Below are 920,643 nucleotides of genomic sequence, written 5' to 3'. Positions count from 1 at the left end.
AAATGCCCGTCTGGACGACACTTCCAGCGAGTTCAACACCCAGCGCGTTGAGTGCCTGGAGCTGGATAACCTGATGGAAACTGCATTTGCCACCGCAATGTCGGCAAACTTCCGTACCGAAAGCCGTGGCGCGCATAGCCGCTTCGACTTCCCGGAGCGTGACGATGAAAACTGGCTGTGCCATTCCCTGTATCTGCCAGAGTCGGAAACCATGACGCGCCGTCAGGTGAACATGGAACCGAAACTGCGTCCGGCGTTCCCGCCGAAGATTCGTACTTACTAATGCGGAGACAGGATAATGAAACTCGAATTCTCAGTTTATCGTTATAACCCGGATGTAGACGATGCTCCGCGTATGCAGGATTACACCCTGGAAGCGGAAGAAGGTCGTGACATGATGCTGCTGGATGCCTTAATCCAGCTGAAAGAAAAAGATCCGACGCTGTCGTTTCGTCGTTCCTGCCGTGAAGGGGTGTGTGGCTCTGACGGCGTGAACATGAACGGCAAAAATGGTCTGGCCTGCATTACGCCAATTTCCGCGCTGCAGCGCCCGGGTCAAAAAATTGTTATCCGTCCTCTGCCAGGCCTGCCGGTTGTGCGTGATTTGGTGGTGGACATGGGGCAATTCTATGCACAATATGAGAAGATTAAGCCTTACTTGTTGAATAATGGGCAAAATCCACCCGCTCGCGAGCACTTACAGTCTCCTGAGCAGCGTGAAAAACTCGATGGGCTGTACGAGTGTATTCTCTGTGCATGTTGTTCGACGTCCTGCCCATCGTTCTGGTGGAACCCGGACAAGTTTATCGGCCCGGCCGGTCTGCTGGCTGCCTATCGCTTCCTGATCGATAGCCGCGACACCGAAACCGATAGTCGTCTGGAAGGACTGAGTGACGCTTTCAGCGTATTCCGCTGCCATAGCATCATGAACTGCGTCAGTGTGTGTCCGAAGGGGCTGAACCCGACGCGCGCCATCGGCCATATTAAGTCGATGTTGTTGCAGCGCAGTGCATAAGTAGTGAGAGGGGAGCGCTGTTCCCCTCACCCTGACCCTCTCCCTGTGGGAGAGGGGACAGATTGCAGAAACCTTTAAAAACTGCCCTGTACTACCCTGAAGTCCAGACAGTTTCTAAAGGTTCCTTCGCGGGCCAAATGAAAAGAGCTCGCAGGTGAACCCCGGCACGTACACGTGGTGTGCGTGGTAGTTTCTACGGCGAAAGTAAGCATAAAAATGCTTAAGGGATCACGATGCAGAACGGCGCAATGAAAGCCTGGCTGGACTCTTCTTACCTCTCTGGTGCCAACCAGAGCTGGATAGAACAGCTCTATGAAGACTTCTTAACCGATCCTGACTCAGTGGACGCAAACTGGCGTTCCATGTTCCAGCAGTTACCTGGCACGGGAGTCAAACCGGATCAATTCCATTCCAAAACACGTGATTATTTCCGTCGTCTGGCGAAGGATGCCTCACGTTACTCTTCTGCGATTTCCGACCCTGACACCAATGCGAAGCAGGTTAAAGTCCTGCAACTTATCAACGCTTATCGCTTCCGTGGTCACCAGCATGCGAATCTCGATCCGCTGGGACTGTGGCAGCAAGACCGTGTGGCCGATCTCGATCCGGCGTATCACGATCTGACCGAGGCCGATTTCCAGGAAAGCTTTAACGTAGGTTCCTTTGCCATCGGCAAAGACACGATGAAGCTGGGCGATCTGATTGACGCGCTCAAGCAAACCTACTGCGGCTCCATCGGCGCGGAATACATGCACATTACCTCTACCGAAGAGAAACGCTGGATCCAGCAGCGTATCGAATCCGTAGCGGGCCACGCGACCTTCTCGGCTGACGAGAAAAAACGCTTCCTTAACGAACTGACCGCTGCCGAGGGTCTTGAGCGCTATCTGGGCGCGAAATTCCCGGGCGCAAAACGCTTCTCGCTGGAAGGCGGTGATGCGCTGGTGCCGATGCTGAAAGAGCTGATTCGTCACGCAGGTAAGAGCGGCACCCGTGAAGTGGTACTGGGTATGGCGCACCGTGGCCGTCTGAACGTACTGGTCAACGTGCTGGGTAAAAAACCGCAGGACCTGTTCGACGAATTCGCGGGCAAACATAAAGAACATCTCGGCACTGGCGACGTGAAGTACCACATGGGCTTCTCGTCTGATATCGAAACCGAAGGCGGTCTGGTTCACCTGGCGCTGGCGTTTAACCCGTCACACCTTGAAATCGTTAGCCCGGTGGTTATCGGTTCCGTGCGTGCGCGTCTGGATCGTCTGGACGAGCCTAGCAGCAATAAAGTACTGCCAATCACCATCCACGGTGATGCGGCGGTAACAGGGCAGGGCGTGGTTCAGGAAACCCTGAACATGTCGAAAGCGCGTGGTTACGAAGTGGGCGGTACCGTTCGCATCGTGATTAACAACCAGGTGGGCTTCACCACCTCTAACCCGCTGGATGCACGTTCTACCCCGTACTGCACCGACATCGGTAAAATGGTACAGGCGCCGATCTTCCACGTTAATGCGGATGACCCGGAAGCCGTTGCTTTTGTTACCCGTCTGGCGCTGGACTTCCGTAACACCTTCAAGCGCGATGTGTTCATTGACCTCTTCTGCTACCGTCGTCACGGCCACAACGAAGCGGATGAGCCAAGTGCAACCCAGCCGCTGATGTACCAGAAAATCAAAAAACACCCGACTCCGCGCAAAATCTATGCTGACAAGCTGGAAAGCGACAAAGTGGCGACGCTGGAAGATGCGACCGAAATGGTCAACCTCTACCGCGACGCGCTGGATGCGGGTGAATGCGTGGTGAAAGAGCTGCGCCCAATGAACATGCACTCCTTTACCTGGTCGCCGTACCTCAACCACGAGTGGGATGAGAGCTACCCGAACAAGGTCGAAATGAAGCGCCTGCAGGAGCTGGCTAAACGCATCAGCACCGTACCAGACGCTATCGAGATGCAGTCTCGCGTGCAGAAAATCTACGCTGACCGTCAGTCCATGGCGGCAGGCGAGAAGCTGTTCGACTGGGGCGGCGCGGAAACCCTGGCTTACGCAACCCTGGTTGACGAAGGTATTCCTGTTCGTCTGTCTGGTGAAGATGCGGGCCGTGGAACCTTCTTCCACCGTCACGCGGTTGTTCACAACCAGTCCAACGGTTCAACCTACACCCCGTTGCAGCACGTGCACAACGGTCAGGGCCAGTTCAAGGTCTGGGACTCCGTGCTGTCTGAAGAAGCGGTGCTGGCATTCGAATACGGTTACGCCACCGCAGAACCTCGCACCCTGACCATCTGGGAAGCGCAGTTCGGTGACTTCGCCAACGGTGCGCAGGTTGTTATCGACCAGTTCATCTCTTCTGGTGAGCAGAAATGGGGCCGTATGTGTGGCCTGGTGATGCTGCTGCCGCACGGTTATGAAGGCCAGGGCCCGGAGCACTCCTCCGCGCGTCTGGAGCGTTATCTGCAGCTCTGCGCTGAGCAGAACATGCAGGTCTGCGTACCGTCCACCCCGGCTCAGGTTTACCACATGCTGCGTCGTCAGGCGCTGCGCGGTATGCGCCGTCCGCTGGTGGTGATGTCGCCGAAATCGCTGCTGCGTCATCCGCTGGCCGTGTCCAGCCTGGACGAACTGGCGAATGGCACCTTCCTGCCAGCCATCGGTGAGATTGATGAACTGGATCCGCAGGCTGTGAAGCGTGTGGTGATGTGTTCTGGTAAGGTTTATTACGACCTGCTGGAACAGCGCCGTAAGAACGATCAGAAAGATGTCGCCATCGTGCGTATCGAACAGCTTTATCCGTTCCCGCACCAGGCGGTGCAGGAAGCGCTGAAACCGTACGCTCACGTTCATGATTTTGTCTGGTGCCAGGAAGAGCCGCTCAACCAGGGCGCATGGTACTGCAGCCAGCATCATTTCCGTGAAGTGATTCCATTTGGGTCAGCCCTGCGCTATGCAGGTCGCCCGGCCTCCGCCTCACCGGCGGTAGGGTATATGTCCGTTCACCAGAAGCAGCAACAAGATCTGGTCAATGACGCGCTGAACGTCGATTAATTAAAGGATACATAATGAGTAGCGTAGATATTCTTGTTCCCGACCTGCCTGAATCTGTAGCAGATGCGACCGTCGCTACCTGGCACAAAAAACCAGGCGATGCCGTTAAGCGCGATGAAGTGCTGGTAGAAATCGAAACTGACAAAGTGGTACTGGAAGTACCGGCTTCGGCGGATGGTGTTCTGGATGCTGTGCTGGAAGATGAAGGCACAACCGTAACCTCTCGTCAGATCCTGGGTCGCCTGCGCGAAGGCAACAGCGCGGGCAAAGAGTCCAGCGCGAAATCTGAAGAGAAAGCCTCTACGCCGGCTCAACGCCAGCAGGCTTCTCTGGAAGAGCAGACCAACGACGCACTCAGCCCGGCGATCCGTCGCCTGCTGGCTGAGCACAACCTGGACGCGGCTGCTATTAAAGGCACCGGTGTGGGTGGTCGTCTGACCCGTGAAGATATTGAGAAGCACCTGGCGAAAGCGCCTGCGAAAGCAGAAGCGAAAGCCCCTGCGGCGGCACCAGCAGCACAGCCTGCTCTGGGTGCCCGTAGCGAAAAACGTGTGCCAATGACTCGCCTGCGTAAGCGTGTGGCTGAGCGTCTGCTGGAAGCGAAAAACTCCACCGCGATGCTGACCACCTTCAACGAAGTGAACATGAAGCCAATCATGGACCTGCGTAAGCAGTACGGTGACGCGTTTGAAAAACGTCACGGTATCCGTCTGGGCTTTATGTCCTTCTACGTCAAAGCGGTGGTTGAAGCGCTGAAACGCTACCCGGAAGTGAACGCGTCCATCGACGGTGATGACGTGGTTTACCACAACTACTTCGACGTCAGCATGGCGGTTTCTACTCCGCGCGGGCTGGTGACCCCGGTTCTGCGTGATGTGGATACCCTGGGTATGGCTGATATCGAGAAAAATATCAAAGAGCTGGCTGTGAAAGGCCGCGACGGCAAGCTGACCGTAGATGACCTGACCGGCGGTAACTTCACCATTACCAACGGCGGCGTATTCGGTTCGCTGATGTCTACCCCAATCATTAACCCGCCGCAGAGCGCGATCCTGGGTATGCATGCCATCAAAGATCGTCCTATGGCGGTAGACGGTAAAGTTGAGATCCTGCCGATGATGTACCTGGCACTGTCTTACGATCACCGTCTGATCGATGGCCGCGAGTCCGTGGGCTTCCTGGTGGCGATTAAAGAGCTGCTGGAAGATCCAACGCGTCTGCTGCTCGACGTCTAGTTTGCAGTCTTGCCCGGCGGCATATAGCTGCCGGGCCTATAAAAGCACGACCTAACGATTACCTGAAGGATGGATAGAACACATGAACTTACATGAATATCAGGCCAAACAGCTGTTTGCCCGGTATGGCTTACCGGCTCCGGTGGGTTATGCCTGTACTACCCCGCGTGAAGCAGAAGAAGCCGCATCTAAAATCGGTTCCGGCCCTTGGGTAGTTAAGTGTCAGGTTCACGCTGGTGGCCGTGGTAAAGCGGGCGGTGTGAAGGTTGTTAAGAGCAAAGAAGAGATTCGTGCGTTTGCTGAACATTGGCTCGGCAAGCGTCTGGTGACCTACCAGACAGATGCGAACGGCCAGCCGGTTAACCAGATCCTGGTAGAAGCCGCGACCGACATCGCGAAAGAACTGTACCTGGGTGCGGTTGTTGACCGTAGTTCCCGTCGCGTGGTGTTCATGGCGTCTACCGAAGGCGGCGTGGAAATCGAAAAAGTGGCAGAAGAAACCCCTCATCTGATCCACAAAGTGGCTATCGATCCGCTGGCAGGCCCAATGCCTTACCAGGGTCGTGAGCTGGCGTTCAAACTGGGTCTGGAAGGTAAACTGGTTCAACAGTTCACCAAGATCTTCATGGGTCTGGCGACCATCTTCCTGGAGCGCGACCTGGCGCTGATCGAGATCAACCCGCTGGTGATCACCACTCAGGGCGATCTGATCTGTCTCGACGGTAAACTGGGCGCTGACGGCAACGCACTGTTCCGCCAGCCGGATCTACGCGAAATGCGTGACCAGTCTCAGGAAGACCCGCGTGAAGCGCAGGCTGCACAGTGGGAACTGAACTACGTGGCACTGGATGGCAACATCGGCTGCATGGTTAACGGTGCGGGCCTGGCAATGGGCACCATGGACATCGTTAAACTGCACGGCGGTGAGCCAGCAAACTTCCTCGACGTAGGCGGTGGCGCAACCAAAGAGCGCGTAACCGAAGCGTTCAAAATCATCCTGTCTGACGACAACGTGAAGGCCGTTCTGGTTAACATCTTCGGCGGTATCGTACGTTGTGACCTGATCGCCGACGGTATCATCGGTGCAGTGGAAGAAGTGGGTGTTAACGTTCCGGTGGTTGTGCGTCTGGAAGGTAACAACGCTGAACTCGGCGCGAAAAAACTGGCTGACAGCGGCCTGAATATTATTGCAGCGAAAAGTCTGACGGATGCAGCTCAGCAGGTTGTTGCCGCAGTGGAGGGGAAATAATGTCCGTTTTAATTAATAAAGATACCAAGGTTATCTGCCAGGGCTTCACCGGTAGCCAGGGGACTTTCCACTCCGAGCAGGCGATTGCCTACGGTACGCAGATGGTTGGCGGCGTAACGCCAGGTAAAGGTGGCACCACGCATCTGGGTCTGCCAGTCTTCAACACCGTGCGCGAAGCGGTAGAAGCGACGGGCGCAACCGCGACCGTTATCTACGTTCCGGCACCGTTCTGCAAAGACTCCATCCTGGAAGCAATCGACGCAGGCATCAAACTGATTATCACCATCACCGAAGGTATCCCGACGCTGGATATGCTGACCGTGAAGGTGAAGCTGGATGAAGCTGGCGTGCGTATGATCGGCCCGAACTGTCCAGGCGTTATCACTCCAGGCGAATGCAAAATCGGCATCATGCCAGGTCACATTCACAAGCCGGGCAAAGTGGGCATCGTTTCCCGTTCCGGTACGCTGACCTATGAAGCGGTCAAACAGACCACCGATTACGGCTTCGGCCAGTCCACCTGTGTAGGCATCGGCGGTGACCCGATCCCGGGCTCTAACTTCATCGACATCCTGAAGCTGTTCCAGGAAGATCCACAGACCGAAGCGATCGTGATGATCGGTGAGATCGGTGGTAGCGCTGAAGAAGAAGCGGCTGCTTACATCAAAGAACACGTAACCAAGCCGGTTGTCGGTTATATCGCGGGTGTGACTGCACCGAAAGGTAAGCGTATGGGTCACGCAGGCGCGATTATCGCGGGCGGTAAAGGTACGGCTGATGAGAAATTCGCAGCGCTGGAAGCCGCAGGCGTGAAAACCGTTCGCAGCCTGGCGGATATCGGCGAAGCACTGAAATCCATCATTAAGTAAGTCCTCTCTGCTCCCCGAAAGGGGGGCGTTGAAGCATAAAAATGTCCGTTTCGACATGGTTGGCCGCTGTAAAGCGGCCTTTTTTATTGTTTGCGTTTAGCGACCAGAGTGAATTTGTAGTCGTCGGTGTTAAACACGTTGCGGCTAAATTCAAATACACGGCCATCTTTCAGAAACCCGCGGGACACTTTTTCCAGTATCGGTTTTGCCGGATCAAGCGCCAGTGCGGCGATGGCTTCTTGCGAAGGCATGATCGGCACCAGCTCCTGCTCACTGCGGTCGATAACCATCTTTTTAATCTGTTCGATGTAATGATATTTGGAGTTTTCCATCACGGCCCAGGTGAGGTCGTCGAACATTGCCAGCGGCATCCACGTCTCTTCCAGATTCACAGGTTTTTGCTTAATAAAACGCACGCGTTTGATATGCCAGACGTTGTCATCAGGGCGAATGTTCAGCTTTTCCGCGAGTTTCTCATCTGCTTTGATCACTTCGAATGTTTTTACGTCGCTATGGGTATCAACATTTCGATCCGCCAGTTTTTCGTAAAAGCCGGTGAGTTGATAAATGTCGTAATTAACGCGCTCCTCTTTGACATAGGAGCCACTGCCCTGAATGCTCTCAATAATGTGCTCTTCGGTGAGCAGTTTCAGTGCCTGTCTCACCGTTACCCGACTCACGCTAAAGGCGTCCTGCAGACTGGATTCCGTCGGTAATGCATCACCAGGTTTTAACTCACCGGCGTTGATTTGCTCGCGAAGTGCATCGGCTATCTGCCGGTACATCGGTTTGTTGCCCATATCATCTGCCTTTCTAATACCTTTTAACAGAATTATGCCTTCAGACTAAAATTTGTAAATAATACAAATTAAATACAAATTGTGTTTTAGGTGAAAGTGATCACATAAATGTATTGTTTTGTCTGCCACACTCGATCCCGAACAATAACCATTGAGTGTGAGGATCTTTATGGACCTGACGACCCTGACCCATCCCAGCGCAGTCTGCGTGCAGGCGCGGTATACCAGTCGCGATGAGGCAATACGCCAGCTCACCCAGCGGCTGGTGGCACTGGGCAAAATTGCAGATGGCGAGACATTTTTGGCTGATGTCTTTCACCGGGAATCGCTTGGCCCTACCGCGCTGGGAGAAGGCCTGGCGGTACCGCATGGCAAATCTGGCGCAGTGAAAGACGCCGCTTTTGCGGTGGCAACATTACGGGAGCCGCTGGCCTGGGAAGGAGTCGATGGCCCGGAAAACGTCGAGCTGATTGTCCTGCTCGCCATTCCCCCGGCTGAGGCGGGCTCAACGCATATTCAGGTGTTAACGGAGCTGACGTCTCGCCTGGCGGATGATGCCCTCCGGGCGCGGGTGATGGCGGCAACCACGGCAGAAGCGCTGCTTGCCGCGTTAAATGATGCGCCACGGGATGAAGACGTTATCGCGTCAGAAGATGCGCCCACTGTCGTCTGTGTGACGGCGTGTCCGGCCGGGATTGCGCATACCTACATGGCTGCTGAGTACCTTGAAAAAGCCGGGCGCAAACTCGGCGTGAACGTGGTGGTTGAAAAACAGGGGGCGAACGGCATTGAAGGACGCCTTACCCCTGAGCAACTGCAGGAAGCTCGCGCCTGTATTTTTGCGGCAGAGGTGGCTATCAAGGAAAGTGAGCGTTTTCAGGGGATTCCCTCGCTATCAGTGCCTGTCGCGGAACCGCTGCGACATGCTGAGGCGTTGATTGAGCGCGCGCTCGCATTACAGCCCTCACTGGTGGCGCGCCCTGTGCAAACAGAAAATGAGGCGAGAAAAAGCGTTAAAACGGAACTCAAGCAGGCGCTTCTCAGTGGGATCTCCTTTGCGGTGCCGCTTATTGTCGCCGGAGGCACGGTGCTGGCCGTCGCAGTGTTACTGGCGCAGATTTTTGGATTGCAGCATCTGTTCGATCAGGAAAATTCGTGGCTGTGGATGTACCGCAAACTCGGTGGCGGCATGCTCGGCATTTTGATGGTGCCTGTGCTGGCAGCCTACACAGCGTACTCGCTTGCGGACAAACCCGCGCTGGCTCCAGGCTTCGCTGCCGGTTTTGCTGCCAACATGATCGGCTCAGGTTTTTTGGGGGCGATCGCAGGTGGTTTGATTGCGGGTTATCTGATGCGTTGGGTGAAAAACCATATCCGTCTCAATAATCGCTACAACGGTTTCTTAACCTATTACCTCTACCCGGTTCTCGGTGTGCTGGGCGCGGGCAGTCTAATGCTGTTTGTGATTGGCGAGCCGGTAGCATGGCTGAACAACTCTCTGACGGCCTGGCTTAACGGTCTATCCGGCGCCAATGCGCTATTACTCGGTACGCTCCTCGGTTTTATGTGTCCGTTCGATCTGGGCGGGCCTGTCAATAAAGCAGCGTACGCATTCTGTCTGGGGGCAATGGCCAACGGTGTATATGGCCCTTACGCCATTTTTGCCTCTGTCAAAATGGTATCTGCCTTTACCGTCACAGCGTCAACGATGCTGGCCCCGCACCTCTTCAAACAGTTTGAAATCGAAACCGGTAAATCAACGTGGCTTCTCGGGCTGGCGGGCATCACAGAAGGGGCGATCCCAATGGCGATTGAAGATCCTGTCCGGGTTATTGGTTCGTTTGTGCTTGGATCGATGGCAACGGGCGCAATAGTGGGTGCGATGGGGATCGGGTTGTCTACGCCAGGAGCGGGTATTTTCTCCCTCTTTTTACTCCATGACGCGGGGCTGGGCGGTGTGGTCGCTGCGGCAGGCTGGTTCTCTGCGGCATTGGCAGGAACCACCCTCTCTACGCTCGTTTTGCTGTTCTGGCGACGTCAGGCCGTCAGAAAGGGCAAATACATGACAGAAGACGTTACGCCTTAAAACTCACGAACAGGAAACGAAGATGAAAGCTGTATCTCGCGTTCATATTACGCCGCATATGCACTGGGACCGTGAGTGGTACTTCACCACCGAGGAGTCGCGTATTCTTCTGGTCAATAATATGGAAGAGATCCTGACCCGCCTCGAGCAGGATGACGAATATAAATATTATGTCCTTGATGGGCAGACGGCGGTACTGGAGGATTACTTCGCCGTGGTGCCTGAAAACCGGCCACGGGTGAAGGCGCTGGTCGAGCGTGGAAAGCTGATTATCGGTCCGTGGTATACCCAGACCGATACCACGATTGTCAGTGGTGAGTCGATTGTCCGCAACCTTATGTACGGCATGCGTGACTGCATGGCGTTAGGTGAACCGATGAAAATTGGCTATCTGCCGGACTCGTTTGGTATGTCCGGGCAACTTCCGCATATCTACAACGGGTTTGGCATCACCCGTGCCCTGTTCTGGCGTGGGTGTTCTGAACGTCACGGAACCGATAAAACCGAGTTTTTATGGCAGAGTACAGACGGCAGCGAAGTGACGACACAGGTGCTGCCGTTGGGCTACGCGATTGGTAAGTACTTACCGGAGGACGAAGACGGGTTGCGGAAACGACTCGACAGCTATTTTGATGTGCTGGAAAGCGCCTCCGTCACCAAAGAGATTTTGCTGCCTAACGGTCACGACCAGATGCCATTACAGCAGAATATTTTTGCGGTGATGGATAAGCTTCGTGAAATCTATCCGCAGCGTCAATTTGTAATGAGTCGGTTTGAGGACGTCTTTGAATATATTGAGGCACGCCGTGGGGAGTTGGCGACGCTGAAAGGGGAGTTTATTGACGGGAAATACATGCGCGTGCACCGGACAATCGGCTCGACACGCATGGACATCAAAATCGCCCATGCGCGCATTGAGAACAAAATCGTCAATATCCTTGAGCCGCTGGCGACGCTCGCCTGGACGCTGGGCTTCGACTATCACCACGGTTTACTGGAAAAAATGTGGAAAGAGATCCTCAAAAACCACGCTCACGATAGCATCGGCTGCTGTTGCAGTGACAAGGTGCATCGAGAGATTGTCTCCCGGTTCGAACTGGCCGAAGACATGGCCGATAACCTGTCGCGTTTCTATATGCGCAAGATTGTCGACAACATGCCACAAAGTGATACCGATAAGCTGGTCATGTTCAACCTGATGCCCTGGCCGCGTGAAGAGGTGATGAACACTACGATACGTCTGCGCGCCAGCCAGTTCCGCCTGCTTGATGAGAAAGGCAACGAGATCCCATATTTCATCCGTAGTGCACGTGAGCTCGACCCAGGTCTTATTGACCGGCAGATTGTCCATTATGGTAATTACGAACCGTTTATGGAGTTTGATATCCAGTTGAATCAAATCCTGCCGTCGATGGGGTACCGAACGCTGCTTATCGAACCTAACGTAGCAGGGAAGGTGCTCTCTCCGCTGGAAAACACCGAGTCCCTACTTGAAAACGCCATCTGGCAGATTGACTTAAATGACGACGGTACGCTGCGCCTGCGCGACAAAGAAACCGGGCTTATTTATGACCGCGTACTGGAAATCGAAGAGAGCTCTGATGATGGCGATGAATACGACTACTCGCCTTCTCGGGAAGAGTGGAGACTCACTTCAGCAGAGGGCGAGCACGAAGTTGAGGTGGTGCATGAGGGTTGGCGGAGCAGGGCGATAATCCATCATCGGCTCGCCGTTCCGGCAAATCTGGCCGAGCGTTCGGCGCGTCAGCGAAAGGGGTCTCTTGACGTAGCGTTTGAAGTCACTCTCACGCACAACAGCAGGCGCATTGATGTTGACGTGCGTCTGGATAATCAGGCAGATGATCACCGTGTACGGGTGCTCATCCCTACGCCATTTACCACGCAAGAGGTGCTGTCTGATACGCAGTTTGGTTCCATCACCCGCCCGGTACAGGACCCGGCGATGGAAAACTGGCAGGAAGAGGGCTGGAAAGAAGCGCCGGTGCCCGTCTGGAATCTACTGAACTACGCCGTTCTTCGGGAAAGGCGAAACGGACTTGCGCTGTTCACTGAGGGTCTGCGCGAATTTGAGGTGGTGGGCGAGAACAAAAAAGCCTTTGCCTTGACCCTAGTGCGCGGCGTGGGATTACTCGGCAAGGAGGAGCTGTTGTTGCGGCCAGGCAGACCGTCGGGGATCAAACTGCCCGTTCCTGACTCTCAGGTGCGCGGCCGGTTAACCTGTCGTTTTAGCCTGTTCAGTTTCAGTGGAACGCCGGAAAACGCGGGTGTCGCGCAGCAGGCCAAATCGTGGTTAACGCCCGTGCAGTGCTATAACAAAATTCCCTGGGATGCGATGAAACTGAATCGCTCGTCGTTTACCACGCCGGAAAGTTACAGTCTGTTAGCTCTTTCGCCCACGGGATGCGTGCTCAGTGCCCTCAAGAAGGCGGAAGATCGTGACGAGCTTATTCTTCGCTTGTTCAATCCTTCGGCGTTCAGCGCATGTGACACGACGTTATCAGTGAACCCGACGGTGAAACGGTGCTGCGAGACGGATATGAATGAACGGATAACGGGCAGGGAAGAGGTGCAGGGCATTGTGGGGGCGTTTAGACCTGGAGAGTCACGCACTTTTAGCCTCCTTATTGACCGGTAGTCGGTGATGCCCGTAAAAGGCTACAGGGAGTGTGGCCTTTTAAACTAAATAGTCACGGAGTGGTGTTAACTTATGGGGTAATAAAGGTGAATTAAATGTAATTTTGCGGTTTTGCGGAAGAAAAATGGAAAAATAATTAGGGAAGACTATTCTTTATTGTTTACCTCTATGTGAAATGGCATTGTTCTGCTGCGTTAATTAAAATCACTTCTGTTCATATTTTTTCCCGTCTTCGATAACCAATTACACTTTCGAACGCACATGTCATTAACAAGAATTTTACCATTCTTACCATGATTAAACATGGTTAACATTGAAGTTTGTTTTTGATTTAAATCAAAGTTTAATCCTTGGAAAAAGGTACTGAAAAGCGCTAAATTGTCCCCGATCAAAATGGCCGAAAAGTGGTAATTTTGCTATAAATTGATCACCGTCGAAAAACGTAAATGTGATTCAATAAAAACCTGTTTATTGTAAGGGTTTTGCAGCGTATTATATTTGCGGGATCAATTTGAGTTTTTTATTAACGTATTTGTAACCTGACGTCATCGTTTTTATCCTCCCTCAGGGTAATAACGACGACAGGGATGCGAATAATTTGTATTGGGGCATGCGTGTGGATCTCTCTCTGACGGGGTTCACTCTCGGAGTCTTCATGCGATGAGCAAGGAGTCATGATGTTAGATATAGTCGAACTGTCGCGCTTACAGTTTGCCTTGACCGCGATGTACCACTTCCTGTTTGTGCCGCTGACGCTCGGTATGGCGTTCCTGCTGGCCATCATGGAAACGGTATACGTTCTCTCCGGCAAACAGATTTATAAAGATATGACCAAGTTCTGGGGCAAGTTGTTTGGTATCAACTTCGCTCTGGGTGTGGCTACCGGTCTGACCATGGAGTTCCAGTTCGGGACTAACTGGTCTTACTATTCCCACTATGTAGGGGATATCTTCGGTGCGCCGCTGGCCATTGAAGGTTTGATGGCCTTCTTCCTCGAATCCACCTTTGTAGGTCTGTTCTTCTTCGGTTGGGACCGTCTGGGTAAAGTCCAGCATATGGCAGTGACCTGGCTGGTGGCATTAGGTTCGAACCTGTCCGCGCTGTGGATCCTGGTGGCGAACGGCTGGATGCAAAACCCAATCGCGTCTGATTTCAACTTCGAAACTATGCGTATGGAGATGGTCAGCTTTGCCGAGCTGGTACTGAACCCGGTTGCGCAGGTTAAATTCGTTCACACTGTGGCATCTGGCTATGTGTGTGGTGCGATGTTTATCCTGGGTATCAGTTCTTACTACATGCTGCGTGGTCGTGACTTTGCATTTGCTAAGCGTTCTTTCGCCATCGCTGCAAGTTTCGGTATGGCTGCAATCCTCTCTGTTATCGTCCTGGGTGATGAATCCGGTTACGAAATGGGTGACGTGCAGAAAACCAAACTGGCTGCTATCGAAGCTGAATGGGAAACGCAACCGGCCCCTGCTGCCTTTACCCTGTTCGGTATCCCGGATCAGGATGCGCAGCAAAACCACTTCGCCATTCAAATTCCTTACGCGCTGGGTATCATCGCAACCCGTTCTGTTGACAAACAGGTGACGGGGCTGAAAGAGCTGATGGTGCAGCATGAAGGCCGTATCCGTAACGGTATGAAAGCTTACGCGCTGCTGGAACAGTTGCGTGCTGGCTCGACCGATCAGGCCGTCCGTGACCAGTTCAACGACGTGAAGAAAGATCTGGGTTACGGTTTGCTGCTGAAGCGCTATACCCCGAACGTGTCTGATGCGACGGAAGCACAGATCCAGATGGCAACCAAAGACTCCATTCCGCGTGTTGCACCGCTGTACTTCGCATTCCGTATCATGGTGGGCTGCGGCATCATCATGCTGCTGATCATCGCGGCGTCCTTCTGGTCTGTTATCCGCAACCGCATCGGCGAGAAGAAATGGCTGCTGCGTACCGCGCTGTACGGTATTCCACTGCCGTGGATCGCAATTGAGTCCGGTTGGTTTGTTGCAGAGTATGGCCGTCAGCCATGGGCGATTGGTGAGGTGCTGCCAACTGCGGTAGCGAACTCCTCCCTGACAGCAGGCGACCTGATCTTCTCCATGCTGCTGATTTGTGGTCTGTACACCCTGTTCCTGGTGGCTGAACTGTTCCTGATGTTCAAGTTCGCGCGCCTTGGCCCAAGCAGCCTGAAAACCGGTCGCTATCACTACGAGCAGTCCACTGCGACTACTCAGCCGGCACGCTAAGACAGGAGTCATCAAATGATCGATTATGAAGTATTGCGTTTTATCTGGTGGCTGTTGATCGGCGTTCTGCTGATCGGTTTCGCTGTCACGGATGGTTTCGACATGGGGGTGGGGATGCTCACCCGTTTCCTCGGTCGTAATGACACCGAGCGTCGAATCATGATCAACTCCATCGCCCCACACTGGGACGGTAACCAGGTGTGGCTGATCACCGCAGGCGGCGCGCTGTTCGCTGCCTGGCCGATGGTCTACGCGGCTGCGTTCTCCGGTTTCTATGTGGCGATGATTCTGGTGCTGGCATCTTTATTCTTCCGTCCGGTTGGTTTCGACTACCGTTCCAAGATTGAAGACACCCGCTGGCGCAACATGTGGGACTGGGGCATCTTCATTGGTAGCTTCGTTCCACCGCTGGTGATCGGCGTGGCGTTCGGTAACCTGTTGCAGGGCGTACCGTTCCACCTGGACGAATACATGCGTCTTTACTACACCGGTAACTTCTTCCAGCTGCTGAATCCGTTTGGTCTGCTGGCGGGTGTGGTGAGCGTAGCGATGATCATCACTCAGGGTGCAACCTATCTGCAGATGCGTACTGTCGGTGAATTGCACCTGCGTTCTCGCGCGACGGCTCAGGTTGCTGCGCTGGTTACGCTGGTCTGCTTCGCACTGGCGGGTGTGTGGGTAGTGTACGGTATTGATGGTTACGTGGTGACATCTGCCATTAACCATACTGCGCCGTCTAACCCGCTGACCAAAGAAGTGGCGCGTCAGGCCGGTGCATGGCTGGTGAACTTCAACACGACGCCTGAGCTGTGGGCTATCCCGGCTCTGGGCGTGCTGCTGCCGCTGCTGACGGTTCTGACGTCTCGTCTGGAAAAAGGTGCCCTGGCGTTTGTGTTCTCTTCACTGACCCTGGCGTGCATCATCCTGACTGCAGGTATTGCTATGTTCCCATTCGTCATGCCATCCAGCACTATGCTGAATGCTAGCCTGACCATGTGGGATGCGACTTCCAGCCATATGACGCTGAACTTAATGACCTATGTTGCTTGCGTATTCGTGCCGATTGTTCTGGCCTACACCATCTGGTGTTACTGGAAAATGTTCGGACGTATTACTAAAGAACATATCGAAAGCAACACCCACTCTATGTACTAAGTAAGGAGCTGAATATGTGGTATTTCGCATGGATTTTAGGGACGCTTCTTGCCTGTGCTTTTGGTGTCATCACTGCCCTGGCGCTTGAGCACGTTGAAGCGACTAAAGCGGGTGAAGAAAAACACTAATGAACATTATCGCAAGGTTATATGCGGTAATGGATAAGCGCCCGTTACGGGCGCTTTCTTTAGTGATGGCATTACTGCTGGCAGGTTGTATCTTCTGGGACCCTTCGCGCTTTGCAGCGAAAACCAGCGAGCTTGAAATCTGGCACGGTTTCCTCATTATGTGGGCGGTGTGCGCAGGTGTGATTCACGGCGTGGGCTTTCATCCGAAAGCTGTTCACTGGCAGGGCATCTTCTGTCCGCTGATTGCCGATCTCGTTCTGCTTGCTGGATTGATTTTCTTCTTCTTCTGAATAAGAAATGTCCGTTAACGATATGGGCTTACCCGAGCCCATAAAAATTTACTCTCCGTTTACTTTCTCCCATTCCAAACCACCTTTCCCGCGCGTATAGTAGCGAAGTTTAAAAGAGTTAACTTTTATTGCATTACCGGGATGTAAAGTGAATACAACGCTGTTTCGATGGCCGGTTCGTGTCTACTACGAAGATACCGATGCCGGTGGTGTGGTTTACCACGCCAGCTACGTTGCTTTTTATGAACGGGCACGCACAGAGATGCTGCGCCATCATCACTTTAGTCAACAGGTGCTGTTGGCTGAGCGAGTTGCCTTCGTGGTACGCAAGATGACGCTTGAGTATTTTGCGCCTGCCAGACTCGACGATATGCTCGAAGTCCAAACTGAAATTACATCAATGCGCGGGACCTCACTGGTTTTCACGCAGCGGATAGTCAATGCAGAGAACACCGTACTGAACTCAGCTGAGGTACTGATTGTCTGTGTTGATCCAACCATAATGAAGCCTCGTGCGCTTCCTAAGTCTATTGTCGCGGAGTTTAAGCAGTGACTGACATGAATATCCTTGATTTGTTCCTGAAGGCAAGCCTTCTGGTTAAACTTATCATGTTGATTTTGATTGGTTTTTCAATCGCATCCTGGGCCATCATTATCCAGAGAACGCGTATCCTCAATGCCGCTGGCCGTGAAGCTGAAGCGTTTGAAGATAAGTTCTGGTCGGGTATCGAGCTTTCTCGTCTGTACCAGGAAAGCCAGGGACGCCGTGAAAACCTTACAGGCTCCGAGCAAATTTTCTATAGCGGTTTCAAAGAGTTTGCGCGTCTGCATCGTGCAAATAACCATGCGCCGGAAGCGGTTGTAGAAGGTGCCTCGCGTGCGATGCGTATCTCCATGAACCGTGAACTGGAAAACCTTGAAACGCACATTCCTTTCCTGGGGACTGTAGGTTCTATCAGCCCGTATATCGGTCTGTTTGGTACGGTGTGGGGGATCATGCACGCCTTCATCGCACTCGGTGCGGTGAAGCAGGCGACATTGCAGATGGTTGCCCCGGGTATTGCAGAAGCACTGATTGCGACCGCTATCGGTCTGTTTGCGGCAATCCCGGCGGTTATGGCTTACAACCGTCTGAACCAGCGCGTGAACAAACTGGAACTGAACTACGACAACTTTATGGAAGAGTTCACTGCGATTCTGCACCGTCAGGCGTTTACCAGCACCGAGAGTAACAAGGGGTAAACCATGGCCAGATCGCGTGGACGAGGTCGTCGCGAGCTCAAGTCCGAAATCAATATCGTTCCACTGCTGGACGTGCTGTTGGTACTGCTGCTGATCTTCATGGCGACAGCGCCAATCATTACCCAGAGCGTGGAAGTGGATCTGCCAGATGCGACAGAATCACAGGCGGTGAGCACCAATGACGATCCTCCGGTCATCATTGAGGTTTCCGGCGTAGGGCAATACAGCGTGGTGGTAGAAAAAGATCGTATGGATCAGTTACCTCCTGAGCAGGTTATTGCTGAAGCACAGCGTCGCCTGGAGTCAAATCCGAAAACGGTCTTCTTAATCGGTGGCGCAAAAGACGTACCATACGATGAAATTATTAAAGCGCTGAACTTGCTACATAGTGCGGGTGTTAAGTCAGTTGGCTTAATGACTCAACCTATTTGATCATCCGCGTAGTTTTTGGGAACCGATAGTGTCAAAGGCAACCGAACAGAACGACAAGCTTAAGCGAGCGATAATCGTCTCCGCAGTGCTGCACGTTATTCTCTTTGCAGCGCTGATCTGGAGTTCGTTCGACGAGCATATTGATGCATCAGCCGGCGGCGGTGGAGGCTCTTCCATTGACGCCGTGATGGTGGATCCCGGTGCGGTAGTACAGAACTATAATCGCCAACAACAGCAGAAGGCGAGTGCCAAACGGGCTGAAGAGCAGCGTGAAAAACAGGCGCAACAGCAAGCGGAAGAACTGCGTGAAAAGCAGGCCGCAGAGCAGGAGCGTTTGAAGCAGCTTGAGAAAGAACGTTTGCAGGCGCAGGAAGCGGCGAAAGAGCAGGCACAGCAGCAGAAACAAGCTGAAGAGGCTGCGAAGAAAGCCCAGGAACAGCAAAAGCAGGCAGAAGAAGCGGCAGCAAAAGCCGCAGCGGACGCCAAAGCGCAGGCTGATGCCCAGGCCAAATTAGCGGCCGAAGCGGCGAAGAAAGCCGCTGCTGATGCTCAGAAGAAAGCTGAAGCGGAAGCCGCGAAGAAAGCCGCCGCTGATGCCCAGAAGAAAGCTGAAGCGGAAGCCGCGAAGAAAGCCGCCGCTGATGCTCAGAAGAAAGCTGAAGCAGAAGCCGCGAAAAAAGCCGCTGCTGATGCTCAGAAGAAAGCTGAAGCCGAAGCCGCTAAGAAAGCTGCTCAGGAAGCAGAGAAAAAAGCTGCTGCTGACGCCGCGAAGAAAGCCGCTGCCGCAGAGAAAGCCGCTGCAGAGAAAGCGGCAGCCGCTGAAAAGGCTGCAGCTGACAAAAAAGCTGCAGCTGAGAAGGCTGCTGCCGATAAGAAAGCCGCGGCTGAAAAAGCGGCTGCGAAAAAGGCTGCTGCTGCGGAGAAAGCCGCTGCCGCTGCGGGCGTTGACGACCTGCTGGGCGATCTCAGTTCTGGTAAGAATGCGCCGAAAACTGGTGGTGGGGCGAAAGGAAACAACGCAGCACCGACGGGAAGTGGTAACACTAAGAGTAACGGCGCGTCAGGGGCTGAAATCAACGGTTATGCCTCGCAGATTAAATCCGCTATTGAAAGCCGATTCTATGATGCGTCGTCTTATGCCGGTAAAACCTGTACGTTGCGTATAAAACTGGCTCCAGACGGCATGCTGTTAGATATTAAGTCTGAAGGTGGCGACCCGGCTTTATGTACTGCGGCCCTGGCGGCAGCGCGTCAGGCGAAGATGCCTAAACCGCCGTCTCAGGCAGTCTATGAAGTCTTCAAAAATGCACCACTGGACTTCAAACCTTAAGTTACATTTTCCCCGTGCAAACGGGGAAAAATAGACCAGGTTTAGTCACAGGGTTCAGGTAGTTTTGTCTATTTGGGTTTGTTAACATTCTGCTAAATTATCGTGGGTAAGGTTACCCGGATAAGGGAGATATGATGAAGCAGGCATTACGTGTAGCATTTGGTTTTTTAATGCTGTGGGCAGCAGTACTGCACGCAGAAGTACGTATCGAGATCACCCAGGGGGTGGACTCGGCACGCCCAATCGGGGTTGTTCCGTTCCAGTGGGCCGGTCCTGGCGCTGCGCCTGAAGATGCTGGTGGCATCGTGGCGGCTGACCTGCGTAACAGCGGTAAATTCAACCCGTTAGACCGTTCTCGTCTGCCTCAGCAGCCGGGCAGTGCGCAGGAAGTACAGCCTGCAGCATGGTCTGCTCTGGGAATTGATGCCGTGGTTGTGGGTCAGGTTACGCCTAACCCGGACGGCTCTTACAACGTGGCCTGGCAACTGGTTGATACCGGTGGTGCGCCGGGTACCGTTCTGGCACAGAACTCCTACAAGGTCACTAAGCAGTACCTGCGCTACGCGGCTCACGCTGCCAGCGATGCGGTATTCGAAAAACTGACAGGCATTAAAGGTGCATTCCGTACCCGTATTGCCTATGTGGTTCAGACCAACGGTGGTCAGTTCCCTTACGAACTGCGTGTATCTGACTATGACGGTTACAACCAGTTCCTGGTGAAACGTTCTTCCCAGCCTCTGATGTCTCCAGCATGGTCTCCGGACGGTTCTAAGCTGGCGTATGTAACCTTCGAAAGCGGCCGTTCAGCGCTGGTTATCCAGACGCTGGCAAACGGTGCTGTTCGTCAGGTGGCGTCGTTCCCTCGTCACAACGGTGCACCTTCATTCTCTCCGGATGGGTCAAAACTGGCGTTTGCGCTGTCTAAAACCGGTAGCCTGAACCTGTACGTGATGGACATTGGTTCTGGCCAGATTCGCCAGGTGACTGATGGTCGTAGCAACAATACCGAACCTTCATGGTTCCCGGACAGCCAAAATCTGGCATTTACCTCTGACCAGGCAGGCCGTCCGCAAATCTATAAAGTGAATGTCAACGGCGGTGCTCCGCAGCGTATTTCCTGGGAAGGTACACAGAACCAGAACGCAGACGTGAGCAGCGACGGTAAGTTTATGGTAATGGTGAGCTCCAATGGTGGGCAGCAGCACATTGCCAAACAAGATCTGGTAGCGGGTGGCGTGCAAGTTCTGTCGTCAACGTTCCTGGATGAAACGCCAAGTCTGGCACCTAACGGCACTATGGTAATCTACAGCTCTTCTCAGGGGATGGGATCTGTGCTGAATCTGGTTTCTACAGATGGGCGTTTCAAAGCGCGTATTCCGGCAACTGATGGACAGGTAAAATCACCTGCCTGGTCGCCGTATCTGTAAATAATAATTAATTGATTACTAAAGGAATCATAGAAATGCAACTGAACAAAGTGCTGAAGGGGCTGATGATCGCTCTGCCTGTAATGGCAATCGCAGCGTGTTCTTCCAACAAGAACGCAAGCAATGACCAGAGCGGCGAAGGCATGATGGGTGCCGGCACCGGTATGGACGCGAACGGCAATGGCAACATGTCTTCTGAAGAGCAAGCGCGTCTTCAGATGCAGCAGCTGCAGCAGAACAACATCGTTTACTTCGATCTGGATAAATACGACATCCGTTCTGACTTCGCTGCGATGCTGGATGCGCACGCTAACTTCCTGCGTAGCAACCCATCTTACAAAGTCACCGTAGAAGGTCACGCGGACGAACGTGGTACTCCTGAGTACAACATCTCCCTGGGTGAACGTCGTGCTAACGCTGTTAAAATGTACCTGCAGGGTAAAGGCGTTTCTGCTGACCAGATCTCCATCGTTTCTTACGGTAAAGAAAAACCTGCAGTACTGGGTCACGACGAAGCGGCTTACTCCAAAAACCGTCGTGCCGTACTGGTTTACTAAGAGAATTGCATGAGCAGTAACTTCAGACATCATCTGTTGAGTCTGTCGTTACTGGTTGGAATAGCGGCCCCCTGGGCCGCTTTTGCTCAGGCACCAATCAGTAGTGTCGGCTCAGGCTCGGTAGAAGACCGGGTCACTCAACTCGAGCGTATTTCTAACGCTCACAGCCAGCTTTTAACCCAACTCCAGCAACAACTTTCCGATAACCAAAACGATATTGACTCTCTCCGTGGCCAGATTCAGGAAAGTCAGTATCAGCTTAACCAGGTTGTGGAACGCCAGAAGCAAATCTTGTTGCAGATAGATAGCCTGAGCAGCGGTGGTGGTGCAGCACAAGCACAGCCGGCAGCGGGCGATCAGAGCGGGGCAGCAACTTCTGCGCCAGCCCCGGCGGCTGATGCTTCTGCTTCAACAGGAGCGCCTGTACAAAGCGGTGACGCGAATACAGACTATAACGCGGCCATTGCCCTGGTGCAGGATCAATCTCGTCAGGATGACGCGATTGCGGCGTTTCAGAACTTTGTTAAGAAATACCCTGATTCCACTTATCAGCCAAATGCGAACTACTGGCTTGGTCAGCTGAATTACAACAAGGGTAAAAAGGACGATGCGGCGTTTTATTTTGCCTCTGTGGTGAAAAATTACCCGAAATCGCCAAAAGCGCCAGATGCGATGTATAAGGTCGGCGTGATCATGCAGGACAAAGGCGACACTGCGAAAGCCAAAGCGGTTTATCAGCAGGTGGTCTCAAAATTCCCGGGTACCGAAGGTGCTAAGCAGGCGCAAAAACGTCTGAATTCGATGGGATGATTATCGCATGACCAGAAATCGCGTTATTTCTGGTCGTGCAGCATGATTACTAAGCAGTTAAGTGATCTTCATCGAAATTTTTGTTGCGCTGAATTCTTAAATCAGTAATATATGCCGCCGTTGCCACGGGATATCAAACAACGTGAAAACAGCGTAAAAGTGGGTCGTTAGCTCAGTTGGTAGAGCAGTTGACTTTTAATCAATTGGTCGCAGGTTCGAATCCTGCACGACCCACCACTTAACGCATTATCGGCAGTACAGAGTGGGTGATTAGCTCAGTTGGTAGAGCATCTCCTTTACACGGAGGGGGTCGGCGGTTCGAGCCCGTCATCACCCACCACTCGGGTCGTTAGCTCAGTTGGTAGAGCAGTTGACTTTTAATCAATTGGTCGCAGGTTCGAATCCTGCACGACCCACCAATTTTATTGGTTCCGAGTGATAATTCAGGCAACACCCGAATGGGTCGTTAGCTCAGTTGGTAGAGCAGTTGACTTTTAATCAATTGGTCGCAGGTTCGAATCCTGCACGACCCACCAGCCTGAATAAATTTGAAGTACATCCCGCAAGGGGTCGTTAGCTCAGTTGGTAGAGCAGTTGACTTTTAATCAATTGGTCGCAGGTTCGAATCCTGCACGACCCACCAGTGTAAAAAGGCGCCCTAAAGGCGCCTTTTTGCTATCCATTTCGATGACATTTCCTCGTAAATTCGCTATCTTGTTTAGTATACAAAACACAATTGCCGTCCGTTTTGCTATGTCATGCAAATGAAAGGCAATATTGTTAAGCCCGTAAAACGAGAAGCCATAATGAGTGTGATGTTTGATCCTGAAGCCGCAATCTATCCGTTTCCGCCAAAGCCTGTTCCACTGAGCCTGGATGAAAAGCAATTCTACCGTGAGAAGATCAAACAACTTCTCAAAGAGCGAGACGCGGTAATGGTGGCGCATTACTACACCGACCCGGAAATTCAGCAACTGGCGGAAGAGACCGGGGGGTGTATTTCTGACTCACTGGAGATGGCACGCTTCGGTGCAAAACATCCCGCTTCGACGTTACTGGTTGCTGGCGTACGTTTTATGGGCGAAACGGCGAAGATCCTGAGCCCTGAAAAAACCATTCTGATGCCGACGCTTAATGCGGAGTGTTCACTCGATCTCGGCTGCCCGATTGACGAATTCACGGCCTTCTGTGACGCCCATCCTGACCGGACCGTGGTGGTTTACGCTAATACCTCTGCGGCGGTAAAAGCGCGGGCTGACTGGGTGGTCACGTCAAGTATCGCCGTTGAGCTTATCGAACATCTGGACAGCCTGGGTGAGAAGATTATCTGGGCACCGGACCGTCATCTCGGAAATTATGTCCAGAAGCAGACCGGGGCAGACGTTCTTTGCTGGCAGGGCGCCTGTATTGTACATGATGAATTCAAGACGCAGGCACTGGCGCGCATGAAGGCGCTTTATCCTGACGCCGCCATTCTTGTTCATCCTGAATCACCGCAGTCTATTGTCGACATGGCGGATGCCGTGGGTTCAACCAGCCAACTTATCAACGCGGCCAGAACGCTACCCCATAAACAGCTCATCGTGGCGACCGATCGCGGTATCTTCTATAAGATGCAGCAGGCCGTGCCGGAGAAAGAGCTTCTGGAAGCGCCTACAGCGGGTGAGGGGGCAACGTGTCGCAGCTGCGCACATTGTCCGTGGATGGCGATGAACGGCCTGAAGGCAATTGCCGAAGGGCTTGAGACAGGCGGTGCAGCACATGAAATCCATGTGGATGCCGCTCTGCGTGAAGGTGCGTTAATTCCGCTTAACCGCATGCTGGATTTTGCGGCTACACTACGTACTTAATTCAAAACGCCCTGGGGAAAAGATGGATTTTTTTAGTACGCAGAACATTCTGGTTCATATACCGATTGGTGCAGGTGGCTATGACCTGTCATGGATTGAGGCCGTTGGTACGCTGGCGGGATTATTGTGTATCTGGCTGGCGAGCCTTGAGAAGATCAGCAATTACGCGTTTGGGCTGATTAACGTTACGCTGTTTGCGATTATCTTCTTCCAGATCCAGCTATACGCCAGCCTGCTTTTGCAGCTGTTCTTCTTCGCCGCCAATATTTACGGCTGGTACGCGTGGTCGCGTCAGAACAGTCAGCAGGAGGCGGAGCTGCAAATCCGCTGGCTGCCCTTGCCGAAAGCTATCGCCTGGTTTGTCGCCTGCATGGTCGCTATTGGTTTAATGACTGTCTATATCAACCCGGTATTTGCTTTCCTGACCCGCATAGCGGTGTCGGTGATGTCTGGTATGGGGTTGAATGTGGCTATGCCTTCGCTTCAGCCAGATGCTTTCCCGTTCTGGGATTCCTGCATGATGGTGTTGTCGATTGCCGCGATGATCCTGATGACCCGTAAGTACGTTGAGAACTGGCTGCTGTGGGTCATCATCAATGTCATCAGCGTGGTGATCTTCGCCCTGCAGGGCGTCTATGCGATGTCACTGGAATATCTGCTGCTGACCTTCATTGCGTTGAACGGTAGCCGGATGTGGATTAACAGCGCGCGTGAGCGAGGCTCTCACGCGCTTTCCAGCTAATGGTGATGATGTGAATGGCCGGACTGCGCCTCATTCAGGTGGCAGTCCGGTCCGTTACACGGCTGATACTCCATCTGGATGGTCGCATGGCCAATCTCATAGTGATGTTCAAGAAAGTGCTTGATCCGTTCAAGCAGCGCATCATGGTCATGAGGTGGGATCACCTGAACGTGCAACGTCATAACCGGTTTCTCCCCCACCAGCCAGACGTGCACGTGATGCACATTGCGGACTTCCGGGACAGAACGGTGCAGGTTACGTTTCAACTCAGCAATATCTATTGATGTTGGTGCTCCTTCAAGTAGTTCATTGACGCTCTCCTTCAGCAGTCGCCAGGCGCTACGCAGTACCAGACACGACACCAGCACTGAAAGAATCGGGTCGGCAGGCGTCCAGCCGGTATAGAGGATCACCAGCGCGGCCACAATCGCGCCCACTGAACCGAGCAAATCACCCAGCACATGCAGGGCTGCCGCGCGCACGTTGAGGTTCTTTTCCGCACTTCCTCGGTGCAAAATCCAGAAAGCCAGAATATTAGCCAACAGCCCTGCCACGGCGATGACCATCATTGTCATCCCCGCAACGGGTTGCGGGTGTCTGAAACGCTGGAAGGCCTCCCAGACGATAAGAATGGTAATGATAACCAGCGCAATGGCGTTAACAAAGGCGGCAAGCGTGGTAAGTCTGAGCCAGCCAAATGTATGACGGGCGTTTGGCGGACGACGTGCAAACTGTACTGCCAGCAGCGCAAACAGCAGAGCTGCGGCGTCGGTAAGCATATGACCGGCGTCTGCCAGCAGAGCCAGAGAGCCTGAAACCAGCCCACCAATGACCTCGATGACCATGAACGTTGCGGTGACGCCGAAAGCCAGAGTCAGTCGTTTAGCGTTTTCGTCCCCGGAAGCGTGCGAATGAGAGTGCGCCATATCTATTTTCCTGGTTCATTTTTAGGTTAAGTGTAGAGTTTTTAATGTGTTAGACAAACGTATTTTTTGGTGTGTTTCTGCAAATCCGGGAGAGAGTGTAAAAGGTGGTTTACACTAAGCGGAGAGCAAGTTAGATTGAGGGGATTGCATTCACTACTAGAGTTATGGCAGAGCTGGAAAGAAAATGAATTATCAGAATGACGATTTACGTATCAAAGAGATCAACGAGTTATTACCTCCTGTAGCACTCCTTGAGAAATTCCCCGCCACTGAAAATGCCGCAAACACGGTTTCTCATGCTCGTAAAGCGATCCATAAGATCCTGAAAGGTAATGATGATCGTCTTCTGGTGGTGATTGGTCCTTGTTCTATTCACGACCCGGCAGCCGCGAAAGAGTACGCGGCCCGTCTGCTCACCTTGCGAGAAGAGTTGAAAGACGAGCTGGAGATCGTCATGCGCGTTTATTTTGAAAAACCGCGTACCACCGTGGGATGGAAAGGTCTGATTAACGATCCGCACATGGACAACAGCTTCCAGATCAACGACGGTCTGCGCATTGCACGCAAATTACTGCTCGAAATCAACGACAGTGGCCTGCCGGCAGCCGGTGAGTTTCTGGACATGATCACGCCGCAGTACCTGGCTGACCTGATGAGTTGGGGCGCAATTGGCGCACGTACCACGGAATCGCAGGTTCACCGCGAACTGGCGTCCGGTCTCTCTTGCCCGGTGGGTTTCAAAAACGGGACTGACGGCACCATTAAGGTGGCTATCGACGCCATCAACGCAGCGGGCGCGCCGCACTGCTTCCTGTCCGTGACCAAATGGGGTCACTCCGCCATCGTTAACACCAGCGGTAACGGTGATTGCCATATCATTCTGCGCGGCGGCAAAGAGCCAAACTACAGTGCAAAACATGTGGCGGAAGTGAAAGTCGGTCTGGAAAAAGCCGGGCTGCCACCGCAGATGATGATTGACTTCAGCCACGCGAACTCCAGCAAACAGTTTAAAAAGCAGATGGAAGTGGGGGCAGATGTCTGCCAGCAGATTGCTGGCGGTGAGAAGGCGGTGATTGGGGTGATGATCGAAAGCCATCTGGTTGAGGGTAACCAGAACCTGGAAGGCAGCGAGCCGCTTGTCTATGGCAAGAGCGTGACGGATGCCTGCATCGGCTGGGAAGATACCGACACGATCCTGCGTCAGCTGGCGAATGCGGTAAAAGCCCGTCGCGGCTGAATAATCAGGGACAAATAAAAAAGCGCGGAAGGTTCCGCGCTTTTTTTATGTCGGGCGAAAATTACTTCGCTTTACCCTGGTTCGCGACAGCCGCTGCTTTCGCCGCGATCTCTTCTGCGTTACCCAGATAGTAGTGTTTGATTGGCTTGAAGTTTTCGTCGAACTCATACACCAGCGGTACGCCAGTCGGGATGTTCAGTTCGAGGATTTCGTCTTCACCCATGTTATCCAGGTATTTCACCAGCGCACGCAGGGAGTTACCGTGAGCTGCGATGATCACGCGCTCGCCGTTTTTCAGGCGTGGCAGAATGGTTTCGTTCCAGTAAGGCACAACGCGATCGATGGTCAGCGCCAGGCTCTCGGTGGTTGGCAGCTCAGCGTCGGTCAGTTTCGCATAACGCGGGTCGTGGCCCGGGTAGCGCTCGTCATCTTTAGTCAGCTCTGGTGGGGTGATTGCGAAGCCGCGACGCCACTGTTTAACCTGCTCGTCACCATATTTCTCAGCGGTTTCCGCTTTGTTCAGGCCCTGCAGCGCACCGTAGTGACGCTCGTTCAGTTTCCAGGATTTCTCAACCGGCAGCCAGGCCTGATCCAGTTCGTCCAGCACGTTCCACAGGGTGTGGATGGCACGTTTCAGCACAGAGGTGTAAGCAAAATCAAAGCTGAAGCCTTCTTCCTTCAGCAGTTTGCCTGCTGCTTTTGCTTCGCTTACGCCTTTCTCGGACAGATCAACGTCGTACCAACCGGTAAAGCGGTTTTCGTTGTTCCACTGGCTTTCGCCGTGACGCACCAGAACCAGCTTAGTAATAGCCATCTCTTACTCCTCAAGCATTTTTAGAATGATAACAATTCTCATTATATTGCCGTGGCGGTGCCACCAGCAACGCTTAACCCTAACCATAGCGAAAATAGTCTCTGAGTGTAAGATGCTTGTGAATCCAGGGTTATGATTTTGTCTGCGATCGGCGCTATTTTCAGCAAGGCGAGCAGAAAAAAGCCCTCCGACAGGAGGGCTGGAAATCAATGCGGGATAAAATGGTATTCCGTCACGCTGACGTACTCTTCTCCCGGGCGCAGCACACAGTCTGGCTGCGGCCATTCCGGATGATTGGGGCTGTCCGGCAGGAATTCGCTTTCCAGCGCCAGGCCTTGCCAGTCGCTATACTCATCGTGTTCGCGCGCTGTCGTGCCGCCAAGGTAGTTGCCTGAGTAGAATTGCAGGGCAGGGGCTGTGGTATACACCGTCATTTGCAGTTTCTCATCCGCAGACCAGACCTGTGCGGCAGGTTGTTTCACATCACCTTTTGCCTGCAGCAGGAAAGCGTGGTCGTAACCTTTCACATTGCGCTGATCGTCATCGCTCAGGAAATCCTGGGCGATAGTCTTCGCGCTGCGGAAGTCAAAGCTGGTGCCGCTCACGTCTTTGAGGCCCTGATAAGGAATACCCATCTCGTCAACCGGCAAATACGCATCCGCCAGGATCTGCAGCTTGTGGTTGCGCACGTCGCACTGGTTACCGTCCAGATTAAAGTACGCGTGATTGGTCAGGTTAACCGGACACGGTTTGTCGACCGTCGCACGGTACTCAATGGCGATACGGTTGTCGTCGGTCAGCGTAAAGCGCGCGGAGGCGATAAGGTTCCCCGGGAAGCCCTGATCGCCATCAAGCGAATCCAGTGAGAACAACACCTCCCCATCGTTTTGCCGAACAATCTTCCAGCGGCGTTTGTCAAACCCGTCCGGACCACCGTGCAACTGGTTCTCACCCTGACTTGGAAGCAGAGAATACTGCACGCCGTCGAGTTCAAAATGGCTCTTCGCGATGCGGTTAGCGTAGCGCCCTACAGACGCGCCCAGATAGGCGGACTGATTGACATACTGCTCAGGTGAGGCACAGCCGAGCAGGGTTTCGCGCACGCTGCCGTCCGGCATCGGTACGCGGGCAGAAAGCAGGGTAGCACCCCAGTCCATCAGCGTAACCACCATCCCTGCGCTGTTGCGCAGGGTTAACAGGCGATACGGCAGACCATCCGGTGCAAGGGTAGGTGTTTCGTTTAGCACTGTCCGGCTCCTTGTGATGCTTTACACACGTAGAACGTTTCTTTAATACCTGTTTTCGCTTCGTATTGTTTCTCTACCGCCTGCTGGACGGCAGGAACCAGTTCTTCCGGCACCAGGGCAACAATGCAGCCCCCGAAGCCACCGCCGGTCATACGCACGCCACCTTTCTCGCCGATGGTGGCTTTGACGATGTCCACCAGGGTGTCAATTTGTGGAACGGTGATCTCGAAATCATCGCGCATGGAGGCGTGCGATTCCGCCATCAACTCACCCATACGTTTCAGATCACCTTTCGCCAGCGCGGACGCGGCTTCGACGGTTCGGGCGTTCTCCGTCAGCACGTGACGAACGCGTTTGGCGACGACCGGATCCAGCTCGTGGGCCACCTTATTGAATTCATTAAGCGTCACGTCGCGCAGGGCGGGTTGCTGGAAGAAGCGCGCACCGGTTTCGCACTGCTGGCGGCGGGTATTGTACTCGCTCCCCACCAGCGTGCGTTTAAAGTTACTGTTGATAATAATGACCGCGGCACCTTTTGGCAGCGGAACGGCTTTGGTGCCAAGCGAGCGGCAGTCGATCAGCAGCGCGTGCTCTTTTTTGCCCAACGCGGAGATCAGCTGATCCATAATGCCGCAGTTGCAGCCCACGAACTGGTTTTCTGCTTCCTGACCGTTCAGGGCGATTTGCGCGCCATCCAGCGGCAGATGATAAAGCTGCTGGAACACGGTTCCCACGGCGACTTCCAGAGAGGCAGAGGAGCTTAAGCCTGCACCCTGTGGTACGTTGCCACTGATAACGAGATCTGCACCGCCAAAGTTCTTGTTACGTTTCTGCAGGTGCTTCACCACGCCGCGCACGTAGTTAGACCATTGCTGGCTGTCGTGCGTCACAATCGGGGCATCGAGAGAAAACTCGTCTGTCTCATTGCCGTAATCCGCCGCAATCACGCGGACGTTGCGGTCGTCGCGCTTTGCACAGCTGATGACGGTCTGGTAATCAATGGCACAAGGCAGCACAAAACCGTCGTTGTAGTCGGTATGTTCACCAATCAGGTTGACGCGGCCAGGCGCCTGGATAACGTGGGTGGCAGGGTAGCCAAATTTTTCAGCAAACAGGGATTGTGTTTTATCTTTCAGACTCATTTTTTAGACTCCTGATTCGCGATAGTGGACGTCGCTGACGGCACGCAGACGTTCTGCCGCCTGTTCCGCCGTCAGGTCACGCTGCGTTTCCGCCAGCATTTCATAGCCCACCATAAATTTACGTACCGTCGCAGAACGCAGCAGCGGCGGATAGAAATGGGCATGTAACTGCCAGTGTTGATTCTCTTCACCGTTAAACGGTGCGCCGTGCCAGCCCATAGAGTACGGGAAGGAGCACTGGAACAGATTGTCATAACGGCTGGTCAGTTTTTTCAGTGCCAGGGCAAGGTCGTCGCGCTGCACGTCGCTAAGATCCGTAATGCGCTGCACGTGAGCTTTTGGCAGCAACAGCGTTTCGAAGGGCCAGGCAGCCCAGTAAGGCACCACGGCCAGCCAGTGTTCGGTTTCCACCACGGTGCGGCTGCCATCGGCCAACTCACGTTGGGTGTAGTCCAGCAGCATCGGGGAACCGTTTTCCGCGTAATAGGCTTTTTGCAGGCGGTCTTCACGTTCGGCTTCGTTGGGCAGGAAGCTGTTCGCCCAGACCTGGCCGTGCGGATGGGGGTTCGAGCAGCCCATAGCCGCGCCTTTGTTTTCGAACACCTGCACCCACGGATAGCTCTGCCCAAGCTCGGCGGTTTGCGCCTGCCAGGTGCTGACGACTTCTTTCAGCGCGTCCACGCTCAGTTCCGGCAGCGTTTTGCTGTGATCGGGCGAGAAGCAGATCACGCGGCTGGTTCCACGAGCGCTTTCACAGCGCATCAGCGGATCGTGGCTTTCCGGCGCGTCCGGCGTGTCGGTCATCAGGGCGGCAAAATCGTTGGTAAATACGAAGGTGCCTTTGTAGTCCGGGTTTTTATCTCCGGTGACGCGGGTGTTGCCCGGACACAGGAAGCAGTCCGGATCATGCTGTGGCAGTGTCTGTTTCGCAGGCGTCTCTTGCGCCCCCTGCCAGGGGCGCTTGGCGCGATGCGGAGAAACTAAAATCCATTGCCCGCTTAACGGGTTAAATCGACGATGCGGATGATCGACGGGATTAAATGAAGTCATGACGGATCCTTAGTCCGGATAACCTTGTGGGTGGCGGGACTGCCAGTGCCAGGTATCCTGTGCCATTTCATCCAGCGTGCGGGTCACACGCCAGTTAAGCTCTTTATCGGCTTTGGTGGCATCGGCCCAGTAAGCAGGGAGGTCACCCTCACGACGCGGTGCGAAGTGATAATTGACCGGCTTACCGCAGGCTTTGCTGAAGGCGTTAACCACATCCAGCACGCTGCTGCCAATACCGGCGCCGAGGTTGTAAATATGCACGCCTGGCTTATTTGCCAGTTGCTGCATGGCCGCCACGTGCCCGTCGGCCAGATCCATAACGTGAATGTAATCACGCACGCCGGTGCCATCTTCGGTTGGATAGTCGTTACCAAAAATCGCCAGTGAGTCACGACGGCCCACCGCTACCTGCGCGATATACGGCATCAGGTTATTCGGAATGCCCTGTGGATCTTCACCCATATCACCTGACGGATGGGCTCCGACCGGGTTGAAGTAGCGCAGCAACGCGATGCTCCATTCCGGCTGCGCTTTTTGCAGATCGGTCAGGATCTGTTCCACCATCAGTTTGCTTTTGCCATACGGACTTTGCGGCGTACCGGTTGGGAAGCTTTCAACGTAAGGGATTTTGGGCTGGTCACCATAGACGGTGGCGGATGAGCTGAAGATAAAGTTTTTAACGTTTGCCGCACGCATGGCGGAGATGAGACGCAAGGTTCCGTTGACGTTGTTGTCGTAATACTCCAGCGGTTTCGCAACGGATTCACCGACCGCTTTCAGACCGGCGAAGTGGATCACCGTTTCAATGGCGTGGTCGTGAAGGATCTCGGTCATCAGCGCTTCATTGCGGATGTCGCCTTCCACGAATGTTGGCTGTTTACCACCAAGACGTTCAATTACAGGCAGCACGCTGCGCTTACTATTGCACAGGTTGTCGAGGATGATGACATCATGACCATTTTGCAGCAGTTGCACACAGGTATGACTTCCTATGTAACCGCTACCACCTGTTACCAGAACTCGCATATTTCGCTCCATTGGGCTTATGGTATGTAATAACCATAGCATAACAGAGTCGCGAAAAGTGTGACATGGGATAAAATAGTGGAATCGTTTACACTGTTTTTAAATACCGATTTTCAGATGTCGTGTGGCATTGTAGATCAAAGGGATAGAGATGTCTTAATGCAGGTTATCTGAAAAACGGAGGGCTAAGCCCTCCGGAGTTTAGTCGATTTTGCTTAGCAGATAATCATAGCGTTCACCTTCCGGCACAAACTCCAGGCGGTGTGTGATACAGGAGGGGGCATCTTCGGCATGGTGTGAAACAAACAGCAGTTGCGTTTCGCCTTCACTAATGAGGACATCCACAAAGCGGCGGATTAACTGTCGGTTCAGTGGGTCCAGCCCCTGCAGGGGTTCATCGAGGATCAGAAGCGTAGGGTGTTTCACCAGGGCGCGAACGATCAGCGCCAGCCGCTGCTGCCCCCACGACAGGCTGTGAAACGGCGCGTCAGCGACCCGGGTATCCATTCCAAGAATATCCAGCCATTGCTGAGCCAGCTTGTGCTGTTTGTCCGATACCGCCTGATAAATGCCGATGGAATCAAAATACCCGGAGAGGATCACATTGCGCACCGTTGTGCTGACCCGGTAATCGAGATGCAGGCTGCTGCTGACATACCCGATATGCTTTTTGATATCCCAGATGGTTTCGCCGCTGCCGCGACGCCGGCCAAACAGAGTGAGATCGTTACTGTAACCCTGCGGGTGATCCCCGGTGATCAGGCTCAGTAGCGTTGATTTACCCGCACCATTAGGGCCAACAATCTGCCAGTGCTCGCCAGGATTGACCGTCCAGCTGAGATGGTTAAGGATCGGGCGATCGTCATAAGAGACAAGTCCATCACGCAGCACGATGCGCGGCTGGTGAGGATCAAGCGCATGACGGGCTGACGGGGCGTCGGGTTCCGGAAGCGTGATTCCATCAAGCTGTTCGCTGTGCGCGAGTTGTGCAATTAATGCCTGCTTAAGCAGTACCGATTTTTGGCCTGTTTCAGTCAAATTACAGTCGGCCAGCACACCTGCATTCTGGATGAAATCCGGAATTTCATCGAAGCGGTTAAGCACCAGCACAACGGTATATCCCTGCTGGTTAAGCGAGCCCAGCAGCGTTGCCAGCTGGGCGCGAGACTGCACGTCAAGACCATCGAACGGTTCGTCAAGGATCAACAACTCTGGTTCGCTCATCAAAGCCTGACAAAGCAGCGTTTTCCGCGTCTCGCCGGTTGAAAGGTATTTAAAGCGCCGGTCCAGCAGGGCGGTGATGCCGAATTGTTCTGCCAGGTGCTGGCAACGGGCGGGATCGTTCACCTCATCCTGAATAATTTCCGCCGTCGTACGGCCGGTATCTTCTTCGCCAGGACTGAGTAAATCGGTGTTGTTGCGCTGCCATTCGTCACTGACCAGCTTTTGCAGTTGTTCAAATGACAGGCGTGTCAGGCGCGTAAAATGGCGCTGATATTCACCCTTGAGGAGAGGGAGCTCGCCAGCCAACGCACGGGCAAGGGCTGATTTACCGCTCCCGTTCGTGCCGACAAATGCCCAGCTTTCACCTGCGCGTATTGCCAAATCGGCAATCGTCAGTGTTCGGGTATCGCTAAGACGAAACGTGCCTTGCGAAATATGCAATGATGACATGATTTATCCCATTTTTTGCAGCAACAGATGTCAGGGATACTCACTGTCGGTACGATTGTCAATGTGCTCAGCACAATGTGGCGATAATCACCCGGTCTGCGTTGAAATATGCGGTGACTACAGCACCTTCCTCTAATCCGTCAGCCTCGTTGAGCGGTACCGTCGCGCAGAGCATTTGTCCGTCCGCCAGGGTCATCAGCACTTCACACTGTTCCTCACCGCGTTCAATATGGGTAATTGCACCGTGAAGCTGGTTATCGGCTGCCTTAGCTGTATCGGGATTGCTCGTGATATTGACCCATGGCGCTTTCAGTAACACCAGCACCTCTTTACCTTCATTCAGCTCAAGACGTTTTGCACTCTGCGCCGTTATTGCGGCTTTCAGGCGGGTAGTCCCATCGGCAAGCAGGATCTCGATATGCTGCTGCACCTGGAGATTATCGCGTGCCGTTACCGTACCAAACCACTGGTTACGGGCGCTGGTTTGTAACGAGAAACGGGATATGGCAGCCAGCAAACTGTCCAGCGGGAGATTGTCGTCATCACTCAACACATCAAACGCTTTTTGCTGGATCTGGGCCAGGAGATCGTAAAGCTGAATCAGACGCTGCCCAAAACGCGTAACCACTGCACCGCCGCCGCCTTTGCCGCCTGTAGCTCTGTCCACCAGCGCTTGCTCGCTCAGGGTGTTCATCTCGTTGATGGCATCCCAGGCGCTTTTGTAACTGATACCGGCGTTTTTTGCCCCCTGGCTAATCGAGCCTGTTTGTTCTATCTGTTTAAGCAGGGTGATACGACGCGGATCGGCGAAAAGCTTTTGCTGAAGTCGGAGAGTGAGGAGAATTTCGGCCTGCATAACAGTATCCTGGCAAAAAGAGTATTGTGACCCAAATGGTGCAGGGCGCAAAGGGTACCGCACAAAAGGGGATGTTTTTCTCACTTGAAAGGGTAGAATAAGCTATTCACAATCTCTGGAGAAAACCATGTTAGAGTTGTTAAAAAGTCTGGTATTCGCCGTGATCATGGTACCAGTAGTGATGGCCATCATCCTCGGTGCCATCTACGGCCTGGGTGAAGTGTTCAACGTCTTTTCGAACATTGGTCACCGAGACCAGGCTAAAAAGCAGCATTAATTCCCTACAAAACGCCCGGCCAGTCCGGGCGTTTTGCTCTCAAGATTTTCCCATTTTCGCCGATAATATTTAACGTATCACACTGGTTTACCTCTTCAGCGGTACGATTTAACGCTGGGATCTCCCTGATGTTACCGTTATATTAATGTGTATATAACGATACTCACGGGAGTTAAAAATGGCACGTACCTGGGTACGCCTTGTCGCAGGGGCAACGCTGACGCTTTCACTTACCGGCCACGCGCTGGCGGACGACGGTAAAATTACGGTCTTTGCGGCGGCGTCGCTGACCAATGCGCTGCAGGATATCGCGGCTGCGTATAAAAAAGAGAAGAACGTTGACGTAGTCTCCTCTTTTGCGTCTTCCTCAACGCTGGCACGTCAGATTGAAGCGGGTGCACCGGCAGATCTGTTTATCTCAGCTGACCAGAAGTGGATGGATTACGCGGTGGATAAAAAGTCTGTTGATGTGGCGACCCGCGAAACGCTGCTGGGGAATAGCCTCGTCGTGGTTGCACCGAAAGCAAGTGCTCAGAGCGACATCACTATCAACAGTAAGACTAACTGGATCAGCCTGCTAAACGGTGGCCGCCTGGCTGTAGGGGATCCTGAGCACGTTCCGGCCGGGATCTACGCCAAAGAAGCACTGCAAAAACTGGGCGCATGGGAGACATTGTCACCGAAACTGGCTCCGGCTGAAGATGTCCGCGGTGCGCTGGCGCTGGTGGAACGCAACGAAGCTCCACTGGGTATTGTCTACGGCTCTGATGCCGTTGCCAGCAAAGGTGTCAAAGTGGTGGGGACCTTCCCGGAAGACTCCCACAAGAAAGTGGAATACCCTGTTGCGATTGTTGATGGACATAAAAATGCGACGGTTTCTGCCTTTTATGATTATCTGAAAGGACCAGAAGCCTCTGCAATCTTTAAACGTTATGGATTTACAACTCACTAATGATATTGACCGATCCTGAATGGCAGGCCGTGCTGCTGAGCCTTAAAGTCTCTTCCCTGGCAGTCGTGTTGAGTTTGCCCTTTGGGATCTTCTTTGCCTGGTTACTGGTCCGCTGTAAGTTTCCAGGCAAAGCCATGCTGGACAGTGTGCTTCATCTTCCCCTCGTGTTGCCACCCGTGGTGGTCGGTTATCTGTTACTGATTTCAATGGGACGTCGCGGTTTTATCGGTGAGAAACTCTATGACTGGTTTGGGCTGACGTTCGCTTTTAGCTGGCGCGGAGCGGTGCTGGCGGCGGCTGTGATGTCATTCCCTCTGATGGTCAGGGCTATCCGTCTGGCGCTGGAGGGGGTGGATCTCAAACTGGAACAGGCGGCCCGCACGCTGGGCGCCGGGCGTTGGCGCGTCTTCTTTACCATTACGCTGCCGCTAACATTACCCGGTATTATTGTCGGTACGGTGCTGGCCTTTGCCCGCTCGCTGGGCGAGTTTGGTGCGACCATTACCTTTGTGTCGAACATCCCCGGTGAGACGCGAACGATTCCGTCGGCCATGTATACCCTGATTCAGACGCCAGGTGGAGAAAACGCCGCAGCGCGACTGTGCATCATCTCAATCGTATTAGCGCTGGTATCATTGCTGGTGTCGGAATGGCTGGCGCGACTCAGCCGTGAGCGGATGGGGAAATAGTCATGCTGGAGCTTCAATTTACCCAGACGCTGGGAAATCATACCCTGACGATTAACGAGACGTTGCCAGCCAGCGGCATTACCGCCATCTTTGGCGTGTCTGGCGCGGGGAAAACGTCGTTGATTAATGCGATCAGCGGCCTGACCCGCCCGCAATCAGGGCGCATTGTATTAAATAACCGCGTCTTAAATGACGTGGAGAATAAGGTATATCTTTCGCCGGATAAACGCCGTATCGGCTATGTTTTTCAGGATGCACGATTATTCCCGCACTACAGTGTGCGCGGGAATCTGCGTTACGGCATGGCGAAAAGCATGGCCGGGCAGTTTGATAAGCTGGTGACCCTTTTAGGGATTGAACAACTGCTCGACAGGCTGCCATCCTCGCTTTCCGGCGGTGAGAAACAGCGTGTGGCGATTGGCCGCGCGTTACTGACCGCGCCAGAGTTGCTGTTGCTCGATGAACCGCTGGCCTCGCTGGATATTCCGCGTAAACGTGAACTCCTGCCGTATCTGCAGCGCCTGACGCGCGAAATTAATATTCCGATGCTCTACGTAAGCCACTCGCTGGATGAGATCCTCCATTTGGCCGACAAGGTGCTGGTGCTGGAAGAGGGCAGTGTTAAGGCCTTTGGCAACCTTGAAGAGGTGTGGGGCAGCAGCGTGATGCATCCCTGGTTACCCCGGGAGCAGCAGAGCAGCATCCTCAAAGTCAGCGTGCTGGAACACCATCCACATTACGCAATGACCGCGCTGGCACTGGGCGATCAGCATCTGTGGGTCAACAAAATCGACAAACCGCTGCAGTCTGCGCTACGTATTCGCATTCAAGCGTCGGATGTTTCGCTGGTGCTGCAACCGCCGTTGCAGACCAGTATCCGAAATATTCTGCGTGCGAAAGTGGCGGAGTGTTTTGATGATAACGGCCAGGTAGAAGTAAAGCTTGAGGTCGGCAGCAGGACGCTCTGGGCGCGTATCAGCCCGTGGGCCAGAGATGAATTAGGGATCAAACCCGGCCTGTGGCTTTACGCGCAAATTAAGAGCGTCTCGATCACCGCCTGATTACAGCAGGTGGGTATAAATGTACTGCGCGATGCTGTCAGTGGTGTTATCGCCAATCACCACGTTGGCGCGCGCTTTTACTGCATCATCGGCATTACCCATTGCCACGCCGGTACCGGCGGCTTCCAGCATGCTGATGTCGTTGTAGTTGTCGCCGAAGGCGATCACGTCACGCATCGACCACCCCTGAGATTCCACATACTGTGTCAGACGCTTGCCTTTGCTGTTACCTTTGCGGGCGATATCAACCTGGTCATGCCAGGACCATTCACACTCCAGGCCCAGCGTTTCTTCCACATGTTTTGCGAAGGTATTCAGTTTGGTGGTGTCTTCATCCGTCAGCGCGAATTTCCAGATAGCATCAACATCCTGCGCTGCCTGGCGCAGCGAGGATACCTGGGTAAAGACCGGACGCTGGGCTTCAGGCAGGGACTGCGCCCAGTTGCTGGTGCGGATCACATGGCCGGTCGGGCGTTCATAGACCATCGCGTTATCCACATACATCAGGCCGTGTACGGCGTGTTCATCCAGCAGATCAATCAATTGCAGCGCCTGAGGAACCGGCAGCGGGTCGGATGCCAGAACCTTTTTCGCCTGATAATCATACAAGTGTGTTATGCTTATACAAACAAAAATTAGAGGGGCGTCCATGAAGAAAGTTTTTGTGTATCATCGAGTTAGCTCCGATCAGCAGCTCGACGGGTCGGGCATCGCACGCCAAGCAGAACTATTAGAAGGCTACTTAGAGCGTACTGGCATTTGTGCGGAAATGGATGATCCAGCCCCAGTAGTATTATCGGATCAAGGTGTCTCAGCCTTTAAGGGTTTAAACATCTCAGAGGGTGAGTTAGGGGCATGGATGGAGCAAGTACGTAATGGTATGTGGGATAGTTCTATATTGGTAGTGGAATCTATAGACCGCTTTAGCCGCCAGAACCCATTTGATGTGATGGGTTACATCAATGCTCTAATGGCACATAACGTAGCTATTCATGATGTAATGGCTAACATAGTTATCAGCCGTAGTAATTCTAAAGATCTACCTTTTGTGATGATGAATGCTCAACGGGCATATGATGAATCTAAGTATAAAAGTGATCGTATTCGTAAAGGTTGGGCGAAGAAACGCGAACACGCATTTAACAAAGGTACTATTATAACTAATAAACGTCCTCAATGGATCGAAGTAGAAAATGATAAGTATGTACTCAATGAGAAAGCAGCAGTAGTTAAAGAGATTTTTGCTCTTTATCAAACGGGCATGGGGTGTCCTACTATTGCTAAACAACTTCAAAGAAAAGAAGGTGAGCAATATAAATTTAATCGCCCATGGACTGGTGAACTTGTTCATAAGATTCTTACTAATCGTCGTGTAACTGGTAAGATTTTCATTTCAGAAATCATCCGTAACCATGATGATATTGAAAATCCAGTAACTCAGAAAAAGTACGATATGGACGTTTACCCTGTAGTGATTAATGAAGAAGAATTTGAATTAGTACAGGAATTGCTAAAGTCTCGTCGTCCTAATGCTGGACGTGTTACCGTGAAGAAAGATGGACAGGAAGAAGTACTGATTAAAAGTAATTTGTTTAGTGGTATCGCTCGTTGTACTGAATGCGGCGGGCCAATGTATCATAATGTGGTTCGTGCTAAACGTACACCAAAGAAAGGTGATCCCAAAATTGAGGAATACAGATACATCCGTTGCCTCAATGAACGTGATGGACTTTGTGAAAACAAAGCTATGACCTATGAAACGGTAGAACGATTTGTAGTAGAACATTTGTTAGGGATGGATCTTAGTACTGTAATGAAGAAACAGGAATTTAATCCTGAAATAGAAGTGTTGCGTATCCAGATTGATCAAGTTAAAGATCAAATCACTAACTATGAAAATGGTATTGAACGCCGTAAAAGTGCTGGTAAACCTATATCTTTTGATATGCGTGAAGAACTCGATGATGCTAAATCAGAGTTAGAGAGATTGTTAGCACGACAGGCTTCATTAGCTACAGTACAAGTAGATGTGCCAGTATTACAGGATGTTAACGTTACCGAATTGTATGATGTGAATAACGTAGATATACGCACACGTTATGAGAGTGAACTAAACAAGATTGTTTCTAATATTCGTCTAAAGCGTAATGGTACATCTTACACTATTGATATTAACTACAAGCAGAATGAGCTAAAAAGACATGTGCTTTTTGTTGAGAATAAGAAGAAAGAACAAACGTTAATCAGTGAGGTGATCATTGAAGATGTAGATGGTGCTAAGTTCTATTATACTCCTTCATTCATGATCATGCTTAAAGATAGTGATATCCGTTTTCAGCAGACTAATGAAGATCTTTCAATCATTGATTACTCGTTATTGCTGAACTATATAGATGCTGTAGATCGGAATGATGCGGTAGGTGTTTGGATGCGTAATCAATTCAATTTTCTGACGTCTAACTAAGTACCGCATTTGAACGTGTTTTTCTCCTGTATCTAGTAAATACTACAAATAGTCAGATACAGGAGGAAACAAAAAATGACTAACTTTCTAATTGAATTGTTCGCAACACTAATCTACATGTTTGTACTATTCCCAATGTTCTTAATACTCAATCTCTTCTTTATGATTCTTGTAGTACTTCTACTACCAGTGAAGATCCCAATGGTTAAAATGAAAATTGAGAGATTTTTGGAACGCCGCTGATTTCCAGGGTATAATATAGGGTGTCAAGGCGAAACTTGGGACAAACCAAATTAATGTGATATAATATAGCTATAGACATTCAAGTGGGATTATTCAACATCCCGTGAAATAATTAATAAATAACATGTAGCTGATCAAGTCGAAACGATCACCTATTGCGAAGTATACCTTTGTACGGGTTAAGGTACTAGATAGTTGTACACATATAAATTCCTCATTAAAAACTCCTGTAATTAAAGAATCCCCATTCGTGGGGATCTTTTATGGTTTTAATTTTGATGAATTTGTTAAACATATAAAAGGAAAAAACATGAAAGAAAAGAAATCGGTAAGCGTTGGTGTACGCCTCAATGAAACACAAGCGGCACACATTCAAAAACTAGTGGATGATGGTAAAGCTAAATCTATTAGCAGTGCTATTCAGTACTTGATCAATATGTCAATGATTACGGGGGAATAAGATAACTAGTATAAAGGTTGTCTACTAACCTTACGATAAGTAGACGCGATTACAGGAAGTAACGCGAATAACAATAAGGAAATTCATATGAGCTATACAAAACAATTTACTTTGGAATCTGGGGAGTACATCAGTGATTATATAAAATATTTTGATTTCAATGGCGGTATCATTGGTCTAAATTCTTCAGTAGGTACTGGTAAAACTACTGGTTTTATCAATATGCCAAATGTTGATATCACAGTACCATTCATCGCAATCAAACAAAGTGAGATTGATAAAGGTGCTGGAAATATCGATACATGGCAAGCACGAGTAATCAAGGTAAACAGTACATTTGATAAGTCATACTTTAGTACACGTACCCTAGTGGTTGATGAAGCACACGGTTTATACATGGATTATAACTATAAGGCTCCAGCAATAAGGGATCTAATTAGTATATTCAAATACTATCATTCCGTGATCCTAATGTCTGGAACGTTTGAGCCTGAATACATATCAAGTATCAATTTAGACCGCTTCTATAACGTCTACAAGCCACAACTAGCAATGAAGGTACTAGATACCTATATCTATGATAGAAACGGTCTAGCGGCGTTTGAAGAGTTTATACACGCACGTAAAGACAATGGACGCAAGAAACTAGTTCTAATCAATGATAAAGCAGTATGTAATCAACTTTCAGAACGCTATGGTGATGATGCTCTAGTAGTCAATGCTGATGAAAAAGCAAATGATGATGTACTTGAACTTTATCGTACTCGTAAGATGGGTAATCAATGGTCTGTAATCTTTGGTACTAACTCAATCCGTGAAGGTCTTAGTATTGAAGATGTTCAAGATGAAGTAGATGTATTCATTTATGGACATACTGATCCAGATGTTATTGAACAGTTTTCAAACCGTTTCCGTAATGTAGGGTATGTGAAGCATGTTCATTACTTCATCCCAAACACAGAAGTACGTGAATTGGCTGATTTTGATATCAATGGATATACTGCTAGTGCTCAAAGATTCGCAGATGTAATCAATACTTTCTATATGTCTGAAGATAACACAGAACAGTATAGAGAATATTTGCGTAGTGCCTACCATGAAGAAGTAAAAGGTAGTCATTTGAAATATGATAAAGAATCAGATTCATTCATTGTAAACTTGATTTCTATTGATGCTGAATACTATTCACATAGAGAGAAGCAAGCTGTACTAGATCCTGTACTATTTACTGAACGTATGATGAGTTATGATTTCAATGTCAATCCACGTATGTTGGTATCAGGTGATTCTGGAGTTGCTGAAGTACTCAAAGAGGGTAAGCGAGCAATGAAGGAACAACAACAAGATGAACGTAATAAACGCATTGCTTCGATTACAGAAAGTTTCCGTACTGGTAAGTTTGAGTATGCTGGTGATGAAGAATATGATTATGTAGTTGAAAGTATCAATACCCTACTAAAGAAAGGATTGAAGCGTGAACAAATAGAACTTGTAGTAAATGGAATGGTTGAAGATAAAGAATTCATTAGAAAACGTGTTTGGCCTGATTTCAACTATGTAGATCATCATACGAACATTAGAAACCAAATGCTACGTTACATCGCTACAGATTGTCCTGATGATACTTTGAATGTACTCGATATGGCGATACTTTCAGGGATAGCTATCAAAACTACTCTAACTGAATTCTTTCAAGGTGATGAAACCGAAATGAGAAAGAATAAAGAATGGAGAAAAGTTTTAGAATGGCGTGGTGGTCAACTAGTAGCTAAAGATGGCTGTGAAGCACGTATAATCAATCGTTATATTACTCTAGGAAAAAGGAAAGAACAACGAATTAGTAAAGACACAAACGCAGTATTCAAGGCGTACTTAGATTGGAAAGGTACGGATCGCTATCAGGTCTACCCAGTGAAGTATACAAACCTAACTGGATTTGAGATTGAACAGCCAGCACCTAGCGAATCATTCAATATCAGCACTGACAAGACGGCAAACGAGATCCGCGAACGCCTCCTAAGCCTACGTATGGCGGCCTGATGGGTTTTGTACGCAGAAAAAACAATAATTATTCTATATAATAGTGATCTTTTTCTGCGTACATTTTTCTTCCCTTCATGTACTTCTAAAGCAAAACGACATAGGACAAGCAAACTAAACTAACAAACCAACGGCAATAAAAAAGGCAGTCCGAAGACCGCCCAATGTTTTGACGAACTATTTATTGCCTCTTCAATGAGGATATACCATGAATGAACAATTCATATATATGACACTAGCCCGTAATATTCACACTGGCCTATATCTAATCAAACTTGGATTCACTACTAATCCAGAAAGAAGACTAAGTGAACTAAGAAACCGTAATTCACATTTTGAGTACTCAGAAATGATGTTATTCAAACACAAGAAAAAACTAATCCACTATGAAATGGATGAAAAGCTAATTCATGCTAAAAATAGGTATTACTGTACTAACATAAGTAAAAGTTCACTACCAGAAGGCAACAGTGAACACTATGAGTCAGTAATAACTAATGAACTATATGAACAACTAGTAGATATGGGTTACAAGTTGATCAACGAACCAGAGCCAGTAAAAGAAACAGCTATGTTTGAGTGGGCGTGATAGTAACAAAAGAACCAGGAAAACAGGACATAAGAGGCATTCTGCCATGAAGCGTAAATACAGTTATAACCAACTACTAAGGAATAGTTATGGAAAACACAAACATACGCACATGGAAGATCCTTGATGAAAATCAAGATACTATTAGATTAGTTGAAATCACATTCTTTGATGAAGAAGCCAGCATTAGAAAGATAGCACTGTTTACTGAAACAGGGATTCTATTTGAATGGACTCCAGACATGTACAGAATCAAAGCTATCGATGATTCATACGATATAACCAATCAAAAAGTATTTGGATTACGCATAATGGGCGATGCTCCAGAAGGGCGTATTAATGATGCTAAAACATGCTACAGATTCAGTGAACAAATCGAACTCACTAACTTAGATGATGATGATCGACTTGATTATCATCTTCTATTTGGACGCTATTAATCACTATATGTCATAAATATCTTAAACACTTGAGGATATTCCTATGACATTTAGAACTGAATTCACACATTACGAAGATGATACTATCTACTTTCTTTATGTTACTAACAACATAAGGATTGAAACTGATGGTACTTCAAACCTTGAGATACAACGCCGCTCAACATTCCGCACTGAACCTTTAGATACTAACAGGTACTTAACTATAGAAGATGATGAAGCGGCTATGTTCCAGGAAAGACTTATAAACCCAGACTTAGAGGACATTATAAAAGCCGTAAAACTCTTTAAGTATTATATGGATGTACTGTGGGAATCATAGACAACAACACTAAAAACATAAGGCTGTACTGTGTCCTAGATGGGGTAGAGTGCTACTTACAACTAAGATCTGACTACTCAAGCGTAACCCTTGGCACAGGCGAAGTACTTACCTTATCCTTTGTACCTATCAGTACGCAAACACTGAATCTAATCATAAGACATACACACGACATTTAATTTTGTAACTTAAACTAAATTTTATTGACAGTGCTTTTGTTATCCGGGAATCTTTTTAGTACTAACAAAACGAACAGGAAGACTACTTGATGAGCACAGAAACTAACAGCAATGGTATTGTTTATGATTTAACAAACACCTCATTCAAATCTCTTATTGAACGTGTCTCAGCACTTAACTTTAAGTTTGAAGACAGCAAAAAAGATATCTTAGAAAAACTCTTCAAAAAAGAGTCAGAGAAAGAAGCAGAAGAATTCATTAATCAATTGCTTCGTATGGCAACTAATCTTACTAACATCGCAAATGCCTATAAGAAAGAAATAGACACTAAAAAAAGTGCTGATATTGCTGCTTCTATTGATCAACTTGATGCTGATACCCGCCAAGTTTTGATTAATCAACTAGTAGAAAAAGGTTTTATCCCAAAACCTGTAGTAGTTGAAATTGAAAGGACTGGAAGAGCTAAAGATAATAGACAAAAATCAAGTCGTACAATGACCACAACAATAATTGTTATTGGTGGTACTGAGTATGAAGTAAAAACTGACGCAAAAACATTCATTGGAAGATCATTTATTGGGATGGATGAAAATGAAGTGAAGTCAGTCTTTAAAGAAAATGGCATTCCTGAAGATAGTGTTAATATTAAGGGTAAAACAGATAAGCCTAAATTTATTGCTAAATATGAAAAAAATTAATTAATCTTAAGTGATAATTAGCCACCTAAAAGGTGGCTTTTTTTATTTAGGGAAATTGAATATTTTTTCTATATCTTGATTGAAGTAAGTCAAATCATTCCTAACATTACGAATCATTGTTGTTAGATTCTCTCTTACATTACTTACTGCTAACTTATTATCTTTGTCATAGGACATAGCAAACTCTATACCCGCAGCATAAAATAAATTTAAATTTGTGAATTTAATTCTTACTTGTTTAGGGTACTCGATGTTCCACCGTTTACAACCATCAAGCTTATTTGATAATGAACTTATTCGAATAACTTCGATATCTATTTCTTGTATCATCGATTTTGAATCAGCTAGTGCTGGGTCAATACATATGAATCGAAAATAGATATCCTCAATTTTCATAATAATTGAATCATAATCTTCAAGCATAGTACTAACATGCTTAAAGCCTTCTTCATTTCGCTTTTGTTTTATCCATTGTGGTGCTGCTTTATACGCAAAGAATGCTACAAGTAGTGTGCCGAATGTAGAAACTGAACTTATAAAATCAGAAACGCTACCCCATTCCAACGTTTTTGTATCAGAGAAGAGTACTTTTAAAAAAGCAAACACCGTTACACTTAAAAGAACTAAAACTGTTATGAAAAGTGCCATATTCAGTTTTTTATAATCCATGAAGAATTATCCAAAATATTTCAGAGTAATGAGTACTTTACCATTAAACGTCCGATGGCGTACACTCCGGTTTCACGCCACATCTACAATGGGGTTTTGGTTTGTTAGGCGTAGGTGTGGCGTGAACTTAGAACGGTAGTTCTTCTTGTCCACAAAACCAATCATCACCATGTTGTTCAATCACACGTTGTTCAGCATGTAGGTATCTCACAGCGTTCAATACATTTTTAAATGGCGTTTCGCTAATCAGTACAAAACAATCCCTTTCCACCGTTCCCAGCCAGAACACCCCGCCTACAGAACCTTCAAATATCACCCGATCACCAAACTTGAATTTATCAAGAGCACTCCCCCAATAACAGACAGTGAACCATACCCCTGCGTGTGAGAACTGGTGAACACCTCTACGTATGGATGGATCGTAACCATTCTTATTGCCCATTCCTTAACCCTCCAAACAAAACCAAGAATACTGTAATTATATACAGTACCAAATAAAACACCATAAAATAGATAAAAACGATCATTTTCAATAAGTTAAGTAATCTTCTTTAGTATGGTTAGTCTTTTATTGATATCTAAAAGCGATCAATAATTGATCATTAACCAATTTTAGAGATAAGCAGGGATGATCAATACAACCTTCATAGCAGAACCAATCATGACAACATCAGGCCAGCTCATAGGCTGTGAACTGTTAACCCGCTTCCATCGTGAAGATCTGCCAGTGCTGAACAGTAAGTACTTCATCATGGCTATGACGGTTGAAGGGAAGAAGGAACTACTGAAACAACAATTGGAGGCCGTAGAAGTTAATGCGTCCTGGTTCAGAGATAACCGGCTTTTCTGTACCGTTAACGTTGATACCGTACAGGCACGGCTATGTGTCTTTGACAGGGATATTATTCAGTTATTGGATAAGCTGGAGTTTGTGAGGCTGGAGATCTCAGAAGATTTTGAAGGTCTTGAAAAGGGTATTGAACATCCGATACTCAGAACATTGTTAAACGTTGGCTATCGCTTGTTCCTTGATGATCTTGGTTCAGGTCGTGCCAATGTCGCAGCACTAACTACTGGATGCTATGAGGCCGTAAAACTTGATAGAGCGTTCTACCGTCAGGAAGCACAGAAACCCACATTCAACGTAATGATGAAGAACATCATGAAGTACTGCCCGTATGTGATCGTAGAGGGAGTAGAGCAACGCCAAGAGCTACGAATATTACGCGATGCTGGAGTAACAGCGGTTCAGGGCTATCTATACCGTTCAGTACCATTCAATAAAGTTCACACACTTCTATAACACCATAGTAAATACCCTATAGACAACAACTATGGGGTATACCTATGAACATCACATTACACTTCCCTAAAGGCTCTACAAGCATCATAGACGGTACTTATACAGGTTATGAGTATTCCCGTACCGATAAGCTAATCAACGCTCATATCACGTTTGATGAATCATACAAGCTATTCATCAACCATCACAGTTTAGTACTCAGCTATAAATACATTACGGTGAATCACCAGCACAGCTACACAATCGGTAGATGGGTTTATGACTGGAACACAATAGGCAATTACAAAGGCTCAGAGCGAGTACACCTCGACTATCTACAGTGCTTGACTCAGGAACTAATACAAGATGAATCATTGAACGGTAGACCTATAGATAACTATCGAATTGCTCTATTAATAAATGAATTCAGAGAAGAAACTTAACCCAACTAACGAGAACGATTATCAAATAGGTTCTCCCTGAACTTTTCAAACACCGCGTAGTTTCGCCGCACCCTTTTTAAAAAATATATAAGGTTTTGAACCTAATTCATTCAATGAGGTTTTATGACATACCTACAAATAGCAAATATATACGGTTATGATCCGGCAACTGTTAGCCGTGATTGGAAAGCCAAAGGCTTAGATATAAGCCAAACAGACGAAGAAATATATCAATGGGTACAGGACAACGTACTAACACCATTGAGAGGACAAACAGATCTAAAAGAAGAAACCCAACGTGAACAATTACGTTTAGCAAAAGCTAAAGCTGACATTGAAGAAATGAATGCGGATCAACTAAGATGTAATTTAATTGAAGTTGATTATGTAACTGAATCACTATCAAGCTACTTACTTCAACTAAAGAACATGTTGCGTAGTATTCCTAACACAACATACGTAGAACTATTCAGTAGTGAAGATGCTAACGCATTGAGGGAAACACTCAAAGATAAAATAGATGAAGTACTACGTGATATTGGAAATTACGAGTACGAGGAAGAAATAGAAGAATATGAAAATGGAATTTCAGAATCAGAAGAAATTATTGAAGATATTGAATCAGGCAGTGAAGAACATCCTACCGCCTCAGAAGATAAAACCGAGTGATTGGGTAGAGAAGAACTTAAAGTTTTGTGATGGTGAGTTACAAGGTTCACCAATGCGTTTATACGAATTCCAGAAAGAACCACTTAACGCAATTATTGAGCCTGGAGTACGTAAGGTTGTGCTAATGAGTTCAGCACAGCTTTTGAAAACAACAATAGTTACTGGTGCTTCATTGTATTTTCTACAGCACGATCCATCAAATATGGTTATTGCTGGTACAACAGCAAACACAGTTAAGAAGTACAAGAATGGTAAGTACGATCCAACAATTCAACTGACACCATCACTTGCTAAATTAATCACGAGTAAATCAGATAAAACAAAAACAAATGATGCCACTACCCAGGAAACAACAGTTGGTACATTCAATTACTTTGTATCTCTTAACTCACCATCTACGCTACGTGGCCTAACTGCTAAACGTGTCTTTTGTGACGAGATCTCAGGCGTTGAGACAGACGGTGATGAAGGGAACCCCATAGCCCTTGTATCACAGCGTTGTGAATCGTTCCGCGATTCCTTAATCATGATGTGTTCCACGCCGTTAGTACCGGATGATCCCATATGCCAGGAATTTGCTATGAGCGATCAGCGTTACTTTCATGTGCCTTGCCCTAAGTGCGGTGATGAACAACGCCTGATATGGGAAAACGTTAAATTCAAATGGAAGGTGATCGACGGTGGCCGCCGTTCTATCCCTGATGCCGATACAGCCTATCTTGAATGCCCGCACTGTAAACACCAGTACAGCGAAGCAGAACGAGTAAGAGCGGTATCTCAAGGACGATGGATCGCAACACATCCAGAGATTAAGGATGTAAGGGGCTACCACATATCACGTTTGTACTCTCCGGTTTCGTCGATCCGCAAGCTGGTACAGGACTTTGCCGAAGCATTTAAGAACTTTGACCATATGCGATTCGTCAATAACGCATTGGGTGAACCGTACATTGATAAAGAAAACGTTGAGCATGATTTAGCACTACTGGAACAGCTACGTGATTTTGATATTGATATTAATAACATTCCTAATGATTGTGTTGGTGTGGGATATGCCGTAGACCAACAATTAGATCGCCTTGAATGTACGTTAGTTGGTATATCAGAAAAGAATTATTATGTACTCGATCATCGTAGCTTTTTTGCAGTGGATTGTAATAAATATGATTCACCAGCTTATACTGAACTACAAAATTTCATAAATAATACTAAGTTAAAAACCAAGAATGGCACGCCACTACGAGTACTTCAAGTATGGGTAGATAGTTCTAACGGTGCGGCAACCAATACGATTTACCGTTTCTGTAATAAAAAAGGGAATGAGATATACAAACCTATCAAGGGTGATGGACGTACAACCATTCCACTATATAAAGAAAGTACATCCGGTGGTTATAAGTTCATGCTATTGAACGTTAACGAAGGTAAGAACCGTATTCGTAAGTTACTAAACGCAGCAATGAACGAAGAAGAACATGAAGGTAAGAAAATCCACTTTAGTTATAGTCTACCTGATGATGCGTTTCTTCAATATACCAGTGAAAAACGTGTAATGAAAGGTGGTCAATTAGTATGGGTGAAACGCAGCGGTTCTAAAGATGATAGAAACGAAATGTTAGATACATTGAATTACTGCCTAATCAGTTTTGAATACATGCTAAACAAACTTGGAACAGACGCGTACAAGAAACTTAGAAATTATAATACTAACGTGGCAAAAGCTAAATACAGTGAAGAAACACAAATCAGTGAATCACCATCAGAACATGTTCCAGTACGTAAACAGCGTAAAAGGCGTATGGTTAGTGGTAGAAACTGGTTTAATGAATAAGGAATAAACATGGCAACACGCAGCGTTGATTTCACCTCAGATATTATCAAAGGTGAAAGCATTGTGTTTAGTTTTGCCGCAGATTCTACAGTAGATATTGTTGGTGTGGATGGTGTAAAGCAATCATACAGCTATCCATACACAACAATAGATACTTCAACATGGAAACCAGGTGCATATACAGCAATTATTAATGATACAACATTTGCTGTACGTACTTTCCAGATAGTAGATCCAACTGCGACAGCTAATAAATACAATCAATACCTATCAATTATTGATGAAATAAATATTGTCATAGAATCCAAAGTACAAGGCGGTGGTGTTATCTCACAGAGCATCAACAATAAAAGCCTAACAACTGAATCTATGGACTCATTACTAAGACTACGTACCCACTATATGAAACTTGCTAATCAAGAATTAGCACGTATGAAAGGGCTTTCCTCTGGTAATCCAATTAAATCTATAACAACTTTTAACAGGGGTAAATAATGTTCTGGAAAAAGAAACGAATTGATGAACCTGTACAAGAACCACAACAACCAAAACAATTTGAACGTAAGCAGCTAACCGATAATGCACTAAAACGTGAACTAAAAGAAATCCGTACTAACTCACAATCACCGATTATCAGTTTTGGATTCTCAGCAGGTAATACGGCAGGTAATATTAATAGTATTATCAATATGACGTTGCCAACATTAGTAGCTAAATCACGTGAACTAAGTCTAAACAACGGTATAGCAAGAAAGTACTTTCAAGTGAACTCTGATGGCGTTACAGGGGCATCCGGTTTATATATTCGTCCTGATGTAAATCTTCATGATGATAATGAAGAAAACTTAGCTATCAATGAAGAACTTGAACACTTGTTCTATAAGTACGCAGAAAATCCAGAAGCATTTAGTATGAATGGCAAGATGGACTTAGCAGCATTCCAGCGTTTAGTAGAACGTACACGTAGTATTGACGGTGAAGCGTTTATTATTGTTCATGATGTTAACGGTACTGTTAAGTTTGAACTCATTGACACTATGCGAGTACCTGTAATTGGTAATCGTATTTTTGATGATGGTAGTTATGTATCTAACGGCATCCATTTTGATCAACATGGAAAGGCTATTGAGTACTATGTAACTAAGGTTAATCCAACTTCATATACATATGAGATTGGCAACTATGACATTATCCCAGCATCCAGAATGCTTCACCTGATGATTGAAGATTATCCAAATCAACAGCGTGGTATTCCAGATATCGTAGCTGGTACTACATTACTAAAAGACCTTGAAGCATTCATTAAAGCAGCAATCATATCTAAAAAACTTTCAGCCTCAGCAATGGCATTCATTACTAACTCAGCAAGTAATGATGAAGATGTTGATTTTATGAAAGGATATGAACCTGATTACTATGAAAATGACAGCCTACAAAGTGGTGCTTTAGTCGAACTTCAACCAGGGCAGAACGTAACGAGTGTAAACCCAAATGGGGCAACAGATGGTATTACCGAATTCGTTAATGCTCAGATGCAACAGATCGCTATGTCTCTTGGTATTACTGAACAATCGCTAAGTGGTAGTACTGCTAATGCGTCATTCTCAGCAGCGAAGCTAACAGATCGCCTACAACGTCAAACATTTAAAACACGTACAAATGCTTTAACCACATTCGTACTAAAACCAATTTATTCACGTTGGCTAAAAGCTGAAATGTTACGTAATAAGGGCTTGAACCTTAATTTTAGTGATTTCGATAAATTAGTAAATGCTAAATACGTTAGTGAATTCGTTGAATCACTTGATCCTCTTAAAGATGTACAAACACAGGTATTAATGATCGATAACAAGATCAAAAGCCGTTCTATGGTCGTTTCTGAATTTGGCTATGACCCATATCAAGTACTGAAAGAAATTGAACTGGAGGAAGCACAAACAATAAATACTACAAAGGAAGTTATTCAGGATGAAGAAACCACTAACGAGGGAACTAAACCTACAGAAGATAAATAAAGCTATTGATGTAGAGAATCGAACAATTGAAATTGCCTTTGCCAGTGAAACACCTGTTAAACGTGATTTTGGTGAAGGGCTTGGTGTACTAAATGAAATTCTTAAATGTACTCCAGATGCCGTAAATCTTTCTCGCCTACTTAATGGTGCTCCATTACTAATAGAACATGATTTCACTCGACAAGTGGGAGTTGTATTAGATGCGAGAGTAGACAGTGATCATGTATGCCGTGCGACGGTAAAACTATCTTCAATTCAAGCAGCAGAAACTATTTTTACAATGATTCAGGAAGGTATCCGTACAAAGATTTCAGTAGGGTACAACATTGAATCATACCATATCGAAGGTGAAAACCTAATTGTAGATCTTTGGTCGCCATATGAAGTAAGTAGCGTATCTGTACCCGCAGATGATTTTGTTGGTGTTTCACGTTCACTAAATACAAATAAAATTCAACTTAGTGAAGGTGAACAAATGGAACTTGAAAACCAACAAGAAGAACTACGAGTTAATGACGTAGAAGAAACAGAAGTTGAAGTACAAGAAAGTACTGAAACAGAAGAAGTAGAAGTATTAGAAACTCCAGAAGAAGTACAAGAACCTGTAGAAGAAACAGAAGTATTAGAAACCGAAGAAGTAGTACAAGAACCTATTGATGAAGCTGAAACAGAAGAAGTACAGGAAAGTACTGATGATGTTGAAGTAGAAGCACAAGAACGTGCCGCACTAAATAAAGGTGAATCTGACGAATATCGAATTCGTGAGTTAACCGCTATTGCTGAACTCTACAACGTAGATAGTTCGGAAGCAATTAAATCAGGTGTATCAGTTGAACAGTTTAAACAGGAAGTTCAAACCAGATCCCTAAATAAAGAAACAAATCTAATTAACAAGGATGTTAATCTTATGAAAAAAAATGTAATTGGTGAACTAATCCGTAGTATCAACGAAGATAACTTTGATTCTGTAAAGGTTGAACTTGAAAAAGGTCAACGCGGTTTCAAAATGGATTTTTCACGTGCTCTTGGTGCTAATACCGATACTCAAACAGCAGCAGGTACAGTTAAAACTGTTTATGCGGATTCTTATCTAACCGCTCTATTGGCTCAATCCATTCTTGGTAGCCTAAATCCAACTATCTATAGTGGCCTTGCTTATCGTGGTGTACTTTCTATTCCTCGTCTAACTGGTCTAACTCCAGCGGCTCCAGGTAACTTTAAGTTCTACGAAGAAGGTGATGCGGTAACAGAATCTATTTCTAACTTTGATTCAATCAAGCTATCTCCAAAAATGTTCGCGGGTTCTGTACCAGTAACTAAGCAACTAATGCTAAGTTCTGATACCGCAGCTACTTTTGTTCAAGATGCCCTAATCCGCTATGCGGCTAATGGTCTTGAAGCTCAGATCTTCTCTACCCTACAGGCAGCTATTCCAGAAGTGGAAACCGCAGCAGTAGGTACTATGACCGTAGCAGACGTACAAGAAGCTATTAAAGCACTTGGTGTTGCTAACGTTGATGTACGTTCTTGTGTCGCAGTCATGCACCCAAGTACATTGGCTAAACTACGTCAAACCGCAGTAATGGGTAACACCGCAGCCGTATCTATGGTTGAAGGTCATCGTTTTGATATGTGGCTAAACGATGAAGTACGTGTAATTGAATCTACCTTTGTTGAAGCTGATTCTGTAATCATCGGTGATTTCCGTAACCTAATCATTGCTAACTGGTCAGACGGTCAAGAAATTGATGTAGACACTACTACTCACCGTGCCGCACAAATTACTGTATTCCGTTCATTCCAGTACTTAGCAACTGCTATTGCTCATGATGAAGCGTTTGTAAATCTAAAAATTAAATCCGCTTAATGGTGAAATAAATGAGAGCATTTTTTAGTAACTCACAATCAGAGTCACTACTTAATGCTTTTGGTGAAAAGCTCGTCATTGTTCAAGATGGTGTATCAATAACGATTACCGCAATTTTTGAACAAGACGAGCTTTTTTTCGATGATAGTCAAACTACCGTAACATATTTTAGTGCTAAGTCAGGAATTAAACTAAATAGCACCTTCACGATTGATAACACCGAATACGTAGTAAATAGAATAGATGATGATACGAGCGGTATCTCTAACTATCACTATGTTCGCAAGATCGATTTAGAAGAGGAAATATAATATGTTCACGGCAGACTATTCAATAAGAAAGTATTTGATTAATAAATTAGCAGTGATTGTTAATTTACAATATCCATCAAAAGCATCAGTAGATAATACTACAATGGTTTACATTGGTGATTCTTCTGTACAACGTACACAGATAGCTAAAGCAAATCAAATTGTAAACAATCAAATCGTACCTTCAACTATTAGAAATTTATGTGAATTTCGAGTTGAGTTTGTAGCTGTCGGACAATCATTTAAAAGTGCTTCAGATGAAATAGAAAAGATTCTTGAAGCACTTTATACATCTGGTTTCTTTGATGAACTAAACCAGCAACTTCCAATGCCATTATTCAATATCCGTATTGAAGATAGCCTAATGACTACTCAAGCCGAAGCAACGGAAACCGCTTATGTACACACGCAAACTCTATCTTTTAGCTATGGGGAATAATTATGGCTCAAACATTTTTAGGGAATCTAACTACAGTATGGATTAATACCGATACAACCAACGTTGATCCAAATGCCCGTACTTTTGTTCAAGTAGAAAACCTTTCAGCATTTCCAAGTTTTAATGAATCAACTTCTGTTTCAACTGTAGAAACATATGATAGTACTTACACCTCTAAAGTAGCGGGTGATAGTTCATATGGTGATATGACTATTTCAGTTAACTATATTCCAGGTGAAAACGCCGTACTTGATTCTGTTGTTGATTCTCAGCAATTAGTACAGGTCAAGGTAGAAATGCTTGATGAAGGTTCAAACGATACTACCGTAAACTATGTGCTTTACAACGGTTACTTATCCAGCGTTTCCGATACGTCGGATATGGATCAGGTTGTTACCCGCTCATACGTATTCACACCAGAAAGCCAGGTATCAGCAGGTATTCTTGATGAGTCAGTAGTTGAACTCTATCGCGGTGATTGGGGTGTTGGTTCGAACGGTAACGAGTTTCCAAGCTATCAAGGCCGTGACGGTAACTCATTCGTTAAGATCGCAGCAGCCAACGCACCAACAGGTGTTGATATGTTGGGTATCACTAACCTTGATGGTTCTAACGGTACTCAATTGGTAATGAGCAAAACCGGTACGCCAGTACTCAACTTTCGTAACTTCTCAACAGCAAGTAACGGGGCATGGTACAAGGTCTACACCAGTGCTGATAAACCAACGCTAACAGAACTTGGTGCGGCAGCCGCTACCGATCTCAGTAACTACGTACCAATCACACGTACTGTCAATGGTAAAGCACTTACAGCTAACATTACTCTGGTAGCAGCAGATATTAGTGATGTTTACTCTAAGACCTACATTGATTCAAACGTAGTACCGAAAGTGTTTCAATTAAATGGACACGCATTATCAGGAACGGCGTTGAACTTAGTAGCGGCAGATATACTTGATGTGTATTCACAGACACAGGCTAATAATACCTTTGTAGCTAAAACAGTTACTGTTAACGGATTGCCTTTAAGTAGCAATATCACACTAACGGCAGCACAACTTACTGATATGGCATCTTTAGCATATAGTAATAGTACTTATGTGCCTAAGACGTTCTTAATCAATAACAAGCCATTATCTGGTACTAACATTCAATTAGTAGCAGCAGATATTAGTGATGTATATTCCCGTACTGAAAGCAACGGATTGTTTGCGTTACGTATCACTACAATTAACGGTTATGCTTTAAACAGTAACGTAACCTTGAACTATAACGATGTAGGAACGTATTCAAAAGCACAAATTGATGCCAAAGATGCCGCACTACAAGCGAACATTGATACCAAAGTAACTATCACTCAAGACCTTCTAACAATAAATAACGTAGAAGATACATTAGAACTTGATATGTCTGATGGTAAACGTGTTTTCAAAGCAACTCTAACAGCACCAGTAACACAACTCAGTGTTATAAATGCGAGTGGAAGTAATTTAAACAGCCAAACTATCACGATGTTATTAACACAAGGAACAGGGGCAAATAAAATTTCATGGCCTTCTAATGTTAAATGGTCTTATGGGCGTGAACCAGTATTAACCTTTACGAAAGATTCAATTGATGTAATTCAATTCTTGTCAATAGATGGAGGAAGTACCTGGTACGGCTCCTTACTAATGGCGGATCTACAAGAATGATAAGAAAACAAAATATCAGCAATGCCCAACAGATGATTGAAGGGCATTGGAAATTTTTAGAACGTAATACTGGTTTAGTTAATGATAATAAAACAGATCACTATGTACTAAACCCACAAAACGTTATATGTAACAACAGGCATTTTATAGCGGAAACGGGATGGGAAGCACAACCGGACGGTGATGCAACCACAGAAGGACAATCCTTAGCAATTCTTGGTGCTATCTATGCGTATCAGGCAACCAAAGAACCGTACTACCTACAACGTGCTAAAGACTTTTTCAACGCCTATCACATGGCGTTCTTCCGTGGTGTAGCGTTTCCTGATCCACCTGATGGTTCATTGCGTTGTAACTGGATCTGTAACGGTAAGGCTCCAGTACTGGCACATTACCCATTAGATCCAGAGTATCCAACTCACGGCGGGTTCAAGGGCGTATTGTTCACATGGACGAACGGACAAACACAGATACCTCATGGTTCACCTAACTACGGTGAATACCTCGATGCTGTTTGGTTTGCCTTTCCCGAAAGAGCGGGGCTTGGTTGGAACCAGGTTAACGCAACTGCCTACGCATGGTTAGCCAGTGAAGATAGCATTGATTGGGATACTAAAGCCCCTACCTATGATGTTGATTGGATTGTAGACCGTACAGGCCGCAAGATAGATAGCAATGGTGATGTACTGGCAGAAGGACTAACAAGCCAGATTGGTACAGTCCAGCTCAAGGACACGTCTATTAACGGTAATTACCGATTCAACTACGCCACAAAGAACCCTGTATCAGAGGGTGGTTATCTGATGGGGCGTAATGAACGTTGGCACAACAGGCCAGTAAACGTACCCATTGATAACTACGGTTCACTTGATTTCGCTGATAACGCATCAGATGCTGAATTGTGGTTCTGTCAGGCGGCAAAGCTACTATGGGATATCACAGGCGATCGTATCTATTACTTAGCATGGCAGAACTCACTACTTACATGTATTGGATATTCTGATATTGATAAATTTGATATGTTCTTTCGTAAAAGTACACTTGCTATAACGCCGTTTACTGATGGTATTTCATATGATTATTTCTATCCAAGTAATCAAGTAGCATCATATTCACGTGATTCAGACGGCTATATAGTCATTAATCAAAGTGCCTCAGCACAAACAACACTTGAACAACAATCTATATGGTTCAAATTTAATAATAGTTCAACTTTCCATGTTGAATATAGTGGTGTTGATACTACTGGCAAACCATTAAGCCTTGCTGTAGCAATGACAGTGAATAAAACTAAAACAGAAGATGGTGCTATTAGATACCGTTGTGGTTTACCCATTACTAATACTGATAATAGTATTATATCAATGGATATACCGATGAACCATTTCACCAGAATTGCTAAACCAGACGGTGGACAGTACTTAACAGCAGATATGCGTATGATTTCCGATTATGGGGATAATACAGTAACTACCTTACAATATGTTTCCGGTATTGCTGGAACATACTATGACAACGTGATTTCTACTACTATGGATTCTGACGGTAGTTCTACAGTTGGTTTCTGGATCTTTGATGATGAAACACAGGATTTAAACAGCTTCACATACAGAACATATGCTGATGATTTTAATATCCGTATTGTTGATGATCTTGGTTGGCGTTGGTGGGCTATGCTACCAGCAAGTAACGGGGCATGGGTAACACAAACGTTTAATGTACTGGATTTTAAATTGAGTTCTTATCAACCGGATCATGAAGAAGGTGATGAACAACCAGGACAACCAACACTAACAGGACGTACAGAGTTTACACTATTACTTGATACCGATCCGGTTGATGGTGTCTCAGGGCGTATTGATTGGTATTGTGTTAACGATTTACCAGCACTCTATAACGATGGTGGTACAGGTGATTATTCAGTGTTAGTAAGTTTAACATTCAATGATAGTACTGGTAATGGATATACAGCACGTTTAGGTGATTGTGTAATTCGTAATTACATGCTTGATAGCCTTTCATATACACCAGGACTAATACCATTCAGTAACATCACAGATCCATATGCTCAATTGTATTCCGGTTGGCGTGGATTACCATACCCTGGGTATCAATTGCCCGCGATTTGGTGCTTTAAGGGTACGACAATTGATCAAACCAGACTAAATAATAGTATTAAGTTCTTATGTGATGCTCAGGACTGGTTTACTAATAAATTCCATCCTACTTTACCTGGTCCGTGTGCTCAGGCTTATGTATGGAACCGTCAGGACGCTTTAGCATATGCCCCTGATGGTAAACCGGATCAATTCATTATGCAGCACTGGTATGAAGAAGCATGGTCAGGTTATGAACCTCGTGCGTTCTTTGCAGGTTGTGATGTAGTTCATGAGCTATATCAACGTGGTGATTATGCTATTCCACAGAACATTATCACTTACAGTAAGAACTGGATGAATTACTTAAAGTGGTTTATGAAAAATAATGATGGCCACGCACCAACACGATTTAAAGATGATGGTGAAGTAATTTATGATGGGTTTACAGGTCATATGTCTGGTTTGTGGCTTGCTGGTGCTTCAATGATGGCAATAGCAGGTTATCCAGATCACGAATTACTTGATTTACTATTCGCGGAAATTCAACAGAACTATAACATAGTTTCAGCTAATCACGTAATGAATGGTGGATGGTCATCAGCTATCAGAAGTGGAACACCTACAACACCAGAGAATAATTCAATGTTCTTTGGATTCTATACAGGTGAACTACTAAGAGGTTTAGCACTTTACATGAAGTACTACAACCAACATATATAAATAAACAGAAGGGGTATCAAGGACTGATTCCCCAAATATATAAAGGAATATTAAATATGGCTTTTAATTCTATTTTTGTAGGCAATAATGTAAAAGTTGAAATCGCTAATGCTCCAGCGGGTGGCGGTCAGGCAACTACCTTTACTGTTGTTGAAGAAGTTGGTGCTTTTCCATCAGCGGCAGGTGCGGAATCTAACGTTGTTAGTGTGAACACTTTCGGTCAACAGTACGCTAAGAAATTGCTTGGTTCTCGTTCAGTACCGGATCTAACTCTAACTGTTAACTGGAAACCAGGTGCGACAGGTCAAGAAATGCTTGCGGCAGCCGCAGCAGCACAAACACTAATCCAGGTTAAAGTAACCTATTTCCAGAATATTGATGATCAAGATGGTGCCGCTTATTACAGCATCGTAAACGGTTATGTAAGTTCTGATGTAGTTAATGGTGATTTTGACGGCGTGGTTACTCGTGATTTCGTTGTTTCCGTTACTGGTGCTCCAATTGCGGTTGGTGAAGTTACTCGTGCGTAAGTACTAAATACTACAAACCAACTAACAAGGATAAAGCGAAATGGATTTTACTAATCTTATGAATGCTATTGGTGTGAAGTTAACACCAGTAGTACTAACACCAGAATGTACTGTATACATCAAACTACCAACTATTACCCAACACGCAGAAGTTTCAGATCCATATAAAGCGATCTTCTATTGTGTGGTTGATGAAAGTGGTAAACAGATTTTTGATTCACCTGAACAAGTTGAACAGAATGTAGATTTAACAGTACAACTAAAACTAAATGCCGAGATCGGTAATGTGTTTGCCAAATCCTTTAATGTTGAGGATGTAGAGGTAAAGTAAGACGCGATCCGATTCTCAGACTATCACTATCTTTATTGTATAACAGCGGGTGTAGTGTGGATGATCTCTACACTATGCCCGTTTTGCTTTTCTTCTACCTATTAGTTTTCAAAGAATCGGTTGATCCTGATTCATCACAAATTGAACAAATCAGGCATACAGAACTACTACAGGCAATATGGTTAAGTACTGGCAATATCAAGAAAGAAGATATACCGAAATTTAGTATCTATGAACTCGATTCATTGAACATTATTTCAAATAAAACCTTAGCTGAACAACAAGCAGAGAGGGAGAAGAAGATCGCAGAACAACAAAAAGCAAACATGCTTAATTGGATGGGAGTAAAGCCACATGGCAAACAATAATAAACAATCAATGATATTTGAAATCACAGGTGATGAATCTGGATTACAAAAATCATTAAAAAACGCAGCAAATGATATAGGTGATTTTGGGGATCGTGCTGGCGGTGTGTTCGGTAGTTTCAACACCGGACTATCAACCACGGCTAAAGCTATGTCTGGTTTCGCTGGTGCGGTAGGGGTGGCAGGTATCGCCATTGCCGCCACATTAGCCAACGTTCAAGCTCAATCAGAAAAGGCGTTTGAAGTCTTTCAGGCAGCATCACTATCACAAACTGGCATAGTACAGATACAACAGGCGGCTAATATGTTTGCGGGTGTTGGTCTGACTATGGATCAAGTAGCCGATCAGATGAAAGATGCTAAGGATAAGTTAGGCGATGCTATCACGAATAACGCTGGCTCTATGCTAACCGATGTGATTCAACCATTGAAGTTGAATATGTTTGAGTTACAGAAAGCAGCAGAAAACGGTGAAGATATTATTGCTAAGATTTACTATCAAGCTAAACAAATGGGCTTTAGTCAGGCTCAGATTGTACAGATGATGGAAACCGTAGCTAACGATGCTACTAAACGCATGACTGTATATAGAGAATTCAGTACTGAACAAGAGTACCAAAATAGCCTTGCTAATGAAACTATACAGTTAACAGCAGAGCAATCACGACAATTTGAAGAATATAGAACGGCAACTAATAATCTATCAAGGGCGTGGGATGCGTGGCGAAATTCAACACTTGCCCCTGTTGCTAAAAGCCTTGCTGATATTCTTGATTTAATGACTAAGATACTTAACAGTAAGCCAGTGGCAGCAGCCGCAGCCGCTACGAGTAAGCAGGGTATACAGGCAGTACAGGAATACCAAAAACAGTACCAACAGCAGATACAAAAAAACTCTTCTATCTATGGTGCTCAGATGGTAGAAGATCAGCAGAAGCAACAAGAAGCTAATAACAAAACCTTTGAGAATCTTTTAGCTAATCTTGATGCCGCACATAATCTACTTGATAAACAGAAAGAAGAATACAATAAAGGCTCAGATAGAAGTGTTATTGATACAGCGTTGAAACCTTATCTTTCAGCTAAGCAGAAGACACAAGCACAGATTAATACACTTGATGCTACTCACAAACAATTACGAGCAACAATTAAAGATTCTTTAGTACGTGCATATAAGGGTGATGAAGCGGCAATGAATGCCGATTTAGCTAAACTTGATGAAGGTTATAAAGCTAACCGAGAGAAGTTAGTAAAAAGCCTAACAGCCGATGAAGATAAAGCACGTGAAGATAAAGCTAAGAAAGATGAAGCAGCAGCCAAGAAAGCACAAGCCGCACAAGATAAACTTAATGAACAAACTAAAAGAGCAAAAGCACTATTAGAACAAACTCTATCACAGATCGGTACTAACGAAGCTCAGATACGTATTACTCGTTTTAACTATGAACAAGATGAAATTGAAAAACGTATCAGTACAGCAGGTAAATTAGCTGGTAAGAGTGAAACTGAAATTACAGCAATGTTAGATCAGCAATATAAAAGCCGTGCGACTAAGTACAAAACTATGGTTGATGAAATGCTTGCTGAAACAGACCGTTTAAAACAAGCACAAAACATTGCCGCAATTGCCAGTGATCCGAATGCCACACCAGAGGCTAAAGCCAAAGCAGCAGCAGCGGGTAAGACATGGACAGGTGGCACAGCAAGTCAGGGATTAGGGTATACAAACCCATTAGACTTCTCACCAGATCCAACGAAAGTACAGCAAGTAAACACTGAACAGCAAGAGAACCAGGATGGGGCTAAAGCTCTATACGATGCCAAAGTAATTGGGTTCCAGGAGTACCAGGATCAGCTAACAGCGATTCAGGCCAACGCCGATATGAAACGTGGTCGATTAACCGCAGACGCACTAACCAGTACTTTAGGTATGTGGCAAGCGGGGGCAGGTGATGTAGGAACTATCATGGCTGGGGTTTTCGGTGAGTCATCAGCAGCGGCTAAGGCAGCTTTTGCCGTAAGTAAAGGTATTGCTATTGCTCAGGCAGTGATCAACATCCAGCAGGGCATATCCGAAGCTATCAAACTTGGATGGCCTATGGGGATCGCAGCAGGTCTACAGGTAGCAGCTCAAGGTGCGTCCATTGTCCGTACTATCAAAGGTACAGCTATCCAGGGGCAAGCCCATGATGGTTGGGATTCACTACCAAGTACTGGTACATACAATCTTGAAAAAGGCGAACGTGTAGTAGGTAAATCACTAAACCAGGATTTAACAAAATACTTGAGTAATCAGGATGGTAGTAAATCAGGTGATATTAAGATTGACGCACCGTTAATTATTAATAGTAATGGTCAAATCTCAGATTCAGATTTCCAAAAGATGTGTGATAAACACGCTGATACTATTGTTCAGGCAACACGTAAATCTCAGAAGAATAACGTATAAATATCATATAGCCCACATGGATTGTGGGCTAACTATTAAAGGAATAATAATATGTTAAATAGCACTCTTATTAGTGAGTTCATGTTAACGGACAATATACCGCAATACCAAAACCAAACATGGACAGGTGAAACTATTACACGTGTTGTTGGTTCGCAGTACTTTACCCTTAGTTTCAAAGTTACCTTGAACAAGATGAACCGTGCTGAACTCGCTAACTTCTATGCTCTATATGGTCAGGGCAAACCGTTCTCTATGCCTCTTGGATGGTGGAGTACATACAACGGTACTCAAACATCACAAGTACAGGCAACAGCAGCAAGGGCAGCGGGGGCAACATCCATTGCCGTTAATGCTAATACACTTGAAGTTGGTACGTTAATTCAATTCAACGGACACAAGAAACTATACCGAATCATAGCCAACACTGGCAACGTGATTACTATCTTCCCTGGATTAATCAAAAACATCCAGCTTGGGGAAGTAATGAAATATGACAATATTCAAGGTTCATTTATTCTTACACCACAGAACGCAGCATATCAGATGCCAAGTACAAACATTATGGAAGTGACAATAAATGCAACTGAAAACATCAGAGGTTAATTTATGTCTATTCCAAGCAATGTACTAACTAATGCGGATCTTGTCGCGTACTGGAACCTTACACGAGGCGATAACAAAACCGTACTAACAGAAAAAGAACTATATCAATGTGGTGTTATGGTAAAGCTAATAGATGTACTTCCACCTACCGGAAGTAACATATATCTAACTGATGCCATTGCCGATCAAAACTATAACGGGATTAATTATAAGTCAGTACCTGATTTCCTTGATTCATCATTTGCTAACTATGTAGAAAAGAACCAAATTAATAATAACGGTACTTCTTTAAAAGTAAGTAATGTAAGCCAGGATTATCTATCTATGGCGTTACGTGGATTGTGGAATGATGCAAAAGTTAATATCTGGATGGGAATTGTTAACCCAGCTACAGGAGGTATTTTATATGCCTATCGTATGTTTAGTGGTTACATTGATTACTTTAGTTCAGACTTTAACAACACAGCAGGTAATACCACAAATGAAACAACAGTAAATCTAAATTCATTGTGGAAGAAGTTAGACCAAACACAACGCCTGTTATCAAGTACATCAGTACACCAATCATTACACACTGGTGATAAGTTCTTTGACCTAATAGGAATACTAAATAGTTCAGAACAATTCTGGAAGAGTAGTAAGAAATAATGAAAAACGGATTTATAACAGAGTACCTAAGTAGTTTAGTTGGTGAACCTTTAGTGTACGGTACTAATGATTGTCATATCATGGTGCTAACAGTAATTGATATGATCACCGGTAGTAAATACCGTGATGAAATCTACCAGAAATACACAACACCAACAGCAGGTAGAAAATACGCAAAAGCAAACTGTAGTTATTCTACTCTACATCTATTGTGTAAAGAAAAAGGCCAATTAGTAACTGAACCACTTGATGGGGATATCATCATTTCATCAGGTCACAGTACAGTTTATTGGCGTGGGAAAGTAGTAATTTTATCAGAAGATAAATCTAACTATATCGTTTCTCAATATATCCCAAATGAAAAAGACAAAATATACAGATTTAAAGGGGAATAACTATGGCAGTAGCAGCAGTTGCCGTAGCTATTATCGCAGGGGCATCAGCAGCGGCAGCAGCATACGCAGCAGGTTTAGCTTTAGCAGCAGTAGTAGCTATAGGTATTGGTACAGCAGCACTATCTTACATTAGTTCATCACAGATGATGAATGTAGGCCAAATGGGGGTAACGTATCCGAGTACGGGTAGTAACAATGCCCGATCAACATCACCAAGTACTGGAATACCGATTTCATACGGCGGTTCTAACCGCAACGCAACAGAGGTAGCTTATAACAAGTTAGGCTCTATCGTCGTATGGCAGAACGTCTATAAAGGTACTTCAAATCAGTTATGTACGGTTCACGCGATCAGTATCGGTGAAATCGGGCAAGTACCAGGGGAACAATCACAAGGCGTAATCAAGCAGATCTTTTTTGATAATGCTCCGGTACTCATGGATGGTGCGTACATCACCACAGAGGGGATCGTGCCTACCTCAATGATGATTGAGAAGTACCGCAAATACTTACAGATTGAGATACGTTTCGGTAAGCCGTCCTACGGTGGTTCTATGACGCTTGCCCGTCAATATGGCGGTAGTCAATGGACTGACAACATGCGTGGTGATGGTCTTGTACAGATCTGTACCGTAATCAAGAAAACCAATGATTCATTGATTGATGGGATTCTAACGAACCAGAACTATACATTATCGGTAGAAATGCGTGGACGTATGATCTATGACTTAACTGATAATGTACGTAAACCAAGTTCAAACCCACCAAGCCAACTATATGACTTTATCACTAATACAGAATTTGGTTTTGGGCTTGATCCTAATGATATTGATATAACCAGTTTCCGTAATATGGCAAACTATTGTGCTCAGAATCATTTCTATTCCAATGGTAATATTCAATATGATAAATCCTTTAAGGAAAACATTGAAAATATTCTACAAACATTTGGTGGTGTACTTTATGAATCAAACGGTAAGTACTATCTAACCGTTGATGCTCCAGATATTCCAAGTGTACATTTTGATGAAACAAATATTATTGGCAGTGTGAATATCACAACGGGTTCTAAGTCTGACTATTTTAATACAATGGACAGTACCTATACAAACCCAGGTAATGACTATTCACAAGATATTATCCGTTATCCAAGTGATGCCATTAGTAACGCATCCATTGCTAAAGATGGTTATATTATCAAGAAGGATTTAAACTATCTTTGGGTACAGGATAAAAATCAGCTTGCTATTCTTAGTAACATTGAATTGCTAAAATCTAAGTACATTACGAACACGATTACTTTCAATACCTATGTAACAGATATGAAAGTATATGATGTGTTTACAATTGATTTTAAAGAAGCTGGATTTAGTAATAAAAAGTACAGATGTATTCAACGTACTGTACCAATGATCGTAGATAAAGCAGGCATTATCCAGATCACCGCGATTTCATATGATGATGGTATATATCAAGGAAAAGATCCGGGACAATTCCCACAGGATGGATTGACCAATCTACCTAACCCAACATACGTAGAACCGCCAAGTAACCTACAGGCTCAACGTTTAGGGGCAACGGCATCAGGTAACACCGTTCTATTAACATGGGATCTTAGTCAGGATACAACTGTACGTGGTTATAAGATTCGTTATAAACGCAGTGATTCCAGTGTTTGGATCAGCATTGGTAACGTAGGGCAGTACTCTACAAGTTTTGAGATATTAAATCTTCTATATGGGGTACAGTACGATTTTGCTATTGAGGCGTATAACACATTAGGTTATTCATCGGATTTAGTAGCTATCTATAATCAAACACCACAAGTTATATTCGCATTACCGAAGATTACTAACCTTGATATGGTGAATGATGATGTAGGTTTAAACCAGACTTATGCTCAAGATTTTATTTTACGTTGGGATGATCAGGCTAACATAGCCGTAAATGGTAAAACATTCGCTGATTTCTTCAAACATTATGAAATTCGTGTGTATGACCGATACAGGAACTACATCACATCGTACTACACCACTACAAGCAACTGGACGTACTCATATTCAATGAATACCAGTGATGGCCTTAGCCGTTACCGTGTGTTTGGGATCATCGCTCATGGTTGGGGTACTGGTATCTATAGTGAAGAAGTTCAGATTGAAGTTAGTAACCCACAACATCCACAGTTGTTAGGTGTAAATTTGAAGAGTGGTTATGATTCCGTGTTCATTGACTGGACTGAATCAAACGTACCGGATTATGCGGGAATCGTTCTGCAAATCGCACTTGATGAGGGTTTTAGCTCAGGGTCGAAGTACTTTAGCAGTGCTAACCGTTATTCAGCATCGTTTGGTATTGAAGATGGTTCATGGTTCGCACGAGTAGCAGCCTATGACGTGTTCGGACAGGATGAATTGGTATGGTCGCCTACTATCGGTTTTAACCAGAACACGAAGGTTCCTTACAGCAAATTGAACGAAGATGTTATTGATGGCCTACTTAACAGTGATACGGCTACTGGCATTGTTGAGAAACAGATCGTAGATGAACTTGGTTCACGCTGGCAGCTACAGGTATCAAACAACGGTAACGTAACGGGCATTGCTTTAGCCGCAGATGAAAAAACATCAGTGTTTACCGTAATGGCGGATCGCTTTAGTGTTATCAGTACGGACAGTGCCAAACTATCAGACAGGGTTTATCCGTTTGTGGTTCAGGGTGGTAAGACTTACATCAACTCAGCGGTGATAGCATCAGCGAGCATCAATGAGGCTATGATCAATAACCTTTCCGTTTCACGTGCGAAAATTCAGGATGCCGCAATAGACAACACGAAGATTGCCAATGCCGCTATTCGTAATGCACATATCATGAATGGTGAAATTGACTCAGCGAAGATCAGCCAGCAGATACAATCCAGTAATTGGGATGGTACGAACGGTTGGATGATTAACAAGAACGGTACAGCCAACTTTGGTAACGCTACTATTCGCGGTACGATTTTTGCGAACAGCGGAGTACTCAACAACGTTACTATCAATGAAAACTGTAACATTCTTGGTACTCTAAGTGCCTCACGTATCGTAGGTGACATTTGCCGTCCTCAGTCTACAGGTATAGCATCAGTGCCGTTTATTTTCGGTTCACATACTGTATCAGGTGGTCAGGCCGCTAATGATCCAGTAGCTTACCAACACTATGTAGCGTTGCGTATACGTGGTGAAGATTTCGATCGTATCCTTGATAGTAATATGACTATCACACTTACTTCATTTGAGCGTCAGTACTTCTATATTCGTATGGGTGGTGATGGCATTGGTTTAACAAACTTAGCTTTCGTTGATGCTGGTAACAATGGACATAACACACCATATACTTTCCCAATCAATGGTATCTATGTTCCTGCTGTTGGTCGTGGCAAGTGGAATTATATCTATGTTATGTGTACTACATCGCGTTCTGGTTTAGCTTCACTTAATGTACCTTCATTATTGAATGCGTTTATATATCGAGCGGGGGATCAACCTTTATATAATGCGTAATAAATACTATTACCAAAATATATAATATAGGGAAATTCTTAATGGATATTGGGACACTTCTTGCTCTGGTTATTAGTGGGTTAGGCGTTTTATATTCTATCTTCCGTGACAATACAAAGGATACTACTGATTTATTAAGTCGTGTATCCTACCTTGAAACTACCATTGCGGTACAAGATAGTAACATTACACGTCTAAGCGACGAACAAGACAAGATGAAAGAAACCTTGCGAAACCTTGAAATTCAAATTCACGAATTGGATATCAAACTTGAAAGGATTATTACTATTCTTGAACAATCAAAGCAGTAATTAAAAAGGGATAGTACCGTAATTGATACTATCCCTTTTTTTACTTATTAGTTAGTTGTGCGATCATCGCATTAACTCTATTTGGTGTCTGACGATACCATAAACTATCTTTTGCTTGTTTGATTGCTTCCGTGTAGTTGGCATCACGTAGTGCTTGAATCATCTTTTTAAACTTCATCGTTCCAGATAGGCCAAGTTGAAAAATCATGATGATCATGAAGTCTTGCCAATCTTTAGGAATGGTTAGGTTTAGTTTACTTAGCTGGCTTGTTGCTATGGCTATATCTTTATCAAGTAGTCGAAGTACTTCAATCTCATTAATACCATTATTGAAATTCTCGTTTGGTAGTACCTTATGTCCGTATCCTACGGTTAAGAATCCTTCACTATCTTTATATGGATAATACTTGTTGTTTCTAAAGTACCCCATACGTATTTGATATGCTCGTGAACCCTCATAATCTATGAGTCGTGTTTTTATATCCATTGAATAAATACCTTATGATAATTTTTATAAGGTATTTATATGGAAGCATGGCAATACAACGAAGATTGGAGCGAGAAGGAATTAACAAACGGAAGTTATGTAGGATTCGTGTACTTGTTCCAATTTGAAGATAACACAAGCTACATAGGCAGCAAACAGATGTACAAGAGAGTTAAGGATATTAAGAAACTAAAAGATAATTCAATAGAAAACGGATGGCGTGAGTATAGTTCAAGTTCAAAAATAGTTAATTCCAAGATTGAAGAAGGGTTGAATTATACTCGTACCATCTTGTGGGCTTTCCCTTCGATGAAAGAAACACTTTTTGTAGAAACAGCATTAATCATAAATGAAGGACTAAAAACGGGTAATCTAAACCTTGCCGTAATGCATAAGGCAAGATTACCGAGTGGGAAAGATGCTGTACGTATTCGTGGAATCCTTCAATCATTATATGAAATACTCAATTAAGGAATTGATATGGCTTGGAGAAACAGTAATAGTCCTAATGATATGAAGCGATTCATAAACAAGAATAGCCCAAAGATAGGACAAGAATTTAAAAAAGAATTAAGTAGCCGTATGCGTATTGTTACACAGCACATTCAAAGAAAGATTGATAATGATGTAGCGGGTGGTGGTGTCGCGTTTACTGGAAAGAGTATGTACTTTAACTTTAGAAAGATAAGTGAATTCAAGACAGTTAACCAAATCATCCTATTACCTAATCAAGCATCATATTTGAAGTACATTCTTGATCCAGTTTATAAGCATGTTAATGAAAGTAAGATCATACCATACCAGAATGCTAAGTTAACGAAACAGGGCAACATTACACAACTACGTTCTAGATCTAAGAGTAATAAATACAAAAAGGTGAAGAGTAAGAACGGTAATACGTACTTAATCGACACTACCAAGAAATCCTCTAGACGCAATCCTAAACTAGCACGTGAACAGAGGGTGATTGGTTACTATGGTTCCGTTGGTAGAAAACCATTGTTTCATTTCTACGATGAAACCGAGAAGCAAGTAATAGAACAATTAAGAACATTACGCGGTACGTTTGATTACCGTTGGAGGAAGTAAGATGGATAACTTAGAAAATTTCCCATGTTATGATCATTCTGTACTAACAGATTTTTCTTTTCAGACAATACAACCTGTAAGTGTTACATTACCATATGATAAAGCACTATCTGGTAGTAAGCTCATAAAAAAGAAAGTAGATAAAACAAAAGGTGATTTAGTCGTATATAGCTTCCATCATCATACAACACCTAAAGTAAATGAAGATGATGTATTGATGGTTGAACTACTAAAAGAACAAATAGAAGTAAAGGTGCTATTATCATACAACCACATCTTTAAAGGTCATCGCGTAGTTTCTTGTGTTTGCCAAATTCAATAAGGAATAATTATGATTAGTGTAATACTAGAACTACTATCAAAGGGTATGGATTTTTTCATTAAGAGAAAAACTATCGAAACTGAAGTACAGAAAACAAATGCCGAAGGGCAGATAGAAACTAACAAAGAAGAGATTGAAAAGGTATCATTCCATTGGCGTAATGCTCTTGGATTTGTGATTACCCTAATCATTCTCTATAACTGGATCATAGTACCAGTACTAGATGCTTTTGGTATTGTAGTAATTCAAGTACCACTAGGACAGCTACTACAAGTGCTTCTAATCATGGTCGGTGGCAGCTAATAAAGCCCCGTAAGGTTTTTTTGTTTTGTGCTATAAATATCACTTGATAATAAATTGTTTTTGTTGTTAATATTTCCTAGTTGATACTGATAATGGTTATTGCTATGAACTGGAATAAAGCAGTTGATGTTGTTGTTAAGTTTGCAAGAGTGAATTTGATTTCTTTTCTATCATTTTTATTTGGTATCATATTTGTACTTTGTTTTATCAAAACTGATAAGTTGTCTGATTCTGTAAGTGCGTTAGCAAATGCTATTATGGCAATGGCGGCTATTATAGGTTTAGTATTTGCGAGAAAATGGAAACGTGACGCTACTAAAGATAAAGTCATTGATAAGTGTGTTCATATCATGACGGTTATTATACCTGATATAAAAAGGTTATACGTGCCTACATTACATGTTAAAATGGCACAAACATTTCTCATTAAAATGAAAGAAAACCAATCAACTGATTTCAAACATGCTCGCGAACTTCGAAACACACTCAGATCCTATAATATCTTGATGGTGCAATGTAGTGAATCTTTGAGTTTGTTCAAGGCTGATTTAAAATACGTAAAAACTTTATCATGGAAAGTTAATAAAAAAATAAATCCTGATTTGACTACCTATAGTAATTTTTTATCTACCATCGCGAGTAAACAATTTGAGTTGATAACATACATTATTGTTATTGTTAATTATTGGGGATTATCCATGACCGATGGTGATGATAGTGAGGCTGATGATAATTTAACAAAGAATTTATCCGATGATGAGTTTGTCGATATGTGTCTTAAGTTATGTGCTGAAATAATTCGGCTCAAAGAAGATTTAAATAAATTGATTTTGCGAATGAACATAGAGACGTTGTCAGTTTTTGATGTGTTTGAACCTTCATAGTATTTCTAATGCCCGTATAATGAATCTACGGGCATTTTTTCTACCAGTTCCAGTTTTCAGTGGTTTTTAATCCGCGTAAGTTAGTATGCTCAGTATAGGTTGCTCTAAGTACTCTTTCACCAGTTTCCTTTGAAACAATGTCATAAACATCGATTTCAGTTTCACCCATTGAACCTTTAGTTCTACTGCTTATATGGACGTAATCATACTGCTCTGGTGGATAATTACGTTTGAAATCATCGTCAGTCATGTTTTCACCCTCAATAATATAAAATATATCTGTAATGGATTATTCACACTTCCAGAACGTATTCTGTACTCCACTACCTTTAGGTAAATGTGGGTTCATGTTAGCACTATGTATGTAAGTTGCCTTTTCTTTCCCATACTGCTGACATGCTTCATTAGCTGTTTTTTGTAAACTATCCAAACCATACCAACCGTCAGACTGAATGCTAACAGTTTTACCATCATTATATTGTACTGCTGCACATCCCGCTAATGTTAACGGGATAAGAATCATTATTAGGGATTTCATTATTATTTCCTAAATACCCGTACACAAACTGTACAAGGGTATATTATGGCAAGAATTACAAAAAAGGAATCAGCATTACACATTCAAGTAATGGATCTCATCCACTCAGATAAGCAACTAACCCAAGACGATAAAGAGTTTATCTTAAACAACTACAAAGGCGATGGTATAGGGGCTACTGGTGCTTTCTTCACACCTGAAATGCTCGCATGGGATTTCATACTTGATGCTGGTTGTACTGGTCAATGTATTGAACTTTGTGCGGGTATAGGTCGCCTCAGCTACTACCAGTACTTAAGAAACAACCCAACGCACATTACCTGTGTTGAACTAAATCCAGAGTACGTAATGATCGGGAAGAGGGTACTACCAGAGGCGGAATGGATCACAGGTGACGCTCTACAGTACTCACCAGACCGTTTCTATGAGGTTGCCTATGGCAATCCACCATTCGGTAAGATCAACACGTCAGAAGCGTATACAGGCCGATACAAAGGCTCAGAATTCGAATACAAGGTGATTGAACATGCGAGTACTTTCGCGTCCTATGGGGCATGGATTGTACCGCAGGGTTCAGCAGGGTTTAAGTACTCAGGCCATAGGTACTATGACGCTTCAGTACAGACACAGAAGTACCAGAAGTTTGTTAATGATACAGGGTACACGTTTCAACCTGGGGTAGGGATTGATACCAGTATCTACAAGAACGAATGGAACGGTACGAAGGTGATATGTGAAAGCGTGCTAGTAGATTATGATGGCACAAATCTATGACGCTTATGAAGCCTGTACAGGCTGTACAGGCTTTTCTTTTATTCCCAAAAAATAGTGGCTTCTTTTCTCGGTTCGTTTACTTCCGTTCTCTTAACAGTAGCCACATGCTCCTCGGTTTTCCTCTTGATGAGATTATATGTTATTACTTCAATAGAATCCTGAAAACCACTTTCCTTTCTATGAACAAACTTTAATTCATATTCTGTAGATGGATACTTTTCAAAAAATTCTGAATCAGTCATAGTATGTTTCTCGTTATAAAGTTATACGTTCCGGTTGATTCACAAAGTACTGATTAATCACTTTAGCTATACCAGTTTCAGTATTGTCATCAATAATCAAATCAGCACATGCTTTCACTTCATCAACGGCGTTACCCATTGCCACACCTAAACCAGCACTTTGTAGCATACTTAAATCATTGAAGTTATCACCAAAGGCTATTACTTGGTTCATAGATAAACCTTGTGATTCTACCCATTGTGCCAGGCGTTTACCCTTACTGTTTCCGGCTTGTGCTATGTCTACTTGATCGTGCCAAGACCATTCGCAGGCAAGGCCAAGCTCACGCTCTACTATCTGACCAAAGCTATGTAGTTTTTCAGTATCAGAATCAGTAAGGGCGAATTTCCAGATAGCATCAACATTTTGCGATGCTTCACTAAGAGAGGATACTTGTTTGAAGATTGGACGTTGTGACTCTGGAAGAGACTTAGCCCAATTTTCTGTACGGATAATATGCCCCGTGGGTTCTTGATAGAACATGGCATCATCGGCATACATCAGACTATGAACATTGTAACTATCAAGTAGGTTCACTAATTGAGTAGCTTGTTCTGGTTGTAATGGGTCTGAGGCAATAACTCTTTTTTCGGCGTAATCGTACAATAAAGCACCGTTACAACATATAGCTGGTGTATTCAGTGCTAATGCCTGATAAAAAGGATGGATGGCTACAAAGTGCCGTCCGGTAACTATGACAACCTTTGCCCCTGATTTACGGGCATTCTGTAGGGCAGTTAATGAGGCTGGTAAAATAGTTTTTTCTGGCGTCAATAAAGTGCCGTCCAGATCAAGGGCGATTACCTGATAGTCCATGTAGAGATTCACCTGATTTTGGTATGTAGTTTTTCCGATAGTACACCGCTTTGCGGGTACGACGAAACAAGGTGAAGAGTCTTGTTGAGCACTGGAACAGCGTTGGATACTGGCGTATTGCCCTGGATGGGTAAAAATGTTGTAATAAGCGTCACACACTCAAATAAGTGCCATTACAACAAATTGCAGGTGTATCTAACGCCAGTGCCTGATAAAAAGGGTGAATGGCAACGTGATGTCGACCCGTTACGATAAGGAGTTGATATCCCACTTCCTGCGCGCGTTTAAGCGCTTCAAGGGAGGAGGGGAGGAGGGTTTTTTGCGGCGTCAGTAAGGTACCGTCTAAATCCAGAGCAATCACACGCGAGGTCATTTGTTTTTCCGGGTTAATATTGAATTTACGTTTTGATGGGATGGTACACCGAGAGGCGGATGCTTCAAAACTCCTGTCGACAATTCAGCATTCACCGTCAAAAGTTAACTACTTTCATGCGCAGTGAGGAGTGAATATTCATGAAACAAACCGTTTATACCGCCAGTCCTGAAAGCCAGCAGATCCATGTCTGGCGTTTAAATACCGAAGGGTCACTCACGCTGGTGCAGGTTGTTGATGTTCCAGGGCAGGTGCAGCCGATGGTCATCAGTCCGGATAAACGTTTCTTGTACGTGGGTGTGCGCCCGGAGTTTCGCGTGCTGGCCTACCGCATCTCTCCGGACGACGGCGCGCTGACTTACACTGCCGAAGCGCCATTGCCGGGCAGCCCAACCCATATCTCTACCGATCGTAAAGGCAATTTTGTCTTTAGTGGCTCGTATAACGCAGGCTGTGTCAGCGTAACGCGTCTGGATAACGGTATTCCGGTTGAAACTGTCGATGTGGTGGAAGGGCTGGAAGGTTGCCACTCGGCGAATATCACGCCGGATAACCGTACACTGTGGGTACCTGCATTGAAGCAGGATCGCATCTGCCTGTTCACCCTGAGCGACGATGGTCACCTGGTGGCACAGAATCCGGCGGAAGTGACCACCGTAGAGGGGGCTGGGCCGCGTCATATGGTCTTCCATCCGAACCAGCAGTACGCCTACGTTGTGAACGAACTGAACAGCTCGGTGGACGTCTGGGAACTGAAGGATCCTAACGGCCAGATTGAGTGCGTGCAGACGCTGGATATGATGCCGTCTGACTTCTCTGACACCCGTTGGGCTGCGGATATTCACATTACGCCAAATGGCCGCCATCTGTACGCCTGTGATCGTACCTCCAGCCTGATTACCGTGTTTAGCGTCTCGGAAGATGGCAGCGTGCTGGCGATTGAAGGCTTCCAGCCAACGGAAACCCAGCCGCGCGGTTTTAATATCGACCACAGCGGTAAATATCTGATCGCAGCAGGGCAGAAATCCCACCACATTGCGCTGTATGAAATCAAAGGCGAGCAGGGCCTGCTGGAAGAGAAAGGGCGCTATGCGGTCGGCCAGGGGCCTATGTGGGTGGTGGTTAACGCCCACTAAGCGGCTTAAAACAAAAAAACCTCGCGAATGCGAGGTTTTTTTATCTCTGTAAGCCGGGTAAGGCGAAGCCGCCACCCGGCAAAACATCTTACTGCTTCGGCTCAGCAACCACTTTGCTACCCAGACCGCGGTTGTTGTATTCCCACATGCGGTTGAAGTTAGCGTCGTTCAGGTTGCGCTGCACGTTTCCTTTATCGTCCACCGCACCGGTATTGCCGGAGAACGGACGTTTGGAGATCGCGGCATCCGCCCACGGCTTCGCCATGTTAAAGCCTTCGTTGATCACGCTGTCGCGGATCACCACCTGACCGTTGGTTGCAGAGTCCACATCCAGTGAGCGGCCCAGCTGCGCTACGCCGTCACCGGCAGCGTTAAAGCGGCTGTTTACGGCCAGGAAACCGAAGAACAGATTAGACTGCGTCGCTGGTGCAAAGACATAGCCTTCCTGCTGAGTACGCGAGTTCACCACGCGGAAGTCGGTGTTATCAAACACCACCGCGCCACGACCGGATACCAGGTCAACATCACCTTCGACGTAGCTGTTAGTCACCAGCGTACGGGTCAGGCGGTTGTTCTGCAGTGTGTTCTGTACACCGCTGTTGGTCACGAAGAAGGTGTTCTGACGGCCGAGAATGTTAACGTTGTTGATCTGTACTTTATCGCCATCGCTACGCAGCGCGACGGCCTGATGGTTACCTGCATCGACGCTGTCACCCAGGGTGTTCTGAATGGTCAGGTTTTGCAGCTGCAAGCCATTATTCTGAGACCAGAATACCGCGGAGCACATCACACCAATGGTGGCAGAACGTTTGCTCTGGCAGTTATCAAACATGTACCACGCAGGTTTGCCCGGCATATATTTACCGGCTGGGTTCACCAGGTGACGCCAGGCGTTGCTGTCGATTTCTGAATCAATCGCCAGGCCAATTTTTACATCGATCGCTTTTTCGCCCAGACCGTAAAGGGTAATGCTGCCTGGCGCCGCTGGAACGTAAACGGTGCCTTCATATTCGCCTGGCAGGATCGCGATGTACTGACGAGAAGCGCTGTGCTTCGTGATGGCAGCATCAACCGCAGCCTGAATAGAGGTATGCGTTACACCCTGCGCACCTGCTGGTCCAACGACGAAGTCAGGCTGTTTTGGCAGGTTAATAGAAGACGGTGTCCACGGCGCAGCGTTGGGTTCCATCGCCGAGAAGTAGTGTGCACGGTCGAAGTTCTTCGCTTCATCAGCGGACAAAATCGGGCGGGAGGCGGTACCCGGTGCTACCTGCTCAGAAGGCAGCTGATCCGGTGGTGTTGAACTGCATGCGGATAATGTCACGCCAAAGGCGAGTGCTAACGCCAGACGGGAAATCCTGGAAATGTTCAAGGTAAAGCTCCTGGGTATGCAAGTCTTAACGGGATAGACGAAATAGCCTGCTTTTTTATACTAAGTTGAGCGAAACGGGAAGTTAAAAAGGGTAAAAGTTGCATTTTTTGCCCTCGGGGGGCGGGAAAGTCATCACAAATAAATAACATTTTCCATCAGGACGGTTGACAGCGGGCAGTGGATGAAAATAAATGTCTATACAACCCATGACAAGTGGAATATCCATGCAGCAGCTTCATCCCGACGATGTAATATGGCGAAATGCGCGACTGGCAACGATGGATCCGGAAGGCACCGCGCCGTATGGCCTGAAAAAGCAACACGCTCTGGTGGTGCGCGGCCAAACCATTCAGGCCGTGATCCCTGAATCTGAAATACCTTCAGGACACCGTCACTGCGTCGATCTTCAGGGACGTCTGGTTACACCAGGCCTGATTGACTGCCATACCCACCTGGTGTTTGGCGGCGATCGCGCGGCAGAATGGGAGCAGCGTCTGAACGGTGTCTCTTATCAAACAATCAGCGCCCAGGGAGGCGGGATTAACGCTACCGTGACGGCGACGCGCAGCAGTTCACCTGAAACCCTGCTGAAACTGGCCCAGCAGCGGCTTCAGCGTCTGATGAATGAAGGTGTCACCACGGTTGAAATCAAATCCGGATACGGGCTAAACGCCGATGCCGAGGAGAAGATGCTGCAGGTTGCACGCCAACTGAGCCTCAATAATCCGGTTGATATCAGCCCAACGCTGCTGGCGGCTCATGCGGTTCCGCCGGAATTCCGACAGGATCCGGATGCGTACCTCACGCTGGTCTGTGAGCAGATCCTGCCCATGCTGTGGCAAAAAGAGTTATACGAAGCAGTCGACGTGTTTTGCGAAAACGTCGGCTTTACCCCGTCGCAAACCGAGCGCCTCTTTAAGGCGGCAACCGCGCTCGGTATCCCGGTGAAGGGGCATGTTGAACAGCTCTCAAATCTGGGTGGCGCAGCGCTGGTCAGCCGATATAAGGGCCTGTCGGCCGATCATATCGAATACCTGGATGAAGCAGGCGTTCAGGCGATGGCGCAAAGCGGGACCGTTGCCGTATTGCTGCCTGGCGCGTTCTATTTTCTTCAGGAGCGCCAGCGACCGCCAGTTGAACAGCTCAGGAAACAGGGCGTGCCGATGGCCGTCGCCACTGACTATAACCCCGGCACCAGCCCGTTTGCCAGCCTGCATCTGGCGATGAATATGGCCTGCGTCCAGTTTGGTCTGACCCCTGAAGAGGCCTGGGCTGGCGTCACGCGACATGCCGCGCAGGCGCTGGGTCGTGGCGCAACCCACGGACAGCTGCGGGCAGGGTTTGTCGCCGATTTTATCGTCTGGGATGCTCGTCATCCGGTTGAGATGGTCTACGAGCCGGGACGCAATCCGCTGTATCAGCGTATTTTCCGTGGGGAGGCAGTATGAGGTTATGGCGGTCGGTAGCCGAAACGGTCTGGCAGGGGCGCGACGACAGCGCCGAGGCCAGCAATGCAACGCGCATTTTCCAGACGATAAAGCAGCAGGGGCAGTTCACGCCGCTTCCATCCGGCATCGCGCTGATAGGCTTTGAATGTGATGAAGGGGTGAAACGCAATCATGGCAGGCCCGGCGCCGTGCAGGCTCCGGATATTCTGCGAAAGGCGCTGGCGAATATGGCAAGCCATCAGGGGCACGAACGGCTGGCGGATATGGGCTCGGTTTACGTAGAAGGTGACGAGCTGGAAGCGGCCCAGCAGGCGTTAAGTGATGCCGTCACGGCCTGCCAGCAGTCCGGGATGCGTACGCTGGTCTTTGGCGGCGGGCACGAAACGGCCTGGGCGCACGGTCGGGGCATTCTGGATGCGTTCCCGAACGAGCGCGTGGTGGTGATCAATCTTGATGCCCATCTTGACCTGCGTAAGGCTGACCGGGCGACGTCCGGCACTCCGTTTCGCCAGCTTGCGCATTACTGCGATGAGCGCGGGCGGGAGTTTCAGTACGCCTGCTTTGGCGTGAGCCGGGCGGCGAACACGCTGGCGCTGTGGGATGAGGCCGAACGCCTGAACGTCACGCTGGTGGAAGATCTCCATTTCAGGCGCGATGCGCTACCCGCACTGGAAAGGGTGCTGGCGCAGGCCGATCGTATCTATCTGACGATCGATCTGGACGTCCTGCCCGCGAGCGAAATGCCTGCCGTGTCCGCACCGGCCGCGTTAGGCATACCGGCGCTGGATCTTCTGCCGGTTATCGAACAAATCTGCCGCAGCGGTAAGCTACAGGCAGCCGATCTGGTAGAGTTTAACCCGCAGTACGATCGGGACGGACAGGGTGCAAAGCTTGCCGCCCGTCTGGCCTGGCAAATTGCTCACTGGTGGGCATAACACTATTCAAGGAGTCACGATGTTTTCACGCTCACCCCTGCCGCAGTCGAGCCCTCCCGCACCTTTCTACGAAAAGGTGAAGCAGGCGATAAGCGAAAAAATCGCCACGGGTGTCTGGCGGCCGCACGACCGTATTCCCTCGGAGGCCGATCTGGTGGCGCAGTTTGGTTTTAGCCGGATGACCGTCAACCGGGCGCTGCGCGAACTGACCGACGAAGGTCTTCTTGTGCGCTTGCAGGGGGTCGGAACGTTTGTGGCGGAACCGAAAGGCCAATCAGCCCTGTTTGAAATCCGCAGTATTGCCGATGAGATCACCGCGCGTAACCATCAGCACCGCTGTGAGGTGCTGGTGCTGGAAGAAACCCAGGCCAGCGCCGAGCAGGCGGTAGAGCTGAATGTCAAAGAGGGGAGCCGGATCTTCCACTCCGTGATGGTGCATTTCGAAAACGACATTCCGGTGCAGATTGAAGATCGCTGCGTTAACGCCGAACGGATACCAGACTACCTGAACCAGGATTACACCCACACCACGCCGCACGCCTATCTTTCGCTTGTTGCACCTCTGACGGAAGGGGAGCACATTGTGGAAGCCGTGCGCGCCACGCCGCAGGAGTGTGAACGGCTGCGCATTAAAGAGCACGATCCGTGCCTGCTGATCCGCCGTCGTACATGGTCGTCATCGCAAATTGTGTCGCATGCCCGGCTGCTTTTCCCGGGTAACCGCTACCGGCTGCAGGGCCACTTTATGTCATAAGTTTTAAAAGCGTGATAGCTAACGCAATATAACAAAATTGTATCTTTTTTGTTAAATTCGACCTTGTGTGTGCTTGTCTATACAAGTATATCTAAATGCATCATCTGTCCCGTATGAGGAGCACACAATGTCGTCAGGTAAATACCGCCAGCAGGATGTCCGCGCCCCGCGCGGCACCACCCTTACCGCAAAAAGCTGGCTCACCGAAGCCCCGCTGCGCATGTTGATGAACAACCTTGATCCTGAGGTAGCGGAAAACCCCCACGAGCTGGTGGTCTACGGCGGCATAGGCCGCGCCGCGCGCAACTGGGAGTGCTATGACGCAATTGTAAAATCCCTGACCGAACTCGAACACGACGAAACCCTGCTGGTGCAGTCCGGCAAACCGGTTGGCGTATTCAAAACGCACAAGAACGCGCCGCGCGTGTTGATTGCTAACTCTAACCTCGTGCCGCACTGGGCCACCTGGGAACACTTCAACGAACTGGACGCGAAAGGGCTGGCGATGTATGGCCAGATGACCGCGGGTAGCTGGATCTACATCGGCAGCCAGGGGATTGTGCAGGGCACCTACGAAACCTTCGTGGAAGCCGGTCGCCAGCACTATAACGGCTCGCTCAAAGGCCGCTGGGTATTGACCGCGGGTCTCGGCGGCATGGGCGGCGCGCAGCCGCTGGCCGCCACGCTTGCCGGCGCGTGCTCGCTGAACATTGAGTGTCAGCAGAGCCGCATTGATTTCCGTCTGCGTACCCGTTACGTCGACGAACAGGCAACCAGCCTGGACGATGCGCTGGCACGTATCAAAAAATACACAACCGAAGGCAAAGCGGTGTCGATTGCCCTGTGCGGCAACGCGGCAGATATTCTTCCTGAACTCGTCGCCCGCGGCGTGCGCCCGGATCTGGTGACCGACCAGACCAGTGCTCATGATCCTTTGCACGGTTACCTGCCAAAAGGCTGGACGTGGGAAGCCTACCAGCAAAAAGCGGAAACCGATCCGGAAGGTACGGTGCTTGCTGCCAAACGTTCCATGGCAGAACACGTCTCCGCCATGCTGGCCTTTAGCGAGATGGGCATTCCTACCTTTGATTACGGCAACAACATCCGCCAGATGGCGAAAGAGATGGGCGTGAATAATGCCTTCGACTTCCCGGGGTTCGTTCCTGCTTATATTCGCCCGCTGTTCTGCCGCGGTATCGGTCCGTTCCGCTGGGTTGCCCTGTCCGGTGACCCGGAGGATATCTACAAAACCGACGCCAAAGTGAAAGAGATTGTCGCGGATGACGAACATCTGCACCACTGGCTGGATATGGCCCGCGAGCGCATCAACTTCCAGGGCTTACCGGCGCGCATCTGCTGGGTAGGGCTGGAGTGGCGGCAAAAACTGGGTCTGGCCTTTAACGAAATGGTGCGCAGCGGCGAAGTCTCCGCGCCGATTGTGATTGGTCGTGACCATCTGGACTCCGGTTCCGTTGCCAGCCCTAACCGTGAAACCGAAGCCATGCGCGACGGATCGGATGCAGTCTCCGACTGGCCTTTGCTGAACGCCTTACTGAATACGGCCAGCGGCGCGACCTGGGTATCGTTGCACCACGGTGGCGGCGTGGGGATGGGCTTCTCCCAGCATTCCGGGATGGTCATTGTCTGTGACGGAACGGATGAAGCTGCTGCGCGTATCGCTCGCGTGCTGCACAACGACCCGGCAACCGGTGTGATGCGTCACGCAGACGCTGGTTACGAGATTGCCATTGAATGTGCCAAAGAGCAGGGGCTAAACCTGCCGATGATCGCAGCCACACAAGGAAATCATGAATGAACGCCTTAACACTCACCCCCGGTTCACTGACGCTGAAACAACTGCGTAGCGTCTGGCGTCAACCGGTCACGCTCTCGCTTGATGAAAGTGCCCACGCCGCGATCAACGACAGTGTTGCCTGCGTCGAAGCCATTGTTGCCGAAGGGCGCACCGCCTACGGCATTAACACCGGTTTTGGGCTGCTGGCGCAGACACGTATTGCGACACACGATCTGGAAAACTTACAGCGTTCGCTGGTGCTGTCACACGCGGCGGGGGTTGGTCAGCCGCTGGATGATGAGATTGTCCGCCTGATGATGGTGCTTAAAATCAACAGCCTGGCGCGCGGTTTCTCGGGCATTCGCCTGAGCGTGATCCAGGCGTTGATGGCGCTGGTGAACGCAGAAGTCTATCCGTGGATCCCGGCAAAAGGTTCTGTCGGTGCATCCGGCGATCTCGCGCCGCTGGCGCACATGTCGCTGCTGCTGCTCGGTGAAGGGCAGGCGCGCTGGCAGGGTGAGTGGCTTCCTGCGAAAGAGGCGCTGAAAAAAGCCGGGTTGAACCCGATCACCCTGGCGGCAAAAGAGGGGCTGGCGCTGCTGAACGGAACTCAGGCGTCGACGGCATTCGCTTTACGCGGCCTGTTTGAGGCTGAAGATCTGTTCGCCTCAGCAGTGGTGTGCGGTGCCCTGACCACTGAAGCCGTACTGGGCTCGCGTCGCCCGTTCGACGCCCGTATTCACGAGGTGCGCGGCCAGCGTGGGCAAATTGATGCCGCCACCATGTACCGTCATGTACTCACCGAAACTAGTGGTATTGCAGATTCACACCACAACTGTGAAAAGGTGCAGGATCCATATTCCCTGCGTTGCCAGCCGCAGGTAATGGGCGCGTGCCTGACGCAACTGCGCCAGGCGGCAGAGGTGTTGCTGGTGGAAGCCAACGCGGTGTCCGATAACCCACTGGTATTCGCGCAGGAAAATGAAGTGGTGTCCGGGGGCAACTTCCACGCTGAGCCTGTGGCAATGGCGGCGGATAACATTGCCCTGGCGATTGCTGAAGTCGGTGCGTTGTCTGAACGTCGCATTGCGTTGATGATGGATAAACACATGTCTCAGCTGCCACCGTTCCTGGTACGTAACGGCGGAGTTAACTCGGGCTTTATGATTGCCCAGGTCACCGCGGCGGCGCTGGCGAGCGAGAACAAAGCCCTGTCGCATCCGCATAGCGTGGATAGCCTGCCAACATCGGCAAACCAGGAAGATCACGTTTCTATGGCTCCGGCTGCCGGGCGTCGTTTGTGGGAGATGGCATCCAACACCCGTGGCGTGCTGGCGGTGGAATGGCTGGCGGCGTGTCAGGGAATCGATCTGCGCGAAGGGCTGAAATCCAGTCCGCTGCTGGAACAGGCGCGTCATGCGCTGCGCGAGCATGTATCGCATTATGACGACGACCGCTTCTTTGCGCCGGATATTGATAAAGCGATGCAGCTTCTGGAAGAAGGACGGCTGGTGGGGTTGTTGCCGCCAGTGCTGTGATTTTTTGCCCGGTGGCGCTGCGCTTACCGGGCCTGGGAGTGCGAAATCCAGGCCGGGTAAGGCGTAGCCGCCACCCGGCTTTTTTTATGAATACATCGCCGTAATCGACGCGCTGCCGAGCGAATGGAAATGTACGTTAAACCCTACCATCGCGCCGCTCGCCCCTTCATCCACCTCAATCTTGTCCACATCCAGCGCATGCACCGTGAAGATATAGCGGTGGGTTTCCCCTTTTGGCGGCGCTGCGCCACCGTAGCCCGCTTTACCAAAATCGGTACGGGTCTGAATCGCACCTTCAGGCAGAGCAACCAGGCCAGAGCCGGAACCCTGTGGCAGTACGCGTGTGTCGGCGGGCAGGTTCGCCACAATCCAGTGCCACCAGCCTGAGCCTGTCGGTGCATCCGGGTCGTAACAGGTGACCACAAAACTTTTGGTTCCGGCCGGAACCTCGTCCCACGCCAGGTGCGGGGAGATATTATCCCCCTGGTACCCCATGCCGTTGAAAACATGACGCTCCGGCAGTTTTTCACCGTCGCGCAGATCTTTACTGATGATTTTCATACGATTTACCCTCGTTAATCACTCGTGCAGAAAGTGTAATGCATAGGGTTAAATCGCGAAATGCGCGGGAATGTTAACGGCTTCGACGACCGCGTCGGTGAGCTTACGCAACTGATCGGGCGTAATGATATACGGCGGCATCAGGTAGATAAGCTTGCCGAATGGACGAACCCAAACGCCACGTTCGACAAAGAAGCGCTGCAGCGCTGCCATATTCACCGGATGGGTGGTTTCAATCACGCCAATGGCGCCCAGCACGCGTACGTCCGCCACAAAATTCGCACCCGAGGCGGCGCTCAGCTCTGCTTTCAACTGCGTCTCTATCGCCGCAACCTGCGTTTGCCACTCGCCGCTTTCCAGAATGGCAAGGCTTTCGCTCGCCACCGCGCAGGCCAGCGGATTGCCCATAAACGTCGGGCCGTGCATAAAGCAGCTCGCTTCACCGTCGCTTATAGTGTCGGCAACATGGCGGGTAGTCAGTGTGGCGGAAAGCGTCATCGTACCGCCGGTGAGCGATTTACCCAGACACAGAATATCTGGCGCGATGCCCGCATGTTCACAGGCAAACAGCTTGCCCGTACGGCCAAAACCGGTGGCGATCTCATCGGCAATCAGCAGAATGCCCTCGCGATCGCACATCTTGCGAATACGCCTCAGCCACTCCGGGTGGTACATCCGCATCCCGCCTGCTCCCTGCACGACAGGCTCCAGGATCACCGCGGCGATTTCATGGCGATGCGCCGCCATCAGCCGCGCGAAGCCGACCATGTCCATCTCGTTCCACTCGCCGTCGAAGCGGCTCTGCGGGGCAGGGGCAAACAGGTTTTCCGGCAGATAGCCTTTCCACAGGCTGTGCATGGAGTTGTCCGGATCGCACACCGACATCGCCCCGAAGGTATCGCCGTGATAGCCGTTGCGGAAGGTCAGGAACCGCTGACGGGATTCCCCTCTGGCATGCCAGTACTGCAGTGCCATTTTCATTGCCACTTCCACTGCCACAGAACCGGAGTCAGCCAGGAACACGCACTCCAGGACTTCAGGCGTCATTGCCACCAGGCGACGGCATAAATCCACCGCGGGCTGATGGGTTATCCCGCCAAACATCACGTGCGACATCTGGTCAATCTGCGCTTTCATCGCCGCATTCAGGCGCGGGTGGTTGTACCCATGAATGGCCGCCCACCAGGAAGACATCCCGTCAACCAGCGGCTCACCGCTGGCGAGGTGTAGCTCGCAACCGTGTGCCGAAGCCACCGGGTAGACGGGAAGAGGGCGGGTGGTGGAGGTGTAAGGGTGCCAGATATGCTGCTTGTCGAAGGCGAGATCGTCCTGGGTCATAATCGACTTGTAAACCATTTTGAAAAGTTTTAGGTTTACGAGTATAAACCGAACCGAAAATTAACAAAACCCTTTGGAGAAGCCCAATGGCTCACCACGCACGCTGGACGATGTCGCAAGTCACTGAATTATTTAACAAGCCTTTCCTTGAACTGATGTTTGAAGCCCAGCAGGTACATCGTCAGCACTTCGACCCCCGCCATGTACAGGTCAGTACGTTGCTGTCGATCAAGACCGGTGCCTGCCCGGAAGATTGCAAATATTGCCCACAGAGCGCGCGTTATAAAACCGGTCTGGAATCTGAACGGCTGATGGAAGTCGAGCAGGTGCTCGACTCCGCCCGTAAGGCGAAAAACGCTGGCTCGACCCGCTTCTGCATGGGCGCCGCGTGGAAAAACCCGCACGATCGCGACATGCCGTATCTGGAGCAGATGGTGAAGGGCGTTAAGGAGATGGGACTCGAAGCCTGTATGACCCTTGGCACGCTGAATGAAGAGCAGGCGCAGCGCCTCTCTGCGGCAGGGCTGGATTACTACAACCACAACCTCGACACGTCGCCAGAGTTTTACGGCAATATCATCACCACGCGTACCTACCAGGAGCGTCTGGACACGCTGGATAAAGTCCGCGATGCCGGTATTAAAGTCTGTTCAGGCGGTATTGTGGGCTTAGGTGAAACGGTGAAAGATCGCGCGGGTCTGCTGCTGCAACTGGCGAACCTGCCAACGCCGCCGGAAAGCGTGCCAATCAACATGCTGGTGAAGGTCAAAGGCACGCCGCTGGCGGATAACGACGACGTGGATGCATTTGACTTTATCCGCACCATTGCGGTGGCGCGCATCATGATGCCGACCTCTTTCGTTCGCCTCTCTGCCGGTCGCGAGCAGATGAACGAACAGACCCAGGCGATGTGCTTTATGGCCGGGGCCAACTCCATCTTCTACGGCTGCAAACTGCTGACCACACCGAACCCGGAAGAGGACAAAGATGTTCAGCTGTTCCGTAAGCTGGGGCTTAACCCTCATCAGACCGAGGTGATGACGGGTGACAACGAGCAACAGCAGCAGCTGGAGCAGCAGATTTTCAACGCCGACACCGATCAGTTCTATAACGCGGCATCTGTATGACCTGGCAGGCACGTATCCATTCCGCGCTGGAAGAGCGTCGGGTGGCAGATGCGTTTCGCGTCCGCAGGGTAGTTGAAAACGGCGCAGGCCGTTTTCTTACCCGTGATAACCGGCAGTTTTGTAATTTCTCCAGCAATGATTATCTCGGGCTGAGCCAGCATCCGGCCATCGTTCGCGCCTGGCAGCAGGGGGCGGAGCGATTTGGCGTGGGCAGCGGCGGGTCAGGACATGTCAGCGGATACACTACAGCGCATCAGGCGCTGGAGGAGGAGCTTGCGGACTGGCTGGGTTACCCGCGTGCGTTGCTGTTTATCTCTGGTTTTGCCGCGAATCAGGCGGTTATCACCGCCCTGATGGGAAAAGATGACCGCATTGTCGCCGACCGTTTAAGCCACGCCTCGCTGCTGGAGGCGGCAAATTTAAGCCCGGCTCAGTTGCGCCGTTTTGCCCATAACGATGCGGGACAGCTTGCTGCGTTGCTGGATAAACCCTGCGACGGGCAACAGTTGGCGATCACAGAAGGGGTGTTCAGCATGGACGGTGACAGCGCGCCGCTTGCCGCGCTGCACGAGGCAGCAAAAAGGCAAAACGCCTGGCTGTTGGTCGACGATGCCCACGGTATTGGTGTGATGGGGGATGAAGGACGCGGCAGCGCGCATCAGCAAGGCGTGAAGCCGGAACTGCTGATTGTGACCTTCGGCAAAGGTTTTGGCGTGAGCGGAGCCGCTGTATTGTGCAGTGAGTCCGTTGCCGATTATCTGTTGCAGTTCGCCCGGCATTTGATCTACAGCACCAGCATGCCACCCGCCCAGGCCGTGGCGTTATCTGCGTCAATGGCGGTGATCCGCAGCCAGGAAGGCAAAGAACGTCGTGCGCGTCTGGCGGAACATATTCAGCGTTTTCGTCAGGGGTTGTGCCATCTTCCTTTCCGCAGTACCGATTCGCAAAGCGCCATCCAGCCGGTGATCGTGGGTGAAAACAGTCTGGCGCTCACACTGGCTGAGACGCTGCGCGAGAAGGGGATGTGGGTAACTGCCATTCGTCCACCCACCGTGCCACCGGGCACGGCGCGTCTGCGTCTGACACTGACGGCGGCGCACGAAGCAGAGGACATTTCGGCACTTCTGGAGGCTCTGTATGTCGCCAGTCAATAAACAGGCCATTGCAGCAGCGTTTGGCCGGGCGGCACGCAGCTATTCGCAGCATGATGAACTCCAGCGCCAGAGTGCTCGAGGGTTACTGGCTTTACTCGGCGAGACCCGTTTTGCGCAGGTGTTGGATGCCGGATGCGGTCCCGGCGGGAATAGTCGATACTGGCGCGAGTCGGGAAGCCACGTTACGGCCATTGACCTGTCATCAGACATGCTTGATGAGGCGCGTCATCAGCAGGCTGCGCATCACTATCTGGTGGCGGATATCGAGGCCATTCCGTTGGCCGGGGCACAATTTGATCTGGTCTGGAGCCATCTGGCAGTGCAATGGTGTAACAGCCTGCCACTGGCGTTAAGCGAGCTTTACCGCGTGGCCCGTCCGGGTGGCAAGGTGGCCTTTACCACGCTGCTGGAAAGCTCGCTACCGGAGCTGGATCAGGCGTGGCGAGCGGTGGATGAACAGCCGCATGCCAACCGATTTTTATCGCATGATCAGGTCACGCAGGCGCTGGCAGGCTGGCGCTATCGAAGCACGGTGCAGGTCATCACCCTCAATTTCAGCGATGCCGTCAGCGCCATGCGCTCGCTCAAGGGCATTGGTGCCACGCACCTGCATGCCGGACGCGAGAAAAAGCCTCTCACTCGTGGGCAGTTGCAACACCTGGAGCTGGCCTGGCCACAGCAGCGGGGGCATTTCCCGCTCTCTTATCAACTTTTTCATGGGATTATCGAACGTGACTGAACGTTATTTTGTCACCGGAACGGATACGGAAGTGGGCAAAACAGTTGCCAGTTCTGCTCTGTTACAGGCGGCGCGTCAGAGGGGAAAAACGACTGCTGGCTATAAGCCTGTTGCCTCCGGCAGCGAGATGACTGCGGAAGGGTTACGCAACACCGACGCGCTGGCGCTGCAGCGTAACAGCACCCTTAAACTCGACTATTCAGCGGTGAATCCCTACACCTTCGCCGAGCCGACGTCGCCGCACATTATCAGCGCCGACGAAGGCCGGCCGATTGATTTCGCCGTGCTGTCTGCCGGGTTGCGGACACTGGAAAAGCAGGCAAACTGGGTGCTGGTGGAGGGGGCAGGAGGCTGGTTTACGCCGCTTTCGGACACGCAGACATTTGCTGACTGGGTACAGGCCGAGCAGCTTCCGGTCATTCTTGTTGTCGGCGTCAAGCTGGGCTGCATCAATCACGCCATGTTGACCGCACAGGCCGTACAGCAGGCTGGACTGCGTCTGGCGGGCTGGATAGCTAACGACGTAGTTGAACCCGGTAAACGACACCAGGAGTATCTGACGACACTCAGGCGTGTCCTTCCCGCGCCGTGCCTCGGGGAAATTCCCTGGCTTGCTGACGGCGCGGAAAATGCCGAAACGGGTCATTATCTTGATCTCAGCGTCTTGCTTCCCGCGACATCCAGTGAGCGATGAGCTCGTCATCCAGTTCTTTAACGTGGCCCTGCGCCACGTTACGCCCGCGATAGAGCATACAGAAACGGTCCGCAACCCGGCGGATAAACGACAGCTGCTGTTCGGCTAATAACACCGTCATACCTAACTCCCGGTTTAAGCGCGCCAGCAGTTGCCCCAGCTTCTGGGCAAAGCCGTGACCTGCACCCTGCATGGGTTCATCCAGAATCAGCATTTGCGGACGATTCACCAGCGCATTGGCCAGAGCCAACTGATACTGGTCGTCTGGTAAGAGCGTGTTGGCGCGGGTCTGTCGCAGCGCGTAGAGCTCCGGGAAAAGGTCGTAAACATCGCTTTTTGCTTCCGGGTCGGGTTTTCCTGTCGCCCGCATGGCAATATGCAGATTCTCCTCAATCGTTAACTGGGAGAAAATCCGCCTGTCCTGTGGGACATAGCCTATTTTCGGGTCTGAACGTTGTTCTGATGACGGGTTGAGCAAATCACATGGCGGGGCCCCTGCTTCATGCCAGATAATCGTGCCGCTCTCGACGGGCAGTTTCCCGGCGATACAATTCATGAGCGTGGTTTTTCCCATTCCCGGTAGGCCAACTACGCCTGTACACATCCCCTGAGGAAAATCTAAATCCACGTTCCATAGCGTATGTTGGCTTCCGTAAAACTGATTCACTGCACGCAGACTCAACATCTTTCTCTCCTTAAAAATGTGTGTAGGTGAGGCTCGTTTTTGATTGTGCAAAACTCCTGCCAGAAACCTGAAAGTGATTAAAAAAAGAGCTTTTTTAGGAGTAAGCCTCAACGTTACGGGATGACAAATTGAGGTTTTGCACATCGACGGTGCCAGAGATGTTGAGTTGTGGTGCAGGGCAGGAAATGATGGAAATGTGAGCAAGATCCCATCGGTTGGTTATGAATGACGCAACTGTTAATCACCAAAAAATAGCTATAAAAATTTTTTGTTGCTGTCCCATGGGAAAATCCGGGAATTTGCTGAGCGGCGGTCTGCATGGGCTAGAAGCAGTTATCCACTATTCCTGTGGATAACCATGTGTATTAGAGTTAGAAAACACGCGATAAGCGAGAGAAGACGCGGCTTACGTCCAAATTGGCGCGAAACACGGCTTTAGGAAATATCGCTTATTATTTAATTGGTTAGATAAAAGCAATTCCCGTCATGAAAGTGTCACCGGTTGCCATAAAACTATCATTACCTGGCTTGACAAATGTTAAAAAAGAAAAAGTTCTGGGGATAACCTGATCCGGGTGGTGTTTTATGTTGTCAGAGTCCAAACTTTGACCGCTATTGCGCTGATCATTCAGTCGCTACTCTAAATATCCTGACATGCCACTGGTTTTTCATCCAGTGTTTTTTACTGGCATTCCTGGCAGCAAGGAGTAAAATTACTCACCTGCCGCTTATAACGTCATCAGGTCGTCGCCCATGAGTAAACCGTTCAAATTGAATTCTGCTTTCCGTCCATCTGGCGATCAGCCTGAGGCGATCCGTCGTCTGGAGGAGGGGCTGGAAGATGGGCTGGCGCACCAGACGCTGCTGGGGGTAACCGGCTCGGGCAAAACGTTTACCATTGCCAACGTTATCGCGGACCTCCAGCGTCCCACAATGGTACTTGCCCCCAACAAAACCCTGGCCGCGCAGCTTTATGGCGAGATGAAAGAGTTCTTCCCGGACAACGCAGTGGAATATTTTGTCTCCTACTACGATTACTACCAGCCTGAAGCCTATGTGCCGAGCTCTGACACCTTCATTGAGAAAGATGCCTCGGTAAACGAACACATTGAGCAGATGCGTCTTTCCGCAACGAAAGCGCTGCTTGAGCGTCGTGATGTGGTGGTGGTGGCGTCTGTTTCTGCGATCTACGGTCTGGGCGATCCGGATTTGTATCTCAAGATGATGCTGCACCTGACGCAGGGGATGATCATCGATCAGCGTGCGATTTTACGCCGTCTCGCAGAGCTGCAGTACACCCGCAACGACCAGGCGTTCCAGCGTGGCACCTTCCGAGTACGCGGCGAGGTGATCGACATCTTCCCGGCAGAATCGGACGACATGGCGCTGCGCGTTGAGCTGTTTGACGAAGAGGTTGAACGCCTGTCACTGTTTGACCCGCTTACCGGCCACATTGAATCGGTGATCCAGCGTTTCACCATCTACCCGAAAACGCACTACGTCACGCCACGCGAGCGTATCGTGCAGGCGATGGAGGAGATCAAAGTGGAGCTGGCCGAGCGCCGTAAGGTGTTGCTGGCGAACAATAAGCTGCTGGAAGAGCAGCGCCTGAGCCAGCGTACCCAGTTTGACCTTGAGATGATGAACGAGCTGGGTTACTGCTCCGGCATTGAAAACTACTCACGCTTCCTCTCTGGTCGTGGGCCGGGCGAGCCGCCGCCGACGCTGTTTGATTACCTCCCGGCAGACGGTTTGCTGGTGATCGACGAATCCCATGTCACGATCCCGCAGATCGGCGGGATGTATCGCGGTGACCGCGCGCGTAAAGAGACGCTGGTGGAGTACGGTTTCCGCCTGCCTTCAGCGCTGGATAACCGTCCGATGAAGTTTGAAGAGTTTGAGGCGCTAGCGCCGCAAACCATTTATGTGTCGGCAACGCCCGGTAACTACGAACTGGAGAAATCAGGCGACGAGGTGGTTGATCAGGTGGTGCGTCCAACAGGGTTGCTGGACCCGGTCATTGAAGTCCGACCGGTGGCGACTCAGGTGGATGACCTGCTTTCTGAGATCCGCGCCCGTTCCGCCATTAATGAGCGTGTGCTGGTGACCACGCTCACCAAGCGCATGGCAGAAGACCTGACCGAGTATCTGGAAGAGCACGGTGAGAAGGTGCGTTACCTGCACTCGGATATTGATACTGTTGAGCGTATGGAGATTATCCGCGATCTGCGTCTGGGCGAGTTTGACGTGCTGGTGGGGATCAACCTGTTGCGAGAAGGTCTGGATATGCCGGAAGTCTCGCTGGTGGCGATTCTGGATGCAGACAAAGAAGGCTTCCTGCGTTCTGAACGCTCCCTGATCCAGACGATTGGTCGCGCCGCGCGAAACGTTAACGGTAAAGCGATTCTGTACGGCGACAAAATTACGCCGTCGATGGCGAAAGCGATTGGTGAAACGGAGCGCCGCCGCGAGAAGCAGCAGCGCTACAACGAAGAGCACGGCATCATCCCTCAGGGGCTGAACAAGAAGGTGGTGGATATCCTGGCGCTGGGTCAGAACATTGCGAAGACCAAAACGAAAGGTCGCGGCAAGGCGCGTTCAGTGGTGGAAGAAGATACCGTCGTGCTGACGCCGAAAGCGTTGCAGCAGAAAATCCACGAACTGGAAGGGCAGATGATGCAGCACGCGCAGAATCTTGAGTTCGAAGAGGCGGCGCAGATCCGCGACCAGTTGCATCAGTTGCGGGATCTTTTCATCGCGGCATCGTGAGTAAAGCGTTGTTTTCTCCCTCTCCCCGTGGGAGAGGGCCGGGGTGAGGGCATCAGGCCGCACAAAACGAATCTATCCCAGCGCCTGAATCGCTTTCTCCAGCGCCTCACGCAGCAGGTGGCGGTCATGGCGGTATTTGATGTCTGTGGCCTCCAGCGGCTCCTGCACCACCAGACGATCGCCGATACCGGATACATCAACTTTTGGCCCGACCACCACGCCGTCAATGATCTTCTTCCCGACGTAATGCTCCATTAAATTCAGTTTGTCCGGCAGCGACAAGCTTGCCGCTGCCGGGCTCAGCTCACGGCCCAGGTTACCGATGTAAACCATCGGGGCAGGGGTGCGGCGCAGCGCCTGTGCCAGCTCTTTCACCAGCAGAATCGGCATCAGGCTGGTATAAAAACTGCCCGGACCGATCAGGATAAGATCCGCTTCCCCGATTGCCTCCACCGCTTCTCGCGTGGCGGGTACGCTCGGGTAGGTCATTAACTCTGTTGGCGGCAGAATGAGTTGGTCAATATTCACCTCGCCGTAAACTTCATGTCCTTCGGCATCGATTGCCATCAAGTCAACCGGTTGTTCAGACATAGGGATCAGGAATGCATCCACTTTAAGCAGATTACGGATTAAATTGATGGCTTCCAGAGGCCGTACGCTCAGGTGATCAAGCGCCTTTAACATCAAGTTTCCGAGGTTATGCCCGGAAAGTTCGCCATTACCGCCAAAACGGTACTCAAACATCGCCGAAGCAACGCTCGGTTCAGTAATTAACTGGTTCAGACAGTTGCGCATGTCTCCCCAGGCAATGCCGCCTTCGGCACGACGGATGCGTCCGGTTGAGCCACCGTTATCGGTGGTGGTTACTATCCCTGTCAACCTTGAGCCGAGTGACGACAAAGAGGACATCACCCGACCCAGGCCGTGGCCTCCGCCAAGAGCGACTACCCGGTCAAGATCCGCAAAAGTGCGATTGCGCATACGTATTCCTTATCACGTTTGATCGCGTAACAGTAACCTAACTACCCCTAAAAGACGATGCCTCAGCCGATGCAAAATGACGTATATCAATGCGAAAGTGCGATTTTTAGGTATTCTGTAGTGAAAATGCAGGATTGATTCGTTATATAAATGATTATATAGCGAAAAGCGATAATGGCGCAGTCAGAATTTCCGCGCTACTATCGCCATAACCACGTTTTCAAAATTGAAAACATACACTCTAGCCCTTGTGCCTGTGTCGAAAGATATGGCGCTCTGGCCGTGGCGAATTTGCCACCAGGGTACAGAAAGAAATGACTGTGCCTCCCGTATCTGGAAAGGTGTACATGGCTTCACAACTTACTGATGCTTTCGCGCGTAAGTTTTATTACTTACGTCTGTCGATTACCGATGTGTGCAACTTCCGTTGCACCTACTGTCTACCCGATGGCTACAAACCGGGCAGCGTCACCAATAACGGCTTTCTCTCCGTGGATGAAGTGCGGCGCGTGACGCGTGCATTCTCTGAACTCGGCACGGAAAAAGTGCGTCTGACCGGGGGTGAGCCCTCGCTGCGTCGCGACTTCCCCGACATCATTGCCGCCGTGCGTGAAAACGAACGTATCCGCCAGATTGCAGCCACCACCAACGGCTACCGCATGGCCCGCGATGTGGCGAACTGGCGTGACGCGGGATTAACCGCCATCAACGTCAGCGTCGATAGCCTGGACGCCCGTCAGTTTCACGCCATTACCGGGCAGGATAAATTCCAGCAGGTCATGGACGGTATCGACGCCGCGTTCACGGCCGGCTTTGAAAAAGTCAAAGTCAACACGGTGCTGATGCGCGATGTAAACCATCATCAGCTGGACACCTTCCTGGCGTGGATCAAATCCCGTCCCATTCAACTGCGCTTTATCGAGCTGATGGAAACCGGCGAGGGCAGCGAGCTGTTCCGTCGCCATCACATCTCCGGCATGGTGCTGCGCGACGAGCTGCTGAAACGCGGCTGGCTCCATCAGATCCGCCAGCGCAGCGACGGCCCGGCGCAGGTCTTCTGTCACCCGGATTACGAAGGGGAAATAGGGCTTATCATGCCCTATGAGAAAGACTTCTGCGCCAGCTGCAACCGCCTTCGTGTCTCCTCCGTGGGCAAACTCCATCTCTGCCTGTTCGGCGATGGTGGCGTGGACCTTCGCGATCTGCTGGAAGACGATGCGCAGCAGGATGCGCTTGAAGCACGCATCTCTGAAGCCCTGACGCATAAAAAACAGACCCACTTCCTGCACCAGGGCAACACCGGTATTACTCAAAACCTGTCCTATATTGGCGGGTAATCAGGCTTAAGAGGGAATCAGAAGATGAGTCAGATTAGCGCGGAATTTATCCCGACACGTATTGCCATTCTTACCGTTTCTGACCGCCGTGGTGAAGAGGATGATACCTCCGGCCACTGGTTGCGTGATGCAGCCCACGAAGCGGGCCATAAGATCGTTGATAAAGCGATTGTGAAAGAGAACCGCTACGCCATTCGCGCGCAGGTTTCTCAGTGGATCGCCAGCGATGACGTGCAGGTGGTGTTGGTTACCGGCGGTACGGGTTTCACGGCGGGCGATCAAGCCCCCGAGGCGCTGGTCCCCCTGTTCGATCGCGAAGTGGAAGGCTTCGGTGAAGTGTTCCGTATGCTCTCGTTTGAAGAGATTGGTACCTCCACGCTGCAGTCGCGCGCGGTAGCGGGTGTCGCGAACAACACCCTGATTTTCGCCATGCCCGGCTCGACGAAAGCCTGCCGCACCGCGTGGGAAAACATTATCGCCCCGCAGCTGGATGCCCGAACCCGTCCGTGTAATTTCCATCCTCATTTAAAGAAATAAGCTATGTCGCAACTGACCCACATTAACGCCGCTGGCGAAGCGCATATGGTCGACGTCTCCGCTAAAGCCGAAACGGTGCGCGAGGCGCGCGCGGAAGCGTTCGTCACCATGCTGCCGGAGACCCTGGCGATGATTATCGACGGTAGCCATCATAAGGGCGACGTCTTTGCTACTGCCCGTATTGCAGGAATTCAGGCCGCCAAACGTACATGGGATTTAATCCCGCTGTGCCATCCGCTGATGTTGAGCAAGGTGGAGGTGAATCTGCAGGCGGAGCCAGAGCACAGCCGCGTGCGCATTGAATCACTCTGCCGCTTAACCGGCAAAACAGGCGTGGAGATGGAAGCCCTGACAGCGGCCTCCGTTGCCGCGCTGACGATCTACGACATGTGCAAAGCGGTGCAAAAAGATATGGTGATTGGCCCGGTTCGCCTGCTGGCGAAAAGCGGCGGCAAATCCGGCGATTTTAAGGTGGACGGTCATGATTAAGGTGCTCTTTTTTGCGCAGGTGCGTGAGCTGGTGAATACCGACAGCCTGACGCTGGATGCGTCCTTCGAAAACGTTGCCGCCCTGCGCGCGCATCTTGCCGCACAAAGCGACCGCTGGGCGCTGGCGCTGGACGAAGGCAAGCTGCTGGCCGCCGTGAATCAGACGCTGGTTGAATTCACCCATCCGCTGAACGCAGGGGATGAAGTGGCGTTCTTCCCACCGGTGACCGGGGGCTAAAATGGCAGAAACCCGAATTCTGGTAGGTCCTGAGCGCTTCAGCGTCGGTACAGAATATAGCTGGCTGGCGGAGCGTGATGAAGACGGTGCGGTGGTGACCTTCACCGGCAAAGTGCGTAACCACAACCTGGGTGACAGCGTGAAAGCACTGACCCTGGAGCACTATCCGGGCATGACGGAAAAATCGCTGGCGGCGATTGTGGAAGAAGCACGCGGGCGCTGGCCACTCGGACGCGTAACGGTGATTCACCGTATCGGCGAGATGTGGCCTGGCGAGGAGATTGTCTTCGTCGGGGTGACCAGTGCACACCGTGGCAGCGCGTTTGCGGCAGGGGAGTTCATTATGGATTACCTCAAAACCAAAGCGCCGTTCTGGAAGCGTGAAGCCACCCCGGAAGGTGACCGCTGGGTTGAATCTCGTGATAGCGACAAACACGCCGCCAGCCGTTGGTAGTCGGTTTACGTGGATGTGTTAATCTTAACGTGTGTGTCTACTTAAACTTAATCAGGAGTGAATCATGGACCGATTTCCGCGTTCCGATTCAATAGTACAGCAGACCCGTAGCGGCCTGCAGACGTATATGGCTCAGGTGTATGGCTGGATGACGGTTGGCCTGTTGCTGACCGCGTTTATCGCGTGGTATGCGGCCAATACACCGGAGCTGATGATGTTTATCTTCTCCAGTAAAATCACATTCTTTGGGCTGATTATTGCCCAGCTTGCTCTGGTGTTCGTCCTTTCAGGCCTGGTGCAAAAGCTCAGTGCCGGCATGGCGACCACGCTGTTTATGCTCTACTCGGCGCTGACCGGGCTGACGCTTTCCAGCATTTTCATTGTTTACACTTACTCTTCCATCGCCAGTACCTTTGTGGTGACCGGCGGGATGTTTGGTGCGATGAGCCTCTACGGTTACACCACCAAACGCGATCTGAGCGGCTTTGGCAGTATGCTGTTTATGGGGCTGATTGGGATTGTGCTGGCGTCGCTGGTGAACCTGTGGCTGAAGAGTGAAGCACTGATGTGGGCGGTGACCTATATCGGGGTGGTGATCTTTGTTGGGTTGACGGCTTATGACACCCAGAAGCTGAAAAACATCGGTGAGCAGATCGACGTGCGCGACAGTTCTAACCTGCGCAAATACTCGATCCTGGGGGCCCTGACGCTGTATCTGGACTTTATCAACCTGTTCCTGATGCTGCTGCGGATCTTCGGCAACCGTCGTTAAAGTTGTTTTGTTGGGTGGTGGCTGCGCCTTGCCCGGCCTACGAAACTAAAAACGGCAACCTGGTTGCCGTTTTGCTTTTATTTTGCCAACGCCTTCTCGTTCTTCGCTCTCAGCTTTTTCGCCCGACTCTCCAGCATCAGATAACAGACCGTTGCCAGCGCCAGCGGCAGGAAGTAATACAGCATGCGGTAGGCCAGCAGCGCAGCGATAATTGTCCCCTGAGAGACATGCTCCCCGGCCAGCAGCGCGATAAACACCGCCTCCAGCACGCCGATCCCTGCCGGAATATGGACAATCACCCCGGCAATACTGCTCACCAGCAGTACGCCCAGCACGAAGAAGTAGTTCACATCTTCGCCAGTCAACAGCCAGATAATTGCCCCCATAGTCATCCAGTTGGCGCTGGATACCGCCATCTGCAACACCGCGAAGCGCCATGAAGGTAATACCAGCTTTTGCCCTTTAATGGCCATATGACGGCGTTTAGCAAAGGCGCAGGCCCACAGATAAAAAGCGATAATCAGCAGCAACACGATGCCGAGAATACGCAGCGTGGTCTCATCGATATACCAGTGCGCGGGCAACTGCACCACGCCGAGGGTAAAAATCACCCCGCCGAGAAGAATATACCCCAGCCAGTTGGTGGTAATGCTGAGCGAGAAAATGCGCGTGATGGTTCCGCCCGGTAATCCAAGCCGCGAGTAGAGGCGATAGCGCATGCCAATCCCGCCGACCCAGGTGCTTAATGTCAGGTTAAACGCATAGCAGATGAACGACACCAGCATAACCTGGCGTTTAGCCAGTTTGTGGCCGCAATAGGCGCGCCCCAGCAGGTCATAGCAGCCGTACATCAGATAGCTGATAATAACCAACCCAACAGCACCCAGCAGCACCAGCCGATTGTAGTTGCGGATAACTTTCCACACCTCTTCCCAGTCAACTTTCTGCGCGTAAATCACCAGCAACACGGCGACTGCAATAAAGAAGATCCAGGTGAGGATTTTTTTTGCCAGCCGCCAGCGCGGATGCGATTTTGACATCAGGTTTTCCCTCCGTCTTGCGCTTCAACGCGATCCTGGGTTTCCATTTCAGGTTGCACAGGCGGCTCCACGAGCGCCAGTTTTGGTGTATGTGCTGGCAGCCAGCCGACCATCGCCGGGAAATGGCGCAGGAAGTGGAACACCAGCACGCTGATGCCCAGGTTCCACCAGGTGCGTTTGGGCACCATGGATTCATCCACGCGCACGCAGTCGTTGACGATCAACGCCTGCAGGTTATCCCGCAACGCCTGGTTAAACTGGCGATCGTAAATGATCAGGTTTGCTTCAAGATTGAGCGATAAACTTAGCGGGTCAAGGTTACTGGAGCCGACGGTTGCCCAGTGATCGTCCATCAGCGCAACTTTGCCGTGTAGCGGGCGACGGCGGTATTCGTAAATCTGCACACCGCCTTTCACCAGATAGTGATACAGCAGCCGTGCGCCGACTTTGACTATCGGCATATCCGGCTCGCCCTGCACAATCAGCTTCACACGTACACCACGTCGAGCCGCATTGCGCATGGCATGCAGTAGACGATAGCCCGGGAAAAAGTAGGCGTTGGCGATGATGACCTCGCGCTTCGCATTGGCGAGCATCTTCAGATAATGACGCTCAATGTCGTTTCTGTGCTCGGCGTTATCCCGCCAGACGAAAAGTGCCTGCGCTTCGCCGGGATTCCGGTTCTCTTCCGGACGATGGCGGCGTTTCCACCAGCGACGTGCAACCTCTTTACCGGGCAAGTTTTCCAGTTCGAACAGCAGGATATCCTGAACCACAGGCCCTTCGATGCGGATCGCATAATCCTGTTTCGCTTCCGGGCCGTAATCGGACATATGTTCAGCGGAGTAGTTAATGCCGCCAACAAACGCCACCGTCTCATCCACCACCACAATTTTGCGGTGCATCCGACGGAAAAGGTTGGTACGCATGCCGAACAGGCGAGTGCCGGGATCGTAGTAGCGGAAGATCACACCCGCTGAAGTGAGTTCATTGACGAAGGCGTCGCTGAGATCCGGTGAACCATAGCCATCAAGGAGGACTTCAATATTGACACCACGCCGGGCGGCGCGCAGCAGCACGCTGTGCAATTGTTTACCGACGTCATCTTCGAACCAGATAAAGGTTTCAAGGATCACTTTCTGCTTTGCATGGTCAATCGCTTTGAACACGGCCGGGTAATACTCGTCGCCATTAACCAGCAGCGTGATCCGGTTGCCATCTTGCCAGGAACATTTCATAAGTGGATCTCCGCACTCAGCGGGGCATGGTCGGAGAGATGTCGCCAGTTGAGTAACGCCAGGGCGGTCGGACTGCTGGCGTGGGCATTTTTCACGTAGATCCGGTCAAGACGCAGCAAGGGGAAACGTACCGGAAAGGTGCGCGCGGGTCTGCCGGTCGCGCGGGTGAAAATTTCCTCCAGTCCGGCATTCACTTTCAACGGATGGTTCGCCCGCTGTCGCCAGTCGTTGAAATCGCCGGCCACGACCACCGGTTCACCTTCGGGAAGTGCATTGGCCCACTCGGCCAGCATGTTCAGCTGCGCCTGGCGATGGGCTTCGCGCAGACCGAGATGAACACAGCCGACATGGAGGGGAAGCTCAAGGTCGGGTGGAGTGATGCGGCAGTAAAGCAGGCCGCGTTTTTCGCTTTCCCCGACGGAAACGTCGCGGTTCTCGTAATATTCAATCGGGAAACGTGACAGCACCGCATTGCCGTGATGGCCTTCCGGATAGACCGCGTTGCGCCCGTAAGCGTAATCACTCCACATGGTGTCGGCCAGAAATTCGTAGTGGGGCGTGTCGGGCCAGTTCTCAACGTGGAGCGGATGCACTTCGTGTGCGCCCATTACCTCCTGCAGGCAAACAATGTCCGCATTGACGGTGCGTACCGCGTCGCGCAGCTCCGGCAAAATGAAGCGGCGGTTAAATGCTGTGAAGCCTTTATGAATGTTTATTGTCAGCACGTTAAGCGAGAAATGCTGCATTTTTGGCGTCATAAGCTCCTTCCTGAGTGTCTATCCCGATGAAAATAAAGTGTAGTAGGCGTCACAAAAAGATGCGGTGTTACGGAATTTTCCGTAAAGTGCGGTAGTCTGAATAAGCAGAGAAAAATCCTTCAGGAGAGAAGCCATGAAGTGGCAACAACGTGTTCGTGTCGCAACTGGCCTGAGTTGCTGGCAGATAATGTTGCATTTACTGGTCGTGGCCGTGCTGGTGATGGGCTGGATGAGCGGCACGCTGGTGCGTGTTGGCCTGGGACTGTGCGTCCTCTACGGCGTCACCGTACTGTCGATGTTGTTCTTACAACGCCATCATGAAGCACGCTGGCGTGAGGTGGGTGATGTGCTCGAAGAGCTCACCACCACCTGGTACTTTGGTGCCGCGATGATTGTGCTTTGGTTGTTGTCCCGTGTGTTGCAAAACAACCTGCTGCTGGCCCTGGCCGGTCTGGCAATCCTCGCAGGGCCTGCGGTGGTCTCGTTACTGACCAAAGAGAAAAAGCTACGCAATGTTGCGTCTAAACATCGCGTACGCCACTGAGCCCGTCGTGGCCGCTATGACCAGTAGCGGCCACAAACTTCCCCACACAATATCCAGACTCGCATCCTTCAGATAAATTTGCTTGGTGATGTCAGTAAAGTGCCGAATCGGGTTTATCCACGTTAAATCCTGCAACCACACTGGCATGTTCTCGACAGGGGAAACATACCCCGAAAGCAAAATCGCAGGCATCATAAAGACGAATACCCCGATAAACGCCTGCTGCTGCGTGGAGCAGAGTGCTGAAATCAGCAGTCCAAATCCCACCAGTGACAGACCATAAATCACCATCGTGAAGTAAAACAGCGCCAGCGATCCGGCGAAGGGGATCTGGTACGCCCAAATACCCACGCCCAGTACAATGGTGGCCTGAAAGGTGGCAACAATCAGGGCCGGAACCGCTTTACCGACGAAAATTTGCCAGGTGGCGAGCGGAGAAACCAGCAGCTGATCCAGCGTCCCTTGTTCTCGCTCGCGGGCGACGGACAGAGAGGTGACGATCATCACCCCAATCGTGGTGATCATGGCGATCAGCGACGGTACCACAAACCATTTGTAATCCAGATTCGGGTTATACCAGTTACGCACCACCAGCTCGCTGTTATTGGGTTTGGGTTTTCCCTCCATCAGCTCCTGCTGGTAATTCTTGACCACCTGTTGCAGGTAGTTGGCCGCGATCTGGGCGCTGTTGGAGTTACGTCCGTCGAGAATCAACTGCATGGGGGCGGTCTGGAAAGTGTCCAGGTTACGGGAAAAATCTGCCGGGAATCTCACCAGCAGCAGCGCTTTTTGTGTGTCGATAGTGGGCTGGATTTCCTGCGGGCTTTTCAGCAGCAGAATATGGGTAAAGGCTTTTGCACGGGCAAAACGCTGCGTCAGCTCAACGGCGTGTTTACCGTTGTCTTCGTTGTAGATGGCAATGGTGGCGTTCGTCACCTCAAGCGTGGCGGCAAACGGAAACAATAAAACCTGAATAAGTACCGGCAACACCAGAATGGCACGGGTTTGCGGCTCGCGCAGCAGCGATTGCAGCTCTTTGCGGATCAATGTCCATAAACGGTGAAACATGTTCGCTCCTTAATCCAGCCGCCTTTTGGTTTTTATCCACGTCAGGCCAATAAACATCGTTGCCGACGCCATCAGAAACAGCGTGTTGATAATCAGCACCACCGGAATATTTCCCGCGAGGAACAGGCTTTGCAGCGTGCTCACGAAGTAGCGAGCCGGAATAATGTAGGTCACGGCGCGGATCACGGCGGGCATGCTGTCGATCTGGAAAATAAACCCGGACAGCATAATCGACGGTAAAAAAGCGGCGTTGAGCGCCACCTGGGCGGCGTTAAACTGGTTGCGGGTGACGGTGGAGATAAGCAGCCCCATGCCGAGCGTGCTGAGCAGAAACAGGCTGGTGATAAAGAACAGCACGACCAGCGAGCCGCGGTACGGCACACCGAGAATAAATACCGACACAAGCATACAGAGCAGCATCGCCAGCATGCCGAGGAAGTAGTAGGGGATAAGTTTACATAGCAGCAACTCGACACGCGTCACTTCGGTAGAAAGCAGCGCCTCCATGGTGCCGCGCTCCCACTCACGGGCGATCACCAGCGAGGTCAGGATCGCGCCAATAACCGTCATGATAATGGTCACCGCGCCAGGAATAATAAAGTGCTGACTGATGGCGGCGGGGTTAAACCAGTAGCGGGTCTGCACGTCAATCAGAGGGTCGAACGTTTCCCCCCGGTCTTCAGCGCGCTGCATCTGCCAGAGCTGCCAGATACCCTCCACGTAGCCCTGCACAAAGTTCGCGGTATTCGGCTCGCTGCCGTCGGTGATCACCTGTATCGGCGCATCAGTATTCGCACGCGCCATATTGGCGGCGAAATCGACCGGGATCACCACCAGCCCGCGAATTTTCCCGGCCTGCATCTTCTGGATTAACGCCTGGCGGTTGTCGCTGATGGTGGCGTCAATGTAGGGTGAGCCGGTCATCGCGTGGGTGAAATCCAGCGCCTCTTCGCTCTGCTGTTCCAGCAAAATACCGACTCTGAGCTTGCTGGAGTCGAGGTTAATACCGTAGCCAAAGATAAACAGCAATAGCAGGGGGATCACCACCGCAATCAGCCAACTGCTGGGGTCACGCACGATCTGGCGTGTCTCTTTGATGCACAGCGCGCGCACCCTGCGCCAGGAAATGGCGTTATTGTGCATGGGCATTCTCCTTATCCCAGTCGTGGATGAGGGTGATAAACGCCTGCTCCATCGTCGGGTCCGGGACTTCATCGTCGGCGGCCTGTGCTTTCAGGTCATCTGGCGTACCGTGGGCAATCAGCTTGCCGCGATAGACCAACCCGATACGGTCGCAGTACTCAGCCTCATCCATAAAGTGGGTCGTCACCATCACGGTAACCCCTTTTTCGACCATGCTGTTGATATGTAGCCAGAACTCGCGGCGGGTGAGGGGGTCAACACCGGACGTAGGCTCATCGAGAAACAGAATATCGGGCTCATGCATCAGGGAGCAGGCCAGCGCCAGCCGCTGTTTGAAGCCGAGCGGTAGTTCATCCGTTGCGTGAGAGGCAATGCTGGTTAACCCGAATGCGTCGCTCATACGGCGGATTTTCTCGTTCTGCGCCCGCCCGCGCAGGCCATACACGCCGGAGAAAAAGCGCAGATTCTGTTCGACCGTCAGGTTGCCATAGAGGGAGAACTTCTGTGCCATATAGCCCAGATGCTGACGCGCTTTGCCGGAACTGACCTTCAGGTCCATATTCAGTACCAGCGCTTTACCGGCGGTGGGGACCAGCAGACCGCACATCATCTTAAAGGTGGTGGATTTCCCGGCGCCATTCGGCCCGAGCAGGCCAAAAATCTCACCGCGTTTCACCGCGAAATTCACGTTATCGGTGGCGGCGAAATCACCAAACTTTTTAGTGAGGGATTTGGCTTGAATCACCGTTTCGCCCGGCGTACCTTCAACCGTGTGCAGGATCGCCCCGAGGGGAGATTCTGACGTTCCCGCGCCACCCAGCAGATCGATAAACGCATCTTCGAAGCGCGGTGCGGTCTCTTCCATCTCGATCTCAGGCATACCTGGCGCACGGCGAATGTCGTCGACGGTTGCTTCTTTCTTGAGGATCACGCGTACCGAACGGCCCTGAATCATCCCGTCACTGACCTGCGGCAATTTCAGCACTCGCTGTAACAGCTTGCGGTTGGATTCCTGCGGGCTGTGCAACAGAAAACTGCGCCCGGCCATACTTTGTGTCAGTGTCGTCGGCTCGCCCTGATAAAGCAGTTCACCTTCGTTCATCAGCAGCACATCCCGGCACTGCTCAGCTTCGTCAAGGTAGGAGGTGCTCCAGAGGATCAGCATCCCGTCGCCTGCCAGTTCGTGCACCATCTGCCACAATTCACGGCGAGAGATGGGGTCAACGCCGACACCTGGCTCATCCAGGAGCAGAACTTTCGGTTCACCGACCAACGTACAGGCCAGTCCTAGCTTCTGTTTCATGCCGCCGGAGAGCTTACCCGCCAGCCGGTCAGTAAACGGACCGAGTGAGGTAAACTCCAGCAAACGAGCGAAGGTCTTCTGGCGAATGTCGCCGGTCACGCTGCGCAGGTCGGCATACAGATTCAGGTTTTCCATTACCGTCAGATCTTCATACAGACCAAACTTCTGCGGCATATAGCCGAGCATGGCATGGAGCGCGCTGTCATCCTTGATCGGGTCGAGTCCGAGCACGCTGGCGGTTCCGTCATCCGGCTTAAGCAACCCCGCCAGCATCCGCATTAGCGTGGTTTTGCCGGCACCGTCCGGACCGACCAGTCCGGTGACATAGCCCTTCTGAATGGTGCAATTCAGCGGTGCGACGGCCGGTTTGTCCATTCCCGGGAAGCGTTTGACCAGATTGCTGAGCTCAATAACCGCGTCATTCATGTCGTTCCCCGTTGTTTACTTTTACGGTGACAGGCATGCCCTGACGCAGCGCATCGTCCGCATCCGTCACGATGATACGCAGGCGATAGACCAGGTCGGTACGAAGGTCTGGCGTTTCAACTGTTTTCGGTGTGAATTCGGCGGTTGGGGAAACGAAGCCCACTTTGCCGTGATACGGCTTGTCCGGTCGACCATCGGTATAGAGCAACAGCTCGCGTCCCGGCTGCATCTGGCCGAGATTCGGCTCGTCGATGTATGCACGCACCCAGACCGGACGGGTCAGCGAGAGCGTTAAAACGGTGCTGCCCGCGCTTAACATGCTGCCTGGCTCCACGGCGCGGGTCATCAGCGTACCGTCAGACGGTGCAACCAGAGTGGTATCGTGAAGATCCAGTTCGGCCTGAGCGAGTTGCGCCTGAGCCTGTTCAAGGCTGGCTTTCGCCTGGGCAATGTCCTGCGGGCGATTACCGGTGTGGTACTGGCTCAGTTTGTCCTGGGCGGATTTGAGCGTGGCCTGCGCCTGATCGCGGGAGGAACGGGCATTTTCGAGGTCATTGGCAGAAATGGTGCGGCTTTTCCACAGCCCCTGCTGACGGGCATAGAAGTTTTGTGCGTAGTCGTAAGCCGCCTGCGCCTGTTTGACCGCTGCGGCGGCCTGCGCAATCTCTTCATCGCGATAACCCGCCAGCATCAGGTCATATTGTGCCTGGGCGACAGATACGCCTGCCTTTGCCTGCATCAGCGCGTTCTCGTAAGGGGATTTATCCAGCATACCCAGCGTCTGACCGCGCGTAATTGTGTCGCCTTCATCAACGTTAAGCGATGCCAGACGTCCCCCCACGCGGAAGCTCATATTCACCGTGCGAATATCAACGTTACCGTACAGCGTCAGGCCTTTATCCTGATGGCTCTGATACCACAGCCAGCCACCGACTCCTGCAGCAAGCAAAACAACAACCACCAGAATGATGGCGACAGGTTTTTTCATGACGTCAGGCTCCTTTGCGTTAAACCTTGCAGGATCAGATCGAGATGACAGGTGATGACCTGAATAATCTGCGCGGCTTTATCCTCATCAAATTGTGACCAGCCGGTGCGTAACAGGATAGTCTCCCGCCCCAGACGGAAGGCGAGGATTTCACCCAGCAGGGCATGGGTATGCAAAATTGTCTCGGTATCGTTGGCATCCCGCCCGGTATAGGCGGCGATCAGCCGGGTCAGGTGAGTATGCATCGGGGCAATCACCTGATCGTGCACGAGCTGGTACGCGGCAGTAGGGGAGAGCTGCTCGCGGGAGATAAATTTACTCAGGTTGAGCGTATCGTCGTGCGTCAGCAGGCGGATCATATTGTGGCAGGCGTTGAGAATTAGCTGCCGAATGGCGGCGCGATCGGGCGAAGGCTGGCTTAACAGCCCGCTGGCTTCTTCAACGTGCGGGCGAAATTGCGTGCCGATGAAATCGGCGATCCACTGGGCACAGGCGAGGTATAAATCCTCTTTTGAGCCAAAATAGTAGGGTATGGCTGCAATGTTCTGCCCGGCCAGTGCGGCAATATCGCGCGTCGTGGCATGCAAACCATACTCGCCAAACTGTGCCAGAGCGGCGGCGATAAGCTGGCTTTTGGCCTGTTCACCTTTGGTTGTTGTCGGGGTTGTATTCATAGCAGCATTAAAAATTAATCAATCGATTGATTAACATTATGCCCGGTTCACCATTTTGTCCAGTTGTCTCCCCGGCGGGAAATATTTCGTTGATGAATGGCTGAGGGATATTTTATGCGCCACGTCACAAAAGCTGCTACACTCCGCTGCTTCACGACATTGTGGTTTTTGTCCTTACCATTGTTATATCTCCCTGAAAACTACACCTGTGATGGTCGGGGCGGTTCGGAGTTTTTATGTCTTTTGATTCCCTTGGCCTGAACCCGGAAATTCTGCGTGCGATTGCAGAGCAGGGCTACGTCGAGCCAACCCCAATCCAGCAGCAGGCTATCCCCGCCGTCTTGCAGGGCCGTGATCTGATGGCCAGCGCCCAGACCGGGACCGGTAAAACCGCCGGTTTTACCCTGCCGCTGTTAGAGCTGCTGGTTAAGAACCAGCCGCATGCTAAAGGCCGTCGTCCGGTTCGTGCGCTGATCCTCACCCCAACCCGTGAGCTCGCAGCCCAGATTGGCGAGAACGTGCGTGACTACAGCCGCTATCTCAACATTCGCTCGCTGGTGGTTTTCGGTGGTGTAAGCATTAACCCGCAGATGATGAAGCTGCGCGGCGGTGTGGACGTGCTGGTGGCAACGCCGGGTCGTCTGCTGGATCTGGAACACCAGAACGCGGTGAAACTGGATAACGTCGAAATTCTGGTGCTGGACGAAGCCGACCGCATGCTCGACATGGGCTTTATTCACGACATTCGCCGCGTGCTGGCTAAACTGCCACCGCGTCGTCAGAATCTGCTCTTCTCCGCAACCTTCTCCGACGAGATCAAGGCGCTGGCGGAAAAGCTGCTGCATAACCCGCTGGAAGTGGAAGTGGCGCGTCGCAACACCGCCTCTGAGCAGGTGACCCAGCACGTTCACTTCGTTGACAAAAAGCGTAAGCGGGAGCTGCTCTCCCAGATGATCGGCCAGGGCAACTGGCAGCAGGTACTGGTCTTCACCCGCACCAAGCACGGTGCGAACCATCTGGCAGAACAGCTGAATAAAGATGGCATCCGCAGTGCCGCCATTCACGGTAACAAGAGCCAGGGCGCACGTACCCGCGCGCTGGCGGACTTCAAATCTGGCGACATCCGCGTGCTGGTGGCGACCGACATTGCCGCCCGTGGTCTCGACATTGAAGAGCTGCCGCACGTGGTGAACTACGAGCTGCCAAACGTGCCGGAAGATTATGTCCACCGTATCGGCCGTACCGGTCGTGCGGCGGCAACGGGTGAAGCGCTTTCTCTGGTTTGCGTGGATGAGCACAAGCTGCTGCGTGATATTGAACGCCTGCTGAAGAAAGAGATCCCGCGTATCGAAACGCCGGGCTATGAAGTTGACCCGTCGATTAAAGCTGAGCCGATTCAGAACGGTCGTCAGGGTGGTCGTGGTCAGGGTGGCGGTGGTCGCGGTCAGCAACCGCGTCGTGCCGACGGTGGTGCGCCAAAATCAGCGGGTAAACCGCCGCGTCGTAGCAACGAAGCCAAACCTGCCGGTGAAAACCCGTGGCGCAGTGGCGAAGGGAAACCCGCAGGGGAAGGGCAGCGCCGACGCCGTCCGCGTAAACCTGCTAACCCGCAGTAATCTGGAAGCCCGGTTGTAAAGCCGGGCTTTTCTTTTTGCGACAACAAAGAGAAAGTGCCACAATAGTGGCTGTTTATACAGTGTTTCAGGTTTTCCAATGGCTTTAACCGCGGCGCTCAAGGCGCAAATTGGCGCATGGTATAAGGCGCTACAGCAGCAGATCCCCGACTTTATCCCCCGAGCGCCGCAGCGGCAGATGATTGCTGACGTGGCAAAAACGCTCGCCGGGGACGACGGGCGACATCTGGCGATTGAAGCCCCAACCGGCGTCGGGAAAACCCTTTCGTATCTCATTCCCGGCATCGCGATTGCGCGGGAAGAGGACAAAACGCTGGTAGTCAGCACCGCCAACGTGGCGCTGCAGGATCAGATCTTCAGCAAAGATTTACCGCTGCTGCGCAAAATCATCCCCGATCTGCGTTTTACGGCCGCTTTCGGACGCGGGCGCTACGTCTGCCCGCGTAACCTGGCGGCACTTGCCAGCAGCGAGCCTAATCAGCAAGATTTGCTGGCGTTTCTCGATGACGAACTGACGCCGAACAACAAGGCCGAGCAGGAGCAGTGCGCAAAGCTAAAAGCCGATCTCGATGGCTACAAATGGGATGGTCTGCGCGATCACACCAGCCAGGCAATTAGCGATGACTTATGGCGCAGGCTCAGCACCGATAAAGCGAGTTGTCTGAACCGCAACTGCCACTACTATCGGGAGTGCCCGTTCTTTGTCGCCCGACGTGAGATTCAGGAAGCGGAAGTGGTGGTCGCCAACCATGCGCTGGTGATGGCGGCGCTCGAGAGCGAAGCGGTGCTGCCGGAGCCCAAAAACCTGCTGCTGGTGCTTGATGAAGGTCACCATCTGCCGGATGTGGCGCAGGACGCGCTGGAAATGAGTGCCGAAATTACCGCACCGTGGTTCCGCCTGCAGCTGGATCTCTTTTGCAAGCTGGTGGCGACCTGCATGGAGCAGTTCCGCCCGAAAACCACGCCGCCATTGGCGGTACCTGAGCGGTTGAGCGAACACTGTGAAGAGGTTTACAGCCTGATTGCATCGCTCAATAACATTCTCAATCTCTACCTTCCGGCAACTCAGGAAGCTGAACACCGCTTTGCGATGGGAGAGCTGCCTGAAGAGGTGATGGAGATTTGCCAGCAACTGGCGAAGCATCTGGAAAAGCTGCGTGGCCTGGCGGAGATGTTCCTGAACGATCTCAGTGAGAAAACCGGTACCCACGACGTCGTCCGTCTGCACCGTATTCTCCTTCAAATGAACCGTGCGCTGGGCATGTTCGAATCGCAGAGCAAGCTCTGGCGGCTGGCGTCGATGGCGCAGGCTTCGGGTGCCCCCGTCACCAAATGGGCCACCCGCGAAGTGCGGGACGGACAAGTGCACCTCTTTTTCCACTGCGTAGGTATCCGCGTGGCCGATCAACTGGAAAAGCTGATCTGGCGCAGCGTGCCGCACGTGGTGGTGACTTCCGCGACATTGCGCTCGCTCAACAGTTTTTCTCGCTTACAGGAGATGAGCGGCCTGAAAGAGAAAGCGGGCGACCGTTTTGTCGCCCTGGATTCACCGTTTAACCACTGCGAGCAGGGCAAGCTGGTCATTCCACGCATGAAATTTGAGCCGTTGATTGACAATGAAGAACAGCATATTGCCGAAATGGCGGCCTATTTTCGCGAGCAAGTCGAGAGCAAAAAGTACCCCGGGATGCTGGTGTTATTTGCCAGTGGGCGAGCGATGCAGCGTTTCCTGGAGCACGTTACCGATCTGCGTTTATTGCTGCTGGTGCAGGGCGATCAGCCGCGCTATCGGCTGGTGGAGACGCACCGTAAACGCATCGATAACGGTGAGCGCAGCGTGCTGGTAGGTTTGCAGTCGTTTGCTGAAGGTCTGGATTTGAAAGGGGACTACCTGACGCAGGTGCATATCCATAAAATCGCCTTCCCGCCGATCGACAGCCCGGTGGTGATCACCGAAGGGGAATGGCTGAAAAGCCTTAACCGCTATCCGTTTGAGGTGCAGAGCTTACCCGCGGCATCGTTTAACCTGATCCAGCAGGTGGGGCGTCTGATCCGTAGCCACGGTTGTTGGGGTGAGGTGGTGATTTACGACAAACGCTTGCTCACCAAAAATTACGGTCAGCGGCTGTTGAATGCTTTGCCCGTTTTCCCCATCGAACAACCGGAAGTGCCTGAGGTAAAAAAACGCCCGGCCAAATTGCCTGTCGGGCGCAAGAAAAGCCTCCGTGCTAAGGGGCGCGGTCCTACTGGTAAGTGAAGGTCACCTGCACGACGCTGTTGAACGTGCCGGCGGTGACGGGCATTGAGGTGGCGTAGTAACGCGCAGCTAAGGGGAAGTCTGCCGTATGATCGCTTTGATTGATCAGTACGCTAAAGCTGGCCTGAGGAGCGATAAGAATGTGATCCTGACGATCGGCAAGTTCGAGAGCCAGGCCGCCAGCCGTGCCGTTATTCGCAAATTTTGTCGGATGCGCGCCATCCGCCTGTCCGTGAAACGTGGCGGTGGCAAGGGTTGTGGTGGCCGGGCATTTCGAGAGCGTCAGATCTACGTTTTTCCATACCCCCGTGTCGCCGATGTCTTTAAAATCACCTGACGTCGCCTGACCGAGATCGACAGTTAAATTCTGGCTGGCGCTGTCAACGGAACAGGTATTGGCAAAAATATTGCCCTGCATGAGCACCTGAATTTCGTCTGCAAAGGCATGAGATGCCAGGCCAAACAGCAAAATCGGAAGATATTTTGTCATTTATACCCCAGCGTGATAGTGGCAATACTGTTGGCGCTGCCTGGTGTAACGTCGGTTGCGGTTTGCTCGTAACGAACCTGAAAAGGAATCGCCAGCGTTTCATTGGCTTGCGCAATTCCGGCAGTATTCCTGTATGTACCAAAGTCAGGGATCTCTCCGTCAAATAGCATTTGAACCCCTATACCCGTTGCGACACCGGTTTCCTGAGTCAGGTTGATGACGCCCGGGAAGTTCGTATCATAGCCATTTGCACTCGTGATCATTGCTTCAGGCTGCACGGTGTCATTGCAGTTGATGTTAATGTCGAATGTATGAGGCGTCGTCAGGGTTCCTGTCCCGGTGAAGTCGCTGACCGGAAAATCACCCAGCGTCACGGTGAGACTTTTGGGGGAAACGGAGCAGGTGACTTCGTTCAGGATCACATTACCGGCGTAAGAGATCGTGTTAGGGCTACCGATCCCTTCATGCTGGTAGACCCCAATCCCGAATTTGGTTTGATCCTGCGCAAGCGTACCGGACGTGACGGTATTGCTCGTTTTCACCAGTTCAAGGGTGACGTCAAAGCTGAACGTTCGCTGATCGTCATCGGAGACATAGCCCAGCGGCGTGCTGGTGGAATTGCAGTACACTCCGCCTGCGCCGGTGATACGCTGACCTTTGTCGTTCATCAGCGCAACGCCAATCCCCTGGACACCGGACTCGTAGACGCCAGTGAGCCCAGAAATTTCATTCCCGGTTCCGTAGTAGCAGGAAACAATGGGCAAACCGTTGTCATCCGGGCTGGTACAGTTCCCTGAAATGTGCACCGTTTGCTCGGTTCCGGGAATGGTCGCACCGACAGCAAGCGAGGTGGAGACTGAAATTGAGGCGACGTTGATCTGCTTGGGCAAATCTGTTGAGTTACAGGTCGCCTTCGCATGTGGCATGAACAGCGCTGCTGTCGCCAGAATCACAAAGAAAAAACACTGTTTTACTATCTGCATTGTCATAAGCCTGTACGATGGATCAGTTACACTGCGCGGCAGCGTTAATGACGGAATTCTTGTTTTTATCTTCCGGTAGCACGTATTGCGCGACGCAATGTTCGCTGGCCTCCTGGCCCCATGAGACCGAGAGTGTGCCGTGTTGAGCCAGGCCGGAGAGATAGGTCTGGCCGTCGCTGCCCACAATGAACTCGCTGTCCTTATCGTCGGTGGTGACCGTTGCGCCAAAGGGAAGCGGTTTACCGTTTTGCGTCAACGTCATCAATACCCGACGTCCCACACGGGTGTTGAAGCTCGCCCGAACGACTGCGCCACGTGTCGGGGTGACAATCTGCGCGGCGTGGGTCACGTCGGCATCCTCTGGTAGCGTTTCGGTGTCCAGCGAAATGGTGTTATGGCGATAGGCGGTGACAAATGGCACAACGGTATAGCCACGGAAATCGGTCTCGACACCCGTCTGGTTGGTGATATGCGTGCCATGGGTCCCCGGCGCTTTTACCAGAGCGATGGTTTCCCCTAGCGGCTGACTTAATGTGATGCCGTTAGCATGCGCCACGACGCCCCCCTGCAGACCCATGTTCACCGTGCGCTGATATTTATCCTGACTAATACCGCCGCTCACTTCGCCATAGGTTGCCTTATAGTCGGCATTCGCACTGGTGGAGTTACCGCTGCCGGTGGTGCTCAACCCTTCCTGAATATTCCAGTTGAGATTCTCCTCCTTCAGCGCCGTGCCGTTCAGGCCAATATTCTGCGTGGTACCCTCTTTGGTGTTATTCAGATTGTACGTAGCCCATGTGTTGTGCATCCAATGGTCAAGAGGAACGGAGACACTCAGAGAGAACTGGTTGTCGTTTGTGACTGACTCCCCGTTCTCGTCGCTGTCGTCAGTATTTTTGTTCATGCTGTAGCTCAGGCTGTAGCTCACTCCATGCCAGCTGTTGTTGTAGCTGACGCTCATGGAGGTCATGTCCTGACTCTGGCTCCAGTAAGTCTCTTTCACCATGCTCAGGGTGACGGAGCCCCACCCTTTGGGCAGCGTCTGGTCGATGGTGGCTTCAGTCCGCGCGCGACGCTGTTGTGGGGCTGACCAGTCGTCCGAGCGGGTCCAGGACTCCATGGTGTCTTCCAGGGTGTAAAACCCTTTGCTGTTGTAGCGATAGCCCGCGAGAGAGAAATTGGTACCGGAGCCGGCAAAATCTTTGCTGTAACGTACACGCCAGGACTGGCCTTTGCTGGCCTGTTGCTCTTTAAGCAGGGCTTTTGCACGGGTCACGTCGATGGAAAAGGCGCCTAAATCACCCATGTTTTTTCCCGCGCCCAGCGCCTGGGACTGATAATGGTTACTCTGCTGAACCCCACCATAGGCAGTGAAACCATACGGTAAACCATAAATTGCGCTGCCCTGGGCAAACGGCGTTTTCTCTACATCACTGTCATATGATCGATAACGGCCAGCAGTGACGCTATAGCGCAGGTTATGTTCACGCTGGAGTACCGGTACTGAAGCGTAGGGCACCACGAAATGGCTTTCGCTACCGTCGGTTTCTTTTACCGTCACCTGAAGATCGCCGCTGCTGCCCGTCGGGTAGAGGTCGTTGATCTCAAATGCACCGGGCGCAACGGTATTTTGATAAATGACGTAACCGTTCTGTCGCACCATCACCAGAGCGTTACTGTGTGCTGTACCGCGAATAATCGGGGCATACCCTTTCTCGCTGTCCGGGAGCATGTCGCTGTCGGAGTTAAGCTGTACGCCGGTATAAGGCACGCTATCAAACACGTCGGCAGGGGAAGAACTTTGTCCGACCGTCAGGCTGCTTTTCATCGCCACAATATCGCGCTGGGCGTAGGTATAAATGGATGAAAACGTCTGCTGTTGTTCTTTACCCGTGGTGCTGCGGTTCCATGTCGAGTAGTTTCTCAACCGCCATGCGCCAATGTTAAGGCCAGGCCGGAGATTGACGTACTGGCTGCTGGTATCCTGTTCACCCTGTTGCAGCGCGTGGCTTTGGCTCGCGGTCGCACTGTAATTGAGCAGACCTGCCGTTATCCCTTCATCGAACTCTTTTGGGTCGATATAGCCCCGTGGAACCTGGCCAAGTGCCAGTTGCGGAACACTTAGCAGCAGCTGTTGATTGCGAACGTGGAACGACGCGGAGGCTGCCGGGATGGTGTTTAAATCAGCGCATTGGCCTTTTGCCATCAGCTCTGGATATTTTTGAGTTTTGATACCCAGGCTTTTTAAGTCACTCAGACTAAAGCAGGGCTGAAGAGAGTTATTACCTTGCGGATCTTTTTGTAATTTGAACGTGACGTCGCGTGTATCAATTTTATTGTTATTAATAAAAATGGCGACCTGATATTTTCCCGGTGCCTGCCCTGGCCCTTTTTCGTAAACGGACAGATCGGTCTTTCCCTGTTGAGGATTATCAATATCCAGTAATGCTGGGTTAAAATAATCATCAGCCATAACCTGCTGTGCAAAGATCGCCAGCGCCAGGCCACATAAAATGACCAGCAGTGATGAAATTCGGCAGGTGAACGGCTTTTTATGGCTGTACATGATTATAGTAATTTTCTGCGCGTGATATTAGTGGACTGATTTCGACCAGGTCTGGCTGATACTGCCGTAATCCGTAATAATGGAATACGCGACAGTGGAACCGCTGACGTTACCAGGTAAGGCAAAATGCGTTTCCGTTTCAGGTGTTGCCCACGTGGCTTTATCCACTTTATGGCCGTTCAGTGTCACCTTCTGGAAATTCATATAGAATGGCGTTGGGTTATTGACGACCAGATCGTTGCCTTCACGATGCCACTCAAGTTTATTTGCGACGTCTTCAGGTTTACCTTTAACCGAAGTAGGGCGATACAACAATTTTATGCGCGTATTAATGGCAATTTGCAGGGTATTCATCCCTTCAACATGTTTTGAGGAGGGAATGGCTTTGATATTTAACCAGTACAGCGATTCGCGATCTTCCGGTAAATTTCCACCGGTGCGTACCACGCGCAGCACGTTATCCTCTTGCGCATCAAGACGAAAAAGCGGGGGGGTGATCAAAAAGGGTGCTTTGGCCAGGTTTTTACCGCCAGAGTCGACCCAGGACTGTACCAGATAATCCGTAGTATCTGGGTTTGAAAGGCCAAGAGAGGACTCCTTTTTATCTCCATGGTAGACCAGTCGGGTGCCATTAATAATAACACCTGCATGCGCAGTGGCGGCTGCCAGTAAAAGAGTGCTCAGTAAATAACCGTGGCGCATAACTATTTCTCAAAAAAAGAAGAGATATTAACGCCGATAAAAACGTTAATATCTCAGGATGGATAATATCAGTTATAGATAACGGTGAAGGTCGAAACGGAGTTAGCCGGACCTGCGGTAATTGCGGCCCCGGTTTGAATATACCGTGCGCCGAATATCAGGTCGTTGACCGTCGTGCCGGAGGTTAACGGATATTGCTGAGACGGCGTATACAGACTCACGGGTTGTTCAGAAGCATCAACCAGTTGAATAGCCACACCTGTTGCAGCATCCACATCCGGCGTTAATGCCAGCGTGGCGTTATTATTCGCATCCGGCGTTCCGCCGAAGTTAATCGCTGCGGAGGTAACGGTTTCCGGACAATCTTTTAGCTGAATATCGAACTTCGTTAACGTGCTGGTAGAGCCCGCACCGGTAAATACCGTTTTAGAGACTTTGCCTAACTGAACATTTAATGGATTACTTAACCCATTAACTACCTGACAAGCAGAATCAATTATTTCCCCGGTGAAGTTTATCTGACCTTCACCGTTTGTTGCCGCTAATGCAGATGCAGAACATCCCACTGTTGCGGCGATGAATAAACCTAAAGCAACCTTTTTCATAACAAATCCTGGTATGTTTCTGGTGAGAACGCTGCCTGGACGTTTTCACCAGTGACCCTTAATGATTTTCCGCTGGCTATTTAAGCAAACAATGACGTATTAAGAATCTTCTGGCGGAATTACAAATAATTGAAATAGTGCTTGAGTTTCACTTTTCATCATAAAAACAGAAGGTTGATCCCGTTGAAAAAAACTAACGTCTGGATGTTCTTCAGGGCTATATTGTTAACAAGATGATGTTTTCAGGAGAGATGTCGTGGATTATCGCAAAATTATCAAAGAAGTAGGGCGTGGGAAAAACCATGCCCGCGATCTGGACCATGAAACCGCTCGTGCGCTTTACACCCATATGCTCAATGGCGAAGTACCTGACCTGGAGATGGGGGGCATTCTGATTGCGCTGCGTATCAAGGGAGAAGGTGAAGCGGAGATGCGCGGCTTCTATGAAGCCATGCAGGCGCATACGCTGCGCTTAACGCCGCCGGTGGCAAAACCGATGCCGATTGTGATCCCGAGTTATAACGGTGCGCGCAAGCAGGCAAATCTCACTCCACTGCTGGCTATCTTATTACACAAACTCGGGTTTCCGGTGGTGGTGCACGGCGTGAGCGAAGATCCTACGCGCGTACTGACGGAGACCATTTTCGGGATGCTAGGGATCGCGCCAACACGGCATGCTGGCCAGGCACAGGCGAAACTGGATGGTCATCAACCGGTTTACATCCCTGTGAGTGCACTTTGCCCACCGCTGGAAAAGCAGCTTGATATGCGCTGGCGCATGGGGGTGCGTAACAGCGCACACACCCTGGCGAAACTGGCGACACCTTTTGGCGAAGATGCGGCTCTGCGTCTTTCCAGCGTTTCTCACCCTGAATATGTTGCGCGTGTGGGTAAATTCTTTGAGGACATTGGGGGCAGGGCATTGCTGATGCATGGCACAGAGGGCGAGGTTTATGCTAACCCTCAGCGCTGCCCTCAGGTGGTGCTGATTGATTCCGTGGGTACGCGCGCCATTCTGGAGCGTGGGGACGAAAATAGCGGCGTGGTATTGCCTGAGGCAAAAGATCCGCACACCACCGCGCACTGGATTGAGCAGTGTCTTGCCGGAAATGTGTCCGTTCCGCATTCCCTCAAGCTACAGATGGCCTGTTGTTTGCTGGCTACCGGGGAAGTTGAAACGATCGAAGCAGGGCTAAAACGCGTTGAAGAGACGTTTTAAGCAAAAAAAGCCCGTCCAGTGGCGGACGGGCAAGCAAGGGTAACAACAGGGTCAATGAGGGGTGGAGCATCTCACCAGAGGGTACGGTGAGGGTGGAGCATAATTCGTTCGATTATTTGTAAATAACCGCAGTACCGCTCAGCTTATTGTTGGTGTTAGCGGAGGTAATGGTGTATCCGCTTGCACCAGCAGCTGCGGCTTTCTCAGCCAGTTTGGCTTCCAGACCGTCCAGCGTGGTCGCGCCTTCTGCACTTACCACACCGATTTTATTCATGCCCTGGGCCTGAGTAGAAGAGACAGGCTCTGCAGCAAATACACCAAAAGACAGAGCGGACAGGGCAACAGCAGCAACAGCATATTTGATGGTTTTCATAATTAATCTCTCGCAGGTTATTCTGTTAAGGGGACGATGTTCCGTCGATGTGATAAGTATCACGCTTTTTTGCGGAGGATAAAATCGAAGAGAATTGACGTGGTCGCTCAAAAAAATTGAATGACAAATAACTTATTGAATATTAATAAATTCAAAGTGCCACTTTACACTTCTTGTTGAAGCGCTTTACAGAAGAGAGAAGAAGGGCACATTTTGCTACGCGTTTGACTAAAAATCGTGAGAGTAAAGGAATGCGTTTGGGTAGTTAGCTTACGTAAAGGAGAGTCAACGTAACTGGCTGTCTTTCGAACCTCTGCGATTATATCCTGAATGAGATGATATTTTTGAATCTTTATCCTGCTGGCAGGTTATGCATAACCGCACGCCTGGAATGGCTTTACGTCGTGCCTCCGGAATGGGTTCTCCACATTCTTCGCATTCCGATAAACTTTCGCCGCGCGGAATTTCGCCGCGAGCACGGGCAACGGCATCTTCAATTGTACTGTTGATCTGTTCGTTAACGGCGTCGTCATTCGCCCAACCTGAAGCCATGAACTCCTCCGGGAATCTGTTGAAGGCATACGCTCAATATGGGGTTAAAAATTGAACAGTCAAGAAACAGGCGAAGAAAACTGCACCTGTGTTGCAGATGCAGTGCGTTGAGTAGACGTCGGATTATTTGTAAATGGTCGCCGTGCCAAACATATGGTTATCACCGCTGGCAGAATTGATCTCATATCCTTTTGCACCTTCCTGGCGCGCTTTTTCGGCCAATTTATCCTGCAGATCGTCAAGGTTGCTAGCGCGGCTAACCGAAACGGTGCCCGCAGGACGTAGCTGGCTAGTATCGGTACTTTGGGTCAGTGACTGAACGGCCATAGCGGAGAAAGACGCGGTCGCCAGGGCGGCTGCGATTACAGCAAGGGTCAGGTACTTTTTCATAATCACATCCTCATGAGGAAACAACAGGTGATTTCCCTTTAAGTTTAGAAGCCCGAGGAGTGTGATTTAGCGCAAAAATTTGATGATGATCTGCTTATTTTTTGAACAATTAAAATTGACAATGTACTGACAGATCATAGACATAAAGGTGATTGATTTTTGTCGCTTTTTTGAACATCAAAGAGAAAGATTTACCGTTCGGCCCGCAAAGGGTATCTTACGCCGCTGTTTAAAGGAGAATGCCATGACTTCCCAAAAGCCGGGATTGCACCCACGAAATCGCCATCGCAGCCGCTACGATATGAACGCGTTATGCCAGAGCTGCCCTCCACTGCAGGACTATATCGTCCAGACGCCTGCGGGCGAGCCTTCGGTGAACTTTGCTGATCCTGTGGCAGTTAAAATGCTGAACAAAGCCCTGCTGGCGCATTTTTACGGTGTGGTGCACTGGGATATTCCGGAAGGCTTTCTCTGCCCACCTGTACCGGGGCGAGCTGATTACATTCACCACCTTGCCGACCTTCTTGCAGACGATCGTGGCGGTGTTGTTCCGCAGCAAGCTACCGTCCTGGATATCGGTACCGGGGCAAATCTGATCTATCCATTGATTGGCGCTCATGAGTATCAGTGGCGTTTTACCGGGAGTGAAATCGGTGCCGAGGCCTTTGCCAGCGCCCAGGCGATTATCAGCGCCAACCCAGGATTAAGCCGCGCCATTCGTCTGCGTCGTCAGAAAGATGCGGCCTCGATCTTCAACGGCATTATTCACAAAAACGAAAACTACGATGCCACGATGTGCAACCCACCGTTCCATGATTCAGCGGCAGCGGCCCGTGCGGGGAGCGAACGTAAGCGCCGCAATCTGGGGCAGGCGGAAGATGCGGCGCTGAACTTTGGCGGACAGCAGCAGGAGTTGTGGTGCGAGGGCGGTGAAGTCGCCTTTATCCTGCGCATGATTGATGAAAGTAAGCAATTTGGTCGTCAGGTTAAGTGGTTCACAACGCTGGTTTCCCGTGGGGATAACCTGCCGCCACTCTACCGTGCCCTGACCGAAGCGGGTGCCGTGAAAGTGGTGAAAAAAGAGATGGCGCAAGGTCAGAAACAGAGTCGCTTTATTGCCTGGTCGTTTATGGACGATAACAAACGCCGCAAATAATGTGTCTCGTAGGCCGGGTCAGGCGAAGCCGCCACCCGGCAACCAGGCTATAGCGTCGGCTCCTGCGGTGGGAGCGGCGATGCGGGTGGTGGCAGCACCTGATATGTCTGCACAGGCATCCGCACATTCACCAGATCAAAGTGTTTTTTCACCATGCTGTCGAGGGCAAAGCGCACCGTCCACTGCTTCAGCGGTTGTGTGGTGAACGAAACACGCAGGGTAAATGCCGTGTTCGTCAGCCCGACAATGCCGGCAAATGATGGCTCCCCGATCACCAGCCCGCGAATATCCTCCATCTGCATCAGCTCTTCCACCGCATCGCGCAGCGCCTGTTTAGCTTTTTCTGCATCTTCATGACGGTCCACATCATAGTTCGCCACGACGGAACCAATGCCGCGCACAAAGTTGGCGAAAGTGGTGATCGAAGACCAGGGAATGATGTGGTACGCCCCGGTGTCCTGACGCACGCCGACTGAGCGAATGGACATCCGCTCTACCGTGCCGGTTAATGGCCCAATCGTGACCAGATCACCCGTGTTCATCCCGTTCTCAAACTGGATAAAAATGCCGGTAATAATATCCTTCACCAGTGTTTGCGAACCGAAGGAGATCGCCAGCCCCAAAGCACCTGCCCCCGCCAGCAACGGGGCGATATTTACGCCGATTTCCGAGAGCACAATCATGATGGTGATAGTGCTGATAATCACCGCCAGGGCGTTGCGGAACAGTGTCAGTAACGTTCTGGCGCGGGCGCTGGGCAGCGGTCTGCCGTGTATATCCGATACCAGACGGTTCTCAATAAGACTCGCCAGCAGCGTCCAGCCGACGGCGGAGAAGAACAAAATCAGCGCAATGCGAATCAGGATGTCGACCGTTTTTTCACCCGCACCGTTATGCAGCCAGTTCCAGAAATCAAACAGGCTCCATGCATTCAGAAGCAGCATCATCGCCACGCAGACGGTCAGAATACGCGCCACCTTAAGTGATACCGACATCCAGCCGTTTACGCGTTTTTGCAGTTCAGGGTAGCTACGCTGCACTTGCGGTGAGAGGGTGATGGTTTTCGAGATCCAGCGGGACAACAACCCCGACACAAATGCCGCGATGCCGATAATGGCCAGACTTTTGAACGTCGCTCCCATCATAAATTTCAGGCTGTTGCCGGGATCGAACAACGAGAAGAAGCACAGTACGATGAAGTAAGCGCTTGCCAGCCAGTGCCACACCAGCGCAAAAGCGCGAATGAAGAGGCTAAAGAACGAGAGGGAACGGTCGGCCAGGTGCAGCAGGCTCTCAGTAATGGCCTTTTTGTTATGGAAGATTAGGTACAGCGACCAGACGGTAATGCAGATCATAATTAGCACGTTTGCCAGCGCCCCAAACTGGACGTTCACCTGGTTGGAGATGATCGGCACGGCAACCAGCAGACCATAACCAATCAACCCGCTGAGCACGCTCAGACGCAGTGCCCAGTATTTTGCGCTCACATCCCCGATGGTGAAAGGTCGCAGCGCCGGTACGCGTGGACAAAAGAGTAACCTCAACAGCGCTTTAAAAAACTCGATCAGGGCAAAGGCATTCAGGAAAAGTGATTGCTGGAAGGCGATGGTTTTGTTACCAGCATTCAGCTTGTCGGCCAGCATCTGGCCTAAAAACAGCGTCAACGCCAGCAGCAGTAAATCGATGATAAACGCTGAGGCTATCATCAACGGCAGGTGCAGCCAGCTGTTTTTCTGCTGATTCTTCCTGCGTCCCCATTGTCCCATCTTACGGTACAGCGGCCACGCACACAGACGCACCAGCCAGTAAAAGAGAAATACCGCACCGGCCAGCACCAGGAACTGTGTAGCGGCAGCGGTAAACGTTTTTGGGTTAAAGGGCTTATGCGGTGAGCCAATCAGGTTGCGGTAAAGCTGGGCAAAACGAGATGAGAGGGCTTCACCGTAGTGGCGACTGACGTCAGTGACGTTTTCCAGCACCGTTTTTTGCTCCTCCACTTGCGGAGGTGTGAGGGTTGGCACCGATGCCTGCGGCGGCGTGGCGGCCACTTTCCGCAACTGACCAATGAGTTCCTGTCGGGAGGTGTCGTTCTCAAGGACGTCAGCAAGCGCGCTGTAAGCCGCTTTTTTTTGTTCAACATCCGGTTCCGTCGGCGGCGCATTTTGCTGGGTAGCGGTCGTTCCGGCAGTGACCCCGGGTATCGCCACAGCGAGCGATGGCGCACTAAACAGGCTTATCAACAGCAGCAGGATCCACGGCACGGCGCCCTCCGGTGAAAATATTGTGCAAAATGATAAGTATAGAGTGCGAGGGTCGGAGGGGAGTTTTTGGGAACAATCTGGCGTAAAAAAGCCGGGCATGCCCGGCTCTATGTGAAGCGAATGAACGAGGATCAGGAGACGTGCTGCAGGAACTCCTGCAAACGCTGGCTTGGCGGGTTCGCAATCAATTCCTGCGGGTTACCGTCTTCAGCGATACGGCCTTTATCAATGAAGATCAGGCGGGACGCCACTTTCTCAGCAAAGCCGATTTCGTGGGTCACGATCACCATCGTCATCCCTTCTTCTGCCAGATCCTGCATGACTTTCAGTACTTCGTGGCGAAGTTCCGGGTCAAGTGCAGAGGTTGGCTCATCAAACAGCATCATTTTCGGTTTGACCGCCAGCGCGCGGGCGATAGCCACACGCTGCTGTTGACCGCCGGACAGCTCGGAAGGGTAGTGGTGCGCACGTTCTGCCAGGCCGACTTTGGCGAGCAGATCTTTTGCCAGCGCTTCCGCCGCCGCTTTGTTGGCACCGCGCACTCGCAGCGGACCAAACATCACGTTCTCCAGCGCCGTCAGGTGCGGGAACAGGTAGAACTGCTGGAACACCATGCCCGCTTCCTGACGAATCAGACGGTCGTCGACTTTCGGATCGTTCACTTTCAGGCCATCGACGATCAGATCGCCGCTGGTGATCTCTTCCAGCTTGTTGATGCAGCGCAGCAGCGTCGATTTACCGGAACCGGATGGCCCGATGATGACCACCACTTCACCCTGTTTGATGTTCAGATCAATATTGTGCAGCACCTGGGTTGGACCAAAGTGCTTGGAAACGTTTTTAAATTCAATCACAGGATTTTCATCCTTCTTTCAAGACGACGCAGAACGAAGCTCAGAACCAGAGTAATGATCAGGTAGACAACGGCCACCGCACTCCAGATTTCCAGCGCGCGGAAGTTGCCAGCAATGATCTCCTGCCCCTGACGGGTCAGCTCAGCCACGCCGATAACGATGAACAGCGACGTATCTTTAATGCTGATGATCCACTGGTTACCGAGTGGTGGCAGCATACGGCGAAGTGCCAGAGGTAAAATCACGTGGCGGATCGTTTCGCGACGAGAAAGACCTAACGCCAGACCCGCTTCACTGAAACCTTTATGAATCGACAGAACCGCACCGCGGGTAATTTCTGCGATGTAAGCTCCTGAGTTGATCATAATGGTCACAACGGCCGCGCTGAACGGATCGATACGCAGGTCGGTGAAAGCCATTGGCAGGGCGAAGTAGATGAACATGACCTGCACGACAATAGGAGTGCCGCGGATCACTTCGATGAAAACCAGTGCGATGTGGTTTGCAATCCAGCCACCGTAGGTGCGGGCGAAACCGGCGACAAGACCGATAATCAACCCACCAACCAGACCCAGGACCGAAATCCACAGGGTCATCTTAGCGCCTTCAAGCAAGATAGGAATGGCAGGCCAGATGGCGCTCCAGTCAAACTGCATGATAATTTCCTGTTACTGTTACCGTGTTTCAAAAATATCAGGGGCGAAAGGTCGCCCCCGAGTGAACGTCATTTTTACGTATTATTATTTAGGCTCAGTACCGAACCATTTTTTGTAGATTTCGTTGTAGGTGCCGTTCTCTTTCAGCGTTTTCAGCGCACCGTTAACTTTTGTACGCAGGTCATCGCTGCCTTTAGGGAACGCGATACCGTACTGCTGTGCTTCCAGAGATTCACCGACAGCTTTGAACTTGCCGTTGCCTGCTGTTTTGATGAAGTACAGGATGTTTGGCGTATCATGCAGAACAGCGTCAGCACGGTTGGTGCCGAGTTCCATGTACGCGTTGTCGATGTTCGGGAACTGACGCAGGTCTTTAGTTTTGATATTTGCTTTTGCGTAATCAACAGAACCTGTGCCGCTCTTCACTGCAACCACTTTACCGTCGAGATCTTTCACGCTTTTTACGTCGTTATTGTCGGCTTTGACCATGACCAGCAGGCCGCTTTTGTAGTAGCCGTCAGAGAAGTCGATGGCTTTTTTACGTTCATCAGTGATGGTGATACCGGCCAGTGCCAGATCAACGTTTTTGGTTTGCAGTGCCGGGATGATGCCGCTGAAGTCCATTGGCTTCAGGGTGTAATCCAGTTTGAGTTCTTTTGCGATAGCAGCCCACAAATCCACATCAAAACCAACGTATTTATCACCCTGTTTGAATTCAAACGGAACGAACGCCGTGTCGGTCGCCACAACCAGTTTGTCGGCAGCCTGAGAAGACACCGCAAAAGCTAGGGTAAGTGCAGCCAGTGAAACTTTTAATACAGACTTCATAGCATTTCCTTTTATATCCACGGGGCGATCCCCTGCGAGAACATGTGGCACAATGAAAAAATCGTGCCAACTTTACAACTTGTTGTTTTGCAAAGGGGATGATGTCATGCATTGCACAATAAACAGGGCAATGATGGCTGATTGCACCAAAGTGGAGCACTGTTTTGGTGCGCTTCGTTTGGGGCAACTGACGGAGAGATATTTAGCGTAAATTCTGACGAAAAAACAATCTCTCGTTAACGGTTGTGTGAGGTGATTATTACAATTTTTTCACTTTTGCACTGTCTCAGGGAAAAAACGTGCACCATAGATGTGCAAAACCCTCGCCACAGGCGAGGGTTGAAGAGAAAATTCCTATGAATTATTCGATGTTAGATTCAATGAACCACAGGAATTGGTCCAGATCGCGAGAAGCGGCGGTGAAGATATCAGCTGTGTCTTCGTCTTTTGCTTCGCTAATTGCTTTACGCACATCGTTTGCGACTATCGCGTAGCGGTCTGCCAGCTCTTTCAGGTGATCCTGAACGGTATGGATATCCAGCGGGTAACTTTTCAATGGTGTTTTACTGTTAATCACCTGTGTGGTGCCCAGCGCCACGCCGCCTAGCTGAACGGCACGTTCGGCCATCGTATCAAGGTGGGTAACCAGTGCTGTGCGGAAGCCATCCAGCATTTCATGAACGGCAATAAAGTTTGCACCGCGCATATTCCAGTGGGCTTGTTTAGTGATCAGCGAAAGATCGATGAACTGGATCACCTGGCGATTCAACAACTCAATGGTCGCTTTTTTGTCGCTATCCGATACATCGTTACGGGTATAAAGCAGATTAGACGCTTTCGTTTTCACCAGTTTAGCGGTACTCATAATCTCATATCCTCTTGATGTTTATGTCCCAGGTAATTACGGAACTAAGTATAGCATCGGTTTTTTTGTCTGCGGTTTGGCTGTACCTATCAGTTTAATAGAGATAAGAGTGTTGATAATTTAACTTGTTGAAATTAAATGATTGTTTTCGGTGTTGTACGGATTGATCTTAATTTATGACTGGGTGGGCGTGGGAAGGAACATATTTCGATAATATGACAAACTGTGTGTGAAATTATAACGCCTGTCGGCCTGGGCTTTATTCTGCATGGCGGTGAGGCCATGCAGAATATATGACCTTAGTTGATATTGACCTTTTCAACTTTAGGTTCAGAACGCATGGTCAGCGTCGATCCCATTGAGGCCGCAATAATCGAGCAGAGCGCCAGCGTCTGGGTCAATGTCAGGGTTTCGCCAAGAAACACCATCCCGGAGATTGCGGCGAGCGCAGGCTCCATACTCATCAGGGTGCCAAATATGCGCGTCGGCAGGCGCGTAAGGGCGATCATCTCCAGAGAATAGGGGAGTGCTGTAGAGAGAATAGCGACCGCCAGCCCAATCGGCATGACTGACCATTGCCAGATAGATTCCGTTGCCTGGGCCATACCGATGGGCACAAACACGATAGCCGCAATCAGTGAACCCAATGCGACGGTTGCCGGGCCATGCTCTTCCCCAGCACGTTGACCCGTGAGTATATAGATAGCCCAGCAGGCGCCTGCACCTAAGGCCAGCGCCGCGCCTGTCAAATCAATCTCAGAAACATTTTGACCCAGCGGCAGCAAGAACCATAGCCCCAGAACGGCTAACACGACCCAGATAAAATCCACCGGCCGACGCGAGGAGAAGAGTGCCACGGCCAGCGGGCCGGTAAATTCCAGCGCAACGGCGATCCCCAGAGGGATCGTCTGGATGGAGAGATAGAACAGATAGTTCATTGCCCCCAGGGACAAACCATAAAATAGCAGGGGTAAACGCTGCTCTTTTTTGAAGCGTAAACGCCAGGGTTTGAAAATAACCACCAGTATTGCCGTACCCAACACGATACGCAGGGCAGTGACTCCAGGGGCACCAACCAGCGGAAAAAGCGATTTTGCCAGCGAGGCACCACTTTGAATGGACAACATTGCAATGAGTATGACTGCTACCGGCAACCAGACCGACGATGTGCGGGATAACCCAGGCATCCTTTCTCCTGTCAGCTTATGTCAAATGAAGTAAAGGTTGCAGTGTAAAGGAATTATGTTGCAACGGTTGAGACGCCGTTGAAAAAAAAACCATGTGAAATCCGTAAAATGGTTAAGCGTTGTTGGATTTATCGCCTGTCAGATTAGGAATAATCTGGATGAATGTAACAGCGCAGGCGCGCACTATGGGCGTTTTGTAGTGAAAATTGCATGTGATTTGAAAGAGATAGCTGAAGCTGGAAATGTTCTGTTACAGGAAAGGAACCTTTAGACATCACGAATCACAAAGAGTTTCGCAAATTTTTTTGATATATTTAAAACTTACGGACTTACTTGAAGCACATTTGAGGTGGTTATGAAAAAAATTGCATGTCTTTCAGCACTGGCCGCTGTACTGGCTGTTTCCGCAGGTACCGCTGTAGCTGCTACTTCTACCGTTACCGGTGGTTACGCTCAGAGCGACTATCAGGGCGTGATGAACAAAGCTAACGGTTTCAACCTGAAGTATCGCTACGAGCAGGATAACAACCCGCTGGGCGTGATCGGTTCTTTCACTTACACCGAGAAAGATCGTTCTGAGAACGGCGCATACAACAAAGGTCAGTACTACGGTATCACTGCTGGTCCAGCTTACCGTCTGAACGACTGGGCAAGCATCTACGGTGTTGTAGGTGTTGGCTACGGTAAATTCCAGCAGACCGAAAACCAGGGTGCGAACCGCACTGCAAGCAACAGCGACTACGGCTTCTCCTATGGCGCAGGCCTGCAGTTCAACCCAATCCAGGACGTCGCTCTGGACTTCTCTTATGAGCAGAGCCGTATCCGCAACGTTGACGTTGGCACCTGGATCGCGGGCGTAGGTTACCGCTTCTAATCACTCCGGTGAGCTAATAAAAAATCCGCCCCATGTGGCGGATTTTTTTTATCTTCGTACCCTCTCCCGTGGAAGAGGGTAATGCTTACTTACTCTTTATATCGAAGATATCCGTACCCAGATGGTTGTAGTCAACTTTCTGTAACTTGAAGTTGGTAACGTAAACTGGAGGAGCTTTCTTACCTGAAACAAATGGGTAAGCCGTTTTTATCTGCTCGGCAGAGATCCCCGTCCACTGAGAGAAGAACTGCAGAAAATCATTTGCTGAACGTCGGGCTTTGATGACGCGATGCTTTTTATCGTCACTCGACAGCACCATAAAGGGTACCTGGAAGTTCTGCTGGAACTTGTCATCGTGCGCCAGATACTGCACCTCTTTTCCACGTTCTTTAAACGCCAGCCCGTGATCTGAGAAATAAACCAGCGAGAAGCTGTCACCCGTATTGCGTAACTGCTCGTACAACTTGCTGAGCAGGTCGTCGGTTTGCGTCATGGTATAGAGATAACAAGAGGTCTCTTTGGACTGCACGAACTCGGCGTACTTCCCACCGGTGCGATCGCAGGCCTGCGGATGCGATCCCATCAGGTGCAGGACAATCAACTGAGGCTGCGTACGCGGGGTGGCAAAGACCTGCGACGTCATTTTCAGCAGCGCTTCGTCTTTCGTATTTTTATCGGCTTCAAAGTCGCCGCTCTTCAGGAACTGCACTTCATCAGCACGCTTAGCGATACTGGCGATGGCCGTATCGTATTCACCAATTTGCCCCTGATTGGAGAACCACCATGTCTGAAAACCTGCGCGGTTTGCCAGAGTGACAAAGTTATCCTGGTATTGTGGTTTGCCATCAACCACACGGTTGAGCGTCAGACCGAGCGATTTCTGCGTTGAACCGCTGGCCGCGACATAATCGGTAAACAGTGTGCCATTAACCGAACTGGCAAACGGCGTGTTATCCCAGTGTCCACCAAACGCCCCCATGGCATCCCGACGTGCACTTTCGCCAATCACTACCACATAGGTGTGATATTTCGGCTTAACAGCCAGCACGTTCCAGGTGTCTTTCATATTGGAAAGTTCAGCCATGCGTGCCTGCTCGTCGAGAACCTCTTTATTATTGACTACGACGTCTTTCACGAAGCGGAAAACCGGATAGCCGATATTGATGAGCCTTAGCTTACCGTCCCAGGGAATATTCTGGATGGGGGCGACAAACGCCACGGCAATGCTGAACACCAGACAGAGTATTTCGATCTTACCCCAGGATTTTTTCTCGCCCGACTGACGGCGGATGGCGATAACGCCCAACGCGAAGATAAAGAGCCCAACCACGTAGCTGTACCACGGGAAGATCGTCAGGATCTCCGTCGACTCTTCCATGTTGGTCGAGTGCAGCGCGAGCAGGGTATTAAAGTTTGGTGAGCCGTACGCTTGACCAAACGGGAAATAGAGCGCAGCGACCAGCGAGCAGATCCCGATTAACGTTTTTTGCGCGCGCGGTGCGGCTCGCCATAGCAGATGCAAAATGCAGGTGAAAGCGACCGCATAGAGCAGACTAAAGGGATAGCCAAGCGCAAAGTTAATCAGCAATGACTGCAAAAAGTAAAACCCCGTCCACGGGTTTAGGGCCCGGCTGCGGGTAACAACAGTATCTATCAGGGTTAAATTCATAGGTCACTATCATGGATAAAAACGCCATGTGCTCACCCTGGCGTCAAGGGTCATAACCTGCCTGACAGTGCGTGGAGAGGGAATGAGGGTCCGCTTCAGCGAGCCGCAAATTGTGCAGGGCTGCAAGAAGATAGTGCGAGTAGTAAATAATATCAACAGTTGCTAAGCAGATGTTTTGCGAAGAGGACTGCAAATCCGTAAAAAAGATCGGGAATAAGGCGGCTAAACGCCATTGTACAGAGGGATTGTGACGGAAAAATGAAGCGGCGTACCGCAACGCCGCTTAGTGAGAAGGTTTATCGTCCTGTTGCGGTTTGTTGTTAAACATATCGCACAGCATGTTCAACAGCATTAAGCGCACTTTAAAGGGGGAGTGAGTAAACACGGTCATACACCTCTTGAATTCGTTCATAAGACCTCCTGATTTTAGATCCCTTCGATCCATGAAGGGTGACTGCATTACATACAGATATAGCACAGGCTATATTGTATAGCTATGGCTATTTCGTTAATTTTTTGTGCTTACAGAGTGATGGTTTACAATGTGCGCTCTCGATACCGGGCGCTGGAAGCGTCACCCCACTGAGGAAGTACAATGAACCGTCGCGCAGGTAAGCCAACGATGAGAAAAACGACGCAACTGGTGAATGTTGAAGAGCACGTTGAAGGGTTCCGCCAGGTACGTGAAGCGCACCGACGTGAACTGATTGATGATTATGTGGAGTTGATTTCCGATCTGATCCGTGAGGTCGGGGAAGCGCGTCAGGTTGATATGGCTGCCAGACTGGGGGTTTCGCAACCTACCGTTGCTAAAATGTTAAAGCGACTGGCTTCTGTGGGGCTCATTGAAATGATTCCCTGGCGCGGTGTTTTCCTGACGCCGGAAGGGGACAAGCTTGCGCAGGAGAGCCGCGAGCGTCATCAGCTCGTTGAGAACTTTTTACTGGTACTGGGTGTAAGTCCGGAGATCGCCCGCCGGGATGCGGAAGGAATGGAACACCACGTTAGCGAAGAGACGCTGGTGAAGTTTCGTGAATTTACTCTTAAATATGGTTCCTCCGCTGAATGAATATTCCTGGATTACAAGCCCTGGCACGCGACCGTTTCTTTCATCTCTTATTAATTGTTGGCGCAGGGTTAAGCCTTTTTGTCCCTTTTGCGCCCCATGCCTGGCCTGCGGCGATTGACTGGCGAACCATCATTACCCTGAGCGGTTTAATGATGCTCACTAAAGGTGTTGAGCTGAGCGGCTATTTTGACGTGCTGGGACGCAAAATGGTGCGTCGCTTTGCTACCGAGCGTAAGTTGTCACTGTTTATGGTCTTCTCTGCTGCGGTGCTGTCGACCTTTTTGACCAACGACGTGGCGCTGTTTATCATCGTGCCCCTCACGCTCACGCTACGAAAGCTTTGTGAGATCCCGGTAAGCAGGCTGATCATCTTTGAGGCGCTGGCTGTGAATGCCGGTTCTCTTTTGACTCCCATTGGTAACCCACAAAATATCCTCCTCTGGGGACGTTCCGGGTTGTCGTTTGCCGCATTTACCTGGCAGATGGCCCCGCTGGCACTGGTGATGATGTTGTCGCTACTGGCGGTTTGCTGGTTTGCGTTTCCTGATAAAAAACTGCAATACCACAGCGGAACCACGGGCCCGCAGTGGCAGCCTCGTCTGGTCTGGAGCTGCCTGGGACTGTATATCGTCTTTCTGTTCGCGCTGGAGCTGAAATATGAGCTGGTGGGTGTCCTGCTCGTGGCCGCGGGGTTTGTCGTCCTGGCACGGCGCGTTCTGGTGAGCGTGGACTGGACGTTGCTGCTGGTCTTCATGGCGATGTTTATTGATGTGCATCTCCTTATCCAGCTTCCGGTACTGCAAAATGTTCTTCACAGTGTCAGCACGCTTTCCCAGCCTGGATTGTGGCTGACGGCGATTGGCCTGTCTCAGTTTATCAGTAATGTGCCTGCCACCATTCTGCTGCTCAACTATGTGCCACCTGACACGCTCCTGGCCTGGGCAGTTAACATCGGCGGATTTGGGCTCCTGCCCGGTTCACTGGCCAATCTGATTGCCCTGCGTATGGCTAACGATCGCCGTATCTGGTGGCGCTTCCATGTCTGGTCGATCCCAATGCTGATTTGGGCGGCACTGGCAGGCTTTTTACTGCTTTAGAGAAATGGGCAAGAAATAGACAGAAACGACACATTCGCAATGAGAACCAGAGAGGTATAACTCTCTGGTCGCCATTGAATGAACATTGAGAGGTGTGTCGTATGCGTTATCAAAAACTGGGCAATACCGGACTGTTTGTTTCCGAACTGTGCCTCGGCACCATGACCTTCGGCGGAGAAGGGGGGATGTGGGGCAAGATTGGTCAACTGCAGCAACGCGACGCCGAGCAGCTTGTGGGCCGCGCGCTGGACGCCGGGATAAACTTTATTGACACCGCGGACGTTTACTCTGAAGGACGCTCAGAGGAGATCACCGGTCAGGCGCTGAAAAACCTGAAAGTACCGCGCGAGAACGTGGTGGTTGCCACCAAAGTGTTTGGTGAAACGGGCACGGCGGGGGTGAACTCACGCGGCAGTTCCCGCTACCACATCATCAGCAGCGTAAAAGAGAGCCTGCGCCGCCTCCAGCTCGATCATATCGATCTCTATCAGCTACACGGTTTCGACCCTGCAACTCCTGTCGAAGAGACGCTCTATGCGCTGGATAATCTGGTGCAGCACGGCCATGTACGCTATATCGGCGTCTCGAACTGGGCGGCGTGGCAAATTGCCAAAGCGCTCGGTATTTCTGAACGTCTTGGGCTGGCGCGTTTCGCGTCACTGCAGGCGTATTACACCATTGCCGGACGCGATCTTGAGCGTGAGCTGATACCGATGATGCGGAGCGAAGGGGTCGGGCTGATGGTCTGGAGCCCGCTGGCGGGCGGTCTTCTGAGCGGAAAATATGGCCGTGACGGGCAAAGTGAAGCGGGTGGCCGTCGTCTGGAGTTCGACTTCCCGCCGGTTAATAAAGAGCGCGCCTTCGACTGCGTGGACGTGATGCGCACTATCGCCGAAAGCAAGGGCGTCTCCGTGGCGCAAATCGCGCTGGCGTGGCTGCTGCATCAAAAAGCCGTGACCAGCGTGATTATTGGCGCCAAACGCGTTGAGCAACTGGACGATAATATTGCCGCGACCGGGATCAGCCTGAGCGAACAAGAGCTAAAACAGCTCGATGCCGTAAGCGCGTTGCCACGCGAATATCCCGGCTGGATGCTGGAGCGGCAGGGGGAATATCGCCGCAATCAGTTAATGCAACAGTAACCTCTCTTATCCCGGTGACAGTTTGCTCACCGGTTTTTTTCCTGCATTGCTCACAAAAAACGATCCTCCTCTTTGATTGATTTTTCATCTTCGCCTATATGACTAGTCATGAAATTTTAAATGACTAGTCATAAGAGAGGGGACGATGAATCAATTACTGCCAGCCAACTTTTTATGGGGTAACTCGGTATCGAGCATGCAGACGGAAGGCGCATGGAACGAGGGCGGGAAGGGGATGTCGGTATATGACATTCGTGAGGCCGGAGAAAACGTCTCAGACTGGAAAGTTGCAACGGACTCTTACCACCGTTATCGGGAGGATTTTGACCTGATGCAGGACCTGGGCATGAATTGCTATCGCTTTCAGATCGCCTGGAGCCGCGTCTGCCCGCAGGGAGATGGTGACTTTAATGACGAAGGTATCGCCTTTTATGACCGCTTTATTGACGATCTGATTGCTCGTGGTATTGAGCCGATGATTTGTCTCTACCACTTCGATATGCCACTGACGCTGGCGCAGGAGTACAACGGTTTTAACGATCGCCATGTGATGGATGCTTTTATTCGCTATGGCAAAAAGATGATCGACTGCTTCGGCGATCGCGTGAAGTACTGGCTGACCTTCAACGAGCAGAACATCTTCCATATGCCGGAAGCCTTCCGGATATCCGGCTACATGAAAGGGGAGAAAACCCTGCGCGAGTTGTACGAGTTACAGCACCATACAATGGTGGCGCACATGGCATTGACTGAGTATCTGCACCAGACCAAACCGGGGAAATTGATGGGCGGCATGCTGGCGCATCAGTTGATCTATCCGGCCACCTGCAAACCGCGCGATATATTTTGTGCGCAACAATACGATGAATTCCTCAACCAGAACCTGCTGCGGGTCTTTGCCGGGCAGGGCTACAGCCCGGCGGTGTTGGCTGTGGTGGAGCAGGAAGGCTTTAGTGACATCTACCGTGCCGACGATCTCCTGCTTCTGGCGCGTACTAAAAACGACTTCATGGCGTTCAGCTACTACGCCAGTAAAACCCTGGACAGTGATGCAATCCCCGAAGGCACACCGGTGAACTATTACCTGCTGCACGGCGAGAAAAACAACCCGTACTTGAAGGCCACCGAGTGGAACTGGCAGATCGATCCGCTGGGCTTCCGCACCATCATCACCCGCTACGCCAACGACTGGCGCCTGCCGGTGTTCCCGATCGAGAACGGCATTGGGGTGATTGAGTCCTGGGACGGCGTGAACCCGATTGATGACACCTACCGTATCGACTACCACCGGGCGCATATCGAGGCCATGAAGGAGGCGATGTTCGAGGACGGGGCGGAAGTGATCGGCTATCTCGGCTGGGGACTCATCGACATTCTCAGCTCTCAGGGGGACATGCGTAAACGCTACGGTGTGGTTTACGTCAACCGTGAAAACCATGACCTGAAAGACCTGAAACGTGTGCCGAAGAAAAGTTACGCGTGGTTAAAACAGGTTATTCATACCAACGGACGCGAGCTGTAAGTTGTACGCTGCCGGGCCGTTTTTGTGACTGATTGATGGGAAATATCCGCTATGTCTGAAACAAAAATAACACCGCATATGCAGTCCTTTGTCGATAAATTTGTAGAGTTCTCGGCGCGTCTGGCAAACCAGGTGCACCTGCGTTCCCTGCGCGATGCTTTCGCCACGGTAATGCCAATTTTCATCCTCGCGGGTCTGGCGGTGCTGGTGAATAACGTGGTCTTTCCGTGGATCTTTGAAGGCGACACGCTGGCACAATGTAAGCTGTGGGGGGAGGCGATAATCAACGGCACGCTGAATATCGCTGCGCTGCTATTGGCTCCAATGATTGCCTGGTCGCTGGCGCGCAACAAAGATTTCGACAATCCGGTCTCGGCAGTGGTTATCGCCGTCAGCAGTTTTATCATCATGATGCCGATGCGCTTACAGCTCACGCCCGTCGGCAGCGATACCACGGTGAACGTCACCCAGGTGCTGACGTTTGCCAATATCGGCTCCACCGGGATTTTCGCCGGGGTGTTGATTGGTTTGCTTTCAACGGAGTTGTTTATTGCTATTTCGCGCCTGAAAGCACTGCATATTTCGCTCGGAGAGAATGTGCCACCTGCGGTGAGTAAATCGTTTACCGCGCTGATCCCAACTATTCTCACGCTCTCTCTGTTTGCGGTACTGGCGGCTCTGCTGGCAAGCGTGCTGCATACGGATTTGATCCACCTGATCACGACCTTTATTCAGCAGCCACTTCGACTCATCAACACCAGTCTGCCGGGCACGATCTTTATCTACAGTTTTGGTAATTTCCTGTTTACGCTCGGTATTCATCAGTCGGTGGTCAATAGCGTGGTGCTGGAGCCGTTCCTGCTGATCAACACCAATGAGAACATGCTGGCCTTTGCTAACGGTCAGCCAATCCCACACATCATCAATAACATCTTCGTGCCGACGTTTGGCATGGTGGGTGGAACGGGCAGCACCATTTCCCTGTTGATAGCTATTTTTATCTTCTCACGCCAAAAATCGGCGAAACAGGTGGCGCGCCTGTCGCTGGCGCCAGGCCTGTTTAACATCAACGAGCCGGTCATTTTTGGCTTGCCGATAGTGTTTAACCTGCCGTTGATGATCCCCTTTGTACTTTTGCCTGCCATTGGCATCTACTTTGCCTGGCTCTGTACCACGCTGGGATTAATGTCGCGTTGTGTAGTGATGATTCCCTGGACAACGCCACCCATCCTGAGTGCCTGGCTGGCGACAGCAGGAGACTGGCGAGCGGTGGTGGTGCAGTTGGCAATCATTGTTTTTGGTGTATTCTTCTACCTGCCTTTCCTCAAAATTGCCGAGAGAGTGGCGTTGAAAAACAGCGGGATAGAAAACTAGCAGAAAGGAAGGACGATGGCGGCGAAGTACATCACCATAGCGCGGGAAATTAAGAAACGCATTATCAGCCAACAGTACGCCGCCAATGAACCGCTGCCGGATCAGTTTGCGTTGGCGGCGGAGTTCAACTCCAGCCGGATGACCATCCAGCAGGCGATGCGGCAGTTGATTGTGGAAGGACTGGTTTATACCCGCCAGGGGCAGGGAACGTTCATCCGCAAAAATTTCCTCCAGCTTTCACAGTGGGATCTCTCCGGGAGTGACTACTTTGGGGCGACTAAAACGTGGGAACATTTGGGAACGGTGACCAGCCAGGTGGTGCACTTTGAGCTGCGTTTCCCGAACGAGAAAGAGCAGGCATCGCTGATGATTAACGCCGATGCGCCTGTCTATGACTTTATTCGTTTACGTTTGCTCAACGGTGAACCCATGTCGCTGGATTCGACGGTGATGCCAATGAACCTGGTCCCCGGCCTGACGAAAAGCCATCTCGAGGGCTCGGTATTTCAGTACGTCCAGGAGACACTGGGGCTGAAAATCATGGGGTCGTACCGGATTGTACGGGCGTTAAAACCCAATACGCTGGACAGACAACATCTGGTCTGCGAGCAAACCGATCCCGTACTGGAAGTGGAGCAGGTTATTTATCTGGAGGATGGCACACCACTAGAGTATGCCCACTGTCACTATCGTTACGATCACGGCGGGATTGTGATCGTCAATAACGGCTAGCTACTTTGTCAGGCGCACGATTCGAAATAGCTGTCGGTGTCTTGTATATAAAGATCGTTCTGACACAGATGCTGGATTTGACCAGGTTTGAACGTTAAACGGACTTTTTGAAGCCAGGAACGTTTTATTTTGCTGGTATTGTCTCGTGATAAACCGTAGTCATGGATTATTTCATGAACAAAACGAATACTCTGCGCAGAAACATAGACAGGTGTTTTGGTTAGCTGAATCAGTTTGCTGATCCAAATATCATCCGCGCGAGGACAAACCTTAATGAAGTCCTCGTTATAATGGAAATATTCCGGGATCATTCTCTTCTTGAGTACAACGCCACCGAGACCCGTGATGATATAGTTCTGTTCAACGACTTTAGGGACCGTGATAAGCGGGAAATTACGATAGGTATCAAGAAGATCTTTCTTCTTTTTTACCGTTTCTCGCACACGCGCTGCCACCACAAATTCCTGATTATGGCGGTAAAAATCATCCAGCAGTGTTTCCGCCCAAATTTCGTTATAGATAGCGTCATCGTCAGCATAAATCAGAATATCGTCTTCCGTTGCTGCTTGTAGCGCCGGAAACAATTTCCGATATGGTCCGGTATTTTTAACCCATTTAAAGACCAGATTGGTGCCCGTCTGGCGAATTTTCTGCGCCCAGTCAGGCTCTTCAGTGATGCCTTCGTCACTGAGATAAGGTGTGCTGGATACCCACACAACAATTTGATCGACCTTTTTACTCTGGTTCGCCAGTGACCACACTGTTTGCGAACAGAGATAAAGGCGCGATTTTGTTGTTGTTAAGTTAATACTGATCATCGAACTGAGCGGGCTCCAGGAAATAAAAAAAACCTGATAAATACAGATTAAACTGATTTTACAAGTACGCGCATCATAACACTTATAGGATTGGATGTAACCCCGCCGGGTTAGCAGAAAATGGCAAGAATGGGACTTATGGCAATAATTGCTATTCAGGCAGGATGAGGGGGGTTGAAGAGCAATAAGACCCCAATAATTAGGGGTCTTATTAAGAGGCTTCAGTGGAGCAGTTTGATTAGTTCAAACGCACCGGCATACCGGAGCGGTTCTGCACGGCCTGGTCAACAATCGTTGTCTCTACGTCCGGTTGAGAGGTCACTGACTGTACTGCGCTGTTCAGCGTAACCGGTACGATTTCGTTATTGTTGATCTGATCTTCGCTGGTGGACAGCGGGTTGTGCACTTCAATGTAACGGCTGCCATCAGGCTCAGACGTTGCTTTCACCGGTTCGTTGATGAACTGCACGCGCGTGCCGACAGGTACGTTTTCGAACAGGAATTTGATGTCTTCGTTACGCAGACGCACACAACCGTGGCTAACGCGCAGGCCGATACCAAAGTTAGCGTTGGTACCGTGGATCGCATACAGACGGCCAATGTAGAGCGCGTACAGACCCATCGGGTTATCCGGGCCTGCCGGAACAACGGCTGGCAGCGGTTCGCCCGCAGCGATGTATTCCGCGTGCATTTTAGCCGTCGGCGTCCAGGTTGGGCCCGCTTTCTTACGTTCAACTTTGGTGGTCCAGTTCAGCGGGGTGTCTTTGCCCAACTGGCCGATACCAATCGGCAGCACGATTACGGTGTTGGTGCCTTTCGGGTAGTAATACAGACGCATTTCCGCGCTGTTAATCACGATACCTTCATGAACGGTATCCGGCAGGATCAGCTGCTGTGGAATATTCAGCACGGTACCCGCTTTCGGCAGATACGGGTCAACGCCCGGGTTCGCTTCCAGCATGTTGGACAGGCCCAACTGGTACTGAGCAGCGAAATACTCCAGCGGCTGAGTGTTACCCTCAGGCACCGTCACCACCTGGTTTTGACCCACCAGACGGCTACCGTCGGTTGGCAGCGGATAAGTCACCGCAGACGCGGTCTTACAAAAACCTACTACGGCTAACGCCGCCGCAAAAAGCGTTGTTAATTTCATGTTCATGTTATGCGAGGTATCTGAGCCACTCTGGCGATTAGTTGAATAAGTCTGAATTTGATGGGAGCGCATTATATGTGCATTCCCGCTTACAGGGAATTCAGATGTGTACGAAATCACACTTTTTTCGATTTTGTTAAAGTTTAGTGGATTGCGGCAACAGGGGATCTCAATTAGGAATTGTGGCATAATGCCGTGTTTATCACACTTTTCGCAGGAATCTCTCCGTGTTAGTTACCAGCAACGTCACTATGCAGTTTGGCAGTAAGCCGCTGTTCGAAAACATTTCCGTCAAATTTGGCGGCGGCAACCGTTACGGCCTGATTGGTGCCAACGGTAGCGGTAAATCCACCTTTATGAAGATCCTCGGCGGTGACCTGGAGCCGACGCTCGGCAACGTATCGCTCGATCCTAATGAGCGCATCGGTAAGCTGCGTCAGGATCAGTTCGCCTTCGAAGAGTTCACCGTTCTCGACACGGTGATCATGGGGCACGCGGAGCTGTGGGAAGTAAAACAAGAGCGCGATCGTATTTACGCGCTGGCCGAGATGAGCGAAGAAGACGGCTATAAAGTGGCCGAACTGGAAACGCAATACGGTGAGATGGACGGTTACTCTGCGGAAGCGCGTGCAGGTGAACTGCTGCTGGGCGTTGGCATTCCGGTAGAACAACACTACGGCCCGATGAGCGAAGTCGCGCCAGGCTGGAAACTGCGTGTGCTGCTGGCTCAGGCGCTGTTCTCCAACCCGGACATCCTGCTGCTCGATGAACCGACGAACAACCTGGACATCGACACCATCCGCTGGCTGGAACAGACGTTGAACGATCGCGACAGCACCATGATCATCATTTCGCACGACCGTCACTTCCTGAATATGGTGTGTACGCACATGGCGGATCTGGACTACGGCGAGCTGCGCGTTTATCCGGGCAACTACGATGAATATATGACGGCTGCCACCCAGGCGCGTGAACGTCTGCTGGCCGATAACGCCAAGAAGAAAGCGCAAATTGCTGACCTGCAGTCCTTCGTCAGCCGCTTTAGCGCTAACGCCTCTAAATCCCGTCAGGCGACCTCGCGTGCACGCCAGATCGATAAAATCAAGCTGGAAGAAGTCAAAGCGTCCAGCCGTCAGAACCCGTTCATTCGTTTCGAGCAGGATAAGAAACTGTTCCGTAACGCACTGGAAGTGGAAGCCCTTACTAAAGGTTTCGACGAAGGCCCGTTGTTCAAAAACTTCAATTTACTGCTGGAAGTGGGTGAGAAAATTGCCATTCTGGGTGCTAACGGCGTGGGTAAATCCACCATGCTCAAAACCCTGGTTGGTGAACTGCAGCCGGATAACGGTACGGTTAAATGGTCTGAAAACGCCCAGATTGGTTACTATGCACAGGACCACGAATACGAGTTCGAAAACGACCTGACCGTCTTTGACTGGATGAGCCAGTGGAAGCAGGAAGGCGACGACGAGCAGGCGGTGCGCAGTATTCTGGGGCGTCTGCTGTTCAGCCAGGACGACATCAAAAAGCCAGCTAAAGTGCTCTCCGGTGGTGAGAAGGGCCGTATGCTGTTCGGCAAGCTGATGATGGAAAAACCAAATATCCTGGTGATGGACGAACCAACCAACCACCTGGATATGGAATCTATCGAATCGCTGAACATGGCGCTGGAGATGTATCAGGGTACTCTGATCTTCGTCTCTCACGACCGTGAGTTCGTCAGCTCGCTGGCGACCCGTGTGATTGAAATTACGCCAGAGCGCGTGGTGGACTTCACCGGTAACTATGAAGATTACCTGCGCAGTAAAGGTATCGAAAATTAAAAAAGCCGGGTGGCGGCTTCGCCTTACCCGGCTTACATGCTAACCCTCTCCCTGTGGGAGAGGGCATCAGGCTGCACTACACTACCCACTCACTCCCTTCAGTACCATTCACCCGCAGCGTACGTTTTTCCCCCGCCGGTAATGACACCTTCAGCGCTTTCCACGCCGGACGGTAGTCCCCTCGCGCATTGATCTTCAGGTTGACGGTTGCGGCGTCACACACCATTTCCCATTCCACCCACAGCGCATTGCCGTTCTGGTAACCCCAGCTTTCGCCGTCATCTTCAAACAGCAGACCGGTGCTGGTGCCAACGCCTTTTACCGGGAACAGCTTCAGCTCGCGGGTGTCGTCTTTCTCAGCATTCACATGGCTGATGCGTTCACTGAGCGGCAGACCGGCCCCGGCGCGCACCAACAGAGGGAGTTTTTCCAGCGGAGCGTCGAGGTCGATCCATTGCCCGCCGGAGAACCATGCGTGGGTGTAAAAGTCATACCAGCCCGTTTCATTATCCGGCAGCCAGACGCGACGTTCGCGTTGACCGGCTTCGACCACGCTTGCGACCAGGATGTCGCGGCCCAGCAGGAACTCATCGCACTCTTCGAAGGTCTGCGCATCGTGTTCGTGGTCGAGGAACGTCGGGCGTAGCATCGGTTCGTCGTCAGCATGCGCCTGCCAGAGCAGAGTGTAGAGATACGGCAGCAGACGATAGCGCAGCTCAATGGCGCTACGAATGGCTGGCGTGACGCCGGGATACATCCACGGCTCGTTAACGGTATGGTCATCATTCCACGAGTGAATGGTAAAACGTGGATGCATCACGCCGTTCTGCACCCAGCGCACGAACAGCTCGGCGTCCGGCTTGTCGCCGGAGAAACCACCCACGTCGTGACCGACGTTGAACAGCCCGGACAGGCTCATGCCCAGCCCCATGCGGATGTTATAGCGCAGGGTGTCCCAGTTGGTGCGGTTATCGCCGCTCCAGGTCTGAACGTAGCGCTGCATCCCTGCACAGCCGGAACGAGAGATCAGATACGGACGTTTTTCCGGCGCGAAACGCTGCTGCGCTTCCAGCGAGGCGCGCATCATCAGCAGCGGCATCACCGGGCGAATATGCTTGATGGCGATCTCCTTACCGAAGCCATAACAGCGGGCTTCACCATCCCATACCTCATACTCGTTATTGTCGTTCCAGGTGGAGTCGATACCCATCTCCAGCAGTTGCGTGGTCACACCTTCCTGCCACCATTGCACTGTCTGCGGGTTGGTAAAATCGAGATGAGAACCTTCGTCATCCCAGAAGCTGGAACGTTCGGGAGTATCGGTTTCTGAATCGCGAATGAACAGGCCGCTTTCTGCCACTTCGTTATAGCGCGGATGATCCTGCAGCAGGCACGGCTTGATGTTCGCGGCAAGTTTCAGCCCCGCGTCGTGGAATGCCTGGCTCATTACCTTTGGCTGCGGCACCTTGTCGTAGTTCCAGTTAAAGACGTAACGTTTGCCGTTGATCGAGGTATAGCCCGACGAGAGCTGGAACGAGTCGCATGGAATGGCGTGCTCTTCGCACAGGCGAATGAAGTTCATCAGCTGGTTTTGCGCGTCCGGTGCGTCGGTATAGTGCATGGTCGAGCCGCTGTACCCGAGGCTCCATTTTGGCCCGAACAGCGTTTTCCCGGTCAGGCGTACAAACGCTTTGGTAACGTCCAGAACGCGTTTACCGGTGAAGATGTAGTAATCAATATCACCCGCTTCCGCCTGCCAGCGGCGGTAGGCGGTGTGGTAGTTGTCGATTTCGTTACCCAGATCCAGCCAGCAGCTGCTCAGGTTGTCGTAGAACAGGCCGTAACTCACATCATCGCGACGGGCGATAGTGAAGGGAATATGCTTGTACAGCGGGTCGGTGCTGGCTGCGTTATAACCCATTGCGTCGAGGTTGCGCATCTCGTAGCGCTTGCCGTTACGCTGTAAATCACCGGTTTTTTCACCGAGGCCGTAAAAGCGCTCGTCCTTACGACGGCTCAGGTAGTGCGCCACGCCGTCGCCGTGGGCATTCAGCAGGTAAGCGCTGGTCGGACGGTCATTCACCAGCGGTTGCCATTCACCTGCATCGTTACGGTAGTGCCATTCGAGCCACAGCGGCTGGTGTACGGTCACGCGCAGCTGTTCGGTTGCCACGGTTAACGTTTTATCCTGCTGCGTCAGCGTCCAGGCAGGACAAGTGAAACCGCTTAAATCATCGCGACGGCGACCTTCCCACGGCACGTCTTGCTCCGGGGCGATGCTCCAGGTGCGGTCCAGCGCCAGTTCGCCTTTACGTTTGATCATCACGCGGAACAGGTTCTCTTCCAGCACATACAGGCACAGGCGGTGCTGGTTATCGACCAGCAGTTCCAGATGGTTTGCCGACTGCGTATCAATGGTCCAGTTTTTCAGGGTTTTCATAATCACTACATCCACTATCAGGCGCGCTTGGCGCGACGTTCAGCAATAAATGCTACCAGGAAGACAGCACCAATCAGGTCAAAGAAGCCCATGGCAATAAAGAGCGGGTTAAAGCCGATTTTGTCGGCGGTTACACCGATTAACAGTGAGAACAGGAAGCTGGCGATCCACGCCGCCGAGCCGCGCATACCGTTGACGGTCGCCATCTGGCCTTTGTCGAACGACTCAACGACCAGGGCGCTGAGCATGCAGGAGATAATCTGGTGCCCGAAGCCGCCGATGGAAATCAGCACGATGGTGATATACGGGTCGCGGGTAATGGCCACGATGCCCAGAGAGATCATCAGGAACGCGCCGGTCACAGAGCTGGCGACGACCGAGTTAACGCGGGAGCAGCCGAACAGGCGGGTATACAGACGCGTCAGGTAGCCGCTCGCCACGCTGCCGAGATCCGCGGCGAGGAACGGTAACCAGGCAAACATCGCAATCTGCTTCAGATCCATACCGTGCTCTTTGGCGAGGTACAGCGGTACCCAGAAACTCAGTACTGCCCAGGCAGGTTCCGCCATAAAGGCCGGAATGGCGATGCCGTAGAAACGTTTGTTCTTCGAGACGGTTTTCAGCGCGGTCAGGAAGGGCAGTTTCACCGCAGGCGGTTCGTTATCCTGCTTGATAAACGCCAGTTCTTCTTTGCTCAGGTTCGGGTGCTGCTCCGGGTTATGGTAGAACGCCCACCAGAGGATCACCCACAGCAGCGCCAGCACGCCGGTAAACATAAACGCGCCCTGCCAGCCGAACGAGGCGTGCGCAAAGTAGATGATAGGTGGAGCCAGCATCGCGCCGATGGAGAAGCCCACACCCGCCCAGCCGGCGGCCACAGGACGCTCTGATTTCGGGAACCATTCGCCGATGGTTTTGGCGTTCGCCGGCGTAGCGGCGGCTTCTGAGGCACCCATAAAGAAGCGCAGAATAGCCAGGTGCAGCCAGCTTCCGGCACCTGCATGGAAAATACACATCAGCGCCCAGATCCCGGCGCAAATCATAAAGCCAATCTTCAGGCCGATCACGTCGATCAACCAGCCGCACAGAGGCTGGAAAATGGTGTAGGCGATCTGGAATGCTCCCACGATCCAGGAGTATTGCTCGGTGGTGATCCCGAGGCTCTCTTTCAGTTCCGGGGCGAGGATCCCTAATGAGTTTCGGGTGATGTAGTTAACAGTGACGCCAAGTAAGAACAGCACCAGCACGTACCAGCGCAGGTTCTTGATGACGCGACGGGTTTTGCTTGCCGCAACAGTGTTATTGATGTCCTGACTCATTTTACTCTCCACAAGACGGACGGTAAGGGGACGGAGGTTCAGGTGTCACACAGTTTTTTATGGCTTTGATTTCTATCCGGTTATACTGCTTCAATTGGTATACAACTAGTATGGAAGTTGTGTGACAAGTTCACCTTAAGGGAGAAAATGAGTAGGCAATAGTGGATTTTGTGCAAAATTTCTCATAACTGACCTGAACCCTCTGGCATGATGGCTTTTATGTCAGTTACTGCCTGATAGATACGCTATGAAAATTTTTTCATTTCGCAAATGGAGCCAGATCACAAAATGGACAAAAGGCTAAAAATCACCGAAATCGCCGCCCGAACGCAGCTCTCAATCAGCACTGTATCGCGCGTGCTGGCGGGAAAAGCGAATACCAGCGAAAAAGCGCGTGCAAAGGTGCTGGCGTGCGCGCGCGAGCTGGGGGTGATGGACGGCATGGCGGCAGGGCGTCTGCTGCTTAACAGCCTGGTGGTTTTTGCCCCCCAGAGGGCGTTTGACGAGCGGTCCGACATCTTTTACTACCGTGTGATCCAGAGTGTAGGTAAAGGGCTGGCTTCCCACGAAGTGCGGTTACGCTACTGTGCGCTGGAAGAGAACGACAGCGACGCGCAACTTTTTCTGGCACGGATGAACGAACCGGATACCCAGGCAGCCATTTTGCTCGGTATCGACGATCCGCATATCCACGATCTGGCGGTGGATGTGGGTAAACCCTGTATGCTGATTAACTGCCGTGACCGCCATATGCGCCTGCCTGCTGTCGCGCCGGATCATCGCGCCATTGGCGAGCGGGCGGCGGAATATCTGTTCGAGATGGGACACCGTGAGGTGATGAACGTGCTGTGTCTGCGACGCTACACCATGGAGCAGCGTCTGTCGGGGATCCGCGATGCGTGGCTGTCCCATAACCTGAAGTTCAGCGATAAACATGATCTGCTGGTGGTACCCAGCTTCAGCGCACGCGAAACGGAACAGCTGGTCAGCACCTGGCTCGACGACATGCAGGGGAAGGATTTACCCACCGCGTTTTTGGTGGGCGGCGACTTTATGGCGGCGGGTACCATCAGCGCGCTGCAAAACCACGGTCTTCGCGTGCCGCAGGACGTGTCGGTGATGAGTATCGACGGGTTTAATCTGGCGGCGATTCAGGATGTTCCTCTGACGGCCGTGCATGTTCCGCGTGATGAACTGGGAACGGAAGCGGTTCATATGCTTCAGCAGCGGCTGATGCGACCAGACGCGCCGGTAGGAACATTGCTGCTTAACGGCACGCTGACCGTGCGGGAATCGGTACGGCGGATACGTCAGGGGAAACGACGCACCGCCGTTGAGCGGGAAGGGCTATACGACAGTTAAACCATGCCCAGCGCACGCTTGCCGTGGATGTTGAGATCGTTCACGGTAAAGCGGTCCTGCCAGCTTTTTTCATAATCTTCACGCGGGAAATCACCCGGTGATGCGCCGGTTTCCAGGGCTTCCTTGACCTTCTTCGCATAGGCGAGGTTTTTCTCGCACATCGGTGCGGCAGGAATGTACATCACGTTGCCCCAGCCCTGCTGGTTTTCCACCGGTGCGACGGAGTGGATAACATCGCAGTGCCACCATACGGAATCGCCCGCTTCGAGTGCCGGGATGCTGGTCAGCGCCTCGATCAGCAGCGGGTGCCACTTCTCGGAAACCGGCAGCACGCGCCCCGGAGCCACGCCGCACAGCTCATCTTCCGGCACGTCATCCAGCAGCGGACGCAGCAGAATGTAAGCCATCGCTTCCGGGATCGGCACCACGTGCAGTAACCCCTGACCCGGAATCATGTCCGACAGCGCCGTCCAGCCCTGGAAGGTACGGAACACCGAACATTTGGTGGTGTTATCGACTGTGTACTCTTCCACTTCGGTACGGTGCGCGGCGTTCCACGGATCGTATTTATCGACGTTGCCGTCGAAGACTCGGGCAAACACCTGCTGATAGGCCGGTAACAGCCAGCGCTCCAGCGCGCCGGAGTCAGTATGCGCGCCCAGTCCTTTCGAGGTGGTTCCCGGTGGACGACGACGAATACGATCCGGATAAATTACGCTCACGTCCGGGTCGAACCAGGTTTTACCGTTACTCTCGAATGTCCATAAACGGTTCAGGAACGACTGCACCTGTGCCATCTCTTCACTCTGACGAGCCTGCATTTGTGCCTGCGACCAGTAGATCGGGTAAATTTCCGGGCGAGAGGCCGTTAAGGTGCCGAAGAAGTTATCGCCCGGGCCTTTATATACCTCGTCAAACTTGTTGAGATCGAGGTAGTCGAGCATCGACTGATCCCACGCCAGCGCCTGCTCGCGCGGGAAGTGGTTCTTGATGACTGCACAGCCACGACGTTTAACGGCTTCGCGCTGTTCAGCACTGATCGTGCCGTTTTTTACATCGGCAAACGGGATCACCGGCCAGACGGTTTCGTCTTTGTTTTTCAGCGCGTTGATTTCCGCCACGCGGGTGGCAATTTTATCACTGAGCTTGTTGAACACCGCCTGCACGTCACCGATCTGCGCGCGTAACTCACGTTTTAACTGACGGATTGCCGCTTTGTGATCTGCTGGCAAAGTTTCACTGGTAAAGGTCATAACTGCCTCGCATCTTTCATTCGAAAGTAAAAATATCTACAAGTGATACTTTAAGTTAAAAATAAGTTAATGCAAGTTTAAAAACTTGATGTGTGCCACAGGATGGAAAAGAAGGGAAAAGCCGGAGCAAAGCCCCGGCGAGGAGAGGATTACGCGTCGAAAGGGGAATGCTCGTCGAGCACCGCCTGAATGACATTCAGCGCGCCCTGATGATTGTTATCGTCGGTGCTGTAGCGGCTGATCTCTTTGATGCTTTCCGCCGCGTTGCCCATCGCAAAGGAATATTTCACCAGTTTCAGCATTTCGGCATCGTTGCCGCTATCGCCAATAGCCACACACTCCTGCGGGGAGATCTTCCAGCGCTTCAGCAGACGGCTAATGCCGTTGGCTTTGTGCAGGCCAGGGATAATCAAATCAACGAAGCCAAAGCCGCTGGTGACGGGCTTCATAATGCCATCCAGCGACACATGCAGTTTGTCGATAAGATTCGGGATATCGCTGTCCGGCAGGTTCAGGGAGAACTTAAACAGCACGTCGTCGATTTCGTGGTAATCACTGATGCGTTTTAAACGGTGATAGTGTTTTGACATCAGTGCCACGAAGGCCTCCGGAGCCTGGTCGCTGACGTATGCACTTTCAAGGCCGCAGGCTACAAAATTCAGCCCTTTGTCTTTCAGCAGTTCGCCAATAACGATTTGCGATTCGTGACGCGTCAGCTCGCCGTGGAAAATCTGCTCGCCGTGGTCGAACACCAGTGCGCCGTTTTCGGCCACAAAGGAGATCTGATCTTTCAGCTCCGGAAAGAAGGAGATGAGCTGGTAATACTGGTTGCCGCTGGCGACAACGAATTCAATATCTCGGGCTTTAAGCTGTTCAAACTGCGCCTGGAAGCGGTCACGATCGTACTGCTTGGCATCATTAAGGAAAGTTCCGTCCATATCGGTGACGATAACTTTTACGGTCATACATTGCGCTCCTGGATCACTGCGTTTGAAACATTCTAATAACAAGGTGACGGAGAGCACAAATTTAATTTCGAATGAAAGTAAAAAGCCGGGTGGTGGCTACGCCTTACCCGGCCTACGGGGAGACAATGTAGGCCCGGTAAGCGCAGCGCCACCGGGCGTTTTTTTAAAGCGTATGTTCAGTACGCGCAATAATATCGTCCTGCGCATCCGGCGACAGGGCGGTAAAGAACGCCGAGTAGCCTGCCACGCGTACGACCAGATCACGATACTGGTCAGGATGTTTCTTCGCTTCCAGCAGCGTTTCACGCGAGACGATGTTGTACTGAATATGCCAGCCTTTATGCACCTCAAAGAAGGTGCGCAGCAGCACCATCAGCTTCTGGCGATCGCTGTCGTTTTCCAGCGTCGATGGGTTCAACTTCTGGTTTAACAGCACGCCACCGAGAATCGCTTCCGTCGGCAGTTTACCCACAGAGCCGATCACCGCCGTCGGGCCAAGGTGGTCCGTACCGGAGGCCGGGCTTGCCCCTTCCGCCAGCGGGGTGTGCGCCTTACGTCCGTCCGGGGTCGCCATCGTTGCCGCCCCAAACGGCACGTTTGCGGAGATGGATGATGTACCCGCGTAGTAATTACCGCCAATCGGGCCGCGACCATAGCGCGGGTTGTGGTACTGCTTCAGCTCTTCAATGTAGGTCTGATAGGCACGCGTCAGCAGCATGTCCACGCTGTCGTCGTCGTTGCCGTACTTCGGCGCACCGTTGATGAGACGCTGTCGCAGCTGCTCGTGGGTCAGCCCGTCGAAATCATCTGCCAGGGCGGCGGCAAGCTGCTGCTGACCAATCGTACCCTGCTCGAAGACCAGTTTCTTCACCGCCGCCAGGCTGTTGCCGAGGTTGGCGATCCCCACCTGCAGACCAGAAACCCAGTCGTATTTCGCGCCGCCTTGCTTGATGCTTTTCGCGCGCTCGATGCAGTCGTCCACCAGAGCCGAGCAGAGAATGTCGTGAACATTTTCTTCCAGCATCGTATCCACCACATACTCAATCTCAATAGATTTACGGGTGTAGTAGCGAATCTGGCTATCCCAGGCCGCCATCACTTCGTCGAAGTTATCGAAATTGCCGGCAGAGAGCGCTTTCTCCTGCGGCAGGAAGACCTTGCCGCTGGTGGCATCGCGACCGCCTTCCAGCGCGGCGAGCATCACGCGGGCAAAGTTAATGAAACTCATGCCGGTGCAGCGATAACCCCACTTGCCGCCCACCGCGGTTTCGATACAGCCGATTGCCGCATAGTCATACGCATCGTCTTTTTCCACGCCGAGCTTGATGAATTCCGGGATCACGATTTCATCGTTATTAAACGCGGGCATACCGAAGCCGCAGCGGATCACCTGTACACAGGCGTCAAGGAAGTCGTTGCTCATACCCGCGTGGTAACGCACGCTCAGGTTTGGCTGGGTGGAGCGCAGACGACCGCAGGATTCCAGAATGGCGTAGGAGAGCGGGTTCACCGCATCCATTGGCTCGCCGTTCACCAGTTTCTGACCGCCGATAGTGACGTTCTGGTACAGCGGGCTGCCGGCAGAGGCTTTAGAGTGCGAGCCGGAGCGGATCTTGTTCACTTCCAGCAGTTTCAGCCAGCAGCTGTGTAGCAGTTCGATGGCGTGTTCGCGGTCAAGACTCTGGTCCAGCTCCACGTCGCGACGGTAGTACGGATAGAGATACTGATCCATACGCGCGAAGGAGACGGAGTGGCCGTTGGACTCGATCTGCAGGATCAGCTGAATGAAGTAGCACAGCTGCAGCGCCTGCCAGAAGGTTTTTGGCGGCTCGTGAGCAATCACGTCACAGTTTTCTGCCATCGTCAGTAGCTCGTCGCGGCGGCTTTCGCGGGTCTCGGTAGAGGCCATCTCGCGCGCCAGATCGGCGAAGCGTTTGATGTGCAGGCTTACCGCTTCCAGCACGATATCAATCGCCTTCAGGAACTGATCGCCGTGCAGGTCTTCCAGCACCGTCAGGTTGATGCGCGAGCGGCGTTCGGCCACTTTGGCGCGCAGGCCGTCGAGACCTTTCTCCAGCACCAGCGGGAAGTTAACGGCCAGGTGTGCATCACCTGACGTCATGTTGCCTTCTGCCTTGATAATGCCGGTTTCCAGCAAACCTTTCTGCTCGTCGGTGAACATGCCGTAGCAGCGATCCTGTACTGTCTGCCCGCGCCACCATGGGCAGATTTCATGCAGCACGCGTTTGTTCTCTTCGCTTACCGCAAAGCCCGCGCCCGGGCGGTCTGCCAGATCGTCGATCTCTTTCTCAATCCATGAGACGGTGTATTCCGGGAAAATCGGCGCGGCGCGCACTTCGCTTGCCTGGTTACCGATGATCAGCTCATCGTGTTTGATCCAGATAGTACGTTCCGCCAGGTGATGTGCCAGCGCCAGGGCGCGACGCACCGGGATCGGTTTGTCCATATGCTGCTGGTACATTTCGGTGTAATGCTGTGCGCGCTCGGTACAGACCGGCGGCTTCACAATATGTACCAGGGCCATTTTATGCGCTTTAATGCGCTCGCTGAGGGTGTTGAGATTCAGGGTCGTCATAGGTTTATCCTCGTAAGGTCGCGGTTAACCCTTTCTGGCAAGCGTACTGCTGCGCGAAGTCCAGCAGGGCAGGGTTATCCAGCGGTTTGTCAGGGGCAGAGTAAGGTTGGCCGAGCAGGGTGTATTTGTTCATGCCCAGCGTGTGGTATGGCAGAAAATGAATATCGTCGACGCCGAGTTCGTCGGCGGCAAAGTTGGTAATGGCGGTAATAGATGCTTCATCGGCGTTGAAGCCCTGAATCAGCGGCACGCGAATGGTGATTTTTTTTCCGGCAGCGGCCAGGCGTTTCAGGTTGTTCAGGATCCGTTTGGCTGACCCGTCCGTCCATTGTTTGAATACCTCGCTATCCACATGCTTCAGGTCGGCGAGGAACAGATCGACGTACGGTAATGACGGCTCGATATAGTGCCACGGCACGTGCAGGCAGGTTTCGACGGCGGTGTGAATACCCTGTTCGTGGCTGGCCTTAAACAGGGCATGCGCCAGTTGCGGGTTCATAAATGGCTCGCCACCGGAGAGGGTGATCCCGCCGCCGCTGCGATCATAAAACGGTTTATCGCGCAGCACGGTTGCCATAATGTCTGCGACCTGCTTTTCTTCACCACACACGGTTAGAGCCTGTGTAGGGCAACAGTCGGTGAGGGCATTAAGCGTCTCTTCACTCAGCTTCTCGCGGTGGATGACCAGGCCATTCAGCGCACGTTCGATACAGCCCGGGGCCGCCTGTTGACACAGATCGCAGCCGTCCAGGCAAAGGCGCGCATCAAACAGCACATCCCGGGTGCGGGCGCGGCTTTCCGGGTTCTGACACCAGCGACAGCCCAGCGAGCAGCCTTTCAGGAACACCACGGTACGAATACCGGGGCCATCGTGGGTGGAGTAACGCTGAATATTGAAGATCATGTTTCTGCCTCTCATCTTGCATATGAAGATTAAATTACTTTCGAATGAAAGTTATATTGATGCAGGTCAACTACTGAGCAGGTTTTGCTGTGATAGGGTAAGTGCAGGCTAATTTTGAGGGTGACATCATGGAACTTTATCTCGACACATCTGACGTTGCGGCAGTTAAAAAGCTGGCGCGTATCTTCCCGCTGGCGGGCGTGACCACTAATCCAAGCATTGTGGCGGCAGGTAAAACCCCGCTGGACGAGCTGCTGCCAGCGCTGCACGACGCGCTGGGCGGCAAAGGCCGTCTGTTCGCTCAGGTGATGGCGACTACCGCGGAAGGTATGGTGGAAGATGCGCGTAAGCTGCGCGCCATCATTAACGACCTGGTGGTGAAAGTGCCGGTGACCGCAGAAGGGCTGGCGGCAATCAAAATGCTGAAAGCGGAAGGGATCCCGACGCTAGGTACGGCGGTCTACGGCGCTGCGCAGGGGATGCTGTCCGCACTGGCGGGGGCTGAATATGTGGCCCCTTACGTTAACCGCGTGGATGCGCAGGGCGGGGACGGGATCCAGACGGTTGTGGAATTACAGCAGTTACTGACGCTGCACGCACCGCAGTCAAAAGTGCTGGCCGCGAGCTTTAAAACGCCGCGTCAGGCGCTGGACTGCCTGCTGGCAGGCTGCGAGTCCATCACGCTGCCGCTGGATGTGGCGCAGCAGTTTATTACGTCTCCGGCCGTAGATGCGGCGATTGTGAAGTTTGAGCAGGACTGGCAGGGGGCGTTTGGGCGGACGTCTATCTGACGGGTACGGCCTGATGCCCTCACCCCAACCCTCTCCCACAGGGAGAGGGAGCAAACACTAAAACGGCAACCTGAAGGTTGCCGTTTGCTTTAACCTCCGCAAACCTCACACCCCGGGTTACGCATCAGCTTCATCTCGCGGAACTGGCAGGTCATCGCGTCATACATCACGATTTTCCCTGCTGCAGGCGTGCCGTAGTGCGTCAGCACTTTGATCGCTTCCATCGCCTGCAGTGAGCCGATCACGCCGACTAATGGCGCCATCACGCCCGCTTCGACGCAGGTCAGCGCGTTCTCGCCAAACAGACGGCTCAGGCAACGGTAGCAGGGGTCTCCCTCAGCGTAAGTGAAGACGCTGATTTGTCCCTCCATGCGGATCGCCGCGCCGGAGACCAGCGGGGTTTTGTGAGCAAAACAGCCCGCGTTGAGCTGGTTGCGGATGGCCACGTTATCGGTGCAGTCGAGTACCAAATCGTGCTGCGCAATCTGGTCGCGCAACGCGTCGTCATCCAGCATCGCGTTAATCAGGGCGAACTGAACGTTGGGGTTGATGCGCACCAGCGCCGTGCGGGCAGAGTCCACTTTCGGCTGGCCAATTGTCGCATCGCTGTGCAGCGTCTGGCGCTGCAGGTTTGACACCGACACGGTATCGAAATCCAGCAGCGTCATCCTGCCCACGCCCGCTGCGGCAAGGTATTGTGCGGCAGCGCAGCCCAGACCGCCAAGACCAACGACCAGCACGCTGGCCGCCTTGAGCGCTTCCTGGCCCTCGAAATCAAAACCACGCAGCACAATCTGGCGGTTGTAGCGCATCATCTCCTGGTCGGTCAGCTCCACCGTCATCTTAACCTCCGAACAGGTGGTTAAAGCGCTCAACCTCAACCCATTCCCCGGCTTCCACGTTGCCACGTTCACGCTCCAGCACGATAAAGCAGTTGCCCTGGCTGAAGGAACTGAAGATGTGCGAACCCTGGTGTCCGGTGGTGCTCACTTCCAGTTCGCCGTCCGCGTTGCGCGCCAGAATACCGCGCTGGAAATCGAGACGACCCGGTGATTTTTTCAGGCGCGTGGCGGCACGCACGCGCTGGCGTACCGGTAGCGGGCTGGCGTGGTTGCCCGAAAGTTTTGCCAGCAGCGGGATCACCAGCTGGTAGAAGGTAAGTGCCGCCGAGACCGGGTTGCCCGGCAGGCCGCAGAACCAGCTGTGTGGGAGCTTGCCAAACGCGAACGGCTTGCCTGGCTTGATAGCCAGCTTCCAGAAGGCGATTTCGCCCAGCTCTTCAAGAAGGGTTTTGGTGTAATCCGCTTCGCCCACGGAGACGCCGCCGGAGCTGATGACCACGTCGGCGGATTTATCTGCCTCAATAAACGCCGCGCGCAGTTTTTCCGGGTCGTCTGGAATAATGCCGAGGTTAATCACTTCGCAGCCCAGCTGCTCCAGCATCAGGTGTACCGCCAGACGGTTGGTGTCGTAAATCTGGCCGTCCTGCAGCGGCTGGCCCGGAAGCTGCAGCTCGTCGCCAGTGGAGAAGACGGCAACGCGCACTTTACGGATAACGTCGATTTCCGCAATGCCGAGTGATGCCAGCACGGGCAGCTCGCCCACGGTCAATTTCTGCCCCGCAGCAAAGACTGTCGCGCCGAGTGTGATGTCTTCCCCTGTGCGGCGGATGTTCTGACCCACTTTAACGCCAGCGGTAAAGCGCACGCCGTCGTCCGTCAGTTCAGTTTCTTCCTGCATCACTACCGCCTCACAGCCTGCCGGAACGGGTGCTCCGGTCATGATGCGTACGCAGGTGCCCGCAGGCCATTCACCGTTAAACGGCTGACCCGCAAAGGCTTTACCTGCCACTGGCAGAGCCTGACCCGTCTGAATATCCGCCAGGCGCACCGCGTAACCGTCCATCGCGGAGTTATCGAACCCCGGCACGTTAAGCGGAGAGACGATATCGCGCGCGGCAATACGGCCAAAACAGCACACGAGGGGCAGCGTCTCAACGTCATGCAGCGGGGAAAGTCGGTCAAGCATCTGCGTGAGTGCCGTCTCAAGCGGCATCAGTCCGGCGGTAAAATCCATGGTGGGCTCCTGCACAGTAACAACGAAAGCGCTCATTATGGCAGAAAAGTGCGGCTAACTGTATGACCCGATGGGTGTACGCTTTACATCACAGTTGCGTCTTTCTATATTCAAAAATCATCTGAAGTTTCATCGACGATAATGATATTTATAGAAAAAGCCGCGAATCAGGCTAACGGGTGATGTGAATGGGTAATGCGGTAATCGCAATTCATGGCGGCGCCGGGGCAATCACCCGTGCACAGCTTAGTCCCGAACAGGAAAAGCGCTATATAGACGCGCTGTATGCCATTGTGGAAACAGGCCAGAAAATGCTGGAAGCGGGCGAAAGCGCGCTGGATGTGGTCACTGAGGCAGTTCGTTTGCTGGAAGAGTGCCCGTTATTTAACGCGGGGATCGGTTCAGTCTTTACCCGGGATGAAACGCACGAACTGGATGCCTGCGTGATGGATGGTATTACCCTGAAAGCAGGGGCCGTGGCAGGTGTCAGCCATCTACGGAACCCGGTGCTGGCTGCGCGCCTGGTCATGGAAGAGAGTCCGCATGTGCTGCTGACGGGCGCAGGCGCGGAAAAATTTGCCCGTGAACACGGAATGGAATCTGTTTCTCCTGACCTGTTTTCAACGCCGGAGCGTTACCAGCAGCTTCTGGAAGCCCGTTCGGCGGGCATGACGCAGCTTGACCATACTGCACCGCTCGATGAAACCACCAAAATGGGCACGGTCGGCGCGGTGGCACTCGATAAAGCCGGGAACCTCGCGGCAGCCACCTCCACGGGTGGAATGACCAACAAACTGCCGGGACGTGTCGGCGACAGTCCATTGCCCGGTGCCGGCTGCTATGCCAATAACGCGACGGCGGCCGTATCGTGTACCGGAACCGGAGAAGTGTTTATTCGCGCGCTCGCGGCCTATGACATCACTGCGCTGATGGATTACGGTGGTTTAAGTCTGGCTGAGGCCTGTGAGCGGGTAGTCATGGAAAAACTGCCTGCGCTCGGCGGCGTCGGCGGGCTCATTGCGGTGGATCGTGAGGGCAATGTGGCATTGCCGTTCAACAGCGAAGGCATGTACCGCGCATGGGGATATGCCGGTGATGAACCCAGTACCGGGATCTATCGTGAATAAGGGGGCAACACGTGCCGCACAGTGAAGAGCTGGACAACCGCGAAGTGCTGGCTGTCCATCAACTGAATATTGCGTTTCAGGAAGAGCGGCAGTTCATCCCCGCAGTACAGAATTTATCGTTCTCGCTCAGACGCGGCGAAACGCTGGCCATTGTCGGTGAATCCGGTTCCGGAAAATCGGTCACCGCGCTGGCATTGATGCGTCTGCTGGAACAGACAGGTGGGCAAATCAGCAGCGAGAAAATACTCCTGCGCCGTCGCAACCGCCAGGTGATTGATTTAAACACGCTGAGCGGCACCCAGATGCAGGGCGTGCGCGGGGCGGATATTGCGATGATCTTCCAGGAGCCGATGACCTCCCTGAACCCGGTCTTCCCGGTCGGGGAACAGATTGCCGAATCCATCCGGTTACATCAGGGCTTGAGCGGCGATGAAGCACTCAAAGAAGCCAGACGGATGCTTGAGCTGGTGCGCATTCCGGAGGCGAAAGCCATTCTGGCACGTTATCCGCATCAACTTTCAGGCGGCATGCGCCAGCGGGTGATGATTGCGATGGCGCTCTCCTGTCGCCCGGCAGTGCTGATCGCCGATGAACCGACCACGGCGCTGGACGTGACGATCCAGGCGCAGATCCTGCAGCTCATCAAGGTGCTGCAACAGGAGATGGAAATGGGGGTGATTTTCATCACCCATGATATGGGCGTGGTCGCCGATATTGCCGATCGCGTTCTGGTGATGCACAAGGGCAATGCGGTGGAAACCGGTACGGTTGAGCAAATCTTCCACGCGCCCGTTCACCCTTACACCAAAGCGCTGCTGGCGGCGGTCCCGCGTCTTGGGGCTATGAACGGCAGTGATTTACCGCGCCGCTTCCCGTTGATTTCCCCTGAAGCAACAGGGCCGGAGGTGGAGGAACGCGAGCAGGACACGGTGGTGCCAGGCAAGCCTATTCTGGAGGTGCGCGATCTGGTCACCCGTTTTCCACTGCGCAGCGGCATTCTTAATCGCGTGAAGCGCGAAGTGCATGCAGTGGAAAACGTCAGTTTTGATTTATGGCCAGGCGAAACGCTGGCACTGGTGGGAGAGTCCGGCTGTGGGAAATCCACTACCGGGCGCGCGTTGCTCCGGCTGGTGGAATCTCAGGAAGGTAGCATTACCTTTAACGGCGAACGCATTGATACGTTGCCAGACAGTAAGCTGCAGACGATAAGGCGGGATATCCAGTTTATATTCCAGGATCCGTACGCCTCCCTCGATCCACGCCATACGGTGGGGTACTCGATTATGGAGCCGCTGCGGGTACATAACCTGCTCGATGGCGACGCGGCACAGCGTCGCGTGGCCTGGCTGCTGGAACGCGTCGGCCTGAAGCCGGAACATGCCTGGCGTTATCCGCACGAGTTTTCCGGCGGTCAGCGGCAGCGTATTTGTATTGCCCGTGCGCTGGCGTTAAACCCGAAAGTGGTGATTGCCGATGAGTCCGTCTCGGCGCTGGATGTCTCTATCCGCGCGCAGATCATCAATTTATTGCTCGATTTACAGCGGGATATGGGCATCGCCTTCCTGTTTATCTCACACGATATGGCGGTGGTAGAACGTATCAGCCATCGCGTGGCGGTGATGTTGATGGGGCAAATCGTGGAGATTGGTCCGCGAAGAGCGGTGTTTGAGAACCCACAGCATCCGTACACGCGCAAGCTTATCGCTGCTGTACCGGTTGCCGATCCGGCGCATCGTCACGGCCAGCGCGTGCTGCTGCAGGATGAAATGCCGGGCAATATTCGTAAACGCGGCGAGGTCGTAGAGCGAGTCACGCTGCGTGAAGTCGGTCCGGGTCATTTTGTGGCCCCCCCGCGTCAGGACAACGCCTTTTCGCGGCTATAACTTACAACAGGCAGGAGAACACAATGGTTAAATTTGTCGCGCGTAGATGGATGTTAGCTGCGAGCGTGACGGCAGCCCTGGCTGCTGGCCCCGCGTTCGCTGCCAAAGATGTGGTGGTGGCCGTCGGCTCCAATTTCACCACGCTGGATCCGTATGACGCCAACGACACGCTCTCTCAGGCGGTGGCGAAATCGTTCTATCAGGGTCTCTTTGGTCTGGATAAAGAGATGAAGCTCAAAAACGTTCTGGCTGAGGGGTACACCGTATCCGACGACGGGCTGGTGTATACCATCACGCTCAGAACCGGCGTGAAATTCCAGGATGGTACAGATTTCAATGCGGAGGCGGTAAAGGTTAACCTCGACCGCGCCAGTAATCCGGAAAATAGCCTCAAGCGCTATAACCTCTATAAAAACATCGCCAGCACCAAGGTGGTCAACCCGACAACGGTAAAAATCACCCTGAAAGAGCCGTTCTCTGCGTTTATCAACATCCTGGCGCATCCGGCGACGGTAATGATTTCGCCTGCCGCACTGAAAAAATACGGTAAAGAGATCGGCTTCCATCCGGTAGGGACCGGCCCGTACGAACTGCTCACCTGGAACCAGACCGATTTTGTGAAGGTGAAAAAATTCGCCGGATACTGGCAGCAGGGGTTGCCGAAGCTGGACACCATTACCTGGCGCCCGGTGGTGGACAACAACACCCGCGCGGCGATGCTGCAAACCGGCGAGGCGCAGTTTGCTTTCCCGATCCCATATGAGCAGGCCGCCATTTTGCAGAAAAACAGTAAGCTTGAGCTGGTGGCCAGCCCGTCCATCATGCAGCGCTACATCAGTATGAACGTAACGCAAAAGCCGTTCGATAACCCGAAGGTACGTGAGGCCATCAACTATGCCATTAACCGTCAGGCGCTGGTGAAAGTCGCTTTTGCCGGCTATGCCATTCCGGCGACCGGCGTGCTGCCACCGGCTATCGCGTATGCGCAAAGCTATCAGCCGTGGCCGTACGATCCGGCCAAAGCGCGCGAGCTGCTGAAAGAGGCGGGTTTCCCGAACGGGTTTAGCACCACGCTGTGGTCGTCGCACAACCACAGTACCGCACAGAAGGTGCTGCAGTTCACCCAGCAGCAACTGGCGCAGGTCGGGATTAAGGTGCAGGTCACCGCGATGGATGCCGGACAGCGTGCGGCTGAAGTGGAAGGTAAAGGGCAAAAAGAGAGTGGTGTGCGGATGTTCTACACCGGCTGGACGGCCTCGACCGGTGAAGCCGACTGGGCGTTATCACCGTTGTTCGCTTCGCAGAACTGGCCGCCAACCCTGTTCAATACCGCGTTCTACAGTAACCCGCAGGTGGACAAAGACCTGGCAGATGCCCTGAAAACCACCAAACCGGAAGAGAAGGCCCGCCTCTACAAAGATGCGCAGGATATCATCTGGAAAGAGTCACCGTGGGTGCCGCTGGTGGTCGAGAAACTGGTGTCAGCCCATAACAAAGCGTTGACCGGTTTCTACATCATGCCGGACACCGGCTTTAGCTTTGACGATGCGGATATAAAATAACACTCATGCTGAATTATGTTTGTAAACGCTTGCTGGGGCTTATCCCGACGCTGCTGATTGTGGCGGTGCTGGTGTTTTTGTTTGTCCATATGCTGCCGGGCGATCCGGCGCGTCTGGTTGCGGGGCCTGAAGCGGATGCCACCGTCATTGACCTGGTGCGTAAGCAGTTGGGTCTCGACCAGCCTATGTATATGCAGTTTCTTCATTATATCTGCAACGTTCTGCAGGGCGACTTTGGCACCTCGATGGTGTCACGCCGCCCGGTGTCGGAAGAGATTGCCAGCCGTTTTATGCCAACATTCTGGTTAACGATTGCCAGTATGAGCTGGGCGGTACTGTTTGGGCTGGGGGCCGGAATTGTCGCGGCCGTCTGGCGCAACCGCTGGCCGGATAAGCTCGGTATGGCGCTGGCGGTGACCGGTATCTCTTTCCCGGCGTTCGCGCTGGGGATGCTGCTGATGCAGATCTTCTCCGTTGAACTGGGCTGGCTGCCGACCGTCGGCGCCGATACCTGGAAGCATTACATCCTGCCTTCCATGACGCTGGGGGCTGCCGTTGCGGCGGTGATGGCCCGCTTTACCCGCGCTTCGTTCGTTGACGTACTTAGCGAAGACTATATCCGCACCGCGCGGGCGAAAGGGGTTAGCGAGAAGTGGGTCGTTCTCAAGCACGGGTTCCGCAATGCGATGATCCCGGTGGTAACGATGATGGGGCTACAGTTTGGCTTCCTGTTGGGCGGCTCTATTGTGGTGGAAAAGGTCTTCAACTGGCCGGGGCTGGGGCGTCTGCTGGTCGATTCCGTTGAGATGCGCGACTACCCGGTGATTCAGGCGGAAGTCCTGCTTTTCTCGCTGGAGTTTATTCTTATCAACTTAGTGGTCGACGTCCTCTACGCCGCCATTAACCCGGCCATCAGGTATAAGTAAGATGCGATTGTTAAACTGGCGACGTCAGGCCGTTTTAAACGCTATGCCGGGGCTCAAACCGGAACATATCCGCACGCCGTGGTCCGAATTCTGGCGGCGCTTTCGCCGTCAGCCGGTTGCCATGACGGCGGGGTTATTTGTGCTACTGCTCATCATTCTGGCGATCGTTGCCCCGTGGATAGCGCCGTTTGATGCGGAAAATTATTTTGATTACGACCGGCTGAATGACGGTCCCTCCGTGATGCACTGGTTTGGGGTGGATTCGCTGGGGCGCGATATTTTTAGTCGCGTGCTGGTAGGGGCGCAGATCTCGCTAGCCGCCGGGGTGTTCGCGGTGCTGATTGGCGCGGCCATTGGTACCGTGCTGGGTCTCGTTGCCGGGTATTACGAAGGCTGGTGGGACCGCATCATCATGCGTATCTGCGATGTATTGTTTGCCTTCCCGGGTATTCTGCTGGCGATTGCGGTGGTGGCGATCATGGGCAGCGGCATGGCGAACGTGATCGTTGCGGTGGCGGTCTTTTCCATTCCGGCCTTTGCCCGTCTGGTGCGCGGCAACACGCTGGTGCTGAAAAGGCAGACGTTTATTGAGTCGGCGCGCAGTATGGGGGCCAGCGACGCCACGATCCTGTTCAGCCATATTCTGCCGGGGACGGTGTCGTCGATTGTGGTCTATTTTACGATGCGTATTGGCGTGTCGATTATCTCGGCGGCCAGCCTGTCGTTTCTGGGATTAGGGGCGCAGCCACCGACGCCGGAGTGGGGCGCGATGCTGAATGAGGCGAGAGCAGACATGGTGATCGCGCCGCACGTGGCGATCTTCCCGAGCCTGGCGATTTTTCTGACCGTGCTGGCGTTTAACCTGCTGGGTGACGGGCTGCGCGACGCGCTGGATCCGAGGATTAAGGGGTAGTGGATAAACCTACCCACGGCTCCAAACCTGTAGGCCCGCGCAAGCGAAGCGTTGACGAGCAATGCTACAATCCTACTTTAAAGCGCCGGGCGGCAGTACCGTTCGCCCGGCCTGCGGAGCACACGGGTCCTCAGTATTTCTCCGGCAGCTTAACGATGTTGATCAGCTTGCCGCGGTGCATTTCAATGTATCCCCCCTCTTTTAAACTCGCCAGAATGCGCATCACGCCGCTGCGCGACAGATGAGTTTTATCACGGATATACTTTTCAACGGTGATGTAATTTCTGATCGCGGGTTCTTCATTGAATAACTCTATGAGTTGGAGCCGGATCATGTCATAGGCGGAAGGTGCAGAAAGGTGTTTGCTGTGGACAAATAACCTACCGGCAATGTCCATCATATGCTTTGCCACGTGTTCCCAAAGCTGGTTTGCGCTGACCACTTCGTAAACTGTCGACATTTTAAGAATCGCTATTTCACAGGCGACCAGCGTTTTAATATAACCATCCTGTTGCATCTGCTGTAAATTACCAATACCCACCACACCCGGGGCCGAGATCGTAGATACTGCCAGATCGTCGCTACGACGATAATAAGTCACACGGCCCTTGAGAAGGAGATAACACAAACGTTCCTCGCCAACCTGCATGTACAAATGACGACGGGGTAAAAATTTTTTTACCTCGGCATCGCGTTTCAGGTACTCCATGAGCTCACGGGAATACTGTGATTTGCGTAAAATCGAGGATTGAGATGTTTCTGTTGCCATTTGTCTGCCTGTCAAAAAATGCGTATTTTGTTGACAAGTATAGTTTGTTTTTCGCGTCAGCTCTCAGCGAGATATGGGCGGTAAATCAATACTTTAACGGCAGATGGTTGATGGCGACCAAAATACCCCGATTAACCTCGATATAACCTGCCTGACGCAACTCCGCGAGGATGCGCATGATGCCGCTACGCGAAAGGTAAGTTCGATTTTTAATGTAATTGGCCGCCGTCATGCTAGCGCGGATCCGCTCTGATTCGTTCATCAACTCCAGCAACTGAAAGCGTATGATCTCATACGAGGACATTTGCGATACCAGGGTGCAATGCTCATATACGCGCGAAGCGGTATAAACCAGGACTTTGCACATGCTTTCCCACAGGTTAAAACTCTCAATCAACAGGTTGAAACGTTCAAGTGGTAAACGGCTCATTAGAGCATTCTCATTGACCCGAATATAGAGGTTTTCGGTTTGAGAAAACTGATTGCTCACGCCCAGAATAAAGGTGGCCTGCTCTGAATTTAACACCATACCATCCCCCCTGCGGTTCAGCGTGATGCTTCCCTGATGAAGTAAATAACAGGTTCGTTTATTGCCTGAATAATAACGTAAAATCTCGCCTTTATTAGCCCGAAAGCTTGTCGCAAATGGAGATGTTTGTTCGATTATTTTTTCGATGTCAGCGACGGGTTTTGTCCCCAGTGCAGATGTTATCCCCGGGTTGGTACCGGTTGTGATTTTGGTGTTCATTATCTTAACTCCAGACGATCTTTATACAGGAAAAGATGCACGGAAGATTATTGATCTGATGATCTTATAAATACATATTGTATTGGTGCCATTGTGGACCAGGGTTTTAACAAATATTTAATAAAGGGCGTTGTTCTATTTAAAACGCTTTCACGCGTTAGCTAAATGTTAAGTTTAAAGTCTACGGTTGGCCTAAATTTTATTTGTGCTCTTCGTTTAAGTTCTATAAATTTCGCATCAGCAAGTGAGAGCGTGAAAATAAAGTTATTTGATGAATATCTTTGCTTTCTGCCTGTTGCACAACAGAAATGAAATGACTGGCGCAAAAAAAATATATGGTCATCAGACTGTCTGGATGTTGTCGCCTGAGTTTCGGAAACTTATAGGGTTATTAAGGAAATAAATTTATGAAAAAGAATATTATCGCTGCTGCTATCGTTGCTACCGCTGCGCTGTCTATGTCTAACGCATTCGCTGCTGCGGGCACCGTAAACTTCAACGGTGAAATTCTGGACGCAGCGTGCACCGTTGACGTCGGTTCTCAGAACCAGACCGTTGAGCTGGGCAAATACAACAAGTCTGAATTCACTGCTGCTGGCGACAAGACTGCTGCAACTAAATTTAGCATCGTGCTGAAAGATTGCCCGGCAACCGTAACTTCAGCTGCTGTGCGTTTCGACGGTACACCTGATGCAACTGATTCTACCCTGCTGGCTATCGACAGCTCTGTGGCTGGCGCTGCTACCGGTGTTGGTATCAACCTGATGACAGCTGATAAGGCTCAGTTGCCGCTGCACGGTTCTAACGGCTACAGCTATGCGCTCTCTTCAACTGCTGACAACACCCTGGATTTCTACGCTCAGTACAAATCTACCGTTGCTTCAGTAACTGCGGGTCCAGCTAACTCTGTAGCCAACTTCTCTGTGGTTTACAACTAATTTCCTTTGCCGGAAAACAACAGGGGGCCGGCTTTTAGGCCCCTTTTTTATCGAGGTATAAAATGCACTTTCTGAGTAAATCTTTAATTGCCTGTGCGCTGCTTTCTGCTGGCGTTTCAGCGGCCAATGCCGGAGTGGTAATTGGTGGGACGCGCGTTATTTATGACGGCAATAAAAAGGAATCCTCTATTAGCGTCAATAACCCCGACACGACGCCTTATTTAATTCAGTCGTGGGTCGAAACGCCAAATGGGGGGGCTGAGAAAGCACCTTTTATTATTACGCCACCATTGTATCGCCTGGATAAAGATCAGCAGAACGTGGAGCGTATTGTATTAGCCGGTTCGGTTGCCCAGGATAAAGAGTCGCTGTACTGGCTAAATATTAAAGCCATTCCGGCGGCACCGCGCAAAGACAATAGCCTGCAAATTGCGGTGAAAACCCGCATCAAATTAATTTACCGTCCGGCAGCCTTAAATGGCGTTATTCCTGAAGAATTGGCGGGCAAATTAACCTGGCAGCGCAGCGGTAACCAAATTCAGGTCACCAATCCCACCAACGTGGTAATGAATTTCAACGAAATAAACGTGAACGGTAAAAAACTGGAAAACATCTCTTACGTATTACCAGGTTCCACTGCGCGTTTCGATCTGCCGAAAGGGGTCAGCGGCGGGGCGGTAACCTTCAAAATTATTAACGATTACGGCGGCACCGGAAACGTACATAACGCCACGATGTGATCCGCCCTGGGGTAAAGGACACCTGTTTCGTACCGATGGAGTAAAGATTTGATGAGTAGCCATAAGCAGGAATTATTATTCAAACCTGCACGTCTCGCGTTTTTAATCGCATTTGCTCTGGGGGCGGTTTCAATAACCGCTCATGCTCGCGATTATTTTAACCCTGAACTGATTGAGCTGGATAACCCCGGCATGAAAGGGGCGGATCTGTCAGCGTTTGAGTCAGGTTCTCAGTTACCCGGTACCTATCGCGTCGATATCGTACTTGGCGAACAGGTTGTTGACACCCGCGAGATTAAATTTGACGCGGTGACGGGTGCCGATGGCGAAGCGTCGCTGCAGCCCTGTCTGAGCGTCGCCCAGCTGAAAAGCTGGGGCGTGAAGACCGAGTTGTTCCCGGATCTGGCCTCCGGCGGTGAGTGCGCGAAGTTAAACGCGATCCCCCAGGCCTCTGCGGAGTTTCTTTTCAGCGCCCAGCGTCTGGTGATCAGCATTCCGCAGGCGGCACTCTCCCCGCAGGCGCGCGGCTACGTACCGCCCGAGATGTGGGACGAAGGGATCACCGCCGCGATGCTGAACTACAGCCTCAGTGGATCTAACAACCGGGCACGTAACGGCAATGGCAGCGACAGCAACAGCCAGTACGCCAACCTGCGTCCGGGCATTAATATCGGCCCCTGGCGGCTGCGTAACTACACCACCTGGAGCCGCGACAGCAATGGCAACGACAAGTGGGATACGGTCTATACCTACGGCCAGCGGGCAATTATTCCGCTGAAGGCGCAGCTTACCACCGGTGACAGCTCCTCCCCGGCGGACGTGTTCGACAGTATCCCGTTCCGCGGGGCCCAACTGGCCTCCGATGACGACATGATGCCGGATTCGCTGAAAGGTTATGCGCCGGTAGTGCGCGGTATTGCGCGCACCAACGCGCAGGTGGTCATTCGCCAGAACGGGTATCAGATTTACCAGAGCTATGTCGCACCGGGTGCGTTTGAAATTACGGATATGTACCCGACCGGCGGCGCAGGGGATCTTGATGTCACCGTGAAAGAGAGCGATGGCAGCGAGCAGCACTTCACCGTGGCCTTCGCATCACTGCCGGTGCTGCAGCGTGAAGGGCGCTTCAAGTACGCGATCACTGGCGGTCAGTACCGCTCGTACAACAGCGACGTGGAGAAAACCCCGTTTGCTCAGCTCACCGGCATTTATGGCCTGCCGTATGGTCTGACCCTGTACGGCGGTGTGCAGGAGTCGAGCAAGTATCAGGCGCTGGCTGCGGGTGTTGGTAAAAACATGGGCGACTTCGGCGCGTTCTCCACCGACGTGACCCAGTCGTGGGGCACCCCGAAGGATATGCCGAAGAGCAGCGGCCAGTCGTGGCGGATCCGCTACAGCAAAAACTTTGTTGAGACAGGCACTAACTTTGCCATTGCTGGCTACCGCTACTCTACCAGCGGCTATTACGGTATGCAGGAAGTCATGGACTCCTACGGGGATTACAGTGCACTGCAGGACCGCCGCCGCAATCGCGCCGAGCTGACCATGAGCCAGAACATCGGACAGAATCTTGGTTCGCTGATGCTGAGCGCCGTGCGTGAGGATTACTGGAATTCCGGTAAGACCATGGAGTCCTACAGCGCCGGGTATAACAACGCCTGGAACAGCGTGACCTACGGGATCACCTATACCTATAGCAAAAACGGCAGTAACGATAGCTATGGACACAGAACCAGCTACGACAAGGATCAGCAGATTGCGCTGAACATCAGCGTGCCGATGGAGAAATTCCTGCCACGTACCTGGGCCAACTACAGCATGAACCACAGTAAGAACAATGGTACTACGCACAACGTGGGCCTGAACGGTTCGGCACTGGAGAACAATGCCTTGAACTGGAACGTACAGCAGGGTTATGGCACCGATGGCGTAGGTTATACCGGCAACGCTAACGCTGATTACAAAGGTACCTACGGTGAAGTGACGGCGGGTTACGGCTACGACAAAGACAGCGATCGTCTGAACTACGGTGTGCAGGGCGGGATTATTGCTCATGCCGATGGTGTGACCTTCTCGCAGCCGCTGGGAGAGACCAACGTGCTGGTAAAAGCGCCAGGGGCGAAAGGGGTGGGCATCCAGAACCAGAGCGGGGCGAAAACCGACTGGCGTGGCTATACCGCAGTAAGCAACCTGACGCCGTACCGTAAAAATGACGTTGCGTTGATGACTGAAACCCTGCCGAATGACGTGGAGCTGGAGTTGACCAACAAAACGGTGATTCCAACGCGTGGCGCTGTTGTTCGTGCAAACTTCAACGCAAATATTGGAATGAGAGTGCTCATGAATTTAACCATGGCGGGTGGTCAATTCGTTCCATTTGGCGCTATTGCAACGGTAAAAGACGAAAACAATAAAGCTTTTATTGTAGGTGATAAAGGCCAGGTATATTTAACGGGACTTTCTCAGAAATTCACCTTGAATGTTGTGTGGGGAGATGACATAAAAAGCAAATGTCAAGTGAATTACAATGGTGAGAATCAATCCGGGGAAGGAGTGATAATAATAAATGAAATGTGTCATTAAATATCGTTCACTTCTTTATAAGATAAGGTGCTATATGAAATTATTTAAATTATTTTTGCTAATTACTGGGTTGTTTTCAGGTGTGTCAGGATACTGCTGTAACTATACTTTTATTGGTTCACCTTATACTATTAACTATGGCAGTATCGTCGTTCAACGGGACCTGCCAGTAGGTCAGCCTATTTCTAATGAAATATATGGCAGTCTTGCTCAAGCTTATATATGCCAAACTACTGGCGGAGAGGGGTCAAGTACAGGTATGAAGAGTGTAATACTCCCATATCAATTTACTTCTTCCAGTGGTGTCAGGGTTTATCAAACAAATGTTCCCGGCGTAGGTATATCCTTCGGTTGGTATGAGCAAAGCACAGCAGGCGCAGCAGGATTTACAGGCAATAACTATATTACGACCACGGATACTCAAATTTATTCATGGTCAAGTAACCCTGGCGAATATGATAACTATAAGTTCCAGCCAATTATTCTCTTATGGAAAACAGGGAATATCGCTTCTGGGTCACTATCAGGGCAAATAGCAGCTTTTATTGCATTTACTGCCCAGTTCGGCGGTGGTTCTCAGGTCAGCAATATACCTGTTTATGCTGGCTCAGGAAGTATTATTCAAGTTGCATGTTCTATTACAACACCAAACTTAGTTTTTCCAATTGGTGATGTTCTGGCATCAAGTTTCGGAAGTGCCGTTGGTACTACGCCAGCCAACGCAAGTAATACTCAAAATCTCGGCTTGAATTGTGATGCTGGTGCAAACATTAACGTAGTATTAAATGGAACGCAAAATCCTGACGTTGGAACGACAAGCGTATTGGCCTTAACTAACCAGGGAAGTGCCGATGTGGCTAAAGGTGTTGGCGTGCAGATTTTATATAATGGCAGCCCACTGGTTTTGAATAACCGTATTGTGCTGAAACAATCTTCAGGCGGGCAGGAAACCTTCCCTATTACCGTACGGTATTATCAAACAAAAACAACCGTTACTACTGGGAAGGCTAACGTATCAGCCACGTTAAATCTTACTTATCAATAATAGCAAGGAAAAAATAAAATGAAAAAGTTAAGTGTATTAGCTGCTGTGGCTATGGCCATGATAAACATTAACGCTGTGAGTGCAGCCGATCCGGTAACGTTAAACATTACCGGCAACGTTATTGCCTCTCCTTGTCAGGTCAGCAGCGACAGTATTACGAAATCGGTCGATCTGGGACAAAGTATCCAGGCATCCTCGCTGCAAACCGCAGGCGCGGCCACCGACTGGGTCAATTTTGATATCAACCTGAACAGCTGTCCTGCAGGCACAACGAAAGCCATTATGACCATGCATGGCACCGCCGACCTCTTTAACCCAGCTGATATGTATCGTAACACCGGCACGGCAACGAACCTGGCCGTTCAGGTACAAAGTCAGGCAGGGGATCAGTTGGGAAATACCAAAACTATTTCCGGCACCATCGCCAGTAATGCCTATACCTACAAATTCCGGGCACGCGCTTATACCCAGAATGGCGGCGTGATGCCAGGCAGTATTAGCGCGGTTGTTACCGCAACCTTTGAATATCAATAGCCTGAATGCGCTCCCGCCTGCTGGAGCGCAACGGAGATTTCTCATGCATAAATGTAAATGGCTAACTGGCGCATTCATGATGATGCTGCCATGGCTATCGTTTGCTGATGCGTCGCTGACGTTAAGCGGCCAGGTGGTTGTCAGCCCCTGCACGGTGGATACGGACACGGTCAACAAAACTGTGGATTTAGGCACCCTGCAACGTCGGGATCTGCAAACTGCAGGAGAAGGCGGGGAGTGGCAGGACTTTGACCTGCTGCTCACCAACTGGCCGGCCGGAACGACCAAAGTGAGGGCTACAGTTAGCGGCACGCCCGATCCCCAGGACGCCACCGCATGGAAGAATAGCGGCACCAGCACCAATATGGCGCTGCGCATCGCCAGTCGCGATCGTAGCCAGATAGTGGCACCGGGCGATTCACTGACTCAGAACGTCAACATTAGCACGCGTTCAGCCTCCTTCCCGCTATCGGCCAGAATGTTTACCCCGCAGGGGAGTGCCACCGCCGGGACATTCCAGTCGGTCATGAACGTCGATTTTACCTGGCAGTAGATTACTCCCCGCCAATAAACCTCTGCTATTTATTTACAGGTGCACTATGCCTTATCGTTTACCCTTTGAAAACGCGGTACGTGGAATACGTTTTCAACCTATTTATTCCGTGGCTGAAAAAGTGATTAAAGCGTGGGAAATATTAAGTTTGTTGCAGCCGGGGATTAATCCTGAACAGTACTTTGCTTCGCAAACCGAACAGTCCTGCCTGAATATCCTGTGCTGGCAGTTGCAGATTATTTATAAAATGAAAAACAGGAAACGTTATTATTTAAACGTTCTCGCCAGACTGCTCTGCTCTTCAAAGGTTATTGAACAACTTCTCCCGTGGCTGCGGGAGGGGATTGTTCTTGAAGTGCAGGATCCGCACGGCTTTATTTCGCTGTCACGTGTCGAGCGCCAGGCGTTTTACGCCCATACCAGGATGATCAAATCCATGGGTGCAGAGCTGTGGCTGGATGATGTTTTGCCAGCGCAGTGCAGCGATTTAGCCAACGAATTGGCGCGATTCGACGGGGTTAAAATTGATAAGAGCGTAGTACTGTTAGAGCCTTCATCCTTAACCCCGCTTATTGTAGAGTGCTCCCGATACGTTCAATTTGTGCTCGTGGAAGGGGTGGAAAATAGCCAGCATTATGACATAGCCGAACAGAGTGGAAGCCATTTTCTTCAGGGGTTTATGTGGCCTGAAGAGCAATTCTATATCAGCTATACAGCGGTTTGAACATGCTAAAGATTTTGATAAAGGAGCCAGACCTCCTGTTTCGAAGAGGTATGAAGTACTTCCTTAGCGATTTTTTCTGTAAGCGGTTTGAACGTCACGTTGAATTTACCACCGACTATACATCGGATAATATTGCTACCGCCGATGTGATTATTCTTTCGCTTTGCAATGGTGAACGTTACATCTGTCTTCCGGAGCTACGCGCGCGGCAAAAGGGTATAATAATTGGTTTAGTAGATGAAGAGGATGATTCCAGAATTTCACCATCCTGCTTTGTCGATATAGTCTATATCCTGCGGCGCGAACCGCTGAGTGAAATTACGCGAAAACTTACTGTCGCCTGGAGAAAATGGATAGAGATTCAGGAATTTCAAGGATATAAATCGTGCTTCGGGTGTAAACATGTTTCGCTATCTCTCACCCAGCTTGAAATAATCACTGGATTGAATAGAGGATATTCGTTTCAGGAGATCGCGACAAAGATGAATATCACCTATAAGACAGTTACAGCTCATAAATATTTGATCATGCGAAAATTTTGCTTGAGAAATGATTATGACCTGTTTCGCTTTTTAGGCAGGCTGAACCAAAAAAGCGCAATCTAATTATTACAGCAAACGCCTCAACAAAAGCATAGACAATCTGCCGTTGCGCTGCCACCTTCGCGCGTTTGCGGTCATTGTACTATCCTGACCGCAAGAGCTTATCGGGACCGGGTTATGCCCGATAAGCGCTATGTCATCAGTGGTTATTCTGTGGGATGATTAAACCCGGCTACCCCACAAATCATACTCGTCCGCGTTTTCAACTTTCACGCGAATAATATCACCCGGTTTAACGTTCGTTTCGCCGTTCAGGTAGACCGCACCGTCGATTTCAGGGGCATCCGCCATGCTGCGGCCAATTGCGCCTTCTTCATCAACTTCGTCGATGATGACCATGATCTCGCGACCCACTTTTTCCTGCAGACGCTCGGCAGAGATCTGCTGTTGCAGCTGCATGAAGCGGTTCCAGCGCTCTTCTTTTACCTCTTCCGGCACCTGATCCGCCAGCTCGTTGGCGGTTGCGCCTTCTACCGGGCTGTACTTGAAGCAACCTACACGGTCCAGACGCGCTTCTTTCAGGAAGTCGAGCAGCATCTGGAAGTCTTCTTCGGTTTCACCCGGGAAGCCGACGATAAAGGTGGAACGCAGGGTCAGTTCCGGGCAGATTTCACGCCACTGCTTGATGCGTGCCAGCTGGCGATCAACGGAGCCAGGACGTTTCATCAGCTTCAGAATGCGTGGGCTGGCGTGCTGCAGTGGGATATCCAGATACGGCAGAATTTTGCCTTCCGCCATCAGCGGGATCACGTCGTCAACGTGCGGATAAGGGTAGACGTAATGCAGACGTGTCCAGATACCCAGTTTAGAAAGTTGTTCGCACAGGCCCACCATGCTGGTTTTCACCGGCTCGCCGTTGTGGAAACCGGAGCGGTGTTTGACGTCCACGCCGTAGGCCGAGGTGTCCTGGGAGATGACCAGCAGCTCCTTCACGCCCGCGTCAGCCAGACGTTTCGCTTCCGCCAGCACTTCACCAATTGGACGGCTTACCAGATCGCCACGCATGGACGGGATAATGCAGAAGGTGCAGCGGTGGTTGCAGCCTTCAGAAATTTTCAGGTACGCATAGTGACGCGGGGTCAGCTTCACACCCTGTTCTGGCACCAGGCTCAGGAACGGGTTGTGTTTTGGTTTTGGCACGTAGTGATGAACATGTTCCAGCACCTGCTCGTAGCTGTGCGGGCCGGTGATCTCAAGCACTTTCGGGTGCACTTCGCGGATCTGATCCTCTTTCGCGCCCAGGCAGCCGGTCACAATCACTTTGCCGTTTTCAGTCAGGGCTTCACCGATGGCTTCCAGCGACTCCTGAACCGCGCTGTCGATAAACCCGCAGGTATTAACGATTACCATATCGGCGTTGTCGTAGCTTGGCACCACGTCATAGCCCTCGGTGCGCAGTTCGGTCAGGATACGTTCGGAATCCACCAGGTTTTTCGGGCAGCCCAGGGAGACAAAGCCGATTTTCGGCTGGTGCGTAACATTGCTCATAGGTTAAAAATTCATCAATTATGGAGTTATCAGGGCGGGATTTTACAGCGTATCGCGGGGGATTTATACACTCTTTGCAAGGTGGATGCGGTTGGCTGGTGTTGTAACATTGTAAATGATGTTAATCAGTTATGTTTTATTGATCTGAGGCATTAAACTGTACAAAAAATAACCTTATTCTGAATGTGCAAAATGGCTGACAGAGGAGGAAAGAGAATGTCCGTTGACAGACTGAAACGCGATCTGCTGAACAAGCTGATCAACGCCCGAATCGACCTGGCCGCGTACCTGCAGTTGAGGAAGGCAAAAGGGTATATGTCAGTCAGCGAAAGCGAACATCTGCGTGATAATCTGTTTGAACTATGTAATTTTATGCGTGAAAAAGCACCGACCCTGAAAGCGGAATACTGCGAAAGTGAGCTGATAGCGCTCCGTCGCGCCGCTGAGGTGCTCTCCATTGCAGGGGTGTGCCTGATGAACGGACGCCACGACTGCCCGAATTTTATCGCTGTTAACGCGGAGAAGCTTGAAAACTGCCTGACAACGCTCTCTCTTTGCATCATGTGTCTGAACGAGCACGAGAAGCTCGAACAGTCCTGAATCGGGGGGAGGCAACTCCCCCTTCTGATTAAGCTTTTGTAAAAGTGATAACGTGCCCGGGCGTTATGGCTAACCTTTAAGCCATATGCCGTTAAAGGAGCGCGTTATGCCTCGATCCTCGTTGATTTTCCTGCCTGCGTTGTTATTTTCATTTTCTCTTCTTGCTGCACCGGTCGCGGTCAACGTCGAGGTGTTACAAAACAGACTCGATCATCCCTGGTCTCTGGCGTTTCTGCCGGGTAATAAAGGGCTGCTGGTGACCCTCAGGGGAGGTCAACTCAAACACTGGCAGGCCGGGAGCGGGCTTTCCGCTCCGATTGTCGGCGTGCCGAAGGTATGGGGGAACGGGCAGGGAGGATTGCTGGACGTGGCTCTCGCCCCGGATTTTGAAAAATCGCGCCGCGTCTGGCTAAGCTTCGCCGAAGCCGGGGAGGACGGCAAAGCCGGAACGGCGGTGGGCTATGGTCGCCTGAGCGACGATCTTTCACGTATTGACGGTTTCCAGGTGGTTTTCCGCCAGATGCCGAAACTCTCTACCGGTAACCATTTTGGTGGGCGACTGGTGTTCGATGGTAAAGGCTATCTCTTTATTGGGCTCGGTGAGAATAACCAGCGACCGACGGCGCAGGAACTGGATAAACTGCAGGGCAAAGTGGTACGCCTGACGGAAGACGGCAAAGTGCCTGCGGATAACCCGTTCGTGAACATCTCTGGCGCGCGGCCTGAAATCTGGTCCTACGGCATTCGTAACCCGCAGGGGATGGCGATGAATCCCTGGAGCGACACGCTGTGGCTTAACGAGCATGGTCCGCGCGGCGGAGATGAAATCAATATCCCGGAGAGAGGGAAAAACTACGGTTGGCCGCTGGCGACGCACGGTATCAACTACAGTGGCCTGAAAATCCCGGAAGCTAAAGGTGAGCACGTTGAGGGAACCGAAAAACCGCTGTTTGTCTGGAAAGTCTCACCCGCCGTGAGCGGTATGGCGTTCTACAACAACGACGTTTTTCCACAGTGGAAAAACAAACTGTTTATCGGCGCACTGAAGGAAAAAGACGTGATTGTGCTGAGCGTGAGCGGCAATAAAGTGACGGAAGACGGGCGGATTTTGGGCGACCGGGATCAGCGTATCCGTGATGTGAGGGTGGGACCGGATGGGTATCTGTATGTCCTGACCGATGAGACGGACGGGAAACTGCTGAGAGTCAGCCCGTCCGGAACATAATCAGGTTACCGGGATCATCACGACGTTACGGTATGCCGGTCGATCGCTAAGCTGCTTTAACCAGCGCTCAAGGTGAGGGCGCGGCGTCCACTTCAGGCCCATGTTGGTCAGGTTCCAGACGAACGGCGCGACGGCGATATCGCCTGTGCCAAATGCGTCACCGGAGAACCATTTGTGCTTCGCCAGTTCGTCATCCATCATGGCAAACAGGTTTTCACAGGCATCCTGTGCGGCATGGATGGCGGGGTAGTCACGTTCGGCTTCTGGTGTTCTGATCAGTCCCATCAGGATCACGCGATGGGTTGGCGAAAGCGTCTGATTCGCCCAGTCCATCCACTTTTCACCCTGAGCACGACGAGCCGGGTTTTCTACCCACAGACGGCCCTGGCCGTACTGAGCCGCAAGGTAACGCACAATCGTGTTGGACTCCCAAAGCGTCGCGTCTGTTTCATCATCGCGCAGCAGCGGCACCAGGCCATTCGGGTTCATGGCCAGATAGTCGGCCTCTTTGTTCACACCAAACGATAACCCAGCCATGATTTGATTGAACGGTAAATCCAGCTCCTCCAGTGTCCAGAGTACTTTCTTAACGTTGGTCGAATTGTTCCTGCCCCACAGCGTAATCATATTTACTCCCGATGAGATGTGAATCCGAGTCAGCTTATTGCCATGGTGAGATAAACCTAACAATTACGCAACAGAAGACAAAAAAATCGCCTGAATCAAAGCGTATCTGAATGTTATTGCATAAACTTTAATAACTTTACCCTCGTTGGGTTTCTTTAACGGTTTTAGTGCGCTATTACTCATCGCTTCTTGCGACACGGTGATGTGACGTAATTTTTGAATGGACACTCGGGTGGCATTTATGACGCGAAAAATGACTTCTCTGCGCAGCCTTGCGACAGGCTCTGCGCTCCTTTTCCTGTTTGCACCAACTCTCTACGCAGCTGAGCAGGCTGCGCCCGAAGCGCCGCCGGTGGACGCGCGCGCCTGGATCCTGATGGACTACTCCAGCGGTAAAGTGCTGGCGGAAGGCAATGCGGATGAGAAACTCGATCCAGCCAGTCTGACCAAAATAATGACCAGCTATGTGGTCGGCCAGGCGTTAAAAGCAGGCAAGATCAAGCTTGATGATATGGTCACCATCGGGAAGGACGCCTGGGCGACTGGCAACCCGGCGCTGCGGGGGTCATCAGTGATGTTCCTCAAACCAGGCGATCAGGTTTCCGTTTCTGATTTGAATAAAGGGGTAATTATCCAGTCCGGTAACGATGCCTGTATCGCGCTGGCAGATTATGTCGCCGGCAGTCAGGATTCATTTATCGGCTTGATGAATGGCTATGCGCAAAAGCTGGGCCTGACCAACACCACCTTTAAAACCGTTCACGGTCTTGATGCGCCGGGCCAGTTCAGTACCGCTCGTGATATGGCGCTGTTGGGTAAAGCGCTGATCCACGACGTGCCGGATGAATACGCTATCCATAAAGAGAAAGAGTTTACCTTCAATAAAATTCGTCAACCGAACCGCAACCGCCTGCTATGGAGCAGTAACGTCAACGTGGACGGGATGAAGACAGGTACCACTGCCGGGGCGGGATACAACCTGGTGGCCTCCGCAACCCAGGGCGACATGCGTTTGATCTCGGTGGTACTGGGTACCAAAACCGACCGTATCCGTTTTAACGAATCAGAAAAATTACTGACCTGGGGATTCCGCTTCTTTGAAACCGTGACGCCGATTAAACCGGATGCCACGTTCGTCAGCCAGCGCGTCTGGTTTGGTGACAAGAACGAAGTGAATCTGGGGGCCGGTGAGGCTGGGTCGGTGACCATTCCACGCGGTCAGCTTAAAAACCTGAAAGCCAGTTATACCCTGACCGAACCGCAGCTCACCGCGCCGCTGAAAAAAGGCCAGGTGGTGGGGACGATTGATTTCCAGCTTAACGGCAAGTCGATTGAACAGCGTCCGCTGATTGTGATGGAGGCGGTCGAAGAGGGCGGCTTCTTCAGCCGGATGTGGGATTTTGTATTAATGAAATTCCATAGCTGGTTTGGCAGCTGGTTTAGCTAAGTTTTTTGCCGGGTGGCGCTGCGCTTACCCGGCACAACCTCAATACATCAACTTCACCTGCTGCGCCTTCGCATGGGCGACTATCTCATCATCCGGACGGCAATCGCTGACGATGGCATCAAACTGCGCCAGCTCCCCCATTCTTGCCGAACGCACCTTGCCAAACTTGCTGTGGTCCACTACCAGGACATGATACTGCGCCGCGCTTAACGCCCAGTGTTTCACCGGTAATTCTTCCAGATTAAAGCAGGTCGCGCCCTGGCGCACATTGACGCCTGCTGCGGAGTAAAACGCGATATCCGGGCACAAATTACTGAGCGTGTCCTGGAGATTAAGCGGTTTAAAAATGGCATTGCTGGCGTGAAATTCACCGCCGCAAAGGATCACCCGACACTCGGGTTTCTCCTGAAGCGCCAGAAAGGTGTTCAGCGAATAACACACGGCAGTGAAAGGAATGCTGCTGTCGATGGCTTCGATTATCCACGGTGTTGTCGTGCCGCAGTCAAAAAACAGCGTCTGATGCGGCTGTACCAGCGAAGCCGCCAGCCGGGCGGCTTTACGTTTTTCTTCAACCAGGCGCGTTTTTTGATCGCTAATCAGGTAGTGGCTGGCACTGCGTGGCTCCAGCACAATATACCCACCCAGCAGCACGACGGGCGCGCTATCGCTGTTCAGATCACGACGAATGGTCATCTCGGAGACGCCAAGCAGCGTGGCAGCCTCTTTCAGATGCAGTTTATCGCTGCGCTTCAGCGCCTGTAGCAGCTGAGCTATGCGGTCATCGCGTCGTGTTTCCATAGAACCTCATCGTGGAAAAAGTGAACCCCCGCAGGGCGGGGGTCCAAGTGTAACCTGTTGGGCCAGGGTTAGTCACGCACCCAGCCTTTGCGGATCGGGATCGCAAAGAGGATACGATAGAGGTGGGAGATCCCACGGTAGAGCGCCTCACCAAAGAGGCTCCACAGGATCGCTGCACTTACGCAACCCATCAGCCCCACCAGGAAACCGCCAACCATATCAAGCGGCCAGTGCACGCCCAGGTAAACACGCGACCAGGCGATAGCTGCCGCCACCACCATCAGCAGTGCACCAGACCACAGGCGATGCCAGAACAAGAATGCCAGTGCAAAGGTGAAAATCACCGTGCCGTGGTCGCTCGGGAAGGAGTCATCAGGCGAATGATGCAGGAAGGTATAGCCAGCGTGGGCAACAAAAGGACGATCGTGCGGGAACAGATGCCCCAGTGCAAAACTCATCAGTACGCTTACCGCAAGGGCCATCGCGACTTTGATAACCAGTTGACGCTGCGCGACGACCTGATTGCGCGGGCCCCATAACCAGAGGATCACGGCCAGCACTGGCACGATACTGATCAGATCCTTGGCAAAAAAGGTGGCGATATCAATCATCCACTCTGGCGATGCCGGGGTGGCGTTGATCAGATAAAACAGTCCATAGTTCAATTGCTCTAACATAACGTCGTTACTCTTTAGCAAACCGGGTGGAAACAAGGCCATAGACCACCACCTGGGAAAACCAAACCCACCACCCAGCCCACAGGTTGTGAGATAAGAAATGTGCGCCTCGCATCACCTGGCCATAACCCATCACCAGGCCTAACACCACGCCAAGTACGACAAAGGACCATGCCAGACGTGGACGCTCGCGCCAGAAGGCAAAAAACAGGCCCATGACCATAAAGCCACTGGACGCGTGACCGCCGGGGAAACAACGCCCGGGACCGCTGTCTGCAGGGACGGAACTGAACAGGGGATAAGAAATAGCCTTACCGCCATATTCCACCAGATCCCACGGGCAGCTGTGATGGCTTACGCTTTTCAGTACGCCAACCACCAGCGCGCCAAGTCCCATCAACAACGCAGCCGTAACCAGTCTTGTGTTACGCGTGTAAGCGCCGTAAAACAGCGCCACGGCACCTAAGGCGATGGCGATATACTTCGCCATGCGGTGGTTCAGCAGATCCAGCAGATGGTCTTTCTGCAGCGGGAAACTCTGTGTCGCCGCGTCGTACCAAAAGCCGGTCACCCATTTGTCGAGCGTTTCATCGCGGGATAACCACGTAAACAGCACGGCAAGGGCTATCAGGACCAGAAGCTGGTAACCATAAAAGCGGGCCGGTAAGCGGTAAAGTTGTTTTGTCTTATTTGTCTGTAAGTTAGATAATTCTGAACGGCTGGAAGTGAGTGCCATAATCTGGGGTCGTTGACGAATAATGGGGCTATCATAAATCTGTCAACTTAAGGAAACCTTAAACGAAGACGATATGTGCCTTATTTCTGTTTATCCTCGATAAATCACTATCTCGGGCTGGGGCATTTCATTACACTCGTCGCGATTTTGTCATTAAAAAGAGATTGCATGTTAAACCGTTCTTCTTCTGGAGCGCGTCTGGGTCGTCAGGCGTTGCTTTTTCCTCTGTGTCTGGTGCTCTACGAATTCTCTACCTATATCGGCAACGATATGATCCAGCCCGGTATGCTGGCCGTTGTGGAACAGTACAACGCGGGAATTGAATGGGTACCGACCTCCATGACCGCCTATCTGGCCGGCGGCATGTTTTTACAGTGGCTGTTAGGCCCGCTGTCGGATCGTATTGGTCGCCGTCCGGTGATGCTTACCGGTGTGGTGTGGTTTATCGTGACCTGTCTTGCCACGCTGCTGGCACAAAACATTGAACAATTTACCCTGCTGCGTTTCCTGCAGGGGGTGAGCCTGTGCTTTATCGGTGCCGTGGGGTATGCCGCCATTCAGGAGTCGTTTGAAGAGGCGGTGTGTATCAAGATCACCGCACTGATGGCGAATGTGGCGCTGATCGCCCCGTTGCTCGGCCCGCTGGTGGGGGCTGCATGGGTGCACGTTGCGCCATGGGAAGGAATGTTTGTGCTCTTTGCGGTTCTCGCCGCCATTTCATTCTTTGGCCTGCACCGTGCGATGCCGGAAACCGCTACCCGCATCGGCGAGAAACTTTCGCTCAAAGAGCTGGGCCGGGATTACAAAGAAGTCCTGAAGAATGGACGATTTGTCGCGGGTGCGCTGGCGACGGGGTTCGTTAGCCTGCCGCTGCTGGCGTGGATTGCGCAGTCTCCGGTCATTATCATCAGCGGTGAAAAGCTCAGCAGCTACGAGTACGGCCTGCTGCAGGTGCCGATTTTCGGCGCGTTGATAATCGGTAACCTGGTGCTGGCACGTCTGACGTCACGCCGCACCGTGCGTTCGCTGATTATTATGGGCGGCTGGCCGATTGCTGCGGGGCTGATTATCGCGGCGGTCGCCACCGTGGTGTCATCACATGCGTATCTGTGGATGACCGCAGGGTTAAGCATTTATGCGTTCGGGATTGGTGTGGCTAATGCCGGGCTGGTACGCCTGACGCTGTTTGCCAGCGAGATGAGTAAAGGTACGGTGTCCGCGGCGATGGGGATGTTGCAGATGCTGATTTTTACCGTCGGTATCGAGGTGAGCAAGCATGCTTACGCGATGGGCGGCAACGGACTGTTCAGCCTGTTTAACCTCGCCAACGGCGTGCTATGGGTTGGACTGATGGTGGTGTTCCTGAAAGACAAACGCGTCGGAAACGCCCTGCAGCCTTAAGTCTAATTCCCTCTCCCGTTGGGAGAGGGGTAGGGGGAGGGCACCAGACAGCACGGTATCAATTAAACGGTGCCTCCCCGTTCAACACCTTCTCAATCACGTTTAAAACCCCTTCCTCGTTATTATGCGGCGCTTCAAAACGCGCCGCCGCTTTAATATGTGGTCCGGCATTCGCCATCGCAAAGCTGAACCCGGACTGGCGCAACATCTCCACGTCGTTGCCGCTGTCGCCGAAGGCCACCACTTCGCTATCGTCTATGCCCCAGCGTTTTTGCAGTATCCGCAGGCCATTGGCTTTATGCACGCCTGGGATGATCAGGTCTATGCTGCCGTGCCCGGTCGTGACGGGCACCATGATGTCACTCAGTTTTTCATGCAGCAGCGCCTGAATACGCGGAATTTCATCATCAGACACGTTGAGCCCGAACTTGAAGAAAACATCGTTCAGGTTGTCGAAATCACTCACCATTTCGAGACGGTGATAGTACTTCGCTGCGATCTCCTTAAAGCCCTCGTCATAGCATTTCAGCGTATACGCGCTACTTTTCCCGCAGGCAATAATCTCAATGCCCGGAACGTCGTTTAAGACGCTCGCGACGGTCTCAAAATGGGTTTTCGACAGTTCACCGTTAAAGATATCTTCCCCTTCGCTCACGACCCAGCCGCCATTTTCGGCGACAAATGCAATTTCATGCGCGATCTCCGGGAAAAAGGAGATCAGCTGGTAGTACTGGTTGCCGCTGGCGACGGCGAAGCGAATGCCTTGCGCCTTCATGCGCGCATACTGGGCCAGAAAACGCGGGCGATTATAGGTCTTGGCATCGCTCAGAAAAGTACCATCCATGTCGACGGCGATCAGTTTAACGCTCATATCCCTTCTCCAGTGTCGTTTGATTCGTTTCCGGTTTTGCCACCGCGCGCGCCACCAGCGCTGCGATGATGACCAGCCCTAACACTACCAGCATGGCGCTGCGCAGCCCGTAGTGCTCGCCGAGGAAACCGAGCAGCGGCGGCCCGACCAGGAAGGCGAGGTAACCCGTGGTCGCCACGACGCTGACGCGCGTTGGGGCATCCGGACCGGTATCGCTGGCGGCCGAAATGGTTAGCGGGAAGCCGAGCGACGCGCCCAGTCCCCAGAGGATGACCGATACGCCGGCAATCCAGTCCACATCCACAAAGATGATCATCGCAATTCCCAGCCCTCCGAGCAGAGCACTGGCGCGAACCACCGCCACGCGGCTGTAGCGATCGATAAACCAGCCGCCGGTAAAGCGCCCTACGGTCATCCCCAGCGTAAACCCGGCGTAGATCAGCGAGCCGGAGGTCGGGCTAAAGCCGTGGCCGTCCACCATCAGCAGCGGCAGCCAGTCGTTGGCGGAACCTTCCGCGAAAGCCATCGCCAGCACCACCACGCCGATCAGCATCAGCTGAATATCGCGGTAGAAAGGCAGCCCTTTTTCCGCAGAATGTTGTTCATCCGAGGAGTTCTTACCAGTGCCGTCAGGGATTGCCCGGATGCCGGTCAAAATCGGAATGATACAAACCAGCGCTGCCAGCAGGATATGTAGATTTGCGCTCACACCAGAGGCTGTCAGCGCCATCCCTACGCCCGCACCGGCCAGCGTGCCGAGGCTGTAAAAACCGTGCATCATCGGCAGCACGGTTTTGTTCATCTCGCGCTCGACCGTTGCCCCTTCAACGTTAATGGCGACCTCCGCCGAACCGAAGCTGCCGCCAAATATTGTCAGCCCCAGGGCAAACAGAACCGGTGAGGCAAACCATAGCGCAACGCTCAGCACAATCATCCCGAACACAGCGCAGCACATGGTGGTGCGGATCACCGCCCGTGTGCCAAAGCGTTTCACCAGCCACGCTGAGCAAAGAATGCCGCTCATAGAGCCTATCGACAGACCAAACAGCACAATACCCATCTCGGCCGTAGAAACGGACAAAATATCGCGAATGGCGGGGGTACGCGTGGCCCAGGAGGCCATCAGCAGACCGGGAATGAAGAAGAACATAAACAGCGCCCACAGGCGTAGCTGCAGGGCTTTACGGGGAGAGGTCAGCGACATTGGGGTAGCACCAGAAGTACAACAATAGCGACAACACTAGCAAGTTTGTGTACATTTGTACACAAACTGCGTGAGGAATTTATGAGCAGACCACCGAACGATCCGCATCGACGGGAGAAGATCCTGAAGGCAACGCTCGATACTATTGCCGAGCACGGGATTCACGCCGTCACGCACCGTAAAATCGCCACTTGTGCGGGCGTGCCGCTGGGGTCGATGACCTACTATTTCGACGGTATGGAGTCGCTGCTGGAGGAGGCTTTCACGTGGTTTACCCGGCAGATGTCGCAACAGTACCGGGATTTCTTCGCGGGTGTCACAGGGCCTGAGATGGCGTGCGAATCCATCACCACGCTGATCCACAGCTCGCAGGTGACGACGCCACACAACATGGCGCTGATGTATCAGCTCTACGCCTTTATGCACCGCAGCGCGGCGCTCAAAACGGTGATGCAGGACTGGATGAAGATGAGCCAGACCACGCTGGAGCAGTGGTTCGACCCGGTTACCACCCGTGCGCTGGATGCGTTTATTGAAGGGATGACGCTGCACTATGTCACCGACCGGGCGCCATTAACCCGGGAGGAGATCCGGATTATGGTGGGCAGAATTGCGGGCGAGGGTAGCTGCTAGGTTGCGCCCGCGGTCATATTGACGGTGGTTCCCGTAATGGCGCTTGCCGCATCTGAGGCCAGAAACGTAATCGTGTCTGCTACCTGTGCCAGCGTTGGCAGGTGATGTGTCAGGGTACTTTGCGCGGCACCACCGAGAAACTGCTCGACCGTAATTCCCATCTCCTGCGCCTTAGCGGCGAAAATGGCACCGACATACGAACCTGCCTGCACCGCGTCGGCAATCGCGTGCGAACGCACGCACACGACGCGAATATTTTTAACGCCCAGTTCTGCGGCAAGCGCCCGGGTAAACGCTTCTGTTCCCGCGCAGCCAACGATATGCCCCAGGTGCCCGGAGATCGCCATATTCGCGGCGGGCGCGACGACGGTAATCAGGGTTCCGCCATGTTCGCCGCCCATGCGGGGTGAAACAGCTTTGGCGATGTTAAAGTACGCGGTCAGGAAGGGGTCAAAACCCTGCCTGAATTCGCTAAGGGCTAACGCGTCAAGGCGTTTTCCCTGATCGTGCATAAAGCCCGTGGCGTTGACCACAATATCAATGTGGGCAAGCTCAGGAAGCTGCGTGGACTCATCCAGCGCATCGAAAATAAATGTGCTGGCAGACCCGCCTGCGGCACGAATGCTGTTGGCAACATTTTCCAGCCTGATACGAGTGCGTGCAGCGAGGTGCACTTCAACTCCCTCACGTGCCAGAGCATGTGCCACAGCGCTGCCGATGGCGCCGCTGCCACCAAAGATGACGGCGGTTTTGTTTTTAAAGCCCATACGCGCATACCCTCACCAGACCTAACCCTCAAAAGTATGTGCCGGGTTTCGGCTGATGCAACTCAGCCGGTAGGTGGGGTATGCCGCGTGCAAGCCTTACTGCGCAATTATCAATGGGTTACTTTTGTGAGATTTTTTTCCCGCTGGCATCAACGACGGCTTCGCCATCCTCTTTCGTAAATGCCCCTTTTTGTGCGTCCGGCAGGATGTCGAGGACGACTTCTGAAGGGCGGCACAGGCGAGTACCCAGGGGCGTCACGACGATCGGGCGGTTAATTAGGATCGGGTGTTGCAGCATGAAGTCGATCAGCTGCTCGTCGGCGAATTTATCTTCGGCCAGGCCGAGCTGTTCATAGGGTTCCACGTTTTTACGCAGCAGATCCCGAACAGAAATTCCCATATCGGCAATCAGGGTAGTCAGCGTATCGCGAGACGGCGGGGTTTCCAGATAGAGGATAATCTCTGGCTCCGTGCCGCTATTGCGGATCATCTCCAGCGTGTTGCGCGAGGTACCACAGGCTGGGTTGTGGTAAATGGTGATGTGGGTCATATCAGTGGCTCATTACAGTGTGAAGGAGAGACGTAGCGCCAGCGCGGCGAGCGTCACAAACAGGACCGGTAACGTCATTATGATACCCGTCCGGAAATAGTAGCCCCAGGTAATCGTCATGTTTTTCTGCGCCAGTACATGAAGCCAGAGCAGGGTCGCCAGGCTGCCGATAGGTGTGATTTTCGGCCCCAGATCGCAACCAATCACGTTTGCGTAAATCATCGCGTCCTTAATCAATCCTGTTGCCGTACTGCCATCAATGGAGAGCGCGCCAATCAGTACCGTGGGCATATTGTTCATTATGGATGACAGGAACGCAGTGATGAACCCGGTTCCCAGCGTGGTGGCCCACAGCCCGTGACCGGCCAGGCTATTCAGTACGCCTGTGAGATAGTCCGTCAGCCCGGCATTGCGCAGGCCGTACACCACCAGATACATCCCGAGGGAGAAGATAACGATCTGCCACGGTGCGCCACGCAGCACTTTTCCGGTATTAATCGCATGTCCGCGTTTGGCGACGGCAAATAAAATTAGCGCGCCAGCTGCGGCGATGGCACTGACCGGAATGCCGAGAGGTTCGAGCACAAAGAAGCCGACCAGAAGAAGGAGCAGGACGATCCAGCCCGTTCTGAACGTCGGGAGATCGGTAATAGCGCGTGCTGGCTCCCGAAGCTTCGACAGGTCATATTTCGGCGGAATTTCCTTGCGAAAGAACAGATGCAGCATCACCAGCGTGGCGGCAATCGCGGCGATATCAACTGGGATCATCACCGAGGCATATTCGCTGAACCCCAGCGTGAAGAAATCGGCTGACACAATGTTGACCAGGTTAGAGACAATCAGCGGCAGGCTGGCGGTATCGGCGATAAACCCTGCCGCCATCACAAACGCCAGCGTCGCCTGCTTGCTGAACCCCAGCGCCAGCAGCATCGCAATCACGATAGGTGTCAGGATCAGCGCCGCACCGTCATTGGCAAAGAGCGCCGCCACCGCCGCGCCCAGCAGCACGATATACGTAAACAGCAATCTACCCCGGCCATTCCCCCAGCGGGCGACGTGCAGCGCAGCCCATTCGAAAAAGCCAGACTCATCCAGCAGCAGGCTGATGATAATGACGGCGATAAATGTGGCCGTCGCATTCCAGACAATATTCCAGACCACCGGAATATCATTAATGTGGATCACACCGCTGACCAGCGCCAGCACGGCACCAATGGTCGCGCTCCAGCCGATACTCAGTCCCCTTGGCTGCCAGATAACCAGTACCAGCGTAAACAGAAAAATTGCCCCTGCCAGAAACATTGCGTACTCCATCATATCTGTTTTTGTGAATGTGTATTGATTAGCACGAACCCGGAAGTCTGTTTTTCAGCTTCTCACGCGTCTCTTCCCGAAGGCAGTTCCAGCTGTTGTCGATAATGGTTGCCGCCCATGCAGGCATGTGGGGAGATAAACGGTAATGGATCCATTTCCCTTCCCGGCGATCGATAACCAGCCCGGACTCGCGGAGCAACGCCATATGGCGGGAGACTTTCGGCTGCGACTCGGTGGTCGCGGAGCAGAGATCGCAAACGCACAGCTCGCCCGCTTCGCGGAGCAGCATGATGATGGAGAGCCGCGTTTCGTCGGAGAGGGTTTTGAACAGCTGGAGAGGGTGGAGCATGGGAGTTCCTGTAGGTTTAATAGTTTATATGCGTTTAATCATATATGTTTTGGTTGCTGCAGAGAAGCAGAAGTGGATCTGATGTTGTGAGATGGCAGTCTGGGGTTGGGTTGCGGATCTTTTACATGAATCAACGTCTGAAGGAGTATGAATAATGGCGTCAATTATACTAGAGCACCATGGGTTTTATTTTCATTATTAATCAGTGTCTTAGATAGGTGAGGTCTTTTTTAACGTTAAAGTATATTTTTGATGGTATGTATAACTGTGGTGTTGAGAGGGAGATGTTAACGATCTATCCATGATGTCACTTGCCCAGCGGACGGATAGAACTTTTATATACAGATTGTCGCTAGCTCTGACTATAGTGTTGAGGACAAGAACGTTGCGATTATGTCTGTAAGACAGCAAGGAAGTACATATTAGTGCTTCCTCACTTGAGAGTGATAATTTAGTGTAATAGGCCTTACAACATGATTTTATGCATTTTGTTGAGTTTGAAACGCTAAAACGCTACTATCAATGAACAGAATTTATGGTTTTGGGGAATTAGAGGCGGCCCCCCGAAAGTTGATACCGCCTAGTTGGTAACTTCGTCGAACGACTGGGACTCCAACCGTGCCGGCTGTGAGGTCGGCTCTATTTTTTAGGCTTGGGCAATTTATACTTCAAATTTACTTCTCGTGTAAGGATATCCCTTGGTCCCTTCGACCTGTCGAAAAAAAGCCAAATATTAAATTTGCGCTCTTTTGGCCAGGTGTCATACATAAGCGAATCCCATCCCAAATAAGACGCAACTTTGTTTGCAACTGCTAACTTTGCTTCCGAAGTTGCTTTGCCTTGATAGGCGCACATCACTGCGCCTAGAAGAAAATCTGCAATTTGAATATGTTCAGAATATTTTGAATCCTTAGTGACGACGCTCTTGATAATGTCTTTGCGGCCAAACCTTTTTGCTAACGTGTGGTTAGTGATGACTTCAAACGCCTCGTCAGCTTTTTTATACCGAGATGGAAGTGGGTCCACTTCCACACGGAACTCGCATTCCCTTTCTGGATGAGCCTTGATGACGTTGCCTATTTTAGTTTCAATCAGCTTGCCAAAATGCTTACGCATAGCCAGATCGTAGTCGCCGCCATGGAAGGATTTTTCTACTTTTGATTTTTCAACAATGATGCAGTGGAACGCCAGCCATTGGTGCTTGAAGAATGTTTCAAGGAGGTCATGATAAAAAGCAGCATTTCGCTTTGAGTGAGCTTTTTGCCACTTTATTTCATCGCTACAGTTATGCTTTTCCCTAAGCTCACGAATGATGCGCACGAAGTCCCCACGTCTTTGATACTTCATCCACAAGCTGCCAAATCCATAAAATCGCTGACCATCGATGCCTGACTCATCGCAGGCGACATGCCATATCAGCTTTCCAGGATCATTTGCGTCCATGTTTTTCCTTCACGAGTAAAATGTCAGCTTAGGAATAGATTTAACCACATCAGAAAGTGGTTGATAAGGATCAGTTTTAAACTGTAGTGAGAAGGCAGTTCAACGCAAAATTGAGTAACTTTGGTTTCGCGGAAAGCATGGCGGACTTTGCAGCCATCATGCACCTGCATGAAAACCATTATATAAAGCGGGCTGGCGTGGCGGGGATACGAGCGAGCTCTAGGGGGTTAAATTATTGATATTTATGCTGGAAATTATCAAGTCTAGATGATAGTTTATTGATCGCGCATGTAGGCAGATTTGTTGGTTGTGAATCACAACCAGTGATCTAAATGGCAGGAGGTATCGCCTCCCTGAAATCCTTGTTTCGACGCCATAAGGCCACGATGCTGTGCGAAGGAGTGCCTACATGCGCTATCTTTAATTTTTTCTCTTGGATGAAGAAGAAATGACAAGAACATCAAAACTTGATGCTTTGAGATCTGCAGAATCTCGTGAAGACCTTGCAAAATTGTTAGGTGTTAAGGTGGTGTTTTTAACTAATGTTCTTTATCGAATTGGAACAGAAAATCAATATACACCTTTTACCGTTCCCAAAAAAGGAAATGGTGTACGACTAATCTCCGCTCCAACAGAACGTTTAAAAGATCTCCAGAGGAGGATTTCTAATTTATTATCTGATTGTCGTAATGAGTTATTTATTTCTAAAAAAATTATAAATAATTATTCATTTGGCTTTGAAAAAGATAAATCAATAATATTAAATGCATATAAACATAGAAATAAAAGGATAATACTTAATATAGATCTTAGTAATTTCTTCGGAAGCTTTAATTTTGGCAGGGTTCGAGGATATTTAATGTCTAATAAGGATTTTTTATTAAATCCAACTGTTGCAACAACAATCGCAAAAGCTGCGTGTTATAGAGGAGTTTTACCTCAAGGTAGTCCATGTTCTCCAGTGATATCTAATCTAATTTGTAGCATTATGGATATGCGCTTAGCTAAGATAGCTAAACAATATGGGTGTTCTTATAGTAGATATGCTGATGATATAACTTTTTCAACAAATAAATCTAGTTTTCCAACAGAGTTAGCCCTCTTACAACCAGAAGGGGTTATATTAGGTAAGTATTTAGTAAGTGAAATTAAAAGAGCTGGTTTTGAAATCAACGATGCTAAGACTAGACTTGCTTACAAACCTTCTCGTTTGGAGGTTACAGGGCTTACTGTAAATAAAATAGTAAATGTAGAACGCCGTTATTCAGATAAGACTAGGGCTTTAGCCCACACCCTATACACTACTGGGGAATATAAGTTACCAGATGAAAATGGGGATGAAGTAGCAGGAAGCTTAGATAAGCTGGAAGGAATGTTTGGTTTTATCGACCAGTTAGACAAGTTTAATAATATACAGAAGAAGAAAAGTAAGCAGCCAGAAAAGTATGCACTTGCACCGGCTACCTTGCATAGCTTTAAATCAAAACTTAATGCCAGGGAAAAAGCTTACGGAAAATTTATTTATTATAAATTTTTTCATGGGAATACATGCCCAACGATTGTGACAGAGGGGAAAACTGATAGGATATATTTAAAGGCTGCATTGCGTGCGTTGTCAAATAACTACCCAGAGTTATATAGAGACCGAAAAGATAAGAAAGGAAAGGAGATAGATCTAAATATTTTAAAAGCAACCGATAAATTAAATTATTTCCTTAATATTTCAGGTGGTACTGCGGATTTAAAAAAATTTGTTGAACGTTATAGAGAACATTACTCATCATATTATGGCAGTATTGCTAAGCAACCAGTAATAATGGTCCTTGATAATGATACCGGTCCGAACGAACTTCTCAACTTTCTTAAAAATAAAGTTAAACAATGTCCGGATGAAGTAGGGATTATTAGACGTATGAGGTATTTGCATATTTTTCATAATTTATATATGGTCCTAACGCCGCTGACTGAAGGTGGTAATGAGACCTCAATGGAAGATTTTTTTCCTGTTGAAGTGCTCTCAATTGAGTTAGATGGGAAAAGATTCAATAAAAACAATGATGGTGATTCGAAAACTGAATATGGGAAACATGTTTTTTCCGTGAAAATAGTTAAGGATAAGAAAAGGGTAATAGACTTTAATAGATTTTCATACATATTTGATATAGTAAGGGAGATTAAAATTCATTACCAGCAAACATTAATTAAAAATAAACCCTAACAATATTAACCGTTAGGTGTACATAAATTAAAACTCATATAAGGTGAATTTTATTATATTCTTCGGAGCCAATTATTCACCGCCTGTAGCCGCTTTAACAATGCCATTGGCTCGTTTAGAACAAAAGCAAGGCTGACTTTTACCACATAGCCAAACCCACCAATATTGTTGGGGATGATCTCCATCATCTTCCGCCTAACGTGGTGCGCTGCTGTCATGTCGTCCCGGCTCACATTCTTGATGCTCAGGAATTCATTTTTTGTCGCAGCTTCTGAAAACGGGGTGATCCGTACGCCGTCCTTTTACCCGTCGGGCGACTATATAAACAGGCTGCGTAATTTGCTCGGTCCTTTGGCGCTTTTCATTGCTTGGTGGATATTGTTCAAGTCCGCCTGGTTCTTTACAATGATGGACCCAGCATGGCTGCCGCTGATGTAATACTTGCAACGGAGCAGCGTGGCGTACAAGTTAAGCAGGGCGGAGGGAATGGCGGACAGTATTCCGGTAGGCCGTAAATCTCATGGTTCAGAGCCGGCTCCATCAGGTCAAAGATGCTGCCTTTGGTAAACTCGTAGGGCTGCGTGGTTATACCGTACTGCACAAATCAACAGGAATCCAAAACGATCCCGTGGTAGGTGTTTTTCGCCAGTTATGGCTCAAGCGAGAGGACATCGCCTACTGCAGGCATGCTTTCGTAGCGCATGAGACTTTTGTTCGGTCAGTAAGCCGTTCGCAAAAAATCAGCGAAGCACCGCCTCATCTCAGAGGTATGCAAGAGCAATTTGCTTACTGACTCTGAGCGGACGGCGCGATTTTACTGCGTCGCTAATCGTCTTTTCAAACCCCGTTCATCTGCAATATCCATCAATCGCGCTTCAGCTGCCGCCTGAGTGCGCATTCCTGAAAGCGTGGGTTTAAAACTGTGAGCATTTCCCTGAATATTCAAAGGAAGGGGAATGGATGCGATCAATTTGACTTCAACTTCCCACGGTGCTTCAACAGGAAACCAGTGAACCCTGGCATTTTGTTCCATCCAAATGTCAAGCCACTGCTCACCTGCGTGAGTGAATGTCATTCTGGAGCCGGAACCAACCCGGCGAAGGGGGAAACAACTTATTCCGCTCAGCAGCACGCCAAGTGTGCGTCTGAGCGTTGAGCCAGCTGCATTGCCGCTGTAATGCGTTTTTATTCGTTTCCTTAGATTTGAACGGCTGTTAGGTTTCCCTCTCTGGTCGGGCGAAATACCAACGTATAGCAGCGTGTAGCCGTCTGAGATGATGCAGCCCTCGGTAGGCACACCTGGAGGGATTTCTTTAAACCACCAAAAATAAATACCGTTCACCGCTGGAACCGGAGAAGGCACACTCATGACTTCCGTTCTGCTGTATGTTTTCTCAGGGTAAAAATCGAACATTCGGCTTTCCTTGCTGACTATTTTTTTGATTTTATTCATTTGTTGCCATGAATCGATGGTTTTAGTAGTGAGGAGGGCGAAAAATCATGGGGAATTGAAGTCCGGTTTTTGCGACGTGCTTTAGCGCTGTCGCCACTTTGTCGCCATGCATGGGAAAGTGGTGATGTAAGTAATTAATTTTATGGTTGGTAATATTCAGGCAACAAAAAACCCATCAACCTTGAACCAAAACGGCGGGGTTGATGGGCTCCACAAATTGGGGACATCAAAGAAAAGCAGTGGCACTAGTTATGACTACCCCCTGATCAAAAAGTTCTGCGCATAACGAAAATTTTTTCTTTATGCGCAAACTTGAGAGTTATCCGAGTCCAGGCCAGATGATAATGATCAGCGTACCTGCCAGCGTCAGCAGTACGTTAGCGATAGCGTAAGTGCCTGCATAGCCCAGCGCCGGGATGTTGCTGCGCGCGGTGTCACTGATAATTTCCATGGCTGGCGCACAGGTACGAGCACCCATCATGGCCCCGAAGAGCAGGGCACGGTTCATGCGCAGCACGTAGGCACCGAACAGGAAACAGATGACAACCGGCACCAGGCTGACGATGAGTCCGGAAACCAACATCTGCCAGCCAACGGCACCCAGGCTGTGGCCAATGCCGCTACCCGCGCTTAAGCCGACACCTGCCATAAAGACCATCAGGCCGAACTCTTTAACCATATTCAGCGCGCCCTGCGGAATGTAGCCGAAGGTCGGATGGTTCGCTCGCAGGAAGCCCAGCATGATCCCGGCGAACAGCAAACCGGCGGCGTTACCGATGCCGAAGCTAAAGTTGCTGAACTGGAAGGTGATCATCCCGATCATCAGGCCAACAATAAAGAAGGCGCAAAAGGCCAACAGGTCGGTGACCTGGCTGTGAATGGAGATAAAGCCGATGCGGTCAGCAACGGTTTTCACGCGGCGTGCGTCGCCGCTGACCTGCAGAACGTCTCCTTTATTGAGTACGACGTTGTCGTCGATAGGCATCTCAATCTGGCTGCGGATCACGCGGTTGAGGAAGCAACCGTGGTCGGTCAGCTTCAGCTGCGCCAGACGACGGCCGACGGCGTTATGGTTTTTCACCACGATCTCTTCGGTGACGATACGCATGTCGAGTAGATCGCGGTCGAACACCTCTTTGCCATTACGGAAGCTTGGGTCAAGACGGGCGTGAGCATCCGGGTAACCCACCAGTGCGATATCATCGCCCATCTGCAGCACCGCATCGCCGTCCGGGTTCGCCAGAATGCCGTTACGTCGAATGCGTTCGATATAGCAACCGGTCTGGCGGTAAATGCCCAGCTCGCGAAGATTTTTCCCGTCTGCCCATGCCACAAGCTCTGGCCCGACGCGATACGCGCGGATCACCGGGAGATAGACTTTACGTTTGGAATCGGTATCCAGACCGCGCTCGCGGGCGATTTGCTGGGCGCTGGTCTGTAGATCCTGGTGTTGCAGTTTCGGCAGGTAGCGTGCGCCCACAATCAGGCTCACAAGACCGATCAGATAAGTCAGGGCATAGCCCAGGCTCAGGTGGTCGAGGGCGGTAGAGAGTTGTGCTCCAGCCATGCCGGAATGGCGCAGGGTATCACCTGCACCGACAAGCACTGGCGTAGAGGTCATCGAACCTGCCAGCATACCGGCCGTTAACCCGATATCCCAGCCAAACAGTTTACCCAGCCCTAACGCGATCAGCAGTGCACTACCGACCATGACCAGCGCCAGCATCAGATAATTTTTGCCGTCGCGGAAGAAAATTGAAAAAAAGTTGGGACCTGCTTCCACACCAACACAAAAAATAAACAGCATAAAACCTAAGTTGAGCGCGTCCGTGTTAATGCTGAAATGCTGCTGACCTAATATTAATGATACGACTAAAACGCCAATGGAATTACCAAGTTGAACCGACCCCAGGCGCAATTTACCCAGGCAAAGGCCCAGCGCGAGTACAACAAATAATAACAGGATGTAATTCCCATTTAACAAGTCTGCGACGTTTATATTCACGGAGGCTAACTTCTTGTTTACCAGTAAGTTGTTGAATGAAAGGGCTTTTTGGGCTACTGTTTTCTGGGTCAGGGAAAGGCATTAACGCTCCCTGTTTCCTGCTTTATTCCCTAAAACATTAGCTGGCGTGTAGTTTAATCGTATTAGCTACTGACAGCTACTGATTATCGCATCACCCTGTGCGTACTTTGGCAAGGATTGCCGCATTGCTTTATCTGACTGGGCGTCTACCCGACGAATGTGTATTTGATAGAGAGAAGTCAGGAGGATTGTTTGAACATTAAACGAAACTGGGCGGGGGTGATCAGCTGCTTTTTGCTGTTCACGGTCGTGTGCATGTCGCTTGCTTTTAATGTGAAAGGGGCATTCAGGGCGTCGGGTCATCCGGAGCTGGGTTTACTCTTTTTCACTCTGCCGGGCGCGGCCGCCAGCTTTCTCTCCCGTAAAGGGGAGGTGGTGAAACCGCTATTGGGTGCAATGCTTGCAGCACCGCTGTGTCTGCTGCTGATGCGCTTGCTGTTTGTTCCCGTGAGAAGTTTCTGGCAGGAGCTGGCGTGGTTGCTGAGCGGTGTGTTCTGGTGCGTTCTTGGCGCATTGTGCTACTTGTTTGTGCGCAGTCTGATACTGCGACGGCACACCAAATAAAAACGCCCTCAAGGTGAGGGCGTTCAGGTATTACTGCTCAGCAAACAGGCCAAGATGCTCTTTGGCGTAAGCTTCAAAATCTGTGCAACCGCCGATGTGTTTCTGATCGAGGAAGATCTGCGGGACGGTTTCAACCGGCTTACCGACGGTTTTTTCCAGATCGGCTTTCGTGATGCCTTCCGCGTGGATATCAACGTAGCGGAAGTTGAAATCATCGCGCTCTGCGGTCAGTTTCTCAGCCAGCTCTTTCGCGCGCACACAGTAAGGGCACCCTGGACGACCAAAAATTACTGCAAACATTTCTCTCTCCTCAAAAAACAAGCCTGACGGCGAATAACACATATAGTGCCCGATAACCTGCCGCCATTAAAGAAGGTTTCGCCTGTCGCTTTGATACAGTCAGGCTATGTTTCGCCAATTACACTGCACTAATCATTGCCTATACTGGTTGCCATGTGAATTAAGCAAGACAAAGAGAGACAACATGACACCAACCATAGACCTGCTCACATCCCACCGTTCCATTCGCCATTTTACCGATGAGCCGATTACCGAGGCGCAGCGCGAAGCCATTATTAACAGCGCAAGGGCGACCTCCAGCTCTAGCTTCCTGCAGTGCAGCTCTATTATCCGCATTACCGATCCGGCCATGCGGGAACAACTGGTCACGCTTACGGGCGGACAGAAGCATGTGGCCCAGGCGGCGGAGTTCTGGGTGTTCTGTGCTGATTTTAACCGTCACCTGCAGATCTGCCCTGAGGCCGAGCTGGGGCTGGCAGAACAGCTGCTGCTGGGTGTGGTGGATACCGCGCTGATGGCGCAAAACGCCTTTACGGCTGCGGAATCGCTGGGATTAGGCGGCGTGTATATTGGCGGCTTGCGTAACAATATCGAAAGCGTCACCGAACTGCTGAAGCTGCCAAAACATGTTCTGCCGCTGTTTGGCCTGTGCCTCGGCTGCCCAGCGGATAACCCGGATCTGAAGCCGCGTATTCCTGCCGCCATGCTGGTGCATGAAAATCACTATCAACTTGTCGATCAGGATGTCCTGGCGCAATACGATGAAGAACTGGCGAACTACTATATGACGCGCGGCAGCAATAACCGCCGCGATACCTGGAGTGACCATATTCGTCGCACCATTATTAAAGAGAATCGCCCGTTTATTCTCGATTATCTGCACAAACAGGGCTGGGCGACGCGATAGTCCATTCCTCCTGCGCCTGCCTGCGTATATGATATGCAGGCTTTTTCCATGTCTTTAGAGAGGTGCAGGGTGAAAATTGCCATTTTGTCCCGGGATGGAACGCTCTATTCATGTAAACGTCTGCGAGAAGCGGCGGCAAAACGCGGGCATCAGGTCGAGATCCTCGACCCAATGTCCTGCTATATGAACATTGATCCGGCTGCCTCGTCGATTCACTACAAAGGCCGCAAGCTGCCGCACTTTGATGCGGTGATCCCCCGCATCGGCTCCCAGATAACCTATTACGGCACCGCCGCGCTGCGCCAGTTTGAAATGCTGGGCAGCTATCCGCTCAATGAATCCGTCGCCATTTCCCGCGCCCGCGATAAGCTGCGCTCGTTACAGCTGCTCGCCCGGCAGGGGATCGATCTCCCTGTCACGGGGATTGCCCATTCACCGGACGACACCAGCGATCTGATCGATATGGTGGGTGGCGCACCTTTGGTGATCAAGCTGGTGGAAGGTACGCAGGGCATTGGCGTGGTGCTGGCGGAAACACGCCAGGCGGCAGAAAGCGTCATTGATGCTTTCCGGGGGCTGAATGCCCACATTCTGGTGCAGGAATACATCAAAGAGGCCAAAGGTCGCGACATTCGTTGCTTCGTAGTGGGGAACGAGGTGGTGGCGGCGATAGAGCGCCAGGCAAAAGAGGGCGACTTCCGCTCAAACCTGCACCGTGGCGGCGTTGCGCGGGTGGCCGATATCAGCGAGCGCGAGCGGGAAATTGCGGTGAAAGCGGCACAAACCCTGGGGCTGGACGTGGCGGGGGTAGACCTTCTGCGAGCAACGCGTGGGCCGCTGGTCATGGAAGTGAATGCCTCGCCGGGGCTGGAAGGCGTGGAAAAAACCACAGGGGTCGATATTGCGGGCAAAATGATCGCATGGATCGAGCGTCATGCGACGCCCGGCTACTGTCTGAAAACGGGCGGTTAAATGGAATTGAACCCACTTTTTGCGTAATCTATGCGAAGTTTTTATTAAAGAGGCTGCACAGCGATGGATTTACAGGTCGTTCCAACACTGGATACGTTACGTCAATGGCTTGATGATGCCGGGATTACGTTCTTCGAATGCGATTCCTGTCAGGCGCTGCATCTGCCTCATATGCAGAATTTCGATGGCATTTTCGATGCCAAAATCGATCTCATTAACGACGTGATTCTTTTCTCGGCGCTGGCTGAAGTGAAGCCGTCTGCGCTGCTGGCGCTGGCCTCCGACTTGTCGGCCATCAATGCCAGTTCTTTGACTGTGAAAGCATTTCTCGATATACAGGATGATAATCTGCCAAAACTGGTCGTTTGCCAGTCTTTATTCTCCGGTGCAGGGCTCTCGTTCAAACAGTTCTCCTGGTTTATGCGCTTGAGTGAAGAGCAAATTTCCATGGTAATGATGGAAGCCAATGCACATCATCTGCTGTATAGCGCGGAAGATGATGCAGAGAATAATGATGCATCTCCCAATTTTCTTCACTAAGCCTGTCTGACTTTTGCGCAGTCGCTGCCATAGCGGCTGCAGAAGGCCATTTTTTATGCTGCTTTTAACCTTTCCTTAAAGAATTATTCACCTCCCGGAAGGCCGTTTCGGCTTATCACATAGACATAACCTGCATAAAAAATTGATAAAAGGCGTTTTTTCGTCTGGGCTATAGCCGGAGACACGGGCTACAGTTATTCTTGCGATGCTTAAAAAAGCGAGCGGATGCTGCCGGGTAAAGAGGTTTCTTTTTATTTTAGGCAGAGCGACAAACTATGCATGATTTTTGCATATATCCAGATTGCACAGTTTTAGTTCGTTTGTTAACGAGCTTTCAGAAGGAATAACACTATGATCGCCTTGAATAAAAAATGGTTATCGGGTCTGGTTGCGGGTGCTCTGATGGCCGTCTCTGCCGGCACGCTCGCTGCGGAACAAAAAACGCTGCATGTTTACAACTGGTCTGATTATATTGCGCCGGACACGGTCGCCAATTTTGAAAAAGAGACCGGCATTAAAGTGGTCTACGACGTTTTCGATTCCAACGAAGTGCTGGAAGGAAAACTGATGGCGGGCAGTACCGGTTTTGACCTGGTGGTACCTTCCGCGAGCTTCCTGGAGCGTCAGCTGACCGCAGGTGTTTTCCAGCCGCTGGATAAGAGCAAGTTACCAAACTGGAAAAACCTCGACCCGGAAGTGCTGAAGCTGGTTGCGAAGCACGACCCTGATAATAAATACGCCATGCCTTATCTGTGGGCGACTACCGGTATCGGCTACAACGTCGATAAAGTCAAAGCGGCGCTGGGCCCGGACGTCAAGCTGGACAGCTGGGACGTGGTGCTGAAACCGGAAAACCTTGAGAAGCTGAAAAGCTGCGGCGTTTCCTTCCTCGATGCGCCGGAAGAGATTTTCGCCACCGTGCTGAACTACCTGGGCAAAGATCCAAACAGCAACAAGCCTGACGACTACACCGGCCCGGCGACCGATCTGCTGCTGAAGCTGCGTCCGAATATCCGTTACTTCCACTCTTCACAGTACATTAACGACCTGGCTAACGGCGACATCTGCGTGGCAATTGGCTGGGCGGGCGATGTGTGGCAGGCGGCGAACCGCGCGAAAGAGGCGAAAAACGGCGTGAACGTTTCCTATTTCATTCCGAAAGAGGGGGCGCTGGCGTTCTTTGACGTCTTCGCGATGCCAGCCGATGCGAAAAACAAAGACGAAGCGTATCAGTTCCTTAATTACCTGATGCGTCCTGACGTGATCGCCCATATCAGTGACCATGTCTACTACGCGAACGGTAACAAGGCCTCCGTGCCGCTGGTTAGCGAAGAGATCCGCAAAAACCCGGCTATCTATCCGCCAGCGGATGTGTTCGCCAAGCTGTTCACCCTGAAAGTTCAGGATCCAAAAATTGACCGCGTACGTACCCGTGCGTGGACCAAGGTGAAAAGCGGTAAATAATTACCCGTGAGTTGTAGGCCGGGCAAGCGCAGCGCCCCCGGCAACAGGTGCACCGTTATGGTGCGCCTGCACCATGATTTGATTTCTGCCGGAGAGCACCCCGTGAATGACGCGATCCCCCGCCCGCAGGCGAAAGTCCGTAAAGCGCTGACCCCGCTTCTTGAAATTCGTAACCTCACCAAATCTTTCGATGGCCAGCATGCCGTGGACGACGTCAATCTGACGATCTACAAAGGTGAAATTTTTGCCCTCCTGGGGGCATCTGGCTGCGGTAAGTCGACCTTGCTGCGTATGCTGGCCGGTTTTGAACAGCCCACTGCCGGGCAGATTGTACTGGATGGCGTGGATCTCTCCAGTGTGCCGCCGTACCAGCGTCCGATTAACATGATGTTCCAGTCCTACGCGTTGTTCCCGCACATGACGGTGGAACAGAATATCGCCTTTGGCCTGAAGCAGGACAAACTGCCGAAAGCCGAAATTACCGCGCGTGTGGCCGAGATGCTGAGCCTGGTTCACATGCAGGAGTTCGCGAAGCGTAAACCGCACCAGCTCTCTGGCGGTCAGCGTCAGCGTGTCGCCCTGGCCCGCAGTCTGGCAAAACGTCCGAAATTATTGCTGCTCGATGAGCCGATGGGGGCGCTGGATAAAAAACTGCGCGACCGTATGCAGCTCGAAGTGGTGGATATCCTCGAACGTGTGGGGGTGACCTGCGTGATGGTGACCCACGACCAGGAAGAGGCGATGACCATGGCCGGGCGAATCGCCATCATGAACCGTGGGAAGTTCGTGCAGATTGGCGAACCGGAAGAGATTTATGAGCACCCGACCACCCGCTACAGCGCGGAGTTCATTGGCTCGGTCAACGTCTTCGAAGGGCTGCTGAAAGACCGCCAGGAAGATGGCCTGGTCATTGAGTCACCGGGGCTGCAACACCCGCTTAAGGTCGATCCGGATAACTCGGTGGTGGATAACGTGCCGGTTTACGTCGCGCTGCGCCCGGAGAAAATCATGCTCTGTGAGGATCCGCCTGCGGATGGCTATAACTTTGCCGTGGGTGAAGTGGTGCATATTGCTTACCTTGGCGATCTTTCCATCTACCATGTGCGTCTGAAAAGCGGACAGATGCTCAGCGCTCAGTTGCAGAACGAACATCGCTATCGCAAGGGGCAGCCGACCTGGGGTGACGAAGTGCGCCTGTGCTGGGATGCTGACAGTTGCGTTGTGCTGACGGTATAAGGAGCGGCTCATGAGTACACTAGAACCTCCAGCCCGCGCAGAAAAACCGGGCGGTTTTGCGAACTGGCTGGCGCGCATGCAGATGAACCACGGCCGCAAGCTGGTGATCGCCATGCCATATGTGTGGCTGATCCTGCTGTTCCTGCTGCCGTTCCTGATTGTTTTCAAGATAAGCCTCGCAGAAATGGCGCGGGCGATCCCGCCTTATACCAACCTGCTGGACTGGGCCGACGGGCAGCTCACGCTGACGCTTAATCTCGGCAACTTCCTGCAGCTGACGGACGATCCGCTCTATTTCGAAGCGTATTTACAGTCGTTACAGGTGGCGGCGATTTCGACGATCTGCTGTCTGGTGATGGGCTACCCGCTGGCGTGGGCCGTGGCGCACAGTAAGCCGTCGACGCGTAACATTTTGCTGTTGCTGGTGATCCTGCCGTCGTGGACCTCGTTCCTGATCCGCGTTTACGCCTGGATGGGGATCCTGAAAAACAACGGTGTACTGAATAACTTCCTGATGTGGCTCGGAGTTATCGATCAGCCGCTGACGATCCTGCACACCAACCTCGCGGTCTACATTGGCATTGTTTACGCCTATCTGCCGTTTATGGTGCTGCCGATTTATACGGCGCTGACGCGTATTGATTACTCGCTGGTGGAAGCGTCGCTTGATCTCGGTGCGCGCCCGTTGAAGACCTTCTTCAGTGTGATCGTCCCGCTAACCAAAGGCGGGATTATTGCCGGGTCGATGCTGGTCTTTATTCCGGCGGTGGGGGAGTTTGTGATCCCGGAACTGCTCGGCGGGCCGGACAGCATCATGATTGGTCGCGTGTTGTGGCAAGAGTTCTTTAATAACCGCGACTGGCCGGTGGCGTCTGCGGTGGCAATAGTGATGTTACTCCTGCTGATCGTGCCGATCATGTGGTTCCATAAGCATCAGCAGAAACAGATGGGAGACCACGGATGAACAACTTACCGGTAGTGCGCTCCCCGTGGCGAATTGCGATCCTGGTGATTGGCTTTACCTTCCTGTATGCGCCGATGCTGATGCTGGTGATCTACTCCTTCAACAGCTCCAAACTGGTGACGGTCTGGGCTGGCTGGTCGACGCGCTGGTACAGCGAGTTGTTCCACGATGATGCGATGATGAGCGCGGTGGGGCTGAGCCTGACGATTGCTGCGCTGGCCGCAACCATGGCGTCGGTACTGGGGACCATCGCTGCACTGGTGATGGTTCGTTTCGGGCGTTTTCGCGGTTCGAACGGCTTTGCTTTTATGATCACCGCCCCGCTGGTTATGCCGGACGTGATCACCGGTCTGGCGTTGCTGCTGCTGTTCGTGGCGCTGGCGCATGCCATCGGCTGGCCGGCGGATCGCGGGATGCTCACCATCTGGCTGGCGCACGTCACTTTCTGTACCGCATACGTGGCGGTGGTGATCTCCTCGCGTCTGCGCGAGCTGGATCGCTCCATTGAAGAGGCGGCGATGGATCTTGGTGCGACGCCGCTGAAGGTCTTTTTCATCATCACCCTGCCGATGATTATGCCAGCGGTGATCTCGGGCTGGCTGCTGGCGTTTACCCTGTCGCTCGACGATCTGGTTATCGCCAGCTTTGTTTCTGGCCCGGGGGCGACGACGCTGCCAATGCTGGTCTTCTCCAGCGTGCGCATGGGGGTCAACCCGGAAATCAACGCCCTGGCCTCGATTATTCTCGGTGTGGTCGGAATTGTCGGATTTATCGCCTGGTATTTGATGGCGCGCGCGGAAAAACAGCGTGTGCGTGATATCCAGCGTGCAAGACGCGGCTGAAGGATTTAAAATTTCCAGTGATGTGCCGCGTACGACGCGGCACTGTTTTTCAGGGAAGTAAAACATTGGGATTATTAAAGAAATCACGTCTTACGCACGCTCGTCTAAACGTTCCTGCGCTGGTTCAGGTGGCGGCGCTCGCCATTATTATGATCCGCTGCCTGGACGTGCTGATGATTCTGAACACCCTGGGCGCGCGCGGCATTGGTGAATTTATTCACCGCAGCGTGCAGACGTGGAATCTGACGCTGGTCTTTCTGAGCAGCCTGGTGCTGGTGTTTATCGAGATCTACTGTGCTTTTTCGCTGGTGAAAGGGCGCAACTGGGCGCGCTGGGTCTATCTGCTGACGCAGGTGACCGCTGCCAGCTATCTGTGGGCCGCCTCGCTGGGATATGGCTACCCGGAGCTGTTCAGCATTGCCGGTGAATCCAAACGCGAAATCCTGCGCGCGCTGTTTATGCAAAAACTGCCGGACATACTGGTTCTGTTCCTGCTGTTTGTTCCGGCTTCCAGTCGGCGGTTCTTCCGCCTGCAATAATGTGTATAATCGCAGCCCTCGTGATTTTTAAGGTTTTCATATGCAGTGCGCACTCTATGACGCCGGTCGCTGCCGCTCCTGTCAGTGGATAGAACAGCCGGTCTCTCAACAACTCACCGCCAAAATGGCCGACCTGCAACAGCTGCTGGCAGCACACGCGGTGGGTGAGTGGTGCGCACCCGTCAGCGGCCCGGAGCAGGGCTTTCGCAACAAAGCCAAAATGGTGGTCAGCGGCAGCGTAGAAAAACCGCTGTTGGGGATGCTGCACCGCGACGGCACGCCGGAAGATTTAACTGACTGCCCGCTTTACCCCGCCTCATTTGAGCCCGTCTTTACGGCACTCAAACCGTTTATTGCGCGGGCCGGGTTAACGCCTTACAACGTCGCCCGCAAGCGCGGCGAGCTGAAATACCTTCTGCTGACGGAAAGCCAGATTGACGGCGGCATGATGCTGCGTTTCGTGCTGCGTTCCGAAACCAAGCTGGAACAGCTTCGCGCGGCGCTGCCGTGGTTGCAGGAACAGCTTCCGCAGCTCAGGGTCATTACGGCAAATATTCAGCCGGTGCATATGGCGATCATGGAAGGGGAAAAAGAGGTCTTCTTCACCGAACAACACGCGCTGGCGGAGAATTTCAACGGTGTGCCGCTGTGGATCCGCCCGCAAAGCTTCTTCCAGACCAACCCGACTGTCGCCAGTGCGCTGTACGCCACCGCGCGCGACTGGGTTCGGGCGTTAAACATCCATCATATGTGGGATCTGTTCTGCGGCGTGGGGGGATTTGGTCTGCACTGTGCCACGCCTGAGATGCAGCTTACCGGAATTGAGATCTCCGCTGAGGCTATTGCCTGCGCCAGACAGTCCGCCACTGAGCTAGGGTTAACGAATCTGCACTTCCAGGCGCTGGACTCTACGCAGTTCGCGACCGGACAGGGTAACGTGCCAGAGCTGGTACTGGTAAACCCGCCGCGCCGTGGCATCGGACAAGCGCTATGCGACTACCTGAGCGAGATGGCCCCGGATTACATCGTCTATTCAAGCTGCAACGCGCAGACGATGGCGAAAGACATTGCGCATTTGCCGGGTTATCGCATTGAGCGCGTTCAGCTTTTCGATATGTTCCCGCACACTGCGCACTATGAAGTATTGACGCTACTCGTTAAACAATAAGTGAAGCAGCCGGAGGGCGGGTGCCTCCGGCTGCGATGAGACTTACTGGCTCATGGCGTCTTTTTTACCCATCTCATCCTTTTTCATGTTATCCATTTTGTCCATTTTCCCCATTTTGTCTTTCCCCATGTGATCCTTCTTCATGGCGTCTTTGCACATGTCGCCCTTACACATTTTATCGTGTGGCTGGGACATGTTGTCTTTCGCCATCGTCTCTTTGCTCATGGAGTCTGCCGCCTGCACATTTGCCATAAACAGAGCTGAAAGCACGGTTGCTGCAATGATCATTTTTTTCATGGTATTCCTCGTCGTTTACGTTGTTGTATTAACTGCCACCAAACCAGTTGTAACCCTGGTCTTCCCAGTAACCACCGGGGAAGCGATTGGTGATTTCAATGACCTGAATATGCTTCGGGTTTTTGTACCCCAGCTTGGTCGGGATACGGAGTTTCATGGGATAACCGTACTCAGGAGGGAGGATTTGGTTATCCCAGGTCAGGGCGAGCAGCGTTTGCGGGTGCAACGCGGTCGCCATATCAATGCTGGTGTAGTAATCATCCGCACAGCGGAAGCTGATGTATTTGGCGCGGGTATCGGCACCGATCACCTGCAGAAAATGGCGGAAGGGGATACCACCCCAGCGGCCAATGGCACTCCACCCTTCGACGCAAATATGGCGCGTGATCTGGTTTACCTGCTGCATACGATACAACTCAGGCAGGGACCAGCTGCGGGTGTCTCGCACCAGGCCGCGAATGGCGAGTAGATAATCCCGACCGTCGACCTGCGGAATTTGGTCGCGATCGTAAAAGGCGTTAAACGGGAAAGGGCGGGTGATGTCGCTTTCGGTATATTCAGGTGCCAGATGACGGTCGCTGAACAGGAAACCCTGGACACGATCGTTAAAGCGCGACATTCGTGAAAGTGCAGTTTCAACACTGGCGTTGTCGCTCAGGTCACAGCCTGTAAGCAGCATAATTCCGCCTAACGTCAGCCCCTGTTTAAGAAAGTGACGTCGCTGTGCGTTTACGGATTTTTCGGCGTCCTTGACCAGATATTCCGCGTCGCGGGAAGAGAGAAAGGTTGGTTTTTTCATGAGATACCCTTAGCGACCGCGCAGCATTGCCAGTAATGTTTTAGGGACGAGCAGCACCATAAGCAGGTGGATCACGACAAACGCGACAATGAAGGACATACAAAAGAAGTGGACGTAACGTGCGGTTTCATAGCCTCCCAACAGTTCACGTAAAAGCGGAAACTGAACGGATTTCCAGATAACCAGCCCGGAAAGCACAAGCATTACGCCGGTTAATATGGCCAGTAAGTAGGCCAGTTTTTGCACCATGTTGTAGTGGCTGAGGTCGGCATGCTGCAGTTTTCCCCGCAGGGCCAGCGCCATATCCTTGAGCAACCCCTTAACAGACAAAGGGAAAAAGGTGCGTGCAAAGCGCCCGGTGACAATACCTAACGTGCAGTAGATCAGGCCGTTAATACCTAAAACCCACATCATGGCGAAGTGCCACTGCAGCGCGCCGCCCAGCCAGCCTCCCAGCGTGAAAGAGGACGGAAAAGTGAATGGGAACAACGGCGAGGCGTTATAAATTCGCCATCCGCTGAATACCATGCCAGCCATGGCGAGGGCATTAATCCAGTGACACACCCTGACCCAAAGGGGATGAATAACAGCTGTTGGCAGAGACATGGTGACCTCGTTATTCCATTGCGTGGTCAAATCCTAAGATAAATTCGGTCACCACATCCTCACGGAAGTTTAAATAAAATGTGATAACTCCGGCGGGCGTTATTAGGTAAGCTCAACTGTAATGAAACGGCGTGGATGTGGGTCATGAGTAACGCAAAGAAAATATTGCTGGTGGAGGACGATAGCGATATCGCCACCTTCCTGAGTCTGAACTTAAAAGATGAAGGTTTTGAGATTGTGCACGAAGCCGATGGCGAACGTGCGCTGCTCCAACTGGAGAAACAGCATTGGGATGCCGTGATCCTCGATCTGATGCTGCCTGGCGTGGACGGGCTGGAGATCTGTCGCCGTATCCGCCAGATGACCCGCTATCTGCCCGTCATTATCATCAGCGCTCGCACCAGCGAGACGCACCGGGTGCTGGGGCTTGAGATGGGGGCTGACGATTATCTGCCTAAACCGTTCTCCGTTCTGGAGCTGATTGCTCGCGTCAAGGCGCTCTTTCGACGTCAGGAAGCAATGGGGCAAAATCTTCGTCTGGAGGCGGGCATTATTCGCTGTCACGGCATGGAAATTGACCCCCTGGCACGAGAGGTTCGCCTGCGGGGGGAAACCATCGACTTGACCCCACGTGAGTTTGATTTGCTCTACTGGTTTGCCCGTCATCCGGGCGAGGTGTTCTCCCGTTTATCGTTGCTGGATCATGTCTGGGGCTACCAGCATGAAGGGTACGAGCACACGGTAAATACGCATATTAACCGTCTGCGCGTCAAAATTGAAAAAGATGCCGCAGAGCCAGATATCATCCTGACGGTGTGGGGGAAAGGGTACAAGTTTGCCGTCGAAAAAGCGGAGCCCCACGCATGATAAGCCACTTAACGTTAAGCCAGCGCCTGTCACTTCTTTTTAGCGCCACGCTTGTTTTATGCATGTTTGTGGCATGTGGCGTGCAGCTTTATAGCAGTAAGCAGTACGGCGATGCCATGGTGCAACGTCTGTCAGCGGGGTTGGCGCAGCAGATAGTGAACAGTGAACCGCTTCTGGATAACCAAGGTAAAGCAAACACTGAGAATCTCAAATCGCTGTTCGATCGTCTGATGACGCTTAATCCCAGCGTTGAACTCTACGTCGTGTCGCCTCAGGGACATATTGTGGCAGACGCGGCTCCGGTCGGGCACATGAAGCGTCAAACGATCGACCTTACCCCGTTAAACAACTATTTATCCGGGGCCGCTTTTCCTGTGTATGGCGATGATCCAAGGAGTCTGGATCAACGTAAGGTGTTCAGCGTGGCGCCGATCCTCCTTAACGGCAATCTGCACTCCTACTTGTATATTATTCTCCAGGGTGAAGACCTGAATGCACTGGCGAACACCGCGTGGCACAAGGCCCTGACCGACGCTATTGTAGGATCGCTTTTACTGGCATTACTGTTTGGCGCGCTTGCCTGGTGGTTGGTCAAAAAATGGGTTACCCGTCCAGTGGAACAGTTAACCAGCGAGGTAAATGATCTTGAGCAGGACAGCATCAGCGCCATAAAAAGTCTGGCCGCCCGGCCGGTCAATCTGGCTCCTGAAAACGAAGTCGAACTGCTTCGTAACACATTTATCGAGTTATCGCGCAAGATTGCTTCACAATGGGATCAACTGGCTGACAGCGACCGTCAGCGCAGGGAGTTTATCGCCAATATCTCTCACGATCTCCGCACGCCGCTGACTTCGCTGCTGGGGTATCTCGAAACTCTCTCGCTTAAGTCCGCCACGTTGAGTGCCGAGGAGCAGAATCAATATCTGGCTATCGCCCTGCGTCAGGGACAGAAAGTGCGCCATCTCTCTCAACAGCTGTTTGAACTGGCGCGCCTTGAGCATGGGGGGATTAAACCGCAGCGCGAACGTTTTGCCATGGCTGAATTGATTTCAGATGTGGCGCAAAAATTCGAGCTGACCACGCAGACAAGGCAGTTGCGAATGCATATAGACGTCCCTGGCCCGCTGCCGCTGGTGTATGCCGATGTGTCGATGATTGAGCGGGTGGTCACGAATTTGCTGGATAATGCCGTTCGCCATACCCCGGCAGGAGGCGAGATTTTGCTTAAGGTCTGGCAGGAGAATGGGCTTCTGCAGGTTGAGGTGGCGGACAGTGGCTCAGGTATCGAGCGTGCATTGCGTGACGATCTGTTTCAGCGTCCTTCTGCGTTAAACCCGCAGGCATCGCGGGAGAATCGCGGCGGATTAGGCTTGCTGATTGTGAAGCGAATGCTGGAGCTGCATGGGGGAGGGATCAGGCTGATGGATTCGGTGAGCGGGGCACGTTTCCGGTTCTTTGTGCCATTGTAAGAAATTGCCGGGTAAGGCGAAACCATCACCCGGCAAAAATACTTACTGCGGGAACCACTGATCGCTGATTTTCTGATAGGTGCCGTCCGCTTTAATTGCTTTCAGGGCGCCGTTCAGTTTTTCCAGCAACGCTTTGTTATCCGGACGTACTGCAATGCCCAGACCGGTACCGAAGTACTGTGGATCGGTCACTTTCTCGGTTGCGGTACCCAGCTGCGGGTTAGTTTTCAGCCACTCGTTCACCACGGCAGTGTCACCAAACACGCCATCAATACGGCCATTTTTCAGGTCGATAATCGCGTTCTGGTAGCTGTCATAGGCCACGGTTTTCACTTCAGGATGTTTGTCCTGCAGGTACTTCTGGTGCGTGGTCCCGTTTTCCATCCCAATGCGTTTGCCTTTCAGCTCGTCAAAGGATTTATAAGCACCTTTCTTCGCAATCACCACCGCCGAGTTGGCGTAGTACGGGTCGGTGAACGCGACCTGCTTGCTGCGTTCAGGCGTGATGTCCATCCCGGAGATCACCGCGTCGTATTTTTTGAACTTCAGCGACGGGATAAGGCTGTCAAAAGCATGGTTAGTAAAGGTGCAGTCGGCCTGCATTTGTTTGCACAGCGCTTTTGCCAGATCGATATCGAAACCGACGATCTGATTGCTGGCATCCAGCGATTCAAACGGCGGATAGGTGGCGGACACGCCGAAATTGATTTTATCCGCAGCGGATGCGCCAGCGGCGAAGGTTGCGAGTAATGCGGCCAGAACTAACTTTTTCATTGTAATGCTCCCGTCTGTCTTATTTATGCGCCGTGTCTGCGGCCTGGATGTACAATGCCAGTTAATGAATTTGTATGCAATAAAAATGATTAAATATTGTTTTTATCGTAAAAAAAAGCGGATAACCCATCAGGTTACCCGCTCCATGAATACCGTTTTATGCATTCGCGTGGTTAATTTCTGCGCTCAAATGCCAGCGCTTTACGCTCAATCAGGCGCATCATCAGCGTCAACAGACCGTTAACCACCAGATACACCACGCCTGCGGCACCAAATACCATCACGTCATAGGTGCGTCCGTACAGCAGCTGTCCGTGACCCATCACTTCCATCAGGGTGATGGTGTAGGCCAGAGAAGTACTCTTGAACACCAGCACCACTTCGTTGGAGTAGGAGGAGAGCGCGCGCTTAAAGGCGTACGGTAGCAAAATCGCCAGCGTGTCTTTTTTGCTCATGCCCAGCGCCCCACACGACTGCCATTGCCCTTCCGGGATAGCGCGGATAGCCCCGTAGAACAGTTGGGTGGTATAGGCCGCACTGTTCAGTGAAAGAGCAATCAGGGCACACAGCCACGGCTCAGAGAGCAGGTGCCAGATAACCGGATAGTCCTGCAGCGACGGGAACTGACCCGGGCCGTAGTAAATCAGGAAGATCTGCACCAGCAGCGGCGTACCGGTAAACAGGGTGATGTAGCCGCGCACAATCCACACCAGCACTGGCGTTTTTAGCGTCAGGATGATGGTAAAGATCAGCGCCAGGATCAGCGCGACGATGATGGACGCCACGGTCAGCGTCAGGCTGGTATGAAGCCCTTTCATCAACTCGGGAAAATATTCAAGCATCAGCCTGGTCTCCGTTCAAAGCGCGTCGCACGCAGGTCAATACGCTTGAGGATGTACTGACTGAGCAACGTAATCACCAGGTAGATAGCTGCCGCCACAATGTACCAGGTAAACGGCTCCTGAGTACGGGTGGCGATGCTTTTGGTTTGCAGCATCAAATCATTTACGCTTATCAGGCTCACCAGAGCGGTATCTTTCAGCAGCACCAGCCACTGGTTACCGAGCCCCGGCAGGGCATGACGCCACATTTGCGGCATCACCAGACGGAAGAAGATGGCTGACTTCGGCAAGCCTAACGCCTGACCGGATTCCCATTGCCCCTGCGGTACCGCTTTCAGCGCACCGCGCAGCGTTTGCGACGCGTAGGCGGAGTAGAGCAGAGAGAGGGCAATGACACCGCACAGGAACGGGCTAACGTCAAAATTCTCAATTTGCATCTGCACCGGGATCTGCGCAACGCCAAGGTTAATGGTGAAGCCGTCCGACAGCATTAACAGCAGCTGTGAGGAACCGAAATAGATAAACAGGACCACCAGGATTTCCGGTAGCCCACGCAGCACGGTGACCAGCGCGGATCCTGCCCAGGCGACGGGGAACCATTTTGCTGATTCCCACACCGCGAAGAACATCGCCAGCACAAGGCCGATAATCAGTGCGCAAACGGCAAGGCCGACGGTCATCCCGGCGGCGCTTGCTAAAGGAAAAATTTCATTCATCAGGAATTACTTCTGGAACCATTTTTTGTAGATGGTTTCGTAGGTGCCGTCTTTCTTCACTTTTTCCAGCGCAGCGTTAAATTTCTGCTGCAGCTCAGTGTTGCCCTGACGAACGGCAATCCCCAGACCGGTGCCGAAGTAATCCTTATCGGTCACTTTGTCGCCCACTGGTGCCAGCTTGTCGTTGGCTTTCAGCCACTCGGTCACCACAGCGGTATCACCGAAGACGCCGTCAATACGGCCATTCTGCAGATCCAGCTTCGCGTTCTGGTAGCTGTCATACGGAACAGTGGTGATCTCCGGATGTTTATCCATGATGAATTTCTGGTGTGTGGTGCCGTTCTGTACACCGACTTTCTTGCCTTTCAGCTGATCAACAGAGGTGAATTTCCCTTTCTGACCAATGAACAGGGCGGAGTTGTCGTAGTAAGGGGTGGTAAACAGCACCTGTTTTTCGCGCTCAGGGGTGATGTCCATACCGGCCATCACGGCGTCGATACGGCGGAACTTCAGGCTTGGGATCAGGCTATCGAACGCCTGGTTGCTGAAGGTACAGGTTGCGTCGATCTCTTTACACAGAGCGTTTGCCAGATCCACATCGAAGCCCACAATCTTGTTGTTGGCATCAATGGACTCAAACGGAGGGTAAGACGCTTCCGTGGCGAAACGAATGGTCTGGGCTGCGGTAGCGGAAAGGGTAACGCCAGCAAGCAGCACGGCAAGTAATACTTTTTTCATTATATTTCCCCTGACACAATCAATGAGATAAATAGTTTTTGAAGGCATCGGTTTGCGGGTTGGAGAAGCAGCTCGCATCACCTTGCTCAACGATATAACCGTTTTCCATGTAAACCACGCGGCTGGCGGTTTTGCGCGCCACTTCCACTTCATGGGTTACGATGACCTGAGTAATATTGGTTTCCGCCAGCTCACGAATAATGCTGACGATCTGGGCGGTGATTTCCGGGTCCAGCGCCGCCGTTGGTTCATCAAACAGCAGTACCGCAGGCTCCATCATCAGCGCACGAGCAATCGCCACACGCTGTTGTTGCCCACCAGAAAGGTGCAGCGGATAGCGGTCGCTGTAAGGCTTAAGACGCAGACGCTCCAGCAGTTTTTCGGCACGCGCAATCGCCTGATCTTTGCTTAACCCCAGCACGCGGCACGGGGCTTCAATCAGGTTTTGCAGCACGGTCAGATGCGGCCAGAGATTGTATTGCTGGAAGACCATGCCGACGTTTTGACGCAGTTCGCGAATCGCTTTATCTGACGGGGTTTTCGCGAAATCAAAATGGTTACCGGCGATTGCCAGCGTACCTGAACGTGGCATTTCAAGCAGATTAAGGACACGCAGAAGGGAGCTTTTACCTGCACCGCTTGGGCCAAGCAAAACCAGCGTTTCGCCTTCCGGGCAGTTCAGCGTGATGTCAAACAGCGCCTGGTGTGCGCCGTAGAAGCAGTTAATGCCGTTTAGTTTAATACTCATCGGGGCAGTCTTTACTCATCCAGGCAATCTATAGCAATTGAGGCCGCAGATAGTACCGTTGACAGAATAGTTATGCAATATTTCTGCGTTAAAAGTTAAATATAACCCGTATTTCCTCTTAAACATAGCACAAAATAGCGAACGGCAAGGTCGGCGAGTATAAATGTCGGCATTCCGAATGAAATGCCGCACATTTTTCGGGGGTTACAATTTTGTATCGGATGGTTTAACGGTTTTCAATCGACTGACGCAGCGTACCTGCCGGGGCATGAACGCTGCCGCCGACGTAGCGTACGTCGTCCACCGCCCAGCATTGACCCTCACGGATCATCAACACTTCATCCTGCCAGGTCTGAGTACCCTGAGTCAGCTTCACGCGCAGCGGAATGTTTCGCGCATCCGTGTTCGGAATAGTTGACGCGCTAGCCACTTCGGCGCTGTCAGGCAGTGTGGCGCGGCTGGAGAACGGATCGGATTTCAACAGCGCGTTGTGCTGCGGATCGCGGGTGGCGTCGTTCAGCAATTTTGCCAGCCCATCGCTCAGATACGGGCGCAGGCCGGTGAGATCGTTGCTGCGGTGCTGTATGCGATAATCATAGAACTGCTGCGCCACGGTGTCCGGGCCGCCATCAATACAGGGGCCGCTGCGGGTACCGATATCCTTAAAGGCTGGCGTGACCGTGGTGGTACAGGCGCTGAGCACCAGCGCGCAGGGCACGAAAAGTGTTAAAGCAGAATAGCGCATGTTGATTTCCTTATTTATTAACTATCCTTTCAATCATAGCGTAACGAACCGATAATGCTGTGCCTAAGGCATTGAACGCTAAAGAAGGAGATAAAATATGCAGTTTTCAACAACGCCAACCCTGGAAGGGCAGACCATTACCGAGTACTGCGGTGTGGTCACCGGTGAAGCGATTCTCGGTGCCAACATCTTCCGTGACTTTTTTGCCGGCATCCGCGATATCGTGGGTGGACGCTCTGGCGCATACGAAAAAGAGCTGCGCAAAGCGCGCGAGATCGCCTTTAAAGAGCTCGGCGAGCAGGCGGAAGCGCTCGGCGCGGATGCGGTCGTGGGGATTGATATCGACTACGAAACGGTCGGGAAAGATGCCAGCATGCTGATGGTGAGCGTAAGCGGTACGGCGGTGAAAACTCTTCGATGACGCGTTCGCTTACGGCGCTCCTGCTGGCGCTGTTGCTGGCAGGGTGCACCGCTGAAAAAGGGATTATTGATAAAGGTGCCTACGAGCTGGATACCCGGCATCAGGCGCAGGCGGCTTACCCGCGCATCAAGGTGCTGGTGATCCACTACACCGCGGATGATTTTGACAGCTCGCTCGCCACGCTAACGGATAAAAACGTCAGCTCTCACTATTTGATCCCTGCAAAGCCACCGGCACCGGAAGGAAAACCGCGCATCTGGCAACTGGTGCCCGAGAGCGAACTGGCCTGGCATGCAGGCATTAGCTTTTGGCGGGGTACTAACCGTATCAATGATACATCTGTCGGCATTGAGCTGGAAAACCGTGGCTGGCAAAAGACGTCTGGCGTTAAGCACTTTACTCCTTTTGAACCTGCGCAGATCGCGGCGCTGGTGCCGCTCGCCAAAGACATTATTGCCCGCTACAACATCAGACCTGAAAATGTCGTGGCCCATTCGGATATCGCGCCGCAGCGTAAAGATGACCCCGGTCCGTTGTTTCCGTGGCGGCAACTGGCTCAGCAAGGCATCGGCGCATGGCCCGATCCCGCACGTGTTGCGTTCTATATGAACGGGCGTCCGCGCTATCAGCAGGTGGATACTCCCGCGTTACTCGATCTCCTTGCGCGTTATGGCTATGAAGTACCTGCAGACAGTACGCCGGCGCAGCAAAAACGCATCATCATGGTCTTCCAGATGCATTTCCGGCCCGATCTGTGGAACGGAGTCGCGGATATCGAAACGATGGCCATTGCAGAAGCACTTCTGGAGAAATACGGGCAGGGGTAATCCTTCGGATTGCCCCCGAATGCGCCTGTTTATGCTGAATTGCTTGAGATTAATCTTAAGTACAAACTCAATTCATTTTTAGTTAATTGACTTAAAATTATCCGGATTTAAGATAGACACATAGCTTGCTAAGTAATGCAGCAGATAAATATAACGTACTCGTCCTTTATTTTCTCCTTGAGAATATCATCAGGAAAATATTAAAAGGTTAAGGTCTTATACCTTAGTCTTGCTTTTTAAATTTCACATCTTAAATCGGGTATAATAATGTTAAGCATCTATGCGAAAAAATTACGTCCGCAGCATGAAATGGAAACCATTATCTCTGCAACGTCAGGTTTTGAAGAAAGAACCTTAAAGAAATGGCAAAAAATATCGACCTCTGATTCACAGTATATTCATATTATCGTCAGCGGCGAAGTTGAGTTCCGCCGTGAATCCGACGAGCTGTGTATGTTCACTGTAACGGGCCAGTGCATTTTTGGTCTCTGTGCCATGTACTACAACGCAACGCACATGTATGGCCTCGTTCGTGCCAATACCGTGGTGCGATCAATTAAAAAAGAGGTTTTCGCCCAGCTAATGACTGAAAACAACTTATGGCCGGAACTGACTAAAGTCCTCTCCTGGTACATTTGTATGCTGAGCAAACGAGACGATGTGTTGGTTGCCCGCAGTGCCTATTCAGTCGTACGCGAATTCCTGTACGAAATTAATGAACTGATTATTCATCATCAACGTGATATTAATGTTTATGATTATATTCAGGAGTACACCAATCTGGCGCGTAGTACCATCATTAAAATTCTCTCCGACCTGAAAAAAGGTCAGTATATTGTCGTGGAAAAGGGGCGTCTCCTTAATATGGCAACATTGCCTGAGAAATATTAATTATTCCAGCCGATCGCCTTTCTGACTCAAAGGCGATCGGGTATCTGCTTTATGTAATACACCAGACTGTGAATTCTCCTGCGTTTCGTCAACTGGCGGCGCGGGAATTTTTCCGTGCGAGTAATCCTGTTCTTGTTCTTTTAATGCCTGCTTAAACAATTCGGTTAACGTATCCCGCGACGTATCGTGCGGTTCCGTACCCTCAGGTGCCTGCTGCCAGTCGGCATCATCGCTGTTAATGGGAAGATCCTGCATGGCAGGAATATCATGGTGTACTGGCGCAGGTTTCGGCTCTGGATGGGGGAACGGCTTACTCACATACACATAGTGCATATCTGAAATCTGTGTCTCGGGTTTTACGACGCTGACTTTTTGGACCGGTTCCGGTGCGGGATGACGCAGGTTCCAGTAAGTATGCGTGTACAGTCCCGCCATTAGCATGGCACACAGACTCACCATCCATACGACGGTGTTGGTGAATATTGTTCTCAGGTGGGGGAAACGATACGAAAACCAGACCGCCTCCCCGGTTGTGTAGCTGCGCTGAGCCGCAAGACAGATGGTAGACATCAGGAATGCCCCTCCTGCGTTTGAGTGGTCTGAATCAATACGCTCGGCGTGGTATTGGTTACGCGCATTAACTGCATCAACGTCTCTTCCCCGGGAATACCATCCACATGCAGATGCATTTTTTGCTGGAACTCGCGGGTGCGTTTCATCATTTCCGCCGTCCAGGTTTGAGAGTGGGTTTCCGGTTGGGCAAGGGCCTGACTCAACTGCTGGTCAAGCCAGGTCATATCTTTACTGTCGCTGGCGGTGCCGATCGCGTCTTTACCTTCTGGCGTCAGGCTGTGCAGTTGGGTGTAGTTTCCGGTCGCGTGTTGCTTAAACCAGTTACGGCTCACCTGCCAGGTGCGGTTGTTCATCAGCAGGTCGATTGAGGTCTCTCCGACGCGGGCGACCACGGCATAATTGAGGTGGTTACCCGTTTTCAGTTCACTGATCCACGGATAGCCCTCCTGTGCCAGCACCTCCAGTGAGGCATTTCCCTGTTTACACATCAGGTTCACCTTCGCGGCGTTTTGACACAGAGCATCGTCTGCCGAGGCGTCATAACCCCACATCAGGTAGAGCTGATGCATGGCATCTGACGGGGTGATCATTTCGTTGTCGATAACCGGTACGACAGGCGCCTGAACTTTTGGCGTCTGATGCTGCCAGCTCACCGGAACCGGCAGTTGAACCGGAAGGCGGGCCGTCATCGCTGAGCTGAAATACCAGCCGCAGGCAGCGAACAGCACAGACGCGAATAATCCCACGGTTGCCAGGCGCTTACCGCATTTTTTCCCGGGCAGGGCCTCTCCCGCGGCCAGGCGTAAATGACGTGGGCTGACCTGGCTTGCACGCTCGGTCCAGGCGGCAAGCATCGCGAGGTGTGCCAGTTCATTCAGCTTGCTGATATTCCCTTTGGTCAGGGCATGCATTTTACGCACGCGGGCCGGGGTTAACGGTGAGTTCTCACATCCCTGTTCGTCACACTGCGCCTGCACGTAGTTGAGATATTCCCGGCAGGTGAGGGAGCGCAACGTGTGATGGGTGTGCGTATATTCCCGCAACACAGATTGCTTCATCAGGACGGCTTCCTGATCCTCTGCACCCATCAGCACGATGGAAAGACCAAACTCCAGCTCCTGGGCGCGCGTGAGCAACAGAGCCAGCACCTCCCGGCAGGTGTCTTTCATGGCTTCGGTGTGGGTGATCACCAGCACTTTCGACCTGGTTTTACCGCCTTGCCACTGGTGCAACACCGCATCCACCGCCTGAATCCTGTTCTTGTTCTCTTTCGTTCCCGGGTTGAGCTTATACAGCAGGCTACTGGCACTCAGTTTTGGGAACGCGTTGATGGCAAGAACATTGGGGTTAGCAGATTTCAGGGTATCGCTGAACTGGCCCAGCAGAGGGAGATCGTCAGAAAAGAGCCCCGTAATTCCCGCCAGCTGGGTTTTCTCTTTCAGCAGGTTGAAAACGTCCTGATGATAAGGCACCAGAAAATCCCCGGATAAACGAGTGATCTTGCGAAAGGGCGGATTTTTAAAATTAAAGTGGCTCTGATACATAACGACTTACCGTCTCTGATTGAATAGCAACAGGACGAGAAAGTAAAGCAACGCCACCGAGGGGGCAATTTATACACAGGGTAAAAATATCCTGCTGTCGATACCTAACATCTGAATTTTATACGGTCAATATGTTTTTTCATGAAAGTTAGCGGCAAAGCCAGTGGTCGTATTTATCGCGAGGGATTACGCTTTCCACACATATTAGCGCAGCGTGATGCTGCTTATTTTCGCTTTGCTAAAGGCCAGATGAAAAATGAGGTTCTCATATCTGTCTCGGTGGATAACGCCTTGCATTATGTTTGTGCTGTTAATTTTTTGCGGCCAGCAAGGGTATCGGACGTTTAAAGATTATAAAAAAGTGACGAATAAGTTGGTTAATTCTGATGTGCAGCCAGAGAAAAATCCTCGTGAAGAAAAGACATTCACACTTTTCGCCGCTGCTGTACGTCAGGATAACTTACCTACGGCAGTCAAAGCCCCTCTGGCTGCGGAAATTGAAGGCATCGTACGCAGTGATGATGCCTGGCTTTCCTTCGCTGTGATCAAAACCCCTGGTGGTCAAAAGAGTTACCGCGAAGGTGAGCCACTGGCCGGATTTAACGATGCCTATATTCAGGAAATTAACAAAGATAATGTGGTGGTTAATTACGAAGGTGCTACGCAGGTACTGGCTTTAAATAAACCTGATTATTTTAAGGGCGGCGTTGACAACGGCCCGGTAACCCATTCGACGAAAGATGCAGGTGCGGACAATGTGCATCTGGATGATTATCTGGTGTTAAAACCAATAATCGAAAAGGGGCAGCTGGAAGGCTATAACATTAATCCAAAGGATGCTTCCACCTTCTACAGCCATTCAGGGTTGAAAAAAGGGGATGTGGCAGTAGAAGTGAACTCAGTCGATATGACCGATCAAGCAAAGGCAAAAAGTATTATTGCCAGTTGGTCGAAAATGAAAGAAGCGGAGGTCGTCGTCAGACGTCACGCTCACCTTGAAAATATTCGGGTTAATGTTCTAAACAATTAACAAGTGTACAGACATGAAGAAATTTCCCTGGGCGTGCGTGGCGCTGACCGCATTGTCGTTATATTCGAGTTCGCTGCTTGCAGCCAACTTTAGCGCGAGCTTTAAAAATACCGATATCCGCGAGTTTATTGATACGGTTGGCCGCAATCTTAATAAAACCATTCTCGTCGACCCGTCCGTTCAGGGCACGGTGTCGGTCAGAACCTACAACGTGCTGACGGAAGATGAGTATTACCAGTTCTTTCTGAGCGTGCTGGATTTGTACGGGCTGTCGGTGATCCCGATGGACAACGGTATGGTCAAAGTGGTGCGCTCAAGCGTAGCCCGCACCGCCGGTGCACCGCTGGCAGACAGCAAAAATCCGGGCAAGGGTGATGAGATCATCACTCGCGTCGTGCGCATGGAAAACGTGCCGGTGCGTGAGCTGGCCCCGCTGCTGCGTCAGCTTAACGATGCCACCGGCATCGGCAACGTGGTCCATTTTGAGCCCTCCAACGTGCTGCTGTTAACCGGTAAAGCCTCAGTGGTGAACCGCCTGGTGGATCTGGTTCAGCGCGTGGATAAAGACGGCGTTCAGCGTCGTGAGATTGTGCCGCTGCGCTTTGCGTCCGCGAAGGAGCTCTCAGACATGTTGAACAATCTCAACAACGAAGAGCAGAAAGGGCAAAACGCGCCGCAACTGGCTACCAAAGTGGTGGCGGATGACGAAACGAATAGTCTGGTGATCAGCGGTTCGGAAGATGCGCGGATGCGTACCCGTTCTCTCATTCATCAACTGGATCGCGAGCAGAACAACGAGGGTAACACCCGAGTCTTCTATCTCAAGTATGCCAGTGCCACGAAAGTGGTTCCGGTGCTTACCGGTATTGGCGAACAGCTGAAAGACAAAGCGGGTACGCCAAAGGCGAAAACCGCTACTGCGACAAGCGATCTGAACATTACCGCTGATGAGGCAACCAACTCGCTGGTGATCACCGCGCAGCCAAACGTGATGAACTCTCTGGAGAAGGTGATCGACAAGCTCGACATCCGCCGTCCGCAGGTACTGGTGGAAGCGATCATTGCTGAGGTGCAGGACGGTAACGGACTGGACCTCGGCGTGCAGTGGACCAGTAAACACGGTGGTGTGCAGTTCGGCTCTACCGGGCTGCCCATCAGCCAGGTGAAAAATGGCGTGATGAAAGGGGCAAGTTTCACTGGCCTGGCGACAGGATTCTTTAACGGTGATTTCGGGGCCCTGATGACCGCGCTCTCCACCGATGGCAAAAATGACATTCTTTCGACCCCAAGCGTGGTCACGCTGGATAACAAAGAAGCGTCGTTCAACGTGGGTCAGGATGTGCCGGTGCTTTCCGGTTCGCAAACCACCAGTGGTGACAACGTCTTTAACTCTGTTGAGCGTAAGACGGTCGGTACCAAGCTGAAGATTGTGCCGCAAATCAACGACGGGGATATGATCCATCTGAAGATCGAGCAGGAAGTATCCAGCGTCGACAACAGCGCAACGGAAGACGCCAGCCTCGGCCCAACCTTCAACACCCGTACTATCAACAACGAAGTGATGGTGCACAGTGGGCAGACGGTGGTGCTTGGCGGACTGATGGAAAACGTCACCAAACAGTCGGTTTCCAAAGTGCCGCTGCTCGGCGATATCCCGCTGGTCGGTCAGCTGTTCCGCTACACCTCGCAGGATACGTCCAAACGCAACCTGATGGTATTCATCCATACCACTGTCCTGCGTGACGACGATAACTACAGTGCGGCGTCGAAAGAGAAATATGACCAGATCCGCGCCCGCCAGCAGCAGCGTATGGAAGAGAAAAAACTCGGCATCGTTGAACCAACCGATAATGCGATCTTGCCTGCATTACCCTCTACCTCCCGCAATCCATTTAAAGAGTAAGGGAGGCATAACGTGGACGAGCTGAGTAAAACTCTGTGTAGCAGTAGCTACGCGAAAGATAATGGCGTTTTATTTTACAACAATGATGTCTATATCCGTGATGACACCCCGGCGTTTGCTCTGCTGGAGGTTCACCGGGTGCTGGGGCGTGCGTTTGTTCCGGTAACCCTGACGTCTGACGCCTTCGATGAGATGTTGGCTAAAATCTGGCAGCAGAGCAGCGGTGTGTCTCAGCAGCTGGTGGACGATATGGACGCGGATATCGATCTGATGGCGTTAACCGAGGAGATCCCGGATAACGAAGATCTGCTCGATAACGACGAAAACTCCCCGGTGATCCGCCTGATCAACGCCATTCTCGGCGAGGCGGTTAAGGATGGTGCGTCAGATATTCATATCGAAACTTTCGAGCGCACGCTGAGTATTCGCTTCCGCGTCGACGGCGTACTGCGCCCGGTGTTGCAACCCGCGCGTAAACTCGCGCCGCTGCTGGTGTCACGTATTAAGGTCATGTCAAAACTCGATATTGCCGAGAAGCGCCTGCCGCAGGATGGCCGTATCTCCCTGCGCATTGGTCGTAAGGCGATTGACGTGCGTGTGTCGACCATTCCATCCCAGTATGGCGAGCGTGTGGTGATGCGTCTGCTCGATAAAAGCAATCTCAAGCCCGACATCAACAAACTGGGGTTGATTGATGAAGAGCTGGAGAAGTTAAAAGGGCTGATTGACCGTCCGCACGGCATTATCCTGGTCACCGGGCCAACGGGTTCCGGTAAAAGTACCACCCTGTACGCCATTCTGTCGGCTCTGAACGGCCATGAACGCAATATTCTGACCGTTGAAGATCCGATTGAATACGAGCTGGAAGGGGTGGGGCAGACGCAGGTTAACCCGCGCGTGGACATGACCTTTGCCCGCGGGCTGCGCGCAATTCTGCGTCAGGACCCGGACGTGGTGATGATTGGGGAAATTCGTGATGGTGAGACCGCGCAAATTGCGGTGCAGGCGTCGCTGACCGGTCACCTGGTTATGTCTACGCTGCACACCAACAGTGCCGCAGGGGCGATTACCCGTCTGCGGGATATGGGGCTGGAGTCCTTTTTAATCGGTTCATCGTTACTCGGTGTCATTGCCCAGCGTCTGGTGCGTCGGTTGTGTTCTCACTGTCGAACCACCAGTCCGCTGGATGACAATGAAAAGGCGCTGTTCGGCTTTATGGCGACGCCACCCAAAATGATTTATCGCGCGGTAGGGTGCGAACACTGCCGCCAGAGCGGCTATCAGGGTCGGGCCGGTATTCATGAATTCCTGGTGGTGGACAGCACTATGCGCCGCGCCATTCATGAAGATAAAGACGAGATGTCCATCGAAACACAGCTCTTTAAGCAGGCCTACAGTCTGCGTGAAAACGGGCTGTTGAAAGTGATCGGCGGCGTAACGTCTCTTGAAGAGGTGATGCGGGTGACCGCCGAGCGTGGAGGGGATGCGTAATGGCCTTCTACGCCTGGACGGCAACGGATGTCGCGGGCAAAACCGTGCGTGGAGCGTTGCAGGCCGAAGGGCAGAAGCAGGTTCGCCAGATGTTGCGCGAGCAAAAGCTGATGCCCGTCAGCATCACCGAGACCCGTGAAGCAGCGTCAGCTGGAAAAGCGAAAACGGGGACAAAGCTCTCCACCCCGGTACTGTCGATGTTTACCCGCCAGCTCTCCACGCTGGTCAACGCCGCGCTGCCGCTGGAGAGCGCGCTGAAAGCAATCTCGAAGCAGACGGAAGACAAAAAGCTGGCGGCGATGGTGGTGGAGATCCGCGAGAAGGTGGTGGAAGGGCACACGCTCTTTGACGCCTTCAGCCAGTTTCCGCGCACCTTCGACAAACTCTACTGCACGCTGGTGATGGCTGGTGAAAAGACCGGCCACCTGGGCGACGTGCTGGAGAAGCTGGCCGAGTACAACGAGCAGCGTCAGAAGATGAAAAGCAAGCTGACGCAGGCGATGGTCTACCCCATCACCCTGACGGTGGTGGCCATCGCGGTCATCAGTATTCTGCTGGTGGCGGTGGTGCCGCAGGTGATCGAGCAGTTCACCCACATGAAGCAGCAACTGCCGATCACCACCCGGACGCTGATTGCGGTGAGTGATTTCCTGCAGGCCTACGGCATCTACATTGTCGGCGTGCTGGGCGGGGGATTCATCGGCTTTAAGACCTGGCTCAGGCATACCAAAAACCGTTTCAAATGGAACCGCTGGCTGGTTAACGGATCGCCAGTTAAAAAGCTGGTGTGCGCCATTAACAGTGCCCGTTATATCCGTACCCTGAGTATTCTTCAGGCCAGCAGCGTGCCGTTACTGGAAGGGATGTATATCGCGATGGACGGCATTGAAAACCTCTATGCCCGGCAGGTGCTGGAGCAGGCAGCAGATACCGTGCGCCAGGGGGCGTCGCTGTATGCCGCGCTGGAACAAGCGAAATTATTCCCGGCGACCATGCTGTATATGATTGCCTCCGGCGAAGAGAGCGGCGAATTAGGCAATTTAATGGATCGCGCGGCGGAAAACCAGGAATCGGCATTACAGCATCGAATTACGTTAACGCTGTCGGTATTTGAACCGGCACTGGTGGTATCTATGGCAACGATTGTTTTATTCATCGTGCTGTCAATATTACAACCGCTTCTGCAACTTAATAATATGGTAGGTTAAAACATGGTTATGAAAAGAAAACACCTGGCACGTCAGGCGGGGTTTACTTTGCTCGAATTAATGGTGGTTATTGTTATTCTCGGCGTGTTAGCGAGTATGGTGGTGCCAAACTTAATGGGAAATAAAGAAAAGGCCGATACCCAAAAAGCGACCAGCGATATTGTCGCGCTCGAAGGCTCCCTGGATATGTATAAGCTGGATAACCACCGTTATCCGACAACGGAACAGGGTTTGCAGGCGCTGGTGACTAAACCTGAAATCGCGCCAATCCCGAACGGCTACCGTGCTGACGGCTATATTCGTCGCCTGCCGCAGGACCCGTGGGGAGGAGAGTATATTCTGGTGAGCCCGGGCGAACACGGTGCGGTCGATGTCTTCTCTGCAGGGCCTGACGGTGAAGCCAATACTGCCGATGATATTACGAACTGGTCTCTGGATAAGAAAGAGAAATAATGAAAAATCAACGCGGCTTTACGTTGCTGGAAATTATTCTGGCGTTGGTGATATTTGCCAGTTGCGCCATGATGGTTGTGTCAACAATACCTTCGCGCAGCGGTGCGGATATATTTGGTCAGCAATTAAAAGCCCTCGTTGATTATGGTTCAGACCGTGCGGTGATGGACGGAAATATCGTCGGGCTGGTGCTAACCACGGATAACTATCAGTTGGTGACGCTCGACGATAAAAACGGCGAGCGGCACTGGGTACCGTTATCCGCAGGTCGTATTACCACCAAAGGCGATTTCCCTGAGGAAATGCACGTTTCGCTCTCGCCGCAGCGTCTTGCCGCCACGGTCGCCTCCGAGCCGCAGGTGCTCTTTTTGCCGGACGGTGAAATCAGCCGCTTCACGCTGACGCTGCAAAGCTACGACAAACAGCACCATTTCCGCGTGGTGTCGCAAGGTGCGGCCCCGGTATCGGTAGAAAACGATGACTAAAGGCAACGCTAAGCAAAAGGGCATGACGCTGCTGGAGGTGATGGTCGCGCTGGTCATCTTCTCGACTGCCGCACTGGCGCTGATGAACTCGGTCTCCCTGAACGTGCGTTTCACCCATGGTCTGGCCGACACATTGCAGGCGAGCTGGGTGGCCGAGAACCAGCTGGCGGAAGCGCAGCTCGCGAAAACCGACTTCCCGGATGCTGAGCAGCAGGGAACGGAAATCATGGGCGGACGCAGCTGGAACTGGCGCAAGCAGCGGGTCAAAACCGCCGACAACAGCTGGGCTAACGCCATCCGCGTGTATGCGGAAGGCGACGACAGCCAGCCGGTAATCTCACTGCAAATCATTGGGCCGGGAGAGAGCAAGTGAAGAAAACCCGACGCCAGCGCGGATTTACCCTGCTGGAGATCATGATTGCGCTGACCATCTTTGCGGTGATCAGCACTCTGGCCTGGCAAATTCTGGACGGCGCGATGCGTACCAGCTCGGCAACTGATGCCAGCGCGGCGAAGCTCAATCAGCTTCAGCGGGCCTGGAACCTGATGGAGCGTGATTTCTACCAGCTTCAGGCGCGTGCCCCGCGTAACGAGCCGGATCGGTTTCGTCAGGTTGGTGATGCGCTTGAATTGACCACCCTGAACGGCGTGAGCGGAACGGTACAACTGGAGCGCGTGCGCTGGCGGCTGGAAGAGGGGCACCTGTATCGCGACGTCTGGCCGGTGATTGACGGCCCGGTGGACGCCAAACCCGACGAGGTGCCGATTGTCAGCGAGGTGAAATCCCTGCAGTGGCGTTTTTACCGTCAGGGCTGGCTGAAAAGCTGGAGCGACCCGGCGCATCTGCCGGACGGCGTAGAACTGACGCTGACCATGGAAAACGGTGATACCTGGCGCTGGGTGTTTACGACCCCGGGCGATCTGCCGGAAGCTGCGTCGCCTGTGTCGCCAGCGGCACCGGAAGCAACATCATGAGTGTATTACGCAAACAGAAAGGGGTGGCCCTGCTGGTGGTGTTGATCCTGCTGGTCATGATGTCGGCGCTGGCCGCTAAAATCAGCCAGCAATTTTGCCGCAACCTGCAAAAAACGCATTACCAGGTGAGCCAGCAGCAGCTGCGCTGGGCGATGCAGGCGCAGGAGAAGGTGGTGAAAGACCGGCTGCAAGCCGACGCCAGCGGCGAGAGTAAAGCCCTCACGCTTGAGGGCGACTGGCATCAACCGCTGGAAACACGCGGGGAAGACTATACGGTCGTCAGCCAGATAGAAGACGCGCAGGACTGTTTTAACGTTAATAACCTGCTGGCCGCTGAGAAAATTGCGCAAGGGCAAAATGTGCCTGTCACGCCGAAAAAATCGCGTAAGGAGCTGATTGTTGAACAGCTTCTGACAGAGAGTGGCCTGAGTCACTCCGCGGCAGAAGAGGTGTATCAACAGCTGGTGGACTATCTCGATGGCGATATGACGACGGCCAAAGAAGGTACCGAGACCGATGCCTGGGCTGGCGTGGTGCCTGTCCGTCAACCGGCGAACCAGATGATGCGCACGATTGCGGAGATCACGCTGCTGCCGGCATTTCCGGCAACGGCATACCCGAAGGTGAGCAAGCTGTTATGCGCATTACCGGACTCCGCCAGCAAGGTGGATGTGAACACGCTGAAACCGGCGCAGGCGGCCTTACTGGCCGCGATGTTCCCCGGAAAAATGAATGAAGATGACGCCCTGCGCCTGATTGAATCGCGCCCTGAAACTGGCTGGGAAAATATGGAAGCGTTCAGCAAAGCGCTGGAACGGGCCTTCCCACAGCTAAAGGACGATCTCCCGCAGGTGGCTGAGTTCTTCTCAACCAATAGTCGGTATTTCCGCGTCAATTATACCGGCAATACCGATGAATTAACGCTTCGCGTGGTGAGCCAGCTTCAGGTCAACAATGAGGCTGGCGAGATCGTGACGTGGCAACGTCGTTACCGAATGATTGAATAAGAAAAGTAGAACACTATGAAACAGGTACTTTTTGTTCGTCCCGACAGCCGCGAGGACGGGAAAATTATGTGGTGTCTCTCCGGCAGCGAACAGGTTGAGGTGGTGGATAGCCTGGACGCACTGGTGAACCATCCTCTGGCCGCCCGAGTTTGTCTGCTGCTGCCCGCGAGTAATATGATTTTCCGCCATTTTACGTTGCCGAAGAAAGTCGCCTCGCAGGCGACGGCGTTCTCGTGGATGGCGGAAGAGACGCTGATTGGCGATGTGGACAACCTTCACTGGACAGTGCTTAACAAAAAGGGTGCCGAGGTGGACGCCGTAGCCATCGACGCCGATTGTCTGCGCGGGTGGTTAAACCGCTGTCAGGACGCTGGGTTGACGGTCATACAGGCGCTGCCGGATGCCTGGTTGCTGCCTGCAACGGCAGGCGGAAGCACGCTTGTCGCCATGGACGACGGTTACTGGCTGCGTTTATCACCGCATGTCGCCTGCGAAATAGCGCCGGGCCTGTTGCCCCTTTTACTGCAGAAAGCGGGAGAGGGAGAGGTGTGCTGTTACGGGGAAACGCCTGCCGATGTTGACGTCGATACCGTGCAACCCTGGCAGCATCCACTGGTGTTGATCCAGCCGCAGTGGCAAACCTGCCGCGTCACGCTCCTGCATGGTCAGTTCAGCGCGAAAGCGACCACGGGTAAAGCCGCGAAGAGCATCAAAGCGGCGATGGCCGCAGCAGGCTTGCTCTCTCTTGGCCTGTTACTGGGCCCGCGGATCGCCATGGCATGGATGCTGGTGCAACAGGAAAATCAGGTTCAGCAGGAGATCCTTCAGGTTTACCAGCACCATTTCCCCAGCATGCGCCAGCAGACCAATATCAAATATCACTTTGGTCAAAACATGAAAAAGCAGCGTAAAGGGGTATTTCTGCAACTGGACGATCTGGAAAAAGCCAGACAGGCGGTACCAGGAGTGGAGATCACTTTGCTCGAATACGATGCCCGGCAAAACACGTTGACGCTGAGCGTGAGTTCGCAAAACCAAACTGCCTTGCAGACGTTTGTGGATCAGGCGGGTGAATATTTTGATTTCACACTCCAGCCTGTTTCTACGTCTGCACCTTATACCGCCATGATTGCAGGGAAATATAAATGAAAGCGCGAATCGCCCAGCTCAAGTCTCGTTATCAGCATTACAGCGCCAGAGAAAAAACTGTCCTGAAAATATGTGCCGTCGCCATATTCGGGAGCGCTATATATTATGCAGGTGTTATCCCTCTGGATAATATGATTCAAAATAGTAAAGCCACGCTCACCAGACAAAAAGAGACGCTGAACTGGATGCGCAGCGAAATAAATAAAAACCACCTTCCGGTTCAGGTTGTTAAAACAAACAATCCGCGCACGGTGGTGGAAAACAGCGCACATGAAATTAATCTCTCTCTGACCGATGTGCGTCAGGATGGACAAACATTATCGTTCGTGGTTAGTCGCGTTAATGTCTACGAATTAAAAAGCTGGCTGCGGGAAATTAACCAGACATCCGGTGTCAGACTGCAAAAAATGAACCTCACACCGGTCGATCACCTCAGTGATGTGAAAGCAGAAGTACAGCTCACCTGGAGCAAAACCGCATGAATACTTTCGCGCTGATGCGGGACACCTGGCCTGTGGGGTTCCCGGTAATGAGTGCGATATTGGGCAGCATTGTGGGGAGTTTTCTTGGCGTCGTCGCCGAGCGCGTACCTGGCATGGTGATGGAAGAGGAAGGCAGTGGCAATTTGCTGTTCCCGGCCTCGCACTGCCCGGTATGCCAGCACACGCTTGCCGCCTGGGAGAATATCCCGCTGGTCAGCTGGCTGGTATTACGCGGACGCTGTCGAAGCTGCCACACCGCCATCCCATTGCGGATATTTTTAATCGAACTTTTTTCTGCACTTTTTTTTGGTATTACAGCCTGGTGTGTGCCGGACGTACAGGCATTGTTTTCCCTTTGGCTGCTGGCCGCTTTTTTATTGCCGCTGACCATGATCGACTGGCGGTATCAACTGCTGCCGGATTGCCTGACCCAGCCGCTGCTCTGGGCGGGATTGCTGCTCCATGCTTTTGACCACCGGTTGCCCTTGCGGGATGCGCTGTTCGGTGCCGTGGCGGGTTACCTGTCGCTCTGGTTACTTTATTGGGCGTTTCGCCTGACAACCGGGCGGGAAGGTCTGGGGTACGGCGATTTTAAGCTGCTGGCGGCCTTAGGGGCCTGGTGCGGCTGGCAGTCGTTGCCTGTACTTGAATTAGTGGCAGCGTTGAGCGGTATTGTCGGCTATTTCATTTTATTTAATTTAAATAAAAATAACCTCACGATTTCTTTCGGGCCGTATCTCTCATTTGCTGGAATAGTGGTGTTTATTAGTCAGCAGTTTGCTTTCATTTTTTAAATATTCAGGTCAAGTTTTTTTATAAATTTTTTTGACGGTGGAAGAGAGGGACGTCTCTTTGTGCCCAGTGTATCGTAAGGGATATAAGCTACACGGAATTGGGGCTTGTATCTTTTTATGGAGGAATACAACGCAGCAAAAACGTTTTTTTTCTCGGTTTTCAGATTGGTTAAATACGCATTATGCAAAAAACTCCATGCTCTCAAGGAAGACATGGATGATTAACGTTACGAATAAATTTATCAGGAAATAAAAATGAAATTTATGAAGCCTAAATATCTGGCGCTCTTTATTGCGGCGGCAACCAGCTCCGCATTTGCTGCAGCACCGGGTACACCGACGATCGGCTACGGTAATGACAAATTTGCCCTTGTTGAAGTCGATCAGGCAGCACAGGATTACAACAGCCTCGTCAAAGTACATAAAGACGGCGTGGATGTAAAAGTAGAGTGGAACGTCTGGAGCGGTGATGCACCGACGTCCGCGAAGGTGCTGCTGGACGGCCAAACCGTCTGGACCGGTGCGGGCAGCGCATCAGGATCTGCCACCTTCAAGGTGAAAAAAGGCGGACGTTACCAGGAGCAGGTAGAGCTTTGTAACACCAGCGGTTGTAGCAAAAGCGCCAGCAAGCTGATTATTGTCGCGGATACCGACGGTAGCCACTTGCTTCCTCTCAATACTACCATGAAGGAAAACAACAAGACCTTTGCTCAGCACACTGACAAAGTGGTGGGGGCTTACTTCCCGGAATGGGGCGTCTATGACCGTAACTTCCAGGTCGATAAAATCCCGGCGGCTAACCTGAACCATATTCTGTATGGCTTCATTCCAATCTGTGGCGGTGATGGCATCAACGACAGCCTGAAAACCATCGAAGGGGGTAACAGCTTCCAGGCGTTGCAACGCGCCTGTAATGGTCGTCCGGATTATACCGTTGCCATTCACGATCCGTGGGCGGCGCTGCAAAAACCACAGGCCGGCGTTTCTGGCTGGGATGACCCCTACAAAGGTAACTTTGGTCAGTTGATGGCGCTGAAAAAAGCACATCCAGGGCTGAAAGTACTGCCATCTATCGGTGGCTGGACCCTCTCAGATCCGTTCTTCCAGATGAACAACCCTGCTATTCGCTCCCGCTTCGTAGCATCGGTGAAAGAGTTCCTGCAAACCTGGAAATTCTTTGACGGAGTGGATATCGACTGGGAATTCCCGGGCGGCGGCGGTGAGAACGCGGCACTGGGTAATCCGCAGCAGGATAAAGCGACGTATACCGCGCTGATGCATGATTTGCGCACGATGCTGAACGAACTCTCCAGCGAAACTGGCCGTACTTATGAACTGACCACCGCGATCGGTTCCGGCAAAGATAAGATCGAAGATGTGGATTACACCACCACACAGCAGTATCTCGATCACATCTTCCTGATGAGCTATGACTTCTACGGCGGCTGGAGCAATACAGAGTTGGGTCACCAGGCTGCGCTGAAAGCACCTGCATGGCGTCCGGACACAAACTACACCACCGAAAACGGCGTTAACGCGCTGCTGCAGCAGGGCGTACAGCCTGGCAAGATTGTGGTGGGAACCGCCATGTACGGCCGCGGCTGGACGGGGGTTCATGGTTACACCGGCAACAATCCGTTCACTGGCACCGCCACCGGCAAGGTGAAAGGGACCTGGGAACCGGGCGTGGTTGACTACCGTCAGATTGTGAATGAGTACAAAGGCAAGCCGGGTTGGGAATACGGTTACGACGCAGACGCGGAAGCACCGTACGTCTTCAATAAATCCACTGGTGACCTGATCACTTATGAAGATGCGCGTTCTGCTGCCGCAAAAGGCAAGTATGTTATGGCGAATCAGCTGGGCGGCCTGTTCTCCTGGTCCATTGACTCAGATAACGGCGACATTCTGAACGCCATGAATGAAAGCCTGCTGGGCGGTAGTTCAACCCCGGTTGAACCTGTTGTCACCAACCATGCGCCGATTGCCTCCTCGACCGATCTTAACGTCTCAGGCCCGGTGACCGTAACGCTCGACGGGTCTGCTTCCAGCGATCCGGATGGCGATGCAATCACCTATAAGTGGACCCAGATTTCTGGCCCATCGGTGACGCTCACCAACAGCACCAAAGCGAAAGCCACCTTCAACGTGGCTGCGGTGACCAGCGATCAGGCGATGGCATTCCGCCTGACCGTGACTGACGCGAAAGGACTGAGCAACGCGATTGATGTGCAGGTTGTAAACAAAGCGCCAAAAGCGAACCAGGCGCCGGTTGTGAACCCAATGGAAGCAGTGACGCTGCAGGCAGGTGAAACCTATGCGCTGCACGCGCAGGCTGCGGATCCTGACGGTGATGCACTGACCTACGCCTGGAGCGTTCCGGCGGATATGCACGCGACCGGGAGTGATACGGCGAACGTGAATATCACTGCGCCAGATGTGACCTCCGCCTCGACTTACACCCTGAGTGTCGTCGTAAGCGATGGTAAAACCAGCGTGCAGTCTAACGTGCAGGTCACGGTGAATCCTAAACCTGCTGACGTCACCCCGCCTGCTGATGAAGTGACCCCTCCGTCTGATGATGTGACTCCTCCTTCGGATGAAGGCACGGCAACCGGTAGTTGCGACGCGCCAGTCGATGCTAACGCCAGCAAATATGCCGCATGGGATGCCAGCAAAATCTACAACAACGGCGACACCGTGAGTGCCGACCACCTGGTGTGGAAAGCGAAATACTGGACGCAAGGTAACAAACCTGGCTTCGGTGTGGATGCCTGGGAACTGGTGAGCAACGTGAAGATGAACTGGCGTTCTGACCTGGTCTACAACGGCGGTGAAACCACCACTTACCAGGGTAACGTTTACCGTGCCAAATGGTGGACCCGTGGTGATAACCCGGCTAATAGCGACGTATGGGTGAAAGAAGGCGCATCAACAGATTGCAAATAATCTAACCCGATAATCACTCCCCCTCACGAAGGGGGGAGTGATGAAAAATTCATTTTACAGGATGTTGGTAGGGAGAAATAACCGAAACTGTCAGCAGGTAAAAATGAAAAAGATCATTTTGTTGTTATTAATAATAAGCCAAAGCGCACTGGCAAACTGTTGGGATAACGCGGCACGTTATTATCATGTCGACCCGTATTTATTGTATGCCATAGCCAATGTCGAATCCGGTATGAATCCGTATGCGGTGGGACAAAATCATGATGGCACGCGTGATGTTGGGTTGATGCAAATTAACAGCTCACATTTTACGGAACTGGAGACCAGAGGTATTGATGAACGCAGACTGATGACCGAGCCCTGTACCTCCATCATGGTCGGTGCTTCCATTCTGTCCGGAATGATTAAGGTCTATGGCTATAACTGGGAGGCTGTCGGCGCGTATAACGCAGGTTTAAAAAAAGAGAATTATCCGCAGCGTATGATCTATGCCCATAAAGTCTGGAAAAAATATCAGCAATTAAAATTAGCTGCGCAATATTAATGTTTTTTATTTTTGAAGAATTCCTCAGGGTGTTCTTCGAAAAGAAAAAACAGCTGTCTGTGGTTTATGTATTAATGGATTAATACATAAACCGGGATTTTAATTTTAACTTCAATTAACAGGAATCGGAAATGAACAAAAGGACGTTACTAAGTGTGCTCGTTGCCGGAGCATGCGTAGCTCCCTTTATGGCACAGGCTGCCTCGCTGCAAGCGACCACCAGTGAGCCATACACCATGAAAGCCAGCGACCTGGCGAAGAAAGAAAAAGAGCTGACCAGTTTCCCGCTGATGGCCTCAGTGAAAGAGACCATTCAGACGCTGGATAATGCGCAGGTTGAACTGATTGAGCCAGGCCGTGCAGCGAACCCGGAAAACGTGAAGCGCGTTGAAGGCATTGTTAAGGCCAGCGACTGGGAATATCTCTTCCCGCTGCGTGCGCAGGCGTACACCTATAGCAACTTCCTGAAAGCGGTCGGTAAATTCCCGGCGCTGTGTAAGACCTATAAGGATGGCCGCGACAGCGACGCCATCTGCCGCAAAGAGCTGGCAACCATGTTTGCTCACTTCGCTCAGGAGACTGGCGGCCATGAAAGCTGGCGTCCGGAAGCCGAATGGCGTCAGGCGCTGGTTCACGTACGTGAAATGGGCTGGAGCGAAGGGCAGAAGGGGGGCTATAACGGCGAATGTAACCCGGACGTCTGGCAGGGTCAGACCTGGCCGTGCGGTAAAGATAAAGACGGCGATTTCCTGAGCTACTTCGGTCGCGGCGCGAAACAGTTGTCTTACAACTACAACTATGGCCCGTTCTCTGAAGCGATGTACGGTGACGTGCGTACGCTGCTCGATAAACCCGAGCTGGTGGCGGATACCTGGCTGAACCTGGCGAGTGCGATCTTCTTCTTCGCCTATCCACAGCCACCAAAACCCAGCATGCTGCAGGTTATTGACGGTACATGGCAGCCGAACGATCACGATAAAGCCAACGGTCTGGTGCCGGGCTTCGGCGTGACCACCCAGATCATCAACGGCGGCGTAGAATGCGGCGGTCCGACTGAAATTGCCCAGTCGCAAAACCGTATCAAGTACTACAAAGAGTTCGCGAACTACCTGAAGGTTCCGGTTCCGGCGAATGAAGTGCTGGGCTGCGCCAACATGAAGCAGTTCGATGAAGGTGGTGCAGGCGCGCTGAAGATTTACTGGGAGCAGGACTGGGGATGGAGCGCGGATACACCAAGCGGTCAGACATACTCTTGCCAGCTGGTAGGCTACCAGACGCCATACAGCGCGTTCAAAGAGGGCGACTACAGCAAATGCGTACAGCACTTCTTTAACGTGAATATCGTTAACGATGATGGCTCAACAACCACGCCGGATGAAACCCCGGTAACACCAGCGCCATCGGAAGATGAAACCCCGGCTCCGGCACCCGTTCCGGATGAAACGCCGGCAGAACCGACGGCTGTCAATCACGCACCGGTCGCGCATATTGCCGGCCCAATCGGTGCGGTTGACGCAGGTGCGCAGGTTTCTCTGAGCGCCGAAGGTTCGATAGATGCTGATGGTAACAAACTGACTTACACCTGGCGCTCTCAGGATGGTCAGACTGTGACAGGTCAGGATAAAGCGGTTGTGACCTTCAGAGCCCCAGAAGCGGCGACGGCGCAGCAGGTTGAAATTAGCCTCACGGTTAGCGACGGTGAACTGAGCAGCACAACCTCTTATCTGCTGAACGTGAAGGCGAAAGCGGTTCCGTCTCAGGACGAAGGGACATCCGGCTCTTACGCCGCGTGGAGTGCGAACAGTAAGTACAAAGCAGGTGATATCGTGAACAACCACGGTAAACTCTTCCAGTGCAAACCGTTCCCGTACAGCGGCTGGTGTAACACGGCTCCGGCGTACTATGAACCCGGCGCAGGTCTGGCATGGTCTGACGCCTGGACGGCGCTGTAAAAGCAAACGGCAACCGAAAGGTTGCCGTTTTCGTGTTTGCACTGTGCTGTTGTAGGCCCGGTAAGGCGAAGCCGCCACCGGGCAAAAAGGCTAGCGATGAAGCTTCCCGTGGTCCCGCAACCACGCCGCCGTGCGCACAATCCCTTCATCCAGCGTCACGATCGGTTTATACCCCAGCTCGTTCTCTGCGCGGGTAATATCCAGCGTGAAATCAAAGTTGAGCTTGGATACCCCATAGTGCGTCAGCGCGGGCTCTTTGGCCGATTTACTGCCAAAACGCTCCATGCTGCGGGCGATCATGTCCAGCATCGGGTAGGGCACGGAACGGATACGGCAGTTGATCTGCAGTTCATCAATCAGCCGTTGCACAATGCTGCGTAACGAACACGGCTCGCCGTTGGTGATGTTGTAGGCACGGCCGGAAATCAGCTTATCGCAGTCCGGCTGACTTGCCAGCCACATGGCGTGAACCGCATTTTCATAGTAGGTCATATCCACCAGCGCATCGCCGCCGCGCGGCAGCAGCACGCTGCCATAGTGGTGCATCATCTGCGCCAGACGCGGAATAAACACCTTGTCGTGCGGCCCGAACAGGCTCTGCGGACGCAGTACCGTAAAACGGGTATGCGGGTTTGACTGCGCCAGCAGGTCAATCACCTCTTCGCTGGCCGCCTTGCTGCGGGCAAACTCACAGGCAAAACGTGCGGGGCGGAAATCTTCCTGCACGTCACGATGGTGGTGATAATCGAAATAGAGCGACGGGGAGGAGATATGGATAAAGTTACGCACGCCCCAGGCAACGGCCCATTCGCCCAGACGGCGGGTTGCCCGCACGTTAGCGAGGTCAAAGGCTTCCTGGGTTCCCCACGGAGAGGTGAAACTGGAGCAGTGCCACAGCGTGTCGATACCGGCGAGCATCACTTTCGCCTGAGAGGAGACCAGCTCCGTCAGGTCAGCATGGACAAACTCTGCGCCCATTTTTTGCAGCAGTTTTCCCATCGCTTCGTTGCGACCGGTAGCCCTGACGCTGATGCCTTTGTTGCGCAGAAATTCGACCGCATTTCGGCCTAAGCCGCTGGTCGCCCCGGTAACCAGTACCTTCATATCAATCCACTGTGTTGAAAAAGAATTTCGTGCGCATTCTTTCGTGAATTACGGCGGGTTGCAATGGGAAAGGTGAAAGAAAGAGAGTTTTATTTAGAACTTTTCCGTCTTTTGTTCTGCCAGTTGCGCAATCCGCTTCGCCATTCCCCGAAAGATAAACAGATGGGCGGGGATCATGAACAACCAGTAGAACAGACCCGGCATCCCGTGCGGATGCCACCAGGCGCGGACATCCAGTTCGCGATGGTCGCCTTTGTCTTTCAGCGTAAAGCAGAGTCGACCCAACCCCGGAGCTTTCATACCGAACAGCAGTGCCAGCTGCTTTTCCGGCTCGACGATGATGACCTTCCAGCTGTCGACCGCATCACCCACTTCAAGGTAAGGACGAGCAGGGCGTCCTTTTGCCAGCCTGTGTCCCACCAGCAGATCCATTGCTCCACGCGTTTGCCAGAGAATATTGCCGAAGAAATAACGTTCTTTGCCGCCAATCTGGTTCACCACGTCCCACAGCGCCGCCAGGCTTGCCTGCGTTTTTACCGTGCAGCCGGCCTGTTTGGGATAATAACCATACTCCGGTCGCCAGCGGGCAAACGCCTGGGCGTCGTAACCCCAGTCGCTGGAGTTCACCAGTTGCTCTTCTTCTTTCAGCGTATTGCGCACGGCATCATCAAAGCGGATCAGGTCCTGGGGAATGAGTGCCCGCAGCTCGCGATCGTCCGCCAGTAAATCATGTTTGAGTCCCTGGATCAGCGCTTTGGCGGTCGTCGGCGGCACAGAAGTAATCACATTCAAAAACCACACCGATATCCAGCGGGTTGGAAAGGGGATGGGGATCAGCCAGCGTTTACGGCCGCTGACGCGCATGAAATGTTCAAACTGCTCCTGATAGCTCAGGACTTCAGGGCCAGCGGCTTCCAGCACGCGGTGTTGCTCCGCCGGGTGGTCCAGCAGCGCCACCAGATAATGCAGTAAATTTTCCAGTGCAATCGGCGTGGTGCGCGAACGGACCCAGCGTGGCGGCGTGAGTACCGGCAGGTTGTAGACCATATCGCGCATCACTTCGAAGGCGGCGGAGCCCGCGCCGACGATAATTCCGGCGCGCAATTCGGTAACAGGGATAGTGGCGCCGCGCAGGGTTTCCGCCGTCAGCTGACGGGCTCGCAGATGATCGGATTGCTCATGTTCGGGAGCCTGGAGTGAGCTTAAAAAAATGACCTGCTTCACCGGCGTTTGCAGCAGGGCATCGCGGACGTTCATCGCCACCTGACGCTCGTGGGCGATAAAATCTCCGCCTTCACCCATGCTGTGCACCAGGTAGTAAAGCGTGTCGACCCCTTCCAGCAGCGCGGGAAGTTCCTTCGGCCAGTTGAGGTCAACATTATGGCAGGTGACGCCAGGCAAACTGAGTTTTTGCAGACGTTCGGTGTTGCGTGCCGCGGCCAGCACCTGATGCCCCTGCTGGCTTAATACAGTGGTGAGATGCTGACCGATATACCCGCTGGCACCGAGCACCAGAATGCGTTGCGGCACGTGAGGCTCCTTATCGCTGTAAAAACGCCTGCCAGTGTTTCACCACCTCTGACAGCTGTTCGCGGCTCACGTCGAGATGCATGACCAGACGCACGACAGATGAGGCGTTAATCAGCACGCCACGGGATTTCATAAATTCACCCAGCGCGGCAGCTTGTTCTTCACCCACGCGAACGAACAGCATGTTGGTGTCGTGGCGCATCACGTCGGCGCCAATCTCGCGAAGCTGCGCCGCCATCCACGCGGCGTTGTCGTGATCGTCCTTCAGGCGCGCCACGTTGTTTTTCAGGGCATACAGCCCGGCCGCCGCCAGAATACCCGCCTGACGCATGCCGCCGCCGGTCATTTTGCGCCAGCGGTTGGCACGCTTGATGTAGTCCGCATTGCCCACCAGCAGGGAGCCTACAGGCGTGCCCAGCCCTTTAGAGAGGCAAATGGTGAACGAATCGCAATATTGCGCGATCTCTTTTAGCTCGCAACCGTACGCCACCACGGCGTTAAAGATGCGTGCGCCATCCACGTGCAGGCCAAGTTTGCGCTCGCGAGTGAATTCCCACGCTGCTTTCAGGTACTCGCGAGGCAGCACTTTGCCGTTGTGGGTGTTTTCGAGGCTGAGCAGTTTTGTGCGCGCAAAGTGAATATCGTCAGCTTTGATTTTCGCCGCGACTTTATCGAGCGGCAGGGAGCCGTCCGGCGCGGCGTCAATCGGTTGTGGCTGAATGCTGCCGAGTACAGCCGCACCGCCTGCTTCATACAGATAGTTATGCGCGCCCTGGCCGACAATGTACTCTTCGCCGCGCTCGCAGTGGCTCAACAGCGCCACCAGGTTGGCCTGCGTACCGGTGGGCAGGAACAGAGCGGCCTCTTTCCCGCTGAGCTCTGCGGCATAGCGCTGCAGCTCATTAACCGTCGGATCGTCACCATAGACGTCGTCCCCGACCGGAGCGGCCATCATCTCTTCGAGCATGGCGCGGCTCGGACGGGTTACGGTATCACTGCGTAAATCAATCATGGCATGTCCTTATATTTAAAAGGCGATGCCAGATGTTTTACCTGAGCCAGTTTGTTTTTGCCAGTTCGATCACCTCATCACCACGGCCGCTGATGATGGCGCGCAGCATGTAGAGGCTAAAACCTTTGGCCTGTTCCAGTTTGATTTGCGGTGGGATCGCCAGCTCTTCTTTGGCGACCACCACGTCCACCAGTACCGGGCCGTCAATGGAAAAGGCGCGCTGCAGGGCTTCATCCACCTCTGAGGCTTTTTCCACGCGAATACCGGTGATGCCACAAGCCTCGGCGATGCGCGCGAAGTTGGTGTCGTGTAGCTCAGTGCCGTCCGTCAGGTAGCCGCCGGCCTTCATCTCCATGGCTACAAAGCCCAGTACGCTGTTGTTGAAAACCACGATTTTAAGCGGGAGCTTCATCTGCACCACCGACAGGAAATCGCCCATCAGCATGCTGAACCCGCCATCGCCGCACATCGCCACGACCTGGCGTTCCGGAGCGGTGGCTTTCGCCCCCAGCGCCTGCGGCATGGCGTTGGCCATCGATCCGTGGTTGAACGAGCCGAGCAGGCGACGTTTCCCGTTCATTTTCAGATAGCGCGCGGCCCAGACGGTTGGGGTTCCCACGTCGCAGGTAAAGATGGCGTCATCGTCAGCAAAATGGCTGATCTGCTGCGCCAGATACTGCGGATGAATGGCTTTGTCGCTCGGTTTGGCGAGGTCGTCCAGCCCCTTGCGGGCATCGCGATAGTCGCTCAACGCCTTATCGAGGAACTTGCGGTCCGTTTTTTCTTCCAGCAGCGGCAGCAGGGCGGCAAGGGTGGATTTGATATCGCCCACCAGCGCCATATCGACCTTGCTGTGCGCGCCGATACTGGCGGGGTTGATATCAATCTGAATGATTTTAGCGTCCGTCGGATAGAACGGACGATAAGGGAACTGCGTGCCGAGCAAAATGAGCGTGTCGGCATTCATCATCGTGTGGAAGCCGCTGGAAAAACCGATCAAGCCGGTCATACCCACGTCGTAGGGGTTATCGTACTCAACATGCTCTTTGCCGCGCAGGGCGTGGACGATCGGCGCTTTGAGCTTACTGGCGAACTCAAGTAATTCTTTATGTGCGCCTGCACAGCCGCTACCGCACATCAGGGCAATATTGCTGGAATAGCGCAGCAGTTGCGCCAGTTTTTTCAGCTCTTCTTCGGCTGGCGTCACCACTGGCTGAGGCGCATGATACCAGTGGCTGCTGGCGGTTTCTGGTGCGGCCTTGAGCGCGACGTCGCCAGGTAACACGACCACGGAAACACCCCGATTCAGTACAGCTTTGCGCATGGCAATCGCCAGGACCTGAGGGATCTGCTCGGGTGTCGAAACGAGTTCGCAATAGTGGCTACATTCACGGAACAGCTCCTGAGGATGCGTCTCCTGAAAATAGCCACTGCCGATTTCTGTCGATGGAATATGAGCGGCAATCGCCAGGACGGGCACATGGTTGCGGTGGCAATCGAACAGACCGTTGATTAAATGCAGGTTTCCCGGCCCGCATGACCCGGCGCAGACAGCCAGTTCACCCGTGAGCTGGGCTTCGGCACCGGCGGCAAAGGCGGCAACCTCCTCATGACGGGTCGGCATCCATTCAATGGTTTTCATCTTGTTGAGACTGTCGCTCAGTCCGTTAAGTGAATCGCCGGTGACACCCCAGATACGTTTTACGCCTGCTTGTTCCAGGGTTTTCGCTATGTATGCAGCCACAGTTTGTTTCATGGTTGTCCATCTCCTTTTAGTGATATCGCTTACAAGCTTAGAAGAAAGTCTCCGTATTGCCCGCCGCATCCCCCCAATTAAAAGGTGCTGTTCACGCGCAATTATTCGGCATAATCTGGTGATGCCTCAGTGAAAACAGGAATCATTTCAAATGGTTAAATCATTGTTAATTGCTGTTAATGAAAAGCTATCGTGCGACGATCTTGGCAAACTCTTGTTACGACTTGCCGTCGGTGGGCTAATGCTGTTTCACGGTTTACATAAGTTGTTTGGTGGTGTGGGATTCATCAGCGGCATGCTGGTGGAAAAAGGGTTGCCGGGGTTTATCGCCTATGGCGTTTTGATTGGCGAAGTCGTGGCACCGATCCTGATTATCATTGGGCTCTTTACGCGCCCGGCCGCGCTAGTGCTGGCGTTTACGATGATTGTGGCGTGGCTGATGGTGGGAATGGGGGAAACGCTCGCGCTCGATAAGGTAGGCGCATGGGCAATTGAAAGCCTGGTGTATTTCTTTATCGGCTCGTTGGCAGTCGCGTTTTTAGGGGCAGGGCGGTTTGCGGTAGGGAAAGCTCCTGCGTGGCGGTAAGGATAACAAAAGCCCGGTGGCGCTAGCGCTGCGCTTACCGGGCCTGTGATCGTACGTTTACCGTTTATGCCAGAACCAAATCACCCTGCGGATGACACGAGCAGGCCAACACGTAACCTTCTGCAATTTCCGCGTCGGTCAGCGTCATGGTGCTGGTAACCGTGTAGCTGCCATCCACCACTTTCGTTTTGCAGCAACCGCACACGCCTGCACGACAGGCCGCCACCACGGGGATCTTATTGCTTTCCAGCGCCTCCAGCAGCGTAGTGCCCACACGGCCAAAGAAAGTCTGTGCAGGTTGCAGTTTGCTGAATTTAATCCCGCTGGTAGCCGCTTCTGCCACGGGGGTAAAGAACTGCTCTTTGAAGAAGCGGGTCACGCCGAGCGCTTTCACTTCTTCTTCCACGGTAGCCATGTACGGCGCCGGGCCGCAGGTCATCACGGTACGATTTGCGATATCAGGCACGCTTTGCAGCAGCTCGCGGCTCAGACGACCGGGCACAAAACCCTGAGTTGCGTTATGTTCCGCCACCAGCGTCACCGGATAATCACGCCACTCCTCGGCAAAAATCACATCGTTCGGGGAACGGACGCTGAAGATCGCCTGCACGTCGGCCTGCGGGCGGTTCTTCGCCAGCCAGCGACGCATCGACATAATCGGCGTCACGCCACAACCCGCTGCCAACAGCAGAAATTTATCTTCGGCTTTGTCGTCACAGGTGAAATCACCCTGTGCGTCAGAGAGCCAGATGTAATCCCCGCGCTTGACGTCACGCGTCAGCCACTGGGAGCCCGCGCCGTCGTCAATGCGGCGGACGGTGAGCGTAATGTATTCGCTCACGCCCGGCGTCGAGGAGATTGTGTAGGCGCGCAGGGTGTCCGCCGTGTTGCGGACACTGACCAGCGCATACTGCCCTGCACGGTACGGATAGTAGTCATGGCACAACAGTGACAGTGTCCATACATCCGGCGTCTCCTGCTGGATGTGATGAACCTGCATCCGCCACGGACATTGTGAGGTTGGCATGGTCATGAATAACTCCTTACGCGCTCAGCAGCTGCTTCATATCGTCTTCAACGTTGGTCACGGAACGCAGGCCGAATTTCTCGTTCAGCACGGCCAGCAGGTCCGGCGTCAGGAAGCCAGGCGCGGTCGGGCCGGTCACGATGTTGGTTACGCCCAGAGAGAGCAGGGTCAGCAGGATGACAATCGCTTTCTGCTCAAACCATGACAGCACCAGCGACAGTGGAAGATCGTTCACGCTGCAGCCTAGTTTCTCCGCCAGAGTGACCGCCAGGATGATCGCAGAGTAGGCATCATTACACTGTCCGGCATCCACCAGGCGCGGCAGACCTTCGATGTTACCGAAGTCCAGTTTATTGAAGCGGTATTTACCGCAGGCCAGCGTCAGGATCAGGCAGTCTTCCGGCACGCGGGTGGCGAAATCAGTGAAGTAGTTACGCTCGCCACGCGCGCCGTCACAGCCGCCGACGAGGAAGATATGGCGCAGTTTTTCACGGCTGACGAGATCGATCAGCGTATCTGCAGCCCCGAGCAGTGTTTCACGGCCAAAACCGACGGTAATCAGGTGCGGAATTTCACTGTACGGGAAGCCCGCCATCTGCTGCGCTTGCTTGATGACCGGACCAAAGTCATCGCCCTCTAGGTGGCTTACACCCGGCCAGCCGACGATGCTGCGGGTCCAGATGCGGTCGTCATACGCGCCCACGGTTGGGTCGATGATGCAGTTAGAGGTCATCACGATTGGGCCCGGGAAACGGGCAAACTCAACCTGCTGGTTCTGCCAGCCGCTGCCATAGTTACCGATCAGATGTTTGAATTTACGCAGCTCTGGATACCCGTGAGCCGGCAGCATTTCACCGTGGGTATAGACGTTAACCCCCGTACCTTCGGTTTGCTTCAGGAGGTTGTAGAGATCTTTCAGGTCATGACCGGAAATCAGGATGCATTTGCCTTCGGTTGCTTTGACATTGACCTGGGTGGGCGTTGGGTGGCCGTAGGTGCTGGTTTCACCGGCGTCCAGAATGCTCATCACTTTGAAGTTCATCTGGCCGATTTCCATTGAGCACTCAAGCAGCGCGTTCATATCTGCAGGCCAGGTGCCGAGCCACGCCATGATGTTGTGGTACTGGGCGTAGATGTCGTTGTCGTATTGACCGAGCACATGCGCGTGTTCCATATAGGCTGCGGCGCCTTTCAGACCGTACAGGCACAGCAGACGCAAGCCGAGGATATTCTCGCCAATCGCCGCTTTGTCTTTGTTTGGGGTGAACTCTGCCGCCTGACGCTGCAACTCGCCCAGATCGTCGCTCACCAGCTGAAGTTCTGACATCGGGTTTTCCACGCGGGCGTTAGCATCCGCCTTCAGACACTGCGCTTTCAGCGCTTCACGCAGGGCAATGGCTTCGCGGGCGTAGCCGACAATGCGTGGAGAGTCGAAGTTAACGTTGGTTAGCGTGGAGAAGAAGGCGCGCGGGGCGAAGCTGTCGACGTAGTGGTCGATGATGCCATATTCACGCGCTTTGCGCGCCCATGCGGAAAGGCCTTGCAGGGTCGCAATCAGCAGGTCCTGCAGGTCAGATGTTTCTGCGGTTTTGCCGCACATACCCTGTGCGTAAGAGCAGCCATTGCCTGCCGGGGTACGGATGGTTTGTTCACATTGCACACAAAACATAATCACACCTGTTAAAGTTATATTTAATATACATGTTTAAGGGTATGCCTGTGCCAGAACAGTGAAAAGGGCTTTTTGCTAGAAAATAAAGGGAGATTGATTTAGCGCAATTTTGGCGGCAGGAACCCTACCGCCAAAGAAGTATCAGGCCGAGAAGACCGCCATCAGAACCGGAACCAGCAGACTTAAAATAAAGCCGTGCACGATGGCGGCGGGCACCATCTCCAGTCCGCCAGAGCGTTGTAATACCGGCAGGGTAAAGTCCATTGACGTGGCACCACACAGGCCCAGTGCCGTAGAGCGACTTCGGCGCACCAGACCCGGGATCAGCATAATGGCAATTAACTCCCGTGCCAGGTCGTTAAAGAAGGCGGCGCTACCAATCACCGGGCCGAACGATTCGGTCAGCAGAATACCGGAGAGGGAATACCAGCCGAAACCTGAGGCCATCGCGAGGCCTGTTTTCAGCGGCAGGTCGAGAATAAAAGCGTTAATCACGCCCGCCACCATGGAGCTGGCGACAACAATGACCGCGACCATCATTCCCCGACGGTTCAGAACAATTTGCTTAAGCGTCATGCCATTATTTCGCAGCTGGATACCGATCAGGAACAGCAGGAAGATCAGCGTATATTCACTGGCCTCTGTTGCGTGCTGTAAAAATGCCCAGCCGGTCAGCCCAAGAAGAAACCCGAGCACCACAACGCCGCACAGTTTTAATGATTCCAGCGCCATCGCAATTCGGGAAGGCAGCTTTTCCTGATGATGATGGTTTTTCCAGGGAACGGTACGTTCAAGCCAGAAGAGTGCGGCAATATTACACAGTAAAATAACCACCACGGTGACCACCGAATAATGCAGGATAGAAAGCAGATTGGTCGCCAGATTATCCAGGAAGGCCAGGCTTATCCCCATAAAGAAAAGAATGACGTAAACAATCCAGCTGAGAAAACGGTTGATAAGACGTAATGCGGATTCCTGATGCAGCGGGATAAGGTAGCCCGCAATCAGGGGCAGCAGAATGATGAGGAGTCCTGAAAACATGAACAGCTGGTCCTTTTGAGTATCTGTTAAGCGTCAGTGACACTACCCAATAAAGGCTGTTCAGTAAAGCGGCAAAAAGAAAGCCGGGTGGCGACTGCGCCTTACCCGGCTTGAGTGTATGTGGGGTTGTGCGGCCTGATGCCCTCACCCCAACCCTCTCCCACGGGAGAGGGAGAAAATCATTAATCGCGTTTTTCCAGCAGGGTGCGATACAGCACGCCGCCCAGAATACCGCCGATGATTGGCATGACCCAGAACAGCCACAACTGCTCAAGCGCCCAACCGCCCTGGAAAATGGCAACTGCGGTACTGCGTGCCGGGTTGACGGAGGTGTTAGTGACCGGAATAGAAATCAGGTGGATAAGGGTCAGTGCGAGACCAATGGCAATAGGGGCAAAGCCTGCTGGTGCGTGTTTGTCAGTTGCGCCGTGGATCACCAGCAGGAAGCCTGCGGTCAGCACAATTTCAATCACGATGGCAGACAGCATGGAGTAGCCGCCAGGGGAGTGTTCACCGAAGCCGTTAGAGGCAAACCCGCTGGCTGCAGCGTCGAAGCCGGCTTTACCGCTGGCAATCACGTAAAGCACTGCTGCCGCAATAATACCGCCCACTACCTGAGCGACGATGTAGCCAATGACCTCTTTCGCAGGGAAACGGCCGCCCGCCCATAAGCCCAATGTCACCGCCGGGTTAAAATGACCACCCGAAATATGCCCTACGGCAAATGCCATGGTTAATACGGTTAAACCGAACGCCAGTGCGACACCGACAAAACCAATGCCTAGTTCCGGGAATGCCGCAGCGAGAACGGCGCTACCACAGCCACCAAATACCAGCCAGAATGTACCAAAGCATTCTGCTGCCAATTTTCTAAACATAACCACCTCAATAATAAATTTCCGCACGCTTTCCCGCGTACGGGATATATCGCCATAAAGGGATGACGACTCAAAGAGCCGTTATTCTAAAAACCAACAACACCCCTTCGCCACTTAAATAAATTCGATTAATTTGATTTAAGGCAATGTGATGTCAATCCTTGTTCAAATAAGCGGTAAATAGAGCATAGACCAATTTTCGTAAGGACGAATGTTATGCTGTCGTGACAGAACGCCGCCCGCTATACTGCTGATAACTTAAAGGAAAAAGTGGTCATTTCGCGGGGGATTTATGCTTCTCGAACGTGTGGAAATTGTCGGGTTTCGCGGGATTAACCGCCTGTCGCTGCATCTGGAGCAGAACAACGTCCTGATCGGTGAGAACGCCTGGGGTAAGTCCAGCCTGCTGGATGCGCTGACGTTGTTGCTTTCGCCCGAAGATGATTTGTATCACTTCGTCCACGACGATTTCTGGTTCCCCCCGGGTGACATCACGGGTCGTGAGAAGCATCTGCATATTATTCTGACGTTCCGGGAATCCGAGCCAGGACGCCATCGCGTGCGTCGATTCCGCCCGTTGTCACCTTGCTGGGTGCCGTGCGATGACGATTTCCATCGCATTTTCTATCGGCTCGAAGGTGAGATGTCGGAAAACGAAGGGGTACTGACCCTGCGTGATTTTCTTGATGAGAAAGCCAACCCGATCCCCCTGGAGAATATCGACGATCTGGCGCGCCACCTGACCCGCCTGACGCCGGTACTACGCTTGCGTGATGCGCGCTTTATGAGGCGTATCCGTAACGGTACCGTACCGCATATGCCGGAAGTGGAAGTTACGGCCCGGGAGCTGGATTTCCTGGCCAGAGAGCTGGTTTCGCGTCCGCAGAATCTGACCGATGGTCAAATCCGGCAGGGATTGTCCGCGATGGTGCAACTTCTCGAGCACTATTTTTCCGAACAGGGAACGTCGGAGTCGCGCCATCGTCTGATGCGCCGACGCTCTCATGATGAGCAACGAAGCTGGCGCTACCTCGATATCATTAACCGGATGATCGACCGGCCTGGAGGCCGTACCCATCGGGTGATTTTGCTGGGGCTGTTTTCGACACTTCTGCAGGCCAAAGGAACCGTTCGTCTTGACCGGGACGCCCGGCCGCTGCTGCTGGTGGAGGATCCTGAGACCCGCCTGCATCCCATTATGCTTTCCGTGGCATGGCATCTGCTGAATCTGCTACCACTCCAGCGTATTACCACCACCAATTCCGGTGAGTTATTGTCGCTGACGCCGGTTGAACACGTCTGCCGTCTGGTGCGTGAATCTTCGCGAGTTTCTGCTTACCGGCTCGGGCCTGGCGGTCTGAACGCGGAAGACGGGCGCCGCATTGCGTTTCATATTCGCTTTAATCGAGCATCGTCGCTTTTTGCCCGCTGCTGGCTGTTGGTTGAGGGGGAAACGGAAACTTGGGTTATCAACGAACTGGCGCGCCAGTGCGGCCACCATTTTGATGCCGAAGGCATTAAGGTGATCGAATTTGCCCAGTCGGGATTAAAACCGTTGATAAAATTTGCCCGCCGGATGGGGATCGAGTGGCATGTCCTGGTAGACGGTGATGAAGCGGGTAAAAAATATGCCTCAACCGTGCGTAGCCTGCTTAATGATGAGCGAGAAGAAGAGCGTGACCATTTAACCATGCTGCCCGCGATGGACATGGAGCATTTTATGTATCGTCAGGGGTTTGACGATGTATTTCACAGAATTGCGATGGTGCCGATCGATGTCCCGATGAACATGCGACGCGTGATTGCCAAAGCTATTCACCGTTCGTCAAAACCGGATTTAGCCATTGAAGTGGCGACGGAGGCGGGGAAGCGGGGCGTGGAGTCGGTACCGACGCTGCTGCGCAAGATGTTCTCCCGCGTGCTGTGGCTGGCACGCGGGAAAGCGGATTAAGGTTGGGTCGCCTGGTTCACTTGCTGAATCAGGCTATCCAGCAGTTCGTAGCGGCGGCGATATTCGGAACGTTTTTTGCTCGCAATTTCTTCCATCGGTTTACGTGGCATGACAAGCGGCAGCCTAAAGTTACCGTTATCCTGTTTCTCACCCCCAATGGAGATCCAGAAACTGTCGTAATCGGCCAGCAGTTTCCCCTCTTTTTTCTTGCGATAACGCCAGCTGCGATAAATATGAGTGGCGTTACTGACGGCAACAATCTGTTCTACCGGGAAAGCAGTGCCGAGCGTCATTGCGGCCTCAACGAGCAGACGTTTCGGGAACAGGCCATGACAGGCTTTCGTTGCCCCCTGGATAAGCTCGTGCGGAACATGTGCTTTTGCACCCTGCAAACCGCCGATAAACAGCGTCGCTTTTCCTTCAAACTGGCACAACGTAAAGGTCATTTCTGCCAGCACCGTGTTCTGGCTGTCACAGAAAGCGAGGGTGGCTTCCCCCTCTTTATCCAGGAATGCATCTGCGCACAGACGAACGGTAAATTGCTGTTCATCTTTGCCGGTTAAGGTCAGCAGCGTGAAGCCCTGTTTAGAAAGATAACCATTCAGCAGCGTCGCAGGAAGCTGGCGGCTCATCGTCTGATAGTGCCAGTTGAGGGATTCCAGCGCGTGCTGACTATCCATGTTCACCGTCAACCAGGGACGATGCAGCCGGCATGGCAGCCCAGGTTGTACCTGCAACATCTGCATCAGACGCGGTTGATTTGCAAGGCTCGTTAACAGGCGCGCAGTGCTAACAGGTGACGCCAGCGAACGTAACATGAATTTACGTCGATAGGAGGGGTTCTTCCACGCAAGCCCTGGTGTGAGCTGACCGAAAGCCAGATTTTTGAACAGCTGCCAGCCTGATTTAGGCTGCGGCAGGTTTGAAAAAGGTGTATCGACGATGGAAGACATGATAGATCCTGCTTCTTGTTGAAGAGCTTCATTTCAGCAGGCGAACGTTCAACATCTCGTAAACAAATTGTGACGATTTCGGGAATCAGGGGTTTCGTTGAGGAGTCGTTTAGATAAAATCAACACTGATAATTGCCAGAACATTTATTTGGAATATTTATGAACCTCAAGGGAAAACGCAGAACGCTGTTTCTGCTGCTGGCGGTCGTGGTTTTGGTCGGCGGATACTGGCTCTGGCAGGTGCTTAATGCCCCTGTGCCACAGTATCAGACACTGATTGTTCGCCCGGGCGAACTGCAGCAAAACGTCCTCGCAACGGGCAAACTTGACGCCCTGCGCAAGGTTGATGTCGGCGCTCAGGTCAGCGGCCAGTTGAAAACGTTGTCGGTAGAGATTGGCGACAAGGTGAAAAAAGGTCAGTTGCTTGGGGTAATCGACCCTGAACAGGCTGAGAACCAGATCCGTGAGGTGGAAGCGACGCTGATGGAACTGCGTGCGCAACGTGCACAGGCACTGGCAGAGCGTAACCTCGCCCAGGTGACGCTCACCCGCCAGCAGGCGCTTGCCAAAACTCAGGCTATTTCGAAACAAGATTTAGATACTGCCACGACAGAACTGGCGGTCAAGCAGGCGCAGATTGGCACTATTGATGCACAAATCAAGCGCAATCAGGCCTCGCTGGATACAGCGAAAACCAACCTCGATTACACGCAAATTGTTGCCCCGATGGCCGGGGAAGTCACCCAGATCACGACGCTTCAGGGCCAAACGGTCATTGCCGCACAGCAGGCGCCAAACATTCTGACGCTGGCAGACATGAGCACCATGCTGGTGAAAGCTCAGGTCTCAGAGGCGGATGTCATTCATCTTAAACCGGGGCAGAATGCCTGGTTTACGGTGCTCGGCGACCCGCAAACGCGCTATGAAGGTGTGCTGAAAGATATTCTGCCGACGCCGGAAAAGGTCAACGACGCCATTTTCTACTATGCCCGTTTTGAGGTGCCCAACCCGCAGGGCGTTCTGCGTCTGGACATGACCGCACAGGTGCATATTCAGCTCACCGGCGTGAAAAACGTGCTGACCATTCCACTCTCCGCGCTGGGTGAATCCACGGGAGAGGGCCGTTATAAGGTGAAGGTACTGCGCAATGGAGAAACCCGCGAGCGAGAAGTGGTGATCGGCGCGCGTAACGATACTGATGTGGTGGTGACGAAAGGGCTCGAAGAGGGTGAGGAGGTTGTCACCAGCGAAAGCCTGCCTGGAGCGCCTAAATGACGGCGCTGCTTGAGCTGAATGACATTCGTCGCAGCTACCCGTCGGGCGACGGCCCGGTGGAGGTGCTGAAGGGGATCTCGTTGCGCGTTGAGGCTGGCGAAATGGTGGCGATTGTCGGGGCGTCCGGTTCCGGTAAATCGACGCTGATGAATATTCTCGGCTGCCTGGATAAACCCACCAGCGGTACCTATCGCGTGGCGGGGATGGATGTCTCCACGCTTGATGGTGACGCGCTGGCAAAACTGCGGCGCGAACACTTCGGTTTTATCTTCCAGCGTTATCATCTGCTTTCTCATTTAAGTGCGGCACAGAACGTGGAAGTGCCCGCGGTCTATGCTGGCGTGGAGCGTAAGAAGCGGCTGGAGCGGGCACAAGCGTTATTAACGCGTCTGGGGCTGGCAGAACGGGTGGAATATCAACCGTCTCAGCTTTCCGGCGGTCAGCAGCAGCGAGTCAGTATTGCCCGTGCGCTGATGAACGGTGGACAGGTGATCCTCGCGGATGAACCGACCGGCGCGCTCGACAGCCATTCGGGTGAAGAGGTCATGGCGATCCTGCATCAGCTGCGCGATCAGGGGCACACGGTGATTATCGTGACGCATGACCCACAGATCGCGGCGCAGGCGGAGCGGATCATTGAGATCCACGACGGCGAGTTGGTCAGTAACCCGCCCCCTCGACAGTCCAGAGCGGCAGCACCGAAAGAAGCCTTGCCTGCGTCAACCGGTTGGGGACAATTTTCCAGTGGCTTTCGCGAGGCGCTGACCATGGCCTGGCTGGCGATGGCGGCTAATAAAATGCGCACCTTGCTGACGATGCTCGGCATTATCATTGGTATCGCCTCGGTGGTGTCGATTGTGGTGGTGGGCGATGCCGCCAAGCAGCTGGTGCTGGCCGATATTCGTGCCATCGGTACCAATACCATTGATGTCTATCCCGGCAAAGACTTTGGCGACGACGAGCCGCAGTATCAGCAGGCGCTGAAATATAACGATCTGGAGGCTATTCAGAAGCAGCCGTGGGTGAACTCCGCCACGCCTGCGGTTTCGCAAAACCTCCGTCTGCGCGTAGGGAATGTTGACGTTGCCGCCAGCGCGAATGGCGTCAGCGGGGACTATTTCAACGTTTACGGCATGACCTTCAGTGAAGGTGCCACCTTTAATGCCGAACAGCTGGCAGGCAGGGCACAGGTGGTGGTGCTGGACGCGAATTCACGCAGGCAACTCTTCCCCAATAAAACCAACGTGGTGGGGGAAGTCATCCTTGTGGGGAATATGCCTGCCACGGTCATTGGCGTGGCGGAAGAGAAACAGTCGATGTTTGGCAGCAGTAAGATCCTGCGCGTCTGGCTGCCCTATACCACCATCTCAGGGCGGATCATGGGGCAATCCTGGCTCAACTCCATCACCGTACGCGTGAAGGAAGGTTACGACAGCGCCCGGGCCGAGCAGCAACTGGAACAGTTACTTACGTTACGTCACGGGAAGAAAGATTTCTTCACCTGGAATATGGACGGCCTCTTGAAAACGGCGGAAAAGACCACACGTACTCTTCAACTGTTCCTCACGCTGGTGGCGGTGATCTCGTTGGTCGTCGGCGGTATCGGGGTGATGAATATCATGCTGGTGTCGGTGACCGAACGCACGCGGGAGATTGGCATCCGTATGGCGGTCGGGGCCCGGGCCAGCGACGTGCTACAGCAGTTTTTGATTGAAGCGGTGCTGGTGTGTCTGGTCGGCGGTGCAATGGGCATTGCGCTCTCGATGATGATCGCGTTTGCGCTCCAGCTCTTTTTACCCGGCTGGGAAATTGGTTTCTCACCTCTGGCTATTCTTACCGCATTTTTGTGTTCGACATTTACCGGCATTTTGTTTGGCTGGTTGCCGGCCCGCAACGCGGCGCGGCTGGATCCGGTTGATGCGCTGGCCCGCGAATAGGCTGAAAATAAAAATGCCAGCCGATCGGGCTGGCATTTTGACTGCGGGATGTACACAATAAAACAGAGAGCTATGCAACCGTCTCTGCTTCAATGGGTACGATAAGGCTTGCATGATTGCCTTTTGGCCCCTGGTGTACATCGAACCGGACGGACTGCCCGGCTTTGAGCGTTCTGTAACCATCCATCTGAATGGTGGAATAGTGAGCGAAGATATCCTCGCCGCCGCCTTCGGGGCAGATGAATCCAAACCCTTTGGCGTTGTTGAACCACTTAACAGTACCCATTTCCATGCTTCGACATCCTTCGTAAATCTTATAAATTAAGATGGAATGAACCGGTGGTGGAGTGGGGGCTGTTCAAAACCTCGCCATCTCACGCTTGTACAATTTAGAGAAACGAAAGAAGTCGTCAAGCGTTTGGCGCTGGAGATGGGACAATAATCAACCAAAGTTTGAAGCAGTTAACGCTATTGCAACAGTTTGTGACAGACATCGCGGATGACAGTAATAGATGATTGTTATCTAACATCTGAGGTAGATTCAAAGTGGTTATGCATAATGGGTAAGACCAACGATTGGCTGGATTTTGACCAGCTGGCGGAAGACAAAGTGCGCGACGCGCTAAAACCGCCATCTATGTATAAAGTTATGTTAATGAACGATGATTACACGCCGATGGAATTTGTTATTGACGTGCTACAAAAGTTCTTTTCTTATGATGTAGAACGTGCAACGCAACTGATGCTTACCGTTCATTATCGTGGCAAAGCGATCTGCGGCATCTTTACTGCCGAAGTGGCGGAAACCAAAGTGGCGATGGTGAACGACTACGCGAGGGAGAACGAGCATCCGTTGCTGTGTACGCTGGAAAAGGCCTGATAAGGCATAAAATTGGGGGAGGTGCCTATGCTCAATCAAGAACTGGAACTCAGTTTAAATATGGCTTTCGCCAGAGCGCGTGAGCACCGACATGAGTTTATGACCGTCGAGCATTTACTGCTCGCACTGCTTAGCAACCCATCTGCCCGCGAAGCGCTGGAAGCCTGCTCCGTGGATCTGGTGGCGCTACGTCAGGAACTCGAAGCCTTCATCGAACAAACTACACCGGTGCTGCCAGCCAGTGAAGAAGAGCGCGACACTCAGCCGACGCTCAGCTTCCAGCGTGTATTGCAGCGCGCGGTTTTCCACGTCCAGTCTTCCGGACGTAGCGAAGTGACTGGCGCCAACGTCCTGGTCGCCATCTTCAGCGAGCAGGAGTCGCAGGCTGCTTATCTGCTGCGCAAACACGAAGTCAGCCGCCTCGATGTGGTTAACTTTATCTCTCACGGAACGCGAAAAGACGAGCCTAACCAGGCATCGGATTCCAGCAATCAGGTCAATAACAATAATGAAGAGCAAGCAGGCGGGGAGGATCGTATGGAAAACTTCACCACCAACCTTAACCAGCTTGCTCGCGTTGGCGGTATCGACCCGCTGATTGGCCGCGATAAAGAGCTGGAGCGCGCGATCCAGGTGCTGTGCCGTCGCCGCAAGAACAACCCGCTGCTGGTGGGGGAATCTGGCGTGGGTAAAACCGCGATTGCCGAAGGCCTGGCCTGGCGTATCGTGCAGGGCGATGTGCCGGAAGTAATTGCCGACTGCACTATCTACTCGCTGGATATCGGCTCGCTGCTGGCGGGCACCAAATACCGCGGTGATTTTGAAAAACGCTTCAAGGCGCTGTTAAAGCAGCTGGAGCAGGACACCAACAGCATTCTGTTTATTGATGAAATTCATACCATCATCGGTGCAGGTGCGGCTTCTGGTGGCCAGGTGGATGCCGCTAACCTGATCAAACCGCTGCTCTCCAGTGGCAAGATCCGCGTGATTGGCTCCACGACCTACCAGGAGTTCAGCAACATCTTTGAGAAAGACCGTGCGCTGGCGCGTCGCTTCCAGAAAATCGACGTGACTGAACCGTCCGTCGAGGAAACGGTGCAGATCATCAATGGCCTGAAACCGAAGTACGAAGCGCACCACGACGTGCGTTACACCGCGAAAGCGGTACGTGCGGCGGTAGAGCTGGCGGTGAAATACATCAACGACCGTCATCTGCCGGATAAGGCGATTGACGTGATTGATGAGGCCGGGGCGCGTGCGCGCCTGATGCCGGCCAGCAAGCGTAAGAAAACCGTTAACGTGGCGGATATTGAGTCCGTGGTGGCTCGTATCGCGCGTATCCCTGAGAAGAGCGTTTCTCAGAGCGACCGCGACACGCTGCGTACGCTCGGCAATCGCCTGAAAATGCTGGTCTTTGGTCAGGATAAAGCCATTGAGGCCTTAACCGAAGCGATCAAGATGGCACGTGCTGGGCTGGGGCATGACCACAAGCCTGTCGGTTCCTTCCTGTTCGCCGGCCCAACCGGTGTCGGGAAAACTGAGGTGACGGTACAACTCTCCAAAGCCCTGGGCATTGAGCTGCTGCGTTTTGATATGTCCGAGTATATGGAGCGTCACACCGTCAGCCGTTTGATTGGTGCGCCTCCGGGCTATGTGGGCTTTGACCAGGGCGGTCTGCTCACCGACGCGGTGATCAAGCATCCGCACGCGGTACTGCTGCTTGATGAAATCGAGAAAGCGCACCCGGACGTGTTCAACATCCTGCTCCAGGTGATGGACAACGGGACGCTGACCGACAATAACGGGCGCAAGGCGGACTTCCGCAACGTGGTGCTGGTGATGACCACCAACGCCGGTGTGCGTGAAACCGAGCGTAAATCCATCGGCCTCATCCACCAGGATAACAGCACCGATGCTATGGAAGAGATCAAAAAGATCTTTACGCCGGAATTCCGTAACCGTCTGGACAACATTATCTGGTTCGATCACTTGTCTACCGAGGTGATCCATCAGGTAGTGGATAAGTTCATCGTCGAACTGCAGGTTCAGTTGGATCAGAAAGGCGTGTCGCTGGAAGTGAGCCAGGAGGCCCGCAACTGGCTGGCTGAGAAAGGCTATGACCGTGCGATGGGCGCTCGTCCAATGGCGCGTGTGATTCAGGACAACCTGAAGAAACCGCTGGCGAACGAACTGCTGTTTGGCTCGCTGGTGGATGGCGGCCAGGTGACGGTGGCGCTGGATCAGGCGAAGAATGAGCTGACGTATGATTTCCAGAGTGCGCAGAAACACAAGCCTGAAGCGGCTCACTGAGTTGTTTTAAATCTAAAAGCCGGGTTTTTTAACCCGGCTTTTTTGTGCCTGTTTTTCTCTCTCTCCCTGTGGGAGAGGGAAACAAGCCGCAGAGGAATTTTGCGAGGCGCTTTCCAGTTTCTTTCGAAGTTAGTTACTGGATAAATCCACAGTAATAAAATGTCGGCGCACCTGCAAAATCAGGTGACAGGATTGGCGTCCTGAAAGTGTGTGAGCAGCAGTAATGCTGCAGGCTTCGTTCGCCCTAAGGAAAAGGGTATAATTCTGCATCTGGCGGGCGAATCGGAAGCTTCTTTTGAAGCGCCAGTAGCACACACACTGGTACGCCAATTCCTTTTCGTCCGCCGCCAGCGAATCTGGCGTTTCCTGCGGTGGTAAATTCAAAGTGTGTGAAGGAATTACCCAATGAATACAGAAAACAATTTCGCCCAATTCTATAGCGAACTCTCCCTCAACCCCGATCTCCCAACTTTAGCCGAGCGCTGTAAACTGCTCACCGAAATCCTGCTCGACTGCAAGTCACTCCCACAAACGCAGCCTGTTTGCCGTTGCCTCGGTGCTTATCTGGAAGAAGCCAAAACCGGACTCGCAGAATCAATGCGCGATTTCCAGGTGGTTGAATTTGACGACGAGGCGGAACTGCCGAAGAAAAAAGAGTGGCTACTGGAAGATACCGAAACGAAGTGCGATTACTGTCGGGCGTTAAATCACGTGTTGCTGATTTCGCATTTTGACCACGATATGTTGCCGCACCTCACGGGGTTATTGCATGACATAGCGCATTCAATGGCGGCAGATTTGGTCGCATCTCGAGGTTCAGAAACGGTAATCCATATTATTTCCTGACGATGGTTCGAAGCCTGGAGGGTTCTTCTGACTCCAGATGTGTAACCCTTTTTTTGCAGCTTACGTAACGCATTGATTTATCAAGCATGGTTTCACGGTGCAGAAAAAAGGGTTTAATGTGCAGAAGTTGATTATTTTCTTTTCTAACAATAAGATGGCGTGGTTTCCCTTCAGTTCACTGCCGTACAGGCAGCTTAGAAAAGCAATTGTGGTCATGCATCTGTGCTTCATGAGTTCACTGCCGTACAGGCAGCTTAGAAATCAGCTTGACCTAACGCAACTTTAGTGTCGGCGTTCACTGCCGTACAGGCAGCTTAGAAAAATAGTGGTCGTATCGAGTTTGTCTTGAGAACGTTCACTGCCGTACAGGCAGCTTAGAAATTCGCCGCTTACTTCTGGATATTTATTTGCTGGTTCACTGCCGTACAGGCAGCTTAGAAAAATGTCGCATTTAATTTTTCGGGAAATGTTGGGTTCACTGCCGTACAGGCAGCTTAGAAAATATAAATTATTTGTATTAGCTGTAGTATAACGTTCACTGCCGTACAGGCAGCTTAGAAAAGGGGCAAGCAGAAACGCGCTGACGTCGTGTTGTTCACTGCCGTACAGGCAGCTTAGAAATGCTTGTTCATCTGGTTTACCCAGGCTGTTTTGTTCACTGCCGTACAGGCAGCACATTTCATAAATTTAAAATAAATCATCCAAAAGCATTCGCAATAATTATGAAATAAAGCATTCATCGCTGAATTATATTTCCATGCATATATTATTTGTAAAAATAATGTGTCAAGTAAGAGAGTTATTTCCCATCTCATTACTACGGGAGTTGGTGTTCATTTGATAGTTATCACATTTTTACCCATCTCATCTTCGATAACATACTCCGTATCCAATACATTGAAATAAAAGCCCTTACTATGTCCGTAAACAACATCACGCCGACAGATTTAAAAACTATTCTTCATTCTAAACGTGCCAACATTTATTACCTGGAAAAATGTCGCATTCAGGTAAATGGTGGGCGTGTTGAATATGTCACTCAGGAAGGTAAGGAATCATTTTACTGGAATATTCCGATCGCCAATACGACTGCGGTAATGTTGGGAATGGGCACCTCCGTTACACAAATGGCAATGCGGGAGTTTGCACGAGCAGGTGTGATGGTTGGTTTTTGTGGAACAGATGGCACGCCGCTTTATTCCGCGAACGAGGTGGATATTGATGTCTCGTGGTTCAGCCCACAAAGTGAATATCGTCCGACAGCATATTTACAAAACTGGGTCTCATTTTGGTTTGATGAAGAAAAACGTCTGCGTGCGGCAAAGCAGTTTCAATTTATTCGTTTACAGCAAATTGAAAGACAGTGGGGTGGGTTGAAGATGCGGCGGGAAGTATCTTTTCAACCTGATAAAGACGCGCTGGAAAGTATTCTCGAGCGTGCCAGGCAAGGCATGGAAAACGCTCATGATCATAGATCGTTGATGCTCCAGGAAGCGCAACTGACGAAATCACTCTACAAGTTGGCAAGCCAAACCGTGGGCTACGGTAGTTTTACCCGAGCCAAACGGGGAGGCGGGGCGGATATTGCGAATCGTTTTCTCGATCAGGGTAACTATCTGGCCTATGGGCTGGCGGCTGTCGCAGCATGGGTGACGGGCATCCCGCATGGTCTGGCAGTCATGCATGGTAAAACACGACGTGGTGGGTTGGTCTTTGATATTGCCGATTTAATTAAAGATGCTTTGATTATGCCGCAGGCATTTATTGCAGCAATGGAAGGTGAAGACAATCAACAGTTTCGTCAGAGGTGCATTAATGCGTTTCAGCAGTCTGATGCACTGGACGTGATGATCACCACATTGCAGGAAACCTCGCAGTCGCTGGCGGGGGATGCGAAATGAATGTATTGATTATCTCCCGTTGCACCAAAAATGCGCGTGAGAAAAGTTGTCAGGTTATTGATCAGTTTGCTGAACGTACGGGTGACGCGACCTGGCAAACGACGATCACGATGGAAGGGGTCAACACACTACGCAAATTGCTGCGTAAAACCGCACGTCGTAATACGGCCGTAGCGTGTCATTGGCTGAAAAAAAACGGTCAAACCGAGCTCTTGTGGATTGTCGGGAATCTGCGTCGTTTTAATGCGCAAGGGCGCGTACCTACAAATCGAACGACCCTGCAAATCATCAGGAATGAGACAGAGCACCGCTGGCACAGTGCGGAAAGTATTGCCTTGCTGGCAGCAATAGCCGGGCTATTTCATGACTTTGGCAAAGCAGGTATGTGCTTCCAGCAGACGCTACAGGGTGAGAGCAAGCACGTCTGCCAGCCGTATCGCCATGAATGGATATCGGTTCGTCTGTTCGAGGCCTTTGTGGGGCAACAAAGTGATGAGCAATGGCTGACATCTTTGACACAGCTTAATGCCGCAAACGAAAAGGCCATGTTGAAAGCACTTAAGATGGACAGGGTGGACTGGAGCGATAGCCCGCTCGGCACATTACCTCCCGTCGCTAAAGTGGTGGCATGGCTGATGTTATCACACCATCGTTTGCCCCAGCCTCATCCGGAAAATCCTTCATTTCTGTACTGTGAAGGCTGGCTTGAGCGGCAACTGAATGCTGACTGGAACTCGCTTAATCACAAACAGGAAAAGCATCACTGGACATCACGTGACAGACAAAATGTCTGGAAGTTTCCCCACGGTACCCCACTGAAAAGTAAAACCTGGCGTGAGAAAGCCCGACAGATTGGCAAACGCATCAGGAATCTGCCCACACTGCTTCATTCAGGAACACTGGATAATCTCTTCACCATCCATCTCGCCCGTCTTTCATTGATGCTGGCCGATCACGTTTACTCTTCACAACCTGCTTATTCCGGTTGGCAGGATGATGCTGTTCAGACCTGGGCCAACAGCGATCGGCGGACCGGACAGCTCAATCAAAAACTTGATGAGCACAACGTTGGCGTCGCGCACCTGGCGCTGTTAATGGGGCGTTCTCTTCCGGCTTTACGCCATTCGTTGCCTGCTATCGCCCGACATAAAACGTTTCGGGAAAGAGCGAAAGATCCGCGCTTTCACTGGCAGAACAAGGCGTGGGATGTTACCGCCGGCCTGCGGGAAAAAAGTATTGAGCAGGGTTTCTTCGGAATCAATATGGCTTCGACCGGATGCGGAAAAACCTTTGCCAATGCCCGGATTATGTATGCCCTGGCTGATGAGCAAGCAGGGTGTCGTTTCAGTGTGGCGCTTGGGTTACGTACACTGACGCTACAGACAGGGCAGGCTCTTCAGTCTCGCCTGGGGCTGGATGATGACACCCTGGCTGTGGTGACCGGTGCAGCGGCAGTAAGAGAACTGTACCAGTGGAATGATGCTGAAGATACCAGCAGCGCCAGCGACGAGACGTTCTTCGCCAGCCATCATTATGTGCATTACGAAGGGGCGACGAGTAGTGGTATTGCGCAGCAATGGCTGGCGAAAGAACCAACGCTTAATCGGCTGGTCAGTGCGCCAGTGCTGGTAACAACTGTCGATCACCTGATGCCGGCGACAGAAGGTGTACGCGGGGGCAGGCAGATCCCCGCCATGTTGCGTTTACTCACCAGCGATCTGGTGCTTGATGAGCCAGATGATTTTGACGTTGATGATTTGCACGCTATGTGCCGGCTGGTGAACTGGGCGGGAATGCTTGGCTCCCGTGTGCTTCTCTCATCGGCAACGTTACCTCCAGCGCTAACGGAAGCTCTGTTTGAAGCCTATCGGGAAGGGCGAAAGCTCTGGCAGGCTGCTTGTGGAAGCACCGACAGGTCGCAGAGCATATGTTGCGCCTGGTTTGATGAATACGGTGCACAGTCGAAGGAAGTGGTTGATGAAAACCAGTTTCGTCGGGTGCACGGTGAATTTGTGAGCAAGAGGGTTAAACGTTTACCCGATCAACCACGGCTTCGATTGGGAAAACTGGCATCTGTATTACCGCAATCCACCAGCAATGCCGCTGTGGTCTCCTCGCTAACGGAGACGTTTCACCAGCAGATGGTTGAGCTCCATCGCCAACATCACACAACACACAAAAGTGGCAAAACCGTCTCTTTTGGCCTGATTCGTATGGCCAATATCAACCCGCTGGTTGCCGTCGCACAAATGTTGATGGCAGTACCCTCACCAGAAAATTACCGCATCCATTATTGCGTTTATCACAGCCAGCACCCGCTGGCTGTGCGTGCGGCGATCGAAAAACGCCTGGACAGTGCTTTCACACGACATGACCCGGAACACGTCTGGCAGCTATCAGAAGTACAACAGGCGCTGAAATCACAGGAACAGCACCATCTTTTTGTTGTGCTGGGGACATCTGTTCTGGAAGTGGGGAGAGATTTTGATGCTGACTGGGGGATCATCGAGCCGAGCTCAGTGCGTTCGCTTATCCAGTTTGCCGGGCGTATTCAGCGCCATCGTCAGCAGGTTCCCGAGTTCGAAAACATGGTGATTCTGGATCGCAATGTGCGGGCGCTGCGTGGGAATAAAGTGGCTTATTGCCGCCCGGGTTTCGAAACGGAGCAACATCCGTTGCCTTACCATGTTCTCCATAAATTGCTCAATGAAGAGGGGTATCGCACGCTGAATGCAATCCCGCGTATTGCTGAGTCTCTGCCGGGTAATGCTCTGGCGACGCTGGAGCACACACGGTTGCGTGCCGCACTACTGGACGACGGGAATAAGTCAGACGTGGTTGCCGCCTCGTGGTGGCGCTTGCCGCTGACGTGGAACGGCGAACTTCAGCGGCGGACGCCCTTTCGCCGCTCATCACCCCAGGAATCTTTCTTTTTACATATGGAAGAGGAGGACGATAACCCCGAGTTTTGCCTGATGCAGGAAGATGGGGGGCTAAAACCTGCGGGGCAGTTTTGTGAGCAGCAGTTATCCATGGCTGATGGCGTAGAAGCGTGGTTTGCGATTGATTATGCCGAGGTATTACAGGCGCTGGCCGAGACGAAGCAGATGGAACTCACCGCCGTGTCACGACGATATGGCGAAATCACATTGAGAGTTAGCAGGGGGGAGGAGACCGAGCAATGGCTGTATCACCCGGTATTGGGTGTGTTCAGGGAATATCGATAAAGAGTCAGGAGCGTGTATGTCAGTTGAAGCACTAAGCGATTTTATCGCGGAGTACATTGCCGGACGACGGCAAACAAAGCTGGAAGCATTTGATAAAGAGGCAGCAAAGCGCAGCGAAGCAGAGAGCACGACGCTAGCGGTAGAACGCCGTGAGGTGGAACGTCGCTACGAACCTAAAGCATGGCTGACAGATGCAGCGAAGCGAGCAGGGCAAATTAACCTCGTGACCCACGCGGCAAAATTTACCCACGGAGATTCAAAAAGTAGCAGTATTTACAGCGAGGCAGTGGCGAAGGAAGGGTATCTCAGCAGCACCGCGTTGTCTGGTTTTGAACCGGATGCCGTGGGTAATGCGGCTGCACTGGATGTGGCGAAATTGCTACAGACGCGCGTTGATAATGGTGATTCCTTGCTTGCAGGCCTGAAGCGTGGCGACCACAGCACGCTGGCCGCTTTTACCGACGACGCTAATCAATTGAATGAGTGGGTGACAGGATTTTCGCGGGCGTTAACCCCCGGAGAACCCGTTTCGCACAAGCTGGCGAAACAGGGCTATTTTCCTGTAGGTGACAGTTATCACCTGTTAAGCCCGCTATTTGCTACTTCGCTTGCCCATGCCATGCATCAAAAAATGGTTGCTCTGCGTTTTGGCGATGATGTTAAAGCCATCTGGGAAGCACGCCGGGAGAAAACCTGGCACCCGACTCCGCTGACATTATTTTCTGATTCAGCGGAAATGCATTTTGGTGGGACTAAACCACAGAACATTTCGTATCTCAACAGTGTTCGAGGTGGCCGAATCTGGCTGCTTTCTTGTCAGCCGCCACAGTGGAAAAGATCTGAAAAACCACCCACTCATTTACGTTCGATTTTCACGTCGGGAAGTCAGTTTGACCGACGTGCGAGAAGCACGATCCAGTTGCTTGTTTCCTTGCTGACGAGAACCGGTAATTACACTAATTTTCGCATTCGAGAAGCACGTGATGGATATATCAATACACTTATCGACCTGTTATTTGATGTGGCATCTGAGTTTCAATGCGAATCATGGCAAGGCTGGACGCTGAACAGCCCTGACTTAAAACTCCATCAAAAACTTTGGCTCGATCCCTGGCGCGCCAAAACGGACGAAGCTTTTCGCATCGAACGTGAAAAAGAAGACTGGCAGGACGCTGTGGCAAAGGATTTTGCCCTGTGGCTGAATGCTCGCCTGAACAAGTCACTGAAAGATTTAGGATCTGTGGAAAAACGTGAATGGGAAACCCGTGAGCGCTTACGCACCAACCTGCGCGAGATGGAAAAAATCATTCAGGAGGTGCTGAAATGAGCTCACTCATCCTGCTTCGCCGGATAAAAGTGGAAAACGCCAATGCCATTACTGGACTGACGTACGGTTTTCCCGCTATCACCCATTTTCTGGGTTTTTCCCATGCACTGTCTCGCAGGCTGACGGAAACGCACGGGCTGCGAATCGATGGCTGTGCAGTCGTGAGCCATGAGCACCAGATCCACGCACATACCTCTGGCCGAGATTATCAGTTCGCGCTGACCCGCAATCCTCTCACGCGTGACGCGAAAACGGCCTCCTTCAATGAAGAGGGGCGTATGCATTTGACCGTTTCGTTGTTGCTGGAATGCCACGGCGAAATCCCCAACGGTGAATATGGGCAGCGCGACCTGGCCAAGTTTTTGTCTCAAGTATGCCCTACGCTCCGACTGGCGGGGGGAATCATCGTCGATATCCAAAATATTTCGGTTATGTCGATGCCTTCCTGCAGTCAGGAGATGCGCCGATTACAGTGGCAACTGATGCCGGGCTTTGCCTTGCGGGATCGCAGCGACTGGCTGGGCGAGCATCATAAGAGGCTTCTTGAATACGATCCTAACGCCACATTGCTTGATGCCTGGCTGGATTTTGCAGCGTTAAAAATACAGGCCGAAATACCGGAGGAGGGCGATATACAGGAAGGCGAACCGGCTAACTGGCACGTCGTTCCCAAACCGAACCCCGGTTATCTGGTGCCATTAATGACCGGTTACCAGCGTATCTCTGAGCTCTACGCACCCGGCGTCGTGGCGAACGCGCGCGATGCAGAAACGCCCTTTGCGTTTACCGAGGTGGTATATGGCGTGGGGGAATGGTGTGGTTTACACCGAATTCAATCCCTTGAGGAGATTTTCTGGCGTTATCGTACGACAGAAACGGGCTATTACTGTCAAGGCGCGGGCGCACCAATGACATCAGAACATTTCGATTAAAAAGGACTTAACCATGGCAAAGACTTCAACTGCTGTTAAAACGGCATCTGTACTGGCATTTGAACGTAAACTCGCAACTTCTGATGCAGTGATGTATTCAGGAAATTGGGAGGAAAAGAACTGGGAACCTGTACGTATTCAGGAAAAAGCGGTTCGCGGCACCATTTCTAACCGTCTTAAGAATGCGCTTATCAACGATCCGGCAAAACTTGATGCAGAGATCCAGAAAGCAAACCTTCAGCGCGTGGATGTGGCGGCGTTGCCTGCTGATGCGGATACCCTGAAGGTGAAATTTACCCTGCGTGTGCTGGGAAACCTGTCGACACCTTCTGTGTGTAATGACCGAACTTATCAGGACGAACTTCAGCAGGTCATTGACGGTTATATCAGTGAACACGGTTTCTCCGAACTGGCACGCCGCTATGCAACCAACCTGGCAAATGGCCGTTTTTTATGGCGTAACCGCGTGGGTGCCGAGAAAATTGTCGTAAAAGTAACGGGCAGTAAGTCATGGATATTTGATGCTTATGGTTACGCGCTACGGGATTTTTCTGCCAACGATGAGCAGCTCAATACTCTGGCTTTGGAAATTGAAAAAGGACTCAGTGGTGAAGGGTTCGTCCTGCTGAATGTAGAAGCACATGTGCTACTTGGGGCCGGACAGGAGATTTTCCCGTCGCAGGAACTCGTACTCGACAGCAACAGCAGTAAGAGCCGATTGCTGTATCAGGTGGATGGTGTTGCCGGGATGCACTCACAGAAAATCGGTAATGCACTTCGTACTATCGACACATGGCATCCCAACGTTGATGAACTGGGGGCTATAGCGGTTGAGCCGTATGGCTCTGTCACCAGTCGTGGTGTGGCGTGTCGTCAGCCGAAAGAGAAAATGGATTTCTACACCTTGCTGGATAATTGGGTCACGAAAGGTCAAAAGCCGAATGTCGAGCAGCAACATTACGTGATGGCTGTCCTGATCCGCGGCGGCGTTTTCGGTGAGAAGAGTGAGTAAGGAGTCGTAATGGATCACTACATTGAGATCCGCGTCCTGCCCGATCCTGAGTTCAGCGAAGAGATGCTGATGGCTGCGCTGGTTGCTAAGCTGCATCGAGCGCTGGGGCAAAGAGGGCTGGGAGATATTGGTATTAGTTTCCCTGCTCATACCATTAAGCTTGGCCCGGTATTACGTTTGCACGGTAATCACCCGTCATTATGTGAACTCGAATCGCTGGCATGGCGAAAAGGATTGAGCGACTACTGCACGACGTTGGGAATAAAATCCGTTCCTGCTGTCAACCAATGGCGCTGCGTGAGTCGTGTTCAGGTTAAAAGCAGCGCACAGCGACTGATGCGGCGTTCGGTGAAAAAAGGATGGTTAACGGAAATGGAGGCACAACAACGTCTTTTGACGATGCAGGAGGCGAGAACTGATTTACCCTGGCTTAATTTGCGTAGCCTTTCAACAGGCCAGTCGTTCAGGCTCTTTATCCATCATGGCGATTTACTCTCTGCCCCTGCCGCAGGGACGTTTACGAGCTATGGGCTAAGTTCGACAGCGACTGTTCCCTGGTTCTGATAAACCCTGGCCGCATCAGCATTTAGGGTGCGGTTTTCTCTGCAAGACGGGTATCAAAAATAAAAGGAAGCTGCTGGACAGAATTGAGTGTCTTGTGGAACTCAGGGTGTAAGGGGTTAATTATAGCATTGTTTTCAAAAGGAATGATGCAGGAAGGTAAAATGAGTGCGAGGGCACTGTTAGCCTGTAACCAACCGGTTCCCAGATCCATCGTTGACACCGGTGCTGGGTTTTCCTGCCAGTCTGTGGGTAGCCACGTTTTATCCAGGTAATCAATCTGGTCATCCGGGATATTAATGCTGAAAAGCTGGTATTGATTCAGCACGGTATCTTTTTTAACGTGCACCAGGATTTCCAGGGATGCCAGTGAAATGGAAGTGGACACATACACGGCAGGGTGTCCTTTATGATTCCAGCGACCACCATACTGGTTTGCACCACTTCCACTCCACGCTTCGCTGGCATAACGCCCCGTCACCAGCCGATAAAAAATCATGCAAACACTCCGTGTTCCAGGCGACCAATTAAATCGGTGACTTCCAGTGCACCGGTTTCGGTGGCAATCAGGTCGACAGGCGCAACATTCCCAAGCCCACGCACAGGAGTTTGCAGCCAGTTCCATGCCTCTTCTTTACTACCAAAATAATCAACCGCTGCATCCAGCACCCGAACGAAGCGTGCCACACGCTCGCTCTCATCGGGCGTCAGCGTACGACCTGTGCTTTTGCGGCGGGCAACATTACGCTCGTTAATTCCTGTGACACGGAGAATGTCCGCTTTCGACATTGCCGTCCATTCATGGATATTGTCGATAACGCTGACGGGTAACCCCTGATTGAGATATTCAACCAGCCGCATACCTCTGTTTGCAGGTAAACCGGCGTAGCGCCAAAGTGCGTTATCAGCAGGTTTCTGTGCGGGGATCCATGTTCTCATGTTAACTCCTGAGTAATGTCATTTGTCATGGTTAAGTATAGCCATTTGTCTGGAGGAGTAAAATGAGTGTTTTGTTTGCAGGGGGAAAAGAAGAGCGGCATTTGACCTTTATTTTTAGTGTGCTTGTAATGCATTGATTTTAAATGGATAATTTTGGTGGGGTAAAAAAAGGGTAAGAGAAGGTTTTTTAGATTTTTTTTGTATGAAAATCATAATGGTATTGGGATATTATTCCAGTGCACTGCCGTACAGGCAGCTTAGAAAAGGCACCAATACCGGGTCTGTTAGATGACATGGTGCACTGCCGTACAGGCAGCTTAGAAATCAAGCGGCTGCGCAAAGCACTTGCTCCTCTCGTGCACTGCCGTACAGGCAGCTTAGAAAGGATAGCAATTAGCATTAAAATAACGCTCTTCGTGCACTGCCGTACAGGCAGCTTAGAAAAGGAAGAAATGCTGACGTGGATTCGCAAAACCGTGCACTGCCGTACAGGCAGCTTAGAAAAAAGCGCTGGCCGTTCATAACGATGATGATATGTGCACTGCCGTACAGGCAGCTTAGAAATGCTTACGGCTGGATTGATCAGTTGCGTCAGCGTGCACTGCCGTACAGGCAGCTTAGAAATGAACCACTGTCGGTGCCACGCTGAACAGCGCGTGCACTGCCGTACAGGCAGCTTAGAAATCATCAAATTGCTTTTCGCGGCTCCACCCGGCCGTGCACTGCCGTACAGGCAGCTTAGAAATCATCAAATTGCTTTTCGCGGCTCCACCCGGCCGTGCACTGCCGTACAGGCAGCTTAGAAATTGCACCCATTGATTTTGCAGCTGCAATGCCTGTGCACTGCCGTACAGGCAGCTTAGAAAAGACATCAAGAGACTGAGGGTCAGTCGAGCGCGTGCACTGCCGTACAGGCAGCTTAGAAAGTCGTGCTGCGGTTCAGTGCTAGCCGCTGTGAGTGCACTGCCGTACAGGCAGCTTAGAAATTCCGGCACCGTCTCATATTCGCCGGTGCGCTGTGCACTGCCGTACAGGCAGCTTAGAAAAGTGGGCAACCAGGATGGTTCATGAAGCTTATGTGCACTGCCGTACAGGCAGCTTAGAAATGGGATTGGCCGATTTCACGCGCTAGTTGCGAGTGCACTGCCGTACAGGCAGCTTAGAAATAGTTATTGTCAGGTATATATCAGCAATGAATGTGCACTGCCGTACAGGCAGCTTAGAAATGTTCGATAGCCTGATATGCCGGGTTCGTTGAGTGCACTGCCGTACAGGCAGCTTAGAAAAGCAGGAAGCGAACACGAACCGAAGGAATGACGTGCACTGCCGTACAGGCAGCTTAGAAAGAAAGCTATCACCATAACAGTATGAAACTGTAGTGCACTGCCGTACAAGCAGCTTAGAGAAGAGTGATGGACAACCATCATCACAGGAGAAAGCTCACTGCTGCACATGCAGCTTAGCAAAATAGAAAATAAGGTCTCCCCCTTACTCTTTGCACTATCGAACAGACAGCCTTGAAGCAGAAACAAAGCCCAAATAATTGTTCAAATAATCAACTACCCCACAAAAAAATAAGGCCGGGAAAAACCCGGCCTTATTTAATATTCATCTGCCATTACAGGCGAAAACAATTAGCGACTACGGAAGACAATGCGGCCTTTGCTCAGGTCGTACGGGGTCAGTTCAACAGTCACTTTGTCGCCCGTCAAAATGCGGATGTAGTTTTTGCGCATTTTACCGGAGATGTGCGCAGTTACCACGTGACCGTTTTCCAGCTCTACGCGAAACATGGTATTAGGCAACGTATCAAGTACGGTACCCTGCATTTCAATATTGTCTTCTTTGGCCATCTAATCCTCTGGGGTATCACTACCAAGTTTTGAACCGGCAAGATAATGCCGAAATTCATCAATTAAGTAAAGAATTGCGCGATTAAAACGCAGCAAAACAGTTTCGGCGCATTGCCCAAGCGTCACGGTACAACCGAACAGGAAGCGCATTCGTAAAGGGGAGACGACAGGATAAACGTCAGGACGTTATCTGAAGCGAGGGTCCCAAACGGCGGCGGGGCAACAGGCAGAAGCTACTCTGCGGCATAATTATAACACCCTCACAAAAAATATGCGGAAAACATTTAGGCATTGGGCAGAAAGAGCGTTCTCGGTATCCAGAAGTCGCGCGGGAGCTTCTCCTGACGGCTGGCATCCAGATGCTCGATATACTGGCGTCGCGGGATTTCAACGGCTCCCAGGGAGGCTGTGTGCTCATTGAGAACCTGACAATCGATCAGACGTCCGCCGCGCTGGGAAAACTCCTGACAGAAGACCAGCAACGCGGTTTTCGAGCCATTAACCGCTCTGGAGAACATGGATTCGCCGCAAAAAAGCGTCCCTTGTGCGACACCATACATACCGCCGACAAGCTCACCACCTTCCCACACCTCGATGGAATGGGCGTAACCCAGTTCATGGAGCTGGTGGTAGGCGGTAATGATATCGCGGGTTATCCATGTCCCTTCATAGCGGTCTTCAGCACAGCCTTCAATCACCTGACCAAAGGCGTGATTCAGGGTCACCCGATAAGGTGATTTAGCGTGGAAACGTTTCATACTGCGGCTCAGGTGAAACTGCGCAGGCCACAGCACGGCACGCGGATCGGGAGACCACCATAAAATCGGGTCACCGGGGGAAAACCAAGGGAAAATACCTCGCTGGTAGGCCATCAATAGTCGTGCAGGACTGAGATCGCCACCAAGAGCCAGCAACCCATTGGGTTCACGTAGCGCCCCCTCCGGAGAAGGGAACGCAATATTATGACGAGAAAGCTGGACCAGGCGCATGACAGCAGAACTCCAATACGCGAGTGAGGATCGGTACAAATATAGTCTACAGACGCTGTTTAAACTGGTAGTAGCGACCCTGTTTCGCCAACAGTTCTGTGTGACTACCTTGCTCAATAATGTGTCCGTTGTCCATCACAATTATCTGATCAAAACTCGCCAGTCCGCGCAGGCGGTGCGTGACCATCAGAACGGTTTTACCGGTCATTACAGTGGCTAGTAAATCAAGTATTTGGCTCTCGGTTGTGGCGTCCAGACCTTCCGTTGGTTCGTCGAGCAACATCAGCGGTGCATCGTGCAGCAGCGCGCGGGCAATCGCCAGACGGCGCAGCTCACCACCTGAGAGTTGACGGCCACCTTCACCCAGCCAGCTGTTTAGCCCTGCATCTTCAAGCAACTTATGCAGTCCAACCTGTTCCAGCATGGCGCTCAGTTCATCATCAGAGGCCTCTGGTGCTGCCAGCAGCAGGTTATCGCGCAGTGTGGCGCTAAACAGATGCACGCGCTGCGGAACCACGCTGACAGTTTTGCGCAGAGACTGTTCGCTGAAATCTGTCAGCAACGTATCATTGAAACGAATCTGACCGTGTTGCGGGTCCCAGGCGCGGGTCAGCAACTGTAACAGCGTCGATTTGCCACAGCCGGTACGGCCGAGTATGGCAATGCGCTGGCCAGCGTTTACCGCGAGATTCACACTTTCCAGTGCGTTCTGCGCCTGCTTGTCGTAAGCGAAAGTGACATTATCAAGCGTGAGCGCAACGTTCTCTGGCACTGTGGTCTGCGCGGCACTGAACGTGACTTCAGGCTCTTGCTCGGCAATTTGGGTGATGCGCAGGGCAGAGGCGATTACCTGTCCCAAATGCTGGAAAGCGCCTGTCACCGGTGCCAGCGCTTCAAATGCGGCCAGAGCACAGAACACGAAGAGGGCGATCAGCGGACCTGGCTGCATATTACCGCCGATACCACCGGATGCCAGCCATAGCATAGCGATTACTGCCACGCCGCCGATTAACATCATCAGCGCCTGAGAGAAGGCCGTCAGTTCCGACTGGCGGCGCTGGGCCTCATGCCAGTTCAGCTCCGTACTTTCCATCTGCGCGCGGTAGCGCTTGCTGGCACCAAAAATGGTCAACTCGGCCTGCCCCTGAAGCCAGGAGGTCAGTTGCTGGCGGTAATCTCCGCGCAGACGCGTCAGGTTTTCCCCTGTGGATTTCCCGGCGCGGTAAAACAGCGGTGGCAAAATAATGAGCGTGAGCAACATGATCCCACCCAGCGTCAGCGCAACGGGAACATCCAGAACGGACAGTCCCAGCGTGACCACCACGATCACCACAAACGCGCCCACGATCGGGGATATCACGCGCAGGTACAGGTGATCCAGCGTGTCGACATCCGCTACGACACGGTTAAGTAACTCACCCTGACGAAAACGCGCCAGCCCGGCAGGGGAGAGGGGCAGTAGTTTGCTGAAGGTGTAGATACGCAGGTGTTGCAGCACGCGGAAAGTGGCGTCGTGGCTGACCAGCCGTTCGAAATAGCGGCCGGCAGTACGGGTGATGGCGGTACCGCGAACACCGGCAGCTGGGAGCATATAGTTGAAGCTGTATAAACCAGCAAAGCCCGCGACGGCCGAGGCCGACAGGAACCAGCCGGAAAGGGTGAGCAGGCCGATACTGGCGAGCAGCGTCACAATCGCCAGCACAATCCCCAGTGTCAGCATCCATTTGTGGCGTTTATAGAGCGCAAGATAAGGCAGCAGAGCTCGCATCAGATGTCCTCCTGACGATTCGCCAGCAGGGCGGCAAACGGTCCCTGCGCGGTAACGAGAGAGGCGTAATCGCCTTGCTCAACAATACGGCCGTTCTCCATGACCCAGATCTGGTCCCAGTCGGCAATGCCTTCCAGCTGATGGGTAACCATCAGGGTGGTTTGCTGCAGAGAGGCGTCATTCAGGGCATCCATTACGCGCTGTTCGCTGTGTGCATCCAGGCTGGCTGCGGGCTCATCAAGCAGCATCAACTGGCATGGGTTAAGCAGCGCACGGGCAACCGCCACACGCTGCGCCTGTCCGACCGACAGTCCGGCAGACTGGTCGCCGACCACGGTATCAACTCCTTGCGGAAGTTGCGGCAGGAATTCGCTGACCCAGGCGCGGTCAAGGACGGATTGCAGTTCGTCTTCTCGGGCATCCGGGCGCGCCAGCAGCACGTTTTCACGCAGCGTAGAGGCTGGAAGCTGCGGGTTTTGGCCTACCCAACTGAGCTGTTTACGCCAGGCGTCAGGATCGAGGTTGCGCAGTTCCGTTTTGTTGATCCGCAGTGAACCTGTGTAGGCCATAAAACCGGATAGCGCATTCAGCAGAGAGCTTTTCCCGGAACCGCTGGTGCCGACGAGCACTACGCGTTGTCCGGCAGGTAAGGTAAAGTTCAGCGGACCTGCGAGCACTTTGCCTTCGGGTGACAGAATGGAAAAGTCCTGCGCCTCAATGGTCACGGGATCTTTAGCATTCAGTGTCACGTCGCCCCGTTCCGGCTGCGACAGCGGCGTTTCCAGGAATGTTTTCAGGCTGTCGGCAGCGCCAACCGCCTGTGCTTTAGCGTGATAGAAGGTCCCCAGATCGCGAAGCGGCTGGAAAAACTCCGGGGCCAGGATCAGCGCCAGGAACCCAGCAGAAAGGGTCACTGCCGTGCCGTAATGGCCAAAATCCAGCGCGCCGAGGTAGGAGAAGCCGAAGTAGACCGCCACGAGGGCAATCGAAAGGGAGGTAAAGAATTCCAGTACGCCTGAGGACAGGAAGGCGAGGCGTAACACTTCCATAGTGCGCTGACGGAAGTCCTGCGATGCCTGGCGAATGTTTTCGGTTTCCGCTTCACCGCGGCCAAAAATGCGCAATGTTTCCATGCCGCGCAGACGGTCGAGGAAATGGCCGCTTAAGCGACCCAATGCCAGGAAGTTACGACGGTTAGCGTCCGCAGCCCCCATGCCGACCAGCGCCATAAACAGCGGGATCAGCGGGGCGGTGCCCATCAGAATCAGCGCGGCCATCCAGTTCACCGGGAAGATGGCGAGCACAATAAGCAGCGGAACAAAGACGGCAAGAGCCATTTGCGGCAGGTAGCGCGCATAGTAGTCGTGCATATCGTCAATCTGCTCAAGAATCAGCGTCGCCCAGCTACCGGCCGGTTTACCCTGGATCCACGCGGGCCCGGCTTCCTGAAGGCGATCGAGCACCTGACGGCGGATCTCGTAGCGGATATGCTGTCCGGCGTGAAAACCGACGCGCTCACGCAGCCACACCACCCAGGCGCGCAGGATAAAAATCAGGATCAGAACAATAAAGGGCAGCAGGAGCGCTTCGCGTGGAATGTTCTCCATGATCATATGATTAAGAATGCGGGCCAGCAGCCATGCCTGGGCAACAATCAACAGACCACTGACGAACCCCAGAATACGGGAGATCGTAAGCCAGCGGCGGGAAAGAACGCTTTGCTGTTTCAGCCAGCGTGTTAACTCTTGTTGACGGGTTTTTTCCATTGCGTACTTTGCAGGTGACGTTATTAGAAATTGGGCAGCGCAATGTTACAACGGTGAGACAATAAAGGCGACTTATCGCCGCCTTTATTTACGTTTGTTACTGACTTGTAAAGATTATTTACCTTGTTCAGCCAGTCCATCGAGGTAGCGTTCTGCATCCAGCGCGGCCATACAGCCGGTGCCTGCAGAGGTAATCGCCTGACGATAAATATGGTCCATCACGTCACCAGCGGCGAACACGCCCGGGATGCTGGTCTGGGTCGCGTTGCCGTGAATACCAGACTGCACTTTGATGTAGCCGTTTTCCAGCTCCAGTTGACCGTCAAAGATCGCGGTGTTCGGGCTGTGGCCGATAGCCACAAACAGACCCGCCACTTCCAGCGTTTCAACATTATCGGTGTTCTGGGTATCACGGATACGCAGACCCGCAACACCCATCTGATCGCCCGTCACCTCTTCCAGGGTACGATTGGTGTGCAGCACGATGTTGCCGCTTGCCACTTTATCCATCAGACGTTTGATCAGGATTTTTTCTGCGCGGAAGGTGTCGCGACGGTGGATCAGATGCACCTCAGAGGCAATGTTCGCCAGGTAGAGCGCTTCTTCCACTGCGGTGTTACCGCCGCCAATGACCGCGACTTTCTGATTGCGGTAGAAGAAACCGTCGCAGGTTGCGCAGGCAGAGACGCCGCGGCCTTTGAACGCTTCTTCGGATGGCAGACCGAGGTAACGGGCAGAGGCTCCGGTGGCGATGATCAGCGCGTCACAGGTGTATTCGCCGCTGTCACCCGTCAGGCGGAACGGACGGTTCTGCAGATCGACCTTATTGATGTGGTCGAACAGAATTTCGGTTTCGAATTTAGCGGCATGCTCGTGCATACGCTCCATCAGCAGCGGCCCGGTCAGGTCGTGCGGGTCGCCTGGCCAGTTTTCCACTTCGGTGGTGGTGGTCAGCTGACCGCCTTTTTCCATGCCAGTAATTAATACTGGTTGCAGGTTAGCGCGTGCAGCATAGACCGCCGCGGTATATCCCGCAGGTCCAGAACCAAGGATTAGCAGCTTACTGTGTTTAGCCGTGCCCATGAGATCCCCATTGTTGTTGGCAGACATTTGGCTGGATTGTAGGGAATTTGTTGCCGTAAAAAAAGAGCACAGCAATTTTGATATCAATCTGTGTAATAGCCACGGACGATGAATGGCGCGCGATAACATCAGGCTTTCTCCAGAAAACCGGTCGTTTGTAAGGCAATAAAATGACGATTAATACCCTGCCGTAATGAATATCCGGCATGTTGTACTAAAAAACGATGTTTTGCTTTGACAATCCCCTGCGCTTTTGCGAAAACATTCAAGGAAGAAAAAAAACCGCGTTAACCGTATGCCGCATAGGCATGCACGTAAATGCCATTTTTACCGGGTCAGTGAAATCTACGCATGGCGTGGACAGACGCCATACGTGATGTCGGTGACCGCCTTCGGGCAACGGTCTTCTTACCAACAGAACCCGAATCCGCATCGCGTCTAATACAAAACCAGGCGATGTGATGACTAACGGGTACAGGCTCTGAACAGTGATGTGCACAGGGTCCAGGCAGGAGTAGGGAAGGAATACAGAGAGACAATAATAATGGTAGATAGCAAGAAGCGCCCTGGCAAAGATCTCGACCGTATCGATCGTAACATTCTTAATGAATTGCAAAAGGATGGGCGTATTTCCAACGTCGAGCTTTCAAAACGTGTGGGACTTTCCCCGACGCCATGCCTTGAGCGTGTGCGCCGACTGGAAAGACAGGGTTTCATTCAGGGCTATACTGCTCTGCTGAACCCGCATTATCTGGATGCCTCACTTCTGGTATTTGTTGAGATTACTCTGAATCGTGGTGCGCCGGATGTGTTTGAGCAATTTAACGCCGCTGTACAAAAACTTGAAGAAATTCAAGAGTGTCACCTGGTGTCCGGTGATTTCGACTACCTGTTGAAAACCCGTGTGCCTGATATGTCCGCTTACCGTAAGCTGCTGGGTGAGACCCTGCTGCGTCTGCCGGGCGTGAACGACACCCGTACTTATGTGGTAATGGAAGAGGTCAAACAGAGCAATCGTCTGGTTATTAAGACGCGCTAACACGGAACAGGTGCAAAATCAGCGTAGTTTGATTACACTCCTGTTAATCCATACAGCAACAGTGCCGGGGAGTCCCGGCGCTGTTGTCCGTTTTAGCAAACAGGCAGGATATGCCTGATACCTGGAGAGCCTTTCTTGAGCCAGGAATACACTGAAGACAAAGAAGTCACACTATCGAAGCTAAGCAGCGGACGTCGTCTCCTCGAGGCTTTGCTGATTGTTATTGCCCTTTTTGCCGTCTGGCTGATGGCAGCCTTACTCAGTTTCAACCCCTCAGATCCCAGCTGGTCACAAACTGCATGGCATGAGCCTATCCATAATTTAGGCGGTGTCCCCGGTGCCTGGCTTGCGGACACGCTGTTTTTCATTTTCGGTGTGATGGCCTACACCCTTCCCGTCATTATCATTGGCGGATGCTGGTTTGCGTGGCGTCATCGTCAGAACGATGATTACATCGACTATTTCGCGGTTTCGCTGCGCCTGATTGGCGCGCTGGCGCTGATCCTGACCTCATGTGGTCTGGCGGCTATTAATGCCGATGATATCTGGTACTTTGCCTCTGGCGGAGTGATCGGCAGTTTGTTGAGTTCTGCACTGCAACCGATGCTCCACAGTAGCGGCGGCACGCTGGCGCTGCTGTGCATCTGGGCGGCTGGGTTAACATTGTTTACTGGCTGGTCATGGGTGAGCATCGCCGAGAAGATCGGCAGCTTTATCCTCACGATCCTGACCTTTGCCAGCAACCGTACCCGTCGCGACGATACGTGGGTGGATGAAGACGAGTACGAAGATGAAGAGGAATACGATGCACCTGTACAGCGTCGTGAATCTCGTCGTGCGCGTATTTTGCGCGGCGCCCTGGCGCGTCGTCAGCGTGTAGCTGAGAAATTTGCCAACCCACTTGGACGCAAAACCGATGCCGCGCTCTTCTCCGGAAAGCGTATGGATGAAGACGAGCAGGTTGAGTATCGCGCAGCAGGTAACGCCGTCGATCCTGATGATGTGCTTTTCTCCGGTAGCCGTGCCACGCCGGGTGACTTTGACGAATACGATCCGTTGCTAAATGGCCAAACCGTTACCGCACCGGTTGCCGCAGCCGCAGCAGCAACGACCGCTGCGCAGGCGTATGCCGCGCCTGTCGACGCCGTGATGCCATCCGCGCCGGTTCCACCACCGGAATCCGTTATTCAGCAGCCTCAGGTTGCGTGGCAGACCGCGCCGGGTGTTCACACGCCGGAGCCCGTAGTCGCGCCTGAACCAGAAAGCTACATCTCTGTACAGCAGGAGCAGTGGCAACAACCTTATCAGCCGCCGCAACCTGAATATGAACCGCAGCAATATGAACAGCCTGTGGCCCAGCCGTATCAGGAGTATGTACCTGAACCGGTTGAACCTGCGCAGCCTTATGTAGCGCCACAGCCTGAACCTGAAGTAGTGGAAGAGGTTAAGCCATCTCGTCCACCAATGTACTATTTTGAAGAGGTGGAAGAACGCCGGGCTCGTGAACGCGAGCAACTGGCAGCCTGGTATCAGCCTGTGCCTGAACCGGTGCAGGAGCCAGTTACGAAGGCACCTTCAGTTTCGGTTCCACCGGTCGACCCGACGCCTGCTGTTGCACCTGTAGCGGAAAGCGTTAAGCAGGCTACGGCGGCGGCAGCAGTGGCTGCGCCTGTCTTTAGTCTGGCAACAGGTGGCGCACCACGTCCTCAGGTAAAAGAGGGGATTGGCCCACAATTGCCTCGCCCTAACCGCGTCCGCGTTCCCACTCGTCGTGAGCTTGCCTCTTACGGTATCAAGCTACCTTCCCAGCGCATGGCTGAGGAAAAAGCGCGCGAACCAGAGTACGAAGATGACGCCGATGAAATGCAGCAGGACGAACTGGCCCGCCAGTTTGCAGCGCAACAGAATCAACGCTACGGTGAAGACTATCAGCACGATGAACCGATGCTGGAAGATGAAGATGACGCGGCAGAAGCCGAATTAGCGCGTCAGTTTGCGGCAACGCAGCAACAGCGTTACTCCGGTGAACAGCCTGCTGGCGCGAACCCGTTCTCATTGTCAGATTTCGAGTTCTCGCCGATGAAAGATCTGGTGGATGATGGCCCGAGTGAGCCTCTGTTCACCCCGAGCGTGATGCCGGAAGCAGAGCCTGTGCGCCAGCAAACACCACCGGCATACGCGCAGCCGCAGCAACCTGTTCAGCATCCGTATGCGCAACCGCTGCAGCCACAACAACAGCCGCCGCAGTTCCAGCAGGCAGCGCCACAGCCGCAGGAGAGCCTGATTCACCCGCTGCTGATGCGTAACGGTGACAGCCGTCCGCTGCAGCGTCCGAGTACGCCGCTGCCGTCACTGGATCTGCTGACGCCGCCTCCGGCTGAAGTCGAGCCGGTTGATACATTTGCTCTGGAGCAGATGGCTCGTCTGGTGGAAGCACGTCTGGCAGACTTCCGCATCAAGGCAGACGTGGTGAACTACTCGCCGGGTCCTGTTATCACCCGTTTTGAACTGAATCTGGCGCCGGGTGTAAAAGCTGCGCGTATTTCTAACCTGTCCCGTGACCTGGCGCGTTCGCTGTCCACTGTTGCGGTGCGTGTGGTGGAAGTTATTCCGGGCAAACCGTACGTTGGTCTTGAGCTGCCGAACAAAAAACGTCAGACCGTTTACCTGCGTGAAGTACTGGATAATACCAAGTTCCGCGATAACCCATCCCCGCTGACCGTGGTGCTGGGCAAGGATATCGCTGGCGATCCGGTGGTGGCAGATCTCGCGAAAATGCCTCACCTGCTGGTAGCGGGTACCACCGGTTCAGGTAAGTCCGTCGGTGTGAACGCCATGATCCTCAGCATGCTCTATAAAGCGCAGCCGGAAGATGTGCGTTTCATCATGATCGACCCGAAAATGCTCGAACTGTCAGTCTACGAAGGCATTCCGCATCTGCTGACCGAAGTTGTGACCGATATGAAAGACGCTGCCAACGCCCTGCGCTGGAGCGTCAATGAGATGGAGCGTCGCTACAAGCTGATGTCTGCGCTGGGCGTGCGTAACCTGGCTGGTTATAACGAGAAGATCGCTGAGGCGGCACGTATGGGTCGTCCGATCCCGGATCCGTACTGGAAACCAGGTGACAGCATGGATGCTCAGCATCCGGTGCTGGAAAAACTGCCTTATATCGTCGTGCTGGTCGATGAATTCGCCGACCTGATGATGACCGTTGGTAAGAAAGTAGAAGAGTTGATTGCGCGCCTGGCGCAGAAAGCGCGTGCGGCGGGTATTCATCTTGTACTGGCGACCCAGCGCCCTTCAGTGGACGTTATTACAGGTCTGATTAAAGCGAACATCCCGACGCGTATTGCATTTACCGTATCAAGCAAAATTGACTCACGTACCATCCTCGACCAGGGGGGCGCTGAATCGCTGCTGGGTATGGGGGATATGCTTTACTCCGGTCCGAACTCCACCTCTCCGGTGCGTGTTCACGGTGCATTTGTTCGCGACCAGGAAGTGCACGCCGTAGTGCAGGACTGGAAAGCGCGCGGCCGTCCGCAGTATGTCGATGGCATTACTAGCGACACTGAAAGCGAAGGTGGCGGCGGTGGCTTTGATGGCGGTGAAGAACTGGATCCTTTATTCGATCAGGCGGTTAACTTTGTCACCGAAAAGCGTAAAGCATCTATCTCTGGCGTGCAGCGCCAGTTCCGTATCGGTTATAACCGCGCGGCGCGTATCATCGAGCAGATGGAAGCGCAGGGCATTGTGAGCGAGCAGGGGCATAACGGTAACCGTGAGGTGCTTGCTCCGCCGCCTTTTGATTAACCTTCAGCGATTGCAAAGAAGGGTAAATCAGGAAAAATTAAGCATTTTCTTCTGTCGCCTGCCTTCGGGCAGGTTCAGAATAGAAGACGGAAACCCCATTTCGGGAAGACGTATTTTAAGGAATAACAATGAAAAAAATCGCCATCGCCTGTGCATTACTGACCAGTTTTGTCGCCAGCAGCGTCTGGGCTGATGCAGCCAGCGACCTTAAAAGCCGACTGGATAAAGTAAGCAGCTTCCACGCCAGTTTCACGCAAAAAGTGACAGACGGCAGCGGTAACGCGGTGCAGGAAGGTCAGGGGGATTTGTGGGTAAAACGCCCGAACCTGTTTAACTGGCATATGACTCAGCCGGATGAAAGCATCCTGGTGTCTGACGGTAAAACCTTATGGTTCTTTAACCCGTTTGTAGAGCAGGCAACGGCGACCTGGCTGAAAGATGCCACCAGCAATACGCCTTTCATGCTGATTGCCCGCAACCAGTCCAGTGACTGGCAGCAGTACAATATTAAACAGAATGGTGATGAGTTTGTCCTGACACCGAAAGGCACTAATGGCAACCTGAAGCAGTTCACTATTAACGTAAGCACTAACGGCACTATCAATCAGTTCGGTGCGGTTGAGCAGGACGATCAGCGCAGCAGCTATCAGCTTAAGTCACAGCAGAATGGCGCTGTTGACGCATCGAAATTCACCTTTACCCCGCCGAAGGGCGTAACGGTGGATGACCAACGTAAGTAAGAGGCGTGAGTGAGCAATCTGTCGCTCGATTTTTCAGATAACGCGTTTCAACCTCTGGCCGCTCGTATGCGGCCAGAAAATTTAGCGCAGTACATCGGCCAGCAGCATCTGCTGGCTGCTGGTAAGCCATTGCCCCGTGCCATTGAGGCCGGGCATCTTCACTCCATGATCCTCTGGGGCCCACCCGGCACTGGCAAAACTACCCTTGCAGAAGTTATTGCTCGCTATGCAAATGCGGACGTTGAACGTATCTCGGCGGTCACCTCCGGCGTGAAAGAGATCCGCGAGGCGATCGAGCGTGCGCGGCAGAACCGCAATGCCGGGCGGCGCACTATCCTGTTCGTGGACGAAGTTCACCGCTTCAACAAGAGCCAGCAAGATGCCTTCCTGCCGCATATTGAAGACGGCACGATCTTCTTCATCGGCGCGACCACTGAAAACCCATCGTTTGAACTGAACTCGGCGCTGCTTTCGCGTGCGCGGGTTTATCTGCTCAAATCGCTGACCACCGAGGATATCGAAAAGGTTCTCACTCAGGCGATGGATGATCGCGCGCGCGGCTATGGCGGGCAGGATATCGTTTTACCTGACGAGACGCGTAAGGCGATTGCGGAGCTGGTCAACGGCGATGCGCGTCGGGCACTGAATACGCTGGAAATGATGGCCGATATGGCCGAAATTGATGACTCCGGCAAGAGAGTGCTTAAACCGGATTTGCTCACCGAGATTGCTGGTGAGCGTAGCGCGCGTTTCGATAATAAAGGCGACCGTTTTTACGATCTGATCTCGGCGCTGCATAAGTCCGTACGCGGCAGCGCGCCGGATGCGGCACTTTACTGGTACGCACGCATTATCACTGCCGGTGGCGATCCCCTCTATGTCGCGCGACGTTGCCTGGCCATTGCCTCTGAAGATGTCGGCAATGCTGACCCGCGGGCTATGCAGGTTGCACTCTCAGCATGGGACTGTTTTACCCGCGTCGGTCCCGCTGAAGGGGAGCGCGCCATTGCGCAGGCGATTGTCTATCTGGCTTGCGCGCCGAAGAGTAATGCGGTCTATACCGCCTTTAAAGCGGCAATGTCTGACGCGCGTGAACGTCCGGACTACGATGTGCCGGTTCATCTGCGTAACGCACCGACCAAACTGATGAAAGAGATGGGTTATGGGCAGGAGTACCGTTACGCCCATGATGAACCCAATGCCTACGCTGCCGGAGAGGAATATTTCCCGCAAGAGATGGCACAAACGCGCTATTATCACCCCACAAACAGAGGTCTTGAAGGCAAGATTGGTGAAAAGCTCACCTGGCTCGCCGGACAGGATCAAAATAGCCCTATAAAACGCTACCGTTAGCGCTATCGTTGCGGTAATGTTGGCAATGTATCCCTGTGACCGCAGGCTGTGGTCACATTTTCCTATTTTAATTCGATAAGCACAGGATAAGCATGCTCGATCCCAATCTGCTGCGTAACGAGCCAGACGCAGTCGCTGAAAAACTGGCACGCCGGGGCTTTAAGCTGGATGTAGATAAGCTGCGCGCTCTTGAAGAGCGTCGTAAAGTTCTGCAGGTACAAACTGAAAATCTGCAGGCAGAGCGTAACTCTCGATCGAAATCCATTGGCCAGGCGAAAGCGCGCGGGGAAGATATTGAGCCATTACGCCTGGAAGTGAACAAACTGGGTGAAGAGCTGGATCAGGCGAAAGCTGAGCTGGATGTTCTTCAGACCGAAATTCGTGATATTGCCCTGGCTATCCCGAATATTCCTGACGACAGCGTACCTGTCGGCAAAGATGAAAACGACAACGTTGAAGTGAAACGTTGGGGTACGCCTCGCGAGTTTGACTTCGAAGTGCGCGATCACGTGACGCTGGGCGAAATGCACGCGGGCCTGGACTTTGCGGCAGCGGTTAAGCTGACCGGCTCTCGCTTCGTGGTGATGAAAGGCCAGATTGCCCATTTGCACCGTGCACTGGCGCAGTTCATGCTGGATTTGCACACTGAGCAGCATGGCTACAGCGAAACCTACGTCCCGTATCTGGTCAACCACGATACGCTGTACGGCACAGGTCAGCTGCCGAAATTTGCTGGTGATCTGTTCCACACCCGTCCGCTGGACGAGGAAGCGGATAGCAGCAACTACGCGCTGATCCCAACCGCAGAAGTGCCGCTGACAAACCTCGTGCGTGATGAGATCATCGACGAAGACGATCTGCCAATTAAGCTGACAGCACATTCTCCGTGCTTCCGTTCTGAAGCAGGATCTTACGGTCGTGACACTCGCGGTCTGATCCGTATGCACCAGTTCGACAAAGTTGAGATGGTACAGATTGTCCGTCCTGAAGAATCCATGGACGCACTGGAAGAGATGACCGGCCACGCGGAAAAAGTGCTGGAACTGCTGGGTCTGCCGTACCGTCGTATGGCGCTGTGCACCGGGGATATGGGCTTTGGCGCCTGTAAAACCTTCGATCTGGAAGTGTGGGTGCCTGCGCAGAATACTTACCGTGAGATCTCATCCTGCTCTAACGTCTGGGATTTCCAGGCGCGTCGTATGCAGGCACGCTGCCGCAGCAAGTCTGACAAGAAAACCCGTCTGGTTCATACCCTGAACGGCTCTGGTCTGGCTGTCGGCCGTACGCTGGTTGCCGTGCTGGAAAACTATCAGCAGGCAGATGGACGTATTGAGATTCCTGAAGTACTGCGCCCATACATGAAAGGCCAGCAGTACATCGGCTAATTGTTTGCCTCACAACAAAAAAGCGCCTTCGGGCGCTTTTTTTATGCCTCTGAATTGATACTACGCAATACCCCCTCCCTCTAAAGTAGTAATACTCCTCCGAATGAAAGTTAGCATAAAAGACTGATAACGAAGAGTTTCGTTATATATAAAATTATATAGCGGTATATGCCGACACTCTTTTCTTTGTGAGCAACCAAAGTGAGTCTCTATGAAAATCAACGCGCCTGAAGCATTAATGGCAGCTGAGGTCACTCGCCGTGGGTTGATGAAAACCACGGCAATAGGCGGCCTGGCTATGGCCAGTAGCGCCCTCACGCTCCCTTTTACCCGACTGGCGTCGGCGGCAGATGCATTGTCCCCGGCGACAGCTCCGGAAAAAGTGGTGTGGAGTGCCTGTACCGTAAACTGCGGTAGCCGTTGTCCACTGCGCATGCATGTGGTGGATGGCGAAATAAAATATGTCGAAACCGATAATACAGGGGACGATAACTACGAAGGATTACATCAGGTACGCGCTTGTCTGCGTGGCCGTTCCATGCGTCGTCGTGTGTATAATCCGGACCGTCTGAAGTACCCAATGAAGCGAGTTGGTAAGCGTGGGGAAGGGAAGTTCGAGCGGATTAGCTGGGATGAAGCCTACGATATCATCGCCACCAACATGCAGCGTTTGATCAAAGAGTATGGCAACGAATCCATCTACCTGAACTACGGTACCGGAACGCTTGGCGGCACCATGACCCGTTCCTGGCCACCGGGTAAAACACTGGTGGCGCGCCTGATGAACTGCTGCGGCGGTTATCTTAATCACTATGGTGACTACTCCTCTGCGCAGATCGCTGCTGGCCTGAACTACACCTACGGTGGCTGGGCGGACGGTAACAGTCCGTCTGATATCGAAAACAGTAAGCTGGTCGTCCTGTTCGGTAACAATCCGGGTGAAACCCGCATGAGCGGTGGCGGGGTGACATATTACCTCGAACAGGCTCGCGCCAAATCCAATGCCCGCATGATCATCATCGATCCGCGTTATACCGATACCGGTGCCGGGCGAGAAGATGAGTGGATCCCAATCCGTCCAGGTACCGATGCGGCGCTGGTCTCAGCGCTGGCGTGGGTGATGATCACCGAAAACCTCGTCGATCAGCCTTTCCTCGATAAATACTGCGTCGGTTACGACGAGAAAACCCTGCCAGCCAGCGCGCCGGCAAACGGGCATTACAAAGCGTACATTCTTGGCCAGGGCAGCGATGGCGTGGCGAAAACGCCCGAGTGGGCATCCACCATCACCGGTATTCCGGTCGAGCGCATCGTCCAACTGGCGCGTGAGATTGGCTCAGCCAAACCGGCCTACATCAGCCAGGGCTGGGGCCCGCAACGTCATGCAAACGGCGAAATCGCGACCCGCGCCATCTCTATGCTCTCCATCCTGACCGGCAACGTCGGTATTCACGGCGGTAATACTGGCGCGCGTGAAGGCTCATATGAAGTGCCGTTCGAACGTATGCCGACGCTGGATAACCCGGTTCAGACCAGCATCTCCATGTTTATGTGGACCGATGCGATTGAACGTGGCCCTGAAATGACTGCCCTGCGTGACGGCGTACGTGGCAAGGACAAGCTGGATGTGCCGATCAAGATGATTTGGAACTATGCCGGCAACTGTCTGATTAACCAGCATTCTGAGATTAACCGTACCCATGAAATCCTGCAGGATGACAAGAAGTGCGAGATGATTGTGGTGATCGACTGCCACATGACCTCCTCGGCAAAATATGCCGATATCCTGCTGCCGGACTGTACTGCGTCAGAGCAGATGGATTTCGCATTGGATGCCTCCTGCGGCAACATGTCCTATGTGATCTTCACCGATCAGGCCATCAAACCTCGCTTTGAGTGCAAAACCATCTATGAGATGACCTCTGATCTGGCGAAACGTCTTGGCGTTGAGCAGCAGTTTACTGAGGGGCGTACTCAGGAAGGGTGGATGCGCCATCTGCATGAACTCTCCCGTAAAACGATCCCTGACCTGCCAGATTTCGACACCTTCCGTAAGCAAGGAATGTACAAACAGCGCGATCCGGAAGGGCACCACGTAGCGTACAAAGCGTTCCGTGAAGATCCGCAGACGAACCCGCTGACCACGCCGTCGGGCAAAATTGAAATCTATTCTGAAGAGCTGGCAAAAATCGCGTCTACCTGGGAGTTACCGGAAGGGGATGTTATCGATCCACTGCCGATCTACACGCCTGGCTTTGAAAACTATAACGATCCGCTGACGGCGAAATTCCCGCTGCAGTTGACCGGTTTCCACTACAAAGCGCGTGTTCACTCCACGTACGGCAACGTCGACGTACTGAAAGCCGCCTGCCGTCAGGAGATGTGGATCAACCCGATGGATGCCAAAGCACGCGGCATCAACAATGGCGATCGCGTACGCATTTTCAACGGGCGTGGTGAGGTGCATATCGAAGCCAAGGTTACACCGCGCATGATGCCTGGCGTTGTCGCGCTGGGGGAAGGGGCCTGGTATAACCCGGATGCCAACCGCATCGACCAGGCAGGCAGTATTAACGTACTGACCACGCAGCGTCCATCGCCACTGGCGAAAGGTAACCCATCTCACACAAACCTTGTTCAGGTTGAAAAGGTTTAAGGAGTAACCGATGACAACCCAGTATGGATTTTTTATTGATTCCAGCCGTTGCACCGGGTGCAAAACCTGCGAGCTGGCCTGTAAAGATTACAAAGACCTGACCCCGGACGTCAGCTTCCGCCGTATCTACGAATACGCCGGGGGAGACTGGCAGGAAGATAACGGCGTCTGGCATCAAAACGTTTTCGCTTACTACCTGTCGATTGCCTGTAACCACTGTGAGGATCCGGCCTGTACTAAGGTCTGTCCGAGTGGGGCGATGCACAAGCGTGATGACGGTTTTGTCGTCGTGGATGAAGATGTCTGCATCGGTTGCCGTTACTGCCATATGGCTTGTCCGTACGGCGCGCCGCAGTATAACGCAGCCAAAGGCCATATGACCAAGTGTGACGGCTGCCACTCACGTGTGGCGGATGGCAAAAAACCGATTTGCGTCGAGTCCTGTCCGCTGCGCGCGCTGGACTTTGGTCCAATTGAAGAGCTGCGTAAAAAACACGGTCAGCTTGCCGCAGTGGCACCGCTGCCGTCTGCGCACTTCACGAAGCCGAGTATTGTGATTAAACCTAACGCCAACAGCCGTCCGACAGGTGACACCACCGGCTACCTGGCTAATCCGAAGGAGGTGTGAGATGGGAAGTGGATGGCATGAATGGCCGCTGATGATCTTCACGGTCTTTGGGCAATGTGTTGCAGGTGGGTTTATCGTGCTCGCCCTGGCGCTGTTAAAAGGTAACCTCAGTGCTGAACAGCAGCAGCGTCTCGTGTTGAGTATGTTTGGTCTGTGGGTACTGATGGGAATTGGCTTTATTGCCTCAACGCTGCATCTGGGCTCACCGATGCGTGCGTTTAACTCCCTGAACCGCGTGGGGGCCTCATCACTCAGTAATGAGATTGCCAGCGGGGCAATTTTCTTCGCCGTCGGTGGGCTGGGATGGCTGCTGGCAGCGCTGAAAAAATTGCCTGCGGGTCTACGCAGCCTGTGGCTGATCGTGACCATGGTGCTGGGCGTGGTATTCGTATGGATGATGGTGCGCGTGTACAACACCATTGATACCGTTCCAACCTGGTACAGCGTCTGGACGCCGATGAGTTTCTTCCTGACGATGTTTATCGGTGGTCCGCTGTTGGGCTACCTGCTGCTGCGCGTAGCGGGTGTAGATGGATGGGCAATGCGTTTGCTCCCCGCTGTTTCGCTGCTTGCGCTGGTGGTGAGTGCAATGGTTGCCCTGATGCAGGGAACCGAACTGGCAACCATTCACAGCTCTATTCAGCAGGCCTCTGCCCTGGTGCCGGACTACGGTTCACTGATGGCGTGGCGCATCGTTCTGCTGGTCGCGGCTTTGGTATTCTGGATCGCTCCCCAGCTCAAAGGTTATCAGCCCGCGCTTCCGCTGCTGTCACTGGCTTTTGTGCTGGTACTGGCAGGTGAACTGATTGGCCGTGGTGTGTTCTACGGATTGCATATGACCGTGGGTATGGCTATTGCCAGTTAACGTTGCATTTAGTTATATCAAGCCGGGCCTCAGTGCCCGGCTTTTTCTTTTTTCGATCATGAAATTTTTCGACTGTCGTTTTGTTTTAATTTCGTTCATTAATAAATAAAAACAGATACATAATTAATATCTATAGCAGGCGTTGCATTAGCAGGATAAGTTTTTTAAATCGACAGGGAACATATTGTGCGTGACGGCTAAATAAGCGGATTGACTTTGTTTTTGCCAGTGGCATGATGCGCACGAAATCTGAACTTCCTCACGGTTTTTAACCCATGACCACCTATACCCGGCCAGTGCTTCTGTTGCTCTGTGGCCTGCTTCTGCTGACCCTGGCGATCGCAGTGTTAAATACGCTCGTCCCGCTGTGGCTCGCCCATGAAAACTTACCGACCTGGCAGGTGGGTATGGTCAGCTCGTCCTTTTTTACCGGCAACCTGCTGGGTACGCTGGTGACCGGGAGCCTGATTAAGCGCTTTGGTTTTAATCGTAGCTATTATCTCGCTTCGCTAATTTTCGCTGCCGGATGTGCTGGTTTAGGGCTAATGGTCGGCTTCTGGAGCTGGATGGCATGGCGCTTTATCGCGGGTGTAGGCTGCGCGATGATTTGGGTGGTGGTTGAAAGTGCGCTGATGTGCAGCGGTACGTCGCGTAACCGCGGACGCCTGCTGGCAGCCTATATGATGGTTTACTATGTGGGGACCGTCCTGGGACAACTGATGGTCAGCAAACTGCCAACCGACCTGATGAGCGTTCTGCCGTGGGTAACGGGTATGGTGCTGGCCGCGATACTGCCGCTGCTCTTTACGCGCATTGTGAACCAGAACAGCGAACACCAGGAAGCAACCCACGTCTGGCCGATGTTGAGACTCCGTCAGGCACGTCTGGGTGTTAACGGCTGTATTATCTCGGGGATTGTACTGGGCTCGCTCTATGGCCTGATGCCGCTTTATCTTAATCATCAGGGTGTCAGCGATTCCGGGATTGGTTTCTGGATGGCGGTCATGGTGAGTGCGGGGATCGTCGGGCAATGGCCAATTGGCCGATTGGCAGACCGTTTCGGCCGTCTGCTTGTGCTGCGCGTTCAGGTTTTCGTGGTGATCCTGGGATGTCTTGCCATGCTCAGCAACGCTGCGATGGCACCTGCGCTGTTTATTCTCGGGGCTGCCGGCTTTACGCTCTATCCGGTCGCGATGGCCTGGGCCTGTGAGAAAGTGGAACATCATCAGTTAGTGGCAATGAACCAGGCGCTATTACTGAGCTATACCATCGGCAGTTTATTAGGGCCGACGTTTACCGCAATGCTGATGCAGAATTATTCCGATAATTTACTGTTTATCATGATCGCCAGCGTGTCGTTTATTTATCTTTTAATGTTGCTACGCAAAGCGGGCGAACACCCAACCCCTGTGGCGCATGCCTGATTTATTAAAAGCCTGTCGATGACAGGCTTTTTTGTCCCCATCACAACTAAGAGTTTTACTTATTGTTTGTTTATTGCATCAGGCGATAATTGATGTGAGTCCTACTACTATAAGGCAGCAATCATGTCTACACGTCGTTTTTCCACTACCGCACTTGCCGTAGTGTTGTCTTTAACGTTTGCAACGGCTCCGGTCATGGCTAATCCTGGAAACGGGAATGGCGGTGGTCACGGAAACGGTGGCAGACAAGGTAATGGCGGCAATCATGGTAACGGGAATTCTGGTAACTCCGGTAACCATGGCAATAAGCAAAATAGCGATCAGGATAACCCTGGAAAATCGGATAAGAGCTTTAAAAGCAGTAAAGATGTCGGTAACGATGTCGACGCTCGTGTGAGTTTCGATCATGCCCGTCATCTGGCACTGAATTATGGCTTAACGGGCTATGACTCTCTGCCTCCGGGTATCGCGAAAAACCTGGCGCGCGGTAAACCATTGCCTCCGGGTATTGCGAAGAAAACCGTGCCAGCCTCTATGCTGGGTCAACTTCCTTCCTATCCAGGCTATGAGTGGCGGGTAGTAGGTGATGATTTGGTCTTAATTGCGCTGAGTACTGCGATTGTGACTTCCGTTATTAACGGCGTATTTAAATAGAATATAAAATGGCCCGGTTTTCACCGGGCCATTTTTTTAATACATTACCTTGTGGCCGTACTGTTCAAGAATACCTTTGACGCGTTCCATCGTTTCTTTCTTCGGTGGCTTCACGCCATCGAGTTTGTACTCTTCGCCCATCGCCACCCATTTATGTTTACCCAGTTCGTGATAGGGCAGAAGTTCGATTTTCTCGACGTTGCCCATGTCGCGGGTAAATTCCCCCAGAAGGTGCGCGGAGTCGTCATCATCTGACCAGCCAGGAACAACGACGTAGCGGATCCAGGTTTTGATGCCTTTATCGGCAATGTATTTGGCAAATTCCAGCGTGCGGTGGTTAGAGACACCCACCAGGTTCTGGTGGATCTCATCGTTCATCTGTTTGAGGTCGAGCATCACCAGATCGGTTACTTCAAGCAGTTCATCAATCACCGGATCGTAGCGGCGTACGAAGCCATTGGTATCCAGGCAGGTATGAATGCCTTCTTTGCGACAGGCACGGAACCAGTCGCGTACAAACTCTGCCTGAAGAATGGCTTCACCGCCGGATGCGGTTACACCACCGCCAGACGCGTTCATAAAGTGACGGTAGGTCACCACCTCTTTCATTAAATCTTCAACGGTCACTTCTTTGCCGCCGTGTGTATCCCAGGTATCACGGTTATGGCAGTACAGGCAGCGCATCAGGCAGCCCTGGAAAAAGGTGATAAAGCGGATACCTGGGCCATCGACAGTGCCACAGGATTCAAAGGAGTGAATGCGACCAATAATTGACATTGCGGTGATATCTCCAGCATCGGCCCGTCCGGGGCCTGTGTATGCACAGCTCAAAACCGGCTGTGTTAAGTCTGTTTTGGCTGTTATCCATTAAGTATAGATAGCGGACAAAAGAGACTGAGGTGGAGAGGGTGCTAAAAAGGCCCCACTTGCGTGGAGCCTTTATTGTACGCTTTTTAACGCGTGATTTCAGTCAATTCCACTTACATGGACTGAGTGAAAGTACGGGTGATAACGTCCTGCTGCTGTTCTTTAGTCAGGGAGTTAAAACGTACTGCGTAGCCGGATACGCGGATGGTCAGCTGAGGATATTTCTCAGGGTGTTCCATCGCGTCGAGCAACATTTCACGGTTCATTACGTTCACGTTCAGGTGCTGACCACCTTCGATGGACGCTTCGTGGTGGAAGTAACCATCCATCAGACCCGCGAGGTTAGTTTTACGCACTTCGTCGTCTTTACCCAGCGCATTTGGAACGATAGAGAAGGTGTAAGAGATACCATCTTTAGCGTAAGCAAACGGCAGTTTAGCAACGGAAGTCAGAGAGGCAACAGCACCTTTCTGGTCGCGACCGTGCATTGGGTTAGCACCTGGGCCGAATGGCGCGCCAGCACGACGACCGTCTGGGGTGTTACCTGTTTTCTTACCATACACAACGTTAGAGGTGATGGTCAGAACAGACTGAGTCGGGATAGCGTTACGGTAAGTAGTCAGTTTCTGAATTTTCTTCATGAAACGTTCTACCAGGTCAACCGCCATGTCATCAACGCGAGAATCGTTGTTACCAAACTGCGGGTATTCGCCTTCGATTTCGAAGTCTACAGCCAGGCCGTCTTCGTCACGAATTGGTTTAACTTTCGCATATTTGATTGCAGACAGGGAGTCAGCAGCAACGGACAGACCTGCGATACCACACGCCATGGTGCGGATAACGTCACGGTCGTGCAGCGCCATCAGAGAGGCTTCGTAGCTGTACTTGTCGTGCATGTAGTGGATAACGTTCAGTGCAGTGACGTACTGTTTAGCCAGCCAGTCCATAAAGTGATCCATGCGGTCCATGACTTCGTCGAAGTTCAGAACGTCGCCTTTGATCGGCTCGGACTTAGGACCAACCTGCATTTTCAGTTTTTCATCAACGCCGCCGTTGATTGCGTACAGCATGGTTTTCGCCAGGTTTGCACGCGCACCGAAGAACTGCATTTGTTTACCAACAACCATTGGGCTTACGCAGCAAGCGATAGCGTAATCGTCGTTGTTGAAGTCCGGACGCATCAGGTCATCGTTCTCGTACTGCAGAGAAGAGGTGTCGATAGACACTTTAGCGGCGAATTTCTTGAAGTTCAGAGGCAGTTTTTCAGACCACAGAACAGTGATGTTCGGCTCCGGAGAAGGACCCATGGTGTACAGGGTGTTCAGGAAGCGGAAGCTGTTTTTGGTTACCAGAGTACGGCCATCAACGCCCATACCACCGATAGATTCAGTTGCCCAGATTGGGTCACCGGAGAACAGCTCATCGTATTCTGGGGTACGCAGGAAGCGAACCATACGCAGTTTCATGACCAGGTGGTCAATCATTTCCTGAGCGTCTTGCTCGGTGATTTTGCCTGCTTTGATGTCGCGTTCGATGTAAGCATCCAGGAAGGTGGACACACGACCGAAGGACATTGCTGCACCGTTCTGAGACTTAACCGCGGCCAGGTAGCCGAAGTAGGTCCACTGGATAGCTTCCTGAGCGTTGGTAGCAGGACCAGAGATATCGCAGCCATATTTAGCAGCCATTTCTTTGATCTGACCCAGCGCACGGTGCTGTTCAGCGATTTCTTCACGCAGACGGATAGTCGCTTCCAGGTTTACGCCGTTTTCCAGATCGGACTGCAGGGAAACAAACTGTGCGTACTTGTCTTTCATCAGGAAGTCGATACCGTACAGCGCAACGCGACGGTAGTCACCGATGATACGGCCACGGCCATACGCATCTGGCAGACCAGTCAGAACGCCAGATTTACGGCAGTTCAGAATGTCTTTGGTGTAAACATCGAATACGCCCTGGTTGTGGGTTTTGCGGTATTCGGTGAAGATTTTTTTCAGCATTGGGTCCAGCTCGCGGTTATACGCTTTGCAGGAACCTTCAACCATTTTGATACCACCGAACGGGATGATTGCGCGTTTCAGTGGTGCTTCAGTCTGCAGACCAACGATTTTCTCAAGGGCTTTGTTGATATAGCCAGCATCGTGAGAAGTGATGGTGGAAGCAACGGAGGTGTCAAAATCAACTGGCGCGTGAGTGCGGTTTTCCAGTTTAACGCCTTCCATTACGCTGTCCCACAGCTTGGTGGTCGCGTCAGTTGCGCCAGCCAGGAAGGATTCGTCACCTTCATACGGGGTATAGTTTTTCTGAATGAAGTCACGTACGTTTACTTCATTCTGCCAGTCACCTTTCGCAAAACCTTCCCAGGCTGTGGCTAACTTTTCATTAAGCTCGGACATGTAACACCTACCTTCTTAAGTGGATTTTTTATTTACTGCCTGAGAAAACCATCAATGATGATCGTCGCCACGCAGGTAAATGACCCAGTATGTCAACCCAACTAACAGACCCCCACCGATAATGTTCCCGATAGTGACAGGGATCAGGTTATCAGTAATGAAATTCATAATAGTCAGGTGAGAGAAATTTTCCGGGGATGAACCAACTGCGGTCCAGAACTCCGGGCTTGCAAAGTCGCGGATGACAATGCCCATTGGGATCATGAACATATTCGCGATACTGTGCTCAAAGCCGCTGGCAACAAACATCGCAACTGGCAGAACCATTATTAAGGCTTTGTCCATCAGGCTGCGACCCGAGTAGCTCATCCATACAGCCAGGCAGACCATCAGGTTAGCGAGGATGCCGAGAGCAACGGCTTCGATAAATGTGTGGTGCATTTTGTGGTCGGCAGTTTGCAGGACGTTGAGCCCCCAGCCACCGTTGGCGGTCATGTACTCGCCAGAAAGCCACATCAACAAAACAAAGAGCAGACAGCCAACCAGGTTACCCACGTAGACGTTAAGCCAGTTACGCGCCAGCTGACCCCAGGTAATTCTTCCGCTGGCTTTCGCTACGACAATCAGCACCGTTGAGGTGAAGAGGTCGGCACCGCAGATAACGCAAAGAATCAGACCCAGTGAGAAGCAAATACCGCCAATCAGTTTGGCCATGCCGAAAGGCATTTCAGCAGTACCGGTGGTGGCAGTGATGTAGAAGACGAAAGCGATAGAGATGAACACACCAGCCGTGATCGCCAGATAGAACGTCTTCATCGGGTGTTTCGTTGCTTTATAGACACCTGCTTCTTCGGCAACTTTGGCCATCGCAGCAGGGAGTAAAAGATCAAAAGGGTTGTCAGCTTTCACACTAACTCTCTCTTTATTAAGTCGGCGACGAGATACTAACAAAGCATTATAGAAGAGAAATTGATATAGATCATATCTCGCCTGGCTTATAGGCCCGCAGTGTGTATGGTTTTACAACAAATGCGGAGTAAGTATTTGATTATCCGTATAAAAATAAATTTTAAAAGTTATGAAAAGAGTTGAATTTTTTCGTTCGGCCACCTCTAAAACAGTTAATTAATATGGAGTATTTACCATAAAAAGTAACAGTAAAGCCCGGGTTAATATTATTATATTTACCCATGTTTAACTTTATTATTACAATCAACAATCATTGCTGAAGAAAATAAAAAACGGGGCAATGAAATTGCCCCGTAATATAGCCCAGACGATTGAATACGCCTACTGCTGCTAATCTTATGTGCGCTTATTTTGACCAGTAAGCGGCTTTTGCTTTCTGCAGTTTTTCATAGGCGTTCAGCAGCGACTGGTGCGCCGGGAAGGCTTTCAGATCGCTATCAACAGCCTGCAGACCATAGAACGGTTCTTCGCCACTCAGGGCCGCACTGGCCGCTTCTACCGCCTCAGCACCGTACATTCGTACGAAGGCATTCAGATATTGCAGCGGCTCGCGATCCTCTTCCTGTGCAAGCAACAACAGCGTTTGCAGGCAGCGGTAATAGTTGGTGCGCTCGGCAGAGAAGACCGACTGGTTGAATTCCATGGTCCACTCGGTCCAGGCCAGGGCCTGATCCAAATCGCCACCCGCCAGGGCAAGCATCGCTTTCAGCTCTCCGATGCGCAGGGTATACCAGCCGTTGTCTTTACCGGTAGCCAGACCCAGCAGTTCGCGTACGCGGGTGAAGTCATCGTGACCTTCTTCGTCCAGTTGGGCGATCAGGTTCAGATAATCTTCTTTCTCCCACTCGCTGCCCGGCAGAGCCAGCAGCGTCTCGCGCAGGTGCGCACCCATACTGTTATTCGCCAGCCACAGATCTTCAGCCGGGTAGATGTCGGACATACCTGGCACCAGAATACGGCACGCGTAGACGCCCAGATGTTCGTAGTCGGCAATATAGACTTCCTGATCTTCCGCGTCGAAGATCGCCATCAGCGTGGCGAACTCTTCTTCAGTGGTACCGGCAAAGCTCCAGTCCACGAACGGATAGTCTGCGTCCTGCTTAAACATATCCCAGGAGATCAAACCGCTGGAGTCGATGAAATGGGTTTCGAGGTTGGTATGCTCGGCCACTTCTTCATCGTCAAATGTTGGCGGGGTGAAGACATCGAGATCTTTCAGGCTACGGCCCTGCAGCAGCTCGGTGACGGTACGTTCCAGCGCCACGCCGAAGTCAGGGTGCGCGCCGAAGGAGGCGAAACAGGTGCCGTTGGTCGGGTTAAACAGCACGACGCAGATAACCGGGTATTTACCGCCCAGTGAGCCGTCATAGGCAAAAATTGGGAAACCTTCCGCTTCCAGCTTAGCGATGGATTCCACCACGCCTGGGTAGCGCGCCAGCACGTCAGCCGGAATTTCAGGCAGGCTGATGGATTCGGCAATGATGCGGTTTTTGATGTGACGTTCGAAGACTTCAGACAGACCCTGCACACGCGCTTCATTGCGGGTGTTACCAGCGGACATACCGTTGGACACATACAGGTTGCCGACGATGTTCATCGGAATATAGACGGTTTGCTCATCAGACTGACGGGTAAACGGCAGGGCACAGATACCGCGATCGTCGTTACCGGATTGCAGATCGATCAACATGCTGGCAGTCAGTTCGTTTTCCGGATCGTAGAAGGCACGCAGGCGGGCGTCGAGAATACCTTCCGGCAGTTCGTCATCTTCGGTCAGTGGGAACCATTTTTCGTTTGGATAGTGAACAAACGGGCCGTTAGCGATAGTTTCGCCCAGCCAGAAGTCAGCGAAGAAATAGTTGGTGGACAGACGCTCAAAATACTCACCCAGCGCAGAGGCCAGTGCCGCTTTTTTTGTCGCACCTTTACCGTTGGTAAAGCACAGGGCACAGTCTTTATCGCGAATATGCACTGACCAGACATGAGGCACCGGATTGAGCCAGGAGGCTTCTTCGATGTTAAAGCCCAGATCGGTCAGTTTCTGCTGGAAGCGAGCGATGGAATCTTCCAGAGCGGCGTCTTTGCCGGGGATAAATGTTTGAGTCATGGCGTTCACTTTTATCGTACGTAAAGCGCGCAATGATACGGGTTTTGCGTGACAGGTGCCATCTCCGGCGAAAATAAATGCCTGAGCTATGCTTATAGCCAGTAACCTACTGTAAGGCATAGAAAAATGAAAGCTTTCGATCTCCATCGGATGGCGTTTGATAAAGTTCCTCCTGAGTTTTTAGGCGAAGTGGCGTTGCGTAGCCTGTATACCTTCATTCTGGTCTTTCTGTTTCTCAAGATTACGGGCCGCCGTGGTGTCAGGCAGATGTCGCTTTTTGAGGTGTTGATCATCCTGACGCTCGGGTCAGCAGCGGGAGACGTCGCCTTCTATGATGATGTGCCGATGGTGCCGGTGTTTATCGTTTTTGTCTCACTGGCGCTACTTTACCGTCTTGTCATGTGGCTGATGTCAAAAAGCGAAAAGCTGGAAGATCTGCTTGAAGGGAAACCGGTCGTTATCGTCGAAGACGGACAACTGGCCTGGGAAAATGTAAAAAGCGCTAACATGACCGAGTTCGAGTTCTTTATGGAGCTACGCCTGAATAGCGTGGAACAGCTCGGGCAGGTGCGTCTGGCGATAATGGAAACCAACGGGCAGATCAGTGTTTATTACTATTCTGACGAGGACGTAAAGCCCGGTCTCTGTATTTTACCGGATATGCTGATCGAGCGTTTCAGAACGGTTCCTGAATCTGGCCAATATGCCTGCGTGAGATGTAGTCACGTGGTAGCGATGCAGCCGGGCGATCGTCAATTATGCCCCCGCTGTGCAAATCCGGAATGGTCGAAGGTTAGCCGGGTTAAACGGCTTACCTGACAGCCATTTTGTCGGTTTTGTCCTGACGAGGCGGTAGATTGTTTTGTGTGACGCCGGGCACATTTCAGGGGGCATAAGTTTTAGACATTGCGGTGCGTGTCACTGAATGATAAAACCGATATCCACAGTTATAACTTATGGCTTTTAGCGTGGTGAGGGGAAATGGCTCAAGTCTTTAATTTCAGTTCAGGTCCGGCAATGTTACCGGCAGACGTGCTTAAACAGGCTCAACAGGAACTTTGTGACTGGAACGGTCTCGGTACGTCGGTGATGGAAATCAGCCACCGGGGTAAAGAGTTTATTCAGGTGGCGGAAGAGGCAGAAAAGGATTTTCGCGATCTGCTGAATATTCCCTCGAACTACAAAGTTTTGTTCTGTCACGGCGGTGGACGTGGCCAGTTTGCTGGTGTTCCGCTGAATATCCTCGGTGACAAAACGACAGCTGACTATGTTGACGCGGGTTACTGGGCAGCAAGTGCCATTAAAGAAGCGTATAAATACTGTACGCCGAATGTTATCGACGCCAAAGTGACTGTTGACGGTCTGCGTGCTGTGAAGCCAATGAGCGAGTGGCAGCTTTCTGATAACGCAGCGTATCTGCACTACTGCCCGAACGAAACCATTGACGGGATTGCCATCGACGAGACGCCAAACTTCGGCAGCGATGTCGTGGTTGCCGCCGACTTCTCCTCCACCATTTTGTCTGCGCCAATTGATGTCAGCCGCTACGGTGTTATCTACGCGGGTGCACAGAAAAATATCGGTCCAGCCGGTCTGACAATCGTCATTGTGCGTGAAGATCTTCTGGGGAAAGCGCATAAATCCTGTCCGTCGATTCTCGATTACACCGTGCTGAACGATAACGATTCTATGTTCAACACCCCACCAACGTTTGCGTGGTACCTCTCCGGTCTGGTGTTCAAATGGCTGAAGCAAAACGGCGGTGTGGCGCAGATGGACAAGGTTAACCAGCAGAAAGCCGAACTGCTGTATGGCGTCATCGACAAGAGCGATTTCTACCGTAACGATGTCGCGAAAACCAATCGTTCCCGCATGAACGTGCCGTTCCAGCTGGCAGACAGCAACCTGGATAAAGTCTTCCTGGAAGAGTCCTTCGCAGCAGGCCTGCATGCGCTCAAAGGTCACCGTGTCGTTGGCGGCATGCGTGCCTCCATCTATAACGCGATGCCGCTGGAAGGCGTTAAAGCCCTGACCGATTTCATGATCGACTTCGAACGTCGCCACGGTTAATTACGCTGTTTTCACCCCCGTAGCCCTGCTGCGGGGTTTTTATTATGTTGATTTGAGAGTTTAGTTTTCATGGAATCCCTGACGTTACAACCTATCGCGCGGGTAGATGGCACCATTAATCTGCCTGGTTCAAAAAGTGTCTCGAACCGCGCTCTGCTGCTGGCAGCTCTGGCTAACGGCACCACTGTCCTCACAAATCTGCTGGATAGCGATGACGTACGCCACATGCTCAATGCGCTGAAAGCGTTGGGAGTTCAATACACGTTGTCTGACGACCGCACGCGTTGCGAAGTGACCGGCAACGGCGGTGCACTGCGCTCTGGTGAAGAGCTGGAGCTGTTTCTGGGGAACGCCGGTACCGCAATGCGTCCGCTGGCGGCAGCCCTGTGTCTGGGCAGCAACAATATTGTGCTGACCGGCGAGCCGCGCATGAAAGAGCGCCCGATTGGTCATCTGGTGGATGCGCTTCGTCAGGGGGGTGCACAGATTGAGTACCTGGAACAGGAAAACTACCCGCCGCTGCGTCTGCGCGGAGGTTTTACCGGCGGTAACGTTGAGGTTGACGGTAGCGTCTCCAGCCAGTTCCTGACGGCACTCTTGATGACTGCGCCACTGGCTCCGAAGGATACGGTTATCACCATCAAGGGTGACCTGGTTTCCAAACCGTATATTGATATCACTCTGCACCTGATGAAAACCTTCGGTGTTGAGGTGGAAAACCAGTCTTATCAATGCTTCGTGGTGCGTGGTGCCCAGCAATATCAGTCCCCGGGTAGCTACCTTGTTGAAGGTGATGCTTCATCTGCATCCTATTTCCTGGCCGCTGGGGCGATTAAAGGCGGCACGGTAAAAGTGACCGGTATTGGCCGTAACAGCGTGCAGGGCGATATCCGTTTTGCTGATGTACTTGAGAAAATGGGCGCTGTTGTCACCTGGGGCGATGACTTTATCTCCTGTACCCATGGCGAGCTGAAGGCTATTGATATGGATATGAACCATATCCCGGATGCGGCGATGACCATTGCAACGGCAGCCCTGTTTGCGAAAGGTACCACGACGCTGCGTAACATCTATAACTGGCGCGTGAAAGAGACCGACCGCCTGTTCGCGATGGCAACCGAACTGCGTAAAGTGGGGGCTGAAGTGGAAGAGGGCGAAGATTACATTCGCGTCACTCCACCCGCCAAACTGCAGTTTGCAGAAATTGGGACTTACAACGATCACCGTATGGCGATGTGTTTCTCGCTGGTGGCGCTGTCCGACACGCCGGTTACTATTCTTGATCCGAAATGTACGGCGAAAACCTTCCCTGACTACTTTGAGCAACTGGCGCGCATTAGCACGCTGGCCTGATGATGTTTTGCCGCATCATCTGATGCGGCATTTCCTTACGCTTCCTGACGTTCATTTCCGTTCATTTCTTCTACACTCTGCTTCAATCATTCCGTAATTTGCACGCAAAGGTAACAGTTGCGCACGTTGGCGCGTATAATGCGCGGCGTTCATGTTAACGGTATGCCTTATTTAAGGAGAAAAAGATGACGGCAGTTGCCCCGGTAATCACCATTGATGGGCCTAGTGGCGCAGGGAAAGGTACTCTGTGCAAAGCGATGGCGGAAGCATTGCAATGGCATCTTTTAGATTCGGGAGCAATCTATCGCGTGCTGGCTCTGGCAGCGCTGCATCATCATGTGGATGTTGCGTCTGAAGAAGCGCTGGTCCCGCTGGCTGCGCATCTGGATGTGCGTTTTGTCTCGACCGATGGCAACCTGGAAGTGATTCTCGAAGGGGAAGATGTGAGCGGCGAAATTCGTACTCAGGAGGTCGCTAACGCCGCCTCTCAGGTGGCGGCTTTCCCGCGTGTTCGCGAAGCTCTGTTACGCCGTCAGCGCGCTTTCCGTGAAGCGCCAGGTCTGATTGCTGACGGACGTGATATGGGAACCGTGGTATTCCCTGATGCACCAGTGAAAATTTTCCTTGACGCCTCTTCTGAAGAACGTGCTCAACGCCGCATGCTTCAGTTGCAGGAGAAGGGGTTTAGTGTTAACTTTGATCGCCTTTTATCCGAGATAAAAGAGCGTGATGACCGCGATCGTAACCGCGCCGTCGCCCCACTTGTTCCTGCAGAAGATGCATTAGTTCTGGATTCAACCAGTTTAACTATTGAGCAAGTGATTGAAAAAGCGCTACAATATGCGCGCCAAAAACTGGCACTCGCGTAATCGCGACCGATTTAGCAGTACCCCCGCTGCAATGGAATGACGGCGGGTATGTGAAACAACCCCATCCGGCACGGAGCCAGGTGGACGTTAATATTAACCTGAAGATTAAACATGACTGAATCTTTTGCTCAACTGTTTGAAGAATCCTTAAAAGAAATCGAAACCCGTCCGGGTTCCATCGTTCGCGGTGTTGTTGTTGCTATCGACAAAGACGTAGTACTGGTTGACGCCGGTCTGAAATCTGAGTCCGCCATTCCGGCAGAGCAGTTCAAAAACGCCCAGGGCGAGCTGGAAATCCAGGTTGGTGACGAAGTTGACGTTGCTCTGGACGCAGTAGAAGACGGCTTCGGTGAAACCCTGCTTTCTCGTGAGAAAGCTAAACGTCACGAAGCATGGATCACGCTGGAAAAAGCTTACGAAGAAGCTGAAACTGTGGTCGGTGTTATCAACGGCAAAGTTAAAGGTGGCTTCACTGTTGAGCTGAATGGTATTCGTGCGTTCCTGCCAGGTTCTCTGGTAGACGTTCGTCCAGTCCGTGACACCCTGCACCTGGAAGGCAAAGAGCTTGAGTTCAAAGTAATCAAGCTGGACCAGAAGCGTAACAACGTTGTTGTTTCCCGTCGTGCTGTTATCGAGTCCGAAAACAGCGCAGAACGCGATCAGCTGCTGGAAAACCTGCAGGAAGGCATGGAAGTCAAAGGTATCGTTAAGAACCTCACTGACTACGGCGCATTCGTTGACCTGGGCGGCGTTGATGGCCTGCTGCACATCACCGACATGGCGTGGAAACGCGTTAAGCACCCAAGCGAAATCGTGAACGTGGGCGACGAAATCACTGTTAAAGTGCTGAAGTTCGACCGCGAGCGTACTCGTGTATCCCTCGGCCTGAAACAGCTGGGCGAAGATCCATGGGTAGCTATCGCTAAGCGTTACCCAGAAGGTACTAAACTGACTGGTCGCGTTACAAACCTGACTGACTACGGCTGCTTCGTTGAAATCGAAGAAGGCGTTGAAGGTCTGGTGCACGTTTCCGAAATGGACTGGACCAACAAAAACATCCACCCATCCAAAGTTGTTAACGTTGGTGATGTAGTGGAAGTGATGGTTCTGGATATCGACGAAGAACGTCGTCGTATCTCCCTGGGCCTGAAACAGTGCAAAAACAACCCATGGCAGCAGTTCGCGGAAACCCACAACAAGGGTGACCGTGTTGAAGGTAAAATCAAGTCTATCACTGACTTCGGTATCTTCATCGGCCTGGACGGCGGCATCGATGGCCTGGTTCACCTGTCTGACATCTCCTGGAACGTTGCAGGCGAAGAAGCAGTTCGTGAATACAAAAAAGGCGACGAAATCGCTGCAGTTGTTCTGCAGGTTGACGCAGAGCGTGAGCGTATCTCCCTGGGCGTTAAACAGCTCGCAGAAGATCCGTTCAACAACTGGGTTGCACTGAACAAGAAAGGCGCAATCGTAAACGGTAAAGTGACTGCAGTTGACGCTAAAGGCGCAACCGTAGAACTGGCTGACGGCGTTGAAGGTTACCTGCGCGCTTCTGAAGCTTCCCGTGACCGCGTTGAAGATGCCACTCTGGTTCTGAACGTAGGCGACGACGTTGAAGCTAAGTTCACCGGCGTTGATCGTAAGAACCGTGCAATCAGCCTGTCTGTTCGTGCTAAAGACGAAGCTGATGAGAAAGATGCAATCGCAACTGTTAACAAACAGGAAGATGCAAACTTCTCTAACAACGCAATGGCTGAAGCTTTCAAAGCAGCTAAAGGCGAGTAATATCAAGTTCTCAGCATCATTTGAGCTGTAACGCATTTACAGCGCGAAGGATGAGGAGCAAACTTGACAGATTGCAGGATTCGTCCTGTAATCAATAACAAAGGGCGGCTACGGCCGCCCTTGTTTAATGAGCTATTCAGCTAATTGGTTTGAAAGGAACCGGAGGAATCATGACCAAGTCAGAATTGATTGAAAGACTTGCCAGTCAGCAACCGCATATCCCTGCCAAGGCAGTGGAAGATGCCGTAAAAGAGATGCTGGAGCATATGGCCTCCACTCTTGCCCAGGGCGAGCGCATTGAAATCCGCGGTTTCGGTAGTTTTTCTCTGCACTATCGTGCTCCACGTACCGGGCGTAACCCGAAAACTGGTGATAAAGTCGAGCTGGAAGGCAAGTACGTTCCGCACTTTAAGCCGGGTAAAGAACTGCGCGATCGCGCCAACATTTACGGCAACTGAGTTTAACTATCGGGTTAAACTGGGTTCGAAAGAAAGCACCTGCGGGTGCTTTTTTTGTCTTTGTCGCATCAATTCTGAAGACACCACGCATTTTCCATTCTGTATTCTGCAAACCGATAAAATCATTACAGCGCTTGCTGTAAAACGCATTTTTCTCAACTGACGGCTCATCCTGCCTGCCAGGATACTACCTCTCCTGAGACTGGGAGGTAGCAATGGGTATTCCCGCTATGAGCGTCTGCGCCATTCTGGCGATAACACCGTTACTCTGGTTACCTGAACTGCCATCACGCTATTTCGTGTGGATAATGATTGTTGGCGGAATAGGGCTTGCCGCGCAGCGGCGCGTACGACTGAAATATGTGGGGATCGGTTTATTATTTTGCGTATGGGGGATTCTTGCTGCTCAAGAGAGCATCTGGCCGATGCAACATTTAACGTCAGATGCGGTACGTGCTCAGGTAGAGATTACTGCCACTGATGGTGAAACAATGCATCAGGGAAAGATTCTCAGCGTAGATGGTCAACGAGGGTGGACATCTGCTGGCGTAACATTGTATGGCAATGCACTGCCGCAAACGGTTTGTGCCGGCCAGCGCTGGGCCATGACGCTCAAACTCAGGCCTGTACATGGAGAATTAAACGACGGGGGCTACGATCTTCAGCGAAGCGCGTTTGCCCAACATCAAACACTGAGTGGGCGCTTCACCCATGCGGAACTCGTCGATGGACGCTGTAGCCTGCGTGCTCAATACCTGATATCACTGCAAAACCGGCTTTCTTCTTATCACTGGGGGGCTGTTATTCTCGGGTTGGGGATGGGCGAACGTCTGAACGTACCCCAGGAAATAAAAGACCTGATGCGGGAAACTGGCACACTCCATCTGATGGCAATTTCAGGCCTGCATATCGCGATGGCGGCATCCATCGCCTGGTTACTCGCACGTGGGTTCCAGTTTTTATTACCCTGCCACTGGGTCCGCTGGCAGATGCCTCTGCTGGCTGGGGTGGTTTTTGCTGCCTTCTACGCCTGGCTTACTGGTCTGCAACCCCCGGCATTGCGAACAGTCACCGCCATTACTGTGCTGGCGGCGTTGCGGATCGCCGCCCGTCAATGGTCCCCATGGCAGGTCTGGTGTAGTTGTGTTGCGGCGATCCTGATAAGCGATCCATTAGCTGTGCTTTCACAGAGTCTGCTCTTGTCAGCCTTTGCCGTTGCTGCACTAATTTTCTGGTTTCAGTGGTTGCCTCTTCCTCACGGGCGCAGGGTTCGCTGGATGCGGCCACTACTGAATCTGCTTTATCTTCAGATAGGAATGCTGCTGTTGCTTATGCCTTTGCAGGTTCTGATTTTCCATGGCTTCAGCATCTCTTCCCTGGTTGCGAATCTCTTTGCCGTACCTCTGGTGACATTGGTCTCCGTCCCACTGATTCTGCTTGGTATGCTGCTCCATCTGCTGCCACTGACGGCCCTGGAAAGTGCTATCTGGTTTGCAGCCGATAAGTCTCTGGCGGTATTGTTCTGGCTGCTGATGCGCTTGCCTGATGGCTGGCAGGATGTGGATCAACGCTGGCAGTCCCTCACATTACTCCCCTGGCTTATCATTGTTGGCTGGCGATTCCATGCATGGCGCAGTGTCCCGGCCATTTGTCTGGCTGGAAGTGTCTTACTCACATTTCCACTCTGGCGAACGGCAAAAAGCGAGAGCTGGACGCTGCATATGCTGGATGTGGGGCAGGGGCTGGCAATGGTCATTGAACGGCAGGGAAAAGCGATTCTCTATGATACCGGGCTCGCCTGGCCAGGTGGCGATAGTGCGCAGCGGTTAATTATTCCGTGGCTTCGCTGGCATCACCTGCGACCAGAAGGCGTAATTCTCAGTCATGAGCATCTTGACCATGCGGGAGGGCTGGTATCGCTGCAAAAAGCATGGACTGAGCTGTGGATAAGAAGTCCATTACGCCTGGCAGGACATCACCCCTGTTTCCGCGGGCAGAAATGGGTATGGCAGAAGTTAACTTTCACCGTCCATTGGCCACCTGAAAATTATCCTGCTCAAGGGAACAACCACTCCTGTGTGGTAAAAATTGACGACGGCGAGCAGAGTGTTCTGCTGACGGGGGACATTGAAGCGCAAGCGGAACAGGCAATGCTTAGCCATTACTGGCGCAATGTGACGTCCACGCTCATACAGGTACCCCATCATGGCAGCAATACGTCTTCTTCATTGCCACTGGTTCAACGTGTAGAAGGGCAAATTGCACTGGATTCGGCGGCACGCTATAACGCATGGCGATTCCCGTCGGCTAAAGTGGTTCGACGTTACCGAAAAGAGGGGTATATCTGGCACGATACCCCCCATTCTGGACAAATATCAGTGACATTTTCGCAACATCGCTGGCAAATCCTGCGCTTGCGAGATCAATTTTTACCACGTTGGTATCATCAGTGGTTTGGCGCGCCCGTAGATAACGGGTAGAATATGCGGCTATTTCAACAAATGCTGGTTTTTTGAATGCATAACGACAAAGATCTCTCCACGTGGCAAACCTTCCGCCGACTCTGGCCGATGATTGCGCCCTTTAAACCAGGCTTGATCGTGGCGGGTGTAGCGTTAATCCTCAACGCAGCCAGCGATACTTTTATGCTATCGCTTCTTAAACCGTTACTGGACGACGGTTTTGGTAAAACGGATCGCTCAGTGTTGCTATGGATGCCTCTGGTGGTTATCGGACTGATGATCTTACGCGGCATCACCAGCTATATCTCCAGTTACTGCATTTCCTGGGTATCAGGAAAAGTGGTTATGACTATGCGTCGCCGCTTGTTCAGTCACATGATGGGCATGCCGGTCTCGTTCTTTGACAAGCAGTCTACAGGGACGTTGCTGTCCCGTATTACCTATGATTCAGAGCAGGTTGCGTCTTCGTCATCAAGTGCACTGATTACTGTTGTGCGTGAGGGAGCGTCGATTATCGGCCTGTTCGCGATGATGTTCTATTACAGCTGGCAGCTGTCGCTCATTCTCATTGTTCTGGCTCCGGTGGTTTCTGTGGCGATTCGTGTCGTCTCAAAACGTTTCCGCAATATCAGTAAGAATATGCAGAACACCATGGGGCAGGTGACGACCAGTGCAGAACAGATGCTGAAAGGACATAAAGAGGTGTTGATTTTCGGCGGGCAGGAAGTCGAAACCAAACGCTTCGATAAAGTCAGCAATAAAATGCGTCTGCAGGGGATGAAAATGGTGTCGGCCTCTTCAATCTCTGACCCTGTCATTCAGCTGATTGCCTCTCTGGCACTGGCATTCGTTCTGTATGCGGCCAGCTTCCCTAGCGTGATGGAGACGCTGACGGCAGGTACTATCACCGTGGTCTTTTCCTCGATGATTGCGCTGATGCGTCCGCTGAAATCGCTGACAAACGTAAATGCCCAGTTCCAGCGTGGGATGGCTGCTTGTCAGACTCTCTTCAGTATTCTGGATTCCGAGCAGGAGAAGGATGAAGGTAAACGTGTCATTGAGCGTGCGAACGGCGACGTTGAGTTCCGCAATGTGACCTTCACCTATCCTGGCCGCGAAGCTCCGGCCCTGCGCAATATAAACCTGACCATTCCGGCGGGGAAAACCGTTGCGCTGGTTGGTCGTTCCGGTTCTGGTAAATCGACCATTGCCAGCCTGATCACCCGTTTCTACGATATCAACGAAGGTGAGATTCTGTTGGATGGTCACGACCTGCGAGAGTACACCCTGCAGTCGCTGCGTAACCAGGTTGCGCTGGTCTCACAGAACGTGCATCTGTTCAACGATACTGTTGCAAACAACATTGCTTATGCACGCACTGATGAGTACAGCCGCGAGCAGATTGAAAACGCCGCGCGTATGGCGTACGCAATGGACTTTATCAACAAGATGGATAACGGTCTGGATACCATAATCGGTGAGAACGGGGTGCTACTCTCTGGTGGGCAGCGTCAACGTATTGCCATCGCGCGTGCGTTACTGCGTGACAGCCCGATTCTGATCCTTGATGAAGCGACCTCGGCACTGGATACAGAATCGGAACGCGCGATTCAGTCAGCTCTGGATGAACTGCAAAAGAACCGTACATCACTGGTGATTGCACACCGTCTGTCAACTATCGAGCAGGCTGATGAAATCGTCGTGGTTGAAGATGGCATCATTGTTGAACGTGGAAGCCATACTGATTTGCTGGAGCACCGTGGTGTGTACGCCCAGCTTCATAAGATGCAGTTTGGCGCATGATTGCACGCATCTGGTCCGGTGAATCACCGCTGTGGCTACTGCTTCTGCCGCTCTCCTGGCTGTATGGCCTGGTGAGCGGTGTCATTCGTCTTCTTTATCGTCTGGGGCTCAAACGCGCATGGCGTGCGCCGGTTCCGGTTGTGGTTGTCGGTAACCTCACCGCAGGTGGTAACGGTAAAACGCCAGTCGTTATCTGGCTGGTGGAACAGTTGCAAAAACGCGGTATACGCCCCGGCGTAGTGTCGCGCGGGTATGGTGGTAAGGCAACGCATTACCCACTGTTGCTTACGGATCAAACATCGACTGCTGAAGCGGGTGATGAACCAGTTTTAATTTACCAGCGGACCGGCGCTCCGGTTGCGGTGTCTCCGGTGCGCAGCGACGCCGTGCAGGCACTGCTTGCAGAACACGCAGTTAACATTATCATCACTGATGATGGCCTGCAGCATTATGCTCTGGCACGTGACAAAGAGATTGTGGTTATTGATGGCGTTCGTCGTTTTGGCAATGGCTGGTGGCTGCCGGCCGGGCCGATGCGTGAACGCGCTTCACGTCTGAAATCCGTAGATGCGGTCATTGTGAATGGTGGTGTGGCAAAAACGGGTGAAATCCCTATGCATCTCCATCCTGGTCTGGCGGTGAATTTGCTGACCGGGGAACGAAGGGAAGTCGCACAACTTCCCGCTCTGGTGGCGATGGCTGGTATTGGCCATCCTCCACGTTTCTTCACGACGCTGGAACTGTGTGGTGCACAGCTTGAAAAATGTGTGCCGCTGGCCGACCATCAGGCGCTGGTGGAAGAGCAGGTCGATGCCCTGACTATGCCGGGACAGACGCTGATCATGACCGAAAAAGATGCGGTGAAATGCCGTGCCTTTGCAAAAGAAAACTGGTGGTACCTGCCGGTTGACGCTGAACTCAGCGGCGAGCAGCCGGAACAATTACTCAAGGAACTGATCGCGTTGGTGAAGTGAAGGCTTACGCGGTTCTGGTGGCGCTTTGACTGACAGGAAAACGCATGTCTTTACCGCAACTCTCACTTTCAGCCGCACGTAATTTGCACCTTGCTGCGCAGGGGTTACTCAAAAAACCCCGTCGCCGCGCGCAATCTGCCGATATCCTCTCTACCATCCAGCGCATGTCGCTACTTCAAATCGACACCATTAACATCGTGGCCCGTAGCCCTTATCTGGTGCTGTTTAGCCGTCTGGGGAATTATCCCTCGCAATGGCTGGATGAGGCTCTCAGCAAAGGGGAGTTAATGGAGTACTGGGCGCACGAAGCCTGTTTCCTGCCTCGCAATGATTTTGCTCTGGTTCGTCACCGGATGCTTGCTCCGGAGAAAATGGGCTGGAAGTACCGGCAAGAGTGGATGCTGGAACATGCAACTGAGATTGAGCAACTCATCCGCCACATTCAGGAAAACGGACCTGTACGTTCTGCCGATTTTGAGCATCCGCGAAAAGGTACAAGTGGCTGGTGGGAGTGGAAGCCGCACAAACGCCATCTCGAAGGACTGTTCACGTCAGGCCAGGTCATGGTAATTGAACGGCGTAATTTTCAGCGTGTATATGATCTGACTCACCGTGTAATGCCTCACTGGGACGATGAGCGTGACTTATTGACTCAGGAAGCGGCTGAGGATGTCATGCTGGAGAATAGTGCCCGCAGTCTGGGTATTTTCCGCCCACAGTGGCTGGCAGATTATTACCGCCTGCGCCAGCCCGCGCTGAAACCATTGCTGGAAATATGGCAGCGCGAACAGCGAGTCGTTCCCGTCACAGTGGAAACACTGGGAGAAATGTGGCTGCATTCGGAGCTACTTCCGCTTCTGCCTCAGGCTCAGGAAGGAAAACTTCAGGCAACACATAGCGCGGTGCTGTCTCCTTTCGATCCGGTGGTTTGGGACAGAAAAAGAGCCGAGCAACTGTTCGGTTTTACTTACCGACTGGAGTGCTACACTCCAGCCCCGAAGCGCCAGTATGGTTACTTTGTTCTGCCTCTGCTGCACAAGGGGCAGCTTGTCGGGCGCATGGACGCCAAAATGCACCGTAAAACCGATACGCTTGAGGTCATCGCGCTCTATCTGGAAGAGGGTATCAGAGTGTCAGCGAGTCTGGAAAGAGGGTTAGCGTCCGCTATAAGCGACTTTGCTCGCTGGCAGGGGGCCAGTAACGTAACTTTGGGGCGGGTACCTGACGGACTGTTTACAACCTGCCGAAGTGGCTGGGAAACAGGCACTCTCTGAAAAGGGAATGTGGTAAGCTTTAATGATTACCCATACGGAGGAACTATGGATCACCGTTTACTTGAAATTATTGCCTGCCCGGTGTGCAACGGCAAACTCTACTATAGCCAGGACAAACAAGAGCTGATTTGCAAGCTGGACAGTCTGGCTTTCCCGCTGCGTGACGGCATTCCGGTATTGCTGGAAAACGAAGCCCGCTCCCTGGTGGCAGAAGAGAGCAAGCCATGAGTTTTGTTGTCATTATTCCTGCGCGTTATGCGTCAACGCGACTGCCGGGTAAACCACTGGTGGATATCAACGGCAAGCCGATGATTGTGCATGTCCTTGAGCGTGCACGTGAATCGGGTGCTGATCGCGTTATCGTTGCTACCGATCATCCGGACGTCGCCCGCGCGGTGGAGGCAGTCGGCGGAGAGGTGTGCATGACCCGTGCCGATCACCAGTCCGGCACTGAACGTCTGGCGGAAGTGGTTGAGAAATGCGGTTTTAGTGACGATACGGTCATCGTTAACGTCCAGGGCGACGAGCCGATGATCCCGGCGGTTATTATCCGTCAGGTGGCGGAAAACCTGGCACAACGTCAGGTCGGTATGGCCACACTCGCAGTACCCATTCACCACGCTGAAGAAGCATTCAACCCGAATGCGGTGAAGGTGGTGATGGATGCCGAAGGTTATGCGCTCTATTTCTCCCGCGCCACGATCCCGTGGGATCGCGATCGCTTTGCGCTCTCTAAAGAGACTATCGGTGATTCATTCTTGCGCCATCTGGGGATTTACGGCTATCGCGCCGGCTTTATTCGTCGATATGTCACCTGGGCACCCAGCCCGTTGGAACATATTGAAATGCTGGAGCAGCTTCGTGTGCTCTGGTACGGTGAAAAAATCCACGTTGCTGTTGCCATGGAAGTGCCTGGAACGGGCGTTGATACACCAGAAGATCTTGAGCGCGTCCGCGCCGAATTGCGTTAATATCGCCTTCATCCCTCCTTTCGGGGGGATGTTCTCTCCCTGCTATTTTTTCCCTTTCTTTTCCATAATTGATCTCTTCCGGGTGACATCTTCATTCTGCGCGCTCATTATAAAAGCAGTAGTCTTGATGGGGGTAATCTCATATGGAACAGCTGCGTGCCGAACTTAGCCATCTGCTGGGCGAGAAGTTAAGCCGGGTTGAGTGCGTGAGTGAAAAGGCCGATACCGCGCTCTGGTCGTTATATGACAGTCAGGGTAACCCAATGCCACTGATGGCCAGAAGTTTTACCTCACCGGGTGTTGCCAGGCAGCTTGCGTGGAAAATGTCGATGCTGGCACGGGAGGGGACCGTCCGTATGCCAACGGTGTACGGCGTGATGACCCATGAGGAACACCCCGGCCCGGACGTACTGCTGATAGAGCGTTTGCGTGGCGTACCTGTTGAAGCACCGGCGCGTACGCCGGAACGCTGGGAACAGCTGAAGGACCAGATAGTCGAAGCGCTGCTGGCCTGGCACCGTCAGGATAGCCGTGGACTTGTCGGTCCGGTTGACAGTACCCAGGAAAACCTGTGGCCACTGTGGTATCGCCAGCGGGTTGAAGTGCTGTGGGGGACGCTTAACCAGTTCAATAACACCGGTTTAACTATGCAGGACAAACGTATTCTGTTTCGCACCCGCGAGTGTTTACCGGCGCTGTTTGAAGGCTTTAATGATAACTGCGTGCTGATCCACGGTAATTTTACCCTGCGTAGTATGCTGAAAGATTCCCGCAGCGATCAGCTTCTGGCGATGGTCGGGCCGGGGATCATGCTCTGGGCTCCGCGCGAATATGAGTTATTCAGGCTCAGCGACAGCGGGGCGGCGGAAGGTTTACTGTGGCACTACCTTCAACGCGCGCCCGTTGCAGAAGCGTTTCTCTGGCGACGCTGGCTTTATCTGCTCTGGGACGAAGTCGCGCAACTGGTCAATACCGGGCGTTTCAATCGCGCAAACTTCGATCTGGCGACAAAATCACTCTTGCCCTGGCTCGCCTGAGGAACCTTTCAGCCACTGCCAGAGGCGACCGAGCGTCTCATAGCCGACGCGATCGCTGTGCATCAGCCACGCCGGGGACGGGATCGCCCGTTCCCATGGGTTGAGCGGGGCATCAATGGCCATCTGGTTTGCTGGTGCAGGAAGCGGGTGCAGACCTTGTTTTTCAAAGAAAATCATCGCTCGTGGCAGGTGTGAGGCGGAGGTCACCAGTAAGAACGGGACATCGCCAATCGCCTGCTTCACTGCTGCCGCCTCTTCTTCGGTATCTTTTGGGCTGTCCAGAGTGATGATAGCGGATCGTGGCACGCCGAGTGATTCCGCGACTCTGGCACCTGCTTCAGCCGTACTCACCGGGTTCGTTTTGGCCGCCGCGCCGGTGAAGATCATTTTTGATCCCGGGTTCGCAAGCCACAGGCGAATACCTTCGTTTAACCGTGGCAAGCTATTGTTGATCAGGTTAGAACTTGGGGCCCAGTCTGGATCCCAGGTATATCCGCCGCCCAGTACCACGATGTACGCCACTTTCTGATTTCCCTGCCATGTCGGGTACTTATTTTCGATAGGGCGTAACAGGCCATCCGCGACCGGCTGCAGGCTCAACAGCAGCAAGACAAACCAGCCTAGCGTGATAAGCGTTTTGCCGCTTCTCTGAAAGCGACTGAACCACACCAGTGCCAGCCCCAGCGCGATGACGATGAGCAACAGAGGAAGGGGAAGCATCATCCCTCCAATGTATTTCTTAAGGGTAAAAAGCATCCTTTTTGGTTCCTTTTTTGACCATATAGCAGATGATTACCCGTGATATTACACCAGAGAGGTTCATTCTCCGCGCGGGTGTGACAAAATAGCGGTTTTGCAGTTAGCGAGTGGAACTCTCCCAATGCGGGATCGCAATTTTGATGACATCGCGGAAAAGTTTTCGCGCAACATTTATGGCACCACGAAAGGGCAGCTACGTCAGACGATCCTCTGGCAGGATCTGGACAACATTCTTGCCACCTTTGGCGGTCAAACGTTGCGTGTGCTGGACGCCGGAGGCGGTGAAGGGCAGACGGCGATAAAAATGGCCGAGCGCGGTCATCACGTCACGCTTTGCGATCTTTCTGCTGAAATGGTCGCCCGTGCGACGCGTGCAGCAGAAGAGAAAGGTGTGAGCGACAACATGCATTTTATACAATGCGCCGCTCAGGATATCTCACAGCATTTGGAAACCCAGGTTGATCTGATATTGTTTCATGCGGTGCTGGAGTGGGTTGCCGATCCGCAAAGCGTGTTACAAACACTGTGGTCGATGTTACGCCCGGGCGGCACACTGTCGCTGATGTTCTACAATGCTAACGGCTTCCTGATGCATAACATGGTTGCAGGTAACTTCGACTATGTTCAGGTCGGGATGCCAAAAAAGAAAAAGCGCACGCTTTCCCCGGACTATCCGCGTGATCCACAGCAGGTGTACGGCTGGCTGGAAGAGATTGGCTGGCAGATCGTTGGGAAGACGGGCGTCAGGGTGTTTCATGATTATCTGCGTGAAAAACACAAACAGCGTGACTGTTTTGACACCTTAACAGAATTAGAAACGCGGTATTGCCGTCAGGAGCCTTTTATCAGCCTTGGCCGCTATATTCACGTCACCGCGCACAAGCCGCAGATGCAAGGATAACCTATGAGTGAATTTTCCCAGACAGTCCCCGAACTGGTTGCCTGGGCCAGGAAAAACGATTTCTCCATCTCGCTGCCGGTAGACAGACTCTCTTTCCTGCTGGCGGTTGCCACGCTGAACGGCGAACGGCTGGATGGTGAAATGAGCGAGGGTGAACTGGTGGACGCGTTCCGCCATGTAAGTGATGCGTTTGAGCAAACCAGCGAAACCATTAGCGTGCGTGCCAACAACGCAATCAACGATATGGTGCGTCAACGTCTGCTGAACCGCTTTACCAGCGAGCAGGCGGAAGGAAACGCCATCTATCGCCTGACGCCACTGGGCATCGGCATCACCGATTACTACATTCGCCAGCGTGAATTTTCCACGCTGCGTCTTTCCATGCAGCTCTCGATCGTGGCGGGTGAACTTAAGCGTGCCGCCGACGCGGCGGATGAAAACGGTGACGAATTCCACTGGCACCGCAATGTTTACGCGCCGCTGAAATACTCGGTAGCGGAGATTTTCGACAGTATCGATCTGACTCAGCGTCTGATGGACGAACAGCAGCAGCAGGTGAAGGACGATATCGCGCAACTGCTGAACAAAGACTGGCGCGCGGCCATCTCCAGCTGCGAACTGCTGCTGTCGGAAACCTCCGGCACGCTGCGTGAGCTGCAGGATACGCTGGAAGCCGCAGGGGATAAGCTCCAGGCCAACCTGCTACGCATTCAGGATGCGACCATGGCACATGACGATCTGCATTTTGTCGACCGTCTGGTCTTTGATTTGCAGAGTAAACTCGATCGCATTATTAGCTGGGGACAGCAGTCGATCGACCTGTGGATCGGCTACGACCGCCATGTGCATAAATTTATCCGTACCGCGATTGATATGGATAAAAACCGCGTCTTTGCCCAGCGTCTGCGTCAGTCTGTGCAGACCTATTTCGATGCGCCGTGGGCGCTGACCTACGCCAATGCCGATCGTCTGCTGGATATGCGCGACGAAGAGATGGCGCTGCGTGATGAAGAGGTTACCGGTGAACTGCCACCGGATCTGGAATACGAAGAATTCAACGAAATTCGTGAGCAACTTGCGGCCATGATCGAAGAACAGCTCGCTGTCTACAAAACCAGACAAGTGCCGCTGGATCTTGGTCTCGTGGTGCGCGACTATCTGGCGCAATATCCTCGTGCACGCCACTTCGATGTTGCCCGCATTGTGGTAGACCAGGCGGTGCGCCTGGGTGTCGCACAAGCAGATTTCACCGGACTGCCGCCGAAGTGGCAGCCAATTAACGATTACGGAGCCAAGGTACAGGCGCATGTCATTGACAAATATTGAACAAGTGATGCCAGTTAAGCTGGCACAGGCGCTGGCGAATCCGTTATTTCCGGCGCTGGACAGCCAGCTGCGTGCCGGTCGTCACATTGGCTTAGACGAGCTGGATAATCACGCCTTTTTGATGGATTTCCAGGAGTACCTGGAAGAGTTTTATGCACGCTATAACGTGGAGCTTATCCGCGCACCGGAAGGGTTTTTCTACCTGCGCCCACGCTCCACGACGCTGATTCCGCGCTCCGTGCTCTCCGAGCTGGATATGATGGTCGGCAAAATTCTTTGCTATCTCTATCTCAGCCCGGAACGTCTGGCGAATGAAGGGATCTTCACCCAGCAGGAACTTTACGACGAGCTGTTGACGCTGGCAGATGAGAGCAAGCTGCTTAAGCTGGTGAACAACCGCTCCACGGGGTCGGATCTCGATCGTCAGAAATTACAGGAAAAGGTTCGTTCATCCCTGAACCGTCTGCGTCGTCTGGGTATGGTCTGGTTTATGGGCCACGACAGCAGCAAATTCCGCATTACGGAATCTGTCTTCCGCTTCGGCGCCGATGTGCGTACGGGCGATGACGCGCGTGAGGCGCAGCTTCGCATGATCCGCGATGGTGAAGCGATGCCGGTGGAAAACCATTTGCAGCTCAATGATGAGCATGAAGAGAATCTGCCGGATAGCGGGGAGGAAGAGTAATGATTGAACGCGGTAAATTTCGCTCACTAACGCTGATTAACTGGAACGGCTTCTTCGCCCGAACGTTCGATCTGGATGAGCTGGTCACGACGCTCTCCGGCGGTAACGGTGCGGGTAAATCCACCACTATGGCGGCGTTTGTTACGGCGCTGATTCCCGACCTTACGCTGCTGCACTTCCGTAACACCACAGAGGCGGGGGCAACAAGCGGCTCCCGTGATAAAGGTCTGCACGGTAAGCTGAAGGCTGGCGTTTGCTATTCGGTGCTGGACGTCATTAACTCCCGTCATCAGCGTGTGGTAGTGGGCGTACGCCTGCAGCAGGTCGCGGGTCGCGACCGTAAAGTGGATATCAAACCATTTGCGATCCAGGGGCTGCCAACATCTGTGCAGCCGACGGCGCTGCTAACGGAAACCCTGAACGAGCGCCAGGCGCGCGTGCTGACGCTGCAGGAGCTGAAAGACAAGCTCGAAGCCATCGAAGGCGTGCAGTTCAAGCAGTTCAATTCTATTACCGACTACCACTCGCTGATGTTCGATCTGGGCGTGGTGGCGCGTCGTCTGCGCACGGCATCAGACCGTAGCAAATACTATCGTCTGATCGAAGCGTCGTTGTACGGTGGTATCTCCAGCGCCATTACCCGCTCGCTGCGAGACTACCTGCTGCCGGAAAACAGCGGCGTGCGTAAGGCCTTCCAGGATATGGAAGCCGCACTGCGTGAAAACCGCATGACGCTGGAAGCGATTCGCGTTACCCAGTCTGACCGTGACCTGTTTAAACACCTGATCAGCGAGGCCACTAACTACGTGGCGGCGGACTATATGCGTCACGCCAACGAGCGCCGCGTGCATCTCGATCAGGCATTAGAGTACCGTCGCGAGCTGTTTACCTCCCGTAAACAGCTGGTGGCCGAGCAGTATAAGCACGTCGAAATGGCGCGCGAGTTGGGCGAGCACACCGGTGCTGAGGGCGATCTGGAAGCGGATTACCAGGCTGCCAGCGATCACCTGAATCTGGTGCAGACCGCACTGCGCCAGCAGGAGAAAATCGAACGCTACGAAGCGGACCTCGATGAGCTGCAAATTCGTCTCGAAGAACAGAATGAAGTGGTGGCTGAAGCCGCCGACATGCAGGAAGAGAACGAAGCCCGCGCTGAAGCCGCCGAACTGGAAGTCGATGAGCTGAAAAGCCAGCTTGCTGATTATCAGCAGGCGCTGGATGTGCAGCAGACGCGTGCAATTCAATACACACAGGCATTACAGGCGTTACAGCGTGCAAAAGAGCTGTGCCACCTGCCTGATCTGACACCAGAAAGCGCAGATGAGTGGCTGGATACCTTCCAGGCTAAAGAGCAGGAAGCAACCGAGAAGCTGCTCTCTCTCGAACAGAAAATGAGCGTCGCGCAAACGGCACACAGCCAGTTTGAACAAGCTTATCAGTTGGTGGTGGCGATTAACGGTCCATTGGCGCGCAATGAAGCATGGGACATTGCCCGAGAATTGCTGCGCGACGGCGTGAACCAGCGACATCTGGCTGAGCAGATGCAGCCACTGCGTATGCGTCTGAACGAGCTGGAACAGCGCTTGCGCGAGCAACAGGAAGCGGAGCGTCTGCTGGCGGAGTTCTGCAAGCGTCAGGGTAAAAATTACGATATCGACGATCTCGAGGCTCTGCATCAGGAGCTGGAAGCGCGTATCGCCGCACTCTCCGACACCGTCTCTAGCGCCAGCGAACAGCGTATGACCCTGCGTCAGGAGATGGAGCAGCTTCAGTCTCGTTCTCAAACTCTGTTGCAGCGTGCACCCGTCTGGCTGGCGGCGCAGAGCAGCCTGAACCAGCTCAGCGAGCAGTGCGGCGAAGAGTTTACATCCAGCCAGGAAGTGACCGAATACCTGCAGCAACTGCTGGAGCGCGAGCGCGAGGCCATAGTTGAGCGTGATGAAGTGGGCGCGCGTAAGCGTGACGTTGATGAAGAGATTGAACGCTTAAGCCAGCCGGGTGGTGCGGAAGATCCGCGTCTGAATACCCTGGCTGAACGTTTCGGCGGTGTGCTGTTGTCCGAGATTTACGACGATGTCGGACTGGACGATGCCCCGTACTTCTCAGCACTCTATGGCCCATCGCGTAACGCGATTGTGGTGCCGGATTTGTCACTGGTTTCCGAGCAGCTTGCAGGTCTGGAAGATTGCCCGGAAGATCTCTACCTGATCGAAGGGGATCCGCAGTCGTTCGATGACAGCGTCTTCAGTGTCGACGAGCTGGAAAAAGCGGTGGTGGTGAAAATCGCTGATCGTCAGTGGCGTTATTCCCGCTTCCCTGAGCTGCCTCTGTTTGGCCGCGCTGCTCGTGAAAGCCGCATTGAAAGTTTGCACGCCGAGCGAGAAACGTTGTCTGAACGTTTTGCGACGTTGTCGTTTGACGTCCAGAAAACCCAGCGTCTGCACCAGGCATTTAGCCGCTTTATCGGCAGCCACCTGGGCGTGGCGTTTGATGCTGACCCGGAAGCGGAAATCCGAAAGCTCAATACCCGTCGCGGTGAACTGGAACGAGCTATTGCCAGTCATGAAAATGACAACCAGCAGAGCCGTGTTCAGTTCGAACAAGCGAAAGAGGGCGTTGCTGCTCTTAACCGCATTCTGCCACGCCTGAATCTGCTGGCGGATGAAACCCTGGCCGATCGTGTGGATGAGATCCAGGAACGTCTGGATGAAGCCCAGGAAGCCGCGCGTTTCATTCAGCAGCATGGTAATCAACTGGCGAAGCTGGAGTCGGTTGTCTCTGTTCTGCAGAGTGACCCGGAACAGTTTGAGCAGTTAAAAGAAGACTATGCCTGGTCGCAACAGGTGCAGCGCGAAGCGCGTCAGCAGGCATTTGCCCTGACGGAAGTCGTGCAGCGTCGTGCGCATTTCGGCTATTCCGATTCGGCTGAGATGCTGAGCGGCAACAGCGACCTGAATGAAAAGCTGCGTCAGCGCCTTGAGCAGGCTGAAGCGGAACGTACGCGTGCCCGCGAAGCGATGCGTAGCCACTCGGCACAGCTGAACCAGTACAATCAGGTGCTGGCCTCGCTGAAAAGCTCCTTCGACACCAAGAAAGAGCTGTTAAACGACCTGCAGAAAGAGCTTCAGGACATCGGTGTTCGTGCCGACAGCGGCGCAGAAGAACGGGCGCGTATTCGCCGTGACGAACTGCATTCTCAGCTCAGTAATAACCGCGCACGCCGCAATCAGCTGGAAAAAGCGCTGACCTTCTGCGAAGCAGAAATGGATAACCTGACGCGTCGCCTGCGTAAACTGGAGCGCGACTACCATGAAATGCGCGAGCAGGTCGTGACCGCGAAGGCGGGCTGGTGCGCAGTAATGCGGATGGTGAAAGACAATAACGTTGAACGTCGTCTGCACCGTCGTGAACTGGCGTACCTCTCTGCCGATGAACTGCGCTCCATGTCGGATAAGGCGTTGGGTGCGTTGCGCCTGGCGGTGGCGGATAACGAACACCTGCGCGATGTACTGCGTATGTCGGAAGATCCGAAGCGTCCAGAGCGTAAAATTCAGTTCTTCGTGGCGGTTTATCAGCACCTGCGTGAACGTATTCGTCAGGATATCATTCGTACCGATGATCCGGTTGAAGCTATCGAACAGATGGAAATTGAACTGGGTCGTCTGACGGAAGAGTTGACCTCTCGTGAGCAGAAGCTGGCGATCAGCTCTCGCAGCGTGGCGAATATCATCCGCAAAACCATTCAGCGCGAGCAGAACCGTATTCGTCAGTTGAACCAGGGTCTGCAGAGCGTGTCGTTTGGCCAGGTGAACAGTGTGCGTCTTAACGTCAATGTGCGTGAAGCCCACGCGACGCTGCTGGAAGTGCTCTCAGAGCAGCACGAACAGCATCAGGATCTGTTCAACAGCAACCGTCTGACCTTCTCTGAAGCCCTGGCGAAGTTGTATCAGCGCCTGAACCCGCAGATTGATATGGGGCAACGCACACCGCAAACCATCGGTGAAGAGTTGCTGGATTATCGTAACTACCTGGAAATGGAAGTTGAGGTTAACCGTGGTTCCGACGGTTGGCTGCGTGCGGAATCCGGGGCGCTCTCTACGGGGGAAGCGATCGGTACCGGGATGTCAATTCTGGTGATGGTGGTACAGAGCTGGGAAGATGAAGCACGCCGCCTGCGCGGCAAAGACATCTCCCCATGTCGACTGTTGTTCCTGGATGAAGCGGCGCGTCTTGATGCCCGCTCTATTGCTACGCTGTTTGAGCTTTGCGAGCGTCTTGATATGCAGCTCATCATTGCGGCACCGGAAAACATCAGTCCTGAAAAAGGGACCACTTATAAGCTGGTGCGTAAGGTGTTCCAGAACAGCGAACACGTTCACGTTGTTGGGCTGCGTGGTTTTGCCCCTCAGCCGCCAGAGTCATTACCGGAAACCACGGCGGACGCTTCCTGAAGCGTCTCCTGATCAGGAGCGGCGCATTGGCGCCGCTTTTTTTTTAAACTTAACTTGTGCTTAGGGCTGCGTTATCTTTAAACTTCTTTACATAAGGTAAGGCAACTGATTTGCCGTCTACCTATAATAGAAGAAAGCCCCACCGTGATGGGCATGTCGTGAAAACAGGGGGCAAGGGATGTTGCTAAAGAAAAAATGTGGTCGTCAGCTGTCTGCGCTCAGCTTATGCCTGGCAGTGATGTTTGCTCCGCTGTTAACCGCTCAGGCCGATGAGCCTGAAATTGTGCCGACTGACAGCTCCGCAACGACAGGCGCACAGCCAACGTCGTTGTCTCAACCGCTGGAACAGTCACCTGCAACGGCAATTATGGCCGGTATTAAACCGTTGCCCGAAGGCATTGACGTCGACTCTCTCCGTCAGCAGCTACACGCCGGGCTGCCTTCAGGGTACACACCTGTCTATATCAATCAGCTCACTCTGCTCTATGCTGCCCGCGATATGAAACCGATGTGGGACAACCGTGACGCAGTACGCGCCTTTCAGCAACAGCTTGCGGAAGTGGCGATTGCCGGGTTCCAGCCGCAGTTTACAGCGTGGGTTCAGCTGTTAACCGATCCTGCAGTCACCGGGCAAGCGCGGGACGTGGTGCTTTCTGATGCCATGATGGGCTACCTGCAGTTTGTGGCTGGTATTCCGGTTAATGGCAACCGCTGGTTGTATAGTGATAAGCCTTATAAGCTGGCGACGCCGGCACTGTCGGTGATTAATCAGTGGCAGTTGGCCCTCGATAATGGCGATCTACCCCGCTTTATAGCCAGTCTTGCGCCAGCGCATCCGCAATATGCCACCCTGCACCAGTCGCTTCTTGAACTGGTGGGGGATTCGCGTCCATGGCCGCAAATGCGCGGCAGTGCGACGCTGCGTCCGGGGCAGTGGAGCAGCGATGTGCCTGCCCTGCGTGAGATCTTAAAGCGTGCCGGTATTCTGGACGGCGGGCCAAAGATTGCCCTGCCTGGTGATGATCCGCAAAACGTCGTGGTCAGTCCGTCAGCCTCTGTGAAAGAAAAGAAAGCGGTGGTTGTGAGCGACAAACCGGCGCCTTACGATCGCGAACTGGTTGCGGCAGTTAAACAATTCCAGGCCGCTCAGGGGCTGGGGGCCGATGGTGTCATTGGTCAGTCGACGCGTGACTGGTTGAACGTATCACCTGCGCAGCGGGCAGGGGTGCTGGCGCTCAATATTCAGCGTTTGCGCTTACTGCCGGGAACGCTCTCTACCGGGATCATGGTTAACATTCCTGCGTATTCGCTGGTCTATTATCAGAACGGTAGTGAAGTACTGGCGTCACGCGTGATTGTCGGACGTCCCGATCGTAAAACACCGATGATGAGCAGTGCGCTGAATAACGTGGTGGTTAACCCGCCGTGGAATGTGCCGCCGACACTGGCACGCAAAGATATTCTGCCTAAAGTCTGGAACGATCCGGGTTACCTGGAACGTCATGGCTATACGGTTATGCGGGGATGGAACAGCAAAGAGGCCATCGATCCGTATATGGTCGACTGGTCGACGATTACGGCGTCTAATTTGCCGTTCCGCTTCCAGCAAGCTCCAGGGGCGCATAACTCGCTGGGACGCTACAAATTCAATATGCCGAGTTCAGAAGCTATCTATCTGCACGATACGCCGAACCACAACCTGTTCCAGAAAGATACTCGAGCCCTGAGTTCTGGCTGTGTGCGCGTGAACAAAGCCTCCGAGCTTGCCAATATGCTGTTGCAGGATGCGGGCTGGAACGATACGCGTATTTCTGACGCCCTGAAACAGGGGGATACACGGTACGTTAACATTCGACACAATATTCCGGTCAATCTTTACTATCTGACCGCGTTTGTTGGCGAAGACGGGCGTACTCAGTATCGTACAGATATTTACAATTATGATCTCACCGCGCGATCCGGCGCACAAATTTTGCCAAAAGCCGAACAATTAATCAGGTAAATGAAGCAGTTCGGGAAAAATGATTGTCGTAAGTTATGGTGAATAAGGGGCAATATCGCTGTAAGCCGCGTATTCACTGGGGTTGGGCGCCTTGACGTACCCGGTTTTGCCAGTTAAGGTGCCCTTCGTGCGCTAAGCATATTACGATAAACATTGACCTGTAGACCTGATTATCATGGACAAATTTGACGCTAATCGCCGCAAACTGCTGGCGTTAGGTGGTGTTGCGCTCGGCGCAGCGGCCATCTTGCCGACGCCAGCATTTGCCACCCTCTCGACACCTCGTCCGCGAGTTTTAACGCTCAACAATCTCCATACCGGTGAGTCGCTAAAAGCGGAATTCTTCGATGGCAGAGGCTATATTCAGGATGAATTAGCAAGACTTAACCACTTTTTCCGTGATTACCGCGCGAATAAAATAAAAGCCATCGACCCAGGACTGTTTGATCAGCTTTTCCGCCTTCAGGGCCTGCTGGGTACCAGCAAGCCGGTGCAGCTTATTTCTGGTTATCGCTCAATTGATACTAACAATGAACTGCGCGCCCATAGTCGCGGGGTAGCGAAAAAAAGCTATCACACGAAGGGACAGGCAATGGATTTCCACATTGAAGGCGTTTCGTTAGCCAATATTCGCAAAGCTGCGTTATCTATGCGTGCAGGTGGTGTAGGATATTACCCCAGCAGCAACTTTGTACATATTGATACCGGTCCAGTTCGGCACTGGTAATAACGAAACACAGGAGCAGTATGAACTATCGTATTATTCCGGTTACGGCGTTTTCCCAGAATTGTTCATTAATCTGGTGTGAACAAACCAAACTGGCCGCGCTTGTCGATCCCGGCGGTGACGCTGAGAAGATCAAACAGGAAGTTGCAGATAGCGGTGTGACGCTGATGCAGATATTACTGACGCATGGTCACCTTGACCATGTCGGCGCAGCGGCGGAACTGGCACAGCACTATGGTGTGCCGGTGATCGGTCCGGAAAAAGAAGATGAGTTCTGGCTGCAGGGTTTGCCAGCCCAAAGTCGCATGTTTGGCCTTGATGAGTGTCAACCTCTGACGCCCGATCGTTGGCTGAATGAAGGAGAGCGTGTGAACGTAGGGAATGTGACTTTACAGGTGTTGCATTGTCCTGGGCATACGCCAGGTCATATCGTCTTCTTTGATGACCAGTCCCGTCTGCTGATTTCCGGCGATGTGATTTTCAAAGGTGGCGTAGGACGCAGCGACTTTCCACGTGGTGACCACGGGCAACTGATTCAGTCGATTAAACAGAAGTTATTGCCGCTGGGCGATGATGTGACGTTTATCCCTGGACACGGTCCGATGTCAACGCTGGGATATGAACGGCTCCATAACCCGTTCCTTCAGGATGAAATGCCCGTCTGGTAACCAGAATAAAAAAAAGCCTGCAAACGCAGGCTTTTTTATGGGTGCAAATTACAGTACGGCGACAATCGCTTCGCACAGTGGTGCCATGTTGTCAGGCGTCATGCCTGCCACGTTCACGCGGCCAGACGCCACTGCGTACACACCGAACTCTTCACGCAGACGCAGAACCTGCTCTTTGGTCAGGCCACTGAAAGAGAACATACCGTTCTGTTTGATGATGAAACTGAAGTCGCGGTCAGCGCCTTTCTCAGCCAGGGTGTTCACAAACAGCAGGCGCATGCGCTGAATACGCTGACGCATGTCATTCAGCTCTTGTTCCCAGATGGCGCGCAGCGCATCGTTGCTCAGGATAGTGGCAACAACAGACGCACCGTGTGCTGGTGGGTTAGAGTAGTTAGCACGGATAACCGATTTCATCTGGCTGAACGCACGATCGACGGTCTCGTCGTTTGCCGCGACCAGCGTACAGGCACCTACACGCTCATTGTACAGACCGAAGTTCTTGGAATAAGAGCTTGCGACAATCAGCTCCTGGTGTACGGCAGCGAACGCGCGCAGGCCTTCTGCATCTTCTTCCAGACCACGGGCGAAGCCCTGGTAGGCAAAGTCAAACAGCGGCAGCCAGCCTTTTTCTACGGACAACTTCGCCAGATGTTCCCACTGCTCAAGCGTCGGATCGATACCGGTTGGGTTATGGCAGCAACCGTGGAACAGCACCACGTCACCCGCCTGTGCTTCGCTCAGGCTGGCCAGCAGTCCGTCAAAGTCGAGAGAGTGGTTTGCTGCGTCGTAGTAAGCGTATTCACGCACTTCCAGACCCGCAGAGTTAAAGACGCTCTTGTGGTTCGGCCAGCTTGGATTGCTTACCCAGACACGCTTAACAGAGGTGTTTTTCGCAAGGAAATCTGCCGCCACGCGCAGCGCACCGGTACCGCCAGGGGTCTGTGCTGTACGGGCCCGTTTGTCACTCACAATTGCGCTGCCTTTACCGAACAGCAGCTCCTGGGTGCAGCGACCAAATTCAGGGATACCATCAATACCGAGGTAGTTTTTGGTGGTTTCGTTTTCCAGCAGATACTGCTCAGCTTTCTTAACGCTGGTCAGTACCGGAGTTTTGCCGGTTTCATCTTTATATACACCAATACCCAGGTTGATTTTGCCAGGGCGGTCGTCGGCACGAAACAGATCGGCCAGGCCCAGAATAGGGTCGGCAGGAGCGGCGGTAATGTTCTCAAACATGACGAAGTTCCATTGTGATTACAGAAGTGAAATCCGCTATCAGGTTAACGGTAGATTTACAAAATGCCAACCGTTTGCGACGAAAAGCGTGCGGCTTTTCAAAAGTCGCCATTATTTTCTGTCAGGCATAAAAAAACAGGGCCGAAGCCCTGTTCATTAAGCATATAACAAAGTGGTGTACTGATTAGAACTGGTAAACGATACCAACTGCTGCCTGATCGTCTGTTGCCAGCTTGGCAGATTCAGAGTAAGCGTTGTCATCCAGCAGGTTGAATTTGTACGCAGCGTACACGTTCATGTTCTTGTTGAAGTAGTACCAGGTACCGAGTTCGATGTATTTCACCAGGTCAGCATCGCCACCGTTGAAGGTTCCGCGTGCTTTCAGGTCTTTACCTTTAGACTGGACGTAGCCCAGGGATGGACGCAGACCGAAGTCGAACTGGTACTGAACAACAGCTTCGATGTTCTGGGTTTTGTTCGCGAAGTTGTTATCAGCTTCACGAGTCATGTTAGTGGTTTCAGCATACTGAACTGCTGCATAGATGTTGTTCGCATCGTATTTCGCTGCAGTAGACCATGCTTCCGCACGATCGCCACCGGCGCTTGCCCAATCAGCGGAGTTGCCAGCAGCAACCTGCTCATTGGTACGGTCAGCAGTTTCATAACCGGCTGCCAGTGCGAAGCCTTCGCCCAGTTCGTACTGAACAGAGGAGCTGAAGCCATCACCGTTACCTTTAGCGCCGTTACCACCACGACCAACGTTGATCAGCTGACCATCGGCGGTGTAGGTTGCAGCGACAGCATTGCTACGCTCGTTTTTACCCTGATACTGAAGGGCGAAGCTCAGACCATCAACCAGACCGAAGAAGTTCTTGTTACGGTAGGTCAGAAGGCCAGAAGCACGACCGTTCATGAAGTTATCAGTCGCAACCCATGAGTCACCGCCCCATTCAACCAGCATATCGGTATATGCTGCCGCGTCATAGATAGCGCCGTAGTTACGACCGTAGTCCAGAGAGCCCGCGTCGCCAAAGTTCAGACCAGCAAATGCCAGACGGGTTTTAGTACCCTGAGAACCTTCTGCGTTGGACGCGTCCATGTTGTATTCCCACTGACCGTAACCAGTGATCTGGTCGTTGATCTGGGTTTCACCTTTGAAGCCGATACGGGCATAGGTGGTATCTTCGTTGCTGGTGTCACCGTTGGTGGTCCAGATGTGTTCACCCACAGCTTTACCGTAGAAGTCCAGCTTGTTAGCGTTTTTGTTGTAGATTTCTGCAGCGTTAGCTGCACCAGCTACCAGCAGAGCAGGGATAACCACTGCCAGAATATTGCGCTTCATCATTATTTATTACCCTCATTGGTTTTTTTATGACACTCGCCACTGCCGTCAATAAATTCTGTCAATAAATATTTCCGGAACTATTGATGAGAGTTTGGTGTCTTTATGTATCTGACAGGCATCTTTCCATTCACCGAAGCGTTTCGCTAGCCTGAAAGTGCTACAATTCTCAAGATTAAGCAACCAAAAGAAAATATGTGTAACTAAATATGTATTTTTCGGAACTTTGTGAACCACCTCAAACTTCAGAACTCCCTGGCGAATTAAGCGTCAGCATCTATTCTATATATATGAATTCCTTATAATTAATTTGGATAAAGGCAATTCATATAAACAGATGTTAAACGACTCATTTTTTCTTATGATGCAATAAAGACATCTGGATGGCCAAAAAAGTGGTTGAAATTTGTGCTATTGCTTGAGGATGTAATAATCGCAATAAGAATGGAGTTTGTTTTTTGTGGCTGGATATTTCACGGAAACAATACGTAACAGGTAGCGGTTGTGACGGGGTGGTGGTTTAAAAATGCTGACTTTACGCTGACGTAAACTGACAATGCAGAATAAAATAATGGCCAGCATTTGCTGGCCATTGATGTTTTTGTGGATTAGAAGCTGGCGTTACGTGGAGTACGTGGGAACGGAATAACATCACGTACGTTCTGAACACCGGTAACGTAGGCGATCAGACGCTCAAAGCCCAGACCAAAACCGGCGTGCGGAACGGTACCGTAACGGCGCAGATCGCGATACCAGCTGTAGTCAGCCGGATTGAGACCCATCTCTTCCATACGCGCGTCAAGTACGTCGAGACGCTCTTCACGCTGAGAACCGCCGATGATTTCACCAATGCCCGGCGCCAGTACGTCCATCGCTGCAACGGTTTTACCGTCTTCGTTAAGGCGCATATAGAAGGCCTTAATGTCTTTCGGGTAGTTTTTCACGACAACCGGTGCTTTGAAATGTTTCTCGGCCAGATAGCGTTCATGCTCAGACGCCAGGTCAACGCCCCAGTAAACCGGGTTCTCGAACTTCTCACCGCATTTCTCAAGGATTGCTACCGCGTCGGTGTAATCCACCTGTGCAAAGTCAGCAGAAACGAAACGCTCCAGACGCGCTACAGCATCGCTGTCTACGCGCTCTGCGAAGAATTTCATGTCGTCAGGACGTTCTTCCAGGACCGCTTTGAAGACATACTTCAGCATCGCTTCCGCCAGACCCGCAACATCGTCCAGGTCGGCGAATGCCACTTCAGGCTCCAGCATCCAGAATTCCGCCAGGTGACGGCTGGTGTTGGAGTTTTCGGCGCGGAAGGTTGGGCCAAAGGTGTAGATTTTGGACAGCGCACAGGCGTAGGTTTCACCGTTCAACTGGCCAGAAACCGTCAGGAAAGCCTCTTTGCCGAAGAAGTCTTTGTCATAGTCCACTTTACCTTCTGGGGTACGCGGCAGGTTTTCCATGTCCAGCGTCGAGACGCGGAACATTTCACCTGCGCCTTCAGTATCGGACGCGGTGATCAGCGGGGTAGACACCCAGAAATAACCTTGTTCATCGAAGAAACGATGCAGTGCCTGGGCCAGGGTATGACGCACACGCGCCACTGCACCAATCAGGTTGGTACGCGGGCGCAGGTGAGCGACTTCACGCAGATACTCAATGCTGTGACGTTTGGCCGCCATCGGATAAGTATCCGGATCTTCAACCCAGCCGGTCACTTCGATTGCGGATGCCTGAATTTCGAAACTCTGGCCCTGGCCCGGTGATGCCACAACGACACCGGTAACGATAACGGAACAACCCGTCGTCAGATGCAGAACGTCATCATTGTAATTGGGCAGAGAATTATTAATGACGGCCTGTACAGGATCAAAGCAGGAACCGTCATAGACGGCAAGGAAGGAGATGCCAGCTTTAGAATCTCGGCGGGTACGCACCCATCCGCGCACGGTGACTTCCTGGTCAACGGCGACACGGCCCTGGAGTACGTCGGCTACAGGCACAACGCTCATAATATTCTCTCTGTTAATAGTCGGAAAAAATAGACACTTGTCCACCCTTATGGGGGGATATCTATGTTACCTGCCATCTGCTATCAGACAAGTAAATTTCGCAGTCAAAAGAGAAGAATTGAGAAATAAATAAGGAGAGGGGAGCCATAAAGGCTCCCTTAAGCACTTAGCTGGCTTTTTTGATCTGGGGAAGATCGAACGCTTTACGTAGCGCGCGGACAAACGCTTTGTCATGGCAGATGGTTTTACCCGGGCTATCGGAGAGCTTCGCCACCGGCTTGCCGTTACATTCCACCAATTTTATGACGATGTTCAGTGGTTTCACCTGAGGGATGTCACAGGTCAAACGGGTACCAATCCCGAAGCTCAGGTTAACTCTGGTGTTGAACTGGCGATAGAGCTCAACAGCTTTCGGCAGGTCAAGATTATCGGAGAAGACCAGAACCTTGCTCATTGGATCAATACCCAGCTTTTCGTAGTGGGCAATAGCCTTCTCACCCCATTCAACCGGATCACCGGAATCATGACGTAACCCCTGGTAACGCTCAGCGAACTCGGGACCAAAATCGCGCAGGAAGGCATCCATCGTAATACAGTCGGTGAGGGCGATCCCCAGTTGATTTGGGTACTCCTCTAGCCATGCGGCCAGCGCCGCGCGCTGGCTGTTCGCCAGGTCTGGACTTATCTGCTGATGCGCCTGGAACCATTCATGCGCCTGGGTGCCCATAGGCGTGAGATTAAGGCGACGGGCCAGATCGTAGTTGCTGGTGCCCACAAACCACGGTTCCTGCTGCAGACGCTTAACGATGGCCTCCTGAACGTCGCGAGAGAAACGGCGACGGGTGCCAAAGTCCATCAGGCGGAAGCGGGACATATCCAGCCCTTCGGTCAGCGTGGTGAAGCCCGCGAGCCTGGTTTCCAGCGCTGCGACCGCCTGTTCAACACCGGTTTCTGGCGAGCGGTAGCGGTGGGCCAGTTCACTGATCACCGCCAGAAGCGGCACTTCCCACATGATCACTTCACGCCACGGACCTTCGAGACGAATATCCAGCTTACCATTATCATTAAGTACAGTGACCTGCTCTGGCTTATAGCGGAAGTCGCGCAGCCAGTTCAGGTAGTCAGCTTTGAAGAAAGGCAGGCCAGAGAGCCACTGATATTCATCGTCCTGCAACGTCAGATGCTGCATAGCATCGACCTGTTCACGAATAGCGTCTGCGTAGATACCGAGCAAGTCGTCGCCACGGCAGCGGAATTCGGCCGCGACATGAACGTCATAGTAATGGTGGAAAACGGCTTGCTGCATATGCAGTTTATACGCGTCAGTATCCAGCAACGTATGCAGAACAGGAGAAACGAATTGAGTCATAGGTGCGCAGTAGCATCCTCTCACAGGAGCGTTTAGTACAATAAACAACTCCGGAGTATACCTTGTTTAGTGATTTATTGAACCCCGATCACAACATAAGCGCGTTTTATGGTCGAGGGCATTTTGTGCCCCATGTTATATAAATGTAGCAAAAAAGGGTTTTGTACCTGAAAAGATGAACATTCTGCGTAGCGCGTTTTACACAACAGGAATATATTGAAACGTTACTCGACAAACGATGCATAAGGTTTTCTATGACACAACAGCCACAAGCCAAATACCGCCACGACTACCGTGCGCCGGAATACCTGATTAGCGATATCGATCTGACTTTTGACCTGGATGCCACTAAAACCGTTGTGACGGCGGTAAGTCAGGTGACGCGCCACAGTGCGACTGCTGTGCCGCTGCGTCTTGATGGTGAAGACCTGACGTTGGTCTCCCTGCATATTAATGATGAAGCCTGGTCTGACTATAAAGAAGAAAACAACCAGCTGGTGATCGACAACCTGCCGGAACACTTTACTCTGCGCATCGTGAATGAAATCAGCCCGGCCGCCAACACGGCGCTGGAAGGACTTTACCAGTCTGGTGTGGCCCTGTGCACTCAGTGTGAAGCGGAAGGTTTCCGTCACATCACCTGGTATCTCGATCGCCCGGATGTGCTGGCACGCTTCACAACGAAAATTATCGCCGATAAAACGCTCTACCCATTCCTGCTTTCCAACGGAAACCGTGTGGGAGAAGGCGAACTGGAGAACGGCCGTCACTGGGTGCAATGGCAGGATCCGTTCCCGAAACCATGCTATCTGTTTGCGCTGGTGGCGGGTGATTTCGATGTGTTACGCGACACCTTTAAAACACGCTCCGGCCGCGAAGTGGCACTCGAGCTGTTTGTTGACCGTGGCAACCTGGACCGTGCACCGTGGGCGATGACGTCGCTTATCAACTCCATGAAGTGGGACGAAGAGCGCTTTGGTCTCGAATATGATCTCGACATCTATATGATTGTGGCTGTCGATTTCTTCAACATGGGCGCGATGGAGAATAAGGGCCTTAACATCTTTAACTCCAAATACGTGCTGGCCCGCACTGATACTGCCACCGATAAAGATTATCTCGATATCGAACGCGTTATAGGTCACGAATATTTCCACAACTGGACAGGTAACCGCGTCACCTGCCGCGACTGGTTCCAGTTGAGTCTGAAAGAGGGACTGACCGTCTTCCGTGACCAGGAGTTCAGTTCCGATCTGGGGTCTCGTGCGGTTAACCGCATCAACAACGTGCGTACTATGCGCGGTCTGCAGTTTGCGGAAGATGCCAGCCCAATGGCGCACCCGATCCGCCCGGATAAAGTCATTGAGATGAACAACTTCTACACCCTGACGGTGTATGAAAAAGGTTCTGAAATTATCCGCATGATCCACACTCTGCTGGGTGAAGAGAACTTCCAGAAAGGGATGCAGCTCTACTTCGAACGTCATGATGGCAGCGCGGCCACCTGCGACGATTTTGTTCAGGCGATGGAAGATGCCTCCAATGTGGATCTCTCTCACTTCCGCCTCTGGTACAGCCAGGCCGGTACGCCGATTGTCACCGTCAAAGACGATTACAACCCGGAAACCGAACAGTACACCCTGACCATCAGCCAGCGCACGCCGCCGACAGCGGAGCAGGAAGAGAAACATCCGCTTCACATTCCGTTCAGCATTGAACTGTATGATAACGAAGGCAAAGTCATTCCTCTTCAGAAAGGCGGCCACCCGGTACACCACGTGCTGAATGTGACCCAGGCAGAGCAGACCTTCATCTTCGACAACGTTTACTTCCAGCCGGTCCCTGCGCTGCTGTGTGAGTTCTCTGCACCAGTGAAACTGGAGTATAAATGGAGCGATCAGCAGTTGACGTTCCTGATGCGTCATGCGCGTAACGACTTCTCCCGTTGGGATGCCGCGCAAAGTCTGCTGGCGACCTACATTAAGCTCAACGTAAACCGTCATCAGCAGGGCCAGCCGCTGTCGCTGCCTGCTCATGTGGCTGACGCGTTCCGCGCGATCCTGCTGGATGAGAAGATTGACCCGGCGCTGGCCGCTGAAATTCTGACTCTGCCGTCAGCGACTGAAATCGCCGAATTGTTTGACATCATCGACCCAATTGCCATCGTCGCGGTGCGTGAAGCGTTGACCCGTACGCTGGCTGCAGAACTGGCCGATGAGTTCCTGGCGATTTATAACGCCAATAAACTTGATGCTTATCGCGTAGAGCACGCGGACATCGGTAAGCGTTCTCTACGTAATACCTGCCTGCGCTATCTGGCGTTTGGTGAGGCTGAGTTGGCGAACACGCTGGTAAGCAAGCAGTATCATGACGCGGATAACATGACTGACGCGCTGGCTGCCCTGGCTGCAAGCGTAGCCGCCGAACTGCCGTGCCGTGATGCGCTGATGCAGGAGTATGACGACAAGTGGCATCAGGATGGCCTGGTGATGGATAAATGGTTCATCCTGCAGGCGACCAGCCCGGCGCAAGACGCGCTCAGCAAAGTACGCAGCCTGCTGAAGCACCGTTCGTTTACCATGAGCAACCCGAACCGCGTACGTTCCCTGATTGGCGCGTTTGCCAGCAGCAACCCGGCCGCGTTCCACGCCGAAGACGGCAGCGGCTATGAGTTCATGGTTGAAATGCTGACCGAGCTGAACAGCCGTAACCCGCAGGTGGCATCACGTCTGATCGAGCCGCTTATCCGTCTGAATCGCTACGATGCGAAGCGCCAGGCGAAAATGCGTGCCGCGCTTGAGCAGCTGAAAGGACTGGAAAACCTTTCTGGCGATCTGTACGAGAAGATTGCTAAAGCGTTAGCGTAATAAAAGTTAACCCTCCCTCTCCCAACGGGAGAGGGCCGGGGTGAATGCATCAGGCATTAGCCTTAGCTCGCTGTAACTCCGTGCCCCCGCGCTTCATCACCCGATCCAGCACTTCTGCCTCCAGCTCCGCCAGTCTTGCCGAACCTACGCGGCGAGGGCGCGCAATATCCACCGTCAGATCCAGACCCATTTTCCCTTCTTCTATTAACAGCACACGATCGGCCATCGCTACCGCTTCAGACACGTCATGCGTCACCAGTAGCACCGTAAAGCCGTGCTTCTGCCACAGGGATCCAATCAAATCCTGCATTTCGATTCGTGTCAGGGCGTCGAGTGCGCCAAGCGGCTCATCAAGCAACAACAGGCCCGGACGATGGATTAACGCCCGCGCCAGCGCTACGCGCTGCTTCTGTCCACCTGACAGCGCCGCAGGCCATTCATCCGCGCGATTTTCCAGGCCTACGGCGGCAAGCGCCTGGCGGGCCTCCTCTCGCCAGTTGCCTTTAAGCCCCAGCCCGACGTTATCAATGACCGTTTTCCATGGCAGCAGGCGCGCATCCTGAAACATCATGCGGGTATCGTTCTGAATATTTGCCAGCGGTGTTGTACCGGCAAGAATCTCACCACCGTTTGGAACCTCCAGTCCGGCTAACAGGCGCAACAGCGTGCTCTTACCGCCGCCGCTGCGTCCGACAACGGCTACGAATTGTCCGGCAGGAATGTGCAGATCCAGCGCATTCAGAATGGTGTTTTCGCCATAGCGTTTGGTCACGCCGTTCAGCAGTAACGGCGTCCCCTGGTTCAGTCGTGCTGTATTCATGCTTTCGCCTCCTGAAGGGAATAGGCCGGGTTCCAGCGCAGCCAGCTGCGTTCCAGCCACTGGGCGCTGACATCGGCGAGTTTGCCGAGCAGGGCATAAAGGATGATCGCGACTACCACCACGTCCGTTTGCAGGAATTCGCGAGCGTTCATCGCCAGATAACCGATGCCAGAGTTGGCTGAGATGGTCTCCGCCACTATCAACGTTAGCCACATCAGGCCAAGCGCAAAACGCACCCCGACCATAATGGAGGGCAGGGCGCCAGGGAGAATGACGTGGGTAAAGAGGGCGAAACCCGATAAACCATAGCTGCGTGCCATTTCGACCAAACCACGATCGATGTTACGGATCCCATGCCAGGTATTGATGTAAATCGGGAACAGAGTGCCCAGCGCGACGAGGAATATTTTGGCGCTCTCATCAATACCAAACCACAAAATCACCAGCGGGATCAGCGCCAGATGCGGAACGTTGCGCAGCATCTGAATGGACGTATCCAGCAGCCGCTCGCCCCAGCGTGAAAGACCGCTGATCAAACCCAGAATCAGGCCGATGCTGCCGCCGATGGAAAACCCAATCACGGCGCGCCAGGAACTGATCGCCAGATGTTGCCACAGCTCTCCGCTGACGCTCAGCGACCAGAACGCTTCGATAACGCCCATAGGTGCGGGCAGAATGCGGCTCGACAGCCAGCCGATAGACGATGCGAGCTGCCAGACGGCCACGATACCGACGGGCAAAAACCACGGGGCGGCGCGCAGGAGCCATTTTTGTGAGATGACAGACATGGTCACTCCTTAGCTTTGTGCGGCTTTTCGTGGAATAAATTCGTTCGCCACGGCTTCGCCCTGAAGCTGGCGCGGTTGCGGTTGAGGAATTTCCGGGATGGCGACATCCAGATGCGGGAATAACAGCTCACCCACTTTGTACGCCTCTTCGAGATGCGGATAACCGGAGAGAATAAAGCTGTCGATGCCCAGGTCAGCGTATTCATTAATACGGGCTGCCACGGTCGCACCGTCGCCAACCAGCGCCGTGCCCGCGCCGCCGCGAACCAGACCAACACCCGCCCACAGGTTTGGGCTGATCTCCAGGTTCTCGCGCTTGCCGTTGTGCAGGGATGCCATCCGGTGCTGCCCAACGGAATCGGTTTTGGCAAACGCAGCCTGAGCTTTCGCGATGGTGGAATCATCCAGATGGGAGATGAGACGATCGGCCGCCTGCCAGGCTTCTTCGTTGGTCTCACGCACAATCACATGCAGGCGGATACCGAAGCGTACCTTGCGGCCATGGGCGGCCGCTTTAGCGCGTACCTGGGCAATTTTTTCTTTCACCAGCTCGGGCGGTTCGCCCCAGGTCAGATAAAGATCAACCTGCTCCGCCGCCAGGTCCTGCGCCACATCCGACGATCCGCCAAAGTAGAGGGGCGGGCGCGGCTGCTGCACCGGCGGGAAGTAGAGCTTCGCATCGCGAACGTGAATATGCTTGCCTTCGAAGGTGACGGTTTCCCCTTCCAGCAGGCGTCGCCAGACGCGGGTGAATTCGGCGGAGGCTTCATAGCGCTCGGTGTGGTCGAGGAACACGCCGTCGCCCGCCAGCTCCTGCGGATCGCTGCCCGTTACCAGGTTAAACAGCGCGCGACCATTAGACAGTCTGTCCAGGGTTGCCGCCTGACGCGCCGCCACGGTGGGGGAGACGACGCTCGGGCGCAGCGCAACCAGGAACTTCAGACGCTGGGTGATCGGGATCATCGACGCAGCAACCAGCCACGCATCTTCACACGACCGTCCGGTCGGGATCAGCACCCCGGTGAAACCGATTCGGTCCGCCGCCTGCGCAATCTGCTGCAGATAGCCATGGTCAACCGGGCGTGAACCCTCTTCTGTACCAAGATAGTGTCCATCACCGTGGGTGGGTAAAAACCAGAAAAGATTCAGACTCATGATTTTGTTCCTTCTTTGCCAGCGGGTTGCCAGATGCGTTCACGAATATCCACCTGCTTAGGAACCAGGTGATTTTGATAGAAGAGGTCAGCGGTTTGCTGCTGAAGTGCGGCGACGTGCGCGTCTACGGGCGTAATGGTGGTTGGTGGACGGTGGCTGAGATAGCTCGCGATCACCGGTTCAGGTAAACCCATGGTTTTTGCCAGCAGGGCAATACTCTCCTGACGCTGGCTCTGGGTCAGCGCATCGGCCTGGGTGAAGGTTTCCAGGACGCCCTGAATAAATGCGCCGTTCTTTTCCGCATACGGTCTTGCGGCAAGGTAGAACGAACCGGTCTGCTTCAGCGTGGTGCCGTCTTTCAGCACGCGAACGCCGCCCTGCAGCAGTGCGGCGGAGTAGTACGGATCCCATATAGCCCAGGCGTCAACGTTGCCCTGCTGGAAGGCGGCGCGCGCGTCGGCAGGCGTCAGGTAGACGGGCTGAATGTCGGTGAACTTAAGCCCGGCTTCCTGCAGGGCGCGCAGCAGCAGGTTGTGCGAGCTGGAACCTTTCTGGAATGCGACTTTATGACCTTTAAGATCGGCGACGCTTTTAATGTCGCTCTTTTCCGGTACCAGAATCACTTCGGCCTTCGGTTTGGGCGGCTCTACGCCAACGTAGACGAGGTCTGCTCCGGCGGCCTGGGCAAATATCGGCGGGATATCGCCCGTACTGCCGATATCGATACTGCCAACGTTCAGGGCCTCCAGCATTTGGGGGCCAGCCGGGAACTCAACCCAGGAGAATTTGGTGTCCGGGAAGCGTTTTTCCAGAAGCTGGTGGCTTTTCGCCAGCACCATGCTCACGCTGCCTTTCTGATAGCCAATGCGTAAACTTTCAGGTGCCGTATCGGCGGCGTGGGCCAGCGACGAAAGCGCCATCAAACCTGCCAGGCCGATGCGGGTTAACGTTTTAAACATGGGCGACTCCTTGAGGCTGACCAAACGCCGGAGCCTGGATATCCCTGCGGTGCAGGGCATGCCAGAAGGTTTCCAGGGCGTTATCGAGGCGGGTTTGCAGGTTCGGCGTAAAGTGAGGTTTGTGCTGATAGTCAATGACCTGGGAGTCATCCGCGAAGACGCCGTGGAGGATCTCCTGGGCTTTCAGCGCGTTCAGGACCGGCTTCAGGGCATAATCCACCGCCAGTAAATGGGCCACCGTGCCGCCTGTGGCAAGGGGCAGCACCACTTTGCCATCCAGTGCGCGTTCGGGAAGCAGGTCAAGCAGGGTTTTCAGCGCACCGGAAAAAGAGGCTTTATAAATAGGCGTTGCCACAATTAAGCCGTCAGCGCCTTTAAGCTGCTCAATGAGGGTTTTAAGCGCCGGGCTGTCAAAACGGGCGTAGAGCAGATCCTCAGGTTCGAAGTTATGCAGGTTCCAGTGGCACACTTCCACATCCAGGGCATTGAGCTTTTCACGGGCATATTCCAGCAGGGCGCTGGAACGCGAAGGGAATCGTGGACTTCCGGCCAGAGTAATGACGCGCATACTTCCTCCTTATAACCAATTGTTTGCTTTTATCTAACATTCATAACAATTTTCAGGAGTGTGACACCGCGCGGTTATTCCACTAAATGATTTATCTGCAATTAAAATGCGAAAAACAGCATAAGAAGTACTACGGCAGGTAAACGATTGCGTTTTACGCTGATTTTTTGCCGCAGGTCAATTCCCTTTCGGCGTCGGATCGCCCATAATCCCCTCCCGGTTTGCACACCGGGAATCCAGGAGAGTTCATGTACTACCCCTTCGTTCGTAAAGCCCTTTTCCAGCTCGACCCTGAGCGCGCTCATGAATTTACATTCCAGCAATTACGTCGTATTACAGGAACGCCTCTGGTCGCTCTGGTGCGTCAAAATGTGCCGGAAAAACCTGTGCAATGCATGGGATTGACCTTTAAAAACCCGCTGGGTCTAGCGGCAGGTCTGGACAAAAATGGCGAGTGCATTGATGCCCTGGGCGCGATGGGCTTTGGCTCTATCGAAATCGGTACCGTCACGCCGCGCCCACAACCGGGAAATGACAAGCCGCGTCTGTTCCGTCTGGTCGAAGCGGAAGGCTTGATCAACCGCATGGGCTTTAATAACCTCGGTGTCGATCACCTCGTTGAGAATGTAAAAAAAGCCCATTTTGATGGCGTATTAGGTATCAATATTGGCAAAAATAAAGACACTCCGGTAGAGCAAGGTAAAGATGACTATCTGATTTGTATGGAAAAAGTCTACGCCTATGCTGGTTATATTGCGGTGAATATTTCCTCACCCAATACCCCGGGGCTGCGTTCTTTGCAATATGGTGAAGCGCTGGACGATCTTCTGAGTGCCATTAAAAATAAACAAAATGAGCTCCAGTCGATCCACCATAAATATGTTCCCGTCGCGGTTAAGATCGCCCCGGATCTTTCTGTCGAAGAATTGATCCAGGTTGCCGACAGTTTAGTTCGCCATAATATTGATGGTGTGATTGCGACCAATACCACACTCGATCGCTCCCTGGTTCAGGGAATGAAAAACTGTGACGAAGCGGGTGGGTTAAGTGGACGCCCGGTACAATTAAAAAGCACCGAAATTATTCGTGCTTTGTCAGCGGAATTAAAAGGTCGTTTACCGATTATCGGTGTCGGTGGTATCGACTCAGTGATTGCTGCGCGTGAGAAGATGGCGGCAGGTGCGTCACTGGTGCAAATCTATTCCGGCTTTATTTTTAAAGGACCGCCGCTGATTAAAGAAATCGTTACTCATATCTAATCTTTTCTCTTAATCAGACAACCAGGGCTTTATTTCCGGCCCTGGTTGTTTTATATTCCGTCATTGTTGCTTATTTAGACATTATAGTCTTTTATTAAATGGTGTTAAAAACGAAGCGACGAGCAGGACATTTTTAGTACAGGACGTTTGGGACGGGAGAGAAACATGCGAATTAAACCTGACGATAACTGGCGCTGGTATTTTTGCGACGAGCATGACCGTATGATGCTCGATTTAGCCAATGGTATGTTGTTTCGTTCTCGTTTTGCCCGCCGAATGTTAACCCCGGACGCTTTTTCTCCGTCAGGATTCTGTGTTGACGATGCTGCGCTTTATTTCTCCTTTGAAGAAAAATGTCGCGATCTGGTGCTCTCTAAAGAGCAGCGTGCCGAACTGGTATTAAATGCACTGGTGGCTATTCGTTTCCTGAAACCACAAATGCCAAAAAGCTGGCATTTCCTGCCGCATGGTATGAGCTGGACGCCAGCAACGGGCGACGCGGCCAGTGTCAATCTGAGTGAAAGCGCAGAAGAGGTAAGCCTGCTGGTGGTTGAGCCTGGGGAAAATGCCGCGCTCTGTCTGCTGGCTCAGCCCGGCGTGACAATTGCCGGGCGGACGATGCAACTTGGGGATGCCATCAAAGTCATGAATGACAGGCTGAAACCCCAACTTCGTGTGGATTCTTTCAGCCTGGAACAGGCTGTTTAAGCTTCCAGTTGTACTGATGTTTTTGGGATACAGCTACAGCACAGAATTGTCCCGTCGTCGGCTATTGCGGATTTTTTCAGCGCACTGACTTCACCCTCAACCAGCTTGATTCGACAGCAGCCACAGATCCCTGCGCGGCAGGAATACGGTATGCGGATCCCTGCTTGTTCCAGCTGTTCAAGTAAAACCTGCTGATTATTGCCCCGGATTATGTTGCCCTGCCAGTGAATATCCACTGATGAGCTGACCTGTGTCTCAAGGTCTACGAACTCGTCTTCCTGACCGGAGCCATATACTCTTGCGGGTCCACGGGCAAGAATTTCTACCTCGTCACCGACACGGATCACGCCGCTGGAACGGGGGATCAGGTTCAGGCCAAAATCCACATCGCCATTGTCCTGCGCAGTGCGGAACGATTGCAGGGTTTTCAGCGGTTCTCCGGAAGGGTGCTTCTGGCCTTTCTCCGGGCTTACGGTGGTAAAGATACAGCGGCTGCATGGCTTCGCGACGTCGAAAATCACACTGCCGATGCGAATCACTTTCCAGGTGTCTTCTTCCCAGGCTTCTGTACCGGTTACCACCAGATTGGGGCGAAATTGCTCCATCTGAACGCTGGCTTTACAACGGCGCTGCAGGTCGCGCAGGGAGGCTTCACTGGTCAGCAGGAAAGGAAAACCGTCCGCAAATGAGAGCGGAACTGCGTCGTGACGCTTCACGCGGCGCGTCAGCGACGGGCCTACCCAGCGTAACTGCACATCGCGCGAGAAGAAGCCGCTAAGCCAGCGGTTAATCTCGTCTGTGGCAATACGCGCGGTAAAATGATTGCCCCACACTTCTGTTGGCGCATCCACAGGCGCAAAATCAGCAAAGCGGATCACCACACTGGAACCATCCGGCGCGGTAAGATGCAAACCGTCATGAAGGGGGGAAGGGATAAAGCGAACCATCTGCGGGAACTGGCGTGCAGTAATGAACGTACCGTCAGGCTCAGTGATCATAAAGATACGATCGAAGGCAAATCCGCTCATGTCGGCAAGTGCGTGAGAAATGCCAATGCCGCGCATGGATTTCACCGGATGAATAAAAAGCCTGGATAACGTCGCCACTGCACACTCCCTCGAATGAAAATAAGCCTTCAACTTTATGACATACACGCCATATTAGCTATAATGCGCGACAATTTTCTAAGAGTAAAAGTGACGATATGAATTCTCTGTTTGCCAGTACGGCCCGTGGGCTGGAAGAGCTGTTAAAAACTGAACTGGAAGCCCTGGGTGCGCAAGAGTGCCAGGTAGTTCAGGGTGGTGTCCATTTTGAGGGCGACACGCGGCTTATTTACCAGAGCCTGATGTGGAGCCGTCTGGCGTCGCGCATCATGCTGCCGATGAAAGAGTGCAAGGTCTATAGCGACCTTGATCTCTATACCGGCGTACAGATGATCGACTGGACAGAGATCTTCACTCCGAATGCCACCTTTGCGGTGCATTTCAACGGCGTGAATGATGAGATCCGCAATAGCCAGTACGGTGCCCTGCGCGTTAAAGACGCCATTGTGGACTGCTTCACCCGTAAAAATAAGGAACGTCCGAACGTCGATCGCGAAAATCCGGATCTGCGTATTAACGTCTGGCTGAACGGCGACACCGCGAGCATCTCTCTGGATCTGAGCGGCGCAGGCCTCCACCTGCGCGGTTACCGCGACCGCACGGGTATGGCTCCAATCAAAGAAACCCTCGCCGCAGCCATTGTGATGCGCTCCGGCTGGCTGCCGGGTACCCCGCTGCTGGACCCGATGTGTGGTTCTGGTACATTGCTGATTGAAGCTGCCATGCTGGCCACCGACCGTGCCCCGGGCCTGCACCGTGGTCACTGGGGCTTCAAGGGCTGGGCACAGCACGATGAAGCACTGTGGAAAGAGGTCAAAGACGACGCGCAGACCCGTGCGCGTAAGGGCCTGGCGGAATACACCTCCCATTTCTATGGTTCGGACAGCGACCCGCGCGTCATTGAACGTGCCCGCAGCAACGCCCGTCGCGCCGGTATTGGCGAGCTGGTCACTTTCGAAGTGAAAGACGTGGCGAACCTGACCAACCCGCTGCCAAAAGGTCCATACGGTACCGTTATCAGTAACCCGCCATATGGTGAGCGTCTGGACAGCGAACCGGCGCTGATTGCCCTGCACAGCCTGTTGGGCCGCAATATGAAAGATTACTTTGGCGGCTGGAATCTCTCCCTGTTCAGTGCTTCACCTGAATTGCTGAGCTGCCTGCAGCTGCGTGCCGATCGCCAGTTTAAGGCGAAAAACGGTCCTCTGGACTGCGTGCAGAAGAACTACCACCTGGCAGAGAAAGCGGCGGACAGCAAACCGTCGGGCGTGGCGGAAGATTACGCCAACCGTCTGCGCAAGAACCTGAAGAAATTCGAGAAATGGGCGAAGCAGGAAGGTATTGAATGCTACCGCCTGTACGATGCTGATCTGCCGGAATACAACGTGGCGGTTGACCGCTATGCGGACTGGGTGGTGATTCAGGAATACGCCCCACCGAAAACCATTGATGCGCAAAAAGCGCGTCAGCGTATGCTGGACGTCATTGCGGCAACCATCGCCGTGCTGGGTATTGCGCCAAACAAACTGGTGCTGAAAACCCGCGAACGTCAGAAAGGCAAAAATCAGTACCAGAAAATGGGTGAGAAGGGCGACTTCATTGAAGTGGGCGAATACAACGCTCGTCTGTGGGTTAACCTGACTGACTACCTTGATACCGGTCTGTTCCTTGACCACCGTATCGCCCGCCGCATGCTCGGACAGATGAGCAAGGGCAAAGATTTCCTCAACCTGTTCTCCTATACCGGCAGCGCCAGCGTGCATGCGGGGCTGGGTGGCGCTCGGAGCACGACCACGGTGGATATGTCCCGCACCTATCTGGAGTGGGCGGAGCGTAACCTGCGTCTTAACGGCCTCACCGGGCGTCAGCATCGTCTGATGCAGGCCGATGTGCTGGGCTGGTTGCGTGACACCAATGAACAGTTCGATCTGATCTTTATCGATCCGCCTACCTTCTCCAACTCCAAGCGTATGGAAGATAGCTTTGATGTGCAACGCGATCACCTGCGCCTGATGACCGACCTGAAGCGCCTCCTGCGTAAAGGCGGCACGATTATGTTCTCGAACAACAAACGCGGCTTCCGTATGGATCATGACGGCTTAGCAGCCCTGGGGCTAAAAGCACAAGAAATCAGCCAAAAAACGCTGTCTCAGGATTTCGCCCGTAACCGTCAAATCCATAACTGCTGGTTGATTACCGCGGCCTGAAAGGAAAAATAAATGTCTTTAATTAGTATGCACGGCGCGTGGCTCTCTTTCAGCGACTCACCGCTTCTCGATAATGCAGAACTGCACATCGAAGATAACGAGCGTGTCTGTCTGGTGGGCCGTAATGGCGCGGGCAAATCCACGTTGATGAAAATCCTCAACCGTGAACAGGGTCTGGATGACGGGCGTATTGTTTACGAGCAGGATCTTATCGTTTCTCGCCTGCAGCAGGACCCGCCGCGTCATGTGACCGGAAGCGTTTACGATTTCGTGGCTGAAGGTATTTCTGAGCAAGCAGAATACCTGAAGCGTTATCACGAGATTTCACATCTGGTGATGACTGACCCGAGCGATAAGAATCTCAACGAACTGGCGAAAGTGCAGGAGATGCTCGATCACCACGGTCTGTGGCAGCTGGAAAACCGTATTAATGAAGTGCTGGCACAGCTCGGTCTGGAAGCCGATATGGAGCTGTCAGCGCTCTCCGGCGGCTGGCTGCGTAAAGCGGCACTGGGCCGCGCGCTGGTCAGCGGACCGAAGGTTCTGCTGCTGGACGAACCGACGAACCACCTGGATATCGAAGCGATTGACTGGCTGGAAGGGTTCCTGAAAACCTTCAGCGGCACCATCATCTTTATCTCTCACGACCGTTCGTTTATTCGCAATATGGCGACGCGCATTGTCGATCTCGATCGTGGCAAACTGGTTACCTATCCTGGCGATTACGACACCTATCTGCTGGAGAAAGAAGAAAACCTGCGCGTGGAAGAGCTGCAGAATGCGGAGTTTGACCGCAAGCTGGCGCAGGAAGAAGTCTGGATCCGTCAAGGCATCAAAGCCCGTCGTACACGTAACGAAGGTCGCGTTCGTGCGCTGAAGGCAATGCGCCGTGAGCGTAGCGAGCGCCGCGAAGTGATGGGCAGCGCCAAAATGCAGGTGGAAGAGGCGTCCCGTTCCGGCAAGATTGTCTTCGAAATGGAAAACGTTAACTATCAGGTTGACGGTAAAGTGCTGGTGAAAGACTTCTCGGCGCAGGTTCAGCGTGGTGACAAAATTGCACTGATTGGTCCGAACGGTTGCGGCAAAACCACGCTGTTGAAACTGATGCTGGGCCAATTGCAGGCTGACAGCGGTCGTATCCACTGCGGCACCAAGCTTGAAGTGGCCTACTTCGATCAGCACCGCGCAGAGCTGGATCCGGACAGAACGGTGATGGATAACCTCGCTGAAGGTAAGCAAGAGGTAATGGTAAACGGCAAGCCGCGCCATGTGCTGGGCTACCTGCAGGACTTCCTGTTCCATCCGAAACGTGCGATGACGCCGGTACGTGCGCTGTCAGGCGGTGAGCGCAATCGTCTTCTGCTGGCACGTCTGTTCCTGAAGCCAAGTAACCTGTTGATTCTCGATGAACCGACGAACGACCTGGATGTCGAAACCCTGGAATTGCTGGAAGAACTGATCGACGGTTATCAGGGGACGGTGATGCTGGTTAGCCACGATCGTCAATTCGTGGATAACACCGTGACCGAGTGCTGGATCTTCGAAGGTGAAGGGCGAATTGGTCAGTATGTCGGCGGTTATCACGATGCAAAAGGGCAGCAGTCGCAGTCTCTGGCGCAGAAACAGTCAAAGTCCAAAATAAGTTCTGAACCTGCTGTAACAAAAGCAGAAACTGTCAAGAAAAGCTCGGCTAAACTAAGCTATAACCTGCAGCGCGAACTGGAGGGGCTACCGCAGCGTCTGGAAGAGCTGGAGGCCGCGCTTGAAGATCTGCAAGCTCAGGTTGCTGATGCGACATTCTTTACCCAATCGCACGACTATACTCAGAAAATACTGGCTGAACTGTCCGCGGCTGAAAAGGCCCTGGAAGAAGCATTTGAGCGCTGGGAGTACCTTGAGTCTCTGAAAAACGGCGCATAAACAGGGATAACATATGTGTGACCAGCACCATGCCGACAGGCATATATTATGCTCGCAATGCGATATGCTCGTGGCGTTGCCAGAGCTTGGTCACGGACATAAAGCGCTGTGTCCACGTTGCGGCGCAACGTTGACAACCGAGTGGGACGCGCCGCGGCAGCGTCCCACTGCTTACGCTCTGGCAGCATTGTTCATGCTGCTACTCTCCAATCTTTTCCCGTTTATCTATATGAAAGTGGGCGGAATTACCAGCCAGGTGGATTTACTCGAAATCCCGGGCGTGATGTTCTCAGAAGATTACGCCAGCCTCGGCACCTTTTTTCTGCTCTTCGTCCAGATAGTCCCGGCTTTTTGCCTGGTCGTTATCCTGCTGCTGGTGAACCGCGTCAGGATGCCGTCGTCACTGAAAATCAAACTCGCGCGCATCCTTTTTCAGCTTAAAAGCTGGGGGATGGCCGAGATCTTTCTGGCGGGGATTCTGGTCAGTTTTGTGAAGCTGATGGCGTATGGCGACGTGGGGATTGGCAGCAGCTTTATCCCCTGGTGTCTGTACTGCGTCCTGCAGCTGCGCGCCTTCCAGTGTGTGGACAGGCGCTGGGCGTGGGACGATATCGCGCCAGCACCGACGCTTGCGCAGACGGTAAAGGTCGGGGTGCCCGGTATTCGTCAGGGGCTACGCTCGTGTCCGTGCTGTACCGCCGTGCTGCCCGCCGATCTCGACGTTTGTCCGCGCTGCGAAACGAAAGGGCACGTGCGGCGTAAAAACAGCCTGCAGTGGACGATGGCACTACTGGTGACCTCTGTCATGCTGTATCTACCAGCCAATATCTTGCCGATTATGATCACCGATCTGCTGGGCGACAAAATGCCCTCGACGATCCTGGCCGGGGTGATATTGCTGTGGGGTGAAGGTTCGTATCCGGTTGCCGGTGTGATCTTTATCGCCAGTATTATGGTGCCAACCCTGAAAATGATCGCGATCGCCTGGCTTTGTTGGGATGCGAAAGGTCACGGTAAACGCGACAGCGAACGCATGCACCTGATTTATGAAGTGGTCGAGTTTGTCGGACGCTGGTCAATGATTGACGTGTTTGTTATTGCCGTTCTCTCTGCACTGGTGCGGATGGGCGGATTGATGAGTATTTATCCCGCGATGGGGGCATTAATGTTTGCACTGGTCGTGATTATGACTATGTTTGCGGCCATGACCTTCGACCCTCGTTTATCGTGGGATCGTGAGCCTGAATCAAGCCATGAGGAAGAGTAAGAGCATGGAAAATAAGAGTGGAGAGGCGAAAGTGCAGAAGGTCAAGAACTGGTCACCGGTGTGGATTTTCCCCATCGTGACGGCGCTGATCGGGGCATGGATCCTGTTTTATCACTACAGCCATCAGGGGCCGGAAGTGACGCTGATTACCACCAATGCCGAGGGGATTGAGGGCGGTAAAACGACCATCAAGAGCCGCAGCGTGGATGTGGGTGTGGTTGAAAGCGCAACCCTGACCGATGATTTAACGCATGTAGAAATCAAGGCGCGCCTCAATGCTGGCATGGAAAAACTGCTGCATGGCGATTCCGTGTTCTGGGTGGTTAAGCCTCAGGTGGGGCGTGAGGGGATCAGTGGCTTAGGGACGCTGCTTTCGGGCGCCTACATTGAGCTGCAACCTGGCGCTAAGGGTAACCAGCCAGCCAAATACCAGCTTTTGGATTCACCGCCGCTTGCACCGCCTGATGCCAAGGGTATCCGCGTGATCCTCGACAGCAAAAAAGCAGGTCAGCTCACGGCGGGTGACCCGGTCCTGTTCCGTGGCTACCGCGTCGGCTCGGTTGAGAAAAGCACGTTTGATCCGCAGAAACGCGCGATCAGCTATCAACTCTTCATCAATGCACCAAACGATCGACTGGTCACCAGCAACGTCCGTTTCTGGAAAGACAGCGGGATCGCGGTGGATCTGACATCGGCAGGCATGCGCGTTGAAATGGGCTCGCTGACCACCCTGTTTGGTGGCGGCGTGAGTTTTGACGTGCCGGAAGGCCTGGATTTGGGGCAGCCAGTTACAGAGAACACCGCTTTCCGTCTCTTTGACGATCAAAAAAGCATTCAGGATGCGCTCTATACCGATCATGTTGACTTCCTGATGTTCTTTAAAGACTCCGTTCGTGGGCTGCAGCCGGGGGCACCCGTTGAGTTCCGCGGCATTCGTCTTGGTACGGTTGGGCAGGTTCCGTTCTTCGTTCCGGGACTTCAGCAGATGCTGGATGATGATTACCGCATTCCGGTGCTGATCCGCATTGAGCCGGAACGTTTGCTAAATCAGATTGGCGAAAATCAGGATATTGCCACCCATATCTCTCAACTGATGGAACGCGGTCTGCGTGGGTCGCTGAAAACCGGTAACCTGGTGACAGGTGCTCTGTATGTGGATATGGACTTCTACCCGAAAGCTCCGCCGATTACCGGTATCCGTGAATTCGGTGGCTACAAGATTATCCCAACGGTGAGCAGCGGTCTGGCGCAGATCCAGCAGCGCCTGATGGAAACGCTGGATAAGATTAACAATCTGCCACTGAATCCGATGATTGAAGCGGCGACAGGCTCGTTGCATCAGAGTCAGGAGACAATGCGACGTCTGCAAGCCACGCTGGATAACATCAACAAGATCACAGCGAGCCAGAGCATGCAGCAACTGCCACAGGATATGCAGAAAACGTTGCGTGAGCTGAACCGCAGTATGCAGGGCTTCCAGCCGGGTTCTGCGGCTTACAACAAGATGGTGGCTGATATGCAGCGCCTTGATCAGGTCTTACGTGAACTGCAACCAGTGCTGAAGACGCTCAATGAGAAGAGCAACGCGCTGGTGTTCGAAGCGAAAGATAAAAAGGATCCTGAGCCTAAGAGGGCAAAAGAATGAATAAGTGGCTATTGATGGTTGGCGCTCTGCTATTAACGGCGTGCAGTTCAGGGGTAGAGAATAAAAGCTACTACCAGTTGCCTGTTAGTACGCAGAATAGCGGGCAAAGTACGGCCAGTCAGGGAAATCGTCAGCTCTGGGTTGAGCAGGTTGCCGTGCCTGATTATCTGGCAGGAAACGGCGTGGTCTATCAGACCAGCGACGTTAAATACGTGATTGCGACCAACAACCTGTGGGCCAGCCCGCTGGATCAGCAACTGCGCAACACGCTGGTGGCCAATCTGGGCAGTCAGCTTCCGGGCTGGGTTGTCGCTTCGCAGCCGCTGGGTAACGATCAAGATACGCTGAACGTCACCGTAACAGGCTTCCACGGCCGTTATGACGGTGCGGTGGTGATCAGCGGTGAGTGGTTGCTGAATCATCAGGGGCAGCTGATTAAGCGTCCTTTCCATCTGGAGCTGAAGCAGCAGAAAGATGGCTATGACGAAATGGTGAAAGTCCTGGCTCAGGGTTGGGCACAGGAATCGGCCAGTATTGCCAGGGAAATTTCCCGGCTTCCATAAGTAAAATTCATCGTCAAAAACCGCAATCGGTCTGCCACTGATTGCGGTTTTTTTTTCGTTTTCACTTCAGATTGTTACTTGTGCCGGGTCACAATTTTTGTACAAATGATCTTCCAGCTAGCTCACAAATATGACACCCGTATGAATTTTGAACATTGACGCTGCGACTAATTCAAGGTATTCGTTATCTGTGCCTGTGCATTTGTGCAGACACTGTTTTCTTTCCACCAGACAAAAGAATGAGGGAAACGAGGCATGAAGAGACAGAAACGAGATCGCCTGGAACGGGCTCATCAACGTGGTTATCAGGCCGGCATCGCTGGACGTTCTAAAGAAATGTGTCCTTATCAGACGATAAACCAAAGGTCACAATGGCTTGGAGGCTGGCGAGAAGCCATCGGCGACAGGGCACTCATAGCCTGATAACGTCTCTTTAAAAAAAGAAACCTCCGCAATGCGGAGGTTTCGCCTTTTGGAGATTGCGAAAAGCAATATCAGAACGCGGAAGTGTCCTGGAACAGACCCACTTTCAGGTCGCTCGCGCTATAGATCAGGCGACCATCGACCAGCACTTCGCCATCCGCCAGGCCCATAATCAGGCGACGGTTAACAATGCGCTTGAAGTGAATACGATAGGTCACTTTCTTCGCAGTAGGCAGAACCTGACCGGTGAATTTCACTTCGCCAACACCCAGTGCGCGGCCTTTACCTTCACCACCCAGCCAGCCCAGATAGAAGCCAACCAGCTGCCACATTGCATCCAGGCCCAGACAGCCAGGCATTACCGGATCGCCAATAAAGTGGCAACCGAAGAACCACAGGTCCGGATTGATATCGAGTTCTGCTTCTACGTAACCCTTATCGAAGTTGCCGCCGGTTTCGGTCATTTTCACGACACGGTCCATCATCAGCATGTTCGGGGCCGGTAACTGTGGGCCTTTCGCACCAAACAGTTCACCGCGACCAGAGGCAAGAAGATCTTCTTTTGTATAGGATTCGCGTTTATCTACCATGTTCTCAGTAAGCCTTATTTTAGTGAAGGACGCAGGATAGCTAACACGTGTACGCTGAACAAGTCCGATCAGTTCGAACCAAACCAGCCCAACCAGCGTAACGGCCATGGATAACGATGACGAGCATCCTGCTGTGTCGCCTGAGCAATGCGTTCCTGAATAGTCTGCATCAGGGTGGTTTGCCCTTCGCCATCCCATACCAGGTTTGTCAGTAAGGGTAGTGCATCCTCAATCCCTTCGATGGCCCAGATGGCGAATTGCTCTTGCTCCACCGCATCCAGAATATCCTGACTGAGGCTCAAATGGCGTGCATTGGGAGCAGGAATAATCACACCCTGTTTGCCATTTAAACCGCGCTGCTGACAGATAGAGAAGAAGCCTTCAATTTTTTCATTGAGGCCTCCCACTGGCTGGGCACGACCAAATTGGTCCACCGAACCGGTGATCGCGATGTTCTGATTGATGGGCACTTCGGCCAGGGCGCTGATTAGGGCGCACAGTTCTGCCATAGAGGCGCTATCACCATCGACTTCGCTGTAGGACTGCTCAAACGTCAGCGAGGCGGAGAAGGGGATCTGTTGCTCAAGCTGCAGCTCTGACATCAAAAACGCCTGCATGATCATCATGCCTTTTGCGTGAATGTTTCCGCCGAGCTCGGCTTTCCGTTCTATATCGGTGAACTCGCCATCGCCAATATGGACAACGCAGCTGATACGGGACGGTTCGCCGAAAGCGCGCGGATGGCCAGGAAACTCAATCACCGACAGGGCGTTGATCTGTCCGACGCGTTCGCCTTCGGTCTCGACCAGAATTTGTTCCAGCAGAATTTCATCCTGCATACGGTCAGCAAGATAGCCTTCTCGCCACTCACGCTGAGCCAGCATCTGTGTGAGCTGTTCTCCGGTGAACGCACCGTTACCGCTGATCACACCCACTTCACGCAGCTGTTTGCTGATCCAGAGTGGACAGAGGGGCAGCGTTTCCTGGTCACCGGTATAGCGCACCGCTTCGCGAATCAAGCCTGGCCACGCGTCAGCCGCAGGTGTTGGCAGCGAAAAACGTTCAGCAACCGCCATTACCCACTGGCACCACTGCGCCATATCGTCGGCATCGGCAATCTGGATGTTGTCTTCGTACTCGCTGTAGACCGCCTGCTCAGCCAGTTCCGGTTCCATTTCCTGGAAGTCTGCCAGAGATTCGCGGTCACCCGTCAGCACGACGGTCAGTGACAGAGGCATAGAGGGAACAGAGACAGGCAGAGGACGGGACTCATCGTAGCCGACCCAGTCAAAACGTTGCTGGTTCACAATCGTTTTCAGACGCATCCACAATAGCGGCTGCGAGAGTAGGGTACGCAGTGAGATGATAAGCACACCGCCATTTGCGCGATGTACCAACCCCGGTTGCAGCGAAAGTTCACCATTAAACTGGCGCAGACAACCAAAGAGTTGTTCAGCCTCGACCCAGTTAGCGGTAATCACTTCACCTTTAACGGCAAAACGTCCATCAGCCTGAGCTGCTGGTTCGAAAGTGACATCATGTCCCGCGATACGATATTCGCCGCCAAAGACTGCATTCGCTTCCGGCTGCAACTGGCGCATGGCGTCCCCAAGAAGCGTCAGGTATTCCGCTTCTTCCGGGGCTTTAAGCAGCATGAAGGGCGCTGTTGCCCATGGGCTTAACACCTGCTCCAGCGCATAATGCAAACGTGGTTGCGTATCGCTAAGGATGAATTCGTGTTCTTTTGCGAGATCTGGCTGTGCAAACAGTTCCTGATAACTCTCGGTATCCGGAACAAGGTCACGCCATGCAAGTTTCGTAATGGTCAAAGTTGATGTTTTTTAGTCAGATGTAAAAGCGTGGAGTATACCGTAAGCGAGGGGGACTACCCAAGCAGGATTGGGGATTTCGACAGGGGGATTGCCTGCATTCACTCACAGATATGATTTCTTTTCAGCAGATTGCTAAAAAACTGATATTCTGAACAGAGTTACGTGGTAACACTGAGATCGCAATGAAATATCAACAACTGGAAAATCTCGAAAGCGGCTGGAAATGGAAGTACCTGGTCAAAAAGCACCGTGAAGGGGAGTTGATCACCTGCTACATCGAAGCCAGCGCAGCGCAAGAAGCCGTGGATATTTTGCTGACCCTCGAAAATGAACCGGTACAGGTTAACGGCTGGATTGAGAAGCACATCAATCCTGCGTTGTTAAACCGAATGAAGCAAACTATCCGTGCGCGACGCAAACGACATTTTAATGCGGAGCATCAGCACACTCGCAAAAAATCAATCGACCTTGAGTTCGTGGTCTGGCAGCGCCTGGCGGGTCTGGCACAACGGCGTGGTAAAACGCTGTCGGAAACGATTGTGCAGTTGATTGAGGATGCGGAGCATAAAGAGAAGTACGCTAACCAGATGTCGACGCTGAAGAACGACCTTCAGGCATTGTTGGGCAAAAAATAGACTTTTGTTTTCTTCAGACAATAAAAAACCCCGCATTGCGGGGTTTTTTTATAAGACGATAACTTATGCCGCTGGCTGAGTTACAACGTCTTTGATGCCTTTAACTTCGATCTCAACGCGACGATCTGGAGCCAGGCAGTCGATCAGTGCAGCGCGAGCTTTCACGTTGTCACAGGTGTTGCCAGTAACTGGGTTAGATTCGCCCATACCACGTGGGGAGATCTTGTTAGCTGGGATACCTTTAGAGATCAGGTAATCAACAACAGACTGAGCACGTTTTTCAGACAGTTTCTGGTTGTAAGCGTCAGAACCGATACGGTCGGTGAAGCCCAGAACCACTACAGAACCATCTTTAGGATCCAGGTTGCTCAGCTGAGAGTACAGCTGATCCAGTGCCTGCTGGCCTTCTGGTTTCAGAGTTGCTTTGTTGAAGTTGAACAGAACGTCAGACTTCAGAGTGAAGTGCTTGGTCTGTACTTCTGGAGCTGGAGCCGGCGCTGGAGCAACAACTGGTGCTGCTTCTTCCTGCTGGCCGAAACGGTAGGAAACACCTACGCTCAGCATGCCGTTGTCTGGACGAACACCAACGGTGTTGCCGTCGCCGATGTTGTTAACCCACTGGTATTCCAGACGAGTAGCGATGTCACGGGTCATAGCCCACTCAACGCCACCAGCGAATACTGGGGAAACACCGGTGTCATGGTCGTCACCAGACTGGTTGTTGCTGGAGTCAGCGCGCCATACCATGCCGCCCAGACGGGTGTACACGTCCAGATCGTCAGTTACTGGGTAACCCAGTTTAGCGGTCAGCTGAACGCCCTGTGCTTTGAAAGCGCCGTTTTTGGTGTCGCCTTTGTATGGCATACGACCTAACCAGTCGTAACCCATTTCAAAACCAACATACGGGTTAACCTGATAGCCACCGAACGCACCTGCACCAAGCTGGCTCTCGTGAGTCGGGCCATCGTTGTTCAGTTTGCTGTTGTACCAGCCGGTGTCGTGGAACTGAGACCAGCCCAGTTTACCACCTGCATACCAGGTATTATCTTTCGGAGCGGCCTGCGCTACGGTAGCGAAGCCAGCCAGTGCCACTGCAATCGCGATAGCTGTCTTTTTCATTTTTTGCGCCTCGTTATCATCCAAAATTCGCCATGAAAATCTCAAGAGAGAATCACGGTTAAATCCTTCACCGGGGGGCGTGGTCAAATATAAATCTACCGATATCTTCGGCTTAGGCCGAGCACCCCTGGCGATGTAAAGTCTACAACGTAGCTGAAAACTTACAAGTGTGAAGTCCGTCAGGCATATGAAAAAAAAAGTTCCGTATACCTTTTATTTAACATTTTTTGCGCGAATTTTGTGCAATAAAATTAAGGAGAACCGCACCAGACAAGCCTTGCCGCAATTTTGAGGCAGGGAACTAAAAACACATCTTGTGGTCAAAAAAAATTCCAGGAAAAATCTTAATTTCACTCAATGATACAAATTTGAGTGAATTTTTAGCCCAGAAAGTTGTCCTCTGCGGTAAGAATCTGGACGAACCGGGCGCATGATAAACCCGATCGCACTCCCTTCTTCAGCCGCTTCAGTCAGACGAAAATGTTCCTCTTCCGTCAATTCCTCTGGTAACCATCCAATCACTACACTGTAATTTCCTGTGCGTAAAGCCCGGATCATCGACTCGACGGTATCGCAAGGAGAGAGTTGATTAATTTGCATGACCTTTGTCAGTGGAAGTCCGGCGGACTGAACCCATTCACGGCTCAGTTTTTGCTGTGGCGTCAGCCAAAGCTGCCAGCGAGACTGCTGACCAAGCTGCTGTAATAACGGCAGCAGCAGTAGTTGAGTTAACAGAGGCTGATCCTCACGATAAACCACTTCGCTAATTAGCCCTGTCGAAACACTGCCAACGGTGTTCTGCGCTACGTTGCCAGCGGTAGAAGTGATAAAGGTTGAGCGATTTGCATAGCCTGAAGTGTGCATATTCATTCCAGCCCTGTGGTTACTGTATGGATATACAGTAACCCCTGTATGCATAAAGATCAACCTCATTTTCGGAAAGCGACTCGCAAAATTCATTCAATATTGATGCCCCTTGAAAAATCATCTTGCCCAACAGCGATAAGTTGCCTATTTTCCTGCTAACGGATCCGCTAGTAAGAAACTTCGTTGTTAATTTATGATTTATAAGGAAATATCATGAAAAAGATATCTTATGAACGGATCTATAAATCCCAGGAATATCTGTCTCCGCTGGGGGACATTCAACATCGGGCACTGTTCGGTGGCTATACACTAGCTGTGGATGATGCGGTCTTTGCCATGGTGTCAGAGGGAGAACTCTACCTTCGCGCCTGTGAGGAAAGTGCGAAATACTGTGTAAAGAATGCCGCCTCGTTTTTGACACTCATGAAACGGGGACGTCCGGTGCTTCTGAACTATTTTCGAGTGGATGACGGATTATGGCAGGACAGGGAGCGTTTGCTCCAGCTCTCCTCGTTCGCACTGAGAGCGGCAAGAAAAGAGCGCTTTCAGCGCCATCAACGAAACCGGCTTAAGGATCTTCCGAACCTGACGTTTCAGCTTGAGGTCTTGCTTTTTGAAGCGGGTATTACCGATGAAGAAACACTTCGGACACTTGGTGCGAAAGCGAGCTGGCTGAAGATGCGGGCAAAAAATAAAGCACTCAGTATTAAAGTGCTTTTCGCGCTGGAAGGTGCTATTGAGGGACTTCATGAAGCGGCACTCCCGGCGGGAATACGCCGGGAGCTGACGGAGTGGTTTAATGCGCTGCCTGAACCACAGGAGAATCACTCCTCCAGGTAGCGATTTGCTGTTGCAGTCGGCAAATTTCTGGCAGCAGAGCGATAAGCAGACCAATTTGCTGAAGAACCAGTGGCGCTTTGCTGTCGTTTCCTGGATCAAGATGGATAATGCGCTGGGCCAGTTCGTCCAGAGCCTGTTGAACACGCGGTTCATCGGCTGGCCGGTGATGAAGTGCGTCATCGACATAACAGACGGCATCATCCAGCAAGGTGAGGATACCCGGGTTGGTGAGTTTCTCACGGTGGGCACCCAGCGTGGAAATATAGCTGGTGAAGGTATGATTCAGACAGAGCAGGCGGAACGCCGTCTCACGAATCTCTGCGGTGGCACGAGGCTCTGTTGACATGTTAGAGACAACCGAGGCCAGTTCAGCATCGCTGTTGTGCGCATCGCGGCGTGCGATCCGGTAAGCCAGACGGTTATCGCGGCCCTGATGGTACTGTTCAAGGATGGCATCAAGGTACCGGCAGTTGGCATTCATAGCCCTGTCTAACACGCGCGGCAAATTACGGAAACGCCAGTCTGGCCAGATAAAGCTGACAGCCGCCCAGGCGATCGCACAGCCAATAAGGGTATCGATCACACGTGGCAGGGCGACCTCAAACCCTTCACCAAGCAGGTTAAAGCAGAGAAGAACCAGCAGCGTGATGAACATGGTGGCGTGGGCGTACTGCACATTGCGAAAGGCGAAGAACAACACACCGGTGATCACGATCAGGATCAGTTGGCCTTCAACGGACGGCACGAAATAGAGGACCGGCAGTCCAATGGCGACACCGACCAGCGTGCCGAGAATACGCAGCGCAAGGCGGTGTCGGGTGGCATTGTAGTTCGGCTGGCAAACGAACAGGCTGGTCAGCAGGATCCAGTAGCCATGTTGCAACCCGGTTATCTGGATAAAGGCATAACCGACGCACAATACCAGCGACATTCTCACCGCGTGACGAAAGAGAGCCGACTCCGGCGTAAAGTTGCGGCTCAGTCGCAACCACATATCGCTAAAACTGTGGACGCTGTCATCCGCAAGCTGATTTTCCGCATCACTGCCGGGTAACGCCATTGCCTGTTCTGACTCAATGGTCGCCAGCTGAGCATCTATCGCCCGCAGGTTATTCAGCAGATATCCCAGAGCTTTAATATGTTCCGGTGCTGTTCCGCTGGCCTGAACGCGGTCAATGGCTGCATCAAGATGGCTAAACACACGTTCAAAACGTGGGTCATGCTGATAAGGCGTGCGCAGCAGAATAGAGCGTGCGAGCTGCTGGCATGCCTGGGATTGCATGGACAGCAGTCGCTGGAAGCGGAACATCACGTCGCTGTAGCGGAACTTCTCGCGCAGGGCGGCATACTGAACATGCGAGGAGCTGGCACGCTCATGTATATCCTGAGCGGCGAAGTAATAGTGTAACGTTCTTCTCGTTCCACGCTGACCGCGATCGCCGCGCAGACGGGTAAGCAGTGACGCTTTGGTCTGGTTAAGGGTGGCAACCAGTTGGCCGTTTGCCAGAGCCAGATCGTAGAGCGGGGCCTGGCTTTCTTCTTCGATATCCGGGTCGAAAAGCCGGGATTTTAGCTCCAGATAGTGAGCTAACTGTTCATAGCTACGGGCAAGGTTATCCTGCAGAGGGCGTACCGGGAAGATCAGATGACCGGTTAGCGTCAGCAGGTTATACCAGATGGCGCCCAGCAACAGCAGAACCGGCTGCTGGTACCACTGGTCGTACAGGGAAACGCCCAGCATGGTGTAAATGGCGATCAGCAATGCACCAAACGCGATGGTGGCATAGCGCTGCCCAAGGCCGCCCAACAAAATAAAGCCACTGGTTGAGAGCGTAAGACCCAGGGCAAACAGCCAGGGCCACGGAAAGAGCAACTCAACGGAAGCGGACGCAATAAAAAAACAGACCAGCGTAATCACCAGGTTACGCAAACGTCCGGCCAGACGATCGTCCAGATCCGCCAGCGCCCCTGCAACCACCCCCAGCGTGAGCGGAATGGTGAGCTTGACATCATTCAACCACCACGGCAGAGCTACCGTGCCGCAAAGCGCGATAAAAATCCTGACGTTATAAAGCCAGGTGCTGTTCCAGGTATAACGGCGAAGCAGTGGGCTTAGCATAAGCGCGGCCAGTCCTTATTTACTGAAAACGACGACGAGCATTTGCTTCACGTGCTGCCTGAGCCACTTCAACCGGAACAACCCTGCGCCCGACGGGCCAAAGGGCGATCGCGGCGATTTTAAAGTTCGCGATCCCGACCGGAATACCAATAATCGTGATGCACTGGGCAATACCCGCAAAAATATGCATGATGCACAGCCACCAGCCGAAGAATATCAGCCACAGAATGTTGAGCAGGGTGCCGCCCGTGTTCATCAACGCGTTTTTGCTCTCGGGATTCAGCTCGTCAACGTGGATGGCTTCATTTCCATACGGGATGAAGGAGAGTTTGGTGATTTCCCAGCATGAGCGGGTCAGGGGGAGTGTGAAAATCAGGACGATGCTCACCAGCGTGGCAAAAAGCCAGGAAAGGGTGGTGGCAAAACCGCCCAGCACAAAATTCAACACATTCAGAACGGTACGCATAAACCCTCACTTCCTTTCGATAAAATTAACGCCCAATGATTGTAACGTTTTTTTAGGCTGGAGCACCTTAAAACTGGCAGTTAAACTGTCAGGTAAATTATCTCTTCGTGGATTTGGCGGGACATGGAACTTAAAGCAACTTCATTAGGCAAACGCCTGGCGCAACACCCCTATGACAGGGTTGTTCTCCTCAATGCCGGGGTGAAAGTCTCCGGAGAACGCCATGAATACCTTATTCCGTTTAATCAACTTCTGGCTATCCACTGCAAACGTGGGCTGGTGTGGGGGGAACTGGAGTTCGTTCTGCCTGATGATAAAGTCGTGCGTCTTCACGGCACCGAGTGGGTGGAGACCCAGCGTTTCCATCATCATCTGAATGCGCTCTGGCAGCAGTGGAGCCAGGACATGAGCGTGATTGCCGCCCAGGTACTGCAGCAGGTGCTGGATGATATCGCGCAAAGCAACGCGCAAAACACGTGGCTTACCCGCCAGCAGACCGCCGGGTTACAGCAAAAAATCAGGCAGGCGCTCTCCGCGCTGCCGGTATCCGTGACGCGTCTCGATGAGTTCGACAATTGCCGCGATGCCTGGCGTCAGTGTCAGGCCTGGCTAAGCGATATGGATAAGAGCCGGTTTGCCCATAACCAGGCCTGGACTGACACCATGCTCACCCGATACGCCGATTTTTTCAGTACGGTTGAATCTTCACCACTCAATCCTGCCCAGGCGCGTGCGGTGGTTAACGGTGAGCAGTCCTTGCTGGTGCTCGCGGGAGCCGGGAGCGGTAAAACGTCGGTGCTGGTGGCGCGCGCGGGCTGGCTGCTGACAACCGGGGAAGCCGTTGCTGAACAAATACTGCTTCTGGCTTTTGGCCGCAAGGCTGCCCAGGAGATGGACGAGCGTATCCAGGAACGCCTGCACACCCAGGATATTACGGCCAGAACCTTCCATGCTCTGGCGTTGCACATCATTCAGCAGGGCAGCAAAAAAGTGCCTGCGGTGAGTAAACTGGAGAACGACACGCAAGCGCGTCAGGCTTTGTTTATCAAAACATGGCGTCAGCAGTGCAGTGAGAAAAAGGCGCAGGCAAAAGGATGGCGTCAGTGGCTGGAGGAAGAACTCAACTGGGAGGTGCCTGAGGGCAGTTTCTGGCAGGATGAAAAACTGGCGCGGCGGCTGGGCTCGAGACTTGACCGCTGGGTAAGCCTGATGCGAATGCACGGCGGATCGCAGGCTGAAATGATTGAAAGTGCGCCGGAGGAGATCCGCGATCTGTTTTCAAAGCGGGTTAAACTGATGGCTCCGATGCTAAAAGCCTGGAAAACTGCCCTGAAAGCGGAAAATGCTGTCGATTTCTCTGGCCTGATCCATCAGGCCATTATCATTCTTGAGAAGGGGCGCTTTGTCAGCCCGTGGAAACATATTCTGGTGGATGAATTCCAGGATATCTCGCCGCAACGCGCAGCATTGCTTTCAGCGTTACGGGCACAAAACAAGCACACGTCGTTGTTTGCCGTGGGTGACGACTGGCAAGCCATCTATCGCTTCAGCGGTGCGCAGCTTTCACTGACGACCGCATTTCACCACTATTTTGGCGAAGGCGATCGCAGCGATCTGGATACCACCTACCGCTTCAACTCCCGTATTGGTGAAATCGCCAATCGCTTTATCCAGCAGAACCCGCATCAGCTGGCCAAGCCGCTTAATAGCCTGCGGCCAGGAGATAAAAAAGCGGTCACCCTGCTGGCGGATGACCAGCTGGAACCGCTGCTGGACAAGCTCAGCGGCTATGCAAAGCCTGATGAACGTATTCTGGTGCTGGCGCGATACCATCATCTCAAACCCGCAGCGCTGGAGAAAGCGGCCACGCGCTGGCCGAAACTGCAGCTTGAATTTATGACGATCCACGCCAGTAAAGGCCAGCAGGCCGACTATGTGATTGTGATAGGGCTGAAAGACGGTAGCGACGGTTTTCCGGCTCCGGCTCGTGAGTCAGTCATGGAGCAGGCTTTACTGCCGATACCGGAAGATTTCCCGGATGCCGAGGAACGACGTTTGCTGTATGTGGCCATCACCCGCGCGCGTCATCGCGTGTGGCTGCTGTTCAATAAAGAGGAACCATCCGTGTTTGTCGATATTTTGAAGAATATTGATGTGCCGGTGGCGCGGAAGCCATAACGCCGCCGGGCAAGGATGGGTAGGCCGGGTAAGGCGTAGCCGCCACCCGGCAAAAAAAGCTACTTCAATCTCTCTGAAAGATAACGCTGATAGTCCGGAATAAGGATATCAACCGGCGAGTTAAACTGCGGCGATTCGATGATAAAATCTGCCGTTGAAAGGTTAGTCGCCACTGGAATATTCCAGACAGTGGCAAGGCGCAGCAGTGCCTTCACGTCCGGGTCATGCGGAACCGCATTCAGCGGATCCCAGAAGAAAATCAGCACATCAATTTTCCCCTCAGAAATCTGCGCACCTACCTGCTGATCACCACCCATCGGGCCGCTTAGCATGGCATTGACCTCAAGACCCGTTTCGCGCTGGATCAGGTTACCGGTTGTGCCGGTCGCAGATAGGGTGTGCTTTTCCAGCAAAGACTGATGGCGGCGAACCCAGTTAAGCAGCATTTGTTTACAGTGGTCGTGCGCAACCAGCGCAATGTGTTTGCGTTCAGGTAGCGTGCGTGTTGTCAGTTCCATAATCGTATCCATCAGGTTAACTGGCTACACGATGACGGGAACTGTCTGACGCTGCAAGAGAAAGGCGAAAAAAATGTGGCTTATGATGAAGGTTGTTGCTTCGCCCATTGTAAAAAGCGGGCTCGCGTATCCGGATCGGCCTGCTGGAACCAGAATTTAAGGCGTTGTTCCGTCAGGGTTTGGGACTGAGGAGGAATGACATCCAGTTCAGACACCCCGGATAACAGCGTACTGTCGTCTGCCATCATAGTGGCAAACTGGGGAAGCGATGCACGTTTACCTGCTTTGTTGTAGGTCTGGGTTGCGGCCTCATAATCCGGCCCTTTAGGGGATGTGGTCAACGCCAGAATATCAAGCTTCACCGGAATGGGCATCGCATCGCCATCCAGCAGCTCAACGCGTGGTGAGGTGTCAAAGGCCGCAGACTCTTTCTCCGTTTCAAGGCGGGGCAGGGTGATGTTCACCTGACTGATTTGCCGGGTATTAAAACTGACGATCAGCGGCGGGGAGATGTACATCCGTTGTTCATGATTAGCAAGGCCGATCGACTTTTCTACCCGGAAGACCAGCTGATGAGGCCCGTTATCTAGCTCGATGCTGTCTGCGCCGCGTAATAATGAGCTGGAGACTTTTTTTCCGTCCAGAACCAGCAGATCAATGTCGGTAGAGAGCCGGAGCGTGGTCGCAAAGACGCAAACCGGCATCACTAATGCAATCACAGCAGTGGCAATTCCGGTTTTCATAGAAGGCTCCTGTCAGAAATACTGATGTTGCATTAATGTATCTAAATCTTTCGAAAATCATCTTTACTAACATATAGACATATTTCACGGTTTTGCCCTCATACATCTGTATGGGATGGATGGTTGAGATGTGCGCTTTGGCGTACACTTTGAAAAAAACCAGGAGACAAACCATGAGAGAGAACGATATTGCCGAGATTTTGACCTCCACGCGCACCATTGCGCTGGTGGGCGCGAGCGATAAACCGGAACGTCCAAGCTATCGGGTCATGAAATACCTTCTCGATCAGGGTTATCACGTTATCCCGGTGTCACCGAAGGTGGCCGGTAAAAGCTTACTGGGCCAGCAGGGATACGCCACCCTGAACGACGTACCTGAAAAAGTGGATATGGTTGATGTTTTCCGCAATTCTGAGGCGGCGTGGGAAGTGGCGCAAGAGGCCATCGCTATCGGTGCGAAAACGCTATGGATGCAGTTAGGGGTTATTAACGAGCAGGCTGCTGTGCTGGCTCGCGAGGCCGGTTTGAACGTGGTGATGGACCGCTGTCCGGCGATTGAAATCCCTCGCCTGGGGCTGGCGAAGTAATAAAAAAAAGCCCGATAATCGGGCTTTCTTACACGCTTAGTTCCGCAGGCGTGGAGCCTGTAACTGTTTGCGGATAGTCTGAGCAAGTTCATCCATCGTGGGTTGCTCCGGATGTTCTTCCTGTAGTTCGCTACTCAGCTGCGCTTCAGCAAGATAGGTGTGAACGGGTTGTCCATCGTCACCTTCCATCACCACATGATACCAGGGCGCAGCGCGAAGCTCGGCGTTGACCGCCAGCTCGTCTGCAGACGGTTCATCAAGAGAATACTCCGGGTCGATATCCACGACCACACCCAAATACCCTAGCAAAGTGTGGCGGACCTGCTGGCCGATACCGAATTTGCTGGCAATCATAGTCACCTCCCGGGAAATACGACTTACACGTTATGTGCGGGCAATATTTCTCTTTTCAAGTTACATGACGCGACAGGCAAACCCTTTCAGATAGAGCCCTTCCGGGTAGGTAGCAATCACCGGGTGATCGGCTGCCTGACGGAACTGCTCTATAAATTGTACATCACGACCAGCATCTATTGCGGCATCGGCGATGATTTTTTGGAATAAATCGGTGGTCATCAGCCCGGAGCAGGAGAAGGTGAGCAGCACCCCACCCGGGTTCAGCAGCTGGATGGCCAGCATGTTGATATCCTTATACCCACGGCAGGCGCCCATCAGCTGGCTTTTGTTTTCCACAAACTTTGGCGGATCCATCACGATGACGTCGAACTTCTCGCCCTGATCGCGATATTTACGCAGCAGCTTGAAGACGTCGTCGCGAACAAACTCGGCTTTGCTCAAGTCCAGTTTGTTCAGCTCGACGTTCTGTTTTGCCACGTCCAGCGCTTCCTGCGAGGTATCCACGCTGACCACCTGGGCACAACCGCCCATCAGCGCCGAAACGGCAAAACCGCCGGTGTAGGAGAAGCAGTTCAGCACGCGTTTGTCGGCAACGTACTGACGCGTAGCCAGGCGGCTGTCGCGCTGGTCGAGGTAGTAACCCGTTTTGTGCCCGCCCTGAATATCCACCAGCAGCTTCATACCGTGCTCTTCAATCGGCAGCAGGGCAGGCGGCAGCTCGCCTGTCACTGGACCCTGGGTCAGCTCCATTCCTTCTTTTTTACGCACGACCACATCGCTGCGGTCGTAAATGGCGCATTCCGGGAACAGCGTTTGCAGCGCGCTAATCAACGCCGCACGTTGATATTCAGCACCAGCACTCAGGAGTTGCAGTACCAGGAAGTGACCAAAGCGGTCAATGGTGACGCCCGGCAGGCCGTCGGACTCGCCGGCAATCAGGCGGTAGCTGTCCAGTCCGTCGCGTTTTGCCAGCCAGTCGCGCCACTGCTGCGCCTGCTGCAGACGGCGAACAAAGAAGTCGATGTCGATGGTTTCATCTTTATCGAAGGTCCAGACGCGGGCACGGATCTGGGACGCAGGCGAGTAAGCACCTCGCGCTAACCATTTCCCCTGATGGTCAACGATATCAATGGTTTCACCGAGGCTGGCTTTACCTTCCATACGGGCAACCGCGCCGGAAAAGACCCAGGGATGACGGCGCAGTAATGACTTCTCGCGCCCTTTGGCTAACACTAAACGTACACTCATAATTTGCTGTTCTGTCGATTTCAGGAAATGGCGCGTAGAGTAGCACATTCAGCAAGGCGCAATCATCTGCGGATACCATTGAGCGTTTCGGCACAAAATCAAATCGCTTAAGCACATTACGGCATTGTCGCGTGCTTTACCTTAGGGCTTCCGGTTCGGCAAAGGAAACCCCATGAAAAAGCACAGTGTAATCGCAATAACCGCTCTGGCGGCAATGAGTTTTCAGGTTTTAGCAGCAACACCTTTCAGCATCACCAGCCAGGATATCTCTGGCGAACGCCGGTTGGCGCAACAGCAGGTGTTTGAGGGATTTGGCTGCCACGGTGGAAATAGCTCTCCACAGCTGGCGTGGAAAAATCCGCCCGCCGCGACGAAAAGTTTTGCCGTCACGGTATATGATCCGGATGCGCCCACCGGTAGCGGCTGGTGGCACTGGACTGTAGCCAACATTCCCGCGCAGATGCATACGCTGCAAGCCGGGGCGGGTAACCCGAATGGTGAGAAATTACCTGCCGGCGTTGTGCAGGGACGTAATGATTTCGGTTATTCTGGTTTCGGCGGTGCATGTCCACCCGCAGGGGATAAGCCTCATCGCTATCAGATTACCGTCTCGGCTCTGGACGTAGATAAACTGCCCGTCGACAAAAATGCCAGCGGCGCGCTGGTCGGCTTTATGATCAATAGTCACGTTCTGGCAAAGGCTCAGTTAACAGCAACCTACAGCAGATAAGGATGGCGGGGTGCAGGAGTTCCATTTTCGACATAAACATCTCACGGCGGGTGAAGTGAGTGCCAGCAAAATGCATCGCCTGCACCAGGTTAAGCTCTTTTTTCCGGCTATTTGTCACATCACTCACGGCAGTAAGATAATTGTTCAGGATGACAACCGGCTGGTGGCGACACGGGATGAGCTCATCATTATCCCTGCTAATACGGTGATGGAGATTATCAATCAGCCCGCGAACGGCATGTTTCGATCGGACTTGCTGATGTTGTCTCCGGAGATCGTTGCCGAGTTTAAAGCGCATTATCTGAAATCCTGGCCGCGCACGACGCTACATTCGCTCTGTGCCCCACTGAGCGAGGGGCTGGCGTTTATGTGGGATAACCTGCTGCATGCCGTGCGTCAGGATTTACCAGAGGCGTTACAAAAGCATCAGGCCTTCGGTCTTTTACTGGCATTGCTGCATGATGGCGTGGCAGGTCCGCTGCTTATTGAGCGAAATATTAACCTGACCGAACAGGTACGGCAGTTCATCATGCTGTCGCCCGCCAGAGCCTGGACCGCGCAGGACATCGCCAGCCGTCTGGCCCTGAGTGTGCCGACGCTTCGCAGACGGTTACGTGAAGAGTCGCAGAGCTTTCGCCAGATTGTGGAGGAGGTGAGGATGGCCGTCGCGCTGTCACAGTTACAGTCAACCCGATTACCGATTGGCGAAATCGCATTACAATGTGGGTATCTTTCCAGCTCTCGTTTCACCGCTCGTTTTCGGCAACACTATGGCTGTTTACCGAAAACGCTACGTTAAGGAGAAGCAAAATGGCAAAAGTCTGCACCATCGCCTGGGTTCACGGTGTCGTTCAGGGCGTCGGCTTCCGCTACAGCACCCAGCGCGAAGCGATTGAGCTTGGGCTAACGGGATACGCGCGAAACATGGATGACGGCAGCGTTGAGGTGGTCGCCTGCGGCGAAGCGGAGCAGGTCGATAAGCTGGTGGCGTGGCTGAAAGCGGGCGGTCCGCGCAGCGCGCGGGTTGATAAGGTGTTAACAGAACCGCATCAACCCGGTCGGGACTACGTTAACTTCGGTATTCGCTACTAAATACATTTCACCGGTTTTGGCAGGCCGGCAATTTTGGTGGCCTGCTTTGCCGGGCCTTTAGGGAACAGACGATACAGATAGCGGCTGTTACCTTTCTCTTCACCGAACTTATTGGCCATGGCCTTGACCAGCATGCGGATAGCCGGAGAGGTGTTAAATTCGAGGTAGAACTCGCGCACAAAACGCACCACTTCCCAGTGTTCGGGGGAGAGGGTAATCCCTTCGTTTTCCGCAATTCTCTCCGCCAGCGGCTCGCTCCAGAGCGTTGTATCTTTCAGATAGCCTTCGCTATCGGTCTCAATTTCCTGGCCTGCAAAAATCAACATAATCTTCTGTCGTGTGTGAAAAAACCGGCAACAGTGTAGCAAAAAAACGGCCGCAGGATAAACCGTGACCTACAGGAGTAGCTGTAGCAGATTGTTGGCATTGAGCTTTTTCAGTGCGTTGCATTTATGGGTCGAAACCTGTTTCTCTGACATATCCGTCACGATGGCAATGTGGCGTACCGGCAACCCGGTAAGCATGAGATCGAGCACGTTGAATTCAAGGCCGGTAAGACAGCAGTCAAGACTTCGAACGCGGCGAGGCTCTTTTGCCAGCAAATATGCCGCATCTGCGACGGCGATCCTGTCATCGATGATATAAAGGGTTAACGTACTGAAACGCTTGCGTAAATGCGTCGCCAGCGCCCACCCCTTTTCATTGCAGACCAGATAAAGGCTGCCTTTCCAGCGGGCGGTTTCCAGTCTGAGCAAAATGGTTATCAGCGCCTGATGCGTAGCCGCCACGGAAAAACGGCAGCGCACAACAAGCACGCGGCGGGTAAGCAGCGATGGTTGCCATTGTACGGTGTCGCTTTGGACCTCTAACTGAACGCCCCGACGAAGCAGCGCGTAGCGCAACCCTTCGGCGTAAAATCGATTATTGTCGAGAATGGCGTAACTCACGGTGACCTCGTTATAACGTGCTGGGCGTATAGATAACGCGCAGAGTGCCGGTATAGTCGCCCGCGTTTTTGCTGCTGGCAGCAAACGCAGGGGTTTTCAGGATAATAGGCGCAGGAATGCACAGTACGCTTTCTCGTCCGCCGGGCAGCACGACCTGGCGCAAATACTGCGGATCGTTAGTGCCTTGCCAGACCATCGTTTTACCGTTCGCGACGGATTCGGTTGCGCCTGTTATTGGATTGGTGACGGAGACCCGATAATCGAGACGATCCCGCGCATCCATCTGGCTACCACCGCGCCGCCTGATAGAAAACGCGCCTTCGGCACGGTCCGCAGACGTAAGTCCATCGTCCTCAAACCGAAGATAGGCGCGGGTGCTAGTACTGTTTTTGCCGTCGTACAGGCACATATCCAGCGTGTTTTCCCCCTGGATCTCGCTGCCCCCTGGCCGTCCCGGAAAATTGGTCAGGTTGAGGTTAACAATGGGCGTTGAGTGCGGAAATGCCGGCAAATAAATCTGCTGATTACCCGGATCGACCACTTCAATGCGTATATTTGCCTGCCAGTTGGCGATGGTGAGATAGCCAGGACAACCGACATTAACGTCATTGAAGTTCCCGCCGCAGTCGGCGCTTCCCCATTGACGCAGGTTCTGCTTCAGCGTTGCTGTCCAAATCCCCGGCAGGGCGAGCTTATCCAGCTCGCTTTTCACGATATAGAAATCGAAGTAGGGCTCTCTGTTCCAGGCGCTGAGATCGTTCGTTCCACCCGTGACAAAGCTGGCGAAGGTAAACACTTTATTGTTGATAAACATGTAGTGATCGCCATACACCTTGATATCCACCGTTTTGCTGGTGAGGGCATGCGTAAAACGTAAATTGATGGCGTAGGGCGCGGCCGGGTTCCCGGAGAACCAGACGGGAGCGTTCATGCAGGCTCCGTACGTGGTGTCAGTCCTGGAAAGACAGGTCAGTGTATTACGCCCCCACTTTTGCGGATCGGCGGTATCATAACCGCCTGATTCATGAAGCCAGATATCGAAACGCGCGGGCGGTGCCGTGCGGTCGAAGCTGATCCCTGCGCTGGTGTTTCGTCCCGCGGGGGCGCCCGCCAGCGTCTGGCCGGCCCACAGGCTTAAGAACAGTAAAAAAAAGAGGTACTTAATCACATCATTTCCCTTTCGTGAGGTTGTCGGCGTTCATGGCAGTTGGACCGGTTGGTACCGATCGTCCGGCGAGCATCAGCTGTGCCTGCTGTTGGACGGCATCCGGCAGGGCAGAGAAGGTTAACTCCCGGCAAGGAATTGAACCCACATAGCGCACCACGTCGCGCATACTCTTCACGTTGAGCGCGCACTGATAAAACTGCTGTTGACGCACCAGGTAGAGGTTATGCAGCAGGGCGTCGCTTTGGGCGCTAAACCCGCCGTTGCCAAGGTCGCTCCAGCCGTTCACGTTCAGGGGCACGCCACCAATAAACGGCGAATGGTGCTCGTCAGTTAACTGGCCGAGCCAGGTGTAGCTTGCGGTAGTTTGCACGTCCCGGCGCAGCAGTTTGCCTGGCACCATAAACAGCGTCCTGCTGCCTGAACCTTGCGTAATCTCACTGCTGGCCCCCCGCGAGACATCCAGCGATTCGTTAATCGTCAGCGTCGTCTGCTGATAGCCCGGTACCGCGAAGAGAGCGCGGCTATTACCCGGAATGTCTGCACTGCCGCTGTTATCCAGCGACACGGCGACGCTTGAAGCCTGGGTATCTTCCGGTGTAGCAACGTTAACCGCGATGGCGGAAGCAGGACGACCGTCGCTCCAGCGGCCCAGCCACAGGCCAGAACGAGACAGCGCAAGGGTCGAGCTGTAGTTGCCGCTGCTGCTCAGCGTGTGGCGGCTGTCCTGACGATCCCATGCATCGCTTACGGTCAGGCTACCGTTGCCGTATCGCCCACCCTGGCGCGTATAGGCTGAGGTATTCATCGAGTCGCTGTTGATGCCAGACGCGCTGAGGCCGTACTCATTTTCGCCGCGGGCATCGGCATACCAGTTATGCGCAACGTTATAGCTCAGCTGGTTTTTTTCACGCTGCTGGTGCTGCCATGTCGCCCCAAGAGAGGTGTAGCTTGACGCATCACCCCGACGGTTATGCGCCATGGACAGGCTCATGCTTAGGTAGCCGCCTTTATCCCTGCCTTCGCGGGAATCATCGTTACGCATAAACAGGTTAATGCTGCTGTTAATGTTCAGGCCATGGGTGCTAAAGGCATTGCTCAGGCCTCCCTGCCAGGCACGCGTGCGCGTGCGGGTCATATAGACCGATTCCCACGGTAAACCCGCATCGTGGCGATCGTCGCTATCCGGGAGCTCCCGACGTGAAACGTATCGTCCTTCGTTACGGTTATCCGAATACCCCAGGCTCGCATACCAGGCGCCGACAGGCACGGAAAACATCACCGAGAGGGTTCGATAACAGCCGTTCACGGCGTCAAACCCCGCGCTTCGGGTGTTGCAGTTTTCCGCTGATAACGCGTTGCGATAGAGGCTCAGTGAAAAGCCGTCGTTGTAGCTGATTTGCTGGATATTGCCGCGCTGGCCTTCGCTGCCGTAAAGGTAGCTAAACCGGGTACTCAGCACGCCGTCGATCGGGCCCGCGTTGAAGCCCCGGCTCCAGTCGAGCGCATTTTCCAGGAAACGCTGGTTTTTCTTTATCGTTGCACCGCTGGTCAGCGCCAGCGTCGGGGTGACGGGCAGGCGTACGCCTGCCTGCGCAACCGCGCTACGTTCTTCGTTTTGATCGCTATTGTCGGTTTCGCCCGCCTGCAGGAACCACTCGACGCGGTCGAATGGCGTAATACCGGTTCGGGTAAACGGCACCTGCTCGGTTCGCGTTAGCCGGTTATTTTCATAGACGGACAGCGTGACGGTGTAGCTCCCGTCCGGGAACGCGCGCGTGTCCAGGGTTTGCGCCCCTGCATTCAGGTAAAAGCTGGCCAGCAACTGATTGCCGCGGCGGGCGTCGATACGCGCGTCGTGGGAAAGCAGCACGGTGATGGGGGTTCCCTTCGACTGCTGAACTGGATTAATCCACGCCCTTGTCGAACCGGTGCGCAGACCACGAATTTTGCCCAACGGCAGTTGGCTGAGGTTGATATTTCCCCCGGCATTGCTGAACAGATCGCGGGTGTCCATCTCGCCGAGCTGGACATAGTACTGACGCAGGATATCCTGGCGGAACCAGGCGTTGTTGACGGTTACCTCCTGCAGCTGCTGGTGCCTTGAACGCTGCCCCAGCCAGGTCCAGTCGAGATTCAGATAACCATCCCGGGTGAACGCCAGCGCGCCGTTGCCCTGCACGGTAGCCGACTGATAATCCCTGTCGGCAACGAAGTTAATGTTCTGTTGATGGATCAGCGCATTTTCGGTGTCCTGCGTGGGTTGATACCACTGATTTTCTGTTTTCGGTTTAGGTAAAAATTTCTTATCCAGAAACAGGCTAATGCGGGCGTTATTCTCGTCATAAATAATGGCCGCGCGGTCTGTATCAATGTAGTCACATCCAGCTGCGGAGCCATTGCTGCTGCAGGCCAGGTTGCCGTTACGGGCAAGCGGAACGGACAGCGCGGCAGACACGGTGGCCACCAGAGCAGGATCGTTATTAAACCGGCGTTTGATGGCCGCTATTACGGTTTCAGGTGCGACAAAGCTTACCGTTTCAAGCGTGATATCCGTTTCAAACAAGCCAAGCGACTCGCCGTAGAGGTTCACCTCTGTCCACAGGCGCTGCGTCTTCGCCAGATCTTCAAAACCCGGTGGGACGGCCATCCCTGCACAGGCGAGTTGGATGGATGCGGGGAGCAAAGCAACAAAGAGGAGAGTATTTCTGTGAAACGCCATGAACAAGCCTCGACATCATCCTGACGTCAGAGGGTGGGCACCCTCTGACGTTATCCCTTAGGTGCTGTGGTGTTACGCACCGCCTTCCGTGGTCGTCGCCTGCGTCAGCATCAGGCTGACAACGCCGCTGTACTGACCGGTTTTCAGAATGCCTTTGGTTGTCTGAGAAATGGTCAGAGGTAGTACCGCTGAACCGTTTTCAATGCTCCCTGGGAACAGCTCGGTGCCGGTGTATTCAACATCGGTGGTGGAGAGGGTTTTATCGCCCAGCATCACCGTCATTGGGATGGCCTCAGCACCGTCGGCATTCGCCAGTTTAGCCGCGCTAACCAGACGGACTTTTACGTTGCTGGTGGCGGAGTTAGACCACACCTTGGTATTCAGACGGTAGCTTTCCAGGCCACGTCCAGGCAGGTACTGCATATCGATGCTTGCCGGCAGCGGGGTGTTATCGGCCTGAGTCATATCCAGCTGTGAATCAACGCTGGCGTTAACGGTAATATCTTTTTGAATCGCCAGCGCGCTAACGGACGTGGTCATCGCGGCAACAATCATTAGAGGTTTAAAATACTTACGCATTGATATCTCCATATTTACAAATGAGCACCCTGGCTCTTTAAACAAACCCAGCGGGTTTTTTACGGTGACGCCGTGTTATTGCACGACGGGTAAATCAGCTTCTTCAGCGGTTTTATTCAGCCAGTTGAAGTAGCGGAATTTATATTTCTGGCCTTGTACCTTCGTGAGCGTTTTTAATTTCCGTTCGGTATCCGGATAAATCGTCGCGTCTTCTTTAATCCACTTACACGATGAATCTGCATCACAAATACCGATCTCTCTGAGCGGCACGCGCACCGTGCCGTTGTTTTTTAACGTTCCACTGAAAGGGTCAATCGACAGTGAAACCACACTTTTTTCCGGTGCTAGATGGATCAGGGCACCCCAGATCACATTGACGCCCAATCTTGCCGTCGCCGCAGGGCTTTCTGCCTTGCCCGGGATAATGCTGTCGGGTTGCTTAACGCCTTCAAAATAGACGCGCCAGGTCGTCTCTTTTTCCGGGGGCGTAAGCGATACCAGGCGAACCACACGCATTGCGCCTGCCGCAAGGGCGAATTTTTCGGGCGTGACAACAACGCCACCTTCTTTCCATGAGGCCACATCAATTTCTTTTTCCAGGGCCGTACCGGGATTAAGAATTTTCTTTTGCCTCACCCGAATGAACTGAATATCATCAGTTTTTGACGCCACCTTAATTTGCGCCGCACCGGACTTATCCACGTTAAGTTCCATGGGATACACGCTCATATTGGCCATTGTCATTTCTGAGAAAAATGGCAATGACAGCACGGAGACATAAAAGGCGGTTGTCATACTCACTCTATTTTTCTGTTTCACATTCAGTTTGCCTGCTCTGAGTTCATCGGCGGCGCGTTAACACCAGGACACCGTCTGCTTTCGTATCGCTTCAGGGCAGGGAAACTTTAACCAGAACAGCGGTTTGTGAAAATTTGTATTAGTTAACTCGTAAAATACAGTTTTTTATCCTGCTTTACTGGCTTTAAGGTTGTATAGTTAAGCGAAAATACCGCGACCAAGGATGGCGAGAAAATTCCTTCTGATTGCAAAATAAGCAGTTCGGGAGGCAGTTTTCATGTCGATGTACCAGGGATTAAAAAAGCCTGCGGTAACAACCGAGAATAAAAGATGTTTTTCATATGCAATAATTCGTTGTTATTCGATCCTGAAGCACATGCAATAAGCCTTGTTGGACAACCAGAATCTGTATTAACGCTTTCGGCACCAGCCGTTCGGCTTTTGCAGGAATTTATTAAATACAAAGGACGCGACCTGAGTCGGGAGGAATTGATTACTCGCGTGTGGGAAGAATTTGGCTTTACGCCATCGGGAAATAACCTCAATAAAGCGGTTAGCGAATTACGTAAAAGCTTCCAGTCTCTGGGAGAGGGATACGAATTTATCGTGACCGTGCCCCGTTACGGGTTCCGTTTTGAGGCAGATGTGATTTTTCAGCCTGGAGAGACTATTCAATCCGCCGCACCTCAGCCTTCATCCGCGCCGAAAGAGGTAAAGCCGCAGCGGCTGTCTCTGAAAAGATGGGCGCTCGTGGCCGTATCGATCGTCGTTGCATTGGGGGCGAGCCTTTACTTTAGCCGACAGCAGGGGATTTTCGTTCCGGCGAAGCTCAATCCGGTTAACGATAAAATCGCGCGTTGCAGTATCTGGATTATTAACGATCACGGACGTCCGTTGGTGCTATCGAAATTAGCGGAGCGGCTGGAGGCCAATAACGTGGCGTGCGAACGCGAGGAGTACGACATTTATTATTTCAGCGCCCGTTTTTCTATTTCCGCAGCAGATGAAGTGTTCATTGGCGCCTGTCCGGTCAGTAAAACTAGCCTGTGCAAAACCATACGTTATAAAAGCGGGGCACAAAAATGAAAATAAAACTTCTTTTTGGCGTGGGCGGTGTCCTGGTTGGTAGCTCGCTGGCATATTTTTACTACTCTGGCGGCGTGTTTAAAAAGGATATGCTGGCGTGCAGCACTGAATTTAACTTTACGCGCAATGAGGGAAAAGCCAGTGAAGTGAAGGTCAATACCGTTGCCCAGTTCTATTTTCATCGGGACGGTACAGGGGTGACCACCTATAAAGGCGCGGCAAGGGCTGGCGGGCAAAATTTGATCGTTGACAGGGATGTGGATTTTACCTGGGAGCAGCGGGATGATGATAACGTCATTGTGTTGAGCTACACCAAAACCTGGCCTCGGCATAATGACAATACGCCGGATGCCCAGTGGGGTAGCTTCGCCTATCCGACTGCACGCTACTATCTGACGATCTCTGAACTCTCGCCTTCAGTATGGCTGATTCAGGATCGGCGTTACCCTACCTATATTTGCCGGGGTGAGTAGGACATAAAAAAAGGAGAATGCCGCCGGCATTCTCCTTTTCGTTTCAGCAACTCTGCTTAATCGCGGCTGGCGAAGCCTAGGATGCTCAACAGGCTGACAAAGATGTTGTACAGCGACACATACAGGCTCACGGTAGCGCGAATATAGTTCGTCTCACCGCCACGAATGATATTGCTGGTTTCAAACAGGATCGCACCTGAAGAAATCAGAATAAACACCGCGCTAATCGCCAGATGCAGGGCCGGCAGCTGCAGGAAGATGTTTGCCACCATACCCACCAGCACCACCACAACACCCGCCATCAGCATGCCGCCCAGGAAGGACATATCCTTACGGGTGGTCAACACGTAGGCCGAGCAGCAGAAGAACACCAGCGCGGTACCGCCCAGCGCCATGCCGATAAGGTCACCCATTCCGGCAGACAGATACGCGTTCAGCATCGGCCCCAGGATGTAGCCCAGGAAGCCAGTGAAGGCAAACGCGGACAGAATACCGACGGGTTTGTCAGCGGTTTTGTAGGTCAGGAACATCAGACCATACATGCCCACCAGCGTCAGGATCAGCCCCGGAGAGGGCAGCATCAGCACGGTGCTGGCGGTTGCGGTGATCGCTGAAAACGCCAGTGTCAGGCTAAGCATGAAGTAGGTATTGCGCAGCACCTTGTGGGTACTGAGTAGCGATGTGCGGTCGCGTGAGGAAGTAATAATACGATCCATGAGTCACTCTCTTATGACAGATGTAATTAACGGAAAGAATAGGAAACGGCACGCCAGTCTCAAAGTGGTTTTACCCATCTTTACTCAGCACGTTAGCGCTCGAGGTGGTTGTTTCTTCTGCAGAAGTCCGTTTCACCAGTATGAACAGCGGTTTGCAGGTATTTACCAGATCAACCTCTTATAGGTTACTGAAAAATATTGCGTTATTACCATTAGAACGCTAAGAGTTATCTCCGGATCGTCATAAAACAGACAATAAGGCGAAGGAAATGAAACCACAAACACGCACTCACTTTACGCTCTCTTTGTTAACCGCCGGGATCCTGTGCGCCAGCACGGCAACCTGGGCGGCTAACGTGCCAGCAGGAACCCAACTGGCAGAGAAACAGGAACTGGTCAGGAATAATGGCAGCGAACCGGCTTCGCTCGACCCCCACAAAGTCGAAAGCGATGTCGAATTCAATATTATCAGTGATTTATTCGAAGGTCTGGTGAGCGTTTCACCGCAAGGTGAAATTCAGCCTCGCCTGGCGGAAAAATGGGAGAACAAGGACAACACCGTCTGGACGTTCCATTTGCGCCCGGGCATCACCTGGAGCGATGGCACGGCCATTACCGCAGAAGATGTGGTCTGGAGCTGGCAGCGCCTGATCGACCCGAAAACCGCTTCACCGTATGCCAGTTACCCGGGGAACATGCATATCGCTAACGCGGCCGATATCGCCCAGGGAAAAAAAGCACCGGATACGCTGGGCGTAAAAGCAATCAATGACACGACGCTGGAGGTGACGCTCACGCAGCCAAATGCAGCGTTCCTCGCAATGCTGACGCACCCGTCACTGGTGCCAGTGGATAAAGTGCTGATTGGTCGTTTCGGCGATAAGTGGACCAAACCAGAGCATTTCGTCAGCAGCGGGGCGTATAAACTGTCGCAGTGGGTGGTCAACGAACGCATCGTGGCGGAGCGCAACCCGCGCTACTGGGATAACGCACACACCGTCATCAACAAAGTAACCTATCTTCCCATCTCGTCCGAGGCCTCGGATGTGAACCGCTATAAAGCGGGCGAAATTGATATTGTGTACACGGTGCCGATCAACCAGTTTGCGCAGTTGAAGAAAACCCTGGGCACTCAACTGGATGTCTCTCCGCAGTTGGCGACCTATTACTACGAATTCAATACCACCCGGCCGCCGTTCAACGACGCACGCGTGCGTAAGGCGCTGAACATGGCGCTGGATAAAGACATTATTGCCGGGAAAGTATTAGGGCAGGGGCAGCGCCCGGCGTGGCTTATCAGCCAGCCCGATATCGGCGGCGTTAAGCTACAGAATCCGGATTACGCCAGCTGGCCGCTGGACAAGCGCATCGCTGAGGCGAAAAAGCTGCTGAACGAGGCCGGGTATAACGCCAGCCATCCGCTGAGCTTCAACCTGCTCTACAACACCTCTGAATCGCACCAGCGTATCGCCATTGCGGCCAGCTCCATGTGGAAGAAAAATCTCGGCGTGGACGCGAAGCTGCAAAATCAGGAGTGGAAAACCATGCTGGATACCATGCATACCCACAACTTTGACGCGGTGCGTTACGCGTGGATTGCCGATTACGACGACGCGGCGACGTTCCTGAACAACTTCCGCACGGGCGACAGCGAAAACACCAGTCAGTACAGCAACCCGGAATACGATCAGGCCCTGGTTAACGCTGCAAAAGCCAAAACCACGGCTGAGCGCGGCAAATTCTACCAGCAGGCGGAAGATTTACTGGGACGCGATGTGCCGGCTATTCCGGTTTATCACTACGTCCGTACGCATCTGGTAAAACCCTGGGTAGGCGGATTTACGCCGGATAAGCTGGGGTACTATTTCACCAAAGACATGTACATCAAAAAACATTAAGTCCGTGCTGATAAAATCGTCGATGTGTCGTCAGTTCAAGCGATTAAACGCGTTTTGACTATTTTTACAGCGAACGAATGGCTGTACTCTTTACAGCACGCGGTGAGGTGTTTATAGTTCGCCTCACTTAGGAAGTGTGGCCGAGCGGTTGAAGGCACCGGTCTTGAAAACCGGCGACCCGAAAGGGTTCCAGAGTTCGAATCTCTGCGCTTCCGCCAAATTAGAGCCCCTGTGATAGTTTTATCGCAGGGGCTTTTTTTATGTCCAAATCTTAGCATCGATCTCAAAGATAAGTCGGTAGGCAAGTTTCCCTGTCTCACAATCACTCTGATTCTGAAGCTACATTGATTGTGTTTAGTGCCCGGTACATCAACAGGTGATTTGATGAACGTAAGTTCAATTTATTTCTCACTTTGATGCGATACGCACTGGTGGTCTTTTCTGAAATGTTCATTAGTCTGGCGATACGTTTATTGCTTAAATGAGCGAGTTTAAAAAAATCATATTCTCTGTTCGTCAAATACGTTTGTTTGACTTTTTCTCTGTTATTGGCCAGGTTGCTGATATATTTCATGGAAGAGCGTAATGATGAGTAAATACCACTGTCGATCTTGACCGCTGTGTCTTTTTTTATCTCATCTAGCATAACAATATGTGGTGTGTTCAAATCTCGTAGTAGACTTGTAGTTCTGTCTCGTAATACTTCATTTTCAATAGCAACGATGACGGAGCTTGTGTTGTTTAAATAACTTAATTCCTTTATCTCTAGAATATCGTTCACATATTTAACAAAGAATCCAGTAGAGGGAACTCCTTTGCACAAAAAATAATTGTCGCTCACAAATGATATCATAAATCAACCCCTTTTTTATCTGCCGTGGCGAAATGATACTAAAGTGAAAAATTATAATTGGAAGTGTTTAATGTTTAGATTATTTAAATTTTAAATTTAAATATCGCAAATCGCGTGAGCACTTTTTTCAGACCTGCTATCTATGGGTGTTGAATAGTCAATGTATCCAAAATACGATCAAGGGCCAGCATGGAGATATTTTTCTCCATCGCCTGATGATAATGGATAAAACAGTCGAATGACATGTTAAAGTGTTCTGGCAATTGACATCCCTGAAGAGGAAAGCGCTTTTGCAATGGTGCTAAAAACACCTTTGGTACTACCATAAGATATTTTGATATAGCGCAATGCCATGCTAGTGACAGAAGATTTGGGCTCGTCCAGACGACTTTGCGTTGCATAAAAAGATCATAATCTATTTGCTCGACAAACCCTCTGATGCTGTCTAACCCGCGTTGCCAGTTGATAAATTCATACTCGTTCCAGTCATCCAGTAGTATGCTATCCTTTATCCGAGGGTGATCCCGGTTAGCCAACGTACATATATCCGAGATAACCAGCCGCTTGCAGACAATGGCACGATCATCAGGCAATCTGCCACCAATATCGATATCCACCTCTCGGTGTTTTAGCTTTTTAAGGCGCTCTTCCTCTGTGCTTCCCATCACCGTAAAGTGCATTAAGGAATCAGTTTTAGGGTGCAAGTGATCGGCTAACAACATCTCTATCAAGGAATAGGTGGCGATAACAAATTCACTCTTTTCGGCATTAATTTCAGCAATTTCAGCGTATTTTTCCTGTAACTTGACTGCATATTCGGTAGGGCGTAATCCCTGGCGCGTGCGTAAAAATAACACCTGACCAGTTTGCTTTTTCAGTTGGTTAAGAGCATAGCTGATTGATGACGGTGAAATATTAAGTTCTTTAGCTGCACTAACAGCACTCTTCTGTTCAATAAGTGCATTGATGATTTTTAATTGCCGCATATTTATCTGGCACATTGAATAAATCCTTTAAGGAGGGCTTATAAAAGCGTCTTGATCGACCTGATTTATATTTTTAAAATGAGAAACGATCTCATTAGCGGTGAGTTTCATCTCTTCGTAATCAAAAAGCGTATTGCTAAAATGGAAATAGCAATCGTATTTAAGAGACAGTTCCGGTGGCATGGACAGTTTTTTTACTGGAAACGTCGACGTAAAAACGGGCGCAAAATAATCAGGGATCATCATAATGCATTTACTATTTGCACAAAAAGCAACCATGTTAATGATACTGGCGGAAATCATGGCGATTTTTCGCTCATCCATATATCTGACAACATTTTGTGAGGATAAAATATTATCGCAATAGTAATCGCTGAAAACTGACCAAACCGCATGTTTTCTCTCCTGCCAGTCGGCGAGCGTGACCGTATCTTCTAACCCTGAATGTTGACTCGCCAGGAGAGAGACGGGAGTCGAAAACAGCTTGATCTTATTAACGAGTTTGTCGGCTGGCAGCTTGGAACCAATATCAATATCGATCAGACCATTTTTTATTCTTTCGAGGCGATCGTTGCTATTGGAATCATAGGGAAAAAAGTTGAAGCGTAGATCGCTGTTCCAAAAGCGACTCTCTTTAACGATTTTCGCTAACATCATTTCAACAGGTGTGAACGTCATAATATTCAAGGTATTTTTGCCTGTCGCACTTTCGCTAAAAGTGGGGGGCATACTGTTACCTGTAAATTTCTGATACCGCTGACTTAGTTCTTTAGCTGTCGTATCAGGTTTCATACCATTCCGTGTACGAATGAAAAGATGAGCACCTGTGATGCTACGTGCTTTTTTCAACGCATAACTGATGGAGCCCGGACTCAATTTTAATTGTTGAGCCGTTTTAGTGACACTTTGCGTCACGACGAGGGTATTGATGATGTTAAGTAGTTTTATATCTATTTCTTTTTTCATGCCACTCTCACTAATAGTTGGATGCGCAGCGTTTGAATCAAACCGCCAGATACTGAAAGGATAATTGATATTTAGCTTGTGATGTTTGTAATAATTCTAACCTCGACTTTTTAAAAAAAACAACAATAAAAATATGCTTTTAAAAATTATGCATGGCGATTTGTAATTTACCGAGGCTAACGCTATGTAACTCAAGGTTATTTTTTAACTTAAATTCTTTTAAAAATACATTTCAATGTACTGCTAATTTAATTTTGAACTAAGAGTGTATGAATACTTTCTTTTTGTATGGTATGGGCAGGAGAAATGACCTTCGCCTCTCCAAAAAAATTATTTAAAATTAAATTTTCAGCGTTATCTTTTCATTGTTGGATTTAGCGCAACCCTTTAATTTTAAATGTTTAAATGATGTTTGATTGTTTTTTTTAAAATCTGTGACGGGTTGTTTGATTTTTTAAAATAGTTATATTTAAAATGCTGAAGGATGTTGATGAACAGCGTTATCAATACTCAGCAGACAAAGATTATTTATATTCAATAAGTGCGTGGATTTAGACGTCACGATCAAAGAGGCAAATGGTAGTTTCCTGACTATTTATCTGATAGCTCAACGGTAGTTTTGGGCATCACGCGGCCATAATCATTAATACTTTGCCAGCTCAAAACACAACGTGAAGCTGGGTCGCACTCTGCCAACTGGCGGGTACTGAAGGGGGCGACCATGCCTGGGTCACGAACAATCAGCCCATTAACGTTAAGATTAACCAGTGTGACGTAATAGGGCGTAGGGTTGTTGACCTCAACCTTTCGGTCCACTTGTCTCCAGCGTAGCTGTTTATTAACGTCCTGGGGCTTACCCTGTAGCCCTGTCGGGCGGTAAAACAATTTCAACAGGGAACGGGGCGCAACCTGCACACTATTGCCTGTGGCGTTTCCGGCAGGAATAGCTGCAATGCTGAGTGTAAAAAGCGTTTCCCTATCCTGCCGCAACGTCTGCGCGGTTTTCAGAATTCTCAGCGTACCTTGTTTCTTCCCTTTTAACGCAAACAGGGGAGGGGCAATAATAAACGGTGCGGGTTGTGGTGAGGGGCGGACACCGTTCCATGTCCCACCCGAGGTGATATGGGTGTTAATTAACCAGGTTTCAGTACTGCTGTTCATGACAAGTACTGTTAACGCACGGGCTTTCTCACTATATATAAAACGTGTTCCACCAATGCTGACGCCAGCAAGGGCGGTAGTGGTATAAGCGGTCAAAAATACTGCGGTGAGAAGTTTAATCATAATTCATGGTGAAAGTCGTGGAGGCCGTTGCAGAACCAGAGCGAACCGGGCTGCCATTGGCGAGGAAGCGAGCATAGAAAGAGAGAGTGACGTTTGCCTGGTTCGTCACCAGATCGGTCGCCGCTGACGGCGTATTTAACGGAATAAGGGTCTGATCGCTATTATAGAGACCGAGAGCAACGCCCTGTGCGCCAGATGTATTCGTGTCCAGTTTCAGAAAGTCCGGTGCCACCGTGTCCTGGATACCTGAAAAGGTAACGCTTACTCGCTTCGCAGCATCCCCGCATCGTTCAAGATGAAGTGTAAAAGGTTGATAGGGCCCCCCTTCTCCGGCACGCGTAAACTGCGCTTTTGCAATATTTCCCATATCTACGGTCAGGGTGGTCGAATCTGCCGAAACAACACAGGTATTATCTGTGATCCTGCCGGTGATATTTACCGTGCCATCATAGGCATGCGTGGTCAGCGTAAAGAGCAGCAATGTTGCAGAGACGGATAAACTCACAGAAAAGCGTGTCACGTGATCGTCCTATTGATATTGAATATCGAAATACATCACTGCCGAGGCATTTCCGGGAGTGACACTGTTTTGTGTGGATTTATAACGCAGATAAAACGGCAGCATGACGTCCCCTGGTGTAAGAGGAAAGTTACCCGACGTTACCGTATTTACTGCGATAGGTTGCTGTGTATTATCAAGTATCTCTATGGCGACACCTGATGCCATACCACCCTGACCAGACGTATCCGACAGAGCCAGTAATGACGGGTTAGTGGCATCGGATGTGCCGGAAAACACCATTTTTGCCCCAGATGCTTTCGAGCCACATCCAGTTAAATGGATGTTGAACTGAGTGGCTGGCGAGGTGGCACCGGTAGAGGTGAACGAGCTGGCGTTGAATTGCCCCATATCGACGTCCATATTCTGGCTATCGCTGGCAACATCGCAGGTCCGTGACAATATCGTGCCAGTGATCTGCAAATTAGGCGAGCTGGCAAGGGCTTGTACGCTTAACCCTGTTGATATCACGCAGGCCAGAACTGCCATTGAATAATGTTTAAGTTTCATTTTTTATCCTCAGGCGAAATCAATGCGCAGTATCGCGAGGGCCGTAAATGTCCCCTCGGCGGGAGGCATGCCAGTGGTGCTGACAGGATAGGCCTGTAGCGAGATGTTGGTGGTGTAAGTATCACTGTCGACCATGTCCAACGTAATCGGAATGGCGCTGCTGGTATCTGCGGGGCGTAGCGTCATACCATCAGACGCGGTGATTTTGACGCCGACATCCGGGTTCGTGGTCTCCAGGGCATCGGGTACACTGGTGGCAGGCGTTCCGTCCACACGCAAGGTCAGATTCGCCAGCGACGCCCCGTAGTTACATGACACGGGAACATTAAAGGATTTGGCATTTACATTACGTGGCTTCTCGCCCACGGAGATAAAATCCGAACTGTACATTTCCCCCAGATCCAGTGAAATCACCGTTCCGGCATTGATGACGCAATTCTGGGGTACCACCACCGTACCGCTTAAGAAAATCTGTGCGACGGGCTCAGGGCTGGTGGCAGTTGTACTCTTGGTGACATAAAAATCGGCCACATGGACATTTTCAAAATCGCTGCTACCCATAACGGCTTTCTTGAAACGGAGATCGAGTTTACCTGACCCTCCGCCGTTGACCTTGGTATTTGTGGCCGCATCATTCGCCAAACCACCGCGAACATTCCTGAAGGGGACGTAGCGTGCAGCCCCCATAATATTCAGTGCGACGGTACTGTCCAGGTACTCATTGATATAGTACCACTGGTGTCCATCATTGGTGGTCGGTGTTAGCGTGGAGCCTGCAGAGAAGTAACGATAACGGTTGCCTGTAGTCGGTTCATCGCATCGAATGTGGCTACTGACGCTCTGGCTCCAGGTGGCTGCCGACATAAAGGTCTGACCCGGCACGTTCTCGGAGGGGACTGTAATCGTGTAAGTCCCAAAACTGGCGATGATGGGGTTAGGTGTTCCCGTACGGGAATAACAGGTATAGGTATAACCCCAGGCATTTTGCAGTGATAAGGCAACGAACAAGAGTCCGCTTGCGATGAGAGTATGTTTCAGGGCTTTCATTATCGACACTCTATGTTCAATGTATTTATTGTATTCCCGGCAGCATCCTCAGGAAGACGGTAATGGCCAGTACATGTCTGTTGGTCTCCCGCACCCCATTTGGCAACGATATCACTCTCAAGCGACAGTCCTGACAAATAGGCCTGGCCGGCATCGCCAACAATGCTGCTGTTTTGGTCTGTGCTAACCATTGTTCCGAAGGGAAGCGGCTTACCATTGTGTGTGAGGTTAATTAACGCGCGGGCACCCACATGAGGATTGAATTCGGCACGCACCAGCGCACCACGGGTAGGGACAACGTTGACCACGTTCTCTTCCAGTTCAACGTTAGCTGGCATATTAGTGGTATCCAGGGACATTCGGTTACGGCGATATGTTGTGGCAAAAGGCACCACGGCATAACCCTGCCAGTCCGTTTTAAGGCCCTCAACATCATCGACTTTGACATTTTTCGCTCCTGGTGCGGCGATAAGAACATTGGTGTCACCCAACGGCTGGCTGAAGGTTATACCCTCGTCATGGATGACAATTCCGCCACGCAAACTGTAATTAAGCTGTTGGTAGTCGCCGTTATCGCTGTAGTTGTATCCCATGCTGGAGCTTCCCCAGGAGGTGTCGTAGCCGATGTTCACCGCACCGTTTGCGTTGTTTTCACTGCCGGTTTGATATCCTTGCTGGACGCTATAGTTGAGATTATTGTCCTCCAGCAACGTCCCGTTAATTCCTGCGCTGTGAGAAGAATTACCGTGTTGGTCATGGCTGAAGTTATAGCTGGCGTAGGCTTCGTGATGCTGCTGGGTAATATCGTCGCCTGATGAGAGCCACAAACTCAGAGGAACTGAGAAACCGAACGCAATACGCTTGTCGGCATCGCCTAACCCCGGAATTTTGTTGTAACTGTAGCTGACATTCCAGGAGACACCCTTGAGGTTTCCGCTGTAACCCGCCTGTAGCAACGTATTGGATTCATTCGTTTTCCAGTAGCTTTGACGGCTGCCACTGAGATAAATCGACCCGTACTGACCTAATTGTTGCGACACGTTAACCTGGAACTTTGCACGCTTATTGTTATTTAAATTGTAATAGTCGACATACGGTGACTCGTCGTTATTATCCGTATTGCTTTCATCCTCGATAAACCCGGACATCTTTTTCCAGGTCGTTTCTTCGAGGGTATAAAAACCTTCTGTCGAATAGCGATAACCAAGTAACTGGAAGTTTGTACCCAGCTCATTCAGGGACTTCGCATATAAAAAACGAAGAGAAGCACCGCTGTGGTCGCTTCCGTCGATAAGCCTACTTTTGGCCTGTGTCACATCAGCTGAAATGGCGCCAAATTGGCCGACATTGATTCCAAGACCTAATGCGAAGGCCTTGTACTGGCTGGCCAGCTGCGTTCCACCATAGGCTGTCACACCGGCGGGTAAACCGTAGATCAACGTAGATTGTACAAACCCAACGCTGTCTTGCTGATCGTTATTACTGCGGTAATCCCCGGCGGTCAGGGCATATTTTATGTGACCTTCTCGCTGTAAAACCGGCACACTGGAATAAGGCACGCTGTAAATGTTCACGCTGCCATCAGCTTCTTTTACCTGCACGACAAGATCACCACTTGACGAGGTGGGGAAAAGGTCATTAATTTCGAAAGCACCGGGCGGAACGTAAGTCTGGTAAAGGGTATAACCGTTCTGTTTAATGGTGATCTGTGCGTGACTTTTGGCAATACCTCGCACGACCGGCGCAAAACCGCGCAGGCTATCGGGGAGCATATTATCGTCAGACGCTAACTGGACGCCCCTGAAACCAATGCTGTCGAACACATCTGATGGGGTCGTGCTGTCGCCGATCACCAGTTCACTACGCAGTGGAATGATCGCGCGCTCCAGATAGGTATTAATATGGTTCCAGTGGTTTTCACCAGATGACCCGTCGCTGTAGTTCCAGGTAGCGTAATCCCGCAGACGCCAGGGACCATAGTTAAACCCGCTATTCAGCCCCAGGAAATAATTTCTGTTTGATTCGTCATCATGCGTATCCGATCCCGAGAACGTGTAATTAAACATCAGTGCTGTAATACCTTCATCCCAGTTCGAGGGAGGTATATAGCCACGGGCGGTATTAAGCATGGCAACCTGGGGAACGGTAATGTTCAGGCGTTGTTGGTCGAAGGCAAATTCCGTGCGAGCACCAGGGATAACCCGGGCAATGTCGATGGTCGCGTTCGGGTCCGATGCAGTAAGTTCAGGGATCGCGGTGACATTCAATCCCATCGATTTAAGCATTTTCAGGGTAAGTTGAGGCCGAAGACCGGTATCGTCCAGTGAGGCTTGGTCGTTGGTATCAACTACAAAGGTAATATCTTGCGAGGACTGAAAAATATCATTTACCCATATATCTACGCGATATTGACCGGGAGCCTGATTACCATTTTGAAATCGGGAAAGGTCGGCTACGGCATCAGGGTCGGCAGAGAGAAATGCCGGGTTGAAAATATTTTCTGCGTAGCAATTGATGGTGGCAAGCGATATAAAAAACGCAAGTGTAGTTCTTTTATAATATTTGTTAACCATCGTCGACAAGTTTCCTTTTAACGAGTTCGGCAAAGCGGAGTTCCTGTCAGGAGCGACAGTGCTGTTGTGGCGTATTCGCACCGAAATCATTAAGGGTGCTGAATTTGACGTCGCCCTGGCCTGCCACTGTTAATGAGGATTTTGGGGCGACCATATTGTTCGCCATTTTTTTTCCGCCGATGCTGAGCTGTACTAACGTCACGTAATAAGGGGAAGGGTTATTGATCACTGTTTTCCCGGACTCGACATGGCAGGTTATAGTTGCAGGGGCATCGACAGAACGTGACGGTAAACCTTCCGGACGCATGAACAATTTGATGACACTTTGTGTAGCAATCTGCAGGGTATTACCCTTAAGCGATTCTTTCGGGACTGAAGGTATGGCTTTACTATTGATATAAAAAACGGATTCCCGATCCTGAGGCAGCATTGGGCCGGTGTAAATAATACGTAACTTATTCTCTTTTTTAGGCTTAAGGACAAATAATGGCGGAGTGACGACAAAGTTAGCCGCCTTTGAACCATCTGCGCGTGAAATCCAGGTTTGTACAAGAAAACTCATGTTTTCTGACGTATTATATAACGGTAATGAAATTTGCTTTTCATTTTCGCTATAGATTACTCGCGTCGCGCCGAGTGCAATTCCACCCGCATGAGCAGCACTGAAACCTGTGAGATTAAGCAGGGTTGCCGTGATGGCTATTTTGAATATTTTCATATTGATATACGTCTTCAGAGAAAAAGCCCCGCCAACGGGGCTTACCATTCACTCAGGAATAGGTGGTGGTGAAGGTGGCAACAGCGGCTACGCCACCTGCGGTAGCAGCACCGGCAGTGGCAACATAGTCCACACTAAATGGCAGGATGTTTTCGCCGGTAGTCATGGTGGTAGCATTACCTGCCGTGCCCAGAGTCATGGCATTACCATCCTGACCGTACAGTTGCAAAGCAACGTTTGTGGCTGCACCGGCACCGGCGGTGTTGGCTAAGGCTCCAACTGTGTTCGCGTCTGACTGACCGTTAAAAGTCACAGCAACGTTTGACCATGCGGTGGTGTCACAATCTTCCAGCTTGATGTTGAAGGATTTTGCCTGGCCCGCGGCCTGGCCGGCAGTTTGCAGGCGAGAAGCGCGAACCTGATCCAATGCTACCGTCTGGTTCAGGCTGTCAGCAGAGACGGCGCATGCGCCATCGACAACCTGGCCTGTGAAGTTAATAGTACCGCCTGATACGGTTGTTTCTGCTGCGTGTACTACGCCAGAAGAAATTGCTGCGGTTACAACGAAAGCCAGGGTCGTTTTAATTAATTTCATAGTTTTCCTTATTTTCCTTTTATCCTAATAAATTAGGGGTGGTTTAAGTTGAAATATTGATAATCCTTTGGTGGCAGTTATTGGTAAATAAATGTCACTTTTTATCGTTCTTCTTTCAGAGGTTTGACTATTGCTGTGTGTTTGTCTTCTATTTTCCCTTTTTGACGTCACTCCTTGTTTGTCTAAAATCTAACTTACATGATTTGTATGGTTATACCAAGAAGACTGCTTGCTGATAGTGTTGATATATAAATTTAAAAAAATAGAAATTTTGAATTTTAATGGGTCTGGTACGAAGTAACATATTGGCCTCCTTCCACTTTGCACTACTTTTCCTTGCCATATCCATGATCATCGCTCACTGGCGAAGGTCTTTCGACAACGCGAAATCATGGCGATTTTTTTACAACGTATTCTTCCCAGGTCGAGTCGGTTCGCCTGTACCCTGACAAAACACTCTGATTCTTGACCTGCTTCGCACACGTATGACTGATTTTTCACGGTAACTCGCGAGGTAAATAAAAATGTCTATACTGATGCTGTATCCCATTTCGTTGCTGGCATTCATCCTGATTCAGGTTCACTTTTTGTAGCCGGAGCCGGGTAAATGAAAGCGGTAAGCGTATAAAGGAGCCGGTAAGGAACTATGAAACTTTTAGAAAAAAAGAAAACGCTCGCCGTCGTCATCTTCTCTGTCTTAGCGGTCTATTTCGTGCAAAAAATACATACGCGACATCAGGATAATAATGCGTTGGCTTATGTTGATGTGCAGCGCGTCCTCACAGAATCCACTATTTTGACGCAGGAAAAGGCCCAGAGTGAGGTTATCAAGAAACGTCTTGAGAATGATATGAAGAACCTTGAAAATGCTTACGCCAATATGCCCGAACCGCTCCGGCGCGAGAACCGTTTTGTTGATATGACAAACTTAAATAACCAGTTCAGAAATGAAACTAATCATATCCGAATGAAAAGTATGTTGGTTATTAATGAAGCAATTGAAAATTACAGGCTTAAAAATAAATTATCTATTGTGGTATATAATCGAAATATAACTGAAAATAATAAATACCGCGATATAAGTCCGATGATCATCCGTGAAGTTAATAAATCGAAGATCAACTACGACCCGCAACAAACGGCAACGCAAAATTAATGTGTTTAAACTGCTTGTTTAAGGTGCAAATGATATCACCGGTACAGTCGCCCGGAGGAGGAGAATAGCATAATGGATATGAGCCATTACCTGCAGGACTCCCCCTATGGATTTCTGCCCATACCGATGGTGATTACGGAACCGGCGGTAGGCTTCGGTGGTGGCCTGTTTGGGCTTTTTTTGCACGGAAAAGGCAAGCAGGTGAACAACCGCTTTATCCCCCCGGCTATGACAGGCTTTGGTGGAGGTGGGACGCAGAATGGCACCTGGTTTGTTGGGGGTGGCCACCGTCATACCTGGCAGGATGACCGCATACGCTATCTGGTGGCAGGGGGCTACGCGAATATTAATCTGGAAATCTACTCAGGTGACATCGACGGCTTTAGTCATGATCGCTCTGTTGAAGCTGAGACCCGCGGCTATGGCGGAACGCAAAAGTTGCTGTTTCGCATGGAGGATACGCCTTTCTTTTTTGGCGCGTCACAGTTTTGGGCAAAAATGGATATTTCGTCACCGGACAATCCGGCTATCAATAACGTATGGAAACGGGTGTTGGGTGAAACCAGCACGTCATCGGGGCTGGGTATCGTGGCGGAGTATGATACCACCGATAATTTCTTCTGGCCCAGTCAGGGGATTTCTCTTAGCGGTGAATACCAGTTTTATGGCCACTACCTCGGGGGCGATTATCGCTACGATTTAATGACGCTTGATAGCAAATTTTTTATCCCGCTCTCGCCCCGCTGGAACTTATCCCTTGCTGCTAACTATCAAATGCTGGCAAATCAGGACAAACACCTGCCGCCCATGGCTCGCCCCTATATTGCGCTTCGCGGCATCTCTCGCTACCGCTATCAGGGTGAAGATGTCAGCACGGTACAGACTCAAATTGCCTGGCAAGCAACACCGCAGTGGGTGGTACAAGGGTTCGTCGGCGCAGGTAGCGCAGCAGACCGCGCCAGTGATATCTATAAAACGGCGGAAGTCGCCTGGGGAACCGGGTTTCGCTATGTGATTGCCAAAGAATATGGCCTGCATTCGGGGATTGATATTGCCTTCAGCGACCATGAACAGGCGGTTTATTTCAACGTGGGCACCGGGCTGTAAGCGGGCAATGAGAGGCGAAACCTTCATGTTACTCAGGTTTCGGCATGGCCCTGGAGCTACCCTCCAGAGCCTTCAGAACAACGTTAACGTCAGGGGTGTTTAGCGGTTCTCTTCAATATAGCGAGCCAGCTCCGCCGGGGTTTTCAACACCGTTGCAACGTCGGTCGGCGGGATCATACAGCCGTAGACGTCCTGCACTTCCAGTACCATATCGACCGCCAGAATGGAGTCGAGAATATCGGATTCAATCAGTTCATCGTGAAAGCCCACTTTGCGGGATAACACTTTTTCGAACAGGGCGAGAATTTCTTGTTCCATAATTTTTCCTGGAGTCATTAATTTGTGCGGGCGTAAGCGTCCAGCAACTTGCGGTCAATTTTGCCGTTAGGATTCAGCGGCAAAGCGTCTTTTACGATAATTTGTGAAGGCACCATATAGTGTGGAACCACTTTCGACAGCGAGGTTTTGATCGCCTCCGGCGCCATATCCGTCACGCAGAACGCGGCAATGCGCAGCACGCTGCCGCAGGATTTCATCAGCGGCAGCACCACGGCTTCGTTGATGCCGGACATAGCCAGCAGACGGTTTTCAATCTCGTTGATCTCAATGCGGTAACCATTCAGCTTGACCTGGCTATCGTTGCGGCCCTGGCAATAGATGAGCCCATCTTCATAGCCCAGGTCGCCTGTCCGGTAACCGCGGAACATTTCACTTTCCCGACGCAGTAATTTTGCAGCGTTCTCCTGTGGGAGACCGAGGTAGCCGCGCATGACGTTTTTACCCCAGATAATCAGCTCGCCCTCGGCGGAAATTTCCATTCTGCTATCGGGCATCATGACCCCAACCGGCAGCACGGCGCTGTCGCTGTTGAGGATCTCATCCGTTATCTCGACCACGGTTGTCGCGATGGTCGCTTCTGTGGGGCCATAGGAGTTAATGATTTTGGCCTGCGGGAAACGGCGGCGTAACTGTTTAACCAGCGCTTTATTTAACACTTCACCAATAAAGATAAAGACGTTCAGTGCAGGCAAATATTCGCTGTTGAACTGCGGGGAAAGCAGTTGCTGGTATGCAAAAGAGGGGGTGGAAACCCAGGCCGAAACGGCGTTGATTTTCAGTCGCTCCAGCCAGTTCTCTTTCTGAATATCGTCTTTGGCATTCAGCACGATGTGTCCGCCCATTGCCAGATTCGCCAGCAAAGGGATCAAGGAGAGGTCAAAGCTGAACACCGCGTGGTTCATCAGGACCGGTTTTTCCGGCAGTGAAAAGTCCTGGCTGACCCATTTCATGAAGTGCCACACGCTTTCACGTCCTATCTGCACCCCTTTAGGCTTGCCGGTGCTGCCTGAGGTAAACATGATATAGGCCAGATCCTGCTCCTCCAGAACCTTGCCCGCTTCGCCGGTGGCAATGAACTGCTTTGTTGCCACGTCATAGTAGTAAGGGGAACTGGCCAGATGGCAGATCTCACGCAGTCGTTCCTGCGGGTAAATACAGTCCACTGGGATGTACGGAATGTTGTGCAGCAGGCAGCTATAAATAGCCACCGCGAACTCAGCCTGCTGATGACCGTACAATACGACCGGTGTACCGTCGACAGGCTGGCAGCGTCGATAACGCTGTACCCAGTCCGCCACGGCGGAGGAAAGTTGCAACCAGCTTAAGGCGTCGTCGCTGCCGGTGATGGCCAGTTGCTGCGGGGCGGCGGGATCGAACAACGCCGCACGTAAGAAATCCTGCAGTTCCTGAAGGTCAGAGTGATTTTTCATAGAGGTGACATTCCACTAAAGATGTAAAGGGAGCCCGCGGCGCTTCCCAGCGTCAGAATTCGCCCCAAAAATGCAACAGCCGGATACTGTAATCCCCGGTTCAATGCCGGGCTGCGTTTGGCTGACCACAGCAGCATGTTATGAGCAACAGAAATGACGCCAAACAACGCGCCGCTGATGACGTAATGGCGCTCCAGGCCATTCCATGCCCCCATACAAAACAGGGTGCAAAAAATACCGATATTTTGCGCCAGTGTTTTGTTCTGGCGGAAAAAATTGAACTTCATCAGGTTCATATAGACGGGCATAAAGACCACATCACGCAGCCATTCAGACAGGCTGATGTGGAAGCGACGCCAGAAATCCTGCGGGTTTTTCGCAAGAAGCGGCATATTGAAGTTTGCCGGAATATTCAGGCCAAACAGGCGGCCTGCGCCGATGGCCATATTGCTGTAACCCGCAAAATCAAAGTAGAGGTAGGCGCTATAGGCAATCGACATCACCACACCCACGGTCAGCGTAAACGGCTTATGGCTCCAGGGCTGCACGACAAGCGAATCAATCAGCATGGCAAACAGGAACTTCTGGACAATGCCGGTAATGATTTGCTCTAAAGCCACTAAAAACTGTTCACGGTTCAGCGCAAACACGGGCTTGCTGACATCATTCATCCATGTCCGCCAGCGGTACATAGGGCCAGCCAGGATAATAAAAGGCATAAAGAGATAGCAGAAATAATGCAGGAAATTCTGGCCTTCTTTTTTACTGCGATAGAGCAATACATCCACTGCGCGAAACGTCATAAAAGAGAGGCCGATCATGCCCCAGTGGTTATTTAGGTGTAACTTCACCAGGAACAACGGCAATAATGTTAAAACGACCGCCTGCCACGTTTTTAACCATCCTTTCGCTTTTAACGTGGCGAAAGCATAAAAACTGAAAAACACGGCCACGGGAACAAGGTAATCACCCTGAAAAATATAACCCCAACCTAATGTGGCCAGAACGGATAACGCAGATAAATAAGTCAGACGATGGCGTAATACGCAGTTAACCGCCGCAAACACCAGGGCGGATGAGAACAAATAGACAAAAAACATTCCTGAGCTATACATCGTTTGGCCTCAGAACTTTTGATATTCAAAATGCAGCTGCATACTCATGCTGTCATCAACAGAGGTCCACGCGACAATGGTGATCGCCAGCAGGAGATAAAGGAAAAAAAGACGGATCGCGATTTTCATTATTTAAAACTCTGTGCAATAAAGCGAATCATAGGAACCCAGGCCAGTTCGGAAGGGTGCAAACGATCCCAGTTCCAGCCATTCTGATAAGGCATGGCGTACATATCTAAATAAGGGATCTGGTTCTTTTCCAGAATGGTTATAATTTGCTTATCAACCGGGCGGAAGGTATCGGTATTGTAAAGTGCCCAGGGATTAACCGGGTCGACGATAGCAATCACCTGCACGTGACGTTCTTTCAGCAGCTGAACGGTTTTACTGAACGCGGCGATTTGCGCAGGCACGACCGGCGTGTCATCCCACTGTTGCGGTTTACCGTCTTCATCGTAAATCGTTTTGTCCATCCACAGCGTGGCCGCGCTCTGCTGGCGTGTTTTATTTAACTCGCGCGCATTCGCCAGCTCTTTATCCCAGTCAGGGGTAATGTGGGTTGTTGGCTGCTGCGGCCAGGGCTGTACCGTCTGGGGTGTGACGTTGAGCATCGCCAGCCAGTCGTTTTTGATCATGGTGCAGAAGTTGGCAAACTGAAAACTGACCTCATCCCAAATGAGGTCAGGATGCCAGCCAAAGACACGCATTTGACCAAAGGTTAAATGGCTTATCTCTTTCGCATCAATATGCTTTAAGTAATTGACCAGTAACGGGCGTGCCTGCGGATCTTTCATCAGCGGATTAAAAATAGAACCCGGGAAATTATCGGCATAGATAGCAGGAGGCAGACCTTTTGAGTAAAAACTGTCTGGTGCCAGAAGCAAAACAACTTTACTGTTTGCGTTAAGGCTATTTTTAAAACGTGAGAACAGTAAGAATTGCGTTTCGTCGTCGACAAACGCATCACCATACGCCACGACGGGTTTGTGCAATTGCTTATTAAAGTAATTATATACAGCGTAATGCTCATCTTCAGAGGTGGCGACCTCTGATGCACCGATGAAGAAAATAGCATTCCCTTCTAAGGCATGGGAAATGGTGGTTATTTTTTCCGCTTGTTCTTTAGGCGTTCCCGCCATTGATTTAATCAGCGGCTGGAAGGTGAGGGGCGGATCGAAGCTTGTCACCAACGGGTGAACACACAGGAACAAAATGGCCAGGGTCGCCATCAGGATGTGTAAGCAAAGCGAATTTTTGATTTTCATCATCAACCAGTAAGAGTACATGACAGTAATTTTTTAAAGTCTGTTGTCATTCAGATTTATAACAATTACACAACAAATGGCCGTCTGTTTTTATGGCATTCTATACCAGAGCGAATTAAACGGATGAGCGTTGCTGTGTTACGGTATGTACAAGGGCGCAGAGGCTGATGCGAGGTAAGCATCTGGGTGACTTTTTGCGCAGTTAAACGCCTGTGAGGAAAAATAGAAAAATTCCTGCTTTACAAGGCGCTAATAGATGTTTATAGTGCGCCTCACTTTGGAAGCGTGGCCGAGCGGTTGAAGGCACCGGTCTTGAAAACCGGCGACCCGAAAGGGTTCTAGAGTTCGAATCTCTACGCTTCCGCCAAATTCGAAACCCAGGTCGTTATGCGACCTGGGTTTTTTGTTTTAGCCGGTTTCAGCATGCGATTCAGTCGTGCTGATGTGACGCTGGAACGGCGTTCTGGCATACCGGTGAATATCAACCGCAGCGGCGCGTCCCAGCAACCTGGGTGCGCAGCGCGTTATCAACAGGACGCACAAAATCCTGCTCAAATTTTAGCATAATGATTTGTTTTATATTTTTTAACGTCCAGCCCTGGCTATTACTATTTTTAATGCCCATACGTTTTTTCGTATAATAAGACGCTGTCTCCATTACGTGAGACATCAAAGTGAACAGGTTCTTAATAATTTTTCATGTTTCATTTAATTTTCTGCAAATAGTTTGGTCTGACACGCAAAACTGATTAAATCATGGTGTGGATCACTGCCGACAGAACATAACTAAAATATAATGGCGGTATCGTTCTGAAGCAGGGTTTATTCGCTTCAAAAAATTACTATTACCCACCATGAATGGAAGACATGATGAGAGGAAAAATCCCCAAGAGCGAGTTGCTGGTGACGTTCGAAGTTGTGGCGCGTCACGAAAGCTATACCCGCGCCGCAGAAGAGCTGGCGTTAACGCAGAGTGCAGTGTTCAGACAGGTGACGGCCCTGGAGGAGTTTTTACACACCTCATTATTTAACCATGCTAAAAAACGGATTTTTCTAAATGCAGCTGGAAAGCATTATCTGAATATCGTGAAAGAGACGTTTAATAGGCTGGAGCGCGATACAAATATGATAATGAGCTGGCAGCCTGCCGTTCAGGTGGTGGAGTTGGCGGTAAATCCCACCTTCAGCACGCACTGGCTGATCCCTAATTTATGGGAGTTTAATAAATTAAATCCTGATATTATTGTTAACATTCACTCGCTGGCTAATATCGGCGATTTTTTAAATCGTGAGTACGATGCGGCTATTATGCGCGCAGATTTTTGTCCTCCGTGGTCGGAGGTCGATTATTTATTTGAAGAAGAGATCCTGCCGGTCTGCAGCCGAAGCTTGCTCCCCAGTGTGGAGCAGAAACTGGGGGTTGAGGAGCTGCTAAGGGAATTTCCACTGTTACACCAAAGCACTCGCGTCAATGGCTGGCAGGAGTGGTTTGCGCTTTCCGGTATTACCAGTCCGGATGTGAATCTTGGCCCGCGTTTTGACCTCCTCTCGATGCTGATTGCCGCAGTACGATCGAACCTTGGGGTCGCGCTGCTTCCCCGCTTCGCCATCCAGCATGACCTGGACTGTGGCGAGATGGTTATCCCCTGTGATGTTCCTATCCGCACCGGTAACCGCTTCATCATGACATGGCGGGAGGAAAAGGCTCAGTCCCTGCCGTTACAGACCTTCCGCGAGTGGCTACTTCAAAAATCAGTACTGTCTCCGGTGGAGTAAAAATACCGGATGGCGACAGCATAGCGCGCCATCCGGTACCGGCATGCTTACCAGTCAATGCCTTCCTGTGCCTGAATACCGCTGTCAAATGCGTGTTTTACCGGGCGCATTTCGCTAACTGTGTCGGCAAGCGCCAGTAATTGCGAGTGGCAACCGCGTCCGGTGACGATCACGGTCTGCTGCACCGGACGATTCTCAACCGCCGCGATCACTTCCTGAGTATCCAGATAGTGATAAGCCAGCATATAGGTGAGTTCATCCAGAACTACCAGGTCGTAACTCGGGTCAGCCAGCATGCGTTTACTCTCCTGCCACACAGCCGTTGCGGCCTGAATATCCGTCTCCCGGTTTTGTGTCTCCCAGGTAAAGCCGGTGCCCATAATGTGAAACTCGACGCCGAGCGGATGCAGGGTGTTGTATTCGCCATTATCCCACTGACCTTTAATAAACTGCGCGACGCCAACGGTTTTACCGTGTCCGACGGCACGCGTTGCCGTGCCGAAGGCAGCAGTGGACTTGCCTTTTCCGTTGCCAGTGAAGACGATCAGAATTCCTCTCTTCTCTGTCGCCGCCGCTACGCGGGTATCAACCTGCTCTTTACGCTTTTGCTGCCGTTGGCGGTGTCTGTCTGCGTTAGCTCGCGCTTCCATAATGGCTCCTTAATGTCCGGCAGGGCAGGATGCACAGCGATGCTGCTGCTCAAACTGGCTGAAGAAATTATTCCCTTTGTCGTCAACCAGCACAAAGGCGGGCAGATTTTCGACCTCCATCATCCACACCGCCTCCATGCCCAGTTCGGGATACTCCAGGCAGCGCAGGCTTTTAACGAACTGCTGTGCCAGCAGAGCCGCCGCACCGCCGATACTGCCGAGGTTGAAGCCACCGTGTTTATGGCAGGCATCGGTGACCTGCTGGCTGCGGTTACCTTTGGAAAGCATGATCAGGCTTCCGCCCGCGGCCTGAAACGCATCGACATAGCCGTCCATGCGCCCGCCGGTGGTTGGGCCGAGGGAGCCGCAGGCCTGATTCTCCGGTGTTTTCGCCGGCCCGGCGTAATAGACGATATGGTTTTTCATGTACTCCGGCATCGGCTCGCCGTTATCCAGCCGCGCTTTGATTTTTGCGTGGGCGATGTCGCGGGCGACCACAATCGGGCCGCTTAACGACAGCCGGGTGCCGATCGGCAGGGCGGACATATCGCGCAGGATCTCACGCAGCGGGCGGTTCAGGTTGATCTGTACGGCTCGGGCGTCGTTTTCCTCACGGCTGGCCTCCGGGATATATTTCCCTGGGTTATGCTCCAGCTTCTCCAGCCAGATACCGTGTTTGTTGATTTTCGCTTTGATATTGCGGTCGGCTGAGCAGGAGAGTGCCATGGCGACAGGACAGGAACCGCCGTGGCGCGGCAGGCGGATGACGCGAATATCGTGCGCGAAGTACTTGCCGCCAAACTGGGCGCCGATGCCGAATTCGCGGCTGGCGTTGAGCAGCGTGGCTTCCAGCGCCGTGTCGCGGAACGCCTGGCCCAGTTCGTTTCCGCTGGTAGGCAGGTTGTCATAATATTTCGTTGAGGCCAGCTTCGCCACCTTCAGCGCCTGGTCGGCAGAGAGACCGCCGACCACAAAGGCAATGTGATACGGTGGGCAGGCCGCGGTACCGAGCGACTTCATCTTCTCGATCAGGAACGCGGTGAGCTTCTCCGGCTGCAGAATGGATTTCGTTTCCTGGAACAGCGCGGCTTTGTTAGCCGAACCGCCGCCTTTATTGACAAACAGGAAGCGATATTCGCTCCCCGGCGTGGCGCTGATGTCTATCTGTGCCGGCAGGTTGGTTTGGGTGTTGACCTCGGTATACATGTCCAGCGGTGCGTTTTGCGAGTAGCGCAGGTTACACTCGCTAAAGGTGGCGTAAATTCCCTTGCTCAGCGCTTCGGCGTCATCACCGCCGGTCCAGACGTGCTGGCCTTTGCTCGCTACAACGGTGGCCGTGCCGGTATCCTGACAGTTTGGCAGAATGCCTTTTGCCGATACCTCGGCATTGCGCAGCAGCTGCAGGGCGACATATTTATCGTTACTGCTGGCCTGCGGGTCGTGCAGGATGCTGGCTATCTGCGTTAAATGTCCGGCGCGCAGGAAAAATGAGGCTTCATAAAAGGCCTGCTGAGCCAGCAGGGTCAATGCCTCAGGCGCCACCTTAATGACCTCCTCGCCCTCTAACTCCGTCACCGTAACGTGTTGCGTGCTGAGGAGTTCATATTCCGTCGTATCGTTACTTTGAACAAACAATTCCTGCCAGACAAATGGTTTAGACATAATACTTCTCACTTTGTGGTCGTTTTTGCCGGGCGCTGGCGCAGCTGCCACGCCCGGCTTACAAAATCACAGCCGGTTGGGATCAATGGGCTAAAAAGAGATTGGCCTGCGTCGCCTCAGCGACGTACGCAATTGTCTGCTGGGCGCGGACGCTATTCCCGGCGGCATCCAGCGGTGGCGAATAGACCGCGATGGCGTATTGCCCGGGCACGATGGCAACCATGCCGCCGCCGACGCCACTCTTCGCCGGGATCCCAACGGTGTACAGCCATTTACCGCTGCTGTCGTACAGCCCGGCAATCGCCATTTCCGCCAGAACCTGCGGTACGTAGCGTTCATTCAGCAATTGCTTACCGTTGAAAGGTGATTTGCCTTTGTTTGCCAGCACCGCGCCCATTTTGGCGAGCTGCTCAACGGTGATGTCTACGGAACACTGGCGGGTATAGATTTCGACGGCTTCCCGGGTATCGCCATAAAAGCTGTTGTAGGATGCCATCAGCATCGCCAGCGCCTGGTTATGCTGATTGGTCTCCATTTCAGATTTGAACACCGGTTCGTTGACGGCCAGCGAGGCATCGGCCCACGCATTCAGGTTATTGAGAATTTTGTTCCAGCGGTCGGTCTTATCTTTCGCCTCGATCAGGCTTACCGTGCTCATCGCCCCCGCATTTACCAGCGGGTTTTCCGGCGCACCTTTGGTCAGCTCAACCGCTAAGCCGGAGTTGAAGGGCAGACCGGTCGCACTGGCACCGAGTTTATCCAGCACCTCCTGCGGACCACGCTGCTCCATCGCCAGCGCCAGGGTGAACACTTTACTCAGCGACTCCATTGGAAACGCTTTTTTTACGTCGCCGACCTGATAAATGTTGCCGTCGACCGTGGCAAGGGTGATGGCGAAATTGTTGGGGCTATAGGTCGCCAGGGCGGGGATGTAATCGGCGACTTTCCCCTCATGATTACCTTTAAATTTTTGGTGAGCCTGCTCAAGCAGCTGCGTGTAGTCCGGCGTGGGTTGCGCCAGCGCGGCGGCGCTAAACAACAGGCTGACGGATAAGAGGCTGACGCCGAAAATATTTATCTTCATGGGGCTATCCTGTAAATCGGAAGATAAAAGGCCAACGACGGTTGGCCTTTGTAATCAATACATGGCGATTTCTGTGTCTGAAGTGGTACTTTCTTTGGCAGGAACCTTGCCGCGGCAGCCGACGCCAAAGTGTTCGCCTTCCCAGCGCCCGACGATAGCGGCACCCATCGCGTTACTCATCACGTTGGTGGCGGAACGACCCATGTCGAGGAACGGATCGACGCCCATCAGCAAAATCAGGCCCGCTTCCGGAATGTTGAACTGGTTGAGCGTGGCGGCAATAACCACCATCGATGCACGCGGCACGCCCGCCATCCCTTTCGAGGTCAGCATCAGGATCAGCAGCATGGTGATCTGCTCGCCAACGCTCAGTTCGATGTTGCACGCCTGGGCGATAAACACGGTAGCAAACGAGCAGTAGGCCATTGAGCCGACCAGGTTAAAGGAGTAGCCGATAGGCAGGACAAAGCTGGCAATCCTCGAGGAGACGCCGAATTTTTCCAGTTTGTTCAGCGTGCCCGGGAAAGCCGCTTCTGAACTTGAGGTCGTAAAGGCCAGCAGCGCAGGTTCAAGGATCGCTTTTGTCAGACGACTGATGCACGGACCGACAATCATCGTGGAAAGGCCAATCAGAATCGCCCACAGCAGGCCGAGCGTCATGTAGAACTCGCCCATGAAAATACCTGCGCTGACCATCACACCCAGACCGCGTTCGGCAATCAGTCCGGAGATCGCGGCAAACACGGTCAGCGGTGCAAACAGCATGACGTAGCCCGTCAGCTTCAGCATCACATGCACCAGAGAGTCGAGCACCTTAATGATGGGCTCGGCTTTCTCGCCAATGGCCGCCAGGCTGCAGCCGAGGAAAATCGAGAACACCACGATTTGCAGGATCTCGTTGCGGGCCATAGCATCAACGATGCTGGTCGGTACCGCGTGAGAGATAAACACTTTCAGCGTGAACGGTTCGGACTGAACGGCCGCAACGGCCCCGGCGTCATGGGCGACAAAGTTAATGCCTGCGCCAGGCTGGAAGATGTTGACGATAACCAGCCCCAGCGCGATCGACAGCAGCGAGGCACAAATAAAAAGGAAAAAGGTTTTGGAGAATATACGGCCGAGTGTTTTAGCATCACCCATTTTGGCTATACCAACCACCAGGGTTGAAATGACCAGTGGGGCGATAATCATTTTCACCATACGTAAGAATATGGTGGTGAAAATAGAAATATCTTGTGAATACGATTTTGCTGTATCTGCTGATGCCATATTATTAATGACCACCCCGGCTATCATGCCGAGTATCAAACCTAATATGATCATTTTCGTTAAGCTTATTTTTTTCATGTTTACTCCATCGGATAAAGGTTGGTTAATGTGTAGGGTCGCGTGCGTCTGAGCCATGACGAACCGCTCAGACGCACGTTTGTTGTGACCAACCGCATGAATTATCTGGAATACAGTGATACAGCAAATATCTATATCCCAATGGACGTTGTTGTATTTGTAGTGTTACAGCTCAAACTCAATACTTAATAACGGCGCATGCTGCTGGGCACCATAAACATCATTGTCACCGACGTTGCCGGAGATAATATCGCGAGGCATGACAATTTTGACCGCATTGGCCGGGTCGAACCAGATAATGCGATGTATAAAGTCAGGCTTAACGTTATATAAACGGGCAATAAGCTGTGGCGTTAATTGCTCCGAGGCTTTTACCCGTTGATAGTCTTCATGCGTTTTAAATAAAATATCCAGAACCAGCTCATACGGCCCCGCATTTTTAGAACGAATGACCTGCGCCAGTGAGCAAATACTGTGTTTCATAACTGAACTCCTTCTGGCGTGACCTGCTCGATGTGGAAATCAAACCGTAGCGCGTCACTCGCTTCAATCAGGTGATAGATTGAGAACTCATACACCGGGCCGCTCTGAATATCGGAAGGGGAGAACGGGAACGCGAGGTTGCCCGCTGTGGCGATCCGGTTTTCGTAGCCGTAGTGCAGCAGGGTAGAGCGCACCAGCGAACAGACGCTGTTGGCGATATCCTGGGTGGGTGCCACCACGTCCAGCAAAATTCCCAGTTCGTGCCCGGCAGACTGCATTGGCTCATGGTTGCCCATCACGCCATTCTTTCCGTACAGGTGGAACGTCATGCGGATGCTGTCGTCATTCAGCGAGAGGTTGCGCTTCACGCTGACCTGCACTTCTTCGAGGATGTTATCGATCCCGGCAATCATGATCGGGTCGCGCGTACCGGCAATGGTCAGACAGCGGAAGCCGACCCGGCGGGCACCTTCAAGTTTCAGCGCATACGGCGTTTCTTCGTGACGGGAACCGCTGACGTACACTTCGCCCTCGTTGACCGCTTTGAAGCTGCACCCTTTCAGGTTCAGGACGCCGCCCGGTCCCGGCAGGAAGTACGGATCGGATTTCTCATACAGGGTATGCGCTGCAGCCGATGTTTCGGTGAATTTACGCTTCGGATTAAACGTTTTCAGCGTAAAGCCGTTATCGTCAATGATGCCCATCGCGCAGTCGGAGCCAGAACCCGGCGTAGCAGCAATCGCCGCGCACTCAAGGATCTTACCGCAATGCAGCGCCAGACCTTCATCGAAGCCCTGCATGATAGGCAGTGCGGCAAAGCAGGCCGGATCGTATGCTCGTCCGCCCAGTACCACCTGCGCCCCGGCCGCAAGAGCCCGCTGGAAAGGCTCGATACCCATCTGCGCGACAATATAGGTGCTCTCCTCGATGGCCTCGTGGGTCAACTCCGGGACGAAGTCCAGGGCAGTGATTTTCCCGTTATCCAGCGCCTGATGCACGGTGGCTTTATCGACATCCGAGGGGATCAGCGCCATAGAGAATGAGAGTTTCTCTTCCTGAGCAATCTCGAGGATTATCTGCCGGCACCACTCCAGATGCGGCGCGGCACCGGAGCCACCCGCGGTACCGATCACCACCGGAATATTGTGCTTAACGCCAGCCACGATCATATAGCGCAGATCGCGTTTTACCCCCGCCCGATCGGTGAAAGGTTTACCTGCCCCCAGGTAGTGGGGACCAGGGTCGGAAGAGCCCGCGTCAACAGCAATAAGATCCGGCGATTCTTCCATAGCTTTACGAAAACTCTCTTCCGGGAAGCCATAGCCCAGGATTGCCGTTGGCGATAAGATCTTAAATGTACGTGCCATCTTTTAATCCTTAGTTTGCAACAGTGCGATGGTGCGGTTCATTTCGTTAAACACGATGTTAAGACCTTCATCGAAGCCCATGCCCGGCTTGATCAGCATGCGCATCGGGCGAGCGGCGAGGGCTACGTGCACGCAGGTGCGGGCGCTGATCTCCGTTTCGTTACAGGTACCGCCCTGATAGGCTTCCATGCCGTGTTTGTTGCAATACAGCACCGCATCAACGATGTTGTGAATACCGCCCAGGTCCGGGGTTTTTATCTGCACCATATGGCAGCTGCCCGCATCGGTGAAATCCACAATGTCCTGATAGGTGTTACACCACTCATCCGCAACGATTTTCACGCCGGAACCCAGGCGCCTCAGCTCGTGGGTGATGGCGCTCAGCAGGCGGATTTGGTCCGGCTTATTACCCGCATCCACCGGCCCTTCAATGTACAGCGGCAGGCCCTGGGCCTCTTTTTCGAGGCTGGCGATATACGCGGCGCAACGGACCGGGTCCATATCGAAAATCAGACCGATAGTGCCGTACACGTCAATGTGCAGCGTCGGGCGATAGCGCGGGCTGGTGCGCAGGCTTAAGATGCGGTCGGATAACCAGCGTACATACTCACGCAGTTTTTCCCCTTTCAGGCCCAGCTTCTCTTCCACGTTGTTGATAAGCGCATGCGGCAGTACATCAACACCTTTGAGGATCATCTTGTCGACGGCGATATAGCGGTCGTCACCGCTCTGACCAAATAATGGAATGGCTTCCGGGACGCACGGCAGTTGCCACTCGTCACAAACGACTTCCGTTTTCAGACGACCGGTCGCCAGGGCCGCCGCGTCGAGCAGCGCCTGCGACAGGCCATAACGTACGGCGGTATGCAGCAGATGGCCATCTATACGCAGTTCGTCAAAGAAACGGGCGTTCGTCAGGAATCGATCAACGTCACGGCCTTCCAGCAGCGGTTTGATGTGATCGTTAAGGAACGGGATGAAGTGTTCAGCCAGGAACAGCGGGTCACGGCCACCTGCACCTGAATATTGCACCGCTGCACAATCGCCCACCGCCACTGCGCCGTTTTCCAGAATCAGCTGTACGGATACGCATTCACCCGCCTGACGAACAGACGTAAATCCTGGCGTTACCGGAGCGCCGGTATAGATAAACCCGTCATGCCCGGCACCGTTTTTGATGGCCTGCTGATCGTCGAAATAGAATGAGGAGTAGCCTGCGGTGAAAAGGGCCTGTTTAATTTTCATTATGGTCTTCCTATTAATTTACTGTGGGATACCGCGTTGATGTCATCAACAACCATCTGGAATGAGGGTTTACGTCCTTCAAAACGCGCGCGCTCGGCGACGTAATCGTGATGCAGGGCGAGAATATCTTTCGGCAGCGGAACCGCACCGGCTTCCAGGACGCGAATCGCACCGGCGTTATCACGCACCGGCAGGATTTTGCCCGCGTTGCAGGAGGCAGGAGCAAACGGTACGTCCAGCACGCCAGCTTCAAACGCCAGCACTGTTCCGCGCGCAACATCACCGTTGCCCAGCTCGAAGACTTTCTTCAGCACGGCGCGGACTTCGCTCTTAATGAGCTCGACTTCCTGCTCAACGGCGGCGCACGGAGGGAATTTCTGATCGCTGACCATATTGAGCATCTGACGTGAGGCCTTCAGACCCTGGGCGTTTGCGGCGGCGGTCGGAATACCGAACGCTTCGTGCGGGCTCTTGGTGATCACTTTGGTCGCTCCGGACATACCGGCAACCGCTGCACCCCAGGAGATAATGGCAAATGCTTTTGACTCATCTTCCGGGAAGCCGCCCATCCACTGGTGGAAGACGGTACTCAGCTCGTAATCGTCAAAGCCGTGGTTATGGAAATATTCGTGGGAGAGTTCGCGCAGAGCTTGAATAGCAGCGATATCCTGCGTCAGGCTACCGACCTGGCCGTAGCCGACGGTGATTGACTTCACGCCCTGTTCCAGCGCCAGCAGACCTTCGATAATCGCCACCGAGTGGGACACAAACGGCGGGATCAGGGTGCCGGTCAGCGGGCCAAACGGTTCGCGGTTGATACGGATGCCGTTCTCTTCGTACAGGCCCATCAGGCGGTCGCAGTACTGCCAGTCGCGGATAGATTTTTCCAGGGTGACGCGCTTAGCGTACGGGATGTTGTACGAGATACCGCCGCCTTCATAGCTGGTAAAGCCGCTGGCCATTGCGATCTCCGCCAGCATGCGCGCATCCGGCGTGCCGTGACGTACCTGAATCGGTTTCTCCAGCGCTTCAGTCATGCGACGGCAGGCGGCGACGCCGTGGTTAACGACCGGTAAGCCGTTAAGTTTGGAGGTGCCCGCTTCGATGGATTTTTGGATCCCTACCGCTGCCTCTTCATAGCGATTCAGACGGGTGTAGGCATCAATGGTGCTGGGCAGCAAATCGCACTCTTCCTGCAGCGTTTTGAGCAGGGCGATATGTTCATCCATGAGCGCTACGCCAGCGCGCGGCTGGCTCAGGGTTTTACCTTCCTGGTCCGCCTTCAGTAGAGCGTGAGAAAAGCGTTTTTGCTCAGGAATGGTTTGCTGGTACTTCACGCCATCTTCGAAGTTCTCAACGTCCTTGCCGGTATGCCAGGTTTGTAAGACCTGTTGCCGCTCAGTCATGAATTCGTCATGGGTTAGCTTTTTATTTCGAAGTTCCATTCGTTGCTGCCTTAGGTTTTATAGGGTTAAACAATGAATACTGGTGCGAGCCGCCGCCTGCGGGTCCAGCCTGGCGACATTCGCCAGCAGAGGAAGCAGACCTTTTGCATCGCGGTAATAATCAAACTGCCCGGGTAAAAGCACGCGTCTGCTGCTGTCGTCCAGCTCGCGGTACTTCAGCCAGCGGTGAACATCAAACTGACTGGCGCGGGAGAGCCATCCCCCGGAGCCGACCACTTTGCGCACGGTGGTCAGATCGCGCCCCACCTGCAAATCGACGTTACCTACGCAGGTACAGACCTGTTTTTTGGTGCCAGCATGGCGCTCACTGGCGTACCCAACGCACAGCCCGGCCAGCAGCGTGTCGAAATGTTTTTCTTCTTCGGTGACAGGCAGATAATCCGGATGTGCGACCAGATGGCGCAGATAGCCATAAAACGCTTCCTTGCGCTGAGGCTGATGGGCAAACACCGCGTTCACCAGTTCGTGTGTACTTTCGCCGACCACCACCGCCGAGACGCGCATACCGAGCTCTCCCTCTACGGTGCGTTTCACAAATGGCTCAGGCACGCCGTGCAGAACGGTATCCGGGGAGAGCATGTTGGCGCTGGCGGAATAGACGTCGGTGGTGGCACCGCCCATGTCGATCAGCATGAATTCTTTCCACGCGCTGTCGACGTCGCTGATCGCTTTCACCAGCTCGTAGACGGTCCACGGTGTTGGCATCGGCTCCTCGCCGGTTTCCCCGACGATAACGTCCAGCCCTTTTCCCTTCACAATGCGGGACAGAAAGACATCGCAGATGGCCTTGCGGGCGGCATACGGATTCGGGTGATCGAGGTCAGGCAAAACGTTGTCGACCGTAATCAGATCTTTGTGGCCAAGAATAGCCTGCACGTCGTCCTGAATATCGCGGTTTCCAGCGTAGATAATGGCGCAATCCAGCTTTGACGCTGCCAGCGCGCGGGCATTGGCAAGACCGTAGCTCTCTTCTCCGCCGTCCGTACCGCCAGTGAACAGCAGAATGTCCGGTGGAGAATCCTCCAGCGCCCGAATATCGTGGCGGTTAAGTTTGTAGGAGTAGTACTGGGCGATTTTGGCACCCGCCGAATGGGCGGTGACTTTGGCCGATTCCAGGGTGATCGACGGCACCAGACCCATTGCGGCAACGGCGAGCCCACCTTTTGCCGACGAGGAGTATTTCAGCGTAACGTCCCCGCTGTTCAGCAAAGGTCGCGCATCGGCAACGTTTAGCACCTGGTTCAGGCTGGTAAAGAACCCCTCCGCCAGGTGGTGGGTCGTCGTCGGGGTCAGAACGTGGTTGACCAACGTTAGCGCATCACCCTCCGGTGTGAAGAGTGCTGCTTTGGTCCACGTCGAACCAATGTCGACTGAGACGATTTGCATCAGAAGCCCTCTTCGAGACAAAGCTCTTCAACGCGCTGACGCTGCTGTATATCGTTCGCCATCAGCTGACAGACGTCTTCCAGGTCGTGGCTTGGGGCGAAAACGCGGTTGAAACCCATCTCTTTGAATTTGGCTTCGACGTCGGCAAAATCGTGCTTACCCACGACCAGATTACCGCCCACAAAAAGCAGGATGTCGCCGATACCGCGTTCGATGCAGCGCTCACGCAGCCCCAGACAGTCGATGTCGCCATGGCCGTAGATGGATGAAACGACAATAGCATCAGCCCCGGTTTCGATGGCCGCATCAATATATTCATCCTGGCTCACCATCACACCAAGATTGATTACGTGAAAATTATGGGAAGTAAAAACACGGTCCAGAACTTTATTGCCTACCGCATGGCAGTCAGCACCAATGACGCCAATAACAAGTGTTGATTTCTTCATGGGTAATCCTCTGTAGGGCTGATTGTAAAAATATTATGGGTATTAAAAATAGTTAATGGGTATTCGGTCTGTTAATGGTGTTGGAGTGTCTTTTGAAGACGAAAAGGAAGCAATTGATCTATTTTCAAAAAATCCTTCCAAAAATGATGATGGTAATGATTCCTCATTTAAAATCATTTAAATTCAACCTGTTGCGTGTAGTTGGTTTTGGGTTTGATATTTATCTGTAAACGTTGATAACAAAATCTTTGTAATATTTGTGATCGAGCGCCTGTTTTATTGTTGAGGGTGGTAAATATATTTTTTTTGACTTTTATCAGTGGAGGTCTATTGCCATGCAGACATTGGCGAGAAGATATTTACTGTTTTATTGATATTGGTCATAAACGCCATTCGTACAATTAAGGGAGAGTGATAAATACATCAAATTTTTGGCATGTGGAGGTGGGTATAATTCAGCGCTAATTTTAATTATCCGTTTTCTTGCATCTTTGAATATTTAATCTGAGGATATAACGATGAGTAAAGGGAAGGTTTGGCTTGTAGGGGCAGGGCCTGGTGATGCGTCTCTGATAACGGTAAAAGGTCTGCACTGTATCCGCCATGCGGAGGTGATTGTCCACGATCGCCTGGTTAACCCTGAGCTTCTGGCCCAGGCTCCGGCAAGCTGTCTGATTATTGATGTTGGCAAAACCCCAAGTCATCATCCGGTACCTCAGGAACAAATCAATGCCTTGCTGGTTAAGCATGCCGGGGAAGGGCGGCAGGTGGTGCGTCTGAAAGGCGGTGACCCCTACGTTTTTGGCCGCGGGGGTGAAGAGGCCGAGCAACTGGCGAAAGACGGTCTGGAGTTTGAAGTCGTGCCGGGGATCAGCTCCTCGATTGGCGGATTGGCCTATGCCGGGATCCCGGTCACGCACCGTCATTACGCCTCCAGTTTTCATATTGTGACCGGTCATATGTGCCAGGGGAACGATCCGCAAAACTGGCATGCGCTGGCGAAAATCAACGGAACGCTGATCATTCTGATGGGAATGACCCGGCTGACGGAAATTTGCCAGCAGCTCATTGAGGGAGGCATGTCCGCTGAGACGCCGGTGGCGGTAGTGATGTATGCCAGCCAGTCTCGTCAGCAGATTGCCAAAGGTACGCTGACCGATATCCACCTCGAGGTTGAGCGTCAACAACTGCATGCTCCTGCGCTGATTGTCGTCGGTGAGGTGGTCAACCTGCAGGAGATACTGGCGTTTTCTGCATCGCATATCGCGCTGAATCAGGTTGTTGTCTGATGTTATCCTGACATTTTCGAAATGGCCGAGTGAAACGAATGAGTGAGCATGGTGGTAATGTCCTGGAAACGGGGCTGCAGTTGGGGATCGCTCCCGAGTTGTTGTTGGACTTTAGCGCGAACATCAATCCGTTAGGGCTGCCCGAGCGCGTCAGGTCGCTCATTGTGTCCCATCTGGATATCATCACGCAGTACCCGGACGTTGAATACCGCCATCTTCATCAGGCGCTGGCCAGCGCCAGTCAGTGTGACTACGACCAGACAATTGCCGGGAATGGCGAAACGGAGTTGATCTATGGCCTGGTGCGAACGCTTGCCCCTCGCCGGGCGATGCTGCTGGTGCCGGGTTTTGCCGAATATCGCCGGGCATTACAGCAGCAGGGTTGCCAGATAATCGACTACGCGCTGAGTGAGCAGAACGGGTTCCAGGTGGATGCTTCCATACTGGACGCCGTTCGCGCGCACAGGCCCGATTGCCTGTTCATCGCAACGCCGAATAACCCTACCGGACTCATGCCTGATGCCGGTCTTCTCAACCGGCTGGCTTCGCTGTGCGAAGCGCTGGAGATTTCGCTGATTGTTGATGAAGCTTTTATTGATTTTCTGCCGCAGGGATCCACGCTGGCGCCACGGCTGGCTGAGTCACGTTATCTTTACCTGCTGCGTTCCCTGACCAAGTTTTTTGCTATTCCCGGGTTGCGCCTTGGGTATCTGCTGAGCGGAAATACGCAGATTATTCGCCAGCTGAAACGCACCCGTGAGCCCTGGTCCGTGAATGCCTTTTCGGCACTTGTGGGGCAACATTTGTTGCTGGATGAGGACTATATTTCTCGCAGCCATGCCTTTATCTCCCGGGAGCGGGATTTCCTGTGGCAGGCGATGACGCGTTTTTCATCGCTGGTGGTCTGGGAGCCGCAGGCCAATTTTATTTTCTTCCGCTGCCTGCGTCAGGGGTTCGACCTGAAAGCGGCACTGCTTGGTCATCATATCCTTATTCGCCACTGCGAAAACTATCCAGGGCTCGATCGCGACTACTATCGGATTGCCGTGCGTACTGAAGCGGAGAACCGTCGGTTTATTGCCGCGCTGACTGACGTTTTACAAGGCTAGGCGATGGACTATTTCCCGATTTTTTGCAATCTGAAGGGTAAACGCTGCCTGATCGTCGGTGGTGGGCAGGTGGCGACGCATAAGGCAAAGGGGCTGCTGGCTGCCGGGGCAGAGTTGCGTCTGGTTGCGCCCTCCCTGACGCCGGAACTCGCCAGCCTGCACGCGTGCGGTGACATCGAGTGGGTCCCGGCGACGTTTGCGCCGCAGTATCTGCAATCATGCTGGCTGGTTATTGCCGCAACCAGCGATCCGCAGGTGAACCGTCAGGTCGCCGGGGCCGCCAGCGCGGAGCGTCTGTTTTGCAATGTCGCAGACGACCCTTCTGCTGCCACCTTTATCTCACCGGCCATTATTGACCTTTCGCCGGTCATTATTGCACTGAGTTGCGGGGGCAACGCGCCGGTCTACAGTAAGATCCTCAAAGCACATGTCGCAGCCCATCTTCCTCCTGGCATGCGGGAAAGCGTGCGGCTGGCGGGGGCGCTGCGTGAAAGGGTGAACGGCGCATGCGTTGACCGGGATCGCAAGCGCGCATTTTGGGCCGCATTCTTCCGGCATGTTCCGCTGCAACAGGCTTTAGCGCAGGAACATGAGCAAGAGGTTAAGCAGCAGGTCGAGTGGCTCATTCAGCATAAGTTGCTGTCAGAGTAGCGTCACACCGCCTTTTACCATCCGCAGCAGGTGCTGTTCAGGCCAGTGACGGGTGAGCTGTTTTTTTGCTAACAGCCATTTCACATAATCGACATCGTCTTTATTTCTGTCCAGCATCAGCCCCACGACGCTGCCGCTGTGCGCCACGTTCACCCCGTAGATGCCGCACTCCTCCACCAGTGAGAGCAGTGCGTCAAAATCCGGTTTAGGTAGCAGTGTCTGGCTGGCGATGGCGCTGAGGGTTGCCGCTTCTCCCATTCGGTAAGGGTTTTGCGTCATACAGGATTCCTGTACTTTTTCCCATGCACGCTTCAGCGCTGGCGCGCCGGCATGTAATCCAGCCTGACGTGGGATGCGGTGATAATCGGCCGTGCGCAGCGTTTGCGGACTTTCAAGAACAAGCAGATCGAGGTTGGGCTGGGTGTCACATGAAATCTGTGTGGAAGCGTCGTTATGATCAAAAAGGGTCAACTGACGAAACACGGTACTGTCGGTGGGTTCGAGCGAAACGCAAAGCGTTGCCAGTGTGCTTTCGTCAAGCTGATGCCCCAGATGGTGGGCGGTGGCGATGGCGGTGGCGGCAATATCTGCGGTGCTGCTGGCCATCCCTTTGGCAATCGGGATGGTCGAATGCACATCAATGCGGATATCCTGGCTCAACTGCGCCGGGTAGTGCCAGTGCTGCAATAACCGCTCGACCATCGCGCGCGACAGCGGGCGTTCATCCGCCAGGGCTGAGCCGTAGCTCACCTCAACCGTGCTGTACCATTCGACAGGGCAGGAGACCAATTTCTCACTGCCCAAAATCCAGCCCTGGATAAGCTCACCGCACGACGCGGGGCATTGCGCAACAGCCACGTTTCCACCTTTCTGGTCTGCAAATTCTGAAGCATAGTGTCATGAGGATATCCCTCGTACCTTGATATACCGCAAATTCCCGCCTGGATAATCTACATATTATTCTGCGATTCTGCTGAATACGTAACGCATCAATAAAGCCACACGAACTTACGTTGAATAGCAATATTATGTAATAGCCAGGTTTTAATACCTTAATGAATTTTGATCACAATAAAATGAAAAAATATCAAGTGGTGCAATAACTTGTCATAGCGCAATAAATATTGAGATTTTAAGCGTAATTATCTTTGCTTTTAATTTTTTGTGATAAAACGTTGAGTTATTGAGGAAGGTGTCAATTATTCTGGCGCCACGTTTTACACAGCATGTATTTCATTACGGTTAAGTATTTGCCTAAGGTGAAGTGAAACGCCGTAAATAGCATTGCTGTTTTATAACGCGCTATTTTCTCATTATGTAAGCCGACCGGTTTGCCACATTTGTGGTAGGGAAGGGGGTGATAATCCCCCGCAGCCCCCGCTGCTGTGATGCTGACGACCCCGTAATGACCACTGATCGTGAGATTGGGAAGGACGGGCGAGGAGGACGCTAAGCCAGAAGACCTGCCTGTCGGGAACGTTCAACAACTTCGGTGGGAAGTGGGTTGTACTGATGCATCATACAGTCGAAAGACTGGGGTTACGTGTATCTATACCTCCCGACCACCCTGGACAGGATCAGGGCCATGGCGGCAAAGCAGTACGCGTTTGTTCTTGCAGGTACCGGAAGCGGTTGTGGTAAAACCACGGTCACGCTAGGCCTGTTGAGTCTGTTAAAACAGCGTGGGTTACGCGTCCAGCCATATAAAGTGGGCCCTGACTACCTTGATACCGGCTGGCATACCAAAGTCAGCGGTACGTCCTCCCGCAACCTCGACAGCTTCATGCTCCCTGAACCGATACTCAACGCGCTGTTCTGCGAGCATATGCAGCAGGCGGATATCGCAGTGATTGAAGGTGTGATGGGGCTGTATGACGGCTACGGCACCGATCCGAACTATTGCAGCACCGCCGCGATGGCAAAACAGTTGGGCTGCCCGGTGATTCTGCTGGTGGATGGCAAGGCGGTCTCGACTTCAATTGCCGCCACGGTAATGGGCTTTCAGCGATTTGATCCCACCCTCAATATTGCCGGGGTGATTGTCAATCGCGTCAACAGCGAATCACATTATCAGTTGCTCAAAACGGCAATTGAACACTATTGCACGGTACCCGTCCTGGGTTATGTGCCGCGCGTTGAAGGCGTCGGTTTGCCCGAGCGCCATCTGGGACTGGTCACCGCCCGGGAGTCGGTCGCGAACCTGCAGACCTGGCAGAATTTTGCCGCCATTCTCGAACGTACGCTGGACATCGGACAACTTCTCTCGCTCAGCCAGATGGTGTCACTGCCGCAGGGCTCCTGGCCCGCGCTCCCTGACGGGGACGCCGGGCGCGGGTTGACGCTCGGGATGGCCGATGACGAGGCCTTCAACTTCTATTACGCGGATAACATCACGCTGCTCGAACGTACCGGGGTCGACATTATCCGCTTCAGCCCGCTGCGCGACACCCATTTACCTGACTGCCAGATGGTCTGGCTTGGGGGTGGTTACCCGGAGCTGTACGCGGCACAGCTTGCGGAAAACACCACGATGCTTGCCAGCCTGCGGGAGGCGCACCGGCGAGGCGTGGCGATCTACGCCGAGTGTGGTGGGCTGATGTATCTCGGCAGCACGCTCGAAGATAGCGAGGGGGCCACGCACCGGATGGCCAATGTTATCCCTGGCCACAGCAGGATGGGTAAACGACTGACCCGTTTTGGCTATTGTGAGGCGCAGGCGCGCCAGCCCACGCTGCTGGCCGATAGCGGAGAGGTGCTGCGTGGGCATGAATTTCACTATTCCGACTTCTCTCCCCAAACTCCCGCGGTACTGGCGTGTCGCAAAGTACGCGATGGCGTAACGATGCAGGAGTGGGCAGGCGGCTGGCAGGTTGGCAACACGTTCGCAAGCTATCTGCACCTCCACTTTGCCCAACGCCCTATGATACTCAACCGCTGGCTGACGGCGGCGAGGGGGGCGCTATGACCCTGCTGGCCTGGTGCGTCGCGTGGCTGCTCGATGTCATCATCGGCGACCCGCAAAACTGGCCGCATCCAGTGCGCTGGATAGGCAACCTGATCAATGCGATGCAGCGGAGTATTCGCCGCTACTGTCATAGCGACACGGCGTTACGCATTGGTGGCGGCGTCATGTGGCTGGTAGTGGTGGGGCTAACCTGGGGCATGGCCTGGGGCGTACTGGCACTCGGACGGATGGTTCATCCCTGGCTGGGCTGGGCGATTGAAGTGTGGATGATGTTTACCGTGCTGGCCGGGCGCTGCCTGGCAAACGCTGCACGGGACGTTGAGCGCCCTCTGCGAGCAGGCGACCTTGATGAAAGCCGCGAAAAACTCTCCTGGATAGTGGGACGCGATACGTCTCAACTTCAGCCGGAACAGATCAACCGGGCGGTGGTGGAGACTGTCGCGGAGAACACGGTCGATGGCGTTATCGCCCCACTGTTTTTCCTCATGCTGGGCGGTGCGCCACTGGCGATGGCCTATAAGGCGGTGAATACCCTCGATTCAATGGTGGGCTACAAGCACGAAAAATACCGTGCGATCGGCATGGTCAGCGCCCGTATGGATGATCTGGCGAACTATATCCCCGCTCGTCTGAGCTGGTTTCTGTTAAGCATCGCGGCGTGGCTATGCCGTGACGATTTCTCCTGCGCGCTGCGCGTCGGCTGGCGCGACCGCTACAACCACAGTAGCCCCAACTGCGCGTGGGCAGAAGCGACGGTCGCTGGCGCGCTGGGCATCCGGCTTGGCGGACCCAACGACTATTTTGGTCAGCGCGTAGAAAAGCCGTGGATTGGCGACGCGCAGCGCCCGATTGCGGTAGACGACATTTCCCGAACGATTCGACTGATGTGGGTTTCCTCCACCCTGGCGCTGGCGCTGTTTATCGCAGCACGCTGGTTGATGGTTGGCGTGGCCTGAGGACAAGAGACAATGCAATACATCCAGCAACCCCAGGCGATTGAAGCCAAAAGTTTCGACATCATTGGCGAAATCATTTGCGAAACGCGGCCGGAATACCGGTTTGCCAGCCCGCTGCATGAGGCGATCGTCAAGCGGGTGATCCATACCACCGCAGATTTTGACTGGCTGGATATTCTCTGGTTTTCAGATGATGCGCTGGAACAGCTTTGCGCGGCGCTCCGTCGCCCGTCAGTTATCTATACCGATACCACGATGGCGCTCTCCGGGATCAACAAAACGCTGCTGGCGACATTCGGGGGGGAATGTCGCTGCTATATCAGCGACCCGCGGGTGGTGGCGCAGGCAAAAGCGCAGGGAATAACCCGCTCGATGGCGGCGGTGGATATCGCGGTAACAGAAGAAAGTGAGAAGGTCTTCGTCTTTGGTAACGCGCCAACGGCGCTGTTTCGCCTGCTTGAGCATGATGTTGCTGTCAGCGGCGTGGTGGGTGTTCCGGTGGGGTTTGTGGGGGCGGCGGAATCGAAAGAGGCGCTGACGCACAGCAACTTGCCCGCGATTGCGGCTCTTGGGCGCAAAGGCGGCAGCAATGTGGCGGCGGCGATTGTGAACGCCATGCTCTATTACCTGCAGGGGGCGAGATGAGCGATTCAACCTTCGATGCCCCGGTATGGCATAACGGGAAGGCGTTACGTAAAGGCTACACCACCGGTTCCTGCGCAACCGCGGCAGCGAAAGTCGCCGCACTGATGGTGCTGCGCCAGCATCTTATTCATCAGATCTCCATTGTGACTCCCTCCGGCGTCACGCTATGTCTGAACGTGGAGTCGCCGCACATTGAAGGTCAGCAGGCGATTGCGGCCATCCGCAAAGACGGGGGTGATGACGTCGATGCCACACACGGCATGCTGATTTTCGCCCGCGTGACGCTCAACGACAGTGGCGAGATTACGCTTTCGGGTGGCGAAGGCGTGGGGACTGTCACGCGTAAAGGAATTGGCCTGCCCATCGGCAGCGCGGCGATCAACCGCACGCCGCGTCACACCATTGAGTCCGCAGTGCGCGAGGCGATTGGTCCGACGCGTGGGGCTGACGTTGAAATCTTTGCGCCTGAAGGCCAGGCGCGGGCGCAGAAAACCTACAACTCACGCCTCGGGATCCTGGGCGGGATTTCGATTATCGGCACCACCGGCATTGTCACACCGATGTCAGAAGAGAGCTGGAAACGCTCGCTCTCTCTGGAGCTGGAGATTAAACGCGCGGCGGGGCTGGAGCGGGTCGTGCTGGTGCCGGGCAATCATGGTGAGCGATTTGTTCGCGAGCAGATGGGCATTGATGAAGATGTCGTGGTCACCATGAGCAACTTTGTCGGCTACATGATCGAAGAGTCCGTGCGGCTGGGATTTCGCCAGGTAGTGCTGGTCGGCCATCCCGGCAAGCTCATCAAAATTGCCGCCGGGATTTTTCACACCCACAGCCATATCGCCGATGCGCGCATGGAAACCCTGGTGGCGCATCTGGCGCTGCTCGGCGCGCCGCTGGAGTTACTGACCCTCGTCAGCGATTGCGATACCACCGAGGCGGCGATGGAGCATATCGAAACCTGGGGTTTTGAGGCTATTTACAACCACCTCGCCAAACGTATCTGCCTGCGCGTGATGCAGATGTTGCGCTTTACCAAAACTCCGCCGACCTGTGACGCCATTCTGTTTTCCTTTGATAACCAGGTGCTGGGTAGCAACCGCCCGGTCGAGGCGATTGCCCGGGAGTTGCAATGTTAACGGTTGTGGGAATGGGACCTGCGGGATTGCATCTGATGACGCCCGCTGCGCGTGAAGCCATTGAACATGCCGATGCGCTGGTCGGCGGAAAACGTCATCTGCTGCAGTTCCCGGCGTTTTGCGGAGAGACATTTGTCCTGGGCGCTAACATTCCGGAGCTGCTGGCCTGGATTGAGGCGCGTCAGGAGAAAAAGGTGGTGATTGTCGCCTCCGGCGATCCGCTGTTTTACGGCATCGGATCGCGAATGGTGGCGCATTTCGGTATTGCGCGCGTACGCGTTATTCCCGGCATCAGCGCGGTGCAGTACCTATGTGCGCAGGCGGGCATTGATATGAATGAGATGTGGCTCACCAGCAGCCATGGCCGCAGCGTGAATGTTGATGAGCTGGCACGGCATCGCAAAGTGGCGATGGTCACCGATAACCAGTGCGGGCCGAAAGAGATTGCCGCGCAGTTGGTGGCACGTGGTAAGGGCCATCGCTGGATGGTCATTGGTGAAAACCTGGCGATGGAAAACGAACGGATCCACTGGCTGCCCGTCAGTGAGGTCAGTGCCGACTATGAAATGAATGCTGTGGTGATCCTCGATGAAAGATGAACTGTTTTTGCGCGGCGAAACGGTGCCGATGACCAAAGAGGCGGTTCGCGCCCTGGCCATCGCGAAGCTTGCGCTGCACCGCGCCAGCCACCTGATTGATGTCGGCGCGGGGACCGGGAGTGTGTCGATAGAGGCGGCGCTGCAGTTTCCCTCGCTGCGCGTGACGGCCATTGAACGTAACCCTGCGGCTCTGCAACTGCTTGCGGAAAATCGCCAGCATTTTGCCTGTCACAATATCGCTATTTTGCCGGGCGTAGCGCCATTACCGGTGGCAGATAAGGCCGATGCCGTATTTATGGGCGGCAGCGGTGGCCATCTGACATCGCTTATTGACTGGTCCATGCGCCAGTTACATCCGGGCGGACGTCTGGTCATGACGTTTATCCTGCTGGAAAACCTCACAACCGCGCTGGCCCATCTGCAGCAGATCGGCGCGCAGGACATTGATTGTCTGCAAATGCAGGTCTCCGCACTGGCCCCGCTCGGCAGCGGCCACTATTTCAAACCGAACAATCCCGTTTTTGTTATCGCCTGTCAGAAGGAAGAACACCATGTCTGAGACGTTTGATTCCCGTTGCGTGTGGTTTGTCGGTGCTGGTCCCGGCGATCGAGAGCTCATTACGCTCAAGGGATACCGGTTGCTGCAGCAGGCGCAGGTGGTCATCTATGCCGGTTCGCTTATCAATACCGAACTGTTGGCCTATTGCCCGCAGGGAGCCGAATGCCACGACAGCGCGGAACTCCATTTAGAACAGATCATTGACCTGATGGCGGCGGGCGTGAAGGCCGGAAAGACGGTGGTACGTTTACAGACTGGTGATGTTTCGCTCTACGGCTCCGTCCGGGAACAGGGTGAAGAGTTGACCAAACTCGGCATTGCCTGGCAGGTGGTGCCCGGCGTCAGTGCCTTCCTCGGTGCTGCGGCGGAGCTTGGGGTCGAATACACCGTACCTGAAGTCTCGCAGAGCCTGATTATTACCCGCCTCGAAGGCCGTACGCCGGTGCCCGAGCGTGAACAGCTGGAGTCATTTGCCAGCCATCAGACCTCAATGGCGATTTATCTTTCAGTCCAGCGTATTCATCGGGTGGCGGAACGTCTGATTGAAGGCGGTTATCCAGACACCACGCCCGTTGCCGTCATTTACAAAGCGACCTGGCCGGAAAGCCAGACCGTACGCGGCACGCTGGCAGATATCGCTGACAAAGTACGCGAGGCGGGGATCCGCAAAACGGCGCTCATTCTGGTCGGGAAGTTCCTGGGCGAGGAGTATCACTACTCAAAACTCTATGCCGCGGATTTTAGCCATGAATACCGTAAAGCCTGAGTCCATCGCGCTTTTTTGCCTGACCCCGGGCGGCGTGCGGCTGGCGAAGCGGCTGGCGGCGATGCTGCCGGTAACCTGCTTTACCAGCGAGCGTTTGCAGGAAGAGGGCTTTGTTCCCTTCGACGGCGGCTTTGCCCCGGCGGTTCGCGAGGCGTTCATGCACTACCCGTCGCTGATTTTTATCGGCGCAACCGGCATTGCGGTGCGCGTCCTGGCACCGTTAATCCACGACAAACTGAGCGACCCGGCGGTGGTGGTGATCGATGAACGCGGGCAGCACGTGATTAGCCTGCTTTCCGGCCATGCTGGCGGGGCGAATGCACTGACCCGCTATCTGGCGGGAATACTGGGGGCTGACCCGGTGATTACCACCGCCACGGACGTCAACGAGATGGCCGCGCTGGATACCCTGGCCATCCAGCTGAACGCCCGAATGAGCGATTTCCGAACGGCAGTAAAAATCGTCAACCAGATGCTGGTGAGCCACCAGCGGGTAGGGCTGTGGTGGGATACGGAACTCGATGATGACGTCAGTCAGTGTGATCGGCGCGGGTTTATCACCGTGAGTGACCTGCAGCACCTCCCGGAACTGGATGCGCTGGTGTGTATTACGCTGCGAAACACACTGCCGGAACTGCCATTGCCGCACTGGAAGCTGGTCCCTCAGCGGGTCGTGGCGGGCATCGGCTGTCGACGCGACACGCCGTTTCCGCTGCTGGCGACGCTGCTGGCGCGTCAGCTTGAGGCGCAACGGTTCGACCCGCTGACCCTAAAAGCGATTGGCAGCGTCTCCCTTAAAAAAGACGAAGCGGGCCTGCTCCAGCTTGCCGCCTGCTGGGGTGTGCCGTTTGAAACCTTTACCGCTGACGCGCTGCGTGAGCACGAACATCGCTTTCCGGCTTCACCGTTTGTACGCCAGACGGTTGGAGTGGGGAGCGTCTCGGGACCGGCAGCGTGGCTGCTGAGCCATGGGCAACTACGAGGCGAAACCCTGCGCGAACAGGGCGTCACTATCACTTTGGGAGTTTCACACTGATGTTAACCGTAATTGGAATCGGCCCTGGCTCGCAGGCCATGATGACCATGGAAGCCGTAGACGCGCTGCAGGCGGCAGAAATCATCGTTGGCTACAAAACCTATACCCATCTGGTGAAGGCCTTCACCGGCGACAAACAGGTGATCAAAACCGGTATGTGCAAAGAGATTGAACGCTGTCAGGCGGCAATCGAGCTGGCGCAGGCCGGGCATAACGTCGCGCTTATCAGCAGCGGCGACGCCGGTATTTATGGGATGGCGGGGCTGGTGCTGGAGTTGGTCAGCAAACAGAAGCTGGACGTTGAGGTTCGCCTGATCCCCGGAATGACGGCCAGTATCGCCGCCGCATCTCTGCTTGGCGCACCGCTGATGCACGATTTTTGCCACATCAGCTTAAGCGATCTGCTGACGCCGTGGCCGGTCATCGAAAAACGTATTGTCGCCGCGGGAGAGGCGGACTTTGTCATCTGTTTCTATAACCCGCGCAGCCGGGGGCGCGAGGGCCATCTGGCACGGGCGTTTGAGCTGCTGTCCGCCAGCAAAAGCCCGCAAACGCCGGTAGGGGTAGTGAAGTCTGCCGGGCGTAAAAAGCAGGAGAAGTGGTTAACCACCCTGGGCGACATGGACTTTGAACCGGTCGATATGACAAGCCTGGTGATCGTAGGAAATAAAGCCACCTTCGTTCAGGAGGGGCTGATGATCACCCCCCGGGGCTATGTGCTGTGAACTATGGCGACGTGCTGGTCATGGGCGGCACCAGCGATGCCCGCGCGATCTGCCAGCAACTGGATGCGGCGGGCGTGGCCTACACCCTGTCGGTGGCGACGCCCACCGGGCAGCGGCTGGCGGGCGACATTAACGGTCGGGTGCGCTGTGGCCGCCTGGAGACGCAGCAGATGGTTGACTGGCTGGCGGAAAACAGGACCCGCTGGGTGATTGACGCTTCGCATCCCTACGCTGAGGTGGTCAGCCGCAACATCCTGACGGCCTGTGAAACAGTGGGGGTGTTGCTTAGCCGCTATCAACGCCCCGAACAACTCAGCGAGCTGACGCATCCGCTGCTCTACAGCGTGCCGGGAATTGAAGAGGCCTGCGACATCGCGCGGCGGCTGGGCGAACGGGTGCTGTTGACCACCGGCAGTAAAGATCTGGCGCGCTGGCGCGCTGGTCTGCCGGAGAAAACGCTGCTGGCCCGGGTTTTGCCAGTGCCCGAGGTCATCGAGCAATGCGCCGGACTTGGCTTTGGCGTCACCGAGATCTTTGCTATGTGCGGGCCCTTCAGCGCTGAATTTAACGCAGCGTTTTATCGTCAGTGCCAGGCTGACGTGATGATAACCAAAGCCTCCGGTGCGGAAGGTGGCTATCAGGAGAAGGTTCAACCCTGTCTGGATGCGGGCATCCCCTGCATCGTGATTACACGCCCGGCACCGCTGGTGACGGGAGAGGAACTACTGGAAAGTCAGGCCGCATTCGCCGGGCGTTTAGCGCGCTGGCTGGCCGCTGATTAAGGAGTTAGAGATGAAAAAGGCGCTTCTGGTGGTCAGCTTTGGTACCAGCTACCACGATACCTGCGAGAAGAACATTGTGGCGTGCGAGCGTGCGCTGGCGGAAAGCTGCCCTGACCGCGAGCTGTTTCGGGCATTCACCTCCGGAATGATCATTCGCAAGCTCAAACAGCGTGATGGCATTGAGATCGACACGCCGCTGCAGGCGCTGAAAAAGCTTGCGGCTCAGGGATATCAGGATGTGGCAATTCAGTCTCTGCACATCATCAACGGCGATGAGTACGAGAAAATCGTCCGTGAAGTGCAGAGCCTGCGACCGCTGTTTACCCGCCTGACGCTGGGGGTACCGCTACTGAGCAGCCACGACGATTACGCGCAGCTGATGCGCGCATTGCAACAGCAGATGCCGACGCTTGGGGCCACGGAAAAAGTGGTGTTTATGGGCCACGGTGCCAGCCATCATGCCTTTGCGGCCTATGCCTGCCTCGACCACATGATGATGGCCCAGGGCTTCCCGGCCCGCGTCGGCGCGGTGGAGAGCTATCCGGAAGTCGACATCCTGATTGAGAGCCTCGGTAAAGAAGGCGTCACCGCCGTGCATTTGATGCCGCTGATGCTGGTGGCCGGCGATCACGCCATCAACGATATGGCCTCTGACGACGAGGACTCCTGGAAGACGTTGTTTAACGCCGCCGGGATCCCGGCGACGCCGTGGCTGAGCGGGCTGGGTGAAAACCCGGCGGTACGCGCAATGTTCGTCGCCCATTTACAGCAGGCGCTAAGTATGGCGCTGGAGGAGGCGGCATGAGCGGCAAACTGTACGCCCTGAGTACCGGGCCGGGCGCGTCGGATCTTATCACCGTGCGTGCCTCACGGATCCTTGGTTCGCTGGATATTCTCTACGCCCCGGCGGGCCGCAAAGGCGGCGATAGCCTGGCGCTTTCTATCGTCCGGGCGTTTATCGGCGAACAGACCGAAATCCGCTGCTGCCACTTTCCTATGAGCGCCGACAGTGCTGAAAAGGAGGCGGTGTGGGATGCGGTGGCCGACGCGTTAGTGCGTGAGGTGAACGACGGGAAACAGGTTGGTTTTATCACCCTGGGCGATGCCATGCTGTTCAGCACCTGGGTGTTCTTACTTCAGCGCATTGGCAGCCCGGACTGGCTGGAGATTGTGCCCGGCGTGACGTCGTTTGCCGCGATTGCCGCGCGTTCAAAAATGCCGTTGGCGATGGAACAGCAGTCGCTGGCGGTGATTTCCTGTACCGCGCCGGAAGCGGAGATTGCGCACGCGCTGCAGCAACACGACAGTCTGGTGCTGATGAAGGTCTATGGCCGGTTTGCGCGCATCAAAGCGCTACTGACGCAGGCCGGACTACTGAACTGTGCACTGATGATGTCAGAGGCCACGCTCCCTGGCGAGCAGTGCTGGCGGCATCTGGATGAGGTTGCTGATGAACAGCCGTTACCCTATTTCTCGACCATTCTGGTCAACAAACAGTGGGAGTATGCGCAATGAAACTCGAACAACAGCTTAAACAGCTGTCATTAAGTGGCCTGGCGGCGGCGCTATTGCTGATGGTGGTGCCGGAGCAGGCGTTCGCGATGCACATCATGGAAGGGTTTTTACCGCCGATGTGGGCGCTGGCGTGGTGGCTGCTCTTCTTACCGTGCCTGTGGTACGGGCTGGTGCGCCTGCGTCGTATCGTGCAGGAGGATAACCACCAGAAAATCCTGCTGGCGCTGTGCGGGGCGTTTATTTTCGTGCTGTCGGCGCTGAAGATCCCATCGGTAACTGGCAGTTGTTCGCATCCGACTGGCGTGGGGCTCGCCGTTATTCTGTTCGGGCCGGGCGTCGTCGCCATTCTTGGCGCCATCGTGTTGCTGTTTCAGGCGCTGCTACTGGCGCACGGCGGGTTAACCACGCTTGGCGCGAACGGCATGTCGATGGCGGTGATTGGGCCGGTTGTCGGGTACATGGTGTGGAAGATGGCCTGCCGTGCCGGGCTTCGCCGTGATGTTGGGGTCTTTTTGTGCGCCATGCTGGCGGATCTGGTGACCTATTTTGTGACCTCGGTCCAGCTTGGTGCGGCGTTCCCGGACCCGGCAACGGGGGCCGCGGGCTCGATGGTGAAATTCATGGGCATTTTCTGCCTGACGCAAATCCCCATTGCCATCGCGGAGGGTTTGTTAACCGTAATGATTTATGACCAGTTGACCAAACGTCGGCTGATTACCGCGCAAGGATACTGAGATGAAAAAGACACTGATGCTGTTAGCGATGGTGCTCGCCCTGATCGTAATGCCATTTTTTATCGATCACGGTGGCGAATTTGGTGGCTCGGATGGTGAAGCCGAAAATCAAATCCAGGTTGTGGCGCCTCAGTACACGCCATGGTTCACGCCGCTCTATGAACCCGCCAGCGGCGAAATAGAAAGTCTGCTGTTTACGCTCCAGGGGTCCATTGGCGCAGCGGTGATTTTCTATATTTTGGGCTACACCAAAGGCAGACAGCGCCGTGATGACCGGGCTTGACAGGCTGAGCTACCAGAGCCGTTGGGCTCAGGTTGCGCCGGAACGCAAGTTTCTGCTCTGGCTGGCGCTGATGACTCTGGCGTTTGCGCTGCCGCCGCTGGGGCAGGGGATCGTCCTGGCGCTGACGGCGGGGCTGACCTGCTGGCTGCTGCGTATGACCTTCTGGCGCTGGTGTCGCTGGATGTCGCTGCCGTTTGGCTTTCTGCTGGTTGGTGTGCTGACGATCCTCTTTAGCGTCACCCGTGACCCGCATACGCTGGCGGTGAGCGTTCCGGTGGGGCACTACTGGCTGGGGATAACCGCTTCCGGGCTGACCGCCGCGAATGAAACCTTCTGGCGCAGCCTTGCCGCGCTGGCGGCAACCTTCTGGCTGGTGCTGAACTTGCCGTTTCCGCAGCTGATTGTGCTGCTTAAGCGGGCGCGCGTGCCGCGCCTGCTCACCGAGCAGATCCTGCTGACCTGGCGCTTTATTTTTATTCTGTTAGACGAAGCGCTGGCGATTCACCGCGCGCAGACGCTGCGTTTTGGCTATCGTAGCCTGCCAAAAAGTTATCGCTCGCTGGCGATGCTGGTCGGTTTGCTGTTTACCCGGGTGCTGATTCGCTATCAGCAGATGGCGACCACGCTGGATATTAAACTCTACCAGGGTGATTTTCCCCTGTAAGGAATCGCACCATGCTTACCACCGCCGATCTCTGGTTTCGCTATCAGGAGACGCATGTACTCAAAGGGCTGACGCTGGATTTTTCGACGCATGCCGTCACCGGGCTAGTGGGGGCCAATGGCTGCGGAAAGTCGACGTTATTTATGAACCTGAGCGGTCTGCTGAAGCCGCAGCAGGGGGCGGTGCTGTGGCAGGGAAAGCCGCTGGACTACAGCAAGCGCGGACTGCTGGCGCTTCGTCAGCAGGTCGCAACGGTGTTTCAGGACCCCGATCAGCAGATCTTCTATACCGATATTGATAGCGACATCGCCTTCAGCCTGCGTAACCTGGGCGTCGCGGAGCCGGAGATTGCGCGGCGCGTCGACGATGCGCTGACGCTGGTCGACGCGCAGCGTTTTCGCCAGCAGCCGATCCAGTGCCTGAGCCATGGGCAAAAGAAGCGGGTCGCTATTGCCGGGGCGCTGGTGCTGGGGGCGCGCTATCTTCTGCTGGACGAACCCACGGCCGGGCTTGATCCTTCAGGACGCTCGCAGATGATCGAGATCATCAGACGTATCGTGGCGCAAGGGAACCACGTGGTGATCTCCAGCCATGATATTGACCTGATTTACGAAGTCAGCGATGCCGTTTACGTGCTGCGCCAGGGAGAAGTGCTGGCGCACGGCGCGCCGGGTGAGGTCTTCGCCCGCGATGAACTGATGGAACGGGCCGGATTAACGCAGCCCTGGCTCGTCAAACTGCACGCGCAGCTTGGCCTGCCGTTGTGTAAAACCGAAGATGAATTTTTCAGCCGTATGCGACAAAAAAACGTAATGAAGGAGGCCTCATGACGCAGGCAATTATGTTGCAGGGTACCGCTTCTGACGTCGGCAAAAGCGTCCTGGTGGCGGGGCTGTGCCGGATTTTTTATCAGGATGGCCTGCGTACCGCGCCGTTTAAATCGCAGAATATGGCGCTCAACTCCGGTATCACGCCGGAGGGAAAAGAGATGGGGCGCGCGCAGATCCTTCAGGCGCAGGCGGCGGGGATTACGCCGGACGTACGGATGAACCCGGTATTGTTAAAACCAACCAGCGACCGTAAAGCGCAGGTGGTGCTGATGGGACAGGTGGCAACCGATATGGACGCAGTCAGCTACCACGAGTACAAACCGCGCCTGCGGGAGCAGATCCGCGATGTCTATAACAGCCTGGCCGGAGAGTATGACGTGCTGGTGCTGGAAGGCGCGGGCAGCCCGGCGGAGATTAACCTGCGTGATCGCGATATCGTCAACATGGGCATGGCCGAAATGGCGCAGTGCCCGGTGATCCTCGTGGCGGATATTGACAGAGGCGGCGTATTTGCCGCCATCTACGGTACGCTGGCGCTTCTGCACGACCACGAGCGGGCGCGCGTGAAAGGGGTCATCATCAATAAATTTCGTGGCGATGTTGCGCTGCTTTATTCGGGCATTGAGCAGATAGAAAACCTGACCGGCGTGCCGGTACTGGGCGTTATGCCGTGGCTGGATGTCGATCTGGAAGATGAAGACGGCGTGGCGTTGCAAAAGGGAAAATACCTGCGAACCGCGCGGCGCGATATCGACATCGCCGTGGTACAGGTACCGCATATCTCCAATTTCACCGATTTTAACGCCCTGGCGGCGCAGCCCGATGTTCGCGTGCGCTATGTCCGTTATCCCCAGGAACTGGCGGGGGCGGACCTCGTGATTCTACCCGGCAGTAAAAATACGCTGGGGGATCTGGCCTGGCTGCGGGAAAGCGGTATGGCACACGCTGTGCTCCAGTCACACCAGCAGAACGTACCCATCATGGGCATTTGCGGCGGCTACCAGATGCTTGGCGACACCATCATCGATGAGGTGGAATCTGGTATGGGAACCCAGCCAGGGCTGGGTCTACTCCATACCGTGACCCGCTTCGCGCAGCGAAAAACCACGACGCAGGTTTCGGCGCAGATGGCGTCGGCACTTCCGGCGTGGCTGACGTTGGCATCGGGTATTAAGGTGCAGGGCTACGAGATCCATATGGGAGAGACCCAACTGACATCCGACGGTAGCCCGGCGCTGTTTCTGGTAAAAGAGGGCGAGCGCATAGCGGACGGTGCCATCAGCGCTGACGGACAGGTGATAGGGACGTATCTCCATGGGTTATTCGATAACGATGCCTTCACGCGCGCGATGGTGGATGGCTTACGCCAGCGCAAGGGACTGGCGCCCTTAGACGTTGCAGTAGATTACGCGGGCTACAAAGCGCGACAGTTTGATATCCTGGCGAGCGCGATGAGAGAACATATTGATATTAAAAAGATCTATCAAATAATGCAGGAGCATCAGGAGGTGGGCGCATGATTTTAGTCACCGGAGGCGCGCGCAGCGGGAAAAGTGCGCACGTCGAACAACTGGCGGCGGCGCAGTGCGAGCGTGTGCTGTATATCGCGACATCAGTGATTACCGATGAAGAGATGGCGCTGCGCGTTGACAAGCACCGCGCCCAGCGTCCTGCGCACTGGCGAACCTGGGAAGGGTATCGCGATCTGGGCGACGTGATTCGCCATCAGGTGCAGCCGGGCGAAGGTGTCGTCCTGGAATGCGTCACCACCCTGTTGTCGAACCTGCTCTATGACGCCAGCGGCGGCGCTGCGCCGGAGACCCTCGATTTTTCCGCGCTTGAGGCGGTGCTGCAACAGCAGGTGGACGACCTGATTGCGGCTTGCCAGCAGTCGGTGGCACCGGTTTATATTGTGACCAATGAGCTGGGCATGAGCATCACGCCAGAGAATCGGCTGGCGCGTCATTTTGTTGATATTGCCGGGCGTGCGAACCAAAAGCTGGCGCAGGCAGCGCAGGAAGTGTGGCTGGTTGTCTCGGGAATTGGAGTAAAGATTAAATGCCGTTAAAAATGTTGTGGGCGACGCTGGGATTTATTACCCGCATTCCGGTGCCGCAAAAATGGAGCGACGGTGTTGAATTTTCGCAGTATGGCCGTGGCGTCCCCTGGTTCCCCGTGGTGGGCCTGATCGTTGGGGTCCTGGCCGCCTTAGGTTATCTGGCGGTGAGCCAAACCGGCGGGGGGATTTATATCGGTGCCGTCGCCTGGGTACTGGCGCTGGTACTGCTAACTGGTGGGTTTCATCTGGACGGTCTGGCGGACACTTGTGATGGCGTGTTTTCTGCCCGCACCCGTGAACGGATGCTGGAGATTATGCGCGATAGCCGGCTGGGGACCTACGGTGGTCTGGCTATCGTATTCTGCATTCTTATCAAGGTCGCAGCGGTGATTTCCCTGGCTCACCTTCCGGTTAATACCCTGTTTGCGCTGCTGGTGTGCGCGCCGATCGTCGGGCGAACGGGAATGGTGTTGGCCATGTACCGGCAGCACTACGCGCGCGAAGGTGCAGGGATGGCAAACGCCTATCTCGGCCATATCAGCGGCAAAGAGACGCTCATCACCCTCTGCATCGGCGTGGCGCTCGTGGGGCTGCTGGCGGGTATGCAGGGGCTTGTCGCCAGCGTCATCTCCTGGATTGTCGTCAACGTGGTAAAGATCTTTTTAAGCCGCCGACTGAACGGGCTGACGGGGGATACTCTGGGTGCGATGGAGGAGATCGGCGAAATGGCCTTCCTTCTGGCGCTTCTGTGGGTCTGATGTATGCGTATTTTTCTGGTCCGACACGGTCAAACAACCGCGAACATCAGCGGCGTGTTTTACGGGAGCACCGATCTGTCGCTCTCGCCGCAGGGCATTGCGCAAAGCCAGCGTGTTGCCGGGTACCTGTCCGAAGTCGCGTTCGGACAAACGCGCGTCAGCGCGCTCCAGCGTTCGCAGCAAACGGCGCGGCTTATCGTACCGACAGCCCATGATGTCCATGTTGATGCGCGTCTTAATGAGCTGGATTTTGGTGAATGGGAGATGCGGCACTTCAGCGACATCGAAAAAGAATATCCCGCGTCGTGGCAGCGCTGGATGGATGACTGGCAAAACGCCACGCCCGACGGCGGCGAGGCGTTCCCACATTTCGCCGCGCGCGTCAGGGCGGCGGCGGATGAGATGAGTCAACTACAGCGGCGCGAAGACACGCTCATTGTGGCGCATCAGGGTGTGCTGAGCCTGCTGCTGGCAACCTGGTTAGGGATGCCCGTGGCGGCAATGTGGCATTTCCCGTTCAGTCACGATGCCTACACGGTCGTTGAAAATCGGGCCGGGCATTGGGTGTTACGCGTATTTAATGGCAGAAACGTTTGGCAAACTGAGGAATGAGGGTGTGAGGATGGGGACAGTGAAGGAGCTGGCGGCGGCCATCAGACCGCTTGATAAACAGAAGATTCAGGCGGCCTCGCGGCATGTTGATGGCTTAATAAAGCCGACAAACAGCCTCGGTCGGCTGGAGAGTCTGGCTGTACAGCTTTCGGGAATGTGGGGAATCGACAGGCTCGATAATCTGCAAAAAGAGATTATCGTCATGTGCGCCGACCATGGCGTATTTGATGAAGGTGTGGCCGTGACGCCGAAAGTGGTGACCTGGCTTCAGGCCGTCAATATGCAAAAGGGGTTGACCGGGGTGTGCGTGCTGGCCCGCAATAGCCAGACGTCGGTACTGCCCGTTGACATCGGTATTGACGGCGAGCCTATCGACAATATGCTCAGCCTTAAACTCTCTCGTGGCTGCGGTAATATCGCCCAGGGTCCGGCGATGAGCCGTCAGGATGCTGAACACCTGCTGCTGGCGAGCGCCAGCCTCGTTAAACAACGTGCTCAGGAGGGGATCTCCATCTTTGGCGTTGGCGAGCTGGGTATTGCCAACACGACACCGGCCTCGGCAATCATCAGCGTACTGACCGACAGCGATCCGCATGATGTGGTGGGGATTGGGGCCAATTTGCCGCAGGACCGGGTGCAGCATAAGGAAACCATTGTCCGTCAGGCGATACGCATTAACCAGCCGGATGCGCGCGATGCGGTTGATGTTCTGGCCAAAGTCGGCGGCTATGACCTGGTGGGCATGACCGGGGTGATATTGGGCGCTGGCGCATGCGGATTGCCAGTGGTGTTAGACGGTTTTCTCTCTTATGCCGCGGCCATCGCCGCCTGTCAGATTGCACCAGAAGTTAAGAGCTACTGTATTCCCTCTCATTTTTCCGCCGAAAAAGGTGCCAGACGTGCGCTGGAGCACCTTGGGCTGGCGCCGTTTATCCATCTTGATATGCGTCTTGGCGAAGGGAGCGGCGCCGCGCTGGCTATGTCTATCGTCAGTGCGGCCTGCGCAATGTACTGCGAGATGGGGCAACTGGCGCAAAGCGGCATTGAGTTGCCGGTTCCGGCATGACGGAAAAGTAAAAACCCTGCGATAGCAGTATCGCAGGGTTTTTTGTGTACAGGAAACCTCAGCCCGACAGGTAGCCGGAAAGCGTTCAGTTTTGGGCCAGCAATCAAAACCTCGTTAACAGGGCATTCTGGTGCTGAGGATACGACGTCGATACTGCAGTGGCGTCTGACGCATCATCTTTTTAAAGCAGGTGATGAAATAGGTCACCTCGCTAAACCCGACAGCCAGGGCAATAGTGTCAATACTCTCATCGCTGTACCGTAACAGATCGCAGCTGCTTTTTATCCGCCGGGTCAGCAAATATTCGTGGATGCTGCCGCCGGTCTGCTGGCGGAAAATGCGTGAGGTATAGCTGCGCGAAAGCCCCAGGTCGTGCGCTAGCTGGTCGAGCGAAAACTTGCTGGCATAGTGGGCTTCTATCCAGCTCATAATCCGCGAGGCGACGGTCTGCTGGCGCGGCGGGTAGGGCTGAGGTTGCTCGGGCAGAAATGTCATGAGCTGCATCATCAGAAATGCCACCTCGCAGGCCTCGGTCTGCTCGTTGCCCTCCAGGCGCTGAAACTGCTCAAGGATCCTCTCGATAAACACCGCGTGCTCGCTGAGATCGTAGATTTGCGCGGGCAGATTGCTGGCGGCCAGCGCGGCGAACCTGGCCTGATGGCGTGGGAAGGCGCTAAGCGCACTTTCGACGACCGCTTGCTCAATGTGCATAGTGGTACGGTGATAGGGGTTTTTATCGCTATGATCGACCTGCACTTTGTGCAAACGGAAGGGCGGGAAGATAAATAATCGCCCCGGACGGGCGGTGTAGTGCTGATTATCCACTACCACGATGCCATAGCCGCTGGAAATGTAGAGCAATTCAACGCATTGATGCCAGTGGTAGTAAATCGCGCTGGTAGCGTACATGCGGTTAAAAGAAATGGCCTGCCGATCGAGCGTAATGCGTTCCAGCAGCTGCGTTTCACCCATTTTACCTCCAGGACAACAGATTTAAATTTTTAGGCCATCATTTGTAATTTATCCTCCCCACGATCGATAAAATCCAGCAAAAATGAAATAGCGGTTCAATTTTGTGAGTCCGCTCACTCAGTGCCGGGAATAAAAGCAGTTACTCTTCATCCAGACGTCGCACTCGTGGCTTTAAAAAGCCTAATAACAATAAGTTATCTCTACCCTCGTGTAATGCGGGAGGACCCTGTGCAACCTGAAAACATTCATCTGGATAATCCCCTGACAAGCCGGGAAGAGGTGCTACGGCTGGTCAACGATATGCTGAACGCGGTGGCGCCTTACTTTAAAAACGACGCCAGCCGCATTGATTTAGCGAACTTTACCGCTCACTACGGCCAGCAGGTCGCGAGCATGGAAACGTTTTCCCGTCTCCTGTGGGGCGTGACGCCGTTGTTGGCTGGCGGCAGTGAGCCGCAACACTTCTCCTTTTATTTACAGGCGATAAAAAACGGAACCAATCCGCAGCATGCCGATTACTGGGGTGACGTCGCGCCTTACGATCAGCGAATCGTCGAGATGGCGGCCTACGGGCTGCTGCTGGCGCTGGCTGGCGATACCGTACTGGCACACTTCTCTGAGACCGAGAAAGTGAATTTATGGCGCTGGCTAAAGCAGTGCGAGACCCAGGAGATCCCTGATAACAACTGGCACTTCTTTCCGATTCTGGTGCAGGTCGGCTTCCATTATTGTGGCATGCCGACCAACCCGCAGGCGCTGGAGGACCATTTTGCTGCCATGGAGCACTACTACCTCGGCGATGGCTGGTACGCCGATGGTCCGGGCCGGCCGCGCGACTATTACATCTCGATGGGCTTCCATTTCTATGGCTTGATTTACGCCAGGCTCATGGCCGATGTCGATCCAAAGCGTTGTGCAACGCTGCGTCACCGGGCCGCGCGTTTCTCCTCTGACTTCATCCATTTCTTCGCCGAAGACGGCGCGGCGATCCCGTTTGGCCGTAGCCTGACCTACCGCTTTGCCGAGGCGGCGTTCTGGAGTGCGGCGGCCTTCGCCGGGCTGGAGGTCTTTTCGCCTGGGGTGATTAAGGGCATCGTTCTGCGCCATCTGCGCTGGTGGCTGAAGCAGCCGATGTTCGACCGCGACGGCGTACTGAGTGTCGGTTACAGCTACCCGAATCTGGCGATGGCGGAAGACTACAACGCACCGGGTTCGCCGTACTGGGGCCTGAAGACCCTGCTGGTGCTGGCATTAGATGAGGGCGATGCCTTCTGGCAGGCGGCAGAGCTGCCGCTGCCGCCGCTGCCCGTGCAGCACACGATAGCCCACGCGGATCAGGTGGTGGTGCGTCAGGCCGATCACTTGTGGATGCTGACTTCCGGCCAGCTGGAGCTGAACAACTTCGTCAATACCGAAGCGAAATACTGCAAATTTGCCTATTCCACCCGCTTTGGCTTCACCATCGAACGCGGGCGCTACGGCCTGAACCACGCCGCGCCCGATTCGATGCTGCTGCTGTCTGAAAAGGATAACTACTGGCGCGGCCGCCGCGAATGCCAGCATGTGGTCACCGCAAACGGCACCATTTACAGCCTCTGGCTGCCGTGGCGCGATGTGGTGATTGAGAGCTGGCTGCTGGCGCTGGGCGACTGGCAGCTGCGCGTCCATCGTATCAATACCCGGCGCGCGCTGGATTGCGCGGAGGGGGGCTTTAGCCTGGCGAACCGCCCGCAGCCGCAGGTACACGAGAGCGACAGCGCCTGTTGGTTACGCAATACCCAGGATGTATCAGCCATTTTCTGTCTGCATCCGCACGCCCACCGTGGCGAGACGGTGTTGACGCCGCCAAACAGTAATCTGTTGTTCGCCGAGCGCGCGGCGGTGCCGCTGCTGCGCGGCGAACTCGACCCCGGTAAGCATGTGTTGATAAGCGCGGTGTGGGCGGGAAATGCCGCCGACTTCGATCCGCAACGCTGCCCACAGGCCATCATTAGCGATGACGCGGTACGCTTCGTGACGGCACGACAAGAAACGACGCTCGTTCTGGCCCAGGAGGCATCGCTATGAGCACATCATCGTCCGTACGCGCCGCACAGTACAAAATGAGTACCTTTATTTTCCTTTACTTCTTCACGTGGTCATCCAGCTTTGGCCTGTACGCCCTGTGGCTGAGCCAGAAAGTGGGCCTGGATAGCATCACCATCGGCAGCGTGTTCGCCATCAATGGCGTCTTCGCGGTGGTTCTGAAGCCGGTGTACGGCTACATCATGGACAAAATCGGCATGAGCAAGTGGCTGCTCTATTTTGTCTGCACCATTTCTGCGCTGATGGCGCCGTTCTTCGCGCTGGTGTATCAGCCGCTGCTGCAAAGCCATGCGATGGCGGGGATTATCATCGGCGCGCTGTATCTGAGCCTGGGCTGGTACGCCGGCGTGGCGGCTTCTGAATCTTATGCCGACCGATTTAGCCGCCTGTACGGGCTGGAGTTTGGCCGCATCAGAATGTGGGGTTCGCTGGGCTGGGCGATGGCGGCTTCGGTCTCCGGGCTGTTGTTTAACTTCACGCCGCTGGCCAACTTTCTGCTCAGCAGCGGTACCTCGGTACTGATGCTGCTGGTGCTGATTAGCCTTAAAATCGGCGATGAGCAGCTGCGCAATAACAGCGTCATCTCCGCCAATAAGATCGTTTTTGCCGATGTGCTGATGCTGCTGAAAAACCGCAAATTCTGGATGTTCAGCCTCTACGTCGCCGGGGTGGCGTGGATGATGTTTATTGCCGAACAGCAGTTCCCGCGCTACTTCGTATCGTTCTTCGCCACCAAAGAGCAGGGAAATGCCTGGTACGGCTACCTGAGCACCGTCCAGTCGGGGATGGAGTTCGTAATGATGATGTTTATCCCGTGGCTGGTGAACCACTACGGCGCTAAGCGCGGCCTGCTGTTCTGCGGCTGCGTGGTAGGAGCACGGCTGATCGCCTCCGGACTGACCAGCGACCCGATTGTTATCTCCATCATCAAACCGTTTTATGGCGTCGAGATCGCGCTGCTGCTGATATCGGTCTTCAAATACATCGCCGAACATTTCCATCGTCGGGTTAACGCCACGATGTACCTGCTGGGCTACCAGGCGATGATTTACGTTGGCTCGATTGTGGTCGCTCCGCCTGCCGGGTATCTGTACGACAAGATAGGCTTTGAGCATACCTATCTGCTGATGGGCTGCTGCGCCCTGATATTTACGCTGATTTCCGCCTTTACGCTGTCGCGCTGCCAGTCGACGCGCGATTCCTCACGCCCCTTTGCTCCGGCTTTAGAGACCGCCCCGGTTGAACCGGCCAAACATTAATTCAGGAGTTGTTATGACCAAATCTGTTATCACCGAAGCGCTGCGGCCAATCGAACTGCATCAGGTCGATCGCCTGGCGCTGAGCCAGAAGCTGGAAGCGGCCTTAACCCGCGTAACGCGCAAGATCGACAACAATATTGTCGCCTTCGGCGATAAGTTCCCCGGCGAAGCCTGTGAGAATGGGGTCTGGCCGCGCACCGATAACGTGGAGTGGACCACCAGCTTTTGGCCTGGCCAGCTGTGGCTGGCCTGGGAGATGACCGGCAAAGCGCATTATCGCGAAGCTGCTGAGCGCTATTTACCGTCGTTCGCCAGGCGCATTGAGCAGCGTATCGACACCGCAACGCACGATCTCGGGTTCCTCTATTCGCTCTCCTGCATCAGCGCCTGGCGGCTCACCGGCAACGAAGCCGCTCGCCAGTCGGCGCTGCTGGCTGCCGAGCGCCTGATGGAGCGTTTTAACCCGACGGCCAACATTATTCAGGCGTGGGGTGATTTAAACGACCCGGAGCAGCAGGGGCGAATGATCATCGACTGCAATATGAACCTGCCGCTGCTGTACTGGGCCAGCGAACAGACCGGGGATCCGCGCTATGCGCACGCGGCGACGGCTCACGCCGGACAGGCCGCGAACTATATCGTGCGTGAAGATGCCTCGACGTATCACACCTACTATATGGATGTGCAGACCGGTGCGCCGCGCTTTGGTAACACCCATCAGGGCTACAGCGATACCTCGTGCTGGTCGCGCGGCCAGGCGTGGGGCATTTACGGCTTTCTGCTCAGCTATCAGCATACCGGCGATAAGCAGATGGTTGAGCTGTCACGCAGCCTGGCGCATTACTTCCTCAACCGTCTGCCGGAAGATGATGTTTGCCACTGGGATCTGGCCCTGCTCGGTACCGACGCCGTGCGCGACAGTTCAGCGGCGGCGATTGCCGCCTGTGGTCTGCTGGAGCTGGTCAAGGCGCTGCCGACGCTCGACGCAAACCGTGCGTATTATGAAGAGATGGCGCTGCGCATTGCGCTGTCGCTGACCGATAACTACCTTGCTCGTGACGACGATCCGACCGAAGGGCTGCTGCAGCACTCGGTTTATCATATGGGCAGCGGTAAGGGCGTCGATCAGTGCTGTAGCTGGGGGGACTATTTCTATCTTGAGCTGCTGGCGCGGCTGCGACAGATTTGGCATCCGTACTGGTAACCCTTAAGCCATGGAGAGCAAGATGAAAAGCGTAGCCGTGCTATTAGCCCCCGGTTTTGAAGAGGGGGAAGCGATTGTCACTATCGATATCCTGCGCCGCCTGAATATTACGGTGCAGACGATTGCCTGCGGCGAAAGTCGCGACGTGGTGAGCTATCACGCCATCTCAATGGTGGCGGATAGCACCCTGAAGGCCAGCGTTGATCAGACCTTTGACGCCGTGGTGTTACCGGGCGGCCCGGAAGGCGGCGTTAACATGAGGAAAAGCGCGGAGGCGATCGCCTTCATTCGGCGGCATGATGAAGCGGGCAAATATATCTGCCCGATTTGCTCCGCCGCCGCCCGCGTGCTGAGCGGCAACGGACTGCTCAAGGGGCGTCGCTATGTCTGTTCCGGCGATTTGTGGAAAACCGTCAGCGATGGCATGTACGTTGATGCCGACGTGGTGGAAGACGGCAATCTGCTGAGTGGCCGCGGGCTGGGTAACGTATTTGATTTCGCCTTTACCCTGGCGGCGCGATTACAGGGCGATGAGACATTGGCGCGCGAGCAGGCCAGTCATATTAATTACCCCTTATCCGGACAACTTGTTTGAAAAACCTCCGGCTATGCCGGAGGCTATTTATTTCGTTTTACAGCCCGATCACCAGCTCCCCGGAATGACTCCGCGAACAGCATAGCGCCACATGCTGATTTACCGCGCTTTTTTCCGCTTCCGACTGCACGCTATCCCGGTGATCCACCACGCCGTCAATCACCGGCGTCAGGCAGGCGCCGCAGATCCCCATTTCGCAGGATAGCGGTACGTCCACGCCGTTTGCCTGTAACACCTGGGCGATAGTTTTATCCGCTGGCACCGGCCAGCGCTCGCTGGTGGAGGCCAGTTTGACCGTAAAAATTTCACCCGTTTCACCGCAGGAGAGGGGGGCAACAGGCTGGAACGCCTCGCTGTGAAGTTGGGCGTCCTCCCAACCCTTCGCCGTCGCGACCTCCCGCACTTTTTCCATGAATCCTGCCGGACCGCAGATCCAGGCGTGAAACCCCGCTTCGGCCGCCGGGAGATGATCTGCCAGCGCTGTGCGCGGGCTGGCGGTATGAATGATGCACTCAGCAAACGGCGAGAGTTCGCGCGCAAACGCCGCGCTTTCGCGGTTTCTGACGTAATAGTGCAGCGTAAACGGTGTTCCGGACGCCTTCAGTTGCAGAGCCATCGCATACAGCGGCGTAATACCAATCCCTGCCGCCAGCAGCAAAATCCGTTCTGCCGGAAGAAGCGGAAACAGATTGCGCGGGGCAGAGATCAATAATTTCTGTCCGGGACGCAGCGTATCGTGCACATAGCGGGACCCGCCGCGCGAGGCGGTTTCCCGGCCCACACAGATTAGATAGCTCGCGCTTTCGTGTGCTCCGGTCAGGGAATACTGACGAATCAGCCCACAGGGCAGGTGCACGTCAATATGCGCCCCGGGCTGCCATGCCGGCAGCGCTTCGCCGTTTTCAGCCACCAGCCTGACGGCGAGACTTTTATCCCCTTCACGCCATATCCCGTCAACAATCACGCTCAACATATCGGCCTCCATCAGACCAGGAAAAACTCGCCAAAACCCATTTTTTTCAGTCCCCGGCGGTAGGCAATCGAGCTTTTATCCGCCGGAATATGGGCTTCAAGGGTCAGGTCCAGCGGCAGGCTTTCCGGGCGCTGGGTTTCGACCATCAGACGATCCTCTTCAAAAATGCGCAGATTGAAGGCATGCACATCCTCCACCGGAATATGCAGGTCAAAGTTGCGCGCTATAGGGGCGAACATGCGGGTGACGCGTGATGACACGGGCGACGCTGCATTCATGATCACCAGCCTCGATTCTCCCGGAAAATGAATCGTCAGGGTGGCGGTAAACGGCAGATGCATTTCAAAATGGCGCAACCACTGGAACCCTTCCGGCGCCTGCACGTCCGAGCTGGCGGGATAGTTGCTGACTGAACTCCAGTAATCCGCCACGAAGCCGAACGGCGTCTCCTGCGGCTGATAGGCGGGTACAAGCTGATTATTGGGATCGGCAAAGGTATCAGTGTGGATCCAGGCAAAGTGCGCCACGTCCAGAAAACCCTCCACCTGGCGACCGGCGAAACCGTTCACCTCAAACGCCGGGCAGTTGATCTGCTGAAATCCGTCGTCATCCCAGTGCGGCATGGTGGGCAGCGGCGCAGGATTGTCCGGGTCAAACGCCAGGCAGGTCCAGATCAACCCAAAGCGTTCCTCCACGGCGTAGTTAATCAGGTTCAGCTTCGCCGGAACGGGTTGGTCGGGGCTGGACGGAATGCGGTTACAGCGCCCGTCTTCCCCAAAGCGTAAACCGTGGTAAGGGCAGATAATCCCGTGCTCATCATGAAAGCCCAGCGTCAGCGGCACACCCCGGTGAGGACAAACATCCCGGGCGACCACAACCTGATCGTTAATCCTGTAAATCACCAGTTGTTCATCGAGCAGGGTTGCTTTGACCGGCGCCGGGCCGATGTCGCAGGCACGGGCGACGGGGTGCCAGCATTTTGCCAGACGCAGCCAGTCCTCTGGCTCAAAGGTACAATGAGCGGGTGGAGTCGGTTCTCTTTTCATCGTTATCCCTCTTGTGTTCAGCCTAATGGTCCGCCCTGAATGGTGTCGCACAGACCCTTGATGATGCGCTCTCCGGTCTCCTCTTTGAGTTCCTGGTACCAGGCCTGTGTCAGCGTCATGTCTTTCCCGTGGGTGACGTCGCAGCGTTTGCGGGCTTTTAGTACCAGGTCACGAACCCGGTCGCAGCGCAGCGCTTCATACTGTCGCAGTGCCAGCATGATGTTATGGTTGTCACGCAGACAGTCCCCGAGCACCACCGCATCCTCCATGGCGGCGCAACCGCCCTGGCCGATATCCGGCGTGGTGCTGTGCCCGGCATCGCCGAGCAGCGCCACCTTGCCGCGTACCAGGCTGTCGAACGGTTCGATATCGTGAATTTCGATGCGGTTGGTCGTTTCAGGATCCAGCGCCGCGATGAGCTTCTGCACCGGCGGCGCCCAGCCGCGGAAGTAGCCGGTGAGATCGGCCCGCACCGTCGTGCGGTCTTCCGCCAGCCCGAGGGGAAGCGGAACATCAAAAAAGAAGTAGAAACGACCGCCGGAGACGGGCATCAGCGACACGCGCTTGCCTTCGCCCACGAAGGTTGTCCACTGGTGAGCGGGAGCAATCTCTTCATCAATCTTCACCAGCCCGTTCCAGTTAACGTAGCCCGCATAGCGGCGCTCGGGCGTATATCCCAGCACGTACGGACGAACCGCCGAGTGGCTGCCGTCGGCGGCAATCAGGAAATCCCCGGTTGCGGTAGTGCCATCGGTGAAGGTCACCGTGACGCCAGCGTCATCTTCACTGACATGTTCGACGCGCTTGCCAAACTGAACCTTGTCGCGCCCCCAGAAGTCCAGCATTTCGCGCTGGAGTTCAGCGCGCGAGACGGGGCAGGGACGCCCTCCGGTACGCTCAACCAGCGGGGCAAGGCTAAAGCGGGTCAGGGTCTCGCCGCGTCGGTAATCCTTGTAGGCCATAAAGCGCATCGGACCGCCGTAAGTCTCGATGATGTCGCCCATGCCGAGGTGCTGCATACATTTCACCCCATTAGGCCAGATGGAGATGGCCGCCCCGACGGGCCTGATCTCTTTTACGGCTTCAAACACGGTACAGTCGATGCCCGCTTTCTTCAGCGCGACGGCGGCGCTCAGGCCGCCAATACCCGCGCCAATGACGATTGCTCTCATGCTTCTCTCCTTTTGCAGGGTGTAATGAGAGTGAGCAATTTGCGTACCAGGCTGCAGAGCTGCGAAAAGGGCATTGTGAGAGGTGACGTTGCACTGCTAAGGTGCGCTGGCGCGGTAAAAGTGGCGCGATTTGTGCAACAGCCAGAAGGATTGTGATAAAGGAGCCACTATGATCGCACTGCACGACTTCAATCATCTTCCTGACAAAGATGCACTTGCGCTGCTACGCCCCTGCGTAGCCATTCTTGCCTGGGCCGAGGCGTTGGTTCGCGGGCGTCCTTACCCGAGCCGGGGGGCATTGTTCAATGCGGCCACGGCACAGGCGCAAACCTGGGATGATGCGGCGTTAGCGCAAGCCCTGAGCGCGCATCCGCGCATCGGGGAAAAACCCACCGGTTCACAGGCCGAGGCAGCGCTGTCCCGTCAGGAGCAGGGGGCGGTGAATGATCGCGACGCAACCCTTGCGCAGGCATTGCGCGAAGGCAATGCCCGTTATGAAGCCCGTTTCGGACGCGTATTTCTGATCCGCGCCAAAGGCCGCAGCGGGGAGGACATTTTACAGGCGCTGCATGCGCGGCTGGAGAACAGCGATGCGCAGGAAGTGCAGGTCGCGCTGGAACAGCTGCGGGAAATCACGCTACTACGGCTGGAAGGAGTCATAAACTAATGAGCACCTTAAGTACGCATATTCTGGATATTTCGACGGGAAAACCGGCACAGGGGGTGACGGTTCATCTGCAACAGGAAGGAAAAACGCTGGCTACGGACGTGACCAACGCGCAGGGGCGCATTACCACGTTCGTTCCCTTTCTGCCCGCAGGCCGTTATCGGCTGGTGGCGGAGATCGGCGATTGGTTTCGCGAAACTGGCCGCGACACCCTCTATCCCTGCGCGCAAATTGATTTTGTGACGGGAGGAACGGCAGAGGAGCACTTCCATCTGCCGTTTGTGATTGCGCCCGGTGGGTGGTCAACCTACCGGGGCAGTTGACCAGACCTGCTCGCCGTTGACCCAGGTCTCGCTGATATTGCGCTCGTCGCCCAGAGTCATCAGCACGAAAAGCTGCTCGTAGATATCTTTGCAGCGACGATTGCGCAGGCGTTGTAACGGCGTCACGTCAGGGTCGATCACGATGAAATCGGCTTCTTTACCCGGTGTGAAGTTGCCAATCTTGTCGTCCAGCCTGAGCGCGTGCGCGCCACCCAGCGTGGCGTGATAAAACGCTTCGCTGGCGCGCAGGCGGTAGCTCTGCAATTGACCCACTTTGTAGGCTTCCCCCAGGGTGCGCAGCATGCTGAAGGTGGTGCCTGCGCCGACGTCAGTGCCGATGCCCATCCGCACCTTGTGCTGCCAGCAGGCGGGCAGGCGAAACAGCCCGCTACCGAGAAACAGATTGGAGGTGGGGCAAAATGCGACAGCGGAGCCGGTATCATGCAGGCAGCGCCATTCGCTTTCATGCAGATGGATCCCGTGGGCAAACACACTGCGCTCGCCGGTCAGGCCGTAGTGGTGATACACATCCAGATAACGTTCGTGCTCTGGCCAGAGATCGCTCACCCAGGCCACTTCATTCGGGTTTTCGCTCAGATGGGTCTGCATCCACGTATCCGGAAACTCTTCTCTGAGTAAACTCACCGCCGCGAGCAGCTCGGGTGAAGACGTCGGTGCAAAACGCGGGGTAATGGCATACCCCAACCGTCCCCGGTGGTGCCAGCGCTGGATCAGCTCCCGCGTCTGCCGGTAGCTCTGTTTGGCGTCTTCGCTGAGATAGTCCGGGGTGTGCCTGTCCATCATCACCTTGCCGGCGATAAGGCGCATGTTGAGGCGCAGGGCTTCGGTAAACAGCGCCTCGACCGATTCGGGATGCAGCGTACAAAACACCAGCGCGGTAGTGGTGCCATGGCTCACCAGCTGGTTAATGAAAAATTCGGCAATCTCTTTCGCATACACCTCATCGGAAAACTGGCTCTCCACCGGGAAGGTGTAGGTGGTCAGCCACTCCAGTAGCTGCTCGCCAAACGCGCCGATCATCTCCGTTTGCGGATAATGGACGTGGGTATCGACAAAACCGGGCATCAGCAGTTTGCCGCGCAGGTCGGTGTAGCCTTTGTGAGGATCAAGATACTGCTCACCATCCTGCCACGCCATTTGCGCCTGAATTTTACCGTTCTGTATGAACAGCAGTCCGTCCTCAAGATAGCGTGCGTGTTGGGCGATAGCGTCTGCACTGTCGCAGACCTGGGCAATATCAAAAAATGCACCGCGGATCGCTGTCTGGTATTCCATCATGGTTCCTGCCTTTATGTTTGCGTAGCGGAGTCATGAGAATGAGCAAAAAGGGTGCCAGCTTGAGGAAGGCCGCAGGAAACCTGCGGCCAGAAGGAAGGGTTACTCTTTTTGCGTCGCCACGCGGGAGTTAAATTGCGGGGCAGCAGCCACTTCGCGCTCTTCTCGCGCCAGCCAGCGGTAGGTCACGCCGCCGAGGAAGACGCCGATGAACCAGCTAAAGTTCGCCACTTCGTGCAGGGCTGGGATGAAGCTTATCACCAGCCCTATGCCAACGGATGGAAGCAGCGCAGCGATGGCTTTCGGGTTAAAGCCGTTGCGATACCAGTATTTGCCTTTTGGCGTGTCGTCGAACAGATCGTCCACAGAGACTTTCCCGCGCTTAATCAGGTAGAAGTCCGCAATCAGAATACCGAACAGCGGGCCGATAAACGCCCCGAGCACGTCCAGGGTATAGTGGATAAGCTCCGGAGAGTTGAACAGGTTCCACGGAGTGAGCAGAATCGAACCAACGGCGGCAATCATCCCCCCGGTGCGGAAGCTGATTTTCTGCGGCGAGCAGTTAGAGAAATCAAACGCCGGGGAGACAAAGTTCGCCACGATGTTGATCCCGATGGTGGCGGTGATCATCGTCAGCAGACCGATGGCCACGGCCAGATCGTTGCCCACGCGGCTGACGGTTTCAATTGGGTCGGTGATCATGCGGCCAAACAGCGACTGGGTGCCGGAGACAATCACCACGGTAACGATGGAGAACAGCAGGAAGTTAAACGGCAGTCCCCAACGGTTTCCACGGCGAATTTCACCCATGTTTTTGCCGTAACGTGAGAAATCACCAAAGTTGAGCAGCGGGCCGGAGAAGTAAGAGACCACCAGCGCGGTCGCTGTGATCATCTGCCAGGTCTGCTCACCCGCGCTCAGGGATTTACTGGCAAGGGTAAAGGAGATCCCGTCGAACCCGGTCTTGTATACAATCCAGCCTGCCAGCGCCAGCATCACCACGTACACCGCCGGACCGGCGATATCAATAAAGCGCTTGATGGCGCTCATGCCGTGCCAGAAGACCATCGCCTGCAATACCCACATAATGGCAAAGCAGATCCAACCCAGGTGCGACAGACCCAGGAACGCGCCGGTGGTGAGCGAAGAGAGCGATGGCCAGAACTTCAGCGCCACCAGCATCAGGGCGTTGGCAGCCAGATAGGTCTGAATGCCGTACCACGCGAAGGCGATAAGCCCGCGGATCACCGCCGGAATGTTCGCCCCGAAGACACCAAATGCCTGACGGCTGATCACCGCATAGGGCACACCCGCCATCTGGCTCGGTTTGGCCACCAGGTTGGCGCACAGCTGCACAATGCAAATCCCCACCAGCAGGCAGAGCAACACCTGCCAGCTTGCCAGCCCGAGCGTAAAGAAGCTCGCGGCGACAACATAACCCCCCATGCTGTGAACGTCCGACATCCAGAAAGAAAAGATGTTGTACCAGCTCCAGTTCTGGTCACGCGTCGGTGCCAGATCCTCATTGCAAAGCCGTGGGCTGTAAACCGCACCGGAATCAGCGGCCGTACCTTGCTGCGTATTTTGTCTGTTTGGCATGAAACCTGCTCCTGTGAATGAAAACCCGTTAAGTGGGAGTGCAACGGGTGTTGCAGGATCCAGGCCAAAATAATAAATCTTGTATGCAATATTTTATTTTTATGTATACGATTCGATATCGAAAAGTAAAAAGTGGAGTGGGTAATGAACAACGTAAACAGTCTGCACGCCGCGCCAGACCTGCAAGACAAAGACGAATCCATCTTTCAGGCGTTGATGACTGCGATTGTCGAACATCAGTTGCTGCCGGGGAGTAAGTTGCCGGAAGAAGCGCTGGCCGAGGTCTTCGGCGTGAGCCGCACGGGCATCCGCAAGGTGCTGCAACGACTCGCGGCTGTGCAAATGGTCACGTTAACGCCCAAACGTGGTGCACATGTCGCCAGCCCGACAGTAGAAGAGGCGCAACATATCTTTCGCACACGTGCTCTGCTGGAGGTCGCCAACCTGCCGGACGTGCTGGCCCACTGCCAGCCGCCACATCTGGCGGCACTGGAAGCCATTATTCGTCAGGAGCAGCAGGCGCACGAGGCGTACGACGGCCCGGCGGCAATCCGCCATTCCGCCAATTTTCACATTCAGCTGCAGGCCATCTCCGGCAACCAGGTGCTGACGGAGATGGTGACCAGCCTGAGCCAGCGCTCGTCGCTGGTGATTGCCACCTGGGGCGCGCCGTGGCGTCAGGGTTGCCGCTGTAACGATCACGAACAGCTTGTGGAGCTGCTGCGCCAGAAAGCGCTCCAGCCGCTAAGCGATGCCCTGATGCACCATTTTGAACATATCGTCACCAGCCTCTGCTTCGAGCGGGCGGGCGAGTGCCTGCCTGATTTTGCCCGGCTGTTTGCCGGCCACAAGGAGTCGTAATGTCTGTCTGTATACAAGTGATCAACCCCAACACCAGCCTCGCGATGACGGAAACCATCAGCGCTGCGGCCCGGGCGGTGGCTTCGCCGGGTACGGAGATCCTCGCGGTCTGTCCAACTGCAGGCGTGCCGTCGATAGAAGGCCATTTTGATGAGGCCATTGCCGCCGTTGGTGTCCTTGAGCAGATCAAAAAAGGCAGAGAGCAGGGCGTATCGGGTCACGTGATTGCCTGCTTTGGCGATCCGGGCCTGCTGGCGGCGCGCGAGCTGGCGCAGGGGCCGGTTGTCGGTATTGCTGAAGCCGCCATGCATATGGCCACGCTGGTGGCGACACGCTTTTCGGTGGTCACCACGCTGCCGCGCACGCTGATCATCGCCCGTCACCTGCTGCACCAGTATGGATTTCAGGATCATTGTGCAGCGCTGCACGCCATCGATCTCCCGGTGCTGGCGCTGGAAGACGGTAGCGGTCTGGCGCAGGAAAAAGTGCGCGCGCGTTGTATACAGGCACTAAAAGAAGATGGCTGCGGGGCCATTGTGCTGGGCTGCGGAGGTATGGCGACACTGGCGCAGGAGTTGACGCGCGAGCTGCGTGTGCCGGTCATCGACGGCGTCAGCGCGGCGGTGAAAATGGTGGAGTCGCTGGTGGCGCTGGGGCTGTCGACCAGTAAGCATGGGGACCTGGCGTTCCCGGAGAACAAAACGTTAAGCGGACAGTTTCAGGCATTAAATCCATTTTAATTTTGGGGGGTGGCAATGGGGCTTTTTGAACAGGATTACCCGCGGGATCTGCGTGGCTACGCAGGTAACCCGCCGCACGCGCAGTGGCCGAATCAGGCGCGCATCGCCGTGCAGTTTGTGCTCAATTATGAAGAAGGGGCGGAAAACCACGTTCTGCACGGGGATGCCGGTTCAGAGCAATTCCTGTCGGATATCATCGGGGCAGCCAGCTATCCCGATAAACATATGTCCATGGACTCCCTCTACGAATACGGCAGCCGCGCCGGGTTCTGGCGGATCCACAATGAATTTCAAAAGCGCGGTCTGCCGCTGACGGTCTTTGGCGTGGCGATGGCGCTGGCGCGTCACCCGGAGATCGTTGAGGCGATCAAAGCGGCGGATTACGACGTGGTCAGTCACGGCTGGCGCTGGATCCATTATCAGAATATGGACATCAGCCAGGAACGCGAACATCTGCAGAAAGCGGTGCATGTGCTGACCGATCTGTTTGGCAAGCCGCCGACCGGCTGGTACACCGGACGCGACAGCCCTAACACGCGTCAGCTGGTGGTGGAGCACGGTGGCTTTGACTACGACAGCGACTACTATGGCGATGACTTACCCTTCTGGACGGAAGTGGCGTGCAGCGACGGCACCCGTAAACCACACCTGATTGTGCCGTACACGCTGGATGCCAACGACATGCGCTTCGCGACCGCGCAGGGGTTTAACACGGCCGAGCAGTTTTATACGTATCTGAAGGACAGCTTTGATGTGCTGTATGAAGAGGGGGAAAACGCGCCGAAGATGATGTCTATCGGCATGCACTGCCGCCTGCTGGGGCGTCCGGGGCGTTTTCGCGCGTTGCAGCGCTTTCTTGATTATGTGCAGCAGCATGAGCGGGTGTGGGTCTGTACCCGGCAGCAGATTGCCGACCACTGGCGGGAAGTGCATCCGTTTCAGAAGTAATGTGTCGTGTTTAGCCGGGTGGCGGTTGCGCCTTACCCGGCCAGCTATCTTACGACATCACACTCACCTGTGCCGCCACGATCCGCCACCCGCACGCAAACCGCACCCACGTCTGCTGCTGGCGTCCAGTGCGTTCTGTGCCTTCGCGGGTAAACTCGGTGCTGCACACGGCGTAATCTTCACCGAAGGTGGTGATCACCGTGTGACGCAACGTCCGCTGCAACCCGGCGGACGGACGTGCCGCGCGAAAGGCGCGGATTTCCTCAATGCCGTACAGGTTTTCACCCGCACCCAGCCGCACCGTATTTTTGTCATGCCAGAACAGCTCGTCCAGCACCGCAATGTTGTTGCTCACCAGCGCGTCTTCATAGCGGTAAAACGCGGCCGTCACCTCTGTAACCACCCACGGGAGGTTAATGTCATCGTGATTTATCATGCTGCACGCTCCGCCGGACGGGCATCGGTTATTCCTCTCTCTTCCAGAACCCGCGCCACGCGCAGGCAGGCCTGCTCGTTAAACGGCGCGGCAATCAACTGCAGGCCAATCGGCGCACCTACGGCGGTGCGTAGCGGAACGGTGGTGACGGGTAAACCCAGAAACGAAATCGGCTGCGTCAGCATCCCCATGCTGGCGCGAACGGGTAGCTGCTGACCGTTGATTTCCATGAATTGCTCGCCAATCAGCGTGGCGCTGCGTGGCGTTGCCGGGGCGATAAGGATATCAGCCTGGGCGAATAAGGTTTTGAACGCCTGCCGGGCGTGCGCGCGAAAACGCTGGGCCTGGATGTACCAGGCGGAGGGGATCATCGCCCCGGCCAGCAGCCGCTCACGAGAGTGTGGTTCGAATCGTTCAGGCACGCCGCGAAGCGCGGGCAGGTACTGATTTCCTCCTTCGGAGGCGCTGATGATAAACGCTGCGGAACGTGCCAGTTCGGCATCCGTGAAATGCAGTTCATCCTGCACGTCGAGCGCTTTTGCCACCCGCGCTAAGGCGTCGCGGGCGTCCGCGTCGCACCAGGTGGTGAAATAGCCGCCAAGCACGGCGCAGCGCAGACCATCAAGCCCGCGCTCGAGCAAGGGACGCGTCTGTTCGCGCGAGCTTTCTGCCTGAAAACCGTCGCTGGTATCCCGCCCTTGCAGCGCGTCGTATACCGACGCCAGATCGCTCACGCGGCGGGCAAAGGGGCCGATATGGTCCAGACTTGCCACAAAAGGATGGCTACCGGAGCGCGATAAGCGGCCAAAAGTGGGCTTCAGGCCATATATCCCGCACAGGGAAGCCGGAACGCGAATGGAGCCGTTGGTGTCGGTTCCGAGCGAAAAGTGCACCAGCCCGGCGGCAACGGCGGCGGCAGATCCGCCGGACGATCCCCCCGCAATGCGCGCCAGATCGTGCGGGTTATGCGTCGCGCCGTAGTGGCTATTTTCAGTGGTAAAGCCGTAGGCGTAGGCATCCATATTAACCATCCCGGTCAGCAACCCGCCGGCACTGCGCAACTGACGTACCGCAAAGCTGTCTGCGGCAGCGGCAGGGCGCTGGCTGAACAGTTCCGCCCCTGCAAGCGTGGTGTGTCCGGCAACGTCAAACAGGTTTTTCACCGCGTAGGGCACGCCTGCCAGCGGTGGCAACGGGCGTTTTTCCCGGCGCAGGGTGTCGATATTTTCGGCCTCGGCCAGCATGCGTTCTTCCGTTACGGCGGTCCAGGCGTTGATCTGCGGGTTAACGCGGGCAATCGCCTCAAGCGTCTGGCGGGCAATCTCGCTCGCGCTCAGCTCGCCCGCGCTCAGGGCCTGCTGGATCGCGCTGATACTCATATCGTGTAGCGTCATGCTTTATACACTCCTGCAATCTCCAGACGGTCGTCGAGCGGCAGCGCCATCAGCGGCGCGGCCATGGCGGCAATGCGGCTGAACTGTAATTGCAGCTCGGCGCGACGGGTGGCGTCCAGCGTCACGCCGAGCACGGTTTCCATTTGCGCCAGATACGCATGCCAGTCGGGTTGTTGTGTCGTCATTGTTTTCTCCTCAGAATCCGGCAGCCGCGCCGTTGCTGCGGGGGTCAAATGCCCCTTCGAACAGGCCGTTCGGGTGGCGGACAATCGCGCCCGCGTGACCCATGGCTTCACTGAAGTCAGGGAACATTTCCACCTCATGACCCAGCGCCCGGAGCTGAGAGACAGTCTCAGCAGTAAAGCGGCCTTCCAGTTTTAACGTGTCCGAGGTTTGTCCCCAGGTGCGTCCCAACAGCCAGCGCGGGCGGGAGATGCTCTCCTGCAGCGGAACGCCCTGAACGACGTAGCGGGTAAAGAGCGTGGCCTGGGTTTGTGGTTGCCCGTCTCCGCCCATCGAACCGTAGACCATCACGCGCCCGTCGTTCAGCCGTGCCGCCGCCGGGTTGAGGGTATGGAAGGGCTGTTTGCCAGGGGCAAGCGACAGAAGATGATCGGGGTCGAGGCTGAAAGAGGCGCCCCGGTTCTGCCAGACGATGCCGGTATCGGGCAGCACCACGCCGCTGCCGAACTCGTGATAAATACTCTGGATAAACGACACGGCAAGCCCGCTGTTATCCATTACCCCCATCCACACCGTATCGCCGGGGCCTTTTCCGGTGCCCCACGGTGCGGCGCGGCTGTCGTCAATGTGTCCGGCAAGCGTCTGAAGGGCAGCGGGTTCCAGCAGGCTCTGGATATCGGTTTTCAGCTCGCGCGGGTCGGTGATGTGGGCATCGCGCAGGTCAAAGGCCAGCTTGGTGGCTTCAACGATGCGGTGAATGGTTTCGGCGTCGTCGGCCTTCGCCATCTTCAGGTGGTCGGTGATGCCGAGTATCGCCAGCGAGACCAGCCCCTGCGTCGGCGGGGCGAGGTTAAAGACTTCTCCCTGCTGATGCTGCAAGCGCAGCGGCGTGGTGCGCCGGGCGACATGCGCGTGTAAATCGGCCAGCGTAACGGGCAGACCCAGTTTCGCCATTCCCCGCGCCAGGCACTCTGCCAGCGGGCCGCGGTAAAAGCTGTCCAGACCGTCCTCTACCAGGCGTTTGAGCGTTGAGGCCATGGCGGGCTGGTAAAAACGGCTCCCGACCTGCGGCGGTTTGCCGTCCACCAGCCAGGTTTCCGCGAATCCTGGGATCTCTTTCAGTTCCTCGTATTTACTGGCCGTGGCGCTGGCCTGAGAGGCAGTGACCGGCGTGCCATTCTGCGCGTAATCAATGGCGTCGGCCAGCAGGCGAGCCAGCGGTAGCGCCTTGCCGGTCATCTCGCGCGAGACCTTAAGTGCCTCGTCCCAGCCGCTGACCGTACCGGCGACGGTCAGCGCCGCCTGAGGTCCGCGATGGGGAATATGCGTCAGCCCGTCGTAGGCGGTGAGTGTTGCCAGCGAACCCGCCGCGCCACTGGCGTCAATGGCGATCGGATCACCTTCCGGCGGCACGATAAGCCAGAAGCCATCACCACCCAGCCCGTTCATATGTGGGTAAACCACGGCAACGGTGGCTGCCGCTGCGACCATCGCTTCTATCGCGCTGCCGCCTTCGCGCAGTACTGCCAGCGCGCTCTGGCTGGCAAGATGGTGGGGCGCAACGGCCATGCCGTGCGTGGAGACATTACTTTGCATGAAGCGTCCTCGTAACTCTGAAAGTCACAAGGTGCTGCAAAAGCTGTTCCAGTTCTGAAAGAAAAGTTTCAGTAAACTGGCACGTATAATGAAAGGTAGAATCAAAGGCAAAATGTGATGAAACAAAAGTTACAGAGGCGCTATGGAACAACTGGATGAACGTCTGAAAGCACAATACCCGTCACTGTCGCCGCAGGAGCAGCGGGTGGCGGATTTTATTTTCGATCACTTTGATGACCTGATTAGCTACAACAGCGCCGAGCTGGCGCAGCTTAGCGGGGTGTCGAAAGCCACGGTGAGCCGCCTGTTTAAGCGTCTGGGCTATGAAAAGTATAAAGAGATGCGCGATGAGCTGCGCACGCTGCGCCAGAGCGGGATGCCGCTCACCGATAACCGCGATGCGGTGCAGGGTAACACGCTGCTGGCACGTCACTATAAACAGGAGATGGCGAACCTGACCCAGTGGGTCAATACCCTCGACGCGCAGCAGTTTGCCGAGGCGATGGCCTGCATGGTGAAGGCGCGGCGCATTATCATTATTGGTATGCGTAACGCCTATCCGGCAGCCTTGCATCTCCGCCAGCAGCTGCTGCAGGCGCGCGGACAGGTGCTGGTGCTGCCGCAGCCCGGGCAGAGCCTGAGCGAAGAGCTGGTAGATTTATCCGCTGACGACCTGGTTATCATGATGGCTTTTCGCCGTCGCCCGCGTATTGTCCGCCCGCTGATGCAGCAGCTTCAGCAAAGCGGAATTCCGGTGCTGCTGATGTGCGAGCCGCAGGCGCACAGCCTGTTTCCGCTGGCGAGCTGGCAGCTTTGTGCCCCGCTGGACAGCGTTTCGGCCTATGACAGCTATTCCTCGGTCAACAGCCTGATCAACCTGCTGGCGAATGCCTTCCTGCATGAGATTCTCGATAAAGGCCGTCCGCGCATTCACGAGATTGCCTCCCTCTACCAGCAACTGGACGAACTCGAACAACGATAATGGGGCATCAGGCTGGTGCTTTGCATCTAAATAGTGCATCAGGCGGGGCGGGAAAACACACGTTTTTTCGACCCGCCTTCGTTTTATAAGGCTTTATAAGAATATTTCCCGCTTCGCCTTATCTGGCACATTAGTTGCAAAATCACATTCAAAGAATCTTTTGTTTCATGTTAACGTTACGGGGAAGCACCATGAAAAAACTGTTGATTGCACTGACCGGGGCCGTATGTCTCTTCACACAACTGCCCGCAAAGGCGGACCAGCTTCAGGATATTGAGAAACGCGGCACCATCCGCATCGCCGTTCCGCAGGATTTCCCGCCGTTTGGCTCGGTGGGTACCGATCTGCAGCCGCAGGGGTATGACATCGACATGGCGCGTTATCTGGCTAAACAGATGAAGCTCAAGCTGCAACTGGTGCCCGTGACCAGCGCCAACCGCGTGCCGTACCTGCAAACCGATAAGGTGGATCTGGTCATTTCAAGCCTCGGTAAAAACCCGGAGCGCGAGAAGGTGATCGACTTTAGCCGCGCCTACGCACCGTTCTTCCTCGGCGTGTTTGGCCCGAAAGGGGCAGAGCTGAAAGATGCCGCCGCGCTGAGCGGAAAAACCATCGGCGTGACGCGCGGGGCGGTGGAGGACATGGTGCTGACCAGCCTGGCACCGAAAGACGCTGACGTGAAACGCTATGAAGACAACAACACCACGCTGTCTGCCTACCTTTCCGGGCAGGTGCAGTATGTGGCCACCGGCAACCTGGTGGTGGCGGCCATTTCCCGCCAGAACGCGGCTAAAGCCCCGGTACCGAGCTTTATGCTGAAGGACTCACCGTGCTTTATTGGGCTGAAAAAGAATGAACCGGCGCTGAAAGCAAAAGTGGATGCGTTGATTGAGCAAGGCATCAAAGACGGCACGCTGAACGGCCTGTCTGAGCAATGGCTGAAAGCTCCACTGCCGGCAAACCTTGGCGTCTGAGCCGATGACAGAGCAACTTCATTTCTCCGAACTCTGGCCACACTGGCCGGAGTTGCTGGCGGGGTTGTGGGTCACCATTCAACTGACCGTTATGGCAACTTTCGGCGGCCTGGCAATCGGTATTTTTGGGGCGGCCATTCGCAGCGGGCGGGCGACGTGGTTCAGCCGGATCTGGGGCGGTTACGTAGAGATTATTCGTAACACGCCGTTTGTGGTGCAGCTGTTTTTTATCGTTTTCGGCCTGCCTAATCTGGGGCTGAAAATGACCGCCGGGGAAGCGGCGCTGCTGGCGATGGTGGTGAACCTTGGCGCCTACAGCACCGAGATTATCCGGGCAGGCATTCAGGTCACGCCGAAAGGGCAGTGGGAGGCCGGACGCGTGCTGGGGCTCACCCGCCTGCAGACCTTTATTCGCGTGGTGCTGCCGCCCTCGCTGCAGCGCATTTATCCGGCGCTGGTGAGCCAGTGCATCATCGTGATGCTCGGCTCGTCGGTGGTGTCGCAGGTCTCGTATGAAGAACTGACCTTCGCCGCCAACCTCATCCAGTCCCGAACGTTTCTGAGCTTTGAGGTTTACCTGGTGACAACCGGCATTTACTTAGCGCTGTCGATTACCCTGCGCCAGCTGATGATGGCGGCAGGACGGAAATGGCTGGGGGTGCAGGCATGATGACCACCTTTACCGACTGGGACATTATTCGCAACCTGCTGCTGGCCGGGCGCTGGACGGTGCTGCTGTCGCTGGTGGCGTTTGTCGGCGGGGCGCTGGTGACGCTGCCGCTCCTGCTGCTGCGCCTCACAGGTGGACGCACGGTGAAGCGCATCATCCGCGGCTATATCGAGCTGTTTCAGGGCACGCCGCTGCTAATGCAGCTATTCCTGGCCTTCTTTGGTGTGGCGCTGTTTGGCATTGATGTGTCGCCGTGGACCGCCGCCTCGCTGGCGCTGACGTTCTACACGAGTGCCTTTTTGCTCGATATCTGGTTTGGCAGCATTCGCGCCCTGCCAAAAGGCCAGTGGGAAGCGTCGCGCTGTCTCGGGCTGACGTTTGGCCAGACGCTGTTTCGCGTGGTCGCCCCGCAGGCGCTACGTATCGGCATCGCCCCAACGGTCGGTTTTGCCGTGCAGGTGATCAAAGGTACTGCGCTGGCGTCGATTATCGGCTTTATCGAGCTGACCAAGGCCGGGACGATGCTGACCAACGTGACGTATCAGCCGTTTAAGGTCTTTGCGCTGGTGGCGCTGGGCTACTTTATTCTGTGTTATCCGCTGTCCCGCTACAGCCGCTATCTGGAGACGAAATTCAATGCCTCTCATCACCATTAATCAGGTGCAGAAGTACTACGGCGATAACCACGTGCTCAAGGGAGTCGATCTGGATATCGACATGGGCCAGGTCATTTCGATTATCGGGCGCAGCGGGTCGGGGAAAAGCACGTTGCTGCGCTGCATCAACGGTCTGGAAGGGTATCAGGACGGTAGCATTAAACTCGGCGGCATGACCATTACCGACCGGGATTCCCAGGCGCGTGAAATCAGCCGCTCGGTCGGTATGGTGTTCCAGAGCTTCAACCTGTTCCCGCACATGACGGCGCTGGAAAACGTGATGCTCGCTCCGCGTCGGGTGCTGAAGAAAAGCGCCGCCGAATGTCGGGAGCTGGCGCAGCGCATGCTGGAGAAAGTCGGGTTGGGTGACCGTCTGGATTACTACCCGTCGAGCCTCTCCGGGGGCCAGCAGCAGCGCGTGGCGATTGCCCGCGCCCTGGCGATGTCGCCTAAAGTTTTACTCTGTGACGAGATCACCTCCGCGCTTGACCCGGAGCTGGTGGGCGAAGTGCTCAAAGTGCTGGAGCAACTGGCGGCCGAAGGGATGACGCTGATCCTTGTCACACATGAAATGAATTTTGCCCGCGAAGTGGGCGACCGCGTGGTGTTTATGCATCAGGGAAAAGTGTGGGAGCAGGGAGACAGCAAAACGTTGTTTGCCAACCCACAGACCACAGAACTGAAGCAATTTATCTCCTCCGTACGCGGCCTCAACTAATTAAGGACACCAATATGGACATCGCACATTTTCCGCAAATCAATCCGCCGCAGCGTCTGCTGATGGGGCCGGGGCCGATCAACGCCGACCCGCGCGTGCTGCGCGCCATGTCGAGCCAGCTGATCGGCCAGTACGATCCGGCCATGACTCACTATATGAATGAGGTGATGGCGCTCTACCGTGGGGTGTTCCGCACCGAAAACCGCTGGACGATGCTGGTGGATGGCACTTCCCGCGCGGGGATTGAAGCGATTCTGGTGTCGGCCATTCGTCCGGGGGACAAAGTGCTGGTGCCGGTGTTTGGTCGCTTTGGCCATCTGCTGTGCGAAATTGCCCGCCGCTGTCGCGCGGAGGTGCATACCATCGAAGTACCCTGGGGCGAGGTGTTCACCCCGGACCAGGTTGAAGATGCCATCAAACGCATTCGCCCGCGCCTGCTGCTGACCGTGCAGGGCGATACTTCCACCACCATGCTGCAGCCGCTCGCGGAGCTGGGTGCCATCTGCCGCCGTTATGACGTGCTGTTTTATACCGATGCCACGGCATCGCTCGGCGGTAACGCGCTGGAGACTGACGCCTGGGGGCTGGACGCGGTCTCGGCAGGGATGCAGAAGTGCCTCGGCGGTCCGTCGGGCACATCGCCGATCACCCTTAGCGCGCGAATGGAGGAGGCGATCCGCCGCCGCAAGTGCGTGGAGGAGGGCATTCGTACCGACGCCCACCGCGACGGCGACGAGGAGATGATCTACTCCAACTACTTCGATCTCGGTATGGTGATGGACTACTGGGGGCCAGAGCGTCTCAACCACCACACCGAAGCGACCACCGCGCTGTTCGGCGCCCGCGAATGCGCGCGTCTGATCCTGCAGGAAGGGCTGGATAACGGCATCGCTCGCCACAAGCTGCACGGCGATGCGCTGCTGAAAGGCATTCAGGCGATGGGGCTGGAAACCTTCGGCGATCTGAAGCACAAAATGAACAACGTGCTGGGTGTGGTGATCCCTCAGGGCGTGAATGGCGATCAGGTGCGCAAGCTGATGCTGGAGGATTTCGGGATTGAAATCGGCACGTCGTTTGGTCCGCTGCACGGCAAGGTGTGGCGCATTGGCACCATGGGCTACAACGCGCGTAAAGATTGCGTGATGACCACCCTGAGCGCGCTGGAGTCGGTGCTGAACTACCTGAAATTTACCACCACGCAGGGTGCGGCGATGCAGGCCGCGTGGGATCACTACCGCAGTGAGACGCCAGAATGAGCCCGGCGGCAGAACGTGTGATGGCGCGCGCCGACGCGCTGGCTGCCATCAGCGAAAGCCCGGATGCGCTGACACGGGTATATCTCTCCACGCAGCATTTACAGGCCAACCAGCTGGTTGGGCAGTGGATGAGCCAGGCGGGGATGACCGTCTGGCAGGACAGCGTGGGTAATATTTGCGGACGTTACGAAGGCGAGCGAGAGGGCGCCCGGGCGGTGTTGCTGGGTTCGCACCTGGACACCGTGCGCAATGCCGGGCGCTACGACGGCATGCTTGGGGTGCTCACCGCCATCGAAGTGGTGGACAGTCTGCATCAGCAGGGGATTCGCCTGGCGCAGGCTATCGAGATTGTTGGCTTTGGCGACGAAGAAGGCACCCGCTTTGGCATCACGCTATTAGGTAGCCGTGGTCTGACGGGAACCTGGCCGCAGGGCTGGCTGGAGACGTGTGATGCCGGTGGCATCAGCGTGGCGCAGGCGATGGTGCAGGCAGGACTCGATCCTTCACGCGTGGCACTGGCGGCGCGACATCAGGACGATTTCAGCGCATGTCTGGAATTGCATATCGAGCAGGGGCCGTGTCTGGAGCAGGAAGGTCTGGCGCTGGGGGTGGTGGAAGCCATTAACGGTGCTCGCCGCCTGAACTGTCGCTTTACCGGTGAGGCCGGCCATGCCGGGACGGTACCCATGAATCATCGCAAAGACGCACTGGCTGCGGCCGCTGAATGGATGGTGCAGATTGAAAACACCACTCTGCAACACGGCGGTAATCTGGTCGCGACGGTCGGTGAGCTGCGCTGTTTTCCCGGTGCGGTGAACGTGATCCCCGGCGAGGTTGCGCTTTCGCTGGATATTCGTGGCCCGCAGGATGCGCCGCTTGATGCGCTGCTCGGTGAACTGCTGTTGCAGGCGCAGTCGATAGCGGCCCGACGCGGGATGCATTTTGCTGCCGAAGAGTTTTACCGCATCGCTGCCACGCCGTGCGATACGCGTTTGCAGCGTCTGCTGGGGGAGGCCGTTGAGTCGGTACAAGGGCGCTCGTTATCCCTGCCCAGCGGTGCCGGGCATGACACTATCGCCCTGGCAGAGCACTGGCCGGTCGGGATGCTGTTCGTGCGTTGCAAGGGGGGCATCAGCCACCATCCGGCGGAGTCGGTGATGGCTGAAGATGTCGCGCTGGCGATTGAGGCGTTTGGGCTGGCGGTGAGAAAGCTTGGCGCGAACTGAGTTTTGCCTGGTGCGCTGTGCTTACCCGTCCTGCCATTCCCGTAGGCCCGTGCAAGCGTAGCGCTGCCGGGCAAGGAACTACGTTACTCCAGCCCCAGCGTATATTGCGCGATCTTGAAGTAGATAATCAGCCCGGTACCGTCGATCAGCGTGGCGATAAACGGCGCGGAGACGACGGCCGGATCAATGCCACAGCGCTTAAGCACCATCGGAATGACGGACGAGACAATCGCACTCCACAGCGTAATGCAGACCAGGGTCAAACTGACGATGAGCGTGATTTCCATCCCAATGCCCATCATCCAGGCACGAATACACCCGGCCAGGCCGAGCGTGGCGGCTATCATCAGCGAGGTGCTCATCTCTTTACGCAGCACGCGGCCAACATCACGCAGATGCACTTCTCCCAGCGCCATGGCGCGCACCAGCGTGGAGGTGATCTGCGTTCCGCTGTTACCACCGGTACCAATCAGCAGCGGGATAAAGAACGCCAGTGCGATGGCGGATTCCAGCGCCTCTTCAAAATGCTGGATCACCGAGCTGGTGTAAGCTTCTGCGACAAACAACAGCAGCAACCAGACGGAGCGTTTCTTCCAAAGACTGAAGGCGCTGGTTTCCAGATAGGGTTTCTCCAGCGGCAGCGTCGCCCCCTGAAGCTGAGCATCTTCGGTGACGTCATCTTCCAGCAGATGCGCAATTTCGCGCTCGGTGAGGCAGCCAACCAGCTTTCCATGGGTGACCACGGGCACGACATCCGCACCGCCGTGCGCCAGCAGGCCGGCGACATCGGCGCGTTCATCCTCCGGTTTGACCTGCAGAAACTGCGAGATCATCAGCGCCCTCACCGGTTGTACCGTATCGGTGGTCTGCAGTAATTTGCGCACCGCAATCATGCCCGCCAGGCGACCATTATCTTCAATAAAAATATGTGACGGAATATCATCATCTTTTAATTTCTCGAAGAATTGCTCGCGTGCCAGCGCCACGCATAATGAAATATCGAGGACAATAAAATCGGTATTCATATATTGCGCGATGGCGCTGTCATTGAATGCCAGGTTTTGGTTGTGAATAGCGTAAGACATAGTGAATTCCCTTTGAATAATAAAATCTCTCAGGGGCGAGCAAGACAGGGCATGTCGAAGAGGAGATCCCCACGTCCTGGTTTCAGCACTGTACACCGTATCCCGCGAGGGAAGTTATACTGACAAAGCCTTGATTCGACAGTGCCTGTTTTACCCTGTGCCGGTTCTCTCGAACCCACCAGAGCGATAACGTGTATTTGTACAGGAGCCTCGCCATAACGAGATCGTTGTAAAACGAAAGAAATAATACGCTTATTTTATTTTGCCGCTCAGAATTTTAAATAATGTTTAAGAATGGTTTAGGAGAATCTTATTAATGGAATGTTGAAGGTTTATTTAAGGTTGTTCATTTTAAATGGAGAGTGAAAAGAAAAATGGAGGAGGGGAAAATGACATGGCTCGACAATCTGCTGAATCATTTTGCGCTTTATCCGGCACACCTTTTTGCGGTGTTGTTTATCATGGCACTGAGTAAATCGACGGTGCTGATCTCTTCCGTGCTGCCGCCTGCCTCGGTGATGCTATTGGCGGGCATTACCGTCAGCCAGGCTAGCATGCATCCTGCGCTGGCATGGCTGGCCGTGGTGATGGGCGCAACGGTGGGTTCGGTGCTGAATTACCATATCGGTCAGTTGATGGGGAACACGCGGTGGGTGGCACGCTTCACCGCAAAACATGCCGGCAAATTTTTACGGGTGCAACATCAGCTACAGAAAAACGGCGTGCTGGTGCTGTTCACTGCGCGTTTTCTGGCGGTGCTGCGCTATATCGTGCCGCTGGCAGCGGGTATGCTCAGGCTTAACGTGGCGAAGGTATACGTCGTCAGTCTGTTCTCTGCGGCCGTATGGGCGGCGCTGTACGTCGGCATTGTTACCGGCATCAGCGCCTTTTGAACTACAGGTTTCCTGTTCCGCCGTCGACCAGCAGTTCCGTACCTACCGTATAGCTCGATTCGTCAGAGGCCAGATAGAGTGCGGCTTTCGCCAGCTCTTTCGGCGTCCCCATTCTTCCCAGCGGTACCAGGTTTGCAATATCCCCCTGTAAGGCTTTCTGCGCTTCGTCGCTTAACCCCAGCTTATTGAGCGCCGGGGTTTCTACCGGACCCGGGCTTAAACCGTTGACGCGAATGCCGCGCGACAGCAGCTCTGCTGATAGCGTGCGGGCCAGCGACAGTAAGCCCGCCTTGCTTGCCGCATAAACGCTGCTGGTAGGCAGACCGATACGCGCGCTCACGGACCCACAAAGGATCACTGAGGAAGGATTATTGAGCAGCGGTAGCAGGGCCTGAATCAAAAAAAACGGCCCTTTCAGGTTGATGCGCATCAGACGATCCCAGGCATCTTCCTGCCACTCTTCCAGCAGACCGTGCGTCACGTCTCCGGCGTTGATAAAGACGGCATCCAGCCGCGGCCAACGCGAGGCGAGCGTCTCCGTCAGCGCTTTTTGTGCGGCGATATCTCCTGCATCCGAGGGGAGCACCCAGGCTTTGTCGCCCAGAATACGTTGCGCTTCAGCAAGGGTTTCCGGATGACGTCCGGTGACGGCCACGTATGCCCCTTCGGCGATAAACTCCTGCGCGGTGGCAAGACCTATGCCGCTGGTCCCGCCGGTAATCAGCGTATATTTACCTGCTAAACGACCCATGTTCTTCTCCTGAAATGACTCTGGAGAAAGCACTATAGAAACGTTAGTATCGAAAGGAAACCAGGTACCGTTTGGATACTAATGAGGCAAGAGGTGTGCGATGGCGGAATTACTCGATGTTCCCGGCGAAAAAAAATCTGACGTTTATCTATGTCCGATGACCCAGTTTGTGAACCTGATTTCGGGTAAATGGGCGATCCCGATCCTCTATCGCCTGATTGTGTTGAATACACCGGTTCGCTTTGGCGATCTGCTGCGCGCCGCCGCTCCCATTACGCAAAAAGAGCTAACGAAACAATTGCGTTTGTTCGAGCAGCGCGGGCTGGTGTCGCGCACGATTTACCCGGAGATCCCGCCGCGTGTGGAGTATCAGATAACTGAACTGGGGTTAACCCTACAGGGCGCGCTCTCGCCGCTGGCCGCCTGGATGCGTGAATACGGCGACCAGCTCAAACGATAGACTACTGTTTGACATAGCGCGGTGCCGGAATCCCGGTGCGCGCGCTGTTAAACAGCTCAAGACGTGCGACTTCGTAGCGATCCCACAGGCTGACATCATGCATCGGTGGAATGGTGATCAGTTCGCCCTGATCCAGACCCGCCAGCGATGCGTCGACCATATCGTCGGTCGTCATCACCGAGCCTTCCGGCAGATCGTTAACCGTCACGCCAGAATGACTCCAGATCTCTGTAGCCGTGGCGGCAGGTAAAACAGCCTGAATACGCACATTGCTGTCGGCAAACTCTTCCTGTAGCCCTCGGGTAAAGCTAAGCACCCACGCCTTGGTGGCACTGTACAGCGTGCTACCCGCCCGCACATGCAGGGACAATACCGAGGCGATGTTGATCAGCGCACCGCGATTGTTCTGCGCCAGACGCGGCAGGATCGCATACGTCAAACGCATCAATGCCGTGGTGTTAAGGGTATTAATCGCCTGATGCTGCGCTACATCGACCGCGAGGAAGGGCGCCATCTGCGCCGTGCCTGCGTTGTTAATCAGCGTGTCGATAGCGGTATTGCTGCGCAATTCCTCTTCCACGGCGCGGATCCCGGTTTCCTCGGTCAGATCGGCGACCAGAATATCGACTGAGACGCCATAGCGCTTACGAAGATCCGCGGCCAGCGTTTGCAGACGTGCTTCACGTCGGGCGACCAGCACCAGATTGGTGCCACGTGCAGCCAGGCGATCGGCATAAACAGCACCAATTCCGGAAGAGGCGCCCGTAATCAGGGCGGTAGTGAGTTGCGTAGTCATCGTGTGTTACCTCTGAGCAAAGTGGGTTATTTGGTTTCAATATGAAACTTAATTTACTCTCTGCCATTTGGTTTTATAATGCAACCACTTTGCTGGCAATTTTTTGTTTTTGCCTGGCGAAGCGGGTCAGGAAGGAAGTTTTGGCACGATCTCTTCAGGTGTCAGTTCGCGGCCATCGTCGGCGATAAGTGCCAGTTTACGCAGAGGTTTACGCTGTTCGGTATCGACAAGCACGGTGCCGAATTCGTCTTCAGCAAACAAAAATTCATTGCCCCACTGCGACAGAGCAACCAGTACCGTCTGCAGGGCGTGCCCTTTATCGGTCAGGACATACTCCTGCCAGGCGCTGCCGTCGGATGCCGGCTGGAGCGTGAGGATACCTTCATCGACCAGCAGTTTCAGACGCGTGGTCAGCATGTTTTTCGCAATACCGAGGCTTTTCTGGAACTCACCGAAGCGCGTGATACCCCGCAACGCATCGCGAACAATCAGCAATGACCACCAGTCGCCAATGATATCCAGCGAACGGGCTACAGGGCAGGTGCTCTCTTCAAGACGGGTACGTTTCACAGTAAATTCTCCGGCGGGGTATGGTTTTATTATAAAACTAATCTGTCTACCGGGTAAGTCTGTTATTCATCAGTTTGAGAAATGCTTCCCGGAAAAGTGTCACGAATCTGTCACACTAAACGCGACATTTAAAACGAGTGAGGAATTAGGGATGAGAAAAGCACTACTCGCGCTGGCAATCGCCGGTTCCATTTCAGCGACATTTGGCGTGCAGGCGCAAGAGACGCCGGAAGGGTATCAGCTGGAGCAAGTTTTAATTATGAGTCGTCATAACCTACGCGCGCCGCTCGCCAATAACGGCAGCGTACTGGAACAATCGACGCCGAAGCAGTGGCCGGAATGGGAGGTGCCAGGCGGTCAGCTCACCACCAAAGGTGGCGTGCTTGAAGTCTACATGGGCCATTACATGCGGGAATGGCTGGCTGAGCAGGGGATGGTGAAGACGGGAGAATGTCCGCCAGCGGATAGCGTCTACGCCTATGCCAACAGTCTGCAACGTACTGTTGCCACCGCGCAGTTCTTCATCACGGGGGCGTTCCCTGGATGCGATATCCCTGTGCATCACCAGGAAAAAATGGGCACCATGGATCCGACCTTTAATCCGGTGATTACCGATAACTCGCCGGAGTTCCGTGAAAAAGCGCTGAAGGCGATGGAAGCGGAGCGGCAGAAAATGCAGCTCGGAGAAAGCTATAAGCTGCTGGAGCAGATGACCAATTATGCTGATTCGCCGTCCTGCAAAGAGAAGAAAATATGCTCGCTGGCGGACGCGAAAGATACCTTCAGCGCAGACTTTGAAAAAGAGCCCGGCGTATCCGGACCATTGAAAGTGGGGAACTCGCTGGTCGATGCGTTTACGCTGCAGTATTACGAAGGTTTCCCGGCCGATAAGGTGGCCTGGGGCGAAATCAAAACCGACCAGCAGTGGCGCGTGTTGTCGAAGCTGAAGAACGGCTATCAGGATTCGCTGTTTACCTCCACCGAAGTGGCGCAAAACGTGGCGAAACCGTTGGTGAAATATATCGATAAAACGCTGGTCACCGAACAGGCCAAAGCACCAAAAATCACCGTGCTGGTGGGGCATGATTCGAACATTGCTTCGCTGCTCACCGCGCTGGATTTCAAACCGTATCAGCTGCACGACCAGCAGGAACGTACCCCGATTGGCGGCAAGATTGTCTTCCAGCGCTGGCATGACAAAAATGCCAATCAGGAGCTGATGAAAATTGAGTATGTCTATCAGAGTTCGGAGCAACTGCGAAACGCCAGCGTGCTGTCGCTGCAGTCTCCAGCGCAGCGCGTGACGCTGGAACTGAAGGGATGTCCGGTTGATGCCAACGGTTTCTGTCCGGTCGATAAATTCAATGCGGTAATCAACAACGCGGCGAAATAGAAGATACCCCCCGCACTGGCGGGGGGATTGTTTCAGACGTTTTTACGTTCGATGGTTTGCTCGCCCCAGAAGAGCGCGTCTTTGTCCGTTTTTTCGAAGGCGCGCATTAGCACTTCATCGCTGCCTTCTTCCCAAATCTGCTCTGCCAGCTTCTCGTCATATTTTGCGACTTCAAAAATGGCTTCGGCAATCTCCGGAGAGGTATTGCGTAAACTTGCCCATTCACCCACGCGGTGGGCTTTTGATTCTTGAGTAGGCATACTTGTCCTCCTGTAGGGTTAGCCGTTCAGTTTTTTGGCGAGGCCAGCAACATATTCACCCTGATAGCGGGCGATAGTGAGCTCTTCATTGCTCGGCTGTCGGGAGCCATCGCCACCGGCAATGGTGGTTGCACCGTAAGGTGTTCCGCCACGTACCTGAGAAACATCAAATAACTCCTGTGCGCCGTAGCCAATCGGCACGATCACCATTCCGTGATGAGCAAGGGTCGTCCAGGTTGAGGTGATGGTTTGTTCCTGGCCGCCACCGGTTCCGGTGGAGCTGAAGACGCTGGCAAGCTTGCCGTACAATGCGCCTGAGGCCCATAACCCGCCGGTTTGATCGAGGAAGGTGCGCATCTGGCCGGACATATTGCCAAAGCGGGTAGGTGTCCCGAAGATAATGGCATCGTAATCTGCCAGCTCCTGAGGCGTGGCAACCGGGGCATTCTGTGTTTTTCCCCCGGCTTTGGCGAAGGCTTCTGCCTGCATGGTTTCCGGTACGCGCTTCACCACAACCTCAACGCCATCCACCCTGTTTGCACCTTCTGCTACCGCGTGAGCCATGGTTTCGATGTGTCCATACATGGAATAGTAGAGCACCAGAACTTTTGCCATTTTGCATCACTCCTCGTTGGTTTTTTCTGGCAGCGGATCGCTGCGTTCATTTAAAGATATGCCATCACAGCCAGACTGCAAAAATGAACGGCATTTCTTTGATTTATAACAAAATGGATGAGAAAATGCTTTGTAGCAAAATGAAACAACTTTTTGGCGGTCGATTTTTGAAACGATAAGAAAGGCTTATTAATGGCCGTTACGCGATCTCATACGAAAGACTGAGATCATGTTGCAGAATATTACCTTTGACTTGCCTGATCGCCTCACTCCACTAAGCTTAGTCTCACGTGACACAGATAAAGGTACTCACCTGGTGTCGCGAGGTGAAAGAATCCTCTTTTACTGAATGCAATATGATGTCTAATGTTTCACATCCTGGAGGTTAGAGATGGCAAACCATCGTGGTGGTTCAGGTAATTTCGCTGAAGACCGTGAAAGAGCATCAGAAGCAGGTCGTAAAGGTGGCCAGTCCAGCGGGGGTAACTTCAAAAATGACCCTCAGCGTGCATCAGAGGCTGGCAAAAAAGGGGGTAAAAACAGCCATGGCAGTAACAAGTAATACGCCGGGCTGTACCCCTGCCGCCGGGGTTTCCCGGCGGTTTTTTTATTTCTGCAACATTGAACTGTAACCAAAGGCAACGCACACTACAGAATTGAGTTAAATTTCTGGTGCCGCATGTCTGTCTCACGCTTCAAATTCTCCGTTAAACCGCAGGAAGCCATCCTCATTCTTATCACCATGTTCTGGGGCGGGACCTTTCTGGCCGTCCAGTACGCGGTGACCCTCAGCGATCCGTTCTTTTTTGTTGGTCTGCGCTTTGCGACGGCAGCGATTGCCGTGGGGCTGATATCGCTTAAAACGCTGCGTGGACTGACGCTTAAAGAGCTTAAGGCGGGTATCGCAATCGGGGTGGCAATTGCGATGGGCTACAGCCTGCAAACGTGGGGGTTACAGACGATATCCAGCAGTAAATCGGCGTTTATCACCGCCATGTATGTACCGCTGGTGCCGTTACTGCAGTGGCTGTGTCTTGGGAGACTACCGGGGCTGATGTCCTGTATTGGCATCGTACTGGCGTTTATTGGTCTGATTTTACTTGCCGGGCCAGAAAACAACCTGCTGGCTCTGGGGCCGGGGGAGATCATCACCCTGGTGGGGGCCATTGCCATTGCCGCGGAAATTATTCTGATCAGCGCCTGGGCGGGCAAGGTTGACGTTAAGCGCGTGACGGTGGTGCAGCTCGCTACGGCATCGCTGGTGGCGTTTGCGACGATGGTTCCGGCAGGGGAGTCCGTGCCACCGATGTCCACCGGGTTGATTGTGGTCGCGCTGGGGCTGGGCATTTTTAGCGCCATTATTCAGGTCACTATGAACTGGGCGCAGCGCAGCGTATCCCCGACGCGCGCGACGGTGATCTATACAGGAGAACCCGTCTGGGCCGGGATTTTCGGGCGTCTCGCTGGAGAACGTTTACCGCTGCTGGCGCTGGTTGGTGCGGCGTTTATCGTCGTTGGGGTGTTGGTGAGTGAGCTAAAGCTCCGCAAGCGCCAAAGAGAGGTGAGTGATTTGACGGTTGAAAAAGGTTTTGATTGAAAAAATGCACAGATTTCTCCAGGATATGTACGGATAAATACCGTACATAGAAAAGTAAATCATGCCAGCACTTAAAAAACAGCGTATCGATCTTCGCTTAACAGACGAAGACAAAACAATGATTGAAGAAGCGGCGGCGATGACGAATCAAACGATCACCCAGTTTATGGTGAACAGTGCTTCGGAACGTGCTGCAGAAGTCATCGATCAGCATCGACGTCTCGTATTAAACGAAGCATCGTGGAATGCCGTAATGGATGCCATCGACAATCCACCAGAGCCGAATGAACGCCTGAAGCGAGCCGCGAAGCGTCTTAAAAACATGGAGTGAAGCGTCGTGGAAAATCTCACGATCGAAATGTTTTCAGAGGGAACCGAATACGCTTTCGAGGATTTCGATTGTGGTGAGCCCTCGCTAAATGCCTTCCTGAGAGAGCATCTGGTGCGCCAGCACAATGGGCGCATTTTGCGCGGCTATCTGCTAAAAGATCGTGACCATCCACACGTGCTGGGCTACTACACGTTGTCTGGAAGTTGCTTTGAAAAAGCGATGCTCCCTTCTAAGACCCAGCAGCGCAGGATCCCCTATATCAACGTACCCAGTGTGACTTTGGGACGTTTAGCTGTTCATAAAACACTACAGGGAAATGAATGGGGGACAACACTCGTCACGCATGCTATGCGGGTTGTTTACCTGGCTTCACAGGCTGTGGGTGTGCATGGCCTTTTTGTTGATGCGCTTAATGAGCAGGCAAAAAGGTTCTATCTGAAGCAAGGTTTTATTCCGCTGCAAGGGGATAACAGCAATTCTCTGTTCTTCCCTACAAAATCTATCGAACGATTGTTTGAGCAAGAGTGATTACGCAACATCCTGTTGTTCTTACTGAACATGCAGGTCGGGTAAGGCGTAGCCATTACCCGACATACAGGGTTCACGACTCCTGATGCACGACCTCACCCTGCGGTGCGGCCGCTTTCCGGCGGCTCAGCAGGGCGTTAAGCAGAATCGCCCCGAAGGTCGCCGTACCTATTCCGCCAATCGTAAACCCGCCCAGCGTCAGGGCAAAATCGCCCGCGCCCAGTACCAGCGTGACCGCCACCATAATCAGGTTGCTGTTCTGGCTGAGATCGACGCGATGCTGTACCCAGATACGCGCGCCGGCCACAGCGATAAGCCCAAACACCACAATGGATGCCCCGCCAATCACCGGCGACGGAATGGTATGGATCAAAGCCCCGAATTTCGGTGAGAAACCGAGCAGCATGGCCATCACCGCTGCCGCCACAAAGACCAGTGTCGAATAGACTTTAGTCACCGCCATCACGCCGATATTCTCGGCATAGGTGGTCACACCACTGCCGCCCACCGAGCCGGAGAGCATAGTTGCCAGCCCGTCACCGACAAATGCGCGACCCATGTACGGGTCCATACTGCGCCCGGTCATCCCCGCCACTGCTTTCAGGTGGCCTAAGTTCTCTGCCACCAGGATCACCGCCACAGGCGCGATGAGCATCATCGCCTGGGTGTTAAAGGTGGGAGAGGTGATCTGCGGCATGCCGAACCAGGCAGCCTGATGAAGCAGGGTAAAATCGACCGGTTTGCCAAGGCCAAAAACATTGGTCAGCACGGCATAGACCAGACAGGCGACAATCAGCCCGACCAGAATCAGCAGCCGCTGGATCATCCCCCGGGTGAACACTGCCACCAGACCTATACAGAGCACGGTGATCACCGCCATCCAGCTTTCAAACGGCGAGCCGGAAACACTTCTGACCGCAATTGGCGCAAGGTTCAGGCCAATCGCCATCACCACGGCCCCGGTCACGACGGGCGGCATCATTCGCTCGATCCAGCGTGTTCCGATCTTCATCACCACCAGACCGATCAGGGTGTAGACCAGACCGCAGGCGATGATGCCGCCGAGGGCCACGCTCAGGTTAGGGTTGATCCCCTGGCCGTTAAACCCGGTAGTGGCGATGACCACCCCCACAAAAGCGGCGCTGGAGCCCAGATAGCTGGGGACGCGCCCGCCGGTGACAAAAAAGAACAACAGCGTACCGATACCTGACATCAAAATGGAGAGATTGGGGTCAAGCCCCATTAGCATCGGCATCAGCACCGTGGCGCCAAACATCGCGACCGCGTGCTGGACGCCCATCACCAGGGTTTGCCCGAGAGGGAGCCTTTCATCCGGCGCGACCACGCCAGGTTCTGTGGAGGTCGATTTCAACTGCCAGTGGGGAAATCCGAACATTGCCATGAGCTGTCTCCTTAAGGAGGGTTAACAGGCGGGTCGCATAAGCGCGTGGTAGCCGCGGTCGAACCACACCAGCCCTTGCGGCGCGGGGTGGCGAATAATCGAAACAATGTCGCAAAACAGGATGTCGTGGGTACCCACGCTGACCACCTGGCTGATCCGGCAGTCAAACGAGGCCAGCGCCGCTTCAAGACGCGGACAACCCGTGTCGCCCGTCTGCCAGCGGGCGGCGGCAAAACGTTCCTCCATGGGGGTTTTACCACCAAACAGGTTGGATAGTGGCTCTTGCCCGGCGCTCAGGGTATTCACGCAAAGCGTGCGGTTTGCGCTAAAGGTCGGCCAGACCGATGCGCCACGGTTCAGGCACACCAGCAAAGTGGGCGGTGAATCCGTGACGCTGCACACGGCGCTGGCGGTGAAGCCTGCCATCCCTGCCGGGCCGTCGGTGGTGATGATATTGACTGCTGCCCCGACGCAGGCCATGGCGTCGCGAAAGGTTTGTTTATCCGGTACTGTCATCATCGCTCCTTACGCCAGCCCGCAGGCATCGTCGAAGTCCAGACGCGGCAGGCGTCCGTAAAGTTTGTTCGTATCACCATAGCCAATGTTGATCAGCAGATTGCTTTTAAGCGTTGTGCCGGTGAAAAAGGCCTCATCGACTTTTTGTCGGTCAAAGCCGGACATTGGGCCGGTATCCAGCCCCAGGGCACGACAGGCAAAAATAAGGTATGCGGCCTGCATTGAGCTGTTGCGAAAGGCGGTCTCTTCGGCAAGTGCCGGGCTTGAGGTAAACCAGCTTCTGGCATCGCCATGCGGGAACAGTTCGGGCAGGCGCTCGTAGAATTCCCCGTCCCAGGCCACAATGGCCGTAACAGGGGCGGTGAGGGTTTTCTCCAGGTTGCCGCTGGAGAGGGCCGGGCGCAGCTTCTCTTTTCCCTCTGCACTTCGTACAAACACAATCCGCGCCGGAGAGCAGTTGGCAGAGGTGGGGCCCCATTTCATCAGGTTGTAGATCTCGCGCAGCGTCTCGTCGCTGACCGGAATGTCCTGCCAGCCGTTGTGAGTGCGCGCGGCAGTAAACAACGTCTCCAGCGCGGTGGGGTTAATGGCTTCGCTCATCAAAACTCCTTATAAAGCGGGTTCAGGGTTGTGCAGCAGGCTGGCAAGCCCGTTCAGCAGCAGGGTGTTAAAGATGTCAGGTTCGGTGACGTTGCAGGCATGGCCGCCCTGGCGCATCACCGCCTTGTGGCTGTGTGGGATCGCTACCTGCAGTTCCGTGGAGCACACCGAAGGCACCAGCATGTCGTCAACAGAACAGATGATGTGTACCGGGCAGCGAATACGTGCGGCGTGGCGGCTGAAGTCGGCCTTTTTCAGTGCGTCCAGCCTGCGCAACAGGTTGGCTTTACCCTGAAAGTGAGTCAGCGACAGGGCGTCTTCTGCCTCAAGACGCGGCGCGCGGGCGGCCATCCAGTCAGCCGGGTAGAGGAACAGCGGCTGTGCCTCTACCCACGCCTGCGCACCACCCGCATGCAGCAGACGCTCGCGGATCTGAAAGCAGCGGCGGGTATGGGCGTTTAGGGTCAGCCAGCCGTTGACGCACACCAGCGCAGTCAACGATTCTGGTCTATCGAGCGCCAGCTGCAGACCCACCAGCGCTCCCAGCGCATGGCCCACCACGCAGTAGCGCGTGATCCCGGCTTCATTCAGCGCCTGCGCCAGCTCGTCGGCTATCTCAGCAAGGCTATAACCTTCCGGCAGGGTGGCGGGATTATTGCCCGTACCGCGCTGGTCATAGCACACCACCTGATACTCCTTCTCCAGTGTGGCCAACTGCGGCAGCCAGTAGCTGCCGCTGCCGCCGAGTCCGGCAATCAGCACCACCACGGGTGCCCCCTCATACGGGGGCTGTGAGACAGAGAGTTTCATGGCGGCCTCACTTCGCAATGTGCGCAACGGACGCAATCTCAACGAGCGCCTCCGGCTTCACCAGCCCGCACTGAATGCAGAACCGGGCTGGTTTATCACCGGGGAAGAACTCGGCGTAGATTTCGTTAATCGCGGCGTAGTTTTTCCAGTCGGTGATAAAGATGCTGTTGAACGTCACATCCTCCATCGTGCCACCCGCGGTTTCGATCACGGTCTTGATCGTCTCCAGCACGTGGCGCGTTTGCGCCTTTGGGTCGTTGATAAACACCACATTATTGTCTTTATCAAATGGCAGCGTGCCGGAGACATACACCACGCCATCGGCAAGCGTGCCGGGAACAAACGGGGCAATTGGCGTACTGGTGCCAGCGGGAATGATCACGGATTTCGGCATCATGTTTCTCCTCAGGCAATACGGGCGAGTGGGGGATTCAGGGCGTCGCAGAAATCAGCCACATTACTCACCCAGCCAAAAAAGGTTTCGATATTAAACAGAGCCGCTTTCTGGGCGAATTCCGGCCCGGCCTGATGCGTCGCGTCTTCCAGCACGACACCGAAATACTCAAGGAAAAAGCCGTCACGTAGCGTGGATTCCACACAGACGTTGGTGGCAATACCGGTGAAGACCAGGTGACGAATACCCCGGCTGCGCAGCAGGCTGTCGAGGGGGGTGTTGAAAAAGCCGCTGTAGCGTGGTTTGGGCAGCACGATATCGCCTGGCTCAGGAACCAGTTCATCCACCAGCTGGTAATCCCATCCGCCTTTTGCCAGCAACTTGCCCTGTAACTCGGGTCGTTTGCGCATGGTTTTCAGGGCGTTCGATTTGTGGAAGTTGGGCGAGCCCGGGCCTCCAGCCTCCACGTATTGATCGTCCCAGCCGTTCTGGAACCAGATAATGAGCATCCCGGCGGCGCGGGCGGCAGCAACGGCGGTTTTAATGTTCTCAATCACCGGTTTGGTGGCGGAGACGTCGAACCCCGCCAGATCCAGATATCCGCCCTGGCTGGCGTAAGCGTTTTGCATATCCACCACAATCAGGGCGCTTTGCTGTGCATCAAACGTGATGGCTTCCGGACGTGCAGCAAGTGTTGTCATTACGCGACCTCCTTTGTGATAGCGGGAATATGGGCGCGGCACTGCATCAGCGGCTGGATGCGCTCGCCGAAGGTTTCCACGCCGGTAAGGAAATCATCGAAGGTGAGCAGGACGCCTTCAGCGCCTGGCACTGCGGCCACTTCATCCAGCATTCTGGCGACGCTGGCATACGAGCCGACCAGCGTGCCCATATTGATATTGACAGCAGAAGTCGGGTCGGCCATCTGGCGCACGTTGGTATCTGAGCCGGATCGAGTATCTTTCTGGCTCTGTTCGGTGAGCCAGCTCAGCGCCTCCTCGTCTGCGCCATCTTTGTAACGCTCCCATCTGGCGCGAGCGGCGTCATCGGTCTCGTCGGCAATCACCATGAACAGCACGTAGGAACCGACGTCGCGCCCGGTTTTGTCGGCGGCCTCTTTCATCCGTGCGGCGGTCGGGGCGAAGGCGGCAGGCGTGTTTACGCCTTTCCCGAAGCAGAAGTTGAAGTCAGCGTATTTAGCAGAGAATTCCATCCCCGCGTCGCTCTGTCCGGCGCAGATCACTTTCATTGGCACGGAAGGCTGCGGGCTGACGCGGCAGTCATTCATGGTGAAGAAGTCACCTTTGAAATCGCTTTTACCGGTGCCCCACAGATCGCGCAGGACCTGCACGTATTCGGTGAGGTAGTCGTAGCGACGCGAGAAGTAATCGTCACCCGGCCAGAGTCCCATCTGTTCATACTCCGGTTTTTGCCAGCCGGTCACCAGATTGACGCCAAAGCGCCCGCCGGAGATGGAGTCGATGGTGGAGGCCATACGCGCCACAATTGCAGGTGGCAGAGTGAGGGTGGCGGCGGTGGCGTAGATCTGAATACGCGAGGTCACCGCAGCCAGCCCGGCCATCAGGGTGAAGGATTCCAGGTTGTGATCCCAGAATTCGGTTTTGCCGCCAAAGCCGCGCAGTTTGATCATCGAAAGCGCAAAATCGAAATGGTAGTGCTCCGCTTTCTGCACGATGGCTTTATTCAGCTCAAAGGTCGGCATGTATTGCGGTGCGGTGGTCGAGATAAGCCAGCCGTTGTTGCCGATGGGTACAAATACGCCAATTTTCATCACGAACCTCTCTTCACTACATTGCAGGTGATTATGGTTTTGCAAAGGGAGTGCCAGTTTTTAAAATGACTTTGTTATTAATGTGTTAACTGATGGTTGGTGATTTGGTACTGGAAAATGTGGACTAAATGGTCAAAAACATTGCACAGAAAACAGGCACTCATGCGCGATCGGAGTGCAGAATGTCGTGGCGAGACAGGGGTTTTGCTATGCTGAGGGCAATGCAGAATAAGGAGAGCAGGAATGACACAAGGCGCAGTGAAAACACCCGGTAAACGTTCGCAGGCCGTGAGCGCCAAGAAGCAGGCGATCCTCAGCGCGGCGCTGGAGACTTTTTCACAGTTTGGTATTCACGGCACGCGCCTGGAGCAGGTGGCGGAGCAGTCCGGAGTGTCCAAAACCAATCTGCTCTACTACTACCCGTCGAAAGAGGCGCTCTATGTAGCGGTGATGCAGCAGATCCTTGATATCTGGCTGGCACCCCTCAAGGCATTCCGTGAAGAGCTGGCTCCGCTGGTGGCTATCAAGGAGTACATCCGCCTGAAACTGGAGGTGTCGCGTGATTACCCGCAGGCATCAAGGCTGTTCTGTCTGGAGATGCTGCAGGGCGCGCCGCTGTTGCAGGCGGAACTGACAGGGGATTTAAAGCAGTTGGTTGATGATAAATCAGCCATTATTGCCGGATGGGTCGCCAGCGGGAAACTGGCACCGGTCGACCCGCATCATCTGATCTTTATGATTTGGGCCTCCACTCAGCATTATGCTGACTTTGCGGCCCAGGTTGAGGCGGTGACCGGAAAAACGCTCCAGGATGAGGCGTTTTTCCAGAGCACGCTGGAAAACGTACAGCAGATGATCATTGAAGGGATCCGCGTGCGTTAGTTCCCCGGCGGGAGAGGGCAGCTTAAGTCGCCCTCTTCACACTGCATCAGCGAGGCCAGAAACGCTTCACGCTCCACGGTTTTTTCCGCCAGACACTGATTAATGATCATTGGCTGAACGCTGCCACCTTCGGTTCCTGACCCCATAAATGCGCAGTCCGCATCACGCAGGGTGATCCAAGCCTGTTGTGCTTTTTTTAGTAGCTCCCGCTGGGGGGCTGCCGCACGCTTGATAGCGGCCTGATACGTCTGGTTGAGCTTTTTATCGGCAGCCTGATACTGCTGCGCGCTACAGGTGTTCAGTTCAAGCTGGGTAGTCGCTTTGCCGCACTCGTCGGCCAATGCGCTGGCGCTCAGCATCAGTGCTGCACCTGCAATAAGAATTCGTTTCATACACTCCCCAATAAAATAAGGCTCCGTCTCCGGAGCCTTATTAGCACAGCGTTAGCCGATTGTCATCAGGCTGGCGTTACCCCCTGCGGCGGCGGTGTTGACGCTGAGTGAGCGCTCAACGTACAGACGCTCCAGCAACAGGTTGGTTTCACCGCGGGCGAAGCCCTGCACCGAAACAATCGCCCCGCTGCGGGCTGCAACCTGCTCGCACAGTTCACGGAGCTGGTCAGAATCACCGTGGTAGATAACGGCGTCAAACGGCTGCGTCAGCAATGCATCCGCTTTCGCGAAGTGAATGCGGGACGAGACTGCTTTCGGCAGCTGTTTAGCCAGGTCGCGATGCAGCGCATCTTCCGGCCACAGCACTTCACAACCGGTCGCCGCGGCAGCAGCCAGCTGCACCAGCGTATCCTGCTCGTTATCCGCCACGCACAGCACGCGCTCACGCGGCATCAGCGTCCAGGTGTTGCGCTCGCCGGTTGGACCCGGCAGCAGACGCTGCGTACCTGCCTGCGCCAGCTCGCCATACTGCTGCGCGAGAGCACGCAGTTCAGGACGTTTTTCCGCCCACGTGATAAGCGCTTCCAGCGGCTGCGTCAGCACGGTTTTCAGCTGCGTATCCACCGGATAGTCTGCGTCCTGACGTGCCAGGGTGACGCCCAGCGCGTTCTCCGGACGGTTCGCCAGCAGACGGTACAGATAGAGCGGACCACCCGCTTTCGGACCCGTACCGGACAAGCCTTCGCCGCCGAACGGTTGCACACCCACAACGGCACCCACCATGTTACGGTTTACGTACAGGTTGCCTACTTTGGCGCTGCCGGTGACCTGGGCGATGGTTTCGTCAATACGGGTATGTACACCCAGCGTCAGGCCATAGCCGGAAGCGTTGATCTGCTCAATCAGCGCGTTCAGGTTGTTACGGTTGTAGCGCACCACGTGGAGTACCGGACCGAAGACCTCTTTTTTCAGTTCGTCGAAGCTCGCCAGTTCAATCAGCGTTGGCGGCACAAAGGTACCGGTCTGCCACTCACGGGCATCTTCACTGGTTTCACGTACGGCCTGGAACACCGGACGGCCTTTGGCACGCATGGTCTGAATGTGGTTTTCGATGTTGGCTTTGGCTTCCGCGTCGATCACCGGCCCGATATCGGTGGTGAGACGGCCCGGATTGCCCATACGGCATTCGGACATTGCACCGCGCAGCATCTTCAGCGTGTGGTCGGCCACGTCATCCTGCAGGCACAGCACGCGCAGGGCGGAGCAGCGCTGGCCGGCGCTGTCGAAGGCGGAAGCCAGAACGTCAACCACCACCTGCTCGGTGAGCGCGGAGGAGTCAACGATCATGGCGTTCATGCCGCCGGTTTCCGCGATGAGCGGCGTCGGACGACCCTGCGCGTCAAGACGGGTGGCGATGTTGCGCTGCAGCAGGGAGGCCACTTCGGTCGAGCCGGTGAACATCACGCCGCGCACGCGGTTATCGGCGGTGAGCTTCGCACCGACCGTTTCACCACGGCCAGGCAGCAGCTGAACCACGCCCGCCGGAACGCCGGCCTCCAGAAGAATGTTGATGCCCTGGGCGGCAATCAGCGGGGTTTGTTCTGCCGGTTTTGCCAGCACGCTGTTGCCCGCCGCAAGCGCCGCGGCAATCTGGCCGGTGAAGATCGCCAGTGGGAAGTTCCACGGGCTAATACAGACGACCGGGCCAAGCGGACGGTGGGTTTCGTTATCGAAATCATCACGCACCTGGCCGGCATAGTAGTGCAGGAAGTCGACGGCCTCGCGCACTTCGGCAATGGCGTTGCTGAAGGTTTTACCCGCTTCGCGCACCAGAATGCCGATGAGCTGTTGCATCTGATCTTCCATCAGCACCGCAGCACGTTCGAGAATGGCGGCACGTTCCTCAGGAGGGGTGGCGAACCAGATAGGGGCGTTATTCACCGCGCTGTCCAGCGCCTGATCCACTTCCGCGTCAGTCGCTTCACGCACGTAGCCGACGATATCTTTCGGCTCCGCCGGGTTAATCACTGGCTGCATTTCACCGTCAGCGACAGGTTGCTCCAGCATTGGTTTGGCCTGCCATTTCTGCAGCGCACTGTTGAGCAGGGCAGAGGAGAGGGACGCCAGACGGTGTTCGTTGGCGAGATCCAGACCCGCTGAGTTCACGCGGCCTTTGCCGTACAACTCGCGCGGCAGGGCAATTTTCGGATGTGGCAGACCAATCTGGCCTTCCTGCGCCGCCATCTTCTCAACGGCCTGCACCGGATCGGCAACCAGCTCATCAAGTGGCAGCGTGGTATCGGCAATGCGGTTAACGAAGGAGGTGTTCGCACCGTTTTCCAGCAGACGACGCACCAGGTACGCCAGCAGGGTTTCGTGGGTGCCCACCGGGGCATAGATACGGCATGGGCGGTTCAGCTTGCCGTCTGCAACTTTACCGGTGACCTGCTCATACAGCGGTTCACCCATGCCGTGCAGGCACTGGAATTCATACTGGCCCGGGTAGTAGTTCTGTCCGGCCAGGCTGTAGATCGCCGCCAGCGTATGGGCGTTATGGGTAGCAAACTGCGGATAAATCAGGTTCGGCACGCCGAGCAGTTTTTTTGCGCAGGCGAGGTAAGAGACGTCGGTGTACACCTTGCGGGTATAGACCGGATAGCCTTCCAGACCGTCCATCTGGGCGCGTTTGATTTCGCTGTCCCAGTAGGCGCCTTTCACCAGACGGATCATCAGGCGGCGACGGCTGCGGCTTGCCAGGTCAATCAGATAATCAATGACGAACGGACAGCGCTTCTGGTATGCCTGAATAACGAAACCAATCCCGTTCCAGCCCGCCAGCTCTGGCTCGAAGCACAGTTTTTCCAGCAGATCGAGAGAGATCTCCAGACGGTCGGCCTCTTCGGCGTCGATGTTAATACCAATATCATACTGGCGCGCCAGCAGGGTCAGCGATTTCAGTCGTGGGTAGAGTTCTTCCATCACCCGGTCGTACTGCGCGCGGCTGTAGCGCGGGTGCAGCGCGGACAGCTTAATGGAGATGCCCGGGCCTTCATAAATCCCGCGACCGTTTGACGCTTTACCAATGGCGTGGATCGCCTGCTGGTAAGAAACCATATAGGCCTGCGCGTCGGCGGCGGTCAGGGCCGCTTCACCCAGCATGTCGTACGAGTAGCGGAAACCCTTATCTTCCAGCTTGCGGGCGTTCGCCAGCGCTTCGGCAATGGTTTCACCCGTGACAAACTGCTCGCCCATCAGACGCATCGCCATATCCACGCCTTTGCGGATCAGCGGTTCGCCGCTTTTGCCGATGATGCGGTTTAAAGAGCGGGAGAGGTTGGCTTCGTTATGGGTCGAGACCAGCTTGCCGGTAAACAGCAGACCCCAGGTAGCGGCGTTAACGAACAGCGACGGGCTGCGGCCAATGTGTGACTGCCAGTTACCGTTGCTGATCTTGTCGCGGATCAGCGCGTCACGTGTGGCTTTATCCGGAATACGCAGCAGCGCTTCCGCGAGGCACATCAGTGCCACGCCTTCCTGTGACGAGAGGGAGAACTCCTGCAGCAGGCCCTGAACCATCCCGGCGCGGCCGGTGGCGGTTTTCTGGTTACGCAGCTTATCGGCTAATTGATAGGCCAGGCTGTGCGCCTGCGCGGCAATCGCTTCTGGCAGGCGAGCCTGCTCCAGCAGCATCGGCACGGCGTCGGTTTCGGCACGGCGCCAGGCGCCGGTGATGGCGGCACGGCTGACGGATTGCGGCAGGATCTGCTCGGCGAATTCGAGGAAGGGTTGATGACTTTCATCGCCTGCGGTCAGCGCTTCCTCGCTTTCATTCGCCGCGCCAGCCAGCAGGGCAGGCAACTCTGGCAGACCGTCTTCACTCTCCAGTCTTTCCAGATAGTTAAAAATTGCCTGCTTGATTAGCCAGTGCGGTGTGCGGTCAATGCGGGTGGCTGCGGACTTAATCCGTTCGCGCGTTGCGTCATCCAGCTTAACCCCCATGGTGGTCATACCCATGCCAAAGCTCCTGTTGTTCTTTAATAGTGTTCTGTCGTTAGCGTGAAATATCCACCATGTTGCAACTTTGTGCAACCGTGTTAAATGTGACCTGGTTTGCAACCCGGAAAATGAATGGATTGTTAATGAATGGTTAGCTGGAAAAAAGAGCTGGCTTCCGTATCCAAAGCCTGTTTTTATGCGGTGCTTAACATTTTTAAAAGGTGCAACCCGTATAAGTGTGAGCGAGTGCAACCTATAGGAAAGTTGTATCAAACCAGGGATGAATTTGATGTAAATGCAGTGTTAAATCGTTTGTCAGCGGGGTGCGCATACGGCAGGATAGCGCGCCCAACAGAAACACAAGATACATTCACCACGTTCCGGTGATCATATAACAAGGCAACCCGGACGGTTGTCGCTCGACTTTTTGGAGAATTTGAATGGCTATTAGCACACCGATGCTGGTGACATTTCTCGTTTATATTTTTGGCATGATCCTGATAGGGTTTTTGGCATGGCGTTCAACAAAGAACTTTGACGACTACATTCTGGGCGGGCGTAGTTTAGGCCCGATGGTGACCGCGTTGTCTGCGGGGGCATCGGACATGAGCGGCTGGCTGCTGATGGGGTTACCAGGCGCGATTTTCATCTCCGGTATTTCAGAAAGCTGGATTGCCATCGGCCTGACTGTCGGGGCATGGATCAACTGGAAACTGGTGGCAGGCCGTCTGCGTGTGCATACCGAGGCCAATAATAACGCCCTGACGCTGCCGGATTACTTCACCGGACGCTTTGAAGATAACAGCCGCATCCTGCGCATTATCTCTGCGGTGGTTATTCTGCTGTTCTTCACCATCTACTGTGCCTCCGGCATTGTGGCGGGCGCGCGTCTGTTCGAAAGCACCTTCGGCATGAGCTACGAAACCGCCCTCTGGGCCGGTGCTGCGGCGACTATCCTGTATACCTTCGTGGGCGGTTTCCTGGCCGTAAGCTGGACAGACACCGTGCAGGCGAGCCTGATGATCTTCGCCCTGATCCTGACCCCGGTGATTGTGATTTTCACCGTCGGCGGTCTTGGTGATTCGCTGGAAGTGATTAAGCAGAAGAGCATCGAAAACGTCGACATGCTGAAAGGGCTGAACTTCGTTGCCATCGTGTCGCTGATGGGCTGGGGTCTGGGTTACTTTGGTCAGCCGCATATCCTGGCGCGCTTTATGGCTGCGGATTCTCACCACACCATCGTGCATGCGCGTCGTATCAGTATGACGTGGATGATCCTGTGTCTGGCGGGGGCGTGTGCGGTAGGCTTCTTTGGTATCGCGTACTTCAACAATAACCCGGCTCAGGCGGGCGCGGTGAACCAGAACGCCGAACGTGTGTTCATTGAGCTGGCGCAGATTCTGTTTAACCCGTGGATTGCCGGTATTCTGCTCTCCGCGATCCTGGCGGCGGTGATGTCCACCCTGAGCTGCCAGCTGCTGGTTTGCTCCAGTGCCATCACCGAAGACCTGTACAAAGCTTTCCTGCGCAAAGGTGCAAGCCAGAAAGAGCTGGTGTGGGTAGGGCGCTTTATGGTTCTGCTGGTGGCGCTGGTGGCCATCGCACTGGCGGCCAACCCGGAAAACCGCGTGTTGGGCCTGGTGAGCTACGCGTGGGCGGGCTTTGGTGCAGCATTTGGTCCGGTAGTGCTCTTCTCCGTGTTGTGGTCACGTATGACCCGTAACGGCGCGCTGGCGGGGATGATTATCGGTGCGGTTACCGTGATCGTCTGGAAACAGTTCGCGTGGCTGGGCCTGTATGAAATCATTCCGGGCTTCATTTTCGGTAGCATTGGTATTGTGGTCTTCAGCCTGCTGGGTAAAGCGCCGTCAGCATCCATGCAGAAACGCTTTGCTGAAGCAGATGCGCATTACCGCTCTGCACCGCCGACTAAGCTGCAGCCGGAATAATTTTTTCCTCGGAACACTGAAAGCCGGGCAAGCGCTAGCGCTGCCCGGCTTTTTTCTTGCCAAAATCCGTAATTTCCTGTGATATCCATGTGCTTATAACAATGAGGATAGTGAAGCATGACAATCAAAACAGGGGTAATGGCAGCGGCATTTTTGATGCTGGCTGGCTGCACTGCGCCATCGCAACACGCGGCGGTAGAGACCTGCAAAGCGGATAACCAGATGCAGCAAACCACGCTCTATTTCGGCCTGAACCGTCCGGCCGGGGCGCAGATCACCAGTAACGAGTGGCAGCAGTTTGTTGATCAGGACGTCACACCGCGTTTTCGTGATGGTCTGACGGTATTTGATGCGCGTGGGCAGTGGTTGGGGAACGACGGGAAAGTGGCGCGTGAACCGAGTAAAGCATTGATGTTGATCCACGGTAAAGATGCGCAGAGTGAAAAGAACATCGAAGCGTTACGCGGGATTTATAAATCCCGCTTCGCGCAGGAGTCGGTGATGCGTGTCGACCAGCCGGTTTGCGTGCAGTTTTAATCACAACGGCGGGATATCCCGCCGTTCTCATTTACAACACTAAACCCGCAAAACTCGCTGACAGCAGGCTCACCAGCGTCGCGCCATACACCAGACGCAAACCAAACCGCGACACCACGTTCCCCTGCTGTTCGTTCAGGCCTTTAATCGCCCCGGCCACAATGCCGATGGATGCAAAGTTCGCGAACGACACCAGGAAAACAGACAAAATTCCCAGCCCACGAGGTGACATCGAATGAGCGATTTTTTGCAGTTCAATCATCGCTACAAATTCATTCGCCACCAGTTTGGTCGCCATAATACTGCCCGCATTTAAGGCATCGCTCAGAGGAATGCCCACCAGCCATGCCAGGGGATAAAATACATAACCCAGGATTTGCTGGAAGCTCATGCCAAACAGGCTGGAGAAGAGGGCGTTAACGGCGCTAATAAGGGCAATAAAGCCAATCAGCATCGCCAGAATAATCATCGCCACTTTAAAACCAGCCAGAATATACTCGCCGAGCATTTCGAAGAAGCTCTGGGATTCATGCAGTTTTTCAAGTTTGATATCCGGCTCCGCTTCCGGGCGCGCCGGGTTGATAACGGAGAGAATAATAAAGGTGCTGAACATGTTCAGAATCAGCGCCGCCACCACAAATTTGGCATCGAGCATGGTCATATAGGCGCCAACAATCGACAGAGAGACCGTCGACATAGCTGTAGCCGCCATCGTGAAGAGACGACGTGAGGAGAGATCGCCCAGCACGCCTTTGTAGGCAATGAAGTTTTCAGACTGGCCGAGGATCAATGAACTCACCGCATTAAAGGATTCCAGTTTGCCCATGCCATTCAGTTTTGACAGCAGCGTGCCGATCACCCGAATAAATATCGGCAGAATTCGCCAGTGTTGCAGAATACCGATCAGCGCGGAAATAAAAATAATCGGACAAAGTACACCGAGGAAAATGAACGCCAGTCCTTTTTCACCCATCCCACCAAAGACAAAATTGGTGCCTTCGGCAGCAAATTTCAGCAGTGATTCAAAGAACCCTGAGACGTATTTAATCAGGAATAACCCGCTTTCGGCGTGCAGGAAAAAGAACGCCAGAGCAATCTCAATGACAATCAGCTGTAAAACAAAACGAATGCGAATTTTTCGGCGGTCGAAACTCACCAGCCAGGCTAGCGCAAGAATAATCACCAGCGCGAGCAGGAAATGGACAATCTTAAACATAATTAATTTTCACCAGGTGTTTGAGGCAGATATTTAGCCACAGCCCTGGTTAACCGTAAATGGGCATTTTCGTTATAACTTATAAACTTAACGATAACGACAGCAACTATTACCAGGCTTTGCGTTTACAACTCGTCATCAAAACAACACACATTTTGCTTGTTTTTCTCTCAGCCGTAATGATAATCACTATCACAAGAATTTACCTTTCTTTGCATCAGTTGACCGCGATAAACATTTAAGGTGTCGGCATGTTTGTTCCATTTCTCATTATGTTGCGTGAAGGGCTCGAAGCTGCCCTCATCGTCAGTCTCATCGCCAGTTATCTGAAGCGAACCCAGCGCGGACGCTGGATTGGCGTCATGTGGGTGGGGGTGTTCCTTGCCGCGGCGCTCTGTCTGGGCCTGGGCATCCTGATCAATGAAACCACCGGTGAATTCCCGCAGAAAGAGCAGGAGCTGTTTGAAGGTATCGTTGCGGTGATCGCGGTGGTGATCCTCACCTGGATGGTGTTCTGGATGCGTAAAGTCTCCCGTAACGTAAAGGTACAGCTGGAGCAGGCGGTGGATAACGCCCTGCAAAAGAGCAATAACCACGGCTGGGCGCTGATCATGATGGTCTTTTTCGCCGTCGCGCGTGAAGGCCTGGAGTCCGTTTTCTTCCTGCTGGCGGCGTTTCAGCAGGATGTCGGCATCTGGCCGCCGTTAGGTGCGATGCTGGGCCTTGCTACGGCTGTGGTGCTGGGTTTCCTGCTTTACTGGGGCGGCATTCGCCTTAACCTGGGGGCCTTCTTCAAGTGGACGAGTCTGTTTATTTTGTTGGTGGCTGCTGGGCTGGCAGCAGGGGCGATTCGCGCCTTCCATGAGGCGGGCCTGTGGAACCATTTCCAGGACGTGGCGTTTGATCTCAGCAACGTTCTTTCCACTCATTCACTGACCGGCACCCTGCTCGAAGGCATCTTCGGCTATCAGGAAACCCCGAGCGTCAGCGAAGTGGCGATGTACTTTATCTATCTCATTCCGGCGCTGGTGCTGTTCGCAATGCCGCCGCGTACCGGCACGCAGGCGTCGCGCGTTACACCATAATATTTGCTTTAGTTACAACATACTTTTAAAGGGAAGAGCCATGGCAATTCAGTTCCGTCGTAGTGCATTATGCGCAGGCATCGCCGCGCTGTTCGCTTCTGCATTCTCCGCCTGGGGTGCGGATGTTCCTCAGGTTAAAGTCACCGTCAATGACAAGCAGTGTGAGCCGATGACCCTCACGGTTAACAGCGGCAAGACCCAGTTTATTATCCAGAACCACAGCCAGAAGGCGCTGGAGTGGGAAATTCTGAAGGGTGTACTGGTGGTGGAAGAGCGCGAAAATATCGCTCCTGGCTTCAGCCAGAAGATGACCGCCAACCTGCAGCCGGGCGAGTATGAGATGACCTGCGGTCTGCTGACTAACCCTAAAGGTAAGCTGATCGTCAAAGGTGAAGCAACGGCCGATGCGACGAAAGGTGCGGCGGTGCTGAGCCTGGGGGAGGCGATTACCGCCTATAAAGCGTATGTCTCCAAAGAGACGGCCGACCTGGTTGCGGGTACTAAAGCCTTTACCGATGCGGTGAAAGCAGGTGATATCGAAAAAGCGAAATCCCTCTATGCGCCAACCCGTCAGCACTACGAGCGTATCGAGCCGATTGCCGAGTTGTTCTCTGACCTTGATGGCAGCATTGATGCCCGCGAAGACGATTTCGAGCAGAAAGCCGCCGCTCCGAAATTCACCGGTTTCCACCGTCTGGAGAAAGCCCTGTTTGGCGACAACTCCACCAAAGGGATGGAGAAATACGCTGAGCAACTGAACGGTGATGTGCTGGAGCTGCAAAAGCGCATCAGCGAGCTGGCCTTCCCGCCGTCAAAAGTGGTGGGCGGCGCGGCCGGTTTGATTGAAGAAGTGGCCGCGAGCAAAATCAGCGGTGAAGAAGATCGATACAGCCATACCGACCTGTGGGATTTCCAGGCCAACGTTGACGGTTCACAAAAAATCGTCGATCTGCTGCGTCCTCAGTTGCAGAAAGAGAACAGCGAACTGCTGGCTAAAGTGGATGCTAACTTCAAAAAAGTCGACACCATTCTGGCGAAGTATCGTACCAAAGACGGCTTTGAAACCTACGATAAGCTGACCGATGCCGACCGTAATGCGCTGAAAGGCCCGATTACCGCCCTGGCGGAAGATCTCTCTCTGTTACGTGGCGTACTGGGTCTGGACTAAGCACGATGAATAAACATAACGAGAACGACGTGGCTGAACCTTCACGTCGTCGGTTGTTGAAAGGAGTAGGGGCGCTGGGGGGCGCCTTTGCTCTGGCCGGAGGATGTCCGGTGGCGCATGCAGCAAAAGGGCAAAGCGCGCCCGGCACGCTGTCCCCTAATGCTCGCATGGAGACGCAGCCGTTTTACGGTGAACATCAGTCGGGCATTCTGACACCGCAGCATGCGTCGATGATGCTGGTGGCGTTTGACTCACTGGCGAGTGATAAAGCGGATCTGGAGCGTCTGTTCCGTATGCTGACGACACGTATCGCGTTTCTCACCGCAGGCGGGCCGGCACCGGAAACGCCAAATCCGCGTCTTCCTCCCATGGATTCCGGTATCCTGGGGCCGTATATCGCCCCGGATAACCTGACGATCACCGTTTCGCTCGGTGAATCTCTGTTTGATGCGCGCTACGGACTGGCAAAACAGAAGCCAAAAGCGCTGCAGAAAATGACGCGTTTCCCGAATGACTCGCTGGACGCGGCTCTCTGTCACGGTGACCTGCTTCTGCAGATTTGCGCCAATACCCAGGACACGGTGATCCACGCCCTGCGCGACATCATCAAGCACACGCCGGATCTGTTGAGCGTGCGCTGGAAGCGGGAAGGGTTTATCTCAGATCATGCTGCCCGCAGCAAAGGGAAAGAGACGCCGGTTAACCTGCTGGGCTTTAAGGACGGTACGGCCAACCCGGACAGCCATGATGGTGCGCTCATGCAGGAGGTGGTGTGGGTCACTGCCGATCAGGGCGAACCGACATGGGCCGTTGGGGGAAGCTATCAGGCAGTGCGGATTATTCAGTTCCACGTGGAGTTCTGGGACCGCACACCGCTTAAAGAGCAGCAGACGATTTTTGGTCGTGATAAGCAGAGTGGGGCACCGCTCGGCATGAAGAACGAACATGATGTGCCCGACTACGCCAGCGATCCCAATGGTGATGTCATTGCGCTGGACAGCCATATTCGTCTGGCCAATCCGCGCACCAAAGAGACGCAATCCAGCCTGATGATGCGCCGTGGCTACAGCTACTCTCTGGGCGTAACCAACTCCGGGCAACTCGATATGGGCTTGCTGTTTGTCTGTTACCAGCATGATCTGGAGAAAGGGTTCCTGACCGTGCAGAAGCGGTTAAACGGCGAAGCGCTGGAAGAGTACATTAAACCTATCGGCGGCGGCTATTTCTTTGCCCTGCCTGGCGTACGCGATCAACACGCGTATCTCGCTCAAGGGCTGATTGAGGCCTGATCGCTGTCCCTGCGCCACGTTCGCAGGGACATTATTTTTTCATATGACGATTCTGTTGTTATATTTCTGTAATATTTCTGTATGAGACTGATTTCAACTGTAGGGACAGTCTTAAAGGTTGCAATCAGGTAAAATAAATGTTGCATTTATGATAACACCTGATGTAATTAAGATAAGACAGCGGTAGTTCCCGGCAGTGATGCTGAATCACTATGGAGATCGCGAATGGTTGCGTCCTGTACTGGACATGGTAAACACAACAACCGCAGCACCCGGCGCGGAGGCTCAGACTCCGGCAGCGATTTCCTCACCACTAAATTCTGCCCCCTTCCTCAAGAATCTCATTCGACCGACGTGCAGAACGGTGCGCGTAGCTGTTCCGTATCGTCATCCGATAAAGCAAGCAATGGCTTACAAGGAAGCCAACCCTCTGATGTTCGTGCGCATAATCGTGCTGAAACTGGCGCGTGTGATGAATACCAACAACTCAAGGTGCTATCCATGGGAAGACAAAAAGCAGTGATCAAAGCTCGTCGCGAAGCAAAACGTGTGCTGAGACGGGATTCACGTAGCCATAAACAGCGTGAAGAAGAATCGGTCACCTCGCTTGTGCAGATGAGTGGCGTAGAAGCAATTGGCATGGCGCGGGACAGCCGTGACAATTCTCCAATTGTGGCGCGCAATGAGGCTCAGGCGCACTACCTGAATGCTATCGAGAGTAAACAGCTCATCTTTGCAACCGGTGAAGCCGGATGCGGGAAAACCTGGATCAGTGCAGCCAAAGCGGCGGAAGCGCTGATCCATAAGGACGTGGAGAGGATTATTGTTACCCGTCCGGTACTGCAAGCTGATGAAGATCTCGGCTTCTTGCCCGGAGACATTTCGGAGAAGTTTGCCCCATACTTCAGGCCTGTCTATGACGTGCTGGTGAAGCGACTGGGGGCTTCCTTTATGCAGTACTGCCTGCGGCCAGAGATTGGCAAGGTGGAAATCGCGCCGTTCGCCTATATGCGCGGACGTACATTTGAAAATGCGGTCGTCATTCTTGACGAGGCTCAGAACGTGACCGCTGCGCAAATGAAGATGTTTTTGACGCGCCTCGGGGAGAACGTGACGGTTATCGTTAACGGCGATATTACCCAGTGTGACCTGCCATCCGGCGTTAAATCCGGACTGAGCGACGCTATGTCACGTTTTGAGGAAGATGAGATGATTGGGGTGGTCCGCTTCACCAAAGATGACTGCGTGCGATCGGCGCTGTGTCAGCGCACGCTGCAAGTCTATTCCGACTAAAGGTAAAACATCACCGTTTTACCTCTCTTCTGCAATCCCTTCCCGGCGTAATGCCGGGAAGTTTCGTTTATTCCTTGCAATACTCTCGCTTGATTTTTATCACTCTCACCGAAATGTGATGTCTATTTGTGATATCCACAAAATACCTATGAATATCATGATCTCGCTAACTTTTTGCTCAAATTTAAACGTGAATGCTGTCACATAATGTTGCTAAGATGTAAAAATTAAGTTGGTGTCTTGTGAGCGATTATCTATGTTTCGTACTGATTCAAACAACATTCTAAAAAGAAAATCCCCTGGGGAACCGTTTCCCTGGAACATCACGTTGAGGGTCGTACATGAACGAACTGGTTGGTGCAATTAACGGTGTTATCTGGAGCCCGGCGTTAATATTCTTATGTCTGGGTGTCGGTCTCTATTTCTCATTGCGTAGTCGTTTTTTACAATTACGTCATATAAAACATATGATTACTTTGATGTTCCAGGGGCGTCCTACTGATGCAGGCGTATCGTCTTTCCAGGCTTTGACGATGACGCTGGCAGGGCGTGTAGGGACCGGGAACATTGCTGGTGTAGCCACCGCAATCACCTTTGGCGGACCAGGCGCACTTTTCTGGATGTGGATCGTAGCGTTTTTGGGGGCCAGTTCTGCTTTTGTCGAATCTACATTAGGCCAGGTTTATAAAGAAAAAATTAACGGTGAATACCGTGGCGGTCCTGCCTTTTATATTGAAAAAGGATTAGGGGTAAAATGGTATGCATGGTTATTTGCAGTAGTCACGATTTTCTCCTGCGGCTTATTACTACCGGGAGTGCAGGCAAACTCGATTGGTGCCAGTCTGGATATTGCTTTTGGGCTTGATACAAATGTCACGGCGGCGTTACTTGCTGTACTGTTAAGTTTTATTATTTTCGGTGGCGTGAAAAGGATCGCCAGTTTTAGCAGTATGGTCGTTCCTTTTATGGCGCTCGGTTATATTATTGTGGCTTGCGTGATTATCGCCATTAATATTACCCAGCTCCCTGCTGTTATTCTGTTGATTTGGAAAAGTGCTTTTGGTCTTGAAGCTGGCTTTGGCGCCATCCTGGGTCAGGCTATCATGTGGGGGGTTAAGCGCGGAGTCTATTCCAATGAGGCGGCGCAAGGTACCGGGCCGCATGCATCATCTGCGGCGGCAGTGAGCCATCCGGTGAAACAAGGGCTGGTTCAGGCATTCTCGGTCTATATCGACACGCTGTTTGTCTGTTCCGCGACCGGTTTTATGCTGTTGATCACCGGTCTGTATAATGTTCAGGGCGTTGATGGCGCAGCCCTCTACACCGGTATTTCAGGTGTGGCGGCAGGGCCTGGCTATGTGCAGACGGCGATGGAAAGTATGATGCCAGGCTTTGGTAATTACTTTGTTGCGATTGCGCTGTTCTTCTTCGCCTTCACCACGATTATTGCCTACTACTATATTGCTGAAACCAATATCGCCTACATCAACCGTAAAATTCACCGTCCGTGGCTGACCTTCTTGCTCAAACTATGTCTGATGGCTTCCACGGTGTATGGCACAGTCCGCACGGCGGATCTGGCATGGGGGCTGGGGGATATTGGAGTAGGGCTGATGGCATGGCTCAACATTATTGCTATCGTGCTTTTGCATAAAAAAGCGTTTGCCAGTCTGAAGGATTATGAAGTTCAGAATGCGCAAGGTCTTGATCCGCAATTTGATCCGATTCGCCTCGGGATTAAAAATGCCGATTACTGGCTGGAAGAGCGTAACAATGAACCCGTTGCGAATCCGGGTCAGACGTCTTCTCTCGTGAGTGAGCAGAACGCAGGGAAACTGAACAGTTAATCGTGGTAGCCCGCATTTTCATGCGGGCTCTTCTTTAAATATGGCGGTGAGGGGGGGATTGACTCGCCTTGCTCCCCCTGCGGGCAGCCTGTTCGCTGCGCTCTCAGTCTGTCCAACTGGCTGTCGCCAGTTGTCGAACCCCGGTCGGGGATTCTCATCCCCCCGCAGCGTGCAACATGCGAAAAAAAAGCCCGTACTTTCGTACGAGCTCTTCTTTAAATATGGCGGTGAGGGGGGGATTGACTCGCTTTGCTCGCCCTGCGGGCAGCCTGTTCGCTGCGCTCTCAGTCTGTCCAACTGGCTGTCGCCAGTTGTCGAACCCCGGTCGGGGATTCTCATCCCCCCCGCAGAGTGCAACATGCGAAAAAAAAAGCCCGTACTTTCGTACGAGCTCTTCTTTAAATATGGCGGTGAGGGGGGGATTCGAACCCCCGATACGTTGCCGTATACACACTTTCCAGGCGTGCTCCTTCAGCCACTCGGACACCTCACCATATTGTTTTGCTGCCTGACCGCTTGGGGGGCAACGGGGCGCTACTATAGGGAGTTGCGCTATAACGGTCAAGCAGATTTTCCGCTTTAGTGCCTGTTCGGTTAAGCCTTAATCAGCTCATGTCGCTTAGAGCCGGATTAACGCTGTGAATCGAGCACTTCGCTGTTTTTAACCACGTCCTGTGCTTTGCCATAGCTTTCGATCAACAGCTGATAGGCCGGGAAGATATGGGTATACACTTCAGCCCATGCGGCGGCATCTTCACGGTTCCAGGTCCGCTGGATTTCTGAGGCAACTGCCGCTGTATCCATTGGCACCACGCCAGCCTGGACGACACGAGCCAGTGTGATCTCCTGAGCCATTTTGCTGTAGGTACCGGACGCATCGATCACTGCAAAGACTTTATAGCCATCCGCAACTGCGCTGATCGACGGAAAAGCCATGCAAACGCTGGTGATGGTGCCCGCGATAATCAACGTGCTGCGCCCGGTGGCTTTTACTGCCGCCACAAATTCCGGGTTATCCCAGGCGTTAATCTCTCCTTTACGTGGTACGTACTGCGCATGCGGCGCGTTGGCGTGGATTTCCGGGATTAACGGTCCATTCGGCCCCTGTGGTACGGAAGCAGTGGTAATGACCGGGATCTTCGCCAGGGTTGCGATCTTAGCCAGCGCTGCCGCTCGGGCCCGTAACTCTGGCATTGGCATATCCCCAACGGTCTGGAACAGACCGCTCTGGTGATCGATAAGCAACATCACCGCATCGTTAACATCAATGACCGGACGTGCTCCTTTAAAATTGGCAGGTGTAGACATTTTCTTCTCCTCAATGTTGATCAGATCTGGCCGAAATGACCGGAGTTGAAATCACGAATGGCTTCCGCGATTTCCGTTTTCGTGTTCATGACAAACGGGCCATAGCCCACAATAGGTTCGTTCAGCGGCTCACCCGCCATCAGCAGCACTTTTGCATCGCTGCTGGCTTCCAGATGCACTTTGTCGCCTTGCTGGCTTAAGACGACAAGTTGCGCTTCACCCGCTTCAGCCGTGCCGTTTACCGTGACGTTGCCTTCCAGTACCACCAGTGCGGTACTCCAGCCTTCCGGCTGATTGAACGTGAGATGACTGCCTTGATTCAGCGTGATATCCCAGACGTTTAACGGTGAAAAGGTGTGCGCCGGGCCTGTCACATCCTGGTAGCGACCGGCAATAACCCTCAGCGTGCCGCTGTTATCCGGCAGCGTAACAACCGGGATCGTGTCTTTCGTGATGCTCTGATAGCCCGGCGTCGCCATCTTGTCTTTCGCAGGCAGGTTGACCCACAACTGCATCATTTTCAGTTCTCCGCCTTTCCGGGAGAACGCACTGGAATGGAACTCCTCGTGCAAAATGCCTGCACCTGCGGTCATCCACTGCACATCGCCAGGGCCGATCACGCCGCCTTTGCCCGTAGAGTCGCGATGCTCCACTTCACCGGAATAGACGATGGTGACCGTTTCAAAACCCCTGTGAGGGTGTTGGCCTACGCCGCGTTTCGCACCATCTGCCGGGAAGGTGTACGGGCCCGCGTAGTCCAGCAGAAGGAACGGGCTGAGAGGTTCGCCGTGCGTCTGGTAAGAAAACATCGAACGTACCGGGAAACCATCGCCAACCCAGTGCTGACGGGGAGCGGTATAAACACCTGTTACGTTTTTCATGAATAACTCCTGCTGCTCTGTTGATGTAATTAGCTTATATTCAGGGTTAATATCCCGGTAGATAGTGAAAATGACATTCACTGTTCTGAAAATAGAACAATGGAGGCGTATGCAGGATCTCAATGATTTTGTGTGGTTTGTGAAGGTGGTGGATTACGGTGGGTTTGCGGCGGCAGGAAGGGCGCTTGACCTGCCAAAATCCAGGTTAAGCCGCCGGATAGCGCAGCTGGAAGAGCGACTTGGCGTGCGGCTCATCCATCGAACCACCCGACAGTTTACGGTGACCGAGGTTGGGCAGACCTTCTATCAGCACTGTAAAGCGATGATGGTGGAGGCGGAGGCTGCGGAGGAAGCCGTTGCGGCGTTGCAGGCTGAACCGCGCGGTATTGTCAGGGTCACCTGTCCGGTGACATTGCTGCATGTTCACGTGGGACCCATGCTTGCGCGATTTATGGTTCGTTACCCGGGCATCAATCTTCAACTCGAGGCGACCAATCGGCGGGTCGATCTGGTCGGGGAGGGCATTGATGTGGCGATCCGTGTTCGTCCGCGTCCGTTTGATGACAGCGATCTGGTATTACGTGTCCTGGCGGACAGGGGACATTGCCTGGTAGCAGGCCCCCAGTTGATTGAACGCAGGGGTAACCCAGTGATGCCCTCTGAACTCAGCGAATGGCCTGGGTTAAGTATGGGAGCCGGAAAGCAGGTGCATAAATGGGAGCTCACCGGGCCGGAAGGGGCAAAAGCCGAGATCCATTACACTCCGCGCTTTATTACCACTGATATGCTGGCGCTACGGGAAGCGGCGATGGCGGGTGTGGGGGTGGTACAGCTACCGATTTTGATGGTTAAGGATCAGTTGGCTTCAGGTGAACTGATTCGGGTACTTGAAGCGTGGGAACCCAGACGGGAAGTGATTCACGCCGTTTATCCCTCCAGACGAGGTTTGCTGCCGTCTGTCAGGACGCTGGTGGATTTTCTCACCGAAGAGTATGCGAAGATGGTTGAAGAATAGTTTTTTGTAGGTCGGGTAAGTGCAGCGCCACCCGACATAAAGAGCGCAGGGAGTGTCAGGATTCTCACCCCCCGCAGAGTGCAACATGCGAAAAAAAAGCCCGTACTTTCGTACGAGCTCTTCTTTAAATATGGCGGTGAGGGGGGGATTCGAACCCCCGATACGTTGCCGTATACACACTTTCCAGGCGTGCTCCTTCAGCCACTCGGACACCTCACCATATTGTCATCCCGTTGTTGTCGGGACGGGCGCTAATGTAAGGAAAAGCCGAACCGCCGTCAACCCACTTTTTCAGTAATTTAGCGCGTTTAGACAAACTTCAGACAACCTGATTCCTAAATGTGCTGAAAGCGCCTCTTTTATCAGCAACACTGTTCCCCCATAAATTTGTTATGCTGGCAATCCACTTGAAAACGAAAACAAAACAGCGCAATAAAAGGCAGGAATGACCATGGATATACTCTTCTATCACCCTACGTTTGATACCGCTTACTGGATTAAGGCACTTTCGGCGGCGTTGCCTGGTGCACGCGTTCGCGAATGGAAGCGGGGTGATAACGAACATGCTGACTACGCGCTGGTCTGGCATCCGCCGGTAGAAATGCTGCAGGGCCGTAAACTGAAGGCTGTCTTTGCCCTGGGGGCCGGTGTGGACTCCATTCTGAGCAAACTGAAAGCGCACCCTGAAATGCTGCCGGAAGATATTCCTCTTTTTCGCCTCGAAGACACCGGTATGGGTCAGCAAATGCAGGAGTATGCCGTGAGCCAGGTACTGCACTGGTTCCGTCGCTTTGATGACTATCAGGCATTAAAACAGCAATCCCACTGGGAGCCGCTGCCAGAGTATCAACGTGAAGATTTTACTATCGGTATTCTCGGGGCTGGTGTGCTCGGCTCAAAAGTGGCTGAAGCGCTGGCGCCGTGGGGCTTCCCGCTGCGTTGCTGGAGTCGCAGCCGTAAGAACTATCCTGGCGTTGAGAGTTTTGCCGGAACAGATGAACTCCCGGCGTTTTTGAAGGGCACGCGTGTGCTGATCAACCTGCTGCCAAATACGGCGGAAACGGTCGGCATTATTAATAGTGCGCTTCTCAATCAGTTGGCAGATCACAGTTACGTGATGAACCTGGCGCGCGGGGTCCATCTGGTGGAGGCCGATCTGCTCAAAGCCCTCGATAGTGGCAAGGTGAAAGGCGCGATGCTGGATGTGTACAGCCGTGAGCCGTTACCGGCAGAAAGCCCTCTGTGGGCGCATCCGCGCGTGGCGATGACGCCACACGTCGCCGCGGTGACTCGTCCGGCAGAAGCGGTGGCCTATATTACGCACACCATCAGTGAGATAGAGCAGGGCAGCGCGGTGACCGGACAGGTTGACAGGCAGCGCGGTTACTGAGAGAAACCCGGCGATAGCCGGGTTTTTGCTAATATTCGCAGCAGATAACTGCTATCCTTTGGAAAAACCGCAGAGGAGAAAGAGATGTATCCCGTTGACCTGCATATGCACACTGTCGCCAGTACCCACGCGTATAGCAACCTCCATGATTATATCGCGCAAGCAAAGCTTAAGGGCATCAAGCTTTTTGCGATCACCGATCATGGCCCGGATATGGCAGATGCGCCGCACTACTGGCATTTTGTGAATATGCGGATTTGGCCGCGTCTGGTTGACGGCATTGGGATACTGCGTGGCATTGAGGCGAACATCAAAAATACCGACGGTGAAATCGACTGCACCGGCCCGATGCTGACGTCCCTTGATCTTATCCTCGCCGGTTTCCATGAGCCGGTTTTCCCTCCCCAGGATAAAGAGACGAACACCACGGCGATGATTGCCACTATTGCCAGCGGCAATGTGCATATTATCAGCCACCCGGGTAACCCGAAGTACCCAATTGATATTCAGGCTGTCGCTCAGGCGGCAGCGAAACACCGCGTAGCGCTGGAGATTAATAACTCCTCCTTTGTTCACTCGCGTAAGGGCAGTGAAGCAAACTGCCGTGAAGTGGCCGCTGCTGTGCGTGATGCCGGAGGCATGCTGGCGCTGGGCTCTGATTCCCATACCGCGTTTACACTGGGGGATTTTAGTGAGTGCCTGAAAGTGCTTAATGACGTTAATTTCCCGGAAGACAGGATCCTGAACGTGACACCACGCCGTATGCTTGATTTCCTGGTGTCTCGCGGAATGGAACCGATTGCCGAATTTGCCGATCTTTAATTGAGTAATGGAATAAAAAAATGAATGAGTTTTCCATCCTTTGCCGCGTGCTGGGTACGCTTTATTATCGCCAGCCGCAAGACCCGCTGTTGGTTCCCCTCTTTACGTTAATTCGTGAAGGTAAACTGGCGCAGAACTGGCCGCTGGAACAGGATGAGTTACTGGAACGTCTGCAAAAAAGCTGCGATATGCAGCAGATCTCAACGGATTACAACGCGCTGTTCGTTGGTGAAGAGTGTCGTGTTTCACCCTACCGTTCTGCCTGGCAGGAAGGGGCGACAGAAGCGGAAGTCCGTGCTTTCCTCTCTACGCGCGGTATGCCGTTGAGCGATACCCCAGCCGACCATATTGGTACGCTTCTCCTGGCCGCATCCTGGATCGAAGATAACGCCGGTGATGATGAGAATGAAGCCATCGAAACCTTGTTCGAAACGTATCTGTTGCCATGGGTCGGAACGTTCCTTGGCAAAGTCGAAGCACATGCGACTTCTCCATTCTGGAGAACGCTGGCTCCGCTGACCCGAGACGCCATCGCGGCAATGTGGGATGAGCTGGAAGAAGAAAACGAAGAGTGATCTAAATCACATTTATTATGCAACTCTATATTTTTACTTGCACGTAATGTGCTTGTGATCTCATTTCTATGGTGCGCTTCTGCTAAGATGCGCACCATGAACATATTACTTTGTATCGCATTAACCACTGGCATTCTCTCCGGACTTTGGGGATGGGTCGCTGTGTCTCTCGGGCTGCTCAGCTGGGCTGGGTTTCTTGGCTGCACGGCCTATTTCGCCTGCCCACAGGGTGGTGTCAAAGGACTCTTTATTTCAGGCTCCACGCTAATGAGCGGTGTTATCTGGGCGCTGGTGATTATGAAAGGCAGCGCACTGGCCCCGCATCTGGAGATACTGGGGTATGTCATGACGGGCGTGGTTGCTTTTTTGATGTGCATCCAGGCAAAACATCTGTTGCTTTCGTTCGTGCCGGGAACCTTTATGGGGGCGTGCGCGACTTTTGCAGGGCAGGGTGACTGGAAGCTGGTTGTCCCCTCGCTGGCGCTGGGGTTGCTGTTTGGCTACGCCATGAAGAACAGCGGTCTTTGGCTGGCGTCGCGGCGGGAAAAAGCGCAAAGCATCACTGCGGTGAGTGAATAAAAAAAGGCGAGATGATTATCTCGCCTTTTTTATGCGCTTCCTGTCAGGATTCCGGAGGAACTGACATATCGCGGTATTTCACCAGTATCGGGTTCTGCACATCTGCTTTGTTTTGCAAATCCCACAACCCGCGATCGATACCATCGTTGATTAAGAAGATAACGCCGGTTTCAATGGCAGACATCAGACACATCATGACCGGTTCGTTAGAGGTGTAACCAATTTCACCCTCCAGCAAACGCTGGTAGTCGATGAAGCGGAATACCCCAGCCTGTACTTCATAAGACAGAATGGTTTTGCTGGTGTTCACCGAAGAGAGCACTTCGCCCGTACTGACGTTAACCACACGCAGGTTAACGGCAATTTGGTCGAGCTGATACTGGGTATCAGCGCCGATACCGAAGTAACGCGCTCCTGCACCACCCGATTTAACGTTACTTTCGTAACCGATAATCGAACCTTCAATCATGACATTCGCGGCTGCCAGAGATTGCAGAGGCATCCGGTTATTGTCCGCGACGGTGCCATTTTCCTGCGCTGCACGAATAATTTTCCGCTCATTCAACAGGTTCTGTAGCCCCTGGCGTTCCAGAGGAATAAACCAGTGTGAATCCTTGAGTGCGGTAACCAGCATGGCAGTGGCACTTTGCGGCACCGCCGTAGAGAAGTTACTTGCCGGGTAAGGTTTAAATTGCCCGGTTTCATCCTGAATGTTGTAAACAGAGACAAATATCTTACCGGTTGGTGACGGTAAATGTGTTAAATCGCGATAACTTTGGGCCCGAGGCATTAATGTTGGTTTTGCAGCTTCTTTAGGTGGAGCAGTTAAACAACCGCTCAATAAGCACACTGCAACAAATATCAGGAAGCGCTGCATGATCATTGTCCTTATTCTGCTGTTGTTTAGAAGTCAGTTGAGTTAGTTTGTAGACCGGAAACCTGAATCGTTGAGGTTTTTCCGGTTTTACGGTCGGTAACGTTCAACTGGAGCTGTCCGTCCCTGTTGGCGATGTCGACAATAAAGTCGTTCGTCACCATTCGACCGGGTTTGCCGGTATTAATGTTGGTCAGTAACCCACCTAAAATCTGCGACTGGATAGCCTGGGTGAAGTTGTCCAGTGCGGACGGGGTATCGACGCTAAAATCCTTAAAGCTTGGATCTTTATAAGAATTTTGTGCCTGAGCTTCATTCAACATGAAGGCACCGTTATTAGGGTTTCCCCCAAAATTAGGGTTTCGGAACTGAAACGTCATATTTCCGGCCCAGCTTATGGGTGTTATTAGCATTATCGAAACAACTGCATATGCAATACGCATGACAGCCTCCGCATATCGGTTCGCTAGAACTCGTCTTTTGCTAAATCGCTGGTGCTTAATAGGGCTTTATCTATTTGCAGGCGATTAATAGCGTCTTCTGATTGAGCCAGTGCTATGGCGACGTTTTTATCGAAGTCCATTTTTGTGGGGAATAAAAACGTTTGAAAAATAACGTCCTGATTAGCCGTTATTGTGATCCAACTTCCCCATCGTGCACTGGGCCGCTCGTTGATTGTTATGTTTCCGGTATAAGTACTGTCCCATTTATCGCTGAAGGCACGGTAAAAACTGTGCCCGATAGAGGAGACTGTATGGTCTGTTAACAATCCGGGAACTTCGACCTCGACGGCCTTCAGGTTCCCGGCAGCGAGCAAGAAACCCGCTGCGGCGATCCAACTTAACGTGCGCTTCATGTGATTAACGCCTGAGGTTATCGTTTGCCCATGAAACCGCCTGAGTTCGGTTTTTTACAGCTATCTTCTTGAAAAGATTATAAAGGTGCGTCTTAACCGTATTTTCGCTGATAAATAACGAACGGGCGATTTCAATATTTGAAGCACCAATGCGTAACTTGTTCAGGATCTCTTTCTCACGGTGCGTTAGCAGTGCTGATTCTGAACTGTTGTAGCGATAATTTCCGGAGTGTGTGATGAGATAGCTGGCAAGCTTTTGCGAGAAATAACACTCCCCGCGCAATATACCCTGCAGGCCTTCCACCACCCGATCTTCTTCTTCAGTGACGTAGAAAACGCCATTGATATGCGGCCAGCTTTCAATATCTCTGAAAGGATACTCATCAGGCGTATTCAACAATAGCACGCGGATATTATTGTTTTTCCTGCTTAAAATATCCTGCCAGTAATGGATAAGCTTTTTATCAGCTTCCATCATATCGAGAAGAATAATGCTGCCAGGTGCAATATCATCAAAAGAACGTTGAATATTATGCAATTTCCCGTTCAGTGATAAAGTTTGCTTTAAATGTTGTAATAAAGCTGTCGCTTGCAAAGAAGGTTTTGTGATCAACAGTAATGTATGACCATGTAAACTATGGACTTCATTATACATGATGAAACCCCACTTTTTTTAGGCACCTGACAGTTGTCCTCCTGCGAAAAGAGGACACCAGAAGTACTGACAGATGTTGCACTGCTGTGTGTAGAATCAGACCATAACCTCCACAGGGAGGTAAATATAAAACCAATTTCGTACATCTAATTTCAATCTAGCTTTTACGAAGTTTAAAGCAAGTGTTAAACATGTAACATAATGTAAAAATCAATATTAATTTGTGAAATTTGACGTTTTGGAACATTGGTATTTGATAGGAAAGTTGTACACGTAAATATGTATGCACAGATTTTAAAAATCATACAAATATTTATATGTAATTGATTTAATTATAAATTAATTATTCTAATTTGATTGCGATTAGGTATGAGTTTCCGGTTTTTTCTAAGCCATGGAATGAGCGAGTTTCTGTCTTAAGAAAACACGCTTCGCGTCACGAGATGAAAAAAATGACATCCTGCCGTTACGTTTAAACAAAGCGGAATGAAGCGTGGACAGCCTTTTCCATGTTGTACAACCTGACAGAAAGAATCCTTCAATAAAAAGTAAACGCTCCTGTTTAAAGCGAATTTTTACGTAAATTACTACTTTGTGGTGACCCGATAAATAAAAATAATCCGCGTGGGTGAGATATTTAAAATGTTTCAGCGGACATACTCTTCACCGTAACGACGCGTTAACGTATCACGAGTCGTTTTAACAATATCTTTGTTACATGGTTATGGAGTACTTAAATAGCCAGGTCCAGGGTGACAACATGAAAAACACATCGTTATTTATGATGTTTACATTACTGGGTGCGCCTGGATTTGTAACCGCGGCTAATTCAGATTTAGCGAGAGCTGAATATAATTTCGCGGTTAACGAATTAAGTCTTTCATCTTTAAATCAGGCAGCCATTATTGGTCAACGAGGCATTCTTAACGACGCACAGGTTAACCAGGACGGTTCAAAACTATTATCCATAGTTTCCCAGGATGGGGCAGGTAACAGAGCGAGAGTTGATCAATCAGGAAGTTACAACATGGCCTGGATCGATCAAAGCGGCAACGGGAACGATGCAGGTATTACGCAAGATGGATACGGTAATAGTGCGAAAATTATCCAGAAAGGGTCGGGTAATAGAGCAAATATTACGCAGTACGGTACACAGAAAACCGCAGTTGTAGTGCAGAAACAGTCGCAAATGGCAATTCGCGTCATCCAACGCTAACTATTTCGCGACGACTTTAATCAATCCGATGGGGGTTTACCATGAAATTTTTCAAAGTGGCAGCACTCGCAGCAATCGTTGTTTCTGGTAGTGCAATGGCTGGCCTGATTGATCAGGGCGGATGGGGTCATGGACATGGTCATGGACATGGCGGATACAGCGGTCCAAATTCAACCCTGAATATTTACCAGAACGGTGGCGGTAACTCTGCTGTGGCTTTGCAGACAGATGCCAGAAATTCAGTTCTGAATATTAGCCAGACCGGTGGCGGTAACGGTGCTGATGTTGGTCAGGGTTCCGATGACAGTACAATTAACCTGACCCAGAACGGTTTCGGCAACAGTGCAACACTTGATCAGTGGAACAGTAAAAAATCGACTATGAATGTTAGCCAGTACGGTGGCCTTAACGGCGCATTGGTCGACCAGACTGCTTCTAACTCTACTGTCAACGTTACCCAGATTGGTTTTGGTAACCACGCGACAGCTCATCAGTACTGATACTGAAATCTGTGCTACAAAAAAACAGGGCATTTGCCCTGTTTTTTTTCGGGAGTTCATCATGAATACCTTAATTCTCCTCGCCGCGCTTTCCAGCCAAATCACGTTTAAAACGTCACAGCAGGAAAATATGACCACTATTATTCCGCAGGTCACTCTGACGGAGTCGTGCGATTGCCAGGTTCAGATTGTCTCTGAGCGAGAAGGGCAGAGCGGGCAAAGTTCTTCGCGGCAGCAAAATACACTTTTTATTCCCGCTAATCAGACGATTGATTTAATGCGGTTGAGTTTAAATATTGACGCGGGGGATACGGTAAAAATCGTTGTCACCATTACTGATGGAAAGTCGCTTCATTTATCACAACAATGGTCTCCGGCGGAGAAGAGCTTATAATCATTCATTAAATCAATATGTTATGAATGTGGCGGGCCTGCGGCGTTGAGCTATGCTGATATCAGGAACTGAGTAGTGATGTTCCGTAACGCGAGCCTTCGTTTGCCTTAATGAAGCGCGTTTACCCCTCAAGGACGATTTTCATTGAGGAGTGTATATAATGACCAAATATTTTGCTCAGCTTGCTACAGGCTTGGGTTTGATCGCTTCTGCTTTCATTCTCCCCGCTTATTCAGCCACCATTGCAAATGGTGGGGTAATTCATTTTCGTGGTGCCATTGTTGCAGACCCTTGTGAAGTCACGCCGCAACAGCGACAGTTTGCAATGTCATGTCCGGAAAAAAACCGTATGCAAACGCGGATGGTCAGTTATGAAGAGGCGCTTAATGGCACGGTGACCGATTCCAGCCTCGCCACTCTCAGCATGAAATACCTTAATCCTGAAAAAACGCTCGCGGTTGTCCAGATTCAGTATCGCTAATTCACTCTTTCGCTCTCCGGCAGAAGAGGATGTTGTCTGATAGTTTTTTCTCCCTGGCTCCTCTGCGATACACTTAAGAAAAAGGCGGGTTGCAGAGGGGTTTTATGAAACCGCAAATTGAAATCATTCATGGCGATATTACGACCATGCACGTCGACGTCATCGTCAATGCGGCTAATCCATCCCTGATGGGAGGCGGTGGGGTGGACGGTGCTATTCACCGGGCTGCGGGGCCACAGTTACTGGAGGCCTGCAAAGTCGTGCGTCAACAGCAGGGTGAATGCCCGCCGGGTCATGCGGTGATCACGCTTGCGGGTAATCTTTCTGCCAAAGCGGTTATTCATGCTGTAGGTCCCGTCTGGCATGGTGGTGACCAGCATGAAGCAAGTCTTCTGGAAGAGGCGTACCGAAACTGTCTGCGCCTGGCCGCCGACAATGGCTATAAGACGATGGCGTTCCCGGCCATCAGCACCGGCGTGTATGGCTATCCGAAAGCGGCTGCAGCGACTATCGCTGTAGAAACCGTTTACCGTTATCTGTCGCTCAAACCGATGCCGGAAAAGGTTATCTTTGTCTGTTTTGATGAAGAAACCACACATCTTTATCAACGGCTTCTGACTCAGCGTGGGCAGGAATCAGACGCCTGAAACAAGGGTGGCGCATTCAGTGCGCCGCCGTTGTTAATGACGCTTTCGCGGGTGGCTTTCCTGAAAACAGGAAACGCAGGAGTGGGATCCGCAGATGGATCTCATAGAGAACGATGGCAACCCCTACCACAAACACCAGTCCAGTAAAGAAACCCAGTGTGTTGGATGCAATATGCGGTGTGATGTAAGCCCCGAAGAACAGCGTCAGGGGATGGTGCACAAGATAAATAAACAGCGATGCATTCACGAAGTAGGTCACTCGGCTGGACTTAAAATTCAGCAAGCGGTGGCCCAGAGCGAATACTACATTGACCATCCACAAGCCCAGCAGCATGGTGATCACGCTCTCCGTTTCATACATCCAGGCGTCGCCGCTACCGTAGCGCTGATTCAGCAGATAAGCTGCAAACGCGAGGGTGGCCCCCAATGCGCACCACGGTGACGGGGTGATAAACAGCGATTTAAGCTTCGGATGAATAAATGCCAGTGCGCCGATCAAAAAGAATGGAATGTAGAACAGCGATTGCATCACCACGAAATTAAATAACCCATCACTTAAAATCGGCGGATAGACGATAAACAAGGTACGTCTCAAGGCGGCATAGGCGATCCCCAGCAGCAAAAAAAGTACGGACAGTTTACCCAGCGTAATGTCAGCGAAGAAGGTATCGGCTCTGTTGCTCAAATGATGGCGCAGACGGCTGAAAATCAACATACTGACCGTTGTGAGCACCACCAGAACCAGCAGGAACCAAAGGTGGGACACCAGCTCCCAAACCAGCGTGTTGTACTTTTCATACAGAGACAGATTCGGCCAGTTCTCCGCCTTGCCTTTGACGTATTGCAACATAATGAACTGCGGTAGCGTCAGCAGCGGAATGGCGGTCAACATGGGGATACCCACGCGCTCCACGCGCACTTTCCACCAGCGTTTGAGCGGGTAGCGCAGAAACAGCATATAAGAGAAGTAACCTGAAATGACAAAAAACACCTGCATGCGGAAGGCGTGAATAAAGTCATTAAACAGTGTCAGCCACCATGAAGGCGTCAGGCTGTTCACATGCCAGGTATGACTGGAGTAAATCAGCGAAATGTGAAAGGGGATCCCCAATAGCATCAGCCATGCCCGGATCGAGTCGAGGAAATATTCACGTTCTATCGGTGTTGTGCTCATATAACTTTGTGCATTCTCAGACTTTTCGCCTTATCCCTAAGACTCATAATGGTTACATTCGAAGCCAACCCTACACCAAGACCGACACCCTGTCTCCAGGATAAGCACGCAAAGTGAATAGCGGGTTCTTTCATTTGCTTAATCCATGAGCCAGCAGCTGAACAAAGCAGTGATAATGTTGTCGGATTGCCTGAGTTTCCATTAAAATGGATCGGATCGATATAAGCACACAAAGGGGGAAGTGCTTACTTATTATGAAACATAAACCACAGATGATGAAAATGCGTTGGTTAGGTGCTGCAGTCGTGTTATCACTGTATACCTCATCGGCACTGGCCTTTAACATCGATGATGTCGCAAAACAGGCAAAATCGATGGCAGGCAAGAGCTACGAAGCGCCAAAAAGTAACTTGCCCTCCGTTTTCCGCGACATGAAGTATGCGGACTATCAGCAGATCCAGTTCAATCACGACAAAGCGTACTGGAACAATATTAAGACCCCGTTCAAGCTTGAGTTTTATCATCAGGGTATGTACTTCGACACGCCTGTTGCCATCAATGAAGTGACGGCAACAGCTGTACGTAAGATCAAGTACAGCCCGGATTATTTTAATTTCGGCGATGTGCAACACGACAAAGATACGGTTAAAGACCTGGGCTTTGCAGGCTTCAAGGTGCTTTACCCGATCAACAGCAAAGATAAAAACGACGAAATTGTCAGCATGCTTGGTGCCAGCTACTTCCGCGTGATTGGCGCGGGGCAGGTTTACGGGCTTTCTGCGCGTGGTCTGGCTATTGATACCGCGCTGCCATCAGGTGAAGAGTTCCCACGTTTTCGCGAGTTCTGGATTGAACGTCCAAAACCAACGGACAAACGTCTGACTATTTATGCTCTGCTGGATTCCCCACGTGCGACTGGTGCGTATCGCTTTGTGATTATGCCTGGACGTGACACGGTCATTGACGTGCAGTCTAAAGTTTACCTGCGTGATAAAGTGGGCAAACTGGGCGTTGCACCACTGACCAGCATGTTCCTGTTTGGGCCAAACCAGCCGTCACCGGCGACTAACTTCCGCCCGGAACTGCACGATTCCAATGGCCTGTCTATTCATGCCGGTAACGGCGAGTGGATCTGGCGCCCGCTGAATAACCCGAAACATCTGGCGGTAAGCAGTTTTGCGATGGAAAACCCGCAAGGTTTTGGCCTCCTGCAACGTGGTCGTCAGTTCTCCCGCTTTGAAGATCTGGACGACCGCTATGACCTGCGTCCAAGTGCCTGGGTCACACCGAAAGGTGACTGGGGTAAAGGGAAGGTGGAGCTGGTTGAAATTCCAACCAACGATGAAACCAACGATAACATCGTCGCTTACTGGACACCGGATCAACTGCCGGAAGCCGGTAAAGAGATGAACTTCAAGTACGCCATTACCTTCAGCCGCGATGAAGATAAGCTGCATGCGCCGGATAACGCATATGTCATGCAGACTCGTCGCTCAACGGGTGATGTGAAACAGTCTAATCTTATTCGTCAACCTGACGGCACAGTGGCCTTCGTCGTGGACTTCACAGGTCAGGACATGAAGAAACTGTCACCAGATACCGCCGTTGCCGCTCAGGCCAGCATCGGTGATAACGGTGAAATCGTTGAGAATACCGTGCGTTACAACCCGGTAACGAAAGGCTGGCGTCTGACTCTGCGTGTGAAAGTGAAAGATCCGAAGCAGACCACTGAAATGCGTGCTGCGCTGGTCAGTGACGATCAGCCGCTGAGTGAAACCTGGAGCTATCAGCTACCTGCCAATGAATAATACATCTGAATATATTGATGCCATGCCGCTGACGGATATCGAAAAAGCGGCACTGCCTAAGAGCGACATCCGCGCGGTTCATACCGCGCTGGATGGTGAACATCATCAGTTTTCCCGGGATGATGATACGCCGCTGGGGTCAGTTAAGGCTCGTCTGGAGCAGGCATGGCCGGACTCGCTGGCAGAAGGGCAGTTGATTAAAGACGACGAAGGACGCGATCAGCTTCAGGCGATGCCGAAGGCTACGCGTTCATCAATGTTCCCCGATCCGTGGCGCACCAACCCGGTTGGCCGCTTTTGGGATCGCCTGCGCGGACGTGATGTGACACCGCGCTATCTGTCTCGCCTGACGAAAGAAGAGCAGGCCTCCGAACAGAAATGGCGTACCGTGGGGACAATCCGTCGTTACATCCTGCTGCTTCTGACGCTGGCACAGACGGTTGTCGCGACCTGGTATATGAAAACCATTTTGCCTTACCAGGGCTGGGCGTTCATCAACCCGACTGACATGATGGGACAGGATCTCTGGGTCTCCTTTATGCAGTTGCTGCCGTATATCCTTCAGAGTGGCATTCTTCTGCTGTTCGCTGTCCTGTTCTGCTGGGTATCGGCCGGTTTCTGGACCGCGCTGATGGGCTTCCTGCAGCTGCTGATGGGGCGTGACAAATACAGCATTTCGGCGTCAACGGTCGGGGATGAACCCCTTAATCCTGAGCACCGTACCGCGCTGATTATGCCTATCTGTAACGAAGACGTTGACCGTGTATTTGCGGGGCTGCGTGCGACCTGGGAATCCGTTAAGGCGACCGGAAACGCGGAGCATTTCGACGTTTACATCCTGAGCGACAGTTACAACCCGGATATCTGCGTTGCAGAGCAAAAAGCCTGGATGGAGCTGATTGCGGAAGTGCAGGGCGAAGGTCAGATCTTCTACCGCCGCCGCCGTCGTCGTGTGAAGCGTAAAAGCGGTAACATTGATGACTTCTGCCGTCGCTGGGGTAATCAGTACAGCTATATGGTGGTGCTGGATGCTGACTCCGTCATGAGCGGTGACTGCCTGAGCGGTCTGGTGCGTCTGATGGAAGCCAACCCGAACGCCGGTATTATTCAGTCATCGCCAAAAGCATCTGGTATGGACACGCTCTATGCGCGCTGTCAGCAGTTCGCCACCCGTGTTTACGGGCCGCTGTTTACCGCGGGTCTGCACTTCTGGCAGTTGGGTGAATCGCACTACTGGGGTCACAACGCCATTATCCGCGTGAAACCGTTCATCGAACACTGTGCGCTGGCACCGCTGCCGGGTGAAGGGTCGTTTGCTGGTTCTATTTTGTCGCATGACTTCGTGGAAGCAGCGCTGATGCGTCGTGCTGGCTGGGGCGTCTGGATTGCCTACGACCTGCCGGGTTCATATGAAGAGTTGCCGCCAAACCTGCTGGATGAACTCAAACGTGACCGCCGCTGGTGTCATGGTAACCTGATGAACTTCCGCCTGTTCCTGGTTAAAGGGATGCACCCGGTTCACCGTGCGGTATTCCTGACGGGCGTGATGTCTTATCTCTCCGCACCGCTGTGGTTTATGTTCCTTGCGCTCTCTACAGCGCTGCAGGTAGTGCATGCCCTGACGGAGCCGCAATACTTCCTGCAACCGCGCCAGCTGTTCCCGGTGTGGCCGCAGTGGCGTCCGGAACTGGCTATTGCGCTGTTTGCCTCCACTATGGTGCTGCTGTTCCTGCCTAAACTGCTCAGTATCATCCTGATCTGGTGCAAAGGTTCGAAAGAGTACGGCGGTTTCTGCCGCGTGACCCTTTCTCTCCTGCTGGAAGTGCTGTTCTCCGTACTGCTGGCGCCGGTGCGTATGCTGTTCCACACCGTGTTTGTGGTCAGTGCGTTCCTGGGCTGGGAAGTGGTCTGGAATTCACCGCAGCGTGATGACGACTCGACGCCGTGGAGTGAAGCCTTTATGCGCCATGGCTCGCAACTTCTGCTGGGCCTGGTGTGGGCGGCCGGGATGGCGTGGCTGGATCTGCGCTTCCTGTTCTGGCTGGCACCGATTGTATTCTCCTTGATTCTGTCTCCGTTTGTATCGGTCATCTCCAGCCGCTCAACGGTTGGCCTGCGTACCAAACGCTGGAAGCTGTTCCTGATCCCGGAAGAGTATTCCCCGCCGCAGGTACTCGTCGATACCGACAAATATCTGGAGCAGAACCGAAATCGCACGCTGGATGATGGTTTTATGCACGCCGTGTTTAACCCGTCGTTCAACGCCCTGGCAACGGCGATGGCGACTGCACGCCACCGTGCCAGCCAGGTGCTGGAGATTGCTCGCGATCGTCACGTTGAGCAGGCGCTGAACGAGACCCCGGAAAAACTCAACCGCGACCGCCGTCTGGTCCTGTTGAGCGACCCGGTCACGATGGCGCGTCTTCACTACCGCGTGTGGTCCGCTCCGGAGAGATACTCTTCGTGGGTAAATTACTATAAAGAACTGAAACTGAACCCGCTGGCGTTGAAGGCGAAGTAAGTTGTTAAATAGAGCGGGTAAGCGAAGCGCCACCCGCCAAATAAAATACCGGCTTAATCGCCGGTATTTTTTTAGAGGTTAGAGATGAGAATTATCATCGTCGTCATGATGGTATGCCTGCTTAGCGGCTGCGGCAGTATTATCAGTCGCACCATTCCAGGGCAAGGCCATGGAAATCAGTATTACCCGGGCGTGAAATGGGATGTCCGTGATTCCGCATGGCGCTACCTGACCGTGCTCGATCTACCATTCTCGCTGATTTTCGACACGCTGTTGTTGCCCATCGATGCCAGCCACGGCCCTTACGAATAGCGGAAATTAACGTTCGTCCCACTCATCGGCTGCGGTTTGACCCTCTTCCGTATCCAGCGGTGGTTCGAGCTGAAATTCGCCCTCGTCCCACTCATGAAGGGTATTTTCTTCCAGCCATTCCTGCCGTAGCTCGATTTCGTCATAGTCGCCGTCAAAGACGGCCTGCGCACCTTCACCGCTCAGGATCGGCAAACATTCCCCTTCTTCACCCTCTTCAGCAAAGAATTCGGCCTGCCACATAATATCTCCATCCTGCAGAACATATTTTTGGATATTTAGTTGCTGCACGTCAGCATCTTCTTCCTCAATGTCAGGGTTATCGGCGAGGAATTCTTCACGAGCGGCATCAATAGCTTCTTCCAGCGTGGCGTACATGGTCATTGGTGTCTCCCTGTTTTCCAGAAGGTTTCAGGGAAAGAATAGCTGAATATCGTATTCTGCAAGTATGAATGCAAAAATAAGCTGTCAGGCGTTCGTGTTATTCAGCCACCGGTCGTAACGCGCGGGATAAACTGAACCACGAATAAATTGCATTGAACAGCACCACGCCCGCCGTCACGATAAAGACGGCGCGAAAACCGAAGCTTGCAGAAATGCCTGCCCCGATAAGCGGCCCGGTGACGTTACCGATGTCACGAAATGACTGGTTATAGCTAAAGATTCGCCCGGCTATCTGATTCGTGGAGTTGTAGACCAGCAGGGTCTGGACGGCGGGGAGTAACGCCCCATCGGCAGCGCCCAGCAAAAAGCGCAGCACGCCCAGTTGCCATGGGGATTGCACCATCGACATGGGGATAAGCAACAGGACGGAAATCACCAGCGCACAGATCAGGACCTTTTCCGGGCCCACACGGTCTCCCAGCTTACCCAACCTCGGGGCACTAAGCAGCGCCGCCACGCCAGGTACGGAAGCAATAAGTCCACTGATAAACGCAATATTGCTGACATTACCCGCCAGATCGCGAACGTACAGCGTCAGAATTGGGGCAATCGAACCGGTAGCCACCTGAATGATCAGGGTCGTCACGAACAGGCTCAGCACCAGTCTGGGATTTTTCAGTGAGGTAAGAACATCCCTTGCATGAAGCATCTCTTTTTTGGCGACAGGCGTGAAGTTTTCCCGAATACAGATCAACGTGACGACAAAGCACAGGAAAAGCACGCTGGCGGTGATGAAAAAGACGGGCCGCAAGCCGTAATTATCCGCCAGCAATCCACCGGCCAGTGGCCCCAGTAAGGCACCGCTCACGCCACCCGTTGAAAGCGTCCCCAGTGCCCAGCCACTCTTGTGACGCGGAATTTGGGTGGCGATCAGGGCATTCGCATTGGGAATAAATCCACCGAGCAAGCCCAGTAACGCGCGTAAGATCAGGAACTGCCAGACATTCTGCGCAATACCCATCAATGCCATGATAATTGCCATCCCCAGCGCCGAGCGTAGCAGCATAATTTTACGCCCCTTACGATCAGCAAGGCCGCCCCAGAAGGGCGAGGCAATAGCGGAAAAGAGAAACGTGATGCTGAACACCAGACCAGACCACATATTGAGTGCGCTATGGCCCGATACGCCCAGTTGCTCGACGTAGAGAGGCAGGAAAGGCATGACCAGGCTAAACGCCGCACCGGTAAGAAAACAACCAAACCATGCAACTGTGAGGTTACGTTTCCAGTTTATGGGGGCATCTGAGGGTGACATAACAATCCGCATAATGAGGTGCAGAACACCTGAGGCATGAAGTAATAAGCCTGCTAATTATGCGCCTGGGTTATGGTTGCTGCAATGAGGAGGAGCTTTAAATGCTAAAACAGCATGCGGCCAGGAAGACCGCATGCGAGTTAATAGCGGGAAGGCGTGCCCTGTGGCCGCGTTTTAAAGCGACGGTGCAACCACATATACTGTTCCGGCGCGAGCATAATGCACTTCTCCACCACGCTATTCATCCAGCGAGCGGTGGTCTCTGCATCATCCAGCGGTGGCGCGAGTTCAGGTTCCAGCATAATCAGCTCGTAACCAGAACCATCCGGTTTACGACGGGGAACAAAAGGCACGATGGCGGCTTTGGACATCCGCGCCAGCATCCAGGTGCCGGTTGTTGTGGCGGCTTCTTCAACAGCAAAGAAGGGGACAAATACGCTGGATTGCGGACCATAGTCGTGGTCAGGGGCGTACCAGACCACTTCACCTGATTTAAGCGCGCGGATCATGCCCTTCAGATCTTTACGATCGATCATGCTTTTGTTGGAACGCATGCGGCCGTTGGTCTGGATTAAATCAATAACCGGGTTGTCATTTGGGCGATAAACGCCAATGCCTGGAGCCTGCATGCCAAACATTCGCGCCCCGATTTCCAGCGTCAGAAAGTGTACGCCAATCAGCAGGACACCTGTCTGATTCGCCTGAAGCGTATGCACTGGCTCCATGCCGGTTCCTGTCACTTCGCTCCAGCGTGCCATACGTTTGTCTGGCCAAAACCACGCCATACCGGTTTCCATGAGCCCCATACCAACAGATTCGAAATTTTTCGAGACCATGTCATGACGTTCTGACTCGCTCATCTGCGGAAAGCACAACTCAAGGTTGCGGTACGCAATTGTGGCACGACGCTTCATCAACTTTTGAGCGATATGGCCCAGAGATTTACCCAACCAGAAAATAACAGGGTAGGGAAGTTGCACCAGAAGCCATAAAAAGCCAATGCCAAGCCAGGTCAACCAATAGCGGGGATGCAAAAGGGCGACAGTAAATTTGGGTAACTGGGTCATGTCTTTCCTGTGTTCTAACGTCCTGTTTCGCTATTGTCTCATTTTTTGAGACATAGCCAAAATATCTGCGTTCGAAACGTGCACGAATACAGCAATTGTTAAGCCTGATTAACCAGGGCGAGTGAAATGTAGCGTAAATTGTGTGGATGTAAATTAACTTTGTTTGCTATATCATGCCGACCGATTTTTCATTCTCTCTAACGATCCCAGGACTTGTACACCATGCCAGTGTTACACAACCGCGTTTCGAATGAGATGTTAAAAGCGCGTATGTTGGCTGAAACCGAACCGCGCACAACCATCTCATTCTACAAATATTTCACGATCAATGATCCGCAAGCGACCCGTGATGAACTTTACCAGGCATTCACCACGCTGAATGTCTTTGGACGTGTCTATCTCGCTCACGAAGGGATCAACGCGCAGATTAGCGTACCGGAAAGTAAAGTGAATGCTTTCCGTGATTTCCTTTACCGCTTCGATCCGGCACTTGATGGCTTACGCCTGAATATTGCTCTGGATGATGACGGAAAATCGTTTTGGGTGCTGCGTATGAAAGTGCGTGAACGCATCGTGGCGGATGGCATTGACGATCCTGATTTTAACCCGGCGGATGTCGGTGATTACCTGAAGGCCGCAGAAGTGAATGCGATGCTGGACGATCCGGATGCCGTGTTCATTGATATGCGTAACCACTATGAGTATGAAGTGGGGCATTTCGAAAATGCGATGGAAATCCCGGCGGATACTTTCCGCGAGCAACTGCCCAAAGCGGTTGAGATGATGCAGGAACATAAAGATAAAAAGATCGTTATGTACTGCACCGGTGGCATCCGCTGCGAGAAGGCCAGCGCATGGATGAAACACAACGGGTTTAATAAGGTCTGGCACATTGAAGGGGGCATTATCGAGTACGCCCGCCGTGCCCGTGAGCAGGGCTTGCCGGTGCGCTTTATCGGTAAAAACTTTGTCTTTGACGAGCGAATGGGTGAGCGTATTTCTGAAGACGTGATTGCTCAGTGCCATCAGTGTGGCGCACCGTGCGATACCCATACCAACTGCAAAAATGACGGTTGTCATCTGCTGTTCATTCAGTGTCCGACTTGTGCTGAGAAGTTTAACGGCTGCTGTAGCGAACTGTGCAGTGAAGAGAGCATTCTGCCGGAAGAAGAGCAGCGTCGCCGTCGGGCTGGACGGGAAAATGGCAATAAGATTTTCAATAAATCTCGTGGCCGCCTGAATACCAAACTGGGTATCCCCGACCCGGAATAATGGTAACGCCCGGCAAGGTGAAAACCTGTCGGGCGAATTTATTATTTCTGTTGAACCCCCTCCACAGAAATAACCAGCTCGACATCCTGAGATGCCGGGCCTAAATCTGTTGTGATATTGAAATCTTTCAGATGAATTTTACCTGTTGCTTCAAAACCTGCACGTTTGCCGCCCCAGGGATCATCTCCCTGACCAATTAATTTCGCATCCAGGGTGACGGGTTTTGTTACGCCGTTAAGCGTCAGGTTTCCGGTAATATCCAGCTTATCACCCGCTTTTTTCACGTCCGTAGAGGTGAAGGTGGCTTGTGGGTATTTAGTGACATTCAGGAACTCTGCACTGCGCAAGTGTTTATCTCGTTCAGCATGGTTCGTGTCGACGCTGTTGGTATTAATGGTCACATTGACTTTATCGGCCGCAGGGTTTTTCTCGTCGAAGCTGAATGTGCCGTCAAAATCCTTAAAGGTACCGTACAGCCAGCTATATCCAAGGTGCTGAATACGGAAATTGACGAAAGCATGTTGGCCCTCTTTATCAATTTTATAATCAGCCGCCACGGCGGAACCGGTGGTGAATAACAGAGAACCCAGTGCGATACCCAGCAGGTGTTTTTTCATTTTATACTCCAGAGTCAACAGACGAGCGGCCAAGCATGCGCTTTAGCGTATCGTCTTTATCAATAAAGTGGTGTTTGAGGGCGGCAAGCCCGTGCAGTGCAGACAGGATCACGACGCTCCATGCCAGCCAGAGGTGAACGACCCCAGCAGTGTCAGCCTGAGAACCCGCATCGGTAAGCGTTGCCGGGACGTCAAAAATACCAAAGACGCTAATAGGTTTGCCGTCTGCCGTCGAGATGAGATAGCCGCTAATGAGGATGGCAAAGAGCAGTATATAGAGCGCAATGTGCGCGGCAACGGCACTAATGCGCGTCAATTTACTGTGGGTCTTCGGTGCGCTGGGCGGTGGAGAAATATGTCGCCAAATTACACGAATAACCAGTCCCAGCATCAACAGGACGCCAATACTTTTATGTAACTCTGGTGCCTGATGATACCAGCCATCATAATAGCTGAGTGTTACCATCCATAGCCCCAGTCCGAACATCGCATAGACGGCAATAGCAAATATCCAGTGCAAACTTATGGATATTACTCCATAGCGTCGGGATGAATTACGTAATTGCATCAGAATGTCCATTTTCAAATTAACCGAAGGATAAAAATGAACGGGAAGGTGTGATATTGCAACTGAAATAAATGTATATTGATTTTTATTTTATTTATTTCAGTGATTTTGAAAAGGATCGATAAAGGTAATTCAATCTCTTCGTGCAAGATGAAATTTAGATTTTCAATAAAACTAAATTAATGTCAATTATTGTCAGTCTGGCTTTTCAATAAAATACAATGTAAACAAAATCAATAATGGCCAACAGTGCCCACAATAAGAGATAGAGCATAAAATGCTCGCGAATATTATTCATAAGAAAGTTAACAATCCTGCGCATAACGCTCCGCAATGCAGTGTGAATGAAACGGGCTCCAGGACGTCCGGAACCCGTTGGGGATTATCCGTTAAAACGCGAGAGTGAGAAGGGCCTCAGATCAAACTGCGGTGTTATTCCCTGAGCAAACTGCGCGGCGATTTCGCCAAGCACGGAAGCAAACTTAAAGCCATGGCCGCTCAGTCCTGTGATGAGCAGAGTGTTGTCATGCTCCGGCAGCGTATCAATGATAAAGTCTTCATCCGGCGTGTTGTCGTAGGTACAGGCCGCTCCATACAGCAAGCCGCCGACGCCTGGAAGAATATTGCGCAGGAACGAGAATGCCTCTGACCCATCCTGTGGGTAGGCGCCGAAGGGTTTACGCTCTTCAGGGGAGGAGATAGCCTGGCCCCCGTTGTGCTTACCGATTTTCAGCGCGTCTTTTTCTGACGGGAAGCCGTAGAACTGGTCGCCGTTGGGTAATTCGCCGGTGAAGGCCGGGAATTTATTCTGCGCGCTGTAGCGACCATCTGACTGGAACCAGGAGAAGACTTTACGCACAGGCTGGACAGGCAGGTCTGGCAGCAGACGGGTTACCCAGGTTCCGGCGCTGATGAGCAAACGGGAACCTGAATATTCCCCGTCAATGGTACTCACTGTGACGCCATTCGCGTCATGGGTGATGGCATCGACCGGACAATTAAACAACTGCGCGCAACCAGCTTTGGCGGCCAGATCGATCCAGGTTTTAATTGCCGTTTCTGAATGCAACACACCTGAGTTGGCTTCAAAGAGGCCGATATAATCGTCCGGAACAGTGATTTCAGGCCAGCGTGCCGAGATGTCCATCGCATCCAGCTTCTCAACATCAAGGTTGAACGCTTTCGCGCTGCGTTCGACGTTGGCGAGAAAATCAGAACTGGCCGGGCCGAGGTTGATCACCCCTGTGCGCTCGAAAATGCGATCTTCAGTCTGTTTCGCCAGGTCATCCCACAGCGCCTGTGCGCGGAGCACCAGCGGAACATAGCGCTCACCTTCACCATACGCATGGCGTATGAGTCGGGTGTCACCATGATGGCTACCCTCTGTATGAGGAGGGCGGTGGGCATCAATCATCAGGACCTTCAGCCCTGCCTGTGTCGCATAATATCCGGCGGCGGAACCTACGGAGCCGCTACCAATAATGATTAAGTCGTATCTCATATGCATCTCGTAAACTCACTTTATGTGAGCAGAGTAATTAACAACGTGGGCTTAGACAAGGATGAAATAAATAAGGCACCGCAAGGGTGCCTGTTGAGTGAAAGGGTGGCATACGATTAGTGCCGCTTATACTCATTTTCCTGATAGTTGCCAGATTCTATTTTTGCAATACCTGCCTCTAAAATAGAAATAAACTGACGAGCGACGTCTGTTGTTAGCCACAGCGTCTGTCCAACTTCCGCTTCTTCACGGTTGAGTTGATTCGGGGTCTGGTAGTGCAAACGCAGCATCAGTGCATCGTAGCTATCTACGGTACTGATATCCCAGCCTACAAGCGGATGGGTCTGGATGACTTCACTATTCTTTTCCATTATAACCCCCTTAATGCGTGTTAGAAGACAACGGCTCTGAGGTTCAATGCATGTTTTTCTGAAGCTTTTTCAGTATACCAAGTAATAAGGGTTCCGACGGGAAAAATAAACAGGTAGCAACACATTTTTCTGCTTTTTAGGATTGATCGAACAATAAAACACCATCTCGTTCACGATTTTTAAAGAAGATATCGGAATAATTTGAACTTTCAGAATTTTCAGGCGAAAAAAAAGCCGGGGCGACCCGGCAAAAAAAACGCAATGAGGGAGCAGTATTAATCTGTGATGAACCAGTCGTCAGCGCTTTCCCATGTTTCTTGCAGAATTTCGCTGATGCGATCTTTATCTTCTTTCGCAGCACCAATGACGGAGAGGTTGTTTGCTGCCGCATAACGAACCGTTACGGCACCCATATTGTCAGGAAAGGTGTTGTTAATTCGACGGGATAATTCCCCTGCCAGCGCATCCAGCGCGCCAACAGGCAGGACGGTAGTTTTGGCTATGGTGACTTCAATACGCATAAATGCCCCCTGTGTAATATACTGTTTATTTATACAGGTATATTATCGGTTTGACAACAAGGGGCACTGAATATTTAGCGTTTTACTGTCCAGTGAACGGTTTCGCCCGCCAGGAATGGGACAAGGGTGTCATCTGTCAGGGCAATGGATTCCTCAACCTGGCTCGCTTTACGCTCCAGTTCGATGAAGGTGTCATTGACCGGCAGACCATAGAAGCGCGGGCCGTTGAGGGAGCAGAACGCTTCAAAATGCTGCAGTGCGTTCATCTCTTCAAACACGGTTGCGTAGCTTGCGAGGGCGGTTGGGGCGTTGAAGCAGCCCGCGCAGCCGCAGCTTGCCTCTTTACGATGGCGGGCGTGAGGCGCGGAATCGGTACCGAGGAACGCGCGGGAGAACCCGCTGGCTACCAGCTCGCGCAGGGCCTGCTGGTGAATGTTGCGCTTGAGGATCGGCAGACAGTACAGGTGCGGACGTACACCGCCCACCAGCATGTGGTTACGGTTAAACATCAGATGCTGAGGGGTGATGGTGGCGGCAATGAGATCGTTGCCGTCACGCACATACTCTGCCGCGTCTTTGGTGGTGATATGTTCGAACACGACTTTAAGCGCAGGCAGTCGTTGGCGCAGTGGTTCCATCACGGTCTCAATAAAGCGGGCTTCACGGTCAAAGATGTCAATCTCAGCGTGGGTGACTTCACCATGTACCAGCAGCGGCATGCCCAGTTTCTGCATGCGTTCCAGAACCGGCATGATGGCATCAATGCTGGTGACACCGTGGCTGGAGTTAGTGGTGGCATTTGCCGGGTAGAGTTTTGCTGCGGTGAATACACCTTCGTTAAAACCGCGCTCCACTTCGTTCGGATCCAGTGAGTCGGTCAGGTAACAGGTCATCAACGGGGTGAAATCATGTCCTGCGGGAACGGCATCAAGGATGCGCTGGCGATATGCGATTGCGGCATCGACGGTGGTGACTGGTGGAACCAGGTTAGGCATGACAATCGCGCGGCCATAAATTTCGCTGGTATAGGGCACGACGGTTTTCAACATATCGCCATCACGCAGATGGATATGCCAGTCGTCTGGGCGGCGGATTTTAAGAACCTGGGGTTGTGCAGTCATGGAAGCTCCGGCTTGTCAGGAATCAGTCATTAGGATGGCTGTTTTTGCCGGACACAAATCATAAGCGGAAACGTTTTCGTTTGCACACTTTTCCGTAAAAAAAAGGGCGCCTCAGCGCCCTTCAGGTTAATCGGTGAAAGGAATGACAATTTCTCCCGGTTTCACCTCTATCCCTTTTGCATATTTTTTCGCAAGGGCTTCACCCTTGCTCTTGTCTTCACTTAAGACATACGCAGGCTGCTGATTAAAATAATTACGCAGCGACTGGTTCAGATAGGGCATCAGCGTTTGCAGAACCGGAGCCATCTTATCCGGGGAAACCTGAGCATCGACCACTTCCATCTCCTGAAGGAAAATCGCGCCTTTCTCTTTATTGAAAACGGGAAGGGCCTTCAGTTTCAGCTTAATGTTAGCTTTCTGGTTGCCAAAGAGGGAAGACATATCAAGATCTGCATCTCCTGCCAGAGTGACTTTGTTTGGCTCTTCACGCCCAATCTGGCTGGTGAGATTGGAAAGGACGATATGTGCGTCGGCAAGCCCTGGCACGCCAATGTCTTTAGAGAAATTGTTATGTTTTTCCAGCGCCTGATTAATTTCCTGTTCACTGACGGTATATTGCGTTAGCTGGTTACAGCCAACCAGCAGACCGCTGACAATTAATGCTGCGGCGAAAACAATTTTCTTCATAGTGTTCCTCAACTAAAAATCGGCGCTTCTGTCCTGTGACGTCAGTATGTCAGTGTGAAATTGCAGAAACCAGCAGAAAAAGCTGAGAAATGGGAGCGGGAGTGTACTCCCGCTCAAGTGAAGTGCTACGCGCCAGGCTCGAGCATGCCGCTCGCGCTGCGTTTCTGGCTGAACTGCCACCACAGGGCCAGCAGTGTGATTAAACCCACCACGCCGAGCATCATCCAGGGCAGTTCGGGTTGATTCAGGGCTTTACCGGCATCAAATAACCAACCGCCGCCGGTGTAACCTAATGCGCCGCCAAGCGCCAGCCCCAGCCGGCTGAACCCCATATAGCTGCCACGCGCCCGCGCATCCGCAAGCGAAGCGCTCAGCGTTTCACGGGCGGGCTCGGCGATAATAGAACCAATATAGAACGTGCAAATCAGCGTAAACAGTTGCTGAAGGGAGTTCACCAGGCCGATCGGCATCATGCTCAGCGTCATCAGGAACAGCCCGGCCATCAGGCGATGCTCCAGACGAAAACGCCGTTCGCTCCAGCGGGCAATCGGATACAGCAGCGTCAACGACAGGCAGGCTTCGATGGCATACATCCATTTAACCGCAGCAGGTGTTCCTGCAATGTCGTTAACCATGATCGGCAGCATCAACATCACCTGCACGGCGAGCATGTAATAGCCCGTCAGGGTTAACACGTAAGTGACAAAACGCTTGTCGCGCAGCACACGACCGAGGCCTTCCCGGACGGGCGCTTTGACCGTCGACAGTTTCCAGGCAGGCAGGAAAAGGCCATTAAACAGTGCGCACAGAATAAAGAGCAGCGCGCCAGCGGCGCACACCAGACGGAAGTCATACTGCAGCAGCCAGCTTCCCAGCAGTGCGCCAATAACCGCACCCGCACTGTCCTGCATCATCAGAATCGAGAAGAAACGCCCTCTGTGCTGCGGGCGAATGAGTTTCACCACCAGCGCAGTACGTGGCGGATCAAATAGCGTGCCTCCGATACCGGAAAGGAAGCAGGAGAACCACAGCAGCCACGGCTCCTGAGCGACCGCCATCGTGGCAAAACCTGCCGCGCGCAGCAGCATACCGGTAACGATCATCGGTTTCGCGCCAAAGCGGTCAGCGATTGCGCCACCAAAGACACCGAGACCCTGCTGGACAAACTGGCGTAACCCCAGGGCAATGCCAACCATCAATGCCGCCCAGCCCATTTGATCGACAAAACGAATCGAGATAAGGGGGAATACGACAAAAAAGCCGAGCACGACCAGCATGTTATCGACGAGCAGGAAATATTTACCCAGGTTCCTGGCCTGTGATACGCGGGACATTTTCCCTCCGGGGAAAATAAGAAGGTGAGCACGCTAACATTCTGCGGTGTCATTCCGCTTTTTCCCACCCCTGTACGTGACAATATTTTTTTATCAAAAGGGTGCTTTGATAGAGAGTTCTCATCGAAAATGGTGAAAAGAGGGCAAAATGGTATGTCACTGTTTTCACAGACGGCGCAGGCGCAGGTATAGTAAAGCTAATGGGTAAGCAGAAGTGACGGGAAGGAGTGGTATCGATGTTTGGCTATCGCAGTAATGTGCCAAAAGTGCGTCTGACAACGGACAGGCTGGTCGTTCGTCTGGTGCATGAGCGTGATGCCTGGCGTCTGGCGGACTATTACGCCGAGAATCGCCAGTTTTTAAAACCCTGGGAACCCGTTCGGGATGAGAGCCATTGTTACCCTTCTGGCTGGCAGGCGCGTCTCAGCATGATTGCGGAATTTCACAAGCAGGGAAGTGCGTTCTATTTTGCGCTGCTGGATCCCGAGGAGAAAGAGATCATTGGGATTGCCAATTTTTCCAACGTGGTGCGGGGATCGTTTCACGCCTGTTACCTTGGCTACTCCATCGGCCAGAAATGGCAGGGGCAGGGGCTAATGTACGAGGCGTTAACGGTGGCTATTCGCTATATGCAGCGCACGCAACATATCCATCGCATTATGGCGAACTACATGCCGCATAATCAGCGTAGCGGTAATTTGCTGGCGCGATTAGGGTTCGAGAAAGAGGGCTACGCCAAAGATTATCTGTTGATAGACGGAGAATGGCGTGACCACGTTCTGACAGCATTAACCACCCGGGACTGGACTGCAGGTCGTTAAGGAGAAAAGATGAAATATCAGCTAAGCGGTACCGAAGCGCGCGTGATTGGGTGCTTACTCGAAAAACAGGTCACCACGCCAGAGCAGTACCCGCTCTCTGTCAATGCTGTGACGATGGCCTGCAATCAGAAAACCAACCGTGAGCCAGTCATGAATCTGAGTGAGCATGAGGTCCAGGACGTGCTGGATGAGTTGGTTAAACGTCATTACCTGCGGACCGTCAGCGGCTTCGGTAACCGTGTGACGAAATATGAGCAGCGTTTCTGTAACTCCGAATTTGGCAATCTGAAGTTGAGCGCCGCAGAAGTCGCGGTGATTACCACGCTTTTGCTGCGCGGGGCGCAAACGCCGGGTGAGCTGCGTACCCGCGCTTCCCGCATGCATGAGTTTGCGGATATGCAGGAAGTTGAGCAGGTTCTGGAAGGGCTGGCCTCGCGTGAAGAGGGGCCTTATGTGGTGCGTCTGGCGCGCGAGCCAGGTAAACGTGAAAGCCGCTATATGCATCTGTTCAGCGGTGAAGTCGATATTTCAGTAAAGTCTCTGGCAACCGATGTAACTGTTGAACAAGATGATTTGGTTACACGCGTGGCAGCGCTGGAAGACGAGGTCGCAGGGCTGAAACAGCGTCTGGATGCGTTGCTGGCACACCTGGGAGACTAAGGATGAAAAAATTACGCGTAGGCGTGGTAGGGCTGGGCGGTATCGCGCAAAAAGCCTGGCTACCTGTATTGGGTGCGGCGACGGACTGGACGCTTCAGGGGGCGTGGTCACCCACTCGCGAGAAAGCCGAGCGGATCTGTGAAACGTGGCGCATCCCTTATGCCAATTCTCTTCAGGATTTAGCCCACGAGTGCGATGCGGTCTTTGTTCATACCTCAACGGCAACCCACTATCAGGTGGTGAGTGAGCTACTCCATGCAGGGGTTCATGTATGTGTGGATAAGCCGCTGGCTGAAAATGTCCAGGACGCGGAACGGTTGATTGAGCTGGCGGCGCGTAAAAAACTGACGCTGATGGTGGGTTTTAACCGCCGCTTCGCACCGCTTTACCAACAGCTGAAAGCACAGTCCGACAGTCTGGCCTCGCTCCGTATGGATAAACACCGTACCGACAGTATCGGACCCAACGATTTACGTTTCACGCTGCTGGATGACTATCTGCACGTCGTGGACACCGCGCTATGGCTCAGTAACGGCAATGCGCAACTGCAAAGCGGGACGCTCCTGACAAATGAGCAGGGCGAGATGGTCTATGCCGAACATCACTTCGCGATTGACCATCTGCAGGTAACGACCAGCATGCATCGTCGTGCGGGCAGTCAGCGTGAGTCCGTTCAGGCGGTGACTGACGGTGCGCTTTACGACATTACGGACATGCGTGAGTGGCGAGAAGAGAAGGGCAACGGCGTGGTGACGCTCCCGGCGCCCGGCTGGCAGAGTACCCTTGAGCAGCGCGGGTTCGCAGGATGTGCCCGCCACTTTATCACCTGTGTGCAAAATCAGACGGTTCCTGAAACGTCTGGCGAGCAGGCCATTATGGCGCAACGCATTGTGGAACGGCTCTGGCGAGAGGCGATGAGTGAATAATTCGCTGTAACATCTGCGGATAGTAATTCGTTGAAATCCGGGTAGACTAAGCGCCGGTTGTTGGTTTCGCCGGGTGGCGCTTACGCTTACCCGGCTTACAAATCCGTAGGGTTGTGGAAATTCACATTAATGAACTTATTAAAATCGCTGGCAGCCGTCAGCTCGATGACCATGTTTTCCCGCGTACTCGGTTTTGCGCGCGATGCAATTGTGGCAAGGGTCTTTGGTGCAGGGATGGCTACGGACGCCTTTTTCGTCGCGTTCAAATTGCCAAACCTGTTGCGTCGTATTTTTGCAGAAGGGGCATTTTCTCAGGCTTTTGTTCCGATCCTGGCGGAATATAAAAGTAAGCAGGGTGAGGACGCGACGCGCGTATTTGTCTCTTATGTTTCCGGGTTGCTGACGCTGGCCCTGGCTGTGGTGACTGTCGTCGGGATGCTGGCAGCACCCTGGGTGATTATGGTGACCGCGCCTGGTTTTGCCGATACTGCAGATAAATTTGCTCTGACCTCACAGCTGCTTCGCATTACCTTCCCTTATATTCTGTTGATCTCGCTGGCCTCACTGGTGGGGGCAATACTGAACACCTGGAACCGTTTCTCCGTTCCGGCATTTGCCCCGACATTTCTTAACGTCAGCATGATCGGCTTTGCCCTGTTCGCCGCACCGCATTTCAACCCGCCGGTACTGGCGCTGGCATGGGCGGTGACCGTGGGTGGCGTGCTGCAGCTGGCTTATCAGCTGCCGCATCTGAAAAAAATTGGCATGCTGGTGCTGCCGCGTATCAATCTCAAAGATGCCGGTGCAATGCGTGTTATTAAGCAGATGGGACCTGCGATCCTTGGCGTCTCCGTCAGCCAGATCTCACTTATCATCAATACCATTTTTGCTTCTTTCCTGGTGTCCGGCTCGGTCTCCTGGATGTACTACGCCGACCGTCTGATGGAGTTTCCGTCCGGGGTGCTGGGGGTGGCGCTGGGGACAATCCTGCTGCCGTCGCTGTCGAAGAGTTTTGCCAGTGGCAATCACGATGAGTACTGTCGGTTGATGGACTGGGGGTTACGTCTTTGCTTCCTGCTGGCGCTGCCAAGCGCGGTGGCGCTGGGTATTCTGGCCAAACCGCTGACGGTCTCGCTCTTCCAGTACGGGAAATTCACCGCGTTTGATGCCGCCATGACGCAGCGCGCCCTGATTGCCTACTCGGTTGGTTTGATGGGGCTGATCGTCGTCAAGGTGCTGGCCCCGGGCTTCTACTCGCGGCAGGACATCAAAACACCGGTGAAAATTGCGATTGTGACGCTGATTATGACCCAGCTGATGAACCTGGCGTTTATTGGTCCGCTGAAGCATGCGGGCTTGTCGTTGTCTATCGGTCTGGCCGCTTGTCTGAATGCCGGGCTGTTGTACTGGCAACTCCGCAAGCAGGATATCTTCACGCCGCAGCCGGGTTGGTCACGTTTCCTTGTGCGACTGATCGTCGCGGTGCTGGTGATGTCAGCGGCGTTAATTGGCATGATGTATGTCATGCCGGAGTGGTCCCAGGGAACCATGCCATACCGTCTGATGCGGCTGATGGCCGTGGTGGTGGTCGGTGTAGTGGCTTACTTTGCCACGCTCGCCGTGTTGGGGTTCAAGGTGAAAGAATTCACCCGTCGTACGGCATAAACGCCAAAAGGGGAGTTCACCTTATGGTGCTCCCCACTGCATGATTTGTCGCTGTTGCTTCAAATCGAGATCTTTTTAACACCCGCAATACGTGCAGTAGCAGTCTGACCATCCGCACCGTACAGTCCGGTTTCTTTATGAGGTTTCAACACCTCAAGCGCTTGCTGATTACGCTCTATCTGACCTTCAAGCAGCCAGCCGTTATGCTGGTTGAGATCGCGCAGATGCCGGGTTTTTTCAGTAATGGTCTGCCAGCGCTCAACAATATCGTCATTTGCACTGCGCTTAGGATCTTGCTCAGCGCGGCGTTGTTGCTCCAGATAATCCAGTGTCGCCAGCAGCGAACTTTTATCCTCAGTAATACGCTGCAACGCGCTGCCGTTAATGTGACCGGAAGAGAGATGTTGTTGCTCTGCGTCCATTACCGTTTTCAGGTCGTTCAGGACAACCGTCATTTGATCCAGTATTTCTGACAGTCGACTCATACGGTTAGTTACTCTGTAAGAAACTCTGTGCTTCCTGAATCAGGGCATCAGCAATTTTGCTGGTATCCATTTTCAGTTCACCGTTACGAATAGCTGTTTTCAGCGCTTCAACACGTTCCATATTGATATCGTTGCTGCCTGGCTGCATCAGTTTTGCCTGCGCGTCGCTCAGGGTCACGCTGGTGCTGTTGGACGTTGACGGTTTTTCCAGACGCGTTTTCTGCGCTGGCGTGTCATTCGTTTCGCGAGGTTGTACAGCGCTTACCGGCTTCAGGGCTGATGTACGATCAATGCTCATAGTGTTGTCCTCATCGAGGGTTCGCGGCGTTTGCGCCTGACATCATCATTAGTTGAATATTTATCGGCAAGCGTCGCGAAATCTTTAAAAAGATTATAGGTTAATCAGAATATTCCCATCAGAATCGACGGTTCCGCTAACCACCTGGCCTGAGGACATTCTGACGCGGGCGTTTTGCGCCACTGCGGCATTGTTTAACGCTTTCCCTTCACTGTTGATACTAAAGCCATCTCCGTTGGCAACAACCATCACCTGTTGACCCGCTTTTACCCGCCATGCCTGGCGCAGCATTGAGAGCTGTATCGGCTGGCCGGGGGCGACATCGCGCAAGCTGACGGCGTCCTGTGCCTGGTTTATTTCCAGCATCGTGCGTGGCGGCAACTGATCCAGACGGCCGCGTTTTAACGTCACGCTGTTTGTCTGCAGCACGCTGCCGCGCGCAATGGGCACGGCGGCGACAACATAATTGCCCGTCGCCTGAACTGCAACCTGTAAATAGCGTTTTTCGTTGGCGCAACGTGCCAGCACATTCACATTCCCCCAGAGCTTTGTGAACCCCACCACGCTAAATGAAGGCTGATCACACGTAGGGTAGAGATTCGGCGGCGTGCGTACGGTAACAGTGACGTCATCGCTAAAACCCGCCAGCTTTTCCGCAAAGAAAACCGTCAACTGATCCTGTAAGCCTTCAGCCTGCACCAGCGGGCTAAACAGCAAGAAAGTTGCCACCAGGCCACGTTTTAACGTTTGCATCGCAAGTTCCACCGTTTCCAGAATTGAGTGAATTCTACCTGCAGTGGTTTTGCATCAACGGAATAAATAGCGACGCATTTTGCGCTTATTCCGTCGATAGGGGAGACCGGGTGAGATTTAAGCTGTGAACTGAAATTTTGCCATCAGCGGAGGAGACATGCTCGATAAACTCGACGCCGCGTTACGTTTTCAGCAGGAAGCGCTCAATTTACGCGCCCAGCGGCAGGAGATTTTAGCCGCCAACATCGCCAACGCCGATACACCGGGGTATCAGGCGCGCGATATTGATTTTTCCAGTGAACTCAAAAAGGTGATGGAGCGTGGACGTGCCGAAGGAACGGGTGTTGCACTCGCCATGACATCCTCTCGCCATATTCCTGCTCAGGCGATGACCGCGCCAACGACCGATTTACTTTATCGCATTCCCGATCAGCCTTCACTCGACGGTAACACCGTGGATATGGACCGGGAGCGTACACAGTTTGCCGATAACAGCCTGAAGTATCAGACGGGCCTGACCCTACTCGGCGGACAAATCAAAGGCATGATGAACGTCCTGCAGGGGGGCAACTGATAGATGGCCTTGCTGAATATTTTTGATATCGCCGGTTCGGCGTTAACCGCGCAGTCCAAACGTCTGAACGTGGCTGCCAGTAACCTGGCGAACGCCGACAGCGTGACTGGGCCAGACGGCCAGCCTTATCGCGCTAAACAGGTTGTCTTTCAGGTTGATGCGGCGCCAGGAGCGGCAACGGGCGGCGTGAAAGTGTCTGATGTGGTAGAGAGCCAGGCACCCGACAAACTGGTGTATGAGCCCGGCAACCCACTCGCGGATGCTAACGGATACGTGAAAATGCCTAACGTGGATGTGGTGGGTGAGATGGTGAACTCCATGTCGGCTTCTCGAAGCTACCAGGCCAACGTCGAAGTGCTTAATACCGTGAAGAGCATGATGCTTAAAACACTCACTCTCGGCCAGTAAAGGAGACATGCATGTCCATCGCCGTAAATGTGAATGATCCCACGAACTCGGGTGTGAATAACACCAAGAGTACAACGGGGTCCAACTCCCTGACGGGGAGTAACGCCGCCGATCTTCAGGGCAGCTTTCTGACGCTGCTGGTGGCACAGCTTAAGAACCAAGATCCCACGAACCCAATGCAAAATAACGAACTGACCACGCAGCTTGCGCAGATCAGCACCGTTAGCGGCATTGAGAAACTCAACACCACCCTCGGTTCCGTATCTGGTCAGATTGGTAGCAGCCAGTCTCTGCAGGCCGCGAGCCTGATTGGTCATGGGGTAATGATCCCGGGCACCACCATTCTGGCGGGCTCCAGCACCACCGAAGGCAACACCACAACGACCACCACACCGTTTGGTGTTGAGCTCCAGCAGGCGGCTGAGAAGGTCACTGCCACGATCACGGATTCCACTGGTGTGGTTGTCCGTACCATTGATATTGGCGAGCTGAAGGCGGGCGTTCACACCTTTACCTGGGACGGCACCCTGACCGACGGCACCAAAGCACCAAACGGTTCCTATAAAGTGGCGATTAGTGCCAGCAATGGGACAACCCAGCTGGTGGCGCAACCGCTGCAGTTCGCGCTGGTCCAGGGCGTGATTAAAGGAAGCGACGGCAACAAACTGGATTTGGGTACCTCTGGTACTACCACACTCGACGAAGTTCGGCAGATTATCTAAGCCTTAACACTTATCAGGAGTAAGTCATGGCCTTTTCTCAAGCGGTCAGCGGCCTGAATGCTGCGGCCACCAACCTGGATGTCATTGGCAACAACATCGCCAACTCCGCGACCTATGGTTTTAAATCCGGTTCTGCCTCATTTGCAGACATGTTTGCCGGTTCCAAAGTCGGCCTGGGCGTAAAAGTTGCGGGCATCACTCAGGACTTTACCGACGGCACCACCACCAACACTGGTCGTGGTCTGGACGTCGCCATCAGCCAGAACGGTTTCTTCCGTATGGTCGATTCCAACGGTTCTGTGTTCTACAGCCGTAACGGCCAGTTCAAGCTGGACGAAAACCGCACGCTGGTTAACATGCAGGGCATGCAGCTGACGGGCTATCCGGTAGCCGGATCGCCTCCGACCGTTCAGACCGGTGCAAACCCTCAGGCGATTACTATCCCGAATACCCTGATGGCGGCGAAATCGACCACCACCGCGACGCAGCAGATCAACCTGAACTCAACCGATCCTGTTCAAACCGCTCCCTTCGATGCGACTAACCCGGATACCTACAACAAAAAAGGGACCGTGACCGTATTCGACAGCCAGGGTAACGCCCATAACATGTATGTCTACTACGTTAAGACAGCCAACAATAAATGGGATCTTTACACTCAGGACGGCAGCGTTGCGGGTTCTACAGCAGCGAAAGCGGCGCAGATGAACTTTGATGCGAACGGTAACCTGGCGGGTGTCTATAACTACGACGCTGCGGGTGTGCTGAGCGCAACGCCAAACGCAACCCCTGCAATCAACATCACCACCGGTTCTGTCAGCGGTGCGACGGCGGCGACTTTCTCCCTGAGCTTCCTGAACTCCATGCAGCAGAACACCGGTGCGAACAGCGTGGTGGCAACCAATCAGAACGGCTACAAGCCTGGCGATCTGGTGAGCTACCAGATCAACGACGATGGCACCGTGGTGGGAAGCTACTCTAACGAACAGTCTCAGGTTCTGGGTCAGATCGTACTGGCAAACTTTGCCAACAACGAAGGTCTGAAATCGGAAGGCGATAACGTCTGGTCTGCCAGCCAGTCCTCCGGCGTGGCGCTGCTGGGTACCGCAGGTACCGGTAACTTCGGTAAGCTGACCAACGGCGCGCTGGAAGCCTCCAACGTGGATATGAGTAAAGAACTGGTGAACATGATCGTCGCGCAGCGTAACTATCAGTCGAACGCGCAGACCATCAAAACCCAGGACCAGATCCTCAACACGCTGGTTAACCTGCGTTAAGCGGCTAACAGGAAAGCGCAATGGATCACGCAATATATACCGCGATGGGCGCGGCAAGTCAGACGCTCAATCAGCAGGCCGTTACCGCCAGCAACCTGGCAAACGCCTCAACGCCGGGCTTTCGTGCGCAGCTTAATGCGCTGCGCGCGGTGCCGGTTGAAGGGCTTTCCCTGCCAACCCGTACGCTGGTGACGGCATCAACCCCTGGCGCAGATATGACGCCAGGGCAGATGGATTACACGTCACGCCCGCTGGATGTTGCTCTGCAGCAGGACGGCTGGCTGGCGGTGCAAACCGCTGACGGTGGGGAAGGTTATACCCGTAACGGCAATATCCAGGTGAGCGCGACGGGCCAACTGACGATTCAGGGTCATCCGGTGATGGGGGAAGCGGGTCCGCTGACCGTGCCGGAAGGCTCGGAGCTGACTATCGCCGCGGACGGCACCATTTCGGCGCTGAACCCGGGCGACCCGGCCAATACCGTTGCGCCCGTCGGTCGTCTGAAGCTGGTTAAGGCGGAAGGCAAAGAGGTGCAGCGCGGCGATGACGGCATGTTCCGTCTGACCCAGGCGGCTCAGGCGACGCGTGGTGCCACGTTACAGGCCGATCCGAGCATCCGCGTGATGTCCGGCGTTCTGGAAGGCAGCAACGTTAAGCCGGTAGCCGCCATGAGCGACATGATTGCCAGCGCCCGTCGTTTTGAAATGCAGATGAAGATCATCAGCAGCGTGGATGAAAACGCGGGCAAGGCTAACCAACTTCTGGCTATGAGTTAACAGGACTCCTTATGATCAGTTCTTTATGGATCGCGAAAACAGGCCTGGACGCCCAGCAAACCAATATGGACGTGATTGCCAACAACCTGGCAAACGTGAGCACCAATGGTTTCAAGCGTCAGCGCGCCGTTTTCGAAGATTTGCTTTATCAAACCATCCGCCAGCCGGGTGCACAGTCTTCTGAACAGACGACGTTGCCGTCGGGTTTACAGATCGGTACCGGCGTTCGTCCGGTAGCCACCGAGCGTCTGCACAGCCAGGGCAACCTGTCTCAGACCAACAACAGTAAAGACGTGGCGATCAAAGGCCAGGGCTTCTTCCAGGTGCAGCTGCCTGACGGTACCTCTGCCTATACCCGCGACGGTTCGTTCCAGGTCGATCAGAACGGCCAGCTGGTCACGGCGGGCGGTTTCCAGGTTCAGCCTGCGATTACCATCCCGGCGAACGCACTGAGCATTACCATCGGGCGCGACGGCGTCGTCAGTGTGACCCAGCAGGGACAGGCCGCGCCGGTTCAGGTCGGGCAGCTCAACCTGACCACCTTCATGAACGATACTGGTCTGGAAAGCATTGGTGAGAACCTCTACACCGAGACGCAATCCTCCGGTACGCCAAATGAGAGCACCCCGGGCCTGAACGGCGCGGGCCTGCTGTATCAGGGCTATGTTGAAACCTCCAACGTGAACGTGGCGGAAGAGCTGGTGAATATGATCCAGGTCCAGCGCGCGTATGAAATTAACAGTAAAGCAGTGTCGACGACCGACCAGATGCTGCAGAAACTGACGCAACTCTAAGGTGTAGCCCGGTGCGGTAAACGCCGCGCCGGCTCCCTGTTTTCGAAGATGAAGGCAATGCAAAAAAACGCGGCGTTTCGTTATCCGATACTGACTGTTCTGGCTGTCACCCTCAGCGGGTGTGCCTGGATCCCGTCTAAACCTTTGGTCCAGGGTGCGACGACTGCCCAACCCGTTCCTGGCCCCGCGCCAGTGGTAAACGGCTCCATTTTCCAGACCGCGCAGCCGATTAATTACGGCTATCAGCCGCTGTTTGAAGATCGCCGCCCGCGTAACGTCGGCGATACATTGACCATTGTGCTGCAGGAAAACGTCAGCGCGAGCAAGAGCTCGTCGGCGAACGCCAGCCGCGATGGCAAAACCAATTTTGGCTTCGATACCGTGCCACGCTATCTCGAAGGGTTGTTCGGCAACGCGCGTGCTGATGTGAACGCGTCCGGCGGCAATACCTTTAACGGTAAAGGTGGCGCGAACGCCAGCAACACCTTCAGCGGCACGCTGACGGTCACGGTTGACCAGGTTCTGGTTAACGGCAACTTGCACGTTGTGGGTGAAAAACAGATCGCCATCAACCAGGGTACTGAATTCATTCGTTTCTCGGGCGTGGTTAACCCTCGCACGATCAGCGGCACCAACACCGTTCCGTCCACCCAGGTGGCGGATGCGCGCATTGAGTACGTCGGTAACGGCTACATCAACGAAGCGCAAAATATGGGTTGGCTGCAACGCTTCTTCCTTAATTTATCGCCGATGTAAGCGAGGTGACCCATGTTTAAATCGATCTTCGCCGTGGCGCTGGCGCTGGTGGCAACGTTTGCCCAGGCTGACCGTATTCGCGATCTCACCAGTGTTCAGGGCGTACGCGAAAACTCACTGATTGGCTATGGTCTGGTGGTTGGTCTGGATGGCACGGGTGACCAGACCACCCAGACGCCTTTCACCACCCAAAGCCTGAACAACATGCTTTCCCAGCTCGGCATTACGGTCCCGGCGGGAACCAACATGCAGCTGAAAAACGTGGCCGCCGTTATGGTCACCGCCTCCTACCCGGCGTTTGCGCGTCAGGGGCAGACCATTGACGTGGTGGTTTCCTCCATGGGTAACGCCAAAAGTCTGCGTGGCGGTACGCTGTTAATGACGCCACTAAAAGGCGTCGACAGTCAGGTGTATGCCCTGGCGCAGGGGAACATTCTGGTCGGCGGGGCGGGTGCTTCTGCTGGCGGAAGCAGTGTGCAGGTGAACCAGTTGAACGGTGGACGTATCACTAACGGTGCCATCATTGAGCGTGAGTTGCCGACTCAGTTTGGCGCGGGTAACACCATCAACCTGCAACTGAATAATGAAGACTTCACCATGGCGCAGCAAATTGCCGATACCATCAACCGCAGCCGCGGTTACGGTAATGCAACGGCACTGGATGCGCGTACCGTGCAGATCCGTACCTCCACCGGCAGCAGCAACCAGGTGCGCATGCTGGCAGATATCCAGAATATGGAAGTGAATGTCCCGGTGCAGGATGCGAAGGTAATCATTAACTCCCGTACGGGCTCGGTGGTGATGAACCGGGAAGTCTCTCTGGATAGCTGTGCTGTGGCACAGGGTAACCTCTCTGTGACGGTGAACCGCTCCGCGAACGTGAGTCAACCGAATACGCCATTTGGTGGTGGTCAGACGGTGGTGACACCGCAAACGCAGATTGATATGCGTCAGAGCGGTGGGTCGTTGCAGAGCGTTCGCTCCAGCGCCAACCTGAACAGCGTGGTGCGTGCCCTGAACGCTCTGGGTGCAACGCCGATGGATCTGATGTCCATCCTGCAATCCATGCAAAGTGCGGGCTGTTTGCGTGCCAAACTGGAAATCATCTAATGCTGACCGATAGCAAACTGTTGACCAGTGCCGCCTGGGACGCCCAGTCGCTCAACGAACTGAAAACCAAAGCAGGTAAAGACCCGGCGGCGAATATCCGCCCGGTTGCCCGCCAGGTGGAAGGGATGTTTGTACAGATGATGTTGAAAAGCATGCGTGAAACCCTGCCTAAAGACGGGATGTTCAGCAGTGATTCAACGCGTCTGTACACCAGCATGTATGACCAGCAGATTGCGCAGCAGATGACTGCCGGTAAAGGTCTCGGTCTGGCTGACATGATTGTGAAACAGACCGAAGCCGCGCAAGGTATTCAGCCGCAAGAGCAGACGCCGCAAGTGCCGATGAAGTTCGACCTGGAAACGGTGACCAGTTATCAGAACCAGGCGCTGACGCAGATGGTGCGTAAGGCGATCCCGAAAACAACGGGGGACGGTGATGAACCCCTCTCCGGTGACAGCAAAGACTTCCTGGCGCAGCTTTCTCTGCCTGCGCGGCTTGCCAGTGAACAGAGCGGTGTTCCACACCACCTGATTCTGGCACAGGCCGCGCTGGAGTCGGGCTGGGGTCAGCGACAGATCCGCAAGGAAAACGGCGAGCCGAGCTTTAACATCTTCGGCGTGAAGGCGACTTCCGGCTGGAAGGGACCAACCACGGAGATCACGACCACCGAATACGAGAACGGTGCGGCGGTGAAGGTCAAAGCAAAATTCCGCGTGTACAGCTCTTATCTGGAAGCGTTGTCCGATTATGTGGGGCTGTTGAGCCGAAATCCGCGTTATACCGCTGTTACCCAGGCGGCGACGGCGGAGCAGGGTGCTCAGGCCCTGCAAAACGCAGGTTACGCGACCGACCCGAACTATGCGCGTAAGCTCACCAGTATGATCCAGCAGCTGAAATCCATGGGCGAGAAGGTCAGCAAAGCCTATAGCACAGATATTGAAAATCTGTTCTGAAAGTTCTCAAGTCCCGGTGGAGGTTGCCGATAACCTTCATCAGGACTCGTGTCTGAACGTATAAAAGGAACCCCCATGTCCAGTTTGATTAACAGCGCCATGAGTGGCCTCAGTGCTGCGCAGTCGGCACTCAATACCGTCAGTAATAATATTTCAAGCTATAACGTGGCAGGTTACACCCGCCAGACCACGGTGCTGGGCGCCTCTAACAGCACGTTGACCGGCGGTGGCTGGGTGGGTAACGGGGTTTATGTCTCCGGTGTCCAGCGTGAGTATGACGCATTCATCACCAACCAGTTGCGTGCCGCGCAGACGCAGAGCAGCGGTCTGACGACGCGCTATCAGCAGATGTCAAAAATCGACGATGTGCTCTCCGATACGACCAACTCGCTCTCTACGACGTTGCAGGACTTCTTCAAGAGCCTGCAAACGCTGGTAAGCAACGCGGAAGATCCAGCTGCACGCCAGACGGTGCTGGGAAAGGCGGGTGGTCTGGTCAATCAGTTTAAAACTAACGATCAATATCTCCGTGATCAGGATACGCAGGTAAATACTGCGATTTCGACCAGCGTTTCTCAGATCAACAACTACGCCAAACAGATTGCGAACCTAAACGATCAGATTTCCCGTCTGACTGGCGTCGGTGCGGGCGCATCCCCTAACGATCTGCTCGACCAGCGCGATCAGTTAGTCAGCGAGCTGAACAAAATCGTAGGTGTGGAAGTTTCTGTTCAGGATAGTGGTACGTTTAACATCTCTTTCGGCAACGGTTACAGCCTGGTGCAGGGCAGCAAAGCCAACCAACTGGCGGCCGTTAAGTCGAGCGCAGATCCGGCTCGTACGACCGTCGCCTATGTCGACGATGTTGCGGGTAATATTGAGATCCCGGAAAAGATGATCACCACCGGCTCTTTAGGCGGTTTGCTGACATTCCGTAATGAAGATCTGGATAAAGCCCGTAACACCCTGAACCAAATGGCACTGGCCTTTGCCGATGCAATGAACACGCAGCATGAAGCCGGTTTTGATGCAAACGGTGATGCGGGCGGTAAGCTGTTTGACTTCGGTTCTCCGGCGGTTCTGTCCAATAGTAAGAATGGCGGTTCGGCCGTTGTCACGGCTTCTGTAACGGACAGCAAACAAGTCCAGGCAACTGACTACAAACTGCAATTTAATGGCACCGACTGGACGGTCACCCGTACCTCCGATAAAACCAGCTTTACGATGAGCCCGGATGCAAGCGGCAATCTGTCGTTTGACGGTCTTAACGTCAATGTGAGCGGCACAGCAAACACCAAAGACAGTTTCACCGTGAAGCCTGTATCCAATGTCATCATGAACATGGATCTGGCAATCAGTGACGAGTCTAAACTGGCGATGGCATCGGTGCAGAACGGCGGTGAGAGTGACAACCGTAACGGTCAAAAACTGCTTGATCTGCAAAACGCCAAAGTGGTGGGTGGAAACAAAACCTTCAACGATGCGTATGCTTCTCTCGTCAGTACTGTCGGTAGCTCGACGGCGTCACTGAAAGTGAGCAGCCAGACGAAAGCGAATGTGGAAACACAGTTAACCAAGCAGCAGCAGACCATCTCTGGGGTAAACCTCGACGAAGAGTATGGCAATTTGCAGCGTTATCAGCAGTATTACCTGGCTAATGCGCAGGTTCTCCAGACTGCCAGTACGCTCTTCGATGCAATTATCAACATTCGATAAGGTTGAGGTGAACAATGCGTGTTAGTACCCAGATGATGTATGAGCAGAACATGCGTGGGATCACTGATTCCCAGAGCAGGTGGTTGAACTACGGTGAGCAAATGTCCACCGGTAAGCGCGTCAATCGTCCGTCGGATGATCCTATCGCGGCTTCTCAGTCCATTGTTCTGTCACAATCGCAGTCACAAAATAGCCAGTTCGCGTTAGCGCGCACCTTTGCTACGCAAAAGGTTTCGCTGGAAGATAATGTGTTAACCCAGGTGAATACCGCGATATCCAGCGTGCGCGAGAAATTAGTCTACGCGTCGAACGGGACATTAAGCGATGATGACCGTCTTTCTCTGGCGACTGATATTCAGGGGATCCGCGATCAGCTCATGAACCTGGCCAACACGACGGATGGTAATGGTCGCTTTATCTTCGCGGGATACAAAACCGAAAGTGCACCGTTTGATGCCGCGACCGGGAATTACAACGGTGGCGCTGAAGCGATCACTCAGCAGGTCGATACGGCGCGAAACATGGCCATCAGCCATACAGGACAGCAGATTTTCGAAAGCATTACCAGTAATGCGGAACAGCTGCCAGGCGGTGGATATGGTGAAACAAACATGTTCAAGATCCTCGATTCTGCTATTGCATCGCTGAAGACACCGATTGAAAACGATCCGGCTGCTGCAACTGCGCAAAGCCAGGTGATTGCCAATGCGCAAATTGGTATCAAAAACTCCCAGAACAATATTCTTACCGTTGTTGCGGACGTGGGCACCAAGATGAACGAGCTGGAAAAACTCGATACGCTGGGTGACGATCGTGCGCTTGGGCAGACTAAGCAGATGAGTGACCTGGTTGATGTAGACTGGAACGAAGCAATTTCCTCTTACACCATGCAGCAGGCGGCCTTGCAGGCGTCTTATAAAGCGTTTAGCGATATGCAGGGCATGTCTCTGTTCCAGCTGAACAAATAACATCTTGACCTCTTAGAACATGTCTTGAAACTGGGCATGTTTTACTGCCCAATCCGTCTGGATTGGGCATTTTTTTATGCAACTTCTGCCTGTGTGGAGGCGACACGTGCGCTTTCTACCAGACGGATTGCCAGTGCAATCACGCCACAGACTGTCGCCAGAGCGACCACGCCCGTCCAGCCTGCCAGCGAGTAAATATTACTGCCTATGGCTGAGCCCAGTGCCATGCCGATAAAGATAACGGTAAAGAGCAGAGCATTAAGGCGTCCCCGGGCCTGTGGTTCAAGGCTGTAGACCAGATTCTGATGGGCCACCAGACTGGACTGCAGACCCAGATCGAACCCAACGGCAGAGACAGCGATCAGAATCAGCTGCCCGTGAATTCCCAAAGCTGGCATCAGGAACATCAAGGCAAACGAGACAGTCACAAGTAATGCGCCAAGCTGTGTGACTTTTCCGGCTCCCAGTTTATCCGCCAGTCCACCCGCCAGCGGTGCGGCTAATGCACCTGCTGCACCCGCAATACCAAAACCACCGGCTACGGCACTGCCAAGGTGATAGCGTTCCAGCAGCATGACCGCCAGCGTGGACCAGAAGGCACTAAAGGCAATCGACAGAAAACCCTGTGCCAGCGCTGCACGGCGCAATGCCGGATAACGACGCCACAGATGTTCCATAGAACGCATCAGCGCGGGGTAGCTCAGCGTGGAGTGAATGGCGAAACGGGGAAGTACAATCCACATCATCACCCCGATAAACGCAATGCTCACCGCAGCCAGTTGGTACATGACGCGCCAGCCAAAGGCTTCTCCCACAACACCGCTAACAGTTCTCGACAATAAGATGCCCATCAGCAGCCCCGTCATCACCGTACCCACGGTTTTACCCAGCTTCCCTTCCGGCGCGAGAATAGCCGCCGCCGGAACGATATCTTGTGCCATGGTGGCGGCCATGCCGATAAGCAAACTTGCCAGCAACAGGGAATGGAGTTGCCCGGTCAGGCTACAGCCCAGCAGGAACAGCGCCAGCGCCGCGCTTTTAATCAGGATTAATGTCCTGCGGTCATGACGATCGCCCAGTGGAAGCAGAAACAGAATGCCGAGCGCATAACCTGCCTGAGTTAAGGTTGGTACTAACCCCATGCCTTCAATGCTCAGATGAAGATCGGCACCCATTAGCGGAAGAAGGGGCTGGGCGTAATAGATGGATGCCACGCTAAAGCCAGCGCCCAGCGCCAGCATGAAAATTACCCAGCGGCTGGCTGCGTGGGGGGAAGTCGTTGTGTTCATAAGATGTACCTCATTCGTCGTGTGGGGCTATTTTTTATCAGTCTGCCTTGCGAGGGTAGCCAGCCCGGTGGTAAAACGCTTATACGTTAAACGTATGTCAGGAAGGTGTATGAAACGAGTTGAGCGTTTAGACAGAGTGGAATTGATGCGCACGTTTGTTCGTATCGTTGAAACCGGGTCGTTATCAGCAGCGGCAAGGCAGCTTTCAACCACTCAGGCCACGGTTAGTCGACGTTTGCAGTCTCTGGAAACCCTGCTGGGGGCTCGCTTGCTGCTGCGTACAACCCATGCGACCCGGCTTACTGACGATGGTGAGCGCTGCTATCAACACGCCCGGCGCGTGATTGACAGCTGGCTGGCACTTGAGGATGAAGTCGGACAGGCTGAGGATGAACCGGTGGGGGTATTACGGGTGCGCGCACCGCACGCTTTCGGGCAGGATCAGTTTCTGAAGCCATTAACCGAATTTTTGCATCGTTATCCGCAGTTGTCCGTTGAGTGGATGTTGCATGACAGGTCGGTAGATTTCCTGAGTGACAACATTGATTGCGCGATCCGAGTGGGGGCTGAGGTCGATCCGGCGACGGTATCAGTGCAACTGGCAGAGGTGCCGCGCTCCGTCGTGGCATCCCCGGCACTGCTGGCGCGTTTTCCGGAGGTCAAAACGCCAGAGGATTTGCAGGCACTCCCCTGGATCGCCATCAGTACCTTTTATCAGCGGCATATAGAGTTATTTGACGGCTCGGCACAGCCAACGCGTATCGCCATTACACCGCGTCTCAGTACTGACAGTTTGTACGTGGCGCGCAATACGGTATTAACCGGGCTGGGTGTCGCGATGGTCTCCAGCTGGACGGTGAAAGAGGATATTGAGGAAGGGCGCCTGATTCATCTTCTTCCTGAGTGGCAACCTGCGGCTCTGCCAGTCCATCTGGTTTATCCCTGGTCGCGATACTATCCGGCGCGTTTACGTCGTTTTCTTGAGATGATGAAGCAGGTGATGCCGGACATTGCCGGAATGAGAAAGCCTGTAAACAAGCAATAAAAAAGCCGACCCGAAGGTCGGCTTTTTACTTTCGATGCCGTTACTCGACAGAGCGCGGGCGAGTTGCCGGTGCAGTCGCCTGATGCGTTGCACTGTGACCACCTGCTGAGCCTTTGCCTTCGAAGTTGAAAGCAGGGCGTACCCAGTCACTGTGACGCGGGGTTTCAGGCACGTACTCAGGTGCCGGAGCGCGCGTCATAGGAGCTGTCGCCACGTGGGCAGAAGCTGGCGCAGACACAACCGGCTCCGGTTTCACCTCAGGTGCTTTCACTTCTTCGGCTGCACGAACAGGTTCAGCGACAATCTCAACATCCTGAACCACATTTTCAGTGACGGTCTCGGCCACGATTTCTGCGGAATCTTCAACAGCAGCTGCAGGTTGTACTTCTTCAGCAACCTCTTCTGCCACTACGGTATCTTCTTCAGCGATCAGCTGCGGTGCAGCATCAACCGGGGTGGCAATCACTTCCGGATGCGTGGTTTCTACCGTCACGGCATGCGGGGTTTCAACCTCAATAGCTTGCGGTTCAACCACGATGGCTGCTTCAGCTACGGCTTCTTCCACTGCTGCGACTGGCGCAATCAACTCTTCTGTCACCACCTGTTGTTCCACAACCTGCTCCGGACGAGCGACCGGGTAGCGGATCCAGACTTTGCCGGATGCCATTTCAGGTGATGCGCATGCCACGGCTAATGGCATTGGAGACTGAGCAGGGTAACGCTCGTCACGATAACGACGGCGACGCTGCCCGCTGACGCGCAGATGGCGTGGAGAACGACGTGAACGACGCGGCATACCGGCATTATCGCGGTTTTCACCGTTTTCATCCTGCTCAACCGTGTTTTCTACCACAGCCGGCAGATCAACTTTCGCCAGTTGGGTACCGGTTGCGCTCTCGCTTGTTTCTGCGGCGACAATGGTTGACTCTTCGGTAGCTTCGGAGGTGAAGCGTACTTTCTGCGCAAGCTGACGCTGCTTACGACGCGGCATAACCTGAGTCCGTTCTTCCTGCTCGCCGTCCTGTTGTTCAACAGGCTCTTCGCGGTTCAGGTTTTTGACTTCCTGCTGTGCCTGACGTTTCTCGTCGTTACGACGACGATTACGTTCGCGGCGCGGCTGCTGGTCGTCACGCTGTTTACTCTTCTCAGACTCATCGCCCGCCTGCTGGCGAATTTCACGATCTTCAACATTTTGCTGTTGTTTCTCGCGACGGTTGCGACGGTTGTCTTCGCGTTGTTCACGGCCTTCACCGTTGTCTGAACGGTTGTCACGACGCTCGCTGCGGTCATTACGGTCGTTGCGGTCATTGCGATCGCGGCGATTGTTCTGACGCTTGCGACGATCCTGCTGACGCTCAGGCTTGGTCGCTTTTGGCTCTTCTTTCGGTTGCTCTGGTTGAGCTTCCTCGCCGGCAAACATTTTCTTCAACGCGCCAAAGAAGCGGCTCAGAAGACCAGGTTGATCCGGTTGGGTTTTTCCCACTGTAGCTGCTGGTTTCTGTGCCGCAGGTTTTGCAGCAGGTTTTTCCAGCGCCGTTTCAGGTGGTGCTTCAGGCATGATAAAGGTGGCTAACGCAGGTTGCTCAGGCAATTTGCGTTCGGCAGGCTCTTCATCGGAAGGCAGAGCCATCTCTTCTTCATGCAGCTTCGGCAGCAGGTAGCTGAGCGTGGTTGTCTCTTCGCCTTTACGGACACGCAGCACGTGATAGTGCGGGGTTTCCATCTGATCGTTTGGCACGATAATGCAGCGAACGCCACCCTGACGTGCTTCGATGGCACTTACCGCTGCACGTTTTTCGTTCAGCAGGTAGGACGCAATTGGCACAGGAACAATGGCGTGAACCTCTTTGGTGTTCTCTTTCAGCGCTTCTTCTTCGATCAGACGCAGGATAGAGAGGGACAGAGATTCGTTATCACGGACGGTACCGGTGCCGGAGCAGCGCGGGCAGACGTGATGGCTGGATTCACCCAGTGACGGGCTCAGACGCTGACGGGACATCTCCAGCAAGCCGAAACGCGAGATATGGCTAATCTGGATGCGCGCACGGTCCTGGCGCACCGCTTCACGCAGACGGTTTTCAACCGCGCGCTGGTGACGAACCGGGGTCATGTCGATGAAGTCGATAACAATCAGACCACCCAGATCGCGCAGGCGGAGCTGGCGGGCGATTTCATCAGCGGCTTCAAGGTTGGTATTGAAGGCCGTCTCTTCGATGTCGCCGCCGCGTGTTGCACGCGCAGAGTTGATATCGATAGCGGTCAGCGCTTCAGTGGTATCAATAACGATAGAACCACCGGATGGTAGACGCACTTCACGCTGGAAGGCTGACTCAATCTGGGATTCAATCTGATAGTGGCTGAACAGCGGGATTTCACCGGTGTACAGTTTGATTTTGCTGGTGAAATCCGGACGACCCAATGCGGCAATGTGCTGGCGTGCCAGCTCAAGCACTTTCGGGTTATCGATCAGAATCTCACCGATATCCTGACGCAGGTAATCACGGAAGGCACGTACGATTACGTTGCTTTCCTGGTGGATCAGGAATGGAGCAGGGCGGCTTTCCGCTGCTTTCTGGATGGCTTCCCAGTGCTTCAGACGGAAGCTCAGGTCCCACTGCAATGCTTCGGCAGATTTGCCTACGCCTGCGGTACGCACGATAAGCCCCATGCCATCAGGCAATTCGAGACTAGCCAGCGCTTCTTTCAGCTCGGTACGATCATCACCTTCGATACGGCGAGAGATACCACCCGCGCGCGGGTTGTTTGGCATCAGAACCAGATAGCTCCCTGCCAGGCTGATAAAGGTAGTCAGTGCGGCGCCTTTATTGCCACGCTCTTCTTTATCAATCTGAACGATAACTTCCTGACCTTCACGCAGAACATCTTTGATGTTTGGACGGCCATGAGAGTTGTAGTTTGCAGGGAAATATTCGCGGGCGATTTCTTTCAGAGGGAGAAAACCGTGACGCTCAGCACCGTAATCGACAAATGCAGCTTCAAGGCTTGGTTCAATGCGGGTGATTTTACCTTTGTAAATGTTCGCTTTTTTCTGTTCGTGTCCAGGACTTTCGATATCCAGATCGTACAGGCGCTGCCCATCCACAAGGGCGACACGCAACTCTTCTTGCTGAGTTGCGTTGATTAACATTCTTTTCATCGTAACTTACTCGTTATTCTTACATTGACGACAAAGCTGCGGGCAAGGTGACGCTTTCCGGGGTATGAACCGATGGCCTCGTGTCTATTCACGTCGCCAACCTCACGGTTGTCGCTCGCTTAAGAGGCGCAGAGTGTCGGTTGCCTGTATTTCATACGGAAACACAGCGCAATTATCAGGGGAATTGCCTGGGTAGAACTCTCCAGAGAACAATCCTTATACCGGGAAGTACTGCAACCCGCAGCCCGCTAACTGCCTGAAAGATCAATACGTCTTACGCCATTGCTGCGTGGATGATCGGTCAGACAAAATTGGTCATTCCGTCAACATCCTTACTTAACCAGGATTAAACACGGAAAACGGATTCATTATTCCACTGCTCGCCGGGTTATAGCAAGATGACTTTTACCAATTATCACCCGGTTACTCACAGTTTCTTCACTTCTGAATGGTGATTGGTTTAATAACCACCAAATCGGTTGCGTGAAACGGGGGACAGGCCGGATAAAAGTAAATATAAGCATAGAAAAATGAGTGGCGCTAATGGCTGACGATATTTAGAATCGCCAACCATGAAAACAGAGACTCCAGCCGTAAAAATGGTCGCCATCGCCGAAGATGAAGCGGGGCAACGTATCGACAACTTTTTGCGCACTCAACTGAAAGGTGTGCCAAAGAGTATGATCTACCGTATCTTGCGTAAGGGTGAGGTGCGGGTTAATAAAAAGCGCGTGAAACCTGAGTATAAGCTCGAAGCTGGCGATGAAGTGCGTATTCCGCCAGTGCGCGTTGCAGAACGTGAAGAAGAGGTCGTTTCACCTAAGTTGCAAAAAGTCGCGGCCCTGAGCGATGTGATCCTTTATGAGGATGACTACATTCTGGTGCTAAATAAACCATCAGGTACAGCTGTTCATGGTGGTAGCGGTCTGAGCTTCGGCGTGATTGAGGGTTTGCGAGCCCTGCGCCCGGAGGCGCGTTTCCTCGAACTGGTGCACCGTCTTGACCGTGACACGTCCGGCGTACTGCTGGTGGCGAAAAAACGCTCTGCACTGCGTTCTTTACATGAGCAATTGCGTGAAAAAGGGATGCAGAAAGATTATCTGGCGCTGGTTCGCGGTCAGTGGCAGTCCCATGTGAAAGTGGTGCAGGCGCCATTGCTGAAGAACATTCTGCAAAGCGGCGAGCGTATTGTCCGCGTGAGCCAGGAAGGGAAACCGTCAGAGACGCGTTTCAAAGTTGAAGAGCGCTATGAGTTTGCCACACTGGTGCGCTGCAGTCCGGTGACCGGTCGTACCCACCAGATCCGCGTGCATACACAGTTTGCAGGCCATCCTATCGCGTTTGATGATCGCTATGGCGATCGGGAGTTCGATAAGCAGCTGGCGGGCACGGGGCTGTCTCGTCTGTTCCTGCATGCGGCAGCGCTGAAGTTTACCCATCCAAATACGGGTGAAACCATCCGTATTGAAGCACCGCTGGATGAGCAGCTGAAACGCTGTCTGAAGGCTCTGCGCGGCTGATTTTGCCTGGTGCCCTCTCTCTGTGAGGGGGCTCCAGGACGCAACGGTTTTATCACGACGTCAGCGGATTACACGCTTCTCGCCTTAACATCTGACACAAGGCTATCAGCGGTAACCCAACCAGCGTGTTCGGGTCTCGACCTTCGAGTTTGTTGAACAGCGCAATCCCCAATCCTTCACTTTTAAAGCTCCCCGCACAGTTCAACGGTCGCTCACGACGCACATAATCCACAATCTCTTGCTCGCTGAGATGGCGGAAGTGCACATCGAAAGGCTCGCACTCCGTTTGCAGATGGCCAGAGGCCGAGTTGTACAGCGCCAGGCCAGTATAAAAGGTGACGATATTGCCGCGTGCGCTCAGCAACTGTTGGATGGCATTCTCTTCGGTATGGGGTTTCCCGGTGATAACGCCATCAAGCACGCAAACCTGATCGGAGCCTATAATCAAATGCGAAGGATAATGTGCGGCGAGTGATTGTGCTTTCTCCTTAGCAAGACGCGTCACCAGATGACGCGGTGATTCGCCCGGCTGTGGCGTCTCATCAACGTCTGGTGCAGCACATTCAAACGGGATCCCGAGCTTTTCCAGCAGCATTCGGCGGTAGGGAGAAGTGGAAGCAAGTACGAGATTTGGCATATTTTTATCACCAGATATAGCGTATCGATGCCAGCCATTTTAAACTACAGGCCGCAATGTGTGCGAATAATTGGCAAAAGGCAGCCCAGGTTGCCTTTTTCTTTGACTATATGACGTTACAAAGTTAATATGCGCGCCCTATGCAAAAGGTAAAATTACCCCTGACTCTTGATCCGGTTCGTACGGCTCAAAAACGCCTAGATTACGAAGGTATCTATACTTCCGATCAGGCCGAGCGTATTGCCGAATCCGTAGTCAGTGTGGACAGTGATGTAGAATGCTCCATGTCGTTCGCTATCGATAACCAGCGTCTCGCCGTTTTAACCGGTGATGCAAAGGTAACGGTAACGCTCGAGTGTCAGCGTTGCGGGAAACCGTTTGTACAGCATGTTCACACAACGTATTGTTTCAGTCCGGTTCGTTCTGACGAACAGGCTGAAGCACTCCCGGAAGCGTATGAGCCGATTGAGGTTAACGAATTCGGTGAAATCGATCTTCTGGCTCTGGTTGAAGATGAAATCATCCTCACCTTGCCAGTGGTTCCGGTGCATGATTCTGAACACTGTGAAGTGTCCGAGGCGGACATGGTCTTTGGGGAACTGCCTGATGAAGCGCAAAAACCAAACCCATTTGCCGTATTAGCCAGCTTAAAGCGTAAGTAATTGAGGAGTAAGGTCCATGGCCGTACAACAGAATAAACCAACCCGTTCCAAACGTGGCATGCGTCGTTCCCATGACGCGCTGACTGCAGTTACCAGCCTGTCTGTAGACAAGACTTCTGGTGAGAAACACCTGCGTCACCACATCACCGCTGACGGTTTCTACCGCGGCCGCAAGGTTATCACTAAGTAATCACGCGTCAGCGTGATTAGGCTTAGTGAGGATTTCCCCGTGCAAACGGGGAATTTACCGAACCAGGCTGCGACGATACCTTGACACGTCTAACCCTGGCGTTAGATGTCATGGGGGGAGATTTTGGCCCTTCTGTGACAGTGCCTGCAGCATTGCAGGCACTGAATTCTAATTCGCAACTCACACTTCTTTTAGTCGGCAATCCCGACACAATCACGCCATTACTTGCAAAAGCTGACTTTGAACAACGTTCGCGTCTGCAGATTATTCCTGCGCAGTCAGTTATTGCCAGTGATGCCCGACCCTCGCAGGCGATTCGCAATAGCCGTGGTAGCTCAATGCGGATGGCGCTTGAGCTGGTGAAAGAAGGGCGAGCGCAGGCTTGCGTCAGTGCGGGAAATACCGGTGCGCTGATGGGGCTGTCGAAATTGTTGCTCAAGCCTATTGAGGGTATTGAGCGCCCGGCGCTGGTGACGGTATTACCGCATCAACAGAAGGGCAAGACAGTGGTGCTCGATTTGGGCGCGAATGTCGACTGTGATAGTACAATGCTGGCTCAGTTTGCCGTGATGGGTTCGGTGCTGGCAGAAGAAGTGGTCGGGATCAACAATCCCCGTGTTGCGTTACTGAACATTGGTGAAGAAGAGACCAAAGGCCTGGACAGCATTCGCGAAGCTGCAGAATTGCTCAAACAGGTTCCTTCCATCAACTATATTGGTTATCTCGAAGCCAATGAGTTGCTGACGGGTAAAACGGATGTTCTGGTGTGCGATGGCTTCACCGGAAACGTAACGTTAAAAACCATGGAAGGGGTCGTGCGCATGTTTCTTTCTCTGCTGAAATCTCAGGGAGAAGGCAAAAAAAGCGCCTGGTGGTTGATTTTATTGAAGCGTTGGTTACAAAAAAGCCTGACGCGGCGATTCAGTCACCTCAACCCCGACCAGTATAATGGCGCCTGTCTGTTAGGATTGCGCGGCATCGTGATTAAGAGTCATGGCGCCGCCAATCAGCGAGCATTTGCTGTCGCGATTGAACAGGCAGTGCAGGCGGTGCAGCGACAAGTCCCTCAGCGGATTGCCGCTCGCCTGGAATCTGTATTAGCTAAAAGTGACTGAGCGTACATGTATACGAAGATTTTAGGTACCGGCAGCTACCTGCCAAAACAAGTGCGTACCAACGCCGATCTGGAAAAAATGGTAGATACGTCTGACGAGTGGATTGTCACGCGCACAGGTATCCGTGAACGTCGTATCGCCGCGCCAGACGAAACCGTGTCCACCATGGGTTACGAAGCCGCACAGCGTGCTATCGAAATGGCGGGCATCGATAAAGAAGAGATTGGCCTGATCGTGGTCGCCACGACGTCAGCCACGCATGCTTTCCCAAGCGCGGCGTGCCAGGTGCAAAACATGCTCGGCATTAAGGGCTGTCCGGCGTTTGACGTCGCTGCTGCGTGTGCAGGTTTCACCTATGCGCTGAGCGTTGCCGATCAGTATGTAAAATCCGGTGCCGTGAAATATGCGCTGGTCATTGGCGCTGACGTGCTGGCGCGTACCTGCGATCCAACCGATCGCGGTACGATCATTATTTTTGGTGATGGTGCGGGTGCGGTACTGCTGGGCCAGTCCGAAGAGCCGGGCATCATCTCCACGCATCTGCATGCCGATGGAAGCTACGGTGAATTGCTGACGCTGCCTAACGCCGATCGCGTTAACCCGGATAACTCCATTTACCTGACAATGGCGGGTAATGAAGTCTTCAAAGTAGCGGTGACTGAGCTTGCGCACATTGTCGACGAGACGCTGGAAGCCAATAACCTTGAACGCACCGCACTCGACTGGCTAGTGCCGCATCAGGCGAACCTGCGAATCATCAGCGCGACCGCTAAAAAGCTGGGCATGTCGATGGATAACGTTGTGGTGACGCTGGATCGTCACGGCAACACCTCTGCGGCATCGGTACCGTGCGCATTTGATGAAGCGGTACGTGATGGACGAATTAAACGGGGCCAACTGGTCTTGCTTGAAGCCTTCGGTGGTGGGTTCACCTGGGGTTCCGCGCTGGTTCGTTTCTAGGATAAGGAATAAAAAATGACGCAATTTGCTTTTGTGTTCCCGGGCCAGGGATCTCAAACCGTTGGGATGTTGTCTGAAATGGCAGCAAACTATCCGGTAATTGAAGAGACTTTCCGTGAAGCTTCAGATGCACTGGGTTATGATCTGTGGGCACTGACTCAACAGGGGCCGGCTGAAGAACTGAACAAAACCTGGCAGACTCAGCCAGCGCTGCTGACTGCATCCGTTGCGCTGTGGCGTGTCTGGCAGCAGCAGGGCGGTAAAGCGCCAGCGCTGCTCGCGGGTCACAGCCTCGGTGAATACTCTGCGCTGGTGTGTGCCGGTGTGATCGCGTTTGCTGATGCGGTACGTCTGGTGGAACTGCGCGGTAAATTCATGCAGGAAGCCGTACCAGAAGGCACGGGCGGCATGTCTGCCATCATCGGCCTTGATGATGCCGCCATTGCGAAAGCCTGTGAAGAATCAGCCGAAGGTCAGGTCGTTTCTCCGGTTAACTTCAACTCGCCGGGCCAGGTGGTTATCGCCGGTCATAAAGAAGCGGTTGAACGTGCGGGTGCTGCCTGTAAAGCCGCGGGCGCGAAGCGTGCTCTGCCACTGCCAGTGAGCGTGCCGTCACACTGTGCGCTGATGAAGCCTGCTGCCGACAAACTGGCGGTTGAGCTGAAAAAAATTACGTTTAACGCACCGACAATTTCCGTTGTGAATAACGTCGATGTGAAATGCGAAACAGCGCCGGACGCTATCCGTGACGCGTTGATTCGCCAGCTCTACAGCCCGGTACAGTGGACCAAAACCGTTGAGTTTATGGCGTCACAGGGCGTTGAGCATCTGTATGAAGTCGGTCCAGGTAAAGTCCTCACCGGTCTGACAAAACGTATTGTTGACACCCTGACAGCTTCGGCGATTAACGAGCCAGAAGCGATGTCAGCGGCACTCTCGCAATAAAAGAGGAATACCATGAGTTTTGAAGGAAAAATCGCCCTGGTGACGGGTGCAAGCCGCGGTATCGGGCGTGCAATTGCTGAAACACTGGCTGCGCGCGGCGCGAAAGTGATTGGTACAGCAACCAGCGAGAATGGCGCTCAGGCCATCAGCGAATATCTGGGTGCAAACGGTAAAGGTCTGGTACTGAATGTGACTGAACCTGCATCCATCGAATCTGTTCTGGAAAATATTCGCGCAGAGTTCGGCGAAGTGGATATTCTGGTAAACAATGCCGGGATCACTCGTGATAACCTGTTAATGCGAATGAAAGACGACGAGTGGAACGATATTATCGAAACCAACCTGTCATCTGTATTCCGTCTGTCAAAAGCGGTAATGCGCGCTATGATGAAAAAGCGTCATGGTCGTATTATCACTGTCGGTTCTGTGGTTGGTACCATGGGAAATGCTGGTCAGGCTAACTACGCTGCGGCGAAAGCAGGTCTGATTGGTTTCAGTAAGTCGCTGGCGCGTGAAGTCGCGTCTCGCGGTATTACTGTGAACGTTGTTGCTCCGGGCTTTATTGAAACGGACATGACGCGTGCGCTGACTGAAGAACAGCGTGCGGGTACACTGGCAGCAGTTCCTGCAGGTCGCTTAGGTGACCCTAAAGAAATTGCCAGTGCGGTTGCATTTTTAGCCTCTGACGAAGCGGGTTACATCACTGGTGAGACCCTCCACGTCAATGGCGGGATGTACATGGTTTAATCACGATGAAAAATATTTGCGTTATTGTAGGGATTGGCCTCAAAATAACGTAAAATCGTGGTAAGAACTGCCGGGATTTAGTTGCAAATTTTTCAACATTTTATACACTACGAAAACCATCGCGAAAGCGAGTTTTGATAGGAAATTTAAGAGTATGAGCACTATCGAAGAACGCGTTAAGAAAATTATCGGCGAACAGCTGGGCGTTAAGCAGGAAGAAGTTGTGAACTCCGCTTCCTTCGTTGAAGACCTGGGCGCAGATTCTCTTGACACCGTTGAGCTGGTAATGGCTCTGGAAGAAGAGTTTGATACTGAGATTCCGGACGAAGAAGCTGAGAAAATCACCACCGTTCAGGCTGCCATTGATTACATCAACGGTCACCAGGCGTAAGTGAACATCTCCAGGCGGTCATTCGACCGCCTGAGTTTTATCTTTTTTGTCCCACGAATCCCTTTTTTATCCCTCCCTGGAGGACAAACGTGTCTAAGCGTCGTGTAGTTGTGACCGGACTTGGCATGTTGTCTCCTGTCGGCAATACCGTAGAGTCCACCTGGAAAGCTCTCCTTGCCGGTCAGAGCGGCATCAGCCTAATCGACCATTTCGATACTAGCGCCTATGCAACGAAATTTGCTGGCTTAGTAAAGGATTTTAACTGTGAAGAGATCATCTCGCGTAAAGAACAGCGCAAGATGGATGCCTTCATTCAATATGGAATTGTCGCTGGCGTTCAGGCCATGCAGGATTCTGGACTTGAAATTACGGAAGAGAACGCAACCCGTATCGGTGCCGCTATTGGCTCCGGAATTGGCGGTCTTGGCCTGATCGAGGAAAACCATACATCTCTGATGAATGGCGGCCCGCGTAAAATCAGTCCGTTCTTTGTTCCGTCCACGATTGTTAACATGGTGGCGGGTCACCTGACCATCATGTTTGGCCTGCGTGGGCCAAGCATTTCTATCGCGACCGCATGTACGTCCGGCGTGCATAACATCGGCCAGGCCGCGCGTATCATTGCGTACGGCGATGCAGATGCTATGGTTGCGGGTGGTGCTGAAAAAGCCAGTACCCCGCTGGGTGTTGGTGGTTTCGGTGCCGCGCGTGCGCTGTCTACCCGCAACGATAACCCTCAGGCGGCAAGCCGTCCGTGGGATAAAGACCGTGATGGTTTCGTACTGGGTGATGGTGCGGGTATGCTCGTGCTGGAAGAGTACGAACATGCTAAAAAACGCGGTGCGAAAATTTATGCTGAAGTCGTTGGCTTTGGTATGAGTAGCGATGCTTACCACATGACGTCGCCTCCAGAGAACGGTGCAGGTGCTGCGCTGGCCATGGAGAACGCGATTCGTGACGCGGGTATTACCCCAGCACAAATCGGCTACGTTAACGCGCACGGCACTTCTACGCCAGCAGGCGATAAAGCGGAAGCTCAGGCTGTTAAGTCTATCTTCGGCGAGTCTGCCAGCCGCGTACTCGTGAGCTCCACGAAATCCATGACCGGCCACCTGTTGGGCGCGGCGGGTGCAGTAGAATCTATCTACTCCATTCTTGCCCTGCGCGATCAGGCTGTTCCGCCAACCATCAACCTGGATAACCCGGATAAAGGTTGTGATCTGGACTTCGTTCCTCACGAAGCGCGCCAGGTCAGTGGCATGGAGTACACCCTGTGTAACTCCTTCGGCTTCGGTGGTACGAATGGTTCACTGATCTTTAAAAAGGTCTGAGCCAGGCTGCCTGATGGCGATAAAAAGGTCCGCTTGTCGGACCTTTTTTATTCGGTTTTATCCCCTTGTCCGATGTTATTCACCTTGCCAGACTGTACGACCACGCATAAGGACCAGTATGTTTCTAATCAATGGCCTTGAGCAGGACACGCTGCCTGCAAGCGACAGGGCGACTCAGTTTGGTGACGGCTGCTTCACCACGGCGCGTATTCGTCATGGCGATGTCTGTTTACTTGCAGAACATATCCGACGATTGCAGGGTGCCTGTGAAAAACTGCTGATCCCTTTCAAGGACTGGGACACACTTGCCGGCGAGATGGCTCAACGGGCAAAAGGGCATTCCAGCGGCGTACTGAAAGTGATCATCAGCCGTGGCAGTGGTGGCCGGGGCTACAGTGGCGCGAACTGCCAGCATCCGGTGCGGATCCTCTCCGTTTCTGCATATCCTTCACATTATGAACGTTGGCGTCAGGACGGTATCACGCTTGAATTAAGCCCAATACGTCTTGGGCGAAACCCAGCGCTTGCCGGAATAAAACACCTTAACCGTCTTGAGCAGGTCTTGATCCGTGCTCATCTTGAGCAGTCAGACGCAGACGAGGCACTGGTCCTTGACAGCGAAGGGTTCATTACTGAATGCTGTGCGGCTAATTTATTCTGGCGGCAGGACAGCGATGTCTTTACGCCGAAGCTTGATCAGGCTGGCGTAAATGGCATCATGCGCCAGTTTTGTCTACAGCAACTGGCACACTCTGGATTTCGCGTTGTCGAAGTTAACGCAACTGAGAATGCGCTGATAACAGCAGAAGAGGTCGTTGTCTGTAATGCGTTAATGCCAGTTGTACCTGTTCGCGCCTGCGGCCAACATCGCTGGTCATCGCGCGAGCTGTATCATTTTTTAGCCCCGTTATGTGAGCAAACCAGAACGTCATGAAGAAAATGTTGCGCTTTATCCTGCTCCTGGTTGTTGTGCTGGCGATTGCTGGCGGAGTCGGAGTGTGGAAGGTTCGTCAGATGGCGGACAGCAAGCTTCTGATCAAAGAAGAGACAATATTTACCCTTAAAGCAGGAACCGGACGTCTGGCGCTGGGAGAACAGCTTTACGGCGATAAAATCATTAACCGTCCGCGTGTCTTCCAGTGGCTATTGCGTATCGAACCTGAGCTGTCACATTTCAAAGCCGGTACCTATCGTTTTACACCTGACATGACCGTCAGAGACATGTTGCAACTGTTGGAAAGCGGTAAAGAGGCTCAATTCCCGCTGCGTTTTGTGGAAGGGATGCGCCTGAGCGATTATCTCAAACAGCTGCGTGATGCGCCGTATATCAAACATACCCTGAAAGATGATCGCTACCAGACAGTTGCTGAAGTGTTGAAATTCGAACACCCGGAATGGGTTGAAGGCTGGTTTTGGCCTGATACCTGGATGTACGCGGCGGGCACCACCGATGTGGCGATTTTGAAGCGGGCACATAAAAAAATGGTCGCCGCAGTGGATTCCGCCTGGGAAGGGCGAATGGAAGGGCTGCCATATAAAGATCAAAACCAGTTTGTCACGATGGCCTCAATCATAGAGAAAGAGACGGCCGTCGCGGCCGAGCGCGATCAGGTTGCATCGGTGTTTATCAACCGTCTGCGCATCGGTATGCGTCTGCAAACCGACCCTACTGTCATCTACGGTATGGGCGAGAGTTATGCGGGTAAGATCTCGAGAAAAGATCTTGAGACGCCAACGGCGTATAATACCTACGTGATTAGCGGGTTACCGCCAGGCCCGATTGCCACACCAAGTGAAGCTTCTCTGCGTGCGGCTGCACATCCGGCTAAGACACCGTATCTCTATTTTGTGGCTGATGGAAAAGGGGGACATACCTTTAACACCAACCTTGCCAGCCATAATCGCTCTGTTCAGGACTATCTGAAGGCACTTAAGGAAAAAAATGCGCAGTAAATATATTGTCATTGAGGGACTCGAAGGGGCGGGTAAAACCACTGCTCGCAACGTGGTGGTTGATACACTCAACGCGCTCGGCGTTGCGGACATGGTCTTTACCCGCGAGCCGGGCGGTACGCAACTGGCTGAGAAGTTGCGTAGCCTGGTGCTGGATATTAAATCCGTTGGCGACGAAGTTATCACTGACAAAGCTGAAGTTTTGATGTTTTACGCCGCGCGCGTACAGCTGGTTGAGACGGTAATCAAACCCGCGCTGGCCGCTGGCAAGTGGGTAATCGGCGACCGTCACGATCTGTCTACTCAAGCGTATCAGGGCGGTGGGCGTGGTATTGACCAGACGATGCTGGCCACGCTGCGTAATGCCGTGCTCGGTGATTTTCGTCCCGATTTGACGCTCTATCTGGATGTGACCCCGGAAGTGGGTCTGAAACGTGCCCGTGCGCGCGGTGAACTAGACCGTATTGAGCAGGAATCTCTCGATTTCTTTAACCGCACTCGTGCGCGTTATCTGGAGCTGGCAGCGCAGGATAGTTCTATTCGCACTATTGATGCGACCCAATCGCTGGAAGAGGTTACCCGCTCTATTCAGCAAACTGTGTCGCAGTGGCTTCGGGAGCAACAGGCATGAAATGGTATCCATGGTTGCGCCCACACTTTGAACAGCTGATCAACAGCTATCAGGCGGGTCGGGGGCATCATGCGTTACTGATTCAGGCGTTACCAGGGATGGGAGATGATGCGTTGATTTATGCCATCACCCGTTTTCTGATGTGCCAGCAACCGGAAGGGCACAAGAGTTGTGGTAAATGCCGTGGCTGTCAGCTGATGCAGGCGGGCACGCATCCTGACTACTATACGCTTGAACCTGAGAAGGGCAAAAACACGCTGGGTATTGATGCCGTGCGTGAAGTCAGTGAAAAATTGTACGAACATGCGCGACTGGGCGGCGCAAAAGTGGTCTGGCTTAAAGACGCCACACTGCTTACTGAGGCGGCCGCGAACGCACTGTTGAAAACCCTGGAAGAGCCGCCGGAAAAAACGTGGTTCTTCCTCTCTTGCCGTGACCCGGGACGATTACTGGCGACGCTGCGCAGTCGTTGTCGGCTTCACCACCTTGCAGTGCCTCAGGAATCGTGGGCGTTAAGCTGGCTGGAGCGAGAGGTGACAACGTCACAAAATAGTGCGCTGGCCGCATTGCGTCTGAGCAGCGGTGCACCTGCTGCGGCGTTGGCACTGTTGCAACCTGATGTCTGGTCACAGCGAGAGACGCTCTGTAAGGCCGTTGACTCTTCACTCAACAGCCATGACTGGCTAAGTTTACTGCCTGCACTGAATAGCGATCAGGCCGTTGAACGTTTGCACTGGTTGGCTTCCTTACTTCTGGATGCACTCAAGATCCAGCAAGGCGCAACACTACTGACCAACCTGGATGTGTGGCCGCTGGTGAACACACTGGCAAACCGCCTCTCAGGTAGGGTTCTGCACGCTATCCTTCATGAGGTTTGCCAGAACCGTGAACAGCTTTTGACAGTCACTGGTCTTAATCGCGAGCTGTTACTGACCGACCAGTTACTGCGTATCGAACATTACCTGCAACCAGGCATCACACCGCCTGTTTCCCATCTCTGAGAGAGACATTATGTTTTTAGTCGACTCACACTGCCATCTTGATGGCCTGGATTATCAATCTCTGCATAAAAACGTGGATGACGTGCTGGCGAAAGCTGCCGCCCGCGATGTGAAATTCTGTCTGGCTGTCGCAACCACGTTGCCGGGCTATCGCACCATGCGCGAGCTGGTGGGCGTTCGCGATAACGTCGTATTTTCCTGTGGCGTACATCCGTTGAATCAGGATGAAGCATACGACGTAGAGGACTTACGTCGCCTGGCGGCGGAAGAGGGTGTTGTCGCGATGGGTGAGACAGGGCTGGACTATTTCTACACACCTGAAACTAAATCTCGCCAGCAGGAGTCCTTCCGTCATCATATCCGCATTGGCCGCGAACTTAACAAGCCGGTCATTGTTCATACCCGCGATGCGCGTGCGGATACGCTGGCGATCCTCCGGGAAGAAAACGTGACGGATTGTGGTGGCGTACTACACTGTTTCACAGAAGACAGAGAAACGGCGGGTAAACTGCTTGATTTGGGGTTTTATATTTCGTTTTCTGGGATCGTGACGTTTCGTAATGCAGAGCAGCTCCGAGATGCTGCGCGTTATGTTCCGCTCGATCGCATTCTGGTGGAAACAGACTCTCCTTATCTGGCACCGGTACCGCATCGCGGTAAAGAGAACCAGCCAGCCATGACGAGAGATGTAGCTGAGTACATGGCCGTGCTAAAAGGTGTCAGTATTGAAGAACTGGCCCGCGTCACGACCGAAAACTTCTCTACGCTGTTTCATATCGACCCCGCCCGCCTGCAATCTGTTTGATACACCTGTTTTTTTTAGGCTCGTAATTAATAAATAAAACGAGTAAAGTTCACCGCCTCATTTGGGGCGGTGAGGGTGTTTTTAGACACATCCGGACATGCTTTTTGTAAATAACTGAAAGTTTTTCGACCGCCTTAAGCTGAAACGTGATAGCCGTCAAACAAACCCAGAGGGAATTATTTTACTCTGTGTAATAAATAAAGGGCGCTTAGATGTCCCGTCCACGGCACGGTACTCCCCCCGGGCCAATGCGTGAAAGCGTAAAAAAAGCACAAATACTCAGGAGCACTCTCAATTATGTTTAAGAATGCATTTGCTAACCTGCAAAAGGTCGGTAAATCGCTGATGCTGCCAGTATCCGTACTGCCTATCGCAGGTATCCTGCTGGGTGTCGGTTCTGCAAACTTCAGCTGGCTGCCAGCCGTAGTATCCCACGTGATGGCCGAAGCAGGCGGTTCTGTCTTTGCTAACATGCCTCTGATCTTCGCGATCGGTGTGGCTCTGGGCTTCACTAATAACGACGGCGTTTCTGCGCTGGCAGCAGTTGTTGCCTACGGCATCATGGTGAAAACCATGGCTGTGGTTGCACCGCTGGTTCTGCACTTACCTGCAGAAGAGATCGCTGCGAAACACCTGGCAGATACCGGTGTTCTGGGCGGTATCATCTCCGGTGCGATTGCGGCCTATATGTTTAACCGCTTCTATCGCATCAAGCTGCCTGAGTATCTGGGCTTCTTCGCGGGCAAGCGTTTCGTTCCGATCATCTCTGGTCTGGCAGCGATTTTCACTGGCGTGATCTTGTCCTTCATCTGGCCACCAATTGGTTCCGCGATTCAGGCATTCTCTCAGTGGGCAGCCTACCAGAACCCAGTTGTTGCGTTCGGTATCTACGGCTTCGTTGAGCGCTGCCTGGTACCATTCGGTCTGCACCACATCTGGAACGTACCTTTCCAGATGCAGATTGGTGAATACACCAACGCGGCAGGCCAGGTATTCCACGGTGATATCCCACGCTACATGGCGGGTGACCCAACTGCAGGTAAACTGTCAGGTGGCTTCCTGTTCAAAATGTACGGTCTGCCAGCTGCGGCGATTGCTATCTGGCACTCTGCTAAACCAGAGAACCGTGCAAAAGTGGGCGGTATCATGATCTCCGCAGCGTTGACCTCGTTCCTGACCGGTATCACCGAGCCGATCGAGTTCTCCTTCATGTTCGTTGCGCCGATCCTGTACGTTATCCACGCGATTCTGGCGGGTCTGGCGTTCCCAATCTGTATCCTGCTGGGTATGCGTGACGGTACGTCCTTCTCTCACGGCCTGATCGACTTCATCGTACTGTCCGGTAACAGCAGCAAACTGTGGCTGTTCCCAATCGTTGGTGCGTGCTATGCCGTTGTTTACTACACCATCTTCCGTGTGCTGATCAAAGCACTGGACCTGAAAACTCCAGGTCGTGAAGATGCAACAGAAGACAGCAAAGCAGGTGCAACCAGCGAAATGGCTCCGGCACTGGTTGCCGCGTTCGGCGGTAAAGAGAACATCACTAACCTGGACGCGTGCATCACTCGTCTGCGTGTGAGCGTTGCCGACGTTGCGAAAGTAGACCAGCCTGGCCTGAAAAAACTGGGTGCAGCAGGTGTGGTTGTGGCTGGTTCTGGTGTTCAGGCAATCTTCGGTACTAAATCCGATAACCTGAAAACCGAAATGGATGAGTACATCCGCGGCCACTAAGTTGTGACCAGGGGAGACTAAGGCAGCCGAATGGCTGCCTTTTTTATTGGTGCGGGTTTTATGTCTTAAAAAACGTCACTAAGGCGCGCGAGCGGTCACTCTTCATACAGCAGAAGAACATTCGGGAAAGAAATCGGGGGAGAAGGTTGAAAGGACAGGAGAAACTCGCTCATACTCTTGCGTTATGTCACACGATCGTTGAGAGAGTGTGTTAACAGCGGACGCACCACGTCAGATTAAACAAAAAAGGAAAAGGTCATGGCTGAAGAAACGATTTTCAGTAAAATTATCCGTCGCGAAATTCCTTCGGATATCGTCTATCAGGATGAACTGGTGACGGCTTTCCGGGACATTTCCCCTCAGGCACCGACTCATATCCTCATCATTCCTAATATTCTGATTCCAACTGTAAACGACGTAAAAGCCGAGCACGAAGTGGCATTAGGTCGTATGCTGACGGTGGCCGCGAAAATTGCTGAACAGGAAGGGATTGCTGAAGACGGCTACCGTCTGATCATGAACTGTAATCGTCATGGTGGCCAGGAAGTTTATCATATTCACATGCATCTGCTGGGCGGACGTCCTCTGGGGCCGATGCTGGCACATAAAGGTCTTTGACATGCTTAAAGGGCGTATTGCAGCGCTGATACTGATGGTGATGATTGCGGGGTGCAGCTCGCGTCCGGCGATCCCCGTGAGTGATGAACAGACACTGGTGATGGAATCCTCTGTGCTTGCTGCGGGCATCACAGCGCAACAACCTGCGTTGACTATCAGTGAAATCAACTCTTCTGCTTCCTCTGCGCTCTTTAATGAAAGACATGAACCCGTGACGGTTCATTACCGTTTTTTCTGGTATGACGTAAGAGGTCTTGAAATGCACCCGCTGGAGGCGCCACGTAGCGTCACCATTCCGGCAAGGTCGTCGGTAACGCTCTATGGCAGCGCCAACTATCTGGGTGCACATAAGGTGAGACTTTATCTTTATCTGTAAGGGGTGAACCTTGATTAAAAATATGAGCCGTTATGCGCTCGTGACAGCTTTTGCTTTATTCCTCGCAGGGTGTGTGACCCGTACTGAGCAGCCTGCGCCTGTGGAAGAAGCTAAACCCGGTACTGAGCAGCCGACACAACCCACGCAGCCGGAGCCAACCGTGCCGTCGGTTCCGTCAATTCCGTCGCAGCCGGGCCCGATTGAACATCCGGACCAGACATCACAACCAGCGCCACGCGTGCGTCATTATGACTGGAACGGTGCGATGCAGCCGATGGTCGGTAAAATGTTGCAGGCTCAAGGCGTGACGGCAGGTAGCGTGTTGCTGGTTGATAGCGTGAACAACCGCACCAACGGTTCACTGAACGCGGGTGAAGCGACAGAGACGCTGCGCAATGCTCTGGCTAACAACGGTAAGTTTACGCTGGTCTCGGCTCAGCAGCTCGCGGTCGCTAAACAGCAACTGGGCCTGTCACCACAGGATAGTCTCGGTACCCGTAGCAAGGCGATCGGTATTGCCCGTAACGTAGGTGCGCAGTACGTGTTGTACTCTAACGCCACCGGTAATGTGAATACGCCAGCTCTGCAGATGCAATTGATGCTGGTTCAGACAGGTGAAATTATCTGGTCAGGTAAAGGTGCCGTTACGCAACAGTGAATTTACGCGTGAAGAGATCCTGACGCGTTATTTTCCCCAGTATCGCCTTATCGCGCCGCAGGCCCATTCCGGGCTTGGCGGCGCGAGTTGCATTATAGAGCATGGCGAACAACGGCTGGTGCTGCGGCAGAATCATGATCCTTTCGCTCCAGCTTCCCATTTTCGTCGCCAGTTTCGCGCCCTGAAGCGTCTTCCGTCGGATCTTGTGCCTGAACCCTGTTTTTTCCGGCAGGGCTGGATGGCTGTTGCGTATCTGGCGGGTGAGATCAAAAGCGAGCTCCCGGACACCCCTGTGCTTGCGGCTATGTTGTATCATTTGCATCAGCAGCCGCGTCTGGGGTGGCGAATCGCGCTGCTCCCGTTGCTTGAGCACTACTGGCAGCAATCCCTGCCAGACAGACGTACCCCAATGTGGCTTGCACATCTCAAACGACTGCGTAAAGCGGGTGAGCCACAGCCGATTCGGCTCTCACCGTTGCACATGGATGTTCATGTCGGAAACGTTGTTCATACGTCAGTGGGGGCCAGGCTTATCGACTGGGAATATGCCGGAGACGGCGATATAGCGCTTGAACTGGCGGCAGTCTGGACAGAGAGTGAAGCCGCGCGGCAAAACCTCATCAGAGACTACGCCAGGGTGGCACATCTTGATGAAGGAGCGCTGGCGCGTCAGGTCAGGCGGTGGCGGCCATGGGTCGTGATGCTGATGGCTGGTTGGTTTGAAATGCGCTTTCAGCAGTCCAGAGACAAACAATTTATTGCGCTGGCAGACGATGCCTGGCGTCAGTTACAAACTAAAGGATAAGAGAGGTTGGTGTGGGTCCAGTCATGTTGGATGTAGAAGGGTTTGAACTGGATGCGGAGGAGCGTGAGATTCTGGCGCATCCGCTGGTGGGTGGCCTGATCCTGTTTACCCGCAACTATCACGATCCGGCACAGCTGCGTGAACTGGTGCGTCAGATCCGCGACGCATCGCGTAACCATCTGGTGGTGGCCGTCGATCAGGAAGGTGGACGCGTACAGCGTTTTCGTGAAGGTTTTACCCGCCTGCCAGCAGCCCAGTCTTTTGCTGCGCTGTTGGGCACGGATGAGGGGGGGAAACTGGCGCAGGAAGCTGGCTGGCTGATGGCCAGTGAAATGACTGCCATGGATATCGACATTAGTTTTGCTCCGGTTCTGGACGTGGGACATATCAGCGCTGCCATTGGTGAACGCTCATATCATGAAGATCCGCGTATTGCGCTGGCGATGGCGACCCGGTTTATCGACGGCATGCATGATGCAGGAATGAAAACCACCGGGAAACACTTCCCGGGCCACGGTGCAGTGACCGCGGACTCGCACAAAGAAACCCCACGCGATCCGCGCCCGGAAGCGGAAATTCGTGCCAAAGATATGTCGGTGTTCCGCTCGCTTATCACCGATAACAAGCTGGACGCCATTATGCCCGCGCACGTGATTTACAGCGACGTCGACCCACGTCCTGCCAGCGGCTCTCCGCATTGGCTGAAAACTGTTCTGCGACAGGAGTTGGGTTTCAATGGCGTGATTTTCTCAGACGACTTGTCGATGGAAGGGGCCGCGATTATGGGCAGCTATGCGGAACGCGGTCAGGCGTCGCTGGATGCAGGTTGCGATATGATCCTGGTCTGCAATAATCGTAAAGGTGCAGTTAGCGTGCTGGATAACCTGTCGCCGATCAATGCAGAGCGTGTTACACAATTGTATCATAAAGGTTCATTTAGCCGTCAGGAGTTGATGGATTCGGCGCGCTGGAAGGCGGTCAACGCCCGGCTTGAAGACCTGAATGAGCGCTGGCAGGCACATAAAGCCAGTCTGTAAACCCTCCCGGAAGGCGTAGCGTGGTGAGAAGACAATGATCATCTATTTACACGGTTTTGACTCAAACAGCCCTGGTAATCATGAGAAGGTGTTGCAACTGCAGTTTATCGATCCGGATGTTCGGCTGATCAGTTACAGTACGCGCCATCCAAAGCATGATATGCAACATCTTCTCAAAGAGGTGGACAAGATGTTGCAGCTCAACGTCGATGACCGTCCGTTGATTTGCGGAGTGGGGCTGGGCGGTTACTGGGCGGAGCGCATTGGCTTCCTGTGTGACATCCGCCAGGTGGTTTTCAATCCTAACCTTTTCCCGAACGAGAACATGGAAGGCAAAATTGACCGCCCGGAAGAGTACGTCGATATTGCGACCAAGTGCGTCAGCAATTTTCGTGAGAAAAACCGCGACCGCTGTTTGGTGATCCTTTCACGTAAAGATGAGGCGCTCAACAGCCATCGGGCTGCTGAACTGTTGCATCATTACTATGAGATTGTCTGGGACGAAGAACAGACGCACAAATTCAAAAACATCTCACCGCACCTGCAGCGTATCAAAGCGTTTAAAACGCTGGGTTAACCACTTATCCGCAGGCGCCAAAGCCCGGCCGCGAAAGCGTACCGGGCTTTCTTTTTGACCAGAATTGTCTACTTTTAAGCCATCAAAACTTGATGCATATCAATTTTGGTATGACCAATGCGCCTGACGTGGTATTCTCAATGCACCTGAATGGTTTCAGTGCTGTAACCTGTTGTTAATTAAGGGTTATTTTTATAACTTTTAATTAACAATTGGTTAATAATTTGAGGGGGTCACGTTGACTACGCCATTGAAAAAGATAGTGATTGTAGGCGGTGGTGCTGGCGGGCTGGAGCTGGCTACACAGCTGGGCAAGAAGCTGGGTCGCGGTAAAAAAGCCAAAATTACGCTGGTAGATCGTAACCACAGCCACCTGTGGAAACCGTTGTTGCACGAAGTGGCAACCGGTTCTCTGGATGAAGGTGTGGATGCGCTGAGCTATCTGGCGCACGCGCGCAACCATCATTTCCAGTTCCAGCTGGGCTCGGTGGTGGATATCAACCGTGAAAGCAAAACCATTACCCTGGCAGAGCTGCGCGATGAGAAAGGGGAGCTGCTGGTTCCTGAGCGTAAACTGGCGTATGACACGCTGGTCATGGCGCTGGGTAGTACCTCCAACGACTTCAACACGCCGGGCGTGAAAGAGCACTGTATTTTCCTCGATAACCCGCACCAGGCGCGTCGTTTCCATCAGGAAATGCTGAACCTGTTCCTGAAGTACACCAGCAATTTGGGTGCGAACGGTAAGGTTAATATCGCCATTGTCGGCGGTGGCGCGACGGGTGTTGAGCTGTCTGCGGAGCTGCACAACGCGGTGAAACAGCTGCACAGCTACGGTTACAAAGGGTTAACCAACGAAGCGCTGAACGTCACGCTGGTTGAAGCCGGTGAGCGCATTCTGCCTGCGTTGCCGCCACGTATTTCCGGTGCGGCACACAATGAGCTCACCAAACTGGGCGTGCGGGTGCTGACGCAAACCATGGTGACCAGCGCCGACGAAGGCGGTCTGCACACCAAGGACGGCGAATACATCAAAGCGGATCTGATGGTCTGGGCAGCGGGTATCAAAGCACCTGACTTTATGAAAGATATCGGTGGCCTCGAAACGAACCGCATTAACCAGCTGGTGACTGAGCCGACGCTGCAAACCACACGTGATCCTGAAATCTTTGCTATCGGTGACTGTGCTTCCTGCGCGCGTCCTGAAGGTGGATTCGTGCCGCCGCGCGCCCAGGCTGCTCACCAGATGGCAAGCCTGGTGCTGCACAACATTCTGGCGCAGTACAAAGGCAAGCCATTGAAAGGCTATGTCTATAAAGACCACGGTTCTCTGGTATCGCTGTCAAACTTCTCTACCGTCGGCAGCCTGATGGGTAACCTGATGCGTGGCTCAATGATGGTAGAAGGGCGCATTGCACGCTTCGTGTATATCTCCCTGTACCGTATGCACCAGATTGCGCTGCACGGCTACTTCAAAACCGGGCTGATGATGCTGGTGGGCAGAATCAACCGTGTGATCCGTCCGCGTCTGAAGCTGCACTAATCTTTCACTCCCTCCGGGCTCTCCGGAGGGAGTTTTTAGCATATCATGCTGCTCATCACAGATTGAGCGTTTAAGAGTTCTCCTAAATACACGTTATCTCCTCTCAACGCCCCTTTTTTGATCCTTTATCTGATTGGCGAAGCCTTGCCTCCATTGCAAAATTGTTACCAATAGCAACAAAGGAGGAAGTCCCGTGAATAAATCAATGTTGGCGGGTATAGGGATTGGTGTTGCGGCTGCGTTAGGTGTGGCTGCCGTTGCCAGTCTCAACGTATTAGACCGCGGCCCGCAATATGCACAAGTGGTTTCTGCTACACCGATTAAAGAAACCGTGAAAACCCCTCGTCAGGAGTGCCGCAACGTCTCCGTGACTCACCGTCGTCCTGTACAGGATGAAAACCGCATTGCCGGTTCTGTTCTGGGGGCGGTAGCAGGTGGCGTGATTGGTCATCAGTTTGGCGGCGGTCGGGGTAAAGATGTGGCGACCGTAGTCGGCGCGCTGGGCGGCGGCTATGCCGGTAACCAGGTGCAGGGAGCGATGCAGGATAATGACACCTACACCACGACTCAGCAACGTTGCAAAACCGTCTATGACAAGTCGGAAAAAATGCTGGGTTATGACGTGACGTACAAAATTGGCGATCAGCAGGGCAAAATCCGCATGGATAAAGATCCTGGCACACAAATTCCACTGGATGGAAATGGCCAGCTGGTTCTGAATAACAAAGTGTAAAAAAGATGTTCTCTGAATTTAGCTCCTCATGCGCTCAGGCTGAGGAGCTTTTTTTTTGCTTCAGATTTTGAGTAGTTCAGGCCACAGTCGTAGGGTGGTGTCAGTAATACTCTGCAGTTTTTCCAGCGTGGCGCCTTCACGTGCGCTTATCGACATCCCCTGCAAAATACAGCTCAGATATTGCGCCAGTATCTGAGGATTGCAATGCGCGGGAATTTCACCACGCTGCTGACGCTGTGCCAGAAACGCGCTTAGCGTCTCCTCCTGCATGGCATGACGCGACTTCACCGTTTTAGCGATCTCTTTAGAGGACGCCGCAAGGGTGGCAGAGGTGTTAATCATAAAGCAGCCAGCAGGTGTATCTTTACTGGTGAAGCAGGTGGCGACGGTAGTGAAAAAGTCCCGTAGCGCCTGTTCAACACTTTTCTCTTCACAAAAAAGTTGGGCTTCGTGTTTCGCTGCAAAGCGCGAAATATATCTGTCCAGCACTGCCCTGAACAGCCCCTCTTTATTGGTAAATTCGGCATACAGCGTCGGCGCTTTGGCTCCGGTAGCTTCTACCAGATCAGAAAGCGAAGTTGCTTCATACCCATGTTGCCAGAAGAGAGTCATGGCCTTATCAAGCGCTGCATCCCTGTCAAACACTTTTGGTCGGCCACGGCTTTTCTTCGCACAACTCGTGACATCGGTTGTCATTTGCCGTTGGTCCTCTGTTGGTTTGGTGAATGACCATTATAAAAATAAACGCAACCCACCACCAGTGCAGAATGCTTAAAAATAAATTAATCATATATGTATGAAAAATAACGACTTTAAAAATAACTTAATGTTCGTTATAAAATTATGTTGACGCGTGACGTGGATCACATTTATGATTTACCTATCGATCGTTAAGTAATTAACTGACGACCTCCAAATTCATCTGCTAAAGGAAAACATCATGAAAAACGTAAAAACCCTCATCGCTGCCGCAGTCCTGAGTTCACTTTCATTCGCAAGCTTTGCAGCTGTACAGGTGCAATCCACCCCTGTAGATCAGCATAAAGTTGGCACTATCTCTGCGTCTGCCGGTACTAACCTGGGCTCCCTGGAAGATCAGCTGGCGCAAAAAGCACAAGAGATGGGTGCAAAATCTTACCGCATCACCTCTGTTACCGGTCCTAACACGCTGCACGGCACTGCTGTTATCTACAAATAAGCCCGGCTGAACCCTCATTTATGCCACTGCAATAAAAAACGCCCTGCATGAGCAGGGCGTTTTTCTTATCTGTGCGTTTACATCGCCTGGGAAGCGACGTTGTGATGTCGGGTGACATCGGTTGGCATTCCCGACCGGGCCTCCATTGCGCGCTCCATGACTACGCCATCGGTGCTGGCATTCGTTTTAAAACTTACCATTGCGGCATTCAGGTTAATGGGCAATGTCTGCGGATCATCGCCGATGTTTTTCGATAATGGCTGGTGAATTTCAACCAGTCGCACACCACCCGGCTCCTCCGAGACTTTAATCGGCGTATTGATAATATTCACTTTAGTCCCCGGTGTGATGACGTTGAAAAGCGTCTTGATGTCGTCATCTCGCAGACGAATACAGCCGGAACTAACGCGCATGCCAATCCCAAAGTCTGCATTCGTTCCATGCAACAGATAGACACCACCGTAAGCCGCCAGGCGGATCGCGTGGTGGCCCATCGGGTTGTCTGGCCCCGCAGGAACAACGACCGGAAGGTCGATTCCTTGTGCTTTATAACGAGCACGAATATTAGCCGTTGGTGTCCAGGTTGGGTTAGCGCGCTTATCTGATACGGTGGTAACCATCGTTGGTGTCAGGGTATCACCGCCCAACTGACCAATACCGATAGGGTAGACAGTAACTTCATTCTTACCCGGTGGGTAATAGTAGAGACGTAACTCTGCCAGATTTATCACGATCCCCTCGCGCGGGGCATCCGGCAGGATTGTTTGCAATGGAATGGTCAATACGCTGCCCGCACGCGGTACATAGGGGTCTACGCCGGGGTTCGCCTGCAACAGGGCCAGAAAACCGACATTATATTTTTTAGCAATCGCTTCCAGTGAGCCTCCATTGTTTTCAACTACATGGAAGCGGTTTTCCCCCACGACCTTGCTGCCCGGTGGTGGAAGTGGCCAGGTATTTGCACGAGCAGGAAGCGCAACCGCGACGGAGGCTGCCAGCGCAAACAATGTTATCCAGCGAGTAAAACGCGAAGAGGTCATCATTACCATAATCCATATAAATGATAAGGTTATTGTTTTATAAGGCGTTAATGATAATTATGGCGAATGGGTGTGTCGGGAAGATCGGGTGAAGTGCAAAGTGTTTGTAAATTGTCCCCCCGCTAGCTAGCAGGGGGAGAGCGGGTTAAGCGATCGCGTTCTCTTCCAGTTGACGCATAAAGTGACGCACCCAGTCCATGCGGGTTTTGCGTTCCGTCAGTTCCTGGGTGAATTTCAGGCGTGTTGGGCCATCCAGACGGAAATGCTGCGGCTGTTTTTGTAACAGACCGATCAGCCACATCGGGTTGACGTGGTTCTTCTCGGCAAATTCAATCACGCCACCTTTTTCATTCCCTTCGAGCTTACGAATTCCCAGCTTCTGTGCCTGCTGACGCAGGCGCGCGATATCCAGCAGATTTCTCGCCGCGTCTGGCAGCAGACCAAAGCGATCGATCAGCTCCACCTTAATCTCTTCCAGTTCATTCTCACTCTTCGCACTGGCGATGCGTTTATAGAAGGACAGACGGGTATTTACATCCGGAATGAAATCATCCGGCAGCAGGGAAGGCATACGCAATTCAACCTCGGTCTGCTGGCTGGTGAGATCTTCCAGCGACGGCTCGCGTCCGGCCTTCAGGGCATCGACCGCGTTTTCCAGCAATTCCATATACAGGGAGAAGCCGATGGTCTCCATGGAGCCGCTCTGGTCTTCACCCAGCAGTTCACCGGCACCACGGATTTCCAGATCGTGTGTTGCCAGCGCAAAGCCGGCGCCAAGGTCCTCCAGGGAGGCGATCGCTTCCAGACGTTTTTGGGCATCGGTGGTCATCGCTTTCGGATGCGGCGTTAACAACCAGGCGTAGGCCTGATGGTGTGAACGCCCGACGCGGCCGCGCAGCTGGTGGAGTTGCGCCAGACCAAAGTGATCGGCTCGTTCGATGATGATGGTATTCGCCGTCGGAATATCGATCCCGGTCTCAATGATGGTGGTACACACCAGGACGTTAAAGCGCTGGTGGTGGAAGTCGTTCATCACCCTTTCCAGCTCGCGCTCACGCATCTGCCCGTGACCGATAGCAATGCGTGCTTCCGGTACCAGCTCCGCCAGCCTGTCCGCGGCTTTCTGGATATTTTCCACATCATTGTATAAGTAATAGACCTGACCTCCGCGCAGTACTTCACGCAGAATCGCCTCACGTACCACCAGATTATCGTACTCGCGGACAAAGGTTTTCACCGCCAGACGACGCGCCGGTGGGGTGGCAATAATCGACAGGTCGCGCATGCCGCTCATCGCCATGTTCAGGGTTCGCGGGATTGGCGTTGCGGTCAGAGTGAGGATATCGACATCGGCACGCATCGCTTTGATGCGCTCTTTATGACGTACCCCAAAGCGGTGCTCTTCGTCGACGATCAGCAGCCCAAGATCTTTCCACTTCACATCGCTTTGCAGCAACTTGTGGGTGCCGATCAGAATATCGATTTTGCCTTCACTTGCCTGTTCGAGGATCTGCGTCTGTTCTTTGGTGCTGCGAAAACGCGAGAGCATCTCAATACGTACCGGCCAGTTGGCGAAACGGTCGCGGAAGTTGTCGAAGTGCTGCTGAGCGAGCAGGGTGGTTGGCACCAGCACCGCTACCTGCTTGTTGTTTTCAACCGCAAGGAAGGCGGCGCGCATCGCCACTTCGGTTTTGCCGAAGCCTACGTCGCCACAGACTAAGCGGTCCATTGCCAGTGGCTGACACATGTCGCTCAGCACGGCGTTAATGGCCTGGGCCTGATCTGGCGTGGTTTCAAACGGGAAACTGTCGCAGAACAGTTGATACTGTTCTTTATCATGTTTAAAGGCGAAGCCCTCTTTGGCCGCGCGTTGTGCATAGATATCCAGCAGCTCAGCCGCCACATCTCGCACTTTTTCCGCTGCCTTCTGACGCGCGCGCGCCCAGGCATCGCCACCCAGTTTATGCAATGGCGCATTCTCTTCTGCGCCACCCGCGTAGCGGCTGATCAGATGCAGGGAAGAGACCGGAACATACAGTTTGGCGTCGTTCGCGTAGGTCAGCATCAGGTATTCACCTTTGATACCGCCCGCTTCTAGCGTGGTCATTCCCTGGTAACGCCCGACGCCATGCTCCAGGTGAACAATCGGCTGGCCCGGGTGTAGCTCGGCCAGGTTGCGGATCAGCGTGTCCGGGTTGATGGTACGACGGCTGTCCTGACGGCGACGCGCGACGCGCTCACCCAACAGGTCGCTTTCACAAATCAGCGCAAGGTTATTGAGCGTATCAATAAACCCATGTTCGGCGGCGCCAATCATCAGATAACGACCGTTTCCGGTGGCTTCGCTCAGACGCAGGATACGCTTCGGCGCCACTTTAATACGCCCCAGCAGCTCTCCGAGTGCTTCGCGACGGCCTTCACTCTCAACTGAGAACACCACCGGGCCGGTAAAGGATTCGAGGAACTTACGCAGATTATCCAGCGGTGATTTCTGCTGCGCCTGAACGGCCAGATCTGGCAACGTCTTAAAGGCGAGATTGGTATTGGCGGCTTTAGCGGCAAGCGAATCGGTTTTAAGCTGCATACGCGGCCAACGCTTCAGCTCGGCGTTGAGTTCATCGGTTCGCAGCCAGAGTGCCTCCGGGGGCAAGAGCGGGCGCATCGGATCAACGCCCCGGCTTTCAAAGCGGGCGCGGGTTTCGTTTTCAAAGCGGCTGGCGCTGGCGTCGATATCTCCGGTGTTAACAATCAGCGTATTTGCCGGGAAGTAGCTAAACAGCGGAGGCAGGGGTTCATTGAAGAACAGCGGTTGCCAGTACTCAATACCTGCGGGCAACGTCCCTTTGCTGACCTGCTGATAAATATGTTCGGCATCGCGTTTGACGTCGAATTTATCGCGCCACTGACTGCGGAACAGTTCGATGGCGGTTTTGTCCGTCGGGAACTCGTGCGCGGGCAGTAAATTGATGGATTCCACTTCTTCCAGCGTACGCTGCGTGTCAGCGTCAAACACGCGCAGGCTGTCGATTTCATCATCGAAAAAGTCCAGGCGATACGGTTGGTCACTCCCCATTGGATAGAGATCGAGTAACGCACCGCGGGTGGCGTATTCTCCGTGTTCCATCACCTGATCAACATGGCGATATCCGGCGCTGTCCAGCTGCACGCGCAGGGTGTCGCGGGACAAGCGTTGACCTTTTTTCATCACCAGTGCATGCCCATGAAGATAGCTGTGCGGACAGACGCGCTGCATCAGGGTATTTACCGGTACAATCAGCACGCCACGCTGCATGGTCGGGAGTTGATACAGCGTCGACAGGCGAGAGGAGATGATCTCCTGATGTGGAGAGAAGCTGTCATAGGGCAGCGTTTCCCAGTCGGCCAGGCTGAACACCAGGCTATCGGTGAACTGGCGAATTTCGTCGTGCAGACGCAGGGCGTTTTGCATGTCCGGGGCAACCAGGATTACCGGGCCAGGATGACGCTCAGCGATTTCCGCTACCAGCGTGGCGCACGCCGCGCCCGTGAGTTCACCCAGCTGGCGCTGGTCACCCGCTTTGACAGGCAAGGAATAACGATAGTGTTCAGGCATGGCTATGTCAGAGTCTCTTATGGATATACCAACAGTATTGGGGCATATCACTGATACGCAATGTCTTTATTATCCTCGATCGTTTTGTATAAGCAAACCAGAACCGCACAGGGGGAAAATTCGCCCCGGCAGGGGCGAAGAGAGCCATCAACGGGAGGATGGCGACAGGGTCAGCGTTGACGGAGGGGAGAAGAAAACGTCCCCGAACAGCGTGGTAGAGAGTTTACGCACCCCGAGCCCGGCAAGGGTACAGATAAGCAGGCTGGCAAACGGGTAGATCAAAATTAAACCCAATTCCGCCCAGACCGGCCACAAGGCACGATTCATCTCGCTAATCAGAAACAGGCTAAAGGCCTCGATTAAGATGCGGTGGGTGGTATAAATCGCGATCGTGTTTGAGCCAATCACGTTCAGCAGGTTGTTAGGATGCACGGCATAGCGCTGCTCAAGGTTATAAAAAAGCTTCATGATCAACACAATCGACAACAGAGAGAGCAGTAGCGGGACGTTAGCAAACCACAGCACCACGGAGACGGCGGCGAAAGCGCCGGTTGCCAGCCAGATGCGGCGCAGGTTGACGCTTTTCATCCACGCCATCAGCTCTGCGCCATACCACGCCCCGAGGCTGTAGTAGATCATGTTGCGTACCACGCTATTCATCCCCCACCACGGTAGCGGCAGGAAGTTGATCGCGATGCTTGCCAGCGCCAGCAGCCCCAGTACCGGCAGCTTCCATCGGCTCAGCAGTTTACACAGCGTGAAGTACACCACCAGAGCATACAGATACCAGAGGCTGGTGCTGGCGGTGAGCATCCCCAGCACAAATCCTGAGAGCGAGTCGGCGTAGGCCGCATTCGATGATGTGGCGAGTTCACGCTCGGGCGCCAGCCAGGCATTCAGGTGGGTCAGCGCCTGCCATTGCAGGATGCCCCACAGCGCCAGGACCCAGACAATGCTCCAGATCCGTTTGTCGAGACTGGTTCGCCAGTCCACCTCAGCAATATAACGACGGATCAGATAGCCGGAGATAAAGAAGAAAACCGGCATACGGAACGGAGCGAGATAAAGATTAAAATAGACCCAACATTTGGCGAGAAGACCGGACAGCGGGTGCTGCAGCCCCGTAAGGTGAGGATAAAACGTGATGACCGAATGGTAAATAACCACCAGGCAGATACACAGCCCTTTTATCTGGTTAATCCATAATGCTTTTTGCTTCATTGTTCGCAACTACCTTATTGCCATAAACGAACGAACAATTGTTGTGAAACGACACCTGGATGTAACGGGTAACAGTCTGTATCAGGAGCTTTTTCGGAAAAGGTGGAGGTTACAAGGTGAGTATTCAGACAATAGCACTCTGATTTATCTGAATTTTTCGGAAAAATGATTACCAAAGCTTACTGTTTCAGTCATTTACGCTTAACGGATTCGCTTATATACTCGTGGGTCTGCTATCAGCAAACAGACGGATTTCATGTATCAACCTGTCGCACTCTTCATAGGCTTACGTTACATGCGTGGGCGCGCCGCGGACCGCTTCGGTCGCTTTGTCTCCTGGCTTTCGACTATTGGCATTACGCTTGGCGTGATGGCTCTGGTGACGGTACTGTCCGTCATGAATGGCTTTGAGCGCGAGCTGCAAAACAACATCCTGGGGCTGATGCCGCAGGCCGTTCTCTCATCAACCAACGGTTCGGTTAACCCGCAACAGCTGCCGGAAAGCGCGGCGAAGTTACAGGGTGTCACGCGCGTTGCGCCGTTAACTACAGGCGATGTGGTACTGCAAAGCGCCCGCAGCGTGGCGGTTGGCGTGATGCTCGGGATTGACCCGGCGCAAAACGATCCTCTGACGCCGTATCTGGTTAACGTAAAACAGACCGATCTGGAAGCGGGTAAATACAACGTGATTCTGGGCGAACAGCTTGCCGGGCAGCTTGGCGTCAACCGCGGCGATCAGCTGCGTGTGATGGTGCCGTCTGCCAGCCAGTTCACGCCAATGGGGCGCTTGCCAAGCCAGCGTCTGTTCAACGTGATTGGTACCTTTGCCGCCAACAGCGAAGTCGATGGTTACCAGATGCTGGTTAATATCCAGGACGCTTCGCGCCTGATGCGCTACCCGGCAGGGAATATTACCGGCTGGCGCCTGTGGCTCGACGCACCGTTGAAAGTTGATACCCTCAGCCAGCAAAAACTGCCGGAAGGGACCAAATGGCAGGACTGGCGTGAGCGCAAAGGCGAACTGTTCCAGGCCGTGCGCATGGAAAAAAATATGATGGGGCTGCTGCTGAGCCTGATCGTGGCCGTTGCCGCGTTTAACATCATTACCTCACTGGGACTGATGGTGATGGAAAAGCAGGGCGAGGTCGCTATTCTGCAAACCCAGGGACTCACGCCGCGCCAGATCATGGCGGTCTTTATGGTACAGGGTGCTAGCGCCGGGATTATCGGCGCGCTGCTTGGGGCGGTGCTGGGTGCACTGCTTGCCAGCCAGCTTAACAACTTAATGCCGATCATCGGTGCGTTGCTCGATGGTGCGGCGCTGCCTGTGGCGATTGAGCCGCTACAGGTGATCGGAATTGCGCTGGCCGCGATGGCAATTGCGCTGCTTTCTACGCTTTATCCTTCCTGGCGCGCTGCCGCCACTCAACCCGCTGAGGCTTTACGTTATGAATAAGATCCTGTTGCAATGCGACAACCTGTCCAAACGCTATCAGGAAGGCACTGTGCAGACTGACGTGCTGCACAATGTGAGCTTCAGCGTGGGTGAAGGCGAGATGATGGCGATTGTCGGTAGCTCTGGTTCCGGCAAAAGTACCTTATTACACCTGCTGGGCGGGCTGGATACCCCAACCAGCGGAGACGTGATTTTCTCCGGCAAGCCGATGAGCAAAATGTCCTCAGCGGCGAAGGCCGAGTTACGTAACCGTGAGCTCGGTTTTATCTACCAGTTCCATCACCTGCTGCCGGACTTCACGGCGCTGGAAAACGTGGCGATGCCGCTGCTGATTGGCAAAAAGAAACCGGCAGAAATTAACGCCCGCGCCAGCGATATGCTGAAAGCGGTAGGGCTGGGGCATCGTGGTAATCACCGTCCTTCAGAGTTGTCCGGTGGGGAACGTCAGCGTGTGGCGATTGCCCGCGCGCTGGTGAATAACCCTCGTCTGGTGCTGGCAGATGAACCGACCGGGAACCTGGACGCGCGCAATGCGGACAGTATTTTCCAGCTTCTGGGTGAGCTGAACGCCTCGCAGGGCACCGCATTTCTGGTGGTGACCCACGACCTGCAGCTGGCAAAACGCATGGGACGCCAGCTTGAGATGCGCGACGGTCATCTGAACGCCGAGCTGACCCTGATGGGAGCGGAGTAATGGCTTCACCGTTATCGTTACTCATTGGGCTACGTTTTAGCCGCGGTCGCCGTCGTGGCGGCATGGTATCGCTTATTTCGGTAATTTCTACCGTGGGGATTGCGCTGGGGGTCGCCGTGCTGATTGTGGGGCTGAGCGCCATGAACGGCTTTGAGCGTGAGCTCAACAATCGCATTCTGGCGGTGGTACCGCACGGGGAGATCGAGCCGGTTAACCAACCGTGGAACAACTGGAGCGATGCCCTGACCAAAGTGGAAAAAGTGCCGGGCATTGCCGCCGCCGCTCCCTACATTAACTTTACCGGGCTGGTGGAGAGCGGGGTAAACCTGCGCGCCATTCAGGTAAAAGGGGTGAACCCCGCGCAGGAGGAGCGTCTGAGCGCGCTTCCGAAGTATGTACAGAACGGCGCATGGGCGAACTTTAAGGCCGGTGAACAGCAGATCATCATGGGTAAAGGCGTTGCCGATGCCCTGAAAGTGAAGCAGGGCGACTGGGTGTCAATCATGATCCCGAACGCCAGTGCCGACCACAAACTGCAGCAGCCTAAACGCGTTCGTCTTCATGTCACCGGTATTCTTCAGTTGAGCGGCCAGCTTGACCACAGCTTTGCGATGGTGCCGATGGAAGATGCGCGTCAGTATCTCGATATGGGCGACAGCGTGACGGGCATTGCCATTAAGGTTAACGACGTCTTTAACGCCAACAAACTGGTACGTGACGCAGGCGGTGTGACCAATAACTATGTCTACATCAAAAGCTGGATTGGTACTTACGGGTATATGTACCGTGATATCCAGATGATCCGCGCCATTATGTACCTGGCGATGGTGCTGGTGATTGGTGTGGCGTGCTTTAACATCGTTTCGACGCTGGTGATGGCAGTCAAAGACAAGAGTGGCGATATTGCTGTGCTGCGCACCTTAGGCGCAAAAGACGGTCTTATCCGCGCCATCTTTGTCTGGTACGGTTTGCTGGCGGGGCTGTTTGGCAGCCTGTGCGGCGTGGTGATTGGTGTGGTTGTTTCTCTGCAACTTACGCCGATTATCAACGGGATTGAAAAACTTATTGGCCACCAGTTCCTGTCGGGTGATATCTATTTTATTGACTTCCTGCCGTCTGAACTGCACTGGCTGGACGTTTTTTATGTGCTGGCGACAGCACTTTTACTGAGTCTGCTGGCAAGCTGGTATCCGGCGCGTCGCGCAAGCCGAATTGATCCGGCGAGGGTATTAAGTGGCCAGTAATTACGTCATGGTGTAGCGGTTTTGAGGCCGCTATGTCAGAAAGAGGAATGCATTATGTATTATGGATTTGATATTGGCGGCACCAAGATTGCGCTCGGCGTGTTTGATAAAGATCTCAAACTGCAGTGGGAAACCCGCGTTCCCACACCGCGCGAAAGCTACGACGAATTTTTAACCGCCATTGCCGCGCTGGTGGCTCAGGCGGATGAACGTTTCGGCGTGAAAGGCAGCGTCGGCATTGGTATTCCGGGCATGCCTGAAACAGACGACGGTACGCTTTACGCGGCCAACGTGCCTGCCGCCAGCGGTAAACCGCTGCGCGCCGATCTCTCTGCTCTCCTTGAACGCGACGTGCGTTTAGACAATGATGCCAACTGCTTTGCGCTCTCGGAAGCCTGGGACGAAGAATTTACACAGTATCCCCTGGTGATGGGGCTGATCCTCGGCACCGGCGTTGGTGGTGGGATCATTTTCAACGGTAAGCCCATCACCGGGCGCAGCTACATCACAGGCGAGTTCGGCCATATCCGTCTACCGGTGGATGCGCTGGAGGTGGTAGGACGTGATTTCCCGCTGACCCGCTGCGGCTGTGGTCAGCACGGCTGTATTGAAAACACCCTGTCAGGCCGTGGGTTTGCATGGCTTTACGAACACTTCTATCATCAGAAACTTGAGGCCCCTCAAATCATTACCTTGTGGGAGCAAGGGGATGCACAGGCACGTGAGCACGTCGAACGCTATCTGGATCTGCTGGCGGTGTGTTTGGGCAATATTCTCACCATCGTTGACCCTGATTTGCTGGTGATAGGAGGAGGGCTTTCAAACTTTAGCGCAATAACGGAACAGCTGTCCGGGCGTTTGCCCCGACATTTATTACCGGTTGCCCGCGTGCCACGTATTGAATGTGCGCGACACGGGGATGCAGGAGGCATGCGCGGAGCCGCATTCCTTCATCTCACCGATTAGTTTACGAGGTTTCTATGCTGTCGCGTCGCCAGGGTCGACTCAGCCGTTTTCGCAAAAACAAACGCCGCTTACGTGAGCGCTTGCGCCAGCGGATCTTTTTCAGAGACAGAATGATGCCAGAAGCGATGGATAAACCCAGAGTGGTGGTGCTGACCGGCGCGGGGATCTCCGCCGAGTCAGGAATTCGAACCTTCCGCGCGGCGGACGGGCTGTGGGAAGAGCACCGCGTGGAGGATGTGGCCACGCCGGAAGGCTTTGCCCGCGACCCGGATCTCGTGCAGGCGTTTTACAACGCCCGCCGTCGCCAGCTTCAGCAGCCTGAGATTGCCCCGAATCCGGCGCATCTGGCGCTGGCGAAGCTGGAAGAGGCGTTGGGCGATCGCTTTCTGCTGATTACGCAGAATATCGACAATCTGCATGAGCGGGCCGGTAACCACAACATCATCCATATGCACGGTGAGCTGCTGAAAGTTCGCTGTGCCTGGAGCGGTCAGGTGTTGGACTGGAAAGAGGACGTGCTGCCAGAGGATAAGTGCCACTGCTGTCAGTTCCCCGCGCGGCTGCGTCCGCATGTGGTCTGGTTTGGTGAGATGCCACTGGGGATGGATGAGATCTACAGTGCGCTGGCGATGGCGGATGTGTTTATCGCTATTGGCACGTCAGGCCATGTCTACCCGGCGGCCGGGTTTGTTCACGAGGCGCGGCTGCATGGCGCACATACGGTCGAACTGAACCTGGAGCCAAGCCAGGTGGGAAGTGAGTTTGAAGAGAAACACTACGGCCTGGCAAGTACGGTTGTACCGGAATTTGTCGACAAGCTGCTGAAAGGGCTGTAATCCGAAAAGGCACCCGTTCCCGGGTGCCTTTTTGTTATGAATTAAAGAACGCCAGCGTTTTCTCCAGCGACTTAGCCTGTTCGTCCAGAGAGAGGGCAGCCGCAGAGATTTGCTGAACCAGAGAAGCATTCTGCTGGGTCGTACTGTCCATCTGATTGACGGCGGTGCTCACCTGGCTAATTCCCCGATTCTGCTCGTCCAGGGCCTGAACCATATCGTTGATCACCAGATGGACATGCGATACGGCCTCGATGACCTGTTTCATCATGACCCCCGTCTCATTGACCAGCTCAACACCTTTGCTGACGCGACCGGACGACTCGGCAATCAACTGGGAGATCTCTTTTGCCGCGTTAGCGCTGCGCTGTGCAAGATTGCGGACTTCACCTGCCACTACCGCAAAACCGCGCCCCTGTTCGCCAGCCCGGGCCGCTTCAACGGCAGCATTGAGCGCCAGGATATTGGTCTGGAAAGCAATGCCATCGACGATGCTGTTAATCTCGCCGATCTTACGTGCGCTCTCATCAATCTCTCCAATCACAACGACCACGTCGTTCACCAGTGTTTCCCCGTGACCGGCGAGCGTGGCGGCGCGGTCGGTCAACGTTGTCGCCTTATGCGCATTATCGGCATTGTTCTTCACCGTGACCGAAATCTCTTCCATGCTGGCGGCTGTTTCAACAATCGCTGCCGCCTGTTCTTCGGTACGTGAAGCGAGATCAAGATTACCCGCCGAAATTTCGCTGGTGCCGCCGTGCACGGAATGGCTGGCTTCGCTGATATTGTCGACGATGCGCTTGAGCTGCATCTGCATAGTGTGCAGCGCGTAAAAAATACTGCTGGTATCCCCGGGACGAACCGGGATGGTATTGTTCAGATCCCCTCGGGCAACAGCCAGGGCGATCCCCGCGGCCTCCGACGGTTCGCCTCCAACCGGACGGTCAACTTTACGGGTAAATATCTGCGCCATCACCAGACTGACAGCAACGATGCTTAACACCATCAGAATGATAGCTTTCAGTAAAAATGCCCTTGCTTCGGCCATCACTTCGCTGATCGGTGTGACAATAGCCAGTTTCCACGGTGTCTGACTGTTGCCGATAACAATGTCCTGCCAGGTGATAAACACTTCTTCTTTCAGTAGCGGATCGTCCGCCCGGATGACGTCATTACCGGCAATCTTGCCCGCGTAAGGCTTGCCTGTGGCACGTTTGTCCGGGCTGGAAACCACGTTATTACCCGCGGAGAGGAGCAGGGCGTAACCAGTGCCGTTCCACGGTTTAATCGCCCCGATCATCGACTGCAGCGTGGCAAGCGAGAAGTCAGAGGTGACTGATCCCAGGAACTGACCATCACGCATGATGGGCGCGGCAATCGAGGTAAGCATCACGTTCACGCCGTTGTAGGGATAAATATAAGGTTCGATGATCACATCTTTATGCCGTTGCTTCGGCAGCAAATAATAATCGCCGCTGCCCGGCGATTCGAAATCCGTCAGCAAGTGCAATGCGGGTTTGCCGGTGGCGTCGCGGTCGACGTAGCGGGCGTAACGCCCGGAAGGGTCTTCACCGCTCTGCCCGGCAAAAGTGGCGTCTTTGTCGTCGAAAGCGTTGGGTTCAAAGGCCATCGACATGGAGAGAAACTGTGGGTGAGCCGAGAGATAATGGGTGAGCAACTGATTGAGGCTCTGACGATCGGTTACGCCCGCATCGTGCAGCGCCAGAGCGCTGTTGCCCATATCCCGGGCGGCTGACAGGGCGGAATCCAGCTGTTTGCTGACCTGCAAAGACTGCACTTCGGCAATTTGCCGGATATGTTTTTTGGCGAGAATGTCTTGCTGTGCCATCCACTGCCACATCATAAACCCGATCGTTGCGGTAAAGCCCACCGTCACGGTGAGGAAAATGGACAATAGCATCAACGTCTTGACTCTCATTTTTTGTCTTCGGACCATGGCGTCTTTCATTCTCATCTCCCGTAATGTTGTGCTTGTCGGGCAGGCACACATTACTTATCGGATATATCGCCTCCTTTCTGTAGAGTACCAGGTATATTTAATTTAAATTTCAGGATTTCAAATCCAGTTAGTTAGTGTGGATGCTTTTATTTTGTGCATTCAATCAAAATAGTACTCGATAATGCTCGTTATCGTCGTGTAGAAAGAGGATGCTAATAAATATAAAGTTGTAGAGGAGGATGGGATATGTACGGATTTATCGCGCGACAACCCATTTTTAATCCTGATATGAATACGGTAGCTTATGAGCTGCTTTTCAGAGATGGGATGACAAACCGTTTTCCGGATGTATCGGCGGAATATGCCACATCCAGAATGATATCCGACCAGTTTTTATGTGTGCCCTCTCAGCGCATCGCCGGGGCGCATGTGTCGTTTATTAATTTTCCTTCCAGGATGGTCATTGACCGCAGTGGAGAGGCGCTAGATAAAGAGAAAGTGGTCATCGAGATCCTGGAAGATGCTGTTCCGGGGGAAGAGTTATTGCTGGCCGTCAGGGAAATGCATGCGCACGGATACCGCTTCGCACTTGATGATTTCACCCTTGCTCCGGAGTGGGATGCTTTTTTACCCTATATTTCAATACTGAAATTCGATGTCAGAAATTATTCCTTAGCGCAAATTAAACAGTATCTGAATGAACGTAAACACCTGACCGGACATATTAAATATCTCGCTGAAAAAATTGAGACTAAAGAGGAATTCAAACTATACCGGGATGAAGGTTTTTCTCTTTTTCAGGGATATTTTTTCTGCCGTCCGGAGGTGATTAAATATAAAAGATTGTCGCAAAATCAGCTGGCTATTTTCCGTCTGCAAATGGAAGTGGGACGCAATAAACCTGATTTTCGGATCATCGAGTCGTTGATAAAAACCGATCTCACCTTGTCGTATAAAATCATGCGCTATATGAAGCACACCGCATTTAAACATGTCGGCGCCTGTAATTTCAGTAAGTTAACCCTGAGTGAAGTGCTCAGATATCTCGGGGAAAACCAGCTCAGGCGGTTTGTTGCCGTCGTGGTCCTGGCGAGTGCGGGGAATGATACCGTCAGCGAGCTTTACCCGTTGAGCATGATGCGCGGAAAGTTCTGTGAACTGATTGCAGAGAAGATGAACGAACCGACGCTGGCTGAAAATGCCTTCATGTGCGGTCTGTTTTCACTGCTTGATACCCTTCTTGAACTGCCGATGGCTGAGCTGATGAAGCAAATCGCGGTGCCACAGAGTGTGAGCAATGCGCTGTGCCATCATGAAGGACAGTTATCGGATATGGTTACGCTTTGCCGTTATTATGAGCAGCAGCGGTGGGACGATGCGACCAGGGTTTGTCAGGCGCTCGGTCTTTCAGATGAGGATGTGGTCGAGGCAATGCGAAGGGCGACACTCTGGGCGGGGGAGAATGCTGTGAGTTAAACGCTTCCTCACGCCGTACAGACGGCGTGAGGAAGTACGCGGTGTGTTTATCTGCCCGCTTTCAATCTCTGGTAGTACTCCTCGTAAAGGCGGCTGGCGTCACCGACATCGTTTTGCCATTCACCTTTGCTTATGGTTTCGGCATCCGGGTAGAGCGACTTATCATTAGCCACTTCAGGCTTCAGCAGCTTGCGTGCGGCCAGGTTGGGTGTCGGATAGCCAATCGTCTCAGCAACCTGTTTAGCCACGTCCGGGCGCAGCAGGAAGTTAATCAGCTTCAGAGCACCATCCACGTTTTTCGCATTGGCAGGAATTGCGAGACTATCCATCCAGAAGATACCGCCTTCTTTCGGCCAGACCACCTCAAGCGGCGTACCGGCCTGGCGGGCGACATACGCTGAGCCGTTCCAGACCATGCCCAGGTTCACTTCACCTTCCATATACGGGTTTGCCGGGTTATCAGAGTTGAAGGCCGCCACGTTAGGCATCAGCTTTTTCAGCTCGGTATACGCCGCTTCAATCTCTTTTGGATCCGTCGTGTTGCCAGAGTAGCCCAGCTTGCGGAGCGCAACCTGGAATACCTCGCGTGCGTCGTCGGTTAACAACAGGCTACCTTTATACTCCGGTTTCCACAGATCGGCCCAGCTAGTCACCGATTTCGGATCGACGGCCTCGCTGTTAACGCCAATCGCAGTTGCTCCCCAGATATATGGAATGGAGTAGTCGTTATTTGGGTCGAACGGCTTGTTGAGCATCTCAGGATCGAGGTTCGAAAAATTGGTTAGCTTCGTTTTATCGATCTTCTGGATCATGCCCTCTTTGCGCATTTTATCGACAAAGTAGGTGGAAGGAACCACCAGATCGTACGCGCCGTCTTTGTAGGTTTTGAGCTTGGCGTACATGGTTTCATTCGATTCGTAGGTCGAGTAGATAACCTTGATGCCCGTCTCTTTGGTGAACTGTTCCAGCAGGCCCGGCGGCACATATTCGGTCCAGTTATAGAAGTAGAGCGTTTTGCTGTCATCAGCGTGTGCCGCACCCATGCCAAGCACCAGCGCCGCAGCGGCGAGCATTTTTTTCATTTCATTGTCCCCTGAGATTTTGTTTTATCACGAGCAATAACCTGGCTGGCGATCACCAGCACCAGCGAGAACACCAACAGAATGGTCGCCAGCGCGTTCACCTCAGGTGAAACGCCGACTTTTACCATCGAATAGATTTTCAACGGCAGAATTTCATAGCTCGGCCCGGTCACAAAGGAGGAGACGACAACGTCATCCATCGACAGGGTAAAGCTGAGCAGCCATCCAGCCGCCACGGCGGGCATCGCCAGCGGCAGGATGATTTTGCGCAGGATGGTCATCTCGCTGGCACCCAGATCTTTCGCCGCCTCCAGCATGCGCACGTCAAAACCTTTCAGGCGCGCAAAGACGGTCACCACCACAAACGGCAGGCAGAAGGTGATATGGGAAAACAGCAGTGACCAGAAGCCAAGCTGCACGCCCAGCAGCATAAACAGCACCAGCAGCGAAATCGCCATGACGATATCGGGTGACATCATCACCACAAACAGCATGCCGCTGACGAACGGTTTGCCGCGAAAGCGATAGCGGTAGAGCGCCACAGCGGTAAGGGAGCCAATCAGCGTCGCGAAGGTGGCGGAGAAAATCGCCATCGTCAGCGAGTGCTGAGCGGCCTGCAGCAGGCTGTCATTGTTCATCAGCAGGCTGTACCAGTTGGTGGTAAACCCCTGCCAGTTAATCCCGAAGCGCGAGCTGTTAAACGAGTTCACGATCAAAATGATAATCGGGATATAAAGGTAAGCGTAAATGGCGGTCATAAAACCGCCGCGAAGCAGTCGACCGATCATTCGAGTTCTACCTTCTTGTTCAGCAGCCTTGAAGCGCGCCAGTAAATCAGCAGCATCAGGCCCATTACCACCGTCAGGGTAATGCTGGTGGCCGAGCCGAACGGCCAGTCACGGATGTTGAGGAACTGGCTTTTAATGACGTTACCAATCAGCAGGTTTTTCGCTCCGCCCATCAGGTCAGAAACGTAAAATAGCCCCATCGCCGGCAGCATCACCAGCAGACTGCCCGCGATAATGCCGGGCATGGTCAGCGGGATGATAATGCGGGTAAAGGTCTGCAGTTTATTGGCACCCAAATCTTTAGCCGCTTCAAGCAGGGGTTTATCCAGCTTTTCAATGCTGGAGTAGAGCGGCATGACCATAAACGGCAGCAGGATATAGACCAGTCCAACGATCACCGCGCCCGGCGTAAACATGATGCGCATTGGCGTATCAATCACCCCCAGCCACAACAGAAACTCGTTGAGATAGCCTTTAGTACTCAGGAAGATTTTCAGCCCGTAGATGCGAATGAGCGAGTTGGTCCAGAAAGGCACTATCAGTAAAAATAGCAGCACCGGGCGGACCTTTTGCGGCAGATGCGCCAGAAACCACGCAAATGGATAACCGAGCACCAGACAGGCAACGGTGGCGAACAGCGCCATATTGAGTGAATGAAGTAGCACGTCAAAATAGAGCGGATCGAGCAGGCGCGCGTAATTTTCCAGCGTAAAGACCAGCGAAACGAAGTTTGTATCGTCACGGGTCAGGAAGCTGGTGGCAATGATCATCAGGTTGGGTAAAAAGACAAATAACACAAGCCAACCGACGATAGTGGCAATCACCACATTCTGGAATTTACTTGTGTTCTTCATCAGCCAGTACAACCTCCCAGCTTTCTACCCAGTTGATAACCATTTTCTGGTCGAGAGAGTGGTCGAAGTCAGGGTCATCCTCATTAAAGAACTCGCTGACCATCACCATTTTGCCGTTCTCCAGTTCGACGACGGATTCCAGCGTCATCCCTTTATAGTTCCGCTCGCGGATATAGCCGATAAGCCCCTCAGCCTCTGTATTACCGTGAATTTCATCGACACGCAGATCTTCCGGCCGCAGCAGAACGTTGAGTTTTTGTCCCTTTTCGACGGGGAAATTCACCGTGATATTGCACTCGCGACCTTCAACACTGGCGCGCACGCGCTGGTCGTCCAGGCGTTCAATCACCGTGGCATTGAAGATATTGATCTCACCAATGAAGCTGGCGACAAACAGATTTTTCGGCTCTTCGTAGATTTCGCGTGGCGTACCGTCCTGTTCGATTTTGCCGTCGCGCATGACCACAATACGGTCCGACATGGTCAGCGCCTCTTCCTGGTCGTGGGTCACGAACACAAAGGTAATGCCAAGCTTGCGCTGCAGGGCTTTAAGCTCGTTCTGCATCTGCTTGCGTAATTTGTAATCCAGCGCTGAAAGAGACTCATCCAGCAGGAGTAGACGCGGTTTATTCACCACGGCGCGGGCGATGGCCACACGCTGCTGCTGACCGCCGGAAAGTTGATGGGGCTTACGCTGTGCGAACTCTTCCAGTTGCACCATACGCAGCGCGTCCGTGACACGCGGAGGGATTTCGTTGGCCGGCGTTTTTTGCATGCGCAAACCAAATGCCACGTTCTCGAACACGGTCATATGCGGAAAAAGCGCATAGCTCTGAAAGACGGTGTTAACGTGACGATCTTCAGCGGGGACCTGGGTAATATCCTGGTTTTCAAGATGGATTGTGCCGCTATCGACATTTTCCAGCCCGGCAATAAGGCGTAGTACGGTTGTCTTGCCGCAGCCAGAGGGGCCAAGCAGCGTGAGGAACTCACCGTCATTGATGGTCAGGTTGAGCTCTGAAATAACCTCTTTACCATCAAAACTCTTACGAATTCGTTCCAGTTGCACCAGCGGTGAACGTGAACGGGATTGTGTATTCAATTTTTGCGCTGTCCCATATAGACGCCTCAGGCAGCAGACTGAAGCGGGGTTTGTGTGTAACCACCTTGGTGACTCGTAATGAGGGCGGACATTCTACGGTAAACCACTGGAATCGCCAATCCTTGTCACTGATTCATAAGCTACATTTACTAGCGTATAACGATATAAACGGAAAATATTCTCGTTTGCGGGATAAAAGTGACCTGACGCAATATTTGCGTTTTGATGCTTATTGATAATGTTGTCACAAAAAGTGAGGGTGACTGCATGGATAAATTACTTGAGCGTTTTTTACAGTACGTTTCGCTGGATACCCAATCTAAACCGGGTGTCCGCCAGGTGCCGAGCACCGAAGGCCAGTGGAAGTTATTAAACCTGCTTAAAGAGCAGCTTGACGCCATGGGGCTGGTTAACGTCACGTTAAGCGATAAAGGCACTGTGATGGGAACGCTGCCTGCAAATGTCCCGGGCGATATTCCGGCGGTTGGTTTTATCTCCCATGTCGACACCTCTCCGGACTTTAGCGGCAAACACGTGAACCCGCAGATTGTTGAAAACTACCGCGGCGGTGATATTGCGCTGGGCATTGGTGATGAAGTGCTCTCTCCTGTAATGTTTCCGGTTCTGCACCAGTTACTCGGCCAGACGTTGATCACCACCGACGGGAAAACGTTGCTGGGGGCGGATGACAAGGCGGGAATCGCGGAAATCATGACCGCGCTGGCGGTACTGAAGGGCAAAAATATTCCACACGGTGATATTCGCGTGGCATTCACGCCTGATGAAGAGGTCGGAAAGGGGGCGAAACATTTCGATGTGGAGGCCTTCAACGCGAAGTGGGCTTATACCGTCGATGGTGGTGGTGTAGGTGAGCTGGAGTATGAAAACTTCAATGCCGCATCGGTGACGATCAAGATTGTCGGGAACAATGTTCATCCAGGCTCCGCCAAAGGGGTGATGGTGAATGCGTTGTCGCTGGCATCACGCATTCATGCGGAAGTACCTGTAGAAGAAAGCCCGGAGCAGACGGAAGGCTATGAAGGTTTCTATCACCTGACCAGCATTAAGGGCACAGTCGACAGCGCGCAGATGCACTACATCATCCGCGATTTTGACCGCAAAGCGTTTGAAGCGCGCAAGCGTAAGATGATGGAGATCGCGAAGAAGGTCGGGAAGGGCTTGCACCCTGACTGCTATATTGAGCTGATCATCGAAGACAGCTATTACAATATGCGTGAGAAGGTGATGGCGCATCCGCATATTATTGATATCGCCCAGCAGGCGATGCGCGATTGCGACATTGAACCGATCTTAAAACCGATTCGTGGCGGCACTGATGGATCCCAGCTGTCATTTATGGGTTTGCCTTGTCCGAACCTGTTTACCGGTGGCTACAACTACCATGGCAAACACGAATTTGTGACGCTGGAAGGGATGGAAAAAGCAGTGAAGGTGATTGTGCGGATAGCGGAGTTAACCGCGAAGCAGTAAGACATTGCCCGGTAAGCGAAGCAACACCGGGCAAATGCTTATGACTCAGTCCTCAAAAAACCAGTATCCGCTGTTTACAAGCGCAGAGAGCATCGCGAGGAAAGAGGGATCTTCCAGCGCATCGCCGAAGGTATCAGCAGTTAGCACCAGATGGCTGGCGATGGCGTCGAGGGCAGGACGGTGTGGTGAATCCAGCTTCTCGCCATTGACGAACACATCTTCGCCAATACGCAGAACGCGCAACCCGCCCAGACGAACCAGCTTGTCGCCCTGTTGCAACGCATCATAAATTTCATCGGCCTGATACGGCGGTTCTGGCGGCGCAACGTCCAGCTCATGACGCGACTGGCTGATAAACTCACCAAACCACTGACGGAAATGTTCGGGCTCGTTGATCAAATCCAGCATCATGCCGCGCAGTTTATCCAGCTCTTCTGGCAGGATATCAGCCGGATGCTCGCGCGCTGGGACATCGGGATCGCTGTAACGATAACTGCCCAATTCGCGTTGCAGAACATAGTCAGCAAAGCCGCTAATCATCTCGCGACCGCTTGGCGCACGGAACCCGACAGAGTAGTTAAGTGAGTTTTCCAGCGAATAACCTTCGTGCGGGAATCCAGGTGGAATGTAGAGAATATCCCCCGGCTCCAGCTCTTCGTCGATGATCCCTTCAAAAGGGTCTACCTGCAGCAGGTCCGGATGAGGGCAGTGCTGTTTCATTGGCACTTTTTCGCCCACACGCCAGCGGCGGCGGCCAGTCCCCTGAATGATAAATACGTCGTACTGATCCAGATGCGGCCCCACACCGCCGCCAGGTACAGAGAAGGAGATCATCAGATCGTCCATTCGCCAGTCGGGCAGGGCACGGAACGGACGCATTAATGCGGCAGTCGGCTCGTGCCAGTGGTTGACCGCCTGTACCAGCAGTGACCAGTTGTTTTCACCCAGGTGATCATAGCTTTCGAATGGACCGTGGCTGACCTGCCATTTCCCGTCCTGGTGGCTGACCAGGCGGCTGTCGACTTCGTTTTCCATGGCCAGACCGGCCAGCTCGTCAGGCGAGATGGGATCGATAAAATTGCTGAACCCGCGTTTCAGAACCACCGGGCGTTTTTGCCAGTAACGTTCAATAAACTCGGGCCAGTTAAGTGTTAAGTGATAGTCCATATTTTTTTATTCCGCAGGCTCTTACTGACTCGGATTATAACGGAAGCTCAGGAGCCTGGGTGCGAGATCCTCGCATTTTTCACATAACGGGTTAACTATCGTTCGATATGGGTTGCTGACGACCAAAAACCACTTCCATTCTGGCACCGCCAAGTAAGCTGTCACCGGTTTCGATGTTGCCATCGTACTGGTCCACAATCTCACGTGCGACGGATAATCCCACGCCCTGCCCGGGACGCAATGTGTCGGCACGCTGGCCGCGATCGAACACCATTTCACGTTTATTACGTGGAATACCCGGACCGTCATCTTCAACAATAATGTGTAGTTCGTCCTCTGTCTGACGCGCCGACACCTCAACAAACTCCAGGCAATACTTGCAGGCGTTGTCGAGCAGGTTCCCCATCACTTCCATGAAATCATTTTTCTCGCCGACGAAGCTGATCTCCGGCGAGATATCAAGGCTGATATTTACCCCTTTTCGCTGGTAAACCTTGTTCAGCGCGGACGTGAGGTTATCCAGCAGTGGCGCTACCGGATGCAATTCGCGGCTTAATAACGCGCTACCCGAGCGCATACTGGCGCGATGCAGGTAGTAGCCAATTTGCTGAGAGATACGACTGATTTGCTCAAGCATCACTGGCTCGGCATCATCGACGCTGAGTTTTGAACTGCGCATTGAACGCAACGTACTTTGCATTACCGCCAGCGGTGTCTTGAGGCTGTGTGTCAGGTCGGTAAGTGTGGTGCGGTATTTGTCATAGCGTTCGCGCTCGCTTTTCAGCAGGCGGTTTAGGTTCTGCACAAGGCTTGTCAGTTCACGCGTGGTTGCCGGGTTGAGCTTTTCACGGTGATGTTCTTCAAGTTCGCGAACCTCTTTCGCCAGTGATTCGATGGGGCGCAAGCTCCACCACGCCGCTACCCACAGTAGCGGGATCACCAGCAGCAGATTCGCGGCCAGAACATAGATGAACCAACTCCAGACCATATAAGAACGTTTTAGTTCGACCGGAATGGTGTCGATTACCACGATAGTCAACTGCGGCATGTTCACCGTCGCCGGATAGATATTGATTGCAACGGAATGGGTCATTTCCGTTTCGGCATCATCGGCGCGGATCTCATTCAGTTTCTGTTGCAGAGAGCGATCTTCACGAATCAGCGAGCTGGTGATATTGAGATCGGCTTCAATTTCATGAAATCCGTTGGTTTTAAGCCACTCAGGGCGAATGCTGTTGACCAGCCAGGGAATATCGCGCTGTGCCCAAAGCAATTTTCCCTTTTCGTTATAAATCAGGGCCAGCGTTGGACTCTGCTGGTTGAGGTTTTCCGGCATTTCAACGGTGATTTTGTTGTTTTCCCACTTTGCCAGGGTATAAAACAGATTACTTTCACCGCGCAACAGCCGGAAAGTCGTTTTATCGAAGCTGACGCTGTAGCCCACCAGCGCCACCATACCGTACGAAAGCGACAAGACCAGGACAACGGCGGCCGTTGCCAGTAAAAAACGAACCCGTAGCGAGAGGGGCAGTATGTGGCGCAAAATCCGTCTCATTTAGCGTAATTCGAACAGGTAGCCCTGACCACGGACGGTGGTGATCACGTCCTGTGGGTACTGCGCCTGAATTTTCTTACGCAAACGACCCATCAACACATCAATGGTATGGCTCTCGCGCAGTTCAGCATCTGGATAAAGCTGGAGCATTAAAGAATCTTTGCTCACCACTTTGCCATTGTTACGGATCAGCGTTTCCATAATGGTGTATTCGAAGGCAGTCAGCTTGATCACTTCATCGTTGATGGCTAATTCTCGTCGGGAGAGATCAACCTGGAATGGAGGGATAGAAATGACCTGCGAGGCCAGCCCGCTGTTGCGGCGTAACAGTGCCTGCATGCGCGCTGCCACCTCTTCAATGTGAAACGGCTTGGTGACGTAATCATCTGCACCCGCACTGAGCACTTCAACCTTGTCCTGCCAGCCTTCACGGGCAGTCAGAACCAGAACCGGGAGAGAAACATCATGGCTGCGCCAGCGACGAATTAACGACAAACCGTCTTCATCAGGTAACCCTAAATCGACGATGGCGATATCCGGCAGGTGTTCATTGAGATAATAATCGGCTTCTTTTGCATCTTCGGCATCGTCCACCTGATGTCCCATCTCCTGAAGTTGTACTTTCAGGTGATGGCGTAGCAATGCATTATCCTCAACAACCAATACGCGCATCATCTCTTCTCCCTAAATTAATGGTATGAATAGTTTAACGCTGATTATGGAGTTTGAAACCAGCGTCATGAAATTAAATGACTTTTTTAATACTCCCAATACCTTGGGGGCGTCCTGGGGGCAAAGCTGTTGGCATCTTATTGTTCAGCATGTTGACCTGGTCCTGGTTCATATCGCCGATCCACTTTGAATAAACCTCATACACCATGCGCGCATCCTCATGGCCCATCTGGCTGGCGATAAAGGAAGGGTTAGCACCAGCCATAAGCGTCCAGCACGCGAATGTGTGTCGGGACTGATAAGGATTTCTCTCACGTATTCCCGAAAGTTTAGTGCCTCGTTTCCATCCATACGAAATCGAGTTTTTGGAAAAAAAACTCTCATTCACTTCCGATTTCTTTTCAGGAGAAAACACAAAACGCAGATTTTGTGGCTCGGTTTTGCCGATTTCCCGGTGATGGAAAATGATCTGCTGTCTTGGGTAATTGCCGGTGATTTCGAACTGCTCGAGCAGCGCATCATGAGCAGGCTTAAGCAGAGTAATCGTTCTGATGCCAGCATCTGTTTTCGGCGGCACAAACACCCGCTTGTTCGTCAGACTTCTTGATACGTGAATCTCACCTTTTCTCAGATCGATATCCTCCCACGCCAGAGCACAAATCTCGCCGGGTCTCATTCCCGTGTGGACGGCTACAATGATGATCAAAGCCAGCTTTCGGGGAAGGGCGGCAATCAGTGCCTGGTACTCATGAAGTAGAAGCGGATCGGGGTCTGCCTTAGATAGCTTAAGCCTAGATACGCCCTCATAAGGAGCGTGTAATATAAACTGACTTCGATTCGCAAGCTTCAGCATTTCTGATAAAACCGCCATCTGTTTATTGACTGTTGAGGGCGCGCGTCCCTTTTTAACCAGATTAGGCATTGAGGGGTTTAATACGCTGCCGGTCAGCAGCTCTTTGCGGTAATTCAGAATATCGGCGTGCTGAATATCAGCCAGGGGGGTATTTTCCCCCACAACACGTTTCAGGGTGTTAACGGCAGATGTGAGTGAATGCAGCGTAGCCCCCGACACCTCCAGTGACTTTGTATCAATGAAAAAATCGCTCAGCTCTTTAAATGTCGTGATCCGCTTGGTTGATGAGAATTTTTTAAGCGCCTTTGATTCAGGGAATCGCGCCGCGTAGTCGAACTGGCCGAACTGGATCTCACTCACGATGATGGCGCGAAGGTTTCCCGCCTTCTTGATGTTGCTGCTGTTAACCACCCAGCCACGGAGAACTTCGCGGCAGCGAATGCCGCGATAGGTAAACGTGATCCTGATTTTTCCGTTATGAAGCTCAACGCCGGTTGGAAAGTTCATCATGCTTCCTGAATAAATCTATTAATCAGCGGAAAGTTGTACCAGACCAAAGCGCGTTTGCTTTCTCCACCGGGTACCGCGGGTACTCGCTTAAAATGAACCCCTTCAATCCAGCATCCGAGGCGATAAGCTTTTATTTGCCTGTCATCCAGCCCCGTTTTCTCCGTGAGCTTTCCCGCCACCATCCACTCTTCATCAAAAATGATTTGCGCCATGCTTAACTCCATGACGCCGCCACGATACCGCAGCGGCAGATAGTATTTTGATTGTCAAAAATCACCGACCAAGTCCGGGTAGACATTGGAGACTCCTAGCATGGGTCATAGCCGTGGCCACGTAACTACGTGGGCGGTTTACAACCTCAACCGTAATTTTTCTCCCCTGGATCCTGATGGTGTAAAACGTCTGTTTGTCGCTGCGACCATGCTCGCCATATTTCTCAAAATGGCATTTAAGCGCGGCGGCACATGCTGGCCCGCCGATGCTGTCTCGTTTGCTCCGGTTAATCAGACGCACAGGAGCCTTCCTGATAGGTGATAACACTGTGGGCAAGCCCGGAAGCCATAGCCGGTAATTCCTCATACTGATTGCAATATGCCGGGTTGGAACATAAGCCCTGCAGTGCTGCAATGGTCAGCTGTTGCAGGTAGGTAACAGACGTAAACGGCGCGGATGTTTCAGGCGCTGGTTCGGGTTCGGTTTTCGGCTTTGCAGTAACGGCTGGCGGATCTAGCACGACAGATTTTGGTGGTTCCGGACGGCGGTATTCCACGATCGCATCAAGAGCGATTTTCTGGCGAACGCTGACATCATCAGACCATTTATCAAGGATGCAGGCTGCCAACATTTGAATTTCATCAACCTCAAGATCTGGAGAGAGGCAAAATTCAGTTGCTGCAATATCCGCGATCATTAAGGTCACGAGGTACGCGACTGAATGCCCCGTAATCATTACATCGCATTCAACTTCCTCAGGAGATAGTTCCCGGGTGCGACCCGACATCAGATCGTTAAGGGCGTAGGCAATTTCGATTTCCCGCTCGCTCATTGCCGGACGATTTTCCGTTTTTTCGACCTCATTTGAGGGGGGATTATTAATCAGTGCATCAACAGAGAAGACTCCGCCGCCCAGGTTCTCCACCCGCGGCTGATCACCGGCTTGCTTTTCAGGTGTTTTGCTCTGAGCGAATGCCTCGTTGAGTTCTTTGTTGAGTTGCGCAGCTTTGACTGGGCAAATTGCTGGTGGCAGAGTTTCGCCCGATACAGTCGATTCGGTTTCATCATTTTCATTTTTCTCAGCATTAGTGCGAGGTTTAGGGCGACAGGCTATATCAACCGTTTTCCGGTCAGGTTTCGCATGGTCACATTCAACCAGCTCGCGATTGATGTACTCACGCAAGGCTACAGGATCCATCCAGAGGTCTTCCGGAGCGGATTTAATCAGTGCGATGATGGCCGCGCGTGAATAGTCCAGAATTCCTGGGGTAGCCCGAAGCTTTTTCCACCATGCATTAAAGCGGGTGTCCTGTTCTGATTCAGCCATTGCTTTGGCAGGGATGAAGAATTTATTTGGGATAGAGTAGATGTCGATCTCGTCGTACATGCTCAGAATGGCAACAGCCACTTCGATACGCAGCGTAGAAAGGTTATGAACCAGATCCGGGCTGCGGTCTGTCTTGTTGTCACCGCCCAGCGTGGAACCGGTGTCTGTACGGTTTTCTTCTGAGTTAGTGCTGGCAGACTGAGGTCGCTTATCAACTGGTGTATCGATCCATTTAGCGATCTGCTTTTTGATGTCCGGCCACTGCGCAGTTTCTTTGGTGTTCTCACGTAACCAGGAGAGCAATTGCTCCTGGCGTTCCGGCGCCAGCTCAAGCGCGCGGCGCTCTTTTGCCAGTGCTTCAGCAAGCTCGCGGGCAAAGCTGGGTTCATCATCATTCTTCAAATCGACGATCTGGCCATACTGCGCTGAAGTGATTCCAGGGACCGGGCCGAATAGTGCCAGACAAGCTGCGCGGGATGCCTGGTCGAGCTGCGCAACGATTTTAATTTCTTCCTGATTCTTGTTGTCCTCCCGTTCTTCCTTTGCTTCAGTTTCTGGCTGTGGTGCAGCAGCTGGTTCACCGCGGTTGGTATTCCAGACAACGTGATCACCAAAGAAATCAGAGCTAAACACATCAAGCTCAGGGCAGGGGAGATCATCATGGTGCTCCCAGATTTTCACCTTAAAATAATCATCAATATGTTCAGGATGTTCAGCCGCAAGCTTACCGAAAATAACGGCCTCAGCGATGGTTTTTGTGGCCGCATTAACTGCGGTGGCAAGTGGTTTTAAATCGGGATGTTTTTTTAATGCTTTATCTTTTGGGAAGTAAGCACCACCAAATACTTTTAACTCAACAGACATAATAACCTCGTTTAATATTTGAAAAATGATGTTGAATGAAATGGCTTGCGGATGCCGCGTTTTACCTTTCTTAAAGCGTCACGCCTTTCTCTTTTTTCATAGCATTGCTCACATAAATAAATCGTGCGCTTAAAGGGGTATATATCTGTTTTCCTTTCATGCATTTCCAATTTATTATATTCGTGGCAGCAAACAGCGCAATGACAGGTGGTGTCTTCCATATCAGTTAAGATATTGGCGCTTGTGGTCGTAATAAGACATGCCACAAGCGTTCTGTGCTTCTGAGAAATTCACAGACAGCAAGCTAATGTGCTTAACAGCGCAAATCGGGCAATGAAACTCACCGAGTACGTAGCCACCGTCAAGAACAACGGTTACAGGGCCTGAAGATGGCAAATGAACCACGCCTGAAATAGCACCGTTAATATTAAAGGTAGCAATTTCTTTATTTACGATAACAAGATTCAGCTCAACGGTTGTAACGCTAACTTTCATTTAGAACTCCTTGGTTCAGGGTGTTAAAATCCCTGCCGTTTAAGGCATTGGTTTTTAAATAGAAAGAATTAAATTGCTTTTAAATTATTCCGCCATTCCTGATGCGGCTGGCGATGCACAACAAAATTTCTGTATTTACGTAATACTTTCCAGGCGGCATGACAACCGGCTACATCACGAAGAAATACTGAAGTGACGAGCTTTCCCTGTGCCCAGGCAATTTGTTGTTCCGGTGTTAATTGTGTCTTATCCATTTCTGAATACTCCACTTTGCACTTCACAATAAAAAGGGCGGTATAAGCATGGACCACGGGAACGCATATACCGCCAAGCGATCAAATCTTATTGCGCCTGAAGTATTTGACGCGGAGCTAAATTGCTTTCCCATAGTCGGAGAGCTGTAGCTTTTGCCCAGCGGTACCATTCACGGCCTGCTTCTTTGTAAGAATTCCCGAGGCGAACAAGTTCCCAGGTTTCTTGTAAAAAATCGGGTTCTTTATTTGCGATTTGCTGCCGGGCTTCGATCATAATGTCGATTGCTGCGTTGATTTCCAGAGCTTCGGCGTGGGCCTCTCCCATATCAAGTTCTTCTGCGAAGGAGTTGGTGATTTTCATCACACCATCCACGAACTCGATCATTTGCGCAGGGGTAACCGAACAATCAATCGACTCTTCACCTACCAGTTCGTAGCCATCCTCCCCGTCAGTGAGATCGATGTTAAATGCAGCAAAGCACCAGTCTGCTGATTTGTTCGGACGGGCTAGCATGTCCATTCCGTTAGCAAGGCGGGTCCCAGTTGCTTCTTCTGCGATCTGAAAGCCATCGCGGCGCTGATAAATCATGAATTTTCTTTCCATCACCTATCTCCTCTTCACCCTTATCGCCGGGTAGGCGGAACGTTTACCTGTCGCACCTGTTGTGCTTCGATGTGACAAGTATTCGTTATAGGCTAACATATGTCAACCTTTGGCTATCATGCGGGTAAAAAAATACCGCCATGAAGGCGGTATCTATTTGATGTAAATAATAATTTATTTTTTTCGGGTTACTGGATCTACGTGGTCTGCAAAAAATTCCTGTAATTGCTTCAGTCGCATCTGAAAAGCAGCCAACATGTTCCGCTGCTCTACTGGAGGTAACTCTCTGTAAACTTTAAGCAATTCCTGCTCATCATCACTGACTTTATTCTCGCTATCTTCTGTGCCAGTCAAAATCCAAACCAACGACTCACCAGTTGCAGCAGCCAGCTTGGCTGCTGAGTCTTTACTGATGGTGCCGCGCTTGAACCAACCATTTACGGAAGATCTGCTCACCTCAGCTATGCGCGCCATATCTGCACCGGACAGATGGTTTCGCTGCATGAGTTCTTCCAGCCTGGCTGCTAGTGGTGTGTCGTACGTTTTCTTTTTCATTCACTAATTATAAGCCTTTGGCTAATTCGCTCAATTTCTCTTTTAGTTGACAAATGTACGCTTGCGGCTAACAATGGTTTCGAGTTACCTAACAAAGGATCTTTCAATGACAGGTTTAGACAAGGCCATCAAAGCGATGGGTAATCAGCGACGCTTGGCGCTTGCGCTCAACATGAGGCCGTCTTCTTTGAATAAGTGGGTCAAACAATACATGGGGCGTGTTCCGCCAGAACGACTTATCCAAATTTATGAATTAACAGGTGTAACCCCACACGAGTTACGACCGGACTTGCATCCAACCCCTACCAGTGGAATTCCTGTTCAGGATATCCCACGCGAGCAAAAGGAGTCTGACTGATGGAAATCAAAAAACTGGCATGTGAGCTGGAGTCCTGGGCGCAGGAAAAGGGCTGGAAGACGGTGACGCAGCTGATAACCCCGCATCACTTTGGTGATCTGCTTCAGTCACTGGATGACGTATCGGATCCGGACGAGTACGCGCGGCGTCTGCACAACAACAAACAGATTATTCAGCGTGCGTTCCGCAACGATACGCCGAACTACCTGAAACAGGCTGAAGCCCTGAGCTATGCCATCCGTACCGCCATTGATAACGAACTGGCGCAGAAGGACTGCCTGCATTACCGGGCGGCCAGGGTTAACAAAGAGTGTATCGAAGCCACCAATGCGGTCTTCACCGGTAAACCACAACCAGTAATCCGACGCGAGACTCTGGAAGCGATCGACGCGCTGGCGCAGTTGGTCGGCGTCAAAGTGAAGCTGGTTTCGACTTGTTCGAACGCAGCCTAGTTCAGTTGTATCGAGGTGTTCTATGAGCATGGAACTGATGGTTCAGGCGATGAAGGTCAAAGTAGGAAACCCGCTTCGTAAGCTGGTCCTGCTTAAGCTGGCCGATAACGCAAGTGACCAGGGCGAGTGCTGGCCGAGCTATCAGCATATCGCTGATCAGTGTGAGATCAGCCGTCGTTCCGTCATGAATCATGTTGCCGCGCTTTGCGAGTCTGGACTGATGCGAAAAGAGACCAGATCGGGGCCGAAAGGTAACGGCAGTAATTTCTACCGACTAACCCTGAGCGGTGCAAATACCAGCGTAAGGGTAGTGCAGGAGATTCACCAGGATGGTGAAGCAAATTCACCAGGGGCTGGTGCAGGAGATTCACCAGATGGTGCAACACTTTCACCAGGGGATAGTGAAGGAGATTCACCCAGAATCAGTCACTCTTCTGAATCAGTCAAAGAACCAGAAAATAATTCTTGTCCGGACGCTTCGCTGTCGGACGAACAGCTGACCAAAGATGCGTTTTTAAATCGTCATCCAGAGGCCGTGGTTGCCCATGCAGGAAAACGGCAGTGGGGAAGCAAGGAAGATCTGACCTGCGCTCAGTGGATGTGGAACCGCATCGTCAAGCTTTATGAAAAAGCCGCTGAGACAGACGGGGAACTGGTGCGCCCCAAAGAGCCTAACTGGGCTGCATGGTCCAACGAAATCCGGCTGATGTGTGCCATTGATGGCAGAACACATAAGCAAATTTGCGAAATGTTTTCGCGTGTACAGCGTGATCCGTTCTGGTGCCGAAACGTGATGTCGCCATCAAAATTGCGCGAAAAATGGGATGACTTAATTCTACGGCTGCCATCGGCAGGGGCGGCTCAGAATCAGGCTGGTTTCCGGGATATCAATCGGATCTCCCGTCCTGACAGCATCGTTCCACCAGGATTCAGGGGGTAAGCATGCAAAACGCAGGTTCCATTTTCGATCGCCTTCGCCGCGTAATTCCGCAGGGCGTAGAACCCAAATTCAAGAGCGCCGCAGAGCTGATGGCCTGGCAGCGCGAGGAAGGGCTAAAGCGTGCCGCTGAGGTGGACAAACTCAACCAGCAGGCACGTGCAGAGAAAATTTTCGGGCGATCCGGGATCCAGAACCTGCACCGCAGCTGCAGCTTCGCGAATTACACGGTGAACGGCGATGGCCAGCGCCACGCCCTGAGTATGGCAAAGAGCTATGCGCAAAATTTTGGAACCGGCTTTGCGAGTTTCGTTTTCACCGGAAAGCCGGGCACTGGCAAAAACCACCTCTCAGCAGCCATTGGAAATTATCTGCTGAAACAGGGGCGAACGGTCCTGATTGTGACGGTTCCGGATCTGACCCTTCGCGCCAGGGCCTGTTATGACGAAGGGCGTTCTGAAGCCGCGCTGCTGGACGACCTCTGCAAAGTTGATCTGCTGGTGCTCGACGAAGTCGGTATTCAGCGCGACAGCCGCGGCGAGAAAGTTTTGTTGAACCAGATTATTGATCGCCGCCTGGCCGCAATGCGCCCGGTTGGCGTTCTGACCAACCTGAATTACGACGCGCTGGTAGAAACCCTGGGTGAAAGGGTTGTTGACCGCCTGCGCATGGATAACGGCATTTGGGTGAACTTTGACTGGGAGAGCTATCGCGGAAACGTTAGCCACCTGAGACCTGTTAAGTAAATTTTGAGGAGAAAATTATGGAATCTGTAATCGACGCACTGAAAGCCATGAAAAAAGCGACATATCGTGAGGTTGCCGCCCGTCTTGATATTGAACCCGTAGAAGCGCTGAACATGCTGCGCGAGCACAAACAGCAGGGTTTGTGTGATTTCTTCGACGGGGCATGGTCAGTCGGTACCGCGAAAGAGCAGGCCAGGGAACTGGCAAAAGCGCCAAGTGTGGCGTCAGTGCATCAGGCACCGCGTCTGAAAGGTGATATACCGACAACTGTTGATCCGGATGTTGTCCGCCAGCTGCTTGGCAAGAACGGGGCGATGACCACCGCTGAGTTGGCTGAAGCTGTCGAACGTAATTCCCGCGGCATGGTCTCTGTAATGCTGTCTTTTGAGCGCCAGGGCGTGGTTATCAAAAACGGCCAGGGGAAGGGCGTGACATGGTCTCTCCCTGAAACCGGCCAGGCCGTAGCCGATACAGTCGAATCTGCACAGCCAGAAAAAACAACTGCCGAAATTATTGAGACTATACCGGCATTCACCTCTCGCCCCGATGACCTGATTATTCCGTCCTCCCGTTATATCTCCAGTGAAATTCGCCGCACGAAAGCGAAGCTGTCTAATCTGCAGCGTCTTCAGAGTGCCGTTCGCGAGCTGCGCCGCCATAAGCATCTGCTGGAGGGGCTGGGGAATGACTGATTTACCGAAATGCCCTGTATGCGGCATGTCTCCTGCACTGAGGGTTCGCAGCCGGGGAATGAACTGGGGTTCGGCAGAGGTACGCTGTTCGAACGGTTGCCCTGGCGTCCGCGCGGGATTTTCGTTTCCGCCTGATGGAGAGGCAGCGGCCAGAAAGGTGCTTAAAGAAAAATGGCAAAAGCTGGTGGGAGGGCTTAACGATGCCAAGACCAAAAACGCATGAAGAGCGCACCACGATTATAAATCGGATTATCGAGTTGGTGAAAGAGGATGGTCGCATCACGACGAAAGATGTCGTTGCGATGTTCGACCTGCATCGCACAACCGCTGAGAAATACATACGAATAGGTGTTGAACGGGGTGGGTTGATTCGTTACGGGCGATGTGGGGTGTTTCGGGACTTACGTGCGATCATTGACTTTGATCTTAAACGTTATACGGCAAAAAAATAGTTTAACTATAAAGCATCAGATGCATAAGTCGTATACCTATAGCCTTCTGAATGGCTAAAGAATAACTTAATTAAACGTCATCTTGGTATGTGATTGGTTATGCGCATGTTATTCTGCTTGGCAACTTTTCAGCGTTACCATCACATACCATGGCCGCATACTTGATTTTTTGGGACTTTAATTATGAGTGCGCAACTATTTGATTTTTTAACAGAAAAAGAGACAACTATTCTGCAAAAATATCAAACGTGCAAAGCCATGGCTAGAAACTATGCTAATGCCATAAAGACAGACCAAGAGCGTTTGATTTATGCCCGATCGTACTGTTCCACCGTTGTGGCCGCTTACTGGCAAGCTCTGTGCACAAAGTACAGGAGTGCTATTCGGATTCGAACGGTGCCAAAAACTGTAGATTTCTGCCAACTTTCTAGTGAAGTCAAGAACTTGGCTTCAGCGACAGGTGAAATGATTACTCGTTTCCCTCCTGAGGATGCAGGCTATCTGATTGGTTCGATTTACACTGTCATGCTACCGGTTGCGTATAGATCGGAAATGGGGGCTTATTATACCCCTCCTCCTTTAGTATCAAGACTGCTGGATCTGTCAGAAAAAGCAGGGGTAGATTTCGCAAAAGCAAGTGTCATCGACCCTGCGTGTGGGGGAGGTGCTTTTCTTGCTCCAGTTGCATTAAGAATGCTTAGCAAAGAAAAAGGTAGTTCACCCGAATGGATTTTTCGCCGCTTAGTAAAGAGGCTAAAAGGTATTGAACTCGATCCTTTTGCTGCATGGATGAGTGCCGTATTGCTTGAATCGGTTTTAATTAAGCTTTGCATCAAAGCTAAGAGAAGATTACCTGCTGGTACCATCATCGTCGGTGATGCGCTAAAGCAGGAGCATGTAGGTACCTTCGATTTGGTTGTAGGCAATCCTCCATATGGAAGGGTCACTCTTGAGCCAGATATGAGAAGTAAATTCTCTCGTTCATTATTCGGCCATGCAAATCTCTACGGCTTATTCACTGATCTAGCAACGAGATTTGCTTTCAAAGACACAGGGGTTGTTGCATTCCTGACACCAACCTCATTCTTAGGCGGTCAATACTTCACTGCATTGAGAACACTGCTGACTGAAGAAATGACACCTATTTCGTTTGATTTCGTTGCTGACCGAGATGGCGTTTTTGACGATGTTTTGCAAGAAACTATGCTCACTGTTTTTAAAGCAGGTCAACATAATAAACAGACAGGAGTGTCTTTACTAATTCCTAAGGGCCTTAATAAGGCTAAAGTAGAGAAAATCGGTACTGTATCTATAGAAAAAGGCGGTAAAACTTGGCTATTGCCGCGTGGTAAGGATGACTTACTTTTCTTGAATAATTTGAAAAAAATGCCTACCCGCTTGGTTGATTTAGGGTACTCTGTTTCAACTGGGCAATTGGTTTGGAATAGGCTTAAAGATCAGTTACGTGCTACGAAAAATGCCAACTCATACCCGCTTATTTGGGCAGAATCTATTACGCCTGCTGGTTTTAGTTTTAGCGCTGTACGTAAAAACCATGTTCCATATGTTGAAGTTAAAAAGAAACAAGAGTACCTCATAACTTCCTCAGAATGTGTTTTAGTGCAAAGAACAACGTCTAAAGAACAGAACAAGCGGATCTTAGCTGCTCTCTTGCCTCAGAGTTTTATAGATAAATCAGGTGGAGTGGTTATTGAAAACCATATTAATATTGTGTATTCCAATGGCCTGCTAACTAAAATTGACTCAGGCGTTATTGCGGAGTTGTTAAATTCACGAGTAGTTGATAGAGCATTCAGATGTATCAGTGGGAGCGTTGCTGTATCTGCTTTTGAGCTTAACTCAATCCCTCTGCCTGCACCTGAGCAACTTATTGTTATAGATAACATGCTGGCTTCAGGTGCTGAAAAGGATGATATCGAAAAAGCGATCGCCAGCTTCTATGGAGTAATTTCTTTATGAGCTTATTTAGCGTTCCATCAATGAGCATTATTTTGGAAAGGTTGCCGAAGATTTTCCCGGAAGGTACAGAAAATCGTAACTATCTCATCAGAGAAATGGCCGGAAAGACAATTTTCGTCATGTTTTATGCTGGGGCGATTGAAGGGGAAGGAAGGTGGATTCGCCCCAATCAAGTAGTAAACATGGGAGACTCCCAGACAGCAAAAACTTCTGAAGATGAGAGGCTTCAATGGATCGAAAATTCTCTTAAGAGTAAGAAAAAAAGATTTCAGCCTGCTGATGCTTGGTACGCTGAGAATACTCGTGAGCCTATCCGTGATGAGACACTCAAGAATGGACTCATTCCATGTCGGGCTGTTCTAAAACGTGAAGGAATCCCGACTACTTCTTCCGCACCTCGTTACTGTCTTAATAAGGCTTTTGCAAATCTCTTTGATGAAAATCTCTCAGGAGATGAATTGGAATTAGCTATTGATAACTGGCAGAAAAGTTACTTAAACAAAGCAGCTTTATCAAGGATTAGATTACTAAAATCAGGTGCTGCAATTGCGTCTGATGCAGTGACGGTAACATTTCCAAACGGCGAGATGCGGATACTTGCGCCGGGGCCGTCAAGTGTAATAGCAAAAGCTGTTATCGAAAGTTTTGCATTAAGATTTCTCAAGAATCCAGCAGTTCTTTGGTTGTCAGAATCTGGTAATAAAGTTGTTGCACGGGATGAAGTTTTGGCAACTGAGTTGGGTTTGGTTATTGAACCTTCGAAAGCATTACCAGATATCATTCTCGTGGACTTGGGAGATGATGAAGATGGTACAGATATGCTTGTCGTATTTATTGAAGTTGTTGCTACGGATGGACCCATCAATCGCGAACGTAAAATCGTGTTAACTCGATTAGCTTTAGAAGCAGGATTCAGTGAGAAAAATCTTGCTTTCCTGACAGCATTTTCAGATCGAAGTGTTGCCCAATTTAAAAAGGCAATCACTGAATTAGCTTGGGGGTCATATGCGTGGTTTGCCTCGGAACCGGAGCATCTCATCGAGTTAAGAGACAACTTGCCCATGAAGCTGTCTACGAGATAGTCAACCGTATAACTGGTTTTCAAGACCCGCTTCGGCGGGTTTTTTTATGCCCAATGTCTAAAATGATTTAACAATTCGTGCTGTTAAGCCGTTGATCAATCTTACTCCTGAGTGTACTGTATAAATATACAGTTTATTGTTCAGGAGGCTTTATGTCGTATACATCTTCAGTGCTCGCTAACACAGATACACCTATGACGCTTGCCAGTCTTTGCCGCTTAGATGCCAAATACCGCGCAATCGAAATCTCACCGGGATTTGTTGTCGTAGATATAACCCGCCACCCCCAGCCGGGAGATACTGTTGCGTTCTCGTTCTGCGGCGGCATGCAGCTTGCGAGAGTGCAGGGCAAGTCATTAATTACCCCTGATGGTGAAGTGATAGAAGGTGATGCACTGGACGATGTGCGGGTGGCCGGAGTGGTTATCTTTTTGATTAAAGAAATCAACAACGACGAACTGCCAACAATTTAGCCCCCGCCATTTCCCTCACGCAGTTGAAGCTACTACCGATCGGTGACATAGATGATCTATGCAACCTATTAGACATCAGGCTAAGCGGAACCGTTAATGAGGTGAGTGTGAAGGGAGAAAAGGGACGGCCCCGATTCCTCGGGGGATAGCTGAATTGAATAGGATTTTTCGTTATGAATGAGCAAGAATTAATAGCTGCCGTTCGCCCCGCTGGACGTTATGAGGTGGTGACTCGAGACGATGGTTCCTTTATCGTGATACCCATCCCGCTTGAAGCAATATTGATTACCCGCGAATCTCTTGAGCACCATTCCGAGCGCTTCCGCAACACAGACAACTGATTTATAATAATCAAGCTGGCCTGAACAATCAGCACCTGTCGCACCATCACCGGAGAAAAGTGATGGCGCAAAGAAACACCAAGAATTATCCACACCGCCCCGTCGTGCGCGGTGTTTCTGCTTATGCTGGTGGTCCAGCATGAAGAAAGCAGATAGCCTCCATCTTTCGCGTGTGGCCGCACTGGGCTGCATCGTGTGCAGAAATCAGAACCTGGGCGAAACGCCAGCGGAAATTCACCATATCCGAACCGGACATGGAACGAGCCAACGCGCTGACCATCGAAAATCAATTCCCCTGTGCCATATGCACCATCGCAACGGCGGTTACGGTGTAGCGATTCATGCTGGCCGCCGTGCGTGGGAAATGAAATACGGCACTGAAACAGAGCTGCTGGTCCAGGTTCTCTATTTGCTGGGAGAGCCTACCGATGAATAACCCAGTCAGTTACGGCTCAGTGTGTAGCGGCATCGAGGCCGCCAGCGTGGCGTGGCATTGTCTGGGCTGGCAGCCAGCATGGTTCGCTGAGATAGAAAAATTCCCCTCTGCTGTTCTGGCGTACCGCTGGCCGGACATCACCAACCTGGGCGACATGACCAAAATCGCCGCGGCAATCCGTGCCGGAAAAATCGACGCACCCGATGTGCTGGTGGGGGGAACCCCTTGCCAGGCGTTCAGCGTAGCGGGTATACGTAATGGGCTGGCTGACGAACGCGGCCAGTTAACTTTGGCTTTTGTGGAACTGGTTAATGCTATCGATGAAAAGCGCAGAGAACAGGGAAAACCTCCCGTCATCGTCGTCTGGGAAAACGTCCCCGGCGTATTCAGCAGCAAAGATAACGCTTTCGGATGTTTTCTTGCAGGGCTTGCCGGCGAAAGCTGCGCGCTGGAATCACCAGGGAAGCGATGGTCAAACGCTGGTTATGTGCTGGGACCAGAAAGAGCTATTGCCTGGCGAGTGCTCGACGCTCAATTTTTCGGAGTGGCCCAACGACGCAGACGTGTGTTTGTTGTCGCAACAGCTCGAGGGGATATCGATCCCGCAAAAATTCTTTTTGAGTCCGAAGGCCTGCGCCGGGATACTGCGCCGCGCAGAAATTCGCCGGAAGAAGTTGCCGGAACTTTTAAGGCTCGCGCTAATTCAGGTTGCTGGGGACAAGATGTAGAACTTGCCGCTGGTGGCTATATGCAAGTGGTTGGTAGTCACTGGGATAATCCATTGAACCCACACCCAACACTGAATCAGTCATTCAACACTGGCGGTATTGGTGCAAGTAACCAGGAATTATTCAGCCAGCGCGGAAGCGGGATTGTCGGCACGTATGCAAACACTAGCCGCACACTTTTGGGAAAACCTCATTGCAGCATGGCTGAAGATTTAGAAACTTTTGCCATACATGGAACCCAGGACCCGGGTACTCTTCACGATATGGCTCACACCCTGGGCCGCAATCACGGGCAAGAAAACGCGGTTATCGCATTCAGTTCGAAAGATAGCGGCCATGATGCAGCCAGCGACATATCACCAACGCTTCGCGCAGGGAATAGCAGCAACAGCAATCAGAACGCTGGCGCACCTCCAGCAATAGCTTACGGCATTCCAGGAAACTGGATAGGCCGCGCTCCGCAAAACGGAGGAAATGCAGTAGAGCCTATGCATGATGTGTCTCCATGTCTGACCGTTGCTGATTGTCACGGCGTTGCATATGGCTTTAAGGCGGGGCAGGGGGCAAAAGCTCACGGCATAGGATACGCAGCCGAACAAGCCCCAACATTGACAAGTGCGAATAGTGGGAGCAATCAGGCTCCTGCAATGATGCAAAATATGGCCGTTCGTCGCCTCACGCCTGTGGAGTGCGAACGTCTGCAGGGTTTCCCGGATAACCACACTCTGATCCCGACACAAAAATGCAAACAGATTACCGCTGAAGAATACGCCTACCTGCGCCACCACCGCCCCGAACTGACTGCAGAGCAGGCTTTCCGGCTTGCCGCTGATGGTCCACGTTATAAAGTGATCGGCAATTCAATGGCGGTGCCGGTTATGCGCTGGATTGGCTCCCGCATCCAGGAGGCTCTGCGTGCCTAAATACATCATCACCCCAGTAGGAAAACCCCGCATGACTCGCCGTGATAAATGGAAACAGCGTCCGCCGGTGATGCGTTATCGCCTGTTTTGCGATGAAGCCCGTCTTCATGGAATCCAGGTACCGGAGAGCGGGGCCCATATCACTTTCGTTTTGCCGATGCCGAAGAGCTGGAGCAAGAAAAAACGCGCAGCTATGGACGGTCAACCTCATCAGCAAAAGCCCGATCTGGATAACTTAAAAAAATCTCTGTTGGACGCCTTGTTTGAGGATGATTCCCACATTTGGGACGCCAGGACATCAAAAGTATGGGGCGAAACCGGAATGATAATTATCGAGGACATAAAATGAAGCTGGAAAGTTTACCGAAGTATTTCTCACCAAAATCGATGTTACCCGGTGCCGTTCCCTGCGGTAAAACAGCTGATACTCTGACCATCACAGATGTAATGGCTTCACTTGGCCTGCTTACATCAAAAGCTGCTGTTGGTATTGAGCTTTATCTGGCGAAAGCTGGGGTTATGTCGTCGGATAATATCATCGCCTACATCCATCAGTTGGCACTGCAACGGGCGGAACGGCATGCACCATTGCGTAAAATGCCAGAAGAGGACAGGGTTACGTTCATCAAAACGCTGGCAAGATACATTTTCCGCGATTATTCGCTGAGCGCGGCCAGCCTGATCACGTGCAGCAGCTGCGCCGGGGAGAAGTTCATAGCGGCAGAGATATTCACGAATAAAGTTACTTATCCGGATGGTAAGCCACCAAAATGGGTTAGAGACACTAAAGGCATATCTCCATCGGACTGGGAGGTATGGAAAGAGGTACGCGAACAGGTCCGTATTGTGTGTAAGACCTGCACCGGCAAAGGGCACATTAAAAACGAGTGCCGTTGTCGAGGTCGTGGTGAGGTAGTGGATAAGAAGAAATCAGAGTTGCAGGGTGTACCGGTCTATAAAAAATGCCCACGCTGCTCCGGTAGGGGATATCCGCGACTGAAAGATACAGAAGTGTTTAAAGCTCTGGGTATCACCGAGACCACGTGGCGCCGCAACTATAAACTCTTCTTTGATCAGCTGGTTGAGCACTGCTACATAGAGGAATCATTTGCTGAAAAGGTGCTTAGCCAAGTAACTCGATAACAGGTACGGCCATCACGCCTGCGGGTTTATTTAATTTCTGGGGGTTGCAAAACTGGCGGAAAATGGCTAATGTCTTTCCAACGCTGGGTTATTACGCCCATGACGTTACAAAATTCAAAACCTCGCTTCGGCGGGGTTTTTTGCTATGATGCCTGTGCAACCAAGGAGGCTTCATGGATTGGCAAGTTGTACCTTTCTCATGTGAAAAATCAACTGGTGTGTTAAAGCTGGCTTTAGAAAAGCTTCCGCCGATTGAAATTAATTCTGCTTTCCCTGTCGAAACCCTGATTACTGCCCTTGCTGGTGTATTGGCAGCAGCGATTACAGGCTGGGTCGCATATAGAGCAATTCAACAGAACTTTGCATTGGCGAGACTGCAAACCCAGTTAAATGCAAATAAAGAGTTGGCCCAACTAATCCGAACGGCAGGCGCTGAAGTCGTGACGGATGCAATAATGTTAGCTACGACATTTGAACAGTGGCATTTGGTAGGCAAAAAAGATGTTTCATTATTGTCTAAAGGCATTTTCCCCGACGAAATACAGAAGCCAATGAAATCAGCGGAGATTAGCAAAAATAAATTTCTCCTACTGATTAGACCGGATGAAGAAGGTTGTAAGCTTGTTGGCTTAACAGCGAATTTACAACAGGCTTTAAGGAAGTGTTTTATAAAAGGGTATTTTACACCTGAAGAAAAACAAGAGTTTATAGATTCTCAAAATAATTTTATATTTGGTTGCCACGAATATATAAATTTAAGGCTAACGTAATAATCCATCTTTTCCATCAAGGCTGCCATCCGGTGGCCTTTTTTATTTCCTCCACACAGCACCCGCCCACAGCGAGGTGAGAGACGATGAAAATGCCACACAATCCAAACAACTGGCCTGACTGGCTCGAACTCTTTCAGAGCTGGTGGCGCGGAGAAACACCGCTGGGTGCCGTACTGATGGCATTCATCATGGCCGCGCTTCGAATCGCCTACACGGGCGGAGGCTGGAAAAAGATACTTCTCGAAGGTCTTCTGTGCGGGGCGCTGACCCTGACGGTCGCCTCCGGGCTGGAATACATGGAATGGCCTAAATCGCTGTCGATTGCTATTGGCGGCGGTATCGGCTTTATCGGTGTTGAGCAGTTCCGTCGTTTTCTGCTTGGCATATTAAACACCCGCCTGGGAGGTGGTAATGCAGCAAAATGATTTACGCTGGCTGGTTGAAGGCCGCAAATATATCGGGCAGATGGAAATCAAAGGCCCTCGCCATAACCCGCTTATTCTCCAGTTCTGGAAGGACATTAAACGAGGCGGTATCAAAGATGACGAAACCCCCTGGTGCGCTGCTTACGTCGGGTCAATGCTCGAACGCGTCGGCATCCGGTCAACCCGATTCGAATCTGCAAAATCATACCTTAGTTGGGGAGTACAGCTTCGCGAACCAGCTTACGGATGCATTGTTGTATTCAGTCGCGACGGCGGCGGGCATGTGGGGTTTGTCGTTGGACAGGCAGATAACGGTGATTTGATGGTGCTGGGCGGTAATCAGTCTGATGCCATCAACATTCGTGCATTTTCCCGTTCCCGCGTCACCGGCTATCGCTGGCCTGTTAACGAACCTCTGGACAGCAGACCATTGCTGGTGATGAGTGCCGCCAGTTCGGTAAAAGAATCATGATCCCGTTACTCCCTGCTGCGCTGAAATCGTCATGGCGCGTGTGGGCAGTGATGCTAATCATAGTTGCCGCGGTGGGGATAATTGCAATCCTCACCATACGACTGGCACACACCCAGGCAGATAATCGCGTTCTGGCATCTGACAACCAGCTACAGGGGAAGGTTATCGCTACCCAGGCGTTCAACTTCAACCGGTTCAATCAAATCGCTGAGCATGCCAACAGGCTGAATTCCCTGATAGACATCAGCACTGAAGAAACCGTCATCAAATACCGGGAGATTCTCCGCCGTGAAAAAACCTGTGATCTGCCTGTTCCTCCTGACATTGCTGGTGGGCTGCTCGAATACGCGCACCGTTTACGTGCCAGTGCCTTGCACACCGATACCAACAGACCTGACGCAGCCAATGATAGTACCGCTACCGCCAACGCAATAACGTACTGCCAGGCTGTGCTCTGGATTAAGCCGCTGCTGGCCGCCATTGAGAAGGGCAACAATAACTTTGCGGGAATCCGTGATATTGAGCAGCAGCGTCAAAAACCATCGGGAGCCGTGCAATGAGTTACACACGATGCACCTTTTGCGGTTCGGTTTTACACACCCGTGAGAATTGCCCCCACACGTGGAGCGGCAGCGCTCGCCGGGTGCACATGCGCTGCAGTTACTGCGGTGCAACAGGTCACAATTCTAACGCCTGTCCGCACAACGCCAGCAGCTCTAACCGTCGTCATCTTAACGACGATTTCTATATGGACTGAGGATAAAAAATGTCATCTCCAATCATGAAGTATTTCGCATATCAGCATCTACCAGCTCACCTGCAGGAAGTGAGTAAGCCAATCGGCGATCTCGCGGCACTGATGGACGAAACTCTGCCAGACAGTGCGGAAAAGTCAGCAGGCTTACGCAAACTGCTAGAGGCTAAGGATGCACTGGTACGTGCCAAGCTTGGTTAATCATTACAAAGCTCACCTGCTGGTGGGCTTGATAATGCCGTATTGCTTAAGAAGCCATAGATTACAAGCAAGGGATAGAGTATCAATAAGGGGCTGCATTAATGAGGATAAGGCGTTAGAAAGATCAATGAATTCGTTAATGGTCACAATAGTTACCTCCAAAAGTTGAAAGGATGGTTGCGCCTCGTTGTGAGGCATCTATTGTGTCGACTAATTATGAGGTGAGATTTTCAGTCTCTTATAGGTGACAAAATCGAGACCCTTTATCGGTGATAGGTATTACAACAGGCAAGCACTGAGTTCCTGTGATAAGGTCATTGTCATTGCAAGCAGCGGAATGATTCATATGAGAAAACTCATCGTTTTTTTTAATGGCATTGATCCATACGTTATCGAAGTAGGAGAGCATCTTGATACTCTTCGTCTTGAGTACCCCGACAAGACGAAGGTAGATCTTCAGATCATGTCGTACAGATATCCCGGAGAAGATGTAATTGAGGTATGTTTTTACGTTACTGATCGCCATCTAAATCAACGTGAAATTGTTCAGGCCAAAGAAAACTTGCTCTAATCTTTGCCTTGAATATTTCAGCAGCCCCGCTTAAGCGGGGCTTTTTTATGCGCTTAGTGCCTGCAGAATACACATCATGCAAACAATAATTTGCATCGGCAGCGGTCCGTCGCTGACACCGGATGACTGCTTACGTGCCAACGATTCCGGTCAGCCAGTTATCGCCGTCAACAACAGTTGGGCTACAGTGCCAAGTTGCCAGCACATTTATGCCGCAGACTGTTGCTGGTGGGAAGAATATGGCGAGGGAATAACATCACAGGCGGCCCGCTGGTGTGGAGATGAATTCACGGCCAGGCGGTTCGGCATTAACTGGCTACCGTCTGCAATCCCCGGTTCGTTTAATTCTGGTCAGCGCGCCATTGAGCTTGCTATCCACCTTGGCGCCAGCCGCGTTCTGTTGCTGGGCTATGACTGCTCAATACGTCACGGCACCCACTGGCACGGCAACCATGCTCTGTTGTCCAACCCGGACAAATTCAGCGTAACGCGCTGGCAGGATGAATTTTCCCGCCTCCGTGCTGTTGCTGGTGGTGTCGAGATAATTAACTGTTCTCGCTTTACGCGGCTTACCTGCTTCCCCCGACAGTCCCTCGAGACTGCATTTTCTCTGTAGGAAATTTATGAAAAGACGAAAGGTCTGCATCCGCGGGATGTACGGGCTTGGTGACTCTATTTACCAGCGGGCGTTTGTACGCCAGTTCTCCGGTGCGTTTCTGCGTACACCCTGGCCGGAGCTTTATCGCGATCTCGATGTGAAATTTGTTCGCTCGAATACTGCACTCAGGACTCAGCGAAAAAACGAAGAGCAAACCAACGTGGAGTTTGTTCCTGAGCCATCGCGGCCGTCAGAGATACTGACTATTTTTTATGGCCCCGAAGAGCTGAGTAAAGGGTCCATCATTGACGCCATGACCTGGCAGTTTGGCAAGATGGCCAGCGTGTTTGATCTGCCGTCATTCGGTGAATCGCCGGTGCAGGTTGATAAGCCGGTTGCAGTTATCCGTCCTGCCACCGTTCGCAAAGAGTGGGCGAACCCCGCGCGAAATCCTGACCCCAAATACCTGGCGGAAGCCGCACGTGAGCTGCGTAAACATTTTTACGTTGTGAGTCTGGCTGACCTTGAAGAGGGTGAGGAGTGGCTGGTGGGAGAACTTCCGGAGGCCGATCTCTATCTGCACAAAGGCGATCTGTCACTAACGGAAATGCTGGCACTAGTGGAACATGCCGCCGTTGTGGTTTCAGGGGTTGGCTGGGCACTGCCAGCAGCTGTCTGCTACAAAACGCCTGTATTCATCATTCAGGGCGGATGCGGTGCGCACAATGCCCCGCACATCGTTACCGATCCAGATATGGATCTTTCCCGCGTCGGCTGGGCGCAACCGGATGATTACTGCATGTGCGCGAGCATGGATCACGACTGCAGTAAGCACATCTCCGGCTTCCTCGATAAATTCAAAGGCTGGTTACATGACATTGTTCTCACATGAAATGCTAAACGGCCTTGTCTGGCTGCCCGAGCTGGGCATTGGCCGTTTCCCGGTACCACCAGAGAGGCCATACGACGCCAGTTATTTTGCAAAGTATCGGCAGATGGCGCAGACCAACATGGGGATTCAGTTGAATGCGGCACGTATCCAGCTGGTGGCCCGCCATCATCAGGGCAAAGTGCTCGACGTGGGGATCGGGTCTGGTCAGTTTGTGGAGACACGGACTGATACATGGGGTTATGACGTTAATCCCGAAGGGATAGCCTGGCTAAAAGCTTGTGGCCGCTGGGCGAACCTTTACGACCCTTATTTTCCTGACGGTGATTTCCCTGCACTGACGTTCTGGGATTCGCTGGAGCATATCGACGATCCAGAAGCAGCTGTTGCGCGTGCCGGTAATTGGGTGTTTGTGTCTCTGCCTGTCTTCAAAAATGCAGAACATATCCTGACGTCCCGGCATTACCGCAAGGATGAGCACATCTGGTATTTCACCGACGAAGGCATCCGGCGCTGGTTTGACGCGCAGGGTTTTGTCTGCGCTGAACACAACACCATTGAGAGCATGCTGGGGCGCGACGGCATCAGCAGCTATGCATTCCGGAGGGTCAGCAATGCCAGCAAGAACGCCTAAGGCGTGTCGTAAACGAGGTTGCAGGCAGACCACAACGGACCGCAGCGGATACTGCGATGACCACCGGGGCGAGGGCTGGCGACAGTACAAACCCGGTGTGTCACGTCATCAGCGCGGCTATGGTGCGTCATGGGATAAGACTCGTCTCCGCATTCTCAAAAGAGACAAAGGGTTATGTCAGGAGTGTTTGCGCCGTGGCGCAATAACTGAGGCGACCAGCGTAGACCACAGGTTGCCGCTGGCGCACGGAGGCAGCGACAGTGACGACAACCTGGAAAGCCTGTGCACCCCATGTCATCGGGCGAAGACGGCGCGAGAGCGCCTGTCAGGCAGGCGGGGGGGAGGGTAAATCTCTCCAGCCTTTGCCCCTCCGGACTGCCCGCCTCATCAAATTTTTACGCGCCCAAAATAAGAAACTTTTTCCCGGAAGGTTTCGCCTATTGAATTGGAGGTTTTAATGGGTGGTGTTGTGCGATCTTCTGGTGGCGGACGCAAGCGTAATTTACCCTCGACCCTGAAAAGCAAACTGACCAGGATTACGCCGCCGGAAGAATTAATGAGCGACATTGCGATCCGCATCTGGAAAACGCAGAGCAAAATTTTAATCGAACGTGGCGTCCTTGATCTGGAGGATGCGCCGCTACTCCTGGCGTACTGCAATGCGTTTCACTTGATGGTTGAGGCCGAAAAAGTCATCGCAAAAGACGGTCTGACGGTATCAAGCGAGATGGGGGGTGAGAAAAAACACCCTGCAGTTAACGTCCGTAATGACTCCGTTTCTCAGCTCGCCCGTCTGGGGTCACTTCTCGGGTTAGACCCGCTTAGCCGCATAAGAATGACCAGCGGTAAAAATGATCCGGACGATGAAGGGAATGAATTTGATGAGTTTTACTGATGGCTACATATCCGAACGTCAATGCGGCGAACCAGTATGCGCGGGACGTCGTGAACGGGAAGATACTGGCCTGCCGGTTAACCATTCTTGCCTGTCAGCGACATCTGGACGACCTGGAACGCGCCAAAGATCCACGCTGGCCTTACCGCTTCGATAAAAATAAAGCAGAACGTTTCCTTCGCTTCTCCCAGAAAATGCCGCACACATCCGGTGAGTGGGCTCGCCGTAAGCTGCGCATAGAGTTTGAACCCTGGCAAAAATTTTCGCTTGGCGTGCCGTTTGGCTGGGTGCGGAAGGATAATGGGTTTCGTCGCTTCACTGAGATTTACATCGAGGTACCACGTAAAAACGGCAAATCTGCGATCGCGGCGGCCGTTGGTAATTATATGTTCTGTGCCGATGGCGAGTACGCAGCGGAAGTTTACTGTGGCGCCACGACGGAAAAACAGGCCTGGAAAGTTTTTGCACCTGCTCTGGCAATGGTGAAGAAGCTTCCTGCCCTGCGTCAGAAGTTCAGCATCAAACCTTGGGCGAAGAAAATGACACGCCCGGATGGTTCCCTGTTCGCACCTGTTATCGGCGACCCCGGCGACGGTGATTCACCATCCTGCGCCATCATCGACGAGTACCACGAGCATGATACTGACGCGCTCTATACCACAATGACCACCGGGATGGGGGCAAGGGAACAGCCCATCACACTTATCATCACCACGGCGGGTTTCGATATTGCCTCGCCGTGTTATGAGAAGCGCACTCAGGTGGTCGAGATACTTGAGCGCATCAGAGAAGGTGGTGAAAACGAGGCAATTTTCGGGATCATCTATACCCTGGATGATGACGATGACTGGACACAGCCGGAAGCACTGATAAAAGCCAACCCTAATTACAACATTTCGGTGAAAGAGGGATTCCTCAAGGCTAAGCAGTTGCTGGCGATGTCCACGCCGAGCCAGACCAACAAAATACTCACCAAGCATTTCAATAAATGGGTGAGCTCTAAAGCGGCATACTACAACCTTCAGAAGTGGATAGCTGCGGCAGACAAAACGCTCAAACTGTCCGATTTTGCGGGAGAAGAGTGTTATCTCGGTATAGACCTGGCATCAAAACTCGACCTGAACGCGGTGGTGCCGGTGTTCCGCCGGGAAATCGACGGAGTAAGCCATTATTACTGCGTTTCGCCTCTGTTCTGGGTGCCGGAAGACACTGTCTACGCCACGGACCCGGCGCTGAAAACGATCGCCGACCGTTACCAGTCCTTTGTTAATCAGGGCGTGCTGGTTCCATCAGACGGTGCAGAAGTGGATTACCGCCTTATTTACGAAGCGATCCTTAAATTACGTGAAACTGTGAAAATAGCAGCGAGCCCGATTGACCCCTATGGCGCAACAGGCCTTTCCCATATGTTGCAGGATGAAGGGCTGGAGCCCGTCACCATCACCCAGAACTACACCAACATGAGCGACCCGATGCGAGAGATTGAGGCTGCGATCGCCGCTGGCCGCTTCCATCATGACGGTAATCCGCTGATGACCTGGTGTATCTCTAACGTTGTCGGCAAGTATTTACCGGGTAGTGATGATGTTGTGCGTCCGGTGAAAGAAGGAGCTGGCAACAAAATCGATGGCGCAGTTGGCCTGATGATGGGGGTTGGCCGCGCGATGTTGAATGAGCCTAAAGACTTCCTTTCTAACCTCGATCCTGATGAGGAACTGTTATTCCTGTGAAATCACTAATTATTGATGTGGCCGGGCTGGCAGGCTTCGGCGCGCTGGTGGGAGGCGTTTACCTCAAATTTGGCGTGGCAGTTGCTCTCATGGCGGGTGGTAGTGGCCTGCTGATGTGGGCGTTGCTGGCGGCCAGGAGAACAAAATCATGCTGATTGACGCCATTTTCAGAAGCAACTCGCTGGAAAACCCTGCAGTACCGATTACGGCTGAAGCCGCCGAAAACGACGGGATTTTTAACGGCGACGTGATCGTCAATCCCCGGACAGCGATGAAACTGGCGGCTGTGTATGCCTGTATCTACGTTATTTCGTCCAACGTTGCGCAGATGCCCCTGCACGTCATGCGGCGTACCGGGAAAAAGGTTGAAACAGCACGCGATCATCCGGCCTTTTATCTGGTTCACGACGAGCCTAATACCTGGCAGACCAGCTATAAATGGCGCGAGTTGAAACAACGTCACATTCTGGGCTGGGGAAACGGCTACACACGTGTTAATCGCCACCGGCGAACGGGTGAAGTCACCGGCCTTGAAGCCTGTATGCCGTGGGAAACAACGTTGCTGAACACCGGCGGGCGCTACACCTACGGTGTTTATAACGAAGAGGGGTCTTTCGCCATCAACCCTGACGACATGATCCACGTCAGGGCACTGGGCAACGATCAGAAAATGGGGCTCAGTCCGGTACTGCAACACGCTGAAACCATTGGAATGGGCATGAGCGGGCAGAAGTACACGGAAAGTTTTTTCAGCGGAAATGCCAGGCCAGCAGGCATTGTTTCAGTAAAAGGGGAGTTGAATGACAACTCCTGGAAAAGACTGAAAGAGATGTGGCAAAAAGCCACAGCGATGCTGCGCAGCCAGGAAAACAGGACGATGTTGCTCCCGGCTGAGCTGGATTATAAAGCGCTGACGGTTTCTCCGGTCGATGCCCAGCTCATCGACATGATGAAGCTCAACCGCTCAATGATCGCCGGAATTTTCAACGTGCCGGCGCACATGATAAACGACCTCGAAAAAGCCACCTTCTCCAACATCTCCGAACAGGCGATTCAGTTTGTCCGCTACACGATGATGCCGTGGGTGACGAACTGGGAGCAGGAGCTTAATCGTCGGTTATTTACCCGCGCCGAACGGGCGGCAGGGTATTACGTCCGGTTTAATCTGGCCGGTCTGCTGCGCGGTACCGCAAAAGAGCGCGCAGAGTTCTATCACTACGCCATCACCGATGGCTGGATGAGCCGCAACGAGGCGCGCGCCTTTGAGGATATGAATCCGAAAGACGGCCTTGATGAAATGCTTGTCAGCGTCAACGCCTCCCAGCCAGTCAAAACCAAAACCCAGGAGAACACTCCAGATGAGTGAACGAGAAATTCGCTGTTACAGCGGCGAGGTGCGCGCTGAAACGCGCGACAGCGAACCCAGCAGGATCATCGGATACGGTTCAGTTTTTGACAGCCGTTCCGAACTGATTTTCGGTTCGTTTCGCGAAATTATCCGGCCCGGTGCGTTTGATGATGTGCTGAAGGACGATGTCCGGGCACTGTTTAACCACGATCCCAATTTTATTCTCGGGCGTACCCGTGCGGACACACTGGCACTGACCGTGGATGAGCGCGGCCTGCGTTATGACATTACCGCACCCGAAACTCAGACAATCCGTGATCTGGTGCTGGCTCCTATGCAACGCGGTGATATTAACCAGTCCTCGTTTGCCTTCCGGGTCGCCCGTGATGGCGAGGAGTGGTACCAGGATGATGACGGTGTCGTTATCCGGGAAATTACCCGCTTTTCCCGTCTGCTGGATGTCAGTCCTGTGACTTACCCGGCATATCAGGAAGCGGACTCTGCAGTCCGTTCCATGAAAGCCTGGCAGGAGGCACGCGACAGTGGCGCGCTGCAGAAAGCCATTAACCAACGAATGGCGCGTGAGCGCGTCCTGACCCTTCTTAACGCGTAAGGAAAAACCATGAAATTGCATGAACTGAAACAAAAACGTAATACCATCGCGATCGATATGCGCGCGCTGAACGAGAAAATCGGCGATAACGCATGGACCGAAGAGCAGCGCACCGAGTGGAATAAAGCGAAGTCAGAGCTGGAAGCCCTCGATGAGCGCATTGCCCGCGAAGAAGAGCTGCGCCGCCAGGACCAGACCTACGTTGACGAAAACGAGGAAGAGCAGCGCAGTAATCTGGATCCGGATAAAGGCCAGCAGCAGGACGAAAAACGTGTGCTGATTTTTGATAAATGGATGCGCCACGGTGCCAGCGAACTGAGTGCAGAAGAGAAAAAAGCTTTACGTGAACTGCGTGCGCAGGGTGTCGCACCGGATGAAAAGGGCGGCTATACCGTGCCCGATACCTTCCTGGCGAAAGTCGTAGAGCAGATGAAAGCCTATGGCGGTATTGCCAGCGTGGCGCAAATCCTGACGACTTCCGACGGTCGCACTATTGAGTGGGCCACCGCTGACGGTACCGCTGAAGTGGGCGTTCTGCTGGGTGAGAACGAAGAAGCCGGTGAAGAAGATACCGAGCTTGGTATGGACTCCCTGGGTGCGGTGAAAATGACGTCCAAAATCATCCGTGTTTCCAACGAGCTGCTGCAGGACAGCGCGATCGACATGGAGGCCTATCTTTCCCGCCGTATCGCTGAGCGTATTGGCCGCGGTGAAGCACGTTATCTTATTCAGGGCACCGGTACCGGCACGCCAAAACAGCCGAAAGGCCTGAAAACATCCGTAACTGGTACCACTCAGACGGCCGCCGCTACTGCCGTGAAATGGCAGGAAATTCTGGCGCTGAAACACAGCATCGATCCTGCGTACCGACGCGGTCCGAAGTTCCGCCTGGCGTTCAATGACAATACGCTGAAACTCATCAGCGAGATGGAAGATGGTCAGGGGCGCCCTCTGTGGCTGCCGGATATTGTCGGCGTGGCGCCAGCGTCTGTGCTCAACGTTCCGTATGTCATCGACCAGGAAATTGATGATATCGGCGCGGGTCAGAAATTTATGTACTGCGGCGACTTCGATCGCTTCATCATCCGTCGTGTGCGCTACATGATCCTGAAGCGTCTGGTCGAGCGTTACGCAGAATTCGACCAGACCGGCTTCCTGGCGTTCCATCGCTTTGACTGTATCCTCGAAGATACATCTGCGATTAAAGCGCTGGTGGGCAAGGGCTCTGCAAGCAGCTAATAAACCTCATCACTGAACAAACCATGCCGCGTTAAGCGGTTTTTTTGTGCCCGTCATCTGGCGGGCACAGGAGGATTTCTATGTTGCTTTCTCCGGAGGAAATCAAGGCACAGCTTAGGCTGGATGAGGACTATACCGATGAAGACAACTTTCTTGAGCTACTGGGGCGGGCGGTACAGGCCAGGACTGAAAACTACCTGAATCGCAAGCTTTACGCGGCGGATGGTGGCGGGGTTCCGGAAGAAGATCCGGAAGGTCTGATTCTATCTGACGATATCCGTATGGGAATGCTGCTGTTGCTGACGCACTTCTACGAAAACCGTTCTACCGTCACCGAAGTGGAAAAAGTTGAACTTCCAATGAGCTTTAACTGGCTTGTCGGTCCATACAGGCACATCCCGCTATGAAGCTCAGACAGGCGCAGGCCAGCGCAACATACCTTCTGCCAGACCCGGGCGAACTTGACCAGCGCATCACTATTCGTCGGCGTGTCGATGTCCCGGCCGATGATTTTGGCGTGACGCCAACCTATCCGGAGCAAATCCGGACGTGGGCCAAAAAAGCGCAACCCGGCGCGGCTGCATATCAGGGGTCAGTACAGGTAGAAAACAGGGTGACGCACTATTTCACTATCCGTTTTCGCCGTGGTATCACCGCCGATCATGAAGTGCTCCACGACGATATTTCTTATCGGGTCAAACGCGTCCGGGACCTGAACAGTAAACGCCGTTTCCTGCTGCTCGAGTGCGAAGAACTGGGTACCGACAACGGGAGTGACTATGCAGCAGAAAGCATTTTTACACGTTGATTTTGAACAGCCTGAAGAGCTGGTCTTTAACCGGGCGAGGATGCGGCGGGCTTTCGTCAAACTCGGTCAGGTTCACATGCGCGATGCGCGGCGGCTGGTAATGAAACGTGGCCGCTCGAAGCCAGACGAAAACCCGTCGTACCGGACCGGCCAGCTGGCGCGTTCTATAGGCTACTACGTTCCCCGCGCGTCTAAAAAACGTCCGGGTCTCATGGTGAAGATCGCGCCAAACCAGAAAAACGGCGAGGGTAACCGCCATATCAACGGCGCTTTTTATCCCGCCTTTCTGTTCTACGGTGTTCGTCGTGGGGCGAAGCGTAAGAAAGGCCATCACCGCGGCGCATCAGGCGGTAGCGGCTGGCGCGTGGCACCGCGTAATAACTACATGACTGAGGTTCTGGATAAACGCCGTAGCTGGACACGTTACGTGCTCTCCCGAGAGTTGCGTAAATCCCTCCGACCTCAACGCAGGAAGAAAAAATGAAACTTACCCCGATTATTGCGGCGCTTCGCGCTCGCTGCCCTCTGTTCGAAAACCGTGTGGGTGGCGCTGCGCAGTTTAAAGCGATACCTGAAGCCGGAAAGTTCAGGCTACCAGCTGCGTATGTTGTGCCAGCCGAAGACGTCACGGGTGAGCAAAAATCACAGACGGACTACTGGCAGGATTTGACGGAGGGTTTTTCCGTCATCGTCGTACTCAGCAACGAACGGGATGAAAAAGGGCAGTGGGCATCGTATGACGCCGTCCATGACGTCCGGCAGATTGTCTGGAAAGCGCTTCTGGGCTGGGAACCGGATCCGGAGGCGCATGAAATCCAGTATGCCGGTGGGATGCTTCTCGATCTGAACCGCCACGAACTGTATTACCAGTTCGATTTTACGGTGAAGTATGAGATTACCGAAGAGGACACCCGCCAGCAGGACGACCTGGACGTATTACCAGACCTTAAAACGCTCAGTATTGATGTTGATTTTATCGAACCCGGTACCGGGCCAGACGGCAACATTGAGCACCACACCGAAATAACCTTTCAGGATTAATTCATGTTTGTGAAACCCGTAAAAGGGCGATCTGTTCCGGATCCGGCCCGAGGAGATGTATTGCCCGTAAAAGGGCGAAATGTCGAAGCGTCTGCGTACTGGTTCCGCCGAAAAGCCGCAGGCGAAATCGAAGTAGTTCAACAAAAAGGGGTTAAAGATGACCGTAAGCTTTAATTACATCCCGGCAGATAACCGGGTACCGCTGTTTTATGCCGAAATGGATAACAGCGCAGCAAATACCGCACAGGACAGCGCAGCTTCCCTGCTGATTGGCATGGCATTGTCAGACTCTGACATGCCCGTTAATCAACTGGTCATCATGCCGTCCAAAGACCTGGCAAAAAAAATGGCAGGGCGCGGTAGCCAGCTGGCGCGTATGGTGGAAGCTTACCGACGTGTCGATCCGTTCGGTGAGGTGTGGGTTATCGCAGTACCTGACAACGGGCAGGCGGCAACCGGTACGATCACTTTCTCCGGCACCGCGACAGACGCCGGTTCGGTAAATCTGTATATCGGTACGACCCGCGTACAGGTAACCGCCGCGGCAAACGACACGGGAGCGGATACCGCACAGGCTTTACTGGCTGCGATTAATGCCAACCCTGATTTGCCGGTGACGGCACAGTACAAAGTGACGTCTGCCGGCCCTGACCAGGGCACGCTTGAGCTTACGGCTGTAAATGGTGGTGTCAGCGGAAACAATATCCCGTTAACCATCAATTATTACGGTACGGCCAGCGGTGAAGAGGTTCCAGCCGGGTTAAGCATTCAGATCGGCAAAATGAGTGGCGGGGCGGGCGACCCGGATTTAACCGGAACGATCGCCGCGATGGGGGATGAGCCGTTCGATTATATCGGTCTGCCGTTCAGCGACAGCGCATCGCTGCAGCTGATGGCGACGGAGATGAACGACAGTTCCGGGCGCTGGAGCTATATTCGCCAGCTTTACGGCCACGTGTATACGGCCCGAACCGGTTCACTGTCAGAACTGGTGGCCTATGGCGATACGTTTAATTATCAACACATCACCATCGCGGGGTATGAACCGGAGGTACAAACCGCAGTTGATGAGCTGGTGGCGTATCGTCTGGCACGTCAGGCCGTATTCTTACGTAACGATCCGGCGCGACCGACGCAGACCGGTGAACTGACCGGCGCTCTCCCTGCGCCGACCGGAAAACGCTTCACCATCACGGAGCAGCAGTCATTACTGACGCACGGCATTGCGACGGCGTACACAGAATCTGGCATTTTGCGTATTCAGCGCGACATCACTACCTACAGGAAAAACGCCTACGGTGTGACAGATAACAGCTACCTGGACAGCGAAACGCTGCATACCAGTGCCTACGTTCTGCGACGCCTGAAGTCGGTGATCACCAGCAAATACGGTCGTCACAAGCTGGCGAATGACGGCACCCGCTTCGGCCCGGGCCAGGCGATTGTTACGCCATCGGTCATTCGGGGGGAACTGGGGGCGATTTACCGTCAACTGGAGCGTGAGGGTATCGTTGAAAACTTCGATCTCTTCCAGAAATACCTGATTGTTGAGCGTAACGCGAATGATCCAAACCGCCTGGATGTTCTGTTCCCGCCGGATTACGTCAACCAGCTGCGCGTGTTCGCTGTCCTTAATCAGTTCCGTCTGCAATACAACGAGGAGGCCGCATAATGGCAAAGATTGCGGGTACCACTTATTTCAAAATCGACGGGCAGCAGCTGTCCATCACCGGCGGGATCGAAGTACCGATGAACACCCGTGTGCGGGATGACGTTATCGGGCTGGACGGGTCCGTAGATTTTAAGGAAACGCACCGCGCCCCCTACACGAAAGTGACAGCGAAGGTGCCGAAAAACTTCCCGGTGGACAAAATCACAACGTCCGAAAATATGACCATTACCTCTGAACTGGCGAACGGGCAGGTTTATGTCCTTTCAAACGCCTGGCTGCATGGTGAGGCAAACCATAATCCCGAAGAGGGCACGGTGGATCTGGAATTCCACGGTGAAGAAGGATTTTACCAATGACAAAAGAACTGGTCCTTAAAAAGCCGATTACGGCTCATAACGAAAAGCTGCACGTGCTGGAGCTGCGCGAGCCGACATTCGACGAGATTGAGGCGATAGGCTTCCCGTTTACAGTTTCCGGTAACGGCGCGATCAAACTGGATAGTTCCGTGGCACTGAAATATATCCCGGTGCTGGCGGGGATCCCCCGCTCGTCTGCAGCGCAGATGGCAAAGCTGGATATTTTCAAATCCTGTATGCAAATCCTCAGTTTTTTTACCCAGTCGGAGACGGAACAAACCTCAGACGACGACTCTACAACGTCGCCTGGTTCTGGAAATTAAACCCCCTTGAGCTACGGCGGGCGGCCATATCTGACTTCCTGGACCTGGAAGCGGAGGCCGTCCGCATCAACGAGGAAGTAAAACATGGCTGACAGTTTCCAGTTAAAGGCAATCATCACCGCCGTTGACCAGTTGACCGGGCCGATGAAAGGGATGCAGCGCGAGCTTAAGGGATTTCAGAAGGAAATGGGCAGTCTTGCGCTGGGGGCGGCAGCCGCAGGAACTGCCATCCTCGGCGCGCTGGCGCTGCCCATTAATTCTGCGATCGGGTTTGAGTCAAAAATGGCCGACATCCGAAAGGTAGTTGACGGTCTCGATGATAAAAAAGCGTTTGCGCAGATGAGTGACGATATCCTGACGCTGTCCACGCAGTTACCAATGGCGGCGGAGGGGATCGCAGAGATTGTGGCGGCAGGCGGCCAGGCGGGGATCGCGCGTAGTGATTTGATGCAGTTCGCTAACGATGCCGTAAAAATGGGCGTCGCGTTCGACACCACAGCCGAAGAGTCAGGCCAGATGATGGCGCAGTGGCGAACGGCGTTCAAACTGACACAGGATGATGTGGTTGTTCTTGCTGACAAGATCAACTATCTGGGGAATACCGGTCCGGCAAACGCGAAGAAAATCTCTGAAATCGTTACCCGAATTGGTCCGCTGGGCAGCGTTGCTGGTGTGGCTTCGGGCGAAATTGCAGCTATGGGAGCCACGATCGCCGGGATGGGCGTTGAATCGGAAATCGCCTCAACCGGCATCAAAAACTTCATGCTGTCGCTTACCGCAGGTAATTCGGCAACCAAAGCCCAGAAACAGGCTATGGCTTTCCTGAAGTTGAATCCGAAGAAACTCGCTGAGGATATGCAAAAGGATTCGCGCGGGGCGATGCTGAAGGTACTGGACTCGCTCGCGAAGGTTCCAAAAGCTAAACAGGCTGCCGTCATGAACGCGCTGTTTGGTAAGGAGTCCTTAAGCGCGATTGCCCCGCTTCTGACCAACCTGGATCTGTTACGCACTAACTTTGACCGCGTGGCTGATGCCCAGGAATATGGCGGCTCGATGCAGAAGGAATACGCATCCCGCGCGGCCACAACTGAAAACCAGCTGGTACTGCTGAAAAACAGCGTGAATGCGATTTCGGTGACGCTGGGCGACACTTTCCTTCCCGCCATCAACGAAGCTGCAGAAGCGGTGATGCCTTACCTGGAGCAGCTCAGGACCTTCGTTCGCGCGAATCCTGAACTGGTACAGACTGCGGCAAAATTTGGTGCCGCGCTGCTGGGCGTTGGTGTTTCTATCGGTGTGTTATCCCGAGCAATAAAGGTCCTGAATACGGTAATCAACCTGTCCCCGGCCAAAGTTGCGATCGCAGCGCTGGCGGCTGGCGCCATGTTGATCATCCAGAACTGGGATGAAGTCGGGCCGGTGATAAAGGCGGTCTGGCACGAGCTGGATCGTGTGGTGCAGCAACTTGGTGGCTGGGAAACGGCTATCAAAGCGGTTGCCGCGATTTCAGCTGTGTATATCGGCATCAAAATGGTAACGAATCTTCAAACGGCCATCGCGACGCAGAAACAGTGGACGGCGGCTGCGGGTGCAACAGGCGGGGTTCTTAAAAGCCTCGGTAAAATCAGTCTTATTGGTGGGCTGGTTGAACTCGGTCTGATGGCTCAGAAGTTCGAAAAAGAACATCCCTGGCTGATTAAAAACTTCGCAGCGGATGCACTAAACAGCGGGTTTGGGTTGAATGACAAAATGGATGAGTGGGGCAAGGATCTCCACGATTTTGTATTTGAAAAAACCGGCTGGCAGATGCCGCGTGGTGATTCCTATATCTCGGTAGAGCCGCTAAAAGCACCCGTAGCGCCTCGGGTCTTCCGTTCAGAGCAGGGCAATCCGGCCTTAATGCAACCAGGAGGTATTTACCCGCCTGTATTGCCTCAGTCCGGAAAATATCTTGAGCGTGCTACTTCCCCTGTTACTCAGCGCGGCGAGCTTAAAGTGACTTTCGATAACGCCCCACCGGGAATGCGCGTGCAGGAGATCCCGAAAAGCGGTGACCCACTGATGAACATTACCCATGATGTGGGGTATTCCCCGTTTCGCACACCACGTTAAGCCCGCGTAAAGCGGGTTTTCTTTTGGGGGCAATATGGCTTTTTTTTCTTCAACTGACTGGCGCGACAGGCTGCGTGAGGCGTCGTTTCGTGGCGTACCGTTTTCTGTGGAGGATGATGAAGGTACCTTTGGCCGCCGTGTCCAGGTGCACGAGTATCCCAACCGCGATAAACCCTTTACGGAGGATTTAGGCCGGGCCACGCGGAGAATGACGATCAACGCCTACTTAATCGGGGATGATTATGCCGATAAGCGCGATCGTCTTATTGGTGCTGTTGAAACAGCCGGTCCGGGTACGCTTGTTCACCCCCAGTACGGAGAAATGCAGGGAAGTATCGACGGGCAGGTGAGACTCACGCACAGCAATGCTGAGGGGCGTATGTGTCGCGTCTCTTTCCAGTTCGTGGAAAGCGGCGAACTGTCATTCCCGGTGGCGGGTATGGCGACGGCGCAGCGGCTGAAACAATCTGGCGGCCTGTTTGATGATGCGATTGAAAGCATGTTCTCTGCGTATTCGCTCTCCGGCATTGCTGACTTCATCCAGAATGATGTGCTGGCGGACGCAGCCGCGATGCTCGGCGATGTTGCAGACGCATTCCGGATGGTTGATTCCGGCGTCTCATCGGCGATGCGTCTGCTACAGGGCGATCTGTCGGTCATCCTTATGCCGCCAAGCGCGGCCAGTGATTTTGTGCGTGAACTGCAAAAAGCGTGGCGTGCGGGTGATCGGCTGACGGGCGATACGTCAGACCTTGTGACGATGATAAAAACGATGTCCGGCGTAACGCTTGATCCGGGGCTGGCACCACGGGGAACCTGGCCGACAGATTCCGGTTCTGTTGAGGTGCAAAAGGCCAGGAGTAATATGATCGCCTCGGTCATCAGATCTTCGGCAATCAGTACCGCGTCACAGGCGGTTTCCACGCTGGCGCAGCCCAAAACCATCGCGGCGCCGCAGGGGCAGGCTGGCAAGATTTCTGGCGGCGCGGCCAGCAATGACATTATTAATATCTCTCATCCTGCGCTCGACGGCTCCGGTACCACCGTCGCGCCGGAAGACCCGCCAACCTGGGACGAATTAACCGAAATCCGCAGCGCGCTGAATGCAGCCATCGACCAGGAGCAGCTGCGAATTACCGATGACAGAATTTTTCAGCAAATCACGGTACTGAGAACAGACCTCAACCGGGATATTTCTGCTCGTCTTGCGCAGGTGGAGATCACTGCAGAGCGAACCCCTCCTGATGTGCTTCCCGCACTGGTGCTGGCGGCTAACTGGTATGACGATGCAGATCGGGAAAAAGATATTCTTTCGCGAAATCTGGTCCGTCATCCTGGGTTCGTTCCTGTTAAACCTCTGAGGGTGCCAGTGCGATGAACAATACCGTTTTTTTACGTGTAAACGGCCGCGAGTGGGGCGGCTGGACATCGGCCCGCATTAGCGCAGGTATTGATCGCGTTGCCCGTGATTTTAATGTGTCGATTACCCGGCAATGGCCGGGGAATGATGGCGTGCCACAGATTAAAAATGGCGATCTCGTTGAAGTGATGATCGGGGATGACCTGGTCATTACCGGCTGGGTTGAGGCATTGCCGCTACGCTACGATGCCGCGGCCATCACCATGGGGATAGTTGGTCGTAGCAAAACGGCAGATCTTATTGATTGCTCAGCTGCGCCAGCACAGCACAACGGAAAAAATCTTTTCCGCATAGCCAGTGCGCTGGCTAAACCGTTTGGCGTTGACGTGGTTGATGCTGGTGCGCCTGCTACTGCAGTCATAGACGCACAGCCGGAACACGGTGAAACGGTGGTGGACTGCCTGAATCGTCTGCTGGGCCAGGTGCAGGCGCTGGCCTACGATGATGCTCAGGGGAGGCTGGTGCTCGGAAAACCGGGAAGCGAGAAAGCTGCAACAGCTCTGGTCCTGGGGGAAAATATCCTTTCATGCGATACCGAACGCAGCGTTCGCGAACGTTTTTCCAGTTATCAGGTTACCGGCCAGCGCCCTGGTACCGATGATGATTTCGGTGAAGCGACGATCGCCGCTATCCGGCAGAGCACGACTGATTCCGGCGTGACGCGCTACCGTCCGCACACCGTGCAGCAGTCCGGCACGGCGACGACCGACAGCTGCAAAGCGCGGTGTGAATTTGAGGCCAGACAACGTGCTGCAAAAACCCGTGAAACCACATACACCGTTCAGGGCTGGCGGCAGGGTAACGGCGAACTGTGGCGGCCAAATCTCTCTGTCATTGTTTACGACCCGCTGAACGGGTTCGATAACGAGTTGCTGGTGATCGCCGAGGTGACGTACAGCCAGGACAACAACGGCACCACAACGGAAATTCGTGTAGGGCCGGCTGATGCGTATCTGCCCGAACCGGCAACGCCGAAAAAGAAAAAGACATCGGGAGGCACAGAATTCTGATGGCTGGATCTTCTCTTCAGAATATTGTCACGCGCGCTGTTATCACCGCGCTCGATACCGCAAAAAAATGCCAGGCCGTAGGGCTGAAGCTGATCGCCGGTGAACAGAAAGAAAACGTTGAGCACCTTGAACCGTATGGCTTTACGTCCGCTGCGCAGAACGGTGCAGAGGCTGTGATGCTGTTCCCAGGTGGCGATCGCTCGCACGGTGTTGCCGTGGTGGTTGCTGACCGCAGGTACCGTCTGAAAGGTCTGGCGCGCGGTGAGGTGGCCGTTTATGACGATCAGGGACAGTCTGTCACCCTTACGCGCGCCGGGATTGTCGTTAATGGCGGCGGTAAGCCAATTATTTTCACCAATGCCACTAAAGCCCGTTTCGAAATGGATATCGAGTCCACCGGGCAAATTAAAGATCTCTGCGATGGCGCAGGAAAAACGATGTCTGCAATGCGCGCGACATACAACGGCCACACCCACAAAGAAAACGGTGACGGCGGCGGTACGACGGATAAACCCAACCAACCGATGAGTTAAATCATGATCCTCTATGTTAACGGGCTTCTGAAGGAGTCCACGGATCCGCTCGACCTTTTAACGCGTTCTGTCGTGATCTCTCTTTTTTCGTGGCGGCGTGCTGAAAGCGACGACCGGACACCAGAACCCTATGGCTGGTGGGGCGATACCTGGCCAACAGTACAGAACGACCGGATCGGCTCCCGTCTGTATCTCCTTAAACGCCGGAAACTCACCAACAAAACACCACAGGACGCCCGCGAATACATTCAGCAGGCACTGGCGTGGATGACTGAGGACGGTGTGGCCGCGCGAGTTGACGTTACCGCAGAACGAACGGGAATAGATGTGCTGGCTGCCGGGGTAACGATTTACCAGCGCGACGGCACTATTCACAACATTACTTTTGACGACATCTGGAGTGAACTCGATGGCTGACAGTCAATTTTCACGGCCTGAACTCCCGCAACTGATTGCCACCATTCGCAGTGATTTGCTGACGCGCTTCCAGGAGGATGTGTTGCTGCGCAGGATGGATGCAGAGGTTTACGCGCGGGCGCAGGCCGCTGCAGTTCATACCCTTTACGGGTACATAGATTATCTGGCGCGCAATATGTTACCTGATTTGTGCGATGAGGACTGGTTATACCGCCACGGCAGAATCAAACGATGTCCGCGCAAGGATGCTGTGGCCGCGACAGGTTTTGTGCGCTGGGATGGGATAAGCGGTACGCCCACGTTGCCCGCCGGTACACAGGTGCAGCGTGATGACCAGGTGACCTTTACTACCACCCAGACCGTCAAAGCGTCCGGTGGCGTTTTGCGCGTGCCGCTGGTGGCCGATAACGCCGGGGCGGCAGGCAATACTGATGATGGTGTTGCGTTGCGTCTGGGTACGCCAGTCAGCGGCATTCCCTCAACCGGATACGCTGACACTGTTACAGGCGGTGATGATGTGGAAGAGCTGGAGACCTGGCGCGCACGCGTCATGGAGCGCTACTACTGGATACCGCAGGGCGGTGCTGATTCCGATTATGTCATCTGGGCAAAAGAGATCGCCGGTATTACCAGAGCCTGGACGCTGCGCCACTACAGCGGGATTGGTACCGTTGGCGTGATGGTGGCAACCAGTGACCCGACACATCCCGCCCCCGGTGATGACCTTGTCCAGGCCGTTCGCAATCATATTCTACCGCTGGCACCAGTCGCCGGAGCCGGACTGACGGTCTTTGCCGCGACTGAAAAAGTTATTCCGATGACGATTGCGCTGGCGAAAGATACCGCAGAAATCCGCGCAGCCGTCACGGCGGAACTGAATTCCCTGATGCTGCGCGATGGAGTGCCATCCGGAAAAGTGTACCTGTCACGCATCAGCGAGGCGATAAGCCTGGCAACGGGTGAAGTTGCACATCAGTTACGTGCGCCGGTAACTGATGTTGCTCTGGGGGCAACAGAATTACCCGTTGTCGGGACCATCACCTGGGCGACCTATACGGGGGTGAGTAGCTGATGGCTCTGCAGGATGAATATGAGCAGCTTCTCTATAAGCTGTTACCACCCGGCCCGGCGTGGGAAGGTGATAACCCGCTGATAGAAGGGTTGGCCCCGTCGCTTACGCGCGTGCATCTGCGTGCTGATGCACTGATGAAGGAAATCGATCCCGCGCAGACGACAGAACTGATAGACCGTTATGAAACCGTCTACGGCCTGCCTGATTCCTGTACTCCGGACGGGGTGCAGTCGCTACGACAGCGCCAGCAGCGTCTTGACGCTAAGGCCAACGTGGCTGGCGGTATCAACGAACAATTTTACCGAAACCAGCTGGACGCCCTGGGCTACACCACGGCCACAATCGAACAGTTTCAGAACCTCGACAGCTCCCCCGATCCGGAGTGGGGTGAATTCTGGCGCTACTACTGGCGCGTAAATATTCCGGCTGATGCCAATGTCAGCTGGCAGACCTGCACCAGTGCGTGCAATTCCGCAATCAGAACATGGGGCGACACAGTTGCAGAGTGCGTCATAGAAAAACTCGCGCCCTCGCATACCGTCGTTGTTTTTGCATACCCGGAAGGAACAGACAATGCATCGAATTGATACACCCACGGCACAGGCCGATAAATTTGGACCAGGTAAAAATGGTTTTACGAATGGTGACCCGTCGACAGGCCGTCGTGCCACTGACCTGAACAGCGACATGTGGGATGCCGTTCAGGAGGAGATTTGTGCAGTAATAGAACAGTCAGGCCTGGCACTGGACAAAAATCAGCACGACCAGCTTTATAAAGCGATCGTCAAAATTATCGCATCCAAAATTCCCGATGCACTCCTGAAAAAGAACAACCTTTCAGATCTGGCTGATAAAGCGCTGGCTCGGGCAAATCTGCAGCTTAAAACTGCGGCGCAGAAAGATATCGTTACATCAACGACCGATACAACAGCTGATCGTGTTCCGGTGGTGGGTTGGCAGGGGCTGGGGTCAGCAACTCAATTTCGGATGGGACAGGTATCGCAATTCCTTGCATATGCGGCTGCTGATTTGAAAGAAGTGCCAGCCAATGGCGCTGGATGGCAATCAGCATATGGCCTTTCCCGTCGCGCCCAGGCTTTCATGAACACTTCAGGGATATTCTATTCAAGGTTTTCCCTTTCTGATGTAGCGCTTGATGTTGATACGCCCTGGGCAATTCATTACACATCGCTTAACAAACCAGAGGCCACGGATTGCGATGCAGTATCAGCTACTAACGGAGGAACATTCCAGAAATCAATTATTGTAAAAGGCAACGGTGCATCTATAACGATACAGCCGCTTGTAGATCAACAAGCAAGTTATTTACTTGGTAAGGGGTATAATGGAGGAAATACCTGGTATGTTGGGCGAGGCGGTGCCAATAACAATGTTGCGTTATACAACTATCAGGGATTAAATGGTTTAGTTCTTGCAGAAGATGGTTCAATCGGTATCAATCCAGCTCAGGGAAAACCTCTTCAGTTAGGTTCGGTTGGCTCTGCGATTTTGAATATCGGCGACAATGATTCTGGTTTGCGGAGTTCTGTCGATGGACAGGTAGATTTATGGTCAAACAGCGCGATGGTTGGGTATTGGAATAAAACAACCTTTTCATTCTCTGGACAAATAATACCGACCAATTACGCAAATTTTGACAACCGCTATTATACCAAGGCGCAATCTGATGCGGGGTACATGCCTAAAACAGGGGCTTACACCAAAGCAGAGAGTGACGGTAGATATCAACCTAAGGGGAGTTACGCCTTGCCGGACACCTCCGGAATTAGCGGTAATGTGTTGTGGTGGAAAAACACCGCAACAGGTGTCATTACGATGATGGGGCAAACCGCGGGCGTGGCGAATAGCGGCCGAGTAACATTCCCCTTTGCTTTTGCATCGAAATGTTTCGGTGTAATCCCAACACGTAATAATGACTCAGGACAAGGAGCAGCTATGCAACCATATAACGTCAATACAACCGGCTGGAATCTAAGAATCGCGGGCGGTGGCACTGAAACCGTTATGTGGATCGCTATGGGAAAATAAACGATGACAACTTACTACAGCGCAACGACAAACGGGTTTTATCCTGAGATTTGGAAACAATCCTATGAACTAGGTGGTGAATGGCCTGCTGATGCTGTCGAAGTTTCCGAGCACTGGCATGATTATCTTGTCAAAAATCAAGGCAGCGGAAAGGAAATTTCGGCTAATGAATATGGATATCCCGTACTTAAAGACGTACAAGTAGACTGGAATTCAAAGGCAGAGGACCAGCGGCAGGTTTTGCTTTCAGAAAGTTACGGTGAGATAGATAACTGGAAAATCGAACTACAGCTGGGAACTATAACTGAAGATGATAGGGCCAGCCTTACTGAATGGATGGCCTATATCAAGAAGCTTAAAGCAATGGATTTTGTTGCTGTAATCGACGAATATAGTTTTAATAGCATAGATTGGCCAGTGAAACCATCAAACGAATAATCTATGTTACTTAGTATATGTCTTTAGGACGATATCGTTTTTCGAAAAAACAACGGTATCGTCCGGTATATTTTTATTGATGAAGGCCATTGCACCAATTTTAACATTGTCTCCTATTGAAATATCGCCAATTAAACAAGCATTAGCACCTATCTCAACATTGTCCCCGATCCGACTAAACCCTTCGTCAGTATCATTTCTCGCGCCAATGGTCACACCCTGGCGAATGATCGCATTCTTTCCTATGACAGTATTACCCCTGATCACAATGCCAGGGAAGTGGACTATCTTTAGCCCTGGACCGATCACAGCCTTTGGGTTTATATCTGTGGAGTAGCATCTATTGAGTTTGATCATCCGATGCTTGGCGTATTCACGTAGGCCATACTTATTGGTTTGATAGAGGTAACACCAGATTCTGAACCAGAAGTAAAATCGTCTATCAACACACTTCATTGCGCGCCTGATAGTTTTTGACCATGAAAAAGACTTTCCACCCTTCTGAACCTCTACCATCAGGGATTCTTTTAGTTGTTCGTACATCCATGATTCCTTTGGATTATTCGTAGAATTAACGACACATTTTACAATGGCGGTTAAATTTTATCTCTTGAAAATGCATTCTTTTGGAGTAAAGCGATGCTAAAGATAGACGCATTATAGGCTACAAACCGAAGAAACCGCCGACCGTTACATGTAAGAACGGGCGGCGGCATGAATCTTATGACCTGCGATTTCGTGCTCGACGAGCTATGGCAATCATTTCCTGAATCTGCCCCAGGATGAATTTTTCAGCCTCATCGCATGGCATCACCACAAAGCCTGAGCGGATCACATGTTCCAGGTATGAATCTGGGCTCATAATCACTTCGCCTGGCATAAGAGGGTGGCGGGCCACGGGCAAGCTGTTTTCGAAATAGGTGGTATGGGAAAAAATCATTTTTATGTCAACGCTGGTTAAAAAATTGCACTTCTAAATCAAAGAAAAAATGCCACGAAAAAGAATCAATTTTGGGGGCAAATTTGGGGGCAAAATTGAACTGGGGGCATGATTTGGGGCGATAAAATGACCAATATTGTCCGATAATGTCCGCATTGCAATTTCTGTAAGTCGCTGATTAATATATAACTTGTTGTTTTGGCGATGATTGTATTTTTCGTTGTGCAGTCTAACGCTGATTATGTTGTTGTGGGGATAAACATTTAGTAAACCGGGGGAAAGCAACCCTCTTTCCGGGCGGAAAGAGGGTAGAGGGCCTTTACTTCAGTTCATCAACCATGGTGATGGCGCGACCAATGTAATTCGCCGGGGTCATCGCTTTCAGGCGGGTTTTCTCTTCTTCTGGCAATGCCAGACTGTCGATAAACTGTTTCATGCCTTCAGCGTCAACGCGTTTACCGCGAGTTAGCTCTTTCAGTTTCTCGTACGGTTTTTCGATACCGTAACGGCGCATCACGGTCTGGATCGGCTCAGCCAGAACTTCCCAGTTGTGATCCAGTTCGTCCAGCAGACGGTCACGGTTCACTTCCAGTTTGCTCACGCCTTTCAGGGTGGACTGGTAAGCGATCAGCGCGTAGCCAATACCCACGCCCAGGTTACGCAGAACGGTGGAGTCTGTCAGGTCACGCTGCCAGCGGGAAACCGGCAGTTTGCTTGCCATATGTTGCAACACGGCATTTGCCAGACCCAGGTTGCCTTCAGAGTTTTCGAAGTCGATTGGGTTCACTTTGTGCGGCATGGTAGAAGAACCAATTTCACCGGCGATGGTTTTCTGTTTGAAGTGGTTCAGCGCGATGTAGCCCCACACGTCACGATCAAAGTCGATCAGGATGGTGTTGAAGCGCGCGATGCAGTCAAACAGTTCGGCGATGTAGTCATGCGGCTCAATCTGGGTAGTGTACGGGTTCCACTGAATACCCAAAGAGGTGACGAACTCTTCGCTGAACTGATGCCAGTCCACTTCCGGGTATGCAGCGATGTGGGCGTTATAGTTACCGACCGCACCGTTGATTTTACCAAGAATTTCAACCTGTTCCAGCTGACGATACTGGCGTTCCATACGATACGCGACGTTCGCCATCTCTTTACCCATCGTGGATGGGGTGGCTGGTTGGCCGTGGGTACGGGAGAGCAGCGGAATGTCGCGGTATTCCACGGACAGCGCTTTTACCGCGTCGATGATTTTACGCCAGTAAGGCAGTACCACATCTTTGCGCGCGGTAGAGAGCATCAGCGCGTGAGACAGGTTGTTGATATCTTCTGATGTGCAGGCGAAATGAATGAATTCAGATACGGCATGCAGAGCAGGCACAGCAGCCACTTTCTCTTTCAGGAAGTACTCAACCGCTTTCACGTCATGGTTGGTGGTGCGCTCGATGGTTTTGATACGCGCGGCATCTTCTTCGTTGAAGTCAGCAACGATTTTATCAAGGTAATCGTTTGCCTGGGCGTCAAAAGCAGGAACTTCCTTGATTGCTGCCTGGGCGGCCAGCTTTTGCAGCCAGCGTACTTCAACCTGAACACGGAACTTCAGCAAACCATATTCGCTGAAGATCCCGCGCAGCGCGCTGACTTTATCGCCATAGCGTCCATCGACAGGGGATACGGCGGTCAGTGAGGATAATTCCATAATTCGCAACTCCGGGAGGTTAACAATGAGCAAGAATTTGTTTTGCCTGAGTAGTCAGGCGATTACGAGAAAACATTAACTGCAGTCGGCCACCGCCAACCTGATGCCACAGCACAGCGGCGCGGATCCCGGCCAGCAGGGAGGCACGCACTTTTGCCTGGACCTGAGGGCTTTGCAGAACAGCAGGGGAACCGGTGACCTGAATACGCGGGCCAAGTGGGCTAATGACGTCAACATAAATGGCAGCCATGGCACTCAGCAGCGTTTCGGACTGCAGATCAAAATGGTCGAGCTGACGTTGCAACCCGGCAATGCGGTCACCAAGCGTATTGAGCGCACCTTTCGCTGCGCTCAGTTTACGCTCAAGCACCATCAGGCTTAACGTGTAGCGGGTCAACTCTGCGTTTAATCCCTGACGGCTACTGGCGTTCAGCACGCCAAGCAGGGTTTCAAGACCGAGACGAAGATTAGTTTCACTCCCACCGAAGACACCCAGGGTTGAGCCGGGGTTGAGGTCGATAACGCTGTTGAGTGAAACGTGCAGCGCATCAGCGTCGCAATGACCCTGATGCGCCAGCTGTTGCACCAGACGGGCAGACTGGCAAATTCCCGCCAGTGCCAGGGTGATGTCATAGTAGTTCTTCGCCACACGGTCTCCTTTATGTGTGCAATCGTGTTAAACAGCGGTCAGCGGCAGGCGCTGTTCAATGATCCCGCCACCCAGGCAGACTTCGCCGCTATAGAAGACAGCAGACTGACCCGGGGTGACAGCAGCAACAGGCTCGTCGAAACGCACTTCGATGCGATCGTCATCCAGCGCGGTAATGGTGCAAGGAATATCGGTCTGACGGTAGCGCGTTTTCACCGTGCAGCGCAGCGTGCCTTTCAGCGGTTCGCGATCGACCCAGTGCAGCTGTTGCGCGATCAGGCCAACGGACATCAGACGCGGGTGGTCGTGACCCTGAGCGACAACCAGAATATTGTTTTCGACATCTTTGTCGACCACGTACCACGGATCTTCGCTACCTTCTTTCGTCCCGCCGATACCCAGGCCTTTACGTTGGCCTAAGGTGTGGTACATCAGCCCCTGATGCTGGCCAATCTCTTCCCCGTCTACGGTAACAATTTTACCTGGCTGCGCAGGCAGGTAACGCCCCAGGAAATCGCGGAATTTGCGCTCGCCGATGAAGCAGATACCGGTAGAGTCTTTTTTCTTAGCGGTGATCAGGTCCAGCTCTTCGGCGATTTTACGTACCTGCGGCTTTTCCAGCTCGCCGACCGGGAACAGGCTCTGGGCGATTTGCTCGTGGCTCAGCGTATAGAGGAAGTAACTCTGATCTTTGTTACTGTCCAGACCGCGCAGCAGCTGGCTTTTGCCATTCACATCGGCACGACGCACGTAGTGACCGGTCGCAATGAAGTCTGCGCCCAGATCTTCCGCCGCGAATTCCAGGAAGGCTTTAAATTTGATCTCTTTGTTGCACAGAATATCCGGGTTTGGCGTACGGCCTGCTTTGTACTCTTCCAGGAACAGTTCAAAAACGTTGTCCCAGTATTCTGCGGCAAAGTTAACGGTGTGCAGTTCAATACCGAGCTTGTCGCATACAGCCTGCGCATCGGCGAGATCCGCAGCGGCAGTGCAGTATTCCTCGCCATCATCTTCCTCCCAGTTCTTCATGAACAGGCCCTCCACCTTATAGCCCTGTTGTTGTAACAGGTAGGCGGAAACGGAGGAATCGACACCGCCGGACATGCCGACGATTACTTTTTTCTGGCTGTTATCTGACATGGAATACTCACGACATTGAACTTCAAGGCGGCGTATTCTATCACGCCCCCCCACCATTGACACCCTCTGTAAACGGCCAGTTAAATTCTCCGATGACATCCAGCGGTAAGCGGCCAGAAGACTGCCAGCAGCGAATGCTTTCTGCAACCAGCGGCGAGCGCAGGTTTGGCGCGTTCAGGATCTCGTCAGCGGTGACCCACAGGCAGCGGTCGATATCATCATCCTGCGGCTCTGTGGCGCACATTTCGTTAAGCTCAACGGCGAATAAAAAGCGCAGGAACGGCGTGTGGTCAGGCGCTATCCACTGATGCAGGCGGATGAAGTGTTGAGGTTCGGCATGGATCCCCGTCTCTTCCCACAGCTCGCGTTTTGCGGCCTGCAGCAGCGTTTCGTTTTCTTCGAGGTGCCCTGCGGGCTGGTTCCATAAGGCTTTGCCGCCAATCGTCTCCTCGACGACCAGGAATTTACCCTGCGCGTGAACGACACAGGCGACAGTGACATGAGGTTTGAACATAGTGACTCCTTAGGAGGTAGCGTCCCGCCATTCACCGTTAGCCAGGCTCTCCAGCGTGTAGTTGCCCATGGCGTAGCGAATCAGGCGCAGGGTAGGGAAGCCAACGTGTGCGGTCATACGCCGCACCTGACGGTTGCGGCCTTCATAAAGGGTGATTTTGAGCCAGCTTGTCGGAATGGATTTGCGTTCGCGGATGGGCGGGTTACGCGGCCACAGCCACTCCGGTTCATTCACGCGTTCAATACCTGCTGGCAGAGTTGGACCGTCGTTCAGCGTGACGCCGCTGCGTAATGTTGCCAGCGTCTCTTCATCCGGTTCACCTTCTACCTGCACGAAGTAAATTTTACCCGTGCGCTTCCCTGGCTGCGTGAGCTTCGCCTGTAGGGCGCCGTCGTTAGTTAAGACCAGCAGGCCTTCGCTGTCACGATCCAGACGCCCGGCGGCGTAGACGCCCTGGACTGGAATGTAATCCTTAAGCGTGCTGCGCCCGGCTTCATCAGTGAATTGCGGCAAAACATCGTAGGGTTTATTGAACAAAATAACCCGCTTCGGCTGGCTTTCTTGCGGTCTTCTGGCGGCTTGTCGCGAGCTGAATCGCTCAACCCGGTGTTTTGTAAAAGAAGTTTTCTTCATGGTATTTTCAGGCTCTATCAATTGCCGCATTATAGCCTAATAACGAAGACCTTTCATGGCGTCGGACAATCAGGTACTATCGAAGGGCTCATTACAATTTATTAACATAAGATCAGTAACAACCAGAAGCGCTCGAAGGAGAGGTTAATGGAAAGCAAAGTAGTTGTTCCGGCGGAAGGTAAAAAGATCACCCTGCAAAACGGCAAGATTAACGTTCCTCACAATCCGATTATCCCGTTCATCGAAGGTGACGGTATCGGTGTAGACGTTACCCCGGCAATGCTGAAAGTGGTTGATGCCGCTGTTGAGAAAGCCTACAAAGGTGAGCGTAAAATTTCCTGGATGGAAATTTACACCGGTGAAAAATCTACTCAAGTTTATGGCCAGGACGTCTGGCTGCCAGCGGAAACGCTGGACCTGATCCGCGACTACCGCGTTGCTATTAAAGGCCCACTGACCACACCTGTCGGTGGCGGTATCCGTTCTTTGAACGTTGCACTGCGTCAGGAGCTGGACCTGTATGTGTGTCTGCGTCCGGTTCGTTACTACCAGGGCACCCCAAGCCCGGTTAAGCACCCTGAACTGACCGACATGGTTATCTTCCGTGAAAACGCAGAAGACATCTACGCAGGTATCGAATGGAAAGCTGACTCTGCAGACGCAGAAAAAGTGATTAAATTCCTGCGTGATGAGATGGGCGTGAAGAAAATTCGCTTCCCTGAGCATTGCGGTATCGGTATCAAGCCGTGCTCCGAAGAAGGCACCAAGCGTCTGGTACGCGCGGCCATCGAGTACGCCATCACCAACGACCGTGACTCTGTGACCCTGGTTCACAAAGGCAACATCATGAAGTTTACCGAAGGCGCGTTCAAAGACTGGGGTTACCAGTTGGCGAAAGAAGAGTTCGGTGGTGAGCTGATCGACGGCGGCCCGTGGCAGAAAATCAAGAACCCGAACACCGGCAAAGAGATCATCATTAAAGATGTGATCGCCGATGCGTTCCTGCAGCAAATCCTGCTGCGTCCAGCTGAATACGACGTGATCGCCTGTATGAACCTGAACGGTGACTACATTTCTGACGCCCTGGCGGCACAGGTTGGCGGTATTGGTATTGCCCCGGGCGCGAACATCGGTGATGAGTGCGCCCTGTTCGAAGCGACCCACGGTACTGCACCAAAATATGCGGGCCAGGATAAAGTGAACCCAGGTTCTATCATCCTGTCCGCAGAAATGATGCTGCGCCATATGGAGTGGTTCGAAGCTGCAGACCTGATTGTTAAAGGCATGGAAGGCGCTATCGCTGCCAAGACCGTGACCTATGACTTCGAACGTCTGATGGATGGCGCTAAGCTGCTGAAATGTTCAGAGTTTGGCGACGCGATTATCGCGAACATGTAATCCAGGTTCTGGGTTAAACAAGAGCGGGGGCCTGAGGGTTCCCGTTTTTTTTGTCTCTGCTTACAGGAGAAGCATGATGTTAGCCACCATCCTGGTTGCTGTTGTTGCGTTCATCCATCTTTACATCCTGGTGCTGGAAATGTTCCTGTGGAACACAAAAACCGGGCATAAAGCGTTTAATCTCCGTCCTGAATTTGCCCGTGAAACCCGTGTGCTGGCCGCAAATCAGGGGCTGTATAACGGTTTTCTGGCGGCTGGTCTGCTCTGGAGCCTTTGGCTCGGCGAAAAGGGTATCCACGTGACGGTCTTTTTCCTTGTCTGCGTGGTGGCTGCCGGTATATTTGGTGCAGTGACCGCCAGCAGAAAAATTCTGTATGTGCAGGCCTTGCCCGCTGTTGCCGCCTTGCTGGCCCTACTGGTCTGAAGCAATGCTATGGTCGACGTCCGTCGTTCGATATACTCACTACGCCACTTATGACAAGCCAGATACGAGACTGCTTATGAACAACGAAATCCCACTGAAGTATTATGACATCGTCGATGAGTACGCGACGGAAGCCGCAGAGCAAGTCAGTGATTCAGAGCGTGATCCGCTGGCAGGTTATTTCCAGCTGCTGCTCACCCGTTTATCAAATAACGAAGAGATCAGCGAGGAAGCTCAGCAGGAGATGGCCACAGAGGCCGGGATCCATGCTACTCGCATTGATGATATTGCGAATTTCCTCAATCAGTGGGGGAATGAATAGTCTTCCTCAAAAGCCATTATGCTGATGCTTTGCTATGCAGCTCAGCATCACGCTATCAGACCACATGCATTTTTTACGCAGAATATGTGAAGCAGGGGCGTCGACAAATAACGCGAAAATAACGGTCAGACAAAAAAGTACCACTGGTAATAGTAAGGATAATTTCACGTTTTTAACCAAAATAAGAGTGTGCTTCAGGGTAATCTACCGTCTGATTGTGACAACTATATGTTTTTGGGTGAGGAATGAAAATGCTTGATCCGAAAAAACATGGGCACGCCAGACATCAGAGGCTACCGCGCGACTCCGACAAGTTTCTGCGCCAGCTCACTGCGGGTCAGTGATTTTGAGAAATACCATCCCTGAACCAGGGCATCGGGATATCTGTCGGCAATAAAACGATATTGTATTTCATTCTCTACCCCTTCAAAAACAAGGGATTTATTCAGTCGGGCGAGAGCATCACTAAAAATAACAAAGATGTTCTGTTTATAATGTTCACTGATGCCGTCGACCAGCGATTTGTCGATTTTGATTTCATCATATTCAAGAAGTGACAATCTGGCCAGGTTTGAATTTTGTACACCAAAATCATCTATTGATACTTTTATGCCAAGAGATTTTAATTCCCGACAGAATTCTTCAAGAATATCTACAGTGGAAACGGCCTTTTCAGAGAGTTCGATTTTTATCAAGGAGAGTGGAATGCGATGAATTAAACACGCGCGACGTAAGATAGTAATGAATTGCCCGTCTTCAATTTCCGTTCGGCCAACGTTGAGTGAGACGACCAGTTGATGTTTTGTTGCAAGTGGTGCAATTTCTAAAAGAGATTTTTCGATAATATTAATGTAATATTTTTTATACAGGCCGATCTTCTTGATTAATGGAATAAAAAGCTCCGGGGAGACATCACCGTGTTTTTGATCGTGCCATCTCGACAGAACCTCAACACCCACTATTTTTTTATCCTGAATTCGAATGATTGGCTGATATTTAACACTGATGGTATTGGTGATGACAGCCTTGACCAGCGTTCGTTCGAGAGAAAAACGGTCTTCATAAATGCGGAAGAAAAAGAACGTTATCGCTACCCAGATAAAATACAAAATGACCACAAGAAACGTAAACACAACGGGAGGTAGCGAAGCAAGCCCTGCATTGTGATGTTTCACAATGACGCATAAATCCCAGAAAGCGCTGCATTGCGTGAGGGTGATGGTAAACAATGTCGAATGCAGCAAGTCCTGTTGCTTAAACGCAGGGGGGGTCGAAAAAAATGTTCTGCCAAAGTCTTTGGTGGTTGCACTCAGAGAGTAACTCGCTGTAACCGGAGAGAATTTATCGTAAGCGTAGCGGGAGGTGAAGATAATAATGTTATGATAAATTGCCGCGTTACCTGTAAAGAACTCTTTTTTGTCAAACTGGGCCAGGAGAAAGCCCCTTGGGGTTTTATGCAGTTCTGTAGGAAGTGCAACAGGAGTAGCGAGTTTACCCCAAAAAGCAGTACAGACTATTTTTCCTTTCTCTATGAATCCGACATCACCAAAATAGAGGCTGTCGAGTTTTATTTGCCTGTAACTATCAAGACTGGTTTTATCACATCCCTTTGTAGTGATGCTTTTGAGAGCCAGTGCCACGTTTTGGGACAGGTCTTCTGAATATTCTAGAAGAGCATGGGAAATCTCAAGCTGTTTGCTCTTCTGCTGGCTAACGATAACCGCATTGACCGCATAAAGAGACAGGATGACCAGAAGCGTTGAAATGATAGCAACGGCAATGATCTTTTTCATTATCCAGTTATCCTGTCCGCTCCCTGATTTCACAAATCTTAACACAGCCAGGACGAGGCACAAGCCTGATAGTCACGGCAGGTGATCACATTCAGAACGATAACTCATGCTAAAGCATCAGTTTTTTTAAGATAAATCTTGGTTAAGCTATTTTCATTGTTATATGCAACGCTGAGTTAGCCATAGCGTCTTCTACAGGAACCCTGCTTGTTTTTATGGTAAGGAATAAATCATGCGCAACCTTATGATGCCCATCCTCTGCGCTTTATTTCTCTTTCTGAGTGGCCTATTGATTATTAACTGGCAGTTGTGGCATTTGGCAACACTCAGTAATACCCATACCGCCACCGCAAGTACCCAAAAAATAGATAACATTCTTGCTGAAGCTGTCAGTGCTGCCAATACCGCTAAGCAGGTTGCTGCGCAAGGGTGTACCCGTGACGGACAACTGGGGTTGGGAACAGAAGCCGCACTGAAACCGCATCTGCGTGCCATTATGATCCAACTGCAAGGTCAGATTATCTGTACCTCACTGCCGGGAAATGGCGTTTTAATTGTTAATCCTCAAACATTATCTAACGAAACATTGATGCTGTTACCGGGTAATCGACTGGTGAATGGCATTCCGGTTCTCATTTTCCAGATGCCGATCGCGGATGGGCGCGTGATTGTCAGCGTGAGTGACGCACATTTGCAGGATGTGATTGCGAGCGCAACAAATAGCGCTGACATGGCGTTGGTTGTCGGTAAAAGAATGCTTGCGCGTACCGGTGATGTGACTGACTGGGAGGCAGCCTCGTGGAAGGGGGGGATAACCGCATCAGCACATTTCCCATTTAGCGTGGTCTGGCAGCCACCCGCTTTTTTCAGCCTGACGCGATTACTGCAACAAGGATGGAGCCTGATACTGCTTATTCTTGGGTTGTCCGTTACGGTCGGGGTTCTGATCCGCCGTTACAAAAGGAAAAGCACCTCATTTGAAGACGATCTGCGTAAGGCCATTTTGCACGGAGAGATCGTTCCTTATTATCAGCCGATCGTAAATGGCGATACCGGTGGGCTGTACGGTGTTGAAGTGTTAGCAAGGTGGAAGCATCCCAAATCGGGTTTTATCCCGCCGGATGTCTTTATTCCGATTGCGGAAAGGAGCGGTTTGATTATTCCTCTGACTAAAGGGTTAATGGCGAAGGTGGTTACCCAGCTAAAGCCGCTTCTGCCGAAGCTACCTGACGGATTTCATATCGGGGTTAACATCAGTGCCAGACATATCAATGCACCTTCTTTCATTGGTGACTGTCGTGTCTTCGGAAAGGGGTTTCAGGGGAAAGAAGTTAAACTGGTCCTCGAGGTAACGGAGCGTGAACCGTTGATCGATAATCCTCATCTTGTGGAAAATCTCAACACGCTACATAACGCTGGCTTTGTCATTGCACTGGATGATTTTGGGACGGGCTATTCAGGGCTTTCGTGCCTTAATGCATTGGCCATTGATTATATTAAAATTGACAAGAGCTTTGTGAACCGGGTCTCTGAGGAGAAGGACTCAACAATTCTGCTGGACTGTGTTATTGATCTGGCTAAAAAACTGTCATTGCGCATTGTGGCTGAAGGCGTAGAAACGCAGGAGCAACTGGAGTATCTCAATCGTAATGAAATTACCCTTTTACAGGGATACTATTTTGGTAAGCCTGTCTCTTATATCGATTTTATTAAAGTCATCTTATCCAAGCCCAGGGAGGCTGTCAGTTTGTAAAACGAAATTAAGGCCAGCTTCTGTTGTATGCTTAAGTGCAATTCATTTTCCTCTTATCCTGAGCTTTGTTACAGTGACAATAGCTGTCAGCCGGGGATGTCAGGCGTGATAAGGTGGAAAAGCTCGTGCATATAAAAAATACTTTCTACACAACAACCATTACCGTCATCATTGTCTCATTGATCATCTCGCTGTCGCTTGCTGTCCAAATTACCACATCCAGACAGCAGTCAATCCAGCAAATTAATACCAGTGTTGCCAACCTGAGCCATACCCTGGATGTGTATACTGAGGGGATCATGCGCCAAAGTGAAATGCTGATTACGACTGTTTCCGACATAATCGAAATTTATGGCATGAACCCACAACAGGCGACCAATATCCAGCGGATGATAAGTAACCAGGATAATCTCCTTACCCAGATTAATAATGTGGTTGTTTACGATGCCCGGGGCGAACTCTTTACCGCATTGCACGAAACTTTTTCTGGCCCCCGGAAAGGAGCGGACCGGGCTTTTTTTATCTACCACAAGAATAATAAGAGTCAGCAGATTTTTATTGGTGAGCCTGTGGTAAGCAGAACTAATGGTAAATGGGTTATCACCATTAGCCGACGCCTTGAAACCCATACCGGAGCGTTTAATGGTGTCGTCGTTGTGACACTGGGCATCGAAAACTTTCTGGCTCTCTACGGGCAGATTAATATTGGTCATTCTGGCGTCATTGGCTTAACGACACAGTCAGGCGTCTTGCTGGTCCGTTATCCCTTTAAAAATAACTATATTGGCGCGATTGTCTCTGATTCGCCTCTCTTCAGAAAATATCTCAAGGTACAAAATACCGGGATCGCCAGTTCTATTTCCCGGTTTGATAAAATCGAACGCATTTATGCCTATGAGAAAAACACACGTTACGGACTGGTCACCACGGTGGCCGTCAGCACCGATGAGGCACTCTCTCCCTGGCGCAAGCAGGCTATTCAGCTTGCCGTTCTTATTTTCGTTTTTACCGTAATACTCATTGTAGCGTCGTATTTCCTGTATTCGGATTTATCACGAAAAACCAGAGATAACAAAGAGCTGAAGATTATTGCCTCTGAGGATGCGCTGACGGGGCTTTTCAACCGCCGCAGTTTTGATGAAAAAATACTCTCGGAAATTGCGGGTTGCGTGGCACGCGGTGCGCCGATTTCGGTGCTGATTGTGGATGTGGATTACTTCAAAAAATACAATGATAACTACGGCCATCCTGAAGGGGATCGGTGCCTGACTCAACTGGGGGACAGTCTCAGGAAAAGTCTCACTCGTGATAACCAGATTGTGGCGCGGTATGGCGGGGAGGAGTTTGCGCTGATCTTACCTGATGCAGATATCCAGGAAGCGCGGCGCATTGCTCAGACGATCATTCGCAATGTCTTCTCTTTGCAAATTGAACATGCTTTTAGTCCTTTTGGGCGGGTAACGGTAAGCGTAGGGGTCTCCACTGCACGTGCTGTAGAAATAGCCGGTAGCCAGCAGAATATTATCATTGCTGCAGACCAGGCACTCTATCAGGCAAAACGCGGCGGCCGTAACCAGTACGCTTTTGTTGGGGTATGACCATAAAAAAAAGCCCACTCAAGAGTGGGCAAGAAATACTGGAAGCAATGTGAGCAATGTCGTACTGAATACTTGAGCTTTTTACTCAACTACTCAGCATTGAGAAAGATAATCTTTCTCAACAAAAGATTCAACCCCACAGTTTATGTGGAACGTTCTTTTTTGTTGATGAATAAATAGACGCTCTCTCACCGTGATACTTATCACAAATTTTCTTTCTCTGATCCTGTGCTATTCTTTTTTGTGTCGTTGATTTAATGACAAAAACCATACAGAGAGGAAAGTTATGGGTATTTTATCCTGGATTATCTTTGGGCTTATTGCGGGTATTCTGGCTAAGTGGATCATGCCGGGCAAAGATGGCGGTGGGTTTATTGTTACCGTAATACTGGGGATTGTCGGCGCGGTCGTCGGTGGCTGGATCAGTACACTGTTCGGTTTTGGCAAGGTCGATGGCTTTAACTTCGGCAGTTTCGTCGTTGCTGTGATTGGTGCGCTGGTTGTTCTGTTTGCCTACAGAAAAATCAAAAGTTAAATCTGAACGCGTTAAAAAAGGCTGCCCTCTGGCAGCCTTTTTTACGTAGCGCGTTTACCACCAGCCGAGTTGCGTCCCGGCAAAAGCAGCAATGGCAACGATCAACATAATGAGGGTCGTTTTTCTCATTTATGCCCCTGGAGCCGCGTAACCACCGACAAAAAACCATGCCAGAAAAACCACCGCCGTTATAAAAATAACGACCGGGAAGAGGATCCCTATTCTCATATCATCACCTGTTTCGGTTTCTGTAATGCCGTAGAGTGTACGGCGTTAATCCTTAGCGAGAAAGCGAGTTTTGCTTTTTCCTTTCTTATCCTGATACATTGCGATATCAGCTGCGTGTAACGCACTGTCCGGATCGGCTACATCAGGGTCCACTTCGATAACACCAATGCTGGCTCCTGGGTAAATGATATGAACACTGCCCAGCCAGTATTCACCCGCAATGCAGGCATTGAGGCGTGTTTTTAACTGGTTTATCTGCGTGTTATCCCCTTCATTGTCGGTTTTACTCAGAGAAGCCACCAGAAACTCATCACCGCCCAACCGGCCAATAATATCGTCCTGCTGTTTTTCTTCCGTCAAACGCTTGCCCACTTCCACCAGGAACTGGTCGCCAGCTTCATGCCCATAACGATCGTTAATCAGTTTGAAATCATTCAGGTCGATAAACGCGATGATGGCATTACGTTTAAGGTGTCGCGCCAGAGAAAAGAGGGTCGTCAGATCCTCAAAAATGGCCCGACGGTTGGGTAAACGGGTAAGGGCATCGGTATAAGAATGCGCGATGAGCGCAGCATTGGCTTCCCGAAGTTGGGCAACCAGAGACTCTTTCTGAATGTACTGGGCAATCAACCCGGCGAACAATTTCAGAACCTGTTCACCACGTTCGCTGAGTGGTTTCTTTGCCGTACTGGTGGCACAGAGCGTACCGTAAAGTGAACCATCAGCAAGATGGACAGGAATACTCATGTAGGTGGTAATGCCGAGTGCTTTCGCAGCGTCGCAATCAGACCAACGCTCAGGAACATCGTCGCTGAATAGCGTGTTGCTATCCAGTGCGCGCTTACACAGTGTTTCATCCCATGGGACACTCAGTCCCTCCGGGATCTCCATCTGCTTGCTGTTGCGGGCATAGAGAATATGCTGCAGTCGTGCTTTGATATCGACCTTCGTCAGGTAAGTTGACTCCATATCGGTCACAATCTCCAGCATCTCCAGCAGCTGACGAACGAGACTTTCAAGGGATTGTTCAGTGGCGAGGGTTTCTGAAACACGGGCAAGGATGATATCCGACATGACGTAGAATGACTCCCATGCAGAAGACGTCTGCATCTGCATGTTATGCTGAATTTTTAGACTTCTGGCATAGTAAAACATGAATATAGAAAATTTAATATATGCAGGGGAAGGGGCGCAGGTGAAAAAAAGCCCCGTTGTTGAGACCGGGGCAAAGACATCTTGATTACGGAATGATGTTCTCTGGTCATGTTGAGAACACGTCACACTATAGCGTTGAAAAGTGCAGTTAAAATGGAGAAACCATGGAGAAAGCGCGAGTGACCCGTTACCCTTACACTATTGATGATGTCAAAAGGATCAATAAGATGAGATTTCTGCTTCTGGCGCTGGCACTTCCCCTGGCCGCCTGCACCACCAAAACACCACCACCTGATGCCCCGAAACCGCCTCACGTTGTCGGTATGGCGAACCCGGCCTCCGTTTATTGTCTGGAGAAAGGCGGGGAACAGATCCCGGTTCAAAGCCCACAGGGTGTCCGTACGGAGTGCAAGTTACCGGGTGGCGAAGTGATCGATGAATGGACGCTTTATCGTCGCGATCATCCGCAATCCATCAGGTGACAATGACATATTGACTGCGATACACTTCTCTTTAGGATTATTCTTAGCCAATTTCTGGCCACCTTTACCGTGAGAGAAGTATGTTTCAGCTTAAACCGGGCAGCATGGCGATGATCATCGGTGCCCGCACAGCCTCTGGCCGTCGCAATATTGGTAAATCCGTTGAATTATTTGGTCTTTGTCAGCCCGGCTTGCGTTTCGTTAACCCGGTCAATGGCGTTATGACGGAGTTACCCGCGACGGCGGATCGCGCGTTATGGCTGGTAACGGGAGATGTCTACGCCTTTGACAATCAGCACGGCTTTGCGTTTGTTCGCCCTGAACACCTGATGCCACTTACCCCGGATGAAGCACCACAAACCCTTGATGAGCTGATGATCGACTGATTACAGATGGCGTAGCCAGTCGGCTAATACCAGGGCATGATTTTGTGTCTTGTCTTTTGCACCGTAGAGCAGGGTGACGGTCTGCTTTTTTGCCCGCGCCGCCAGGCGCATCCCTTCGTCCTGATGTTGCGCCAACTCTTCACGATAGGCCTGACTGAAGGTATCGAAATCAATGGTTTCGCCGTGAAAGGCCTTGCGTAATTCATTTGATGGCGTGAGCGTTTTACACCATTCATCATACGCGAGGTCCGTTTTTTTAACCCCTCGCGGCCAGAGCCTGTCAACCAGAACCCGATAACCATCGTCAGGGCTTGCCTGCTCATAGACCCGTTTGCATTGAATCATATTTCCACCCTCCTAATTTAAGGTATTGTGATAATTGCAGAAGATCGGTAGTCTGAGGTTCCTTATGTTATCTGATAATTCCCTGGCATAAGGAACCTTTCATGGAACACCTCCCGGTAAAAACGACGCTGCGCATTGCGCTGGTTGGCGATTACAATCCTAATGTTATTGCACATCAGGCGATTCCGCTGGCCATTGACGACGCCGCCGCAGTCCTCGACCTCACCGCCGATTACGACTGGCTTGCCACGACCGAACTGACCAGTCCTGAAGATCTGGTGGGCTACGATGCCATCTGGCTGGTTCCTGCAAGCCCCTATAAAAACACGGAAGCTGCCTTTATCGCTGCACGCTACGCCCGTGAAAACAGCATTCCGTTCCTCGGTACCTGCGGTGGGTTCCAGCATGCGTTGATTGAGTATGCCCGTAACGTATTGGGCTGGAGCGATGCGGCACATGCCGAAACGGATACCGAAGGCACCATGGTGATTGCACCTTTGGCCTGTTCGCTGGTGGAAAAAACCGATGCCATTGAGCTGCGTAATAACACGCTGATCGCGAAAGCCTATGGTAAGCCGGAAATTGAAGAGGGCTATCATTGTAACTATGGCGTATCGCCGGCGTTTGCACAGGCGCTTGAAAACGGTGATATGCGCGTTACTGGCTGGGATGAGCAGGGTGAGATCCGTGCTGCAGAGTTGGTTACTCACCCATTCTTTGTGATCACCTTATTCCAGCATGAGCGTGCGGCACTGGAAGGTCGCCCGGTGGTACTGGTACAGGCGATGCTGCGCGCGGCACGCGGCTAAAAAAGCAGGCCCGATGGCCTGCCACAATGTTTAACGGGGCGTGATCTCCCGGTCACGCCCGGCGAGCATACCGCAGATGGCCATGACCACCGCAGCCAACGCGCAACCCAGAAGCGGGATGCGCCAGTCTCCCGCAGTATCGTGAATTTTTCCCATCAACGGTGGACCGCAGGCAGCGAGTAGATAGCCAATTGACTGCGCCATACCGGATAACGCCGCCGCCTGGTGTGCGGAGCTGGCGCGCAGGCCGATGAACGTCAGGCCGAGGATCATCGTTGCGCCGGTGCCAAAGCCGAACACCAGTGTCCACAGGACTGCCATCTCAGGTACAAACCACAATCCTGCCGCGCTGACTGCACACATCAGGGCCACAACCCCGGCGATTATCCGCTGATCCTTCAGACGATGGAGGATCAACGGCACAGCAAGACCCGGTACGGCAGTGGCGAGTTGTAACAGACCATGCACCGAGCCGGCCTGTGCTTCGCTGTATCCATGGCTGAGTAATATCGCCGGCAGCCAGCCGATGATGACATAGTAAATCAGCGAGTTAATCCCCAAAAACAGCGTCACCTGCCAGGCAAGAGCAGAGCGCCAGATCGCGCGATTATGCAACGCCCCAGCGCCCGTTACCGTCGCGACGTGTTTCTGACGCCACTGTGGCAGCCAGAGCAACAGCGCGATCAGCGGAAACACCATCAGCATTAGCAGCGCGCCATGCCAGCCTGCTTCACCTTGCGCCAGGGGAACAATCAGCGCAGAGCCTAACGCCGCAGAGACCCCCATCGTCAGGGAATAGGCCCCGGTGAGACGGGCTACCTGACCTGGAAAATCACGTTTAATTAATCCCGGCAGCAGAACATTCCCCAGCGCAATACCGCAGCCAATCACCGCCGTACCCATGAAAAGTAATGTTGCGGAGGGCAGGGAACGAACCGCAATCCCGGCGCAAATCAGCAGGAGGGCAATAAACAGGCTTCGCTCCATGCCGATACGCCGGGCGACACCTGCGGCAAGCGGGGAGACAAGCGCAAAAGCCAGCAGAGGCAGGGTGGTCAGCAGACCGGTTTGTGCCGTGCTTAAGCCATAATCAAGGCGAATAGCGTCGAGCAGCGGGGCTGCCCCGGTGAAGGTAACGCGCAGTGTAGTGGCAATCATCAGGATGCCTGCGATCAACAGCGCGCTTTGTTTTCCAGAGATGCGAATAGCAGTTGTCATTGTGTTCTCATACGTTCAAGCGAGGGCACACAATACCGATTTTCTCAGTGGTTGAAATCAGGCTAAAATGACAGTTTATCGCTAATATCGGACAACATGATGATTGGTCTGGGACTGGATGGCTACGATCCTGATAGCCAGCACGATGCGGCCGTCGCGTTCCGCATTCGCGTGGTGGCGGAGGAACAATATACTCCATTGCATCATCACCGTAAGGGGCAGCTGATTCTGGCCCTGGGTGGTGCTATCACCTGCGAAGTGGAAAATGCCATGCTGATGGTACCGCCTCAGTATGCTGTCTGGATCCCCGGCCAGATGCCGCACAGTAACAGGGCCACACCGGGAGCACAGCTCTGTTTTTTATTCATTGAACCCGGTGCTGCCAGTTTGCCCGATCGCTGCTGTACCCTGAAAATCTCCCCCCTGGTACGGGAACTGATTTTATCTCTGGCAGAGAAATCGCGTGAGCAGCTTTATCTTGCGGCCACATCGCGCCTGGTGGATGTCCTGTTTGATGAACTGCCGCTGCAGCGTCAGGAGCATTTGCAGTTACCCGTTTCACCTCACCCCAAAATCCGGCTGATGAGTGAAAAGATGGCGGAAGAGCCTGCCGCCTGGCAGACGCTGGCACAGTGGGCGAGCCACTTTGCCATGAGCGAACGCAACCTGGCGCGGCTGGTGGTGAAAGAAACCGGTTTAAGCTTTCGCCGCTGGCGTCATCAGCTGCAGTTAATTGTGGCGTTACAGCATTTGATTAGCGGGAAGTCGGTACAGCAGGTGGCACAGACACTGGGTTATGACTCTACCACCGCATTTATTACCATGTTCAGGAAGGGTCTTGGCCAGACACCGGCGCGTTATATGGCTAACCTGACTACGACTTCCCAATAAACAGTGAGACCAGCCCCGCTGCAATCAGCGGGCCCACTGGCACGCCGCGAAACAGCGCTACACCCAGCACGGTTCCCACCAGCAGACCCGCCACCAGCGAGGGTTGACTGCTCATCAGCGTGACGCCACGACCACCCAACCACGAGACAAAAATGCCGACCGCAATCGCCACCAGCGATTTCCAGTTTACAAACGAGTGCAGCAGCGTCGATGCAGGCAGCGTACCGCTGGCGATGGGAGCCATTACCCCAATGGTGAGTATGATTATCCCGATAGTGAGGCCTTGTTTTTCTATCCACGGGAAAAAGGTATTTAACGGTGTCACGCGCACGATGATAAGCACCAGAATCGAGATGGCGACGGTGGTGTTATGACTGATAAAACCGAGCGCGGCGAGTGCCAGAAGAATGAGCAGAGTAGGGTCAAACATAGGGAATCCTTGCCAAAAAAATCATCCTGCTTACTTTACGCGGAAAAATGACGGAGGACAGTTTTTAAAAGATCTTATCACTGTCATAACCCTGTCATTTACAGGGACTAAAACGAGGTCAGATATCACAAAAGGATCGCCATCATGAACGATCACATGTTTGTTGAGACACTCATTATCTCCTCATCGTTTTTCGCTGTTGCCATTATTCTCGTCGCTTCTGTTCTGTTTCTGGAAAGAAAAGGCTGACAGGATCGCCAGCCTTTGTGATTAGGTTTTATGGAACGTCACAAGCTCAGGACGAGCAATACGCAGGTAATCCTGGGTATCCATAATCACTGATTTTTCCAGCAGACCGGCGTTGAACGCGATTTCGTCAAAACGCTCGAACAGCAGCGGGTCGGCAACCAGCGTCAGATCGGGATGGAAACTGAAAGGTGGGATAGCGCCAAAAACGCAGGCGGTCAGAGTATCAACTTCGGCCGGGCTGGCGAGCGACGCTTTTAATCCGCCAAAATGACTGGCAAGCTGGCTCAGGTCGGCCTGCAGATCGGCGGCCAGGATCGCCAGAACGTGTTTTTTTACACCGTTTCCCTTCACTTTGCAGACCAGAGCTTTAGCGCCTTGCCTGAGATCGGTCCCGCGAATTTCACTCACCGCCTCACATTTCCCCACCGCCTCGTGCTCCATGACGCGAAACCGCGCGCCCTGCTCGGTGAGTAAAGTAATCAGTTGCTGGTGAGTCCCTGTCCCAATAACGTCGTCAGACATAACGATTTTCCCGGTGATAATTCAGTATGCAGTTTTCTACATTAGCACGGGATGAACGGGGTCGAAAGAAAACAGCCAGCGAATTCGCTGGCTGTAGGGTCAGGCATTGCTGGTTGCAGATTGCTTGTGGAACAGCTCCCTGAACACCGGATAAATGTCATCCTGGTCACGGATATGCTGCATGGCAAAATTATCGAACATAGATTGCAAATGTTCATATTCCCGCCACAGGGTCTGGTGCGCACGACGGGTAATTTCGATATAGCTGTAGTAACGCACGACGGGCAGAATTTTCTTCGCCAGAATTTCATGACACAGCGGAGAGTCATCTGCCCAGTTATCGCCATCCGAGGCCTGCGCGGCATAAATGTTCCACTGCGCCGGGTCGTAACGCTCTTTCACCACTTCATCCATCAGCTTCAGTGCGCTTGATACGATGGTTCCCCCGGTCTCCTGGGAGTAGAAGAACTCATGTTCATCCACCTCTTTGGCCTGCGTGTGGTGGCGAATATAGACCACTTCCACGTTCTTATAGGTTCTGCTCAGGAACAGGTAGAGCAGAATATAAAAACGCTTCGCCATATCTTTGGTGGCCTGGTCCATTGAACCGGAGACGTCCATCAGACAGAACATCACCGCCTGGCTGGATGGCTCCGGACGTTTTTCGTAGTTCTTGTAGCGTAGGTCGAAGGTGTCAATAAAGGGAACCCGATCGATCTTTGCCCTCAACTCGGCAATCTCTTTACGCAGGCGCTCCTCTTCCAGCAGTTGCGCCGGTTCCGTATTTTCCACGACTTTCAGGTTGCTTTCGAGTTCGCGCAGTTCGCGACGTTTACCTGCCGTCATGGCCGTGCGTCGCGCCAGCGAATTCTGCAATGAACGCACGACGCTGATATTGGCGGGTACGCCATTGGCGGTATAACCCGCGCGATGGGTTTTGTACTCGTTAAGCTGACGATGCTGATTCTTTCTCAGATTCGGCAGCGCCAGATCTTCAAACAGCAGGTCGAGATATTCATCTTTCGAAATCTGGAAGACAAACTCATCCTGACCTTCACCATCCTGGCTGGCCTGTCCCTGACCGCTTCCTGAACCACCGCCGCCGCCCTGAGGACGCTCAATTCTGTCGTTCTGAACGAAGTGGTCATTACCTGGGTGTACGCGATGGCGCAGTCCACCACGCCCCTGATGAAACATCGGTTCGCTGATGTCATCGGTGGGGATGGAGACAGATTCGCCGCTGTCGACGTCGGTCACCGAGCGTTTGTTGATGGCCTCGGAGATAGACTGTTTAATTTGCGCTTTATAACGGCGCAAGAAGCGCTGGCGGTTCACCGTGCTCTTGTTTTTGCCGTTAAGACGCCGGTCAATAAACCAGGTCATATACCCCCCGTACTGCATTTGCCAACTTGCATTTTGTAGGCCCGGTAAGCGCGAGTGCCTACCGGGCACTTGTTTTAAGACGATTTACGCACACGCAGATACCATTCGCAGAGCAGGCGAACCTGCTTGCGGGTGTAGCCTTTTTCCATCATACGGTCGACAAAGTCGTCGTGCTTTTTCTGCTCATCGGTTGAGGTTTTGGCGTTAAACGAAATAACCGGCAACAGCTCTTCGGTATTGGAGAACATTTTCTTCTCAATAACCGTGCGCAGTTTTTCGTAGCTGGTCCAGTTCGGGTTACGTCCGCTGTTATGCGCTCTGGCGCGCAGCACGAAGTTCACAATCTCGTTGCGGAAGTCTTTCGGGTTGCTGATCCCGGCAGGCTTCTCGATTTTTTCCAGCTCTGCGTTGAGGGATTCACGGTCAAACAACTGGCCGGTATCCGGGTCGCGGTACTCCTGATCCTGGATCCAGAAGTCAGCATAGGTGACATAACGGTCGAAAATGTTCTGCCCGTATTCTGAATAGGATTCCAGGTAGGCCGTCTGGATCTCTTTGCCAATGAACTCGGCGTATTTCGGGATCAGGTAGCCTTTCAGGAACTCAAGGTAGCGTTCAGCCTGTTCCTGCGGGAACTGCTCACGTTCGATTTGCTGTTCCAGCACATAGAACAGATGAACCGGGTTGGCGGCCACTTCCGCATGATCGAAGTTAAAGACGCGGGAGAGGATCTTAAACGCGAAACGCGTAGACAGACCGTTCATCCCTTCGTCGACCCCGGCGTAGTCACGGTATTCCTGATACGACTTCGCTTTCGGGTCGGTGTCTTTCAGGCTTTCACCATCGTAAACGCGCATTTTCGAGTAGATGCTGGAGTTTTCCGGCTCTTTCAGGCGCGACAGGATAGAGAAGCGTGAGAGGGTCTCCAGAGTACCGGGAGCGCAAGGGGCATGTACCAGCTCACTGTGGTTAAGCAGTTTCTCGTAAATTTTGATCTCTTCAGAGATCCGCAGGCAATAAGGCACTTTGACGATATAAACACGGTCAAGGAACGCCTCATTATTTTTGTTGTTACGGAAAGTCACCCATTCTGATTCGTTTGAGTGCGCCAGAATGATGCCGTTAAACGGCAGGGCGGAGATACCTTCCGTCCCGTTGTAGTTACCTTCCTGGGTGGCCGTCAGCAGAGGATGCAGCACTTTAATCGGTGCTTTAAACATCTCTACGAATTCCATGATCCCCTGGTTTGACCGGCACAGTGCGCCAGAATAGCCATAGGCATCCGGGTCGTTTTGCGCAAAGTTTTCCAGCTTGCGAATATCGACTTTCCCCACCAGAGCTGAGATGTCCTGGTTGTTCTCATCACCGGGTTCCGTTTTGGCGATAGCAATCTGTTCCAGAATGGATGGCCACACTTTCACTACGCGGAATTTGGTGATGTCGCCACCAAACTCATGCAGACGTTTTGCCGCCCACGGCGACATAATGGTGCCAAGATAACGACGCGGGATGCCAAATTCTTTATCCAGAATTTGTGCATCTTCCTGCGGGTTAAACAGACACAGCGGATGATCGTTTACTGGGCTGCGTTCCCCATTCGCACTCAGCACATAAATAGGGACGCGCTGCATCAGTGATTTCAGGCGTTCAGCCAGAGATGATTTACCGCCCCCAACCGGACCCAGTAAATAGAGGATCTGTTTCTTCTCTTCCAGACCCTGGGCGGCATGCTTCAGGTACGAGACAATCTGTTCGATGGCATCTTCCATACCATAGAACTCTTCAAACGCCGGATATCGGGCGACCACCCGATTCGAAAAGAGACGGGAAAGCCGGGGTTCCAGGGCAGTATCAACCATGTTTGGCTCACCAATAGCCATTAATAGCCGTTCTGCCGCATTGGCATAGGCACTGCGATCTTGCCGACAGATGGTAAGAAACTCCTGCAGTGTGAACTCTTCGTCCTTGGCAGCTTCATAGCGCTGGCGATAGTGATCGAATATATTCATGGCATGCCGTCCTTTCGTTTTTTAGCACAGGATAAGAGCCGTTCGTATGAGTAGTGGAGGCTCCCGGAAGAGAATCTCTCGCACCTCACTGCCAGAGCAGCAACCTGTGTGCCAGGTCAGACGCTAAGAACCGCAGGGTGTTCAGGAAAACTCTTCTTAAATTAAAGCGTAGATGGCATTTGCAAAACTTGCATGCCGATAAAATCTAATTTCAATGACATATCAATAACTCATCCAAAAATTTCCATTGCCGATATAAGTCATAAGGGCATTCTTCACATGGTGGTCATATAAATGAAAACGGCCTGTCATCTGAAAAATGAAAAATAACGGGTTAATCAAAGTGATTAGCAGGCAAAAAATTTGGGGAAGTACGGGTCTGGCGGTTACACTTCACCCGCTGATTATTTGACTACAGGAAAGAATGGATTGTGACCAAACTCAAACTTCTGGCATTAGGCGTACTCGCCGTAACCGCAGTTAGCACCGCACAGGCGGAAAGTCAGTGGACGGTTGGGGCGGGCGTTGGCGTCATTAACAGCCCATACAAACAGTATGACCGTGATCTTTACCCCGTTCCGGTTGTCACCTATGAAGGCGATAATTTCTGGTTCCGCGGTCTGGGCGGCGGCTATTATCTGTGGAACGATACGGCCGATAAGCTCTCCATCATGGCCTACTACGATCCGACGCACTTCAAACCAGGTGACAGTGACAGTCACGCCTTGCGTCAGCTCGACAAGCGTAAGAGCACCATGATGGCCGGTCTCTCTTATGTGCATAACACCCAGTATGGCTTCCTGCGTACCGCGCTGGCGGGAGATACACTGGATAACAGCAACGGCTTTATCTGGGATCTGGCGTGGCTTTATCGCTACACCAACGGTGCGCTGACCCTGACGCCAGGTATTGGTGTGCAGTACAACAGTGAGAACTACAACGACTACTATTACGGCGTCTCTAAAAACGAGTCCCGTCGTAGCGGTCTGAAAAGCTACAGCGCAGATGATGGTTGGGATCCGTACCTGGAGCTGACCGCGAGCTACAACTTCCTCGGTGACTGGAACGTATACGGTACTGGTCGTTACGAGCGTCTGAGCGACGAAGTGAAAGATAGCCCAATGGTCGACAAGTCCTGGGCGGGCATTTTCTCTGTTGGTGTGACCTACAAGTTCTGATTGTGCATTAATATGGTGCAGTTAGTGCATCAAAACGGGGCGCTTGCGCCCCGTTTGCTTCATGGTGGTGCAACCGGATTAACGCTTAACAATGCGAATGGTTTGCCCTAAACGAGATGGTTTTTCTTCGCTGGCTTTCTGCGGCGTCGTCACGCAAGCCGTTTCTACGCAGACGAATGTTTTGTAACCGTCGTCAGGTACGTCTGCCATGCTAACAGAAAGTGCCGGGCCTGGGTTCCAGCCCACCACGTCGCTGTGATGGTGGTGAACAACTTCAATCCCGCGATTCAGCGCGCTGTCGTGGATCACGCTGCAGGCTTCCGGGTGCTGATATACGCGGTCGGTACGGTCAGGGAACGTTTGTACCCCGTCGCTGAGCTTGCCTTCTTTGGCGTTGTCCACTTTGTCGATAAAGGTATCGCCAAGACCGCTCACCTTCACTGCGTTGATATCACCCACGTTGAAATAGGTGTGCAGGGCAGAGGTGGTTTCGAACTCGCCATGGGCTTCCAGTTCAATTTCACAGCTTTTAGCCAGTTTAAAGCGGGCGTACAGGGTGAAATCGTGCGGCCAGAGGGCGCGGGTTTCATCGTTAGCCTGCAGCTCAAAGGTCAGCACTGCGCCGTTGTCATCTTCATTATGCGCTTTTAGCGTCCACTGCTGGTTACGGGCAAAACCGTGAGAAGGCAAACCCGGCTGCGCGGACGGGCCGAACCACGGCCAGCAGATCGGCACGCCACCGCGGATCGCGGCCCCTTTTTTGAAAGAGGTTGCATCACTCAGCCACAAACCTTCAACTTCTCCTTCTGGTTTCCAGGAGAGGAGGTGGGCGCCGTTCAGCGCTACGGCGGCTTTTACGCGCGGATGGTCAACGACGATAATATCGGCACCGTCGATCTGACGGCGGGAGAGCACAGGGGTAAGTTGTTCGACTACCGGAAGTGCAAAAATTTTATTAATCATTACGCAATCCTCTGTCTTTAAAGCAATAAAAAAGGCGACCGAAGTCGCCTTTTTGGATCAAGCACTCATCCCAACTTATTTGGAGATGTGAGCGATCAGGTCCAGTACTTTGTTAGAGTAGCCGGTTTCGTTGTCGTACCAGGATACCAGTTTAACGAAGTTGTCGTTCAGTGCGATACCAGCTTTAGCATCGAACACAGAAGTGCACACTTCGCCGTTGAAATCGGTAGATACAACGTCGTCTTCGGTGTAGCCCAGAACGCCTTTCATTGCGCCTTCGGAAGCAGCTTTGATTGCTTTCTTAATTTCTTCATAAGAAGCAGCTTTTTCCAGACGAACGGTCAGGTCAACAACGGATACGTTAGGAGTTGGAACGCGGAACGCCATACCAGTCAGTTTGCCATTCAGTTCTGGCAGTACTTTACCTACAGCTTTAGCAGCACCGGTAGAGGATGGGATGATGTTCTGAGCCGCGCCACGGCCGCCACGCCAGTCTTTGTGAGACGGGCCATCAACGGTTTTCTGAGTAGCGGTGGTCGCGTGAACAGTAGTCATCAGACCTTCGATGATGCCGAAGTTGTCGTTGATAACTTTAGCCAGCGGTGCCAGGCAGTTGGTGGTGCAGGATGCGTTAGACACGATATCCTGGCCAGCGTAAGTTTCGAAGTTTGCACCACGAACGAACATTGGGGTGTTGTCTTTGGAAGGACCAGTCAGAACAACTTTCTTCGCACCCGCGGTAATGTGTTTACGCGCAGTTTCGTCGGTCAGGAAGATACCGGTTGCTTCAGCAACAACGTCAACACCGATTTCGTTCCATTTCAGGTTAGCTGGGTCTTTTTCAGCAGTAACGCGGATGGTTTTGCCATTAACAACCAGGTGGCCGTCTTTCACTTCAACGGTGCCGTCGAAACGACCGTGAGTTGAGTCGTACTTCAGCATGTACGCCATGTATTCAGCGTCCAGGAGATCGTTGATACCAACGATTTCGATGTCAGAACGTTTCTGAGCAGCACGGAAAACAATACGGCCGATACGGCCAAAACCGTTGATACCTACTTTGATAGTCATATATTCCACCAGCTATTTGTTAGTGAATAAAAGGTTGCCTGTAAAATTACAAAAACCTTACGCAGCGTCAAGCGGAATCGTGTCAATCATTGCGACAAATCAATCCTGTGACTAACGTTTGTGCGACTGACTCGCCTCACTTTCCCTTTGAGCTTGCAACCAAATGGGGGCTGCGCCCGGGATTTTAAAGTCCTCACAGGATAAAAATGTGAACAAGATCACAATTGCCTGACCGCTTTTTCGCGACACATAAGTTTAGAACAAAAGTGCACGCAAGGGTGTTAATGTTTTGTTAGAATCCGGGTTAAAAGATGTCTGTTTCTACAGCGAGATGTAAGCATATGTCGAACCAACGTAACCCTGACGATTTGAAAAAAAACCTCACAGAAATGCAGTTTTACGTGACCCAGAATCACGGAACAGAACCGCCATTCACCGGGCGTTTACTGCACAACAAGCGAGACGGCGTCTACCACTGTCTGGTCTGCGATGCCCCACTGTTCAATTCCCAAACGAAATTTGATTCCGGCTGCGGCTGGCCGAGCTTTTATGAGCCGGTAAGCGATGACGCAATCCGCTATCTGACAGATTCCTCACACGGCATGGTGCGCACCGAAATTCGTTGTGGAAACTGTGACGCACACCTTGGTCATGTCTTCCCGGATGGCCCTCAGCCAACGGGTGAACGTTTCTGTGTGAACTCGGCCTCTATGAGCTTTACCGATGACGAAAACGGCGACCAGATCAAAGGTTGAAAAAACGATTCAGCAAATTATTCCTTTGAAAAGGAGAGATCGTGAATATTGATGACATGATTAACGGTATGACGCCGGAAATTTATCAGCGTCTGGTTACCGCCGTAGAACTGGGAAAATGGCCTGATGGCGTCGCGCTTACCCCGGATCAAAAAGAGAACAGTTTGCAACTGGTGATGTTGTGGCAGGCGCGCAATAACACGGATGCGCAGCACATGACTATCGACACCCAGGGTCAGATGGTGATGAAGAGCAAGCGCGAGCTGAAAGAAGACTTCGGCATCACGCCGAAGCCGATTGCGACCTTCAAATAATGCTCTCGGTGTAGGCCGGGTAAGCGCTAGCGCCACCCGGCACACTACACCTTAGTGTGGGATCCCGAGCGACTCCGCCAGCTGTTCCGCTAGCAGGTTTTCGTCGTCAGCCCCGTACTCCCAGAACATCGCCCCGGCGAGACCTTTCTCTTTGATGTAGTCCGCTTTGATCGCAACGGAACGCGGGTTCTCATACGAAATCGCAAACAGCGCGTTGCCATCGGTGCCCTTCACCGAGAGCCACGGCACTTTCGCCTGGTCGTCCCAGTGCTCGGTAAAACGCTTCTGCGGATCGTTCAACAGCTTCTTCACGATATCGTTGTACTTCACGTAGGTATCTTTGCTCAGGTCGTAGCCGAGTGACTTAAATAACTCGATCTCCTGAGCCCCAAAGTACGGCTGGGTGACAGGATTTTTTTGCGCATCCGGTTTGCTCCAGTCAATACCCGGTTCAACAGAGCGTTTCGGCACGCGGCCATAGAAGCCGATCCCAAGGTTCATTTGCTGTGGCTTTAACCCGGCGGCAAGATAGTTGTTCACCACAAAATCGACGCTGTACTTGTCTGCAGCAGCCACCGTCGGCCAGGCGCTGGAATCATACAGATTGGCGTTGAAGTACTGTGTACCGTACGCCATGTCATAGGTCATCAGGTTGATGTAGTCGAGCAGGGGCGCAATGGCTTTCACATCCACCCAGCTTTTCGGACTTTCCGCATTGGCGCCTACGGCAATGGTAACCAGTTTTTTGTGCCCGAAGGCGTCGCGCATCTCTTTCAGCAGGGCGGTGAAATTATCCCGGTCAGCAGGCGTGCTGGCAACCAGTCCCCATGCGCCGTTGACCGGATACTCCCAGTCGAGATCGATCCCGTCCAGACCGTATTTTTCGACAATCTCCTGTGCGGAGCGGATGAACACAGCGCGACTCTCTTTGGTTGCAGCTGCCCCCGAAAAACCACGCGCCCCCCAGCCGCCAACGGAGAGTAGCACTTTAAGGTTTGGATTTTGTTTTCGCAGGGCAGGGATCAGGGCCAGATCGGAAGCAACTTTTGGTGATAACCAGATCTGATGCAATTTCGCCGGATCTTTCAGGGCTGCGTTGGTTTCGTCTTTTTCATCGTTATAGACCAGACCGAACGAGTAGTTGAGGTGGGTGATCTGGCGAACGTCCAGTTTATTGATATCACCACCCGGTCCGGCGGTGACATCGCCACCCCCGTTAAAGTAGCCCACGGACATCAGGGAACTGGCGGAGGCAAGTGACGCGCAAAGCAAGGGTAATGCTGCCAGCAAGGGCAAACGTTTCATACAAGTTCCTCTTTGACTTAATAAAATTAACCACGCCACGGAAAAGGCGTGGCGAAAAAACAGCCTAAAGAGAATAGCATTGCCGCTTCGCTGAGGATGCGAGGGAGTTCACTTTATGGACGATCGGAGGGGGATTGCCGGGGGCGCTGACGCCACCCGGCTAAAAAGGCTTACGCCTGTGTTTCCAGCCAGTCTTCGAGCGTATACAGCGTCGCGCCTTCCGCTGCCATATCCATAAACGCCTGAGCGCTGTCCTGCGGTTGAATGTTCACCCCACGGCAGCCGTCGGTGATGACGCTGACGGTATAACCTAACTGGAGCGCATCCAGCACGGTGAACTTCACGCAGTAATCCGTTGCCAGACCCAGCACGATCAGTTCCGTGATTTCGTGGTGACGTAACCACCCGTCCAGCGCTGTTTTCTGGCGATGCCCGTTATCGAAAAACGCGCTATAGCTGTCAATAGTCGGGTTTTCCCCTTTATGGAACACCGCGTCGATGGCCTTCTGATTCAGGAGCGGATGCAACGCCGCACCTTCCGTCTGCTGCACGCAGTGATCCGGCCAGAAGGTTTGCGCCAGCCCGTCAAGTTCACCCTGGCTGAAGGGCTCTACGTTGTGCTGACTGGCAAAACTACCGTGATTCGCCGGGTGCCAGTCCTGGCTTGCGACAACCGCTTCACCGCGGGCTTTGCACCAGTCGATCAGCGTATTTGCCACATCAACCGTGCTGTCACCTTCGGCGACGGCCAGCGCACCGCCCGCGCAGAAATCATTTTGCAAATCGACCAGGAGCAGGGCGCGTTGCTTCATGAGACCTCCTTATTCGTCAGGCGTCAGTTCGCCGCGCAGGTTTTGCATCATCGCGCTGCGAATGGACTGAATATCCAGATCCTGACTCAGTAAATAGTGAAGTTTAGTCAGTGTTGCCTCAACGGTCATATCGAAGCCACTGATCACCCCCGCATGCGCCAGCGCGTTACCGGTGGCATAGCCGCCCATGTTGACCTTTCCGGACATACACTGGGTCAGGTTCACTACCACAATTCCGCGTTCGCTCGCTTCCTGCAACTCTTTCAGGAACTCGCCGTTCTGCGGCGCATTGCCCACGCCATAAGAGCGTAAAATCAGCGCTTTCACTGGCTGGCGCAGGAAGTTGCGCACCACGTCCGCAGAAATACCCGGGTAAATGGTGACTACGCCAATCGGTTGCGGAGTGATCGGATGCACAATCAACTCGCCAGCGGTGTTCGGTGCCGGAGGCGTTCCCAGACGACGGATATGAATACCGGCTTCCAGCAGTGGCTGCAGGTTAGGGGAGGCGAAGGCGTCAAAACCGTCGGCGTGGGCTTTAGTGGTGCGGTTGCCACGATACAGACGGTTATTAAAGAACAGCGACACTTCGTTAATCGGGTAATTCGCCGCCACGTACAGTGAATTAAGCAGGTTGATCTGCCCGTCGGAGCGCAGCTCCGCCAGCGGGATTTGCGATCCGGTGACGATAACCGGCTTGCTCAGGTTCTCCAGCATGAAGGAGAGCGCCGAGGCGGTAAAGGCCATGGTGTCTGTACCATGCAGGATCACGAAACCGTCGTACTGGTCGTAATGGGCTTTAATGTCATCCGCGATGTGCTGCCAGTCTTCCGGCGTCATGTCGGAGGAGTCCATCAGCGGCTCGTATTCGTGGATAGTAAAGTCAGGCATTTCCGGACGGTGGAATTCTGGCATCAACGCAAGCTGGCGCTGAAGGTGGCCGGAGACAGGGATATAGCCGTTTTCAGAGCGCTGCATACCGATGGTACCGCCAGTGTAGGCTACATAAATCGATTTCTTCTGCATGGTAGTGAGTTCTTGTTCTTCAAAAGAAAAAAATCCCCTCTTCACAGGAAGAGGGGACGGTTTTTTAACGGACGTTCGCGCAGGTCAGGCAAAACGCGTAACGACTCTGTGGATCATTAAAGGCCGCGAGTTTATCGCTTTCCGCTTTCATCGCTTTTGCTGCCGTCACGACCGGTGCAGGCAGATACGCCTGTAATGCCTCAGGCAACATGGCGCGAACCGAGCCGGACATACTGTTCATCACCAGATCAAAGAACGACGGTTCATCCTGGTAATACTCAACATGCCATTGCTTGAGCTTCGCCAGTTCAGCGGCTTTCTTCACCGCGTCATCGAAGTCGCCCAGACTGTCGACCAGACCGTTGCTCTTCGCATCCTGACCGGTCCAGACGTGACCCTGTGCAATCTGGTCGATCTGATCCGGCGTCTTTTTACGGGAATCTGCCACCAGAGTGATAAAACGTTTGTAGCCATTCTCAATACTGAGCTGCATCATCTCAGAAACTTCCGGCGGCAGGGATTTGGTCACCGACACATCCGCCAGCGGAGAGGTGGCAACGCCATCGGTGTGCACACCCAACGAATCCAGACTGTTTTCTACGGTGTTGATCACCCCGAAGATACCAATCGAGCCGGTCAGTGTGCTTGGGTTGGCCACGATATAGTTAGCGGGAGTGGAGATCCAGTACCCCCCGGAGGCGGCCATTCCGCCCATTGAGACGACGACCGGCTTGCCAGCGGCACGCGCTGCTGCCAGTTCAGCGCGGATCACCTCTGAAGCACTGACGCTGCCACCAGGGCTGTTTACTCGCAGGACAATCGCTTTCACTTTCGGATCAAGACGAGCATCACGGATTTGTGACGCGGTGGTATCGCCGCCCACATTCCCCGGCGTTTCCTGACCGTCCATGATGGCTCCGTTGGCAAACACCACGGCGACGCTGTCACCGCTGTCATCCGGTTTTTTCGTCGAGTAATCATACATACTGATGGCGCTGTAATTTTTGTCCTCTTTGCTCCAGCCAAACTGCTTGCTCAGAGATTTTTCAATCTCGGCACTTGTGCCCAGGGCATCAACCAGTTTGTTATCGAGCGCATATTTTGCGGTATCACCGTCAACCTTGCGCAGGCCTTCCAGCACGCCTTGCGCGCCAGGGAACACCTGCTCAGGCGTAATCTGGCGGTTAGCGGCAACGGTGCCCAGATAGTTCTGCCACAGCTCGCCAATCCAGCGGCTGTCCGCTTCACGGGCGGCTGGGGACATATCATCGCGAATAAATGGCTCAACGGCAGATTTATAGGTACCGACACGGAAGACGTGGGTGGTGACTTTCAGCTTGTCGAGAAGGGATTTGTAGTACAGACCATTGGTGGCAAAACCGTGCAGATCCACCGTACCCTGCGGAGAGAGCCAGATCTTATTGGCGAAGCTCGCCAGGTAATACTGCCCCTGGCTGTAGCTGTCCCCCACGGCAATCACCGGCTTGCCGCTGTCGCGGAATTCGCGCAGGGCTTTACCGATGTACTGCATGGATGGCTGATCGCCTCCGGCAAAATCTTTCAGATCCAGCACGATCCCCGTGATGTTACGGTCGTCTTTCGCCTGACGAATAGTATCAACAATATCGAACAGGGAGTTTTCCTGCAGGCGGTCTGATGTTGCGCCAAACAGCTGACGACTGATCGCCCCCAGACGGTTGCTGGTGGACGGTTTATCGACGATGACACCAGTGATATCCAGTAACAGCGCCCCGCGAGTCGAATGTTGCGCCTGATTCGCATTGCTGATGTGCATCCAGAGGCCCGCGCAAACCAGAACCAGGAAGATGAAAAAGATGTTCATCACCAGGTTGCGGACGAAGTTGAGCAGTCGCCACGTCCATTTAAAGAAACCGGCAAAGATTCGCCAAAGGGTTCGCATGTATTCTCCCTAACCAGAAAATGACTGTTTCCGTCGCCACTGGACGGTAATGTTGGGTTATCGTAATGACCCAACCGCCACTTGTCAGCAGGAATCGCCTGCCAGGCTGTAACAAAATCTGCCGCCGTGTTAATTTTGTGAGTAAATTTCAAGAAAGGAGTTAACCAATGGACGCTCTCGAACTGCTTGTTAACCGCCGTAGCGCTTCCCGTCTGGCCGAACCTGCTCCGGCAGGCGAGCAACTGGAGAACATTCTGCGTGCCGGCATGCGTGCCCCGGATCATGGCACACTGCAGCCGTGGCACTTCTTTGTGATTGAAGGCGAAGGTCGCGATCGTTTCAGTCAACTGCTGGAGCAGGGCGCGATTGCCGCCGGGCAGGATGAGAAAGGTATCGACAAGGCGCGCAGTGCCCCGTTCCGCGCGCCGATGATCATCGCTGTCGTGGCAAAATGCCAGCCAGACCATAAAGTGCCGGTCTGGGAACAGGAAATGTCCGCAGGCTGTGCAGTGATGGCGATGCAAATGGCTGCCGTCGCACAAGGATTTAACGGTATCTGGCGCACCGGTGCATTAACCGAAAGCCCGGTGGTCCGTGACGGTTTTGAGTGCGGTGAGCATGACAAAATTGTCGGTTTCCTCTATCTCGGCACCCCGCAGCTTAAAGCCTCCAGCACCATCAGCGTGCCGGACACCACGCCTTTCGTCAGCCGTTTCTGATAACGCACGCTAAACTGTCTGGATTCTGAGCATCTGCCGCAGAATTCAGACAGTCATACTTACCTCTTTATGGAATGAGCGCTACCATAGCGCGATTGAGATGACAGGAGACGTCCATGAGCGAGCAAACCATTCGTTTAACGCAGTACAGCCACGGAGCCGGTTGCGGTTGTAAAATTTCCCCGAAAGTGCTGGAGACCATCCTGCACAGTGAACAGGCGAAGTTTGTCGACCCGAACCTGCTTGTCGGCAATGAAACGCGTGACGATGCTGCAGTTTATGATTTAGGTAACGGCACCAGCATTATCAGTACGACTGACTTCTTTATGCCGATTGTCGACAATCCGTTCGATTTTGGGCGCATTGCGGCCACCAACGCCATCAGCGATATTTTCGCCATGGGCGGTAAGCCGATTATGGCGATTGCCATTCTGGGCTGGCCGATCAACACCATCCCGCCGGAAGTTGCCCGCGAGGTGATCGAGGGTGGGCGTTTTGCCTGCCAGCAGGCGGGGATTGCGCTGGCCGGCGGTCACTCGATTGATGCGCCTGAGCCTATTTTTGGCCTTGCCGTCACTGGCGTGGTTCCCACTGAACGCGTGAAGCGCAACAGCACTGCGCAGGAAGGCTGCAAACTGTTCCTCACCAAGCCGCTGGGCATTGGCGTACTCACTACCGCTGAGAAAAAATCCCTGCTCAAACCGGAGCACAAAGGGCTGGCAACGGAAGTCATGTGTCAGATGAACCTCGCCGGTGCGGCTTTCGCCAATATTGACGGCGTGAAGGCGATGACCGACGTGACTGGTTTTGGTCTGTTGGGGCATCTTTCCGAGGTCTGTCAGGGGGCGGGCGTGCAGGCACAGGTCTGGTATCAGGATGTGCCGAAGCTGCCGGGCGTGGAAGAGTATATTGCTCAGGGCGCGGTCCCGGGCGGTACGCAGCGCAACTTCGCCAGCTATGGTCATTTGATGGGCGAGATGCCTGAAGAATGGCGTAACCTGCTGTGCGATCCGCAAACCTCTGGCGGCCTGCTGCTGGCGGTCACACCGGAATCAGAAGCAGAGGTACAGGCCACTGCCGCCGAGTTTGGTATTACCCTGACGGCGATCGGTGAGCTGGTGACCGCGCGCGGTGGCCGACCGATGATCGAGATCCGTTAATTCGATGCGGTTGTTTATTGCCGAAAAGCCGAGCCTGGCACGTGCCATCGCCGATGTGCTGCCTAAACCGCACCGCAAAGGCGACGGCTTTATCGAATGTGGCAATGGGCAGGTGGTCACCTGGTGTATTGGTCACCTGCTTGAGCAGGCGCAGCCGGATGTCTACGACAGCCGCTATACCCGCTGGAATCTGAACGATCTGCCCATTGTGCCAGAGAAATGGCGTCTGCAACCCCGGCCCTCCGTTACCAAACAACTCAACGTGATCAAGCGCTTCCTGCATGAGGCCGCTGAAATCGTCCACGCGGGTGACCCGGACAGAGAAGGGCAACTGTTGGTCGATGAAGTGCTGGACTATCTGGAACTGGCACCGGAAAAGCGTCAGCAGGTGCAGCGCTGCCTGATTAACGACCTCAACCCGCAGGCCGTTGAACGAGCGATCTCCCGTCTGCGCGCCAACAGCGAGTTTATCCCACTGTGCGTCTCCGCGCTGGCCCGCGCCCGTGCGGACTGGCTGTACGGGATCAACATGACCCGCGCGTATACCATTCTGGGGCGTAACGCGGGTTATCAGGGCGTGCTCTCTGTGGGCCGTGTGCAAACGCCGGTGTTGGGGCTTGTTGTGCGTCGCGACGAGGAGATTGAGAACTTTGTCGCCAAAGATTTCTTTGAAGTGAAAGCGCATATCGTCACGCCTAAAGACGAACGCTTTACCGCTGTCTGGCAGCCGAGCGATGCCTGTGAATCGTATCAGGACGAAGAGGGGCGACTGCTGCACCGTCCGCTGGCGGATCATGTGGTTAACCGCATTACAGGTCAGCCGGCTATCGTTACCAGCTATAACGATAAACGGGAATCAGAACCGGCACCGTTGCCATTCTCGCTATCAGCCCTGCAGATCGAGGCCGCGAAGCGCTTTGGCCTCAGCGCCCAGAACGTACTGGACATCTGCCAGAAACTCTACGAAACCCACAAGCTGATCACCTATCCGCGTTCGGATAGCCGTTATCTGCCGGAAGAGCACTTTGCCGGACGTCATGCGGTGATGAACGCCATTAGCGTCCACGCACCGGATCTGCTGCCGCAACCAGCGGTGAACCCGGATAGCCATAACCGCTGCTGGGACGATAAAAAGGTGGATGCTCACCATGCGATTATCCCGACGGCGCGCGCCAGCAACGTCAATCTGACCGATAACGAAGCGAAGGTTTATAACCTGATTGCCCGTCAGTACCTGATGCAGTTCTGCCCGGACGCGGTGTTCCGCAAGTGCGTTATTGAGCTGGAGATTGCCAAAGGCAAGTTTGTCGCCAAAGCGCGTTTCCTTGCAGAAGCAGGCTGGCGTACGCTGTTGGGGAACAAAGAGCGTGATGAAGAGAATGACGGCACGCCGCTGCCTGTCGTCGCCAAAGATGATGAACTGCTGTGTGAGAAGGGCGAAGTGGTTGAACGTCAAACCCAGCCGCCACGCCATTTCACGGATGCGACGCTGCTTTCAGCCATGACGGGGATAGCCCGTTTTGTGCAGGATAAAGATCTGAAGAAGATCCTGCGCGCAACCGACGGATTGGGTACCGAAGCAACGCGTGCAGGTATTATAGAACTGTTGTTTAAGCGCGGTTTTCTGGAGAAAAAAGGGCGTTACATCCATTCAACGGAACCCGGACGCGCACTGATTCATTCGCTGCCTGAGCTGGCGGCAAGGCCTGACATGACGGCGCACTGGGAGTCCGTGCTGACGCAAATCAGCGAAAAGCAGTGCCGCTATCAGGACTTTATGCAGCCGCTGGTGGGGACGCTGTACCAGCTGATCGATCAGGCGCGCAGCACGCCGGTGAAGCGGTTCAGAGGGATGGTTGCGCCAGGTGCTGGCGCGAAGAAACCGTTTAAAAAGAAGAAGAGTGCGGCATGAGTTTATAGGCCGGGTAAGGCGTAGCGGCCACCCGGCTAAAAACTTAAATCACACCCTGCCCAATCATCGCATCCGCCACCTTCACGAACCCGGCAATATTCGCGCCGCGCACGTAGTTGGTTTGCGATGCCTCACCGCCGTACTCCACACACGCATGGTGAATATCCAGCATGATATGGTGCAGACGCGCATCCACTTTCTCTGCTTTCCAGCCGAGACGTGCGGCGTTTTGCGCCATCTCAAGACCTGATGTTGCCACGCCGCCCGCGTTCGCCGCTTTACCCGGTGCAAACAAAACGCCTGCTTCCAGGAACAGATCGGTCGCTTCGATGGTGGTCGGCATATTCGCGCCTTCAGCCACTGCTTTCACGCCATTGCTAATCAAAGTTCGGGCAGCTTCCACGTCCAGCTCATTCTGTGTCGCACACGGCAGGGCGATATCCACCGGCACGCCCCACGGCTGCTTGCCTTCCAGCCAGGTCAGGCCAAATTCCCGGGCATAGTCCGCCACGCGCCCGTCGCGGCTGGCTTTGATTTCACACAGGCGCGCCAGTTTTTCAGCCGTAAAGCCCGCTTCATCCACCACCGTACCGCCGGAGTCAGAGGCAGTCACCACGCGAGCGCCAAACTGCATTGCTTTCTCAATCGCGTACTGCGCCACATTACCGGATCCGGAGACGGCGACGCGCATACCTTCAAAACCTAAGCCGTGACGCTTGAGCATGGCTTCGGTGAAGTAAACCAGGCCGTATCCGGTCGCTTCCGGGCGGATCAGGCTCCCGCCAAAGGATAATCCTTTGCCGGTAAAGACGCAGGCGCTGTTGTTGGAGAGTTTTTTCATCATTCCGGCCATAAAGCCCACTTCACGGCCACCCACGCCGATATCCCCCGCCGGGACGTCGGTGTCCGGACCAAGATGGCGATAGAGTTCGGTCATCAGCGCCTGACAGAAACGCATCACTTCGCCTTCGCTTTTGCCTTTCGGGTCGAAATCACTTCCGCCTTTACCTCCGCCCATTGGCAGGGTGGTTAGCGCATTTTTAAACGTCTGCTCAAAGCCAAGGAATTTCAGGATCGACAGGTTCACCGAAGGATGGAAGCGCATCCCACCTTTGAACGGGCCGATGGCGGAGTTGAACTGCACGCGCCACGCGCGGTTGACCTGGACCTGATTGCGGTCGTCCACCCAGGTCACGCGGAACTGGATCACGCGCTCTGGCTCTACGAGGCGCTCAAGCAGAGACATCTCACGATAACGCGGGTTTTCTTCAATGAAGGGCCACAGAGTGGTCATCACTTCACGTACGGCCTGCGCAAACTCACTCTGATGCGGGTCGCGCTGTTGAACATGGGCAAGGAAACTTTCCAGAGAACGTGTCTGATCCATAGATATAAGAACCCCTTATGGTATTTTATGGTTATTGCTTATGCGATTTGTGTTGTTTTTTTGACTATACCACCCGCACGGCTTTGTCAGGCAAGCAGAAATTTATGCGGAAAGGGAAATTAATCATGCGCAGTGTGTCATAACAAAAATCGATGACGAGATAAATTAAAGGTTCTGCTTCGGTTAACCGTTATAGTTGTTAACAGAACACAACAGGAAGGCAAGTCTATGAACCGTTACGTGATGACCGCGTTATGTTTGATGTTTACCGCAGGTGCCCAGGCTGACCGTATTCGCCCGGATGTTCAGGTGAATGTGCCGCCGGAGGTCTTTAGCTCCGGCGGGCAAAGTTCCCAGCCTTGCAATCAGTGCTGCATCTATCAGGATCAGAACTATTCGGAAGGGGCTGTGGTGAAGGCGGATGGCGTCCTGTTGCAGTGCCAGCGCGATGAGCGCACGATCAGCACGAACCCACTGGTCTGGCGTCGCGTAAAACAATAAACGCTTCCAGCAGGGGAATATCCGCGGGGGCTAAGGCGTAGCCGAACGCCTCTTCAGGCGTACACCACACCAGCGCGCTGTGGTAGTGCGCCGTCGGCTCACCGCTAAACGCGGGAACGTGCCAGGCATGAAGGTTGATTAACCGCTGCGAAACTTCCCGCTGATGGCTTGCCACATACTGCCCCGGCTGGGCCTGAATACCGAGCTCCTCCCACAACTCACGGGCAAGCGCCTCGGGTTGCGTCTCTCCGGCTTCAACTTTTCCACCAGCGAATTCCCACATACCGGGTTGGTCAGCATGTGCGGGGCGCTGTGCGAGTAAAATTTTATGGTCTTTTTCGATGATTGCCGCAACGACATCGACTGTTTTAAGCATGGTCGTCAATACTTGAAAGCGAAAACCACCATATTATCTTGCCCTTTGTCAGAGTCCAGTCATCAGGAGAATCAGGTGAAAGAAACCTCCACCTGGGTAGCGCCCATCTCAACCCTTCCGGCGAGTTTAAAACCGATTGCCGCCATGCAGAAAAAACACTTCGGTGTCGTGCTTAACCCCACGCGATGGTGGGGGCGTATGCCGCGTCTTTTCTGGCTGGTGGCGCTGTTTGTCGGTTTCCTCGAACGGCGTCATGCACGCCTGACGCCCGTGCTGCGCTCGCTGCTGATGACGCGGGTGTCGCAGATATGCCACTGTGCTTTTTGTATTGATGCCAACAGTCTGCGCCTTGCTGAACGCGTGGGCGCGCTGGATAAAGTCCAGGCCGTCAGTCACTGGCGTGACTCCACGCTTTTTAATGAGCAGGAGCGCGCGGCGCTGGCCTACGCGGAGGCCGTTACCGCCACGCCGCCGCAGGTGGATGAGGCGCTCAAACGCGACCTCAAACGTCTTTTCAACGATGAGACGATTACCGAAATGACGGCACTGGTTGCGTTTCAAAATCTCTCCGCCCGCTTCAACGCCGCTCTCGATATCCCGGCGCAGGGACTGTGCGACACGCTAAGAGGAAAGCCGCATGCTTGATCGACATATCCATCCACGGATAAAGCCCGCCCTTAACCGGCTGGCGGCCTGGCTGGATAAACCCGGTATTACGCCCGACGGATTAACCGTGGCCGGGTTTGTCGTGGGCGTGCTGGCGCTACCATTTCTGGCCCTCGGTTGGTATCTTGCCGCGCTTGTCGCCATCGTATTTAACCGCCTGCTGGATGGTCTGGACGGCGCGCTGGCACGGAGGAGAGGGCTGACGGATGCTGGAGGCTTTCTCGATATCGCTCTCGATTTTCTGTTCTACGCCCTGGTGCCGTTTGGCTTCGCACTGGCAGCTCCCGAAGAGAATGCGCTGGCCGCCGCCTGGCTGCTGTTCGCCTTTATCGGCACCGGCAGCAGCTTTCTGGCCTTTGCCGCGCTGGCGGCGAAGCACGATATCGACAACCCGGGCTACGCGCACAAATCGTTTTATTACATCGGTGGTTTAACAGAAGGGACAGAGACCATTGCGCTGTTTGTATTGTGCTGCCTGTTTCCGGCGCACTTTACGCTTTTCGCGTGGGTATTCGGCGCGTTGTGCTGGCTGACCACCACAACGCGCATCTGGAGCGGTTATGTGACGTTGAAGTCACTCAATTCTTAGAGGGAACTCTCGGGCCCGCGCTCGCCAGTTGAGACCGGGTTTTGCGGGTGGCTGCTCCATTCGTACCAGCCGCCGTCATAGACGGCGACGTTCTTCCAGCCCATCGCCCTGGCGTACATAAAGGTCTCAGAGGCTCGCCAGCCGGTACCGCAGTAAAATGCGACATGCTGTTCCGGCAGGATATTCCAGCTTTTCCACATGCTGGCGATGTCGTCGGCGCTACGCATGGTGCCATCCGGGTTATGGAAATCCTCCATATGAGTGGCGTCGCTTCCGCCATGACCCCAGCGGGCACCGGCAATTTCACCTTTCGGTTTGATGTAGCTATAGCCGCTGGTTTCGCCAATAAACTCCGGCCACGAGCGAATGCTGACCAGCGAGGCATCCTTGCGATGCAACATCCCGCGCGCCTGCTCCATATCCACCATCAGCTGCGGCTGACCGGGGATCGGCGCACCAAAATCAGCGGCAGGTTTCACCTCTGCAGGCATACCGCGTTCGACGGGCAGACCCGCATCTGACCACGCTTTCCAGCCACCATCGAGAATACGGACATCCTTCACACCTGCATACAGCATAATCTGCGCCACGCGCGCGGCAGCATACACATCACGGCCATACAAAATGACCGTGGTGTCATGACGGATACCGTGCTTTGCCAGCATCGCTTTTAGCTTGTCGTCAGAGACTTTATTCCACAGCGGCTCGCTTTCCACTTCGTTGGTGTCGATGTAGCCCGCACCGGGAATGTGATTCAGCAGATAAAACTTCGGCGCACCCCAGGCAGCTTCGATCGCTTTCCAGTCTCCCGCCGGAGCGGCAGTGACGGGTTTACCCTGCTGGAGCTGGTGGATCCACTGCGGGTAGACGAGTTGTTCGAAGTGAGGCAGGCGCTGTAGACGAGCAGGCGTTTGCAGGGCATCGCTGAGAAGCGAAACATGAGTGTATCCGGCTTTCTCCAGACGGGCTTTCACGGCCTGGTTTGTGTTATCGCCGCCGTAGAGTGCGAGGGAGGTTGCGGGCGTAAGGTGATGCTGTTTTGCCCAGATGGCAATCTGCTCGTCGCTCATTGCGTCAAGCCAGGAGGCGGAAAGATTGAGCGCGGCAGGTTCATGGCCGGAGGTGCCGCTTAGCGACTGTGGCCAGCCGTTATAAAAAGCACTGGCACGGGTATCGATCACCACACCGTGCTGTTCCTGAAGCTGAGACAGCGTCATTGTGTCAGGCATTTCAGCCGCCAGAGAGGAAAGGGAAGCGAGGCTGCAACACAGAGCCAGCGCGGTCAGTTGAGAAACACGTTTCATCGTATAACCTGACGTCAGTAAAAGAGGGGGGCATTGTCGTCTCTCCCGAAATGTAAAACATTGCGTTAGCACATTATTGCCAGCGAGAAATCGCAATCACTTCACCGCTGGGTGGAATGTCTTCCTCATCATGCGTGACCAGAATAACCGGTATGCCGCGTGCCCGGACAACGTCAAACACCCATGTCCGAAACGTCGCGCGTAGCGTTTTGTCGAGGCGCCCGAACGGTTCATCGAGCAGTAACGCCTGTGGCTCAGCGAGCAGGGCCCGCAGCAGACTGACCCTGGCACGCTCCCCGCCGGAGAGAGTCGCCGGATCGCTGGCGTAGTAGTTTTTAAGCCCGGCGGAACTCAGTGCCTGCTCGACCGCATCCCGCCGTGCGCGTCCGACAATCCGCTCGGGTAATGCCAGCAACAAATTTTGACCAACAGTGAAGTGGTCAAACAGCAGGGCATCCTGAAAGAGAATACCCAGCCCGCGGGATTCTACGGGAAGTCTGTCGCAGCGACGCTCGTCTAACCATAACTCGCCCTGTGCCTGGAAATCGTCAGACAGCGCGCCCACCATCCAGGCAAAAAGAGTCGATTTCCCACTACCTGACGGTCCCATCAGGGTGACAATCTCTCCGCGAGGCACACAGAAATTGACCTCGCGGAAAAGCGGTTCGATGGTGAGATCTTTTACCTTCAGCATTAACGTAATCCCTGACGATAGCGGCCCGCGAGCCGTGATAGCAGTGCGGCAAGGCCGAACACCATGCCCGTGACCAGCAATAACCCCAGCGCCCGGTTAGCCAGAACCGGGATACTGCCCCCGCTGCTGAGTGCGACGGTCTCCGTGGTGAGCGTGGTGAAACGGCCCGCGCCCAGCCAGAGCGTTGGCATATATTGCGCCATGCTGACGGAAAAACCGGTGGCAAAAGCCAGCAGCGCCGGGCGCACCAGCAGGGGACATTTCAGCAGGCAGAAGATTTTTAACCGTCGCCAGCCGAGCGTTCTGGCGGTAAGGATAAGCCGGGGATCGATCCTGCGCCAGGCGGGTTGCAGCACCAGTAGCATCCACGGTAACACCCACAGCAGATGGCTCCAGAGCACGGCGATATACTGCCCGTCGATACCCAGTCGCAACGCAATAAAATATTGCCCGGTGACGAGCGGTAGCGCCGGAAGGGCGAGGGGTAACCACACCCACAGCGTACCTCGCTGCGGCCCCCATTCAAGCCAGAGAAAAATGAGGACCAGGGCCATCAGGCTGGAAAGCAGGCCGAAGGAAAGGCTGGTACCCACGGAGCCCATCTCGTCCCACTGTGCCAGCATCAGCAGTACTGCTACGCTAAGTACGCCGCACGCGGGTAACAGCCTGCTTATCGACCGCTCGGGCAGTGGGACAGGAGACGTGCGACGCGTCCCCGGCAGATCCGCAAGCGTGCGACGCCATACCTTCCAGGCACCGTAACCCAGCGCGGCAAGTGCAGCCAGCAGCAGGAGGATGAGCAGGCATAGCAGCATCCCTTTTGTTTGTTGTTGTGCATCGCCCTGGCTGAGCCACTGCCAGGCCAGCACGGCCAGCGTGGGAGGGTTGCCTGGCCCAAGAACGATTGCCACATCCACGACCGAAATTGACCATGCAAGAACGGCCAGCATCACCGCCCCGAGGATGGGGGCGATAGCCGGAAGGAGCAGCCAGTTGAGTATCTGAAAACGTCCATAACCGAAGGTTTGCAGTACAACTTTTTGCTGTGCAAGACGTTTTTCCGGTAGTACGGCGTAAATAGCCCACAGCACAAACGCACTCTCTTTGACGGCGAGCGTCAGGCCCAGCCCTGCACCGTATTGGTCCAGCGCAGGTGTACAGACGGTACAGACCTGGTAAAAAAGACCACCTTCCGCAAACAGCAGTAAAGCGCTGGTGGCGAACGCCACGTGGGGAATGGCTAACAGCCACGGCAGGCGCGTGTTGAGGCGCCGCCAGCGTTTGCCGGGCCAGAGAAGCGCCAGCAGGGCAAGAGCGATTAACAAGGAACCCAGCGTCGCAATGAGCGTTGAGACCAGCGTGGCGACGGTCGCCTGAGGCAGTTGCGGGTCGTTAAACAGCGACTGCCAGTGAGTCACCGAAAATGCCGGGGCGAGCAGCATGGCGCCAGCGGGCAGGAGCGGCACATAGATAGCCGCCATTGCCAGCCAGACAAGCCAACTCAACGGGTGCCGTAACGACGCAGCCATTCCTGCTCCAGCGCGTTAACCCAGGCCGATTGCGGCTCCGCCAGCATCTGCGGCAGCCCTTCAGGCGTGTGGGCTTGCAACTGTTTCGCTTCACCTTCAGGGAGTAATTTTACATCCAGTACGCTCGGGTCTCCCCAGATAGCCGGGTCAGCTTTGCGAATTTGCGCCTGTGGTGAAAGCAGGAAATTGGCGACCACTTTCGCACCTGCGCTCGCCTTGGCATTAGCCGGAATGGCGACAAAATGGACGTTACCGATCATCCCGGTGTGAAAACCAAAGCTGTAGCTGTCGGCAGGCAGTTCACCACTGGCGACTTTTTGTTGCGCATGTGCCGGGTTAAAGGTCAGCGACAGGTTCAGACTGCCGCTGGCAAGCAGGGCATCCATACGTGCAGGCGAAGGGGGAAAGTCTTTGCCTTCGCGCCACAGTAGTGGGTGGAGTTTGTCGAGGTAATCCCAAAGCGGGGCTGTTACCTGGGCAAAGGTGTTATCGGGTGCCTTTTGCAGCGCATCCGGCAGTGTGGTAAGTGTCAGGAGTAACTGCTCAAGAAACGCCGTCCCGGTAAAATCGGGCGGGCGTGGATAGCTGACTTTACCCGGATGCTGCCGCGCGTAAGCCAGCAACGCCTGCGGATCCTCCGGCGGCATCGGCATGCTCTTTGTGCGTGCGATAAAGGTCAGTTGCGCGCCGCCCCACGGCGATTCCGCCCCGTCAGTGGGAACAGTAAAATCTTCCGTTACGGGTTTGCGGGTATCGACATAGCGCCAGTTTGGTAGTAACTGCGCCCATCCGCTTTGCAGCAGGTTAGCCTCTTTTAACGTGCGGAAATTTTCGCCATTAACCCACAGCAGGTCGACTGAGCCGTTGGCCTTACGTCCAGCGCTGGCTTCCGTCTGAATACGTTTTACCGCATCGGCGGCATCTGCCAGTGGGACAATTTTGAGGGTAATGGCGTAGTGCGTTTTCATCTCACCGCTTACCCACTCAAGGTAGCGGTTTACCGCCGGATCGCCGCCCCAGGCGTTAAACCAGACCGTCTGGCCTTTGGCTTGTTGTTGGATGGATTGCCAGCTGTCTGCGGCATACAAAGGGGTTGCCAGCAGCAGGCTGGTCAGAAACGTGCAAAAACGCACACGGCGCATAATGCCTCACTTTTTAGACGAAGGGGTATAACGGGTAAATAGCCGGCGAGTGACCAGCGGAAATAACCCCAGTAGTGTAAAGGCGAATACCATACCCGGCGACAAAATATCGTGCAGCGTTGACACTTTTCCCAGTTCGCGCCCGGCGTTCAAAAAGACAACCGTGGCGGGCAGCATGGCGATCTGGCTGACCCACCAGTAACGACGTAGCCCAATGCGGGTAAGACCCATCAGCAAATTCACCAGAAAAAACGGGAACAGTGGCATCAGACGCAGAGCAAAAAGATAGCCCGCGCCGTCATGCGCCATTCCGGCGTTCACCGTTTTCATCTGCTGAGCAAACCGCCGCTGGACCCAGTCGCGCAGCAGATAACGGCTGGCGAGCATCGCCAGCGTGGCACCGAGCGTGGAGGCAAACGAGACCAGTATGGTGCCTTCCCACAGAGGAAACAGCGCACCACCCAGCAGGGTCAGTATCGCCGCGCCGGGTACCGACAGGGCGGAAACCACCACATAGAGCGCAAAAAAGATGAGCGCACTTTGTAGCGGCGCGTGTTCAACATGAGAGAGTAACGCCTGCTGGTGAGTTTTAATTCCATCCAGGGAGAGTGTGCCCGGAGGAAGAGCGATAAATGTCAGAATAAATGCGCCCAGAAGGGCGCACAGGAAGAGTCTTTTTCGAATGTTCACACGTGATTACAGCTTGAATTTTGCCCAGACCGGCGCGTGATCGGACGGTTTTTCCATGCTGCGGATATCGTAGTCGATACCGGTTTCAATGCAGCGCTCTGCCAGTGGCGAGCTGGCCAGCAGCAGATCGATACGCAGGCCACGGTTGTCATCAAAGCCTTTTGAGCGGTAGTCAAACCAGGAGAAGCGGTCCTGTGTTTCCGGATTGGCCTTGCGGAACGTATCCACCAGACCCCAGTCCAACAGACGCGCCATCCACTCACGCTCTTCCGGCAGGAAGGAGCATTTACCGGTACGCAGCCAGCGCTTGCGGTTGTCTTCGCCAATACCGATATCGAGATCCGTCGGGCTAATATTCATATCGCCCATAATCAGCACCGGATTCTCTTTTTTCAGTTCGGTGGTCAGGTAGTCCTGCAGATCCTGGTAGAACTTTGCTTTGGCCGGGAATTTTGTCTCGTGGTCACGGCTCTCACCCTGCGGGAAGTAACCGTTAATGACCGTGATATTCCCGAGTGCAGAAGGCACTTCCGCCATGATAATGCGACGCTGTGCTTCTTCACCATCGCCAGGGAAGCCGCGGCGAACGGATACCGGTGGCGCTTTAGTGAGCAGCGCTACGCCATAGTGGCCTTTCTGTCCGTGATAAAAGACGTTATAGCCGAGTTTCGCCACCTCTTCGAGGGGGAACATGTCGTCGTGAACTTTTGTCTCCTGCAGGCCGATCACATCTGGCTGATGTTGCTCAACGATAGCTTCAAGCTGATGAGGACGGGCACGCAGGCCGTTGATATTAAAAGAGACAAATTTCATAGTCGCTGCCAGTGCAAGGTGAATAGTGCATGGATGGTAGCAGAATTTGCGTCAACTGTTACGGGGATTGACCAATAACTGCGACAGATAATGCCAGTGGTGCAATATTTGCACCATTCTGACGCGTCTCGCCCTCAAACAGGGCGTAAATGACAGATAAATTTCGCGAGCGATCACAATTCCAGAATTATATTTGGCCTCTGCATACTCTTTCTTATTTTCATGCGGCAAAGCGCCGCTTGCCGTAAAAATATTCACTTTTTATGCAATAACAGTGAATAACTCCATGTTGTAACTTATTGATATTCTGTTGGCTTAACCCGTTTATGCATTTTTATCGCTGGCTGGCACGAAGGCTGCAATCTACATTCACAGTGCAAACACTCAATTATTTAACATTCAAATAACTTTTTATTTACCGGATGAGGTCGCTATGTCTCTGTCAATTACGCGTGAAAATTTCGATGAATGGATGATGCCAGTATACGCTCCGGCGGCTTTTATTCCGGTTCGTGGGGAAGGCTCACGCCTGTGGGACCAGCAGGGTAAAGAGTATATCGACTTTGCAGGTGGGATTGCGGTGAACGCGCTGGGCCATGCTCATCCGGCACTGCGTCAGGCACTGAACGACCAGGCGGCGAAGTTCTGGCATACCGGTAACGGGTTTACCAACGAGCCCGCTCTGCGTCTGGCGAAAAAACTGATCGATGCGACATTTGCCGAAAAGGTCTTTTTCTGTAACTCGGGGGCGGAAGCGAACGAAGCGGCGCTGAAGCTGGCGCGCAAATATGCACACGACAAGTTTGGCACGCACAAGAGCGGTATTGTGGCGTTTAAGAACGCCTTCCACGGTCGTACGCTCTTTACCGTCAGTGCGGGCGGTCAGCCTTCTTATTCGCAGGATTTTGCACCGCTGCCGCCCGATATTCGTCACGGTATCTATAACGATCTCCAGTCAGCCAGCGAGCTGATCAACGACACCACCTGCGCGGTAATTGTTGAGCCGATGCAGGGCGAGGGTGGCGTGCTTCCGGCGCAAAAAGCGTTCCTGCAGGGGCTGCGCGAACTGTGCGATCGTCATAATGCGGTACTGATTTTTGATGAAGTGCAAACAGGTGTGGGCCGTACCGGTGAACTGTATGCCTACATGCACTACGGTGTGACGCCGGACGTCCTTTCGACTGCCAAAGCGCTGGGCGGCGGCTTCCCGATTGGGGCAATGCTGACCACCGATAAATTCGCCAGCGTGATGACCGTGGGGACCCATGGCACCACTTACGGCGGTAACCCGCTGGCCACCGCCGTGGCCGGACAGGTTCTCGACATCATTAACACTCCTGAGGTGTTGAAAGGGGTTAAGCAGCGCCACGACTGGTTTGTTGAGCGCCTGAATGCCATCAACAGTAAGACCGGCCTGTTCAAAGAAATTCGTGGTCTGGGGCTGTTAATTGGCTGCGAGCTCACCGCTGAGTTTGCCGGAAAAGCGAAACTTATTTCGCAGGAAGCGGCAAAAATGGGTGTGATGGTGCTGATCGCCGGTGCCAATGTGGTGCGTTTTGCTCCTGCGCTGATTGTCAGCCAGGAAGAGGTGCAAACCGGTTTAGATCGCTTTGCGCTGGCCTGTGAACATGTGAAATCCGGGGTGTCATCATGATGGTCATCCGTCCCGTTGAGCGCGGCGATCTCGCCGGGCTCATGAAACTTGCCGGTAAGACGGGAGGTGGGTTGACCTCACTTCCCGCTGATGAAAAAACACTGTCGGCGCGCATTGAGCGCGCCCTGCAAACCTGGCAGGGGACGTTGCCAAAAAGCGAACAGGGTTATGTGTTCGTTCTTGAAGATACTGACACCGGTGCTGTGGCCGGGATTTGCGCCATCGAGGTGGCTGTTGGGTTAAACGACCCGTGGTACAACTACCGCGTCGGCACGATGGTTCACGCTTCGAAAGAGCTGAACGTCTATAACGCGCTGCCGACGCTGTTTCTCTGTAATGACCACACGGGCGCCAGCGAGCTCTGCACGCTGTTCCTCGACCCGGCGTGGCGCAAAGAGGGCAACGGTTACCTGCTCTCCAAATCACGCTTTATGTTTATGGCCGCCTTCCGCGACCGCTTTAACGAAAAGGTGGTCGCCGAGATGCGCGGCGTGATCGACGACAAAGGCTACTCACCGTTCTGGGAGAGCCTGGGCGAACGTTTCTTCTCGATGGAGTTCAGCCGGGCAGACTATCTGTGCGGTACCGGGCAGAAAGCATTCATCGCCGAGTTGATGCCGAAGCACCCCATCTATACCCATTTCTTAACCCCGGAAGCGCAGGCGGTGATTGGCGAAGTGCATCCGCAAACTGCGCCAGCCCGCGCGGTGCTGGAGAAAGAGGGCTTCCGCTACCGCAACTACGTCGACATCTTTGACGGCGGGCCTACGCTTGAGTGTGATATCGACCGCGTGCGTGCGATTCGTAAAAGCCGACTGGTTGAGGTCGCTGAAGGTCAGCCCGCACCGGGTGACTGGCCGGCATGTCTGGTGTCGAATGAGAATTACACCAACTTCCGTGCCATGCTGGTACGTACCAACCCGAAATGTGAACGTCTGGTGCTGACGGCTGCAGAACTGGATGCCCTGAAATGTAACGCCGGCGATACGGTTCGCCTGGTGCGTCTCTGCCCTGAGGAGAAAACAGCATGACATTATGGATTAACGGTGACTGGGTTACGGGTGAAGGCGAACAGCGAGTAAAGACCAATCCGGTAGGAAAAGAGGTGCTCTGGAAAGGGAATGACGCCAGCGCCGCGCAGGTCGAACAAGCCTGTCATGCCGCGCGCCGAGTGTTTCCGGCGTGGGCAAAACAGCCTTTCGCCGTGCGTCAGGCCATTGTTGAAAAGTTTGCCGGTTTGCTGGAGGCGAACAAAGCCGAACTGACGCGCATTATCGCCTCTGAGACCAGTAAACCGCGCTGGGAAGCAACAACCGAAGTGACGGCGATGATCAACAAAATTGCCATTTCGGTGAAGGCTTACCACACCCGTACCGGTGAACAGCACACCGAGATGCCGGACGGTGCGGCCACGCTGCGCCACCGTCCGCATGGCGTGCTGGCGGTGTTCGGTCCGTACAACTTCCCGGGGCATTTGCCGAATGGCCACATTGTGCCCGCGCTGCTGGCGGGCAATACCGTGATTTTCAAACCGAGCGAGTTAACGCCATTAACCGGCGAGGCGGTGGTGAAACTCTGGGAACAGGCTGGATTGCCACCAGGCGTGCTGAATCTGGTGCAGGGTGGGCGTGAAACTGGTCAGGCGTTGAGTGCGTTGAGCGATATTGACGGTCTGTTGTTTACCGGCAGCGCCGGAACGGGCTATCAATTGCATCGCCAACTGGCGGGGCAGCCGGAAAAAATTCTGGCGCTGGAGATGGGCGGTAACAATCCACTGATCGTGGAAGACCCTGACGATATTGACGCTGCCGTGCATCTGACCATTCAGTCCGCCTTTATTACCGCCGGACAGCGCTGTACCTGTTCCCGTCGCTTATTGGTAAAACGTGGTGCGCAGGGGGATGCCTTCCTGAAACGGCTGGTTGAAGTGAGCGCGCGTCTGGTACCCGCAACGTGGGATGCCGACCCGCAGCCGTTTATGGGAGGTCTGATTTCCGAGCAGGCGGCGTTAAATGTGCTGAAAGCCTGGCAGGATCATGTCGCGCGTGGTGCAAAAACCTTGCTGGAACCGAAGCTGGTCCAGCCTGGCACCTCGCTGCTGACGCCGGGCATTATTGAGATGAGCGGTGCGAGCAACGTGCCGGACGAAGAGGTCTTTGGTCCGCTGCTGTGCGTCTGGCGTTATGACGATTTTGATGCGGCGATTGCAATGGCCAATAACACCCGTTACGGCCTGTCGAGTGGGCTGATTTCTCCTCATCGCGAGAAGTTTGACCAACTGCTGCTGGAAGCGCGCGCCGGGATTGTGAACTGGAATAAACCGCTGACCGGGGCAGCGAGCACTGCACCGTTTGGTGGCGTGGGTGCGTCGGGCAACCATCGCGCCAGCGCGTGGTACGCCGCGGATTACTGCGCGTGGCCGATGGCAAGCCTGGAAACCCCGGCCCTGACGCTGCCGGAAACGCTCAATCCGGGTCTGGACTTTACCGGAGGGGATCGTCATGAAAGCGCGTGAAGTCAACTTTGACGGCCTGGTGGGGCTGACGCACCACTATGCGGGTCTCTCTTTTGGTAATGAAGCCTCGACGAAGCATCGTTTTCATGTCTCCAACCCGAAACTGGCGGCGAAGCAGGGGCTGTTGAAAATGAAAGCGCTGGCGGATGCTGGTTTCCCGCAGGCGGTTATTCCGCCGCAGGAGCGTCCAAACGTGGCAGTGTTGCGTCAACTTGGTTTCACCGGCAGCGATGAGCAGGTGGTTGAAAAAGCGGGTACACAGACACCGCATCTGCTCTCTGCGGCAAGCTCTGCCTCATCAATGTGGGTGGCCAACGCGGCAACCGTCGCACCGTCAGCCGATACGCTGGATGGCAAAGTCCATTTGACGGTGGCGAACCTGAATAACAAATTCCACCGCGCCACTGAAGCGGAAACCACCGAGCGCGTACTGCGCGCTATTTTCAGTCATGACGCTCATTTTGTGGTGCATCAGGCTCTGCCACAGGTGGCGATGTTTGGCGACGAAGGGGCTGCCAACCATAACCGGCTGGGAGGTGATTATGGCGACCCTGGTGTGCAGTTGTTTATTTACGGGCGTGAGGAGGGCGGTCATTCCGAACCCGTTCGCTATCCGGCCCGTCAGACGCTGGCGGCGAGTCAGGCCGTTGCCCGCCTGAATCAGGTCAATCCTTCGCAGGTGATTTTTGCTCAGCAAAATCCGCAGGTGATTGACCAGGGCGTGTTCCACAACGATGTGATTGCCGTCTCCAACCGCCAGGTACTGTTCTGCCATGAGCAGGCGTTTGCCCATCAGGAGAAGCTGCTCGCTACGTTACATGAACGCGTGCCGGGTTTTATGCCGATTCAGGTGCCGACGCAGGCGGTTAGCGTGCAGGATGCAGTGGAAACCTATCTCTTCAACAGCCAGCTGTTGAGCCGTGACGATGGCAGCATGATGCTGGTGCTGCCGCAAGAGTCCCGGGATCATAAAGGGGTGTGGCGTTATCTGTCGGACCTGGTTAATGCCGATAACCCAATTGACGAACTGCGCGTCTTTGACCTGCGTGAAAGTATGGCCAACGGCGGTGGTCCAGCCTGTCTGCGTCTGCGCGTGGTACTGACGCAGAATGAAATGCAGGCCGTTAACCCGGCAGTGATGATGAACGAGACGCTGTTTAACACCCTGAACGACTGGGTGGATCGTTACTATCGTGACCGGTTAACGCAGGCCGACCTGGTCGACCCTCAGCTGCTGCGCGAAGGCCGTGAGGCGCTGGACGCGTTGACATCAATCCTGCAACTGGGATCGGTTTATCCGTTCCAGCGCTAAAGGAGTGAGTATGGAAAATCTACTGGCGCTGACCCTGGCTGACGAAACGCCTGAGCAGAGTGAGGGGGAGGGCCCCTCATTCCACTGGCGCTGGTTGGGGCGCGGAGTGCTTGAGCTGACGCCGACTGCAAAAAGCGATCTGTCACTGCTGCTCTCAACGGGGATTCATGGGAATGAAACGGCACCCGTTGAGATTGTCGATCTGCTGTTGCGCGCGTTGTATCGCGGAGATATCACCCTTAAGTGTCGTGTGCTGGTGGTGCTCGGCAACCCGCCAGCGCTGGCACAAAACAAACGGTATCTGGTGAGTGATATTAACCGTATGTTCGGTGGCCGCTGGTCGCAATTTCCACAGAGTGACGAAACGGCGCGGGCAGAGTGGCTGGAGAACGTCGTGAGCGCGTTTTTTGCCGCTGCGGGGCCTGCGCGTTGGCATCTGGATCTGCATACGGCGATCCGCGCGTCTTACCATGTTCGCTTTGGTGTTCTGCCGCAGCGTAATCAGCCGTGGGATGAAGCGTTCCTGAGTTGGCTGGGGGACGCCGGACTGGAGGCGCTGGTCTTTCATCAGTCACCGGGCGGAACGTTTACCCATTTTACCTGCGAACATTTCGCTGCGCTGGCGTGTACGCTGGAGCTGGGAAAAGCACTCCCGTTCGGCGAGAACGATCTAACCCGCTTTGCGCCTACGCATCTTGCCCTTAGGGCACTGCTGGGAGGAACAACACCTGAGCATGTGCATCAGCCCGTTGAGCGGTATCGGGTCGTACAGCAGATCACACGCCGCAGCGATGCCTTCCTGCTTCATATGGCCGCACACACGCTTAACTTCACCCCATTCCGTAAAGGTGTCCTGTTGGCGGAAGATGGCGAGGAACGTTATGAAGTACAGAAGACAACCGAATATGTGTTGTTTCCTAACCCGTCAGTGGCGTTTGGTTTGCGAGCCGGGTTGATGCTGGAAAAAATCTCCTGAGTGTTTCCCCTCTCATCCTCTGAGGGGGGAAGTAAAAAACCTTTTCTTAACGATTAAAGCGTTCGTACTTCTTTTGCAGACTATTCCTGGTGAATTGCTTTATTATTAATCTTCACTTCGCTATACTTCCACCAAGTTGTTTTAAAATCAGTATATTGATTATTTTTTTGTTGCAACTCTCCACGCTTTATTCTTATTTCCTCCATATTTGGCGAAAATTTGTTTTTTACACTTTCATTGTTTTACCGTTGCTCTGACTAATTGACGATAAAGCCCGTAAAGTTAATCTCGTCAACACGGCATAGCGCCGAAGAAAAACTGAAAGAAAGGAAATAAATTATGCGTAAACTTACTGCACTGTTTGTTGCTTCTACCCTGGCTCTGGGCGCTACCAGCATGGCGTTCGCCGCAGATACTGCGACCACTGCACCTGCCGCGCCTGCTGAAGGCAAAATGATGATGCATCATAAAGGCCCAGGTATGCACAACGAGATGATGATGTTCAAAGATCTGAACCTGACGGATGCGCAGAAGCAGCAGATCCGCGATATCAGAAAAAGTCAGCGCGACGAAATGAAGCGTCCGTCGCTTGAAGAGCGTCGCGCGATGCATGAGATCATCGCCAGCGATAGCTTCGATAAGGCGAAAGCTGAAGCGCAGATTGACAAAATGGCTGAGCAGCACAAAGCCCGCATGCTGGCTCACATGGAAACCCAGAATAAGATCTACAACATTCTGACTCCGGAACAGAAAAAACAATTTAATGCGAATTTTGAGAAGCGTCTGACAGAACGTCCGGCGATGGAAGGTAAAATGCCAGCACCAACCGAATAATCGGTTCAACATCTTAAGACCGCCGGGATCCTGTCCACAAAAGCGCTACCGCTGTGGACAGGACCGGCGGTTTTTCTTTCCTTCCCTCTTGTCTGCCGCCGTGGGCGCGGTATGCTCCTGTAGTCGCTTCAGAGAATGCTCGCAGAGTCATGACGTTAGAATTTTTATTAACGTTCCGTTAATGCCTGCCCGCTCTGCTGCCGATACTGTGTCTGTGGATCCCTAACGATAACAAACAAGACAGCAACGATAGCAATATCCTTGCCCTGGTACAGGTTGTGCCATTCAGGAGTTGTGATGGAGTACTTTGATATCCGTAAGATGCCGGTCAGTCTTTGGCGCAATGGTGCTGGCGAAACGCGAGAAATTTGTTGTTTTCCTCCCGCTACGCGGGATTTTTTCTGGCGTGCAAGTATTGCGACTATCGCCAGCAACGGTGAATTCTCCTCTTTTCCCGGTGTTGACCGGGTGATTACGTTACTGGAAGGGGGGGAGGTGACGCTGGATGCCGGTCAGGCATTTTGCCATACCCTGAAACAGCATCAGCCTTACAGCTTTCCTGGCGATCTACCGGTAAAAGCACTGTTGGCGGATGGAAGGATGGCAATGGATTTCAACATCATGACCCGGCGCGATTGCTGTCAGGCAAAAGTTCGTGTTGCTGACCGTACTTTTACCACCTTTGGTTCCCGGGGCGGCGTGGTGTTCGTGTTAAGTGGCGCGTGGCAGTTAGGTGATAAATTGCTGACAGCCGATCAGGGAGCATTCTGGGAAGAGGGCACCCATACACTCCGTCTGCTGGAGTCTGAGGGCACCTTATTGTTCAGTGAAATTAACTGGCTGCCGGGTCACTCAGCACAATGATCTCATATTTGCCGGTTAATACCGGCTTACAGAGTATCTTGTAGCCGTCATGATCGAATCCGGCGGGTGTGCGTAACAAGGTTGTTGCGTCGTTTATATTGTCAACGGCGCCCAGCCAAAGCCAGTTATTGATAATGTGATACTGGGTCATCGCTTCACCCACTTCCTTTAGTGCAACGGCACTTTCCCACGGCCAGCAGGCGACACTGATGGCCGCCAGCCCGCTGAGAAGCCGGGCATGATGTTCCTCAACGCTTTCTTTCCCACAGCAAGCACCTGCGCAGCGCTTCAGCGCAGCTCGGAAGCAGGCGCGCCCACGGGTGGTTGCCTCCAGCCCCAACAGGCTGTAACAAAGCTGTAAATCATCCGCCAGCGTTTGCAGAGCCTGAAGTGCCGCACGTTTATTTGCGAATAAGCCGTAGAGATTTGGGGCATGTGAAAAGTCGACTTCACGTGCGTAGACAATCTGCGGTTTGCCTGCGGTTATCTGCAGGGAGCAAAGCTGACGATTGCGGCGCAAGCGTTTATTGAACAGCGGTTGTTGTTCTTTGATCAGTCGGGCTTCAAGCAACAACGCGCCCATTTCTCCTGCGGTCTGAACCCAGGTAATGCGTCGTGACTGGCGCAGCATGGCGGCCTCGTCCGGCGTACGGAGATGGGATAATACCCGGCTGCGAATATTGACGCTTTTACCGATATAGAGTGGCAGGGTGTCACTCTCACCGTGAAAGATGTACACGCCTGGCTGTTTAGGCAGCGCCTCCAGCCATGGGCGAAGGTGTTCGGGATATTCGTAGATAGCCGCCGCTTCAAACTCAAGACGCGGGGCGGATTGACGCCTGCTCACATACCACTCCCTATACTGTTCATGTATACAGTGTAGCAGGAGTGTGGTGGTTAAAAAAGAGCCGGGTGGCGGCTACGCCTTACCCGGCCTATATAATGTGGGTTACCGTTTTGCTTTTATTTTTTCCAGAAGTCGTCAAATACGGTAATTGGCGGGCGACGCTTGTGCTCTGTTTTCAGGTACCAGCCTTCGATGATTTTCGCGGTACCTTCATCCAGTTTTTTGCCTTCCAGATAATCATCAATGTTGTCATAGGTGACACCAAGCGCCGCTTCATCCGGCAGGGAAGGGCGATCGTCTTCCAGATCCGCCGTTGGCGCTTTCTTATACAGATGCTCAGGGCAGCCCAGCGCGGCCAGCAGTTGCTTACCCTGACGCTTGTTCAGACGGAAGATGGGGTTGATGTCGGTGCCGCCGTCGCCATATTTGGTGAAGAAACCGGTGATTGCTTCTGCCGCATGGTCGGTTCCAACAACTACACCTTTGGTCATCCCGGCGATGCTGTACTGCGCTTTCATGCGCTCGCGGGCTTTCTCGTTCCCACGAACAAAATCACTCAATTCTATGCCGGCTTCGCGCAGCGCCTGCTCGCTTGCCAGCACGGAGCCTTTAATATTCACGGTAAGCACGCGGTCCGGCTGAATGAACGTGATGGCATCCTGGCAATCCTGCTCGTCTGCCTGTACGCCATACGGAAGACGCACGGCGATAAACTGCAGTTTCTCATCACCGGTCTCTTCGCGAAGCTCTGAAATTGCCATCTGGCAGAGTTTACCGGTCAGGGTAGAGTCCTGGCCCCCGCTGATGCCCAGCACCAGGGATTTCAGGAAAGGGTTCGTTTTTAAATAAGCTTTTAAAAAATCCACGCTGCGGCGGATCTCTTCATGTGCATTGACCGCAGGCTTCGCGCCCAGCGCCTGAATAATCTCTTGTTGCAGAGCCATCATGCCCTCCGTATGCAGAACATAAACCGAAAGTATTTACTGCTAAAACTAACCCTTTGGGCGAGAAACGACAAGGATCACAGTTTTGAGTGCGCTAATTTGCGGCGATTTAGCAGGTTATCATTGTTTTATTAGAATTTTCCGAAATTCCTCTGGCGTAATTCACAAAGTTGAACAATCGTACTTTTTATTCCATGCTTAGATAACACGCTGATAAACAAGAGGACGGAATATGAACAAGAACGTAGCAGGAATTCTTAGCGCAGCGGCAGTACTGACTATGCTGGCAGGGTGTACAGCTTACGATCGCACCAAAGATCAGTTCACACAGCCAGTGGTTAAAGATGTCAAAAAAGGCATGACCCGTTCGCAGGTGGCTGCGATTGCCGGTAAACCTTCTTCTGAAGTGACCATGATCCATGCGAAAGGAACCTGCCAGACCTATATCCTGGGTCAACGTGATGGTAAGGCAGAGACCTACTTTGTCGCCCTGGATGATACCGGCCATGTTATTAACTCCGGCTATCAGACCTGTGCTGAATACGACACCGATCCGCAGGCACCTAAGGCGTAACAACCCTGCTTACCTGAGGATGTTAACAAACCGACCTGCGGGTCGGTTTTTTTATGCATATAAAAATCTTATTTCTTTGCGCGAATTATTTGCCCGAAATGTGAAGGGAGTCAACAAGCCAGGTCAATGAGAGACAATTTCAGTCTGTTCAGAATTATCTCCTGTCTGTACCATTGCGTATACTCACTCCAACGACAAACAACAATACGCAAGCTACCTGTCTGCCGGGACAGCGAGTCGAGTGATAGCAAGATGGCAGGTAGTCATACAAGAGGGAAATTATGATGGAAAAGAAACATATTTACCTGTTCTGCTCAGCGGGCATGTCAACCTCGCTTCTGGTGTCAAAGATGCGTGCACAAGCTGAAAAGTATGAAGTCCCTGTGGTGATTGAAGCGTTTCCTGAGACGCTGGCGGGCGAAAAAGGCCAGAAAGCCGACGTCGTTTTACTGGGGCCGCAAATCGCCTATATGTTACCCGAAATTCAACGACTGTTACCGAATAAACCGGTCGAAGTGATCGACTCAGGGCTGTACGGCAAGATTGATGGTTTAGGTGTACTGAAAGCTGCTGTGGCAGCCATTAAAAAAGCTGCTAATTAATTTTTATTTTTCCCGTCAAAGAGTTATTTCACACACAATACGCCGTAACTTGTGTTGCGGCATTTAAGGGTATTTTCCTATGAGTAAAGTCATCGCTTCACTTGAAAAGGTACTCCTTCCTTTTGCTGTTAAAATAGGAAAGCAGCCTCACGTTAATGCCATCAAAAACGGCTTTATTAAATTAATGCCGTTGACGCTGGCCGGGGCAATGTTCGTTTTAATTAACAACGTTTTTCTGAGCTTTGGTGAAGGTTCCTTCTTTTATTCATTAGGAATTCGGTTAGACGCTTCGACTATTGAAACCCTTAACGGTTTTAAAGCCATCGGCGGCAACGTCTATAACGGGACGTTAGGTATTATGTCGCTGATGGCGCCTTTCTTTATAGGGATGGCGCTGGCTGAAGAGCGGAAAGTGGATCCACTGGCCGCTGGTTTATTATCCGTTGCCGCATTTATGACCGTGACTCCTTACAGTGTCGGTGAAGCGTATGCAGTAGGCGCCAACTGGCTGGGCGGAGCTAACATCATCTCCGGTATTGTTATCGGGCTGGTGGTGGCGGAGATGTTCACCTTTATTATTCGTCGAAACTGGGTTATCCGTTTGCCAGATAGCGTTCCGGCTTCGGTTTCTCGTTCATTTTCCGCGTTGATTCCAGGCTTCATTATTCTTTCCATCATGGGGATTATCGCCTGGGCGCTTTCTCACTGGGGCACTAACTTCCATCAGATCATCATGGACTCTATCTCTACGCCGCTGGCGTCAATGGGTGGAGTGGTCGGTTGGGCGTATGTGATTTTCACTTCTCTGCTGTGGTTCTTTGGCGTGCATGGTTCACTGGCACTGGCTGCGCTGGACAGCGGGATTATGACCCCATGGGCACTGGAAAACGTTGCACTTTACCAGCAGTACGGCTCCGTTGACGCGGCGCTGGCAGCGGGTAAAACCTTCCATGTGTGGGCGAAGCCGATGCTTGACTCCTATATCTTCCTGGGCGGTACCGGGGCGACCTTGGGTCTGATCATCGCGGTCTTTATTGTCTCTCGTCGTGCTGACTACCGTCAGGTGGCCAAACTGGCGCTGCCTTCAGGTATCTTCCAGATTAACGAACCGATCCTGTTTGGTCTGCCAATCATCATGAACCCGGTGATGTTCATCCCGTTCATTCTGATTCAGCCGCTGCTGGCAGCCATTACCCTGACGGCCTATTACATGGGGATCATTCCACCCATCACCAACATTGCACCATGGACAATGCCGGCGGGTCTGGGCGCGTTCTTCAACACCAACGGTAGCGTGGCGGCCTTCCTGCTGGCGATATTCAACCTCGGGATTGCAACACTGCTTTACATGCCATTCGTGGCGATTGCGAACAAAGCAGCAACCATCATTGATGAAGAAGAGAGCGAAGAGGATATTGCCCTCTCACTGAAATTCTAAGATTGACCGGCGCGGGGAAACCCGCGCCAGCCACAAGGAGCTTAAACATGTTAGATTTGGATAGTATTGTTGCAGAAGAAAGCGCAGAGAACGATCTCGAAGAAGTGGTGATGGGGCTCATCATCAATTCCGGACAAGCCCGCAGCCTGGCCTATGCTGCCCTCAAGCAGGCTAAACAGGGTGATTTCGTCGCCGCGAAAACCATGATGGATCAGTCCCGTACGGCGCTGAATGAAGCGCACCTGGTGCAGACGAAGCTCATCGAAGGTGACCAGGGGGAAGGGAAGATGAAGGTTAGCCTGGTGCTGGTACACGCACAGGATCATCTGATGACGTCGATGCTGGCACGCGAGCTGGTGGCGGAGTTAATTGAGCTTCACGAGAAAATGCAGTAAGTCAGGTCAGGCAGCAGGAGGTCAGCACGATGGAAATTAAAACCGCACTTGAGCAGCAACTGTTTAATGGCAAGAATTTTCACGTGGTCATTTACAACAAAACGGAGAGCGCCAGCGGTCTGCACCAGCATGACTACTATGAGTTCACGATTGTTCTGACCGGCCGCTACTACCAGGAAATCAACGGTAAGCGCGTCCTGCTTGAACGGGGAGATTTTGTCTTCCTGCCGATGGGATCCTATCACCAGAGTTTCTACGAATTTGGTGCCACACGCATTCTGAATGTGGGCGTCAGCAGACGCTTCTTTGAGAAGCACTATCTGCCGCTGGTACCGTTCTGCTTTGTGGCATCACAGGTCTATCGCGTCAAAAACGAGTTTATGACCTGGATTGAAACGGTTATCGCCTCGCTTAACTTCCGCGACAATGAATTTGATGAGTTTATTGAAACGGTGACATTCTATGTGATGAACCGGCTGCGCCATCATCGCGAAGAGCAGCAGGTGACGGATGATGTTCCGCAATGGCTGCGCGGTACTGTGGAACTGATGCACGATAAAGGGCAGTTTAGTGAAAATGCGCTGGAGAATATGGTTTCACTGTCGGGAAAATCGCAGGAATATCTGACTCGCGCGACACAGCGTTATTATCGTAAAACACCTGTGCAAATTATTAATGAAATCCGCATTAATTTTGCCAAAAAACAGCTGGAAATTACCAACTATTCTGTCACCGATATTGCTTACGAATCCGGATACAGTAGCCCCAGTCTGTTTATTAAAACCTTTAAGAAATTGACATCGTTCACCCCGAACAGTTACCGGAAAAACTTGACGGTAATTAATTAACTTTCGGCGGATTTACCCGCCACGAATATTGCCTTGATTGCTTGCCCAAATAGCGGGAAGAGTACGCTATACCTTGCAGGCGATTAACCTGATACGCTAAGGGAGATATTATGCAAAAGAAATTAAAAGTCGTAACTATTGGTGGCGGCAGCAGTTATACCCCGGAATTACTTGAAGGTTTCCTGAAACGTTATCATGAATTACCGGTTAGCGAGTTATGGCTGGTTGACGTTGAGGAAGGCCAGGAGAAACTGAATATTATTTTCGACCTGTGCAAGCGCATGGTTGAGAAAGCCGGTGTGCCTTTAACCATGCATAAAACCCTGGACCGTCGACTGGCGCTGAAAGATGCGGATTTCGTTACCACCCAGCTACGCGTGGGTCAGTTAAAGGCACGTGAACTGGACGAACGCATTCCACTGAGTCACGGTTATCTGGGACAAGAGACCAACGGCGCGGGCGGCCTGTTCAAAGGTTTGCGTACCATCCCAGTCATTTTCGACATTATCAAGGATGTCGAAGAGATTTGCCCGAACGCATGGGTGATTAACTTTACTAACCCGGCCGGGATGGTGACCGAGGCGGTCTACCGCCATACGGGTTTCAAACGCTTTATCGGCGTCTGTAATATTCCGATTGGCATGAAGATGTTTATCCGCGATGTTCTGGAACTGACCGACAATGACGATCTCTCCATCGATCTGTTCGGCCTGAACCACATGGTGTTTATCAAAGATGTCATTGTGAACGGAAAATCGCGCTTTGCCGAACTGCTCGACGGCGTGGCTTCCGGCCGCCTGACCGCGGCGTCAGTGAAAAACATCTTTGACCTGCCATTCAGTGAAGGGCTGATCCGCTCGCTGAATCTGCTGCCATGCTCGTACCTGCTTTACTACTTTAAGCAGAAAGAGATGCTGGCTATCGAAATGGGCGAGTACTATAAGGGCGGCGCGCGTGCTCAGATAGTCCAGAAAGTGGAGAAGCAGCTGTTCGATTTGTATAAAGATCCGAACCTGAACGTCAAACCGAAAGAGCTGGAGCAGCGCGGCGGGGCATATTACTCCGATGCAGCATGTGAAGTTATCAATGCCATTTACAACGATAAGCAAGCGGAGCATTACGTTAATGTGCCGCATCATGGCCATATCGACAACATTCCGGCTGACTGGGCCATCGAAATGACCTGTATTCTGGGGCGTGATGGGGCGAAACCACATCCGCGCATCACTCACTTTGATGACAAAGTCATGGGCCTGATTCACACCATCAAAGGATTTGAAGTGGCTGCCAGTCATGCGGCGTTAAGCGGTGAGCTTAATGACGTGCTGCTGGCGCTGAACCTCAGCCCGCTGGTCCATTCTGATCGCGATGCGGAGCAACTGGCCAGTGAAATGATTCTGGCGCATGAAAAATGGTTGCCGAACTTTGCTGCAACAATAGAGAAGCTGAAGTTCAAACACCGTTAAGGGGATGCGCAATGGAAAACCTGCTGATCGTCAATGCTGATGATTTTGGTCTCTCCAGAGGTCAAAACTACGGCATTATTGAAGCCTGCCGTCGGGGGATCGTAACCTCTACAACGGCACTGGTTAATGGTGAAGCTGTTGAACACGCGGCGCAGTTGAGCCGCGACGTTCCGGCGCTGGGCGTCGGCATGCACTTTGTGTTGACACTTGGGATGCCGCTTTCGCAGATGCCAGGTCTGACTCGCGACGGACAGCTGGGTAAGTGGATTTGGGAACTGGCGGAGCAGGATGCTCTGCCGCTCGAAGAAATTACCCGTGAGCTGGACTGTCAGTTCAACCGCTTTGTTGATGTGTTTGGCAAGGAGCCGACGCACATAGACAGTCACCATCACGTGCATATGATCCCGGCAATTTTCCCAATTGTCGCAGAGTTTGCGCGACGCAAAGGGGTAGCAATGCGCGTGGATCGTGACGTGCAGGTGCTGCACGGCTTGTCATTCTTCTCTGTGCCCACAACGGACGGATTCAGTAGTGCGTTTTACGGCGAAGAGATCAGTGAAGCACTGTTCCTGAAAGTGCTGGATGATTCAGCCGCCCGAGGTGAAAAGTCGGTGGAAGTGATGGCGCACCCTGCTTTTGTTGATAACACGGTACGCAAGAGCGCCTACTGCTGGCCTCGACTGGCGGAACTGGATGTGCTGACGTCGGCATCGCTCAAGTATGCGATTGCCGAGCGCGGATATCGCTTGGGAACGTTCAGGGATCTGTAAGAAGTGCCGGGTGGCGGTTTCGCCTTACCCGGCATTTTTTACGCCGGGATCTGGTCAATCTTACTGCTGCGTGACCAGACGCGATGAACAGCGAGCAAATCAAACAGTTTCGTCATAAACGCGTCATTGACGTTATCGCCCTCCACAATGCCATCCTCACCCTGATCCGCCACCTTCAACTGCGCTTTAAACTGTCGTGCATCGCCTGATAGCGCGATCGGTTTAAGGTGTTTATAGGCTTCCAGCAAGTAATAGACGGCGTCACCGTTGGTCAGCAGGCTGTTAATATCCCCGCACGGCACAATTACCGCATCGACGGTTAGCGATGGCGCACCGGCAAAGGTCGCCGCTACCGGCAGCACAGAGCCGTCATCGGCGGTCACTTCCCCCATGCGGGAATAAAGCAGTTTCGCATGCACGCCCTGGGTTTTCAGCGCCTGCATAATTCCCAGCACATCACTGGCGCGGGTTTTATCATTCAGCAGAATGGCGACCACGCGGCCTTTAATTGAGCCACCCGGCACTGCATACAGACTCAGTGACGGATCTTTTTTCACCCCATTAACCGCTTTTGGCGGCGCCAGGTTGCGTTGGTCATCGGTGAGCGTAATACCCAGGTTATCGGCTACGCTCTGAGCAAGCTGAATATCAATATGCGCCAGCTGATCGACCACGCGCTCGCGGATATAGGTGCGCACCACTTTGCTGAGCTCAAAGCTGAAGCCGCCGATAATGTGCTGCTGCTCAATCGGCGTCTGGCTGTTCCAGAACAGGCGAGGGTGGGCGTAATACTCGCCAAACGATGGGCTGCGCTCGCGAATTTTGTTGCCATCAATACGCTCCTGATACGATTCGAATCCACCGCGTTTCGACCCGGGTGGGGTTTCGCGCGGCCAGTTATCGTTGATGGAGTTCGGTTCATAGTTCGCCGGGTTGGTATCAATATCCTGACGGTGCATCCCGTCCCGCTGGAAGTTGTGGTACGGACAGGTTGGACGGTTAATCGGGATTTCGTGGAAATTTGGTCCACCAAGACGGCTGATCTGCGTATCGGTATATGAGAACAGGCGTCCCTGCAAGAGCGGATCGTTGGTGAAGTCCAGCCCCGGCACGATATGCCCCGGGTGGAACGCGGCCTGTTCGTTTTCGGCGAAGAAATTATCCGGGTTGCGGTTGAGCACCATTTTACCCACCAGTTGAACCGGCACCAGCTCCTCCGGGATCAGTTTGGTCGGGTCAAGGAGATCGAAATCGAACTTGCATTCGTCCTCTTCCGGAATGAGCTGCAGGCCCAGTTCGTATTCCGGGAAATCGCCCGCTTCAATGGACTCCCACAGCTCGCGGCGATGGAAGTCCGGATCGCGTCCGGTGAGCTTCTGCGCTTCGTCCCACACCAGTGAGGCTTTACCCGCCACCGGCTTCCAGTGGAAACGGACAAACGTAGCCTTACCTTCGGAGTTGATCAGACGGAAAGTGTGGATGCCGAATCCTTCCATGGTGCGATAGCTGCGCGGAATGCCCCTGTCGGACATCGCCCACATCACGTTGTGTAAGGTTTCCGGCTGCAGGGAGACATAGTCCCAGAAGGTGTCGTGCGCACTTTGTCCCTGCGGTATGGCCCAATGGGGCTCCGGTTTTACCGCATGGACAAAGTCAGGAAATTTATGCGCATCCTGAATGAAGAACACGGGGGTGTTATTGCCCACCAGATCGAAAATACCCTCTTCGGTATAAAATTTGGTGGCAAAGCCACGGATATCTCGTACGGTGTCTGCTGAACCCGCGCCACCCTGTACGGTGGAGAAACGCACAAACACCGGTGTGATTTTATCCGGGTCGGAGAGGAAATCCGCTTTGGTGATCGCTTTCAGACTCTTATAGGGCTGAAAGTAGCCGTGGGCCGCGGAACCGCGCGCGTGGACGATGCGTTCCGGTATCCGTTCGTGGTCAAAATGAGTGATTTTTTCCCGCAGGATAAAATCTTCCAGCAGGGTCGGCCCGCGTGCGCCTGCGCGAAGGGAGTTCTGATCGTCAGCAATGCGCACCCCCTGATTGGTGGTGAGCGCAAAACCTTCGCCGCCTTTACGGTGTGGCTCAAGAGATTTCAGCTTCTCATTTCCCGTGTCCGGTGATTTTATGCTTCCCGGTGCGGTAGGTTGTTCGCCTGGAGCAGAAGGGCCAGGTGAGGGGCGGTGAGAGCCGTCAGCAGGGGCGAGAGAGTCCATCCCCGGTTGAGATTCTTCAGTGCCATGAATCGGTGATAGATGTGTTTTATCTTTGTTCGACATTGCACGATTCTCCTTGATTCATTGCTAAAAGACCTTTTAAGGATAGGACAATGTCGCAGGATGGTTTGCTAACTAAGAGTTTTCACATACCGCCATTAACGAAAGGAGTCATCTCACCCACTCGGGGCGCGACGGAAGGTAGCAGGATCGGCTATCATAGAATTTTCCTGCTTCAAGAATTTGTTTTAGTGAACCAGCCGCTTATGAAACCTCTTCGTCAACAAAACCGCCAGGTTATTAGCTATGTGCCCCGCGTTGAACCCGCGCCGCCTGACCATGCCCTGAAAGTGGAGGGTTTTCGCGACGTCTGGCAGTTGCGGGGGAAATATGTTGCGTTTGTCCTGATCGGCGAACATTTCCGTCGTTCACCTACTTTTACAGTGCCGGAATCCGCGCAACGGTGGGCGATGCAGATCCGCCAGGATGAAGAGGTTGAAGAATAACAGCCATAAAAAAACCGCCATCAGGCGGTTTTTTTATTTGTCAGTGTTTAACGGTGCGCCAGTTCGACGTCGTCTTCACTTTCCAGAATCGCTTTGTCAGTCTGCTTCAGCCACTGGCTGGTCAGCGTACCGGCTGTCATTGAGCCGCTTACGTTCAGCGCAGTACGGCCCATGTCGATCAGCGGTTCAACGGAGATCAGCAGCGCGACCAGCGTTACCGGCAGTCCCAGTGCAGGCAGCACAATCAGCGCGGCGAAGGTTGCGCCACCACCAACACCCGCAACGCCTGCGGAACTTACGGTCACAATACCAACCAGTGTAGCAATCCAGACTGGATCAAGTGGGTTGATACCCACGGTTGGCGCAACCATCACCGCCAGCATCGCCGGGTAGAGACCCGCACAACCGTTCTGACCGATGGTGGCACCAAAAGAGGCTGAGAAGCTGGCGATAGACTCTGGCACGCCCAGACGGCGGGTCTGTGCTTCAACGTTCAGCGGAATAGACGCGGCGCTGGAACGACTGGTGAAAGCAAAGGTCAGTACCGGCCAGACTTTACGGAAGTATTTCAGCGGGCTAACGCCGTTCACACCCAGCAGGATACCGTGCACCACAAACATAATGCCCAGACCCAGGTATGAGGCAATCACAAAACTACCCAGCTTGATGATGTCCTGCAGGTTAGAGCCCGCAACCACTTTGGTCATCAGTGCCAGAACGCCATAAGGGGTTAACTGCATTACCAGACGAACCAGCTTCATCACCCAGCTTTGCAGGGTATCGATAGCGGTCAGCACGCGTTCACCTTTTGGTGCATCGTCTTTCAGCAGTTTAAGTGCCGCCACACCCAGGAACGCGGCGAAAATAACCACGCTGATGATGGAAGTTGGGTTGGCGCCGGTCAGGTCAGCAAACGGGTTCTTCGGAATGAAGGAGAGCACCATTTGCGGCACGGTGAGGTCAGCTACTTTCCCCACGTAGTTAGTTTGAATCGCGGTCAGACGCGCTGTTTCAGCCGTTCCCTGAACCAGCCCTTCGGCAGTCAGGCCGAACAGGTTGGTGACCAGTACACCAACCAGCGCTGCAATCAGCGTGGTAAACAGCAGCGTACCAATGGTCAGGAAGCTGATTTTCCCCAGTTGGGTCGCGTTATGCAGGCGGGCAACGGCACTCAGAATAGAGGCAAACACCAGTGGCATAACAATCATCTGCAGCAGCTGGACATAGCCGTTACCGACAATGTTGAACCACTGAATGGAATCTTTCAGAACTGGATTGTCGGAGCCATAAATCGCCTGTAATGCCAGACCAAATACAACACCCATGACCAGACCAACCAGTACTTTTTTCGCCAGACTCCACTGTTTGTGGCGCGCCTGCGCGAGAAGCAATAGCAATACAACGAACACAACGACGTTCGCGATGAGTGGAAAATTCATCCCCGTTCTCCTGATTTATTATGGGGTCGGTTTTTACCGATCCTGTTGGCGGAAGGTTAGCAGAAGTGTGATGTAGCGCTTATATCCAAATGGAATGGGTTATGACAAATGAGATAGTTTTGTCTGTTTACTGTTCAATCTGGTGATGAATAAAACGATTGAACTGAAATTGCAGCGAATTAATCATCTGGGAAGACCAGCGGACTGCACTGTTTTCGGGCAATGTTTGCGGCATCCAGACAGCATAGGCAAACAGTGCCATGCACAATACGCGCTCAAGCTGGTTACCTTTCTGCGGTGCAAGGATGGGAAAACGGAAACGCCAGCGGCAAGGCCAAAGCAGCGGCACGCCCGCAGGCGTTAGCATATCGGCGAGAATATGGCTTAAATAGCCCAGCACCATCCCCTGGATGGCATCCGCAGGGACAATCCAGCTTTCGGGCACTTTTAAGTAAAAGAGCGTCAGCAGGCCAAACACGGCCAGCAGGCTGTGTGTAAACCCCCGGTGGCCGAATGCGCGGGCGATGGGTTTCGAGACCCACTTCAGGCGTTGCCCAAGAAAGGATTTGGGGTGGTCTATGTCGGGCAGCAAACAGGTTAATACGGCGGAAGGGACAATATGCCACCAGTCCCCCTGCGCCAGCACGGGGGTAAGTTCAGCGTTTTTGGCAAATACTGCGCACGCAATAGAAAAAAGCAGGTGGCCTTCCGCCGTCATGATAAAACCCACAAAACTGTCAATTCATACAGTATAGGGTTTTTATACAGTAGGCGGAAGAGGTGACGGTGTAACTGTTTGTCACAAACCCAACGCAGGCATTAACCGCCCTGAAGGTGATGCGTCGTCAACCCGACCAGTGAAGTAAGCTTCACATCGGCAAGGGCAAACCGGGGATCGTGGCGGGTTTCTTCAGCAGGCACCACAATGGAGCGCATACGTGCGGCTTTCGATGCCACCATACCGTTTACGGAGTCTTCCAGCGCAACGCAGTTGAGCGGATCAAGACCCAGCTTAGCGGCACAGTCCAGATAGACCTGCGGGTGCGGCTTGCTGTAAGGTAATTTTTCCGCTGATGCCAGCGCGTCGAAACTGTCGCGCAGTTCAAACATGATGAGCACTTTTTCCAGCATATGCAGCGGTGAAGCAGAGGCCAGACCGACTTTCAGCCCCTGAGCTTTACACAGTGCGACGGCTTCACGAACGCCAGGCAGCAGTGGCTTGTTCTCTTCTACCAGCGAGATGGCGCGGCTGATAATGCGTGCGGTCACTTCGTCACGACCCGGGCCGACCCACGGTTGTTGGGCAAACCACAGATCGACGACCATATCAATGCGCAGGCCAAGCGTATCAGGAAGTTCATTACGGCGGCTGATATCCACGCCAAGGCTGGCGATGACGTCCAGTTCGGCGCGATCCCACAACGGTTCGGAATCAATCAGTAATCCATCCATGTCAAAAATTGCGGCAAGAATTTGGCGCGGTGTCGACATCACAACGTCTCCTTATCCAGGGTGTTCGACAGACGATAAGTGCTAAGCACAACCTGCAATTTAGCATATTGCCTTTAAAGATCGGGCGAAATTGATGACCAGCAGGTAGACTTAGGCACAAATAACGCGTCTTTATGAAGAGGAACTGATGACGTATCAACAAGCTGGACGCATCGCGGTCTTAAAACGTATTGCTGGCTGGGTGATTTTTATTCCAGCTGTCATTTCTACGCTGATCTCTGTACTGAAATTTATGTACGATCACAGCGAAAAACAGCCGGGTATCAATGCGGTAATGCTTGATTTTGCGCATGTCATGATTGAGATGATGCGTTTTAACACCCCATTCTTGAATGTCTTCTGGTTCAACTCACCCACCCCGGATTTTCATCAGCAACTGAATATCGGCTTTTGGGTCATTTATGCACTGATCTTTATCGCCCTTGCATTGCAGGCCTCTGGCGCACGAATGAGCCGTCAGACGCGCTTTCTACGCGAAGGGGTTGAGGACCAGTTAATTCTGGAGCAAGCTAAAGGCCCGGAAGGCATGAGTCGGGAGCAGATTGAATCCCGCATTGTTGTGCCGCGTCACACCATTTTTCTGCAAATTTTCCCGCTCTATATCCTCCCGGTGATCATCATTGTGGCGGGGTACTTCTTCTTCTCAGTGCTCGGTTTTCTGTAACAGATAAGGGTGGCGCGAGAGCCACCCTTATCTGTCTTCACGCGGCAAGTATGCGTTCAAGGGCCCGTTGTGCGTTAACCAGATGTTCTCCGCCAAACAGGATGGCACGGTTCATCAGCGTATAAAGCTGATACACTGGCTGGCGATCAAGGAAGCCGGGCGGCAGGGGCGAAACCGACTGGTACCCATCGTATATTTGCGGTGGCTGTTCCGGATGCAGCGGCAGCATTGCCAGATCGCACTCTCTGTCACCCCAGTAGCAGGCCGGGTCAAAGATATAAGGGCCGTTGGGGCCTAGCGCGCAATTATTTGACCACAGATCGCCGTGTAGTAGAGAAGGCTGAGGCTGGTGAGATGCCAGACGCTGCTGAACGTGCTCAACGATGGCATCTATATTGCCAAATTCCAGCCCTTTTTCTGCGGCCAGCTCAAGTTGCCAGCCAATGCGTTGCTCAGCAAAAAACGTCGACCAGCGACGCTGCCAGGCATTAGGTTGTGGGGTAGTGGAGAGATCGTTGTCAAAATCGAGACCAAATTGCGGCTGGTCGCTCCATTGATGCAGGCGCGCTAACTGTTGGCCGAGAATGAAAGCATTATGGGCATCTAACGGACGGGCTGGGAGATATTCCATCACCAGAAAGCTGTAGACTCGGTCACTCCCCACGGCCAGAACTTGTGGGACCGTCACCGTTTTACTGCGCGACAACAGTTCCAGCTGGTCAGCTTCGGCGGTAAAGATCGGAAGCAGTTCCCGCTCATCACATTTAACGAAAAGGTCGCGTCCAGCGTAGCGTAAATGCCACGCGGCGTGGATCTCTCCGCCTGGCAGTTCGTTACGCAGTTCAATTTCACCTTCACCCAGTTGCTCACTTAAAAGATGACTGATAGCCTGCCACATGTTGTCTCTCCCATGTTGTCTGCCAGATCATAAAGTTAGCGCATAATTGCGGTAAAAAAATACGAACTAACGCACACCTGAGCGGTTTAAATTCATGCAGGGCACTTATTGTTCTTTTTTCTTCCAGCTTTCCCAGGTTTCCACGTCAATTTCGGCAGACTTGTCGGTCACGCTTTCCACCAGACTGGTGCCCAGCGCATGTACCTCTTCCTGGCTCAGGGGACTGATTATGCCGAATGTCAGCGTGCCTAAATCATGAACATTGCCCTCGTCATCCGTGAGCGTGAGGAGAAAATTAGCCCGGGTGAACGCGTTGTTGAGCTCATTCAGCTCGGTGAGCGATGCTTCATGAAGGTTGACGGTTACAACGTAGCGGGTGATGTCACCACTGCTCATAATTCACCTCATTGTTATCATGAAAGTTTTCTTAGCATAGTCGATAGTCTGTGTTTGGCGACTACGATGTGAATTTCCCCTCCATAAAGAAGGGGAAAGGGTGTTAATTGCGTGACAGGTAATCAACGATTTTTTGCGTATCGGCCAGTGAACAGAGACGCGTGCCCTGGTTGATGGTTGCAGCACTCCCCGCCGCCACACCGTAGCGTGTCATTTCCAGCAGTGACGCGCCCTGTGCCAGTTTCAGTGTCATTGCACCTACCATACTGTCGCCAGCGCCTACCGTGCTCTGACTTTTCATCGGTGGCGGGACAACCTGAACGGACGACGTTTCATCGACTGCCAGTGCCCCCTGAGGACCAAGGGAGACCACAACGCGTCGCGCTTTACCGCTGCGCACCAACTCCTGTGCGGCAGTGTGAACATCATCTGGTTGTGTCAGTTCACGGTTCACGAGTGCACTTAATTCTTTCTGGTTGGGCTTAACCAGCTCAAGATTGCCTGGCACTAATGCAGCCTGCAGAGCGTCGCCGCTGCTGTCGACAATGCAGCGGATCCCGCGTTGCTGTGCAGCCTGAATGAGCGCGGTTAATTTTTCCGTGCTCACGCCGGGTGGCAGGCTGCCGCTTACTACCAGCAGTGCACCACTTTCTATCGCCAGCACTTTCTCTTCCAGTTGACGAAATTCATCATCACTGAGCTTCGCGCCAGGCATGACAAAACGGTATTGCTCTCCGCTTGACTCCACGTGTACATGCAGGTTTTGTCGTGTCCAGTCTTTGGCATCGACTGTCTCTACGGCAACATGTTCATCTGCCAGCAGAGAGACCAGGTGTTCTCCGGTGGCCCCCCCTGCGGGGAATATTGCTGTCGCTTTACCGCCGAGGTGTGTAATAGCGCGCGCTACGTTGATACCACCGCCGCCAGGCTCAAAGACAGGGGTCGTGCAACGCAATTTACCTTCCGGGTAAATCTGGGGCGTCAGAGTGGCGGAATCAAGGGAAGGGGAGAGCGTCAGAGTATAGATAGCAACCATCATTACCTCCTTTTAGCATGGGTTCCTATTAGTCTGGCACCATTTATCAGGAAGGCAATGTAAATAACAGTATGATTTTAAATATGAATACGGATGAAAAAACAGTTGTGGGATATATAAAATAAAACGCAATTTGAGATCGTTCTTATTCAAAAAATGAAATAAGAAAACATTGCTATGTTATTTGCGGCTTTTTATAATTTGTTACCTTTCTCTGGACGCCTTGTCATTGATCCTCAAGAAAGATTCCGGGACCGTGTGGTCTCTTTTTCTGTTGTACGGACTCCTTAATAAAATGAAGCTTTTGAAGACAGTACCCGCTGCACTGATGCTGGCGGGTGGCGTGTTTGTGGCAATGAACGCGAGCGCCGATGATACCGTTTTTACTGTCATGGACGATCCCACCACCGCGAAAAAACCGTTTGAAGGTAACCTGAACGCCGGGTACCTGGCACAATCTGGTAACACGAAAAGCTCCTCTCTGACAGCGGACAGTACCCTCACCTGGTACGGTAACACCACCGCCTGGTCTCTGTGGGGAAATGCCAGCAACACCTCCGCTAATGATGAACGCTCTTCCGAGAAATATGCGGTGGGCGGACGTAGCCGTTACAACATGACTGATTATGACTACCTGTTTGGTCAGGCAAGCTGGTTGACTGACCGTTACAACGGTTATCGTCAGCGTGATGTGTTCACCGCGGGTTATGGTCGTCAGTTCCTGAATGGCCCGGTACACAGCTTCCGTTTTGAATTCGGTCCTGGTGTACGTTATGACGAGTACACCGATGGCGATACCAAAACCCAACCGCTCGGTTACGCTTCCGGTACCTATGCCTGGCAGATGACTGACAACACCAAATTTACCGAAGGCGTTTCTGTATATGGTGCCGACGATACGACGCTGAACTCTGAGACAGCGCTGAACGTGGCTATCAACGAACACTTTGGATTGAAAGTGGCCTACAACGTGACCTGGAACTCTTCACCGCCAGAAACTGCGCCGGATCATACCGACCGCAGAACCACGGTTTCCCTGGGTTATAGAATGTAATAAGAACGGGCCGATAAAAATATCGGCCCGTTTTTGAAGTGTCATCCGCATTTACCCCCAAATCATTGCCGCCCAACGTAGCAATAGCATAGCGCCGCAGATGGCTATCAGCACCAGCACCATTTTCCAGTGTTTTACGGCAAATCGTTTTGTTGGCATAACCTAATCCTTGTTCCTTGATACGCATAGTCTATCAAACAGGGCAGAAAAATGCCCCGTCGCAGGGCGCGATTAGGTTATACCCGCTTAGGTGAGGCTCAGAACCAGTGGAATCGTTCGGCGAGAATCAACAATAAACCTGTGGCTGAAAGGATGTTCAATATCACAACCGTTCTACTGGATACGTTCATGGTATGCACCTTTGGGTTTAATGACTTGTTCAAGAGTAGCCCAGCATCTCTGGAATGCGAGCACCAGGGATATGCAACCGGCAAATTCATGCGAAAGTGCCAGCACACCAATCTGCCAGCAGAGGGTGCAATCTCCCTTTTGTTAGTGTTAACATTGCAAGGCTTGCCGTAAATTGGACGTTATCTGATTTTTCTGCGGGTGAATGATGACGAACCAATTTGACGATTGTTGGTCAGATGGTGTCGTAATCTATTGTCAAATCACGATTATTTTCTTTGTATATGCTCTTATGTGTGGGGCATCACTGCAAATAAGGATATAAAATGCCTGTAATTACTCTTCCTGATGGCAGCCAACGCCATTACGACCACGCTGTTAGCCCAATGGATGTTGCTCTGGACATCGGCCCTGGACTCGCGAAAGCGACCATCGCCGGCCGTGTTAACGGTGAGCTGGTTGATGCTTCCGATCTGATCGAAAATGATGCAACGCTTGCAATCATTACAGCGAAAGATGAAGAAGGTCTGGAGATCATTCGCCACTCCTGTGCACACCTGTTAGGTCATGCCATCAAACAGCTGTGGCCAAATACTAAAATGGCGATCGGTCCGGTTATCGACAACGGTTTTTACTACGACGTTGACCTTGATCACACCCTGACTCAGGAAGATATCGACGCGCTCGAAAAACGTATGCACGAGCTCGCCGAAACGAACTATGACGTCATCAAGAAGAAAGTCAGCTGGCACGAAGCGCGTGAAACCTTCGTGAAGCGTGGCGAGAACTATAAAGTCTCTATTCTTGATGAAAACATCTCCCATGATGACAAGCCTGGCTTGTACCATCACGAAGAATACGTCGACATGTGTCGTGGACCGCACGTGCCGAATATGCGCTTCTGTCATCACTTCAAGCTGATGAAAATCGCAGGCGCCTACTGGCGCGGCGACAGCAACAACAAGATGTTGCAGCGTATCTATGGGACCGCTTGGGCCGATAAAAAAGCGCTGAATGCATATCTGCAGCGTCTGGAAGAAGCCGCGAAGCGTGACCACCGTAAAATTGGTAAGCAACTTGACCTGTACCACATGCAGGAAGAAGCGCCGGGTATGGTGTTCTGGCACAACGACGGCTGGACCATTTTCCGTGAACTGGAAACCTTCGTTCGTTCCAAGCTGAAAGAGTACCAGTACCAGGAAGTAAAAGGCCCGTTCATGATGGACCGTGTGCTGTGGGAAAAAACCGGCCACTGGGACAACTACAAAGATGCGATGTTCACTACCTCTTCCGAGAACCGTGAATACTGCATCAAGCCAATGAACTGCCCGGGCCACGTTCAGATCTTCAACCAGGGTCTGAAATCCTACCGCGACCTGCCGCTGCGTATGGCAGAGTTCGGTAGCTGCCACCGTAATGAGCCATCAGGTGCGCTGCATGGTCTGATGCGTGTTCGTGGCTTTACTCAGGATGATGCGCATATCTTCTGTACGGAAGATCAGGTACGTGACGAAGTTAACGCCTGTATTCGTATGGTCTACGATATGTACAGCACCTTTGGCTTCGAGAAGATCGTGGTCAAACTCTCAACGCGTCCGGAAAAACGTATCGGCAGCGATGAGACCTGGGATCGCGCAGAAGCGGATCTCGCCGTGGCGCTGGAAGAGAACGGAATTCCGTTCGAATACCAACTGGGCGAGGGCGCATTCTACGGTCCGAAAATTGAATTTACCCTGTATGACTGCCTCGATCGCGCATGGCAGTGCGGTACTGTACAGTTAGACTTCTCCCTGCCGCAGCGTTTAAGCGCCTCTTATGTTGGCGAAGACAACGAGCGTCAGGTTCCGGTAATGATTCACCGTGCAATTCTCGGTTCTCTGGAGCGCTTCATCGGCATCCTGACTGAAGAGTTCGCCGGCTTCTTCCCAACCTGGCTTGCGCCAGTGCAGGTCGTGGTGATGAACATTACCGATTCTCAGGCGGATTACGTTAAAGAATTGACGCAGAAACTACAAAATGCGGGCATTCGCGTAAAAGCAGACTTGAGAAATGAGAAGATTGGCTTTAAAATCCGCGAGCACACTTTACGTCGTGTCCCGTATATGTTGGTCTGTGGTGATAAAGAGGTGGAAGCAGGCAAAGTTGCCGTTCGCACCCGCCGTGGTAAAGACCTGGGCAGCCTGGACGTAAGTGAAGTGATTGAGAAGCTGCAACAAGAGATTCGCAGCCGCAGTCTTCAACAACTGGAGGAATAAGGTATTAAAGGCGGAAAACGAGTTCAAACGGCACGTCCGAATCGTATCAATGGCGAGATTCGCGCCCAGGAAGTTCGCTTAACAGGTCTGGAAGGCGAGCAGCTGGGGATTGTGAGTCTGAGAGAAGCAATCGAAAAGGCTGAAGAAGCTGGAGTAGATTTAGTTGAAATCAGCCCTAACGCCGAACCGCCAGTTTGTCGTATCATGGACTACGGCAAGTTCCTTTATGAAAAGAGTAAGTCTTCTAAGGAACAGAAGAAAAAGCAAAAAGTTATCCAGGTTAAGGAAATCAAATTCCGTCCTGGTACCGACGATGGCGATTATCAGGTAAAACTCCGCAGCCTGATTCGCTTTCTGGAAGATGGCGATAAGGCCAAGATCACGCTGCGTTTCCGCGGTCGTGAGATGGCCCACCAACAGATTGGTATGGAAGTGCTTAACCGCGTCCGTGACGATCTGAGTGAACTGGCAGTAGTCGAATCCTTCCCTACGAAGATCGAAGGCCGCCAGATGATCATGGTGCTCGCTCCTAAGAAGAAACAGTAAGGCCTTCAAGCAGCAAAATCTGTGGAGCCTTCGGGCTTCATAGGTTTTGTTCGCCTATGTTTCGTTTATTTAACAATGCGAAGTGGAAGTTATTAAGATGCCAAAAATTAAGACCGTACGCGGTGCTGCTAAGCGCTTCAAAAAAACCGGTAAAGGTGGTTTTAAGCACAAGCACGCTAACCTGCGTCACATTCTGACTAAGAAAGCTACCAAGCGTAAACGTCACCTGCGTCCAAAAGCCATGGTTTCTAAAGGCGATCTGGGCCTGGTAATCGCGTGCCTGCCGTACGCATAAGTCGTTAACGTTTAACTTTTTTAACTTAGAATAGATACAGGAGAGCACACATGGCTCGCGTAAAACGTGGTGTAATTGCACGTGCACGTCACAAGAAAATTTTGAAACAAGCTAAAGGCTACTACGGTGCGCGTTCACGCGTATACCGCGTTGCCTTCCAGGCTGTTATCAAAGCAGGTCAGTACGCTTACCGTGACCGTCGTCAGCGTAAGCGTCAGTTCCGTCAACTGTGGATTGCGCGTATCAACGCAGCAGCACGTCAGAACGGTATTTCTTACAGCAAATTCATCAACGGCCTGAAAAAAGCCTCTGTTGAAATCGACCGTAAGATCCTGGCTGACATCGCAGTATTCGACAAAGTAGCGTTCACCGCTCTGGTCGAAAAAGCGAAAGCAGCACTGGCATAAGCCAGTTGAGAGAGGGGGCTTAGCTCCCTCTTTTCATTTAACACCATCAGAAGATTGACTTTTACCGGTGCAACCTTTTCAATAAGGTCTTAACGGTATTTACCACACAAGGTAACGCAAGCATGAATGCTGCTATTTTCCGCTTCTTCTTTTACTTTAGCACCTGAATTCAGGAGGCTAGCGCGTGAAAGATGAAACGAAAAACAGCGCCAGATAAGCCTCCCGATGGAGGCTTTTTTTGTGCCTGAATTTGAGAGAATAACTCCACCAAATCGGTGTCTGCACCGACATAATGAGGAAAATCATGTCACATCTCGCAGAGCTGGTTGCCAGTGCAACAGCCGCCATTAATCAGGCCTCAGATGTTGCCGCGTTAGACAATGTCCGCGTCGAATATCTTGGTAAGAAAGGGCATCTGACCCTTCAAATGACAACCCTGCGTGAACTGCCGCCAGAAGAACGCCCGGCAGCGGGTGCGGTAATTAACGAAGCCAAAGAGCAGGTGCAGCAGGCGCTGAATGCACGCAAAGCTGAGCTGGAAAGTGCAGTGCTGAATGCGCGTCTGGCTGCAGAGACTATCGACGTTTCTCTGCCGGGTCGCCGCATCGAAAACGGCGGTCTGCACCCGGTTACCCGCACCATCGATCGCATTGAAAGTTTCTTCGGTGAGCTCGGCTTTACCGTGGCGACTGGCCCGGAAATTGAAGATGATTATCACAACTTCGATGCCCTGAACATTCCTGGCCATCATCCGGCACGCGCTGACCACGACACTTTCTGGTTCGACGCCACGCGTCTGCTGCGCACCCAGACTTCCGGTGTTCAGATCCGTACCATGAAGGATCAGGAACCGCCAATCCGTATTATCGCACCGGGCCGTGTATATCGTAACGACTACGATCAGACCCACACGCCAATGTTCCACCAGATGGAAGGTCTGATTGTTGATAAAAACATCAGCTTCACCAACCTGAAAGGCACGCTGCACGATTTCCTGAATAACTTCTTCGAAGAAGATCTGCAGGTTCGTTTCCGTCCGTCCTACTTCCCGTTCACTGAACCGTCTGCGGAAGTTGACGTGATGGGTAAAAACGGCAAGTGGCTGGAAGTGCTGGGTTGCGGCATGGTGCATCCAAACGTACTGCGCAACGTAGGTATCGATCCGGAAGTTTACTCCGGCTTTGCGTTCGGTATGGGCATGGAGCGTCTGACCATGCTGCGTTACGGCGTGACCGATCTGCGTGCATTCTTCGAAAACGATCTGCGTTTCCTCAAACAGTTTAAATAAGGGCAGGACAGAACAATGAAATTCAGTGAACTGTGGTTACGCGAATGGGTGAACACCACGCTGGACAGCGAAGCGCTTTCTAACCAGATCACCATGGCTGGCCTGGAAGTTGACGGCGTTGAGCCGGTTTCAGGTGCCTTTAATGGCGTGGTCGTAGGTGAAGTAGTTGAATGCGGCCAGCATCCTAATGCAGACAAACTGCGCGTAACAAAAGTGAACGTGGGCGGCGAGCGCCTGCTGGATATCGTCTGCGGTGCGCCAAACTGCCGTCAGGGGCTGAAAGTTGCTGTGGCAACCGTCGGTGCGGTATTGCCGGGCGATTTCAAAATTAAAGCGGCTAAGCTGCGCGGTGAGCCGTCTGAAGGCATGCTGTGCTCGTTCTCCGAGCTGGGTATTTCCGACGATCACAATGGCATCATTGAGCTGCCGTTGGATGCGCCAATTGGCACCGATATCCGTGAATACCTGAAGCTTGATGACAACACCATTGAAATCAGCGTCACGCCAAACCGTGCTGATTGCTTAGGTATCATCGGCGTAGCGCGCGATGTTGCGGTGCTGAACCAGGTTGAGCTGAACGTACCAGACATCACGCCAGTAGCTGCAACCATTACCGACACTCTGCCAATTCAGGTTGAAGCCGCCGATGCGTGCCCGCGTTACCTGGGGCGTGTTGTGAAAGGCATTAACGTTAAAGCGCCAACCCCTCTGTGGATGAAAGAGAAACTGCGTCGCTGTGGTATTCGCTCCATTGATGCGGTTGTTGACGTCACTAACTACGTTCTGCTGGAGCTTGGCCAGCCAATGCACGCGTTCGATAAAGATCGTATCGAAGGCGGAATTGTTGTGCGCATGGCGAAAGAGGGTGAAACCCTGGTTCTGCTGGACGGCAGCGAAGCAAAACTGAACGCTGATACCCTGGTGATTGCAGATCATGGTAAAGCGCTGGCGATGGGAGGTATCTTCGGGGGCGAGCACTCAGGCGTGAACGACGAGACGCAAAACGTCCTTCTGGAATGCGCCTTCTTCAGCCCGCTCTCCATCACCGGTCGCGCACGCCGTCACGGCCTGCATACCGATGCCTCCCACCGCTACGAGCGTGGCGTTGACCCGGCATTGCAATACAAAGCAATGGAACGTGCAACGCGCCTGCTGATCGATATCTGTGGCGGCGAAGCTGGCCCGGTTATTGATGTGACAAACGAAGACACTCTGCCAAAACGCGCAACCATCACTCTGCGTCGCAGCAAGCTGGATCGTTTGATTGGGCACCACGTTGCCGATGCGCAGGTCACCGACATTCTGAAGCGCCTGGGCTGTGAAGTCACCGAAGGTCAGGACGAATGGAAGGCCGTTGCGCCATCATGGCGTTTCGACATGGAGATCGAAGAAGACCTGGTGGAAGAAGTGGCTCGCGTATACGGCTACAACAACATCCCTGATGAGCCTGTACAGGCGGGTCTGGTGATGGGCACCCACCGTGAAGCTGACCTGTCCCTGAAGCGTGTGAAAACCATGCTCAATGACAAAGGTTACCAGGAAGTGATCACCTACAGCTTTGTTGATCCGAAGCTGCAGCAGTTGATCCATCCGGGCCAGGAAGCGCTGATCCTGCCAAGCCCAATCTCCAGCGAAATGTCCGCGATGCGCCTGTCTCTGTGGACGGGGCTGCTGGGTACGATTGTTTACAACCAGAATCGCCAGCAAAACCGTGTGCGAATTTTCGAAAGCGGTTTACGCTTTGTACCGGATAATCAGGCAAATTTAGGCATCCGTCAGGATCTTATGCTGGCTGGTGCCATCAGCGGTAACCGCTATGAAGAGCATTGGGATCTGGCAAAAGGGACGGTTGATTTCTACGATATGAAGGGCGATCTGGAAGCAATTCTCGATCTGACCGGTAAATTATCTGAAATTGAATTCCGTGCAGAAGCCATTCCGGCACTGCATCCGGGGCAAAGTGCAGCCATTTATTTAGACGGCAAACGTGTTGGTTTCATTGGTGTTGTTCACCCTGAGCTGGAGCGTAAACTGGATCTGAATGGCCGTACCATCGTGTTCGAACTCGAGTGGAACCCGGTTGCAGACCGCGTCATTCCTCAGGCGCAGGACGTGTCACGCTTCCCGGCGAACCGCCGTGATATCGCGGTTGTGGTCGCGGAAAATGTGCCCGCAGCAGATATTTTGGCCGAATGTAAGAAAGTTGGCGTAAATCAGGTAGTTGGCGTAAACTTATTTGACGTGTACCGCGGCAAGGGCGTAGCAGAAGGTTTCAAGAGCCTTGCTATCAGCCTTATCCTTCAGGATACCAGCCGTACACTCGAAGAAGAGGAGATTGCCGCTACCGTCGCCAAATGTGTAGAGGCATTAAAAGAGCGATTCCAGGCATCATTGAGGGATTGAACCTATGGCGCTTACAAAAGCTGAAATGTCAGAATATCTGTTTGATAAGCTTGGGCTTAGCAAACGGGATGCCAAAGAGCTGGTAGAGCTGTTTTTCGAAGAGATCCGTCGTGCTCTGGAAAATGGTGAACAGGTAAAACTCTCCGGTTTTGGCAATTTTGATTTGCGAGACAAAAACCAACGTCCGGGCCGCAACCCGAAGACGGGGGAAGATATTCCCATTACAGCCCGCCGCGTGGTGACCTTCAGACCCGGACAGAAGTTAAAAAGCCGTGTCGAAAACGCAACGCCCAAAGCAGAGTAATATGAACTAACTAAAAAGGCCGCTCACGCGGCCTTTTTTCTTTGCGCTCTTTGGCAAACCCGCCGTAAAATCAATTACATCTCACGTCAATAAAACTGTACACATGCTTGATTACGCCTATCGCCAGCACCGTTCCGATCAACGTCGCCTGTTTTTGCTGGTGCTGCTGCTCATTGTCGCCACCGGTATAAGCCTGTGCGCGGGCGACAGATGGATAGGGCCTGAAAGCTGGCTGAGCCCTGACGGGCAGATCTTCATCTGGCAAATTCGTCTGCCGCGCACCGTGGCGGTGATCCTGGTGGGAGCTGCACTGGCGCTATGCGGCACCATTATGCAGGCATTGTTCGACAACCCGCTGGCGGAACCCGGGCTGCTCGGCGTATCAAACGGTGCAGGCGTGGGGCTGATTGCGGCCGTCATGCTCGGCGGGGGAGCACTCTCCGGCTGGAGTATCAGCCTGAGCGCCATTATTGGCGCATTGCTGATAACGCTCATTCTCCTGCGTTTCGCCAGACGGCACTTATCGACAAGCCGTCTGCTGCTTGCCGGGGTGGCGCTGGGCATCATCTGTAGCGCACTGATGACCTGGGCAGTCTACTTCTCGACTTCTTTTGACTTGCGGCAACTGATGTACTGGATGATGGGCGGTTTTGGGGGCGTGGACTGGCACCAGGGCTGGCTGATGGTCCTTCTGATCCCGGTCATATTGTGGGCGACCATGCAGGCACAACCACTCAACATGCTCGCGCTGGGTGAAACATCCGCTCGCCAGCTCGGGATGCCACTGGTGTTCTGGCGTAATGTGCTGGTTATTGCCATTGGCTGGCTGGTGGGGGTCAGCGTGGCGCTGGCGGGGGCGATTGGTTTTATCGGGTTGGTTATTCCGCATATGCTTCGCCTGTGTGGCCTCACCGACCATCGAACCTTACTTCCGGCCTCGGCAGTCGCCGGGGCGGTAACATTGCTGGTGGCAGATATCATCGCCCGACTTGCCCTGACAGCCGCGGAACTGCCTATTGGTGTAGTGACTGCCACGCTGGGCGCGCCAGTATTTATCTGGCTACTATTAAAAGCTGGACGTTAAATCACGATCCGTAAAACAACCTGAGGGAATGCTATGCAGTCATATATCCTGAAAACTGAAGTGACCACCATTGATGGCGATAACACCACGCTGGAAGGCTACAAAGGCAATGTGTTGCTGATCGTCAACGTGGCATCCAAATGTGGCCTGACGCCACAGTATGAGCAGCTGGAGAACATTCAGAAAGCGTGGGAGAAAGACGGTTTCACCGTGCTGGGTTTCCCCTGCAACCAGTTCCTGGGCCAGGAGCCGGGCAGCGAAGAAGAGATCAAAACGTTTTGTAGTACGACCTACGGTGTGACGTTCCCGCTGTTCAGCAAAATTGATGTTAACGGCGAAGATCGCCATCCGCTGTATGCGAAGCTGATTGCTGCCGCGCCGAAGGCCGTTGCGCCGGAAGGAAGTGGCTTTTATGAGCGTATGGCCAGCAAAGGTCGGGCGCCGCTCTACCCGGATGACATTCTGTGGAACTTCGAAAAATTCCTGATTGGTCGCGACGGTCAGGTGGTTCAACGTTTTTCTCCGGATATGACGCCTGAAGATCCGATTGTCATGGAGTCTATTAAGCTGGCGCTGGCGAAATAATGTCGTTGCTGATGCAGCTCACGGACGTTGCTGAGAAGGGACGTCTGGGGCCGATAACCGGTGCCCTCAATGCGGGAGAGATCCTGCATCTTGTCGGACCCAACGGCGCAGGGAAGAGTACGCTGTTGGCTCGTATGGCGGGGCTAACTTCCGGGCAAGGGCAGATATCGCTGCTGGAACATGCCCTTACCGACTGGTCGCCGGTCTCGCTGGCGCACAGGCGCAGTTACCTTGTGCAGCAACAAATGCCGCCTTTTGCGATGCCCGTCTGGCATTATCTGATGCTGCATTTGCACGACAAACAACATACGACACTGCTGACTGAAGTGGCTGCGGCCCTGGGGCTAGAAGATAAACTGTCCCGGCACGCCAGCCAGCTTTCCGGCGGAGAATGGCAGCGGGTGCGCCTGGCGGCGGTCATTGTTCAGATTCACCCGGCAGGTAACCCTCACGGGCGGATGCTGCTTCTGGATGAGCCGATGAGCGGTCTGGATGTGGCGCAGCAGGCGGCGCTGGATTCGCTGTTAAGTAGTCTGAGCCGAAAGGGTATTGCCGTGGTAATGAGCAGTCATGACCTCAACCATACCTTGCGACATGCCCATCGAGTGTGGTTGCTGTCACGTGGAAAGATGATCGCCAGCGGGACGCGGGATCAGGTTCTTACACCGCCAAATCTTGCCCTTGCGTACAATATGTCGTTCCGCAGGCTGGATATAGAGGGACATAAGATGCTGATTTCTACCGGGCAGGAGTAACCGTTTCTTGCCTGTTAGCACAATTGCACGCTAAATTACGAAAAGAACAAAAAAAGCAGAGGATTCGTCTGAAAATGCGATTCTGGTTTCTCCTGATGGCAGCGTTATTTCTCGCGGGATGCAGTAGCCATCGTGCGCCACCGCCTAACCCACGGCTTTCAGATTCTATCACCGTTATTGCCAGCCTCAACGATCAACTGAGCAACTGGCGCGGTACGCCTTATCGCTATGGCGGCATGAGCCGTGGCGGTGTAGATTGTTCCGGTTTTGTCCTGATGACGTTCCGCGACAAATTTGACTTACAGCTTCCGCGCGAAACGCGTAAGCAGGCAGAAATAGGGACTGAAATTGATAAAGATGAGCTGCTCCCTGGAGACCTGGTCTTTTTCAAAACCGGGTCGGGTGAAAGCGGTCTTCATGTTGGTATTTATGATACAGACAACCAGTTTATTCACGCCTCGACCAGCCGCGGAGTGATGCGATCTTCTCTCGATAATGTGTACTGGCGTAAAAACTTCTGGCAGGCACGACGTATTTAGTCTGCCCCGGATGTGTCTTTATGACGGCATGGTAGCGAATAAATCATGCCGTTTTTTCGCAAATAAGATGATTAAAGTTAAATTTACCTAAAATTAGCTAAGCCCGCATGTGTCTGTTTTATCTAAAACTGGCTATTATTCAGTAACCAGGATAAGATTATTTTAGATTCAGGGATAAATCTGAAAATTAATACGGAACTAATGAAATTAATCTTATTAAAATCAAGACAGTGGAATTGTGTCGGCAATTGCTCCAGGATGTCCTCTCTCATCTTTAATGCGGGGCGAGTGCAATGATAATTACGCTAGATAATGCTTACCAGTCTGAACTGTTTCTCCTGCCTGCCCGTAATAGTGCAGGTGAGCTTAAAGGTTTAGACGTTCTGGTTAACTTTACTGGCGTTGGCACTGATGTAAGGATCCCCACTGACCTCGTTATCCCTCGTCTTACAGCGACAGAAGAGTTAGCGCTGTTTAACGAGAAACTGCAATTGATTGATTCCTGCAAACTGTTTTTTATTCAGCATCAGTTAATTGCATGGATCAATATTACACCAGTTATTGTTGAGTTTTTATTAAGCAATGGGAACGTTGTTTCAATCCTCGAGCGTTATCCGTTTCTTGAGTTTACTGTTAATGAGAACTATCCAGGTTTAAATAACGGAAAGGACGATCTCCAGTTGGCGAGAATGGCGATCCATTTCCCGTTGGTTCTGGCAAACTTTGGTGCTGGTGCCGCATCCCTCAAAGCGGTCTATGATGGATTATTTAAACGGGTCATTTTCGACAAAGGGTTCATTCAGCAGCGTGCATCGGAGCTTTCTTTTGAACCTTTTATGCGCGCAATTCTCTGGCAGATAACACCACATTGCCAGTCTGTCATCTTATCCGGCATTGACGATCACAACCTGTTGCAACGCGTCTTGTCCTTTAACGTCGGCGCCATGCAGGGTGCGCTCTGGCCAGCGGTCAGTGCAGAGCACGTCACCACACTGGTCCAGCGATAACCCTTGCTTTCGCCCGTGTTTAAGAGCGGGTAAACCCTCTACACTAAAAGCAGGAGGACTTATGACCCTGTCTTTTACTGCTCACTGGCATGACGAGTTGCCTGGTTTTTACACCGCACTCAAACCAACACCCTTACAAAATTCGCGTCTTATCTGGCACAACGATCGGCTGGCAGAGGAGCTGGCGATCCCGCCTGCCATGTTCCAGCTTTCAGACGGTGCTAGCGTCTGGGGGGGCGAAACGCTGCTCGCAGGCATGCAACCCCTGGCTCAGGTCTATAGTGGACACCAGTTTGGCATCTGGGCGGGGCAACTGGGCGACGGCAGGGGGATCCTGCTTGGTGAACAACAGCTTCCCAACGGGGAGACGGTTGACTGGCACCTGAAAGGCGCAGGCCTTACCCCTTACTCGCGGATGGGGGATGGGCGTGCGGTATTACGTTCAACGATTCGTGAATGCCTGGCATCTGAAGCGATGCATGCGCTGGGGATCCCGACCACCCGTGCGCTGTCGATTGTCACCAGCGACACGCCGGTTGCACGCGAAACGATGGAAAAAGGGGCGATGCTGATGCGCATTGCGCAAAGTCATTTGCGCTTTGGCCATTTTGAGCACTTTTACTATCGCCGCGAGACGGAAAAGGTGCGTCAGCTTGCAGACTACGCTATCGATCACCACTGGCCACATTTGCAGGATGAGGATGATAAATACGTTCTCTGGTTCCGGGATGTGATTGCCCGTACTGCATCAATGATCGCGCGCTGGCAAACGGTAGGATTCGCCCACGGCGTCATGAATACGGACAACATGTCGCTCCTGGGGCTCACCTTTGATTACGGTCCGTTTGGGTTCCTGGATGATTATCAGCCGGGATATATCTGTAATCACTCCGATTACCAGGGCCGTTACAGCTTTGACAATCAGCCTGCGGTTGGATTGTGGAACCTGCAACGTCTTGCGCAAACGCTGTCACCGTTTATCGACGTTGATGCCCTGAATGACGCGCTCGATAGCTATCAGGATATTTTGCTGCGTGAATACGGCATGTTAATGCGCAACAAGCTGGGGCTGATGACCCAGGAAAGGGGGGATAACGAGATCCTCAATGACCTGTTTGCCCTGATGGCGCGTGAAGGCAGTGATTATACCCGTACTTTCCGGATGCTGGGCCAGACGGAGCAGCACAGTGCCGCCTCACCGTTGCGGGACGAGTTTATCGACAGGCAGGCGTTTGACGACTGGTTTGCCCGGTACCGCACGCGGTTGCAGCAAGAGCAGGTTGACGATACCACCCGGCACGCGCAGATGAACGCGGCGAACCCGGCGATGGTGTTACGCAACTGGCTGGCCCAACGGGCGATTGAGCAGGCAGAGCAGGGTGAGTATGACGAGTTACACCGTCTGCATGTGGCGTTACGCACGCCGTTTGCCGACAGGGATGACGATTACGTCAGCCGCCCGCCTGACTGGGGCAAGCGGCTGGAGGTAAGCTGCTCAAGTTAGTCATTTTGCCGGGTGACGCGACGCTCACCCGGCTTACCCGTCACTGTGCGACCCACCCACCATCCATGTTCCATGCGACGCCCCGGACATTTACGGCGCTGTCGCTGCACAAAAATAGCGCCAGTTCGCCCAACTGTTCCGGGGTGACAAACTCACCTGAAGGCTGTTTCTCCGCCAGAAGCTGGTCTCGTGCCTGGTCTGGTGCGACGCCATCGGCAATGCGTTTGTCGATTTGCTGTTGTACCAGGGGAGTCAGTACCCAGCCCGGGCAGATCGTATTGGCGGTAATCCCCGTGCGCGCGGTTTCGAGCGCCAGGGATTTCGTAAAGCCCACCACGCCATGCTTGGCGGCGACATAGGCTGACTTTTCTTTTGACGCGACTAGCCCATGAACGGAGGCAATGTTAATGATACGGCCCCAGTTTTTCTCACGCATGGCAGGCAGTGCCAGCCGGCTGGTGTGAAACACGGAAGAGAGATTCAGTGCGATAATGTCGTTCCATTTCTCTACCGGAAATACCTCAACAGGGGCCACATGCTGTATTCCGGCATTGTTAATCAGAATGTCCACACTACCAAACTGCGATTCGGCGTAGCGCATCATGGCTTCAATTTGCAGTACGTCACGCAGGTCTGCATCGTGATAGCCCGGCTTTTGGCCGAGTTGCGCAATCTCTTCTCTTGCTGATTCGCTGTCGCCGAAACCGTTGAGGATCAGCTGCGCCCCGGCCTTCGCCAGCACGCGGGCGATCCCAAGTCCAATACCGCTTGTCGAACCGGTCACCAGAGCGGTTTTACCCTTCAGATTCATTTTTCTCTCCTTAAACAATGCCGGTCAGATAGAACACGGCAATGACAAAAAGTACTGCCAGACTTTTTATGAGGGTGATGGCGAAAATACCGCCGTAGGCCTGACGATGACTCAGGCCGGTGATTGCCAGCAAGGTAATCACCGCGCCATTGTGGGGAAGCGTATCCATACCACCGCTTGCCATTGAGGCCACGCGGTGCAGGACTTCCAGAGGAATATTGGCGGCGTGTGCGGCGGCAATAAACGTGTCAGACATTGCTGCGAGTGCAATGCTCATCCCCCCGGAGGCGGAACCGGTGATCCCGGCGAGGACGGTCACGCTGATCGCTTCGTTTAACAGTGGGTTTGGGATCGCAGCCAGCCCTTTGGACAGCACCAGAAAACCAGGCAGTGCAGCAATAACGGCCCCAAAACCATATTCAGAGGCCGTATTCATCGCTGCCAGAATAGCGCCGCTGACCGCCGTCCGGCTGCCTTCAGCCAGACGCCCGCGAATATTGCGAAAACCAAAAATCAGCACCAGCATGATGCCGGAGATCAGCGCCGCCTCCACGGCCCAGATGGCGGTGATTTTACTCACCTCGGTCACAATCGGTTTCGCCAGACCTGGCAGGGTGAGCTCATGGCTCGTACCGTACCAGCCAGGGATCCAGCGGGTAAACAGCAGGTTGAGGATACCCACCAGCAGCAAAGGGGAGATAGCAATCAGCGGATGTGGCAGATTTATGTTGTCTGGCGTTTCTGGTTCATTTTTGAGGTCCGAGCCGTAACCTTCATTGTTATTGAGTGCTTTACGGCGCTGACGCTCCAGCCAGAGCAGGCCAAAACAGATAATAAACAGGGAACCGATCACCCCAAGCCACGGCGCGGCCCAGGCGTTAGTACCAAAGAAGCTGGTGGGGATAATGTTCTGGATTTGAGGCGTGCCGGGCAGGGCGTCCATGGTAAACGAAAATGCCCCCAGCGCCACAGTGGCCGGGATCAGCCGTTTGGGGATACCGCTCTGGCGGAACAGTTCGGCGGCAAACGGATAGACCGCAAATGCCACCACGAACAGCGAAACACCGCCATAGGTCAACAGCGCACACACCAGGACTATGACCGGTATCGCGTGGCGACGACCGAGGATCCGAATGGCGGAGGCGACTATCGAGCGTGAGAAACCGGAAAGCTCAATCAGCTTGCCAAAAACGGCACCCAGCAGAAACACCGGGAAGTAGAGCTTGACGAAGCCCACCATTTTTTCCATAAACAGACCGGTAAACGTCGGGCCGACAGCCCCCGGGTCGGTCAGCAACACTGCACCCAGTGCCGCAATCGGCGCAAACAAAATAACGCTATATCCGCGATAGGCCGCCAGCATCAGCAATGCCAGTGCCGCCAGGGCAATTAACACACTCATTACGACTCCTCACTATCATTGTTATATTCGGGTACCAACGAGATGTTTAACGCTCGACGGTCAGAGCGATACCTTGTCCGCCACCTACGCACAGGGTGACGAGCCCTTTTTTAGCCCCCTGACGTTGCATTTCGTACAGCAGCGTGACGAGAATGCGGCAGCCGGATGCGCCAATCGGATGACCCAGCGCAATCGCGCCACCATTAACATTCACCTTACGCTCATCCCAGCCGAGCAGCTTGCCCACCGCCAGCGCTTGCGCAGCAAAGGCTTCATTGGCTTCAATGAGATCCACGTCATCGAGCGTCCAGCCAGCCCGCGCCAGTGCCGTCTGACAGGCGCTGACCGGACCGATGCCCATCACAGACGGGTCAACGCCCGTCACGGCGTAACTCACGATGCGGCCCAGGATCGGCAAACCGCTTTCCCGCGCTTTTTCCTCGCTCATCAACAACACCGCAGCGGCACCATCATTGAGCGTTGAGGCATTACCCGCCGTGACCGTACCTTCCTCGTGTAAAAACGCGGGACGCAGTTGCGCGAGTTGTTCTGCGGTGGTTCCCGGCCGGGGCTGTTCATCACGGCTGACAATCAGGGGCGGCTTTTTACCCTGTTTCACCGTCACTGGCACTATCTCGGCGTCGAATCGACCGGATTCAACCGCGGATGCAGCTTTTTGCTGCGACCGGGCGGCAAAGGCGTCCTGCTGCTCGCGCGAAATGCCGTACTGTCGGGCGATGTTTTCTGCGGTGATCCCCATGTGGTAATCGTTGAACGCATCCCATAGCCCGTCGGTAATCATGCTGTCCTGCAGGCCCGTATGACCAAAACGCAACCCTGAGCGCGCACCGTCCAGCAGATAAGGCGCGTTGCTCATGCTCTCCTGACCACCCGCGATAACCACGTCGGCATCACCACAGCGGATCGCCTGCGCGGCCTGTTGCACCGCTTTTAAGCCCGCACCACACACCAGATTGACCGTGGTGGCGGGCGTTTTGACAGGTAACCCGGCGCGGATTGCCGTCTGGCGCGCGGGGTTTTGTCCACAACCTGCCGTTAGCACCTGACCAAAAAGCAGCTCGTCTATTTGATATGCATGCAAACCGCTGGTCGCAAGCAGGTGTTGTACCGCTACTGCCCCCAGTTCAACTGCAGAAAGGGAGGCGAGCGAACCGCGAAAACCACCCACAGGGGTTCGCGCTGCCCCGACAATCATGACGTTTTTCATGTTGAGTCCTCAGTTGAAGCGCATCTCGCGAACGTCGTCCGCCACTGTTATTTTCCCGGCCGTTTTCGCCACGATCTCGTCGATACTCACCCCCGGAGCGTATTCCCGAAGAATGAAGGTGCCGTCCTTGATCTCCAGCAACGCGAGGTCGGTTAAGACCCGACGGATGCAGCCCACGCCCGTGAGAGGCAGCGTGCAGCGGGGGAGCAGTTTTGATTCACCACTTTTTGAGGCGTGAGTCATCACCACTATGATGTTCTGTGCCCCGGCAACGAGATCCATTGCTCCTCCCATCCCTTTCACCATCTTCCCGGGGATCATCCATGAGGCGATATTTCCTTCGACATCCACTTCAAACGCACCCAATATGGTCAGATCGACATGACCGCCACGGATCATGGCGAATGACTGAGCCGAGTCGAAAATGGCAGCACCGATCCGCGCGGTCACCGTCTGTTTACCGGCGTTAATCATGTCGGCATCGAGGTTCCGTTCATCCGGGAATTCCCCCATTCCCAGCAGACCGTTTTCCGATTGGAGCATCACATCCATCCCCGGCGGAATGTAGTTCGCCACCAGGGTAGGGATGCCGATCCCCAGGTTGACGTAGTAACCGTCGCGCAACTCGCGAGCGACGCGCATTGCCATCTGTTCACGGGTCAACATTGTCAGACTCCTTCCGCGCGCAGCGTGCGTTGTTCAATGCGTTTTTCAAACTGGCCGACAATCAGCCTGTCGACGTAAATTCCCGGGGTGTGAATGGCAGACGGAGGCAGTTCACCTGGTGGCACAATTTCTTCCACCTCCACAACAGTTATCCGGCCCGCCGTGGCCATCAGCGGATTAAAGTTTTGCGCGGTATGGCGATAGATAACGTTGCCGTACCAGTCCGCTTTCCAGCCTTTGATGAGCGCGAAATCACCCGTAATGGCCTCTTCGAGGACGTAGTGTTTACCTGCAAACTGGCGAATTTCTTTGCCTGCCGCCACGGGAGTGCCATAGCCGGTGGCGGTGTAAAATGCCGGAATGCCCGCGCCACCCGCGCGCACTTTTTCTGCCAGCGTCCCCTGAGGCGTGAGTTCAATCTCCAGCTCGCCGCTCAATACCTGTTGCTCAAACAACGCGTTCTCACCCACGTAAGACGCCACCACTTTGCGTACCTGCTGCGTCTCAAGCAGTATTCCGAGGCCGAAACCATCCACGCCGCAGTTGTTTGAAACCACCGTCAGGTCGTTCACCTGACGGCGTCTGACCTCTGCAATCAGGTTCTCAGGGATCCCGCACAAGCCGAAACCGCCTGCCAGCAATGTCATCCCGTTCGTCAGCCCTTCCAGCGCCTGCGCATAGCTACTGACGCGTTTATCCAGTCCCGCCATCGTCATCTCTCCCGTTGTCCGTGCAGGTATCATTAGGGGCGGTGACTCATTTGTTAATTTTGAATTTGTGACCCACTCATTTGGTTTTTTTATTAATTTCCTGTTAACTAAAATTTTTCAATTAGTTAACAGGATAAAAAATGAGAATGAGTGTCAAACAGTTACGTGCGTTTTTAGCGGTAGCTCACACTCTGAATTTCGCGCACGCCAGCGAACGGTTAAATCTCTCCCAGCCGGCACTGAGCCTGACGATTAAAGGTCTTGAGGATGCGCTGGGAGGGCCGTTGCTGCAGCGGAGCACGCGTAAAGTAGCGCTGACGCAGGAAGGTGAGACGTTTTTACCCATGGCACGGCAACTGCTTGCCGACTGGGATAACGTCGAAGAGGCGATGCATCAATGTTTTACGCTTCAACGTGGCAAAATCTCGGTCGCGGCCATGCCGTCTTTTGCCGCGAATGTCTTACCGGAGGTACTCAAAGCTTTTCGCGATCGCCACGCCGGGATCAACGTTACCGTGCATGATGTCATCAACGAACATGTGATTGAGATGGTTCGGGAAGGGCGAGTGGAGATGGGGATCGCGTTTGAACCAGCACCCACGCATAACCTGCTGTTTACGCCACTGGGTCTCGACAGATTTGTTGCCATTGTGCCGAAAGATTCCTCTCTGGCCAGTAAAAAACGCTTGTCATGGGAAGAGCTGCTGGCGCTGGACTTCATCACCCTGCAGCGGCCCTCAGCGGTACGTCTGATGATGGAAGAGGAGCTGGCCCGAAGCGGCAGAAAACTGGATGTGGCGCTGGAGAGTCATCAACTGGTGACGGTGGGGCGGATGGTCGCCAGTGGATTGGGCGGCAGCGCTGTTCCGGCATTGTGCGAAACGCAGATGGCAGCGTTAGGAGCGGTCTGTATTCCGCTGGATAACCCGCTTATTGAAAAATGCATTGGCGTGATCCACCCAGGGCACACGCAGCTTTCAAAAGCGGCGCGTGCCCTGCTGGAAACACTGAAGGATTTTTATCAGCCTGGTCAGGGGGGATGAGAAGGCTGATCTGAACGACGTCAGAAGCGCGTATCCACCGCCGCAGCTAGCTTATCCAGCAGCAGTTCGCTGTCTTCCCAGCTCAGGCACGGGTCGGTGATCGACTGTCCGTACACCATCTGCTGTCCGGCAACAATCTTCTGCGTGCCTTCCTTGATGAAACTTTCGGCCATAATCCCCGCGATAGCGGTTGAGCCGCTGCGGATCTGCTGGCAAATTTCATCGCACACATCTAACTGGCGGCGATGCTGTTTCTGACAGTTACCGTGGCTGAAATCCACGACCAGATGTTCCGGGAGGTCGAACTCTGCCAGCGTTTCACAGGCGGCCGCAATATCTTCCGCGTGATAGTTGGGTTTCTTCCCACCACGCATAATGATATGCCCGTACGGGTTACCGCTGGTCTGGTAGATGGTCATGTGACCGCTCTTATCCGGCGACAGGAACATGTGGCTGGCACGGGCAGCGCGGATCGCATCTACCGCGATACGGGTGTTGCCATCCGTCCCGTTTTTAAAGCCGACCGGACAGGAGAGGGCGGAGGCCATCTCACGGTGGATTTGGCTTTCGGTGGTACGTGCGCCAATTGCGCCCCAACTGATGAGATCGGCGATAAACTGCCCGGTCACCATATCGAGAAATTCGGTCGCCGTTGGTACGCCCAGTTCGTTGACCTGCAGGAGCAGTTTGCGCGCCAGCTCAATACCGTGGTTCACACGGTAGCTACCGTTCAGGTCAGGATCGGAAATCAGGCCTTTCCAGCCCACCACGGTACGCGGTTTTTCAAAGTAGGTTCGCATCACGATCTCAAGGCGATGCTGGTATTTGTCCCGCAGCCCCTGAAGTCGTTTGGCGTAATCCATTGCGGCATCCAGATCGTGGATGGAACAAGGCCCAATCACCACCAGAAGACGTTTGTCTTCACCATTCAGGATTTTTTCAATGCGCCGGCGGGAAGCCGTGACATGTTCCGCAACGGTGGCGGAAACAGGATGCCGCAGTGCCAGTTCAGCCGGGGTAACCAGACTGTCGATGCGCGCAGTGCGGAGTTCGTCGGTTTTATTCATGGAATGTCTCAGAAAATTTTTGCTTCATCGGCAGACTACCGGGAAGTGATGGGCATCACCTTAAACCAATCCCTGCTGATTTCAAGTTCGGGGCGACTCTGCCCCGTGGTTGTGGGTGATGATACCTGAATCTGAGTTAATGTACTAGCATATTAGTACATGCGGCGATTAAGTCCCATAATGTCGAGAATTTTGGTGGCAATCTCTTCGACCGAATAGTTAGTACTGTTCAGCCATGGGATCTGGTTCTTGCGGTACAGCGCTTCCACTTCGGAAACTTCCATTCGACACTGACGCATTGAGGCATACCGGCTGTTCTCGCGGCGTTCTTCGCGGATCGCTGCCAGACGTTCCGGGTTGATCGTCAGACCGAACAATTTATGTTGCAGAGGCTTAAGGGCGGCAGGCAGCACCAGGTTATCCATGTCGTCAGCAATAAAGGGGTAGTTTGCGGCACGAATACCAAACTGCATCGCCAGATAGAGGCTGGTGGGCGTTTTGCCGCAGCGCGACACGCCAAGCAGGATCACCTGCGCCTGGTCAAGATTACGCAGCGAGATACCGTCGTCGTGTGCCAGGGTGTAATCAATGGCAGCAATACGCGCATCGTACTTGGTCAGATTGCCGGGGTTTAGCCCGTGGGTACGGTGAGCGATCGGGGTCGGGTCAAGCTTAAGCTCGCTTTGCAGCGGAGCCACCAGTGCCTGGACGATATCCTGACAGAAGCCTTCACTTTGCAGAATGATGGAGCGAATCTCGGGGATCACGATCGAGTAGAACACCAGCGGGCGGACGCCGGTCTGCTGGTAGATGGCATCAATCTGGTCCTTCACCGCTTTGGCGCGGCTCTCATTTTCGACAAACGGCAACGTGATGCTGTTAATCGAAACGGGAAACTGCGACATCACCGCATGGCCCAGCACCTCGGCGGTGATCGCCGTACCATCAGAAATATAAAAAACGTGGCGATCGACAGCATTATCCATTTTACTCACCCTGAATATCATACCTAATTGTCTGAAAGCATAAATTAAAAAAGTAAATTACACAGCAAAGAACTTATCTTAATTATAAATGAAACGGTGTTTTTGATTTTCCTGAAAAGTGGATTTCATTTTTCAAATAGCGACTTTATTTTTGTGGTTTCTGGCTGAATATATAGGAATCATCGGGTTCGTGGGTGATGGGAAAGTATCCGAAAAGTTGAAAATTTAAATTGCTTACACGATTCACCGTTTTTTTAGCGCTAATAAATATGCCACTATAAATACGTAGTCAGGTGTTACTTACTCCGATCAAATATCACAAAAGGATTGTTTCGATGTCCAACAATGGCTCGTCACCGCTGGTGCTTTGGTATAACCAACTCGGCATGAATGATGTAGACAGAGTTGGGGGCAAAAATGCCTCCCTGGGTGAAATGATTACAAATCTGTCGGGTATGGGTGTCTCCGTACCAAACGGGTTTGCCACAACTGCCGATGCGTTTAACCTGTTTTTAGACCAGAGCGGCGTGAACCAGCGCATTTACGACCTGCTGGATAAAACGGATATTGATGACGTTACCGAGCTTGCCAAAGCCGGGGCGCAGATCCGCCAGTGGATTATCGACACACCTTTCCAGCCGGAACTGGAAAAAGCCATTCACGATGCGTACAACCAGCTCTCTGCTGACGATGCGCAGGCCTCCTTTGCCGTGCGTTCTTCTGCAACCGCAGAAGATATGCCAGACGCCTCGTTTGCCGGGCAGCAGGAAACCTTCCTGAACGTGCAGGGATACGATGCCGTGCTGGTGGCGGTGAAGCACGTGTTTGCTTCCCTGTTCAACGACCGTGCTATCTCTTATCGCGTGCACCAGGGCTATGACCATCGCGGCGTAGCACTTTCTGCAGGTGTTCAGCGCATGGTGCGCTCGGACGTGGGCTCATCCGGCGTGATGTTCTCCATTGATACTGAATCCGGCTTCGACCAGGTGGTGTTTATCACCTCCGCGTGGGGTCTGGGTGAGATGGTGGTTCAGGGGGCGGTCAACCCTGATGAATTCTATGTCCACAAACCAACGCTGGCTGCTGGTCGCCCGGCGGTGGTGCGCCGCACCATGGGCTCGAAAAAAATCCGCATGATCTATGCCCCAACCCAGGAGCATGGCAAGCAGGTTAAGATTGAAGATGTGCCGCAGGAGCAGCGTGACCGCTTCTCCCTGACCGACGCTGAAGTTCAGGAACTGGCGAAGCAGGCGGTACAGATTGAAAAACACTACGGTCGTCCAATGGATATCGAATGGGCGAAAGATGGGAACACCGGCAAGCTGTTTATCGTCCAGGCTCGTCCGGAAACCGTCCGCTCACGCGGTCAGGTCATGGAGCGTTATACGCTGCACGCGCAGGGTAAAATCGTGGCGGAAGGTCGTGCTATCGGTCACCGCATCGGTGCTGGTCCGGTCAAAGTGATCCACGACATCAGCGAGATGAACCGTATTGAGCCAGGCGACGTGCTGGTGACCGACATGACCGACCCGGACTGGGAACCGATCATGAAGAAAGCGGCGGCTATCGTCACCAACCGTGGCGGTCGTACCTGTCACGCAGCGATCATTGCCCGCGAGCTGGGCATTCCTGCGGTTGTCGGCTGCGGTGATGCCACTGAGCGCATGAAAGACGGACAGAATGTGACTGTCTCCTGCGCCGAAGGCGATACTGGCTACGTGTATGCCGATATCCTCGACTTCAGCGTGAAAAGTTCCAGTGTTGAAACCATGCCGGATCTGCCGCTGAAGATCATGATGAACGTTGGTAACCCGGACCGCGCGTTTGACTTCGCCTGCCTGCCGAACGAAGGTGTGGGCCTGGCGCGTCTCGAATTTATCATCAACCGTATGATCGGCGTTCACCCGCGTGCACTGCTGGAGTTTGATGATCAGGATCCGAAACTGCAGAACGAAATCCGCGAGATGATGAAAGGCTATGACTCGCCGAAAGAGTTCTACGTCGGCCGTCTGACCGAAGGGATTGCCACCCTGGGTGCCGCCTTCTACCCGAAACGCGTGATTGTGCGTCTGTCTGACTTTAAGTCTAACGAATACGCCAACCTGGTGGGCGGCGAGCGCTATGAGCCGGAAGAAGAGAACCCAATGCTGGGCTTCCGTGGGGCTGGACGTTACGTGTCCGACAGCTTCCGCGACTGCTTCGCGCTGGAGTGTGAAGCGGTGAAACGCGTGCGCAACGACATGGGACTGACTAACGTCGAAATCATGATCCCGTTTGTGCGTACGGTGGATCAGGCGAAAGCCGTTGTGGACGAGCTGGCGCGTCAGGGGCTGAAGCGCGGCGAGAACGGGCTGAAGATCATCATGATGTGTGAAATCCCGTCCAACGCCCTGCTGGCCGAGCAGTTCCTGGAACACTTCGACGGTTTCTCAATCGGTTCGAACGACATGACACAGCTGACGCTGGGTCTGGACCGTGACTCCGGCGTGGTCTCTGAGCTGTTCGATGAGCGTAACGAGGCGGTAAAAGCGCTGCTGTCGATGTCCATTCGTGCGGCGAAGAAACAGGGTAAATACGTTGGGATTTGTGGTCAGGGTCCATCCGACCATGAAGACTTTGCCGCATGGCTGATGGAAGAGGGGATTGATAGTCTCTCCCTGAACCCGGACACCGTGGTGCAAACCTGGCTGAGCCTGGCAGAACTGAACAAGTAACACCACCATAATCCGAAAAGGCGAGGAGATTATTCCTCGCCTTTTTTATTTCTCCTCTTATTTGCTCCCCATCACAAATAAAGTAAAAAACCAAATATCATAATTTGTCTGTTAATTTAGACAATTGTTAGCGCGCAAACCGTTGCTAATACTTGAGCCTTACTGCGCATTTCCCTACCGATGATGCGCAACTGGTTGAAATACGTTTTAACCTGATAAAAAGGCAAATAACAATGACACTTTCTTCTGTATTGCGTACCAAAGATAAAATAGGTTACGGCTTAGGTGATATGGCCAGCGCGCTGGTCTGGCAAACGGCTACGTTATTTCTTGCTTATTTCTATACAGACGTTTTTGGGTTGCCCGCCGCGATTATGGGCACCATGTTTTTAGTGGTACGTGTGGTCGATGCGTTTGTCGACCCGTGCATTGGTGCACTGGTCGACCGTACGCAAACGCGTCATGGCCGTTTCCGTCCCTGGTTGCTGTGGTTCGCCATTCCGTTTGGCGTGAGCTGCCTCATCACCTTCTATGTTCCGGACGTGGGACCTACGGCGAAAATTGCGTATGCCTGTGTGACCTACGCGATCTTAAGCCTGATTTATTCCGCGATTAACGTACCTTACTGCGCCATGCCCGGCGCGCTGACGCTGGATCCGCGCGAGCGTCACTCTCTGCAGTCATGGCGCTTTGGCCTGTCGTTTATCGGTGGGTTGATTGTTACGGTTATTGCCCTGCCGCTGGTCTCATTGTTAGGACAGGGCAACGTGCAGAAAGGCTATTTCTATGCCATGAGCCTGATGGGACTACTCGGGATTGTACTGTTCTTCTGCTGCTTCCTGATGACTCGCGAGCGTTATTCTCCGCGCAATGATACCTCCGGCTCCATGCTCACCGATTTAAAACTGCTGGCCGGAAACAGCCAGTGGCGTATTGTGTTCGTGTTTAATATTTTGCTGTTAACGGCGGTGGTGACGCGCGGTTCCGCCACCATGTATTACGTCAACTATGTGCTGTTGCGTCCGGAGCTGGTTTTTGCCTTTATTGTTTCCGGAATGGTGGCCTCCTTAAGCGGCGCATTATTATCCGAACGGTTGCTGGGCAAATTTGACCGCGTCCGGGCCTACCAGTGGACCATTATTTCCTTCGTCATCTTCGGCGCGCTGATTTTCTTCCTTCCCCCTTCGCAGGTCTGGCTGATCTTTGGCCTCAATATTGTCTTTAGCTTTGTGCAAAACCTCACCACACCGCTCCAGTGGACCATGTTCTCCGATGTGGTCGACTACGAAGAGCACCGCAGCGGTCGTCGCCTGGACGGGCTGGTTTTTTCCACCGCGCTGTTTGCCATCAAATTTGGCCTGGCGCTGGGTGGGGCGGTCGTCGGCTGGGTCCTTGGTATGGTGGATTACGCCCCGGGACAGGCAACTCAGGCACCGCATGTTCTCTCTACCATTAATGCACTGTTCACCCTTATCCCTTGCGCATTGTTCCTCTGCATGGTCGCGCTGCTTGCTATCTACAAACTTAACAGCCGGCTGGTGGATTCCATTGCCCGGGAGCTGGCCAGCAAACGTGAGGTGAGACCTGACCCGGGGCAGCTCAGCCCGGCAACCCCTTCCGCACTACAGGAGTAAAATATGACAGCTATCTATAAGGACGCGGGACGTCCCGTGCACGAGCGCGTCGCCGACTTACTGGCACGTATGACCCCGGAAGAGAAGTTCGCCCAGATGCATGCGTACTGGCTGATCCTCGATGAAAACGGTAACCATCGTGAGCGCAGCGATCTGAGTGATGAATTCTCCGGCGTGAGCGAGCAGGCTGCGCTGAGCGAACGGTTAAAGCTGGGCGTCGGGCAGATCACCCGTCCGCTGGGTACCCATATCGTTGAAGCACAAACTGGCGTGCGCGCCGCTAACCGCCTGCAGCGGATGATGATGGAAGAGACGCGTCTCGGCATACCGGCGCTGTTCCATGAGGAGTGCCTGGTGGGGCTGCTGTGCAAAGAGGCCACGCTGTTCCCGTCGTCTCTGAACTACGGCTCTACCTGGGACCCGGACCTGGTGCAGCGAGCAGCAGAACAGATTGGCAAAGAGGCGCGGTCTGTGGGCTGCCAGCAGGGGCTGGCGCCGGTGCTGGATGTCTCTCGCGATGTCCGTTGGGGGCGTACTGAAGAAACCTTTGGCGAAGATCCCTGGCTGGTGGGCGTGATGGCCACTGCCTACGTGAAGGGCTTACAGGGCGATAAACGCGATCTGCTGGCGACCCTGAAACATTACGTGGGTCACTCGTTCAGCGAAGGCGCACGCAACCATGCGCCGGTACACCTTGGCTTTAGCGAGCTTAATGATACCTTCCTGTTACCGTTTGAAATGGCGGTGAAGCTGGCTAATGCCGGTTCCGTGATGCCAGCCTATCACGATATTGATAATCAACCTGGCCACAGCGACCACTTCCTGCTGACTACTGTGTTGCGCGAACAGTGGGGATTCGACGGGATTATCGTGGCGGATTACGGTGGTGTAAGCCTTCTGCATCAGCATCATGGTGTCTCACATGATGCGACTGAATCTGCCGCACTGGCCTTCAACGCCGGGCTTGATATCGAACTGCCGAAAGACGACTGCGCGCGCCATCTGGCAGAAGCCGTTGAGCGTGGACTGATCTCCATGGCCAAAGTCGATGAAATCATGGGCCGCTTACTGACTGAAAAATTCCGTCTGGGTCTGTTTGAAAAACCGTATGCCGATGAACATGGCATTGATCTGCAGAATGATGTCACCCGCCAGGTCGCGCGGGATGTGGCGACCCGTTCGCTGACACTACTTGAGAATAACGGCATTTTGCCTCTGGGTGGTAAACCCCGCGTGGCGGTGGTGGGGCCGACAGCAGACGACCCGCTGGCGTTGCTCAGCGGTTACAGTTTTCCGGTGCATTTGATCATCAGCGATATGGTAGAAGAGACCTCGCAGGTCACGACCCCGCGTGCGGCGCTGGAGCATTATCTCGGTGCCTCGCGGGTTCGCTACGCCAAAGGGTGTCACATCATCGAAAAACGGATGGCAGGTGCGCCGGTCTTCCCGGGCGACAGCGGCGGCAAACCGATGCAGCAGTCACCGGTTTCTCAATGTACTGATTTGATCCCCGAGGCTGTGAACGTTGCGCAAGAGAGTGATGTGGTAGTGGCTTGCGTTGGCGACCTCGCCGGATTGTTCCAGAGCGGCACGGTAGGGGAAGGGTCTGATACCGATTCTCTGAATCTGCCGGGTGTGCAGCAGCAACTTCTGGAGGGGCTGGTAGCCACTGGCAAACCGGTGATTGTCGTGATGACCGGAGGGCGACCATACAACCTTCAGGGACTGGAAGATAAAGTAGCGGCGCTCATGATGGCCTGGGCTCCAGGGCAGGAAGGGGGCTGGGCGATTGCGGACGTACTGACAGGGCGTGCGGAACCGCAAGGGCGTCTGGTAGTGAGTGTACCGAAAAGTGCCGGGGCAATGCCGTATTACTACAATCACAAGCTCAAAAGCGGCGGTACGCCGTTTGCGTTCCATTTCGGGTCTCGTTATCCGTTTGGTTTCGGCCTTGGCTGGACGCAGTTTAACTGGGGAACGGCGCGTGTGGCCGGATCCCACGTGCCGGTCGACGGTGAGGTAGTACTGAGTGTGGACATCACCAATGTCGGAGAACGCAGTGGCAGCGAGGTGGTGCAGGTTTACGTCAGGGATAAGGTTGCCACGCAGGTACGGCCACTTCAGGAGCTGAAGGCATTCCAGCGCGTCACGCTCTCGCCGGGCGAAACCGCCACGCTCACCTTTATGCTGCCAGTTGAGATGTTCAACTTCACCCGTCGGGACGGAAAACGCATTGTTGAGCCGGGTGAGTTTGAGTTGCAGATTGGCGCATCGTCGACGGATATCCGCGAGGTGGTGACGGTTAATGTGACAGGTGAAACGCGGGTGTTGTCTGCGGAGTGGCGGATGCTCAGTACCTGTCAGGTTAAGCGCGCGTAGTCAGGACAAAAAAAAGCCCATCGTGGGAGATGGGCAAAGACTACACACAGCAATTCGTTGTTTCACTCAGGGGATTTCCATGCTTATAAACCAAGGTGTTGATTTATAACCGTGTGCTAATACTAGGCATTGTGTTATTTAGCGTCGATCAGATTCGTCTCAATAGTTAAAGAGACGTAAAGATTTCTTGAGGTTAGCAGCAGATTTAGTACAGGGAAGGTGGGTCTGACCAGTGCTTAATGAATAAATTGTTTAGCATTGTTTAAGTGTTAAAGATGCCGGGTAAGCATAGCTTACCCGGCACTACGGTTACTGACTGTTCTTATCTTCCAGCTCTTCCAGCTCATTCAGGATGAGGTCCGGGTCAGTACCCGGTGGCGGAACTTCATGCACCCAGGCGGAGAACAGACGCCATGTCACGGCGAGAAGCACAGGGCCAATAAACAGGCCAATCATGCCAAAGGCAATCAATCCACCAATAACACCTGAGAGGATCAGGATCAGCGGCAGGTCAGCACCCATGCGGATGAGTATTGGACGAATGACGTTGTCCATCGTGCCAACCACGCAGCTCCACACCAGCAGAACCGTTCCCCACGTGGTATCACCTGTCCAGTAAAGCCAGATGATGCTGGGGACCAGTACCAGCAACGGTCCCAGTTGCGCAAGACAGGTCATCAACATCACAACGGTAAAGACGGTGGCGTACGGCACACCGGAAATTGCCAGACCGACACCACCCAGTATCGCCTGCACCAGCGCCGTTACCACAACGCCAAGCGCAACCGCGCGCACAGCCTGTGCAGCCAGCAGTACCGCTGCGTCACCCCGTTTGCCCGCCAGACGGGTAGCAAAATGACGAACACCCAAAGCAACTTGCTCACCACGCCAGTAGAGCAGGGCACTGAAGACCAGCATCAGGGCACAGTGCATCATAAAGCGACCGATATGCGCCGCCTGTCCCACAAACCAGGTGGTGGTGGTACCAATATAAGGGCGCACTTTCGCCATCAACGCGCTGCCGCCCATCTCCAGCAGGCTATGCCAGCCGCTATAGAGTTTGGCACCCACCACGGGAATACTGTTTAGCCAGGCGAGATCCGGTAACGTCAGATCGCCACTGGTAATGGCTCGAATTATCGGACCACTGGAATCCACCAGGCTATTCACCAGTAAAGCAATGGGAATAATAAACAGCAGGAACAACAAGAGTGTCATAACCAGCACGGCTAACCCGCGGCGGCCAAACAGCAGCTTCTGCAAACGCAACAGTAAAGGCCACGTGGCAACGACAACGGTCGCAGCCCAGGCGAAGCCGAGAATAAAGGGTTGAACAATCCACAGACACGCAATAATCATGAGAGCCAGGAACAGCACCGACAGCAAGATTTGCGCAACATCCCTGGGCTGGCGAAGATTGACCATATTTGAAACTTCCTTTAATGAACACCAGCGTGGCTGGCGGGAACGGAAAACCGCGTCTCTCTAATCATTAGTGATCTCGGCGATTTTTGACAGGCGGATTTTGCCCGTAATTCTACGAAGCACATAAGAAAAAAATGTGATAAAACTTTCCAGACACAACGCAAACGATTTCAAATTACTCTAATTAGGGTCGACAGTCATGATCCCACAGATTTCTCAGGCACCTGGCGTCGTTCAGCTGGTGCTTAATTTTTTGCAGGCACTGGAGCAACAGGGTTTTACAGGTGATACCGCCACGAATTATGCCGACAGGCTGACGATGGCGACTGATAACAGTATCTACCAGCTTCTTCCCGATGCCGTTGTTTTCCCTCGTTCAACGGCCGATGTCGCGCTTATCGCCCGGCTGGCAACGCAGGAGCGGTTTGCTTCTCTGGTCTTTACCCCACGTGGCGGTGGCACTGGAACCAATGGTCAGGCGCTGAACCAGGGCATCATTGTTGATATGTCCCGCTATATGAACCGCATTATTGAGATCAACCCTGAAGAGGGATGGGTGCGGGTCGAAGCGGGTGTTATCAAAGATCAGTTGAATCAGTATCTCAAGCCTTACGGCTACTTTTTTGCCCCTGAGCTCTCCACCAGCAACCGCGCGACCCTCGGCGGGATGATCAACACGGATGCCTCCGGTCAGGGCTCGCTGGTGTACGGTAAAACGTCCGATCACGTTATGGGTGTACGTGCGGTCCTGCTGGGTGGCGATATCCTCGATACCCAGCCTATGCCGGTTGCACTGGCGGAGACGCTGGGCAAAGACAATACCGCAAGCGGGCGCATTTATCGTACCGTGCTGGAGCGCTGCCGCGAAAACCGTCAGTTGATCCTCGACAAATTCCCCAAACTGAACCGCTTCCTGACCGGGTACGATCTGCGTCATGTGTTTAACGATGATCTGACCCAGTTCGATTTAACCCGCATACTGACCGGCTCCGAGGGAACGCTGGCGTTTATTACCGAGGCACGGCTGGATATCACCCGGTTGCCAAAGGTGCGTCGCCTGGTGAACGTCAAATACGACTCTTTCGACTCTGCGCTGCGTAATGCACCTTTTATGGTTGAAGCACAAGCGCTGTCGGTCGAAACCGTCGACTCCAAAGTATTGAACCTGGCCCGGGAAGATATCGTCTGGCACTCCGTCAGTGAGCTGATTACCGATGTGCCAGATAAAGAAATGCTTGGCCTTAATATCGTTGAATTTGCCGGCGATGACGCGGCGCTTATTGAAAACCAGGTGGCGACACTCTGTCAGCGGCTGGATGAACTTATTGCGCAGGGTGAAGGTGGGGTGATTGGCTGGCAGCTCTGTAACGATCTGGCCGGCATTGAACGTATCTACGCGATGCGGAAAAAAGCCGTGGGGCTACTTGGCAATGCGAAAGGGGCGGCCAAGCCCATTCCGTTTGCCGAAGATACCTGCGTTCCGCCTGAGCATCTGGCGGATTATATCGTTGAGTTTCGTGCCCTGCTGGACAGCCACGGCCTGAGCTATGGCATGTTTGGCCACGTCGACGCCGGGGTGTTGCACGTGCGTCCGGCGCTGGATATGTGCGACCCGCAGCAGGAGATCCTGATGAAACAGATCTCCGATGACGTCGTTGCGTTAACCGCGAAATATGGCGGCCTGCTGTGGGGCGAGCACGGTAAAGGCTTCCGCGCTGAATACAGTCCGGCATTTTTCGGCGAGCAGCTCTATGCAGAGTTACGCAAAGTTAAAGCGGCTTTTGACCCGGATAACCGCCTCAATCCGGGGAAAATCTGTCCGCCTGAAGGTGTGGATGCGCCGATGCTGCGGGTGGATGCCGTTAAACGCGGCACCTATGACCGACAGATCCCAATCGCGGTCCGCTCCTCATGGCGCGGCGCGATGGAGTGTAACGGCAACGGCCTGTGCTTTAACTTCGATGCGAAAAGCCCGATGTGTCCGTCGATGAAAATCACCAGTAACCGTATCCATTCTCCGAAAGGGCGCGCGACGCTGGTTCGCGAATGGCTGCGTCTGCTGGCCGACCGTGGTGTTGATCCGCTCAAGCTTGAGCAGGAGCTACCGGAAAAACGTGCCAGCCTGCGTTCGCTGATTGAACGTACCCGCAACAGCTGGCATGCCAGCAAGGGCGAGTATGATTTCTCCCATGAGGTGAAAGAGGCGATGTCTGGCTGTCTGGCCTGCAAAGCCTGCTCAACCCAATGCCCGATTAAGATAGATGTGCCGGAGTTCCGTTCGCGTTTTCTGCAGCTTTATCACACCCGATACCTGCGTCCGGTACGTGACCATCTGGTGGCGACAGTTGAAAGTTATGCACCGCTGATGGCGCGTGCGCCAAAGACCTTTAACTTCTTTATTAACCAACCACTGGTGCGCAAGCTCTCCGAAAAACATATCGGAATGGTCGATCTGCCGCTGCTGTCTGTACCGTCGCTGCAACGACAGCTTGTCGGGCACCGTTCTGCGAACATGACCCTTGAACAGCTTGAGGCGTTAACCCCTGAGCAAAAAGCGAATGTGGTGCTGGTGGTGCAGGATCCGTTCACCAGTTACTACGATGCGCAAGTGGTCGCGGATTTCATCCGCTTGTCAGAGAAGCTGGGTTATCAGCCAGTGGTTCTGCCGTTCTCTCCGAATGGTAAGGCGCAGCACATTAAAGGTTTCCTGACGCGTTTTGCGAAGACCGCGCAGAAAACCTCTGATTTCTTAAACCGTGTGGCGCAACTGGGTATACCGATGGTTGGCGTCGATCCGGCGCTGGTGCTTTGCTATCGCGATGAATACAAGCAGACGTTGGGCGATAAACGTGGTGATTTCCACGTCATGCTGGTGCACGAGTGGCTGCCGATGGCCCTGGAGGATAAGGCTGTTCAGGATGTCAGCGGTGAACCGTGGTATCTGTTCGGTCACTGTACGGAAGTTACCGCGCTACCGGGCGCTCCTGCCCAGTGGGCCTCTGTCTTTGCCCGCTTCGGGGCGAAGCTGGAGAGCGTCAATGTGGGCTGCTGCGGCATGGCCGGAACCTACGGACACGAAGTGAAAAATCACGCGAACTCGCTCGGTATCTACGAGTTGTCCTGGCATCAGGCGATGCAGCGTTTGCCGCGAAACCGCTGTCTGGCGACAGGCTACTCCTGTCGTAGTCAGGTGAAACGGGTAGAAGGTAACGGGGTACGCCACCCATTGCAGGCTTTACTGGAGATAATTGGATGATCTGGAAACGTGCTGTAACGCTGCAGGCGCTCAACGCCATGGGCGAGGGGAATATGGTGGGACTGCTGGATATCCAGTTCACCCGCATCGGTGACGATGAGATTGAGGCTACAATGCCTGTCGATCACCGTACTCATCAGCCGTTTGGTTTATTGCACGGCGGAGCGTCCGTCGTGCTGGCTGAAACGCTGGGCTCAGTGGCAGGGTATCTCTGTACCGTAGGGGAGCTGAAGGTCGTCGGGCTGGAGGTGAATGCTAACCATATTCGCTCGGTGCGTAGCGGTCGTGTGCGCGGGATTTGCCGCGCGCTGCACGCCGGAAGTCGCCATCAGGTGTGGCAAATTGACATTCTCGATGAGCAGGATCGTTTGTGCTGCTCGTCGCGGCTGACGACGGCGGTTGTGTAAAGTTTTCAGATGTTTTGCCTTTGGTCAAAAGTTAGCCACTGCGTTGTGATATAGTGGTCAGGTTTTGTACATAAGCGAGGACATCATGGATACTGAAATAACCCCAACACAGCTGGCAATTGAATATTTACGTCGCGATAAAAGCAACCTGTCTCCGGCGCAGTACCTGAAAAAGCTGAAACAGCTTGAGCTGGAATTTGCAGATTTGCTGGCGCTCTCTTCGAATGAACTGAAAGAAGAGATCTACTTTGCCTGGCGGTTGGGCGTTCACGTCCATTGAGTGTATGTAAATGAAAAGGCCGCGATTGCGGCCTTTTTTGTACCCGGAATTTTTTTATCGGGAAGGCGTTTATTTATTCGCCTGAATTACATGCGTGCTAAAAAGATATTCTAATAGGGCTAGTTGATACGAATATTATTTTTCAGTAAAGCCATCCTGTTTTAAAAATATTTTTTATTTCGCGTTGTGCTCGCCTTGTAAGGATAAGCCTGATGTTAATCACCCCATGGTATAGCGCAGAACTGACGGGTTATCGGTAGCGCATGCACTAAAGATCAACGATAAAACCGTATTTTCGCATAAATATATGATGATGCAGAAATTCAATCTGCGAAGTGATTTTGAATTGATTGCCCTGATTCACAGCATGGTGGAAGAAAAGAGTGATCAGAGCAGGTTACGTGACTATCTGCTCAAAAATTACGGGTAGTGCACCATTTTTATGCCGTGAATTACAAAACATAGTGAACGGTTATGAACCTATAGAATAGCATGCACGTCATGGTACTTTTTATGCTTTATATAATGACACCTTCGCTATGCAAATTCATAAAACTATTAAGCCGATTTTCGTCTGTAAGTTTCAGTGTGTTGGGCCAGAGTGCTTAATGTCATGTTGTCGTGGTTGGACGATCAATATTGACAAGAAAACTCACCAGAAATATGTCCTGTCCTCTCACGCAGACATTGCCACCATTGCCAAAGAGAATCTCATCCTTCAGAGAAAGGGTAAGAATAGCTATTCCAGAGTGAAGCTAAACGAAAAGGGGGATTGTCCTTTTATCGATGAAAACAAGCTTTGCATGGTGCACCGCGATTTAGGGGAAGAAGCACTCTCTCATACCTGTAGCACCTACCCCAGGAGTTCAACACGCTACCAGGATGAGACACGGCACACAATGACGCTCTCCTGTCCGGAAGTGGTTCGGCGGGTGCTGTTTGACCCGGATGCAATGCTGCTTCAGGAGCAGGATGCTTTAGTGGCGAGCTACAAAACAAACCTGATTGGGCAGCGTCAGTCTGTCTCGCAAACACAGCAGGTGATCCATCTTTTTGCCTGGAATTTAATCCAGTCACCATCCCGTAATATTGAAGAAAATTTGATGGCGCTGGCGCAGTTTATTCTCTGTCTACAGTACGTTAACTTTGATCTGCATAATAAATTTGCTGAAGTGGAAAATTTCTACGAAACACTACTCAATGAATTGCAAAGCGGAAAATCGTTGATTGATTCCCGTAATCTTGCGAAGTCAAACACGATGAAATATCTGGCATTATCCGTGATGGGAACGAACGTGGCGAAGGATTCAGCACGCGATGGTTTCATTCTTGAAAGGCATCAGCAAATCGCCTCGTATCTGGATGTTGCCGGTATAAGCGACGCTGCGGAACTGGAGGATAAATTCGACGCGATTAATCAGCAGTGGCACAAATTGTGTGATCATTCCTGTTTGTCAGAACCTTATGTGTTACGCAATTACCTGCTGTACAAACTCTACAGCAGCTATTTCCCCGGAAAAAATACGGCCACCATCATGCGTCAGTTTTATCGTATCGTGCTGGACTTTTTTTATATCAAATGCATCCTCAGCGTAAGATCGATGCAGGGTGAAATAGACCAGCGGGTGGTGATGAAAACTATTGCCAGTCTCTCAGAAAAGACCATGCACAATCAGACCATTGATGCGCGTATGGACTTTGCGATTGATAAAATCAACGGCGGCGATGATTTATCCTGCCTGTTGCTGATTGGATAAACGCCCAGAGTGTGAGAGGCCCACGGAGTGAGCCTCTTTTTCCTTACACGTTAACTGCGCTAATCAACCGCGTTTTCATCGTTTGATACGCGGTAGCCGCAAAGTCCTCCGCCCAGCACTGATCCTCAATCGCCTCCAGCTGCACCGCGCAGTATTTCGTCTCCGGCGTTTTGGAGATGGGATCGAGGTTGTCCTGCGTCAGTTCGTTACAGGCCCCAATCCACCACTGATAGGTCATATAGACCGCCCCGGCGTTGATACGCTCGCTAATGCTGGCGCGGGTAATCACTTTACCACGACGCGAACGCACCCAGACCAGTTGCCCGTCGGTAATGCCCAGCTTAGCTGCATCGGCAGGGTTCATTTGCACGCGGCCAGGCTCGTCGGCCAGGCTTTGCAGCGCGGCGCAGTTCCCGGTCATGGAGCGGCAGGAGTAGTGCCCCACCTCGCGTACCGTACAGAGCACCAGTGGAAAATCCGCATCCGGGGTTTCCGCCGGCGCGCGCCACGGGGCGGCAAAGAGCTTCCCTTTACCGGATGCGGTGTCGAACTGATTGCCTTTGTACAGGTACGGCGTTCCCGGATGATCCAGCGTCGGGCACGGCCACTGCACATGGCCCATCTCGCCCATTTTTTCATATGTCACGCCAAAGAAGAGAGGACACAACTCACGCATCTCGTCCCAGATCTGCTGGTTAGATTCGTAATGCATCGGGTAGCCCATTTCGCTTGCGAGCAGGCTGATGATCTCCCAGTCGCGCTTCACGTTACCGCTGGCCTCGATGGCTTTGCCAAAACGCTGGAACCCCCGGTCGGCACAGGTAAATACGCCGCCGTGTTCGCCCCAGGAGGTGGCGGGGAGAAGAACATCCGCCACTTCCGCTGTTTTGGTCATAAAGATGTCCTGAACCACCACAAAGTCGAGGGCCTCAAAACCGCTGCGAACCAGGCCGAGATCGGCCTCGGTCTGAAGCGGATCTTCCCCCATGATGTAATAGGCTTTGACCTTACCTTCCAGTGCCAGGTGTGGCACTTCAGTTATGCGTGTTCCGACACGATCGTCCATTTTGTTGACGTCAATCCCCCACGCATCAGCGAACTTCTGCCTGATTGCCGGGTCCGTGACGTCCTGGTAACCCGGGAACATATTGGGCAGAACCCCCATATCGCAGGCGCCCTGTACGTTATTTTGGCCGCGTACAGGGCCCACGCCGACGGCAGGTCGTCCAAGGTTGCCGGTCAACAGTGCCAGGCTGGAAAGTCCTTTAACCACATCAACAGCCTGACCAAACTGCGTTACACCCATGCCCCACATCACGGTGGCTGAAGGTGCCGCCGCAAAAGTGCGCATCGCCTGGCGAACATCGCGGGCGGGAATGCCGGTAAGATGTTCGACATTCTCTGGTGCATAGTCTTTTACCGTCCGACGATAGGCCTCAAGCCCTTCTGTAAAACGCGCAACGTAGTTTTTGTCATAGAGTTCTTCTTCCAGCAGCACATAACCAAAGGCGTTCACCAGCGCCATGTTACTGCCGTTTTTCAGTTGCAGATGCTGATCGGCAATGCGTGCCGTTTCAATGCGACGCGGATCGCAGACGATGATTTTCGCGCCGTTTTCTCGGGCCTTCAGCACACGTCTGGCGACGATAGGATGAGAGTCTGCGCAGTTATAGCCAAAAACCAGCAGACATTTTGAATTTTCGATATCGTTGATGGAGTTACTCATTGCCCCGTTGCCCAACGTTTCCTGTAAGCCGGCAACGGAAGGACCGTGACAGACGCGTGCGCAGCAGTCTACGTTGTTGGTGTTCAGCACCGCACGGGCAAATTTCTGCATCACATAGTTGGTTTCATTCCCGGTACCACGGGAGGAGCCGGTGGTCATGATCGACCGTGGGCCGTACTGCTCTTTAATACTGCTGAGTTTGTGGGCAGTATAGCGGATTGCCTCTTCCCAGGTGACGGGAGTAAATGCCTCTCCTTTGTGGTAGCGGATCATCGGTTGGGTCAGGCGTGGGGTGAGGAGACGGGTATCGTTGAGGAAATCCCAGCCATAAAATCCTTTCAGACACAGGGTGCCCTGATTTGTGACGCCCTCTGCCGCTTCGGCACGGATAATACGGTTATTTTCAACGACAAGGTTTAATTTACAGCCTGCACCGCAGTAGGGGCAGACGCTGGCGATCTTTTTCATCAATAACAGACCTGTTAAGAAATGAAGCAAAGTTGACTGGGAAACCCAGCCCCGTAAACGGTGATTAGCAGGAACTATGCCAGGTTTACTTTGCTTGTTTTACAGGGAGTTATTCATAGAAGGAACGTGTCATCGTCAGACCTGTCGTCAGTTTTGACGATGACACGTTAGTCGTCGTTGAGGGGAGGGTGATTAAAGATCATCCATCGTGTAACCCACTACGATCTCCAGAGTCTTACGAATGACATCTGCCTGAACGACGTCGTTGGTCGCTTCCAGCGTCTGAATAAGCCAGAGAATGATCGCTTTATTGGACAGATGCCCTTCGGAGGCCAGAACACAGCGTACTGCAGTAGAAAAAACAGCGGACTCTTCAGCAAAACGATCGCCTGCGTGACGGAAATATTCCGACAGTGCACTTTCCAGGAAAGCAGAATGGTATTCGGGTTGAAGCTGAATATTTTGTCTCATTTGTTCTCACCGTAGCTGTTGAATGACAGTCAATGTATTTTTTGGGGATCGGATGGTTTTCCTTTTCCAAATAACGGCACAACATTGTTTCTGTTCTCGTTGAGAGATCCCTCTCTTTTCGTTCGTCCTTGCGCGGCTCTGCGACGTATAAAGGCGTTGCTGTTTGAGCTGATCTCAGCAATAAGCTCCGCGAGTGTCTCCCGCCGCCAGGGATCTTTTTCATGTTTTTTCATGACCCGCAGACGCTGTAGCAATCCTTCGGTTGTCACTGGCCCCCGCTCTTTCAGAAGAGAAAGGACGGCTTCACCGATAAGCTGGTCTATCAGTCGATCTGCGTCACTGCTGTTCATGGCATTACCGCTCGAAGAGGAGACCAAGCAGCATGTGATAATGTTGTTCCTCTTCCGGGCCATCGGCCCTTTCGAGGCGGCTTAACAGTTTGGTACAGAGCGATTTGCGATTGAGGTTTCGCCCGTCGCTAAGAATCTCAACCACGACCTGACCCAATGTTTCCTGCTGAGTAGGAAGTGCTGCTTTTTCGAAGTACTGTGCAATCGCTGCTGCCGAATCTGCGACATAACCGTTCTGTTGCATGTTTCACTCCTGTAAAAATTCGTAATCAGTAACGTTACATTTAAGGTATACATAAATCCTAAATCTGTACATTAAAAATGTACAGATTTAGGATTTATTTGTGATATTTTTAATTATTTTCTATTATTTCAATGTTTTATTTGATTATCGTGAAACGGTATCTCTACAAGATATATTGTACAAATCAGAGTGGCACGGTTAAGTTGTACAGAGCAGAAAATGGAGTCATTAAATGGCGTAAATGATTGAGATGTAAATTATTTGTCAGGCAATTAATGTGCTATAACAGATCCTTATCCACATGTTTTTGTGGTCAGAACCTTAACCCCCCAGGAATAGCATGCTTACAACCATCATTTACCGCAGTCATATCTGCGAGGACGTTCCAGTGAAAGCGCTGGAAAAAATGGTCGCTGCTGCAAATAGTAAAAACCGGCAATCCAATGTCACGGGGATCTTGCTGTTTAACGGCACACATTTTTTTCAATTGCTCGAAGGGCCAGTGGAACACGTTTCGTCAATCTATGAGCAGATCTGTAAGGACGCACGTCACCATAACGTGGTTGAATTGATGCGCGATCACGGGCCTACCCGGCGTTTTGGTAACGTGGGCATGGAGCTGTTTGATTTGCGCCAGTTCGACAGGGAAGAGGTACTTCAGCAGGTGCTCAACAAAGGCACCACACGTTATCAGTTGACGTACAATGACCGTCCCCTGCAATTTTTCCGCACCTTTGTCGAGGCCACGGAGAAAGCCAACTATTTTGAATTGCCTCCGGCGGATTCATGGGATTTTATCCCCGAAGAAACACCGCTATCTGCGCAACCTGAGGTGGTGGCAAAAGGAGCGGACTGCAGTTTTGCGTTTCAACCTATTGTCGATCCGTTCATGCAGCAGGTCGTCTCCTGGGAGGCGCTTCTCCGCACGCCTTCCGGGGATTCACCAGGTGTGTACTTCGCCAATCGCCCACGTGATGACGTGTACGCATCTGATTTGCACAGCAAGCAAGTTGCGCTCTCAATGGCCAGCGCGCTGGGGCTACAGGAGCAGACATTATCCCTCAACCTGCTACCCATGACGCTGGTGAATGTCCCAAACGCCGTGGACTTCCTGCTCACCACGATTGATGCAAATGGCTTTGTGCCCGAGCAAATTGTGGTGGAGTTTACGGAGAGCGAAGCCATTTCCCGTTTCGAGGAATTTACCCATTCGGTCAGACAGTTAAAAAGTGCGGGTATCAGTGTAACGATCGATCACTTTGGTGCCGGTTTTGCAGGGTTACAGTTACTGGCACAGTTCCAGCCGGACAGAATTAAGATTAATCGCGATCTGGTCGCGAACGTTCACAAAAGCGGTCCCCGACAGGCCATTATTCAGGCGATCATCAAGTGCTGTACCTCCCTTGAAATTCAGTTCTGCGCGGTCGGCGTGGAGAAGGCGGAAGAGTGGATGTGGCTGGAATCTGCGGGAATTTCTCAGTTTCAGGGACACCTTTTTGCCAGCCCCCGGCATGGCGGAATTCCGGCTATTGCGTGGCCAGAGAAAAAGTCCGAGTTCTGAAAAAGCTGTACACAGCTCGACTGACGTGACTGTACGAACGGTAAAATTTATACAACAATGTATTAACAGGTAAGTGGCTTGTAACGCAATCACCTGCTTAAAACGAGGTCTTAGTTATACAAATGGTTTGTACAATCTGATAAGGTTGGTGCAGTTAGGTATGGAAGTACTGTGCGTGAGGGAGTTAATGGCCTATTACAGTATCGGCGAAGTGGCCGAACGATGCGGTATCAACCCCGTTACGCTGCGTGCCTGGCAGCGCCGTTATGGATTGTTGAAGCCGCAGCGCAGCGAAGGGGGCCATCGTCAGTTTGACGATGAAGATATCCTGCGTATTGAAGAGATCAAGCGCCTGATGAAAAGCGGCGTCTCGGTCGGAAAAGTCAAAGCCTTACTGGAAAATAAGGACGTGTTGACTCCGGGTAACTGGGTTTCATTCCAGGAAGAGATGATGACCGTTTTGCGTTACGCCAGTCCGGCAAAATTGCGTGCCAAAATAGGTGAATTCCGTCGCGATCACGCGCTGGATGCGCTAATTGATAACATCATCTCTCCCGTCCGCCAGCGAATGAATCAGGACCAGAATACCGTGCGTCACATGGCAAGCCTGCTTGACGGCGTCCTGATTGAATTCGCGATTGCAAGCCTGACAGAGTCGCGCAAGAAAGCGGGTAAAGACGCGCTGCTTATTGGCTGGGAATGCGAGGACCGTACTCATCTGTGGCTTGAGGCCGCACGCTTAACACAGAAAGGCTGGCATATTGATGTGCTGGCGGATCCTATTGACTCACCGCGTCCGGAGCTTTTCCCGGGGCAAAAAATCTTCGTCTGGACGGGGAAATCGCCAACACCTCGTCAGCAGGAACAACTCGATCACTGGCGGGAACAGGGTTTCTCTGTCACATTTCATCACTGATAATCAGAGGCCTTGAAGGCCTTTTTTTATCAGTGTCGCTTTCCGGGCATCATCTATCTCAAAAATAGGCATTTCCGATGCATATTTTACATTTACTCTCTGCCCCGTTTTTCTGCATGAATAATCCATTATTTATCAAAGCATTGAACAATTAAATCCATCCCCCACGCATCCCCTGACAGGGTCTATGCTTAATAAAAGTAGCCAAAAAGGGCGGTTTAGCCGAATGCCCCTGCTGTCAGAGGGTTGAAGTGATAATCGTTATCACTAACATGGTGTTATGCCCTGATGGCTAATCAGATGAGGTGGACCTATGGAACTGCATTCAGAAACCTTCAATCCTGCCGATTTTACCTGGCGCGGTTTAACGCTCACGCCAGCGGCGGCGGCACATATTCACGAGCTGGTGGCGAAAAAACCTGAGATCCTCGGTGTGCGTTTGGGTGTCAAACAGACTGGCTGCGCGGGCTTTGGATACGTGCTCGACACTGTCACAGAACCCGAAAAAGATGATCTGGTCTTCGAAACCGACGGCGCAAAACTGTATGTTGCCCTGCAAGCTATGCCGTTTATCGACGGCACAGAAGTGGACTACGTACGGGAAGGTTTAAATCAGTTATTCAAATTTCACAACCCGAAAGCCCAGAACGAATGCGGCTGCGGCGAAAGCTTTGGGGTATAGGCGGAACTATGTCTCGTAATACTGAAGCAACGAGTGAAGTAAATACCTGGAGCGGGGGGCACCTCAACTATAAAGAGGGGTTCTTTACCCAGTTGCAGACCGATGAACTGGCGAAAGGCATCAACGAAGATGTCGTTCGGGCGATTTCGGCCAAACGTAATGAACCCGAGTGGATGCTGGAGTTTCGCCTGAGCGCTTACCGCGTGTGGCTGGAGATGGAAGAGCCGCACTGGCTGAAAGCGCATTATGACAAGCTGAATTATCAGGACTACAGCTACTACTCCGCACCCTCCTGCGGCAGTTGCGATGATACCTGTGCCTCCCAGCCAGGTGCCGTACAGCAGACTGGCGCTGAAAACAGCTTCCTCAGCAAAGAGGTGGAAGAAGCCTTCAACCAACTGGGCGTGCCCGTACGTGAGGGCAAAGAGGTGGCGGTGGACGCCATTTTTGACTCCGTCTCAGTGGCAACCACCTACCGTGAAAAGCTGGCAGAGCAGGGGATCATTTTCTGCTCCTTCGGTGAAGCCATTCACGAGCACCCGGAACTGGTGAAAAAGTACATTGGGACTGTGGTGCCCTCTAACGACAACTTTTTTGCGGCGCTCAACGCGGCGGTGGCCTCTGACGGTACCTTTATCTATGTGCCGAAAGGCGTGCGCTGTCCAATGGAGCTCTCGACTTATTTCCGCATCAACGCCGAAAAAACTGGCCAGTTTGAACGGACCATTCTGGTGGCCGACGAGGGCAGCTACGTCAGCTACATTGAGGGGTGTTCAGCCCCGGTGCGAGACAGCTACCAGCTGCACGCGGCGGTAGTGGAAGTCATCATCCATAAAGATGCCGAGGTGAAATACTCGACGGTGCAAAACTGGTTCCCGGGCGACGGCAATACCGGTGGCATCCTGAACTTCGTGACCAAGCGTGCGCTGTGCGAAGGTGAAAACAGCAAGATGTCGTGGACCCAATCAGAAACGGGCTCGGCTATCACCTGGAAATACCCGAGCTGCATTCTGCGTGGGGATAACTCCATCGGTGAGTTCTATTCGGTGGCGCTGACCAGTGGCCATCAGCAGGCCGATACCGGGACCAAGATGATCCACATCGGGAAAAATACCCGGTCGACCATCATCTCGAAAGGCATCTCCGCCGGACACAGCCAGAACAGCTATCGTGGTCTGGTGAAAATCATGCCGACGGCCACCAATGCGCGCAACTTTACCCAGTGTGACTCGATGTTGATTGGCGCGGACTGCGGGGCGCATACCTTCCCGTACGTTGAGTGTCGTAACAATACCGCCCAGCTTGAGCACGAGGCGACGACGTCGCGTATTGGGGAAGATCAGCTCTTCTACTGCCTGCAACGAGGGATCAGCGAAGAAGATGCTATTTCGATGATTGTGAACGGCTTCTGTAAGGACGTGTTCTCTGAACTGCCTCTGGAATTTGCCGTTGAAGCTCAGAAACTCCTCGCCATTAGTCTTGAACACAGCGTCGGTTAAGGAAAGCACATGTTACGTATTAAAGATTTACAGGTTAGCGTGGAAGATAAAGCGATCCTGCGTGGCCTCAATTTTGATGTCAAACCGGGTGAAGTTCACGCCATCATGGGGCCAAATGGTTCCGGGAAAAGTACGCTTTCAGCGACGCTGGCCGGACGCGAAGATTACGAGGTGACCAACGGATCGGTCGAATTTAACGGCAAAGATCTGCTGGAAATGTCCCCGGAAGATCGTGCGGGAGAGGGCATCTTTATGGCCTTCCAGTACCCGGTAGAAATCCCTGGCGTCAGTAACCAGTTCTTCCTGCAAACGGCGCTGAATGCGGTGCGCAAGTATCGCGGCCTGGAGGCGCTGGACCGCTTCGATTTCCAGGATTTGATGGAAGAGAAGATCAAACTGCTGAAAATGCCGGAAGATCTGCTCACCCGCTCGGTTAACGTTGGTTTTTCTGGGGGGGAGAAAAAACGCAATGACATCCTGCAAATGGCGGTTCTGGAACCCGCGCTGTGCATTCTGGATGAGACCGACTCCGGTCTGGATATTGATGCCCTGAAGATTGTCGCTGACGGCGTTAACTCCCTGCGCGACGGTAAGCGTTCGTTCATTATCGTCACCCACTATCAGCGTATTCTCGACTACATCAAACCGGACTACGTCCACGTGCTTTACCAGGGGCGCATTGTGAAATCGGGTGATTTTACGCTGGTTAAACAACTGGAGGAGCAGGGTTATGGCTGGCTTACCGAACAGCAGTAATGCACTCCAGCAATGGCACAGGCTGTTTGAAGCCCAGGGAGAGAGACGCTCTGAGCAGGCGCAGCAGCATTTACAGCAGATGCTGCGTCTCGGCCTGCCTTCGCGCAAGCATGAGAACTGGAAATACACTCCGCTAGATGGCCTGATGAACGGTGAGTTTGTCACCCGTCTGGCGGATATCACCCCGGTGCAGCGCGATGCGCTGGCACTAAGCGTGGATGCCGTGCGTCTGGTGTTTGTCGATGGTCAGTTCCGCCCGGAACTGAGTGATGACACGCAGGAGAGCGGGTTCGGCATCGCGATTAACGACGATCGTCAGAGCCTGACGACAGCAGTTCAGCCGGAAGTGTTTCTGCATCTCACCGAGAGTCTGGCGCAGTCTGTGACGCATATTCATGTGAAGCGTAACCAGCGTCCGGCCAAACCGCTATTGCTGATGCATATCACCCAGGGGCTGGACGGTGATGAGATCAACACGGCTCACTACCGCCATCATCTTGAACTGGCTGAGGGGGCGGAAGCTACGGTGATTGAGCACTACGTCAGCCTCAACGATACCCGACACTTTACCGGATCACGTCTGACGATGAACGTTGCCGCCAATGCCCAGCTTCACCATATCAAGCTGGCGTTTGAGAATGCGCAGAGTCACCACTTCGCCCATAACGATATTTTACTCGGTCAGGATGCCGCAGCCTACAGCCACAGTTTTCTGCTCGGGGGTTCCGTGCTGCGCCATAACACCAGCACGCAGCTTAACGGTGAAAACACCACGCTGCGCATCAACAGCCTGGCGATGCCGGTCAAATCGGAAGTGTGCGACACGCGTACCTGGCTTGAACACAACAAAGGCTACTGCAACAGCCGCCAGTTGCACAAAACCATTGTCAGCGACAAAGGACGTGCGGTGTTTAATGGCCTGATTAATGTGGCACAACACGCGATTAAAACTGACGGGCAGATGACTAACAACAATCTGCTGCTGGGACGACTGGCGGAAGTGGATACCAAGCCGCAACTGGAGATCTATGCCGACGACGTGAAATGCAGCCATGGTGCGACAGTCGGGCGGATTGATGATGAGCAGATGTTCTACCTGCGTTCCCGCGGCATCGACCGGCAGGCGGCGCAGAAAATGATTATTTATGCGTTTGCCGCCGAACTGACGGAAGCGTTGCACGATGGCCTGTTAAAACAGCAGGTGCTGACCCGTATTGGTCAGCGTCTGCCTGGAGGCGAAGTATGAGTTTTCCCGTAGAGAAAGTGCGGGCAGATTTTCCGGTTCTGACCCGTGAAGTGAACGGTCTTCCTCTGGCCTACCTGGACAGTGCGGCCAGCGCGCAGAAGCCGAATCAGGTGGTGGATGCGGAAGCCGAGTTCTACCGTCACGGCTACGCCGCTGTGCATCGGGGGATCCATACGCTGAGTGCGGAAGCGACTCAACGCATGGAGAATGTGCGTACGCAAATTGCCGCCTTTCTCAATGCACGGTCACCGGAAGAGCTGGTGTTTGTGCGGGGTACCACGGAGGGGATCAACCTTGTCGCCAACAGCTGGGGCAACGCGCAGGTCCACGCAGGTGACAACATCATCATCACCCAGATGGAGCACCACGCCAATATTGTGCCGTGGCAGATGCTCTGTGAGCGTGTGGGGGCGCAATTGCGGGTCATTCCGTTGAATGAAGACGGGACGCTGCAGCTTGAGCAGTTTGACGCACTGCTCGACGATAAAACCCGGCTGGTGGCGGTGACTCAGGTCTCCAACGTGCTGGGTACGGAAAACCCGGTCGCAGAGATTGTCGGGAAAACCCATCAGGCCGGCGCGAAGGTGCTGATTGACGGTGCTCAGGCGGTAATGCACCACGCGGTTGATATTCAGGCGCTGGACTGTGATTTCTATGTCTTCTCCGGGCATAAGCTGTACGGCCCGACGGGGATTGGAGTGTTGTATGTGAAAGAGGACATCCTGCAGGCGATGCCGCCGTGGGAAGGAGGCGGGTCGATGATCGCCACCGTTAGCCTGTCGGAAGGGACTACCTACGCCCGTGCGCCGTGGCGTTTTGAGGCGGGGACGCCTAACACTGGCGGGATTATCGGGCTGGGGGCAGCGGTTTCTTATGTCTCCGCGATCGGTCTTGATAGTATTCAGGAGTACGAACAGCTGCTGATGCACTATGCGCTTGCGGAGCTTACCAGCGTGCCGGATCTGACCCTCTATGGACCTGCCGATCGGCAAGGGGTGATCGCGTTTAACCTCGGGAAACACCATGCCTATGACGTGGGCAGTTTCCTCGATAACTACGGCGTGGCGGTCCGTACCGGACACCACTGCGCCATGCCGCTGATGGCGTTTTACCAGGTGCCGGCAATGTGTCGTGCTTCGCTGGTGATGTACAACACAATGGAAGAGGTCGACAGACTGGTGGCAGGGTTAAAACGTATTCACCAGTTGCTGGGCTAACGGAGAGGCTAAATATGGCAGAGTTGCCGGATAAAGATAAATTGCTGCGTAACTTCGGGCGTTGCGCGAACTGGGAAGAGAAGTATCTCTATATTATTGAGCTGGGACAGCGTTTACCCCCGCTCAGTGAAGAGGCGCATAACCCGGAGAATACTATTCAGGGCTGCCAGAGCCAGGTATGGATTGTGATGGAGCAATCTCGCGACGGCACAATCCAGTTGCACGGCGACAGTGATGCGGCAATTGTGAAAGGGCTTATCGCCGTGGTGTTTATTCTTTATCACCAGATGTCTGCGCAGGACATTGTTGCGTTTGATGTCCGCCCGTGGTTTGAAAAAATGGCCCTGACTCAACACCTCACCCCCTCCCGTTCCCAGGGACTCGAAGCGATGATTCGCGCCATTCGCGCTAAAGCTGCAATCCTTAGCTAGACTTACAAAACAGCATTCATTCTGTTTCGCGAGGTGGTTCCCGCCTCGCTGGTTTTTCAGCTTTCTGGCGTTCTGTCAGTGAATAAGGAATCTCAGCATGAAGCGCGCGTCTCTAATAACTCTATTACTCCTTGGTTCGCTCGGTGCTCTTCATTCGGCTCGTGCGATGGATTACCCGTTGCCGCCCGCAGGCAGTCGTCTGATTGGGCAAAATCAAACTTACACGATACAGGAAGGGGATAATAAGCTGCAGACCATTGCCCGCCGGTTTAATACTGCAGCCCAGGTCATCCTTGAAGCAAATAATACCATTGCGCCGGTGAACCCTGCTCCGGGAACTGTTATCACTATCCCGTCGCAGATGCTACTCCCGGATACGCCGCGTGAGGGTATTGTGGTAAACCTTGCTGAACTTCGTCTCTACTACTTCCCACCGGGTGAAAACAGGGTTCAGGTCTTTCCACTCGGCATCGGACAACTGGGGCTGGAAACACCGGTCACGACTACGCGTGTGAGCCAGAAAATCCCTAATCCCACCTGGACACCAACACCGGGCATCAGAGCACGCTCGCTGGAGCAGGGGATTAAATTGCCTCCGGTTGTACCCGCCGGGCCAAATAACCCGCTAGGACGCTTCGCACTGCGTTTAGGCGTGGGTAATGGGGAATACCTGATCCACGGCACCAGTGCGCCGGACAGTGTCGGCCTGCGGGTCAGCTCTGGCTGCATGCGGATGAATGCCCCGGACATTAAAGCTCTGTTCGAACAGGTGCGTGTTGGCACGCGGGTACAGATTATCAATGAGCCCGTGAAGTTTTCCGTCGAGCCCGATGGTAAACGCTATATTGAAGTCCACCGTCCGTTGGCGCAGGTTGAGGGGGAAAACCCGCAGGTTTCGCCAATCACGCATTCCGCAGACTTTGCGACGTTTGTTTCTCAGGCGGGAAGTGATAAAGCGCTTATCAATAAGGCCCTGTCACGCCGTGCCGGGATCCCGGTTGTTGTATCGTCGGGTAGCGCGCCATCAGCCAGTAATAATGTGTTGTCGGTGCAGAACAGTCAGGCGTCTGCTGCAGTAGCGGAAGATGAAGGGGAGAAGGTGACGCAGTAGCTGTTTAATGCAGGCAAAAAAAATGGCGCACAATGTGCGCCATTTTATTAACAGGTACTATTACTTACGGTATTTAGTAGCCTGGTTGTCCAGACGCTGGTTAGCGCGAGCTGCGTCGTCTTTAGCAGCCTGAACGTCGGAACGCATTGCGTTCACGTCGTTGCTCAGCTGGTCAACTTTAGCGTTCAGAGTCTGAACGTCAGAAGACAGCTGATCGATTTTAGCGTTGCTGGAGCAACCAGCCAGCAGAGTAGAACCCAGGATTACCGCGCCCAGTACCAGTTTAGTACGATTCATTATTAATACCCTCTAGATTGAGTTAATCTCCATGTAGCGTTACAAGTATTACACAAAGTTTTTTGGGTTGAGAATATTTTTTTGATGGGAATACCCCTATTTTTGATCGTTCGCTCAAAGAAGCATCGAATCAGCCCTTTTCGGGCAAAAATCTATGTAAAAAAAGGCATTTATCATCGGATTCATCTTAGATAAATCGCAATTAAATAGAAAAACCCGATTTGCATTTTGAATGACTTTGGCTAACGGCAGGAATAAAAAAAGCGCCCGGCGGGCGCTTTTTATCAAAATTAATTCGTTCGGGAATTATTACAGCACGTGAACAGATGCTGTATTGGTGGTTCCGCTTGGTACCAGTGCACCAGAAACCATGACCACAACGTCACCTTTCTGCGCCAGACCACGATCAACCAGTTCCAGAGCCACTTCTTTACCCAGACGATAGAAATCATCGGTAGAGGCAATTTCTTTCACCAGGTGAGGCACAACGCCTTTGCTCAGTACCAGCTGACGAGCAGTGGTTTCGTTGGTGGTCAGTGCAAGGATGGTCGCATCCGGGAAGTATTTACGCACAGCACGAGCAGATTTACCGCCCTGGGTGGCTACGACGATCAGTGGCGCTTCCAGCTTCTCTGCAGTTTCAACTGCACCACGGCACACGGCTTCAGTGATGCGCAGTTTACGGCTGTCGTTATTGTAATCCAGACGGCTTTTCATCACGCGGTCGGTACGTTCGCAGATGGTGGCCATGATGGTCACCGCTTCCAGCGGATATTTACCCTTCGCGGATTCGCCAGACAGCATAACTGCATCAGTACCGTCGAGGATGGCGTTTGCCACGTCACCTGCTTCTGCGCGGGTTGGGCGTGGGTTTTTGATCATGGAGTCCAGCATCTGCGTTGCAGTGATAACCACTTTACGCGCGCGAACACATTTCTCGATCATCATCTTCTGCGCGAAGATCACTTCTTCAACCGGGATTTCAACGCCCAGGTCGCCACGTGCAACCATGATGCCGTCAGAGGCTTCGAGGATTTCGTCGAAGTTGTTCAGGCCTTCCTGGTTTTCAATTTTGGAGATGATCTGGATCTTCTCGCCGCCGTGCGCTTTCAGGTGCTCACGGATCTCAACCACGTCGGAACGTTTGCGGATGAAAGAGGCCGCAACGAAGTCAACGCCTTGCTCGCAACCGAAGATCAGGTCCTGTTTGTCTTTTTCAGCCAGTGCTGGCAGCGCGATGGAAACGCCTGGCAGGTTAACGCCTTTGTTTTCACCCAGGTCGCCGTTGTTCAGCACTTTACAGATAACTTTGTTACCTTCGATAGCGGTGACTTCCATACCGATCAGACCATCGTCTACCAGTACGGTGTTACCGACGGACAGGTCGCTGGTGAAGCCTTCGTAGGTCACTGCAACGATTTCGCTGTTGCCGACAACGGATTTGTCAGTTGTGAAGGTGAAAGTCTGGCCCGCTTTCAGAGAGACGTCGTTACCGCCTTCCAGTTTGATGGTGCGGATTTCAGGACCTTTGGTATCCAGCAGGATCGCGGCTTTTTTACCGGTCTTGCTCATCACGTTGCGCAAGTTCTGGATACGCTGTCCGTGTTCTGCGTAGTCACCATGGGAGAAGTTCAGACGCATCACGTTCATGCCGGCATCCAGCATTTTGCTCAGCATCTCTTCAGATTCGGTTTTCGGGCCGATAGTACAAACAATTTTCGTCTTTTTCATGACAGTCTTAGTCTTTAAGTTGGGAAGGATATGGAAATCTCGCTCCGGGGGCGCACCGCCGCGGAGTCAAACCTGTGTTGCAAAAGAGTATATGACACGCACTAAGGATAGGAGACATCAAATGAGCGTGCAGAAGAAAGTGTGCCTGAGTGACAGCCCAACGAAGGAGAGGAGAAGTTGTACGTTGTTTTTTGTATTCCAAGCGCTGAAACCATTCACCAGGGATTAGGCGCGCATTATACGCTGATTTTTAGCTAAAAGGAAAATGGAAACGGTGTTTCAGAAATAATCTGTGAAGTTTCACATAATATTGTTATCAAGGCGTTAAGCCATAATGACAACTTATGGCGGCAGGGGATTAACCTGCCGCATTTTGCTTATTTTTGCAGCGCCTGGCTGAGGTCGGCAATCAGGTCTTTTGGATCTTCAATTCCCACTGACAGGCGGATCAGCTGCGGCACAATGCCGTTTGCCAGGCGTTGCTCCAGCGGAATCGAGGCGTGCGTCATGCTGTAAGGCTGGCTCACAAGGCTCTCAACGCCGCCCAGGCTTTCCGCAAGGGTGAACAACTTCAGGTTGCGAATCACTTCTGCTGCACGTTGCGCATCGCCTTTTACGACAACAGAAATCATTCCGCCGGGCAATGCCATCTGCGTGCGGGCAAGCGAATATTGTGGGTGCGATTCCAGTCCTGGATAGAACACTTTTTCAACCTGCGGATGTTGCTCCAGCCATTGCGCAATCGCCAGCGCGTTGGTGCTGTGCTTTTCTACCCTCAATGCCAGCGTGCGAATACCCCGCAGCGTCAGGAAACTGCTGAACGGATCCAGTACGCCACCGACCGCGTTTTGCAGGTAGCCAAGTTTGTCCGCCAGCGCCTGGTTATCTCCTACCACCGCCAGTCCGGCGACGACGTCAGAGTGGCCGTTAAGGTATTTGGTCGCGGAGTGCACCACGATATCGAAACCCGATTCCAGCGGACGGTGGATCACCGGCGACGCGAAGGTGTTATCCGCCACGCTGATGACGTTATGACGACGGGCGATAGCTGCAATGGCCGCCAGGTCCGCCAGCTTAAGCAGTGGGTTGGTTGGCGTTTCGACCCAGATCATACGTGTATCCGGGCGAATGGCGGCATCAAGCCCGGCTAAGTCATCAGGTTTAACCCAACTGACCTGCAACCCGGTACTGCGCTTGCGCACATTTTCAATCAGGCGGTAGGTCCCACCGTAAACGTCATCAATGGCGACAATATGGCTGTCTTTATCCAGCAGTTCGAGCACCGTGGAGATGGCCGCCAGACCGGAGGCAAACGCGTAGCCGCGCGTGCCACCTTCCAGTTCAGCTATGGCGGTTTCCAGCGCATGGCGGGTTGGGTTGCCGCTGCGGGAATATTCATAGCCGGTATGTTCCCCGGGAGACGGTTGCGCAAACGTCGATGTGGCGTAAATCGGTGGCATAACTGCGCCATGTTGATCGTTAAACTCGCCGCTATGTACGCTCAGGGTTGCCAGGTTTTTCATCTTTTATTCCTTTATTGCTGAAGGCGGTTGCGCCAGGCGGTCAGAACGTCGCTGCGCGTAATCAGACCGAGAAAACGGTCGTTGTCATTGATCACGGCCACCAGACCGCGGTCGAAAATGGTATTCAGGTCGCTCTCTGGAGCGCGTTTATCGAGGAACTCCACCTGACGGGTCATGGCCTCAGTTACGGGAAGTGCGAAGCGATCGCCATCGCCGTCGATATTCCGCAGGAGATCCCATTCGTCGATAATGCCGACGACCTTGCCGTTCTCCAGTACCGGCAACTGGGAGATGTCATACAGACGCATGCGTGCCAGTACGGTGGCAAGCGTGTCGTCCGGGGCGGCGGTGACGGTAGCCCCTTCATCGTGGCGCAAGGCGATATAGTCGGAGAGATCGCCGGCCTGCGGGCGCGTGATCAGGCCTTGCTGACGCATCCAGTCATCGTTGAACATCTTCGAGAGATACTTATTGCCGCTGTCGCAGGCGAAGGTGACCACGCGTTTTGGCGTGGTCTGCGCCTGGCAATATTTCAGCGCCGCCGCCAGCAGTGTGCCGCTGGAGGAGCCCGCCAGAATGCCTTCCGTTTTTAGCAGTTCGCGCGCGGTAGTGAAGGCTTCCCGGTCGGTGATGCGCCAGGCGCGATTCACACCTTCAATGTGGGCCAGTGGCGGAATAAAGTCTTCGCCAATCCCCTCAACCAGCCAGGAGCCGGCATCGTGATATTTCCCGGTTTCTACCTGGTCTGCCAGAACGGATCCTGCCGGGTCTGCCAGCACAAATTCCGTGTGCGGAGAGTGCTCGGCGAACCAGGCCTGCAGACCGCCCAGCGTCCCGCCTGAACCCACGCCCACGACGATAGCGTCGATCTTGCCGTCCAACTGCTCATACAGTTCCGGTGCCGTGGTGGTGCGGTGCGCCAGCGGGTTGGCGTCGTTATTGAACTGGTCGATGTAAAACGCGCCGGGGATCTCGTTAGCCAGACGTCGGGCGTAATCCTGGTAGTAGGCGGGATGGCCCTTATTAACGTCGGAGCGGGTCAGTACCACCTGAGCACCCAGCGCACGCAGGTGGAAAATCTTCTCGCGGCTCATTTTGTCCGGTACCACCAGGATCAGCGAGTAGCCTTTCTGAGCGGCGATCAGGGCCAGGCCGAGACCGGTATTCCCTGCCGTCGCCTCAATAATCGTGCCGCCCGGCTGCAGCTGGCCGGTACGCTCCGCTTCGTTAATCATCGACAGCGCAACGCGATCCTTAATAGAACCGCCCGGGTTCTGGTTTTCCAGCTTCAGGAACAGCGAGCAGGGACCGGTATCAAGCTTATGCAGTTGGATAAGTGGCGTACGGCCAATCAATTCGGTGACGGAGTGATAAATCGTCATGATATTTTCCTTTCTGGATGTCATGACGGGATGATAGGGCGGTGTAATTTTCGCAATAAAGAACCATTCACTGCCGTTTAGAACTGAAAGGAATATAAATGCCGTTTTTGGATGTCAGGATAGCAAGGCGTAAAGTTGTCTGGATGTGAGGATGGCTATACTAGTGAGAAATGCTGCAAAAATGACCGATTTTTAAGGGTGTCAGCCAGCAGATATACATTTGGCAGATAATCATTGCTGAAATTGGTCTAAATGCTTCCCTCCCGGTAAATCCGCTGTTTATTCCCCACGGTTATAACACATACCTTTTTATTCATTTAAAAGCTGATAACGCCTGTTTACACTCGTTTGGACATCCATACTTCTAAACCGCTATGCGCGGGACGGATAACGAATAAGAATGATTGTACTGAGTAATATTTCGAAGGTTTTTGACAACGGAAAAGTGGCACTGACTGCCGTTGATGACGTCAACTTGGCGGTAGAGCAGGGACAGATTTACGGAATTATTGGTTACAGTGGGGCCGGGAAAAGCACGCTGATTCGTCTGCTGAACGGTCTGGAAAGACCCAGCACCGGAAGTGTCACCATTAATGGGCAGAACATTTCTGCCGCCAGTGGCGAGGCGCTGCGCCAGGCACGCCTGAAAATCAGTATGGTGTTCCAGCATTTCAACCTGCTGTGGTCGCGCACGGTTTCAGAAAACATCGCGTTTTCAATGCAAATTGCAGGTGTGCCGAAAGCGAGAATCAAGGCGCGCGTGGCCGAGCTTGTCGAGCTCGTTGGGCTGAAAGGGCGTGAGAATGCGTACCCGTCGGAGTTGAGCGGCGGGCAAAAGCAACGTGTAGGCATTGCGCGTGCGCTAGCGAATAACCCCGACGTGCTGCTCTGTGATGAAGCTACGTCAGCGCTCGACCCGCAGACTACCGATCAGATCCTAGATCTGCTGCTGGATATTAACCGCCGCTTCAAACTGACCATCGTGTTGATCACCCACGAGATGCACGTGGTGCGCAAAATCTGCGACCGCGTGGCGGTAATGGAGAACGGTAAAGTGGTGGAAGAAGGGGATGTGCTGAGCGTCTTTACCCATCCACAACAGCCCATTACGCAGCAGTTTGTCCGCCAGGTAAGCCAGTATGCCGAGGAGGAAACCTTCAATAGCGAGCTGGCAAACGATCTGGAAGGCACGGTCATCAAACTGACGTTTACCGGGCACAGCACGCATAAGCCGATCGTGGGTGAGTTGACCCTCCGCTACGGCCTGCCGTTTAACATCCTGCACGGGAAAATGACGCAAACCGCCCACGGCGTGTTTGGCCAGCTCTGGGTGCACGTCGTGGCATCTGACGAACAACTGAACAATATCCTCGCCGACCTGCAGCACAGCGATATTGAAGGCGAGGTGATTAAACATGGCTGAGAATCTCTTTCCGCATCTCAAATGGGATCAGCTCTGGGCGGCGACGCTGGAGACGCTGTACATGACGGCGCTTTCAGGCGTGGCGACGTTTGTGCTGGGTATTGTGCTGGGGCTGGCGCTGTTTTTAACCGCACGCGGTGGGCTGTTCCACAATCGCACGGTGTATAGCGTCATTTCGATTGTGGTGAACGTGTTCCGTTCTATTCCGTTCATCATTTTGATTGTGTTGCTGATCCCGTTCACCAAGACCATTGTTGGCACCATCCTTGGCGCCAACGCGGCACTGCCGGCACTGATTGTCGGCGCCGCACCGTTCTACGCACGCCTGGTGGAGATCGCCCTGCGTGAAGTGGATAAAGGCGTCATCGAAGCAACTCGCTCGATGGGCGCACGACTGAGCACGTTAGTGTTTCGGGTTTTACTGCCGGAATCATCACCTGCACTGGTATCAGGTATTACGGTGACGCTGATTGCGCTGGTGAGTTACAGCGCGATGGCAGGGGTGATTGGCGCCGGTGGTTTGGGAAATCTGGCTTATCTGGAAGGATTCCAGCGCAACCATGGTGACGTCACGCTGGTGGCAACGGTGACTATTTTAATCATCGTTTTCATCATTCAGTTCTGCGGCGACATCATTACTTCACTGTTAGATAAACGCTAATAAATACACACAGGAACCACATCATGAAAAAGACACTGACATTGATCGCTGCAGCAACCCTGAGTGCCCTGAGCTTTGCCTCCTGGGCCGATACCCTGACCGTGGGGGCATCCAACACGCCACACGCTGAAATTCTGGAGCAGGCTAAGCCGATTCTGGCGAAGCAGGGTATCGACCTGGAGATTAAACCGTTCCAGGACTACATTCTGCCCAACACTGCGCTGGCGGGTCATGATATCGACGCGAACTATTTCCAGCACATCCCTTACCTGAACAGCGTTCTGAAAGATCATGCGGGCGACAAGGATTATGATTTTGTCAGTGCAGGCGCGATCCACATTGAGCCAATCGGCATTTACTCTAAAAAATATAAGTCGCTGAAAGATCTGCCGGAAGGCGGCAAGATCATCATGCGTGACGCTGTTTCTGAAGAGGGTCGTATCCTCTCTATCTTTGAAAAAGAGGGCGTGATCAAGCTGAAACCGGGCATCGACAAAGTGACCGCGCGCATCAGCGACATCGTAGAAAACCCGAAAAAGCTGCAGTTCACCCCTAACGTTGAAGCCTCTCTGCTGCCGCAGATGTACAACAATGATGAAGGCGCTGCTGTGGTGATCAACGCCAACTACGCGATTGACGCCGGTCTGGATCCGGTTCACGACCCGATTGCGGTTGAGAGCGGTGAAAACAACCCGTACGCCAACATCATCACCGTCCATCGCGGTGACGAGAAGAAGAAAGATATCGTTGCGCTGGTGAACGTGCTGCACTCGAAAGAGATTCAGGACTGGATCCGCACCAAGTACAAAGGCGCAGTCATTCCAGTAAACAACTAATTAGCTGATTTTACAGATGAAGCCCGGCGAGTATCTCGCCGGGCTTCTTTTTTGTATCCGGCAGGAGAATCATTTAAGCTCAACGTTTAACAGGCAATGGAGTGATGACGATGGGTAATGTGACTAAAGATGAAGCGCTGTATCAGGAGATGTGCCGGGTAGTCGGTAAGGTGGTGCTTGAGATGCGTGATTTAGGGCAGGAGCCAAAGCATATTGTCATTGCCGGAGTACTGCGTACCGCGCTGGCGAACCAGCGCGTTAAACGCAGTGAATTGACAACTGAAGCGATGGAAACGGTGGTTAAAGCGCTGGCCGGGTAATACGCCAGCGTTTCGCAAGCTGCTCCAGCGAGCAGCAGAGCAGATAGTAGACCACACCCGTAAAGATAAAAATGGCCGCCGGGTAGATTTGCACCCGGTTGTTGACCTGTCCCGCGACTGTGGTCAGTTCCGGTACGTTCACGATAAACGCCAGCGACGTATCCTTCAGCAGGCTGATAAAAATCCCCACCAGTGACGGCAGAATATTCCTCAGCGCCTGCGGCAGCAGTACGCGCAACAACGTTTGTTGCGTGCTGAATCCCTGAGACAGGGCAGCCTCATATTGCCCGGAGGGTAGCGCGTTAAGTCCGGCCAGCACCGAGTGCATCACGGTTGCCGCCGTAAACCAGGCCAGGGCCAGCGTGACGGTAAGCGCTCCCGGCATGTCGCCTCCGGTAATGAGCGGCAGCAGATACCACATCCAGAAAATCACGAAGATGAGCGGGATACCGCGGATCAGCTCTGCCCACAAGAAGAGCAGCTTGCGTAGGAGCCCGGTAAAGCGCCAGGCCAGACACGCGAGAACTATCCCACCGGGCAGAGCGATGGCGGCGGCTCCAGTCGCCATCATCAACGAGAGCAATACGCCGCCCGGTTCACCCGCTGCCGCGCGTCCCCACAGCAGATAATCGAGGTTATCGGTGATGACATTAAGTCCGGCAATCATGTTTTTCACTCCCTGCGGTGACAGCGATGGGGCGTTTACGTTTCGCCTGAGGTCCAATACGAACCAGCACCATTCCCATGACCAGACCGGTCAGGAGATAGAGTGCGGTACCGACAGTAAATGCTTCCAGCGCATGCGCGTTGTAGCTTTCAATCTGCCTGACCTGGTAGGTGAGTTCGGCAAAGCCAATCCCGCTGGCGAGCGAGGAGAGCTTCATCAGATTAAGGTACTGCCCCACAACGGGCTGCCAGGCGTTGGCCAGGCCCTGCGGCAGAAGGATGTGACGAAACAAACGCCACGAAGAGAAACCCTGAGCCAGCGCGGCCTCCCGTTGTCCGGCAGGCACAGAACGTAACCCTGACTCCACCTCTTCGATTAAAAACGCCGAGGTAAAGACGCCCAACCCCCAGGCGGAACATAAAAACTCGGGCGTAAACCACCAGACGTCGCCGGGCAGAATTGACCAGCTGTGATCCGCGTTAACCACGTCGCGAAACGCCTGTGGTAATCCGTTCCAGGCGGCAAAATACCAGAACAGCAGTTGCACCAGCAGCGGCGTATTGCGAAACAGCGATACCCAGCCACTGACGATGGCGCTCCCGAGGCGTCCGCCGGAAAGGCGCAGGAGCATAAAAAGTAATGCCAGCAGGCTTGCCAGCATGACCCCCATAATCGTGACCCACAGGGTGGTGAGAAATCCGGAGAATATCCACTGCAGGGGCTGTCCGGTCAGTACCCCGTGCCAGTCGAGCGCGGGCATTACAGATGCTCCTGATGCAGTGGGTTAAGCACCTTTTGCAGGAAACGCTGCGCGCGCGGATGTGAGGGCTGACTAAAAAACTGCGCCGGCGGCGCAATCTCGAGAATTTGCCCGCCGTCGATAAAGACGATCCGGTCGGCAATCTCCCGGGCAAACTGCATCTCGTGGGTCACGACGATCATGGTGATCCCGCTGTGGGCGAGGGCTTTCATCACAAACAGCACTTCGCCAATCATCTCAGGATCGAGAGCCGATGTCGGCTCGTCGAAGAGAATGATTTGCGGCGAAGAGGCCAGAGCACGGGCTATCGCCACGCGCTGCTGTTGACCACCAGAAAGCTCTGTCGGGAAATGGTGGGCTTTTTCCAGCATTCCGACTTTCTCCAGCAGGGACAGCGCGCGCTCCTGGGCAGGTTGCGGCTTCCAGCCGTGAACCTGCTCCAGCGCCAGTGTGATGTTCTGGCTGGCGGTGAGATGGGCATAAAGATTGAATTGCTGGAACACAAACCCCACGCGGCTGCGCAGTTGACGCAGCCCGGTACCAGATAGCTTACCGGTCGGTTTGTTGTCGACAAGGATCTCCCCGCCGCTCAGGGTTTCAAGCTGGTTGATGAGACGAATCAGGGTGGATTTACCGGAACCCGAAGGGCCGAGGATAGCAACCACTTCACCGGGCGTGATGGTGAGATTAATGTCGTTCAAAACCTGATGGTCACCGTAGCGTTTGTCCACATGACGAAACTCGACGCTGGCCTGTTCCAGATGTGAAAAATCCGCGGCAGTGACCGCGGAGTGTGAAAATAAACCTGAGAGCATATTACTGGGCTTCTATTTTAAAGGCACGAGGCTGTGGAGCAGGGGTGTCTGGACCAAACCAGGCATCATAGATTTTTGCTGCCTGACCGTTCTTTTCAAGATTAACCAGCTCGTCGTTGACGGCTTTCAGCAGCGCCGTTTCACCTTTCTTCACCCCCACGCCAATCTCTTCTTTACTAAGCAGATCGGGCAGGATTTTGAAGTTGGCTTTATCCGGTGCCTGCGCCAGCAGACCAGCCAGAATAGTGCTGTCCTGGGTGATTGCCTGCACGTTCCCATTGCGCAGTGCCGTCAGCGCCAGTGGAATATCGTCATAAGAGAGCACGCGGGACTGCGGGAAACGCTGGTGCAGCGCCTGTTCGCCCGTTGTTCCTTTGACCGCGCCAATACGCGCCCGGCTATAGTCATCGAGTTTGTCCGGTGATTTCGCCGGAACCAGGAACTGCTGGCCGGTGACGAAGTAAGGCGTCGAGAAATCAATGACCTGTGCGCGTTCCGGGGTGATGGTGATATCCGCCACGATCAGATCGGCTTTGCCGGACTGCAGCAGCGGAATGCGGTTGGCCGGATTGGTGGCAACCAGTTCAAGCTTCACGCCGAGTGATTTAGCCAGCGCTTTGGCGAAGTCCACGTCGTAACCCACGATCTCATGCGTTTTGGCATCAATCGAGCCAAACGGCGGGTTGGCATCAAATGTGGCCACTTTCACCACCCCTGCAGCCTTGATATCCGCCAGCTGATCGGCCTGTGCCTGTGCTGAGAGCAGACTGCCAGCCACCAGTAATCCCAGTGCCAGTGTCCGTTTTTTAAATCCGTTCATGTTTGCTGCCATAGTAATAAATCATCCCGTTGTTTTTGTTTTGCCCCGTTACGCTCCCATAAGGGAAAGCTATCGCCAAATAAGAAATCGTTCTTTGCTATGAGCAAAAAAGCATTAGTGAACAAGGTGTTAATGAATAGTGAAAAGGACAGGGTGCTATTTGCAGATCCTGCACATCGACAGTCGATATTGGCATTTCACCTGCGCGGAATTTGGGTGTTTAACTTAAGGGAAATACGGCGAAAGAGAGGCAGGCGATGAAAAAATGGATCAGCACGTTACGGCGGTTTTTTGCGACCCGACCAGTGAATGCGGAGAACAGCGCGCAACGTGTTCTTGAGTCAATCCTGCCTGTCGCCAGCCTGTATGGCGTGGATGTTGCCAACATTGACCCGGAGTGGTTCCATGATAAAACGTCACGCTGAGCTGCGCCGCACGCGCGAAATGTACTGGAACGAGCTGTGCTGAGTTTTGTTCTGACGCTGGATAGCTGTTAATGTTGACAGATTGTTGAGTCAGCGTAGTTAACGGAATGAAAAACCCCTTTATCAAGCGCGGCATTATTATCTGGACGATAGTCTGCGTTATCAGCGGCGTGTTGCTCTATGCCGAACAAATCCGCCGCCAGTTCTGGGAGCGCGACCGTGAGTTCACGGCACTTTTCTCTGAACTAAGCGCAGTACTGACGCAAAATGAATCCGTACTGCCGCTTTTGAATGGCGATGAAGATATCGTCTCCCTTCGCAAAAAATTCCCCCAGCTTCTTACCCTGGAAAAAACAACGGGACGAGCGCTTGATGCCCCCCGGGTTGAGCCTGCCCATGAAGTTCAGTACTGGCTTTACAACCCCTGGCGCCAAATCCGCGTGCTGGTAGATCTTGGTCCAATCCTGACTGCACATCATCCCTTTACCCATCTCGGGATCCGTTTCATGCCGAACGGGGACGAGCAGGTGTCTGATGCCTTCTGGCACTGGCAACGCACCTTCCCGCAGCATACTCAACCTTTTACGCTGGAGGCCGATTCACAGCCTAACTGGTTCGGCGTCAATGGGGTTATTTACCCCTTACTCTTTATTGGATGGGGAATTGTGATTGCGCTGGCGAGCGTGGTGCTCTGGCAGCGTAAAGCGCGTAAAGATGCTGAGCAAAGGGCGATCTATTATCAACACGCCAGACTCAATACTCTGGGAGAAATCACTGCTGGGATTGTGCACGAGATAAACCAGCCGCTCACCGCTGCGCAGACGTGGATCCAGGGCGCTCAGCGCCAGTTACAGCAGGATAACGGGCAGGCAGTGTCGCAGGCGTTGGCGGCTGCTCTGACGCAAATGCAGCGTATTAGCGCATTGCTGACCCGTTTTCGTGAACACGTTGTACAGGAGAAGGTGATCCTGCGTGAAACCGATCTTGTGCACTGTTGGCTGCAGGTGGTGAACCTGCTTGAGCATGAGCGCAGGGCCGAACATATTACGGTCAGCCATGCGTTTGCTCCCGGGGCAACAACAGTACTGGCAGACCGTCTCTGGCTGGAGCAGGTGTTGCATAACTTGCTCAGCAATGCGATTCAGGCCCAGCAGTTGGATGCTGCCGGATGGGTAAAAATTGAGAGTCAAAAAACCGAGAGTGGCGTACTGATCACCGTCACAGACGGTGGCCCTGGCTTTAGCCAGGAGGCGTTACGGCATGCCTTTATGCCATTTTATAGCGGCAGAGAAGTGGGTATCGGTCTGGGGATGACCTTAACCGAATCATTAATGACGCGTATGAATGGATCGATTACGCTGGGAAATGCGCCGCAGGGTGGGGCGCAGATCAGACTACAACTGGCGCAAGGAAAAGAGGCGACGAATGGATAAGACAATCTGGCTGATTGATGATGATGAATCCATCAGAGAGTCAATGGCATTTTTGCTTTCGGGTATGGGGTGGCCGGTAGAGACGTTTGAAAGTGTCGATGCTTTTATCGCTGTCCATGCACGGGATACGGCGCTGGTGGGCTGTATGCTGCTGGATATGCGGATGCCCGGTAAGGGTGGGCTTACCTGGCTTGAGGAGGGCGAATGGCCCTGGCCCCTGCTGCCAGTGATTATCATGACCGGGCACGGTACTGTTGATGCCTGCCGTCGGGCTTTTCGCAACGGTGTGTTTGAGTTTTTCACCAAGCCGTTGGACGCCGATAAGCTTATAGAAACGGTAGGGTTAGCCTTTGAAGAAAGCCAGCGTCGTTTTTCCGACTGGAAGGAAACCTCACGGATAAAAGCCCACTTCGCGCAATTGACTGTAAGGGAACATGAAGTGTTGGCCGAGTTGATGAAAGGGCTCAGTAACAAAGAAGTGGCTGCGCGGCTGAACCTTTCACCGCGTACCGTTGAGGCGCATCGTGCAGCAGCGTTTACTAAGCTTGGCGTCAGCAGCCTGATCCAGGCAATCCGGGAATACGACAAATTGCAATCCGTATAACTACCAGGTTGAATGCGTATTCAACCGAATTATGTTTCATCGCGCGGCGGGGTAATCTCTGCAACGTCCCCCAACACTCGAGGAAGTGCGATGAAAAAATTAATGATGGTTGCGGCACTGGCCGCGGGTAGTCTGAGTCTGGCGGCGCAGGCCGATACATTGAATCAAAAAAATCTCTCACTGGCGCAGGCGAATGCGCTGGCAACGTCCGCCATTCAGGCGTGTACAGCAAAAAACTACCAGGTGACGGTCACTGTAGTTGACCGCGCGGGCGTGGTAAAAGCGGTGCAGCGCACGGACAATGCCGGTCCACACACGGTTAAAGCCAGTGAAATGAAAGCCTACACGGCGCTTAGCGCAAAGAATGCGTCAGGCAAAGTGATGGAAGCGGCGCAGAGCAATGCGGGAGCGCAGAACATGCGAGACATCCCGGGCTTCCTGCTGCTGGCAGGTGGCTTGCCGGTGAAAGAGGGCGATGAGGTCATTGGGGCGATTGGTATTGGCGGTGCGCCGGGCGGTCATCTTGATGAAGCCTGCGCTCAGGCTGCCATTGACGGGCTCAAAAAGTAATACAAAAAAGCACCGGGAAACCGGTGCTTTTTTATCAGATCTTGCAGGCGTCGCCGCAGTCGTCGTCGGCGACAATCGCCTGCGCTTTTTTATCCGCGTCTTCCAGACGTTCCGCATTACGCTCTTCTGCTTCATCCAGACCGTTAAAGACTAAGTTATCGAGATCAATTTCCATGTGGCACCTACTCTGTTCAGTTTTTTGATACTGGCACAGTATAGGGCAAAAAAAGCCAGCAATGTACCTCGCAGCACATAAGGATAATCCCTGCCATACTCAGTGCTTTATTGCTGAGGAAAACACATGATTACCCTCTGTAAAACCTGCGGAACCGCCTATGATGCACAGCCGGACAGATGCCCAATTTGCGAGGATGACCGCCAGTATGTGCCCGTCACGGGCCAGATATGGACAGATTTCGACACCGTAACCGCCACGCACAGCAACAAATGGCAGCAGCTGGAGCCGCAATTGTTCAGTATCAAAACGGTGCCCGCATTTGCTATCAACCAGCGGGCATTGCTCCTGCGTACCCCGCACGGCAATATTCTCTGGGACTGTATCGCTAATCTCGACCCGGCAACTAAAACACTCATCACTGCGCTCGGCGGCATCAGCGCGATTGCGATTTCACACCCGCACTATTACACCACGATGCAGGAATGGGCTGCGGCGTTTGATGCACCGCTGTATCTGCACGCCAGCGACAGGGAATGGATCATGCGCGACAGCCCGGCAATCCACTTCTGGCAGGACGATACGCTGGAAATTTTCCCGTCGGTTACTTTGCTGCGCCTCGGCGGTCATTTTGCTGGCGGGACAGTGCTGCATTGGCAGGAAGGTGCGGGGGTATTGCTGGTGGGCGATATTCTGCAGGTTACGCCGGGGAAAGACGCTGTCTCGTTTATGTGGAGTTACCCGAATTATCTTCCGCTGCCGGCCCGGACCGTAGCGTCGGTAGTGAGTCATCTGAAAGACAGAACGTTTGCACGTCTGTACGGCGCATTCGAAGGGCAGAACATCCAGGCCTTCGCGGACGAGATTGTGCAGCGGTCGGGCCAGAAATATATTGCTTGTCTGAAGTAAACCACGATGGGTAAACTTTACGAGTGTGATCTCGATCATGCCTAAACTAAAACAGATAAAAGAGAAATTGCTATGCAACATATCATTGAAGGTTTTCTCAGCTTTCAAAAAGAAATTTTCCCGCAACGTAAAGAACTCTTTCGCAGTTTAGCGTCCAGCCAGAATCCCAAAGCGCTGTTCATCTCCTGCTCCGACAGCCGCCTGGTCCCGGAACTGGTCACCCAGCAAGAGCCAGGACAACTCTTTGTCATTCGTAATGCTGGCAACATTGTGCCGCCGTTCGGACCCGAGCCTGGCGGTGTGTCCGCGACCATCGAATACGCTGTTGTGGCGTTGGGTGTGACAGATATCGTGATCTGCGGTCACTCCAACTGTGGAGCGATGAAGGCGATTGCTGATAACGCAAACCTGGAGCCGATGCCTGCTGTTTCTCACTGGTTGCGTTATTCCGATGCGGCAAAAGCGGTGGTTGAGAAGAAAACCTGGGATAAGCCGATCGATAAAGTCAACGCGATGGTGCAGGAAAACGTATTTGCGCAGCTGAGCAACATTAAGACCCATCCATCCGTGGCGGTGGGCCTGCGTAATAATTCTATCCGACTGCACGGCTGGGTGTATGACATTGAAAGCGGCGAAATTCGCGCGCTGGATAAAGCGACGAAAACCTTCGTTTCGCTGTCTGAAAACCCGGAAGTGTTCTTCGAGTAATCGATTCCAGAAGGGCATGGACGCCCTGTCACTCCTCAATGTACGGTAATCTTCGCCGTGACCCCGACGCGGTTTTTTCTGCCGCTTTCGCCATCGCCTCTGCAATCTCTGCACACTCCGCCAGCCCCTGAACGAAGGGATGATCATGCATCAGCCACGGTATTGCGCCGAAGGCGATGCGTCCGCGAACGGTTTCAGGTGCTTTTAAGGTGTAATCCTCGCTAATCTCGGGGATCTCTTCGCCTGTTGCCTCCAGCTGTTTGCGCAGCGTCGGGAAGGGCAGATCTTTCGTTTTGAGCGGCTTTTGTCCACGAGCATCAATAAAAACGTCGAAACGGTGAACGGTCTCTTTTGTGGTGATCATTGTCTGATCGCTGCCAACATCAAGCGTGTAATCGTCACCGAGGGCTGCCACGCTAATAACGCCGGCTTCGCGAAGTGCGAGTAGCCTGCGGATAGACTGTGGAGGAATGGCCGCATAATTGTCAATAAAGACCCGAGCCAGACCATGTCTGAAGCGTTTACTGTCACGTTCGTCGAGATGTGGCACGATCGCCTGAACCACTTCATGCAGCCGGAGCACTGTGTAGCGCCAGGCCACGGTGCGGTATTCCTGTTTGTTTCTCTCAACCTCGTCGAGGTTTTCTTCTGCCCAGGTGAACGGGTCGTGTCGTTTACGATCTTCAAACCAGGCCTCACGAAGGCTGTCAGCTGTTTGCTTACGTAACGAAGCTTTCGCGCACCACGCTGGGTCAGCAAGTTCAAGCTCTTTCACCATGAGGGTAAAAATGCGATCAAGCAGACCATCCTGGCCTTTGGCAATTTCGCGTTCAACCGCGAGCTCAGTCAACACTGACAACGGTTCGTAAGGAATAGGGCAGTAAAAATCGGCTTCCGGGAGAATACCTGTTCGGGACATCAGGACAATCTTTAACGCCTCGCTGCCTGTATCCAGAACGAATTTATCGTCGCGAAACGCGCCGTGCTGCATCACTACCGCCATTGCCGCGTCAAGACCGCTTAACGATGTTCCCATAATACCAACACGGCAGGGCGGAATTTTGGCATCCATCAGACCGGACCACGGGCTTGGGAAGTACGTACGAGAGGCTTCGGAGTCTTCAGGCCAGACGTGGCCAGTGGCGATAACTGCAAGGTCAAAGCGTTCAGGAAAACTGCTGTCGTTGACGGAAAGCGTGACGCCGTCATTCGTGGGCACGATGTCGGTCACCTGGGCAGACTCATGGATTTCAACATGGAACCCGCGATTTTTCGCTTCTTTTACGATTAAACGAAAGCTGTCACGGAAATACTCGCCCAGCAGGATCCGGGGCAGGAACTGCCGGTCATGCAAACGGGATTTATCCACCCTAAAGTGCGCCAGATGGGCTTCGCTCTGGCCTTTAAGCCAGTCGAGGTAGGTCATAAATAGCGGAGGAATTTCAATGCTTGCGATGTTCGCCAGCATCAGACGAGTGTTTTCGTCGTCGTTATAGGGCATCCCCACACCCGCTTCATCAGCTTGTTCAAAGACGGAAACCGAAAGCGGCTGAGGGTTTTTAAGAAGCGCGTAAAAGGTATAAATCCCTGTTGGGCCAGAACCGATAATGGCGATTTTCTTCATCGACGGTTTTCCTCTTTTTTTTCATGAGAAAAGCGTAGCAGGAGAACAGTGATGAAAATAAGGGATTAGGATAATTCAGGAAAGCAGAAGAGGATTTGCACCATTTCAGGACTGAAATGGTGCGTCCGAGTGGACTCGAACCACCGACCCCCACCATGTCAAGGTGGTGCTCTAACCAACTGAGCTACGGACGCAGAATGGTGCGTTCAATTGGACTCGAACCAACGACCCCCACCATGTCAAGGTGGTGCTCTAACCAACTGAGCTATGAACGCAACGTGTTGTCGGTGACAACGGGGACGAATATTAGCGGTACAGCACCAATGAGGCAAGAGGGAAAATGCATTTTTCTCTCTGATTTCACGCGATTGCTGTATTACCGCGCAAAGTGAAGAGAAAGTAGCCGCCAGCTGGCGGCTACTGCGTATTTAACGTGCTGCGCGTTGCAAAATGACCGTTGATGGCTGACGTTGCAGGAAGCGCATGCGCATCATCATCATAATTGCCGCAGAGGTCAGACCGATGATAAAGCCCATCCAGAATCCGGCCGGCCCCATGCGGTCAACCACCAGATCGGTCAGGGCCAGAATGTAACCACACGGCAGACCCAACACCCAGTAGGCGATGAAGGTGATAAAGAAGATGGAACGCGTGTCTTTATATCCACGCAGCACACCGCTGCCAATCACCTGAATGGAATCAGATATCTGGTAGACCGCTGCCAGCAGCATCAGATGCGACGCCAGAGCCACGACTTCGGGGTTGTCATTGTAGAGCAGGGCGATTTGTTCGCGTAGCGTGACGGTAAAGAGCGCCGTACAGACAGCCATGCAGACACCGACACCCAGCCCGGTTCGCGCGGCTGTTTGTGCGTCTATCGTCGAACCTTGCCCCAGACGGAAGCCGACACGGATAGTCACTGACGCCGCCAGCGACAAAGGCAGGACGAACATCAGCGAGCTGAAGTTCAGCGCAATCTGGTGCCCGGCCACGTTCACAATGCCCAGCGGGGAGACCAGCAGGGCGACCACGGCGAAAAGCGTCACCTCGAAGAACAGAGCGAGGGCAATCGGCAAACCTAGCTGTACCAGACGCGTCATGATGCTCCAGTCTGGCGTGCTAAATCTGTTCTCGTTGCGAATATCGCGCATGGAACGGGCGCGTTTTACAAAGGCGATCATCGAGAAGAACATCACCCAGTAAACTGCCGCCGTCGCTACGCCACAGCCGACGCCACCCAGTTCTGGCATTCCGAAATGACCGTAAATAAAGACATAGTTAACCGGAATATTGACCAGCAAACCAATAAAGCCCATCACCATCCCGGGCTTGGTTTTCGCCAGACCTTCACACTGGTTACGCGCCACCTGGAAAAAGAGGTAGCCAGGGGTGCCCCAGAGCAGGGCGCGCAGATAACCCACGGCTTTGTCAGCCAGTGCCGGGTCAATGTTATGCATGGCGCGAATGATATGACCCGCGTTCCAGAGCACGAGCATGATCAGCACAGAGACAAACCCAGCCAGCCAGAAACCCTGGCGGACCTGATGGGCAATGCGATCGCGTCGCCCGGAACCATTGAGTTGAGCGATAACAGGCGTGAGCGCGAGCAGCAGACCGTGGCCGAACAGGATAGCCGGTAGCCAGATTGACGTGCCGATAGCAACAGCCGCCATATCGGTGGCGCTGTAGCCGCCCGCCATTACCGTATCCACAAATCCCATTGCGGTCTGGGCCACTTGCGCGATGATCACTGGTATAGCCAGTGCCAATAACTGGCGCGCTTCATTCATGTACTTCTGCACGTGAACACCTTTATTTTGTTGTTATTTGAGAGACTAAAAAAGCCGCCGTAACTGGCAGCAAGAAGAAAATGCAGGGGGGTGCCAGCTATTGTAGCGGGCTTTAGCTATTTATCTAGTGAAAAAATCGCCAGAAAATGCGCTCCGCTGGCAACCTGTTTTTCCAACTGTTATTGTGATGGGATTAAACGGTGTCACCACCGTCCGGAAAAAACAGGAGTTGTAAGCATGTTTACTGGTATTGTGCAGGGTACCGCCAAAGTGGTGTCCATTGATGAAAAACCTAATTTCCGAACTCATGTTGTTGAGCTGCCGGAATATATGCTTGAGGGCATTGAAACCGGTGCCTCGATTGCGCATAACGGCTGCTGCCTGACCGTGACCGAAATTAACGGCAACCAGATCAGCTTTGATTTAATGAAAGAGACGCTGCGTATCACCAACTTGGGCGAGTTGGCGGTGGGCGATACCGTCAACGTTGAACGTGCGGCGAAGTTCAGCGATGAGATTGGCGGGCATCTGATGTCGGGGCATATCATGACCACTGCCGAAGTGGCGAAAATCGTGACCTCGGAAAATAACCGTCAAATCTGGTTTAAAATGCAGGATCCTACATTAATGAAATACATCCTGTATAAAGGGTTTATTGGTATTGATGGGATTAGTCTGACCGTTGGGGAGGTGACGCCCACGCGTTTTTGTGTGCATTTAATTCCTGAAACGCTGCAGCGCACCACGCTGGGGGCGAAAAAACTGGGGCATCGCGTAAATATCGAAATCGATCCGCAAACTCAGGCGGTGGTGGATACCGTTGAGCGTGTGCTGGCGGCAAAAGAAGCCGCAATAATTAAAACAGCAGAAGAAGAATAAAAAATAACCCCGGGCAACCGGGGTTATTTTTTTAGCGGGCGACACGCAAACCGTGTTCAATGCCACGGCTGAATACCACCTGCCAGAGCTGAATATCCCGCGCGCGAAACGCCCCCGCGCAGGCATTCAGATAATAGCTAAACATCCGCTTGAATCGTTCAGAATAGTTGTCCGCAATCTCAGGCCAGGCTTCCTGAAAACGAGCATGCCATGCCATCAACGTGGTGTCGTAATCCGCACCGAAGTTATGCCAGTCTTCCATCACGAAATGGGGTTCACTGGCGTTGGCAATCTGGCGAACGGACGGTAAACAGCCATTCGGAAAGATGTATTTATTGATCCACGGGTCAACGTTGTTATCGGTTCGCTTAGAGCCGATGGTATGCAGCAGGAAGATGCCGTCCGGTTTCAAATTACGATCCACCACGTCAAAATAGGTGTTGTAGTTTTTCGGCCCCACGTGCTCGAACATGCCCACCGAAACGATACGGTCAAACTGTTCGTTAAGATCGCGGTAATCCTGTAGCCGGATATCCACATCGAGATCCTGGCAGCGTTCTCGCGCCATCTTTTGCTGCTCAGCGGAAATAGTGACACCCACCACGCTGACGCCGTAGTGCTTCGCCATAAACCAGGCCAGCCCACCCCAGCCGCAGCCGATATCCAGCACGCGCATTCCGGGTTCTAACTTCAGTTTCTCGCTAATCAGATGCAGCTTAGCCTGTTGAGCCTCTTCCAGTGTCGAAGCCTCTTTCCAGTAAGCGCAGGAATATTGCATGAAGGGGTCAAGCATACGGTTGAACAGGTCGTTGCCGAGATCGTAATGCTCTTTGCCGACGATCCATGCGCGTTTTTTACTTTGCAGATTAAACAGCCGGGCTGAGGCGACGCGCAGTGTGTCTTTCAGATTGCGGGGGAGTTGATTTTCCAGACCGGCGCGCAACACGCTGGAGAAGAAGATATCCAGCCGTTCGCACTCCCACCAGCCATCCATATAGCTTTCTCCCAGGCCTAACGATCCCTCCCGCAACACGCGTTTAAAAAAGTCGGGATGTTTAACCTGGGGATCAGCTGGTGACGATCCATTGATAGTGATGCCTGCTCGACCCAACAGTTCACTGACGATCCGGGACCAGTTATCGTCCGGAACGCTGACTTCTTCTATACACGATGAACTCATAGCTTCTCCATCACCCTGATGTGATCAGAACCTTCAAACAGCGTAGACGCTTTTTTTGGTTTGTGAGAAATCTCACGGTAAATACCGCGAGGCTAATATCCGACGTAGAACAGAGGAAGGGAGATAACCCTTGCCGAAATGCCTTCCATGGTAAAACGGGAGCACTCCGGCTCCCGTTAACACTTAATATTTATCGTATTTAATCGAACCAAATTTAGTATAGGCCTCAAAATTTGGTGATTCAATAAAAAATTCTTAGCAACCTAATCACTGGAAGTTAACATAATTTCCGGCGCGATTACGCATGCGACGTTTCAACCGGGGTGCTGTCACTCAGCTCACGCTGTGCGGCAGCCTGCATACGGTAGCCCACAAAGGCCAGCACAACGGTCACCAGCATCACGGTGGTGGTGGTCAGGAGCGGTGTGGCAATCAGCGCAGAGACCACCAGACTTGCCAGGAAGCACAGACCCAACTGCAGGGTGTTCTGCAGAGCAGCCGCGCGACCCGTCGCTTGTGGGAACGGACGTAATGCCTGCGCCACAACGATCGGGTAGATTGCCCCGTTAGCGACGGCCATCACGCAGAATGGCATTAAGATTTCTACCAGACCGGTGCCCGGGATAAAACCAACAGCCCATGTCCCGATAACGCTCAATGCATACAGCACCAGCAGCCACGGCAGCATCTGCTGACCTTCCCATTTCTGCAACGCCGCACGACAGCCGTACCCGCCCACCAGGAATGCGATGGTTTGCGGAACGTAGCTCAGGCCGATCGCCGCCGGGCTGTACCCCATATCGTGCAGAATAAATGGCGAACCGGTCAGCCACGCGAAGAAGCTCGCCGAGCAGGCGGCATAAATCAGGACATTACCGCGATACGCTTTGGCACTCAGTAAAGAGGTAAAGGTAATGGGCTTCGCATCCGCATGTGCCTCTTTTTTATGCGCTGGTTTGAGCGCGAATGCCGGCAGCATGAGTACCAGTGTGATGGCAAACAACGTGGCAAAGATAGCCTGCCACTCGAAATGCACCAGGATCCAGCTGCCCAGGAGCGGGGCGAGGGCAGGTGAAAGCCCTACCAGCGGCATAATGGTGGCGAAAATCCGGTTGGTGCGGTTGGCTGGGTAGTAGTCGGTAACAAGGGCCTGCCAGGTCACCGCTGCTGCACAGACGCCGACGGCCTGCACAAAGCGCAGCACCAGCAGCCAGGTCGCATCGCGTACCCATAACATACCCAGACAGCCGACGGCAAAAATGCCCAGACCCAGCAACAGTACTGGTTTACGGCCAAAACGATCTGATAGCGGCCCCCAAAGTAGCTGCGCGAAGGCGAAACCGGCGAGGAACAAACTCAGGCTGGCGCTGATGGCCGCGGCTGGGGTTTGCAAATCTTCCTGCATGGCGGCGAAAGCCGGCAGGTACATATCAGTGGCCAAAAAACCCAGCACGCTTAAGCCGCCGAGCCAGACTAAAAAACCTTTCCTGGGTTGCATTGTTTTATTCTCCTGAGGAGGCAGGTATACATTGGCGCTGAGTGTAGGGAGTGCAAAGCGGCTTGTGAAACGCTAATATTTGGTGGTTGCATTCAAATTTTTTGCAGGCAGAAAATGTGGTCAGATTATTCTCTTGAAGTGGTCGATGCTGTCGCGCGTAACGGCAGTTTCAGTGGAGCGGCGCAGGAGTTACACCGCGTGCCTTCAGCTATCAGTTACACGGTGCGTCAGCTGGAGGAGTGGCTGGCTGTTCCGCTGTTTGAACGGCGACATCGTGATGTGGAATTAACGCCCGCCGGCGCGTGGTTTTTGAAAGAAGGGCGTTCTGTCATCAAAAAAATGCAGATCACCCGCGAACAGTGTCAGCAGATCGCTAACGGCTGGCGGGGGCATCTTTCCATCGCGGTGGATAATATCGTCAAACCTGTGCGTACCCGGCAAATGATTGTCGATTTCTATCGTCATTTTTCTGACGTCGAATTGCGGGTCTCGCAGGAGGTGTTTAACGGCGTCTGGGATGCACTGGCGGACGGCAGGGCGGAGATGGCCATTGGCGCTACGCAGGCAATCCCTGTCGGGGGGCGGTACGCTTTTCGTGATATGGGAATGCTGAGCTGGAAATGCGTGGTGGCAAGCGATCATCCACTGGCGGCTCTGGAAGGACCCTTGAGCGACGATACGCTACGCAACTGGCCGTCTCTGGTACTGGAGGATACGTCCCGTTCATTACCCAAGCGTATCACCTGGCTTCTGGACAACCAGCGGCGGGTGGTTGCACCCGACTGGGAATCGTCGGCGACGTGTCTCAGTGCTGGTTTGTGTGTCGCGATGGTGCCCGTTCATTTTGCGCGGCCGCGAATCGACACCGGAGAATGGGTTGAACTGACACTGGAAAACCCGTTCCCGGATGCGGCCTGCTGCCTCACCTGGCAACAAAATGATGTCTCGCCAGCGATGGCCTGGCTACTGGATTATCTGGGAGACAGCGAAACGCTAAACCGGGAATGGTTACGGGAGCCAGGTTAACTGGCCCCCGTGAAGAGATTACCGGCGATAATCGCGGAATGGACCATCCGCAACGGAGCGGCGTTCAATAAGACGCGGGTGAACTTCAATGGACTGCGACTCTTCACGTTTGTTGACGATCCTGTCCATCAGCATATTGAAGGCGGTTTCACCCAGTGAGTCTTTCGGCTGGTGAATGGTCGTTAATGCCGGCGTAAAGAAGCGCGCATTACGCACGTTGTCATACCCGATCACAGAAATATCCTGCGGTACACGCAGACCCAGCTCATCGGCCGCACAGAGGGCACCCATTGCCATGATGTCGCCTCCGCAGAAAACGGCGGTCGGACGGTGCTGCTGGGAGACGATCTGCTGCATCGCGCGGTAGCCCGACTCCGGTTCGAAGTCGCCCTGCACGATCCAGCTTTCCGGCACGGTGATCAGCGCTTCTTCCATCGCTTTCATAAACCCAGCCAGACGACCTGCACCGGTATTGCGCTCCAGTGGACCCGGGATCACGCCGATCTCGCGGTGACCGCGTTCTATCAGGTAACGACCCGCCATATAACCGCCTTCAAAGGCGTTATCGATAACGGAATCGGTGAAGTCCGCGCGGGCTTCACCCCAGTCCATCACCACCATTGGGATATGGCGATACTCTTCCAGCATGGACAGCACAGTTTCCGGATACTCGGAACACATCACCAGCAGGCCATCAACGCGCTTTTGCGCCATCATCGACAGGTAGGCGCGCTGTTTTTCAATGCTGTTCCACGCGTTGCCCAGAATCAGGGTATAGCCTTTTTGAAAACAGTTTTTCTCAACCGCTTCAATGATCTCGGCAAAATAGGCCGCTTCACTGCTGGTCGCCAGCAAACCAATAGACTTGGTGTGATTAACCTTGAGGCTACGCGCAACCGCACTTGGCGAATAGTGCAGCTCTTTGATCGCTGCCCAGACGGCGTTGCGCGTCTCTTCCGCCACAAAGCGGGTTTTGTTAATTACATGTGATACGGTTGTAGTGGAAACGTTTGCGCGTTTTGCTACATCTTTAATTGTTGCCATTAAATGTCACTCCAGACCATATCCTAAACTCCTGAAAAACTTGAAGGTAAACGTTTGCCTTCTCTCACCCTTATCACGCAATTTTGAATTGCGACACGCCGGGAAAACGACACAGGACGTCAGGAGGGGGTCAATGGCCGGTACGCTAATAAATTTAGCGTGGAATTTTGTCCTATCTTGATGAAAAGGGGAAGAGGTAAAGTGGTTATCCGTTTAAATCCAGGAAGATTTTTGACGTAAATTGTGCAAAAATGAGCAAGCTCACTTTTCGTGGGGGGATTAAAAGGAGAAAAATTGATGAGTTCCGATCTGAAGTTTTCGCTGTTCACCACCGTTATTGTGCTGGCTTTGATTGTCGCAGCGGGTCTGACGGCCGCACTGCACTGATTTACGCGGAGGGAGAGCCTTCTCCCTCCCGATTCCCCGGATTGTTACTTCTCTGGCAAAAATCTTTTGCTATTTTGTTAACTTCTCATTTTTTGTGATTGATGTCATGCTTTCCGCTTCTTTGTTCTGTGTCACCTCATGACACGGCATCCGGAGTTGACGTATGAAAATCAATTTTCCCCTGCTGGCCCTGGCGATTGGCGCTTTTGGGATTGGTACCACTGAATTCTCCCCAATGGGTTTACTGCCTGTTATTGCCAGAGGCGTGGATGTCTCGATCCCTGCCGCAGGGATGTTAATCAGCGCTTACGCTATCGGCGTGATGGTTGGGGCACCGCTGATGACGCTCCTGCTTTCACACCGCGCGCGCCGCAATGCGCTGATTTTCCTGATGGCGATTTTCACCCTGGGCAACGTGCTTTCCGCCATTTCGCCGGACTACACCACCCTGATGTTGTCACGCATTCTGACCAGCCTTAACCACGGCGCGTTCTTTGGATTGGGGTCGGTTGTTGCAGCAAGCGTGGTACCAAAACACAAGCAGGCGAGCGCCGTGGCCACCATGTTTATGGGGCTAACCATTGCCAACATTGGCGGCGTACCTGCCGCGACGTGGTTGGGGGAAGTGATTGGCTGGCGTATGTCCTTCCTTGCGACTGCCGGGCTGGGTGTGATCGCGATGGTGGCACTGTTCTTCTCCCTGCCGAAAGGCAGTGCGGGGGAACGTCCTGACGTGCGTAAAGAGTTATCTGTGCTGGCACGCCCGCAGGTGCTCTCGGCGCTGCTGACTACCGTGTTGGGGGCCGGGGCGATGTTTACCCTCTATACCTACATTTCTCCCGTGCTTCACGACATCACTCACGCAACGCCGATCTTTATCACTGCGATGCTGGTGCTGATTGGTGTGGGCTTCTCGATTGGTAACTATCTGGGTGGGAAATTTGCCGACCGTTCCGTAAGCGGGACGTTGAAGGGCTTCTTAACCCTGCTGATTGTCATCATGATTGCTATTCCGTGGCTGGCACGTAATGAGTTCGGAGCAGCCATCGCGATGGTCGTCTGGGGAGCTGCCACCTTTGCTGTGGTTCCACCGCTGCAGATGCGCGTGATGCGTGTCGCCCATGAGGCGCCGGGGCTTTCGTCTTCAGTGAATATTGGCGCGTTCAATCTTGGTAATGCGCTCGGTGCAGCCGCCGGTGGCGCGGTTATTTCTGGGGGCTTGGGATACAGTTTTGTACCGGTGATGGGGGCGATTATTGCCGCGCTCGGTCTGCTGTTAGTGATGATGTCCGGTCGTAAGCAGCCAGAAACAGCCTGCGCTGCTGAATAAGCAAAAAAACGCAGAAGGGCGAACCCTTCTGCGTGTCTCTTATGCGGCGAAGTTCTTCGCCACAAACTCCCAGTTAACCAGTGCCCAGAAGTGCTCCAGGTAGTTCGGACGCGCGTTACGGTAATCAATGTAGTAAGCGTGTTCCCAAACGTCCACGGTCATCAGCGGCTTAGCGCTGGTGGTCAGTGGGGTACCCGCGTTAGAGGTGGAAACGATAGCCAGTTTGCCATCGGCTTCTTTTACCAGCCACGTCCAGCCAGAACCGAAGTTCTTGATAGCTGCATCGGTAAATTTCGCTTTGAAATCAGCGAAACTGCCAAATGCGGCGTTAATCGCGGTAGCCAGTTCACCGGTCGGTTCGCCGCCAGCATTTGGTGCCAGGCAGTGCCAGTAGAAAGTGTGGTTCCACACCTGAGCAGCGTTGTTAAATACCCCCCCCTCAGAGCTGCGGACGATCTCTTCCAGCGTTTTGCCTTCAAAATCGGTGCCTTTGATCAGATTATTCAGGTTGGTGACGTAGGTCTGATGATGTTTGCCGTAATGATATTCCAGGGTTTCCGCAGAAATATGCGGTGCCAGGGCGTCTTTTGCATACGGTAGTGCAGGTAATTCGAACGACATTGCTTCTCTCCTTATTGTATTTTGTGTTGCCAATAACCACACAGACAACGAGGAGAGAATAGCAAATTGAAAGGGTATGCAAAAGAGGAACTTACCCTGCCGCGATGCGGCAGGGCAGGGATTAGCGAATGGTTTTAGGCGTCATGACGCGACGCGCGCCAACATAGTGACGAACCCAGTAGTCTTCACTCAGCGAGGTGATCTGAATATCCTGGCCGCTGCGTGGTGACTGAATGAATTTCCCGTTACCGACATAGACACCGACGTGGTCTGCCGTGCCGCGACCCTGTGTGCGGAAGAAGACCAGATCGCCGTTTTCCAGCTCGCCACGGTCAACCGGAGAAGCATCGCGCAGGTGGTACATTTCATTGGCGGTGCGTGGAATGCGGAACTTCACCAGATCTTTATACGCGTAATAGACGAGGCCGCTGCAGTCAAAACCGGTACGCGGGGAGCTTCCACCCCAGTGATAAGGTTTGCCAATCTGCCCCATCAGTTTGTTCATCGCCGTCTTTTGCGCTTTCTGGACGCGAACTTTATGCACTTCTGCGAGTTTGGTGACCTTCGTACATTTCGCCTTATGTCCTTTACGAGTGATGCATTTTTCAGTCACGAGGTTGGCGGCAGTCTGCGAGGCTTTACTTTTGGATGTGTGAGCAGTGCGGGAAGATTTTGATTTTGTCTTGCTGGAAGCGGTTTGTTTAGTCTGAGCAGTTGTTTTTTTCTTGTCGTTCTTACTGGTGGTTTTTTTCTTACGTTCTGTGGCTTTCACCAGATGGTTCTTTTGCACAGCAGAATGCCGCGCCTGCTGAGAGGCGTTTGCCACTGGCGTGAAAGTGAGTGATGTAAACAGTAAAGCACAGAGCGTGATCGAGATTTTATTTATCCGCGCCACTGGGCAGTCCCCTGATAAATGCAGGCCATCTATAGTACCTGCGTATGATTTACAAAGCCCGTCGATTCTAATCCATAAAAACCCGAGAAGTTAATAGCATTTTTCAATCTACAATCGTGTTTCGTTAGCAAGTGCAAAAAAATTCATCGTTCTGTCGCACATTTGTTCACTCCCTAAGCAAAACCCTGAGTGCAGCAGGGTTAAACACCATTTGCAATGCAACTTTTCATGAGCCGCGGTAAAATAAATAAACGTGACAAAAATGTTATTTTCCGATGCCAGTCTGAACCGCTACAATGTCAGACTAATGCCGTAACAGAAGTTAAAGGAAGCAAGACATGAGCACCACTATTGAAAAAATCCAGCGCCAGATCGCTGAAAACCCGATTCTGCTGTATATGAAAGGTTCTCCGAAGCTGCCAAGCTGCGGCTTCTCCGCGCAAGCCGTTCAGGCACTGTCTGCCTGTGGTGAGCGTTTTGCTTACGTTGATATCCTGCAAAACCCGGACATCCGCGCTGAGCTGCCTAAGTACGCTAACTGGCCAACGTTCCCACAGCTGTGGGTAGACGGTGAACTGGTTGGCGGTTGCGATATCCTGATTGAGATGTATCAGCGTGGTGAACTGCAGCAGCTGATCAAAGAGACGGCGGCTAAGTACAAAACTGAAGAGCCGGACGCAGAGTAACTTTCTGCCGAAATAAAAAAGCGACCTCTTCAGGTCGCTTTTTTTTACTCTTCGCTGTCGCCCATCGGTAGCGGCCAGCCGCCCAGACGTTTCCAGCGGTTGACGATCTCACAGAACAGCTCTGCAGTGCGCTCCGTGTCATACAGGGCAGAGTGCGCCTGCGTACCGTCAAACTCAATACCTGCCGTGATACAGGCCTTGGATAACACCGTTTGCCCCAGCGCCAGGCCACTCAGGGCGGCAGTATCGAAGGTGACAAATGGGTGGAAGGGATTTCGTTTGAGCGAGGCACGCTCTGCGGCGGCCATGGTAAAGCTGTGATCGAATGTGGCGTTATGGGCTACCATGATCGCGCGGCTGCAGTTGCTCTCTTTCATGCCTTTACGCACCATCTTAAAAATGGCGTGCAGCGCATCATATTCACTGACTGCACCACGCAGCGGGTTATGCGGATCGATACCGTTAAACGCCAGTGCTTCTGGCTGTAAGTTTGCCCCTTCAAAAGGATCAACGTGGAAATGCAGCGTGGTGTCCGGTGTAAGCCAGCCCTGTTCATCCATCTTCAGCGTGATGGCGGCAATTTCGAGCAGCGCATCGGTTTTAGCGTTAAATCCGGCTGTTTCTACATCAATGACAACAGGATAAAAACCACGAAAACGGTCGCACAGACCGCTAAATTGAGCGTTATCGGACATCAGGGTCTCTTACATGGGGGAAAAAGCAGAGCGCATTATGGCAAATTTTGGAAGGGTATGCAGTAAAACTACGGGCGCATATTGCGCCCTGAGGGATCAGTTGCCCAGACCGCGACCAGCGTCTTTGGCTTCAATCAGCTCGATTTTATAACCGTCCGGATCTTCCACAAACGCAATCACGGTAGTGCCACCTTTGACCGGGCCCGCTTCGCGCGTCACGTTACCGCCGTTGCTGCGAATGCGCTCACACGCTTCGGCCGCGTTGTCCACTTCCAGCGCGATATGACCGTAGGCCGTACCCAGCTCATAGCTGTCTACGCCCCAGTTGTAAGTCAACTCAATGACCGCTTCATCCGTTTCCGGGCCATAACCTACAAACGCCAGCGAGTATTTGTATTCCGGGTTTTCGCTGGTGCGCAGCAGTTTCATACCCAGTACGTTAGTGTAGAAATCAATAGAACGTTGCAGATCGCCAACGCGCAGCATGGTGTGAAGTAGGCGCATAATTTCCTCATTAACCTATGGAATAGAATATGTTTTTGAACAGAAACGATGTTTTAGTATAGCGGCGAATTGTCGCCGCTATCAATGCTCATTGGAGGGATTACAGAGAAGGGTAGTCGGTGTAACCTTCTGCACCACCGCCGTAGAAGCTTTCCGGACGCTGTGGGTTCAGTGCCGCTTTCTGCTGCAGGCGGGCAACCAGATCCGGGTTGGCGATGTAGTCTCGGCCAAATGCGACGGCGTCGATCAGACCTTTATTGATCAGGTCTTCGGCTTTCTCAGGAGTATAGGCTCCCGCACCGATGATCACGCCGTGGAAACGCTCGCGTACTTTCTGACGGAAAGCCTCAGTGTAAGGCTGACCACCGGCCCAGTCTGGCTCGGACATGTGCAGATAGGCAATACCACGTTTCGCCAGCTCTTCAATCAGATAGAGCGCGTCCGCTTCTTCGTTCGGACCGTTGTCGACGTTCTGGAAAGAGCCAATCGGGGAGACGCGGATACCGATACGCTCAGGGCTCCACTCCTGGCATACGGCGTCAACCACTTCCAGTACCAGACGGGCACGGTTTTCGACGCTGCCGCCATACTGATCGGTGCGATGGTTAGACGACGGTGACAGGAACTGATGCAGCAGGTAGCCATGCGCGGAGTGCAGTTCAATCAGGTCAAACCCGGCTTCCCGCGCATTGGCTACGGCCTGGCGGAAGTCGTTAACGATACCCGGGATCTCGTCCAGCTCAAGTGCGCGTGGCATAGAGGTATCAACGCGGATTGCGTGACCATTTTCATCGCGCAGAGAGGTACGAGTATTCGCGCTCAGGGCGGAAGCGGAAACCGGTGCCTGACCGCCAGGCTGAATGCTGTTGTGAGAGATACGACCGGTGTGCCAAAGCTGGACCGCAATACGACCCTCTTCAGCGTGAACGCCCGCGGTGATTTTCTTCCATGCGGCGATCTGCTCCGGGCTGTGCAGACCTGGTGCACCTGCGTAACCCTTAGCCTGTGCAGAAATCTGCGTGGCTTCAGTGATGATCAGGCCAGAGCTGGCGCGCTGACGATAATATTCACCCATCAGTGGGGTTGGGATATCACCTGGCTCAATGCTGCGCAGACGAGTCAGCGGAGCCATGAATACACGATTTGGGGCAGTGACAGCACCCACTTTCAATGGGGTAAATAATTTTTCAGCTGACATAAAGACTCCTGAGTAGACCAGTCGACTAGTAATAAAGTAAATAAAAACGCCTGTTAAACGCCAGGCGTAGTAATGCTGTTTTTCACATGTGCCAGTGCGCTTTCCAGCGGCACGGCACTGCGCGAAATCTTGGCCTGCAGATTAGCGCCCAACCAGAGGGCATATAAAACCTGCGCCTGAGTTAAAGGTTCACCGGGAAAGGCCAGCGTTTTTTCATCGCGGCCTTTCTCCAGTGCCTGAGCCAGCAGGGCGATAACACCGCTGGCACCTTTATCCATTGCCGTGCGCATGTCTTCAGAGAGATCGCACACTTCAGCAGAAAGTTTTACCGTCAGACATCCGCTGATAATGCCCTGCTGGCAGAACTGGTTCAGCGTTTCCTGATAGTAGTTCAAAACACGATCGCGGTAGTTACCTTTACCCGATGCAAAGTGAGACACCAGACGCTGGTGATAACCAGCATAATGACGCTCCAGCATTGCGACGCCAAATGCCTCTTTGGACCGGAAGTAGTGGTAAAACGACCCTTTCGGTACCTCGGCGGTTTTTAATAGCTCGCTCAGACCCATACCGGTGAACCCGCGATGCATGCAAAGTTGCTCGCCGGTCGCCAGTAAATGTTCGCGGGTATCGTGTTCAGTATTTCTGCTCATGGCCGCACTCTAGTAGACCGTTCGGTCTAATGCAAGTGAGTTTATTGACGACACGCGTTCAGTATATCCAATTGCTGCTGATAATCCTTTGATTTCACATCCATCATACCCAGTACAGTCGAGAACAAATTGTCCTGAGAAACCGCATTTTTTGCAGCATGATCACGTAAACACTGTTCGTTGATGCCAAAGTTTTTCGCATAGTCCGGAGATAACCAGAACATAAACGGAATGTGCGTTTGCTGTTCCGGTGCCAGCATGTACGGTGTACCGTGCAGATAGATACCGCTTTCACCCAGCGACTCACCGTGATCTGAGAGGTAAATCAGCGCAGTGTTCATGCTTGCCTGTCGCGCCTTCAACGTATCAATTGTTTTGCTGACTACGCTGTCGGTATACAGGATGGTGTTGTCATAGGTGTTTATCAGCGCCTGATGATCGCAATCCTGGATTTCGTTGGTGTCGCAGGTTGGGGTGAATTTACGGAAATTATCCGGATATCGGCGATAGTACGCGGGACCGTGGCTGCCCATCAGGTGGATAACCAGAACAGTATCTTGCTTCAGGCCATCCAGCACGTTGTCCAGACCATAGAAATTCACGTCGTCGATACAGGATTTGTCTTTGCAGAATTGATCCAGTTTCCACTGCGTCATGTCGGTATGCGGAATGCGATCGCAGGCGCCTTTACAGCCGCCATCGTTGTCGCGCCACAGCAAATTCACCCCCGCATGGTTGAGCACGTCAAGCAGCCCTTCCTGGTGGTGAGCCAGGTCAGCATCGTATTTGCTGCGCGTCATGCCGGAGAACATGCAGGGAACGGATACCGCGGTTTCAGTACCACATGAGGAGGCTTGCGGGAAATTAATCACATCCTGCTTTTTCAGTTCCGGGTTCGTTTCGCGTTCGTAGCCGTTCAGGGAGTAGTTCGCCGCGCGTGACGCTTCGCCGACGACAAGCACCAGAACAGTTTTCTTTTGCTGACCTGAAATCAATGTCCCCTTGTGAGCATCTTCGCCAATCCGCACCAGCGTTTGATCGCCTGCAAACCAGCGCATTTTGCTGTACTTCACCACGGCACTGACGTAGTTCGCGGGGGTAACCATTTTGACAATGCTTTTGTTATTGCGAAACAGCGACGCGTAATCTTTATAAAATACGGCGGCGATGAGGATAATCACCATCAGGGCTCCGAGCATCGCGACAACACGCATCAACAGGGCATGCCACCATTTTCCGGTACGAATGCGGGTCAGCACCAGCACTACGGATGGAATGAGGCCGGCAACCACAAGCCATAAAATCATCTGCGGTGTTACCAGGGCGGTGGCTTCCTGGGAGTTCGTTTCGAACACGTTCACGATCATGTTCTGATCGATAACCGCACCGTAGGTGTACATAAAGTAGGTTGCAGCGGCGCAGCCGAGCGTCAGCACAATCAGCAGCGGCTTGCGAATAAAGGGAATATTGAGCAGGCTAAACACAATCACCCAACCGCAAAAAAGCACCAGCGGTACGGTTGCGGCAAAGAGGATGTCGTGAAGATGGACTGGGGCGATAATTGCCCAACTGCGTTGTATAAATAGCCCGTTCACCAGAGTAAAGAAGAGTGCACAGCCCAGAGTAAATTTAATATCGTTACACTGTAACTTTTTAATTAACCGCATCGAATGAAAAACCTGTCATTTTAATGATGGGGCGAGTATAGAGAGGGAAGATTAGTGAAACCTTAATGCCACAAATCTGTGGTAAAGCCCTTGCACGCGGGATGTTTAACGTCTTCACTGTAAGTGATAGCGGTAATGTGGAGGTGAGTGTGGCAGAGCAGCTGGAGTTTTTCCCCATCCAGAGCCCGTGCCGGGGTATTTGTCAGGTGGATGAACGCGGATATTGCCGCGGGTGTATGCGTACCCGTGATGAGCGTTTTCACTGGCAAAACTTTAGCGACACGCAAAAACAGGAGGTGCTTCGACTTTGCCGACAGCGACTTTTGCGCAAAATACGCGCAAACAAAGCGGGTGAGGCAGAAGAACCCCAGCAACCTTCACTGTTTTAAACGGGTAATTGCGTATACTCATGACATTACATCCTTGAGGAAAATGTTATGGTTCAGCGAATTACCCTTTCCCCCCAGGGGCCAGAATTCTCCCGTTTTGTAATGGGCTACTGGCGCCTGATGGACTGGAATATGTCCCCCCTCCAGTTGGCGAGCTTTATTGAAGAGCATCTCGATTTAGGGATCACCACGGTCGATCATGCCGATATTTATGGTGGCTACCAGTGTGAAGCCGCATTCGGCGAGGCGCTCAAGCTGGTTCCGGCCCTGCGCGATCGCATGGAGATCGTCACGAAGTGTGGTATTGCCACCACGGCAAAACCTGAGCACGCTCTCGGTCATTACATCACCGACAGTGCGCATATCATCAAAAGTGCTGAGCAGTCGCTGGTTAATCTGGCGACGGATCATATCGACCTGCTGTTAATCCACCGTCCCGATCCGCTCATGGATGCCGATGAAGTGGCTGAAGCATTCCTGAATCTGCATCAGAGCGGGAAAGTCCGTCATTTTGGCGTCTCAAACTTTACCCCGGCACAGTTTGCGCTGCTTCAGTCGCGCCTGCCATTTACCCTGGCCACTAACCAGGTCGAGATCTCCCCGGTTCATCAGCCGCTGCTGCTGGATGGGACACTTGACCAGCTACAACAGCTGCGTATTCGCCCGATGGCGTGGTCGTGCCTGGGAGGGGGGCGCTTGTTTAACGACGATGAATTCCAGCCGCTGCGCAATGAACTGGAAACCATCGCCCGCGAGCTCAATGCTGAAAGCATCGAACAAGTGGTGTACGCGTGGATCCTGCGCCTGCCGTCAAAACCACTGCCAATTATTGGTTCCGGTAAAATTGAACGCGTACGCTCTGCGATTGCGGCAGAAGAGCTGCAGATGACTCGTCAGCAGTGGTTCCGCATCCGTAAAGCCGCACTCGGCTACGACGTACCGTAAACCAGAAAAAAGTGACTTTCCGGTGAAATCTTTGCCCCTGGTATAAGCTTAAGGGGCAAAAAATAACCCGTGGAGGTCTTATGAAGCGTATTGTTCTGGCTCTCGTAACGCTGGTTGTCTGCACAGGCGCGCAGGCGGCCAGTGATGAAGTGGAAATGAATCTTGTCACCTCTCAGGGTGTGGGGCAGTCCATCGGAACGGTGAAAATAACCGAAACCGACAAGGGACTGGAGTTCGCACCCAACCTCAAAGCACTCCCACCTGGTGAACATGGTTTCCATGTTCATGCCAACGGTAGCTGTCAGCCTGCGCTGAAAGAGGGGAAAGCCTCGGCGGCGGAATCAGCGGGCGGCCACTTTGATCCCCAACACTCCGGTAAACATGAAGGTCCGAACGGGATGGGGCATCTCGGCGATCTCCCTGTTCTGGTGGTGAATAACGACGGGAAAGCCACGGAACCCGTCGTTGCGCCGCGGCTGAAAAAGCTGGCTGAGATTAAAGGCAAAGCACTGATGATCCATGTTGGCGGTGACAATATGTCCGATCAGCCTAAACCGCTTGGCGGTGGCGGGGTGCGTTATGCCTGCGGCGTAATTTGATCCCCAATGGTTCCCGGAGGAGGCGCTTGCTCCAGCTGTGACAGCGAGCAGTGCAGACGCCAGATGATCGAGGCCAAATCACGTGCGGCAGGCAAGTGGTGCCGCGCGAGGGTATCGCAGATCCGCTGTAGCTCAGTCAGTGTGGCTTCCAGGGGGCGCTGCTGAACACCGCGTTCACTCATGACATCGCGTAGCAGGGAGAGGCAAACATCCCGAACCTGTGAGAGGGGATCGGAGCGTGTTTCCCACACGCGAAGTTGCCAGACGACGTGCGAACAGTTCAACAGTACTACGCCCCAGCGCAACAGCCAGCGACGGGAAAGTGCGTCCTGGCTGTTATTCAACTGGCTGACATGGTGATAAACCAGCGATTCATACTCATTTTCACTCAGATGCGGTTTACGACTGAGTTGGTCGACAAACCCCCGGCGTAACTCCCGGATGTGCCGACGACTCTTGCGCGCATCTGAACCGGGGCGTAACACCGCGAAGGCCAGCCAGGCCAGCCCGACACCGAGCATCTTCGCCAGGTTGTCATTGAGAAAACTGGCGTAATCGTAAACCGGTGGATTCGTCACGGAAATAAACGACCCCATAAAAACAATCAACTGTCCCCATAGCCCAGCCAGTTTGGGCATTTGCAGCTTCAGAAGCTGCATGGTGGTTAACAGCGGAAACAGAAACAGCAGGAACTGCCACAGGTCACTTATCTGCACCATCAGGCCGAACTTCACCACAAAACTGAACAGCGACAGCAACACGAGCGTGCGCATCAGCAGCGTAAGAGAGTTAAACGGTGAGGCTGCGACGGAGTAAAGCACGCAGCTGATGGCAGCGAGCGTCAGGGCAGCTGTACCGGAGTCCCATTGTGTGGCGATGCTCCACGCCCCCACCAGCATCAGTGCGCAGAAGGTGCGAAAGCCGCTCCACAGTGCTTCGAGATAGTCTGTATGGCGTGCGAGCGCTGGACTACCCGGGACGTTGAATTCAGTCACCGGGGTGGCATTCTCGACGGCGCTAATCCAGCGGCTGCTGCGCAGATACAGCCGACAGAAATAATTAAGACGCTGCCAGAAGGCACGATGACGATAATCGTACTCATCGACCGGTGCGAGCGGCGCAATGATCTTCGCGACGGTGTAGATGTCCGCATCGGGGCGTGCAAGGGTTGCGAGCAGTACGTCAATCACCGCGCGGGTGTTTTCAGGTGGCGTCGGCCAGTTGAGTAGCATCCGGCGCAGGCTGGAGATAGCACTGGTCATGCGCAGCTGCTGGTGTAGCAGATAGTTAAGCAGGGTATTCTGACGGCGAAAGCGGTAATGACTCCAGAAGGCCTGAATGCGTAACAGATTCATGGTCAGGATCTGCCCGATAACCTTTTCATGGGCGAGACGGATCTCATCGTTGGTATCGGGTTGCCACAGCAGGCTTGCGTGCTCCAGCAATCGGGCATGCATGGTTTTCAGCGCGGTGAGGAGCGCGGTGCCGTCGGACGTACTGGGCAGAATCATCATCATAAATCCGCCGCTGAGAATACCGACAATCACTTCACAGACGCGCGCCTGCGCGATATCCCACAGTTCGGTGGTATCGAGTACGTTAACCACCGGAAAGGCAATGATGGCGGCGGTATAGCCCGCCAGCTGGAAAGCATAGGCGACGTTGTTGGTAAAATGAGCGCAGGCCCAGGTACAACATCCAAGCCATGCCGCCATGCTCAGCAAGAAGAGCCATGGATCATTCAGCGTATGACCCGCGATAATTAACGCTGCAGTGGCACCCAGCAGGCTGCCTGCAATACGACCAAGGCTTTTACTGATAACGCCTCCGACCGTGGGGAAACTCACCACCGCCGCAGAGGTCATCGCCCAGTAGGGTTCATCAAGATCCAGGTAATAGGCGATGGTCAGCGCAAGACACATCGCGATGCCATTACGCAGCGCGTAACGCCACTGGGGACGCGTCGCTTTCATCCACGGCGTGTTACGCCAGGAGAGCGCCTGCAGTTTCATTAACGGGTTCCGATGGAGACGGTACAGGTCGTGCCGGATACCAGGGTGATGCCCTGCGGTAAACGGTCAAACTCTACGCGAACCGGAACGCGTTGAGCCAGACGCACCCAGGGAACGTTCGGCTTAATGTCCGGTACCAGACCGGAATCCGTTTCAACGCTTTGGTCGTATATTGCCCGACCAATACTGGATACGTGACCCTGTAACTTTTGCGAGCCGCTATAAAGGGTAATGGCTGCTGGAGAACCCTCGCGGATATGGCGAAGTTTGGTCTCTTCAAAATAGCCCACGACATAGAAGGAGTGGCTGTCGACCAGCGCAAACACAGGCTGTCCGGTTGTGGCATAGTTACCCACACGCGCTGAAAGATTGGTCACCCAGCCATCGACAGGCGACGTAATAACGGTTTGGGTCAGCTCCCACTGGGCTTGTTTCAGCGTAGCCTCAGCCACATTGACGCTTGCCTGCATGGCCTTAACGTTGATATTCGCGGTATCTAGATCTTCCGCAGAGATGTAGTTTTGCGATAAGTGTCGGCGGCGGTTTGCCTCATTGTTGGCTTTTGCTAAGTCAGACTGCGCTTTCGCCAGTTGAGCCTGGGCATTCAGAATCGCAATGTGATACGGCGTATCGTCGATTCGGAATAAAACGTCTCCCTTTTTAACGTACTGGTTATCTTTAACGAGAAGCGCCGTGATACTCCCTGAAACCTGGGGAGTAATGCTGACCTGTTCAGCGCGAATTTTGCCATCACGCGTCCAGGGGGACTGCATATAAAAATTCCACAGCCACCAGCCTGCAACCAGCGCGAGGGCAAGGACAAACAACGTTGAAAAGTACTTCAATGTTTTCAGAGGCATATTCACCACACCACCAGGACAGCAAGGCCCAGACACACGGAGAGGGCAAACAGGGAGAGATCCATCAACATGGGATGCCAGATTTCGCCGGAATACATCCAGTCGCGAAGCAGACGATGTGCGATGAGCCAGAGAATAAAACCTACCAGTACGGCTTTAAACAGAGGCGGAAAGTAGACTGATGCACCGAAGATCAAGTCCTGAAGGGGCAACCCCTTTGAGTGATGAAAAAACGTCACAGGTAGAAATCCTTTGCAGTGAACAGAATGTCACAATGGCTTGTCTTAGTATGATGAGGTATCACAATTCAGTGTAAGTCATACTTTTAAGTTCCATGAATGCAGTATTGCATTTGTTTTGGCAATATAAATGCTGCACACTATTCTAAAATCAGTATAATAACTTAGCAAGCTAATTATAAGGAGATGAAATTGGAATCGCCATTAGGTTCTGATCTGGCAAGGTTGGTACGCGTCTGGCGTGCTCTGATTGACCATCGCCTGAAACCTCTGGAATTGACACAGACACATTGGGTTACGCTGCATAACATTCATCAGCTGCCACCTGAACAGTCGCAAATTCAACTGGCAAAAGCGATAGGCATTGAGCAACCGTCCCTGGTGCGCACACTTGACCAGCTGGAAGAGAAGGGACTTATCTCCAGACAAACCTGCGCCAGCGATCGTCGCGCAAAGCGGATTAAACTCACAGAGAAAGCGGCTCCCATCATCACTGAAATGGAAGCCGTGATTACCAAAACGCGGGGTGAAATCCTCTCGGGTGTTTCTCCGGCGGAGCTTGAAATGCTCATCAGTCTTATTGGACGCCTGGAACAAAACATCCATGAGCTGCAGGCACGCGACTGACACTACAAAGGGCCTTGCAACAGCAAGGCCTTTTTCATTTAAAGACAACTACGCGGTTACGTCCGGTCTCTTTTGCTTCATACATTGCCTTATCGGCACTTTCCACGCACTCTTCTGCAGTAATTCCTGATGAGGTTGCCGCAAATACTCCCATGCTGATAGTGATCGGTTCCGGTAACTGCCCCTCGCTGCTGGCTTTATCAAAGCTGCTTAGATTTAACCGTATGCGTTCAGCCACCTTGTAAGCTTCCTCTGAAGAGGTATTAGCCAGCATCAGAACAAACTCTTCGCCACCGATACGGGCCGCAATATCTTGTGGGCGTACGGAATCCATCATCAGATTAGCGACAAACTGCAACACTTTGTCTCCCTGGAGATGCCCATAGTTGTCGTTGATACGTTTAAAACGATCGAGGTCGCTGACGATAACAGAAACAGGCCGGTTGGTTTTGGCGATACTCAGGGCCTGATTTAATGATTCATAGAAATAACTTCGGTTATAAAGGCGGGTGAGTGGATCGCGGATCGAGTTCTGATAGGATTGCTGGTACTTTAAGTGTGAGTCACGATACAACCTGAAAACATCATAGAGAAGAACAAAAATAATAAGCAGCGTAGCAACCGTCTCAAATAAACGGGCGCGATACCAGGCGATATCTTCAGCGTGTCCGCCAGCCAGTAGCATTATCAGCGTCACAATATAACAGACGCATAAGAAATTACCGCCAACCCAGAAAAGGTTACGTACCCGGGTAATAAACATTAGTGTTGCTAACGTTACTATCCAGAGAACAATAAGAAGAATATTAATGGCCTGGCTCCAGAGAACCATAAATTGCCGGGTTTCATTATCGACAAGATCCAGTAATAACAACGATGAATGGCTGGAACAGAACCAGGCCAGAGCCACCATAGAAGCAGTAAAGATAAACGCGCTGGTAACAATGGAAATATGCACCGTACGTGAAAGGGGGTAATCCCGGATGGTATAAAGTAGGGCTGAAAGGATTATCAGTACCGCCATTAAAAGATGACGGAACATAAAGAATATCATGGCATCATTATAATTGACGACGTTGAACTGATAGAGATCCAACCATGCGGGGAAGCTGGAGAGCGTACCGACCATCAGCATAGCCGAGCCAGCGAAGGCTAAGGCAATCGCAATCAGATACAACCTTTTTCGGTCACACCAATATTTCATTGTCATAAAACAGGCAATAAAAAGATGGAATACCAGTAAAAATATGGTGAGTGTAGGGAATAAGAGAGGTGAAAACGTGGGAACTCGTTCGACGAGCTCTAAAAATAAGCCCTGTAATAGCGCAATGACGACCACGCAACCGACGCAGAACAAGAAATAACGGTTCTTCACATAATGATTCATCGCAAGCATATAAGTTTTAACAAATCTATAATAAATAGCAAAAAAGTAATTGCGATGAGTTTAACTGATGAGTGTGGTAAATACTTTGCGCAGGAACAATATCAAGACTAATTAATAATAAGTTAAGTGAGTATTTGTGTGAAAGTATTTATTATATCTATGTTTTTGTAAATGGATGTGGCCTGATGACCACATCCAAAAAAGAATTAACGAGGAGACACAGTAACCTGGCTTCCATTGCTCGCCAGAACAACGCGCTGGCCTGCTGAGAAATGGGTGCTACCTTGTTTCTGAACAACCATAATGGTGCTGCCGTCATCTTTACGAATTTCCAGCTCTACACCCTGGCTTTTGTTCATCGCGCCCTGAACACCCTGGCCTGCTACACCACCGGCAACGGCGCCTGCGGCGGTCGCCAGTGAACGGCCTGTACCACCGCCGACGGTATTACCCAGGAAACCACCCAGCACAGCACCGCCGATTGCGCCCATCACGTTGTTTTCATCACCACCCTGGATTTGTACAGGACGGGCATTAACAACGGTACCGTAAGTCACATTCTGAACCTGTTTCGCTTCAGAAGCGCTGTAAACGTCGCCAGAAAGTGAACTGTCGTTCACACAGCCAGCCAGGGTTAAACCAATCAGCGAAACGCCCAGTACACGTAAAATCATTTGAATCTCCTGTTCACCAAAAACGCCCAATTGAAGGCATCCGTTATGGCTAAATTATATGGCATAAGGGGCCATAGTTCATATCTTTGCACTAACAATAGGAAAATTGTACTTGAATTTGACTTAACGAGACATAAACAGTCTTCGCACGTGTTACCCGTCTGACATTGTTAAAAAATATTATCGCCGGATAGCAAAGCGGCGCTGTTTATGGTTGAGTGGATACTCTTAGCCCACGCAACGTAAGGAAAGCGCATGAAATCGGGTCGCTACATTGGTGTGATGTCAGGCACCAGTCTGGATGGGGTAGATGTCGTTCTGGCCGCTATTGACGAAAACATGGTGGCGCAGCAGGCGAGCCTGACCTGGCCAATCCCCATTTCACTGAAAGAGGATATTCTGAGCATCTGTCAGGGGCAGCAACTCACCCTTTCCCAGCTAGGGCAGCTCGATGTACGCCTGGGGGCGCTCTTTGCGGATGCGGTACAGGCGTTAATGCACAAAGAACATCTTCGTCCACAGGATGTGGTTGCCATTGGGTGTCACGGACAAACGGTCTGGCATGAGCCAGGTGGCGAAGCACCGCACACTTTGCAAATTGGTGATAACAACCAGATTGTGGCAAAGACCGGTGTAACGGTGGTGGGTGATTTTCGTCGTCGCGATATTGCGCTTGGAGGCCAGGGCGCACCGCTGGTGCCAGCGTTCCATCAGGCTTTACTGGCGCACCCTTCAGAACGCCGTATGGTGCTTAATATTGGGGGTATCGCCAATCTGTCCATGCTCATCCCGGGACAGCCCGTTCGTGGCTATGATACCGGCCCGGGCAATATGTTAATGGATGCCTGGATCTGGCGTCAGTGCGGTCAACCGTATGATAAAAACGCGGAGTGGGCGAGCGCGGGTAAAGTGATTATTCCGCTGTTGCAGTCCATGCTAAGCGACCCTTATTTTGCCCTTCCGGCACCGAAAAGCACGGGGCGCGAATATTTCAACTATGGCTGGCTTGAGCGCCAGCTGGCGCAATTCCCGGCACTCGCACCGCAGGATGTCCAGGCAACACTTGCCGAATTAACGGCCGTGTCGATATCTGAACAGGTGCTTCTCAGTGGCGGATGCGAACGTCTGCTGGTGTGTGGTGGTGGAAGCCGAAATCCGCTGGTGATGGCGCGTCTTGCCGGGCTACTGCCGGGGACAGAAGTCACGACGACAGATGAGGCTGGCATCAGTGGGGATGATATGGAAGCGCTGGCCTTTGCCTGGCTTGCCTGGCGCACGATTGCCGGGCTACCGGGCAATTTACCGTCGGTAACCGGTGCGCGTGAGGCGAGCGTCCTTGGGGCCATTTTCCCGGCCAACCCTCGTCAGAATCAGAGTTAACTGAAATTCAGCGTCGCGTATTGTCGTTAGAATGGAATAAAAACAGGAGGGCAGTCACGCCCTCCAGGACCAGGAAAGTCGTCGGAATACGCCCATGAAAAAACTTCTTCTTATTGTCGCGCCTTTGTTGCTGTCAGGATGCAGCGTCTATAACCAACTCGTTGAGCGTATGCAGACTGATACGCTGGAGTATCGTTGCGATGAAAAGCCGCTGACCGTTAAGCTGAATAACCCGCGCCAGGAAGCCAGTTTTGTGTACGACAATAAATTGTTGACCCTGAAGCAAGGCATCTCGGCCTCCGGTGCACGTTATACCGATGGTATCTATGTCTTCTGGTCGAAAGGGGACAGCGCCACGGTCTACAAACGTGATCGTATCGTGTTGAACAATTGTCAGCTCGAAAATCCGAAGCGTTGAGATTTTTACAGGGGCGGCGCACAATAGCGCCACCCAATCTCAATGTCAGCTAACGCCATGTCAGATAACGACGAACTGCAGCAAATCGCGCATCTGCGCCGTGAATACACCAAAGGTGGCCTGCGTCGCCAGGACCTTCCCGCTGAACCCCTCGAGCTTTTTGAACGCTGGCTGAAACAGGCTTGCGAAGCGAAACTGGCCGATCCGACGGCGATGGTTGTCGCGACGGTCGATGAAAGCGGTCAGCCGTATCAGCGTATCGTATTACTCAAGCATTATGACGAGAAAGGTTTGGTGTTCTACACCAACCTGGGCAGTCGCAAAGCACACCATCTGGAAAACAATCCGCGTATCAGCCTGTTGTTCCCGTGGCATATGCTGGAGCGTCAGGTCATGGTGACAGGCAAAGCGGAACGACTCTCGACGCTGGAAGTGGTGAAGTATTTCCACAGCCGTCCGCGCGACAGCCAGATTGGCGCCTGGGTCTCAAAACAGTCGAGCCGAATTTCAGCTCGCGGCGTGCTGGAAAGCAAATTTCTTGAGCTGAAACAGAAGTTCCAGCAGGGTGAAATCCCTCTGCCGAGTTTCTGGGGCGGTTTCCGCATCCCGATTGAGCAGATGGAGTTCTGGCAGGGGGGCGAACATCGCCTGCACGATCGCTTTTTATACCAGCGCGACAATGGCGGCTGGAAAATCGACAGACTGGCACCGTAATCCCCGAAATTTGTTGATTTAAGCGCTAGCGCACACCGCGCTTGCGCTTTATTCTATGGTCCTTTCGCATCAGGCGAAAAGTCGTGTACCGGCAAAGGTGCAGTCGTTTATACATGGAGAATTTGATGGCAAGCAGTAACTTGATTAAACAATTGCAAGAGCGGGGCCTTGTGGCCCAGGTGACGGACGAGGAAGCGTTAGCAGAGCGACTGGCGCAAGGCCCGATCGCGCTCTATTGCGGCTTCGATCCCACCGCTGACAGCTTGCATTTGGGGCATCTTGTTCCATTGTTATGCCTGAAACGCTTCCAGATGGCGGGGCATAAGCCTGTTGCCCTGGTGGGCGGCGCGACCGGTCTGATTGGTGACCCAAGCTTTAAAGCCGCTGAGCGTAAACTGAATACCGAAGATACCGTGCAGGAGTGGGTGGATAAGATCCGCAAACAGGTTGCGCCGTTCCTCGACTTCAACTGTGGTGATAACTCCGCTATTGCCGCGAACAACTACGACTGGTTTGGTAGCATGAACGTGCTGACCTTCCTGCGTGACATCGGCAAGCACTTCTCTGTTAACCAGATGATTAACAAAGAAGCCGTGAAGCAGCGTCTGAACCGTGACGATCAGGGTATCTCCTTTACCGAGTTCTCGTACAACCTGCTGCAGGGGTATGACTTTGCCTGCCTGAACAAACTGCACGGCGTTTCCCTGCAGATTGGCGGTTCTGACCAGTGGGGTAACATCACCTCCGGTATTGACCTGACCCGTCGTCTGCACCAGAACCAGGTCTTTGGTCTGACCGTTCCGCTGATCACGAAAGCCGACGGGACCAAATTCGGTAAAACCGAAGGTGGCGCGGTATGGCTTGATCCGAAGAAAACCAGCCCGTACAAATTCTACCAGTTCTGGATCAACACGGCGGATGCCGATGTTTACCGCTTCCTGAAGTTCTTCACCTTTATGGACATTGAAGAAATCAATGCGCTGGAAGAAGAAGACAAGAACAGCGGTAAAGCGCCACGCGCGCAGTACGTGCTGGCAGATGAAGTGACCAAACTGGTTCACGGTGAAGAAGGTCTGGCCGCGGCAAAACGCATTACTGCAAGCCTGTTCAACGGTACCCTGAGCGATCTGAGCGAAGCGGACTTCGAACAGCTGGCGCAGGACGGCGTGCCAATGGTTGAGATGGAGAAAGGGGCTGACCTGATGCAGGCGCTGGTGGACTCTGAGCTGCAGCCTTCCCGTGGTCAGGCGCGTAAAACTATCGCGTCCAACGCGATCACCATCAATGGCGAGAAGCAGTCCGACCCGGAATACACCTTCACTGACAGCGATCGTCTGTATGGTCGCTACACGCTGCTGCGTCGCGGCAAGAAAAATTACTGTCTGGTCTGCTGGAAATAATTAAAAGTAGCCAGGGGCGTGGGAAACCACGCCCCTTTTGTTTTTACAGGGTTTGGTAAGAAAAAATGAAGAACATCCTCGCCATTCAGTCCCACGTTGTTTTCGGACATGCTGGCAATAGCGCCGCGGAATTTCCAATGCGCCGCCTCGGTGCCAACGTCTGGCCCCTCAACACCGTACAGTTCTCCAACCACACGCAATACGGCCAATGGACCGGCTGCGTAATGCCGCCTTCACACCTCACGGAAGTTGTGCAAGGTATTGCCGATATCGGTCAGCTCAAACGTTGTGACGCCGTACTGAGCGGTTATCTCGGCTCAGCGGAGCAGGGGGAGCATATCCTCGGCATCGTACGTCAGGTGAAAGCATCAAATCCGTCGGCAAAATTCTTCTGTGACCCTGTTATGGGACATCCGGAGAAAGGCTGCATCGTGGCACCAGGTGTCGCAGAGTTTCATGTCCGTCATGCGCTGCCCGCCAGCGATATCATTGCGCCAAATCTGGTCGAACTGGAGATCCTTTGTGAGCATCCCGTTAACAGCGTAGAAGAGGCGGTAAGCGCGTCTCGCGAGCTGATAGTCCAGGGGCCAGAAATTGTGCTGGTGAAACATCTCGCGCGCGCAGGGATAAGCAAGGACCGTTTTGAGATGCTGCTGGTGACGAAAGATGATGCCTGGCATATCAGCCGTCCTCTGGTGGATTTTGGCCTGCGTCAGCCGGTAGGGGTTGGGGATGTGACCAGCGGTCTGCTGTTGGTGAAATTGCTGCAGGGTGCAACGTTGCGAGATGCCCTGGAGCATGTCACCGCGGCGGTGTACGAAATCATGATTGCGACGAAAGAAATGCAGGAGTATGAATTACAGGTGGTTGCGGCACAGGATCGTATCGCTAAACCGGAGCACTATTTTAGCGCCACTCAGCTTTAAAAGATGCCGGGTGGCGCTGCGCTTGCACGGGCCTGCGGAATTTGTAGGCCGGGTAAGCGTCAGCGCCACCCGGCAACACAGGCCGCTCGGTTAGTTCAACCCTTCCGCTTTCAGCGCTGCAGCTACCGCAGGACGTTCTGCCATGCGCGTCATATACGATGCGATATGGTCTAACCCTTCCAGGTTCAGCTTAACCGCGCGCGCCCAGCGCAGTACGGTAAACAGGTACGCATCGGCAATAGTGAAACGCGAGCCACAAATCCACTGGTCGTCTTTCAGAGATTCGTTAACGTACTGAAGCTTTTTCTCAAGAAGCGCACGCAAGGTGGGTTTGTACTCTTCTGGCGTATCCGGACGGAACAGCGGCGTAAAGCCTTTGTGCAGCTCAGTTGCAATGTAGTTCAGCCACTCCAGCGTTTTATAGCGAGAAACCGTACTTACCGGTGCCAGTAACTGGCGATCGGGCACGCTATCTGCCAGAAACTGCATAATCGCCACGCCCTCGGTCAGCAGAGTACCGTCATCCAGCAACAGTGCCGGAACTTGTCCCTTCGGGTTGATGGCAAGAAAATCATCACCGTTTTCCAGACGTTTTTTCATCAGATCAACGCCATCCAGCGTGAAATCTTTGCCGCTCTCGCGCAGGGTGATATGGGAAGCAAGAGAGCACGCGCCCGGTTTGTAGAACAGTTTCATCGGTAACTCCTTTTTGCTGAGGTTTCAGCTATGTTAGTGCGCGAACGGGTAAAAAAAAAGCCGCTAATGCATTAGCGGCTTCTGTTATGTCGTTTCTCAATGATATTACGCGGTAGCGGTTTTAGTCGCTTTAGCGGTCTCGTCGTCGTCCTGAGTCATACGATTCAGTTTCGGTGCCGTCAGCAGCATCAGAGCAGCGATGACTGCTGTAGCGATACCAATCTGCATGAATACAGTGCCGTAGACGTTCAGAGAGACCAGTGGGTCCGTGACGTTATCCGGAACGGCCATCAGGTTCGCAATCTTACCTGCAATGATTGCTGCACCGGCAGTGGTCAGGAACCAGCTACCCATAATGAAGCCCATCAGGCGCTGTGGCACCAGCTGTGCAACCATCGCCAGACCCAGGCCGGAGATCATCAGTTCACCGATAGACTGCAGAGCGTAGCTCAGGATCAGCCAGTTAACGGAAACGATACCTGCATCAGTCGCGAATTTAGTACCCAGTGGCAGCACCAGGAAGGCACCGGAGCACAACACCATGCCGATAGCAAACTTATGCGGCATCGGCAGACGGTCACCCATCTTGTTATAGATAGCGGCCAGAATTGGGCTGCCAATCATAATCCAGAACGGGTTCAGGGCCTGATACTGCTCCGGTTCGAATGCGATGCCCAGAATTGAGTGCTCAACGTTACGAATAGCGAAGAAGTTCAGAGAGGTTGGCATCTGGCTGTACAGTACGAAGAAGATAATCGCTTCCAGCATCAGAATGAACGCCACAATCATCTTACGACGCGCAGCACCCTGCATGGCGAAGGCTTCTTTCGCGAAGATAATCACGATACCCAGTGCAACCACACCCAGAACAGCACGCGCGATACCCTGGTTGTGCAACAGCCAGGTAGCGATTCCTGCGAGGATCACAACACCTACAATGGTCGCCAGCAGTTTGCCCACATGTACGGGTTCGAAGTCAGGTTTTGAACCGTAGTTTTTAACCCAGCGTTTGCAGAAGGCAAAGTTGACAACGGTGATCAGCATACCGACCACAGACAGGGAGAACGCCACGCTCCAGCCGAATTTAGCGGCCAGCCACGGTGTTGCCAGCATGGAGAAGAAGGAACCAATGTTCACGGACATGTAGTACATGGTGAATGCACCGTCCAGACGCGGGTCATCTTTGCTGTAACAGGTGGAGAGCAGGGAAGACGGGTTGGCTTTGAACAGCCCGTTACCCACGGCGATGGTCGCCATGCCCATATACACGACAGCAGCATCATGGCCTGACCATGCAACCAGCGCATAACCGATTGCCAGCACAATGGCACCCAGCATGATGACGCGTTTAGTACCGAGAACTTTATCACCCAGCCAGCCGCCGATTGCGACCAGACCGTACACCAGAGCACTGAAGGAGGAGAACAGCGTGATGGAATCGGCTTCGGACATACCCAGCTGTTTCACCAGGTAAACCGCCATGATCCCTTGCAGGCCGTAATAACCAAAACGCTCCCATAACTCGATAGAGAAGATGAGATAGAACGCTTTTGGTTGTTTAAAAGCGTTAAGACTTACGCTTTCATCTGTTGGTTTATTGTTTGCAGTAGACACATATACCTCTTTTTTTACATCCCATATTAACGGGGGTGTTCATAGCGTGATGGCCGTAGTCCATACGCCTTATAGTTATTTTGGGAGGAGAAACGGCGGGTAATGTTCACTATCCTGCTCCATCTGGCAATACGTTTGTAATAATCTGTTACATATATCTTGAATGGTATAATCATCGGTTTATATAAATGTTATTCAGAGTTAAATTTCATACGATGAGTAAAGGTAGTTTTTTCGACTGATAACGACTCGCCATGATGGGGTTTTGGCGATATGTTCTGCTACATGCCGCTTATTGCAGTGATATAGCCCATATTCTGAAAAATAGCTGGTCTTATCTACGGCGTCGGAAGGGATGTGTCTTGTCAGATAAAGGGTTTAGGCCGATTTTGACAACAAAAAATCAACATGAAGTTATCAGGGTGATCGCGATCACAGATGTATAGAAATTTTTGACTATAAAAAAAGTATTAACCTGTTTGAGCGTTAAACAGCCGAACAAGTGATAGGCCTGGGCAAGTAAAAGGCGGACAAATAACGGCCAAAAGAAGAGCGTTTGGTAGCCCTTCTTTTGATGAGGGGATTGGCTGATCAGGGATACACTTTTTCTTTGTATTCGCAGAGATCTTCAATAATGCAGGAGCCGCAGCGAGGCTTACGGGCAATGCAGGTATAACGCCCGTGCAGAATCAGCCAGTGGTGGCAATCAACCTTAAATTCGGCAGGAACCACCTTGAGCAGTTTCTCTTCAACCTGCTCAACATTTTTGCCGGGTGCGAAATTGGTGCGGTTAGATACGCGGAAAATATGCGTGTCGACAGCGATAGTCGGCCAGCCAAATGCCGTATTTAGCACAACGTTCGCAGTTTTTCGGCCTACGCCGGGTAACGCCTCGAGTGCCGCGCGATCTTCCGGCACTTCGCCACCGTGCTGTTCCAGCAGGATCCGGCAGGTCTTAATCACGTTCTCAGCTTTGCTGTTAAACAGACCGATGGTTTTGATATAAGACTTCACGCCTTCCACGCCCAGTTCCAGCATAGCCTTCGGCGTATTGGCAACAGGATAGAGCAGGGCGGTAGCTTTATTGACGCTTACATCGGTAGCTTGTGCAGAGAGCAGCACGGCGATCAGCAGTTCAAACGGGGAGTTAAAGTTCAACTCTGTCGTCGGGTGTGGGTTCTCGTCCCGCAGACGAGTCAGGATCGCAATGCGCTTTTCTTTATTCATGAGGCCTTCTCGGGTATCCCTTCCTGGACGCTGCGCTCTGCCGCGCGGCGCTTACGTTTCTCATCAATCAGGTATTTTATCGCCAGCATCATGCCGAGGCCAATAAATGCGCCTGGCGGTAGCATGGCCAGCAGAAACGGTGTATCGGTGTGGAATACTTCAATACGCAGCACTTTAGCCCAACCACCCAGCAGCGCGTCTGCACCGTCAAACAGCGTACCGTTGCCGAGGATCTCACGCATTGAGCCCAGTACAAACATGGCTCCCGTGGCACCCATACCAATCGAAAAACCATCCAGCGCCGACATGGCCGGACTGTTTTTCACCGCGAAGGCTTCCGCGCGTCCAACCACGATACAGTTGGTGACGATAAGCGGAATAAAGATGCCCAGCGACTGATACAGACCGAATGCGTAAGCGTTAATCAGCATCTGGACGATACTCACGACCGAGGCAATGATCATGACGTAAATCGGAATACGGATTTCCGACGGCGTCCAGCGGCGCAGGGCTGAGATGGAGAGGTTGGTCAGGGTAAGTACCAGTGTGGTCGCCAGACCCAGACCAAGCGCGTTGGTGGCGGTGGAGGTGACCGCCAGCAATGGACACATTCCCAGAAGCTGTACCAGCGCGGAGTTGTTCTTCCACAACCCCTGGACAATAACCTCTTTAACCTGGCTCATGATTACTCCTCACAGGCCGGAAGATTGTTGATGTGCGCGGGCAGCGTTTCAGCATACAGCCCGGCTCGTTTTACGGCATTCACCACGGCGCGTGGGGTGATGGTCGCCCCGGTGAACTGGTCGAACTCGCCGCCATCTTTCTTCACCGCAAAGGCAGTATCTCCTTCGCCATGAATTACTTTACCGGCAAAATGCAAAATCCAGTCGCTTAGACGGGTTTCAATTTTATCGCCAAGACCCGGCGTTTCATGATGCTGCGTCACGCGGGTGCCCAGTATCGTGCCGGAGAAATCGCTGCCAACGAGCAGTTGAATGGCGCCGGAATAGCCATCGGGCGCTGTTGCTTCCATCACCGCGCCGACCGGTTTATCCCCTTTACGAGCGATAAAGACGCGATGTGCGCCTTTGCCTAACTGCGGCGTCTGGACGATGACACAGCTTTGCTGCAGGTCATTATCGTAGAAATCAGACGGGATCACCTGATCGAACAGCGCTTTTTGCTGCTTCGACGCCTGTTCTTCGATGGTCGTCTTGGTCAATGAATTCACCAGTGCCGTCAGACCAGTCAGGATCGCGGCGAAGACAGCCAGCGTAACACCGTGTTTTTGCATAGTTTTTAACATGGCGAAACCCTTAACGATGCCCGTACACGCGTGGGCGTGTGTAATAGTCGATGAGCGGAACTGTGATGTTGGCGAGCAAGACGGCAAATGCCACACCATCCGGATAGCCACCAAAGCTGCGGATCAACCATACCAGCAACCCAGCCAGCGCACCGAAGATCAGGCGGCCACGGTTGGTCGTTGACGCGGTAACCGGATCCGTCAGGATAAAGAATGCACCTAACATGGTCGCGCCGGAGAGCAAATGCAACTGCGGGCTGGCCATTGACTCAGGGGAGAACGCCCAGCCAAGCGTGGCACAAACCGCCAGCGTCACGAGGAAGCTCACCGGGATATGCCAGCGAATGGCTTTTTGTTGCAGCAGGAACAGACCGCCCAGCAGATACGCCAGGTTAACCCACTGCCATCCTGCGCCTGCCAGTACGCCACTGTAGATGGCTGATTTCATAATCTGCTCAACGCTATGACCAGCGTGCAGGGATGTTTTAAACGTATCGAGAGGCGTCGCCTGGCTGATACCATCCACGCCCATACGCAGTGTGTTCATATCAGCGCCGAGTGCGGTATGGCCGGTAAAGATCACGTGCAGGGCATCCATAAAGCCCGGAACCGTTGCTGCAATCTCATGCGGTGGCAACCAGCTTGTCATCTGTACCGGGAAGGAGATCAGCAGCACCACGTAGCCGATCATTGCCGGGTTAAACGGGTTATGACCGAGCCCACCATACAGTTGTTTGGCAATTATCACTGCGAAGACGGTACCGAGTACCACCATCCACCATGGCGCAAACGGTGGAATACTGATGGCCAGCAATAGGCCGGTCAGTAGCGCGGAGTTGTCGGCAAGGATGCGGGAAACTGCCATTTTGCGCAGTTTAAGTACCAGGGCTTCAGCGGCTAAGGCGCTGGCACAGCCCAGGACTATCTGGAACAGGGTTCCCCAGCCGAAAAACCAGCACTGAACGGCAATGCCTGGCAGCGCGGCCAGGCAGACCAGCATCATAATGCGCGATGTCTGGCGCTGGTTGTGGGTGTAAGGGGAACTTGCGATTCTGAAAACCATTTAATCCTCGTTAACTGCTTGCTGTGCGGCTTTCTTCGCCTGGACGCGCGCGATGGCAGCGGCGACGGCAGCTTTGCGCGGGTCGTCATTTGCGGCCTTCGGTTGCTCTTCCTGTTGCGCCGCTTTACGTGCTTTGGCGCGGGCTATTGCTGCTTCAACGGCGGCTTTGCGCGGGTCGACCGGCGTTTCGGGTTCGGTAGTTTGCGTCTGTTGTGCTGTCTTACGGGCTTTGGCACGGGCTATTGCCGCTTCGACGGCAGCTTTGCGTGGATCCACGGCCTCTTTCTCGACCACCACGTTTTGCTCTCCGGTTTTACGGGCTTTAGCTCGGACAATTGCTGCTTCAACGGCAGCTTTACGTGGATCAACCTCGACATCCGCCTGAGCTGTTTGCGCTTTTTCCGCCTGACGGGCGCGAGCCGCTGCTTTACGCGCTTCGCGGGCCGCAATTGCTTCGCTATTATCCGGTTTCTCACCCACCGGGATCACCACGGTTTGGGCTGCGGTCGCTTTTTTCTCGCGAACGCGCGCCAGTGCCGCGTTAATGGCATCCTGATCTTTCTCGCCTGGCTGAACAGCAGCCTGCTTATGGCGCTCCTGACGAGCCGCTTTTTCGCGCTCCAGTCGAGCCTGGCGTGCTTCAAAGCGGGCTTTTGCTTCAGCTGCACGTTTTTCTTCCATTGAGATGGCATAAATTTCAGCCTTCTCCTGGCGGAAATACTGCACCAGTGGAATGTTACTTGGGCAAACCCAGGCGCAGGCCCCGCATTCAATACAGTCAGCCAGATTATGGGCTTGTGCTTTGTCGTGCAGTTGACCTTTGCTGTACCAGTACAACTGCTGCGGAAGCAGGTCCGCCGGGCAAGCGTCGGCACAGGCACTGCAACGGATACAACCTTTCTCCTCCTGCTCTTCGCCCATTTCGGTTGGGGAAGGCGCAAGCAGGCAGTTAGTGATTTTGACCACCGGGACATCCAACCACGGCAGGGTAAAGCCCATCAGTGGGCCGCCCATGATCACCATCTGGTCGCTGCCAGGGCAAAATTCAGCCTGTTCCAGCAGGTGACGAACCGGCGTCCCCAGTCGCGCCCAGACGTTCCCCGGTCGCGAGACAGACTCTCCGGTCAGCGTAACCACGCGCTCGGTCAAGGGCTCGCCGTCAATCACTGCGCGCTTCACTGCGTACGCGGTCCCGACGTTTTGCATCAGCACACCGATATCTGAGGAGCGTCCACCGTGCGGCACTTGTTTACCGGTAAGGATCTGCGTCAGCTGTTTTGCGCCACCAGAAGGGTACTTGGTCGGAATGACGCGCAGGGCGATATCATGGCTACCGGCCAGCACGGCGCGCAGCATTGAAATGGCCTGTGGTTTATTGTCTTCAATACCAATCAGTACTTCTTTCGGCTGCAGAATGTGCGCGAGAATGCGAATACCTTCCACCACCTGGGCGGCGCAATCCTGCATCAGACGATCGTCTGCGGTAATATACGGCTCGCATTCAGCAGCATTGATAATCAGCGTCTGAATTTTATCGCCACCGCCACGCAGTTTGACACCGGTAGGGAAGCCTGCGCCGCCCAGTCCGGCAACACCGAACTGATGAATACGCTCGATGAGCTCATCGCGACTCCGGTTGCGGTAGTCGCCCCAGCCGTCACGCTCGATCCAGCGATCTTCACCGTCGGCTTCAATAATGACGCTCAGTTCTGAAAGTGCTGACGGGTGAGCCACCGTATGCGGGGCGATTGCCACCACTTTGCCAGATGTTGGCGCGTGTACAGGCAGCATTCGTCCCCGGCCAAAGGTCAGCGGCTGGCCGCGAAGAACCGTATCGCCTTCTTTCACACACAGCTCGCCCTCCGCGCCAATATGCTGCTTGAGAGGCATGATGTAACGCGTCGCCAGCGGAATTTGACGCAGTGGGGTGCCGTTGGACTGGGTTTTCATCTCCGGCGGATGAATCCCGCCGTCAAAGTCCCAAATCTTCTCTTTTCTGAAAGCAGAAAATAACTTAAGCATGTTGTTCCACAGGAATGTTGCGGACCGGAATGGTTTGAAGATCCCACTTCCAGCTTTCGGTAGTCGTTTCAACCGGACGCAGTTCAATACATTGCGTCGGGCAGGGCGCCACGCAGAGGTTACAGCCAGTGCACAGATCCGCGACGACGGTGTGCATGGCGCGGGTTGCGCCAACGATGGCATCTACAGGGCAGGCCTGAATACATTTGGTGCAGCCGATGCAGTTCGCTTCGTCGATCACAGCAAGAGCGCGCACCGGCTCCTGGACGTCTGCATCGCCATCAATGGGCTGCGGGTCAACGTTCAGCAGAGCCGCAATTTTCAGCATTACCGCTTCACCACCCGGTGCACAGCGGTTAATTTTTTCACCCTGAATACCTACCGCTTCGGCATAGGGGCGACAACCGGGATAGCCACACTGTCCACACTGGCTTTGTGGAAGAAGCTCATCAATTTTTTCAACAACAGGATCGTCCTCTACCGCGAAACGGCGGGAGGCGTAACCCAGGATAAGGCCAAACACCAGTCCCAGGACGCTGATAGAGGCGATGGCAATCCAGATAGCATTCATTACAACTTCACCAGACCACTAAAGCCCATAAAGGCCAGAGACATTAAACCTGCGGTCACCAGCGCAATCGCATTACCGCGAAACGGCGCAGGGATGTCCGCTGCGGCGAGGCGCTCACGAATAGAGGCGAACAGCACCATCACCAGAGAGAAACCGACGGCCGCAGAAAAACCATACAGTGCCGATTGCATAAAGTTATGGCCAAGATTGATGTTCAGCAGCGCTACGCCGAGCACGGCGCAGTTGGTGGTGATCAACGGCAGGAAAATACCCAGCAGACGATAAAGCGCTGGACTGGTTTTGCGCACCACCATTTCGGTAAATTGCACAACCACGGCAATAACCAGAATAAAGGCAAGCGTACGGAGATAGGTTAACCCCAACGGGATAAGGATCCAGGTATCAATCAACCACGCGCAAATAGACGCCAGCGTCATGACAAAGGTGGTCGCCAGCCCCATGCCCATCGCAGTTTCCAGTTTTTTGGAAACGCCCATAAACGGACACAGACCAAGGAACTTCACCAGGACGAAGTTGTTAACCAGCACTGTGCCGACAAAGAGCAGTAAGTAATCGGTCATTATTTAGCCTGAAATAAAAAAGCCGCCTATTATCGGATAAACCAACGCAGGCGACAACAGGTTATCTGTAAGGTTATTACGGGTTCACGAAGGTGTTTTTCACCCGCTTCGAACGCTTGAAATAGGGCACCAGCAGCGCAGCGGCCAGTAAAGGGAAAAGTAACTGGCGGACGGCCAGTGCGTCAGAAACCGGCGAAAAAGCAAAAGCTTTTACCGCCAGCAGAACCGAAATCAGCAGCCAGATAATGTAATGCTTAGGCACACTTTTACGGCGCTTAAAGAAAGCGATGGTCAGCCACAGCGTGTAGTACCACATCCCTATCGCGAAAACGAACGATACAAACCACATCGCAATATTAAGCACACTTTGCGACATCAGCGTCTGGATGGCATGCGGAGTAATCAGTGCGGTGGTATAAAGCAGCAGCGCAAGTGATGCGCTTAATAAGGCAACCAGCAGCCATGCCAGTGGGGCGATTAACCAGCCTCCAATGCGTACTCCAGGCGTTGCGGTCATAAACTCTCCCATAATCTGCGCGAAATGTTGTACAGCCAGTTTGCAGGGCGGAGAGTATATAACATTTCGCGCTGATGGCTACTTTCTTATAAAACGTAACGCCAGACAGACTTAGGCACTTCACCCACGTTGAACAAACGGCCACCGGATACCAGTTCTGCACGGCGATGGTCAGCGGCACGATACATGTTGATGATTTCCTGATTATCCGACAGTGTGTAGTTCAGATGGTCAAACAGTTTTTCCAGGCTCTCAAGCGAATTGATCTTGCGAAATTTTAATAAATAGTCCTGAACTGTCATATTAATAAGTTTCCATATAAAAGTGAGTAATACCAGTTAAGGTAATTCGTTCGAATAATAAACGGATTAATAAAGACGTAAACAGCCCACACAGGTAACGCGACGAAATTAGGAGTTTTCTTTTCTGAAAGTTTCAGGCATCAGATGATGCCTGGAAGAGAAGGTTAACCGTGTTCACCAGGGCTGGCAATACGTAACTGACATATTATGTCACTCTTTATTGCAGTAACCGGTTACTTAGGTTGGGCGACTGTGACAGGCTCCGGCGGCTGGTAGTTATCGATATGGCTGGCAACACCCAGCAAAATGACCGAAACCCCAAGGACAATCCATCCCGCTAATTCAATGATTCGATTAATAATTGACGTCATGATTCGTAGTTGTAATTTATCCATAAATACAGGGAGCAGATGTTACAGCGGCGTTTCCCCGGCGGCAAGTGCTTTGGGAACGGTTCCCTTAAGCAAAATCAGGTGGTTAATACTATGTAACAAAAACAACCCGTACAACCTGCTATTTTAAGTCATATGGCACATTATTAATCTGTGGTAATGCCAGGCTAGCCAGTGTGAAATAAGAACGCCATAAAAGAGGATGACACTATGAGTGATAATATCCGCGTCGGGCTTATTGGTTATGGATATGCGGGAAAAACGTTTCATGCGCCTCTGATCGCCGGGACGCCCGGAATGGCGCTGGCTGCCGTATCCAGTAGTGATGCAACTAAAGTCCATGCCGACTGGCCTTCCGTGCCGGTTGTCTCTGAACCTAAACATCTTTTCAACGATCCGAATATTGATTTAATTATCATCCCCACGCCAAACGACACGCACTTTCCGCTGGCAAAGGCGGCGCTGGAAGCCGGTAAGCATGTGGTTGTTGATAAACCCTTTACCGTGACGTTGTCACAAGCGCGCGAGCTGGAGGCGCTGGCAAAGAGTCTGGGCAGGCTACTTTCGGTGTTCCATAACCGCCGATGGGACAGCGATTTTCTGACTGTAAAAAGACTTCTCAGCGAAGGTACGTTAGGAGAGATCCTCTTTTTTGAATCGCATTTTGACCGTTTTCGCCCGCAGGTACGAAACCGCTGGCGCGAGCAGGCCGGTCCGGGCAGCGGCATCTGGTACGATCTGGCCCCGCATCTTCTGGATCAGGCTGTGAATCTGTTTGGCCTGCCGGTGAGTATGACGGTCGATCTGGCGCAACTCAGACCCGGAGCGCAGACAACGGATTATTTCCACGCGGTTTTGAGTTACCCACAGCGTCGAATTGTGCTGCACGGGACGATGGTGGCGGCCGCAGAATCCGCGCGTTATATCATTCACGGTACACGCGGGAGTTATGTGAAGTTCGGTCTCGACCCGCAGGAAGATCGCTTAAAAAACGGGGAGCGTTTGCCACAGGAAGACTGGGGCTATGATATGCGAGACGGTGTCGTGACGCGGGTTGAAGGTGAGGAGCTGGTGGAGGAAACCTTGCTGACTATTCCGGGTAACTACCCGGCTTATTATGCGGCTATCCGCGATGCGCTGAACGGAACGGGGGAAAATCCGGTTCCGGCAAGCCAGGCCATTCAGATTATGGAGCTGATTGAGCTGGGCATCGAATCAGCCAAACATCGCGCTACGCTCTGTCTGGCATAAGGTACAGATATTTTGTATGCCGGGTAAGGCGCAACCGCTACCCGGCAAAAAGGCTTACGCGGTTGCCACCTTATCCCGCAGCGCCTGCTTCTCTTCAGGCGTCAGGAAAGCGATCTCCAGCCCGTTGATCTGCGCCTGACGGATCTGCTCGCGGCTCAGACCCGCCTGAGGTGCGGCAATATTATATTCGTGAATAATATCCACTCCCTGAACCGCCGGATCGTCAGTGTTCAGTGACGCCAGCACACCGTGCTCAAGGAACGTTTTCAGCGGGTGCTGTGCCAGCGTTGCTACGGTGCTGGTCTGAATATTAGATGTCAGGCAAGACTCAATCCCGATGCGCTGTTCCGCCAGGAAATCCATCAGAGCGCGATCTTCTACCGCTTTTACGCCGTGGCCGATACGCTCGGCGCCCAGCTCACGGATGGCCTGCCAGATGCTTTCCGGGCCTGCCGCTTCACCTGCATGAACAGTAATATGCCACCCGGCGTCACGCGCGCGGTTGAAATGGGACAGGAACAGACTGCCCGGGAAACCCAGCTCATCACCGGCGAGGTCGACCGCAGTGATGGCATCGCGGTGCGCCAGCAGCGCCTCCAGTTCCTGCAGGCAGGCGGCCTCACCGAACGTACGGCTCATGATGCCAATCAGACGGGCCTGGACATCAAACGTTTTACAGCCTTCGCGGACGCCTTCAATGACGGCTTCTACTACGCCTGCAACGGGCAGGTTGTGGGTCATCGCCATATAACCTGGTGAGAAACGCAGTTCGACATAATGCAGACCGTTACGGGCGGCATCTTCAATATTCTCGAACGCCACGCGGCGGCAGGCATCCAGCGAGGCCAGCATCTTCACGCCCCAGTCGAGTTTGCTCAGGAAGCTGACCAGGTCAGGTTCATTGGAGGTGACCTGAACATGAGGGATCAAGGACTCAAGTGTCTGAGCAGGAAGCGTTAAATTGAACTGGCGGCCAAGATCGAGGATGGTTTGGGCACGAATGTTACCGTCAAGGTGACGATGAATATCAGTTAATGGCAGGCGTGTATCAATCATGGTCGCACTCTTTTCTGGTTAAAGTGCGCCATATTATAAAAACAAAACGAGGTAAAAAGCTATTTGCGCAAGGGAATATTCCGTTGCGCAAATGAATTACAGTAACGTGTTAATCCCGGCGATAAGGCGTTGAACCCCTTGTTCCAGCTTGCTGCGCGGGCAGCCGGCATTCAGGCGCACGAAACCATTTCCCTCTTTGCCGTACGTATACCCCGGCATGATGGCGACTTTTTGCTGCTCGATCAGCACTTTTTGTAGGACCCGGTCGTCAATGTTCAGTGGGCGCAGGTCAATCCAGGCCAGATAGGTCGCTTCTGGTGGCTGCCAGTTCAGTTTCGGAAAAGCGCTGTTTATTTCCTGCGCGATATACGACAAATTTTCTTCCAGATAACGCCGCAAGGCATCCAGCCACGGCTCTCCCTGCTGATAGGCGGCGATATGTGCCGTCAGTGCCAGCACGGAAGGGGAAGAGAGTCCGTCCCGGCCTTTCAACGCGCTAAGATAACCGTTACGGCTTTCTTCATCACCAATCAGGCCGTAAGCGCCGGTCAACGCCGGAATATTGAAACTTTTCGAACCGGAGGTGAGAAGCGCCCATTTGCTCCGTGCTACCGCGTTCCACGGCGTGTGACGACGATCTCCCCACACCATGTCCATATGTATTTCATCGCTGATCACCGCCACGTCATAGCGTGCGCACAGTTCCGCCATGTGGGTCAACTCATCCCGCGTCCAGACCTTACCGGTCGGGTTTTGCGGGCTGCACAGCAGCAAAATTTTGTTTTCAGATTTTGCAAGGGCCGCTTCTAGCGCAGCCATATTTCCCTGCCAGCCTGCGGCATGCTTTTCCATCTCGACGGGCACCACATGACGAGCATTGCCTTCAATGGCTTTGTAAAACGCATCGTATGCCGGGGTGTGTACCACCACGCCGTCGCCGGGGTTTGACCAGAGACGAATCAATTCAGAGACCATATAAATGACGGAAGGACCATAAACGACGGTTTCCGTATCAATCTGGCTGTTAAACCGCTGCTGGAACCAGTGCGCGACGGCTGCCAGGAACTCCTCGTTCTTCCAGCGGCTATAGCCAAACACGCCGTGATGAATGCGCTGTTGCAGCGCATCGGTAATGCAGGGGGCGGTGGCGAAATCCATATCCGAGATAGTGAAGGGCAGCAAATCGGCCGCGCCAAAACGGTCGGCGACGTAATCCCACTGTGTACACCAAGTGCCGTGACGATCCACGACGGTAGAAAAATCAAACATGACGTACGTCCTTAAAGTAAAACCCCCTCATGGTGAGGGGGCTGAGGCATCAGGCTTCGACAGTTCGCATCAGGGTCGCCAGCTCATCTTTCACTGACTGTACCTGTGGGCCGATAACCACCTGCAAATTGTGCTGATTTAGTTGCACCACGCCGATGGCCCGGTTGGCTTTCAGGGCGTTGGTGTCTACTTTCGACATATCCGCCACCGACAGACGCAGACGGGTAATGCAGTTATCCAGAGAGGTGATGTTATCCGCACCGCCCAGCGCCGCCAGAATAGCAGGGGTGTTATAGCCGGATTTACCCACGGTCCCGGCAACAGCCTGCTCAACATTGCTCGCTGTATCGGTATCACGACCTGGCGTTTTCAGATTAAAGCGGGTGATGGCGAAGCGGAAGATACCGTAATACACCGCGAACCAGATAGCCGCCACGACCGGCACCAGATACCACTTGGTGGACAGGCCGTGCAGAATACCGAACACCACGAAGTCGATCACGTTGCCGTCGGTGTTGCCGATGGTAACGCCCAGTACCGCCATCACGGTAAAGCCCAGACCGGTCAGCACGGCGTGGATGAGATACAGCACCGGTGCGACGAACAGGAACAGGAATTCGATTGGCTCAGTGGTACCGCCTACCACGCAGGCGATCACGCCGGAAATCAGCAGGCCTTTAATTTTATGACGATTCTCCGGGCGTGCACAGTGGTACATTGCCAGCGCAGCGCCAGGAAGGCCGCCGAGGAAGGCAGGCATTTTCCCCTGAGACAGGAAGCGGGTTGCGCTTTCGGAGAAGCCGTGCGTAGTTGGGCAGCTTAACTGTGCCTGGAAGATAGTCAGTGCACCGCTCACATCGTGACCGCACACCTCCATGGTACCACCCGCTTCGGTGAAGCGGATCAGGGCCACCAGGATATGTTGCAGGCCAAACGGCAGCAGCAGGCGTTCACCGGTACCGAAGATCATCGGTCCAAAATCTCCCGCGCCGTTAATGATGCGCCCAATGCCGTTGATACCCATCGCAAAGACTGGCCAGATCAGCGGAATGATCAAACCAAACAGACCCATTACCACCAGGGTAATAATCGGCACAAAGCGGGTACCACCGAAGAACGCCAGCGCATCCGGCAGACGGATATTGTGGAAGCGTTCGTGCAACATCCAGATGATCACCCCGGCGATCACCGCACCGAGGATCCCGGTATCAATAGACTGGATACCAATCACGCTCTGTATGTTGTTAGCTTTCAGCACCGCGGCGTTGGTGGTAGGCAGAATGCCTTTCGCGGTCAGCCAGAAGTTAACGGCCAGGTTCATCACCGCGTAACCCACAAAACCGGCAAATGCGGCCACGCCTTTATTCTCGCGCGCCAGACCCAGCGGGATAGCAATACAGAACATCACGGGCAGGAAACTGAAGGCAAAGGAGCCGACCTTACTCATCCAGATAAAGATCGCCTGCAGCACTGGCGCGCCGAGGAACGGGATCAGCGTGATGACGTCTTTACTGCTGAGTGAACTGCCGATCCCGAGCATGATCCCGCAGAACGAGAGGAGTGCCACGGGCAGCATAAAGGTTTTACCCAGTTGCTGGAAAAACTCCCACAGCGATATTTTTTGTGCTGCTTTCGCCGTCATAAAACGACTCCTTTATTGTTAAAATCAGTTTATCTGCTTCAATGCTGCGAGAAGATAAAACGTTTTATCAAAGTTTAGTGCGCGCTAAATCACATTCTCTGGCTTTGACTGGTAGTATAAAGATAACAGTTTGATAAAACGTTTTACCGATCTCATTTCAGGGAGTCACGCCAACACATGGCTGTAGCGAAAAAAATCACCATCAACGATGTTGCGCTGGCGGCGGGTGTTTCCGTCAGTACCGTTTCTCTGGTGCTGAGCGGGAAAGGGCGGATCTCTCCTGCGACCGGCCAGCGGGTGAACGAGGCGGTTGAGCAACTGGGCTTTGTGCGTAATCGGCAGGCATCGGCGCTGCGCGGTGGGCAAAGCGGGGTGATCGGTTTGATTGTCCGCGACCTGACGTCTCCCTTCTATGCAGAACTGACCGCAGGGTTAACGGAGGCGCTTGAAGCGCAAGGACGGATGGTCTTCCTGCTGCACGGTGGTCGTGAAGCCGATCAGCTGCTTTCCCGCCTGGATATGTTGCTTAACCAGGGTGTCGACGGGGTGATCGTCGCCGGGGCGTCAGGCGTGGGCAGTGAGCTGTGTGAACGAGCCGCCGAAAAAGGTGTGCCTTTGGTCTTTGCCTCGCGCGCCAGCTACCTGGATGAGGCTGATACGCTGCGCCCGGACAATATGCAGGCCGCACAAATGTTAACCGAACATCTTATTCGTCGCGGTCATCAGCGCATTGCCTGGCTCGGCGGCAAAAGTTCGTCCCTGACGCGCGCCGAGCGGGTAGGCGGCTACTGCGCGACGCTGATTAAATACGGCCTGCCATTCCACAGTGAATGGGTCGTTGAGTGCGAATCCAGCCAGAAGAAAGCGGCGGAAGCGATAAGCGCGTTGTTGCGTAGCAGCCCGACGATCAGCGCCGTGATTTGCTATAACGACGTGATTGCCATGGGAGCCTGGTTTGGGCTGATCCGCGCCGGTCGTCAGAGCGGCGAGGGCGGGGTAGAAACCTTCTTCGGCCATCAGGTGGCGCTCGGGGCATTTGCCGACGTCGGCGAAAACGCGCTGGACGATCTTCCAATCGTCTGGGCCACGACGCCCGCGCGGGAGATGGGCTACACGCTGGCAGACAGGATCATGCAGCGCATCGAGAATACGGATGTCCAGGCCGGGCACCAGATTGTGGCGGCGCGGTTGGTGACGGTGAAATAGAAGCGTCAGCGCTGCCCGGCAATAAAAAACCCCTCTTGCGAGGGGTTTTTGTTGTTTACTGCTGAGGTGCAGTCGGTTCGGCTGGCGCTGCCGGTTCAGCCGGGTCCGGCATCCCCAGAGCAGGCATACCAAACATGCCGACGAAGTCTTCCAGCGGCATTTTGTCGCCGTTAAGCGTGACCTGGCCGTTGGCGTACTGCAGGCTGGTAGAGATCGTGTTGTTTTCCACTTTGGTGATGCGGAACATCTGGCCCATCGCCGCCAGGCCTTTCACCTGCTGGTTCGCCAGTTTGCCGGCGTCTTCGTCGCCGTAGCCTTCAAGCTTCGCAATCTGTGTCATAAACTCGGTTGCCATCTCCATAGGGATGGTCAGCTTGCTGTCGAGAGACTTCACGCTGCGATCCACTTCCTGTGCCAGCGTTTGCGGTTCACCCGTGGCAGTTGCCGGATCTTTCAGGAAAAGAGACAGGTTAAAGTTGGTTTCACCTTTGCTGTTTTTCCAGCTCAGCGGTGAAACGGTTATCACCGGCTCGCCTTTCAGCAGGATCGGCAGGTTATTGAACAGCACCGCTATCGCCTGCTGCTGATACTCTTCCGGGTTTTGCTGCAGCGCGGTATCGGTCAGCAGCGCCTGGCTCTCTTTGCTGTATTTCTGGCTAAACTCATGCCACGCCTGACCGTCAATATTGCCGATCTTCAGTGAGAGTTTGCCGGTTCCCAGATCCTGATTCTGCACTTTCAGGCTCTTCAGCGTGTAATCCAGTTGAGTATTGATACTCTTACCGTCTTTGGAAACGTCAGATTTACCATCGACATCCATACCTTCCAGTACGGCCATTTCCTTGCCTTCAACCGCAATTGCAATCTTAGCAATTGAGAGTTTTTGATCGCCGATACGCTCTTTAAAATCAGTCATTCGGCTATTGCCGTCGGCTTTCAGATTATTGAAGGTGAGCTGAACTTTTTGGTTGTATTCGTTTACGGCATTGACCAGGCCACTTTCCGCTTCACCCGTCAGGGAGAACACGTTTCCGTCGCGGTCAGCATCAAGCTTGAAGTTACCGCCGCTGAAGGCGACTTTCTCATTCTCTTTCTCGTAGTTCAGCGCTTTCAGGGCAATATCGGAACTCGTGTCACCGGCATAACTGATGCGGGTGTTAATCTCGAAAGGTGATTCATTCTTCGCCAGGTCAAACAGCGGTTTGGTCAGGTCGTTGTTCACCAGTACGGTGTGAACGGATGCCATTGACGGGATCAGGTTAAAGGACTTCAACTGCGCCAGAGGCAACGGACCGTGGCTCACCACCTCATTCAGCACCACACTCTGGCCAGGTTTTAGCCAGCCGTTTTCAGAACCGGTAACCGGCTTCACCACAACCTGCATATGGCTGGTGAATACACCGCGCTGATAATTCTGGTAGCTCAGCTCAAGACCGGCTTCCGGCGCGTTGCGTTTAAGCTCGCTGTTAGCCTGTGCCACCATCTCAGCCAGACGGCCTTCCAGCTGTTTCCCGGTAAACCAGGAGGCACCTGTCCAGACCACGCCTAACGCTACAATCACTCCAACCGCTACGACCGATTTTTTCATTGCGACTATCCCTAAAATGAAACCAGGCGGTAGACACCGCCCGGAGATATAAAACCAGCAACTAGCTTAGCAAGAGTTGTTAAAAAATTCAGTAAGTCCCTATAGCTTATTAAAAACGCGCGCCAGGCGGCCTTTACCGCTAATGCTAACCGGAGATTCATTGGCCGCAACGAAAGCCGATTCGCCCGGCTTGAGCACCAGACGCTGTTCTCCCTTATGCAGCACCGCTTCGCCCTCTACGCAGAACAGGATCGCCGCGCTCTCCTGCGCGATGGTCGTTTCTTTCTGGCTCAGGTCGTGTAGTGAGAAAGCAAAATCCTCAACTGGGATAGGGAAGTCCAGCTCTGCGCCGTTTTTCACCGGCTGAGTCAGCAGTTCTCCGGCCGGTTTCGCCACGAACTTCACATTGGCAACCAGCTCAGGAATATCGATGTATTTCGGCGTCAGACCCGCGCGCAGCACGTTGTCGGAGTTGGCCATTACCTCCAGGGCGACACCCTGCAGATAGGCGTGAGGCGTTTCGGCAAACAGGAACATCGCTTCGCCCGGGTTCAGCTTCACCACGTTCAGCAGCAGCGGAGAGAACAGACCGCTGTCGTCCGGGTAGAATTCGGAAATCAGACGGATAGTCTCCCACGGTTCACCTTGCTGCGTGTTTAGCGCTGCTTTAAGCACCGCCAGCGCGTGCGATTTCTCTTCACCCTGCATGTTAAGCAGGCTGGCAAACAGCTGGCTCAGCGTGTCTGCGTTCGGGTTATTGAGGAAGTGGGCGATAGCCTTGTTGGCACCTGCGACAGGTTGCAGCAGGGAGATGATCTCTGAAAACTCGCGGAACGCATTCATCGCCAGGAACGGGGTCAGCGCAAAGACCAGCTCCGGCTTATGGTTAGGATCTTTATAGTTACGCTCGGCGGCATCTAACGGAATACCTGCTGCGTTCTCTTTGGCGAAGCCAATCTCAGAGGCTTTCTTATTCGGGTGAACCTGAATGGAGAGCGGCTGGTCGGCGCACAGTACTTTAAACAGGAACGGCAACTCACCAAAACGGCTGGCAACCTTGTCGCCCAGCAGCGCGCCTTTATCGGCATCAATGACGTCGCGCAGAGCGCGAATCTGGCCGCTGGCATCTTCAATTTTTGAGCTGCTCTTCGGGTGCGCCCCCATCCACAGTTCTGCCATCGGCAGGTTGTTCGGGTTCGCGATACCGTAGAGATCCGTTAACGCAGTTTTACTTCCCCAGGCGTAGTTTTGCACTGAGTTAATGAGTTTTTGCATTATCAAGCCCTGATTCAAATGTGGAATTAACTCCGGGTATTAAAGCAATAAACCACGTGGAAGTAACCTGCGGATGTAAAAAGTCGTACTAGTCTCAGTTTTTGTTAAAAAATTGTGTAGGATAAGCTGACTCGCTTTTAAGCGGGCAGCGGAACATCTGCCCAAATAATCAGACTGAAGCAGTAAGTGAGAGAACAATGTCGAATAAACCCTTTCATTATCAGGATCCTTTCCCGCTGAGTAAGGATCAGACCGAGTATTACCTGTTAACCCGCGATCACGTCTCCGTCTCTGAGTTTGAAGGACAGGAGATCCTCAAGGTGGACCCACAGGCGCTGACGCTGCTGGCGCAGCATGCGTTCCATGATGCCTCGTTTATGCTCCGCCCTGCGCATCAGCAGCAGGTTGCCGATATCCTGAGCGACCCGCAGGCCAGTGAGAACGATAAATACGTTGCCCTGCAATTCCTGCGTAACTCCGATATCGCAGCCAAAGGCGTTCTGCCGACCTGTCAGGATACTGGCACGGCAATCATTGTCGGTAAAAAAGGCCAGCGCGTCTGGACCGGCGGCGGTGACGAAGCGGCGCTGGCGCACGGCGTCTACAACACCTACACCGAAGATAACCTTCGCTATTCGCAAAACGCGGCGCTGGATATGTACAAAGAGGTTAACACTGGCACCAACCTGCCTGCGCAGATTGACCTCTATAGCGTGGACGGTGACGAGTACAAATTCCTCTGCATCGCCAAAGGCGGCGGTTCAGCCAACAAAACCTATCTCTACCAGGAAACCAAAGCGCTGCTCACTCCGGGCAAGCTTAAGAACTACCTGGTTGAGAAGATGCGCACCCTCGGCACCGCAGCGTGCCCGCCGTACCATATTGCCTTCGTGATCGGCGGTACCTCGGCTGAAAGCACGCTGAAGACCGTCAAGTTGGCCTCAACCAAATACTACGATGGCCTGCCAACGGAAGGGAACGAGCACGGCCAGGCGTTCCGCGACGTGCAGCTTGAGCAGGAATTGCTGGAAGAAGCACGTAATCTGGGCCTGGGGGCGCAGTTTGGCGGCAAATATTTTGCTCACGATGTACGCGTGATCCGTTTGCCGCGTCACGGCGCATCCTGCCCGGTCGGGATGGGCGTGTCCTGCTCTGCGGATCGCAACATCAAGGCCAAGATCAACCGCGAAGGTGTGTGGATCGAAAAACTGGAAAACAACCCAGGTAAGTACATTCCGGAAGAACTGCGTAAAGCAGGTGAGGGTGAAGCGGTTCGCGTTGATCTGAACCGTCCGATGAAAGAGATCCTGGCGCAGCTTTCGCAGTATCCGGTGTCGACGCGTCTCTCCCTGAACGGCACGATTATCGTCGGACGCGACATCGCGCACGCGAAGCTGAAAGAGCGTCTGGACAACGGCGAAGGATTACCGCAGTACATTAAAGATCACCCGATCTACTACGCAGGCCCGGCGAAAACGCCAGAAGGTTATGCTTCCGGTTCGTTAGGCCCAACCACGGCAGGCCGTATGGACTCGTACGTTGACCAGCTGCAGGCCAACGGCGGCAGCATGATCATGCTGGCGAAAGGCAACCGCAGCCAGCAGGTGACGGACGCCTGCCACAAGCACGGCGGCTTCTACCTCGGCAGCATCGGCGGCCCGGCAGCCGTGCTGGCGCAGGGCAGCATCAAGAGCCTGGAGTGCGTGGAATACCCGGAACTGGGTATGGAAGCGATCTGGAAAATTGAAGTGGAAGATTTCCCGGCGTTTATCCTTGTGGATGACAAAGGTAACGACTTCTTCAAACAGATCCAGTCTTCCCAGTGTTCGGCGTGTGTGAAGTAAGATAAAAAGCCGGGTGGCGTCAACGCCACCCGACACTAAAAAAGAGCGCACAAAGCGCCATACAGTAATTCAGAAGCCATCAATACTTATCTCTTAAGCATGTGAGCAATCCCATCTTTGTTATCAAGGAGAAAGTAATGACAACGCATCGTCGCGAAACAGATTCTATGGGCGCGATCGACGTCCCGGCCGACAAACTTTGGGGCGCACAAACCCAACGTTCGCTGGAACACTTCCGCATCTCAACTGAGAAAATGCCCGTTTCGCTGATTCAGGCGCTGGCACTGACGAAACGCGCCGCAGCCAAAGTGAATCAGGACTTAGGGTTGCTGGCGGCAGAAAAAGCCTCGGCCATCATCAGCGCGGCTGATGAGGTGCTGGCAGGCAAGCACCCTGATGAATACCCCCTGGCCATCTGGCAGACCGGTTCCGGCACGCAAAGCAACATGAACATGAACGAAGTGCTGGCAAACCGCGCAAGCGAGCTGCTGGGCGGCGTGCGTGGTATGGAGCGTAAGGTTCACCCGAATGATGACGTGAACAAGAGCCAAAGTTCGAACGACGTGTTCCCGACGGCAATGCACGTGGCGGCGGTCATCGCTATTCGCGAGCAGCTTATCCCGCAGCTCAACCTTCTGAAATCCACGCTCAACGAAAAAGCACAGGCTTTCCGCGATATCGTCAAAATTGGTCGCACCCATCTGCAGGACGCCACGCCGCTGACCCTCGGCCAGGAGATTTCCGGCTGGGTGGCGATGCTGGAGCATAACCTGAAGCACATTGAATACAGCCTGCCACATCTGGCGGAGCTGGCGCTCGGTGGTACGGCGGTGGGCACCGGGTTAAATACTCACCCTGAATATGCGGTGCGCGTGGCTGAGGAGCTTGCCGCCATGACCGGACAACCGTTTGTGACGGCACCTAATAAGTTCGAAGCACTGGCGACCTGCGATGCGCTGGTCCACACCCACGGCGCGCTGAAAGGGCTGGCGGCCTCGCTGATGAAAATTGCCAACGACGTACGCTGGCTGGCTTCGGGGCCGCGCTGCGGTATCGGTGAAATCAGCATTCCGGAAAACGAGCCGGGCAGCTCCATCATGCCAGGTAAAGTGAACCCGACCCAGTGCGAAGCCATGACTATGCTTTGCTGTCAGGTGATGGGCAACGACGTGGCCGTTAACATGGGAGGCGCATCCGGTAACTTCGAGCTGAACGTTTATCGCCCAATGGTGATCCACAACGTTCTGCAATCCATTCGGCTGCTGGCGGACGGGATGGAAAGCTTTAACGAGCACTGTGCGGTAGGCATTGAGCCAAACCGCGAGCGCATCAGCCAGTTGCTCAACGAGTCTTTGATGCTGGTGACCGCGCTCAATACCCATATCGGCTACGATAAAGCCGCTGAGATCGCCAAAAAAGCGCATAAAGAGGGGATGACGCTGAAAGCCTCCGCCCTGGCGTTGGGCTACCTGACGGAGGCGGAATTTGACGCCTGGGTTCGTCCGGAAGCGATGGTCGGCAGTCTGAAATAATCATCCCGCCACATACAGGTGCAGCCGCGGAATAATCAGCTGTAGCGGCTGCGCCTGAGGTCTGTAACGGTGCTGGATATTTTCAGCATCGTAATTCAGAAGTTCACCGATATCCGGCACGATAGCACCCTGATCGGCATCGTAAAGCGCAATCAGCGGTGTCGGACAGGCATACTGCACCTGTTTCTGTTGACCGGAATACCAGACACGCGCGATAGGCTGGACCTTCACCGGGCGCTTTATTTTGAGGCGCGTGTCCGCCGGTAGCGAGGCGATGCTGTGATACTCCTGCTCCAGGCGTTCAATCCACTGTTCCCGCGACCACGGGGCTACGGTGCGCGGCGTCTTTAGACTTTTTTCCAGTTGCGCCAGAATCTCATCCCGGGTGAAGTTTTTAATGATGTGCTTATTGGCCCAGCCGAAGCGTAGCGTGGCGGGGTGACGCAGTACCGTCAGCGTGCGATAGGCGTTCAGGGTAATCAGCCCCGGAAGCTGGCGGTGCACCCACTCGAACCGGGCGGCAGGGGCCAGGCCTGACTCTTCAGTGATGATCTTTTCAAATGCCGCTTTCAGGTCGTTGATATACGCAATCTGACTTTCCAGCGCCTCACGCGTTGTCGCATCGGTTTGCAGGCAGATCACGCCTGGCAGGCGAACGGCCGCCTTACTGCTGCGTTGTTCTGACTGCTGCTGAATAAATAGGTGACGATAATGTTTTAGTGCCAGTTCAAATGCGGCTTTGCCGATATGCTGTTTCACGTCGATGGTATCCAGCGGATCATGTTCTGCCCCTTTGGCCACATCCGGTAGGGTAAAGACGCGCGCGGCCAGCAGGCGGCAGGTTTGAAAGCGTTCTGTCAGCGTAAGTAACTCATGTTCTATTTCGCGAAAGGTGCTGTTGAGCCTTTCGATGAGATCGTAAGTCGCCATAAACATACTCATTAGTTACAACATACTTATCATATAGCACAGCACGCCGGGTCAGGCCAGCGTGCGGTTGAGGTCAGGCAGGAACGGGAAGGGCGATGCTATGGTATACCGGCCAGCTAAAGCAGAAGCGCGCGCCGCCGAGCTCGCTCTCCTCGCAATGCACCGTGCCGCCCATCGCCTGTGCGATAGAGTAGACAATCGCCAGCCCCAGGCCGCATCCGCCAGTGGCGCGATCGCGGCTGGGATCGAGACGCACAAACGGTTCAAACACCGTTTCTCGCGCTTCCGGGGCAATTCCCGGCCCGTCGTCTTCTACAGTCAGGCGGGCCTGATTGCCCTGCAGATCCAGGCTAATCTGCAATGTGCTATCGCTGTACCGCATGGCGTTGTTGATCAGGTTGTCCAGCACGCGCTCCATCAGGCGCATATCGAGCGCGCCATAATCACCTGAGGTAACGCGGGTCAACAGCGTGCGCTGTGGGTTCACGCTCTGCACATCATCAATGTGAGTTTGCAGCCAGTCAGGCAGATCCGGCGTGCTGAGGTTCAGTTCGTTCTGCGGGCGGTCGAGGCGCGCGTAGGTCAGCAGTTCTTCAATCAGCGCTTCAAGCTGGCCAATATCGCGATTCAGAGCCTGAGATTCCGCTTCCGTCAGATTCTCGCTCATCTCAAGACGATAGCGCAGGCGAACCAGCGGCGTCCGCAGTTCGTGTGCAATCCCGTCGATCAACTGCTTCTTACTGGCGATAAGGGCGTTGATGTTATCGGCCATCTGGTTAAAGGCCACACCCAGACGTTCAAAGCTGGAACCGCTGTCGAAGTGAATACGTTCGGTAAAATGTCCCTCGCCAAAACGCTGTGCGGCGGATTCCAGTTTCAGCATGTCCTGCCAGTGTGGTCGCATCCAGATAAAAACCGGAAACGCGAGTGAAATGGCGATGAAGGCCATCAGCGCCATATCCAGCAGACGCATCTGGTGCAGATAATAGAGGTAGGGCACCGGCCCGACAGCCAACACGTAATGGCTGCGCGGAATGCGCTGGATAAAGGTATATTTCTCATCCAGCGCGACAATGTCCCCGTCGCGCAGACGTTGCATGGTGGGCGCGTCCAGATCGAAATCTTTCAACGGCTCGATGCGTAAATCAAACGACAGGTTCAGATCCAGCTCTTTCAGGGTTTTCGCCCAGTCGTGCGGTGGGATCTCTCTCAGCTCGCTGCGCATCAGATACAGCGAGCTTTTCATCAGATCGTCCAGCGACTGCCTGCCTGCACGTTCGGCGGTGAACTTATAGACCAGCCCGACCAGCATGGTCATCACCAGGAAGCAGACAAACAGCAGAAGATAAAACTGCACAAACAGCTTTTTCATTAACGATTCCGGATGATGAAATAATCAGGTTTCCCAGGCGTGCGGAGCAAACAGGTAGCCCTTGTTACGCACGGTTTTAATACGGTACGGCTCGGTAGCGTTATCCTGCAACTTTTTGCGCAGACGCGATATCGCAACATCAACGCTGCGATCCATGCCGTCATAACTCACCCCACGCAGGTTTTTCAGCAGCGCATCACGATCCATGATTTGCCCGGCATGGGTTGCCAGCTCCCAAAGCAGGTCAAAATCTGCGGTCGAGAGCGCAATAAGCTCGTCGGAAAGCAGTACCTGACGGTTGATCGGATCAATGGAAAGCGTACCAAAACGCATCGCTTTGTGCGGCGTCAGTGACGGAGCAGGCGCTTCGCGTTCAATGCTGGCGTGCTGGCGTAAATGAAGACGCAGGCGCGCGAGCAGAACGGCAGGGGGGGTGGTTTTCAGAATGTAGTCATTGGCACCCATCTCCAGCGACAGAATATGGTTCATATCGCTGTCCAGTGAAGTGAGCAGGACGATTGGCCCCTCCCAGCGGGCGCGAAGGTCACGGCAGAGCGTCATGCCGTCTTTTCCTGGCAACATGATATCCAGGAGTACAAGGTCCGGGTTTTCACGCACGACAACCTCTTCGGCGCGATCGCCACGAGGTTCAACAATGACGTCCATATCATGTTTACCCAGATAGGCGGCAATCAATTGCCCGACTTCGGGTTCGTCTTCAACATAAACAATCTTATTCATACAACGTCTGTTATCGTGAAAAATGCCAACATACACCGCAGAACCTTAACCTTCCATTAATCTTTCAAAATTAGCGTCAGTTCCGTTATTCTGACTCATATTGTTACTTGATTGTTATAGGGAAAAGTATGGGGCTGGTGATTAAGGCCGCACTTGGGGCGCTGGTGGTGTTATTGATTGGCATCCTGGCTAAAACCAAAAATTATTATATTGCCGGGCTGATCCCACTCTTCCCGACTTTTGCGCTCATTGCACACTATATTGTGGCCTCTGAACGGGGCACAGAAGCATTGCGAACGACCATCGTGTTTGGCATGTGGTCTATCATCCCGTATTTCCTCTACCTGTTATCGCTCTGGTATTTCACTGGTTTTCTGCGACTTCCCCTGGCGCTGAGCGGGGCAGTGGTCTGCTGGGGGCTCAGCGCCTGGGTGTTAATCTTCTTCTGGAGCCGCTTTCACTAGCGCAGTGGTCGGCCCCCGTCTACGGCAAAGGTTCTGCCGGTGACGTAGCAACTGGTGAGCAGGTAATCCACAAGGTCAATCACCTCTTTTTCGCCTGGGGCGATTTTCATCAACGACTTGTTCAGCGCCTGCTGGCGATACTCCGCATCATCGGTTTCGTTAAATAATATCATTGCCGGGGCGATGGCATTTACCTTCACTTCGGGCGCGAGTTTGCGGGCAAATGAGCGTGTCATGTTATCCAGTGCGGCTTTACTGGCGGCATAGGCAATGTGCTTGTCGCTGCCTCGCTCCACCACATAATCGGTAAAATGGATAATGTCGCCCGCAGCATGCCCGTGGCCGCGCAGCAGATCCTGCAGCGCGTGATTAAGCAAATAGGGCGTATTAACGTGGATCTGTAACATGGCAGAGAGCGTTTCGCTGAGCGATGTGCCGGGCTTTTCGGCACGCCATGCACTGGCGTTATGGATAATGGCACGCAGCCCCGTTGTGGTGGACTTCACTTTATCCGCAAAGGCCAGAATGCCTTCATCGGTCGAAAAATCCGCCTGAATGCAAACAGCTCCTGCTTTTCGTAATCCTTCGATAGAGGGATATTCAGTACGATAACTGACGATGACCGGATGGCGAAGGTTGAGAAAATGATGGGCAAGGGCGAGGCCGATACGGCGGCCTCCACCGGTAATCAGTATTGGGCGAAGCTGTGCATTTCCCATCGTATTCTCCTTTACAGTTCAACAATGGGAAAGGCGATGCTATCCCATTAACATCCAGGTTGCCGGTAAAGCTGCAACCAGTAACAGTCCGATTAAGGCCATCTCGCGGCGTTTAAGTGCGTTTTCCAGCTGATGCGTGCGGCGTGCATAGATAAACACCAGCAAACCCGGTGCATATAACACTACAGACAGCAGCAAATGCATAGGCCCGGAAGCATACAACAACCACAGACCGTAAATACAGGCTCCTACACCCACAACATAGTGCGCCGGGCGTGTGGCGATTTTTAACAAATACGCGCCCACTAAGAAATAGGGTACCAGAATCATCTCTGAGGCGATGGTCAGCAGAGTGTTATAGTCAGAACCTGTGAGCCAGATCAGCACCAGACAGACCTGCACGCTGATGTTAGTCAGCCAGAGTGACGCGGACGGCGCACTGTTTTTGTTCTGACGGGCAAACAGGCGTGGAAACGCTTTGTGCGTGGAGGCCAGGAACGGGACTTCAGCGGCCATGATGGTCCAGCTCAGGTATGCGCCACAGACGGAGATGATCAGCCCCGCAGCAATCACCACATCACCCCAGGGACCGAGCATTTTTACCATCAGCCCTGCCATTGATGGGTTACGCATTCCGGCCAGCTCAGGACGTGCTACCACGCCCAGCGACAGCAGCGTCACCAGCAGATAAACCCCCAGCGCGGCCAGTACGGCCAGCAGAGTTGCACGGCCCACATCGCGTTTATTACGTGCCCGGGCGGAAACCACGACCGCGCCTTCAACACCAATAAACACCCACAGGGTAATGAGCATCGTGTTTTTCACCTGTTCCCAGACAGGTACGCCCAACGCAACGCCGGTGAAATCGAGCTTAAATACGTCCATACGGAACGCAATAAAGGCCAGCACGATAAACAGACCAAGCGGGACCAGCTTCGCGAGGGTAGCCACGAGGTTAATACTGGCTGCTGTTTGTACACCACGTAAAACCAGCCAGTGAACGAACCACAACAGTACCGAGGCACCCACAATAGACTGCCAGGTGTTACCATCGCCAAAGAGACGCAGTTCAGGCGTGTCGGTAAAGAAACTCAGCGCCGAGAAGACGATCACCAGATAGGAGACGTTGGCGATAACCGCGCATAACCAGTATCCCCATGCGGAGCAGAAGCCAATCAGCTCACCAAAACCTTCACGTGCATAGGTGAAAATACCGCCGTCCAGATCCGGTCGGATGCGGGTCAGCAGCAACATTGCGAACGCCAGCAGCAATATCCCAATACCGGTGATACCCCAGCCAATGAGTAGTGCGGCTGGGCTAGCCACCGCCGCCATGTTCTGCGGTAAACTGAATACGCCCGCGCCCAGCATTGAGCTTAAAACGAGTGCAGTCAGAGCACTCAGGCCAAGTTTCTTTTCCATTGGCTTCCTGTTATGAAAAGTCCAAATCCAGAATAATTATTTCGCACAGGCGCATAAAAATGGTGGATCACACTAAGGCGCGGGATTTTACGGAGTGTAACGAAAGCATGCAATGACGTGTGGCAGAAATTCAAAAAAAGTAACAAAAAAAGGCGGCATTGCGCCGCCTTTGATCAATGATTTTGTTACTTGTAGAGATCGGCGCTGATCGTCACGTTGTTGCCACGTTCCTGCCACTGGCGGGTGATGTGGTAGTATTTCGCCCCTTTCTTCGCCGCACGCTTCGCGACCTGATAAGAGACTTCCGTCATGTTGCCGTAGTTGCCGGTAAACTTGATGCTGTCGAACGGCACCATCTGCGCAGCAGTGGCGTTGTTCAGCTCTTCAATTTTGGTACCGTCTGGCAGCGTCACGGAATAACGGCCACCTTTCGTGGATTGCGTTTCGAAGAAACGGCCCACTTCAGCGCTTGGTGCAGCAGATGTTGCTACGCCAGGGATTTCAACTTTCTTCGCTTCCTCACCGCCTTTCGCTATTGCCGCGCGACCTGCTTCGGAATCAGCCGGGATAACATCCGGGCTTTGCAGAACACGTTTTTTCGCATCTTCTTTATAGATGAACGCGGTAATGCGCTGGTTGCCGCCCTGGTTAGCATCTACCTGACGCACGATATAGAAAGAGTACGCACCTTTCTGTTTCGCCGCTTTGGTGATGGCATCGTTTACTTCAGGCTGGCTGCGATAGAAGCCCTGAACGGTGACGGTGTCATAAGGTTCCAATGCGATCGCTTGATCTTTTGGCAGTTCAACGATGCCATTAATCACGCGGTTTTTCGGTGCATCAGCTTTCGGTGCATTATCTTTGAACAGCGCAATGGTTACGCGCTGATTACCGCTGTTGCCATAATCAGACTGGTCAACAACGTAAAACGAGGCCGCACCATTTTTATCGGCGGCTTTTGATGCGGCGGCGACGGCATCGCCAATGGAATTGTAACGACCCACAATGACCGTATGGTCAAAAGGTTTTAACGCTGCCGCTTGCTCCGGCGTTAACTCTGTTGCGGCATTCGCAGACAGGGCGGTCGCAGAGAGAAGTGCGGACGCCAGGAGTGTGTTCTTAAGCTTCATAAAAATAATCCTTCGCCTTGCGCAAACCATGCACTGGTATTGTTGTTAATTTGAGACGGTCCCGATTATGGCATTTAAAACCTGTCGCTGTCTGCGGCATTTTTCACTGTCAGTGCTTACTGAATCACCGAATTCGATAACATTTAGTGATATGTTGAAAAAACAGGCGTTTGACAAGTAAAACTGATAAAGCTTATGACTTTTACAAGTTAATTTAATGTTAATAACTTGTTCTGTTATGGCGCTATATCATGTTTTTACCGCTTCGCTTGCGTGATTTATCGGCTTCGGGGATGAATTTAAGGTAAATATCACTGTCAGTGACGCCGATCGCTTATTTTTCACAGATAAAGTAAGAAATAGTGTTTTCTGGCGGTAGATCACGGGCGCTATTTTCAGTAGGTTATAGACAGTTTGTTACTGTTTTATTTTCCGGGGTTAATCATATCTCGTCGCTATCGTGATGGCGAAAATTGATACAAACCGCGGGCATTTATCGACAAACCATCATCAAAAACCGATGGAAGGGAAAACTATGCGTATTGGGGTACCAAAAGAACGGTTAGCCAATGAAACCCGCGTAGCGGCAACACCGAAAACGGTGGAGCAACTGCTTAAACTGGGTTTTACCGTCGCGGTTGAAAGCGGCGCAGGCAAACTGGCGAGTTTCGATGACGAAGCCTTCATCCAGGCTGGCGCGGAAGTGGTGGACAGTGCTGAAGTCTGGCAGTCACCTGTGATTCTGAAGGTGAACGCACCGGAAGAGAGTGAGATTTCGCTGCTCAATCCAGGTACGACGCTGGTGAGTTTCATCTGGCCTGCGCAAAATCCTGAGCTGATGGAGAAGCTGGCGGCCCGTGGCGTGACAGTAATGGCCATGGATTCTGTGCCGCGTATTTCGCGTGCGCAGTCGCTGGACGCGTTAAGCTCCATGGCAAACATCGCGGGTTATCGCGCCATTGTTGAAGCCGCCCATGAATTTGGTCGCTTCTTTACCGGTCAAATCACTGCGGCGGGTAAAGTCCCTCCGGCGAAAGTGATGGTGATTGGCGCGGGCGTTGCAGGTCTTGCTGCAATCGGTGCAGCAAATAGCCTCGGGGCTATCGTGCGCGCGTTTGATACCCGTCCTGAGGTTAAGGAACAGGTACAAAGTATGGGTGCCGAATTCCTTGAACTGGACTTCAAGGAAGAAGCGGGCAGTGGTGATGGTTACGCCAAGGTCATGTCTGAAGCCTTTATCAAAGCGGAAATGGAGCTCTTCGCCGCACAGGCGAAAGATGTCGACATTATTGTGACCACCGCTCTGATCCCGGGTAAACCCGCGCCGAAGCTGATCACCCGTGAAATGGTGGATTCCATGAAGCCTGGCAGCGTGATTGTCGACCTGGCGGCGCAAAACGGCGGTAACTGTGAATATACCGTCCCGAATCAGGTGACAACGACCGCGAACGGTGTGAAGGTGATCGGTTATACCGATCTGCCAGGCCGTCTGCCAACGCAGTCTTCTCAGTTGTACGGCACCAACCTCGTTAACCTGCTGAAACTGCTCTGCAAAGAGAAAGATGGCAACGTCACCGTTGATTTCGACGATGTGGTCGTACGTGGCGTTACCGTGGTTCGTGAAGGTGAAATCACCTGGCCTGCGCCACCTATTCAGGTTTCTGCTCAGCCTCAGGCTGCACCGAAAGCGGCACCAGAACCTAAAGAACCTGCCAAACCTGCTTCTCCGTGGCGCAAATACGCGATCATGGCGCTGGCGATTATTCTGTTCGGCTGGCTGGCTAACGTTGCGCCGAAAGAGTTCCTTGGCCACTTTACCGTCTTCGCGCTCTCCTGCGTGGTGGGTTACTACGTGGTGTGGAACGTTTCCCATGCCTTGCATACGCCACTGATGTCGGTCACCAACGCCATCTCGGGGATTATCGTGGTTGGGGCGTTACTGCAGATTGGTCACGGCGGCTGGATCAGCTTCCTGAGCTTTGTTGCGGTGTTGATCGCCAGTATCAATATTTTCGGTGGTTTCACCGTGACTCAGCGCATGCTGAAAATGTTTCGTAAAGGCTAAGGGGTAGCATATGTCTGGAGGATTAGTGACAGCCGCATACATTGTTGCTGCAATCCTGTTTATTTTCAGTCTGGCGGGACTTTCCAAACACGAAACGTCTCAGCAGGGTAATAACTTTGGTATCGCCGGGATGGCGATTGCGCTGATTGCCACCATCTTCGGGCCGGACACCGGCAACGTTGCGTGGATTCTGGTGGCGATGATTATCGGTGGTGCGATTGGTATTCGTCTGGCGAAACGCGTTGAAATGACCGAGATGCCGGAGCTGGTTGCGATTCTGCACAGCTTTGTCGGTCTGGCGGCGGTGCTGGTGGGCTTCAACAGCTACCTGTACCACACCCCGGGTCTGGAACCGATTCTGGTGAATATCCACCTGACGGAAGTATTCCTCGGTATCTTCATCGGTGCGGTCACCTTCACCGGTTCCATTGTTGCGTTCGGTAAACTGCGCGGGAAGATCTCCTCTAAACCGCTGATGCTGCCAAACCGTCATAAGCTGAACCTGGCGGCGCTGGTGGTGTCGTTTGTACTGATGGTGGTCTTCGTGCGTACCGAAAGCGTGGGCTTGCAGGTACTGGCGTTGCTGGTGATGACCATTATTGCACTGGCATTCGGCTGGCACCTGGTAGCCTCCATCGGTGGTGCGGATATGCCAGTGGTCGTCTCTATGCTGAACTCCTACTCCGGTTGGGCAGCAGCGGCGGCAGGTTTTATGCTGAGCAACGATCTGCTGATCGTCACCGGTGCGCTGGTGGGTTCTTCCGGTGCGATCCTGTCTTACATCATGTGTAAAGCGATGAACCGTTCGTTCATCAGCGTTATCGCCGGTGGTTTTGGTTCTGATGGTTCCTCGACGGGTTCTGACGAAGAAGTGGGCGAGCACCGCGAGATTAACGCGGAAGATACTGCTGATATGCTGAAAAACTCGCATTCAGTCATTATCACCCCAGGCTATGGCATGGCGGTAGCACAGGCTCAGTATCCGGTCGCGGAGATCACTGAGAAGCTGCGCGCGCGCGGGATCAAGGTTCGCTTTGGTATTCACCCGGTGGCAGGGCGTCTGCCTGGTCACATGAACGTACTGCTGGCGGAAGCGAAAGTGCCTTACGACATCGTGCTGGAAATGGACGAGATCAACGATGATTTCGCCGAGACCGACACCGTGCTGGTCATCGGTGCTAACGACACCGTGAATCCGGCGGCACAGGATGATCCGCGTAGCCCAATTGCCGGTATGCCAGTTCTGGAAGTGTGGAAGGCGCAGAACGTCATTGTCTTCAAACGCTCCATGAACACTGGCTATGCCGGGGTTCAGAACCCGCTGTTCTTCAAAGAGAACACCCATATGCTGTTTGGCGACGCCAAAGCCAGCGTGGATGCGATTCTGAAGGCGCTGTAAGTTGTACTAAATGAAAAAGCCGCCAACTCTGGCGGCTTTTTTTATCCCCAACGCTGTTTAATCGTCTTCCGGGTCGTCCATCTCAACCGGCGTCTGATACTCATCCGGTTTAATGACCAGCAGGTCACAGCGCAGATGGTCAATCACCTGCTCGGCGGTATTGCCGAGGAATGCGGCGGAAATACCGGTTCGACCAATGGTGCCCAGCACGACAATCCCGGCCTGCAAATGTTCGGCTAAATCCGGGATAACCTCTTCAGGCAACCCTTTTTCCACATGGGTCATTTTCTCATCAATGCTGAATTTCTGGCGCAGCGCTTTCATGGCCAACAGGTGCTGACCACGGATGGCGTCGTTATACACGCTCGGGTCAAATTCAGGCAGTTCAATGGCGATATTGATCGGCGTCACCGGATATGCGCCAACCAGATGTACTTCGGTATGATTCACCTGATCGGCAAGCTGGATGGTCTCCTTAACCAGCTTCTCGTTCAGCGCATTGTGGTAATCCTCTTCGCTGGCGAGATTGACTGCAACGACGGCCTTACCACCTTCAGGCCACGGCTGGTCTTTCACCATCCAGACCGGGCAAGGGCATTTACGCAGCAGATGCCAGTCGGTAGGGGTGAAGATCACGGATTCCAGCTTGTCGTGCTGGTGCGCCATCTTCAGCAGCAAGTCATGCTCACCGGCAACGACTTCCTGGATAATGGCTTCGAAAGGTCGGTTATGCCAGACCACTTTAATATCAATAGGAACACCCGCTTCCAGGTAATACTTCGCCTGTTCGCGGATCCACGCGGTACGCTGGCTGATCACTCCCTGACGCATAGCGGTGCGCTCGTCAGGCGACAGAAGGGTGGTCATCTCATACGAGAAGTCATAGATCGGCAAAAACGCTTTGATTTTGCCACCAATCCGTTGATGTAAATACACAGCACGCCGTAATGCCGGCTGATCGTCCTGATTCGGATCGATAGCTACCAGCATGTTTTGATACTTTGCCATACAGGTCTCCTTACTACTGTCACCACAGTCTGTAATTAAAAGAGTAACCTATATATCCTGAATGAAACAGGGGGGAGGTTTTGCCAGATCAATATTTCATGAAAATTTATCAGAGGAAAAGAACGGTCGTTGTCACCGCAATAAATGCAATAAACAGCAGCACCATCACTGCTATCGCAAAGGTCGTGGAATCCTGAACGTAGGTTTTTTCCTCCCCCTTCATCGGGCCGACAAGCATGATCCAGATGAAGATAAAGGTCACTGAGGCAATCACGACTGAAACGAAAAATAAACTTTCTCTCAATTCATAACCTCAACGAGAACCTTTCGGGCGCTGTGTGGGGACGTGCTACGGTGAAAATGTCAGATAACGGAAGTGTTAATATGCCAGACCAATAAATCAAGAAAATTTATCGGCCTGGCAATATACATATGGGCTTTATGCCACGTTGCGGGCGTGCCCGGCAAGAACGGCCAGTGCTTCACCGTTTTCGATTGTGATGTATTTACCTTTAACGGCCAGCATACCGCTTTTCTGGAAACGGCCCAGCAGACGGCTGATGGTTTCCACGGTCAGACCCAGGTAGTTGCCGATATCACCACGCGTCATGGTCAGACGGAATTCACGCGGAGAGAAACCACGTTCAGCGAAGCGACGGGAGAGGTTGTAGATAAACGCAGCCAGGCGTTCTTCTGCATTCTTTTTGGAAAGCAGCAGGATCATATCCTGATCGCCTTTGATCTCACCGCTCATCAGGCGCATCATCTGCTGACGCAAATTAGGCATTTTTCCGGACAGGTCATCCAGAGTTTCAAACGGGATTTCGCAAACCATAGAGGTTTCGAGTGCCTGAGCAAAGCTCGGGTGGTGGCCAGTGCCGATGGCATCAAAGCCAACCAGGTCACCCGCCAGATGGAAGCCGGTGATCTGCTCATCACCCTGTTCGGTAATGGTGTAGCTCTTGATGGTGCCAGAACGGATAGCATAGAGCGATTTCAGTTCGTCTCCCGCTTTAAACAGCGTCTGCCCTTTCTGAATAGGCTTTTTGCGCTCGATGATATTATCAAGCTGATCAAGTTCATGCTCATTCAGGGTAAACGGGATACAGAGCTGGCTGATGCTGCAATCCTGGCAATGGATAGCACAACCGCCAGACTGAATGCGTCGTATAATTCGCTTTTCCGGGATCATAGGTTTGCTCAAGCCTTAATTGATATTGGTCAATTTTAACATCTTTTTGGTAAGTACGTAAGCCTGACAAACCATCAATAAGGACAAGTGACGGCAACGTGTTGCCATCTTCTTGAAATTCCACAGCTTGATTATGGATTTTTAGCCTAACCGGTAGAAAATTAAGCACAAAAAGCCTGGGATCTACAGCAGAAGATACCCTTCGTGACGCAGTAACCACTCCTTGCGCTGTACGCCTCCGGCATAGCCCGTCATGGTGCCGTTGCGGCCAATCACCCGATGGCAGGGCACCACGATGCTGACCGGGTTGGAGCCATTCGCGGCACCCACTGCCCGTGCCGCTCCGGCACGGCCTAACTGCTCCGCGAGCTGGCCGTAATGCATCACCTGACCGCACGGGATAGTCCGCAGCGCTTGCCACACTTCGCGCTGGAAAGGTGTTCCGGCCGTGGTGGTGGGTAGGGTGTCGATGATGCTGAGATCGCCCTCAAAGTACGCCGCAAGCTTGTCGCTCAGTCCACCAGGATTGGTAGCACTGATACGTTCATACCCCTGTGAGCGGTAATGAATATCGAGCAGCGCTTCCATGCGATCGCTGTGCTCTTCCCATTCAACGGCACGCAGACAAAACTGCTCGTCCGCGATCACCCACAGCGGACCAAGTGGCGTCGCAATCTTATCTTCGAGTAATCTCAGCATCCTCGTTCCTTTAGTTCAGCCTCGGGTAGATCCCCGGTCCAATTGGCAGGCCGACAAGATACCACGCCACCAGCATGACCAGCCATACTCCTAAAAAGATAAGTGGGTAGGGCAAAACCAGCGAATAGTAGGTACCCAGTTTGGCTTCCGGTTTATAGCGCTGCAGGAAGCCTAAAAACAGCGGAACAAACGGCGAAACCGGTGCCAGCGGGATGACGGAGGAGTCAGCGATACGGAACAGGATCTGGGCAAATGCCGGGTGGAATCCCAGCATCATAAACATCGGCACGAAGATCGGCGCCAGAATTGACCAGATGGCCGATCCGCTGGCGATGAACATGCAGAGCAGGGATGACAGCAGCGCCAGACCGACAAACGCCGGGACGCCGCTTAACCCGGCGGCTTCCAGCGCGTCGGTCAGGCCGACGGCCATAAATTTGCCCATGTTGCTCCAGTTAAACATGGCGACGAACTGAGCCAGCGGGAAGACCATCACGATAAAGCCCGCCATCTCTTTCATCGGCTCGATCATCAACTGCGGCAGATCGGCCTGGCGGCGAATTTTACCGGTAGCGATGCCATACGCGAGCGACACGACAAAGAAAAACAGAATAATCAGCGGCACAATGCCCTGAATAAACGGTGAGGGAAGGACGGTATGTTTAACCGGATCGCGCAGAATACCGTTTTCCGGTACCACCATCAGTGCCACCAGGGCGAGAAAGACCAGTGACACAATACCGGCCACGCGCAGGCCAAAGCGCTGCTCTTTGCTTAGTGTCTCCAGCTTTTCATCGCTGCGACCTTCCCATTTTCCCAGACGCGGTTCGATGATCTTATCGGTTATCAGCCCGCCGACGATAGTCAGGACCACCACGGAGCTGGCCATAAAGTACCAGTTGTCGATGACGCTGACGTGCATCGCGGTGTCGATAGTTTTCGCCGCCTCGGTACTAATGCCCGAGAGCAGGACGTCGGTGGTGACAATCAGCAGATTGGCGGTAAAACCGCACCCGACACCCGCAATCGCCGACAGCAGACCCGCTACAGGGTGACGTCCGACCGCGAGGAAAATCAGTGCGCCCATGGGTGGCATAATGACCAGTGCAGCATCGGAAGAGATATGGCTGAAGAAGGCGATAAACAGCACCATATAGCTGGCGTAACGTGCGCTGACGTGAGAGGCCATTTTCACCATCAGGGCCGGTAACAGTCCTACGCGTTCCGCGAGCCCTGCACCCAAAACCAGCGCCAGAATGGCACCCAGCGGGGCGAAACCGCTGAAGTTTTTAATCACATTGGGTAAAAACCAGTGTAATCCTTCCACGCTGAGCAGGTTTTTCACCGCCACCAGGCTGCCATCAGCCGGACTTCGTACGCTGACGTCGAAGGCGGAGAGCACAGCAGTGGCGACCATCAAAACCACGATCAACCAGATAAAAAGCAGGAAAGGGTGTGGCACTTTATTGCCAATCCTTTCAACCCAGCCATAGAGCTTACCGGATGGGGAATGCGAAGGTATGGATGACATACTCATGGGCGTTCCTCGGGACTGTTGTGTTGTTGTGTTGTGTTTTTTTATTTTAAAGGTGACGGTGTCACGCCTTGTGGGATCGGACACACGTACGGTCTTTCTGCTATCTGCTGTTCAAACTCTTCCCGGCATTTTTGCAGCAGTTCTGTATCCTGCAGCAGATTGAGCGCGGTAGCTCCCATCACTTTTCCGGCCAGCAGCATGCCTTTATGGGCAATGGAGGTGCGACCCTGAGCGACCAGTTGCCAGGTATGCAGCGGCGTACCGACGGTAAAACAGGGGCTGAAACACTGTGCAACGGGCATTTTCCAGCTGACATCCCCCACATCAGTCGAACCCGCCAGCACGTTGTCAGTAATGGCATACGGTGCGACGTCGTCCACCAGCAACGTCTCCTGGTGGCGGCGAGCAAAGGCTTTACCGGCGTCCCCGCCTGTTGCAGCAATATTTTTTAGGCTGTTTTGCAGATCGTTTGGCGTCAGCGTGGCGCGGATCTCGTGGGCAAAATCGCGCTCTTCGGTGGTCCATTCGGGCGTGCCGTAGTGCTGCATCGCGCGATACATTGCCGCCTCGAGTGTGCGGTTTGGCAGGTAGCTGGAGCAGGCTTTATCAAAGCGACACTCGACGGTGGTTTCGGTCATCAGCGCTGCGCCCTGGGCGATTTTCCCGATGCGTTCATAGATTTGTTGTGCATCGGCCATCTCCGGAGCGCGGATCAGGTACAACACTTCGGCTTGCGCCTGCACCACGTTAGGTGAAATGCCCCCGGTGTCAGTAATGGCGTAATGGACGCGCGCTTTCTCGATGATGTGTTCGTTAAGGAAGTTGGTGCCGGTGGTCATTAACGTCACGGCATCCAGCGCGCTGCGTCCAAGATGGGGAGAGTTGGCTGCATGCGCCGCCACGCCGTGAAAACGCCAGGCGGCCTGAATGTTGGCCAGCGTACTGACGTTAAACATGCCAGAAAACGCTTCCGGGTGCCAGGTGACGGCGGCATCGACGTCATCAAACAGACCTTCACGCACCATAAAGGTTTTTCCGGAACCGCCTTCCTCACCGGGGCAGCCGTAAAAACGCACTGTCCCACTACCACCGTGTTGTTCCAGCCAGCTTTTTACCGCCATTGCTCCCGCAAATGCTGCAGTACCTAAGAGATTATGCCCGCAGCCGTGGCCGTTAGCGCCCGGCGTGGCGGATTGCGCCGTTGCGCAGTACGCCTGCTGGCTCAGCCCGGCCAGCGCGTCGTATTCGCCCAGCAGAGCGATAACCGGTTTCCCGCTGCCGAAGCTGGCGATAAAGGCATTCGGAATGCCACCCGCTTCACGGGTTAGCGTGAAGCCTTCGGTCTCCAGCGCACTGGCGAGCCGTTCGGCTGACCAAAACTCTTCAAAACGCGTTTCGGGATGATCCCAAATCTCGTCGGCAATATCGGTGAACATCTGACACTGCGTGTCGATCACATCGGCAATAAAAGCGTAGTTCTCCTGCATCACACACCTCGTGTCCACGGGAAATTAAGCGCAGCCCGCGCCAGCGTTTCGATGGCAACAGCCATTATCTGCTCATCAAAGTCGAATTTTTCGTTGTGATGTCCGGCGCTCAAATCCGTGCCAAACACCATATACGACGCCATACCCCCGTTCTGCTGCACGCGGGCCATCATCAGCGTGGCGTCTTCGGAACCTGCCGGGGCTTTAACGTTATCAATGGCGTGCACTACGCCGGACACTTTGCCAGCCTGCTCACGCAGGTAATCAACCCAGGCGGGGGTGGGGGCGCTGGAGGTGGCGGCTCCCATCAGGCGTATCTCCGCCGTCACGCCATAGAGTGCCGCCGCGCCGGTAATAACAGACTGAGCACGTTCAAAGACATACTGATTAATGGTTTCGCTTTCACCGCGTGTTTCAACCTTGATCAGCGCATTGGCGGGCACCACGTTGCGTCCGCTGCCCGCCTGCATCACCCCGACGTTCACCCGGGATGCGCCTTCGCTGTGCGGTGCAATACTGTGCAAGGCGATGGCGGCTTGCGCCGCAGCGAGCAGAGCGTTACGCCCGTCCTCCGGTTTACCGCCTGCGTGTGCGGCAACGCCGGTAAAGTTCACGTCGAACTTGGTTGTCGCCATAAAGTTATCGCTGCCGCAGACAACCGTACCGGCAGGCACGCCGGTACCAATATGGATGGCCGTGAAATAGTCCACGTCGTCCAGCGCTCCGGCTGCGACCATGGCGCGTGCGCCGCGCGTCCCTTCTTCGGCAGGCTGGAAGATCAGTTTGAGGGTACCATTGAGTTGCGATGCATTCTGCTTAAGTACTTGCGCCAGCCCCAGACCAATGGTGGTATGGCCGTCGTGCGCACAGGCGTGCATCATCCCTGGATTGCAGGAGGCAAATCCGTCGCGGTACGGGCGGTGGCTTTCGTCGAGCGCTTCGCTTAAATCAAGCGCATCCATGTCCACGCGAAACGCCAGAGTCGGTCCTGGGCGGCCGGTATTCAGGGTTGCCACAATCCCGGTAAATCCGCCTTCAAACGGCGCGAGCCATTTCTCAGGCGCGCCTTGTGCGCGGGCGCGGTCAAACTCCCGCGTAAGGGTGGTGTCATCAGGTAGTCCCATACGGCTTTCGGCATCCACCACATCGCGGCCCATCGCCAGTTCGTAACCCAGCGAATCCAGGATTTCCGCGACCTTCGCGGCGGTACGAAACTCCACCCAGCCGGATTCCGCAAAATGGTGAAAATCGCGACGCCATGCTCTCAACTGCGGCGTTAATGTCTGGATGTACTGCGCCAGTGTGTCCATATCTGTTCCTGTCATCATTAAAATTTGTGAACTGCTTCACGCTGTGATAGTTTTTACTTATCACTAACCGATTTTTCACAGTTTTAACCGTTCAGGAATTACCCTCGCACATCCCTTTCTATTAAAGTAGATGACAGTTTCTTTACTCTGATAAACAACGGTTATCGGTTGGGCTATGTCATTTCAGATTAAATTTCATCAAATCCGGGCGTTTGTTGAAGTCGCGCGCCAGGGCAGTATTCGTGGTGCCAGCAGGGCGCTCAATCTGTCACAACCGGCGCTGACCAAATCCATCAAAGAGCTGGAAGAGGGCATGGCGGCGCAGCTTTTTGTGCGCAGGAGTAAGGGCGTGGCGTTGACCGAATGTGGTGAAGGTTTTTACCAGCGCGCCAGGCTGATTCTGGAGGAGTTACGTGCGGCGCAGGATGATATTCGCCAGCGGCAGGGGGAACTGGCCGGGCAGATCAACATCGGGATGGGGGCCAGTGTTTCACGTAGCCTCATGCCTGCCGTGATCACCCGTTTTCATGCGCAGCATCCGCAGGTCAAAGTAAGGATTATGGAAGGGCAACTGGTGTCGATGATCAATGAATTACGCCAGGGGGAGCTGGACTTTACCATCAACACCTATTATCAGGGACCTTACGATCATGAATTTACATTTGAAAAGCTGTTCGAAAAATCGTTTGCCGTATTCTGCCGGAAAGGGCATCCGGCGACAGGCGCAACCTCTATCAATGAACTTCTGCATTATAACTGGACGATGCCGACGCCACGAGGAAGTTATTATAAGCAATTAGAGGATGTGTTTAACCATCGCTCGCAAATACCGCGGATTGGTGTTGTCTGTGAAACGTTTACTTCCTGTATTAGCCTTGTCGCGCAAAGTGATTTTTTAAGTATATTACCACAGGAACTGGGCTGTGACCCGCTGCTGGCGCACCGTCTGGTCATGATCCCGGTTGTCGAGTCGCTACCAAAAGCGGCATATTATTTAATTCAGCGCCGTGATTCACGCCAGACTCCTCTTACCGAATCGTTAATAACGCAATTCAGAAGAGAAGCGAGAAAAATAGTCGTAGAGTGAACTTTATATAATAAAAAAAACAGGGTCTGCCCGACATCAGGCAGCCCCTACAGTACACACAGCAGTGCGTCCTTTCGCAGATCCTGAGTGTTATATCCATGGGGCAGGTTTATTTAGTTATAACACCTTTCCTGAAAATTGAAAGCTGGGTGAGTGATTGATTTCACGAATTTTTAACACAAATCATTTATTTTATCTTTGCTAAAATTTTAGTTAAGTATGATTTAAGTTTGTGTGGTTATTATTATCTCTATTCATCAGGTTAATATTTATACCGAACATCGCGGTATAACGGTTATTGAGGCCCCTGTCTGGCACAGGTATAGTACAGTCCTCAGATGTAGCCGGAGGATATCCATGAACCCTGACGACAAATCCTTTTTTCTTGACGCCATGGAGGATGTCCAGCCCCTGAAGCGCAGCCCGGATATTCACTGGCAGCCAAGCCGCAATACGCGGTCACGCCAGGAGATGGATACCGAACAGCTGGATAACTTCCTGACCCTGGGCTTTCTGGAGCTTCTGCCCCTTGAAGAAGCGCTGGCGTTCCAGCGCGAAGGGGTACAGCAGGGCGTTATTGATAAGCTGCGCTCGGGTAAATATGCCCGTCAGGCCAGCTTAAATCTCTTGCGTCAGCCCGCCGAACGCTGCCGCCAGATGCTGTATTCTTTTATTCGCCAGGCCGGACGTGACGGGTTACGTAACCTGATTATCATTCACGGGAAAGGACGTGAGCAGAACTCCCATCCTAATGTGGTGCGCAGCTATCTGGCGCGCTGGTTAACCGAGTTTGAGGAAGTGCAGGCTTTCTGCGTGGCGCTGCCGCATCACGGCGGCAGCGGGGCATGTTATGTATCACTGCGAAAATCCGATGAAGCGAAACAGGAAAACTGGGAGCGGCACGCCAAGCGCAGCCGCTAGCGGGCGATAGCCTCGCCCGCCATAGACTTAGAACGTTTCCCAGTTGCTGTCGGTAGAGGCGGTTGTCGTTGCCGGACGCAGCAACTGCGGTGTCTTCACATTGGCCGGGCGCGGGGCTGCGACTGTTTCTTTGCCGTTCAGGCGAAACGCCGCCACGGCCTGGCGTAGCTGTTCAGACTGATCTTCCAGTGCTGCGGCCGCCGTGGCGGACTCCTGTACCAGCGCTGCGTTTTGCTGTGTCACGCTGTCCATCTGCGAAACGGCCAGGCTCACCTGTTCGATACCACGGCTCTGTTCATCGGATGCCGATGAAATCTCGCCCATAATATCGGTCACGCGGGTAACGGCAGCGACAATCTCTTTCATGGTGGTGCCTGCTTCGCTAACCTGCTCAGAACCGGTATTCACCCGGCTGACGGAGTTTTCGATAAGCCCTTTGATCTCTTTCGCCGCCTGCGCACTGCGGCTCGCCAGCGTACGGACTTCGCCTGCGACCACCGCAAAACCACGACCCTGCTCCCCGGCGCGTGCGGCTTCCACCGCGGCGTTTAGCGCCAGAATGTTCGTCTGGAAAGCGATGCTGTCAATCACGCCGGTAATATGCGCAATTTGCTGCGAACTGTCGGCAATTTCGGTCATGGTGCGAACCACGTTATCCACCACGTGACCGCCACGGGCTGCGGTTTCAGAGGCGTTTTTCGCCAGTAGCGTAGCTTGACGAGCGTTATCGGAGTTCTGTTTAACCGTTGCGGTCAGCTCTTCCATGCTGGCGGCGGTCTCTTCGAGCGAGGCGGCCTGCTGCTCGGTGCGGGCAGAGAGATCGTTGCTTCCTGCGGCAATTTCACCTGCGCCGGTGTAGATGGAATCAGTGCTCCCACGTACGGCGCTGACGGTGGTCACCAGCGACTGCTGCATCTCCTGCAGCCCTGCGGCCAGTTGACCCATCTCATTGCGACCCGTGATGACGATATCCTGCGTCAGATCGCCCCCTGCAATGGCGCGAATATGGTTCATAATGTTGTTGAGGGGTTTTAACAGCAGATGTTGTAAACCTTGCCAGATCACCACCAGTACCGCGATAACGGCCAGCAAAATAGCCGCCAGCGTCCATTGCATCTGGGTAAAGCTGCTCTGGTTCTCTTCCGTTGCGGCCTTCAGCAGGGTGTTGTTTTCGGCACGCCAGCGGTTATAGACCGCTTCCATATCGTCCTGAGCCTGTTGAGCGTCCAGATCGCCATAGGCCTGGTAGTTATCGGCACGCAGGTACTCAATAGACAAACGCATCACTTCGTGCATCTGGTTCCAGGACTTCTGCATTTCGTCGGTTAATGCCGCATCCTGACCGTTAACCTGCGGCAGTTTCTGCCACTCTTTGTTGTAGGCCTCGGCTTTTGCCAGCGAGTCGCCTGCGGTGCCAAGCAGTTTGTTTATCGCCGCAAGGGAAGCCGGGTCACGCTGGTTTTTCAGGTAGCGGATCGCCACGCGGGTGACGGTGACGCGGGTTTTCACCAGCGTGTTCACGCTGTCGCTCAGACTTTCCTGTTGGGCATTGAGCACCCCGGAGTTCTGGAAGTTATGGCGATCGTTGCTGACAGCAGAGTAGAACAACCCTCCCGTGACAACTTGCAACAGACAGAATATGGTGAGGGCAAAGATAATACCGGTAATCACGTGCAGATTTTTCAGCATAGCGGTCGTCCGTTAGAGAAGATGCAGGGGTACTCCAATACTATCGTCGTAGAGAATTTAAACTTTAATTTAACTCGCGCTTAACCAAGGGTTCTCTCAGGGAACCTGTTGTAAATCCGGATCATTTTTCTGAGGCAGTTAAATATGAGCAACATTGATAAAAGCGGGGCGTACGCGCTCGGGACGCGGACGGTTAAACGACTGGGCTACGGTGCGATGCAGCTTGCCGGGCCGGGCGTGTTTGGCCCACCGAAGGATAAGCTGGCCGCGCTGGACGTGCTGCGTGAAGCCGTCGCGGCGGGGGTGAACCACATTGATACCAGTGATTTTTATGGTCCGCATATTACCAATCAACTGATCCGCGAAGCACTTCATCCTTACCGGGACGATCTGACTATCGTGACCAAAATCGGTGCCCGTCGCGACAGTAAAGGTGCCTGGCTGCCGGCCTTTTCCGCGCAGGAACTGACTCAGGCGGTGCATGACAACCTGCGTAATCTGCAGCTTGACGTGCTGGACGTGGTGAATTTGCGAATTATGTTCAGCACACACGGGCCTGCGGAAGGGTCGATTGCGGAACCGCTTTCCACCCTGGCAGAGTTACAACAGCAAGGGCTGGTGCGTCATATTGGTCTGAGCAATGTGACGGCCACTCAGGTTGCGGAAGCGCAGAAGATGGTGCCGGTGGTGTGCGTGCAGAACATGTACAACATTGTAAACCGGGGGGACGATGCGCTGGTGGATGGGCTGGCACAGCAGGGCATTGCGTATGTACCGTTCTTCCCACTCGGAGGTTTTACGCCACTGCAATCTTCCGGGCTGCAGGCCGTTGCTGATTCACTGGGCGCAACGGCAATGCAGGTGGCGCTGGCGTGGCTGTTGCAACGTTCCCCGAACATCTTGCTGATCCCCGGAACCTCTTCCGTGGCGCATTTGCGGCAAAACCTTGCGGCGGGGGCACTGCACCTACCGCCTGAAGCCGTTAAAACGCTAAATTCGCTGGTGGACTAAACCTGATATAAGCAAAGCCCGGAAAATTTCCGGGTTTTGTTTGCAACACCCTGAGATTTGTCTCTTTTTTCAGTGGTTATTTTTAATGTTGTCGACCATGCTCTTTGTACTGATAATGCTAAGTACAGTTGAGACGGCAATGCGCAATGTCTTTATTCCTGTCATAACAGCAGTGGCTATTTTTATTGCTGGCGTTTTTATCCTCAATATACAGCTCTGGTATTCAGCTCGGGTTGATAGCTCGTCGGGAGCCAGATACGCCGTTAACAATATCAATTCCATTCTTGATGAAGCACGGGTTGCAGCCAGAACCGCGACGGAAATTATTGCGAAGGGATGTGATGCAGATGGGCAGTATCAGCTTGGTACGGAGGCCGCTCTGCAACCCCATCTCAGAACCATCGTTATTCTCAAAAAGGGGCAACCCTGGTGTTCATCTCTGCCGGGGAATCGTATTTTATTATTAAATATTAATGATATACCTTTTTCAGAATTACTGCTCACGCCGGCGAGCGATACGGTAAATGGACGACCTGTTCTGTTATTTCAGACCCACTTTGCCACCAATCGTATTATGGTCAGCGTGAGCGATAGCCATATCCGTGACGCTCTGAGTACGCCTCTGGAGCATGTTAATTACGCACTGGTGGTGGGCGGTTACGCTCTTGATGCTTCCGGCAATTTCACCATCACTCATCGCCAGGAAACGCAGGCCGGGCAGGCCCGGTCGGGAAATTACCCCTATAGCGTCAGATATAATCTTCCTCCTCTGTTTAGCGTACAAAGGCTGATCGAACACGGGGCAGGCATCATGCTGTTTTTACTGCTGATCTCCGGTACTGCCGCTTACGTTTTGCATAAGTATCTGAACAAAAACACCCTGCCTGAAGAGTCACTTCGTACCGCAATTGCCCGGGGGGAAATCGTTCCGTTTTACCAGCCTGTGGTGAATGGCAGAGAAGGCACGTTGCGGGGCGTGGAGGTGCTGGCAAGATGGAAGCATCCGCAGGCGGGCTATATTTCTCCGGCCACATTCATTCCCATTGCTGAAAAATCGGGGCTGATTGTTCCTCTGACGCAAAGCCTGATGGCGCAGGTGACGACACAGATGAACGCGATTTCCACGAAATTACCGGAAGGGTTTCACGTCGGGTTGAATTTCAGTGCCCCCCACATTGCGATGCCGACCTTCCTGGATGAGTGCCTGAAGTACAAGGATAGTTTCGTCAGAAAAGATCTGAATCTGGTGATCGAAGTGACAGAGCGGGAACCGCTGGATATTGATGAAAACCTTGTCCAGACCCTGAATGTGCTCCATGACAAAGGGTTCGCTATTGCACTGGATGATTTTGGTACCGGCTATTCTGGACTCTCTTATCTGCATGATCTGCATATTGATTATATCAAAATTGACCATAGCTTCGTCAGCCGGGTGAACGAGCATGCGGACTCTACCCGCATCCTCGACTGTGTGCTGGATCTGGCGCGTAAACTCTCCATCAGCATTGTAGCGGAAGGCGTAGAGACGAAGGCGCAGCTAGACTACCTCAATCGCAATAACATCGTCTTTCAGCAGGGGTACTACTTTTTTAAACCGGTTCCTTTTACCGAGCTTATTCATATTTTGTTGTCGAAGCCGAAGGTGAAAGTGGTGGTGGAGTAACCTGCAGAAGCTGCAGCTGAATTAAATCCTCTCAAACTTCAATGCGTTTGGGATCGTCTGCGGAAATGACCTTGATCCTGGGGCATTATCCGTAATACTGTATTTATATACAGTATGTGGCGAGAAAGGCATTTATGAACACTCTCTTTTCTTATCATCCAAAGCAATACATTGAATTACCCCTATTTTTGGAGCGTGTTGCCTGTGGTTTCCCAAGCCCTGCGCAGGATTATGTGGAGGATCGTCTCGATCTCAACAGGCTGGCGGTCAGACACCCGAGTGCAACCTATTTCGTCAAGGTGAGCGGAGACTCGATGACTGGCGCCGGGATCGGCGACGGCGATCTGCTGGTGGTTGACCGCTCGTTAAATGCTGAACATGGCGATATCGTGGTGGCGTCGGTCGCCGGTGAATTTACCGTAAAAGAGCTGCAGACCCGTCCGGTCCTGAGACTCCTGCCGCATAATGTCCGCTATCAGCCGATCACCTTTCAGTCCGAAGAGGAGCTGCAAATCTTCGGGGTTGTTACCCACACACTCAAAACGCATAAACATGTTCGCGCTGGTTGATGTGAATAGTTTCTATGCCTCCTGCGAGAAGGTGTTCCGTCCCGATCTGGAGGGGAAGCCCATCGTGGTGGTTTCGAATAATGACGGCTGCATTATTTCACTGTCGCGGGAGGCAAAGCAGCTCGGTATAAAAATGGGTGAGCCGTATTTCAAATTCAAAGAGAAGAGCTACCCCTCCCGGGTGTACGTCTTTAGTTCGAATTATGCACTCTATGCCGACCTCAGCAGCCGGGTGATGCAAACCCTGACCGATCTTGTCCCGGCAATAGAGATCTATTCCATTGATGAAGCGTTCGTGAATGTGTCAGGTGTCAGCCACTGCATGTCGCTGGAAGCGTTTGGTCGTCAGATGCGCGCGCAGATACTTAAAAATACGGGCTTAACGGTTGGCGTCGGTATTGCCCCGACAAAAACGCTGGCGAAGCTGGCCAACTATGCGGCCAAGCGGTGGTCGAGTACCGGTGGCGTGGTGGATTTATCGGATCGCGAGCGGCAGCGCAAACTGCTGGCGAATGTACCGGTAGACGAGGTGTGGGGCGTTGGACGGCGCATCACGAAAAAACTCAATGCGATGGGGATCTCCACGGCACTGGCGCTGGCGGATGCCTCACCCTGGGTCATTCGTAAACATTTTAACGTGGTACTGGAGCGCACGGTGCGAGAGCTTCGCGGCGAACCCTGCCTTGATCTGGAAGAGTTTACTCCTACAAAGCAGCAAATTATCTGTAGCCGTTCGTTTGGACACCGGATTACGCAATACGAAGAGATGCATCAGGCCATTTGTGCCTACGCGGAACGTGCCGCAGAAAAACTACGCGGCGAGCATCAATACTGCCGCTTTATCAGCGTGTTTGTGCGCACCAGCCCTCATGCCGACAACGAAATTTTTTACGGCAATCAGGCTTCAACCATCCTGATGACGCCGACCAATGACTCACGCGATATCATCCGTGCTGCCACGGAGGCGCTGGGGCGTATATGGCTTGATGGGTATCGCTACATGAAAGCGGGGGTCATGCTGGCGGACTTTTTCAGTACGGGGGTTGCCCAGCTTAATTTGTTTGATGATAACCGTCTGCGCGCCAACAGTGCGGCACTGATGGAGATGATCGACAGCGTCAACCACTCCGGCAAAGGGAAGATATGGTTTGCCGGACAGGGGATTGAGAAATCCTGGGCGATGAAACGCGAGATGCTGTCTCCGGCATATACCACGCGATACGCGGATTTGCCGGTGGCGAGGTAGAAGGCGGCTATTTTGAGGTCTCATGCGTCGCAATCTCAGGCAGTAATTGCTCAATCACGCTGACGACACGTCGGACGCGCTGTGGAATAAAGCGGGCATCAGGGAAAACGGCATAGAGGAATCGGTCGGGTAACCGCCAGGCGGGTAAGATCGGCACCAGTGTGCCATTTTTCAATGCGCTGGCCGCAAGCGGTAGCTGCATGCCTCCGATTCCGATGCCTGACTCCAGCGCCTGTAATAGCGCGTCGCTGGTATTGGCGCGGAAAACGGTATTCACCTTCACGTCGAGGGTTTCTTCCTGAGAAAGTAGCCGCAATGGGGCATCCAGCGGGATACCACTAAATCGTACATGTGGCAGCGTCGCCAGCTCGCTGACGCTGTGCACCGCCTGAAATTTGGGGGCGGCAAACAGCGCAGTTTCAATACGCGCCAGCACGCGAGCCGCATGCGCCAGAGGAGGCTCACTGCTTAGTCGTATTGCGACATCCACCCCTTCTGCCACCAGGTCGGCAATGCGGTCATCGAGGGAAAGCATCAGGTGCAATTCTGGATGCAGGCGTTGCAGCGAAAGCAAATGTGGCAAAAAGATTTGACCCAGCCCGCTCGGCAACTGGACGTGTACTCTTCCCTGAAATTGCTGATCGACAGGATCCAGCCGCATCTCAGCTTCCCGCATGGCATCCAGCACAAGTTGCATATCGCGGCTGTAACGCTCTCCCTGTTCAGTCAACTTCATTGTTCGCGTTGTACGATGCAGCAATACGACACCAAGCTCTTGTTCAAGGGCGGCAATCTGCTGGCTGACCGCAGATTGCTTCATCCCGCTCTGGCGGGCGGCGGCAGAAAAGGAACCTGCTTTTGCAACGCTGAGAAAGGTGGAAATGGCGTTGAGTTTATTATTCATTTAATGATTTTTCTGATAAGTGCCATCGGTTTAAGGGGATATCCAATAAAAAAATAATATATGACACTGCGCCTGTCACCCTTTCTGGAGAAACCTCATGAATAATATGCCGCAACAAAACGTCGCGCTGGTCGCTGGTGCCAGCGGAATTGTGGGCAGACAGCTCGTCAAAACGCTCCTGCACAATAAATGGCAGGTGATCGGTCTCAGTCGCCATGCAGTGAACCATCCGGATGCTATTCCGATGGTGAACGTCGATTTACTGGATGCGCAGAACAGCGCAGAGGGGCTGCAACCCCTGAGTGGTATCACCCATATTTTTTACAGCGCCTGGGCGAACGCAGCTAACTGGACTGACATGGTCGAGCCGAACGTTACGATGCTGCGTCATCTGGTCAGTCATATCGAGAAAACAGCACCTCTGCAGACGGTCAGCCTGATGCAGGGATACAAAGTCTATGGTGCACATCTGGGACCGTTCAAAACCCCGGCACGTGAAAGCGATCCTGGCGTACCGGGTGCAGAATTTAACGCCGCTCAGCTCACGTGGCTCAGCGATTTTCAGCGTGGGAAAAGCTGGCACTGGAATGCCATCAGACCGGGCGTGGTGGGAAGTACCGTGCCCGGCAACACGATGAATCTGGCGCTGAGCATCGCTCTGTATGCGTCTTTGTGTAAGGCTCAGGGGCTACCTTTGCGCTTTCCAGGTACCGAGCAGACCTGGCACAGTATCGTTGATCATACCGACGCCGGGTTGCTGGCCGAGGCAACGCTGTGGGCTGCCACGACATCTGCGGCGCAGAATCAGGCTTTCAACGTGAATAACGGCGATATCTGGCGCTGGAGTGAGCTATGGCCGCGCATCGCACGCTGGTTTGAACTGGAATCTGCTCCGCCCGTGAGGTTGTCATTTCATCAGCTGTTTAAGGATTATCGTGAGGTATGGCGCGAGCTTGCCAGAGATCGGCTGGTAGAAACGGATATTTTGCAGCTGAATGACGGACATTTTGCCGATTTCGTCTTTAGCTGGAATTACGACATGTTCGGTGATGGCAGCAAGCTTCGGCGGTCTGGCTTCACGCGAATGCAGGCAACTGATGAGATGTTTTTCAACCTGTTCGCGCAGCTGAGAGCGGCACGTATTATTCCCTGACTGTAAGGGCGTCCTGGTGCAAGCCAGGACGCGGGGACACTTACTCAACTGTTAACGCATTGACGACGTCGGCGACGCTTTTAACACTACGGATATTTCCGATGCCTGTGCCAAGCGCTATATAACCTTCATCGGTGTTGTCTTCCAGCATACCCAGGCGTAAACCCCGTAATCCTCCCATCACCTTGCCCAACTCTTCGTTGCTTGCACCTGTTTTATCCATCAACGCCAGTTTTTCCGCCAGCTTGCCAGGAAGAGAACGGTAGTAATGGGGCACGGTGCGGAAAAGCAGCAAATCGAGACCGTTGGCGGCAATAATTTTATCTTTGACCCCCTGCGGCACGCGGCTTTCTTCCGTGCTGATAAAGACAGAACCGGCAAACACGCCTTCAGCGCCTAATGCATGAGCCGCTCTGGCGGTGCGGTTATCGGTAATACCCCCCGCAGCCATCACTGGAATGTGCTTCACGGCATCGGCAATCAGCGGCACGATGGAAAAAGTGCCAAGCACCGTTGCGGGCAATGTGCCCCCTTCGTCAAAACCGGTGGCGACGATAATGTCTGCTCCCAGGTCTTCTGCGAGACGAGTGTTTTCAGGTGTTGGGTTGATGTCGCGGTAGATAATGGTGATACCTGCCTCTTTTAACTCGTTAAAAAGCGCTGGAATAATGCTGCCTTCCCCATAACCCGTATACACCACGGCCCTGATACCTTCTTCTTTCACCACCTGAAGGATAGGCCCGGTCCAGATGTCATTAACGGCTGTGGGGATCAGGTTCACGCCAAAGGGTTTTTCGGTCAGCCGTTTGGTTTTTCGAATTTCCTCACGCATTTTTTCAGCGGTCTCTTTCGGCGTAGAGACCGCGGTATCGGCGGTTAAACCTGCATTTGGTCCCAGCACACCGAGCCCTCCGGCATTGCTGACTGCGGCGACTAATCGTGCATCAGTGAGCCAGGATAAAGGCCCCTGAATAACAGGTTTTTCGATACCCAGGATCTGACAGATACGGTTATTTTTCATAGCAGACTCTCCCTCACGTTTGAATGGGGGAGAGTGTAGGGCTCAATATTGTTAGGAAAAATAGCCAAAAAGATTCATCACTGTTATAAAATTCATAACAATAACTTTATCCTGCTTGCGGCAAAAACATCCTTTATGCAAATAAACCTCTTTGAATCTATTAGGATTTTTATTGAAATTATCGAGTCAGGGAGTCTTACCCAGGCGGCGGAGAATCTGCAAATCCATCGTCCGGCAGTCACCAAAGCATTACAGCTTCTGGAGCAACACAGCGGCACACGTTTACTGCAACGAACAACGCGTCGTATCAGTCTGACACCTGATGGGGAAGCGTTTTACCGTCAGAGTAAACCTCTGCTGGTGCAGGCGGATGAATTACTGGAGTCGTTTGGCAGTGGCCGGGCAATACACGGTCAGTTACGTGTGGATATGCCCATCTCTTTTGCGGCGTTGCGGGTGATACCTAATCTGCCTGATTTTTATCGCCAGCATCCTGAAATCGATATTATCCTGAGCAGTTCTGACCGTCGTCGGGATATGCTACGAGAGGGCCTGGACTGTGTGCTACGGGTGGGAGAACTCGACGATGGTGACTATATCGCGCGTAAAATCGGGAATATTAAGATTACGACTTGCGCCAGCCCGGCCTGGCTTGCGAAAAACGGCACGCCTGCAACGCTGGATGATTTACGCGAACATCAGGCGATCAACTGGGTTAACAACAACAACAGACAAATTTATCCGTGGACTTTTACAACGCCAGAAGGGACTGCTGAGATTAAACTTCCCGGAAAACTTGTGGTGGATAACTCCGAAGCCTACATTGCGGCAGGTCTGGCCGGACTGGGATTAATGCAGGGGATGAATCTCTTTCTGCAGCCTTACATTGACCGCGGTCTTCTGGTCGAAGTCTTGCCAGACTACCGATCTCCGGACCGAAAATTGTCACTTCTCTATCCACACCGTCACCTCTCCCGAAAAGTGCGGGTATTTACCGAGTGGCTGGAGAGTCTGGTGTGAAAACAGCCAGTTCGTGACACAAGGCGCCAATCTGTTCCACGGCATTCAGCAGGCGGGGCGTTGGTTCGTTTGCGCAGTTTAGCCGCAGAAAGTGCGTTAATTCTGCGCCAGGGGAAAACAGCGGGCCAGGGCTGACGCCTATGCCCAGCGCCAGCGCACGTCGATGCACCTCCAGCGCGTTGATCTGCTGAGGGAGCTCTACCCACAACAGGAAACCGGCAGTGGGCACGTTAACACGTGTACCCGGTGGGAAACTCGTCTCGACCCGCGCAACGACGGCGTCTATTCCCTCTGCGATCCGGCGCTTTAACCGCCGCAGATGACGATCGTAGTCGCCACTTGCGAGGATCTCGCTCGTTGCGGCCTCCAGCATTGGCGCACCTGCCCACTCTCCGGCCATACGCGTCTGCAATACCTGCGCGTGGTAGCGCCCGGCGGCAATCCAGCCGATTCGCCAGCCTGGCGCAAGCGTTTTAGACAGTGAACTGCAGTAAATCACGTTTCCGCTCTGGTCGAAGGCTTTGCAGGCCGGAGGGCGTTGCCCTTCACCAACGAGGTCACCATAGACATCGTCCTCAATTAAAGGGATCTCTGCCTGCTCAAGCAGAGCAACAAGCTCTTGCTTGCGTGCAACGGGCATACTGGCACCCAAAGGGTTTTGCACGGTGGGTGAGGCCAAAACGGCAGCGGGGCGGTGGCAGCGAATGGCGTCAGCCAGCGGTTCCAGTAACAGGCCTTCAACGGGATCGGTGGGGATCGCTAAGGCTTTCAGGCCTAAATCTTCCAGCAGCAGGAGTGTACCAAAGTAGGCAGGCTGCTCAATCGCTACGACATCACCTGGCTGGCACACTGCCTGAAGGGCAAGGCGCAGCGCCTGCGTTGCACCCGCGGTGATGATGAGATCATCCGCACCGAAACGAGCCCCCCATTGCGCAGAACGCGCGGCAATCTTACTTCGTAAATCACGCCTTCCCGGAGGCAGGCTATAGCTTTGTCCGTGTGCGTCCAGACGGCGGACGGCAGAGTGCAACGCCCGTTGCAGCATATCGCCGGGTAGCCATGCGGGGTCAGGCAGGGCTGCGCCCAACGGTATCAGACGGGCTTCTGCACTGCTGAACAGCGAGCGGGCCACGGCGGACATTGTCACAGGGACCGGGCCTGGTACGGAGTGCGAAGGTTCCGCACGCGGAGTGATGCTGGTCTGGCAGATGAAGTAGCCCGAACGCGGACGCGCCACAATCAGCCCCTCAGCTTCAAGGCAACGAAGGGCTTCCAGCGCCGTCGGAAGGCTAACGTGTTCGCGTTCGGCCAGTTTACGCGCGGAGATCATCCGGTCGCCTACACGCAACGCACCTGAAGTCAGTGTTAGACGGAGCATCTCAGCTATTCGGCGGTAATGTGGGGACGACGGAGATGGGGCAGACATGGGCATCTGTTCAGGCTGATTTTCGATAAAACTGACTATACAGCCAATGATGCGCGCCATCTATAGTGTCCGACATGTTCAGGACAAGGAGGCATTATGCAGAGCAATAATTTCAACATCTCTACTTATTTCAAACGCATAAACTACACCGGACCGGTGGCTGCCGATACGGCCACGTTACATGCGCTTATGCGTCATCAGCTCTTTTCAGTTCCCTTTGAAAATCTGGACGTGCAGGCGGGCAAAATTGTCTCGCTGGCACCAGACGATATTGCCGATAAGGTGTTAACGCAGGGGCGCGGCGGTTACTGCTATGAGGTGAACGGGCTTTTTGCCATGGCGCTGGAGGCGGTAGGTATTCCTTACCGTTTCGTGGCGGCACGCCCGATGTTCTACCCTGCGCGACGACCGAAAACCCACATGGCGCTCATCGCTGAGGTAGATAGTCGACAGTGGCTTTGCGATCTCGGGTTCGGCAGCTACGGCATCCGTGCACCGATGGCGCTGGACACGCTTGATGTCGATATCACCCAGGATTTCGACACGTTTCGGCTTAGCCGCAGTGCAGAGGGCGAATATCTGCTTCAGGCAAAAGTGGAGGGGGAATGGGCCCGTCAATACGGCTTTGATCTCACGCCTCAGGAATGGATTGATTTCGTTCCGGCCAACTACCTTAACTCCACGCATCCGGATGCCATCTTTGTTCAGAAGCTGGTGGTGGTACAGCATCGCCCGGAAGGACGTGAGATTTTACTGGGTGATGTGCTGAAGACGATCACTACGGATGGGGTTGAAATACAGCAACTGGCGGAGGGAGAAATCTCCCGTATGCTGAAAGACCGTTTTGCGTTGACAACGGCGTAAAACAGAAGGGGCGGACTGCTGTCACTCTGCCCCGTGAATCGCCCATACAGTTGGTATGGGCGGTGCGAGCTTATTTCTTCTTATTCATCATCGCTTTTAAATCGGCAAACGGGTTAAACGTGGCGACGCCCACGTCTTTTTGCGCGTCTTCCCCTGCCACCACGGTGGTACCGTACTGATCCGCTTCGGTGTATTTCGAGTGTTCATGGTCATGGCAAAACAGGCACAACAGTTCCCAGTTGCTGCCATCTTCCGGGTTGTTGGTATGATCGTGATCGATATGGTGAACCGTGAGTTCACGCAGATTGGAATAAACAAACTCTCGCGAGCAGCGTCCACACACCCATGGATAGATTTTTAATGCTTTTTCGCGATAGCCGCTTTCCAGCCGCGCGTAGTTTTTAGGGATCAAAGCCATTGCCGGTTTTACCTGCCATGAAAAGAGTGGGGGATATTATATCCCATTATGGAGCGTAATGACGAACCCCTCAATTCAGTCAATTTATTTGAATCATTCCGTTAAATAAACGGCATTTATTCTCACCGGGTAATGCGTAAAGTAGGTGAGATGCAAAGTCCCATCAGGATAAATCGTTATGAAAAAGATCGGGTTTCTGTCGTTTGGTCACTGGACACCTTCACCGCAGTCCGGCACGCGTTCAGCAGCGGATACATTGCTTCAGTCCATTGATTTGGCCGTGGCGGCCGAAGAGCTGGGTGCAGACGGCGCGTATTTCCGTGTGCACCACTTTGCCCGGCAGCTGAGCTCCCCGTTCCCCCTGCTGGCCGCAATAGGTGCCAAAACGAAAACCATTGAAATCGGTACTGGCGTTATTGATATGCGCTATGAAAACCCGATGTACATGGCAGAGGATGCCGGAGCCGCGGATCTGATCTCAGGGGGGCGTTTGCAGCTGGGTATCAGCCGGGGTTCCCCGGAGCAGGTTATTGATGGCTGGCGTCATTTTGGCTATGTCCCGCAGGAAGGGGAAAACGAATCTGATATGGCACGCCGCCATACCGAGGTACTGCTCGAGGTATTGCGTGGAGAAGGTTTTGCAAAACCGAATCCACAACCTATGTTCCCGAACCCGCCGGGGTTGCTGCGCCTTGAACCTTATTCCGCCGGTTTGCGCGAGCGTATCTGGTGGGGCGCAGGTTCGAATGCGACGGCAGTGTGGGCGGCAAAACTGGGAATGAACCTGCAAAGTTCTACCTTAAAAGACGATGAAACCGGTGAGCCGTTCCATATTCAGCAGGCAAAACAGATCCGCGCTTACCGTCAGGCGTGGGCGGAAGCGGGGCATACGCGTCAGCCACGAGTCTCGGTGAGCCGCAGTATTTTTGCGCTGATGGACGATCGCGATCGGATGTACTTCGGCTCCAGCCGGAGCGACAGCGATAGCGTCGGTTATCTTGATGAGAAAACGCGTGCGATCTTCGGACGCAGCTATGCCGCAGAGCCTGACAAGCTGATTGAACAGTTGAAAAAGGACGAGGCGATTGCCGAAGCCGATACGTTATTATTGACCGTGCCGAATCAACTTGGTGTGGATTACAATGCGCATGTGATTGAGTCCATTCTCAAACATGTCGCACCGGCAATGGGCTGGCGCGAGTAGCCATTCTGTAATCAGCCGTGAGATCGTAATGGAAAACCTGGCCCTCTGGTATCGACGTTTTGGCGAGCCAGATTCTGTTCTGCAGCCGGAAACAGCGCCATTGGGCGAGCTTGCACCGGGTCATCTTCGTGTGCAAATGCTGTTTTCCCCGGTGAACGCGTCCGATCTTATCCCCATTACCGGGGCCTATCGACACCGGACGCCGCTACCGGCGGTGGCGGGGTATGAAGGCGTCGGGATTGTGACTCAGGCGCCAGCCCCTTTCACGGGGCTGGTGGGCAAGCGCGTCTTACCATTACGGGGGCAGGGAACCTGGCAGCGCTATGTTGATTGCCCGGCTGAGTATGTTATCCCGGTTCCGGACAATATCGACTCACACCTGGCCGCACGGGCCTATATCAATCCGCTGGCGGCGCAGATGATGCTCGCTCACTATCCATCACAGGGAAAGCGGGTGTTGCTCACGGCTGCCGGTTCTGACTGTGCCATTCTGCTCGGGCAGTGGGCGCGTCAGAGGGGAGCGCAAGCGGTATACGGTATTCACCGTTCGCCTGTACATGCTGAAAGGCTGGATGCGATGGGGATCATTCCCGTCGCGCAACAGGATACGAAGAGAATCGGCGCTATCGCTGCGTGTGCCGATGTTGTTTACGATGCGACCGGAGGAGCGCTTGCGGAAGCTATTCTCAACGTGATGCCCGAGCAGGGCATGTTTGTTTGCTACGGACTGCTCTCCGGGCAAACCTTCCGTCAGCAGCGCCCCATGCCGCGCGTGGCATGGTTTCATATTCGTAACTATCTCGATGCGCTCAGTGTGGAGGCGTGGCATGCCGAATTCGAACGCATCTGGCCTCAGTTGCGTGATAGCCAGTACAGCCATGCCACGGTGTACCCTCTGACGGAATGGCAGAGGGCGCTAAGTGCGTACCGTGAAGGTGGCAGAACCGGCAAGCCTATCCTGTCGATGATGGCGTGACCGCTATTGATGGCTCATATCGCTCAGCAGCACGGCAATACTTTGCCCACCAGCCGTCTGTTCCAGGCCAATCTTCACAATGATGGTCAGCGGAACGGAAAGCAGCATCCCAACCGGACCGAGCAGCCAGCCCCAGAAAATAAGGGACAAAAAGACCACCAGTGTGGACAACCCCAGTCCGCGCCCCATCATCCGTGGCTCAAGAATGTTGCCGAACACCAGATTAATCGCCAGGTAGCCGGCCAGCAGGATCAACGCGTCATAGAACCCGCTGAAAACCAGCATCTGAAGAATAGGGGGGATCGCTGCCAGCACGGAGCCGATGTTAGGGATGTAGTTAAGCGCGAAAGCCAGCAGTCCCCAGACAAATGCAAAGCGGACATCCAGCGCCATGAGCATTCCCCAGACCACCCCTCCTGTGACCAGGCTAATGGCCGTTTTCAACACCAGATAGCGGGAAACGCTGTCCAGTGCGCGTTGAATCGCCCCCATGCCTTCAACCGGACGAACCATGATCTGCTGCAGCTTTGTGGGAAGCTGCGGCACCTCAAGTAACATGAACACCACCGTTAAGAACAGCAGGAAAATAGAAGTCATGGCATTGGAGAGTTGCGCCAGCAGGCTGGTGACAAGCGTCATGGCCGCATTGGGGTCGATATATTTCAGGAGTTCCTCAACCGAGACTTCTATGCCTGCACGCTGCAGCCAGGGTTCAATCTGCAGGAGCGGTATCGCCAGTGACGAACGGTATTTCGGCAATGTTCGCGCCAGTTCATTGAGCGAGGTCCCCAGGTAAGCGACGAGCAGGACCATCGCAAAAATAATGATGCTGATAAGCAGGGTGATCGCCAGCACGCGCGGGATGCGTAACCGTGTCATGCGCTGCACCAGCGGGTTAAGGATCACCGCAATAAACAGCGCCAGAATAAAGGGGACAATGATGTCGGCGGCAAAACGAACGCCTGTCAGAATGATCACCAGCATACCCAGCATGATGACAATTTTTAACCCGTTCAGGGTAATGATGGGTTTAGCCATGGTGACTCCGGAATAATCTTTTTATTTATAATAAATGTGAAATCCGTTGAAATAAACTAACCAAAATCAAACGAGGTGGGTAAAGAATTGCAAAGACTTTGAGTAAAATCCTGGCTTATGATACAAATCAGGCGTGTTTAACTACCGAGGACAATTTTGATCCGCAAAGACGAGAAGCAACCCCGCGGATAATTGTAATTTTATGGACAATTTGTTCAGGACGTACTTTTCAAACAATGCTGTTGTATTTTCCTCTTCCTTCTGCCTGCTTTCTGGTGAGCAACACTGGCGCACCGCACTATAGTCACATCTTCTGCCTGAGCTGGCGCTACGCGCTTAGCTATCTGATTTAATTTCATATTTTTTGGTTTGCTGCTCGCGGTGGACCACGATGGATTATATTCTCAAGCAGGAGAAAAACATGTTTTACTGGATTTTATTAGCTCTGGCTATTGTCGCTGAAATTACCGGCACGTTGTCTATGAAATGGGCAAGTGTCAGCGATGGCAACACCGGTTTTATTTTAATGCTGGTGATGATTTCACTTTCCTATATTTTCCTCTCATTTGCAGTGAAAAAAATTGCGCTGGGTGTGGCCTATGCCCTGTGGGAGGGGATCGGTATTTTGCTGATTACACTGTTCAGCGTCATGATATTTGACGAAACGCTCTCCACGATGAAGGTTGCCGGGTTAACGACGCTGGTCGCGGGTATTGTGCTGATTAAATCGGGTACCCGTAAACCGACAAAACAGCAGAAGGAGCAGAACCATGCAACAGTTTGAATGGGTTCATGCGGCCTGGTTGGGTTTAGCCATCGTGCTGGAAATTCTGGCTAACGTCCTGCTGAAATTCTCCGATGGTTTTCGCCGTAAAGTGTACGGACTGATGTCGATTGCGGCGGTTCTGGGGGCATTCAGTGCCCTGTCCCAGGCGGTAAAAGGTATCGACCTTTCTGTTGCCTATGCGCTGTGGGGAGGGTTTGGTATCGCCGCCACGCTGGCAGCAGGCTGGGTGCTCTTCGGTCAGCGTTTAAATAACAAAGGCTGGGTAGGATTGATATTACTGCTTGCTGGTATGATCATGATAAAACTCGCCTGATATACTGACAGCCATTATTTACAGGCAGCGAAATTCGTTGCCTGTAGTACTCTTAGAAAAGCATAACATTGAAGAGGATGGCTGATGTATCGCACATTGAGCTGGCGCAATATTCCTACTGCGAGAACATTGTTTGCCATGGTCTTCATCGCGGGGATCGGCTTAATCATTTCCATTGTCGCACTGCTCTATTTATCCCTGCACCTTATCAGTACGAAAACCAATGAAATTGACGAACACCGTTCGGCACTTTCCGTGCAGGGGGCCATTCAGACATCCGTCAACCGAGTCTCCTCTCTGGTCCTGGATAACGCCGTCTGGGACGATGCGGTACACGAGACGTACCGTCCAACACTGGATCCCAACTGGCTGTATAACACCTGGGGCGCTGGCTTTAAAATTAACAACCTCTATGACGGTACTTTCGTGCTTGATGAACACTTCAATGTCATCTGGGGATCGTTTCAAAGCCAACCGTTCAAAGAGACGAACCTTGATTTTTTTGGCAAAGGCTTCAAAGGGCTTATTAACCAGTACGGACAAGCACTGCCCGGTGATAAAAATATCTATGCGGGGATCACCCGAACGCGTAACGGCATTGCATTTGTTGGGATAGGGCTGATTCGCCCGATGATTGGAGATTTACAGGTTACCGATGGAACACGCCGCTATCTGGTGATTACGCGTCACCTGAACGCGAAAATATTATCCGATCTGGGGGCGACCTTTCAGATTGATAACCTCAACTTTACCCCTGAAAAAATCAATAATCTGAGTATGCCCCTGCACAGTTCAGCAGGCGAGTTACTGGGATACCTGAACTGGCAGGCACGTCTTCCGGGAGCACAAGCCGCCCGGGCAGCATCGTCTGATATTACACAGATTGTGGTGCTGGCATCGGCGTTGATCCTGCTCTTCATTCTGGTGAGCAGTGTTGGGCTGTACAAACTTGCACGCGGAGAAAATCAGGCGCGTCTGGTCGCGAGAACGGACTGGTTAAGCCATCTGCCGAACCGACGTGCGCTGATCGAAGACCTGGATCGCGTGAGTTTACGCGGCGATATTGACGTCAAAAGCGTGGTGTTTATCGATCTGGATGGCTTTAAGGATGTCAATGATATCTACGGCCATAGCGTGGGTGACGATCTCATCGTAGTGATAGCGAAAACACTGAATGAACGCGTCCCACCGGGAGGGATGCTGGCACGCATGGGCGGCGATGAATTTGCCATGACCATCGGCGGTGATGGCGCGGAAGCGCAGGCTACTGCGTTTGCCCGTTCGGTGCTGGATTTTCTCAACATCCCGATTCGGCTGGGAGAGCGCACAATCCATATCGGCGCCAGTATAGGTATTGCCAGCGGCACCCTGATCGAATGCACCAGTACTGAGCTGTTTCGCCGTGCGGATATTGCCATGTATCACGCCAAAATGAGTGGAAAAGGGCGCATCACCCACTACGACGCGGCGCTGAACAGTGCCCGTGAACGAAAGCTGGCGATTGAGAATCAGATTAGAAGCGGCCTGGAGCGCGATGAGTTTGAGGTCTGGTACCAGCCAATTATTGACGCTCACAGCCAGAAAATGAGCAGTGTCGAAGCGCTGGTTCGCTGGCCGCGTCGACCGGGCGGGCCACTTGGCCCGGACACCTTTATCACCATTGCAGAGACCAGTGGTTTGATTTACAAACTGGGCCAGTTTGTCTTGCAGCGGGCCTGTCAGGATCTGGAGCCATTCAGTGAGTTAAAACTCTCTGTGAATATCTCTCCTGCACAATTTCGCGATCCCGAATTTGAAGACAAAGTGGCCAGTGTGCTGGAGACCACGCGTTTCCCGGCCAACAGATTGCAGCTTGAAGTAACAGAGACCTATGTGCTGGAAAACCCGGAGCGTGCCCGCATGGCAATAGCCAATCTTAAAGCGCTTGGAACCGCGGTGGCTTTGGATGATTTTGGCACAGGCTATTCCAGTATTGGGTATTTACGGCGTTTTAACTTCGACACCATTAAGATTGATAAATCACTGGCCGGGCTGGTGGGCAACGATGAACAGGCGGCAGCGCTGGTCAGCGGCACAGTGCGGATCGCCAATGCGCTGGGCATGGCGGTGGTGGCGGAAGGGGTGGAAACCGAGAAACAAATGAAACTGCTACGGCTGGCTGGCTGCGATCAACTGCAGGGTTTTTGGTTCAGCCAGCCGATGCCAATTGAATCAATCAGAGAATTACATCAGATCAGGCAGTGCTGATTTACTGTTGCGCCAGCGCTTCCAGCTTGTCGCGAAAACCGGTAACAGACAACGCCCGGTTATCTGCGCGCCAGCGATCTTTCGCCGCAGGCGCGGAACTCTGGACGCCAATCAATTGCCAGCCGTTATCCGTTTTCAGCATTAACGGCGAACCACTGTCACCCGGCAATGTATCGCACTGATGCGAGAGCACGCTGGTTTGTGCCCAGCCCGTCACAACACAGTCGGTGTGAGTGTAAAGCGCATCCAGATGATCAACAGGGTAGCCTGACTGCGTCACCTTGCGGTCGGCAGCTTTCAGGGCGGCGGTGAGTGCGGCTTTATCTCCGTCAAATAACGGCAGCGGCGTAATACCTGAAGGCGGGTAGCGCAAAATGATCAGGCCAAAATCCCATGAGGCGGCTGCCGGTGGCACTATCCAGCCATCACCATCGGGTTTCAGGCGTTTGCCGAGAGAAGGGTCAACCCGGCCTTCGATGCCGTGGATCTCATAGCGCCATATTCCTTTTTGCGACACAAACCGCAAGGCAACCGCTTTGTCTGGCTTACCGTTTGGCGGTGTCAACAGACAGTGACCGGCCGTCAGGGCAAGCTGTGGGGTGATCAACGTCGCGGTACACAAGTTACCGCTGGCGGTTTCCAGTTGCCCTATCGCATCCCAGGGAGACTGGGTCGGGTCGGTGACGCGAGTCCGGTCATCATGACCGAAAAAAAGCGTTTTTAGATCTTTCGCGCTAATGGTGTCATCACCGCCATCATCCGCATGTGAAAATCCAGAAAAAAGACCAAACGTTCCCAGTAACAACACAACAGATTTACGCATATCACACTCTGGTGGGGGTAATTATGATTATTAAAAGTGAACCCTATGAAAATACTATAGACGGGACAGCGCTAAAGTGGGAGTAAAATCAGCGTGCTACAATCAGGAAAGATAAAAATGGCTTGCGATGAGCGCGCATAAAATAAGCAGGATCAGGATCAGCTCAAACCGATAGCGTCGCAGCATACGCCCTCCGGATAAAAAAACGGCGCGGAACCTGTTCCGGTTCAGCGCCGGTTTACCAACGTGCCCCGAAGGGCACGATTAAGCTTGTACTCTTACGCAGCTGGCTGTGCAGCTGGTTTAGCAGCTTCGTGTTTTACTGCTTTTTTGTGGTGCTTTTTAGCGGCCTGAGCTTTCTGCTCTACAGCTGGTTTGGTCGCTTTTTTGTGGTGCTTTTTAGCAGCCTGCGCTTTCTGCTCTACAGCTGGTTTGGTCGCTTTTTTGTGGTGCTTTTTAGCGGCCTGCGCTTTCTGCTCTACAGCCGGTTTAGCGGCTTTTTTGTGGTGCTTTTTGGCAGCCTGAGCTTTTTGCTCGGTTGGTGCTGCGGTTGCTGGTGCAGCGGCTTCTTTTTTCACTGCTGCTTTATGATGTTTCTTATGGTGAACCGCTTTTGCTGGAGCAGCAGTAGTGGTTGCAGCTGGAGCGGCAGCCGGTGCAGCGGTTGCAGTAGTTTCAGCGGCAAACGCAGCAGAAGACAGACCCATAGCAGCGGCAACAACCAGAGCTAACACTTTATTCATTCTCATACCCTCGAATTTGGTTTTTCATTTAACCCCACTGCGGGGCCGTTGAAATAACTATATCCCTGTAAATTCGAGGTTTCCGTGAGTGATTGGTATCGCTGTGTAACGGAATGTACAAAGCGGGGATGGGGTGTACGGACAGGGCCAGCGCCGCTGTCCGTTCAGGCCAGCGTTATTTCTTGAGTGCGGTCAGAATCGCGGCCGGAGACTGACTGCCAATGATGGTGCGTGACTCAGGCTCGATCACCACCATAACGGGCGTAATGCTCACGCCCAACCGTTCAGCCAGCGCGGATTGCCGTGTGATCAATTCGGAGCAGGCTGCGGTGGTATCGTTGTCAGGTAAAAAACCAGCCATCGCATTTTGCAGGCTTTTGACCTTATCGGTTGAACACCAGACGCGCCCCATATCTTCAATGACCGAGTCGCGAATGGCGTTGGGCGCAACGGTCAGAAACGACATCGTCAACCCGGCATCCGTATACTGCTTAACGTTTTTCACCACATTGCTGCAGTAAATGCACTGATTATCAATAAACACCAGCAGCTTGTATCTCTCCACGGGGGCCTGAAACGTGATGGGCTGGAGATCTGTCAGTGAGCGGGTAATATCATTGAATGCGTCTTGTGGTGTGTTATCCGTGGCCGCGAAGGTACTTAAACTCGTCGCACACAGAATGGCTAACATCGTTTTCATTATGCCTTTCATCATTCATCCCTTTATTTTGTTAATCCCTGTCTGATAGCGGTTTAATTATTTGACAAGGAAACGCAGTAATACACCAGGTCTGATCAAAACGGTATGTGCTAAATCATAGTCTTATACAAAAAAGGCGAGGGGGTAGCCGGAGCATGCTCCGGCTGGAAGGATTACAAATAACGCGAAGTCAGGTGTTCCCGGAAGTAGCGGATATTCAGGTCTTCGCCCGTTGCCTGCGTAATGAGTTGCGATGTCGTAAAGCGGCTACCGTGCTGCCAGATGTTCTGGCGCAGCCAGTCAAACAGTGCGGAAAAATCGCCCTCAGCGATGGAGGCCTGTAGACCCGGAAGCGCAGTCTTTGCTGCATGGAATAGCTGTGCAGCATACATCGCGCCCAGCGTGTAGGACGGGAAGTAACCAAAACCGCCGTCGGTCCAGTGGATATCCTGCATGCAGCCGTTGCGATAGTTGTCTTTGGTGGATAATCCGAGCCAGGCCTGCATTTTCTCGTCCCACAGGGCGGGAATATCGTCCACCTCGATCTCACCGTTGATCAGCGCACGCTCAATCTCATAGCGCAGCACGACATGTGCCGGGTAACTCACTTCGTCCGCATCGACGCGAATATAGCCCGGCTTCACGCGCTGGTTCCAGGCAATAAAGTTCTCTTCGCTGAACGCCGCCTGGCTGCCAAAACGGGCGTGCACTGCAGGGAGGAGATGTTTGAGGAAGGCCTCACTGCGGCCGAGTTGCATCTCAAAGAACAGGCTCTGGGATTCATGGATCGCGGTGGAGCGCGCCAGAGCGATAGGCTGTCCTGCCCACGCTCGCGGCAGGTTTTGTTCGTAGCGGGCGTGCCCGGTTTCATGAATCACACCAAACAGCGCGCTAAGCAGTTCATCCTCATCATAACGCGTGGTAATTCGCACATCTTCCGGCACGCCACCGCAGAACGGGTGCGCACTGACGTCCAGGCGTCCGCCGTTAAAATCGAAGCCCAGCATCTGCATAGCTTCCAGCCCCAGCTCACGCTGTGTTGCTGTCGGGAAGGGGCCTTGCGGTGGAACAAACGAACGCTGAGCCTGTTTTTCCACCACGTTTGCCAGCAAGTCCGGCAGCCAGGATTTCATATCGCCGAACAGGACGTCCAGACGCGCGCTGGTCATGTCGGGTTCAAAAATATCCAGCAGGGCGTCGTACGGCGTACAGCCTTTGGCTTCGGCCCGCAGGCGAGCCTCTTCGCGGCTCAGCCTGACTACCTCTTTAAGATTTGCAGAAAAGCCCTGCCAGTCGTTGGCGGGGCGCTGCGTGCGCCAGGCATGTTCACACTTGCTGCCCGCCAGGGATTTGGCTTCCACCAGCGATTCTGGCAGCAGCGAGGCCTGCTGATATTGACGCGTCATTTCGCGCAGGTTGGCTTGTTCGATATCATTCAAATCTTCATCTGCCGCCGCCGCTAACAGGTCGCCGACTTTTTTATCGGTCAGGATCTGGTGTTGCAGGACGCTTATCTCCGCCAGCGCCTCGCCACGGGCAGCGCTGCCACCTGGCGGCATCATCGTGAACATGTCCCAGCTGGCGATGGAGGAGAGGTGCGAGAAGCGGGAGAGACGCTGGAAGGTGCGGGTGAGTTGTTGGTAGTTGTTGTTTTTCATGAAGTCCTCGTGTCTGAATCAGCCGATGACAAAAATTAGCATCGGCTTGATTTAAACACGAAGGCGGTGGATTGTTAATGCAGACGTTTATGCAAACTGGCGCCAACCAGCAGCGCGGCGCACAGCATCAGCGCAATAAACCCACCCACGCCGTTCCAGCCGTAGTTATGCCAGAACACGCCGCCGAGCGTCCCGGCAATACTGGAACCGAGATAGTAGCTAAACAGATAAAGCGATGACGCCTGACCTTTGGCCCGACGGGCGCGTGGGCCTATCCAACTGCTGGCGACCGAGTGGGCGGCGAAGAATCCCGCGGAGAAGAGCAGCATTCCAGCAAAAATCAGCCACAGGGAGGAGAAGAGCGTCAACAGCAGGCCGAGTAACATCACGCCTGTGAATACCAGCATCACCGGTCCCCGCCCGAAGCGCGCCGTCATCGCCCCGGCTTTTGGAGAACTCCATGTTCCGGTCAGATAAGCGACAGAAAGCAAACCGACAACGGCCTGGCTCAGATGCCACGGTGAGAGCATCAGGCGGTAGCCAATATAGTTAAACAGCGTGACGAAGGAGCCCATCAGCAGGAAGCCGACCAGAAACAGGCGCGGCAGCCCTTTATCACGCCAGTGCAGGCGGAAGTTGATAAACAGCGTTTTAGGGCGCAACGAGGTGGGGCGGAAATGACGCGATTCCGGCAGAATTTTCCAGAACATCAGTGCAGAGGCAAGGGCGAAGCAGCCAATGACAGCCAGCGCAATACGCCAGTTAAAGAGGTCCGTAAATACCCCACTCAGCAGGCGTCCACTCATCCCGCCGATGGAGTTCCCGCTGATGTACAACCCCATTGAGAAGGCAACAAAACTCGGGTGGATCTCTTCGCTGAGGTAGGTCATCCCTACAGCGGCAACCCCACTGAGCGATAAACCAATCAGCGCGCGCATCACCAGAATACCGTGCCAGCTGGTCATCATGGTCGAGAGTAACGTACAGACCGAGGCCAGCATCAGCGCGGTAACCATCACCGGTTTGCGACCGATGGCATCGGAAAGTGGGCCGGTAAAGAGCAGGCCAATCGCCAGCATCCCGGTGGAAATTGAGAGCGAAACGCTGCTGCTGGCAGGTGATACGCCAAATTCGTGAGAGAGAACGGGCAGGATCGGTTGAACGCAATAGAGCAGTGCAAACGTTGCCAGCCCCGCTGAGAAGAGCGCCAGCGTGACGCGCATAAATTGAGGTGTACCGCGTTTAATGAACTGAACCGGCTGAGGTGCTACGGGTAAATCATTGATATCTCTGGCCGGATCGATATCAATGGCAGTTGTACGACTCACACAGTTTCCTTGCTTAAACATCCCCGTGATTTCTGGTGACGGGTATGACCACACGATCAGGGTAGGAAAATGTAAATATTCTGTCTAATATATTAATAATCTCAAATGATACGTTAAAAATATGAATATTGAGCTGCGTCACCTCCGCTACTTTGTTGCCGTTGCCGAAGAACTGCATTTTGGCCGCGCGGCGGCAAGACTGAATATCTCTCAGCCACCGCTAAGCCAGCAGATTCAGATCCTGGAGCAGCAGGTTGGGGCGCGTCTTCTGGCCCGTACTAACCGCAGCGTGAGTCTGACGGCGGCGGGAAAACAGTTTCTGGCCGACAGCAGACAAATCCTGAGTATGGTCGAGGAGGCCGCGGCCCGGGCAGAACGGTTGTATCTCGGGGAAACCGGAGAACTGCGGATCGGGTTTACCTCGTCCGCACCGTTTATCAGCGCCGTCTCGGAGACACTCTCCTCATTCCGCCGGCATTTTCCGGATGTTCATATTCAGACGCGCGAAATTAATACCCGCGAACAGATTGCGCCACTGAATGAAGGTTCGCTGGATCTGGGGCTGATGCGTAACACTCAACTGCCGGACACGCTGTCGTGGCAGGTGATCCTGCGCGAACCGCTGATGGCGATGATCCCTCACGATCATCCGCTGGCTTCGCGTCCGTCTGTCACGCTGGCAGAGCTGGCAAAAGAGCCGTTTGTCTTTTTTGACCCGCAGGTCGGGACGGGCCTGTATGATGATATTCTGGGTTTGATGCGCCGCTACGATCTTGCCCCGGTTATTACTCAGGAAGTTGGGGAAGCGATGACCATTATTGGTCTGGTCGCTGCCGGGCTGGGCGTGTCTATTCTTCCGGCCTCCTTTAAACGGGTACAATTGCGCGAAATGCGCTGGGTTACCATCGCTGAAGAGGACGCCGTTTCAGAGATGTGGCTGGTATGGTCAAAACATCATGAACAGAGTCATGCCGCACAGCGTTTTAAACAGCAGTTAATTAGCGCCTCTGCCGGGCGATATTTATAGGGAAATACGGGTAAAAATGTGCAGTAAATCACATGGCTAAGTAAATATTTGACGACGGCCATGGAAGTGCTTCACCATAGCCCACAGTTTATTTCGAAGCTCGAAAATAAGGGAGTACGAGGTGGTTGCTGATAGTCAGCCAGGGCATATTGATCAGATTAAGCAGACCAACGCTGGCGCGGTGTATCGCCTGATTGATCAGCTTGGTCCGGTTTCGCGTATCGATCTTTCGCGCCTGGCACAACTGGCACCTGCCAGTATCACCAAGATTGTCCGCGAAATGCTGGAAGCCCACCTGGTTCAGGAGACCGAGATCCAGGAGCCGGGCAGCCGTGGCCGTCCGGCGGTCGGGCTGGTGGTCGAGACTGAAGCGTGGCACTACCTGTCACTGCGTATCAGTCGGGGAGAAATCTTCCTTGCGCTGCGCGACCTCAGCAGCAAACTGGTGGTGGAAGACCGGCTCGAACTGCCGCTCAATGCTAAGGAACCGCTCCTCGATGCGATTGTCTCGCATATTGATAACTTCTTTATCCGCCATCAGCAGCGGCTTGAACGCTTAACGGCGATAGCCATCACCATGCCGGGTATTATTGATACCGAAAATGGCATTGTTCACCGTATGCCGTTTTACGAGGATGTCAAAGAGATGCCGTTGGGTGAAGTGCTGAAAAACCATACCGGTGTACCGGTCTATATTCAGCATGACATCAGCGCCTGGACGATGGCCGAGGCACTGTTTGGCGCGTCACGTGGTGCGCGAGACGTCATTCAGGTCGTCATCGATCATAACGTCGGGGCAGGTGTAATCACTGACGGACGCCTTCTGCATGCCGGAAGCAGTAGTCTGGTTGAAATTGGTCACACTCAGGTCGATCCTTACGGTAAACGCTGTTATTGCGGGAACCATGGCTGTCTGGAGACCATTGCCAGCGTGGAAAGCGTGCTGGAACTGGCGCAGGCGAGGCTCGGCCAATCCATGAGCTCTTCGCTACACGGACAACCCTTAACGGTGGATTCCCTCTGCGCTGCCGCGCGTCAGGGCGATCTCCTGGCGAAGGACATTATTACCGGCGTAGGTAATAACGTTGGCCGCATTCTGGCTATTATGGTGAATCTCTTCAACCCGCAAAAAATCCTGATTGGTTCGCCGCTCAGCCAGGCGGCGGAGATTCTTTTCCCGGCTATTTCGGCCTGCATTCATCAGCAGTCGCTCCCCGCGTACAGCAAAAATATTGCGGTAGAAAGTACCCAATTCTCCAACCAGGGTACGATGGCAGGTGCGGCGCTGGTCAAAGATGCCATGTATAACGGCTCGCTGTTGATCCGCCTGTTACAGGGTTAACTCTTTTCCGCAGATGTAAGAAAAATTGCGCTATCTCAAGCCGGGTAGCGCACGCTTCCCGTAGACTTCCCCCACTGAATTATTTACCTGGTTTATATTTCGAAGCATACCCAAGAGGTGGAGCGAGTCATGCTTAAGCGTTTCTTTGTTACTGGTACAGATACCTCTGTCGGCAAGACAGTGGTATCCCGCGCATTACTGCAGGCACTGGCTGCAAGCGGTAAACGCGTTGCAGGGTACAAACCGGTCGCAAAAGGCAGTAAAGAGACGCCAGAGGGATTGCGTAATAAAGACGCTCTGGTGCTGCAAAGCGTCTCGTCGCTGGAGCTGCCTTATCACGCGGTTAATCCAATTGCGTTAAGCGAAGAGGAGAGCAGCGTGGCGCACAGCGGTATGATTAATTACCCCCTGCTGTCTGATGGCCTGGCAAACCTGAGCGGGAAGGTTGATCACGTTGTGGTTGAAGGGACGGGCGGCTGGCGCAGCCTGATGAATGATTTGCGCCCGCTGTCTGAATGGGTGGTGCAGGAACAACTTCCTGTGGTGATGGTTGTGGGTATCCAGGAAGGGTGCATTAACCATGCGCTGCTGACGGCACAAGCCATTGCCAATGACGGCCTGCCGTTGATTGGCTGGGTGGCAAACCGCATCAACCCAGGACTTGCGCACTACGCTGAAATCATCGACGTGCTGAGCACAAAACTGCCTGGGCCTTTGGTCGGTGAGTTGCCGTACCTGCCCCGCGCAGAGCAGCGTGAGTTAGCGCAATACATCGATCTCTCTGCCCTCGGTGGCGTGCTGACCGTAGATAGAGTCGTGGCGTAATGTCCTCGACAGCACGGACGCCACAACACAGGCGACCAACAAACCGGGCAGCAAAAAATACTGCCCGGTCATTTCACAGACCATCAGCGCCGACATAATGGGCGCATGTGTGGTTGCGGCGAGTAACGTTGCCATCCCTGCCAGCCCCAGCAAAATTGCCGTCTCAGAACCCGGCATCCACAGCGCGAAAAGTTGAGCAAACAGCATACCTGTCGCCATACCGACAAACAGCGTAGGCGTAAATACCCCTCCCGGAGCACCCGAGCCGCTGCTGGCCAGTACCGCCAGCAATTTACAGATAAACACACCGGCAATGACCGACAGCAACGGGGGGGCGAGCAGAAAAGCCTGAACCACGCTGTAGCCATTCCCCCACACCTTAGGCGTCAAAAGGGACAGCAGCCCGACGATCAAACCGCCGAGCGCCAGTTGCCACGGCGGTGAAAGTTTGAGACGCAGGAATAGCCCATGACTGAACGTCATCAGCCACATCAGCAGTGGGCCGCAGAGGCCCGCCAGCAGACCCATAGCGAGTAACAGGGCATAATCTGCCGCGGTGAGTATGCCACTCAGATGCACGTCATAGAGAGTAAGGGATCCGGGCGCTAAAAGATGCGTCGTGAGCAGCGCCACCACCGCAGCAATAACCACGGGGCCAAGCGAGGCCAGCATCAGCGTGCCAAACAGAATCTCTGCAATGAACAGGCTTCCGGCTAACGGAGCATGGTAGGCGCTGGCCATCCCGGCCGCGGCGCCGCAGGCGATCCAGAGTTTCCATTCGGATTTCGGCGTAAATCGGCGGGCGAAAAAGGAGGCGGCGAGGGCGGCAAGCAGGATCATCGCCCCTTCACGGCCAATGGCACTCCCGCTGGCAACAACCAGCAGTGACGCAAGGGATTTCACCAGACTGGCGCCGTAGTCAAACTGACCGTCACCGGTCTCCAGCGCTTCCATATAATCGGTTGGGGCGTGAGGGCGCTGCGCGGTAAATCGTTGCCATCCCCATAACAGTAACCCGGCAGCCAGCCCACCCAGGGCTGGTGTCAGTGCGCGCCGCCAGGGAGAGAGCGCGGCGGCGGCATTCACCAGGCTGCCGCTGTCGTTACTGAGAAACAGCCACTCCAGCAGATACATGCTGTGGCGGAACACCGCAACGGCCAGCGCGGCCAGTACGCCAGTTATGGTGGCTATCAGGAGTCGACGAAACATTGCCCGGATGTCGGGATAAGTGTGAAGACGTTGCATGAGTCGCGATTAAACAGGAACGATACAATATTGTGGCGGGAAATCGCGGGGTTAGCAAAAGGTATGCGTGCGAAAAAGCCGGGCGACGCCGGCCGTATTTCTACACCATTCCGTTATTACCGTGACGCAAAAATGCCGGACGCTGGTTGAGTTGTTCAAACCATGCATCAACGGCGGGTACATCAGGTTTGTCGAAAGGGGTCATTTTCCAGCGATTCACCGACAGCCCGAGCACTACATCTGCAAGCGTAAACACTTCGCCTGCGGCAAAGGCACCGGTGCGCTGTAACTGCCCTTCAAGGAGGGTGATGCACCCGTTCCACTCTTTTATCCCCGCTGCAATCCTTTCGGCATCGTTATAGTCCGGGTTGTTACGCCCCAGTGCCGGGAAGACATAGCGCCAGGCGTTATTGAACTCGGTTGCCTGCCAGTCCATCCAGCGTTCGACATTGGCACAGGCCTGAGGCTCTGACGGCAGCAGATCATAACGTCCTGCCTTGCGCGCCAGATAACGGCAGATAGAGTTGGATTCCCACAGCACGAAATTATCATCGATCAGCACGGGCACCATGGCGTTAGGATTCAGCGCACGAAATTCATCCGTTTCGGTGGAGGCAAAGCCGCTGCCGTAATCTTCCTGCTGGTACGCGATACCGGCTTCTTCGCAGGTCCAGAGCACTTTACGAACGTTGATCGAGGTGGTTTTACCGAGGATGTTTATCATTGCGCAGGTGTCCTTTAGAGGCGTTCATTGTGCGAAAACAATACATCAGTTCAGCAGAGGAGGTTGGGGCAAAATTTGGTGGGGAGTGCTTTTCCTGACCAGACGGAACGTTTCTGGAAGACGCCTCGCAAACCGCAAAGTAACCTTGTGAAATTAAGGGTTATGTCTTTTCTTAAACCGATCGGGGTCGTAAAGTGCCTGCGTTGCGGCACATCCGCAATCGGGCGTAGGAACCCGTATCTACAGAGCGATATTTATTTGTCGCGGCAGCGTTTCAATCGCTAAAATTGCGGTGGCGCTGGCGGAGCAGCCGCAAGGCTGGCCGTTTTCTCTGTGGGCGGTATTCCTACCTCTGTCAGCGCTACCCCCTCGAGCGTAGGAACTCATCGGGTGGTTCACCCAAATTTATACACTGAGGATGCCTTACGATGGCTACGATCCCAACCCTGACTTACCTCCCGTCTGACGAAAGCGTCATTCTGCAACTTATCTCCCGGCCGCTTCCGGCTGATGCCGATCTTTTTGACGTCGCCGACAACTGCGCCGCGCTGGTGAGTGTGCTGGTCGAAATCGAGGATGCAACGATGTTTACTGCGCTTTGCGAGCGTCTGCTGCACGCCCTGCGTAAGCTAAGGGAACTCTGCGATGTCGATCTTCCGCCAGACCTGATCGCGCAATTGATCATGGGTGAGAAACTGAACTCCTGCGTACCGGACTGCTGGCAGGATACCGTGACCCAGGTGGACTATGCTCTGGCGCTGACACAAGCGGTTAAGGGCGGAACGCTGCCTGCGAACATAGCGAAAGAACTTACGGGCTTGCTGCACGATATGGTGTGGCTGCTGGCTGAGTTTGTGAAGGAGCCGCGCATTACTGCGCATTAAGGGTGCTGGCATGGAGGGGCGGTAGCGCCCCTTTGACGTGGTGATAAAAGTAATCAGTTCACCGTATCCAGGAGTGACGTCCCGTAGGAATTGTCGATGGTACAAAGCCAGCGACCATCGCTCTCCTGTCGAAAAACATAGGTGGCGCGACGTGATATTTCCGTTCTTCCACCCTTGCCACCCGGAAAACGCAGAATGGTTTCCATGATAACAAGCGCATTGCCGCCACCTTCTATCACCTGCATCTCTCCTTGTTCGACAACCAGCTGATCCTGAAAATAATCTGCGATGGCAATAAACGCGCTGCGGATGTTTTCTTTACCTTTAACGGTCATGCCGGGTTTGACCACCAGAGTCGCGTCTTCGGCGTAGTACTCCATCAGGGCGTCATAGTTTTTGGTGGTGATAGCGCGATCGCAGGATTCGATTATCTGACGCAGCGGATGTGGGGTCATGCGCATTTCCTTTTTAAGTGATTAACACGTATTAACGTAACAGCCTGGTCCGTTTGTATAGCTACCAGGTTTTATGGGGGGAGTTCGGGGTTTAGGTAACGTTAGGGCGGCTATGAGCGAAAAGCGAACGTCATGAAAATGTAAAAAAATAGCCCCCATCATCAACAATCAACAGGGGTCACCTTGTTGGCTTATTTTACCGTTTCAATTTTCGGTGGCTGCCAGGTGCCATCGAGAATCGACTGCTCTCCCCAGTAAGCGCGGATATAGAGTGACAGGTTACCGTCAGGTGCCGGAAGCCAGTTATTCACCTTATCCTCTGATGGGCGATTTTTGCTGACGTACAGTGTCAGCGAGCCGTCATCGTTGTACTTCAGATTTTTATTTTTCGTCCCCAGAGAGTAACGGTTAAGCTCATTTGGACTAAACAGATGCTTGCTGTTGTAAAGCGTGAGTGACCAGAAACCTTTTACAGGAGGAAGTTCGCCTTTTGCGAAGGTTACCGTGTAGTCATGGGTTCCGGAAAGCTGTACGTTTGCGGCATCATTGTCGGTGTAGAAATACTGGGTTTCGTTCGGTTTGTTATCGAACATATTCGATTTGGAGGTGCCGGTTCGGTTGTAGTAGTCCACGCCGAACTCGGCGTTATTTTTCGAGCGGTTCCAGCCATTGCCGGCAGGTACGCCGTTATTCTTCCATTTAAAGAATTCTGCAATAACCGTTTTATCCGTCTCGATGGCCGCTTCATCCATCCATTTGCGTACTTCAGGGTTTTTCTTCCCGGCCTCTACCAGATGGCGATACTGAGCGTACATGGCCTCTTCGCCAGGCAGTGGCGGCACTTTTTCAAGTACATTTGCGAATTGATCAAAGAATTTCTCAGGTACCACCCAGCGGGTCTCGCCTGCGCTGGCATCCGGTTTATCACCAATAGCCGGGATTGTTGAGTATTCAAAGGATTTCATTTTCCCGTCAAACTTGCTTAACGGGTAGGTCATGATTTCTTTAATTGGACCCTGAATCGCTTTACGATCTTCCGGAGTATCATTCATCTGCACGCGCGGAATAACGTTGGCCATTTCAGTGGATGAACGGATAATCCCTGTAATCCCCTTCGGCGTTTCGCCTTTCCAGTTCGGTCCGACTAGTAAATAAAATCCAGGCTTGGTGCCGTAAGGTTTACCTACATTACCAATTTGATTCGTGCGCGCGTCATAGAGAGCGTAAACCCAGAAACGCTCCCCAAAATCGGGTACCTGAATAACTATCGGCTCTTTATCTAACTCGAAGAAGCCCAGACCATATGCGACATCCTGGTTGGGGCAGGTAACGAAGGTTTCTTCTGGTTTAATGTAGTCTGTCAGCATGCTGAGCTGACCCATTGGCGCGACGGGGACCATCCCACCATTCAGCGCAGGATAAGGCGCTTTAGTGATGGTTTCCCGGCGGTTGAATTGGTTCACCATTGGCCAGCCCCAAATGTAGGCCTGCTGCGCAATTGCCTTTACGTAACTTTCAGGCATTGTTACATCCGCAGACGGCTGAGTTAACTGATCAAACTGGGTTGGATGCGGAATAGTCAGCGGTGCAGTTTGTGCATATACGCCGGCGCTGAGCGTCAGTGCAGTGAAGAGGGCAAGGTAACGTTTATTCATATTTTCTCTCAATTATTTGTTCGTCTGAACCAGATCGTCAGGTACCCAAGTCTGATCGTAGAAGCCGTCCTCGGTTCCATACAGGCGAAGGGCAACAAGGAAATTACGGTCAGGGACTGTTTTAATAAATGCGCTGTCCGCTACGCCATCAGGTTTGTTTGGCCCAAACCAGAGATCGATAGATCCGTCATTGTTTTTCGGGATGTTGTAGTAACCGTTGGTGGAAGGAAGTAGCTGATCGGTTTCAGGCATCGTGCCATCAGTGATGTTGTAGGCCGTCACCGCCCAGAACAGAGCTGCTGGTGGATTTGGCGGTAAATGCAGTTTGTAAGTATTACTGCCGTTCAGGAATTTACCGGTGTTGTCTTTGGTCGCGAAAGGGTATTTCGAGCCAGCTCCGGTGGTATGCATCACCATCGCAGCCGCGCTGGAATAGGCAATCTGGAAGAAGGCCGCGCGCTGGTTCGCATCAAGTGTGCCGTACTGCATCCATTCTGCAGTAGCGCCCGCCCATGAGTTTTCCCACTGTCTGTCTTTGTAGTACAGCTGCCGCTGGTCATCTCGTCCAACCTGTCGGCGAGCCAGAATCATACGTGGTGCAGTAGCGACGGCTTTGTTGAGCATTTCCTGCTGCTTTGCCGTTGGGCTGAAGGGTTTACCTTTGACTATCCCAATACTTAACAGTGCGCTCCGAGTCTCTTCTGGTATCGCTGTTAAAGGCTCATAGTCCACGAAGGTTTTCAGTTTCTGCCAGTAGCTGGCGTCTGTTGGATACATCATATTGATGCGCTTGCCGCTGGCGTCCGGGAACTGCATCGGCTTGACCTCTTTCTCTACATCCCAAAGCGGATAAATACGCGTCGTTTCAGCATTTTTTACCGCCGGGACAGGATCTGGTTTACCGTCACCCTTTGCCATGATGGTCCTGAAGAAGAGGAATACGTTATAAGTTGATGATTTAAAGGCGTAGTAACCCTGCGGCACTGGCCCTTCATAGTCAGGGGGTAACAGCAAATACAGGCCACCGCGAGCTCGGTCCGGACCGATAGCACCCACGTCGGTGATGGTTTTCTGGAAGAAATCGGTAAACATGCCGATGACATTTGCCGGGGCCTTTATAACCAGCGGACCTGTCTCTTTAAGATCCAGGTAGCTCATCGAATAGATGACATCTCCGTTTGGTGTCGGCACGACGGCACGGCTGTCCATGCGCTCTTTCCAGATGGGCAGGACATTGTAGCCTTTACCAAATGCGGCTTCTGAGCCGTCGCGTAGACCAATAGTGTTCAACAGAGGCAACGTCTGGATATATGCCTGAATCGCATCCTGATAATACAATTCGTCGCTGAGAGTCTGCGCCTCATCCTGAGCCAGCCAGTTTCCATTATTGAGTTGTTTCATCAATGGTGAGAGAGGGGCATCATCTGCGTAGATAGGCTGAGAGAATGTCAGTGCCAGCAGGACAGCAGATGCTATGACTTGAACTTTCATAAGTCTTTCCAAAGTGAGTAAGCGGAAAGCCAGCGATATATTTCTTTCAGAACCTGAAGCATATCCTCAGCTGGCACTAAATATGACTAATGCCTTCTAAGGATAGTAAAAACTGCAAAAATGTAATCTTTAGAATTGTTTATTAATAAACTCAAGGGATGAACTGAGCCTGAGCCTGCGTAGGTTGTCGAGTCAGCCCTTTTGCTGTGCCGACAATGACATTTTCTGTAGAGTTCGCGTCTGCTTTTGGCTGTGAGTTCAACGGGGCGATGCAACGCTATCCTTAATCAAGGGGGACGTTGCCATGAAACGAAGAACTCGGACTAACTACACGCTAGCTTTAACAGGTATCTTAACGCCAGGTATTTTCCACGGGGTAGGTATTACAATGACCCTTGCCCAAAATCAAAGCAATGCTAAATCAGAGATCTTCGTCTTCTGACAACAGGCAAAGACCCCTGATGCCCCCATGGTTGATTGACCAAGTTCCATGATGCTGGCTCCGCAAGCGCCCAGATACTGTCTGACCGGGGACTGACCAGAAAAGGTCCGCTATGAGCGATCTGCGGACGTTATTGCGTGTATCAACACCTGGCTTTTTTTCGCCAGAAACTTCATTTTTTGCATAATAGTGACAACTATTTTGACTCATCAGGGATGTTGGCGTACTAATGCTGGCCGAGGAAAAGCATCTGAATGTTTACATGCACTTAGTGATAAAAGTAATAAAAACATGGACGAATTAATTAACAAAACAGTCATGCAAATAAAGGAAAATAATACTGGTCCCGTTTACAAAGGTAAGGACCCTCAGCAAACCATTGGTGATGTCTCCAGCAAGTTTTTCCTCGATTCACAAAACTCCTGGAAAGAGTATCGTAAAAACTTCTGTTTAGGTGTTGGGTCGCAAATCGGGGAAGATACCTATGATTACTGATCTTATATTTATCAATGTCAAATCAATCTTAATAAAAGGCATGCTGAAGAGATAAAAATGCTTCATGCTGATGAAGAGTGATCTGAGTAGCCTGCTGACTGAATTTTTGCAGTTTAGCAGGCTAATTGATCTTTTAAACACAGGAATTATAAGTCTAACAAAAGTTTTTTGATTTTTACTGCCTTTTCAAAATGGTCCAGTTTCATTTCCATAATCCACCAGTGCGCAACCTCCATAAGCAGTTCAGGATCATCATTTTTATTAGCAAAAAAAGCATAAAACGAAAGCCCAACATGGCTTCCCTTAGAGGCAATTTTTGAATCACAGATCCTGATGATTTTTTCCTTCATTCCTTGTCGCACGTCATCTCCTTTACTATTTTCATGTTCTGGTAAAAAAGCCGCAAGCAGATGTCTGCTTACGGCTCCAGGAACGGTGACAATGTTTTATGACAATCAGGCCGCTTTCACCGCTCTGATTTTTTTATCATCAACCGCATCGGCTTCTGCTTTATCTGCAACAACGGCGGCATTGAGATCGGGAAGCTTGCTGGTACGCAGAATATGCAGCACGGTCTCTTTTTGCTCGGCGAGATACAGACCAAGATCTTCCGCCTGTGTTTCATCCATCTGCATTCCGCTTTGCAACAGCCAGTCAGTGAACGCGTCTGCCATATCAAGCAGCTTGTCGTGAGCGTCAGCTTCTTTCTTACTGGCAAAAGTCATTTTCTCTACACCTTTTCTTACGACAACAAATTTTGTTTCAACAGCCATTATGCGCACCTCATACTGTATTTATATACAGTATAACAGTTCCGGTTTTAGGTTGCAGCTAAAAATTGCTGACATTTCTAGCGGGCAGGGGGCTCATTCGAAAAACGTGCACTGATCGCATCACGTTCATAACCCTGCGGCTGCGTCAGTATCTGGTATAAATCAGGACGACGACCGTGGATCCAGCGGCGTCCGGTGCTCATGGCAAGCAGGCTTAAATCCAGTTCAGCGCTCACCATCACATTTTCAGCCGCCCAGGTTTCATTCATGATCCTGCCATAGGGGTCGAGGATCATGGCATTCCCTGTGCGCACTTCGTCATCATCTGCACCCACACCGTTGCTGAAAAGAACAAATAATCCATTGTCATGTGCGCGGGCAGGCAGCCAGCGCATGAGCCATTCCCGACCGCTTGCCCCTTTGAATGCGGCCGTAATTTCCTCCTTGCGCGTTTCCCGCTCCTCCCAGAGCGACAGCGGAATAGGCTTCATTCCGTGAGGACTGCGGGAATCCGTACCGCCTGTTTGATGCGGTGTGAGAAGAATATCGGCACCCAGCAACGCCGTCGCGCGTACATTTTCGACCAGATTATTGTCCCAGCAAATCAGGATGCCGACTTTCACTCCCCACGGCGTATCAAAAACGGTAAAGCTGTCCCCACTGCTGATGGCCGGATGTTCAAATGCATGGAGTTTACGGTGCGTATGCATTGAGCCGTCCGGCATACAGGCAACATACGCATTGTAAAGGCGGCCATCGTCGGCGCGTTCAATAAGACCGGCACCAATAAGCATTTGATGTTTGATCGCAAGAGAGCGAATTAACGTCAGGGAAGGGCTTTCAGCAATTGGCTCTGCCAGAGAAGACACCTCCGCTGAGGTGAGTTTGGGGACATGCCAGTAGCCGGTAATACACATTTCAGGGAAGGTGAGAATTTTCACCTGCTCAAGCGCCGCCTGTTCAATAAATTTCTCCATTATCAGCAGGTTGTATTTTTTATTACTGGCCTGATGCTGAAACTGTACAGTTGCCGCCTTTAAGGATTGATGTTCGTTCATGATGCGTCTCCAGTTGTCATCGAAACTGAATTACATAACGCTTTCCGATAACTGTATAATCAAATCATTTCTGATTTTAATAACCATCTGGAATGCAAAATTGAACATCCGGTTGCTTAAAGCCTTTGTGGTACTGGCTGAAAAAGGAAATTATGCCGATGCGGCGAGAGCGCTGTTTATCTCGCAACCGGCATTGACCAAACAGATTAATCTCCTCGAATCTCAGGTGAATATCTCGCTTTTTTCACGAGGACGTCACGGCGCAGTACTGACGGCCGGCGGCAGGCGTTTGCTGCCAGAGGCCGAAAAAGTGGTCAGGCAAACCCAACTGTTTATGCAGCATGCTGAGCAGATATCGAAAGGCGTTGAGGGGCATATTTCCGTAGGGTTCGGACTCTCAAGCTTTTATCTGGCACCACGCTGTATTGCAGACTTTCGTCGCGACTACCCGGGAGTCGAGATGTCCTTGACGGATCTGCCTTCCTTCCAGCAGTACGAGCAATTGCAAAATGATGAGCTACAGGTGGGATTTGTCAGGGTTCCTCCCCCCGTGGCGCTTGAATACCTGCCGTTATTTACCGATCGGCTGGTTCTGGTTGCGCCCGCTGCGTCGCCGACAATGTCTGTGGCTGAGTGGCTCACGAAACGTCCTCTGTTGCGGCTATATGATGAGCGGGGACGGGGTTTAAATGCTCAGATTGACCGTTTTTTGCATGACAACGGTCATTTCATCTCGTTGACGCAACTCACTGACGATATACAAACTATCGTTGCAATGGTGATTGCGGGGATCGGTGTGGCCATTCTGCCCACCAGCGTGACTCATATCGCGCCGCCGGAACTGGTGATTATTCCGCTAACGGGGGAGTCAAGAAGCTGGGAGGTGGGCATCGCCTGGGACGCAAGCAGGGAGGATGGCATCCGTGACAATTTCATTGCTAGCGTAGCTGCTGCGTTTCCGGGCCACCCAAACTCCGCCGCCATGCCCCAGGCGCCTGACCATACTGACGCTTAAAGCTGCGGTTGAAGGATTGCTGAGAGTCAAAGCCCAGCGCGATCGCCACGTTCAAAATCGGTTCATCACTCTGAGCCAGCCGTTCGACCGATTTTTGCAGCTTTTGCGCGCGAATATACTCGGCGAGAGGGGAGCCAGTATGCTCTTTGAAGAGCCGCTGGAGGTGCCATTTTGAGTAACCGGATCGCCTTGCGACGGACTCAATGTCCAGGCGGCTATCAAGGTTGTTGTCGATCCAGTCGAGTAGATCATGCATAAATGCGCCAGTGTTCATCTGGTTACCCTCATACAGCTCGTCTAAAAGTATCTTTGTCTGTTGCATTTAAAGGTTGGCTGGTTTTTGCGTTAATTGCAAGTTTTATTGTTGCATTTAAGTCCTTGAGCGAAACGGCTCTTTTCCCTTCGACTCAAATAGCACATAAAGTGCAACAATTATTCTTGCACTTAGTTAAGCGCCTTCCTACAATCGCCGCGAATAGTGTATTCATTACTGTTACAGTTTTGTGGCGATGAACGACACAAATGGCCTTAAGCCAGCTACCGGACAAAGGAAGTGGCGCGGCATCTCCCGCGGCGTCTTGTCCGGCGGCTACAATTATCGGAATAAAAATAATGAGCCTGCAAAAAACCTGGGGTAACTTTCATCTGAGCGCGCTGGGGGTCATGTTGCTCTCTGTGCTGCTCGTCGGATGCGATAACAGTGTCGCGCAAAACGCTGCGCCACCTGCGCCCGCCGTCAGTGCTGCTGACGTGGTTGTGAAATCCATTAGCCAGTGGGATAGCTTTAACGGTCGGATTGAGGCGGTGGAGAGCGTTCAGTTACGTCCGCGCGTCTCCGGTTACATTGATAAAGTGAATTACACCGATGGCCAGGAGGTGAAAAAGGGCGAGGTGTTGTTCACCATTGATGACCGAACCTATCGTGCGGCGCTGGAACAGGCGCAGGCGAACCTGGCGAGAGCCAAAACGCAGGCCAGCCTGGCACAAAGCGAGGCCAACCGTACCGATAAACTGGTCAATACCAACGTAGTCTCCCGTGAAGAATGGGAGCAGCGTCGTTCGGCTGCCACCCAGGCACAGGCCGACATTCGCGCCGCGCAGGCGGCGGTTGACGCCGCACAACTTAACCTGGATTTCACCAAAGTCACCGCGCCTATTGATGGCCGCGCCAGCCGGGCGTTGATCACCAGCGGTAATCTGGTGACTGCGGGGGACACCGCCAGCGTCCTCACCACGCTGGTCTCGCAGAAAACGGTTTACGTTTACTTTGACGTGGATGAGTCGACCTATCTTCATTACCAAAATCTGGCCCGCAGCGGGCAGGGGGCGTCCAGCAATCACATGGCGCTTCCGGTGGAAATTGGTCTGACGGGCGAGGAGGGCTATCCCCATCAGGGCAAAGTGGACTTCCTGGATAATCAGTTAACGCCGAGTACCGGCACCATCCGTATGCGTGCGCTGCTGGATAACGCGCAGCGTCAGTTCACGCCAGGGCTCTTTGCCCGCGTACGTCTGCCGGGCAGCGCGGAATTCAAAGCCACGCTGATCGACGACAAAGCGGTGCTGACCGATCAGGATCGTAAGTACGTTTATATCGTCGATAAAGAGGGGAAAGCACAGCGTCGCGACATCACGCCGGGACGTCTGGCAGACGGTTTACGCATTGTGCGGCAGGGGCTGAACCCTGGTGATAAAGTCATCGTCGAGGGCTTACAGAAAGTGTTCATGCCGGGGATGCCGGTTAACGCGAAAACCGTTGCCATGACCGCCAGCGCCGCCTTCAACTGATCCCTTACCTGAGAATCCGACCCATGGACTTTTCCCGTTTTTTCATCGACAGGCCTATTTTTGCCGCCGTCCTGTCGATTCTGATTTTTATCACAGGATTGATCGCCATCCCGCTGTTGCCGGTAAGCGAATATCCTGACGTTGTACCGCCAAGCGTGCAGGTACGCGCGGAGTACCCGGGCGCCAACCCGAAAGTGATTGCCGAGACCGTGGCGACGCCGCTGGAAGAGGCGATCAACGGTGTTGAAAACATGATGTACATGAAATCCGTTGCGGGCTCGGACGGCGTACTGGTGACCACCGTCACCTTCCGTCCGGGAACCGACCCGGATCAGGCGCAGGTTCAGGTGCAAAACCGCGTCGCGCAGGCCGAAGCGCGCCTGCCGGAAGACGTGCGGCGTTTGGGGATTACTACCCAGAAACAGTCGCCAACGCTCACGCTGGTGGTGCATCTGTTTTCGCCCAACGGGAAATACGACTCCCTGTATATGCGTAACTACGCCACGCTGAAGGTGAAGGACGAGCTGGCGCGTCTGCCTGGCGTCGGACAGATTCAGATTTTCGGCTCAGGCGAATACGCGATGCGCGTCTGGCTGGATCCGAACAAAGTGGCGGCCCGCGGTTTGACCGCTTCGGATGTGGTCACGGCGATGCAGGAGCAGAACGTTCAGGTGTCCGCCGGGCAACTGGGTGCCGAGCCGCTGCCGAAAGAGAGTGATTTCCTGATCTCCATTAACGCCCAGGGGCGTCTGCACACTGAAGAAGAGTTTGGCAATATTGTCCTGAAAACGACGCAGGACGGTACGGTTGTCCGCCTGCGCGACGTGGCACGTATCGAAATGGGATCGGGTAGTTATGCACTGCGTTCTCAGCTCAACAATAAAGACGCGGTCGGGATTGGTATCTTCCAGTCTCCGGGGGCGAATGCCATTGATTTGTCTAACGCGGTGCGCGCCAAAATGGACGAACTGTCCACGCGTTTCCCGGCAGACATGAAGTGGGCGGCTCCTTACGATCCGACCGTTTTTGTGCGCGATTCGATCCGTGCGGTTGTGCAAACGCTGCTGGAAGCGGTGGTGCTGGTGGTGCTGGTGGTGATTCTGTTCCTGCAAACCTGGCGCGCGTCGATCATTCCGTTGATCGCGGTGCCGGTCTCTGTCGTGGGGACATTCAGCATCCTCTACCTGCTGGGCTTTTCACTTAACACCCTGAGTCTGTTCGGGCTGGTACTGGCTATCGGTATCGTGGTGGACGATGCCATCGTGGTGGTGGAAAACGTCGAGCGAAATATCGAAGAGGGGCTTGCTCCGCTTGCGGCGGCGCATCAGGCGATGCGTGAGGTTTCGGGGCCGATTATCGCGATTGCGCTGGTGCTGTGCGCGGTGTTTGTGCCGATGGCATTTCTCTCAGGCGTTACAGGGCAGTTCTATAAGCAGTTTGCGGTGACGATCGCGATTTCGACGGTGATTTCCGCCATCAACTCGCTGACGCTTTCTCCGGCACTGGCGGCTCTGCTCTTAAAACCGCACGGCGCACCGAAAGACATCCCTACCAGACTGATTGACCGTCTTTTTGGCTGGATTTTCCGCCCGTTTAACCGCTTTTTCCACCGCAGCTCGAACGGTTATCAGGGGCTGGTGGGGAAAACGCTCGGACGACGCGGCGCGGTATTTGCGGTGTATCTGCTGCTGCTCTGTGCGGCGGGCGTGATGTTCAAAGCAGTGCCCGGCGGGTTTATTCCGACGCAGGATAAGCTGTATTTGATTGGCGGTGTGAAAATGCCGGAAGGTTCTTCGCTGGCGCGCACTGATGCGGTGATCCGCAAAATGAGCGAAATCGGGATGAATACCGAAGGTGTGGACTATGCGGTCGCATTTCCGGGGCTGAATGCGCTGCAGTTCACCAACACGCCGAATACCGGGACGGTCTTCTTTGGCCTGAAGCCGTTCGACCAGCGCAAACATACTGCGGCGGAAATTAACGCTGAGATCAACGCAAAAATCGCGCAAATTCAGGAAGGCTTTGGCTTCTCCATTCTGCCACCGCCGATTTTAGGTCTGGGTCAGGGGTCGGGCTATTCGCTGTACATCCAGGATCGCGGTGGTCTGGGCTATGGCGCGCTGCAAAACGCGGTGAACACCATGTCTGGTGCGATTATGCAAACGCCGGGGATGCATTTCCCGATCTCAACGTACCAGGCTAACGTGCCGCAGTTGGACGTGCAGGTCGATCGCGATAAGGCGAAAGCGCAGGGCGTGTTGCTGACCGATCTTTTCGGTACGCTGCAAACCTATCTGGGCTCGTCGTACGTGAATGATTTCAACCAGTTCGGGCGTACCTGGCGCGTGATGGCGCAGGCTGATGGGCAGTTCCGCGACAGCGTGGAAGATATTGCTAATCTGCGCACCCGTAACAGCCAGGGCGAAATGGTGCCGATTGGCAGTATGGTGAAAATCACGACCACCTACGGGCCGGATCCGGTGATTCGTTACAATGGTTATCCGGCGGCGGATCTGATTGGCGATGCCGACCCTCGCGTGCTCTCATCAGCGCAGGCGATGACGCAGCTGGAGGGGATGTCTAAGCAGATCCTGCCGAATGGGATGAATATTGAGTGGACGGATCTGAGCTTCCAGCAGGCCACCCAGGGCAATACGGCGCTGATCGTCTTCCCGGTCGCGGTACTGCTGGCGTTCCTGGTGCTGGCGGCGCTGTATGAAAGCTGGACGCTGCCGCTGGCGGTGATCCTTATCGTGCCGATGACGATGCTCTCCGCGCTGTTTGGCGTCTGGCTGACCGGGGGCGATAACAACGTCTTCGTGCAGGTGGGGCTGGTGGTTCTGATGGGGCTGGCCTGTAAAAACGCGATTCTTATCGTGGAGTTTGCCCGCGAGCTGGAAATTCAGGGCAAAGGCATTATGGAAGCCGCGCTGGAGGCCTGTCGTTTGCGTTTACGTCCGATTGTGATGACCTCCATCGCCTTTATTGCCGGGACAATTCCGCTGATACTCGGTCACGGTGCGGGTGCGGAAGTGCGCGGCGTCACCGGGATCACCGTCTTCTCCGGGATGCTGGGCGTGACCCTGTTTGGTCTGTTCCTGACACCGGTGTTCTACGTGACGCTGCGTAAACTCGTGACGCGCGGTAAAGTGGAAAGGGAAGTGCTGCCTGCGTAAGGACGTTGCAGATAATAAAAAACCGCCTTCACTGTGAAGGCGGTTTTTTTTCGCAACAGGAAAAGCGTTAAGACGTTTTTTGGTACTGGGCAATAATATCAGGGAGCGGATCCCATCTGCTGCCATCAGCATTTTTCACCGCGTCCAGGGCGCTTGCTACGGTATGGCGGGCTAATACCGCTAACGAAGCCTGCTCCGCCTCTTCGGAAATCGACTTGAAATACCAGCACGCGTTAGCACTGACTACGCAGCGAGCGGGTACGTCAGGGCGCGACGCCCACAGCTTTTTATCTTCGATGACAGAGAGATAGATATCGCGAAGGGTGATCTTTTCGGGCGGACGACCAAGATGAATAGAGCCGTTGCGACCAAGCGTTGAGACGATAATGCCATCACGCTTGAGCGGAACCATCAATTTGCGGATAAAGCTCGGATTCGCTTCCAGGCCGAAGGCCAGGATCGCACTCGTCGAACGTTCACCCAATTGCTCCGCCATCGCTACGCTGAGAACCATCTGCAAAGCTGTCGGGAAGCGGTAATCTAACATTTCTCTATCCTGGGTTGCGGTGAATCTTGTTCTTTTTTGCACTGCAGAGGTGAATAAGCAATAAATAACAATATAACAAATACGGTGATTTTTTTGAAGCAATCTGCGGCATTCGTGATCGAGCATCATATTTTTTTCACCGAACGCGCGATGCGGGAAGTCTACCGTCACAAAAAGCCGTTGAGCATCATCTTTCAATGAGTTGTCTTTGTGCTCTGGCGCTAATGATTCAATTGTGATGATTTCTTTCAGACAATGATATGGTTAAGTCTCCCTCCATCAGTTGAACAGGTGTGAACGTGAGCATTTCGGTGAAACATGAATGGCATATGAATGATTTTCTGATTAGCACAGACAATGAAAAACTGAACCTACAGGCTGTGCATCAGTATTTGACGAGATCCACATGGGCCAAAGGTATTGATCTGGAAACCGTCACAGCTTCAGCAGCGAATAGCCTTAACTTTGGCATTTATCACAATGAATCTCAGATAGGATTTGCACGTCTGATCACGGATTATGCGACTTTCGCGTACCTTTGTGATGTATATGTGCTTGAAGAATACCAGGGTTACGGGTTGGGAAGATGGCTTATGGAGTGTATTCATAGTCACCCGATATTTGAAAAACTTCGCAGGATCTTGTTATTTACAACCACTGCGCCCTGGCTTTATGAAAAGTTTGGCTATGAACCAGTGAATCAGAAAAACTACGCGTGGGCCATTACCCGACCTGATATCTATACCTGCAGATAAAAGCCAGGATAGTGTTGGAGAAAACAGGTGCGATTGAAGGCGGGAACCAAACCCTGGGTGTCTCGCAACACTTAATCAGAGAGAAAATCATGAGAAAAATCGTTTCGTTTGTTCATGTGTCGCTGGATGGTTTTGTCGCATCTAACGCTGAGGGGCTGGCGAGTCTGGACTGGATTAGCATAAGCCCCGATTTGTTTGAATACGTGGAGAAGCGGATTCAGCAGACCGACACCGCCTTATATGGGCGCACCACCTACCAGATGATGGAGTCGTACTGGCCCACTGCTGCCGATAAGCCTGACGCCAGCCCGCATGACCTTGCGCATTCGCGTTGGTATAAATCTGCCCACAAAGTGGTGTTGTCGAAAACCCTGTTGGAAAAAAATCACCCTAATACGCAAATTATCAGTAGCAACTTAAGCGACGAAATCAGCAAGCTCAAGCATCACGCGGGCAGCGAAATCTTATTGTTTGGTAGCCCCTCAGCGACTCACGCGCTAATGGCGGAAAACCTCATCGATGAGTATTGGCTATTCGTCAATCCCGTTCTGCTGGGGCAAGGCATTCCCTTGTTCAAAAATATACAAGACAGAACCTCACTCATGTTGGTGAAGAGTCATATTTTCCCGTCGGGGGTAGTGTGCCTGCAATACGAGGTGAAACGAAATCGATAAAGTAAATTCCGCAAACACCTACTAAGTAGGTGTTTGCGGAATATTATGATTTACACTTTGCCAAGCAGAATATTCAACATGCGACGCAATGGTTCCGCTGCTCCCCACAATAGCTGATCGCCTACCGTCAGCACCGAGTAGATAGGTTCATTGTTTAGCGACATTTTTTTGTAACGGCCAATACCCACCTTAAGCGAACCGCTGATATATGCCGGTGTTAGTGTGCTGATACTTTCGGCCTTGTTATTGGGCACATAGTTAACCCAAGGGTGGGAATTCATCACTAATTCTGCAAATTCCTCTTCGGGAACTTCACGCTTGAGCTTAAGGGTTATAGCAGCACTGTGGCAGCGGATTACGCCGACTCGTATGCATAGGCCGTTTACCGGGATCGTGCCGGGAGACAGACCTAAAATTTTGTTCGTTTCAGCCTCACCTTTCCATTCTTCACGGCTATTACCATCGCCTAAATCGCTGTCAATCCAGGGAATGATGCTGCCCATCAAAGGAGCACCGAAGTTCTGGGTCGGCATATCAGCGCTGTTAATTAATTCACTGACCTTGTTAACTAACGGAAGCACTGAACCCGAGGATGTCAGCTCATCCGAAGATAAATGGTTACTTATGTAAGCACTTTGTGTGATTAATTCCCGTACATACTGTGCACCCGCACCCGATGCGGACTGATAGGTCATCACACTCATCCATTCGATCAGGTCAGCCTTTATCAACCCAGCCAGACCCATAAGACTCAGCGTAATGGAACAGTTGCCACCGACAAAAAGCTTAATACCTTCTTTTATTGCACGATCAATATTTGTGCGGTTGACGGGGTCGAGAATAATACAGGCTTTCTCATCCATCCTCAGCGCGGAGGCCGCGTCAATCCAGTAGCCTTGCCAGCCATGGTTAAGCAACGCCGGGTATATGGCTTTGGTATAATCCCCACCTTGACAGGTTATGATGATATCCATTTCGGCCAGGGCACTCATGGAATTAGCATCTTTGAGCGTGTAGCTGACACCATTAATGACAGGACCAGCAGCACCTGCACTGGAAGTGCTGAAAAAATGTGCAGAAATATTGTCGAAGTCGTTCTCTTCAACCATTCGCTGTAGCAAAACAGAACCGACCATACCTCGCCAGCCAACAATACCAACTTGCTTCATTTGCTTAACCCTAATTACGTTTTGAGAATGTTAATTATCTTCGAGGTACGTTATATCTCATCCCAAATTAAAGGTCATTACGAATAACATCCGATTCTGACATTATTAAAATCTTTCATCTGGCATCAGCAATTTTCATCTCTTCCACAACGAAAAAAACATCACAAAGTTGCCGCCGGAATGATGTAATAGTACGCATCCCGCAGCCATAATGGCTTTATTATGTTCGCTTCGGGTAGATATATTCCTCTAATCCTTTTGACAGTACATCGAAAACTAATTTGCAGCACCGACTATTACGCAGGTCTTCGTGCATAACGAGCCATGTATCAAGGTATAAAGAAAAGAAATGTGGAAGTATCCGCTGTAGCGGAATAGGTCCATTGGCAAGTGGTACCTGGCATATGCCAATGCCTGCACCGGCGTGAATCAGGCTCAGCTGAGCCACGTCGCTGTCGGTGCGTATAGAAAAGAGATCCCGATTTAGCTGCGGGTATTTTTTCAATGCATTACGGATGAAAGGCGTATTCCGATCAAAACCAACCAGCGCGTGTTTCAGAAGATCTTCGGTATTGTCAGGCGCGCCATGTCGGGCAAGATAAGCAGTGGACGCGTGTAGACCAAGCTCAATGCTACCAACGCGACGAGCAATAAGCTGCTCCTGTATTGGCGTCGTCATGCGTATCGCAATATCTGCTTCTCTGTGCAGTAAATCCTGAACCCGATTAGAAAGCACTAATTCAATCGTGATTTGCGGGTTGGACTCCCTGAGCTGCGCAATGAGTGGCGGGAGTACCTCGACACCAATGATCTCACTTGCAGAGACACGTACTACACCGCGAATGGACGCGCTGCTGGCACCAACGTTGGCCGCTGTACGCTCCAGTGTGTTAGCCGTACTCTCCATCGCTTCGGCATGTTCCCTCAACGCCTGCGCAGTTTCAGTTGCCAGCAATCCCGTTTGCGACCGCGTGAACAATACCTGGCCGAGGGCAGATTCCAGTGCAGCTATGTGCCGACCTGCCGTTGGTTGCGTAATACCAAGCATGCGCGATGCACCGGAAAGTGACCCTTCTCTGAGCACCGCAAGAAATGTTCGGTACCACTCCCATGGAATAGATGTCTTCATACAAATTTGTATACCTGCCCTATATTGATATGCAATACCATTTAGCTCTGCCTGTACTTATGCTGTCAATCTGAAATCAGCAAAGAGGCATATACGATGGAAACCAGAGGGAAGGTCTTAATACTTGGCGCTACAGGCGGTATTGGTGGTGAAACTGCTCGACAACTCATTCGGGAAAAATGGGAGGTACGTGCATTAAAACGAGGAAGCCATGGAAGCGAACTTAATGGCGAAATCCAGTGGATGGCGGGCGATGCTCTCGACAAAGAACACGTCGCCTCTGCGGCGAAAGGCTGCTCTGTGATCGTTCACGCCGTCAACCCACCCGGCTACCGAAACTGGCAGCATCTTGTGTTGCCTATGCTGCGCAACACAATCAATGCAGCAGAACGAAATGGATCTTTGATAGTGCTTCCAGGTACCGTTTACAACTATGGTCCTGATGCCTTCCCGCTGTTACGAGAAGATGCTCAGCAGAGGCCAGTCACAAGGAAAGGCGCGATCAGGGTACAAATGGAGAAAGAACTTGAGGCCTATTCACAGCGTGGCGGACGGGTTCTGGTCGTCCGCGCGGGGGATTTTTTCGGTCCACACGCTGGTAATAGCTGGTTTTCTCAAGGTTTGATCAAGCCTGGCACGTTGCCAAAGGTAATTTCTAATCCAGGTACGCCTGAGACTGGTCATCAGTGGGCCTATTTGCCTGATATCGCAAAAACTATTGCTGCATTGCTGGCGCGACGTGAAGAACTTGAGCCATTTGCGCGATTCCATATGCAAGGACATTGGGATCCAGACGGCAGCCAAATGGTCAGGGCGATACAACGTATCACCGCACAGTATGGCGGTGTTGCCAAAATAAACGCATTTCCGTGGTGGTTTATGTACCTGGCAGCACCTTTCAACGCAACCTTGCGCGAACTTCTGGAAATGCGGTATCTGTGGCGTCAATCGGTCCGCCTGGACAATACGAAACTCGTGACTTTTTTAGGTGCCGAGCCGCATACCCCTCTTGATGAGGCTGTTCGTATGACATTACAGGGACTGGGATGCCTCAAATCACGAACCGGTTGATCTAACAGAGCCAAAGGTCTGCTTTGAGCGAGGAGCGGACATTCTCGATTATTTTATTATTGATTAAGTGAAAGAACGGGCAGGTTAACGAGTAACTTCCCCTTCCTTTTGTTTAATTTGTACAAATATTGTCGAAATAACAGGCCCAGAATAGTTGCAAAGTAAATTTAACCCTAACTGTAGATGAAATCGTTCCTTATCGTTTAGGATCTTTCCGCACTCGTGTTTACTTATTGCGTCACAGTAATCATTTTTTATCAAAGCTAACGCTTCAAGCATATTATCATCAAATGAACTTGACTTATATACTCTTCGCTGACAGTTATAACCCTTCATAGTAACCGGCAAATAATTATTTAGTAAATCATAAATCATTCTTGACCATTCACAACGTCTGTCTATATACTTTTCATCAAAAATCTTTATAGACTTACCAATATCTTTCGATATGATCATGCCTCTAAGAATAGAACTTAAATAATTTTCAGTATTTATTAAACGTTTAGATGATAGATTTTCTGGCCAGCCAATCACATAAGGGCTTATACTGTTTGGAGCTTTATAATTCCAACATTCGTTCTTTGGCATCATTAAAAATTTTGCACAATCTGTCAATCCGATGACATCGCCCCCTAGTTTATACTCCCCAATAGTTTCTCCATATGCTTTGGTTCCTGGATACAATGTCAAATATTTATCTCTATCTATCGACTCTAGTAATTCTCTTTCTTTTTCTGTCGAAATTCCATTTGGAAGAAGGTCGTGTTTCTCAGAGCATTTACCTTGCAGTAAAACAGCACGAAAATTTTTTGTTGTTTTTCTTTCGTCAACTTCATGTACTATAAATAAAAGATCAGCCAATTCACAGTTTAAAATAGAACCATTAATAGTCGTGAATTTTGCTTGAGGAGTTCCATCTATCCAAACAGAACTAGCATTGATGAAAACCTCTTGTTTATTTTCTAAGTATAAATCATTAACTTTTGATACGATCATATCCAAACTAGCAACAGAATGCAGATTTCTCAATCCATATCGTTCAAGAGATGCTCGTTTTTTATTTTTTTTGTTAATGTATACTTTTCTCCAATTTTCCCAACTAAATGGTTCAGCCATAACTCTGTCTCCTGAAAAGATAAATAATTTTCACGTACTATTTTATTTGAGAGCTTTTAACTATAGGTAATTGGTGCCGCTCTTGGCACAAAGCGGACATTCGGCGATTGTTCATTCCTTCAACCATAAGCAAGCCAAAACCCTTAGCGGTAGAGCGTTTTTTCGGCCACCGGAATAATTAGCCTTGATTGCCAGTCCGCAAGCGTCAGCTGTGCGAGCTTGCCCAACGCGATATAAAACGGATGCCCGGCGTTGTCGACAAATACTGACAGGAAGCGGGTACTCCACGGCAACAGATGCCATGCCAGAAGCTGATCGCACTGCGCCTCGCGGCCATTCTCGGCCAGCCACGCCGCCAGTAGCAGCACGGTACCGAAATGATCTTCCGGTTCGTTCTGCTGCATCTCAAAGGCGATATTGTTTTCCCGCATCCACTGGCGCAGCGCGAGGGTTGAGTCGCCAAACAGCACTGATTCGCGGTCGAGCCAGACGGAACCCCACGGCGGAGCGGGCAGGGCGTAAGGGCCGATAAACAGCCGTTGCCAGGCGTCCGTCAATGACTCATCGGCAGACGTGGCGAAGGTTTTAGCAACAGGTTGCAGGGTGTCCGATGGCTGGGGCCAGTCCTGAACCCATTCACCAGCGCAAAGGGCGTGCACCAGAGGTGCAGCCTGCTCGCTGTCAGGAGAAAAATAAAACAGCGCGCCCAGTACCCGGGCGCTAAACGCTAACGATTCACGATGCGATATGTCTTTCATTAAACCTTCCTTGCTCGCACGGGGGTTTACCCGCGCGACTGTTTTAACCGGTAATACACAACATAGAATAAACCACGGTCACTCACTTTATTCACTACGCCTTCTCAATCTGCACCAGATTGGTATGCTGCGGATTGCCTTTTGCCAGTGGTGACGGGCGGTGCGTTGTCAGTGTGTTGATACATGAGCCGTGGTCGATACGATCGCCGTTCATATTAGCGTCGTGCCAGGCTCCCTGGCCCATGGCACTCACGCCGGGCATGATGCGCGGTGTGACTTTCGCTTCAATTCTCACTTCACCGCGATCGTTAAAGACGCGCACTGTATCGCCATTTTTAATGCCACGTTTTTCAGCATCAACAGGATTAATCCAGACCTCCTGACGGCAAGCCGCTTTCAGCACGTCGACGTTGCCATAGCTCGAATGGGTACGGGCTTTGAAATGGAAACCGAACAGCTGCAGCGGGAACTGGGTGCGTTCGGGAGCATCCCAACCGTCAAACGTCGAAGCGTAAACCGGAAGAGGGCTGATGGTTTCATCTTTGGCCAGCTCCCAGGTTGCCGCAATCTCCGCAAGTTTACTGGAGTAGATCTCAATCTTACCCGAAGGGGTTTTCAGCGGGTTAGCCTCCGGGTTATCGCGGAATTTTTTATAAGCCACAAAGTGCCCATTGGGATCTTTGCGCTTATAGATGCCCATTCGTTTCAGTTCGTCATACGACGGCAGTTGCGGATCTTTTTCGAGCATTTTGGCATACAGATATTGCAGCCACTGTTCCTGGGTACGGCCTTCGGTGAATTTCTGATGAATATCAGGCCCAAGACGTTTCGCCACTTCGCTCATGATCCAGTAGATAGGCTTGCGTTCAAACTTCGGTGCGGTCACGGGCTGAAGGAAAATCAGGTAACCCATGTTTCCGGCGTAATCATTGGGAATGATGTCTTCCTGCTCGACGGTCATGAGATCCGGCAGCAGAATATCGGCGTATTTCGCCGATGACGTCATGAAGTTGTCGATCACCACGATGGTTTCGCACCTGGTTTCGTCCTGCAGGATGTCGTGGGTTTTATTGATATCCGAGTGCTGGTTGATGATGGTGTTGCCTGCATAGTTCCAGATAAATTTGATGGGCACATCAAGCTTATCTTTACCGCGAACGCCGTCACGCAGGGCGGTCATTTCCGGCCCACGGGCGATGGCATCCGTCCAGCTAAAGCAGGAGATTTGCGTTTTTACCGGGTTATCCGGCAACGGCATACGTTCGATGGTGATGGTATACGTCGACTCACGCGCGCCGCTGTTACCGCCGTTGATCCCCACGTTTCCGGTTAAAATCGGTAACATGGCGATGGCGCGGGCTGTCAGCTCGCCGTTAGCCTGACGTTGTGGCCCCCAGCCCTGACAGATATAGGCCGGTTTTGCGGAGTCCATTTCGCGCGCAAGCTTAATGATGCGGTCTGCCGGTATGCCCGTAATGCGCGAAGCCCACTCCGGTGTCTTGGCTGTTTGGTCGTCGCCCTGGCCGAGAATATACGCTTTGTAGTGACCATTAGCGGGAGCGCCTTCCGGGAGCGTTTTTTCGTCGTAGCCAACGCAGTATTTGTCCAGGAAAGGTTGGTCAACCAGGTTCTCGTCGATTAATACCCAGGCGATACCAGCCACCAGTGCGGCATCGGTGCCTGGACGGATCGGGATCCATTCATCTTCACGTCCTGCTGCGGTGTCGGTGTAGCGCGGGTCGATGACGATCATGCGCGCATTGGAACGCTCGCGAGCCTGCTCGAGGTAATATGTAATCCCGCCGCCGCTCATACGGGTTTCCGCCGGGTTATTACCGAACATCACCACCAGTTTGGTGTTTTCGATGTCAGACGTGCTGTTGCCGTCATTGCTGCCGTAGGTGTACGGCATCGCGCAGGCGATTTGCGCGGTGCTGTAGGTGCCATAATGACTCAGAAAGCCGCCGTAACAGTTCATCAGGCGCGCGACCAGAGAAGCATAAGGGGAGGAGCGGGTGATATTGCCGCCGACAATGCCGGAGGAGTAGTTAATGTAAACCGCCTCGTTACCGTATTTCTCCACCACACCTTTCAGGTTGCGGGTGATCGTATCCAGCGCTTCATCCCACGAAATACGCTCGAATTTGCCTTCACCACGTTTGCCAACACGTTTCATCGGGTAATTCAGACGGTCAGGGTGATTGATCCGACGCCGAATAGAACGCCCGCGCAGGCAGGCGCGAACCTGGTGATTACCGTAAATATCCTCACCGGTGTTATCGGTTTCGACCCAGTACACTTCGTCGTCACGGACATGCAGACGCAATGCGCAGCGGCTACCGCAGTTGACCGAGCAGGCGCCCCAGACCACTTTATCTTCCACAGGGCTTATGGCGTTTTGCACCGCAGCGGCGGCACTTTTCACGCCAAAGGGCAACGATAAACCACCGGCGGCAAGCGCCAGAGAACCTAAGGCAGTAGATTTCACGAGTGTTCGACGGCTAATTCCGCCGTGATGTTCAGTATCGGACATGGCTCACCCCATCATTATAATTGCGTATTATTTTTCCCGTAATTACAACCGGGCTAATGATGGGGTGAGTGTTACTTATTTGGGGGTATTAAATATTAATCCTCATCAAATCAAAGGGGATTGAAGGTAAATTACTGAGCTTCAGCAGCACCGTTGCCTGTACGGGTGTACAAGATTTTAAAGGTGTCGTTGGCGCAATGACCCACCACCTGCGTGCCCGGCTGGTCGGCCTGATCGTTTGGCACAATGCTCAGGGTAAAACCTGACTCAGGCACGCCGTTGTTGATGATTTTCTGCTGAATGTCGCTTTTCACGCGTTCGCAGGAATCCGGTGCCGCCAGCGCGGCCGTTGAAGCACTCATTAACAGCACGGCGGTAATCCAGGGTAACCGTTTCATCTGTAGCTCCTTATCTCTGTGTGTAGATTAATTTTAGCAGGCTTCGTGTAAACAACTGTATTTGCTAATATGATTGGGAATAATCTCTCTGTACGGTAATGAATGTGAATAAATACGCAGCGATAACGCTACTGGCAGCGACACTGGTGGGGTGTGATAACAACACTGCGCCCCTGTCGTTTACCCCCGAGATGGCGAGCTTTTCGAATGAGTTTGATTTTGACCCTCTGCGCGGTCCGGTCAAAGACTTTACCCAGACGCTGTTCAACGAAAAAGGGGAAGTGTCTAAACGGGTCACCGGTACCGTGTCGACAGAAGGGTGCTTCGATACCCTGGAGCTGCACGATCTCGAGGCTAACACCGGTGTGGCGCTGGTGCTGGATGCCAATTACTACCTTGATGCGGAAACTCAGCAGCGCAAAGTGAAACTGCAGGGGAAATGCCAGCTGGCGGAATTACCTTCAGCCGGGGTGACGTGGGATACCGACGATAACGGTTTTGTGGTGGCGGCGCACGGCAAAGAGATGGAGGTGAAGTACCGCTACGACGCGGACGGTTACCCGCTGGGTAAAACCACCGTCTCCGGGGATCAGCATTTATCCGTACAGTCGACACCGTCTAAGGATGTTCGCAAAAGAATGGATTACTCGGCAGTGAGCATGCTGAACGACAAGCCCCTGGGCAACGTGAAGCAGAGCTGCGACTACGATCGACACAATAATCCGGTGAGCTGCGATCTGACCATCACGGACGACAGCGTCAAACCCGCCGTTGAGCGCAAATACACGATCAAAAACACGATAGAGTACTACTGAGCATAAAGCCGCGCAGGTTACTGCGCGGTAGGTTTCAGCAGGCTGGCACCGGAGGATTTATGTCCGGCCAGGTGCTGGTGCTGGAAGATACACATGCGAATAGTATTGCGGTATTCACCGTTGATAAAGAATTCGTGAATCAACTCACCTTCCACCATAAAGCCCAGCTTACGGTAGATGTGAATCGCTTTTTCGTTCTCTTTATCGACAATCAGGTAAAGCTTGTGGAGATTCAGAACGTTGAATCCGTAATCCATCGCCAGCTTTGCCGCACGGGAAGCAAGACCTTTTCCCTGATGTTCAGGTGAAATAATAATCTGAAACTCTGCCCGACGGTGAACGTGGTTGATTTCAACCAGCTCCACAAGCCCGGCTTTTTCACCTTCACACTCCACCACAAAACGACGTTCGCTCTGATCGTGTATGTGCTTATCGTAAAGATCGGACAGCTCGACAAAAGCCTCGTAAGGCTCTTCGAACCAGTAGCGCATTACGCTGGCGTTGTTATCGAGCTGGTGGACAAAGCGCAAATCCTCACGCTCCAGCGGACGGAGTTTTATATCACAGGACGCTGACATTAAGGCGCTACCGCGCGGCCAGTACGGCGATCCAGGCAGCGCAGGGTATTTGGCTCCCAGTAAGCATTAACATTTGCACTTTGCTGGCATTTATCACGCGCGTCAAAAGCGACATCTTCTTTGTCCCACTCTTTTTCCGCACGTTTGTTAACCTTCTGACGAAGGTTGCGGGTGTCATTCCATTGTTCTTTGTCCATGGCGGCGTTCTGGCGGCTCTGCGCGCTATCACCAGACTCAATAACGAGTTTACTGGTTTCCGCTGTTGCTGAGGCGGCAAAGGCGAACGATGACAGCGCCAGCAGGGCTGTCAGACAAAGGCGTTTGCTTAATGTAGTCATCGCGTTTCCTTTTAAGTGAGTGCAGATAATCACGTTATCCCGTTCAGATTCTACACCAAAGTAAAATTACGTCATACCCGTAGCCAGGGTATGGAAAAGTAAAGGACATCATCAGGTATGATGTCTAAATAAATCCTCATACAACGTTAAATATGTTCAAAACCACACTCCTTTTTTTCGCCACTGCGCTCTGCGAAATCATCGGATGCTTCTTGCCCTGGCTCTGGCTGAAGAAGGGCGGAACGGTCTTGTTGCTCATCCCGGCGGGCGTGGCGCTGGCTCTGTTTGTCTGGCTGTTAACGTTACACCCGGCTGCCAGTGGGCGTGTCTATGCGGCTTACGGTGGAGTCTATGTCTGTACCGCACTGCTGTGGCTGCGCGTGGTGGATGGCGTAAAACTCAGCGCATACGACTGGGCCGGCGCGCTGATTGCCCTGTGCGGTATGCTGATTATTGTTGCAGGATGGGGGCGCGCCTGAGCGCCCGGTTTTTGTGACCGTTCGCTGATTTTATGATCGTTATACTTGTATGGTAGTAGTGTAGTTGAGTAAATTTCCAGCATCATAACCAACGATGTAAGGAAAGGAATTATGAAGATTGTCGCGGCTGACGTGTTTGTTACCTGCCCGGGGCGGAATTTTGTCACCCTTAAAATTACTACCGACGAGGGGATTATCGGTCTTGGCGACGCCACGCTGAACGGGCGCGAACTTTCCGTTGCGTCTTATCTGAAGGATCACCTCTGCCCGCAGTTGATTGGTCGTGATGCCCACCGCATCGAAGATATCTGGCAGTTTTTCTATAAAGGTGCTTACTGGCGTCGTGGGCCGGTCACTATGTCGGCCATCTCTGCCGTGGATATGGCATTGTGGGACATCAAAGCCAAAGCGGCGAACATGCCGCTCTACCAACTGTTGGGCGGCGCGTCCCGGGAAGGGGTGATGGTTTATTGCCACACTACCGGGCACACCCTTGACGACGTGCTGGAAGATTACGCCCGTCACAAAGAGATGGGTTTTAAAGCGATCCGCGTCCAGTGTGGCGTACCGGGCATGAAAACCACCTACGGCATGTCAAAAGGGAAAGGGCTGGCGTATGAGCCTGCCACGAAAGGAGACTGGCCGGAAGAGCAGCTTTGGTCCACCGAAAAATACCTCGACTTCACTCCAAAGCTGTTTGACGCGGTACGCAGTAAATTTGGTTTCAATGAACATCTTCTGCACGACATGCACCATCGTCTGACGCCCATCGAAGCGGCGCGTTTCGGCAAAAGCATCGAGGAATTCCGTATGTTCTGGATGGAAGATCCTACACCTGCGGAAAATCAGGCGTGCTTCCGCCTGATCCGCCAGCACACCGTTACGCCAATTGCGGTGGGAGAAGTGTTTAACAGTATCTGGGACTGCAAGCAGCTCATTGAGGAGCAGCTTATCGACTATATCCGTACCACCATTACCCATGCGGGGGGGATCACCGGGATGCGCCGCATCGCGGATTTTGCCTCGCTCTACCAGGTGCGTACGGGTTCACACGGCCCGTCGGATCTCTCGCCAGTGTGCCATGCGGCCGCGCTGCATTTCGACCTGTGGGTACCGAACTTTGGCGTGCAGGAATACATGGGCTATTCCGAACAGATGCTGGAGGTCTTCCCGCACAGCTGGCGCTTTGATAATGGTTATATGCACCCGGGCGATAAGCCGGGCCTGGGCATTGAATTTGATGAAAAGCTGGCAGCGAAGTATCCGTACGATCCTGCCTATCTGCCGGTGGCCCGTCTTGAAGACGGTACGCTGTGGAACTGGTAAGTGAGGAGCGAACGATGAAAAGTATAGTGATCCAGCAGCCGAACCAACTGGTGATTGAAGAGCGTCCACGCCCGGAACCTGCTGCCGGAGAAGTGCGTGTCAGCATTAAACTGGCCGGGATTTGTGGCTCAGACAGCCATATTTACCGGGGCCATAACCCGTTTGCGAAGTATCCGCGTGTGATTGGCCATGAGTTTTTTGGCGTCATTGATGCTGTGGGCGAGGGCGTCGACAGTTCGCGTCTGGGCCAGCGCGTCTCGGTTGATCCGGTGATCAGTTGCGGACATTGTTATCCGTGCTCGGTGGGAAAACCGAACGTCTGCACCTCGCTGGTGGTGCTGGGGGTTCACCGTGATGGCGGCTTCAGCGACTATGCGGCAGTACCTGCTAAAAATGCCTGGCCCATCCCGGACACGATCCCGGATAAACATGCCGTCATGGTTGAACCCTTTACCATTGCCGCCAACGTGACGGGGCAGGCAAAGCCGACGGAACACGATGTAGCCCTGATCTACGGCGCAGGTCCAATGGGTCTGGTCACCGTTCAGGCGCTGAAAGGTGTCTATCAGGTCAAACAGGTTATTGTCGTCGACCGTATTGAGGAGCGGCTGGCAATGGCCCAGCGTAGTGGTGCGGATTGGGTATTTAACAACAGCGAACAGTCCTTACAGGCTGCGCTGGAGGAAAAAGGCATCAAACCGACGTTAATCATTGATGCCGCCTGTCATCCGGCGATTTTGCAGGAGGCCATTACGCTGGCTTCTCCGGCGGCGCGCATCGTGCTGATGGGCTTCTCAAGCGAACCAGGCCAGATTGCCCAGCAGGGCATCACCGGTAAAGAGCTGACGATTTTCTCTTCACGCCTGAACGCCAACAAATTCCCGGTCGTCATTGACTGGCTGGAAAAGGGGCTTATCGACCCTGAAAAATTGATTACGCACACCTTTGACTATCACCACGTAACAGACGCCATCGAACTGTTTGAAAAAGATCAGCGGCAGTGCTGCAAGGTCTTGCTGACATTCGACAAATAATAATTCACGCGGTTAAGAGCCTGCGCAGACAGGCTCTATGTGGTACGCATCTTACCTTTCAGAGATAGCCATTATGACGCAAATACAACCTCAAAGAACGACCTCCGATCTGGTGAAAGCCGCCGTCTCCGGCTGGCTGGGCACCGCTCTCGAGTTCATGGATTTCCAGCTTTACTCGCTGGGGGCTGCCCTGGTATTCCATGAGATCTTCTTCCCGGAACAGTCTGCTGCGATGGCGCTGATCCTGGCGATGGGGACCTACGGTGCAGGTTATATTGCGCGCATCGTCGGGGCCTTTATCTTTGGCCGAATGGGGGACAGCATCGGCCGTAAAAAGGTGTTATTCATCACCATCACGATGATGGGGATCTGTACCACCCTCATCGGTGTCCTGCCGACCTATGCGCAAATCGGGATTTTTGCACCTGTTCTGTTAGTGACACTGCGCATTATTCAGGGGCTGGGTGCCGGGGCAGAGATCTCCGGAGCCGGGACCATGCTGGCAGAATATGCCCCGAAAGGGAAACGCGGAATAATCTCCTCGCTGGTCGCGATGGGGACCAACTGCGGGACGCTGAGCGCAACGGCTATCTGGGCTGTGATGTTCTTTGCCCTCGATCGTGAACAGCTGCTCGCATGGGGCTGGCGCGTACCGTTCCTTGCCAGTGTGGTGGTGATGATCTTCGCCATCTGGCTGCGGATGAACCTCAAAGAGAGCCCGGTATTTGAGAAAGTCAGCGATACAGAGACCGTGGTTCCCGATACATCTTTAGGTGCCATGTTTAAGAGCAAATCCTTCTGGCTGGCAACAGGTTTGCGTTTTGGTCAGGCGGGTAATTCAGGTCTGATTCAGACGTTCCTTGCCGGTTATCTGGTCCAGACGTTGCTGTTTAATAAAGCGATTCCCACTGATGCGCTGATGATCAGTTCGATTCTCGGGTTTATCACCATCCCACTATTAGGTTGGCTGTCGGATAAAGTAGGTCGTCGTCTGCCGTACATTATCCTGAATATCTCCGCCATTATTCTGGCGTACCCGATGCTGTCGATCATCGTTGATAAGAGTTATGCGCCGGGCGTGATTATGCTCTCGATCATCGTTATCCATAATTTTGCCGTTCTGGGGCTGTTTGCACTGGAAAACATCACTATGGCGGAGATGTTTGGCTCACGTAATCGCTTTACCCGTATGGCTATTTCAAAAGAGGCGGGTGGTCTGGTGGCGGTCGGGTTTGGCCCAGTGCTGGCCGGGATCTTCTGCAATATGACCGGCTCCTGGTGGCCGATTGTCGCCATGCTGGTGGCCTATTCCGTGATTGGGCTGGTTTCTGCTTTCCTGATGCCGGAAGTGCGTGACCGCGACCTGAGTGCGGCGCAGGATGCAGCGGAAGTTGCGCCAGAAGAGTCCGTTAACTACGGAGCCGTCTCCTCACGGCACTAATGGTTTATAACTTGAGTAATTTGTCACACAACTTTCAGCGTGTGTCACACCACATGAACAAAAGTTAATATAAATCAAAATTTCAAACTGAAGTATCAGTATGGTTAATGGCAGTTATTTTTTTACCCCAACTGCCATTCTAGTTGGTGTAGTCAGCAGGCACTGCCGCTCTGGTCAATGAGCGGCAGTGGTTCACAGCGTTCTACTTAACGAGTCTTAATCATGGAAAACCGGTTATTACAGGCGAAAGCCACGCTTCCTCAGTACACTCGCGACGACCTGAAGGCACGCATTGTTCATCTTGGCTTCGGTGCATTTCACCGTGCACATCAGGCGGTTTATACCGATATTCTCGCAGCGGAACACGGCAGCAACTGGGGTTATTGTGAAGTAAACCTGATTGGCGGCGAGCAGCAGATTGCCGATCTCAACGCGCAGGATAACCTCTATACCGTGGCGGAGATGTCTGCCGATGCATGGACATCTCGCGTGGTCGGAGTGGTCAAAAAAGCACTCCATGCCCAGGTTGACGGGCTGGAGACCGTGCTGGCCGCGATGTGTGAACCGCAGGTGGCAATTGTCTCACTGACGATCACCGAGAAAGGGTATTGTCACTCACCCGCGACCGGGCAACTGATGTTCGATCATCCGTTAATTGCTGCTGACCTGCAAAACCCCCATCATCCGATATCCGCACCTGGGGTAGTAGTTGAAGCGCTGGCACGCCGTAAAGCTGCGGGTCTGCCTGCTTTCAGCGTGATGTCCTGCGACAACATGCCGGAGAACGGCCATGTGATGCGCAATGTCACCTGTGCTTATGCTCGTGCTGTCGATGGGGAACTGGCGGACTGGATTGAATCCAGTGTCACCTTCCCGTCAACGATGGTGGACCGCATCGTGCCTGCAGTAACGGCAGAAACACTGAATAAAATCGAACAACTGACTGGCGTACGCGACCCGGCGGCCGTGGCCTGTGAACCGTTCCGCCAGTGGGTGATTGAAGATAACTTTGTTGCCGGACGTCCTGAATGGGAAAAAGCCGGGGCTGAGCTGGTGTCAGATGTTATTCCGTTTGAAGAGATGAAGCTGCGTATGCTCAATGGCAGTCATTCATTCCTTGCGTATCTTGGTTATCTGGCGGGTTACCAGCATATTAACGACTGTATGCAGGATGAGAATTACCGCCTCGCCGCGTATAAGTTGATGCTCAATGAGCAGGCGCCAACCTTAAAAGTGAAAGGTGTCGATTTAGGCCATTATGCTGATCTGCTGATTGCACGCTACAGTAACCCGGCTTTGCGTCATCGAACCTGGCAAATTGCGATGGACGGTAGCCAGAAGCTCCCGCAGCGTATGCTGGATTCTGTGCGCTGGCACCTTGTGCATCAAAAGCCTTTCCCGCTACTGGCATTGGGTGTGGCTGGCTGGATGCGCTATGTCGGCGGTGTGGATGAGCAGGGTAATGTCATTGAGGTGAGCGATCCGCAACTGGCCGTGATTCAGGCGGCAGTGAAGGGAAGTACCGAGGGGGAAAGCCGTGTGAAAGCCCTGCTTGGCATCGAGGCTATTTTTGGCAGAGAGCTACCTGAAGAGGCTGGCTTTGTGGATGCGGTGATGAGCGCGTATCAGACGTTGCTACAGAAGGGAGCAAAAGCCACGGTGGCACAGTACGCCGCGCAATGATAATTCATCTCATGCCGCCGTTCGCGGCGGCATGTGCGGGTACAATTTAGTGCATACCCAGGCGAATCAGTTCAATCGGTTCGAACTTACCTTCGCATCCTTCCACTTCAACCGTTTTGCTACGACGCACTTGCGCGGCATCAAGACCGTCGCTATGGATCGCTTTAATGACCCCAGTATGACCAGTGCCGTTAATCATGACGCGGCTGCCAGTAGTGATTGCATTACGGTTACGGTCGTATGTCATCATGGTATATTCTCCTCTCTAACTTATCCGTTACGGCGCTAATTCAGCGTTCACCGTTTACGGGACACTATAAATACGCCTGTCAGCTTTTCTTGTTTTTGTTTTTGATCAAACTCACACTTTTTTCTCAATATTGTCGGCACTAATGGAACACGGCGATAATTTACCGTGTGAACCGTTTGTTTATTGATAGTTTTGGCGGGGAAATATTGATGTCTGGTGATATGAGGGAAATGGGAATAAGCGAGAAACTGCATACCAGGCAGCCAACTTTGTGAAATTCACCTGCCGGGTTTAAATGCAGAATTTACTCTTCGCTAAACCACTCGCTATTTTCCTGGCGAATAAGCTGCACAGATTCGCTAATTTCCTGCAAATGCAGTGTCATCGCTTTTTCCACACCGTCTGCATCGCGCTTTTCAAGCGCATTAAAAATATCATGATGCTGGCGGAGTAGCATTTCCGGCGGGGAAACGTGATCAAGACTCATATAGCGCACGCGGTCGATGGTAGCCTTGATGTTCTCGATGGTGTCCCAGGCGAGCTGACAATCCGCAATTTGCGCCAGCTTCTGGTGGAATTCGTCATCCAGCAGGAAGAAATCGTTGAGCTGTTTGCGGTCAATCGCAATGCGCTGCTGATGCAGGTTTTGCTCCAGCAGGTAGCACTGGTTGTCGTTGATCAGCGTTGCAGCGCGGCGCACGACTGCACATTCAATTGCCTGGCGAACGAAACAGCCGTTGCGCACCTGGGAGAGTGAAATTTTGTTCACATAGCTGCCGCGCTGCGGACGGATCTGAATCAGACCGTTCTCTGCGAGCTTAATAAACGCTTCGCGCACTGGCTGACGGGAAACATCAAAACGCACGGACACCTCTTTTTCAGAAAGCGGTGTACCCGGCGGGATCAGGCAATGGACAATATCACGTCGCAAAATGCGATAGATTTGCTGGTTTACAGGCTGGGTGGGATTGAGTTGCGATTCAGCGGCCATGAGTTGTCATTTCTCAGAGAGTTAGCCTGGGCATACTACCATTCTTTTATAACCCGAAACAGACCCGGCCCGCAGGCCGGGGAGGGCTCAGTTAGCCACGATGGACGCTAAGTCCGGCAAAACTCTGGCTGACCGGCATCATTTCTACGGTGTTGATGTTGACGTGTTTCGGCAGCGTCGCCACCCACCACACCGTTTCAGTGACATCTTCCGGCGTCAGCGCGTTAGCGTTTTCGTAGGTTTTGTCCGCTTTCGCGTCATCACCTTTGAAACGCACATTGGAGAATTCTGTCCCGCCCACCAGACCTGGTTCGATATCGGTGACACGGATGGCCGTGCCGTGCAGATCGGTACGCAGGTTCAGGCTGAACTGGCGCACAAACGCTTTGGTTGCGCCATAAACGTTACCGCCCGCGTAAGGCCAGCTCCCTGCGGTGGAACCAATATTGATAATGTGGCCGCGGTTGCGCTCGACCATACCCGGCAGCACTGCACGGGTCATATAGACCAGTCCTTTGTTATTGGTGTCGATCATGTTTTCCCAGTCTTCAACGCTGGCTTTATGGGCAGGCTCCATGCCCAGCGCCAGACCGGCATTGTTGACCAGCACATCAATGGCGCGCCATTCGGCAGGCAGGTTAGCAATCATTTCTTCAATGGCTGCGCGGTTACGCACATCCAGTTGCGCGGTCAGGATGCTGTCACCCAATTCGTCTTTCAGCTCCTGCAGGCGCTCCTGACGACGGCCCGTTGCAATTACCTTGTGTCCGTTGGCGACGAAGCGACGCGTGATGCTCTCACCAAAACCCGCTGTCGCCCCGGTAACTAAAATAATCATCTCACTGTTCCTCAACGCTTTTTGTGTTGTACTAACATAGCACGGTCGCCGAGGGTGCGTTAAGGCAACATTTGTATGACAGCATTGCAGGGTATGGCGGCCTGGCCTACTCTGGGAGGATACCCGTACTCAGGAGCAAAAGATGACGGCCACGAATCCCTTTTTTGAAATTAGCCTTTTACCTTACCAGGCACCTCATTTTGATGAAATCAACGATAGCCACTATCGCCCGGCTTTCGATGAAGCGCTTCGCCAGAAGCGGGCGGATATTGACGCCATTGTCTCTCAGACCACTGCGCCAGACTTCACTAACACCGTACTGGCGCTGGAGAAAAGCGGCGCTATGCTTACGCGCGTCAACAGTGTTTTCTTCGCCATGACCTCCGCACACACCAATCCGTATCTGCAGGAGCTGGAAGAGCAGTTTTCTACCGAACTTGCCGCGCTGGCGAACGATATCTGGCTAAACGACACGCTTTTCGCTCGCGTGGAGAGCGTCTGGCAGGACCGTGCCGCGCTGGACGCTGAATCCCGTAGATTAGTTGAGGAGACATATCAGCGGTTTATTCTGGCCGGCGCACGTCTGAATGAGACAGAAAAAGCCGAGCTGAAGACACTGAATACCGAGGCGGCTACCCTGACCAGCCAGTTTAATCAGCGTCTGCTGGCTGCTGATAAAGCGGGCGGGCTGGTGGTGGATTACTCACACCAGCTTGATGGTCTTAGCGCTGACGAGATCGCAGATGCCGCACAGGCTGCCTCCGAGAGAGATCTCAACGACCGCTGGCTGATCCCGCTCCTGAACACCACCCAGCAACCCGCGCTTTCGGCGCTGCGCAATCGTCAGACGCGCGAAAATCTGTTTAACGCAGGCTGGACACGTACCCAGAAAGGGGATGAGAACGATACGCGCGCGCTGATCCTTCGTCTTACCGCGTTGCGTGCGCGACAGGCTCGCTTGCTGGGCTTTGAGGATTACGCCAGCTGGAGCATTGCCGACCAGATGGCGAAAACGCCAGACGCAGCGCTTACCTTTATGCGTGGCATTGTGCCTGCCGCACGTACCCGTGCGGAACGCGAGCAGGCCGATATTCAGAAAGTCATTGAGGACGAGCAGGGTGGTTTCACCGTACAGGCCTGGGACTGGGCCTTCTATGCGGAGCGCGTGCGTCAGGCAAAATATACCCTTGATGAGTCGCAAATCAGGCCGTATTTTGCGCTCAATAACGTACTGCACGATGGCGTATTCTGGACGGCCAGCCAGCTGTTCGGTATCCGCTTTGTGGAGCGCTTTGATATCCCGGTTTATCACCCGGACGTTCGCGTATGGGAAATTTTCGACCACACGGGTGTTGGTATGGCACTGTTCTACGGTGACTTCTTTGCCCGTGACTCCAAGCAAGGTGGGGCGTGGATGGACAGTTTTGTCGTGCAATCCTATGAATTTGCCACCCGTCCGGTTATCTACAACGTCTGTAACTATCAGAAACCGGGTAATGGACGCCCGGCGCTACTCTCCTGGGATGATGTGATTACCCTGTTCCACGAGTTCGGCCATACGCTACACGGGCTGTTTGCCAGCCAGCGCTACGCCACGCTCGCGGGTACCAATACCCCACGTGATTTCGTTGAGTTTCCGTCGCAAATAAACGAACACTGGGCCAGCCATCCTCAGGTATTTGCCCATTACGCCCGTCATTTTGAAACCGGTGAACCGATGCCGGAAACGCTACGGAGAAGCATGCTGAGTGCGACTCAGTTTAACAAAGGCTATGACATGACGGAGACACTCAGTGCCGCGCTGCTGGACATGAACTGGCACAGTATTCGTGAGCCTGTTGAAAGTGTCGAGGCGTTTGAAGCTGCCGCCCTGAAAAAAGAGGGGCTGGATCTGCCCGCCGTACCGCCGCGTTATCGTAGCAGCTACTTTGCTCATATCTTTGGTGGCGGTTACGCGGCGGGGTATTACGCTTACCTGTGGACGCAAATGCTGGCGGACGATGGTTATCAGTGGTTTGTCGAGCAGGGCGGTTTAACCCGTGAAAACGGGCAAAAATTCCGTGAGGCGATTTTATCCCGTGGGAATAGTACTGATTTAGCGGAACTGTATCGTAACTGGCGTGGGCACGATCCAAAGATTGAACCGATGCTGGAGAATCGCGGATTGAGCGCGTAATGCCATAGTTGGCGGGTCATCCAGGGTTAGCGCCCGCTTGACCCGCTCACCGTTGAGGACAAATGGTCATAAAAAAAGCCTGCATTAAGCAGGCGCTAATGATGATGCATAGTTGTTATTCTAATCTTAATTCAAAAAATTAACTGCGAACCCGAGACATCACAAATATTTTTGTGCTGCATCGAGTATTTCCTGAGAGGTAAGTTCCCGATCTGAGGCAACATAGATAACATCATGATCGCCTGTTAAAGACGGAAAACCAGCAGACATTATCTGAAGATTAACCTCTTCGCCATTCGGATATTCTTCACGTATGGATGTAATGCCCTTAAGTACGGTCATAACTTTGCTCGGTTTACCATTAAAGAACACTATCACCTTTTTCATATATCACCCTGTAATCATTCGTGATTTTTTAAGCTGATGCCGTCCAAAGAGACTGATTTATTCATTGTTTTAACTTTTTCGAAAATTAAAACAAGCAATATCCTGACTTAACGTGTACTGTGGCAGTCCATTTAATCAGGAGAAGCCTATGTCTGGACGTAAAAATACGCAATTCCGTCGAAATCATTTAGTCAAATGTCCCTGCCCAAACTGCTCGAAAGATTCAGAGCACAGCTATAATCGCGTACAAAAGGGCGCGCAACTTGTTTGCCCATATTGCAACACTCTGTTTAAGTCCTCTCAACGGCTTTAAAAAAATAATTTCCCCAGAATATTAAAAAACAATGCTAAGGACCCGACTACTCAGGAAAACCGTCATCGTTATCGCGGGTCCCAGGTGATATTATTTATCGCAAAGCGTTACGTTACCTGCTGCAGGGCCTTTACTGCCGCTAATGATAGCAAACTCGACTTTTTGACCTTCAAAAAGTGTGTTGAAACTGTCCCCCTCAAGGGCGGAAAAATGGACAAAAACATCTTTACTGCCATCAAGCGGGGAGATAAAACCAAAGCCTTTATCTTCGTTAAACCACTTAACCAGACCTAAAATTTTTGACGACATATATACTCCATTTGAATGCTTTTAAAGTAGTAACGTTATGACAGGAAACGTATAAACTGGATACGTATGGACTCAAAAGGAGGGGGTATCAGCGATAGCGCCTGGTTATGAGGACTGCTTAGTAAAATGTTACATTCAGTATTGCATCGAACCAACGAGATCATTAATGCACGGACAGGATTAATTAGCAAATTTTATTTTAGCCGTCTGGGCGCGTGTGCTTGCTGAGTGGTCGCGTAGCCGGGCACAGAGCCCGGCTTATGTTCAAATAGCATGACAGCTTACGGAAGCGATAATTTTATTACCACCCATATTACCCATAATCAAATCGAGTAATTTTCGGTATTCCTCCCGGGTAATCACTTCAACCCGAATTTCGGTGGTTCCTTCTGTTTTCGCTGCCGTTGAATAAATGGCTTTCAGACTTAACGTCAGCTCTTGTGCCATTTTGACGACATTCTGACGCACGGCATCTTCATGCTCATCATTACAGGTCACTTTCAGAACATAGCATTTTTCGCCTTCGTGAAGCGCGGGGAGTTGATTAATCCGCTGTGCCGCTTCGCGAAGCAATATGTTAGCACAAAGGATAATTAAACTTGCCATCGCGGCATTCCAGAATTGGCCTAATCCGCATAGAACACCGATTCCGGCCGAACACCACAGCGTTGCCGCAGTATTCAGACCCCGAATATTCATCCCTTCACGCATAATGACACCTGCGCCGAGAAATCCAATCCCGGAGACGATCTGTGCCGCGATGCGCCCGGGGCTATCGGGTGACGTCGATACGGAACTTAAAATAAACACTGCCGCGCCTGTAGCAACCAGTGCATTGGTACGAAGCCCGGCCATACGCTGGCGCCATTGTCTTTCTGCGCCAATAATTGCGCCCAGCAGCATTGCTGCGAGCAGATGAGAGATATAAGGGAACATCAGCCTGTCGCCTGTTTACGTTATTAAATACTAAACGTCAGTGCTAAAGCACAATATGACGTCATTTAAATACTACGTATTTTCAGAGCGATGGTGGCGGAAAGAGTGAATGTGTAAACATGAACATAGCGATTACCCACATTTATAGCGGTTCTTAATGTACCGGGATGCAATCGCGTTGAAGAGATTGCTGCCCACCGTTCAGGTAAGCAGCGGGAAATCGCACTAGCTTACCTTCGTATCATATATAAGGTGACTTTCCAACGAAGGACTCCTGTGTAAATTTATCGCCAGTATAATAAGGCTTGATAATGAGTAAAGCGAAAAAACAACGTTCGTTATGAATTGTTTAAGTTCGGGAAAAAGTTTTTTATATGTCATCTCATTTTCACCGATACCCGGTATACTCCATTGTGTTTTTAACAGGCATGTACTATGCAAAGGAAGGCAGTATGTCTCTTCGTTCACTGCGGGCGCTATGCCTGACAAGTTTTTTCATTGCAGATGTCCGCGATGGTCTCGGCCCTTTTCTCGGTATTTTTCTGACCGAACGCCACTGGACCCCCGATGATATCGGCATATTGATGACGGCCGGAGGGCTGGCGGGATTACTGGCCACGTTGCCGGCGGGATTCATCACCGATACCTCGCGCAGTAAGCGGTCCGTGTTGGCGCTGGTGTGCCTGCTCATCACCCTCAGTACGCTCCTGCTCTGGTTTAGCCAGCAAAGCGGTGTTGTTGCCGTTTCGCAAATTGTCAGCGGTATCTGTGCGGCGTTTGTGGGGCCGCTGATCGCCGGGATAACGCTTGGGCTGACCGGCCAGAGCGGGTTCAGTGCGCAGATGGGCAAAAATGAGGCGTTTAATCATGCGGGTAACTTTATGACCGCCCTGATAGCTGGCGGCATCGCCTGGTACTGGGGCGTGGGCGGGATTTTCCTGCTGATGACCTGCACGACGCTGCTCACGCTCTGCGCGCTGTTTGTCATTCGCAATAAGGATATCGATAACAACACCGCGCGAGGGTTGTCATCTTCAGTGAAGCAACCGGTTCCCGGTTTTGCAGTGTTGCTTAAAAAACGAGCGCTTTTTGTTACCGGGCTGACGCTTCTGCTGTTCCATCTGGCGAACGCGGCACTGCTGCCAATGCTGAGTATGAGGGTTGCCGCAGCACCTGCCTCGATCAACCCCGGTTTGTACGCGGCTGGCACCGTCATCATTTCTCAGGCCGTGATGATCCCCGTCGCCATCTGGGTCGCACACCGAACAGAACGCTACGGTTACTGGCGCTTAATTATGCTGGCGCTGCTGGTTATGCCAGTACGCGCGGCGCTGGCGGCATCCACCGATGCGCCGTTAATGATGATCCCGGTTCAAATTCTCGATGGACTGGCCGCCGGGATCCTGGGTGTCGTGGTACCGTCGTTTATTGTGGTGCTGTTGCGCGGCAGTGGTCACGTCAATGCCGGGCAGAGTGTGGTGATGTTGATGCAGGGGATTGGAGCATCCATGAGTCCAGCGTTAACTGGCACGATCGCCGGTCATTACTCATTTGCGACGGCATTCAGCGTACTGAGCGCGATTGCCCTGATGGCCGTCTTGCTCTGGTGGCGCTTTGCTCATCGGTCATGGGAAACTAACCGAGCGCCGGACAGCGTGTAGATTTTTGGCCGGGCAGGACGTCGCCCACCCGGCACAGGTGGTTTACACTATCGCGTTAGGGCAGTCTTCACCCTTTTCCAACTGCTGCAAATTCCCCAGTGTGGTTTCCGAAATGCTGATCAACGCTTCGGCAGTCAGAAACGCCTGGTGTCCAGTGAACAGAACGTTATGGCATGCGGAAAGGCGACGGAAGACGTCATCCTGAATCACATCATTAGACTTGTCTTCAAAGAACAGATCGCGTTCGTTTTCATACACGTCCATCCCCAGCGCACCGATTTTCTGCGTTTTCAGCGCTTCGATGGCAGCCTGAGAGTCAATCAACCCGCCGCGGCTGGTGTTGATGATCATCACGCCATCTTTCATCTGGTCAAATGCTGCCTGGTTGAGCAGGTGGTAGTTTTCCGGTGTCAGCGGGCAGTGCAGGGAGATCACGTCAGACTGTGATAACAGGGTTGACAGGTCGACATATTCCACGCCCAGTTCCAGCGCAGCAGCGCTTGGGTAGGGATCAAATGCCAGCAGACGCATGCCAAAGCCCTTCAGAATACGCAGGGCGGCGACGCCAATTTTACCGGTGCCGATCACGCCGGCGGTTTTGCCGTACATGGTAAAGCCGGTCAGCCCTTCTAGCGAGAAGTTAGCATCACGGGTGCGCTGATAGGCGCGGTGAATACGACGGTTCAGGGACATCATCATGCCAATCGCATGTTCCGCGACCGCTTCCGGTGAGTACGCCGGCACGCGAACCACCTTCAACCCCAACTCTTTCGCCGCGTCGAGATCCACATTATTGAAGCCCGCGCAGCGCAGGGCGACGTACTTTACGCCCTGTTTTTTCAACTCTTCTAGCACCGGACGACTGCCGTCATCATTCACAAAAATGCAGACGCCTTCGCAGCCGTGTGCCGTTTTGGCGGTTTTTTCGGACAGCAGAAAGTCGAAAAATTCAAGCTCAAACCCGTAAGCCTCGTTAACATGTTGCAGATACTTTTTGTCGTACTGCTTTGTGCTATATACCGCGAGTTTCATAAGACTTTCTCCAGTGATTTTGCATTCACGTTAGCATGATTAAAATTATCTTACAATTTCTAAAATATTATTGAATTCAATAAGTTCTATCAATTATTCTAGAGCATCTATCCTTAAAAATGGCATTCCCTTCAACTGACTGGCTAAACATGCGACAATGATCGGCAATGTCGGCTTAATTCTTTCGCTAAATCAGGATATTAACTGCCCATGAAGGGTAAATACAAAGCCGCAATTGCGCTTTTACTGCTGTTCATTCTCTTGCCGCTGACGCTGCTGATGACGCTCGCCCAGTGGGTTCCGACACTTGCCGGTATCTGGCTGCCTGTCGGGACACGTATCGCTTTTGAACAAAGCCCCAAAATCACCCGTCACGCACTGGTCATTCCCGATATTCGCTATCTGGTTGAAGACTGTGAAATCGCCCGGGTCGATAACGTGACGCTGTCACGTCCAAGCCGCTGGAAACTGGATATCGGCGCGCTTGAGCTTAATTCCGTGTGTTTCAACAAAATCCCTCAGTCTGCGCCATCAACGGTTGCCCCCAAAACGCTGGCCCAGTGGCAGGCGGTTTTGCCAAAGACCTGGATCACCGTTCATCGTCTGACGCTCTCGCCCTGGCAACAATGGCAAGGCGAACTTCATGCCTCGCTGACGCCCGCTATCCAGGAGATAACCTATAAAGGCGAGCAGGTTAGTATTAAAGGGAAACTTCGTGGACAGATGCTTTCAGTGAGTCAGTTCGATGTGCAGCTTCCCGATCAGCCTCAACCCATAAAACTGGTGGGCGAGTTCACTCTGCCTCTGGTTCCTGATGGCGTGCCAGTTAAAGGCCACGCGGTCGCGACCTTTAACGTGCCACAGCTTACCTCGCTGGTCGATGCCGATCTGGACTGGGAGGAAAATCAGGGGCAATTGCTGGTAATGGCGCGGGATAAGCCCGATCCTCTACTTGATTTGCCATGGCAAATCACGGCACAACAGCTGAACATCAGCGACGGGCGCTGGAACTGGAACCTTTCCGGTATGCCGATGAGTGGTCGCGTCGGTCTTCGTGTGGATAACTGGCAGCAGGGGCTGGAGAAAGCCACCTTTACCGGACGCCTCAATGTCCTGACTCACGGTGATGCCGGGAAGGGTAACGCCGTGCTAAATCTTGGACCGGGCAGGCTCAGCCTGGAAAACAGCGACATGCCGCTTCATCTGAGCGGGGAAGCCAAACAGGACGACCTGGTGCTTTACGCCAAACTCCCGGCCAGACTAACCGGCGGCCTGAACGATCCTCAACTCGCCTTTGAGCCGGGAGCGTTACTGCGCTCGCGCGGTCGCATCATTGATTCGCTGGATATCGACGAAATCCGCTGGCCACTGGCGGGCGTCAAGCTCACGCCAAAAGGTGTCGATGGACGTTTACAGGCGATCCTGCGGGCGCATGAAAACGAAATGGGCGATTTTGAGCTCCACCTGGACGGTCAGGCCAACGACTTTTTACCCGACAACGGTCTGTGGCAGTGGCGCTACTGGGGAAAAGGGGGCTTTACGCCGATGAATGCGCGCTGGGATGTCGCCGGGAAAGGCGAATGGCGTGATAACCTCATTGAGCTAACTGCGCTCTCCACCGGTTTTGACAAACTCCAGTACGGCACCATGGAGGTCAGCAAGCCACGTCTGGTGCTGGATCAACCGGTGCGCTGGTTCCGTGACCCCGAAAAACCCACCTTCAGCGGCGCGCTGGCGCTCAATGCGGGACAAACCCGCTTCTCCGGCGGCAGCGTGTTACCACCGTCGGTACTGACCTTTAGCGTCGACGGGACAGACCCAACGATTTTCCAGTTCAAGGGCGACCTCCATGCAGACAAAATTGGCCCGGTACAGGTGAATGGTCGATGGGATGGGGAGCGTCTTCGCGGGCAGGCCTGGTGGCCAAAACAGTCGCTTACCGTATTTCAGCCGCTGATCCCGCCAGACTGGAAAATGACGCTGCGTGACGGAGAACTCTATGCGCAGGTCGCCTTCTCGGCGGCAGCCGATCAGGGCTTTGAAGCAGGTGGGCACGGCGTGCTGAAGTCTGGTAGTGTTTGGATGCCGGATAACCAGATCAATGGCGTCGATTTTGTGCTGCCGTTCCGCTTCAGCGAAGGGACCTGGTCCCTGGGCACGCGCGGCCCGGTAACGTTGCGCATAGATGAAGTGGAAAACCTGGTAACCGCGAGAAATATCACGGCGGATCTCCAGGGGGACTACCCCTGGACCGAGGAAAACCCGCTCCTGCTCACCAACGTGAAGGTGGAAACCCTCGGCGGGAAAATCACCATGCAGCAGCTGAGGATGCCGCAACACGATCCGGCCCTGCTGCGCGTAGACAATATCTCTTCCAGCGAACTGATTAGCGCCGTCAATCCGAAACAGTTTGCCATGTCAGGCCCGGTAAGCGGGGCGCTACCGTTCTGGCTGGACAATGAAAAATGGATCATCAAAGATGGCTGGCTGAGCAACCCCGGGCCCATGACGCTGCGTATCGACAAAGATACTGCAGATGCCATTGTGAACGATAATATGGTCGCGGGTGCCGCGATTAACTGGCTCCGCTATATGGAAATTTCGCGTTCGTGGACGAGAATCAATTTAGATAACCTGGGGCAATTAACCATGCAGGCCACCATCAAGGGGACCAGTCGTGTCGATGGTAAAAGCAGCACCGTCAACCTGAACTATACCCATGACGAGAATGTCTTTACCCTCTGGCGCAGCCTGCGTTTTGGAGACAACCTGCAAACCTGGTTTGAGCAACACGCGGCGATACCCGGTCCCCGCAGTTCGACTGGCAAGGAAAGTGAGGAACAACAATGAAAAAGATGGCTGGTGTACTCACCGTTGCCGTTGCTGCGCTACTGAGTGGCTGTACGCCGCGTATTGAAGTCGCGGCACCGAAAGAGCCGATTACCATCAATATGAATGTCAAAATCGAACATGAGATCCACATTAAGGTCGATAAAGACGTTGAAACTCTGCTGAAATCGCGTAGCGATCTGTTCTGAGGACGCCATGAAACGATTAGCTCTGATTTTACTGGCACTGGGGATGAACGTGCAGGCGGCTGCGCTCACCTTAAATGATGCCCGGGCGCAGGGGCGTGTAGGGGAAACCCTGAGCGGGTATCTTGCCCCGATCCAACAGGATGCGGAAACGCTGGCGTTGGTTAACCGTATCAATGCGGCGCGCACGGAAAACTACCAGAAGCTGGCTGACAGCAATAATTTACCGGTCGATGAAGTGGCGAAAATGGCGGGACAAAAACTGGTTGCCCGTGCTCAACCCGGCGAGTATGTGAAGGGCATTAACGGAAAATGGCTGAAAAAATAGTTAGCGGTAGCGCTTGCGGTATTCACCTGGCGAGACGCCAAAACGCTGCTTAAACGCCGTGGAAAAATGGCTATGGTCGGTAAATCCCCAGCTGTAGCCAATCCCCGCCAGCTTTTCGTCATCACTGGTAGAGCGTAGCACCTGCGCGCACAGATCCAGACGACGGTTTTTAATGTACTGCGCCACCACCAGCCCTTTTTCGGCAAACATGCGGTAGAGGCTGCGCACGGACATACCGCTTTCGGCGGCAATCCATTCCGGGCGCAGAGATTCAGACTGAATATGATCGTCGATCAGCGCCACCACATGCTGGAACTGGCGTTCCTTACGCGGCTGAATCAACTCGCGTTGCTGGAAAGCGGGGCGCAGCAGGCAGACCATCGCTTCGAGCGCAGCTTCACTCTCCCGGTCACTCAGATCGGCATTGTTCATACTGTCCATTAACAGACGATGACTCAGCTGTACCGTTGGCAACGAACGGGAAAGGATGAGCGCGCAGTTGATCTCCTGAAACCGACACTGCTGTTCAATAATCTGACGGGGTACCAGTAGTGAAATCTGGCGGGATTTTTCCTGCCAGTTGATTGAGCAGGGACGTGATGCGTCAAGCAGCGTGATATCACCGGTTTTTAGCACAGAGCGCCGGTCATCCTGTTCAATTTCCGCGCTGCCTTCAAGCTGGAACACGGTATAGAACCAGGCATCATTACTTTGTGTGATCTCCTGTCGGGAGCGGAACAGATTCACGCCGCCTGCGGTAACGGTACTGAGCTTCAGGCTGCGCGCGTAGCTGGTTTCCAGTTCGCCGAAGAATTTTCCCTCCAGAGGACGCGCGTTAAAGCGCCCGCAAACCTGGTTAATTTGCGCCAGCCACTGCTGATACTGTTCCTGCTCGCTTGCACACGCCATCGTTTCTCTCACTGCGCCGTCAACGTTTTCACATTGTTGCATTTGTGTTGCATTTTGTCAGAGCTATGAGGCTGACTATAGGAAAGAACACTCACCGGGAACAGCGATATAAGGCGGAATTATCACGATTTGCGGAGCCTGTCACAGGTGGCAAAGCGAATGTCACACAGACAAAAGCGAGAATGCGAAACCCCTCTTAGACTGGATCAACACCCGACGAATAATAACGAAGGAGTACCCTATGTCTGAATCACTGGTGGCAATCCAACCTGCTGTGCAGCAGTTTTTAGACCGACATCATGGCCTGTGGATCGAAGGGCGTCAGGCCGCATCAGACAGTGAAAAACGGCTGAATGTCTACAACCCGGCCACGGGCGAGGTGATTGCCTCGACTGCCGATGCCAGCGTTGACGATGTTGACCGTGCCGTGATGTCCGGCTGGCGCGCGTTTGTTGCCCGCAGCTGGGCCGGAAAATTACCGGCGGAACGCGAGCGGATCTTGCTCCATTTTGCCGATCTGGTTGAGCAGCACAGTGAGGAGCTGGCTCAGCTTGAAACGCTGGAGCAGGGCAAATCCATTAACATTTCCCGTGCTTTTGAAGTTGGCTGCACCCTGAACTGGATGCGCTATACCGCCGGGTTGACCACCAAAATCGCGGGCAAAACGCTGGACCTCTCCATCCCATTACCACAGGGGGCACGCTATCAGGCCTGGACGCGCAAAGAGCCGGTTGGCGTGGTGGCCGGAATTGTACCCTGGAACTTCCCGCTGATGATCGGGATGTGGAAAGTGATGCCTGCGCTGGCAGCGGGCTGTTCCATTGTGATTAAACCCTCAGAAACCACGCCGCTGACCATGCTGCGCGTGGCGGAACTGGCCAGCGAAGCGGGCATCCCGGACGGGGTGTTCAACGTGGTTACCGGGAGCGGCGCGGTGTGTGGCGCAGCGTTGACCTCGCATCCGCACATTGCGAAAGTGAGCTTTACCGGTTCAACGGCAACGGGTAAGCAAATTGCCCGCACAGCGGCGGACACGTTAACCGGGGTGACCCTGGAACTGGGCGGGAAAAACCCGGCCATCGTGTTGAAAGATGCCGACCCTGCCTGGGTGATCGAAGGTCTGATGACCGGCAGCTTCCTGAACCAGGGACAGGTCTGTGCAGCGAGTTCCCGTATCTATATTGAAGCGCCGCTGTTTGACACGCTGGTCAGCGGGTTTGAACATGCGGTGAAATCGTTAAGCGTCGGGCCGGGCATGTCGCCGGAAGCCTTTATTAACCCGCTGGTTTCGCGTGCGCATTGCGACAAGGTGCAGACTTTCCTCGATGAAGCGAAGTCCCGTCATGCGGAACTGATCACCGGTAACCGTGGCCCGGAAGGTAAAGGCTATTATGTTTCACCAACGCTGGTGGTGAACCCGGATGCCGCGCTGAGGCTCACTCGTGAAGAGGTATTTGGCCCGGTGGTCAACCTGGTGCGAGTGGCCGATGGAGAAGAAGCCCTACAGCTGGCAAACGACACCGAGTATGGCCTTACGGCCAGCGTCTGGACGCAGAATATCAGCAAGGCGCTGGAATATACCGACAGGCTGCAGGCGGGTACCGTCTGGGTAAACAGCCACACGCTGATCGACGCTAACCTGCCGTTCGGCGGGATGAAACAGTCTGGCACCGGACGTGACTTTGGCCCGGACTGGCTGGACGGCTGGTGCGAAACGAAGTCGGTGTGTGTGCGGTATTAAAAAACAAGCCGGGTGGCGGCTACGCCTCACCCGGCTTTATTATCGCGACCACCGATCCCGCCCGGCCTCTTTCGCCCGATACAACGCCGCGTCAGCCCGGGCAATGATCTCGGGACCCGCCAGACCGTCTTCCATCCCTGCAATCCCCATACTGGCGGTGACAACCCCGCTAACCTTCGAGCCACTGTGCGGTATCGCGGCGGAATGCAGCTCTTCCTGAATGCGTAAAGCAACCTGTTCTGCCATGTTCTCAGGGCAGTCAAACAGGATCACCACAAACTCTTCACCACCGTAGCGAGAAACAACGTCGTGAGGTGTACGTACTGACTTTTTCAGCACCTGCGCTACCTGCGCCAGGCAGTCGTCACCCGCCTGGTGGCCATAAGTGTCGTTGTAAAGTTTGAAATAATCGACATCCAGCATAATCAGCGAGAAGGCTTTTTTCTGATCAACCGCGTTTTCCAGCACGGTCTCCATGGCCCGGCGGTTTGCCGTCTGGGTTAATGCATCCAGATGCGCCAGCGCGTCCAGCCGCAGAATGAGTCGCTGATTCTGTTGGTTACGTCGCCAGGCTTCTTCAAACCAGCTCAGGAGGATAAAACGTCCGCAGATGAGGATCAGCGTAAAGACAGCCCAGAGCACTGCGAAGCGAATGTTAATCCCTTGATTGAGCATAAAACTGGATACAGGAAGAGCTATCCAAAGAGGGGACACAAAAGATAGCAATCCGGATGGGTGAAAATAGAGCGCGGTCATCCCCGCCAGGATCAGAATAACGAAAATTGGCCATGCGTGCGGAATTTGCACTTCGCTTATGAGCCAGTAACCACACATCGACCAGAGGAGGCTACAGGTGAACAACACCACGCTGATACCTGCTATACGCCGCCAGGCCATAATAATCAGGGCTGATGAAAGGATAATGACACCCAACATTGACGCATCAACCATCAGCGAGAGCTGTTTTGACGTACTTGTCATGCCGTCAATGTTGCCGAACAAAACGTTGCGCAGCAGGATCATCAGCGCAAAGCTCAGGTTCACAAAAGCCAGCCACGGCAGGTTCATTGCCAGGCCGTGGCGCACCATGGATTGTCGGGTGGGCCAGGTTGCTAGTTCGGGTGTGTAATTTTTTCTTTTTTCCATAAAGGTTGTTTACCCGTCCGGGGGCGTGAAGGTGAGATATCATTAACTATAAGCAGGCTGGATGAATCATCAAAATGAAAGGCAAAAAAAACCGGGCATTACGCCCGGGTGGTGATTATTTCTGTTCGTCTTTCTTCTTACCAAGCGTCGGCGTCTCGTCAAAGAAGTTCCACGGTTTGAGCAGAGTATGTACCCATTCCGTTGGCATGATCGGCCACTCTTCCGCGCGGGCGACGTGGGTCGTCCCGGTGGTCATCCAGACGACATCATCCTGGTTGTTCAGCGACTCGTTATCTTTGCTGTATTGTCCCAGGCCCGTATCGTGGATTGACCGGTTAGGGAATTTACCTTCCGGGTAGAGTTCTTCCGGATGATAACGGGTGACCCACAGTTGTTTATCCATAAAGCTCAGTCGGTGGTAAATCCACTCGTCCGGGGCAAATTTCGCGCCAGTCGCTACCGGGTGTGTACCGCCCGCGTACGGGATAATCTGGTACGAGACCGGGTTGCCCATACGGTTCTCTTTGCTGGTATTGCTTAACAAGCGAATGGTGCCCGGGTCGAATTTCTGTGCCGCCTGCTGCTCGGTATCAATATCGTACTGATTGATCTGCATGGTGCTGGTGCGCGGGCCACCGGCGGTATTCGGTTTCACTTCCGGATCCATCGCCACCAGTTTGTTGTTGATGCCATCCACATCCATATCAAGACGGAAGTTATAGATATGCTGGTGAGTGGTGCCCACGATGTTGTGATCGATAAGGGTGCCGTATTTAGTGTCGTCTTTGGCGGTGGCGTCATGCATGGTTTTCGCCTGTACGCCTTTCACTGCTTCAATACCCGTCGCACCGGCATCAATCCCAATAGTGCCATTTTCATGGAATACCCAGTCGAAGATGTAATCGTAGTTACCGACAGTACTCACCCAACGTACCACCAGTTCACGACGCTCGGTGCTGACGTTTGGCTGTCCCATCTCCTGATGCTTATATTCCGGCCCGGCGTAGCGTTCGAAAATGGCGATTGCGCGCGGGATCTCCATTGGCGCACCGGTGTAATCCGGGATCGTTTCATTGAGCATCACGGCGTTAGACGGCACGTCTTTACCCCGCACCAGCGGAGAGGTCAGGGTGCCCATGCCATAGTCGCCGGAATCCAGATAGGCTTTGAAATACCAGCCCACGTCCGGGTCGCCGTAAGGGACGATCATGCCACCTAAGGAGCCCTGATACATAACCTGGCGCTTTTTGCCGTTATCGTTGTACGTCACAGTCGAAATCATCGGGCCGACGCGGGAATCCAGGCTCAGGTGAAAATCCCAGTTCTGCCAGTGCACCATATCACCGGTAATGGTGTAGTTCTTGCCTTCTGGCTCAACGATCTCAAGAGGCTTTTTCGCTGTTTCGATACGGTCACGTCCGTCATACGGACGCGGAGCCATGGGAACCGGAATAACAGCACCTTCTTCAATTTTCTGGATTTTTTTCTGCTCAAGGTCGACTACGGCCACCAGGTTCTCAATTGGATGCGCCCAGTAGTTGCCGTCACCGACGTCCAGGTAGCTGACCACTTTCAGCAGGCGATCTTCCTGCTTCAGGCCGTCTTTACCGTCGAAATAGCCGACAGTCAGCGGCGTGGTAATCACTTTCTTCGTATCGGTGATACCGTGTTTTTTAAGCACCTCTGCAAACTCAGTGCTCTCGTTGATGATCTGCTGAACCGCGGTGAAGTCATCCAGCAGCACCATACCGTGTGCGTCTTTTACCGGTTCCCAGCTCAGGATCTTTTTGTCCTTCAGATCCACCCGGCTTTCGATGACGTGCTTCCCGTCGAGCATAACCACGTTCGCCTGGCGGGGAGAATCCACTGCCGTACCGTTAAGCACAAAGTCCCACACTTTGGTCTTATCTGGCTCAGCAAGGGCAATCTGGGTAAAACGGGTATTCGGTTTGAAATCCGCAGAGGTTTTGACGATCTCTACGGCTTGTTTGATTTCGTCAGCCGTTAGCGCGTTTAACGGGTGAGGGCGTTTTTCAACCTGGAAGGTCTGGTCGAGGCCTGACTGGAAAACGTCGTTGATAAAGGTGTCAGAGATAAAGGCCTTTTTGCCTTTCATCACCACCGGTACCTGCAGCTTGAGGGTTTTGCCGTTGACGATAGCGGTTTTCGCCCCCGGTTTGACCTTCACAAAGGCACCGTCTTTCGCAATGGTGAACATTTGTGCGTAATCATCCCACTGGACATCCGCGCCGAAGTCCTGCAGCGTTTTGTCCATCGGGACCATATGCGCCTCGCTGCCGTGAGCGAAAACAGGGGATTGCCAGGCGCAACACAGCGCAACAGCCATAGCCAGTGCCGTTCTACGGGCAGAAAAAGAAGAATTGCTTCCCATCGTAGACCTCATCTTGTTGTGTTTATTGTGTGGTGACAGCCTTATCCTGACAGGCGCCTGAGAAAAGCGTTTGCCTGCATCTGCCAGATTATTTGTCAGTCTTGCCAGGTTAAAAAAAGACCGGGGTGGCATCACACCCCGGTCAACGTGCGAGAGAGAAAAGTGTCAGGCGTCACCCTGCTGGCGCGCCACCAGCGTCAGAATAGAGTAGAGCGCCACGGCCTGTTGATGCTGGTTAAAAATCTCAACGGCCCACTCCACCACACCCGTCGGTTTTTCCTCGGCGGTGCGTTGTTTCTTCAGCGTTTTACGTTTGCAGGTCAGACGCACCTGAATGGTATCGCCCGGTTTAACCGGTTCGATAAAGCGCAGGTTTTCCATGCCGTAGTTGGCAATCACCGGCCCGACCCCCGCATCAACGAACAATCCCGCTGCGGCGGAAATCAGGAAATAACCGTGGACCACGCGTTCGCCAAAGATTGACTCTGCCGCGCCGATCTTGTCCATGTGCGCGTAGAAGTGGTCGCCGCTCAGGCAGGCAAAATTCACGATATCTGCTTCTGTGAGCGTGCGACGCGGCGTCAGCAGGCTGTCGCCCGGCTGCAACTCCTCGAAATATTTACGGAACGGATGAACGCGATCTTCCTGCACGTCAGCACCGCGCACCCACTGTTTGCCAATGGCAGCCAGCATGGATGGACTGCCCTGAATGGCGGTACGCTGCAGATAGTGCTTCACTGCGCGCAGGCCGCCCAGCTCTTCACCGCCGCCCGCGCGACCCGGACCACCGTGGACCAGTTGAGGAAGCGGAGAACCGTGGCCGGTAGACTCTTTCGAGGATTCCTCATTGAGGACCTGAATACGTCCGTGAGCGCGTGCCGCGCCGGCAATAAACTGGCGTGCGGTTGCCAGATCCGCAGTGACCAGCGTCCCGGCCAGGCTTCCGCCGCCCGCGCGGGCAAGCTGCATCGCGTGGGCTGCATTGCGATACGGCATCAGGGTCGCAACCGGACCAAAGGCTTCAGTCGCGTGAACTGCCGGTGTTTCATCCGGCTGCGGACAGAACAGCAGGGTCGGTGGGAAGAAGGCGCCAGCAGCCTGCAAATCCGCTTTGCCACCCAGACGGATCTCACAGCCTGCGGCAACCAGCTGATCCACTTTCTCCTGAACGTCTGCACGTTGTTCGCTGTTCACCAGCGCGCCCATTTTTACCCCTTCCTGCGCCGGGTCACCCACCACGACTTTTTCAAGACGCGCAATCAGTGCCTGACTGACGGCATCGAGCTGGCTTTGCGGGACGATAATCCGGCGAATGGCCGTACATTTCTGTCCGGCTTTGGCGGTCATTTCACGGACCACTTCCCGAATGAACAGGGCAAATTCTGGCTGTTCCGGGGTGACGTCTTCCCCCAGCACGCAGCAGTTCAGTGAGTCAGCTTCCATGGTGAACGGAATGGAATTCGCCACAATATTTGGGTGCACACGCAGGCTTTGACCGGTACTGGCGGAGCCGGTAAACGTCACCACGTCCTGGCTGTCGAGATGATTCAGCAGATCCCCTGCGCCACCGCAGATCAGACTGATGGCACCGTCCGGCACCAGGCCGCTGTCAATGATGGATTTCACCATCGCCTGGGTCACCTGCGCTGTGGCGGTAGCGGGTTTGATGATGGCAGGCATCCCGGCGAGCCAGGTGGGTGCCAGTTTTTCCAGCATACCCCAGCACGGGAAGTTAAAAGCGTTGATATGGACCGCCACGCCTGATTTTGACGTCAGGACATGGCGTGCAGCAAAACCACCTTCCTTCGACAGAGGGATCAACTCATCCTCAGGCCACAGTGTGTCATCCGGCAGTTCGCGGCTGCCCAGGCTGGCATAGGTGAAGAGGGTACCGATACCGCCTTCAATATCCACCCAGCTGTCTGCCTTTGTCGCCCCGGTCTGGGCAGACAGGGCATAAAACGTCTCTTTCTGACTAAGCAGATGTTTCGCTACCGCCTTCAGCATGGCAGCGCGTTCGATAAAGGTCATTTTGTGAAGAGCTTCGCCGCCACGCTCAATGGCATAGCGACGGGCGGCCGCCATATCCAGCCCTTCGCTGGTCACGCTCCACAGCGCTTCGCCACTGATGGCGTGATGAATAGTGCGTTCGCGGCCCCGGCCAGACTGCCAGGTACCGGACAAGAAGCTGGCTAACTGCTGCATCGCTTATCTCCAAATGTTACGAAAATTCACTATTAATAGTTTGATCGTGAATCATAAAAATCAAGCTGAGTTTTAATGAATTGTTAACAATGTGATCCAGTCTGATGAAGTTCAGTACGCAAACGCCCGGACTGTCGGGTGCGCTGCAAAAGCCTTGCGAGCGACATCACAAAACAAGGAAACAATTCTTGGGGTTATATTTAACCTTTGTGTAACTTTTAAAAAAACAAAGTGATTCAACATTTCGCTTTAGATTGCAAACTAACGAATCATAAAGGTGATGACGTGACGCAAGAACAACGGTTTGAGCAGCGCATAGCGCAGGAGACGGCGATAGAACCCCAGGACTGGATGCCTGAGGCCTACCGCAAGACGTTGATCCGCCAGATTGGTCAGCATGCGCACTCCGAAATTGTCGGCATGCTGCCCGAAGGTAACTGGATCACCCGCGCACCGACGTTGCGTCGTAAAGCGATCCTGCTGGCGAAAGTACAGGACGAAGCCGGACACGGTTTGTACCTGTATAGCGCGGCAGAAACGCTGGGCTGCGCGCGGGAAGACATCTACCAGAAGATGCTCGACGGCAAGATGAAATACTCCTCCATCTTCAACTACCCAACCCTGAGCTGGGCCGATATCGGCGTGATCGGCTGGCTGGTGGACGGTGCTGCCATCGTTAACCAGGTGGCGCTGTGCCGGACCTCCTACGGTCCGTATGCCCGGGCGATGGTGAAAATCTGTAAAGAAGAGAGCTTCCACCAGCGCCAGGGCTTTGAGGCCTGCATGGCGCTGGCGCAGGGGAGCGAGGCCCAGCGTCACATGCTGCAGGACGCCATCAACCGTTTCTGGTGGCCGGCACTGATGATGTTCGGACCGAACGATGACAACTCGCCGAACAGCGCCCGTAGTCTGGCGTGGAAAATCAAGCGCTTCGGCAATGACGAACTCCGCCAGCGTTTTGTCGACAACACCATTCCCCAGGTGGAGATGCTCGGCATGACGGTGCCCGATCCCGACCTGCGTTTTGACGACGAGAGTGGTCATTACCGTTTCGGCGAGATCGACTGGCAGGAATTTGAAGAGGTGATTAACGGGCGTGGCATCTGTAACCACGAACGTCTGGCCGCCAAACGCAAAGCCTGGGAAGAGGGGGCGTGGGTGCGTGAAGCTGCACTGGCGCACGCAGAAAAACAACATGCCCGCAAAGTGGCTTGAGAGGAATCACGATGAGTAATGTCTACTGGCCGCTGTACGAAGTCTTCGTACGTAGCAAACAAGGTTTGTCCCACCGTCACGTGGGAAGTCTGCATGCCGCTGACGATCGCATGGCGCTGGAAAATGCGCGTGATGCATACACCCGCCGCAGCGAAGGGTGCTCCATCTGGGTGGTCAAGGCGAGCGAGATTATCGCTTCCCAGCCGGAAGAGAGCGGCGAGTTCTTCGACCCGGCGGAAAGCAAGGTCTACCGCCACCCGACGTTTTACACCATCCCTGATGGCATTGAGCACATGTGAGGTTGGGGATGAAAACAGTCACTGCATATGCCCTGCGTCTGGGCGACAACGGTCTGGTGCTTTCGCAGCGTCTCGGCGCCTGGTGCGGTCACGCACCGGAGCTGGAGATCGACCTCGCGCTGGCCAATATCGGTCTCGACCTGCTGGGCCAGGCGCGCAATTTCCTGACCTATGCCGCGGAGCTGGAAGGCCAGGGCGATGAAGACACGCTGGCATTTGGGCGTGACGAGCGTCAGTTCCGCAATTTACTGCTGGTGGAGCAGCCGAACGGTAACTTCGCCGACACGATTGCCCGTCAGTACCTGATGGATGCCTGGAATGTGGCGCTGTATGAACGTCTGGCGCACAGCAGCGACAGCCAGCTTGCCGCCATTGCCGCAAAAGCCATTAAAGAGGCGCGCTACCACCTGCGCTTTAGCCGTGGCTGGCTGGTGCGCCTGGGTGATGGCACCAAAACCTCCGCGCAAAAAATGCAGCAGGCCATCGATAACCTGTGGCGTTTTACGGCGGAGCTGTTTGACGCCGATGACGTTGAGCTGGAGCTGATTACCTCCGGCGTGGCGGTTGACCCGCGCACCTTGCGGCAGCCGTGGGAAAGCGAAGTGTTTGCCGGTCTGGCAGAAGCCAACCTGAAGGTACCCGACGAAGTGGCGTATCGCACCGGGGGCAAGAAAGGGCTACATACCGAACATCTGGGCCCGATGCTGGCGGAAATGCAATATCTCCAGCGCGCGTACCCGGGTCAACAGTGGTAATAGCGGAGGTCATGATGCAGCGTTTTGCTGAGATTGCACCTGCGGAGATCCCGCAGATCTGGTCGCTGTTAAGCCATATCCCGGACCCGGAAGTGCCCGTGTTAACTATCACCGATCTGGGCATGGTGCGCAGCGTCGCACCGCAAGGTGAAGGCTGGGTCATTGGCTTCACGCCAACCTACTCAGGTTGCCCGGCGACGGAACACCTGCTAGGCGCTATCCGCGAAACGATGACCGCACACGGGTTTACGCCGGTTCATATTGTGCTCCAGCTTGAACCCGCCTGGACCACCGACTGGATGACTGCTGATGCCCGCGAGCGTCTGCGTGAATATGGCATCAGCCCGCCGGTCGGCCACAGCTGCCATGCCCATGTGCCCGCAGAGGTGACGTGTCCGCGCTGTGCGAGCACCGATACCTCGCTTATCAGTGAATTTGGTTCAACGGCCTGCAAAGCGCTCTATCGCTGCAACACCTGCCGTGAGCCTTTCGACTATTTCAAATGTATTTGAGGCTGCCATGACAACGTTTCATTCATTAACAGTGGCAAAAGTGGAACCCGAAACCCGTGATGCGGTAACGATCACCTTCGCGGTGCCGCAGGAATTACAGGACGCGTACCGCTTTCGTCCGGGGCAGCACCTGACCCTGAAAACGAAACTGGGCGGGGATGAACTGCGCCGCTGTTACTCCATCTGCCGGAGCAGCGCACCGGGTGAGATCAGCGTGGCGGTCAAAGCCATCGAGGGCGGACGATTCTCCCGCTATGCCCGGGATGAGATTAAACAGGGTATGGCGCTGGAGGTGATGGTTCCTCAGGGCCAGTTTGGCTACCAGCCGCAGGCGGAACGTGAAGGACACTATCTGGCGATTGCCGCAGGCTCCGGGATCACCCCGATGCTGGCGATTTTATCCGCAACGCTTGCCACCGAACCGAACAGCCATTTCACCCTGATTTACGGCAACCGCAGCAGCCAGAGCATGATGTTCCGCCAGGCGCTGGCGGACCTGAAAGACAAATACCCGCAGCGGCTGCAGCTGGTCTCCATCTTCAGCCAGGAGCGTCTGGACAGCGATCTTCTCCATGGTCGTATTGACGGGGAAAAACTGCAGGCGCTGGCGAAAACGCTGATCAACTTCCGCCAGTACGACGAAGCGTTTATTTGCGGTCCGTCGGCGATGATGGATGAGGCTGAAAGCACATTAAAAGCGCTGGGGATGCCGGAAAAAGCCATCCATCTGGAACGTTTTAATACGCCAGGCTCAGCGGCTAAACGCACGGTTAGCGTGCAGGCGGAGGGGCAGAAAGTCACCATTCGTCAGGACGGCCGTGACCGTGAAATCACCCTGACGGCGGACGATGAAAGTATTCTTGATGCCGCGCTGCGCCAGGGGGCGGATCTGCCGTATGCCTGTAAAGGCGGCGTGTGCGCCACCTGTAAATGTAAAGTGCTGCGCGGCAAAGTGGACATGGTGACCAACTACAGCCTGGAGCCGGACGAATTGGCCGCCGGGTATGTGCTGAGCTGTCAGTCGCTGCCGTTAACCGCTGATGTGATCGTCGATTTCGACGCGAAGGGGATGGCATGAGCGAACTGATTGTCACCCGCCATGGCCGCGTGTTGCAGCTGACGCTGAACCGTCCGGCGGCACGCAACGCCCTCAACAATTCGCTGCTGACGCAGATTGCGGAACAGCTTGAGGCGGCGGCCTGTGATAGCGGCATTTCTGCCTGCGTCATTTATGGCAACGAGCGCTGCTTTGCGGCCGGGGCAGATCTCAACGAAATGGCAGATAAAGATTTGCCGGCCACGTTGAACGATATCCGTCCCCAGTTGTGGAAGCGGATAGACGCATTTAACAAACCGTTGATCGCCGCCGTGAACGGTTTCGCGCTGGGGGCTGGATGTGAACTGGCACTGCTCTGCGACGTAGTGATTGCCGGGGATAACGCGCGTTTCGGTCTGCCGGAAATCACCCTCGGGATTATGCCTGGCGCGGGCGGCACGCAGCGTCTCATTCGCAGCGTGGGTAAATCCCTCGCCAGCAAAATGGTGCTGACCGGAGAAAGTCTCTCCGCACAACAGGCGCTGAGTGCTGGTCTGGTCAGCGATGTCTTCCCGGCCTCCCTGACGCTGGAGTATGCCCTGAAACAGGCGGCATTGATGGCGCGTCATTCGCCGCTGGCTTTGCAGGCCGCGAAACAGGCGCTGCGTCAGTCTCAGGAAGTGCCATTGCAGGCAGGATTGGCACAGGAACGTCAGCTTTTTACGCTGCTTTCCGCGACCGAAGACCGCCGGGAAGGTATCAATGCCTTCTTACAGAAACGCACCCCCGACTTTAAAGGACGCTAATTGTGGAATTTATCCTGAGTAACGTAGAGCAAGGCGTAATGACCATTACGCTGAACCGCCCGGAGCGTCTGAACAGCTTTAACGACGTGATGCATCAGCAGCTTTCGGAGTGCCTGAAACAGGCCGAGCGTGATGACACCATTCGCTGTCTGCTGATCACCGGGGCAGGACGCGGTTTCTGTGCCGGTCAGGATCTGAATGACCGCAATGTCGACCCCAACGGCCCGGCGCCGGATCTGGGCATGTCCGTGGAGACGTTTTACAACCCGCTGGTGCGCCGCCTGGCAAAACTGCCGAAGCCGGTCATCTGTGCGGTCAATGGCGTGGCGGCCGGTGCCGGGGCTACGCTGGCGCTCGGGTGCGACATGGTCATTGCGGCGCGTTCCGCCAACTTTGTGATGGCCTTCAGCAAGCTCGGGTTAGTCCCGGACTGCGGCGGCACCTGGCTGCTGCCACGCGTTGCCGGACGCGCTCGCGCCATGGGGCTGGCGCTGCTGGGGGACAAACTCAGCGCCGAACAAGCGCAGGCCTGGGGGATGATCTGGCAGGTGGTGGACGACGAGCAGCTTTCCGCCACGGCACAACAGATGGCGCTGCATTTTGCCTCACAGCCGACGTTTGGTCTGGGGCTGATCAAGCAGGCCATCAACGCGGCGGAAACTAACACCCTGGATGCACAACTCGATCTCGAGCGCGACTATCAACGCCTGGCCGGGCGCAGCGACGACTACCGTGAAGGCGTAAGCGCCTTCCTGGCAAAGCGTGCGCCGAACTTTACGGGGAAATAAGATGTTGAACATACGCACTGTCGCCGTAATTGGCAGCGGCACGATGGGCGCCGGAATTGCCGAAGTCGCGGCCAGCCATGGACACCACGTCCTGATATACGACATCTCCGCAGATGCGATCTCGCGCGCCATTGACGGCATTCGCCAGCGTCTGGCTTCCCGGGTGACGCGAGGAAAACTCTCCGCAGATGCCGGTAGCCAGATCCTGGCCAGACTGCTTCCGGTGACCGATATCGAGGCACTCTCGGCGGCAGATCTGGTGATTGAAGCGGCTTCTGAGCGTCTGGAGGTGAAAAAGGCGCTGTTTGCACAGCTGGCCGCGATCTGCCCGGCACAGACGGTGCTGACCAGTAACACCTCGTCTATTTCAGTTACCGCGATTGCGGCGGACGTTCACCATCCGGAACGCGTGGCGGGGCTGCATTTCTTTAACCCGGCACCGGTAATGAAGCTGGTGGAAGTGGTCAGCGGACTGGCGACCTCTCCGGAAGTGGCCGATGCGCTGTGCGAGCTGGCGCTGAACTGGGGTAAACAACCCGTTCGCTGTCAGTCAACGCCGGGGTTCATCGTGAACCGCGTTGCACGTCCGTTCTACTCTGAAGCCTGGCGCGCACTGGAAGAACAGGTGGCCGCGCCGGAGGTGATTGACGCCGCACTGCGCGAAGGTGGCGGTTTCCCGATGGGGCCGCTGGAACTCACTGACTTGATTGGTCAGGACGTTAACTTTGCCGTGACATGCTCAGTCTTTAATGCCTTCTGGCAGGAGCGCCGTTTTCTGCCTTCTCTGGTCCAGCAGGAGCTGGTGCTGGCGGGGCGACTGGGCAAAAAAAGCGGGAAGGGCGTTTACGACTGGCAGGGGGATAAACCTGATGTGCAGTGGGTTGAGCCCGTGGATGACAGTTATCGTCCGATGCACATGGAGAAAAGAAGTGACGGTGTCACGGAAATTGACGGTGTGCATCTGATGGAAACGCAGGGTGAAACTGCTCAGGCGTTGGCGTTACGCCTTAACTGCCCGGTGGTGATGGTTGACCGTATTGAGCGCGATGTGGCGGTGATTGCGGCGGCAGCCAGCAACCCGCAGAGTGCGACGCTGAAAGCCATCTGGTACCTGCAACAGCAGGGCAAACGGGTAATACAAATTGCCGATTATCCGGGCATGCTGGTCTGGCGCACGTTGGCAATGATCGCCAACGAAGCGCTGGATGCCCTGCAAAAAGGGGTAGCCAGCGAGAAGGATATTGATACTGCCATGCGCCTCGGCGTGAACTACCCGAGCGGTCCGATTGCCTGGGGGGAGCGTCTGGGCTGGCAACGTCTGCTGACGCTGCTGGAGAACCTGCAACGTCATTACGGCGAAGAACGTTATCGTCCCTGTTCACTGCTGCGCCAGCGTGCGCTTCTGGAGAGTAGCTATGAGTCATAACGCCTGGCATAACGCCCGCACGATGTACGAACGGGATGCCTGCGCGCAGGCACTGGGAATCGACATCATTGAAATGGACGAAGGCTATGCGGTGGTGACGATGACCATCACCCCACAGATGCTTAACGGCCACAAAACCTGTCACGGTGGACAGCTTTTCTCGCTGGCGGACACCGCCTTTGCTTACGCCTGCAACAGCCAGGGGCTGGTGGCGGTCGCCTCCGGTTGCTCGATTGATTTTCTGCGTCCGGGCTTTGCCGGGGATACGCTGACCGCCACCGCGCGGGTAAAGCATCAGGGCAAACTCACCGGCGTGTACGACATTGAAATTCAGAATCAACAACAGAAAACCGTCGCCCTTTTTCGCGGAAAATCGCACCGCATTGGCGGCAGTGTGACAGGAGAAGCCTGATGCGTGATGCATTTATTTGTGATGGCGTACGAACCCCGGTGGGGCGTTACGGCGGCGCACTTTCCGCTGTTCGCGCTGACGATCTGGGGGCCGTTCCGCTGCGTGCGCTGCTGGCACGTTACCCGCAGCTTGATCTGGAGCGGATTGATGATGTGATCCTCGGTTGCGCCAACCAGGCGGGGGAAGACAACCGCAACGTGGCGCGCATGTCGTCCCTGCTGGCAGGATTGCCGCAGACGGTTTCCGGCACCACCATTAACCGCCTGTGCGGTTCGGGGCTGGACGCGATTGGCTTTGCAGCCCGCGCTATTAAAGCAGGCGATGGCGATCTGTTGCTGGCGGGCGGCGTGGAGTCCATGTCCCGCGCGCCGTTTGTGATGGGGAAAGCCACCGCCGCGTTTCAGCGTCAGGCAGAGATCTTTGATACCACCATCGGCTGGCGTTTTGTGAATCCGCTCATGCATCAGCACTTCGGAACTGACAGTATGCCGGAAACGGCAGAGAATGTAGCTGAATTGTTAAATATTAGCCGTGCCGATCAGGACGCTTTTGCGCTGCGCAGTCAGCAGCGAACCGCCAGGGCGCAGCAGAACGGTATTCTGGCGCAGGAGATTGTGCCGGTGCTGGTGCCAGGTAAAAAAGGCGCGGTAACGGAATGTAGCGTGGATGAACATCCACGAGCGGATACGACACTTGAACAACTAGCCGGACTGAAAACACCGTTTCGTAAAAACGGGGTGGTTACGGCGGGGAATGCCTCTGGCGTTAATGACGGCGCAGCGGCGCTGATCATCGCCAGTGAACAGATGGCACTCGCGCAGGGATTAGTCCCGCGTACGCGTATTGTGGCGATGGCGACGGCAGGCGTGGAACCTCGTCTGATGGGCTTAGGCCCGGTGCCTGCCACCCGCAAAGTGCTGGAGCGAGCCGGACTCAGTATCAACGATATGGACGTCATCGAGCTTAATGAAGCTTTTGCTTCACAGGCACTGGGTGTACTGCGTCAGTTAGGGTTACCCGATGATGCCGCTCACGTTAACCCGAACGGGGGCGCTATTGCGTTAGGCCACCCGCTGGGGATGAGCGGTGCCAGACTGGCGCTGGCCGCAAGCAATGAATTGCATCGACGCAACGGGCGCTATGCGCTGTGTACGATGTGCATCGGTGTGGGTCAGGGCATTGCCATGATCCTTGAGCGTGTTTGAGCGAATAACAATGTGAGTATCCTACAATGACAAATACAACAAAGCTTGACCCGATCGAAACAGCATCCCTTGACGAATTACAGGCGTTGCAGACCGAGCGTCTGAAATGGACGCTGCACCACGCCTATAACAACGTACCGATGTACAAACGCAAGTTCGATGCAGCGGGCGTTCACCCTGACGATTTCAAAGAGCTGGCGGATATCCGTAAATTCCCGTGCACGACCAAGCAGGATCTGCGGGATAACTATCCGTTCGATACCTTTGCCGTACCGATGGAGCAGGTGGTACGTATTCACGCATCCTCCGGCACCACCGGCAAACCTACCGTTGTCGGCTACACGCAAGGCGACATCGACAACTGGGCCAATCTGGTGGCCCGCTCCCTGCGTGCCGCAGGCGGCAGTGCAAAAGACAAAATACACGTGGCCTATGGTTACGGGTTGTTTACCGGCGGTCTGGGTGCACATTACGGTGCAGAACGTTTAGGCGCAACGGTGATCCCGATGTCGGGTGGTCAGACGGAGAAACAGGCGCAGCTTATCCGGGATTTCCAGCCAGATATGATCATGGTGACGCCATCCTACTGCCTTAACCTGATTGAAGAACTGGAACGCCAGATGGGCGGCGATGCCAGTACCTGTTCTCTTCGTGTGGGCGTGTTCGGCGCCGAGCCGTGGACGCAGGCCATGCGCCGTGAGATTGAAAAACGGCTAGGGATCACGGCGCTGGATATTTATGGCCTCTCCGAAGTGATGGGCCCCGGCGTGGCGATGGAGTGTATCGAAACCGCCGACGGTCCGACAATCTGGGAAGATCATTTCTATCCGGAGATCGTCAACCCGAACGACGGTACGCCGCTTAATGACGGCGAGCAGGGTGAACTGCTGTTTACCACGCTGACCAAAGAGGCGCTGCCGGTGATCCGCTACCGTACCCGTGACCTGACACGCCTGCTGCCAGCAACCGCGCGCAGTATGCGTCGTATGGACCGGATCAGCGGTCGCAGTGACGATATGCTGATCATCCGTGGCGTTAACGTCTTCCCGTCGCAGCTGGAAGAGGAAATTGTGAAGTTCGAACATCTCTCGCCGCATTACCAGCTGGAGGTGAACCGTCGCGGACATCTTGATTCACTTTCCGTGAAGGTGGAGCTAAAAGAGAGCAGCCTGACGCTGACGCACGAACAGCGTTGCCAGGTGTGTCACCAGTTGCGCCACCGCATTAAATCCATGGTGGGGATTTCAACCGACGTGATGATCGTTAATTGCGGCAGTATCCCGCGCTCAGAGGGGAAAGCCTGCCGGGTGTTTGATTTGCGTAAAATCGCGGCCAACAGCTGAGTTTCTTCTTCCCTCTCTCCGCCGGAGAGAGGGAATGCAGAACTATGCTATGATTCATCCGGGACAAAAATTACAACAGAATGAATCACATGAAACTCGACGCCTTTATCCAGCACGCAGTCAGCTCCGTTCCGATCAGCGGGACATCCCTTATCTCCTCATTATACGGTGACGCGCTTTCCCATCGCGGGGGCGAGATTTGGCTCGGGAGCCTGGCGGCATTACTGGAGGGAATGGGGTTCGGCGAACGGTTCGTGCGCACTGCGTTGTTTCGCCTCAACAAAGAGGGCTGGCTGGATGTCTCGCGCATTGGACGTCGCAGCTTTTATCGCCTGAGCGACAAAGGGCTACGTTTAACCCGCCGCGCGGAGAATAAGATCTATCGCGCGGAGTTGCCCGCCTGGGACGGAAAATGGTTATTGCTGCTCTCTGAAGGTCTGGACAAAACTACGCTTGCTGACGTCAAAAAACAGCTTATCTGGCAGGGATTTGGCACGCTTGCGCCGAGCCTGATGGCTTCACCATCGCAGCATCTGGCAGATGTGCAGTCCCTGCTTCATGATGCTGGCGTGGCGGAAAACGTCATCTTCTTTGAAGCTCACTCGCCGCTGGCTTTATCCCGCGCTGCGTTGCGTTCGCGGGTGGAAGAGTGCTGGCAACTGACCGAACAAAACACGATGTACGAAACGTTTATTAGCTCGTTCCGGCCGCTGCTGCCGCTGCTGAAAGAGGCGACACCAGAGGAGCTGACGCCAGAGCGTTGCTTCCAGATCCAGCTGTTGCTGATCCATTTTTATCGTCGTGTGGTGCTGAAAGACCCATTGCTGCCGGAAGAGTTACTACCAGCGCACTGGGCCGGGCAAAGCGCCCGGCAGCTCTGCATCAATATTTATCAGCGTGTGGCACCGGGGGCGCTGGCGTTTGTCAGTGAGAAAGGCGAAACCTCCGTCGGTGAACTGCCCGTGCCCGGCACGCTCTACTATCAACGCTTTGGTGGTCTTACGAGTGCATAAGGAGTGAGGATGCCTGTTTATCAAATTGATGGTCTGACGCCGGTCGTACCTGACGAGAGCTATGTTCACCCGACGGCGGTACTCATTGGCGATGTGATTCTGGGCAAAGGCGTTTATGTCGGCCCGAACGCCAGCCTGCGCGGAGATTTTGGCCGTATTGTGGTGAAAGATGGCGCGAACATTCAGGATAACTGCGTGATGCATGGTTTCCCTGAACAGGACACGGTGGTGGAAGAGGACGGACATATCGGCCACAGCGCGATTCTGCATGGCTGTGTTATCCGCCGTAACGCACTGGTGGGAATGAACGCTGTGGTGATGGACGGCGCGGTGATTGGTGAAAACAGCATCGTCGGCGCGGCGGCATTTGTGAAGGCGAAAGCGGAAATGCCCGCAGGGCATTTGATTATTGGCAGCCCGGCCAAAGCGATTCGCGAGTTGAGCGAGCAGGAACTGGCGTGGAAAAAACAGGGTACAAGGGAATATCAGGTGCTGGTGGAGCGCTGCAAGCTGACCATGCACCAGGTAGAACCGCTGCGTGAAGTGGAGCCTGGGCGGAAACGGCTGACGTTTGATGAGAATTTAAGGCCGAAGTCGGCGGTGTGAGGTGAGATATTGAAGCAGGGGCGGATGGAACCGACCCATGCTGCGGTTATCTGTACAGTTGCAATTAAATGAGGCTAATTATTTAATCCCTGGTGCCGATAATCTTTTTCTCTGGTTATATATGAAGGAACATGTATGCATTACGCACGGCCTCTTATTCGCCCTCTGTTTTTACTTTCTCTGTTGCCGTTTTCTTTTGCTCAGGCCGCTGAAAAGCCTGAACTTATTGGCGGTGGCATTAACCCCTTGTCTGTTACCCGCATCCACGATCGTGTGAGTTATATGGTGTCGTTAAACTTCAATAACGGCAAAACAGCGCAACAATGGCGTTCAGTGGATTGTAAGCAGGGTAAGTCCGAGCTTCTGTACAAGGATTTACTGGATGATGAAGGGTTAACCAAAGTCCGTTTTTACGGCGACAGCTACATGCGGTATGCGCCAGCACAGGATGATAAGCTGATGACGGCAGAGGATATCCGTAAGATCTGCCAGCTACCGGTAAAAGAACCCCTGTGGGAAAGATTATCAGCCACGTCTGCAACGGGCATTACCGATCTTGTCGATGTTAACAGCATTCATCGCGTTGGCGACATTTTAACGGTACGCATGGGATATGATTTTGCCGATATCATCTGGGAACCGCCTTATGACGCGCCGCTTGAATTAAAGATTGAGCACTATTTCTATAACTGTAAAACCCATCAGGGCGACGCTGTCGCTGCAATGAACTTCGATGGCCAGGGTCGCGTAACGGACTCACTCATCACCGCTGATATTGTTCGTCGCAAAAGTAGCTTCAAGATTGACGCTCAAAAGGCACAACACTTTGAGCAACTCTGCCAGCTACCTGCAGGCAAAACATTCACCGCTGAAGGGCGCTTTGTACCCGCGGTGAACAAGTCAGCATCTACGTTGATGGGGCCCTCAATGCCCGATCTGAGCAATAATAATCCCCAATGGTTGAGTAAATACCCCCTTTCTGCTGCTATTGATCACCAGGCGCAGGCACTGATCAAATCCTGGGCGATGCCGCGTTTTAAACAGGTTCGGTACACCGAAGTCAGCGCGCTCGGTAAGATTAAAGTCCAGCTGGATGCGCAATCGGATGGTTATACACGTAAGCTTGAAGACTATGGCATCTGGACGGTTCAACGTTTAACGCTGGCTAATCTGTTACAACTGAAATTCGCCATGTCCATCAGTAGCGGTGCCATGTTGCTCAACACATTGCAGACGGATCTGCATTTCCCGTTAGTACAGGGTCAAAAATATCAGGCTAAATTGGAAAATATTGATGCGGATAAGAAAGTCACATCGTCAGCGATGCGCTGTGAAGTGACGGGGGAAGGGGATGCGCAGCGTATTGCACCTGAGTTTAGTGGGAAATATTTGTTAGTTGAGTGTCATGAAAGTAATGCGGGGCAACCAGATAACAGAAGCAAATTAGCCTGGCTGCAGGATCTCAATATCTTCGTCCCTGTTGCTCAGCAACTGGGCGATAAGCCTGAAAGGTTGGTGACGCTGGAAAATGTGAGTGTGACGCGATAATCAATAACCAGGCCTTACCGAGCTATTATGAAATAAGGACATAAAATGACCAATTCAGCGTTTCAGTGGACGTGCATTAAATGTGATAAAGAGATCCCACAGCATCTTGAATATTGTTCTGAGTGCGAAGAAAAACGATATCGCAAAATAGGTGGTTTGTTATATCTGCCATTTATCAATATGCTGTTTATCGCTTACGCCTACTTTAACTCTATGGCAGTAACGTTAAGTGCCGGGATGGAAACGGTAGGTCGTCTTCCGCTCTCCCAGACGACCTATCTCTTTGTTGCCAGTGGGATTAACTTAGTTTTCCTGCTCTTTATCATTTATATTGTTTCTCTGTTTTTGCGGAAAAAGAAAGAGTTACCTCTGGCTTATTGTGCGTTGCTTGTTTCGGGTATCGCTCTGATGCTAATTGACAGGGTCGCCACGTCTTACATCTTTCCGCAGATCGCCCTGAATATGGCTCAGATAATGCCTATTATTATGCATGTGATATACGCTTGTATCTGGATCCCATACTTCCGCACCTCCGTGCGGGTTAAAAAGACGTTCATTTGGTAGACGAGGCTGACAGGGCTGCAACAGCAGCCCTGTGAAAAAGCGGAGTTTACTCGCCTTTAACCAGAATGGGGTTTATACAACATCCCCTGATTCATCCTCGCTCACACTCTCTTTGCTTTGAATGAAGCGGAGTGCCAGATAGAGGTCTGGCGCCAGAATCATGTCATCATCATTCATTGTTGGCCGACTTTCTTTAAACCAGCGTGTTAATTCCGTTTTCCTGCCCGCCAGGATTAACTTAATCTGTCGACCTTTCAGGTCACGCTTTAGCTCATTAATGGTTGCCAGAACACTGATATCTGAATAGGTGAAGCAGGCAACGGCATCAATGACCACCCATTTAGGCTGTTCTGCTGCACCTTCAACTAAGTTCAACACGCGGCGTTTAAAATAAGCCACATTAAAATAGGTCAACGGTGAGTTAAAACGATACATCAGCACGCCCGGAACCATTTTAATATCGGTGGTATTCCCTAATGAATGGATCATGCCATTTTCATCAGTTCCCAGTAAGTGCTCAGAGGGGCGAAAGACTGTACGCAGAAACTGTAACAGGCCAAGCAGCACCGCAAGACCGATACCCTGAATAACACCGATAATTAAAACACAGCCAAACGTGAAAAAAGCCAGGCGAAATGCCTGTTTATTTCTTCGTCTCAGGTTCCATAGCCCACGCAAATCAATTAATGACCACGACGCATACATTAGAACAATACCTAATGCAGAGACCGGAATAAATTGTAAGGGTTGAGTGAAAAAGAGTAGTACGACTCCAATGAGTAAGGCTGCAACAATGGATACCAGCTGACTTTTTCCGCCAGTGGAATCATTAACCGCGGTCCGGGAATCGGCCCCACTAATAGCAAACCCCTGAGATAACCCCGACATGATATTCGCAATACCCAGTGCTCTGAACTCAGCATCCGCATTGATTTCATAGCCATTTTTTGCCGCAAAACTGCGGGCGGTCAGCATCAGACTGACAAAACTGACCAAAGCCAGGTTCAGCGCCGGGATCACTAAATCACGCATCGGACCCGGCTGGAACGCCCCCCAGTTAACGACGGGTAATCCAGGCTGGAAACCTTCGCCCCCAATAGTGGCAATACCATATTGTTGTGCAGATGTCCCCCATACCAGAAACGTCGTTATCACTATGGCGATCAAAGGTGCCGGCCAGTGACTGCGAAACGTTTTAATAGCCATTAAAATAGCTAACGTTAAAATGGATATTCCGAAGGTTAATAAATGGCTGTCTGAAATTCGGCCCGGTAAGGCAATAATTTTCTCAATAACCTGCGCTTCATCAAGCTTGATCCCCAAAACCTTACCTAATTGCCCGACAATAATCGTCACGGCTACGCCATTAAGCAGACCAGTCAGAATAGGGTGAGAAAGCAGATCAGCAAGGGCGCCCAGGCGAAATTTACTGGCAAGCAGACACCATCCACCCATCATCAATGTCATGACGATCGTCAGTTGCCAGTGCAGTTCGGGATTTCCGGCAGAAAGAGGAAACACGACGGCGGCAATCACCGCACAGGTCGTGGCATCAGGGCCAACAATAAGCTGACGTGAAGAACCAAACAGCGCATAAGCTATCATCGGTAAAACGCATGAATACAGCCCGACGATAGCCCCAACACCCGCCAACTCAGCATAAGCAATCGCTACGGGTAGTGCTACAGCCGCAACGGATAACCCGGCTTTAACATCATGTTTTAGCCAGCTTTTATCGTAGGCTAATAAATTTTGTAGCCCTGGCATGTAGTTTAATAAAAATTTTCCGAACACGTTATTCTCCGGATATTGATCTTACCTACGTAATGATGGCACGCTTCTAAATAAAATTTTTGCTTTAAAATGATTCCAGGCTGTGCCGGCATTGACAGTTGTTACTCTCAGGAGCGCGATATGACCACCTTTTATCAATTTTCTGCCACCAGTCTGCGCGGCCAGGTTATCTCAATGGCTGACTATGCTGGCAAACTGATTTTGGTGGTGAACACTGCCAGTCAGTGTGGCTTCACGCCACAATACTCTGGCCTTGAGGCGCTCTACAAGAAGTATGCTGGCCATGGGTTTGTGGTGCTGGGTTTCCCCTGCAACCAGTTTGGGAAACAGGAACCCGGCGGTGCTGATGAAATCGAGCAGACCTGTCATATCAACTACGGTGTGAGCTTCCCGATGTTCGAGAAAGTAGAGGTCAACGGCAATGCCGCGCACCCGGTGTTTCGTTACCTGAAAAGCGAATTGCCCGGCGTGCTGGGTGGACGGATCAAGTGGAATTTCACGAAGTTCCTGATAGGTCGCGATGGCACACCGCTTAAGCGTTTTGCACCGTTCACGACGCCGGAGAAAATGGAAGCCTCTATCCTTGCTCTACTCAAGAACTGAGCGTTCCTGTCATTCAAGAGATCGACTTATCGTGTATTTTCAGCAAACCCGCCGGCCTTTGCCAGCGGGGAAACTGGATCCTTACTCCCAGCGTTTCAACAGCAGGCTAGCGTTGACGCCACCAAAGCCAAAACCGTTAGACAGCGCGTAATTCATCTTCTGCGGACGAGCCACCCGCGCCACCAGGTTCATGCCTTCCGCGTCTTCATCGGGGTGAGACAGGTTCAGCGTCGGCGGTACTATCTGGTCACGCAACGCCTGAATAGTGAAGATGGCCTCAATTCCGCCGGCTGCACCTAACAGATGACCGGTTGCTGATTTCGTGGACGTAATAGCAACGGGATGCGTGCCAAACAGGCTTTTAATCGCTGCCAGTTCACCTTTGTCTCCTACCTGAGTCGAGGTGGCGTGGGCATTGATATGGTCAATCTCTTCAGTTGAGACTCCTGCCTGACGTATGGCCATTTCCATGGCACGACGTGCGCCGTTACCGTCTTCCGGACCCGCTGTCAGGTGATACGCATCAGCACTGGTGCCGTAGCCGACCAACTCTGCCAGCGGCGTGGCGCCACGTGCCAGTGCGTGCTCCAGCGACTCAATCACGATAAGCCCGGCACCTTCCCCCATCACAAAACCATCGCGGTCACGGTCAAAGGGGCGAGAGGCCGCTTCCGGCTGGTCATTGGATGCGGTGGAGAGTGCTCTTGCTGCGGCAAACCCGGCAAGGCTAACGCGATGAATCGCCGCTTCTGAACCGCCACAGAGGGCGATATCGGCCTCGCCACTGCGGATCATCCGTGCAGCATCGCCAATGGCCTGCGCACCTGCCGCACAAGCGGTGACTGGCGCGCCGATGGGGCCACGAAAACCATGGGCAATAGACACATGTCCGGCGGCGAGATTGGCAAGAAAAGAGGGGATAGTGAACGGAGACAGGCGACGCGGTCCGCGCTCATCCGTCGTATGTACTGCATTGGCGATCTCGCCGAACCCGCCAATCCCCGTGGCGATGACGGTTGCAGTACGATCTTGTTCTGTCGTTGATGCAGGCGACCACCCGGCCTGTGTCAGCGCTTCACGCGCGGCAACCAGCGCAAATTCGATAAAGCGATCCATCTTTTTACGTTCTTTGGCCGGGATGGTTGCCAGCGGATCGAAGCCGTGCAACGGGTCGTTCTCAATGGACGGAACCTGTCCGGCGACTTTGCAGGGAATATCTTCGACTAACTTCTCGCTAAGCTTTGTAATACCTGACTTTCCTGCCAGCAGCGACTGCCAGACGTGTTGTACACCGCAGCCCAGGGGGCTGACAATCCCCATCCCGGTTACAACAATGCGTTTAGCTGAAACGCCCATAAACAACTCTCCTGTATGAGTAATGTGTCGGCGACTTTTTCATCAATGAAACCAGCAGCGCGACAATCAAAAAACCGATCATGATGAAGTAATTTTCATCGGATAATGCCTTGCTTCGTTCCTCCCGCTAAATCAGGTCGGATTCATGGCTGGCATCTCTGTAAGGTTCGGGTTGGAATTTTTGCCCGCTATCGCCTTCGCGTTTACGCAGCAGATATTCGTGGCGGTATTTCATCATTGGTGAGGCTGCGGGACCCGGTACCATGGTGTATTTACCCGTTAAAATCTCTTCACCGGTTGCTTTATCGACCAGGATCGGTTCCACAGTTCTCTGAGTTTCACTTTCCACCAATTGCATCTGACGGCCTTCGGGTGAAAAGTGGCGGCTACCCCATTCCGCCATCGCCAGCAGAACCATGCGAAAATCGCGTCCGCTTTGTGTGAGGTGATATTCGTAGCGTGGTGGTGAACTGCTGTAGCAAATCTTCTCCAGCAATCCGTCATCTACCAGCGACTTAAGACGGCGCGAAAGAATATTGGGCGCGACGTTACTGCTTTTCTGGAACTCGTCAAAGCGGGTAAAACCCGAGGCGGCGTCGCGCAGGATCATGATGCTCCAGCTGTCACCAATACGCCCAAGACTACGGGCGATGGGGCAGGGAGCGTGGCAAAGCAGTTCATTTTTCATGGGCTGACCTGGATGAGTAGGTGGCTTTCGCAAGCAAATTGACATAGTAACTATCAAAATGCAAGTTACTTAAGAGCCAATCAGAATGTTGCATCCAGGTTCAGCACACAGACAAAAACGGATGAAATGCTAGTCAGTGATGGGGTGCTCAGTCTGGATAAGACGTTTAGCCAGTTTCTTTTGCAGAATAACAATAATCATTGGGGAAAATGATGCGAAAATTGCAGATACTGCCAGTAACGTGTTGATATTTCGTGGTGCCATGACGTGCCCTGGTAACAGGTAAGCAGAGAGGAAAAATGCGACTGTTGTAGTCAAATACATTATTGATGTCTGTAATGAAGCGAACCCGGCTCGTTGTTTGTCATCAGGAAACTGAATCGTCACCACCGAAGTCGAAACCAGACGGCTGTATGATGCGCCAAGGAATAAAGTAATAAACAGTCCCGGATGCGGAAAACCCAGGATGGGTATGAGTAAACTCAGGATAAAGAAGATGGTTGACCCTGAGGCCAAAATCAAAGCAGATATACGGGAAGCTAACGCGCCAGTCATTTTTGTAGACAGATACCCACTCATCCCTCCAACGAAGAACAGCCAGGGTAACAGGTCCTGCGAAGCGCTCAATTGCTGTGTCATTACCGGTACCAGAACGGGAATGACCAACATCGAACTAAACTGTACAAGCGCATTACTGGAAGCAAACAGTAAAGTATCAGCGTCGAGAGGGAGTGTGTGGGGTGTCTCGAAAGAGGCGGGATCCTGAGGGATGATGGAAACAATCAGCGGCAATGCCAACAAACACAGTGTACTGATTAACCACAGAGCGATATGCCAGCCATAATGAGTGCACAAAAATAATATCGTGGGCATTCCTGCAATGCTGACTATCGAAAATGATGCAATCACCGTCGCTAACATTTTCCCCCGCAAGTTAGTTGGTGCGTGGTTTATCAATATACTGATACCCACCCCCATTGTCGTACCTCCGACTAATCCTGAGCAGAATCGTAATATAAGCAGAAGGCTAAAATTGGAGGTGAATGTAGTCAAAAGTGTCACCAGGCCTAGTAATGCCATATTGGCAATTAAAAAACGTTTCCTGTTGAGGCGACCTATCCAGTAAAAGGCGATAATTCCTGACAGCACGGCTCCTGCTGTGTACATGCCGGATACATAGCCAGAGTATGATACGGGGACTGCGAAATCCGCGGCCATAAAAGCAAAAATAGGGTTGAACATCATATATTCCAGTGCATTAGTGAACTGGATAAAAGCCATTACAATCGCTATCCGTAGAAGGGCTTTATGATTAAACATTGTGGTGACCAGTGGCATAGCAAGCAACCTGTGGATGAAAGATACCCGAGTTTAACCACTATCAATGCAGTTCATTAGATGGTAAAAATGGTACTTATTATTATCATTTTTGGGATAGTTGATGCGCTCGGCTCTTGATTTTAATACCCTTAAAGTGTTCACGGCTGTGGTTGAAAGAGAAAGTTTTATTGGGGCCTCGAAGCTTCTTGAAATGCCTACATCTAATGTAAGTCGTTGTATTTCTCAGTTAGAAGACAAACTGAATCTTCAGCTTATTGAGCGCAGCACCCGACATATGAAACTTACGCAGGCGGGGCACTTACTCTATGCCCGGGCTAAGCCACTACTGGAGGCGCTTGAGCAAACTGAAACAGAATTAACGTTACGGCAAATGCAACTCAAGGGGCCATTACGCATTTGTATTCCGAATGAAATAGGTCCTGCATTGCTGGGTTCTGTCGTTGCCGATTTCGCTTGCCAATATCCTGAGCTGGAAATAAGCTGCGTCACAAATTTGTCTGGTTTTGAATCCCTGCGAGATGATCTGGATTTAGCTGTTATCGTTAGCCGTGGTCAAATGGATGACTGTGACTACATAGCCCGTCATCTGGTGACTATTCCTTGCACTATTGTTGCAGCTCCCTCCGTTATTCAACGTTATGGTACACCTTCTCGGATACAGCAATTTGAAGAATTACCCTGTATTACAACGGTAAGTGCACTTAGAGGTGCTCCCTGGCAGTTTGTTAATAAGAAAGGGGGATTTGAAACCATTAAGGTTAAAGGTCATTACCGGGTAAACAGCGGAGAAATGGCAGGGCGAGCGGCGGTCGCAGGTGTCGGTTTTGCCATTCTATCGAAACAAGCCTGTCAGCCATACATTAACAATGGACAGTTAATCGAGGTTGAGTTTGAACAATCGCCAGCGCCATTGCAATTGTTCGCACTTTATTCAGATCGACGCTATTTGCCCGCAAAAACACGCGCGCTCATTGATTTCATGCAGCAGAAATTGAGCAAAAATCCTGAGTAACACAAGCTAATGTTGCTATGACGCTTTATGACCTTCGAACCGAAGCAAATGCATTACCTGAGAGCTGGTATTCCTCATACTGTAGAACCAGGCAGCTTTGGCATACTGGTTACCATTGATTTACCAGAAACGGAAGTTGCCTGACGTACACTCGAGAACCTTCGATAAAAAAGAAATGACCTTTGGTGGTGAATAAAAACATGATAGCTTTACGGTAGATAGAACAACTCTCACGCTTTAAGTTAATGAGCGAACTCAGGAATATAAATGATCGATGATATCCGTTACCTGATAGTTTTTGCAAAAATTGTACAAGCTGGATCGATTTCAGGTGGCGCAGACGCTTTAGGGCTTACTACCGCGACAGCAAGCACGCATCTTTCTAAGCTGGAGAAAAATCTGGGAAGTGCTTTGCTATACAGAAATACGCGCAAATTATCCCTGACACATGATGGTGCAAGTTTGCTCGAAACCGCTAACGCTATGTTGGAACTCTATGAAAAGGGGTTTATCGAGTTTAAACAGCGTTCTATTTCAACAAGCAATAAGCTGAATCTTTCTATTCCTGCAGTTTTTATCAATAGTGTATTCACACGCCATCTTGCAGATTTTATAAAGGAATACCCGGATGTTTGCCTGAATATTTCTTATTGCGACACGCGCAAAGATATCATTGCCGATAGTATTGATGTCGCATTTCGAATTGGCGAACTACCAGACAGCGCACTCAAAGCCCGGCATCTTTTTGTATTGCCCCGACACGTTGTTGCGTCAAAGAAATTTCTGAGCAATTACCCGCCTGTCAACCATCCTGATGATTTAGAAAAAATGCCCTGGATTGGTCTTAGCATGCTGCAGAGCAGTCGAGAGTT

The 920,643-nt window shown here is 52.9% G+C and carries 903 protein-coding genes, 11 tRNA genes, 2 other RNA genes, 7 pseudogenes, 2 CRISPR repeat arrays, 3 riboswitches and 1 other annotated feature (2 of these 929 only partly in view); of the genes and pseudogenes, 531 read left to right on the top strand and 392 right to left on the bottom strand.

What is annotated here, in order from left to right; all coding sequences use genetic code 11:
- From sdhA to sucD, 6 genes are all read left to right on the top strand, one after another.
- On the top strand, positions 1-283 hold the final stretch of the coding sequence (sdhA, locus tag WB237_RS10735; RefSeq protein ID WP_336212894.1) for a succinate dehydrogenase flavoprotein subunit. Its footprint begins 1,484 nt before the window's first position; the window shows 283 of its 1,767 coding nt (coding positions 1,485-1,767); its start codon lies off the left edge, out of view; it ends in the stop codon at positions 281-283.
- A 15-nt stretch (positions 284-298) separates the two neighbouring features.
- Entirely contained in the window at positions 299-1,015 is a 717-nt protein-coding gene (gene sdhB / locus WB237_RS10730; protein WP_008501090.1) for a succinate dehydrogenase iron-sulfur subunit SdhB, read from the top strand.
- 233 nt (positions 1,016-1,248) lie between these two features.
- Positions 1,249-4,056 carry a 2-oxoglutarate dehydrogenase E1 component gene (gene sucA / locus WB237_RS10725; RefSeq protein WP_028019436.1) on the top strand — a complete coding sequence of 936 codons (2,808 nt, stop codon included), beginning with the start codon at positions 1,249-1,251 and terminating at the stop codon, positions 4,054-4,056.
- Positions 4,057-4,070: 14 nt separating this feature from the next.
- Positions 4,071-5,291 (top strand): 2-oxoglutarate dehydrogenase complex dihydrolipoyllysine-residue succinyltransferase, encoded by a 1,221-nt coding sequence (odhB, locus tag WB237_RS10720; RefSeq protein ID WP_028019435.1) that lies wholly within the window; start codon positions 4,071-4,073, stop codon positions 5,289-5,291.
- 82 nt (positions 5,292-5,373) lie between these two features.
- Entirely contained in the window at positions 5,374-6,540 is a 1,167-nt protein-coding gene (gene sucC, locus WB237_RS10715; RefSeq protein WP_006809579.1) for an ADP-forming succinate--CoA ligase subunit beta, read from the top strand.
- Complete coding sequence (sucD, locus tag WB237_RS10710) at positions 6,540-7,409, top strand: succinate--CoA ligase subunit alpha (protein ID WP_008501094.1); 870 nt, start codon at positions 6,540-6,542, stop codon at positions 7,407-7,409. The genes sucC and sucD overlap by 1 nt, the downstream gene beginning before the upstream one ends.
- A gap of 83 nt (positions 7,410-7,492) precedes the next feature.
- On the opposite strand, the gene WB237_RS10705 is transcribed toward sucD, so the two are convergent.
- Entirely contained in the window at positions 7,493-8,209 is a 717-nt protein-coding gene (locus WB237_RS10705) for a GntR family transcriptional regulator (RefSeq protein ID WP_336212891.1), read from the bottom strand.
- Positions 8,210-8,378: 169 nt separating this feature from the next.
- On the opposite strand from WB237_RS10705, the gene mngA reads away from it, so the two are divergent.
- From mngA to pnuC, 20 genes are all read left to right on the top strand, one after another.
- Positions 8,379-10,295: a PTS 2-O-a-mannosyl-D-glycerate transporter subunit IIABC gene (gene mngA / locus WB237_RS10700; RefSeq protein ID WP_336212888.1), complete on the top strand. Its 1,917-nt coding sequence runs from the start codon at positions 8,379-8,381 to the stop codon at positions 10,293-10,295.
- A 22-nt stretch (positions 10,296-10,317) separates the two neighbouring features.
- Entirely contained in the window at positions 10,318-12,951 is a 2,634-nt protein-coding gene (gene mngB, locus WB237_RS10695; RefSeq protein ID WP_336212886.1) for a mannosylglycerate hydrolase, read from the top strand.
- A 677-nt stretch (positions 12,952-13,628) separates the two neighbouring features.
- On the top strand, positions 13,629-15,197 hold the full coding sequence (gene cydA, locus WB237_RS10690) for a cytochrome ubiquinol oxidase subunit I (RefSeq protein ID WP_028019427.1): 1,569 nt from the start codon (positions 13,629-13,631) through the stop codon (positions 15,195-15,197).
- A gap of 15 nt (positions 15,198-15,212) precedes the next feature.
- Positions 15,213-16,352: a cytochrome d ubiquinol oxidase subunit II gene (gene cydB, locus WB237_RS10685; protein WP_336212884.1), complete on the top strand. Its 1,140-nt coding sequence runs from the start codon at positions 15,213-15,215 to the stop codon at positions 16,350-16,352.
- 14 nt (positions 16,353-16,366) lie between these two features.
- Complete coding sequence (cydX, locus tag WB237_RS10680; protein ID WP_003858598.1) at positions 16,367-16,480, top strand: cytochrome bd-I oxidase subunit CydX; 114 nt, start codon at positions 16,367-16,369, stop codon at positions 16,478-16,480.
- On the top strand, positions 16,480-16,770 hold the full coding sequence (gene ybgE, locus WB237_RS10675) for a cyd operon protein YbgE (RefSeq protein WP_336212880.1): 291 nt from the start codon (positions 16,480-16,482) through the stop codon (positions 16,768-16,770). Before cydX ends, ybgE begins: the two co-directional genes overlap by 1 nt.
- Positions 16,771-16,918: 148 nt before the next feature.
- Entirely contained in the window at positions 16,919-17,323 is a 405-nt protein-coding gene (ybgC, locus tag WB237_RS10670) for a tol-pal system-associated acyl-CoA thioesterase (RefSeq protein WP_003858593.1), read from the top strand.
- The gene (gene tolQ, locus WB237_RS10665) at positions 17,320-18,012 is read left to right on the top strand and encodes a Tol-Pal system protein TolQ (RefSeq protein ID WP_008501101.1); all 693 of its coding nucleotides are present in this window, start codon (positions 17,320-17,322) and stop codon (positions 18,010-18,012) included. The genes ybgC and tolQ overlap by 4 nt, the downstream gene beginning before the upstream one ends.
- A 3-nt stretch (positions 18,013-18,015) precedes the next feature.
- On the top strand, positions 18,016-18,444 hold the full coding sequence (gene tolR, locus WB237_RS10660) for a colicin uptake protein TolR (protein ID WP_003858589.1): 429 nt from the start codon (positions 18,016-18,018) through the stop codon (positions 18,442-18,444).
- Between the two features lie 28 nt (positions 18,445-18,472).
- A complete protein-coding gene (tolA, locus tag WB237_RS10655; protein ID WP_028019424.1) occupies positions 18,473-19,774 on the top strand; it encodes a cell envelope integrity protein TolA in 1,302 nt (433 codons plus the stop codon).
- Positions 19,775-19,908: 134 nt separating this feature from the next.
- The gene (tolB, locus tag WB237_RS10650) at positions 19,909-21,201 is read left to right on the top strand and encodes a Tol-Pal system beta propeller repeat protein TolB (RefSeq protein ID WP_028019423.1); all 1,293 of its coding nucleotides are present in this window, start codon (positions 19,909-19,911) and stop codon (positions 21,199-21,201) included.
- Positions 21,202-21,236: 35 nt separating this feature from the next.
- The gene (pal, locus tag WB237_RS10645) at positions 21,237-21,758 is read left to right on the top strand and encodes a peptidoglycan-associated lipoprotein Pal (protein ID WP_003858578.1); all 522 of its coding nucleotides are present in this window, start codon (positions 21,237-21,239) and stop codon (positions 21,756-21,758) included.
- A 9-nt stretch (positions 21,759-21,767) separates the two neighbouring features.
- Positions 21,768-22,568, top strand: a complete 801-nt coding sequence (gene cpoB, locus WB237_RS10640; RefSeq protein WP_108090576.1) for a cell division protein CpoB — start codon at positions 21,768-21,770, stop codon at positions 22,566-22,568.
- A gap of 161 nt (positions 22,569-22,729) precedes the next feature.
- Positions 22,730-22,805: transfer RNA gene (locus WB237_RS10635), tRNA-Lys, on the top strand.
- 27 nt (positions 22,806-22,832) lie between these two features.
- A tRNA-Val gene (locus WB237_RS10630) sits at positions 22,833-22,908 on the top strand.
- Positions 22,909-22,911: 3 nt separating this feature from the next.
- Positions 22,912-22,987, top strand: a tRNA-Lys gene (locus tag WB237_RS10625).
- Between the two features lie 41 nt (positions 22,988-23,028).
- Positions 23,029-23,104 (top strand) — tRNA-Lys (locus tag WB237_RS10620).
- 31 nt (positions 23,105-23,135) lie between these two features.
- Positions 23,136-23,211 (top strand) — tRNA-Lys (locus WB237_RS10615).
- Positions 23,212-23,374: 163 nt separating this feature from the next.
- A complete protein-coding gene (gene nadA, locus WB237_RS10610; protein ID WP_336212878.1) occupies positions 23,375-24,418 on the top strand; it encodes a quinolinate synthase NadA in 1,044 nt (347 codons plus the stop codon).
- Between the two features lie 22 nt (positions 24,419-24,440).
- Positions 24,441-25,160, top strand: coding sequence for a nicotinamide riboside transporter PnuC (gene pnuC, locus WB237_RS10605; RefSeq protein WP_336212877.1), 720 nt, complete (start codon positions 24,441-24,443; stop codon positions 25,158-25,160).
- Here pnuC and zitB read toward each other — a convergent pair.
- Entirely contained in the window at positions 25,157-26,086 is a 930-nt protein-coding gene (zitB, locus tag WB237_RS10600) for a CDF family zinc transporter ZitB (protein ID WP_336212876.1), read from the bottom strand. The two genes, pnuC and zitB, sit on opposite strands and share 4 nt — an antisense overlap.
- Positions 26,087-26,270: 184 nt before the next feature.
- Here zitB and aroG point away from each other — a divergent pair, with 184 nt between their 5' ends.
- Positions 26,271-27,323 (top strand): 3-deoxy-7-phosphoheptulonate synthase AroG, encoded by a 1,053-nt coding sequence (gene aroG / locus WB237_RS10595; protein WP_336212873.1) that lies wholly within the window; start codon positions 26,271-26,273, stop codon positions 27,321-27,323.
- Between the two features lie 61 nt (positions 27,324-27,384).
- Here the strand turns inward: aroG and gpmA are convergent, their stop codons facing one another.
- The 7 genes from gpmA to modE all read right to left on the bottom strand — a co-directional run bounded on the left by gpmA (position 27,385) and on the right by modE (position 35,132).
- Entirely contained in the window at positions 27,385-28,137 is a 753-nt protein-coding gene (gpmA, locus tag WB237_RS10590; RefSeq protein WP_336212871.1) for a 2,3-diphosphoglycerate-dependent phosphoglycerate mutase, read from the bottom strand.
- A 206-nt stretch (positions 28,138-28,343) separates the two neighbouring features.
- The gene (galM, locus tag WB237_RS10585; protein WP_336212869.1) at positions 28,344-29,384 is read right to left on the bottom strand and encodes a galactose-1-epimerase; all 1,041 of its coding nucleotides are present in this window, start codon (positions 29,382-29,384) and stop codon (positions 28,344-28,346) included.
- Positions 29,378-30,526: a galactokinase gene (galK, locus tag WB237_RS10580; protein ID WP_336212868.1), complete on the bottom strand. Its 1,149-nt coding sequence runs from the start codon at positions 30,524-30,526 to the stop codon at positions 29,378-29,380. The genes galM and galK overlap by 7 nt, the downstream gene beginning before the upstream one ends.
- Positions 30,527-30,529: 3 nt before the next feature.
- Positions 30,530-31,576 (bottom strand): galactose-1-phosphate uridylyltransferase, encoded by a 1,047-nt coding sequence (gene galT, locus WB237_RS10575; RefSeq protein ID WP_128347830.1) that lies wholly within the window; start codon positions 31,574-31,576, stop codon positions 30,530-30,532.
- Between the two features lie 9 nt (positions 31,577-31,585).
- The gene (gene galE, locus WB237_RS10570; RefSeq protein ID WP_128347831.1) at positions 31,586-32,602 is read right to left on the bottom strand and encodes a UDP-glucose 4-epimerase GalE; all 1,017 of its coding nucleotides are present in this window, start codon (positions 32,600-32,602) and stop codon (positions 31,586-31,588) included.
- 201 nt (positions 32,603-32,803) lie between these two features.
- A complete protein-coding gene (gene modF, locus WB237_RS10565) occupies positions 32,804-34,276 on the bottom strand; it encodes a molybdate ABC transporter ATP-binding protein ModF (RefSeq protein ID WP_336212867.1) in 1,473 nt (490 codons plus the stop codon).
- Positions 34,277-34,343: 67 nt separating this feature from the next.
- Entirely contained in the window at positions 34,344-35,132 is a 789-nt protein-coding gene (gene modE / locus WB237_RS10560) for a molybdenum-dependent transcriptional regulator (RefSeq protein WP_336212866.1), read from the bottom strand.
- 127 nt (positions 35,133-35,259) lie between these two features.
- On the opposite strand from modE, the gene WB237_RS10555 reads away from it, so the two are divergent.
- The 4 genes from WB237_RS10555 to modC all read left to right on the top strand — a co-directional run bounded on the left by WB237_RS10555 (position 35,260) and on the right by modC (position 38,111).
- On the top strand, positions 35,260-35,409 hold the full coding sequence (locus WB237_RS10555; RefSeq protein WP_008501118.1) for an AcrZ family multidrug efflux pump-associated protein: 150 nt from the start codon (positions 35,260-35,262) through the stop codon (positions 35,407-35,409).
- A 178-nt stretch (positions 35,410-35,587) separates the two neighbouring features.
- Positions 35,588-36,361: a molybdate ABC transporter substrate-binding protein gene (gene modA, locus WB237_RS10550; RefSeq protein WP_336212865.1), complete on the top strand. Its 774-nt coding sequence runs from the start codon at positions 35,588-35,590 to the stop codon at positions 36,359-36,361.
- Positions 36,361-37,050 carry a molybdate ABC transporter permease subunit gene (gene modB / locus WB237_RS10545; RefSeq protein ID WP_336212864.1) on the top strand — a complete coding sequence of 230 codons (690 nt, stop codon included), beginning with the start codon at positions 36,361-36,363 and terminating at the stop codon, positions 37,048-37,050. The genes modA and modB overlap by 1 nt, the downstream gene beginning before the upstream one ends.
- A 2-nt stretch (positions 37,051-37,052) precedes the next feature.
- Entirely contained in the window at positions 37,053-38,111 is a 1,059-nt protein-coding gene (gene modC, locus WB237_RS10540) for a molybdenum ABC transporter ATP-binding protein ModC (protein ID WP_028019408.1), read from the top strand.
- Here the strand turns inward: modC and WB237_RS10535 are convergent.
- Positions 38,112-38,729: pseudogene (locus WB237_RS10535) on the bottom strand (pyridoxal phosphatase); the annotation flags it as partial.
- A 31-nt stretch (positions 38,730-38,760) separates the two neighbouring features.
- Between WB237_RS10535 and WB237_RS10530 the strand changes: the two are divergent.
- The 7 genes from WB237_RS10530 (at position 38,761) to WB237_RS10500 (ending at position 45,546) form a co-directional block, all read left to right on the top strand.
- Positions 38,761-40,575 carry a recombinase family protein gene (locus WB237_RS10530; protein ID WP_442892496.1) on the top strand — a complete coding sequence of 605 codons (1,815 nt, stop codon included), beginning with the start codon at positions 38,761-38,763 and terminating at the stop codon, positions 40,573-40,575.
- Positions 40,576-41,128: 553 nt separating this feature from the next.
- Positions 41,129-41,278, top strand: a complete 150-nt coding sequence (locus WB237_RS10525; RefSeq protein ID WP_171877446.1) for a hypothetical protein — start codon at positions 41,129-41,131, stop codon at positions 41,276-41,278.
- Positions 41,279-41,365: 87 nt separating this feature from the next.
- The gene (locus WB237_RS10520; protein WP_336212862.1) at positions 41,366-43,318 is read left to right on the top strand and encodes a hypothetical protein; all 1,953 of its coding nucleotides are present in this window, start codon (positions 41,366-41,368) and stop codon (positions 43,316-43,318) included.
- Between the two features lie 208 nt (positions 43,319-43,526).
- A complete protein-coding gene (locus tag WB237_RS10515; protein WP_097494981.1) occupies positions 43,527-43,907 on the top strand; it encodes a GIY-YIG nuclease family protein in 381 nt (126 codons plus the stop codon).
- Positions 43,908-43,996: 89 nt separating this feature from the next.
- Positions 43,997-44,347, top strand: a complete 351-nt coding sequence (locus WB237_RS10510) for a hypothetical protein (RefSeq protein WP_336212861.1) — start codon at positions 43,997-43,999, stop codon at positions 44,345-44,347.
- 43 nt (positions 44,348-44,390) lie between these two features.
- Positions 44,391-44,669 carry a hypothetical protein gene (locus WB237_RS10505; RefSeq protein WP_336212860.1) on the top strand — a complete coding sequence of 93 codons (279 nt, stop codon included), beginning with the start codon at positions 44,391-44,393 and terminating at the stop codon, positions 44,667-44,669.
- A gap of 268 nt (positions 44,670-44,937) precedes the next feature.
- A complete protein-coding gene (locus WB237_RS10500; RefSeq protein ID WP_252056033.1) occupies positions 44,938-45,546 on the top strand; it encodes a hypothetical protein in 609 nt (202 codons plus the stop codon).
- Between the two features lie 42 nt (positions 45,547-45,588).
- Here WB237_RS10500 and WB237_RS10495 read toward each other — a convergent pair whose 3' ends face one another.
- Both WB237_RS10495 and WB237_RS10490 read right to left on the bottom strand, forming a co-directional pair.
- Positions 45,589-46,215 carry a hypothetical protein gene (locus WB237_RS10495; protein ID WP_336212859.1) on the bottom strand — a complete coding sequence of 209 codons (627 nt, stop codon included), beginning with the start codon at positions 46,213-46,215 and terminating at the stop codon, positions 45,589-45,591.
- A gap of 127 nt (positions 46,216-46,342) precedes the next feature.
- Positions 46,343-46,657 carry a hypothetical protein gene (locus tag WB237_RS10490; RefSeq protein WP_336212858.1) on the bottom strand — a complete coding sequence of 105 codons (315 nt, stop codon included), beginning with the start codon at positions 46,655-46,657 and terminating at the stop codon, positions 46,343-46,345.
- A 186-nt stretch (positions 46,658-46,843) separates the two neighbouring features.
- Here WB237_RS10490 and WB237_RS10485 point away from each other — a divergent pair, with 186 nt between their 5' ends.
- The 19 genes from WB237_RS10485 (at position 46,844) to WB237_RS10395 (ending at position 68,762) form a co-directional block, all read left to right on the top strand.
- Entirely contained in the window at positions 46,844-47,518 is a 675-nt protein-coding gene (locus tag WB237_RS10485) for an EAL domain-containing protein (RefSeq protein WP_063161247.1), read from the top strand.
- A 545-nt stretch (positions 47,519-48,063) separates the two neighbouring features.
- Positions 48,064-48,609, top strand: coding sequence for a hypothetical protein (locus WB237_RS10480; protein WP_336212857.1), 546 nt, complete (start codon positions 48,064-48,066; stop codon positions 48,607-48,609).
- A complete protein-coding gene (locus tag WB237_RS10475; protein WP_336212856.1) occupies positions 48,521-50,440 on the top strand; it encodes a terminase gpA endonuclease subunit in 1,920 nt (639 codons plus the stop codon). The genes WB237_RS10480 and WB237_RS10475 overlap by 89 nt, the downstream gene beginning before the upstream one ends.
- 9 nt (positions 50,441-50,449) lie before the next feature.
- The gene (locus WB237_RS10470; protein ID WP_058681385.1) at positions 50,450-50,935 is read left to right on the top strand and encodes a hypothetical protein; all 486 of its coding nucleotides are present in this window, start codon (positions 50,450-50,452) and stop codon (positions 50,933-50,935) included.
- Entirely contained in the window at positions 50,935-52,455 is a 1,521-nt protein-coding gene (locus WB237_RS10465; RefSeq protein WP_336212854.1) for a phage portal protein, read from the top strand. Before WB237_RS10470 ends, WB237_RS10465 begins: the two co-directional genes overlap by 1 nt.
- Entirely contained in the window at positions 52,409-54,322 is a 1,914-nt protein-coding gene (locus WB237_RS10460; protein WP_336212853.1) for a phage major capsid protein, read from the top strand. The genes WB237_RS10465 and WB237_RS10460 overlap by 47 nt, the downstream gene beginning before the upstream one ends.
- 11 nt (positions 54,323-54,333) lie before the next feature.
- A complete protein-coding gene (locus tag WB237_RS10455; protein ID WP_284006376.1) occupies positions 54,334-54,633 on the top strand; it encodes a hypothetical protein in 300 nt (99 codons plus the stop codon).
- 1 nt (position 54,634) lies between these two features.
- A complete protein-coding gene (locus tag WB237_RS10450) occupies positions 54,635-55,072 on the top strand; it encodes a hypothetical protein (RefSeq protein ID WP_039261833.1) in 438 nt (145 codons plus the stop codon).
- Between the two features lie 2 nt (positions 55,073-55,074).
- Positions 55,075-56,766, top strand: coding sequence for a hypothetical protein (locus WB237_RS10445; RefSeq protein WP_336212849.1), 1,692 nt, complete (start codon positions 55,075-55,077; stop codon positions 56,764-56,766).
- Entirely contained in the window at positions 56,763-59,585 is a 2,823-nt protein-coding gene (locus WB237_RS10440) for a hypothetical protein (protein ID WP_336212847.1), read from the top strand. Before WB237_RS10445 ends, WB237_RS10440 begins: the two co-directional genes overlap by 4 nt.
- Before the next feature lie 56 nt (positions 59,586-59,641).
- Positions 59,642-60,115, top strand: a complete 474-nt coding sequence (locus WB237_RS10435; protein WP_095439918.1) for a hypothetical protein — start codon at positions 59,642-59,644, stop codon at positions 60,113-60,115.
- 40 nt (positions 60,116-60,155) lie between these two features.
- Complete coding sequence (locus WB237_RS10430) at positions 60,156-60,446, top strand: hypothetical protein (RefSeq protein ID WP_095439919.1); 291 nt, start codon at positions 60,156-60,158, stop codon at positions 60,444-60,446.
- A gap of 56 nt (positions 60,447-60,502) precedes the next feature.
- Positions 60,503-60,814: a hypothetical protein gene (locus tag WB237_RS10425; protein WP_139152905.1), complete on the top strand. Its 312-nt coding sequence runs from the start codon at positions 60,503-60,505 to the stop codon at positions 60,812-60,814.
- Positions 60,801-63,263 (top strand): hypothetical protein, encoded by a 2,463-nt coding sequence (locus tag WB237_RS10420; RefSeq protein ID WP_095439920.1) that lies wholly within the window; start codon positions 60,801-60,803, stop codon positions 63,261-63,263. The genes WB237_RS10425 and WB237_RS10420 overlap by 14 nt, the downstream gene beginning before the upstream one ends.
- A 51-nt stretch (positions 63,264-63,314) precedes the next feature.
- A complete protein-coding gene (locus WB237_RS10415) occupies positions 63,315-63,869 on the top strand; it encodes a hypothetical protein (protein ID WP_336212840.1) in 555 nt (184 codons plus the stop codon).
- Between the two features lie 3 nt (positions 63,870-63,872).
- A complete protein-coding gene (locus WB237_RS10410) occupies positions 63,873-64,517 on the top strand; it encodes a hypothetical protein (protein ID WP_050597010.1) in 645 nt (214 codons plus the stop codon).
- Positions 64,517-64,912: a DUF6950 family protein gene (locus WB237_RS10405; RefSeq protein WP_139152906.1), complete on the top strand. Its 396-nt coding sequence runs from the start codon at positions 64,517-64,519 to the stop codon at positions 64,910-64,912. The genes WB237_RS10410 and WB237_RS10405 overlap by 1 nt, the downstream gene beginning before the upstream one ends.
- A gap of 2 nt (positions 64,913-64,914) precedes the next feature.
- Positions 64,915-68,451: a phage tail tip fiber protein gene (locus WB237_RS10400; protein WP_336212835.1), complete on the top strand. Its 3,537-nt coding sequence runs from the start codon at positions 64,915-64,917 to the stop codon at positions 68,449-68,451.
- 41 nt (positions 68,452-68,492) lie between these two features.
- The gene (locus WB237_RS10395) at positions 68,493-68,762 is read left to right on the top strand and encodes a hypothetical protein (protein ID WP_039261844.1); all 270 of its coding nucleotides are present in this window, start codon (positions 68,493-68,495) and stop codon (positions 68,760-68,762) included.
- A gap of 40 nt (positions 68,763-68,802) precedes the next feature.
- Here the strand turns inward: WB237_RS10395 and WB237_RS10390 are convergent, their stop codons facing one another.
- Complete coding sequence (locus WB237_RS10390; RefSeq protein ID WP_039261846.1) at positions 68,803-69,249, bottom strand: glycoside hydrolase family protein; 447 nt, start codon at positions 69,247-69,249, stop codon at positions 68,803-68,805.
- Between the two features lie 39 nt (positions 69,250-69,288).
- On the opposite strand from WB237_RS10390, the gene WB237_RS10385 reads away from it, so the two are divergent.
- From WB237_RS10385 to WB237_RS10365, 5 genes are all read left to right on the top strand, one after another.
- A complete protein-coding gene (locus WB237_RS10385) occupies positions 69,289-69,720 on the top strand; it encodes a hypothetical protein (RefSeq protein WP_039261849.1) in 432 nt (143 codons plus the stop codon).
- Between the two features lie 9 nt (positions 69,721-69,729).
- Complete coding sequence (locus WB237_RS10380) at positions 69,730-70,338, top strand: hypothetical protein (RefSeq protein ID WP_336212828.1); 609 nt, start codon at positions 69,730-69,732, stop codon at positions 70,336-70,338.
- Between the two features lies 1 nt (position 70,339).
- Positions 70,340-70,660 carry a hypothetical protein gene (locus tag WB237_RS10375; RefSeq protein WP_177317327.1) on the top strand — a complete coding sequence of 107 codons (321 nt, stop codon included), beginning with the start codon at positions 70,340-70,342 and terminating at the stop codon, positions 70,658-70,660.
- 9 nt (positions 70,661-70,669) lie between these two features.
- Complete coding sequence (locus WB237_RS10370) at positions 70,670-70,963, top strand: hypothetical protein (protein ID WP_336212825.1); 294 nt, start codon at positions 70,670-70,672, stop codon at positions 70,961-70,963.
- A gap of 104 nt (positions 70,964-71,067) precedes the next feature.
- Positions 71,068-71,847, top strand: coding sequence for a hypothetical protein (locus WB237_RS10365; protein ID WP_336212823.1), 780 nt, complete (start codon positions 71,068-71,070; stop codon positions 71,845-71,847).
- Between the two features lie 40 nt (positions 71,848-71,887).
- Here the strand turns inward: WB237_RS10365 and WB237_RS10360 are convergent, their stop codons facing one another.
- Both WB237_RS10360 and WB237_RS10355 read right to left on the bottom strand, forming a co-directional pair.
- Positions 71,888-72,097, bottom strand: coding sequence for a hypothetical protein (locus WB237_RS10360; protein ID WP_177317330.1), 210 nt, complete (start codon positions 72,095-72,097; stop codon positions 71,888-71,890).
- Positions 72,098-72,136: 39 nt separating this feature from the next.
- Entirely contained in the window at positions 72,137-72,385 is a 249-nt protein-coding gene (locus WB237_RS10355) for a hypothetical protein (RefSeq protein WP_336212820.1), read from the bottom strand.
- Between the two features lie 45 nt (positions 72,386-72,430).
- On the opposite strand from WB237_RS10355, the gene WB237_RS10350 reads away from it, so the two are divergent.
- Positions 72,431-73,159 carry a methyltransferase gene (locus WB237_RS10350; protein ID WP_308926440.1) on the top strand — a complete coding sequence of 243 codons (729 nt, stop codon included), beginning with the start codon at positions 72,431-72,433 and terminating at the stop codon, positions 73,157-73,159.
- Between the two features lie 38 nt (positions 73,160-73,197).
- Here WB237_RS10350 and WB237_RS10345 read toward each other — a convergent pair whose 3' ends face one another.
- From WB237_RS10345 to WB237_RS10335, 3 genes and pseudogenes are all read right to left on the bottom strand, one after another.
- Positions 73,198-73,401: a hypothetical protein gene (locus tag WB237_RS10345; protein WP_102789933.1), complete on the bottom strand. Its 204-nt coding sequence runs from the start codon at positions 73,399-73,401 to the stop codon at positions 73,198-73,200.
- 13 nt (positions 73,402-73,414) lie between these two features.
- Positions 73,415-74,257, bottom strand: a complete 843-nt coding sequence (locus tag WB237_RS10340) for a pyridoxal phosphatase (RefSeq protein ID WP_047063447.1) — start codon at positions 74,255-74,257, stop codon at positions 73,415-73,417.
- Positions 74,258-74,417: 160 nt separating this feature from the next.
- Positions 74,418-74,630, bottom strand: a pseudogene (locus tag WB237_RS10335) (HAD-IIB family hydrolase); the annotation flags it as partial.
- A gap of 140 nt (positions 74,631-74,770) precedes the next feature.
- On the opposite strand from WB237_RS10335, the gene pgl reads away from it, so the two are divergent.
- Entirely contained in the window at positions 74,771-75,766 is a 996-nt protein-coding gene (gene pgl / locus WB237_RS10330; protein WP_336212812.1) for a 6-phosphogluconolactonase, read from the top strand.
- Positions 75,767-75,854: 88 nt separating this feature from the next.
- Here pgl and WB237_RS10325 read toward each other — a convergent pair whose 3' ends face one another.
- On the bottom strand, positions 75,855-77,138 hold the full coding sequence (locus WB237_RS10325; protein ID WP_134707328.1) for a putative acyl-CoA thioester hydrolase: 1,284 nt from the start codon (positions 77,136-77,138) through the stop codon (positions 75,855-75,857).
- 224 nt (positions 77,139-77,362) lie between these two features.
- Between WB237_RS10325 and hutI the strand changes: the two genes are divergently transcribed.
- From hutI to hutH, 5 genes are all read left to right on the top strand, one after another.
- Positions 77,363-78,586 (top strand): imidazolonepropionase, encoded by a 1,224-nt coding sequence (hutI, locus tag WB237_RS10320; protein WP_336213553.1) that lies wholly within the window; start codon positions 77,363-77,365, stop codon positions 78,584-78,586.
- A complete protein-coding gene (gene hutG, locus WB237_RS10315) occupies positions 78,583-79,521 on the top strand; it encodes a formimidoylglutamase (protein ID WP_336212810.1) in 939 nt (312 codons plus the stop codon). Before hutI ends, hutG begins: the two co-directional genes overlap by 4 nt.
- 19 nt (positions 79,522-79,540) lie before the next feature.
- Complete coding sequence (locus WB237_RS10310; protein WP_336212808.1) at positions 79,541-80,275, top strand: histidine utilization repressor; 735 nt, start codon at positions 79,541-79,543, stop codon at positions 80,273-80,275.
- A gap of 127 nt (positions 80,276-80,402) precedes the next feature.
- Positions 80,403-82,091, top strand: a complete 1,689-nt coding sequence (hutU, locus tag WB237_RS10305; RefSeq protein ID WP_336212805.1) for a urocanate hydratase — start codon at positions 80,403-80,405, stop codon at positions 82,089-82,091.
- The gene (hutH, locus tag WB237_RS10300; RefSeq protein WP_336212802.1) at positions 82,088-83,608 is read left to right on the top strand and encodes a histidine ammonia-lyase; all 1,521 of its coding nucleotides are present in this window, start codon (positions 82,088-82,090) and stop codon (positions 83,606-83,608) included. The genes hutU and hutH overlap by 4 nt, the downstream gene beginning before the upstream one ends.
- Positions 83,609-83,692: 84 nt before the next feature.
- On the opposite strand, the gene WB237_RS10295 is transcribed toward hutH, so the two are convergent.
- Both WB237_RS10295 and bioA read right to left on the bottom strand, forming a co-directional pair.
- Positions 83,693-84,169, bottom strand: a complete 477-nt coding sequence (locus tag WB237_RS10295; RefSeq protein WP_014883071.1) for a kinase inhibitor — start codon at positions 84,167-84,169, stop codon at positions 83,693-83,695.
- A 48-nt stretch (positions 84,170-84,217) separates the two neighbouring features.
- Positions 84,218-85,525, bottom strand: a complete 1,308-nt coding sequence (gene bioA / locus WB237_RS10290; RefSeq protein ID WP_336212800.1) for an adenosylmethionine--8-amino-7-oxononanoate transaminase — start codon at positions 85,523-85,525, stop codon at positions 84,218-84,220.
- 68 nt (positions 85,526-85,593) lie between these two features.
- On the opposite strand from bioA, the gene bioB reads away from it, so the two are divergent.
- From bioB to bioD (WB237_RS10270), 4 genes are read left to right on the top strand one after another with little or no spacing between them, the layout of a single operon-like run.
- Positions 85,594-86,634, top strand: coding sequence for a biotin synthase BioB (gene bioB, locus WB237_RS10285; RefSeq protein ID WP_336212797.1), 1,041 nt, complete (start codon positions 85,594-85,596; stop codon positions 86,632-86,634).
- Complete coding sequence (gene bioF / locus WB237_RS10280; protein WP_336212795.1) at positions 86,631-87,788, top strand: 8-amino-7-oxononanoate synthase; 1,158 nt, start codon at positions 86,631-86,633, stop codon at positions 87,786-87,788. Before bioB ends, bioF begins: the two co-directional genes overlap by 4 nt.
- Positions 87,772-88,527 (top strand): malonyl-ACP O-methyltransferase BioC, encoded by a 756-nt coding sequence (gene bioC, locus WB237_RS10275; protein ID WP_336212793.1) that lies wholly within the window; start codon positions 87,772-87,774, stop codon positions 88,525-88,527. The genes bioF and bioC overlap by 17 nt, the downstream gene beginning before the upstream one ends.
- Positions 88,520-89,221, top strand: a complete 702-nt coding sequence (gene bioD / locus WB237_RS10270) for a dethiobiotin synthase (protein WP_336212790.1) — start codon at positions 88,520-88,522, stop codon at positions 89,219-89,221. Before bioC ends, bioD (WB237_RS10270) begins: the two co-directional genes overlap by 8 nt.
- On the opposite strand, the gene WB237_RS10265 is transcribed toward bioD (WB237_RS10270), so the two are convergent.
- Positions 89,184-89,906 (bottom strand): ABC transporter ATP-binding protein, encoded by a 723-nt coding sequence (locus WB237_RS10265; protein WP_336212788.1) that lies wholly within the window; start codon positions 89,904-89,906, stop codon positions 89,184-89,186. The two genes, bioD (WB237_RS10270) and WB237_RS10265, sit on opposite strands and share 38 nt — an antisense overlap.
- Positions 89,907-90,659: 753 nt before the next feature.
- On the opposite strand from WB237_RS10265, the gene uvrB reads away from it, so the two are divergent.
- The gene (gene uvrB, locus WB237_RS10260) at positions 90,660-92,675 is read left to right on the top strand and encodes an excinuclease ABC subunit UvrB (RefSeq protein WP_049006456.1); all 2,016 of its coding nucleotides are present in this window, start codon (positions 90,660-90,662) and stop codon (positions 92,673-92,675) included.
- A 72-nt stretch (positions 92,676-92,747) separates the two neighbouring features.
- On the opposite strand, the gene yvcK is transcribed toward uvrB, so the two are convergent.
- Positions 92,748-93,656 carry a uridine diphosphate-N-acetylglucosamine-binding protein YvcK gene (gene yvcK, locus WB237_RS10255; protein WP_114978424.1) on the bottom strand — a complete coding sequence of 303 codons (909 nt, stop codon included), beginning with the start codon at positions 93,654-93,656 and terminating at the stop codon, positions 92,748-92,750.
- Positions 93,657-93,881: 225 nt separating this feature from the next.
- Positions 93,882-94,016: riboswitch (molybdenum cofactor riboswitch) on the top strand.
- Between yvcK and moaA the strand changes: the two genes are divergently transcribed.
- The 6 genes from moaA to WB237_RS10225 all read left to right on the top strand — a co-directional run bounded on the left by moaA (position 94,004) and on the right by WB237_RS10225 (position 97,483).
- Positions 94,004-94,993: a GTP 3',8-cyclase MoaA gene (gene moaA, locus WB237_RS10250; protein ID WP_336212786.1), complete on the top strand. Its 990-nt coding sequence runs from the start codon at positions 94,004-94,006 to the stop codon at positions 94,991-94,993. It overlaps the preceding riboswitch by 13 nt.
- A 24-nt stretch (positions 94,994-95,017) precedes the next feature.
- On the top strand, positions 95,018-95,530 hold the full coding sequence (gene moaB, locus WB237_RS10245) for a molybdenum cofactor biosynthesis protein B (protein WP_336212784.1): 513 nt from the start codon (positions 95,018-95,020) through the stop codon (positions 95,528-95,530).
- A 3-nt stretch (positions 95,531-95,533) separates the two neighbouring features.
- The gene (gene moaC, locus WB237_RS10240) at positions 95,534-96,019 is read left to right on the top strand and encodes a cyclic pyranopterin monophosphate synthase MoaC (RefSeq protein WP_336212782.1); all 486 of its coding nucleotides are present in this window, start codon (positions 95,534-95,536) and stop codon (positions 96,017-96,019) included.
- Positions 96,012-96,257, top strand: coding sequence for a molybdopterin synthase sulfur carrier subunit (moaD, locus tag WB237_RS10235; protein ID WP_023310854.1), 246 nt, complete (start codon positions 96,012-96,014; stop codon positions 96,255-96,257). The genes moaC and moaD overlap by 8 nt, the downstream gene beginning before the upstream one ends.
- 1 nt (position 96,258) lies before the next feature.
- Complete coding sequence (gene moaE, locus WB237_RS10230) at positions 96,259-96,711, top strand: molybdopterin synthase catalytic subunit MoaE (protein WP_028019387.1); 453 nt, start codon at positions 96,259-96,261, stop codon at positions 96,709-96,711.
- 64 nt (positions 96,712-96,775) lie between these two features.
- On the top strand, positions 96,776-97,483 hold the full coding sequence (locus WB237_RS10225) for a Bax inhibitor-1/YccA family protein (protein WP_336212778.1): 708 nt from the start codon (positions 96,776-96,778) through the stop codon (positions 97,481-97,483).
- Between the two features lie 77 nt (positions 97,484-97,560).
- Here WB237_RS10225 and WB237_RS10220 read toward each other — a convergent pair whose 3' ends face one another.
- From WB237_RS10220 to WB237_RS10210, 3 genes are read right to left on the bottom strand one after another with little or no spacing between them, the layout of a single operon-like run.
- Positions 97,561-98,523: a YbhN family protein gene (locus WB237_RS10220; protein WP_336212776.1), complete on the bottom strand. Its 963-nt coding sequence runs from the start codon at positions 98,521-98,523 to the stop codon at positions 97,561-97,563.
- A complete protein-coding gene (clsB, locus tag WB237_RS10215) occupies positions 98,523-99,761 on the bottom strand; it encodes a cardiolipin synthase ClsB (protein ID WP_336212774.1) in 1,239 nt (412 codons plus the stop codon). The genes WB237_RS10220 and clsB overlap by 1 nt, the downstream gene beginning before the upstream one ends.
- Positions 99,758-100,519: an endonuclease/exonuclease/phosphatase family protein gene (locus WB237_RS10210; RefSeq protein WP_336212772.1), complete on the bottom strand. Its 762-nt coding sequence runs from the start codon at positions 100,517-100,519 to the stop codon at positions 99,758-99,760. The genes clsB and WB237_RS10210 overlap by 4 nt, the downstream gene beginning before the upstream one ends.
- A gap of 133 nt (positions 100,520-100,652) precedes the next feature.
- Here WB237_RS10210 and WB237_RS10205 point away from each other — a divergent pair, with 133 nt between their 5' ends.
- Positions 100,653-101,063 carry a YbhQ family protein gene (locus WB237_RS10205; RefSeq protein ID WP_014883088.1) on the top strand — a complete coding sequence of 137 codons (411 nt, stop codon included), beginning with the start codon at positions 100,653-100,655 and terminating at the stop codon, positions 101,061-101,063.
- Here the strand turns inward: WB237_RS10205 and WB237_RS10200 are convergent.
- The 5 genes from WB237_RS10200 to cecR are packed head-to-tail and all read right to left on the bottom strand — an operon-like array spanning position 101,025 to position 106,665.
- Positions 101,025-102,131 carry an ABC transporter permease gene (locus WB237_RS10200; RefSeq protein ID WP_028019382.1) on the bottom strand — a complete coding sequence of 369 codons (1,107 nt, stop codon included), beginning with the start codon at positions 102,129-102,131 and terminating at the stop codon, positions 101,025-101,027. The two genes, WB237_RS10205 and WB237_RS10200, sit on opposite strands and share 39 nt — an antisense overlap.
- Before the next feature lie 9 nt (positions 102,132-102,140).
- On the bottom strand, positions 102,141-103,274 hold the full coding sequence (locus WB237_RS10195) for an ABC transporter permease (RefSeq protein WP_129323532.1): 1,134 nt from the start codon (positions 103,272-103,274) through the stop codon (positions 102,141-102,143).
- The gene (locus WB237_RS10190; protein ID WP_336212768.1) at positions 103,264-105,003 is read right to left on the bottom strand and encodes an ATP-binding cassette domain-containing protein; all 1,740 of its coding nucleotides are present in this window, start codon (positions 105,001-105,003) and stop codon (positions 103,264-103,266) included. The genes WB237_RS10195 and WB237_RS10190 overlap by 11 nt, the downstream gene beginning before the upstream one ends.
- A complete protein-coding gene (gene hlyD / locus WB237_RS10185; protein ID WP_108090551.1) occupies positions 104,996-105,991 on the bottom strand; it encodes a secretion protein HlyD in 996 nt (331 codons plus the stop codon). The genes WB237_RS10190 and hlyD overlap by 8 nt, the downstream gene beginning before the upstream one ends.
- On the bottom strand, positions 105,988-106,665 hold the full coding sequence (cecR, locus tag WB237_RS10180) for a transcriptional regulator CecR (RefSeq protein WP_336212765.1): 678 nt from the start codon (positions 106,663-106,665) through the stop codon (positions 105,988-105,990). Before cecR ends, hlyD begins: the two co-directional genes overlap by 4 nt.
- A gap of 236 nt (positions 106,666-106,901) precedes the next feature.
- Here cecR and rhlE point away from each other — a divergent pair, with 236 nt between their 5' ends.
- Both rhlE and dinG read left to right on the top strand, forming a co-directional pair.
- Positions 106,902-108,281: an ATP-dependent RNA helicase RhlE gene (rhlE, locus tag WB237_RS10175; RefSeq protein ID WP_049008675.1), complete on the top strand. Its 1,380-nt coding sequence runs from the start codon at positions 106,902-106,904 to the stop codon at positions 108,279-108,281.
- A 97-nt stretch (positions 108,282-108,378) separates the two neighbouring features.
- Complete coding sequence (gene dinG, locus WB237_RS10170) at positions 108,379-110,556, top strand: ATP-dependent DNA helicase DinG (RefSeq protein ID WP_336212762.1); 2,178 nt, start codon at positions 108,379-108,381, stop codon at positions 110,554-110,556.
- On the opposite strand, the gene WB237_RS10165 is transcribed toward dinG, so the two are convergent.
- From WB237_RS10165 to WB237_RS10145, 5 genes are all read right to left on the bottom strand, one after another.
- Positions 110,543-111,046, bottom strand: a complete 504-nt coding sequence (locus WB237_RS10165) for a fimbrial protein (protein ID WP_028019375.1) — start codon at positions 111,044-111,046, stop codon at positions 110,543-110,545. The two genes, dinG and WB237_RS10165, sit on opposite strands and share 14 nt — an antisense overlap.
- Positions 111,043-112,029: a fimbrial protein gene (locus tag WB237_RS10160; protein ID WP_336212759.1), complete on the bottom strand. Its 987-nt coding sequence runs from the start codon at positions 112,027-112,029 to the stop codon at positions 111,043-111,045. The genes WB237_RS10165 and WB237_RS10160 overlap by 4 nt, the downstream gene beginning before the upstream one ends.
- Before the next feature lie 22 nt (positions 112,030-112,051).
- Positions 112,052-114,595, bottom strand: coding sequence for a fimbria/pilus outer membrane usher protein (locus tag WB237_RS10155; protein WP_336212757.1), 2,544 nt, complete (start codon positions 114,593-114,595; stop codon positions 112,052-112,054).
- Positions 114,596-114,622: 27 nt separating this feature from the next.
- Complete coding sequence (locus WB237_RS10150; RefSeq protein ID WP_336212754.1) at positions 114,623-115,297, bottom strand: fimbrial biogenesis chaperone; 675 nt, start codon at positions 115,295-115,297, stop codon at positions 114,623-114,625.
- A gap of 68 nt (positions 115,298-115,365) precedes the next feature.
- Positions 115,366-115,902: a fimbrial protein gene (locus WB237_RS10145; RefSeq protein ID WP_336212752.1), complete on the bottom strand. Its 537-nt coding sequence runs from the start codon at positions 115,900-115,902 to the stop codon at positions 115,366-115,368.
- 256 nt (positions 115,903-116,158) lie between these two features.
- On the opposite strand from WB237_RS10145, the gene ybiB reads away from it, so the two are divergent.
- A complete protein-coding gene (ybiB, locus tag WB237_RS10140; RefSeq protein ID WP_336212750.1) occupies positions 116,159-117,121 on the top strand; it encodes a DNA-binding protein YbiB in 963 nt (320 codons plus the stop codon).
- A 112-nt stretch (positions 117,122-117,233) separates the two neighbouring features.
- Here the strand turns inward: ybiB and ybiJ are convergent, their stop codons facing one another.
- The 3 genes from ybiJ to mcbA all read right to left on the bottom strand — a co-directional run bounded on the left by ybiJ (position 117,234) and on the right by mcbA (position 118,436).
- Positions 117,234-117,494: a DUF1471 family protein YbiJ gene (gene ybiJ / locus WB237_RS10135; RefSeq protein ID WP_336212748.1), complete on the bottom strand. Its 261-nt coding sequence runs from the start codon at positions 117,492-117,494 to the stop codon at positions 117,234-117,236.
- 285 nt (positions 117,495-117,779) lie between these two features.
- Positions 117,780-118,046 (bottom strand): DksA/TraR family C4-type zinc finger protein, encoded by a 267-nt coding sequence (locus WB237_RS10130; RefSeq protein WP_129996394.1) that lies wholly within the window; start codon positions 118,044-118,046, stop codon positions 117,780-117,782.
- 123 nt (positions 118,047-118,169) lie between these two features.
- Entirely contained in the window at positions 118,170-118,436 is a 267-nt protein-coding gene (mcbA, locus tag WB237_RS10125; RefSeq protein ID WP_336212745.1) for a DUF1471 family periplasmic protein McbA, read from the bottom strand.
- Between the two features lie 244 nt (positions 118,437-118,680).
- Between mcbA and rlmF the strand changes: the two genes are divergently transcribed.
- Positions 118,681-119,592, top strand: a complete 912-nt coding sequence (rlmF, locus tag WB237_RS10120; protein ID WP_336212743.1) for a 23S rRNA (adenine(1618)-N(6))-methyltransferase RlmF — start codon at positions 118,681-118,683, stop codon at positions 119,590-119,592.
- A 47-nt stretch (positions 119,593-119,639) separates the two neighbouring features.
- Here the strand turns inward: rlmF and ybiO are convergent, their stop codons facing one another.
- The 6 genes from ybiO to rhtA form a co-directional block, all read right to left on the bottom strand.
- Entirely contained in the window at positions 119,640-121,853 is a 2,214-nt protein-coding gene (gene ybiO / locus WB237_RS10115; protein WP_336212741.1) for a mechanosensitive channel protein, read from the bottom strand.
- Positions 121,854-121,984: 131 nt separating this feature from the next.
- Positions 121,985-122,707 (bottom strand): glutamine ABC transporter ATP-binding protein GlnQ, encoded by a 723-nt coding sequence (gene glnQ, locus WB237_RS10110; protein WP_014069454.1) that lies wholly within the window; start codon positions 122,705-122,707, stop codon positions 121,985-121,987.
- Complete coding sequence (glnP, locus tag WB237_RS10105) at positions 122,704-123,363, bottom strand: glutamine ABC transporter permease GlnP (RefSeq protein WP_014169254.1); 660 nt, start codon at positions 123,361-123,363, stop codon at positions 122,704-122,706. Before glnP ends, glnQ begins: the two co-directional genes overlap by 4 nt.
- A gap of 84 nt (positions 123,364-123,447) precedes the next feature.
- Entirely contained in the window at positions 123,448-124,191 is a 744-nt protein-coding gene (gene glnH / locus WB237_RS10100; RefSeq protein ID WP_013097464.1) for a glutamine ABC transporter substrate-binding protein GlnH, read from the bottom strand.
- Positions 124,192-124,552: 361 nt separating this feature from the next.
- Positions 124,553-125,056, bottom strand: a complete 504-nt coding sequence (gene dps / locus WB237_RS10095; protein ID WP_008501171.1) for a DNA starvation/stationary phase protection protein Dps — start codon at positions 125,054-125,056, stop codon at positions 124,553-124,555.
- A gap of 299 nt (positions 125,057-125,355) precedes the next feature.
- A complete protein-coding gene (rhtA, locus tag WB237_RS10090; RefSeq protein ID WP_049005393.1) occupies positions 125,356-126,243 on the bottom strand; it encodes a threonine/homoserine exporter RhtA in 888 nt (295 codons plus the stop codon).
- Between the two features lie 355 nt (positions 126,244-126,598).
- Here rhtA and ompX point away from each other — a divergent pair, with 355 nt between their 5' ends.
- Positions 126,599-127,117, top strand: coding sequence for an outer membrane protein OmpX (gene ompX, locus WB237_RS10085; RefSeq protein ID WP_336212736.1), 519 nt, complete (start codon positions 126,599-126,601; stop codon positions 127,115-127,117).
- Between the two features lie 85 nt (positions 127,118-127,202).
- On the opposite strand, the gene WB237_RS10080 is transcribed toward ompX, so the two are convergent.
- Both WB237_RS10080 and mntS read right to left on the bottom strand, forming a co-directional pair.
- Positions 127,203-128,786, bottom strand: a complete 1,584-nt coding sequence (locus WB237_RS10080) for a phosphoethanolamine transferase (RefSeq protein ID WP_236919768.1) — start codon at positions 128,784-128,786, stop codon at positions 127,203-127,205.
- Positions 128,787-129,069: 283 nt separating this feature from the next.
- Positions 129,070-129,198 carry a manganase accumulation protein MntS gene (gene mntS / locus WB237_RS10075; protein WP_032667017.1) on the bottom strand — a complete coding sequence of 43 codons (129 nt, stop codon included), beginning with the start codon at positions 129,196-129,198 and terminating at the stop codon, positions 129,070-129,072.
- Between the two features lie 183 nt (positions 129,199-129,381).
- Between mntS and mntR the strand changes: the two genes are divergently transcribed.
- The 6 genes from mntR to WB237_RS10045 all read left to right on the top strand — a co-directional run bounded on the left by mntR (position 129,382) and on the right by WB237_RS10045 (position 135,722).
- Positions 129,382-129,855, top strand: a complete 474-nt coding sequence (gene mntR, locus WB237_RS10070; protein ID WP_114978452.1) for a manganese-binding transcriptional regulator MntR — start codon at positions 129,382-129,384, stop codon at positions 129,853-129,855.
- On the top strand, positions 129,852-130,952 hold the full coding sequence (locus tag WB237_RS10065) for an anion transporter (protein ID WP_134707346.1): 1,101 nt from the start codon (positions 129,852-129,854) through the stop codon (positions 130,950-130,952). The genes mntR and WB237_RS10065 overlap by 4 nt, the downstream gene beginning before the upstream one ends.
- A 101-nt stretch (positions 130,953-131,053) precedes the next feature.
- Positions 131,054-132,094, top strand: a complete 1,041-nt coding sequence (locus WB237_RS10060; RefSeq protein WP_336212733.1) for an aldo/keto reductase — start codon at positions 131,054-131,056, stop codon at positions 132,092-132,094.
- Between the two features lie 145 nt (positions 132,095-132,239).
- Positions 132,240-133,616 carry a glycoside hydrolase family 1 protein gene (locus tag WB237_RS10055; RefSeq protein ID WP_336212730.1) on the top strand — a complete coding sequence of 459 codons (1,377 nt, stop codon included), beginning with the start codon at positions 132,240-132,242 and terminating at the stop codon, positions 133,614-133,616.
- A gap of 51 nt (positions 133,617-133,667) precedes the next feature.
- Entirely contained in the window at positions 133,668-134,990 is a 1,323-nt protein-coding gene (locus WB237_RS10050) for a PTS sugar transporter subunit IIC (protein WP_028019357.1), read from the top strand.
- 15 nt (positions 134,991-135,005) lie between these two features.
- Positions 135,006-135,722, top strand: a complete 717-nt coding sequence (locus tag WB237_RS10045; protein ID WP_028019356.1) for a GntR family transcriptional regulator — start codon at positions 135,006-135,008, stop codon at positions 135,720-135,722.
- Between the two features lie 8 nt (positions 135,723-135,730).
- Here the strand turns inward: WB237_RS10045 and WB237_RS10040 are convergent, their stop codons facing one another.
- Positions 135,731-136,540 carry a glycosyltransferase gene (locus WB237_RS10040; RefSeq protein WP_336212726.1) on the bottom strand — a complete coding sequence of 270 codons (810 nt, stop codon included), beginning with the start codon at positions 136,538-136,540 and terminating at the stop codon, positions 135,731-135,733.
- Between the two features lie 238 nt (positions 136,541-136,778).
- The gene (gene ldtB, locus WB237_RS10035; protein ID WP_129996383.1) at positions 136,779-137,699 is read right to left on the bottom strand and encodes a L,D-transpeptidase; all 921 of its coding nucleotides are present in this window, start codon (positions 137,697-137,699) and stop codon (positions 136,779-136,781) included.
- Between the two features lie 221 nt (positions 137,700-137,920).
- Here ldtB and WB237_RS10030 point away from each other — a divergent pair, with 221 nt between their 5' ends.
- A complete protein-coding gene (locus WB237_RS10030; RefSeq protein ID WP_028021392.1) occupies positions 137,921-139,516 on the top strand; it encodes an ABC-F family ATPase in 1,596 nt (531 codons plus the stop codon).
- Positions 139,517-139,592: 76 nt separating this feature from the next.
- On the opposite strand, the gene WB237_RS10025 is transcribed toward WB237_RS10030, so the two are convergent.
- Together WB237_RS10025 and WB237_RS10020 are read right to left on the bottom strand one after the other, a co-directional pair.
- Positions 139,593-141,956 (bottom strand): glycoside hydrolase family 31 protein, encoded by a 2,364-nt coding sequence (locus WB237_RS10025; RefSeq protein WP_336212722.1) that lies wholly within the window; start codon positions 141,954-141,956, stop codon positions 139,593-139,595.
- A 17-nt stretch (positions 141,957-141,973) separates the two neighbouring features.
- On the bottom strand, positions 141,974-143,275 hold the full coding sequence (locus tag WB237_RS10020; RefSeq protein WP_336212720.1) for an MFS transporter: 1,302 nt from the start codon (positions 143,273-143,275) through the stop codon (positions 141,974-141,976).
- A 288-nt stretch (positions 143,276-143,563) separates the two neighbouring features.
- Here WB237_RS10020 and WB237_RS10015 point away from each other — a divergent pair, with 288 nt between their 5' ends.
- The gene (locus tag WB237_RS10015; protein ID WP_336212717.1) at positions 143,564-144,637 is read left to right on the top strand and encodes a LacI family DNA-binding transcriptional regulator; all 1,074 of its coding nucleotides are present in this window, start codon (positions 143,564-143,566) and stop codon (positions 144,635-144,637) included.
- On the opposite strand, the gene WB237_RS10010 is transcribed toward WB237_RS10015, so the two are convergent.
- The 4 genes from WB237_RS10010 to WB237_RS09995 all read right to left on the bottom strand — a co-directional run bounded on the left by WB237_RS10010 (position 144,634) and on the right by WB237_RS09995 (position 150,358).
- Positions 144,634-145,890 carry a DUF1479 domain-containing protein gene (locus tag WB237_RS10010; protein ID WP_336212715.1) on the bottom strand — a complete coding sequence of 419 codons (1,257 nt, stop codon included), beginning with the start codon at positions 145,888-145,890 and terminating at the stop codon, positions 144,634-144,636. The genes WB237_RS10015 and WB237_RS10010 overlap by 4 nt on opposite strands.
- Positions 145,891-146,039: 149 nt before the next feature.
- Positions 146,040-146,855, bottom strand: coding sequence for a Cof-type HAD-IIB family hydrolase (locus tag WB237_RS10005; protein ID WP_114978462.1), 816 nt, complete (start codon positions 146,853-146,855; stop codon positions 146,040-146,042).
- A gap of 166 nt (positions 146,856-147,021) precedes the next feature.
- Positions 147,022-149,454, bottom strand: a complete 2,433-nt coding sequence (locus tag WB237_RS10000; RefSeq protein ID WP_336212711.1) for a formate C-acetyltransferase/glycerol dehydratase family glycyl radical enzyme — start codon at positions 149,452-149,454, stop codon at positions 147,022-147,024.
- 4 nt (positions 149,455-149,458) lie between these two features.
- Positions 149,459-150,358: a glycyl-radical enzyme activating protein gene (locus tag WB237_RS09995; RefSeq protein ID WP_336212709.1), complete on the bottom strand. Its 900-nt coding sequence runs from the start codon at positions 150,356-150,358 to the stop codon at positions 149,459-149,461.
- A gap of 128 nt (positions 150,359-150,486) precedes the next feature.
- Here WB237_RS09995 and fsa point away from each other — a divergent pair, with 128 nt between their 5' ends.
- Positions 150,487-151,149, top strand: a complete 663-nt coding sequence (gene fsa / locus WB237_RS09990; protein WP_023326972.1) for a fructose-6-phosphate aldolase — start codon at positions 150,487-150,489, stop codon at positions 151,147-151,149.
- A gap of 89 nt (positions 151,150-151,238) precedes the next feature.
- Here fsa and moeB read toward each other — a convergent pair whose 3' ends face one another.
- Both moeB and moeA read right to left on the bottom strand, forming a co-directional pair.
- Positions 151,239-151,991: a molybdopterin-synthase adenylyltransferase MoeB gene (gene moeB / locus WB237_RS09985; RefSeq protein WP_336212706.1), complete on the bottom strand. Its 753-nt coding sequence runs from the start codon at positions 151,989-151,991 to the stop codon at positions 151,239-151,241.
- A gap of 1 nt (position 151,992) precedes the next feature.
- On the bottom strand, positions 151,993-153,225 hold the full coding sequence (gene moeA, locus WB237_RS09980; RefSeq protein WP_336212704.1) for a molybdopterin molybdotransferase MoeA: 1,233 nt from the start codon (positions 153,223-153,225) through the stop codon (positions 151,993-151,995).
- Between the two features lie 188 nt (positions 153,226-153,413).
- On the opposite strand from moeA, the pseudogene iaaA reads away from it, so the two are divergent.
- The 5 genes and pseudogenes from iaaA (at position 153,414) to gsiD (ending at position 159,636) form a co-directional block, all read left to right on the top strand.
- Positions 153,414-154,377 (top strand): annotated as a pseudogene (gene iaaA, locus WB237_RS09975) (beta-aspartyl-peptidase).
- Entirely contained in the window at positions 154,364-156,235 is a 1,872-nt protein-coding gene (gene gsiA, locus WB237_RS09970; RefSeq protein WP_336212701.1) for a glutathione ABC transporter ATP-binding protein GsiA, read from the top strand. Before iaaA ends, gsiA begins: the two are co-directional and overlap by 14 nt.
- Before the next feature lie 23 nt (positions 156,236-156,258).
- Positions 156,259-157,797 (top strand): glutathione ABC transporter substrate-binding protein GsiB, encoded by a 1,539-nt coding sequence (gene gsiB, locus WB237_RS09965; protein ID WP_336212699.1) that lies wholly within the window; start codon positions 156,259-156,261, stop codon positions 157,795-157,797.
- A 5-nt stretch (positions 157,798-157,802) separates the two neighbouring features.
- Positions 157,803-158,723: a glutathione ABC transporter permease GsiC gene (gene gsiC / locus WB237_RS09960; protein WP_336212697.1), complete on the top strand. Its 921-nt coding sequence runs from the start codon at positions 157,803-157,805 to the stop codon at positions 158,721-158,723.
- A gap of 1 nt (position 158,724) precedes the next feature.
- Complete coding sequence (gsiD, locus tag WB237_RS09955; RefSeq protein ID WP_336212695.1) at positions 158,725-159,636, top strand: glutathione ABC transporter permease GsiD; 912 nt, start codon at positions 158,725-158,727, stop codon at positions 159,634-159,636.
- A gap of 130 nt (positions 159,637-159,766) precedes the next feature.
- Here the strand turns inward: gsiD and WB237_RS09950 are convergent, their stop codons facing one another.
- Positions 159,767-160,405, bottom strand: coding sequence for a winged helix-turn-helix transcriptional regulator (locus WB237_RS09950; RefSeq protein ID WP_336212693.1), 639 nt, complete (start codon positions 160,403-160,405; stop codon positions 159,767-159,769).
- An 85-nt stretch (positions 160,406-160,490) separates the two neighbouring features.
- Positions 160,491-161,153: a winged helix-turn-helix transcriptional regulator gene (locus WB237_RS09945; protein WP_336212691.1), complete on the bottom strand. Its 663-nt coding sequence runs from the start codon at positions 161,151-161,153 to the stop codon at positions 160,491-160,493.
- 407 nt (positions 161,154-161,560) lie between these two features.
- On the opposite strand from WB237_RS09945, the gene WB237_RS09940 reads away from it, so the two are divergent.
- The 8 genes from WB237_RS09940 to WB237_RS09905 all read left to right on the top strand — a co-directional run bounded on the left by WB237_RS09940 (position 161,561) and on the right by WB237_RS09905 (position 168,875).
- The gene (locus tag WB237_RS09940; RefSeq protein ID WP_336212689.1) at positions 161,561-162,091 is read left to right on the top strand and encodes a fimbrial protein; all 531 of its coding nucleotides are present in this window, start codon (positions 161,561-161,563) and stop codon (positions 162,089-162,091) included.
- Positions 162,092-162,153: 62 nt separating this feature from the next.
- Positions 162,154-162,831: a fimbrial biogenesis chaperone gene (locus tag WB237_RS09935; protein WP_336212687.1), complete on the top strand. Its 678-nt coding sequence runs from the start codon at positions 162,154-162,156 to the stop codon at positions 162,829-162,831.
- Positions 162,832-162,882: 51 nt separating this feature from the next.
- Positions 162,883-165,414: a fimbria/pilus outer membrane usher protein gene (locus WB237_RS09930; RefSeq protein ID WP_336212685.1), complete on the top strand. Its 2,532-nt coding sequence runs from the start codon at positions 162,883-162,885 to the stop codon at positions 165,412-165,414.
- 34 nt (positions 165,415-165,448) lie between these two features.
- Positions 165,449-166,459, top strand: a complete 1,011-nt coding sequence (locus WB237_RS09925; RefSeq protein ID WP_336212682.1) for a fimbrial protein — start codon at positions 165,449-165,451, stop codon at positions 166,457-166,459.
- Positions 166,460-166,477: 18 nt separating this feature from the next.
- Positions 166,478-166,993 carry a fimbrial protein gene (locus tag WB237_RS09920; protein WP_336212680.1) on the top strand — a complete coding sequence of 172 codons (516 nt, stop codon included), beginning with the start codon at positions 166,478-166,480 and terminating at the stop codon, positions 166,991-166,993.
- A gap of 43 nt (positions 166,994-167,036) precedes the next feature.
- Positions 167,037-167,546, top strand: coding sequence for a fimbrial protein (locus WB237_RS09915; protein WP_336212678.1), 510 nt, complete (start codon positions 167,037-167,039; stop codon positions 167,544-167,546).
- A gap of 46 nt (positions 167,547-167,592) precedes the next feature.
- Positions 167,593-168,270 (top strand): EAL domain-containing protein, encoded by a 678-nt coding sequence (locus WB237_RS09910; protein WP_336212676.1) that lies wholly within the window; start codon positions 167,593-167,595, stop codon positions 168,268-168,270.
- Between the two features lie 2 nt (positions 168,271-168,272).
- A complete protein-coding gene (locus tag WB237_RS09905; protein WP_336212674.1) occupies positions 168,273-168,875 on the top strand; it encodes a helix-turn-helix transcriptional regulator in 603 nt (200 codons plus the stop codon).
- Between the two features lie 159 nt (positions 168,876-169,034).
- Here WB237_RS09905 and rimO read toward each other — a convergent pair whose 3' ends face one another.
- Positions 169,035-170,360 (bottom strand): 30S ribosomal protein S12 methylthiotransferase RimO, encoded by a 1,326-nt coding sequence (gene rimO, locus WB237_RS09900; protein ID WP_128347870.1) that lies wholly within the window; start codon positions 170,358-170,360, stop codon positions 169,035-169,037.
- Positions 170,361-170,576: 216 nt separating this feature from the next.
- On the opposite strand from rimO, the gene bssR reads away from it, so the two are divergent.
- Positions 170,577-170,960, top strand: a complete 384-nt coding sequence (bssR, locus tag WB237_RS09895) for a biofilm formation regulator BssR (RefSeq protein WP_336212671.1) — start codon at positions 170,577-170,579, stop codon at positions 170,958-170,960.
- A gap of 106 nt (positions 170,961-171,066) precedes the next feature.
- The gene (locus tag WB237_RS09890; RefSeq protein WP_336212669.1) at positions 171,067-172,185 is read left to right on the top strand and encodes a PQQ-dependent sugar dehydrogenase; all 1,119 of its coding nucleotides are present in this window, start codon (positions 171,067-171,069) and stop codon (positions 172,183-172,185) included.
- Here the strand turns inward: WB237_RS09890 and WB237_RS09885 are convergent, their stop codons facing one another.
- The gene (locus tag WB237_RS09885; protein ID WP_028019335.1) at positions 172,186-172,812 is read right to left on the bottom strand and encodes a glutathione S-transferase family protein; all 627 of its coding nucleotides are present in this window, start codon (positions 172,810-172,812) and stop codon (positions 172,186-172,188) included.
- 241 nt (positions 172,813-173,053) lie between these two features.
- Here WB237_RS09885 and dacC point away from each other — a divergent pair, with 241 nt between their 5' ends.
- Positions 173,054-174,259: a serine-type D-Ala-D-Ala carboxypeptidase gene (gene dacC / locus WB237_RS09880; RefSeq protein ID WP_128347873.1), complete on the top strand. Its 1,206-nt coding sequence runs from the start codon at positions 173,054-173,056 to the stop codon at positions 174,257-174,259.
- 39 nt (positions 174,260-174,298) lie between these two features.
- On the opposite strand, the gene deoR is transcribed toward dacC, so the two are convergent.
- The 3 genes from deoR to WB237_RS09865 all read right to left on the bottom strand — a co-directional run bounded on the left by deoR (position 174,299) and on the right by WB237_RS09865 (position 176,470).
- Positions 174,299-175,057, bottom strand: coding sequence for a DNA-binding transcriptional repressor DeoR (deoR, locus tag WB237_RS09875; protein ID WP_336212665.1), 759 nt, complete (start codon positions 175,055-175,057; stop codon positions 174,299-174,301).
- Positions 175,058-175,125: 68 nt separating this feature from the next.
- Complete coding sequence (ybjG, locus tag WB237_RS09870) at positions 175,126-175,734, bottom strand: undecaprenyl-diphosphate phosphatase (RefSeq protein ID WP_336212663.1); 609 nt, start codon at positions 175,732-175,734, stop codon at positions 175,126-175,128.
- Positions 175,735-175,741: 7 nt separating this feature from the next.
- Positions 175,742-176,470 (bottom strand): phosphatase PAP2 family protein, encoded by a 729-nt coding sequence (locus tag WB237_RS09865; protein WP_336212661.1) that lies wholly within the window; start codon positions 176,468-176,470, stop codon positions 175,742-175,744.
- A gap of 168 nt (positions 176,471-176,638) precedes the next feature.
- On the opposite strand from WB237_RS09865, the gene WB237_RS09860 reads away from it, so the two are divergent.
- The gene (locus tag WB237_RS09860; protein ID WP_336212658.1) at positions 176,639-177,871 is read left to right on the top strand and encodes an MFS transporter; all 1,233 of its coding nucleotides are present in this window, start codon (positions 176,639-176,641) and stop codon (positions 177,869-177,871) included.
- Positions 177,872-177,929: 58 nt separating this feature from the next.
- Here WB237_RS09860 and WB237_RS09855 read toward each other — a convergent pair whose 3' ends face one another.
- Positions 177,930-178,742 (bottom strand): Cof-type HAD-IIB family hydrolase, encoded by an 813-nt coding sequence (locus tag WB237_RS09855; RefSeq protein WP_336212656.1) that lies wholly within the window; start codon positions 178,740-178,742, stop codon positions 177,930-177,932.
- The gene (locus tag WB237_RS09850) at positions 178,732-179,946 is read right to left on the bottom strand and encodes an MFS transporter (RefSeq protein ID WP_336212653.1); all 1,215 of its coding nucleotides are present in this window, start codon (positions 179,944-179,946) and stop codon (positions 178,732-178,734) included. Before WB237_RS09850 ends, WB237_RS09855 begins: the two co-directional genes overlap by 11 nt.
- 81 nt (positions 179,947-180,027) lie before the next feature.
- Between WB237_RS09850 and WB237_RS09845 the strand changes: the two genes are divergently transcribed.
- Entirely contained in the window at positions 180,028-180,579 is a 552-nt protein-coding gene (locus WB237_RS09845) for a TetR/AcrR family transcriptional regulator (protein ID WP_336212651.1), read from the top strand.
- Here the strand turns inward: WB237_RS09845 and WB237_RS09840 are convergent.
- From WB237_RS09840 to WB237_RS09820, 5 genes are all read right to left on the bottom strand, one after another.
- A complete protein-coding gene (locus tag WB237_RS09840; RefSeq protein WP_336212649.1) occupies positions 180,576-181,346 on the bottom strand; it encodes an SDR family NAD(P)-dependent oxidoreductase in 771 nt (256 codons plus the stop codon). The two genes, WB237_RS09845 and WB237_RS09840, sit on opposite strands and share 4 nt — an antisense overlap.
- Before the next feature lie 118 nt (positions 181,347-181,464).
- Positions 181,465-181,896: a glutaredoxin-dependent arsenate reductase gene (gene arsC / locus WB237_RS09835; protein WP_336212647.1), complete on the bottom strand. Its 432-nt coding sequence runs from the start codon at positions 181,894-181,896 to the stop codon at positions 181,465-181,467.
- 12 nt (positions 181,897-181,908) lie between these two features.
- Positions 181,909-183,198, bottom strand: a complete 1,290-nt coding sequence (locus WB237_RS09830; protein WP_336212645.1) for an arsenic transporter — start codon at positions 183,196-183,198, stop codon at positions 181,909-181,911.
- 40 nt (positions 183,199-183,238) lie between these two features.
- A complete protein-coding gene (locus tag WB237_RS09825; protein WP_108090520.1) occupies positions 183,239-183,559 on the bottom strand; it encodes a metalloregulator ArsR/SmtB family transcription factor in 321 nt (106 codons plus the stop codon).
- Positions 183,560-184,198: 639 nt separating this feature from the next.
- Positions 184,199-185,002, bottom strand: a complete 804-nt coding sequence (locus tag WB237_RS09820) for a DUF3800 domain-containing protein (protein WP_336212642.1) — start codon at positions 185,000-185,002, stop codon at positions 184,199-184,201.
- Positions 185,003-185,450: 448 nt separating this feature from the next.
- Between WB237_RS09820 and WB237_RS09815 the strand changes: the two genes are divergently transcribed.
- Positions 185,451-187,220: a retron Ec67 family RNA-directed DNA polymerase/endonuclease gene (locus WB237_RS09815; RefSeq protein WP_336212640.1), complete on the top strand. Its 1,770-nt coding sequence runs from the start codon at positions 185,451-185,453 to the stop codon at positions 187,218-187,220.
- A gap of 27 nt (positions 187,221-187,247) precedes the next feature.
- Here the strand turns inward: WB237_RS09815 and WB237_RS09810 are convergent.
- From WB237_RS09810 to WB237_RS09800, 3 genes and pseudogenes are all read right to left on the bottom strand, one after another.
- Positions 187,248-187,899, bottom strand: a pseudogene (locus WB237_RS09810) (phage portal protein); the annotation flags it as partial.
- Positions 187,900-188,034: 135 nt separating this feature from the next.
- Positions 188,035-188,673: a GIY-YIG nuclease family protein gene (locus WB237_RS09805; RefSeq protein WP_336212637.1), complete on the bottom strand. Its 639-nt coding sequence runs from the start codon at positions 188,671-188,673 to the stop codon at positions 188,035-188,037.
- 319 nt (positions 188,674-188,992) lie between these two features.
- Positions 188,993-190,678 carry an aspartate:alanine antiporter gene (locus tag WB237_RS09800; protein ID WP_028019315.1) on the bottom strand — a complete coding sequence of 562 codons (1,686 nt, stop codon included), beginning with the start codon at positions 190,676-190,678 and terminating at the stop codon, positions 188,993-188,995.
- A 273-nt stretch (positions 190,679-190,951) separates the two neighbouring features.
- Here WB237_RS09800 and WB237_RS09795 point away from each other — a divergent pair, with 273 nt between their 5' ends.
- Entirely contained in the window at positions 190,952-191,323 is a 372-nt protein-coding gene (locus tag WB237_RS09795) for an inner membrane protein YbjM (RefSeq protein ID WP_336212635.1), read from the top strand.
- A 30-nt stretch (positions 191,324-191,353) separates the two neighbouring features.
- On the opposite strand, the gene WB237_RS09790 is transcribed toward WB237_RS09795, so the two are convergent.
- Positions 191,354-191,623: a GrxA family glutaredoxin gene (locus WB237_RS09790; RefSeq protein WP_014883149.1), complete on the bottom strand. Its 270-nt coding sequence runs from the start codon at positions 191,621-191,623 to the stop codon at positions 191,354-191,356.
- Positions 191,624-191,807: 184 nt separating this feature from the next.
- Here WB237_RS09790 and nfsA point away from each other — a divergent pair, with 184 nt between their 5' ends.
- The 9 genes from nfsA (at position 191,808) to rlmC (ending at position 200,255) form a co-directional block, all read left to right on the top strand.
- Positions 191,808-192,530, top strand: a complete 723-nt coding sequence (gene nfsA, locus WB237_RS09785) for a nitroreductase NfsA (RefSeq protein WP_336212632.1) — start codon at positions 191,808-191,810, stop codon at positions 192,528-192,530.
- 69 nt (positions 192,531-192,599) lie between these two features.
- Positions 192,600-193,502, top strand: coding sequence for a 30S ribosomal protein S6--L-glutamate ligase (gene rimK / locus WB237_RS09780; protein ID WP_336212629.1), 903 nt, complete (start codon positions 192,600-192,602; stop codon positions 193,500-193,502).
- A 63-nt stretch (positions 193,503-193,565) separates the two neighbouring features.
- On the top strand, positions 193,566-194,042 hold the full coding sequence (locus tag WB237_RS09775; RefSeq protein WP_014169308.1) for a YbjN domain-containing protein: 477 nt from the start codon (positions 193,566-193,568) through the stop codon (positions 194,040-194,042).
- 351 nt (positions 194,043-194,393) lie between these two features.
- Positions 194,394-195,506: a spermidine/putrescine ABC transporter substrate-binding protein PotF gene (potF, locus tag WB237_RS09770; protein ID WP_336212626.1), complete on the top strand. Its 1,113-nt coding sequence runs from the start codon at positions 194,394-194,396 to the stop codon at positions 195,504-195,506.
- Positions 195,507-195,608: 102 nt separating this feature from the next.
- Entirely contained in the window at positions 195,609-196,742 is a 1,134-nt protein-coding gene (gene potG / locus WB237_RS09765) for a putrescine ABC transporter ATP-binding subunit PotG (protein ID WP_050482952.1), read from the top strand.
- Between the two features lie 10 nt (positions 196,743-196,752).
- Positions 196,753-197,706 carry a putrescine ABC transporter permease PotH gene (gene potH / locus WB237_RS09760; protein WP_237992015.1) on the top strand — a complete coding sequence of 318 codons (954 nt, stop codon included), beginning with the start codon at positions 196,753-196,755 and terminating at the stop codon, positions 197,704-197,706.
- Positions 197,703-198,548, top strand: a complete 846-nt coding sequence (potI, locus tag WB237_RS09755) for a putrescine ABC transporter permease PotI (protein WP_023310934.1) — start codon at positions 197,703-197,705, stop codon at positions 198,546-198,548. The genes potH and potI overlap by 4 nt, the downstream gene beginning before the upstream one ends.
- Before the next feature lie 20 nt (positions 198,549-198,568).
- The gene (locus WB237_RS09750; RefSeq protein ID WP_336213549.1) at positions 198,569-199,087 is read left to right on the top strand and encodes a YbjO family protein; all 519 of its coding nucleotides are present in this window, start codon (positions 198,569-198,571) and stop codon (positions 199,085-199,087) included.
- Between the two features lie 40 nt (positions 199,088-199,127).
- On the top strand, positions 199,128-200,255 hold the full coding sequence (rlmC, locus tag WB237_RS09745; RefSeq protein WP_336212622.1) for a 23S rRNA (uracil(747)-C(5))-methyltransferase RlmC: 1,128 nt from the start codon (positions 199,128-199,130) through the stop codon (positions 200,253-200,255).
- Between the two features lie 42 nt (positions 200,256-200,297).
- Here the strand turns inward: rlmC and WB237_RS09740 are convergent, their stop codons facing one another.
- Genes WB237_RS09740 through WB237_RS09730 form a run of 3 tightly spaced genes read right to left on the bottom strand, consistent with a single transcriptional unit; the run spans position 200,298 to position 201,957 of the window.
- Positions 200,298-200,552 (bottom strand): hypothetical protein, encoded by a 255-nt coding sequence (locus WB237_RS09740; RefSeq protein ID WP_129996355.1) that lies wholly within the window; start codon positions 200,550-200,552, stop codon positions 200,298-200,300.
- A gap of 28 nt (positions 200,553-200,580) precedes the next feature.
- Positions 200,581-201,351: a molybdopterin-dependent oxidoreductase gene (locus WB237_RS09735; protein WP_336212617.1), complete on the bottom strand. Its 771-nt coding sequence runs from the start codon at positions 201,349-201,351 to the stop codon at positions 200,581-200,583.
- Positions 201,352-201,360: 9 nt separating this feature from the next.
- Positions 201,361-201,957 (bottom strand): cytochrome b/b6 domain-containing protein, encoded by a 597-nt coding sequence (locus WB237_RS09730; protein ID WP_336212614.1) that lies wholly within the window; start codon positions 201,955-201,957, stop codon positions 201,361-201,363.
- Positions 201,958-202,101: 144 nt separating this feature from the next.
- Here WB237_RS09730 and WB237_RS09725 point away from each other — a divergent pair, with 144 nt between their 5' ends.
- On the top strand, positions 202,102-202,824 hold the full coding sequence (locus WB237_RS09725; protein ID WP_336212612.1) for a response regulator transcription factor: 723 nt from the start codon (positions 202,102-202,104) through the stop codon (positions 202,822-202,824).
- Positions 202,821-204,293, top strand: a complete 1,473-nt coding sequence (locus WB237_RS09720) for a sensor histidine kinase (protein ID WP_336212610.1) — start codon at positions 202,821-202,823, stop codon at positions 204,291-204,293. Before WB237_RS09725 ends, WB237_RS09720 begins: the two co-directional genes overlap by 4 nt.
- A gap of 42 nt (positions 204,294-204,335) precedes the next feature.
- Here the strand turns inward: WB237_RS09720 and artJ are convergent, their stop codons facing one another.
- The 6 genes from artJ to WB237_RS09690 form a co-directional block, all read right to left on the bottom strand.
- Positions 204,336-205,067: an arginine ABC transporter substrate-binding protein ArtJ gene (artJ, locus tag WB237_RS09715; protein ID WP_028019301.1), complete on the bottom strand. Its 732-nt coding sequence runs from the start codon at positions 205,065-205,067 to the stop codon at positions 204,336-204,338.
- Between the two features lie 173 nt (positions 205,068-205,240).
- Positions 205,241-205,909, bottom strand: coding sequence for an arginine ABC transporter permease ArtM (gene artM, locus WB237_RS09710; protein ID WP_024907847.1), 669 nt, complete (start codon positions 205,907-205,909; stop codon positions 205,241-205,243).
- Positions 205,909-206,625 carry an arginine ABC transporter permease ArtQ gene (gene artQ, locus WB237_RS09705; RefSeq protein ID WP_336212604.1) on the bottom strand — a complete coding sequence of 239 codons (717 nt, stop codon included), beginning with the start codon at positions 206,623-206,625 and terminating at the stop codon, positions 205,909-205,911. Before artQ ends, artM begins: the two co-directional genes overlap by 1 nt.
- Positions 206,626-206,631: 6 nt before the next feature.
- Positions 206,632-207,363 (bottom strand): arginine ABC transporter substrate-binding protein ArtI, encoded by a 732-nt coding sequence (artI, locus tag WB237_RS09700; RefSeq protein ID WP_008500032.1) that lies wholly within the window; start codon positions 207,361-207,363, stop codon positions 206,632-206,634.
- 19 nt (positions 207,364-207,382) lie between these two features.
- Entirely contained in the window at positions 207,383-208,111 is a 729-nt protein-coding gene (artP, locus tag WB237_RS09695) for an arginine ABC transporter ATP-binding protein ArtP (protein ID WP_028019297.1), read from the bottom strand.
- A gap of 226 nt (positions 208,112-208,337) precedes the next feature.
- Positions 208,338-208,856: a lipoprotein gene (locus WB237_RS09690; RefSeq protein WP_028019296.1), complete on the bottom strand. Its 519-nt coding sequence runs from the start codon at positions 208,854-208,856 to the stop codon at positions 208,338-208,340.
- A gap of 97 nt (positions 208,857-208,953) precedes the next feature.
- Here WB237_RS09690 and WB237_RS09685 point away from each other — a divergent pair, with 97 nt between their 5' ends.
- The 3 genes from WB237_RS09685 to WB237_RS09675 all read left to right on the top strand — a co-directional run bounded on the left by WB237_RS09685 (position 208,954) and on the right by WB237_RS09675 (position 210,995).
- Entirely contained in the window at positions 208,954-209,277 is a 324-nt protein-coding gene (locus WB237_RS09685; RefSeq protein ID WP_023310944.1) for a heavy metal-binding domain-containing protein, read from the top strand.
- Positions 209,274-210,104, top strand: a complete 831-nt coding sequence (locus WB237_RS09680; RefSeq protein WP_049005435.1) for an N-acetylmuramoyl-L-alanine amidase — start codon at positions 209,274-209,276, stop codon at positions 210,102-210,104. Before WB237_RS09685 ends, WB237_RS09680 begins: the two co-directional genes overlap by 4 nt.
- Positions 210,105-210,371: 267 nt before the next feature.
- Complete coding sequence (locus WB237_RS09675; RefSeq protein WP_336212596.1) at positions 210,372-210,995, top strand: helix-turn-helix domain-containing protein; 624 nt, start codon at positions 210,372-210,374, stop codon at positions 210,993-210,995.
- Here the strand turns inward: WB237_RS09675 and WB237_RS09670 are convergent, their stop codons facing one another.
- On the bottom strand, positions 210,996-211,565 hold the full coding sequence (locus WB237_RS09670) for a hypothetical protein (RefSeq protein WP_336212593.1): 570 nt from the start codon (positions 211,563-211,565) through the stop codon (positions 210,996-210,998). It abuts the gene before it with no gap.
- On the bottom strand, positions 211,565-213,112 hold the full coding sequence (locus WB237_RS09665; protein ID WP_336212591.1) for an ExeA family protein: 1,548 nt from the start codon (positions 213,110-213,112) through the stop codon (positions 211,565-211,567). Before WB237_RS09665 ends, WB237_RS09670 begins: the two co-directional genes overlap by 1 nt.
- 298 nt (positions 213,113-213,410) lie before the next feature.
- Here WB237_RS09665 and gspC point away from each other — a divergent pair, with 298 nt between their 5' ends.
- The 15 genes from gspC (at position 213,411) to WB237_RS09590 (ending at position 229,534) form a co-directional block, all read left to right on the top strand.
- A complete protein-coding gene (gene gspC / locus WB237_RS09660; protein ID WP_336212589.1) occupies positions 213,411-214,142 on the top strand; it encodes a type II secretion system protein GspC in 732 nt (243 codons plus the stop codon).
- A gap of 13 nt (positions 214,143-214,155) precedes the next feature.
- Positions 214,156-216,045, top strand: a complete 1,890-nt coding sequence (gene gspD, locus WB237_RS09655; protein ID WP_336212587.1) for a type II secretion system secretin GspD — start codon at positions 214,156-214,158, stop codon at positions 216,043-216,045.
- A gap of 12 nt (positions 216,046-216,057) precedes the next feature.
- Positions 216,058-217,536, top strand: a complete 1,479-nt coding sequence (gene gspE, locus WB237_RS09650; protein WP_336212585.1) for a type II secretion system ATPase GspE — start codon at positions 216,058-216,060, stop codon at positions 217,534-217,536.
- Entirely contained in the window at positions 217,536-218,744 is a 1,209-nt protein-coding gene (gene gspF / locus WB237_RS09645) for a type II secretion system inner membrane protein GspF (RefSeq protein WP_336212583.1), read from the top strand. The genes gspE and gspF overlap by 1 nt, the downstream gene beginning before the upstream one ends.
- A 3-nt stretch (positions 218,745-218,747) precedes the next feature.
- Entirely contained in the window at positions 218,748-219,197 is a 450-nt protein-coding gene (gene gspG / locus WB237_RS09640; RefSeq protein WP_336212581.1) for a type II secretion system major pseudopilin GspG, read from the top strand.
- A complete protein-coding gene (gene gspH / locus WB237_RS09635) occupies positions 219,197-219,682 on the top strand; it encodes a type II secretion system minor pseudopilin GspH (RefSeq protein WP_028019286.1) in 486 nt (161 codons plus the stop codon). Before gspG ends, gspH begins: the two co-directional genes overlap by 1 nt.
- Positions 219,675-220,055: a type II secretion system minor pseudopilin GspI gene (gene gspI, locus WB237_RS09630; protein ID WP_028019285.1), complete on the top strand. Its 381-nt coding sequence runs from the start codon at positions 219,675-219,677 to the stop codon at positions 220,053-220,055. Before gspH ends, gspI begins: the two co-directional genes overlap by 8 nt.
- The gene (gspJ, locus tag WB237_RS09625) at positions 220,052-220,657 is read left to right on the top strand and encodes a type II secretion system minor pseudopilin GspJ (protein WP_336212577.1); all 606 of its coding nucleotides are present in this window, start codon (positions 220,052-220,054) and stop codon (positions 220,655-220,657) included. Before gspI ends, gspJ begins: the two co-directional genes overlap by 4 nt.
- Positions 220,654-221,664, top strand: coding sequence for a type II secretion system minor pseudopilin GspK (gene gspK, locus WB237_RS09620; protein WP_336212575.1), 1,011 nt, complete (start codon positions 220,654-220,656; stop codon positions 221,662-221,664). The genes gspJ and gspK overlap by 4 nt, the downstream gene beginning before the upstream one ends.
- Positions 221,665-221,679: 15 nt before the next feature.
- On the top strand, positions 221,680-222,813 hold the full coding sequence (gene gspL, locus WB237_RS09615; RefSeq protein ID WP_336212573.1) for a type II secretion system protein GspL: 1,134 nt from the start codon (positions 221,680-221,682) through the stop codon (positions 222,811-222,813).
- Complete coding sequence (locus WB237_RS09610; protein ID WP_336212571.1) at positions 222,810-223,295, top strand: type II secretion system protein M; 486 nt, start codon at positions 222,810-222,812, stop codon at positions 223,293-223,295. Before gspL ends, WB237_RS09610 begins: the two co-directional genes overlap by 4 nt.
- Positions 223,292-224,089 (top strand): prepilin peptidase, encoded by a 798-nt coding sequence (locus tag WB237_RS09605; protein ID WP_336212569.1) that lies wholly within the window; start codon positions 223,292-223,294, stop codon positions 224,087-224,089. Before WB237_RS09610 ends, WB237_RS09605 begins: the two co-directional genes overlap by 4 nt.
- A 255-nt stretch (positions 224,090-224,344) precedes the next feature.
- Positions 224,345-227,038, top strand: a complete 2,694-nt coding sequence (locus WB237_RS09600) for a glycosyl hydrolase family 18 protein (RefSeq protein ID WP_336212567.1) — start codon at positions 224,345-224,347, stop codon at positions 227,036-227,038.
- 103 nt (positions 227,039-227,141) lie between these two features.
- Positions 227,142-227,582 (top strand): type III secretion system invasion protein IagB, encoded by a 441-nt coding sequence (gene iagB, locus WB237_RS09595; protein WP_028019278.1) that lies wholly within the window; start codon positions 227,142-227,144, stop codon positions 227,580-227,582.
- A gap of 131 nt (positions 227,583-227,713) precedes the next feature.
- Positions 227,714-229,534 (top strand): glycoside hydrolase family 19 protein, encoded by a 1,821-nt coding sequence (locus WB237_RS09590; protein ID WP_336212564.1) that lies wholly within the window; start codon positions 227,714-227,716, stop codon positions 229,532-229,534.
- Between the two features lie 90 nt (positions 229,535-229,624).
- Here the strand turns inward: WB237_RS09590 and WB237_RS09585 are convergent, their stop codons facing one another.
- The 4 genes from WB237_RS09585 to poxB form a co-directional block, all read right to left on the bottom strand.
- The gene (locus tag WB237_RS09585) at positions 229,625-230,638 is read right to left on the bottom strand and encodes an NAD-dependent epimerase/dehydratase family protein (RefSeq protein WP_028019276.1); all 1,014 of its coding nucleotides are present in this window, start codon (positions 230,636-230,638) and stop codon (positions 229,625-229,627) included.
- Positions 230,639-230,731: 93 nt separating this feature from the next.
- Complete coding sequence (locus WB237_RS09580; protein WP_336212561.1) at positions 230,732-232,168, bottom strand: SDR family oxidoreductase; 1,437 nt, start codon at positions 232,166-232,168, stop codon at positions 230,732-230,734.
- 10 nt (positions 232,169-232,178) lie between these two features.
- Positions 232,179-233,180, bottom strand: a complete 1,002-nt coding sequence (gene ltaE, locus WB237_RS09575) for a low-specificity L-threonine aldolase (RefSeq protein WP_336212559.1) — start codon at positions 233,178-233,180, stop codon at positions 232,179-232,181.
- A 37-nt stretch (positions 233,181-233,217) separates the two neighbouring features.
- The gene (gene poxB / locus WB237_RS09570) at positions 233,218-234,936 is read right to left on the bottom strand and encodes a ubiquinone-dependent pyruvate dehydrogenase (protein WP_336212557.1); all 1,719 of its coding nucleotides are present in this window, start codon (positions 234,934-234,936) and stop codon (positions 233,218-233,220) included.
- 151 nt (positions 234,937-235,087) lie between these two features.
- Here poxB and WB237_RS09565 point away from each other — a divergent pair, with 151 nt between their 5' ends.
- On the top strand, positions 235,088-235,522 hold the full coding sequence (locus WB237_RS09565) for a DoxX family protein (protein WP_336212555.1): 435 nt from the start codon (positions 235,088-235,090) through the stop codon (positions 235,520-235,522).
- 64 nt (positions 235,523-235,586) lie between these two features.
- Here the strand turns inward: WB237_RS09565 and hcr are convergent, their stop codons facing one another.
- The 4 genes from hcr to aqpZ all read right to left on the bottom strand — a co-directional run bounded on the left by hcr (position 235,587) and on the right by aqpZ (position 240,140).
- A complete protein-coding gene (hcr, locus tag WB237_RS09560) occupies positions 235,587-236,555 on the bottom strand; it encodes an NADH oxidoreductase (protein ID WP_336212553.1) in 969 nt (322 codons plus the stop codon).
- 10 nt (positions 236,556-236,565) lie between these two features.
- Complete coding sequence (gene hcp / locus WB237_RS09555) at positions 236,566-238,218, bottom strand: hydroxylamine reductase (protein WP_336212551.1); 1,653 nt, start codon at positions 238,216-238,218, stop codon at positions 236,566-236,568.
- Positions 238,219-238,362: 144 nt separating this feature from the next.
- Positions 238,363-239,262 carry a lysine exporter LysO family protein gene (locus WB237_RS09550; protein ID WP_134707377.1) on the bottom strand — a complete coding sequence of 300 codons (900 nt, stop codon included), beginning with the start codon at positions 239,260-239,262 and terminating at the stop codon, positions 238,363-238,365.
- A 182-nt stretch (positions 239,263-239,444) separates the two neighbouring features.
- A complete protein-coding gene (aqpZ, locus tag WB237_RS09545) occupies positions 239,445-240,140 on the bottom strand; it encodes an aquaporin Z (protein ID WP_025204573.1) in 696 nt (231 codons plus the stop codon).
- Between the two features lie 292 nt (positions 240,141-240,432).
- On the opposite strand from aqpZ, the gene WB237_RS09540 reads away from it, so the two are divergent.
- Positions 240,433-242,091 (top strand): ATP-dependent endonuclease, encoded by a 1,659-nt coding sequence (locus WB237_RS09540; RefSeq protein ID WP_336212548.1) that lies wholly within the window; start codon positions 240,433-240,435, stop codon positions 242,089-242,091.
- Here WB237_RS09540 and WB237_RS09535 read toward each other — a convergent pair.
- Positions 242,088-243,044, bottom strand: a complete 957-nt coding sequence (locus WB237_RS09535) for a VirK/YbjX family protein (RefSeq protein ID WP_336212546.1) — start codon at positions 243,042-243,044, stop codon at positions 242,088-242,090. The two genes, WB237_RS09540 and WB237_RS09535, sit on opposite strands and share 4 nt — an antisense overlap.
- Positions 243,045-243,203: 159 nt before the next feature.
- Here WB237_RS09535 and macA point away from each other — a divergent pair, with 159 nt between their 5' ends.
- Positions 243,204-244,319 (top strand): macrolide transporter subunit MacA, encoded by a 1,116-nt coding sequence (gene macA / locus WB237_RS09530; protein ID WP_237992065.1) that lies wholly within the window; start codon positions 243,204-243,206, stop codon positions 244,317-244,319.
- The gene (gene macB / locus WB237_RS09525; RefSeq protein WP_336212542.1) at positions 244,316-246,256 is read left to right on the top strand and encodes a macrolide ABC transporter ATP-binding protein/permease MacB; all 1,941 of its coding nucleotides are present in this window, start codon (positions 244,316-244,318) and stop codon (positions 246,254-246,256) included. Before macA ends, macB begins: the two co-directional genes overlap by 4 nt.
- Before the next feature lie 70 nt (positions 246,257-246,326).
- Here the strand turns inward: macB and cspD are convergent, their stop codons facing one another.
- The gene (gene cspD, locus WB237_RS09520; protein ID WP_008499993.1) at positions 246,327-246,548 is read right to left on the bottom strand and encodes a cold shock-like protein CspD; all 222 of its coding nucleotides are present in this window, start codon (positions 246,546-246,548) and stop codon (positions 246,327-246,329) included.
- 267 nt (positions 246,549-246,815) lie between these two features.
- Between cspD and clpS the strand changes: the two genes are divergently transcribed.
- The 9 genes from clpS (at position 246,816) to cas6f (ending at position 259,255) form a co-directional block, all read left to right on the top strand.
- Positions 246,816-247,136: an ATP-dependent Clp protease adapter ClpS gene (gene clpS / locus WB237_RS09515; protein ID WP_006174393.1), complete on the top strand. Its 321-nt coding sequence runs from the start codon at positions 246,816-246,818 to the stop codon at positions 247,134-247,136.
- 27 nt (positions 247,137-247,163) lie between these two features.
- Positions 247,164-249,446 carry an ATP-dependent Clp protease ATP-binding subunit ClpA gene (clpA, locus tag WB237_RS09510; protein WP_049005459.1) on the top strand — a complete coding sequence of 761 codons (2,283 nt, stop codon included), beginning with the start codon at positions 247,164-247,166 and terminating at the stop codon, positions 249,444-249,446.
- 405 nt (positions 249,447-249,851) lie between these two features.
- Positions 249,852-250,292 carry a hypothetical protein gene (locus tag WB237_RS09505; RefSeq protein WP_336212539.1) on the top strand — a complete coding sequence of 147 codons (441 nt, stop codon included), beginning with the start codon at positions 249,852-249,854 and terminating at the stop codon, positions 250,290-250,292.
- A gap of 173 nt (positions 250,293-250,465) precedes the next feature.
- Positions 250,466-250,913: a CRISPR direct-repeat array (repeat unit 28 nt; unit sequence GTTCACTGCCGTACAGGCAGCTTAGAAA).
- Between the two features lie 296 nt (positions 250,914-251,209).
- Entirely contained in the window at positions 251,210-252,193 is a 984-nt protein-coding gene (cas1f, locus tag WB237_RS09500) for a type I-F CRISPR-associated endonuclease Cas1f (protein ID WP_336212537.1), read from the top strand.
- A complete protein-coding gene (cas3f, locus tag WB237_RS09495; protein ID WP_336212535.1) occupies positions 252,190-255,420 on the top strand; it encodes a type I-F CRISPR-associated helicase Cas3f in 3,231 nt (1,076 codons plus the stop codon). Before cas1f ends, cas3f begins: the two co-directional genes overlap by 4 nt.
- A 16-nt stretch (positions 255,421-255,436) precedes the next feature.
- Positions 255,437-256,747 (top strand): type I-F CRISPR-associated protein Csy1, encoded by a 1,311-nt coding sequence (csy1, locus tag WB237_RS09490; RefSeq protein ID WP_336212532.1) that lies wholly within the window; start codon positions 255,437-255,439, stop codon positions 256,745-256,747.
- The gene (gene csy2, locus WB237_RS09485; RefSeq protein WP_336212531.1) at positions 256,744-257,679 is read left to right on the top strand and encodes a type I-F CRISPR-associated protein Csy2; all 936 of its coding nucleotides are present in this window, start codon (positions 256,744-256,746) and stop codon (positions 257,677-257,679) included. The genes csy1 and csy2 overlap by 4 nt, the downstream gene beginning before the upstream one ends.
- A 13-nt stretch (positions 257,680-257,692) precedes the next feature.
- A complete protein-coding gene (gene csy3 / locus WB237_RS09480; RefSeq protein ID WP_336212530.1) occupies positions 257,693-258,691 on the top strand; it encodes a type I-F CRISPR-associated protein Csy3 in 999 nt (332 codons plus the stop codon).
- A gap of 9 nt (positions 258,692-258,700) precedes the next feature.
- Positions 258,701-259,255: a type I-F CRISPR-associated endoribonuclease Cas6/Csy4 gene (cas6f, locus tag WB237_RS09475; protein WP_336212529.1), complete on the top strand. Its 555-nt coding sequence runs from the start codon at positions 258,701-258,703 to the stop codon at positions 259,253-259,255.
- 22 nt (positions 259,256-259,277) lie between these two features.
- Here the strand turns inward: cas6f and WB237_RS09470 are convergent, their stop codons facing one another.
- From WB237_RS09470 to trxB, 7 genes are all read right to left on the bottom strand, one after another.
- Positions 259,278-259,751, bottom strand: a complete 474-nt coding sequence (locus WB237_RS09470; protein ID WP_336212528.1) for an RES family NAD+ phosphorylase — start codon at positions 259,749-259,751, stop codon at positions 259,278-259,280.
- Positions 259,748-260,191: a type II RES/Xre toxin-antitoxin system antitoxin gene (gene parS, locus WB237_RS09465; RefSeq protein WP_129996317.1), complete on the bottom strand. Its 444-nt coding sequence runs from the start codon at positions 260,189-260,191 to the stop codon at positions 259,748-259,750. The genes WB237_RS09470 and parS overlap by 4 nt, the downstream gene beginning before the upstream one ends.
- 236 nt (positions 260,192-260,427) lie before the next feature.
- A CRISPR array of direct repeats spans positions 260,428-261,597; the repeat unit is 28 nt; unit sequence GTGCACTGCCGTACAGGCAGCTTAGAAA.
- A 228-nt stretch (positions 261,598-261,825) separates the two neighbouring features.
- The gene (gene infA, locus WB237_RS09460; RefSeq protein WP_002211347.1) at positions 261,826-262,044 is read right to left on the bottom strand and encodes a translation initiation factor IF-1; all 219 of its coding nucleotides are present in this window, start codon (positions 262,042-262,044) and stop codon (positions 261,826-261,828) included.
- A gap of 284 nt (positions 262,045-262,328) precedes the next feature.
- On the bottom strand, positions 262,329-263,033 hold the full coding sequence (gene aat / locus WB237_RS09455; RefSeq protein ID WP_336212527.1) for a leucyl/phenylalanyl-tRNA--protein transferase: 705 nt from the start codon (positions 263,031-263,033) through the stop codon (positions 262,329-262,331).
- 46 nt (positions 263,034-263,079) lie between these two features.
- On the bottom strand, positions 263,080-264,801 hold the full coding sequence (gene cydC / locus WB237_RS09450; protein ID WP_336212525.1) for a heme ABC transporter ATP-binding protein/permease CydC: 1,722 nt from the start codon (positions 264,799-264,801) through the stop codon (positions 263,080-263,082).
- A complete protein-coding gene (gene cydD / locus WB237_RS09445; RefSeq protein ID WP_336212523.1) occupies positions 264,801-266,567 on the bottom strand; it encodes a heme ABC transporter permease/ATP-binding protein CydD in 1,767 nt (588 codons plus the stop codon). The genes cydC and cydD overlap by 1 nt, the downstream gene beginning before the upstream one ends.
- Positions 266,568-266,681: 114 nt before the next feature.
- On the bottom strand, positions 266,682-267,650 hold the full coding sequence (gene trxB / locus WB237_RS09440) for a thioredoxin-disulfide reductase (protein WP_049005462.1): 969 nt from the start codon (positions 267,648-267,650) through the stop codon (positions 266,682-266,684).
- Positions 267,651-268,194: 544 nt separating this feature from the next.
- Between trxB and lrp the strand changes: the two genes are divergently transcribed.
- The 10 genes from lrp (at position 268,195) to WB237_RS09390 (ending at position 282,210) form a co-directional block, all read left to right on the top strand.
- Positions 268,195-268,689, top strand: coding sequence for a leucine-responsive transcriptional regulator Lrp (gene lrp / locus WB237_RS09435; RefSeq protein WP_000228469.1), 495 nt, complete (start codon positions 268,195-268,197; stop codon positions 268,687-268,689).
- Between the two features lie 135 nt (positions 268,690-268,824).
- Positions 268,825-272,505 (top strand): DNA translocase FtsK 4TM domain-containing protein, encoded by a 3,681-nt coding sequence (locus tag WB237_RS09430; protein WP_336212520.1) that lies wholly within the window; start codon positions 268,825-268,827, stop codon positions 272,503-272,505.
- A 128-nt stretch (positions 272,506-272,633) separates the two neighbouring features.
- Positions 272,634-273,245: an outer membrane lipoprotein chaperone LolA gene (lolA, locus tag WB237_RS09425; protein WP_114978538.1), complete on the top strand. Its 612-nt coding sequence runs from the start codon at positions 272,634-272,636 to the stop codon at positions 273,243-273,245.
- Positions 273,246-273,254: 9 nt separating this feature from the next.
- The gene (gene rarA / locus WB237_RS09420; protein ID WP_336212517.1) at positions 273,255-274,598 is read left to right on the top strand and encodes a replication-associated recombination protein RarA; all 1,344 of its coding nucleotides are present in this window, start codon (positions 273,255-273,257) and stop codon (positions 274,596-274,598) included.
- 92 nt (positions 274,599-274,690) lie between these two features.
- Positions 274,691-275,983: a serine--tRNA ligase gene (gene serS / locus WB237_RS09415; protein WP_047071876.1), complete on the top strand. Its 1,293-nt coding sequence runs from the start codon at positions 274,691-274,693 to the stop codon at positions 275,981-275,983.
- Between the two features lie 211 nt (positions 275,984-276,194).
- Positions 276,195-278,639 (top strand): dimethylsulfoxide reductase subunit A, encoded by a 2,445-nt coding sequence (dmsA, locus tag WB237_RS09410; protein ID WP_336212516.1) that lies wholly within the window; start codon positions 276,195-276,197, stop codon positions 278,637-278,639.
- Between the two features lie 10 nt (positions 278,640-278,649).
- Entirely contained in the window at positions 278,650-279,267 is a 618-nt protein-coding gene (locus tag WB237_RS09405; RefSeq protein WP_017384545.1) for a DMSO/selenate family reductase complex B subunit, read from the top strand.
- Between the two features lies 1 nt (position 279,268).
- Positions 279,269-280,132 carry a dimethyl sulfoxide reductase anchor subunit family protein gene (locus tag WB237_RS09400; RefSeq protein ID WP_028019253.1) on the top strand — a complete coding sequence of 288 codons (864 nt, stop codon included), beginning with the start codon at positions 279,269-279,271 and terminating at the stop codon, positions 280,130-280,132.
- Between the two features lie 275 nt (positions 280,133-280,407).
- Positions 280,408-281,556 carry an MFS transporter gene (locus WB237_RS09395; RefSeq protein WP_028019252.1) on the top strand — a complete coding sequence of 383 codons (1,149 nt, stop codon included), beginning with the start codon at positions 280,408-280,410 and terminating at the stop codon, positions 281,554-281,556.
- Positions 281,557-281,679: 123 nt separating this feature from the next.
- A complete protein-coding gene (locus WB237_RS09390) occupies positions 281,680-282,210 on the top strand; it encodes an anti-virulence regulator CigR family protein (RefSeq protein WP_336212512.1) in 531 nt (176 codons plus the stop codon).
- 36 nt (positions 282,211-282,246) lie between these two features.
- On the opposite strand, the gene pflA is transcribed toward WB237_RS09390, so the two are convergent.
- The 4 genes from pflA to ycaO form a co-directional block, all read right to left on the bottom strand.
- Positions 282,247-282,987, bottom strand: a complete 741-nt coding sequence (gene pflA / locus WB237_RS09385) for a pyruvate formate lyase 1-activating protein (protein WP_336212510.1) — start codon at positions 282,985-282,987, stop codon at positions 282,247-282,249.
- Between the two features lie 203 nt (positions 282,988-283,190).
- On the bottom strand, positions 283,191-285,473 hold the full coding sequence (gene pflB / locus WB237_RS09380) for a formate C-acetyltransferase (RefSeq protein ID WP_024907798.1): 2,283 nt from the start codon (positions 285,471-285,473) through the stop codon (positions 283,191-283,193).
- A 51-nt stretch (positions 285,474-285,524) separates the two neighbouring features.
- Positions 285,525-286,382: a formate transporter FocA gene (gene focA, locus WB237_RS09375; protein WP_336212507.1), complete on the bottom strand. Its 858-nt coding sequence runs from the start codon at positions 286,380-286,382 to the stop codon at positions 285,525-285,527.
- Between the two features lie 406 nt (positions 286,383-286,788).
- Positions 286,789-288,549: a 30S ribosomal protein S12 methylthiotransferase accessory factor YcaO gene (gene ycaO, locus WB237_RS09370; RefSeq protein ID WP_336212505.1), complete on the bottom strand. Its 1,761-nt coding sequence runs from the start codon at positions 288,547-288,549 to the stop codon at positions 286,789-286,791.
- Positions 288,550-288,675: 126 nt separating this feature from the next.
- Between ycaO and WB237_RS09365 the strand changes: the two genes are divergently transcribed.
- The 13 genes from WB237_RS09365 to WB237_RS09305 all read left to right on the top strand — a co-directional run bounded on the left by WB237_RS09365 (position 288,676) and on the right by WB237_RS09305 (position 303,605).
- Positions 288,676-289,368, top strand: coding sequence for a DUF421 domain-containing protein (locus WB237_RS09365; RefSeq protein ID WP_336212503.1), 693 nt, complete (start codon positions 288,676-288,678; stop codon positions 289,366-289,368).
- Between the two features lie 162 nt (positions 289,369-289,530).
- The gene (serC, locus tag WB237_RS09360) at positions 289,531-290,619 is read left to right on the top strand and encodes a 3-phosphoserine/phosphohydroxythreonine transaminase (protein WP_236920382.1); all 1,089 of its coding nucleotides are present in this window, start codon (positions 289,531-289,533) and stop codon (positions 290,617-290,619) included.
- Between the two features lie 69 nt (positions 290,620-290,688).
- A complete protein-coding gene (gene aroA / locus WB237_RS09355) occupies positions 290,689-291,972 on the top strand; it encodes a 3-phosphoshikimate 1-carboxyvinyltransferase (protein ID WP_129996304.1) in 1,284 nt (427 codons plus the stop codon).
- Between the two features lie 185 nt (positions 291,973-292,157).
- Complete coding sequence (cmk, locus tag WB237_RS09350) at positions 292,158-292,841, top strand: (d)CMP kinase (RefSeq protein ID WP_013097305.1); 684 nt, start codon at positions 292,158-292,160, stop codon at positions 292,839-292,841.
- Positions 292,842-292,952: 111 nt separating this feature from the next.
- On the top strand, positions 292,953-294,626 hold the full coding sequence (rpsA, locus tag WB237_RS09345) for a 30S ribosomal protein S1 (protein ID WP_008499966.1): 1,674 nt from the start codon (positions 292,953-292,955) through the stop codon (positions 294,624-294,626).
- A 170-nt stretch (positions 294,627-294,796) separates the two neighbouring features.
- Positions 294,797-295,084, top strand: coding sequence for an integration host factor subunit beta (gene ihfB, locus WB237_RS09340; RefSeq protein ID WP_008499965.1), 288 nt, complete (start codon positions 294,797-294,799; stop codon positions 295,082-295,084).
- A gap of 215 nt (positions 295,085-295,299) precedes the next feature.
- Positions 295,300-297,564, top strand: a complete 2,265-nt coding sequence (locus WB237_RS09335) for a ComEC family protein (protein ID WP_336212498.1) — start codon at positions 295,300-295,302, stop codon at positions 297,562-297,564.
- 36 nt (positions 297,565-297,600) lie between these two features.
- Positions 297,601-299,349 (top strand): lipid A ABC transporter ATP-binding protein/permease MsbA, encoded by a 1,749-nt coding sequence (gene msbA, locus WB237_RS09330; protein ID WP_236920385.1) that lies wholly within the window; start codon positions 297,601-297,603, stop codon positions 299,347-299,349.
- Complete coding sequence (lpxK, locus tag WB237_RS09325) at positions 299,346-300,323, top strand: tetraacyldisaccharide 4'-kinase (protein WP_336212496.1); 978 nt, start codon at positions 299,346-299,348, stop codon at positions 300,321-300,323. The genes msbA and lpxK overlap by 4 nt, the downstream gene beginning before the upstream one ends.
- Before the next feature lie 44 nt (positions 300,324-300,367).
- Positions 300,368-301,597: a winged helix-turn-helix domain-containing protein gene (locus WB237_RS09320; RefSeq protein WP_336212494.1), complete on the top strand. Its 1,230-nt coding sequence runs from the start codon at positions 300,368-300,370 to the stop codon at positions 301,595-301,597.
- A gap of 45 nt (positions 301,598-301,642) precedes the next feature.
- A complete protein-coding gene (ycaR, locus tag WB237_RS09315; RefSeq protein WP_006174474.1) occupies positions 301,643-301,825 on the top strand; it encodes a protein YcaR in 183 nt (60 codons plus the stop codon).
- Positions 301,822-302,568 carry a 3-deoxy-manno-octulosonate cytidylyltransferase gene (gene kdsB / locus WB237_RS09310; RefSeq protein WP_049005476.1) on the top strand — a complete coding sequence of 249 codons (747 nt, stop codon included), beginning with the start codon at positions 301,822-301,824 and terminating at the stop codon, positions 302,566-302,568. Before ycaR ends, kdsB begins: the two co-directional genes overlap by 4 nt.
- Positions 302,569-302,711: 143 nt before the next feature.
- Positions 302,712-303,605 carry a YcbJ family phosphotransferase gene (locus WB237_RS09305; RefSeq protein ID WP_049005477.1) on the top strand — a complete coding sequence of 298 codons (894 nt, stop codon included), beginning with the start codon at positions 302,712-302,714 and terminating at the stop codon, positions 303,603-303,605.
- Here WB237_RS09305 and elyC read toward each other — a convergent pair.
- A complete protein-coding gene (elyC, locus tag WB237_RS09300; RefSeq protein WP_336212490.1) occupies positions 303,582-304,361 on the bottom strand; it encodes an envelope biogenesis factor ElyC in 780 nt (259 codons plus the stop codon). The two genes, WB237_RS09305 and elyC, sit on opposite strands and share 24 nt — an antisense overlap.
- A 124-nt stretch (positions 304,362-304,485) precedes the next feature.
- On the opposite strand from elyC, the gene cmoM reads away from it, so the two are divergent.
- The 7 genes from cmoM (at position 304,486) to WB237_RS09265 (ending at position 315,124) form a co-directional block, all read left to right on the top strand.
- Positions 304,486-305,265, top strand: coding sequence for a tRNA uridine 5-oxyacetic acid(34) methyltransferase CmoM (gene cmoM / locus WB237_RS09295; protein ID WP_028019238.1), 780 nt, complete (start codon positions 304,486-304,488; stop codon positions 305,263-305,265).
- Positions 305,266-305,268: 3 nt separating this feature from the next.
- Positions 305,269-306,591 (top strand): chromosome partition protein MukF, encoded by a 1,323-nt coding sequence (gene mukF / locus WB237_RS09290; RefSeq protein WP_028019237.1) that lies wholly within the window; start codon positions 305,269-305,271, stop codon positions 306,589-306,591.
- Complete coding sequence (mukE, locus tag WB237_RS09285) at positions 306,572-307,276, top strand: chromosome partition protein MukE (RefSeq protein ID WP_028019236.1); 705 nt, start codon at positions 306,572-306,574, stop codon at positions 307,274-307,276. Before mukF ends, mukE begins: the two co-directional genes overlap by 20 nt.
- Complete coding sequence (mukB, locus tag WB237_RS09280) at positions 307,276-311,727, top strand: chromosome partition protein MukB (RefSeq protein ID WP_336212488.1); 4,452 nt, start codon at positions 307,276-307,278, stop codon at positions 311,725-311,727. The genes mukE and mukB overlap by 1 nt, the downstream gene beginning before the upstream one ends.
- Before the next feature lie 178 nt (positions 311,728-311,905).
- Entirely contained in the window at positions 311,906-313,729 is a 1,824-nt protein-coding gene (gene ldtD, locus WB237_RS09275; protein WP_336212486.1) for a L,D-transpeptidase, read from the top strand.
- A gap of 175 nt (positions 313,730-313,904) precedes the next feature.
- On the top strand, positions 313,905-314,456 hold the full coding sequence (locus tag WB237_RS09270; RefSeq protein WP_168112384.1) for a YcbK family protein: 552 nt from the start codon (positions 313,905-313,907) through the stop codon (positions 314,454-314,456).
- A gap of 20 nt (positions 314,457-314,476) precedes the next feature.
- Positions 314,477-315,124, top strand: a complete 648-nt coding sequence (locus WB237_RS09265) for an MBL fold metallo-hydrolase (protein WP_025755996.1) — start codon at positions 314,477-314,479, stop codon at positions 315,122-315,124.
- Between the two features lie 48 nt (positions 315,125-315,172).
- On the opposite strand, the gene aspC is transcribed toward WB237_RS09265, so the two are convergent.
- The 4 genes from aspC to pncB form a co-directional block, all read right to left on the bottom strand.
- Entirely contained in the window at positions 315,173-316,363 is a 1,191-nt protein-coding gene (aspC, locus tag WB237_RS09260) for an aspartate transaminase (RefSeq protein WP_008499949.1), read from the bottom strand.
- 184 nt (positions 316,364-316,547) lie between these two features.
- Positions 316,548-317,705 (bottom strand): porin, encoded by a 1,158-nt coding sequence (locus tag WB237_RS09255; protein ID WP_442892506.1) that lies wholly within the window; start codon positions 317,703-317,705, stop codon positions 316,548-316,550.
- Between the two features lie 608 nt (positions 317,706-318,313).
- Positions 318,314-319,714 (bottom strand): asparagine--tRNA ligase, encoded by a 1,401-nt coding sequence (gene asnS, locus WB237_RS09250; protein WP_023335141.1) that lies wholly within the window; start codon positions 319,712-319,714, stop codon positions 318,314-318,316.
- 166 nt (positions 319,715-319,880) lie between these two features.
- Positions 319,881-321,083, bottom strand: coding sequence for a nicotinate phosphoribosyltransferase (gene pncB, locus WB237_RS09245; RefSeq protein ID WP_336212479.1), 1,203 nt, complete (start codon positions 321,081-321,083; stop codon positions 319,881-319,883).
- A 254-nt stretch (positions 321,084-321,337) separates the two neighbouring features.
- On the opposite strand from pncB, the gene pepN reads away from it, so the two are divergent.
- Positions 321,338-323,950, top strand: a complete 2,613-nt coding sequence (gene pepN / locus WB237_RS09240; protein WP_336212476.1) for an aminopeptidase N — start codon at positions 321,338-321,340, stop codon at positions 323,948-323,950.
- A 49-nt stretch (positions 323,951-323,999) separates the two neighbouring features.
- On the opposite strand, the gene ssuB is transcribed toward pepN, so the two are convergent.
- The 5 genes from ssuB to ssuE are packed head-to-tail and all read right to left on the bottom strand — an operon-like array spanning position 324,000 to position 328,240.
- A complete protein-coding gene (gene ssuB / locus WB237_RS09235) occupies positions 324,000-324,770 on the bottom strand; it encodes an aliphatic sulfonates ABC transporter ATP-binding protein (protein ID WP_336212475.1) in 771 nt (256 codons plus the stop codon).
- Positions 324,767-325,558, bottom strand: coding sequence for an aliphatic sulfonate ABC transporter permease SsuC (ssuC, locus tag WB237_RS09230; RefSeq protein ID WP_336212473.1), 792 nt, complete (start codon positions 325,556-325,558; stop codon positions 324,767-324,769). The genes ssuB and ssuC overlap by 4 nt, the downstream gene beginning before the upstream one ends.
- 9 nt (positions 325,559-325,567) lie before the next feature.
- Positions 325,568-326,713 (bottom strand): FMNH2-dependent alkanesulfonate monooxygenase, encoded by a 1,146-nt coding sequence (gene ssuD / locus WB237_RS09225; protein WP_336212471.1) that lies wholly within the window; start codon positions 326,711-326,713, stop codon positions 325,568-325,570.
- Positions 326,710-327,672: a sulfonate ABC transporter substrate-binding protein gene (locus WB237_RS09220; protein ID WP_336212469.1), complete on the bottom strand. Its 963-nt coding sequence runs from the start codon at positions 327,670-327,672 to the stop codon at positions 326,710-326,712. Before WB237_RS09220 ends, ssuD begins: the two co-directional genes overlap by 4 nt.
- A complete protein-coding gene (gene ssuE / locus WB237_RS09215) occupies positions 327,665-328,240 on the bottom strand; it encodes an NADPH-dependent FMN reductase (RefSeq protein WP_047346891.1) in 576 nt (191 codons plus the stop codon). The genes WB237_RS09220 and ssuE overlap by 8 nt, the downstream gene beginning before the upstream one ends.
- Positions 328,241-328,488: 248 nt before the next feature.
- On the opposite strand from ssuE, the gene pyrD reads away from it, so the two are divergent.
- Both pyrD and zapC read left to right on the top strand, forming a co-directional pair.
- Entirely contained in the window at positions 328,489-329,499 is a 1,011-nt protein-coding gene (gene pyrD / locus WB237_RS09210) for a quinone-dependent dihydroorotate dehydrogenase (protein ID WP_028019223.1), read from the top strand.
- A gap of 165 nt (positions 329,500-329,664) precedes the next feature.
- Positions 329,665-330,207 carry a cell division protein ZapC gene (gene zapC, locus WB237_RS09205; protein ID WP_336212466.1) on the top strand — a complete coding sequence of 181 codons (543 nt, stop codon included), beginning with the start codon at positions 329,665-329,667 and terminating at the stop codon, positions 330,205-330,207.
- On the opposite strand, the gene WB237_RS09200 is transcribed toward zapC, so the two are convergent.
- The gene (locus WB237_RS09200) at positions 330,204-331,313 is read right to left on the bottom strand and encodes a YcbX family protein (RefSeq protein WP_316943327.1); all 1,110 of its coding nucleotides are present in this window, start codon (positions 331,311-331,313) and stop codon (positions 330,204-330,206) included. The two genes, zapC and WB237_RS09200, sit on opposite strands and share 4 nt — an antisense overlap.
- A gap of 98 nt (positions 331,314-331,411) precedes the next feature.
- Here WB237_RS09200 and rlmKL point away from each other — a divergent pair, with 98 nt between their 5' ends.
- The 6 genes from rlmKL to rmf all read left to right on the top strand — a co-directional run bounded on the left by rlmKL (position 331,412) and on the right by rmf (position 339,338).
- Entirely contained in the window at positions 331,412-333,520 is a 2,109-nt protein-coding gene (gene rlmKL, locus WB237_RS09195) for a bifunctional 23S rRNA (guanine(2069)-N(7))-methyltransferase RlmK/23S rRNA (guanine(2445)-N(2))-methyltransferase RlmL (protein WP_114978358.1), read from the top strand.
- Positions 333,521-333,532: 12 nt separating this feature from the next.
- Positions 333,533-335,440, top strand: coding sequence for an ABC transporter ATP-binding protein (locus tag WB237_RS09190; protein ID WP_114978357.1), 1,908 nt, complete (start codon positions 333,533-333,535; stop codon positions 335,438-335,440).
- Positions 335,441-335,453: 13 nt separating this feature from the next.
- A complete protein-coding gene (gene pqiA, locus WB237_RS09185; RefSeq protein WP_028019218.1) occupies positions 335,454-336,707 on the top strand; it encodes a membrane integrity-associated transporter subunit PqiA in 1,254 nt (417 codons plus the stop codon).
- A gap of 4 nt (positions 336,708-336,711) precedes the next feature.
- Positions 336,712-338,352, top strand: a complete 1,641-nt coding sequence (gene pqiB, locus WB237_RS09180) for an intermembrane transport protein PqiB (protein ID WP_336212462.1) — start codon at positions 336,712-336,714, stop codon at positions 338,350-338,352.
- A complete protein-coding gene (gene pqiC, locus WB237_RS09175) occupies positions 338,349-338,915 on the top strand; it encodes a membrane integrity-associated transporter subunit PqiC (RefSeq protein WP_028019216.1) in 567 nt (188 codons plus the stop codon). The genes pqiB and pqiC overlap by 4 nt, the downstream gene beginning before the upstream one ends.
- A gap of 255 nt (positions 338,916-339,170) precedes the next feature.
- Entirely contained in the window at positions 339,171-339,338 is a 168-nt protein-coding gene (rmf, locus tag WB237_RS09170; protein WP_013097261.1) for a ribosome modulation factor, read from the top strand.
- Positions 339,339-339,409: 71 nt separating this feature from the next.
- Here the strand turns inward: rmf and fabA are convergent, their stop codons facing one another.
- Complete coding sequence (gene fabA, locus WB237_RS09165; protein WP_008499931.1) at positions 339,410-339,928, bottom strand: 3-hydroxyacyl-[acyl-carrier-protein] dehydratase FabA; 519 nt, start codon at positions 339,926-339,928, stop codon at positions 339,410-339,412.
- A gap of 68 nt (positions 339,929-339,996) precedes the next feature.
- A complete protein-coding gene (locus tag WB237_RS09160) occupies positions 339,997-341,757 on the bottom strand; it encodes an AAA family ATPase (protein WP_129996285.1) in 1,761 nt (586 codons plus the stop codon).
- Positions 341,758-341,942: 185 nt separating this feature from the next.
- Here WB237_RS09160 and matP point away from each other — a divergent pair, with 185 nt between their 5' ends.
- Positions 341,943-342,395: a macrodomain Ter protein MatP gene (gene matP, locus WB237_RS09155; protein ID WP_008499929.1), complete on the top strand. Its 453-nt coding sequence runs from the start codon at positions 341,943-341,945 to the stop codon at positions 342,393-342,395.
- A gap of 63 nt (positions 342,396-342,458) precedes the next feature.
- Here matP and ompA read toward each other — a convergent pair whose 3' ends face one another.
- Positions 342,459-343,514, bottom strand: coding sequence for a porin OmpA (ompA, locus tag WB237_RS09150; protein ID WP_129996284.1), 1,056 nt, complete (start codon positions 343,512-343,514; stop codon positions 342,459-342,461).
- A gap of 354 nt (positions 343,515-343,868) precedes the next feature.
- Complete coding sequence (gene sulA / locus WB237_RS09145) at positions 343,869-344,378, bottom strand: SOS-induced cell division inhibitor SulA (RefSeq protein WP_129997117.1); 510 nt, start codon at positions 344,376-344,378, stop codon at positions 343,869-343,871.
- A 216-nt stretch (positions 344,379-344,594) separates the two neighbouring features.
- Here sulA and WB237_RS09140 point away from each other — a divergent pair, with 216 nt between their 5' ends.
- Positions 344,595-345,221, top strand: a complete 627-nt coding sequence (locus WB237_RS09140) for a TfoX/Sxy family DNA transformation protein (RefSeq protein ID WP_129996283.1) — start codon at positions 344,595-344,597, stop codon at positions 345,219-345,221.
- On the opposite strand, the gene yccS is transcribed toward WB237_RS09140, so the two are convergent.
- A complete protein-coding gene (gene yccS, locus WB237_RS09135) occupies positions 345,178-347,340 on the bottom strand; it encodes a YccS family putative transporter (RefSeq protein ID WP_336212454.1) in 2,163 nt (720 codons plus the stop codon). The genes WB237_RS09140 and yccS overlap by 44 nt on opposite strands.
- A gap of 19 nt (positions 347,341-347,359) precedes the next feature.
- The gene (locus tag WB237_RS09130) at positions 347,360-347,806 is read right to left on the bottom strand and encodes a YccF domain-containing protein (protein ID WP_023335159.1); all 447 of its coding nucleotides are present in this window, start codon (positions 347,804-347,806) and stop codon (positions 347,360-347,362) included.
- Between the two features lie 123 nt (positions 347,807-347,929).
- Here WB237_RS09130 and helD point away from each other — a divergent pair, with 123 nt between their 5' ends.
- Positions 347,930-349,984 (top strand): DNA helicase IV, encoded by a 2,055-nt coding sequence (helD, locus tag WB237_RS09125; RefSeq protein ID WP_336212451.1) that lies wholly within the window; start codon positions 347,930-347,932, stop codon positions 349,982-349,984.
- A 59-nt stretch (positions 349,985-350,043) separates the two neighbouring features.
- Here the strand turns inward: helD and mgsA are convergent, their stop codons facing one another.
- Both mgsA and csgI read right to left on the bottom strand, forming a co-directional pair.
- Positions 350,044-350,502 carry a methylglyoxal synthase gene (mgsA, locus tag WB237_RS09120; protein WP_049006707.1) on the bottom strand — a complete coding sequence of 153 codons (459 nt, stop codon included), beginning with the start codon at positions 350,500-350,502 and terminating at the stop codon, positions 350,044-350,046.
- 80 nt (positions 350,503-350,582) lie between these two features.
- Entirely contained in the window at positions 350,583-351,245 is a 663-nt protein-coding gene (gene csgI / locus WB237_RS09115; protein ID WP_028019207.1) for a curli synthesis inhibitor, read from the bottom strand.
- A 173-nt stretch (positions 351,246-351,418) separates the two neighbouring features.
- On the opposite strand from csgI, the gene WB237_RS09110 reads away from it, so the two are divergent.
- Entirely contained in the window at positions 351,419-351,832 is a 414-nt protein-coding gene (locus WB237_RS09110) for a CoA-binding protein (protein ID WP_336212448.1), read from the top strand.
- 36 nt (positions 351,833-351,868) lie between these two features.
- Here WB237_RS09110 and hspQ read toward each other — a convergent pair whose 3' ends face one another.
- A complete protein-coding gene (hspQ, locus tag WB237_RS09105; protein ID WP_008499919.1) occupies positions 351,869-352,186 on the bottom strand; it encodes a heat shock protein HspQ in 318 nt (105 codons plus the stop codon).
- Between the two features lie 60 nt (positions 352,187-352,246).
- Positions 352,247-353,437, bottom strand: a complete 1,191-nt coding sequence (gene rlmI, locus WB237_RS09100; protein ID WP_336212444.1) for a 23S rRNA (cytosine(1962)-C(5))-methyltransferase RlmI — start codon at positions 353,435-353,437, stop codon at positions 352,247-352,249.
- A gap of 172 nt (positions 353,438-353,609) precedes the next feature.
- Between rlmI and WB237_RS09095 the strand changes: the two genes are divergently transcribed.
- The 3 genes from WB237_RS09095 to yccX are packed head-to-tail and all read left to right on the top strand — an operon-like array spanning position 353,610 to position 355,259.
- The gene (locus WB237_RS09095) at positions 353,610-354,167 is read left to right on the top strand and encodes a kinase inhibitor (protein WP_336212442.1); all 558 of its coding nucleotides are present in this window, start codon (positions 353,610-353,612) and stop codon (positions 354,165-354,167) included.
- Positions 354,168-354,177: 10 nt separating this feature from the next.
- Positions 354,178-354,966 carry an AraC family transcriptional regulator gene (locus WB237_RS09090; protein WP_108090326.1) on the top strand — a complete coding sequence of 263 codons (789 nt, stop codon included), beginning with the start codon at positions 354,178-354,180 and terminating at the stop codon, positions 354,964-354,966.
- Positions 354,967-354,977: 11 nt separating this feature from the next.
- A complete protein-coding gene (gene yccX / locus WB237_RS09085; RefSeq protein WP_336212439.1) occupies positions 354,978-355,259 on the top strand; it encodes an acylphosphatase in 282 nt (93 codons plus the stop codon).
- Here yccX and tusE read toward each other — a convergent pair.
- The 6 genes from tusE to WB237_RS09055 all read right to left on the bottom strand — a co-directional run bounded on the left by tusE (position 355,256) and on the right by WB237_RS09055 (position 361,467).
- The gene (gene tusE, locus WB237_RS09080; RefSeq protein WP_336212437.1) at positions 355,256-355,585 is read right to left on the bottom strand and encodes a sulfurtransferase TusE; all 330 of its coding nucleotides are present in this window, start codon (positions 355,583-355,585) and stop codon (positions 355,256-355,258) included. The two genes, yccX and tusE, sit on opposite strands and share 4 nt — an antisense overlap.
- Before the next feature lie 69 nt (positions 355,586-355,654).
- The gene (locus WB237_RS09075) at positions 355,655-356,206 is read right to left on the bottom strand and encodes a LuxR C-terminal-related transcriptional regulator (protein ID WP_336212434.1); all 552 of its coding nucleotides are present in this window, start codon (positions 356,204-356,206) and stop codon (positions 355,655-355,657) included.
- 10 nt (positions 356,207-356,216) lie between these two features.
- Positions 356,217-357,374 (bottom strand): CfaE/CblD family pilus tip adhesin, encoded by a 1,158-nt coding sequence (locus tag WB237_RS09070; protein ID WP_336212432.1) that lies wholly within the window; start codon positions 357,372-357,374, stop codon positions 356,217-356,219.
- A gap of 1 nt (position 357,375) precedes the next feature.
- Entirely contained in the window at positions 357,376-360,093 is a 2,718-nt protein-coding gene (locus WB237_RS09065; protein ID WP_336212430.1) for a TcfC E-set like domain-containing protein, read from the bottom strand.
- A gap of 72 nt (positions 360,094-360,165) precedes the next feature.
- Positions 360,166-360,672: a CS1 type fimbrial major subunit gene (locus WB237_RS09060; RefSeq protein ID WP_316943304.1), complete on the bottom strand. Its 507-nt coding sequence runs from the start codon at positions 360,670-360,672 to the stop codon at positions 360,166-360,168.
- A gap of 75 nt (positions 360,673-360,747) precedes the next feature.
- Positions 360,748-361,467 carry a fimbrial protein gene (locus WB237_RS09055; RefSeq protein ID WP_336213546.1) on the bottom strand — a complete coding sequence of 240 codons (720 nt, stop codon included), beginning with the start codon at positions 361,465-361,467 and terminating at the stop codon, positions 360,748-360,750.
- 333 nt (positions 361,468-361,800) lie between these two features.
- Between WB237_RS09055 and WB237_RS09050 the strand changes: the two genes are divergently transcribed.
- Both WB237_RS09050 and WB237_RS09045 read left to right on the top strand, forming a co-directional pair.
- Positions 361,801-362,556 carry a winged helix-turn-helix domain-containing protein gene (locus tag WB237_RS09050; RefSeq protein WP_442892488.1) on the top strand — a complete coding sequence of 252 codons (756 nt, stop codon included), beginning with the start codon at positions 361,801-361,803 and terminating at the stop codon, positions 362,554-362,556.
- Positions 362,553-363,029, top strand: a complete 477-nt coding sequence (locus tag WB237_RS09045) for a hypothetical protein (RefSeq protein ID WP_336212424.1) — start codon at positions 362,553-362,555, stop codon at positions 363,027-363,029. The genes WB237_RS09050 and WB237_RS09045 overlap by 4 nt, the downstream gene beginning before the upstream one ends.
- A 56-nt stretch (positions 363,030-363,085) precedes the next feature.
- Here WB237_RS09045 and yccA read toward each other — a convergent pair whose 3' ends face one another.
- Complete coding sequence (gene yccA / locus WB237_RS09040) at positions 363,086-363,745, bottom strand: FtsH protease modulator YccA (protein WP_023335168.1); 660 nt, start codon at positions 363,743-363,745, stop codon at positions 363,086-363,088.
- A 269-nt stretch (positions 363,746-364,014) separates the two neighbouring features.
- Between yccA and WB237_RS09035 the strand changes: the two genes are divergently transcribed.
- Together WB237_RS09035 and WB237_RS09030 are read left to right on the top strand one after the other, a co-directional pair.
- Positions 364,015-365,643, top strand: a complete 1,629-nt coding sequence (locus tag WB237_RS09035) for an ABC transporter substrate-binding protein (RefSeq protein ID WP_336212419.1) — start codon at positions 364,015-364,017, stop codon at positions 365,641-365,643.
- 130 nt (positions 365,644-365,773) lie between these two features.
- A tRNA-Ser gene (locus WB237_RS09030) sits at positions 365,774-365,861 on the top strand.
- 104 nt (positions 365,862-365,965) lie between these two features.
- Here WB237_RS09030 and WB237_RS09025 read toward each other — a convergent pair.
- The 10 genes from WB237_RS09025 to WB237_RS08980 all read right to left on the bottom strand — a co-directional run bounded on the left by WB237_RS09025 (position 365,966) and on the right by WB237_RS08980 (position 375,734).
- Positions 365,966-366,496, bottom strand: coding sequence for a LuxR C-terminal-related transcriptional regulator (locus WB237_RS09025; protein ID WP_336212417.1), 531 nt, complete (start codon positions 366,494-366,496; stop codon positions 365,966-365,968).
- 140 nt (positions 366,497-366,636) lie between these two features.
- Complete coding sequence (locus WB237_RS09020) at positions 366,637-367,497, bottom strand: LysR family transcriptional regulator (protein ID WP_336212415.1); 861 nt, start codon at positions 367,495-367,497, stop codon at positions 366,637-366,639.
- A 12-nt stretch (positions 367,498-367,509) separates the two neighbouring features.
- Positions 367,510-368,448, bottom strand: a complete 939-nt coding sequence (locus WB237_RS09015) for a LysR family transcriptional regulator (RefSeq protein ID WP_336212413.1) — start codon at positions 368,446-368,448, stop codon at positions 367,510-367,512.
- Between the two features lie 591 nt (positions 368,449-369,039).
- Positions 369,040-369,732, bottom strand: a complete 693-nt coding sequence (locus WB237_RS09010; protein ID WP_336212411.1) for a fimbria/pilus periplasmic chaperone — start codon at positions 369,730-369,732, stop codon at positions 369,040-369,042.
- On the bottom strand, positions 369,725-370,252 hold the full coding sequence (locus tag WB237_RS09005) for a fimbrial protein (RefSeq protein ID WP_336212409.1): 528 nt from the start codon (positions 370,250-370,252) through the stop codon (positions 369,725-369,727). The genes WB237_RS09010 and WB237_RS09005 overlap by 8 nt, the downstream gene beginning before the upstream one ends.
- A gap of 9 nt (positions 370,253-370,261) precedes the next feature.
- On the bottom strand, positions 370,262-370,801 hold the full coding sequence (locus tag WB237_RS09000; RefSeq protein WP_336212407.1) for a fimbrial protein: 540 nt from the start codon (positions 370,799-370,801) through the stop codon (positions 370,262-370,264).
- 9 nt (positions 370,802-370,810) lie between these two features.
- Positions 370,811-371,848 (bottom strand): fimbrial protein, encoded by a 1,038-nt coding sequence (locus tag WB237_RS08995; protein ID WP_336212405.1) that lies wholly within the window; start codon positions 371,846-371,848, stop codon positions 370,811-370,813.
- Entirely contained in the window at positions 371,848-374,421 is a 2,574-nt protein-coding gene (locus WB237_RS08990) for a fimbrial biogenesis usher protein (RefSeq protein ID WP_336212403.1), read from the bottom strand. Before WB237_RS08990 ends, WB237_RS08995 begins: the two co-directional genes overlap by 1 nt.
- A gap of 46 nt (positions 374,422-374,467) precedes the next feature.
- On the bottom strand, positions 374,468-375,139 hold the full coding sequence (locus tag WB237_RS08985) for a fimbria/pilus periplasmic chaperone (protein WP_336212401.1): 672 nt from the start codon (positions 375,137-375,139) through the stop codon (positions 374,468-374,470).
- A gap of 52 nt (positions 375,140-375,191) precedes the next feature.
- Complete coding sequence (locus tag WB237_RS08980) at positions 375,192-375,734, bottom strand: fimbrial protein (RefSeq protein ID WP_336212399.1); 543 nt, start codon at positions 375,732-375,734, stop codon at positions 375,192-375,194.
- Between the two features lie 646 nt (positions 375,735-376,380).
- Between WB237_RS08980 and WB237_RS08975 the strand changes: the two genes are divergently transcribed.
- Together WB237_RS08975 and WB237_RS08970 are read left to right on the top strand one after the other, a co-directional pair.
- Positions 376,381-376,890, top strand: a complete 510-nt coding sequence (locus WB237_RS08975) for a hypothetical protein (RefSeq protein ID WP_336212397.1) — start codon at positions 376,381-376,383, stop codon at positions 376,888-376,890.
- Positions 376,891-376,962: 72 nt separating this feature from the next.
- Positions 376,963-377,997, top strand: coding sequence for a BamA/TamA family outer membrane protein (locus WB237_RS08970; RefSeq protein ID WP_336212395.1), 1,035 nt, complete (start codon positions 376,963-376,965; stop codon positions 377,995-377,997).
- A 99-nt stretch (positions 377,998-378,096) separates the two neighbouring features.
- Here the strand turns inward: WB237_RS08970 and WB237_RS08965 are convergent, their stop codons facing one another.
- The 4 genes from WB237_RS08965 to WB237_RS08950 form a co-directional block, all read right to left on the bottom strand.
- The gene (locus WB237_RS08965; RefSeq protein ID WP_114978339.1) at positions 378,097-378,315 is read right to left on the bottom strand and encodes an acyl carrier protein; all 219 of its coding nucleotides are present in this window, start codon (positions 378,313-378,315) and stop codon (positions 378,097-378,099) included.
- Positions 378,316-378,332: 17 nt separating this feature from the next.
- A complete protein-coding gene (locus WB237_RS08960; protein ID WP_336212392.1) occupies positions 378,333-379,766 on the bottom strand; it encodes an AMP-binding protein in 1,434 nt (477 codons plus the stop codon).
- Positions 379,763-380,881 carry an MBOAT family O-acyltransferase gene (locus tag WB237_RS08955; protein ID WP_336212390.1) on the bottom strand — a complete coding sequence of 373 codons (1,119 nt, stop codon included), beginning with the start codon at positions 380,879-380,881 and terminating at the stop codon, positions 379,763-379,765. The genes WB237_RS08960 and WB237_RS08955 overlap by 4 nt, the downstream gene beginning before the upstream one ends.
- 128 nt (positions 380,882-381,009) lie before the next feature.
- Complete coding sequence (locus tag WB237_RS08950) at positions 381,010-382,146, bottom strand: D-alanyl-lipoteichoic acid biosynthesis protein DltD (RefSeq protein ID WP_336213544.1); 1,137 nt, start codon at positions 382,144-382,146, stop codon at positions 381,010-381,012.
- Positions 382,147-382,425: 279 nt separating this feature from the next.
- Between WB237_RS08950 and WB237_RS08945 the strand changes: the two genes are divergently transcribed.
- Positions 382,426-382,513, top strand: a tRNA-Ser gene (locus WB237_RS08945).
- 114 nt (positions 382,514-382,627) lie between these two features.
- On the opposite strand, the gene WB237_RS08940 is transcribed toward WB237_RS08945, so the two are convergent.
- Positions 382,628-382,771, bottom strand: a complete 144-nt coding sequence (locus WB237_RS08940) for a hypothetical protein (protein ID WP_336212388.1) — start codon at positions 382,769-382,771, stop codon at positions 382,628-382,630.
- 245 nt (positions 382,772-383,016) lie between these two features.
- On the opposite strand from WB237_RS08940, the gene WB237_RS08935 reads away from it, so the two are divergent.
- Positions 383,017-383,922: a LysR substrate-binding domain-containing protein gene (locus tag WB237_RS08935; RefSeq protein WP_336213542.1), complete on the top strand. Its 906-nt coding sequence runs from the start codon at positions 383,017-383,019 to the stop codon at positions 383,920-383,922.
- Positions 383,923-383,969: 47 nt separating this feature from the next.
- Here the strand turns inward: WB237_RS08935 and cobO are convergent, their stop codons facing one another.
- The 10 genes from cobO to glmS form a co-directional block, all read right to left on the bottom strand.
- The gene (gene cobO, locus WB237_RS08930) at positions 383,970-384,572 is read right to left on the bottom strand and encodes a cob(I)yrinic acid a,c-diamide adenosyltransferase (protein WP_108090313.1); all 603 of its coding nucleotides are present in this window, start codon (positions 384,570-384,572) and stop codon (positions 383,970-383,972) included.
- A 9-nt stretch (positions 384,573-384,581) separates the two neighbouring features.
- Complete coding sequence (locus WB237_RS08925; RefSeq protein WP_442892505.1) at positions 384,582-386,237, bottom strand: class I fumarate hydratase; 1,656 nt, start codon at positions 386,235-386,237, stop codon at positions 384,582-384,584.
- A 79-nt stretch (positions 386,238-386,316) separates the two neighbouring features.
- Complete coding sequence (glsA, locus tag WB237_RS08920; RefSeq protein WP_336212384.1) at positions 386,317-387,318, bottom strand: glutaminase A; 1,002 nt, start codon at positions 387,316-387,318, stop codon at positions 386,317-386,319.
- Between the two features lie 54 nt (positions 387,319-387,372).
- Positions 387,373-388,665, bottom strand: coding sequence for a dicarboxylate/amino acid:cation symporter (locus tag WB237_RS08915; protein ID WP_336212382.1), 1,293 nt, complete (start codon positions 388,663-388,665; stop codon positions 387,373-387,375).
- Positions 388,666-388,830: 165 nt separating this feature from the next.
- On the bottom strand, positions 388,831-389,148 hold the full coding sequence (locus WB237_RS08910; protein WP_114978324.1) for a DUF4387 domain-containing protein: 318 nt from the start codon (positions 389,146-389,148) through the stop codon (positions 388,831-388,833).
- On the bottom strand, positions 389,145-390,515 hold the full coding sequence (locus WB237_RS08905; RefSeq protein WP_114978323.1) for an acyclic terpene utilization AtuA family protein: 1,371 nt from the start codon (positions 390,513-390,515) through the stop codon (positions 389,145-389,147). The genes WB237_RS08910 and WB237_RS08905 overlap by 4 nt, the downstream gene beginning before the upstream one ends.
- A gap of 3 nt (positions 390,516-390,518) precedes the next feature.
- The gene (locus WB237_RS08900) at positions 390,519-391,760 is read right to left on the bottom strand and encodes a methylaspartate ammonia-lyase (protein WP_336212378.1); all 1,242 of its coding nucleotides are present in this window, start codon (positions 391,758-391,760) and stop codon (positions 390,519-390,521) included.
- Positions 391,760-393,205, bottom strand: coding sequence for a methylaspartate mutase subunit E (locus WB237_RS08895; protein ID WP_336212376.1), 1,446 nt, complete (start codon positions 393,203-393,205; stop codon positions 391,760-391,762). Before WB237_RS08895 ends, WB237_RS08900 begins: the two co-directional genes overlap by 1 nt.
- 18 nt (positions 393,206-393,223) lie before the next feature.
- Entirely contained in the window at positions 393,224-394,612 is a 1,389-nt protein-coding gene (gene glmL / locus WB237_RS08890; RefSeq protein WP_336212374.1) for a methylaspartate mutase accessory protein GlmL, read from the bottom strand.
- On the bottom strand, positions 394,612-395,061 hold the full coding sequence (gene glmS / locus WB237_RS08885) for a methylaspartate mutase subunit S (protein ID WP_028019184.1): 450 nt from the start codon (positions 395,059-395,061) through the stop codon (positions 394,612-394,614). Before glmS ends, glmL begins: the two co-directional genes overlap by 1 nt.
- A 518-nt stretch (positions 395,062-395,579) precedes the next feature.
- On the opposite strand from glmS, the gene cobA reads away from it, so the two are divergent.
- Genes cobA through WB237_RS08870 form a run of 3 tightly spaced genes read left to right on the top strand, consistent with a single transcriptional unit; the run spans position 395,580 to position 398,110 of the window.
- The gene (cobA, locus tag WB237_RS08880; protein ID WP_316944037.1) at positions 395,580-396,350 is read left to right on the top strand and encodes a uroporphyrinogen-III C-methyltransferase; all 771 of its coding nucleotides are present in this window, start codon (positions 395,580-395,582) and stop codon (positions 396,348-396,350) included.
- A gap of 38 nt (positions 396,351-396,388) precedes the next feature.
- Positions 396,389-397,459: a threonine-phosphate decarboxylase CobD gene (gene cobD / locus WB237_RS08875; RefSeq protein WP_336212368.1), complete on the top strand. Its 1,071-nt coding sequence runs from the start codon at positions 396,389-396,391 to the stop codon at positions 397,457-397,459.
- Positions 397,460-397,462: 3 nt separating this feature from the next.
- Positions 397,463-398,110, top strand: a complete 648-nt coding sequence (locus tag WB237_RS08870) for a precorrin-2 dehydrogenase/sirohydrochlorin ferrochelatase family protein (RefSeq protein WP_336212366.1) — start codon at positions 397,463-397,465, stop codon at positions 398,108-398,110.
- Here WB237_RS08870 and WB237_RS08865 read toward each other — a convergent pair.
- Positions 398,102-398,968, bottom strand: a complete 867-nt coding sequence (locus WB237_RS08865) for an L-threonine kinase (protein ID WP_336212364.1) — start codon at positions 398,966-398,968, stop codon at positions 398,102-398,104. The two genes, WB237_RS08870 and WB237_RS08865, sit on opposite strands and share 9 nt — an antisense overlap.
- A 452-nt stretch (positions 398,969-399,420) precedes the next feature.
- Positions 399,421-399,595: riboswitch (cobalamin riboswitch) on the top strand.
- Between the two features lie 100 nt (positions 399,596-399,695).
- On the opposite strand from WB237_RS08865, the gene WB237_RS08860 reads away from it, so the two are divergent.
- The 21 genes from WB237_RS08860 to cobT are packed head-to-tail and all read left to right on the top strand — an operon-like array spanning position 399,696 to position 416,800.
- Entirely contained in the window at positions 399,696-401,075 is a 1,380-nt protein-coding gene (locus tag WB237_RS08860; RefSeq protein WP_336212362.1) for a cobyrinate a,c-diamide synthase, read from the top strand.
- On the top strand, positions 401,072-402,031 hold the full coding sequence (gene cbiB / locus WB237_RS08855; protein ID WP_336212360.1) for an adenosylcobinamide-phosphate synthase CbiB: 960 nt from the start codon (positions 401,072-401,074) through the stop codon (positions 402,029-402,031). The genes WB237_RS08860 and cbiB overlap by 4 nt, the downstream gene beginning before the upstream one ends.
- Positions 402,032-402,043: 12 nt before the next feature.
- A complete protein-coding gene (locus tag WB237_RS08850; protein ID WP_336212358.1) occupies positions 402,044-402,676 on the top strand; it encodes a cobalt-precorrin-8 methylmutase in 633 nt (210 codons plus the stop codon).
- A complete protein-coding gene (gene cbiD / locus WB237_RS08845; RefSeq protein WP_336212355.1) occupies positions 402,673-403,812 on the top strand; it encodes a cobalt-precorrin-5B (C(1))-methyltransferase CbiD in 1,140 nt (379 codons plus the stop codon). The genes WB237_RS08850 and cbiD overlap by 4 nt, the downstream gene beginning before the upstream one ends.
- On the top strand, positions 403,806-404,411 hold the full coding sequence (locus WB237_RS08840; protein WP_336212353.1) for a cobalt-precorrin-7 (C(5))-methyltransferase: 606 nt from the start codon (positions 403,806-403,808) through the stop codon (positions 404,409-404,411). The genes cbiD and WB237_RS08840 overlap by 7 nt, the downstream gene beginning before the upstream one ends.
- Entirely contained in the window at positions 404,401-404,970 is a 570-nt protein-coding gene (locus WB237_RS08835) for a decarboxylating cobalt-precorrin-6B (C(15))-methyltransferase (RefSeq protein WP_336212350.1), read from the top strand. Before WB237_RS08840 ends, WB237_RS08835 begins: the two co-directional genes overlap by 11 nt.
- Positions 404,963-405,736 carry a cobalt-precorrin-4 methyltransferase gene (locus WB237_RS08830; protein WP_336212347.1) on the top strand — a complete coding sequence of 258 codons (774 nt, stop codon included), beginning with the start codon at positions 404,963-404,965 and terminating at the stop codon, positions 405,734-405,736. Before WB237_RS08835 ends, WB237_RS08830 begins: the two co-directional genes overlap by 8 nt.
- Positions 405,717-406,772, top strand: a complete 1,056-nt coding sequence (cbiG, locus tag WB237_RS08825; RefSeq protein WP_336212345.1) for a cobalt-precorrin 5A hydrolase — start codon at positions 405,717-405,719, stop codon at positions 406,770-406,772. The genes WB237_RS08830 and cbiG overlap by 20 nt, the downstream gene beginning before the upstream one ends.
- Positions 406,772-407,497, top strand: coding sequence for a precorrin-3B C(17)-methyltransferase (locus WB237_RS08820; RefSeq protein WP_028019172.1), 726 nt, complete (start codon positions 406,772-406,774; stop codon positions 407,495-407,497). The genes cbiG and WB237_RS08820 overlap by 1 nt, the downstream gene beginning before the upstream one ends.
- A complete protein-coding gene (locus WB237_RS08815; protein WP_336212343.1) occupies positions 407,494-408,279 on the top strand; it encodes a cobalt-precorrin-6A reductase in 786 nt (261 codons plus the stop codon). The genes WB237_RS08820 and WB237_RS08815 overlap by 4 nt, the downstream gene beginning before the upstream one ends.
- A 10-nt stretch (positions 408,280-408,289) precedes the next feature.
- Positions 408,290-409,084, top strand: coding sequence for a sirohydrochlorin cobaltochelatase (gene cbiK, locus WB237_RS08810; RefSeq protein ID WP_336212340.1), 795 nt, complete (start codon positions 408,290-408,292; stop codon positions 409,082-409,084).
- Positions 409,081-409,794 carry a cobalt-factor II C(20)-methyltransferase gene (locus tag WB237_RS08805; RefSeq protein WP_336212338.1) on the top strand — a complete coding sequence of 238 codons (714 nt, stop codon included), beginning with the start codon at positions 409,081-409,083 and terminating at the stop codon, positions 409,792-409,794. Before cbiK ends, WB237_RS08805 begins: the two co-directional genes overlap by 4 nt.
- A complete protein-coding gene (gene cbiM / locus WB237_RS08800; protein WP_336212336.1) occupies positions 409,791-410,528 on the top strand; it encodes a cobalt ECF transporter S component CbiM in 738 nt (245 codons plus the stop codon). The genes WB237_RS08805 and cbiM overlap by 4 nt, the downstream gene beginning before the upstream one ends.
- Before the next feature lies 1 nt (position 410,529).
- A complete protein-coding gene (locus WB237_RS08795; RefSeq protein ID WP_108090291.1) occupies positions 410,530-410,811 on the top strand; it encodes an energy-coupling factor ABC transporter substrate-binding protein in 282 nt (93 codons plus the stop codon).
- Positions 410,798-411,475 (top strand): energy-coupling factor ABC transporter transmembrane protein, encoded by a 678-nt coding sequence (locus WB237_RS08790; protein WP_336213540.1) that lies wholly within the window; start codon positions 410,798-410,800, stop codon positions 411,473-411,475. The genes WB237_RS08795 and WB237_RS08790 overlap by 14 nt, the downstream gene beginning before the upstream one ends.
- Positions 411,476-411,486: 11 nt before the next feature.
- A complete protein-coding gene (locus tag WB237_RS08785; protein WP_129996159.1) occupies positions 411,487-412,305 on the top strand; it encodes an energy-coupling factor ABC transporter ATP-binding protein in 819 nt (272 codons plus the stop codon).
- Positions 412,302-413,825, top strand: a complete 1,524-nt coding sequence (locus WB237_RS08780) for a cobyric acid synthase (protein WP_336212333.1) — start codon at positions 412,302-412,304, stop codon at positions 413,823-413,825. Before WB237_RS08785 ends, WB237_RS08780 begins: the two co-directional genes overlap by 4 nt.
- Entirely contained in the window at positions 413,822-414,373 is a 552-nt protein-coding gene (gene cobU, locus WB237_RS08775) for a bifunctional adenosylcobinamide kinase/adenosylcobinamide-phosphate guanylyltransferase (protein ID WP_336212330.1), read from the top strand. The genes WB237_RS08780 and cobU overlap by 4 nt, the downstream gene beginning before the upstream one ends.
- Positions 414,364-415,122, top strand: a complete 759-nt coding sequence (gene cobS / locus WB237_RS08770; RefSeq protein WP_336212328.1) for an adenosylcobinamide-GDP ribazoletransferase — start codon at positions 414,364-414,366, stop codon at positions 415,120-415,122. Before cobU ends, cobS begins: the two co-directional genes overlap by 10 nt.
- Before the next feature lie 3 nt (positions 415,123-415,125).
- The gene (cobC, locus tag WB237_RS08765) at positions 415,126-415,734 is read left to right on the top strand and encodes an alpha-ribazole phosphatase (protein ID WP_336212325.1); all 609 of its coding nucleotides are present in this window, start codon (positions 415,126-415,128) and stop codon (positions 415,732-415,734) included.
- Positions 415,735-415,744: 10 nt separating this feature from the next.
- Complete coding sequence (cobT, locus tag WB237_RS08760) at positions 415,745-416,800, top strand: nicotinate-nucleotide--dimethylbenzimidazole phosphoribosyltransferase (RefSeq protein WP_336212324.1); 1,056 nt, start codon at positions 415,745-415,747, stop codon at positions 416,798-416,800.
- A 114-nt stretch (positions 416,801-416,914) separates the two neighbouring features.
- On the opposite strand, the gene WB237_RS08755 is transcribed toward cobT, so the two are convergent.
- Positions 416,915-417,772 carry an AraC family transcriptional regulator gene (locus WB237_RS08755; RefSeq protein WP_336212322.1) on the bottom strand — a complete coding sequence of 286 codons (858 nt, stop codon included), beginning with the start codon at positions 417,770-417,772 and terminating at the stop codon, positions 416,915-416,917.
- A 228-nt stretch (positions 417,773-418,000) separates the two neighbouring features.
- Between WB237_RS08755 and WB237_RS08750 the strand changes: the two genes are divergently transcribed.
- The 4 genes from WB237_RS08750 to WB237_RS08735 are packed head-to-tail and all read left to right on the top strand — an operon-like array spanning position 418,001 to position 422,915.
- Positions 418,001-419,839: a DUF2264 domain-containing protein gene (locus WB237_RS08750; protein ID WP_336212320.1), complete on the top strand. Its 1,839-nt coding sequence runs from the start codon at positions 418,001-418,003 to the stop codon at positions 419,837-419,839.
- Positions 419,836-421,116 (top strand): oligosaccharide MFS transporter, encoded by a 1,281-nt coding sequence (locus tag WB237_RS08745; RefSeq protein ID WP_336212318.1) that lies wholly within the window; start codon positions 419,836-419,838, stop codon positions 421,114-421,116. The genes WB237_RS08750 and WB237_RS08745 overlap by 4 nt, the downstream gene beginning before the upstream one ends.
- A gap of 13 nt (positions 421,117-421,129) precedes the next feature.
- On the top strand, positions 421,130-422,320 hold the full coding sequence (locus WB237_RS08740; protein ID WP_336212316.1) for a glycoside hydrolase family 88 protein: 1,191 nt from the start codon (positions 421,130-421,132) through the stop codon (positions 422,318-422,320).
- 22 nt (positions 422,321-422,342) lie between these two features.
- Positions 422,343-422,915: a DJ-1/PfpI family protein gene (locus WB237_RS08735; RefSeq protein WP_336212314.1), complete on the top strand. Its 573-nt coding sequence runs from the start codon at positions 422,343-422,345 to the stop codon at positions 422,913-422,915.
- 37 nt (positions 422,916-422,952) lie between these two features.
- Here the strand turns inward: WB237_RS08735 and WB237_RS08730 are convergent, their stop codons facing one another.
- The 3 genes from WB237_RS08730 to hpxO are packed head-to-tail and all read right to left on the bottom strand — an operon-like array spanning position 422,953 to position 426,106.
- Positions 422,953-423,888, bottom strand: coding sequence for a PDR/VanB family oxidoreductase (locus WB237_RS08730; RefSeq protein ID WP_336212312.1), 936 nt, complete (start codon positions 423,886-423,888; stop codon positions 422,953-422,955).
- An 11-nt stretch (positions 423,889-423,899) separates the two neighbouring features.
- Positions 423,900-424,934, bottom strand: coding sequence for a molybdenum cofactor-independent xanthine hydroxylase subunit HpxD (gene hpxD, locus WB237_RS08725; RefSeq protein ID WP_336212310.1), 1,035 nt, complete (start codon positions 424,932-424,934; stop codon positions 423,900-423,902).
- A 17-nt stretch (positions 424,935-424,951) separates the two neighbouring features.
- Complete coding sequence (hpxO, locus tag WB237_RS08720) at positions 424,952-426,106, bottom strand: FAD-dependent urate hydroxylase HpxO (protein ID WP_336212308.1); 1,155 nt, start codon at positions 426,104-426,106, stop codon at positions 424,952-424,954.
- A 169-nt stretch (positions 426,107-426,275) separates the two neighbouring features.
- Between hpxO and uraD the strand changes: the two genes are divergently transcribed.
- Both uraD and uraH read left to right on the top strand, forming a co-directional pair.
- Positions 426,276-426,773, top strand: a complete 498-nt coding sequence (gene uraD, locus WB237_RS08715; RefSeq protein WP_336212306.1) for a 2-oxo-4-hydroxy-4-carboxy-5-ureidoimidazoline decarboxylase — start codon at positions 426,276-426,278, stop codon at positions 426,771-426,773.
- Positions 426,773-427,096, top strand: a complete 324-nt coding sequence (uraH, locus tag WB237_RS08710; RefSeq protein WP_049008404.1) for a hydroxyisourate hydrolase — start codon at positions 426,773-426,775, stop codon at positions 427,094-427,096. Before uraD ends, uraH begins: the two co-directional genes overlap by 1 nt.
- On the opposite strand, the gene guaD is transcribed toward uraH, so the two are convergent.
- Positions 427,076-428,392: a guanine deaminase gene (gene guaD / locus WB237_RS08705; protein ID WP_336213538.1), complete on the bottom strand. Its 1,317-nt coding sequence runs from the start codon at positions 428,390-428,392 to the stop codon at positions 427,076-427,078. The genes uraH and guaD overlap by 21 nt on opposite strands.
- 102 nt (positions 428,393-428,494) lie before the next feature.
- Positions 428,495-429,991: an NCS1 family nucleobase:cation symporter-1 gene (locus WB237_RS08700; RefSeq protein WP_049008407.1), complete on the bottom strand. Its 1,497-nt coding sequence runs from the start codon at positions 429,989-429,991 to the stop codon at positions 428,495-428,497.
- Positions 429,992-430,135: 144 nt separating this feature from the next.
- On the opposite strand from WB237_RS08700, the gene WB237_RS08695 reads away from it, so the two are divergent.
- Genes WB237_RS08695 through puuE form a run of 3 tightly spaced genes read left to right on the top strand, consistent with a single transcriptional unit; the run spans position 430,136 to position 432,540 of the window.
- A complete protein-coding gene (locus WB237_RS08695) occupies positions 430,136-430,852 on the top strand; it encodes a GntR family transcriptional regulator (protein ID WP_336212303.1) in 717 nt (238 codons plus the stop codon).
- Positions 430,852-431,592 (top strand): allantoin racemase, encoded by a 741-nt coding sequence (hpxA, locus tag WB237_RS08690; RefSeq protein WP_336212301.1) that lies wholly within the window; start codon positions 430,852-430,854, stop codon positions 431,590-431,592. Before WB237_RS08695 ends, hpxA begins: the two co-directional genes overlap by 1 nt.
- A gap of 15 nt (positions 431,593-431,607) precedes the next feature.
- Positions 431,608-432,540, top strand: a complete 933-nt coding sequence (puuE, locus tag WB237_RS08685) for an allantoinase PuuE (RefSeq protein WP_336212299.1) — start codon at positions 431,608-431,610, stop codon at positions 432,538-432,540.
- A gap of 49 nt (positions 432,541-432,589) precedes the next feature.
- Here the strand turns inward: puuE and hpxZ are convergent, their stop codons facing one another.
- Genes hpxZ through hpxW form a run of 4 tightly spaced genes read right to left on the bottom strand, consistent with a single transcriptional unit; the run spans position 432,590 to position 436,149 of the window.
- Complete coding sequence (gene hpxZ / locus WB237_RS08680) at positions 432,590-432,976, bottom strand: oxalurate catabolism protein HpxZ (protein WP_336212297.1); 387 nt, start codon at positions 432,974-432,976, stop codon at positions 432,590-432,592.
- The gene (locus tag WB237_RS08675; RefSeq protein WP_336212294.1) at positions 432,973-434,370 is read right to left on the bottom strand and encodes an AtzE family amidohydrolase; all 1,398 of its coding nucleotides are present in this window, start codon (positions 434,368-434,370) and stop codon (positions 432,973-432,975) included. The genes hpxZ and WB237_RS08675 overlap by 4 nt, the downstream gene beginning before the upstream one ends.
- Entirely contained in the window at positions 434,367-434,555 is a 189-nt protein-coding gene (hpxX, locus tag WB237_RS08670) for an oxalurate catabolism protein HpxX (protein WP_336212292.1), read from the bottom strand. Before hpxX ends, WB237_RS08675 begins: the two co-directional genes overlap by 4 nt.
- A 10-nt stretch (positions 434,556-434,565) precedes the next feature.
- Positions 434,566-436,149 (bottom strand): oxamate amidohydrolase, encoded by a 1,584-nt coding sequence (hpxW, locus tag WB237_RS08665; RefSeq protein ID WP_336212290.1) that lies wholly within the window; start codon positions 436,147-436,149, stop codon positions 434,566-434,568.
- A gap of 142 nt (positions 436,150-436,291) precedes the next feature.
- On the opposite strand from hpxW, the gene hpxU reads away from it, so the two are divergent.
- The 7 genes from hpxU to hpxK all read left to right on the top strand — a co-directional run bounded on the left by hpxU (position 436,292) and on the right by hpxK (position 442,631).
- On the top strand, positions 436,292-437,131 hold the full coding sequence (gene hpxU / locus WB237_RS08660; protein WP_336212288.1) for a MurR/RpiR family transcriptional regulator HpxU: 840 nt from the start codon (positions 436,292-436,294) through the stop codon (positions 437,129-437,131).
- A 191-nt stretch (positions 437,132-437,322) separates the two neighbouring features.
- Positions 437,323-438,105 carry a transporter substrate-binding domain-containing protein gene (locus tag WB237_RS08655; protein ID WP_049008434.1) on the top strand — a complete coding sequence of 261 codons (783 nt, stop codon included), beginning with the start codon at positions 437,323-437,325 and terminating at the stop codon, positions 438,103-438,105.
- Between the two features lie 4 nt (positions 438,106-438,109).
- Positions 438,110-438,775 (top strand): amino acid ABC transporter permease, encoded by a 666-nt coding sequence (locus WB237_RS08650; protein ID WP_028019136.1) that lies wholly within the window; start codon positions 438,110-438,112, stop codon positions 438,773-438,775.
- Complete coding sequence (locus WB237_RS08645) at positions 438,775-439,431, top strand: amino acid ABC transporter permease (protein WP_336213536.1); 657 nt, start codon at positions 438,775-438,777, stop codon at positions 439,429-439,431. Before WB237_RS08650 ends, WB237_RS08645 begins: the two co-directional genes overlap by 1 nt.
- Entirely contained in the window at positions 439,412-440,149 is a 738-nt protein-coding gene (locus tag WB237_RS08640; protein ID WP_008499843.1) for an amino acid ABC transporter ATP-binding protein, read from the top strand. The genes WB237_RS08645 and WB237_RS08640 overlap by 20 nt, the downstream gene beginning before the upstream one ends.
- A 14-nt stretch (positions 440,150-440,163) precedes the next feature.
- On the top strand, positions 440,164-441,405 hold the full coding sequence (locus WB237_RS08635) for a pyridoxal-phosphate-dependent aminotransferase family protein (protein ID WP_336212284.1): 1,242 nt from the start codon (positions 440,164-440,166) through the stop codon (positions 441,403-441,405).
- A complete protein-coding gene (hpxK, locus tag WB237_RS08630; protein WP_336212282.1) occupies positions 441,402-442,631 on the top strand; it encodes an allantoate amidohydrolase in 1,230 nt (409 codons plus the stop codon). The genes WB237_RS08635 and hpxK overlap by 4 nt, the downstream gene beginning before the upstream one ends.
- 83 nt (positions 442,632-442,714) lie before the next feature.
- On the opposite strand, the gene WB237_RS08625 is transcribed toward hpxK, so the two are convergent.
- Entirely contained in the window at positions 442,715-443,716 is a 1,002-nt protein-coding gene (locus WB237_RS08625) for a magnesium transporter (protein WP_028019131.1), read from the bottom strand.
- A 60-nt stretch (positions 443,717-443,776) separates the two neighbouring features.
- Positions 443,777-443,946: riboswitch (M-box (ykoK) riboswitch) on the bottom strand.
- A 159-nt stretch (positions 443,947-444,105) separates the two neighbouring features.
- Here WB237_RS08625 and WB237_RS08620 point away from each other — a divergent pair.
- On the top strand, positions 444,106-444,609 hold the full coding sequence (locus WB237_RS08620) for a DedA family protein (protein WP_049008442.1): 504 nt from the start codon (positions 444,106-444,108) through the stop codon (positions 444,607-444,609).
- Position 444,610: 1 nt separating this feature from the next.
- On the opposite strand, the gene WB237_RS08615 is transcribed toward WB237_RS08620, so the two are convergent.
- Positions 444,611-445,360 carry an SDR family oxidoreductase gene (locus WB237_RS08615; protein WP_336212278.1) on the bottom strand — a complete coding sequence of 250 codons (750 nt, stop codon included), beginning with the start codon at positions 445,358-445,360 and terminating at the stop codon, positions 444,611-444,613.
- Positions 445,361-445,460: 100 nt separating this feature from the next.
- On the opposite strand from WB237_RS08615, the gene WB237_RS08610 reads away from it, so the two are divergent.
- Positions 445,461-445,820, top strand: a complete 360-nt coding sequence (locus WB237_RS08610; protein ID WP_028019128.1) for a winged helix-turn-helix transcriptional regulator — start codon at positions 445,461-445,463, stop codon at positions 445,818-445,820.
- Between the two features lies 1 nt (position 445,821).
- Here WB237_RS08610 and WB237_RS08605 read toward each other — a convergent pair whose 3' ends face one another.
- Together WB237_RS08605 and WB237_RS08600 are read right to left on the bottom strand one after the other, a co-directional pair.
- A complete protein-coding gene (locus WB237_RS08605) occupies positions 445,822-446,616 on the bottom strand; it encodes an SDR family NAD(P)-dependent oxidoreductase (protein WP_336212275.1) in 795 nt (264 codons plus the stop codon).
- Positions 446,617-446,742: 126 nt separating this feature from the next.
- On the bottom strand, positions 446,743-447,186 hold the full coding sequence (locus tag WB237_RS08600) for a winged helix-turn-helix transcriptional regulator (protein WP_336212273.1): 444 nt from the start codon (positions 447,184-447,186) through the stop codon (positions 446,743-446,745).
- 151 nt (positions 447,187-447,337) lie between these two features.
- Between WB237_RS08600 and agp the strand changes: the two genes are divergently transcribed.
- Positions 447,338-448,579, top strand: coding sequence for a bifunctional glucose-1-phosphatase/inositol phosphatase (gene agp / locus WB237_RS08595; protein ID WP_336212271.1), 1,242 nt, complete (start codon positions 447,338-447,340; stop codon positions 448,577-448,579).
- Positions 448,580-448,611: 32 nt separating this feature from the next.
- On the opposite strand, the gene WB237_RS08590 is transcribed toward agp, so the two are convergent.
- Both WB237_RS08590 and wrbA read right to left on the bottom strand, forming a co-directional pair.
- Entirely contained in the window at positions 448,612-448,839 is a 228-nt protein-coding gene (locus tag WB237_RS08590) for a YccJ family protein (protein ID WP_028019124.1), read from the bottom strand.
- A gap of 18 nt (positions 448,840-448,857) precedes the next feature.
- Positions 448,858-449,454, bottom strand: a complete 597-nt coding sequence (gene wrbA, locus WB237_RS08585) for an NAD(P)H:quinone oxidoreductase (RefSeq protein WP_028019123.1) — start codon at positions 449,452-449,454, stop codon at positions 448,858-448,860.
- 391 nt (positions 449,455-449,845) lie between these two features.
- On the opposite strand from wrbA, the gene WB237_RS08580 reads away from it, so the two are divergent.
- The 4 genes from WB237_RS08580 (at position 449,846) to WB237_RS08565 (ending at position 451,910) form a co-directional block, all read left to right on the top strand.
- Positions 449,846-450,016 carry a general stress protein gene (locus WB237_RS08580; protein ID WP_001273664.1) on the top strand — a complete coding sequence of 57 codons (171 nt, stop codon included), beginning with the start codon at positions 449,846-449,848 and terminating at the stop codon, positions 450,014-450,016.
- A 117-nt stretch (positions 450,017-450,133) separates the two neighbouring features.
- The gene (locus WB237_RS08575; protein WP_332617455.1) at positions 450,134-451,051 is read left to right on the top strand and encodes a DMT family transporter; all 918 of its coding nucleotides are present in this window, start codon (positions 450,134-450,136) and stop codon (positions 451,049-451,051) included.
- A gap of 61 nt (positions 451,052-451,112) precedes the next feature.
- A complete protein-coding gene (locus tag WB237_RS08570) occupies positions 451,113-451,382 on the top strand; it encodes a type II toxin-antitoxin system TacA family antitoxin (RefSeq protein WP_028019121.1) in 270 nt (89 codons plus the stop codon).
- Positions 451,383-451,388: 6 nt separating this feature from the next.
- The gene (locus WB237_RS08565) at positions 451,389-451,910 is read left to right on the top strand and encodes a GNAT family N-acetyltransferase (RefSeq protein WP_129996140.1); all 522 of its coding nucleotides are present in this window, start codon (positions 451,389-451,391) and stop codon (positions 451,908-451,910) included.
- A gap of 73 nt (positions 451,911-451,983) precedes the next feature.
- Here WB237_RS08565 and rutG read toward each other — a convergent pair whose 3' ends face one another.
- Genes rutG through rutA form a run of 7 tightly spaced genes read right to left on the bottom strand, consistent with a single transcriptional unit; the run spans position 451,984 to position 457,424 of the window.
- Complete coding sequence (gene rutG / locus WB237_RS08560; protein WP_336212267.1) at positions 451,984-453,312, bottom strand: pyrimidine utilization transport protein G; 1,329 nt, start codon at positions 453,310-453,312, stop codon at positions 451,984-451,986.
- Between the two features lie 21 nt (positions 453,313-453,333).
- On the bottom strand, positions 453,334-453,828 hold the full coding sequence (gene rutF / locus WB237_RS08555; protein WP_028019118.1) for an NADH-dependent FMN reductase RutF: 495 nt from the start codon (positions 453,826-453,828) through the stop codon (positions 453,334-453,336).
- A 9-nt stretch (positions 453,829-453,837) separates the two neighbouring features.
- Positions 453,838-454,428: a malonic semialdehyde reductase gene (locus tag WB237_RS08550; RefSeq protein ID WP_336212263.1), complete on the bottom strand. Its 591-nt coding sequence runs from the start codon at positions 454,426-454,428 to the stop codon at positions 453,838-453,840.
- 9 nt (positions 454,429-454,437) lie between these two features.
- Positions 454,438-455,238 (bottom strand): pyrimidine utilization protein D, encoded by an 801-nt coding sequence (gene rutD, locus WB237_RS08545; protein WP_336212261.1) that lies wholly within the window; start codon positions 455,236-455,238, stop codon positions 454,438-454,440.
- Between the two features lie 7 nt (positions 455,239-455,245).
- On the bottom strand, positions 455,246-455,632 hold the full coding sequence (gene rutC, locus WB237_RS08540) for a pyrimidine utilization protein C (protein ID WP_336213533.1): 387 nt from the start codon (positions 455,630-455,632) through the stop codon (positions 455,246-455,248).
- Between the two features lie 11 nt (positions 455,633-455,643).
- Positions 455,644-456,333 (bottom strand): pyrimidine utilization protein B, encoded by a 690-nt coding sequence (gene rutB / locus WB237_RS08535; protein ID WP_316942281.1) that lies wholly within the window; start codon positions 456,331-456,333, stop codon positions 455,644-455,646.
- Positions 456,333-457,424, bottom strand: a complete 1,092-nt coding sequence (gene rutA / locus WB237_RS08530) for a pyrimidine utilization protein A (RefSeq protein ID WP_028019113.1) — start codon at positions 457,422-457,424, stop codon at positions 456,333-456,335. Before rutA ends, rutB begins: the two co-directional genes overlap by 1 nt.
- A 243-nt stretch (positions 457,425-457,667) precedes the next feature.
- Here rutA and rutR point away from each other — a divergent pair, with 243 nt between their 5' ends.
- Positions 457,668-458,306, top strand: a complete 639-nt coding sequence (rutR, locus tag WB237_RS08525) for an HTH-type transcriptional regulator RutR (protein ID WP_028019111.1) — start codon at positions 457,668-457,670, stop codon at positions 458,304-458,306.
- Here the strand turns inward: rutR and WB237_RS08520 are convergent.
- Together WB237_RS08520 and putA are read right to left on the bottom strand one after the other, a co-directional pair.
- Complete coding sequence (locus WB237_RS08520; RefSeq protein WP_336212256.1) at positions 458,303-458,698, bottom strand: lysozyme inhibitor LprI family protein; 396 nt, start codon at positions 458,696-458,698, stop codon at positions 458,303-458,305. The two genes, rutR and WB237_RS08520, sit on opposite strands and share 4 nt — an antisense overlap.
- Positions 458,699-458,749: 51 nt before the next feature.
- On the bottom strand, positions 458,750-462,712 hold the full coding sequence (putA, locus tag WB237_RS08515; RefSeq protein WP_336212254.1) for a trifunctional transcriptional regulator/proline dehydrogenase/L-glutamate gamma-semialdehyde dehydrogenase: 3,963 nt from the start codon (positions 462,710-462,712) through the stop codon (positions 458,750-458,752).
- A 422-nt stretch (positions 462,713-463,134) separates the two neighbouring features.
- Here putA and putP point away from each other — a divergent pair, with 422 nt between their 5' ends.
- Complete coding sequence (putP, locus tag WB237_RS08510; protein WP_336212252.1) at positions 463,135-464,643, top strand: sodium/proline symporter PutP; 1,509 nt, start codon at positions 463,135-463,137, stop codon at positions 464,641-464,643.
- 117 nt (positions 464,644-464,760) lie between these two features.
- A complete protein-coding gene (locus WB237_RS08505) occupies positions 464,761-465,180 on the top strand; it encodes a DUF3574 domain-containing protein (RefSeq protein WP_047650830.1) in 420 nt (139 codons plus the stop codon).
- A gap of 31 nt (positions 465,181-465,211) precedes the next feature.
- Here WB237_RS08505 and WB237_RS08500 read toward each other — a convergent pair whose 3' ends face one another.
- On the bottom strand, positions 465,212-466,396 hold the full coding sequence (locus WB237_RS08500) for a NupC/NupG family nucleoside CNT transporter (protein ID WP_114978259.1): 1,185 nt from the start codon (positions 466,394-466,396) through the stop codon (positions 465,212-465,214).
- Between the two features lie 251 nt (positions 466,397-466,647).
- Between WB237_RS08500 and efeU the strand changes: the two genes are divergently transcribed.
- From efeU to WB237_RS08475, 5 genes are all read left to right on the top strand, one after another.
- Positions 466,648-467,481, top strand: a complete 834-nt coding sequence (gene efeU / locus WB237_RS08495) for an iron uptake transporter permease EfeU (protein ID WP_129324469.1) — start codon at positions 466,648-466,650, stop codon at positions 467,479-467,481.
- Between the two features lie 40 nt (positions 467,482-467,521).
- Positions 467,522-468,649, top strand: a complete 1,128-nt coding sequence (gene efeO / locus WB237_RS08490; RefSeq protein WP_336212246.1) for an iron uptake system protein EfeO — start codon at positions 467,522-467,524, stop codon at positions 468,647-468,649.
- A 5-nt stretch (positions 468,650-468,654) separates the two neighbouring features.
- Positions 468,655-469,938, top strand: a complete 1,284-nt coding sequence (gene efeB, locus WB237_RS08485; RefSeq protein WP_336212244.1) for an iron uptake transporter deferrochelatase/peroxidase subunit — start codon at positions 468,655-468,657, stop codon at positions 469,936-469,938.
- A gap of 501 nt (positions 469,939-470,439) precedes the next feature.
- Positions 470,440-471,231, top strand: a complete 792-nt coding sequence (gene phoH, locus WB237_RS08480; protein WP_014831397.1) for a phosphate starvation-inducible protein PhoH — start codon at positions 470,440-470,442, stop codon at positions 471,229-471,231.
- 341 nt (positions 471,232-471,572) lie between these two features.
- Positions 471,573-473,078 (top strand): alanine/glycine:cation symporter family protein, encoded by a 1,506-nt coding sequence (locus WB237_RS08475; RefSeq protein ID WP_336212242.1) that lies wholly within the window; start codon positions 471,573-471,575, stop codon positions 473,076-473,078.
- Between the two features lie 222 nt (positions 473,079-473,300).
- Here the strand turns inward: WB237_RS08475 and WB237_RS08470 are convergent.
- The 4 genes from WB237_RS08470 to WB237_RS08455 form a co-directional block, all read right to left on the bottom strand.
- Positions 473,301-473,438, bottom strand: a non-coding RNA gene (locus WB237_RS08470) — RtT sRNA.
- Positions 473,439-473,483: 45 nt separating this feature from the next.
- Positions 473,484-473,571 (bottom strand) — tRNA-Ser (locus WB237_RS08465).
- A 137-nt stretch (positions 473,572-473,708) separates the two neighbouring features.
- On the bottom strand, positions 473,709-474,386 hold the full coding sequence (locus tag WB237_RS08460) for an isochorismatase family protein (RefSeq protein ID WP_316942287.1): 678 nt from the start codon (positions 474,384-474,386) through the stop codon (positions 473,709-473,711).
- Positions 474,387-474,406: 20 nt separating this feature from the next.
- A complete protein-coding gene (locus WB237_RS08455; RefSeq protein WP_129996127.1) occupies positions 474,407-475,267 on the bottom strand; it encodes a pirin family protein in 861 nt (286 codons plus the stop codon).
- Between the two features lie 109 nt (positions 475,268-475,376).
- On the opposite strand from WB237_RS08455, the gene WB237_RS08450 reads away from it, so the two are divergent.
- The gene (locus WB237_RS08450) at positions 475,377-476,282 is read left to right on the top strand and encodes a LysR family transcriptional regulator (RefSeq protein ID WP_336212237.1); all 906 of its coding nucleotides are present in this window, start codon (positions 475,377-475,379) and stop codon (positions 476,280-476,282) included.
- A 131-nt stretch (positions 476,283-476,413) separates the two neighbouring features.
- Here WB237_RS08450 and WB237_RS08445 read toward each other — a convergent pair.
- Positions 476,414-476,501 (bottom strand) — tRNA-Ser (locus WB237_RS08445).
- A gap of 232 nt (positions 476,502-476,733) precedes the next feature.
- Here WB237_RS08445 and ghrA point away from each other — a divergent pair.
- From ghrA to WB237_RS08425, 4 genes are all read left to right on the top strand, one after another.
- A complete protein-coding gene (ghrA, locus tag WB237_RS08440; RefSeq protein ID WP_336212235.1) occupies positions 476,734-477,672 on the top strand; it encodes a glyoxylate/hydroxypyruvate reductase GhrA in 939 nt (312 codons plus the stop codon).
- A gap of 84 nt (positions 477,673-477,756) precedes the next feature.
- On the top strand, positions 477,757-478,494 hold the full coding sequence (locus WB237_RS08435; protein ID WP_336212233.1) for a phosphatase: 738 nt from the start codon (positions 477,757-477,759) through the stop codon (positions 478,492-478,494).
- 20 nt (positions 478,495-478,514) lie between these two features.
- The gene (locus tag WB237_RS08430; RefSeq protein ID WP_114978247.1) at positions 478,515-479,069 is read left to right on the top strand and encodes a TorD/DmsD family molecular chaperone; all 555 of its coding nucleotides are present in this window, start codon (positions 478,515-478,517) and stop codon (positions 479,067-479,069) included.
- Positions 479,070-479,165: 96 nt separating this feature from the next.
- Complete coding sequence (locus WB237_RS08425) at positions 479,166-479,648, top strand: DUF1097 domain-containing protein (protein ID WP_336212230.1); 483 nt, start codon at positions 479,166-479,168, stop codon at positions 479,646-479,648.
- A gap of 43 nt (positions 479,649-479,691) precedes the next feature.
- Here the strand turns inward: WB237_RS08425 and csgG are convergent, their stop codons facing one another.
- Genes csgG through csgD form a run of 4 tightly spaced genes read right to left on the bottom strand, consistent with a single transcriptional unit; the run spans position 479,692 to position 482,033 of the window.
- Positions 479,692-480,525, bottom strand: a complete 834-nt coding sequence (gene csgG, locus WB237_RS08420; RefSeq protein WP_025755858.1) for a curli production assembly/transport protein CsgG — start codon at positions 480,523-480,525, stop codon at positions 479,692-479,694.
- 26 nt (positions 480,526-480,551) lie between these two features.
- Positions 480,552-480,965 (bottom strand): curli production assembly/transport protein CsgF, encoded by a 414-nt coding sequence (csgF, locus tag WB237_RS08415; RefSeq protein WP_114978245.1) that lies wholly within the window; start codon positions 480,963-480,965, stop codon positions 480,552-480,554.
- Positions 480,966-480,988: 23 nt separating this feature from the next.
- The gene (csgE, locus tag WB237_RS08410; RefSeq protein ID WP_336212226.1) at positions 480,989-481,378 is read right to left on the bottom strand and encodes a curli production assembly/transport protein CsgE; all 390 of its coding nucleotides are present in this window, start codon (positions 481,376-481,378) and stop codon (positions 480,989-480,991) included.
- A 4-nt stretch (positions 481,379-481,382) separates the two neighbouring features.
- A complete protein-coding gene (csgD, locus tag WB237_RS08405) occupies positions 481,383-482,033 on the bottom strand; it encodes a biofilm master transcriptional regulator CsgD (protein ID WP_114978243.1) in 651 nt (216 codons plus the stop codon).
- A 760-nt stretch (positions 482,034-482,793) separates the two neighbouring features.
- Here csgD and csgB point away from each other — a divergent pair.
- The 5 genes from csgB (at position 482,794) to ymdB (ending at position 485,271) form a co-directional block, all read left to right on the top strand.
- Positions 482,794-483,249 (top strand): curli minor subunit CsgB, encoded by a 456-nt coding sequence (csgB, locus tag WB237_RS08400; protein ID WP_336212223.1) that lies wholly within the window; start codon positions 482,794-482,796, stop codon positions 483,247-483,249.
- A 41-nt stretch (positions 483,250-483,290) separates the two neighbouring features.
- Positions 483,291-483,749: a curli major subunit CsgA gene (gene csgA, locus WB237_RS08395; RefSeq protein ID WP_114978242.1), complete on the top strand. Its 459-nt coding sequence runs from the start codon at positions 483,291-483,293 to the stop codon at positions 483,747-483,749.
- Between the two features lie 61 nt (positions 483,750-483,810).
- A complete protein-coding gene (csgC, locus tag WB237_RS08390; RefSeq protein ID WP_336212220.1) occupies positions 483,811-484,143 on the top strand; it encodes a curli assembly chaperone CsgC in 333 nt (110 codons plus the stop codon).
- Between the two features lie 160 nt (positions 484,144-484,303).
- On the top strand, positions 484,304-484,624 hold the full coding sequence (locus tag WB237_RS08385) for a type 1 fimbrial protein (RefSeq protein ID WP_129996120.1): 321 nt from the start codon (positions 484,304-484,306) through the stop codon (positions 484,622-484,624).
- A 104-nt stretch (positions 484,625-484,728) separates the two neighbouring features.
- The gene (gene ymdB / locus WB237_RS08380) at positions 484,729-485,271 is read left to right on the top strand and encodes an O-acetyl-ADP-ribose deacetylase (RefSeq protein ID WP_336212217.1); all 543 of its coding nucleotides are present in this window, start codon (positions 484,729-484,731) and stop codon (positions 485,269-485,271) included.
- A gap of 16 nt (positions 485,272-485,287) precedes the next feature.
- Here ymdB and mdoC read toward each other — a convergent pair whose 3' ends face one another.
- Complete coding sequence (gene mdoC / locus WB237_RS08375) at positions 485,288-486,445, bottom strand: glucans biosynthesis protein MdoC (protein ID WP_336212215.1); 1,158 nt, start codon at positions 486,443-486,445, stop codon at positions 485,288-485,290.
- A 254-nt stretch (positions 486,446-486,699) separates the two neighbouring features.
- On the opposite strand from mdoC, the gene mdoG reads away from it, so the two are divergent.
- The 3 genes from mdoG to WB237_RS08360 all read left to right on the top strand — a co-directional run bounded on the left by mdoG (position 486,700) and on the right by WB237_RS08360 (position 491,086).
- The gene (mdoG, locus tag WB237_RS08370) at positions 486,700-488,253 is read left to right on the top strand and encodes a glucans biosynthesis protein MdoG (RefSeq protein ID WP_114978237.1); all 1,554 of its coding nucleotides are present in this window, start codon (positions 486,700-486,702) and stop codon (positions 488,251-488,253) included.
- On the top strand, positions 488,246-490,774 hold the full coding sequence (gene mdoH, locus WB237_RS08365) for a glucans biosynthesis glucosyltransferase MdoH (protein ID WP_028019082.1): 2,529 nt from the start codon (positions 488,246-488,248) through the stop codon (positions 490,772-490,774). Before mdoG ends, mdoH begins: the two co-directional genes overlap by 8 nt.
- 84 nt (positions 490,775-490,858) lie before the next feature.
- Entirely contained in the window at positions 490,859-491,086 is a 228-nt protein-coding gene (locus tag WB237_RS08360) for a YceK/YidQ family lipoprotein (protein WP_336212211.1), read from the top strand.
- Between the two features lie 6 nt (positions 491,087-491,092).
- Here the strand turns inward: WB237_RS08360 and WB237_RS08355 are convergent, their stop codons facing one another.
- The 3 genes from WB237_RS08355 to WB237_RS08345 all read right to left on the bottom strand — a co-directional run bounded on the left by WB237_RS08355 (position 491,093) and on the right by WB237_RS08345 (position 493,849).
- Positions 491,093-491,467: a MysB family protein gene (locus WB237_RS08355; RefSeq protein WP_114978235.1), complete on the bottom strand. Its 375-nt coding sequence runs from the start codon at positions 491,465-491,467 to the stop codon at positions 491,093-491,095.
- Positions 491,468-491,564: 97 nt separating this feature from the next.
- On the bottom strand, positions 491,565-492,782 hold the full coding sequence (gene mdtG / locus WB237_RS08350; RefSeq protein ID WP_336212209.1) for a multidrug efflux MFS transporter MdtG: 1,218 nt from the start codon (positions 492,780-492,782) through the stop codon (positions 491,565-491,567).
- A gap of 140 nt (positions 492,783-492,922) precedes the next feature.
- Complete coding sequence (locus WB237_RS08345; protein WP_336212207.1) at positions 492,923-493,849, bottom strand: Kdo(2)-lipid IV(A) acyltransferase; 927 nt, start codon at positions 493,847-493,849, stop codon at positions 492,923-492,925.
- Between the two features lie 222 nt (positions 493,850-494,071).
- Between WB237_RS08345 and trhO the strand changes: the two genes are divergently transcribed.
- Positions 494,072-495,121: an oxygen-dependent tRNA uridine(34) hydroxylase TrhO gene (trhO, locus tag WB237_RS08340; protein ID WP_336212205.1), complete on the top strand. Its 1,050-nt coding sequence runs from the start codon at positions 494,072-494,074 to the stop codon at positions 495,119-495,121.
- Positions 495,122-495,162: 41 nt separating this feature from the next.
- On the opposite strand, the gene WB237_RS08335 is transcribed toward trhO, so the two are convergent.
- From WB237_RS08335 to mdtH, 9 genes are all read right to left on the bottom strand, one after another.
- The gene (locus WB237_RS08335) at positions 495,163-495,738 is read right to left on the bottom strand and encodes a YceI family protein (protein WP_114978232.1); all 576 of its coding nucleotides are present in this window, start codon (positions 495,736-495,738) and stop codon (positions 495,163-495,165) included.
- A 1-nt stretch (position 495,739) separates the two neighbouring features.
- Positions 495,740-496,306, bottom strand: coding sequence for a cytochrome b (locus tag WB237_RS08330; protein ID WP_336212204.1), 567 nt, complete (start codon positions 496,304-496,306; stop codon positions 495,740-495,742).
- Between the two features lie 208 nt (positions 496,307-496,514).
- Complete coding sequence (locus tag WB237_RS08325; protein ID WP_048339068.1) at positions 496,515-496,628, bottom strand: DUF2770 family protein; 114 nt, start codon at positions 496,626-496,628, stop codon at positions 496,515-496,517.
- A gap of 60 nt (positions 496,629-496,688) precedes the next feature.
- Entirely contained in the window at positions 496,689-497,807 is a 1,119-nt protein-coding gene (gene solA, locus WB237_RS08320) for an N-methyl-L-tryptophan oxidase (protein WP_336212200.1), read from the bottom strand.
- 116 nt (positions 497,808-497,923) lie between these two features.
- On the bottom strand, positions 497,924-498,178 hold the full coding sequence (gene bssS, locus WB237_RS08315) for a biofilm formation regulator BssS (protein ID WP_336212198.1): 255 nt from the start codon (positions 498,176-498,178) through the stop codon (positions 497,924-497,926).
- A gap of 275 nt (positions 498,179-498,453) precedes the next feature.
- Complete coding sequence (gene dinI / locus WB237_RS08310; RefSeq protein ID WP_336212196.1) at positions 498,454-498,699, bottom strand: DNA damage-inducible protein I; 246 nt, start codon at positions 498,697-498,699, stop codon at positions 498,454-498,456.
- 74 nt (positions 498,700-498,773) lie between these two features.
- Positions 498,774-499,820, bottom strand: coding sequence for a dihydroorotase (pyrC, locus tag WB237_RS08305; RefSeq protein ID WP_129996111.1), 1,047 nt, complete (start codon positions 499,818-499,820; stop codon positions 498,774-498,776).
- A 126-nt stretch (positions 499,821-499,946) separates the two neighbouring features.
- Positions 499,947-500,507, bottom strand: a complete 561-nt coding sequence (locus WB237_RS08300) for a lipoprotein (protein WP_028019073.1) — start codon at positions 500,505-500,507, stop codon at positions 499,947-499,949.
- Between the two features lie 125 nt (positions 500,508-500,632).
- Positions 500,633-501,841, bottom strand: a complete 1,209-nt coding sequence (gene mdtH, locus WB237_RS08295) for a multidrug efflux MFS transporter MdtH (RefSeq protein WP_336212191.1) — start codon at positions 501,839-501,841, stop codon at positions 500,633-500,635.
- 236 nt (positions 501,842-502,077) lie between these two features.
- Here mdtH and rimJ point away from each other — a divergent pair, with 236 nt between their 5' ends.
- The 4 genes from rimJ to murJ all read left to right on the top strand — a co-directional run bounded on the left by rimJ (position 502,078) and on the right by murJ (position 505,913).
- Positions 502,078-502,662 (top strand): ribosomal protein S5-alanine N-acetyltransferase, encoded by a 585-nt coding sequence (gene rimJ / locus WB237_RS08290; RefSeq protein WP_013097146.1) that lies wholly within the window; start codon positions 502,078-502,080, stop codon positions 502,660-502,662.
- A 9-nt stretch (positions 502,663-502,671) separates the two neighbouring features.
- Positions 502,672-503,322: a YceH family protein gene (locus tag WB237_RS08285; protein ID WP_336212188.1), complete on the top strand. Its 651-nt coding sequence runs from the start codon at positions 502,672-502,674 to the stop codon at positions 503,320-503,322.
- A gap of 2 nt (positions 503,323-503,324) precedes the next feature.
- The gene (locus WB237_RS08280; protein WP_336212186.1) at positions 503,325-504,248 is read left to right on the top strand and encodes a Gfo/Idh/MocA family protein; all 924 of its coding nucleotides are present in this window, start codon (positions 503,325-503,327) and stop codon (positions 504,246-504,248) included.
- Positions 504,249-504,377: 129 nt separating this feature from the next.
- Complete coding sequence (gene murJ, locus WB237_RS08275) at positions 504,378-505,913, top strand: murein biosynthesis integral membrane protein MurJ (RefSeq protein ID WP_336212184.1); 1,536 nt, start codon at positions 504,378-504,380, stop codon at positions 505,911-505,913.
- A 59-nt stretch (positions 505,914-505,972) separates the two neighbouring features.
- Here the strand turns inward: murJ and flgN are convergent, their stop codons facing one another.
- The 3 genes from flgN to flgA all read right to left on the bottom strand — a co-directional run bounded on the left by flgN (position 505,973) and on the right by flgA (position 507,449).
- On the bottom strand, positions 505,973-506,398 hold the full coding sequence (gene flgN, locus WB237_RS08270; RefSeq protein ID WP_028019068.1) for a flagella biosynthesis chaperone FlgN: 426 nt from the start codon (positions 506,396-506,398) through the stop codon (positions 505,973-505,975).
- Positions 506,399-506,402: 4 nt separating this feature from the next.
- The gene (gene flgM, locus WB237_RS08265; protein WP_114978222.1) at positions 506,403-506,696 is read right to left on the bottom strand and encodes a flagellar biosynthesis anti-sigma factor FlgM; all 294 of its coding nucleotides are present in this window, start codon (positions 506,694-506,696) and stop codon (positions 506,403-506,405) included.
- Between the two features lie 93 nt (positions 506,697-506,789).
- Positions 506,790-507,449 carry a flagellar basal body P-ring formation chaperone FlgA gene (gene flgA / locus WB237_RS08260; RefSeq protein WP_336212180.1) on the bottom strand — a complete coding sequence of 220 codons (660 nt, stop codon included), beginning with the start codon at positions 507,447-507,449 and terminating at the stop codon, positions 506,790-506,792.
- A 157-nt stretch (positions 507,450-507,606) separates the two neighbouring features.
- Between flgA and flgB the strand changes: the two genes are divergently transcribed.
- The 11 genes from flgB (at position 507,607) to flgL (ending at position 517,503) form a co-directional block, all read left to right on the top strand.
- Entirely contained in the window at positions 507,607-508,023 is a 417-nt protein-coding gene (flgB, locus tag WB237_RS08255) for a flagellar basal body rod protein FlgB (RefSeq protein WP_028019065.1), read from the top strand.
- 3 nt (positions 508,024-508,026) lie between these two features.
- Complete coding sequence (gene flgC, locus WB237_RS08250; protein WP_013097138.1) at positions 508,027-508,431, top strand: flagellar basal body rod protein FlgC; 405 nt, start codon at positions 508,027-508,029, stop codon at positions 508,429-508,431.
- Between the two features lie 11 nt (positions 508,432-508,442).
- Positions 508,443-509,153, top strand: coding sequence for a flagellar hook assembly protein FlgD (gene flgD / locus WB237_RS08245; RefSeq protein WP_129996105.1), 711 nt, complete (start codon positions 508,443-508,445; stop codon positions 509,151-509,153).
- 26 nt (positions 509,154-509,179) lie between these two features.
- Positions 509,180-510,430, top strand: a complete 1,251-nt coding sequence (gene flgE, locus WB237_RS08240; protein ID WP_129325052.1) for a flagellar hook protein FlgE — start codon at positions 509,180-509,182, stop codon at positions 510,428-510,430.
- 20 nt (positions 510,431-510,450) lie between these two features.
- Entirely contained in the window at positions 510,451-511,206 is a 756-nt protein-coding gene (locus tag WB237_RS08235; RefSeq protein ID WP_049007894.1) for a flagellar basal body rod protein FlgF, read from the top strand.
- Positions 511,207-511,217: 11 nt separating this feature from the next.
- The gene (gene flgG / locus WB237_RS08230) at positions 511,218-512,000 is read left to right on the top strand and encodes a flagellar basal-body rod protein FlgG (RefSeq protein WP_008500810.1); all 783 of its coding nucleotides are present in this window, start codon (positions 511,218-511,220) and stop codon (positions 511,998-512,000) included.
- 57 nt (positions 512,001-512,057) lie between these two features.
- Positions 512,058-512,756, top strand: a complete 699-nt coding sequence (flgH, locus tag WB237_RS08225) for a flagellar basal body L-ring protein FlgH (protein WP_032666985.1) — start codon at positions 512,058-512,060, stop codon at positions 512,754-512,756.
- Between the two features lie 12 nt (positions 512,757-512,768).
- Positions 512,769-513,866, top strand: a complete 1,098-nt coding sequence (locus tag WB237_RS08220) for a flagellar basal body P-ring protein FlgI (protein ID WP_029740346.1) — start codon at positions 512,769-512,771, stop codon at positions 513,864-513,866.
- Positions 513,866-514,819: a flagellar assembly peptidoglycan hydrolase FlgJ gene (gene flgJ / locus WB237_RS08215; RefSeq protein ID WP_336212172.1), complete on the top strand. Its 954-nt coding sequence runs from the start codon at positions 513,866-513,868 to the stop codon at positions 514,817-514,819. The genes WB237_RS08220 and flgJ overlap by 1 nt, the downstream gene beginning before the upstream one ends.
- A gap of 75 nt (positions 514,820-514,894) precedes the next feature.
- Entirely contained in the window at positions 514,895-516,535 is a 1,641-nt protein-coding gene (gene flgK, locus WB237_RS08210) for a flagellar hook-associated protein FlgK (protein WP_336212170.1), read from the top strand.
- 14 nt (positions 516,536-516,549) lie between these two features.
- Positions 516,550-517,503, top strand: a complete 954-nt coding sequence (flgL, locus tag WB237_RS08205; protein ID WP_114978216.1) for a flagellar hook-associated protein FlgL — start codon at positions 516,550-516,552, stop codon at positions 517,501-517,503.
- 74 nt (positions 517,504-517,577) lie between these two features.
- On the opposite strand, the gene WB237_RS08200 is transcribed toward flgL, so the two are convergent.
- A complete protein-coding gene (locus WB237_RS08200) occupies positions 517,578-518,792 on the bottom strand; it encodes an MFS transporter (RefSeq protein ID WP_336212167.1) in 1,215 nt (404 codons plus the stop codon).
- A 109-nt stretch (positions 518,793-518,901) separates the two neighbouring features.
- Here WB237_RS08200 and WB237_RS08195 point away from each other — a divergent pair, with 109 nt between their 5' ends.
- Positions 518,902-519,837, top strand: coding sequence for a LysR family transcriptional regulator (locus tag WB237_RS08195; protein ID WP_206737121.1), 936 nt, complete (start codon positions 518,902-518,904; stop codon positions 519,835-519,837).
- A gap of 40 nt (positions 519,838-519,877) precedes the next feature.
- Here WB237_RS08195 and rne read toward each other — a convergent pair whose 3' ends face one another.
- Entirely contained in the window at positions 519,878-522,994 is a 3,117-nt protein-coding gene (rne, locus tag WB237_RS08190) for a ribonuclease E (protein ID WP_336212163.1), read from the bottom strand.
- 572 nt (positions 522,995-523,566) lie between these two features.
- Here rne and rluC point away from each other — a divergent pair.
- Positions 523,567-524,514, top strand: a complete 948-nt coding sequence (rluC, locus tag WB237_RS08185) for a 23S rRNA pseudouridine(955/2504/2580) synthase RluC (protein WP_336212161.1) — start codon at positions 523,567-523,569, stop codon at positions 524,512-524,514.
- Between the two features lie 52 nt (positions 524,515-524,566).
- On the opposite strand, the gene WB237_RS08180 is transcribed toward rluC, so the two are convergent.
- Positions 524,567-525,151 carry a Maf family protein gene (locus tag WB237_RS08180; protein WP_336212159.1) on the bottom strand — a complete coding sequence of 195 codons (585 nt, stop codon included), beginning with the start codon at positions 525,149-525,151 and terminating at the stop codon, positions 524,567-524,569.
- A 140-nt stretch (positions 525,152-525,291) separates the two neighbouring features.
- Between WB237_RS08180 and yceD the strand changes: the two genes are divergently transcribed.
- The 22 genes from yceD (at position 525,292) to WB237_RS08070 (ending at position 543,960) form a co-directional block, all read left to right on the top strand.
- A complete protein-coding gene (gene yceD, locus WB237_RS08175) occupies positions 525,292-525,813 on the top strand; it encodes a 23S rRNA accumulation protein YceD (protein ID WP_014883375.1) in 522 nt (173 codons plus the stop codon).
- Between the two features lie 16 nt (positions 525,814-525,829).
- Positions 525,830-526,003, top strand: coding sequence for a 50S ribosomal protein L32 (gene rpmF, locus WB237_RS08170; protein WP_003857964.1), 174 nt, complete (start codon positions 525,830-525,832; stop codon positions 526,001-526,003).
- Positions 526,004-526,083: 80 nt separating this feature from the next.
- The gene (gene plsX, locus WB237_RS08165; protein WP_028019051.1) at positions 526,084-527,118 is read left to right on the top strand and encodes a phosphate acyltransferase PlsX; all 1,035 of its coding nucleotides are present in this window, start codon (positions 526,084-526,086) and stop codon (positions 527,116-527,118) included.
- Positions 527,119-527,124: 6 nt separating this feature from the next.
- Complete coding sequence (locus WB237_RS08160) at positions 527,125-528,078, top strand: beta-ketoacyl-ACP synthase III (protein ID WP_028019050.1); 954 nt, start codon at positions 527,125-527,127, stop codon at positions 528,076-528,078.
- A gap of 15 nt (positions 528,079-528,093) precedes the next feature.
- Positions 528,094-529,023 carry an ACP S-malonyltransferase gene (gene fabD, locus WB237_RS08155; protein WP_028019049.1) on the top strand — a complete coding sequence of 310 codons (930 nt, stop codon included), beginning with the start codon at positions 528,094-528,096 and terminating at the stop codon, positions 529,021-529,023.
- A gap of 12 nt (positions 529,024-529,035) precedes the next feature.
- Positions 529,036-529,770, top strand: coding sequence for a 3-oxoacyl-ACP reductase FabG (fabG, locus tag WB237_RS08150; protein WP_237992290.1), 735 nt, complete (start codon positions 529,036-529,038; stop codon positions 529,768-529,770).
- A gap of 154 nt (positions 529,771-529,924) precedes the next feature.
- Entirely contained in the window at positions 529,925-530,161 is a 237-nt protein-coding gene (acpP, locus tag WB237_RS08145) for an acyl carrier protein (protein WP_003857954.1), read from the top strand.
- 89 nt (positions 530,162-530,250) lie between these two features.
- A complete protein-coding gene (gene fabF, locus WB237_RS08140) occupies positions 530,251-531,492 on the top strand; it encodes a beta-ketoacyl-ACP synthase II (protein WP_336212154.1) in 1,242 nt (413 codons plus the stop codon).
- A gap of 118 nt (positions 531,493-531,610) precedes the next feature.
- Positions 531,611-532,426, top strand: a complete 816-nt coding sequence (pabC, locus tag WB237_RS08135; RefSeq protein ID WP_336212152.1) for an aminodeoxychorismate lyase — start codon at positions 531,611-531,613, stop codon at positions 532,424-532,426.
- Entirely contained in the window at positions 532,423-533,445 is a 1,023-nt protein-coding gene (gene yceG / locus WB237_RS08130) for a cell division protein YceG (RefSeq protein WP_336212149.1), read from the top strand. Before pabC ends, yceG begins: the two co-directional genes overlap by 4 nt.
- Positions 533,435-534,076, top strand: a complete 642-nt coding sequence (gene tmk / locus WB237_RS08125; RefSeq protein ID WP_336212147.1) for a dTMP kinase — start codon at positions 533,435-533,437, stop codon at positions 534,074-534,076. Before yceG ends, tmk begins: the two co-directional genes overlap by 11 nt.
- Positions 534,073-535,077 carry a DNA polymerase III subunit delta' gene (gene holB, locus WB237_RS08120; protein ID WP_336212146.1) on the top strand — a complete coding sequence of 335 codons (1,005 nt, stop codon included), beginning with the start codon at positions 534,073-534,075 and terminating at the stop codon, positions 535,075-535,077. The genes tmk and holB overlap by 4 nt, the downstream gene beginning before the upstream one ends.
- Positions 535,078-535,087: 10 nt before the next feature.
- Complete coding sequence (locus WB237_RS08115; protein WP_114978206.1) at positions 535,088-535,882, top strand: metal-dependent hydrolase; 795 nt, start codon at positions 535,088-535,090, stop codon at positions 535,880-535,882.
- Positions 535,883-536,179: 297 nt separating this feature from the next.
- Positions 536,180-537,613, top strand: a complete 1,434-nt coding sequence (ptsG, locus tag WB237_RS08110) for a PTS glucose transporter subunit IIBC (protein WP_108090213.1) — start codon at positions 536,180-536,182, stop codon at positions 537,611-537,613.
- A gap of 258 nt (positions 537,614-537,871) precedes the next feature.
- Positions 537,872-538,231: a purine nucleoside phosphoramidase gene (gene hinT, locus WB237_RS08105; RefSeq protein ID WP_114978204.1), complete on the top strand. Its 360-nt coding sequence runs from the start codon at positions 537,872-537,874 to the stop codon at positions 538,229-538,231.
- Position 538,232: 1 nt separating this feature from the next.
- A complete protein-coding gene (locus WB237_RS08100) occupies positions 538,233-538,607 on the top strand; it encodes a YcfL family protein (protein ID WP_336212142.1) in 375 nt (124 codons plus the stop codon).
- A 10-nt stretch (positions 538,608-538,617) separates the two neighbouring features.
- The gene (gene lpoB, locus WB237_RS08095) at positions 538,618-539,265 is read left to right on the top strand and encodes a penicillin-binding protein activator LpoB (RefSeq protein WP_028019038.1); all 648 of its coding nucleotides are present in this window, start codon (positions 538,618-538,620) and stop codon (positions 539,263-539,265) included.
- Positions 539,246-540,070, top strand: coding sequence for a thiamine kinase (thiK, locus tag WB237_RS08090; RefSeq protein WP_336213531.1), 825 nt, complete (start codon positions 539,246-539,248; stop codon positions 540,068-540,070). Before lpoB ends, thiK begins: the two co-directional genes overlap by 20 nt.
- 11 nt (positions 540,071-540,081) lie before the next feature.
- The gene (gene nagZ, locus WB237_RS08085; protein ID WP_336212140.1) at positions 540,082-541,107 is read left to right on the top strand and encodes a beta-N-acetylhexosaminidase; all 1,026 of its coding nucleotides are present in this window, start codon (positions 540,082-540,084) and stop codon (positions 541,105-541,107) included.
- 34 nt (positions 541,108-541,141) lie between these two features.
- Positions 541,142-541,684 carry an alpha/beta hydrolase YcfP gene (gene ycfP / locus WB237_RS08080; protein WP_028019035.1) on the top strand — a complete coding sequence of 181 codons (543 nt, stop codon included), beginning with the start codon at positions 541,142-541,144 and terminating at the stop codon, positions 541,682-541,684.
- 238 nt (positions 541,685-541,922) lie between these two features.
- A complete protein-coding gene (locus WB237_RS08075; RefSeq protein WP_028019034.1) occupies positions 541,923-543,227 on the top strand; it encodes an NAD(P)/FAD-dependent oxidoreductase in 1,305 nt (434 codons plus the stop codon).
- 193 nt (positions 543,228-543,420) lie between these two features.
- On the top strand, positions 543,421-543,960 hold the full coding sequence (locus tag WB237_RS08070; protein ID WP_008500779.1) for a glycine zipper 2TM domain-containing protein: 540 nt from the start codon (positions 543,421-543,423) through the stop codon (positions 543,958-543,960).
- 60 nt (positions 543,961-544,020) lie between these two features.
- On the opposite strand, the gene WB237_RS08065 is transcribed toward WB237_RS08070, so the two are convergent.
- Positions 544,021-544,656, bottom strand: coding sequence for a TetR/AcrR family transcriptional regulator (locus tag WB237_RS08065; RefSeq protein ID WP_028019033.1), 636 nt, complete (start codon positions 544,654-544,656; stop codon positions 544,021-544,023).
- 244 nt (positions 544,657-544,900) lie between these two features.
- Here WB237_RS08065 and bhsA point away from each other — a divergent pair, with 244 nt between their 5' ends.
- Positions 544,901-545,158: a multiple stress resistance protein BhsA gene (bhsA, locus tag WB237_RS08060; RefSeq protein WP_008500777.1), complete on the top strand. Its 258-nt coding sequence runs from the start codon at positions 544,901-544,903 to the stop codon at positions 545,156-545,158.
- Positions 545,159-545,235: 77 nt separating this feature from the next.
- Here bhsA and ldtC read toward each other — a convergent pair whose 3' ends face one another.
- The 3 genes from ldtC to WB237_RS08045 all read right to left on the bottom strand — a co-directional run bounded on the left by ldtC (position 545,236) and on the right by WB237_RS08045 (position 551,011).
- Entirely contained in the window at positions 545,236-546,201 is a 966-nt protein-coding gene (gene ldtC / locus WB237_RS08055; RefSeq protein WP_336212137.1) for a L,D-transpeptidase LdtC, read from the bottom strand.
- A gap of 142 nt (positions 546,202-546,343) precedes the next feature.
- Entirely contained in the window at positions 546,344-549,790 is a 3,447-nt protein-coding gene (gene mfd / locus WB237_RS08050) for a transcription-repair coupling factor (protein ID WP_336212135.1), read from the bottom strand.
- A 147-nt stretch (positions 549,791-549,937) separates the two neighbouring features.
- The gene (locus WB237_RS08045) at positions 549,938-551,011 is read right to left on the bottom strand and encodes an acyltransferase family protein (RefSeq protein WP_336212133.1); all 1,074 of its coding nucleotides are present in this window, start codon (positions 551,009-551,011) and stop codon (positions 549,938-549,940) included.
- Positions 551,012-551,267: 256 nt separating this feature from the next.
- Here WB237_RS08045 and lolC point away from each other — a divergent pair, with 256 nt between their 5' ends.
- The 5 genes from lolC to cobB are packed head-to-tail and all read left to right on the top strand — an operon-like array spanning position 551,268 to position 556,207.
- The gene (lolC, locus tag WB237_RS08040) at positions 551,268-552,467 is read left to right on the top strand and encodes a lipoprotein-releasing ABC transporter permease subunit LolC (protein WP_028019029.1); all 1,200 of its coding nucleotides are present in this window, start codon (positions 551,268-551,270) and stop codon (positions 552,465-552,467) included.
- Positions 552,460-553,161, top strand: coding sequence for a lipoprotein-releasing ABC transporter ATP-binding protein LolD (gene lolD / locus WB237_RS08035; protein ID WP_028019028.1), 702 nt, complete (start codon positions 552,460-552,462; stop codon positions 553,159-553,161). The genes lolC and lolD overlap by 8 nt, the downstream gene beginning before the upstream one ends.
- On the top strand, positions 553,161-554,405 hold the full coding sequence (gene lolE, locus WB237_RS08030; protein WP_129996089.1) for a lipoprotein-releasing ABC transporter permease subunit LolE: 1,245 nt from the start codon (positions 553,161-553,163) through the stop codon (positions 554,403-554,405). The genes lolD and lolE overlap by 1 nt, the downstream gene beginning before the upstream one ends.
- A 54-nt stretch (positions 554,406-554,459) precedes the next feature.
- A complete protein-coding gene (gene nagK / locus WB237_RS08025) occupies positions 554,460-555,371 on the top strand; it encodes an N-acetylglucosamine kinase (RefSeq protein WP_336212130.1) in 912 nt (303 codons plus the stop codon).
- A 14-nt stretch (positions 555,372-555,385) separates the two neighbouring features.
- Complete coding sequence (gene cobB, locus WB237_RS08020; RefSeq protein WP_129996087.1) at positions 555,386-556,207, top strand: Sir2 family NAD+-dependent deacetylase; 822 nt, start codon at positions 555,386-555,388, stop codon at positions 556,205-556,207.
- A gap of 34 nt (positions 556,208-556,241) precedes the next feature.
- On the opposite strand, the gene WB237_RS08015 is transcribed toward cobB, so the two are convergent.
- Positions 556,242-558,173 carry a methyl-accepting chemotaxis protein gene (locus WB237_RS08015; RefSeq protein WP_336212127.1) on the bottom strand — a complete coding sequence of 644 codons (1,932 nt, stop codon included), beginning with the start codon at positions 558,171-558,173 and terminating at the stop codon, positions 556,242-556,244.
- A gap of 237 nt (positions 558,174-558,410) precedes the next feature.
- Between WB237_RS08015 and WB237_RS08010 the strand changes: the two genes are divergently transcribed.
- Positions 558,411-559,640 carry an EAL and HDOD domain-containing protein gene (locus WB237_RS08010; protein WP_336212125.1) on the top strand — a complete coding sequence of 410 codons (1,230 nt, stop codon included), beginning with the start codon at positions 558,411-558,413 and terminating at the stop codon, positions 559,638-559,640.
- Positions 559,641-559,687: 47 nt separating this feature from the next.
- Here WB237_RS08010 and potD read toward each other — a convergent pair whose 3' ends face one another.
- Genes potD through potA form a run of 4 tightly spaced genes read right to left on the bottom strand, consistent with a single transcriptional unit; the run spans position 559,688 to position 563,496 of the window.
- Positions 559,688-560,722, bottom strand: coding sequence for a spermidine/putrescine ABC transporter substrate-binding protein PotD (potD, locus tag WB237_RS08005; protein WP_028019022.1), 1,035 nt, complete (start codon positions 560,720-560,722; stop codon positions 559,688-559,690).
- Positions 560,719-561,510 carry a spermidine/putrescine ABC transporter permease PotC gene (gene potC / locus WB237_RS08000; RefSeq protein ID WP_014169603.1) on the bottom strand — a complete coding sequence of 264 codons (792 nt, stop codon included), beginning with the start codon at positions 561,508-561,510 and terminating at the stop codon, positions 560,719-560,721. The genes potD and potC overlap by 4 nt, the downstream gene beginning before the upstream one ends.
- On the bottom strand, positions 561,507-562,364 hold the full coding sequence (potB, locus tag WB237_RS07995) for a spermidine/putrescine ABC transporter permease PotB (protein WP_049007869.1): 858 nt from the start codon (positions 562,362-562,364) through the stop codon (positions 561,507-561,509). Before potB ends, potC begins: the two co-directional genes overlap by 4 nt.
- Positions 562,348-563,496, bottom strand: coding sequence for a spermidine/putrescine ABC transporter ATP-binding protein PotA (potA, locus tag WB237_RS07990; protein WP_336213529.1), 1,149 nt, complete (start codon positions 563,494-563,496; stop codon positions 562,348-562,350). The genes potB and potA overlap by 17 nt, the downstream gene beginning before the upstream one ends.
- A 237-nt stretch (positions 563,497-563,733) precedes the next feature.
- Between potA and pepT the strand changes: the two genes are divergently transcribed.
- Positions 563,734-564,957 (top strand): peptidase T, encoded by a 1,224-nt coding sequence (pepT, locus tag WB237_RS07985; RefSeq protein WP_032666982.1) that lies wholly within the window; start codon positions 563,734-563,736, stop codon positions 564,955-564,957.
- A gap of 45 nt (positions 564,958-565,002) precedes the next feature.
- On the opposite strand, the gene WB237_RS07980 is transcribed toward pepT, so the two are convergent.
- The 11 genes from WB237_RS07980 to WB237_RS07930 all read right to left on the bottom strand — a co-directional run bounded on the left by WB237_RS07980 (position 565,003) and on the right by WB237_RS07930 (position 574,026).
- The gene (locus tag WB237_RS07980) at positions 565,003-566,124 is read right to left on the bottom strand and encodes a ribosomal protein uL16 3-hydroxylase (RefSeq protein ID WP_336212122.1); all 1,122 of its coding nucleotides are present in this window, start codon (positions 566,122-566,124) and stop codon (positions 565,003-565,005) included.
- A gap of 91 nt (positions 566,125-566,215) precedes the next feature.
- Positions 566,216-567,679, bottom strand: coding sequence for a two-component system sensor histidine kinase PhoQ (gene phoQ, locus WB237_RS07975; RefSeq protein WP_336212120.1), 1,464 nt, complete (start codon positions 567,677-567,679; stop codon positions 566,216-566,218).
- Positions 567,680-568,351: a two-component system response regulator PhoP gene (phoP, locus tag WB237_RS07970; protein ID WP_028019015.1), complete on the bottom strand. Its 672-nt coding sequence runs from the start codon at positions 568,349-568,351 to the stop codon at positions 567,680-567,682.
- A gap of 73 nt (positions 568,352-568,424) precedes the next feature.
- Complete coding sequence (locus tag WB237_RS07965) at positions 568,425-569,711, bottom strand: site-specific integrase (RefSeq protein WP_336213525.1); 1,287 nt, start codon at positions 569,709-569,711, stop codon at positions 568,425-568,427.
- Entirely contained in the window at positions 569,711-569,926 is a 216-nt protein-coding gene (gene xisR / locus WB237_RS07960; RefSeq protein WP_010429804.1) for an excisionase family protein, read from the bottom strand. Before xisR ends, WB237_RS07965 begins: the two co-directional genes overlap by 1 nt.
- 61 nt (positions 569,927-569,987) lie before the next feature.
- Complete coding sequence (locus tag WB237_RS07955; protein WP_336212117.1) at positions 569,988-570,227, bottom strand: DUF4060 family protein; 240 nt, start codon at positions 570,225-570,227, stop codon at positions 569,988-569,990.
- Positions 570,214-572,118 (bottom strand): exodeoxyribonuclease VIII, encoded by a 1,905-nt coding sequence (locus WB237_RS07950; RefSeq protein WP_336212115.1) that lies wholly within the window; start codon positions 572,116-572,118, stop codon positions 570,214-570,216. Before WB237_RS07950 ends, WB237_RS07955 begins: the two co-directional genes overlap by 14 nt.
- A gap of 222 nt (positions 572,119-572,340) precedes the next feature.
- A complete protein-coding gene (locus WB237_RS07945) occupies positions 572,341-572,613 on the bottom strand; it encodes a hypothetical protein (protein ID WP_336212113.1) in 273 nt (90 codons plus the stop codon).
- Between the two features lie 68 nt (positions 572,614-572,681).
- Positions 572,682-572,867: a hypothetical protein gene (locus WB237_RS07940; RefSeq protein ID WP_320688687.1), complete on the bottom strand. Its 186-nt coding sequence runs from the start codon at positions 572,865-572,867 to the stop codon at positions 572,682-572,684.
- Between the two features lie 88 nt (positions 572,868-572,955).
- Positions 572,956-573,471 (bottom strand): hypothetical protein, encoded by a 516-nt coding sequence (locus WB237_RS07935; protein ID WP_336212108.1) that lies wholly within the window; start codon positions 573,469-573,471, stop codon positions 572,956-572,958.
- Between the two features lie 174 nt (positions 573,472-573,645).
- Positions 573,646-574,026, bottom strand: coding sequence for a helix-turn-helix domain-containing protein (locus WB237_RS07930; protein WP_336212106.1), 381 nt, complete (start codon positions 574,024-574,026; stop codon positions 573,646-573,648).
- Positions 574,027-574,132: 106 nt separating this feature from the next.
- Between WB237_RS07930 and WB237_RS07925 the strand changes: the two genes are divergently transcribed.
- The 47 genes from WB237_RS07925 (at position 574,133) to WB237_RS07695 (ending at position 609,162) form a co-directional block, all read left to right on the top strand.
- A complete protein-coding gene (locus WB237_RS07925; RefSeq protein ID WP_336212104.1) occupies positions 574,133-574,384 on the top strand; it encodes a transcriptional regulator in 252 nt (83 codons plus the stop codon).
- Positions 574,384-574,836, top strand: a complete 453-nt coding sequence (locus tag WB237_RS07920) for a toxin YdaT family protein (protein ID WP_038419760.1) — start codon at positions 574,384-574,386, stop codon at positions 574,834-574,836. Before WB237_RS07925 ends, WB237_RS07920 begins: the two co-directional genes overlap by 1 nt.
- A 22-nt stretch (positions 574,837-574,858) precedes the next feature.
- The gene (locus tag WB237_RS07915) at positions 574,859-575,776 is read left to right on the top strand and encodes a helix-turn-helix domain-containing protein (RefSeq protein ID WP_336212100.1); all 918 of its coding nucleotides are present in this window, start codon (positions 574,859-574,861) and stop codon (positions 575,774-575,776) included.
- A 2-nt stretch (positions 575,777-575,778) separates the two neighbouring features.
- The gene (locus WB237_RS07910) at positions 575,779-576,519 is read left to right on the top strand and encodes an ATP-binding protein (protein WP_336212098.1); all 741 of its coding nucleotides are present in this window, start codon (positions 575,779-575,781) and stop codon (positions 576,517-576,519) included.
- Positions 576,520-576,536: 17 nt separating this feature from the next.
- Complete coding sequence (locus WB237_RS07905; RefSeq protein ID WP_336212096.1) at positions 576,537-577,211, top strand: DUF1627 domain-containing protein; 675 nt, start codon at positions 576,537-576,539, stop codon at positions 577,209-577,211.
- Positions 577,212-577,411: 200 nt separating this feature from the next.
- Positions 577,412-577,663 (top strand): DUF977 family protein, encoded by a 252-nt coding sequence (locus WB237_RS07900; RefSeq protein WP_442892484.1) that lies wholly within the window; start codon positions 577,412-577,414, stop codon positions 577,661-577,663.
- 183 nt (positions 577,664-577,846) lie between these two features.
- A complete protein-coding gene (locus tag WB237_RS07895; protein WP_336212094.1) occupies positions 577,847-579,643 on the top strand; it encodes an HsdM family class I SAM-dependent methyltransferase in 1,797 nt (598 codons plus the stop codon).
- Complete coding sequence (locus WB237_RS07890; RefSeq protein WP_336212092.1) at positions 579,640-580,725, top strand: BsuBI/PstI family type II restriction endonuclease; 1,086 nt, start codon at positions 579,640-579,642, stop codon at positions 580,723-580,725. The genes WB237_RS07895 and WB237_RS07890 overlap by 4 nt, the downstream gene beginning before the upstream one ends.
- A gap of 152 nt (positions 580,726-580,877) precedes the next feature.
- Positions 580,878-581,198, top strand: a complete 321-nt coding sequence (locus WB237_RS07885) for a hypothetical protein (RefSeq protein WP_336212090.1) — start codon at positions 580,878-580,880, stop codon at positions 581,196-581,198.
- 173 nt (positions 581,199-581,371) lie between these two features.
- Positions 581,372-581,539: a hypothetical protein gene (locus tag WB237_RS07880; protein WP_336212089.1), complete on the top strand. Its 168-nt coding sequence runs from the start codon at positions 581,372-581,374 to the stop codon at positions 581,537-581,539.
- A gap of 139 nt (positions 581,540-581,678) precedes the next feature.
- Complete coding sequence (locus tag WB237_RS07875) at positions 581,679-581,975, top strand: Ref family recombination enhancement nuclease (protein WP_336212088.1); 297 nt, start codon at positions 581,679-581,681, stop codon at positions 581,973-581,975.
- Positions 581,968-583,626 carry a DNA cytosine methyltransferase gene (locus tag WB237_RS07870; RefSeq protein ID WP_336212086.1) on the top strand — a complete coding sequence of 553 codons (1,659 nt, stop codon included), beginning with the start codon at positions 581,968-581,970 and terminating at the stop codon, positions 583,624-583,626. The genes WB237_RS07875 and WB237_RS07870 overlap by 8 nt, the downstream gene beginning before the upstream one ends.
- Positions 583,619-583,975, top strand: a complete 357-nt coding sequence (locus tag WB237_RS07865; protein WP_336212084.1) for a RusA family crossover junction endodeoxyribonuclease — start codon at positions 583,619-583,621, stop codon at positions 583,973-583,975. The genes WB237_RS07870 and WB237_RS07865 overlap by 8 nt, the downstream gene beginning before the upstream one ends.
- On the top strand, positions 583,972-584,769 hold the full coding sequence (locus tag WB237_RS07860; protein WP_336212083.1) for an antitermination protein Q: 798 nt from the start codon (positions 583,972-583,974) through the stop codon (positions 584,767-584,769). Before WB237_RS07865 ends, WB237_RS07860 begins: the two co-directional genes overlap by 4 nt.
- Positions 584,770-584,942: 173 nt before the next feature.
- Positions 584,943-585,539: a hypothetical protein gene (locus WB237_RS07855; RefSeq protein WP_336212081.1), complete on the top strand. Its 597-nt coding sequence runs from the start codon at positions 584,943-584,945 to the stop codon at positions 585,537-585,539.
- Between the two features lie 86 nt (positions 585,540-585,625).
- Positions 585,626-585,967 (top strand): phage holin, lambda family, encoded by a 342-nt coding sequence (locus WB237_RS07850; RefSeq protein WP_336212079.1) that lies wholly within the window; start codon positions 585,626-585,628, stop codon positions 585,965-585,967.
- Entirely contained in the window at positions 585,954-586,439 is a 486-nt protein-coding gene (locus WB237_RS07845) for a TIGR02594 family protein (protein ID WP_336212076.1), read from the top strand. Before WB237_RS07850 ends, WB237_RS07845 begins: the two co-directional genes overlap by 14 nt.
- 50 nt (positions 586,440-586,489) lie before the next feature.
- Positions 586,490-586,999, top strand: a complete 510-nt coding sequence (locus tag WB237_RS07840) for a hypothetical protein (protein WP_336213522.1) — start codon at positions 586,490-586,492, stop codon at positions 586,997-586,999.
- A gap of 206 nt (positions 587,000-587,205) precedes the next feature.
- Positions 587,206-587,394, top strand: coding sequence for a hypothetical protein (locus WB237_RS07835; RefSeq protein ID WP_325847208.1), 189 nt, complete (start codon positions 587,206-587,208; stop codon positions 587,392-587,394).
- 346 nt (positions 587,395-587,740) lie between these two features.
- Positions 587,741-587,965, top strand: a complete 225-nt coding sequence (locus tag WB237_RS07830) for a hypothetical protein (RefSeq protein WP_325847207.1) — start codon at positions 587,741-587,743, stop codon at positions 587,963-587,965.
- A gap of 76 nt (positions 587,966-588,041) precedes the next feature.
- On the top strand, positions 588,042-588,581 hold the full coding sequence (locus WB237_RS07825; RefSeq protein WP_336212074.1) for a hypothetical protein: 540 nt from the start codon (positions 588,042-588,044) through the stop codon (positions 588,579-588,581).
- Between the two features lie 7 nt (positions 588,582-588,588).
- Positions 588,589-589,455 carry a hypothetical protein gene (locus WB237_RS07820; RefSeq protein WP_325847205.1) on the top strand — a complete coding sequence of 289 codons (867 nt, stop codon included), beginning with the start codon at positions 588,589-588,591 and terminating at the stop codon, positions 589,453-589,455.
- Positions 589,436-590,086 carry a methyltransferase domain-containing protein gene (locus WB237_RS07815; protein ID WP_325847204.1) on the top strand — a complete coding sequence of 217 codons (651 nt, stop codon included), beginning with the start codon at positions 589,436-589,438 and terminating at the stop codon, positions 590,084-590,086. The genes WB237_RS07820 and WB237_RS07815 overlap by 20 nt, the downstream gene beginning before the upstream one ends.
- Positions 590,067-590,435 (top strand): HNH endonuclease, encoded by a 369-nt coding sequence (locus tag WB237_RS07810; RefSeq protein ID WP_303757014.1) that lies wholly within the window; start codon positions 590,067-590,069, stop codon positions 590,433-590,435. Before WB237_RS07815 ends, WB237_RS07810 begins: the two co-directional genes overlap by 20 nt.
- A gap of 108 nt (positions 590,436-590,543) precedes the next feature.
- Positions 590,544-590,981 (top strand): phage terminase small subunit P27 family, encoded by a 438-nt coding sequence (locus WB237_RS07805; RefSeq protein WP_336212069.1) that lies wholly within the window; start codon positions 590,544-590,546, stop codon positions 590,979-590,981.
- Complete coding sequence (locus tag WB237_RS07800) at positions 590,981-592,711, top strand: terminase large subunit (protein WP_336212067.1); 1,731 nt, start codon at positions 590,981-590,983, stop codon at positions 592,709-592,711. Before WB237_RS07805 ends, WB237_RS07800 begins: the two co-directional genes overlap by 1 nt.
- Positions 592,708-592,866 (top strand): hypothetical protein, encoded by a 159-nt coding sequence (locus tag WB237_RS07795; RefSeq protein ID WP_336212065.1) that lies wholly within the window; start codon positions 592,708-592,710, stop codon positions 592,864-592,866. Before WB237_RS07800 ends, WB237_RS07795 begins: the two co-directional genes overlap by 4 nt.
- Entirely contained in the window at positions 592,860-594,077 is a 1,218-nt protein-coding gene (locus WB237_RS07790; RefSeq protein WP_336212062.1) for a phage portal protein, read from the top strand. The genes WB237_RS07795 and WB237_RS07790 overlap by 7 nt, the downstream gene beginning before the upstream one ends.
- Entirely contained in the window at positions 594,070-594,672 is a 603-nt protein-coding gene (locus WB237_RS07785; RefSeq protein ID WP_105572758.1) for an HK97 family phage prohead protease, read from the top strand. Before WB237_RS07790 ends, WB237_RS07785 begins: the two co-directional genes overlap by 8 nt.
- A 9-nt stretch (positions 594,673-594,681) precedes the next feature.
- Complete coding sequence (locus WB237_RS07780) at positions 594,682-595,911, top strand: phage major capsid protein (protein WP_105572757.1); 1,230 nt, start codon at positions 594,682-594,684, stop codon at positions 595,909-595,911.
- Between the two features lie 80 nt (positions 595,912-595,991).
- A complete protein-coding gene (locus WB237_RS07775) occupies positions 595,992-596,318 on the top strand; it encodes a head-tail connector protein (RefSeq protein WP_336212055.1) in 327 nt (108 codons plus the stop codon).
- Positions 596,315-596,719: a phage head closure protein gene (locus tag WB237_RS07770; RefSeq protein ID WP_336212053.1), complete on the top strand. Its 405-nt coding sequence runs from the start codon at positions 596,315-596,317 to the stop codon at positions 596,717-596,719. The genes WB237_RS07775 and WB237_RS07770 overlap by 4 nt, the downstream gene beginning before the upstream one ends.
- Positions 596,691-597,203: a hypothetical protein gene (locus WB237_RS07765; protein WP_336212051.1), complete on the top strand. Its 513-nt coding sequence runs from the start codon at positions 596,691-596,693 to the stop codon at positions 597,201-597,203. The genes WB237_RS07770 and WB237_RS07765 overlap by 29 nt, the downstream gene beginning before the upstream one ends.
- Positions 597,200-597,760 carry a phage tail terminator protein gene (locus tag WB237_RS07760; protein WP_336212049.1) on the top strand — a complete coding sequence of 187 codons (561 nt, stop codon included), beginning with the start codon at positions 597,200-597,202 and terminating at the stop codon, positions 597,758-597,760. Before WB237_RS07765 ends, WB237_RS07760 begins: the two co-directional genes overlap by 4 nt.
- Before the next feature lie 3 nt (positions 597,761-597,763).
- On the top strand, positions 597,764-597,934 hold the full coding sequence (locus tag WB237_RS07755) for a DUF2635 domain-containing protein (protein ID WP_336212048.1): 171 nt from the start codon (positions 597,764-597,766) through the stop codon (positions 597,932-597,934).
- The gene (locus WB237_RS07750) at positions 597,918-599,432 is read left to right on the top strand and encodes a phage tail sheath subtilisin-like domain-containing protein (protein WP_336212045.1); all 1,515 of its coding nucleotides are present in this window, start codon (positions 597,918-597,920) and stop codon (positions 599,430-599,432) included. The genes WB237_RS07755 and WB237_RS07750 overlap by 17 nt, the downstream gene beginning before the upstream one ends.
- Positions 599,432-599,788 (top strand): phage tail tube protein, encoded by a 357-nt coding sequence (locus tag WB237_RS07745; protein ID WP_336212043.1) that lies wholly within the window; start codon positions 599,432-599,434, stop codon positions 599,786-599,788. The genes WB237_RS07750 and WB237_RS07745 overlap by 1 nt, the downstream gene beginning before the upstream one ends.
- Positions 599,785-600,111, top strand: a complete 327-nt coding sequence (locus WB237_RS07740) for a phage tail assembly protein (protein WP_336212041.1) — start codon at positions 599,785-599,787, stop codon at positions 600,109-600,111. The genes WB237_RS07745 and WB237_RS07740 overlap by 4 nt, the downstream gene beginning before the upstream one ends.
- An 84-nt stretch (positions 600,112-600,195) precedes the next feature.
- Positions 600,196-602,223 (top strand): phage tail tape measure protein, encoded by a 2,028-nt coding sequence (locus tag WB237_RS07735; protein ID WP_336212039.1) that lies wholly within the window; start codon positions 600,196-600,198, stop codon positions 602,221-602,223.
- Positions 602,224-602,257: 34 nt separating this feature from the next.
- A complete protein-coding gene (locus WB237_RS07730; RefSeq protein ID WP_336212037.1) occupies positions 602,258-603,601 on the top strand; it encodes a DNA circularization protein in 1,344 nt (447 codons plus the stop codon).
- A complete protein-coding gene (locus tag WB237_RS07725; protein ID WP_336212035.1) occupies positions 603,598-604,653 on the top strand; it encodes a phage baseplate assembly protein in 1,056 nt (351 codons plus the stop codon). The genes WB237_RS07730 and WB237_RS07725 overlap by 4 nt, the downstream gene beginning before the upstream one ends.
- Positions 604,653-605,186: a phage baseplate assembly protein V gene (locus WB237_RS07720; RefSeq protein WP_336212033.1), complete on the top strand. Its 534-nt coding sequence runs from the start codon at positions 604,653-604,655 to the stop codon at positions 605,184-605,186. Before WB237_RS07725 ends, WB237_RS07720 begins: the two co-directional genes overlap by 1 nt.
- 3 nt (positions 605,187-605,189) lie before the next feature.
- Positions 605,190-605,603, top strand: coding sequence for a phage GP46 family protein (locus WB237_RS07715; RefSeq protein WP_336212031.1), 414 nt, complete (start codon positions 605,190-605,192; stop codon positions 605,601-605,603).
- Positions 605,596-606,675, top strand: coding sequence for a baseplate J/gp47 family protein (locus WB237_RS07710; protein ID WP_336212029.1), 1,080 nt, complete (start codon positions 605,596-605,598; stop codon positions 606,673-606,675). The genes WB237_RS07715 and WB237_RS07710 overlap by 8 nt, the downstream gene beginning before the upstream one ends.
- Positions 606,675-607,262, top strand: coding sequence for a YmfQ family protein (locus tag WB237_RS07705; RefSeq protein ID WP_336212027.1), 588 nt, complete (start codon positions 606,675-606,677; stop codon positions 607,260-607,262). Before WB237_RS07710 ends, WB237_RS07705 begins: the two co-directional genes overlap by 1 nt.
- On the top strand, positions 607,249-608,724 hold the full coding sequence (locus tag WB237_RS07700) for a gp53-like domain-containing protein (RefSeq protein ID WP_336212025.1): 1,476 nt from the start codon (positions 607,249-607,251) through the stop codon (positions 608,722-608,724). Before WB237_RS07705 ends, WB237_RS07700 begins: the two co-directional genes overlap by 14 nt.
- 3 nt (positions 608,725-608,727) lie before the next feature.
- Complete coding sequence (locus WB237_RS07695) at positions 608,728-609,162, top strand: tail fiber assembly protein (RefSeq protein ID WP_336212022.1); 435 nt, start codon at positions 608,728-608,730, stop codon at positions 609,160-609,162.
- Between the two features lie 6 nt (positions 609,163-609,168).
- Here the strand turns inward: WB237_RS07695 and WB237_RS07690 are convergent, their stop codons facing one another.
- The 6 genes from WB237_RS07690 to rluE all read right to left on the bottom strand — a co-directional run bounded on the left by WB237_RS07690 (position 609,169) and on the right by rluE (position 614,758).
- A complete protein-coding gene (locus tag WB237_RS07690) occupies positions 609,169-609,705 on the bottom strand; it encodes a serine acetyltransferase (protein ID WP_336212020.1) in 537 nt (178 codons plus the stop codon).
- A 716-nt stretch (positions 609,706-610,421) separates the two neighbouring features.
- Entirely contained in the window at positions 610,422-611,792 is a 1,371-nt protein-coding gene (gene purB, locus WB237_RS07685; RefSeq protein ID WP_028019014.1) for an adenylosuccinate lyase, read from the bottom strand.
- 19 nt (positions 611,793-611,811) lie between these two features.
- A complete protein-coding gene (gene hflD, locus WB237_RS07680; RefSeq protein WP_028019013.1) occupies positions 611,812-612,441 on the bottom strand; it encodes a high frequency lysogenization protein HflD in 630 nt (209 codons plus the stop codon).
- Between the two features lie 27 nt (positions 612,442-612,468).
- Positions 612,469-613,581 carry a tRNA 2-thiouridine(34) synthase MnmA gene (gene mnmA, locus WB237_RS07675; RefSeq protein WP_336212018.1) on the bottom strand — a complete coding sequence of 371 codons (1,113 nt, stop codon included), beginning with the start codon at positions 613,579-613,581 and terminating at the stop codon, positions 612,469-612,471.
- A gap of 40 nt (positions 613,582-613,621) precedes the next feature.
- Positions 613,622-614,095 (bottom strand): NUDIX hydrolase, encoded by a 474-nt coding sequence (locus WB237_RS07670; RefSeq protein ID WP_049007863.1) that lies wholly within the window; start codon positions 614,093-614,095, stop codon positions 613,622-613,624.
- A gap of 9 nt (positions 614,096-614,104) precedes the next feature.
- Positions 614,105-614,758 carry a 23S rRNA pseudouridine(2457) synthase RluE gene (gene rluE, locus WB237_RS07665; protein ID WP_028019010.1) on the bottom strand — a complete coding sequence of 218 codons (654 nt, stop codon included), beginning with the start codon at positions 614,756-614,758 and terminating at the stop codon, positions 614,105-614,107.
- A gap of 117 nt (positions 614,759-614,875) precedes the next feature.
- Between rluE and icd the strand changes: the two genes are divergently transcribed.
- The 3 genes from icd (at position 614,876) to WB237_RS07650 (ending at position 616,872) form a co-directional block, all read left to right on the top strand.
- Positions 614,876-616,126, top strand: coding sequence for an NADP-dependent isocitrate dehydrogenase (gene icd, locus WB237_RS07660; protein WP_028019009.1), 1,251 nt, complete (start codon positions 614,876-614,878; stop codon positions 616,124-616,126).
- Positions 616,127-616,202: 76 nt separating this feature from the next.
- Positions 616,203-616,550, top strand: coding sequence for a DUF1304 domain-containing protein (locus WB237_RS07655; protein ID WP_336213520.1), 348 nt, complete (start codon positions 616,203-616,205; stop codon positions 616,548-616,550).
- A 76-nt stretch (positions 616,551-616,626) separates the two neighbouring features.
- A complete protein-coding gene (locus tag WB237_RS07650) occupies positions 616,627-616,872 on the top strand; it encodes a YmjA family protein (protein WP_336212013.1) in 246 nt (81 codons plus the stop codon).
- Between the two features lie 293 nt (positions 616,873-617,165).
- On the opposite strand, the gene WB237_RS07645 is transcribed toward WB237_RS07650, so the two are convergent.
- Entirely contained in the window at positions 617,166-618,665 is a 1,500-nt protein-coding gene (locus tag WB237_RS07645; RefSeq protein WP_336212011.1) for an EAL domain-containing protein, read from the bottom strand.
- A gap of 232 nt (positions 618,666-618,897) precedes the next feature.
- On the opposite strand from WB237_RS07645, the gene WB237_RS07640 reads away from it, so the two are divergent.
- The 3 genes from WB237_RS07640 (at position 618,898) to WB237_RS07630 (ending at position 622,551) form a co-directional block, all read left to right on the top strand.
- Positions 618,898-620,418 carry an EAL domain-containing protein gene (locus WB237_RS07640; protein WP_336212009.1) on the top strand — a complete coding sequence of 507 codons (1,521 nt, stop codon included), beginning with the start codon at positions 618,898-618,900 and terminating at the stop codon, positions 620,416-620,418.
- Between the two features lie 113 nt (positions 620,419-620,531).
- The gene (locus WB237_RS07635; protein WP_442892482.1) at positions 620,532-622,016 is read left to right on the top strand and encodes a sensor domain-containing diguanylate cyclase; all 1,485 of its coding nucleotides are present in this window, start codon (positions 620,532-620,534) and stop codon (positions 622,014-622,016) included.
- Between the two features lie 286 nt (positions 622,017-622,302).
- Positions 622,303-622,551 (top strand): GlsB/YeaQ/YmgE family stress response membrane protein, encoded by a 249-nt coding sequence (locus WB237_RS07630; RefSeq protein ID WP_114978136.1) that lies wholly within the window; start codon positions 622,303-622,305, stop codon positions 622,549-622,551.
- 129 nt (positions 622,552-622,680) lie between these two features.
- Here WB237_RS07630 and WB237_RS07625 read toward each other — a convergent pair whose 3' ends face one another.
- Together WB237_RS07625 and WB237_RS07620 are read right to left on the bottom strand one after the other, a co-directional pair.
- A complete protein-coding gene (locus tag WB237_RS07625; protein ID WP_014883431.1) occupies positions 622,681-622,779 on the bottom strand; it encodes a YoaK family small membrane protein in 99 nt (32 codons plus the stop codon).
- A 45-nt stretch (positions 622,780-622,824) separates the two neighbouring features.
- Entirely contained in the window at positions 622,825-623,853 is a 1,029-nt protein-coding gene (locus WB237_RS07620; RefSeq protein ID WP_336213516.1) for a sensor domain-containing diguanylate cyclase, read from the bottom strand.
- A 308-nt stretch (positions 623,854-624,161) separates the two neighbouring features.
- On the opposite strand from WB237_RS07620, the gene WB237_RS07615 reads away from it, so the two are divergent.
- Positions 624,162-624,416: a putative hemolysin gene (locus WB237_RS07615; RefSeq protein WP_336212007.1), complete on the top strand. Its 255-nt coding sequence runs from the start codon at positions 624,162-624,164 to the stop codon at positions 624,414-624,416.
- A gap of 80 nt (positions 624,417-624,496) precedes the next feature.
- Entirely contained in the window at positions 624,497-624,802 is a 306-nt protein-coding gene (locus WB237_RS07610) for a hypothetical protein (RefSeq protein WP_336212005.1), read from the top strand.
- Here the strand turns inward: WB237_RS07610 and WB237_RS07605 are convergent, their stop codons facing one another.
- Positions 624,803-625,147 (bottom strand): DUF488 domain-containing protein, encoded by a 345-nt coding sequence (locus WB237_RS07605; protein WP_336212003.1) that lies wholly within the window; start codon positions 625,145-625,147, stop codon positions 624,803-624,805.
- Between the two features lie 101 nt (positions 625,148-625,248).
- Here WB237_RS07605 and WB237_RS07600 point away from each other — a divergent pair, with 101 nt between their 5' ends.
- Entirely contained in the window at positions 625,249-625,956 is a 708-nt protein-coding gene (locus tag WB237_RS07600) for a CTP synthase C-terminal region-related (seleno)protein (RefSeq protein WP_128348725.1), read from the top strand.
- A gap of 30 nt (positions 625,957-625,986) precedes the next feature.
- Here WB237_RS07600 and WB237_RS07595 read toward each other — a convergent pair whose 3' ends face one another.
- Entirely contained in the window at positions 625,987-627,174 is a 1,188-nt protein-coding gene (locus WB237_RS07595; protein ID WP_336211999.1) for a CynX/NimT family MFS transporter, read from the bottom strand.
- A 99-nt stretch (positions 627,175-627,273) separates the two neighbouring features.
- Here WB237_RS07595 and WB237_RS07590 point away from each other — a divergent pair, with 99 nt between their 5' ends.
- Positions 627,274-628,065 (top strand): AraC family transcriptional regulator, encoded by a 792-nt coding sequence (locus WB237_RS07590; protein WP_336213514.1) that lies wholly within the window; start codon positions 627,274-627,276, stop codon positions 628,063-628,065.
- On the opposite strand, the gene WB237_RS07585 is transcribed toward WB237_RS07590, so the two are convergent.
- Complete coding sequence (locus WB237_RS07585; RefSeq protein ID WP_008500737.1) at positions 628,049-628,495, bottom strand: DUF441 domain-containing protein; 447 nt, start codon at positions 628,493-628,495, stop codon at positions 628,049-628,051. The two genes, WB237_RS07590 and WB237_RS07585, sit on opposite strands and share 17 nt — an antisense overlap.
- 144 nt (positions 628,496-628,639) lie before the next feature.
- On the opposite strand from WB237_RS07585, the gene yoaI reads away from it, so the two are divergent.
- Complete coding sequence (gene yoaI / locus WB237_RS07580) at positions 628,640-628,744, top strand: small membrane protein YoaI (protein WP_236920553.1); 105 nt, start codon at positions 628,640-628,642, stop codon at positions 628,742-628,744.
- A 21-nt stretch (positions 628,745-628,765) separates the two neighbouring features.
- On the opposite strand, the gene WB237_RS07575 is transcribed toward yoaI, so the two are convergent.
- From WB237_RS07575 to yeaG, 3 genes are all read right to left on the bottom strand, one after another.
- Positions 628,766-629,266, bottom strand: coding sequence for a YbaK/prolyl-tRNA synthetase associated domain-containing protein (locus WB237_RS07575; RefSeq protein ID WP_336211994.1), 501 nt, complete (start codon positions 629,264-629,266; stop codon positions 628,766-628,768).
- Between the two features lie 99 nt (positions 629,267-629,365).
- Positions 629,366-630,649, bottom strand: a complete 1,284-nt coding sequence (locus WB237_RS07570; RefSeq protein WP_028018994.1) for a YeaH/YhbH family protein — start codon at positions 630,647-630,649, stop codon at positions 629,366-629,368.
- Positions 630,650-630,723: 74 nt separating this feature from the next.
- Positions 630,724-632,658, bottom strand: coding sequence for a protein kinase YeaG (yeaG, locus tag WB237_RS07565; protein ID WP_028018993.1), 1,935 nt, complete (start codon positions 632,656-632,658; stop codon positions 630,724-630,726).
- A gap of 431 nt (positions 632,659-633,089) precedes the next feature.
- Between yeaG and WB237_RS07560 the strand changes: the two genes are divergently transcribed.
- The gene (locus tag WB237_RS07560; protein ID WP_028017180.1) at positions 633,090-633,836 is read left to right on the top strand and encodes a MipA/OmpV family protein; all 747 of its coding nucleotides are present in this window, start codon (positions 633,090-633,092) and stop codon (positions 633,834-633,836) included.
- A 78-nt stretch (positions 633,837-633,914) separates the two neighbouring features.
- Here the strand turns inward: WB237_RS07560 and WB237_RS07555 are convergent, their stop codons facing one another.
- Together WB237_RS07555 and gapA are read right to left on the bottom strand one after the other, a co-directional pair.
- The gene (locus WB237_RS07555; protein WP_336211991.1) at positions 633,915-634,799 is read right to left on the bottom strand and encodes a D-hexose-6-phosphate mutarotase; all 885 of its coding nucleotides are present in this window, start codon (positions 634,797-634,799) and stop codon (positions 633,915-633,917) included.
- A 75-nt stretch (positions 634,800-634,874) separates the two neighbouring features.
- A complete protein-coding gene (gapA, locus tag WB237_RS07550; protein WP_014831506.1) occupies positions 634,875-635,870 on the bottom strand; it encodes a glyceraldehyde-3-phosphate dehydrogenase in 996 nt (331 codons plus the stop codon).
- A 341-nt stretch (positions 635,871-636,211) separates the two neighbouring features.
- Here gapA and msrB point away from each other — a divergent pair, with 341 nt between their 5' ends.
- Positions 636,212-636,625, top strand: coding sequence for a peptide-methionine (R)-S-oxide reductase MsrB (gene msrB, locus WB237_RS07545; protein ID WP_028017182.1), 414 nt, complete (start codon positions 636,212-636,214; stop codon positions 636,623-636,625).
- A 41-nt stretch (positions 636,626-636,666) separates the two neighbouring features.
- Entirely contained in the window at positions 636,667-636,939 is a 273-nt protein-coding gene (locus tag WB237_RS07540) for a YeaC family protein (protein ID WP_336211988.1), read from the top strand.
- A gap of 51 nt (positions 636,940-636,990) precedes the next feature.
- Here WB237_RS07540 and WB237_RS07535 read toward each other — a convergent pair whose 3' ends face one another.
- From WB237_RS07535 to sppA, 4 genes are all read right to left on the bottom strand, one after another.
- Positions 636,991-638,244, bottom strand: coding sequence for a glycoside hydrolase family 18 protein (locus WB237_RS07535; protein WP_336211986.1), 1,254 nt, complete (start codon positions 638,242-638,244; stop codon positions 636,991-636,993).
- A gap of 170 nt (positions 638,245-638,414) precedes the next feature.
- The gene (gene pncA / locus WB237_RS07530) at positions 638,415-639,056 is read right to left on the bottom strand and encodes a bifunctional nicotinamidase/pyrazinamidase (RefSeq protein ID WP_336211984.1); all 642 of its coding nucleotides are present in this window, start codon (positions 639,054-639,056) and stop codon (positions 638,415-638,417) included.
- Positions 639,057-639,065: 9 nt separating this feature from the next.
- Complete coding sequence (gene ansA, locus WB237_RS07525) at positions 639,066-640,082, bottom strand: asparaginase (protein ID WP_008500705.1); 1,017 nt, start codon at positions 640,080-640,082, stop codon at positions 639,066-639,068.
- A 64-nt stretch (positions 640,083-640,146) separates the two neighbouring features.
- Positions 640,147-642,003, bottom strand: a complete 1,857-nt coding sequence (sppA, locus tag WB237_RS07520; RefSeq protein WP_114978125.1) for a signal peptide peptidase SppA — start codon at positions 642,001-642,003, stop codon at positions 640,147-640,149.
- 167 nt (positions 642,004-642,170) lie between these two features.
- On the opposite strand from sppA, the gene WB237_RS07515 reads away from it, so the two are divergent.
- The 3 genes from WB237_RS07515 (at position 642,171) to WB237_RS07505 (ending at position 645,794) form a co-directional block, all read left to right on the top strand.
- A complete protein-coding gene (locus WB237_RS07515; RefSeq protein WP_129324495.1) occupies positions 642,171-642,722 on the top strand; it encodes an NAD(P)H nitroreductase in 552 nt (183 codons plus the stop codon).
- A 116-nt stretch (positions 642,723-642,838) separates the two neighbouring features.
- Positions 642,839-643,882, top strand: a complete 1,044-nt coding sequence (selD, locus tag WB237_RS07510) for a selenide, water dikinase SelD (protein ID WP_336211978.1) — start codon at positions 642,839-642,841, stop codon at positions 643,880-643,882.
- 4 nt (positions 643,883-643,886) lie between these two features.
- Positions 643,887-645,794, top strand: a complete 1,908-nt coding sequence (locus tag WB237_RS07505) for a DNA topoisomerase III (RefSeq protein ID WP_336211976.1) — start codon at positions 643,887-643,889, stop codon at positions 645,792-645,794.
- 43 nt (positions 645,795-645,837) lie between these two features.
- Here WB237_RS07505 and gdhA read toward each other — a convergent pair whose 3' ends face one another.
- Positions 645,838-647,181, bottom strand: coding sequence for an NADP-specific glutamate dehydrogenase (gdhA, locus tag WB237_RS07500; protein ID WP_336211974.1), 1,344 nt, complete (start codon positions 647,179-647,181; stop codon positions 645,838-645,840).
- Positions 647,182-647,409: 228 nt separating this feature from the next.
- On the opposite strand from gdhA, the gene WB237_RS07495 reads away from it, so the two are divergent.
- Complete coding sequence (locus WB237_RS07495; RefSeq protein ID WP_336211972.1) at positions 647,410-647,682, top strand: YnjH family protein; 273 nt, start codon at positions 647,410-647,412, stop codon at positions 647,680-647,682.
- On the opposite strand, the gene WB237_RS07490 is transcribed toward WB237_RS07495, so the two are convergent.
- Positions 647,642-648,058, bottom strand: coding sequence for a pyrimidine (deoxy)nucleoside triphosphate diphosphatase (locus WB237_RS07490; RefSeq protein WP_336211970.1), 417 nt, complete (start codon positions 648,056-648,058; stop codon positions 647,642-647,644). The genes WB237_RS07495 and WB237_RS07490 overlap by 41 nt on opposite strands.
- A 75-nt stretch (positions 648,059-648,133) precedes the next feature.
- Here WB237_RS07490 and WB237_RS07485 point away from each other — a divergent pair, with 75 nt between their 5' ends.
- On the top strand, positions 648,134-648,703 hold the full coding sequence (locus WB237_RS07485) for a carboxymuconolactone decarboxylase family protein (protein WP_336211968.1): 570 nt from the start codon (positions 648,134-648,136) through the stop codon (positions 648,701-648,703).
- Entirely contained in the window at positions 648,696-649,313 is a 618-nt protein-coding gene (locus WB237_RS07480; protein ID WP_336211967.1) for a CDP-alcohol phosphatidyltransferase family protein, read from the top strand. The genes WB237_RS07485 and WB237_RS07480 overlap by 8 nt, the downstream gene beginning before the upstream one ends.
- Here the strand turns inward: WB237_RS07480 and WB237_RS07475 are convergent.
- From WB237_RS07475 to xthA, 6 genes are all read right to left on the bottom strand, one after another.
- The gene (locus WB237_RS07475) at positions 649,310-650,617 is read right to left on the bottom strand and encodes a sulfurtransferase (RefSeq protein WP_336211966.1); all 1,308 of its coding nucleotides are present in this window, start codon (positions 650,615-650,617) and stop codon (positions 649,310-649,312) included. The genes WB237_RS07480 and WB237_RS07475 overlap by 4 nt on opposite strands.
- Before the next feature lie 73 nt (positions 650,618-650,690).
- A complete protein-coding gene (locus tag WB237_RS07470) occupies positions 650,691-651,311 on the bottom strand; it encodes an ATP-binding cassette domain-containing protein (RefSeq protein ID WP_336211964.1) in 621 nt (206 codons plus the stop codon).
- A complete protein-coding gene (locus WB237_RS07465; protein WP_336211961.1) occupies positions 651,311-652,840 on the bottom strand; it encodes a thiamine ABC transporter permease in 1,530 nt (509 codons plus the stop codon). The genes WB237_RS07470 and WB237_RS07465 overlap by 1 nt, the downstream gene beginning before the upstream one ends.
- Complete coding sequence (locus WB237_RS07460) at positions 652,813-653,982, bottom strand: ABC transporter substrate-binding protein (protein WP_336211958.1); 1,170 nt, start codon at positions 653,980-653,982, stop codon at positions 652,813-652,815. The genes WB237_RS07465 and WB237_RS07460 overlap by 28 nt, the downstream gene beginning before the upstream one ends.
- A gap of 6 nt (positions 653,983-653,988) precedes the next feature.
- Positions 653,989-654,672 (bottom strand): TVP38/TMEM64 family protein, encoded by a 684-nt coding sequence (locus WB237_RS07455; protein WP_336211957.1) that lies wholly within the window; start codon positions 654,670-654,672, stop codon positions 653,989-653,991.
- Between the two features lie 6 nt (positions 654,673-654,678).
- A complete protein-coding gene (xthA, locus tag WB237_RS07450) occupies positions 654,679-655,485 on the bottom strand; it encodes an exodeoxyribonuclease III (protein WP_336211955.1) in 807 nt (268 codons plus the stop codon).
- A gap of 433 nt (positions 655,486-655,918) precedes the next feature.
- On the opposite strand from xthA, the gene astC reads away from it, so the two are divergent.
- The 7 genes from astC to ves all read left to right on the top strand — a co-directional run bounded on the left by astC (position 655,919) and on the right by ves (position 663,640).
- On the top strand, positions 655,919-657,139 hold the full coding sequence (gene astC, locus WB237_RS07445) for a succinylornithine/acetylornithine transaminase (RefSeq protein ID WP_114978110.1): 1,221 nt from the start codon (positions 655,919-655,921) through the stop codon (positions 657,137-657,139).
- The gene (astA, locus tag WB237_RS07440; protein ID WP_336211952.1) at positions 657,136-658,170 is read left to right on the top strand and encodes an arginine N-succinyltransferase; all 1,035 of its coding nucleotides are present in this window, start codon (positions 657,136-657,138) and stop codon (positions 658,168-658,170) included. Before astC ends, astA begins: the two co-directional genes overlap by 4 nt.
- Positions 658,167-659,654, top strand: a complete 1,488-nt coding sequence (gene astD / locus WB237_RS07435; RefSeq protein WP_336211950.1) for a succinylglutamate-semialdehyde dehydrogenase — start codon at positions 658,167-658,169, stop codon at positions 659,652-659,654. The genes astA and astD overlap by 4 nt, the downstream gene beginning before the upstream one ends.
- Positions 659,641-660,966 (top strand): N-succinylarginine dihydrolase, encoded by a 1,326-nt coding sequence (astB, locus tag WB237_RS07430; RefSeq protein WP_336211948.1) that lies wholly within the window; start codon positions 659,641-659,643, stop codon positions 660,964-660,966. Before astD ends, astB begins: the two co-directional genes overlap by 14 nt.
- Positions 660,967-660,976: 10 nt before the next feature.
- A complete protein-coding gene (astE, locus tag WB237_RS07425) occupies positions 660,977-661,942 on the top strand; it encodes a succinylglutamate desuccinylase (RefSeq protein ID WP_336211946.1) in 966 nt (321 codons plus the stop codon).
- Between the two features lie 339 nt (positions 661,943-662,281).
- Positions 662,282-662,776: an ATP-independent periplasmic protein-refolding chaperone Spy gene (gene spy, locus WB237_RS07420; RefSeq protein ID WP_336211944.1), complete on the top strand. Its 495-nt coding sequence runs from the start codon at positions 662,282-662,284 to the stop codon at positions 662,774-662,776.
- Between the two features lie 297 nt (positions 662,777-663,073).
- Entirely contained in the window at positions 663,074-663,640 is a 567-nt protein-coding gene (gene ves / locus WB237_RS07415; protein ID WP_336211942.1) for an environmental stress-induced protein Ves, read from the top strand.
- Here the strand turns inward: ves and cho are convergent.
- Both cho and nadE read right to left on the bottom strand, forming a co-directional pair.
- Positions 663,609-664,487, bottom strand: coding sequence for an excinuclease Cho (gene cho, locus WB237_RS07410; protein ID WP_336211940.1), 879 nt, complete (start codon positions 664,485-664,487; stop codon positions 663,609-663,611). The two genes, ves and cho, sit on opposite strands and share 32 nt — an antisense overlap.
- 116 nt (positions 664,488-664,603) lie before the next feature.
- A complete protein-coding gene (gene nadE, locus WB237_RS07405) occupies positions 664,604-665,431 on the bottom strand; it encodes an ammonia-dependent NAD(+) synthetase (RefSeq protein WP_336213511.1) in 828 nt (275 codons plus the stop codon).
- 232 nt (positions 665,432-665,663) lie between these two features.
- Between nadE and osmE the strand changes: the two genes are divergently transcribed.
- From osmE to chbG, 7 genes and pseudogenes are all read left to right on the top strand, one after another.
- Complete coding sequence (osmE, locus tag WB237_RS07400; protein WP_008500677.1) at positions 665,664-666,005, top strand: osmotically-inducible lipoprotein OsmE; 342 nt, start codon at positions 665,664-665,666, stop codon at positions 666,003-666,005.
- A 284-nt stretch (positions 666,006-666,289) separates the two neighbouring features.
- Positions 666,290-666,607 (top strand): PTS N,N'-diacetylchitobiose transporter subunit IIB, encoded by a 318-nt coding sequence (gene chbB / locus WB237_RS07395; RefSeq protein WP_014883474.1) that lies wholly within the window; start codon positions 666,290-666,292, stop codon positions 666,605-666,607.
- A gap of 79 nt (positions 666,608-666,686) precedes the next feature.
- Entirely contained in the window at positions 666,687-668,045 is a 1,359-nt protein-coding gene (chbC, locus tag WB237_RS07390; RefSeq protein ID WP_028017210.1) for a PTS N,N'-diacetylchitobiose transporter subunit IIC, read from the top strand.
- Between the two features lie 47 nt (positions 668,046-668,092).
- Positions 668,093-668,440, top strand: a complete 348-nt coding sequence (gene chbA / locus WB237_RS07385; protein ID WP_336211937.1) for a PTS N,N'-diacetylchitobiose transporter subunit IIA — start codon at positions 668,093-668,095, stop codon at positions 668,438-668,440.
- An 11-nt stretch (positions 668,441-668,451) separates the two neighbouring features.
- Positions 668,452-669,288 (top strand): annotated as a pseudogene (gene chbR / locus WB237_RS07380) (transcriptional regulator ChbR); the annotation flags it as partial.
- A gap of 110 nt (positions 669,289-669,398) precedes the next feature.
- Positions 669,399-670,754 carry a 6-phospho-beta-glucosidase gene (locus WB237_RS07375; RefSeq protein WP_336211935.1) on the top strand — a complete coding sequence of 452 codons (1,356 nt, stop codon included), beginning with the start codon at positions 669,399-669,401 and terminating at the stop codon, positions 670,752-670,754.
- An 11-nt stretch (positions 670,755-670,765) separates the two neighbouring features.
- Complete coding sequence (gene chbG, locus WB237_RS07370) at positions 670,766-671,524, top strand: chitin disaccharide deacetylase (protein WP_336211933.1); 759 nt, start codon at positions 670,766-670,768, stop codon at positions 671,522-671,524.
- Positions 671,525-671,562: 38 nt separating this feature from the next.
- On the opposite strand, the gene katE is transcribed toward chbG, so the two are convergent.
- The gene (gene katE / locus WB237_RS07365) at positions 671,563-673,812 is read right to left on the bottom strand and encodes a catalase HPII (protein WP_336211931.1); all 2,250 of its coding nucleotides are present in this window, start codon (positions 673,810-673,812) and stop codon (positions 671,563-671,565) included.
- A 188-nt stretch (positions 673,813-674,000) separates the two neighbouring features.
- Here katE and cedA point away from each other — a divergent pair, with 188 nt between their 5' ends.
- Positions 674,001-674,255, top strand: a complete 255-nt coding sequence (cedA, locus tag WB237_RS07360; RefSeq protein WP_071845469.1) for a cell division activator CedA — start codon at positions 674,001-674,003, stop codon at positions 674,253-674,255.
- Between the two features lie 47 nt (positions 674,256-674,302).
- Here the strand turns inward: cedA and tcyP are convergent, their stop codons facing one another.
- From tcyP to hxpB, 3 genes are all read right to left on the bottom strand, one after another.
- Positions 674,303-675,694, bottom strand: a complete 1,392-nt coding sequence (gene tcyP, locus WB237_RS07355) for a cystine/sulfocysteine:cation symporter (RefSeq protein WP_336211929.1) — start codon at positions 675,692-675,694, stop codon at positions 674,303-674,305.
- A 127-nt stretch (positions 675,695-675,821) separates the two neighbouring features.
- Positions 675,822-676,412, bottom strand: coding sequence for a metal-dependent hydrolase (locus tag WB237_RS07350; RefSeq protein WP_014883483.1), 591 nt, complete (start codon positions 676,410-676,412; stop codon positions 675,822-675,824).
- A gap of 101 nt (positions 676,413-676,513) precedes the next feature.
- Positions 676,514-677,185 carry a hexitol phosphatase HxpB gene (gene hxpB / locus WB237_RS07345; RefSeq protein WP_114979385.1) on the bottom strand — a complete coding sequence of 224 codons (672 nt, stop codon included), beginning with the start codon at positions 677,183-677,185 and terminating at the stop codon, positions 676,514-676,516.
- A 148-nt stretch (positions 677,186-677,333) separates the two neighbouring features.
- Here hxpB and WB237_RS07340 point away from each other — a divergent pair, with 148 nt between their 5' ends.
- Positions 677,334-677,870, top strand: a complete 537-nt coding sequence (locus WB237_RS07340) for a YniB family protein (RefSeq protein WP_336211926.1) — start codon at positions 677,334-677,336, stop codon at positions 677,868-677,870.
- Between the two features lie 37 nt (positions 677,871-677,907).
- On the opposite strand, the gene WB237_RS07335 is transcribed toward WB237_RS07340, so the two are convergent.
- The 3 genes from WB237_RS07335 to pfkB form a co-directional block, all read right to left on the bottom strand.
- Entirely contained in the window at positions 677,908-678,768 is an 861-nt protein-coding gene (locus WB237_RS07335; protein WP_336211925.1) for a fructosamine kinase family protein, read from the bottom strand.
- Between the two features lie 105 nt (positions 678,769-678,873).
- A complete protein-coding gene (gene ghoS / locus WB237_RS07330; protein ID WP_336211923.1) occupies positions 678,874-679,164 on the bottom strand; it encodes a type V toxin-antitoxin system endoribonuclease antitoxin GhoS in 291 nt (96 codons plus the stop codon).
- 103 nt (positions 679,165-679,267) lie between these two features.
- A complete protein-coding gene (pfkB, locus tag WB237_RS07325) occupies positions 679,268-680,200 on the bottom strand; it encodes a 6-phosphofructokinase II (RefSeq protein WP_336213507.1) in 933 nt (310 codons plus the stop codon).
- Positions 680,201-680,495: 295 nt separating this feature from the next.
- Between pfkB and WB237_RS07320 the strand changes: the two genes are divergently transcribed.
- Positions 680,496-681,254 carry a DUF481 domain-containing protein gene (locus tag WB237_RS07320; protein ID WP_336211921.1) on the top strand — a complete coding sequence of 253 codons (759 nt, stop codon included), beginning with the start codon at positions 680,496-680,498 and terminating at the stop codon, positions 681,252-681,254.
- A gap of 51 nt (positions 681,255-681,305) precedes the next feature.
- On the opposite strand, the gene yniD is transcribed toward WB237_RS07320, so the two are convergent.
- Positions 681,306-681,413 (bottom strand): small membrane protein YniD, encoded by a 108-nt coding sequence (gene yniD, locus WB237_RS07315; protein WP_008500658.1) that lies wholly within the window; start codon positions 681,411-681,413, stop codon positions 681,306-681,308.
- A gap of 98 nt (positions 681,414-681,511) precedes the next feature.
- The gene (yncL, locus tag WB237_RS07310) at positions 681,512-681,604 is read right to left on the bottom strand and encodes a stress response membrane protein YncL (RefSeq protein ID WP_021241082.1); all 93 of its coding nucleotides are present in this window, start codon (positions 681,602-681,604) and stop codon (positions 681,512-681,514) included.
- 324 nt (positions 681,605-681,928) lie between these two features.
- Here yncL and thrS point away from each other — a divergent pair, with 324 nt between their 5' ends.
- The 14 genes from thrS to selO all read left to right on the top strand — a co-directional run bounded on the left by thrS (position 681,929) and on the right by selO (position 694,574).
- Complete coding sequence (thrS, locus tag WB237_RS07305; protein WP_114979391.1) at positions 681,929-683,857, top strand: threonine--tRNA ligase; 1,929 nt, start codon at positions 681,929-681,931, stop codon at positions 683,855-683,857.
- 3 nt (positions 683,858-683,860) lie between these two features.
- A complete protein-coding gene (gene infC, locus WB237_RS07300; RefSeq protein ID WP_023616141.1) occupies positions 683,861-684,403 on the top strand; it encodes a translation initiation factor IF-3 in 543 nt (180 codons plus the stop codon).
- A gap of 97 nt (positions 684,404-684,500) precedes the next feature.
- The gene (gene rpmI, locus WB237_RS07295) at positions 684,501-684,698 is read left to right on the top strand and encodes a 50S ribosomal protein L35 (protein ID WP_001124225.1); all 198 of its coding nucleotides are present in this window, start codon (positions 684,501-684,503) and stop codon (positions 684,696-684,698) included.
- A gap of 50 nt (positions 684,699-684,748) precedes the next feature.
- On the top strand, positions 684,749-685,105 hold the full coding sequence (rplT, locus tag WB237_RS07290; RefSeq protein ID WP_000124850.1) for a 50S ribosomal protein L20: 357 nt from the start codon (positions 684,749-684,751) through the stop codon (positions 685,103-685,105).
- A 117-nt stretch (positions 685,106-685,222) separates the two neighbouring features.
- Positions 685,223-685,347 (top strand) — a sequence feature (Phe leader region).
- Positions 685,228-685,272 (top strand): pheST operon leader peptide PheM, encoded by a 45-nt coding sequence (pheM, locus tag WB237_RS07285; protein WP_001386830.1) that lies wholly within the window; start codon positions 685,228-685,230, stop codon positions 685,270-685,272. It overlaps the preceding feature by 45 nt.
- A 62-nt stretch (positions 685,348-685,409) precedes the next feature.
- Positions 685,410-686,393, top strand: coding sequence for a phenylalanine--tRNA ligase subunit alpha (pheS, locus tag WB237_RS07280; RefSeq protein WP_010426091.1), 984 nt, complete (start codon positions 685,410-685,412; stop codon positions 686,391-686,393).
- Between the two features lie 15 nt (positions 686,394-686,408).
- Positions 686,409-688,796 carry a phenylalanine--tRNA ligase subunit beta gene (pheT, locus tag WB237_RS07275; RefSeq protein WP_208593878.1) on the top strand — a complete coding sequence of 796 codons (2,388 nt, stop codon included), beginning with the start codon at positions 686,409-686,411 and terminating at the stop codon, positions 688,794-688,796.
- Positions 688,797-688,800: 4 nt separating this feature from the next.
- Positions 688,801-689,100 (top strand): integration host factor subunit alpha, encoded by a 300-nt coding sequence (ihfA, locus tag WB237_RS07270; RefSeq protein ID WP_003857805.1) that lies wholly within the window; start codon positions 688,801-688,803, stop codon positions 689,098-689,100.
- A gap of 103 nt (positions 689,101-689,203) precedes the next feature.
- Positions 689,204-690,184: a vitamin B12 ABC transporter permease BtuC gene (gene btuC / locus WB237_RS07265; protein WP_336211917.1), complete on the top strand. Its 981-nt coding sequence runs from the start codon at positions 689,204-689,206 to the stop codon at positions 690,182-690,184.
- Between the two features lie 33 nt (positions 690,185-690,217).
- A complete protein-coding gene (locus WB237_RS07260; protein ID WP_336211915.1) occupies positions 690,218-690,769 on the top strand; it encodes a glutathione peroxidase in 552 nt (183 codons plus the stop codon).
- Positions 690,769-691,524 carry a vitamin B12 ABC transporter ATP-binding protein BtuD gene (gene btuD / locus WB237_RS07255; protein ID WP_336211913.1) on the top strand — a complete coding sequence of 252 codons (756 nt, stop codon included), beginning with the start codon at positions 690,769-690,771 and terminating at the stop codon, positions 691,522-691,524. The genes WB237_RS07260 and btuD overlap by 1 nt, the downstream gene beginning before the upstream one ends.
- A gap of 74 nt (positions 691,525-691,598) precedes the next feature.
- Positions 691,599-692,063, top strand: coding sequence for an NlpC/P60 family protein (locus WB237_RS07250; RefSeq protein ID WP_028017229.1), 465 nt, complete (start codon positions 691,599-691,601; stop codon positions 692,061-692,063).
- A 293-nt stretch (positions 692,064-692,356) separates the two neighbouring features.
- Complete coding sequence (locus WB237_RS07245; protein WP_336211911.1) at positions 692,357-693,070, top strand: EAL domain-containing protein; 714 nt, start codon at positions 692,357-692,359, stop codon at positions 693,068-693,070.
- Between the two features lie 61 nt (positions 693,071-693,131).
- Positions 693,132-694,574 (top strand): protein adenylyltransferase SelO, encoded by a 1,443-nt coding sequence (gene selO, locus WB237_RS07240; RefSeq protein WP_336211910.1) that lies wholly within the window; start codon positions 693,132-693,134, stop codon positions 694,572-694,574.
- Between the two features lie 40 nt (positions 694,575-694,614).
- Here the strand turns inward: selO and WB237_RS07235 are convergent, their stop codons facing one another.
- From WB237_RS07235 to WB237_RS07215, 5 genes are read right to left on the bottom strand one after another with little or no spacing between them, the layout of a single operon-like run.
- Positions 694,615-695,385 carry a 3-hydroxybutyrate dehydrogenase gene (locus tag WB237_RS07235; protein WP_208593881.1) on the bottom strand — a complete coding sequence of 257 codons (771 nt, stop codon included), beginning with the start codon at positions 695,383-695,385 and terminating at the stop codon, positions 694,615-694,617.
- A gap of 10 nt (positions 695,386-695,395) precedes the next feature.
- Complete coding sequence (locus WB237_RS07230; RefSeq protein ID WP_114979399.1) at positions 695,396-696,787, bottom strand: GntP family permease; 1,392 nt, start codon at positions 696,785-696,787, stop codon at positions 695,396-695,398.
- A 46-nt stretch (positions 696,788-696,833) separates the two neighbouring features.
- Positions 696,834-698,015, bottom strand: coding sequence for an acetyl-CoA C-acetyltransferase (locus WB237_RS07225; RefSeq protein WP_336211906.1), 1,182 nt, complete (start codon positions 698,013-698,015; stop codon positions 696,834-696,836).
- A gap of 9 nt (positions 698,016-698,024) precedes the next feature.
- Entirely contained in the window at positions 698,025-698,681 is a 657-nt protein-coding gene (locus WB237_RS07220) for a CoA transferase subunit B (RefSeq protein WP_336211904.1), read from the bottom strand.
- Between the two features lie 2 nt (positions 698,682-698,683).
- Positions 698,684-699,391 (bottom strand): CoA transferase subunit A, encoded by a 708-nt coding sequence (locus tag WB237_RS07215; protein WP_336211902.1) that lies wholly within the window; start codon positions 699,389-699,391, stop codon positions 698,684-698,686.
- A gap of 140 nt (positions 699,392-699,531) precedes the next feature.
- Between WB237_RS07215 and WB237_RS07210 the strand changes: the two genes are divergently transcribed.
- On the top strand, positions 699,532-700,434 hold the full coding sequence (locus WB237_RS07210; RefSeq protein ID WP_336211900.1) for a LysR family transcriptional regulator: 903 nt from the start codon (positions 699,532-699,534) through the stop codon (positions 700,432-700,434).
- Between the two features lie 20 nt (positions 700,435-700,454).
- On the opposite strand, the gene aroH is transcribed toward WB237_RS07210, so the two are convergent.
- Positions 700,455-701,501, bottom strand: coding sequence for a 3-deoxy-7-phosphoheptulonate synthase AroH (aroH, locus tag WB237_RS07205; protein ID WP_114979404.1), 1,047 nt, complete (start codon positions 701,499-701,501; stop codon positions 700,455-700,457).
- A gap of 152 nt (positions 701,502-701,653) precedes the next feature.
- A complete protein-coding gene (ppsR, locus tag WB237_RS07200) occupies positions 701,654-702,487 on the bottom strand; it encodes a posphoenolpyruvate synthetase regulatory kinase/phosphorylase PpsR (RefSeq protein WP_028017244.1) in 834 nt (277 codons plus the stop codon).
- Positions 702,488-702,822: 335 nt separating this feature from the next.
- Between ppsR and ppsA the strand changes: the two genes are divergently transcribed.
- From ppsA to WB237_RS07185, 3 genes are all read left to right on the top strand, one after another.
- A complete protein-coding gene (gene ppsA, locus WB237_RS07195; protein WP_336211897.1) occupies positions 702,823-705,201 on the top strand; it encodes a phosphoenolpyruvate synthase in 2,379 nt (792 codons plus the stop codon).
- Between the two features lie 233 nt (positions 705,202-705,434).
- Positions 705,435-706,835: an MFS transporter gene (locus tag WB237_RS07190; RefSeq protein ID WP_129324530.1), complete on the top strand. Its 1,401-nt coding sequence runs from the start codon at positions 705,435-705,437 to the stop codon at positions 706,833-706,835.
- A gap of 3 nt (positions 706,836-706,838) precedes the next feature.
- On the top strand, positions 706,839-709,214 hold the full coding sequence (locus WB237_RS07185) for a glycoside hydrolase family 3 N-terminal domain-containing protein (RefSeq protein ID WP_336211895.1): 2,376 nt from the start codon (positions 706,839-706,841) through the stop codon (positions 709,212-709,214).
- 5 nt (positions 709,215-709,219) lie between these two features.
- On the opposite strand, the gene rprA is transcribed toward WB237_RS07185, so the two are convergent.
- Together rprA and ydiK are read right to left on the bottom strand one after the other, a co-directional pair.
- Positions 709,220-709,327: antisense sRNA RprA (gene rprA / locus WB237_RS07180), an RNA gene on the bottom strand.
- A gap of 196 nt (positions 709,328-709,523) precedes the next feature.
- The gene (gene ydiK, locus WB237_RS07175) at positions 709,524-710,639 is read right to left on the bottom strand and encodes an AI-2E family transporter YdiK (RefSeq protein ID WP_336211893.1); all 1,116 of its coding nucleotides are present in this window, start codon (positions 710,637-710,639) and stop codon (positions 709,524-709,526) included.
- A 199-nt stretch (positions 710,640-710,838) separates the two neighbouring features.
- Here ydiK and ydiJ point away from each other — a divergent pair, with 199 nt between their 5' ends.
- From ydiJ to fliB, 5 genes are all read left to right on the top strand, one after another.
- Positions 710,839-713,895: a D-2-hydroxyglutarate dehydrogenase YdiJ gene (gene ydiJ, locus WB237_RS07170; RefSeq protein ID WP_336211891.1), complete on the top strand. Its 3,057-nt coding sequence runs from the start codon at positions 710,839-710,841 to the stop codon at positions 713,893-713,895.
- Positions 713,892-714,302: a 1,4-dihydroxy-2-naphthoyl-CoA hydrolase gene (gene menI, locus WB237_RS07165; protein WP_336211889.1), complete on the top strand. Its 411-nt coding sequence runs from the start codon at positions 713,892-713,894 to the stop codon at positions 714,300-714,302. The genes ydiJ and menI overlap by 4 nt, the downstream gene beginning before the upstream one ends.
- Positions 714,303-714,387: 85 nt before the next feature.
- Complete coding sequence (locus tag WB237_RS07160) at positions 714,388-714,582, top strand: YdiH family protein (RefSeq protein ID WP_010430192.1); 195 nt, start codon at positions 714,388-714,390, stop codon at positions 714,580-714,582.
- 274 nt (positions 714,583-714,856) lie between these two features.
- Positions 714,857-715,012, top strand: coding sequence for a hypothetical protein (locus tag WB237_RS07155; protein WP_442892504.1), 156 nt, complete (start codon positions 714,857-714,859; stop codon positions 715,010-715,012).
- A gap of 109 nt (positions 715,013-715,121) precedes the next feature.
- Positions 715,122-716,339 carry a flagellin lysine-N-methylase gene (gene fliB, locus WB237_RS07150; RefSeq protein WP_336211885.1) on the top strand — a complete coding sequence of 406 codons (1,218 nt, stop codon included), beginning with the start codon at positions 715,122-715,124 and terminating at the stop codon, positions 716,337-716,339.
- A 43-nt stretch (positions 716,340-716,382) separates the two neighbouring features.
- Here the strand turns inward: fliB and fdhF are convergent, their stop codons facing one another.
- From fdhF to ycgZ, 4 genes are all read right to left on the bottom strand, one after another.
- Positions 716,383-718,533, bottom strand: coding sequence for a formate dehydrogenase subunit alpha (fdhF, locus tag WB237_RS07145; RefSeq protein WP_336211883.1), 2,151 nt, complete (start codon positions 718,531-718,533; stop codon positions 716,383-716,385).
- A gap of 192 nt (positions 718,534-718,725) precedes the next feature.
- Positions 718,726-719,004, bottom strand: coding sequence for a biofilm development regulator YmgB/AriR family protein (locus WB237_RS07140; RefSeq protein WP_290094797.1), 279 nt, complete (start codon positions 719,002-719,004; stop codon positions 718,726-718,728).
- A gap of 29 nt (positions 719,005-719,033) precedes the next feature.
- The gene (locus WB237_RS07135) at positions 719,034-719,354 is read right to left on the bottom strand and encodes a hypothetical protein (RefSeq protein ID WP_336211879.1); all 321 of its coding nucleotides are present in this window, start codon (positions 719,352-719,354) and stop codon (positions 719,034-719,036) included.
- A gap of 4 nt (positions 719,355-719,358) precedes the next feature.
- Positions 719,359-719,598, bottom strand: a complete 240-nt coding sequence (gene ycgZ, locus WB237_RS07130; RefSeq protein WP_028017257.1) for a regulatory protein YcgZ — start codon at positions 719,596-719,598, stop codon at positions 719,359-719,361.
- 340 nt (positions 719,599-719,938) lie between these two features.
- Between ycgZ and WB237_RS07125 the strand changes: the two genes are divergently transcribed.
- The 9 genes from WB237_RS07125 to ldtE all read left to right on the top strand — a co-directional run bounded on the left by WB237_RS07125 (position 719,939) and on the right by ldtE (position 729,017).
- Positions 719,939-721,159, top strand: a complete 1,221-nt coding sequence (locus WB237_RS07125) for a diguanylate phosphodiesterase (protein ID WP_336211877.1) — start codon at positions 719,939-719,941, stop codon at positions 721,157-721,159.
- Between the two features lie 187 nt (positions 721,160-721,346).
- On the top strand, positions 721,347-722,075 hold the full coding sequence (locus tag WB237_RS07120; protein WP_336211875.1) for a MerR family transcriptional regulator: 729 nt from the start codon (positions 721,347-721,349) through the stop codon (positions 722,073-722,075).
- 313 nt (positions 722,076-722,388) lie between these two features.
- Positions 722,389-722,757, top strand: coding sequence for a Fe-S cluster assembly scaffold SufA (gene sufA, locus WB237_RS07115; RefSeq protein WP_028017260.1), 369 nt, complete (start codon positions 722,389-722,391; stop codon positions 722,755-722,757).
- An 8-nt stretch (positions 722,758-722,765) separates the two neighbouring features.
- Positions 722,766-724,256 (top strand): Fe-S cluster assembly protein SufB, encoded by a 1,491-nt coding sequence (sufB, locus tag WB237_RS07110; RefSeq protein ID WP_336211872.1) that lies wholly within the window; start codon positions 722,766-722,768, stop codon positions 724,254-724,256.
- A 9-nt stretch (positions 724,257-724,265) separates the two neighbouring features.
- Positions 724,266-725,012 carry a Fe-S cluster assembly ATPase SufC gene (gene sufC, locus WB237_RS07105; protein WP_336211869.1) on the top strand — a complete coding sequence of 249 codons (747 nt, stop codon included), beginning with the start codon at positions 724,266-724,268 and terminating at the stop codon, positions 725,010-725,012.
- Entirely contained in the window at positions 724,987-726,258 is a 1,272-nt protein-coding gene (gene sufD, locus WB237_RS07100) for a Fe-S cluster assembly protein SufD (protein WP_336211867.1), read from the top strand. Before sufC ends, sufD begins: the two co-directional genes overlap by 26 nt.
- The gene (gene sufS, locus WB237_RS07095) at positions 726,255-727,475 is read left to right on the top strand and encodes a cysteine desulfurase SufS (protein WP_336211865.1); all 1,221 of its coding nucleotides are present in this window, start codon (positions 726,255-726,257) and stop codon (positions 727,473-727,475) included. Before sufD ends, sufS begins: the two co-directional genes overlap by 4 nt.
- 14 nt (positions 727,476-727,489) lie before the next feature.
- A complete protein-coding gene (gene sufE / locus WB237_RS07090) occupies positions 727,490-727,906 on the top strand; it encodes a cysteine desulfuration protein SufE (RefSeq protein ID WP_114979426.1) in 417 nt (138 codons plus the stop codon).
- A gap of 97 nt (positions 727,907-728,003) precedes the next feature.
- Positions 728,004-729,017 (top strand): L,D-transpeptidase LdtE, encoded by a 1,014-nt coding sequence (gene ldtE, locus WB237_RS07085; protein ID WP_114979427.1) that lies wholly within the window; start codon positions 728,004-728,006, stop codon positions 729,015-729,017.
- 60 nt (positions 729,018-729,077) lie between these two features.
- On the opposite strand, the gene lpp is transcribed toward ldtE, so the two are convergent.
- The 5 genes from lpp to WB237_RS07065 form a co-directional block, all read right to left on the bottom strand.
- Positions 729,078-729,314, bottom strand: a complete 237-nt coding sequence (gene lpp / locus WB237_RS07080) for a murein lipoprotein Lpp (protein ID WP_001082307.1) — start codon at positions 729,312-729,314, stop codon at positions 729,078-729,080.
- Positions 729,315-729,623: 309 nt separating this feature from the next.
- On the bottom strand, positions 729,624-731,045 hold the full coding sequence (pykF, locus tag WB237_RS07075) for a pyruvate kinase PykF (protein ID WP_028017267.1): 1,422 nt from the start codon (positions 731,043-731,045) through the stop codon (positions 729,624-729,626).
- A gap of 7 nt (positions 731,046-731,052) precedes the next feature.
- Positions 731,053-731,247 (bottom strand): protein YnhH, encoded by a 195-nt coding sequence (gene ynhH, locus WB237_RS23035; RefSeq protein WP_418721936.1) that lies wholly within the window; start codon positions 731,245-731,247, stop codon positions 731,053-731,055.
- Positions 731,248-731,422: 175 nt separating this feature from the next.
- A complete protein-coding gene (locus tag WB237_RS07070) occupies positions 731,423-732,568 on the bottom strand; it encodes a trans-sulfuration enzyme family protein (RefSeq protein ID WP_236920452.1) in 1,146 nt (381 codons plus the stop codon).
- Positions 732,569-732,579: 11 nt separating this feature from the next.
- Positions 732,580-733,950: a cystathionine beta-synthase gene (locus WB237_RS07065; protein WP_336211857.1), complete on the bottom strand. Its 1,371-nt coding sequence runs from the start codon at positions 733,948-733,950 to the stop codon at positions 732,580-732,582.
- Between the two features lie 400 nt (positions 733,951-734,350).
- Between WB237_RS07065 and WB237_RS07060 the strand changes: the two genes are divergently transcribed.
- The 4 genes from WB237_RS07060 (at position 734,351) to fumD (ending at position 737,190) form a co-directional block, all read left to right on the top strand.
- Positions 734,351-735,373, top strand: coding sequence for a methionine ABC transporter ATP-binding protein (locus WB237_RS07060; RefSeq protein ID WP_336211855.1), 1,023 nt, complete (start codon positions 734,351-734,353; stop codon positions 735,371-735,373).
- Positions 735,366-736,034: a methionine ABC transporter permease gene (locus tag WB237_RS07055; RefSeq protein WP_049006353.1), complete on the top strand. Its 669-nt coding sequence runs from the start codon at positions 735,366-735,368 to the stop codon at positions 736,032-736,034. The genes WB237_RS07060 and WB237_RS07055 overlap by 8 nt, the downstream gene beginning before the upstream one ends.
- A gap of 23 nt (positions 736,035-736,057) precedes the next feature.
- Entirely contained in the window at positions 736,058-736,870 is an 813-nt protein-coding gene (locus WB237_RS07050) for a MetQ/NlpA family ABC transporter substrate-binding protein (protein ID WP_003857677.1), read from the top strand.
- 110 nt (positions 736,871-736,980) lie between these two features.
- Positions 736,981-737,190 (top strand): fumarate hydratase FumD, encoded by a 210-nt coding sequence (gene fumD, locus WB237_RS07045; RefSeq protein WP_008500615.1) that lies wholly within the window; start codon positions 736,981-736,983, stop codon positions 737,188-737,190.
- Here the strand turns inward: fumD and WB237_RS07040 are convergent.
- Genes WB237_RS07040 through WB237_RS07025 form a run of 4 tightly spaced genes read right to left on the bottom strand, consistent with a single transcriptional unit; the run spans position 737,171 to position 740,264 of the window.
- Positions 737,171-737,857 carry an amino acid ABC transporter permease gene (locus WB237_RS07040; protein ID WP_336211851.1) on the bottom strand — a complete coding sequence of 229 codons (687 nt, stop codon included), beginning with the start codon at positions 737,855-737,857 and terminating at the stop codon, positions 737,171-737,173. The two genes, fumD and WB237_RS07040, sit on opposite strands and share 20 nt — an antisense overlap.
- Positions 737,841-738,617 (bottom strand): amino acid ABC transporter permease, encoded by a 777-nt coding sequence (locus WB237_RS07035; protein WP_129324545.1) that lies wholly within the window; start codon positions 738,615-738,617, stop codon positions 737,841-737,843. The genes WB237_RS07040 and WB237_RS07035 overlap by 17 nt, the downstream gene beginning before the upstream one ends.
- Positions 738,617-739,432 carry an amino acid ABC transporter ATP-binding protein gene (locus WB237_RS07030; RefSeq protein WP_336211848.1) on the bottom strand — a complete coding sequence of 272 codons (816 nt, stop codon included), beginning with the start codon at positions 739,430-739,432 and terminating at the stop codon, positions 738,617-738,619. The genes WB237_RS07035 and WB237_RS07030 overlap by 1 nt, the downstream gene beginning before the upstream one ends.
- A 1-nt stretch (position 739,433) precedes the next feature.
- Positions 739,434-740,264, bottom strand: coding sequence for an ABC transporter substrate-binding protein (locus WB237_RS07025; protein WP_336211846.1), 831 nt, complete (start codon positions 740,262-740,264; stop codon positions 739,434-739,436).
- A 245-nt stretch (positions 740,265-740,509) separates the two neighbouring features.
- Between WB237_RS07025 and WB237_RS07020 the strand changes: the two genes are divergently transcribed.
- From WB237_RS07020 to WB237_RS07005, 4 genes are all read left to right on the top strand, one after another.
- The gene (locus WB237_RS07020) at positions 740,510-740,677 is read left to right on the top strand and encodes a hypothetical protein (protein WP_014831607.1); all 168 of its coding nucleotides are present in this window, start codon (positions 740,510-740,512) and stop codon (positions 740,675-740,677) included.
- A gap of 107 nt (positions 740,678-740,784) precedes the next feature.
- On the top strand, positions 740,785-742,110 hold the full coding sequence (locus tag WB237_RS07015) for a sensor histidine kinase (RefSeq protein WP_336211843.1): 1,326 nt from the start codon (positions 740,785-740,787) through the stop codon (positions 742,108-742,110).
- On the top strand, positions 742,103-742,714 hold the full coding sequence (locus WB237_RS07010) for a response regulator transcription factor (protein WP_336211841.1): 612 nt from the start codon (positions 742,103-742,105) through the stop codon (positions 742,712-742,714). Before WB237_RS07015 ends, WB237_RS07010 begins: the two co-directional genes overlap by 8 nt.
- Positions 742,715-742,804: 90 nt before the next feature.
- The gene (locus WB237_RS07005; protein ID WP_336211839.1) at positions 742,805-743,284 is read left to right on the top strand and encodes a GlcG/HbpS family heme-binding protein; all 480 of its coding nucleotides are present in this window, start codon (positions 742,805-742,807) and stop codon (positions 743,282-743,284) included.
- Positions 743,285-743,318: 34 nt separating this feature from the next.
- On the opposite strand, the gene WB237_RS07000 is transcribed toward WB237_RS07005, so the two are convergent.
- The gene (locus WB237_RS07000; RefSeq protein ID WP_235135734.1) at positions 743,319-743,459 is read right to left on the bottom strand and encodes a hypothetical protein; all 141 of its coding nucleotides are present in this window, start codon (positions 743,457-743,459) and stop codon (positions 743,319-743,321) included.
- Positions 743,460-743,585: 126 nt separating this feature from the next.
- On the opposite strand from WB237_RS07000, the gene WB237_RS06995 reads away from it, so the two are divergent.
- Positions 743,586-744,368: an MBL fold metallo-hydrolase gene (locus WB237_RS06995; RefSeq protein ID WP_336211836.1), complete on the top strand. Its 783-nt coding sequence runs from the start codon at positions 743,586-743,588 to the stop codon at positions 744,366-744,368.
- A gap of 72 nt (positions 744,369-744,440) precedes the next feature.
- Positions 744,441-745,076 carry a carbonic anhydrase gene (locus WB237_RS06990; RefSeq protein ID WP_237992459.1) on the top strand — a complete coding sequence of 212 codons (636 nt, stop codon included), beginning with the start codon at positions 744,441-744,443 and terminating at the stop codon, positions 745,074-745,076.
- 28 nt (positions 745,077-745,104) lie between these two features.
- Here the strand turns inward: WB237_RS06990 and WB237_RS06985 are convergent, their stop codons facing one another.
- From WB237_RS06985 to mdtK, 4 genes are all read right to left on the bottom strand, one after another.
- Entirely contained in the window at positions 745,105-746,700 is a 1,596-nt protein-coding gene (locus WB237_RS06985; protein WP_336211833.1) for an FAD-NAD(P)-binding protein, read from the bottom strand.
- A gap of 117 nt (positions 746,701-746,817) precedes the next feature.
- Positions 746,818-746,894 (bottom strand) — tRNA-Val (locus tag WB237_RS06980).
- Positions 746,895-746,898: 4 nt separating this feature from the next.
- A tRNA-Val gene (locus WB237_RS06975) sits at positions 746,899-746,975 on the bottom strand.
- A 153-nt stretch (positions 746,976-747,128) separates the two neighbouring features.
- Positions 747,129-748,502, bottom strand: coding sequence for an MdtK family multidrug efflux MATE transporter (mdtK, locus tag WB237_RS06970; protein ID WP_336211831.1), 1,374 nt, complete (start codon positions 748,500-748,502; stop codon positions 747,129-747,131).
- Positions 748,503-748,727: 225 nt separating this feature from the next.
- Between mdtK and WB237_RS06965 the strand changes: the two genes are divergently transcribed.
- Complete coding sequence (locus WB237_RS06965; RefSeq protein WP_336211828.1) at positions 748,728-749,369, top strand: riboflavin synthase subunit alpha; 642 nt, start codon at positions 748,728-748,730, stop codon at positions 749,367-749,369.
- 31 nt (positions 749,370-749,400) lie between these two features.
- Here WB237_RS06965 and cfa read toward each other — a convergent pair whose 3' ends face one another.
- Together cfa and punC are read right to left on the bottom strand one after the other, a co-directional pair.
- A complete protein-coding gene (gene cfa, locus WB237_RS06960) occupies positions 749,401-750,549 on the bottom strand; it encodes a cyclopropane fatty acyl phospholipid synthase (protein ID WP_336211826.1) in 1,149 nt (382 codons plus the stop codon).
- A gap of 298 nt (positions 750,550-750,847) precedes the next feature.
- Positions 750,848-752,047, bottom strand: a complete 1,200-nt coding sequence (gene punC, locus WB237_RS06955) for a purine nucleoside transporter PunC (RefSeq protein ID WP_336211823.1) — start codon at positions 752,045-752,047, stop codon at positions 750,848-750,850.
- A 114-nt stretch (positions 752,048-752,161) separates the two neighbouring features.
- Between punC and punR the strand changes: the two genes are divergently transcribed.
- Positions 752,162-753,073 carry a DNA-binding transcriptional activator PunR gene (punR, locus tag WB237_RS06950; RefSeq protein WP_336211821.1) on the top strand — a complete coding sequence of 304 codons (912 nt, stop codon included), beginning with the start codon at positions 752,162-752,164 and terminating at the stop codon, positions 753,071-753,073.
- Positions 753,074-753,091: 18 nt separating this feature from the next.
- On the opposite strand, the gene purR is transcribed toward punR, so the two are convergent.
- Positions 753,092-754,117, bottom strand: coding sequence for an HTH-type transcriptional repressor PurR (gene purR, locus WB237_RS06945; protein ID WP_336211819.1), 1,026 nt, complete (start codon positions 754,115-754,117; stop codon positions 753,092-753,094).
- A 297-nt stretch (positions 754,118-754,414) separates the two neighbouring features.
- Between purR and cydH the strand changes: the two genes are divergently transcribed.
- Together cydH and WB237_RS06935 are read left to right on the top strand one after the other, a co-directional pair.
- Positions 754,415-754,504, top strand: coding sequence for a cytochrome bd-I oxidase subunit CydH (cydH, locus tag WB237_RS06940; protein WP_020688313.1), 90 nt, complete (start codon positions 754,415-754,417; stop codon positions 754,502-754,504).
- Between the two features lie 163 nt (positions 754,505-754,667).
- The gene (locus WB237_RS06935) at positions 754,668-755,834 is read left to right on the top strand and encodes an MFS transporter (RefSeq protein ID WP_336211815.1); all 1,167 of its coding nucleotides are present in this window, start codon (positions 754,668-754,670) and stop codon (positions 755,832-755,834) included.
- 39 nt (positions 755,835-755,873) lie between these two features.
- Here the strand turns inward: WB237_RS06935 and sodB are convergent, their stop codons facing one another.
- Complete coding sequence (gene sodB, locus WB237_RS06930) at positions 755,874-756,455, bottom strand: superoxide dismutase [Fe] (protein WP_114979448.1); 582 nt, start codon at positions 756,453-756,455, stop codon at positions 755,874-755,876.
- A gap of 121 nt (positions 756,456-756,576) precedes the next feature.
- A complete protein-coding gene (locus WB237_RS06925) occupies positions 756,577-757,350 on the bottom strand; it encodes a C40 family peptidase (protein WP_336211813.1) in 774 nt (257 codons plus the stop codon).
- A gap of 338 nt (positions 757,351-757,688) precedes the next feature.
- Between WB237_RS06925 and grxD the strand changes: the two genes are divergently transcribed.
- Positions 757,689-758,036 (top strand): monothiol glutaredoxin 4, encoded by a 348-nt coding sequence (gene grxD, locus WB237_RS06920; protein WP_003832760.1) that lies wholly within the window; start codon positions 757,689-757,691, stop codon positions 758,034-758,036.
- Between the two features lie 44 nt (positions 758,037-758,080).
- On the opposite strand, the gene rnt is transcribed toward grxD, so the two are convergent.
- The 5 genes from rnt to eptA form a co-directional block, all read right to left on the bottom strand.
- Complete coding sequence (gene rnt / locus WB237_RS06915; RefSeq protein ID WP_049006331.1) at positions 758,081-758,731, bottom strand: ribonuclease T; 651 nt, start codon at positions 758,729-758,731, stop codon at positions 758,081-758,083.
- 96 nt (positions 758,732-758,827) lie between these two features.
- Complete coding sequence (gene gloA / locus WB237_RS06910) at positions 758,828-759,235, bottom strand: lactoylglutathione lyase (RefSeq protein WP_013096923.1); 408 nt, start codon at positions 759,233-759,235, stop codon at positions 758,828-758,830.
- A gap of 100 nt (positions 759,236-759,335) precedes the next feature.
- On the bottom strand, positions 759,336-760,433 hold the full coding sequence (locus WB237_RS06905) for an alkene reductase (protein ID WP_028017290.1): 1,098 nt from the start codon (positions 760,431-760,433) through the stop codon (positions 759,336-759,338).
- A 53-nt stretch (positions 760,434-760,486) separates the two neighbouring features.
- On the bottom strand, positions 760,487-761,086 hold the full coding sequence (locus tag WB237_RS06900; protein WP_336211810.1) for a TetR/AcrR family transcriptional regulator: 600 nt from the start codon (positions 761,084-761,086) through the stop codon (positions 760,487-760,489).
- A gap of 41 nt (positions 761,087-761,127) precedes the next feature.
- Positions 761,128-762,753, bottom strand: coding sequence for a phosphoethanolamine transferase EptA (eptA, locus tag WB237_RS06895; protein ID WP_336211808.1), 1,626 nt, complete (start codon positions 762,751-762,753; stop codon positions 761,128-761,130).
- Positions 762,754-762,854: 101 nt separating this feature from the next.
- Here eptA and WB237_RS06890 point away from each other — a divergent pair, with 101 nt between their 5' ends.
- The 3 genes from WB237_RS06890 (at position 762,855) to sodC (ending at position 764,686) form a co-directional block, all read left to right on the top strand.
- Positions 762,855-763,142, top strand: a complete 288-nt coding sequence (locus WB237_RS06890; protein WP_165383625.1) for a DUF1289 domain-containing protein — start codon at positions 762,855-762,857, stop codon at positions 763,140-763,142.
- A gap of 48 nt (positions 763,143-763,190) precedes the next feature.
- Positions 763,191-764,087 carry an aldo/keto reductase gene (locus WB237_RS06885; protein WP_129995995.1) on the top strand — a complete coding sequence of 299 codons (897 nt, stop codon included), beginning with the start codon at positions 763,191-763,193 and terminating at the stop codon, positions 764,085-764,087.
- Between the two features lie 80 nt (positions 764,088-764,167).
- Positions 764,168-764,686 carry a superoxide dismutase [Cu-Zn] SodC gene (gene sodC, locus WB237_RS06880; RefSeq protein ID WP_336211805.1) on the top strand — a complete coding sequence of 173 codons (519 nt, stop codon included), beginning with the start codon at positions 764,168-764,170 and terminating at the stop codon, positions 764,684-764,686.
- Here sodC and WB237_RS06875 read toward each other — a convergent pair.
- From WB237_RS06875 to WB237_RS06865, 3 genes are read right to left on the bottom strand one after another with little or no spacing between them, the layout of a single operon-like run.
- Positions 764,665-766,698 carry an FUSC family protein gene (locus tag WB237_RS06875; RefSeq protein WP_336211803.1) on the bottom strand — a complete coding sequence of 678 codons (2,034 nt, stop codon included), beginning with the start codon at positions 766,696-766,698 and terminating at the stop codon, positions 764,665-764,667. The genes sodC and WB237_RS06875 overlap by 22 nt on opposite strands.
- Positions 766,698-767,558 carry an HlyD family secretion protein gene (locus WB237_RS06870; protein ID WP_336211801.1) on the bottom strand — a complete coding sequence of 287 codons (861 nt, stop codon included), beginning with the start codon at positions 767,556-767,558 and terminating at the stop codon, positions 766,698-766,700. Before WB237_RS06870 ends, WB237_RS06875 begins: the two co-directional genes overlap by 1 nt.
- A 2-nt stretch (positions 767,559-767,560) precedes the next feature.
- Positions 767,561-767,797: a DUF1656 domain-containing protein gene (locus tag WB237_RS06865; protein WP_336211799.1), complete on the bottom strand. Its 237-nt coding sequence runs from the start codon at positions 767,795-767,797 to the stop codon at positions 767,561-767,563.
- A gap of 186 nt (positions 767,798-767,983) precedes the next feature.
- On the opposite strand from WB237_RS06865, the gene slyA reads away from it, so the two are divergent.
- Positions 767,984-768,424 carry a transcriptional regulator SlyA gene (gene slyA, locus WB237_RS06860; RefSeq protein ID WP_336211797.1) on the top strand — a complete coding sequence of 147 codons (441 nt, stop codon included), beginning with the start codon at positions 767,984-767,986 and terminating at the stop codon, positions 768,422-768,424.
- 34 nt (positions 768,425-768,458) lie between these two features.
- Here the strand turns inward: slyA and WB237_RS06855 are convergent, their stop codons facing one another.
- Entirely contained in the window at positions 768,459-769,820 is a 1,362-nt protein-coding gene (locus WB237_RS06855; protein ID WP_336211795.1) for a GGDEF domain-containing protein, read from the bottom strand.
- A gap of 197 nt (positions 769,821-770,017) precedes the next feature.
- A complete protein-coding gene (slyB, locus tag WB237_RS06850; protein WP_114979461.1) occupies positions 770,018-770,485 on the bottom strand; it encodes an outer membrane lipoprotein SlyB in 468 nt (155 codons plus the stop codon).
- Positions 770,486-770,740: 255 nt separating this feature from the next.
- On the opposite strand from slyB, the gene anmK reads away from it, so the two are divergent.
- The 5 genes from anmK (at position 770,741) to pdxY (ending at position 775,323) form a co-directional block, all read left to right on the top strand.
- Positions 770,741-771,865 (top strand): anhydro-N-acetylmuramic acid kinase, encoded by a 1,125-nt coding sequence (gene anmK / locus WB237_RS06845; RefSeq protein WP_028017301.1) that lies wholly within the window; start codon positions 770,741-770,743, stop codon positions 771,863-771,865.
- A gap of 94 nt (positions 771,866-771,959) precedes the next feature.
- Positions 771,960-772,283 (top strand): C-type lysozyme inhibitor, encoded by a 324-nt coding sequence (mliC, locus tag WB237_RS06840; protein ID WP_028017302.1) that lies wholly within the window; start codon positions 771,960-771,962, stop codon positions 772,281-772,283.
- Positions 772,284-772,340: 57 nt separating this feature from the next.
- Entirely contained in the window at positions 772,341-772,997 is a 657-nt protein-coding gene (gene pdxH / locus WB237_RS06835) for a pyridoxamine 5'-phosphate oxidase (RefSeq protein ID WP_114979496.1), read from the top strand.
- 125 nt (positions 772,998-773,122) lie between these two features.
- Positions 773,123-774,397 carry a tyrosine--tRNA ligase gene (gene tyrS, locus WB237_RS06830; RefSeq protein ID WP_114979463.1) on the top strand — a complete coding sequence of 425 codons (1,275 nt, stop codon included), beginning with the start codon at positions 773,123-773,125 and terminating at the stop codon, positions 774,395-774,397.
- A 65-nt stretch (positions 774,398-774,462) separates the two neighbouring features.
- Entirely contained in the window at positions 774,463-775,323 is an 861-nt protein-coding gene (pdxY, locus tag WB237_RS06825) for a pyridoxal kinase PdxY (protein ID WP_336211791.1), read from the top strand.
- Between the two features lie 90 nt (positions 775,324-775,413).
- Here the strand turns inward: pdxY and gstA are convergent, their stop codons facing one another.
- The 12 genes from gstA to blr form a co-directional block, all read right to left on the bottom strand.
- The gene (gene gstA, locus WB237_RS06820; RefSeq protein ID WP_028017306.1) at positions 775,414-776,019 is read right to left on the bottom strand and encodes a glutathione transferase GstA; all 606 of its coding nucleotides are present in this window, start codon (positions 776,017-776,019) and stop codon (positions 775,414-775,416) included.
- 105 nt (positions 776,020-776,124) lie between these two features.
- Complete coding sequence (gene dtpA, locus WB237_RS06815) at positions 776,125-777,633, bottom strand: dipeptide/tripeptide permease DtpA (protein ID WP_336211787.1); 1,509 nt, start codon at positions 777,631-777,633, stop codon at positions 776,125-776,127.
- Between the two features lie 591 nt (positions 777,634-778,224).
- Positions 778,225-778,860 (bottom strand): endonuclease III, encoded by a 636-nt coding sequence (nth, locus tag WB237_RS06810; RefSeq protein WP_049006313.1) that lies wholly within the window; start codon positions 778,858-778,860, stop codon positions 778,225-778,227.
- Positions 778,857-779,543 carry an electron transport complex subunit E gene (locus WB237_RS06805; RefSeq protein WP_114979467.1) on the bottom strand — a complete coding sequence of 229 codons (687 nt, stop codon included), beginning with the start codon at positions 779,541-779,543 and terminating at the stop codon, positions 778,857-778,859. Before WB237_RS06805 ends, nth begins: the two co-directional genes overlap by 4 nt.
- 2 nt (positions 779,544-779,545) lie before the next feature.
- Positions 779,546-780,166 (bottom strand): electron transport complex subunit RsxG, encoded by a 621-nt coding sequence (gene rsxG / locus WB237_RS06800; protein ID WP_336211783.1) that lies wholly within the window; start codon positions 780,164-780,166, stop codon positions 779,546-779,548.
- A 10-nt stretch (positions 780,167-780,176) separates the two neighbouring features.
- On the bottom strand, positions 780,177-781,229 hold the full coding sequence (gene rsxD, locus WB237_RS06795) for an electron transport complex subunit RsxD (RefSeq protein ID WP_336211780.1): 1,053 nt from the start codon (positions 781,227-781,229) through the stop codon (positions 780,177-780,179).
- Positions 781,230-783,251 (bottom strand): electron transport complex subunit RsxC, encoded by a 2,022-nt coding sequence (rsxC, locus tag WB237_RS06790; RefSeq protein ID WP_336211778.1) that lies wholly within the window; start codon positions 783,249-783,251, stop codon positions 781,230-781,232.
- A complete protein-coding gene (gene rsxB / locus WB237_RS06785) occupies positions 783,244-783,822 on the bottom strand; it encodes an electron transport complex subunit RsxB (RefSeq protein ID WP_028017313.1) in 579 nt (192 codons plus the stop codon). Before rsxB ends, rsxC begins: the two co-directional genes overlap by 8 nt.
- Positions 783,822-784,403 carry an electron transport complex subunit RsxA gene (gene rsxA / locus WB237_RS06780; RefSeq protein WP_114979472.1) on the bottom strand — a complete coding sequence of 194 codons (582 nt, stop codon included), beginning with the start codon at positions 784,401-784,403 and terminating at the stop codon, positions 783,822-783,824. The genes rsxB and rsxA overlap by 1 nt, the downstream gene beginning before the upstream one ends.
- Positions 784,404-784,479: 76 nt before the next feature.
- Positions 784,480-784,920, bottom strand: a complete 441-nt coding sequence (locus tag WB237_RS06775) for a DUF2569 domain-containing protein (RefSeq protein ID WP_336211775.1) — start codon at positions 784,918-784,920, stop codon at positions 784,480-784,482.
- Between the two features lie 86 nt (positions 784,921-785,006).
- On the bottom strand, positions 785,007-785,222 hold the full coding sequence (gene ydgT, locus WB237_RS06770) for a transcription modulator YdgT (RefSeq protein WP_006174966.1): 216 nt from the start codon (positions 785,220-785,222) through the stop codon (positions 785,007-785,009).
- A 233-nt stretch (positions 785,223-785,455) separates the two neighbouring features.
- The gene (gene blr / locus WB237_RS06765) at positions 785,456-785,581 is read right to left on the bottom strand and encodes a division septum protein Blr (protein ID WP_168112406.1); all 126 of its coding nucleotides are present in this window, start codon (positions 785,579-785,581) and stop codon (positions 785,456-785,458) included.
- A 243-nt stretch (positions 785,582-785,824) separates the two neighbouring features.
- Here blr and WB237_RS06760 point away from each other — a divergent pair, with 243 nt between their 5' ends.
- Entirely contained in the window at positions 785,825-786,865 is a 1,041-nt protein-coding gene (locus WB237_RS06760) for an oxidoreductase (RefSeq protein WP_114979473.1), read from the top strand.
- A gap of 54 nt (positions 786,866-786,919) precedes the next feature.
- Here the strand turns inward: WB237_RS06760 and add are convergent, their stop codons facing one another.
- From add to malX, 3 genes are all read right to left on the bottom strand, one after another.
- Positions 786,920-787,921 (bottom strand): adenosine deaminase, encoded by a 1,002-nt coding sequence (gene add, locus WB237_RS06755; protein ID WP_129995985.1) that lies wholly within the window; start codon positions 787,919-787,921, stop codon positions 786,920-786,922.
- Between the two features lie 96 nt (positions 787,922-788,017).
- Entirely contained in the window at positions 788,018-789,190 is a 1,173-nt protein-coding gene (locus WB237_RS06750) for a MalY/PatB family protein (RefSeq protein ID WP_336211771.1), read from the bottom strand.
- A 49-nt stretch (positions 789,191-789,239) separates the two neighbouring features.
- Positions 789,240-790,832 (bottom strand): maltose/glucose-specific PTS transporter subunit IIBC, encoded by a 1,593-nt coding sequence (malX, locus tag WB237_RS06745; protein WP_336211769.1) that lies wholly within the window; start codon positions 790,830-790,832, stop codon positions 789,240-789,242.
- 177 nt (positions 790,833-791,009) lie between these two features.
- Between malX and WB237_RS06740 the strand changes: the two genes are divergently transcribed.
- Positions 791,010-792,038 carry a Mal regulon transcriptional regulator MalI gene (locus tag WB237_RS06740; protein ID WP_049006298.1) on the top strand — a complete coding sequence of 343 codons (1,029 nt, stop codon included), beginning with the start codon at positions 791,010-791,012 and terminating at the stop codon, positions 792,036-792,038.
- A gap of 55 nt (positions 792,039-792,093) precedes the next feature.
- Here WB237_RS06740 and WB237_RS06735 read toward each other — a convergent pair whose 3' ends face one another.
- Together WB237_RS06735 and manA are read right to left on the bottom strand one after the other, a co-directional pair.
- Entirely contained in the window at positions 792,094-793,626 is a 1,533-nt protein-coding gene (locus tag WB237_RS06735) for a YdgA family protein (protein WP_336211766.1), read from the bottom strand.
- A gap of 99 nt (positions 793,627-793,725) precedes the next feature.
- Entirely contained in the window at positions 793,726-794,901 is a 1,176-nt protein-coding gene (gene manA, locus WB237_RS06730) for a mannose-6-phosphate isomerase (protein ID WP_336211765.1), read from the bottom strand.
- Positions 794,902-795,098: 197 nt separating this feature from the next.
- Between manA and fumA the strand changes: the two genes are divergently transcribed.
- The gene (gene fumA / locus WB237_RS06725) at positions 795,099-796,745 is read left to right on the top strand and encodes a class I fumarate hydratase FumA (RefSeq protein ID WP_114979485.1); all 1,647 of its coding nucleotides are present in this window, start codon (positions 795,099-795,101) and stop codon (positions 796,743-796,745) included.
- Between the two features lie 137 nt (positions 796,746-796,882).
- The gene (gene fumC / locus WB237_RS06720) at positions 796,883-798,277 is read left to right on the top strand and encodes a class II fumarate hydratase (protein WP_336211762.1); all 1,395 of its coding nucleotides are present in this window, start codon (positions 796,883-796,885) and stop codon (positions 798,275-798,277) included.
- On the opposite strand, the gene tus is transcribed toward fumC, so the two are convergent.
- The 3 genes from tus to rstA form a co-directional block, all read right to left on the bottom strand.
- Positions 798,278-799,207 (bottom strand): DNA replication terminus site-binding protein, encoded by a 930-nt coding sequence (gene tus / locus WB237_RS06715; protein ID WP_336211759.1) that lies wholly within the window; start codon positions 799,205-799,207, stop codon positions 798,278-798,280.
- Between the two features lie 73 nt (positions 799,208-799,280).
- Positions 799,281-800,579, bottom strand: coding sequence for a two-component system sensor histidine kinase RstB (rstB, locus tag WB237_RS06710; protein ID WP_336211757.1), 1,299 nt, complete (start codon positions 800,577-800,579; stop codon positions 799,281-799,283).
- A gap of 24 nt (positions 800,580-800,603) precedes the next feature.
- Positions 800,604-801,320: a two-component system response regulator RstA gene (rstA, locus tag WB237_RS06705; protein WP_114979489.1), complete on the bottom strand. Its 717-nt coding sequence runs from the start codon at positions 801,318-801,320 to the stop codon at positions 800,604-800,606.
- A gap of 128 nt (positions 801,321-801,448) precedes the next feature.
- Between rstA and WB237_RS06700 the strand changes: the two genes are divergently transcribed.
- A complete protein-coding gene (locus WB237_RS06700) occupies positions 801,449-801,784 on the top strand; it encodes a GlpM family protein (protein ID WP_028017326.1) in 336 nt (111 codons plus the stop codon).
- On the opposite strand, the gene folM is transcribed toward WB237_RS06700, so the two are convergent.
- The 3 genes from folM to ydgH form a co-directional block, all read right to left on the bottom strand.
- Entirely contained in the window at positions 801,781-802,503 is a 723-nt protein-coding gene (gene folM / locus WB237_RS06695; RefSeq protein ID WP_114979490.1) for a dihydromonapterin reductase, read from the bottom strand. The genes WB237_RS06700 and folM overlap by 4 nt on opposite strands.
- Before the next feature lie 39 nt (positions 802,504-802,542).
- Positions 802,543-803,925: an amino acid permease gene (locus tag WB237_RS06690; RefSeq protein WP_336211753.1), complete on the bottom strand. Its 1,383-nt coding sequence runs from the start codon at positions 803,923-803,925 to the stop codon at positions 802,543-802,545.
- 185 nt (positions 803,926-804,110) lie between these two features.
- The gene (gene ydgH / locus WB237_RS06685) at positions 804,111-805,055 is read right to left on the bottom strand and encodes a DUF1471 family protein YdgH (protein ID WP_336211751.1); all 945 of its coding nucleotides are present in this window, start codon (positions 805,053-805,055) and stop codon (positions 804,111-804,113) included.
- Between the two features lie 535 nt (positions 805,056-805,590).
- On the opposite strand from ydgH, the gene pntA reads away from it, so the two are divergent.
- Entirely contained in the window at positions 805,591-807,120 is a 1,530-nt protein-coding gene (pntA, locus tag WB237_RS06680) for a Re/Si-specific NAD(P)(+) transhydrogenase subunit alpha (RefSeq protein WP_114979493.1), read from the top strand.
- Between the two features lie 10 nt (positions 807,121-807,130).
- Positions 807,131-808,519, top strand: coding sequence for a Re/Si-specific NAD(P)(+) transhydrogenase subunit beta (pntB, locus tag WB237_RS06675; protein WP_336211746.1), 1,389 nt, complete (start codon positions 807,131-807,133; stop codon positions 808,517-808,519).
- A gap of 57 nt (positions 808,520-808,576) precedes the next feature.
- On the opposite strand, the gene uspE is transcribed toward pntB, so the two are convergent.
- From uspE to WB237_RS06640, 7 genes are all read right to left on the bottom strand, one after another.
- Entirely contained in the window at positions 808,577-809,527 is a 951-nt protein-coding gene (gene uspE / locus WB237_RS06670; protein WP_336211743.1) for a universal stress protein UspE, read from the bottom strand.
- Between the two features lie 109 nt (positions 809,528-809,636).
- On the bottom strand, positions 809,637-809,831 hold the full coding sequence (locus tag WB237_RS06665) for a hypothetical protein (protein ID WP_008500541.1): 195 nt from the start codon (positions 809,829-809,831) through the stop codon (positions 809,637-809,639).
- 135 nt (positions 809,832-809,966) lie between these two features.
- Positions 809,967-810,719, bottom strand: coding sequence for a fumarate/nitrate reduction transcriptional regulator Fnr (gene fnr, locus WB237_RS06660; RefSeq protein WP_006174991.1), 753 nt, complete (start codon positions 810,717-810,719; stop codon positions 809,967-809,969).
- A gap of 183 nt (positions 810,720-810,902) precedes the next feature.
- Positions 810,903-811,418: a methylated-DNA--[protein]-cysteine S-methyltransferase gene (gene ogt / locus WB237_RS06655; RefSeq protein ID WP_336211732.1), complete on the bottom strand. Its 516-nt coding sequence runs from the start codon at positions 811,416-811,418 to the stop codon at positions 810,903-810,905.
- 10 nt (positions 811,419-811,428) lie between these two features.
- Entirely contained in the window at positions 811,429-812,955 is a 1,527-nt protein-coding gene (gene abgT, locus WB237_RS06650) for a p-aminobenzoyl-glutamate transporter (protein ID WP_336211730.1), read from the bottom strand.
- A 41-nt stretch (positions 812,956-812,996) separates the two neighbouring features.
- Positions 812,997-814,442: a M20 family metallopeptidase gene (locus tag WB237_RS06645; RefSeq protein ID WP_336211727.1), complete on the bottom strand. Its 1,446-nt coding sequence runs from the start codon at positions 814,440-814,442 to the stop codon at positions 812,997-812,999.
- On the bottom strand, positions 814,442-815,752 hold the full coding sequence (locus tag WB237_RS06640) for a M20 family metallo-hydrolase (RefSeq protein WP_336211722.1): 1,311 nt from the start codon (positions 815,750-815,752) through the stop codon (positions 814,442-814,444). Before WB237_RS06640 ends, WB237_RS06645 begins: the two co-directional genes overlap by 1 nt.
- Before the next feature lie 175 nt (positions 815,753-815,927).
- Between WB237_RS06640 and WB237_RS06635 the strand changes: the two genes are divergently transcribed.
- Both WB237_RS06635 and smrA read left to right on the top strand, forming a co-directional pair.
- On the top strand, positions 815,928-816,839 hold the full coding sequence (locus WB237_RS06635; protein WP_336211720.1) for a LysR family transcriptional regulator: 912 nt from the start codon (positions 815,928-815,930) through the stop codon (positions 816,837-816,839).
- Between the two features lie 357 nt (positions 816,840-817,196).
- Complete coding sequence (smrA, locus tag WB237_RS06630; RefSeq protein WP_114977429.1) at positions 817,197-817,760, top strand: DNA endonuclease SmrA; 564 nt, start codon at positions 817,197-817,199, stop codon at positions 817,758-817,760.
- Positions 817,761-817,787: 27 nt separating this feature from the next.
- Here the strand turns inward: smrA and tcp are convergent, their stop codons facing one another.
- A complete protein-coding gene (gene tcp / locus WB237_RS06625) occupies positions 817,788-819,449 on the bottom strand; it encodes a methyl-accepting chemotaxis citrate transducer (protein ID WP_336211716.1) in 1,662 nt (553 codons plus the stop codon).
- A 144-nt stretch (positions 819,450-819,593) separates the two neighbouring features.
- Here tcp and WB237_RS06620 point away from each other — a divergent pair, with 144 nt between their 5' ends.
- From WB237_RS06620 to umuC, 4 genes are all read left to right on the top strand, one after another.
- Positions 819,594-820,460, top strand: a complete 867-nt coding sequence (locus WB237_RS06620; RefSeq protein WP_336211713.1) for an aldo/keto reductase family oxidoreductase — start codon at positions 819,594-819,596, stop codon at positions 820,458-820,460.
- A gap of 139 nt (positions 820,461-820,599) precedes the next feature.
- Positions 820,600-822,123, top strand: coding sequence for an EAL domain-containing protein (locus WB237_RS06615; RefSeq protein ID WP_336211709.1), 1,524 nt, complete (start codon positions 820,600-820,602; stop codon positions 822,121-822,123).
- A gap of 134 nt (positions 822,124-822,257) precedes the next feature.
- On the top strand, positions 822,258-822,692 hold the full coding sequence (gene umuD, locus WB237_RS06610; protein ID WP_049008114.1) for a translesion error-prone DNA polymerase V autoproteolytic subunit: 435 nt from the start codon (positions 822,258-822,260) through the stop codon (positions 822,690-822,692).
- A complete protein-coding gene (gene umuC / locus WB237_RS06605) occupies positions 822,676-823,938 on the top strand; it encodes a translesion error-prone DNA polymerase V subunit UmuC (protein WP_336211705.1) in 1,263 nt (420 codons plus the stop codon). Before umuD ends, umuC begins: the two co-directional genes overlap by 17 nt.
- A 7-nt stretch (positions 823,939-823,945) precedes the next feature.
- Here the strand turns inward: umuC and WB237_RS06600 are convergent, their stop codons facing one another.
- Positions 823,946-824,842, bottom strand: a complete 897-nt coding sequence (locus WB237_RS06600; protein ID WP_336211703.1) for a LysR family transcriptional regulator — start codon at positions 824,840-824,842, stop codon at positions 823,946-823,948.
- Between the two features lie 97 nt (positions 824,843-824,939).
- Between WB237_RS06600 and WB237_RS06595 the strand changes: the two genes are divergently transcribed.
- The gene (locus WB237_RS06595; protein WP_336211699.1) at positions 824,940-825,995 is read left to right on the top strand and encodes an SDR family oxidoreductase; all 1,056 of its coding nucleotides are present in this window, start codon (positions 824,940-824,942) and stop codon (positions 825,993-825,995) included.
- Between the two features lie 40 nt (positions 825,996-826,035).
- Here WB237_RS06595 and WB237_RS06590 read toward each other — a convergent pair whose 3' ends face one another.
- Positions 826,036-827,016, bottom strand: a complete 981-nt coding sequence (locus WB237_RS06590) for an NAD(P)H-dependent flavin oxidoreductase (protein ID WP_336211697.1) — start codon at positions 827,014-827,016, stop codon at positions 826,036-826,038.
- A gap of 135 nt (positions 827,017-827,151) precedes the next feature.
- On the opposite strand from WB237_RS06590, the gene WB237_RS06585 reads away from it, so the two are divergent.
- Positions 827,152-828,036 carry a LysR family transcriptional regulator gene (locus tag WB237_RS06585; protein ID WP_336211694.1) on the top strand — a complete coding sequence of 295 codons (885 nt, stop codon included), beginning with the start codon at positions 827,152-827,154 and terminating at the stop codon, positions 828,034-828,036.
- Here WB237_RS06585 and WB237_RS06580 read toward each other — a convergent pair.
- Complete coding sequence (locus WB237_RS06580) at positions 828,008-829,522, bottom strand: aminotransferase-like domain-containing protein (protein ID WP_336211691.1); 1,515 nt, start codon at positions 829,520-829,522, stop codon at positions 828,008-828,010. The two genes, WB237_RS06585 and WB237_RS06580, sit on opposite strands and share 29 nt — an antisense overlap.
- Positions 829,523-829,558: 36 nt before the next feature.
- On the opposite strand from WB237_RS06580, the gene WB237_RS06575 reads away from it, so the two are divergent.
- On the top strand, positions 829,559-830,326 hold the full coding sequence (locus tag WB237_RS06575) for an arylamine N-acetyltransferase family protein (protein WP_336211689.1): 768 nt from the start codon (positions 829,559-829,561) through the stop codon (positions 830,324-830,326).
- A gap of 70 nt (positions 830,327-830,396) precedes the next feature.
- Here the strand turns inward: WB237_RS06575 and yajD are convergent, their stop codons facing one another.
- The gene (gene yajD / locus WB237_RS06570) at positions 830,397-830,744 is read right to left on the bottom strand and encodes an HNH nuclease YajD (protein WP_006808895.1); all 348 of its coding nucleotides are present in this window, start codon (positions 830,742-830,744) and stop codon (positions 830,397-830,399) included.
- 178 nt (positions 830,745-830,922) lie between these two features.
- On the opposite strand from yajD, the gene WB237_RS06565 reads away from it, so the two are divergent.
- Together WB237_RS06565 and WB237_RS06560 are read left to right on the top strand one after the other, a co-directional pair.
- The gene (locus tag WB237_RS06565) at positions 830,923-831,948 is read left to right on the top strand and encodes an LLM class flavin-dependent oxidoreductase (RefSeq protein ID WP_129995960.1); all 1,026 of its coding nucleotides are present in this window, start codon (positions 830,923-830,925) and stop codon (positions 831,946-831,948) included.
- Positions 831,949-831,976: 28 nt separating this feature from the next.
- On the top strand, positions 831,977-832,924 hold the full coding sequence (locus WB237_RS06560; protein WP_336211685.1) for a zinc-dependent alcohol dehydrogenase family protein: 948 nt from the start codon (positions 831,977-831,979) through the stop codon (positions 832,922-832,924).
- Between the two features lie 3 nt (positions 832,925-832,927).
- On the opposite strand, the gene WB237_RS06555 is transcribed toward WB237_RS06560, so the two are convergent.
- Positions 832,928-833,962 carry an AI-2E family transporter gene (locus WB237_RS06555; RefSeq protein WP_114977417.1) on the bottom strand — a complete coding sequence of 345 codons (1,035 nt, stop codon included), beginning with the start codon at positions 833,960-833,962 and terminating at the stop codon, positions 832,928-832,930.
- A gap of 133 nt (positions 833,963-834,095) precedes the next feature.
- On the opposite strand from WB237_RS06555, the pseudogene WB237_RS23030 reads away from it, so the two are divergent.
- The 4 genes and pseudogenes from WB237_RS23030 (at position 834,096) to WB237_RS06540 (ending at position 837,309) form a co-directional block, all read left to right on the top strand.
- Positions 834,096-834,266 (top strand): annotated as a pseudogene (locus WB237_RS23030) (protein YdgV).
- Between the two features lie 117 nt (positions 834,267-834,383).
- The gene (gene mdtJ / locus WB237_RS06550; protein WP_114977416.1) at positions 834,384-834,746 is read left to right on the top strand and encodes a multidrug/spermidine efflux SMR transporter subunit MdtJ; all 363 of its coding nucleotides are present in this window, start codon (positions 834,384-834,386) and stop codon (positions 834,744-834,746) included.
- Entirely contained in the window at positions 834,733-835,062 is a 330-nt protein-coding gene (mdtI, locus tag WB237_RS06545; RefSeq protein WP_114977415.1) for a multidrug/spermidine efflux SMR transporter subunit MdtI, read from the top strand. The genes mdtJ and mdtI overlap by 14 nt, the downstream gene beginning before the upstream one ends.
- 84 nt (positions 835,063-835,146) lie before the next feature.
- On the top strand, positions 835,147-837,309 hold the full coding sequence (locus tag WB237_RS06540) for a bifunctional diguanylate cyclase/phosphodiesterase (protein ID WP_336211681.1): 2,163 nt from the start codon (positions 835,147-835,149) through the stop codon (positions 837,307-837,309).
- A 1-nt stretch (position 837,310) separates the two neighbouring features.
- Here WB237_RS06540 and WB237_RS06535 read toward each other — a convergent pair whose 3' ends face one another.
- The 5 genes from WB237_RS06535 to WB237_RS06515 form a co-directional block, all read right to left on the bottom strand.
- Complete coding sequence (locus WB237_RS06535) at positions 837,311-838,132, bottom strand: trypsin-like serine peptidase (RefSeq protein ID WP_336211679.1); 822 nt, start codon at positions 838,130-838,132, stop codon at positions 837,311-837,313.
- A gap of 278 nt (positions 838,133-838,410) precedes the next feature.
- Positions 838,411-838,875 carry an acid resistance repetitive basic protein Asr gene (gene asr, locus WB237_RS06530; protein WP_336211677.1) on the bottom strand — a complete coding sequence of 155 codons (465 nt, stop codon included), beginning with the start codon at positions 838,873-838,875 and terminating at the stop codon, positions 838,411-838,413.
- Positions 838,876-839,050: 175 nt separating this feature from the next.
- Positions 839,051-839,575, bottom strand: coding sequence for a thioredoxin fold domain-containing protein (locus tag WB237_RS06525; RefSeq protein WP_442892477.1), 525 nt, complete (start codon positions 839,573-839,575; stop codon positions 839,051-839,053).
- A 173-nt stretch (positions 839,576-839,748) separates the two neighbouring features.
- Positions 839,749-841,233 carry a carboxypeptidase M32 gene (locus tag WB237_RS06520; protein ID WP_336211675.1) on the bottom strand — a complete coding sequence of 495 codons (1,485 nt, stop codon included), beginning with the start codon at positions 841,231-841,233 and terminating at the stop codon, positions 839,749-839,751.
- A gap of 74 nt (positions 841,234-841,307) precedes the next feature.
- On the bottom strand, positions 841,308-842,561 hold the full coding sequence (locus WB237_RS06515) for an MFS transporter (protein WP_336211673.1): 1,254 nt from the start codon (positions 842,559-842,561) through the stop codon (positions 841,308-841,310).
- A gap of 121 nt (positions 842,562-842,682) precedes the next feature.
- Between WB237_RS06515 and WB237_RS06510 the strand changes: the two genes are divergently transcribed.
- The 3 genes from WB237_RS06510 to bioD (WB237_RS06500) all read left to right on the top strand — a co-directional run bounded on the left by WB237_RS06510 (position 842,683) and on the right by bioD (WB237_RS06500) (position 845,755).
- Positions 842,683-843,588, top strand: coding sequence for a LysR family transcriptional regulator (locus WB237_RS06510; protein WP_108090031.1), 906 nt, complete (start codon positions 842,683-842,685; stop codon positions 843,586-843,588).
- 121 nt (positions 843,589-843,709) lie between these two features.
- Positions 843,710-844,930, top strand: coding sequence for a sugar metabolism global transcriptional regulator Mlc (mlc, locus tag WB237_RS06505; protein WP_336211670.1), 1,221 nt, complete (start codon positions 843,710-843,712; stop codon positions 844,928-844,930).
- A 129-nt stretch (positions 844,931-845,059) separates the two neighbouring features.
- Positions 845,060-845,755: a dethiobiotin synthase gene (gene bioD, locus WB237_RS06500; protein ID WP_114977402.1), complete on the top strand. Its 696-nt coding sequence runs from the start codon at positions 845,060-845,062 to the stop codon at positions 845,753-845,755.
- Here bioD (WB237_RS06500) and clcB read toward each other — a convergent pair.
- The gene (gene clcB, locus WB237_RS06495; RefSeq protein WP_336211666.1) at positions 845,690-847,000 is read right to left on the bottom strand and encodes a voltage-gated ClC-type chloride channel ClcB; all 1,311 of its coding nucleotides are present in this window, start codon (positions 846,998-847,000) and stop codon (positions 845,690-845,692) included. The genes bioD (WB237_RS06500) and clcB overlap by 66 nt on opposite strands.
- 100 nt (positions 847,001-847,100) lie before the next feature.
- Positions 847,101-847,724: a glutathione S-transferase family protein gene (locus WB237_RS06490; RefSeq protein ID WP_336211663.1), complete on the bottom strand. Its 624-nt coding sequence runs from the start codon at positions 847,722-847,724 to the stop codon at positions 847,101-847,103.
- A gap of 428 nt (positions 847,725-848,152) precedes the next feature.
- Between WB237_RS06490 and WB237_RS06485 the strand changes: the two genes are divergently transcribed.
- The gene (locus tag WB237_RS06485) at positions 848,153-848,608 is read left to right on the top strand and encodes a hypothetical protein (protein ID WP_336211661.1); all 456 of its coding nucleotides are present in this window, start codon (positions 848,153-848,155) and stop codon (positions 848,606-848,608) included.
- A gap of 53 nt (positions 848,609-848,661) precedes the next feature.
- On the opposite strand, the gene WB237_RS06480 is transcribed toward WB237_RS06485, so the two are convergent.
- The 3 genes from WB237_RS06480 to WB237_RS06470 form a co-directional block, all read right to left on the bottom strand.
- The gene (locus WB237_RS06480) at positions 848,662-849,063 is read right to left on the bottom strand and encodes a YybH family protein (protein WP_336211658.1); all 402 of its coding nucleotides are present in this window, start codon (positions 849,061-849,063) and stop codon (positions 848,662-848,664) included.
- A 191-nt stretch (positions 849,064-849,254) separates the two neighbouring features.
- The gene (locus tag WB237_RS06475; RefSeq protein ID WP_336211655.1) at positions 849,255-850,718 is read right to left on the bottom strand and encodes a DUF1254 domain-containing protein; all 1,464 of its coding nucleotides are present in this window, start codon (positions 850,716-850,718) and stop codon (positions 849,255-849,257) included.
- 12 nt (positions 850,719-850,730) lie between these two features.
- Positions 850,731-852,209: a DUF1254 domain-containing protein gene (locus tag WB237_RS06470; RefSeq protein ID WP_336211652.1), complete on the bottom strand. Its 1,479-nt coding sequence runs from the start codon at positions 852,207-852,209 to the stop codon at positions 850,731-850,733.
- A 733-nt stretch (positions 852,210-852,942) separates the two neighbouring features.
- Between WB237_RS06470 and WB237_RS06465 the strand changes: the two genes are divergently transcribed.
- The gene (locus WB237_RS06465; protein WP_336211649.1) at positions 852,943-853,146 is read left to right on the top strand and encodes a hypothetical protein; all 204 of its coding nucleotides are present in this window, start codon (positions 852,943-852,945) and stop codon (positions 853,144-853,146) included.
- 146 nt (positions 853,147-853,292) lie between these two features.
- Here WB237_RS06465 and WB237_RS06460 read toward each other — a convergent pair whose 3' ends face one another.
- The 3 genes from WB237_RS06460 to WB237_RS06450 form a co-directional block, all read right to left on the bottom strand.
- Positions 853,293-853,508 (bottom strand): DUF6500 family protein, encoded by a 216-nt coding sequence (locus WB237_RS06460; protein ID WP_336211647.1) that lies wholly within the window; start codon positions 853,506-853,508, stop codon positions 853,293-853,295.
- A gap of 93 nt (positions 853,509-853,601) precedes the next feature.
- Positions 853,602-853,919 (bottom strand): YebG family protein, encoded by a 318-nt coding sequence (locus WB237_RS06455; RefSeq protein WP_129995936.1) that lies wholly within the window; start codon positions 853,917-853,919, stop codon positions 853,602-853,604.
- Positions 853,920-853,996: 77 nt separating this feature from the next.
- A complete protein-coding gene (locus WB237_RS06450) occupies positions 853,997-854,977 on the bottom strand; it encodes a nitrilase family protein (protein WP_336211643.1) in 981 nt (326 codons plus the stop codon).
- Positions 854,978-855,077: 100 nt separating this feature from the next.
- On the opposite strand from WB237_RS06450, the gene WB237_RS06445 reads away from it, so the two are divergent.
- Complete coding sequence (locus WB237_RS06445; RefSeq protein ID WP_336213498.1) at positions 855,078-855,992, top strand: LysR family transcriptional regulator; 915 nt, start codon at positions 855,078-855,080, stop codon at positions 855,990-855,992.
- Here WB237_RS06445 and WB237_RS06440 read toward each other — a convergent pair.
- On the bottom strand, positions 855,916-856,266 hold the full coding sequence (locus WB237_RS06440) for a helix-turn-helix domain-containing protein (RefSeq protein WP_028017378.1): 351 nt from the start codon (positions 856,264-856,266) through the stop codon (positions 855,916-855,918). The genes WB237_RS06445 and WB237_RS06440 overlap by 77 nt on opposite strands.
- Positions 856,267-856,604: 338 nt before the next feature.
- Here WB237_RS06440 and WB237_RS06435 point away from each other — a divergent pair, with 338 nt between their 5' ends.
- Together WB237_RS06435 and oqxB are read left to right on the top strand one after the other, a co-directional pair.
- Positions 856,605-857,780, top strand: a complete 1,176-nt coding sequence (locus WB237_RS06435; RefSeq protein WP_114977391.1) for an efflux RND transporter periplasmic adaptor subunit — start codon at positions 856,605-856,607, stop codon at positions 857,778-857,780.
- A 23-nt stretch (positions 857,781-857,803) separates the two neighbouring features.
- Entirely contained in the window at positions 857,804-860,956 is a 3,153-nt protein-coding gene (gene oqxB, locus WB237_RS06430) for a multidrug efflux RND transporter permease subunit OqxB (RefSeq protein ID WP_336211639.1), read from the top strand.
- 67 nt (positions 860,957-861,023) lie between these two features.
- Here oqxB and WB237_RS06425 read toward each other — a convergent pair whose 3' ends face one another.
- Positions 861,024-861,503, bottom strand: coding sequence for an RrF2 family transcriptional regulator (locus WB237_RS06425; RefSeq protein ID WP_336211636.1), 480 nt, complete (start codon positions 861,501-861,503; stop codon positions 861,024-861,026).
- 299 nt (positions 861,504-861,802) lie between these two features.
- Here WB237_RS06425 and WB237_RS06420 point away from each other — a divergent pair, with 299 nt between their 5' ends.
- Together WB237_RS06420 and WB237_RS06415 are read left to right on the top strand one after the other, a co-directional pair.
- The gene (locus WB237_RS06420; protein WP_336211633.1) at positions 861,803-862,258 is read left to right on the top strand and encodes a GNAT family N-acetyltransferase; all 456 of its coding nucleotides are present in this window, start codon (positions 861,803-861,805) and stop codon (positions 862,256-862,258) included.
- 14 nt (positions 862,259-862,272) lie between these two features.
- On the top strand, positions 862,273-862,932 hold the full coding sequence (locus tag WB237_RS06415) for a dihydrofolate reductase family protein (protein WP_336211630.1): 660 nt from the start codon (positions 862,273-862,275) through the stop codon (positions 862,930-862,932).
- 50 nt (positions 862,933-862,982) lie between these two features.
- Here WB237_RS06415 and asd read toward each other — a convergent pair whose 3' ends face one another.
- Together asd and WB237_RS06405 are read right to left on the bottom strand one after the other, a co-directional pair.
- The gene (gene asd / locus WB237_RS06410; RefSeq protein WP_336211627.1) at positions 862,983-864,101 is read right to left on the bottom strand and encodes an aspartate-semialdehyde dehydrogenase; all 1,119 of its coding nucleotides are present in this window, start codon (positions 864,099-864,101) and stop codon (positions 862,983-862,985) included.
- Positions 864,102-864,321: 220 nt separating this feature from the next.
- Positions 864,322-865,230, bottom strand: coding sequence for a LysR family transcriptional regulator (locus WB237_RS06405; protein ID WP_336211624.1), 909 nt, complete (start codon positions 865,228-865,230; stop codon positions 864,322-864,324).
- Positions 865,231-865,326: 96 nt separating this feature from the next.
- Here WB237_RS06405 and WB237_RS06400 point away from each other — a divergent pair, with 96 nt between their 5' ends.
- A complete protein-coding gene (locus WB237_RS06400) occupies positions 865,327-866,301 on the top strand; it encodes an NAD-dependent epimerase/dehydratase family protein (RefSeq protein ID WP_336211620.1) in 975 nt (324 codons plus the stop codon).
- Between the two features lie 84 nt (positions 866,302-866,385).
- Here WB237_RS06400 and WB237_RS06395 read toward each other — a convergent pair whose 3' ends face one another.
- From WB237_RS06395 to WB237_RS06380, 4 genes are all read right to left on the bottom strand, one after another.
- Complete coding sequence (locus WB237_RS06395; RefSeq protein ID WP_336211617.1) at positions 866,386-867,417, bottom strand: lysogenic conversion protein; 1,032 nt, start codon at positions 867,415-867,417, stop codon at positions 866,386-866,388.
- Positions 867,418-867,560: 143 nt separating this feature from the next.
- Positions 867,561-868,175: a Tat proofreading chaperone DmsD gene (gene dmsD, locus WB237_RS06390; protein WP_336211615.1), complete on the bottom strand. Its 615-nt coding sequence runs from the start codon at positions 868,173-868,175 to the stop codon at positions 867,561-867,563.
- A gap of 94 nt (positions 868,176-868,269) precedes the next feature.
- Complete coding sequence (gene ynfE, locus WB237_RS06385) at positions 868,270-870,708, bottom strand: selenate/tellurate reductase subunit YnfE (protein WP_336211610.1); 2,439 nt, start codon at positions 870,706-870,708, stop codon at positions 868,270-868,272.
- Between the two features lie 131 nt (positions 870,709-870,839).
- Positions 870,840-871,106, bottom strand: coding sequence for a DUF1161 domain-containing protein (locus WB237_RS06380; protein ID WP_336211607.1), 267 nt, complete (start codon positions 871,104-871,106; stop codon positions 870,840-870,842).
- Between the two features lie 104 nt (positions 871,107-871,210).
- On the opposite strand from WB237_RS06380, the gene WB237_RS06375 reads away from it, so the two are divergent.
- Positions 871,211-871,921 (top strand): YnfC family lipoprotein, encoded by a 711-nt coding sequence (locus tag WB237_RS06375; protein ID WP_236921567.1) that lies wholly within the window; start codon positions 871,211-871,213, stop codon positions 871,919-871,921.
- A gap of 17 nt (positions 871,922-871,938) precedes the next feature.
- On the opposite strand, the gene speG is transcribed toward WB237_RS06375, so the two are convergent.
- Positions 871,939-872,499: a spermidine N1-acetyltransferase gene (gene speG, locus WB237_RS06370; RefSeq protein ID WP_336211601.1), complete on the bottom strand. Its 561-nt coding sequence runs from the start codon at positions 872,497-872,499 to the stop codon at positions 871,939-871,941.
- The gene (locus WB237_RS06365; RefSeq protein ID WP_129995920.1) at positions 872,499-872,837 is read right to left on the bottom strand and encodes a DUF1283 family protein; all 339 of its coding nucleotides are present in this window, start codon (positions 872,835-872,837) and stop codon (positions 872,499-872,501) included. The genes speG and WB237_RS06365 overlap by 1 nt, the downstream gene beginning before the upstream one ends.
- A 152-nt stretch (positions 872,838-872,989) precedes the next feature.
- Between WB237_RS06365 and WB237_RS06360 the strand changes: the two genes are divergently transcribed.
- The 5 genes from WB237_RS06360 to WB237_RS06340 all read left to right on the top strand — a co-directional run bounded on the left by WB237_RS06360 (position 872,990) and on the right by WB237_RS06340 (position 878,800).
- A complete protein-coding gene (locus WB237_RS06360) occupies positions 872,990-873,316 on the top strand; it encodes a YnfA family protein (RefSeq protein ID WP_336211597.1) in 327 nt (108 codons plus the stop codon).
- A gap of 111 nt (positions 873,317-873,427) precedes the next feature.
- A complete protein-coding gene (gene manD / locus WB237_RS06355) occupies positions 873,428-874,642 on the top strand; it encodes a D-mannonate dehydratase ManD (protein WP_108090004.1) in 1,215 nt (404 codons plus the stop codon).
- 14 nt (positions 874,643-874,656) lie between these two features.
- A complete protein-coding gene (locus WB237_RS06350; RefSeq protein WP_336211593.1) occupies positions 874,657-875,676 on the top strand; it encodes a Zn-dependent oxidoreductase in 1,020 nt (339 codons plus the stop codon).
- A gap of 73 nt (positions 875,677-875,749) precedes the next feature.
- Positions 875,750-877,117: an MFS transporter gene (locus WB237_RS06345; protein WP_336211590.1), complete on the top strand. Its 1,368-nt coding sequence runs from the start codon at positions 875,750-875,752 to the stop codon at positions 877,115-877,117.
- A gap of 222 nt (positions 877,118-877,339) precedes the next feature.
- A complete protein-coding gene (locus WB237_RS06340) occupies positions 877,340-878,800 on the top strand; it encodes a mannitol dehydrogenase family protein (protein ID WP_336211587.1) in 1,461 nt (486 codons plus the stop codon).
- Positions 878,801-878,846: 46 nt separating this feature from the next.
- Here WB237_RS06340 and ydfZ read toward each other — a convergent pair whose 3' ends face one another.
- The 3 genes from ydfZ to ydfG all read right to left on the bottom strand — a co-directional run bounded on the left by ydfZ (position 878,847) and on the right by ydfG (position 880,879).
- The gene (gene ydfZ, locus WB237_RS06335; protein WP_014831738.1) at positions 878,847-879,050 is read right to left on the bottom strand and encodes a putative selenium delivery protein YdfZ; all 204 of its coding nucleotides are present in this window, start codon (positions 879,048-879,050) and stop codon (positions 878,847-878,849) included.
- Between the two features lie 304 nt (positions 879,051-879,354).
- Positions 879,355-880,041, bottom strand: coding sequence for a GntR family transcriptional regulator (locus WB237_RS06330; protein ID WP_236921561.1), 687 nt, complete (start codon positions 880,039-880,041; stop codon positions 879,355-879,357).
- Positions 880,042-880,132: 91 nt separating this feature from the next.
- Positions 880,133-880,879, bottom strand: a complete 747-nt coding sequence (gene ydfG / locus WB237_RS06325) for a bifunctional NADP-dependent 3-hydroxy acid dehydrogenase/3-hydroxypropionate dehydrogenase YdfG (protein WP_023292548.1) — start codon at positions 880,877-880,879, stop codon at positions 880,133-880,135.
- A 142-nt stretch (positions 880,880-881,021) separates the two neighbouring features.
- Between ydfG and dcp the strand changes: the two genes are divergently transcribed.
- Entirely contained in the window at positions 881,022-883,055 is a 2,034-nt protein-coding gene (gene dcp / locus WB237_RS06320) for a peptidyl-dipeptidase Dcp (protein WP_336211576.1), read from the top strand.
- 159 nt (positions 883,056-883,214) lie between these two features.
- On the opposite strand, the gene WB237_RS06315 is transcribed toward dcp, so the two are convergent.
- A complete protein-coding gene (locus WB237_RS06315) occupies positions 883,215-883,442 on the bottom strand; it encodes a hypothetical protein (protein WP_028017563.1) in 228 nt (75 codons plus the stop codon).
- 148 nt (positions 883,443-883,590) lie between these two features.
- Between WB237_RS06315 and WB237_RS06310 the strand changes: the two genes are divergently transcribed.
- On the top strand, positions 883,591-883,755 hold the full coding sequence (locus tag WB237_RS06310) for a YnfU family zinc-binding protein (protein ID WP_336211573.1): 165 nt from the start codon (positions 883,591-883,593) through the stop codon (positions 883,753-883,755).
- Positions 883,756-883,845: 90 nt separating this feature from the next.
- Here WB237_RS06310 and WB237_RS06305 read toward each other — a convergent pair whose 3' ends face one another.
- A complete protein-coding gene (locus tag WB237_RS06305; RefSeq protein ID WP_049006765.1) occupies positions 883,846-884,064 on the bottom strand; it encodes a cold shock domain-containing protein in 219 nt (72 codons plus the stop codon).
- A 264-nt stretch (positions 884,065-884,328) separates the two neighbouring features.
- On the bottom strand, positions 884,329-885,000 hold the full coding sequence (locus WB237_RS06300) for an MgtC family protein (protein ID WP_336211570.1): 672 nt from the start codon (positions 884,998-885,000) through the stop codon (positions 884,329-884,331).
- A 452-nt stretch (positions 885,001-885,452) separates the two neighbouring features.
- On the opposite strand from WB237_RS06300, the gene WB237_RS06295 reads away from it, so the two are divergent.
- On the top strand, positions 885,453-886,661 hold the full coding sequence (locus WB237_RS06295) for an MFS transporter (RefSeq protein ID WP_336211568.1): 1,209 nt from the start codon (positions 885,453-885,455) through the stop codon (positions 886,659-886,661).
- A 42-nt stretch (positions 886,662-886,703) separates the two neighbouring features.
- On the opposite strand, the gene WB237_RS06290 is transcribed toward WB237_RS06295, so the two are convergent.
- Entirely contained in the window at positions 886,704-887,693 is a 990-nt protein-coding gene (locus tag WB237_RS06290) for a 2-hydroxyacid dehydrogenase (RefSeq protein WP_336211565.1), read from the bottom strand.
- 210 nt (positions 887,694-887,903) lie between these two features.
- Between WB237_RS06290 and WB237_RS06285 the strand changes: the two genes are divergently transcribed.
- Genes WB237_RS06285 through WB237_RS06275 form a run of 3 tightly spaced genes read left to right on the top strand, consistent with a single transcriptional unit; the run spans position 887,904 to position 891,056 of the window.
- Positions 887,904-890,543 carry a YdbH family protein gene (locus tag WB237_RS06285; protein WP_336211563.1) on the top strand — a complete coding sequence of 880 codons (2,640 nt, stop codon included), beginning with the start codon at positions 887,904-887,906 and terminating at the stop codon, positions 890,541-890,543.
- Complete coding sequence (locus tag WB237_RS06280; protein WP_114977366.1) at positions 890,540-890,731, top strand: YnbE family lipoprotein; 192 nt, start codon at positions 890,540-890,542, stop codon at positions 890,729-890,731. Before WB237_RS06285 ends, WB237_RS06280 begins: the two co-directional genes overlap by 4 nt.
- Positions 890,732-890,738: 7 nt before the next feature.
- The gene (locus tag WB237_RS06275) at positions 890,739-891,056 is read left to right on the top strand and encodes a YdbL family protein (RefSeq protein WP_028017556.1); all 318 of its coding nucleotides are present in this window, start codon (positions 890,739-890,741) and stop codon (positions 891,054-891,056) included.
- Here WB237_RS06275 and feaR read toward each other — a convergent pair whose 3' ends face one another.
- Positions 891,057-891,965: a transcriptional regulator FeaR gene (gene feaR, locus WB237_RS06270; RefSeq protein WP_336213496.1), complete on the bottom strand. Its 909-nt coding sequence runs from the start codon at positions 891,963-891,965 to the stop codon at positions 891,057-891,059.
- 241 nt (positions 891,966-892,206) lie between these two features.
- On the opposite strand from feaR, the gene WB237_RS06265 reads away from it, so the two are divergent.
- Positions 892,207-893,706 (top strand): aldehyde dehydrogenase family protein, encoded by a 1,500-nt coding sequence (locus tag WB237_RS06265; protein WP_336211559.1) that lies wholly within the window; start codon positions 892,207-892,209, stop codon positions 893,704-893,706.
- 39 nt (positions 893,707-893,745) lie between these two features.
- On the opposite strand, the gene WB237_RS06260 is transcribed toward WB237_RS06265, so the two are convergent.
- The 3 genes from WB237_RS06260 to paaZ form a co-directional block, all read right to left on the bottom strand.
- Entirely contained in the window at positions 893,746-894,852 is a 1,107-nt protein-coding gene (locus WB237_RS06260; protein WP_336211556.1) for a GGDEF domain-containing protein, read from the bottom strand.
- Between the two features lie 115 nt (positions 894,853-894,967).
- Complete coding sequence (gene tynA, locus WB237_RS06255; protein WP_336211554.1) at positions 894,968-897,244, bottom strand: primary-amine oxidase; 2,277 nt, start codon at positions 897,242-897,244, stop codon at positions 894,968-894,970.
- Positions 897,245-897,409: 165 nt separating this feature from the next.
- Complete coding sequence (paaZ, locus tag WB237_RS06250) at positions 897,410-899,449, bottom strand: phenylacetic acid degradation bifunctional protein PaaZ (RefSeq protein ID WP_336211551.1); 2,040 nt, start codon at positions 899,447-899,449, stop codon at positions 897,410-897,412.
- A 285-nt stretch (positions 899,450-899,734) separates the two neighbouring features.
- Here paaZ and paaA point away from each other — a divergent pair, with 285 nt between their 5' ends.
- From paaA to WB237_RS06175, 15 genes are all read left to right on the top strand, one after another.
- Positions 899,735-900,664: a 1,2-phenylacetyl-CoA epoxidase subunit PaaA gene (gene paaA, locus WB237_RS06245; protein WP_336211548.1), complete on the top strand. Its 930-nt coding sequence runs from the start codon at positions 899,735-899,737 to the stop codon at positions 900,662-900,664.
- An 11-nt stretch (positions 900,665-900,675) separates the two neighbouring features.
- A complete protein-coding gene (gene paaB, locus WB237_RS06240) occupies positions 900,676-900,963 on the top strand; it encodes a 1,2-phenylacetyl-CoA epoxidase subunit PaaB (protein WP_006175064.1) in 288 nt (95 codons plus the stop codon).
- A gap of 8 nt (positions 900,964-900,971) precedes the next feature.
- Positions 900,972-901,718 carry a 1,2-phenylacetyl-CoA epoxidase subunit PaaC gene (gene paaC, locus WB237_RS06235; protein ID WP_336211542.1) on the top strand — a complete coding sequence of 249 codons (747 nt, stop codon included), beginning with the start codon at positions 900,972-900,974 and terminating at the stop codon, positions 901,716-901,718.
- A gap of 14 nt (positions 901,719-901,732) precedes the next feature.
- The gene (paaD, locus tag WB237_RS06230; RefSeq protein ID WP_336213495.1) at positions 901,733-902,230 is read left to right on the top strand and encodes a 1,2-phenylacetyl-CoA epoxidase subunit PaaD; all 498 of its coding nucleotides are present in this window, start codon (positions 901,733-901,735) and stop codon (positions 902,228-902,230) included.
- A gap of 7 nt (positions 902,231-902,237) precedes the next feature.
- On the top strand, positions 902,238-903,308 hold the full coding sequence (gene paaE, locus WB237_RS06225) for a 1,2-phenylacetyl-CoA epoxidase subunit PaaE (protein ID WP_336211539.1): 1,071 nt from the start codon (positions 902,238-902,240) through the stop codon (positions 903,306-903,308).
- Positions 903,305-904,072, top strand: coding sequence for a 2,3-dehydroadipyl-CoA hydratase PaaF (paaF, locus tag WB237_RS06220; RefSeq protein WP_336211537.1), 768 nt, complete (start codon positions 903,305-903,307; stop codon positions 904,070-904,072). Before paaE ends, paaF begins: the two co-directional genes overlap by 4 nt.
- Positions 904,072-904,860 carry a 2-(1,2-epoxy-1,2-dihydrophenyl)acetyl-CoA isomerase PaaG gene (gene paaG / locus WB237_RS06215; protein WP_128347900.1) on the top strand — a complete coding sequence of 263 codons (789 nt, stop codon included), beginning with the start codon at positions 904,072-904,074 and terminating at the stop codon, positions 904,858-904,860. The genes paaF and paaG overlap by 1 nt, the downstream gene beginning before the upstream one ends.
- Before the next feature lies 1 nt (position 904,861).
- A complete protein-coding gene (paaH, locus tag WB237_RS06210) occupies positions 904,862-906,286 on the top strand; it encodes a 3-hydroxyacyl-CoA dehydrogenase PaaH (protein WP_336211532.1) in 1,425 nt (474 codons plus the stop codon).
- On the top strand, positions 906,276-906,698 hold the full coding sequence (gene paaI / locus WB237_RS06205; protein ID WP_336211527.1) for a hydroxyphenylacetyl-CoA thioesterase PaaI: 423 nt from the start codon (positions 906,276-906,278) through the stop codon (positions 906,696-906,698). The genes paaH and paaI overlap by 11 nt, the downstream gene beginning before the upstream one ends.
- Positions 906,698-907,903 (top strand): 3-oxoadipyl-CoA thiolase, encoded by a 1,206-nt coding sequence (gene pcaF / locus WB237_RS06200; RefSeq protein WP_336211524.1) that lies wholly within the window; start codon positions 906,698-906,700, stop codon positions 907,901-907,903. Before paaI ends, pcaF begins: the two co-directional genes overlap by 1 nt.
- A 26-nt stretch (positions 907,904-907,929) precedes the next feature.
- On the top strand, positions 907,930-909,246 hold the full coding sequence (gene paaK / locus WB237_RS06195) for a phenylacetate--CoA ligase PaaK (RefSeq protein WP_336211520.1): 1,317 nt from the start codon (positions 907,930-907,932) through the stop codon (positions 909,244-909,246).
- A gap of 80 nt (positions 909,247-909,326) precedes the next feature.
- On the top strand, positions 909,327-910,259 hold the full coding sequence (paaX, locus tag WB237_RS06190) for a phenylacetic acid degradation operon negative regulatory protein PaaX (RefSeq protein WP_114977352.1): 933 nt from the start codon (positions 909,327-909,329) through the stop codon (positions 910,257-910,259).
- 9 nt (positions 910,260-910,268) lie between these two features.
- Entirely contained in the window at positions 910,269-910,865 is a 597-nt protein-coding gene (paaY, locus tag WB237_RS06185; protein ID WP_028017538.1) for a phenylacetic acid degradation protein PaaY, read from the top strand.
- 135 nt (positions 910,866-911,000) lie between these two features.
- The gene (locus WB237_RS06180; RefSeq protein ID WP_336211513.1) at positions 911,001-912,413 is read left to right on the top strand and encodes a hypothetical protein; all 1,413 of its coding nucleotides are present in this window, start codon (positions 911,001-911,003) and stop codon (positions 912,411-912,413) included.
- Positions 912,414-912,458: 45 nt separating this feature from the next.
- Positions 912,459-912,977, top strand: coding sequence for a DUF2569 domain-containing protein (locus WB237_RS06175; RefSeq protein WP_336211510.1), 519 nt, complete (start codon positions 912,459-912,461; stop codon positions 912,975-912,977).
- A gap of 72 nt (positions 912,978-913,049) precedes the next feature.
- Here the strand turns inward: WB237_RS06175 and WB237_RS06170 are convergent, their stop codons facing one another.
- A complete protein-coding gene (locus tag WB237_RS06170) occupies positions 913,050-914,771 on the bottom strand; it encodes a SulP family inorganic anion transporter (protein WP_336211507.1) in 1,722 nt (573 codons plus the stop codon).
- Between the two features lie 120 nt (positions 914,772-914,891).
- Here WB237_RS06170 and WB237_RS06165 point away from each other — a divergent pair, with 120 nt between their 5' ends.
- A complete protein-coding gene (locus WB237_RS06165) occupies positions 914,892-915,374 on the top strand; it encodes a glutathione peroxidase (protein WP_336211504.1) in 483 nt (160 codons plus the stop codon).
- 81 nt (positions 915,375-915,455) lie between these two features.
- Here WB237_RS06165 and fabF (WB237_RS06160) read toward each other — a convergent pair whose 3' ends face one another.
- The 4 genes and pseudogenes from fabF (WB237_RS06160) to WB237_RS06145 all read right to left on the bottom strand — a co-directional run bounded on the left by fabF (WB237_RS06160) (position 915,456) and on the right by WB237_RS06145 (position 918,756).
- Positions 915,456-916,730 (bottom strand): beta-ketoacyl-ACP synthase II, encoded by a 1,275-nt coding sequence (gene fabF / locus WB237_RS06160; RefSeq protein WP_336211501.1) that lies wholly within the window; start codon positions 916,728-916,730, stop codon positions 915,456-915,458.
- 127 nt (positions 916,731-916,857) lie between these two features.
- Positions 916,858-917,418 (bottom strand): winged helix-turn-helix transcriptional regulator, encoded by a 561-nt coding sequence (locus WB237_RS06150; RefSeq protein ID WP_336211498.1) that lies wholly within the window; start codon positions 917,416-917,418, stop codon positions 916,858-916,860.
- Positions 917,408-917,488 (bottom strand): annotated as a pseudogene (locus WB237_RS23025) (hypothetical protein); the annotation flags it as partial. The gene WB237_RS06150 and the pseudogene WB237_RS23025, both read right to left, overlap by 11 nt.
- Before the next feature lie 59 nt (positions 917,489-917,547).
- The gene (locus WB237_RS06145; RefSeq protein ID WP_336211495.1) at positions 917,548-918,756 is read right to left on the bottom strand and encodes an MFS transporter; all 1,209 of its coding nucleotides are present in this window, start codon (positions 918,754-918,756) and stop codon (positions 917,548-917,550) included.
- A gap of 103 nt (positions 918,757-918,859) precedes the next feature.
- On the opposite strand from WB237_RS06145, the gene WB237_RS06140 reads away from it, so the two are divergent.
- Positions 918,860-919,771 (top strand): LysR family transcriptional regulator, encoded by a 912-nt coding sequence (locus tag WB237_RS06140; RefSeq protein ID WP_336211493.1) that lies wholly within the window; start codon positions 918,860-918,862, stop codon positions 919,769-919,771.
- A gap of 267 nt (positions 919,772-920,038) precedes the next feature.
- Positions 920,039-920,643: the 5' portion of a LysR family transcriptional regulator gene (locus WB237_RS06135; protein WP_336211490.1), read on the top strand. Its footprint extends 289 nt past the window's final position; 605 of the gene's 894 nt are visible here — the first part of the coding sequence; the start codon lies at positions 920,039-920,041; its stop codon lies off the right edge, out of view.

This window comes from Enterobacter sp. P82 (genome assembly GCF_037053385.1).
Classification (GTDB): Bacteria; Pseudomonadota; Gammaproteobacteria; order Enterobacterales; family Enterobacteriaceae; genus Enterobacter.
This window is presented reverse-complemented; position numbering and strand designations above follow the sequence as displayed.

Excerpts from the sequence above, each read along its gene's own strand:
- sdhB (WP_008501090.1), top strand. The coding sequence starts at position 299 with ATGAAACTCGAATTCTCAGTTTATCGTTATAACCCGGATGTAGACGAT.
- sucA (WP_028019436.1), top strand. The coding sequence starts at position 1,249 with ATGCAGAACGGCGCAATGAAAGCCTGGCTGGACTCTTCTTACCTCTCT.
- odhB (WP_028019435.1), top strand. The coding sequence starts at position 4,071 with ATGAGTAGCGTAGATATTCTTGTTCCCGACCTGCCTGAATCTGTAGCA.
- sucC (WP_006809579.1), top strand. The coding sequence starts at position 5,374 with ATGAACTTACATGAATATCAGGCCAAACAGCTGTTTGCCCGGTATGGC.
- sucD (WP_008501094.1), top strand. The coding sequence starts at position 6,540 with ATGTCCGTTTTAATTAATAAAGATACCAAGGTTATCTGCCAGGGCTTC.
- WB237_RS10705 (WP_336212891.1), bottom strand. The coding sequence starts at position 8,209 with ATGGGCAACAAACCGATGTACCGGCAGATAGCCGATGCACTTCGCGAG.
- mngA (WP_336212888.1), top strand. The coding sequence starts at position 8,379 with ATGGACCTGACGACCCTGACCCATCCCAGCGCAGTCTGCGTGCAGGCG.
- mngB (WP_336212886.1), top strand. The coding sequence starts at position 10,318 with ATGAAAGCTGTATCTCGCGTTCATATTACGCCGCATATGCACTGGGAC.
- cydA (WP_028019427.1), top strand. The coding sequence starts at position 13,629 with ATGTTAGATATAGTCGAACTGTCGCGCTTACAGTTTGCCTTGACCGCG.
- cydB (WP_336212884.1), top strand. The coding sequence starts at position 15,213 with ATGATCGATTATGAAGTATTGCGTTTTATCTGGTGGCTGTTGATCGGC.
- cydX (WP_003858598.1), top strand. The coding sequence starts at position 16,367 with ATGTGGTATTTCGCATGGATTTTAGGGACGCTTCTTGCCTGTGCTTTT.
- ybgE (WP_336212880.1), top strand. The coding sequence starts at position 16,480 with ATGAACATTATCGCAAGGTTATATGCGGTAATGGATAAGCGCCCGTTA.
- tolR (WP_003858589.1), top strand. The coding sequence starts at position 18,016 with ATGGCCAGATCGCGTGGACGAGGTCGTCGCGAGCTCAAGTCCGAAATC.
- tolB (WP_028019423.1), top strand. The coding sequence starts at position 19,909 with ATGAAGCAGGCATTACGTGTAGCATTTGGTTTTTTAATGCTGTGGGCA.
- pal (WP_003858578.1), top strand. The coding sequence starts at position 21,237 with ATGCAACTGAACAAAGTGCTGAAGGGGCTGATGATCGCTCTGCCTGTA.
- cpoB (WP_108090576.1), top strand. The coding sequence starts at position 21,768 with ATGAGCAGTAACTTCAGACATCATCTGTTGAGTCTGTCGTTACTGGTT.
- nadA (WP_336212878.1), top strand. The coding sequence starts at position 23,375 with ATGAGTGTGATGTTTGATCCTGAAGCCGCAATCTATCCGTTTCCGCCA.
- pnuC (WP_336212877.1), top strand. The coding sequence starts at position 24,441 with ATGGATTTTTTTAGTACGCAGAACATTCTGGTTCATATACCGATTGGT.
- zitB (WP_336212876.1), bottom strand. The coding sequence starts at position 26,086 with ATGGCGCACTCTCATTCGCACGCTTCCGGGGACGAAAACGCTAAACGA.
- aroG (WP_336212873.1), top strand. The coding sequence starts at position 26,271 with ATGAATTATCAGAATGACGATTTACGTATCAAAGAGATCAACGAGTTA.
- gpmA (WP_336212871.1), bottom strand. The coding sequence starts at position 28,137 with ATGGCTATTACTAAGCTGGTTCTGGTGCGTCACGGCGAAAGCCAGTGG.
- galK (WP_336212868.1), bottom strand. The coding sequence starts at position 30,526 with ATGAGTCTGAAAGATAAAACACAATCCCTGTTTGCTGAAAAATTTGGC.
- galT (WP_128347830.1), bottom strand. The coding sequence starts at position 31,576 with ATGACTTCATTTAATCCCGTCGATCATCCGCATCGTCGATTTAACCCG.
- galE (WP_128347831.1), bottom strand. The coding sequence starts at position 32,602 with ATGCGAGTTCTGGTAACAGGTGGTAGCGGTTACATAGGAAGTCATACC.
- modF (WP_336212867.1), bottom strand. The coding sequence starts at position 34,276 with ATGTCATCATTGCATATTTCGCAAGGCACGTTTCGTCTTAGCGATACC.
- modE (WP_336212866.1), bottom strand. The coding sequence starts at position 35,132 with ATGCAGGCCGAAATTCTCCTCACTCTCCGACTTCAGCAAAAGCTTTTC.
- WB237_RS10555 (WP_008501118.1), top strand. The coding sequence starts at position 35,260 with ATGTTAGAGTTGTTAAAAAGTCTGGTATTCGCCGTGATCATGGTACCA.
- modA (WP_336212865.1), top strand. The coding sequence starts at position 35,588 with ATGGCACGTACCTGGGTACGCCTTGTCGCAGGGGCAACGCTGACGCTT.
- modB (WP_336212864.1), top strand. The coding sequence starts at position 36,361 with ATGATATTGACCGATCCTGAATGGCAGGCCGTGCTGCTGAGCCTTAAA.
- modC (WP_028019408.1), top strand. The coding sequence starts at position 37,053 with ATGCTGGAGCTTCAATTTACCCAGACGCTGGGAAATCATACCCTGACG.
- WB237_RS10530 (WP_442892496.1), top strand. The coding sequence starts at position 38,761 with ATGAAGAAAGTTTTTGTGTATCATCGAGTTAGCTCCGATCAGCAGCTC.
- WB237_RS10525 (WP_171877446.1), top strand. The coding sequence starts at position 41,129 with ATGAAAGAAAAGAAATCGGTAAGCGTTGGTGTACGCCTCAATGAAACA.
- WB237_RS10520 (WP_336212862.1), top strand. The coding sequence starts at position 41,366 with ATGAGCTATACAAAACAATTTACTTTGGAATCTGGGGAGTACATCAGT.
- WB237_RS10515 (WP_097494981.1), top strand. The coding sequence starts at position 43,527 with ATGAATGAACAATTCATATATATGACACTAGCCCGTAATATTCACACT.
- WB237_RS10510 (WP_336212861.1), top strand. The coding sequence starts at position 43,997 with ATGGAAAACACAAACATACGCACATGGAAGATCCTTGATGAAAATCAA.
- WB237_RS10505 (WP_336212860.1), top strand. The coding sequence starts at position 44,391 with ATGACATTTAGAACTGAATTCACACATTACGAAGATGATACTATCTAC.
- WB237_RS10500 (WP_252056033.1), top strand. The coding sequence starts at position 44,938 with ATGAGCACAGAAACTAACAGCAATGGTATTGTTTATGATTTAACAAAC.
- WB237_RS10495 (WP_336212859.1), bottom strand. The coding sequence starts at position 46,215 with ATGGATTATAAAAAACTGAATATGGCACTTTTCATAACAGTTTTAGTT.
- WB237_RS10490 (WP_336212858.1), bottom strand. The coding sequence starts at position 46,657 with ATGGGCAATAAGAATGGTTACGATCCATCCATACGTAGAGGTGTTCAC.
- WB237_RS10485 (WP_063161247.1), top strand. The coding sequence starts at position 46,844 with ATGATCAATACAACCTTCATAGCAGAACCAATCATGACAACATCAGGC.
- WB237_RS10480 (WP_336212857.1), top strand. The coding sequence starts at position 48,064 with ATGACATACCTACAAATAGCAAATATATACGGTTATGATCCGGCAACT.
- WB237_RS10475 (WP_336212856.1), top strand. The coding sequence starts at position 48,521 with ATGGAATTTCAGAATCAGAAGAAATTATTGAAGATATTGAATCAGGCA.
- WB237_RS10470 (WP_058681385.1), top strand. The coding sequence starts at position 50,450 with ATGGCAACACGCAGCGTTGATTTCACCTCAGATATTATCAAAGGTGAA.
- WB237_RS10465 (WP_336212854.1), top strand. The coding sequence starts at position 50,935 with ATGTTCTGGAAAAAGAAACGAATTGATGAACCTGTACAAGAACCACAA.
- WB237_RS10460 (WP_336212853.1), top strand. The coding sequence starts at position 52,409 with ATGAAGAAACCACTAACGAGGGAACTAAACCTACAGAAGATAAATAAA.
- WB237_RS10455 (WP_284006376.1), top strand. The coding sequence starts at position 54,334 with ATGAGAGCATTTTTTAGTAACTCACAATCAGAGTCACTACTTAATGCT.
- WB237_RS10450 (WP_039261833.1), top strand. The coding sequence starts at position 54,635 with ATGTTCACGGCAGACTATTCAATAAGAAAGTATTTGATTAATAAATTA.
- WB237_RS10445 (WP_336212849.1), top strand. The coding sequence starts at position 55,075 with ATGGCTCAAACATTTTTAGGGAATCTAACTACAGTATGGATTAATACC.
- WB237_RS10440 (WP_336212847.1), top strand. The coding sequence starts at position 56,763 with ATGATAAGAAAACAAAATATCAGCAATGCCCAACAGATGATTGAAGGG.
- WB237_RS10435 (WP_095439918.1), top strand. The coding sequence starts at position 59,642 with ATGGCTTTTAATTCTATTTTTGTAGGCAATAATGTAAAAGTTGAAATC.
- WB237_RS10430 (WP_095439919.1), top strand. The coding sequence starts at position 60,156 with ATGGATTTTACTAATCTTATGAATGCTATTGGTGTGAAGTTAACACCA.
- WB237_RS10420 (WP_095439920.1), top strand. The coding sequence starts at position 60,801 with ATGGCAAACAATAATAAACAATCAATGATATTTGAAATCACAGGTGAT.
- WB237_RS10415 (WP_336212840.1), top strand. The coding sequence starts at position 63,315 with ATGTTAAATAGCACTCTTATTAGTGAGTTCATGTTAACGGACAATATA.
- WB237_RS10410 (WP_050597010.1), top strand. The coding sequence starts at position 63,873 with ATGTCTATTCCAAGCAATGTACTAACTAATGCGGATCTTGTCGCGTAC.
- WB237_RS10405 (WP_139152906.1), top strand. The coding sequence starts at position 64,517 with ATGAAAAACGGATTTATAACAGAGTACCTAAGTAGTTTAGTTGGTGAA.
- WB237_RS10400 (WP_336212835.1), top strand. The coding sequence starts at position 64,915 with ATGGCAGTAGCAGCAGTTGCCGTAGCTATTATCGCAGGGGCATCAGCA.
- WB237_RS10395 (WP_039261844.1), top strand. The coding sequence starts at position 68,493 with ATGGATATTGGGACACTTCTTGCTCTGGTTATTAGTGGGTTAGGCGTT.
- WB237_RS10390 (WP_039261846.1), bottom strand. The coding sequence starts at position 69,249 with ATGGATATAAAAACACGACTCATAGATTATGAGGGTTCACGAGCATAT.
- WB237_RS10385 (WP_039261849.1), top strand. The coding sequence starts at position 69,289 with ATGGAAGCATGGCAATACAACGAAGATTGGAGCGAGAAGGAATTAACA.
- WB237_RS10380 (WP_336212828.1), top strand. The coding sequence starts at position 69,730 with ATGGCTTGGAGAAACAGTAATAGTCCTAATGATATGAAGCGATTCATA.
- WB237_RS10375 (WP_177317327.1), top strand. The coding sequence starts at position 70,340 with ATGGATAACTTAGAAAATTTCCCATGTTATGATCATTCTGTACTAACA.
- WB237_RS10370 (WP_336212825.1), top strand. The coding sequence starts at position 70,670 with ATGATTAGTGTAATACTAGAACTACTATCAAAGGGTATGGATTTTTTC.
- WB237_RS10365 (WP_336212823.1), top strand. The coding sequence starts at position 71,068 with ATGAACTGGAATAAAGCAGTTGATGTTGTTGTTAAGTTTGCAAGAGTG.
- WB237_RS10360 (WP_177317330.1), bottom strand. The coding sequence starts at position 72,097 with ATGACTGACGATGATTTCAAACGTAATTATCCACCAGAGCAGTATGAT.
- WB237_RS10355 (WP_336212820.1), bottom strand. The coding sequence starts at position 72,385 with ATGAAATCCCTAATAATGATTCTTATCCCGTTAACATTAGCGGGATGT.
- WB237_RS10350 (WP_308926440.1), top strand. The coding sequence starts at position 72,431 with ATGGCAAGAATTACAAAAAAGGAATCAGCATTACACATTCAAGTAATG.
- WB237_RS10345 (WP_102789933.1), bottom strand. The coding sequence starts at position 73,401 with ATGACTGATTCAGAATTTTTTGAAAAGTATCCATCTACAGAATATGAA.
- WB237_RS10340 (WP_047063447.1), bottom strand. The coding sequence starts at position 74,257 with ATGGACTATCAGGTAATCGCCCTTGATCTGGACGGCACTTTATTGACG.
- pgl (WP_336212812.1), top strand. The coding sequence starts at position 74,771 with ATGAAACAAACCGTTTATACCGCCAGTCCTGAAAGCCAGCAGATCCAT.
- hutI (WP_336213553.1), top strand. The coding sequence starts at position 77,363 with ATGCAGCAGCTTCATCCCGACGATGTAATATGGCGAAATGCGCGACTG.
- hutG (WP_336212810.1), top strand. The coding sequence starts at position 78,583 with ATGAGGTTATGGCGGTCGGTAGCCGAAACGGTCTGGCAGGGGCGCGAC.
- WB237_RS10310 (WP_336212808.1), top strand. The coding sequence starts at position 79,541 with ATGTTTTCACGCTCACCCCTGCCGCAGTCGAGCCCTCCCGCACCTTTC.
- hutU (WP_336212805.1), top strand. The coding sequence starts at position 80,403 with ATGTCGTCAGGTAAATACCGCCAGCAGGATGTCCGCGCCCCGCGCGGC.
- hutH (WP_336212802.1), top strand. The coding sequence starts at position 82,088 with ATGAACGCCTTAACACTCACCCCCGGTTCACTGACGCTGAAACAACTG.
- WB237_RS10295 (WP_014883071.1), bottom strand. The coding sequence starts at position 84,169 with ATGAAAATCATCAGTAAAGATCTGCGCGACGGTGAAAAACTGCCGGAG.
- bioA (WP_336212800.1), bottom strand. The coding sequence starts at position 85,525 with ATGGTTTACAAGTCGATTATGACCCAGGACGATCTCGCCTTCGACAAG.
- bioB (WP_336212797.1), top strand. The coding sequence starts at position 85,594 with ATGGCTCACCACGCACGCTGGACGATGTCGCAAGTCACTGAATTATTT.
- bioF (WP_336212795.1), top strand. The coding sequence starts at position 86,631 with ATGACCTGGCAGGCACGTATCCATTCCGCGCTGGAAGAGCGTCGGGTG.
- bioC (WP_336212793.1), top strand. The coding sequence starts at position 87,772 with ATGTCGCCAGTCAATAAACAGGCCATTGCAGCAGCGTTTGGCCGGGCG.
- WB237_RS10265 (WP_336212788.1), bottom strand. The coding sequence starts at position 89,906 with ATGTTGAGTCTGCGTGCAGTGAATCAGTTTTACGGAAGCCAACATACG.
- uvrB (WP_049006456.1), top strand. The coding sequence starts at position 90,660 with ATGAGTAAACCGTTCAAATTGAATTCTGCTTTCCGTCCATCTGGCGAT.
- yvcK (WP_114978424.1), bottom strand. The coding sequence starts at position 93,656 with ATGCGCAATCGCACTTTTGCGGATCTTGACCGGGTAGTCGCTCTTGGC.
- moaA (WP_336212786.1), top strand. The coding sequence starts at position 94,004 with ATGGCTTCACAACTTACTGATGCTTTCGCGCGTAAGTTTTATTACTTA.
- moaB (WP_336212784.1), top strand. The coding sequence starts at position 95,018 with ATGAGTCAGATTAGCGCGGAATTTATCCCGACACGTATTGCCATTCTT.
- moaC (WP_336212782.1), top strand. The coding sequence starts at position 95,534 with ATGTCGCAACTGACCCACATTAACGCCGCTGGCGAAGCGCATATGGTC.
- moaD (WP_023310854.1), top strand. The coding sequence starts at position 96,012 with ATGATTAAGGTGCTCTTTTTTGCGCAGGTGCGTGAGCTGGTGAATACC.
- moaE (WP_028019387.1), top strand. The coding sequence starts at position 96,259 with ATGGCAGAAACCCGAATTCTGGTAGGTCCTGAGCGCTTCAGCGTCGGT.
- WB237_RS10225 (WP_336212778.1), top strand. The coding sequence starts at position 96,776 with ATGGACCGATTTCCGCGTTCCGATTCAATAGTACAGCAGACCCGTAGC.
- WB237_RS10220 (WP_336212776.1), bottom strand. The coding sequence starts at position 98,523 with ATGTCAAAATCGCATCCGCGCTGGCGGCTGGCAAAAAAAATCCTCACC.
- clsB (WP_336212774.1), bottom strand. The coding sequence starts at position 99,761 with ATGAAATGTTCCTGGCAAGATGGCAACCGGATCACGCTGCTGGTTAAT.
- WB237_RS10210 (WP_336212772.1), bottom strand. The coding sequence starts at position 100,519 with ATGACGCCAAAAATGCAGCATTTCTCGCTTAACGTGCTGACAATAAAC.
- WB237_RS10205 (WP_014883088.1), top strand. The coding sequence starts at position 100,653 with ATGAAGTGGCAACAACGTGTTCGTGTCGCAACTGGCCTGAGTTGCTGG.
- WB237_RS10200 (WP_028019382.1), bottom strand. The coding sequence starts at position 102,131 with ATGTTTCACCGTTTATGGACATTGATCCGCAAAGAGCTGCAATCGCTG.
- WB237_RS10195 (WP_129323532.1), bottom strand. The coding sequence starts at position 103,274 with ATGCACAATAACGCCATTTCCTGGCGCAGGGTGCGCGCGCTGTGCATC.
- WB237_RS10190 (WP_336212768.1), bottom strand. The coding sequence starts at position 105,003 with ATGAATGACGCGGTTATTGAGCTCAGCAATCTGGTCAAACGCTTCCCG.
- hlyD (WP_108090551.1), bottom strand. The coding sequence starts at position 105,991 with ATGAAAAAACCTGTCGCCATCATTCTGGTGGTTGTTGTTTTGCTTGCT.
- cecR (WP_336212765.1), bottom strand. The coding sequence starts at position 106,665 with ATGAATACAACCCCGACAACAACCAAAGGTGAACAGGCCAAAAGCCAG.
- rhlE (WP_049008675.1), top strand. The coding sequence starts at position 106,902 with ATGTCTTTTGATTCCCTTGGCCTGAACCCGGAAATTCTGCGTGCGATT.
- dinG (WP_336212762.1), top strand. The coding sequence starts at position 108,379 with ATGGCTTTAACCGCGGCGCTCAAGGCGCAAATTGGCGCATGGTATAAG.
- WB237_RS10165 (WP_028019375.1), bottom strand. The coding sequence starts at position 111,046 with ATGACAAAATATCTTCCGATTTTGCTGTTTGGCCTGGCATCTCATGCC.
- WB237_RS10160 (WP_336212759.1), bottom strand. The coding sequence starts at position 112,029 with ATGCAGATAGTAAAACAGTGTTTTTTCTTTGTGATTCTGGCGACAGCA.
- WB237_RS10155 (WP_336212757.1), bottom strand. The coding sequence starts at position 114,595 with ATGTACAGCCATAAAAAGCCGTTCACCTGCCGAATTTCATCACTGCTG.
- WB237_RS10150 (WP_336212754.1), bottom strand. The coding sequence starts at position 115,297 with ATGCGCCACGGTTATTTACTGAGCACTCTTTTACTGGCAGCCGCCACT.
- WB237_RS10145 (WP_336212752.1), bottom strand. The coding sequence starts at position 115,902 with ATGAAAAAGGTTGCTTTAGGTTTATTCATCGCCGCAACAGTGGGATGT.
- ybiJ (WP_336212748.1), bottom strand. The coding sequence starts at position 117,494 with ATGAAAACCATCAAATATGCTGTTGCTGCTGTTGCCCTGTCCGCTCTG.
- WB237_RS10130 (WP_129996394.1), bottom strand. The coding sequence starts at position 118,046 with ATGGCTTCAGGTTGGGCGAATGACGACGCCGTTAACGAACAGATCAAC.
- mcbA (WP_336212745.1), bottom strand. The coding sequence starts at position 118,436 with ATGAAAAAGTACCTGACCCTTGCTGTAATCGCAGCCGCCCTGGCGACC.
- rlmF (WP_336212743.1), top strand. The coding sequence starts at position 118,681 with ATGACTTCCCAAAAGCCGGGATTGCACCCACGAAATCGCCATCGCAGC.
- glnP (WP_014169254.1), bottom strand. The coding sequence starts at position 123,363 with ATGCAGTTTGACTGGAGCGCCATCTGGCCTGCCATTCCTATCTTGCTT.
- glnH (WP_013097464.1), bottom strand. The coding sequence starts at position 124,191 with ATGAAGTCTGTATTAAAAGTTTCACTGGCTGCACTTACCCTAGCTTTT.
- dps (WP_008501171.1), bottom strand. The coding sequence starts at position 125,056 with ATGAGTACCGCTAAACTGGTGAAAACGAAAGCGTCTAATCTGCTTTAT.
- rhtA (WP_049005393.1), bottom strand. The coding sequence starts at position 126,243 with ATGCCTGGGTTATCCCGCACATCGTCGGTCTGGTTGCCGGTAGCAGTC.
- ompX (WP_336212736.1), top strand. The coding sequence starts at position 126,599 with ATGAAAAAAATTGCATGTCTTTCAGCACTGGCCGCTGTACTGGCTGTT.
- WB237_RS10080 (WP_236919768.1), bottom strand. The coding sequence starts at position 128,786 with ATGAATTTAACCCTGATAGATACTGTTGTTACCCGCAGCCGGGCCCTA.
- mntS (WP_032667017.1), bottom strand. The coding sequence starts at position 129,198 with ATGAACGAATTCAAGAGGTGTATGACCGTGTTTACTCACTCCCCCTTT.
- mntR (WP_114978452.1), top strand. The coding sequence starts at position 129,382 with ATGAACCGTCGCGCAGGTAAGCCAACGATGAGAAAAACGACGCAACTG.
- WB237_RS10065 (WP_134707346.1), top strand. The coding sequence starts at position 129,852 with ATGAATATTCCTGGATTACAAGCCCTGGCACGCGACCGTTTCTTTCAT.
- WB237_RS10060 (WP_336212733.1), top strand. The coding sequence starts at position 131,054 with ATGCGTTATCAAAAACTGGGCAATACCGGACTGTTTGTTTCCGAACTG.
- WB237_RS10055 (WP_336212730.1), top strand. The coding sequence starts at position 132,240 with ATGAATCAATTACTGCCAGCCAACTTTTTATGGGGTAACTCGGTATCG.
- WB237_RS10050 (WP_028019357.1), top strand. The coding sequence starts at position 133,668 with ATGTCTGAAACAAAAATAACACCGCATATGCAGTCCTTTGTCGATAAA.
- WB237_RS10045 (WP_028019356.1), top strand. The coding sequence starts at position 135,006 with ATGGCGGCGAAGTACATCACCATAGCGCGGGAAATTAAGAAACGCATT.
- WB237_RS10040 (WP_336212726.1), bottom strand. The coding sequence starts at position 136,540 with ATGATCAGTATTAACTTAACAACAACAAAATCGCGCCTTTATCTCTGT.
- ldtB (WP_129996383.1), bottom strand. The coding sequence starts at position 137,699 with ATGAACATGAAATTAACAACGCTTTTTGCGGCGGCGTTAGCCGTAGTA.
- WB237_RS10025 (WP_336212722.1), bottom strand. The coding sequence starts at position 141,956 with ATGAAAACCCTGAAAAACTGGACCATTGATACGCAGTCGGCAAACCAT.
- WB237_RS10020 (WP_336212720.1), bottom strand. The coding sequence starts at position 143,275 with ATGAGTCAGGACATCAATAACACTGTTGCGGCAAGCAAAACCCGTCGC.
- WB237_RS10015 (WP_336212717.1), top strand. The coding sequence starts at position 143,564 with ATGGACAAAAGGCTAAAAATCACCGAAATCGCCGCCCGAACGCAGCTC.
- WB237_RS10010 (WP_336212715.1), bottom strand. The coding sequence starts at position 145,890 with ATGACCTTTACCAGTGAAACTTTGCCAGCAGATCACAAAGCGGCAATC.
- WB237_RS10005 (WP_114978462.1), bottom strand. The coding sequence starts at position 146,855 with ATGACCGTAAAAGTTATCGTCACCGATATGGACGGAACTTTCCTTAAT.
- WB237_RS10000 (WP_336212711.1), bottom strand. The coding sequence starts at position 149,454 with ATGACGACCCTGAATCTCAACACCCTCAGCGAGCGCATTAAAGCGCAT.
- WB237_RS09995 (WP_336212709.1), bottom strand. The coding sequence starts at position 150,358 with ATGATCTTCAATATTCAGCGTTACTCCACCCACGATGGCCCCGGTATT.
- fsa (WP_023326972.1), top strand. The coding sequence starts at position 150,487 with ATGGAACTTTATCTCGACACATCTGACGTTGCGGCAGTTAAAAAGCTG.
- moeB (WP_336212706.1), bottom strand. The coding sequence starts at position 151,991 with ATGACGGTGGAGCTGACCGACCAGGAGATGATGCGCTACAACCGCCAG.
- moeA (WP_336212704.1), bottom strand. The coding sequence starts at position 153,225 with ATGGATTTTACCGCCGGACTGATGCCGCTTGAGACGGCACTCACGCAG.
- gsiB (WP_336212699.1), top strand. The coding sequence starts at position 156,259 with ATGGTTAAATTTGTCGCGCGTAGATGGATGTTAGCTGCGAGCGTGACG.
- gsiC (WP_336212697.1), top strand. The coding sequence starts at position 157,803 with ATGCTGAATTATGTTTGTAAACGCTTGCTGGGGCTTATCCCGACGCTG.
- gsiD (WP_336212695.1), top strand. The coding sequence starts at position 158,725 with ATGCGATTGTTAAACTGGCGACGTCAGGCCGTTTTAAACGCTATGCCG.
- WB237_RS09950 (WP_336212693.1), bottom strand. The coding sequence starts at position 160,405 with ATGGCAACAGAAACATCTCAATCCTCGATTTTACGCAAATCACAGTAT.
- WB237_RS09945 (WP_336212691.1), bottom strand. The coding sequence starts at position 161,153 with ATGAACACCAAAATCACAACCGGTACCAACCCGGGGATAACATCTGCA.
- WB237_RS09940 (WP_336212689.1), top strand. The coding sequence starts at position 161,561 with ATGAAAAAGAATATTATCGCTGCTGCTATCGTTGCTACCGCTGCGCTG.
- WB237_RS09935 (WP_336212687.1), top strand. The coding sequence starts at position 162,154 with ATGCACTTTCTGAGTAAATCTTTAATTGCCTGTGCGCTGCTTTCTGCT.
- WB237_RS09930 (WP_336212685.1), top strand. The coding sequence starts at position 162,883 with ATGAGTAGCCATAAGCAGGAATTATTATTCAAACCTGCACGTCTCGCG.
- WB237_RS09925 (WP_336212682.1), top strand. The coding sequence starts at position 165,449 with ATGAAATTATTTAAATTATTTTTGCTAATTACTGGGTTGTTTTCAGGT.
- WB237_RS09920 (WP_336212680.1), top strand. The coding sequence starts at position 166,478 with ATGAAAAAGTTAAGTGTATTAGCTGCTGTGGCTATGGCCATGATAAAC.
- WB237_RS09915 (WP_336212678.1), top strand. The coding sequence starts at position 167,037 with ATGCATAAATGTAAATGGCTAACTGGCGCATTCATGATGATGCTGCCA.
- WB237_RS09910 (WP_336212676.1), top strand. The coding sequence starts at position 167,593 with ATGCCTTATCGTTTACCCTTTGAAAACGCGGTACGTGGAATACGTTTT.
- WB237_RS09905 (WP_336212674.1), top strand. The coding sequence starts at position 168,273 with ATGCTAAAGATTTTGATAAAGGAGCCAGACCTCCTGTTTCGAAGAGGT.
- rimO (WP_128347870.1), bottom strand. The coding sequence starts at position 170,360 with ATGAGCAATGTTACGCACCAGCCGAAAATCGGCTTTGTCTCCCTGGGC.
- bssR (WP_336212671.1), top strand. The coding sequence starts at position 170,577 with ATGTCCGTTGACAGACTGAAACGCGATCTGCTGAACAAGCTGATCAAC.
- WB237_RS09890 (WP_336212669.1), top strand. The coding sequence starts at position 171,067 with ATGCCTCGATCCTCGTTGATTTTCCTGCCTGCGTTGTTATTTTCATTT.
- WB237_RS09885 (WP_028019335.1), bottom strand. The coding sequence starts at position 172,812 with ATGATTACGCTGTGGGGCAGGAACAATTCGACCAACGTTAAGAAAGTA.
- dacC (WP_128347873.1), top strand. The coding sequence starts at position 173,054 with ATGACGCGAAAAATGACTTCTCTGCGCAGCCTTGCGACAGGCTCTGCG.
- deoR (WP_336212665.1), bottom strand. The coding sequence starts at position 175,057 with ATGGAAACACGACGCGATGACCGCATAGCTCAGCTGCTACAGGCGCTG.
- ybjG (WP_336212663.1), bottom strand. The coding sequence starts at position 175,734 with ATGTTAGAGCAATTGAACTATGGACTGTTTTATCTGATCAACGCCACC.
- WB237_RS09865 (WP_336212661.1), bottom strand. The coding sequence starts at position 176,470 with ATGGCACTCACTTCCAGCCGTTCAGAATTATCTAACTTACAGACAAAT.
- WB237_RS09860 (WP_336212658.1), top strand. The coding sequence starts at position 176,639 with ATGTTAAACCGTTCTTCTTCTGGAGCGCGTCTGGGTCGTCAGGCGTTG.
- WB237_RS09855 (WP_336212656.1), bottom strand. The coding sequence starts at position 178,742 with ATGAGCGTTAAACTGATCGCCGTCGACATGGATGGTACTTTTCTGAGC.
- WB237_RS09850 (WP_336212653.1), bottom strand. The coding sequence starts at position 179,946 with ATGTCGCTGACCTCTCCCCGTAAAGCCCTGCAGCTACGCCTGTGGGCG.
- WB237_RS09845 (WP_336212651.1), top strand. The coding sequence starts at position 180,028 with ATGAGCAGACCACCGAACGATCCGCATCGACGGGAGAAGATCCTGAAG.
- WB237_RS09840 (WP_336212649.1), bottom strand. The coding sequence starts at position 181,346 with ATGGGCTTTAAAAACAAAACCGCCGTCATCTTTGGTGGCAGCGGCGCC.
- arsC (WP_336212647.1), bottom strand. The coding sequence starts at position 181,896 with ATGACCCACATCACCATTTACCACAACCCAGCCTGTGGTACCTCGCGC.
- WB237_RS09830 (WP_336212645.1), bottom strand. The coding sequence starts at position 183,198 with ATGTTTCTGGCAGGGGCAATTTTTCTGTTTACGCTGGTACTGGTTATC.
- WB237_RS09825 (WP_108090520.1), bottom strand. The coding sequence starts at position 183,559 with ATGCTCCACCCTCTCCAGCTGTTCAAAACCCTCTCCGACGAAACGCGG.
- WB237_RS09820 (WP_336212642.1), bottom strand. The coding sequence starts at position 185,002 with ATGGACGCAAATGATCCTGGAAAGCTGATATGGCATGTCGCCTGCGAT.
- WB237_RS09815 (WP_336212640.1), top strand. The coding sequence starts at position 185,451 with ATGACAAGAACATCAAAACTTGATGCTTTGAGATCTGCAGAATCTCGT.
- WB237_RS09805 (WP_336212637.1), bottom strand. The coding sequence starts at position 188,673 with ATGAATAAAATCAAAAAAATAGTCAGCAAGGAAAGCCGAATGTTCGAT.
- WB237_RS09790 (WP_014883149.1), bottom strand. The coding sequence starts at position 191,623 with ATGTTTGCAGTAATTTTTGGTCGTCCAGGGTGCCCTTACTGTGTGCGC.
- nfsA (WP_336212632.1), top strand. The coding sequence starts at position 191,808 with ATGACACCAACCATAGACCTGCTCACATCCCACCGTTCCATTCGCCAT.
- WB237_RS09775 (WP_014169308.1), top strand. The coding sequence starts at position 193,566 with ATGGATTTACAGGTCGTTCCAACACTGGATACGTTACGTCAATGGCTT.
- potF (WP_336212626.1), top strand. The coding sequence starts at position 194,394 with ATGATCGCCTTGAATAAAAAATGGTTATCGGGTCTGGTTGCGGGTGCT.
- potH (WP_237992015.1), top strand. The coding sequence starts at position 196,753 with ATGAGTACACTAGAACCTCCAGCCCGCGCAGAAAAACCGGGCGGTTTT.
- potI (WP_023310934.1), top strand. The coding sequence starts at position 197,703 with ATGAACAACTTACCGGTAGTGCGCTCCCCGTGGCGAATTGCGATCCTG.
- WB237_RS09750 (WP_336213549.1), top strand. The coding sequence starts at position 198,569 with ATGTGCCGCGTACGACGCGGCACTGTTTTTCAGGGAAGTAAAACATTG.
- rlmC (WP_336212622.1), top strand. The coding sequence starts at position 199,128 with ATGCAGTGCGCACTCTATGACGCCGGTCGCTGCCGCTCCTGTCAGTGG.
- WB237_RS09740 (WP_129996355.1), bottom strand. The coding sequence starts at position 200,552 with ATGAAAAAAATGATCATTGCAGCAACCGTGCTTTCAGCTCTGTTTATG.
- WB237_RS09735 (WP_336212617.1), bottom strand. The coding sequence starts at position 201,351 with ATGAAAAAACCAACCTTTCTCTCTTCCCGCGACGCGGAATATCTGGTC.
- WB237_RS09730 (WP_336212614.1), bottom strand. The coding sequence starts at position 201,957 with ATGTCTCTGCCAACAGCTGTTATTCATCCCCTTTGGGTCAGGGTGTGT.
- WB237_RS09725 (WP_336212612.1), top strand. The coding sequence starts at position 202,102 with ATGAGTAACGCAAAGAAAATATTGCTGGTGGAGGACGATAGCGATATC.
- WB237_RS09720 (WP_336212610.1), top strand. The coding sequence starts at position 202,821 with ATGATAAGCCACTTAACGTTAAGCCAGCGCCTGTCACTTCTTTTTAGC.
- artJ (WP_028019301.1), bottom strand. The coding sequence starts at position 205,067 with ATGAAAAAGTTAGTTCTGGCCGCATTACTCGCAACCTTCGCCGCTGGC.
- artM (WP_024907847.1), bottom strand. The coding sequence starts at position 205,909 with ATGCTTGAATATTTTCCCGAGTTGATGAAAGGGCTTCATACCAGCCTG.
- artQ (WP_336212604.1), bottom strand. The coding sequence starts at position 206,625 with ATGAATGAAATTTTTCCTTTAGCAAGCGCCGCCGGGATGACCGTCGGC.
- artI (WP_008500032.1), bottom strand. The coding sequence starts at position 207,363 with ATGAAAAAAGTATTACTTGCCGTGCTGCTTGCTGGCGTTACCCTTTCC.
- artP (WP_028019297.1), bottom strand. The coding sequence starts at position 208,111 with ATGAGTATTAAACTAAACGGCATTAACTGCTTCTACGGCGCACACCAG.
- WB237_RS09690 (WP_028019296.1), bottom strand. The coding sequence starts at position 208,856 with ATGCGCTATTCTGCTTTAACACTTTTCGTGCCCTGCGCGCTGGTGCTC.
- WB237_RS09685 (WP_023310944.1), top strand. The coding sequence starts at position 208,954 with ATGCAGTTTTCAACAACGCCAACCCTGGAAGGGCAGACCATTACCGAG.
- WB237_RS09680 (WP_049005435.1), top strand. The coding sequence starts at position 209,274 with ATGACGCGTTCGCTTACGGCGCTCCTGCTGGCGCTGTTGCTGGCAGGG.
- WB237_RS09675 (WP_336212596.1), top strand. The coding sequence starts at position 210,372 with ATGTTAAGCATCTATGCGAAAAAATTACGTCCGCAGCATGAAATGGAA.
- WB237_RS09670 (WP_336212593.1), bottom strand. The coding sequence starts at position 211,565 with ATGTCTACCATCTGTCTTGCGGCTCAGCGCAGCTACACAACCGGGGAG.
- WB237_RS09665 (WP_336212591.1), bottom strand. The coding sequence starts at position 213,112 with ATGTATCAGAGCCACTTTAATTTTAAAAATCCGCCCTTTCGCAAGATC.
- gspC (WP_336212589.1), top strand. The coding sequence starts at position 213,411 with ATGTTTGTGCTGTTAATTTTTTGCGGCCAGCAAGGGTATCGGACGTTT.
- gspD (WP_336212587.1), top strand. The coding sequence starts at position 214,156 with ATGAAGAAATTTCCCTGGGCGTGCGTGGCGCTGACCGCATTGTCGTTA.
- gspF (WP_336212583.1), top strand. The coding sequence starts at position 217,536 with ATGGCCTTCTACGCCTGGACGGCAACGGATGTCGCGGGCAAAACCGTG.
- gspG (WP_336212581.1), top strand. The coding sequence starts at position 218,748 with ATGGTTATGAAAAGAAAACACCTGGCACGTCAGGCGGGGTTTACTTTG.
- gspH (WP_028019286.1), top strand. The coding sequence starts at position 219,197 with ATGAAAAATCAACGCGGCTTTACGTTGCTGGAAATTATTCTGGCGTTG.
- gspI (WP_028019285.1), top strand. The coding sequence starts at position 219,675 with ATGACTAAAGGCAACGCTAAGCAAAAGGGCATGACGCTGCTGGAGGTG.
- gspK (WP_336212575.1), top strand. The coding sequence starts at position 220,654 with ATGAGTGTATTACGCAAACAGAAAGGGGTGGCCCTGCTGGTGGTGTTG.
- gspL (WP_336212573.1), top strand. The coding sequence starts at position 221,680 with ATGAAACAGGTACTTTTTGTTCGTCCCGACAGCCGCGAGGACGGGAAA.
- WB237_RS09610 (WP_336212571.1), top strand. The coding sequence starts at position 222,810 with ATGAAAGCGCGAATCGCCCAGCTCAAGTCTCGTTATCAGCATTACAGC.
- WB237_RS09605 (WP_336212569.1), top strand. The coding sequence starts at position 223,292 with ATGAATACTTTCGCGCTGATGCGGGACACCTGGCCTGTGGGGTTCCCG.
- WB237_RS09600 (WP_336212567.1), top strand. The coding sequence starts at position 224,345 with ATGAAATTTATGAAGCCTAAATATCTGGCGCTCTTTATTGCGGCGGCA.
- iagB (WP_028019278.1), top strand. The coding sequence starts at position 227,142 with ATGAAAAAGATCATTTTGTTGTTATTAATAATAAGCCAAAGCGCACTG.
- WB237_RS09590 (WP_336212564.1), top strand. The coding sequence starts at position 227,714 with ATGAACAAAAGGACGTTACTAAGTGTGCTCGTTGCCGGAGCATGCGTA.
- WB237_RS09585 (WP_028019276.1), bottom strand. The coding sequence starts at position 230,638 with ATGAAGGTACTGGTTACCGGGGCGACCAGCGGCTTAGGCCGAAATGCG.
- ltaE (WP_336212559.1), bottom strand. The coding sequence starts at position 233,180 with ATGATTGATTTACGCAGTGATACCGTAACCCGTCCGAGCCGCGCCATG.
- poxB (WP_336212557.1), bottom strand. The coding sequence starts at position 234,936 with ATGAAACAAACTGTGGCTGCATACATAGCGAAAACCCTGGAACAAGCA.
- WB237_RS09565 (WP_336212555.1), top strand. The coding sequence starts at position 235,088 with ATGGTTAAATCATTGTTAATTGCTGTTAATGAAAAGCTATCGTGCGAC.
- hcr (WP_336212553.1), bottom strand. The coding sequence starts at position 236,555 with ATGACCATGCCAACCTCACAATGTCCGTGGCGGATGCAGGTTCATCAC.
- hcp (WP_336212551.1), bottom strand. The coding sequence starts at position 238,218 with ATGTTTTGTGTGCAATGTGAACAAACCATCCGTACCCCGGCAGGCAAT.
- WB237_RS09550 (WP_134707377.1), bottom strand. The coding sequence starts at position 239,262 with ATGTTTTCAGGACTCCTCATCATTCTGCTGCCCCTGATTGCGGGCTAC.
- aqpZ (WP_025204573.1), bottom strand. The coding sequence starts at position 240,140 with ATGTTTAGAAAATTGGCAGCAGAATGCTTTGGTACATTCTGGCTGGTA.
- WB237_RS09540 (WP_336212548.1), top strand. The coding sequence starts at position 240,433 with ATGCTTCTCGAACGTGTGGAAATTGTCGGGTTTCGCGGGATTAACCGC.
- WB237_RS09535 (WP_336212546.1), bottom strand. The coding sequence starts at position 243,044 with ATGTCTTCCATCGTCGATACACCTTTTTCAAACCTGCCGCAGCCTAAA.
- macA (WP_237992065.1), top strand. The coding sequence starts at position 243,204 with ATGAACCTCAAGGGAAAACGCAGAACGCTGTTTCTGCTGCTGGCGGTC.
- macB (WP_336212542.1), top strand. The coding sequence starts at position 244,316 with ATGACGGCGCTGCTTGAGCTGAATGACATTCGTCGCAGCTACCCGTCG.
- cspD (WP_008499993.1), bottom strand. The coding sequence starts at position 246,548 with ATGGAAATGGGTACTGTTAAGTGGTTCAACAACGCCAAAGGGTTTGGA.
- clpS (WP_006174393.1), top strand. The coding sequence starts at position 246,816 with ATGGGTAAGACCAACGATTGGCTGGATTTTGACCAGCTGGCGGAAGAC.
- clpA (WP_049005459.1), top strand. The coding sequence starts at position 247,164 with ATGCTCAATCAAGAACTGGAACTCAGTTTAAATATGGCTTTCGCCAGA.
- WB237_RS09505 (WP_336212539.1), top strand. The coding sequence starts at position 249,852 with ATGAATACAGAAAACAATTTCGCCCAATTCTATAGCGAACTCTCCCTC.
- cas1f (WP_336212537.1), top strand. The coding sequence starts at position 251,210 with ATGTCCGTAAACAACATCACGCCGACAGATTTAAAAACTATTCTTCAT.
- cas3f (WP_336212535.1), top strand. The coding sequence starts at position 252,190 with ATGAATGTATTGATTATCTCCCGTTGCACCAAAAATGCGCGTGAGAAA.
- csy1 (WP_336212532.1), top strand. The coding sequence starts at position 255,437 with ATGTCAGTTGAAGCACTAAGCGATTTTATCGCGGAGTACATTGCCGGA.
- csy2 (WP_336212531.1), top strand. The coding sequence starts at position 256,744 with ATGAGCTCACTCATCCTGCTTCGCCGGATAAAAGTGGAAAACGCCAAT.
- csy3 (WP_336212530.1), top strand. The coding sequence starts at position 257,693 with ATGGCAAAGACTTCAACTGCTGTTAAAACGGCATCTGTACTGGCATTT.
- cas6f (WP_336212529.1), top strand. The coding sequence starts at position 258,701 with ATGGATCACTACATTGAGATCCGCGTCCTGCCCGATCCTGAGTTCAGC.
- WB237_RS09470 (WP_336212528.1), bottom strand. The coding sequence starts at position 259,751 with ATGATTTTTTATCGGCTGGTGACGGGGCGTTATGCCAGCGAAGCGTGG.
- parS (WP_129996317.1), bottom strand. The coding sequence starts at position 260,191 with ATGAGAACATGGATCCCCGCACAGAAACCTGCTGATAACGCACTTTGG.
- infA (WP_002211347.1), bottom strand. The coding sequence starts at position 262,044 with ATGGCCAAAGAAGACAATATTGAAATGCAGGGTACCGTACTTGATACG.
- aat (WP_336212527.1), bottom strand. The coding sequence starts at position 263,033 with ATGCGCCTGGTCCAGCTTTCTCGTCATAATATTGCGTTCCCTTCTCCG.
- cydC (WP_336212525.1), bottom strand. The coding sequence starts at position 264,801 with ATGCGAGCTCTGCTGCCTTATCTTGCGCTCTATAAACGCCACAAATGG.
- cydD (WP_336212523.1), bottom strand. The coding sequence starts at position 266,567 with ATGGAAAAAACCCGTCAACAAGAGTTAACACGCTGGCTGAAACAGCAA.
- trxB (WP_049005462.1), bottom strand. The coding sequence starts at position 267,650 with ATGGGCACGGCTAAACACAGTAAGCTGCTAATCCTTGGTTCTGGACCT.
- lrp (WP_000228469.1), top strand. The coding sequence starts at position 268,195 with ATGGTAGATAGCAAGAAGCGCCCTGGCAAAGATCTCGACCGTATCGAT.
- lolA (WP_114978538.1), top strand. The coding sequence starts at position 272,634 with ATGAAAAAAATCGCCATCGCCTGTGCATTACTGACCAGTTTTGTCGCC.
- serS (WP_047071876.1), top strand. The coding sequence starts at position 274,691 with ATGCTCGATCCCAATCTGCTGCGTAACGAGCCAGACGCAGTCGCTGAA.
- dmsA (WP_336212516.1), top strand. The coding sequence starts at position 276,195 with ATGAAAATCAACGCGCCTGAAGCATTAATGGCAGCTGAGGTCACTCGC.
- WB237_RS09405 (WP_017384545.1), top strand. The coding sequence starts at position 278,650 with ATGACAACCCAGTATGGATTTTTTATTGATTCCAGCCGTTGCACCGGG.
- WB237_RS09400 (WP_028019253.1), top strand. The coding sequence starts at position 279,269 with ATGGGAAGTGGATGGCATGAATGGCCGCTGATGATCTTCACGGTCTTT.
- WB237_RS09395 (WP_028019252.1), top strand. The coding sequence starts at position 280,408 with ATGACCACCTATACCCGGCCAGTGCTTCTGTTGCTCTGTGGCCTGCTT.
- WB237_RS09390 (WP_336212512.1), top strand. The coding sequence starts at position 281,680 with ATGTCTACACGTCGTTTTTCCACTACCGCACTTGCCGTAGTGTTGTCT.
- pflA (WP_336212510.1), bottom strand. The coding sequence starts at position 282,987 with ATGTCAATTATTGGTCGCATTCACTCCTTTGAATCCTGTGGCACTGTC.
- pflB (WP_024907798.1), bottom strand. The coding sequence starts at position 285,473 with ATGTCCGAGCTTAATGAAAAGTTAGCCACAGCCTGGGAAGGTTTTGCG.
- ycaO (WP_336212505.1), bottom strand. The coding sequence starts at position 288,549 with ATGACTCAAACATTTATCCCCGGCAAAGACGCCGCTCTGGAAGATTCC.
- WB237_RS09365 (WP_336212503.1), top strand. The coding sequence starts at position 288,676 with ATGAAAGCTTTCGATCTCCATCGGATGGCGTTTGATAAAGTTCCTCCT.
- serC (WP_236920382.1), top strand. The coding sequence starts at position 289,531 with ATGGCTCAAGTCTTTAATTTCAGTTCAGGTCCGGCAATGTTACCGGCA.
- aroA (WP_129996304.1), top strand. The coding sequence starts at position 290,689 with ATGGAATCCCTGACGTTACAACCTATCGCGCGGGTAGATGGCACCATT.
- cmk (WP_013097305.1), top strand. The coding sequence starts at position 292,158 with ATGACGGCAGTTGCCCCGGTAATCACCATTGATGGGCCTAGTGGCGCA.
- rpsA (WP_008499966.1), top strand. The coding sequence starts at position 292,953 with ATGACTGAATCTTTTGCTCAACTGTTTGAAGAATCCTTAAAAGAAATC.
- ihfB (WP_008499965.1), top strand. The coding sequence starts at position 294,797 with ATGACCAAGTCAGAATTGATTGAAAGACTTGCCAGTCAGCAACCGCAT.
- WB237_RS09335 (WP_336212498.1), top strand. The coding sequence starts at position 295,300 with ATGGGTATTCCCGCTATGAGCGTCTGCGCCATTCTGGCGATAACACCG.
- msbA (WP_236920385.1), top strand. The coding sequence starts at position 297,601 with ATGCATAACGACAAAGATCTCTCCACGTGGCAAACCTTCCGCCGACTC.
- lpxK (WP_336212496.1), top strand. The coding sequence starts at position 299,346 with ATGATTGCACGCATCTGGTCCGGTGAATCACCGCTGTGGCTACTGCTT.
- WB237_RS09320 (WP_336212494.1), top strand. The coding sequence starts at position 300,368 with ATGTCTTTACCGCAACTCTCACTTTCAGCCGCACGTAATTTGCACCTT.
- ycaR (WP_006174474.1), top strand. The coding sequence starts at position 301,643 with ATGGATCACCGTTTACTTGAAATTATTGCCTGCCCGGTGTGCAACGGC.
- kdsB (WP_049005476.1), top strand. The coding sequence starts at position 301,822 with ATGAGTTTTGTTGTCATTATTCCTGCGCGTTATGCGTCAACGCGACTG.
- WB237_RS09305 (WP_049005477.1), top strand. The coding sequence starts at position 302,712 with ATGGAACAGCTGCGTGCCGAACTTAGCCATCTGCTGGGCGAGAAGTTA.
- elyC (WP_336212490.1), bottom strand. The coding sequence starts at position 304,361 with ATGCTTTTTACCCTTAAGAAATACATTGGAGGGATGATGCTTCCCCTT.
- cmoM (WP_028019238.1), top strand. The coding sequence starts at position 304,486 with ATGCGGGATCGCAATTTTGATGACATCGCGGAAAAGTTTTCGCGCAAC.
- mukF (WP_028019237.1), top strand. The coding sequence starts at position 305,269 with ATGAGTGAATTTTCCCAGACAGTCCCCGAACTGGTTGCCTGGGCCAGG.
- mukE (WP_028019236.1), top strand. The coding sequence starts at position 306,572 with ATGTCATTGACAAATATTGAACAAGTGATGCCAGTTAAGCTGGCACAG.
- mukB (WP_336212488.1), top strand. The coding sequence starts at position 307,276 with ATGATTGAACGCGGTAAATTTCGCTCACTAACGCTGATTAACTGGAAC.
- ldtD (WP_336212486.1), top strand. The coding sequence starts at position 311,906 with ATGTTGCTAAAGAAAAAATGTGGTCGTCAGCTGTCTGCGCTCAGCTTA.
- WB237_RS09270 (WP_168112384.1), top strand. The coding sequence starts at position 313,905 with ATGGACAAATTTGACGCTAATCGCCGCAAACTGCTGGCGTTAGGTGGT.
- WB237_RS09265 (WP_025755996.1), top strand. The coding sequence starts at position 314,477 with ATGAACTATCGTATTATTCCGGTTACGGCGTTTTCCCAGAATTGTTCA.
- aspC (WP_008499949.1), bottom strand. The coding sequence starts at position 316,363 with ATGTTTGAGAACATTACCGCCGCTCCTGCCGACCCTATTCTGGGCCTG.
- WB237_RS09255 (WP_442892506.1), bottom strand. The coding sequence starts at position 317,705 with ATGAAGCGCAATATTCTGGCAGTGGTTATCCCTGCTCTGCTGGTAGCT.
- asnS (WP_023335141.1), bottom strand. The coding sequence starts at position 319,714 with ATGAGCGTTGTGCCTGTAGCCGACGTACTCCAGGGCCGTGTCGCCGTT.
- pncB (WP_336212479.1), bottom strand. The coding sequence starts at position 321,083 with ATGACTCAATTCGTTTCTCCTGTTCTGCATACGTTGCTGGATACTGAC.
- pepN (WP_336212476.1), top strand. The coding sequence starts at position 321,338 with ATGACACAACAGCCACAAGCCAAATACCGCCACGACTACCGTGCGCCG.
- ssuB (WP_336212475.1), bottom strand. The coding sequence starts at position 324,770 with ATGAATACAGCACGACTGAACCAGGGGACGCCGTTACTGCTGAACGGC.
- ssuC (WP_336212473.1), bottom strand. The coding sequence starts at position 325,558 with ATGTCTGTCATCTCACAAAAATGGCTCCTGCGCGCCGCCCCGTGGTTT.
- ssuD (WP_336212471.1), bottom strand. The coding sequence starts at position 326,713 with ATGAGTCTGAATCTTTTCTGGTTTTTACCCACCCACGGTGATGGACAC.
- WB237_RS09220 (WP_336212469.1), bottom strand. The coding sequence starts at position 327,672 with ATGTTTAAAACGTTAACCCGCATCGGCCTGGCAGGTTTGATGGCGCTT.
- ssuE (WP_047346891.1), bottom strand. The coding sequence starts at position 328,240 with ATGCGCGTCATTACTCTGGCCGGAAGTCCACGATTCCCTTCGCGTTCC.
- pyrD (WP_028019223.1), top strand. The coding sequence starts at position 328,489 with ATGTACTACCCCTTCGTTCGTAAAGCCCTTTTCCAGCTCGACCCTGAG.
- zapC (WP_336212466.1), top strand. The coding sequence starts at position 329,665 with ATGCGAATTAAACCTGACGATAACTGGCGCTGGTATTTTTGCGACGAG.
- rlmKL (WP_114978358.1), top strand. The coding sequence starts at position 331,412 with ATGAATTCTCTGTTTGCCAGTACGGCCCGTGGGCTGGAAGAGCTGTTA.
- WB237_RS09190 (WP_114978357.1), top strand. The coding sequence starts at position 333,533 with ATGTCTTTAATTAGTATGCACGGCGCGTGGCTCTCTTTCAGCGACTCA.
- pqiA (WP_028019218.1), top strand. The coding sequence starts at position 335,454 with ATGTGTGACCAGCACCATGCCGACAGGCATATATTATGCTCGCAATGC.
- pqiB (WP_336212462.1), top strand. The coding sequence starts at position 336,712 with ATGGAAAATAAGAGTGGAGAGGCGAAAGTGCAGAAGGTCAAGAACTGG.
- pqiC (WP_028019216.1), top strand. The coding sequence starts at position 338,349 with ATGAATAAGTGGCTATTGATGGTTGGCGCTCTGCTATTAACGGCGTGC.
- rmf (WP_013097261.1), top strand. The coding sequence starts at position 339,171 with ATGAAGAGACAGAAACGAGATCGCCTGGAACGGGCTCATCAACGTGGT.
- fabA (WP_008499931.1), bottom strand. The coding sequence starts at position 339,928 with ATGGTAGATAAACGCGAATCCTATACAAAAGAAGATCTTCTTGCCTCT.
- matP (WP_008499929.1), top strand. The coding sequence starts at position 341,943 with ATGAAATATCAACAACTGGAAAATCTCGAAAGCGGCTGGAAATGGAAG.
- ompA (WP_129996284.1), bottom strand. The coding sequence starts at position 343,514 with ATGAAAAAGACAGCTATCGCGATTGCAGTGGCACTGGCTGGCTTCGCT.
- sulA (WP_129997117.1), bottom strand. The coding sequence starts at position 344,378 with ATGCACACTTCAGGCTATGCAAATCGCTCAACCTTTATCACTTCTACC.
- WB237_RS09140 (WP_129996283.1), top strand. The coding sequence starts at position 344,595 with ATGAAAAAGATATCTTATGAACGGATCTATAAATCCCAGGAATATCTG.
- yccS (WP_336212454.1), bottom strand. The coding sequence starts at position 347,340 with ATGCTAAGCCCACTGCTTCGCCGTTATACCTGGAACAGCACCTGGCTT.
- WB237_RS09130 (WP_023335159.1), bottom strand. The coding sequence starts at position 347,806 with ATGCGTACCGTTCTGAATGTGTTGAATTTTGTGCTGGGCGGTTTTGCC.
- helD (WP_336212451.1), top strand. The coding sequence starts at position 347,930 with ATGGAACTTAAAGCAACTTCATTAGGCAAACGCCTGGCGCAACACCCC.
- mgsA (WP_049006707.1), bottom strand. The coding sequence starts at position 350,502 with ATGGAACTGACAACACGCACGCTACCTGAACGCAAACACATTGCGCTG.
- csgI (WP_028019207.1), bottom strand. The coding sequence starts at position 351,245 with ATGAAAACCGGAATTGCCACTGCTGTGATTGCATTAGTGATGCCGGTT.
- WB237_RS09110 (WP_336212448.1), top strand. The coding sequence starts at position 351,419 with ATGAGAGAGAACGATATTGCCGAGATTTTGACCTCCACGCGCACCATT.
- hspQ (WP_008499919.1), bottom strand. The coding sequence starts at position 352,186 with ATGATTGCCAGCAAATTCGGTATCGGCCAGCAGGTCCGCCACACTTTG.
- rlmI (WP_336212444.1), bottom strand. The coding sequence starts at position 353,437 with ATGAGTGTACGTTTAGTGTTAGCCAAAGGGCGCGAGAAGTCATTACTG.
- WB237_RS09095 (WP_336212442.1), top strand. The coding sequence starts at position 353,610 with ATGAAAAAGCACAGTGTAATCGCAATAACCGCTCTGGCGGCAATGAGT.
- yccX (WP_336212439.1), top strand. The coding sequence starts at position 354,978 with ATGGCAAAAGTCTGCACCATCGCCTGGGTTCACGGTGTCGTTCAGGGC.
- tusE (WP_336212437.1), bottom strand. The coding sequence starts at position 355,585 with ATGTTGATTTTTGCAGGCCAGGAAATTGAGACCGATAGCGAAGGCTAT.
- WB237_RS09065 (WP_336212430.1), bottom strand. The coding sequence starts at position 360,093 with ATGGCGTTTCACAGAAATACTCTCCTCTTTGTTGCTTTGCTCCCCGCA.
- WB237_RS09060 (WP_316943304.1), bottom strand. The coding sequence starts at position 360,672 with ATGCGTAAGTATTTTAAACCTCTAATGATTGTTGCCGCGATGACCACG.
- WB237_RS09055 (WP_336213546.1), bottom strand. The coding sequence starts at position 361,467 with ATGACAACCGCCTTTTATGTCTCCGTGCTGTCATTGCCATTTTTCTCA.
- WB237_RS09050 (WP_442892488.1), top strand. The coding sequence starts at position 361,801 with ATGTTTTTCATATGCAATAATTCGTTGTTATTCGATCCTGAAGCACAT.
- WB237_RS09045 (WP_336212424.1), top strand. The coding sequence starts at position 362,553 with ATGAAAATAAAACTTCTTTTTGGCGTGGGCGGTGTCCTGGTTGGTAGC.
- yccA (WP_023335168.1), bottom strand. The coding sequence starts at position 363,745 with ATGGATCGTATTATTACTTCCTCACGCGACCGCACATCGCTACTCAGT.
- WB237_RS09035 (WP_336212419.1), top strand. The coding sequence starts at position 364,015 with ATGAAACCACAAACACGCACTCACTTTACGCTCTCTTTGTTAACCGCC.
- WB237_RS09025 (WP_336212417.1), bottom strand. The coding sequence starts at position 366,496 with ATGATATCATTTGTGAGCGACAATTATTTTTTGTGCAAAGGAGTTCCC.
- WB237_RS09020 (WP_336212415.1), bottom strand. The coding sequence starts at position 367,497 with ATGTGCCAGATAAATATGCGGCAATTAAAAATCATCAATGCACTTATT.
- WB237_RS09015 (WP_336212413.1), bottom strand. The coding sequence starts at position 368,448 with ATGAAAAAAGAAATAGATATAAAACTACTTAACATCATCAATACCCTC.
- WB237_RS09010 (WP_336212411.1), bottom strand. The coding sequence starts at position 369,732 with ATGATTAAACTTCTCACCGCAGTATTTTTGACCGCTTATACCACTACC.
- WB237_RS09000 (WP_336212407.1), bottom strand. The coding sequence starts at position 370,801 with ATGAAACTTAAACATTATTCAATGGCAGTTCTGGCCTGCGTGATATCA.
- WB237_RS08995 (WP_336212405.1), bottom strand. The coding sequence starts at position 371,848 with ATGAAAGCCCTGAAACATACTCTCATCGCAAGCGGACTCTTGTTCGTT.
- WB237_RS08990 (WP_336212403.1), bottom strand. The coding sequence starts at position 374,421 with ATGGTTAACAAATATTATAAAAGAACTACACTTGCGTTTTTTATATCG.
- WB237_RS08985 (WP_336212401.1), bottom strand. The coding sequence starts at position 375,139 with ATGAAAATATTCAAAATAGCCATCACGGCAACCCTGCTTAATCTCACA.
- WB237_RS08980 (WP_336212399.1), bottom strand. The coding sequence starts at position 375,734 with ATGAAATTAATTAAAACGACCCTGGCTTTCGTTGTAACCGCAGCAATT.
- WB237_RS08975 (WP_336212397.1), top strand. The coding sequence starts at position 376,381 with ATGAAACTTTTAGAAAAAAAGAAAACGCTCGCCGTCGTCATCTTCTCT.
- WB237_RS08970 (WP_336212395.1), top strand. The coding sequence starts at position 376,963 with ATGGATATGAGCCATTACCTGCAGGACTCCCCCTATGGATTTCTGCCC.
- WB237_RS08965 (WP_114978339.1), bottom strand. The coding sequence starts at position 378,315 with ATGGAACAAGAAATTCTCGCCCTGTTCGAAAAAGTGTTATCCCGCAAA.
- WB237_RS08960 (WP_336212392.1), bottom strand. The coding sequence starts at position 379,766 with ATGAAAAATCACTCTGACCTTCAGGAACTGCAGGATTTCTTACGTGCG.
- WB237_RS08955 (WP_336212390.1), bottom strand. The coding sequence starts at position 380,881 with ATGTATAGCTCAGGAATGTTTTTTGTCTATTTGTTCTCATCCGCCCTG.
- WB237_RS08950 (WP_336213544.1), bottom strand. The coding sequence starts at position 382,146 with ATGAAAATCAAAAATTCGCTTTGCTTACACATCCTGATGGCGACCCTG.
- WB237_RS08940 (WP_336212388.1), bottom strand. The coding sequence starts at position 382,771 with ATGGGCATTAAAAATAGTAATAGCCAGGGCTGGACGTTAAAAAATATA.
- WB237_RS08935 (WP_336213542.1), top strand. The coding sequence starts at position 383,017 with ATGAGAGGAAAAATCCCCAAGAGCGAGTTGCTGGTGACGTTCGAAGTT.
- cobO (WP_108090313.1), bottom strand. The coding sequence starts at position 384,572 with ATGGAAGCGCGAGCTAACGCAGACAGACACCGCCAACGGCAGCAAAAG.
- glsA (WP_336212384.1), bottom strand. The coding sequence starts at position 387,318 with ATGAAGATAAATATTTTCGGCGTCAGCCTCTTATCCGTCAGCCTGTTG.
- WB237_RS08915 (WP_336212382.1), bottom strand. The coding sequence starts at position 388,665 with ATGAAAAAAATAAGCTTAACGAAAATGATCATATTAGGTTTGATACTC.
- WB237_RS08910 (WP_114978324.1), bottom strand. The coding sequence starts at position 389,148 with ATGAAACACAGTATTTGCTCACTGGCGCAGGTCATTCGTTCTAAAAAT.
- WB237_RS08905 (WP_114978323.1), bottom strand. The coding sequence starts at position 390,515 with ATGGCACGTACATTTAAGATCTTATCGCCAACGGCAATCCTGGGCTAT.
- WB237_RS08900 (WP_336212378.1), bottom strand. The coding sequence starts at position 391,760 with ATGAAAATTAAACAGGCCCTTTTCACCGCAGGCTACTCCTCATTCTAT.
- WB237_RS08895 (WP_336212376.1), bottom strand. The coding sequence starts at position 393,205 with ATGGAACTTCGAAATAAAAAGCTAACCCATGACGAATTCATGACTGAG.
- glmL (WP_336212374.1), bottom strand. The coding sequence starts at position 394,612 with ATGCAAATCGTCTCAGTCGACATTGGTTCGACGTGGACCAAAGCAGCA.
- glmS (WP_028019184.1), bottom strand. The coding sequence starts at position 395,061 with ATGAAGAAATCAACACTTGTTATTGGCGTCATTGGTGCTGACTGCCAT.
- cobA (WP_316944037.1), top strand. The coding sequence starts at position 395,580 with ATGAGTAAAGGGAAGGTTTGGCTTGTAGGGGCAGGGCCTGGTGATGCG.
- cobD (WP_336212368.1), top strand. The coding sequence starts at position 396,389 with ATGAGTGAGCATGGTGGTAATGTCCTGGAAACGGGGCTGCAGTTGGGG.
- WB237_RS08870 (WP_336212366.1), top strand. The coding sequence starts at position 397,463 with ATGGACTATTTCCCGATTTTTTGCAATCTGAAGGGTAAACGCTGCCTG.
- WB237_RS08860 (WP_336212362.1), top strand. The coding sequence starts at position 399,696 with ATGGCGGCAAAGCAGTACGCGTTTGTTCTTGCAGGTACCGGAAGCGGT.
- cbiB (WP_336212360.1), top strand. The coding sequence starts at position 401,072 with ATGACCCTGCTGGCCTGGTGCGTCGCGTGGCTGCTCGATGTCATCATC.
- WB237_RS08850 (WP_336212358.1), top strand. The coding sequence starts at position 402,044 with ATGCAATACATCCAGCAACCCCAGGCGATTGAAGCCAAAAGTTTCGAC.
- cbiD (WP_336212355.1), top strand. The coding sequence starts at position 402,673 with ATGAGCGATTCAACCTTCGATGCCCCGGTATGGCATAACGGGAAGGCG.
- WB237_RS08840 (WP_336212353.1), top strand. The coding sequence starts at position 403,806 with ATGTTAACGGTTGTGGGAATGGGACCTGCGGGATTGCATCTGATGACG.
- WB237_RS08835 (WP_336212350.1), top strand. The coding sequence starts at position 404,401 with ATGAAAGATGAACTGTTTTTGCGCGGCGAAACGGTGCCGATGACCAAA.
- WB237_RS08830 (WP_336212347.1), top strand. The coding sequence starts at position 404,963 with ATGTCTGAGACGTTTGATTCCCGTTGCGTGTGGTTTGTCGGTGCTGGT.
- cbiG (WP_336212345.1), top strand. The coding sequence starts at position 405,717 with ATGAATACCGTAAAGCCTGAGTCCATCGCGCTTTTTTGCCTGACCCCG.
- WB237_RS08820 (WP_028019172.1), top strand. The coding sequence starts at position 406,772 with ATGTTAACCGTAATTGGAATCGGCCCTGGCTCGCAGGCCATGATGACC.
- cbiK (WP_336212340.1), top strand. The coding sequence starts at position 408,290 with ATGAAAAAGGCGCTTCTGGTGGTCAGCTTTGGTACCAGCTACCACGAT.
- WB237_RS08805 (WP_336212338.1), top strand. The coding sequence starts at position 409,081 with ATGAGCGGCAAACTGTACGCCCTGAGTACCGGGCCGGGCGCGTCGGAT.
- cbiM (WP_336212336.1), top strand. The coding sequence starts at position 409,791 with ATGAAACTCGAACAACAGCTTAAACAGCTGTCATTAAGTGGCCTGGCG.
- WB237_RS08795 (WP_108090291.1), top strand. The coding sequence starts at position 410,530 with ATGAAAAAGACACTGATGCTGTTAGCGATGGTGCTCGCCCTGATCGTA.
- WB237_RS08790 (WP_336213540.1), top strand. The coding sequence starts at position 410,798 with ATGACCGGGCTTGACAGGCTGAGCTACCAGAGCCGTTGGGCTCAGGTT.
- WB237_RS08785 (WP_129996159.1), top strand. The coding sequence starts at position 411,487 with ATGCTTACCACCGCCGATCTCTGGTTTCGCTATCAGGAGACGCATGTA.
- WB237_RS08780 (WP_336212333.1), top strand. The coding sequence starts at position 412,302 with ATGACGCAGGCAATTATGTTGCAGGGTACCGCTTCTGACGTCGGCAAA.
- cobU (WP_336212330.1), top strand. The coding sequence starts at position 413,822 with ATGATTTTAGTCACCGGAGGCGCGCGCAGCGGGAAAAGTGCGCACGTC.
- cobS (WP_336212328.1), top strand. The coding sequence starts at position 414,364 with ATGCCGTTAAAAATGTTGTGGGCGACGCTGGGATTTATTACCCGCATT.
- cobC (WP_336212325.1), top strand. The coding sequence starts at position 415,126 with ATGCGTATTTTTCTGGTCCGACACGGTCAAACAACCGCGAACATCAGC.
- cobT (WP_336212324.1), top strand. The coding sequence starts at position 415,745 with ATGGGGACAGTGAAGGAGCTGGCGGCGGCCATCAGACCGCTTGATAAA.
- WB237_RS08755 (WP_336212322.1), bottom strand. The coding sequence starts at position 417,772 with ATGGGTGAAACGCAGCTGCTGGAACGCATTACGCTCGATCGGCAGGCC.
- WB237_RS08745 (WP_336212318.1), top strand. The coding sequence starts at position 419,836 with ATGAGCACATCATCGTCCGTACGCGCCGCACAGTACAAAATGAGTACC.
- WB237_RS08740 (WP_336212316.1), top strand. The coding sequence starts at position 421,130 with ATGACCAAATCTGTTATCACCGAAGCGCTGCGGCCAATCGAACTGCAT.
- WB237_RS08735 (WP_336212314.1), top strand. The coding sequence starts at position 422,343 with ATGAAAAGCGTAGCCGTGCTATTAGCCCCCGGTTTTGAAGAGGGGGAA.
- WB237_RS08730 (WP_336212312.1), bottom strand. The coding sequence starts at position 423,888 with ATGTTGAGCGTGATTGTTGACGGGATATGGCGTGAAGGGGATAAAAGT.
- hpxD (WP_336212310.1), bottom strand. The coding sequence starts at position 424,934 with ATGAAAAGAGAACCGACTCCACCCGCTCATTGTACCTTTGAGCCAGAG.
- hpxO (WP_336212308.1), bottom strand. The coding sequence starts at position 426,106 with ATGAGAGCAATCGTCATTGGCGCGGGTATTGGCGGCCTGAGCGCCGCC.
- uraD (WP_336212306.1), top strand. The coding sequence starts at position 426,276 with ATGATCGCACTGCACGACTTCAATCATCTTCCTGACAAAGATGCACTT.
- uraH (WP_049008404.1), top strand. The coding sequence starts at position 426,773 with ATGAGCACCTTAAGTACGCATATTCTGGATATTTCGACGGGAAAACCG.
- guaD (WP_336213538.1), bottom strand. The coding sequence starts at position 428,392 with ATGGAATACCAGACAGCGATCCGCGGTGCATTTTTTGATATTGCCCAG.
- WB237_RS08700 (WP_049008407.1), bottom strand. The coding sequence starts at position 429,991 with ATGCCAAACAGACAAAATACGCAGCAAGGTACGGCCGCTGATTCCGGT.
- WB237_RS08695 (WP_336212303.1), top strand. The coding sequence starts at position 430,136 with ATGAACAACGTAAACAGTCTGCACGCCGCGCCAGACCTGCAAGACAAA.
- hpxA (WP_336212301.1), top strand. The coding sequence starts at position 430,852 with ATGTCTGTCTGTATACAAGTGATCAACCCCAACACCAGCCTCGCGATG.
- puuE (WP_336212299.1), top strand. The coding sequence starts at position 431,608 with ATGGGGCTTTTTGAACAGGATTACCCGCGGGATCTGCGTGGCTACGCA.
- hpxZ (WP_336212297.1), bottom strand. The coding sequence starts at position 432,976 with ATGATAAATCACGATGACATTAACCTCCCGTGGGTGGTTACAGAGGTG.
- WB237_RS08675 (WP_336212294.1), bottom strand. The coding sequence starts at position 434,370 with ATGACGCTACACGATATGAGTATCAGCGCGATCCAGCAGGCCCTGAGC.
- hpxX (WP_336212292.1), bottom strand. The coding sequence starts at position 434,555 with ATGACGACACAACAACCCGACTGGCATGCGTATCTGGCGCAAATGGAA.
- hpxW (WP_336212290.1), bottom strand. The coding sequence starts at position 436,149 with ATGCAAAGTAATGTCTCCACGCACGGCATGGCCGTTGCGCCCCACCAT.
- hpxU (WP_336212288.1), top strand. The coding sequence starts at position 436,292 with ATGGAACAACTGGATGAACGTCTGAAAGCACAATACCCGTCACTGTCG.
- WB237_RS08655 (WP_049008434.1), top strand. The coding sequence starts at position 437,323 with ATGAAAAAACTGTTGATTGCACTGACCGGGGCCGTATGTCTCTTCACA.
- WB237_RS08650 (WP_028019136.1), top strand. The coding sequence starts at position 438,110 with ATGACAGAGCAACTTCATTTCTCCGAACTCTGGCCACACTGGCCGGAG.
- WB237_RS08645 (WP_336213536.1), top strand. The coding sequence starts at position 438,775 with ATGACCACCTTTACCGACTGGGACATTATTCGCAACCTGCTGCTGGCC.
- WB237_RS08640 (WP_008499843.1), top strand. The coding sequence starts at position 439,412 with ATGCCTCTCATCACCATTAATCAGGTGCAGAAGTACTACGGCGATAAC.
- WB237_RS08635 (WP_336212284.1), top strand. The coding sequence starts at position 440,164 with ATGGACATCGCACATTTTCCGCAAATCAATCCGCCGCAGCGTCTGCTG.
- hpxK (WP_336212282.1), top strand. The coding sequence starts at position 441,402 with ATGAGCCCGGCGGCAGAACGTGTGATGGCGCGCGCCGACGCGCTGGCT.
- WB237_RS08625 (WP_028019131.1), bottom strand. The coding sequence starts at position 443,716 with ATGTCTTACGCTATTCACAACCAAAACCTGGCATTCAATGACAGCGCC.
- WB237_RS08620 (WP_049008442.1), top strand. The coding sequence starts at position 444,106 with ATGACATGGCTCGACAATCTGCTGAATCATTTTGCGCTTTATCCGGCA.
- WB237_RS08615 (WP_336212278.1), bottom strand. The coding sequence starts at position 445,360 with ATGGGTCGTTTAGCAGGTAAATATACGCTGATTACCGGCGGGACCAGC.
- WB237_RS08610 (WP_028019128.1), top strand. The coding sequence starts at position 445,461 with ATGGCGGAATTACTCGATGTTCCCGGCGAAAAAAAATCTGACGTTTAT.
- WB237_RS08605 (WP_336212275.1), bottom strand. The coding sequence starts at position 446,616 with ATGACTACGCAACTCACTACCGCCCTGATTACGGGCGCCTCTTCCGGA.
- agp (WP_336212271.1), top strand. The coding sequence starts at position 447,338 with ATGAGAAAAGCACTACTCGCGCTGGCAATCGCCGGTTCCATTTCAGCG.
- WB237_RS08590 (WP_028019124.1), bottom strand. The coding sequence starts at position 448,839 with ATGCCTACTCAAGAATCAAAAGCCCACCGCGTGGGTGAATGGGCAAGT.
- wrbA (WP_028019123.1), bottom strand. The coding sequence starts at position 449,454 with ATGGCAAAAGTTCTGGTGCTCTACTATTCCATGTATGGACACATCGAA.
- WB237_RS08580 (WP_001273664.1), top strand. The coding sequence starts at position 449,846 with ATGGCAAACCATCGTGGTGGTTCAGGTAATTTCGCTGAAGACCGTGAA.
- WB237_RS08575 (WP_332617455.1), top strand. The coding sequence starts at position 450,134 with ATGTCTGTCTCACGCTTCAAATTCTCCGTTAAACCGCAGGAAGCCATC.
- WB237_RS08570 (WP_028019121.1), top strand. The coding sequence starts at position 451,113 with ATGCCAGCACTTAAAAAACAGCGTATCGATCTTCGCTTAACAGACGAA.
- rutG (WP_336212267.1), bottom strand. The coding sequence starts at position 453,312 with ATGGCAATGTTCGGATTTCCCCACTGGCAGTTGAAATCGACCTCCACA.
- rutF (WP_028019118.1), bottom strand. The coding sequence starts at position 453,828 with ATGACAGTACCGGATAAACAAACCTTTCGCGACGCCATGGCCTGCGTC.
- WB237_RS08550 (WP_336212263.1), bottom strand. The coding sequence starts at position 454,428 with ATGAGCGAAGCCATTAACCCCACCGCGCTGGAGACGTTGTTTACTGCC.
- rutD (WP_336212261.1), bottom strand. The coding sequence starts at position 455,238 with ATGAAACTCTCTGTCTCACAGCCCCCGTATGAGGGGGCACCCGTGGTG.
- rutC (WP_336213533.1), bottom strand. The coding sequence starts at position 455,632 with ATGCCGAAATCCGTGATCATTCCCGCTGGCACCAGTACGCCAATTGCC.
- rutB (WP_316942281.1), bottom strand. The coding sequence starts at position 456,333 with ATGACAACACTTGCTGCACGTCCGGAAGCCATCACGTTTGATGCACAG.
- rutA (WP_028019113.1), bottom strand. The coding sequence starts at position 457,424 with ATGAAAATTGGCGTATTTGTACCCATCGGCAACAACGGCTGGCTTATC.
- rutR (WP_028019111.1), top strand. The coding sequence starts at position 457,668 with ATGACACAAGGCGCAGTGAAAACACCCGGTAAACGTTCGCAGGCCGTG.
- WB237_RS08520 (WP_336212256.1), bottom strand. The coding sequence starts at position 458,698 with ATGAAACGAATTCTTATTGCAGGTGCAGCACTGATGCTGAGCGCCAGC.
- putA (WP_336212254.1), bottom strand. The coding sequence starts at position 462,712 with ATGGGTATGACCACCATGGGGGTTAAGCTGGATGACGCAACGCGCGAA.
- putP (WP_336212252.1), top strand. The coding sequence starts at position 463,135 with ATGGCTATTAGCACACCGATGCTGGTGACATTTCTCGTTTATATTTTT.
- WB237_RS08505 (WP_047650830.1), top strand. The coding sequence starts at position 464,761 with ATGACAATCAAAACAGGGGTAATGGCAGCGGCATTTTTGATGCTGGCT.
- WB237_RS08500 (WP_114978259.1), bottom strand. The coding sequence starts at position 466,396 with ATGTTTAAGATTGTCCATTTCCTGCTCGCGCTGGTGATTATTCTTGCG.
- efeU (WP_129324469.1), top strand. The coding sequence starts at position 466,648 with ATGTTTGTTCCATTTCTCATTATGTTGCGTGAAGGGCTCGAAGCTGCC.
- efeO (WP_336212246.1), top strand. The coding sequence starts at position 467,522 with ATGGCAATTCAGTTCCGTCGTAGTGCATTATGCGCAGGCATCGCCGCG.
- efeB (WP_336212244.1), top strand. The coding sequence starts at position 468,655 with ATGAATAAACATAACGAGAACGACGTGGCTGAACCTTCACGTCGTCGG.
- phoH (WP_014831397.1), top strand. The coding sequence starts at position 470,440 with ATGGGAAGACAAAAAGCAGTGATCAAAGCTCGTCGCGAAGCAAAACGT.
- WB237_RS08475 (WP_336212242.1), top strand. The coding sequence starts at position 471,573 with ATGAACGAACTGGTTGGTGCAATTAACGGTGTTATCTGGAGCCCGGCG.
- WB237_RS08460 (WP_316942287.1), bottom strand. The coding sequence starts at position 474,386 with ATGTCTACACCTGCCAATTTTAAAGGAGCACGTCCGGTCATTGATGTT.
- WB237_RS08455 (WP_129996127.1), bottom strand. The coding sequence starts at position 475,267 with ATGAAAAACGTAACAGGTGTTTATACCGCTCCCCGTCAGCACTGGGTT.
- WB237_RS08450 (WP_336212237.1), top strand. The coding sequence starts at position 475,377 with ATGCAGGATCTCAATGATTTTGTGTGGTTTGTGAAGGTGGTGGATTAC.
- ghrA (WP_336212235.1), top strand. The coding sequence starts at position 476,734 with ATGGATATACTCTTCTATCACCCTACGTTTGATACCGCTTACTGGATT.
- WB237_RS08435 (WP_336212233.1), top strand. The coding sequence starts at position 477,757 with ATGTATCCCGTTGACCTGCATATGCACACTGTCGCCAGTACCCACGCG.
- WB237_RS08430 (WP_114978247.1), top strand. The coding sequence starts at position 478,515 with ATGAATGAGTTTTCCATCCTTTGCCGCGTGCTGGGTACGCTTTATTAT.
- WB237_RS08425 (WP_336212230.1), top strand. The coding sequence starts at position 479,166 with ATGAACATATTACTTTGTATCGCATTAACCACTGGCATTCTCTCCGGA.
- csgG (WP_025755858.1), bottom strand. The coding sequence starts at position 480,525 with ATGCAGCGCTTCCTGATATTTGTTGCAGTGTGCTTATTGAGCGGTTGT.
- csgF (WP_114978245.1), bottom strand. The coding sequence starts at position 480,965 with ATGCGTATTGCATATGCAGTTGTTTCGATAATGCTAATAACACCCATA.
- csgE (WP_336212226.1), bottom strand. The coding sequence starts at position 481,378 with ATGAAGCGCACGTTAAGTTGGATCGCCGCAGCGGGTTTCTTGCTCGCT.
- csgD (WP_114978243.1), bottom strand. The coding sequence starts at position 482,033 with ATGTATAATGAAGTCCATAGTTTACATGGTCATACATTACTGTTGATC.
- csgB (WP_336212223.1), top strand. The coding sequence starts at position 482,794 with ATGAAAAACACATCGTTATTTATGATGTTTACATTACTGGGTGCGCCT.
- csgA (WP_114978242.1), top strand. The coding sequence starts at position 483,291 with ATGAAATTTTTCAAAGTGGCAGCACTCGCAGCAATCGTTGTTTCTGGT.
- csgC (WP_336212220.1), top strand. The coding sequence starts at position 483,811 with ATGAATACCTTAATTCTCCTCGCCGCGCTTTCCAGCCAAATCACGTTT.
- WB237_RS08385 (WP_129996120.1), top strand. The coding sequence starts at position 484,304 with ATGACCAAATATTTTGCTCAGCTTGCTACAGGCTTGGGTTTGATCGCT.
- ymdB (WP_336212217.1), top strand. The coding sequence starts at position 484,729 with ATGAAACCGCAAATTGAAATCATTCATGGCGATATTACGACCATGCAC.
- mdoC (WP_336212215.1), bottom strand. The coding sequence starts at position 486,445 with ATGAGCACAACACCGATAGAACGTGAATATTTCCTCGACTCGATCCGG.
- mdoG (WP_114978237.1), top strand. The coding sequence starts at position 486,700 with ATGAAACATAAACCACAGATGATGAAAATGCGTTGGTTAGGTGCTGCA.
- mdoH (WP_028019082.1), top strand. The coding sequence starts at position 488,246 with ATGAATAATACATCTGAATATATTGATGCCATGCCGCTGACGGATATC.
- WB237_RS08360 (WP_336212211.1), top strand. The coding sequence starts at position 490,859 with ATGAGAATTATCATCGTCGTCATGATGGTATGCCTGCTTAGCGGCTGC.
- WB237_RS08355 (WP_114978235.1), bottom strand. The coding sequence starts at position 491,467 with ATGACCATGTACGCCACGCTGGAAGAAGCTATTGATGCCGCTCGTGAA.
- mdtG (WP_336212209.1), bottom strand. The coding sequence starts at position 492,782 with ATGTCACCCTCAGATGCCCCCATAAACTGGAAACGTAACCTCACAGTT.
- WB237_RS08345 (WP_336212207.1), bottom strand. The coding sequence starts at position 493,849 with ATGACCCAGTTACCCAAATTTACTGTCGCCCTTTTGCATCCCCGCTAT.
- trhO (WP_336212205.1), top strand. The coding sequence starts at position 494,072 with ATGCCAGTGTTACACAACCGCGTTTCGAATGAGATGTTAAAAGCGCGT.
- WB237_RS08335 (WP_114978232.1), bottom strand. The coding sequence starts at position 495,738 with ATGAAAAAACACCTGCTGGGTATCGCACTGGGTTCTCTGTTATTCACC.
- WB237_RS08330 (WP_336212204.1), bottom strand. The coding sequence starts at position 496,306 with ATGCAATTACGTAATTCATCCCGACGCTATGGAGTAATATCCATAAGT.
- WB237_RS08325 (WP_048339068.1), bottom strand. The coding sequence starts at position 496,628 with ATGCGCAGGATTGTTAACTTTCTTATGAATAATATTCGCGAGCATTTT.
- solA (WP_336212200.1), bottom strand. The coding sequence starts at position 497,807 with ATGAGATACGACTTAATCATTATTGGTAGCGGCTCCGTAGGTTCCGCC.
- bssS (WP_336212198.1), bottom strand. The coding sequence starts at position 498,178 with ATGGAAAAGAATAGTGAAGTCATCCAGACCCATCCGCTTGTAGGCTGG.
- dinI (WP_336212196.1), bottom strand. The coding sequence starts at position 498,699 with ATGCGTATTGAAGTCACCATAGCCAAAACTACCGTCCTGCCTGTTGGC.
- pyrC (WP_129996111.1), bottom strand. The coding sequence starts at position 499,820 with ATGACTGCACAACCCCAGGTTCTTAAAATCCGCCGCCCAGACGACTGG.
- WB237_RS08300 (WP_028019073.1), bottom strand. The coding sequence starts at position 500,507 with ATGAAGAAAATTGTTTTCGCCGCAGCATTAATTGTCAGCGGTCTGCTG.
- mdtH (WP_336212191.1), bottom strand. The coding sequence starts at position 501,841 with ATGTCCCGCGTATCACAGGCCAGGAACCTGGGTAAATATTTCCTGCTC.
- rimJ (WP_013097146.1), top strand. The coding sequence starts at position 502,078 with ATGTTTGGCTATCGCAGTAATGTGCCAAAAGTGCGTCTGACAACGGAC.
- WB237_RS08285 (WP_336212188.1), top strand. The coding sequence starts at position 502,672 with ATGAAATATCAGCTAAGCGGTACCGAAGCGCGCGTGATTGGGTGCTTA.
- WB237_RS08280 (WP_336212186.1), top strand. The coding sequence starts at position 503,325 with ATGAAAAAATTACGCGTAGGCGTGGTAGGGCTGGGCGGTATCGCGCAA.
- murJ (WP_336212184.1), top strand. The coding sequence starts at position 504,378 with ATGAACTTATTAAAATCGCTGGCAGCCGTCAGCTCGATGACCATGTTT.
- flgN (WP_028019068.1), bottom strand. The coding sequence starts at position 506,398 with ATGAGTCGACTGTCAGAAATACTGGATCAAATGACGGTTGTCCTGAAC.
- flgM (WP_114978222.1), bottom strand. The coding sequence starts at position 506,696 with ATGAGCATTGATCGTACATCAGCCCTGAAGCCGGTAAGCGCTGTACAA.
- flgA (WP_336212180.1), bottom strand. The coding sequence starts at position 507,449 with ATGCAAACGTTAAAACGTGGCCTGGTGGCAACTTTCTTGCTGTTTAGC.
- flgB (WP_028019065.1), top strand. The coding sequence starts at position 507,607 with ATGCTCGATAAACTCGACGCCGCGTTACGTTTTCAGCAGGAAGCGCTC.
- flgC (WP_013097138.1), top strand. The coding sequence starts at position 508,027 with ATGGCCTTGCTGAATATTTTTGATATCGCCGGTTCGGCGTTAACCGCG.
- flgD (WP_129996105.1), top strand. The coding sequence starts at position 508,443 with ATGTCCATCGCCGTAAATGTGAATGATCCCACGAACTCGGGTGTGAAT.
- flgE (WP_129325052.1), top strand. The coding sequence starts at position 509,180 with ATGGCCTTTTCTCAAGCGGTCAGCGGCCTGAATGCTGCGGCCACCAAC.
- WB237_RS08235 (WP_049007894.1), top strand. The coding sequence starts at position 510,451 with ATGGATCACGCAATATATACCGCGATGGGCGCGGCAAGTCAGACGCTC.
- flgG (WP_008500810.1), top strand. The coding sequence starts at position 511,218 with ATGATCAGTTCTTTATGGATCGCGAAAACAGGCCTGGACGCCCAGCAA.
- flgH (WP_032666985.1), top strand. The coding sequence starts at position 512,058 with ATGCAAAAAAACGCGGCGTTTCGTTATCCGATACTGACTGTTCTGGCT.
- WB237_RS08220 (WP_029740346.1), top strand. The coding sequence starts at position 512,769 with ATGTTTAAATCGATCTTCGCCGTGGCGCTGGCGCTGGTGGCAACGTTT.
- flgJ (WP_336212172.1), top strand. The coding sequence starts at position 513,866 with ATGCTGACCGATAGCAAACTGTTGACCAGTGCCGCCTGGGACGCCCAG.
- flgK (WP_336212170.1), top strand. The coding sequence starts at position 514,895 with ATGTCCAGTTTGATTAACAGCGCCATGAGTGGCCTCAGTGCTGCGCAG.
- flgL (WP_114978216.1), top strand. The coding sequence starts at position 516,550 with ATGCGTGTTAGTACCCAGATGATGTATGAGCAGAACATGCGTGGGATC.
- WB237_RS08200 (WP_336212167.1), bottom strand. The coding sequence starts at position 518,792 with ATGAACACAACGACTTCCCCCCACGCAGCCAGCCGCTGGGTAATTTTC.
- WB237_RS08195 (WP_206737121.1), top strand. The coding sequence starts at position 518,902 with ATGAAACGAGTTGAGCGTTTAGACAGAGTGGAATTGATGCGCACGTTT.
- rne (WP_336212163.1), bottom strand. The coding sequence starts at position 522,994 with ATGAAAAGAATGTTAATCAACGCAACTCAGCAAGAAGAGTTGCGTGTC.
- rluC (WP_336212161.1), top strand. The coding sequence starts at position 523,567 with ATGAAAACAGAGACTCCAGCCGTAAAAATGGTCGCCATCGCCGAAGAT.
- WB237_RS08180 (WP_336212159.1), bottom strand. The coding sequence starts at position 525,151 with ATGCCAAATCTCGTACTTGCTTCCACTTCTCCCTACCGCCGAATGCTG.
- yceD (WP_014883375.1), top strand. The coding sequence starts at position 525,292 with ATGCAAAAGGTAAAATTACCCCTGACTCTTGATCCGGTTCGTACGGCT.
- rpmF (WP_003857964.1), top strand. The coding sequence starts at position 525,830 with ATGGCCGTACAACAGAATAAACCAACCCGTTCCAAACGTGGCATGCGT.
- WB237_RS08160 (WP_028019050.1), top strand. The coding sequence starts at position 527,125 with ATGTATACGAAGATTTTAGGTACCGGCAGCTACCTGCCAAAACAAGTG.
- fabD (WP_028019049.1), top strand. The coding sequence starts at position 528,094 with ATGACGCAATTTGCTTTTGTGTTCCCGGGCCAGGGATCTCAAACCGTT.
- fabG (WP_237992290.1), top strand. The coding sequence starts at position 529,036 with ATGAGTTTTGAAGGAAAAATCGCCCTGGTGACGGGTGCAAGCCGCGGT.
- acpP (WP_003857954.1), top strand. The coding sequence starts at position 529,925 with ATGAGCACTATCGAAGAACGCGTTAAGAAAATTATCGGCGAACAGCTG.
- pabC (WP_336212152.1), top strand. The coding sequence starts at position 531,611 with ATGTTTCTAATCAATGGCCTTGAGCAGGACACGCTGCCTGCAAGCGAC.
- yceG (WP_336212149.1), top strand. The coding sequence starts at position 532,423 with ATGAAGAAAATGTTGCGCTTTATCCTGCTCCTGGTTGTTGTGCTGGCG.
- tmk (WP_336212147.1), top strand. The coding sequence starts at position 533,435 with ATGCGCAGTAAATATATTGTCATTGAGGGACTCGAAGGGGCGGGTAAA.
- holB (WP_336212146.1), top strand. The coding sequence starts at position 534,073 with ATGAAATGGTATCCATGGTTGCGCCCACACTTTGAACAGCTGATCAAC.
- WB237_RS08115 (WP_114978206.1), top strand. The coding sequence starts at position 535,088 with ATGTTTTTAGTCGACTCACACTGCCATCTTGATGGCCTGGATTATCAA.
- ptsG (WP_108090213.1), top strand. The coding sequence starts at position 536,180 with ATGTTTAAGAATGCATTTGCTAACCTGCAAAAGGTCGGTAAATCGCTG.
- hinT (WP_114978204.1), top strand. The coding sequence starts at position 537,872 with ATGGCTGAAGAAACGATTTTCAGTAAAATTATCCGTCGCGAAATTCCT.
- WB237_RS08100 (WP_336212142.1), top strand. The coding sequence starts at position 538,233 with ATGCTTAAAGGGCGTATTGCAGCGCTGATACTGATGGTGATGATTGCG.
- ycfP (WP_028019035.1), top strand. The coding sequence starts at position 541,142 with ATGATCATCTATTTACACGGTTTTGACTCAAACAGCCCTGGTAATCAT.
- WB237_RS08065 (WP_028019033.1), bottom strand. The coding sequence starts at position 544,656 with ATGACAACCGATGTCACGAGTTGTGCGAAGAAAAGCCGTGGCCGACCA.
- bhsA (WP_008500777.1), top strand. The coding sequence starts at position 544,901 with ATGAAAAACGTAAAAACCCTCATCGCTGCCGCAGTCCTGAGTTCACTT.
- ldtC (WP_336212137.1), bottom strand. The coding sequence starts at position 546,201 with ATGATGACCTCTTCGCGTTTTACTCGCTGGATAACATTGTTTGCGCTG.
- mfd (WP_336212135.1), bottom strand. The coding sequence starts at position 549,790 with ATGCCTGAACACTATCGTTATTCCTTGCCTGTCAAAGCGGGTGACCAG.
- WB237_RS08045 (WP_336212133.1), bottom strand. The coding sequence starts at position 551,011 with ATGAAGCAAAAAGCATTATGGATTAACCAGATAAAAGGGCTGTGTATC.
- lolC (WP_028019029.1), top strand. The coding sequence starts at position 551,268 with ATGTATCAACCTGTCGCACTCTTCATAGGCTTACGTTACATGCGTGGG.
- lolD (WP_028019028.1), top strand. The coding sequence starts at position 552,460 with ATGAATAAGATCCTGTTGCAATGCGACAACCTGTCCAAACGCTATCAG.
- lolE (WP_129996089.1), top strand. The coding sequence starts at position 553,161 with ATGGCTTCACCGTTATCGTTACTCATTGGGCTACGTTTTAGCCGCGGT.
- nagK (WP_336212130.1), top strand. The coding sequence starts at position 554,460 with ATGTATTATGGATTTGATATTGGCGGCACCAAGATTGCGCTCGGCGTG.
- cobB (WP_129996087.1), top strand. The coding sequence starts at position 555,386 with ATGCTGTCGCGTCGCCAGGGTCGACTCAGCCGTTTTCGCAAAAACAAA.
- WB237_RS08015 (WP_336212127.1), bottom strand. The coding sequence starts at position 558,173 with ATGAAAGACGCCATGGTCCGAAGACAAAAAATGAGAGTCAAGACGTTG.
- WB237_RS08010 (WP_336212125.1), top strand. The coding sequence starts at position 558,411 with ATGTACGGATTTATCGCGCGACAACCCATTTTTAATCCTGATATGAAT.
- potD (WP_028019022.1), bottom strand. The coding sequence starts at position 560,722 with ATGAAAAAAATGCTCGCCGCTGCGGCGCTGGTGCTTGGCATGGGTGCG.
- potC (WP_014169603.1), bottom strand. The coding sequence starts at position 561,510 with ATGATCGGTCGACTGCTTCGCGGCGGTTTTATGACCGCCATTTACGCT.
- potB (WP_049007869.1), bottom strand. The coding sequence starts at position 562,364 with ATGAAGAACACAAGTAAATTCCAGAATGTGGTGATTGCCACTATCGTC.
- pepT (WP_032666982.1), top strand. The coding sequence starts at position 563,734 with ATGGATAAATTACTTGAGCGTTTTTTACAGTACGTTTCGCTGGATACC.
- WB237_RS07980 (WP_336212122.1), bottom strand. The coding sequence starts at position 566,124 with ATGGACTATCACTTAACACTTAACTGGCCCGAGTTTATTGAACGTTAC.
- phoQ (WP_336212120.1), bottom strand. The coding sequence starts at position 567,679 with ATGAGACGGATTTTGCGCCACATACTGCCCCTCTCGCTACGGGTTCGT.
- phoP (WP_028019015.1), bottom strand. The coding sequence starts at position 568,351 with ATGCGCGTATTGGTTGTTGAGGATAATGCATTGCTACGCCATCACCTG.
- WB237_RS07965 (WP_336213525.1), bottom strand. The coding sequence starts at position 569,711 with ATGAACTTTCCAACCGGCGTTGAGCTTCATAACGGAAAAATCAGGATC.
- xisR (WP_010429804.1), bottom strand. The coding sequence starts at position 569,926 with ATGGCGCAAATCATTTTTGATGAAGAGTGGATGGTGGCGGGAAAGCTC.
- WB237_RS07950 (WP_336212115.1), bottom strand. The coding sequence starts at position 572,118 with ATGTCTGTTGAGTTAAAAGTATTTGGTGGTGCTTACTTCCCAAAAGAT.
- WB237_RS07945 (WP_336212113.1), bottom strand. The coding sequence starts at position 572,613 with ATGAAAGTTAGCGTTACAACCGTTGAGCTGAATCTTGTTATCGTAAAT.
- WB237_RS07940 (WP_320688687.1), bottom strand. The coding sequence starts at position 572,867 with ATGGATAAGACACAATTAACACCGGAACAACAAATTGCCTGGGCACAG.
- WB237_RS07935 (WP_336212108.1), bottom strand. The coding sequence starts at position 573,471 with ATGGAAAGAAAATTCATGATTTATCAGCGCCGCGATGGCTTTCAGATC.
- WB237_RS07930 (WP_336212106.1), bottom strand. The coding sequence starts at position 574,026 with ATGAAAAAGAAAACGTACGACACACCACTAGCAGCCAGGCTGGAAGAA.
- WB237_RS07925 (WP_336212104.1), top strand. The coding sequence starts at position 574,133 with ATGACAGGTTTAGACAAGGCCATCAAAGCGATGGGTAATCAGCGACGC.
- WB237_RS07920 (WP_038419760.1), top strand. The coding sequence starts at position 574,384 with ATGGAAATCAAAAAACTGGCATGTGAGCTGGAGTCCTGGGCGCAGGAA.
- WB237_RS07915 (WP_336212100.1), top strand. The coding sequence starts at position 574,859 with ATGAGCATGGAACTGATGGTTCAGGCGATGAAGGTCAAAGTAGGAAAC.
- WB237_RS07910 (WP_336212098.1), top strand. The coding sequence starts at position 575,779 with ATGCAAAACGCAGGTTCCATTTTCGATCGCCTTCGCCGCGTAATTCCG.
- WB237_RS07905 (WP_336212096.1), top strand. The coding sequence starts at position 576,537 with ATGGAATCTGTAATCGACGCACTGAAAGCCATGAAAAAAGCGACATAT.
- WB237_RS07900 (WP_442892484.1), top strand. The coding sequence starts at position 577,412 with ATGCCAAGACCAAAAACGCATGAAGAGCGCACCACGATTATAAATCGG.
- WB237_RS07895 (WP_336212094.1), top strand. The coding sequence starts at position 577,847 with ATGAGTGCGCAACTATTTGATTTTTTAACAGAAAAAGAGACAACTATT.
- WB237_RS07890 (WP_336212092.1), top strand. The coding sequence starts at position 579,640 with ATGAGCTTATTTAGCGTTCCATCAATGAGCATTATTTTGGAAAGGTTG.
- WB237_RS07885 (WP_336212090.1), top strand. The coding sequence starts at position 580,878 with ATGTCGTATACATCTTCAGTGCTCGCTAACACAGATACACCTATGACG.
- WB237_RS07880 (WP_336212089.1), top strand. The coding sequence starts at position 581,372 with ATGAATGAGCAAGAATTAATAGCTGCCGTTCGCCCCGCTGGACGTTAT.
- WB237_RS07875 (WP_336212088.1), top strand. The coding sequence starts at position 581,679 with ATGAAGAAAGCAGATAGCCTCCATCTTTCGCGTGTGGCCGCACTGGGC.
- WB237_RS07870 (WP_336212086.1), top strand. The coding sequence starts at position 581,968 with ATGAATAACCCAGTCAGTTACGGCTCAGTGTGTAGCGGCATCGAGGCC.
- WB237_RS07860 (WP_336212083.1), top strand. The coding sequence starts at position 583,972 with ATGAAGCTGGAAAGTTTACCGAAGTATTTCTCACCAAAATCGATGTTA.
- WB237_RS07855 (WP_336212081.1), top strand. The coding sequence starts at position 584,943 with ATGGATTGGCAAGTTGTACCTTTCTCATGTGAAAAATCAACTGGTGTG.
- WB237_RS07850 (WP_336212079.1), top strand. The coding sequence starts at position 585,626 with ATGAAAATGCCACACAATCCAAACAACTGGCCTGACTGGCTCGAACTC.
- WB237_RS07845 (WP_336212076.1), top strand. The coding sequence starts at position 585,954 with ATGCAGCAAAATGATTTACGCTGGCTGGTTGAAGGCCGCAAATATATC.
- WB237_RS07840 (WP_336213522.1), top strand. The coding sequence starts at position 586,490 with ATGCTAATCATAGTTGCCGCGGTGGGGATAATTGCAATCCTCACCATA.
- WB237_RS07835 (WP_325847208.1), top strand. The coding sequence starts at position 587,206 with ATGTCATCTCCAATCATGAAGTATTTCGCATATCAGCATCTACCAGCT.
- WB237_RS07830 (WP_325847207.1), top strand. The coding sequence starts at position 587,741 with ATGAGAAAACTCATCGTTTTTTTTAATGGCATTGATCCATACGTTATC.
- WB237_RS07825 (WP_336212074.1), top strand. The coding sequence starts at position 588,042 with ATGCAAACAATAATTTGCATCGGCAGCGGTCCGTCGCTGACACCGGAT.
- WB237_RS07820 (WP_325847205.1), top strand. The coding sequence starts at position 588,589 with ATGAAAAGACGAAAGGTCTGCATCCGCGGGATGTACGGGCTTGGTGAC.
- WB237_RS07815 (WP_325847204.1), top strand. The coding sequence starts at position 589,436 with ATGACATTGTTCTCACATGAAATGCTAAACGGCCTTGTCTGGCTGCCC.
- WB237_RS07810 (WP_303757014.1), top strand. The coding sequence starts at position 590,067 with ATGCCAGCAAGAACGCCTAAGGCGTGTCGTAAACGAGGTTGCAGGCAG.
- WB237_RS07805 (WP_336212069.1), top strand. The coding sequence starts at position 590,544 with ATGGGTGGTGTTGTGCGATCTTCTGGTGGCGGACGCAAGCGTAATTTA.
- WB237_RS07800 (WP_336212067.1), top strand. The coding sequence starts at position 590,981 with ATGGCTACATATCCGAACGTCAATGCGGCGAACCAGTATGCGCGGGAC.
- WB237_RS07790 (WP_336212062.1), top strand. The coding sequence starts at position 592,860 with ATGCTGATTGACGCCATTTTCAGAAGCAACTCGCTGGAAAACCCTGCA.
- WB237_RS07785 (WP_105572758.1), top strand. The coding sequence starts at position 594,070 with ATGAGTGAACGAGAAATTCGCTGTTACAGCGGCGAGGTGCGCGCTGAA.
- WB237_RS07780 (WP_105572757.1), top strand. The coding sequence starts at position 594,682 with ATGAAATTGCATGAACTGAAACAAAAACGTAATACCATCGCGATCGAT.
- WB237_RS07775 (WP_336212055.1), top strand. The coding sequence starts at position 595,992 with ATGTTGCTTTCTCCGGAGGAAATCAAGGCACAGCTTAGGCTGGATGAG.
- WB237_RS07770 (WP_336212053.1), top strand. The coding sequence starts at position 596,315 with ATGAAGCTCAGACAGGCGCAGGCCAGCGCAACATACCTTCTGCCAGAC.
- WB237_RS07765 (WP_336212051.1), top strand. The coding sequence starts at position 596,691 with ATGCAGCAGAAAGCATTTTTACACGTTGATTTTGAACAGCCTGAAGAG.
- WB237_RS07760 (WP_336212049.1), top strand. The coding sequence starts at position 597,200 with ATGAAACTTACCCCGATTATTGCGGCGCTTCGCGCTCGCTGCCCTCTG.
- WB237_RS07755 (WP_336212048.1), top strand. The coding sequence starts at position 597,764 with ATGTTTGTGAAACCCGTAAAAGGGCGATCTGTTCCGGATCCGGCCCGA.
- WB237_RS07750 (WP_336212045.1), top strand. The coding sequence starts at position 597,918 with ATGACCGTAAGCTTTAATTACATCCCGGCAGATAACCGGGTACCGCTG.
- WB237_RS07745 (WP_336212043.1), top strand. The coding sequence starts at position 599,432 with ATGGCAAAGATTGCGGGTACCACTTATTTCAAAATCGACGGGCAGCAG.
- WB237_RS07740 (WP_336212041.1), top strand. The coding sequence starts at position 599,785 with ATGACAAAAGAACTGGTCCTTAAAAAGCCGATTACGGCTCATAACGAA.
- WB237_RS07735 (WP_336212039.1), top strand. The coding sequence starts at position 600,196 with ATGGCTGACAGTTTCCAGTTAAAGGCAATCATCACCGCCGTTGACCAG.
- WB237_RS07730 (WP_336212037.1), top strand. The coding sequence starts at position 602,258 with ATGGCTTTTTTTTCTTCAACTGACTGGCGCGACAGGCTGCGTGAGGCG.
- WB237_RS07725 (WP_336212035.1), top strand. The coding sequence starts at position 603,598 with ATGAACAATACCGTTTTTTTACGTGTAAACGGCCGCGAGTGGGGCGGC.
- WB237_RS07720 (WP_336212033.1), top strand. The coding sequence starts at position 604,653 with ATGGCTGGATCTTCTCTTCAGAATATTGTCACGCGCGCTGTTATCACC.
- WB237_RS07715 (WP_336212031.1), top strand. The coding sequence starts at position 605,190 with ATGATCCTCTATGTTAACGGGCTTCTGAAGGAGTCCACGGATCCGCTC.
- WB237_RS07710 (WP_336212029.1), top strand. The coding sequence starts at position 605,596 with ATGGCTGACAGTCAATTTTCACGGCCTGAACTCCCGCAACTGATTGCC.
- WB237_RS07705 (WP_336212027.1), top strand. The coding sequence starts at position 606,675 with ATGGCTCTGCAGGATGAATATGAGCAGCTTCTCTATAAGCTGTTACCA.
- WB237_RS07700 (WP_336212025.1), top strand. The coding sequence starts at position 607,249 with ATGCATCGAATTGATACACCCACGGCACAGGCCGATAAATTTGGACCA.
- WB237_RS07695 (WP_336212022.1), top strand. The coding sequence starts at position 608,728 with ATGACAACTTACTACAGCGCAACGACAAACGGGTTTTATCCTGAGATT.
- WB237_RS07690 (WP_336212020.1), bottom strand. The coding sequence starts at position 609,705 with ATGTACGAACAACTAAAAGAATCCCTGATGGTAGAGGTTCAGAAGGGT.
- purB (WP_028019014.1), bottom strand. The coding sequence starts at position 611,792 with ATGGAATTATCCTCACTGACCGCCGTATCCCCTGTCGATGGACGCTAT.
- mnmA (WP_336212018.1), bottom strand. The coding sequence starts at position 613,581 with ATGTCAGATAACAGCCAGAAAAAAGTAATCGTCGGCATGTCCGGCGGT.
- WB237_RS07670 (WP_049007863.1), bottom strand. The coding sequence starts at position 614,095 with ATGTTCAAACCTCATGTCACTGTCGCCTGTGTCGTTCACGCGCAGGGT.
- rluE (WP_028019010.1), bottom strand. The coding sequence starts at position 614,758 with ATGCGGCAATTGATAGAGCCTGAAAATACCATGAAGAAAACTTCTTTT.
- icd (WP_028019009.1), top strand. The coding sequence starts at position 614,876 with ATGGAAAGCAAAGTAGTTGTTCCGGCGGAAGGTAAAAAGATCACCCTG.
- WB237_RS07655 (WP_336213520.1), top strand. The coding sequence starts at position 616,203 with ATGTTAGCCACCATCCTGGTTGCTGTTGTTGCGTTCATCCATCTTTAC.
- WB237_RS07650 (WP_336212013.1), top strand. The coding sequence starts at position 616,627 with ATGAACAACGAAATCCCACTGAAGTATTATGACATCGTCGATGAGTAC.
- WB237_RS07645 (WP_336212011.1), bottom strand. The coding sequence starts at position 618,665 with ATGAAAAAGATCATTGCCGTTGCTATCATTTCAACGCTTCTGGTCATC.
- WB237_RS07640 (WP_336212009.1), top strand. The coding sequence starts at position 618,898 with ATGCGCAACCTTATGATGCCCATCCTCTGCGCTTTATTTCTCTTTCTG.
- WB237_RS07630 (WP_114978136.1), top strand. The coding sequence starts at position 622,303 with ATGGGTATTTTATCCTGGATTATCTTTGGGCTTATTGCGGGTATTCTG.
- WB237_RS07625 (WP_014883431.1), bottom strand. The coding sequence starts at position 622,779 with ATGAGAATAGGGATCCTCTTCCCGGTCGTTATTTTTATAACGGCGGTG.
- WB237_RS07620 (WP_336213516.1), bottom strand. The coding sequence starts at position 623,853 with ATGTCGGATATCATCCTTGCCCGTGTTTCAGAAACCCTCGCCACTGAA.
- WB237_RS07615 (WP_336212007.1), top strand. The coding sequence starts at position 624,162 with ATGAGATTTCTGCTTCTGGCGCTGGCACTTCCCCTGGCCGCCTGCACC.
- WB237_RS07610 (WP_336212005.1), top strand. The coding sequence starts at position 624,497 with ATGTTTCAGCTTAAACCGGGCAGCATGGCGATGATCATCGGTGCCCGC.
- WB237_RS07605 (WP_336212003.1), bottom strand. The coding sequence starts at position 625,147 with ATGATTCAATGCAAACGGGTCTATGAGCAGGCAAGCCCTGACGATGGT.
- WB237_RS07600 (WP_128348725.1), top strand. The coding sequence starts at position 625,249 with ATGGAACACCTCCCGGTAAAAACGACGCTGCGCATTGCGCTGGTTGGC.
- WB237_RS07595 (WP_336211999.1), bottom strand. The coding sequence starts at position 627,174 with ATGACAACTGCTATTCGCATCTCTGGAAAACAAAGCGCGCTGTTGATC.
- WB237_RS07590 (WP_336213514.1), top strand. The coding sequence starts at position 627,274 with ATGATTGGTCTGGGACTGGATGGCTACGATCCTGATAGCCAGCACGAT.
- WB237_RS07585 (WP_008500737.1), bottom strand. The coding sequence starts at position 628,495 with ATGTTTGACCCTACTCTGCTCATTCTTCTGGCACTCGCCGCGCTCGGT.
- yoaI (WP_236920553.1), top strand. The coding sequence starts at position 628,640 with ATGAACGATCACATGTTTGTTGAGACACTCATTATCTCCTCATCGTTT.
- WB237_RS07575 (WP_336211994.1), bottom strand. The coding sequence starts at position 629,266 with ATGTCTGACGACGTTATTGGGACAGGGACTCACCAGCAACTGATTACT.
- WB237_RS07570 (WP_028018994.1), bottom strand. The coding sequence starts at position 630,649 with ATGACCTGGTTTATTGACCGGCGTCTTAACGGCAAAAACAAGAGCACG.
- yeaG (WP_028018993.1), bottom strand. The coding sequence starts at position 632,658 with ATGAATATATTCGATCACTATCGCCAGCGCTATGAAGCTGCCAAGGAC.
- WB237_RS07555 (WP_336211991.1), bottom strand. The coding sequence starts at position 634,799 with ATGATTAATAAAATTTTTGCACTTCCGGTAGTCGAACAACTTACCCCT.
- gapA (WP_014831506.1), bottom strand. The coding sequence starts at position 635,870 with ATGACTATCAAAGTAGGTATCAACGGTTTTGGCCGTATCGGCCGTATT.
- msrB (WP_028017182.1), top strand. The coding sequence starts at position 636,212 with ATGTCGAACCAACGTAACCCTGACGATTTGAAAAAAAACCTCACAGAA.
- WB237_RS07535 (WP_336211986.1), bottom strand. The coding sequence starts at position 638,244 with ATGAAACGTTTGCCCTTGCTGGCAGCATTACCCTTGCTTTGCGCGTCA.
- pncA (WP_336211984.1), bottom strand. The coding sequence starts at position 639,056 with ATGAAGCAACGCGCCCTGCTCCTGGTCGATTTGCAAAATGATTTCTGC.
- ansA (WP_008500705.1), bottom strand. The coding sequence starts at position 640,082 with ATGCAGAAGAAATCGATTTATGTAGCCTACACTGGCGGTACCATCGGT.
- sppA (WP_114978125.1), bottom strand. The coding sequence starts at position 642,003 with ATGCGAACCCTTTGGCGAATCTTTGCCGGTTTCTTTAAATGGACGTGG.
- WB237_RS07515 (WP_129324495.1), top strand. The coding sequence starts at position 642,171 with ATGGACGCTCTCGAACTGCTTGTTAACCGCCGTAGCGCTTCCCGTCTG.
- selD (WP_336211978.1), top strand. The coding sequence starts at position 642,839 with ATGAGCGAGCAAACCATTCGTTTAACGCAGTACAGCCACGGAGCCGGT.
- WB237_RS07505 (WP_336211976.1), top strand. The coding sequence starts at position 643,887 with ATGCGGTTGTTTATTGCCGAAAAGCCGAGCCTGGCACGTGCCATCGCC.
- gdhA (WP_336211974.1), bottom strand. The coding sequence starts at position 647,181 with ATGGATCAGACACGTTCTCTGGAAAGTTTCCTTGCCCATGTTCAACAG.
- WB237_RS07495 (WP_336211972.1), top strand. The coding sequence starts at position 647,410 with ATGAACCGTTACGTGATGACCGCGTTATGTTTGATGTTTACCGCAGGT.
- WB237_RS07490 (WP_336211970.1), bottom strand. The coding sequence starts at position 648,058 with ATGCTTAAAACAGTCGATGTCGTTGCGGCAATCATCGAAAAAGACCAT.
- WB237_RS07480 (WP_336211967.1), top strand. The coding sequence starts at position 648,696 with ATGCTTGATCGACATATCCATCCACGGATAAAGCCCGCCCTTAACCGG.
- WB237_RS07475 (WP_336211966.1), bottom strand. The coding sequence starts at position 650,617 with ATGAAACGTGTTTCTCAACTGACCGCGCTGGCTCTGTGTTGCAGCCTC.
- WB237_RS07470 (WP_336211964.1), bottom strand. The coding sequence starts at position 651,311 with ATGCTGAAGGTAAAAGATCTCACCATCGAACCGCTTTTCCGCGAGGTC.
- WB237_RS07465 (WP_336211961.1), bottom strand. The coding sequence starts at position 652,840 with ATGGCTGCGTCGTTACGGCACCCGTTGAGTTGGCTTGTCTGGCTGGCA.
- WB237_RS07460 (WP_336211958.1), bottom strand. The coding sequence starts at position 653,982 with ATGCGCCGTGTGCGTTTTTGCACGTTTCTGACCAGCCTGCTGCTGGCA.
- xthA (WP_336211955.1), bottom strand. The coding sequence starts at position 655,485 with ATGAAATTTGTCTCTTTTAATATCAACGGCCTGCGTGCCCGTCCTCAT.
- astC (WP_114978110.1), top strand. The coding sequence starts at position 655,919 with ATGTCTCTGTCAATTACGCGTGAAAATTTCGATGAATGGATGATGCCA.
- astA (WP_336211952.1), top strand. The coding sequence starts at position 657,136 with ATGATGGTCATCCGTCCCGTTGAGCGCGGCGATCTCGCCGGGCTCATG.
- astD (WP_336211950.1), top strand. The coding sequence starts at position 658,167 with ATGACATTATGGATTAACGGTGACTGGGTTACGGGTGAAGGCGAACAG.
- astB (WP_336211948.1), top strand. The coding sequence starts at position 659,641 with ATGAAAGCGCGTGAAGTCAACTTTGACGGCCTGGTGGGGCTGACGCAC.
- astE (WP_336211946.1), top strand. The coding sequence starts at position 660,977 with ATGGAAAATCTACTGGCGCTGACCCTGGCTGACGAAACGCCTGAGCAG.
- spy (WP_336211944.1), top strand. The coding sequence starts at position 662,282 with ATGCGTAAACTTACTGCACTGTTTGTTGCTTCTACCCTGGCTCTGGGC.
- ves (WP_336211942.1), top strand. The coding sequence starts at position 663,074 with ATGGAGTACTTTGATATCCGTAAGATGCCGGTCAGTCTTTGGCGCAAT.
- nadE (WP_336213511.1), bottom strand. The coding sequence starts at position 665,431 with ATGGCTCTGCAACAAGAGATTATTCAGGCGCTGGGCGCGAAGCCTGCG.
- osmE (WP_008500677.1), top strand. The coding sequence starts at position 665,664 with ATGAACAAGAACGTAGCAGGAATTCTTAGCGCAGCGGCAGTACTGACT.
- chbB (WP_014883474.1), top strand. The coding sequence starts at position 666,290 with ATGGAAAAGAAACATATTTACCTGTTCTGCTCAGCGGGCATGTCAACC.
- chbC (WP_028017210.1), top strand. The coding sequence starts at position 666,687 with ATGAGTAAAGTCATCGCTTCACTTGAAAAGGTACTCCTTCCTTTTGCT.
- chbA (WP_336211937.1), top strand. The coding sequence starts at position 668,093 with ATGTTAGATTTGGATAGTATTGTTGCAGAAGAAAGCGCAGAGAACGAT.
- WB237_RS07375 (WP_336211935.1), top strand. The coding sequence starts at position 669,399 with ATGCAAAAGAAATTAAAAGTCGTAACTATTGGTGGCGGCAGCAGTTAT.
- chbG (WP_336211933.1), top strand. The coding sequence starts at position 670,766 with ATGGAAAACCTGCTGATCGTCAATGCTGATGATTTTGGTCTCTCCAGA.
- katE (WP_336211931.1), bottom strand. The coding sequence starts at position 673,812 with ATGTCGAACAAAGATAAAACACATCTATCACCGATTCATGGCACTGAA.
- tcyP (WP_336211929.1), bottom strand. The coding sequence starts at position 675,694 with ATGAATTTTCCACTCATCGCGAACGTCGTTGTGTTCGTTGTATTGCTA.
- WB237_RS07350 (WP_014883483.1), bottom strand. The coding sequence starts at position 676,412 with ATGACGGCGGAAGGCCACCTGCTTTTTTCTATTGCGTGCGCAGTATTT.
- hxpB (WP_114979385.1), bottom strand. The coding sequence starts at position 677,185 with ATGTCGACACCGCGCCAAATTCTTGCCGCAATTTTTGACATGGATGGA.
- WB237_RS07340 (WP_336211926.1), top strand. The coding sequence starts at position 677,334 with ATGACGTATCAACAAGCTGGACGCATCGCGGTCTTAAAACGTATTGCT.
- WB237_RS07335 (WP_336211925.1), bottom strand. The coding sequence starts at position 678,768 with ATGTGGCAGGCTATCAGTCATCTTTTAAGTGAGCAACTGGGTGAAGGT.
- ghoS (WP_336211923.1), bottom strand. The coding sequence starts at position 679,164 with ATGAGCAGTGGTGACATCACCCGCTACGTTGTAACCGTCAACCTTCAT.
- pfkB (WP_336213507.1), bottom strand. The coding sequence starts at position 680,200 with ATGGTTGCTATCTATACTCTGACGCTCTCCCCTTCCCTTGATTCCGCC.
- WB237_RS07320 (WP_336211921.1), top strand. The coding sequence starts at position 680,496 with ATGAAGCTTTTGAAGACAGTACCCGCTGCACTGATGCTGGCGGGTGGC.
- yniD (WP_008500658.1), bottom strand. The coding sequence starts at position 681,413 with ATGCCAACAAAACGATTTGCCGTAAAACACTGGAAAATGGTGCTGGTG.
- yncL (WP_021241082.1), bottom strand. The coding sequence starts at position 681,604 with ATGAACGTATCCAGTAGAACGGTTGTGATATTGAACATCCTTTCAGCC.
- thrS (WP_114979391.1), top strand. The coding sequence starts at position 681,929 with ATGCCTGTAATTACTCTTCCTGATGGCAGCCAACGCCATTACGACCAC.
- rpmI (WP_001124225.1), top strand. The coding sequence starts at position 684,501 with ATGCCAAAAATTAAGACCGTACGCGGTGCTGCTAAGCGCTTCAAAAAA.
- rplT (WP_000124850.1), top strand. The coding sequence starts at position 684,749 with ATGGCTCGCGTAAAACGTGGTGTAATTGCACGTGCACGTCACAAGAAA.
- pheS (WP_010426091.1), top strand. The coding sequence starts at position 685,410 with ATGTCACATCTCGCAGAGCTGGTTGCCAGTGCAACAGCCGCCATTAAT.
- pheT (WP_208593878.1), top strand. The coding sequence starts at position 686,409 with ATGAAATTCAGTGAACTGTGGTTACGCGAATGGGTGAACACCACGCTG.
- ihfA (WP_003857805.1), top strand. The coding sequence starts at position 688,801 with ATGGCGCTTACAAAAGCTGAAATGTCAGAATATCTGTTTGATAAGCTT.
- btuC (WP_336211917.1), top strand. The coding sequence starts at position 689,204 with ATGCTTGATTACGCCTATCGCCAGCACCGTTCCGATCAACGTCGCCTG.
- WB237_RS07260 (WP_336211915.1), top strand. The coding sequence starts at position 690,218 with ATGCAGTCATATATCCTGAAAACTGAAGTGACCACCATTGATGGCGAT.
- btuD (WP_336211913.1), top strand. The coding sequence starts at position 690,769 with ATGTCGTTGCTGATGCAGCTCACGGACGTTGCTGAGAAGGGACGTCTG.
- WB237_RS07250 (WP_028017229.1), top strand. The coding sequence starts at position 691,599 with ATGCGATTCTGGTTTCTCCTGATGGCAGCGTTATTTCTCGCGGGATGC.
- WB237_RS07245 (WP_336211911.1), top strand. The coding sequence starts at position 692,357 with ATGATAATTACGCTAGATAATGCTTACCAGTCTGAACTGTTTCTCCTG.
- selO (WP_336211910.1), top strand. The coding sequence starts at position 693,132 with ATGACCCTGTCTTTTACTGCTCACTGGCATGACGAGTTGCCTGGTTTT.
- WB237_RS07235 (WP_208593881.1), bottom strand. The coding sequence starts at position 695,385 with ATGAATCTGAAGGGTAAAACCGCTCTGGTGACCGGTTCGACAAGCGGT.
- WB237_RS07230 (WP_114979399.1), bottom strand. The coding sequence starts at position 696,787 with ATGAGTGTGTTAATTGCCCTGGCGGCACTGGCATTGCTGATGCTGGCG.
- WB237_RS07225 (WP_336211906.1), bottom strand. The coding sequence starts at position 698,015 with ATGAAAAACGTCATGATTGTCGGGGCAGCGCGAACCCCTGTGGGTGGT.
- WB237_RS07220 (WP_336211904.1), bottom strand. The coding sequence starts at position 698,681 with ATGTTGACCCGTGAACAGATGGCAATGCGCGTCGCTCGCGAGTTGCGC.
- WB237_RS07215 (WP_336211902.1), bottom strand. The coding sequence starts at position 699,391 with ATGGCGGGACTGGATAAACGCGTCAGTAGCTATGCGCAGGCGCTGGAA.
- WB237_RS07210 (WP_336211900.1), top strand. The coding sequence starts at position 699,532 with ATGAGAATGAGTGTCAAACAGTTACGTGCGTTTTTAGCGGTAGCTCAC.
- aroH (WP_114979404.1), bottom strand. The coding sequence starts at position 701,501 with ATGAATAAAACCGACGAACTCCGCACTGCGCGCATCGACAGTCTGGTT.
- ppsR (WP_028017244.1), bottom strand. The coding sequence starts at position 702,487 with ATGGATAATGCTGTCGATCGCCACGTTTTTTATATTTCTGATGGTACG.
- ppsA (WP_336211897.1), top strand. The coding sequence starts at position 702,823 with ATGTCCAACAATGGCTCGTCACCGCTGGTGCTTTGGTATAACCAACTC.
- WB237_RS07190 (WP_129324530.1), top strand. The coding sequence starts at position 705,435 with ATGACACTTTCTTCTGTATTGCGTACCAAAGATAAAATAGGTTACGGC.
- WB237_RS07185 (WP_336211895.1), top strand. The coding sequence starts at position 706,839 with ATGACAGCTATCTATAAGGACGCGGGACGTCCCGTGCACGAGCGCGTC.
- ydiK (WP_336211893.1), bottom strand. The coding sequence starts at position 710,639 with ATGGTCAATCTTCGCCAGCCCAGGGATGTTGCGCAAATCTTGCTGTCG.
- ydiJ (WP_336211891.1), top strand. The coding sequence starts at position 710,839 with ATGATCCCACAGATTTCTCAGGCACCTGGCGTCGTTCAGCTGGTGCTT.
- menI (WP_336211889.1), top strand. The coding sequence starts at position 713,892 with ATGATCTGGAAACGTGCTGTAACGCTGCAGGCGCTCAACGCCATGGGC.
- WB237_RS07160 (WP_010430192.1), top strand. The coding sequence starts at position 714,388 with ATGGATACTGAAATAACCCCAACACAGCTGGCAATTGAATATTTACGT.
- fliB (WP_336211885.1), top strand. The coding sequence starts at position 715,122 with ATGCAAATTCATAAAACTATTAAGCCGATTTTCGTCTGTAAGTTTCAG.
- fdhF (WP_336211883.1), bottom strand. The coding sequence starts at position 718,533 with ATGAAAAAGATCGCCAGCGTCTGCCCCTACTGCGGTGCAGGCTGTAAA.
- WB237_RS07140 (WP_290094797.1), bottom strand. The coding sequence starts at position 719,004 with ATGAGACAAAATATTCAGCTTCAACCCGAATACCATTCTGCTTTCCTG.
- WB237_RS07135 (WP_336211879.1), bottom strand. The coding sequence starts at position 719,354 with ATGAACAGCAGTGACGCAGATCGACTGATAGACCAGCTTATCGGTGAA.
- ycgZ (WP_028017257.1), bottom strand. The coding sequence starts at position 719,598 with ATGCAACAGAACGGTTATGTCGCAGATTCGGCAGCAGCGATTGCACAG.
- WB237_RS07125 (WP_336211877.1), top strand. The coding sequence starts at position 719,939 with ATGCTTACAACCATCATTTACCGCAGTCATATCTGCGAGGACGTTCCA.
- WB237_RS07120 (WP_336211875.1), top strand. The coding sequence starts at position 721,347 with ATGGCCTATTACAGTATCGGCGAAGTGGCCGAACGATGCGGTATCAAC.
- sufA (WP_028017260.1), top strand. The coding sequence starts at position 722,389 with ATGGAACTGCATTCAGAAACCTTCAATCCTGCCGATTTTACCTGGCGC.
- sufB (WP_336211872.1), top strand. The coding sequence starts at position 722,766 with ATGTCTCGTAATACTGAAGCAACGAGTGAAGTAAATACCTGGAGCGGG.
- sufC (WP_336211869.1), top strand. The coding sequence starts at position 724,266 with ATGTTACGTATTAAAGATTTACAGGTTAGCGTGGAAGATAAAGCGATC.
- sufD (WP_336211867.1), top strand. The coding sequence starts at position 724,987 with ATGGCTGGCTTACCGAACAGCAGTAATGCACTCCAGCAATGGCACAGG.
- sufS (WP_336211865.1), top strand. The coding sequence starts at position 726,255 with ATGAGTTTTCCCGTAGAGAAAGTGCGGGCAGATTTTCCGGTTCTGACC.
- sufE (WP_114979426.1), top strand. The coding sequence starts at position 727,490 with ATGGCAGAGTTGCCGGATAAAGATAAATTGCTGCGTAACTTCGGGCGT.
- ldtE (WP_114979427.1), top strand. The coding sequence starts at position 728,004 with ATGAAGCGCGCGTCTCTAATAACTCTATTACTCCTTGGTTCGCTCGGT.
- lpp (WP_001082307.1), bottom strand. The coding sequence starts at position 729,314 with ATGAATCGTACTAAACTGGTACTGGGCGCGGTAATCCTGGGTTCTACT.
- pykF (WP_028017267.1), bottom strand. The coding sequence starts at position 731,045 with ATGAAAAAGACGAAAATTGTTTGTACTATCGGCCCGAAAACCGAATCT.
- WB237_RS07070 (WP_236920452.1), bottom strand. The coding sequence starts at position 732,568 with ATGAAAAACCTGGCAACCCTGAGCGTACATAGCGGCGAGTTTAACGAT.
- WB237_RS07065 (WP_336211857.1), bottom strand. The coding sequence starts at position 733,950 with ATGACGATTTATCACTCCGTCACCGAATTGATTGGCCGTACGCCACTT.
- WB237_RS07060 (WP_336211855.1), top strand. The coding sequence starts at position 734,351 with ATGATTGTACTGAGTAATATTTCGAAGGTTTTTGACAACGGAAAAGTG.
- WB237_RS07055 (WP_049006353.1), top strand. The coding sequence starts at position 735,366 with ATGGCTGAGAATCTCTTTCCGCATCTCAAATGGGATCAGCTCTGGGCG.
- WB237_RS07050 (WP_003857677.1), top strand. The coding sequence starts at position 736,058 with ATGAAAAAGACACTGACATTGATCGCTGCAGCAACCCTGAGTGCCCTG.
- fumD (WP_008500615.1), top strand. The coding sequence starts at position 736,981 with ATGGGTAATGTGACTAAAGATGAAGCGCTGTATCAGGAGATGTGCCGG.
- WB237_RS07040 (WP_336211851.1), bottom strand. The coding sequence starts at position 737,857 with ATGATTGCCGGACTTAATGTCATCACCGATAACCTCGATTATCTGCTG.
- WB237_RS07035 (WP_129324545.1), bottom strand. The coding sequence starts at position 738,617 with ATGCCCGCGCTCGACTGGCACGGGGTACTGACCGGACAGCCCCTGCAG.
- WB237_RS07030 (WP_336211848.1), bottom strand. The coding sequence starts at position 739,432 with ATGCTCTCAGGTTTATTTTCACACTCCGCGGTCACTGCCGCGGATTTT.
- WB237_RS07025 (WP_336211846.1), bottom strand. The coding sequence starts at position 740,264 with ATGGCAGCAAACATGAACGGATTTAAAAAACGGACACTGGCACTGGGA.
- WB237_RS07020 (WP_014831607.1), top strand. The coding sequence starts at position 740,510 with ATGAAAAAATGGATCAGCACGTTACGGCGGTTTTTTGCGACCCGACCA.
- WB237_RS07015 (WP_336211843.1), top strand. The coding sequence starts at position 740,785 with ATGAAAAACCCCTTTATCAAGCGCGGCATTATTATCTGGACGATAGTC.
- WB237_RS07010 (WP_336211841.1), top strand. The coding sequence starts at position 742,103 with ATGGATAAGACAATCTGGCTGATTGATGATGATGAATCCATCAGAGAG.
- WB237_RS07005 (WP_336211839.1), top strand. The coding sequence starts at position 742,805 with ATGAAAAAATTAATGATGGTTGCGGCACTGGCCGCGGGTAGTCTGAGT.
- WB237_RS07000 (WP_235135734.1), bottom strand. The coding sequence starts at position 743,459 with ATGGAAATTGATCTCGATAACTTAGTCTTTAACGGTCTGGATGAAGCA.
- WB237_RS06995 (WP_336211836.1), top strand. The coding sequence starts at position 743,586 with ATGATTACCCTCTGTAAAACCTGCGGAACCGCCTATGATGCACAGCCG.
- WB237_RS06990 (WP_237992459.1), top strand. The coding sequence starts at position 744,441 with ATGCAACATATCATTGAAGGTTTTCTCAGCTTTCAAAAAGAAATTTTC.
- WB237_RS06985 (WP_336211833.1), bottom strand. The coding sequence starts at position 746,700 with ATGAAGAAAATCGCCATTATCGGTTCTGGCCCAACAGGGATTTATACC.
- WB237_RS06965 (WP_336211828.1), top strand. The coding sequence starts at position 748,728 with ATGTTTACTGGTATTGTGCAGGGTACCGCCAAAGTGGTGTCCATTGAT.
- cfa (WP_336211826.1), bottom strand. The coding sequence starts at position 750,549 with ATGAGTTCATCGTGTATAGAAGAAGTCAGCGTTCCGGACGATAACTGG.
- punC (WP_336211823.1), bottom strand. The coding sequence starts at position 752,047 with ATGCAACCCAGGAAAGGTTTTTTAGTCTGGCTCGGCGGCTTAAGCGTG.
- punR (WP_336211821.1), top strand. The coding sequence starts at position 752,162 with ATGTGGTCAGATTATTCTCTTGAAGTGGTCGATGCTGTCGCGCGTAAC.
- purR (WP_336211819.1), bottom strand. The coding sequence starts at position 754,117 with ATGGCAACAATTAAAGATGTAGCAAAACGCGCAAACGTTTCCACTACA.
- cydH (WP_020688313.1), top strand. The coding sequence starts at position 754,415 with ATGAGTTCCGATCTGAAGTTTTCGCTGTTCACCACCGTTATTGTGCTG.
- WB237_RS06935 (WP_336211815.1), top strand. The coding sequence starts at position 754,668 with ATGAAAATCAATTTTCCCCTGCTGGCCCTGGCGATTGGCGCTTTTGGG.
- sodB (WP_114979448.1), bottom strand. The coding sequence starts at position 756,455 with ATGTCGTTCGAATTACCTGCACTACCGTATGCAAAAGACGCCCTGGCA.
- grxD (WP_003832760.1), top strand. The coding sequence starts at position 757,689 with ATGAGCACCACTATTGAAAAAATCCAGCGCCAGATCGCTGAAAACCCG.
- rnt (WP_049006331.1), bottom strand. The coding sequence starts at position 758,731 with ATGTCCGATAACGCTCAATTTAGCGGTCTGTGCGACCGTTTTCGTGGT.
- gloA (WP_013096923.1), bottom strand. The coding sequence starts at position 759,235 with ATGCGCCTACTTCACACCATGCTGCGCGTTGGCGATCTGCAACGTTCT.
- WB237_RS06905 (WP_028017290.1), bottom strand. The coding sequence starts at position 760,433 with ATGTCAGCTGAAAAATTATTTACCCCATTGAAAGTGGGTGCTGTCACT.
- WB237_RS06900 (WP_336211810.1), bottom strand. The coding sequence starts at position 761,086 with ATGAGCAGAAATACTGAACACGATACCCGCGAACATTTACTGGCGACC.
- eptA (WP_336211808.1), bottom strand. The coding sequence starts at position 762,753 with ATGCGGTTAATTAAAAAGTTACAGTGTAACGATATTAAATTTACTCTG.
- WB237_RS06890 (WP_165383625.1), top strand. The coding sequence starts at position 762,855 with ATGTTTAACGTCTTCACTGTAAGTGATAGCGGTAATGTGGAGGTGAGT.
- WB237_RS06885 (WP_129995995.1), top strand. The coding sequence starts at position 763,191 with ATGGTTCAGCGAATTACCCTTTCCCCCCAGGGGCCAGAATTCTCCCGT.
- sodC (WP_336211805.1), top strand. The coding sequence starts at position 764,168 with ATGAAGCGTATTGTTCTGGCTCTCGTAACGCTGGTTGTCTGCACAGGC.
- WB237_RS06875 (WP_336211803.1), bottom strand. The coding sequence starts at position 766,698 with ATGAAACTGCAGGCGCTCTCCTGGCGTAACACGCCGTGGATGAAAGCG.
- WB237_RS06870 (WP_336211801.1), bottom strand. The coding sequence starts at position 767,558 with ATGCCTCTGAAAACATTGAAGTACTTTTCAACGTTGTTTGTCCTTGCC.
- slyA (WP_336211797.1), top strand. The coding sequence starts at position 767,984 with ATGAAATTGGAATCGCCATTAGGTTCTGATCTGGCAAGGTTGGTACGC.
- WB237_RS06855 (WP_336211795.1), bottom strand. The coding sequence starts at position 769,820 with ATGCTTGCGATGAATCATTATGTGAAGAACCGTTATTTCTTGTTCTGC.
- slyB (WP_114979461.1), bottom strand. The coding sequence starts at position 770,485 with ATGATTTTACGTGTACTGGGCGTTTCGCTGATTGGTTTAACCCTGGCT.
- anmK (WP_028017301.1), top strand. The coding sequence starts at position 770,741 with ATGAAATCGGGTCGCTACATTGGTGTGATGTCAGGCACCAGTCTGGAT.
- mliC (WP_028017302.1), top strand. The coding sequence starts at position 771,960 with ATGAAAAAACTTCTTCTTATTGTCGCGCCTTTGTTGCTGTCAGGATGC.
- pdxH (WP_114979496.1), top strand. The coding sequence starts at position 772,341 with ATGTCAGATAACGACGAACTGCAGCAAATCGCGCATCTGCGCCGTGAA.
- tyrS (WP_114979463.1), top strand. The coding sequence starts at position 773,123 with ATGGCAAGCAGTAACTTGATTAAACAATTGCAAGAGCGGGGCCTTGTG.
- pdxY (WP_336211791.1), top strand. The coding sequence starts at position 774,463 with ATGAAGAACATCCTCGCCATTCAGTCCCACGTTGTTTTCGGACATGCT.
- gstA (WP_028017306.1), bottom strand. The coding sequence starts at position 776,019 with ATGAAACTGTTCTACAAACCGGGCGCGTGCTCTCTTGCTTCCCATATC.
- nth (WP_049006313.1), bottom strand. The coding sequence starts at position 778,860 with ATGAATAAAGAAAAGCGCATTGCGATCCTGACTCGTCTGCGGGACGAG.
- WB237_RS06805 (WP_114979467.1), bottom strand. The coding sequence starts at position 779,543 with ATGAGCCAGGTTAAAGAGGTTATTGTCCAGGGGTTGTGGAAGAACAAC.
- rsxG (WP_336211783.1), bottom strand. The coding sequence starts at position 780,166 with ATGTTAAAAACTATGCAAAAACACGGTGTTACGCTGGCTGTCTTCGCC.
- rsxD (WP_336211780.1), bottom strand. The coding sequence starts at position 781,229 with ATGGTTTTCAGAATCGCAAGTTCCCCTTACACCCACAACCAGCGCCAG.
- rsxC (WP_336211778.1), bottom strand. The coding sequence starts at position 783,251 with ATGCTTAAGTTATTTTCTGCTTTCAGAAAAGAGAAGATTTGGGACTTT.
- rsxB (WP_028017313.1), bottom strand. The coding sequence starts at position 783,822 with ATGAATGCTATCTGGATTGCCATCGCCTCTATCAGCGTCCTGGGACTG.
- rsxA (WP_114979472.1), bottom strand. The coding sequence starts at position 784,403 with ATGACCGATTACTTACTGCTCTTTGTCGGCACAGTGCTGGTTAACAAC.
- WB237_RS06775 (WP_336211775.1), bottom strand. The coding sequence starts at position 784,920 with ATGACCGCAACGCCTGGAGTACGCATTGGAGGCTGGTTAATCGCCCCA.
- ydgT (WP_006174966.1), bottom strand. The coding sequence starts at position 785,222 with ATGACAGTTCAGGACTATTTATTAAAATTTCGCAAGATCAATTCGCTT.
- WB237_RS06760 (WP_114979473.1), top strand. The coding sequence starts at position 785,825 with ATGAGTGATAATATCCGCGTCGGGCTTATTGGTTATGGATATGCGGGA.
- add (WP_129995985.1), bottom strand. The coding sequence starts at position 787,921 with ATGATTGATACACGCCTGCCATTAACTGATATTCATCGTCACCTTGAC.
- WB237_RS06750 (WP_336211771.1), bottom strand. The coding sequence starts at position 789,190 with ATGTTTGATTTTTCTACCGTCGTGGATCGTCACGGCACTTGGTGTACA.
- malX (WP_336211769.1), bottom strand. The coding sequence starts at position 790,832 with ATGACGGCGAAAGCAGCACAAAAAATATCGCTGTGGGAGTTTTTCCAG.
- WB237_RS06740 (WP_049006298.1), top strand. The coding sequence starts at position 791,010 with ATGGCTGTAGCGAAAAAAATCACCATCAACGATGTTGCGCTGGCGGCG.
- WB237_RS06735 (WP_336211766.1), bottom strand. The coding sequence starts at position 793,626 with ATGAAAAAATCGGTCGTAGCGGTTGGAGTGATTGTAGCGTTAGGCGTG.
- manA (WP_336211765.1), bottom strand. The coding sequence starts at position 794,901 with ATGCAAAAACTCATTAACTCAGTGCAAAACTACGCCTGGGGAAGTAAA.
- fumA (WP_114979485.1), top strand. The coding sequence starts at position 795,099 with ATGTCGAATAAACCCTTTCATTATCAGGATCCTTTCCCGCTGAGTAAG.
- fumC (WP_336211762.1), top strand. The coding sequence starts at position 796,883 with ATGACAACGCATCGTCGCGAAACAGATTCTATGGGCGCGATCGACGTC.
- tus (WP_336211759.1), bottom strand. The coding sequence starts at position 799,207 with ATGGCGACTTACGATCTCATCGAAAGGCTCAACAGCACCTTTCGCGAA.
- rstB (WP_336211757.1), bottom strand. The coding sequence starts at position 800,579 with ATGAAAAAGCTGTTTGTGCAGTTTTATCTTCTGCTGTTTGTCTGCTTC.
- rstA (WP_114979489.1), bottom strand. The coding sequence starts at position 801,320 with ATGAATAAGATTGTTTATGTTGAAGACGAACCCGAAGTCGGGCAATTG.
- WB237_RS06700 (WP_028017326.1), top strand. The coding sequence starts at position 801,449 with ATGGGGCTGGTGATTAAGGCCGCACTTGGGGCGCTGGTGGTGTTATTG.
- folM (WP_114979490.1), bottom strand. The coding sequence starts at position 802,503 with ATGGGAAATGCACAGCTTCGCCCAATACTGATTACCGGTGGAGGCCGC.
- WB237_RS06690 (WP_336211753.1), bottom strand. The coding sequence starts at position 803,925 with ATGGAAAAGAAACTTGGCCTGAGTGCTCTGACTGCACTCGTTTTAAGC.
- ydgH (WP_336211751.1), bottom strand. The coding sequence starts at position 805,055 with ATGAAGCTTAAGAACACACTCCTGGCGTCCGCACTTCTCTCTGCGACC.
- pntA (WP_114979493.1), top strand. The coding sequence starts at position 805,591 with ATGCGTATTGGGGTACCAAAAGAACGGTTAGCCAATGAAACCCGCGTA.
- pntB (WP_336211746.1), top strand. The coding sequence starts at position 807,131 with ATGTCTGGAGGATTAGTGACAGCCGCATACATTGTTGCTGCAATCCTG.
- uspE (WP_336211743.1), bottom strand. The coding sequence starts at position 809,527 with ATGGCAAAGTATCAAAACATGCTGGTAGCTATCGATCCGAATCAGGAC.
- fnr (WP_006174991.1), bottom strand. The coding sequence starts at position 810,719 with ATGATCCCGGAAAAGCGAATTATACGACGCATTCAGTCTGGCGGTTGT.
- ogt (WP_336211732.1), bottom strand. The coding sequence starts at position 811,418 with ATGCTGAGATTACTCGAAGATAAGATTGCGACGCCACTTGGTCCGCTG.
- abgT (WP_336211730.1), bottom strand. The coding sequence starts at position 812,955 with ATGAGTATGTCATCCATACCTTCGCATTCCCCATCCGGTAAGCTCTAT.
- WB237_RS06645 (WP_336211727.1), bottom strand. The coding sequence starts at position 814,442 with ATGCAGGAGAACTACGCTTTTATTGCCGATGTGATCGACACGCAGTGT.
- WB237_RS06640 (WP_336211722.1), bottom strand. The coding sequence starts at position 815,752 with ATGGACACACTGGCGCAGTACATCCAGACATTAACGCCGCAGTTGAGA.
- WB237_RS06635 (WP_336211720.1), top strand. The coding sequence starts at position 815,928 with ATGTCATTTCAGATTAAATTTCATCAAATCCGGGCGTTTGTTGAAGTC.
- smrA (WP_114977429.1), top strand. The coding sequence starts at position 817,197 with ATGAACCCTGACGACAAATCCTTTTTTCTTGACGCCATGGAGGATGTC.
- tcp (WP_336211716.1), bottom strand. The coding sequence starts at position 819,449 with ATGCTGAAAAATCTGCACGTGATTACCGGTATTATCTTTGCCCTCACC.
- WB237_RS06620 (WP_336211713.1), top strand. The coding sequence starts at position 819,594 with ATGAGCAACATTGATAAAAGCGGGGCGTACGCGCTCGGGACGCGGACG.
- WB237_RS06615 (WP_336211709.1), top strand. The coding sequence starts at position 820,600 with ATGCGCAATGTCTTTATTCCTGTCATAACAGCAGTGGCTATTTTTATT.
- umuD (WP_049008114.1), top strand. The coding sequence starts at position 822,258 with ATGAACACTCTCTTTTCTTATCATCCAAAGCAATACATTGAATTACCC.
- umuC (WP_336211705.1), top strand. The coding sequence starts at position 822,676 with ATGTTCGCGCTGGTTGATGTGAATAGTTTCTATGCCTCCTGCGAGAAG.
- WB237_RS06600 (WP_336211703.1), bottom strand. The coding sequence starts at position 824,842 with ATGAATAATAAACTCAACGCCATTTCCACCTTTCTCAGCGTTGCAAAA.
- WB237_RS06595 (WP_336211699.1), top strand. The coding sequence starts at position 824,940 with ATGAATAATATGCCGCAACAAAACGTCGCGCTGGTCGCTGGTGCCAGC.
- WB237_RS06590 (WP_336211697.1), bottom strand. The coding sequence starts at position 827,016 with ATGAAAAATAACCGTATCTGTCAGATCCTGGGTATCGAAAAACCTGTT.
- WB237_RS06585 (WP_336211694.1), top strand. The coding sequence starts at position 827,152 with ATGCAAATAAACCTCTTTGAATCTATTAGGATTTTTATTGAAATTATC.
- WB237_RS06580 (WP_336211691.1), bottom strand. The coding sequence starts at position 829,522 with ATGGCGCGCATCATTGGCTGTATAGTCAGTTTTATCGAAAATCAGCCT.
- WB237_RS06575 (WP_336211689.1), top strand. The coding sequence starts at position 829,559 with ATGCAGAGCAATAATTTCAACATCTCTACTTATTTCAAACGCATAAAC.
- yajD (WP_006808895.1), bottom strand. The coding sequence starts at position 830,744 with ATGGCTTTGATCCCTAAAAACTACGCGCGGCTGGAAAGCGGCTATCGC.
- WB237_RS06565 (WP_129995960.1), top strand. The coding sequence starts at position 830,923 with ATGAAAAAGATCGGGTTTCTGTCGTTTGGTCACTGGACACCTTCACCG.
- WB237_RS06560 (WP_336211685.1), top strand. The coding sequence starts at position 831,977 with ATGGAAAACCTGGCCCTCTGGTATCGACGTTTTGGCGAGCCAGATTCT.
- WB237_RS06555 (WP_114977417.1), bottom strand. The coding sequence starts at position 833,962 with ATGGCTAAACCCATCATTACCCTGAACGGGTTAAAAATTGTCATCATG.
- mdtJ (WP_114977416.1), top strand. The coding sequence starts at position 834,384 with ATGTTTTACTGGATTTTATTAGCTCTGGCTATTGTCGCTGAAATTACC.
- mdtI (WP_114977415.1), top strand. The coding sequence starts at position 834,733 with ATGCAACAGTTTGAATGGGTTCATGCGGCCTGGTTGGGTTTAGCCATC.
- WB237_RS06540 (WP_336211681.1), top strand. The coding sequence starts at position 835,147 with ATGTATCGCACATTGAGCTGGCGCAATATTCCTACTGCGAGAACATTG.
- WB237_RS06535 (WP_336211679.1), bottom strand. The coding sequence starts at position 838,132 with ATGCGTAAATCTGTTGTGTTGTTACTGGGAACGTTTGGTCTTTTTTCT.
- asr (WP_336211677.1), bottom strand. The coding sequence starts at position 838,875 with ATGAATAAAGTGTTAGCTCTGGTTGTTGCCGCTGCTATGGGTCTGTCT.
- WB237_RS06525 (WP_442892477.1), bottom strand. The coding sequence starts at position 839,575 with ATGAAAACGATGTTAGCCATTCTGTGTGCGACGAGTTTAAGTACCTTC.
- WB237_RS06520 (WP_336211675.1), bottom strand. The coding sequence starts at position 841,233 with ATGAAAAACAACAACTACCAACAACTCACCCGCACCTTCCAGCGTCTC.
- WB237_RS06510 (WP_108090031.1), top strand. The coding sequence starts at position 842,683 with ATGAATATTGAGCTGCGTCACCTCCGCTACTTTGTTGCCGTTGCCGAA.
- bioD (WP_114977402.1), top strand. The coding sequence starts at position 845,060 with ATGCTTAAGCGTTTCTTTGTTACTGGTACAGATACCTCTGTCGGCAAG.
- clcB (WP_336211666.1), bottom strand. The coding sequence starts at position 847,000 with ATGCAACGTCTTCACACTTATCCCGACATCCGGGCAATGTTTCGTCGA.
- WB237_RS06490 (WP_336211663.1), bottom strand. The coding sequence starts at position 847,724 with ATGATAAACATCCTCGGTAAAACCACCTCGATCAACGTTCGTAAAGTG.
- WB237_RS06485 (WP_336211661.1), top strand. The coding sequence starts at position 848,153 with ATGGCTACGATCCCAACCCTGACTTACCTCCCGTCTGACGAAAGCGTC.
- WB237_RS06480 (WP_336211658.1), bottom strand. The coding sequence starts at position 849,063 with ATGACCCCACATCCGCTGCGTCAGATAATCGAATCCTGCGATCGCGCT.
- WB237_RS06475 (WP_336211655.1), bottom strand. The coding sequence starts at position 850,718 with ATGAATAAACGTTACCTTGCCCTCTTCACTGCACTGACGCTCAGCGCC.
- WB237_RS06470 (WP_336211652.1), bottom strand. The coding sequence starts at position 852,209 with ATGAAAGTTCAAGTCATAGCATCTGCTGTCCTGCTGGCACTGACATTC.
- WB237_RS06465 (WP_336211649.1), top strand. The coding sequence starts at position 852,943 with ATGGACGAATTAATTAACAAAACAGTCATGCAAATAAAGGAAAATAAT.
- WB237_RS06455 (WP_129995936.1), bottom strand. The coding sequence starts at position 853,919 with ATGGCTGTTGAAACAAAATTTGTTGTCGTAAGAAAAGGTGTAGAGAAA.
- WB237_RS06450 (WP_336211643.1), bottom strand. The coding sequence starts at position 854,977 with ATGAACGAACATCAATCCTTAAAGGCGGCAACTGTACAGTTTCAGCAT.
- WB237_RS06440 (WP_028017378.1), bottom strand. The coding sequence starts at position 856,266 with ATGAACACTGGCGCATTTATGCATGATCTACTCGACTGGATCGACAAC.
- WB237_RS06435 (WP_114977391.1), top strand. The coding sequence starts at position 856,605 with ATGAGCCTGCAAAAAACCTGGGGTAACTTTCATCTGAGCGCGCTGGGG.
- oqxB (WP_336211639.1), top strand. The coding sequence starts at position 857,804 with ATGGACTTTTCCCGTTTTTTCATCGACAGGCCTATTTTTGCCGCCGTC.
- WB237_RS06425 (WP_336211636.1), bottom strand. The coding sequence starts at position 861,503 with ATGTTAGATTACCGCTTCCCGACAGCTTTGCAGATGGTTCTCAGCGTA.
- asd (WP_336211627.1), bottom strand. The coding sequence starts at position 864,101 with ATGAAGCAAGTTGGTATTGTTGGCTGGCGAGGTATGGTCGGTTCTGTT.
- WB237_RS06405 (WP_336211624.1), bottom strand. The coding sequence starts at position 865,230 with ATGAAGACATCTATTCCATGGGAGTGGTACCGAACATTTCTTGCGGTG.
- WB237_RS06400 (WP_336211620.1), top strand. The coding sequence starts at position 865,327 with ATGGAAACCAGAGGGAAGGTCTTAATACTTGGCGCTACAGGCGGTATT.
- WB237_RS06395 (WP_336211617.1), bottom strand. The coding sequence starts at position 867,417 with ATGGCTGAACCATTTAGTTGGGAAAATTGGAGAAAAGTATACATTAAC.
- dmsD (WP_336211615.1), bottom strand. The coding sequence starts at position 868,175 with ATGAAAGACATATCGCATCGTGAATCGTTAGCGTTTAGCGCCCGGGTA.
- ynfE (WP_336211610.1), bottom strand. The coding sequence starts at position 870,708 with ATGTCCGATACTGAACATCACGGCGGAATTAGCCGTCGAACACTCGTG.
- WB237_RS06380 (WP_336211607.1), bottom strand. The coding sequence starts at position 871,106 with ATGAAACGGTTACCCTGGATTACCGCCGTGCTGTTAATGAGTGCTTCA.
- speG (WP_336211601.1), bottom strand. The coding sequence starts at position 872,499 with ATGTCAGCGTCCTGTGATATAAAACTCCGTCCGCTGGAGCGTGAGGAT.
- WB237_RS06365 (WP_129995920.1), bottom strand. The coding sequence starts at position 872,837 with ATGACTACATTAAGCAAACGCCTTTGTCTGACAGCCCTGCTGGCGCTG.
- WB237_RS06360 (WP_336211597.1), top strand. The coding sequence starts at position 872,990 with ATGTTCAAAACCACACTCCTTTTTTTCGCCACTGCGCTCTGCGAAATC.
- manD (WP_108090004.1), top strand. The coding sequence starts at position 873,428 with ATGAAGATTGTCGCGGCTGACGTGTTTGTTACCTGCCCGGGGCGGAAT.
- WB237_RS06350 (WP_336211593.1), top strand. The coding sequence starts at position 874,657 with ATGAAAAGTATAGTGATCCAGCAGCCGAACCAACTGGTGATTGAAGAG.
- WB237_RS06345 (WP_336211590.1), top strand. The coding sequence starts at position 875,750 with ATGACGCAAATACAACCTCAAAGAACGACCTCCGATCTGGTGAAAGCC.
- WB237_RS06340 (WP_336211587.1), top strand. The coding sequence starts at position 877,340 with ATGGAAAACCGGTTATTACAGGCGAAAGCCACGCTTCCTCAGTACACT.
- ydfZ (WP_014831738.1), bottom strand. The coding sequence starts at position 879,050 with ATGATGACATACGACCGTAACCGTAATGCAATCACTACTGGCAGCCGC.
- WB237_RS06330 (WP_236921561.1), bottom strand. The coding sequence starts at position 880,041 with ATGGCCGCTGAATCGCAACTCAATCCCACCCAGCCTGTAAACCAGCAA.
- ydfG (WP_023292548.1), bottom strand. The coding sequence starts at position 880,879 with ATGATTATTTTAGTTACCGGGGCGACAGCGGGTTTTGGTGAGAGCATC.
- dcp (WP_336211576.1), top strand. The coding sequence starts at position 881,022 with ATGACGGCCACGAATCCCTTTTTTGAAATTAGCCTTTTACCTTACCAG.
- WB237_RS06315 (WP_028017563.1), bottom strand. The coding sequence starts at position 883,442 with ATGAAAAAGGTGATAGTGTTCTTTAATGGTAAACCGAGCAAAGTTATG.
- WB237_RS06310 (WP_336211573.1), top strand. The coding sequence starts at position 883,591 with ATGTCTGGACGTAAAAATACGCAATTCCGTCGAAATCATTTAGTCAAA.
- WB237_RS06305 (WP_049006765.1), bottom strand. The coding sequence starts at position 884,064 with ATGTCGTCAAAAATTTTAGGTCTGGTTAAGTGGTTTAACGAAGATAAA.
- WB237_RS06300 (WP_336211570.1), bottom strand. The coding sequence starts at position 885,000 with ATGTTCCCTTATATCTCTCATCTGCTCGCAGCAATGCTGCTGGGCGCA.
- WB237_RS06295 (WP_336211568.1), top strand. The coding sequence starts at position 885,453 with ATGTCTCTTCGTTCACTGCGGGCGCTATGCCTGACAAGTTTTTTCATT.
- WB237_RS06290 (WP_336211565.1), bottom strand. The coding sequence starts at position 887,693 with ATGAAACTCGCGGTATATAGCACAAAGCAGTACGACAAAAAGTATCTG.
- WB237_RS06285 (WP_336211563.1), top strand. The coding sequence starts at position 887,904 with ATGAAGGGTAAATACAAAGCCGCAATTGCGCTTTTACTGCTGTTCATT.
- WB237_RS06280 (WP_114977366.1), top strand. The coding sequence starts at position 890,540 with ATGAAAAAGATGGCTGGTGTACTCACCGTTGCCGTTGCTGCGCTACTG.
- WB237_RS06275 (WP_028017556.1), top strand. The coding sequence starts at position 890,739 with ATGAAACGATTAGCTCTGATTTTACTGGCACTGGGGATGAACGTGCAG.
- feaR (WP_336213496.1), bottom strand. The coding sequence starts at position 891,965 with ATGGCGTGTGCAAGCGAGCAGGAACAGTATCAGCAGTGGCTGGCGCAA.
- WB237_RS06265 (WP_336211559.1), top strand. The coding sequence starts at position 892,207 with ATGTCTGAATCACTGGTGGCAATCCAACCTGCTGTGCAGCAGTTTTTA.
- WB237_RS06260 (WP_336211556.1), bottom strand. The coding sequence starts at position 894,852 with ATGGAAAAAAGAAAAAATTACACACCCGAACTAGCAACCTGGCCCACC.
- tynA (WP_336211554.1), bottom strand. The coding sequence starts at position 897,244 with ATGGGAAGCAATTCTTCTTTTTCTGCCCGTAGAACGGCACTGGCTATG.
- paaZ (WP_336211551.1), bottom strand. The coding sequence starts at position 899,449 with ATGCAGCAGTTAGCCAGCTTCTTGTCCGGTACCTGGCAGTCTGGCCGG.
- paaB (WP_006175064.1), top strand. The coding sequence starts at position 900,676 with ATGAGTAATGTCTACTGGCCGCTGTACGAAGTCTTCGTACGTAGCAAA.
- paaC (WP_336211542.1), top strand. The coding sequence starts at position 900,972 with ATGAAAACAGTCACTGCATATGCCCTGCGTCTGGGCGACAACGGTCTG.
- paaD (WP_336213495.1), top strand. The coding sequence starts at position 901,733 with ATGCAGCGTTTTGCTGAGATTGCACCTGCGGAGATCCCGCAGATCTGG.
- paaE (WP_336211539.1), top strand. The coding sequence starts at position 902,238 with ATGACAACGTTTCATTCATTAACAGTGGCAAAAGTGGAACCCGAAACC.
- paaF (WP_336211537.1), top strand. The coding sequence starts at position 903,305 with ATGAGCGAACTGATTGTCACCCGCCATGGCCGCGTGTTGCAGCTGACG.
- paaH (WP_336211532.1), top strand. The coding sequence starts at position 904,862 with ATGTTGAACATACGCACTGTCGCCGTAATTGGCAGCGGCACGATGGGC.
- paaI (WP_336211527.1), top strand. The coding sequence starts at position 906,276 with ATGAGTCATAACGCCTGGCATAACGCCCGCACGATGTACGAACGGGAT.
- pcaF (WP_336211524.1), top strand. The coding sequence starts at position 906,698 with ATGCGTGATGCATTTATTTGTGATGGCGTACGAACCCCGGTGGGGCGT.
- paaK (WP_336211520.1), top strand. The coding sequence starts at position 907,930 with ATGACAAATACAACAAAGCTTGACCCGATCGAAACAGCATCCCTTGAC.
- paaX (WP_114977352.1), top strand. The coding sequence starts at position 909,327 with ATGAATCACATGAAACTCGACGCCTTTATCCAGCACGCAGTCAGCTCC.
- paaY (WP_028017538.1), top strand. The coding sequence starts at position 910,269 with ATGCCTGTTTATCAAATTGATGGTCTGACGCCGGTCGTACCTGACGAG.
- WB237_RS06180 (WP_336211513.1), top strand. The coding sequence starts at position 911,001 with ATGCATTACGCACGGCCTCTTATTCGCCCTCTGTTTTTACTTTCTCTG.
- WB237_RS06175 (WP_336211510.1), top strand. The coding sequence starts at position 912,459 with ATGACCAATTCAGCGTTTCAGTGGACGTGCATTAAATGTGATAAAGAG.
- WB237_RS06165 (WP_336211504.1), top strand. The coding sequence starts at position 914,892 with ATGACCACCTTTTATCAATTTTCTGCCACCAGTCTGCGCGGCCAGGTT.
- fabF (WP_336211501.1), bottom strand. The coding sequence starts at position 916,730 with ATGGGCGTTTCAGCTAAACGCATTGTTGTAACCGGGATGGGGATTGTC.
- WB237_RS06150 (WP_336211498.1), bottom strand. The coding sequence starts at position 917,418 with ATGAAAAATGAACTGCTTTGCCACGCTCCCTGCCCCATCGCCCGTAGT.
- WB237_RS06145 (WP_336211495.1), bottom strand. The coding sequence starts at position 918,756 with ATGCCACTGGTCACCACAATGTTTAATCATAAAGCCCTTCTACGGATA.
- WB237_RS06140 (WP_336211493.1), top strand. The coding sequence starts at position 918,860 with ATGCGCTCGGCTCTTGATTTTAATACCCTTAAAGTGTTCACGGCTGTG.